902 protein-coding genes, 1 tRNA gene, 10 pseudogenes, 6 riboswitches and 2 other annotated features (2 of these 921 only partly in view) are annotated in these 922,746 nt (G+C 41.1%); of the genes and pseudogenes, 665 read left to right on the forward strand and 248 right to left on the reverse strand.

The features are described 5' to 3' along the window. Both ABOA58_RS04855 and ABOA58_RS04860 read right to left on the reverse strand, forming a co-directional pair. On the reverse strand, positions 1-17 hold the 5' portion of the coding sequence (locus tag ABOA58_RS04855) for an SET domain-containing protein (RefSeq protein ID WP_434547784.1). It extends 400 nt beyond the left edge of the window; only the first 17 of its 417 coding nucleotides appear in the window; its start codon is at positions 15-17; the stop codon falls past the left edge of the window. A 12-nt stretch (positions 18-29) separates the two neighbouring features. Continuing rightward, a pseudogene (locus tag ABOA58_RS04860) lies at positions 30-1,109 on the reverse strand (CotH kinase family protein); the annotation flags it as partial. Positions 1,110-1,281: 172 nt separating this feature from the next. Between ABOA58_RS04860 and ABOA58_RS04865 the strand changes: the two are divergent. Continuing rightward, positions 1,282-1,599: a hypothetical protein gene (locus ABOA58_RS04865; protein ID WP_350301443.1), complete on the forward strand. Its 318-nt coding sequence runs from the start codon at positions 1,282-1,284 to the stop codon at positions 1,597-1,599. Positions 1,600-1,795: 196 nt separating this feature from the next. Here the strand turns inward: ABOA58_RS04865 and ABOA58_RS04870 are convergent, their stop codons facing one another. After that, entirely contained in the window at positions 1,796-2,977 is a 1,182-nt protein-coding gene (locus ABOA58_RS04870; protein ID WP_350301444.1) for an NAD(P)/FAD-dependent oxidoreductase, read from the reverse strand. Positions 2,978-3,016: 39 nt separating this feature from the next. After that, a complete protein-coding gene (locus tag ABOA58_RS04875) occupies positions 3,017-3,448 on the reverse strand; it encodes a DUF1641 domain-containing protein (protein WP_101224421.1) in 432 nt (143 codons plus the stop codon). Between the two features lie 321 nt (positions 3,449-3,769). Between ABOA58_RS04875 and ABOA58_RS04880 the strand changes: the two genes are divergently transcribed. From ABOA58_RS04880 to ABOA58_RS04890, 3 genes are all read left to right on the forward strand, one after another. Next, positions 3,770-3,940, forward strand: coding sequence for a hypothetical protein (locus tag ABOA58_RS04880; protein ID WP_170971679.1), 171 nt, complete (start codon positions 3,770-3,772; stop codon positions 3,938-3,940). A gap of 457 nt (positions 3,941-4,397) precedes the next feature. Next, on the forward strand, positions 4,398-6,437 hold the full coding sequence (locus ABOA58_RS04885) for a hydantoinase/oxoprolinase family protein (protein WP_350301445.1): 2,040 nt from the start codon (positions 4,398-4,400) through the stop codon (positions 6,435-6,437). A gap of 16 nt (positions 6,438-6,453) precedes the next feature. Further along, complete coding sequence (locus ABOA58_RS04890) at positions 6,454-8,436, forward strand: hydantoinase B/oxoprolinase family protein (RefSeq protein ID WP_350301446.1); 1,983 nt, start codon at positions 6,454-6,456, stop codon at positions 8,434-8,436. 187 nt (positions 8,437-8,623) lie between these two features. On the opposite strand, the gene ABOA58_RS04895 is transcribed toward ABOA58_RS04890, so the two are convergent. Beyond that, a complete protein-coding gene (locus ABOA58_RS04895) occupies positions 8,624-9,208 on the reverse strand; it encodes a DJ-1/PfpI family protein (RefSeq protein ID WP_350301447.1) in 585 nt (194 codons plus the stop codon). A gap of 149 nt (positions 9,209-9,357) precedes the next feature. Here ABOA58_RS04895 and ABOA58_RS04900 point away from each other — a divergent pair, with 149 nt between their 5' ends. Beyond that, positions 9,358-9,789, forward strand: coding sequence for an Lrp/AsnC family transcriptional regulator (locus tag ABOA58_RS04900; RefSeq protein ID WP_350301448.1), 432 nt, complete (start codon positions 9,358-9,360; stop codon positions 9,787-9,789). A 126-nt stretch (positions 9,790-9,915) separates the two neighbouring features. Beyond that, positions 9,916-10,743 (forward strand): STAS domain-containing protein, encoded by an 828-nt coding sequence (locus ABOA58_RS04905; RefSeq protein ID WP_350301449.1) that lies wholly within the window; start codon positions 9,916-9,918, stop codon positions 10,741-10,743. 663 nt (positions 10,744-11,406) lie between these two features. On the opposite strand, the gene ABOA58_RS04910 is transcribed toward ABOA58_RS04905, so the two are convergent. Beyond that, entirely contained in the window at positions 11,407-11,781 is a 375-nt protein-coding gene (locus ABOA58_RS04910; RefSeq protein ID WP_350301450.1) for a GNAT family N-acetyltransferase, read from the reverse strand. A gap of 169 nt (positions 11,782-11,950) precedes the next feature. Between ABOA58_RS04910 and ABOA58_RS04915 the strand changes: the two genes are divergently transcribed. Beyond that, positions 11,951-12,097: a hypothetical protein gene (locus ABOA58_RS04915; RefSeq protein WP_100298038.1), complete on the forward strand. Its 147-nt coding sequence runs from the start codon at positions 11,951-11,953 to the stop codon at positions 12,095-12,097. Positions 12,098-12,213: 116 nt separating this feature from the next. Further along, complete coding sequence (locus tag ABOA58_RS04920; RefSeq protein ID WP_350302799.1) at positions 12,214-13,179, forward strand: quinone oxidoreductase family protein; 966 nt, start codon at positions 12,214-12,216, stop codon at positions 13,177-13,179. Between the two features lie 505 nt (positions 13,180-13,684). On the opposite strand, the gene ABOA58_RS04925 is transcribed toward ABOA58_RS04920, so the two are convergent. Beyond that, positions 13,685-14,938, reverse strand: a complete 1,254-nt coding sequence (locus ABOA58_RS04925) for a hypothetical protein (RefSeq protein ID WP_350301451.1) — start codon at positions 14,936-14,938, stop codon at positions 13,685-13,687. 233 nt (positions 14,939-15,171) lie between these two features. On the opposite strand from ABOA58_RS04925, the gene ABOA58_RS04930 reads away from it, so the two are divergent. After that, positions 15,172-16,932 (forward strand): hypothetical protein, encoded by a 1,761-nt coding sequence (locus ABOA58_RS04930; RefSeq protein ID WP_350301452.1) that lies wholly within the window; start codon positions 15,172-15,174, stop codon positions 16,930-16,932. A 99-nt stretch (positions 16,933-17,031) separates the two neighbouring features. Here ABOA58_RS04930 and ABOA58_RS04935 read toward each other — a convergent pair whose 3' ends face one another. Next, positions 17,032-17,724 carry an FHA domain-containing protein gene (locus ABOA58_RS04935; protein ID WP_350301453.1) on the reverse strand — a complete coding sequence of 231 codons (693 nt, stop codon included), beginning with the start codon at positions 17,722-17,724 and terminating at the stop codon, positions 17,032-17,034. A 184-nt stretch (positions 17,725-17,908) separates the two neighbouring features. On the opposite strand from ABOA58_RS04935, the gene ABOA58_RS04940 reads away from it, so the two are divergent. Continuing rightward, positions 17,909-19,942 (forward strand): penicillin-binding protein PBP4(5), encoded by a 2,034-nt coding sequence (locus ABOA58_RS04940; RefSeq protein WP_350301454.1) that lies wholly within the window; start codon positions 17,909-17,911, stop codon positions 19,940-19,942. Positions 19,943-20,363: 421 nt separating this feature from the next. Here ABOA58_RS04940 and ABOA58_RS04945 read toward each other — a convergent pair whose 3' ends face one another. Further along, positions 20,364-22,664, reverse strand: a complete 2,301-nt coding sequence (locus tag ABOA58_RS04945; protein ID WP_350301455.1) for an immunoglobulin-like domain-containing protein — start codon at positions 22,662-22,664, stop codon at positions 20,364-20,366. Between the two features lie 351 nt (positions 22,665-23,015). On the opposite strand from ABOA58_RS04945, the gene ABOA58_RS04950 reads away from it, so the two are divergent. Next, entirely contained in the window at positions 23,016-24,473 is a 1,458-nt protein-coding gene (locus ABOA58_RS04950) for a protein adenylyltransferase SelO (RefSeq protein WP_350301456.1), read from the forward strand. Between the two features lie 81 nt (positions 24,474-24,554). On the opposite strand, the gene ABOA58_RS04955 is transcribed toward ABOA58_RS04950, so the two are convergent. Beyond that, on the reverse strand, positions 24,555-24,983 hold the full coding sequence (locus ABOA58_RS04955) for a MarR family winged helix-turn-helix transcriptional regulator (protein WP_350301457.1): 429 nt from the start codon (positions 24,981-24,983) through the stop codon (positions 24,555-24,557). Positions 24,984-25,103: 120 nt separating this feature from the next. Here ABOA58_RS04955 and ABOA58_RS04960 point away from each other — a divergent pair, with 120 nt between their 5' ends. After that, the gene (locus ABOA58_RS04960; protein ID WP_350301458.1) at positions 25,104-25,691 is read left to right on the forward strand and encodes an NAD(P)H-dependent oxidoreductase; all 588 of its coding nucleotides are present in this window, start codon (positions 25,104-25,106) and stop codon (positions 25,689-25,691) included. A 68-nt stretch (positions 25,692-25,759) separates the two neighbouring features. Here ABOA58_RS04960 and ABOA58_RS04965 read toward each other — a convergent pair whose 3' ends face one another. From ABOA58_RS04965 to nikC, 7 genes are all read right to left on the reverse strand, one after another. Next, complete coding sequence (locus ABOA58_RS04965; RefSeq protein WP_350301459.1) at positions 25,760-27,085, reverse strand: transporter; 1,326 nt, start codon at positions 27,083-27,085, stop codon at positions 25,760-25,762. Between the two features lie 3 nt (positions 27,086-27,088). After that, positions 27,089-27,787 carry a response regulator transcription factor gene (locus tag ABOA58_RS04970; RefSeq protein ID WP_057278356.1) on the reverse strand — a complete coding sequence of 233 codons (699 nt, stop codon included), beginning with the start codon at positions 27,785-27,787 and terminating at the stop codon, positions 27,089-27,091. Continuing rightward, on the reverse strand, positions 27,784-28,551 hold the full coding sequence (locus ABOA58_RS04975) for a sensor histidine kinase (protein ID WP_137017448.1): 768 nt from the start codon (positions 28,549-28,551) through the stop codon (positions 27,784-27,786). The genes ABOA58_RS04970 and ABOA58_RS04975 overlap by 4 nt, the downstream gene beginning before the upstream one ends. Positions 28,552-28,639: 88 nt before the next feature. After that, positions 28,640-29,629, reverse strand: a complete 990-nt coding sequence (locus ABOA58_RS04980; RefSeq protein WP_350301460.1) for an ABC transporter ATP-binding protein — start codon at positions 29,627-29,629, stop codon at positions 28,640-28,642. Then, entirely contained in the window at positions 29,629-30,651 is a 1,023-nt protein-coding gene (locus ABOA58_RS04985) for an ABC transporter ATP-binding protein (RefSeq protein WP_434547763.1), read from the reverse strand. The genes ABOA58_RS04980 and ABOA58_RS04985 overlap by 1 nt, the downstream gene beginning before the upstream one ends. A 12-nt stretch (positions 30,652-30,663) precedes the next feature. Then, positions 30,664-31,584, reverse strand: coding sequence for a nickel ABC transporter permease (gene nikB / locus ABOA58_RS04990; protein ID WP_350301462.1), 921 nt, complete (start codon positions 31,582-31,584; stop codon positions 30,664-30,666). 12 nt (positions 31,585-31,596) lie between these two features. Next, positions 31,597-32,499, reverse strand: coding sequence for a nickel transporter permease (gene nikC, locus ABOA58_RS04995; protein ID WP_053536318.1), 903 nt, complete (start codon positions 32,497-32,499; stop codon positions 31,597-31,599). Between the two features lie 210 nt (positions 32,500-32,709). On the opposite strand from nikC, the gene ABOA58_RS05000 reads away from it, so the two are divergent. From ABOA58_RS05000 to ABOA58_RS05035, 8 genes are all read left to right on the forward strand, one after another. Beyond that, positions 32,710-34,266 carry a glutathione ABC transporter substrate-binding protein gene (locus ABOA58_RS05000; protein WP_350301463.1) on the forward strand — a complete coding sequence of 519 codons (1,557 nt, stop codon included), beginning with the start codon at positions 32,710-32,712 and terminating at the stop codon, positions 34,264-34,266. A 66-nt stretch (positions 34,267-34,332) separates the two neighbouring features. Then, entirely contained in the window at positions 34,333-35,841 is a 1,509-nt protein-coding gene (locus ABOA58_RS05005; RefSeq protein ID WP_350301464.1) for an amidohydrolase family protein, read from the forward strand. Between the two features lies 1 nt (position 35,842). Continuing rightward, complete coding sequence (locus tag ABOA58_RS05010) at positions 35,843-37,342, forward strand: chlorohydrolase family protein (RefSeq protein ID WP_350301465.1); 1,500 nt, start codon at positions 35,843-35,845, stop codon at positions 37,340-37,342. A 100-nt stretch (positions 37,343-37,442) separates the two neighbouring features. After that, positions 37,443-39,008 carry a glutathione ABC transporter substrate-binding protein gene (locus ABOA58_RS05015; protein WP_350301466.1) on the forward strand — a complete coding sequence of 522 codons (1,566 nt, stop codon included), beginning with the start codon at positions 37,443-37,445 and terminating at the stop codon, positions 39,006-39,008. A gap of 737 nt (positions 39,009-39,745) precedes the next feature. After that, positions 39,746-40,993: an amidohydrolase family protein gene (locus ABOA58_RS05020; RefSeq protein ID WP_350301467.1), complete on the forward strand. Its 1,248-nt coding sequence runs from the start codon at positions 39,746-39,748 to the stop codon at positions 40,991-40,993. Between the two features lie 24 nt (positions 40,994-41,017). Continuing rightward, positions 41,018-42,268 (forward strand): amidohydrolase family protein, encoded by a 1,251-nt coding sequence (locus tag ABOA58_RS05025; protein WP_350301468.1) that lies wholly within the window; start codon positions 41,018-41,020, stop codon positions 42,266-42,268. Positions 42,269-42,296: 28 nt separating this feature from the next. After that, the gene (locus ABOA58_RS05030) at positions 42,297-43,544 is read left to right on the forward strand and encodes an amidohydrolase (RefSeq protein ID WP_350301469.1); all 1,248 of its coding nucleotides are present in this window, start codon (positions 42,297-42,299) and stop codon (positions 43,542-43,544) included. 417 nt (positions 43,545-43,961) lie between these two features. Then, positions 43,962-45,257 (forward strand): uracil/xanthine transporter, encoded by a 1,296-nt coding sequence (locus ABOA58_RS05035; RefSeq protein ID WP_350301470.1) that lies wholly within the window; start codon positions 43,962-43,964, stop codon positions 45,255-45,257. 270 nt (positions 45,258-45,527) lie between these two features. Here the strand turns inward: ABOA58_RS05035 and ABOA58_RS05040 are convergent, their stop codons facing one another. Further along, complete coding sequence (locus tag ABOA58_RS05040; protein WP_350301471.1) at positions 45,528-46,310, reverse strand: response regulator transcription factor; 783 nt, start codon at positions 46,308-46,310, stop codon at positions 45,528-45,530. 802 nt (positions 46,311-47,112) lie between these two features. On the opposite strand from ABOA58_RS05040, the gene ABOA58_RS05045 reads away from it, so the two are divergent. The 9 genes from ABOA58_RS05045 (at position 47,113) to ABOA58_RS05085 (ending at position 61,253) form a co-directional block, all read left to right on the forward strand. Next, entirely contained in the window at positions 47,113-48,576 is a 1,464-nt protein-coding gene (locus tag ABOA58_RS05045) for an aldehyde dehydrogenase family protein (protein ID WP_350301472.1), read from the forward strand. A gap of 53 nt (positions 48,577-48,629) precedes the next feature. Further along, a complete protein-coding gene (locus tag ABOA58_RS05050; protein ID WP_350301473.1) occupies positions 48,630-50,945 on the forward strand; it encodes a stalk domain-containing protein in 2,316 nt (771 codons plus the stop codon). A gap of 565 nt (positions 50,946-51,510) precedes the next feature. Further along, complete coding sequence (locus ABOA58_RS27745; RefSeq protein WP_434547764.1) at positions 51,511-51,765, forward strand: hypothetical protein; 255 nt, start codon at positions 51,511-51,513, stop codon at positions 51,763-51,765. 25 nt (positions 51,766-51,790) lie between these two features. Continuing rightward, the gene (locus ABOA58_RS05060) at positions 51,791-53,734 is read left to right on the forward strand and encodes a putative thiazole-containing bacteriocin maturation protein (protein ID WP_350301475.1); all 1,944 of its coding nucleotides are present in this window, start codon (positions 51,791-51,793) and stop codon (positions 53,732-53,734) included. Beyond that, a complete protein-coding gene (locus ABOA58_RS05065; protein WP_350301476.1) occupies positions 53,731-55,674 on the forward strand; it encodes a TOMM precursor leader peptide-binding protein in 1,944 nt (647 codons plus the stop codon). Before ABOA58_RS05060 ends, ABOA58_RS05065 begins: the two co-directional genes overlap by 4 nt. A gap of 23 nt (positions 55,675-55,697) precedes the next feature. After that, on the forward strand, positions 55,698-57,266 hold the full coding sequence (locus tag ABOA58_RS05070) for a SagB family peptide dehydrogenase (protein WP_350301477.1): 1,569 nt from the start codon (positions 55,698-55,700) through the stop codon (positions 57,264-57,266). Between the two features lie 192 nt (positions 57,267-57,458). Continuing rightward, positions 57,459-58,889 carry a PLP-dependent aminotransferase family protein gene (locus ABOA58_RS05075; protein WP_350301478.1) on the forward strand — a complete coding sequence of 477 codons (1,431 nt, stop codon included), beginning with the start codon at positions 57,459-57,461 and terminating at the stop codon, positions 58,887-58,889. 1,481 nt (positions 58,890-60,370) lie between these two features. Further along, positions 60,371-60,565: a hypothetical protein gene (locus ABOA58_RS05080; RefSeq protein WP_350301479.1), complete on the forward strand. Its 195-nt coding sequence runs from the start codon at positions 60,371-60,373 to the stop codon at positions 60,563-60,565. Positions 60,566-60,803: 238 nt separating this feature from the next. Continuing rightward, positions 60,804-61,253: a YfmQ family protein gene (locus ABOA58_RS05085; RefSeq protein WP_350301480.1), complete on the forward strand. Its 450-nt coding sequence runs from the start codon at positions 60,804-60,806 to the stop codon at positions 61,251-61,253. 157 nt (positions 61,254-61,410) lie between these two features. On the opposite strand, the gene ABOA58_RS05090 is transcribed toward ABOA58_RS05085, so the two are convergent. The 3 genes from ABOA58_RS05090 to ABOA58_RS05100 all read right to left on the reverse strand — a co-directional run bounded on the left by ABOA58_RS05090 (position 61,411) and on the right by ABOA58_RS05100 (position 64,666). Continuing rightward, entirely contained in the window at positions 61,411-62,253 is an 843-nt protein-coding gene (locus ABOA58_RS05090) for a MurR/RpiR family transcriptional regulator (RefSeq protein ID WP_350301481.1), read from the reverse strand. Between the two features lie 153 nt (positions 62,254-62,406). After that, the gene (locus tag ABOA58_RS05095; protein ID WP_350301482.1) at positions 62,407-63,099 is read right to left on the reverse strand and encodes an N-acetylmannosamine-6-phosphate 2-epimerase; all 693 of its coding nucleotides are present in this window, start codon (positions 63,097-63,099) and stop codon (positions 62,407-62,409) included. Between the two features lie 31 nt (positions 63,100-63,130). Continuing rightward, complete coding sequence (locus ABOA58_RS05100; protein ID WP_350301483.1) at positions 63,131-64,666, reverse strand: maltose/glucose-specific PTS transporter subunit IIC; 1,536 nt, start codon at positions 64,664-64,666, stop codon at positions 63,131-63,133. Positions 64,667-65,026: 360 nt separating this feature from the next. On the opposite strand from ABOA58_RS05100, the gene ABOA58_RS05105 reads away from it, so the two are divergent. The 14 genes from ABOA58_RS05105 to ABOA58_RS05170 all read left to right on the forward strand — a co-directional run bounded on the left by ABOA58_RS05105 (position 65,027) and on the right by ABOA58_RS05170 (position 78,459). Then, positions 65,027-65,377, forward strand: a complete 351-nt coding sequence (locus ABOA58_RS05105) for a DUF2294 domain-containing protein (protein WP_105718871.1) — start codon at positions 65,027-65,029, stop codon at positions 65,375-65,377. Between the two features lie 192 nt (positions 65,378-65,569). Further along, positions 65,570-66,607 (forward strand): ABC transporter substrate-binding protein, encoded by a 1,038-nt coding sequence (locus tag ABOA58_RS05110; protein ID WP_350302800.1) that lies wholly within the window; start codon positions 65,570-65,572, stop codon positions 66,605-66,607. A gap of 22 nt (positions 66,608-66,629) precedes the next feature. After that, positions 66,630-67,559, forward strand: a complete 930-nt coding sequence (locus ABOA58_RS05115; RefSeq protein WP_350301484.1) for a nucleoside hydrolase — start codon at positions 66,630-66,632, stop codon at positions 67,557-67,559. A 24-nt stretch (positions 67,560-67,583) separates the two neighbouring features. Beyond that, positions 67,584-68,408: an ABC transporter permease gene (locus tag ABOA58_RS05120; protein WP_101224383.1), complete on the forward strand. Its 825-nt coding sequence runs from the start codon at positions 67,584-67,586 to the stop codon at positions 68,406-68,408. Positions 68,409-68,414: 6 nt separating this feature from the next. Beyond that, complete coding sequence (locus ABOA58_RS05125) at positions 68,415-69,203, forward strand: ABC transporter permease (RefSeq protein ID WP_350301485.1); 789 nt, start codon at positions 68,415-68,417, stop codon at positions 69,201-69,203. A gap of 15 nt (positions 69,204-69,218) precedes the next feature. Next, a complete protein-coding gene (locus ABOA58_RS05130) occupies positions 69,219-70,283 on the forward strand; it encodes an ABC transporter ATP-binding protein (RefSeq protein ID WP_350301486.1) in 1,065 nt (354 codons plus the stop codon). Positions 70,284-70,299: 16 nt separating this feature from the next. Then, on the forward strand, positions 70,300-72,018 hold the full coding sequence (locus ABOA58_RS05135; protein WP_350301487.1) for an adenine deaminase C-terminal domain-containing protein: 1,719 nt from the start codon (positions 70,300-70,302) through the stop codon (positions 72,016-72,018). 156 nt (positions 72,019-72,174) lie between these two features. Next, entirely contained in the window at positions 72,175-72,369 is a 195-nt protein-coding gene (locus ABOA58_RS05140) for a hypothetical protein (RefSeq protein WP_127778047.1), read from the forward strand. A gap of 683 nt (positions 72,370-73,052) precedes the next feature. Continuing rightward, on the forward strand, positions 73,053-74,957 hold the full coding sequence (locus ABOA58_RS05145; RefSeq protein ID WP_350301488.1) for an endonuclease MutS2: 1,905 nt from the start codon (positions 73,053-73,055) through the stop codon (positions 74,955-74,957). Positions 74,958-75,303: 346 nt separating this feature from the next. Continuing rightward, a complete protein-coding gene (locus ABOA58_RS05150; protein WP_348963479.1) occupies positions 75,304-75,717 on the forward strand; it encodes an RrF2 family transcriptional regulator in 414 nt (137 codons plus the stop codon). Between the two features lie 66 nt (positions 75,718-75,783). Continuing rightward, positions 75,784-76,689 carry an NAD(P)/FAD-dependent oxidoreductase gene (locus tag ABOA58_RS05155; protein WP_350301489.1) on the forward strand — a complete coding sequence of 302 codons (906 nt, stop codon included), beginning with the start codon at positions 75,784-75,786 and terminating at the stop codon, positions 76,687-76,689. 45 nt (positions 76,690-76,734) lie between these two features. Continuing rightward, entirely contained in the window at positions 76,735-77,361 is a 627-nt protein-coding gene (locus ABOA58_RS05160; protein ID WP_350301490.1) for a class I SAM-dependent methyltransferase, read from the forward strand. Positions 77,362-77,390: 29 nt separating this feature from the next. Next, positions 77,391-77,549 carry a hypothetical protein gene (locus tag ABOA58_RS05165; protein ID WP_350301491.1) on the forward strand — a complete coding sequence of 53 codons (159 nt, stop codon included), beginning with the start codon at positions 77,391-77,393 and terminating at the stop codon, positions 77,547-77,549. Positions 77,550-78,219: 670 nt separating this feature from the next. After that, positions 78,220-78,459, forward strand: coding sequence for a hypothetical protein (locus ABOA58_RS05170; protein ID WP_350301492.1), 240 nt, complete (start codon positions 78,220-78,222; stop codon positions 78,457-78,459). A gap of 273 nt (positions 78,460-78,732) precedes the next feature. On the opposite strand, the gene ABOA58_RS05175 is transcribed toward ABOA58_RS05170, so the two are convergent. Beyond that, positions 78,733-78,876 carry a YrzO family protein gene (locus tag ABOA58_RS05175; RefSeq protein ID WP_350301493.1) on the reverse strand — a complete coding sequence of 48 codons (144 nt, stop codon included), beginning with the start codon at positions 78,874-78,876 and terminating at the stop codon, positions 78,733-78,735. Positions 78,877-78,909: 33 nt separating this feature from the next. Beyond that, positions 78,910-79,875, reverse strand: coding sequence for a DMT family transporter (locus ABOA58_RS05180; RefSeq protein WP_350301494.1), 966 nt, complete (start codon positions 79,873-79,875; stop codon positions 78,910-78,912). Positions 79,876-80,009: 134 nt separating this feature from the next. Between ABOA58_RS05180 and ABOA58_RS05185 the strand changes: the two genes are divergently transcribed. The 5 genes from ABOA58_RS05185 (at position 80,010) to ABOA58_RS05205 (ending at position 84,161) form a co-directional block, all read left to right on the forward strand. After that, a complete protein-coding gene (locus ABOA58_RS05185; protein WP_350301495.1) occupies positions 80,010-80,906 on the forward strand; it encodes a LysR family transcriptional regulator in 897 nt (298 codons plus the stop codon). Positions 80,907-81,285: 379 nt separating this feature from the next. Next, on the forward strand, positions 81,286-81,462 hold the full coding sequence (locus tag ABOA58_RS05190; protein ID WP_214786801.1) for a hypothetical protein: 177 nt from the start codon (positions 81,286-81,288) through the stop codon (positions 81,460-81,462). 320 nt (positions 81,463-81,782) lie between these two features. Then, positions 81,783-82,487: a hypothetical protein gene (locus tag ABOA58_RS05195; RefSeq protein WP_350301496.1), complete on the forward strand. Its 705-nt coding sequence runs from the start codon at positions 81,783-81,785 to the stop codon at positions 82,485-82,487. Positions 82,488-82,746: 259 nt separating this feature from the next. Next, positions 82,747-83,616, forward strand: a complete 870-nt coding sequence (locus tag ABOA58_RS05200) for an RNA polymerase sigma-70 factor (protein ID WP_350301497.1) — start codon at positions 82,747-82,749, stop codon at positions 83,614-83,616. An 83-nt stretch (positions 83,617-83,699) separates the two neighbouring features. Continuing rightward, positions 83,700-84,161, forward strand: coding sequence for a carboxymuconolactone decarboxylase family protein (locus ABOA58_RS05205; protein ID WP_350301498.1), 462 nt, complete (start codon positions 83,700-83,702; stop codon positions 84,159-84,161). Between the two features lie 64 nt (positions 84,162-84,225). Here the strand turns inward: ABOA58_RS05205 and ABOA58_RS05210 are convergent, their stop codons facing one another. Further along, positions 84,226-84,915: a response regulator transcription factor gene (locus tag ABOA58_RS05210; protein ID WP_350301499.1), complete on the reverse strand. Its 690-nt coding sequence runs from the start codon at positions 84,913-84,915 to the stop codon at positions 84,226-84,228. A 279-nt stretch (positions 84,916-85,194) separates the two neighbouring features. Between ABOA58_RS05210 and ABOA58_RS05215 the strand changes: the two genes are divergently transcribed. From ABOA58_RS05215 to ABOA58_RS05230, 4 genes are all read left to right on the forward strand, one after another. Next, entirely contained in the window at positions 85,195-86,988 is a 1,794-nt protein-coding gene (locus ABOA58_RS05215) for a LytS/YhcK type 5TM receptor domain-containing protein (RefSeq protein ID WP_434547785.1), read from the forward strand. Next, positions 86,960-87,706 carry a LytR/AlgR family response regulator transcription factor gene (locus ABOA58_RS05220; protein WP_350301501.1) on the forward strand — a complete coding sequence of 249 codons (747 nt, stop codon included), beginning with the start codon at positions 86,960-86,962 and terminating at the stop codon, positions 87,704-87,706. Before ABOA58_RS05215 ends, ABOA58_RS05220 begins: the two co-directional genes overlap by 29 nt. Positions 87,707-87,847: 141 nt before the next feature. Beyond that, complete coding sequence (gene cstA / locus ABOA58_RS05225; protein ID WP_063575196.1) at positions 87,848-89,641, forward strand: carbon starvation protein CstA; 1,794 nt, start codon at positions 87,848-87,850, stop codon at positions 89,639-89,641. Between the two features lie 143 nt (positions 89,642-89,784). Beyond that, positions 89,785-89,940: a DUF1540 domain-containing protein gene (locus ABOA58_RS05230; protein WP_065310844.1), complete on the forward strand. Its 156-nt coding sequence runs from the start codon at positions 89,785-89,787 to the stop codon at positions 89,938-89,940. 432 nt (positions 89,941-90,372) lie between these two features. On the opposite strand, the gene ABOA58_RS05235 is transcribed toward ABOA58_RS05230, so the two are convergent. Continuing rightward, on the reverse strand, positions 90,373-91,023 hold the full coding sequence (locus tag ABOA58_RS05235) for an O-methyltransferase (RefSeq protein WP_350301502.1): 651 nt from the start codon (positions 91,021-91,023) through the stop codon (positions 90,373-90,375). Next, positions 91,010-91,345, reverse strand: a complete 336-nt coding sequence (locus ABOA58_RS05240) for a hypothetical protein (RefSeq protein WP_350301503.1) — start codon at positions 91,343-91,345, stop codon at positions 91,010-91,012. The genes ABOA58_RS05235 and ABOA58_RS05240 overlap by 14 nt, the downstream gene beginning before the upstream one ends. A gap of 210 nt (positions 91,346-91,555) precedes the next feature. Between ABOA58_RS05240 and ABOA58_RS05245 the strand changes: the two genes are divergently transcribed. Further along, on the forward strand, positions 91,556-91,717 hold the full coding sequence (locus ABOA58_RS05245) for a hypothetical protein (protein WP_350301504.1): 162 nt from the start codon (positions 91,556-91,558) through the stop codon (positions 91,715-91,717). Between the two features lie 47 nt (positions 91,718-91,764). Here the strand turns inward: ABOA58_RS05245 and ABOA58_RS05250 are convergent, their stop codons facing one another. Beyond that, positions 91,765-92,193, reverse strand: a complete 429-nt coding sequence (locus tag ABOA58_RS05250; RefSeq protein ID WP_350301505.1) for a MarR family winged helix-turn-helix transcriptional regulator — start codon at positions 92,191-92,193, stop codon at positions 91,765-91,767. 133 nt (positions 92,194-92,326) lie between these two features. Continuing rightward, positions 92,327-93,418 (reverse strand): low temperature requirement protein A, encoded by a 1,092-nt coding sequence (locus ABOA58_RS05255; RefSeq protein WP_350301506.1) that lies wholly within the window; start codon positions 93,416-93,418, stop codon positions 92,327-92,329. A gap of 219 nt (positions 93,419-93,637) precedes the next feature. Between ABOA58_RS05255 and ABOA58_RS05260 the strand changes: the two genes are divergently transcribed. The 16 genes from ABOA58_RS05260 to ABOA58_RS05335 all read left to right on the forward strand — a co-directional run bounded on the left by ABOA58_RS05260 (position 93,638) and on the right by ABOA58_RS05335 (position 110,141). Continuing rightward, the gene (locus tag ABOA58_RS05260) at positions 93,638-94,198 is read left to right on the forward strand and encodes an NADPH-dependent FMN reductase (protein ID WP_350301507.1); all 561 of its coding nucleotides are present in this window, start codon (positions 93,638-93,640) and stop codon (positions 94,196-94,198) included. A gap of 169 nt (positions 94,199-94,367) precedes the next feature. Next, positions 94,368-95,009, forward strand: coding sequence for an isochorismate family cysteine hydrolase YcaC (gene ycaC / locus ABOA58_RS05265; protein ID WP_048681500.1), 642 nt, complete (start codon positions 94,368-94,370; stop codon positions 95,007-95,009). A gap of 196 nt (positions 95,010-95,205) precedes the next feature. After that, positions 95,206-95,388 (forward strand): hypothetical protein, encoded by a 183-nt coding sequence (locus ABOA58_RS05270; RefSeq protein ID WP_251542330.1) that lies wholly within the window; start codon positions 95,206-95,208, stop codon positions 95,386-95,388. A gap of 317 nt (positions 95,389-95,705) precedes the next feature. Further along, positions 95,706-97,772: a BglG family transcription antiterminator gene (locus ABOA58_RS05275; RefSeq protein WP_350301508.1), complete on the forward strand. Its 2,067-nt coding sequence runs from the start codon at positions 95,706-95,708 to the stop codon at positions 97,770-97,772. Then, entirely contained in the window at positions 97,769-98,035 is a 267-nt protein-coding gene (locus ABOA58_RS05280; protein ID WP_241591474.1) for a PTS sugar transporter subunit IIB, read from the forward strand. Before ABOA58_RS05275 ends, ABOA58_RS05280 begins: the two co-directional genes overlap by 4 nt. Positions 98,036-98,052: 17 nt before the next feature. Then, complete coding sequence (locus tag ABOA58_RS05285; RefSeq protein ID WP_048883161.1) at positions 98,053-98,319, forward strand: PTS sugar transporter subunit IIB; 267 nt, start codon at positions 98,053-98,055, stop codon at positions 98,317-98,319. Between the two features lie 31 nt (positions 98,320-98,350). Then, complete coding sequence (locus ABOA58_RS05290; RefSeq protein WP_350301509.1) at positions 98,351-99,619, forward strand: PTS ascorbate transporter subunit IIC; 1,269 nt, start codon at positions 98,351-98,353, stop codon at positions 99,617-99,619. A gap of 118 nt (positions 99,620-99,737) precedes the next feature. Beyond that, positions 99,738-100,583: an HAD family hydrolase gene (locus tag ABOA58_RS05295; protein ID WP_350301510.1), complete on the forward strand. Its 846-nt coding sequence runs from the start codon at positions 99,738-99,740 to the stop codon at positions 100,581-100,583. A gap of 1,093 nt (positions 100,584-101,676) precedes the next feature. Then, complete coding sequence (locus ABOA58_RS05300; protein WP_350301511.1) at positions 101,677-102,645, forward strand: ABC transporter substrate-binding protein; 969 nt, start codon at positions 101,677-101,679, stop codon at positions 102,643-102,645. Positions 102,646-102,730: 85 nt separating this feature from the next. Then, positions 102,731-103,735, forward strand: a complete 1,005-nt coding sequence (locus ABOA58_RS05305; RefSeq protein WP_350301512.1) for a FecCD family ABC transporter permease — start codon at positions 102,731-102,733, stop codon at positions 103,733-103,735. Then, positions 103,732-104,745, forward strand: coding sequence for a FecCD family ABC transporter permease (locus ABOA58_RS05310; RefSeq protein ID WP_350301513.1), 1,014 nt, complete (start codon positions 103,732-103,734; stop codon positions 104,743-104,745). Before ABOA58_RS05305 ends, ABOA58_RS05310 begins: the two co-directional genes overlap by 4 nt. A gap of 15 nt (positions 104,746-104,760) precedes the next feature. Continuing rightward, positions 104,761-105,552, forward strand: a complete 792-nt coding sequence (locus ABOA58_RS05315; protein WP_350301514.1) for an ABC transporter ATP-binding protein — start codon at positions 104,761-104,763, stop codon at positions 105,550-105,552. Between the two features lie 205 nt (positions 105,553-105,757). Beyond that, positions 105,758-106,948, forward strand: coding sequence for an oxalate decarboxylase family bicupin (locus ABOA58_RS05320; protein WP_350301515.1), 1,191 nt, complete (start codon positions 105,758-105,760; stop codon positions 106,946-106,948). Between the two features lie 304 nt (positions 106,949-107,252). Next, on the forward strand, positions 107,253-108,230 hold the full coding sequence (locus ABOA58_RS05325) for a zinc-dependent alcohol dehydrogenase family protein (RefSeq protein WP_350301516.1): 978 nt from the start codon (positions 107,253-107,255) through the stop codon (positions 108,228-108,230). A gap of 187 nt (positions 108,231-108,417) precedes the next feature. Continuing rightward, positions 108,418-109,728, forward strand: coding sequence for an amidohydrolase family protein (locus ABOA58_RS05330; protein ID WP_350301517.1), 1,311 nt, complete (start codon positions 108,418-108,420; stop codon positions 109,726-109,728). Between the two features lie 227 nt (positions 109,729-109,955). After that, positions 109,956-110,141 carry a hypothetical protein gene (locus tag ABOA58_RS05335; RefSeq protein WP_350301518.1) on the forward strand — a complete coding sequence of 62 codons (186 nt, stop codon included), beginning with the start codon at positions 109,956-109,958 and terminating at the stop codon, positions 110,139-110,141. 51 nt (positions 110,142-110,192) lie between these two features. On the opposite strand, the gene ABOA58_RS05340 is transcribed toward ABOA58_RS05335, so the two are convergent. Then, positions 110,193-111,146 (reverse strand): bile acid:sodium symporter family protein, encoded by a 954-nt coding sequence (locus tag ABOA58_RS05340; protein ID WP_350301519.1) that lies wholly within the window; start codon positions 111,144-111,146, stop codon positions 110,193-110,195. A 271-nt stretch (positions 111,147-111,417) separates the two neighbouring features. Between ABOA58_RS05340 and ABOA58_RS05345 the strand changes: the two genes are divergently transcribed. From ABOA58_RS05345 to cobT, 4 genes are all read left to right on the forward strand, one after another. Further along, positions 111,418-111,834, forward strand: coding sequence for an RrF2 family transcriptional regulator (locus tag ABOA58_RS05345; RefSeq protein WP_241591505.1), 417 nt, complete (start codon positions 111,418-111,420; stop codon positions 111,832-111,834). Between the two features lie 114 nt (positions 111,835-111,948). Further along, positions 111,949-112,656: a nitroreductase family protein gene (locus ABOA58_RS05350; RefSeq protein ID WP_350301520.1), complete on the forward strand. Its 708-nt coding sequence runs from the start codon at positions 111,949-111,951 to the stop codon at positions 112,654-112,656. 250 nt (positions 112,657-112,906) lie between these two features. Further along, on the forward strand, positions 112,907-113,452 hold the full coding sequence (lepB, locus tag ABOA58_RS05355) for a signal peptidase I (RefSeq protein WP_350301521.1): 546 nt from the start codon (positions 112,907-112,909) through the stop codon (positions 113,450-113,452). Between the two features lie 132 nt (positions 113,453-113,584). Next, positions 113,585-114,631 carry a nicotinate-nucleotide--dimethylbenzimidazole phosphoribosyltransferase gene (gene cobT, locus ABOA58_RS05360; protein ID WP_350301522.1) on the forward strand — a complete coding sequence of 349 codons (1,047 nt, stop codon included), beginning with the start codon at positions 113,585-113,587 and terminating at the stop codon, positions 114,629-114,631. Between the two features lie 88 nt (positions 114,632-114,719). Here the strand turns inward: cobT and ABOA58_RS05365 are convergent, their stop codons facing one another. Beyond that, on the reverse strand, positions 114,720-116,120 hold the full coding sequence (locus ABOA58_RS05365; protein ID WP_434547765.1) for a sigma-54 interaction domain-containing protein: 1,401 nt from the start codon (positions 116,118-116,120) through the stop codon (positions 114,720-114,722). A gap of 250 nt (positions 116,121-116,370) precedes the next feature. On the opposite strand from ABOA58_RS05365, the gene ABOA58_RS05370 reads away from it, so the two are divergent. The 3 genes from ABOA58_RS05370 (at position 116,371) to ABOA58_RS05380 (ending at position 119,646) form a co-directional block, all read left to right on the forward strand. Next, positions 116,371-118,044: an alpha-keto acid decarboxylase family protein gene (locus ABOA58_RS05370; RefSeq protein ID WP_350301524.1), complete on the forward strand. Its 1,674-nt coding sequence runs from the start codon at positions 116,371-116,373 to the stop codon at positions 118,042-118,044. An 890-nt stretch (positions 118,045-118,934) separates the two neighbouring features. Next, on the forward strand, positions 118,935-119,138 hold the full coding sequence (locus ABOA58_RS05375; protein ID WP_350301525.1) for a hypothetical protein: 204 nt from the start codon (positions 118,935-118,937) through the stop codon (positions 119,136-119,138). A gap of 208 nt (positions 119,139-119,346) precedes the next feature. Further along, complete coding sequence (locus ABOA58_RS05380) at positions 119,347-119,646, forward strand: hypothetical protein (RefSeq protein ID WP_350301526.1); 300 nt, start codon at positions 119,347-119,349, stop codon at positions 119,644-119,646. Positions 119,647-120,529: 883 nt separating this feature from the next. Here ABOA58_RS05380 and ABOA58_RS05385 read toward each other — a convergent pair. From ABOA58_RS05385 to ABOA58_RS05395, 3 genes are all read right to left on the reverse strand, one after another. Continuing rightward, positions 120,530-121,699, reverse strand: a complete 1,170-nt coding sequence (locus ABOA58_RS05385; protein ID WP_350301527.1) for a C40 family peptidase — start codon at positions 121,697-121,699, stop codon at positions 120,530-120,532. Between the two features lie 830 nt (positions 121,700-122,529). Further along, positions 122,530-123,162 carry a DNA-3-methyladenine glycosylase gene (locus ABOA58_RS05390; RefSeq protein WP_350301528.1) on the reverse strand — a complete coding sequence of 211 codons (633 nt, stop codon included), beginning with the start codon at positions 123,160-123,162 and terminating at the stop codon, positions 122,530-122,532. A 109-nt stretch (positions 123,163-123,271) separates the two neighbouring features. Then, on the reverse strand, positions 123,272-124,837 hold the full coding sequence (locus tag ABOA58_RS05395) for an MDR family MFS transporter (RefSeq protein WP_350301529.1): 1,566 nt from the start codon (positions 124,835-124,837) through the stop codon (positions 123,272-123,274). A gap of 275 nt (positions 124,838-125,112) precedes the next feature. Between ABOA58_RS05395 and proC the strand changes: the two genes are divergently transcribed. Both proC and ABOA58_RS05405 read left to right on the forward strand, forming a co-directional pair. Further along, the gene (gene proC, locus ABOA58_RS05400; protein ID WP_350301530.1) at positions 125,113-125,919 is read left to right on the forward strand and encodes a pyrroline-5-carboxylate reductase; all 807 of its coding nucleotides are present in this window, start codon (positions 125,113-125,115) and stop codon (positions 125,917-125,919) included. An 84-nt stretch (positions 125,920-126,003) separates the two neighbouring features. After that, positions 126,004-127,371: an FAD-binding oxidoreductase gene (locus ABOA58_RS05405; protein WP_350301531.1), complete on the forward strand. Its 1,368-nt coding sequence runs from the start codon at positions 126,004-126,006 to the stop codon at positions 127,369-127,371. Between the two features lie 334 nt (positions 127,372-127,705). Here the strand turns inward: ABOA58_RS05405 and ald are convergent, their stop codons facing one another. The 6 genes from ald to ABOA58_RS05435 form a co-directional block, all read right to left on the reverse strand. Continuing rightward, positions 127,706-128,839 carry an alanine dehydrogenase gene (ald, locus tag ABOA58_RS05410; protein ID WP_053533925.1) on the reverse strand — a complete coding sequence of 378 codons (1,134 nt, stop codon included), beginning with the start codon at positions 128,837-128,839 and terminating at the stop codon, positions 127,706-127,708. Between the two features lie 171 nt (positions 128,840-129,010). Further along, positions 129,011-129,832, reverse strand: a complete 822-nt coding sequence (locus ABOA58_RS05415; protein ID WP_350301532.1) for an EcsC family protein — start codon at positions 129,830-129,832, stop codon at positions 129,011-129,013. Positions 129,833-129,881: 49 nt separating this feature from the next. Continuing rightward, positions 129,882-131,138, reverse strand: coding sequence for a PucR family transcriptional regulator (locus tag ABOA58_RS05420; RefSeq protein WP_350301533.1), 1,257 nt, complete (start codon positions 131,136-131,138; stop codon positions 129,882-129,884). Between the two features lie 130 nt (positions 131,139-131,268). Continuing rightward, positions 131,269-132,267 (reverse strand): inorganic phosphate transporter, encoded by a 999-nt coding sequence (locus ABOA58_RS05425; RefSeq protein ID WP_350301534.1) that lies wholly within the window; start codon positions 132,265-132,267, stop codon positions 131,269-131,271. A 15-nt stretch (positions 132,268-132,282) separates the two neighbouring features. Beyond that, the gene (locus ABOA58_RS05430; protein ID WP_350301535.1) at positions 132,283-132,903 is read right to left on the reverse strand and encodes a DUF47 domain-containing protein; all 621 of its coding nucleotides are present in this window, start codon (positions 132,901-132,903) and stop codon (positions 132,283-132,285) included. Positions 132,904-133,140: 237 nt separating this feature from the next. Then, on the reverse strand, positions 133,141-134,139 hold the full coding sequence (locus ABOA58_RS05435) for an inorganic phosphate transporter (protein ID WP_350301536.1): 999 nt from the start codon (positions 134,137-134,139) through the stop codon (positions 133,141-133,143). Between the two features lie 385 nt (positions 134,140-134,524). On the opposite strand from ABOA58_RS05435, the gene ABOA58_RS05440 reads away from it, so the two are divergent. Together ABOA58_RS05440 and ABOA58_RS05445 are read left to right on the forward strand one after the other, a co-directional pair. After that, the gene (locus ABOA58_RS05440) at positions 134,525-135,355 is read left to right on the forward strand and encodes an aldo/keto reductase (RefSeq protein ID WP_350301537.1); all 831 of its coding nucleotides are present in this window, start codon (positions 134,525-134,527) and stop codon (positions 135,353-135,355) included. Positions 135,356-135,829: 474 nt separating this feature from the next. After that, the gene (locus ABOA58_RS05445) at positions 135,830-136,084 is read left to right on the forward strand and encodes a GlsB/YeaQ/YmgE family stress response membrane protein (protein WP_170946860.1); all 255 of its coding nucleotides are present in this window, start codon (positions 135,830-135,832) and stop codon (positions 136,082-136,084) included. Positions 136,085-136,956: 872 nt separating this feature from the next. Here ABOA58_RS05445 and ABOA58_RS05450 read toward each other — a convergent pair. Continuing rightward, complete coding sequence (locus ABOA58_RS05450; RefSeq protein WP_350301538.1) at positions 136,957-137,868, reverse strand: RluA family pseudouridine synthase; 912 nt, start codon at positions 137,866-137,868, stop codon at positions 136,957-136,959. Between the two features lie 233 nt (positions 137,869-138,101). Between ABOA58_RS05450 and ABOA58_RS05455 the strand changes: the two genes are divergently transcribed. Further along, on the forward strand, positions 138,102-138,521 hold the full coding sequence (locus tag ABOA58_RS05455; RefSeq protein ID WP_350301539.1) for a DUF5365 family protein: 420 nt from the start codon (positions 138,102-138,104) through the stop codon (positions 138,519-138,521). Positions 138,522-138,589: 68 nt separating this feature from the next. Here ABOA58_RS05455 and ABOA58_RS05460 read toward each other — a convergent pair whose 3' ends face one another. Both ABOA58_RS05460 and ABOA58_RS05465 read right to left on the reverse strand, forming a co-directional pair. Continuing rightward, positions 138,590-139,060 (reverse strand): thioredoxin family protein, encoded by a 471-nt coding sequence (locus ABOA58_RS05460; protein ID WP_350301540.1) that lies wholly within the window; start codon positions 139,058-139,060, stop codon positions 138,590-138,592. Further along, positions 139,060-139,497: a disulfide oxidoreductase gene (locus ABOA58_RS05465; protein ID WP_350301541.1), complete on the reverse strand. Its 438-nt coding sequence runs from the start codon at positions 139,495-139,497 to the stop codon at positions 139,060-139,062. Before ABOA58_RS05465 ends, ABOA58_RS05460 begins: the two co-directional genes overlap by 1 nt. Positions 139,498-139,687: 190 nt before the next feature. Between ABOA58_RS05465 and ABOA58_RS05470 the strand changes: the two genes are divergently transcribed. The 3 genes from ABOA58_RS05470 (at position 139,688) to ABOA58_RS05480 (ending at position 144,247) form a co-directional block, all read left to right on the forward strand. Continuing rightward, the gene (locus tag ABOA58_RS05470) at positions 139,688-141,235 is read left to right on the forward strand and encodes a GNAT family N-acetyltransferase (RefSeq protein WP_350301542.1); all 1,548 of its coding nucleotides are present in this window, start codon (positions 139,688-139,690) and stop codon (positions 141,233-141,235) included. Between the two features lie 154 nt (positions 141,236-141,389). After that, positions 141,390-143,120 carry a phospho-sugar mutase gene (locus ABOA58_RS05475; protein WP_350301543.1) on the forward strand — a complete coding sequence of 577 codons (1,731 nt, stop codon included), beginning with the start codon at positions 141,390-141,392 and terminating at the stop codon, positions 143,118-143,120. A gap of 599 nt (positions 143,121-143,719) precedes the next feature. Then, positions 143,720-144,247 (forward strand): NADPH-dependent FMN reductase, encoded by a 528-nt coding sequence (locus tag ABOA58_RS05480; protein WP_350301544.1) that lies wholly within the window; start codon positions 143,720-143,722, stop codon positions 144,245-144,247. Between the two features lie 131 nt (positions 144,248-144,378). On the opposite strand, the gene ABOA58_RS05485 is transcribed toward ABOA58_RS05480, so the two are convergent. Continuing rightward, positions 144,379-144,621 carry a YhdB family protein gene (locus ABOA58_RS05485; RefSeq protein WP_048689737.1) on the reverse strand — a complete coding sequence of 81 codons (243 nt, stop codon included), beginning with the start codon at positions 144,619-144,621 and terminating at the stop codon, positions 144,379-144,381. Between the two features lie 131 nt (positions 144,622-144,752). Here ABOA58_RS05485 and ABOA58_RS05490 point away from each other — a divergent pair, with 131 nt between their 5' ends. From ABOA58_RS05490 to ABOA58_RS05550, 13 genes are all read left to right on the forward strand, one after another. Then, a complete protein-coding gene (locus tag ABOA58_RS05490; RefSeq protein ID WP_350301545.1) occupies positions 144,753-145,721 on the forward strand; it encodes a M14 family zinc carboxypeptidase in 969 nt (322 codons plus the stop codon). Between the two features lie 49 nt (positions 145,722-145,770). Further along, a complete protein-coding gene (locus ABOA58_RS05495; RefSeq protein ID WP_350301546.1) occupies positions 145,771-146,091 on the forward strand; it encodes a DUF3889 domain-containing protein in 321 nt (106 codons plus the stop codon). 240 nt (positions 146,092-146,331) lie between these two features. Beyond that, positions 146,332-147,213 (forward strand): radical SAM/SPASM domain-containing protein, encoded by an 882-nt coding sequence (locus tag ABOA58_RS05500; protein WP_214743366.1) that lies wholly within the window; start codon positions 146,332-146,334, stop codon positions 147,211-147,213. Between the two features lie 469 nt (positions 147,214-147,682). Continuing rightward, on the forward strand, positions 147,683-148,525 hold the full coding sequence (locus ABOA58_RS05505; RefSeq protein WP_350301547.1) for a MurR/RpiR family transcriptional regulator: 843 nt from the start codon (positions 147,683-147,685) through the stop codon (positions 148,523-148,525). A gap of 63 nt (positions 148,526-148,588) precedes the next feature. Then, positions 148,589-149,743: a M20 peptidase aminoacylase family protein gene (locus ABOA58_RS05510; RefSeq protein WP_350301548.1), complete on the forward strand. Its 1,155-nt coding sequence runs from the start codon at positions 148,589-148,591 to the stop codon at positions 149,741-149,743. Then, entirely contained in the window at positions 149,736-150,530 is a 795-nt protein-coding gene (locus ABOA58_RS05515; RefSeq protein ID WP_350301549.1) for a GNAT family N-acetyltransferase, read from the forward strand. The genes ABOA58_RS05510 and ABOA58_RS05515 overlap by 8 nt, the downstream gene beginning before the upstream one ends. A 13-nt stretch (positions 150,531-150,543) precedes the next feature. Continuing rightward, the gene (gene menC / locus ABOA58_RS05520) at positions 150,544-151,656 is read left to right on the forward strand and encodes an o-succinylbenzoate synthase (RefSeq protein ID WP_350301550.1); all 1,113 of its coding nucleotides are present in this window, start codon (positions 150,544-150,546) and stop codon (positions 151,654-151,656) included. 152 nt (positions 151,657-151,808) lie between these two features. Beyond that, positions 151,809-152,888, forward strand: coding sequence for a YkvI family membrane protein (locus tag ABOA58_RS05525; RefSeq protein ID WP_350301551.1), 1,080 nt, complete (start codon positions 151,809-151,811; stop codon positions 152,886-152,888). 162 nt (positions 152,889-153,050) lie between these two features. Further along, positions 153,051-154,466, forward strand: coding sequence for a SpoVR family protein (locus ABOA58_RS05530; protein WP_350301552.1), 1,416 nt, complete (start codon positions 153,051-153,053; stop codon positions 154,464-154,466). A gap of 169 nt (positions 154,467-154,635) precedes the next feature. After that, the gene (locus tag ABOA58_RS05535) at positions 154,636-155,121 is read left to right on the forward strand and encodes an arsinothricin resistance N-acetyltransferase ArsN1 family A (RefSeq protein ID WP_350301553.1); all 486 of its coding nucleotides are present in this window, start codon (positions 154,636-154,638) and stop codon (positions 155,119-155,121) included. A 22-nt stretch (positions 155,122-155,143) separates the two neighbouring features. Continuing rightward, a complete protein-coding gene (locus ABOA58_RS05540; protein WP_137018068.1) occupies positions 155,144-155,341 on the forward strand; it encodes a hypothetical protein in 198 nt (65 codons plus the stop codon). Between the two features lie 72 nt (positions 155,342-155,413). Further along, complete coding sequence (locus ABOA58_RS05545; protein WP_350301554.1) at positions 155,414-155,869, forward strand: MarR family winged helix-turn-helix transcriptional regulator; 456 nt, start codon at positions 155,414-155,416, stop codon at positions 155,867-155,869. Positions 155,870-155,930: 61 nt separating this feature from the next. After that, on the forward strand, positions 155,931-157,307 hold the full coding sequence (locus ABOA58_RS05550; RefSeq protein ID WP_350301555.1) for an FAD-dependent oxidoreductase: 1,377 nt from the start codon (positions 155,931-155,933) through the stop codon (positions 157,305-157,307). 161 nt (positions 157,308-157,468) lie between these two features. Here ABOA58_RS05550 and ABOA58_RS05555 read toward each other — a convergent pair whose 3' ends face one another. Together ABOA58_RS05555 and ABOA58_RS05560 are read right to left on the reverse strand one after the other, a co-directional pair. After that, positions 157,469-157,816: a VOC family protein gene (locus tag ABOA58_RS05555; protein ID WP_350301556.1), complete on the reverse strand. Its 348-nt coding sequence runs from the start codon at positions 157,814-157,816 to the stop codon at positions 157,469-157,471. Positions 157,817-158,265: 449 nt separating this feature from the next. Further along, positions 158,266-158,418 (reverse strand): hypothetical protein, encoded by a 153-nt coding sequence (locus tag ABOA58_RS05560; RefSeq protein ID WP_350301557.1) that lies wholly within the window; start codon positions 158,416-158,418, stop codon positions 158,266-158,268. A 380-nt stretch (positions 158,419-158,798) separates the two neighbouring features. Here ABOA58_RS05560 and ABOA58_RS05565 point away from each other — a divergent pair, with 380 nt between their 5' ends. From ABOA58_RS05565 to arsC, 3 genes are read left to right on the forward strand one after another with little or no spacing between them, the layout of a single operon-like run. Beyond that, positions 158,799-159,140: an ArsR/SmtB family transcription factor gene (locus tag ABOA58_RS05565; RefSeq protein WP_350301558.1), complete on the forward strand. Its 342-nt coding sequence runs from the start codon at positions 158,799-158,801 to the stop codon at positions 159,138-159,140. A gap of 18 nt (positions 159,141-159,158) precedes the next feature. Next, a complete protein-coding gene (locus ABOA58_RS05570; protein ID WP_350301559.1) occupies positions 159,159-160,457 on the forward strand; it encodes an arsenic transporter in 1,299 nt (432 codons plus the stop codon). Between the two features lie 32 nt (positions 160,458-160,489). After that, positions 160,490-160,909, forward strand: coding sequence for an arsenate reductase (thioredoxin) (arsC, locus tag ABOA58_RS05575; protein WP_095391033.1), 420 nt, complete (start codon positions 160,490-160,492; stop codon positions 160,907-160,909). Positions 160,910-160,991: 82 nt separating this feature from the next. Here the strand turns inward: arsC and ABOA58_RS05580 are convergent, their stop codons facing one another. After that, on the reverse strand, positions 160,992-161,768 hold the full coding sequence (locus ABOA58_RS05580; protein ID WP_350301560.1) for a SurA N-terminal domain-containing protein: 777 nt from the start codon (positions 161,766-161,768) through the stop codon (positions 160,992-160,994). Between the two features lie 425 nt (positions 161,769-162,193). Here ABOA58_RS05580 and ABOA58_RS05585 point away from each other — a divergent pair, with 425 nt between their 5' ends. Next, positions 162,194-162,745, forward strand: coding sequence for a PAS domain-containing protein (locus tag ABOA58_RS05585; RefSeq protein ID WP_350301561.1), 552 nt, complete (start codon positions 162,194-162,196; stop codon positions 162,743-162,745). Beyond that, positions 162,742-163,215: an HD-GYP domain-containing protein gene (locus tag ABOA58_RS05590; protein ID WP_350301562.1), complete on the forward strand. Its 474-nt coding sequence runs from the start codon at positions 162,742-162,744 to the stop codon at positions 163,213-163,215. The genes ABOA58_RS05585 and ABOA58_RS05590 overlap by 4 nt, the downstream gene beginning before the upstream one ends. 126 nt (positions 163,216-163,341) lie before the next feature. Here the strand turns inward: ABOA58_RS05590 and ABOA58_RS05595 are convergent, their stop codons facing one another. From ABOA58_RS05595 to ABOA58_RS05605, 3 genes are read right to left on the reverse strand one after another with little or no spacing between them, the layout of a single operon-like run. Further along, positions 163,342-163,893 carry a TVP38/TMEM64 family protein gene (locus tag ABOA58_RS05595; RefSeq protein ID WP_350301563.1) on the reverse strand — a complete coding sequence of 184 codons (552 nt, stop codon included), beginning with the start codon at positions 163,891-163,893 and terminating at the stop codon, positions 163,342-163,344. Between the two features lies 1 nt (position 163,894). Then, on the reverse strand, positions 163,895-164,572 hold the full coding sequence (locus tag ABOA58_RS05600; RefSeq protein WP_350301564.1) for a response regulator transcription factor: 678 nt from the start codon (positions 164,570-164,572) through the stop codon (positions 163,895-163,897). Further along, positions 164,550-165,941, reverse strand: coding sequence for a HAMP domain-containing sensor histidine kinase (locus ABOA58_RS05605; RefSeq protein WP_350301565.1), 1,392 nt, complete (start codon positions 165,939-165,941; stop codon positions 164,550-164,552). The genes ABOA58_RS05600 and ABOA58_RS05605 overlap by 23 nt, the downstream gene beginning before the upstream one ends. Before the next feature lie 654 nt (positions 165,942-166,595). Here ABOA58_RS05605 and ABOA58_RS05610 point away from each other — a divergent pair. Beyond that, positions 166,596-166,733, forward strand: a complete 138-nt coding sequence (locus tag ABOA58_RS05610) for a hypothetical protein (protein WP_350301566.1) — start codon at positions 166,596-166,598, stop codon at positions 166,731-166,733. Between the two features lie 109 nt (positions 166,734-166,842). Then, positions 166,843-167,319, forward strand: coding sequence for an Lrp/AsnC family transcriptional regulator (locus tag ABOA58_RS05615; RefSeq protein WP_034315019.1), 477 nt, complete (start codon positions 166,843-166,845; stop codon positions 167,317-167,319). A 38-nt stretch (positions 167,320-167,357) separates the two neighbouring features. Here the strand turns inward: ABOA58_RS05615 and ABOA58_RS05620 are convergent, their stop codons facing one another. The 4 genes from ABOA58_RS05620 to ABOA58_RS05635 all read right to left on the reverse strand — a co-directional run bounded on the left by ABOA58_RS05620 (position 167,358) and on the right by ABOA58_RS05635 (position 170,497). Next, positions 167,358-167,909 (reverse strand): chromate transporter, encoded by a 552-nt coding sequence (locus ABOA58_RS05620; RefSeq protein ID WP_350301567.1) that lies wholly within the window; start codon positions 167,907-167,909, stop codon positions 167,358-167,360. After that, the gene (locus ABOA58_RS05625) at positions 167,909-168,499 is read right to left on the reverse strand and encodes a chromate transporter (RefSeq protein ID WP_350302801.1); all 591 of its coding nucleotides are present in this window, start codon (positions 168,497-168,499) and stop codon (positions 167,909-167,911) included. The genes ABOA58_RS05620 and ABOA58_RS05625 overlap by 1 nt, the downstream gene beginning before the upstream one ends. Positions 168,500-168,849: 350 nt before the next feature. Then, positions 168,850-169,722 carry a DMT family transporter gene (locus ABOA58_RS05630; protein ID WP_350301568.1) on the reverse strand — a complete coding sequence of 291 codons (873 nt, stop codon included), beginning with the start codon at positions 169,720-169,722 and terminating at the stop codon, positions 168,850-168,852. A 562-nt stretch (positions 169,723-170,284) separates the two neighbouring features. Then, positions 170,285-170,497, reverse strand: coding sequence for a hypothetical protein (locus ABOA58_RS05635; RefSeq protein WP_350301569.1), 213 nt, complete (start codon positions 170,495-170,497; stop codon positions 170,285-170,287). 533 nt (positions 170,498-171,030) lie between these two features. Between ABOA58_RS05635 and ABOA58_RS05640 the strand changes: the two genes are divergently transcribed. Both ABOA58_RS05640 and ABOA58_RS05645 read left to right on the forward strand, forming a co-directional pair. Then, entirely contained in the window at positions 171,031-171,705 is a 675-nt protein-coding gene (locus tag ABOA58_RS05640) for a response regulator transcription factor (protein WP_350301570.1), read from the forward strand. Then, positions 171,702-172,700 (forward strand): sensor histidine kinase, encoded by a 999-nt coding sequence (locus tag ABOA58_RS05645; protein WP_350301571.1) that lies wholly within the window; start codon positions 171,702-171,704, stop codon positions 172,698-172,700. The genes ABOA58_RS05640 and ABOA58_RS05645 overlap by 4 nt, the downstream gene beginning before the upstream one ends. A gap of 22 nt (positions 172,701-172,722) precedes the next feature. Here the strand turns inward: ABOA58_RS05645 and ABOA58_RS05650 are convergent, their stop codons facing one another. Both ABOA58_RS05650 and ABOA58_RS05655 read right to left on the reverse strand, forming a co-directional pair. After that, positions 172,723-174,687, reverse strand: coding sequence for an ABC transporter permease (locus tag ABOA58_RS05650; protein ID WP_350301572.1), 1,965 nt, complete (start codon positions 174,685-174,687; stop codon positions 172,723-172,725). After that, a complete protein-coding gene (locus ABOA58_RS05655; protein ID WP_350301573.1) occupies positions 174,684-175,430 on the reverse strand; it encodes an ABC transporter ATP-binding protein in 747 nt (248 codons plus the stop codon). The genes ABOA58_RS05650 and ABOA58_RS05655 overlap by 4 nt, the downstream gene beginning before the upstream one ends. A gap of 306 nt (positions 175,431-175,736) precedes the next feature. Between ABOA58_RS05655 and ABOA58_RS05660 the strand changes: the two genes are divergently transcribed. The 3 genes from ABOA58_RS05660 to ABOA58_RS05670 all read left to right on the forward strand — a co-directional run bounded on the left by ABOA58_RS05660 (position 175,737) and on the right by ABOA58_RS05670 (position 177,321). Continuing rightward, a complete protein-coding gene (locus ABOA58_RS05660; RefSeq protein ID WP_241593607.1) occupies positions 175,737-176,099 on the forward strand; it encodes a group I truncated hemoglobin in 363 nt (120 codons plus the stop codon). A 95-nt stretch (positions 176,100-176,194) separates the two neighbouring features. After that, positions 176,195-176,578: a cupredoxin domain-containing protein gene (locus tag ABOA58_RS05665; RefSeq protein ID WP_350301574.1), complete on the forward strand. Its 384-nt coding sequence runs from the start codon at positions 176,195-176,197 to the stop codon at positions 176,576-176,578. Between the two features lie 188 nt (positions 176,579-176,766). After that, positions 176,767-177,321 (forward strand): hypothetical protein, encoded by a 555-nt coding sequence (locus ABOA58_RS05670; RefSeq protein WP_350301575.1) that lies wholly within the window; start codon positions 176,767-176,769, stop codon positions 177,319-177,321. A 58-nt stretch (positions 177,322-177,379) separates the two neighbouring features. On the opposite strand, the gene ABOA58_RS05675 is transcribed toward ABOA58_RS05670, so the two are convergent. After that, positions 177,380-178,792: a PQQ-dependent sugar dehydrogenase gene (locus ABOA58_RS05675; protein ID WP_350301576.1), complete on the reverse strand. Its 1,413-nt coding sequence runs from the start codon at positions 178,790-178,792 to the stop codon at positions 177,380-177,382. A gap of 391 nt (positions 178,793-179,183) precedes the next feature. On the opposite strand from ABOA58_RS05675, the gene ABOA58_RS05680 reads away from it, so the two are divergent. Then, positions 179,184-180,773, forward strand: coding sequence for a bifunctional metallophosphatase/5'-nucleotidase (locus ABOA58_RS05680; protein WP_350301577.1), 1,590 nt, complete (start codon positions 179,184-179,186; stop codon positions 180,771-180,773). A gap of 61 nt (positions 180,774-180,834) precedes the next feature. Here the strand turns inward: ABOA58_RS05680 and ABOA58_RS05685 are convergent, their stop codons facing one another. Further along, positions 180,835-180,948 carry an IS3 family transposase gene (locus ABOA58_RS05685; protein ID WP_350301578.1) on the reverse strand — a complete coding sequence of 38 codons (114 nt, stop codon included), beginning with the start codon at positions 180,946-180,948 and terminating at the stop codon, positions 180,835-180,837. Between the two features lie 91 nt (positions 180,949-181,039). Between ABOA58_RS05685 and ABOA58_RS05690 the strand changes: the two genes are divergently transcribed. From ABOA58_RS05690 to ABOA58_RS05715, 6 genes are all read left to right on the forward strand, one after another. Next, on the forward strand, positions 181,040-181,405 hold the full coding sequence (locus tag ABOA58_RS05690) for a hypothetical protein (protein WP_350301579.1): 366 nt from the start codon (positions 181,040-181,042) through the stop codon (positions 181,403-181,405). A 587-nt stretch (positions 181,406-181,992) separates the two neighbouring features. Then, positions 181,993-183,348, forward strand: a complete 1,356-nt coding sequence (locus ABOA58_RS05695; protein WP_350301580.1) for an APC family permease — start codon at positions 181,993-181,995, stop codon at positions 183,346-183,348. A 26-nt stretch (positions 183,349-183,374) separates the two neighbouring features. Beyond that, the gene (locus tag ABOA58_RS05700) at positions 183,375-185,000 is read left to right on the forward strand and encodes an amidohydrolase (RefSeq protein WP_350301581.1); all 1,626 of its coding nucleotides are present in this window, start codon (positions 183,375-183,377) and stop codon (positions 184,998-185,000) included. A gap of 34 nt (positions 185,001-185,034) precedes the next feature. Beyond that, entirely contained in the window at positions 185,035-185,934 is a 900-nt protein-coding gene (locus ABOA58_RS05705) for a carbon-nitrogen hydrolase (RefSeq protein ID WP_350301582.1), read from the forward strand. 450 nt (positions 185,935-186,384) lie between these two features. Continuing rightward, complete coding sequence (locus ABOA58_RS05710; RefSeq protein WP_157831099.1) at positions 186,385-186,525, forward strand: hypothetical protein; 141 nt, start codon at positions 186,385-186,387, stop codon at positions 186,523-186,525. 521 nt (positions 186,526-187,046) lie between these two features. Beyond that, positions 187,047-187,496: a hypothetical protein gene (locus tag ABOA58_RS05715; RefSeq protein WP_350301583.1), complete on the forward strand. Its 450-nt coding sequence runs from the start codon at positions 187,047-187,049 to the stop codon at positions 187,494-187,496. Between the two features lie 183 nt (positions 187,497-187,679). Here ABOA58_RS05715 and uraH read toward each other — a convergent pair whose 3' ends face one another. From uraH to ABOA58_RS05735, 4 genes are all read right to left on the reverse strand, one after another. Then, complete coding sequence (uraH, locus tag ABOA58_RS05720) at positions 187,680-188,039, reverse strand: hydroxyisourate hydrolase (RefSeq protein ID WP_350301584.1); 360 nt, start codon at positions 188,037-188,039, stop codon at positions 187,680-187,682. A 9-nt stretch (positions 188,040-188,048) separates the two neighbouring features. Further along, positions 188,049-189,542, reverse strand: coding sequence for a factor-independent urate hydroxylase (pucL, locus tag ABOA58_RS05725; protein WP_350301585.1), 1,494 nt, complete (start codon positions 189,540-189,542; stop codon positions 188,049-188,051). 15 nt (positions 189,543-189,557) lie between these two features. Further along, positions 189,558-190,883 (reverse strand): nucleobase:cation symporter-2 family protein, encoded by a 1,326-nt coding sequence (locus ABOA58_RS05730; RefSeq protein ID WP_350301586.1) that lies wholly within the window; start codon positions 190,881-190,883, stop codon positions 189,558-189,560. 158 nt (positions 190,884-191,041) lie between these two features. Then, the gene (locus ABOA58_RS05735) at positions 191,042-192,658 is read right to left on the reverse strand and encodes a PucR family transcriptional regulator (RefSeq protein ID WP_350301587.1); all 1,617 of its coding nucleotides are present in this window, start codon (positions 192,656-192,658) and stop codon (positions 191,042-191,044) included. Positions 192,659-192,957: 299 nt separating this feature from the next. On the opposite strand from ABOA58_RS05735, the gene ABOA58_RS05740 reads away from it, so the two are divergent. The 4 genes from ABOA58_RS05740 (at position 192,958) to ABOA58_RS05755 (ending at position 198,145) form a co-directional block, all read left to right on the forward strand. Next, positions 192,958-194,013, forward strand: a complete 1,056-nt coding sequence (locus tag ABOA58_RS05740; protein WP_350301588.1) for a Rieske 2Fe-2S domain-containing protein — start codon at positions 192,958-192,960, stop codon at positions 194,011-194,013. A 197-nt stretch (positions 194,014-194,210) separates the two neighbouring features. Further along, positions 194,211-195,458: an allantoate deiminase gene (gene allC, locus ABOA58_RS05745; RefSeq protein ID WP_350301589.1), complete on the forward strand. Its 1,248-nt coding sequence runs from the start codon at positions 194,211-194,213 to the stop codon at positions 195,456-195,458. 14 nt (positions 195,459-195,472) lie between these two features. Beyond that, entirely contained in the window at positions 195,473-196,735 is a 1,263-nt protein-coding gene (locus ABOA58_RS05750; RefSeq protein WP_350301590.1) for a pyridoxal-phosphate-dependent aminotransferase family protein, read from the forward strand. A 30-nt stretch (positions 196,736-196,765) separates the two neighbouring features. After that, positions 196,766-198,145 (forward strand): allantoinase, encoded by a 1,380-nt coding sequence (locus tag ABOA58_RS05755; RefSeq protein WP_350301591.1) that lies wholly within the window; start codon positions 196,766-196,768, stop codon positions 198,143-198,145. Between the two features lie 137 nt (positions 198,146-198,282). Here the strand turns inward: ABOA58_RS05755 and ABOA58_RS05760 are convergent, their stop codons facing one another. The 3 genes and pseudogenes from ABOA58_RS05760 to ABOA58_RS05770 form a co-directional block, all read right to left on the reverse strand. Further along, positions 198,283-198,729: a PaaI family thioesterase gene (locus tag ABOA58_RS05760; RefSeq protein ID WP_054397372.1), complete on the reverse strand. Its 447-nt coding sequence runs from the start codon at positions 198,727-198,729 to the stop codon at positions 198,283-198,285. Between the two features lie 14 nt (positions 198,730-198,743). Continuing rightward, positions 198,744-200,287: pseudogene (locus ABOA58_RS05765) on the reverse strand (solute symporter family protein). Next, complete coding sequence (locus ABOA58_RS05770; protein ID WP_350301592.1) at positions 200,284-200,637, reverse strand: DUF485 domain-containing protein; 354 nt, start codon at positions 200,635-200,637, stop codon at positions 200,284-200,286. Before ABOA58_RS05770 ends, ABOA58_RS05765 begins: the two are co-directional and overlap by 4 nt. A 256-nt stretch (positions 200,638-200,893) precedes the next feature. On the opposite strand from ABOA58_RS05770, the gene paaK reads away from it, so the two are divergent. The 14 genes from paaK (at position 200,894) to paaX (ending at position 212,732) form a co-directional block, all read left to right on the forward strand. After that, entirely contained in the window at positions 200,894-202,222 is a 1,329-nt protein-coding gene (paaK, locus tag ABOA58_RS05775; protein ID WP_350301593.1) for a phenylacetate--CoA ligase PaaK, read from the forward strand. Positions 202,223-202,337: 115 nt separating this feature from the next. Next, positions 202,338-202,577 (forward strand): ferredoxin, encoded by a 240-nt coding sequence (locus ABOA58_RS05780; protein WP_133349024.1) that lies wholly within the window; start codon positions 202,338-202,340, stop codon positions 202,575-202,577. 129 nt (positions 202,578-202,706) lie between these two features. Further along, the gene (gene paaA / locus ABOA58_RS05785) at positions 202,707-203,663 is read left to right on the forward strand and encodes a 1,2-phenylacetyl-CoA epoxidase subunit PaaA (protein WP_350301594.1); all 957 of its coding nucleotides are present in this window, start codon (positions 202,707-202,709) and stop codon (positions 203,661-203,663) included. An 18-nt stretch (positions 203,664-203,681) separates the two neighbouring features. After that, on the forward strand, positions 203,682-204,041 hold the full coding sequence (gene paaB, locus ABOA58_RS05790) for a 1,2-phenylacetyl-CoA epoxidase subunit PaaB (RefSeq protein WP_350301595.1): 360 nt from the start codon (positions 203,682-203,684) through the stop codon (positions 204,039-204,041). Next, a complete protein-coding gene (paaC, locus tag ABOA58_RS05795; RefSeq protein WP_350301596.1) occupies positions 204,031-204,831 on the forward strand; it encodes a 1,2-phenylacetyl-CoA epoxidase subunit PaaC in 801 nt (266 codons plus the stop codon). Before paaB ends, paaC begins: the two co-directional genes overlap by 11 nt. 24 nt (positions 204,832-204,855) lie before the next feature. After that, on the forward strand, positions 204,856-205,353 hold the full coding sequence (paaD, locus tag ABOA58_RS05800; RefSeq protein WP_252280041.1) for a 1,2-phenylacetyl-CoA epoxidase subunit PaaD: 498 nt from the start codon (positions 204,856-204,858) through the stop codon (positions 205,351-205,353). 20 nt (positions 205,354-205,373) lie between these two features. Further along, positions 205,374-205,679 carry an EthD family reductase gene (locus ABOA58_RS05805; RefSeq protein ID WP_034314904.1) on the forward strand — a complete coding sequence of 102 codons (306 nt, stop codon included), beginning with the start codon at positions 205,374-205,376 and terminating at the stop codon, positions 205,677-205,679. Next, on the forward strand, positions 205,676-206,452 hold the full coding sequence (locus ABOA58_RS05810; protein WP_350301597.1) for an enoyl-CoA hydratase/isomerase family protein: 777 nt from the start codon (positions 205,676-205,678) through the stop codon (positions 206,450-206,452). The genes ABOA58_RS05805 and ABOA58_RS05810 overlap by 4 nt, the downstream gene beginning before the upstream one ends. 10 nt (positions 206,453-206,462) lie before the next feature. Beyond that, a complete protein-coding gene (locus tag ABOA58_RS05815; RefSeq protein WP_350301598.1) occupies positions 206,463-207,236 on the forward strand; it encodes an enoyl-CoA hydratase-related protein in 774 nt (257 codons plus the stop codon). Positions 207,237-207,259: 23 nt separating this feature from the next. Next, on the forward strand, positions 207,260-208,777 hold the full coding sequence (locus ABOA58_RS05820; RefSeq protein ID WP_230177277.1) for an aldehyde dehydrogenase family protein: 1,518 nt from the start codon (positions 207,260-207,262) through the stop codon (positions 208,775-208,777). Between the two features lie 120 nt (positions 208,778-208,897). Beyond that, positions 208,898-209,770 (forward strand): 3-hydroxyacyl-CoA dehydrogenase, encoded by an 873-nt coding sequence (locus ABOA58_RS05825; RefSeq protein ID WP_230177278.1) that lies wholly within the window; start codon positions 208,898-208,900, stop codon positions 209,768-209,770. After that, a complete protein-coding gene (locus ABOA58_RS05830; RefSeq protein ID WP_350301599.1) occupies positions 209,767-210,975 on the forward strand; it encodes an acetyl-CoA C-acyltransferase in 1,209 nt (402 codons plus the stop codon). Before ABOA58_RS05825 ends, ABOA58_RS05830 begins: the two co-directional genes overlap by 4 nt. A gap of 13 nt (positions 210,976-210,988) precedes the next feature. After that, positions 210,989-211,765 carry an enoyl-CoA hydratase-related protein gene (locus ABOA58_RS05835; protein ID WP_350301600.1) on the forward strand — a complete coding sequence of 259 codons (777 nt, stop codon included), beginning with the start codon at positions 210,989-210,991 and terminating at the stop codon, positions 211,763-211,765. A gap of 85 nt (positions 211,766-211,850) precedes the next feature. Further along, positions 211,851-212,732: a phenylacetic acid degradation operon negative regulatory protein PaaX gene (gene paaX / locus ABOA58_RS05840; RefSeq protein ID WP_350302802.1), complete on the forward strand. Its 882-nt coding sequence runs from the start codon at positions 211,851-211,853 to the stop codon at positions 212,730-212,732. A gap of 77 nt (positions 212,733-212,809) precedes the next feature. Here paaX and ABOA58_RS05845 read toward each other — a convergent pair whose 3' ends face one another. After that, complete coding sequence (locus ABOA58_RS05845; RefSeq protein WP_350301601.1) at positions 212,810-213,322, reverse strand: gamma carbonic anhydrase family protein; 513 nt, start codon at positions 213,320-213,322, stop codon at positions 212,810-212,812. Between the two features lie 80 nt (positions 213,323-213,402). Between ABOA58_RS05845 and ABOA58_RS05850 the strand changes: the two genes are divergently transcribed. Next, the gene (locus tag ABOA58_RS05850) at positions 213,403-214,368 is read left to right on the forward strand and encodes an NAD(P)H-dependent flavin oxidoreductase (RefSeq protein WP_350301602.1); all 966 of its coding nucleotides are present in this window, start codon (positions 213,403-213,405) and stop codon (positions 214,366-214,368) included. Between the two features lie 137 nt (positions 214,369-214,505). Here the strand turns inward: ABOA58_RS05850 and ABOA58_RS05855 are convergent, their stop codons facing one another. Further along, on the reverse strand, positions 214,506-214,649 hold the full coding sequence (locus tag ABOA58_RS05855) for a YjcZ family sporulation protein (protein ID WP_350301603.1): 144 nt from the start codon (positions 214,647-214,649) through the stop codon (positions 214,506-214,508). 216 nt (positions 214,650-214,865) lie between these two features. Between ABOA58_RS05855 and ABOA58_RS05860 the strand changes: the two genes are divergently transcribed. The 5 genes from ABOA58_RS05860 (at position 214,866) to ABOA58_RS05880 (ending at position 219,624) form a co-directional block, all read left to right on the forward strand. After that, on the forward strand, positions 214,866-215,609 hold the full coding sequence (locus ABOA58_RS05860; protein ID WP_350301604.1) for a metallophosphoesterase family protein: 744 nt from the start codon (positions 214,866-214,868) through the stop codon (positions 215,607-215,609). A gap of 98 nt (positions 215,610-215,707) precedes the next feature. Then, a complete protein-coding gene (locus tag ABOA58_RS05865; protein ID WP_272492837.1) occupies positions 215,708-215,839 on the forward strand; it encodes a hypothetical protein in 132 nt (43 codons plus the stop codon). Between the two features lie 207 nt (positions 215,840-216,046). Further along, entirely contained in the window at positions 216,047-216,970 is a 924-nt protein-coding gene (locus tag ABOA58_RS05870) for a cation diffusion facilitator family transporter (RefSeq protein WP_350301605.1), read from the forward strand. Between the two features lie 544 nt (positions 216,971-217,514). Beyond that, positions 217,515-218,204, forward strand: a complete 690-nt coding sequence (locus ABOA58_RS05875; protein WP_350301606.1) for a response regulator transcription factor — start codon at positions 217,515-217,517, stop codon at positions 218,202-218,204. Continuing rightward, on the forward strand, positions 218,194-219,624 hold the full coding sequence (locus tag ABOA58_RS05880) for a HAMP domain-containing sensor histidine kinase (RefSeq protein ID WP_350302803.1): 1,431 nt from the start codon (positions 218,194-218,196) through the stop codon (positions 219,622-219,624). Before ABOA58_RS05875 ends, ABOA58_RS05880 begins: the two co-directional genes overlap by 11 nt. Positions 219,625-219,679: 55 nt before the next feature. Here ABOA58_RS05880 and spx read toward each other — a convergent pair whose 3' ends face one another. Beyond that, complete coding sequence (gene spx / locus ABOA58_RS05885; RefSeq protein ID WP_034314875.1) at positions 219,680-220,075, reverse strand: transcriptional regulator Spx; 396 nt, start codon at positions 220,073-220,075, stop codon at positions 219,680-219,682. Between the two features lie 247 nt (positions 220,076-220,322). Here spx and modB point away from each other — a divergent pair, with 247 nt between their 5' ends. Further along, entirely contained in the window at positions 220,323-220,976 is a 654-nt protein-coding gene (gene modB, locus ABOA58_RS05890) for a molybdate ABC transporter permease subunit (protein ID WP_350301607.1), read from the forward strand. Here the strand turns inward: modB and ABOA58_RS05895 are convergent. Next, positions 220,938-221,417, reverse strand: coding sequence for a GNAT family N-acetyltransferase (locus tag ABOA58_RS05895; protein WP_350302804.1), 480 nt, complete (start codon positions 221,415-221,417; stop codon positions 220,938-220,940). The two genes, modB and ABOA58_RS05895, sit on opposite strands and share 39 nt — an antisense overlap. Positions 221,418-221,532: 115 nt before the next feature. On the opposite strand from ABOA58_RS05895, the gene ABOA58_RS05900 reads away from it, so the two are divergent. Then, the gene (locus tag ABOA58_RS05900; RefSeq protein ID WP_350301608.1) at positions 221,533-222,024 is read left to right on the forward strand and encodes a hypothetical protein; all 492 of its coding nucleotides are present in this window, start codon (positions 221,533-221,535) and stop codon (positions 222,022-222,024) included. A gap of 197 nt (positions 222,025-222,221) precedes the next feature. Continuing rightward, positions 222,222-222,419, forward strand: coding sequence for a cold-shock protein (locus ABOA58_RS05905; protein ID WP_028393295.1), 198 nt, complete (start codon positions 222,222-222,224; stop codon positions 222,417-222,419). 41 nt (positions 222,420-222,460) lie between these two features. Here the strand turns inward: ABOA58_RS05905 and ABOA58_RS05910 are convergent, their stop codons facing one another. The 4 genes from ABOA58_RS05910 to ABOA58_RS05925 form a co-directional block, all read right to left on the reverse strand. Next, positions 222,461-222,628 carry a hypothetical protein gene (locus ABOA58_RS05910; RefSeq protein WP_350301609.1) on the reverse strand — a complete coding sequence of 56 codons (168 nt, stop codon included), beginning with the start codon at positions 222,626-222,628 and terminating at the stop codon, positions 222,461-222,463. Positions 222,629-222,749: 121 nt separating this feature from the next. Beyond that, on the reverse strand, positions 222,750-223,187 hold the full coding sequence (locus ABOA58_RS05915; RefSeq protein WP_350301610.1) for a flavodoxin domain-containing protein: 438 nt from the start codon (positions 223,185-223,187) through the stop codon (positions 222,750-222,752). Beyond that, entirely contained in the window at positions 223,159-224,211 is a 1,053-nt protein-coding gene (locus ABOA58_RS05920; protein WP_137023613.1) for a ribonucleotide-diphosphate reductase subunit beta, read from the reverse strand. Before ABOA58_RS05920 ends, ABOA58_RS05915 begins: the two co-directional genes overlap by 29 nt. 45 nt (positions 224,212-224,256) lie before the next feature. After that, entirely contained in the window at positions 224,257-226,554 is a 2,298-nt protein-coding gene (locus ABOA58_RS05925; protein ID WP_350301611.1) for a ribonucleoside-diphosphate reductase subunit alpha, read from the reverse strand. A 138-nt stretch (positions 226,555-226,692) separates the two neighbouring features. Continuing rightward, positions 226,693-226,873, reverse strand: a riboswitch (cobalamin riboswitch). Positions 226,874-227,166: 293 nt separating this feature from the next. Here ABOA58_RS05925 and ABOA58_RS05930 point away from each other — a divergent pair. Further along, on the forward strand, positions 227,167-228,096 hold the full coding sequence (locus ABOA58_RS05930; RefSeq protein ID WP_133348980.1) for a manganese-dependent inorganic pyrophosphatase: 930 nt from the start codon (positions 227,167-227,169) through the stop codon (positions 228,094-228,096). Positions 228,097-228,195: 99 nt separating this feature from the next. Here the strand turns inward: ABOA58_RS05930 and ABOA58_RS05935 are convergent, their stop codons facing one another. The 3 genes from ABOA58_RS05935 to ABOA58_RS05945 form a co-directional block, all read right to left on the reverse strand. Beyond that, positions 228,196-228,342 (reverse strand): hypothetical protein, encoded by a 147-nt coding sequence (locus ABOA58_RS05935; protein ID WP_155726446.1) that lies wholly within the window; start codon positions 228,340-228,342, stop codon positions 228,196-228,198. An 85-nt stretch (positions 228,343-228,427) separates the two neighbouring features. After that, on the reverse strand, positions 228,428-229,885 hold the full coding sequence (locus tag ABOA58_RS05940; RefSeq protein WP_350301612.1) for a SulP family inorganic anion transporter: 1,458 nt from the start codon (positions 229,883-229,885) through the stop codon (positions 228,428-228,430). 966 nt (positions 229,886-230,851) lie between these two features. Continuing rightward, positions 230,852-230,941, reverse strand: a riboswitch (cyclic di-GMP riboswitch). A gap of 194 nt (positions 230,942-231,135) precedes the next feature. After that, positions 231,136-232,347, reverse strand: coding sequence for an MFS transporter (locus ABOA58_RS05945; protein WP_137019406.1), 1,212 nt, complete (start codon positions 232,345-232,347; stop codon positions 231,136-231,138). A gap of 200 nt (positions 232,348-232,547) precedes the next feature. Here ABOA58_RS05945 and ABOA58_RS05950 point away from each other — a divergent pair, with 200 nt between their 5' ends. Continuing rightward, positions 232,548-233,855, forward strand: coding sequence for a CitMHS family transporter (locus tag ABOA58_RS05950; RefSeq protein WP_434547766.1), 1,308 nt, complete (start codon positions 232,548-232,550; stop codon positions 233,853-233,855). A 169-nt stretch (positions 233,856-234,024) separates the two neighbouring features. Then, a complete protein-coding gene (locus ABOA58_RS05955) occupies positions 234,025-234,657 on the forward strand; it encodes a superoxide dismutase family protein (RefSeq protein ID WP_350301613.1) in 633 nt (210 codons plus the stop codon). A gap of 303 nt (positions 234,658-234,960) precedes the next feature. Here ABOA58_RS05955 and ABOA58_RS05960 read toward each other — a convergent pair whose 3' ends face one another. Beyond that, the gene (locus tag ABOA58_RS05960) at positions 234,961-235,926 is read right to left on the reverse strand and encodes a rhodanese-related sulfurtransferase (RefSeq protein WP_350301614.1); all 966 of its coding nucleotides are present in this window, start codon (positions 235,924-235,926) and stop codon (positions 234,961-234,963) included. 141 nt (positions 235,927-236,067) lie between these two features. Here ABOA58_RS05960 and ABOA58_RS05965 point away from each other — a divergent pair, with 141 nt between their 5' ends. The 3 genes from ABOA58_RS05965 (at position 236,068) to ABOA58_RS05975 (ending at position 237,776) form a co-directional block, all read left to right on the forward strand. Beyond that, positions 236,068-237,084, forward strand: coding sequence for a nitronate monooxygenase (locus ABOA58_RS05965; RefSeq protein ID WP_350301615.1), 1,017 nt, complete (start codon positions 236,068-236,070; stop codon positions 237,082-237,084). A gap of 17 nt (positions 237,085-237,101) precedes the next feature. Then, positions 237,102-237,557, forward strand: a complete 456-nt coding sequence (locus tag ABOA58_RS05970; protein WP_350302806.1) for a GNAT family N-acetyltransferase — start codon at positions 237,102-237,104, stop codon at positions 237,555-237,557. A 75-nt stretch (positions 237,558-237,632) separates the two neighbouring features. Further along, positions 237,633-237,776, forward strand: coding sequence for a hypothetical protein (locus tag ABOA58_RS05975; RefSeq protein WP_350301616.1), 144 nt, complete (start codon positions 237,633-237,635; stop codon positions 237,774-237,776). A gap of 46 nt (positions 237,777-237,822) precedes the next feature. Here the strand turns inward: ABOA58_RS05975 and ABOA58_RS05980 are convergent, their stop codons facing one another. Next, a complete protein-coding gene (locus ABOA58_RS05980) occupies positions 237,823-238,401 on the reverse strand; it encodes a GNAT family N-acetyltransferase (RefSeq protein WP_350301617.1) in 579 nt (192 codons plus the stop codon). A 103-nt stretch (positions 238,402-238,504) separates the two neighbouring features. On the opposite strand from ABOA58_RS05980, the gene ABOA58_RS05985 reads away from it, so the two are divergent. Next, positions 238,505-239,896, forward strand: a complete 1,392-nt coding sequence (locus tag ABOA58_RS05985; protein WP_350301618.1) for a PLP-dependent aminotransferase family protein — start codon at positions 238,505-238,507, stop codon at positions 239,894-239,896. A 65-nt stretch (positions 239,897-239,961) separates the two neighbouring features. Here the strand turns inward: ABOA58_RS05985 and ABOA58_RS05990 are convergent, their stop codons facing one another. Together ABOA58_RS05990 and ABOA58_RS05995 are read right to left on the reverse strand one after the other, a co-directional pair. After that, on the reverse strand, positions 239,962-240,381 hold the full coding sequence (locus ABOA58_RS05990) for a MarR family winged helix-turn-helix transcriptional regulator (RefSeq protein WP_336863169.1): 420 nt from the start codon (positions 240,379-240,381) through the stop codon (positions 239,962-239,964). Between the two features lie 497 nt (positions 240,382-240,878). Then, positions 240,879-241,082: a hypothetical protein gene (locus ABOA58_RS05995; protein ID WP_350301619.1), complete on the reverse strand. Its 204-nt coding sequence runs from the start codon at positions 241,080-241,082 to the stop codon at positions 240,879-240,881. Positions 241,083-241,210: 128 nt separating this feature from the next. Between ABOA58_RS05995 and ytvI the strand changes: the two genes are divergently transcribed. Further along, positions 241,211-242,254 carry a sporulation integral membrane protein YtvI gene (gene ytvI / locus ABOA58_RS06000; protein WP_350301620.1) on the forward strand — a complete coding sequence of 348 codons (1,044 nt, stop codon included), beginning with the start codon at positions 241,211-241,213 and terminating at the stop codon, positions 242,252-242,254. A gap of 344 nt (positions 242,255-242,598) precedes the next feature. On the opposite strand, the gene ABOA58_RS06005 is transcribed toward ytvI, so the two are convergent. Then, positions 242,599-243,951 carry a hemolysin family protein gene (locus tag ABOA58_RS06005; RefSeq protein WP_350301621.1) on the reverse strand — a complete coding sequence of 451 codons (1,353 nt, stop codon included), beginning with the start codon at positions 243,949-243,951 and terminating at the stop codon, positions 242,599-242,601. 615 nt (positions 243,952-244,566) lie between these two features. Between ABOA58_RS06005 and ABOA58_RS06010 the strand changes: the two genes are divergently transcribed. The 4 genes from ABOA58_RS06010 to ABOA58_RS06025 all read left to right on the forward strand — a co-directional run bounded on the left by ABOA58_RS06010 (position 244,567) and on the right by ABOA58_RS06025 (position 246,995). After that, the gene (locus tag ABOA58_RS06010) at positions 244,567-245,139 is read left to right on the forward strand and encodes a YitT family protein (protein ID WP_048678063.1); all 573 of its coding nucleotides are present in this window, start codon (positions 244,567-244,569) and stop codon (positions 245,137-245,139) included. A 94-nt stretch (positions 245,140-245,233) separates the two neighbouring features. Beyond that, positions 245,234-245,947, forward strand: a complete 714-nt coding sequence (locus tag ABOA58_RS06015) for a FixH family protein (RefSeq protein WP_350301622.1) — start codon at positions 245,234-245,236, stop codon at positions 245,945-245,947. A 91-nt stretch (positions 245,948-246,038) separates the two neighbouring features. Next, entirely contained in the window at positions 246,039-246,203 is a 165-nt protein-coding gene (locus ABOA58_RS06020) for a hypothetical protein (RefSeq protein ID WP_157831095.1), read from the forward strand. A gap of 162 nt (positions 246,204-246,365) precedes the next feature. Beyond that, positions 246,366-246,995 carry a DedA family protein gene (locus ABOA58_RS06025; protein WP_350302807.1) on the forward strand — a complete coding sequence of 210 codons (630 nt, stop codon included), beginning with the start codon at positions 246,366-246,368 and terminating at the stop codon, positions 246,993-246,995. Between the two features lie 53 nt (positions 246,996-247,048). Here the strand turns inward: ABOA58_RS06025 and ABOA58_RS06030 are convergent, their stop codons facing one another. From ABOA58_RS06030 to ABOA58_RS06045, 4 genes are all read right to left on the reverse strand, one after another. Beyond that, positions 247,049-248,380: a hemolysin family protein gene (locus tag ABOA58_RS06030; protein ID WP_350301623.1), complete on the reverse strand. Its 1,332-nt coding sequence runs from the start codon at positions 248,378-248,380 to the stop codon at positions 247,049-247,051. A gap of 274 nt (positions 248,381-248,654) precedes the next feature. Next, entirely contained in the window at positions 248,655-249,764 is a 1,110-nt protein-coding gene (locus tag ABOA58_RS06035) for a histidine kinase N-terminal domain-containing protein (protein ID WP_350301624.1), read from the reverse strand. A 236-nt stretch (positions 249,765-250,000) separates the two neighbouring features. Then, a complete protein-coding gene (locus ABOA58_RS06040; RefSeq protein ID WP_350301625.1) occupies positions 250,001-250,888 on the reverse strand; it encodes a cation diffusion facilitator family transporter in 888 nt (295 codons plus the stop codon). Between the two features lie 394 nt (positions 250,889-251,282). After that, positions 251,283-251,807, reverse strand: coding sequence for a universal stress protein (locus ABOA58_RS06045; protein ID WP_350301626.1), 525 nt, complete (start codon positions 251,805-251,807; stop codon positions 251,283-251,285). Between the two features lie 295 nt (positions 251,808-252,102). Between ABOA58_RS06045 and ABOA58_RS06050 the strand changes: the two genes are divergently transcribed. Beyond that, positions 252,103-254,136, forward strand: a complete 2,034-nt coding sequence (locus tag ABOA58_RS06050; protein ID WP_350301627.1) for a transglycosylase domain-containing protein — start codon at positions 252,103-252,105, stop codon at positions 254,134-254,136. Positions 254,137-254,180: 44 nt separating this feature from the next. Here ABOA58_RS06050 and ABOA58_RS06055 read toward each other — a convergent pair whose 3' ends face one another. After that, a complete protein-coding gene (locus ABOA58_RS06055; RefSeq protein ID WP_350301628.1) occupies positions 254,181-254,972 on the reverse strand; it encodes a hypothetical protein in 792 nt (263 codons plus the stop codon). 368 nt (positions 254,973-255,340) lie between these two features. Next, positions 255,341-255,649: a hypothetical protein gene (locus ABOA58_RS06060; RefSeq protein WP_061461953.1), complete on the reverse strand. Its 309-nt coding sequence runs from the start codon at positions 255,647-255,649 to the stop codon at positions 255,341-255,343. A 194-nt stretch (positions 255,650-255,843) separates the two neighbouring features. Here ABOA58_RS06060 and iadA point away from each other — a divergent pair, with 194 nt between their 5' ends. From iadA to ABOA58_RS06090, 6 genes are all read left to right on the forward strand, one after another. Beyond that, on the forward strand, positions 255,844-257,019 hold the full coding sequence (gene iadA, locus ABOA58_RS06065; RefSeq protein ID WP_350301629.1) for a beta-aspartyl-peptidase: 1,176 nt from the start codon (positions 255,844-255,846) through the stop codon (positions 257,017-257,019). A 922-nt stretch (positions 257,020-257,941) separates the two neighbouring features. Continuing rightward, positions 257,942-259,054, forward strand: a complete 1,113-nt coding sequence (gene pdhA / locus ABOA58_RS06070; protein WP_350301630.1) for a pyruvate dehydrogenase (acetyl-transferring) E1 component subunit alpha — start codon at positions 257,942-257,944, stop codon at positions 259,052-259,054. Next, positions 259,054-260,037 carry an alpha-ketoacid dehydrogenase subunit beta gene (locus ABOA58_RS06075; RefSeq protein WP_350301631.1) on the forward strand — a complete coding sequence of 328 codons (984 nt, stop codon included), beginning with the start codon at positions 259,054-259,056 and terminating at the stop codon, positions 260,035-260,037. Before pdhA (ABOA58_RS06070) ends, ABOA58_RS06075 begins: the two co-directional genes overlap by 1 nt. A 29-nt stretch (positions 260,038-260,066) precedes the next feature. Next, positions 260,067-261,347, forward strand: coding sequence for a dihydrolipoamide acetyltransferase family protein (locus ABOA58_RS06080; protein WP_350301632.1), 1,281 nt, complete (start codon positions 260,067-260,069; stop codon positions 261,345-261,347). Continuing rightward, a complete protein-coding gene (lpdA, locus tag ABOA58_RS06085; RefSeq protein ID WP_350301633.1) occupies positions 261,348-262,772 on the forward strand; it encodes a dihydrolipoyl dehydrogenase in 1,425 nt (474 codons plus the stop codon). 377 nt (positions 262,773-263,149) lie between these two features. Then, the gene (locus ABOA58_RS06090) at positions 263,150-264,529 is read left to right on the forward strand and encodes an amino acid permease (RefSeq protein WP_350301634.1); all 1,380 of its coding nucleotides are present in this window, start codon (positions 263,150-263,152) and stop codon (positions 264,527-264,529) included. Between the two features lie 90 nt (positions 264,530-264,619). Here the strand turns inward: ABOA58_RS06090 and hisC are convergent, their stop codons facing one another. Then, positions 264,620-265,732, reverse strand: coding sequence for a histidinol-phosphate transaminase (gene hisC, locus ABOA58_RS06095; RefSeq protein WP_350301635.1), 1,113 nt, complete (start codon positions 265,730-265,732; stop codon positions 264,620-264,622). Positions 265,733-265,905: 173 nt separating this feature from the next. On the opposite strand from hisC, the gene ABOA58_RS06100 reads away from it, so the two are divergent. Then, complete coding sequence (locus tag ABOA58_RS06100; protein ID WP_350301636.1) at positions 265,906-266,364, forward strand: Lrp/AsnC family transcriptional regulator; 459 nt, start codon at positions 265,906-265,908, stop codon at positions 266,362-266,364. Between the two features lie 296 nt (positions 266,365-266,660). Here the strand turns inward: ABOA58_RS06100 and ABOA58_RS06105 are convergent, their stop codons facing one another. After that, positions 266,661-267,047 carry a hypothetical protein gene (locus tag ABOA58_RS06105; RefSeq protein WP_350301637.1) on the reverse strand — a complete coding sequence of 129 codons (387 nt, stop codon included), beginning with the start codon at positions 267,045-267,047 and terminating at the stop codon, positions 266,661-266,663. Beyond that, entirely contained in the window at positions 267,025-267,294 is a 270-nt protein-coding gene (locus ABOA58_RS06110) for a hypothetical protein (protein WP_350301638.1), read from the reverse strand. The genes ABOA58_RS06105 and ABOA58_RS06110 overlap by 23 nt, the downstream gene beginning before the upstream one ends. A gap of 91 nt (positions 267,295-267,385) precedes the next feature. On the opposite strand from ABOA58_RS06110, the gene ABOA58_RS06115 reads away from it, so the two are divergent. Beyond that, a complete protein-coding gene (locus ABOA58_RS06115; RefSeq protein ID WP_350301639.1) occupies positions 267,386-267,568 on the forward strand; it encodes a hypothetical protein in 183 nt (60 codons plus the stop codon). Positions 267,569-267,688: 120 nt separating this feature from the next. On the opposite strand, the gene ABOA58_RS06120 is transcribed toward ABOA58_RS06115, so the two are convergent. Then, positions 267,689-268,087, reverse strand: a complete 399-nt coding sequence (locus tag ABOA58_RS06120) for a carboxymuconolactone decarboxylase family protein (protein ID WP_350301640.1) — start codon at positions 268,085-268,087, stop codon at positions 267,689-267,691. Between the two features lie 118 nt (positions 268,088-268,205). Here ABOA58_RS06120 and ABOA58_RS06125 point away from each other — a divergent pair, with 118 nt between their 5' ends. The 7 genes from ABOA58_RS06125 to ABOA58_RS06155 all read left to right on the forward strand — a co-directional run bounded on the left by ABOA58_RS06125 (position 268,206) and on the right by ABOA58_RS06155 (position 271,642). Then, on the forward strand, positions 268,206-268,634 hold the full coding sequence (locus ABOA58_RS06125) for an Lrp/AsnC family transcriptional regulator (protein WP_350301641.1): 429 nt from the start codon (positions 268,206-268,208) through the stop codon (positions 268,632-268,634). An 86-nt stretch (positions 268,635-268,720) separates the two neighbouring features. Next, a complete protein-coding gene (gene sigY / locus ABOA58_RS06130) occupies positions 268,721-269,281 on the forward strand; it encodes an RNA polymerase sigma factor SigY (RefSeq protein WP_350301642.1) in 561 nt (186 codons plus the stop codon). Next, positions 269,241-269,591 (forward strand): YxlC family protein, encoded by a 351-nt coding sequence (locus ABOA58_RS06135; protein WP_350302808.1) that lies wholly within the window; start codon positions 269,241-269,243, stop codon positions 269,589-269,591. Before sigY ends, ABOA58_RS06135 begins: the two co-directional genes overlap by 41 nt. Continuing rightward, a complete protein-coding gene (locus tag ABOA58_RS06140) occupies positions 269,578-269,796 on the forward strand; it encodes a sigma-Y antisigma factor component (RefSeq protein ID WP_137017007.1) in 219 nt (72 codons plus the stop codon). The genes ABOA58_RS06135 and ABOA58_RS06140 overlap by 14 nt, the downstream gene beginning before the upstream one ends. Further along, positions 269,777-270,091, forward strand: a complete 315-nt coding sequence (locus ABOA58_RS06145) for a YbjQ family protein (protein WP_350301643.1) — start codon at positions 269,777-269,779, stop codon at positions 270,089-270,091. The genes ABOA58_RS06140 and ABOA58_RS06145 overlap by 20 nt, the downstream gene beginning before the upstream one ends. Before the next feature lie 397 nt (positions 270,092-270,488). Next, on the forward strand, positions 270,489-271,421 hold the full coding sequence (locus ABOA58_RS06150) for a catalase family peroxidase (RefSeq protein WP_350301644.1): 933 nt from the start codon (positions 270,489-270,491) through the stop codon (positions 271,419-271,421). Continuing rightward, positions 271,418-271,642, forward strand: coding sequence for a hypothetical protein (locus ABOA58_RS06155; RefSeq protein WP_350301645.1), 225 nt, complete (start codon positions 271,418-271,420; stop codon positions 271,640-271,642). Before ABOA58_RS06150 ends, ABOA58_RS06155 begins: the two co-directional genes overlap by 4 nt. Before the next feature lie 46 nt (positions 271,643-271,688). On the opposite strand, the gene ABOA58_RS06160 is transcribed toward ABOA58_RS06155, so the two are convergent. Further along, positions 271,689-273,359 carry an ABC1 kinase family protein gene (locus tag ABOA58_RS06160; RefSeq protein WP_350301646.1) on the reverse strand — a complete coding sequence of 557 codons (1,671 nt, stop codon included), beginning with the start codon at positions 273,357-273,359 and terminating at the stop codon, positions 271,689-271,691. Positions 273,360-273,373: 14 nt separating this feature from the next. Next, complete coding sequence (locus ABOA58_RS06165) at positions 273,374-273,676, reverse strand: phasin family protein (protein ID WP_063232312.1); 303 nt, start codon at positions 273,674-273,676, stop codon at positions 273,374-273,376. Positions 273,677-273,896: 220 nt separating this feature from the next. Between ABOA58_RS06165 and ABOA58_RS06170 the strand changes: the two genes are divergently transcribed. Then, entirely contained in the window at positions 273,897-274,646 is a 750-nt protein-coding gene (locus ABOA58_RS06170) for an SDR family NAD(P)-dependent oxidoreductase (RefSeq protein WP_350301647.1), read from the forward strand. Between the two features lie 2 nt (positions 274,647-274,648). Here ABOA58_RS06170 and ABOA58_RS06175 read toward each other — a convergent pair whose 3' ends face one another. Continuing rightward, complete coding sequence (locus ABOA58_RS06175; protein ID WP_241663311.1) at positions 274,649-274,855, reverse strand: hypothetical protein; 207 nt, start codon at positions 274,853-274,855, stop codon at positions 274,649-274,651. Positions 274,856-274,943: 88 nt separating this feature from the next. Next, a complete protein-coding gene (locus ABOA58_RS06180; RefSeq protein ID WP_048687434.1) occupies positions 274,944-275,735 on the reverse strand; it encodes a TIGR00266 family protein in 792 nt (263 codons plus the stop codon). A gap of 190 nt (positions 275,736-275,925) precedes the next feature. Between ABOA58_RS06180 and glpK the strand changes: the two genes are divergently transcribed. Both glpK and ABOA58_RS06190 read left to right on the forward strand, forming a co-directional pair. Then, complete coding sequence (glpK, locus tag ABOA58_RS06185; RefSeq protein ID WP_350301648.1) at positions 275,926-277,416, forward strand: glycerol kinase GlpK; 1,491 nt, start codon at positions 275,926-275,928, stop codon at positions 277,414-277,416. Between the two features lie 61 nt (positions 277,417-277,477). Continuing rightward, on the forward strand, positions 277,478-277,945 hold the full coding sequence (locus tag ABOA58_RS06190) for a CBS domain-containing protein (protein ID WP_275730962.1): 468 nt from the start codon (positions 277,478-277,480) through the stop codon (positions 277,943-277,945). A gap of 53 nt (positions 277,946-277,998) precedes the next feature. Here ABOA58_RS06190 and ABOA58_RS06195 read toward each other — a convergent pair whose 3' ends face one another. The 4 genes from ABOA58_RS06195 to ABOA58_RS06210 form a co-directional block, all read right to left on the reverse strand. Continuing rightward, complete coding sequence (locus ABOA58_RS06195; protein WP_350301649.1) at positions 277,999-280,116, reverse strand: peptidoglycan D,D-transpeptidase FtsI family protein; 2,118 nt, start codon at positions 280,114-280,116, stop codon at positions 277,999-278,001. Between the two features lie 340 nt (positions 280,117-280,456). Further along, positions 280,457-280,810 (reverse strand): hypothetical protein, encoded by a 354-nt coding sequence (locus ABOA58_RS06200; protein WP_350301650.1) that lies wholly within the window; start codon positions 280,808-280,810, stop codon positions 280,457-280,459. A gap of 74 nt (positions 280,811-280,884) precedes the next feature. Further along, positions 280,885-282,003, reverse strand: coding sequence for a DUF2515 family protein (locus tag ABOA58_RS06205; protein WP_350301651.1), 1,119 nt, complete (start codon positions 282,001-282,003; stop codon positions 280,885-280,887). 83 nt (positions 282,004-282,086) lie between these two features. After that, positions 282,087-282,254 carry a hypothetical protein gene (locus ABOA58_RS06210; protein WP_350301652.1) on the reverse strand — a complete coding sequence of 56 codons (168 nt, stop codon included), beginning with the start codon at positions 282,252-282,254 and terminating at the stop codon, positions 282,087-282,089. A gap of 507 nt (positions 282,255-282,761) precedes the next feature. Between ABOA58_RS06210 and ABOA58_RS06215 the strand changes: the two genes are divergently transcribed. The 3 genes from ABOA58_RS06215 to ABOA58_RS06225 all read left to right on the forward strand — a co-directional run bounded on the left by ABOA58_RS06215 (position 282,762) and on the right by ABOA58_RS06225 (position 286,910). Then, positions 282,762-284,513 carry an ABC transporter ATP-binding protein gene (locus ABOA58_RS06215; protein ID WP_350301653.1) on the forward strand — a complete coding sequence of 584 codons (1,752 nt, stop codon included), beginning with the start codon at positions 282,762-282,764 and terminating at the stop codon, positions 284,511-284,513. Next, complete coding sequence (locus ABOA58_RS06220) at positions 284,510-286,528, forward strand: ABC transporter ATP-binding protein (RefSeq protein WP_350301654.1); 2,019 nt, start codon at positions 284,510-284,512, stop codon at positions 286,526-286,528. Before ABOA58_RS06215 ends, ABOA58_RS06220 begins: the two co-directional genes overlap by 4 nt. Before the next feature lie 133 nt (positions 286,529-286,661). Continuing rightward, positions 286,662-286,910, forward strand: a complete 249-nt coding sequence (locus tag ABOA58_RS06225; RefSeq protein ID WP_350301655.1) for a type B 50S ribosomal protein L31 — start codon at positions 286,662-286,664, stop codon at positions 286,908-286,910. Positions 286,911-287,019: 109 nt separating this feature from the next. Here the strand turns inward: ABOA58_RS06225 and metC are convergent, their stop codons facing one another. Then, entirely contained in the window at positions 287,020-288,201 is a 1,182-nt protein-coding gene (gene metC / locus ABOA58_RS06230) for a cystathionine beta-lyase (RefSeq protein WP_350301656.1), read from the reverse strand. Beyond that, the gene (locus ABOA58_RS06235; RefSeq protein WP_350301657.1) at positions 288,198-289,310 is read right to left on the reverse strand and encodes a methionine biosynthesis PLP-dependent protein; all 1,113 of its coding nucleotides are present in this window, start codon (positions 289,308-289,310) and stop codon (positions 288,198-288,200) included. The genes metC and ABOA58_RS06235 overlap by 4 nt, the downstream gene beginning before the upstream one ends. A gap of 86 nt (positions 289,311-289,396) precedes the next feature. Beyond that, positions 289,397-289,510: riboswitch (SAM riboswitch) on the reverse strand. A gap of 328 nt (positions 289,511-289,838) precedes the next feature. Here ABOA58_RS06235 and fumC point away from each other — a divergent pair. Further along, on the forward strand, positions 289,839-291,221 hold the full coding sequence (gene fumC, locus ABOA58_RS06240) for a class II fumarate hydratase (RefSeq protein ID WP_350301658.1): 1,383 nt from the start codon (positions 289,839-289,841) through the stop codon (positions 291,219-291,221). Between the two features lie 109 nt (positions 291,222-291,330). After that, a complete protein-coding gene (locus tag ABOA58_RS06245; RefSeq protein WP_076367341.1) occupies positions 291,331-291,573 on the forward strand; it encodes a hypothetical protein in 243 nt (80 codons plus the stop codon). 59 nt (positions 291,574-291,632) lie between these two features. On the opposite strand, the gene ABOA58_RS06250 is transcribed toward ABOA58_RS06245, so the two are convergent. Both ABOA58_RS06250 and ABOA58_RS06255 read right to left on the reverse strand, forming a co-directional pair. Next, the gene (locus tag ABOA58_RS06250) at positions 291,633-292,778 is read right to left on the reverse strand and encodes an ABC transporter ATP-binding protein (RefSeq protein WP_350301659.1); all 1,146 of its coding nucleotides are present in this window, start codon (positions 292,776-292,778) and stop codon (positions 291,633-291,635) included. A 125-nt stretch (positions 292,779-292,903) separates the two neighbouring features. Beyond that, complete coding sequence (locus ABOA58_RS06255; protein WP_350301660.1) at positions 292,904-293,788, reverse strand: PucR family transcriptional regulator; 885 nt, start codon at positions 293,786-293,788, stop codon at positions 292,904-292,906. A gap of 178 nt (positions 293,789-293,966) precedes the next feature. On the opposite strand from ABOA58_RS06255, the gene ABOA58_RS06260 reads away from it, so the two are divergent. After that, complete coding sequence (locus ABOA58_RS06260; RefSeq protein WP_350301661.1) at positions 293,967-295,004, forward strand: NAD-dependent epimerase/dehydratase family protein; 1,038 nt, start codon at positions 293,967-293,969, stop codon at positions 295,002-295,004. 76 nt (positions 295,005-295,080) lie between these two features. Here the strand turns inward: ABOA58_RS06260 and ABOA58_RS06265 are convergent, their stop codons facing one another. The 4 genes from ABOA58_RS06265 to ABOA58_RS06280 all read right to left on the reverse strand — a co-directional run bounded on the left by ABOA58_RS06265 (position 295,081) and on the right by ABOA58_RS06280 (position 298,798). Further along, a complete protein-coding gene (locus tag ABOA58_RS06265; RefSeq protein WP_350301662.1) occupies positions 295,081-296,187 on the reverse strand; it encodes an iron-containing alcohol dehydrogenase family protein in 1,107 nt (368 codons plus the stop codon). Positions 296,188-296,249: 62 nt separating this feature from the next. Then, positions 296,250-297,071 (reverse strand): MetQ/NlpA family ABC transporter substrate-binding protein, encoded by an 822-nt coding sequence (locus ABOA58_RS06270; RefSeq protein ID WP_350301663.1) that lies wholly within the window; start codon positions 297,069-297,071, stop codon positions 296,250-296,252. 55 nt (positions 297,072-297,126) lie between these two features. Further along, complete coding sequence (locus ABOA58_RS06275; RefSeq protein ID WP_214769537.1) at positions 297,127-297,795, reverse strand: methionine ABC transporter permease; 669 nt, start codon at positions 297,793-297,795, stop codon at positions 297,127-297,129. Continuing rightward, positions 297,782-298,798 carry a methionine ABC transporter ATP-binding protein gene (locus ABOA58_RS06280; RefSeq protein ID WP_350301664.1) on the reverse strand — a complete coding sequence of 339 codons (1,017 nt, stop codon included), beginning with the start codon at positions 298,796-298,798 and terminating at the stop codon, positions 297,782-297,784. Before ABOA58_RS06280 ends, ABOA58_RS06275 begins: the two co-directional genes overlap by 14 nt. Before the next feature lie 69 nt (positions 298,799-298,867). Beyond that, positions 298,868-298,972, reverse strand: a riboswitch (SAM riboswitch). Positions 298,973-299,256: 284 nt separating this feature from the next. Here ABOA58_RS06280 and ABOA58_RS06285 point away from each other — a divergent pair. After that, the gene (locus ABOA58_RS06285) at positions 299,257-300,081 is read left to right on the forward strand and encodes an MBL fold metallo-hydrolase (RefSeq protein WP_350301665.1); all 825 of its coding nucleotides are present in this window, start codon (positions 299,257-299,259) and stop codon (positions 300,079-300,081) included. 56 nt (positions 300,082-300,137) lie between these two features. On the opposite strand, the gene ABOA58_RS06290 is transcribed toward ABOA58_RS06285, so the two are convergent. From ABOA58_RS06290 to ABOA58_RS06315, 6 genes are all read right to left on the reverse strand, one after another. After that, positions 300,138-300,326: a hypothetical protein gene (locus tag ABOA58_RS06290; protein ID WP_137017041.1), complete on the reverse strand. Its 189-nt coding sequence runs from the start codon at positions 300,324-300,326 to the stop codon at positions 300,138-300,140. Between the two features lie 85 nt (positions 300,327-300,411). Beyond that, a complete protein-coding gene (locus tag ABOA58_RS06295; protein ID WP_350301666.1) occupies positions 300,412-300,615 on the reverse strand; it encodes a YheE family protein in 204 nt (67 codons plus the stop codon). A gap of 63 nt (positions 300,616-300,678) precedes the next feature. Then, complete coding sequence (locus ABOA58_RS06300) at positions 300,679-301,875, reverse strand: YheC/YheD family protein (RefSeq protein WP_350301667.1); 1,197 nt, start codon at positions 301,873-301,875, stop codon at positions 300,679-300,681. Beyond that, entirely contained in the window at positions 301,872-303,239 is a 1,368-nt protein-coding gene (locus tag ABOA58_RS06305; protein WP_350301668.1) for a YheC/YheD family protein, read from the reverse strand. Before ABOA58_RS06305 ends, ABOA58_RS06300 begins: the two co-directional genes overlap by 4 nt. Positions 303,240-303,242: 3 nt before the next feature. Next, a complete protein-coding gene (locus tag ABOA58_RS06310; protein ID WP_350301669.1) occupies positions 303,243-304,313 on the reverse strand; it encodes a YheC/YheD family protein in 1,071 nt (356 codons plus the stop codon). Between the two features lie 16 nt (positions 304,314-304,329). Then, positions 304,330-305,343 (reverse strand): YheC/YheD family protein, encoded by a 1,014-nt coding sequence (locus tag ABOA58_RS06315; protein ID WP_350301670.1) that lies wholly within the window; start codon positions 305,341-305,343, stop codon positions 304,330-304,332. Between the two features lie 37 nt (positions 305,344-305,380). Between ABOA58_RS06315 and ABOA58_RS06320 the strand changes: the two genes are divergently transcribed. The 5 genes from ABOA58_RS06320 to ABOA58_RS06340 all read left to right on the forward strand — a co-directional run bounded on the left by ABOA58_RS06320 (position 305,381) and on the right by ABOA58_RS06340 (position 308,285). Continuing rightward, the gene (locus ABOA58_RS06320; protein WP_350301671.1) at positions 305,381-305,587 is read left to right on the forward strand and encodes a hypothetical protein; all 207 of its coding nucleotides are present in this window, start codon (positions 305,381-305,383) and stop codon (positions 305,585-305,587) included. Positions 305,588-306,265: 678 nt separating this feature from the next. Next, positions 306,266-306,460, forward strand: a complete 195-nt coding sequence (locus ABOA58_RS06325; protein WP_350301672.1) for a DUF445 family protein — start codon at positions 306,266-306,268, stop codon at positions 306,458-306,460. Between the two features lie 73 nt (positions 306,461-306,533). Then, complete coding sequence (locus ABOA58_RS06330; RefSeq protein WP_034314741.1) at positions 306,534-306,890, forward strand: YlbF family regulator; 357 nt, start codon at positions 306,534-306,536, stop codon at positions 306,888-306,890. A gap of 146 nt (positions 306,891-307,036) precedes the next feature. Further along, positions 307,037-307,903, forward strand: a complete 867-nt coding sequence (locus ABOA58_RS06335; RefSeq protein ID WP_101224440.1) for a Cof-type HAD-IIB family hydrolase — start codon at positions 307,037-307,039, stop codon at positions 307,901-307,903. A gap of 115 nt (positions 307,904-308,018) precedes the next feature. Next, positions 308,019-308,285, forward strand: coding sequence for a transcriptional regulator SplA domain-containing protein (locus ABOA58_RS06340; RefSeq protein WP_241590686.1), 267 nt, complete (start codon positions 308,019-308,021; stop codon positions 308,283-308,285). Between the two features lie 410 nt (positions 308,286-308,695). Here ABOA58_RS06340 and ABOA58_RS06345 read toward each other — a convergent pair whose 3' ends face one another. Further along, on the reverse strand, positions 308,696-309,145 hold the full coding sequence (locus ABOA58_RS06345) for a DinB family protein (RefSeq protein WP_350301673.1): 450 nt from the start codon (positions 309,143-309,145) through the stop codon (positions 308,696-308,698). 388 nt (positions 309,146-309,533) lie between these two features. Between ABOA58_RS06345 and ABOA58_RS06350 the strand changes: the two genes are divergently transcribed. After that, the gene (locus ABOA58_RS06350) at positions 309,534-309,932 is read left to right on the forward strand and encodes a hypothetical protein (RefSeq protein WP_350301674.1); all 399 of its coding nucleotides are present in this window, start codon (positions 309,534-309,536) and stop codon (positions 309,930-309,932) included. A gap of 167 nt (positions 309,933-310,099) precedes the next feature. On the opposite strand, the gene ABOA58_RS06355 is transcribed toward ABOA58_RS06350, so the two are convergent. Beyond that, entirely contained in the window at positions 310,100-310,978 is an 879-nt protein-coding gene (locus ABOA58_RS06355; RefSeq protein WP_350301675.1) for a dimethylarginine dimethylaminohydrolase family protein, read from the reverse strand. A 605-nt stretch (positions 310,979-311,583) separates the two neighbouring features. Here ABOA58_RS06355 and ABOA58_RS06360 point away from each other — a divergent pair. Both ABOA58_RS06360 and ABOA58_RS06365 read left to right on the forward strand, forming a co-directional pair. Beyond that, positions 311,584-313,200: a long-chain fatty acid--CoA ligase gene (locus ABOA58_RS06360; RefSeq protein WP_350301676.1), complete on the forward strand. Its 1,617-nt coding sequence runs from the start codon at positions 311,584-311,586 to the stop codon at positions 313,198-313,200. 92 nt (positions 313,201-313,292) lie between these two features. Continuing rightward, positions 313,293-314,090 carry an enoyl-CoA hydratase gene (locus ABOA58_RS06365; protein ID WP_350301677.1) on the forward strand — a complete coding sequence of 266 codons (798 nt, stop codon included), beginning with the start codon at positions 313,293-313,295 and terminating at the stop codon, positions 314,088-314,090. An 87-nt stretch (positions 314,091-314,177) separates the two neighbouring features. Here the strand turns inward: ABOA58_RS06365 and ABOA58_RS06370 are convergent, their stop codons facing one another. Further along, positions 314,178-314,366, reverse strand: a complete 189-nt coding sequence (locus ABOA58_RS06370; RefSeq protein ID WP_048677954.1) for a YhzD family protein — start codon at positions 314,364-314,366, stop codon at positions 314,178-314,180. Between the two features lie 296 nt (positions 314,367-314,662). Between ABOA58_RS06370 and cysK the strand changes: the two genes are divergently transcribed. The 8 genes from cysK to ABOA58_RS06410 all read left to right on the forward strand — a co-directional run bounded on the left by cysK (position 314,663) and on the right by ABOA58_RS06410 (position 323,637). Next, a complete protein-coding gene (gene cysK / locus ABOA58_RS06375; RefSeq protein ID WP_137017070.1) occupies positions 314,663-315,586 on the forward strand; it encodes a cysteine synthase A in 924 nt (307 codons plus the stop codon). A 171-nt stretch (positions 315,587-315,757) separates the two neighbouring features. Beyond that, positions 315,758-316,969, forward strand: coding sequence for a metallophosphoesterase family protein (locus tag ABOA58_RS06380; protein WP_350301678.1), 1,212 nt, complete (start codon positions 315,758-315,760; stop codon positions 316,967-316,969). 21 nt (positions 316,970-316,990) lie between these two features. Then, positions 316,991-320,011, forward strand: coding sequence for an ATP-binding protein (locus ABOA58_RS06385; protein WP_350301679.1), 3,021 nt, complete (start codon positions 316,991-316,993; stop codon positions 320,009-320,011). Between the two features lie 41 nt (positions 320,012-320,052). Next, positions 320,053-320,460, forward strand: coding sequence for a hypothetical protein (locus tag ABOA58_RS06390; protein ID WP_232782974.1), 408 nt, complete (start codon positions 320,053-320,055; stop codon positions 320,458-320,460). A gap of 261 nt (positions 320,461-320,721) precedes the next feature. After that, positions 320,722-321,546, forward strand: a complete 825-nt coding sequence (locus tag ABOA58_RS06395) for an ABC transporter ATP-binding protein (RefSeq protein ID WP_137017077.1) — start codon at positions 320,722-320,724, stop codon at positions 321,544-321,546. Then, a complete protein-coding gene (locus ABOA58_RS06400; RefSeq protein WP_350301680.1) occupies positions 321,539-322,237 on the forward strand; it encodes a (2Fe-2S)-binding protein in 699 nt (232 codons plus the stop codon). Before ABOA58_RS06395 ends, ABOA58_RS06400 begins: the two co-directional genes overlap by 8 nt. Before the next feature lie 179 nt (positions 322,238-322,416). Beyond that, the gene (gene yhaM / locus ABOA58_RS06405; RefSeq protein ID WP_350301681.1) at positions 322,417-323,355 is read left to right on the forward strand and encodes a 3'-5' exoribonuclease YhaM; all 939 of its coding nucleotides are present in this window, start codon (positions 322,417-322,419) and stop codon (positions 323,353-323,355) included. 99 nt (positions 323,356-323,454) lie between these two features. Continuing rightward, positions 323,455-323,637, forward strand: a complete 183-nt coding sequence (locus ABOA58_RS06410; RefSeq protein WP_053344914.1) for a sporulation YhaL family protein — start codon at positions 323,455-323,457, stop codon at positions 323,635-323,637. 54 nt (positions 323,638-323,691) lie between these two features. Here ABOA58_RS06410 and ABOA58_RS06415 read toward each other — a convergent pair whose 3' ends face one another. Beyond that, positions 323,692-324,558, reverse strand: coding sequence for a peptidylprolyl isomerase (locus tag ABOA58_RS06415; protein WP_350301682.1), 867 nt, complete (start codon positions 324,556-324,558; stop codon positions 323,692-323,694). A gap of 200 nt (positions 324,559-324,758) precedes the next feature. On the opposite strand from ABOA58_RS06415, the gene ABOA58_RS06420 reads away from it, so the two are divergent. Further along, positions 324,759-324,842 (forward strand): YjcZ family sporulation protein, encoded by an 84-nt coding sequence (locus ABOA58_RS06420; RefSeq protein ID WP_034314701.1) that lies wholly within the window; start codon positions 324,759-324,761, stop codon positions 324,840-324,842. Positions 324,843-325,027: 185 nt separating this feature from the next. Beyond that, entirely contained in the window at positions 325,028-325,111 is an 84-nt protein-coding gene (locus ABOA58_RS06425) for a YjcZ family sporulation protein (RefSeq protein WP_061462016.1), read from the forward strand. 112 nt (positions 325,112-325,223) lie between these two features. On the opposite strand, the gene ABOA58_RS06430 is transcribed toward ABOA58_RS06425, so the two are convergent. After that, entirely contained in the window at positions 325,224-325,406 is a 183-nt protein-coding gene (locus tag ABOA58_RS06430; protein ID WP_034314696.1) for a hypothetical protein, read from the reverse strand. Between the two features lie 108 nt (positions 325,407-325,514). Next, positions 325,515-326,054 (reverse strand): DUF3267 domain-containing protein, encoded by a 540-nt coding sequence (locus tag ABOA58_RS06435; protein WP_350301683.1) that lies wholly within the window; start codon positions 326,052-326,054, stop codon positions 325,515-325,517. Positions 326,055-326,297: 243 nt separating this feature from the next. On the opposite strand from ABOA58_RS06435, the gene ABOA58_RS06440 reads away from it, so the two are divergent. Further along, complete coding sequence (locus ABOA58_RS06440; protein WP_101224182.1) at positions 326,298-326,624, forward strand: DUF1878 family protein; 327 nt, start codon at positions 326,298-326,300, stop codon at positions 326,622-326,624. Between the two features lie 2 nt (positions 326,625-326,626). On the opposite strand, the gene ABOA58_RS06445 is transcribed toward ABOA58_RS06440, so the two are convergent. From ABOA58_RS06445 to ABOA58_RS06465, 5 genes are all read right to left on the reverse strand, one after another. Next, positions 326,627-327,205, reverse strand: coding sequence for an HTH-type transcriptional regulator Hpr (locus ABOA58_RS06445; protein WP_034314691.1), 579 nt, complete (start codon positions 327,203-327,205; stop codon positions 326,627-326,629). Positions 327,206-327,395: 190 nt separating this feature from the next. Next, the gene (locus ABOA58_RS06450) at positions 327,396-327,758 is read right to left on the reverse strand and encodes a YtxH domain-containing protein (protein ID WP_350301684.1); all 363 of its coding nucleotides are present in this window, start codon (positions 327,756-327,758) and stop codon (positions 327,396-327,398) included. Between the two features lie 588 nt (positions 327,759-328,346). Next, positions 328,347-328,865 carry a tryptophan transporter gene (locus tag ABOA58_RS06455; protein WP_076367276.1) on the reverse strand — a complete coding sequence of 173 codons (519 nt, stop codon included), beginning with the start codon at positions 328,863-328,865 and terminating at the stop codon, positions 328,347-328,349. A 126-nt stretch (positions 328,866-328,991) separates the two neighbouring features. Beyond that, positions 328,992-330,095, reverse strand: coding sequence for a 3-phosphoserine/phosphohydroxythreonine transaminase (gene serC, locus ABOA58_RS06460; protein ID WP_350301685.1), 1,104 nt, complete (start codon positions 330,093-330,095; stop codon positions 328,992-328,994). Positions 330,096-330,356: 261 nt separating this feature from the next. After that, positions 330,357-330,779 carry an HIT family protein gene (locus ABOA58_RS06465; RefSeq protein ID WP_053534082.1) on the reverse strand — a complete coding sequence of 141 codons (423 nt, stop codon included), beginning with the start codon at positions 330,777-330,779 and terminating at the stop codon, positions 330,357-330,359. Positions 330,780-331,435: 656 nt separating this feature from the next. Here ABOA58_RS06465 and ABOA58_RS06470 point away from each other — a divergent pair. The 3 genes from ABOA58_RS06470 to ABOA58_RS06480 all read left to right on the forward strand — a co-directional run bounded on the left by ABOA58_RS06470 (position 331,436) and on the right by ABOA58_RS06480 (position 334,584). After that, the gene (locus ABOA58_RS06470) at positions 331,436-332,179 is read left to right on the forward strand and encodes an ABC transporter ATP-binding protein (protein ID WP_350301686.1); all 744 of its coding nucleotides are present in this window, start codon (positions 331,436-331,438) and stop codon (positions 332,177-332,179) included. Further along, positions 332,172-333,380: an ABC transporter permease gene (locus tag ABOA58_RS06475; protein ID WP_137017093.1), complete on the forward strand. Its 1,209-nt coding sequence runs from the start codon at positions 332,172-332,174 to the stop codon at positions 333,378-333,380. The genes ABOA58_RS06470 and ABOA58_RS06475 overlap by 8 nt, the downstream gene beginning before the upstream one ends. Positions 333,381-333,876: 496 nt before the next feature. Next, a complete protein-coding gene (locus tag ABOA58_RS06480) occupies positions 333,877-334,584 on the forward strand; it encodes an EcsC family protein (RefSeq protein WP_350301687.1) in 708 nt (235 codons plus the stop codon). 28 nt (positions 334,585-334,612) lie between these two features. On the opposite strand, the gene ABOA58_RS06485 is transcribed toward ABOA58_RS06480, so the two are convergent. Beyond that, the gene (locus tag ABOA58_RS06485; RefSeq protein ID WP_350301688.1) at positions 334,613-335,824 is read right to left on the reverse strand and encodes a M20 family metallopeptidase; all 1,212 of its coding nucleotides are present in this window, start codon (positions 335,822-335,824) and stop codon (positions 334,613-334,615) included. 92 nt (positions 335,825-335,916) lie between these two features. On the opposite strand from ABOA58_RS06485, the gene ABOA58_RS06490 reads away from it, so the two are divergent. Further along, positions 335,917-336,540, forward strand: coding sequence for a phosphatase PAP2 family protein (locus ABOA58_RS06490; protein WP_350301689.1), 624 nt, complete (start codon positions 335,917-335,919; stop codon positions 336,538-336,540). A gap of 176 nt (positions 336,541-336,716) precedes the next feature. Here ABOA58_RS06490 and ABOA58_RS06495 read toward each other — a convergent pair whose 3' ends face one another. Continuing rightward, positions 336,717-337,232, reverse strand: a complete 516-nt coding sequence (locus ABOA58_RS06495) for an antibiotic biosynthesis monooxygenase family protein (protein WP_101224173.1) — start codon at positions 337,230-337,232, stop codon at positions 336,717-336,719. Positions 337,233-337,503: 271 nt separating this feature from the next. Here ABOA58_RS06495 and hemE point away from each other — a divergent pair, with 271 nt between their 5' ends. The 3 genes from hemE (at position 337,504) to ABOA58_RS06510 (ending at position 340,415) form a co-directional block, all read left to right on the forward strand. Then, positions 337,504-338,547 carry a uroporphyrinogen decarboxylase gene (gene hemE / locus ABOA58_RS06500; protein ID WP_350301690.1) on the forward strand — a complete coding sequence of 348 codons (1,044 nt, stop codon included), beginning with the start codon at positions 337,504-337,506 and terminating at the stop codon, positions 338,545-338,547. 78 nt (positions 338,548-338,625) lie between these two features. Continuing rightward, the gene (gene hemH, locus ABOA58_RS06505) at positions 338,626-339,561 is read left to right on the forward strand and encodes a ferrochelatase (RefSeq protein ID WP_350301691.1); all 936 of its coding nucleotides are present in this window, start codon (positions 338,626-338,628) and stop codon (positions 339,559-339,561) included. Positions 339,562-339,839: 278 nt separating this feature from the next. Continuing rightward, positions 339,840-340,415, forward strand: a complete 576-nt coding sequence (locus ABOA58_RS06510) for a TetR/AcrR family transcriptional regulator (protein WP_133349319.1) — start codon at positions 339,840-339,842, stop codon at positions 340,413-340,415. 155 nt (positions 340,416-340,570) lie between these two features. On the opposite strand, the gene yhfH is transcribed toward ABOA58_RS06510, so the two are convergent. Then, positions 340,571-340,699 (reverse strand): protein YhfH, encoded by a 129-nt coding sequence (gene yhfH / locus ABOA58_RS06515; protein WP_133348820.1) that lies wholly within the window; start codon positions 340,697-340,699, stop codon positions 340,571-340,573. Positions 340,700-340,872: 173 nt separating this feature from the next. On the opposite strand from yhfH, the gene ABOA58_RS06520 reads away from it, so the two are divergent. The 7 genes from ABOA58_RS06520 (at position 340,873) to ABOA58_RS06550 (ending at position 348,462) form a co-directional block, all read left to right on the forward strand. Next, positions 340,873-341,607, forward strand: a complete 735-nt coding sequence (locus tag ABOA58_RS06520) for an MBL fold metallo-hydrolase (RefSeq protein WP_350301692.1) — start codon at positions 340,873-340,875, stop codon at positions 341,605-341,607. Positions 341,608-341,648: 41 nt separating this feature from the next. Further along, a complete protein-coding gene (locus ABOA58_RS06525; RefSeq protein ID WP_350301693.1) occupies positions 341,649-342,638 on the forward strand; it encodes a lipoate--protein ligase in 990 nt (329 codons plus the stop codon). 179 nt (positions 342,639-342,817) lie between these two features. Beyond that, positions 342,818-344,362 (forward strand): fatty acid--CoA ligase family protein, encoded by a 1,545-nt coding sequence (locus ABOA58_RS06530; RefSeq protein WP_350301694.1) that lies wholly within the window; start codon positions 342,818-342,820, stop codon positions 344,360-344,362. A gap of 174 nt (positions 344,363-344,536) precedes the next feature. Beyond that, a complete protein-coding gene (locus ABOA58_RS06535) occupies positions 344,537-345,064 on the forward strand; it encodes an HD domain-containing protein (protein ID WP_048677997.1) in 528 nt (175 codons plus the stop codon). 185 nt (positions 345,065-345,249) lie between these two features. Continuing rightward, complete coding sequence (locus tag ABOA58_RS06540) at positions 345,250-345,918, forward strand: response regulator transcription factor (RefSeq protein WP_350301695.1); 669 nt, start codon at positions 345,250-345,252, stop codon at positions 345,916-345,918. 328 nt (positions 345,919-346,246) lie between these two features. Continuing rightward, a complete protein-coding gene (locus ABOA58_RS06545; protein WP_350301696.1) occupies positions 346,247-347,512 on the forward strand; it encodes a M48 family metallopeptidase in 1,266 nt (421 codons plus the stop codon). Positions 347,513-347,652: 140 nt separating this feature from the next. Further along, a complete protein-coding gene (locus ABOA58_RS06550) occupies positions 347,653-348,462 on the forward strand; it encodes a YitT family protein (RefSeq protein WP_350301697.1) in 810 nt (269 codons plus the stop codon). Positions 348,463-348,534: 72 nt separating this feature from the next. On the opposite strand, the gene ABOA58_RS06555 is transcribed toward ABOA58_RS06550, so the two are convergent. Beyond that, positions 348,535-348,771, reverse strand: coding sequence for an IDEAL domain-containing protein (locus ABOA58_RS06555; RefSeq protein WP_137017118.1), 237 nt, complete (start codon positions 348,769-348,771; stop codon positions 348,535-348,537). A 320-nt stretch (positions 348,772-349,091) separates the two neighbouring features. Here ABOA58_RS06555 and ABOA58_RS06560 point away from each other — a divergent pair, with 320 nt between their 5' ends. Continuing rightward, positions 349,092-349,655 carry a competence protein ComK gene (locus ABOA58_RS06560; RefSeq protein ID WP_350301698.1) on the forward strand — a complete coding sequence of 188 codons (564 nt, stop codon included), beginning with the start codon at positions 349,092-349,094 and terminating at the stop codon, positions 349,653-349,655. A gap of 47 nt (positions 349,656-349,702) precedes the next feature. Here ABOA58_RS06560 and ABOA58_RS06565 read toward each other — a convergent pair whose 3' ends face one another. From ABOA58_RS06565 to ABOA58_RS06575, 3 genes are all read right to left on the reverse strand, one after another. Beyond that, entirely contained in the window at positions 349,703-349,921 is a 219-nt protein-coding gene (locus ABOA58_RS06565) for a DUF3006 domain-containing protein (protein ID WP_057275817.1), read from the reverse strand. Continuing rightward, positions 349,922-350,761 carry a ComEC/Rec2 family competence protein gene (locus ABOA58_RS06570; protein ID WP_350301699.1) on the reverse strand — a complete coding sequence of 280 codons (840 nt, stop codon included), beginning with the start codon at positions 350,759-350,761 and terminating at the stop codon, positions 349,922-349,924. A gap of 1,425 nt (positions 350,762-352,186) precedes the next feature. Next, positions 352,187-352,558: a hypothetical protein gene (locus ABOA58_RS06575; protein ID WP_350302809.1), complete on the reverse strand. Its 372-nt coding sequence runs from the start codon at positions 352,556-352,558 to the stop codon at positions 352,187-352,189. 288 nt (positions 352,559-352,846) lie between these two features. Between ABOA58_RS06575 and ABOA58_RS06580 the strand changes: the two genes are divergently transcribed. From ABOA58_RS06580 to trpB (ABOA58_RS06600), 5 genes are all read left to right on the forward strand, one after another. Continuing rightward, entirely contained in the window at positions 352,847-353,461 is a 615-nt protein-coding gene (locus tag ABOA58_RS06580) for a TVP38/TMEM64 family protein (protein ID WP_350301700.1), read from the forward strand. Positions 353,462-353,494: 33 nt separating this feature from the next. Next, on the forward strand, positions 353,495-354,058 hold the full coding sequence (lepB, locus tag ABOA58_RS06585) for a signal peptidase I (protein ID WP_350301701.1): 564 nt from the start codon (positions 353,495-353,497) through the stop codon (positions 354,056-354,058). 191 nt (positions 354,059-354,249) lie between these two features. Next, positions 354,250-357,747, forward strand: coding sequence for a helicase-exonuclease AddAB subunit AddB (addB, locus tag ABOA58_RS06590; protein WP_350301702.1), 3,498 nt, complete (start codon positions 354,250-354,252; stop codon positions 357,745-357,747). Further along, a complete protein-coding gene (gene addA, locus ABOA58_RS06595) occupies positions 357,740-361,480 on the forward strand; it encodes a helicase-exonuclease AddAB subunit AddA (RefSeq protein ID WP_350301703.1) in 3,741 nt (1,246 codons plus the stop codon). The genes addB and addA overlap by 8 nt, the downstream gene beginning before the upstream one ends. Positions 361,481-361,601: 121 nt before the next feature. Then, positions 361,602-362,765, forward strand: coding sequence for a tryptophan synthase subunit beta (gene trpB / locus ABOA58_RS06600; RefSeq protein ID WP_350301704.1), 1,164 nt, complete (start codon positions 361,602-361,604; stop codon positions 362,763-362,765). A 44-nt stretch (positions 362,766-362,809) separates the two neighbouring features. Here the strand turns inward: trpB (ABOA58_RS06600) and ABOA58_RS06605 are convergent, their stop codons facing one another. From ABOA58_RS06605 to ABOA58_RS06630, 6 genes are all read right to left on the reverse strand, one after another. Then, a complete protein-coding gene (locus tag ABOA58_RS06605; RefSeq protein WP_095391926.1) occupies positions 362,810-363,028 on the reverse strand; it encodes a spore germination protein in 219 nt (72 codons plus the stop codon). A gap of 21 nt (positions 363,029-363,049) precedes the next feature. Next, positions 363,050-363,457, reverse strand: a complete 408-nt coding sequence (locus tag ABOA58_RS06610) for a spore germination protein GerPE (protein ID WP_350301705.1) — start codon at positions 363,455-363,457, stop codon at positions 363,050-363,052. Positions 363,458-363,462: 5 nt separating this feature from the next. Then, positions 363,463-363,642, reverse strand: coding sequence for a hypothetical protein (locus ABOA58_RS06615; RefSeq protein WP_034314611.1), 180 nt, complete (start codon positions 363,640-363,642; stop codon positions 363,463-363,465). Continuing rightward, positions 363,632-364,243 carry a spore germination protein GerPC gene (gerPC, locus tag ABOA58_RS06620; protein WP_350301706.1) on the reverse strand — a complete coding sequence of 204 codons (612 nt, stop codon included), beginning with the start codon at positions 364,241-364,243 and terminating at the stop codon, positions 363,632-363,634. Before gerPC ends, ABOA58_RS06615 begins: the two co-directional genes overlap by 11 nt. 83 nt (positions 364,244-364,326) lie before the next feature. Then, the gene (locus ABOA58_RS06625; protein ID WP_350301707.1) at positions 364,327-364,533 is read right to left on the reverse strand and encodes a spore germination protein GerPB; all 207 of its coding nucleotides are present in this window, start codon (positions 364,531-364,533) and stop codon (positions 364,327-364,329) included. A gap of 21 nt (positions 364,534-364,554) precedes the next feature. After that, positions 364,555-364,776: a spore germination protein gene (locus tag ABOA58_RS06630; protein ID WP_063577089.1), complete on the reverse strand. Its 222-nt coding sequence runs from the start codon at positions 364,774-364,776 to the stop codon at positions 364,555-364,557. Between the two features lie 223 nt (positions 364,777-364,999). Between ABOA58_RS06630 and ABOA58_RS06635 the strand changes: the two are divergent. The 4 genes and pseudogenes from ABOA58_RS06635 (at position 365,000) to ABOA58_RS06650 (ending at position 369,871) form a co-directional block, all read left to right on the forward strand. Beyond that, positions 365,000-366,592, forward strand: a pseudogene (locus tag ABOA58_RS06635) (long-chain-fatty-acid--CoA ligase). Between the two features lie 312 nt (positions 366,593-366,904). Beyond that, complete coding sequence (locus ABOA58_RS06640; protein WP_350301708.1) at positions 366,905-368,179, forward strand: MFS transporter; 1,275 nt, start codon at positions 366,905-366,907, stop codon at positions 368,177-368,179. A gap of 32 nt (positions 368,180-368,211) precedes the next feature. Beyond that, positions 368,212-369,393 carry a DUF418 domain-containing protein gene (locus ABOA58_RS06645; RefSeq protein ID WP_350301709.1) on the forward strand — a complete coding sequence of 394 codons (1,182 nt, stop codon included), beginning with the start codon at positions 368,212-368,214 and terminating at the stop codon, positions 369,391-369,393. Between the two features lie 133 nt (positions 369,394-369,526). Then, positions 369,527-369,871, forward strand: a complete 345-nt coding sequence (locus ABOA58_RS06650; protein ID WP_350301710.1) for a YisL family protein — start codon at positions 369,527-369,529, stop codon at positions 369,869-369,871. Positions 369,872-369,926: 55 nt separating this feature from the next. Here the strand turns inward: ABOA58_RS06650 and ABOA58_RS06655 are convergent, their stop codons facing one another. After that, entirely contained in the window at positions 369,927-370,493 is a 567-nt protein-coding gene (locus ABOA58_RS06655) for a DUF2777 domain-containing protein (RefSeq protein ID WP_020018810.1), read from the reverse strand. 286 nt (positions 370,494-370,779) lie between these two features. Here ABOA58_RS06655 and asnB point away from each other — a divergent pair, with 286 nt between their 5' ends. Beyond that, positions 370,780-372,627, forward strand: a complete 1,848-nt coding sequence (asnB, locus tag ABOA58_RS06660) for an asparagine synthase (glutamine-hydrolyzing) (protein ID WP_350301711.1) — start codon at positions 370,780-370,782, stop codon at positions 372,625-372,627. A gap of 47 nt (positions 372,628-372,674) precedes the next feature. On the opposite strand, the gene ABOA58_RS06665 is transcribed toward asnB, so the two are convergent. Continuing rightward, positions 372,675-374,426, reverse strand: coding sequence for a glycoside hydrolase family 13 protein (locus ABOA58_RS06665; protein ID WP_350301712.1), 1,752 nt, complete (start codon positions 374,424-374,426; stop codon positions 372,675-372,677). A gap of 364 nt (positions 374,427-374,790) precedes the next feature. Here ABOA58_RS06665 and ABOA58_RS06670 point away from each other — a divergent pair, with 364 nt between their 5' ends. From ABOA58_RS06670 to ABOA58_RS06685, 4 genes are all read left to right on the forward strand, one after another. Continuing rightward, complete coding sequence (locus ABOA58_RS06670) at positions 374,791-376,041, forward strand: sugar ABC transporter substrate-binding protein (protein WP_350301713.1); 1,251 nt, start codon at positions 374,791-374,793, stop codon at positions 376,039-376,041. Between the two features lie 150 nt (positions 376,042-376,191). Further along, positions 376,192-377,727: an alpha-amylase family glycosyl hydrolase gene (locus tag ABOA58_RS06675; protein WP_350301714.1), complete on the forward strand. Its 1,536-nt coding sequence runs from the start codon at positions 376,192-376,194 to the stop codon at positions 377,725-377,727. Positions 377,728-377,806: 79 nt separating this feature from the next. Further along, the gene (locus ABOA58_RS06680) at positions 377,807-379,456 is read left to right on the forward strand and encodes a glycoside hydrolase family 13 protein (protein WP_350301715.1); all 1,650 of its coding nucleotides are present in this window, start codon (positions 377,807-377,809) and stop codon (positions 379,454-379,456) included. A gap of 333 nt (positions 379,457-379,789) precedes the next feature. After that, on the forward strand, positions 379,790-380,839 hold the full coding sequence (locus ABOA58_RS06685; protein ID WP_350301716.1) for a LacI family DNA-binding transcriptional regulator: 1,050 nt from the start codon (positions 379,790-379,792) through the stop codon (positions 380,837-380,839). Between the two features lie 36 nt (positions 380,840-380,875). Here the strand turns inward: ABOA58_RS06685 and ABOA58_RS06690 are convergent, their stop codons facing one another. The 5 genes from ABOA58_RS06690 to ABOA58_RS06710 form a co-directional block, all read right to left on the reverse strand. Further along, on the reverse strand, positions 380,876-381,655 hold the full coding sequence (locus ABOA58_RS06690; protein ID WP_413020269.1) for an MBL fold metallo-hydrolase: 780 nt from the start codon (positions 381,653-381,655) through the stop codon (positions 380,876-380,878). Between the two features lie 119 nt (positions 381,656-381,774). Beyond that, positions 381,775-382,650 (reverse strand): SDR family oxidoreductase, encoded by an 876-nt coding sequence (locus ABOA58_RS06695; RefSeq protein WP_048686877.1) that lies wholly within the window; start codon positions 382,648-382,650, stop codon positions 381,775-381,777. A gap of 239 nt (positions 382,651-382,889) precedes the next feature. After that, a complete protein-coding gene (locus ABOA58_RS06700) occupies positions 382,890-383,381 on the reverse strand; it encodes a YajQ family cyclic di-GMP-binding protein (RefSeq protein WP_350301718.1) in 492 nt (163 codons plus the stop codon). A 103-nt stretch (positions 383,382-383,484) separates the two neighbouring features. Beyond that, positions 383,485-383,616 carry a DUF3941 domain-containing protein gene (locus ABOA58_RS06705; RefSeq protein WP_082196697.1) on the reverse strand — a complete coding sequence of 44 codons (132 nt, stop codon included), beginning with the start codon at positions 383,614-383,616 and terminating at the stop codon, positions 383,485-383,487. 68 nt (positions 383,617-383,684) lie between these two features. Then, positions 383,685-384,551, reverse strand: coding sequence for a DegV family protein (locus ABOA58_RS06710; RefSeq protein ID WP_350301719.1), 867 nt, complete (start codon positions 384,549-384,551; stop codon positions 383,685-383,687). Positions 384,552-384,707: 156 nt separating this feature from the next. Between ABOA58_RS06710 and ABOA58_RS06715 the strand changes: the two genes are divergently transcribed. Together ABOA58_RS06715 and ABOA58_RS06720 are read left to right on the forward strand one after the other, a co-directional pair. Continuing rightward, entirely contained in the window at positions 384,708-385,550 is an 843-nt protein-coding gene (locus ABOA58_RS06715) for a YitT family protein (RefSeq protein ID WP_137017165.1), read from the forward strand. 136 nt (positions 385,551-385,686) lie between these two features. Beyond that, positions 385,687-385,935: pseudogene (locus ABOA58_RS06720) on the forward strand (KGG domain-containing protein); the annotation flags it as partial. A gap of 47 nt (positions 385,936-385,982) precedes the next feature. Here ABOA58_RS06720 and ABOA58_RS06725 read toward each other — a convergent pair. The 3 genes from ABOA58_RS06725 to ABOA58_RS06735 all read right to left on the reverse strand — a co-directional run bounded on the left by ABOA58_RS06725 (position 385,983) and on the right by ABOA58_RS06735 (position 387,245). After that, positions 385,983-386,174 (reverse strand): DUF3813 domain-containing protein, encoded by a 192-nt coding sequence (locus tag ABOA58_RS06725; protein WP_137017169.1) that lies wholly within the window; start codon positions 386,172-386,174, stop codon positions 385,983-385,985. Continuing rightward, positions 386,174-386,326 (reverse strand): hypothetical protein, encoded by a 153-nt coding sequence (locus ABOA58_RS06730; RefSeq protein WP_164468789.1) that lies wholly within the window; start codon positions 386,324-386,326, stop codon positions 386,174-386,176. Before ABOA58_RS06730 ends, ABOA58_RS06725 begins: the two co-directional genes overlap by 1 nt. Before the next feature lie 103 nt (positions 386,327-386,429). Next, entirely contained in the window at positions 386,430-387,245 is an 816-nt protein-coding gene (locus ABOA58_RS06735) for a Cof-type HAD-IIB family hydrolase (protein ID WP_241590635.1), read from the reverse strand. Between the two features lie 241 nt (positions 387,246-387,486). Here ABOA58_RS06735 and ABOA58_RS06740 point away from each other — a divergent pair, with 241 nt between their 5' ends. The 3 genes from ABOA58_RS06740 to moaA all read left to right on the forward strand — a co-directional run bounded on the left by ABOA58_RS06740 (position 387,487) and on the right by moaA (position 389,799). Then, positions 387,487-388,275 (forward strand): prolyl oligopeptidase family serine peptidase, encoded by a 789-nt coding sequence (locus ABOA58_RS06740; protein ID WP_350301720.1) that lies wholly within the window; start codon positions 387,487-387,489, stop codon positions 388,273-388,275. Positions 388,276-388,370: 95 nt separating this feature from the next. Beyond that, positions 388,371-388,679 (forward strand): metal-sulfur cluster assembly factor, encoded by a 309-nt coding sequence (locus ABOA58_RS06745; RefSeq protein ID WP_133348747.1) that lies wholly within the window; start codon positions 388,371-388,373, stop codon positions 388,677-388,679. A 106-nt stretch (positions 388,680-388,785) separates the two neighbouring features. After that, on the forward strand, positions 388,786-389,799 hold the full coding sequence (moaA, locus tag ABOA58_RS06750; RefSeq protein WP_350301721.1) for a GTP 3',8-cyclase MoaA: 1,014 nt from the start codon (positions 388,786-388,788) through the stop codon (positions 389,797-389,799). A 238-nt stretch (positions 389,800-390,037) separates the two neighbouring features. Here moaA and ABOA58_RS06755 read toward each other — a convergent pair whose 3' ends face one another. Continuing rightward, positions 390,038-390,727 (reverse strand): Crp/Fnr family transcriptional regulator, encoded by a 690-nt coding sequence (locus ABOA58_RS06755; RefSeq protein ID WP_350301722.1) that lies wholly within the window; start codon positions 390,725-390,727, stop codon positions 390,038-390,040. 233 nt (positions 390,728-390,960) lie between these two features. On the opposite strand from ABOA58_RS06755, the gene argC reads away from it, so the two are divergent. From argC to ABOA58_RS06795, 8 genes are all read left to right on the forward strand, one after another. Then, positions 390,961-391,998, forward strand: a complete 1,038-nt coding sequence (gene argC, locus ABOA58_RS06760) for an N-acetyl-gamma-glutamyl-phosphate reductase (RefSeq protein WP_350301723.1) — start codon at positions 390,961-390,963, stop codon at positions 391,996-391,998. A gap of 16 nt (positions 391,999-392,014) precedes the next feature. Next, positions 392,015-393,247 (forward strand): bifunctional ornithine acetyltransferase/N-acetylglutamate synthase, encoded by a 1,233-nt coding sequence (gene argJ, locus ABOA58_RS06765; protein WP_350301724.1) that lies wholly within the window; start codon positions 392,015-392,017, stop codon positions 393,245-393,247. A 12-nt stretch (positions 393,248-393,259) separates the two neighbouring features. Then, on the forward strand, positions 393,260-394,033 hold the full coding sequence (argB, locus tag ABOA58_RS06770) for an acetylglutamate kinase (protein ID WP_350301725.1): 774 nt from the start codon (positions 393,260-393,262) through the stop codon (positions 394,031-394,033). After that, the gene (locus ABOA58_RS06775) at positions 394,030-395,181 is read left to right on the forward strand and encodes an acetylornithine transaminase (protein WP_350301726.1); all 1,152 of its coding nucleotides are present in this window, start codon (positions 394,030-394,032) and stop codon (positions 395,179-395,181) included. The genes argB and ABOA58_RS06775 overlap by 4 nt, the downstream gene beginning before the upstream one ends. Before the next feature lie 81 nt (positions 395,182-395,262). Beyond that, positions 395,263-396,345 (forward strand): carbamoyl phosphate synthase small subunit, encoded by a 1,083-nt coding sequence (locus tag ABOA58_RS06780; protein WP_350301727.1) that lies wholly within the window; start codon positions 395,263-395,265, stop codon positions 396,343-396,345. Next, positions 396,338-399,457 (forward strand): carbamoyl phosphate synthase large subunit, encoded by a 3,120-nt coding sequence (locus ABOA58_RS06785; protein ID WP_350301728.1) that lies wholly within the window; start codon positions 396,338-396,340, stop codon positions 399,455-399,457. Before ABOA58_RS06780 ends, ABOA58_RS06785 begins: the two co-directional genes overlap by 8 nt. Beyond that, positions 399,454-400,413: an ornithine carbamoyltransferase gene (argF, locus tag ABOA58_RS06790; protein WP_048686903.1), complete on the forward strand. Its 960-nt coding sequence runs from the start codon at positions 399,454-399,456 to the stop codon at positions 400,411-400,413. Before ABOA58_RS06785 ends, argF begins: the two co-directional genes overlap by 4 nt. Before the next feature lie 125 nt (positions 400,414-400,538). Further along, positions 400,539-400,718, forward strand: a complete 180-nt coding sequence (locus tag ABOA58_RS06795) for a YjzC family protein (protein ID WP_034314546.1) — start codon at positions 400,539-400,541, stop codon at positions 400,716-400,718. 53 nt (positions 400,719-400,771) lie between these two features. On the opposite strand, the gene ABOA58_RS06800 is transcribed toward ABOA58_RS06795, so the two are convergent. Continuing rightward, the gene (locus ABOA58_RS06800; RefSeq protein WP_350301729.1) at positions 400,772-401,530 is read right to left on the reverse strand and encodes an IclR family transcriptional regulator; all 759 of its coding nucleotides are present in this window, start codon (positions 401,528-401,530) and stop codon (positions 400,772-400,774) included. 391 nt (positions 401,531-401,921) lie between these two features. Between ABOA58_RS06800 and ABOA58_RS06805 the strand changes: the two genes are divergently transcribed. From ABOA58_RS06805 to clpB, 5 genes are all read left to right on the forward strand, one after another. After that, positions 401,922-402,869: a fumarylacetoacetate hydrolase family protein gene (locus ABOA58_RS06805; protein ID WP_350301730.1), complete on the forward strand. Its 948-nt coding sequence runs from the start codon at positions 401,922-401,924 to the stop codon at positions 402,867-402,869. Position 402,870: 1 nt separating this feature from the next. Then, a complete protein-coding gene (locus ABOA58_RS06810; RefSeq protein ID WP_350301731.1) occupies positions 402,871-403,362 on the forward strand; it encodes a DinB family protein in 492 nt (163 codons plus the stop codon). A 30-nt stretch (positions 403,363-403,392) separates the two neighbouring features. Then, the gene (locus ABOA58_RS06815; protein ID WP_350301732.1) at positions 403,393-404,505 is read left to right on the forward strand and encodes a cupin domain-containing protein; all 1,113 of its coding nucleotides are present in this window, start codon (positions 403,393-403,395) and stop codon (positions 404,503-404,505) included. 109 nt (positions 404,506-404,614) lie between these two features. Continuing rightward, on the forward strand, positions 404,615-405,817 hold the full coding sequence (locus tag ABOA58_RS06820) for an FAD-dependent monooxygenase (protein WP_350301733.1): 1,203 nt from the start codon (positions 404,615-404,617) through the stop codon (positions 405,815-405,817). Positions 405,818-406,164: 347 nt separating this feature from the next. After that, positions 406,165-408,753, forward strand: coding sequence for an ATP-dependent chaperone ClpB (gene clpB / locus ABOA58_RS06825; RefSeq protein ID WP_350301734.1), 2,589 nt, complete (start codon positions 406,165-406,167; stop codon positions 408,751-408,753). 82 nt (positions 408,754-408,835) lie between these two features. Here clpB and ABOA58_RS06830 read toward each other — a convergent pair whose 3' ends face one another. Next, positions 408,836-409,027: a YjzD family protein gene (locus ABOA58_RS06830; protein ID WP_350301735.1), complete on the reverse strand. Its 192-nt coding sequence runs from the start codon at positions 409,025-409,027 to the stop codon at positions 408,836-408,838. Between the two features lie 295 nt (positions 409,028-409,322). Between ABOA58_RS06830 and ABOA58_RS06835 the strand changes: the two genes are divergently transcribed. The 3 genes from ABOA58_RS06835 (at position 409,323) to ABOA58_RS06845 (ending at position 411,382) form a co-directional block, all read left to right on the forward strand. Continuing rightward, positions 409,323-410,045: a hydrolase gene (locus ABOA58_RS06835; RefSeq protein WP_350301736.1), complete on the forward strand. Its 723-nt coding sequence runs from the start codon at positions 409,323-409,325 to the stop codon at positions 410,043-410,045. Between the two features lie 102 nt (positions 410,046-410,147). After that, positions 410,148-410,981 (forward strand): hypothetical protein, encoded by an 834-nt coding sequence (locus tag ABOA58_RS06840; RefSeq protein ID WP_350301737.1) that lies wholly within the window; start codon positions 410,148-410,150, stop codon positions 410,979-410,981. 218 nt (positions 410,982-411,199) lie between these two features. Beyond that, positions 411,200-411,382 carry a ComZ family protein gene (locus ABOA58_RS06845; RefSeq protein ID WP_034314525.1) on the forward strand — a complete coding sequence of 61 codons (183 nt, stop codon included), beginning with the start codon at positions 411,200-411,202 and terminating at the stop codon, positions 411,380-411,382. A 42-nt stretch (positions 411,383-411,424) separates the two neighbouring features. Here the strand turns inward: ABOA58_RS06845 and ABOA58_RS06850 are convergent, their stop codons facing one another. Continuing rightward, positions 411,425-411,646 carry a hypothetical protein gene (locus ABOA58_RS06850; protein ID WP_350301738.1) on the reverse strand — a complete coding sequence of 74 codons (222 nt, stop codon included), beginning with the start codon at positions 411,644-411,646 and terminating at the stop codon, positions 411,425-411,427. Positions 411,647-411,849: 203 nt separating this feature from the next. On the opposite strand from ABOA58_RS06850, the gene ABOA58_RS06855 reads away from it, so the two are divergent. The 4 genes from ABOA58_RS06855 (at position 411,850) to ABOA58_RS06870 (ending at position 415,846) form a co-directional block, all read left to right on the forward strand. Next, positions 411,850-412,785, forward strand: coding sequence for a beta-ketoacyl-ACP synthase III (locus ABOA58_RS06855; protein ID WP_350301739.1), 936 nt, complete (start codon positions 411,850-411,852; stop codon positions 412,783-412,785). A gap of 51 nt (positions 412,786-412,836) precedes the next feature. Beyond that, on the forward strand, positions 412,837-414,075 hold the full coding sequence (gene fabF, locus ABOA58_RS06860) for a beta-ketoacyl-ACP synthase II (RefSeq protein ID WP_350301740.1): 1,239 nt from the start codon (positions 412,837-412,839) through the stop codon (positions 414,073-414,075). Positions 414,076-414,211: 136 nt separating this feature from the next. Next, the gene (locus ABOA58_RS06865) at positions 414,212-414,982 is read left to right on the forward strand and encodes a DUF2268 domain-containing protein (protein WP_350301741.1); all 771 of its coding nucleotides are present in this window, start codon (positions 414,212-414,214) and stop codon (positions 414,980-414,982) included. 108 nt (positions 414,983-415,090) lie between these two features. Next, a complete protein-coding gene (locus tag ABOA58_RS06870; RefSeq protein WP_034314514.1) occupies positions 415,091-415,846 on the forward strand; it encodes a YjbA family protein in 756 nt (251 codons plus the stop codon). Between the two features lie 33 nt (positions 415,847-415,879). Here the strand turns inward: ABOA58_RS06870 and trpS are convergent, their stop codons facing one another. Next, positions 415,880-416,866, reverse strand: coding sequence for a tryptophan--tRNA ligase (gene trpS / locus ABOA58_RS06875; protein WP_350301742.1), 987 nt, complete (start codon positions 416,864-416,866; stop codon positions 415,880-415,882). A gap of 563 nt (positions 416,867-417,429) precedes the next feature. Here trpS and ABOA58_RS06880 point away from each other — a divergent pair. Further along, positions 417,430-418,575 (forward strand): putative glycoside hydrolase, encoded by a 1,146-nt coding sequence (locus tag ABOA58_RS06880; protein ID WP_350302810.1) that lies wholly within the window; start codon positions 417,430-417,432, stop codon positions 418,573-418,575. A gap of 51 nt (positions 418,576-418,626) precedes the next feature. Here ABOA58_RS06880 and ABOA58_RS06885 read toward each other — a convergent pair whose 3' ends face one another. Next, positions 418,627-418,815, reverse strand: coding sequence for a hypothetical protein (locus ABOA58_RS06885; protein WP_101224111.1), 189 nt, complete (start codon positions 418,813-418,815; stop codon positions 418,627-418,629). Between the two features lie 96 nt (positions 418,816-418,911). On the opposite strand from ABOA58_RS06885, the gene ABOA58_RS06890 reads away from it, so the two are divergent. The 6 genes from ABOA58_RS06890 to pepF all read left to right on the forward strand — a co-directional run bounded on the left by ABOA58_RS06890 (position 418,912) and on the right by pepF (position 427,106). Continuing rightward, positions 418,912-419,493: a GNAT family N-acetyltransferase gene (locus tag ABOA58_RS06890; RefSeq protein ID WP_137017214.1), complete on the forward strand. Its 582-nt coding sequence runs from the start codon at positions 418,912-418,914 to the stop codon at positions 419,491-419,493. 1,122 nt (positions 419,494-420,615) lie between these two features. After that, the gene (gene spxA, locus ABOA58_RS06895) at positions 420,616-421,011 is read left to right on the forward strand and encodes a transcriptional regulator SpxA (protein ID WP_034314502.1); all 396 of its coding nucleotides are present in this window, start codon (positions 420,616-420,618) and stop codon (positions 421,009-421,011) included. Between the two features lie 494 nt (positions 421,012-421,505). Next, complete coding sequence (gene mecA / locus ABOA58_RS06900; protein ID WP_034314498.1) at positions 421,506-422,174, forward strand: adaptor protein MecA; 669 nt, start codon at positions 421,506-421,508, stop codon at positions 422,172-422,174. Positions 422,175-422,287: 113 nt separating this feature from the next. Beyond that, entirely contained in the window at positions 422,288-423,796 is a 1,509-nt protein-coding gene (gene cls, locus ABOA58_RS06905; RefSeq protein ID WP_350301743.1) for a cardiolipin synthase, read from the forward strand. Positions 423,797-423,893: 97 nt separating this feature from the next. Continuing rightward, positions 423,894-425,102, forward strand: coding sequence for a competence protein CoiA (locus ABOA58_RS06910; RefSeq protein WP_350301744.1), 1,209 nt, complete (start codon positions 423,894-423,896; stop codon positions 425,100-425,102). A gap of 186 nt (positions 425,103-425,288) precedes the next feature. Next, on the forward strand, positions 425,289-427,106 hold the full coding sequence (gene pepF / locus ABOA58_RS06915; RefSeq protein ID WP_350301745.1) for an oligoendopeptidase F: 1,818 nt from the start codon (positions 425,289-425,291) through the stop codon (positions 427,104-427,106). Positions 427,107-428,030: 924 nt separating this feature from the next. Here the strand turns inward: pepF and ABOA58_RS06920 are convergent. The 4 genes from ABOA58_RS06920 to ABOA58_RS06935 form a co-directional block, all read right to left on the reverse strand. Continuing rightward, on the reverse strand, positions 428,031-428,924 hold the full coding sequence (locus tag ABOA58_RS06920) for a ClpXP adapter SpxH family protein (RefSeq protein WP_377409009.1): 894 nt from the start codon (positions 428,922-428,924) through the stop codon (positions 428,031-428,033). Further along, on the reverse strand, positions 428,921-429,325 hold the full coding sequence (locus tag ABOA58_RS06925) for a globin (RefSeq protein WP_350301746.1): 405 nt from the start codon (positions 429,323-429,325) through the stop codon (positions 428,921-428,923). The genes ABOA58_RS06920 and ABOA58_RS06925 overlap by 4 nt, the downstream gene beginning before the upstream one ends. Before the next feature lie 234 nt (positions 429,326-429,559). Next, positions 429,560-430,225 (reverse strand): lytic transglycosylase domain-containing protein, encoded by a 666-nt coding sequence (locus tag ABOA58_RS06930; RefSeq protein ID WP_434547767.1) that lies wholly within the window; start codon positions 430,223-430,225, stop codon positions 429,560-429,562. Between the two features lie 20 nt (positions 430,226-430,245). Continuing rightward, a complete protein-coding gene (locus ABOA58_RS06935; protein ID WP_350301748.1) occupies positions 430,246-430,824 on the reverse strand; it encodes a CYTH domain-containing protein in 579 nt (192 codons plus the stop codon). Between the two features lie 317 nt (positions 430,825-431,141). Here ABOA58_RS06935 and ABOA58_RS06940 point away from each other — a divergent pair, with 317 nt between their 5' ends. From ABOA58_RS06940 to ABOA58_RS06950, 3 genes are read left to right on the forward strand one after another with little or no spacing between them, the layout of a single operon-like run. Then, positions 431,142-431,762 (forward strand): GTP pyrophosphokinase, encoded by a 621-nt coding sequence (locus ABOA58_RS06940; protein ID WP_034314484.1) that lies wholly within the window; start codon positions 431,142-431,144, stop codon positions 431,760-431,762. A gap of 49 nt (positions 431,763-431,811) precedes the next feature. Continuing rightward, the gene (locus tag ABOA58_RS06945; protein ID WP_053534153.1) at positions 431,812-432,606 is read left to right on the forward strand and encodes an NAD kinase; all 795 of its coding nucleotides are present in this window, start codon (positions 431,812-431,814) and stop codon (positions 432,604-432,606) included. A 17-nt stretch (positions 432,607-432,623) separates the two neighbouring features. Then, positions 432,624-433,523: an RluA family pseudouridine synthase gene (locus ABOA58_RS06950; RefSeq protein ID WP_350301749.1), complete on the forward strand. Its 900-nt coding sequence runs from the start codon at positions 432,624-432,626 to the stop codon at positions 433,521-433,523. Between the two features lie 87 nt (positions 433,524-433,610). Here the strand turns inward: ABOA58_RS06950 and prpE are convergent, their stop codons facing one another. Beyond that, positions 433,611-434,354, reverse strand: coding sequence for a bis(5'-nucleosyl)-tetraphosphatase PrpE (gene prpE / locus ABOA58_RS06955; RefSeq protein WP_350301750.1), 744 nt, complete (start codon positions 434,352-434,354; stop codon positions 433,611-433,613). A 122-nt stretch (positions 434,355-434,476) separates the two neighbouring features. Here prpE and mgtE point away from each other — a divergent pair, with 122 nt between their 5' ends. From mgtE to ABOA58_RS07010, 11 genes are all read left to right on the forward strand, one after another. Beyond that, positions 434,477-435,847 (forward strand): magnesium transporter, encoded by a 1,371-nt coding sequence (mgtE, locus tag ABOA58_RS06960; protein WP_350302812.1) that lies wholly within the window; start codon positions 434,477-434,479, stop codon positions 435,845-435,847. Between the two features lie 134 nt (positions 435,848-435,981). Next, entirely contained in the window at positions 435,982-436,755 is a 774-nt protein-coding gene (gene fabI, locus ABOA58_RS06965) for an enoyl-ACP reductase FabI (protein ID WP_350301751.1), read from the forward strand. 303 nt (positions 436,756-437,058) lie between these two features. Next, positions 437,059-437,373 carry a hypothetical protein gene (locus tag ABOA58_RS06970; protein WP_350301752.1) on the forward strand — a complete coding sequence of 105 codons (315 nt, stop codon included), beginning with the start codon at positions 437,059-437,061 and terminating at the stop codon, positions 437,371-437,373. A gap of 11 nt (positions 437,374-437,384) precedes the next feature. Continuing rightward, entirely contained in the window at positions 437,385-437,957 is a 573-nt protein-coding gene (locus ABOA58_RS06975) for a hypothetical protein (RefSeq protein WP_350301753.1), read from the forward strand. 14 nt (positions 437,958-437,971) lie between these two features. Then, a complete protein-coding gene (locus ABOA58_RS06980) occupies positions 437,972-438,337 on the forward strand; it encodes a DUF1360 domain-containing protein (protein ID WP_133348680.1) in 366 nt (121 codons plus the stop codon). 291 nt (positions 438,338-438,628) lie between these two features. Further along, positions 438,629-439,126, forward strand: a complete 498-nt coding sequence (locus ABOA58_RS06985; RefSeq protein ID WP_350301754.1) for a YhcN/YlaJ family sporulation lipoprotein — start codon at positions 438,629-438,631, stop codon at positions 439,124-439,126. A gap of 17 nt (positions 439,127-439,143) precedes the next feature. Further along, positions 439,144-439,614, forward strand: a complete 471-nt coding sequence (gene spoVAC, locus ABOA58_RS06990; RefSeq protein WP_034314464.1) for a stage V sporulation protein AC — start codon at positions 439,144-439,146, stop codon at positions 439,612-439,614. Between the two features lie 3 nt (positions 439,615-439,617). Next, the gene (gene spoVAD / locus ABOA58_RS06995; RefSeq protein ID WP_350301755.1) at positions 439,618-440,643 is read left to right on the forward strand and encodes a stage V sporulation protein AD; all 1,026 of its coding nucleotides are present in this window, start codon (positions 439,618-439,620) and stop codon (positions 440,641-440,643) included. Between the two features lie 16 nt (positions 440,644-440,659). After that, positions 440,660-441,016, forward strand: coding sequence for a stage V sporulation protein AE (gene spoVAE, locus ABOA58_RS07000; protein ID WP_350301756.1), 357 nt, complete (start codon positions 440,660-440,662; stop codon positions 441,014-441,016). A gap of 102 nt (positions 441,017-441,118) precedes the next feature. Then, complete coding sequence (locus ABOA58_RS07005) at positions 441,119-441,271, forward strand: YjcZ family sporulation protein (protein WP_072272578.1); 153 nt, start codon at positions 441,119-441,121, stop codon at positions 441,269-441,271. Between the two features lie 112 nt (positions 441,272-441,383). Then, on the forward strand, positions 441,384-441,638 hold the full coding sequence (locus ABOA58_RS07010) for a stage VI sporulation protein F (protein WP_034314458.1): 255 nt from the start codon (positions 441,384-441,386) through the stop codon (positions 441,636-441,638). A 194-nt stretch (positions 441,639-441,832) separates the two neighbouring features. Here ABOA58_RS07010 and ABOA58_RS07015 read toward each other — a convergent pair whose 3' ends face one another. Then, a complete protein-coding gene (locus tag ABOA58_RS07015; protein WP_350301757.1) occupies positions 441,833-444,106 on the reverse strand; it encodes an ATP-dependent helicase in 2,274 nt (757 codons plus the stop codon). Between the two features lie 151 nt (positions 444,107-444,257). On the opposite strand from ABOA58_RS07015, the gene ABOA58_RS07020 reads away from it, so the two are divergent. Then, positions 444,258-444,554, forward strand: a complete 297-nt coding sequence (locus ABOA58_RS07020; protein ID WP_350301758.1) for a hypothetical protein — start codon at positions 444,258-444,260, stop codon at positions 444,552-444,554. 55 nt (positions 444,555-444,609) lie between these two features. Here ABOA58_RS07020 and ABOA58_RS07025 read toward each other — a convergent pair whose 3' ends face one another. From ABOA58_RS07025 to ABOA58_RS07045, 5 genes are all read right to left on the reverse strand, one after another. Further along, on the reverse strand, positions 444,610-445,098 hold the full coding sequence (locus ABOA58_RS07025) for a spore coat protein (RefSeq protein ID WP_350301759.1): 489 nt from the start codon (positions 445,096-445,098) through the stop codon (positions 444,610-444,612). Positions 445,099-445,331: 233 nt separating this feature from the next. Next, complete coding sequence (locus tag ABOA58_RS07030; RefSeq protein WP_350301760.1) at positions 445,332-445,595, reverse strand: hypothetical protein; 264 nt, start codon at positions 445,593-445,595, stop codon at positions 445,332-445,334. Positions 445,596-445,754: 159 nt separating this feature from the next. Beyond that, positions 445,755-446,183 carry a GNAT family N-acetyltransferase gene (locus tag ABOA58_RS07035; protein ID WP_350301761.1) on the reverse strand — a complete coding sequence of 143 codons (429 nt, stop codon included), beginning with the start codon at positions 446,181-446,183 and terminating at the stop codon, positions 445,755-445,757. 4 nt (positions 446,184-446,187) lie between these two features. Further along, positions 446,188-446,703 (reverse strand): YjcG family protein, encoded by a 516-nt coding sequence (locus ABOA58_RS07040; protein ID WP_350301762.1) that lies wholly within the window; start codon positions 446,701-446,703, stop codon positions 446,188-446,190. A 79-nt stretch (positions 446,704-446,782) separates the two neighbouring features. After that, positions 446,783-447,505 (reverse strand): alpha/beta hydrolase, encoded by a 723-nt coding sequence (locus ABOA58_RS07045; RefSeq protein ID WP_101224090.1) that lies wholly within the window; start codon positions 447,503-447,505, stop codon positions 446,783-446,785. Positions 447,506-447,697: 192 nt separating this feature from the next. On the opposite strand from ABOA58_RS07045, the gene ABOA58_RS07050 reads away from it, so the two are divergent. Next, complete coding sequence (locus ABOA58_RS07050; protein ID WP_101224089.1) at positions 447,698-448,255, forward strand: phosphatidylglycerophosphatase A family protein; 558 nt, start codon at positions 447,698-447,700, stop codon at positions 448,253-448,255. Positions 448,256-448,273: 18 nt separating this feature from the next. Here the strand turns inward: ABOA58_RS07050 and ABOA58_RS07055 are convergent, their stop codons facing one another. Continuing rightward, a complete protein-coding gene (locus ABOA58_RS07055; protein ID WP_101224088.1) occupies positions 448,274-448,495 on the reverse strand; it encodes a hypothetical protein in 222 nt (73 codons plus the stop codon). 211 nt (positions 448,496-448,706) lie between these two features. Between ABOA58_RS07055 and ABOA58_RS07060 the strand changes: the two genes are divergently transcribed. After that, positions 448,707-448,778: transfer RNA gene (locus ABOA58_RS07060), tRNA-Val, on the forward strand. A gap of 108 nt (positions 448,779-448,886) precedes the next feature. Here the strand turns inward: ABOA58_RS07060 and ABOA58_RS07065 are convergent. The 3 genes from ABOA58_RS07065 to ABOA58_RS07075 all read right to left on the reverse strand — a co-directional run bounded on the left by ABOA58_RS07065 (position 448,887) and on the right by ABOA58_RS07075 (position 450,302). Next, positions 448,887-449,297, reverse strand: a complete 411-nt coding sequence (locus tag ABOA58_RS07065; protein ID WP_350301763.1) for a site-specific integrase — start codon at positions 449,295-449,297, stop codon at positions 448,887-448,889. Positions 449,298-449,302: 5 nt separating this feature from the next. Next, entirely contained in the window at positions 449,303-450,016 is a 714-nt protein-coding gene (locus ABOA58_RS07070) for a tyrosine-type recombinase/integrase (protein ID WP_350301764.1), read from the reverse strand. Positions 450,017-450,104: 88 nt separating this feature from the next. Next, positions 450,105-450,302: a helix-turn-helix domain-containing protein gene (locus tag ABOA58_RS07075; RefSeq protein WP_214792989.1), complete on the reverse strand. Its 198-nt coding sequence runs from the start codon at positions 450,300-450,302 to the stop codon at positions 450,105-450,107. 731 nt (positions 450,303-451,033) lie between these two features. Between ABOA58_RS07075 and ABOA58_RS07080 the strand changes: the two genes are divergently transcribed. After that, positions 451,034-451,354 carry a hypothetical protein gene (locus ABOA58_RS07080; protein ID WP_214795907.1) on the forward strand — a complete coding sequence of 107 codons (321 nt, stop codon included), beginning with the start codon at positions 451,034-451,036 and terminating at the stop codon, positions 451,352-451,354. A 51-nt stretch (positions 451,355-451,405) separates the two neighbouring features. Beyond that, positions 451,406-451,882: a hypothetical protein gene (locus ABOA58_RS07085; RefSeq protein WP_350301765.1), complete on the forward strand. Its 477-nt coding sequence runs from the start codon at positions 451,406-451,408 to the stop codon at positions 451,880-451,882. Positions 451,883-452,082: 200 nt separating this feature from the next. Here the strand turns inward: ABOA58_RS07085 and ABOA58_RS07090 are convergent, their stop codons facing one another. Beyond that, on the reverse strand, positions 452,083-452,829 hold the full coding sequence (locus tag ABOA58_RS07090; protein ID WP_350301766.1) for a hypothetical protein: 747 nt from the start codon (positions 452,827-452,829) through the stop codon (positions 452,083-452,085). A 293-nt stretch (positions 452,830-453,122) separates the two neighbouring features. Here ABOA58_RS07090 and ABOA58_RS07095 point away from each other — a divergent pair, with 293 nt between their 5' ends. Together ABOA58_RS07095 and ABOA58_RS07100 are read left to right on the forward strand one after the other, a co-directional pair. Continuing rightward, entirely contained in the window at positions 453,123-453,296 is a 174-nt protein-coding gene (locus tag ABOA58_RS07095; RefSeq protein ID WP_350301767.1) for a hypothetical protein, read from the forward strand. A gap of 230 nt (positions 453,297-453,526) precedes the next feature. Beyond that, on the forward strand, positions 453,527-454,087 hold the full coding sequence (locus tag ABOA58_RS07100) for a hypothetical protein (protein WP_350301768.1): 561 nt from the start codon (positions 453,527-453,529) through the stop codon (positions 454,085-454,087). Between the two features lie 137 nt (positions 454,088-454,224). Here ABOA58_RS07100 and ABOA58_RS07105 read toward each other — a convergent pair. Further along, a pseudogene (locus tag ABOA58_RS07105) lies at positions 454,225-454,391 on the reverse strand (IS1595 family transposase); the annotation flags it as partial. Between the two features lie 497 nt (positions 454,392-454,888). On the opposite strand from ABOA58_RS07105, the gene ABOA58_RS07110 reads away from it, so the two are divergent. Both ABOA58_RS07110 and ABOA58_RS07115 read left to right on the forward strand, forming a co-directional pair. Further along, positions 454,889-455,392 (forward strand): DUF2716 domain-containing protein, encoded by a 504-nt coding sequence (locus ABOA58_RS07110; protein ID WP_350301769.1) that lies wholly within the window; start codon positions 454,889-454,891, stop codon positions 455,390-455,392. A 468-nt stretch (positions 455,393-455,860) separates the two neighbouring features. Further along, a complete protein-coding gene (locus ABOA58_RS07115) occupies positions 455,861-456,025 on the forward strand; it encodes a hypothetical protein (RefSeq protein ID WP_350301770.1) in 165 nt (54 codons plus the stop codon). A gap of 162 nt (positions 456,026-456,187) precedes the next feature. Here ABOA58_RS07115 and htpX read toward each other — a convergent pair whose 3' ends face one another. Beyond that, on the reverse strand, positions 456,188-457,060 hold the full coding sequence (gene htpX / locus ABOA58_RS07120) for a protease HtpX (protein WP_350301771.1): 873 nt from the start codon (positions 457,058-457,060) through the stop codon (positions 456,188-456,190). 344 nt (positions 457,061-457,404) lie between these two features. Here htpX and ABOA58_RS07125 point away from each other — a divergent pair, with 344 nt between their 5' ends. From ABOA58_RS07125 to ABOA58_RS07135, 3 genes are all read left to right on the forward strand, one after another. Further along, the gene (locus tag ABOA58_RS07125; RefSeq protein WP_350301772.1) at positions 457,405-458,550 is read left to right on the forward strand and encodes an Ig-like domain-containing protein; all 1,146 of its coding nucleotides are present in this window, start codon (positions 457,405-457,407) and stop codon (positions 458,548-458,550) included. Between the two features lie 130 nt (positions 458,551-458,680). Then, the gene (locus tag ABOA58_RS07130) at positions 458,681-458,836 is read left to right on the forward strand and encodes a hypothetical protein (protein WP_350301773.1); all 156 of its coding nucleotides are present in this window, start codon (positions 458,681-458,683) and stop codon (positions 458,834-458,836) included. An 807-nt stretch (positions 458,837-459,643) separates the two neighbouring features. After that, positions 459,644-462,223, forward strand: a complete 2,580-nt coding sequence (locus ABOA58_RS07135; protein WP_350301774.1) for an immunoglobulin-like domain-containing protein — start codon at positions 459,644-459,646, stop codon at positions 462,221-462,223. 565 nt (positions 462,224-462,788) lie between these two features. Here ABOA58_RS07135 and ABOA58_RS07140 read toward each other — a convergent pair. Then, positions 462,789-463,103 (reverse strand): annotated as a pseudogene (locus tag ABOA58_RS07140) (hypothetical protein); the annotation flags it as partial. Positions 463,104-463,249: 146 nt separating this feature from the next. On the opposite strand from ABOA58_RS07140, the gene ABOA58_RS07145 reads away from it, so the two are divergent. The 10 genes from ABOA58_RS07145 (at position 463,250) to ABOA58_RS07190 (ending at position 472,471) form a co-directional block, all read left to right on the forward strand. Continuing rightward, positions 463,250-463,615 carry a hypothetical protein gene (locus ABOA58_RS07145; RefSeq protein ID WP_350301775.1) on the forward strand — a complete coding sequence of 122 codons (366 nt, stop codon included), beginning with the start codon at positions 463,250-463,252 and terminating at the stop codon, positions 463,613-463,615. Positions 463,616-463,772: 157 nt separating this feature from the next. Next, on the forward strand, positions 463,773-464,075 hold the full coding sequence (locus tag ABOA58_RS07150; RefSeq protein ID WP_350301776.1) for a WXG100 family type VII secretion target: 303 nt from the start codon (positions 463,773-463,775) through the stop codon (positions 464,073-464,075). A gap of 35 nt (positions 464,076-464,110) precedes the next feature. Beyond that, positions 464,111-464,278, forward strand: coding sequence for a hypothetical protein (locus ABOA58_RS07155; RefSeq protein WP_157831085.1), 168 nt, complete (start codon positions 464,111-464,113; stop codon positions 464,276-464,278). Positions 464,279-464,533: 255 nt separating this feature from the next. After that, a complete protein-coding gene (locus ABOA58_RS07160; protein WP_350301777.1) occupies positions 464,534-465,781 on the forward strand; it encodes a glycine zipper domain-containing protein in 1,248 nt (415 codons plus the stop codon). A gap of 9 nt (positions 465,782-465,790) precedes the next feature. Beyond that, the gene (locus ABOA58_RS07165; RefSeq protein ID WP_350301778.1) at positions 465,791-466,585 is read left to right on the forward strand and encodes a hypothetical protein; all 795 of its coding nucleotides are present in this window, start codon (positions 465,791-465,793) and stop codon (positions 466,583-466,585) included. 13 nt (positions 466,586-466,598) lie between these two features. Further along, on the forward strand, positions 466,599-467,156 hold the full coding sequence (locus ABOA58_RS07170; protein WP_413016297.1) for a DUF5381 family protein: 558 nt from the start codon (positions 466,599-466,601) through the stop codon (positions 467,154-467,156). Positions 467,157-467,737: 581 nt separating this feature from the next. After that, on the forward strand, positions 467,738-468,154 hold the full coding sequence (locus tag ABOA58_RS07175) for a hypothetical protein (RefSeq protein WP_350301780.1): 417 nt from the start codon (positions 467,738-467,740) through the stop codon (positions 468,152-468,154). Positions 468,155-468,512: 358 nt separating this feature from the next. Next, positions 468,513-470,147, forward strand: coding sequence for an ATP-binding protein (locus tag ABOA58_RS07180; RefSeq protein ID WP_350301781.1), 1,635 nt, complete (start codon positions 468,513-468,515; stop codon positions 470,145-470,147). 211 nt (positions 470,148-470,358) lie between these two features. Continuing rightward, positions 470,359-471,231 carry an HNH endonuclease gene (locus tag ABOA58_RS07185; protein ID WP_350301782.1) on the forward strand — a complete coding sequence of 291 codons (873 nt, stop codon included), beginning with the start codon at positions 470,359-470,361 and terminating at the stop codon, positions 471,229-471,231. A 412-nt stretch (positions 471,232-471,643) separates the two neighbouring features. Next, complete coding sequence (locus ABOA58_RS07190; RefSeq protein WP_350301783.1) at positions 471,644-472,471, forward strand: hypothetical protein; 828 nt, start codon at positions 471,644-471,646, stop codon at positions 472,469-472,471. Positions 472,472-472,894: 423 nt separating this feature from the next. On the opposite strand, the gene ABOA58_RS07195 is transcribed toward ABOA58_RS07190, so the two are convergent. Further along, positions 472,895-474,031, reverse strand: a complete 1,137-nt coding sequence (locus tag ABOA58_RS07195; RefSeq protein ID WP_350301784.1) for a site-2 protease family protein — start codon at positions 474,029-474,031, stop codon at positions 472,895-472,897. 157 nt (positions 474,032-474,188) lie between these two features. Between ABOA58_RS07195 and ABOA58_RS07200 the strand changes: the two are divergent. From ABOA58_RS07200 to ABOA58_RS07225, 6 genes and pseudogenes are all read left to right on the forward strand, one after another. Then, positions 474,189-474,479 (forward strand): annotated as a pseudogene (locus ABOA58_RS07200) (flavodoxin-dependent (E)-4-hydroxy-3-methylbut-2-enyl-diphosphate synthase); the annotation flags it as partial. Between the two features lie 158 nt (positions 474,480-474,637). Beyond that, complete coding sequence (locus tag ABOA58_RS07205; protein ID WP_350301785.1) at positions 474,638-475,243, forward strand: DUF6434 domain-containing protein; 606 nt, start codon at positions 474,638-474,640, stop codon at positions 475,241-475,243. Positions 475,244-475,257: 14 nt separating this feature from the next. After that, a pseudogene (gene dinB / locus ABOA58_RS07210) lies at positions 475,258-475,872 on the forward strand (DNA polymerase IV); the annotation flags it as partial. Beyond that, on the forward strand, positions 475,853-476,224 hold the full coding sequence (locus ABOA58_RS07215; protein ID WP_350301786.1) for a thioesterase II family protein: 372 nt from the start codon (positions 475,853-475,855) through the stop codon (positions 476,222-476,224). The pseudogene dinB and the gene ABOA58_RS07215, both read left to right, overlap by 20 nt. 889 nt (positions 476,225-477,113) lie before the next feature. Then, positions 477,114-477,851, forward strand: a complete 738-nt coding sequence (gene truA / locus ABOA58_RS07220; RefSeq protein ID WP_350301787.1) for a tRNA pseudouridine(38-40) synthase TruA — start codon at positions 477,114-477,116, stop codon at positions 477,849-477,851. A gap of 96 nt (positions 477,852-477,947) precedes the next feature. Further along, positions 477,948-478,472: a type 1 glutamine amidotransferase domain-containing protein gene (locus ABOA58_RS07225; RefSeq protein WP_350301788.1), complete on the forward strand. Its 525-nt coding sequence runs from the start codon at positions 477,948-477,950 to the stop codon at positions 478,470-478,472. A gap of 119 nt (positions 478,473-478,591) precedes the next feature. On the opposite strand, the gene ABOA58_RS07230 is transcribed toward ABOA58_RS07225, so the two are convergent. Further along, positions 478,592-479,275, reverse strand: coding sequence for a DUF421 domain-containing protein (locus ABOA58_RS07230; RefSeq protein WP_350301789.1), 684 nt, complete (start codon positions 479,273-479,275; stop codon positions 478,592-478,594). Between the two features lie 278 nt (positions 479,276-479,553). On the opposite strand from ABOA58_RS07230, the gene ABOA58_RS07235 reads away from it, so the two are divergent. From ABOA58_RS07235 to ABOA58_RS07250, 4 genes are all read left to right on the forward strand, one after another. Further along, positions 479,554-481,656: a YhgE/Pip domain-containing protein gene (locus ABOA58_RS07235; protein WP_350301790.1), complete on the forward strand. Its 2,103-nt coding sequence runs from the start codon at positions 479,554-479,556 to the stop codon at positions 481,654-481,656. A 270-nt stretch (positions 481,657-481,926) separates the two neighbouring features. Continuing rightward, on the forward strand, positions 481,927-482,769 hold the full coding sequence (locus ABOA58_RS07240) for an ABC transporter ATP-binding protein (RefSeq protein WP_350301791.1): 843 nt from the start codon (positions 481,927-481,929) through the stop codon (positions 482,767-482,769). Further along, positions 482,702-483,454, forward strand: coding sequence for an ABC transporter permease (locus ABOA58_RS07245; RefSeq protein ID WP_034314377.1), 753 nt, complete (start codon positions 482,702-482,704; stop codon positions 483,452-483,454). The genes ABOA58_RS07240 and ABOA58_RS07245 overlap by 68 nt, the downstream gene beginning before the upstream one ends. Positions 483,455-483,495: 41 nt before the next feature. After that, positions 483,496-484,512, forward strand: a complete 1,017-nt coding sequence (locus ABOA58_RS07250; protein ID WP_350301792.1) for an aliphatic sulfonate ABC transporter substrate-binding protein — start codon at positions 483,496-483,498, stop codon at positions 484,510-484,512. A 287-nt stretch (positions 484,513-484,799) separates the two neighbouring features. Here ABOA58_RS07250 and ABOA58_RS07255 read toward each other — a convergent pair whose 3' ends face one another. Further along, positions 484,800-485,738: a DHH family phosphoesterase gene (locus tag ABOA58_RS07255; protein ID WP_350301793.1), complete on the reverse strand. Its 939-nt coding sequence runs from the start codon at positions 485,736-485,738 to the stop codon at positions 484,800-484,802. A gap of 445 nt (positions 485,739-486,183) precedes the next feature. Between ABOA58_RS07255 and ABOA58_RS07260 the strand changes: the two genes are divergently transcribed. The 4 genes from ABOA58_RS07260 to ABOA58_RS07275 all read left to right on the forward strand — a co-directional run bounded on the left by ABOA58_RS07260 (position 486,184) and on the right by ABOA58_RS07275 (position 489,525). Further along, entirely contained in the window at positions 486,184-487,371 is a 1,188-nt protein-coding gene (locus ABOA58_RS07260; protein ID WP_350301794.1) for a CaiB/BaiF CoA transferase family protein, read from the forward strand. A gap of 14 nt (positions 487,372-487,385) precedes the next feature. Continuing rightward, positions 487,386-488,591, forward strand: coding sequence for an acyl-CoA dehydrogenase family protein (locus tag ABOA58_RS07265; RefSeq protein ID WP_054400504.1), 1,206 nt, complete (start codon positions 487,386-487,388; stop codon positions 488,589-488,591). A 23-nt stretch (positions 488,592-488,614) separates the two neighbouring features. Then, a complete protein-coding gene (locus ABOA58_RS07270; protein WP_048682993.1) occupies positions 488,615-488,926 on the forward strand; it encodes a DUF3870 domain-containing protein in 312 nt (103 codons plus the stop codon). A gap of 431 nt (positions 488,927-489,357) precedes the next feature. After that, positions 489,358-489,525, forward strand: a complete 168-nt coding sequence (locus ABOA58_RS07275; protein ID WP_350301795.1) for a hypothetical protein — start codon at positions 489,358-489,360, stop codon at positions 489,523-489,525. A gap of 399 nt (positions 489,526-489,924) precedes the next feature. Here ABOA58_RS07275 and ABOA58_RS07280 read toward each other — a convergent pair whose 3' ends face one another. Beyond that, positions 489,925-490,239: a hypothetical protein gene (locus ABOA58_RS07280; RefSeq protein ID WP_350301796.1), complete on the reverse strand. Its 315-nt coding sequence runs from the start codon at positions 490,237-490,239 to the stop codon at positions 489,925-489,927. A gap of 97 nt (positions 490,240-490,336) precedes the next feature. After that, positions 490,337-490,414 (reverse strand): annotated as a pseudogene (locus ABOA58_RS27750) (CotG/ExsB N-terminal domain-containing protein); the annotation flags it as partial. Between the two features lie 147 nt (positions 490,415-490,561). On the opposite strand from ABOA58_RS27750, the gene ABOA58_RS07285 reads away from it, so the two are divergent. Both ABOA58_RS07285 and ABOA58_RS07290 read left to right on the forward strand, forming a co-directional pair. After that, positions 490,562-491,653, forward strand: coding sequence for a CotH kinase family protein (locus ABOA58_RS07285; RefSeq protein WP_350301797.1), 1,092 nt, complete (start codon positions 490,562-490,564; stop codon positions 491,651-491,653). A 164-nt stretch (positions 491,654-491,817) separates the two neighbouring features. Then, positions 491,818-492,771 carry a TRM11 family SAM-dependent methyltransferase gene (locus tag ABOA58_RS07290; RefSeq protein ID WP_137020373.1) on the forward strand — a complete coding sequence of 318 codons (954 nt, stop codon included), beginning with the start codon at positions 491,818-491,820 and terminating at the stop codon, positions 492,769-492,771. 152 nt (positions 492,772-492,923) lie between these two features. Here ABOA58_RS07290 and ABOA58_RS07295 read toward each other — a convergent pair whose 3' ends face one another. Beyond that, positions 492,924-494,120, reverse strand: a complete 1,197-nt coding sequence (locus ABOA58_RS07295; RefSeq protein ID WP_350301798.1) for a M14 family metallopeptidase — start codon at positions 494,118-494,120, stop codon at positions 492,924-492,926. Positions 494,121-494,315: 195 nt separating this feature from the next. Continuing rightward, the gene (locus ABOA58_RS07300) at positions 494,316-495,281 is read right to left on the reverse strand and encodes an MBL fold metallo-hydrolase (RefSeq protein ID WP_350301799.1); all 966 of its coding nucleotides are present in this window, start codon (positions 495,279-495,281) and stop codon (positions 494,316-494,318) included. Positions 495,282-495,602: 321 nt separating this feature from the next. Here ABOA58_RS07300 and ABOA58_RS07305 point away from each other — a divergent pair, with 321 nt between their 5' ends. Further along, positions 495,603-496,580 carry a 2-hydroxyacid dehydrogenase gene (locus ABOA58_RS07305; RefSeq protein ID WP_350301800.1) on the forward strand — a complete coding sequence of 326 codons (978 nt, stop codon included), beginning with the start codon at positions 495,603-495,605 and terminating at the stop codon, positions 496,578-496,580. Positions 496,581-497,217: 637 nt separating this feature from the next. Then, a complete protein-coding gene (locus ABOA58_RS07310; protein ID WP_434547768.1) occupies positions 497,218-498,450 on the forward strand; it encodes a multidrug effflux MFS transporter in 1,233 nt (410 codons plus the stop codon). A gap of 64 nt (positions 498,451-498,514) precedes the next feature. Here the strand turns inward: ABOA58_RS07310 and ABOA58_RS07315 are convergent, their stop codons facing one another. After that, a complete protein-coding gene (locus ABOA58_RS07315) occupies positions 498,515-499,300 on the reverse strand; it encodes an SDR family oxidoreductase (RefSeq protein ID WP_350301801.1) in 786 nt (261 codons plus the stop codon). A 207-nt stretch (positions 499,301-499,507) separates the two neighbouring features. Between ABOA58_RS07315 and ABOA58_RS07320 the strand changes: the two genes are divergently transcribed. From ABOA58_RS07320 to ABOA58_RS07410, 19 genes are all read left to right on the forward strand, one after another. Further along, on the forward strand, positions 499,508-500,506 hold the full coding sequence (locus ABOA58_RS07320; RefSeq protein WP_350302814.1) for a Gfo/Idh/MocA family protein: 999 nt from the start codon (positions 499,508-499,510) through the stop codon (positions 500,504-500,506). An 81-nt stretch (positions 500,507-500,587) separates the two neighbouring features. Beyond that, positions 500,588-500,896 carry a heme biosynthesis protein HemY gene (locus tag ABOA58_RS07325; protein WP_101224065.1) on the forward strand — a complete coding sequence of 103 codons (309 nt, stop codon included), beginning with the start codon at positions 500,588-500,590 and terminating at the stop codon, positions 500,894-500,896. A gap of 21 nt (positions 500,897-500,917) precedes the next feature. After that, positions 500,918-502,039 (forward strand): NADH-dependent flavin oxidoreductase, encoded by a 1,122-nt coding sequence (locus ABOA58_RS07330; RefSeq protein WP_350301802.1) that lies wholly within the window; start codon positions 500,918-500,920, stop codon positions 502,037-502,039. Between the two features lie 263 nt (positions 502,040-502,302). Beyond that, positions 502,303-503,712 carry a GH1 family beta-glucosidase gene (locus ABOA58_RS07335; protein ID WP_350301803.1) on the forward strand — a complete coding sequence of 470 codons (1,410 nt, stop codon included), beginning with the start codon at positions 502,303-502,305 and terminating at the stop codon, positions 503,710-503,712. 511 nt (positions 503,713-504,223) lie between these two features. After that, the gene (locus ABOA58_RS07340) at positions 504,224-505,864 is read left to right on the forward strand and encodes a SulP family inorganic anion transporter (RefSeq protein ID WP_350301804.1); all 1,641 of its coding nucleotides are present in this window, start codon (positions 504,224-504,226) and stop codon (positions 505,862-505,864) included. An 85-nt stretch (positions 505,865-505,949) separates the two neighbouring features. After that, positions 505,950-506,363, forward strand: a complete 414-nt coding sequence (locus tag ABOA58_RS07345; protein ID WP_350301805.1) for a MerR family transcriptional regulator — start codon at positions 505,950-505,952, stop codon at positions 506,361-506,363. 224 nt (positions 506,364-506,587) lie between these two features. Continuing rightward, positions 506,588-508,102, forward strand: a complete 1,515-nt coding sequence (locus ABOA58_RS07350) for a carboxylesterase/lipase family protein (protein WP_350301806.1) — start codon at positions 506,588-506,590, stop codon at positions 508,100-508,102. 32 nt (positions 508,103-508,134) lie between these two features. Then, on the forward strand, positions 508,135-509,421 hold the full coding sequence (kynU, locus tag ABOA58_RS07355; protein WP_350302815.1) for a kynureninase: 1,287 nt from the start codon (positions 508,135-508,137) through the stop codon (positions 509,419-509,421). Between the two features lie 14 nt (positions 509,422-509,435). Then, positions 509,436-510,785 carry an amino acid permease gene (locus ABOA58_RS07360; protein ID WP_350301807.1) on the forward strand — a complete coding sequence of 450 codons (1,350 nt, stop codon included), beginning with the start codon at positions 509,436-509,438 and terminating at the stop codon, positions 510,783-510,785. Positions 510,786-510,802: 17 nt separating this feature from the next. Continuing rightward, positions 510,803-511,648: a tryptophan 2,3-dioxygenase gene (gene kynA / locus ABOA58_RS07365; protein WP_350301808.1), complete on the forward strand. Its 846-nt coding sequence runs from the start codon at positions 510,803-510,805 to the stop codon at positions 511,646-511,648. 297 nt (positions 511,649-511,945) lie between these two features. Beyond that, complete coding sequence (gene nadD, locus ABOA58_RS07370; protein ID WP_350301809.1) at positions 511,946-512,599, forward strand: nicotinate (nicotinamide) nucleotide adenylyltransferase; 654 nt, start codon at positions 511,946-511,948, stop codon at positions 512,597-512,599. Between the two features lie 255 nt (positions 512,600-512,854). After that, positions 512,855-513,886, forward strand: a complete 1,032-nt coding sequence (locus ABOA58_RS07375) for a sulfate ABC transporter substrate-binding protein (RefSeq protein ID WP_350301810.1) — start codon at positions 512,855-512,857, stop codon at positions 513,884-513,886. A 67-nt stretch (positions 513,887-513,953) separates the two neighbouring features. Beyond that, on the forward strand, positions 513,954-514,793 hold the full coding sequence (cysT, locus tag ABOA58_RS07380) for a sulfate ABC transporter permease subunit CysT (RefSeq protein ID WP_350301811.1): 840 nt from the start codon (positions 513,954-513,956) through the stop codon (positions 514,791-514,793). Positions 514,794-514,803: 10 nt separating this feature from the next. Next, positions 514,804-515,688: a sulfate ABC transporter permease subunit CysW gene (gene cysW / locus ABOA58_RS07385; protein ID WP_350301812.1), complete on the forward strand. Its 885-nt coding sequence runs from the start codon at positions 514,804-514,806 to the stop codon at positions 515,686-515,688. 10 nt (positions 515,689-515,698) lie between these two features. After that, entirely contained in the window at positions 515,699-516,763 is a 1,065-nt protein-coding gene (locus tag ABOA58_RS07390) for a sulfate/molybdate ABC transporter ATP-binding protein (protein ID WP_350301813.1), read from the forward strand. A 513-nt stretch (positions 516,764-517,276) separates the two neighbouring features. Beyond that, the gene (locus tag ABOA58_RS07395; RefSeq protein WP_350301814.1) at positions 517,277-518,653 is read left to right on the forward strand and encodes a PcsB-like coiled-coil domain-containing protein; all 1,377 of its coding nucleotides are present in this window, start codon (positions 517,277-517,279) and stop codon (positions 518,651-518,653) included. Between the two features lie 196 nt (positions 518,654-518,849). Continuing rightward, the gene (locus ABOA58_RS07400; RefSeq protein WP_350302816.1) at positions 518,850-519,284 is read left to right on the forward strand and encodes a hypothetical protein; all 435 of its coding nucleotides are present in this window, start codon (positions 518,850-518,852) and stop codon (positions 519,282-519,284) included. Next, positions 519,272-519,571 carry a YxcD family protein gene (locus tag ABOA58_RS07405; protein WP_076366987.1) on the forward strand — a complete coding sequence of 100 codons (300 nt, stop codon included), beginning with the start codon at positions 519,272-519,274 and terminating at the stop codon, positions 519,569-519,571. Before ABOA58_RS07400 ends, ABOA58_RS07405 begins: the two co-directional genes overlap by 13 nt. Before the next feature lie 237 nt (positions 519,572-519,808). Next, on the forward strand, positions 519,809-520,783 hold the full coding sequence (locus tag ABOA58_RS07410; protein WP_350301815.1) for an aldose 1-epimerase: 975 nt from the start codon (positions 519,809-519,811) through the stop codon (positions 520,781-520,783). A 40-nt stretch (positions 520,784-520,823) separates the two neighbouring features. Here ABOA58_RS07410 and ABOA58_RS07415 read toward each other — a convergent pair whose 3' ends face one another. Further along, on the reverse strand, positions 520,824-522,212 hold the full coding sequence (locus tag ABOA58_RS07415) for an amino acid permease (RefSeq protein WP_350301816.1): 1,389 nt from the start codon (positions 522,210-522,212) through the stop codon (positions 520,824-520,826). 520 nt (positions 522,213-522,732) lie between these two features. Here ABOA58_RS07415 and ABOA58_RS07420 point away from each other — a divergent pair. From ABOA58_RS07420 to ABOA58_RS07430, 3 genes are all read left to right on the forward strand, one after another. Further along, positions 522,733-522,900 carry a YezD family protein gene (locus tag ABOA58_RS07420; protein ID WP_350301817.1) on the forward strand — a complete coding sequence of 56 codons (168 nt, stop codon included), beginning with the start codon at positions 522,733-522,735 and terminating at the stop codon, positions 522,898-522,900. A gap of 438 nt (positions 522,901-523,338) precedes the next feature. Next, complete coding sequence (locus ABOA58_RS07425; protein ID WP_350301818.1) at positions 523,339-524,124, forward strand: serine hydrolase; 786 nt, start codon at positions 523,339-523,341, stop codon at positions 524,122-524,124. 90 nt (positions 524,125-524,214) lie between these two features. After that, a complete protein-coding gene (locus ABOA58_RS07430; protein WP_350301819.1) occupies positions 524,215-524,823 on the forward strand; it encodes a YdcF family protein in 609 nt (202 codons plus the stop codon). Between the two features lie 34 nt (positions 524,824-524,857). Here ABOA58_RS07430 and ABOA58_RS07435 read toward each other — a convergent pair whose 3' ends face one another. Then, positions 524,858-525,118 carry a hypothetical protein gene (locus tag ABOA58_RS07435; protein ID WP_350301820.1) on the reverse strand — a complete coding sequence of 87 codons (261 nt, stop codon included), beginning with the start codon at positions 525,116-525,118 and terminating at the stop codon, positions 524,858-524,860. A 290-nt stretch (positions 525,119-525,408) separates the two neighbouring features. Between ABOA58_RS07435 and cspC the strand changes: the two genes are divergently transcribed. Further along, positions 525,409-525,609 (forward strand): cold shock protein CspC, encoded by a 201-nt coding sequence (gene cspC, locus ABOA58_RS07440; protein ID WP_034314312.1) that lies wholly within the window; start codon positions 525,409-525,411, stop codon positions 525,607-525,609. A 121-nt stretch (positions 525,610-525,730) separates the two neighbouring features. Here the strand turns inward: cspC and ABOA58_RS07445 are convergent, their stop codons facing one another. From ABOA58_RS07445 to ABOA58_RS07455, 3 genes are all read right to left on the reverse strand, one after another. Then, positions 525,731-525,898 carry a hypothetical protein gene (locus tag ABOA58_RS07445; RefSeq protein WP_164855016.1) on the reverse strand — a complete coding sequence of 56 codons (168 nt, stop codon included), beginning with the start codon at positions 525,896-525,898 and terminating at the stop codon, positions 525,731-525,733. A gap of 833 nt (positions 525,899-526,731) precedes the next feature. Beyond that, positions 526,732-526,878 carry a hypothetical protein gene (locus ABOA58_RS07450; RefSeq protein WP_350301821.1) on the reverse strand — a complete coding sequence of 49 codons (147 nt, stop codon included), beginning with the start codon at positions 526,876-526,878 and terminating at the stop codon, positions 526,732-526,734. A 149-nt stretch (positions 526,879-527,027) separates the two neighbouring features. Further along, positions 527,028-527,936, reverse strand: a complete 909-nt coding sequence (locus ABOA58_RS07455) for a LysR family transcriptional regulator (RefSeq protein WP_350301822.1) — start codon at positions 527,934-527,936, stop codon at positions 527,028-527,030. A gap of 189 nt (positions 527,937-528,125) precedes the next feature. Between ABOA58_RS07455 and ABOA58_RS07460 the strand changes: the two genes are divergently transcribed. The 7 genes from ABOA58_RS07460 to ABOA58_RS07490 all read left to right on the forward strand — a co-directional run bounded on the left by ABOA58_RS07460 (position 528,126) and on the right by ABOA58_RS07490 (position 536,293). Further along, entirely contained in the window at positions 528,126-529,298 is a 1,173-nt protein-coding gene (locus ABOA58_RS07460; protein ID WP_350301823.1) for an acyl-CoA dehydrogenase family protein, read from the forward strand. 20 nt (positions 529,299-529,318) lie between these two features. Next, on the forward strand, positions 529,319-530,500 hold the full coding sequence (locus tag ABOA58_RS07465) for a CaiB/BaiF CoA transferase family protein (protein WP_283867348.1): 1,182 nt from the start codon (positions 529,319-529,321) through the stop codon (positions 530,498-530,500). A 45-nt stretch (positions 530,501-530,545) separates the two neighbouring features. After that, entirely contained in the window at positions 530,546-532,123 is a 1,578-nt protein-coding gene (locus ABOA58_RS07470; RefSeq protein ID WP_350301824.1) for a class I adenylate-forming enzyme family protein, read from the forward strand. Positions 532,124-532,345: 222 nt separating this feature from the next. Further along, entirely contained in the window at positions 532,346-533,581 is a 1,236-nt protein-coding gene (locus ABOA58_RS07475; protein ID WP_350301825.1) for an MFS transporter, read from the forward strand. A 28-nt stretch (positions 533,582-533,609) separates the two neighbouring features. Further along, positions 533,610-534,794: a serine hydrolase domain-containing protein gene (locus ABOA58_RS07480; protein WP_350301826.1), complete on the forward strand. Its 1,185-nt coding sequence runs from the start codon at positions 533,610-533,612 to the stop codon at positions 534,792-534,794. 373 nt (positions 534,795-535,167) lie between these two features. Then, positions 535,168-535,317, forward strand: coding sequence for an Arm DNA-binding domain-containing protein (locus ABOA58_RS07485; RefSeq protein WP_350301827.1), 150 nt, complete (start codon positions 535,168-535,170; stop codon positions 535,315-535,317). 259 nt (positions 535,318-535,576) lie between these two features. Further along, complete coding sequence (locus ABOA58_RS07490) at positions 535,577-536,293, forward strand: tyrosine-type recombinase/integrase (RefSeq protein WP_350301828.1); 717 nt, start codon at positions 535,577-535,579, stop codon at positions 536,291-536,293. Between the two features lie 59 nt (positions 536,294-536,352). Here the strand turns inward: ABOA58_RS07490 and ABOA58_RS07495 are convergent, their stop codons facing one another. Both ABOA58_RS07495 and ABOA58_RS07500 read right to left on the reverse strand, forming a co-directional pair. Continuing rightward, the gene (locus ABOA58_RS07495) at positions 536,353-537,585 is read right to left on the reverse strand and encodes an aminopeptidase (protein WP_350302817.1); all 1,233 of its coding nucleotides are present in this window, start codon (positions 537,583-537,585) and stop codon (positions 536,353-536,355) included. Between the two features lie 294 nt (positions 537,586-537,879). Next, positions 537,880-539,367: an aldehyde dehydrogenase family protein gene (locus ABOA58_RS07500; protein WP_350301829.1), complete on the reverse strand. Its 1,488-nt coding sequence runs from the start codon at positions 539,365-539,367 to the stop codon at positions 537,880-537,882. A gap of 276 nt (positions 539,368-539,643) precedes the next feature. Between ABOA58_RS07500 and ABOA58_RS07505 the strand changes: the two genes are divergently transcribed. Continuing rightward, positions 539,644-540,849, forward strand: coding sequence for an MFS transporter (locus ABOA58_RS07505; protein ID WP_350301830.1), 1,206 nt, complete (start codon positions 539,644-539,646; stop codon positions 540,847-540,849). Positions 540,850-540,888: 39 nt separating this feature from the next. On the opposite strand, the gene thiE is transcribed toward ABOA58_RS07505, so the two are convergent. From thiE to tenA, 5 genes are read right to left on the reverse strand one after another with little or no spacing between them, the layout of a single operon-like run. Next, positions 540,889-541,521 (reverse strand): thiamine phosphate synthase, encoded by a 633-nt coding sequence (gene thiE, locus ABOA58_RS07510; protein ID WP_350301831.1) that lies wholly within the window; start codon positions 541,519-541,521, stop codon positions 540,889-540,891. Next, positions 541,502-542,317, reverse strand: coding sequence for a hydroxyethylthiazole kinase (gene thiM, locus ABOA58_RS07515; RefSeq protein WP_350301832.1), 816 nt, complete (start codon positions 542,315-542,317; stop codon positions 541,502-541,504). The genes thiE and thiM overlap by 20 nt, the downstream gene beginning before the upstream one ends. A gap of 6 nt (positions 542,318-542,323) precedes the next feature. After that, positions 542,324-543,121, reverse strand: coding sequence for a bifunctional hydroxymethylpyrimidine kinase/phosphomethylpyrimidine kinase (thiD, locus tag ABOA58_RS07520; protein WP_350301833.1), 798 nt, complete (start codon positions 543,119-543,121; stop codon positions 542,324-542,326). Further along, positions 543,090-543,611 (reverse strand): energy coupling factor transporter S component ThiW, encoded by a 522-nt coding sequence (gene thiW, locus ABOA58_RS07525; RefSeq protein ID WP_350302818.1) that lies wholly within the window; start codon positions 543,609-543,611, stop codon positions 543,090-543,092. Before thiW ends, thiD begins: the two co-directional genes overlap by 32 nt. A gap of 15 nt (positions 543,612-543,626) precedes the next feature. Next, positions 543,627-544,316, reverse strand: coding sequence for a thiaminase II (gene tenA, locus ABOA58_RS07530; RefSeq protein ID WP_350301834.1), 690 nt, complete (start codon positions 544,314-544,316; stop codon positions 543,627-543,629). A gap of 89 nt (positions 544,317-544,405) precedes the next feature. Further along, a riboswitch (TPP riboswitch) is annotated at positions 544,406-544,510 on the reverse strand. A gap of 157 nt (positions 544,511-544,667) precedes the next feature. Then, positions 544,668-544,772, forward strand: a riboswitch (SAM riboswitch). A gap of 174 nt (positions 544,773-544,946) precedes the next feature. Here tenA and ABOA58_RS07535 point away from each other — a divergent pair. Next, a complete protein-coding gene (locus ABOA58_RS07535) occupies positions 544,947-545,135 on the forward strand; it encodes a Fur-regulated basic protein FbpA (protein ID WP_350301835.1) in 189 nt (62 codons plus the stop codon). A gap of 253 nt (positions 545,136-545,388) precedes the next feature. Then, positions 545,389-545,571, forward strand: coding sequence for an aspartyl-phosphate phosphatase Spo0E family protein (locus tag ABOA58_RS07540; protein WP_350301836.1), 183 nt, complete (start codon positions 545,389-545,391; stop codon positions 545,569-545,571). Between the two features lie 68 nt (positions 545,572-545,639). Here the strand turns inward: ABOA58_RS07540 and ABOA58_RS07545 are convergent, their stop codons facing one another. Continuing rightward, positions 545,640-546,146: a GNAT family N-acetyltransferase gene (locus ABOA58_RS07545; protein WP_350301837.1), complete on the reverse strand. Its 507-nt coding sequence runs from the start codon at positions 546,144-546,146 to the stop codon at positions 545,640-545,642. 219 nt (positions 546,147-546,365) lie between these two features. Here ABOA58_RS07545 and ABOA58_RS07550 point away from each other — a divergent pair, with 219 nt between their 5' ends. Beyond that, on the forward strand, positions 546,366-547,067 hold the full coding sequence (locus ABOA58_RS07550) for a GDSL-type esterase/lipase family protein (protein WP_350301838.1): 702 nt from the start codon (positions 546,366-546,368) through the stop codon (positions 547,065-547,067). A gap of 42 nt (positions 547,068-547,109) precedes the next feature. Here the strand turns inward: ABOA58_RS07550 and ABOA58_RS07555 are convergent, their stop codons facing one another. Continuing rightward, positions 547,110-548,927 (reverse strand): ABC transporter ATP-binding protein, encoded by a 1,818-nt coding sequence (locus ABOA58_RS07555; protein ID WP_350301839.1) that lies wholly within the window; start codon positions 548,925-548,927, stop codon positions 547,110-547,112. Between the two features lie 205 nt (positions 548,928-549,132). On the opposite strand from ABOA58_RS07555, the gene ABOA58_RS07560 reads away from it, so the two are divergent. The 3 genes from ABOA58_RS07560 (at position 549,133) to ABOA58_RS07570 (ending at position 550,901) form a co-directional block, all read left to right on the forward strand. Further along, complete coding sequence (locus ABOA58_RS07560) at positions 549,133-549,615, forward strand: DinB family protein (RefSeq protein ID WP_350301840.1); 483 nt, start codon at positions 549,133-549,135, stop codon at positions 549,613-549,615. A gap of 72 nt (positions 549,616-549,687) precedes the next feature. Further along, positions 549,688-550,227, forward strand: coding sequence for a M15 family metallopeptidase (locus ABOA58_RS07565; RefSeq protein WP_413016416.1), 540 nt, complete (start codon positions 549,688-549,690; stop codon positions 550,225-550,227). 131 nt (positions 550,228-550,358) lie between these two features. Further along, positions 550,359-550,901: an acyl-CoA thioesterase gene (locus ABOA58_RS07570; RefSeq protein ID WP_034314279.1), complete on the forward strand. Its 543-nt coding sequence runs from the start codon at positions 550,359-550,361 to the stop codon at positions 550,899-550,901. A 186-nt stretch (positions 550,902-551,087) separates the two neighbouring features. On the opposite strand, the gene ABOA58_RS07575 is transcribed toward ABOA58_RS07570, so the two are convergent. Next, positions 551,088-551,723: a Bax inhibitor-1/YccA family protein gene (locus tag ABOA58_RS07575; protein WP_101224033.1), complete on the reverse strand. Its 636-nt coding sequence runs from the start codon at positions 551,721-551,723 to the stop codon at positions 551,088-551,090. 493 nt (positions 551,724-552,216) lie between these two features. Between ABOA58_RS07575 and ABOA58_RS07580 the strand changes: the two genes are divergently transcribed. The 8 genes from ABOA58_RS07580 (at position 552,217) to ABOA58_RS07615 (ending at position 559,437) form a co-directional block, all read left to right on the forward strand. After that, on the forward strand, positions 552,217-553,242 hold the full coding sequence (locus tag ABOA58_RS07580; protein WP_350301841.1) for an ABC transporter ATP-binding protein: 1,026 nt from the start codon (positions 552,217-552,219) through the stop codon (positions 553,240-553,242). Further along, positions 553,220-554,146 carry an ABC transporter ATP-binding protein gene (locus ABOA58_RS07585; protein ID WP_137018949.1) on the forward strand — a complete coding sequence of 309 codons (927 nt, stop codon included), beginning with the start codon at positions 553,220-553,222 and terminating at the stop codon, positions 554,144-554,146. Before ABOA58_RS07580 ends, ABOA58_RS07585 begins: the two co-directional genes overlap by 23 nt. Positions 554,147-554,161: 15 nt before the next feature. Further along, positions 554,162-555,127 carry an oligopeptide ABC transporter permease gene (gene opp4B / locus ABOA58_RS07590; protein ID WP_137018948.1) on the forward strand — a complete coding sequence of 322 codons (966 nt, stop codon included), beginning with the start codon at positions 554,162-554,164 and terminating at the stop codon, positions 555,125-555,127. Positions 555,128-555,149: 22 nt separating this feature from the next. Then, complete coding sequence (locus tag ABOA58_RS07595; protein ID WP_434547786.1) at positions 555,150-556,049, forward strand: ABC transporter permease; 900 nt, start codon at positions 555,150-555,152, stop codon at positions 556,047-556,049. Between the two features lie 18 nt (positions 556,050-556,067). Next, positions 556,068-557,831, forward strand: a complete 1,764-nt coding sequence (opp4A, locus tag ABOA58_RS07600; RefSeq protein WP_350301843.1) for an oligopeptide ABC transporter substrate-binding protein — start codon at positions 556,068-556,070, stop codon at positions 557,829-557,831. 108 nt (positions 557,832-557,939) lie between these two features. Further along, entirely contained in the window at positions 557,940-558,128 is a 189-nt protein-coding gene (locus ABOA58_RS07605) for a hypothetical protein (protein ID WP_350301844.1), read from the forward strand. A gap of 33 nt (positions 558,129-558,161) precedes the next feature. After that, a complete protein-coding gene (locus ABOA58_RS07610) occupies positions 558,162-558,299 on the forward strand; it encodes a hypothetical protein (RefSeq protein WP_350301845.1) in 138 nt (45 codons plus the stop codon). A gap of 91 nt (positions 558,300-558,390) precedes the next feature. Beyond that, positions 558,391-559,437, forward strand: a complete 1,047-nt coding sequence (locus ABOA58_RS07615) for a M42 family metallopeptidase (RefSeq protein ID WP_350301846.1) — start codon at positions 558,391-558,393, stop codon at positions 559,435-559,437. Between the two features lie 373 nt (positions 559,438-559,810). Here ABOA58_RS07615 and ABOA58_RS07620 read toward each other — a convergent pair whose 3' ends face one another. Next, complete coding sequence (locus ABOA58_RS07620) at positions 559,811-560,233, reverse strand: pyridoxamine 5'-phosphate oxidase family protein (protein ID WP_101224469.1); 423 nt, start codon at positions 560,231-560,233, stop codon at positions 559,811-559,813. Positions 560,234-560,418: 185 nt separating this feature from the next. On the opposite strand from ABOA58_RS07620, the gene ABOA58_RS07625 reads away from it, so the two are divergent. Further along, positions 560,419-561,234, forward strand: a complete 816-nt coding sequence (locus tag ABOA58_RS07625) for a cyanophycinase (RefSeq protein WP_350301847.1) — start codon at positions 560,419-560,421, stop codon at positions 561,232-561,234. Continuing rightward, on the forward strand, positions 561,231-563,852 hold the full coding sequence (gene cphA / locus ABOA58_RS07630; RefSeq protein ID WP_350301848.1) for a cyanophycin synthetase: 2,622 nt from the start codon (positions 561,231-561,233) through the stop codon (positions 563,850-563,852). The genes ABOA58_RS07625 and cphA overlap by 4 nt, the downstream gene beginning before the upstream one ends. A gap of 95 nt (positions 563,853-563,947) precedes the next feature. On the opposite strand, the gene yidC is transcribed toward cphA, so the two are convergent. Together yidC and ABOA58_RS07640 are read right to left on the reverse strand one after the other, a co-directional pair. Further along, positions 563,948-564,733, reverse strand: a complete 786-nt coding sequence (yidC, locus tag ABOA58_RS07635; RefSeq protein ID WP_350301849.1) for a membrane protein insertase YidC — start codon at positions 564,731-564,733, stop codon at positions 563,948-563,950. Positions 564,734-564,761: 28 nt separating this feature from the next. After that, positions 564,762-565,049, reverse strand: coding sequence for a hypothetical protein (locus ABOA58_RS07640; RefSeq protein WP_048687259.1), 288 nt, complete (start codon positions 565,047-565,049; stop codon positions 564,762-564,764). Positions 565,050-565,340: 291 nt separating this feature from the next. Here ABOA58_RS07640 and ABOA58_RS07645 point away from each other — a divergent pair, with 291 nt between their 5' ends. Then, positions 565,341-565,727, forward strand: coding sequence for a hypothetical protein (locus ABOA58_RS07645; protein ID WP_350301850.1), 387 nt, complete (start codon positions 565,341-565,343; stop codon positions 565,725-565,727). A 578-nt stretch (positions 565,728-566,305) separates the two neighbouring features. Here ABOA58_RS07645 and ABOA58_RS07650 read toward each other — a convergent pair. Beyond that, on the reverse strand, positions 566,306-567,127 hold the full coding sequence (locus ABOA58_RS07650) for a glycerophosphodiester phosphodiesterase (protein WP_350301851.1): 822 nt from the start codon (positions 567,125-567,127) through the stop codon (positions 566,306-566,308). Between the two features lie 177 nt (positions 567,128-567,304). On the opposite strand from ABOA58_RS07650, the gene ABOA58_RS07655 reads away from it, so the two are divergent. Next, positions 567,305-568,621 (forward strand): MFS transporter, encoded by a 1,317-nt coding sequence (locus ABOA58_RS07655; protein WP_350301852.1) that lies wholly within the window; start codon positions 567,305-567,307, stop codon positions 568,619-568,621. Positions 568,622-568,674: 53 nt separating this feature from the next. On the opposite strand, the gene ABOA58_RS07660 is transcribed toward ABOA58_RS07655, so the two are convergent. Continuing rightward, a complete protein-coding gene (locus ABOA58_RS07660) occupies positions 568,675-569,091 on the reverse strand; it encodes an organic hydroperoxide resistance protein (protein ID WP_137018930.1) in 417 nt (138 codons plus the stop codon). 191 nt (positions 569,092-569,282) lie between these two features. On the opposite strand from ABOA58_RS07660, the gene ABOA58_RS07665 reads away from it, so the two are divergent. The 3 genes from ABOA58_RS07665 to ABOA58_RS07675 are packed head-to-tail and all read left to right on the forward strand — an operon-like array spanning position 569,283 to position 572,504. Further along, positions 569,283-569,666, forward strand: coding sequence for a GntR family transcriptional regulator (locus ABOA58_RS07665; protein ID WP_101224476.1), 384 nt, complete (start codon positions 569,283-569,285; stop codon positions 569,664-569,666). Further along, positions 569,663-570,562, forward strand: a complete 900-nt coding sequence (locus ABOA58_RS07670; protein WP_350301854.1) for an ABC transporter ATP-binding protein — start codon at positions 569,663-569,665, stop codon at positions 570,560-570,562. The genes ABOA58_RS07665 and ABOA58_RS07670 overlap by 4 nt, the downstream gene beginning before the upstream one ends. Beyond that, a complete protein-coding gene (locus tag ABOA58_RS07675) occupies positions 570,537-572,504 on the forward strand; it encodes a DUF6449 domain-containing protein (protein WP_350301855.1) in 1,968 nt (655 codons plus the stop codon). The genes ABOA58_RS07670 and ABOA58_RS07675 overlap by 26 nt, the downstream gene beginning before the upstream one ends. Positions 572,505-572,602: 98 nt before the next feature. Here the strand turns inward: ABOA58_RS07675 and ABOA58_RS07680 are convergent, their stop codons facing one another. Further along, positions 572,603-572,806 carry a cold-shock protein gene (locus ABOA58_RS07680; protein WP_061462203.1) on the reverse strand — a complete coding sequence of 68 codons (204 nt, stop codon included), beginning with the start codon at positions 572,804-572,806 and terminating at the stop codon, positions 572,603-572,605. Between the two features lie 887 nt (positions 572,807-573,693). Between ABOA58_RS07680 and ABOA58_RS07685 the strand changes: the two genes are divergently transcribed. Both ABOA58_RS07685 and nhaC read left to right on the forward strand, forming a co-directional pair. Next, positions 573,694-575,268, forward strand: a complete 1,575-nt coding sequence (locus tag ABOA58_RS07685; RefSeq protein WP_350301856.1) for a peptide chain release factor 3 — start codon at positions 573,694-573,696, stop codon at positions 575,266-575,268. A 1,404-nt stretch (positions 575,269-576,672) separates the two neighbouring features. After that, complete coding sequence (gene nhaC, locus ABOA58_RS07690; RefSeq protein WP_350301857.1) at positions 576,673-578,052, forward strand: Na+/H+ antiporter NhaC; 1,380 nt, start codon at positions 576,673-576,675, stop codon at positions 578,050-578,052. Between the two features lie 111 nt (positions 578,053-578,163). On the opposite strand, the gene ABOA58_RS07695 is transcribed toward nhaC, so the two are convergent. Then, a complete protein-coding gene (locus ABOA58_RS07695; RefSeq protein ID WP_350301858.1) occupies positions 578,164-579,357 on the reverse strand; it encodes an FtsW/RodA/SpoVE family cell cycle protein in 1,194 nt (397 codons plus the stop codon). 625 nt (positions 579,358-579,982) lie between these two features. Here ABOA58_RS07695 and ABOA58_RS07700 point away from each other — a divergent pair. The 4 genes from ABOA58_RS07700 (at position 579,983) to ABOA58_RS07715 (ending at position 585,178) form a co-directional block, all read left to right on the forward strand. Further along, positions 579,983-581,542, forward strand: coding sequence for an aldehyde dehydrogenase family protein (locus ABOA58_RS07700; protein ID WP_350301859.1), 1,560 nt, complete (start codon positions 579,983-579,985; stop codon positions 581,540-581,542). Between the two features lie 259 nt (positions 581,543-581,801). Further along, positions 581,802-582,584, forward strand: coding sequence for a TerC family protein (locus ABOA58_RS07705; RefSeq protein ID WP_350301860.1), 783 nt, complete (start codon positions 581,802-581,804; stop codon positions 582,582-582,584). Between the two features lie 609 nt (positions 582,585-583,193). Then, on the forward strand, positions 583,194-583,937 hold the full coding sequence (sigI, locus tag ABOA58_RS07710) for an RNA polymerase sigma factor SigI (RefSeq protein WP_241590486.1): 744 nt from the start codon (positions 583,194-583,196) through the stop codon (positions 583,935-583,937). Continuing rightward, the gene (locus tag ABOA58_RS07715; protein WP_350301861.1) at positions 583,934-585,178 is read left to right on the forward strand and encodes an anti-sigma factor domain-containing protein; all 1,245 of its coding nucleotides are present in this window, start codon (positions 583,934-583,936) and stop codon (positions 585,176-585,178) included. The genes sigI and ABOA58_RS07715 overlap by 4 nt, the downstream gene beginning before the upstream one ends. Positions 585,179-585,234: 56 nt before the next feature. Here ABOA58_RS07715 and ABOA58_RS07720 read toward each other — a convergent pair whose 3' ends face one another. Continuing rightward, positions 585,235-585,426, reverse strand: coding sequence for an alpha/beta-type small acid-soluble spore protein (locus ABOA58_RS07720; protein ID WP_034314196.1), 192 nt, complete (start codon positions 585,424-585,426; stop codon positions 585,235-585,237). Positions 585,427-585,660: 234 nt separating this feature from the next. Here ABOA58_RS07720 and ABOA58_RS07725 point away from each other — a divergent pair, with 234 nt between their 5' ends. The 14 genes from ABOA58_RS07725 (at position 585,661) to ABOA58_RS07790 (ending at position 599,488) form a co-directional block, all read left to right on the forward strand. Further along, a complete protein-coding gene (locus ABOA58_RS07725; protein ID WP_350301862.1) occupies positions 585,661-587,013 on the forward strand; it encodes a TrkH family potassium uptake protein in 1,353 nt (450 codons plus the stop codon). Between the two features lie 197 nt (positions 587,014-587,210). After that, positions 587,211-588,533 carry an ATP-binding protein gene (locus tag ABOA58_RS07730; protein ID WP_350301863.1) on the forward strand — a complete coding sequence of 441 codons (1,323 nt, stop codon included), beginning with the start codon at positions 587,211-587,213 and terminating at the stop codon, positions 588,531-588,533. 103 nt (positions 588,534-588,636) lie between these two features. Continuing rightward, positions 588,637-589,866 (forward strand): acyl-CoA dehydrogenase family protein, encoded by a 1,230-nt coding sequence (locus ABOA58_RS07735; RefSeq protein ID WP_350301864.1) that lies wholly within the window; start codon positions 588,637-588,639, stop codon positions 589,864-589,866. Continuing rightward, positions 589,863-590,636 carry an SDR family oxidoreductase gene (locus tag ABOA58_RS07740; protein WP_350301865.1) on the forward strand — a complete coding sequence of 258 codons (774 nt, stop codon included), beginning with the start codon at positions 589,863-589,865 and terminating at the stop codon, positions 590,634-590,636. The genes ABOA58_RS07735 and ABOA58_RS07740 overlap by 4 nt, the downstream gene beginning before the upstream one ends. A 37-nt stretch (positions 590,637-590,673) precedes the next feature. After that, positions 590,674-592,284 carry a long-chain-fatty-acid--CoA ligase gene (locus ABOA58_RS07745; protein WP_350302820.1) on the forward strand — a complete coding sequence of 537 codons (1,611 nt, stop codon included), beginning with the start codon at positions 590,674-590,676 and terminating at the stop codon, positions 592,282-592,284. A 72-nt stretch (positions 592,285-592,356) separates the two neighbouring features. Further along, complete coding sequence (locus tag ABOA58_RS07750) at positions 592,357-592,920, forward strand: TetR/AcrR family transcriptional regulator (protein WP_350301866.1); 564 nt, start codon at positions 592,357-592,359, stop codon at positions 592,918-592,920. A 43-nt stretch (positions 592,921-592,963) separates the two neighbouring features. Continuing rightward, positions 592,964-593,851, forward strand: coding sequence for a 3-hydroxyacyl-CoA dehydrogenase family protein (locus tag ABOA58_RS07755; protein WP_350301867.1), 888 nt, complete (start codon positions 592,964-592,966; stop codon positions 593,849-593,851). Further along, positions 593,848-594,627, forward strand: a complete 780-nt coding sequence (locus tag ABOA58_RS07760) for an enoyl-CoA hydratase (protein ID WP_350301868.1) — start codon at positions 593,848-593,850, stop codon at positions 594,625-594,627. The genes ABOA58_RS07755 and ABOA58_RS07760 overlap by 4 nt, the downstream gene beginning before the upstream one ends. Positions 594,628-594,643: 16 nt before the next feature. Continuing rightward, a complete protein-coding gene (locus tag ABOA58_RS07765; protein WP_350301869.1) occupies positions 594,644-595,045 on the forward strand; it encodes an acyl-CoA thioesterase in 402 nt (133 codons plus the stop codon). Positions 595,046-595,064: 19 nt separating this feature from the next. Further along, positions 595,065-596,126, forward strand: a complete 1,062-nt coding sequence (locus tag ABOA58_RS07770; protein WP_350301870.1) for a phosphotransferase family protein — start codon at positions 595,065-595,067, stop codon at positions 596,124-596,126. A 4-nt stretch (positions 596,127-596,130) separates the two neighbouring features. Further along, positions 596,131-596,889 carry a 2-phosphosulfolactate phosphatase gene (locus ABOA58_RS07775; RefSeq protein WP_350301871.1) on the forward strand — a complete coding sequence of 253 codons (759 nt, stop codon included), beginning with the start codon at positions 596,131-596,133 and terminating at the stop codon, positions 596,887-596,889. A 28-nt stretch (positions 596,890-596,917) separates the two neighbouring features. Continuing rightward, positions 596,918-597,697, forward strand: coding sequence for an SDR family NAD(P)-dependent oxidoreductase (locus ABOA58_RS07780; RefSeq protein WP_350301872.1), 780 nt, complete (start codon positions 596,918-596,920; stop codon positions 597,695-597,697). Positions 597,698-597,714: 17 nt separating this feature from the next. After that, positions 597,715-598,494 (forward strand): enoyl-CoA hydratase/isomerase family protein, encoded by a 780-nt coding sequence (locus ABOA58_RS07785; RefSeq protein WP_350301873.1) that lies wholly within the window; start codon positions 597,715-597,717, stop codon positions 598,492-598,494. Positions 598,495-598,510: 16 nt separating this feature from the next. Beyond that, a complete protein-coding gene (locus ABOA58_RS07790) occupies positions 598,511-599,488 on the forward strand; it encodes a quinone oxidoreductase family protein (RefSeq protein ID WP_350301874.1) in 978 nt (325 codons plus the stop codon). 59 nt (positions 599,489-599,547) lie between these two features. Here ABOA58_RS07790 and ABOA58_RS07795 read toward each other — a convergent pair whose 3' ends face one another. Beyond that, positions 599,548-599,883 carry a DUF3905 domain-containing protein gene (locus tag ABOA58_RS07795; protein WP_350301875.1) on the reverse strand — a complete coding sequence of 112 codons (336 nt, stop codon included), beginning with the start codon at positions 599,881-599,883 and terminating at the stop codon, positions 599,548-599,550. A gap of 123 nt (positions 599,884-600,006) precedes the next feature. On the opposite strand from ABOA58_RS07795, the gene ABOA58_RS07800 reads away from it, so the two are divergent. Both ABOA58_RS07800 and ABOA58_RS07805 read left to right on the forward strand, forming a co-directional pair. Next, on the forward strand, positions 600,007-600,165 hold the full coding sequence (locus ABOA58_RS07800) for a hypothetical protein (RefSeq protein ID WP_094246584.1): 159 nt from the start codon (positions 600,007-600,009) through the stop codon (positions 600,163-600,165). Next, positions 600,165-600,311: a hypothetical protein gene (locus ABOA58_RS07805; RefSeq protein WP_350301876.1), complete on the forward strand. Its 147-nt coding sequence runs from the start codon at positions 600,165-600,167 to the stop codon at positions 600,309-600,311. Before ABOA58_RS07800 ends, ABOA58_RS07805 begins: the two co-directional genes overlap by 1 nt. 37 nt (positions 600,312-600,348) lie before the next feature. On the opposite strand, the gene ABOA58_RS07810 is transcribed toward ABOA58_RS07805, so the two are convergent. Continuing rightward, positions 600,349-602,109 carry a B12-binding domain-containing radical SAM protein gene (locus ABOA58_RS07810; protein WP_350302821.1) on the reverse strand — a complete coding sequence of 587 codons (1,761 nt, stop codon included), beginning with the start codon at positions 602,107-602,109 and terminating at the stop codon, positions 600,349-600,351. 194 nt (positions 602,110-602,303) lie between these two features. Then, positions 602,304-603,329, reverse strand: coding sequence for an acyltransferase family protein (locus ABOA58_RS07815; RefSeq protein WP_350301877.1), 1,026 nt, complete (start codon positions 603,327-603,329; stop codon positions 602,304-602,306). A gap of 267 nt (positions 603,330-603,596) precedes the next feature. Between ABOA58_RS07815 and ABOA58_RS07820 the strand changes: the two genes are divergently transcribed. Both ABOA58_RS07820 and ABOA58_RS07825 read left to right on the forward strand, forming a co-directional pair. Further along, the gene (locus ABOA58_RS07820; protein ID WP_350301878.1) at positions 603,597-605,756 is read left to right on the forward strand and encodes a PAS domain S-box protein; all 2,160 of its coding nucleotides are present in this window, start codon (positions 603,597-603,599) and stop codon (positions 605,754-605,756) included. Between the two features lie 631 nt (positions 605,757-606,387). Then, positions 606,388-606,627 (forward strand): aspartyl-phosphate phosphatase Spo0E family protein, encoded by a 240-nt coding sequence (locus ABOA58_RS07825; protein ID WP_101224501.1) that lies wholly within the window; start codon positions 606,388-606,390, stop codon positions 606,625-606,627. Between the two features lie 305 nt (positions 606,628-606,932). Here ABOA58_RS07825 and ABOA58_RS07830 read toward each other — a convergent pair whose 3' ends face one another. The 3 genes from ABOA58_RS07830 to ABOA58_RS07840 all read right to left on the reverse strand — a co-directional run bounded on the left by ABOA58_RS07830 (position 606,933) and on the right by ABOA58_RS07840 (position 610,638). Continuing rightward, on the reverse strand, positions 606,933-607,664 hold the full coding sequence (locus ABOA58_RS07830; RefSeq protein ID WP_350301879.1) for a ZIP family metal transporter: 732 nt from the start codon (positions 607,662-607,664) through the stop codon (positions 606,933-606,935). Positions 607,665-607,778: 114 nt separating this feature from the next. Then, positions 607,779-609,002 (reverse strand): MFS transporter, encoded by a 1,224-nt coding sequence (locus ABOA58_RS07835; protein ID WP_350301880.1) that lies wholly within the window; start codon positions 609,000-609,002, stop codon positions 607,779-607,781. Positions 609,003-609,144: 142 nt separating this feature from the next. Further along, positions 609,145-610,638 (reverse strand): ATP-binding protein, encoded by a 1,494-nt coding sequence (locus ABOA58_RS07840; RefSeq protein WP_350301881.1) that lies wholly within the window; start codon positions 610,636-610,638, stop codon positions 609,145-609,147. 156 nt (positions 610,639-610,794) lie between these two features. On the opposite strand from ABOA58_RS07840, the gene ABOA58_RS07845 reads away from it, so the two are divergent. The 3 genes from ABOA58_RS07845 (at position 610,795) to ABOA58_RS07855 (ending at position 614,448) form a co-directional block, all read left to right on the forward strand. Continuing rightward, on the forward strand, positions 610,795-611,232 hold the full coding sequence (locus ABOA58_RS07845; RefSeq protein ID WP_034314147.1) for a MarR family winged helix-turn-helix transcriptional regulator: 438 nt from the start codon (positions 610,795-610,797) through the stop codon (positions 611,230-611,232). A gap of 217 nt (positions 611,233-611,449) precedes the next feature. Continuing rightward, entirely contained in the window at positions 611,450-613,144 is a 1,695-nt protein-coding gene (locus ABOA58_RS07850; protein WP_350301882.1) for a M3 family oligoendopeptidase, read from the forward strand. Between the two features lie 263 nt (positions 613,145-613,407). Further along, positions 613,408-614,448 carry a YkvI family membrane protein gene (locus tag ABOA58_RS07855; protein ID WP_350301883.1) on the forward strand — a complete coding sequence of 347 codons (1,041 nt, stop codon included), beginning with the start codon at positions 613,408-613,410 and terminating at the stop codon, positions 614,446-614,448. A gap of 52 nt (positions 614,449-614,500) precedes the next feature. Here the strand turns inward: ABOA58_RS07855 and ABOA58_RS07860 are convergent, their stop codons facing one another. Both ABOA58_RS07860 and ABOA58_RS07865 read right to left on the reverse strand, forming a co-directional pair. After that, the gene (locus tag ABOA58_RS07860; RefSeq protein WP_350301884.1) at positions 614,501-615,115 is read right to left on the reverse strand and encodes a hypothetical protein; all 615 of its coding nucleotides are present in this window, start codon (positions 615,113-615,115) and stop codon (positions 614,501-614,503) included. Positions 615,116-615,306: 191 nt separating this feature from the next. Beyond that, entirely contained in the window at positions 615,307-615,483 is a 177-nt protein-coding gene (locus ABOA58_RS07865) for a YkvS family protein (protein ID WP_064505160.1), read from the reverse strand. Between the two features lie 454 nt (positions 615,484-615,937). Here ABOA58_RS07865 and ABOA58_RS07870 point away from each other — a divergent pair, with 454 nt between their 5' ends. Then, positions 615,938-616,132, forward strand: a complete 195-nt coding sequence (locus ABOA58_RS07870; RefSeq protein WP_350302822.1) for a hypothetical protein — start codon at positions 615,938-615,940, stop codon at positions 616,130-616,132. Between the two features lie 49 nt (positions 616,133-616,181). On the opposite strand, the gene ABOA58_RS07875 is transcribed toward ABOA58_RS07870, so the two are convergent. Continuing rightward, positions 616,182-616,673 carry a sigma-70 family RNA polymerase sigma factor gene (locus ABOA58_RS07875; RefSeq protein ID WP_350301885.1) on the reverse strand — a complete coding sequence of 164 codons (492 nt, stop codon included), beginning with the start codon at positions 616,671-616,673 and terminating at the stop codon, positions 616,182-616,184. 938 nt (positions 616,674-617,611) lie between these two features. After that, complete coding sequence (locus tag ABOA58_RS07880) at positions 617,612-618,397, reverse strand: thermonuclease family protein (protein WP_350301886.1); 786 nt, start codon at positions 618,395-618,397, stop codon at positions 617,612-617,614. Between the two features lie 180 nt (positions 618,398-618,577). Here ABOA58_RS07880 and ABOA58_RS07885 point away from each other — a divergent pair, with 180 nt between their 5' ends. From ABOA58_RS07885 to ABOA58_RS07915, 7 genes are all read left to right on the forward strand, one after another. Next, entirely contained in the window at positions 618,578-619,207 is a 630-nt protein-coding gene (locus tag ABOA58_RS07885) for an ABC transporter ATP-binding protein (RefSeq protein WP_434547787.1), read from the forward strand. Continuing rightward, positions 619,207-619,992: an ABC transporter permease gene (locus ABOA58_RS07890; RefSeq protein ID WP_350301888.1), complete on the forward strand. Its 786-nt coding sequence runs from the start codon at positions 619,207-619,209 to the stop codon at positions 619,990-619,992. Before ABOA58_RS07885 ends, ABOA58_RS07890 begins: the two co-directional genes overlap by 1 nt. Positions 619,993-620,202: 210 nt before the next feature. Next, positions 620,203-620,469, forward strand: a complete 267-nt coding sequence (locus ABOA58_RS07895) for a phosphocarrier protein HPr (protein ID WP_034314127.1) — start codon at positions 620,203-620,205, stop codon at positions 620,467-620,469. Then, on the forward strand, positions 620,469-622,187 hold the full coding sequence (gene ptsP / locus ABOA58_RS07900) for a phosphoenolpyruvate--protein phosphotransferase (RefSeq protein ID WP_350301889.1): 1,719 nt from the start codon (positions 620,469-620,471) through the stop codon (positions 622,185-622,187). Before ABOA58_RS07895 ends, ptsP begins: the two co-directional genes overlap by 1 nt. A gap of 308 nt (positions 622,188-622,495) precedes the next feature. Further along, on the forward strand, positions 622,496-623,281 hold the full coding sequence (locus ABOA58_RS07905) for an SDR family oxidoreductase (protein WP_350301890.1): 786 nt from the start codon (positions 622,496-622,498) through the stop codon (positions 623,279-623,281). Between the two features lie 38 nt (positions 623,282-623,319). Next, positions 623,320-624,189, forward strand: coding sequence for an NAD(P)-dependent oxidoreductase (locus ABOA58_RS07910; RefSeq protein ID WP_350301891.1), 870 nt, complete (start codon positions 623,320-623,322; stop codon positions 624,187-624,189). Between the two features lie 64 nt (positions 624,190-624,253). Next, the gene (locus ABOA58_RS07915; protein WP_034314117.1) at positions 624,254-624,619 is read left to right on the forward strand and encodes a hypothetical protein; all 366 of its coding nucleotides are present in this window, start codon (positions 624,254-624,256) and stop codon (positions 624,617-624,619) included. A gap of 98 nt (positions 624,620-624,717) precedes the next feature. On the opposite strand, the gene ABOA58_RS07920 is transcribed toward ABOA58_RS07915, so the two are convergent. Then, the gene (locus tag ABOA58_RS07920; RefSeq protein WP_350301892.1) at positions 624,718-625,866 is read right to left on the reverse strand and encodes an aminotransferase A; all 1,149 of its coding nucleotides are present in this window, start codon (positions 625,864-625,866) and stop codon (positions 624,718-624,720) included. Between the two features lie 157 nt (positions 625,867-626,023). On the opposite strand from ABOA58_RS07920, the gene corA reads away from it, so the two are divergent. Together corA and ABOA58_RS07930 are read left to right on the forward strand one after the other, a co-directional pair. After that, positions 626,024-626,998, forward strand: coding sequence for a magnesium/cobalt transporter CorA (gene corA / locus ABOA58_RS07925; RefSeq protein WP_350301893.1), 975 nt, complete (start codon positions 626,024-626,026; stop codon positions 626,996-626,998). 354 nt (positions 626,999-627,352) lie between these two features. After that, on the forward strand, positions 627,353-628,258 hold the full coding sequence (locus ABOA58_RS07930) for a chemotaxis protein (RefSeq protein WP_350301894.1): 906 nt from the start codon (positions 627,353-627,355) through the stop codon (positions 628,256-628,258). Between the two features lie 53 nt (positions 628,259-628,311). Here ABOA58_RS07930 and ABOA58_RS07935 read toward each other — a convergent pair whose 3' ends face one another. After that, positions 628,312-628,818 carry a YkyB family protein gene (locus tag ABOA58_RS07935; RefSeq protein ID WP_350301895.1) on the reverse strand — a complete coding sequence of 169 codons (507 nt, stop codon included), beginning with the start codon at positions 628,816-628,818 and terminating at the stop codon, positions 628,312-628,314. 290 nt (positions 628,819-629,108) lie between these two features. Further along, positions 629,109-629,474, reverse strand: a complete 366-nt coding sequence (locus ABOA58_RS07940; RefSeq protein ID WP_350301896.1) for a hypothetical protein — start codon at positions 629,472-629,474, stop codon at positions 629,109-629,111. 117 nt (positions 629,475-629,591) lie between these two features. Here ABOA58_RS07940 and ABOA58_RS07945 point away from each other — a divergent pair, with 117 nt between their 5' ends. Together ABOA58_RS07945 and crcB are read left to right on the forward strand one after the other, a co-directional pair. Continuing rightward, positions 629,592-629,972, forward strand: coding sequence for a fluoride efflux transporter FluC (locus ABOA58_RS07945; protein ID WP_350301897.1), 381 nt, complete (start codon positions 629,592-629,594; stop codon positions 629,970-629,972). Then, positions 629,969-630,331 (forward strand): fluoride efflux transporter CrcB, encoded by a 363-nt coding sequence (crcB, locus tag ABOA58_RS07950; protein ID WP_350301898.1) that lies wholly within the window; start codon positions 629,969-629,971, stop codon positions 630,329-630,331. Before ABOA58_RS07945 ends, crcB begins: the two co-directional genes overlap by 4 nt. A 170-nt stretch (positions 630,332-630,501) precedes the next feature. Here crcB and ABOA58_RS07955 read toward each other — a convergent pair whose 3' ends face one another. Further along, positions 630,502-631,365, reverse strand: a complete 864-nt coding sequence (locus ABOA58_RS07955; RefSeq protein WP_350301899.1) for a metallophosphoesterase — start codon at positions 631,363-631,365, stop codon at positions 630,502-630,504. Positions 631,366-631,525: 160 nt separating this feature from the next. On the opposite strand from ABOA58_RS07955, the gene ABOA58_RS07960 reads away from it, so the two are divergent. The 4 genes from ABOA58_RS07960 to ABOA58_RS07975 all read left to right on the forward strand — a co-directional run bounded on the left by ABOA58_RS07960 (position 631,526) and on the right by ABOA58_RS07975 (position 635,757). Beyond that, positions 631,526-633,385 carry an SLC13 family permease gene (locus ABOA58_RS07960; RefSeq protein WP_350301900.1) on the forward strand — a complete coding sequence of 620 codons (1,860 nt, stop codon included), beginning with the start codon at positions 631,526-631,528 and terminating at the stop codon, positions 633,383-633,385. A 197-nt stretch (positions 633,386-633,582) separates the two neighbouring features. Next, the gene (locus ABOA58_RS07965; protein ID WP_350301901.1) at positions 633,583-634,788 is read left to right on the forward strand and encodes an EAL domain-containing protein; all 1,206 of its coding nucleotides are present in this window, start codon (positions 633,583-633,585) and stop codon (positions 634,786-634,788) included. A gap of 74 nt (positions 634,789-634,862) precedes the next feature. Further along, the gene (locus ABOA58_RS07970; RefSeq protein WP_137018849.1) at positions 634,863-635,090 is read left to right on the forward strand and encodes a hypothetical protein; all 228 of its coding nucleotides are present in this window, start codon (positions 634,863-634,865) and stop codon (positions 635,088-635,090) included. 181 nt (positions 635,091-635,271) lie between these two features. Continuing rightward, the gene (locus tag ABOA58_RS07975) at positions 635,272-635,757 is read left to right on the forward strand and encodes a DUF3993 domain-containing protein (protein WP_350301902.1); all 486 of its coding nucleotides are present in this window, start codon (positions 635,272-635,274) and stop codon (positions 635,755-635,757) included. Between the two features lie 91 nt (positions 635,758-635,848). On the opposite strand, the gene ABOA58_RS07980 is transcribed toward ABOA58_RS07975, so the two are convergent. After that, complete coding sequence (locus ABOA58_RS07980; RefSeq protein WP_350301903.1) at positions 635,849-636,082, reverse strand: glutaredoxin family protein; 234 nt, start codon at positions 636,080-636,082, stop codon at positions 635,849-635,851. Between the two features lie 91 nt (positions 636,083-636,173). Further along, on the reverse strand, positions 636,174-637,133 hold the full coding sequence (locus tag ABOA58_RS07985) for an MBL fold metallo-hydrolase (protein WP_350301904.1): 960 nt from the start codon (positions 637,131-637,133) through the stop codon (positions 636,174-636,176). Between the two features lie 183 nt (positions 637,134-637,316). Between ABOA58_RS07985 and ABOA58_RS07990 the strand changes: the two genes are divergently transcribed. From ABOA58_RS07990 to ABOA58_RS08005, 4 genes are all read left to right on the forward strand, one after another. Next, positions 637,317-637,556 (forward strand): YkuJ family protein, encoded by a 240-nt coding sequence (locus ABOA58_RS07990; RefSeq protein WP_034314086.1) that lies wholly within the window; start codon positions 637,317-637,319, stop codon positions 637,554-637,556. Positions 637,557-637,671: 115 nt separating this feature from the next. Continuing rightward, positions 637,672-637,818 (forward strand): hypothetical protein, encoded by a 147-nt coding sequence (locus tag ABOA58_RS07995; RefSeq protein WP_089362373.1) that lies wholly within the window; start codon positions 637,672-637,674, stop codon positions 637,816-637,818. Positions 637,819-637,940: 122 nt separating this feature from the next. Beyond that, on the forward strand, positions 637,941-638,381 hold the full coding sequence (gene cbpB / locus ABOA58_RS08000; protein WP_063232001.1) for a cyclic-di-AMP-binding protein CbpB: 441 nt from the start codon (positions 637,941-637,943) through the stop codon (positions 638,379-638,381). 132 nt (positions 638,382-638,513) lie between these two features. Beyond that, complete coding sequence (locus tag ABOA58_RS08005) at positions 638,514-640,019, forward strand: MDR family MFS transporter (RefSeq protein ID WP_434547770.1); 1,506 nt, start codon at positions 638,514-638,516, stop codon at positions 640,017-640,019. A 39-nt stretch (positions 640,020-640,058) separates the two neighbouring features. On the opposite strand, the gene ABOA58_RS08010 is transcribed toward ABOA58_RS08005, so the two are convergent. Further along, positions 640,059-640,796 (reverse strand): sulfite exporter TauE/SafE family protein, encoded by a 738-nt coding sequence (locus tag ABOA58_RS08010; RefSeq protein WP_350301906.1) that lies wholly within the window; start codon positions 640,794-640,796, stop codon positions 640,059-640,061. Positions 640,797-640,909: 113 nt separating this feature from the next. On the opposite strand from ABOA58_RS08010, the gene ABOA58_RS08015 reads away from it, so the two are divergent. The 4 genes from ABOA58_RS08015 to ABOA58_RS08030 all read left to right on the forward strand — a co-directional run bounded on the left by ABOA58_RS08015 (position 640,910) and on the right by ABOA58_RS08030 (position 644,550). Then, complete coding sequence (locus ABOA58_RS08015) at positions 640,910-641,794, forward strand: LysR family transcriptional regulator (RefSeq protein ID WP_063231999.1); 885 nt, start codon at positions 640,910-640,912, stop codon at positions 641,792-641,794. Between the two features lie 124 nt (positions 641,795-641,918). Beyond that, positions 641,919-642,629 carry a 2,3,4,5-tetrahydropyridine-2,6-dicarboxylate N-acetyltransferase gene (gene dapD, locus ABOA58_RS08020; protein ID WP_101224529.1) on the forward strand — a complete coding sequence of 237 codons (711 nt, stop codon included), beginning with the start codon at positions 641,919-641,921 and terminating at the stop codon, positions 642,627-642,629. A 75-nt stretch (positions 642,630-642,704) separates the two neighbouring features. Next, on the forward strand, positions 642,705-643,829 hold the full coding sequence (locus ABOA58_RS08025) for an N-acetyldiaminopimelate deacetylase (protein WP_137018995.1): 1,125 nt from the start codon (positions 642,705-642,707) through the stop codon (positions 643,827-643,829). A 58-nt stretch (positions 643,830-643,887) separates the two neighbouring features. Continuing rightward, positions 643,888-644,550, forward strand: coding sequence for a potassium channel family protein (locus ABOA58_RS08030; protein ID WP_284702805.1), 663 nt, complete (start codon positions 643,888-643,890; stop codon positions 644,548-644,550). A 689-nt stretch (positions 644,551-645,239) separates the two neighbouring features. Here ABOA58_RS08030 and rnjA read toward each other — a convergent pair. Then, complete coding sequence (gene rnjA, locus ABOA58_RS08035; protein ID WP_034314071.1) at positions 645,240-646,910, reverse strand: ribonuclease J1; 1,671 nt, start codon at positions 646,908-646,910, stop codon at positions 645,240-645,242. Positions 646,911-646,913: 3 nt separating this feature from the next. Then, on the reverse strand, positions 646,914-647,123 hold the full coding sequence (locus ABOA58_RS08040) for a DNA-dependent RNA polymerase subunit epsilon (protein ID WP_034314070.1): 210 nt from the start codon (positions 647,121-647,123) through the stop codon (positions 646,914-646,916). 886 nt (positions 647,124-648,009) lie between these two features. On the opposite strand from ABOA58_RS08040, the gene ABOA58_RS08045 reads away from it, so the two are divergent. Beyond that, positions 648,010-648,777, forward strand: a complete 768-nt coding sequence (locus ABOA58_RS08045) for a Cof-type HAD-IIB family hydrolase (RefSeq protein WP_350301907.1) — start codon at positions 648,010-648,012, stop codon at positions 648,775-648,777. A 47-nt stretch (positions 648,778-648,824) separates the two neighbouring features. On the opposite strand, the gene def (ABOA58_RS08050) is transcribed toward ABOA58_RS08045, so the two are convergent. Further along, the gene (gene def / locus ABOA58_RS08050; RefSeq protein WP_350301908.1) at positions 648,825-649,379 is read right to left on the reverse strand and encodes a peptide deformylase; all 555 of its coding nucleotides are present in this window, start codon (positions 649,377-649,379) and stop codon (positions 648,825-648,827) included. A gap of 240 nt (positions 649,380-649,619) precedes the next feature. Then, entirely contained in the window at positions 649,620-649,775 is a 156-nt protein-coding gene (locus ABOA58_RS08055; RefSeq protein WP_063231991.1) for a YjcZ family sporulation protein, read from the reverse strand. A gap of 214 nt (positions 649,776-649,989) precedes the next feature. Between ABOA58_RS08055 and ABOA58_RS08060 the strand changes: the two genes are divergently transcribed. From ABOA58_RS08060 to ABOA58_RS08090, 7 genes are all read left to right on the forward strand, one after another. Continuing rightward, entirely contained in the window at positions 649,990-650,649 is a 660-nt protein-coding gene (locus ABOA58_RS08060) for a YkyA family protein (protein WP_350301909.1), read from the forward strand. A gap of 644 nt (positions 650,650-651,293) precedes the next feature. Next, entirely contained in the window at positions 651,294-652,409 is a 1,116-nt protein-coding gene (gene pdhA, locus ABOA58_RS08065; RefSeq protein WP_241590432.1) for a pyruvate dehydrogenase (acetyl-transferring) E1 component subunit alpha, read from the forward strand. 3 nt (positions 652,410-652,412) lie between these two features. Next, the gene (locus ABOA58_RS08070; RefSeq protein WP_034314063.1) at positions 652,413-653,390 is read left to right on the forward strand and encodes an alpha-ketoacid dehydrogenase subunit beta; all 978 of its coding nucleotides are present in this window, start codon (positions 652,413-652,415) and stop codon (positions 653,388-653,390) included. A 120-nt stretch (positions 653,391-653,510) separates the two neighbouring features. Next, positions 653,511-654,869 carry a dihydrolipoamide acetyltransferase family protein gene (locus tag ABOA58_RS08075; RefSeq protein WP_101224535.1) on the forward strand — a complete coding sequence of 453 codons (1,359 nt, stop codon included), beginning with the start codon at positions 653,511-653,513 and terminating at the stop codon, positions 654,867-654,869. Positions 654,870-654,872: 3 nt separating this feature from the next. Then, the gene (gene lpdA / locus ABOA58_RS08080; protein WP_133348424.1) at positions 654,873-656,285 is read left to right on the forward strand and encodes a dihydrolipoyl dehydrogenase; all 1,413 of its coding nucleotides are present in this window, start codon (positions 654,873-654,875) and stop codon (positions 656,283-656,285) included. A 270-nt stretch (positions 656,286-656,555) separates the two neighbouring features. After that, entirely contained in the window at positions 656,556-656,813 is a 258-nt protein-coding gene (locus ABOA58_RS08085; RefSeq protein ID WP_306804763.1) for a hypothetical protein, read from the forward strand. A gap of 46 nt (positions 656,814-656,859) precedes the next feature. Next, entirely contained in the window at positions 656,860-657,687 is an 828-nt protein-coding gene (locus tag ABOA58_RS08090) for a polysaccharide deacetylase family protein (RefSeq protein ID WP_350301910.1), read from the forward strand. Between the two features lie 26 nt (positions 657,688-657,713). Here the strand turns inward: ABOA58_RS08090 and ABOA58_RS08095 are convergent, their stop codons facing one another. Next, positions 657,714-658,148, reverse strand: a complete 435-nt coding sequence (locus ABOA58_RS08095) for a DUF1885 family protein (protein WP_350301911.1) — start codon at positions 658,146-658,148, stop codon at positions 657,714-657,716. Between the two features lie 585 nt (positions 658,149-658,733). Between ABOA58_RS08095 and ABOA58_RS08100 the strand changes: the two genes are divergently transcribed. Continuing rightward, the gene (locus tag ABOA58_RS08100) at positions 658,734-658,859 is read left to right on the forward strand and encodes a GapA-binding peptide SR1P (RefSeq protein WP_072272684.1); all 126 of its coding nucleotides are present in this window, start codon (positions 658,734-658,736) and stop codon (positions 658,857-658,859) included. 144 nt (positions 658,860-659,003) lie between these two features. Here ABOA58_RS08100 and ABOA58_RS08105 read toward each other — a convergent pair whose 3' ends face one another. Continuing rightward, positions 659,004-660,461 carry an aminotransferase class I/II-fold pyridoxal phosphate-dependent enzyme gene (locus ABOA58_RS08105; protein WP_350301912.1) on the reverse strand — a complete coding sequence of 486 codons (1,458 nt, stop codon included), beginning with the start codon at positions 660,459-660,461 and terminating at the stop codon, positions 659,004-659,006. 417 nt (positions 660,462-660,878) lie between these two features. On the opposite strand from ABOA58_RS08105, the gene ABOA58_RS08110 reads away from it, so the two are divergent. The 9 genes from ABOA58_RS08110 (at position 660,879) to trpA (ending at position 669,343) form a co-directional block, all read left to right on the forward strand. Then, complete coding sequence (locus ABOA58_RS08110; protein WP_350301913.1) at positions 660,879-661,838, forward strand: NAD(P)H-dependent flavin oxidoreductase; 960 nt, start codon at positions 660,879-660,881, stop codon at positions 661,836-661,838. A gap of 56 nt (positions 661,839-661,894) precedes the next feature. After that, positions 661,895-662,170: a UPF0223 family protein gene (locus ABOA58_RS08115; RefSeq protein ID WP_063596342.1), complete on the forward strand. Its 276-nt coding sequence runs from the start codon at positions 661,895-661,897 to the stop codon at positions 662,168-662,170. Positions 662,171-662,239: 69 nt separating this feature from the next. Continuing rightward, positions 662,240-662,469 (forward strand) — a binding site (T-box leader). Positions 662,470-662,504: 35 nt separating this feature from the next. Further along, positions 662,505-662,741: a binding site (T-box leader), on the forward strand. Between the two features lie 172 nt (positions 662,742-662,913). Beyond that, a complete protein-coding gene (gene trpE / locus ABOA58_RS08120; protein WP_350301914.1) occupies positions 662,914-664,308 on the forward strand; it encodes an anthranilate synthase component I in 1,395 nt (464 codons plus the stop codon). After that, positions 664,305-664,910: an anthranilate synthase component II gene (locus ABOA58_RS08125; protein WP_350301915.1), complete on the forward strand. Its 606-nt coding sequence runs from the start codon at positions 664,305-664,307 to the stop codon at positions 664,908-664,910. Before trpE ends, ABOA58_RS08125 begins: the two co-directional genes overlap by 4 nt. Positions 664,911-664,937: 27 nt before the next feature. Further along, entirely contained in the window at positions 664,938-665,960 is a 1,023-nt protein-coding gene (gene trpD, locus ABOA58_RS08130) for an anthranilate phosphoribosyltransferase (protein ID WP_350301916.1), read from the forward strand. Then, a complete protein-coding gene (gene trpC / locus ABOA58_RS08135) occupies positions 665,960-666,736 on the forward strand; it encodes an indole-3-glycerol phosphate synthase TrpC (protein WP_350301917.1) in 777 nt (258 codons plus the stop codon). Before trpD ends, trpC begins: the two co-directional genes overlap by 1 nt. Before the next feature lie 10 nt (positions 666,737-666,746). Further along, positions 666,747-667,361: a phosphoribosylanthranilate isomerase gene (locus ABOA58_RS08140; RefSeq protein ID WP_350301918.1), complete on the forward strand. Its 615-nt coding sequence runs from the start codon at positions 666,747-666,749 to the stop codon at positions 667,359-667,361. 4 nt (positions 667,362-667,365) lie between these two features. Continuing rightward, the gene (gene trpB / locus ABOA58_RS08145) at positions 667,366-668,571 is read left to right on the forward strand and encodes a tryptophan synthase subunit beta (RefSeq protein WP_350301919.1); all 1,206 of its coding nucleotides are present in this window, start codon (positions 667,366-667,368) and stop codon (positions 668,569-668,571) included. Continuing rightward, positions 668,564-669,343, forward strand: a complete 780-nt coding sequence (gene trpA, locus ABOA58_RS08150; protein ID WP_350301920.1) for a tryptophan synthase subunit alpha — start codon at positions 668,564-668,566, stop codon at positions 669,341-669,343. The genes trpB (ABOA58_RS08145) and trpA overlap by 8 nt, the downstream gene beginning before the upstream one ends. Positions 669,344-669,623: 280 nt before the next feature. On the opposite strand, the gene ABOA58_RS08155 is transcribed toward trpA, so the two are convergent. Beyond that, positions 669,624-670,244 (reverse strand): YktB family protein, encoded by a 621-nt coding sequence (locus ABOA58_RS08155; protein ID WP_350301921.1) that lies wholly within the window; start codon positions 670,242-670,244, stop codon positions 669,624-669,626. Between the two features lie 194 nt (positions 670,245-670,438). Here ABOA58_RS08155 and ABOA58_RS08160 point away from each other — a divergent pair, with 194 nt between their 5' ends. Further along, entirely contained in the window at positions 670,439-670,636 is a 198-nt protein-coding gene (locus tag ABOA58_RS08160; RefSeq protein ID WP_034314018.1) for a hypothetical protein, read from the forward strand. A 408-nt stretch (positions 670,637-671,044) separates the two neighbouring features. After that, complete coding sequence (locus tag ABOA58_RS08165) at positions 671,045-671,848, forward strand: inositol monophosphatase family protein (protein ID WP_350301922.1); 804 nt, start codon at positions 671,045-671,047, stop codon at positions 671,846-671,848. Positions 671,849-671,959: 111 nt separating this feature from the next. Here ABOA58_RS08165 and ABOA58_RS08170 read toward each other — a convergent pair whose 3' ends face one another. Beyond that, the gene (locus tag ABOA58_RS08170; RefSeq protein WP_034314013.1) at positions 671,960-672,142 is read right to left on the reverse strand and encodes a YlaF family protein; all 183 of its coding nucleotides are present in this window, start codon (positions 672,140-672,142) and stop codon (positions 671,960-671,962) included. A 124-nt stretch (positions 672,143-672,266) separates the two neighbouring features. Between ABOA58_RS08170 and typA the strand changes: the two genes are divergently transcribed. Genes typA through ABOA58_RS08185 form a run of 3 tightly spaced genes read left to right on the forward strand, consistent with a single transcriptional unit; the run spans position 672,267 to position 674,734 of the window. After that, positions 672,267-674,114 carry a translational GTPase TypA gene (gene typA, locus ABOA58_RS08175; RefSeq protein WP_048684521.1) on the forward strand — a complete coding sequence of 616 codons (1,848 nt, stop codon included), beginning with the start codon at positions 672,267-672,269 and terminating at the stop codon, positions 674,112-674,114. A gap of 22 nt (positions 674,115-674,136) precedes the next feature. After that, the gene (locus tag ABOA58_RS08180; protein WP_034314008.1) at positions 674,137-674,445 is read left to right on the forward strand and encodes a YlaH-like family protein; all 309 of its coding nucleotides are present in this window, start codon (positions 674,137-674,139) and stop codon (positions 674,443-674,445) included. 4 nt (positions 674,446-674,449) lie between these two features. Further along, on the forward strand, positions 674,450-674,734 hold the full coding sequence (locus tag ABOA58_RS08185; RefSeq protein ID WP_101224732.1) for a hypothetical protein: 285 nt from the start codon (positions 674,450-674,452) through the stop codon (positions 674,732-674,734). Between the two features lie 36 nt (positions 674,735-674,770). Here the strand turns inward: ABOA58_RS08185 and ABOA58_RS08190 are convergent, their stop codons facing one another. From ABOA58_RS08190 to ABOA58_RS08200, 3 genes are all read right to left on the reverse strand, one after another. Further along, positions 674,771-675,202, reverse strand: a complete 432-nt coding sequence (locus tag ABOA58_RS08190; RefSeq protein ID WP_350301923.1) for a hypothetical protein — start codon at positions 675,200-675,202, stop codon at positions 674,771-674,773. Beyond that, on the reverse strand, positions 675,186-675,386 hold the full coding sequence (locus tag ABOA58_RS08195) for a YlaI family protein (protein WP_072272690.1): 201 nt from the start codon (positions 675,384-675,386) through the stop codon (positions 675,186-675,188). The genes ABOA58_RS08190 and ABOA58_RS08195 overlap by 17 nt, the downstream gene beginning before the upstream one ends. Positions 675,387-675,545: 159 nt before the next feature. Then, entirely contained in the window at positions 675,546-676,145 is a 600-nt protein-coding gene (locus tag ABOA58_RS08200; protein WP_350301924.1) for a YhcN/YlaJ family sporulation lipoprotein, read from the reverse strand. Positions 676,146-676,412: 267 nt separating this feature from the next. On the opposite strand from ABOA58_RS08200, the gene ABOA58_RS08205 reads away from it, so the two are divergent. Beyond that, a complete protein-coding gene (locus ABOA58_RS08205) occupies positions 676,413-677,744 on the forward strand; it encodes a PhoH family protein (RefSeq protein WP_350301925.1) in 1,332 nt (443 codons plus the stop codon). 64 nt (positions 677,745-677,808) lie between these two features. On the opposite strand, the gene ABOA58_RS08210 is transcribed toward ABOA58_RS08205, so the two are convergent. Beyond that, positions 677,809-678,312 carry a hypothetical protein gene (locus ABOA58_RS08210; protein WP_101224551.1) on the reverse strand — a complete coding sequence of 168 codons (504 nt, stop codon included), beginning with the start codon at positions 678,310-678,312 and terminating at the stop codon, positions 677,809-677,811. A 221-nt stretch (positions 678,313-678,533) separates the two neighbouring features. Between ABOA58_RS08210 and ABOA58_RS08215 the strand changes: the two genes are divergently transcribed. Together ABOA58_RS08215 and pyc are read left to right on the forward strand one after the other, a co-directional pair. Next, the gene (locus ABOA58_RS08215; RefSeq protein WP_034313996.1) at positions 678,534-678,815 is read left to right on the forward strand and encodes a YlaN family protein; all 282 of its coding nucleotides are present in this window, start codon (positions 678,534-678,536) and stop codon (positions 678,813-678,815) included. 571 nt (positions 678,816-679,386) lie between these two features. Next, the gene (pyc, locus tag ABOA58_RS08220) at positions 679,387-682,824 is read left to right on the forward strand and encodes a pyruvate carboxylase (RefSeq protein WP_350301926.1); all 3,438 of its coding nucleotides are present in this window, start codon (positions 679,387-679,389) and stop codon (positions 682,822-682,824) included. 181 nt (positions 682,825-683,005) lie between these two features. On the opposite strand, the gene ABOA58_RS08225 is transcribed toward pyc, so the two are convergent. Next, positions 683,006-683,992 (reverse strand): COX15/CtaA family protein, encoded by a 987-nt coding sequence (locus tag ABOA58_RS08225; protein WP_350301927.1) that lies wholly within the window; start codon positions 683,990-683,992, stop codon positions 683,006-683,008. Between the two features lie 599 nt (positions 683,993-684,591). Between ABOA58_RS08225 and cyoE the strand changes: the two genes are divergently transcribed. From cyoE to ABOA58_RS08260, 7 genes are all read left to right on the forward strand, one after another. Next, positions 684,592-685,530 (forward strand): heme o synthase, encoded by a 939-nt coding sequence (cyoE, locus tag ABOA58_RS08230; protein ID WP_350301928.1) that lies wholly within the window; start codon positions 684,592-684,594, stop codon positions 685,528-685,530. Positions 685,531-685,783: 253 nt separating this feature from the next. Continuing rightward, positions 685,784-686,866: a cytochrome c oxidase subunit II gene (coxB, locus tag ABOA58_RS08235; RefSeq protein WP_350301929.1), complete on the forward strand. Its 1,083-nt coding sequence runs from the start codon at positions 685,784-685,786 to the stop codon at positions 686,864-686,866. A gap of 24 nt (positions 686,867-686,890) precedes the next feature. After that, positions 686,891-688,762, forward strand: a complete 1,872-nt coding sequence (ctaD, locus tag ABOA58_RS08240; RefSeq protein ID WP_054396968.1) for a cytochrome c oxidase subunit I — start codon at positions 686,891-686,893, stop codon at positions 688,760-688,762. After that, positions 688,762-689,391, forward strand: a complete 630-nt coding sequence (locus tag ABOA58_RS08245; protein WP_048684533.1) for a cytochrome (ubi)quinol oxidase subunit III — start codon at positions 688,762-688,764, stop codon at positions 689,389-689,391. Before ctaD ends, ABOA58_RS08245 begins: the two co-directional genes overlap by 1 nt. 3 nt (positions 689,392-689,394) lie before the next feature. Next, a complete protein-coding gene (gene ctaF / locus ABOA58_RS08250) occupies positions 689,395-689,730 on the forward strand; it encodes a cytochrome c oxidase subunit IVB (protein ID WP_350301930.1) in 336 nt (111 codons plus the stop codon). 150 nt (positions 689,731-689,880) lie between these two features. Then, entirely contained in the window at positions 689,881-690,783 is a 903-nt protein-coding gene (ctaG, locus tag ABOA58_RS08255; protein WP_413016513.1) for a cytochrome c oxidase assembly factor CtaG, read from the forward strand. A 207-nt stretch (positions 690,784-690,990) separates the two neighbouring features. Then, positions 690,991-691,452 (forward strand): DUF420 domain-containing protein, encoded by a 462-nt coding sequence (locus ABOA58_RS08260; RefSeq protein WP_057278459.1) that lies wholly within the window; start codon positions 690,991-690,993, stop codon positions 691,450-691,452. A gap of 113 nt (positions 691,453-691,565) precedes the next feature. On the opposite strand, the gene ABOA58_RS08265 is transcribed toward ABOA58_RS08260, so the two are convergent. Continuing rightward, positions 691,566-691,928, reverse strand: a complete 363-nt coding sequence (locus ABOA58_RS08265) for a YugN family protein (protein WP_350301931.1) — start codon at positions 691,926-691,928, stop codon at positions 691,566-691,568. A 346-nt stretch (positions 691,929-692,274) separates the two neighbouring features. Here ABOA58_RS08265 and ABOA58_RS08270 point away from each other — a divergent pair, with 346 nt between their 5' ends. Then, complete coding sequence (locus tag ABOA58_RS08270) at positions 692,275-693,309, forward strand: CAP domain-containing protein (protein WP_350301932.1); 1,035 nt, start codon at positions 692,275-692,277, stop codon at positions 693,307-693,309. A gap of 205 nt (positions 693,310-693,514) precedes the next feature. Here ABOA58_RS08270 and ABOA58_RS08275 read toward each other — a convergent pair whose 3' ends face one another. After that, on the reverse strand, positions 693,515-693,706 hold the full coding sequence (locus tag ABOA58_RS08275; protein WP_350301933.1) for a hypothetical protein: 192 nt from the start codon (positions 693,704-693,706) through the stop codon (positions 693,515-693,517). Positions 693,707-693,819: 113 nt separating this feature from the next. On the opposite strand from ABOA58_RS08275, the gene ABOA58_RS08280 reads away from it, so the two are divergent. The 4 genes from ABOA58_RS08280 to ABOA58_RS08295 are packed head-to-tail and all read left to right on the forward strand — an operon-like array spanning position 693,820 to position 695,502. After that, complete coding sequence (locus tag ABOA58_RS08280; RefSeq protein ID WP_350301934.1) at positions 693,820-694,251, forward strand: YlbD family protein; 432 nt, start codon at positions 693,820-693,822, stop codon at positions 694,249-694,251. 12 nt (positions 694,252-694,263) lie between these two features. Further along, complete coding sequence (locus ABOA58_RS08285; protein WP_350301935.1) at positions 694,264-694,506, forward strand: YlbE-like family protein; 243 nt, start codon at positions 694,264-694,266, stop codon at positions 694,504-694,506. 60 nt (positions 694,507-694,566) lie between these two features. Continuing rightward, complete coding sequence (locus ABOA58_RS08290; RefSeq protein WP_350301936.1) at positions 694,567-694,992, forward strand: hypothetical protein; 426 nt, start codon at positions 694,567-694,569, stop codon at positions 694,990-694,992. 60 nt (positions 694,993-695,052) lie between these two features. Then, on the forward strand, positions 695,053-695,502 hold the full coding sequence (locus ABOA58_RS08295) for a YlbF family regulator (protein ID WP_063232132.1): 450 nt from the start codon (positions 695,053-695,055) through the stop codon (positions 695,500-695,502). Positions 695,503-695,670: 168 nt separating this feature from the next. On the opposite strand, the gene ABOA58_RS08300 is transcribed toward ABOA58_RS08295, so the two are convergent. After that, on the reverse strand, positions 695,671-695,994 hold the full coding sequence (locus ABOA58_RS08300) for a hypothetical protein (RefSeq protein WP_350301937.1): 324 nt from the start codon (positions 695,992-695,994) through the stop codon (positions 695,671-695,673). 137 nt (positions 695,995-696,131) lie between these two features. Here ABOA58_RS08300 and ABOA58_RS08305 point away from each other — a divergent pair, with 137 nt between their 5' ends. Then, positions 696,132-696,407 carry a YlbG family protein gene (locus tag ABOA58_RS08305; protein ID WP_048684554.1) on the forward strand — a complete coding sequence of 92 codons (276 nt, stop codon included), beginning with the start codon at positions 696,132-696,134 and terminating at the stop codon, positions 696,405-696,407. A 49-nt stretch (positions 696,408-696,456) separates the two neighbouring features. Here the strand turns inward: ABOA58_RS08305 and ABOA58_RS08310 are convergent, their stop codons facing one another. Further along, positions 696,457-696,846 (reverse strand): DUF7147 family protein, encoded by a 390-nt coding sequence (locus ABOA58_RS08310; protein ID WP_350301938.1) that lies wholly within the window; start codon positions 696,844-696,846, stop codon positions 696,457-696,459. Between the two features lie 458 nt (positions 696,847-697,304). On the opposite strand from ABOA58_RS08310, the gene rsmD reads away from it, so the two are divergent. Continuing rightward, complete coding sequence (gene rsmD, locus ABOA58_RS08315) at positions 697,305-697,880, forward strand: 16S rRNA (guanine(966)-N(2))-methyltransferase RsmD (RefSeq protein ID WP_034313946.1); 576 nt, start codon at positions 697,305-697,307, stop codon at positions 697,878-697,880. After that, a complete protein-coding gene (coaD, locus tag ABOA58_RS08320; protein WP_350301939.1) occupies positions 697,881-698,372 on the forward strand; it encodes a pantetheine-phosphate adenylyltransferase in 492 nt (163 codons plus the stop codon). A 43-nt stretch (positions 698,373-698,415) separates the two neighbouring features. On the opposite strand, the gene ylbJ is transcribed toward coaD, so the two are convergent. Beyond that, positions 698,416-699,633 carry a sporulation integral membrane protein YlbJ gene (gene ylbJ, locus ABOA58_RS08325; protein WP_350301940.1) on the reverse strand — a complete coding sequence of 406 codons (1,218 nt, stop codon included), beginning with the start codon at positions 699,631-699,633 and terminating at the stop codon, positions 698,416-698,418. A 308-nt stretch (positions 699,634-699,941) separates the two neighbouring features. On the opposite strand from ylbJ, the gene ABOA58_RS08330 reads away from it, so the two are divergent. Next, complete coding sequence (locus ABOA58_RS08330) at positions 699,942-700,739, forward strand: patatin-like phospholipase family protein (RefSeq protein ID WP_137018809.1); 798 nt, start codon at positions 699,942-699,944, stop codon at positions 700,737-700,739. Then, positions 700,729-701,754 (forward strand): SepM family pheromone-processing serine protease, encoded by a 1,026-nt coding sequence (locus tag ABOA58_RS08335; protein ID WP_350301941.1) that lies wholly within the window; start codon positions 700,729-700,731, stop codon positions 701,752-701,754. The genes ABOA58_RS08330 and ABOA58_RS08335 overlap by 11 nt, the downstream gene beginning before the upstream one ends. A gap of 91 nt (positions 701,755-701,845) precedes the next feature. Here ABOA58_RS08335 and ABOA58_RS08340 read toward each other — a convergent pair whose 3' ends face one another. After that, on the reverse strand, positions 701,846-703,051 hold the full coding sequence (locus ABOA58_RS08340) for a nucleotidyltransferase (RefSeq protein WP_350301942.1): 1,206 nt from the start codon (positions 703,049-703,051) through the stop codon (positions 701,846-701,848). Between the two features lie 219 nt (positions 703,052-703,270). On the opposite strand from ABOA58_RS08340, the gene ABOA58_RS08345 reads away from it, so the two are divergent. The 4 genes from ABOA58_RS08345 to ABOA58_RS08360 all read left to right on the forward strand — a co-directional run bounded on the left by ABOA58_RS08345 (position 703,271) and on the right by ABOA58_RS08360 (position 705,644). Beyond that, positions 703,271-703,792, forward strand: coding sequence for a YceD family protein (locus ABOA58_RS08345; RefSeq protein WP_098371093.1), 522 nt, complete (start codon positions 703,271-703,273; stop codon positions 703,790-703,792). Positions 703,793-703,857: 65 nt separating this feature from the next. Beyond that, the gene (gene rpmF / locus ABOA58_RS08350; protein ID WP_034313929.1) at positions 703,858-704,031 is read left to right on the forward strand and encodes a 50S ribosomal protein L32; all 174 of its coding nucleotides are present in this window, start codon (positions 703,858-703,860) and stop codon (positions 704,029-704,031) included. Positions 704,032-704,179: 148 nt separating this feature from the next. Continuing rightward, the gene (locus ABOA58_RS08355; RefSeq protein WP_350301943.1) at positions 704,180-704,944 is read left to right on the forward strand and encodes an enoyl-CoA hydratase/isomerase family protein; all 765 of its coding nucleotides are present in this window, start codon (positions 704,180-704,182) and stop codon (positions 704,942-704,944) included. Positions 704,945-705,023: 79 nt separating this feature from the next. After that, positions 705,024-705,644: an RsfA family transcriptional regulator gene (locus ABOA58_RS08360; RefSeq protein ID WP_350301944.1), complete on the forward strand. Its 621-nt coding sequence runs from the start codon at positions 705,024-705,026 to the stop codon at positions 705,642-705,644. A gap of 44 nt (positions 705,645-705,688) precedes the next feature. On the opposite strand, the gene ABOA58_RS08365 is transcribed toward ABOA58_RS08360, so the two are convergent. After that, positions 705,689-706,177, reverse strand: coding sequence for an N-acetyltransferase (locus tag ABOA58_RS08365; protein ID WP_101224571.1), 489 nt, complete (start codon positions 706,175-706,177; stop codon positions 705,689-705,691). A gap of 469 nt (positions 706,178-706,646) precedes the next feature. Between ABOA58_RS08365 and ABOA58_RS08370 the strand changes: the two genes are divergently transcribed. The 42 genes from ABOA58_RS08370 (at position 706,647) to pyrE (ending at position 752,101) form a co-directional block, all read left to right on the forward strand. Then, positions 706,647-707,531 (forward strand): 2-dehydropantoate 2-reductase, encoded by an 885-nt coding sequence (locus ABOA58_RS08370; RefSeq protein WP_350301945.1) that lies wholly within the window; start codon positions 706,647-706,649, stop codon positions 707,529-707,531. A 4-nt stretch (positions 707,532-707,535) separates the two neighbouring features. After that, the gene (locus ABOA58_RS08375) at positions 707,536-707,928 is read left to right on the forward strand and encodes a DUF3397 domain-containing protein (RefSeq protein WP_350301946.1); all 393 of its coding nucleotides are present in this window, start codon (positions 707,536-707,538) and stop codon (positions 707,926-707,928) included. Between the two features lie 109 nt (positions 707,929-708,037). Continuing rightward, positions 708,038-709,666 carry a bacillithiol biosynthesis cysteine-adding enzyme BshC gene (gene bshC, locus ABOA58_RS08380; RefSeq protein WP_350301947.1) on the forward strand — a complete coding sequence of 543 codons (1,629 nt, stop codon included), beginning with the start codon at positions 708,038-708,040 and terminating at the stop codon, positions 709,664-709,666. 337 nt (positions 709,667-710,003) lie between these two features. Then, on the forward strand, positions 710,004-710,435 hold the full coding sequence (gene mraZ / locus ABOA58_RS08385; RefSeq protein ID WP_034313914.1) for a division/cell wall cluster transcriptional repressor MraZ: 432 nt from the start codon (positions 710,004-710,006) through the stop codon (positions 710,433-710,435). A 52-nt stretch (positions 710,436-710,487) separates the two neighbouring features. Beyond that, a complete protein-coding gene (rsmH, locus tag ABOA58_RS08390; protein WP_034313911.1) occupies positions 710,488-711,420 on the forward strand; it encodes a 16S rRNA (cytosine(1402)-N(4))-methyltransferase RsmH in 933 nt (310 codons plus the stop codon). A gap of 31 nt (positions 711,421-711,451) precedes the next feature. Continuing rightward, positions 711,452-711,808, forward strand: coding sequence for a cell division protein FtsL (gene ftsL, locus ABOA58_RS08395; RefSeq protein WP_101224576.1), 357 nt, complete (start codon positions 711,452-711,454; stop codon positions 711,806-711,808). A 2-nt stretch (positions 711,809-711,810) separates the two neighbouring features. Beyond that, on the forward strand, positions 711,811-713,967 hold the full coding sequence (locus ABOA58_RS08400; protein ID WP_350301948.1) for a penicillin-binding protein: 2,157 nt from the start codon (positions 711,811-711,813) through the stop codon (positions 713,965-713,967). A gap of 113 nt (positions 713,968-714,080) precedes the next feature. After that, positions 714,081-716,003 (forward strand): stage V sporulation protein D, encoded by a 1,923-nt coding sequence (locus ABOA58_RS08405; RefSeq protein ID WP_137018800.1) that lies wholly within the window; start codon positions 714,081-714,083, stop codon positions 716,001-716,003. A gap of 159 nt (positions 716,004-716,162) precedes the next feature. Beyond that, the gene (locus ABOA58_RS08410; RefSeq protein ID WP_350301949.1) at positions 716,163-717,635 is read left to right on the forward strand and encodes a UDP-N-acetylmuramoyl-L-alanyl-D-glutamate--2,6-diaminopimelate ligase; all 1,473 of its coding nucleotides are present in this window, start codon (positions 716,163-716,165) and stop codon (positions 717,633-717,635) included. 88 nt (positions 717,636-717,723) lie between these two features. Continuing rightward, positions 717,724-718,701, forward strand: coding sequence for a phospho-N-acetylmuramoyl-pentapeptide-transferase (mraY, locus tag ABOA58_RS08415; protein WP_101224579.1), 978 nt, complete (start codon positions 717,724-717,726; stop codon positions 718,699-718,701). Further along, entirely contained in the window at positions 718,702-720,054 is a 1,353-nt protein-coding gene (murD, locus tag ABOA58_RS08420; RefSeq protein WP_350301950.1) for a UDP-N-acetylmuramoyl-L-alanine--D-glutamate ligase, read from the forward strand. Positions 720,055-720,208: 154 nt separating this feature from the next. Then, on the forward strand, positions 720,209-721,315 hold the full coding sequence (gene spoVE / locus ABOA58_RS08425; RefSeq protein WP_434547772.1) for a stage V sporulation protein E: 1,107 nt from the start codon (positions 720,209-720,211) through the stop codon (positions 721,313-721,315). A 355-nt stretch (positions 721,316-721,670) separates the two neighbouring features. Further along, a complete protein-coding gene (gene murB / locus ABOA58_RS08430; protein WP_260357038.1) occupies positions 721,671-722,579 on the forward strand; it encodes a UDP-N-acetylmuramate dehydrogenase in 909 nt (302 codons plus the stop codon). A gap of 130 nt (positions 722,580-722,709) precedes the next feature. Then, a complete protein-coding gene (locus tag ABOA58_RS08435) occupies positions 722,710-723,492 on the forward strand; it encodes a cell division protein FtsQ/DivIB (RefSeq protein ID WP_350301952.1) in 783 nt (260 codons plus the stop codon). Continuing rightward, on the forward strand, positions 723,479-724,171 hold the full coding sequence (locus tag ABOA58_RS08440) for a DUF881 domain-containing protein (protein ID WP_350301953.1): 693 nt from the start codon (positions 723,479-723,481) through the stop codon (positions 724,169-724,171). Before ABOA58_RS08435 ends, ABOA58_RS08440 begins: the two co-directional genes overlap by 14 nt. 42 nt (positions 724,172-724,213) lie before the next feature. After that, positions 724,214-724,924, forward strand: coding sequence for a DUF881 domain-containing protein (locus tag ABOA58_RS08445; RefSeq protein ID WP_350301954.1), 711 nt, complete (start codon positions 724,214-724,216; stop codon positions 724,922-724,924). Beyond that, positions 724,924-725,289 carry a small basic family protein gene (locus tag ABOA58_RS08450; RefSeq protein ID WP_137018793.1) on the forward strand — a complete coding sequence of 122 codons (366 nt, stop codon included), beginning with the start codon at positions 724,924-724,926 and terminating at the stop codon, positions 725,287-725,289. The genes ABOA58_RS08445 and ABOA58_RS08450 overlap by 1 nt, the downstream gene beginning before the upstream one ends. A 267-nt stretch (positions 725,290-725,556) precedes the next feature. Further along, a complete protein-coding gene (ftsA, locus tag ABOA58_RS08455; RefSeq protein ID WP_137018792.1) occupies positions 725,557-726,855 on the forward strand; it encodes a cell division protein FtsA in 1,299 nt (432 codons plus the stop codon). 44 nt (positions 726,856-726,899) lie between these two features. Beyond that, positions 726,900-728,057 (forward strand): cell division protein FtsZ, encoded by a 1,158-nt coding sequence (ftsZ, locus tag ABOA58_RS08460; RefSeq protein ID WP_101224586.1) that lies wholly within the window; start codon positions 726,900-726,902, stop codon positions 728,055-728,057. Between the two features lie 449 nt (positions 728,058-728,506). Next, positions 728,507-729,433, forward strand: coding sequence for a sigma-E processing peptidase SpoIIGA (gene spoIIGA, locus ABOA58_RS08465; protein WP_350301955.1), 927 nt, complete (start codon positions 728,507-728,509; stop codon positions 729,431-729,433). Positions 729,434-729,491: 58 nt separating this feature from the next. Further along, the gene (gene sigE, locus ABOA58_RS08470) at positions 729,492-730,211 is read left to right on the forward strand and encodes an RNA polymerase sporulation sigma factor SigE (protein ID WP_034313874.1); all 720 of its coding nucleotides are present in this window, start codon (positions 729,492-729,494) and stop codon (positions 730,209-730,211) included. Between the two features lie 151 nt (positions 730,212-730,362). Continuing rightward, positions 730,363-731,142 (forward strand): RNA polymerase sporulation sigma factor SigG, encoded by a 780-nt coding sequence (sigG, locus tag ABOA58_RS08475; RefSeq protein ID WP_034313871.1) that lies wholly within the window; start codon positions 730,363-730,365, stop codon positions 731,140-731,142. Positions 731,143-731,362: 220 nt separating this feature from the next. Continuing rightward, a complete protein-coding gene (locus ABOA58_RS08480) occupies positions 731,363-731,632 on the forward strand; it encodes a YlmC/YmxH family sporulation protein (protein ID WP_137018790.1) in 270 nt (89 codons plus the stop codon). A 54-nt stretch (positions 731,633-731,686) separates the two neighbouring features. Further along, positions 731,687-732,514, forward strand: coding sequence for a peptidoglycan editing factor PgeF (gene pgeF, locus ABOA58_RS08485; protein ID WP_350301956.1), 828 nt, complete (start codon positions 731,687-731,689; stop codon positions 732,512-732,514). 2 nt (positions 732,515-732,516) lie between these two features. After that, on the forward strand, positions 732,517-733,188 hold the full coding sequence (locus tag ABOA58_RS08490) for a YggS family pyridoxal phosphate-dependent enzyme (protein ID WP_350301957.1): 672 nt from the start codon (positions 732,517-732,519) through the stop codon (positions 733,186-733,188). Between the two features lie 21 nt (positions 733,189-733,209). Then, positions 733,210-733,674, forward strand: a complete 465-nt coding sequence (locus ABOA58_RS08495; protein ID WP_137018787.1) for a cell division protein SepF — start codon at positions 733,210-733,212, stop codon at positions 733,672-733,674. A 6-nt stretch (positions 733,675-733,680) separates the two neighbouring features. Further along, complete coding sequence (locus tag ABOA58_RS08500; RefSeq protein WP_350301958.1) at positions 733,681-733,947, forward strand: YggT family protein; 267 nt, start codon at positions 733,681-733,683, stop codon at positions 733,945-733,947. A 133-nt stretch (positions 733,948-734,080) separates the two neighbouring features. Further along, complete coding sequence (locus ABOA58_RS08505; protein WP_350301959.1) at positions 734,081-734,854, forward strand: RNA-binding protein; 774 nt, start codon at positions 734,081-734,083, stop codon at positions 734,852-734,854. 85 nt (positions 734,855-734,939) lie between these two features. Continuing rightward, on the forward strand, positions 734,940-735,455 hold the full coding sequence (locus ABOA58_RS08510; RefSeq protein WP_034313857.1) for a DivIVA domain-containing protein: 516 nt from the start codon (positions 734,940-734,942) through the stop codon (positions 735,453-735,455). A gap of 394 nt (positions 735,456-735,849) precedes the next feature. Beyond that, positions 735,850-738,618: an isoleucine--tRNA ligase gene (ileS, locus tag ABOA58_RS08515; protein WP_350302824.1), complete on the forward strand. Its 2,769-nt coding sequence runs from the start codon at positions 735,850-735,852 to the stop codon at positions 738,616-738,618. A gap of 195 nt (positions 738,619-738,813) precedes the next feature. Beyond that, positions 738,814-739,284, forward strand: a complete 471-nt coding sequence (gene lspA, locus ABOA58_RS08520) for a signal peptidase II (protein WP_350301960.1) — start codon at positions 738,814-738,816, stop codon at positions 739,282-739,284. Beyond that, positions 739,277-740,194, forward strand: a complete 918-nt coding sequence (locus ABOA58_RS08525; RefSeq protein ID WP_214750815.1) for an RluA family pseudouridine synthase — start codon at positions 739,277-739,279, stop codon at positions 740,192-740,194. The genes lspA and ABOA58_RS08525 overlap by 8 nt, the downstream gene beginning before the upstream one ends. A 196-nt stretch (positions 740,195-740,390) precedes the next feature. Further along, positions 740,391-740,933 carry a bifunctional pyr operon transcriptional regulator/uracil phosphoribosyltransferase PyrR gene (gene pyrR / locus ABOA58_RS08530; protein ID WP_241591299.1) on the forward strand — a complete coding sequence of 181 codons (543 nt, stop codon included), beginning with the start codon at positions 740,391-740,393 and terminating at the stop codon, positions 740,931-740,933. Between the two features lie 176 nt (positions 740,934-741,109). Continuing rightward, entirely contained in the window at positions 741,110-742,399 is a 1,290-nt protein-coding gene (locus tag ABOA58_RS08535) for a solute carrier family 23 protein (RefSeq protein WP_350301961.1), read from the forward strand. Positions 742,400-742,597: 198 nt separating this feature from the next. Then, positions 742,598-743,533, forward strand: a complete 936-nt coding sequence (locus ABOA58_RS08540) for an aspartate carbamoyltransferase catalytic subunit (protein ID WP_350301962.1) — start codon at positions 742,598-742,600, stop codon at positions 743,531-743,533. Next, a complete protein-coding gene (locus ABOA58_RS08545; RefSeq protein ID WP_350301963.1) occupies positions 743,496-744,782 on the forward strand; it encodes a dihydroorotase in 1,287 nt (428 codons plus the stop codon). The genes ABOA58_RS08540 and ABOA58_RS08545 overlap by 38 nt, the downstream gene beginning before the upstream one ends. Beyond that, positions 744,779-745,885 carry a carbamoyl phosphate synthase small subunit gene (locus tag ABOA58_RS08550; RefSeq protein WP_350301964.1) on the forward strand — a complete coding sequence of 369 codons (1,107 nt, stop codon included), beginning with the start codon at positions 744,779-744,781 and terminating at the stop codon, positions 745,883-745,885. The genes ABOA58_RS08545 and ABOA58_RS08550 overlap by 4 nt, the downstream gene beginning before the upstream one ends. Continuing rightward, a complete protein-coding gene (gene carB, locus ABOA58_RS08555; RefSeq protein ID WP_350301965.1) occupies positions 745,864-749,070 on the forward strand; it encodes a carbamoyl-phosphate synthase large subunit in 3,207 nt (1,068 codons plus the stop codon). Before ABOA58_RS08550 ends, carB begins: the two co-directional genes overlap by 22 nt. Further along, positions 749,067-749,846: a dihydroorotate dehydrogenase electron transfer subunit gene (locus ABOA58_RS08560; RefSeq protein ID WP_350301966.1), complete on the forward strand. Its 780-nt coding sequence runs from the start codon at positions 749,067-749,069 to the stop codon at positions 749,844-749,846. Before carB ends, ABOA58_RS08560 begins: the two co-directional genes overlap by 4 nt. After that, positions 749,843-750,784 carry a dihydroorotate dehydrogenase gene (locus ABOA58_RS08565; RefSeq protein WP_101224602.1) on the forward strand — a complete coding sequence of 314 codons (942 nt, stop codon included), beginning with the start codon at positions 749,843-749,845 and terminating at the stop codon, positions 750,782-750,784. Before ABOA58_RS08560 ends, ABOA58_RS08565 begins: the two co-directional genes overlap by 4 nt. Beyond that, entirely contained in the window at positions 750,756-751,472 is a 717-nt protein-coding gene (gene pyrF / locus ABOA58_RS08570) for an orotidine-5'-phosphate decarboxylase (protein ID WP_350301967.1), read from the forward strand. Before ABOA58_RS08565 ends, pyrF begins: the two co-directional genes overlap by 29 nt. Then, positions 751,466-752,101 carry an orotate phosphoribosyltransferase gene (pyrE, locus tag ABOA58_RS08575; RefSeq protein WP_350301968.1) on the forward strand — a complete coding sequence of 212 codons (636 nt, stop codon included), beginning with the start codon at positions 751,466-751,468 and terminating at the stop codon, positions 752,099-752,101. The genes pyrF and pyrE overlap by 7 nt, the downstream gene beginning before the upstream one ends. A 46-nt stretch (positions 752,102-752,147) precedes the next feature. On the opposite strand, the gene ABOA58_RS08580 is transcribed toward pyrE, so the two are convergent. Then, entirely contained in the window at positions 752,148-753,869 is a 1,722-nt protein-coding gene (locus ABOA58_RS08580; protein WP_350301969.1) for an Rqc2 family fibronectin-binding protein, read from the reverse strand. Positions 753,870-754,163: 294 nt separating this feature from the next. Between ABOA58_RS08580 and ABOA58_RS08585 the strand changes: the two genes are divergently transcribed. The 18 genes from ABOA58_RS08585 to spoVM all read left to right on the forward strand — a co-directional run bounded on the left by ABOA58_RS08585 (position 754,164) and on the right by spoVM (position 772,325). Then, positions 754,164-754,292: a hypothetical protein gene (locus tag ABOA58_RS08585; RefSeq protein WP_260357047.1), complete on the forward strand. Its 129-nt coding sequence runs from the start codon at positions 754,164-754,166 to the stop codon at positions 754,290-754,292. Further along, a complete protein-coding gene (locus ABOA58_RS08590; protein ID WP_350302825.1) occupies positions 754,292-756,970 on the forward strand; it encodes a cation-translocating P-type ATPase in 2,679 nt (892 codons plus the stop codon). The genes ABOA58_RS08585 and ABOA58_RS08590 overlap by 1 nt, the downstream gene beginning before the upstream one ends. 155 nt (positions 756,971-757,125) lie before the next feature. Continuing rightward, positions 757,126-758,001: a YicC/YloC family endoribonuclease gene (locus ABOA58_RS08595; RefSeq protein WP_350301970.1), complete on the forward strand. Its 876-nt coding sequence runs from the start codon at positions 757,126-757,128 to the stop codon at positions 757,999-758,001. A gap of 53 nt (positions 758,002-758,054) precedes the next feature. Then, positions 758,055-758,318, forward strand: a complete 264-nt coding sequence (remA, locus tag ABOA58_RS08600; RefSeq protein WP_034313813.1) for an extracellular matrix/biofilm regulator RemA — start codon at positions 758,055-758,057, stop codon at positions 758,316-758,318. 10 nt (positions 758,319-758,328) lie between these two features. Further along, a complete protein-coding gene (gene gmk, locus ABOA58_RS08605) occupies positions 758,329-758,943 on the forward strand; it encodes a guanylate kinase (protein WP_034313809.1) in 615 nt (204 codons plus the stop codon). A 3-nt stretch (positions 758,944-758,946) separates the two neighbouring features. Continuing rightward, complete coding sequence (rpoZ, locus tag ABOA58_RS08610; protein WP_098371057.1) at positions 758,947-759,153, forward strand: DNA-directed RNA polymerase subunit omega; 207 nt, start codon at positions 758,947-758,949, stop codon at positions 759,151-759,153. Between the two features lie 260 nt (positions 759,154-759,413). Further along, the gene (gene coaBC, locus ABOA58_RS08615; RefSeq protein WP_350301971.1) at positions 759,414-760,622 is read left to right on the forward strand and encodes a bifunctional phosphopantothenoylcysteine decarboxylase/phosphopantothenate--cysteine ligase CoaBC; all 1,209 of its coding nucleotides are present in this window, start codon (positions 759,414-759,416) and stop codon (positions 760,620-760,622) included. Positions 760,623-760,628: 6 nt separating this feature from the next. Continuing rightward, complete coding sequence (gene priA, locus ABOA58_RS08620) at positions 760,629-763,040, forward strand: primosomal protein N' (protein ID WP_350301972.1); 2,412 nt, start codon at positions 760,629-760,631, stop codon at positions 763,038-763,040. A 95-nt stretch (positions 763,041-763,135) separates the two neighbouring features. Then, on the forward strand, positions 763,136-763,621 hold the full coding sequence (def, locus tag ABOA58_RS08625; protein WP_101224610.1) for a peptide deformylase: 486 nt from the start codon (positions 763,136-763,138) through the stop codon (positions 763,619-763,621). Next, a complete protein-coding gene (fmt, locus tag ABOA58_RS08630; protein WP_350301973.1) occupies positions 763,618-764,577 on the forward strand; it encodes a methionyl-tRNA formyltransferase in 960 nt (319 codons plus the stop codon). The genes def (ABOA58_RS08625) and fmt overlap by 4 nt, the downstream gene beginning before the upstream one ends. Continuing rightward, complete coding sequence (gene rsmB / locus ABOA58_RS08635) at positions 764,564-765,916, forward strand: 16S rRNA (cytosine(967)-C(5))-methyltransferase RsmB (RefSeq protein WP_350301974.1); 1,353 nt, start codon at positions 764,564-764,566, stop codon at positions 765,914-765,916. Before fmt ends, rsmB begins: the two co-directional genes overlap by 14 nt. Beyond that, entirely contained in the window at positions 765,916-767,010 is a 1,095-nt protein-coding gene (gene rlmN, locus ABOA58_RS08640; RefSeq protein ID WP_350301975.1) for a 23S rRNA (adenine(2503)-C(2))-methyltransferase RlmN, read from the forward strand. Before rsmB ends, rlmN begins: the two co-directional genes overlap by 1 nt. A gap of 4 nt (positions 767,011-767,014) precedes the next feature. Next, positions 767,015-767,764 carry a Stp1/IreP family PP2C-type Ser/Thr phosphatase gene (locus ABOA58_RS08645; protein ID WP_350301976.1) on the forward strand — a complete coding sequence of 250 codons (750 nt, stop codon included), beginning with the start codon at positions 767,015-767,017 and terminating at the stop codon, positions 767,762-767,764. Positions 767,765-767,769: 5 nt separating this feature from the next. Then, positions 767,770-769,812 carry a Stk1 family PASTA domain-containing Ser/Thr kinase gene (pknB, locus tag ABOA58_RS08650; RefSeq protein ID WP_350301977.1) on the forward strand — a complete coding sequence of 681 codons (2,043 nt, stop codon included), beginning with the start codon at positions 767,770-767,772 and terminating at the stop codon, positions 769,810-769,812. Between the two features lie 23 nt (positions 769,813-769,835). Beyond that, positions 769,836-770,717 carry a ribosome small subunit-dependent GTPase A gene (gene rsgA, locus ABOA58_RS08655; RefSeq protein ID WP_230177534.1) on the forward strand — a complete coding sequence of 294 codons (882 nt, stop codon included), beginning with the start codon at positions 769,836-769,838 and terminating at the stop codon, positions 770,715-770,717. 1 nt (position 770,718) lies between these two features. Then, positions 770,719-771,366 (forward strand): ribulose-phosphate 3-epimerase, encoded by a 648-nt coding sequence (rpe, locus tag ABOA58_RS08660; RefSeq protein WP_101224617.1) that lies wholly within the window; start codon positions 770,719-770,721, stop codon positions 771,364-771,366. Positions 771,367-771,468: 102 nt separating this feature from the next. Next, entirely contained in the window at positions 771,469-772,122 is a 654-nt protein-coding gene (locus ABOA58_RS08665; RefSeq protein ID WP_350301978.1) for a thiamine diphosphokinase, read from the forward strand. Positions 772,123-772,244: 122 nt separating this feature from the next. Beyond that, entirely contained in the window at positions 772,245-772,325 is an 81-nt protein-coding gene (gene spoVM, locus ABOA58_RS08670; RefSeq protein WP_034313769.1) for a stage V sporulation protein SpoVM, read from the forward strand. Positions 772,326-772,512: 187 nt separating this feature from the next. On the opposite strand, the gene rpmB is transcribed toward spoVM, so the two are convergent. Beyond that, positions 772,513-772,701, reverse strand: a complete 189-nt coding sequence (rpmB, locus tag ABOA58_RS08675) for a 50S ribosomal protein L28 (protein WP_034313767.1) — start codon at positions 772,699-772,701, stop codon at positions 772,513-772,515. 252 nt (positions 772,702-772,953) lie between these two features. Here rpmB and ABOA58_RS08680 point away from each other — a divergent pair, with 252 nt between their 5' ends. The 102 genes from ABOA58_RS08680 (at position 772,954) to ABOA58_RS09185 (ending at position 876,651) form a co-directional block, all read left to right on the forward strand. Beyond that, complete coding sequence (locus tag ABOA58_RS08680; protein WP_034313762.1) at positions 772,954-773,316, forward strand: Asp23/Gls24 family envelope stress response protein; 363 nt, start codon at positions 772,954-772,956, stop codon at positions 773,314-773,316. An 18-nt stretch (positions 773,317-773,334) separates the two neighbouring features. Further along, on the forward strand, positions 773,335-775,005 hold the full coding sequence (locus ABOA58_RS08685) for a DAK2 domain-containing protein (RefSeq protein WP_350301979.1): 1,671 nt from the start codon (positions 773,335-773,337) through the stop codon (positions 775,003-775,005). A 207-nt stretch (positions 775,006-775,212) separates the two neighbouring features. After that, a complete protein-coding gene (gene sdaAB, locus ABOA58_RS08690) occupies positions 775,213-775,875 on the forward strand; it encodes an L-serine ammonia-lyase, iron-sulfur-dependent subunit beta (protein WP_350301980.1) in 663 nt (220 codons plus the stop codon). 37 nt (positions 775,876-775,912) lie between these two features. Next, positions 775,913-776,797, forward strand: coding sequence for an L-serine ammonia-lyase, iron-sulfur-dependent, subunit alpha (sdaAA, locus tag ABOA58_RS08695; RefSeq protein WP_101224621.1), 885 nt, complete (start codon positions 775,913-775,915; stop codon positions 776,795-776,797). Beyond that, the gene (gene recG, locus ABOA58_RS08700; RefSeq protein WP_350301981.1) at positions 776,794-778,845 is read left to right on the forward strand and encodes an ATP-dependent DNA helicase RecG; all 2,052 of its coding nucleotides are present in this window, start codon (positions 776,794-776,796) and stop codon (positions 778,843-778,845) included. Before sdaAA ends, recG begins: the two co-directional genes overlap by 4 nt. 119 nt (positions 778,846-778,964) lie before the next feature. Beyond that, on the forward strand, positions 778,965-779,522 hold the full coding sequence (gene fapR / locus ABOA58_RS08705; RefSeq protein WP_034313744.1) for a transcription factor FapR: 558 nt from the start codon (positions 778,965-778,967) through the stop codon (positions 779,520-779,522). 24 nt (positions 779,523-779,546) lie between these two features. Then, positions 779,547-780,533, forward strand: a complete 987-nt coding sequence (gene plsX / locus ABOA58_RS08710; protein WP_350301982.1) for a phosphate acyltransferase PlsX — start codon at positions 779,547-779,549, stop codon at positions 780,531-780,533. Between the two features lie 27 nt (positions 780,534-780,560). Continuing rightward, on the forward strand, positions 780,561-781,508 hold the full coding sequence (fabD, locus tag ABOA58_RS08715) for an ACP S-malonyltransferase (RefSeq protein ID WP_350301983.1): 948 nt from the start codon (positions 780,561-780,563) through the stop codon (positions 781,506-781,508). Next, positions 781,505-782,248 carry a 3-oxoacyl-[acyl-carrier-protein] reductase gene (fabG, locus tag ABOA58_RS08720; RefSeq protein WP_350301984.1) on the forward strand — a complete coding sequence of 248 codons (744 nt, stop codon included), beginning with the start codon at positions 781,505-781,507 and terminating at the stop codon, positions 782,246-782,248. The genes fabD and fabG overlap by 4 nt, the downstream gene beginning before the upstream one ends. 57 nt (positions 782,249-782,305) lie before the next feature. After that, a complete protein-coding gene (locus ABOA58_RS08725) occupies positions 782,306-782,539 on the forward strand; it encodes an acyl carrier protein (RefSeq protein ID WP_034313729.1) in 234 nt (77 codons plus the stop codon). A 264-nt stretch (positions 782,540-782,803) separates the two neighbouring features. After that, positions 782,804-783,544: a ribonuclease III gene (rnc, locus tag ABOA58_RS08730; RefSeq protein WP_101224626.1), complete on the forward strand. Its 741-nt coding sequence runs from the start codon at positions 782,804-782,806 to the stop codon at positions 783,542-783,544. Between the two features lie 24 nt (positions 783,545-783,568). Beyond that, a complete protein-coding gene (gene smc / locus ABOA58_RS08735; protein WP_350301985.1) occupies positions 783,569-787,132 on the forward strand; it encodes a chromosome segregation protein SMC in 3,564 nt (1,187 codons plus the stop codon). A gap of 27 nt (positions 787,133-787,159) precedes the next feature. Continuing rightward, positions 787,160-788,176 carry a signal recognition particle-docking protein FtsY gene (gene ftsY / locus ABOA58_RS08740; protein WP_350301986.1) on the forward strand — a complete coding sequence of 339 codons (1,017 nt, stop codon included), beginning with the start codon at positions 787,160-787,162 and terminating at the stop codon, positions 788,174-788,176. Positions 788,177-788,393: 217 nt separating this feature from the next. Continuing rightward, positions 788,394-788,726, forward strand: coding sequence for a putative DNA-binding protein (locus ABOA58_RS08745; RefSeq protein ID WP_034313718.1), 333 nt, complete (start codon positions 788,394-788,396; stop codon positions 788,724-788,726). Positions 788,727-788,737: 11 nt separating this feature from the next. Beyond that, the gene (gene ffh / locus ABOA58_RS08750) at positions 788,738-790,078 is read left to right on the forward strand and encodes a signal recognition particle protein (protein WP_101224630.1); all 1,341 of its coding nucleotides are present in this window, start codon (positions 788,738-788,740) and stop codon (positions 790,076-790,078) included. Positions 790,079-790,231: 153 nt separating this feature from the next. Continuing rightward, complete coding sequence (gene rpsP / locus ABOA58_RS08755) at positions 790,232-790,504, forward strand: 30S ribosomal protein S16 (RefSeq protein ID WP_057913437.1); 273 nt, start codon at positions 790,232-790,234, stop codon at positions 790,502-790,504. 13 nt (positions 790,505-790,517) lie between these two features. Continuing rightward, positions 790,518-790,748, forward strand: coding sequence for a KH domain-containing protein (locus ABOA58_RS08760; protein WP_048684915.1), 231 nt, complete (start codon positions 790,518-790,520; stop codon positions 790,746-790,748). A gap of 209 nt (positions 790,749-790,957) precedes the next feature. Further along, positions 790,958-791,344: a YlqD family protein gene (locus ABOA58_RS08765; protein WP_034313711.1), complete on the forward strand. Its 387-nt coding sequence runs from the start codon at positions 790,958-790,960 to the stop codon at positions 791,342-791,344. Positions 791,345-791,354: 10 nt separating this feature from the next. Continuing rightward, positions 791,355-791,873, forward strand: a complete 519-nt coding sequence (rimM, locus tag ABOA58_RS08770) for a ribosome maturation factor RimM (RefSeq protein WP_214750782.1) — start codon at positions 791,355-791,357, stop codon at positions 791,871-791,873. Continuing rightward, positions 791,873-792,607: a tRNA (guanosine(37)-N1)-methyltransferase TrmD gene (trmD, locus tag ABOA58_RS08775; RefSeq protein WP_350301987.1), complete on the forward strand. Its 735-nt coding sequence runs from the start codon at positions 791,873-791,875 to the stop codon at positions 792,605-792,607. The genes rimM and trmD overlap by 1 nt, the downstream gene beginning before the upstream one ends. A gap of 130 nt (positions 792,608-792,737) precedes the next feature. Continuing rightward, positions 792,738-793,085 (forward strand): 50S ribosomal protein L19, encoded by a 348-nt coding sequence (rplS, locus tag ABOA58_RS08780; RefSeq protein WP_034313702.1) that lies wholly within the window; start codon positions 792,738-792,740, stop codon positions 793,083-793,085. Between the two features lie 216 nt (positions 793,086-793,301). Further along, entirely contained in the window at positions 793,302-793,862 is a 561-nt protein-coding gene (lepB, locus tag ABOA58_RS08785) for a signal peptidase I (RefSeq protein WP_350301988.1), read from the forward strand. A 17-nt stretch (positions 793,863-793,879) separates the two neighbouring features. After that, entirely contained in the window at positions 793,880-794,752 is an 873-nt protein-coding gene (gene ylqF / locus ABOA58_RS08790) for a ribosome biogenesis GTPase YlqF (RefSeq protein ID WP_350301989.1), read from the forward strand. Positions 794,753-794,927: 175 nt separating this feature from the next. Continuing rightward, complete coding sequence (locus ABOA58_RS08795; RefSeq protein ID WP_350302826.1) at positions 794,928-795,710, forward strand: ribonuclease HII; 783 nt, start codon at positions 794,928-794,930, stop codon at positions 795,708-795,710. 13 nt (positions 795,711-795,723) lie between these two features. Further along, positions 795,724-797,643 carry a hypothetical protein gene (locus ABOA58_RS08800; protein ID WP_350301990.1) on the forward strand — a complete coding sequence of 640 codons (1,920 nt, stop codon included), beginning with the start codon at positions 795,724-795,726 and terminating at the stop codon, positions 797,641-797,643. Continuing rightward, complete coding sequence (locus ABOA58_RS08805) at positions 797,640-797,912, forward strand: EscU/YscU/HrcU family type III secretion system export apparatus switch protein (RefSeq protein WP_413016598.1); 273 nt, start codon at positions 797,640-797,642, stop codon at positions 797,910-797,912. The genes ABOA58_RS08800 and ABOA58_RS08805 overlap by 4 nt, the downstream gene beginning before the upstream one ends. 492 nt (positions 797,913-798,404) lie before the next feature. Beyond that, a complete protein-coding gene (gene sucC / locus ABOA58_RS08810; protein ID WP_350301991.1) occupies positions 798,405-799,565 on the forward strand; it encodes an ADP-forming succinate--CoA ligase subunit beta in 1,161 nt (386 codons plus the stop codon). An 18-nt stretch (positions 799,566-799,583) separates the two neighbouring features. Further along, positions 799,584-800,486, forward strand: a complete 903-nt coding sequence (gene sucD, locus ABOA58_RS08815; RefSeq protein ID WP_241591141.1) for a succinate--CoA ligase subunit alpha — start codon at positions 799,584-799,586, stop codon at positions 800,484-800,486. Between the two features lie 119 nt (positions 800,487-800,605). Next, a complete protein-coding gene (gene dprA, locus ABOA58_RS08820) occupies positions 800,606-801,472 on the forward strand; it encodes a DNA-processing protein DprA (RefSeq protein WP_350301992.1) in 867 nt (288 codons plus the stop codon). A 267-nt stretch (positions 801,473-801,739) separates the two neighbouring features. Then, a complete protein-coding gene (gene topA / locus ABOA58_RS08825) occupies positions 801,740-803,815 on the forward strand; it encodes a type I DNA topoisomerase (RefSeq protein ID WP_350301993.1) in 2,076 nt (691 codons plus the stop codon). A gap of 425 nt (positions 803,816-804,240) precedes the next feature. Next, entirely contained in the window at positions 804,241-805,548 is a 1,308-nt protein-coding gene (trmFO, locus tag ABOA58_RS08830) for an FADH(2)-oxidizing methylenetetrahydrofolate--tRNA-(uracil(54)-C(5))-methyltransferase TrmFO (RefSeq protein WP_350301994.1), read from the forward strand. Positions 805,549-805,607: 59 nt separating this feature from the next. Beyond that, positions 805,608-806,510: a tyrosine recombinase XerC gene (gene xerC / locus ABOA58_RS08835; protein WP_350301995.1), complete on the forward strand. Its 903-nt coding sequence runs from the start codon at positions 805,608-805,610 to the stop codon at positions 806,508-806,510. A gap of 20 nt (positions 806,511-806,530) precedes the next feature. Further along, positions 806,531-807,058 (forward strand): HslVU peptidase proteolytic subunit, encoded by a 528-nt coding sequence (gene hslV, locus ABOA58_RS08840; RefSeq protein ID WP_350301996.1) that lies wholly within the window; start codon positions 806,531-806,533, stop codon positions 807,056-807,058. Between the two features lie 12 nt (positions 807,059-807,070). Continuing rightward, a complete protein-coding gene (hslU, locus tag ABOA58_RS08845; protein ID WP_137018743.1) occupies positions 807,071-808,480 on the forward strand; it encodes an HslU--HslV peptidase ATPase subunit in 1,410 nt (469 codons plus the stop codon). A gap of 107 nt (positions 808,481-808,587) precedes the next feature. Next, positions 808,588-809,367, forward strand: coding sequence for a GTP-sensing pleiotropic transcriptional regulator CodY (gene codY / locus ABOA58_RS08850; protein ID WP_057278408.1), 780 nt, complete (start codon positions 808,588-808,590; stop codon positions 809,365-809,367). Between the two features lie 760 nt (positions 809,368-810,127). Then, entirely contained in the window at positions 810,128-810,523 is a 396-nt protein-coding gene (gene flgB / locus ABOA58_RS08855) for a flagellar basal body rod protein FlgB (protein WP_350301997.1), read from the forward strand. After that, positions 810,523-810,981 (forward strand): flagellar basal body rod protein FlgC, encoded by a 459-nt coding sequence (gene flgC, locus ABOA58_RS08860; protein ID WP_076366538.1) that lies wholly within the window; start codon positions 810,523-810,525, stop codon positions 810,979-810,981. Before flgB ends, flgC begins: the two co-directional genes overlap by 1 nt. A gap of 23 nt (positions 810,982-811,004) precedes the next feature. Continuing rightward, a complete protein-coding gene (gene fliE / locus ABOA58_RS08865) occupies positions 811,005-811,313 on the forward strand; it encodes a flagellar hook-basal body complex protein FliE (protein WP_137019749.1) in 309 nt (102 codons plus the stop codon). Between the two features lie 93 nt (positions 811,314-811,406). Next, the gene (fliF, locus tag ABOA58_RS08870) at positions 811,407-813,005 is read left to right on the forward strand and encodes a flagellar basal-body MS-ring/collar protein FliF (RefSeq protein ID WP_350301998.1); all 1,599 of its coding nucleotides are present in this window, start codon (positions 811,407-811,409) and stop codon (positions 813,003-813,005) included. A gap of 13 nt (positions 813,006-813,018) precedes the next feature. Beyond that, complete coding sequence (gene fliG / locus ABOA58_RS08875; protein ID WP_101224644.1) at positions 813,019-814,038, forward strand: flagellar motor switch protein FliG; 1,020 nt, start codon at positions 813,019-813,021, stop codon at positions 814,036-814,038. Continuing rightward, positions 814,031-814,795 (forward strand): flagellar assembly protein FliH, encoded by a 765-nt coding sequence (gene fliH, locus ABOA58_RS08880; protein WP_350301999.1) that lies wholly within the window; start codon positions 814,031-814,033, stop codon positions 814,793-814,795. The genes fliG and fliH overlap by 8 nt, the downstream gene beginning before the upstream one ends. A gap of 2 nt (positions 814,796-814,797) precedes the next feature. Then, positions 814,798-816,117 carry a flagellar protein export ATPase FliI gene (gene fliI, locus ABOA58_RS08885; RefSeq protein ID WP_350302000.1) on the forward strand — a complete coding sequence of 440 codons (1,320 nt, stop codon included), beginning with the start codon at positions 814,798-814,800 and terminating at the stop codon, positions 816,115-816,117. Positions 816,118-816,119: 2 nt separating this feature from the next. Beyond that, the gene (fliJ, locus tag ABOA58_RS08890) at positions 816,120-816,566 is read left to right on the forward strand and encodes a flagellar export protein FliJ (RefSeq protein ID WP_350302001.1); all 447 of its coding nucleotides are present in this window, start codon (positions 816,120-816,122) and stop codon (positions 816,564-816,566) included. 4 nt (positions 816,567-816,570) lie between these two features. Further along, entirely contained in the window at positions 816,571-817,188 is a 618-nt protein-coding gene (locus ABOA58_RS08895; protein ID WP_350302002.1) for a MotE family protein, read from the forward strand. A 25-nt stretch (positions 817,189-817,213) separates the two neighbouring features. Next, a complete protein-coding gene (locus ABOA58_RS08900; RefSeq protein ID WP_350302003.1) occupies positions 817,214-818,521 on the forward strand; it encodes a flagellar hook-length control protein FliK in 1,308 nt (435 codons plus the stop codon). An 8-nt stretch (positions 818,522-818,529) separates the two neighbouring features. Further along, on the forward strand, positions 818,530-819,165 hold the full coding sequence (gene flgD / locus ABOA58_RS08905) for a flagellar hook assembly protein FlgD (RefSeq protein WP_350302004.1): 636 nt from the start codon (positions 818,530-818,532) through the stop codon (positions 819,163-819,165). Between the two features lie 10 nt (positions 819,166-819,175). Next, entirely contained in the window at positions 819,176-819,298 is a 123-nt protein-coding gene (locus ABOA58_RS08910; RefSeq protein WP_350302005.1) for a hypothetical protein, read from the forward strand. Positions 819,299-819,400: 102 nt separating this feature from the next. Next, positions 819,401-819,550 (forward strand): hypothetical protein, encoded by a 150-nt coding sequence (locus ABOA58_RS08915; RefSeq protein ID WP_350302006.1) that lies wholly within the window; start codon positions 819,401-819,403, stop codon positions 819,548-819,550. A 72-nt stretch (positions 819,551-819,622) separates the two neighbouring features. Then, positions 819,623-820,888, forward strand: coding sequence for a flagellar hook protein FlgE (locus ABOA58_RS08920; RefSeq protein WP_350302007.1), 1,266 nt, complete (start codon positions 819,623-819,625; stop codon positions 820,886-820,888). Positions 820,889-820,937: 49 nt separating this feature from the next. Beyond that, on the forward strand, positions 820,938-821,153 hold the full coding sequence (locus tag ABOA58_RS08925) for a flagellar FlbD family protein (protein WP_241591309.1): 216 nt from the start codon (positions 820,938-820,940) through the stop codon (positions 821,151-821,153). Beyond that, entirely contained in the window at positions 821,150-821,578 is a 429-nt protein-coding gene (fliL, locus tag ABOA58_RS08930) for a flagellar basal body-associated protein FliL (RefSeq protein ID WP_241591174.1), read from the forward strand. The genes ABOA58_RS08925 and fliL overlap by 4 nt, the downstream gene beginning before the upstream one ends. 52 nt (positions 821,579-821,630) lie before the next feature. Continuing rightward, positions 821,631-822,629, forward strand: a complete 999-nt coding sequence (gene fliM, locus ABOA58_RS08935; RefSeq protein WP_350302008.1) for a flagellar motor switch protein FliM — start codon at positions 821,631-821,633, stop codon at positions 822,627-822,629. Next, positions 822,619-823,836, forward strand: a complete 1,218-nt coding sequence (gene fliY, locus ABOA58_RS08940; protein ID WP_350302009.1) for a flagellar motor switch phosphatase FliY — start codon at positions 822,619-822,621, stop codon at positions 823,834-823,836. The genes fliM and fliY overlap by 11 nt, the downstream gene beginning before the upstream one ends. 17 nt (positions 823,837-823,853) lie before the next feature. After that, on the forward strand, positions 823,854-824,216 hold the full coding sequence (locus ABOA58_RS08945; protein WP_063231856.1) for a response regulator: 363 nt from the start codon (positions 823,854-823,856) through the stop codon (positions 824,214-824,216). A 15-nt stretch (positions 824,217-824,231) separates the two neighbouring features. Further along, positions 824,232-824,891, forward strand: a complete 660-nt coding sequence (locus ABOA58_RS08950) for a flagellar biosynthetic protein FliO (protein WP_350302010.1) — start codon at positions 824,232-824,234, stop codon at positions 824,889-824,891. Then, positions 824,888-825,553: a flagellar type III secretion system pore protein FliP gene (gene fliP, locus ABOA58_RS08955; RefSeq protein WP_350302011.1), complete on the forward strand. Its 666-nt coding sequence runs from the start codon at positions 824,888-824,890 to the stop codon at positions 825,551-825,553. Before ABOA58_RS08950 ends, fliP begins: the two co-directional genes overlap by 4 nt. Positions 825,554-825,567: 14 nt before the next feature. After that, the gene (gene fliQ, locus ABOA58_RS08960; protein ID WP_101224658.1) at positions 825,568-825,837 is read left to right on the forward strand and encodes a flagellar biosynthesis protein FliQ; all 270 of its coding nucleotides are present in this window, start codon (positions 825,568-825,570) and stop codon (positions 825,835-825,837) included. Between the two features lie 3 nt (positions 825,838-825,840). Beyond that, positions 825,841-826,617 carry a flagellar biosynthetic protein FliR gene (gene fliR, locus ABOA58_RS08965; protein ID WP_241591184.1) on the forward strand — a complete coding sequence of 259 codons (777 nt, stop codon included), beginning with the start codon at positions 825,841-825,843 and terminating at the stop codon, positions 826,615-826,617. A gap of 1 nt (position 826,618) precedes the next feature. After that, positions 826,619-827,701 carry a flagellar biosynthesis protein FlhB gene (gene flhB / locus ABOA58_RS08970; protein ID WP_350302012.1) on the forward strand — a complete coding sequence of 361 codons (1,083 nt, stop codon included), beginning with the start codon at positions 826,619-826,621 and terminating at the stop codon, positions 827,699-827,701. Between the two features lie 40 nt (positions 827,702-827,741). Continuing rightward, a complete protein-coding gene (flhA, locus tag ABOA58_RS08975; protein ID WP_350302013.1) occupies positions 827,742-829,778 on the forward strand; it encodes a flagellar biosynthesis protein FlhA in 2,037 nt (678 codons plus the stop codon). Further along, a complete protein-coding gene (gene flhF, locus ABOA58_RS08980; protein ID WP_350302014.1) occupies positions 829,775-830,932 on the forward strand; it encodes a flagellar biosynthesis protein FlhF in 1,158 nt (385 codons plus the stop codon). Before flhA ends, flhF begins: the two co-directional genes overlap by 4 nt. After that, positions 830,916-831,782 (forward strand): MinD/ParA family protein, encoded by an 867-nt coding sequence (locus ABOA58_RS08985; RefSeq protein WP_350302015.1) that lies wholly within the window; start codon positions 830,916-830,918, stop codon positions 831,780-831,782. The genes flhF and ABOA58_RS08985 overlap by 17 nt, the downstream gene beginning before the upstream one ends. Positions 831,783-831,792: 10 nt before the next feature. Further along, a complete protein-coding gene (locus tag ABOA58_RS08990; protein ID WP_350302016.1) occupies positions 831,793-832,890 on the forward strand; it encodes a protein-glutamate methylesterase/protein-glutamine glutaminase in 1,098 nt (365 codons plus the stop codon). Between the two features lie 21 nt (positions 832,891-832,911). After that, positions 832,912-834,954: a chemotaxis protein CheA gene (locus ABOA58_RS08995; protein ID WP_350302017.1), complete on the forward strand. Its 2,043-nt coding sequence runs from the start codon at positions 832,912-832,914 to the stop codon at positions 834,952-834,954. Positions 834,955-835,062: 108 nt separating this feature from the next. Further along, positions 835,063-835,518, forward strand: coding sequence for a chemotaxis protein CheW (locus ABOA58_RS09000; RefSeq protein ID WP_350302018.1), 456 nt, complete (start codon positions 835,063-835,065; stop codon positions 835,516-835,518). A 4-nt stretch (positions 835,519-835,522) separates the two neighbouring features. Next, positions 835,523-836,161, forward strand: coding sequence for a chemotaxis protein CheC (locus tag ABOA58_RS09005; protein ID WP_350302019.1), 639 nt, complete (start codon positions 835,523-835,525; stop codon positions 836,159-836,161). Beyond that, on the forward strand, positions 836,154-836,657 hold the full coding sequence (locus tag ABOA58_RS09010) for a chemotaxis protein CheD (protein WP_350302020.1): 504 nt from the start codon (positions 836,154-836,156) through the stop codon (positions 836,655-836,657). The genes ABOA58_RS09005 and ABOA58_RS09010 overlap by 8 nt, the downstream gene beginning before the upstream one ends. A gap of 126 nt (positions 836,658-836,783) precedes the next feature. Beyond that, on the forward strand, positions 836,784-837,548 hold the full coding sequence (locus ABOA58_RS09015; RefSeq protein ID WP_101224668.1) for a FliA/WhiG family RNA polymerase sigma factor: 765 nt from the start codon (positions 836,784-836,786) through the stop codon (positions 837,546-837,548). A 199-nt stretch (positions 837,549-837,747) separates the two neighbouring features. Further along, positions 837,748-838,386, forward strand: a complete 639-nt coding sequence (locus ABOA58_RS09020) for a hypothetical protein (protein WP_350302021.1) — start codon at positions 837,748-837,750, stop codon at positions 838,384-838,386. A gap of 154 nt (positions 838,387-838,540) precedes the next feature. Next, positions 838,541-839,254 carry a 30S ribosomal protein S2 gene (rpsB, locus tag ABOA58_RS09025; RefSeq protein WP_053345349.1) on the forward strand — a complete coding sequence of 238 codons (714 nt, stop codon included), beginning with the start codon at positions 838,541-838,543 and terminating at the stop codon, positions 839,252-839,254. Positions 839,255-839,550: 296 nt separating this feature from the next. Further along, a complete protein-coding gene (gene tsf, locus ABOA58_RS09030; RefSeq protein ID WP_137019722.1) occupies positions 839,551-840,435 on the forward strand; it encodes a translation elongation factor Ts in 885 nt (294 codons plus the stop codon). A 125-nt stretch (positions 840,436-840,560) separates the two neighbouring features. Further along, the gene (gene pyrH, locus ABOA58_RS09035; protein ID WP_034313639.1) at positions 840,561-841,283 is read left to right on the forward strand and encodes a UMP kinase; all 723 of its coding nucleotides are present in this window, start codon (positions 840,561-840,563) and stop codon (positions 841,281-841,283) included. 3 nt (positions 841,284-841,286) lie between these two features. Next, positions 841,287-841,844, forward strand: a complete 558-nt coding sequence (gene frr, locus ABOA58_RS09040; protein ID WP_101224671.1) for a ribosome recycling factor — start codon at positions 841,287-841,289, stop codon at positions 841,842-841,844. Between the two features lie 399 nt (positions 841,845-842,243). After that, positions 842,244-843,017, forward strand: coding sequence for an isoprenyl transferase (locus tag ABOA58_RS09045; RefSeq protein ID WP_350302022.1), 774 nt, complete (start codon positions 842,244-842,246; stop codon positions 843,015-843,017). Between the two features lie 25 nt (positions 843,018-843,042). Further along, positions 843,043-843,840 (forward strand): phosphatidate cytidylyltransferase, encoded by a 798-nt coding sequence (locus tag ABOA58_RS09050; RefSeq protein ID WP_350302023.1) that lies wholly within the window; start codon positions 843,043-843,045, stop codon positions 843,838-843,840. A gap of 43 nt (positions 843,841-843,883) precedes the next feature. Beyond that, entirely contained in the window at positions 843,884-845,044 is a 1,161-nt protein-coding gene (dxr, locus tag ABOA58_RS09055; protein ID WP_350302024.1) for a 1-deoxy-D-xylulose-5-phosphate reductoisomerase, read from the forward strand. Positions 845,045-845,051: 7 nt separating this feature from the next. Beyond that, positions 845,052-846,320: an RIP metalloprotease RseP gene (gene rseP, locus ABOA58_RS09060; RefSeq protein ID WP_101224674.1), complete on the forward strand. Its 1,269-nt coding sequence runs from the start codon at positions 845,052-845,054 to the stop codon at positions 846,318-846,320. Positions 846,321-846,586: 266 nt separating this feature from the next. After that, positions 846,587-848,287 carry a proline--tRNA ligase gene (locus ABOA58_RS09065; protein ID WP_350302025.1) on the forward strand — a complete coding sequence of 567 codons (1,701 nt, stop codon included), beginning with the start codon at positions 846,587-846,589 and terminating at the stop codon, positions 848,285-848,287. Between the two features lie 165 nt (positions 848,288-848,452). Further along, positions 848,453-852,775 (forward strand): PolC-type DNA polymerase III, encoded by a 4,323-nt coding sequence (locus tag ABOA58_RS09070; RefSeq protein WP_350302026.1) that lies wholly within the window; start codon positions 848,453-848,455, stop codon positions 852,773-852,775. Between the two features lie 193 nt (positions 852,776-852,968). Next, positions 852,969-853,442 (forward strand): ribosome maturation factor RimP, encoded by a 474-nt coding sequence (gene rimP, locus ABOA58_RS09075; protein WP_133348208.1) that lies wholly within the window; start codon positions 852,969-852,971, stop codon positions 853,440-853,442. A gap of 43 nt (positions 853,443-853,485) precedes the next feature. Further along, positions 853,486-854,616, forward strand: a complete 1,131-nt coding sequence (gene nusA / locus ABOA58_RS09080) for a transcription termination factor NusA (protein WP_076366463.1) — start codon at positions 853,486-853,488, stop codon at positions 854,614-854,616. A 16-nt stretch (positions 854,617-854,632) separates the two neighbouring features. Then, complete coding sequence (gene rnpM / locus ABOA58_RS09085; RefSeq protein WP_061462443.1) at positions 854,633-854,908, forward strand: RNase P modulator RnpM; 276 nt, start codon at positions 854,633-854,635, stop codon at positions 854,906-854,908. Positions 854,909-854,912: 4 nt separating this feature from the next. Further along, entirely contained in the window at positions 854,913-855,218 is a 306-nt protein-coding gene (locus ABOA58_RS09090) for a YlxQ family RNA-binding protein (RefSeq protein ID WP_034313614.1), read from the forward strand. Positions 855,219-855,237: 19 nt separating this feature from the next. Then, positions 855,238-857,388, forward strand: a complete 2,151-nt coding sequence (infB, locus tag ABOA58_RS09095; protein ID WP_350302027.1) for a translation initiation factor IF-2 — start codon at positions 855,238-855,240, stop codon at positions 857,386-857,388. Continuing rightward, positions 857,385-857,666: a DUF503 domain-containing protein gene (locus tag ABOA58_RS09100; protein ID WP_057913375.1), complete on the forward strand. Its 282-nt coding sequence runs from the start codon at positions 857,385-857,387 to the stop codon at positions 857,664-857,666. Before infB ends, ABOA58_RS09100 begins: the two co-directional genes overlap by 4 nt. A 17-nt stretch (positions 857,667-857,683) precedes the next feature. Then, a complete protein-coding gene (gene rbfA / locus ABOA58_RS09105; protein WP_101224680.1) occupies positions 857,684-858,043 on the forward strand; it encodes a 30S ribosome-binding factor RbfA in 360 nt (119 codons plus the stop codon). Positions 858,044-858,212: 169 nt separating this feature from the next. Further along, complete coding sequence (gene truB, locus ABOA58_RS09110) at positions 858,213-859,133, forward strand: tRNA pseudouridine(55) synthase TruB (protein ID WP_350302028.1); 921 nt, start codon at positions 858,213-858,215, stop codon at positions 859,131-859,133. Between the two features lie 33 nt (positions 859,134-859,166). Continuing rightward, positions 859,167-860,117: a bifunctional riboflavin kinase/FAD synthetase gene (gene ribF, locus ABOA58_RS09115; protein ID WP_350302029.1), complete on the forward strand. Its 951-nt coding sequence runs from the start codon at positions 859,167-859,169 to the stop codon at positions 860,115-860,117. 136 nt (positions 860,118-860,253) lie between these two features. Further along, positions 860,254-860,523: a 30S ribosomal protein S15 gene (gene rpsO / locus ABOA58_RS09120; RefSeq protein ID WP_053345367.1), complete on the forward strand. Its 270-nt coding sequence runs from the start codon at positions 860,254-860,256 to the stop codon at positions 860,521-860,523. A 319-nt stretch (positions 860,524-860,842) separates the two neighbouring features. Continuing rightward, the gene (gene pnp, locus ABOA58_RS09125; RefSeq protein WP_350302030.1) at positions 860,843-862,960 is read left to right on the forward strand and encodes a polyribonucleotide nucleotidyltransferase; all 2,118 of its coding nucleotides are present in this window, start codon (positions 860,843-860,845) and stop codon (positions 862,958-862,960) included. Between the two features lie 157 nt (positions 862,961-863,117). Continuing rightward, the gene (locus tag ABOA58_RS09130) at positions 863,118-864,077 is read left to right on the forward strand and encodes a polysaccharide deacetylase family protein (RefSeq protein ID WP_350302031.1); all 960 of its coding nucleotides are present in this window, start codon (positions 863,118-863,120) and stop codon (positions 864,075-864,077) included. A 46-nt stretch (positions 864,078-864,123) separates the two neighbouring features. Further along, positions 864,124-865,350 (forward strand): M16 family metallopeptidase, encoded by a 1,227-nt coding sequence (locus ABOA58_RS09135; RefSeq protein WP_350302032.1) that lies wholly within the window; start codon positions 864,124-864,126, stop codon positions 865,348-865,350. A gap of 162 nt (positions 865,351-865,512) precedes the next feature. Beyond that, complete coding sequence (locus tag ABOA58_RS09140; protein WP_350302033.1) at positions 865,513-865,782, forward strand: YlmC/YmxH family sporulation protein; 270 nt, start codon at positions 865,513-865,515, stop codon at positions 865,780-865,782. A 229-nt stretch (positions 865,783-866,011) separates the two neighbouring features. Continuing rightward, the gene (dpaA, locus tag ABOA58_RS09145) at positions 866,012-866,914 is read left to right on the forward strand and encodes a dipicolinic acid synthetase subunit A (RefSeq protein WP_230177688.1); all 903 of its coding nucleotides are present in this window, start codon (positions 866,012-866,014) and stop codon (positions 866,912-866,914) included. Beyond that, on the forward strand, positions 866,911-867,513 hold the full coding sequence (locus ABOA58_RS09150; RefSeq protein WP_101224686.1) for a dipicolinate synthase subunit B: 603 nt from the start codon (positions 866,911-866,913) through the stop codon (positions 867,511-867,513). The genes dpaA and ABOA58_RS09150 overlap by 4 nt, the downstream gene beginning before the upstream one ends. Positions 867,514-867,726: 213 nt before the next feature. Then, entirely contained in the window at positions 867,727-868,782 is a 1,056-nt protein-coding gene (asd, locus tag ABOA58_RS09155) for an aspartate-semialdehyde dehydrogenase (protein ID WP_350302034.1), read from the forward strand. A gap of 106 nt (positions 868,783-868,888) precedes the next feature. Beyond that, a complete protein-coding gene (dapG, locus tag ABOA58_RS09160) occupies positions 868,889-870,115 on the forward strand; it encodes an aspartate kinase (protein ID WP_137019708.1) in 1,227 nt (408 codons plus the stop codon). Between the two features lie 47 nt (positions 870,116-870,162). After that, entirely contained in the window at positions 870,163-871,032 is an 870-nt protein-coding gene (gene dapA, locus ABOA58_RS09165) for a 4-hydroxy-tetrahydrodipicolinate synthase (protein WP_350302828.1), read from the forward strand. A gap of 281 nt (positions 871,033-871,313) precedes the next feature. Next, positions 871,314-872,984, forward strand: coding sequence for a ribonuclease J (locus tag ABOA58_RS09170; protein ID WP_350302035.1), 1,671 nt, complete (start codon positions 871,314-871,316; stop codon positions 872,982-872,984). A gap of 127 nt (positions 872,985-873,111) precedes the next feature. Then, positions 873,112-873,858 (forward strand): ClpP family protease, encoded by a 747-nt coding sequence (locus ABOA58_RS09175; protein ID WP_034313566.1) that lies wholly within the window; start codon positions 873,112-873,114, stop codon positions 873,856-873,858. After that, entirely contained in the window at positions 873,855-874,082 is a 228-nt protein-coding gene (locus ABOA58_RS09180; RefSeq protein WP_350302036.1) for a YlzJ-like family protein, read from the forward strand. Before ABOA58_RS09175 ends, ABOA58_RS09180 begins: the two co-directional genes overlap by 4 nt. A gap of 238 nt (positions 874,083-874,320) precedes the next feature. Then, on the forward strand, positions 874,321-876,651 hold the full coding sequence (locus tag ABOA58_RS09185) for a DNA translocase FtsK (protein WP_350302037.1): 2,331 nt from the start codon (positions 874,321-874,323) through the stop codon (positions 876,649-876,651). A 30-nt stretch (positions 876,652-876,681) separates the two neighbouring features. Here the strand turns inward: ABOA58_RS09185 and ABOA58_RS09190 are convergent, their stop codons facing one another. After that, positions 876,682-876,981: a DUF6509 family protein gene (locus ABOA58_RS09190; RefSeq protein WP_350302038.1), complete on the reverse strand. Its 300-nt coding sequence runs from the start codon at positions 876,979-876,981 to the stop codon at positions 876,682-876,684. Between the two features lie 304 nt (positions 876,982-877,285). On the opposite strand from ABOA58_RS09190, the gene ABOA58_RS09195 reads away from it, so the two are divergent. From ABOA58_RS09195 to ABOA58_RS09290, 20 genes are all read left to right on the forward strand, one after another. Next, the gene (locus tag ABOA58_RS09195) at positions 877,286-878,011 is read left to right on the forward strand and encodes a GntR family transcriptional regulator (RefSeq protein WP_101224693.1); all 726 of its coding nucleotides are present in this window, start codon (positions 877,286-877,288) and stop codon (positions 878,009-878,011) included. 162 nt (positions 878,012-878,173) lie between these two features. Then, complete coding sequence (locus tag ABOA58_RS09200) at positions 878,174-879,262, forward strand: BMP family lipoprotein (RefSeq protein WP_350302039.1); 1,089 nt, start codon at positions 878,174-878,176, stop codon at positions 879,260-879,262. A 203-nt stretch (positions 879,263-879,465) separates the two neighbouring features. Then, a complete protein-coding gene (locus tag ABOA58_RS09205) occupies positions 879,466-881,001 on the forward strand; it encodes an ABC transporter ATP-binding protein (protein WP_350302040.1) in 1,536 nt (511 codons plus the stop codon). Further along, positions 880,994-882,037, forward strand: coding sequence for an ABC transporter permease (locus ABOA58_RS09210; RefSeq protein WP_101224696.1), 1,044 nt, complete (start codon positions 880,994-880,996; stop codon positions 882,035-882,037). The genes ABOA58_RS09205 and ABOA58_RS09210 overlap by 8 nt, the downstream gene beginning before the upstream one ends. Continuing rightward, positions 882,038-882,997 (forward strand): ABC transporter permease, encoded by a 960-nt coding sequence (locus ABOA58_RS09215; RefSeq protein WP_350302041.1) that lies wholly within the window; start codon positions 882,038-882,040, stop codon positions 882,995-882,997. A gap of 209 nt (positions 882,998-883,206) precedes the next feature. Further along, positions 883,207-884,487 (forward strand): EF-P 5-aminopentanol modification-associated protein YfmF, encoded by a 1,281-nt coding sequence (gene yfmF / locus ABOA58_RS09220; RefSeq protein ID WP_350302042.1) that lies wholly within the window; start codon positions 883,207-883,209, stop codon positions 884,485-884,487. Further along, complete coding sequence (yfmH, locus tag ABOA58_RS09225) at positions 884,487-885,773, forward strand: EF-P 5-aminopentanol modification-associated protein YfmH (protein WP_350302043.1); 1,287 nt, start codon at positions 884,487-884,489, stop codon at positions 885,771-885,773. The genes yfmF and yfmH overlap by 1 nt, the downstream gene beginning before the upstream one ends. 18 nt (positions 885,774-885,791) lie before the next feature. Then, positions 885,792-886,517, forward strand: coding sequence for an elongation factor P 5-aminopentanone reductase (gene ymfI / locus ABOA58_RS09230; protein WP_241591249.1), 726 nt, complete (start codon positions 885,792-885,794; stop codon positions 886,515-886,517). A gap of 80 nt (positions 886,518-886,597) precedes the next feature. Then, positions 886,598-886,855 carry a DUF3243 domain-containing protein gene (locus tag ABOA58_RS09235; protein WP_350302044.1) on the forward strand — a complete coding sequence of 86 codons (258 nt, stop codon included), beginning with the start codon at positions 886,598-886,600 and terminating at the stop codon, positions 886,853-886,855. 240 nt (positions 886,856-887,095) lie between these two features. Further along, the gene (locus ABOA58_RS09240; RefSeq protein ID WP_034313530.1) at positions 887,096-887,887 is read left to right on the forward strand and encodes a DUF3388 domain-containing protein; all 792 of its coding nucleotides are present in this window, start codon (positions 887,096-887,098) and stop codon (positions 887,885-887,887) included. Positions 887,888-887,895: 8 nt separating this feature from the next. Further along, positions 887,896-888,801 (forward strand): helix-turn-helix domain-containing protein, encoded by a 906-nt coding sequence (locus tag ABOA58_RS09245; RefSeq protein ID WP_350302045.1) that lies wholly within the window; start codon positions 887,896-887,898, stop codon positions 888,799-888,801. Positions 888,802-888,965: 164 nt separating this feature from the next. Next, positions 888,966-889,550: a CDP-diacylglycerol--glycerol-3-phosphate 3-phosphatidyltransferase gene (pgsA, locus tag ABOA58_RS09250; RefSeq protein WP_034313524.1), complete on the forward strand. Its 585-nt coding sequence runs from the start codon at positions 888,966-888,968 to the stop codon at positions 889,548-889,550. 23 nt (positions 889,551-889,573) lie between these two features. Next, positions 889,574-890,806 carry a competence/damage-inducible protein A gene (locus tag ABOA58_RS09255; RefSeq protein WP_350302046.1) on the forward strand — a complete coding sequence of 411 codons (1,233 nt, stop codon included), beginning with the start codon at positions 889,574-889,576 and terminating at the stop codon, positions 890,804-890,806. Positions 890,807-891,153: 347 nt separating this feature from the next. Further along, positions 891,154-892,200, forward strand: a complete 1,047-nt coding sequence (gene recA, locus ABOA58_RS09260; protein ID WP_101224704.1) for a recombinase RecA — start codon at positions 891,154-891,156, stop codon at positions 892,198-892,200. A 353-nt stretch (positions 892,201-892,553) separates the two neighbouring features. Then, positions 892,554-894,113 (forward strand): ribonuclease Y, encoded by a 1,560-nt coding sequence (gene rny, locus ABOA58_RS09265; protein ID WP_063231807.1) that lies wholly within the window; start codon positions 892,554-892,556, stop codon positions 894,111-894,113. 141 nt (positions 894,114-894,254) lie between these two features. After that, positions 894,255-895,052, forward strand: coding sequence for a TIGR00282 family metallophosphoesterase (locus ABOA58_RS09270; protein WP_350302047.1), 798 nt, complete (start codon positions 894,255-894,257; stop codon positions 895,050-895,052). A 174-nt stretch (positions 895,053-895,226) separates the two neighbouring features. Beyond that, positions 895,227-895,487: a stage V sporulation protein SpoVS gene (gene spoVS, locus ABOA58_RS09275; RefSeq protein WP_029281188.1), complete on the forward strand. Its 261-nt coding sequence runs from the start codon at positions 895,227-895,229 to the stop codon at positions 895,485-895,487. A 132-nt stretch (positions 895,488-895,619) separates the two neighbouring features. Continuing rightward, positions 895,620-896,555 (forward strand): dipeptidase, encoded by a 936-nt coding sequence (locus ABOA58_RS09280; protein ID WP_434547773.1) that lies wholly within the window; start codon positions 895,620-895,622, stop codon positions 896,553-896,555. Between the two features lie 216 nt (positions 896,556-896,771). Continuing rightward, complete coding sequence (locus tag ABOA58_RS09285; RefSeq protein WP_101224707.1) at positions 896,772-898,529, forward strand: 2-oxoacid:acceptor oxidoreductase subunit alpha; 1,758 nt, start codon at positions 896,772-896,774, stop codon at positions 898,527-898,529. Further along, positions 898,516-899,382, forward strand: coding sequence for a 2-oxoacid:ferredoxin oxidoreductase subunit beta (locus ABOA58_RS09290; protein WP_350302048.1), 867 nt, complete (start codon positions 898,516-898,518; stop codon positions 899,380-899,382). The genes ABOA58_RS09285 and ABOA58_RS09290 overlap by 14 nt, the downstream gene beginning before the upstream one ends. 76 nt (positions 899,383-899,458) lie before the next feature. Here the strand turns inward: ABOA58_RS09290 and ABOA58_RS09295 are convergent, their stop codons facing one another. Beyond that, positions 899,459-899,608 (reverse strand): hypothetical protein, encoded by a 150-nt coding sequence (locus ABOA58_RS09295; RefSeq protein WP_350302049.1) that lies wholly within the window; start codon positions 899,606-899,608, stop codon positions 899,459-899,461. A 359-nt stretch (positions 899,609-899,967) separates the two neighbouring features. Between ABOA58_RS09295 and tdh the strand changes: the two genes are divergently transcribed. The 6 genes from tdh (at position 899,968) to mutL (ending at position 908,908) form a co-directional block, all read left to right on the forward strand. Next, positions 899,968-901,008, forward strand: coding sequence for an L-threonine 3-dehydrogenase (gene tdh, locus ABOA58_RS09300; RefSeq protein WP_350302830.1), 1,041 nt, complete (start codon positions 899,968-899,970; stop codon positions 901,006-901,008). A 311-nt stretch (positions 901,009-901,319) separates the two neighbouring features. Then, positions 901,320-902,864, forward strand: coding sequence for a tRNA (N6-isopentenyl adenosine(37)-C2)-methylthiotransferase MiaB (gene miaB / locus ABOA58_RS09305; protein ID WP_350302050.1), 1,545 nt, complete (start codon positions 901,320-901,322; stop codon positions 902,862-902,864). A gap of 1 nt (position 902,865) precedes the next feature. Next, positions 902,866-903,294 carry a RicAFT regulatory complex protein RicA family protein gene (locus tag ABOA58_RS09310; protein ID WP_101224709.1) on the forward strand — a complete coding sequence of 143 codons (429 nt, stop codon included), beginning with the start codon at positions 902,866-902,868 and terminating at the stop codon, positions 903,292-903,294. A 212-nt stretch (positions 903,295-903,506) separates the two neighbouring features. Beyond that, positions 903,507-904,046, forward strand: coding sequence for an outer spore coat protein CotE (locus tag ABOA58_RS09315; protein WP_034313495.1), 540 nt, complete (start codon positions 903,507-903,509; stop codon positions 904,044-904,046). A 270-nt stretch (positions 904,047-904,316) separates the two neighbouring features. Beyond that, positions 904,317-906,944, forward strand: a complete 2,628-nt coding sequence (gene mutS, locus ABOA58_RS09320; RefSeq protein ID WP_350302051.1) for a DNA mismatch repair protein MutS — start codon at positions 904,317-904,319, stop codon at positions 906,942-906,944. Between the two features lie 23 nt (positions 906,945-906,967). Next, positions 906,968-908,908 carry a DNA mismatch repair endonuclease MutL gene (gene mutL, locus ABOA58_RS09325; RefSeq protein ID WP_350302052.1) on the forward strand — a complete coding sequence of 647 codons (1,941 nt, stop codon included), beginning with the start codon at positions 906,968-906,970 and terminating at the stop codon, positions 908,906-908,908. 147 nt (positions 908,909-909,055) lie between these two features. Here mutL and ABOA58_RS09330 read toward each other — a convergent pair. Beyond that, a pseudogene (locus ABOA58_RS09330) lies at positions 909,056-909,172 on the reverse strand (tyrosine-type recombinase/integrase); the annotation flags it as partial. Between the two features lie 207 nt (positions 909,173-909,379). On the opposite strand from ABOA58_RS09330, the gene ABOA58_RS09335 reads away from it, so the two are divergent. Continuing rightward, the gene (locus ABOA58_RS09335; RefSeq protein ID WP_350302053.1) at positions 909,380-909,838 is read left to right on the forward strand and encodes an NUDIX hydrolase; all 459 of its coding nucleotides are present in this window, start codon (positions 909,380-909,382) and stop codon (positions 909,836-909,838) included. A gap of 660 nt (positions 909,839-910,498) precedes the next feature. After that, a complete protein-coding gene (locus tag ABOA58_RS09340; protein WP_034310892.1) occupies positions 910,499-911,167 on the forward strand; it encodes a DNA alkylation repair protein in 669 nt (222 codons plus the stop codon). 230 nt (positions 911,168-911,397) lie between these two features. On the opposite strand, the gene ABOA58_RS09345 is transcribed toward ABOA58_RS09340, so the two are convergent. Then, positions 911,398-911,958, reverse strand: coding sequence for a helix-turn-helix domain-containing protein (locus ABOA58_RS09345; RefSeq protein ID WP_258831634.1), 561 nt, complete (start codon positions 911,956-911,958; stop codon positions 911,398-911,400). A gap of 167 nt (positions 911,959-912,125) precedes the next feature. Between ABOA58_RS09345 and ABOA58_RS09350 the strand changes: the two genes are divergently transcribed. The 5 genes from ABOA58_RS09350 (at position 912,126) to ABOA58_RS09370 (ending at position 915,595) form a co-directional block, all read left to right on the forward strand. Next, the gene (locus ABOA58_RS09350) at positions 912,126-913,007 is read left to right on the forward strand and encodes a DMT family transporter (protein ID WP_063575036.1); all 882 of its coding nucleotides are present in this window, start codon (positions 912,126-912,128) and stop codon (positions 913,005-913,007) included. Between the two features lie 287 nt (positions 913,008-913,294). Continuing rightward, complete coding sequence (locus tag ABOA58_RS09355) at positions 913,295-913,510, forward strand: DUF6366 family protein (protein ID WP_127777896.1); 216 nt, start codon at positions 913,295-913,297, stop codon at positions 913,508-913,510. 928 nt (positions 913,511-914,438) lie between these two features. After that, entirely contained in the window at positions 914,439-914,762 is a 324-nt protein-coding gene (locus tag ABOA58_RS09360; RefSeq protein WP_350302054.1) for a hypothetical protein, read from the forward strand. Positions 914,763-914,789: 27 nt separating this feature from the next. Continuing rightward, entirely contained in the window at positions 914,790-915,071 is a 282-nt protein-coding gene (locus ABOA58_RS09365) for a hypothetical protein (protein ID WP_350302055.1), read from the forward strand. A 152-nt stretch (positions 915,072-915,223) separates the two neighbouring features. Then, positions 915,224-915,595 (forward strand): YxiJ family protein, encoded by a 372-nt coding sequence (locus ABOA58_RS09370; RefSeq protein ID WP_350302056.1) that lies wholly within the window; start codon positions 915,224-915,226, stop codon positions 915,593-915,595. A 466-nt stretch (positions 915,596-916,061) separates the two neighbouring features. On the opposite strand, the gene ABOA58_RS09375 is transcribed toward ABOA58_RS09370, so the two are convergent. Then, complete coding sequence (locus ABOA58_RS09375; protein WP_350302057.1) at positions 916,062-916,946, reverse strand: LysR family transcriptional regulator; 885 nt, start codon at positions 916,944-916,946, stop codon at positions 916,062-916,064. Positions 916,947-917,110: 164 nt separating this feature from the next. On the opposite strand from ABOA58_RS09375, the gene ABOA58_RS09380 reads away from it, so the two are divergent. Genes ABOA58_RS09380 through ABOA58_RS09390 form a run of 3 tightly spaced genes read left to right on the forward strand, consistent with a single transcriptional unit; the run spans position 917,111 to position 919,832 of the window. Further along, positions 917,111-917,500 carry a tautomerase family protein gene (locus tag ABOA58_RS09380; RefSeq protein ID WP_289349472.1) on the forward strand — a complete coding sequence of 130 codons (390 nt, stop codon included), beginning with the start codon at positions 917,111-917,113 and terminating at the stop codon, positions 917,498-917,500. An 18-nt stretch (positions 917,501-917,518) separates the two neighbouring features. Continuing rightward, a complete protein-coding gene (locus ABOA58_RS09385; protein ID WP_350302058.1) occupies positions 917,519-918,721 on the forward strand; it encodes a YbfB/YjiJ family MFS transporter in 1,203 nt (400 codons plus the stop codon). A gap of 34 nt (positions 918,722-918,755) precedes the next feature. Further along, positions 918,756-919,832: an NAD(P)H-dependent flavin oxidoreductase gene (locus ABOA58_RS09390; RefSeq protein ID WP_350302059.1), complete on the forward strand. Its 1,077-nt coding sequence runs from the start codon at positions 918,756-918,758 to the stop codon at positions 919,830-919,832. A 192-nt stretch (positions 919,833-920,024) separates the two neighbouring features. Here the strand turns inward: ABOA58_RS09390 and ABOA58_RS09395 are convergent, their stop codons facing one another. After that, entirely contained in the window at positions 920,025-920,375 is a 351-nt protein-coding gene (locus ABOA58_RS09395) for a hypothetical protein (RefSeq protein ID WP_350302060.1), read from the reverse strand. Continuing rightward, entirely contained in the window at positions 920,350-920,736 is a 387-nt protein-coding gene (locus tag ABOA58_RS09400; RefSeq protein ID WP_350302831.1) for an SMI1/KNR4 family protein, read from the reverse strand. Before ABOA58_RS09400 ends, ABOA58_RS09395 begins: the two co-directional genes overlap by 26 nt. A gap of 395 nt (positions 920,737-921,131) precedes the next feature. Here ABOA58_RS09400 and ABOA58_RS09405 point away from each other — a divergent pair, with 395 nt between their 5' ends. Beyond that, a complete protein-coding gene (locus ABOA58_RS09405) occupies positions 921,132-921,203 on the forward strand; it encodes an HNH endonuclease (protein WP_350302832.1) in 72 nt (23 codons plus the stop codon). Positions 921,204-921,523: 320 nt separating this feature from the next. Further along, on the forward strand, positions 921,524-922,746 hold the 5' portion of the coding sequence (locus ABOA58_RS09410; RefSeq protein ID WP_350302061.1) for a hypothetical protein. Its footprint extends 466 nt past the window's final position; 1,223 of the gene's 1,689 nt are visible here — the first part of the coding sequence; it begins with the start codon at positions 921,524-921,526; its stop codon lies off the right edge, out of view.

A 922,746-nucleotide genomic window follows, 5' to 3' on the forward strand; every position in this document is an offset into this window, starting at 1 on the left:
TCCTGCTTGGCTTTCAGTTTTGTTTCGTCTAGGTCACCAAGATGCTTATTTAAGTAATCACTGCGATTGCGAATGAATTCGAAGATGAATTCCGGCTCCTTGTCAAATATATCCAATTTATTCTTTTTATATGGATCAAGAAGGATGTGAGGACGTATCGCCTGGTGCAGCGATAATACTTTATTTTCCATGTGATTCACAGTAAATGTGGTTTCCAATTGTTCAACCAAGAGGTCTTTGTAGAACTTACGGTATTCCGGAACCTGCAAGAGTAGATGACTAAGGTGATTTGTCCTTTTTCCTCCAATAGGGACATATGTGTGCTCCATGATCCCGCCACTGACCTTGCGTCCCCAAGTGGCATCATAATCCCAAGGAATGATTTCAAATAAGTTTGTTTCACTATTGCGATATAATGCATAGTTATGAGTGAAACCGTCGTTATTCATAGTACATACAGCTCCAGCCAGCCAGCGTAAGTATTTATGGATATCAAGATGCTGCGAGACTTCTTCAGGAAATTTGGCAAGCGGGGTGGTATTGATTTTTCTGATCAATTCAATAAGGTATTCATCGTCGGACGGTTTTCCAAACGCTTGTTTATAGCCTGATACAAGGGATTCTTTTAGTTTCCCATCCCTTTCCAATGAAAAGTTGGCACTATTGTTGACTGCATAATAAATGGGACCGGCAGGAAGTCCTCTTTTTTCCAAAAAGAATTCATCAACGGACTCCAGTTGTAAATATACCCCTTTACAAGAGCCGTTACGGTATAAGTCAATATGCTGGCTATGGGGGGAAAGAATTCCAAGGTCTTGGAAGTAATCGAGTGAGAGTTTATTGCGAATGAGGGAAGGATCTTTGTATTCGGCATTGAGATGGATTTTGTGGGCGCCAAAGAATTTTTCTGGCTCGATGAAATCAATCCAATAGGATCTTTTCCTGAATTTTCGGGTATAAGAGCCCCGATAGGCAATATCGATATCATAAATGTCGTTTTCCACTTTCAAATAGGCGGGAATGGGGTCATTACTCCATACGTCCGCTCGTAAATCTTCTAGATCTTCTTCTTCAATCATTAAGAAATAAGATGGAATATGATAAGGCATACACTCACCTTCCTTTCTTGAAGATGTATTATGGTCAAGCGCAAACATGTAATGTATGAAAAAATTCAACTTAATCAACCAGAGATTGATTAAGTTGAAGCATCTAAGAATTAACTACTATCTTCTTCTTTTTTTCTTTCCACATCCAGTGGAAGTACTTGAAGTAGTTGTGGTGCCAGTAGTTGTGGTGCCAGTAGTTGTGGTGCAAGTAGTTGTGGTGCCAGTAGTTGTGGTGCCAGTGGTTGTGGTGCCAGTAGATGTGCAGCCAGTGGACTTGCTACCAGTGGATTTGCTACCAGTGGATTTGCTTCCAGTGGATTTGCTACCAGTGGACTTGCAGCCCTTGGACTTGCTTCCATTGGACTTGCTTCCATTGGACTTGCTTCCATTGGATGAGCTACAGCTGCTGCCAGATGAACCGCCTTTTCCTTTTTTTCCTTTTTTTCCTTTCGGCATAAAGACCCCTCCTTTAATAAGGTTAATTACATGATATGCAGAATGGTACAAACTTGAACGTTGGTTAACGACAAACGGGCTAATAAAAATGGCGGAGAGTAAAATAGTAATGTAGAGTTATGGCAGGACAATTCAATTAGGGTGTCCGCCTTTTCTGAAATGAAAAATGCCCCTTACTCCCAAATGGGAATAAAGGGCATGTACCGTGAACATGTCACGGCGATCATGAATTAATAAGCCAAGCTGAATAGGGCTTTAATGTGTGATAGATAGCGAACATTACTTGCTTCTTTCATCAATGTAGCCGGAAGACCTTTAAGTGATGTGTTATTGGCCCCAACTGTTGCCACCGCATCCTTACGGCCAAGGCTCGCAAGTGTACCTGAGTTTACAGGTGAAAATGCTTCAAGTTTCTTGCCTTCAAAGGCTGCAAATAGGTTGTAACCAACAAGCTCACCCATTTGCCAAGCATTTTGAGCAGTAGGTGCGTATGGACGGCCGCCTTCTGGAGGGAAAGCAACGGCACTGTCTCCGACAACGAATACGTCTTTATGGGATTTGGATTGCAAATACTCATTAACGGTTGCTTTGCCGCGGTCCACTTCAAGGCCTGATTCGCCTACGACAGGAAGAGCCGCAACTCCACCTGTCCAAACAAGCGTATTGGCCGTTATCGTTTGTCCATCTTTCAATTCGATTTGATTGCCTTTAACACCCGTTACAGGCAGACCTGTCAAGAACTCAACGCCGCGTGCTTCCAAGCTTGTCATCGCACGTTCGATTAAGTGGTCAGGCAGGACCGGAAGGATTTTTGGACCAGCTTCCACAAGCTTGATTTTCAAGTCCTTGAAGTCCACTCCGAACTTTTTAGCGATTTTAGGGAAGTGATCCACGATTTCACCGATTAGCTCGACGCCCGTCAATCCGCCGCCGCCGATCACGATGGTTGCGTCCGCTTCATTATTTGTTTGTGCATATTCGCGAATGCGATCTTCGATATGTTTGTAGATCTTGTTTGCATCATTTACGGATTTCAAGACCATGCTGTTTTCCTCAAGTCCCGGAATGCCGAAGAATCCTGTTTGGCTTCCCAAAGCAACGACCAGGGCATCATAAGATAAAGTGGAACCATTGGCAAGTTTCACTTCTTTGTTATCGACTGAGAAAGACTCCACTTTGGAAATGACAAGGTCGATATCTTTTCCTTTGAAAAGCTTTTCCAACGGAATGGAAACGGCTTGTTCGGAAATGGATCCGCCTGCAAGACGGTGCAATTCGGTGATGATTTGGTGCGTTGGAAATTGGTTCACCACTGTAACCTGCACTTCATCTCTTTTGTAATATTCACGTACGGATAAGGCAGATAGCAATCCAGCGTAACCCGCACCTAAGATGACGATTTGTTTTGACATAGTTAATCCCCCGTCCTTACTGATTGAAAGTTTATCAAATTATTTTTGGTTTTTACGTTCTGAAGAGACTTCAAGAAAAGCTTGGGCGAAACGGAAAAGCTTTTGTGCTTGCGGATCTTTCATCATTCTTAACAGACCAAAAAGACCGATCACATCAGTATTCGCTTCTGCACGATCCTTAGCTTCAATGGCATTAGCCGCAAGCCCTTTCACTGAGCCCACTACAGGTGTAGCGATCTCCGAAATGGCGCTGACCGTATCATTTTTCAAAACATCATCAGTCGCAACCGATTGAGCGAAATCATAAGACTTTGTTAAAATATTCACTAACTCAGTCAGTTTTGGTAACTGCTCAACTAAAGTGTTCAATGATTCCTGAACCTCAGGCTTTAATAATTGGTCCAGTACATCTAATTGTTTTTGGCGGGCATTAAGTTGTTCAGTTTGTGATTGGGTAATCGTTTCTGACATATCCAATTCTCCTTTGCAATAAGCATTTTGTTGATGTAAATAGAAAAACTTGTAAAATATTACACAATGTGTGACAAGAAAAAATACTAACAAAAATGTAATAAATGCTATCCTATAGTATATCCCTTTAGTGGCTTGAAAACAGCTGATTTTTTAAAAAAGATTCATAAAATAATCTTTTCCTGCTTATTTTAAGTACAGATTCTAATGGGATATCCCAGCATTTACCTAAAATGAACTTTAAGAGGGTGTCTAACATCGAAGTCTGTCATACATATTTCCATCTTGATTTGCCATCCTAAATGATGGAGGTGAAAAAATGTGACTGATTCAGAATCTAAACTTACAGAAGAGAATAATGATAAGAAGCTTCATAAACTGGTTGGCAGTATGGAATATACAAAAGCACAACTATCGGAAGGTATGAATGGAATTTCTGAAGTTTACCTCAAAAACAGTGAGGAAGGCACATCGGAAACACCTGATAAATAATATATTGTGTAAGCATAGCGAAAAAGTTATGCTTACTTATTTTTGTAATAAATCCCACTCTTATTTCTTAAACTACAGTTGTTTAAATATTCTAAAAATACACTTGACTTTATCATGAATTGACGTAAGATAAAGTATATAGCCATAGTGTAAACAAGTAGAAATTCTACTCTGCCATCGCCTAAAATGGACTCGGTGACTTAAAAGATGAATCTATAAATAACTGTCGAATCTAATAGACTTCGCCGCCCAGCGAAGCTAAACCTAGATCAAAAACCAGTTATATCAATTATTTCTTATTGATATGACTGGTTTTTTTTTTTCATCATTCATCTTGTTCCGTTTTTGGCCTAAGAAAATCCAGCGGATGGCTGATACTCTTTCACACATTTCTATTAATCGGTGCAATGGGCGCAAGGCAAAGTATTTTAAATCTTGTAGCAGGGGTGGGAGTTATATGATAGGTACGAAGCAAACTAGGCTGGCAATTGATGTAGGCGGAACTTTTACGGATGTGTTCGTTTTTGATGAAAGTACGAAGGAAATTTCAATTACGAAAACGTCGTCGACTCCTTTGAATCCAGAGATCGGTATTTTGGATGGAATTGCGAAAGCGGAAATAGATTGTGAAAATATTAAAGTTTTTTCCCATGGTACAACAGTGGGCACCAATGCCTTGATTGAAAGGAAATTGCCAAAGACAGCATTGATTACATCCGCTGGCTTTCGGGATGTATCGGAAATCCGCCGAGGAACCAAGCTTGAGTTATGGGATACATATGATGATGTAGCCAAACCGTATATCCAAAGAAGAGACCGTTTTGAAGTGGAAGAACGCATCGACTTTGCAGGGAATGTCTTGACGGAAATCAATGAAGAGGAAGTACGGTCACTGGCAAGGAAATTAAAAAGACGCGGTACCGAATCCATTGCGGTTTGCTTCATGAACGCATATGTAAATGGAAGCAATGAGGCGAAAGTGAAACGAATCATCCAGGAGGAACTCCCGGATGTTTATATATGCATTTCAAGTGAAGTCCTTCCTGAGATTTTTGAGCATGAGCGCATGAGTACGACGATCGTCAATGCGGTTTTAGGACCTACTGTCAGCAACTATATTAAAACCCTTGAAGGTGAAATGACTAAACGGGGATATGAAGATGACATATTAGTGCTTCACTCCGGCGGAGGGGTAATGACATCCCAAACCGTTCCCCGTTATGCAGCAAGACTTGCAAGCTCCGGCATCGCTGCAGGTGCGATTGCCAGTAAACATATCGCCCAGCTTTGCGGCTTTAATAATGCCATTGGGCTGGATATGGGGGGAACAAGCACCGATATTTCCTTGATGCATGAAGGTGATTTACGAATTACGAAAGATTGGTATATCGAGTATGGATATCCGATAGGGTTCCCAAGCATTGAAATCTTGACGATAGGAGCAGGAGGCGGAAGTTTAGCTTGGGTGGATGAAGGCGGTTCTTTACGCAATGGCCCTCAAAGTGCAGGGGCGGTTCCTGGACCTGCTTGCTATAGCAGGGGCGGAGTGGAACCGACCAATTCCGATGCCAATATTGTCTTGGGACGACTTGGCACCAAACTATTGGATGGACAAATGGAACTGGATAAACAAAAAGCGATTGAAGTCGTGGATAAGATCGCCAAGAAATTTGATTATACGATTGAAGAAGCGGCGAACGCCATCACACGGGTGGCCAATGCCAATATGTGTGATGCCCTAAGGCTGATTTCAGTCAGACGGGGATACGACCCGCGCGACTTTGCACTTGTGGCTTTCGGAGGGGCTGGGCCCTTGCATGGAGCGTACTTGGCCAAGGAAATGGAAATCCCGACCGTCATCATCCCGCCGCATCCGGGTGTAGCCGCCGCAATGGGATGCCTGTTGGTCGATGTTCGTCATGATATCTCCAAAACCTATGTCAAGAACGTCAAGGATGTATCGTTAAAGGATTTAGAGAAGGAATTCATCGGAATGGAAAAAGAGGCCGCGGAGTTATTGCAAGAAGAAGGGGTCGCTAAAGAAGCTTCCACATTGATGAGATATATTGACATGAGGTATATGGGACAGTGGCGTTCATTGGCGATAGAAGTCGATTGCCCGATTTCTTCTTTGGAAGAGACCCTTGACCGTTTCCATCAAGAGCATGAACGCGAATTTTCTTTCTCCGATAAAGAACAGACCGTGGAAATTTACGGACTGCTCGTTACGGCTATCGGAACTGTGCCAAAACCTGAATTCCCGACTTATGAACCTGGAGGCACACTTGCAGATGCCTTGAAGGAAACGCGTGATGTCTATTTTGAAGAAGAGGGATATGTAAATACGAACGTCTATAACCGGGAACTCATTCCGGCCTTTTCAGAAATCACGGGCCCTGCCATAGTGGATCAGCTTGATACAACGACTGTCATACCACCAAATTTCACGGCAAAAGTTGATAAATACAGAAACTTGATTCTTTCCCAAAATAAATAAAAAGAGGTGGATTTCATTGTCGAATAAACAGTTAGTTGGCCAATCTGGAGTTGGAACAGGCTTAGATCCGGTGACATTTGAAGTGATAAAAAATGGCTTCGTTAACCTTGTAGATCAGATGGCGGAACAAATCCTTCGGACATGCTATTCCTTCGTCATTTATAATCGGGATTTCAGCTGTGCTCTTTGTGATGCAGAAGGAAATACAGTCATGCAAGGGACGCAGGATATTTCGGTCCATGTAGGTACATTGCATCTAACGGCAAAGGCGGTAATAGAGGACTTCAAGGGTGATATCCATCCTGGGGACGTATTCTTGGTCAATGACCCGTATCGAGGCGGCACTCATTTCAATGACACACGGGTCCTCTTGCCTGTCTTCCATGAGAACAAGCTCATTGCGTTCATGCAGACGAATGGACACTGGGCCGACATGGGGGGATCGACACCTGGCTCCTTTGATATCAATGCCAAGGAACATTTCGGCGAGGGGGTAAGGATTCCGCCGCTTAGGATTTATAGTAAAGGAACATTTTTAAAAGATGTGGTCAATGTACTCGCTTTGAACATGCGCGTCCCTGAAGAACGTGTCGGCGATTTGCGTGCTCAAGTGGAAGCGGCCAAAGTAGGGGAGCGCCAGTTGTTTGCCATCATCGAGAAGTATGGAATCGATACGACTTTGTCCGCCTTTTCGGAAGTGCAGAATTATGTGGAGCGCCTGGCCAGGGCCAAGGTTGCTGCTTTACCGAATGGAACCTGGGAGACCGTTGATTATATTGATATGGACCCGGAAGCCGGAGACGGTCTGATTCCAATCCGAGTTAAGATGACCATCACGGATGACGAGATCCTTTATGATCTTTCTGGATCGCATTCTTATATCGGCTGCTTTTTGAATGCCGGTTTCGGAGCATCTTTATCAGCGGCATACTCAGGAACCAAGACATTCTTTCCTGAAATACCCCTGAACTCAGGCTTTTACAGAGTGGTGAAAATCGAACTGCCGGAAAACTCCGTAGTCAATGCCCCGGCACCGATTGCCGTAACCGGTTTTTGTTCAGGGGCCTATGAAAAAATCATGAGTGCGTGCTTCGAACTCTGGTCCAACATCATGCCGGAAAGAGCGATCGCATGCTCATTTAACCTGGAGTATTTACTTATCGGCGGTTGGGATCAACGCCAGGAGCAGGATAAATACTTCATGTGGTACGACTGGATGGCAGGCGGTCATGGAGGCCGCTATGATCGGGACGGTGTGAACGCCACTTCGCCGACATTCGGTTTGGGACTCAGCGTACAGCCATGCGAAGGACAAGAGAGATTGTCGCCAGTCGTGACGATGAAGCATGAAATCATTACCGACTCTGCCGGACCGGGTAAATACCGCGGCGGTTGCGGTGTAGAAAAGGGCGGTACACTCACCAATGTCAAAAACACGGTCATGTCCTATTGCTGTGACCGTTCCCGTTCAATAACATGGGGGATTTTTGGAGGGCTTCCTTCTTCCCCTCATGGAGCATGGCTGAATCCGGGCAAGGAAGACGAACGATATTTAGGTGCGATTTTCTCAAATGTAAAAGTACAGCAAGGGGATTCCTTTGTGCGTCCATCCGCTGGGGGCGGGGGACTGGGAGATCCGCTTGAAAGAAGTCCCGAAGATGTTTTGGAAGATGTTATCGATGAGTATGTTTCAATTGAGCGAGCTAAAAAAGATTATGGAGTCGTGATCAAGGAAATCGATAAAGATCTCGATTTATTCGAAATAGATCTTGAAGCAACGAAACAAGCTAGGGCTTATATCAGAAACAACCGCAAACAATGGCTTGAGGAAAACATACAAAGCGTGGAAGATAAATTCGCCAAGGGCGAGCTGGATAGTCTCGATGTCATTCGCCAGTATGGTGTCATCATCGATTATGCAACGAATAAAGTCCTGCCAGAATCAACAAAACAGTTCCGTGAATCCATGAAAACCCGTTCATTGGCTTATTGGAAGTAACGTGAAAATCATTAGGGAACCTTAGACTGCAGACGAACTCGTCGAAAACGAGTTTGCCTGCAGTTTTTTCCTTTAAAAAAGGTTCAGTTGATTTCAGAAATCCGCTCCCTTTCCGCCGAATGCCTGCGGAAAGCGAGTGTCTGGAGCGGAAATCACCATCCAAATTGTATAGGTTCCGAAGACATTCTTAATGGAAACCCATCAATTCCTTTACATGTTTACAATTATCTTTTGAAGTGAGCATTTCCAAGAGCGTAAAGGCAACATCGAATGCTGTGGAAGGATTGTAGGATGTAATGATATTGTCCGTGACGACAATCGGTTCATTCACCACAATCGCACCATAATCTTTTAGCTGGCCCTGTCTCTTACTGGTTGGATGGTTGTACGTAGTGGCCTTTCTTCCGTTCAAAATCCCGCTTTTTCCTAGTGGGAGAGAACCTACACAAATGGTTGCTATGATTTTGTTCTTATTATGAAAATAATTGATTACATCAAGAAACCTTTGATCATAGGCATCCTCATAGAAACCGGCTTCTTCAAAACCTCCTGGAATGGCCAAAGCATCGAAGTCATCAAGGTTCACTTCATCGATCGTCAATTCGGGCTTCACGATGAAATTCCATGTGCATTTCAATTGTTCATGTAGTCCAACGGTAACCAGATCAGTGGTACCATCACCCTCTAATTTATTCCAGCCCAATACATCTGTAAACACACTCGCTTCAACCGCTTCGAATCCATTGGATAGCAGCAGCAATACTTTTTTCATAGCAGAAACCCCCTTATATATATTGTGTTAATTATATAAAAAGCAAATTTCCTGATACATACGATTAATTACGTAATCATTCCTTTTCTATTTATTTTATAATGTATTTGAAAGGAATCAGTTAATAATAAAAAGTAGGGGTGATTGAATTGGATCGAACGGATAAAAAAATACTTTCCTTACTGGAGAATAATGGTCGAATGTCCATGAAAGAACTGGCACATGAAGTTTCCTTAACGGCTCCAGCAACGAAAGAACGTGTGAATAAATTAGAGGAAAGCGGAGTGATAAAAGGTTATAAAACGGAAATATCCCTTGAAAAACTTGATAGAAGCATAACGGCATTCATATTATTCGAAACGGATCGATGCAAAGACTTTTATCAATTCAGCTTGAGCCATCCGGAAGTTTTGGAATGCCACCGGTTAGCCGGTCAATACAGTTATCTTATTAAAATAAGTACATTTTCCATGGAAACGCTGGAAGACTTCGTTGATGAAGCCATTAAATATGGGAAATCGTCCACCCATCTGATATTCTCTTCCGCATTGAAAAATGTTTTTTCAGGAGATGAGATGTAACCGGCTTAACCATTTACTTGCCACCTTTTTAATATATGATCAATTAGCAGGAAAAAACTCCACCAATATAGAAAGTAAATAGTAACAAAAATCACAGTTGGATATTCAAAAAGGGAGTGGAGAAGAGTGAGTTTTGTTTATGACGAAGATAAAATAATGGAATTCCTTTTGCAGAATAAAAGTGAGTTTGAAGAATATCTTTTATCAGCAGCAGTCAATGTCAGGGATAAAATCGAAGAAATTTTACTGATTGGAAATGTCGACCTTTTGAATAATGCACATAAGCTCATTCGATATATAGTGGAACAGAATGAAACGGATATGATTGCATTTGCCGAAAAAGAGGGAGTTACGTGGGCAACCCACTCCTTGACGCTTTCATTCAAGCTGGAATGGATTCAAGCCCTTCGCAGAACGCTTTGGACCTTTCTTTATAAGTTTGAACAAGATAAGAAAGCGTTTATTGAGGATTCCAAGGTCTTTTTTGAATTAGAGAAAAGAGTGAATGAAAGTGTTGATGTTTTTCTTAAATCCTTTTTCGTCAGTTACTCTGATTATAAAGACAAATTGATTCTCGCTCAGCAAAACTTGGTGGAAAATCTATCCGTCCCTATCATTCCCGTCACTTCCACCACCTGTGTCCTTCCGTTAATCGGGACAATCGATCATTCACGAATACAGATAATCGAAGAAAAAGTATTGATGGAGATAGGTAAACTGCGGATACAGACATTGATCTTGGATTTGTCCGGTATCATCGAAATAGAAGTTGAAATGATCGATGATCTGATGAAAATCCTCGATGGAACGGCAATGATGGGGTGTAAAGCTGTGGTGACTGGATTACGCCCAGAGGTTGTTACGAAAATGATCCGTTCAGGGATTCAGCTCGATAAAGCAGAAACAAAGGGTACACTGCAACAGGCTTTGAAGGACTATCTTGTAGTTACTTAAATCGTGAAGTGGGAGTCGCCATGTTTTGGTGACTTTTTTTTGTAGGTAATTTGGAATATTAAGGAAGTTTATTTACAGTTTTATCTTATTAAAATAAGTAAATGGAATGGGGAAAGGAAGCTCCGAACAGAACTGAATCTTGGTTCCAGAAATCAGCTCCCTTTACGCCGACTGACTGCCAAGCCCTCATCAAAGGAAGCATCAAGAGGGTCTCGTCTAGCCGGTTATCGGCAGGAGTGCCGATTTTTTTAATCATGGTTCGGGGTGAATCTATTCCGAACCCCAAATTGTTGATAAATTCAAGAAAATCCAGTTTTCCTACAGTTTTTTCTAAAAAAACATTCCATTTGATCTCCGTCGGAGACTTTATTCGACCGCTGCCGGAGTTATTCGACCTACCCGGCAGTTTATTCGACCTACCCGGCAGTATATTCGACCGCTGCCGGAGTTATTCGACCTGCCCGGCAGTTTATTCGACCGTTCACAAATTTATTCGACTCCACTTCATTTAGTCGGATTCCGGAGCATTTGTCTTGCGGTCCAAGCATTAAATCGCGCTCCCGATTGTTTGCAAAGCCCTCATCAAAGCAAGCATCAAGCGGGCTAGTCTAGCCAGTTATCGGAAGGGATTTTGCGAATTTCCTCAATGGAGGTTTTTTTGTTTCACTTCAGTAAGGAATAGACATATGTATCATGAGGGATACCGTTTTGGTAAATATAACTCCTTAATATTCCTTCCTGGATGAAGCCCTGCTTAAGAAAGAGCTCACTTGATGGCAGGTTTTCAAGAAAAACGACCGCGCCGATGCGGGTTGAATCAAGGTCGTTGAAACCGATTCCCCATCGTATCGCTCGTTTTTCACGGTGGTTTTTCGCAAAAGATGCTACAATATCCTTCGCCTGTTCGACATTTTCCAATGAGTCCTGGCCATAAAAGCGGGTGACTTCATCTTTTGATAAACATTGGAAAAGAGCTTCCGCATCACTTTCATGAATTTCCCGTAAGCGTAGCCTTTCCGTGTTCAATAAAGGAAACATTTTTTTCTCCTCCTATATCAGTTTTATATCCATTCGGGCTCCGCGAAGGTTTTTCCTTTATTATGAAGTGCCTATTTTTCCGGTAATTTCTGTGGTAATCGGACAAGCTAACATTAGATGCATTAAACAGTTCAACCTAAAAAAAGCATTAATGAAGGGGAGATAGATCATGGGAAAAAAACATCGCAACCGTATCGCTTCACCGAAAAAGAATAACCATATTCCGAAAGCGGATATCATTGCAGAACATGAAGCGCACGGTAAAGAATACTCTGCGAATAAACGAAAGAACGGTCCTGGCTCCAATACAGATTGAGAAAACTTAGTGACCGCTCTAGCCTTTAAGGGCAGGGCGGTCATTTGTGTTTCTTGCCATCAAAGGGTTCATCCTTTATCTTAAAGAATGAAGAACCATTGAAGGGAGTTAGGATGATGAAAGCACTTGTCTTTGATGATTTCGGCGGGCCGGAAGTTCTGTCTGTAAGGGAAATTGCAGAACCTGAACATTCAAAATCAGCCGTGATCGTTCGAATGAAAGCAATCGGATTGAATTTTGCTGATGTATATAGAAGGAAAGGAAATTATCATTTGGTGGGTGATCCCCCATTCATTCTAGGGTATGAGGGAGCAGGGGTCATCGAATATGTCGGGGAAGATGTCCATCATGTGAAAGCAGGAGATCGTGTCGGGTTCGCTGATGTTCCCCATGCAAACGCGGAGCTGGTTTCAGTTCCAGCTGATAAACTGTTACCGCTGCCTGAGGGCATTTCCTTTGAAACGGCCGCTTCCGTTTTACTTCAAGGATTGACTGCCCAATATTTAACTCATGACAGCCATCCGGTTAAACAAGGGGAAACCATTCTGGTCCATGCCGCTGCAGGTGGAGTCGGTCAATTACTGACACAGATGATCAGGATGAAGGGCGGTCAGGTCATTGGCTTGACCTCATCGAATGATAAAGCGGCTGTTGCCAAGCAAATGGGTGCGGATCATGTTTTCCTTTACGGATCGGACTGGGTGGATTCCATTAAGGATGTAACCGGCGGTAAAGGTGTTGATGTTGTTTATGAATCAGTGGGCCAAACCTTGATGGATAGTTTCAGTGCGGCCAAGACTGGAGGAACTGTCGTATTTTTTGGGATGGCAGGCGGTGATCCAGAAAAAATCGACCCGAGAATGTTAATGGATACATCCAAGGCATTAATTGGTGGTGACCTTTGGAATGTCCTGACTACCCATGAAGAACGGACAAGAAGAACAGCAGAGCTATTCCAATGGATTCTGTCAGGGGAAATCCTCATCAAAGAACCGACTCTTTTTTCGTTGGAAAATGGGGCGGATGCACATCGACTTCTTGAAAGCCGGAAAAGTTCGGGGAAAATATTATTAATACCATAGCAAATCATGAGGGCTTTCCATTCTAAATGGGGGCCCATTTCTTTTGGTGGTCTGCCGAGATTCAACCCCTTATTCATACTGATGATCAGAACATTTTTCAGTTCCTTTATATAGACCCATTCTAAGACCCTTAGAATAACTCCATAATAAATACCCGTGCCCTTACACGGGTTATGGCCTGCTGTCAAAACAACTTGATGACCAAATTGGCTTATCTACAAGATCCATATGCAACACACGAATTCAGAGGAGAAATCCACAATGGGCCAATAACCAAACAACAATCGTCATTCTTCAATTCACAGGCTTTCGTTACAAGCAAAAAAAGAGAACGGATCCGTTCTCTCTTGGAAAACTTATGAATAGCCATATTAGGGAATGAAGAGAAGATCGAGACGCTCCTTTTGAATCGCGAAATAAGATTGGAGGGTTTCCTTTTTCTTTGTGAGAGGAAAGTTCCGGACAGCCGGGGCCACTGCATGATTGCCGAATTTAAGAACCAAGGTCAACAGCCTATCCAACTGGCCATATGTATCGTTTCTAATGCGAGCCATATATTCGCAGCAACCTGCTTACAATCATCGGTACTTTTCCTTTTTCCTTCTGCCCGTAAATCTTCGGTCACTGTCTTTACACGGGAAATGAGCCATGTATCGCACCAGTCGTTCAGTACATTGCGGATGAAGTCTGCTTGCTGGTACTTATGGAGAATGGGCTCGATATGTTTTGCCATTTCCAAATCATTCACTACCCGGCGAAGAGATTTCTCTGAGATGTTTCTATGAAAATGGACGCGTTCAAGCAGGCTTTTGATGGATTCTGCCTGGTGGGCATACTTGACCATCTGTTCCAATGTTTCATTGTACATGATCTTGCTTAAATAAGCAGAGGCTTGTTTTGGGGCAAGAAGCAACTGCTTATTAGCAGGAAGCGCCTGGCCAAATTTTTTAAGAGAATGAGAATAGACGAAACGGGCTAACTTCTGCAGTTCCTTTTGGATATCATTGGAGATGTTTGTCGCTTCTTGCAGAAAGGAACGGAAAATATATTTACCGACCCGTTCCAATTCCCTGCATACAGAATCATTGATATGCCCAAGATAGCCAGAGTTAAAAATCGTTCTCCGCAATAATGCCCGTTCCGCCCTATTTTCCTTATAGTGCTCCAAGACGCCTTCGGTAAAGGTGAACACCAGAACTTCTTTCTTTGAAAAAGCTCTGCTCGCAAAAGAAATCTTCACGATTTGGCCTAAAGCGTCATGGATTGCAGCGACTGCATCCAATAAGCGCTGCCTTGTGAATGGTGAGCGGGAATCAGGAACGATTTCATGATAATCGAACAGGACTTCTTCAGACTTCAAAACGGACATTCGAAAGGCACCCATAAGCAGCAGCCGTTTTCCATGAATCGTTAAGGCTTTGAAAGCAGCGCTATAAAAGAAACGGTATTTCTTGCAATAACGGTCCGTGTTCCTGTTATAGTCAAGATTACTTGCAGGTCCAAGGTTAAACTTGTATAAAACATCTTCACCTTGATGAACAGGCATAAACACTTTTTTTAGTGATCCTTGTGGTGCGGTGAATTTATGGATGATCTGCCTTAAGTACTTTTCTGTCGTTCCGACTCCCCGGGCCATCATATGAAGCGGGCTCTGAATGACCCCGTCCCAATCACTGTGGAGCAAGGCGTACAAACACGTATTGAATTCAGTGGAGGATACATTTCTTAATAGGTATTGGTATGTTTCTTCATAAATCATATGGCTTCGCCCCCTTTGGCATCCATTCTTTTCTAGAGTCTATATAAACATTGAATTGGTAAAAGTAGCATCGTTGGAGTAAATAGTTTTTGACGTAATTTCGCTAGATTTAAAAAATAGTAAAATAGTTGCACAAAAGTGGTAAAATGGGTAAATAGGAACATACATGACAAGGAGAGATTTTTCAAACTATGATACTTTCACTACTCGGTTTCATCTTAAAAGGAATTTTAATGAAAATACCATTTGCCATACTGGGACTTTCCTTGATTCCGCAGAGATGGATAAACGCAATTACCAAAAAGGATATACCTTTTTTCATTGAACAAGTTTTGAGACTTTTAGTTTCTGCTGCCGTATTGTTTTTCGTTATCGATATCATGCTGCTGGATCTTACTGCCGCTGCATTCTTTTCGAGTTTTGCCATTATTCTAGGGCTCATTCTCATCATCGATTCAAGAATGTATATGTACAGTGCCAGTGAATCTTCAAGCACCAGACGGAATCGGAGGGGAAATGAAGGGGCAAAGCAGCAAAAAACACCTTGGAACGTACATTTCAACAGCTTGATAGGTGTCGTTTTGATTGCAGCATGGGTCATCATGCTGTTTTACCCGATCACTTTTGCCGCAGATCTGCATGGATTGGCGAAGGTCGATAAGAAAAAAGAGCTGGAAGAAGTTCAAGATATAAAAACCATGCCGCTCGTTACAGTGAAAATGGCTGACGCAAAAGGCGATGCAGCAATTAATAAAATAGAAAATGCATCATATTTCACTGAAGGCGAATACCGTCTAACCAATATCAATGAAGAATTGGCTTATACATCACCCATTGAAATGGATGGGTTTTTGAAAGCCGGGAAAGCGGAATACACGCCAGGTTATAATCTGATTTCCGCCGTAGCGACGGATAAAGGGGCAAGTACTGTCAAAGGGAAGATGCTCTATGCTCCCTCACAGTACCTCGATCATGATTTGGAAAGGACGATCCGCAAGGCATATCCAAATAAAATCATTCATGATTCATATTTGGAACCGAATGAAGATGGAAAGCCCTTCTTCGTAGCTTCAGTCGGACATTATTTGAAATACCGCAGCGGTCCCGTAGTGGATGGGGTGGTATTGGTGAATCCTGAAACGGGGGACACGAAATACTATCCAAAAGGAAAAGAACCTGGATGGGTAGATCGAACATTCACACTGGAAACAGCCCTGGAATATTGGACCTACTGGGGAAAATATGTTCACGGGTGGAAAAACCAGTCCCTGATTGGGCCGAAGAAAGATGTCCTGATTCCTAATGAGGATAATATGCAAGTTACGTTTAACGAAAAAGGCGAATTGATTTATGTAGTGGACTTTACCCGGGCTAAATCAAAAGGCAACTCCAAAACCCTTGTAGGTTATGGTGTTTTCAATGCCAAAACAGGTGAAATGACGTACTATAAAGGCGTCACGTCCGTTCTGACTGGAAAGGAAGCAAAATCCAACGCCAATGCGAGTGAGTTTTTGTCTAAGTACCCAGGCTGGAAAGCCACTAATGGGATTTTCTATACGATTTACGGTGCTCCCACTTATGTGATTCCGGTTACAAAGGGCAGCAAGTTCCAAGGTGTGGCGATCGTTTACGCCAATAGCGATAATCCCCAAGTGGTCTTTGGGAAAACAAAAGACGAAGCTTTCCGTAATTATAAAAAGCTGATTGCCTCTTTAGGGAAAGTCAGCGGTGTGACGCCTCAAAAAGGTTTTGAGATGAAAGAAATAAAAGGGAAGGTATTAAGGATCAATGATGCCAATCTTTCAAATGGATACGTCTTCCATTTAATCGTCGAAGGCCATGCCAAGAGGTTCTCGGTGGATCCTGGTGTCAATGCGCTATCTGATATTGTGTTGACGAATGTAGGAGACAGGGTTGTGCTGAAGGTGATGGATATGGAAGAAGACATCGTTCCAGTCGATGAATTCACTAATCTGGATTTGCCAAAGAAATGATAATGGACCGTGGACATATAAACTGGCCATCTCCAATATAAGCATGAAAAAAAGCATTGTTATCCGCAATGCTTTTTTCATGTCTTTGAATGATTGTCATTATAAGTCCGATAGATTGAACGAAATGATGGATTCCATATAATATCCCTTTTGGATGACGGCTTTTATTGCAAAGTGCCCATTTATCCGTTTCCGCACCCGGTACAGAAGTGAAGCGATTTCCTCTGCCGTCACAATTTGCTCTGGATCACCGACTCTCTCTGGCCATACTTGCTGGACAATTTCTTCCTTTGAAATAAGGTTGTCCAAATTCTCATAAAGCAGCTTAAAGCAATTGAATTCCTTTGTCGGCATTTTAATGGGTGCTTCTTCATTGATGATCACGGTCTGAAGGTGCTCATTGATAGCGACGGTTTGCTGTAACTCGGGGTTCACCGGCGTGAAATCCATTGTTAAATCGTTGTCGATGGAGATCATGAATTCAATCAATCCATTGACTAAAGTAATCGAATCCCCCGGTTCAATGTGACAGGGATTGCCCGGTACGAGCGGCATCTGGTTCACGGAGGTACCATGTTTGCTTGCCAAATCCTCAATGAGGAGCTGTCCTTCCTCCATATAAATCCGGCAATGTTCCCTGGAAACAAAGTCATTGTAAAGCTTGAAATCAGCTTTGGAGTGCTGGCTGGCACGCCCGATCAGCAGGCTCTTCCCTTCGAATACATAGGCGAATTCCTCGGTTTGGCCTTTGTGCAAGGTTCTCAATACAACCTTGAAAGTTTTATGGAACATTCACTTCATCCCCCCTTTAAAAGTCAGAATTTTTAGATTATTGTCATGGATTTATCATTTTGGCTACATGGCTGTTTAGTGGGTTCAATTTTATAATTATAAATTATCAGACGCTTACTTACTAACGAAAAATGAAAAAAATACAAATTAGGCACACAGCCATTATAAGAAAGAGGATTGACGGATGAAGAAAGTAACTCTATTTTTGCTGATATTCGCTTTGATAGTGGGAGGATTTTTTCTATGGCGTTTCCTCAAAGCCGACAAGGCGACACCTGAAGAAGTATTCGATGACTATGTAAAACAATTCTCCGAGCAGGATTATGACGCGATGCTACACGCCATTTCCGAAGGGGAACTCGAAGAATATGATTATGACAAAAAAAGTTTTACAGATAAATATGATGCCATCTTTTCAGGGATGGAGGCTTCAACCATCACGGTTTTATCCAAGGAGCTGCTCTACGATGAAGATATCGAAGCATATGAAGGCAGCTTTAAAGTGAAAATCCATACATTCCTTGGTGAAATCCTGGCCTCCTATCAGACTGCCTTCACTAAAGTGGATACGGAAGAAGGGGAGGCGTGGAAGGTGAAGTGGAATCCTTCCTTGATCTTACCGGGAATGGAGAAGGGCGATAAAGTCAGCGTGCAGACATATTTGCCGAAGCGAGGGGAAATCCGTGACCGGAATGGAAATCCGCTCGCTGTTAATGCCGATGTGTATGATATGGGAATCATTCCAGGTGAGCTGGGAAATTCCAAAGAAGCAAGCATCAAAAAGCTAAGCAGCGCTTTCGATATTCCTGAAGAAACCTTCAATAAGGCGCTTGATAAAAAATGGGTGACAAAAGACAGCTTCGTACCGATTGCCACCATGCCGGTAGATTTCAAACCGGAAAGCATCACCGGCAAAGACCTTCCTGGAGTCACCTTCCAAACCGGAAAAACCAGGTACTATCCGGAAAAGGAAAGCAGTGCACATCTGATTGGTTATGTGAAGGAAGTGACGGGCGAGGATTTGGAAAAGGATACCGATCATGTGTATAACGAAGGGGACTATATCGGGAAAGCCGGCCTGGAAGAAGTGTATGAGAAACGATTAAGAGGGAAAAAAGGCGGAATTATCCAAATAAAGAGCGAAACGGGCAAGCAGAAAAGCATCATCAAAGAAGTGGAAGCCGTTGATGGGGAAAATATCAATCTGACCATCGATTCGGCACTGCAAAGCGAAATTTATGAAACGATGAAAAAAGATGCCGGGGCAGTGACGGCCATGCATCCTTTGACTGGGGAAATGCTTGCATTGGTCAGCTATCCTTCCATCGACCCGAATTTGATGGTTGGCGGCATGACGGATGAGCAGTGGAAGTCGTACAGCGAAAATCCGAAGCTTCCCTTCTTAAACAGATTCTCAAGCTTGTATGCCCCGGGTTCGACCTTTAAGGCCATAACGGCTGCCGTCGGGCTGACTGTAGGCACGACGTTTCCTGAGAAGAAACGGGAAATTACCGGATTGCAGTGGAAGAAGGACAACAGCTGGGGCGGATACTACGTAACTCGCGTAAAGGATGCTCCTTCGGTTGATATGGTCGATGCCCTCGCCTATTCCGATAATATTTATTTCGCACAGGAAGCCTTGGAAATGGGTGCCGAAAAATTTGAAGAACAAGCCATTGAATTTGGATTCAAGGAAGACTATAAGCTGCCTATATATTTGAAAAAGAGCCAGCTTTCCAATAAAGGGATCAACACTGAAGTGTTGCTTGCAGACTCCGCATATGGACAAGGGGAGGTCCTCATGTCCCCGGTTCATTTAGGAACGGCCTTCACGCCATTCGTAAACGACGGGAATATGGTGATGCCTGTATTGCTGGCAGATGAAAAAGCACAACCACGCAAATCCGTCATTTCAAGTGACGTTGCCAATACCGTAAAAGAGGCATTGATACAAGTGGTGGAGCGGGAAAGCGGAACCGCCCATAACCTTAAAACCACGAAAGCGGTCCTTGGCGCAAAGACAGGCACCGCCGAACTGAAAAGTAAAAAGGGTGAAGATGGATCAGAGAATGGTTTTGCCGTCATCTTTGATGCGGATTCCCCATCCATATTGCTTACAGCGATTGTCGAAGACGTGAAAAATCGCGGCGGCAGCCATTATGTGACAGACAAAATGAAGCCTGTCCTGGATGATTACCTTGCCGCTGAAAAGCAATAGAAAAAGGAGTTGACCATAGGTGAGTATGTGGAGAGATAAAATAAGTGCCTTCAGCATCCTGCTGATGATCATTAGTATGATAGTATATATTATTTTTCCCCATCCCTTTACACTCATTCTGTACTGTATATTTGGAATTGCCTTTATCAGCCTGACTTTATTGAATTAAGACTACCCTTGAATGGGTGGAGGACGGAATAGTAAGAAGAGATGAAAAAAGCCTGCCGTATCAATGGCGGGCTTTTTTTGAGAATAATTTACGGTGAGCCTTAGCATTAGTGAATAAGTTTCTTTATTAATTTGTTCACACGTATAAATATGACTAAACTAATCCAATTTAAATAAAATAAGAAAAAAGAAGTAGGGTAAATTTCCCTACCTCTGAATCTTCAATATACCTTTTTGTAAATTTCCTATATTGTTAAATATCTATAGAATATTGATACGATTTATCATTTTCGGTTCTTATAGTCACTACTACCTTACTTTGATTTGCCCAAATACCAACCTTGAAATTAAGGGTCATACCCCAGCTAGAATAAGGAGCAATAGTAGTGTTAATCCCTGAATTTTCAAGTTTTTCTGCAGTGTATGTTGAATACAGAGAATCATTTTCAAAAATTTCGACCTTCTCTATAAACACACTTTCGTTTGACTCATAATTGTATATGTTAATTGATAAGCTCTTAATTAAATTGTTTATAGTAGCTGAGCCGGATTTATATAAATACAAGTTAGGACGATCCGATATTGTTAAAGTTTTAGAAGTGCTAACCCCGTCAACAGTTGCAGTGATAGTTACTGTCCCCTCCGATAAAGTTTTTAATACTCCATTTTCATCTATCGAAGCCACTGTTTCATCAGAGCTATGCCAAACTATTTGTTGATTAGTAGCATTCTTTGGGGAGATTATAGCCGCTACTTGTTGGCTCACTCCTGTTTTCATAGAAGTAGGAGCAGTGATTGAGACACCAGTTACAGCTATTTTTTGAACAGTGATTGTTCGACTTATCTCTGCAGTATTTCCAGCCGCGTCAGTTACTTTATATGTTACTAAGTAATTTCCTTCAGTCTCTGAATCTACTGAACCACTAGTTTCAATTTTAGCAGTTAGATCACCATCGTTATTATCTGAAGCAGAAACGTCATCTAATACATTAAATTGTGAATGTAATCCTATCATTGTATCAGCAGCACCAATAATTATAGGTTTAATCGTATCAACAACTGTTACTACACGATTGGCGGTTACAGTATTTCCGGATTGATCGGTAACTGAATAGATTAAAACATAAGTTCCAGCTTTATTAACATTAACCGAACCATCAACTTTAATGGCAGAAGTAATATCTCCGTCACTATTGTCAGAAGCGGAAATATCATCTAGAGCGTTAAAGTTTTCCCCAAAATTAAGTTGAATGTCTTGAATGCCGGATAAAACAGGTTTAAGTGTATCAATCACTGTTACGGTACGATTGGTAGAAACAGTATTTCCTGATTTATCTGTCACCGAATACTTTAAAACATAGGATCCAGCTTTTTTGACATTAACTGAACCATCAACTTTAATGGCTGAAGTAATATCTCCGTCATTATTGTCAGAAGCAGAAATACCCTCTAAAGCAATAAATTTTTCACCTAATTTGATTTGAATATCTTTAATATTCGATAATTTCGGTTTGATATTATCTAGGATTGTAATCGTACGCGTAACAGTCTGTGTATTTTTAGCTTTGTCTGAAACAGTATAGATTAGTTTGTAGTTTCCAGCCTTTTTCATATTAACAGTGCCAGAAACTTTAATATTTTTCGTAATATTTCCGTCGACATTATCCTTCGCAGTAACACCGGATAAAGCGCTAAAAGAAGAATTGATATTTACTGTTTTATTAGAGGCGCCTGAAATAGAAGGTTTAACGGTATCTTTCTTCACAGTAATCGTACGGGTAACCGTGGTTTTATTTTTAGCCTTGTCCGAAACGGAATAAGAGAGCTTATAGTTTCCAGCCTTTTTCATATTAACAGTGCCAGAAACTTTAATATTTTTGCTGATATTCCCATCCACATTATCCTTTGCAGTAACACCGGATAAAGCGTTAAAAGAAGAATTAGTATACACCGTTTTATTTAATGCGCCTGAAATAGAAGGTTTAACGGTATCTTTCTTCACAGTAATCGTACGGGTAACCGTGGTTTTATTTTTAGCCTTGTCCGAAACGGAATAAGAGAGTTTATAGTTTCCAGCTTTTTTCGTATTAACAGTGCCAGAAACTTTAATATTTTTCGTGATATTCCCATCCACATTATCCTTCGCAGTAACGCCGGATAAAGTATTAAAAGAAGAATTAATATACACCGTTTTATTAGAGGCGCCTGAAATAGAAGGTTTAACGGTATCCTTTTTCACAGTAACGGTGCGGGTAACTGCGGTTTTATTTTTAGCTTTGTCCGAAACGGAATAAGAGAGTTTATAGTTTCCAGCTTTTTTCGTATTAACAGTGCCAGAAACTTTAATGTTTTTCGTGATATTTCCATCCACATTGTCCTTCGCAGTAACGCCGGATAAAGCGTTAAAAGAAGAATTGATATTTACCGTTTTATTAACAGCACCAGAAATGGCAGGTGCAACTGTATCCGAAGCTCCAAATGTTACACTAGGTACAGATAAACAAATTAATATTAAACAAATAGCAATGAAACAATTTTGTGTTTTTTCTTTCATATTTCTCTCTCCTAATCCAAATGTATTATATATCTACTGGTACTAATGAATTATAAACCTTCTAAATTATACCACCAATGTTAAATTAAGAGGTGATAAATTATATTAAAGAATTAAAAAATAATTAGTACTCCATAAATAGAAACTACACACCAAAAATCTAGGGGATATCCAAAATGAACGAGATATTCACCATACTTTAAAAGAGCCATTTTCTAGCAGAAACGGTATAATTAATTGTTAGAAGTAGACATTAAAATATGGACTGCAACTTAGTTTTATCGCGTGTTTTAACTGAATCTTGAGCGAAAGAACCTTTATACAAAAGTCAAAATAAGAAAAGGAGAAACCATGACTAATGAAACAGGATGGAATTTAGACAATAGCTATGCACGTCTACCGGAAAAGTTTTTCACGAGCACGAACCCGACTCCTGTACGTTCACCGGAGTTGATCATTCTCAATGAGAGTTTGGCTGGATCTCTTGGTTTGGACGTAAAGTCCCTGCAAAGCGAAGATGGTGTTGCGGTGTTTGCCGGAAACGAGATTCCTGAAGGTGCTTCGCCTCTTGCCCAAGCATATGCTGGCCATCAATTCGGTCATTTTAACATGTTAGGGGACGGCCGGGCGATATTGCTTGGCGAACAGGTCTTGCCCGAAGGCGAGAGGGTCGATATCCAGCTGAAAGGGCCAGGAAGAACGCCATACTCCCGCGGTGGCGATGGCCGGGCTGCACTTGGACCGATGCTGCGCGAATATATCATCAGCGAGGCGATGCACGGGCTCGGCATTCCTACCACCCGAAGTCTGGCAGTGGTGACGACCGGTGAAACGGTAATCCGTGAAACTGGGCTGCCTGGTGCCATCATGACCCGTGTGGCTTCGAGTCATCTTCGTGTCGGCACTTTTCAATTCGCTGCAAAATGGGGCACGATCGAGGAACTCCGGACACTTGCCGACTATGCCATTAAGCGTCATTTTCCAGACATTGAAGCCGATGAAAACCGTTATCTTTCGCTGCTGCAGGAAGTGGTAAAGCGTCAGGCTGAGCTCATTGCCCAATGGCAGCTGGTTGGCTTCATTCATGGGGTGATGAACACCGACAACATGACGATCAGCGGGGAAACCATCGATTATGGCCCTTGCGCCTTCATGGATGCCTATGACCCTGCAACGGTATTCAGTTCAATTGATAGACAAGGCCGTTATGCCTATGGTAACCAGCCGGTAATTGGGGGTTGGAACCTTGCGCGATTCGCTGAATCCCTATTGCCGCTGTTGCATGATGACCAAGATCAGGCCGTTACTTTGGCACAAGATAAGATTTCCGATTTTAATGATCTGTATCATGCTAATTGGTTAGCGGGAATGAGGGCGAAACTGGGGATATTCAACGAAGAGACTCAGGATGAAGCGCTTATTAATGGCATCCTCAGCATGATGAAAAAGCATGGTGCCGATTATACCAATACCTTCCGTGCCTTGACCTATGATAAAGTGGAGGATACGGTCCTTTTCGGGACACCGGAATTCGCTCAGTGGCAAGAGCTTTGGAAGGCGAGACTGGGAAGGCAGAAGGAATCGAAAGAATCTTCGGGTCAGTTGATGCAGAACAGCAATCCTGCAGTGATCCCACGGAACCACCGGGTGGAAGAAGCGTTGGAAGCGGCAGTGGAGCAAGGGGACTACAGCGTGATGGAACGGCTGTTGGATGTTCTTGCAAATCCTTATGCACACTGCGAGGAAAAAGCTGAATACGCCGCACTGCCTGTGTCGACAAAACCTTACCGGACCTTTTGCGGCACCTGATTATAAAACATGTATGAAGCAGCTCCCGCGATTGAAGTCGATTCTTTTTCAACTTCAATTGCGGGAGCCATTTTTATGCCTTTAGTAAAAAAGTTTTGTTTGAAGAATGTCCAGGGCACGGTCAATTTCCGCTAAATCTTCCTTTGATGCATGTTGCAGCCGGCTTTGGAAACGGGATTCTACGATTGCAAAAGCCTCGTTCATCATTATTTCCCCCTCTTTGGAGAGGCGGATGTATTGTTTCCGCCTATCTTCCGAATCACTTATTTTTTCAATTAAATTCTTTTCGCTTAATTTTTTCAGTTCACGGCTCGTGTTAGGCATGGAGATATGCTGACAGTCACTGATTTCACTTGGTGTGACAGGCTGACTGACTGTTATATATTCAAGAATTTTATATTGTACCGGCGTGATGGCATCCGATTTGGCGTTTTGTGTCAATTCGTGTGTGACTTGATGTACGGAAGTTGTAAATGTGACCATTTTTTCAAAAAGAGCTTTTTTGTCCATAACTTTCACCTCTTACTGAAAAGATATCAAAAGTGTTATCAAAATACAATTATCATTTGACAACAAAAAAGATGGTGCTGTATTATTGTTATCAAATGATAAGTAAATGGGGGGGACGTCATGAACTTGCTGGTCATCTACACATATCCAAATCAAAAAAGCTTAAGCCATGCATTTTTAGAAAAAGTTATCAAAGGAAGTAAGGAGAACCCGAACATAAAGGGGCTGCAGGTCTTGGATTTATATGAAGAGGGCTTCAATCCGCTCTTGGAGTTCAATGAGCATAAACGAAGGCGTGATATGCATCGTGATCCTCAGCTTGAAAAATATAGAAATCAGATTACATGGGCCGACAAGATTGTCTTTGTCTATCCGATCTGGTGGGGGAGGCCTCCTGCCATGCTGATGGGATATATTGATCAATTATTTTCTGCGAATTTTGCCTACAGGGATAAAAAGGGATTGTTCCCGGAAGGCCTTCTGAAGGGAAAGTCGGTCGTATGTGTGTCCACGATGAAGGGACCTGCAAAGTATCCGCTTATCTGGTTGAATGATGCGCATAAAATATTGATGAAAAGAGCACTATTCAATTTTGTCGGAATCAAAAAAGTGAAGTTTTTCGAATTCGGTAATATGGAAAGTCCAAAGGGGAAACAAACTCAAAAGCTAGAAAAGGTTTATCGGTATTTCAGAAAGGTGGCAAGCTAAGTTTTTACGAGATTAAAGAGGAACCCCATTCATGTATGGAACATCATAATGAATGGGGTTGGCAGTATTCATAGTTTTGTTTTTACGACCCTCCATTTGTTCTTGATGATGGTAACGATCGTGCATACCACAATGATCGTGACCGATGCCAGCCCGCTGAACCATATGCTTTGGAATTCACTTACATGAGGCTGGATGATGTATGAAGCCACAATGGCCAATACCGCGCTTATCGGTATGTAATCAGGGATTTTCCCTTTGCTGAATACGATAACCAGGATTGGAGCCAGCAATGCCGAGTATATATTGCCTGAATAAAATAAGAGCTCTAATAGGTTTGGGGAATAGAAGAGTGTAGCAACGAAAACAAATCCTCCAATACAGATCGAAAGCAGGCAGGCCATCCTTATTTTTTGCTGGTTGCTTTTTTTTGTTTGTAATGGTTCAAGAATATTGGCTACGATCAGGCTTACCAATGAATGCAGGCAGGCACCGAATGTTGAGGTGATTGCACTGAAAGCGCAGAGCACAAAAAGGATGAAAAAGAATGGTGTCGTTATTTTGTTTGCCAATCCAGCCAGAATCGAGTGGATATCAGTGAAGCCGCCCGTAAAGATAACCATGATGAACAGTGATGAAAAGGAGAGCGGGAATATGATCCATATAAGGCCGGATAAAGAGAATGTCAATCGAACCTTTTTCATTTCTATCATGAATAATCGCTGCCATGATGTCAGGTCAAAGAAAAACTGGCCGAACCCGACAAGAAGTCCAGCAAAAAGAAAACTCCATAGATCATACTTATTGATTACGAGCATGTATGGATGGTATAAACGGATCCCATCATAAACGGGCTGAATCCCTTCCTTGACGAAAAAGTATAAGGGAATCAAGATAACCGCGGCAAACATGAAGACAACTTGAAAAGCTGCGAAACCATGAATGAGCTTTAACCCGCCAAATCCAGCATAAAGGACACAGAAACCGAAAAAAAAGAACAGCCCGACATAGAGCGGGGTATCGAAAAGAAACTGACATAGGGTGGACGCAGCCATTCCCTGAATGAATAAAATGTGTAAGCTGGTTATGACCAGAATCACGATCAATATCCAATATCCGAGGGGATGAAGCCTGACTTTTAAATAGTCCCCGATGGTCAAGCCCACGGGGAAATCCTGCCGGACCCTCTTCCCGATGAAGCTGAACATGAACAGGGCGATCGCTCCCATCAAGGCGTATCCGATCCCTCCGAAAACTCCATACTTCACCATCGATTCGGGGGAGGATAATATCGTGGTTCCTGTCACCCAGCGTGCCAGGAGGGAGATGATCCCTAAACCCATCCCGATTTGAATGGGACCTTGTACGTATTCTTGAAATGTACGTGATCGCAATGTTCATTTTCCTTTCTCGCGGAACTCCTTGGGCGTGATTCCCTCTATCTTCCGGAATAAAGTGCTGAAATAATGCTGGCTATTGAAACCCGATTTTTCAGCGACGTCTGATATGCTCCAGCTGGTGTTATTGGTTAAGGCCCTTTTTGCGGCCTTTATTCTATAGTGCATTAAATATTCCGAAAAGGAAGTGCCAACTTCTTCATGGAATTTCCTGCTTAAATAAGTCGGGTTGGTATGCACTTCACGGGCGATGTCCGAAAGGGAGAGTTTTTCAGCATAATTTTCATGAATGAATGAAAGTGAATGGTGAATTAGGGTTGAATAGTTATGGGAAGATTCCCTTTTGTCATACTTGGCCAGGACTTTATGCAAATCACTTTCTATTACAGGTTTCGTTAAATAATCAACCACGCCTATTCTGATGGATTGCTGGGCATAATCGAAGCTTTGATGCGCGGTCACCATAATGATTTCGACTTCTTTGTTTAGCGCCCTTAAGTCTTCACCAAATTCAAGACCCGATCGCCCCGGCAGATTAATATCCAGGAAAGCGAGGTTGATTTTATGATTTTGGTTGAGGGTCAGTGCCTGACAGGCATCAGCAGCTTTATGAAACTTCCAAAAAGGGTATATGGACTGAATCATATATTCCATTTGTTCAAGGACCAATGGTTCGTCATCAACTAATAATACATTCATTCCGGCTCCGCCTCCTCCAATTTCTTATCAAAAACCAGTGGCCATGATACCTCTACCTTAGTTCCCGATTCAGTAGAAGCTATATTCAATTGTGCACGGTCATTGAAATACAAATATAAACGCTTTTGGATATTATCCAGGCCATGGCCGCCTTCGTCCGTAACGAAAGATTCCTTTCCCATTAACCCATTATCCGCCACTTCCAGATACACCATCTGCGATTCCAGATAAAACCGGATATGCAGCAGGGCTTCGCCCACTTTTTTTTCCAAACCGTGTTTAAATGAATTCTCCACCAATGTCTGAAGAATGAAGGGGGGAACAAGTGCGATTGCTAATGGTTCCGGGCAATCCATATCAATCTTGAGCCGATCACCGAAGCGAAGGGTCTGGATGTCGAGATAATGCTGGGTATACTGAATTTCCTGGGAAAGGGGGATCAATGGTTCTGATGCTTTATATTTGAATTTCAGGAATTGCGAAAATGCCTCTAAGGCCCGTATCAATTCTGCCGTCCTGTTCAGGCGGGCCAAGCCCAGAATGACATTTAGTGTATTAAACAAAAAGTGTGGCTGGATTTGCTGGTTCAATTTATTATATTGTGCTTCTTGCAGTGCTTGCTCCAGGCGGATCTCTTTGTTTTTATTTTCAAGAAGGTCGATCCTTTTCTCGAATATGAATAGAAATAAAAGAGCGATAGCTCCCATGATGGGAGCTAAAATGAAGAGCATGATAATTAAGGTGAATCCCTCGTAACTTAGCATGGAGAACCTCTGCTGGTTATATTTTTAAATAACTTGAATTATTCTGTTTATTAGTATCATACTAAAGACCCCTCCGGAAATCTACAGCTTATGACACAATGTGACAAGCCACTTGATGATTTTGTGCCGATCGTTTCAGTTCGGGTAGCTGTGTTTTGCAGATATCCTGTACAAAAGGGCACCGTGTATGGAAGCGGCAGCCGTTTGGAGGGTCGATGGGTGAGGGTACATCACCCGTCAATAGGATCCGTTCTCTTTCATGCACAGGATTCGGTACTGGGATGGCCGATAACAATGCCCTTGTATATGGATGCTGAGGCTGTTCGAAAATGGACTTTTTATCGGCTATCTCGACTATCTTTCCGAGATACATGACCATCACCCGATCCGAGATATGTCTGACCACACCTAAGTCATGTGATATGAAAAGAAAGGTAAGGTCGAACTGGCGCTGTAAGGATTTTAATAAATTCAGCACTTGCGCTTGAATGGAGACATCCAGTGCAGAAACAGCTTCGTCACATATGATCAATTTTGGATCCACTGCCAGAGCCCGTGCAATGCCGATCCGCTGTCTCTGGCCGCCGCTGAATTCATGCGGGTATCTTTCCATGGATTCAGGTCTCAGCCCGACATGTCCCAATAATTCTTCGATCCTGCTCTTTCGTTTTTCTTTAGGGACTACATTTTGTATCGCTAATGCTTCTCCGAGAATTTGGCCGATAGTCTGTCTAGGGTTAAGGGAGGCAAATGGATCTTGGAAAATAACTTGCAAATCCTTCCTGGTACGCCTCATTTCTCTTTTTCCTAAACTCAGTAAATCCTTATCCTGAAAGTGAATGCTCCCGCTCGTCGGTTCATCCAATCGAAGGATGGCCCTTCCGGTAGTCGATTTTCCGCAGCCGGATTCGCCGACGATGCTTAAGGTTTCACCCTGTTTGATATCGAAGGTAATGTCATCAACGGCTTTTACATGATTGATGGTCCTTCCGAAAAATCCTCCCTTGATCGGAAAATATTGCTTCAATTGATCCACTTTAAGCAGAACCTTTTTCTCTGCAGCTGGTACACCCATCATTATACCCCCACCTTCTCTTGAGTGTCATATTCCTTCTCCCATTGGGGGGTGAACATCCAGCAGCTGACCTCGGTGCTTGGGCCGATAGCTTGGAGATCCGGTACGGCTTGTTCACAAATGCTTTTCGCATGTGCACAGCGGGGAGCGAAGCTGCATCCCTTGGGCATGTTGTAAGGACTTGGAACGGTCCCGGGAATTGTAGTCAGTTCTTCCTGGTCCATGTCAAGACGCGGAAGGGAGTTTAATAAACCGATGGTGTAAGGATGTTTTGGGTTTGTGAATATTTCCTTGGCCAAGGTGTATTCAACGATTTTCCCTGCGTACATGACAGCAACCCGATCACAGGTTTCGTATACGACCCCCAAATCATGAGTAATCAAAATGACAGCCGTCCCGAAATCCTTTTGCAGCGTCTTGATCAGTTCGAGGATTTGGGCTTGGATCGTCACATCCAGTGCTGTTGTCGGTTCATCCGCTATTAAAACCTCAGGGTGGCAGGCAAGTGCCATTGCAATCATGACCCTTTGCCTCATTCCGCCGCTTAGCTCATGCGGCTCCTGTTTTGCCCTTTTTTCAGGTGAGGGGATCCCGACGAGCCGAAGCATGTCGACCGCTTTATTCCATGCTTCCTTTTTTCCCAGCTTTTGATGGAGCCGGATCGCTTCCGCAATTTGCTCGCCCGCTGAATATACGGGATTCAATGAAGTCATCGGCTCCTGGAATATCATCGAAATTTCATTCCCGCGTATGGATCGCATCTGTTTTTCAGACTTCGTAAGCAGATCCTTCCCTTTAAATAGGATGCTGCCGCCGGCAATCTTGCCGGGTGGCGATGGAATGAGCCTTAATAATGATAGTGATGTTATGCTTTTTCCGCTTCCCGACTCCCCGACGATTCCAAGCGTTTCCCCTTTATTGAGGGAGAAACTGATTCCATTGACTGCTTTACTCGTTCCTTCATCAGTGAAAAAGTGGGTTTGCAGATTTTTTACCTCCAGTATTTTATCATCATCCTGTTTCATCATCATACCTCCTTAGTTCAAGTCTATTCTTTTGTTAAAGTATCGATAGAGGACATCCACCGCTAAATTCATGAATACGAAGATAACGGAAGCGATGAGGACCCCGCCTTGGACCATCGGCAAATCCCTCGTTCTGATTGCATCGACTATCAATCTCCCAAGTCCATTGATGGCAAAAACGGACTCTGTCAATACTGTGCCGCCAAGGAGTGCACCGAACTGGAGGCCAACGACGGTGATGACGGGGATAAGCGCATTTTTCAGCCCGTGTTTATAAATGATGATATATTCTTTTAATCCCTTGGCTCTTGCGGTCCGGATGTAGTCCTGGCGAACGACTTCAAGCATGCTCGACCTGGTCATCCTGGCAACGATGGCCGCTCCGCCGGCCCCAAGGGTTATGGCAGGGAGAATCATGTGGCTGAAGGTTCCCCAACCTGAAACCGGAAACAAATGAAGGTTCACGGAAAAGAAGTAGATAAGCATGAGGCCCAGCCAAAAACTAGGTAACGAGATTCCCAATAAAGCAACGATCATGATCGAAATGTCAGCTGCCGAGTATTGCTTGGTAGCCGAGATGATTCCTGCGATCATTCCAAGCACAACGGTTATGAATATGCTGGCAAGTGCCAGTTCAAGGGTGATGGGCAAGCGGACCATGATTTCGTCCAAAACAGGGCGGCTGCTGCGGAGTGATTCCCCAAAGTCACCTTGAACGGCATGAAGGACATAGTCAACGTACTGATAGAGGATTGGACGATCCAAGCCAAGCTCATGCCGCAGCGATTCAATCGTTTCTTTAGTCGCTCCTTCACCTGCAAGCAGTGTTGCCGGATCTCCTGGGACCATTTGCATGATGAGGAATACAACAAGACTTACTCCCAGTAAAACCGGTATCGTTTGAAGTAACCGTCGGATAATGAATACGAACATTTTCTCTCCTCCTTATTTTTTCATTCTTGGATCCAGGGCATCTCTAAGTCCATCCCCGAAGATGTTGAAACCAAGTACCAGTGTTGAAATCGCTATCCCCGGAAACAAAGCGATGTGCGGTGCGCTGAACAAATAATCCCGGCCGCTGCTCAGCATCGCTCCCCATTCTGGTGAGGGCGGCTGAGCTCCCAGCCCCAGAAATGATAAACCGGCTGCCGACAGTATGGCCGTTGCCAGACGTAATGTGGCTTGAACGATGACAGGTGATAGAATATTCGGAAAAATATGCTTGCAGATGATCGTGAAGTCAGTTGCTCCCAATGCACGTATGGCATCGATATATTCCAGCTTCCTGACTGACAATGTGGAACCGCGTACAATCCGGGCAAACATCGGTATCGAAAAGACGCCGACCGCTACCATTACATTGATTAAACTTGGACCAAGGGCACTAATGATGGCAAGAGCAAGCAGTATTCCCGGGAAAGCCAGCAGAACATCGACAATCCTCATAATGACGGTATCGATCCATTTTCCGTAATAACCAGCTGTTAACCCGAGGAGTATGCCAATGAACGCCCCGAAGAATACAGAGACAAATCCAACCGTTAATGAAAGCCGTGTTCCATATAATAATCTGCTTAAAATATCCCTTCCCTTATCATCCGTACCCATCCAATGCTCGGCTGACGGAGGCTGGAGTTTGTTGACTAAATCAATTTCATAGGGATCCTGCGGTGAGATCAAAGGTGCAAAGATAGCCAATAAAATATAAAAAAGTACGATGTACCCGCCTACCAATGCCAATTTATTTCGCTTGAATTTTTTATAAAAGGCTTTCCAGTGTCTTAGTTTCGGAGATTTTCTTTCTTTTACATTCAATTCGGTATTATTGATGACGACCTCTGGCTTCATTGGATTTCCTCCTTTTCTTTCATTCAATTTATTCAAAAAAGGTATTGAAGTAAATATGATGCGGAAAAGCAGTAAAGATAATTAAAAAATGAGTAAAGATTCTGAAAATATAAAATTCGGTTTTTTTTTATAATTTACAGTAAGCCCGATGTACTCATAGCTGAAAGTTACTTGGAGAAACAAAGGCAGGTTGAAAAGGGAGGAACTAGAATGAGAAAAGGAATGATTGGGTTGCTTTTTGCTTCTTTATTAGGCATCTCATCCGTTTTATCAGGGTGTGCAACAGAAGAATCCGGCAGTAAGGAAACAGTAGAAAAAGCGAAGGAAGGAGGAACGCTGATCGTCGCGCGATTATCTGATGCGACCACTCTTGACCCTCATTTCATAACGGACATTCCATCTGCAAACGTCGTTTATGAAAAGGTTTATCAAACATTGGTCGTTCCTGACAAAAACATGAACCCTAAACCGCTGCTCGCAAAAGAGTGGAAACAACTGGATGATGTCACTTGGGAGTTTAAATTGCAGGAGGGAGTCAAATTCCATGATGGAGCTCCATTCAATGCCGAAGCGGTGAAAACCAATTTCGACAGGGTACTGGATCCGGCAACTGCTTCTCCGCAGGCTGGTAAATTGGAAATGATTAAAGAAATTAAAGTCGTTGACGAAACGACTGTACAATTCAAGCTGAAATATCCTTATGCTCCGCTGTTATCGATTTTAGTGAGTAATGAAGGAAGCATCATCAGCCCTAAAGCGATTAAGGAAAATAGTGACAAACTGGCTCAAAACCCCGTTGGGACAGGGCCGTTCGTTTTTAAATCGTGGAAGCCTGGTGAAGAAATCGCCCTTTCGAAAAACAAGGATTATTGGGGGGATAAGCCTAAGATTGATGGGGTGGCATTCAAGGTTGTCCCTGAAGATGCCACTAGGATTGCAATGATAGAAACGGGTGAAGCACATGTGACCGATCAAGTGCCAGTGACGGAGATTGATAGGATCGAAGCGTCAGGCACGATGGATTTATATCGCACGGAGGGACTTGCCGTTGAATACTTAAGCTTCAATGTTAAGAAAAAACCTTTTGATGATGTACGGGTCCGTAAGGCGGTCGCTCATGCCATCGAAGTCGATTCCATTATCAAAGGGGTTTATAACGACGTCGGCACGAGGGCAAATTCAACAATGAGCCCGAAGGTGTTTGGTTATGATCCGGAAATAAAAGGCTACGACTATGATATTAATGAATCGAAGAAGCTCTTGACTGAAGCGGGGGTCAAGGATGGTTTGGAGTTTACACTGACGACGAGTGATCGTAAGGAAAGGATCAATATGGCCGAGGTGATTCAATCCCAGTTAAAAGGAATCGGTATTAAAGTCAAGATTCAAGTCCTTGAGTATGGGGCTTACATTGACGCGACAGCCAAGGGCGAGCACCAGGTAGCGATAGGCGGCTGGGGCAATGCTACCGGGGATGGAGATTATAATCAATTCAATCTTTTCAATACCAAATCCCAAGGTGCTGCGGGAAATAGTTCATTCTATAGCAATCCGGAAGTTGATAAATTGATTGAAAATGCACGTAAAGAATCGGATGGCGATAAACGTAAGGAACTATATTCGAAGGCACAAGCAATTGAAAGGGAAGAAGTTCCATATGTTCCTATCCGAAACTATGAACACTTGGCGGTATACGGTGGGACGGTTAAAGGACTGTGGCTGAATCCGGCAAATTATTTAATGCTTGATGACGTAACCGTGAAGTAGGAATTCATCACAAATGGAAGGCAGCATAAGGAAGTTATGCTGCCTTCTCAATTAGGAGGGGAAAATATGATAGATTTACTGCTAATCCATGGGACCGTTATTACCATGGATCAAAACAGGAGAATTCTGCAGGATGGTGCCATCGCCATACATCAAGGAAGGATTTTAGCCGTAGATTCAACGGAAAAACTGAAATTGGAGTATGAAGCTGTAAAAGTCATCGATTGCAGCCATCAATGCATATTGCCTGGATTGATAGATGTTCATGGTCATGGGGGACATTCCATGTTCAAAACGATCGCCATGGAGAATATTGATTTTTGGATGCCCATCATGACGAATGCTTACAAGCATTTTGTTACAGATGACTTTTGGTATTACGAAGGAAAGCTATCCTCCCTTGAGAGATTAAAGGCGGGCGTGACAACTGGGGTTAGCGTTTTAGGATCCATGCCGCGGTCCGATGAACCGATTTTTGCCATCAATCATGCAAAAGCATACGCCGAAGTTGGGATCAGGGAAGTGGTATGCACAGGTCCTTGCAACCCTCCATGGCCCCATTCATTCAGCCGGTGGATTGACGGAAAGAGAGTGGTAAAGGAAGTTTCATATGAAGAAGTATTACAGGGGGCGGAAGCGGTAATCGAGGCGCTGAACCATGCAAATGAGGACCGCACGAGGGCCTTCATTACACCATTTGTCATCGTTACATCAGTGGATCCCTCCAATCCGACATCTCCTGACAGGCTTTATGGGCTGAATGACCATGACCTGTATCAAGCGAAGAAAATAAGGGAGATTGCCCGGAAGTATAATACACGCATTCACTCTGATGCCTTTGGCGGGATGATTCATTTAGCGATACAGGATAAGGAAAATGCCCTATTGGGTCCAGATGTCCATCTACAGCACTGTCGGGGCATTTCCTTCGATGAGGCAAGAATACTGGCAGAAACAGGTACCAACGTCAGTGCATCACCTGGATTTGGCCAGGTTCATGCCCGTACCCCGATAACTGAATTATTGGAGATGGGGGCAACTGTGGCAATCTCCACGGATGGGACATCCCCTTCCACAAGTTTTGATATGTTTCAGGCAATGAGGAAAACACAGTTTGTTCACCAGGCAGCGCTTAGGGACTACTATTATTTACCTCCAGGCAAGCTGTTGGAAATGATCACGATAGATGCTGCGAAATGCATTGGCTGGGATGATGAAATAGGCTCCCTTGAAATCGGGAAAAAAGCAGATGTCATTACGGTCAATCTGCATCAGCCTCATCTGACCCCTGAATTCATGCATGTTCACCGGCTTGTATTTCAAGCAGTGGCGAATGATGTGGAGCATGTCATCGTTGATGGGAAATTGATCATGGAAGGAAGGGAAGTACGGACGGTCCATGAAAGTACAGTGCTTGATGAAGCGAATGAAGAAGCCTTTTCAACGATAAAGCGTGCGGGGCTCGAAAAGTATATGCAGCCGACGAAATATTTCTGGGGCCATGCCAGGGCCTATGTAGATGAAAAGCGATATGACGAACGCGAAGATGCTGCCGCGATGGTGAAAGGGGAATAAGATGAAAACCAAACTTAAAGGAAGATATGTAATTGGATATGATGGGTGCGATCATGTCATTTTGGAAAACGCAGAGATCGTTTATGAAAACGACACGATTTTGTATGTCGGAAAAAATTATCCAGAAGAAGTGGACGAGATAATGGATGCCGGTAATGCGATTATCAGTCCCGGCTTCATAGATTTAAATGCATTAGGGGACATTGACCATGATATTTTACATTTTGAAGCAAGTGCCGGTAGACAGAAGAATCTTCTTTGGTCAGAGAAATATATAAAAAGCGGACATCCTGAATTAATGACCGAGGAAGAAGAAGCGTTTAAATCACTATATGCTTATTCACAGCTCATTCTTCATGGCGTGACGACGGCGATGCCCATTACTTCCGTTTTTTATAAAAGCTGGGCTGAATCCTATGATGAATTGGCAGCTGCCGCAGAACACGCCGCTGGATTGGGATTAAGGATTTACCTTGGCCCAAGTTTCCAATCAGGAATGAGAGTCGTCCAGCCTGACGGGAAAATCAAGCTGCATTGGGATGAAAAAGCCGGTGAAGAGGGGTTACGGAAAGCGGTTGAGTTTGTGGAAAAATTCGATGGAACCCATGAAGGTATGGTCAGGGGGATGCTTGCTCCAGAACGTGTAGAGTCTCAAACGGCGGATCAATTAAAACAGATTAAATATTACAGCGAAAAATTGGATGTACCGATAAAGCTTCATGCTGCACAAGGAAGTTTTGAATTCAACACCATCTGGGAAGCCCATCATGTTACACCGATCAGATATTTGTACGACCTTGGCTTTCTCGGTCCGAGAACAGGGATCCCGCACGCCCACTTTATTTCAGGATACAGTAAAGCGAAATATGGCCAGGGTGATGACTTGGCGCTGCTTGCTGAAACGAATACAACGGTGATCCATTGCCCGCTGATCATCGGAAGGCACGGGGAGGCGTTAGAATCTTTTGCCAAATATAAACGGGCTGGGATCAATATAGCCCTCGGAACGGACACATTCCCTCCGGATATGTTCCAGAACATCAGGACAGGAAGCATGCTCTCACGGCTGGCGGCAGGAGAAACGGAAGGCTCTGTTTATGCCGATTTCTTTCGGTCAGCCACACTTGATGCGGCCGCCTTTCTTGGCAGGAACGATCTAGGACGCATCGCAGCGGGGGCCAAGGCGGATATCATCGCGATTGACTTGGACGGTTTCCATGTGGGGGTAATCGATGATCCGATTCGAACCATGTTCGTAAGCGGCTCTGGGAGGGACGTTAAATTATCGATCATCAATGGAAAAGTAGTCATGAAGGATCAAATAATCCCCGATCTTGATTTAACGGAAATCAAATATAAGGGGCAGCAATATTTCAATAAGATGAGAAGAGGATATATGGAAAGGGATTATCAGGAGCTTCCCGAGAAAGAATTGTTCAAGCCATCATTCAAGGTCGTGGAAACGATAAGCGATCCAGAATCGATTTATGGAAACAAGTAAAGAAAATGAAAAACATAGTAAAGATATTCGAAATAAATAATCAGAATATTTCCTATAATTAGATAAATGTTCGAAAAATGAAATTGGGAGGTAGAAGACCATGGGGTTAAAACGTAGGGCAGGAAAGCTTTTTCTAGTCATGATCATGGCCATCATCATTGCGGGCTGTTCTTCTAACAATGACGTAAGCACAACAGAAAGTGATCCGAACAGAGCATCAAACGAAGGGGGTACATTGGTCATTGCCCGCCTATCCGACGCTGAGAATTTGGATCAGCAGTTCATGTCCACGATTAACGCCGCTAGCGTCACTCACCATAAAATCTATGAAGGCCTTGTACAACGGGATGAGAATAGTGAGATACAGCCAATGCTAGCAGAAAAATGGAAGCAAATAAATGACACGACCTGGGAATTCAAGCTTAGGGAAGATGTAAAGTTTCATGATGGCACACCATTTAATGCAGATGCAGTAAAAAAGACGTTTGATCGACTATTAGATCCGATGGTCGCTTCTCCGAGGGCGGTAGTATTCGATATGGTAAAAGAGGTGAAACCGGTTGATGAATTTACCGTGCAATTCATTTTGAAGGAACCTTTTTCTCCTCTTCTTTCGATATTGGCGAATCATGAAGGCGGAATCATCAGTCCGAAAACGATTGAAAAGTATGGCAAAAAGATTATCCAGGAACCGAATGGAACCGGTCCTTTCGTTTTTGATTCATGGTCTCCAGGCCAGGAAATCATATTGACGAAAAACGACAGCTATTGGGGAGACGAGCCAAAAGTGGACAAGGTCCTCTTCAAGGTCGTCCCCGAAGACTCCACGAGGATATCGATGATAGAAACCGGTGAAGCGCATATCGCAGAGCCTCTTCCTGTAGCTGTCATGGACCAGGTGGAATCTTCACCGGCAATGGATGTTTACCGCAGTGAAGGGTATGGAACCGAATATTTAGGGTTCAATGTCAATAATGAACCGTTCAATGATGTAAAGGTACGTAAAGCCATCGCCCATGCCATTGAAATGGACTCGATTATCAAGGGGGTCTTTAATAATGTGGGAGTAAAGGCGAACTCCTTGATGGGCTCTAAGGTATTCGGGTACAACGAAGATCTCGAAGCCTATGATTACAACCTGAAGGAAGCAAAGAAACTGATGGCCGAAGCTGGATATTCTGAGGGCTTGGATGCAACCATCCTGACAATGGACAGTAAAGAAAGAGTTAACTTGGCCGAGGTCCTGCAATCCCAACTGAAAGGTATCGGCATTAATTTGAAGGTACAGGTAATGGAGTACGGTTCGTTCGTGGAACAAGTGAATAAAGGGCAATCGGAAATGTTCATCATCAGCTGGAGAAACGCGACCGGCGATGCTGATTATAATCAATATAATCTATTTCATACCGATTCACAGGGAGCGGCCGGCAATACATTCTTTTACAGCAATCAAAAGGTTGATCGTTTAATAGATGCCGCCAGGAAGGAAAAAGAAGAAGGGAAGCGCAAAGAACTATACGCAGAGGCACAGGAAATCGAGATGAGTGACACCCCGTATATTCCTGTAAGGGTCATAGAAAATGTTGCTGCAGTAGCTAAAGAAGTAAAAGGATTTTCAATCAGCCCTTCAGGTTATCTGGAGATAAATGACGTAACGATCAAGTGATGTGAGATAAGAAGAAAGGGTTCATCCAGTTGATTGGAGTCCGAAAAAGTGAGGTGAAGGTCGAAAAAAATTCGTGAACGGTCGAATACAGTGCCTCAACGGTCGAATAAAATGCTGGGTAGGTCGAATACTGTGCGTGAACGGCCGAATAAAGTGTGGTTTAGGTCGATAAACTGCGTCAACGGCCCATGACAGTGCAGCGGGTCGAATAAGGTGCTCCGGTCTTTATGTTTTTTCTGTAATCCTCATTGGATTGAAGAGATTTGCGACACTCCTGCCGAATTACTGGCTAGCCGAGACCCACAGGCGCTTGCTTTGATACGGCTGGCAGACAGTCGGCGGAAAGGGATTTTAAAGCAAAGTTGATTGGAACGGAAGGTGCGAGACTCCTGCGGGAAAAGCGAGTCCAAGGGAGACCCCACAGGCGCAAAGACGCCGAGGAGGCTCCCGGACCGCCCGCGGAAAGCGAGTGCCTGGAGTGGAAATCAACGTCTGCAAAAAAAGGGAGCGGATCTCTGAAATCAATTGAACTTTTTAAATAAAAAACTGCAGGCAAACTGAGCTTTCATAGAGTTGTCTACAGTCTGAAAGGGTTCATCCTTTTTAGGGTGAGCCTTTTCTTTGGCACAATAAGTAAAAATAACATAAAAACGAGTAAAAATTCTGAAATTATTTGCTGAACTTTAAAACTATAATGAAAGTGATGCATGTTCAATCTGAATGGAAGGGTGAGTTTAATGTCTCAATCGTATTGGTTGACGAATGTACGCTTGGAAAATGGTTTTACTTATAATGAAAATGAAACGATCACCGGCACTGAAACCGGTCATTACCACATCAAGATTGAAAATGGGAAAATATCCTCCATTTTATTGGCGAAGGAATCGATAACGGATCAGGATCCGCAGCATGATGTTCACGGCCTCCTGATGGTCCCCTCGTTTAAGGAAATGCATATCCACATTGATAAAACGTACTATGGCGGTCCGTGGAAGGCTTGCATGCCTGCCATTAATGGCGTGAAAACCCGGATAGAGGAAGAGCAGGTCTTACTGCCCCAATTATTGCCTACCGCTAAAGTTAGAGCAGAGAAAATGCTCGATTTATTATTGGACTTCGGATCTACCCATATACGCACACATTGCAACATTGACCCGGTGATAGGACTGAAAAACTTGGAAGCCACCATTCAGGCACTGGAAGGATATAGTGATAAATTGACGTATGAAATCGTTGCATTCCCGCAGCATGGACTATTACGGAGCAATTCCGCTGGTTTAGTAAGGGAGGCCATGAAGAATGGGGCGAATCTGGTAGGAGGCGTGGATCCCGCCACCATTGATGAAGACATAGAGCGATCACTTGAAACGATCATGGATATCGCGGTTGAATCCAATTCCGATATCGATGTCCATTTACATGATCCGGATCACCTTGGACTTTTCACCATGCAGCGTCTTGCTTCACTGACGGAAGACGCAGGCTGGCAAGGAAGGGTCACGGTTAGCCACGCCAGCGGTTTGGCAGATCTTTCAGTCCCGGAGGCAACGGGCATAGCCGAAAGGTTTTCGGAAACAGGCATATCGATTACATCCACAGTGCCCGTCTTCAGAACGATCCCCATCCCCCTGCTTCATGAAAAAGGGGTGAAAGTGGAATTGGGTAATGACAGCATCACTGATCATTGGACACCCTTTGGCATCGGGGACAATTTGGAAAAGGCCGGCCGCCTTGCAGAGAGGTTTCGCATGATTGATGAACGTTCCTTAGCGAAAAGCCTTCAATTCATAACAGGTGGGAAGACCCCATTAAACCAAGACGGGGTCAAGACATGGCCTAATGTCGGGGATGAGGCGAATATCGTTTTGCTTGAAGCCAGCTGTTCTGCGGAAGCGGTGGCAAGAAGGGCAAAGCGTGCCGCTGTCATCTTCAGGGGCAATGTTGTTAGCGGATCCATTTCATCTTTTGAGACGACAGGTGTTTAATCTTCTATTAAAGAGAGTGATTGGATGAATGAAGCATACTGGCTTACAAACGTTACGCTTGATAGTGGATTTGCTTTTGAGAATGAACGAATTGATCGGACGAAGACAGCTACATACAACATGTATATAAAAAATGGGATCATAAAGGATTTGCAATTGGCTTCAACTATCCCTTTGAAAACGGAAGGTCCTGTTCACGACGCGAGAAAGCTGCTTGCACTTCCTCCTTTTAAAGAGATGCATAACCATCTTGACAAGACGTATGTAGGACTGCCATGGAAATCATGCACTCCGGTTCCGAATTTAATCGAACGCTTAAAGTTAGAAGCAAAGGAGCTTGCTGAACTGGCTGAAACTGGGCGGCTCCGGGCTGAACGGATGCTTCAACTATTGTTAAGCGGCGGTGCGACGCATGTAAGGACGCATGTTAACATTGACCCATACATCGGTATGAAGAACTTGGAAGAAATTCAGAAGGCGTTAAGCAGTTTCAGAGGGAAAATGACATATGAGATCGTGGCTTTCCCGCAGCATGGACTGCTAAGAACGAATTCAAAAGGGTTGATGAGACAAGCGATGAAAGAAGGGGCGTCCTTGGTGGGCGGCCTTGATCCTGGCGGGGTGGATAATAATATAGAAGATTCCCTGTATGAAATGGTAGATTTGGCTGTTGAATTTGATGCAGATATTGATATTCATATACATGATCCCGGTCATCTTGGTTTATATACGATCAAGAAACTGGCTTCTTTGATCGATGAAGCAGGGTGGAAAAACAGAGCGGCCATCAGTCATGCTTTTGCACTTGGTGATGTTTCAAAAGGAGAATCAAATGAACTGGCCAGTGAATTATCAAAACTGGGGATAGCGATCATGTCTACAGTTCCGATCAACCGGGTCCTTCCCCCGATTGATTTACTGCATGAAAAAGGTGTCCATGTTGCCCTCGGATGCGATGGGTTTTATGACTCCTGGTCCCCATTCGGTACAGGAGATATGCTGGAAAAGGCAGGTCGATTGGCCGAGAGGTACAACTGGAAGGACGAGTATGCACTGTCTCAATCGCTCCAATTCATTACGGGCGGGGTCAAGACATTGGATCATGAAGGAAATCGTTTATGGCCGAAAGTGGGAAATGAAGCAAGTATGGTTTTTGTGGATGCATCATGTGCTGCCGAGGCAGTTGCCAGAAGATCGACACGGGCTGCGGTCATGGTCGGTGGAAATCTGGTTTACGGCGGACTTGATCGCGAATCTGCCTTAAAGTCGAATTGAAGATCTAGTTCAAGAAGGGATGAAGATCATGAATAGAATCTATTGGTTAAAGAATGTTCGTTTGGAATGTGGTTACCGGAAAGAGAATGAACGAGTTACAGGAACGATTACCGGGCTATTTCATCTGTTGATGGAGGATGGCAGGATCAAGAAGATTGTTAAGGATGGGGAAGCCTTACGTGATGATTTACCCGTGGAAGATGCAAAAGGAATGCTGGCGTTACCATCCTTCATTGAAAAGCATGTCCATCTTGATAAGACACTGATGGGGGATGTTTGGAGAGCGTGCACTCCTTCTTCAAGTGTCATTGAACGCTTTGAAAATGAGAAGAGGGTTCTGCCTTCCATTGCAACAAGCACTTGTAAACGTGCAGAATCTTTACTGGAAATCCTGTTAGCTTCTGGCTCTGCACATATACGGACTCATGTTGATATCTATCCGGAAGCGGGCTTGCAAAACTTAGAGCAAGTACAGCAGGCGCTTGCTGGCTATTCCAATCGACTCAGTTCAGAAATCGTCGCATTTGCGCAGCACGGTTTGTTGCGGTCCGGCTCTGTCAAGCTTGTCAGGGAGGCATTGCGAAACGGAGCAGGAATCGTCGGGGCGGTGGATCCAGCCACAGTCGATAACAATATTGAAGCATCTCTCGTACAATTGATGGATTTAGCAGTGGAAGCTAATGCTGATGTGGACTTGCATTTACATGATCCCGGCCATCTGGGCACGTTCACCATGAAACGTTTGGCAGCTCTGACCAAGCAAGCGGGCTGGGAAGGAAGGGTAGCATTAAGCCATGCGTTCGGCATCGGGGACGTATCCAGGGAAGAAGCCTATGAACTGGCTGACATTCTTAGAGAGGCGGGGATTTCCATCGTCACAAGTGTCCCGATTAACAGGCAGATGCCCCCTGTTGATTTATTACATGAAAGAGGGGTTGAAGTATCAGTAGGAAATGATAATATCTTTGATGTTTGGTCACCTCTTGGGAATGGTGACATCTTGGAAAGGGCAGGAAGGCTCGCAGAACGTTTCAAATGGATTGATGAAGTCTCGCTTTCCCGGACACTCGGGTATATAACTGGCGGAAAAACCCCATTGGATGATAAGGGTAACCAGGTATGGCCGAAAGTTGGGGATGCCGCAAGTCTGGTGTTAATTGACGCAAGCTGTTCTGCAGAGGCAGTTGCCAGGCGTTCGGAACGTAAAGCGGTCATTTACAAGGGGAACTTGGTTTCCGGTTCACTATATAAACAAAAGCAGTCCATTGAACGGTAGGACTGAACCAAAAAAGGATTTCTGGATATTTCCGGATTTCCTTTTTCGTTTTGGATGGCTTCCGTGTACTTTTATTTACTTATGTTATATGCTGTGGAAGTGATTTTTTTGGCCTATATTGGTTAGAGTCTTTATCATTATCATATGTTAAAATCGCTCGCTTCTGCTTGACTGCCCAGCAACCCTAATCAAGCCAACAAATTAGCAGGGAGCCTCAGTCTTTGTTACTATTAATGGTAACGTTATCATTTTGCATGCGATCAGCAAAGATCATATGACATAAATCATCTGTCCAGCAATGGCAGCAGACCCTCCGGGGACTATCATGATGTTGCCCTATCGCCTTTGTTAAGGGAAGGGCAGTTGAAATTCACCATGAGCTTAAAAAAAGTATCATGTTCAAAGGAGATGGAATCTATGAAAAGTTGGAGATCTTCTGTGACTCTATTTTCTTCTTTTCAATGGTTGTTTTTTATTTTTGCAAATACGGTAGTTGTGCCCATATCGATTGGCGCAGCTTTTGATCTTCCTCCCAATGTTACGGAAATGACCATGAGAAGCTCGCTCATTTTCACCGGGATCGCTTGCGTGTTTCAGGGGTGGAAGGGGCATAAGTATCCGCTTATGGAAGGGCACTCCGGTCTATTATGGGGAGTGATGCTGAATTTAGGTTTATCTGCACCATCCATAGGGCTCGGATATGCTGAAGTAGGAGGGGGAATTGCTACTGGCCTCATTGCCGCGGGTGTAGTGACTGTCATTATTTCTGCCTTCAACCTGATTTCTCATGTCCAGAAGATTTTCACTCCCATGGTCATGACGGTTTATTTATTCCTTTTGACGTTCCAGCTCATTTTTGTCTTTTTTAAGGGGATGCTGGGGATTACGGAGAATGGGGAGATTAACATCCCGGTCAGTTTCCTATCAGTGGGAATTGTACTTCTAGTAAGTATATTAAAAATAAAAGGGCCAAGGACGATTAGCAATTTCTCGATATTGATTGGGATTATAGTGGGATGGATTTTTTACGAGCTGCTATTTCCGGAGGCTGGAGGAGAAATGGGATCGACGGGTGCCGCTTTTTCACTTTTCCCATTAGGTGCTCCAAACCTTCAATTCGGGATAATAGCGATTTCCTTTTTTGCAGGATTACTGAATTTGTGCAACACGTTCGCTTCCATTCAGGCTGCATCGGAATTAATCGGTGATGAAGCTGAACACAAGCAGTATCGAAATTCTTTATTCATGACTGGCGGCTTTACCATTTTCGCTCCCTTGCTTGGCCTTGTTCCGTATACACCTTTTACTTCATCGATCGGATTTTTGCAGAGCACTCAAATCTATGAGCGGAAGCCCTTCTTGCTTGGCGGCATGTTATTGACAATAATTGGGCTCATTCCCCCTTTTACCTCTTTCCTGGCCACGATGCCGATAACAGTCGGGAATGCAGTATTGTTCGTTGCGTACCTTCAGCTGTTCGGTACGGCTTTCAACAGCGTCAAGGGTCAGCATTTCACTTCAGACACGATATTCAGGCTTGCCGTACCAGTATTGATTGGCGTGAGTTTGATGAATATCCTGCCTAATGCATTTTCGAACCTGCCCACGCTATTACAGCCCTTTTTGACGAATGGGCTCATAATGGGCGTATTGATATCAATCGTGCTGGAAAAATCGGTCAACTGGAAACGTTATGAACAACTGCAGAACTAATTGGAAAGAGTGATGTGTGGAATTCTTATTAAGCACAAGAGGTAACTTCCTAATTAAAGATTCTATACAGCTTTCTTATATTTTAAAAGACATGGAGAAACGCCTGATTGGATACGGCAGTACATAAGTGATTCTCCCATCAACAAGGGTGGGGCAATCTTTATAATAAGGATTTTTTCATTGTAAATGACGAAGAAAAAAGATACTTGTAAGGCAATTAATATGAAAACCAGAAGGGTGTTGGGGACCTTCTGGTTTTTTTGATTGTGTTTAAGGTTTAACAATTTTATAGCATAAACTTGTTCGGTTTGAGACATCAAACTTTCTATAGAGATTTTGCAAATGTCTTTTTACTGTATTAACACTAATAAATAGTTCGCTGGCAATGGTGATATTGGTATGCCCTTTTAGAACCAGTTGTAATATTTCTGCTTCTTTTGATGTTAAATCTGGTTGTCTGAGATCTTGAGAACTAGCCAGAATCTTATTTTTCAAAGGATTAATGTTTTCTTTGGGATCGCTTACAGAAGGATAAGGGAAATCACTTGTTTTTTGCGATAAGAACCTAGAAATAACCTCTAAACACATAATATCGGATGTACTAAAAGGCTTCTCCTTTTTGGATCTAACGAAGTTCAGAACACCTTTAATGCTGTTTCTATCATATAAAAAAACACCCACATCATAATAAAATCCATATTTAAACATGAAATCATTATAGTATACACTTTTTTCATATAATTCAGGAGGAAGTAAATCAAGGTTTTTTATAACAGTTTGTTTACTTGCTTTTTGCCTATTATATTTTGGGGCTAGCAAATCTAATTGATAAAAGTTATTAAGATAATCATCCGTAACATATTTATCTATATTTAACGTAATAGGTTCGATCAAGTCATTATTATCATCACATAACCAAAAAACAGATTGGCAGTAACCAAATAAATTTTCAAAGGTCTGTAGTACTTTTTCACGGAAATTTACATTAGAAAAAGTAATTTCATCCATAAAAGATAAAATTTTTTTATAGCTGGGGTTAGACATATCCTTCATAGGCTTTCCTCCAAGTTAACTTTTTTTGATTATATAACATTTTAAAATAAAATGAATTACTTTTTGATATAAAATGACCCATTTGGGTAATAGTAAATTTTTTGATTTTTCTGGATAATATAAAATACTAACATGTAATAGTTCATAAATTAGAAAGACTTTTTAAAATAAACCTAAGGAGATGAAAGAAACGAAGTGTGTGAGGTAGGAAAATAAACATCTCCTTATCAAAACCGAATAAGTGAATGCATAGTACACTTTTGAGTTATTGAATTAAAGGTAATTGAAGGAGAGTAATGTTTATTTGTATAACGTTTTTGTAACGGTTGTTTAATTTTTGGGTATATTTATGTGTTTTTTAGAGTTGCTAAGTACTCTATCTCTTTTAAAAAATCAATAAAATAATGGAAGAGGTATGCTTTCTTGGACAATTCAGAAATTGAAACGCTAACTCGTGCTGAAATAGAAGCACTGTAAATGAGCAGATTTCAGACTACATTATGACATATCTATCTGAATATAGAGTTTATCGAATGAAGTTTAAAGAGCTAAGGATTACTCCTGATGACATTCAATTTTAATGGATGCCATTTACCAAAAAACAAGACTTAAGAGTTCATTATCCATGTTGAAAAATCATAATAATGTAATCGCTTTCAATTATGTGTGTAAACAAAGTTAGGGGCTTTTAGCTTATTCAAGATACGCATCACATAAGGAAACCTAGCTATCTATGTTTTTCAAAATTGTATGGTTAGTAATTTCGAAGTTTTATCAAAAAAATAGATAAGAGGTGGAGAAAATGAAAAAATATCAACTATTTATCGATGGGAAATGGACAGATTCACTCTCAGGAGAAACATTTGAAACGATTAATCCTGGAACAGGAGAAGTTCATGCCCTTGTTTCACAAGGGGGCGAGGAAGATTTAAACCATGCAGTTAAAGCAGCTCGAAAAGCGTTCGAATCCGGACCATGGGCTACTATGTCTCCTAGTGACCGAGGCAGACTTCTGTATAAAGCAGCTCAGAAAATGAGGGAGAATTCAGACTTTTTAGCGGAAGTAGAATCAAAAGATAATGGTTTACCAATCAATGAAACAAAGCATATAGCGCTTCCTTCTACCATAGATGTACTGGAGTTCTATGCAGGACTTGCAAACAAGGTTCAGGGTGATACATTAGCATCACCTCACAATCGTTTCAACTACACACTAAAAGAACCATTAGGTGTAATTGGCGCCATTGTCCCTTGGAACTTTCCTTTAATGCTGACGATGTGGAAATTAGCTCCTGCTTTAGCTGCTGGAAATACAATTGTTATTAAGCCAGCAAAAGAAACATCAACAAGTATTTTAGAGCTGGCTAAACTGTTCCAAGAAGTCGGTATTCCTGATGGGGTGATTAATATTGTACCCGGTCCAGGTTCAACCGTGGGATCTGCTTTAGCTTCTCATCCAGACGTCGATAAAATTGCCTTTACGGGGTCAACGGACACGGGTCGGTTAATTATGCAAGCAGCTACAAAAAACTTGAAACCAGTTTCGTTAGAATTGGGAGGGAAATCACCTAACATTGTATTTGACGATGCCACTCTTGAAGATGCAGTTAATGGAGCGATGTTTGGCATTTACTTTGCACAAGGTCAAGTTTGTGCTTCTGGTTCTCGTTTATTTGTCCAAGAAAGTATTTATGATAAATTTATGGATCTTTTTGCTAGTAAAGTACAATCAATACGGGTAGGAAATCCCCTTGAAGCGACAACACAAATGGGTCCACAAGTTTCCGCACAACAGTTAAAGACGATTGAAAAGTATGTAGCGATTGGTCTTGAAGAAGGTGCGGAATTAGTGACGGGTGGCCAAAGAGGCAAGAAAAATGGATATTATTTCACACCTACCATCTTTGGAGATGTAACCAACGAAATGACAATTGCGCGTGAAGAGATATTTGGACCAGTTGTGTCGGTTATTCGCTTCAAAGATGAAGAGGATGCTCTACGACAAGCAAATGATACTATTTACGGTTTAGCTTCAGGGATATGGACCAATGACTTAAAAAGAGCTCATCGTATGGCGCGTGGTATCCAAGCAGGAACTGTCTATGTTAATACGTACAGTATGCTAGATAGTACAACTCCTTTTGGAGGAATGAAACAAAGTGGATTTGGTAGAGAATTAGGGGTACAAGCCATGGATATGTATACACACTCAAAGAGTGTGTGGATTGATTTAGGTGAAAAAGGCTTAAATTGGTACGGTGGCTAGGACTATTATTTAGCTAATAAAAGTTAAAAATAAATAATGAAAGGAAACATTCTATGAAAACAAAGCAAAGAACTTTCAAAGCAGCAATTATTGTAATTACTGCACTAACTTTCATATTCTCTCCTTATTCACTAATTCATAATAACAACGCTTCTGCTCATGGCGGTGAAATGGAATTAATTAAGCTAGAAACAGCTTTAGAAGGTACTGGTGCAACTGTTAAATCTGATTTTTGGAGTTTTTTTACAAAAAAAATCACCATCGAAAAAGATGATACGGTCATAAAAATAATACCTGATTCTGATAAAGCGTATATTAATGGAAAAGCGATTACACTTGAATCAAACGTGATAGAAAAAGATGAGAAAATCTACGTAACTGATCATTTTGTGAATGAAGTTCTCCCTGACATCAAGCAAACAGCTAAAATAAAAGAAGCTTATCATCCTTTAGATCCTTTAACTCCTAAAGAAATTAAAGCGGTGGTTAATGTGATCAAAGAGGCAGGGAAATATAAAGATACTCTTCGTTTTACAGAAATTACACTGAAGCTTCCCGAAAAAAAGAAAGTGTGGGAGTGGGAGTACGATAAAGAGAAAAAAGACGACGCATTTACAAGAAAAGCAGAGTTCATTGCATTGAATGGCAAACAAGTTATTGAGGGTGAAGTGAATATATCATCAAAAAAACTAGTTTCATGGAATGAAATGGACGGCGTTCATGGCATGTTAATTCTGGATGATTTTGCTACTGTCCAAGGAGCCATTGAAGCAAGTGAAGACTATGCAAAAGCGCTAAAAAAGCGGGGTATAGATGACCCTAAAAAGGTCGTTGCGACCCCTTTGACAGTAGGTTATTTCGATGGTGAAGATAAATTGGAGCATGATAAGCGTCTATTGAAAATAGTATCTTATTTGGATACAGGGGATGGGAATTTTTGGGCGCATCCTATTGAAAATTTGGTCGCTGTTGTAGATCTTGAAAAGAAAGCGGTTATTAAAGTAGAAGATGAAGGTGTCATTCCAATCCCGATGCAATTAAACGCATATGATGGTAGAGATTATGAGAAGAAATCCGATGTAAAACCGCTTGATATTACCGAGCCTGAAGGCAAGAACTATGAAATAAAAGGAAATACGATTAGCTGGCAAAACTGGGATTTCCACTTGCGATTGGATACTCGGGTAGGACCTGTGTTATCAACCGTTACTTATGATGACCATGGGAAAAAAAGAAAAATTATGTATGAAGGATCGCTGGGTGGGATGATAGTTCCTTACGGAGATCCTGACGTTGGCTGGTACTTCAAATCCTATTTGGATGCTGGTGAATATGGAATGGGCACATTAACTGCACCGCTGGAACTTGGAGCTGACGTACCAGAAAACGCCGTGCTGCTAGATGCAACAATTGCAGATAACTCGGGCAATCCTTACGTTATTAAAAATGCCATTGCAGTATTTGAACAATATGCGGGGCCAGAATATAAACATGCCGACCTTGCGACATTTAAAGAAGAAAATCAAAGCCGTGAACGCCGTGAATTAGTGGTTCGCTGGGTTAGTACAATAGGAAACTATGATTATATCTTTGATTGGAAGTTATCGCAAAATGGAGTAATTAATATTGATGTAGGAGCATCCGGTATTGAAGCAGTAAAAGGTGTTAAATCAAAAACAATGCATGATAAAACTGCAAAAGAAGATACAAAATATGGTACCTTGCTTGATAATAATATTGTCGGAACCACTCACCAGCACATTTACAATTTCAGGCTTGACCTAGATGTTGATGGCGAAAGTAATTCCCTAATGGAAATTAATCCAAAGGTAGAAAAAAATCAAGAGGGCGGTCCACGCAAAAGTGTTATGGTAACAGAAGAAAAAACAGTAAAGACGGAGCAAGAGTCGATTCAAAAATTTGATTCTTCCACTATTCGACTGTTCAGTAATCTTAATAAAGAGAATAAGGTAGGAAATCCAGTTTCCTATCAAATCATCCCTTTTGCAGGAGGCACTCACCCGATTGCCAAAGGAGCCTTATTTAGTGATGATGACTGGCTTTTTAAGCGAGTTAACTTTATGGACAAGCAGTTGTGGGTCACAAATTATGACCCGGATGAGCGATATCCGGAAGGTAAATATCCGAACCGCAGCAAAACAGATACAGGATTAGGACAATATTCGGCAGACAACGGTTCCATTGACAATACAGATAATGTGGTATGGATGACCACAGGTGCAACTCATGTAGCACGAGCTGAAGAATGGCCAATGATGCCAACAGAATGGGTGCACGCCATGTTAAAACCGTGGAATTTCTTTGATCGTACTCCAACATTAGACTTACCAAAAGAAAATTCAAAGTGATTAAATAAAGTCCTTGTATAAGTTAGTGCAAGGGCTTTATTTTTGTCCGAAGCAAGATTGAATTCATAAATTGATTATTTGGAGTAGCATCGTAATTCATAGATGAAAAGGATATTGAGGTTCTATGTTTCTAACTTGCTAAGCTCCTATTTAGGCTTGCCAACTTAGTTCCAGGTTCTTACAGCTTTGTTCGAAGTTTTTCATTTGTACCAAGCCACATAATTAATATAGTGATTATCCTATTTCCGTCTTGAACCGTTTTAAGGAGATTCAAGGAAATTAGGCGCTTTAATCAGTGGCAATACCCACTCCCCTGACATAATTTGTTGGAGGGATTACTTGACGTGGTGTTAAATTCCCTGACCATTTCGTTCAGGTTTCCTGTTCTAAGCACTATCTTATAAATAAAAAACGGAGGTATATAAAATGTATGAATTTCAAAATCAATTGCAAAATCTGAATGTCGATGATTTCCAGGTGACTCAGCCAGTTCCTTGGGAGCAAAACCAGTACAATTTGGATGATTCGTCTCGACAATTCATTGGTGTGGGCGGCTTTGGTTGTTTTGGCTGTTTCTTGTGCTTTGGCTGCTTTGGTTGCGGCGGTCGCTGTGGTGGATGCGGACGCTGTGGTGGATGCGGACGCTGCGGCGGTTGCGGCGGTCGTTGCGGACGTTGCGGACGTTGCGGGGGTTAAGTATCCAGGTTTTCTAAAGGAAGTCCCTGCATGTGCAGGGACTTTTCTTTATAGCATGAGACATAAGGGACAAATTGTCGTACATAGGATTAAAGTGAAGTGCTGTGCTAATAGCAGTACTTAGAATGCATCGGGTTAGGAGGAGCGGAATGGTGAATTTGACCCCTTCTATGCGTTTGAAAGTGAAAAGGGATACGTTTTTTCTTCCGGAACCGAACAGAGGTGTGTATTTCAGGAATAACATAAGTTCGTTCCGTATGGAGGGCAGCTCGATCGTACAGTGGATTGAAAAGCTATTACCGATGTTCAACGGGAACCATACATTAAGCGAGTTGACGGATGGATTGCCTGGCCCATACCGGAACCGGGTAATGGAAATTGCCGAGGTTCTGTACGGGAATGGGTTTGTTCGGGATGTAAGTCAGGACAGTCCCCATCAATTAAGGAATCAAGTACTTGAAAGGTATGCTTCGCAAATCGAGTTCCTGGAAAGTTGCGGCGATTCCGGGGCTCACCGTTTTGAAATTTATCGAAAGAAAAAGGCGTTGGCTATAGGTTCTGGCCCATTGTTCCTTTCATTGGTGTCCTCACTGATTGAATCGGGATTGCCTGCATTCCATATCTTCATTACGGACACGGTACAGACCAATAGAAAAAGATTGAATGAAATCGTGGCACATGCGCGTAAGACGGACGACGAGGTTGCGATAGAGGAGGTCGTGCTTGAAAAGGGAACAGAGATTGAATGGCAGGAGATCGTGCGGCCCTTTGACTCGATATTATATGTGTCACAGGAGGGTGATATAGAGGAATTAAGAGAACTTCATTCGGTTTGCAGGCAAGGGGAAAAGAGCCTGTTTCCTGCAATGATCATCAATCAAGTAGGCATGGCTGGTCCGCTTGTCCATCCAGATTCCAAGGGATGCTGGGAGTCAGCGTGGCATCGTTTGCATCAAGCTGAGCTGGAAAAGAATCAGGCATCATCCTCCTTTTCCGCCACAGCCGGAGCGATGTTAGCCAATATTATGGTATTCGAATGGTTTAAAGACACTACAGGCGTTACGACAGCAGAACAAGCCAATCAATTTTATCTGTTGGATATGGATACATTGGAGGGAAAGTGGCATCCGTTCATTCCCCACCCTGTGGTGACGGGAAAAGGGACTGCAACATGGGTTGAAGATTTTAATATGCGGCTCGAACAGAAATCGGACCCGGTTGAGCCGGGGAAGGTATTTATGTATTTCAGCCGGTTGACATCGTCGGAATCCGGAATTTTTCATCGGTGGGATGAGGGGGATTTAAAACAGCTGCCGTTGGCTCAATGCCGCGTTCAAGTCGTTGATCCGCTATCGTCCGGTCCGGCCGAACTCCTGCCTGAAATTATCCGTTCAGATCTGACTCATGAGGAAGCGAGAAGGGAATGCGGTCTTGCAGGAGTTGAAGCATATGCATCCCGAACACTCAGCCAGCTCGTTGCGACTCTTCCTCCGCTTCAGGGTGCAGACGAAATAAAGGAATCGATCGGTGTCGGAGCAGGGGAAACATTTGCTGAATGTGTTTGCCGTGGACTGCAAAGCAGTTTGGATACAGAGTTTTTAAATAAGCGGTTCAACCAGGAGAAACTTGTGACAGTGCAATTGGCTCAAGTGGAAGATGAGCGCTGCAGGTATTATCTACAAGCGCTGACCCGGCTGCAGGGAGATCCGATCATCGCCTTGGGTGAGGAAATGTCAGGTTTCCCGGTAGTTTGGGCAGGAACGAGCGATGGCTGGTCCGGCGCTGTCGGTTTGAATGTAACGATCGCATTACGGAACGCATTGCAAAAGGCCGTCATGAAAGTCCAAAACCAGACCGTTTGCTTAACAGCTCCAGGTTTAGTGGCATCGCCGGTTCTTGAGGAAGAAAAGGTGGATCTTGTGATTCCTTCATGCGGGGTGAAAGGGGATCCCGAACTGGTACAGTCCGCCATTCAAGTCTTGAAGAAGAACAGTAAGCGAATCCACGTTTTCGAAATGGATCTTGAACCTTTCATGAAGGAAGAAATTGCAGGTGTGTTCGGGGTGTTTTTGCGAGAGGAGGAATCAGGGTGAAAACTGACGTATTGGTTGTCGGGGAAGGAGTGTTGGCCGACCATGTTCATGGGGACCTGTCCGGCCAATATCAGGTGAATCGCCAAACCGATTTCGAGGCAGGAATCCCGCAAACGACGGCCATGGTCCTTCTGCTGCAAGATGCTTGGAATCCCGCTGTCCATGTAAAGGCCGAAGAGGTGATAGGGCAAGCGGGCATTCCATGGCTGAGGGGATTCGTATCATTTGGAGAGGGAATGATAGGTCCGCTGGTGCGCCCGGGTGTTCCTGGCTGTTCACAGTGCGCGGACCAAAGGTATCTCATGGCCGGCCGTGATCGAAAAGAAATGTGGGGAATCCGCCAACAGCTGCAGGAAAATGGGGGGATAGAGCGTGATGCGTCGGCATCCCGAACAGGCCTTTTACAGATGGCCCACTTGATTTGTGCAGAGGTAAGGAAGGTGATGAAAGGAGAACGCGCCCGGTCGGAAGGGCATGTATCATTAATCAGCCTGAAGACGCTGAATGGTTCGTGGCACTCTTTTTTACCAGATCCATTGTGTCAGGTTTGCTCAACATTACCTGATGACTCGAAGGAGCGTGCAAGGATTTCGTTGCAGCCAAGTCCAAAAATCAGTCCCGAAAGTTACCGTACCCGTTCGATGAAGGAGCTGAAAGAAGTTCTGGCCAAGGATTACTTGGATCACCGAACAGGATTCTTGAATAATAAAATGATAGACCTTGTACCGCCATTTGCCGATGTAAGTGTTAATTTGCCTTTGTTCATAGGAGATGAGGGGTCGGCAGGCCGGACTCTCTCATATGAGGTCAGTGAGATGACTGCCATATTGGAGGGATTGGAAAGGTATTGCGGAATGGAGCCCCGCGGCAAACGGACAGTCATTCATGACAGCTACAACAACCTGAAAGATTTTGCGCTCGATCCCATCAGGATAGGGGTACACTCGAAGGAAAATTATGCACAGCGGGATTTCCCGTTTCAACCGTTTAATCCTGGCCGCTCGATAGATTGGGTATGGGGCCACTCATTTTTGCAAGAGCGGCCGATCTTGGTCCCGGAATTGCTTTCCTATTATAGCTTGGGCTGCGGTCATGGATTTGTCTATGAAACTTCCAATGGCTGTGCTCTAGGGGGAAGTTTGGAGGAGGCCATTTTCTACGGCATCATGGAAGTGGTCGAACGTGATTCGTTCCTGCTGACCTGGTATGCGCAGCTGCCCCTCACACGTCTTGATCCTTATTCTGCAAATGACAAAGAACTGGAGCTGATGATTGACAGGGCGAGGGCGGCAGCGGGATATGATATCCATTTGTTTAATGCGACGATGGAACATGGTATACCGAGTGTATGGGCGCTGGCAAAAAACAGGAAACAAAAAGGATTGAATATCATATGTGCGGCAGGGGCCCATCTGGACCCGGTCCGGGCGGTGAAAAGCGCGGTCTTCGAGCTGGCTGGGATGATGCTGACACTTGACGATAAATTGGAAGAGAACCAGGATGAGGTTGAGAAAATGCTGCATGATTCCTCACTGGTACGGAAAATGGATGATCATGGCATGCTGTACGGTTTACCGCAAGCCGAAGAGCGACTGCAGTTTCTACTGGATGATGACCGCCCGATGCGAACATTCGCTGAAGAATACGGGGAAAAGGTGAACCATCCGGACTTGACGGAAGATTTGCAGGAAATCCTTCAGGAGTTTCGCCGCTTGCAACTCGAGGTGATTGTGGTGGATCAGACGACACCGGAAATTGCACGAAATGGATTACATTGCGTGAAAGTGCTGATCCCGGGGATGCTGCCGATGACATTCGGCCATCATCTTACCCGCATAACGGGGCTTGAGAGAATACTGAGGGTTCCGATGGAACTTGGATATGCAAAACGGCCGCTTAAATTCGAACAGCTCAATCCGCATCCGCATCCATTTCCATAAGCGGTGACTTAGGAGGTTGGAGGATGAGTCTAGAGGCATTTTTGCACAATTTGCATTTTGATATCCAAAAGGCAAGTCCGCCGGATTGGGAAGTGGATTGGGAAGATGCACCGCTAACGTATAAGCTTTACCGTGACTTGCCTGTTTTTCCACTCTCACTGGAGGTGCCGCTGACGCTCGAGGGGGGGAGCGGGCCTTCACGGCAGGACCTCGAAGGAATCGGTCATTTCCTCTGGTACGCATATGGCCTGACCCAAGTCAGCCAGGTTCCGAGATCCTCGGAATCTGAGGACCTCATGCAGTCATTCCGGCGTTTTCCGCCATCAGGGGGAGCTTTGTATCCAAGTGAATTGTACGTATACTTGAAGATGGAGGGATTACCTGCTGGCGTATACCATTATGATGCAGCACACCACCGGTTGGTTTTGGTGCGGGAAGGGAATTTTGATTCCTATTTAACAAAGGCTCTTGGTGAATCCTTTGATATGTCAGCATCCTTTGGCACGGTTTTCGTATCGACGATGTTTTGGAAAAACTTCTACAAATATAATAACTTTTCATACCGTCTGCAAGGTCTGGATGCGGGCGTGCTTCTTGGACAGTTGCTCGAAGTGGCGAAACGGTTTGGAATCGCCGCCGGGGTGTGCTTCCAATTTCTTGATCGGGCCATCAATCATCTGCTCGGGCTTTCGGAAGAGGAAGAGAGCACGTATGCGGTGATGCCCTTATCGACAGAACCTTCTTTTAGATTTAGAGAAGAAAGGAGTATGGACAGAAATGTCACCTCGACGGAATTATTGCTGGAATTGACGGAAATTCAGCCTGAACACTATGTTCGTTCGCAGAGGATCAGGGAATTTCCGTTGCTAACTAAACTGAATGAAGCATCCATGATCGAATCCACCCAATCATTCCGGCGGATCCATCCAAAGAATGAGGCGGACTCTGAAGGGAAAATTGTAGCGCTTCCTATCGTGAAGCGGTTGTCCTATGACTTGGCATCAGTTTGCCGGAAGCGATTTTCACCTGAAATGGACTTCGTACTCGGGAAAGTCAGTCAATCGCAACTGGCCGCTCTCCTGCAGGAGGCAACCGCTTCATTCTCCTATCGAAATGACTTGGATGGAACAAACGAGAACAACGAAAATCGCGTTTCCCTCTATGCTTGCTTATATAATGTGGAAGACATACAAGATGGTGCATACCATTATGACAGCACGACACATTCATTACGACAGATACAACCAGGAGATCATCGGCTCCTATTGCAATACGGAATGTCCCTCGATATCATGAATTTTCAGCAAGTGCCGATCTGCATACATGTAGTTGGTGAGCGGGACCATTCCAAAACGCAACTTGGATATAGAGGATACCGCATCCAGCAAATGGAGGCGGGGATGCTCGTTCAGAAATTACTGCTGGCGTCGTCAGCCCTCGGAATGAACGGGCACCCGCTGCTCGGCTTTGATGTGAATATGTGTGATGAACTTTATAAGATAGACGGTCCGCAAAGGAAAACGAGCCTGATCCAAATCCCGATCGGACACTATCTGAATCGCCCTTGGCTGAAGGGGAGTCTGCATAGTTGAAGAAGATGAAACGAAAGCCTCCATTTCATTTGGATGGAGGCTTTCGTTTTTATTTTGTAGTATGGCAGAGTGCAATAATCTCTGCTGAAGATTATACTGAAATAAGAGGTTTTACTACTTTTGGGAATGAATAAGTATATGAAGTTATTAATGCAGTACGCTTTTAACTAAACATTTTAAAGGATGTAGCTTATGGAATGGAAAACGGACAGAAAATCCAAGAAGCCTTTATATAAACAAATAGCAGCTTACATCGAGAGTGGCATTGCTGATGGAACATTTTTATTGGATAAGCCGTTACCATCTGAACGCTTCTTGGCAAGTGAACTGGGAGTTAACAGAAGCACAGTTGTTGCGGCTTATGATGAATTGGAAGCAAATGGGCTGGTAGAACGAAAAAAAGGAAGCGGAACGATGATCAGCAAGGATATCTGGGGAATTACCCGAAAACGTATCCCTAGTTGGAATAGATATATCGAATCGGGTTCTTTTTTGCCTAATATGCCAGTAACCCAAAGAATACGTAAAGAGACGGAAGGGCATAACCTTATTAACTTAGCTAGTGGGGAGCTTTCAGAAGACTTATTTCCAGTCCAATCCTTACGTGAAATCATTTCCAATAGGTCCTTCATTGGTAGCTTAGGTTATGATCACCCTCAAGGCAATGCGGTTTTAAGGGAAACGATAGCCAATCATGTTAAACAGTATAGGAGAATTAACACGGATCCATCTTCTATACTCATTACTTCTGGTGCACAGCAAGCCCTGCATCTGGTGGTCCAATGCTTGTTAAAGCCAGGAGATGCCGTTGTATTGGAAGATCCATCATATAGTTACAACCTTCCCATCTTTCAATCCGCGGGCCTAAGAATTTTTCCTTTATCAGTTGATAAAGATGGCATCAACCCAGAGGATTTACTGGAACTCCATAAAAAACATCGGATAAGGATGATTTTTTTGAACCCTGTATTTCAAAATCCTACAGGAACTGTCCTTCATATCAACCGTCGTAAAAGGATTCTTGAACTTTCATCCGAATATGGAATACCGGTCATAGAAGACGATCCTTATAGTTTAACTTCCTTTGCCGGTGAAGAAATTTCCACTCTTAAATCGATGGACAACAACGGAAATGTTTTATATATAAGCTCTTTGTCAAAAATTGTTGCTTCCGGTTTAAGAATTGGGTGGATTATAGGACCGAAACCAGTTATTGAGAGACTATCCGATGCTAAGCAGCAGGTTGACTTCGGTCATGGCTCATTCACTCAATGGATAGCAAACGATTTTTTGGATTCAGAGTATTTTCCTGCCCATCTTGCCTGCTTAAGGGGGCAACTGGAAAAAAGAAGGGATGCAATGGTTTCGAGCCTTCAACAATTCCTGCCAAAAAAAGTTGATTATTATTCGCCAAATGGTGGAATTCATTTGTGGTGTAAACTGAAAGTGCCATTGCACGAATTAAAGCTACTGGAGGAATCCATCAAAAGGGGAGTCATATATGTTCCGGGTTCAACACTAGGTACAGATGAGGGATACGTACGCTTTACTTTTGCAAGGGAAAATGAGGATTCCATTCACGAAGGCATCAAAAGGTTTGCAGAGGCTGTAAAAAGTTTATAATCATATGGATATTCACGAGAGAGAGTCATGAGGATTCCGTGATTCCAGACTGTAGACAAACTTGTTCGGTTTGCCTGCAGTTTTTTTGTACAATTTAGATGTTGATTTCCACTCCAGGCACTCGCTTTCCGCGGGCGGTCCGGGAGCCTCCTCGGCTTACGCCTGCGGGGTCTCCCGTAGACGCGCTTTTCCCGCAGGAGTCTCGCACCTTCCGTTCCAATCAACTTTGTGTTAACATCCCTTTCCGCCGACTGGCTTCCAAGCCGCATCAAAGCAAGCGCCTGTGGTGTCTCGGCTAGCCAGTAATTCGGCAGGAGTGTCGCAAATTTCTTCAATCCAATTAGGGTTACAGTAAAAAAATCATAAAGACCGGAGCTGTTTATCGACCCAAACCACACAATATTTCGGAGTTAAAGCACTATATTCGACCTAACCACACAATATTCGGCCGTTGAGGCACTATATTCGACCTACCCAGCACTATATTCGACCGTTCACGAATTTTATTCGACCTTCACCTCACTTTTCGGACTTCAATCCTCATTTTGTCTAGAGGCTTATACAATTTAGGTGTTGATTTCCACTCCAGGCACTCGCTTTCCGCGGGCGGTCCGGGAGCCTCCTCGGCTTACGCCTGCGGGGTCTCCGTAGACGCGCTTTCCCCGCAGGAGTCTCACACCTTCCATTCCAATCAACTTTGTTTTAACATCCCTTTCCGCCGACTGGCTTCCAAGCCGCATCAAAGCAAGCGCCTGCGGTGTCTCGGCTAGCCAGTAATTCGGCAGGAGTGTCGCAAATTTCTTCAATCCAATTAGGGTTACAGTAAAAAAATCATAAAGACCGGAGCTGTTTATCGACCCAAACCACACAATATTTCGGAGTTAAGGCACTATATTCGACCGTGGAGGCACTATATTCGACCTACCCAGCACTATATTCGACCGTTCACGAATTTTATTCGACCTTCACCTCACTTTTCGGACTTCAATCCTCATTATGTCTAGAGGCTTATACAATTTAGATGTTGGTTTCCACTCCAGGCACTCGCTTTTCGCGGGCGGTCCGGGAGCCTCCTCGGCTTACGCCTGCGGGGTCTCCGTAGACGCGCTTTTCCCGCAGGAGGGCTCACACACCCATTCCAATCACTATTTATAGGCTTTAGATAGTGACGAAATCATGATCTTTTTCTGTCTTTTTTGTGGAAGCAAGTTAGGTCTGAGTTCCTGCAATACGTGGTATCTTAGCCATTTCTTCAGTGGCGCTTTGCACTTTTTTATGTATATTAACGAAAGAATTCAACAAGTGGATGGTGGAAATTTCACTTAATTGGATGGTCCTAAAATTGGTTGTTCTTTTATTATAGAGAAGTAGGCTTTTTCTAATATATTTACTCATTAAACGTGAAGCGCGATCTACGATGGGAATCGGAATGATTTGAAATGGTTCAAGGAAATAGATAATAATATTGGGAGGCGTTGTATTTGACGATAAGTGTAATATTAGTAGTAGCCATTAGTTTAGTTGCTCTGGTTGGCACCCTTTCATTAACGGGGAAGAGTGATAGTGATTATTCTGCAGCAACGAGAGGGAATTTGTTGAACCTTAGTTATATTTATATTGGTCTTGCCCTTGTATTAACTGTGGGCATCATCTACTTCGTAATAAAATCAGCCTAAGATACCGTGAATGATTATTATAATAGACTATCAAAATGCATAGAAATATTGGCTTAATCGTGATTCATAAGACATACTCTATTTGTGAAAAAATGTGAATTTGTTCACAAATGTGACGAAAATTTGAACGAAAAAAATCTGATAGATGGCTTTAAAAAAATGAAACGTTAATAGAACGGTCACATCAAAGAAAAACTGACCGCCTCTTAAAATAATAATGTAGCGGAGATGATCAAATATGACATGGCCTGTATTGATTTTGACAATTATCTTAAGTTTGCTCAAATTATTAGTTACCTGTCTTCCAACCGATGCAGTGAATTGGATTATGAGTAAATTTAAAATACATTCAGAAGTTAGTGACGCGAATTCAATCATAACCTTTGATGGAAAACGTTTGGAAGGTGAAGATAAAATTCAAGTGCTTAATTATTTTAACGAAGCTAGGTTTTTGAAAAAAAATCATATATTCCCCGGGAACGAGCAATTGTTTTTACATCCAGAGAACAGCGGGACTCCAATAATAATTGATGTAAAAAGAGGAAAAAACGATGTTAGATTATTTGTGTACATTTACAACGACCACGTGGACGTAGTCAAACAGTACAAGAATAAAGTAGTTGCGTATAGTCTTCTTTCCGAGAGCCTTCAAGAACGTTCCATGCCAGTAATAAGGAATTTAATTTAAAAGGAACAAAAGTGAACTGCACCCCAATTGCCAGTAACAGCTAACCAATTGGAGATGCAGTTTTTTTATGATGAATAACAAAGGACTTTCGCTCAGATTCAGCTAAACAAGCAAACTGATAACTTCAATGTACTTTTATTAACGGATCGGCCAAAAGTCAGTCGTTCTCGGTTAATACCTTTAAAGTTTTTTCCCTGATGCTAATCCTGTTTTTATAATCTTTAGCTACCAACTCTGTATATATTAAATCAAAAAGTAAAAGCAGCGGAAGCAATGGAGAGATGTTTTGTCCCATATGCATGCTGTTTTTACTTGTGACCAATAGTGATAGATCGCCAAGCTGTGAGAGCTCGGAATTCTTATCTCCAGTAAAGACCAAGATGCGTGCGCCTTGCTTCTTTGCGATTTTAACTGCAGAAATTACTTCTTTCGTCGTTCCGGAAATGGAAATGCCGATGACAACACTATTCTCGTTACTTAAAGCTGCATCCATCATGGACTGATGGGGGTCTGTAATGGTTTCGACAGTTAAGCCGATACGAAAAAACTTGGACTTGAACTCCTGGGCCGCTATACCTGAACTCCCTATTCCATATACATGAATCTTATTTGCCTTTGTAAGGAAAGATACAGCTTTTTGGATATTGTCATATGTCGTTATATGAAAGGTATTATCGATGATACCTAAGTGATCTTGATACAGTTTAGCGAAATAATCCACCTGCTTGATGTTCTTCATGTTTTTCGGCGTATTTCGGAGATCCACGAACCTTTTTAACTCATGCCTGAACTCATTAAACCCAGAAAAGGCTAATTTCTGGCAGAAACGCGTAATGGTTGCAGGTGAAATATGAAGCTTTTTAGCTATTTGACTGATGGTTAACTGACTTACTTCTTCAGGGCGCTGCAGAATATAATTGGCCAATTCTTCTTCTGTTTTGGTGAACTTGTCCATGCTGCACTCTATGCCATATATGAGGTTTTCTGCTAGATATTCCATGTGATCACCCATTTCGGATTTCTTATCTGTATTTATAGTTTAATGTATCCATTAGGGACGTCAATAACCGGAGGAACGTTTGCAGCAATTTGAATCGAACAAAAGACCCAAACTATTGCCAGTCTGGGTCTTTTCATTACTATGTGCCATTTTCTATTCTTGGATAGCGTCCACGAATCTTTTGGTGATTTGCTGCGGCCTGGTAATGGCACCGCCCACCACTACAGCATGGACATTCATATCCAATACAGAGCGGGCGATTTCTGGTGTAATGACATTTCCTTCCGCGATCACTTTAGCTTTGTTCACTGCTTTTACTATTTCTTTGAGGACAGCATAGTCATCCTGATATATTTTCTGGCCGAGAGTTTCGTTCGTATACCCGTATAAAGTGGGCGCCACAATGTCGAATCCTAAATCGTCAGCGTATTTGGCTTCCTCAATGGTGGATACATCCGCCATTAGTAGAACATCCGGATATTTTGCTCTTATTTCACTGTAAAACTGCTTTAGCGTTTTACCGTCCGGCCTTACCCGGGATGTAGCATCCGTCGCAATGATTTCGGCTTTGGTTTCCATCAATGCATCAATTTCGGCCATGGTGGGAGTGATATAGACATCGTTTTGTCCATACACCTGTTTAATGATCCCTATGACTGGAAGGTCCACATTTTTCTTGATTTCCATTATGTCAGCTACAGAGTTTGCGCGAATGCACTTCGCACCGCCTTCTTTGGCAGCAATGGCCATGCGTCCCATAATAAAAGGGCTGTGCAGCGGCTCATTCTCCAATGCCTGACATGATACAATTAAGCCTTTGTGAATTTTATCCAGCACTTGTTGCATGTTTAACACGTCCTTATCGTTATCTATGTTCTCAATGACCCAAGTATTCTTCCACTTCATTTTTGATGATCGTCACTTGGGGACCGTAAACTATTTGAATGCCATTTCCTTTTTTTACGACGCCTTTTGAACCGGTTTGTTTAATGACGTCTTCTTTCACCAATGATTCATCCTTTACCGTGACACGAAGACGGGTTGCACAGCAATCGACTATATCGATATTATCCTGTCCGCCTAATCCATTGACGATGGTCTGGGTTCTCTCTGATGCCGTTACTTGTGTAACAGCGGCCTGTTCATCATCTTCACGTCCGACCACTTTCAAATTCTTCTTCCTGATCAAGAATTTAAAAGTGAAGTAGTATAGGAAAAACCACGGAATGCCGACGAGAAGTACATACAACCAGTTTGTTTTACTGATGCCCTGGAGTATCCCGAATAAAGTAAAATCAATAAATCCTCCAGAAAAGGTTTGGCCGATCGTTATATTGAATATATCTGCCATCATGAAGGCAAGTCCGTCAAACAAGGCATGAAAAACATAAAGGATCGGTGCGACAAATAAGAAACTGAATTCAAGCGGTTCGGTGATGCCTGTTAAGAAAGAGGTCAAGGCAGCTGAAAGAAGCAAACCGGCCACGACTTTCTTATTTTTAGGTTTAGCGCAATGATAAATGGCCAATGCCGCGCCAGGCAGACCAAACATCATCGTGATGAACCGTCCCGACATGAACCGGGAAACACCCTCATAATACTTGACGGTAGTTGGGTCGGCCAATTGTGCAAAGAAGATATTCTGGGTCCCGCTGACAAGCTGCCCTTTAATCTCCATCGTTCCGCCTAAAGCTGTCTGCCAGAAGGGAAGGTAGAAAATATGGTGCAGCCCTAACGGCCCGAGCATCCGTAATATGAATCCGTAAAAGAAAGTCCCGATCGTACCTGTGCTCGTTACCAGCGCACCTAATTGGTTTATGAAAAGTTGGAAATAAGGCCATACGATAAAAAGCACGGCTCCAACCAAGATGGACGCGAAGGAAACGATGATCGGAATGAAACGTGAACCCCCGAAAAACCCTAACACTTGCGGAAGCTGAATTTTATTATATTTATTGTGCAAAAGTGCGGCAACGATACCTACTACGATACCGCCAAACACACCGGTCTCCAGAGTCTGGATCCCGACCGCCATTCCTTGTCCGGCACCTGCCAAATTCTCTTTGGCAAGTTCCCCGTTTATTTGAAGCAGTGCATTTATTGAACTGTTCATGACGAAGTAGCCGATCATGGCTGCCAATGCAGCGGTCCCTTTATCCGACCGTGCCAAGCCTACTGCAACACCTACGGCAAAAATAACCGGCAAGTTGCCGAATACGATGCTTCCTGCAGAACTCATGATCGTGAAAATGGCCTGCAGCCAAGCAAAGTCTAAAAATGGATAGGCCTCAACTGTATTTGGATTGGAAAGAGCACCGCCAATTCCCAGCAATAAACCGGCCGCTGGCAAAACGGCAATCGGGAGCATAAAAGATTTACCGAACTGCTGCGCTTTCTCAAAAGCTTTCTTCATAATGATTCCTCCCTCATTTAACGAGCCTTTGATACTCTTTATTTTTTATCGCTCTATACTAGCTATATTAAATCCCCGTGAGAGCGTTTTCAATGCGATGAAAGGTTATATCAACTGTTTTCAATCTTGTGCTTATTTCTCTGAAAAAGTTTTCATTAATAGAAGGTGCTGGATTGAATAAAAAGTTATATGAATATATTGAAATCTTTATTGCTTATTTTTATAATTCGTGTATTGGTGAGTAAACGTACTATTTAATAAGAAAAAACATTTTTTTTATCCAAAATCCGAATATTATCTTGTGCAATCAAGAAAAAGTATATATAATTACCTCAAACGATAGTTTGGCAGGTGATAGTCATCTTACCGATAAACGCTAACGAAACGAAGAAATTGCTTTCTCATATGTATAATGAGGTATCGAAGGAATTGTTCGGCTTTGGTACGACGCTGCTGAAGGTTACTGTTGAGCAGAATGTGATTACATTTCAGGCCAAACATCGACGTGCCCCGCGCTCTGAAGCTTTAGAAGGGGAAGTTCCCAGCCTGAAGCAGGAGGTTGACTTCCATATGTCCCTGCTTTATAAAAAGAAACTGAAACAAAAGTTGGAAACGCAAACGAATTGGGATATCGAAGCTGTCCTGAGGGATTATGACTCAGCGACGCAGCTGGCATTCACCAATATAGTATTGAAGGAAAAAAATATATAATCATATAAATGGATTTCCCTTCGGATTTATCTGGAGGGGACGCCACTAGAGAACCAAATGATAAGTTTTATCTTTGTTTACAAAGAAAAGACAATCTTGGGTAGAATTTCAATTCTATTTAAGATTGTCTTTTTTTACATGTAAATCAGTAAAAAGGAAATTTTAAACAATATGAACTTGGAGGTTTGGATGATGAAAAAAATATTGATGATGTTATCACTTTTCACATTAGTTTTAGCTGCATGCTCTTCAAAGGACAATGGAAAGGAAAAACCAGCCAAATTAGTCGTTTCCACTTGGGGATTCGCCGATGATTTCTTCCGTCCTGAAGTCTATGAGCCATTTGAAAAGAAGCATAATGTAGAGATTGTAGTTGATTCAGGAAATAATGCAGATCGATTGAACAAAGTACGCCAAGCGAATAGCGATGTGGATGTTATCTATTTATCCGACTACTATGCACAGCAGGGCATCGATGAAGGGTTATTTGAGAAAGTTGACTACAGCAAAATTCCGAATATTGATAATATATACGACAAAGCAAAAGCACCGAATGGCGAGGAGTTTGGACCAGCCTATACCATTGCACAATTTGGAATTGCCTATAATCCTGATGAATTGAGTAAACCGATCACTTCTTGGAAAGATCTTTGGAGCAAGGATTTGGCAGGGAAGATCACGATCCCATCCATCACATCGACAACTGGACCGATGTTTTTGGATGCCGCTTCAAAAGTTAGCGGAAGTAAAGAGTTCAATGAAGATAAAGCCTTCGATCAAATGAAAAAGATCATGCCGAATGCGGTTAAGGAATATGGGCAAACATCAGAGTTCGTCAACATGTTCTCGCAAGGGGAAATCGCTGCAGGCCCGATCATGGAAATGTATTTTGGCGATTTACAGGAAGCCGTTCCTAATGCTAAGTTCATTTCCCCAGAAGAAGGCGGCTACGCAGTGATGAATACGGTGAATATTGTTAAAGCCAGCGATCAAAAAGAATTGGCCGGCGAATTCATGAATTACATCTTAAGCAAGGAAGTTCAGGAAAAATCAGCAAAAGCGAAAGTGGATTCTCCTGTCAATACGGAAGTCAAGCTCTCTAAAACGGAAGCGAAAGGCTTAACCTATGGAGATGAAGTCATTGACAGCCTGCGTGTATTGGACATGAAGTATGTTAATGAAAACTCTAAACAATGGATCGATCGTTGGAATCGTGAGCTTACACACTAAGGAAAGAGATGAGGTGTGCTTGATGAAGAAAAAAATGATTCTTGATGTGGATACTGGAATAGATGATGCGATCGGGATCATTCTTGCTGTTAAAAGCCGTCAATTCGACATATTGGCGGTCACAACAGTCAACGGGAATGTATCACTTGATACGGCCACATTGAATACATGCAAAATATTGGATTTATTGAGTGAACAGGACATTTCAGTCATAAAGGGGGCAGATAGCCCAATTATCAGGAGGCCCTTTTTTGAACACCGGATCCATGGCGAAGACGGGATTGGCGGAGCCTTGAAGGATGTGCCGGTCAAAAAACAGCCTGATGATGGATTTGCTTCTGATTTCATCATCAATTCCATTTTGAATTTTCCTGGTGAAGTGACGCTTGTCATGACGGGACCTCTTACGAATTTGGCATTGGCGGTGAAAAAATGTCCGCAAATCACCAAGCTTGTTAAAGAAGTCATTTTCATGGGCGGAGTTATCAAAGGGGTTGGCAATGTGACGCCAACCTCTGAATATAACACGTATGTCGATCCTGAAGCAGCCAAAATCGTATTACAGGCGGGATTCGCATCCATCACGCAAGTTGGTCTTGATGTCACGAGAAAGGTTCTTTTGGGTGAAGAGCATATCCAATTGATTCAAAACCATGAACTTGCTGACTATATAAGGCAAAGTACATCAGATTATCGGAAAAGGTATTTTGAACGTAACGGTATATGGGCATGTGCGATGCATGATCCATTAGCTGTAGCCATTGCTTTGCAAGAAGATCTTGTCACCAGAGAAGAATATTATGTGGATGTTGAAACAAAAAGCGAGCTTTGTGACGGACAGATGGTTTGCGACTTTCAAAATAGGCTGATGAAGCAGCCAAATGCGCATGTTTGTCTGGACGTCGATGCGGAAGCGTTTTTCGACCTGTTCATTCGCATAATCAATTCATAAATAATACGAACAGGGGGTTCCGAGGTGAAGAAACGCTATCTATACCTGTTGCTGTTACCAGGCGTTCTATTTTTAACGATTTTCATGATCATTCCGATCCTAATGACGATTGGCACAACCTTTTTTAATGAAAGCGGCGGTTTTTCCATACAAGGATATCTCGATTTTTTCCAAGACCGATACTTTATTGAAATTCTGCTGACGACACTTAGGGTGAGTCTGTTCACGACAATCATTTGCATTCTATTAGGATTTCCAGCAGCTTATTATATTTCAAAACTGAAACAACGAAAAAAAGCCATCATGCTTTTGCTGACGATCTTTCCGCTATTAACAAGTCCTGTTGTTCGTTCATTCAGCTGGATGGTGATCATCGGTAAAAACGGTGTGGTGAATAAATTGCTTATGGGCATGGGCTTGATTGAAAAGCCGCTTGATATTTTGTACACGCCAACTGCCATCATCATCGGGTTGGTCCATTTATTCCTGCCATTGATCATTGTGACGCTGGTGGGTGTGATGGAGAACATCGAGACTGACTTATTAAAAGCGGCGGAGAGCCTTGGAGCATCAAGATTGGCAGTATTCTCAAAGGTGATCATTCCGCTTTCGGTTCCAGGCTTGGTCATTGGCAGCATCCTTGTTTTTGTAGGAAGCTTCACAGCCTATACAACGCCTGCTTTATTAGGCGGGAAACAGCGGGTCATTTCGACATTTCTTTATCAAAACGCAATTACATTGAACGAATGGCAAGTGGCATCGATTGTCGCTACGATAATGATTGCCGTGACAGTTCTTATCATATCGATCATGAATGGTTTGGCAAAAAAATTAAATCCAAAGGGGTAGAGGTGTATGCAGGAAAAAAATCGAGGATTGGCCCTGTTTACATTCCTAGTGTTCCTTTTTTTACTAGGGCCTTTGCTTATCATATCCGTTACGTCATTTGAAGGCGGAAATATTTTGAAGTTCCCGCCAGAAGAGTTTTCTTTAAGATGGTACGAAAATATTTTTAACGTGGAAATGTTTTTGGTCGCTTTTAAAACGTCCATCCTTGTTTCACTGGGAGGCAACCTCTTGGCACTGTTACTGGGAGTGCCGGCTGCCTATGCATTAAGCCGGTTTGATTTCAAAGGGAAAAGCGTGATAAATGCCTTTTTCGTTTCTCCTATATTAATACCGGGAATTGTGCTTGGTTTTGCGTTTTTACGTTATATTGTGGGGACTTATCAGCTACCGATTTATGCGGCCCTGTTTGTGGGACATACTGTTATCATGCTGCCGTTCATCATCCGTGTGATTTCTTCAAGCTTATCAAACTTTGACTTTTCCATCGAAGAAGCGGCGGAGAGTCTCGGAGCCAGTAAATTGGGCACATTCTTTACAGTCGTCCTCCCGAACATAAAATCAGGAATTCTGGCGGCAGTCATGATCGCCTTCTTGGAATCCTTCAATAATGTCGACATTTCCGTTTATATGACAGGCCCTGGGGTAAGTACGTTTCCGATTCAGATGCTGACGTATGTGGAGAACTACTTCGATCCTACCATTTCGGCCATTTCCGTATTGCTCATGTTCATAACGGCTTTCTTCATGTTTATAGTAGAACGGCTCATGGGATTGTCTTATTTCACAAAACGATAAAGGAGGTAATGATGGGTGGCTTTATTCACTTTACAAGATATATCTGTAGCATATAACAAACAGAATATATTAAAAGATTTCAATCTCGAGATTGAAAAAGGGAAGCTTGTATCCCTACTTGGCCCGAGCGGCTGTGGGAAAACGACGACCCTGCGTTTAATTGCCGGGTTTTTACAGGCGAACGAAGGGAAGTTTTTATTCAAGGAAAAGGACTATACGAAAGTGCCCGTCAACAAGCGGAATTTTGGCTTTGTGTTCCAAAACTATGCATTATTTCCGCATTTGTCGATATTCGATAATATTGCATTCGGTCTCCGTCTGAGAAAGAATTCAAAAAGTGAAATCGAAAAAAAAGTAATGAATGTGCTCGAAATCGTTAATTTGAAAGGTTTTGAAAAGCGATATCCCCAAGAGCTTTCCGGAGGGCAAAAGCAGCGGGTCGCGATTGCCAGGGCGCTGGTGATTGAGCCGGACATCCTCTTATTTGACGAGCCATTGAGTAATCTTGATGCCAACTTAAGGGTGAATATGAGAGTCGAGATTCGCCGTATCCAACAAGAGCTGGGGATTACGACGGTATATGTTTCGCATGACCAGGAAGAATGCTTTTCGATATCCGACCAGGTGGCGATCATGAATAAAGGGATCATCGAACAGCTTAGTGATCCTGCGACCATTTACAAATATCCTGAAACCAAGTTTGTCGCTGACTTCATCGGCTTCAAGAACTTCATTGACTTCGATAAGCGGACGGATCATGACGGTAAAATCGAACTGAACAAATCTGGATACTCATTTGTGCTGCACAAGGATCCGCAGATGACCAATTCAACGGGAAAAATAGGCGCCATCAGGCCGGACGATCTGTTGATCAGGGAAAAAGATAACACGGGAACTGTTCAGGAAAATAGTTTATCTGGCCGAGTCAAGGTAAGTACCTATCTTGGAAGAAGCTATCAATATGTCGTTGAAACGCCAATAGGGGATTTCACTGTGAACAAGGAAATGGCGGAATCCTATCGGACGGGTCAGGAAATCATCCTTGAAATTCCGAGAAACCAGATGGTGCTTGTTGACTAGCTTAGGAGGGTAAGTTATGCGAATGGATATGCTTGTAAGAGATATCAACGTGTTTAACAGCTATTTTAAAAGATTCATTAAAGGGAATGCAGCCATCAAGGATGGAAAGTTCTATTATATTGGAGAACGTGAATTGGATGCCTTCGAGCCGGATCGAATCGTCGATGGACAGGGGAAGTATATGGTTCCAGGTCTGATCGATATCCATCTCCACATTGAAAGTACAATGGTGACGCCTGCGACTTTTTCCTACGGGTTAATCAAAAATGGCGTGACGACGATCGTGCCGGAACCGCATGAAATGGCCAATGTTTTCGGCATTTCCGGTGTGAAGGAAATGATCAAAGCAAGTCAAGATTGCGTAGCGGATATGTTTTATGCCATCCCGAGTTCCGTTCCAGCCACATCGATGGAAACAACAGGCGGTTCGATCGAAATAGATGATATTGACGAATTGATGCAAACGGAGGACATTATATGTCTCGGCGAGATTATGAATTACTATGAGGTCATAACCGACCCGGATTGCAAAACGAATAAGATCTTGTCCCATATCCGTTCCCGTTATCCTGATCTGATCATAGAGGGGCATGTTCCAAAGCTGCTCGACTTGGACTTGCAAAAGATTATAAATGCCGGAGTGAATTCAGATCATACACACCAGACCGTGGAAGGGATGGATGCGAGGATCGCTGCCGGGATGTTCATTGAGATTCAAGAGAAATCAATGACTGAAGAAGTGATGAATTACTTGAAGGAAAATCAGGTGGATGAACATTTCTGCTTTGTCACCGATGATGTCATGACCGACTCTTTCCAAAAAAGGGGACATCTTAATGTCCTTTTAAAGAAAGCAATCCAAATGGGGATGACTCCGGAAAAAGCCATTTATGCATGCACCTATACACCTGCACAGCGGATGAGGATGTATGACCGCGGCGCCATTGCACCTGGAAAAACGGCAGACTTCGTGCTGCTATCGGACTTGGAAACATTTGAAATTGAACAAGTATACAAAAATGGTGAGCTAGTTTATGAATCTTCACGTCCATATGTACAAGAAGTGAAGGAAGAACAATTTCCTGAGCATTTCTATCAAAGTGTGAAGCTTGCGGAACTTACCGAAAACGATTTTAACATCACGATCCCGGATAGGCTTGAAAGCAGCATGTGCCGGATCATAAACGTGCAGAACGGTTCTACTTTCACATCTGAAACCCATGATCGTATCGAAGGGAAGAATGGTCAATTAGGCTGGGAAGAAAGCCCTTATGGTTTAATCGCCACATTCGAACGATACGGGAAAAACGGTAATCGGGCGCACGGGTTGATCACCGGCGATGTATTGAAGCGTGGAGCTGTCGCCACAACCTATTCGCATGATAACCATAACCTTCTGGTGATTGGCCATAATAAGCAGGATATGATGATTGCCGCTAACGAAGTGATTAGGAAGCAAGGGGGAGTCTGCTGTGTTGAAGGTGGCAAGGTCTTATCGATGATTCCTCTTCCGGTAGGAGGGATTCTTTCCGAAGAGACGATGGACATCGTATCAAAGCAGGTTCAGCACCTGACAGATGCACTTAAATCGTTAGGCTACGAACATTATAATGTCATCATGTCATTAAGCACCTTATCGCTTCCTGTCAGCCCGGCTCTGAAAATAACCGACCATGGATTGATCAACGTGAACAAAGGGAAAACAGTCCCTCTCATAATGAGTGATGAAGCTTAAACCGAAAAGGGGATTATCCAATGGATAATCCCCTTTTCTTAATGACTTACCTGGCGTCAAATGTTAGCTGGACTTGTTTATTTTCAAATAATTACCATTAAGGTAAATATATGATAAAATAGAGGGACAACTGAGGATAGAGTGGTAGGTCACGCTTTGCTTTTCCATCTAATGATAGATTGGAAAGGAGGTGACCGCTTGATTCATTTCTTATTGAACTTGATTACAGATATGGGTAAAGAGATATTTGTTGCTGTAGCAACCAGTCTTATCCTGTCTATGTTCGCCAAGAAACGGAAAAAGAACCACTCATCCTCCCAAGATGGCAATGGTTCTTCTTCTGACGATTAATTAAGTTAGTTGTGACCAACCACTCTTGCTAGTTGTCAGCCTCATGTTAGCGCATGAGGCTGTTTTTAGTTTATGTCAATATAAGGATAACATACCCCGATTTTAAAGTAAATATTCAGACAATCAAAATACTGAAGCGTGAAAATCTTGAACTGGATGCATTTTTTTTCTTGAATAGAATGATCCATCACATCACCTCTTTTAATAAAACTTTGGAAAATGGCAAAAAATGAATTGACTCTTTCTTACTGATATGGTATGTTAATTCCAATCTAAGAAAAGGTGTGGTGTTTTATGTCGGGAGTAGGTATCAACTAATTTAGTTGAATAAGGTATTTAATCACTGATATGTCAGTGGATTAAGTATGCCTTTTTTCACAGTGCAATTCTGCATTGTGAATACCTACCTTAAGACTGCTTCCTTTTCCATAAATCGTGTAACATGCAGGTGTTACGGCGAAAAGCATGGTGGGATTTGTCCTATCATGCTTTTTTGTGTACGCAGGTCTATTCGAGCTGCCCAATTTGTTATCGATTTTAGGTACTTATCTATAGATAAGGCCGATGCCCGCAGGAGCTTTCTACTCAAATGGCTTGTTCATTTGTAAAGGTAGGGGGACCATTGCGGGCATTTTTTGGATTCGGGAATTTTAATCACTCACTCATTCAAGGAGGATCATTAGATGAATACAATGACTTATGAAAAATTACAATATATCCAACTCAAGGAAATGGTCAAAAACCATTGCGTAAGCGGTTTAGGAAAAGCATTATTGGATCAGCTTAAGCCGAGCAGCAATTTGAAGGTCGTTAAAAATCGTTTGAACGAGACTACGGAGGCAAGGAATTTACTGAATGCGGAAAGCCATATTCCCTTAAAAGGCATTTCACATATTGGCCTCCATATCGACAAGCTGGAAAAAGGTATGATTTTGGAGCCGTCAGAGTTAGTGGCGATAGCGGACTTCTTAAGAGGCTGCAGGAATATCAAGAAATTCATGACCGATAAAGAGTTCTTTGCACCGACACTGCATTCCTATGCCCGCTCCATGACTGAATTCAGGAGCATTGAAGAGGAAATCCAATTCACCATAAAGGGAAATGCAGTCGCTTCCGAAGCAAGCAAGGACCTGAAACGGATCAGGAACCAAATCATCAAGACAGAAGGTAAAATAGAGGAACGGCTGAATAAGTTCTTGAAGAGCGGAGCCAATAAAGAGTTCATTCAGGAATTTTTCATCAGTAAAAAGGATGATCGCTACACCATCCCGATCAAAGCCTCCTATAAAAATCAAGTGGCCGGAACGATCGTGGAAGTATCGGCAAAAGGGGCTACCGTGTTCATTGAACCTGCCTCTGTTACGAAATTGAATGTAGAATTGGCAAGTTTAAAAGCGGAGGAATCGATGGAAGAGTATCAACTTTTGGCCACATTATCCGGAACGGTTTTCGAACAGCTGAAACCGATCAAGATAAACATCGAGTTGATCAGTCAATATGACATGATCTTCGCAAAAGCCAAGTTCAGTAAAAGCATGGATGCCATCGAACCGAAAATCAATAATCACGGTTATATTAAATTAACGGGCTGTAAACATCCACTATTGCCGCAAGACAGCGTACCTTTGGATTTTGAAATCGGTAAGGACTATCGCAGCTTGATTATTACAGGCCCTAATGCCGGGGGGAAAACTGTCGTCCTGAAAACGATCGGCATCCTTACATTGGCTGTCATGTCAGGGCTGCATGTTGCAGGGAAAGAGGGGACGGAGCTTGCCGTCTTTGACCAGGTATTCGTCGATATCGGTGATAATCAAAGCATGGAAAATGCACTGAGCACGTTTTCATCACATATGAAAAACATCTCGGAAATCATGGGGGCAATAACCAATAACTCCTTGCTGCTGTTCGATGAAATCGGGAGCGGAACGGAACCGAATGAAGGAGCTGCTTTAGCGATTAGCATACTTGAGGAATTTTATCAGAGGGGCTGCATAACCGTTGCGACGACCCACTATGGTGAAATCAAGCGCTATTCGGAAATACACAGTGATTTCATGAATGCGGCCATGCAATTCAACAGTGAAACACTTGAGCCAAAATACAAGCTGTTGATCGGTCAATCCGGGGAAAGCAATGCCCTTTGGATAGCTAAAAAAATGAATGTCCGTGAAAAGGTTCTGCAAAAGGCAAAGCTCTATATCGAAAATAAAGACTACGACTTGGAGCGTGTCCCGGAAGGTAAAATCAAAAAAGCGAAGCCAGCAGCCGTTCCCAAAGAAGCATCTTATGAATATGAAGTCGGTGATAAAGTGAAGGTAAGCGAACTGAATGGATATGCGATCGTTTATAAGAAAAAGGATTCCTACAATAATGTCGTCGTCCTTTTCGAAGATACCTTCAAGGAAGTTCATGCCAATAAGCTCGAGCTTGAAATAAAGGCCGTCGATTTATATCCTGAAGGCTATGATCTCAATTCTTTATTTGTCAGCTACAAAGAACGGAAAATGAACCACGACTTAGTGCGGGGATCGAAAAAGGCGTTAAAGAATGTAGCAGCGGATATTCGGAAGAAGCTTGGTGAATAAACAGGGTTGGATTTTGAAAGGGAAAAACAAATCCTGATAATTAATGAAATTGTAATAGCGGTTGTAATAACCGTGTTCCACCCAAAAAGTTAGACATCGGCAGGGTATGAGTTCTGTATTAGCAGGGCTCATACCCTTTTTTGATTACTTTCTCGTGTGGATAAACCCGTTCTAAAAAGGGATACATAATATGAGAGTACTGTTGTTTAAATAGTATTACAAGAAAAAATTTTAGCAGTATGATCATTGTTAGGTGAGGAAAAAAGTTTGCGGTTTTTTGCAGCTTGAGTTACAATCAATTACGGATATTAAAAGTCTGTAATAGTTTTAATTATGAGGTGCATCAATGAAGTATTCAAAGGCAACCAATTATGCACTACATACAATGGTGCATTTAACGATGGAACCAAAAGGTCAGACGGTAAGCGTGGATCAGCTGGCGTGTATGCAGGATTTGTCTCCGACGTACTTGTCGAAGATTTTGACGAAGCTTGTGAAGGCTGGATTAATTGAATCAGTGCCAGGGGCAAAAGGCGGCTACAGTATTTCACGCCGCGCGCAGGACATTTCGTTTCTGGATGTTATTGAAGCGGTGGAGGGTCAGTCGGTGCTGTTCAACTGTGCGTTTGACCATGAAGAAAGCGATTGTTTAATTGAGCGCGTGATGATCGAGGCGGAAGGCAACATGAAGAAAGAACTGGCTGGACGGACCATTCAGAGCATTGCGGAGCAGAGTAAGGAGACAAAAAAAGAAAAATAAATTTTTTTACACAAATTAAGGATATTAAGGGTCTATAATAGATTTTATAAAGAAGGAGTGTTTCATGTGTTGGATTGTGTAATTATTGGCGGAGGACCTGCTGGACTGAATGCCGCGTTGGTCATGGGGCGTGCTGGACGGAAAACAATTTTGTTTGATGAGGATAAACCCCGAAACCAGGTGACGCAGGAGTCGCACGGATTTATCACACAGGATGGGGTAAAGCCTTCAGAGTTCAAGAAGCGGGCAAGAACGGATGTCCAAAAATATCCGTCTGTCTCCATTAAGGAGGAGCGGGTGGAGATTATTGAAAAAGCCCGTGGTGTGTTCCGAATTCAAACGAAAGGCGGAACGGATTACATGGCGAAAAAAGTGCTTCTCGCAACAGGTCTTCGGGATGTTTTGCCGGAGATTCCAGGTATTCAGAGTGTGTACGGAACGAGTGTTTTTGGCTGTCCGTTTTGTGACGGCTGGGAAATGCGGGGCCAAGCATTGGCGGTGATTGCAGAAAATGAACGGGCTTTTCATATGGGAAAACTGCTGTCAAACTGGAGCAGTGATGTAATGGTGTTTACAAATGGCTATCACGTGCTTGATGAGGAGAAGGATATCTTGGCTAGGCAGCACGTAACAGTCGTGGAAGAAAAGGTTGAAAGTCTTAAATCGAAAGGAGGGAAGCTGACATCGATCCGGCTGCAAAGCGGACAGGAAATCAAAAGGGAAGCAGGGATTGTGGTGACAGACTTGGTGCAGTCTGCTCCTTTTGCGGAGCAGCTCGGCTGTGATATCACTCCAAACGGCGGGATTAAAGTGGATTCATTTGGACGAACAACTGTTGAAGGAGTATATGCATGCGGAGATACATCACTTAGCACGCCTTCCCAACTGGTGATTGCGGCGGCGGAGGGCAATAAAGCGGCGGCTGGAGTCATCATGGATTTAGTTGAAGCTGCATTTCTTTTGGAAGCATAAAATCCTTTTTTAAAGAAAGAGACCATTTGTAAAGGAGAATGAAGTATGACGGAAATCTGGGAATCAAGTTTTATAGACAATCAAATGATGTGGGGATTTGAACCTTCAGACTCCGCAATCTTGACAAAGGACTTTTTCCTTGAAAAGAAAGTTAAGGATATATTGATTCCAGGTATTGGATATGGAAGAAATGCCAAGGTTTTTACTGACAACGGAATACATGTAACAGGTATCGAAATTTCAAAAACAGCGATTGAATTGGCAAGTAAAAATGGGCTTAATCTTAATATTTTTCATGGTTCAGTAACCGATATGCCTTTTGATAATAAACTTTATGATGGGATATTTTGTTATGCTCTTATTCACTTATTGAATAATCGTGAGAGAGAGAAGTTTATTAAAGCTTGCTATAATCAGTTAAAGCCAAACGGATATATGATTTTTACTACTATTTCAAAAGAAGCCCCAATGTTCGGTAAGGGCAAACAACTGGGTAAAGACTATTTCGAGATAATGGAAGGGATGAAAATGTTTTTTTATGATCCTGACTCGATTAAACAAGAATTTGGAAAATATGGGCTGATAGAGTTTTCGGAAATTGTTGAGCCCCATAAGAATATGGAAAATAAACCTCCATTTAAATTTATAATGGTAAAATGTCAAAAGGACTAGAATGGCTTTATCCATAAAAAGGGCATGTTTTGATCAAGCATTTTTTCAACACATGCTCTTTTCTATTTGCTCTCGATTCTTTATTTGTCGGCTACAAGGAAAGGAAATTGAACCATGACTTAGAACGGGGATCGAAAAAGGCGCTAAAGAACGTAGCAGCGGATATCCGGAAGAAGCTTGGTGAATAAACAAGGGTGGATTTTGAACGGAAAAACCAAATCCTGATGACTCATGAAATTGTAATAAAGCGGTTGTGAAAAAATGACATCGGCAGGGTATGAGTTCTGTTTTAACAGGGCTCATACCCTTAATTTTGTCTTAATTTCTCGTGTGGAGAAAGAGAATTAGGCTATAGACGCAGATATGAAAGGTATTAAACAATTAAAAAATGTAAAGAGGGAATTTTAAGTTTAATAACTATTAAATTTGAAAATATTCAACAAATGAAGAAACAACAAAATCAATTAGAGATGAACGATAAAATAATAAAGGGTACTAACAACATTTCGAAAAAGGTTGTTAGTATCACCAAAATATTTAGCTTCTTACATCTTTTGAATGATCAAACATCTTTAAAATAAAAATTGCACTTAGAAAAAGTACTGGAATTCCTACAACAAAGTAATAAATACCTTTGGGCATATACATATCAAAGAAATATAAAAATAATACTACCCAGAGAAATAGGACAATATATTTGATTGATTTTTTCATTTTTGATCAATCATCCTTTAAATTAATAAAAGTCTATCCAACCATTATTAGGCCTCTTATCTCTTTTATCAAGTGGTTTTGCCAACAATAAAAAATATCCTTTTTTCTACAATAAATATTTTTTTTAGTTGGTGGGTTCCAAAAATGAACAGTACAAATTCAGAATTGATACAGGCCATTGTTTTTCGAGATACCTTCAAGGAGGTTCATGCCAATAAGCTCGAGCTTGAAATAAAGGCCGTCGATTTATATCCTGAAGGCTATGATCTCAATTCTTTATTTGTCAGCTACAAAGAACGGAAAATAAACCACGACTTAGAGCGGGGATCAAAAAAGGCGTTAAAGAATGTAGCAGCGGATATTCGGAAGAAGCTTGGTGAATAGTACGATCATCAAAAATGCAAAAAAGCCTCTCTAAAAGGTTTCAGTTATTAGATCTAAATTTAAAAAAGTAGATTGGAACGGAAGGTACGAGACTCCTGCGGGAAAAGCGCGTCCAAGGGAGACCCCGCAGGCGCAAAGGCGTCGAGGAGGCTCCCGGACCGCCCGCGGAAAGCGAGTGCCTGGAGTGGAAATCACGTTCAAGTTGTCTATGTCTACAGTTTGAAGCCTCTCTAAATGAGAGGCTTTTTTACATTGTATTGCCAAAATTCTCTTTTATTGAGTTCTTTTACTTCTTTCATGATATAGATTAATTAATTCTGCATTTTGCTCATTCATCTTTTTCACATTCTTATTAATCGTTGCCAATTCCCATAGTACGGCTAATCCAAAGATTAGTATAAGCGTTAATAAATCCATCGTTGCCCTCCTATTGATGTTTTGTACCTTTAATTAAATGATTCTTTTCAATTTCCTTGGATTCAATTTCTCAACTTGGGAAGGCAAGTTTTTTCTTTGATAATAATTGTTTTGAATCAATGCATATATGACTAAAAAAGTTCCCAGTAATTCGAATGATGATAGTGGTTTTCCTTGGATAAAAACGATGATCAACGTGGTTATTGGAACTAAATTGATAAATAGGATTCCATTGATCGGCGTTAAAAGTTTAATGCCTAAATTCCAGCTTAAAAGGGCTATGGCACCAGGGAAAATAATCATGAAAATCATCTCGCCATAAATGGATTGCATAACCTCTGCTGTAGGGACAGAAAGGCCCATTGCAGTTGCGAGGAATGTTATGATGGCTGATACTGCAGTTCCTAAGATGCACGTTAAAGTCGAATAGCGAAGTGTTGACCATCCATTAAATTGGTTGCCGCCCATCGTATATATAACCCAGCCTATAACCCCGATGAGGATGAAAAGGATAGGGATGAGGCTATCTTTCAATAAAAATACGAATGATATATTGCCATTGGTAATGACAAGAAAGGCCCCTATCAAGGCAATGAACATGCTGGCAATGGTATATTTCATGGGCCTGGCATTTTTGAAAACCCACAGAATTAAAATTGAAATCATGGGCATTAATGATTCCATGATGGAAGCAACAATTACCCCGTTATGTCCCAGTAAGTCTTGACCTGCGAAAATGAGAAAGTTGTATACAGTGAACGCCATCGTTCCAAAAAACAATAATTTCTTTCCTTTCCCTTCAAGGCTAAATGACTTCTTACCCTCTTTAATTAAAAGTAATATCCCTAAAATTACGCTAACAGCTAAATATCGCAAAAAAGAGAAATAAAAAGGATCAATATACATTAGTGCCCTTTCTGCAACTGGAAACATCGCTCCCCAAGAAATGCTGGCTGTCAAACATAAAAGTGCACCGATTAAAACTTGATTTTTTTTCATAAAAGCTTCCCCTCAAAAATAATGATTGATTAAATTCCTATACACACCTTATGATAAAGTCATTATCATGTAAAATGACTTAAAATGAATATAATCATCATTATTAATGATAGTTGAGAAAGGGGGTCACTTTTATGGAAATGCGGGATTTGCAAATATTCCAGTGCGTCGCTAAATATGGCAGCGTAAGTAAGGCGGCTGTTGAGTTGAATTACGTCCAATCCAATGTAACGGCGAGGATTAAGCATTTAGAGCAGGAGTTACGGACGCCTTTATTCAATAGGCATAAACGCGGCATGTCTTTAACTGCAGAGGCCAGAAAAATGCTGGAGTATGTAAACAAAATTTTGCTTGATGTGGAAGAACTCAAGCAAGTATTCCTGGATAGTGAAAGACCTACAGGGATATTGAACATCGGTACAGTTGAAACGGTCAGCGATCTTCCCAAGATTCTAGCTTCTTATCATAAACAGTATCCAAATGTCGATTTATCCATAAAGGCGGGGTTAACAGAAGACCTGATTAAGGATGTCATTGAACACAGGCTGGATGGCGCTTTTGTTACAGGACCGATTAAACATCCGCTCATTCAGCCATACGATGTATGTACAGAAAAACTTGTATTAGTTACAAGAAATGAAACATTTAACCTTGAAGAAATCATAACAGAACCATTTTTAGTATTCAGTCAGGGGTGTGGCTATCGCTCCAAACTGGAACAATGGCTGAGGGAAGAAGAAGTGATGCCCAAAAGGATCATGGAGTTCAATGTATTGGAAACGATCTTAACCAGCGTAACACTCGGCCTTGGCATTACCCTCGTTCCACAATCAGCGGTAAATCACCTAACAGCCAATGAAAAAGTGTACGTGCATGCAATTCCGGAAGAATACCGCAATATCTCGACTGTCTTCATCCACCGTAAAGATGCTTATATGACAAACTCGATGCAAAGCTTCTTGCAAACGATTGAAGCTCATCATGAAAGCCGATCTAAGCAAAATCCTGGAACTACTCCTGAGCTGATATGAAGGAAGGGGGAGCAGCATATCGCTTTATATAGAATGATAGAGGATCGCTGAAACCGTCGATTATTAGGCTGCGAAACTATTCATAAGAAGTAAAACATGGGGATACTGGGACAGCGATATAGCATAGTAGGGTATTTATTATTGCTTCGGTTTCCTTATGCTTGTCGTTTATTTTCTAACGTTAACTTGGAAAAGTATTTGTGAATTATTTAGACAAAAGCCAACGATTTCGTTGGCTTTTTGTCTGTACGATCATTTCAATTTTCATACATTCAAATAACCTTCTTAAACTAAACTGGTAGTTTAGCTATAGAAAAATTGTATTACTTTTCATCAATTGGGAAAAAATATAAATAATAACAAGAAGGAGGGAACAGAGATGGAAGTAAATATGAGTGTTGAAGAAGTCGTGAATCAAATTTCTGAATTAGTAGAAAAAGAAGGGAAGCCACCTCGAAAGAAAGAGGTAAAGAAGTCAGATCCGGAGTTAATGAAGAATGCATTGTATTATTTTCCCAATTGGGATACTGCAGTAGAACATAGCATTGGATCTTAACCAAAACATATATTTTTCAATTAGTACATATAAGGCAAGGGAAGTTATGAAGGCCGCCAATTGGCGGCCTTTTGAACGTGCGGTTCTTTACATTATCATACATTCAAGCACTCCTATTCAAACTATCTATCGAATAGTTTACTTAAATAAAGATATAGACGCATCAAAGTGAATCAATTTCATATTTTCCTTTTCGGAAAGAGTGGAGTATCAATCGTTTTTAAGACGATAAAGTCTGATACTTCAATGAAGCACAGTGTAACTTTTTTACATATGGGACCGTATAATAATTTGTTAAAACACATGAAAAGAGGGTTCCAATGAAAAAGATATTGTTGATTTTGGCAGCCGTTTTTTTGGTAACAGGACTTAGTGCTTGTAAAGAAGTCCAGGAGGGAAATGAGGAATCTCCGCCAATTTCAGAAAAGCCAAATGATAATCCTAAGCAAACCGACGGGCAAGATGAAGATACTCCAGGTGAATCGGTCGATGATCCGGCAAAAGATCGGCCAAATACGAAAACAGATATGATCATATTAGAAGGTATGGAAGAATCATTCCAATTCACGCTTCATCATAGTCAGGCATTGGGATTCTCAACCTACATCGTGGATGACATGGTCGTTGAAGAGGCTAGTTCTGGTGAAGGAGATGCAATGATTGTTTTTGCAAATTTTGCAGGCAAGAGAAATGAGGACGCCAAAGTTCAGATATTTTCCAAAAGTGAGGGTACGAATGCGACAATAGAAGAACAGGCGGAGTTTGCGAGGGAAGTTGTGATAAGCAACGACTTTGAGATAAAACAGCGATCTGATAATTCGCCTAACCGATTTGATTGGTCTGAGGTGGAATTTGACATTAGTCAGAAGGGCAGTAATTATTCCATATTGGGTACAGTGTCGGTTTTTCAACATGGCGACCGCGTTTACTATGCGATCGTTCAATACCCGGAAGAATATGAAGAAGGCTTCATACCGCGAGTTGTAAAAATGTTTGATGATATCGTATGGTATGAAGCACCTTGATAAATGAGTATCCGAAATTGGGTACACCATTTTAACAGAGAATGGTAATATATTTGTCCAAAAAGCGGGGCATAAGAAGGAATCCTGTTGAACGGTAGGAAGCTAGTTTGTCTACAGTCTGAGAGCAGCTCTTTTGCTGCTCTTTTTTCTATGATAGGATTGTCTGCTTTATTCAGATTAAGAAGGATAAATGATTGGGTTAGAGAATAATTAGTGATAGGATTTCGAAAACGAATTTGATAGAAAATAGGTGAAGCAAGTGGAGTTGGATACATTATATAAGACATATCGACCTTTTCTTTTTTCCATCGCATACAGGATGCTCGGATCGGTTACCGACGCAGAAGATATCGTTCATGATTTATTCCTGCAGCTTAAGCTTGATACCGACGAAATTAAGGACATGAAAGCATATCTTGCGAAAATCACGACAAATCGCTGTTTGAATTTTTTAAAGTCAGCCCGTAAGAGAAGAGAGGTTTACACAGGTCCTTGGTTGCCAGAACCTCGGGTAAACGAAAAAGATCAGCCTCTAGATAAGGTCGTAACGGATGAAACGGTTGCATATGCCTTCCTCGTTTTGCTGGAACAGCTTTCACCTGTTGAAAGAGCGGTTTTCGTGCTTAGGGAAGCATTCACTTACAGCTATGAAGATATCGCCGAGATGCTGGAAAAGAATGAAGTGAACTGCAGAAAGATCTACAGCCGTGCTAAGCGGAAATTACAGAATGATAGGCCCGTCCATCCTGAGGATACGAAACATGTTGATCTTTTGGCAAAAAAATTCATAAAAGCATCTGCGACAGGAAACTTTGAGGAGTTTTTGGATCTCCTTACAGAAGATGTCGTGCTTGTTACTGACGGCGGAGGAAAAGTGCTTTCTGCATTAAATCCAATTGTAAACAAACAGCGCGTATCCTCCTTTCTTAAAGGAGTTTCTGCTAAAGGAGGCTTCATAGGAGAGCTCCTTCCGGTGATGGTCAATGGTCAGGAAGGAATTTTGCAAATGAAAGAAGGAAAGCCTATCAAAGTCATCTGCTTTGAATTAGATCCAAAACAAAAAAATATCCGCAAAATCTTTATTGTCACCAATCCCGATAAATTAAATCATATTCCTGTAATAGATTGAGGGCCCTCTTTTTTGGATGTCACAAATCAAACCGCTATATTGTCTTATAAGTGGAAACTAAAAAGATTATGGAGGAGATAGACATGGAACAACGGATTAACTACATGAAGACAAATCGTGAAGTGGTCAAATTAATGATGGGTTTGGAGGAGTACAAGAAAACAACGGAAATCGATAGCACATTAATCGAATTGATTAAAATTCGCGCGTCTCAAATCAATGGCTGTGCGTACTGCTTGGATATGCATACAAAGGATGCCCGGGCAATGGGTGAAACGGAACAAAGAATTTACTGTTTGAGTGCTTGGCGTGAAACACCATTTTATTCTGATTCGGAAAGGGCAGCGCTGGAATTGACGGAAGCGGTCACGGCCATTTCTGCAAACGGTGTACCGGATGAACTGTATGAGAGGGTCCGCCTTCATTTTGATGAGAAACAATATATCGATCTCGTTACCATAATCATCACGATCAATGGCTGGAACCGATTGGCCATTTCAGCCCAAAACATACCAGGGGACTATAAGCCTGTAATGGAAAAATGATTTTGTTATTAAAACCCCTTGTATGGCTACGAGGGGTTTTGCTTTTTATTCAGACCTAAAGTTACTATAATAAGCGGTTTTCAATCTTTATTTCATTAAGAATTTCATACAATTTATTTTCATAGTACAAGCTGATTAATTGTGATCTGGAGGTAACATCTAGTTCTTCAAACATTTTATTTACATAGTTACGAACTGTAGAAACACTTATATTCAGATTATCAGCTATTTCTTTATCTTTGAGACCTTGTGTTATATTTTTTATTATTCGCAATTCAACTTCATGTTGTTGTTCCCTGGTGATTATAGATGATGTATTTGTTTTTATTATCTCTTCTATTGATAATTTCTCACGATACACATGTAACTCGTAGGAGATTTGATTAGCGAGCATTTCAGAAATCATTTCGAAATTCCCATTATCATCCTTTGTGATTATACCTATATACCCTTGCAATTCCTTACTTTTAATTTCAAGAATCGGGGAAGATATAACACTAAAATCTTCACCGGAGATTAGGTTTTTGGTTTTTACGGTAGTATTTTGCAATGAACTTAAAACAAATGCATTATTTTCAACAGATTCTTTTATAACCAAATTACATATATCTTTATGTTCAAAATTACTCTTAGAGTATAAAACATTTAGCTCTTTATCAAAGATAAATATAGTAGTTTCAAAATTAAACTTGAAATTCTTAATACTATTCAATACTTTTTTACTGATATAAATGATTTGATTTTTCAATTCCATATTCATACCTCATACTTGTCCCTAAAATGATATACCCTGTTTACTCTCCTCTTTTCACAATAAACTATTTTACCTTATGATTGGTTCCAAAAATGACGATTGCTATTTCAGATATGATACGGCACGTCGGGTTTGGATTTTATTCAATTGCTAACTTATTTACACAGAGTATTGATGAAATTCTAAAAATAATGCTTATACACCCATCTCCTAACCTAAAACAAAATTCGACAAGGATTTCATGGCTGGTGTAAGATGAATGAAAAAGCCAGAAAAGGGGTGAATGCTTTGGTTGATTTATTACCGTCGCTGTTTGAAAAAGTGGGGATCATCGTTATTGCTGCATTCCTGCTTTCTTATATGAAACCCTTTCGGCAAATGATAGGCCATGAACATGAAATGTCGAAGAAAATCATGTTTATCGCGCTTTTTGGAACATTCGGCATCATAAGTAACTATACAGGAATTGAAATCGGAAACCATGCCATGCCAGAGGGTGATTGGCATGCTGAGATTGCTCCCGATAACGCGATTGCCAATACAAGGATCATGGGCGTGGCAATCGGCGGTTTGCTGGGGGGACCATTTGTTGGGTTGGGAGTAGGTTTGATTGCAGGGCTTCACCGTTATTTTCTTGGGGGTTTTACGGCGGGGGCTTGTGCGGTCGCCGCGATTTTGGCTGGAGTCTTATCGGGTTTTTTGGGAAAAAGGCGCCGAAAGCATGGGACGATCACCCCTTGGTTTGCGCTGCCCATTTGCATGGCATTGGAAGCGATCCAAATGGGCATCATCCTGGTGACTACGAAACCATTTGAAAGGGCGTGGGAGCTCGTACAAGTAATCGGCCTTCCCATGATCATCATCAACGGGTTCGGGACTTTATTATTCATGCTCATCATTCAGTCGATCACAAGGGAAGAAGCACGGACGCGGGCCGTACAAACGAATCTTGCGTTTTTGATTGCAGATCAAACATTGCCCTTTTTCAGGCAAGGTCTTAATCAAACTTCTTGCAAGAGAATAGCCGAAATCATCTTGGGGCTGACTGAAGCCGATGCCGTGGCCATTACCAATGAACATAGCGTGCTTGCCCATGTTGGCGCTGCGTCAGATCACCATGTCCCTAAGGTGGGAATAGCGACAGGTTTAACGAAAAAAGCCCTTGAACAAGGGAAAATAATCGTGGCCAAAACAAAAAGGGACATTTATTGTTTTCATGATCAATGCCCATTGCAAGCGGCCGTAGTCCTGCCGTTGCAGGTCCGACAGAAAACGGTCGGGACTTTGAAGATGTATTTCAAGCATCCGGATAAATTAAGCCAAGTGGAACAAGAGTTAGCTGAAGGCTTGGCAAAACTATTTTCCACTCAATTGGAACTCGCTAAAGCAGAAATGCAAACGAAATTATTAAAAGATGCTGAAATTAAAGCATTGCAGGCACAGGTCCATCCTCATTTTTTATTCAATGCAATCAATACGATATCCGTTCTATGCCGGACGGATGTCGAGAAGGCAAGAAGTTTATTGCAGGAGCTCAGTGCCTTCTTTCGCTCTAATTTACAAGGAGCCCGACAAATACTGGTGCCGCTAGAAAAGGAATTAGAGCATGTTAACGCATATTTATCGCTGGAGCAGGCGCGTTTTCCAGATAAATATCATATCGACTATCGCATTGAGCCAAGGCTTAAGGAAGTTCTCATCCCTCCATTCACATTGCAGCCACTTGTTGAGAATGCGGTACACCATGCATTTCCACATGTGAAAAACAAAGGTCAAATCATCATCCACGCATACTTTAAAGACGATGCGATGCGCATTGTTGTGGAGGATAACGGAAAAGGGATTCCGAGCGGGAGAATAGATGAATTGGGCATGCATGCTGTAGAATCGGCTAAGGGTACCGGAACGGCCCTTCATAATATCAGTGAACGGCTGGAAGGGATTTATAAAGGTCAGGCCAGCCTTTCGATCGAAAGTGAAGCGGGACACGGAACAAAAGTGAAAATATCAATACCACTCAACGAAAAAGGAGCATATGGCAACGATGATGAAAGCATTTATCGTAGAGGATGAACCACTGGCAAGAGATGAATTGAAATATCTATTGAAGAGAAGCAGGCAAGTTGAAGTCGTGGGAGAGGCCGAGGGGATAGAAGATGCCATGAGGGATATCTCCCGACTTAAACCTGAACTTGTCTTTTTGGACATTGAGCTTGCAGATGGCAATGGCTTGCATTTGGCTAAGCAATTAGCGGAACTTGACCCCGCACCATCGCTCATTTTTGCGACCGCTTATGATGAGTTTGCCCTCCAAGCCTTTGAGTTATATGCATTTGATTATCTATTAAAGCCATTTAATGAAAAAAGGATACGGCAAACATTGGATAAGCTCATGAAGCAGCATCAAATCGGGAAAGACGAATCCGGGACAGCAGCTCCCGCCAGCCGAACCGCGGTGGAACAGACAGGTAAATTGGCTGTAGTGATAGATGATCGGATCGTTTTGATCGACCGGGATCATATTTTGTTCATAGGACTCATGGAAGGAAAGACGATAATTAAAACCAGGGAAAATGAATATAAAATCGGCGACCCTCTCATCGTGCTTGAAAGGAAGCTCGATAAGCGCTCATTTTTACGGGTGCATCGCAGTTTTATCGTGAATGTCATCCATATATCCGAAATACAGCCTTGGTTCAACTCGACTTATAATCTCATTATGAGTGACGGATCAAACATCCCGGTAAGCCGGACGTATGTGAAGGAGCTAAAGCAGCTTATCGGTTTTTAAAAATTTTCATAATTCTGCATTTTAGCTTCTTCATAATGCAATCTATCCCTCGATATCTGCATTATAACTTGAAAACCCATTGAATTCGCTTTCATTGTGATATCATTTTTTTACGATGTAAGTAATAGAGGGGGTTCAAATATGAATGCGGTTACAATTGTCATAGGCTCCATTTGTATATTAATGATTGCCTACCGTTTATACGGGACATTCATAGCACTAAAAGTATTAAAACTCGATGATTCCAAGCCGACTCCGGCCCATAAATTAGAAGATGGAAAAGATTATGTTCCAACAAATAAATGGGTGGCATTCGGTCACCATTTTGCAGCCATTGCAGCGGCTGGTCCTTTGGTGGGGCCGATCCTTGCTGCACAATTCGGGTATTTGCCAAGTTTATTATGGCTTTTGATCGGGGCTGTAATCGGGGGGGCTGTTCATGATGCCGTCGTGCTTTTCGCGTCGATGCGTAAAGACGGCAAATCCCTTTCGGAAGTTGCGAAAGAAGAACTTGGACCTGTTGCAGGCTTCTGTACAGGACTCGCTATGCTTTTTATCATCACGATCACGATGGCAGGGCTTTCAATGGTCGTTCTGCATGCTTTGGAAAACAATCCATGGGGGACGTTCGCTGTCGGTATCACCATTCCGATCGCCATGGGTGTAGGGCTTTATCATAAAAAAACCGGCAACCTGAAAGGGGCGACAATCGTCGGGTTCGGGCTCATCATGGCCGCAATTTTACTTGGGCCGAACATTCAAGGTACGGCACTTGGCGACTTATTGACACTTGAGGCGAGCACCCTTGCCATCATTTTGCCGATTTATGCTTTCTTCGCTGCCGCATTGCCTGTTTGGCTGCTGCTGGCACCTCGTGATTACTTGAGTACTTTTATGAAAATCGGTGTATTTGCCGCATTGATTATCGGTGTTTTCGTAGTGAATCCAGAAATCCAGTTTCCTGCGTTTACCGAATTCATTAATGGCGGGGGCCCGATTGTAGCCGGTCCTGTTTGGCCATTCATTTCAATAACCATCGCCTGTGGGGCGATTTCAGGATTCCATGCATTTGTCGGATCAGGAACAACTCCAAAAATGTTAAACCGTTGGAGTGATATCAAATCCGTTGGTTTCGGAGCGATGCTTGTGGAATGTGTCGTTGCCATCATGGCATTGATTGCTGCGGTTTCGCTGCAGCCAGGAGATTATTTTGCGATTAACTCCACACCTGAAGTATTTCAAACATTAGGCATGGAAACCGTACACCTTGACGAACTCAGTGAAGAAATCGGCATTAATCTGGAGGGACGGACAGGCGGGGCAGTTACACTTGCTGTCGGCATGACCTATATTTTTACCGAAATACCCTTCTTTGACAAACTGGCTTCGTTTTTCTTCCAATTCGTCATCATGTTCGAGGCAGTGTTCATATTAACCGCAATCGATTCAGGGACACGTGTTGCCCGTTACTTAATCCAGGACTTCTTCGGAGAGTTCTATAAACCATTAAAACGAGTCGACTGGTTGCCGGGGAACATCTTCGCCAGTGCGTTAGCCTGCTTTATCTGGGGATATCTGCTCTACTCTGGGGACATCGGTTCGATCTGGGCACTCTTTGGCGTATCCAACCAGCTCATGGCTTCGATTGGACTCATCATCGGTGCGACCGTCGTACTGAAAATCGCAGACAAACGCTGGTATATATGGACATGCCTCGTACCCCTTGCCTACTTATATGTAACGGTTAATGTAGCAGGGTACTGGATGGTGAAAAACGTATACCTGAACCCGGACTCTGCAGGATTCAGCATCTTGAACGGAATATTATCGATCACCATGTTAATCCTAGGCTTGATCATTCTGGTTGCCGCCTTGAAAAAATGGCGGGAGCTTTGGAAAATCCCTCAAGCAGAACTATTGAAAAGATCAGCATGAGCATATAAAAAATCCGGGCGGAAACTGCCCGGATTTTTGTTCGTTGCAATGCCCTCAATTAAATTAAGACACCAAAACCTGAAAAAGGAAAGTATCAATAACCCCAACTTTGTTAATGATAGCAAATGAGGAGGTGTGATAAGATGGCAAAAGATGTACTATGTGAAGTGAATAATTGTAAATACTGGGATTCTGGAAACAAATGCAGTGCAGATGCTATTTATGTTGTCAGCCATAAAGGGAACCAAGCATCAAATAGCAAAGAAACGGATTGCAAAACATTTGATCCAGAAATTTAAATCATCCGGGGTAACCATCAACTGGTTACCCTTCTTTCATATTTATTATTGATAATAAAAATCATTTTCATTCAAGATTATAGAAATTCATATTATTTTTTCTTCATGAAAAGGATATTTGGGCGATATATACGTGAGTTTGATGGATATAAACGTGAGATTGAGCGATAAAATCGAAAGTTTGGTCGATATATACTTGAGATTGAACGATAAATCGAGAATTTGATCGATATATACGAGAATTTGAACGATATTCTCAAGAATTCGGACTATACTCGTGAGTTTGGCTGTTTTACTCGTGAATTTGCTCGATTTACTCGTGAATTTGAGCAGTTTACTCGTGAATTAAGCAGTTTTACTCGTGAATTCACACATTACTCGAGAATCGCACTTTACACGAGAGTTTGCAGATTACTCGTGGGTTTGGCTGTTTTACTCGTGAGTTTGCGCGATTACTTTTGAAATGGTCAGCCCATCACCGATTGGAATTAGCATTGATTCCAATTGAGGGTGATTGGCCACCTTTTCATTGAATGCCTTCATAAATGCAGTGTAATGTTTAGGTTCAGCATCCGGATCTGCGACACTGCCCCTCGCAAGTACGTTATCCATGACGATTAAAGCACCCGGTTCTGCCAGTTTAATGCAATATTGCAGGTAATTTTCATAATTGTCCTTGTCAGCATCTATAAAGAAAAAATCAAATTTCCTGCTATCATGAGCGAGTTTTTCAAGGCTTTGCAATGCTGCTCCGGTCATATATGATACTTGATTGCCAAATCCAGCTTTGGATAGATTGCGATAAGCTAACTTTGCGTATTCCTCCTTTAATTCAAGGGAAGTTAATTTTCCTTCGCTGCCGAATCCCCTGGCAAGGCAGATCCCGCTATAGCCCCCAAGAGCGCCTATTTCCAAAACATTTTTAGCTCCTGAAATGGATATAAGCATGGTAAGAAGTTTTCCGGATGAGGGGGATACCGATATGGACGGCATTCCGTTTTCTTGTATGGACGAAATGACTTCTTCCAAAAGGGCATCTCCGGTATAAAACACTGAGTCGATATAACTGTTAATTTGCTTCATTCGTTTCCATTCCTTTCTCATTGGAAGTTTCCTTTTCTTCACTTTTCTTATCGGCTGCTTCATTTTCTTGTATTTCAAATAATTGTATGAACTCGTTGATTAATATATCAATTGCTTTCAATTCACCGACTAAGATTTGATTGATGGATTGAAACTCTGGTTTATCTAACTGTTCCATAATGGTTGAACGTTTAAGATTCATCATCTCTAAAAAAGCAATTGCCCTTCCGCGGCGAAAAGTTTTGGGGCCACGATGGTGTGAACCATGGTCTTTATGCCTACCACCGTGATGTCCATCTTTTTTGAATTTTTCATCTCTCATTTTATGACCTCTTTCTGTGTATACGTTTGTATACATTTTTTATCTTGTGTTAAATGTATACATATGTATACTCAATGTCAACTGATAATCGAATAGAAAAATTAAAATAAAAGTTTGTCTAAGTTGTGAAATCGTTATTTAGAGAGGCAAAAAAAACTCACATTTGCAAATAGACCGGTTTGTATAATCAGGGGCATCGGGATAGCGGTCATGGTTTCGCTATTCTCTGCGAAGCAAAATGGCTACTTGACTGATATGGCAAATGATTTACCGGCAGCTGCTGCCTCTGGTTCATCACTTGTATTTAAAATTAGTTTGATTTTCGCCATCGTGAATGTGGTGCTTTCATTGTTCATGAAAAAACCGAAGTAACTAAAATAAAAAAACAGATCACCTTTCAAACGGGTGATCTGTTTTTATTATGTTTGAACTTTACTAAGTAAATCTAAAAGCTGCTGTTTTTCCGTCGCATTCAAGTTGGCAAACTGTGATGCCTGAAAATGCTCTTGTTTTGGAACGACTTCATGAAAAAACTCTTTTCCTTCCTCAGTCAATGAAAGGTATTTTGTCTTCCATTCCTGTTCCCGTTTAATCAATCCCAACTCTTCCATTTTCCTTAGTAGTTGAGTGATATTGCCTTTCGTCACAAAAAGCTTGTTTGCCAGTTCTTGCTGAGACAATCGTTCATTGGAACCCACTTGAACCAAGATATCGAATTGGGCTGCCGATAGATTCCATTTCTTTAAATGTTGATTGGATTCCCGGATACTCTGGTTATATATCCGTGTGATCCGGAACCATAACATTAAACCTAGTCTTTCCTCATTATTAGATGTGGAGGGATGCATGAATGTCACCTCATACTTTCTTTGTTCCAATCAGTTTATGAATAAACCAATTGTGTGTCAAATGCAAAAATTTCCAGCTTTCAAATGAAGAAACCAGTATTATCGTTTGATACTGGTTTCTTTGATCCCTTTATTATGTAGTCGTTAGTTTAGCGTAGATGATAAAGAACAATGTTAATTCGGCTATTATCACAATATTCGGTACCCCGACAAACAAATTAAAAATAAAAAAGACGGCTAAAATCCCTAAAAATAACCCTAAATGATATATTTGCAACCGCTGATGCTTATGTCTATATTGGTGGAAAACAAATGTGGCTGACATGAAATAAAGCAATACGGAACCGAAAACAAAATAGAGGATAAATGAATAATGGACTTCATGTAAAAACAATAATCTGATGGCTGCTGCAATCATGCTTATAGACATTAAAATAAACAGGTGACCGTAAATGATGATTTGGCCGGAAGATTGTACAGACTTGTCGACTTTTTTATCCATGTTATCGAAATATTGCCACCACATAGCTATTATCAGGGCAAATGAAATGATGGAAAAGGCTATCGAATCCCAATTTCCTTGTTTAGGTTGAATTACCGCAAGCGTGCTGACAAGAGCTTCCCCAAAGAGAATGATGGTAAATAGACCAAAGCGCTCCAACAAGTGGGCCGTATTTGTAGGAACCTTTTCTAAGCACTTTCTCCCAAGGATCGGGACAATGATATCGATGAGGATGCCCAAATACAACACAGCATACCGAAGCCAAGAATCAAAAAGGACGGAGAATAATGAAATGACGATTCCAATCCAAAAATACTTTCCCAAAAAGAGTGCTGCCTTTTTTCGAAATCCCTCTTCTATCCGCTGTACAACAAGATATTGGATGGCAGTCACGGCTCTCAATCCAATATAACCAATTAAAAAAGAAAGATAATAAGGATCAAAATCAGCAGATAAGCTTGATGTCATGATTAGGACAAAAAACATTTGCAATATCAAAAATAGCCGTTGATGAAATACATCCTTTCCAAACCGGTTAATAAATATGGTTTGCCCTACCCAAGCCCACCAGATAGGAATAAAAATCAACACGAACTTTAATAAATACTCTGGATGGATATATCCATCTTCAACATGCAGTAAAACATGAGTTGCGCCCGCAACGGCCGCCACAAATAACAAATCATAAAAGAGCTCTAACCATGTAACTTTCTTTTCATCCATTTCCGCACTCCTCCCAACGCCTTATAGGTTATAGTATGTTTGAAATATTCAGAAAATGGAAGGGGTCCAATATAACTTTGAGGTAAGATATGAATTTCTTTTAACCCAATATTAAGTTAAGCCAAATTTAGTAAATACAAGCGTGTAATTAGGAATAACGTCACTATTTTAGTTTTGGTATATTATGGTACTATAGGAGACAAACAGGGAGGGAAGTAGATGACCAGAACCATCGGCCTTATTTGCGGCAGTTTACGGGAAAATTCTTATAATCGAATCATTGCTCAATCATTGACAGATATGGTTGATTCGTATCAATTTCGCTGGATCGAAATTAATGATCTTCCGTTGTTTAACGAAGACTTAGAAATAAGTGGGCTTCCTGAAACAGTGACATCATTTAAATCAGCGATCCAGGAAGTCGACGGTATCATTATCGTAAGTCCAGAGTACAATTCTGGAATGCCAGGCGTATTAAAAAATGCATTGGACTGGGCATCAAGACCTCGGGAGTCCGCTGTTCTTACCAAAAAGCCAGTTGGCCTGATTGGAGCTACTCCTGGAGGAATGGGTACTGCATTTGCTCAAATGCAAATCAGGCAAGTACTAGAAGCCATGCAAGTTCATGTTCTTCCATTTCAAAAAATGCTGATTTCGCAAGTACATAAAAAGATTGATTCAGATCGGAAAGTGCTTACTGACGATCAAACAAAACGTTATCTTGAGCGTTATTTACAACAATTCATTCATTGGATCGATCACACTCCAATTATAGATTAATCAATAAAACTTATTATATATATGATTGACAGGTTATAAGTTTTATAGATAAACTTATAGCAACAGTCAGTTAAGTTATAAACTGACTGGAACCAATGAAGGAGTTGGGGGGATTTTCCCTACATATGAACTTTCTTCGATAGCTTTTAATAAAAGGAGGACTTTAAAAATGTCTGATCTCTATTCCCGTCTTTCCAAAGATGATGCTGCCGTTCTTCTGGTGGATCATCAAACCGGTCTTATTTCCGGGCTAGTGCGTGATTATGGTGTTGATGAATTCAAGAACAATGTTATGGCCCTTGCCAACACCGCTAAGTTTTTTGATTTGCCAGTCATTTTAACGACGAGCTTTGAAAACGGACCAAACGGACCGCTCATGCAAGAATTGGAAGAACTTTTTCCTCATGCACCAAAAATAGCTCGGCCTGGACAAATTAACGCATGGGATAATGAAGATTTTGTTAAAGCAATCGAAGAAACTGGAAAAAAACAACTCATCATCGCGGGCGTGGTTACAGATGTCTGTGTTGCTTTCCCGGCACTTTCCGCTCTGAACGCTGGTTATGAAGTATTTGCCGTAACTGATGCTTCTGGAACAGTCAGCAAACAGGTAGCTGATGCGGCTCTAGCGCGTATGGCCCATGGCGGTGTGCAGCTTATGAACTGGTTTAGCGTAGCGTGCGAATTACAACGTGATTGGCGCAACGATGTCGAAGGTTTTGGTGCTTTACTTTCCAGCCAGCTTCCTGGTTATCAAAATATCATCGGAAGCTATAGGGGAGCTCAGCGCGACTTTAGCAAGCAGATTTAGAGATGACGCACCGATTGAATAAAGAGGGGATATTTGTTCCCTCTCGGACTGTAGGCAAGCTCGATGAAAATCGGGTTTGCCTACAGTTTTTAGTATGAGCACAATTTGTCCGTCCAGGCACTCGCTTTCCGCGGGCGGGGTCTCCCCTAAATACACTCCTGTTCCAATCTTTTAAAACAAAATTTGGTTATCCTTCATGATTTTTTTATTGTTTTATATGGGACGAAACCATATTGGATTGAAGAAATTTGCGACACTCCTGCCGAATAACTGGCTAGCCGAGACCCCACAGACGCTTGCGTCGAGGAGGCTTGGCAGACAGTCGGCGGAAAGGGAGCGGATTTCTGAAATCAAGCTACTTCTTCTTGAGGTTTTGTAAAAATATGAACGTTGATTTCCCTTTCATTTTGATTAGATGAAAGCTAGGTTTAGCCCTTTAAAACGGCTCATTTCAATCCCTCAGCTTCATCTCCGATTCCCTTTTATACCTCGGCCTCATGACCTCACTCGCCTCCAAACTGTATAAGTACACATCTTCCAAATATATCCTGTACTGAAAACTGATTACCTGCCGTATTGTGCACAAATGTTTAAAGAGTATATTATTGTGCAGTATATATGACAACATTCGGACTGAGAAACGCTACATTTTTAATAAGAAGTGAGATATCGTAGAAGCAGGGAGAGGGATTGAGAATGTTTTTAGATGAAAGAAGCGCCAATTTACTAAAACTATTACAGCATTCGCCCATTTCAAAAATGAAAGAACTTGAAGCCCAAACAGGTCTGACGAGAAGGCAAATTCAATATGGATTGAGCAAAGCGAATGACTGGCTCCAATTTCATGGATATCAACCGATTCAATATAATCGTGAAATGGGCTACTCCTTTTCTGAAACAATCAGGGATGAAGAATTGAATGTAAAACTGACAAAACGCAATTATATATTTTCAGAGACAGATAGGGAAAAGGTTTTTTACCTCATGATCCTGTTAAGCCAAGAAGAATTGTCCGTCTATCATTTCCAGACGATCACCGGGGTTTCGCGAAATACGGTGCTGAAGGATTTAAAAAGACTTAAAGAGAAAAACAGGGACATATCGCTCAAGATCCAGTATTCCAAACAAGATGGCTACGTGTTGATTGGGGAAAGCCGAACAAAGAGATATATCATTGAACATCTCGTGCATGATGTACTGAACAGTCCCAATAGTGATTGGATCATGGAGTGCATATGGAGAAATCATGAAAAGCAAATCAGTTCGATCCGGTTACAGCTTGAAAGGGTCGAAAGTAAATTGGGCATCACCTTTACGGATGAACGGCTTCATGAACTGAGCTATTTATTTCTATGTACAGATCAGCTCATAGGAAAAGGGGAAGAGTTACAGGCCGACGAGAGCTGGGCGCCGTTTGTTGCGACGGAGGAATACAAACTGGTTGAGGAAATGACCAGAACGAATGCGTTTCAATCAGTATGGAGCGAAACGGAAAACTTATACGCAACCCTACATTTACTGAGCATGAATCGAACGAAGGATATTTCCCCTCTTAAGGATGATGAAGTCATTCAACACCTTTTGCAGGAAATCGTGGAAGAGTTCGAGAGGCTGGCATTTGTTCACCTGAAAGACAAAGAGCAGCTATGCCAACAATTATATGTTCATTTTAAACCGGCATATCATCGCCTGCGGTATGGTCTCCCGCAAATGAATCCGATGACGGGACGGGTGCAGAAGGTCTATCCCGAACTGCATCATTTGACAAAAAAATCCCTGTGGGTGTTGGAGAAAGAGATTGGCTGTCCAGTATCAGAAGAAGAAGTGGCCTATTTCACGATCTATTTTGGAGGATGGCTGCGCAGGCAAGGGACCACATTGGATGATCGAAAACGGGCGATTGTCGTATGCCCGAATGGTATTGGCATCAGCAATATCCTCATTTATACATTGAGGGAATTATTTCCTGATATTTTGTTCCTGGATGTTTTGTCCGTTAGAAATGCGGCTGAATACCCATTGTCGTACGATCTTGTTTTCTCGACAGTGCATATGAGAACAAAAGCGGCATTATTCGTTGTACCGCCCATTTTGGAAATGCAGGACAAACATACATTGCGCCAGCAGGTCATGCAGGAATTGTATGGCTATACGACGGAAAGTGTGGATGTTGCAGCTTTATTAAAGATCATTTCCAAGTATGCAACCATCCATGAACAGGATCAGCTTGAAAAGGCTTTGAAGTCGAATGTGTATACCCATACACCAAAAATAACCCAATTTTCTTTAAAGGAGGCAGAGAAGCCTGTGTTAGAAGAACTGCTCAATATGCAAACCATTCAATTACAGCAGCAAGTTTCCGATTGGAAAGAAGCCATTCAAGTCGCGGCCAAGCCACTCGTTGACTTAGGTACCGTTGAAGAACGATATGTGGATGCCATGATCGAGGCCATAGAAACGAATGGACCATATGTAGTGATAACGCCTGGAGTGGCAATTCCCCATGCACGTCCGGAGCAGGGGGTCAGGTCTTTATCCATGAGTTTGCTGAAATTGGATGAAGCCGTGGACTTTGCGCCGGATAAACCGGTTCGCCTGATTATCATTTTGGCGGCCGTAGATAACGATTCGCATCTGCGGGCATTGATCCAGCTCACTCAATTATTGAATGAACCAGCCAATATAGAAGAAATCTTAAGCACTTCAGATAAATCGGTCCTTATGAAGTACGTTCATAAATATTCGAAGGAGGAAGCGGAATGAAAATCATGGTTGTATGCGGGAACGGATTGGGAAGCAGCTTCATCATGGAGATGAATGTGAAGAAAGCATTGACGGAAATGGGGAAGACGGCCGAGGTGGATCATACGGATCTGGCATCCGCAAAGACGGTTCAGGCTGATATTTTCCTGGGAGCGGCGGATATTGTCGGTCAGCTGGATGATGGAACCCGGACGATCGTCACACTGGAGAACATGATGAGCATCCCTGAAATCAAATCTAAATTGGAAATTCATGTAGGATAAAAAAAGGAGAGATTGATATGAAGAAAATCATGGTAGTATGCGGAAACGGATTGGGAAGCAGCTTCATCATGGAGATGAATGTGAAGAAAGCGTTGACGGAAATGGGTAAGACAGCCGAGGTGGATCATACGGATCTGGCATCCGCAAAAACGGTTCAGGCTGATATTTTCCTGGGAGCGGCGGATATTGTCGGTCAGCTGGATGATGGAACCCGGACGATCGTCACACTGGAAAACATGATGAGCATTCCTGAAATCACATCGAAATTGGCTTCACATCTATAAGAAGAAAACATAAAGAAGAGGGGGAGAGGCAATGCTGGAACTTATCATGAATGACATCTTGGGTACACCTTCCATACTTGTGGGGCTGTTTGCCCTCATTGGACTGCTGTTACAGCGGAAATCCAGTGCTGATGTCGTATCTGGAACACTAAAAACCGTCATGGGCTTCATTATCATTGGAGCGGGAGCGGCAGTGCTCATTGGCGCCCTTGATATATTCAGTAAAATGTTCGATCATGCATTCAATGTACAAGGCGTCATACCGAATAACGAAGCCATTGTCGCAGCCGCCCAAAGTGATTTTGGGACTTCGACTGCACTAATCATGGTTTTTGGTATGGTTGTCAATGTTTTGCTAGCTCGTTTCACGCCATTTAAATATATATTTTTAACGGGACACCATACCTTATTCATGGCTTGTTTACTTGCAGTCACCCTATCGGTCGGCGGGCTCAGCGGATTTCCGCTTATCTTGGTCGGTTCCATTCTATTGGGAGTATGCATGGTGATGTTCCCAGCCCTCCTTCAGCCATACGTACGGAAGATTACCGGAAGCGATGATTTTGCCATTGGCCATTTCGGGACAATCGGATATTTTGTATCCGCGACTGTTGGAAAATGGTTTGGAAATAAGGAAAAAACGACAGAGCAAATCAAGGTTCCTAAATCTTTAGGATTCCTGAGGGACACATCAGTCGCTGTATCGCTTACGATGACGATATTCTTCGTGATCGTCGCATTGTTTGCCGGACAGAACTATATTGAAACGGAATTATCCGGCGGTTCGAACTTCATCGTATTTTCTTTCATCCAGGCGATAACATTTGCTGCAGGAGTCTACATCATCCTTGCGGGGGTACGGATGTTAATTGCTGAAATCGTCCCTGCATTCAAAGGGATTGCCGATAAAGTGGCGCCGAATACAAAGCCTGCATTGGACTGTCCGACCATCTTTCCATTCGCTCCAAATGCAGTGATCATCGGGTTCCTATTCAGTTTCCTGGCGGGATTATTATCCATGTTCCTCCTTCCGGTACTAGGACTGAAAGTAATCGTTCCGGGGCTCGTACCGCATTTCTTCACCGGAGCTGCAGCAGGTGTATTTGGAAATGCCACAGGAGGCAGACGCGGAGCGATGCTCGGTTCCTTTGCAAACGGACTCATCATCAGTTTCCTGCCGGCGATACTCCTGGTCTTCTTGGGGGATGTAGGGTTTGAAGGCACCACATTTGGTGATTCGGACTTCGGTGTGGTCGGTCTCTTGATATTAAGCGTCATGAAACTTTTAGGATTATCCTAAACTGTTATACTAATAAGGTACAGAAACAAAATAAATGAATGATACCAGCAGCCTAAGATCTTCTAGATAATAGGCTGTTGGCATTTTCATCATCATTCGGATTTTTGAGGTGATTGGCATGGCCAACAAGGCAATTGTGCTCGATTTGGATGGCACGACATTGAACGAAAGAAACACTGTGAATGAGACGCTGGAACAATACATAGGCGAACTTAGGAAAAGCGGAAAGCTGATTTTCATTGCAACAGGAAGAACGCTGGAAGAGGTAAGGGACGTTTTGCCGTCCGGCATGGAGGCCGATGGAATGGTGACCGCCAATGGAATGTCCGTATTCATCGGAAAGAAACAGATTGTCGAACACGCCCTGTCGACGGAACTTGTCGAAGAATTGGTCGCCAAAGCAGGAGCGGAAGAGATTTTTTACGAAGTTCATCCGAACGAAGGAACACGGATGGCATTACTTAAAGATAAAGACTATATGGTTAAACAAGGTTTGATACCAAAACCTGAGACTGTCGATGAAAATGAATGGCTATCAAGACAGGATGCAGTCGAAGACAAAATAAGATGGTCAGAACAACTGGATATAAGCAGCGTCGCCAAGATCTACTTTTTCAGCAATGAAATGAATACGATTCGAAAATGGAAAGCGGAGTTGGGGAAAATCAAGCAGTACAATGCCTTTACCACAGCTTCCTCCACCCATCATAATGTAGAAGTGACCGTGGAAGGCATCACAAAAGCAACAGGCGTTCAACTGCTGCTGAAACATTTCCAGCTAGCACCCGAAAATATCCTGGCAGTAGGCGATGGCGAAAATGACCTCCCGCTATTTAAACTCGCCGGACATTGCGTTGCCATGAAAAACGCCACTGACCTGGTCAAAGAACAAGCCGATGAAGTGACGGAGTATTCATATAGAGAAGATGGACTGTATCGTTTTTTGAAGGGTAAGTTTCACTAAAATAACCTGGAAGGGCAAAGAACTAGTCTTGGAAATTTGAACGGTGATTGGAAAGCGAGTGCCCTACGTTCCCAACAACATTCAAGTTTTGACAACTAAACAAGATTCCTTAATGGTTTTTGACTGTTTTATGAAACCCTCAATGGATTTCTGAATTCAACTCCGAACGTTTTTTTTGAGGGGTGTAGAGTTTGACCAGAGATTAAACAATCTACGAATGGGCTTATTCCAAAGTTTATATTTTAGGACCCGTCCTAATTGGCATCTTGATTGAAGTGTTTTCAAGATCCACAGGTTACCTGATCATGGGGGCATTATCAATTGCGTCTACCATTGTTATTAAAACCTCCATAAAACGCTCAAAACAAGAAGCTTCACCTAATGAAGGATATCCTCTTGAAGAGATGCTGATTAATAGAAAATGATTCTTTGAAACAGGCAAGAGCAGACCTTAACGGGTTTGCTCTTGTTTATTTTGAGCTGGTGTCTATTATTATTGATACGTTCATTATTGTTAATCATTACTTTTTGATTTGGAGTATGTAGGAATTAAAAGAAAACCTATTCCAAATAAAGCATATGAAATCCATCGGACTATATCATACCATTCCATTTGTTTGAAAAAAGAAAGATTAATAATCATTGCAAGAGCACCTAAAATTACAAGTGTTTTTCCTAATACCTGTCTAGACAAAGGGGATTCCACTCCTTTTTGAATTGGTTTTACAAGATATTAACATTTTTTCTCAAAAATTACTTGTTTTGGACGATTATTTTAAAACTGAGTTTACCGATAATGATGACCTTATGGTGGGGTCTTTCTACCTCGATTTTTGGCAAGCTGAAATACGCATTTGCTTAAACTGTCTTTACTTTGCTTAATTCACGAATCAGATCGTAGCTGAAAACAATAAAATCCATGCAGGTCGTCTTAATGGCCATAATGATTTTTATTAACAAAATTTTATTAATATTGACGGTATCAATCTATGACTTTATCATAACAGCAGGATAATGATAATCATTTTCAATTATGAATGTATTAGTCAGATAAGAAGTTAAGTAGGTATAGATGACGGAAAGGGTGCAAAAAATGAAAGAATCTAGAAAAGTAAGAACATTTGGGGGAGGAGCATTCATCCTGTTATTTACGATTATGATGGTGTTATCAGGATGTAATAATTCTCAAAAAACAACGGAAGCAGAGAATACATCTGCCGAAACAAGTAATCAAGAAACAAGGACGATTAAGCATGAAATGGGAGTAACGGAAATTAAAAACACTCCTAAAAAAATAGTTACGCTTGAGTTATCTTTCGTTGATTCTTTAAATGCCCTAGGGATAAAACCTATCGGGATTTCAGATGACAACAAAAAAGATATGATTACAAAACTTGTTGGTCAAGAAATGGATTATACTTCTGTAGGAACACGTGAGCAGCCTAATTTAGAGGTTATCAGTTCTTTACAGCCGGATTTAATCATTGCAGATGCTGAGCGGCATAAAGGGATTTATAAAGATTTACAGCAGATTGCTCCTACCGTTGTCTTAAAAAGTCGGGAATCTACATATCAAGAAAATCTGGATTCTTTTAAAACGATTGCAAAGGCAGTCAATCAGGAAGATGCTGCAGAAAAAAGATTGAGCGAGCATGAAAAAACGATTAAGGAACTTAAATCGAAACTTACTGTTGATTCAAATATGACGGTTTTACCTGCAGTTGTACGTGATACTTCATTCCAAGCCCATACTTCTTCTTCCTATGATGGAGAATTGCTTGAGCGCATGGGATTGAAAAATGCGATTCAGCAGGAACAGCCACATGCCGAGATGAATCTGGAGCAGCTTGTCGAAATTAATCCGGATGTGCTGCTTTTGGCGAACAATGAGGGTAAGTTACTTACTGATGAGTGGAAAGACAATCCTCTTTGGAAAGACTTGAAGGCTGTAAAAAACGGACAGGTGTATAGTGTTGATCGAGATTTATGGACGAGATACCGTGGTGTTGTATCCGCAGAGGCCATTGCTAAAGACACTTTAAAAATGCTTGGTGAAGAATAGAGGAACAAAAGCGAAGTAAGAGATCCCATTCTTACTTCGCTTTCCATTAGGTTTAAATTTTGTTAGGAAGTGTGTTGTATAGTCAATGGAAACTGTAGTTAGAAGTAAACTGAAAGTGTTATGTACAGCTATCGCTGGAATCGTTTTGTTAATTTTAGGCGTCCTGACGAGTATTTCTGTGGGAGCGGCAGATATTGATGCATCAATGGTTTTGAAGTCCTTTTTTGATGTCGACTCGTCCAAGGAACAGACTATTATAAGGACTCTTCGTTTGCCCCGAGCTATAGTTGGAGCTTTGGTCGGTGCTAATTTAGCGGTAGCGGGTGCTCTCATGCAGGCTATTACCCGGAATTCATTAGCTTCACCACAAGTGTTTGGTGTTAATGCAGGTGCCTCATTTTTTATTGTGTCAGCTTTTGCTTTCTTTCCTAACCTTTCTTCAGTCTCTTTAGTTTGCGTTGCATTCATTGGTGCAGCAGTGGGAGGGATGGCAGTCTATTCTTTTGCTTCGGGAGGAGGAATGACCCAAGTGAAGCTGGCATTGGCTGGAATGGCTGTTCACTTTTTTTTATCTTCCTTAACGCAAGGCATGATCATCTTTAATGAACAAGCGAAAGATGTGCTCTATTGGTTGGTCGGGTCTATTAATGGAAAGACATGGGCGCACGTAAACATGATCCTTCCCTGGTCTCTTATCGGGCTATTGGTTGCTGCCTTGTTCTCTCGATCTGTTTCCATCCTTGTCTTAGGAGAAAATATGGCGCAGGGTCTTGGGCAGCGGGTGTACCGAATCCGTATTTTAGCAGGAATATTGGTGATCATTTTGGCAGGATCTTCGGTTGCCGTCGCAGGTCCAGTGGGATTTGTGGGATTGATTATTCCTCATATCGTCAGAAGACTGGTGGGTGGGGACTATCGAAGAATCATCCCTTTCTCTGCATTATTCGGCGCTTTACTCTTAGTTTACGCAGATATTCTCGCACGGTTCATCGCTTATCCTTTTGAGTCGCCGGTAGGCATCGTAACAGCTATAATCGGTGCGCCATTCTTCCTTTATTTAGCGAAGAGAGGGAGGAATATTAAGCAATGAAACTAAAACGGACATTTGGGTTGAAATCAAATTTGCAGCCTTATTCTATTCTCCTGTTGCTGACGGTTACCATGCTGATTTTATCAATGGTGAGCCTGGGCTTAGGGGCCATATATATATCACCTTTAGAAATTCTCCAAAATTTCCTTGGAAATGGTATGCAAAGTCAGACATTCATTTTGCATAACTATCGCATACCACGCATTCTAATTGCCGTGATAGTGGGGGCCGGTTTGGCAACGGCTGGAGCCATTCTGCAAGGAGTCCTTCGAAATCCGTTGGCCTCTCCGGATGTGATTGGGGTAACAAAAGGGGCCGGTTTGGCAGCTGTTATCGTCATTGTCTTATTTCCGCAATCGCCCATTATCATACTGCCTCTTTCAGCTTTTATCGGAGCGGCGGTCATGGCGGCAATTTTGATGATATTTGTTTATAAAAAAGGAGCTCAGCCAAATACAATAGCTTTGGTCGGAATAGCTTTAGGGGCCATATGTCAAGCTGGCATAGAGTATTTCATGGTCAAGTTCCCGGATGATGTAAACACGACATTGCTGTGGTTGACCGGCAGCCTATGGGGAAGAGGATGGGATCAAGTATTCATTTTGCTTCCATGTCTTGTTCTTGTCCCGGTATTGATTGCATTGACGTCTAAAATGGATGTACTGAGTCTTGGAGACGATATAGCTACAGGTCTCGGTGAAAGATCAAAATTACTGCGTTATATATTGTTAAGCGTATCTGTCATATTAATCGGAGTCTGTGTAGCAGCGGTTGGTTCCATCGGGTTCATTGGTTTAATTGCCCCCCATATTGCCCGGAGAGTGGTAGGGTCAAAATTCAAGGTATTACTTCCTGCTTCAGCTCTTTTCGGTTCTATCTTTCTCCTCGTTGCCGATAGCCTTGGAAGAGGATTATTCCCTCCAATAGAAATACCCGCCGGAATCATCACTGCGGTGATTGGCGTGCCATATTTTTTATATCTATTACGCCGTGAACGAAAAATAACATAAGGAAGGCTGGCGACCATGACAACATTATCAGCAGAGCATCTTTCTCTCTCTTATGGATCAACTCAAATCATTGATAATATCGATTTGGAAATTCCTGAAGGTAAGATCAGTATAATCATTGGTTCCAATGGTTGTGGCAAATCCACCATTCTAAAGTCTCTAGCTAGATTACTAATGCCACAGCAAGGCACGATCCATTTAGATGGAAAGGCCATTCATCAGCAATCTTCCAAGGAAGTCGCAAAGAAATTGGCTATATTGCCCCAAGCTCCGGAAGCTCCTGAAGATATAACCGTTAAAGAACTATGCTATTATGGCAGGCATCCGCACAAAGGCTTATTTTCCAGACAAACCCCGGAAGATCATAGGATTGTCGACCGTGCATTATCAGCAACAAAAATGACGGAGTTTGCTGATCGGACATTGGATGCATTATCTGGAGGACAAAGGCAAAGAGCATGGATTTCGATGGCTTTAGTACAAGAAACCGACCTTTTACTGTTAGATGAACCGACAACCTATCTCGACTTAGCACACCAAATTGAAATATTGGAATTACTGCGCGATTTAAACGTAACATATGGACGCACGATCGTCATGGTTCTGCATGATTTGAATCAAGCGGCACAGTATGCCGATCATCTAATTAGCATCAAGAAGGGAAAAATCTATAAGGAGGGACCGCCTGAAACGGTATTCACAAAAGAGATGATCAAGGACGTCTTCAGACTGGAATGCTGTATTATTGAAAATCCAGTAGATCAAACGCCCCTATGCATTCCAATTGGTTTATCTCAAGATCATTAGAAGCAGTTTCTTCCCTATTAATATAGATCAAGACGTTAGCGGTAGATTTTTATATTAATCCAACCAACATTAAATGGGGCATTCCTTCAAAAGGGGATGCCTTTTGTTTTTTCTCAATAGGCACAGTGACATACATTCGAAGCCTAAATCATAAGACTACAATAAAGGCTTATCCCTTTATAATGCCAAAAAGAGGTGCTTTTTGATGGAAAAACGAACTATTAATCAAGTGGACGGGTATGTGCCACAGCCTATCCGAAGTGATGGAGCCGGAGCGATTGACTCTGGGCCGCGAAATATTATGCGGGATCTTCAAAACCCAAATATTCTCGTCCCGCCTATCACAGATGCAGGCTTGCTTCCTAACTTGAAATTCTCGTTCTCGGACACTTCAATGACATTAAATCACGGGGGATGGTCAAGGGAGATCACCGCAAGGGAACTTCCGATTGCGACCACACTTGCGGGTGTAAATATGAGCTTAACGGCAGGAGGAGTACGTGAACTCCATTGGCATCAAGAAGCAGAGTGGTCTTATATGCTGTTAGGACGGGCACGCATAACCTCGGTTGACCAAGAAGGACGAAATTTCATTGCCGACGTCGGCCCGGGCGATCTTTGGTACTTTCCCCCAGGAATCCCACATTCGATTCAAGGGTTGGAACATTGCGAATTTTTGCTCGTCTTCGATGACGGAAACTTTTCCGATCTTAACACCTTATCCATCTCAGATTGGTTTGCACACACTCCAAAAGATGTTCTGTCGGCCAATTTCGGCGTTCCAGAGAGTGCCTTTAACTCCATTCCTTCAGATCAGGTCTATATCTATCAGGGAAAGGTACCCGGTTCACTGGAAAGTCAGGTAGTCCAGTCACCTTACGGAGAAGTTCCTTTAACCTTTAAGCACGAGCTGTTGAAACAAACACCAATCAAGACCCCTGGTGGAAGCGTGCGAATTGTGGACTCTTCTAACTTCCCTATTTCAAAAACAATCGCAGCAGCACTCGTTGAGATTGAGCCGGGTGGAATGAGAGAACTTCATTGGCACCCTAATAACGACGAGTGGCAGTATTACCTTACTGGACAAGGGCGCATGACAGTATTTACTGGAAACGGTACAGCTCGTACACTTGATTATAGAGCAGGTGATGTCGGATATGTACCCTTTGCTACTGGGCACTATATTCAGAACACCGGTACCGAAACGTTATGGTTTTTAGAAATGTTCAAAAGCAATCGCTTTGTAGATGTATCTCTAAACCAGTGGATGGCACTGACTCCTAAAGAACTAGTTCAAAGCAACTTGAATGTTGGGTCAGAATTGCTCGATTCACTACGCAAGGAGAAATGGCCTGTTGTGAAATATCCCGGGTTTCCTACTAAAATGCCGGATTAAACTGATAGGGGTATTTATATTAGAAAAGTTATGATTAGGTTCTTATTTAACAAAAGAATTTTTTACTTCAAAACCTGGGTTGCTGCGGCAACCTTTTTTTTGTGGAACGAAGGGGCAGGTCAATTGAAGGTGAAAAGGGATTATAATAATAAAACGGAATGCTTAATTAGAAGTGATTAAAACGTGGAAAACAATAATACATTAAATCCAGAGTTAACAGCTCTTTAAGTTTTTTAGAATACTCGCCAGGTTCAGTTTAAATGATAAAATGGAAAGACTTATATATTAAAGGAGACTTATTATCTTGGAAGCCAAATGTATTAAATTCTATGAATTTGGGAATCCGCAAAACGTTTTAAAAGTTGAAAATAAATGTATTCAAAGACCTTTCGAGGGGGAAGTCCTCGTTCGGATGACCACACGTCCCATTAACCCGTCTGACTTGCTGCCCATTCGCGGTGCCTATTCACACCGAATTCCCTTGCCTTCCATACCTGGTTATGAAGGGGTCGGCATTGTCGAAGAGGTGGGTCCATCGGTTTCGAAAGAGCTGATAGGCAAGCGTGTTTTGCCTTTGCGCGGTGAAGGGACCTGGCAGGATTATGTTAAAACATCTGCGGAGCTGGCCATCGTCATTCCGGATTCGATTGAGGACCATATAGCAGCGCAATTATATATAAACCCGATAACCGCATGGCTAATAATCACAGAAGTATTAACTTTGAAACCTGATGATGTTTTACTCGTAAATGCTTGCGGATCTTCGATTGGCCGCATCTTTGCCCAGTTATCCAGGATTCTTGGATTTAAGCTGATTGCTGTAACGAGAAACAATAAGTATACGGAAGAACTGCTTAAACTTGGTGCTTCATATGTGATCGATACGTCCCGATCATCATTGCATGATACAGTAATGGAAATGACGAAGGGGCGCGGAGCGAAAGCGGCCATAGATTCAGTAGGCGGCATCGATGGCTCAGAACTCGCTTTTTGTGTTCGGCCTAATGGCATCTTATTAACGATTGGTCTTTTATCAGGGCAGTCTGTAAATTGGGCGAAAATTTCCGAAAGGACAAAAGTGAATGTTAAAATGTTTCATCTTCGGCATTGGAATCAGCAGGCTTCCGTTCAAACCTGGCATGAAACGTTTAACCTTTTGATGGGGTTCATTGCTGATAAAAGGTTGACATTCATGATGCCGGATTCCTGCTACAGCCTTCAAGATGTGCAAGAAGCCATGATTGTCACGGGCGTTAGAGGGAAGATTTTTTTAAGCAATTGATTTTGCAATAGACATCCACTATGTGGTAATTGAAGGACGCATTCATCTTGGAGCACTTCCAATAGGTTCCTAAGGTAAATGGAAATGTCCCCTGATAATATGGAATTACTTGATTACCTGTAAGGTGCTAGTTTAGAATGCGGAATAGAACATGTTGATACATGATACGACTTTGGAGGAAATACTTATGAAAACAATATATGTGAATGCTACATTTTTTACGATGGACAAGGAAAACCAAATCATTGAAAACGGCATGATGATTGTGCAGGATCATACCATATCCTACATCGGCCAGCATGATGAACAGCAATTGGCAGATGCAGATCATGTGGTCAACCTTGGCGGGAAATGGATCATGCCAGGCCTTGTGAATGCCCACTCGCATATTGTAATGACCCTTTTACGCGGTATCGGGGACGATATGCTGCTGAAGCCATGGCTTGAAACGAAAATATGGCCGATCGAAAGCCAGTTTACAACGGAAATCGCCTCTGTAAGTTCACAGCTAGGCATTATGGAAATGATGAAATCAGGAACCACGACATTTTCGGATATGTTCAATCCTAATGGAATAGATGCAGGTGCTGTCATGGAGACGATAGGCGAAACAGGAATGCGCGGAGCCTTTTCCTATACGATCTTCAGCTTGGGTACCGAAAAAGACCAGAAAGCGAACCTCATGGGGGCTGAGCAGTTTTCAAAAAACTATAAAGCATTTGCCGATGGCCGCCTGACTACCATGGTCGCACCACATAGCCCATACGCCTGCACACCTGAAGCGATCATGGAAAGTGCACGAATTGCAAAAGAGAATGATTTGATGGTGCACATCCACGTATCGGAAACGGACTTTGAAATCCTCGACATCGAAAAACGGTACGGATCCCGTCCTGTCGAGCACCTTCGCCGTCTAGGCCTGTTCGATCAGCCTACAGTGATGGCACATGGAGTGGTCCTTAATGATGAAGAGCGGGCGATCCTAAAACAGCATGATGTTCGCGTTGCCCATAATCCAATCAGTAACCTGAAGCTCGGATCTGGGATAGCAGATGTCGTCAGCCTTCTTGATGCAGGCATTAAAGTGGGAGTGGCAACAGATGGCGTCGCCTCCAATAACAACTTCGATATGTTCGAAGAAATGAGGACAGCCGCATTGCTGCAAAAAGGAATGTATAAGGATGCCACAAAATTCCCTGCCCAAACAGCACTCGCCATGGCCACAAGAATGGGCGCCGAAGCGATAGGCATGGGTCACACAGGATCACTGGAAGCTGGTAAAAAAGCGGATTTCATCACCATTTACCCATATAACAAAGAACACCTGCAGCCACTAAGTGAAGCCTATTCGCACCTGCTTTATGCAGCACGCGGAAATGACGTATGTGATGTTTACATCGATGGCAAAAACGTCGTGAAAGATGGCCGCTGCTTAACGATCGATGAAGAAAAAGTAATCGCCGAAACAAATCGTCTGCAAGGTACCTTATCACGATAATGCAGATGTGAGAACAAAAGAAGGAGCTGCCATTTGCAGCTCCTTTTTTTATGGATTAAGTTAAGGGACGAAAATTGGTTGTAGGTCGAATCTGGTTGCAGATCGGAATAAATTGGGCCGTTTTAGTAAGGGGTAATTCGTATCAAATGGCATTCAAAAAAAATTACCGCTTGTATTGTAGAATAAATAGATCTTAACACTTAGAAGCCCGACGTGAGTCAAGTTTCTTGGAAATATGGAAACAAAGGAAGCCGGTAAAAAATATTAATAAGAAAATAGGTATGGCAAAAACGGTAAAAAACGAAAAGACGAAAAAAATGCTGCTGACCGCAAATATTAACCAACTGGTAATCAGCAAGCAGCTGGATAAAAAATCTTTGACAGCATGGATCATGAATTTCACCACCGTATGAAGATCTATGTATTGATTATACACTATTTTCCAATGGTGTTGTTTCAACGGGTCACCCTTCATTCACATCACGATGGAAATGCCTTTCCATGATATAGCCAAAAAAGGAGGCAAGCATTTGTTGAAACAGCATGCCAAGTACAACGGGTACCGCGACGGCAGTAGGGAAATAGGTGGTTGCAAGAACGGCTCCAGCACTGATGTTTCGCATGCCGCCTGTAAATGTCAAGGTGATGATATCCTCCTTATCCCATCTTAAATATGCACCGACCATCCAAGAAATGGCATACCCAGAAGCAGCTATGAACAAAACCAAGAAGGACATGATCAGTAATTTCTTATCGAAATGTGTTAAGTAAGGCGCGATTTTTGAACTGTTCAATATGACTACGATTCCAACGCATATCTTGGAAAATGGAGCTAAGCGGGGGGATAGTGTATATTGTATCTTCCCTTTTGTAGCTTGATTCAAGAACATGGCAAGCATGGAGGGAAGAACGACCATACCGATTAATCCTTTCACCATCGAACCCATATCCATTTCGATCGAACCGCCTCCAAAAAGGGATACACTGTAAGGAACGATGAATGGCGAGAGTAGGGTGTCGATCAAGATGATGGTTAGGGCAAGTACGGCATTCCCATTATAAATGGATACCCAGATCATACTGGTGACACCGGTTGGAATCACTACAGCCAGGACTAGGCCGGTAATCGTGAAAGCATCACCATGGAACACTAAATGGCCGAGTCCAAAAGCCCAAACAGGCATAAGCATATGAAGGATGATCAATACGATGAAAACAGGTAAAGGGTGGGTGACTGCCTGTTTAAGAGATTTAAAGTTAGAGCCTAAACTTCCGGAAAAGGTAATGAAGGCAAATATCCATGGGACAAGAAAGGTGTAATCCATTAGATGTTCGGCCAATAATACCCCAATAACCACGCTTATCGGCGTGATAAGGGGCATAATTTTATCCATTTGTTCATTAATTGTTTTCAGCATGATTCATCCACTTCCTGAGCAAAGTAAATTCTATTAAGTAAGTTTACCATATTCCTAAAAATATAATTTGTAAGACAATAAATTTGTCTATATATTTTTTTCTGGATTATTAAAAATGGATTACTATCAATGCCCTGGAACTCGCATCGTTCCAAAAAGGGCTTAAAGCTTTCCCCGACGACCGAGGGTTTAAGGTTTTAGGCAGGATTGTTCGATGCATCGTTGTATATTCATTGAAAAATAGTTTAAAGTAGAGAGAGAGGTGAAAGAAATGTCAGAAAAGGTATCCAGTATTATGTGGTTTAGTCTTGCCGTACAAGCCCTGCTTGTTCTTGCTGATCATGATGGATTATGTAATAGTAATAAATTGGCCGATAAGCTTGATTCGGAGTCAGGTTTTCTTAGAAAAATATTAAGTAATTTAGTGAAGGCAGGGCTGATTCAAGCGAAGGAGGGCAGGGATGGGGGATATTCACTTGCCAAAAATCCCGAACAAATCATTCTTGCAGATATATACTCTGCAATTAAATCAGAACCTTTTTCAAAAGGCTTTCTTGATGTGAATGATAAAAAATGCTTTCATCCATCTTCTAGAGAAGCGTTATGCGGTTTGAAAAACGAGATGGAGAGCTGGATTATACAAGGCTTGGAACAAAAGACGATCGCTGACTTACTATCAAAATCTTAATGTGAAAAACGAAACTGACAGGGTTTCGTTTTTCTTAAACTGTATTTGACAAAAGAACAGTATGCGTTATATACTGTTCCTGTATTAAATACAGTTAAATGGAGGTCATTATAAATGACAAAAAATATAATGAGTAAAGAAGAGTACCTAAATAAATCGAAAGAATTGAATGTACCGGTTGAAAAACCCAAAGTCCTTAATGATACGGATTTCATTACGGTAGCAAAAGAACGGAGATCTGTTCGCCAGTACGATGCTGAATACGTGATGACTGAAGAAGAAATTCGTGAAATCCTGGATATTGCGATTCAAGCGCCATCTTCTTCCAACTTGCAGCCATGGAGATTCCTTGTGATTCAAGATAAGCAAACACAGCAAGAATTGCTTCCCATCGCAAATAACCAACAACAAATCGTCGATGCATCTGCTGTCATTGCCGTTTTAGCTGATATAGAAGGTTACAAAAATGCAGAGCGGATTTATGGTGAATTAGTCAATAAAGGAATCATGAAGAATGAAATCAAAGAGCCATATGTAGCCTCTATTCTGCATAATTACGGTAATTTTTCTGCTGAAAAGGCTTTAAGTGTAGCCATGATTGACGGTGGCTTGGTTTCCATGCAGATCATGTTGGCTGCAAAAGCAAAAGGATACGATACAGTCCCAATGGGAGGGTTTGATGAAGCCAAATTTGTCGATGCATTCAATGTACCGGAAAACTTCAAGCCTGTCATGTTAATTTCCATTGGAAAAGGAACTAAAGCAGGGTTTGAAAAAGTCCGTTTGCCACTCGATACTATATTGACTTGGAATAAATACTAAGGAAAAAACGTAGTAAAAGGATAGCTAAAATTCGCTATCCTTTTTTTCATGGTTTGAGATTGGCATTGAAAATGATTTAATCTCGCATGCGATAAATGGATATGTTACAATTTTTCCAGATATTTCTTTGGAATGTCTCCTCAAAAGTCCCCTACGCAAAAGGATATTTAAGGGGATAAACAGAGCTAAAGAATTGCGCTGCAAGCCAATAATTGGTTTAGCCGTTCACAATGGATGGGAGGGAGTCCTTATGAAGAATATGAGAAGTGAAGTGTTTTCGTGGTTGAAAGCCATCTTATTCGCTTTAATGATTGTGTTCATTTGCCAACAGTTTTTATTTACGCCAGTCACAGTAAAAGGTGAATCAATGGAGCCGACTTATGAGAATGATGACCGGATCGTGGTTGCTAAAATCGGAAAGCCGGAGCGCTTCGATATGGTCGTATTTTATGCTCCGGACGCGGAAGAGAATTATATAAAAAGAGTGATCGGTCTACCAGGTGACAGTGTCGAAATGAAAGATGATGTCTTATATATCAATGGGAAAAAATATACGGAACCATATTTGAAAACAAAAAAAGGTGAAATTCCGCCTGAAGAAAATCTGACGGAGAATTTCACCCTGAGTGATTTACTTGGGAAATCCAAGGTTCCTGCGGGTCATTTATTTGTCATGGGGGATAATCGGAGAAACAGTTGGGATGGAAGAAGATTTGGTTTTATTTCTGAAGAATCACTTGTGGGCAAAGTGAAATTTCGTATCTACCCACTAAATGAAATGGGAGTGCCGAAGTGAATGGATCACAGTGAGTACAAGTGCAAGCTTAGAGGATAATTATGTGGACTAAGTTGTATTTATAGCAGATGATGGATAAGAACCTTTTCCTGTGGTTAAGGTTTTTCATTTTGGTTTGTGGGGGGTATTAATATGACGAATGGGTTGGCTGCCATCTCCATCCCGATGCTGGACGAAGAAATGGGACGGCAGGTTAAAGGACATGTCGATTCGCTGACGGTTCCTCAGGGAAGCCTAGGACGGCTTGAAGAATGGATAATCGAACTGGCCAAGATGACAGGAGAGGCATTTCCGGACATTTCGAAACCGGGGGTTATCGTGTTTGCGGCCGACCATGGAATTACGGAAGAAGGGGTCTCGGCTTATCCAAAAGAAGTGACGGAACAAATGGTTCTCAACTTCCTGAATGACGGTGCTGCCATCAATGTATTAAACCGGGCGATAGACGCTTACTTGGACATTGTCGATATAGGGATCGATGCAGATATCGAGGCAGCGGGGTTAACTTCGAGAAAAGTCCGCAAGGGAACTAGAAACTTTTATAAGGAAGAGGCGATGACAAAGGAAGAAGTAATTCAAGCGCTTGAAATTGGATATGACCGTGCAAAGAAAATGATTGCCCGTGGAGCAAACTGCCTGATTCTTGGTGAAATGGGAATCGGAAATACGACTTCCAGTACCGCCATCATCTCCATCGTAAGCGGGAAAAGCGTCGAATCACTAGTGGGGCAGGGAACAGGATTGAATTCAGACGGCATTTTACATAAGCGAAGAATAATTGAAGAAGCGATTTCATTAAGAAATCCTAATCCTGATGACCCAATCAATATTTTGATGAATATCGGTGGATTCGAAATTGCAGGTATGGCAGGGGCCATGCTTGCTGCAGCGAATAACCGTATACCCATTCTTGTTGATGGTTTCATTACAACCACGGCTGCTGTATTGGCAAACCTGATTTCCGGACGTGCAGCCGATTATATGTTTGTTGGACATCGATCTGCAGAACCTGGTCATAGAACGGCCATAGAACTGCTTGGCAAGGAGCCAATCCTCGATGTGGGAATGAGAATCGGGGAAGGAACAGGGGCAGCCCTGGCATACCCCATCCTTAAGGCAGCGACATTGGTCATTAAAGAAATGGCAACATTTGAATCTGCAGGCGTGTCAAATAAGTAAGAAACAGGAGACCTTAGATACGCTGGTCTCCTATTTATACAGGTTAAATAAAGGTGGATACTGCATTGAAACATTCTTTCATCCCACTTTACTTAATGGGCAGGTGATCTTTATATTTCTTCATTTTCCTGACGACGGAAGGCTGGCTGATACCTAAGAATTTAGCCATTTCATATGTGGACTTGCATTGTTTACTCGCTTTCATCATCATCCATTTTTCGACTTGTTCGAGGGCGGTATTGAGATCACTATCATCAACCATCATAGTGTCGATCATTAGGGTATCATCTATTTTCTCCAAAGATTCTTGTCCATGGAAATGGGAGGGGAGAAAGCCTGGGAAAATGATGGAGTCTTCCGAGGTCAAAATGAGCCGTTCAATCAGGTTTTCCAATTCACGCACGTTTCCTGACCATTTATGCTGAATCAGTATTTCGTAAGTCGAAGGGTGCAACTTCTTATCTGTCTTGTATTTCTTGTTGATGATTTCGAGATTATGATTGATTAAGATGGCAATGTCTTCTTTTCTTTCGCGTAATGGCGGTATTTGAATCGGAATCACATTTAAGCGGTAATACAAATCCAGCCTGAATGTTCCCTTTTCCACCATTTCCTCAAGGTTTTGATTGGTTGCCGTCACAAGCCGAAAATCTATCTTATGCTCTTTTTTTCCGCCCACTCTTTTAAAGGTCTTCTCTTGCAGGACATTTAATAACTTCACTTGCATATCCAGGGGAAGCTCCCCGATTTCATCCAGAAATAAGGTTCCGTTATCAGCTTGTTCCACCAGCCCTTGCTTCCCCTGCTTCTGCGCACCGGTAAAGGATCCCGCTTCGTAACCAAACATTTCCGATTCGAAGAGACTTTCTGGGATGGTACTGCAGTTGACTTCGATGAATGGCTCCTTGCTGCGGTAACTCTGATTATGCAGCCGGCGGGCGAAGACGCTCTTTCCCACACCGGATTCCCCAAGTAGCATGACCGTGGCATCCGTTTTGGAAACACGGTGTATCGTTTTCGCGATTTGCCGCATTTCCTTGCTGCGATAGATCAGCTCCTCCTGTTCCCTAAGCTCCTCGACCTCCGATTGGTATTCCTGTATCTTTTTCTCCAATTGACCGTACTGATCCTGGAGGTTCCTGATTTCAGTTTGATCTTGGGCATAGCTGACGACACGAATCAATTCACCATTATCATCAAAGATGGGATAAGCAGTCGACATGACTATTTTTCCTGTCTTCGTTTGCTGCATGATCTGGACAGGTGTTTTCTCTTTCAATACCATGGCGGAAATCGACGGTGAAAGGATTCCTTCCGTTTCGAGCTGGTAAACGGATTTCCCAAGATAATGTTCTGGTTCGATTCCATATATCCACCAATGGTTAGGATTCGTGAATAAAATGAACCCTTTTTCATCGGTCACGGTAATATTGTTATTGGATGTGTTGATGATGCATTCCAAAACCCTTTTGACATTGTTATCACTCATCATTTTCCCCCTTATCCTCTTTTCCGGTGATTCAAATATAAATCAAAAACAGAGGTGAATCAAGAATTTTCAGATATTTTGATTTGGAATTGAATCATTTATGACAGTATGCCTGCGATAATCTCACTCACTTCAATACATCAAGGCTAAAACTAGAGTAATAGAGTAGCGAACTACCTTACTTACGGTTAACCTACTTATGTTTGGGTATAAATAAAGTAAAGAGTAATCGATTGAAGGAGTGATTGAATTGGCTGAAAACACAACCTTGGGACAATATTTATACGACTGCTTAAAAGCAGAAGGCATTACAGAGATTTTTGGTGTGCCAGGAGACTATAATTTCTCATTGCTAGATACTTTGGAAGATTACGATGGGATTGAGTTTATTAATGGACGAAATGAACTCAATGCTGGATACGCAGCGGACGCTTATGCCCGGGTGAAGGGCTTGTCGGCACTGATCACCACCTTTGGTGTCGGTGAAATGAGCGCATGTAATGCAATCGCTGGAGCGTACAGTGAAAATGTGCCGCTCATCCATATTGTCGGCTCGCCAAAGTCCATGATGCAACAGGAGAAGGAGCTTGCCCATCATACGTTAATGGACGGAGATTTTGATGTTTTCCGTAAGGTTTATGAGCATATCACCAGTTATACGGCGATTCTTACACCAGAAAACGCGGCTAGGGAGATACCGGCTGCAATCAGAATCGCGAAAGAAAAGAAAAAGCCCGTTTATTTGGTAGTGGCTATCGATCTCGTTGAAAAACCGTTGATTTCCCACAGTGAGGTTTCTGAAAATGTGGCCAAAACAAATGTCGATGCGTTGCAGTCAGCAGTGAAGCATATAAAAGGTATGCTAGAACATGTAAATAAAGCGGTTCTGCTTGTCGACGTAAAAACACTTCGCTATAACTTGCAGAAACCCGTACTGCAGCTCGCTGAGAGGTTAAATGTTCCGGTTGCTTCGTTAATGCAGGGAAAAAGCGGGTTTGATGAGAGGCATCCTCAGTATATTGGTGTATACGGCGGAGCTTTCGGAAGTAAGGATGTAACTCAAACTGTTGAAGAAGCGGATTTCATCATAGCTGTTGGTGCAGTTTGGTCAGACGTCAATACTTCCAAAGGTACAGCAAAGCTTGACCCGTTGAAAATGGTGGAAATTCAACCTGACACATTAAAAGTGGGGGCAGCCAGTTATATGAATGTCAGGGCGGAGGAAATTCTAAGTGCGCTCCAGGACATTGGCTACCGGCAGAACGAATCTGTCGGAACCATCTCGTTTCCGTATGACACAATGGTGGAAGACCCGTCAGCACCTCTGGAAGCGGCTTCCTATTATCCACGGATTCAGCAAATGTTGAAGGAAAATGACATTGTGGTCACGGAAACAGGAACATTCTCTTATGGCATGTCACAGGTCAGATTGCCGAAAGGGGCGACCTATATTGCACAGGGAGGCTGGCAAAGCATCGGTTATGCTACCCCCGCAGCTTTCGGAGCTTGTATAGCGGATAGAAACCGGCGTGTTCTTTTGTTTACCGGGGACGGCTCGATACAGCTGACAGCACAGGAAATAAGCTCAATGCTGGAGAACGGCTGTAAGCCCATCGTGTTTATCCTCAACAATAACGGCTATACGATAGAAAAATTCTTAAATGTAAAAGTCGATATAGAAAAACAGAAATACAACGAGATACCAGAGTGGAATTATACAAAACTGGCTGAAGCGTTTGGTCAAGAGGCATTCACAGCACGAGTTGAGACGAATGGTGAACTGGATGATGCCATTGCAAATGCCCAGGACATGAACGCCGATAAACTTTGCCTTATAGAATTGGTCGTGAAAGATCAAATGGATGCACCGGATTATTTGAAAAAAATGAGGCAGTATCTTGAAAAGCAAGAGAAACTAAAGTAATTCCATGTTCGAAATGCACTCACCCCTGATTAAAACACTAGATTGAAGAAATATGCGACACTCCTGCCGAATAACTGGCCAACAGGAGCTTGCTTTGAGTTGGCTTGGCAGACAGCCGGTGGAAAGGGAGCGGATTTCTGAAATCAAGCTGGAACGTTTTTTAGTAAAAACTGTAGGCGAACTTCTCATCGAGTGTGGCGACAAAATGTGGTTCGGAGTCCGAATAATGAGGTGAAAGTCGAAAAAAATTCGTGAACGGTCGAATAAAGTGCCTCAACGGTCGAATAAAGTGCGGGATAGGTCGAATAAAGCGCCTAAACGGTCGAATACTGTCCGGGATAGGTTGAATACAGTGCGTGAACGACCGAATACAGTGAGGCTTAGGTCGATAAACTGTGTCAACGGCCCAAGACAGTGCAGCTGTTCGAATACTATGCTCCGGCCTTGATGGTTTTTACTGTAATCGTTACTGGATTGAAGAAATATGCGACACTCCTGCCGAATAACTGGTAGCCGAGACACCACAGGCGTTTGCTTTGAGGTGGCTGGGCAGAAAGCCGGAGGAAAGGAAACGGATTTCTGAAATCGACTGGAACGTTTTTGAAAGAAAAAAGCTCAGGCAAACTTACTCTTCTTATTAGTATACTTTCTGAAAAGGTCTTCTGTGATGAAGGCCTTTTTTTGTTGGTAATCTAGATACTGCACGGCCCGATCAAGGACAAGAATGACAATACCAATATTGGTAACTGTCATTTCAAAATTGAAACCAAGAATTTTTAAAATAAGAGTATTATGAAAATATCATGAAGTAATAGGAAAAATATTTTTCCTTAGCAGAGAAAACCATTCTTTTTCCGGCTAGCAATTTCTGTAGAGAAGGAGGCCAAAAAATGCGTAAAAATGTATCATTAGCGCGGTTAATAGAGTCGAATAAAGAAAATCTCAACAATAATCAGCTGTTCATAGATTTTATAGAAGAAAAAGTCCATAGAAAGCAAATGGAAATGCAGGAAAGACATCTAACAAAACAGGCAGGTGAGGGAAATGTTATTAAGAAAGGCTTGGTTATTACAACAAACGATAACCTATCATAGAAAAAAGAAGGATGAAATAGGCCAACGAAAGGAATTATCAAGCTTTGAAGGAGTCCGTATCAGTAATCAACTGAATTATGCGATTGTGGAAATGCAAAGGTTAATGCGCCAGGTATGAGGAAAGAGAGGATAATGGAATAAATACAATAGGACGGATCTTCGGAGCCCCAATAAAACTGCAGAAGCTTGTTATCCGGCATATCAATGTATGTCTAAATCAATTTTGCCAACAAATCACAAATTGTATTTTAGTAATAAGAATAGATCAAAAGGATTATTAGTCGGTTCATTAGCAATAGGAGCTGCTGGTTTGATTCCTGGAATGAGTGTTACATCATTTTTAGCTGGCTCTGCATTTGGAATAAAGGAATATTCAAAGGGCTATATGTCATACAAGGTATATATCAAAAGAAGTTCAAAATCTAATAAAAAAGGACAACTTAAATTTGTATATTATAAAGAGAAGAATTTTAAGGGGGCAACTAAAACTACCTATTCAGATTTTTAAATTGAAAAGTGGTGTTGATAATGAGTAAGTATTGGCCTTATAAAATCTTTTTAACTGGTGTGTTTATTATTGCTACTATTATCTTTTACAAATTTGGGTTTACTAGTGAAGGTTTAGTTTACTTTGTATGTTTTTCAATACTTTTAAGTGTTTTGAGTATTTTAAATCGTAAAATCAACTATAAGAAAAAGACTTAATACTTAATACTTTAACCAATAAAAATAAATTTCCAGTTATAAATAATAAACCACAATTGAATTATTGCGCTTTTATGCGATTGTGGAGATGTAAAGGTTAATGCGGAAGAAATGAGTCAAAAAGATAATGATGTGGGAACATTTGTAGGTAACGGTGTAAAACGCTTTTAATTTTTTGAATATTATATCAATTTATATTAAGAGAGTCTTGGAGCCATTAACCCTACCTCTTGTTTTGCCTTGGGAAAGGTAACTGCTCTGAAGTCACGCCAGATAATATAAATGATAATTGTTGGATAGGAGCCAGGATACTATTTTGTCAGGTGTGTAATTGGCGGAATCGATAGTGACTAAAAGTATTTATGCTACAATTTTCAATCATTGCGGGTAATCCAGCAAAAGTGATGAAAATGTTACTTACTAAAGAGACTAATAGAACTGAAAAAATATATATTTTTGATGAAAATATGACCAATATCTTACAATTGAAGGACTCCTTAGGAGATAATCTGAAATGGAAGCTTGTTTTCCTCCATTACAAAGGAAATTGTAATATGGAACCTGCTAGTGCATTTGTATCGTAACACGAGTTGGCGGCTATTTTACATTATGATACGCAAAAAAGCGTGTATGATATTTTATCAAACCACGCTTTTTTGCTCTTTATCGTTTACTGTCATCATCATTTAGTTAAGAACTCGGACCGCCTTCACAAAGCTAGGTCCCCAGTAAGAATTGTTAATGTTAGCGTAGGAAACACCTTTAGATGTCGAAGCATTCAGCATTTGACCGTTACCGGCATAAATTCCTACATGATTGATTACTCCATCATTATTGGTATCGAAAAATACTAAATCCCCTTTTTGCAGGGCTTTCGAGGATACAGCTGTACCAACGTGTGATTGTGCCACTGAATTTCGAGGCAAGGAAATACCTGCACTTTGGAATGCCCTTAATGTGAAAGAAGAGCAATCAAATACGTCAGTGCGTGAAGTGCTCGCACCGTAAACATACTTGGCTCCCATGTATTTGGCGCCAGCTGCCAAAACTTGATCTGCTTTGGTGGATTTGGACGGTTTATTACTTGCAGATGCCGAGGCCTTCCCTGAAACACGGATGGTTTGGCCGATACGAATACGATCTGAATTAGAAATATTAGGGTTTATTTTAAGTAAGGCACTAAGGGAAAGGTTATATTTTTTAGCGATTGTTGATAAGGAATCCCCTAATTTAACGACATAAACGTCTGTTGTATTTTTACCTTTATCCGGATTGCTGGTAATGGTATTAACCTTCAAGACCTGGCCGGGAAAAATGAGAGTGCTAGTCAAATGGTTTATAGACTTTAATTGTTGGACAGTCATATTATTGACTCTGGCAATTTTGCCCAGTGTATCTCCGGATTTGACTTTATATGTAGCATTTGAACTGTTTTTAGCCGGAGAGCTGGACCCAGAGGCTTGTCCGGAAACCCGGATGGTTTGGCCAATATAAATGCGATCCGAATTAGAAATGTCAGTGTTTAATTTAAGCAGGGCACTAAGGGAAAGGTTATATTTATTAGCAATTTTAGATAAAGTATCCCCCAGTTTAACCACATATTTTTCGGTTTTATCTTTATTATCTGTACGGTTATTAAGAGTATTAAATTTCAAGACTTGGCCGGGAAAAATAAGGTTACTAGTCAAATGGTTTTGAGATTTTAAGTGTTGGACAGTTGTATTATTGGCTTTAGAGATTTTATCTAGGGTGTCCCCTGATTTAACTTGATAAGAACCAGCATAAGCAGAAGTGCCGGCGATTAGGGTACCTATAATGGTCCCCGCAAGAATGAAAGAGTTTTTAGAATTGTTCATTTAGGAAAGTTCCTCCTGATGTGGTAAAAAAATATCTAGCATTTATATTATAAAGGTATGGAATATAAAAAACATGGCACATATCAATAAAATTCAACTTTTTCATCATTTTTCGGGTTATTCTGTTACAGGAAAATGGGAGTCTGTTACATCGGGTGGATTCATTGGAGTGTAAGGGGACCAAATCTTGGAATTTCGCATAAATGGATAGCTAGTAAACTCAAAAGAGCATTTCATAAAATGGAAGTGTGAGTTACGGTAATTAAAAGAAAGGTAAGAATAACAAATCCTTACCTTTCCGTGATTAATTTTTTAATATTGTCTATTAACGAAGGGGGCATCAGGTTCACGATTTTACTATGTGATGATACTTTGAGTAGGGGAATGGTTTACTTGAATGGCTGATTATATAAGGATTTCATACAAACATTTAGATGATCCCAAATATAAGGACTCCCAATTAGGATACTAATAAAAATCGTATTCATTTGCAAAAGTCCTGAACGTTCATCATAAACCACCTTCCATATTGCTGACTTAACTATATTAGGTTTGTCATGGAAGGAAGTCAATTTAATATTACTGGGGTAATAGGCTGGAAGTTTAATAGGGATTAAGGAAAATAGACTGTGGAATATTGAGGGTATTTTAATAATTAGTTTGACAGAAATTAAGTATTACCGCAACGTATCCTTCGTTCCTTTTGGGCTAGTGTCTGATGCTTCATTCACGACTTTTTGAGATTTCGAGATGCTTACGGACATTGTAAAATCCCCTCAAAGTCGTGTAACATCCACAGAATTTACACTGTTCACTTAGAGGGGATAAAATCATGGTTTATTTTTCGGTACAGCTTTATTAATTAGGTTTTTACGCGATATAAACGGATTGTCGGTAACCCAGAAACGCCAAGGGTAATCTTTTGCTTCCCCGGAGTTGTCGATTCCGACGCGGGGGCCGCTGGATATGTGTTCAGGCTTTTTTCCGGCAGCTAGATATAGCGGGGGATCTGTAAAAGATCGACCATAATCATCCATGGTGATGCCCAGTGCCTTTGTTAGCTTCCCTGGTCCATCGGTCCATTTACGAATATCGGCAATTCCTCGTCTTTCATGCATTAACTCGAGCCCTGAATAGGGTTCAACCGCCCGGATTAAAATGGCTTCCGGATTTTCAAGCCCTCCGCTTACGACATTGACCAGTGTATGTGTGTGCATGACGTATGTATAGATCAAACTGGAATTTCCGAACATCACTTCCGTCCGTTTTGTCCTTCTATTTCCAAAACTATGTGCGGCCCTGTCACCAGGTCCAATATAGGCCTCTGTTTCAACAATGAATCCAGAAGCGGTTCCATCCGCTGTTTCTTTTACAATCAGGCAGCCAAGAAGGGATTTTGCCAGTTCAAGGGTGGGCTGCTGATAAAAATCCGCAGGTAAAATTGAATCGTTTATCTTGTTCATGATATCACTCCATTTAGTCTCATATAGGTAAAATTCCCTTATCAATGAAAAAGAAACATGAAGGGAAAAAAAAGGCCGGCTGATTATATCAGCCGGTCCCGAGCATTTTTTAGCCTAATTCCTTTTCCGTTTCTTGATCTTTTTTGATTCGGCCCGAACCCACGGAAAGTGCCACTAATATCCCCGCGGAAACAAAAAAGATACCGGTGATGAAAACACTGGAGAATGCATCGATCCAAGCATTTTCAATCGTTTTTACAAGGATAGTGCTGACTTCTGCGGGCATTTTAAGGTTTTCAGGATAAAGCATGATGTTGAATAACGCATCCGTTTTATCGGCTAATGCTTTCAGTGCCTCATGCAATATAGGGTCCTTTTGACTTACGACCGCATCATCCATATTTTGCTGGAGATTGTGATTCATGACAGCATTCAAAATCGTGATGCCCATCGTTCCTCCTATTGATCGGAAGAATGTCGAAGCCGCTGTAACCGACCCTAGCTGCGATTTTGGAAATTCGTTTTGAACGGCAATCATCAATGTCGGCATGACAAGACCCATACCTATCCCAAGGATGGCCATGTATGAGTACGCAGTGAATATAGTCGTACTGCCGTCCATCATGCTCATTAGGAAAAAGCCAAGCGTCGCAAAGGCCATTCCAAAGGTGAGCACGGTACGAAAACGGAATTTCAAAAGTAACCGCCCGCCAATGATGCTGGAAAGAATCATACCGATCATCATCGGAGTCATGGTCGACCCCGCTTTTGTTGGTGAAACTCCCAAAACGCCTTGCATGAACAGCGGGACGAACATGATTGCCCCGAACATGCCAAGGCCAAGCAGGAATCCCAAAATATTCGTGGTGGAAAAAACTCTATTTTTAAAAAGGGATAAATCAAGAATCGGTTCAACCGCTCTTCTTTCAAAAAAGATGAATAGGGCAATGAAGACAATGGTGCTGCCGAAAATCAAGATAGATTCTAATGATAACCATTCGAATTTATCACCACCGAAGGTCAAGCCAAGCAATAACAGGACAATACCAGGAATCAAGGTGAAAATCCCTAGATAATCGATATTCACTTTCTCTGTTTTCCTTATCGCTTCATGTTTCAATCCTACATAAATCAAAATGGCAGATAGTAAGCCCGTCGGTACATTGATCAAAAAGATCCAATGCCAGCTGATATGGTCAACGATCAGGCCGCCCAGAAAAGGGCCGATGACAGAACTTAAACCAAAAAGGGCTCCGAATACTCCCTGCCATTTGGCTCTTTGTTCCGCAGAGAATATATCGCCGATGATTGTTTGGGATAAAGGCATGATCATTCCGCCGCCGATTCCCTGCAGACCCCTGTAGATGATCAATTGTTCCATCGAAGTGGCTGTGGCACATAAAAACGAACCGATCGTAAATATGATTGTGCCAAGCAGATAAAGGGAACGCCTGCCATATAAATCAGATAGCTTTCCAACAATGGGTACAACAGTCGTTGAGGCTATTAAATAGGCAGTCGTTACCCATGCAAAGATGGTGAAACCATTCAATTGCCCGATAATTGTCGGCATGGCGGTACCGACGATCGTCTGTTCCAATGAACTGAAAAACATTCCTATGATCAATCCTGTTAAGACAAGCTTGGTATTGACCGCTTTTTTTTCCATTTGCATAGCATTTCTCCATTCCTATAACTGTATTCCTTATTCATTTGTGACTAATAGGTCAAAATTATAAATCTCTAATGACCATTTAGTCAACATCTTTTTTATTTAATTGCTTGACTATATTGCGTAAAGGTGGATTTAAAAATACATCCATATCACTTAAGTAATTCGACCAGAAACCACCAAATCCTTCCTTATTAATATCTCCAACGTGTTTCCATTTATCATATCCGATATAATAAGAAAGAATATAGATGAACTTATGATTGGAAGTGTAAGATATGAATAAAAAAATCGGGTTTATTGGATGCGGCAAAATGGGTGAGGCAATGCTTGAGGGCATGCTGCTTGCAGAGGTCATTTCACCTGAAGGGATCATGGTCAGTACTGCGAGTGTGGAGACCAAAACTAAAATCACCACGAAATATAAGGTTAAAGGTACTTTGGATAATAAAGAGGTTGCCGGTTTTGCCGATTTTCTCTTTCTAGGAATCCAGCCTGCCATGCATAAGCAAGTGCTTGAAGAAGTGAAGAATCATGTTAAAGAAGACGCTGTGATCATTACTATGGCAGCAGGGATCACTGTATCACTAGTTGAGAACAGCTTCGGAAAAAGAATGAAGGTTGTCCGGACGATGCCAAACACTCCTTCGCTTGTTGGTGAAGGCATGACTGCCATGAGCATTAATGATCAAATTACCGATGCTGATATAGAGGGTGTGACTGCACTGCTGAATAGTTTCGGTAAAACGGAAATCCTGCATGAAGATTTGATGGACGCAGTACCGGCCATCAGCGGTTCGTCGCCTGCTTATGTATATATGTTCATCGAGGCGCTGGCTGATGGAGGGGTCCGTGACGGCATTCCACGAAAACAAGCATACCGAATGGCAGCACAAGCTGTAATGGGAGCTGCTAAAATGGTACTGGAAACGGAAAGACATCCTGCTGCTTTAAAGGATGATGTCTGCACGCCGGGCGGTTCAACGATAGCTGCCGTAGCGACTTTAGAAGAAAATCAGCTAAGATCCAGCATTCTGCAAGCAATGAAGGCATGCACGGATAAAACGAAAGGTTTCAATAAATGAAGAAAGATGGATTGCCTATTAGCGGGCAATCTCGTCCATTTTCTATTTTCAGAATGTTTGGTGAAAAAAAGAGGAGGCTGCATAATGACTGGTTATATAGAAGAATTAAGGAAGATTCTGACGGAAGAACAGGTAACGGTGAATGAAACATTATTGGAGCAGCACAGCCATGATGAATCATATCACACTCCGCACCTTCCGGATATGGTCATATATCCAAGGGATACTGCGGAAGTAAGCGCAGTCATGCGTTATGCGAATGAGCATGAAATACCGGTCATTCCTTTTGGATTAGGTTCAAGTTTGGAGGGGCATGTCGTTCCAGTCAAAGGGGGAATTTCCTTGGATTTGTCTTTGATGAATCGAATATTGGAAATCAGGGAAAATGATTTCCTTGTGAAGGTCCAGCCAGGTGTGACTAGGACGCAGCTCAATAAAGAATTAAAAAAATACGGTTTGTTCTTTTCCGTCGACCCTGGTGCAGATGCTACATTGGGAGGGATGGCAGCTACGAATGCAAGTGGGACGACCTCGGTCAAATATGGGATTATGCGCGATCAAGTCAGGGATTTGGAAATAGTTTTAGCAAACGGTGAAGTGATTCATTCCGGAAGCTTAGCGACAAAATCATCTTCAGGCATTCATTTGAATGGCTTGTTTGTCGGTTCTGAAGGTACGCTGGGAGTATTTACTGAACTGACATTAAAGGTGTATGGCATTCCTGAAGTCACAATGGCTGGGAGAGCATCATTTCCAACCGTCGAACAGGCAGTATCTGCGGTTAATGGGATCATGCTTGCTGGTATTCCGATTGCACGAATTGAATTGGTTGATGCCGAGTCCATAAAAAAAGTTAATCAATTCATGGACAAATCCTATGAAGTCAAACCAACTTTATTCCTCGAGTTTCATGGGAATTTTGCCGGACTGGAACAGGACGTCAAATTTGCCAAGGAAATCGTAAGTGATTTTGGCTGTGGGGATATCCAGTTTGAAACCGATTCAAAAGCACGGAATGCCTTATGGGAAGCGCGCCATAATCTCGCGTACGCATTCATTCACAGCGCCCCGGGGAAGAAACTGATGGTGACCGACGTAAGTGTGCCCCTTCATGAATTATCGAATGCCATACTGGATACAAGGAAGAAAGTCGAACAATCCAAAGTGGAGGGGGCGATTGTAGGACATGTAGGTGACGGGAATTATCACGTATTGTTCATGATCGATCTGAAAAATCCTGAAGAAGTTAAAGAAGCGAAAAGGTTAAATGAAGAAATCGTCGAGTATGCATTAACCAGAGGCGGTACATGTACGGGTGAACATGGGGTGGGCCTTGGAAAATCGAAGTATCAGCGAAGGGAGCATGGAGCAGCTTACGAAGTGATGAAAACGATCAAACAGGCTTTGGATCCAAAAGGAATAATGAATCCCGGGAAGATCTTCATAGATTAAGAGGAATATTCTATTTTGTTAGAGTAGTAATAACATCAACCGGGGAAAGGGCAGAGTAGTGGCCTATCCGGAAAAATCGCCCGTCCGAAAATCCGACCTAACTCTGGATAATTCGACCGATCGAGCAGAAAATCGAGCCTAACTCTGGATAATTCGACCGATCGAGCAGAAAATCCGACCTATACCCAAATTATTCAACCGTTGTGCAAGTTAATTCGACCGTTGTGTGAGATAATCCGGCCTAATCCAGATATCGTATGGAGACGTACTGCTTCATCGAGGTTCTCGTCCAAAAAAAATAAGACTCCAGACAAGATTCTGGAGTCTTTTTTTATTAAGCGTTAATGTTATTTGGGTTTAAGGCGTTTTCAACACTTACGTAGTTGTAGCCAAGGTCTGTGGCAACTGCTTCGAACGTGATTTCACCGTTCGCCACATTGACGCCTTTTGCAAGGGCATCATTTTCAAGGATTGCTTTGATGGCACCTTTGTTTGCAATTTGAAGTGCAAATGGAACTGTTACGTTAGTTAAAGCAACTGTAGAAGTTTGAGGCACTGCTCCTGGCATATTCGCCACTGCATAATGCACTACTCCATGTTTAACATAAGTAGGGTTATCATGTGTTGTTATGTGGTCAACCGTTTCAAAGATACCGCCTTGGTCGATTGCAACATCGACAATGACTGAACCTGGAGACATCGATTTAACCATTTCTTCAGTAACGAGCTTAGGAGCTTTAGCACCTGGAATCAATACAGCACCGATAACCAAATCGGCATCTTTGACCGCTTCTGCAATATTATAAGGGTTGGAGATGAGTGTAGTCAGTTCATTTCCGAAAATATCATCAAGTTGACGAAGGCGGTCTGGGCTTAAGTCAAGAATGGTAACATCTGCGCCTAATCCAATAGCGATTTTAGCAGCATTCGTTCCAACCATGCCTCCGCCGATAACAGCGACTTTACCGCGTTTAACTCCAGGAACTCCGCTTAAGAGTATTCCTTTACCGCCGTTATTTTTTTCAAGGAACTGAGCACCGATTTGTGCAGCCATGCGTCCTGCAACTTCACTCATTGGTGTCAATAAAGGAAGTGTGCGGTTTACTGCAACCGTTTCATAAGCAATGGCCAAGACACCGCTTTCTTTTAGGGCCTGAGCTAGTGCCGGTTCTGCCGCAAGATGTAAATATGTGAAAAGGATTAAATCTTTTCGGAAATATTTATATTCAGATGAGATAGGTTCTTTTACTTTCATGATCATTTCTGTGCTTGCCCAAACGCTAGCAGCGTCCTCGACTATAACAGCACCAGCTTCTTGATATGCTTCATTTGTAAAACTGCTTCCTAGACCTGCGTTCATTTCGATTAATACTTCATGTCCTGCATTGACTAATGCTACGACCCCAGCTGGAGTGATAGCTACACGATTTTCATTGTTTTTAATCTCTTTTGGAATTCCTATTCTCATCTTAATCCCTCCAATAATATGTTTTACTATTTGTATCACAAGTATAGTTGGAAAAAGAAACAGTTAGTATGTGGAAATCAGAAAAATGAAAAAGGTGTATTTGTGGAATTCCACAAACGCAGTTTCAAAAAACATGGACTTGCCAGGATCAAAACCCAATTAAAGCTGAATTCAATTCTTTGCAATTGGTTCTTGAATGCGCTCTAGAATCCTTCTTTTCTTATAAAGCATGATTCCCGTATCGGCTATATCGGCAATCATCGAACGATTTGTCAGGGCGCCAAATATTATTCCGGCAACAGGAACCATTTGCAAAAGCTTTTTCCAGCCAAACTGATCACGGTATGTATAAACGACTTCTCGCCATCCTTGCAGTTCTGATGCTATTTCCCTTTTTGATTGGGAATCAGTCTGGGTCATTTTCGACAATTCATTTAATAGAGCCTTTTTGCCGACAACATCCGATGCTGTGAATTGCAGGCATTTGACGATGAATATACGTTCTTGGCGGTCCCTAGGATTGAAGCCATATGTGATGGCGATATCCTGAAGGGTTTTGATCGACATGCCGAGAAGAAGGGGGATGTCGATTGCCAAGGTGAAGATTCCGCCAATCCCGGTAGTGGCCCCTTGAACCGTTGCCAATTTGCTGCCTGAATTTTTAATATCCTGACTCACGCTATCCATGATATGGAGGGGTATGCTTGAAACATCCTCCACGGCAGTAATATTCAACTCGGGATTCTTGGCTTGCAGCTGATTTAGAATATGAGCTTCTTTCGTTAAATATTTTCCGCCATTCTGAATGTAGCTTCCGATTTCATCAAGCATGACACCCAATTTTTTCTGAATGAAATCCGGTGTCAACTTATCCAATAGCTTGAAGGGAATCCGCCCAATCCGTTCCCAAAACCATAGTCCTTTTTGATCCTTCTCCCATTTTTCTATGATTGCTAATTCTTTTTCAAGTTCTTCTTTTGTTTCAAATTTCATAAGATCAACCTTTCCACACTTCTAGTATTCCATATCAGGGAATATATCATTAATTTTTCTTGGAGAATTCATCATATTGATTAAGTTTAATGTTAAGAAAGAGGGACATTTTTTGAATCGGGTCTTTTAACCGGATATTTCCCACTTCCGAGATCCTTTTTAATCGATAATTCAATGTATTCACATGGATATGAAGGTTTCTTGAAGCCTCGTTTGGGTTGCAGTCTTTCTCTAGATAGACGGTGAGTGTTTGCAGCAATTCCGTCTGGTTTTTCATATCGTATGCTTTAAGTTTAAGGATGGAAGGATGAACACGACGCTGTTTGTTGCTTGCGAGTGATTCAATCATTTGAAACATGCCAAGTTCTTCATAATGTAAAATGAGTTTCATGTCATCAGGGAATATATTCTTCATTTTTAGAGTGTATAGAGCTTCTTCGTAACTTGATTTAACATCCATTAAGTTTTTATACATATTGCCAGCCGTTCCAAGGATATGCTCAACACCGAAACGCCGTTTCATCTCCAGAATGAAAAAAGGAATGAACTCATAAATCGATGAAGTGAAAGAAGGGCTGTTTTCCTGGTTGGCTCCTGCGAAAAGAATGAGCTTGTTATGGTCAATGGCAAATAAGGAACTGTTTATCTTTTGAGTGGTCGTTAACATGTATGAAATGTAGCGCTCCACTTCGCGATTGATCTCTTTAGGAAATTCGAATACCAATATGGAAAAAACCACTGGAACATGGATCGAGAATTTCTTATAATTTTCAATTATTTCCGATTCTTCTTGGTAGTGCCCGGTCAACATGCGCCAAAGGAACTCTTGATGACCCGCTTCTTTCCTTTTCTTTTTCAATTGCAATTGCTGTAACTGGTTCTTCGCCTCCTTGGCAGCGAATTGCAGAAATTGCATATCTTCTTCGGTGAATGGTTCATTTACTTCCAAAGCCCAAATGAATCCAAGTACTTCATTATTTTTCCGGATGGAAACCGCAACCCTGTTACCGAGACCGACATCATTGATGGCCCCGATTTTAATAGGGGCATCTTCTTTCAATAACGCGGGTATGAAGCCATCTTTCCATAAACTGTTGATGACCTTTTCAGGGACACGTCTTCCGATTATGGTCATGATACGAGCCTGATCCGTCGTATCATCGTGAGTGCTATAAGCAAGTAAGCGATGGTTACCGTCCTCGATTGTAATGGGGCAGCCTAAAACAGAACTGATTCTATCGGCAAACTCCATCATATCTCCATAAAGGTCTTTAAAAATATCTCTATTTTTTTCGAATTCCTTCATTGTTATTTTGCCCCTCGCTAAAAAAAATTCCTTCTCCTTGAATTTTAAACGATTTCCTATTAATTAGCATAGATAAATCCTATGTCAAAACAGAAAATCCCTACCGATGGAAACCGGAAGGGATTTTATTTTAGAATAAGAAGTTAATTAAAAGATAAAGCAAACCAGCTAATGTTGCAGAGATGGGAATGGTAATGAACCAAGTGATGATCATTCTTTTTGCCGTTCCCCATTTTACGCCCTTGACACGATGCGCAGATCCAACACCAAGGATTGAAGACGAAATAACATGTGTTGTACTGACCGGCATGTGTATTACAGTCGCGCCGAAAATGATAAAGGCTCCGGTTAAGTCCGCTGCAACACCATTGACCGGGCGGATTTTCATGATTTTGCCGCCAACGGTTTTAATGATTTTCCATCCGCCGACGGAAGTTCCAAGTCCCATTGCCAGCGCACAGGAGAACTGAACCCAGAAGGCGATATCGGTACTTGATGCATAACCATTTGCAATAAGGGCCATCGTGATGATACCCATCGCTTTTTGAGCGTCGTTCGTTCCGTGGGTATACGATTGAAGTGCTGCAGTAGCAATCTGTATAGTCCGGAATTTTTGGTTTGTTTTTGTCAGGTTATTGTTTTTAAAGACAACTTTAAAGATGCTGTATACGATAAACCCGATTACAAAAGCAATTAACGGGGAGAAAATCAAAGCTTGAAGAATTTTCATGAAACCTTCCCATTTAATTCCAGCGAATCCCGCTGCAGCAATGGCTGCACCAGCAATCGAACCAATCAATGCATGGGAGGAACTGCTTGGTATTCCGTAATACCAGGTTAGAAGGTTCCATATGATAGCGGCAAGTAGAGCAGCCATAATTACATATGAACCATTCGGAAGCGTGAACGGATCCACGATATCCTTCGTTATGGTCTTCGCCACTCCAGTAAATGTCATGGCTCCGACGAAATTCATGACGGCTGCCAAGATGATGGCATGCCTAGGCTTCAAGGCCTTTGTTGAAACAGCAGTCGCTATTGCATTGGCTGTATCATGAAAACCATTGATGAAGTCAAATGCTAAAGCAAAGAAAACGATTAATATTGTTATAATTAATAAAGTATCCATTTATTGGGGTACTCCTTAGGCGTTTTTCATTATGATTGTTTCAAGTGTATTGGCCACCGCTTGACAGTGATCGGCGATCTCTTCAAGGCTTTCGTAAATTTCTTTATATTGAATGATCCTGATTGGATCTTTTTCTACTGTAAACAAGTTTTTGATTGATTGACGTTGGATTCCGTCACAAACGGATTCAAGATCTTTAATTTTTATTGCATGTTCACGAATCATTGGCAATTTTTTAGTGGATAGTGTATCGACAGCATTTTCAATCTCATACGTACACTGTTTGATTGCATCCACAAACTTAAGCATATACTCATCTGCATTGACAATTGAGTACATTTCGAATAATGCCGCACAGTGTTCCAAACCGTCTATGACATCATCCATTCTCATGGTTAATTCAAGGATATCCTCCCGTTCGATAGGAGTGATGAAAGCATTGTTCAGCTCTTTGATCACATTATGAACCATTGAATCGCCTTTATGCTCAAAGTCTTTCATCGTATCTGAAAATACTTTGAGATCGGAGATGTTCTTGAGTTTATAATCCGCGAAATAGTCAGCACCTTCTTTTAGGTTTTGAGCGATGTTAAAAAGCATTACAGCGAATTTGTCTTTTTTTGATTTAAAAGCCATGTTAAAGCCTCCCAATTAGTCATGCAAATTTACGCACTTTAGTCGTACGCTTAGTATTAACAAATTGATTGTAACGAATTCATGTAGTATCCGGGAAGGTTTTTCGACGAAAATTTACAAAATCTTAATAAAACTTTACATAAAAAAACAAGGAAAATTAAAAAAAGGGAAAAAGCCTGCATTTATAAGGGGGAATTGTAAAAAAAAAGCCTTTCCGATATGGAAAGGCGAAAGGTTCTATAAAAATAAAGCAATCAAATAGTAAATGATTCCAGCTAAAGAAGCAGAAATTGGCAATGTAATGAACCAAGTGACCAACATGTTTTTGGCGGTTCCCCATTTTACCCCTTTGATGCGGTGTGCAGAACCGACCCCAAGTATTGAAGAAGAAATGACATGAGTCGTGCTGACAGGCATATGCAGGAAGGTTGCGCCGAAAATGATCGATGCACCAGTCATATCGGCAGCAACTCCATTAACCGGACGGATTTTCATGATTTTACCGCCAACTGTTTTGATGATCTTCCAACCTCCGATAGATGTACCAAGCGCCATGGCAATTGCGCAGGATAATTGTACCCAGAAAGGAACCTCAGAGGTAGAGGCATATCCGTTAGCGATCAAAGCCATCGTGATGATACCCATGGATTTTTGAGCATCATTCGTTCCATGTGTATAAGACTGGATGGCCGCTGTGAGAATTTGTATTCTCCTGAATCGCTTATTGGTTTTTCCTAAATTATTATTTTTGAATACTACCTTGAAAATACTGTATACAATGAAACCAAGCGTAAAGGCAAGGATGGGAGATAGAATCAATGCTTGTACAATTTTAGTGAATCCACTCCATTTAATCGCATCGAATCCACTAGCCACGATGGCAGCTCCCGCTATTGAACCAATGATCGCATGGGAGGAACTGCTTGGAATGCCAAAATACCAGGTGATTAAATTCCATATTATGGCCGAAATTAGAGCAGCAAGGATTACATAAGAACCATTGTTCAATGTGAAAGGATCAACGATATCCTTCGTAATGGTATGCGCAACACCGGTAAAGGTCAGTGCTCCTAGTAAATTCATGACCGCAGCCAGGATGATTGCATGACGTGGTTTAAGCGCCTTGGTTGATACTGCTGTAGCGATGGCGTTAGCCGTATCATGGAAACCATTGATAAAGTCAAAGACCAAAGCAAAAATAATAATTAGCACTGTTAAGATGAGTATGCTATTCATACATGGAGGACTCCCTTGATTTCAAGTGTAAAGTGTATATGGATTTTGGCCAATGAATGGGCGCAAAACAGTTTGCAACTCCTCAATATTTAGAATGGGAGTTTTACGTTTGATTATTCTTTAAAAGCTGACACCTTCTTTTTTACTTGGTTTTAAATCGAACTATTCAATTGTAACGAATTTCATACCTATAAGGATAGATGTTTCGTCATTTTTTTACAAAATATTTAACTTGGTGAATGATTAAAAAGATAAAATGTTTCCTCTTATATATATAAACGGGTGCGTTTCGTTTAAGGAACTCTATAAATCCCGAGGCTTATGGTTAGAAATAGAAGGTGGAGGGATGTATAATTGGTAAATAAAAGTAAGGGGGAATGATGGAATGATTTCAAACATTGGGGAAACGATCACCTTACATAATGGAGTTAAAATGCCACAGTTAGGTTTTGGTGTATTTAAAGTGAAAAACGGCAATGAAACGGTTGAGTCTGTCAAGAAAGCGATCGAAGTTGGATATCGTGCGATCGATACTGCGGCCATTTATGAAAATGAAGAAGGTGTTGGCCAGGCGATTCGTGAATGCGGCGTGCCTCGTGAAGAATTGTTCATTACATCTAAAGTGTGGAATACAGAGCAAGGATACGAAACGACGCTCCAGGCATTTGATGATAGTTTAAATCGCCTTGGCTTGGAATACTTGGATTTATACTTGATCCACTGGCCGGGAAAAGATAAATATCTGGAAACCTGGAGGGCTTTGGAAAAGCTTTATAAGGATGGCAAGGTGAAATCAATCGGTGTAAGTAATTTCCATGTTCATCATTTGGAAAATTTACTTGCAAACAGTGAAGTGAAGCCGGTCGTCAATCAAATTGAATTACACCCACTTTTGACACAAGTAGAAATTCGTGATTACTGTGCAAAACATGAAATAAAGGTAGAATCTTGGAGCCCGCTAGGAAGAGGGAACCTATTGGAAGAGCCGACAATTAATCATATAGCGAAGAAGCATGGGAAAAGTTCAGCGCAAGTGTTGATTAGATGGCATCTGCAACATGATCTAGTTGTAATACCTAAATCGATTACGCCGTCCCGTATCGAGGAAAATGCACAGGTATTTGACTTTTCATTAAGCCTGAATGAAATGAATCAAATAGATGCCTTGAACAAAAATGAACGGTTCGGCAGCAATCCCGATGAACTTTTGTTCTAAGAATGCTGCAAATAATAGAAGGGTGTCCCGATAATTGGGGCATCCTTTTTCTTTTTCCTTTATGAACATAATTGAGACAGTTACTGCTTATACTAACAATGTGACAAAGTTAAAGCCTATGGTATACCCGTTTAATATGTCTGATAATCCTGTTTTCGTTACCAAATATTTTTTAAAAAAATTAGGTTTTAGATTATTATAACGGGGAAAATAATGAGTACAGCGGCAAACAAAAAGAAAAAAATCACTAACATGAGGATTGTCCAATCAGTTACTCAAGGGCTATAGCTAGCTAACTCTACCCAATAACTAAAGCATTCACATTCATTAGATATCGTGCTAATCGGCATCATACCATTTTGAATGTAAAAGTTAAAATAACTGAAAAATTGCATGACAATATGGAAGTGATTTGATTTCTTGGAGTCTGCTGCAGAAATGAAAAAATAACTAATTTGAAGGAGGAAATATATTATGGGATTTTTATGGTCATTAATTATCGGAGGTATCATTGGTTGGTTAGCAGGTATGATCGTTGGACGTGACGTACCATTTGGAATTATCGGTAACATTATCGCTGGTTTTGTTGGTGCATGGTTAGGTTCATTAATTCTTGGGAACTGGGGACCTTCAGTTGCAGATTTCGCGATAATTCCAGCATTGATTGGTGCAATCGTATTTGTCTTCATCTTAAGCCTTATCTTAAAAGGCATGAGAAAAGCTTCATAAATACAAAAAATAAAGCTGGCCCAAGTGGCCAGCTATTTTTTTATGCCAAAAGAACGGATTTCGTCCCGACATGCGTATAATTCGGTTGACCTAACATGCAGAAAATCAGTCCGCTGAAAAAAAATATGAGCGACAATTCGGATAATATTAATGAAGAAATAAGTACACCGTCCGAAAAGGAATGGTGTTTCAGACTGTCACAAATTCAAAATTAATTGAGTTAGCAAAAAAAGTGTTGATTTCCACTTCAGGCACTCGCTTTCCGCGGGCGGTCCGGGAAGCCTCCTCGGCGCCTTGCGCCTCCGGGGTCTTCCCTGGACACGTTTTCCCGCAGGAGTCTCGTACCTTACGCTCCAATCAACTTTGTTTTACCTTTTAGATAGGGCCCCATTTGTCTACAAACTCGATAATAATTGATTTTTCCTACAGTACTTTTGAGTGTTTATAGAATTGAAACGTTGATTTCCTCTCCAGGCACTCGCTTTCTGCGGGCGGTCCGGGAAGCCTCCTCGCCTGCGGGGTCTTCCCTGGACACGTTTTCCGGCAGGAGTCTCGTACCTTACGCTCCAATCAACTTTGTTTTACCTTTTAGATAGGGCCACATTAGTTTGCAAACTCGATAATAATTTTTCCTACAGTATTTTTTGAGTGTTTATAGAATTGAAACGTTGATTTCCCCTTCAGGCACTCGCTTCCCGCGGGCGGTCCGGGAAGCCTCCTCGGCGCCTTGCGCCTGTGGGGTCTCCCTTGGACTCGCTATTCCCGCAGGAGTTTCGCACACCCGCTCCAATCAACTATGTTTAAAAATTTAGATAGAACTCCTTTTGTCTACAAAAAAAACACCGTCCGGTATGGAACGGTGTTTTTTTTGTTTAAATGGTGAAATCGAATATTTCAGGTTTATCAATGAAAGGAGCTTCAACGATCATTTTTTCTTCTGAAATGGGGTGGATGAATTCAATTTTTCTTGCATGAAGGGCTTGACGTGGAAATGTCCTTTTTCCGCCATATAAGGAATCTCCGGCCAAGGGGTGGTTCAAATGACTGAAATGCACCCTGATCTGATGGGTTCGGCCGCTTTCCAGGGTGCAGCTGACGAGTGTCAAGTTTTTCTTGGGATAGCGGTTGAGCACCCGATAGTGGGTGACTGCCGTCTGGCCTGTAGGGGAAACCCTTCTTCTCGTGGCATGGTGGCGGTCGCGGCCAATTTTTTCTTTGATTTCGCCTTCATCCTTTTTAATGTTTCCTTGTACTAAAGCTAGGTAAGTCCGCTTGATTTCCCTTTCTTCCAACATTCTATCCAGCATGGACCCAACAAGGCGGTTTTTGGCAAAAAGGACGGCACCGGTGGTATCTTTATCAAGCCTATGAATATGCTTGATCATACAGGTCTGGCCGTTTTTTTGAAGATGGTGTGCGACTCCATTGAGGAGGGAATGTGCTTCACCCGGCTGAGAAGGGTGGGTATCCATTCCAGCCGGTTTATTGGCTATCAACAACACATCATCTTCATATAAGATGGAAATTCCTAAGTCTGCCGCTTGTACTGTTTCATTTTCAGCGTGATCCAATAAGGGGATTCTGATCGTATCTCCTTCATTAAGGATTGTTGACCATGTTACGGAATTCCCGTTCACTGTCACTTCTTTACTCATTCTCCATTCATGCACTAATTTCTTTGGGGCCTTCCAACGCTCCCTAAAAAGTTTTTCCAATGTTAATCCATTCCAAGTTTGGAGAACATCTATTATTAAATGTTGGTTAGTTATTCTGAAATTTTCCAATAAAAACTCCTACTTTCGACTGCTTTGGTTTTTGATTAAATGAAAAAAATATATAATAATCAAGAATTAGTCATGAAAAAGTAACTTTGGACCTATTGCTGAAATTTTCGTGGTGGAAATTACCACATATTTTTTACAATATTTATGTTATTCTAGTGGGAAAGAAATCGCTTGTCCTAGAATATACATATAATAGATAGGTCTAACGGATCTGAAAAAAGGTGGTTTTTTTAGTGAAGACGGTCTTTTCTTCAACGGAAGAACAAGAGCAAGAAATAGCGAGTCTCGTTTCTCGTTTCTACGAATCTGTATTTCCAAAATACTTTACGGAAAGTGAAATCCTTCATTTTCGCGAGATTGGCGTTTTAGAGCCCAATCAAAGTTCTGTTACTTACTTGGCAACATTAAGAGACGCATTTCAAGTAATGACATGTCTTCAAGTCCTTATGTCGATATTAGACAAACAAAAGAGAGAAGAGTTTATAGTGATGGAACCTGAATCTGAAGAATTGTTCCAACATAACATCACTCTATTGAATGAATGCGGAATATTCTTCCCCTTTTATTATGACCATTTTTCAAGTATAAACCAAGAATCGAATAATGAGATTCAGATGATGGACATCCAGGTGGCTAATCAATATTTAGTATAAGGCAAAAAAAATGAGCCGGCTATAACGGGAGAAGCATTTCCGTTAGGGCCGGCTCATTTTTTCCATCCTTAATTAATATCGTGGTCCTTGAACCATTTCTCGAACGTTTCCTCATCATTATAGCCAACGATCCGTTCTTGTTCTTTGCCATTATTATAGTGAACGATGGTCGGGGTCTTTTTGATGCCATAATCGCTCCATCCTTGTTCAAACTCCAAAAGATTATATTGAACTAGATCGATTCCCAACTTTTCTGCCAAAGGAGCCACGATTGGCGTGGTTTTTAGACAATGCGGGCACTCAGGACTATAGAAGTAAACGGTCACATCTTCATTATCCTGGAGGTCCTGCTCCAATTCTTCCGGCAGGATCAAGTTTTGATAATTGGGGTCATCCAGCTGATCGACAGTAGCGGGTTTAAGCTTATCCTTGCCGTATGGATTTCCTTTTGATTTTTCTTCTTTTTTCAAGTTTGTAAAAACGCCCAGCAGGACAAATATCGCGACGATTATCACTAAAAATATAGCCATTTTCTTCATTAAGCTGCAACCTCCTTGGATCTTGTCCATATGATGTAACTGCATATGAAAATAATGATGAATGCAGTCAAGGCTAGGAACGGGATGGTGATGAAACCAAATACGTTTATATATTGACCTGTACATGGAACCCTTCCGCATGCAAGGGTGTGGTCAGAAAAGAATGAAACCTTTTGTATCAAGTAATGGTACGTGGAAATGAATGCACCGATAGCGGATAATATCATCGTATAAAAGCTGATCCAATAATCTTTTCGAATGATTGCAATTCCTAAAATGATCGTAAAAGGATACATGATGATCCGCTGATACCAACAGAGCACACAAGGTTCATATTGCTTGATTTCAGAAAAATATAAGCTTCCAAACATAGCAATGATGGAAGCAGCCCAGGCTGCAAATAATAAGTTTTCCACACTGCGTTTTGTATTGTTCATGGTTCCTCTTCCCCATCTCTTTATACTCTCATGAAAAGTATAGTATGTAAGGACCGCGTATGTAAAATATATATTCTTTTAACGGACAATCAGAATGTTTTTATTTGAAATCCATGGGTAGGTTCAGTTGTTTTAATTTTTGAATAAGGGGTATAATTCTTATGGAAGAGATTAAAGGAGTCTGAGGAAAATGCCTAATTTGGACCTGCATAAATATGAAAAAATAATGGAAATACGTAATATGAGGCTAGGAGACATAGATGAAATAATTGCTTTGCAGTCGAGTTGCTTTCCTGGAATGGTTCCCTGGAAGCGAGATCAGCTTGAGAGCCATCTGGCAATTTTTCCAGAGGGGCAGTTTGTGGCTGAATATGATGGAAAAGTGATTGGCTCATGTTCCAGCCTCATTATTAATTTTGACGAATATGATGACCGCCATACATGGGATGATGTAACCGATAATGGATACATCACGAATCATAATCCGGACGGTTATAATTTATATGGAATCGAGGTCATGGTCCATCCTGAATTCCGCAGGATGAAAATTGGCCAAAGACTATATGATTCAAGGAAAGAACTTGTTGCCCATTTGAACTTAAAAAGCATCATTATCGGGGGCAGGATCCCCAATTACCATAAACATGCGGATGAATTGTTACCAAGGGAATATGTGAAAGAAGTGCAATTGCATAAAATATATGATCCGGTTCTTTCATTCCAGCTTTTAAATGGGTTCACGCTTATGAGGATCAATCCGAATTACTTGCCGGATGATCTGCAATCGAATAAGTATGCTACGCTCATGGAGTGGAATAACGTCGATTATCAGCCAAAAACAAAACGTTATTATAAAACATCGGAACCGGTACGTATCTGCGTCGTGCAATACATGCTGCGTAAAATCGATTCATTCGAAGATTTCGCTAACCAAGTCGAATATTTCACCGATGTTGCTTCAGATGCCAATGCGGATTTCGCCGTGTTCCCGGAATTGTTCACAACCCAGCTGATGTCTTTCTTGAATGAAAGATCACCAAGCTTGGCTGTCCGGAAACTGTCGGATTTCACGGAGCAATACATTGAATTGTTTACCACTTTAGCTGTAAGGTATAACGTCAATATCATCGGCGGTTCCCATTTCGTTAAAGAAGATGATGACAATATCTATAATATCGCTTATTTATTCCGTCGCGATGGGACGATTGAAAAGCAATATAAAATTCATATCACACCGAATGAAAGAAAATGGTGGGGTATTAACGCAGGTGACCGCGTTCGTGTCTTTGATACGGATTGTGGAAAAATCGCGATACAAATTTGTTATGATATTGAGTTTCCGGAACTCGCCCGGATTGCTACCGACATGGGAGCCAAAATCATATTCACTCCATTTTGTACAGAAGACAGGCAAGGCTATCTGCGGGTTCGTTATTGTGCCCAGGCCCGTGCCGTGGAAAACCAAATTTACACCGTCATTTCCGGAACGGTCGGAAATCTTCCGCAAACGGAAAATATGGATATCCAATATGCCCAATCGGGAATCTTCTCTCCATCGGATTTCGAATTTGCGCGTGATGGCATAGTCGGGGAAACAAGCCCGAACCTTGAGATGGTACTGATTGGCGATGTCGATTTGGAAATCTTAAGGCGGGAGCGTCAATCTGGTACTGTAAAGCAATTGAAAGATCGCCGCCATGATATTTACCATCTGCATTACAAAGATGGCCAAAAATAAAGAAGTAAACGAGCTCGTGATGTGAAGAATGCTGGATTCGGTTCTTTTCATTACGAGCCTTTACTTCATTTATTGGAATAAATATGATAATTTTGTATATGTAAGGCAGATACATAATAAGAAAATATGAGGCGTTTGGGAGGAGATGTTGGAGATGGACTGGAAATCTTTATACACCACTTGGGCAGGGTACCAGAATTTAAATGGGGAATTACGTGTCCTCCTTGAGGAAATGCAGCGGGATGAAGCACAACTCGAAGATGCCTTTTATAAAAATTTAGAATTTGGAACAGGCGGAATGCGCGGGGAAATCGGGGCAGGAACGAACCGGATGAATCTTTATACTGTAAGGAAGGCAACGGTGGGGTTGGCTCAATATATCTCTTCGTTTGGGGAAGAAGCGAAAGGAAGAGGGGCTGTGATCGCTTATGATTCAAGACATAAGTCCCCGGAATTTGCACTCGAAGCAGCTAAGACCTTGGCAACATTTGGGGTGAAGGCTTATTTATTCGATGAATTGCGTCCAACTCCAGAATTGTCATTTGCGGTTCGCGAGCTGAATGCTTTTGCTGGAATCGTCATCACGGCAAGCCACAATCCGCCTGAATATAATGGTTACAAGGTTTATGGGTCAGATGGGGCACAATTGCCACCGGAAGCGGCTGATCAAGTGATCAGCTACGTGAATGCCATTGAAAACGAGCTTGAAATTCAGGTTGAAGAAGCTGAAATCCTTAAAGGGCAGGGCCTCATCGTAATGGTTGGGGAGGAAGTGGATGCAGCGTATAATCGTGCGTTGCTTACAGTTCCCGAGAACCCGCAGCTTGCCGAGGAAATAGATGTGTCAATCGTCTTTACACCGCTTCATGGAACGGCAAATAAATCCGTCAGGCGGGCACTGCAAAGCTTAGGGTATCAAAATTTGCATATCGTTAAGGAGCAGGAATTGCCAGATCCGGATTTTTCGACAGTTCAGTCTCCAAATCCGGAGGAACCAGCTGCATTTGAAATGGCCATCGAGCTTGGTAACAAGGTGGAGGCGGACCTATTGATAGCAACGGACCCAGATGCCGACCGGCTTGGAATTGCCGTGAGAGACGAGAGGGGCCAATATGTTGTCCTGACTGGAAATCAAACAGGTGCTCTTTTCCTGGATTATTTACTGTCCCAGAAGAAAGAAAAAGGGAAGATTCCCCAAAATGGAATCGTCTTAAAAACGATCGTCACTTCAGAAATCGGCCGGACGATTGCTGAGTCATATGGCTTGAAGACGGTTGATGTACTTACCGGGTTTAAGTTCATCGCCGAGAAAATAAATCAGTATCATGTAAGCGGGGAAAGCAGCTTTTTGTTCGGATATGAAGAAAGCTACGGTTATCTGATTAAAGACTTTGCACGTGATAAGGATGCCATTCAAGCTGCAGTGCTTGCTGTCGAGGTCTGTGCCCATTATAAAAAGCAGGGATTGACCCTATATGAAGGGTTGCTGAATGTGTTTGAAAAGTACGGCTTTTACTTGGAAGGTTTGCGTTCATTGACTTTAAAGGGCATTGAGGGAGCGAAACAGATTTCTGGAATATTGAATCAATTCCGTCAAAATCCTCCTTCCCGAATTGCTGGCATTCCGGTAGTCGCTGAAGAAGATTACCAAAGCAGCAAGAAGCGTACATTACTTTCAAATGATGAAGAATTGATCGAGCTTCCGAAATCAAATGTATTGAAGTATTTCCTTGAGGATGGTACATGGGTTTGCCTGCGTCCTTCAGGCACTGAACCGAAAATTAAATTCTATTTCGGTGTCCAAGGTAAATCAATGCAAGAAGCTGAGTCCAAGTTATCGGGAGTCATGGAAGATTTCATGAGCAAGATTGAAGCATTGGTTTAAATGTATGAAAGCTAGACGAAAGACTGTAGGCAAACTCGATGAAAAATCAGTTTGCCTGCAGTTTTTTATTTAGAAAAGTTCATTTGATTTCAGAAATCCGCTCCCTTTCCGCCCGACTGTCTGCCAAGCCGCATCAAAGTAAGCGCCTCTGGGGTCTCGGCTAGCCAGTAGTGTCGCAAATTTTCTTTAATCCAATGAGGATAACAGTAAAAAACCATAAAGACCGGAGCACTTTATTCGACTCGCTGCACTGTCTTGGGCCGTTGACATAGTTTATCGACCCAAGCCTCACTGTATTCGGTCGTTCACGCACTGTATTCAACCTATCCAGGACAGTATTCGACCTACCTCGCACATTATTCGACCGTTGAGGCATTATATTCGACCGTTCACGAATTTTTTTCGACCCTCACCTCGCGATTGGGACTCCGAATCCCATTTTGTCGTTAAAGTTAAACGAAAGACTTCTTCGGTCTTTCGTTTTTTTATGCTTTTTAGTTGCATGAAAAATCAAAATTCTAGGAAATTCCGTTTCGGTTTTGGTATACTGTATTGGCGACTGATCTCGGAAAACATCGGGAATAATGGAGGTTTAATTCATGAAATTAGTAATCATTAATGGTTCACCACGTAAACAAGGGCGTACGGGGATTGCCTCACGCTACATATCCAAGAAATACGGAGCGGAACTTATTGATTTAAGCAATAGCGAAATCCCTTTATATTCAGGTGAAGGTGAGCAATATCAACTGGAAGTGATCCAAGGTCTTCGGAAAAGCATCGAGGAAGCTGATGGCGTAATTCTGACAACTCCGGAATATCATGGTTCCATGAGCGGAGCCTTGAAAAATGCCTTGGATTTTCTAAGCAGTGAACAATTCACGCATAAACCAGTAGCTTTATTGGCTGTCTCCGGCGGAGGAAAAGGCGGAATCAATGCCTTGAATTCCATGAGAACAGTGGGTCGAAGCCTTTATGCAAATGTGATCGCCAAACAATTGGTTCTGGATCCGCATTGCTTCGATTACGAAAATGATGGTTTATTTGAAGAATCTGCGGTACTTGTAGAAGGTATGATTGAAGAACTTAAAATGTATGCAAACGCATATGCTGCAATGAAAAAATGATGAAATGAGGGTCAGGTATTTACATACCTGACCCTTCCTTGTTTTTATAGGGTTTCACCAGCCAAAGTTATATCCCCGAACATTAATCCTCTTGTATAATTTTTCCCGTTTTGCAAAAACTATAGTTGATTTTAGCTTGGAAGTTCACTTAAATAATCACTTGTTTTTTCTGCCGCATGATCCAGATATCGAAGCAGTGCATACAGCTGGGATTGAACGATTTGATAATCATGCTCAAACCTGTAAGCGTGCAAAAAATGTTCTATTTTTTTTGAAAGAAAGTGATCTTTCGTTCGAACCATCAATACTAACAAGCTGTCCCAATCAGAACGGTGTGTGTGAAACAATGCCTGATCATAATCAGCGATCCTCATGTTCTTCTCCCCCTTATAAGGAGCTATTTGTATTTTGTTCAGATACGACAGAACATTTCCTTACAATAAGTGGCGATGTATATGGACCGCGGTTGTTGCTTTTTACCTGAATAAAAATAAAAGGTGAGTACATGAGAAAAATAATGGTAATTGGAATACTAGTGCTTCTTTTTTTCCCTGAACCATCGCTGGCGGCAGAAGTGTATTCCCCTGAACAGATGGAAATGGATCTTCAAGGAATCCAAAAGCAGTATGAATTGGATGTTCAAATAATCGGGCAAACTGAAAAGGGAAAAAATATAAAGGCAGTCAAGTTAGGAAAAGGAAAAAGATCGATTTTGCTGGTGGGATCACATCATGGACGGGAATGGCTCAGCTCCAAACTTTTAATGCGCTTGCTTGAAGAATATGCAGCTGCCTATCGAGCGGGCAAACCTGTTGGAGAATACCGGACGGAAACATTGGATGAGGTGAGCATCTGGTTCATCCCGATGCTGAATCCAGATGGCGTCAGCATCCAGCAAGGAGATTTATCCAACTTAAATGTTCTTGAAAAGGCTGCGGTATGGAAAATGAACCGATATAGCAGGAATTGGTCCCGGTGGAAAGCCAACGCTAAAGGCATTGATTTAAATAGGCAGTATCCGGCTGGATGGAATGAAGTCATGAGTCATGAAACAAAACCGACGTATCAATTTTATAAGGGCCGACAACCACTTGAAGCAGCTGAAGTAATAGCGCTTACGGATTTCACGAAAAAGATTGATCCCCTTATTGCCGTTTCCTATCATACCTCAGGAAGGGAAATCTTTTGGCATTATAATAATAAACGGAAAAATATGGCAAGGGATTATGGCATTGCCAAAAAGACTGCCGAATTGACTGGATATGAACTGACCTTTCCGGAAAAAGAAGCGGTAGGAAGCGGATATACGGATTGGTTCATAACTGAATTCCGCCGCCCGGGAATGACGATTGAACTTAGTTATTTAGTGGATGAAACCAATCCGCCATTGACTGTGTTTCCTGAGGAGTGGGAGAGGAATCGATTAGTTGGAATCATGCTTGTAAAAGAAGCGAAGCAGCTGCATAACAACTGAACAATTTTACATAATAATACTAACCGGAAAGTATGAGGAGGAAAAGATTTTGAAAAAAGTTATCGTGATGCTAATGGGGATTTTTTTGATTATGCAAGCAGGGGACATTTCAGCACAAGCCCAAAAACCCGATTACGAAAAATACGGAAAGATTGCGATTACAATAGTGCAGGCAGATTATCCTGAAGTTGAGATTACCGATTACGAATATAAGGGCAGAAAAACGGTAGCGAAAAATCTAGTCGAAGACGATTTCAGATTTTTGGTCGAGAATAAAGGTCAGGAGTTCAATGTCATCGTGACTGTACAACATGATTTGAAAAATGAAAAATTACTTAGTTTGAAGGTCACAGAACAAAAAGGAAAGTGAGATCGCGGAACAAACGGAAAACTTAAGGGATGCATTACAGAACATCTTCATCTCGAGAAGATGTTTTTTTCTGATTTCGTTTAAAGGCTGTCCAGAAATGGTTGATATCGGATTAGGTGCCAATGGGAAGTGATGCCAGCCGTTCAGCTTCCATGAAGTTTTCATTGCATTTATGAGCAGCTAACAAGTATAGTTAGTATCAGATTGAAACAATAAGCTTGAATGTAGGGGTATTAGAAAATGAGAAAGTTTAAGAAAGTTTATGTGGAAATTACGAATATATGTAATTTGAAGTGTAATTTTTGTCCAAGCTCCAGCTTGCAAAGGACCCTGAAATTCATGGATCCTGAAGGGTTTACGGAGGTTATCAAGAAAATCAAACCACACACCGATCATATTTATTTTCATCTGATGGGTGAACCGTTTTTAAATAAAAATTTGGGTACATTCCTGGATATCAGTGCTGAAAATGACCTGAAGGTTAATATTACAACGAACGGTACTTTGATTCAAAAGGTCAAAGACAAGCTGCTCTCCAAAAAAGCCCTTCGGCAGGTGAATATTTCACTTCATAGCTTTGAGGCAAACGATACGAGCAATAGTCTTGACTCTTATGTCAGTAATATTGCCGATTTCATAAATGAAGCAAATGAAAAAAGCGAAGTGATTTGTGCCATTCGTTTATGGAATATGGATACGGATGAATTAAAAGCGAGTAATGGCCTGAACGACGATATTCTGAGCATGCTGGAGGAGAAGCTTTCATTGGACATTCGCTTAAGTGAAGCTCTTCAGCAAAAGAATAATATAAAGTTGAGGGACCGGGTTTATATAAACATGGCGGAAAAATTCGAGTGGCCGGAATTGGACCGTGACATTATCGATGAAAATATTTTCTGCTATGCTCTTAGAGATCAATTAGGCATCTTGGTTGATGGTACAGTCGTACCTTGTTGCTTGGATAGTGAAGGCAAAATACCGCTGGGAAATATATTCGAAACATCACTTGAAGACATTTTAAATGGTGAACGGGCGAAAAATATGTATGATGGTTTTTCAAGAAGATGTGCAGTTGAAGAATTATGCAAACGATGTGGCTATGCAAAGCGTCATAAAAAATAAAGGAAGGAAAACCACGAAGTCCATCTCCGGGGTTTCAGGCTGTAGGCAAACTCGATGAAAACTCAGTTTGCCTGCAGTTTTTTATTTGAAAAGTTCAGTTGATTTCAGAAATCCGCTCCCTTTCCGCCGACTGTCTTGGGCCGTTAACGCAGTTTATCGACCTAAACCACACCGTATTCGACCGTTGAGGCACAGTATTCGACCTACCCCGCACTGTATTCGGCCGTTCACGACTTTTTTTCGACCTTCACCTCACTATTAACCCCATTTTGCCGCCAAAACCACGGAGTCCATCTCCGTGGTTTTTTCTGTTCTTGAAGCATTTCCTTCTTTTTTATTAAAAATTCAGAATATTATTGTTTTATTAAACGTCCCGTGATAAAATACTCTCTATTATTGTTGAAGTTAAAACTTCATATTGTCATATAAAAAGTTTTTGATTCATATCTTGTTTCAGAGGGGATGTTTTATGGACTTACAGCAAAAAGTTAAAGAAGTATTCCCGGGTTTATCTACTGGTCAAAAAAAGGTAGCAAAATACTTGTTAGTGCATTCACATACATTTGCAGTCACTTCAGCTCAAAAGCTCGGAAAGGATATTGGGGTGAGTGAAACGACCATCATCCGCTTTTGCTATTCATTAGGGTTAAGTGGATATGCTGAGCTTCAAAAGCTTATTCGCAATCAGTTGATATACGAGAGCAGCAGTTTGAATGAATATCATTCTTCAAAACTTGAAGCCGCGAGTCAGCCAAACTTCATGGCTCAAGTGATGGGGCAGGATATCATCAGCATCGAAAAGACAATGAAAAATTTATCAAATGAAGATTTCGCCACAACAGTCGATAAATTGGCGGCAGCTGACAATGTTTTGATATCCGGACACCGTTTATCATTTTCGGCAGCGCATTGGTTAACCTTTACACTTAGGCTTGTCAGGGAAGAGGTTCATTTATATCGGCCTGATACTGATGATATATTTTTACTGTTGAATAAAATGACTGAAAATTCCGTTTTTGTAGCCATTTCATTTCACCGCTATGTTAAAGAGACTGTGAAAATAACGGAAATGGCCAAAAAAGCGGGTGCATTTGTAATTGGGGTTACGGATTCCGAACTGGCTCCGATTGCTGAATACACTGACATTTTATTGCCCATTTCAACACCAAGGACTTCCACGATCGATACAGCACCGGTTTTATTCTCATTATTGAATAGTTTAGTAGCTGGAGTATCGATTAAGGACGAACAGGGTTTCAAAGAAAGAAAAGCGATATATGATGCGTTCAATCAAGACGATTATTTCTTTTGAGGTAAAACTTCCACCAGTTTGGGGAACAAGCCGATTAAACCGGGATACAAGGGGGAGACAGAAATGGATATCACAAAATCTATCGAAAAATTAAGGCCGCGTATACTCGATATTTTTGACCATTTACACGCAAATCCTGAAACGAGTTGGAATGAAGTGAATACGACAGCTTTCATTTCAAATATTTTAACGGAGAATCAGTGTACGGTGAAAACATTCGGGGACTGTACAGGAGTGATTGGGGAAATCGGGGATGGGGATTTCACGGTCGGGTTACGATCGGATATCGATGCACTTTGGCAGGAGGTGCATGGGACGTTTCAAGCCAATCATTCCTGTGGACACGATGGTCATATGACCTTGGCACTTGGAGTATTCCTGGTATTGAGGGAAATGGACTTTCGTCCTAGGGGGAAGCTGAAGTTCATTTTTCAACCTGCTGAAGAAAAAGGTACGGGTGCCTTGAAGATGATTGAAGAAAAAGTATTGGATGATGTCGATTTCCTTTATGGAGTGCACTTAAGACCGGTTGAGGAAGTGAAGGATGGGCAAGCGGCGCCAGCCATTGTGCATGGAGCGGCTCAGTTCATTAAAGGTGAAATAGCGGGAACTGATGCGCATGGAGCCAGACCGCATCAAGGGCAAAATGCCATCGAGATAGGAGCGGCTTTCATCACTTTGCTAAATGGTATCCATCTCAATCCATCCATCCCTTATTCCGTAAAAATGACGCAGTTTTTTGCTGGCGGCGAAAGTTCCAATATCATCCCGGGGAGAGCCACTTTTTCATTGGATTTACGGGCACAGGATAATGCAGTGATGGAAGAGCTCACCAAAAAGGTGGAAAAGGTTGCAGAATCTTTGGCCATTGTCCATGGAGTCGAAGTGAAACTCGAACCGGGAACCTGTGTTGCTGCTGCAACCGTGAACGATCAAGCCCAGGAAATGATGTCTGAAGCGATAGCCGATACACTCGGGGAAGAAAATCTGGTAGCCCCTGTCATTACAACCGGAGGAGAGGATTTTCATTTTTATACGTTGAAAAGACCTGAACTCAAGGCGACGATGCTTGGATTGGGCTGTGATTTGGCACCAGGGCTCCATCATCCGAACATGACGTTCAACAAAGATGCATTGTTATCGGGAATTGAAATCCTGACCAAAGCCATCATACTGACTTTCGAGAAATATGGAGATGGGGGCCACTTACATGACTGAAGAATTAATCATTAAATCCCTATCCACACTAGAGGATTTACAAGAAGTGCAGCGACTGGAAGCCGTCGTATGGGGCATGGATTGCGTTCCCATCCATCAGACGATTACTGCAGTCAAAAACGGCGGGCTTGTTTTAGGCGGCTATATCAATGGCCAGTTAGTAGGGTTTCAATACAGTTTCCCGGGATTCAAGGACGGAAGGGTATATCTTTGTTCACATATGCTAGCCATCCATCCGGACCATCAAAAGAAGGGCTACGGCAGATTACTTAAACTTGCACAAAAAGAAGAAGCACTTAAAAAAGGCTACGACTTGATCACATGGACGTATGATCCATTGGAAAGTGTGAATGCAAACTTGAATATCGGTAAGCTAAAAGCTGTTTGCTCTACATATATGGAAGATTGTTATGGAAATATGAAGGATACCCTCAATGAAGGACTGTCAACCGATCGTTTCATGGTGGAATGGAATATACGGCAGGAAGCAAAGGAAGAGACTCCGCTTCCTGATAAAGCGATACACATCGTAACGACAGCAATGAATGACCAAGGCTTTCCTTACATCAAGGATTATCATTTCGAAACCAATGCCGAGGTGATCGCCATACCCATTCCGACAGATATTCAACACATCAAAAAAGCTGATCTTCGCCTTGCGATTGATTGGCGGTTAAAAACCGGTGAATTATTCAAAGCCTTTTTTGCCAAAGGCTATGTTGCAGCGGGGATCGAACGGGAAAAAGGTGAAAACATTCAAAACTATTTATTAAAAATACCAGAATAAGAGGGGAATCGCGATGAAAATAACAGAAGTGCGTTTACGTCATTTAAATATGGATTTGGTAGCTCCCTTTACAACAAGCTTTGGAACGTTTGTGGATAAGGAGTTCATTCTTGTGGAAGTGAAAAATGGAGAAGGGCTTTCGGGCTGGGCTGAATCTGTGGCGTTTTCAGCACCTTGGTATAACGAAGAAACCATAAAAACCAATTGGACGATGCTGGAGGATTTCCTGATTCCGCTTGTATTGGATAAAGAAATAGAGCATCCTCGTGATGTATCGGAAATGTTCTCGCATATTCGTAAAAATAATATGGCAAAATCGGCAATCGAGGGAGCCATCTGGGATTTATATGCGAAAGAAAAGAATATTCCATTAAGTATGGCTTTAGGCGGAAAACTGGAAAAAATCGATGTTGGAATCAGTATCGGCATCCAAAAAACGGTACCTGAATTACTGGCGAAAATAGAAGCTGGATTGAAGGATGGGTATAAAAGAATCAAAATGAAAATACAACCAGGTTGGGATGTAGATGTAATCAGGGAAGTACGTAATCGATATCCTGATGTCCCGATCATGGCAGATGCAAACTCCGCCTACCGGCTGAAAGACATCGAATTACTGAAACAACTTGATCAATTTGATTTAATGATGATCGAGCAGCCCTTGTCATCAGATGATATTGTCGATCATGCTACATTACAAGCGGAAATCAAAACACCGATTTGCTTGGATGAAAGTATACATTCCGTCGAAGATGCAAGAAAAGCCCTTGAATTGGGGAGCTGTAAAATCATTAATATTAAGATCGGCAGGGTTGGCGGTTTAACGGAAGCAATGAAAATACATGAATTATGTAAAGAAAGGAATGTACCGGTTTGGTGCGGAGGCATGTTGGAATCTGGTGTCGGGCGTGCCCATAATATCGCATTGACAACACTTGATAACTTCACGATGCCTGGTGATACGGCAGCATCCGCGAATTATTGGCATAAAGACATCATCCAACCAGAGGTTACAGTGGAAGATGGGGTCATAACCGTTCCAAAGGCGGCAGGCATTGGCTATGAAGTCGATTATGCTGCGATCGATGAATTCACTTCCTATAGTAAAAGATATACAAATAAATAAGAATTGGAATAAAAGAAACTCCCAGCTTCATGGACATCAGCCCGTTAACTTGAAGCTGGGAGGCTATTAAAGAACAGGATCATGATGAAAGGGAAGATATTTCTTTTAACTTAAATTGTCAGAATAATCATATAATTGGGGGGGTATTTGATATGAAAAACAGTATAAATCTTGCAGGAGCATATATTGGAATCATCATTGGAGCAGGTTTCGCTTCAGGACAAGAAGTATTACAGTTCTTCACGAGTTTTGGAATCTACAGTGTATTGGGAATTGTGGTGGCGACAGCTTTATTCGCGTTTTTAGGCATGCAAGTTACCCAGTTGGGGAGCACTCTCCAAACACGCTCCCATAAAAGCATCATCGATCATATTTGTGGCCGCTATATAGGCAGGGTGGTCGATATTATCATCACATTTTTCTTGTTTGGCGTTACAGTCATCATGATTGCCGGTTCCGGAACGATTTTTGAGGAACAATTCGGGATTCCAAGTATAGTCGGTGCAATCGTCATGACGGTGCTCACGATTGGTACGCTTTTACTTAATGTTAATAAAATAATGTCCATCATTAGTGCCATCACACCGTTTTTATTCGTTATCATGATCATTATTTCAGGTTATTCATTTTTCACATCCGAACTAAGTTTCAATCAAATCATTTCATCTTCAAGTAAAGGAACGGCTGCAACCGGGAATTGGATGATGGGTTCATTACTTTATGTTTCATATAATATGACTGCCGGAATTGCCATGCTAGCCGTAATGGGAGGGACCTTCAAAAATAAGAAAGAGGCTGGTATGGGAGGAATTCTAGGAGGTATCGGTTTGGGGATCCTGCTATTCTTGATCAATTTGGGGATGATGTCCGACTTGAAGGGCATAGAAGGTTCAGGAATGCCTACCCTTCATTTAGCGAATCAGATTTCTCCATGGTTGGGATATACCCTATCAATCATCCTTTTAGGAATGATTTATAATACCGCTGTCGGGATGCTGTATGCGTTCACCGCAAGGTTGGTGCCTGCCGAAACGAAACGCTTTAAAATATCCGTGATTATGGTCGGAATCCTCGCTTTCCTTGCAAGTTTCGTTGGCTTTATTAAATTGGTTGGGACGGTATACCCAGTCACAGGATACTTAGGTTTTGTCATCATTGCAGCGCTCATCATTTCCTGGCTCCGTTCCAAAACGAAAAAAGAGGCTGTGAATACGGAATTCGCGAAATTTTAATTTCAAAGGGATTGAGTGCAGAACTGCACGAAACCTTTGGCCAGACATCTTCTTCGTGGAGGTGTTTTTTTTCTGTTATCGAGGACCTTTCTCATGATCACGGCATTTTTCCTCCTTTTTTTCATACATTAGTTTAAAGGCGGAAGACAAGGGGGATATCGGATGAATGAAGCGGAGCAAAAGGCTCTGGAATATGCCATTAGTGAAATTACCGAAATAGCAACAGGGTTCGGGTTGGATTTTTACCCGATGCGTTATGAAATTTGCCCTTCAGAAATCATTTATACATTTGGTGCCTATGGGATGCCTACCCGTTTTTCTCATTGGAGCTTTGGGAAGCAATTTCATAAAATGAAGCTGCAGTACGACTTTGGATTAAGTAAGATCTATGAACTGGTCATTAACTCTGATCCTTGTTACGCTTTTCTGCTGGACTCCAATTCACTTGTACAAAATAAATTGATTGTTGCCCACGTTTTGGCGCATTGTGATTTCTTTAAGAATAATATACGTTTCAATAATACTAAGAGAGATATGGTAGAAAGTATGTCGGCAACGGCAGAAAGAATCCGTGAATATGAAATCCTGCATGGCAAAAAGGAAGTGGAAACCTTCCTTGATGCACTTTTAGCCATTGAAGAACATATCGACCCGTCGCTGATGAGGCCAAAGCTTGCCTGGACGATGGAGGATGAGGAAGAAGAAGAGGAAATAAAACCGACAGCCACACAATACGATGATTTATGGAACCTTGATAATAAGGATAAACCAAAGAAATCCAACATTAAAAAAAGAAAAAAATTCCCGCCAAGGCCTGAAAAGGATATTATGCTTTTCATAGAACAGTACAGCAGGGATTTAACCGATTGGCAACGGGATATCATGACGATGATCAGGGAAGAGATGCTGTATTTCTGGCCGCAGCTGGAAACGAAAATCATGAACGAAGGCTGGGCATCCTACTGGCATCAGCGCATAATCCGTGAATTGGATCTATCCTCAGGGGAAGCCATTGAATTCGCGAAACTGAACGCAGGCGTCGTTCAGCCATCACGGACCAGCATCAATCCTTATTATCTCGGCTTGAAAGTGCTTGAAGATATTGAAGAACGCTATGATAATCCAACCGAAGAAATGCTCAGGCTGGGCGTCAAGCCTGGATCTGGCCGCGAAAAGATGTTCGAAGTCAGGGAAATCGAATCGGATATTTCCTTTCTCCGCAATTATTTGACGAAAGATCTGGTCATGCGGGAGGATATGTACCTATTCCAAAAGCAGGGCAAGGATTATAAAATCGTCGATAAATCATGGGAACATGTTCGTGATCAACTCGTCAGTATGAGGGTTAACGGCGGTTTCCCCTATATCACAGTAAATGATGGGGACTTCATGCGCAATGGGGAACTTTATTTAAAACATTGGTATGAAGATATTGAACTGGATCTGAAATATCTCGAAAAAGTCATGCCATATATCTATCAGCTCTGGGGCCGCCCCGTGCATATGGAATCAGTCATGGAAGGAAAAGAAGTCCTGTTTTCCTATGATGGAAAAGGTATTCACCGGAAATATTTATAAAGCTGAAAAAAACTGCCGGTCACTCGGCAGTTTTCTTGTTTCAAGCTCTAATATTCGTTAAGAGCTACTTTGCATAAAAATCTATAATACTTGTAATTTGCAAGTATTAATGTTATAAATCAACTATAGAATCTTGAAAAATTCATGTGGCAAACGAAAGGGGAAAGATATGATAATTCGTGAAGCGATCGACACAGACATGGGTTCGGTCAAAGAAATTTACAATCAAGGGATTGAGGATAGAATTGCCACGTTAGAAACGGAACTGAAGGATCAAGCCTACATGGAGGAGTGGTTTGCCAAACACAGCGGTCGATATAAGGTAATTGTCGCTGAACAAGAAGGGGAAATCGTTGGATGGGCTTCCTTGAATCAATATAACAATCGTAGTGCTTATAATGGGGTTGCCGATTTATCCGTTTATATCTCAAGAGATCATCGAGGGAAAGGGATTGGCGATTTATTGCTGCAATCAATCGAAAAGCTCGCAAAAGAAAATGACTTCAATAAAATTGTGTTATTCACTTTTCCCTTTAACCAGATTGGTCAAGGATTATACAAAAAACGGGGGTACCGTGAAGTAGGAGTGTTTAAGAACCAGGGAATTTTAGACGGGGAATTTGTCGATGTGATGGCTATGGAGAAATTACTTTAAACAATTAGGGGGTAGGAGGATTATGACAGTAAACCATTCAAGCGTATTGTCTGTTGGTTATTTTGATGCTTATTTCAAGCTGGTTTTAGCTTCTCGTGAACCTATGGTGGAAAAGGCAAAAGAATTCATTGAAACAAACTTTTTTAAAGGTGAAGCGTGTTATTATGGCGAGCAAACTCACCGAAATTTCATGGCAGCTTTTAATAAGCTAAAAGGATAAATGAAAAAATAGTTGAATCAAATAGTTGTAAATTGCAAATAATTAGCGTATAAATAAAGTGAGGTGACAGTAATGGAAAATGAAAACCTTAGAGGTCTCTTCCAACTCTTGACTAGGCGGTTTGGATTATTGAATAAAAATTGCTGCAGTGCAGGTGGAATTGAAATTTCACTCGTTCAAAGCCATATCCTGTATGAAATAAATCGACAAAACAACTCTTCCATCCAGCAAATTGCAGAAACACTAGGGACGGACATTACGACCTTCAGCCGACAAATCCAATCTTTAATAAAAATGAATTTGGTCACAAAAACACAAGATGCTGAAGATCGGAGAATTTCTATTCTTTCTCTGACCGATGAAGGAATGAAGGTCAATCAATTAATCGATCAGCAAATGAATGATTATTTGAATGAAATCTTCAAGACAATGAATGAGTTTGAAAAGGAATCCGTCGTGCGTTCCCTGAAATTGCTTAATGATAAAATGCTGAAGTCTTCCGTATGCTGTACTACTCCTTGGGGGTAGTATGATTTTTCGGAAATACTTGCAAATTACAACTTTTTTAAATGAAATATAGGAGGGAATAATGATGGTTCAATTTGATAAAAGTGCTTTACCCGTAGCAATTATAGGCGGGGGTCCTGTAGGGCTTGCCGCTGCCGCTCATTTACTGAAAAAAGGGGAGAAGTTTATCGTACTGGAAGCGGGAGATTCGGTTGGTTCCAGCATGCTGGAGTGGGGCCATGTCAGAATGTTTTCCCCATGGCAGTATAACATCGATCAAACAGCAAAGGAGTTACTTGAGAAGTCTGGGTGGACTTCACCCAACCAAGAAGCTTTGCCAACAGGTCGCGAACTGGTAGAAGAATACCTTCTGCCGCTAAGTAACCTTCCGGAAATTAATGAAAACATCTTATTACAAGCAAAAGTAGTCGGTGTTGCCAAAAAGGCTCACGATAAATTGAAAACCGGAAAACGGGTCACCGTTCCCTTTCAACTGTATGTAGAAGTGGATGGTGACACAAAAGTGGTTGAAGCGAAGGCTGTTATTGATTCATCAGGTACTTGGACCAATCCAAACCCGATCCTTTCCAATGGTATCTGGACGAATGCCGAGAGAAAATTACTCAATCAAATTCACTATGGCATTCCAAACGTCGTCCAATTGGAAAATAGATATCAAAATAAATCGATCATGGTGATCGGGAGCGGTCATTCTGCAATAAATGCCCTATTGGATCTCGCGTCATTACAGCAAAAGTTTACGGATACCAAGATCTACTGGGTTCTTCGTAAAAAACAGATCAATGAAGTGTACGGCGGGCAAGAAAACGACGGCTTGGCAGCTCGTGGAGAGTTGGGCATAAGAATTCAGCAATTAGTGGAGTCTGGACGAATCAATATCCTCACTCCCTTTCATATTAACGGCGTGTATCCAGCAAACGGTAAAATCACTGTTGTGGGGGAACTTGACGGAGAAGAAACCACAATCGGTGAGATCGATGAGATCGTTGTGAGTACGGGTTTCAGACCTGATACATCCTTTTTAAATGAAATAAGGATAAACCTTGATTCAGCTGTGGAAAGCATAGAAGCGCTTGCTCCGCTTATTGACCCCAATATCCATAGCTGCGGAACTGTGCGGCCGCATGGTGAACAGGAATTACGGCACCCTGAAAAGAACTTCTACATTGTTGGCATGAAGAGTTATGGAAGAGCGCCTACATTCTTACTGGCAACAGGCTACGAACAAATCCGTTCCGTGGTGGCTTATCTGACAGGGGATGTCGAGGGGGCAAAAGAAGTGCGCTTGCAACTTCCTGAAACAGGAGTTTGCAGTGTGAATCTGACATCTAGTTCCTGCGATTCTGATATTCCTGCAACTGAAACAAACGATAGTTCTTGCTGTGGCAGTCCGGTTCCAGTGAGATTGGAAATAAAAAATAATTCCTGTTGTGAATGAACTAGAAGACCAGTCTGAAGTCAGGCTGGTCTTTTTATATGATCCTTTTTATTTCGAGATGCACAATTAAATTATTTTCGGATAGTCGGACCACTTATTTTGTCTTCTTTGGCATATGGAACTCGCACCCGTTATCTCAATAGCAAATGAATAATAACTCGTTATTTCTCCCAAAGCTCGATCAGTCGACCTTCAGGATCTTCAATCCAAATAAACTTTCCAAATTCACTAATCTCTTTTTTCTTTGCAAGAGGTACACCAATATGTTCAAGATGCTTAATAGTCTCGTTTAGATTATGTACTTGGAAATTTATCATCACTTGTTGTTCTGTTGGAAAATAACTGTCATTCTCGGTAAAGAAAGAAAAGATAGTCTCATTTCCTAATTGGGGTTTTATCACAGTCCCATTCCAATTTTCTATTTCAATCTTCAACACTTCACTGTACCATTTTTTTACAACTTCAAGATTCTTAGTTCTCCAAAATATTCCTCCGAAACCTTTTAACATCGTATCTAACTCCTGTCTGTCATCAAATTTTTTGCTATCCGATTACATTAGCTATTCGAGATTTAAATTTAAGTTCCTTCTTCAACTAACCTGCCCGGTTAGTTGCATAAAGAAAAAGCTGCCTTACAGAGCTCCGATCTTCAGCTAACCCAACTGTTAGCATAACAAATCACTTGATTAATCAAAAAAGGGTGCCGTTCGAAAATAGTTACCAGCAGATGAGTTTGAAAGTTACGCTTTTACTATATTCATCATTTTACGATACTCAAGAATTTCCTCATCAGTGAACACGTTGGCTGCCAATCGTTTAACTTTATCCCAGTATTCTTTGAATTTATCATATTTAAAATCTTGCTCCTCTATAAAGTCAACCAGGCTGCCACCAGTAAAGATAAGATGAGTTTTTGGATAATATGTATCCCAGTCCCAGTAAATATTTGCTCGAAGATTTAATTCATTTCCAGTTTCTTTAACTTGAAGGGTAATTGAAACAGCACATCAAGTCTTGGTACTCCGCGATCGTGCCCTTCCCCCTTTTTATTTATTACCATAATAGTGACATACTGCTCATTTTCAAAAATCATTTCTTTTTCGCTAATCATTAATTCCCCCGGTTTTTCTCGAAATTTGTCGGCTAACTTACACCGAATTCAACCCTGTCTTAATATTATTAACTACTCAACTTTTGTATAACAAGAATACCAGCAGAGACTATCAAACACAAAAGAATGAGAGATTAATCTTTTCATATGTTTTACAACCTTTTTAGTGGGTAATATCCTCAATCCTTTTTCTAATAACCTGCCCAGTTAGTTCATCAAGAAAATCAACAACACCCTTTTTGAATTTAAGCAGACTAAATTTAAAAATTATATCGTTGGATATTTAATGCTTGATTAAATAAGAATATGCTTATACAATGTTGTTGAATAATCACATAAGCATATACTTATTTACTTTGTGCTAGGAGGGATGAAAAGCTATGAATGAAGCGTTGGATTTGGAAACCACGGCAAACATTCTTAAATTACTAGGTGATAAAACCCGTTTGACCATGATTAAGATCATGGCTGAGCATGAATGCTGTGTCTGTGAATTTGTGGACCTATTCGAGATGAGCCAGCCAGCTATCAGCCAGCATTTACGAAAGTTGAAAGATAGCGGGCTCGTGAATGAAGCGAGGAGGGGACAATGGGTTTTTTACTCGTTAAATCCGTCTTCTTCCCATTACACATTTATTCAGACGGTCATCAAGGACTTGCCAAGTCAAAACTTTAAATTAGAAAACTTAACAGCACAAGGAAAACGGATTTGTTGTGACTAACTAGGAGGTACTACTTCAGTGGGATCAGTTATTTTGGCAGTTATCATCTTTTTATTAACACTCATTCTCGTCATCTGGCAGCCGAAGGGATTGTCAATCGGATGGTCAGCTTGTGGCGGTGCGGTTTTGGCCTTACTTGTTGGAGTGGTGGACTTTACTGATGTCATGGACGTGACATCGATAGTCTGGAACGCAACACTCGCCTTCATCGCGATCATCATCATCTCGCTTATTTTGGACGAGATAGGATTTTTTGAATGGGCAGCACTGCATATGGCGAGAGCCGCCAAGGGAAATGGAGTAAGGATGTTTGTCTATGTAAGTATCCTCGGTGCTCTTGTGGCTGCTTTTTTTGCGAATGACGGAGCGGCACTTATCCTTACACCAATCGTATTAGCAATGGTTCGGGCCTTGAAATTTAGTGATAAAATGATTTTCCCTTTTATCATCGCCAGTGGGTTCATTGCCGATACCACTTCACTTCCTTTGGTGGTGAGTAATCTTGTAAATATTGTATCCGCAGACTTTTTCAATATCAGTTTTGCCGAGTTTGCCTCAAGAATGATCGTACCGGACATCTTTGCACTTGTAGCAAGCATCTTGGTTTTATATCTATTTTTCCGTAAAAGCATACCGAAAAATTACGATGTATCACAGCTTAAAAAACCAGTGGAAGCCATCCAAGACCACAGGATGTTTAGGCTGTCCTGGATCGTATTAGGAATATTGCTGGTTGGTTATTTTGCCAGTGAATTCATTGGGGTTCCTGTATCCATCATTGCAGGCATTGTCGCCATCTTCTTCCTCATGATGGCTAGAAGGAGTCCAGCGGTCAACACGAAAACCGTTATCAAAGGCGCACCATGGGCAATCGTCTTTTTCTCAATTGGGATGTATGTAGTGGTGTACAGCCTAAGAAATGTTGGCTTGACGAATGTATTAACGGATTTAATCCAAGTTACCGCCGATCAAGGATTATTTGTGGCAACGATTGGGATGGGCTTCATCGCTGCCATTCTGTCATCACTTATGAATAACATGCCAACCGTTATGATTGATGCCCTTGCCATTTCCGACACCCATACCACAGGCGCAATCAGGGAGGCCCTTATTTATGCAAATGTCATCGGTTCGGACTTGGGCCCGAAAATCACTCCTATCGGTTCTTTGGCTACGTTATTGTGGCTGCATGTCCTTTCATTAAAAGGCGTGAAAATCTCATGGGGAACTTATTTTAAAACGGGAATCATCTTAACCATCCCAACATTGTTCATCACATTGGCCGGCTTATATATATGGTTGCAAATCATTCATTAAACACTTACTTACAAACAAAGGAGAGAAACAGCATGGCTAAAAAAACACTTTACTTCTTATGTACAGGGAACTCTTGCAGAAGCCAAATGGCAGAGGCATGGGGGAAGAAATATTTAGGTAACGAATGGCAAGTGCTTAGCGCAGGAATCGAGGCCCATGGGTTAAATCCAAAAGCTGTAAAAGCAATGAATGAAGTTGGATTGGACATCTCCAATCAAACATCGGATATCATCGACCCTGACATATTGAATAATGCCGATTTTGTCGTTACATTATGTGGCGATGCGGCTGACAAATGTCCAATGACGCCACCGCATGTTAAACGTGAACATTGGGGCTTTGATGACCCGGCAAAAGCGGTAGGAACAGATGAAGAGAAATGGGCAACCTTCCAACGTGTTCGTGATGAAATAGGTGAAAGAATTGCCCGTTTCTCTAAAACCGGTGAATAAATGAAATTGAAAAGCCGTGGGTGTGTAGGTTTACCAAAGACCATAAAGAAAGAGCTGCCAAAATCGGCAGCTCTTTTCATCATTAAATCTTAATATCGACCTTAGCATTTTTCTGAAGTTCTTCGACATGCTTCACAAGCTTTTCTTGTTTCTTTTGCAGCTCTAGTTGTTCCTTGATTTGCGGCTTCATTTCTTCGAGTTTCTGTACCTTCTGTCCGCTTGTTTTAGCTTGCTCCGCAACCTGGTCGTAATACTTTTGGATTTCTTCATCAGTTGGTTCTTCCACTTTAATCTCTTTTTCAACATACTTCGTATATGGGATGTTCTCTGCAATCTGGGCATTAAGCATTTCCGAATTCAGACCTGCTTGCTTCATCGCTTCCTTGAATTTCTCTTCATTCTCATATGGCTTTTTGATTTCGGCAAGTTGCTCTTCAATTTCGGCCTTGGAAGCTGTGTAGCCCTTTTTATCAGCTGCTTGAAGCAGCAATGTTTGCCCCACTAAAGAGTTGAGCGTTTGCTCTTTAATTTGTTTGGCGCCCTCCTTGGATGTTGGGTCTTGTCCGAATTGCTGCATCTGCGTTTGTGTGGTGGACAACACGGTATTATATTCCGCACCTGAAATTTTTTCGTCATTGACGATGGCTACCGTTTTCTTTTCATCCACCTTTTGCTTGTCTAGTTTCTTTTGCATTTCTTCCATCTGTTTTTGCTGTTCCTCAGTTGCTTTAGCCGTTTCTTTCTCAGTTGTTTTAGTCTCTTTCTCGTCATTTTTCTTATCCGCTTCATCGTTCGAACCACAAGCCGTCAGAACAACTGCCAATAATCCAATGATGATTGGGTACAATAGTTTCTTCATATTTCAGTCTCCTCTCATATTCAATGCTAAAAAATCATCTAATGCGCATTATAAATGAATTTCCCATTAAAACACAATAAATTCATTCTTTTTTCCAGAAAACAGGAAGATAGTATAGGCATCATCTCATTATATAAGTGTAACATTCGCGGAAATGAACCCATTTACCCTTCAACATGCAAAATTCTTAATGGGAATGCGAAGGCTTGATACCTGGTGGGCAGTCAGAAACTTGTAATCAATCTCTTAATCACAAAACGATGCTTAGTAACTATTGTATATAAAACTTGTATGGTATTATATACCTCATCATCCGAATATAGTTCATTTAGCCTATCTAATGAAATTATCAAATCATGAACGGAAAGAGCCGTGACACTATGAGACAGAATTGGAAATCCGGCAGGTTATTGGAGGTATAGATTTTGAAAGGGAAATCAAGGCTGCCATGCGAATTGGCAGGGTATTTAAAGCTGGGGGATGCCGTCATCATTACGGATCAAGATCATCGCATACTTGACATTAATCCATATTATGAAAGGACGACAGGGTATTCAAGGAACAGTATCATTGGGTTCAAAGCTGGATTCTTGAAGTCAGGGTTAACACCTTTATGTACATACACATCCCTGAAAAATGAGTTAAGGAAGGGGAATCCTTGGTCAGGGGTTTTCACCAATCGAAAGAAATTGGGTGAGATTTGGCATTCCTCGATTACGATTACCCCTATTCATCTGGGGGATCAGTGGTATTTTGTAGAGATTTTCCGTGAACTGGAACAATTGAAAGAAGGGATCTACCTTTCGGAAAAGAAAAGGGCAGAGACTCAAAGGGAATTGTTAAAGGTACTCGCCATTTCATGCGAAATCCGTGATCCAGGCATTGAAGCGCATTTATTGAGAGTTCAAAATCTAACCGAGGAGCTAGTTACGTTCATAATCGAAGATGCCAGCTGGAAACATCTAAAAGCTATATGAATCATATCGTCCATTCAAGTATTCTACATGATATCGGGAAAGCGGAGATTCCTGAGGGGATATTATACAAACCTGGCCCGTTATCTCCTTATGAACGAAAAATCATCGAAATGCATCCGTTAATGGGATCCGATATTTTGAATAAGATTTCAAGGGAAATAAACAATGATGTGATCAGCAGCCTGGAAGTGGCTGAAAACATCATCCTCCATCATCATGAAAAATGGGATGGAACTGGATATCCACATCGATTGAAAGGTGAGGACATCCCATTGGAAGCTAGAATCGTTGCCATTGTGGATGTATTCGATGCATTGACCAGCAGAAGGCCGTATAAAGATTCCTGGTCAGTGGAGCGGGCATTATCTTTCATAAACGAACAAAAAGGAAAGCATTTCGATCCATCCATCGTGGTGTCCTTCTTTTGCTATTTTAATGAAAAGGCTTCAAAGCCGTTCCCGGCACAGTGATATAAATCAAAGAACTCGTCGAATATATTTTCCCGATATAATGGGGTCATGCCTCATCCGCTTTCTGGATCTGGTAGTAACCCTTGGAGACCAAGGGTTACTGATTCTTGAAAGGGAGGATTTTTACTACATTCCTTTTTTCTTATTTCTATTAAAGTAATAAACGACTGCGATTACCAGAATCAACAGTACCAAAACAATCCTTACATCGTCCGATGCCTTCAATACTTGTGTCACCGAATACGCCTCGACAAGGAGGGCAGGCAGTTTTCCAATGGATGTGGCGAGGAAGAAAATCATCATTCCCGTCTTGCTTAATGCTGCTGTAAGGTTGATTACGCCGGATGGTATAAAAGGAAGGAGCCTAAGCATCAGGATCATCCAAAATGCATGAAACCCTTGAGACTTTTGCAGCTTCATGACCCAACGGTTCTTCAAGAACTTGGGTTGGAATGTTTGAAAGCCCTTTCGATATAACCAAAAGCTGACCACTGCACCGGCAATTTCCCCCATGTACGAAAGGATCAATCCCTTTTCAAATCCAAATACGGTGATATTGGCTGCCGTGATGAATACACTTGGAACAAAACCAAGCACGCTAATCAATATATTGAATACTAAACTTACAGCAATGGAAAAAGGGCCGCTCGATAGTAATGCCTCAGAAATGAAATTCATATCAATCCACAGAACTCCATTTATATCCGATGCCCCAGACCGTTTTCAAGTGTTGATCTGCTGGAAAACCGGCATGACGTAATTTCTCTCTAATATTTCGAATGTGGGAATCGATTGTCCGATCTTCCGTATCCGTTTTAAATCCCCATATGGTCGAAAGCAGGTGGTCTCTGGAATACACTTGATCTGGTGATTTTAAAAACAAGCACAACAGTGAGAACTCTTTTGGTGTCAATGGGATTGTTTTGGTATCATAATGTGCTTCATAAGCGGATTCATTTAATTTTAGCCCTCTAAATATCACATTATCATCCTGATTATGCACTCGCCGCGTCACTGCTTCGATTCTGGCAAGTAAAACATCTTCATTAAATGGTTTCGTAATATAATCGTCTGCGCCCTTTTTCAACCCTTTCACCATTTCTTGTGCAGCATCCCGGGCGGTGAGCATGATTATGGGAATGTTGGTAAACGCACGGATCCTTTCACAAGTTTCCCACCCATCCATCTCAGGCATCATTACATCAAGAAGTACTATGTCCGCATGTTTATGCGCTAGGAACTGTAAGACTTCATGTCCAGATTTCATCTTCATGCATGTATATCCGTGAGGTTTAATGTATAGCTCTAATAGATCAAGCATTCTCTGTTCATCATCAACCAGAACTATTGTCTTCATTTGTTATCTCCTTAAATGTGATAGTGAAGCACGTTCCTTGCTCCAATTTGCTTTTAACCGAAATGGTTCCTCCTTGTATCTCCACTAATTGCTTGACGATGGAGAGCCCCAATCCGAATCCACCGGTATCTCTGGCGCGTGATTTCTCGACACGATATAAACGATCAAAGATATGGGGGATATCTTCAGGGGGAATGCCAACCCCTTGATCGATTATGGAGATGGAAATCCTGCCAAGGCATTCAGTGGCTTTGATGGTGGTGACTGTATATTCGTTCGAGTACTTCAGCGCATTATCGAGCAGGTTAAGAATGACTTGCTCAAACCGTGAGGGATCTATATCTATAAATAAATCATCCTTACATACCAGATTCAATTGAATTCTTTCATTTGTAAAAGCCGGCAGCACTTTTTCATGAATGTTTTGCAGGAATGAAGAGAGCTGGACGGTTTCTTTTGATATGGTGAATGTATTTACATCCATTCTAGCCATATTGAATAGTTCGTCCAATAATCTGTTTAATCGTTCGGATTCATCATGGATGATCTCTAAGTATCGTGTTCGTTCGGCAGCATTCAAGTCTTTCCGGCGGGCAATATCAGAGTATCCCTTGATATAAGTTAGCGGCGTGCGCAGTTCATGAGAGATACTTGCCAAAAATTCATTGCGTTCCTTCTTTAAATAGTTCAATTCATTAGCCAAGCTTTGAATGGATTGGGCAAGCTCCCCGAGTTCATCATGAGATCGTACTGGCACAGCTACTGAAAAATTCCCTTTGCTGAGTTTGGTTGTCGCTTCCTTCATCGAAATAAGAGGTCTAGTCAAAGCTTTTGATAGAAAATAAATGGTGATAAGCATGAAGAAAAGGAGCAATGCAGTCGCAAAAAGGAAATGCCTATTCAATTGTGCAATCAAATCCTCAACATCCCTAGTATCTTTGAACATATAAACATAGCCTTTTTTTTCTTTATCACTGATAAATGGCGTAACGGTCGCTATATACCTTTCATCCTTCCAACTTGATTGGATGACCAGACCATTTCGGGGTAGTTGCGGGATGTTTTTTGCCAAGATTTTTTTCATTCCCCTATTTACCTTTGCGGAAGATATCAGAATATCTCCTCTTGTGTTCGTAATCACGACATCTGTATCGGTATGGTACTCCATCAGGCCGATATGCTGAAGGGTAGAGTCGGAATACGTGATTTCCAACACATCCCGATGACTATTGCCACGGGCCTTCAGTGATTCCAATTCTTGATTGATACGGGAATGGATCACTTTATTATGCAAGTAAATCATCGAAACGGTCTCCATCAAAAAAATGCAAACAAATATAGATAGTCCGAGCTTAAAGGAGATTTTCATGAGCATTCACCCTCTTATGGAATAAAGTCAGTTTAGCGAAAAAGTATGAAGAAAGTATGCAGTATTTTTAATTTCTTCGCATCTCTTAACAACGATAATCCGAATGATGACTTGTTGCAAGAGAGACAATATTTTTAATGGACCCCAACTGCATTTTGTTCAGTCTTTTATATGGAAATGGGGGAATCAGGTTTTTCCGTGCAATAACACTTTTGGAAGTGGTTATTTAAAAAATAGATGATGATCATTCATACTTGAGTGTTTGTAGACTGCTCTTATTTTGATTACACCTAAATAAATTGAAACTGCCGGGAAAATGGGCAGTTTTTGTATTTAGTCTATTCAAAATATTTTGTATTAAGGAAACATTTTGTCGTAAATGAATACTATGTAAAAAAGGAGCTGATCCATATGAATTGTACAAACCGTACGCAGAAAAAAATAATGGCTTATTCCGCATTATTCAAAAAAATGGGCATTCTCAATGATGAGGAATACAAAAATATCGCAAAGACCTTTCAAACAAAGGATTGAGGAAGTGTCCATTGGAAATTCATAAACTTTTATCCTGCATTGAACGGGCTGTAAAACCCCCTCCTTCCAACCTCAAAGTAGGGGGGGACTTGCAGTCTGGAACTTAAGGGGGTGTCGGCGGTGCCGTCAATTTGTCTGGCCCTTAGTCTATCGCCTTCCATCTTTTTGGCGGCTGCACTCAGTTGGATGAAATGCTGCATCTTAAGTTTGAAAAACTACATATTTGATGGAGATTCATATGCAGAGGGGGAAAATTAGGGATGCCCAAAAATTTCTGCCTTTATTAGAAGTGAAAAGGAAGATTGTTGTGATCCGGTGGTGTTCTCTGCGATAATGGAATAAAGATATCGAAAAGGAGTTACGTAGGATGGCAGAGGACTTTAAGATTCCCAGCTTGAAAGTTGATGAAATCGATAAGAAAATCATATCGGTTTTACATGAAGATGCACGAATTTCATATACCGACTTAGCGAAGAAAGTGGAGCTTTCCAGAGTGGCGGTTCAGATGAGAATTAATCATCTTGTGGAAAACGGGGTGATCGAGAGGTTTACTGCGGTCATAAATCCAGCTAAGGTCGGCATCCATGTCTCGGCATTCTTTAACGTTGAGGTTGAGCCAAAATATCTGGAATCGGTCGCGCAGCAATTAGAAAGTGAACCGGCTGTAACGAGTTTATATCATATGACCGGTCCGAGTAAACTCCATATGCACGGAATCTTTACTGATAATCAAGAGATGGAACGTTTTCTCAATGAGAAGCTGTATGCGGTCGTCGGTGTGGTCAGCGTTGATTGCCAAATTCTCATTAAACGCTATAAAAGCCGGATGGGCATGAAGCTTTAATAAAAAATCCCCCTATATAGGAGGATTTTTTATTATTATTATGTGTGCGGGATGATAAAGCCGCCGTACATAAAGGCAAGAATGATTACGAATGCAGGGTGGATCTTGAATTTACCTAAAGCCAAGAAGGCCAATCCAGCGATGACGATTGAATGGATGTAGCCGATGGATCCGACCGCATCCGCGGCCATATTCCAGGTGAGCAATAACATCATGATCGCAATTACGGGCTGTACAAGCAGTGACATGCCTTTTACAATAGGCGATTGCTTGTATTTTCGCAGGATTTTTAATAAATATATCAAAGCCACGGCTGAAGGGATGATCGTGCCTGCCAATGCAGCTAGAAATCCTGGCCAGCCATATACATCATATCCGACATATGCGGCTATTTTCGTGGCGATAGGTCCTGGGAGTGAATTTCCTAACGCAAGCATTTGAGAGAATTCGGTATTATCAAGCCAGCCATAACGGGTTACGATTTGATCATACATTAGCGGAATCGAGGCTGGACCTCCGCCGTAACCAAGCATATTGGCTATGAAAAACGCCAGAAAAACAGCAACTCCTATTGGGATAATAAGACCCATTAAGCGGATTCCTCCTTCCTATCCTTCTTTTTGTTTTTCAATCTATCCTTTAATTTAAAATGAAACGCTCCATATATAAGAAAAATCATGATGACGATACCCGGATGCAGGGAAATGACTTGCAGAAGCAAAAAGGAAATCGCAAAAAAGGTGATTCCGAGCACCTTTCCTAACCCTTTTACCGCCTTTTCGCCAAACTCATAAGCCATTTGACCAAGCATGACAGCAACCACCGGCATTACAGCAGCGATCATATTACTGATCATTGCGGAATTACTTAGAACATTAATGAACGCAATCAAGAAAACCATCGCAATGCATGAAGGTAAAACGTGAGCGGCCACACTTACGATGGCTCCCGGCCAGCCTTTTAGTTTATAACCAAGATATGCTGCCATCTTCGTGGCAATCGGTCCTGGGAGTGTATTGGCAATCGCCAAAGTGTCCCCGAATTCATCATCGTCGAGCCAGTGATAACGGGAAACTGCTTCGTGGCGGATGAGAGGGATGACTGATGGTCCGCCGCCGAAACCTAATATACCCGTTCTCATCATCCCGATCGTCAATTCCGTATATGGTTTTTTCAAGATCGATTCCTCCTTTGTTATAAAATTTAGCATTCATTTCCAAAAGATTATGAATTAATGATAACAAAAATTATTTCGAAATGTACATAAAGTAATAATAATAATTACGTAATGAATGTATATTTAAGATTTTTTAATATAATCGGCTGAAAAAAATAAAATAATACAACTTTTTGTCCTGAGATTCAAGAAACCGTTGGGACGGTCCGCCTTATTAACATAAAGGGGGATTAGTAAGGAGAAATTACAAATAAAAAACAACGTTTCTGCAATCCCCTTTTTTAAACCAAAAAAGAACCCTATAGGCAGCCTTTTTTAAAGAGACCGCTCTATAGGGTACATTTTAATGTGGGTTATTCTTCCCGAATGACTAATAACACACCGATAAAAATTAATATTGTGCCGATCCAAAAAGACAAGCCGATTTGTTCACCTAGTATTAACCAACCTAAAAAAGTACCGACTATAGGCTGTAAAAAGAAAAATAATCCACCGCTTGAAGCGGTAAGCATTTGCAGTCCGCGATTCCACAGTAAAAAGGCACATGCTGTGGAAATAACGCCCAAGTATAATAGGCCGCCCCATATGGATGGATGCATGATTGCTTGAAAATCAAGCTCATCCAATCGACTGATCGTAACAGGTGTTAAAAAGACAATTGCCACAAGCACTGCATAGGTCGTTATAACAATTTGTGAATATTGCCCAGGGACACGTTTAATCAGAACAGACATAAGTGCCCAAGTTAAGGCAGCAATAAGCAGTGATAGGCCCCCAAGTTGGTGAGATGAGCCGATATGGGCATTCCCGACAATGATACCGACACCGATTGTCGCTAAAATTACGGAAATTGATTTCTTGATGGTGATCTTTTCTTTTAAAACGATACGTGCAAATATCACCATAAATGCAGGTGTTGTGGAAGTAATGATAGCTCCCATTTGTGCAGTGGATAGCAGTGTACCGACTTCCTGGGTTACGATGGAAATTGTGTTTCCAACAAGTCCTATAATGAAAACCAAAACCCAGTCTCGTTTTTCAATCCGCCAAGATTGTTTTGTTATAAAACCAATTGTCAGCAATGCTAAAATCGCAATTACATATCGTAATAATACTAATTCAAGTGGCGGAACAACGTCTACCACAACTTTTACCACAACATACATCCCGCCCCAAATGCTAGCAGCGAGTGATAAATATAAAGAACCTAATATAGTGTTTTTCATTTTGTACCCTCCGTTTTAACTAAACATTTCCAGTCCTTAACGGAGATGCAATTTTTCTGCCGTTAAGGGAGAATAACTGCAGGTACATCATTTTCGAATAGTGGTGACCACATCATCAGCTTTCAGCTCACTTTCAAAAAAATATTTATTTTCAATGTTTTTAGCTAACATCAGTAAGTTATAAAACATACTCATTTAAATATACAAGATTTTAGATTGATAAAACAACAAATAATAGTATTGAAGCTAGCGAACCTTTAAGATGATCCGTCAATCAAGATAGTATACTGAAACTTGAAACACAAAAAAAAACCCTACATGATCTATTAACGACTGGTGGGGTTTCTATTTGGCTTAATGGATTCTAGTTGGGATAGAAAGAGGGATTTAAAGGGAAGGGAAGCAAATGGTACAGTAATAATGCTGGTCAAATTGTCGGTAGCTAGTAATGTAAGTGATAAAGCTGGAAAGAAAAGGTGGATTAGGATTGAAGAGCTCCCTTAAAGAGTTTAATCCTAATCCACCGTTAAGTTAAATTTGGTGCATGACTTTTCCGGAAGCATCACAATCCGTTATATTTTCTTTCAATTTTCCTGAACTCGTCTGATAGTTCAAATAGGGTGTGTAATACGGCTGTTTGAATATATAGATTCATATAATTATCATTGCTCTTCTTTTGAAAAGATAAATCATGTTTTTCATTAATTTTACGAGTTATACATGCATTAATTTCGCTCCACATTTCTTTCGTTCCTTCTTTAACTTTAGTCTCCATAATCTCCCACTCCTTTTTTATTAGTTTATCCAATCTATTACATTCTTATACTTATTTTTTGGGCAATCTGGTAACTTTTTTATCTTAAAATTAATGTCTACAGTTTTATTTGGTATCCTTCTGTTTGAGTGCAAACCCGAAAAATAGGAGAAGTCATCACATTAGTGGTTATTAAATGCTGAAAAAAATATTGTGGAATAACACTATAGTCGCTTGGCTCAGTTTGTAGACAAAAGGGTTTTATCTAAAAGTGAAGACAAAGTTGATTGGAGCGGGTGTGGGAGACCCCGCAGGCACAATGGCGCCGGACCGCCCGCGGAAAACGAGTGCCTGGAGGTAACATTAAAATTGTACAATCCCGTAAAGGGGGGGCCAGGGTGTCACTATCGCATCCTTTCTCTATAGTTTCTTTGATTGGGACATATACTGTAGTGACGTATTGTATAAATGACAGGAGTTTGGAATAATTAGCATTATGATATTATAGAGAATTTAAAACCTTTATCGATTCAGTCCATGAATAGGAGATTGTTATGTTTAAAATTATGATAGTTGAAGATGATGAAAAAATTAGAAAAATAGTGGCTGATACGCTAACAAAGTGGAAATATGACGTTGTGGGGATTATGGAGTTTGACCACATTTTAGATGATTTTGAGAAATTCCAGCCTGATTTGGTACTATTGGATATAAACTTGCCAACCTTTGATGGCTTTTATTGGTGTCAGCAGATCCGTGCAATCTCAAGTGTGCCCATACTGTTCCTTTCCTCTAGAAATCAAAACATGGACATCATCATGGCCATTAATATGGGAGGGGATGATTTTATCCAGAAGCCATTTGATTTAGATGTTCTTGTAGCAAAAATCAGTGCATTGTTAAGGAGGAATTATACTTATCAAAATGGACATAACTTAAAATTAACGCACCGGAACTTGTCTTTGCATGTAACAAACTCGACTATCCAATATGAGGAACAGTCCATTGAACTTTCACGTAATGAGTTCATCATTTTGCAATTGATGATGCGCAGAATAGGTAAAATTGTATCAAGAGATGACTTGATGCAAGCTCTTTGGAATGATGAACAGTTTGTCGATGATAATACACTGACTGTTAATGTAAATCGATTAAGGCGTAAGATCTCTGGAATTGGATTAGAAGACTTTATTGTGACACGTAAAGGAATGGGGTATCTGATTGAATGAGGTTCATACAATTTTTAAAACATGAGAAGCCTTATATCTTTTTACTGGTTTTTGTCTTTTGTATGGTTTCTGCAGTCTATCACACTGACCCCAATATGACATGGAACTGGAACACCTTTCTATATGCTGGGGCATTAACTCTTTTCGTATTGATTATTTTCTTTTTGTACCGGTATCAGCAAAATTTGCGCGCAATCCGAGCCATGGGTGACGAAGATCATGAGAACCTTTCTTTAGAGGCAGCCTCGTTACAGCAGTTGATTGAAGAGAAGGAAAGGGAACAAATAAGGTCTCTCAATCTGATTCATGAGAAACAAAGCGAGTATTACGATTTTATTGTATCGTGGTTTCATGAAATTAAGACACCCATCTCGGTGCTGCGATTGATGGAGCAGACAGAGATCGATGCCAAGAGCTTTCATGATGAGGTGTCAAGGATAGAGCATTATGTGGATCAAGCACTTTATTATGCAAAGTTGGATAGCTTCAATCAAGACTATGACATCAAGAATTGTGATTTGGACCAATTGGTTAAAGAGGTCATAAAAACTCATTCCAAAACATTTATTTCCAAGAAAATCCGCCTGCAGTTACAGATAGAACCAACCACGATCCAAAGTGACCCCAAGTGGCTGCAATTTATCCTTAATCAATTAATTTCAAATTGCTTGAAGTATACGGAAGAAGAAGGGGAAATAAAGATTGAGACAGGTTTCGATTTAAAAGAAAAGCAGCTGATCATTAGAGATAATGGAATTGGTATAGAAAAAACGGATTTACCACGGATATTCAATAGGGGTTTTACAGGATCCAACGGGCGTACCTACACAAAATCCACAGGGATGGGGTTATATTTAGCACAGCAGTTATCCAACAAACTTGGCCACTATATCACATGCACCTCTGAAACAGGTTTGTATACGGAATTTGTCATGCACTTTCCCAAAAATGTCGATCCCTATTTCATTATGCAAAAAAACGCAATGAGACCTTGATGAAGGCCATTGCGTTTTTTTATTAATATTTCTGATTTACGATTTTGTAGTAGAGATTCGCAGAAGACAGATAAAACAAAACATAAATCACAAAGTATATTGCAAAGATGAACCAGAGCATCGAAGTAAGCTGCGGAAAATCTTGTACAGAATCCAGAATATAGTATTTTAAAATGAGCCAGCTGTGCAAAATGCCTAAAACTAGCGGAGGGAAGAAAACAAGGGTAAGTTGTTTACGAATCACACTTTTCAATTCACTGTCTGCGGTTCCTATCTTTCGCAGAATGGAATACTGTCTCTGTTCTTCCGTTGCTTCCCGCAATTGTTTAAAGTAAATGACGCTGGCCAATGCAAACAGGGCAATGACAGCCAGGAAAGCAGCTGCAAATAACATTAAAGATGAACCTTCTATTTGCTTAGAATACACATCGGCAAATGAAGAATAGTACGTGTCGGGCTTCTTCGTAACAATGGCATGTATATCACTTGATAAAGATTCAGCCTGCTTCTCATTTTCAATTTCATAAATTTCAAAAGGAATCGTTTTGGCTTTGCTTTTTAAGTTTTGATAAGCCTCATCTGAAATAATCAGGACTGCGGGCTTTAATAACATGGATTGAACAGGGTCGCTGGCCCAGCCTAATAATGCGTAATCTTTCTTCTCTATTAGTTTTAGAGTGATATCTTCATTTACATTCACTTTAAAACGTGGCAGCTGATCGGAGGGAAAGGATTTTGGGGAATCTGTTCCTTGTGACAGAGTTACAGCTTCCATATCTTCTAAATGGATTTCCTCCTGATTTCCACGCAATGAGATGATTTCGTTATATGCTTTTTCTGGAAAAAGAAAAACGTCCTTTGAAAAATACTCAGGGTTCTCAAAAGCAAGGTCCATGTTTGTATTTGGCTTTCCTACTAAAGCTTCCAAAGTTTTGTGATACTCTATCGAGTGGTCCGAATTTTTTATTCTAGCATCAATTTTCTCGTTAGTTTCCTTATCCAATGACTGAAACGCAATATCATTCGGTAAATTCCTGCCGACAGCTTCAAATTGGACCGCATAATTGATCGAAACGAATCCAATCAAGAAAATAATGGTCGCACTGAACAAAGAGATGAAGGTAAGGTTTAACGTATTCGACCTTATTTGGAAGCGCAATGAGGAAATCCACAATACCCGATTGCCTTCATGGAAATTATGCTTCTGGCGAATCTTATGCAGCAGCCAGCCGGAGAACTGACGGAAGAACAAATACGTTCCGCCGATCATGCCGACTGTGACAGCAATCATGGCAAAAGTTACGTGTTCTTTCCATATGCTTGATTCTTTGCCCTGGCTTATCAGAAAAAATTCCGTTGCTAATAACACTAATGACAAAGCTGCCATAATGAACGAAGACGGTATCGGTTTTTCCATTTTTTCTTTGGCATGAAACAACTCCACGAGTTGTACGCGACTGATCATGAAGAAACTTTGGATACTTGCAATGATCGCTAACAAGAGAAACAGGATGATTGTCGAGCCGATCGCTTGATAAGGAAAATTCAGCGTAATGACATTGTCGTATTGCATTAAGTTCATTAATGCCATACCGAAAAACTTGGACAGCAGACCGCCAAGAAGTATTCCAATTACAAGCGAGAATGATCCAATGAGCAAATTTTCAAAGAAAACCATTCGTGTAATCTGGCTTTCTTTCATACCTAGAAGCAAATAGAGTCCAAATTCCTTTTTTCTTTGCTTCATAAAGAAAGAGTTAGCATAAAGAATAAAGAAAATGATAAAGAGGAAGATGACCACTGAGGCAATCGACACACCCGTTTGAAAACTCTCCTTATTATTGAGTACATCCAATATATCCTGGTTATACATTAGTGATGAGAAGGTGAAATGGACCATCACACCAGTAATCATGGCAAACAGATAAATCGTATAAACACGGAAATTGCGCTGAACGTTCCGGAACGTCATATTCAGTAAGTTCACCTTTGATTCCCTCCCATGGCACTCTGGATGTGAAGGATTCGATCAAAGAAGTCACTTTGACTTTGGTCACCTTTATAAAGCTCGTTTACGATTCCTCCATCACGCAAGAAGATAACTCGTTTACAGAAGCTTGCTGCATAGGAGTCGTGTGTAATCATAAGAATAGTCGTTTGAAACGTTTCATTTAAGCTCGATAACTGTTCCAATAATTGTGTTGCTGATCTCGAATCAAGAGCGCCTGTAGGTTCATCTGCAAAGACAATCGCAGGGTTTGTAATAATGGCGCGCGCAGATGAGGCCCGTTGTTTCTGACCTCCTGAAACTTCTGTAGGGTATTTATCCTGGATTTCTTCAATATTCAATGCCTGAATGACTGGTCTCAGCCGTCTTTCCATCTCATCCGTAGAAAATTTCCTTAATGAAAGGGGCAGGAGAATGTTCTCTTTAATCGTTAAAGTATCAAGCAAATTGTAATCTTGAAAGATGAACCCCATTCGTTCTTGACGAAATGTACGCAATGCTTTTTTGTTTAAATCCAACAGGGCCTGTTCTTCAAGCCAGACCTCCCCGCCAGAAAATTTATCAATTGTCGAGAGCACATTCATAAGCGTCGTTTTTCCTGAACCGGATGGCCCCATAATAGCCGTAAATTCACCTGAAGTAATGGTAAGGTCAATATTTTTTAAAACCTGTGCCTTTCCATAGGATTTAGATAAGTTTTTAGTTTGTAATACTTTTTTCAACGTAAATCTCCTCCTCATGTTACATACTATAAAATTCATCCCTTTTCCCACCATAGATGTAACAGGAAGCAAGATTACAATTTTGTCACATTACAATTTGAATATGTAAAATAAAAGTGTGAACAGTGAATGTAATAAATGGAATTCCCTAAATCAATTATGCATTTTCAGCAACTTGGTAGCAACAAGTTGAAATAAAGAGCGATAAGTGGATATCAGCAAAAGGGGATTAAATTGAAAGATAAGGAATAAAAACAAATTTTCTACAGAGAATACTTCTATTAATTACAAGTTAGGAGTGTATATATGGAACAAACACTTTATGAAAAAGTCGGCGGGGAAGAAGCGATAGCAAAAGTTGTGGACTATTTTTACTCCGAATTGGTTCTTAAGGATGAGACAGTTAATCATTTTTTTGAAAAAACGGATATGGAAAAGCAACGCCGTCATCAAACTAAGTTCATTAGTTTTGCATTAGGCGGTCCAAAACAATATTCTGGACAATCCATGGCAAAAGCTCACCAAGGATTGAATCTGCAACCAGACCATTTCAATGCCATTGTAAAACATCTTAACGATGCACTAGCTCACTTTGGAGTGAATGAAGCTGACATAGATACAGCTTTAACTAAAGTTGCTACACTAAGAGACGATATCTTGTATAAATGATTGTTATTGAGCTAGCAGCTCCTTTGCAACCAAATTAATAGTAATAATATTTTATGGATTAGAAAAAAATAGTGTTAGGGAAGGAGGGATTGCGAATGTCTGTGAAAAAGCGGGTAACAGGATTGGTCGTTGTGCTTGCAATGTTTGTAGTTGTGACAACTCTAGGCTCACTCGGCGTATATGCCGAATCCGGTGTTGTAGCTCAGCCTACGGTGAAATCGATTGAGGTCGAGTTGAACGATGATTACTTTAATCCGGAAGTCATCACTATTCCGAATGGAACAGTCACTACGTTGATATTGAAAAACAAAGGTACAAAAGAACACACCTTCACAGTGGAAAAGCTCGGAATTGACGCCGAGGTCCAGCCAGGTAAAGAAAAAACCATTACCGTGCAACCGAAACAGCCCGGTACATATGAACTGACATGCCGGTACCATTTCCAGGAAGGAATGGTTGGGAAAGTAATGGTCAAATAAAAAGCAGGGCCAATAAGGCCTTGTTTTTTTAATAGGCGATTAAGTTTTAGAGAGATTTTTTATTAAGTATTAAGCTATTTTTCATTACACAGGAAATTGATGTTTAGATTACTAATAATTGTTCCAACTCCAATAAATGGAAATATAATGTATCGTAACGTATAAACCATTTAGAATGAGGTGGAAAGGTGTATTTTTTTAAACCTATTTCTGATGAGGTTCGTTTATTTCAAATAATATTCAATAAACATAACAAAACGATGAAGCTCATTTTAGGGTCCATTTTTGCCTGTATTGCTGCTATTCTACAGGCTGCTGCTGGCTTTTTACCAGGTATCGGATATTTTATAAGTCCGCTAGCCACTGCACCTATTCTGTTATGTTCCATGTTTTCCATTCCTTTTGGAGTGATGACCTACCTTCTGACAATTATGTTGTTATTCATCCTACAGACAACTGAACTGTTTGTATTTCCTTTTACAACAGGATTGTTAGGACTTGGCATAGGGGCATCCTTTTCCTTTTCTAGGAAGAGATTAAGTGTTATTGCTGCTGGTGCAATTCTATTAATGTCAGGAATTATGAGTCTACTATTTATTTTTCACTTTCCGGTTTTAGGTCCAGCCGTCTCAGTTTCCTTTTCATTTCTTATAACTGGCTTTATATTTACTTTCATTTATAGCTGGTTATGGGTTGAAATTGCTTTAATCATTTTTAAAAGATTAAAAATGATTATAATTTAGTGATTCTCCATCACTTAGTTTTAATTTCGATTCATAACAGGAATTTTATAGTTATGATTCATGGAACAATTTCAAAAACAGTACCTTGGTTGAAATCAGTCACTTTCATAGAGCCATAAACCCCTAAATATAATCTGCTTTGATCCAGGTTCGTTCCCAAATTAACATAATAAGCTGATTGAGACCCAAAATCATAATCGGTTTGTATCACACTAAAATCATTTTGTTGACCATTTGGTCTTACGGTGGTATAAGCTAAAGCCCCTCTTATCTTAGGTTGAGATTCTTTCCGGGCAAGATCGGTAAACACGACGCTTCCTGTTAAACCAGGGATGCTTTTCCCCATATATGCTTGTACTCCTGTAATTGCAGTTCCTCCAAACTTATCGGGTCTGGTATCTTCATGAAAATAACTTGTTAAAGGCTGAAGACGGCTCCCTGAAAGTGATACTGCTTCATTGTAATAAGCAATTGTTTTTTCATCCAAATTCCGATTTTCAGTGCAGCCTTTAATAATCGAAGCAGGAAAAGTACCTTCCCAACCTCTCCAGCCAAAGTTAATAAATCCTTCTTTGTCAGGTTCAGAATTCATGGAATAAGCTTGAATAAGCTGAGTAACCGGTATTGGTTTATACTGAACGAATGAAAAAATCGACTCGACCAAACGCTGGCCGACATTTCCCGCATATTTAATATACTGATTATAAAATCTTTGAAATGAAATGCCTGGTATATTGCGCACCCCTTTTGCCATTACCATGAGCGTTTCCTGAATGGGTGTGGGAAGTTCATTGAAACGTGTGACAATGGGTGGATCATTGACGTACATATTCTTACCTACATCAATTTCAATTATTTTACCGGCGATTTCCAGATCATCCTGACTTAAGTTAAATGGATCATAGCGTGATCCGCCATCCCCGGTTGTTAAAACAAGTTTTCCTGTTTCAGGTGAAAAGTTTAAACTATTGAACCCATTATGAGTTGAAAATGGTCGTCTTAAGTTAAGTAATGTCCGTCGTTTTTGGGGTTGACCATTCGATTGTAAAATCCATTCTTCAATTGTATCAATATGATCATATTTAGTTTCTCTATTCATCCACCTTAGGTTTAAAGTTTTGGGATCACACGGGTCAGGCTTAAAAGATTCAGAAAGAGCACCTGGTCCTTGTGTTCCAGCTACTGAATAATGAAGATAAAACAGACCGTTATAATAAAATTCGGGATGAAACGCTAGGCCTAGCAATCCCCGTTCATCATATCCGCCACCAGATGCACCTAGTTTCAGGATTCGCGGACGAATATCTAAAAAAGTCCTTATATCTCCGTTTCCTATGTAAAATATCTCTCCTACCTGGGTTGCAATAAATAATCTTTCAATGGAGTCACCTGGAAGTATGGTTGTTTTCAAAACAGTAGGTAAATTTATTTTACTTACAATGGGCCGTAAACCAACCTTAACTTTTATCAACTGACTTTGCACCCCTTCTTATTGTTTTCTTTTTATAAGAATATGATTAGAGCCGTCCATTAGTACCAAATTAGGCCGGGGAATCTGAACTAAAGGAGTGCGTTAATTGAACAAAATAAGTGAAATTTTTAAGAATGAGGATAAATTCAAGTACTATCGGTTTAATGGGTAGAAAAATTAGAGCCTTTTTAAATAAAACTGTATTTTTTGCTAGTCAAAATCTTAACAGATTTCTAAATGTTAAGCCGTATGAGTATTTTAAAAAGATATGCATGTACTTGGTTAACTTAACAATTATTATATGAAATATAACAATAAATCACGGTCCCTTTATACGGATATAAAATTCAAGAGTTATTCTTGATTTACATCTAGAGGGAGGGATCGGAAATTGTCAAAATTTCAGGCCATATCTTCTTTATTCATCTTGGTATTTATCATCATTTTCGTAACTTATAAAATCACAGCATTCTCATCCAATCATTCCACAACGGATCATTCCACATCCAACCGCTACATCCAACTACAATTATTAGGCGTTAATGATTTTCACGGCCAACTAAACAAATATCAAATGGTTTCAGGAACCATGGCGGGCGGTGCTGAATACTTGGCTGCCTATTTAAAAAAATATAAACAAGAAAAACCAAATACATTACTCGTTCATGCTGGTGATATGGTAGGAGGAAGTCCTCCAATCTCTTCTCAATTTCAAGACGAACCCACGATTGAATTTTTAAACCTCCTGCACTTTGATGTCGGGACACCTGGAAATCATGAATTGGACGAAGGCGTATATGAAATGAAACGTCTCATTCATGGAGGATTCAATAAAAAAACAGGTTATTTTCAAGGTGCCAATACTGCTTACAGTTCTGCAAATATCATCGACAGAAAGTCGGGTACTCCTTTGTTACCACCGTATGTTATTAAACAAATTGACGGAATTAATATTGGATTTATCGGTGTGGTCACAAAAGAGACCAACCTGTATGTGGCACCTGAAAATCGAAAAGAAGTAGAAATTACGGATGAAGTTTCAGCTATTAACCGAACCGTTAAGCTTTTAAAGGAAAAAGGGATCAAAGTGATTGTTGTACTGGCACATGATTCAGCTAAATCAGATAAGGCAGGAGCAAATTCCAGTGGAGCTTTAGTGGAGATGGCTCCAAAAATCGATGATGAGGTCGATGTCATTTTTGCGGGTCACAGCCATGAATATGCCAATACCGTTGCAGCGGGTAAACTGATCGTTCAAGCTTATTCTAACGGGAAAGCCTTTTCTCAAGTAAATCTTGAAATTGACCCACATACTAAAATTATTGTTAAGAAACAAGCAAAGATAGTTGCCACTTCACATCATCATATAAAACCGGATGAAGAAACGGTTGCTCTTCTAAATAAATATAGAAAAAGATTGGGGAGCAATTTTAATCAGGTAATAGGGGAAATGCCGGAAGAAATCAGACGAAATCAAGGTGCAAACGGTGAATCCCCATTAGCGAAAATGATTGCAGAATCTGAGCGGGAAGCCATGGGGGTAGATATAGCTTTTGTCCATCAGGGCGAAATGCGAAAAAGTTTAAAAAAAGGGAAAATCACTGTAGAAGACCTTTATACAAACGTGCCTATGGGTAATAATGTCAGTAAGTTAATTTTAACAGGAGAGCAGATAAAACTTGCTTTAGAACAGCAGTGGACGAAAGATTATGAAAATAGGTTACAAACGGTTGGTTTAACGTATAATTGGGACCCCGATTCTCCAATTGGCAACCGCATTGTTGCGCTGAAAGACATGAAGGGTCAAGAGATTCAGGCAAGCAACGAATATGAAGTAGCGGTTAGTAATTATTTGGCTTCAGGCGGTGATAACTTCACTGCATTTGAACAAGGTAGACTCGTAGAATCCGGTCCGCAAGTCGTCACTGCACTAATACGCTATATCCAACAGAAGTATCCTCCCCATTCATTGAAAGAATGAAGGGGAAAATACAAGGATTTGCATAAGTAAGTGAACCCAAAAAGTTAGACACTTTATTTACTTAGGCAGCCTTGAGGGCATGAACCCGGTAATCTACCGGGCTCATGCCTTTTAATTTTACCTTGATTCGTTGATGAGGGGTTTTTGAGCAAAGGGGTAACGTGTCATACGACATAGATATATGAATAGAACATCACTAAATTAAATAATATGATAACGGGGAGAAATGAGGTGATTGCCTGTTAGAAAGACTTAGAAAAATTGATATGAAAACAGCTGTATTTATGGGGATTAGCTTTTACTCTTTGACTATCTTAATCCATGTTCTTATTATTAACGGCATTATCCCATTGACATGGGTTAATGGTGGAAGGTCTGAATCTCTGGCTACTCAGCTACCAATTTCTATTATGAATACCATTATTTCTATAATTGGAGGTTTTTTCACCCTGTTTGTTGGAAGAAATATATTATATAAAGGAATAACCGTGATATGTTGGTTTTTTGTTGTGCTTTGGTCATTTGGGTTTATCCTGCAATTATTTGGAACAGCTTTTAAAAAAATGGTTTGTTCGTTAATATTGCTTCTTGGAGTCATCTCGAACTTGCGTATGGCAATTGAAACAAGATAGCACTAACACTTAAATCTTTATATGTACAGACTGTACACAAATGGTCTCATCCAAAACCTTGATTAAGACTGTTTAACCTTTATTTTTCACAGTAATCCTTAATGGATTGAAGAAATTTGCGACACACCTGCCGAATAACTGGCTGGCGGAGACCCCACAGACGCGTCGAGGAGGCTTGGCAGACAGTCGGCGGAAAGGGAGCGGATTTCTGAAATCAAGCTGGAACTTTTAAAAGGAAAAAAATGCAGGGAAACTTTCCAAACTCATTTAAAGAAGTTTTAGAGAAACTTTTTATAAAATCTACAAATGTTTTCGACTATTGTTAATTTACTCTTTCAAAGGAGTTGCTTTGGCAGCTCTTTTTCTTATGGAATAAAAAGGGGCATTCAAGAAGTAGTCGAACTGGTATTAACTTCCGTCACTGACGACTAATTATGCAATATTAAATAATTGATGTAGAATTGCATAAGCCTATTAATTCATTAAATAATCTGTATATTGCAATTGTTGGCAAAATACCATTATTCCCCACTTGGTATGGTATTTGCATATAAGTTAATTAATCACGAATAAGGGTGGAGTGATACATGGAGAATGCAAAATTAAGACGTTCGTTAACAGTATTTCCTTTAGTGCTATTTGGATTGGCTTATATGGCACCTACAACAGTTTTTTCTACTTATGGGGTTGTTGCGGAAATAACGAAAGGGATGGTACCTGCTGCTTATATCATAGCTTTGGCTGGTATGCTGTTTACAGCCTATAGTTATGGTCAAATGGTTAAGGCCTACCCTGTTGCCGGTTCTGCATATACATTTACTCAAAAGGCTCTTAATCCTCACCTTGGGTTCTTAGTGGGCTGGGTTATCCTATTGGACTATTTATTTTTGCCAATGATCAATGGATTACTGATCGCTATTTACTTAAACGCATATTTTCCATCCGTTCCTTTTTCCTTCTGGTTAATTGCCTTTGTCATTTTAATCACCACTGTAAATATAATTGGAGTGAAAATAGCAACAAAAATAAATGTTTTATTAGTTGCCTGTCAATTTCTAATAATAGTTATATTTACATTCCTCTCGATTAAAGGGTTGCTTAACGGAATGGGTTCAGGAACATTATTCATGAGTTCTCCATTTGTGAATGGAGATATACCACTATCTTTAGTACTAGCAGGATCTTCTGTTTTATGTTTATCTTTTTTAGGATTTGATGCTGTTACCACATTTTCAGAGGAGACCATTAATCCGAAAAAAATAATACCAAAAGCCATTTTCCTCGTCGCATTAATAGGGGGAGGTCTGTTTGTCACCATCTCATACATCAGTCACCTTGTTTACCCAAATTTCCAAGCTTTTAAAGATCCAGATTCCGCTTCCTTGGAAATCGCCATGTACATAGGGGGTAATTTATTTCAATCTATTTTTCTAGCAGGATATATTACCGGGGGGCTGGCATCTGGTTTATCAGCTCATGCAAGTGTTTCGCGACTTTTGTATGCGATGGGGAGAGATGGAGTTCTTCCAAAGAAAATATTTGGTCACATTCATCCAAAATTCCAAACTCCAACACACAACATCATCTTAGTGGGTATTTTTGCTTTATCTGCTTTATTTGTTGATTTAGTGACAGCATCATCCTTTATTAACTTTGGGGCGCTTGTTGCCTTTACCTTTGTTAACCTTTCAGTTATTTCCCATTATTTTATTAGAGAAAACCAGCGAAACGGAATGAACACACTAAAATACCTAATATTGCCTCTGATTGGTACTGGTTTCACAATTTGGTTATGGACCAGTCTTGATTCAAAGGCACTTTTACTCGGACTGGGATGGTTAGGAATTGGTTTCATCATGCTGCTTTCAAATACGAAAATGTTTAGTAAGCGGCCGCCAGAGCTTTCTATTGATAGTGCGATTGAAAAAGAAATTCAGGCATAAAACTATATTCATCAAGGAGGATAAAAATGGTAAGTGCAGACATCATTCTTTCAGGTCAACATGTTTTTACTGGGTTACAAAATGAGCCAATAAAAGCAGCTATCGCCATTAAAGATAATAAAATTATTAAAATCGGTTCTAAAGAAGATATAATGTCATTCCTTGGAGATCAAACAAAAGTGTATGACATGGAAGAGGGCCTAATTATACCGGGATTTCATGATTTTCATATGCACATTATGATGGGAAGCATTTTACAGAAGGATAGTGCCAAATTATTTGATGCAGCTTCAGAAGAAGATGCAGCCAAAATAGTAGGTGAATTTGCAGAAACGAGACCAAATGATGAGTGGATATTTGGCGTCGGTTGGGATCATACCAATTGGAAGAACAAAGTGCTGCCACATAGAACAACACTAGATAAATATATTTGTGATCGTCCTGTTTTATTATTCAATGCAGAAGTGCATTACGCATGGATCAATAGTAAAGCAATGGAAATGATTCAATTAACGAAGGATACACCAGATCCGGAATATGGAGAAATTGGAAAAGATGAAAATGGGGAACTGACAGGCCTTTTATTTGAACAGGCAATTGGGTATGCATCAGAACATGCATACAAATTACCGAAAGAAAAACGTGTAAACCTATTTCAAGGTTTTCTTAATGAAACAAAAAGATTGGGAATCACATCCGTTAATGATTTATACGGAGCTAAAATTGCGCCAAATCCATTAGACGATCTTGAAATTTTTAAGGAATTTGAGAGAGAAGGGTTACTTACAACCAGAATTCACTTTTCGCCTGAGTTAAAAATGGATTTAGCTGTCGCAAAGGAATTACAAAAAAGATATCAGTCAGACAAGCTCACCTTTTCTGGGTTAAAACAATTTATAGATGGTGTTGTGACAAGTCATACTGCTTTTTTATTGGATCATTACAAAGACCGTCCAGATACAAAAGGCGGAACAACTTATCCAGCTGAAACAATTAAACAATTAGTAAAAAAGGCAGATAAGGAAAATTTTCAAATTCGTTTCCATGCTATTGGTAACGGTGCTGTCCGCTTAGCATTGGATGCATTTGAAGAAGCGAGAAACGTAAATGGACAAAGAGATGCTAGACATGTCATTGAACATGTGGAGGTATTGCACCCGGATGATGTTCATCGCTTTAAGGAATTAGATGTAATCGCTTCCTTTCAACCTAAACACATTGAATTAATGGAAAGTGAGGCATATACAGCTAGAATCAGTGAAAAACAACAACCTCTCTATTATCCTATCAAAACACTAGTGGATACTGGTGCTAAAATTGCCTTTGGTACAGATTTTCCTGTAGTGCCCCTAAATCCCATGATGGGTATTTATCAGGCAATCACGAGAAAAGATTTAACCGGGAAGGCGTGGCAAGAGTCGGAAGGAGTAACATTGGCACAAGCGTTAAAATATTACACGGCTACACCGGCATTCGGGTCTTTCAGAGATAAAGAATTAGGCACATTGGAAGCAGGGAAGATAGCGGATATCGCAGTATTAAATAAAAATTTATTTAGCATATCAACAGAGGAAATTCTTGAAACAGAAGTGAAGATGACGATTATGGATGGAAAGATCGTATATGAAAACCAGGTCGTCCAAAAGGTATAAGATAAAAGAATATTAAAAGGTAGGTAGTGAGAAAATGTCAAAAGTAAAAGTTGGTCTTATTCAAATTCATTGCGGAGAATACATTGAGCAAAATATTCAAAAAACGATAGAGAAAATAAAAGAAACAGTAAATAAAGGTGCACAAATCGTTTGCCTACAGGAATTATTTTCTTCGCAATATTTTCCGCAAACGGTCAGTGTGAAAAATTATGATTTAGCTGAAGATGTAGATAGCGGTACATTAGCCGAAATGGGTGAATTAGCAAAGGAATTAGCAATTGTCTTGATTGTCCCTTTTTACGAAAGAGCAGGTGCTGGAATTTATTTTAATAGTGCAGCTGTATTTGATGCTGATGGAGAATGTTTAGGGATTACAAGAAAAAATCATATTCCGGATGGTCCCCAATATCATGAAAAATATTATTTCGTTCCAGGCAATACTGGGTATCCTGTCTATGAAACGGCTTATGGAAAAATAGGAGTCGGGATTTGTTGGGACGAGTGGTATCCAGAAGTTGCCCGAATTTTGAGCTTACAAGGTGCAGAGATATTATTCTATCCTTCCGCTATTGGTTCAGAGCCAGATCATCCCGAGATATCGACAAGATCATCCTGGGAAAAGGCAATTTCCGCTCATGGCATTTCTAATGGTGTATTCGTTGCTGCGACAAATCGAGTGGGCCAGGAAAAGGACATGAATTTTTACGGCGGTTCATTCATTAGCGATACATTCGGGAATATTCTAGCTTCACTTGATGATGAAGAAGGAATTATTGTGCAAGAAATTGATTTAAAAGAAATAGAAGAGACTAGAAAAATTCTGCAATTCTTTAGAGACCGTCGTGTTGATACATACGGCCCTATATTACAAAAAGAAATACTCCCAACCCCATCCCCTTCTAAAAAGGGAACAAACAAAGCGCTGTTTAGTTAATCAAAGAAATGCAGGTAGGATTACCTGCTCAGACTGTTTTGGACGCGCTAAATTTTAGGTAGTACAACTGAAAACACAGGTGTGAACTGTTGTGCTTGAAGCAGTTACAAATAATTACTGACTGCATTGCTTAGATAATCTATAGTTCAAAAGAAAAAAACCAATTTTCCTTTATGGAGAGTTGGTTTTTTACGCTATTCAAATGGTCGTTAATGTAACAGGCATTTTATTTCTTGCCTTAAAGAAAAAACGGGTAAATTAGCTTTTGAACGGAGCTGTCGCTAAGGCGGCTTTTTCTTTATACGACGGTTAGCGAAGAACAATATGGGAAATACTAAGAGAATGAAAATCTTACCGAATTTTCAGAAAAATACATTGACGGGAAATTGTTGTTGTTATATATTATTAATAAGTTAAATTTATTGTTATATAACAGAAGGAGGAGTCAAGATGATGAACATTCAGGATAAAGCCTATGAAAGTTATTTAAAGATTTGTGAAAGGTATGAAATCGAGTCGATAAACTTCGACCGCTTCATCAAAAATTTAACTAAAGATCAGTTGGATGAATACAGTAAATTAGCCGTTTAAATGAAAGGACGTGATTGCACAAGATGGACCTCCCGGTTGATGTAGATGTAGAAGCCAGTTAGAAACCCCACCAGTTGCTATGGGAACAGGTGGGGTTTTGTTATGTGTTTAGCTTATTTCATTTAGTTGCATGCCGCTATTTGGTAAGGATATTATAGCCCCTCTTACTAGTCTTAACTGACCTTTTCTGTGCTTCTAATACCACCACTATGTGAACAAACCCACAGTATAAGATAAATAGCTCCTATATTTAAAATATCCCATTATTTTAAAGAGCATTGTAGTAATTCGGCGTCCCGATAAAAAAGCATTGCAACGATAATTCAAACTGGTGCTTGTCTAAAATGTAGTGACATAGAAGACCGCAGAACAATAGCGTTTTTGTTTAGTACAGCTGCTTTATAAAACTTAATTTCCTGTTGTGAAGCTAGACCTTTGATATACAATATATGTAAGGGGGGCGGTGATTAATGTATCAGGGTTGAATATCTAGAATAAGGGTCAGACGATGGAGGTTCGCAGTGAAAAAAATCGGGGTTTTATTTGGAGTAATTGTTATTATAGGTATTGCACTTTATGTTATACTTGCTCAACCAAATCTTGAAGCGGATTTATTAGGAACAGGAGAAGATAAAAAGGTCATATTAGTAACTTTAGAGAATACGGGATTTCGTGATATTCAATTACTTGATATCCACGTTAACGGTACTGAAAAACCCGATATAGTTAAGCTACAAGTAAATAAAACAGGTAAAGGATTTGCTATTACAGATACTTTCGATGATCCGGGATATGAGTTTATGGATTATGACTCAATAGAAATTGAGCCTGAAAAAGAAGTGAATAAGAATAAAGAAGATATTGTTTCTGTCTATGCGCTGTCCATAAAACATAGTGTCGAAGTTCATTCATTATCTGTGAGTTATAAATATTTAGGTAAGGAATTTGAAGAAATTGCCAGTTTTGATTAGTTCGCATTTGCTATATAGTTTCCTCATCTTCTTTTGAAATCAAGAATCAGTATAAAGACTCGCTATCCACCTTTACTGATGCTTTTCATTTGTACACATTTAGGTTGCTTATCCAGCTAACTATCCTGACTGTAATCGATCAAACAAGAAACTGCCGGAGAAGGTCTTCTCCGGCAGTTTCTTTTAACTTCCCCGATACACTTGATAGCCCCATGGGGAAACGAGCAGTGGCACATGATAATGAGAGGATGGGGAAGATAGTCCGAAACGGACGGGTACCTGGTCCAAAAAGGGCGGATCAGGAAGCTCGATGGACTTATTCCGGAAGTAATCCCCGATATGAAAAATGATTTCGTAGTTTCCCATTTTAGTGTTTTCTGCGTTTAGCAGCGGGGCATCGAGCCTCCCGTCTGTATTTGTGACCGCTGATTGGAGCAGCTGCCAGTCAGCGGTGGATGATTCGGAAAAATATAATTCAATCGTCACGTTTTCGGCAGGCTGGCCATGCATTAAATCCAATATATGTGTTGTTATACCAGGCATAAATACTCCTTAACCGATGTTTTCTTCAGCAGCAGCCAGGATTTTGTTATTTTCGAGATTTTCTTTTTTAACGGTGAAGACCTGAAAGCCATATGGCGGGCGCGGCTCTGTATATACTTTTCCTTTGAATGCCGGGATTTCGGAAACGACTGTATCCCATGTGTGGTTTTGTGATTCGAATGTAACTTCAAGAAGCTGAGGGAATCTGGTTAAAATACGGCAGCCGATTTCATAAATCAGATTTTGGATCGAAGGAGTCTCCATTTCATGGAAAACGGATGTAGCAATATCGATTATCTGTTCAGCAGCCACGTATTTAGAAGGATCCACGCCGAATGCATCCTTTTGATCCTCATAGACCCAGTGGAGATTCAAATAGATGAAAAGCGGCCGATTTCCATCTTCGGGAAGCGTCGTATACTCATCACGGACAAAACCGACAAAAGAGTTCCCGCTTACTTTGATTAATTGAAGGTCAAGGATGGAACTGCTTTGCTGAACGATTTCGCTGCCGTTTTCCCCGCGGATGATTTCGACGGCTGCCTTGGCCCGTTCGTTGCGGGACTTTTTGAATACAAGGTCACTCGGTTTCAATTGAAGATCCGTCGCTTCAGTCACAGTTTCGAAAGGGATATCCTCGGCAATCAATTTAACCGTATCGATTTGAGGATATTTGTTCAGGAAGGCTTCTGACACATATGAAGCAAATCCTTCTAATGTTGCTCCTTTGAATGTGGCTAAATGACGTTGGATGAAGTTTTTCATCGAATCTGTCGCGACGACCATGGAATTGTCTCCTTCTGTGAAGGAGGGAAGAAAAGAGGAGCCGCCAATGGAAACTTTTACATTGGTGCCAAAAATGATATGATCTCTGCCTGAAAAAGTGGATTCTGGTATTTGTTTGATTCCGGTTAAAGGCTTTGAATAGGTCCTATAGGCAAAAACATTTCCTTTTCCATAACTTAGTGTTTGTGCGGCTGATTTATTTTTCATTGAATTCTCTCCTTCGATTTTTATTTTATCCTGTAAACGAAATAGGGCAATTTTATGAATTTCAGATAGGGCCTTATCGAACTCTATTGTTTCTGAATGGTGAATCCTTGTTTTCATCGATTGATATATGTCATTTTTATCTTTACCGCGTACAGCCAGGATAAATGGAAAGCCGAATTTATTCATATATTGCCGGTTCAATGATATGAAACTTTCATATTCATCGGCAGTAAGGTCCTTTAAACCGGCGCCATGCTGTTCCTTAGTCGAATCATCACTCATTTCAACTTTGTCCCCTAGGTTCGGGTGCTTCCTGATTAATGTTAACTTTTCTTCCTTTGACGAATTGCTTACAATGTCCACCATGCATCGATGCAGATTGATGATAGATGAAAATGGTCTATTGGCTGCCGCCTTTTCTGCAATCCAAGGTGAATGTTCGAAAGTATCACCAAGGAACATCGTGAACTCCTTTTCGCTAATTGCATTTAGTGACTTAATAGTAATCATTCTAAGGGCTCCTTTTTAAATGCTTTTTGCCATGAACTGATCTGTTTCCGCGATGGTTCTATCTGCCGCCTTTTTCCTTCGAGGAGTCAAGATCACATTCAGGATGATGGCTGTCAGGCTTCCTGTGATGATTCCATCACCGACAACGATACGGATTGTTTCCGGCAGGCTTGAGAATAACTCGGGAACGACGGTGGCGCCCAGTCCGAGTGAGACTGAACAAGCAATGACCAATAAATTAGCATTATCCGAGAAATCGACGTCATTCAACATTTTAATTCCTGATGAAACGACCATTCCGAACATGACGACGGTAGCACCCCCGAGAACGGCAGTAGGAATCAGGGTAGCGAGTGCTGCGATTTTCGGTACAAGTCCAAGCCCGATTAAAATGAAGCCGGCTACAATGGTGATTGTTCTTTTTTTCACACCGGATAATTGAACGAGGCCTACATTCTGGGCGAATGTACTATAAGGAAAGGCATTGAAAATCCCGCCTAAAGTGAAGGCAAGGCCTTCTGCCCGGTAGCCCTTGACAATATCTTTTTCACTCAATTCCCTGCCGGTTATTTTTCCGAGAGCAAGGAATGCGCCAGTGGATTCGACAAGGATGACTGTGCCAACCAACATCATCGTAAGTATGGGTGCTATTTCAAAGCTGGGTGTACCGAAGTACAAAGGAGCGGGAATATGGAACCAAGAAGCCTCGGCAACGGTGGAAAAGTCCATCTTCCCAAAAAACGTTGAAGCGATCGTTCCTGCTATGATGCCAATCAGAACGGAAATGGAGCGAATGAATCCAGTGAAGCAGCGATTGATTAACAGAATAACGGCGAGGACTCCTAAAGAAAGCATCAAGTTCTCGGCTGAGCCAAAGTCTTTGCTGCCGGAACCGCCAGCCATATTCTTTATGCCGGTGGGCACTAAGGATAATCCAATGATGATGACGACGGTACCGGTCACGACAGGCGGGAATAATTTAAGCAGTTTACCAAATATGTTGGAGAAAAAAATGATGAATAATCCAGCGGCGATGATTGATCCATAGATAGCGGAAATGCCATAATTGCTGCCGATGGATATCATGGGGGTGACTGCGACGAAAGAAGTTCCCAAAACTATCGGGAGGCCAATGCCAAAATATTTATTTTTCCAAGATTGCAATAATGTAGCGATCCCGCAGGTCAATAGATCAATGGCAATAAGGTAGGCTAACTGTTGAGAATTGAATCCCAATGCCCCGCCGACGATGATCGGCACCAATATGGCACCAGCATACATGGCAAGAACGTGCTGAAGACCTAACGAGAAGGCCTTGGACTTGTTAATTCTGTCATTCATAAAAAAACTCCCTTCTGCAATAGCATGTCATTTTATATCACGTGATTCTGTTATGATTAATATCATAATAAAAAATCAGAAAATTGTCATTAGTTAGATTAGACAATTTTTAGTTGTGGATATAGACAACTTGCATAAAGTGATGGGAGGCTTTTGTTTTATATTTTAAGTAAGGTTTTAATGCGAAGGGCAAGCCGTATCTGGAGTGTGGTCTCCGAATCTTTCAGGCTCTTGCCGAGCAGCTCTTCGCATTTCTCGAGTCTGTATACAACTGTGTTTCGATGTACGAATAACCTTTTGGCAGTTTCAGATATTTGACAATGAGTTTCGAGATAGACGGATAATGTCTGTAATAAAGATTGCTCCTCCTCGGTGAAAACCTTTGAAAATCCCTGTAGTGCATAATGGTGAAAATTCATGAGGTCTTCTTCGGGGATGATCCTCAATAATTCCATAATATCCTTCGTTCGGAATATTTGGATGTATTCGGTCCTTTTCGAAAGACCTCCTTCGAGAAGGGAGTCGTTCGCTTCTTTGAAAGAGTTCTTGGTCTGTAAAAAACTCTGGCTCAAATGGCTCACTCCGAAAGAAATCGTGCAGCCGAACTGGCTGGCTGTTATCCTTTGCAATGATTTTAGCGAGGTTTCGACAGTCTGGAGAACGTCGGCAGAGACTTCATTCACTTCATATAAAAGAATGCATTTCTTGCCTTTGGTAAAGAGATGAATGGGATTGGGTGATAGGCAAAGTTCATCTTCCAAAAACTCGTATATCGAATCAGCCCTTCGTTGCAGCTGTGTGTAACTTATGTCCGAATCGGATTCATCGATCTTTCCGACTGCGCATATATAGGTTTGTTCATTGGGTAAGGAAAACTCCTTTGCCCGATTTATGATTTCCTCTTGTGAGGAGAAACTGCCATCAAGAAAATGAAGGAAGAAATCATTTCGGATATTCCGATCATGCTGTTTAAGGGCGTGTTCTTTCATCAAGGCAAAAGAAATGACATTGGTTGCCTGTTCTATCGTCAATGTTATGAGGTTATCGCTAGTCTTGATTTCTCCCGATATCGTCAAATAACCAAATTTTTCTTCATTCATAAAGATGGGGAAGACGGTATAGGGCTGTTTATTGGAAAGGGACGAAAATGAAAAGAAAGACGTTTTGGTTTTGTGGAATCGGAATCCCTCTTCGCTCATTTTTTTGATTATTGGAATAATTGCGGATGTAGAGATTGGTTGGAATATCGGTTTTAGGTACTGGTCAACTAATAAGATGGGGTATCCAATCATATCCGATAAATGATCAAGCAGCTTTTGAATCCCTTTGCCGCGCATGATTAAGTTTGTGAATTGCTTATGTGTTTCCATGGCAAAGGTCAATTCCGCTGCACGTTGATCCAAAATCCCCCGGAATGTATGGTTGATGATTTCCCCGAGTGACAATTCGGCCGGGAGTTCAATGATTGGAAAGGATAAATCATTGGCAAGAACCAGTGCCTCCTCAGGTATTTCCTTTATGTACCTCCTTGTCTTTATTCCCAGGGCTGCGCAGCCTTGGCTTGCCATCGCTTCGACGAGTGATGACAAGAGATGCGGCTTGTCCTTTATGTGATAAGCGGTCGTTACAAGGAATTCATTTGGTTTTAAAAAGTTGATGATATCCGGAGCGTCCATCATATTGACTGTGCGGACTTCCCGTTCGAGCCCTGTTCCTCCGGCAATTAAATGCATGCCGGTTAATGCTGGCAATGTTAAAAGTTCGGCTACCTTCATCTGAAACACCTCATTTTGGAAAATTTGAGTATTGAGTGTAAGTTTATAAATACAAGGGAAATGAATCGGTTTTAAATTAGTGCGTGTTACTGATATTAGTCGTTTACTAACGTGTTTTGCGGATTTTCATTATCATATCATACAAACCCTTTGGCATATCCTACAAATTTCATTGTATGGATTGCTGGATAAATAAAAAAGTATTTGCGTGTTAGGTTTTATAACATTGTTAGTGACATATTATCTCGATTTTGTTAATATTTATAAAAAATTAACGTGAGGATAAGGGAGACGATAAAATGAGTGAAGGCACAGTTGCTTCCGGTAAGAAAAAAAGAGTAACGCCGTTTCCGAAAGAATGCACATTCAGCAAAGGGGACTGGGATGTATTATCGCAATATTGGTTTCCTGTGGCTGCAGTCGAGGAGGTATCGGAAAAACCGATAGGCATTAAACTTCTGGATGTGCACCTTGTCCTTTATCGGGCCAATGGGAAGATTATCGTTGCGAGGGACCTTTGTCTGCATCGCGGTGTGCCATTAAGCATGGGGTGGGTGGATGGTGATGATATCGTATGCCCTTACCACGGTTTTAGATATGGTCCGGAAGGGAATTGTACGGGGATACCTGCGCATCCCAACGCTAAAATATCCCCGCGTCTTTGCATTAATATTTATCCCGCGATAGAGCGCTACGGCTTGGTTTGGACTTCGATTGCGAGCGATAAAGAGGATATTCCGAAGTTACCGGCCTGGGATGATGAGGAATATTTGAACATCCTGCCGCCATCCATAGACATTGCCGGTTCAGCCGGTCGGCAGATGGAAGGTTTTTTGGATGTGTCCCACTTTGCTTGGGTTCATTCGGAAAGCTTCGCTGATCGTAACAATCCTATCGTTCCTAGTTATAAGGTGGAAAAAACGGAGTATGGCCTGCATGTGGAATACTTAAGTTCCGTCAGTAATTACGGAAAAGGCATGCGGCATTTAGAACCTGACAACTTTGAGTGGCTGCGTGTTTTTGATATCTATCCACCGCTGGCGGCCAAGCTTACTGTCCATTTCCCGGAGGATGGAAAACTTCACATCCTGAACTGTGCCAGTCCGGTTTCGGCACGAAAGACAAGAATGTTTTCGCCGATGGCCCGTAACTTTGATATAGATGCCCCGGTTGAAGATACTTATGAATTCAATTTGCAGATTTTCAATGAAGATAAGGAAATGGTGGAAAATCAAAAGCCGGAGGAGCTGCCTCTCGATTTGCAAGCGGAAGCGCATATCGCGGCAGATAAGACGTCGATCGCTTATCGTCAGCTATTGAGGGAATTGGGCTTAGGTTCAAATTATACAAGTTGATAAAAAGAGGGTGTCCGGTTTAATGGGCGCTCTCTTCTTTTATTGGCTTACTTTCAGTTGGTTATTTTGCACAAAAAAACACCGAAATACTAACAGAATTGTCAATGAAGTTAAATGCGAAAGCAAGTAAAATAATAGATAACATAAATTTGTGAATATTCATAACATGAATGGATATTGAGAAGGGAAGCGATGTGATGGGCATTCAAATCGAAAAATTCATAGATGAAAAGGATGATGTTGCGTCGATGATAGAATGGTTGGCATCTTTCGGGGCAACGGAGAATAATGGGGTGACCCGGTTATTATATTCCAAGGAATGGATGAGCGCTCAGCAGGCAATGAAAGCTGAGATGGAAAAAGAAAAGCTCAGTACATATTTTGATAGTGTAGGCAACTTGTTTGGCAGGCTTGAGGGAACGGATCTCTCCGGTGGAATCATTCTGACTGGTTCTCATATAGACACGGTCAAGGATGGGGGGAAATATGACGGCGCATATGGGGTCATCGCTAGTTTCCTGGCAGTTAAGAGGTTGTATAAAGCCTATGGGGCGCCGCGAAAGACGATTGAAGTCGTTTCCTTTTGTGAGGAGGAAGGAAGCAGATTTCCCTTAACGTTTTGGGGGTCGAGGAATATTAAAGGAATCTATGGTCTTGAGCATGTCAGGGATTTAAAAGATACAGAAGGAATTCCTTTTTTGGAAGCCATGAAAAAGTCAGGGTTTGAACCTGAAGCCTATAAAACCCCGGTCCGCGATGATATTGAACGGTTCGTCGAAATTCATATAGAACAGGGGATGGTGCTTGAAAAGAATGAGAATGCAATTGGGGTCGTCAGCCATATTGTCGGGCAGCGCCGTTATACGGTTAAAATCATGGGTGAGAGTGATCATGCGGGCACCACTCCCATGTCATACAGGAAGGATGCTGTCGGTTTTGCTTCGGAATTCATTTCTTTTTTAACGAAAAAAGCGAAGGAGATGGACCCGGGTTTAGTTGCGACGGTTGGCAGAATGGATGTTAAGCCTAATGTTCCGAATGTCATTGCTGGTGAAGTGGAGCTCAGTCTCGATATCAGGCATCACGAGGAAGAGGTTCTTGAAAGGTTTTGTAAGGAAATCTTTTCGACTTTCGATTCCTTGGCAAAGGAGGCTGAAATGAAGTTGGAGGTTTCACAATGGATGGATGTCAAACCTGTTGCGATGGATCGGGAAATGAATCGCCTTGTCCGAAAGATAACTGAAGATAAAAATATACCATACCAAGATATGGTCAGCGGAGCCGGCCATGATGCACAGGTATTTGGTTCGTTTTGTCCGACTTGCTTGCTGTTCGTTCCAAGTAAGGGGGGGATCAGCCATTCGCCTAAGGAGTTTACGAGTGTTGCGGATATGGAAAAGGGAATCGACGTTTTAAGTGAAATACTATATAAATTAGCCTATTAAAGGAGTTGGGGAAAATGGCATATTCAGAATTGAATGCACCGATGAGAACGATCATGACACCAGGACCGGTCGAAGTGGACCCGCGTGTTTTAAGGGCGATGAGCACACCGATATTAGGGCAATTCGATCCTGCATTCACTACAATCATGAATGAAGTGATGGAAATGCTGCGTTTGGTTTTTCAAACGAAAAATAAATGGGCATTCCCGATCGATGGCACCTCAAGATCGGGTAATGAAGCGATTTTATGCAGCATCATTGAGCCGGGAGATAAGGTTCTGGTTCCCATATTCGGTAGATTCGGTCATTTGTTGGTCGAAATCTGTGAGCGATACGGAGCTGAAGTCCATACGATGGAATGTCCTTGGGGAGAGGTGTTCGAACCGCAAGCTGTCATCGCGGAAATCAAGAAAGTCTCCCCTAAAATAACAGCAATCGTTCATGGGGAAACTTCCACTGGTTGTATGCAGCCTTTGAAGGAAATCGGGTTGGCCTGCCGTGAATTGGGTGTCCTGCTTGTGGTGGATGCGGTTGCCTCCATCGGGGGCACCGATGTTAAGGTGGATGAATGGTGTATTGATGGGTTGATAGGAGGGACGCAAAAATGCTTGTCCGTTCCTTCAGGTATGGCACCGATTACGTATAATGAGAGAATAGAAGAAATCATCCAGTCCCGCAAAAAGGTGGAACGTGGTATTGCGACGGATGAAGACAACCAAAAGGTTTCGCTCCGCCGTCCGATCACCAGTAATTATTTCGATTTAAGCATGCTGCAGGATTATTGGGGACCGCGCCGCTTGAATCACCATACAGAAGCTACTTCCATGATTTATGCGTTACGTGAAGGGTTGCGCCTTGTGCTTGAAGAAGGTCTGGAAACGCGCTTTGCCCGTCATGAACTCCACGAAGCTGCTCTCGTTGGAGGGATCAAGGCAATGGGGCTAACGTTATTCGGGGATGGGAAAAACAAACTTCCGTGTGTAACTTGCATCGAAATTCCAAAAGGAATCGACGGTGAGGCTGTAAGAGCCATGCTGTTGAATGAATTTGGCATCGAAATCGCTTCCTCGTTTGGTCCGCTTCACGGGAAAATCTGGAGGATCGGGACCATGGGATTCAGTTGCAGGAAAGAAAACATCCTCTTTGTATTGGCTTCCTTGGAAGCTGTCCTTTTGCGCCAGGGGTTCCAAGTTAATCGGGGAGAGGCTTTGCAGGCTGCACTGGATGTGTATGTGGGAAAGACGGAGAAAGTGTCTGCATCAAGGGGTTCTCTTTGATTATAAAACTATTTTGGAGGAGTGGTCCGTATGTCAATATATGATCTTATTATCCGCAATGGATATGTAGTTTTTCCTGATGGAGTGAAGAAAGCTGATCTCGCCATCCAGGATGGGGTGATTGTTAAGATTGGGGATATCCTGGATGGTAAAGGTGAAGCAGAGTATGAAGCGGATGGCCAGCATATCTTTCCTGGTATGATTGATGTCCATGTGCATTTTAGCGAACCTGGCCGCGCTCATTGGGAGGGCTTTGAAACAGGATCGCAAATGATGGCGGCGGGAGGCTGCACCACATATTTCGATATGCCATTGAATGGAATCCCTTCAACGATTGATCGAAAGGCTTTCCTTGAAAAGGGCAAGCTCGGTGAGATGAAGTCGGTTGTAGACTTTGGATTATGGGGAGGACTGGTCCCGGGAAATATCGATGATTTAGAGGATCTCGCCAAATCCGGAGTCATCGGATTTAAGGCCTTTCTTTCAGCGACGGGAAATGAGGAGTTTGAACGGGCAGATGATTTCACCCTTTTACATGGAATGAAGAAAATAGCGGAATTGGGAAAGGTCTTGGCCCTTCATGCGGAAAGTGATCCGATCACTCAGTGGTTCAAGCGGGAAAAAGAGAAGGATGGACTATTCAGTGCGAATGATTATGCAGCTACAAGACCTGTGCAAGCGGAAGCGGAGGCTGTGGAACGTGCCATTACATATGCAGAGTTAACGGGCTGTCCGCTGCACTTTGTCCATATTAGCAGTAGTTTGGCCATCGAAAAAATTGAATCGGCCAAACAAAAGGGGCTGGATGTGACGGTCGAGACGTGTCCGCATTATTTATTATTCAATCAGGATGATTTAATAGAAAAAGGCGCGGTTGCAAAATGTGCTCCCCCGCTAAGGGAAAGAGAAGAACAAGAAAGATTGATTACCCGTTTAATGGAAGGGAAATTCGATATGATTTCTTCTGACCACTCACCATGCCCTTATGAGCTGAAAGATCCTGCCATACATAATATTTTTGAAGCGTGGGGCGGAATAAGCGGGGGGCAATTTTCGCTGATGTCGATGATAGAATTGGCAGTTTTACATGGTATCCCGCTTCATAAAATCGCTGAGTGGACAGCTTCAGCCCCGGCAAAAAGGTTCGGTCTTTCCTCTAGAAAAGGACAAATTAAGGTAGGGAAGGATGCAGACCTTGCCATCGTTTCACTTAATGGTACGCATGAAGTTTCGGAAACGAATTTCTTCGCGAAACATAAGCAAAGCGTTTATATGGGCCATACCTTTCCTTGCCAAATCACGGCTACCATTAATAGAGGGAAAATAGTTTACGAGTCTGATGTAATCAGTGAAAGGGAGCGTGGGGAGTGGCTAAAAGTGATAGATTCCAGTATTGCGGTCAATAGCTAGGAAGAAGGGTTATAAAATAAGGGAGGGGGATTCCAAATCGGGGATCCCCTTTTTATTAGCTCTGCGTATGTATCATGGGCAAATCAAGGGGAAAAGAAACCGGACAAGATGATTGCTTGTCCGGTTTCAAGCGTTACTTATTCAACTTGGTCGACGAAATATTGATTTTTCCTGTATACCATCGCTTCCATGGTTGCAATCAATTCCCTTTCATTTAACACGTCTATTTTATACCATGCCAGTTTATGGTTTTTCTTTATCTCTTCCGCTCTGGCAGTTAAAGTCTCACCCCGTTTGCCAGCTGATAAGAAGTTGATGTTGTTTGAAACGCCAACCGCAATTTTGCCATATGAATTGCTGGCTGCGGCGAACACGTAATCAGCAAGTGAAAAGATAATCGCACCGTGAACCGTTCCGTGGCTATTTAGCATGTGGTCACTTGGAATCAATTCTGCTTCCGCTGTCCCGGGACCGAGCTTCGTCAATCTCATCCCTAGAAAAGAAGCATATGGTTCGTCGGCCAGAACTTGTTTGATTTGATCATAATGCAATTCGTGAATATCCTGATCTAAATGTGTGGTCATGGAAATCCCCCTTCTTAATGGTCTTTTGCTGAACTTATCCCATATCCGGTGTTTGATTTGAACAGTACTTCAGCAAAACTGTTTTCCTCATCTTTTGCCTTTGACAAGATTGTGCCTAAATAAGCTCCAATAAAGCCGAGCGGCACGGTGAAAATGGTCGGGTTGCTCATCGTGAAGAGGGGATCGCCTGTGAAAATCCCCATTCCAGGTTCCATACATTGGGGCTGAGCATGACCAGTATGATGGAGCTGAGTAACCCGAATGACATTCCTGTGATCGCTCCGGTTGAGTTGAAGCGTTTCCAATATATTGTGCAAAGGATGATCGGTAAATTGGCACTGGCAGCAATTCCAAGCGCAAGGACTGAAAGAAAAGCGACATTCATTGATTGTCCGAATAAAGCAAGTAGAATCGAAATGACCGCTACGCCGACAGAAGCCAATCGGGCAACGAGTACTTGCTGTTTTTCCGTAATATTTCCATCCTTGATGATTTCACCGTATATATCATGTGCAAAAGCGGATGCCGACGTTAAAACAAGACCGGATACAACCGCTAAAATCGTGGCAAATGCTACAGCAGAAACGAATGCGAATAAAAATTCACCGCCCATGGTTAATGCAAGAAGGGGTGCGGCCATATTTCCAGCAGGGTTTGCTTCGACGATCCGATCAAACCCGACGAAAGATGCAGCGCCGAAACCAAGGAAAATAGTCATGATGAAAAATATCCCTATAAACCATGTGGAATATACGACGGACTTCCTTGCAGTAGCTGCGTCCTTTACTGTAAAGAAGCGGACGAGTAAATGCGGAAGGCCGGCTGCCCCAAGGACAAGCGACATATTAAATGAAATCATGTCGAGTCCATCGGTGTATTTATTTCCTGGATTCAAAAATTCCTTTCCAAGCGGTGTTGCAGTTTTGACATGATGGAACATCTCCGAAATGTTGAAATTAAAACGCGAAAATACGATGAACGTCAACACAGCAGAACCGCCTAGTAAGAGAACCGCTTTGGTGATCTGCACCCAGCTTGTCGCTGTCATCCCGCCGAAAATTACATAAATCGTCATCAGTACACCGACAAGCAAAACGGATAGCCAATAATCGATGCCGAGCAGCAGTTTAATTAAACCTCCTGCACCGACAAGTTGTGCAATCATGTAAAAGATTGAAATGACAAGTGTGTTAGCCGCAGCTATCCCACGGACTTTTTTTGATTTGAAGCGTGCTGAAATCATGTCTGCCAGCGTAAACTTACCTAGATTGCGAAGTGGTTCCGACACAAGATACAATAAGACAAGAAAGGCAACAAGGTTCCCGATGCTCATGTAAAAGCCATCGAAACCAATCAGTGCGATTGCACCCGTAATTCCCAGGAAAGAAGCGGCTGACATAAAGTCACCTGCTACGGCCAGTCCGTTTTGCCATGCTGTCAATCCGCCGCCGGCAGTATAAAAATCACTGGCATTTTTCGTCTTCTTAGAAGAGTAATAGGTTATTGTAAGCGTTAACAAAATGATTCCTAAAAAAAGCGTAAGGGATAACATGCTCATTTGCCAAGCTCCTCCTGATATTTATTCAAAATGTTTTTAGCCATTGTGTCATATTTCGCCGATTTTTTTATATATACAATTCCCCCGATCCAAACGACAGCAAATTGGAGTAGTGCGTATACCCATGCCCAAGTTATATTGAAAAAAGCTTCACCTTTCAATACATCCGTATAAGCAGCTAAAATTGGCAGAATAAAATAAAAAGCAAGAAAGAATAGAGTAACAGGTACAATGAAAGCTTTTTTCTTTTGAAGTAAATCCTTGAACTCATCTGTTTCAATTAATTGACGATACTTAGTTTCGTTGTCATGATTTTCTGCTAAATGACCCATTTTAATCGGTTGTTCCATAATAAGCCCCCTTTTTAATTATAGTACGATTTTAAAACGAGTAACTAAAAATATGATATACCATTATTAAATTAACATAGTCAGAAAATTATGTAAATTAAAAAAGTTTTGTGAAATTATACAAAACATGATTGACATCGTTAAAATGACGTATTAATCTTAAAATGAAGCATAACAATAAATTCAAATTCCGTTTTAATATCGTTATGAATGAGAAGTCGGATGGAACACTAGCTAATTTGAGGGGGCTGAAACAATGTACAATCCTGAAGTTGAAACGGCAAGCCGCGCTGAGATGGAAAGTCTTCAAACGGCACGACTAAAAAAAACGATTAGCCATGTATACGAAAATGTACCTTATTACAGAGAAAAGTTTGAAGAAATGGGCATTGATCCAGAGGATATTCAAACTTTAAGCGATGTGTCAAAGCTTCCATTTACAAAAAAACAGACTCTTCGTGACCAGTATCCGTTCGGTTTATTTGCCGTTCCAATGGAAGAGGTAACACGCATTCATGGTTCATCCGGAACAAGCGGGAAGCCTACCATTGTCGGGTATACGAAAAATGATTTGGAAAACTGGGCAACGATCGTCGCACGTGGAATCGTGGCTGCAGGAGGACGCAAGTCAGATATATTCCATAACGCATATGGATATGGTCTGTTTACAGGTGGACTGGGCCTCCATTGCGGTGCAGAAAAGTTAGGGGTTGCCACAGTTCCTATTTCAGGGGGGAATACCGATCGCCAGATTACGATCATCAATGATTTTAAACCGCGTGGGATTTGTGGAACCCCTTCTTATATATTGAATATTGCAGAAAAGATGGAAGAGATGGGGCTTGACCCAGCCAACAATGGGCTTGAGTATGGGATTTTCGGAGCTGAGCCGTGGTCAGAGGAAATGAGGGCTACCCTAGAGAAGAAACTTAATTTGAAAGCAGTCGATATTTATGGCTTAAGTGAAATCATGGGGCCAGGAGTTGCAATAGAATGCCATGAAGCACAGGATGGACTGCATATCGCAGAAGACCATTTCCTTGTTGAAGTCATTAATCCGGATACACTTGAACCGGTTGAGGACGGCGAGGATGGGGAACTTGTCTTTACAAGCCTTACAAAGGAAGCGCTTCCAATCATTCGTTATCGTACAGGCGATATTGCCTCCATTACCCATGAACCATGTAAATGCGGACGCACCACAACAAGAATGTCCCGTGTTAAAGGAAGAACGGATGATATGATCATAGTCAGGGGAGTGAATGTATTTCCATCTGAAATTGAGCGTGTGTTATTCCAAATGGAGGGTATTGTTCCTCATTACCAGATTCACCTCGTTAAGAAGGGGAATATGGATAGTGTTGAACTGCATATAGAAATTGAAAGCGGTTTCTACAAAGAGATTGAAGAAGACTTAGCGCATATAAAAGTAGAGAAATTAAAGAAAACGATTCAACATCATATGAAATCCACATGTCTTGTAACGATGGATATTGTTGTTAACATTCCAAAAGGCATTCCGCGTTCAGAAGGAAAAGCCATTCGTGTCGTGGATAAACGGAATGATGAAATCATTAGCGTATGAATGGGGCAGTGGGTAAAAGGGTGTATGAATAAGAAAACTGCAGTGGACGTTACGATAATTGGACGGTAGGGAAAGCAGAAAGAATTAATGAAATTGAGATAAGGAGGAAGGCATCATGGCTAAATATGCAATTGTGGATCAAGAAACTTGCATTGCTTGCGGTGCATGCGGTGCCGCTGCGCCGGAAATCTTTGATTACAATGATGAGGGAGTCGCATTCGTCATCCTGGATGAAAATGAAGGCACCGCAGAAGTCGAAGAAGATTTATTTGATGACTTGGATGATGCACTGGAGGGCTGCCCAACAGAGTCCATCAAGGTGGAATCGTCGCCGTTTAACGTATTAGTTGAATAAAAGTCTGGTCCAATTCCGATAATTTCCTTTTATTCAGTAAAAAGACAGAATAGTGTTGCATTTAATATAACAATAAAATATAATAACGTTATATAAACGTTATATATTATCGAATAAGAGGTGTTTTGGATGAACGTTCTTTTAAATGATATGGCAGAACAAGAAAAGCTAAATCAATTTATTGCCAGAATCGAGGCTGGAGAAAAGATAGAAGCGGATGATTGGATGCCTGAAGATTACCGAGGCACCCTCATCAAATTAATTTCAATGCATGGCATAAGTGAAATCATGGGGGCGCTTCCAGAAAAGGAATGGGTACCTAAAGCTCCGACCTTAAATAGAAAACTTGGAATCATGGCAAAGGTGCAGGATGAAATGGGGCATGGACAATTACTGCTTCGAGTCGCGGAGGATTTGCTAAAGCCTTATAACAAAAAACGGGATGACCTTATGCAAGATTTATTTAAAGGAGATTTAAAGTTTCATAATGTTTTCCATATGGAAGCAAAAACTTGGGGAGATGCAGGATTGATTGGCTGGTTGGTTGATGGGGCAGCGATCATTTCCCAAACGAACATGCTTGGCGCTTCATACGGACCTTATGCCCGTGCGCTGCAAAGGATTTGCGCGGAAGAAGTTTTTCACGCTCAGCATGGTGAAGCAATCATCATGGCTTTGGCTGAAGGAACGGAAGAACAAAGGAAATTGGTTCAAGACTCCATTAATTATTGGTGGGAATCCTTGTTACTCTTCTTTGGACCTCCGAGTAAGAAAGAAGTGGGCTCATCCAAACAGGATATAACGATTAAGTACAGAATCAGAACAAGTACCAATGAAGAGCTTCGCCAAGCTTTCTTTTCTAAATATGTTAAGCGGATTCTTTCACTCGGCTATACCATTCCCGATGAAACACTTCGATTTGATAAAGAATCGGAAACCTGGATTTACCAACAACCCGACTGGGGGAAATTGAAGGTGTACGCAAGAAATGAAGGGCCCCGTTCACAGGATCGCTTAAGTCTTCGAAGAATTTCTTATGAAAATAATAAATGGGTGCGCGAAGCATTAGCGCCGAAAGTCATCTAAGGGAGGGGGAAGGACTATATGGAAACTAGACAAAAAACTTACTTTGAAGAATTTGAAGTATTTAGCCGAAAAACACAAACCTCACCCGTTCAATATCATTTTAGCCTGTTGGCCCCGAATGAGGATATCGCCATCATGATGGCACAAGAAAATTTCATGAGACGTGAAGCTGTAGATGATATCTGGGTTGTCAAAAGACAGAATATACGGAAAATGACGGCCGAGGAAAAGAAAACGCTTCAACGTATCGATAATAAAGACTACAGGACCACAAAAGGATACGGGTATTTAAAGAAAAAATGGCGGAAGTATGAGCAGGGAATGCTCGATGAAAAAGAGATAATGTCTTGGGCTGGAGGTGTGAAAAATGAAGAATGAATCATTGAAGGACATCGCAATCAAGGAATTGCTGCTTCAACTGGCTGACGATGACTTCATCCATTCATACCGTGGTGCAGAATGGTTGGGACTCGCACCGCATATCGAAGAAGATGTTGCATCCGCTTCGATATCTCAAGACACGATGGGGCATGCAGCCATATATTATAAATTACTTGAAGAACTCGGTGAAGGGGATGCTGATAAGCTGGCTCACGACCGTCCCGCCAAGGAACGGCGCAATGCGATCATTCTCGAATTGGTCAATGGTCCTGGCTACTACATGAAAGACCCGGATTATGATTGGGCGTTTGCGGTAGTGCGGAATTATTTTTATACCCAAGCCAAAGCGATTAAGGTTCAATCCCTTCATTCATGTTCATATGAACCGCTTGCTGAAGTGGCCCAAAAGGTACAGATGGAACTTTACTATCATTTGATGCACTGGAAAACATGGTTCGTCCAATTGCTGGGATCTGGTCACTTGGAAGCGGTTTCGAGAATGAAAGCGGCGATCGGGAAAACAATGCCCGATTTTGCTGGCGTATTTTCACTTGGACAATATGGAGAGGAAATGGTTGAGCTCGGCTTGATAGAGGGCGAAGCTGTCTTACAGAAAAAATGGATCGAGGCCATCACACCAATTTTTGAAAGTGTCGGCTTGGCATCAACGATTCAAATAGGGATGGCAAGAGGTGATGGTCGTAATGGCCAGCATACGGAAGATTTGGAAAAGGCACTAGAAACGCTAAGTGAAGTATACGCAAGCGATAAAGCAGCTTCATGGTGAATCAATAGAAAGGGGAGGGGTACCATGGCGACCGTACAGTTAAACACAGAAGAAATATATAAGCTCCTGGAAGACGTTAAAGATCCCGAAATCGATACAGTAAGTATTCTGGATTTAGGGATGGTTGAAGACGTGACGGTTTCGGGCCAGGATGTTTCGGTAAAAATGCTGCCAACTTTTCTTGGGTGCCCGGCATTGTCGATCATTCAAAAAAATGTGGAAACAGCCCTTCGACAGCTGCCTGCCGTAAAAAATGTAAGTGTGGAATTTTTACGTTCCCCTTCATGGACATCCGATCGAATTACGGAAAAGGGGAAAGCTGGATTGAAGGTTTTCGGAATCTCCCCTCCTCCTCGACAAATGAAAAGTGATGGATCATGGCATGTGGATTGCCCATATTGTGAATCGACATATGTCACGATGGAAAATATCTTCGGTCCAACGGCCTGCCGCAGCATTTTATATTGTAAGGCATGCAAAAATCCGTTCGAAGCGATGAAACCAATGATAAAAATAATCTAATAAAATGGAGGTTCTATAAAATGGTAAAGTTAATCGCCCTATACAAACAACCTGAAAACAAGGAAGAGTTCGATGAGCACTATTTCAATGTACATGGTCCGATAACGGAAAAAATTCCTGGACTTCAAAAAATGGAGGTCACTAAAATTGTAGGGACCCCAATGGGCAAAGACTCTGAGTATTACATCCTTTGTGAAATGTATTATGAAGACCATGATGCATTGCAACAAGGAATGCGTTCCCCGGAAGGAAAGGCATCAGGGAAAGACCTAATGGGCTTTGCCGGGAAACTTGTAACGATGATGATCGGCGAAGAAATAAAATGAATGCGCTTCAATTCATTGAAACGTCAATCGCGGATGGCATTGGTTATATCACTTTAAATCGGCCGAAGCAACTGAATGCCCTTAACAGGAAAATGGTGAGGGAAATAGTTTTAACCATGGAAGAGTTCGACCGGGACCCGCAAGTGAAGGTGATCTTGCTATCGGGCAATGGAAAAGCATTTTCCGCTGGAGCTGATATTGACGAGATGGTGAACGATGATCCAATCAGTATGGAGTTAACGAACCAATTTGCCGATTGGGACCGAATAAGCCTGGTCAAGAAGCCTGTGATTGGTGCGGTGAAAAGTTTTGTATTCGGCGGTGGTTTTGAACTTGCTTTATCCTGTGATTTCCTGATTGCCGCCAGCGATACCCAGTTTTCCTTCCCGGAAGTGACACTAGGGGTCATGCCTGGTGCGGGAGGAACCCAAAGGTTGACGAAATTGGTGGGCAAGACAAAGGCACTTGAATGGATGTTGACGGCTGAAAGGATAAAGGCAAAGACAGCTCTACAATATGGTTTCATTAATAAGATCGTGGCACCTGAATTGTTAATGGAAGAAACGGTTGATTTTTCCAGGAAGATAGCAAAGCAACCCCCGTTAGCTGTAAGGCTGATTAAAGAATCCGTCAATAAAGCCGTTGATTACCCCTTATATGAGGGCATGCAATTTGAACGGAAGAACTTCTATATTCTTTTTGCATCAGAGGACCAAAAAGAAGGAATGAAAGCATTTGTAGAAAAAAGAGAGCCGGATTTTACAGGCGGATAAGGGGTGCTCTATGTACGAAACCATCAAATATAGGGTTGAAAATGGAGTGGCATGGCTTACTTTGAACCGTCCTGATAAACTTAATGCCTTTACGTCCCAAATGAATAAGGAAATACAGAAAGCGATAAAAATATCTGCGGGGTCAGATGAAGTGCGGGCCATTATCATTACTGGGGAAGGCAGGGCCTTTTGTTCGGGGCAGGATTTATCGGATGTTGATGAGGGCTTGAATTTAGGCCAGAAGCTGCGCGAAGACTACGGTCCGATGATGCAGCAAATAGCAAACTGTGAAAAACCGATCATTGCAGCAGTCAATGGAGTGGCTGCAGGTGCTGGCTTCAGTCTGGCGCTGGCATGCGATTTCCGGCTTGTTTCTGAAAAAGCCAGTTTTTTAAATGCTTTTGTCAATATCGGGTTGATTCCTGATTCGGGGAATCTGTATTACCTTTCGCGGATCGTTGGTCATGCGAAAGCCTTGGAATTATCTTTATTGGGGGAAAAGGTTACGGCTAGCGAGGCGAAAAATATCGGACTCGCTACAAAAGTGATAGTTTTGGAGGAATGGAACGAGGAATTGAAAGCCTTTGCAGAGAATATCGCAAACAAACCAACGAAAGCGATCGGTTTAATCAAAAGATACTTAGAGGCGTCCTATCACCTTTCATTGGAAGAATACTTAAAAGAAGAAGCGGAGGGTCAGCGAATTGCTGGCTTAACGAAGGATTATGCAGAAGGTGTGGCAGCATTCACCGAAAAAAGGAAAGCTCAATTCATAGGCAAGTAATATAGAAAAGGGAGTGGGATTACATGGTTAGAGTACAAGAGGCAGCATTTGAAAAAGCGGAAATGAAGCGTGATTATTATCATCTGATCATTAATGGAGAAAGAGTGGAAAGCTCGGATGGTTCCACGATTGATGCGTATAATCCTGCAACTGGTGAAATCATTGCCAAGGTTGCAAAGGCGACCAAGGAAGATGCAGAAAAGGCTGTTCAAGCTGCACGTGAAGCATTTGATAACGGGAAATGGAAGAGGACTCCGATTAACAAACGGTCTCGTGTTTTGAACAAAATTGCAGCGATCATGCGTTCACGCTTTAATGAATTGGTAGAATTGGAGGTCCTGAACAGCGGCAAATCCATCTCTGCAGCGCAAGGCCAAGTCATGCAGGCAATTGAAGATTTCGAGTTTTATGCAGGCGCTTTAGTTGCACACCGCGGATCTGTCAATAATGTTCCTGGTCAATTCCATAACTATACGGAAAAAGAGCCAGTAGGTGTTTGTGCTCAAATCATCCCTTGGAATTACCCTATGATGATGGCAGCGTGGAAAATTGCACCTGCAATTGCAGTCGGCTGTTCGGTCATTGTTAAACCAGCTTCGTTAACGCCGCTGACTGCCATTGTATTAGGGGAAATCTGTTTAGAAGCTGGTGTTCCTTCCGGCGTGGTCAATATCATTCCAGGACCTGGATCTGACGTAGGGAATTACCTTGTCGAACATCCGAAAGTGAATAAGGTGGCCTTCACGGGTTCTACGCCAATCGGCAGGGATCTCATGGGCAAAGCTTCACAGACATTAAAAAGGGTGACATTGGAGCTTGGCGGTAAGTCCCCTAATATTGTTTTTGAGGATGCAGACCTTGAAGCGGCTATCGATGGATCATTATATGGCATTTTCTACAATACTGGGCAGTCTTGCGAAGCTAGATCCCGTTTATACGTTCACGAAGACATATATGATGAGTTCGTTGCCAGATTCGTAGAAAAAACGAAAAAATTGAAATTGGGCAATCCGCTCGATAAAGAAACACACGTCGGTGCAGTCATAGATCAAGGGCAATTGGATGTCATCGACAATTATGTACAATCTGCCATTACTGATGGAGCGAAAATCCTCACAGGAGGAAAGCCAGCGGTCATCGAAGGTTTCGAAAACGGTTATTGGTATGAGCCGACGGTCATAGCGAATGTCAATCATGATATGGATGTTGTGAAAGAGGAAATATTCGGGCCGGTCGTTGTCATAATGAAATTCAAAGATGAAAAAGAAGCCGTGAGACTCGCGAATGATACGGAATTCGGTTTAGGTTCAGCCCTCTGGACAAAAGACGGCGGGCGTGCGACTAGAGTGGCCAATCAAATAGAAGCGGGAATCGTCATGGTGAATTGCCCATTCTCCGCATTTCCTGGAACACCTTTCGGAGGGTATAAGCAATCAGGATTCGGCAGGGAACTTTGTATTGAGACACTTGATCTTTATACAGAAACGAAAAGCATCATTTCCTATCATGGAAGCCGTCCCTTAAATCCCTTTGGAATTTAATAAAACATAAAATAGGCGGCTGGCTGAACGGTATGTCGGAAAAGTAATTCAAGTATGAATGAATGCTGATCTGATTCATCCGCAGCCAGCTCTATTTATTTTTGAAGGAGGAATGAACGAATGATTAGAAATCTAGTGATTGTCGGATCTGGTGTCATGGGCAGGGGAATAGCTTATGTAGGAGCAACAGGAGGCTTTAATGTAGTACTGGTGGATGTGAATCAGGATGCTTTGGAAAGTGCAAGAAACGAGATAGATGCCATATTCGAGAAGGGTGTGCGCTACCAAAAAATCACCCAGGAAGAAGCGGCAGCTGCAAAAAGCAGATTTTCCTATTCTTCCAATTTGAAAGAATCAGCAGCATATGCCGACTTGATCATAGAGGCAGTTCCGGAAAAGGCGGAAATAAAGAGGGCAGTCTTCGAAACGATTGAAGTCCATGCAAAAGAAGACTGTTATTTTGCAACCAATACGTCCACGATGAGCCCGACGGAAATTGGTTCTTATGGAAAACGTCCCGAAAAAACGATTGCCATGCATTTTTTCAATCCTGTACAAAAGATGCCGCTCGTTGAAATTGTACGTGGTCTTGAAACCAGCGATGAAACGGCCGCCGTAATAAAAGAGGTAGCCGGAAAAATGGGAAAAGAAACAGTGGTCATAAATGAATTCCCTGGGTTTGTTACCAGCAGGATCAGCTGTTTGGTAGGAAATGAAGCGTTCTTTATGCTTCAAGAAGGTTTAGGCACACCAGAGGAAATCGATAAGGCAATAAAGTTAGGGTTGAATTACCCAATGGGACCATTTGAGCTAGGTGATTTGGTGGGACTGGATGCCCGTTTGAATAATTTAAAATACTTACATAGTAAGCTTGGTGAGAAATACCGCCCGGCTCCCCTCCTTGAACAGTATGTTAAAGCTGGCAGGCTCGGCCGTAAGTCAGGTAAAGGTGTGTACGATTATACAAAAGACGGCGAGCTGGTGAGGAAATGAAGGATGTTGTGATCATTGATGCTGTGAGAACACCAATCGGAAGATATAAAGGCGCTTTGAAAAGCGTTAGACCGGATGACCTCGGTGCAATTGTAATCAAGGCGCTGACCGATCGCAATCCAGAGCTGCCGCCTGATCAAATTGAGGATGTCATTTTCGGGAATGCAAATCAAGCTGGGGAGGATAATCGCGATGTGGCCCGGATGTCCGCCCTTTTAGCTGGTCTTCCGGTAAATGTAGGTGGAACGACAATAAATCGTTTATGTGGCTCCGGATTGGATGCCGTCATGTACGCTGCACGCTCCATTGCAGTTGGTGAAGGCGATATTTATATCGCAGGCGGTACTGAAAGCATGACAAGGGCGCCGTACGTCATGGCCAAACCTGAGAGTGAATTTCCGCGGGGTTCAATGGAGCTTCAGGATACAACGATTGGATGGCGTTTCACGAATGAGAAACTTAAAGAAATGTATGGTGCGGATTCCATGCCTCAAACGGCTGAAAACGTCGCCCTGCGTTTTTCGGTTTCAAGGGAGGACCAAGATCAATTCGCGTATCAAAGCCAGCAAAGAGCGAAAAAAGCAGTGGAAAATGAGCGTTTCATTAATGAAATCGTACCTGTTCGATATACAGATCGTAAAGGGAATGAGGTCATTATCGAGAAGGATGAACACCCTCGTCCTGACACGACCATCGAAAAGTTGGAAAAACTCAAACCAATCTTTAAAGGCGGCACTGTAACGGCCGGTAATGCTTCAGGTGTAAATGATGGAGCCTCGGCATTACTTTTGATGAGTGCAGAAAAAGCACGGGAGCTTGGATTGAAGCCACTGGCCAAATATGTTGTAGGGGCGGTAGCGGGTTTGGAACCGTCCATTATGGGCCTTGGTCCGATCCATGCCACTAAAAAGGCATTGGAGAGGGCAAGCTTGGCGATTGAAGACATCGGGCTAGTGGAATTGAATGAAGCATTCGCTTCCCAATCCTTGGAGTGCATCCGCCAGTTGAAATTGGATCAGGGGAAAGTGAATGTCAACGGCGGAGCAATAGCGTTTGGCCATCCGCTCGGTGCAAGCGGGGCGCGTATTTTAACAACACTTGTCCACGAAATGAAAAAGCGGAAAGTACGCTATGGTCTTGCGACGATGTGTGTAGGCGTTGGCCAAGGCATATCCGCCATTATAGAAAATATCGAAACAAATTAAGGGGAGGAGACTCATGTCCAAGGTTATTTATGAAGTGATAAATCAAATCGGTTATATAACAGTGAATCGGCCCGACGTATTGAACTGCTTCGACTATGAGACACTTTGTGAACTTCAGGAAGTCATCGATGCAGTTTTTTATGACGGCGATATCCGTGTCGTCATTTTCACCGGTGCTGGGGAAAAAGCATTCAGCGCGGGAGCGGATTTGAAAGAAAGAAAGTCTTTGAATGATGCGGAAGTAAGAAGGAACGTTAAGGCGATTCGTGATGTTTTTAATAGTATCGCAGGGCTTCCGCAGCCAACCATAGCTGCCGTCAATGGATATGCATTGGGGGGAGGATTTGAATGGCTGCTTTCATGTGACTTTGCAATTGCTGCCGAAGGTGTTTCTTTGGGGCTCACTGAAACTAGCTGGGCCATTATTCCTGGGGCAGGCGGTACACAGCGGCTGCCGAGATTGATTGGAGAAATGAAAGCGAAGGAATTGATCTTCACCGCTAAAAAATTGACTGCAGAAGAGGCATATCAATTAGGGATCCTTTTGAAGGTCGTGCCAAGGGATCAACTAATGTCAGCTTGTGGAGAATTGGCAGCCAATATCATGAAAAACGGGCCGATTGCAGTCAAACAAGCCAAATATGCGATTGACCAAGGAATGAATACGGACTTGCAAACCGGAATGGCCATAGAAGGAAAAGCCTATGAATTGACCATCCCGACTCAAGACAGATCGGAAGCGCTCCTGGCATTTAGTGAACGGAGAAAAGCACGATTTACTGGTGAATAATATTGCGCTTTCATTTAAAAAAGATATAATAATTATTATGTCTTCCGTGTGAAAATAGTAACAATGTCAGGACGAGGTGAGAAAGATAGGTACTAATACACAATCCATGATTTTTACGATATACGGCGATTATATCCGTAACTATGGAAGTAAAATCTGGATAGGCAGTTTAATTCGTTTGTTAAAGGAATTCGGCCATAATGAGCAGGGCGTTCGTGTAGCCGTTTCACGAATGGTCAAGCAAGGTTGGATTCAATCAGAGAAGCAGGGAAATAAAAGCTATTACTTTTTGACTGATCGCGGTGTGCAGAGAATGGATGAAGCGGCCAACCGCATATATAAGATGAAACCGAATGAATGGGACGGTAAATGGCGTATCTTAATGTACACGATCCCTGAAGATAAGCGGCAATTACGGGATGATCTCCGTAAAGAATTATTATGGAGCGGGTTTGGCAGCTTTTCAAGTGGTTGCTGGATTTCCCCTAATGATTTGGAGAAACAAATCAATCGCTTGATCGAGAAATATGACATAGATGAATATGTTGATTTTTTCATTTCGGAGTACAAAGGTCCAAAGGAAAATCAATCGCTTGTCGAGAAGAGCTGGCATTTAGAAGAGATTGAAAGTAAATATGAAGAATTCATCGAGAAATACAGCAAACAATTCATCGTTCATCAAAGCATCATTAGCAGGGGCGAAATGTCCGATGCTGATTGTTTTGTGGAACGAACGAATTTGGTGCATGAATACCGTAAATTTTTATTTATCGATCCGGGCCTGCCAAAGGAACTTCTGCCTTCAAAGTGGAATGGGAATCATGCTGCTCTTTTATTTAGCCAGTATTATCAAGTCTTGGCTGAACCAGCAAGCCGTTTCTTTGAAAGCGTATTTCAGGAAAACAATGATTTATGCCGGAAAGACGAAACCTATAATGCCAAGGACCATCCACTGATCATTAAGTGAAAAAGAGCCTCGGCCAGTCGCTAATGACGACTTGCCGAGGCTCTTTTCACATTATCATTTTCGACTCTTGCTTTTACTTAATCAAGTATCCCTTTGAAGTCTTTTCCTTTTTGAACATATGTATCGATTGAAAGTTGGATCAATTCAAGATCTTTATCATTCAATCTGCGAACCACTTTCCCCGGGGAACCAATAACCAGTGAACGTGGGGGGATGATTTTGCCAGAGGAAATCAATGTGTTCGCTCCGACGATGCATTCTTCGCCGATCTCTACATTATCCAATATCGTTGATCCCATACCGATAATGGAGCGTTTGCCTATTTTACAGCCATGCAGGATGACATTGTGACCAACCGTCACTTCGTCTTCAATGACAACTGGGCATCCTTCAAATAAATGAATGGTTGAATTATCTTGAATACTGCATTTTTCTCCTATTGTAATTGAATCTTCATCACCGCGCAGTACGGAATTAAACCAAATGGTCGAGTCTTTCCCGATCGAAACATCACCGATTAAATGAGCGCCGGGTGCCACGAAAACAGTATCATCAATGGATGGTTTTTTATTATTGTACAGAATAATCATAGTCTCGCTCCTTTTTGAAAAGTCAGAATTGTTTTTCTAATGAATATAGTATAACATTAAATTGACAGGGAGGGATGAAAGTGAAATATATTTGTGAACTTTTTGCGATAAAATATCCCATTATACAAGGCGGCATGGGGAATATAAGCAATGCAAGTCTTGCGGCTGCAGTATCCAATGCAGGAGGACTTGGGACAATAGGGTGCGGTACCATGAATCCTGAACAGGTGGAAGCCATCATTCTCGAAACCAAAGATAAAACCAATAACAATTTCGCGTTGAACATTCCAATAAATGTTAGTCCATATACAGATGAGTTAGTGAATCTTGTCCTGAAGCATGAAATACCTGTAGTTTCCTTATCTGCAGGAAATCCTGCCCCTTTCATTCCGCTATTGCAAAAAAAGAATATAAAAGTGATTGCCATCGTTGCGTCGGTCAAGCACGCGCAAAAAGCGCAAGCTGCAGGGGCTGATGTGTTGGTCGCAGAAGGGTTTGAAGCGGCCGGGATCAATTCGAACCTGGAAATGACGACCTTTACACTCATTCCGCAAATCAGCAAGCATGTGACGCTCCCGGTTTTGGCAGCTGGCGGAATAGGCAATGGACGGGGTTTGGCAGCGGCATTGATGCTGGGGGCTTCAGGAGTCCAATTGGGAACCAGGCTGATCGCTACACAAGAGGCACCGTTCCATCCGTCATATAAACAGAAACTGATCGAAGCTATGGGCAATGATACGGTAATTTTGGGCAGAACGTTTGGCCAGGTCAGAAGGGTATTGAAGGACCCATATACCGAGAAAGTCCTGGATTTGGAAAAACAGGGGCTGTCTCCTGTGAATTATCGTGAAATGACCTCTGAGGTCCATCATATTAATGGCGCGATGAACGGGGATGTTAACAATGGTTTTATGAACAGCGGCCAGGTTGCCGGATTGATTGACGATATACCCACGGTAAAAGAATTACTTGATGGCATGATGAAAGATGCAAAAAAACAAATGGAAGATGGATTGAGGAGGCTCTCTGCCCCTTTTATGATTTGAGAGCGGGGTACCGATATTCATTTCTAATGGATTATATGTAATAAGGAAAATTCTATGGAATACAAAGACAAAAACTAATAGTTAATTCATAACAAAGAAGGCGCCATGATCAGGCGCCTTTTTGATTTATGTCATTATTAGCAGCATCCACCGAAGCCGCCGCCGAATCCCCAACTGCATCCAATGATGATCAACAAGATGAATAATACGATCAGCAATGCGAATCCGTTATCGAAACCGCCGTGGCTGCCTCCACAACATTCGTTACCATTTCCACCCATTTGATTTCCTCCTCATACATATTATGAATTACATACCTAGCAAAACATCTTTACCGGGAATACTTCATACTATGTATTCTAGGCCGAAGTGTTTGCTTATTCATAAAAAATGGGCGTAGGCAAAATCAAGGGAATAAGCCCGAATATTTTTTTGATTTTGTTTTAAATGTTATAATATACCATGTGGATTGTGGGGGAAGGGAGCTGAACTAACTCATGAAAGTTGCCATTATAACGGATGTGCATGGTAATGCTTCAGCGTTGAAAGCCGTTCTTAGGGATATTGATCAAAGGGAAGATATAGATCGTCTCTATTGTTTGGGAGATATGGTCGGGATTGGCCCGGAAACTAATGAAGTCCTTGAACTTTTATTTTCAAGAAATGATTTATCGATGATAACTGGAAATCATGATGAAGCTGTCCTGGCCATCGTTAACGGGGAGCCTCATCCGGACGGTCATATTCATGTTAAGGAGCATCATGAATGGATAGCTGAAAGGATGCATTGGAAATTCATAAATGAATTGGAAAAATTGCCTCGAACCATACATCATATCATTAATGATCACTCCGTTTACTTCACCCATTATCACATGGAATCGAAGAAATTGGATGAGCACATAAGCCAAAATCCATTTAGTAAAATCGTTGAACCGAGTTTAAATAACTTAGAAACGCTTTTCAAAGATCAGCATCACGATTTAATAGGATTTGGACATCATCATCCTATCCACCTTTTTAAAAATGACCGAACGATATTCCTGAACCCTGGTTCTCTTGGCTGTAATGGTGAACCAGTTGCTCCTTATGCGATTGTTGCGATTGAAAATACCGGTATTCAGGTAAAGCTTGAAAAAGTCGCCTATGATAATACATCGTTCCTGTCATCGTATCAAAGCTTACAAGTCCCAGAGCATGAATTCATTATACGTGCCTTCCATGGCGGCCAGCAGGTCTAGGACGTTTAAAAAAGATGAAGTATGGGGAAATGTTGAGCATAAAGGTACATGCCTGTGGATACGATAATAGGCAAACTCAACGAAGGTGGAGGTAGGTCATGAAGGAAAAGGAACAGGTGGTAAACCAAGAGCAGGAAGAGATGGAACGGCACAGTTTTGTCTGTAATGATGAATTGTTCAATAAGGATCTGTACGCCATTGTCGATGATACGATGCAAGAGGAAGGATAAACGGGAAAACGCTGCAGGTAATGTCTGTAGCGTTTATTTTTACGTTGAAATGGCTGAAGCCAGAATTTTGGATTTCCGTAAAAGATCACGTCCTCCTGATTCCATCACTCGTTTTACAGCCAGTGAATCCCGGAAGTGAATCATTTGAAACCATTCTGGATTTATCCCATACTATATATAAGTTTCAAATCCGAGAGGAGGGATGGCATGGGACATCATCATGGTCACTCCCATGATCATGGGCACGGACACCACCATTCTAATAATAAAAAAGCCTTGCTGGCATCTTTCTTATTAATCTCCACATTCATGATCGTCGAGGTCATTGGCGGATTCTTGACAAATAGTCTGGCTTTACTGTCAGATGCAGGTCACATGCTTAGCGATGCTGCAGCTTTAGGGCTTAGTTATACAGCGATAAGGTTGGGGGAAAGGAAAGCGACATCGTCCAAATCGTTTGGATATAAACGGTTTGAAATCATTGCTGCTTGTTTGAATGGATTGACCTTGATCGTCATATCCGTATTCATTTTCGTAGAGGCAATTAAGAGGTTCCTGGATCCCCCTGAGGTGCAAAGCTTGGGAATGCTAATGATTTCAATCATCGGCTTACTTGTTAATATCATTGCGGCCTGGATTTTAATGAGCGGAGATAAGGAAGACAATCTGAATATACGGAGTGCTTTTTTACATGTTATTGGTGATATGCTTGGATCTGTGGGTGCCATTGCGGCCGCACTTTTGATTTACTTTTTCGATTGGGGAATTGCAGATCCGATTGCGAGCGTCATAGTCGCGATTTTAATCATTATAAGCGGTTTTAGGGTAGTGAGGGATTCTTTCCATATCTTGATGGAGGGCACACCAGACCAAGTCGATATGGATGAAGTGAAAGCATCCTTGATGGAATTGGATGGTGTATCCGATGTACATGATCTCCATATCTGGACGATCACCTCTGGCTTTTTGACAATGAGCTGCCATGTTGTCATAGATGAGAGCGGTAATCACGATTCAGTTTTAGCAGAAGCGCAAAAACTACTTCATGATCAGTTTGGGATTGAACATAGCACGATCCAAGTGGAAAGACAGGAAGCGGGCTGTCCGAATCCACACGAGACATGTAATTGAAAAGGGCTGGCTCAGTTTAGAGCCAGCCTCAGACTGTAGACAAACTCAATGTAGAACAAGTTAGTCTCAATTTTATTTAGGTTTATAAAACCTGGAACGTCGATTTCCACTCCAGGCACTCGCTTTCCGCGGGCGGTCCGGGAGCCTCCTCGGAGCTTTTGCGCCTGTGGGGTCTCCCCTTGACGCGCTTTTCCCGCAGGAGTCTCGCACCTTCCGTTCCAATCAACTCTGTTTTGAAATTTAGATAAAAACCCTTTTGTCTACAAACTCGGGCTGGCTCAGTTTAGAGCCAGCCTCTTAAGAGTGTATAAGGGGATCATAGTTTTTTTCTGGATGATTTTTACGACCATGCAGAAGCATTCCTGTTAAAATGAATCGAGATCACTTACACAACAAGGTTACTATGTGAAAACATCGGTTAATTTTACTGCGAACATAATCCTGACACATAAAAATGGTAGGATTGAGGGAAAATGCTTGGTCTTTTTAATAGTTAGCATATATAAAATGATTCCACTATAATTCAGGAAGGAGGAATCCGTCAATGAAGAAAATTCTTGTCGTAGAAGATGAAATCGCCATATCGATGGTATTGAAAGCATATTTGGAGCGGGAAGGTTTTGATGTAGTCCAAGTTTACGATGGGCTAAAGGCCATTCCGGTGTTTGAAGAAACGAAGCCAGACCTTGTCCTGCTTGATGTCATGCTGCCTGGTAAGGAAGGCTGGGATATACTGAAGGAAATTCGGGAGGACGATACATGTCCGGTTATCATGTTGACTGCACTGACAGATGTCGATTACAGATTATCGGGATTTAAGTCAGGTGCGGATGATTACATCTCCAAACCCTTTGTTGCCGAAGAAGTCGTGGCCCGGGTGCATGCCGTTTTAAGAAGATCATCATCGGTTGTTACGGAAGATGGTCATGTACATCAATTTGGAAGTTTAACCATCGATGATCTGTCTTATATGGTTCATTTAAATGGGGAAGAGATAAACTTGACGCCGCGTGATTTGTCGCTGCTCGTTTTTTTCGCTAAGCACCCTAATCAAATTTTCACGAGAGAACAGCTGCTTGACCAAGTGTGGGGCATAGATTATGACGGCAGTGACCGTGCGGTGGACCTGGCGATCAAACGAATCAGGAAGGCGATAGATGCATGGCCTGTAACTGAGGGGGAAATAAAAACATTGCGTGGATTGGGGTATCAATTGAGTGTCTATGAAAACTAAAAAAAGAACCACTTTACAACGCTATTGGACAAAGAGGTACGTATTGACCTTGATTTCCGGTTTGATATTATTGTCTGTTTTTTCCTTATGGTGGATGGAAAAAACGGCTTTGGAATATAGGCTCAGCCTTCTTAAATACTTAGCTGATGAAACATCCGATCGCGCGATTAAGGAAAATGGCCAGATTGTCGTTGGCCCGATCCTTTCGGAAATTGTTGAGGAAAGGGAGAAAATCCTCCATCTGAACCAACAGCCAATCATCTATATCGTCGATCCCGATGCCACCATCATATATACGATGCCACAATTGTATATCGATCCGGATGAAAATAAACTCCCGGACGTCATCATGAAAAATACGGAGTTAGTCCAGAAGGTCAAGATTTCCGACAACAAAGTATATGTTGTCAAATCCCCCATTACGTTTAACGATGAGACGAGAGGCTGGGTGGTCATTGCCCAGGAAGAAGGGGCATTGAAGGAAATCAACCAAGATCATGGCTTGTTGGCGATCATGATTGGAGGACTTCTGATTCTGGGAACGGGAGTCATTTATTTTCTTTCCAGGCAGATTTCGCGCCCCATCCAAGACGTAGCTAACGCCGCTGTCCAGGTTCGTGAAGGCAACTATGATATCCATTTCAAAGAGGAAGAGGAAATCAAGGAAGAAGAAATTTATGAACTGATAGAATCATTTAAGGAAATGACCAATCGATTGAAGGTCATGGAGAAGCTGCGGGCGGAATTGCTTGCAGGCGTAACCCATGATTTGAAAACGCCAGTCACTTCCATTAGCGGACTGATACAAGCGGTTAAGGATGATGTCGTTAAGGGAGAGCAAAGTAAGGAATTCCTCGATATTTCCTTAAAGGAAACTCAGCGTTTACAAGGTATGATAGAGGATTTACTCAATTATAATGCCATATCGGCAGGCGCTTTTAAAATCCGGGTGCAAAAAGAGAATATCAATATATTCATCAAGGAAATCGCCTATCGCTGGCAGGTGACCCAGGATGATGATCAAGCGTTCGCTTTTGAGATAAAAGTTCCTGATGAACCGGTCTTTGGTCAAATTGATTCATTGCGGATGCAGCAAATCGTCATTAACCTTTTGAATAATGCCAGACATGCACTTGACGGCAAAGGGAAAATAGCGATTCACCTTTATGAAAAGGATGAAGAACGGATCTGCATTGATGTACTTGACAGCGGGCGAGGGATTCCGAAACATGAACAGCAATATGTGTTCGAACCATTTTATCGAGGTGAAAACAAAAAGCTGAAGGTACGTGGGTTAGGTTTGGGACTGCCATTCAGTAAGATGCTCGCAAAAGCGCAAAAGGGAGATCTTGTGCTTAAGGATAGCGATGAACAAGGCACCACCTTCACGATTATCATAGAGAAAGCGGATAAGATATAAAAAAGGGTTGTCCGATGTAATGGACAACCCTCTTATTATGCAGAATGTTAACTGATTAAGCCAATTGGCTGATTGCACGCCATAATTGTACATGACGGACCTTCCTTGGAAGGAAGCGTCCCATTTCTTCTTCATTATATCCTGCATGCAAGTTCTTATGGTCGAAAATGATTGGCCGGCGAAGTAAATCCGGGTTATCTTGAATAAGCTTGCAAAGATCATTAAGTGGTGTATTATTTATATCGATATTCAGGCTTTTGAATTTTTTGGAACGGGTTGAGATGATTTCATCTGTCCCGCCTTCAGTTTTACGTAAAATCTCTTTTATTTCTTCTATAGAAAGAGGTTGGGAATATAGGTTACGTTCATTAAAGGAAATTTCGTTCTTCTTAAGCCAAGCTTTTGCTTTACGACAGGCTAAACTGCTTGGGGTAGTATAAATTGTTACCATTAAAATCGACTCCTTCAAAGTTTTCAAGTTTATTGGAATGAAATTATTTTTATATTTGTGATACTCTTACTTTAACGTTCCTTTGTGTCAGCAAGATGTCAAGAAAAATAAACTTAAATGTTATTTTAAAAAGAAAGGGAGAAAATGAAATGGAATCTGCCTTTAATGAAAAAGAAACGGTTTTGGTAATGATGCCGAAAAAGGACCTGCATAGACCGTTATTTAACAGTGATGTGCGGATGGTATCATGACAGGGGATTTTTGGTCACCAGTCAGGCTATCGATACAAGTAGCGGGACTATCGGGTATCCTTGTTTTCATTTTAGGAATTATCCTAGCGCGAATGATGGCTAAAAAGAAATTCAGGGGAAGAGTCCTGTTGGAAACAGCGTTTTTATTGCCGCTTGTTTTGCCGCCTTCCGTCGTGGGGTTTTTATTGATTGTGATTTTTGGCAAGAGTGGAATGCCGGGACAATTCATTGAAAGGGTTTTTGATCAGCCCCTAATGTTCACGTGGTGGGCGGCGGTCATTGCATCTACCGTGGTAGCGTTTCCGCTTATGTACCAATCCGCTAAAACGGGCTTTGAAGGTATCGATGAAGAAATCGAAAATGCAGCAAGGGTTGACGGGGCCGGCGAGTGGAGATTATTCCTGAATGTATCCCTTCCATTGGCGGTCAAATCCATCGTCACAGGTGCCATCTTGAGTTCTGCGCGTGCATTGGGGGAATTCGGGGCAACGCTCATGTTTGCCGGAAACATTCCCGGACAGACACAAACCATACCGACCGCGATTTATATCGCCATGGACTCCGGGAATATGACATTAGCCTGGCTATGGGTTGCGGTAATCATTGTCATTTCATTCATTATGCTTTTTATCGTGACATACATAAAATGAATGCTGTTTCTCGAATTTGCTTATGAAAAAGAGAGGTGCGGCTTCTACGTCCTCTTTATGGGTGAATCCGTTTTTTTCGTAAAGGTTCCGTGCAGGCAGGTTCATTTTACCGGTCGAAACGGATATCTTTTCCCAGTCGCCGTGTAATTGAAGAGCATGCAGCAGTGCATCCGCGATACCCTGCCGAAAATAATCAGGATGGACGACCATCCGGCAAATCAGTATTTGACCATTTTCTTTTGTATAAGATATTGCACCCGCTAAGGCATCACCCTTTAAAAAGCATAAAAACGTTTCATGACAATGAATGAATTGTTCATATGTTTCCAATAATGGAGGGATATCGGCAAAGCCGATCATATCCGCTTCCACCTTATAGGCTTCTTTCTGAAGTTTAAAAAGCTGCAGGCCATAATCGGTGTCCAGGTCCCGAATTGTCATGATCAATCAAATCACTCCCTTTCCTTACATTATAATGGAAGAGGGAAATTATTGTTTCTAATCAGTCTATGTTATAATCGACAAACAATATGAACTAATGAAATGAGGAAGAAATTTGTTAACATTTGAAGAAAAATTGAGCATCATTGAAACTTTTCCGGAATTACAGCGAAAAGACGTTTCATTGGGACGTGTGAACTTCCATTATCCAGATAGCGTCCAGGAGAAAAAAATCGTCGTTCAGCACTTGCATCCCAATGGAAATGGATTCGTTTACGCAGGGCATATGAGAAAAAAAGACACTGACCGTAAAGGGTTTATCAATATACGTGACTATAATGAAGCGGAATTGAAAGAATTGATCCAAAAAAGCGTGGATTACCTATCAAAACCTCCGGTTGAAGTCGAAGAAGAGGAAAACGAGTTCGCTAGGTTGGAAGGGGCATGGATTGGCCCTGAAAAGCAAGAGCTTACACTTGAAAGGGAAGACCTGCTTTGGAATGTTTATTCAGGGTCGAATCTTGAGGAATGTTTCGAGAGTCCGATAGAGGCGGAGCGCTACTTATTGGACGAAGGCTTCCGACAAAGCAAGAAGAGGAATATGTAGAATTTTAGGATAATTTGTCGGTTGATTTACTGCGATATTCTTGTTTTTTTTGGATTTCCCATGATATAATATGAGTAATTATTTTTGTTCGGAAAAGTTTGATAGAAGGATTTACTGTAATAGGATTCCTCTTGAAACATTATCCAGAACCAAAAATAGTAATAAAATGGATTTTTCCAAACACAGGAGGAACTATCATGGTACAAGGTAAAGTAAAATGGTTTAACGCAGAAAAAGGTTTCGGTTTCATCGAAGTTGAAGGCCAAGACGATGTATTCGTACATTTCTCAGCTATCCAAGGAGAAGGCTTCAAAACGCTTGAAGAAGGCCAAGAAGTTTCTTTCGAAATCGAGCAAGGCGCTCGTGGACCACAAGCAGCTAACGTTCAAAAATAATTGAACGCATATAAAAAAAAGACTCCGATTTTGGAGTCTTTTTATTTTGCTTTTATTTCGGCGATTTCCTTTAATGCTTTGTCCAATTTTTCTTCGATCCGTTTAGAACGATTAAAATGCCTTGACAGGAAAAACACGATGAATATAACGAATACGACAAGCACTAGCATAAAAAGGATAGGAAGGAACTGGGTTATATTTTCAGTCATTGGATATTATCTCCTTTTTTCTTTCATTATACTTCATGCTTACGGCTGCTATGATGGAGGGAGCCAAGTTTTTTAAAAAAACACTGAAAGGGGATATGCGAACATGCATATCCCCTTTCAGTCAGTTCTGGAATCGCGAGGCGAACTTTTGAAGTCTGGGCAAGTCTGATTCTTGATACATCTGTTCTATCTTCAATGTCACCAATAACTGGCTCTTGGCAAATAACATGTCCCGGAAATGATCGACCGCCCCACAAAAATGATTATAGTTGGTTTCACCAGTGCCGAAGACTCCCGTTTTCAGATGAGCAATAGGCAATTGTTCCAGTTCTTTATAAAGGGCTGCTGATTTAGCGGGAAGCTCCCCATTGCCCCATGTATAGGTGCCGACGATCAATGCATCGTAATCCGGCAATGTACGTAAATCGAATTCATCCATTCGAAATAGTCCAGCTTCAGGTATAAGGGAAGCGAGGGCTTCAGCAAGCGCTTTTGTATTGCCGCCGGCAGAATGATAGACAATGGCAACTTTACAGCTCATCGAACCCATTGCTGGCATTTACTTGACTGTATGTCCTTGATTTCTGTTCAAAGAAATCGGTTTTGGTAAGTCCGATGGATTCATCATCGAACGTTTTGATCCATGGCATCGGGTTCTCGCCATACTCTTTATACAAATTTTCAAGGCCTAGCATACGTAACCGTTTGTTGGCGATATATTCGATGTACTCATTGAATTCTTCCAAATCAAGATCGGCTTTGGTTTGGATATCTTCGAGCATATATTCAGACCATTCCTTTTCGAGTTCGACTGCTTTTTCAATCGTTGTATAGATGAACTTCGTGTTTTCTTCATTATTTAACTCAGGATATTCATACATCAAGATTTGAATGAGCATTCCAATGAAATCGAAATGGACCATTTCATCGCGGTGAATATAGGATATCATCGTAGCGGAACCGGTCATTAGATTTTGGCGACCTAAATTATAATAAAAGGCGAAAGCCAGATAGAAATAAATCCCTTCAAGGTTCGTTGAATGGATCAATGCCTCGAATAAATGCTGTGGGCTGGGATCGTCCACGAACGTTTGATAAGCATCAACGATCGGTTGGTTACGCTTAATCACTTCAGGATGTTCTTTGATGCGGTCGAAAAGCTGTTTTTGCTTGCCTACCGGAATCAAGGAAGCAAGGATATAGGAATAAGATTCATTATGGATCGATTCCTGCTGGGCCATGTTGGCCAGGATAGCTTTTGCCGCCGGATCTTTGATGTACCGAAGGATTTCTACTAATGTGGGCGTTTGAAGACTGTCCATTCCAGCAATCATCGTAAGGATATCGAGAAAAGCATCCTGGATATCTTCGTCCAATTCGCCCCACTGCTTTTTATCCTGAATCATGTTCACGCTCGAAGGCTTCCAAAAGTTATTGATGAGCTGTGTATAGGTATCATAGAATTTTTCATACTGAATATCGTTCCAAAGGAGGAAGCCTGAAGCTTCTCCTTTGAAAACACCGGTTGCCTTGGTTGGATGCGTCGGTTCAAGCATCCGAATTTTTTTGATATGATTGGTCATTCGTGAAAACTCCTTTAAGAATAGATTACTGGGTCATGATTGTCATTAACTTGAACAGCTTTCGCAGGCATTGTCATATTCGGAAGAAGTCGAACGAACATAATACGTTGATTTCAACCCGCTTTCCCATGCAGTTAAATGGATATCCAACAGGACCTTCGCTTTGATTGTATTGTGTACATACAGATTAAAGCTGATTGCTTGGTCAATATGGCGTTGTCGGGCTGCATTTTGCCTGATGCTTTCCAGTTGGTCCAAATTGAATCGCGTCTTTTTATAATATTCATACGTAATTGGCGTCAAGCCTGGTGCGGTCACCTTGAATTTGAAGTTTTTCTTTTCTTCGTAAAATTCAATTTCATACAAAGGGTCGATGCCATCCGTGGAATTACCGATTTTGGCTGTCGATGAATTGGGGGCAATCGCCATTAAATATCCATTACGGGTCCCGTGTTCCTGCACGTCTGCTTTTAAATCCATCCATTTTTGATCTGTATAGTCACGCAGTTCGAAATAGTCCCCTGTATGCCAATCAGATCCTTCAAAATATGGGTATGATCCTTTTTCCTTGGCCAATTCGTTGGATGCCTTGATTGTTAAGTAAGCGATCTTTTCGTATAAAGCATCGGCATATTGAACAGCCTCATCGGATTCCCAATAAATATTCTGTGTGGCAAGTAAATGATGCCATCCAAACGTTCCTAAACCAATTGCCCGGTAACGTTTGTTCGAGATGGATGCTTGTTTGACAGGAAGATTATTCACATCAATGACATTGTCCAGCATACGGATCTGAATGGGAATCAATCTTTCCAAAACATCGCTGCCCACCGCTCGTGGCAAGTTAATGGATGAAAGGTTGCAGACAACGAAATCGCCGCTTTTACGAACCACAACAACATCTCCATCTTCTGTTTCATATTCATCCGTGATCGTCGAAGGGCTTAGGTTTTGGGCAATCTCCGTACAAAGGTTAGAACAATAAATCATACCTTTATGTTTATTGGGATTCTTCCGATTAACTTCATCGCGGTAGAACATATACGGTACGCCTTCTTCTAATTGAGAAATCATGATGCTTTTCATGATGTCCATCGCATTGATTTTTTCAAAGCTATAGTTTGGAAGCGTGCCATTTTCTGCGGCCTCGACAGCAAGTGCATAATGATTCCTGAAGCTTCCTTCGCCTTTCTTCTCGTCATAAAGATCTTCAAGTGAAAATCCAAGGGTTTGCTTAACGGTATGCGGATCGAAAAGATACCATTCTTTTCTGTCGCGCACAGCCTCCATGAATAAATCCGGTATGCATACGCCTGTAAAAATATCATGTGCTTTTAATCTGTCATCCCCGTTTTGTGTCTTTAAATCGAGGAAGCTCATGATATCTTTATGCCAGGCATCCAAGTAAATCGCGATGGCGCCTTTACGTTGCCCCAATTGATCGACACTTACCGCTGTCTGGTTGAATAGTCGAATCCAGGGCGTCGTGCCGGAACTGTTTCCAGAGAAACCCCGGATATCAGAACCAAGCGAGCGAACCTTACCAACGTAAAGGCCGACACCGCCGCCGAATTTAGATACTTTTGCTGCATCGTAGTTTGATAGATAGATGCCATCAATGGAATCTTCAATTGCGTCGATAAAGCAAGAGCTTAACTGTCCATGTGTTTTACCTGCATTGGAGAGTGTAGGAGTCGCAACGGTCATATAAAGGTTGGACATGGCCCAGTATGCTTCTTTTATAAGTTGCAGGCGGTGCTCCGTTTTTTCCATTCGCATGATTTCCATCGCGATGATCATGAAACGTTCTTGCGGCAATTCGTAGACCTTGTCCTTTTTTGGGCGGGCCAGATAGCGGTCGTTCAATAAGTAGATGCCTATGTAAGAGAATAATTTATCTTTTTCCGGGTCGATCACCGAACCCAATTCCTCAATTTCCGCTTTTGTATATGAAGATAGCAGTTCTGGTTTATAAATTGGATAACGCTGACCTTCCGAAAGCTGGGAGAGTTCTGTGATCAGCTCATAGAATGGGCCATAACTCTTGCCTTCATAACCTCGATTGGCTTGTGCATCCCTATACATTGTATTCAACAGTTCTGCTGCAGCAACGAATGTCCAATCCGGAGCATCGATATCCACACCTTCAAGAGCGAGCTGAATCAGTTTTTTTGATGCCTGTTCTTCGGTTGAGTCACTTTTGCGATCAAGCCATTTTGTAAAACGCTTTTTGAACTTTTCCATATCGAGACGGCCTTCGAATTCCTTCGATAACATCTCAAGCTGGATGGATTTCGTTTCTGTGTCATTTTCACTTATGGTAGAGTTATATGTTTGAGTCATTAATAATCCTCCTTGTTAACTTCCGCTAAAATAAAAAAACCGCCCAAAGAATTGAGCGGATCAAACGATAGAATAAAAGAGCCATGAAAAAATAGCCGTTATACTATCGTTTCATCATCTCAATCCCCGAAGAATAAGAAACGTGAAAAATTCAAGGCAGGTCTCCTGACTCATGATCATCCTACTTTGAGTCCTTCCCGTATAGAGAGCTATACAGTGGGTTTCTCATTTCGTCACATTTACAGTTGCGGGGACAGTTCCGGGTTTACACCGGATTCCCTTTTCAGCCATCACTGGCACCTTGGATTATAAAAAATTCTATATATAGTTATTGGTATTGTTTATGTAATCAATATCTAGTATTTCTGCTTATATTATCGTAAGCCATATACGATGATAATTCAACTAATATATTTGAAAAAAACCAACCCTTATCTATTGACAAAGTGATGGCAGAGGGTGAAGTAATGAAAGATTTTATTGGGGAATGGATAATTCAAGCGCTGATTTTACTGGATTTTGTGTTAAAATAAAGTGTCTAGTAAAGGTGGCTCTCCCTTATTGCGGTGAGGGGATTCGCGGAAAAATATTTATGAAAAAGGGGATAAAATCTTGGAAAAAGTATTAGTTTTTGGACATAAAAACCCGGATACAGACACAATCTGTTCAGCAATCGCTTATGCAGATCTGAAAAAGCAGTTAGGTATCAACGCTGAACCAGTTCGTCTGGGTGAAGTGAATGGTGAAACGCAATATGCATTGGACCAATTCAAATTCGACGCTCCCCGTCTTGTGGAAAAAGTGGCAGGGGAAGCTGATGGCGTAATCCTGGTCGATCATAACGAACGCCAGCAAAGTGCTGAAGATATTGACCAAGTCCGTGTGTTGGAAGTTATCGACCATCACCGTATCGCTAACTTCGAAACAAGCGATCCTTTATATTACCGTGCGGAACCAGTTGGCTGTACGGCAACCATTTTAAATAAAATTTATAAAGAAAACGGCATTGAAGTTCCTAAAGCGATCGCAGGTCTTATGCTGTCTGCCATCATTTCCGATTCTTTATTGTTCAAATCACCTACATGCACGGAGCAAGACGTTGCAGCAGCTATGGAATTGGCTGCCATTGCGGGAGTCGACGCTGAAACATATGGCTTGGAAATGTTGAAGGCGGGAGCTGACTTGAGCGACAAAACGATTGCTCAGCTTATCACTCTTGATGCAAAGGAATTCTCCATGGGAATGGCTAAAGTGGAGATAGCACAGGTAAATGCTGTTGATCCGAACGAGGTCCTTGCTAAGCAAGCTGAATTGGAAGCGGCGATTGAAGCGGTAATCGCTGTGAAGGAATTGGACTTATTCCTATTCGTCGTAACGGATATCTTGACTAATGATTCTGTTGCCTTGGCTCTTGGTAAAGCAGCTTATGCAGTGGAAAAAGCATACGACGTGTCATTAAACAACAACATCGCCGTCTTAGAAGGCGTTGTATCGCGTAAAAAACAAATCGTGCCGGTCTTAACGGACGTATTCAGCAAGTAATAAAGGAAAAGGGATGCTCATTAAAAATTTGGGCATCCTTTCTCTGTACATGCAAAAAAAAGACTCAACCATCCATTAAGGGTGTTTGAGTCTTTTTTCTTAATTCAAGGCTTCCTTTTCTTTTTCATAGGCGATGACAATCAATTCTTTATTGGCTTCCTCGCCTAGTTTGCTTTCAAAGCTTTTCAGTTCATTCAATAAATCCGGTGACAGATTTGCTGCTGTATAATCCTGCTCGGGTGTCATGCTTTTCGCTCCTTTCAAAAGGAAATGATTCATGTTATCTATTTTGTCGGTTTGAAAAGTTTCTATTCAGCAGAATGTTACTTCTTCAAGATATTTTACTTTCTGAGGTGGCGAGTTTTTCAAGCAATGACGAACTTTCTTCATCGAGCCCTTGGACTTGGACAGGAATTCCCAGAAGCTGATATTTAAGGATAACCGTATCAACAGCACCGACTGCTGAAGCATCCCAAATTTTAGAATGGGTGAAGTCGATGACGATTGCATCAGCTTTTTCCTTGAACTCGAACTTCGAAACAAAGTCCTGGACAGAAGCGAAAAATATTTGTCCGCTGATACGATAAGTGATTTTCTTAGCCTGGATGTTTTCCGTTTTCTCTACTGCCACTTTAGAAATTTTAGCCGAGAAGAAAATCATGCTCAAAAGCACTCCGGCAAATACCCCTTTTGATAAGTCATGTGTATAAAGGACAATGAGGACCGTCACGATCATCACGGCTGCATCCGACTTAGGAGCTATAGTGAGCCTCTTTAGGGAAGACCAGTCAAATGTCCCGATTGAAACCATGATCATGACTGCGACAAGTGCAGCCATCGGTATTTTAATAAGTACAACATTCAATACCACGATTAATACCATAAGGAATGCGCCCGCTACAAATGTCGAGAGCCGGCCCCTTCCACCCGATTTAATGTTGATACCGGATTGGCCGATCATCGCACATCCTGCCATGCCGCCAAAACATCCGGCGATGATATTAGAAATTCCCTGGCCTTTGGCTTCCTTATTTTTATTACTGTCCGTGTCAGTCATCTCATCGACAATTTGAGCTGTCAATAACGATTCAAGCAGCCCAACAAACGCAAGGGCAATGGAATAAGGGAAAATGATCGCCAAAGTTTCGAAGGTCAAAGGGATGTCTGGAAGCATGAACATCGGAAGCGCTTCGGTCAATTGCCCCATATCCCCAACCGTTCGCACCGTAGCCCCCGTGGTAACTGCAACGATCGTCATGAATATGATGGCGACAAGTGGTGAAGGTATGACTTTCGTGATCTTCGGAAAAAGATAAATGATAGCTAATGAAACGGCTGTCATGACATACATGATCCATGTTTCGCCCACGAAATGGGTGAGCTGTGCCGTGAAAATCAAGATGGCTAAAGAATTCACAAAACCAGTCATGACCGGCTTCGGAATGAACTTCATTAATTTCCCGATTTTTAAAACCCCTAGTAAAATTTGCAGCAAACCAGTCAATATTGTTGCAGCAAGTAAATAGTTCAAGCCATGATCTTTAACAAGGTCGACCATGACGAGTGCCATTGCGCCAGTGGCAGCCGATATCATTCCCGGCCTCCCGCCGACGAAAGAGATGACGATGGCAATGCAGAATGAGGCATATAGACCAACCATTGGGTCAACGCCAGCAATGATCGAAAAGGCAATCGCCTCCGGAATCAATGCCAAGGCAACGACAATTCCCGATAGAACATCTCCTCTAACGTTGCCGAACCATTCCTGTTTGTATGCAGATGTATTCAAAGAAACACTCCTTCTTTCTTTTATATATGTGTATTGAATTCTTTTTTAAATGCACTAAATTATAGCATGAGCCGTTCTTTCTATCTATATGGATAATATAAACGACAAGTCGTGGGTTATTCATTTCTTATCAAATGGGGGTAAAATGCTTTAAGAGAGAAGAATTGGTTAAAAAGGTGCTTGAGTTATCATGTGAGGGAAGTCGATTATCATATGAAGGTAGGCGGTACCACTAGTAAGCTGGATCATTTATTATGTCTGCATAAAGGTTCATGTAATAATGTCAGTCGAAATGGATTTCCGAAAAAATGGCTTGGCCATTTTTGACGTAATGGGCTTCTACACGCTTTTATAAAATTCCCTTTAAGGAATGGAGTAAAACGGTAGGGATCTATTTCATAACTACTCGCTTTGCATTCTAGACATGGGTTTTAGAAGGTAGTGAAACGAGATAGAATCTAATGATTACTTATAAATCTCATGATGATTTATATCAATCGAGCCAGTTATAGGGCTGACCGTACATTTACTATTCATATATTAAAAAAAGATAGTGCTTTAACTGTGTCAGTACAATTGGGCATGAGGTAAGAGAGTTTTTTACCGGAACTATATCTTCCTTCTTTTCATACAAGGAAGTGGTGAGGGTGAAAAAGTAGGGAACCGGAACCCCATACCAGTGTTAAGGGGCTAACCCTTATCAATGATACTGGATTTACATTTAGGACATGTCACTTCTTTATAATGCTTGAACCTGATCTTTCGAAGGTCGCTTCTGGACAGCATTGCGAATACATTATATCTTGTGCCGCATGCACAAGTATTTTTATCTTTAACTATGTGTCTCTCATCCGTAGTAGCTGAATAAATGGTTGGAAAGAACATATATAACCCTCCTTGTTTTAATTTTAGGCAAATTAAAAAGGGGCAAGAAATTGATAATGAAGTGATCCATTCAAGAAAAATCTTGGCAGCCCGGCTGCCATGACAACTAGTTGTTGGTTTAGGCCCGTGGCTTTGCGTCTTTTACTTTCATAAAATTTGCCTATAATAATCTTAACATAAAATCTAATGTGTGATGAAGTGCAGTAAAAATACTTATCAGTTTATGGGTGGGACCTAAGGTTATCATTTTTGGGCTCACTGCCTGTATCGGAATACGACCGAAACGAGATTCAGTTTCCTGTAGTATCCAGCTACATGAGAAAGCCTGCTTCCATCTGGAAGCAGGCTTTCTTGCCAAAGTGTAATTAATGTGATCTGGCCAACTCCGGATTGCGGTGCATCGCGAAATAGAGGACAAGTCCGGCAATGAGGAGTAACGTGCTGGTCGTTATGAAAACGGCAGAGAAACCATAGAAACCAGCAACCATTCCGCCCATTGCGGGCCCGATGATATTGCCTAAAAAGCGCAGGCTCGTATTATACCCAAGAACTTCCCCCTGCATTGCGACAGGCGCTTCTTGGCGAATGTAGGCAATCCTTACAGGGATGATGCCGCCTATTGCCATGCCTAGTATGAAACGTACAAAAACAAGCTGCCAAAAATGATTGATGAAGGCACCGGGCAAGTAGACTAGAGCGGTCAGAAAAAGAAGCAGCACAAGAATTTTCACATGACCATGCCGATCCCCTATCTTGCCCCAGTGACGCGCCATCAATAAATTCCCCAGGCCTGCTGCAGAAAAGGCGATTCCTGAATAAAATCCAAGATTGGAAGTTCCATGCAGCTCGCCAACGTATAAAGAAAGAATGGGCTGGATGCTGAAGTGGGCAACTTGGACAAGTGTCGAAATGAGCATGACATTCACTAAGATGGGGTTCCTTAAGATATGCGAGAGAACCTCCCTGCTTGTATAGCTCGACTTCGTTCCCTTCTGCTGTTCCATTCGGTACTCCTTGGTAGCAAAAACAAGAAGTCCAGAGATGAAAATGGTGATGGAGGTGAATTTAAAGGCGGTTGAATAGCCGAGTGTGTCTGCAAGCACGCCGCCAAGCAATGGTCCGAAAAGGGAACCGGTTATATTTCCCGTTTGTAAGGTTCCCAGTACACGTCCGGCAATTTCTTTTGGTGTCTGTGTTGATATGAAGGCCTGTGACATGGAAATGAAGCCAGTGAATATTCCTGTGAACATCCTTAAGACGAATAGCTGCCAAACATTTTCGACGAATCCCATCAGGAAGATGGACAGACCCATCCCAAAGGCGCAGGCAATCAAGATTTTCTTCCTGCCATACCGGTCACCAATCCGTCCCCAAATGGGGGAAAATAAAAAGGCTGTCACGAAAGTAATTCCAAAAGTCCATCCGGACCAATGCTGGATATATTGAGTCGAATAATCTCCGAATGTACCAATGTATAAGGATATGAATGGAAGAACCATCGTCATGCTTCCGCCTATGAAGAAATTGGCGAACCACATGATGAAAAGATTCCGTTTAGCTATTTTATGAGCGTTCATTTTACATACAACACTTCTTTCCTCCGAAAAAAACTTCGGGTTCCTAAATAATAGTATACAGAATTTGACTAATTTATTAAACGAATTTGTTTTACTGGTTTTTTAATGAATGTGCAAATGGTATAATGTGAAAATATTGATTTTTCAGAAAAATTAGAAATCGAAAGGTGTTCATTTTTTCAATTAAAGGAGTTTTTAACATGTTAACGATTTTAGGATTTTGCATGATTTTAACGTTTCTGGTCTTAGTCATCACAAAGCGCTTATCAGTGGTTGTCGCTTTTATCTTCACGGCGATAGCCTTTGCTCTGATTGGTGGGTTTGCTTCGGAAATGGGAGATATGATGGTCGCGGGTATTTTAAAAGTGACACCAACGGCAGTCATGATCGTTTTTGCTATTCTATACTTTGGTTTAATGATTGACGTTGGTTTATTCGAGCCCATGATCGCTAAAATACTGAGTTTTGTAAAAGGAGACCCGCTAAAGGTTGTCATGGCAACCGCCATTATAACCATGTTGGTAGGTTTGGACGGAGACGGTTCTTCCACATTCATGATCACCGTTTCAGCCATGCTGCCGCTTTATATCAAATTAGGGATGAACAGGCTCGTATTGGCCTGTGTCGTTGGTTTAGCCGCTGGCGTCATGAATATGATTCCTTGGGGAGGTCCTTTGGTCAGGGCGGCCGCGAGCCTTCAGGTTGAAGTATCGGAGTTATTCATTCCTCTCATACCTGTCATGATCTGTGGTCTTTTATGGACGCTTTTTTCGGCATATGTACTTGGCAAAAAGGAAAGGGAGAGATTGGGAGTCAGCTCCCTGGAGACGAACATGCAACCTGGTATGAGTGAACAGGCTGCAGCTGTTGAAACGGCATCTAAAGGAACATCCAAGCTTTTTTGGTTTAATTGGTTCTTGACGATTTTACTGATGGTTTTGCTGGTGATGGAAGTGCTGCCGATACAAATCTTATTTGCCTCCGCTTTTGCGATTGCACTATTCGTTAACTTTCCGAACCCAAAAGAACAGCAGGAAAGGATTTTAAGTCATGCCAATAGTTTCGTGATGATCTGTACACTCATTTTCGCAGCAGGGATTTTTACGGGTGTATTCACGGAAACAAAGATGATGGACTCGATGGCTGCTTCAATCGTAACCGTCATTCCGGAGTGGCTCGGGGCACATTTGCCACTGGTGGTAGCGCTGACGAGCATACCGATGGGGTTCATTTTTTCACCTGATGCCTATTATTTTGGCATTCTGCCAATAATAAGTGAAACGGCATCGAACTTCGGCATAGCCCCTGTAGAAATCGGAAGGGCGGCTTTATTAGGTCATTCGACCGCAGGGTTCCCCTTATCGCCATTGGTGCCTGCAACATTCATATTGATTGGACTTGTAGGTGTGGATTTTGGGGATCACCAAAAATTCCTGTTTAAATGGGCGTTTGGGACAACCATCATCATGACGATTGCAGCCATTACTTTCGGGGTCATCACTTTGTAAAATGTGAGCCCATTAAGCTATATTGTAAAATCCTTGTCTGTGAATTTAGTAAGGTGTTCACTCTCATTGGTGTAATCTATTTTCCTATTTATCCCGCTTTCTGTTTATTCTTCCATAATAGTGGAAAGTAATAAGAGGAAATACATATAAGAGAGTGAGGGAATTTATCATGAACTATAAACAAAAACTTGTACTGCCTATGTGTACTGCCTTTTTACTGTATGGATGTAATTCAGCGGATGATTCAAATCAGGCCGATAATAATGCCGAGGACATGACTACAGTGGGACAAGGAACAGATACAGCGGTTGATCCGCAGGTGAAAGCGGAAGTTAAAGATTTAGAAGGTAAAACACTTGGGACGGTGAACTTTACCGCTGAAGAGAATTCTGTAGTGATCGAGACCGCTTTGGAAGGCCTTGAGCCAGGCTATCATGGATTCCATATTCACGAAAACGCAGCATGTGAGGCGGATGCCAAGGATGGCCCTTTCACTACAGCGGGAGGACACTTCAATCCAACTGATGAAACGCATTCTAAGCACGCAGGTGATATGCCTCCTTTATATGTAAAAGAAGATGGGACAGCAAAATATACGGCAACATTGGATAACATGACAATAGACCAACTGAAGAAAGAAGAGCTGGCTGTAATCGTTCATGCGAATCCAGACAACTTTGCCAATATTCCTGACCGCTATGAAGCCAATGGAGAAAAAGGACCGGATGCAGATACTTTGAAAACTGGTGATGCTGGCGATAGGCAAGCTTGCGGGATTGTTGTAAGTGCAGAGGCAAAATAGGTTAGAACATGAGCGATTCTTCTAATGAGGAATCGCTCTTTTCTTTGAAGGTAAAACTGCTGACAGCTAAAATCTTAAAGCTGACCATTCTTTTTACGATTTAAGAAGGTTTTTTCTATTGTGATATAGAAGTAAGAATGTAAGTAATATTGCAATAGAAGCAGTGTATTAAAAAGATCATAGTTAATTCTTGCAGTGGAATGAAGTCCAAGGCATAGGTTTAATATAGGAAAATAAGATTTGGTTTGAATCGATAAAAAAACCCGAACAGGGATCATGTCCACTGATTCGGGTATGCTAAAATTATTTTGCCGTAATGGAATCTTCGATTAGCTGTAATCTCTCAGCCACTTCTTCTTCAGAAAGGTTATGCTCGACTACATAGCGATTACGCGGATGCACTCGGCATTCATGAGTACAACTGCGCATATGTTTGTGTTCGTTCTCTTCGCTGCAAAGGATTTTCTTGTTGCATTCAGGATTAGCGCAATTGACATAGCGTTCACAAGGTTCGCCGGAATAAATATCGCGTCCGACAATGACATGTTCCTTTTGATTGATAGGTACGGCAATCCTTTCATCGAAAACATACATTTGGCCATCCCATAGCTCACCTTGGACTTCGGGATCCTTCCCGTATGTTGCGATGCCGCCATGCAGCTGGCTTACATCTTCAAAGCCTTCTTCGACAAGCCAGCCGGAGAATTTCTCACAGCGGATACCGCCGGTACAATACGTTAGGATTTTTTTGCCTTCGAACATTTCTTTATTTTCACGGACCCATTCGGGAAGTTCACGGAAATTCGTGATTTCTGGCTTGATTGCACCCCTGAAATGTCCTAAATCAAATTCATAGTCATTTCTGGCATCAAGGACGATGGTGTTTTCATCTTGCATTTGCTCGAAGAACTCCTTCGGGCTCAAGTATTTGCCTGTCGTCTGGGTCGGGTTGATGTCGTCTTCCAAGCGAAGGGTTACAAGTTCATTGCGTGGACGAACATGCATTTTTTTGAAAGCATGGCCTTCAGCTTCATCTATTTTAAACACGATATCGGCAAAGCGGGGATCGCTTTTCATCATGTCCATATATTTGTCGGTTTGTTCGATCGTACCTGAAACTGTTCCGTTGATACCTTCTGAAGCCACCAAGATACGGCCTTTCAATTCAAGGGCTTTACATGCCGCAAGATGCTCGGCTGCGAATTCTTCGTGATTCTCGATGGGTACATACAAATAATAAAGTAATACTCTATATGGTTTTGTTTCCATTTTTTATTTACCACCTATGTTTTATATTTGCAAGATATAAAGGGTGATCATTTAGACACTTTTCTCTTACAGATAATCATTATACCAAGAAAACGTAAAAATGATAAGGGCATGAAGAAAAATCAAGAGGAGCTGTTTGGAATGTTGAAAGAGATAATGAGATATCCAATCATTCAGGCACCGATGGCAGGAGGAGCTTCCACTCCGAAGCTTGCGGCTTCAGTATCCAATGCAGGAGGATTGGGCTTTCTAGCAGCTGGCTATAAGACTGCGGAAGAGATGAAGGACGAGATAGGGCAGACCCGTCAGTTGACTGAGCGTCCTTTTGGCGTGAATGTATTTGTGCCAGGCAACGAGGCGGTGGATGAAAATATATTATCTGGCTATCGTGAAAAGATCGAAAAAGAGGCCGAGAGCGTTGGGGCTAAGATTGGAAAAGCCGATAGTGATGACGATGATTGGGGAAATAAACTACATGTATTGAAGGAGGCTGGGGTCGCTGTCGTCAGTTTTACGTTTGGATGTCCAACGGAAGATGTAATAAGGGAGCTCCAAGATGTCGGTTCCCTTATAGCCGTGACAGTAACCAACCTTCAGGAAGCAAAAAAGGCGGCGGGAGCAGGCGCCGATGTTCTATGTGTACAGGGGTTTGAAGCAGGGGGGCACCGGGCCAGCTTTGATAACCGCACAGAAGATGATTACGGTCTTTTAGTATTGATACGGATGATAAAAGATGAACTGGACTTACCGATCATTGCCGCGGGCGGACTGATGCATGGAAAGGATATCGCGGCCGTGCTCGAAGCGGGAGCAGCAGCGGCGCAATTGGGAACCGCTTTCCTTCGCTGTCCCGAAAGCGGGGCAAGTCCGGTCCATAAGGCAGCGTTGGGAAATCCCCGATTTACTCAGACCTCCATTACCCGAGCCTTCAGCGGCCGGAGGGCACGCGGGTTGGTGAATCACTTTTTAACGGAATATGATAGCGTTGCACCAGTCGCCTATCCTTATGTCCATCACATGACAAAACAAATGCGAAAAGCGGCTGGACAAAAAAACAATCCTGAATTGATGGCTTTGTGGGCAGGACAGGGATATAAGTTGAGCAGGGAACTTCCTGCATTTGAATTGGTTGAACTTTTTGTAGAAGAATTAAACTGAGAAGGGTTTGGATGCTGATGGAGATAAGGAAATTATTCAAGGATGAGACACCCCCGATGCATTTATTGCTTTTGGCAGATCCTTCAAGGGAATTGGTCGAGGAATATTTGGGGAGCGGAACGTGCTTTGTTGCCGTGAGTGATAAGCGAATGATCGGTGTTTATGTTTTACTGCAAAAAGGCCCGGAACTGATAGAGATAATGAACATCGCAGTGGATGAACGGCACCATGGAAGGGGAATCGGCAGGCAATTGATTGAACACGCCAAAGGCCATGCAAGGGAACAGGGATATAAAATGATTGAAATCGGAACGGGGAATTCGGGGATAGGGCAGCTTGCGCTTTACCAAAAATGCGGTTTTAGAATAACTGGGGTCGATCGGGATTTTTTTAAGAGAAACTATTCCGAGGCCATTTATGAAAATGGGATTCAGTGCCAGGATATGATTCGCCTGTCACAAAGCTTAGACTAAGGCAATGATCATCCAAGTTTGACGGAAAAGCTTTACAGACAAAAGTGCGCGTCGCATTGCTTAGGGGGAATGAAATTGTTCTTTGGTGATATGATTTATCTTCTTTTTGCTTTACTAATGCCGTTTTTATTTGCGATTGGCGTTTTCATATTCATTCGATCAACGAAAAGGCAAAAGGATTCTTTAGCGAAAATTCGTAAAGACCCACATGAAAAATAGCAGCAAGAGAAAAGAGTGCAAAACAACGGCACTCTTTTTCTCATTTTCACCTTTCCAAAAAAGCTTCCAAATTCCTTTTCACCCTGGGCCATTCATGCTCGAGAATACTATAGACCACCGTGTTCCTGATCCTCCCATCTTGCAGTTTTTTCTCCATCCTCAAAATGCCTTCTTCAAGGGCGCCGAGTCTGGTTATTGCTGCACGCGATCTTTTGTTGCATTCGTCAGTCCTGAATTCAACCCGTTTTATTTGCCACTTTTCAAAAGCATGCTGCAATAGCAGGTACTTACATTCTGTGTTAATGGCTGTTCGCCATTTGTCGGGATGATACCAAGTCGCGCCGATTTCCAGGGATTGATTATGAAAGTGAATATTTCTTAAGCTCGTGCTGCCGACTATCGAATCATCAATCCGATCGATAACGACAAATGGATGATGAAGTTCCTGTTCCCTTGCTCGAATGCCTTCCTTTACATATGAGATCGCCTCTTCATATGACAAAATTTTTGTTGCACTCCATTCCCATATTTCAGATGGCAGGGAAGCGGCGTAAAGCGGTTCGATATGATGTTCCATCATCGGGGTGAGTATCACGTGTTTCCCGTATAATTCGATATGCTCCATAGTTTCCTCCTCTTGATTGATATCTTCATTATAAAAATATTCTGGTTCTGCAATAAGGACCAATGCTGATATAATTTATGGAACCAGTTTGAAGGAGGACCAAATGTTTGAAATCACTCTAACCTTAGATAAAACGAACAAAGAAGCTTTATATGTGCAATTGTATAAATACTTTATAAAGGAAATCCAGAATGGACAAATAAAGGCCGGAATGAAACTGCCTTCTAAACGAAAACTGGCCTTGCATTTAGGGATAGGCCTGAATACAGTGGATACGGCTTATCAGCAGTTGATGGCAGAAGGATATGTGGAAAGTCAATTAAGGAAAGGTTATTACGTAGCCGATTTAGAACCGATCTCAGCTTTGAATGAGCCGTTGCCTGTAACAGAAGGGATGATGTGCCCTCCGAATGAAAGAAATGAGATAGATTACAATCATGGCCGGGTGGACGTGGATTCTTTCCCGCATGCCGTATGGAAAAAATGCTTGAACAATACGTTGTATCTACAGGAAAGGGAAATGTTCATGAGCGGTGATCCTCAAGGGGAATGGGGGCTTAGGGCTGAGATTTCATCCTACCTATTTCAATCGAGAGGAGTTCGCTGCGGGGCTGATCAAATCATCATTGGGGCAGGTACCCAGTATTTCATCCATCTGTTGCGGTTACTTCTTGGAAATGAGCGGGTATTTGGGTTGGAAGACCCTGGCTTTCATCGGGTAAGGGAGGTACTGAGGCTGGAGGGAGCGGATATGGCATACATACCCTTGGATGAAAGTGGAATGAGTGTGGACTCCTTGAAAGAGAGTGCAGCGAATGTTGCCTATGTCACTCCTTCCCATCAATTTCCTTCCGGTATGATCATGCCGATAATTAGACGGGTGGAATTGCTCAATTGGGCAGTGGAAAAAAAGGGTTATATTATTGAAGATGATTATGACGGGGAATTCCGACATGCTGGTAAGCCGATTCCGTCCTTGCAGGGGTTGGACACCAATGGAAGGGTCATCTACCTAGGCACGTTTTCAAAGTCGCTCATCCCATCAATGAGGGTGGGATTTATGGTGTTACCCATGGAGTTGGCTTGCCGCTATCAGCAGAAGTTAATAGGATACAAACAGACCGTTTCCAGACTGATTCAGGAAACGCTCTGTCTTTTTATGAAAAATGGACATTGGGAACGCCATCTGAATAAAATGCGAACGATTTACCGTAAAAAGAATAAGGTGCTGCTGAATGCCATTGAAGAGAGCTTCCATGATCGTGTAGCCGTAATCGGTGAAAAGTCAGGCTTGCACGTTCTTTTACAAGTGAAAAACGGCAGCAGTGAGGCAGAGCTCATTCAAAAGGCTGCCAGTGTGGGGGTTAAAGTCCACCCAACATCGGTTTATCATTCAAAGAATGTGAAAGATCCGACTATTTTGATTGGGTACGGTGGTTTAACCGAAAGGGAAATCGAAACAGGAATCCGGCTTTTAAAAAAGGCATGGCTATAGCTTGGTGCGAAAGTAAGGAAAGGCCTTGCTTCACACTTATTCAACAATGATATAAGCTACCCATTTTAGTTTCTTATATTATTGAGGATTTTAAGGACCGTCTGGAAAAATACTTCCTGTTCTTCTTCAGTAATGCCTTCCAGGGCTTTCCCTTCGATTTTTTCGGCAATCTTAAGACATTTTGTATGTACCTCTTTGCCCCGGGGGGTCAGTTCGATTCGTTTTTCCTGTTCATCTTTACCAGGAACTTGTTTAATCATATTATTCTGTTCCATACTGTTGACTGAACGTGTGATGATAACACTATCTACATCCAGGTAACTGCAAATATCGGGGATTGTGGAATAGCCACAGTTCTTTAAGTAATTAAGGATTGTCCACTGATTATGGTAAATTTCAAGTGATGTAATTTGTTCATTCATTTTGCTGACTAATGATCTCGATACTTGTAAATATTGATGAAATAATTGAGTAGGGTTCGTCATATGATTCTCCTTTATAATGGTCGACCAATCCATTATATTCTTTAATTCTTAAAAGTCTATTGTAAAGAATCATTTATTTCAGTCAATGTTTATTTTTGGAAGCAAAGCGGGAAAGGGAAAAATACTGGCAAAATGAATGAATTGAGGGAAAGCTCAGTCTTCCCAAATCATCAAAAAACAACGGGGAAGCATAAGCACAATCAAAAGAAGAACCTTAATATATGATGGGAGATATTTCAGACTATAGTTAAATTCGAGTTTGCCAACAGTTTTTAATGGTTTGTCCATTTGGACGTTTATTTCCGCTCCAGGCACTCGCTTTCCGCGGACGGTCCGCCCTCGGCTTGCACCTGCGGGGTCTCCCTTGGACGCGCTTTTCCCGATTGTCCATAAGTGCCACTGAGAATTGGTGAAAGTCAATACGACACGTCACCTTGAAAGTTGAATGCAGTATATCCTGCAAACAAAAACCAGCCTCTAAAGTGGCTGGTTTCTGTTTAAAACTTCTCGCTGGTGGAGCGGTGCTTTGTTTCTTCTTTATTTCGTTCTTCTTGTTGTTCATATTTAATTTCATCAATTGGTAAATCATCAATGGGCATGACCACTTGATCACGTTCCAGCTGTTTTTCCTGATTTTTCTTGAAGGCCTTGGATTTATCATTACGCTCCTCAAGATACTTTTCTTTATCTTTATTATCCAATGTCAATCCCTCCATCTCTTTGTATCTCTTTTTCCCCTTATTGAGAAAATAAAACGTATAAGCGAAATATATGTGATCCCATTTCATAAATATAAGGAGAACAGGAAAGTGCAAGGAGGGTTTGTTCAGTGAATGTGGCCGTCTTTTTTCGCTGGTTTTGGAGGGGGATTCTCCTTTTAGTCATAGTTATCGTCATTCCCTATTCATGGGCTTTGATTTTAGCGTTGCTCACCGCCATTCTTTTGGATGGATTGGTCCGCATGATTGGTGAAACGGCAAAGCTGCATCGTTTTTGGGCAGTATTGATTTCATTTGTTTTATATGTAGGCGGGCTTATGAGCATCACTTATTTTTCCTTTTCGGTATTAATCAAGAAGGTCATTGTCTATTCGGAAGAATTTCCCGGTTTCATACGTGAAGTGTATTTGACGGCTATATTGCCAGTCATTAGGCAATGGGAAAGGTATTCCCAAACTTTACCGCCAAATCTCATTCAATCAATAGAACAAACGATGGAAAAGGGAGTCATGGCTCTGGAGGGGTTCACAGAGGGCTTTGTTCAGGATATGGTTCAATTCGTTACACTCATTCCGGGATTTTTCATTGACTTTTTAATTTACTTAATCGCTTTATTCTTATTTAGTCTTGAATTGCCAAAGTTAAGAAAAAAGGCAGTCCTTTATTTGAAGACATCCACCTATCAAAAGATTTCGCTAGTTTATCAAGATTTAAGTATGGCAGCCGTAGGCTTCATCAAGGCACAAATCACGTTGAGTTTAATAACGTTCATCATGGCTTATGGAGGACTATGGTTGTTAAATGTGAAGTATACGATTCCATTGGCACTACTAATAGTAGTTGTGGACATTCTTCCTATCTTGGGGACGGGATCTGTACTGGTTCCTTGGGCAGTAATCGTTTGGGCTCAAGGCAACCATCATCTAGGTATTGGCCTCATCATCCTTTTCCTGGTCATTACCATCATAAGAAGGACAATCGAACCAAAAATCTATTCAGCAAATATGGGGTTGAGCCCATTGGCATCGTTGATCAGTCTTTACTTAGGGTTTAAGATGCTTGGCTTCATTGGGCTTTTCCTTGGACCTTCGATACTGATTGTTTATGATACGTTAAAGAGGGCAGGTGTCATCAAAACCAATTTCAAAATATGAAAGATTATTAGATGTTTTTTGCCTGATTTCTTAAATTTGACATATCTTTTACCGCTTTACCTTGACCGTTGCAATGATTGCAGTCCCGGGAAAAAAATTGCAGATAACGGGTTTTCCCTTTCCCTTTGCAGTGCTGGCAAATGGTTATGAGTTTCATGATTCCTCACTCCTTCAAAAAGTATCGCTTTTTTAACAGTATGAAACAATTAAGGTAGAACTATACTTCATGTAATCATTCAATGTTAAAAGCAGCAGGTTTTATATAATATGTATTGATTTTATTTCATGTACCAGTAAAAAAAATAACCCCCGATCCTATTGTCTTTTAGGAATGGGGGTTATTATCATGAAACGATTTCGGTTTGTGATATGATCGGGAATTCTTTTACTTCGCTTACGACTTTTACTTGTTTATATATTTCAATATAACGAATATGGTGATCTTCCATTTCCTTTATCCTAAAGTTATAAGGACCGTAAGTCAGGATATCACCTTGTTTGGCCTCGTAATTCTCGGTAAGGATCCATCCGCCCATCGTATCAATATCTTCATCATTGATATCCAATCCAAGTAAGTCATTCACTTCACTGACTAATACCTTGGCATCGATGATGTAGTGATCTTCTTTTAATTTACGGACATCCGGCACTTCATCCAGGTCGAACTCATCGCGGATATCGCCAACGATTTCTTCAAGAATATCTTCAACGGTCACCAAGCCTGACGTACCGCCGTATTCGTCCATGAGGATAGCCATGTGGATCCGTTCCTTTTGCATTTTTAAAAGTAAATCGTGAATGGGGATACTGTCAATGACACGGATGATCGGACGAACATATCGATCGATCGTTGACGCTGCCTGATTGTTCTTGTCTATCATTTCAGTGAATAGCTCTTTGATATTGACCATTCCGATAACATGATCCTTATCACCGTCAATGACAGGATATCGTGTAAAGTTCTCTTCCGCCATAACGGTAAAAAACTGCTGGATCGTATCATCCTTGGATACCGTTGCAATTTCTGTACGTGGAACCATGATTTCTTTTGCGATCCGATCATCGAATTCAAAAATTTTATTCACATATTTAAACTCTGATTGGTTAATTTCGCCACTTTTGTAGCTTTCGGAAACAATGATACGCAGCTCTTCTTCTGTATGAGCCAAATCATGTTCGGAAACTGCTTTTAATCCTAGCATTCTTGTAAGCGTCCTTGCAGAGCCGTTCAGTACCCAGATGAATGGATACATGATTTTGTTAAAACCAATTAAAGGTTTGGAAACCAATAAGGTTACTTGCTCCGCTTTTTGAATCGCCAATGTTTTTGGTGCCAATTCCCCAACAACCACGTGCATGAAGGTAATGAAAGAAAAGGCAATTGCAACCGAAAGTGCATGTGAAGCTGAATTTGGAAGATTCAATTGATTCAAGAGTGGGTGCAAAATCTTTTCAACTGTCGGTTCCCCAAGCACCCCAAGCCCTAGAGCTGTAACGGTAATTCCGAGCTGGCATGTTGAGAGGTATTCATCCAGGTTGGATATGACTTTCTTTGCTGAAATAGCATTCGGCGTTCCTTCTTCAATTAATTGATCGACCCTCGTGCTTCTCACTTTAACAATCGCAAACTCCGTAGCTACAAAAAATGCTGTTAAAGCAATTAAAATGGCAATAAGAACCAAGTTTATTATGTCCAAATAGTCTCCCTTAACTCGCCTTCGAGACGAATAAGGAGTACACCTCCTACATTTTTAAAATATACAAGTATATTTTTTTTGCCGTGCTGAATATTTTTGGGATTACTTCAAAATGGCTGTGGTAATAGATGTGCAGCCGCTTGAACTCCCATTTCTTTTTGTGATGAAGAGAATAATAGTATATGCCGATTAGCGATGCGTAGACGGGAAATAGAAGAATTTCTGTCTGAAGGAGTGCAGCCATTTTCCAAAAGGATGCACATATCCGTTACGCAAAGCAGCGTTCGTCCGTCAAAACGAACATTCTTTAATGCCCCATCAAATCACCTCAATCTAATTAATTTAAATACTTTTATTATAGAAAGAGTTAATCATTCAGTCAAACAGCTTACGGCACCTTAAATCCGGTAAATTGCATGAAAAGGATTAGTTTGAGCTAATAATTAGCTGTTTTTGACTGTTTTCTCTACTTTATTGTAACATATTATAGAATATTCAGAAAACTGAGGGCCGTTTCCTAAAAAATTGGTCAATTTCATTATTTTTTGGATGGTACAAACATATTCTATAGAAACCAAGACAAGTTTTCATTGAAGATTAAAGGGGGTGGCGGCCATGAAAATCATGGAAAGGATGGCAGCAATCATTGCCGGCAGCATGCTAGTAGGAGTGGGAATCAATTTTTTTCTGATACCTTATCATTTATTGGATGGCGGCATGATAGGGATTGGGCTGATTTTTCATTACTATATAGGACTTCCGACTGGGCTGGGTGTGATTTTGAGCAGCATTCCATTATATATATATGCTTGGTATTTTGAAAAAAAATTATTCCTGAACAGCTTGCATGGCTTGCTTTTTTCCTCTTTATGCATCGACATTTTTTCTGACGCTGTCACAGGATGGAACCTTCCCATTTATGTAAGTGCGATAATCGGGGGAGGGTTGATTGGACTTGGAATCGGCTTGATGCTTCGGTATGGGACCTCTACAGGCGGAACTGATATGCTGGCACAGATCCTTTCCAGGAAAAGTGGACTCAATGTAGGGCTGCTGATTTTTTTCATTGATGGATGCGTATTGCTTTGCGGATTGAGCGTTGTCGGGACTTCAATCTTTTTATATTCATTTTTAACGATCATCGCGGTAGCCATGCTGACTTCAGTCACCGTGATGCGAACCATTTAGTGTTGAATTATGTATAAAAATCCTAAAAATGGAAAGGATGGGCAATATGAAAAGGACAGATTTTTAGTCTAATAAATAGTAAAGGGAAGTTCATATGAAAAAACTCTATATGTGTACTGCATTGTTAGTTATGCTGGCTGGGTGTCAAGAGGCTGAAATGCCAGAGGATAAAGAAGTGAACAGTGCTGTTCCAGAATCGATGGATGCATCAATTGTCATAAAAGGGAAAGTGGAGCCTGGAAAAGAAGTCATTCTTGAAACGACAGTGAAACAGGGAAGCCAATTGGTGAATGAAGCTGATGAGGTACTGTTTGAAGTGAGAAAGTCCGGACAGGATAAACGGGAAATGCTTGAAGCGAAGAATACTGGAAGTGGCGTGTATCAAGTGATGCATACTTTTGAAGAACAAGGCAAATATATTGTAGTCTCCCATGTAACGGCCAAAGGCCTTCATGTAATGCCTGAAAAAGAAGTTGTCGTTCCTGAACATGAAAGTGAAGGTGCATCGGTTCATCCTAGTACGGATGTATCCATCGAGTTTCAAAGTAACCCTGTAAAGGCAGGAAACAGTTCGAACTTTGAAGCGACCGTTGAATTGAATGGGAAACCACTGACAAAGGCAGATGTGAATTTCGAGGTCTGGAAGGAAGGCAGCGAAGAGAGTCATTTCACCAAAGCTGAAGAAGATGGGAATGGAACATATCTAAATAAGGTATCTTTCGAAGAATCGGGAACCTATAAGGTGCAGGTACATGTTGAAAAAGACGAAGTGCACGAACACCAACTGCAAACGATTCAAGTCAATTGATTGTTTTTTGGATGAATCGTTTAAACAGGTTTCATCTCTTCGTTAAATGGGAAGTTAAAGGATAACGGTACAGCAGAAAGGGAGGGTAAGCATGAATAATCAAAAAATCAACAAGTATAAAAATCTCGGGATTCATATTGAAAAAACGAAATCACGCCAAGAGATTTTCACTAATGTTTCACAAAATGATTCATCCTTACTCACCACAGCTGTTTTTTCTCAATTTTCCCAAAAACGGGAGCTAAAAGAATATTGATGCAATGAGACCGGATTACAAATCAGCTGGTCTTTTTTTGTGCATTCTAAATGTGTTGCATTGTGAAGCTGGATATGAAAAATCGAATAGAACCTTATGAGCTGAAATAGGATAGAAGGACAAACAATTTGAAATTAGCGGTAAGGGGAGTCCGATAGCATGATATCACAGCTTATTATGACGATATTGAATTGGTTTGCGGAAATGGGGTATATGGGGATTTTATTGGGGCTGATGGTTGAAATCATCCCGAGTGAGCTTGTTCTCGGATACGGTGGTTATGTGGTCGGCCTTGGGAAAATGAATTTTTGGGGAGCTGTTCTTGCAGGAGTGGCAGGCGGGACGATGGCACAGCTATTTCTCTATTGGGCTGGTTATTATGGAGGACGGCCCTTTCTCTTGAAGTATGGAAAATATATTTTAATTAAAGAAAATCATATTGTACATGCTGAAGAGTGGTTTCAAAGGTATGGTGTAGGCGTGATTTTTACGGCTCGATTCATTCCAGTGGTTCGCCATGCAATTTCCATCCCTGCTGGAATTGCAAGGATGTCCGTATGGAAGTTTATATTTTATACGGTTGCGGCTGTCATACCTTGGACCATCTTGTTTCTGACCTTAGGGCGGATCCTCGGCGAGAATTGGCAGCAAATCCGGGAAATAACGGAACCTTATCTCATTCCGGCTGCTGGTTTTTCCTTTATCATTATCATGCTGTATATTTTATGGAAAAAAAAGAGTACACCTCCAATCGTAACGGTCAAAAAAATGGGGCGGTTTCCCGATAAATGAACAATCGAAAAAACAGCCACGTAAAAGGTGATTTACGTGGCTGTTTTTAATCATTATCCTTGGGTAAGGTCTTCCTCCAGAGGAAGCTGTACGACCTTTTTTGTCACCTCGATAGAACGAATGGCGTGATCTTCCATTTCAATCACTTTAAAGCAGAAGCCGTCTTTTTCCATGATGTCCCCTACCTTCACATCATAATTTTCAGTAAGGACCCATCCGCCTATCGTATCGACATCATCTTCTTCTAAGTGAATGCCAAGTAAATCATTCACTTCCTTTACAAGAAGTTTAGAATCTAAAATATAATGTCCATCTTTAATTTTCCTGATCGAGGCAACTTCATCGATATCGAATTCATCACGAATTTCGCCAACGATTTCCTCGAGGATATCCTCGACTGTGACAAGTCCGGAAGTTCCACCGTATTCATCCATCAAAATAGCCATATGAATGCGTTCTTTTTGCATTTTTAACAGCAAATCGTGAATCGGGATATTTTCCATTACCCGAATGATCGGACGAGCGTAATTTTCTATTGCTTTGATATGGATTTCCCGATTCTTTATAAGATCCGAGAAAACTTCCTTTAAGTTCACTAAGCCGATGACATGGTCTTTATCACCTTCGACAACAGGATATCGAGTGTATTTTTCCAATTTGGCGACATCGACGAATTCCTGTACCGTATCATCTTTGGATATGGTCATGATTTCCGTCCTTGGAACCATGATTTCTTTGGCAACACGATCATCGAATTCAAAGATGTTGTTTACATATTTGAATTCCGACTGGTTAATCTCTCCGCTTTTATAGCTATCTGATAGGATGAAACGCAATTCTTCTTCCGTATGGGCTATTTCGCTTTCGGATGCTGGCTTGAAGCCAAATAAGCCGACAACTAATCGGGAAGAATGATTCAAGGCCCATATGAATGGAAAGGCTATCTTATGGAAAAATATCAGCGGGCTGGCAATTGCCAAGGCCACTTGCTCAGCCTTTTGGATGGCAACCGTCTTTGGAGCCAATTCACCTACAACCACGTTCAGGAACGTAATCAGGGAAAATGAAATGACGAATGTCAGAATGTTTGTGACTTCTTGAGGGATATTCAAGGCATTGAATAATGGCCCAACCAATTTGAGGACGGTCGGTTGTCCTAGCCAACCCAATCCAAGGGCAGTAACGGTAATACCAAGCTGTGTCGCGGATAGGTACTCATCAAGATCGGATGTAACCTTCTTAGCCGCAATGGCTTTTTTATTTCCCTCTTCAATCAATTGATCGATCCTGGAGCTGCGGACCCTTATGATCGAAAATTCAGAAGCTACAAAAAAGGCCGTTAAAGCGATTAAAATAATGACGAATAAAAAACTTAATATGTCCAATTAGTGTGGGACTTAATTGAATCGCCAAAACGATTTAATTATCCCAGTCACCTCCCAAAACCAATAATGAATGAAATGATATTTAGTGTATAAAATGTTAGATGAAAAATAAGTCTTGTCTATCTTGTATGAAAATTATGCTAGTTTATATTTTCAATCTATAGGATCATTCACCTCGATTAGTAGTGGAACCTACCTATTAGTATAAGTAACTGGACGTCAATCAGTCAAAAATTTCACACTAAAAACCTAAGTAAAAAAGGTTATTTATCCATTATTTAGTTTTCAATTGTATGGAAAAGGTCGTTAGGAAATCGGTAGAGTGGCAGGTTAAGGTTCCTTGATGCTTTAAAACGATTTCTTTACAGACGAATAATCCCAATCCCGTTCCCCTTTTTTTGGTGGTGATGAATGGTTCAAAAATATTCGGCAAAACGTCGTCAGGTATCTTCGGCCCGTTGTTCGATATATTTAAAGTAAGAATGCCGGGTGGTGATTCAGAGCCTGAAATGTAAATGGATGGGGAAGGCATCCCTGCAACCACATCAAGAGCGTTTAAAATAATATTAAGTAAAACTTGACGGAATTCTTCTTTAGAACCGGAAATTACGGCATCCTCGGCAATATTACATGTAATGGAGGCATTTACTTCCAAGATGCTCGGATATAAAAATTCGATTACCTCATTCACAAGCTGAGCAATGGAAAATAGATCAGGTGGTGATGCTGAAGTTTCCTTTTTGGAAATATTAAGGAATTGTGTGATCCGGTAATTGAGCTGATCCAATTCCTTTGAAATGATATCAAGGTATTTTATCTCAGGCTGTTCTGCCTGTAACAATTGTATGAATCCCATGATGGAAGTCAGTGGATTTCTGAATTCATGGACAAAGCTTGAGGTCATTTGGCCAAGTAGCGTCAAACGGTCTTTATGGTTTGGGCTTATGAATTGATAGCGTTCTTCAAGTTCGATCGTTTTCAATTCGGTATAATGGGATAATGCAAAATGAATGAGTTTATCGAAGTAAACGTTTATTTGCTTAATTAGAACCGATATTTCTTCTTTGGGTGCTTCGGAATTCAATACGTGCTCAATGATAGTGGATCTCCCGATGGTTGCAGTGGAAAAGAAATTTTCCATATCCAATTGCTTATTAACTCGATCAGACGCAATTTTTTCCCCTACGACCTTCAGTACATCACCAATTTCAGTATCCGATTTTCCAAGCTGATCCATTAGCAGATTAAAAATATTTTCCACTTCTCCTTTAAAATACCCCAGATATCCGTCCGGTAAATGCAGCAACTCATCTTTCCATTTGGAAATGATGCTGGTTTTTTGAGAAGATAAAAAGTGAATGGTCATTTCTCGATTAGATACCATTTTGCCCTCCATACTGTAGGAAAATGAATTTACTTTTGACCCAGAAAGTGCTTTATTAGAATAAAATTACAAAATATCAAAATAATTACATGATGTTTTCATGATAACAGATTACTGTTCTTTTAACATGTGTCAATTGGATAAATATTCGGCAATCAATCAATAAATACCTTTTTTTGACACAGTTTTATTACAGTAATTACAGGAATTAATAACAAAAAAAGGTATCCGTAAAGTTAATGACGGTTACCTTTTTTATGAAATGCATATGGTTCAATATGAACGATCACATGCTGGATATTATATTCCTTCAAAAGATTCTCTTCGATTTTAACCGTGATATCATGACCTTGAATGACGGTCAAAAGGGGGTTGACATGAACGGTAGTTTCGAGCAGGATTTCACTTCCGTGCATCCGGGCTTTGATTTCACTCATTTCTTTAACACCTTCTGTCAATATAATGGTTTGTCCGATCTTTTGCAGGAGCTGCTCGTCGAAACCATCGGTTAAAGAGATGGAGGCATCACGAAAGATATCCCAGGCTGTTTTGCAGATGATGACCCCCACGACTGCTGCAGCTATCGCATCCAGCCAAGGGATTCCCATCTTGGTGCCGATGATTCCAATGAAAGCACCAACACTGACAAGGGCATCGGATCGATTATCCTGTGCTACGGCATAGATGGAAGAGCTGTTGATCTTTTTACTTAGAGATAAGTTATAGCGGAAGATTCCGTACATGAAGATTGCAGAAAATAGAGCGACATAACCGGTCAGCATACTGGGAACGGTTGTTGAATCTTGGTGAAAGAAGGATTCAATGGCACTGAATACAACTTGGAGGCCCACGGTGATCATGATAAAGGCAGCTACCAACGAGGCTACGGTTTCCGCCCGTAAATGACCATATGAATGATTATCATCAGGAGGTCTCTTTGAAATTTTTAAACCGATCAATACGGCTATGGAAGCGATGATGTCGGTCGTATTATTTAAACCATCAGCCCAAAGCCCTTTGGAATCACCGAAATAACCAAATGACAATTTAAGAGCAGACAAGAATATGTACGCGGCGATGCTTATGTAAGCGCCTTTTTCAGCTGAAATCGAATGTTTATCCATGTCCACATTCCCTCCCCAATGTAAATTAGGCTTAATAAAGATACCAAATCAAACCTTAGTGAGTCTATAGAAAAATTGTCGTATTTAGCCATCTAACTTGGTTAATAGCAGGTGTATTGAAGGTCTGTAAAGAAGTTGGATAAATGAAAGATTACTGGGAATGGCAAGTTTTGATAACATGTGCATTTTCTTTAATTGTAATATTCTAACCGATGAACGAAAATTAAATACTTCCAAAGGGGAGCCAAAAAGGCTGAGAGTGAACAGTTCGAACTGATGCAGGGATGTGGTTTTGGATACAAGCAATAACTGAAAAATCCAACAAAAAGGCCGGATTCTATAAGAATCCGGCCTTTTTCGAAGTATGATCAACTAGTGTGAACCGGCTCAATTTTCATTTTGCAATGAATACCGAACAGGGTGCGTTTTTCGCAATGGTACTACTTGTACTGCCAAGGAAGAATTTTTCCAAACCGCTTTTAGCGCTATTGCCGACCACGATAAGGTCAGCAGAAGTTCTTGCTGCAAAGTCACATACGCTATCTGGCGCATATCCTTCCAATAGTTCGAATTTTCCCTTGACTTGACATTCACTTAACAATCTCAACGTATTACTTTCTGCATTCTGAATACTATTCTCGACGGCGGAAGGGGTGTCATTTACCTTTTGATTTCGTGGCTGATCAACTTCAACAACAGGATGTGTCTGGGCTGGATCTACATAAAATCCGGCAGCAGGTACGAACCCTGGAGCAGAGGCGTCTCCCATGATACGCTGTTCAACCTTATCATTTAGGACATGAACTATGGTCAATTCTGCTTTTGGAAAGGCCTTTTTCAACGTTGCTCCATATTCGACGGCCCGTTTACTCTCTTCATTTCCATCAAAAGCGACGACAATATGTTTTAAGTCCTTCATTAATATTATCTCTCCCCTTTTTAAGACCTTAAAGGTGTTATACCCACTTTTAAATGGCTTCACGCCTTTAATCTGTATATAGACTGCCATTTACGGGTAAAGGATAGATACGAGCATAGTTAAAATGGTAGGATGAAATCTGGTCTTTCAATTAGTTGTCATGCTCAGACGATGAAGAAATATCATCGGCAAGGGTGCGATATCCGAGTATAGTACTACAAGAAAAAGGGCGCCTAGCTTTGGCCTTTTATTCAATCGACGAGTTTTCTTTAATAAAAAGGGTAAAATATTTTTAATGAAACATGTCGCAGATGGGAAAATGGGGGTACAAATGAGAGGGTTAGTGAAATTAGGTCTAATTATAATATTGGCGATTGTGGTTTTAGGCGCCGGTTCACTATTGTATTTCAGGCAGGGTGCTGATATAAGTCATCTTGAAAATAATCTTCAGCAACCGACAGGAATCTATGATCTGGATGGGAATCTTGCCAGTACGATCACGGCAAATAAATCCGAAGGTGTTGCGATAGATGAAATACCGGAACATATGAAACAAGCGGTGGTTTCCATTGAGGATCACCGTTTTTATGAACATCACGGCATAGATTATCAAGGGATCATGCGGGCTTTGGTTAAAAATGCGAAGGCTGGAAGTGTTGTTGAAGGCGGGAGCACGCTTACCCAGCAGCTTGTCAAAATCACGATGCTGGAATCGGATCGAACTCTGAAGAGGAAGATAGACGAGTTTTTTCTCGCCCAGGAAGTTGAAAATCAATATACAAAAGATGAAATCCTGGAAATGTATTTGAATCAAGTTTATTTTGGCCATGGAGCATGGGGAATCAAAAAGGCAGCAAATATATATTTTTCCAAAGAGGTCTCTGAATTGACCGTTGCCGAGGGAGCTTTGCTGGCGGGAGTCATTAACTTGCCATCCAAACTTGATCCATATAAGAATTTAGACGGGGCAGTGAAGCGGCGTGATTTGGTTCTTTCGAGAATGGCGGAACATGGTTATTTGACGAAAGATGAAGAAGCAGCTGCAAAAAAAGATTCGGTGACACTTCTTATGGGGGAGAAGGAAACCGATCCATTAAGAGGTAAGTATCCTTATTATGTCGATCATGTTTTATCGGAAGCATCGAGTAAATATGGAATTAAGCTTGAGGAGCTGCTTTCAAAGGGCTATAAAATTTACACGACTCTGGACCAATCCATGCAGCAGGCTACAGAAACCGTGTATGAGAATGCAGCCAATTTCCCAGTTGGGACGAGTACAGAAGAACTGGTTCAAAGCGGGTCTGTCCTCCTTGATCCTGAAACCGGCGGCATAAAAGCACTTGTCGGCGGGAGAGGTGAACATCAATTCATGGGATATAACCGGGCAACCCAGCTGACAAGGTCTCCTGGTTCATCCATTAAACCGCTTGTCGTTTACACACCAGCTGTTGAAGAGGGATATGATATCACTGACCCTTTAAAGGATGAAAAAATGAGCTTCGGTGAATATGAGCCAACAAACCTGAGTGGTGAATATAAAGGAGAAGTCCCCATGTATGAAGCGGTGATGAATTCCTTGAATGTACCAACGGTTTGGCTATTGAATGAGATTGGCATCGATAAGGGGCTTGATTCACTTAAGCGGTTTGGGATTCCATATGACAAGGATGATCGAAACCTTTCGATCGCTTTAGGAGGGATGGAAAAAGGTGTTTCCCCGCTGCAGATGGCAGGAGCCTTTTCAGCTTTTGCCAACGAAGGGGAACGGATGGAAACCCATGCCATTGTAAGAATAGAAAATGCCGATGGAAAAGAAGTCGCCGCCTGGAAAGAGAAGAGCACCAAAGTGACCTCTGTAGGCGCCGTCGATAAAATGAATGCCATGCTGCTTGGAACAGTGGAATATGGCACAGCGAAAAACGCGGCAGTTTCCGGTTATGAAATAGCAGGTAAAACAGGGTCCACACAAGTTCCCATCGAAGGAATATCAGGGGTTAAAGATCAATGGTTCATCGGTTATTCACCTTCGCTGGTCGGTGCTGTATGGGCTGGATATGATAAGACGGACAAAAATCATTATCTAACGACACACAGCAGTCAGGGAAGTGCACTCATCTTCCAAAAAATAATGGCGCAAGCTTTACAGAATCAAGCGGCTCAATCTTTTAAAGCTCAGGATATCGGACCGCTAATAGCTGAACAGCAGGCACTTATAGCTGAGCAACAGGCAAAGGAAGAAGAGGAGAAAAGGAGACAATATTGGATTGATAAAGGAAATGAGATTAGGGAAGGTTTGAATAAATGGAGGGACTGGGAGGTTCCGTGGTGATTCTCAGGTAAGGCAATTTAATTAAAATTAACAAACTGAGACTGTCAATCATTTGACAGTCTCAGTTTGTCGGCGAATGGGAGCGGATTTAATACGTGGACCTTAAAATAAAATGCTACGGAGTCTGAATAAATCCGTGAACGGTCGAATAAAGAGCAGTGAAGGTCGAATAAATCCGTGAACGGTCGAATAAAGAGCGGGTAAGGACGAATAAATCCGTGAACGGTCGAATAAAGAGCGGGTAAGGTCAAATAAATCCGTGAACGGTCGAATAAAGAGCAGTGAAGGTCGAATAAATCCGTGAACGGTCGAATAAAGAGCGGGTAAGGACGAATAAATCCGTGAACGGTCGAATAAAGAGCGGGTAAGGTCAAATAAATCCCTGAACGGCCGGATAAAGAGCGGGAAAGGTCGAATAAATCCATGAACGGCCGAATAAAGAGCGGGAAAGGTCGAATAAACCCGTGAACGGCCGGATAAAGAGCGGTGAAGGTCGAATAAACCCGTGAACGGCCGAATAAAGAGCGGTGAAGGTCGAATAAATCCGTGAACGGTCGAATAAAGAGCGGTGAAGGTCGAATAAATCCGTGAACGGTCGAATAAAGAGCGGGAAAGGTCGAATAAATCCATGAACGGCCGGATAAAGAGCGGGAAAGGTCGAATAAAATCCGTGGACGGTCGAATAAAGAGCGGGAAAGGTCGAAAAAATCCATGAACGGCCGAATAAAGAGCGGTGAAGGTCGAATAAATCCGTGAACGGCCGAATAAAGAGCGGTGAAGGTCGAATAAATCCGTGAAAGGTCGAATAAAAAGCGGGAAAGGTCGAATAAATCCATGAACGGCCGAATAAAGAGCGGGAACGGTCGAATAAATCCGTGAAGGGTCGGATAATGAGCGGGAAAGGTCGAATAAATCCGTGAACGGCCGGATAAAGAGCGGTGAAGGTCGAATAAATCCGTGAACGGTCGAATAAAGAGCGGTGAAGGTCAAATAAATTTGTAAACCGCCAAAAAAAGCTCAGGATGAAATCAACTGGAACGTTTTTAAATGAAAAAAACTGCAGCCAAACTCTTCGTTTGGCTACAGTTTTTCATTTATTTTAAAAAATTAGATTTGCTATTATGCCGATTACGACAATTGCGCCTATTACCATTAAAATGGTTCTCATTTCTATACACCCTCTTCATAACGTAGTCGGAATCATTTAAATATTAACAGTTTGGTTCGATTGGAAACCGAATGCACTTTCATCATTTTCTTTACAAATAGCCTGTACTTTTTCTAGCATGGCATGTACATTCTCTCCTTCAAGGATGACTTTCATTGTTGCACACTCTTGAAGAATGAGCACAAAGGATACGAAAGTCGAAAGTTTCTTGGCATCGACCAATTTATGGTTGCAGATAAAATATATATTCCCTTTAAATTCTTTTGTAACTTGATATAGGTTCATGATTTGTCGCATGGATAATCTTTTATTTGTTTTAATGTCAGAAGAAATCACTTTATTCATGTCGTTTGCTCCTTTTGTTTTTATACTTTTGGAAAAGCATAATCAAGATGTCAATTCGGCTACAACTTTAAAAAAATGAACAAGTATGTTTGGTCTTTTTTATGTAATTGTTAGCGGGTCATGTTGTATATTTACCCGAGTGAAAGATTTTGAAACCTATTTGAAAATTTGTATTTTTTGAAGGGAGAAGGAGAATGCTCACACTTATTAAAAATGGGGAGCTATATGGTCCGGAATATATGGGCCAAAAAGATATCCTCTTGGTTGGGAAGCAAATTGGATTCATCGAGGACAAGATTGAGGTACCTGACAATTTCGTTGAATTGGAGGTGATTGATGCGGATGGCCAAATCGTGGCTCCGGGTTTTATAGATGGTCACGTACATATTATCGGCGGAGGCGGGGAAGGCGGCTTTAAAACGAGGACTCCTGAAATCCAATTAACAGATGCCACTTTAGCGGGTATAACGACATTGGTAGGGGTCATCGGAACAGATGGAACGACAAGGACGATGCCCGCACTGCTTGCTAAAGCGAGAGCGCTTGAAGAAGAGGGAATTAGCTGCTTCGTTCAGACTGGCTCCTATCAAGTTCCAGTCAAGACGTTAACAGGTAAGATCGAAGATGATTTGATTCTTGTCGATAAAATTATCGGTGTTGGCGAGATAGCCATTGCCGATCACCGTTCCTCGCAGCCGACTGCAGCTGAGCTGGCTAAACTGGCCTCTCAGGCGCGTAATGGAGGTCTGCTGTCCGGGAAAAGCGGTATCGTCAACATTCATGTCGGGGACAGTCTTGATCATTTGCATGTAATTGAGGAAGTTGTCGAGACAACGGAAATACCGATCACTCAGTTCTATCCTACGCATATAAACCGAAATCCGCATTTATTCAATGCAGGGGTGGAATATGCAAAAAAAGGGGGTTATATCGATTTTACGACAAGTACGATCGAGAAGTTCCTTGAAGAAGGGGAGGTCAAAGCAAGTACAGCAATAAAAAGGGCACTGGAAGAAGGCGTTGAAATCGGGCAGATCACCATAACTTCAGATGGACAAGCCAGCCTGCCTGACTTCGATGGAAGCGGTAACCTGCGGGGTTTGAACATTGGTACATGCATGTCCTTATATGATTGTGTTGTCGATGCGGTCCTTGAGGATGGAGTGACAATTGCCGATGCCATACGAGTTGCGACGGCAAACCCGGCAAACATTTTAAAACTTTCTGCAAAGGGACAGCTTGCGGCAGGTAAGGACGCCGATATCATCATAATGAAGAAACAAACTTTAGAAATAAATAGTGTTATCGCGATGGGGCAGATCATGGTCAAGGATGGTGAAGCAGTCGTGAAAGGAACATTTGAAAAATAGATCTTTCTAATTTTGGGTGCTATTTCCGTGCGAGTTCTACCCATTTATCCTGAATTGAAAAAAGGGGTAACATTGATCTAATTTCGGATTTCTGAAAGAGGGTATGTGTAATGATTCCCACTCCAGGCACTCTCTTTCAGCGGGCGGTCCGGGAGCCTCTTCGGCACTCGCCTGCGGGTCTCCCTCGACGCGCTTTTCCTGAAGGAGTCTCGAACACCCGCTCCAATCAACTGGAACTTCTTTTTAAGAAGTATTGTAGGGAAGCGATTTCATCAATTTTTCGACAAAAGGAGTTTCGGATTTCTCGCCCTGAACCAAGATTTTAAAAGTAAACTTGATTATCTTTCATGTTTTTTACTGTAATCCTCATTGGATTGAAGAAATTTGCGATACTCCTGCCGAATAACTTGCTAGCCGAGACCCCACAGGCGCATGCTTTGATGCGGCTTGGCAGACAGTCGGCGGAAAGGGAGCGGATTTCTGAAATCAACTGGAATATTCTGTTAGAAAAAACCGTATGCAACTGCATTTCTTGGAGTTTGTATACAGTCTAAGACCCTTATTATATAATGGGTCTTTTTTTGTGCTGGATACTTTTTGGATGAGGTCATGAATCGATCGAGCATATCAACAATTTGTAGGAATAAATGGAAATTAACCCATTAAAGGTTCTCATTTTCAAAATGAAGGTGAAGTATCAGAAAACATATTCTAAATAAAGGTAATTTACGAAAAATTCATTCTATTTAACATATTATTAAAAACTTGGATGTATTATCCTTTTATATAAGGCACTGTAGTTTATGAAACAGCATTTAATCACAGACATAAAGACCAATAAAACATTTTGGGCTGTTATTTCATGACTGTTCAAAACCTTGGTATGTTTGCGAATCAAATCTATCTTAAGGGGAGAAATGAAATGGAAAAGACGGGAAACCCAATAATGAAAGCGCATTCAGGCGGAACTGAGCCGGAAATGTTTCGTGTATTGACTCCGGAAGGGGAAATCATTGAAACGATTGATGGAAAAATCGATAAATCACTTATGTTAAAGATGTATGAGAGCATGCTCCTGCTCAGAACATTTGACCGAAAATCAATTAATCTCCAGCGCCAAGGCAGGATTGGAACATATGCACCTTTCGAAGGACAGGAAGCATCACAGGTAGGAAGCGCTTTAGCGTTGTCGGCAGGGGATTGGATGTTTCCCACATACCGTGATCATGGAGCTGCAATCATTCATGGACAGGAATTATACCGCGTTTTCCTATATTGGATGGCACATTTTGACGGCTCAATTTGTCCAGAAGGAAAAAGGATTATGCCTCCAAGTGTTCCCATTGCCACTCAAATGGTTCATGCGGTTGGTACGGCTTGGGCAAGTAAGCTTAAAGGCGAACAGAATGTTAGCATTGCTTATTTTGGTGATGGAGCCACTTCTGAAGGGGACTTTCATGAGGCACTGAATTTTGCTGGCGTTTATAAAACCCCGACAATCTTTTTCTGCCAAAATAATGGCTACGCAATCAGTGTGCCTTTTGAAAAGCAATCGGCATCCAAAACGATATCCCAGCGGGCTGCTGCTTATGACATCCATGGAGTAAGGGTGGATGGAAATGATATTTTTGCAGTATGGCTGACTGTTAAGGAGGCTGTCGAAAGAGCGCTTAAAGGGGAAGGGCCTACATTGATCGAAGCCATTACCTTTCGCTATGGCGCCCATACTACTGCAGACAATCCGAACATATATCGCGATCAGGACGAAATTTCAACGTTCTGGAGGGAAAACCGCGATCCCATAACACGTCTTAGAAAGTATTTGAATAAAGAGGGTCACTGGAATGAAGAGCAGGAGGAATTGGTGATAAAACAATTCAACGAACTGATCGATGCTCACCTTCAAAGAGCCGAAGGGCATCCAAAATCCGACCCGCTCGAAATGTTTAACCATGTATATGCCAAGGAGTCATGGCATCTAAAGGAACAGAAGCAGGAATTGAACCAAATCTTAAGGAAAGGCGGGAAGAAATAATGGGCAAAAATTTAACGATGCTCCAGGCTATTACGGAAGCGCTGGACCAAATGCTGGGTCATGATGATCGCGTGATGATTCTGGGTGAGGATATTGGAGTGAATGGCGGGGTTTTTCGATCGACGGAAGGGCTTTATGAGAAGTATGGAAAAGATCGTGTTGTCGATACGCCATTAGCTGAATCCGGAATCATCGGCTCTGCCATTGGTTTAGCCCTTAACGGAATGCTGCCCATAGTTGAGATCCAGTTTCTCGCCTTTATTTATCCGGGATTCGAGCAACTCGTTTCCCATGCTGCCCGTATGAGGTATCGTACTCGTGGGCAATTTGGGGTGCCCCTCGTAATCCGTACGCCATATGGTGCCGGAATCAGGGGTCCTGAACTTCATTCCGAAAGTGTCGAAACCTTCTTTGCCCATACTCCGGGTTTAAAGGTGGTTGCACCCAGTAATCCATATGACGCAAAAGGGCTGCTCATTTCAGCGCTCGAAGATCCAGATCCGGTGATTTTTTTGGAACCGACTAAATTGTATCGGGCCTTTAAGGAAGAAGTTCCCGACGAAATGTACCGAATACCCATCGGTCAAGCAAAAGTGGTCCAGGAGGGAAGCGACCTGACCATTTTTGCATGGGGGGCCATGTTAAGGGAGGCATTGAATGCCGCGAAAAAGATTGAAGCGGAAAAAGGCTGGCAGTGTGAAGTGGTCGATCTAAGGACATTATATCCTCTGGATAGGGATACGATCGTGCAATCCATTAAAAAGACAGGTCGTGCATTAATCGTCCATGAAGCCCATAAGACTGCCGGATTAGGTGCGGAGATCATCTCCATCATTAATGATGAAGCTCTTATTTACCTGAAAGCGCCGATTAAGCGTGTAACAGGATTTGATGTTCCGGTTCCGCCGTTTACAATAGAAGATCATTATTTACCGACTGTTGACCGGGTAAAACAAGGAATAGTCGAAACGATATCATTTTAATTGTGATCAAGGGAGAAGGAGGATGACGCATGATGGAATTTAAACTTCCTGATGTAGGGGAAGGGATGCATGAAGGGGAAATTATCCAATGGCTCATCAAAGAAGGGGATGCTGTAAAACAGGATCAACCCATTGTTGAGGTGCAAACGGATAAAGTCAATGCGGAATTGACTGCTCCCGCAGCTGGAGTGGTCAAGAAGATATTTTTTTCCGAAGGGGATATCGTGGAAGTGGGGACCACAATATTCACAATTCAGGAAGAGAACGATATGTCAGTTCCGGATACAGGCATTATTGAAGAAGAAAACCAAATCGTGCAATCTGGCGATGTAAAAGTGAATGCAGAGCATATTACGACTAAACAGCATCATGAGGCTGTGCGTGCGCTGGCAACACCATTCGTGCGCCAATTGGCGAGGGAAATGAAGATTGATATCGAGAAGGTTAAAGGCTCCGGTCCAGCTGGGCGAATTACCGAAAGTGACTTGAAGCAGGTTAAAGAAAATAATTCGTTTACACGGGAAAATGCCAAACAGCTTGATGACAGGATTGTTCAAGATATGGCCCTGATGAAGGATGCCAACCAGGCAAAAGGTTTGGAAAATGAGCGGGAAGAGCGGATTCCGCTTAAAGGCATTCGTAAAAAAATCGCTGAACATATGGTAAAGTCGGTTTCGACCATTCCTCATGTAACCCATGTAGATGAATTGGAAATGGACCGATTGAAGGAATTTAAAAATCAATTAAAGGAGTACTCCGATGATAAGGATATTAAATTGACTTTTTTGCCATTTTTCGTTAAAGCCATTGTCATCGCCTTAAAGGAGTTCAAAACATTAAACGCTTCAATTGATGAAAGAACCAATGAAATCATCCTGAAAAATTATTATCACATTGGGATTGCGACGAATACAAACGAGGGTCTCATTGTACCGGTCATAAAACATGCCGATCAAAAAACCATTTTCCAACTGGCTGATGAAATCAGGCGATTGGCAGCCCAAGCCCGTGAAGGGAAGTTGAACATAGATCAAATCACAGGCAGTACATTTACCATCAGCAATGTAGGACCTATCGGAGGCATGCACGCGACCCCGATCATTAACTATCCGGAAGCGGCCATATTAGCTTTGCATAAAATGGAACATCGCATGGTCGTTCGCGATTTGGAAGGTGTCATCCGTTTAATGATGAATATGTCACTTTCTTTCGACCATCGTTTGATTGATGGGGTAACAGCGGTGCATTTTACCAATAGAATCAAGGAATTGCTGGAAAATCCAATTCGTTTAGTTGTGGAGATGAGATAAATGGTAGTTGGGGAAGTTGCTGTAGAGACGGATGTTGTCATCATGGGAGGAGGTCCGGGAGGATATGCTGCGGCTATCCGTCTCGGCCAGTTAGGAAAATCGGTCGTGATTGTTGAAAAGGATAAGCTGGGCGGGGTATGCCTTAATCGGGGCTGTATACCATCAAAGGCATTAATTCACGCAGCAGATCAATACCAAAGTCTTAACGATTTAGGGAAAATGGGAATCCGGCTGCCTCAGGAAAAAAACATTATGGACTTGGGAGTTTGGCAGGATTGGAAAGCGGGCATCACATCTCAATTGAGGCAAGGTATTGCCCATTTGTGTAAGGAAAATGGAGTGACGGTGGTTAAAGGTCAAGCAACCTTTTTATCTGATGACCGCATTGGAGTCGAAACCGATGGCGATTTTGAAACCTATAAGTTTGAGCAGGCAATTATTGCGACGGGGTCCAGGCCTTTCATTCCATCCTTCATTAAAGTCGATGGAGAATATATATTGGATTCGACTTCATCTTTGCAGCTGCAGGAAGTTCCTTCAAGCTTGTCAATCATTGGCGGAGGATATATCGGAATCGAATTGGGTATGGCATTTGCAAAGCTAGGTACTAAAGTGACCATCATTGAAATGGCCAATCGCATACTCCCCCAAGTTGCTGAAAACCTGGTAAAGGAAGTCACAAGGAATGCCAAGAAGCTTGGGATGAATATCAAAACCTCCTCGAGGGTAGAAAAGGCGACAATAGTGGATGGCCAAGTACATCTTCATGTGTCCTCGGAAGAACAGGGGACGGAAGTGGTCGTGAGCGAAAAGACCCTGGTTACAATTGGAAGGATGCCTAACACTGAAGAAATTGGCCTGAATCGGGCTGGAGTTACGGTTGGCGAGAAAGGCCATATAGCAGTGGATATGGAATGCCGTACAAATGTGCCGCACATCTTTGCCATCGGCGACACTACACCTGGTCCGGCTCTTGCCCATCGAGCATCCAAACAGGGAATCGTGGCAGCTGAAGTGATAGGGGGGCTGCCAAGTGCCGTAGACTCACCTTATGTTCCCTATGTAATCTTCTCGGAACCACAAATAGCTGGTGTTGGTTTAAGCCGTGAAGAAGCTGAACAACAGGGATACAGCGTCAAGGTCGGCAAATTTCCGTTCAGTGCCAACGGAAGGGCGCTTGCAACGAATGAAACGGAGGGATTTGCTGAAGTAATCGTGGATGCCAATAGCCACATATTGCTCGGGATGCATATGGTAGGTGCTGATGCTTCCAACCTTATAGGTGAAGGGGTCCTTGCCCTTGAGCTGGCGGCTCGGGTCGAGGATATAGCCCTCAGCATGCATCCTCATCCAACTTTGACCGAGGGGTGGATGGAAGCGGCTGAGGCAGTTTTGGGACATGCGATTCACATCGTAAATAAATAACATAACTGGAATATGTATCATGGGGATTACCAATGTAGTCCCCGATTAGAATGTTTCATTTTAATAGAGTCAGAAACCCAATCATTGGTCCCCGTAAGGCAGGGCTATCTGCAAGTTACTCCATTTCGAAAATCTGACCCGGCGTTTGACCAAACGGGAGCCGTATTAGCCTGCAATGATTCCTCTTGTAAAACTAATGGCTTATTGATATCATTTTTACTTTGGGGAAGTATGAGAAGAGTTTTCAAGAAGGCTTTGCATCCTTCCACTCCTAAACCATAACGGTTGATGAGATAACTTATCTATTCGCCATTCAACGATTGAAATGGGTTTGATTTTTTATATGAGAAAATTATGGAATGAAGGAGGCAAATGTAATGGAGTCAAATGGTGGGTCACTGCAAAAAAAATTATTGCCGCGGCATATTAGCATGATGGCAATGGGAGGGGCAATAGGTACTGGGATTTTTAAAGGAAGTGCCGAAACCATATCGTTAGCAGGGCCAGGAGTCATATTCACTTATATTTTTGCAGGATTATTACTGCTTGTAGTCATGGGTGCTATAGCAGAAATGGCAATTGTCTATCCAAATACAAATATGAAGGGTTTCGTTCAGAAAGCATTCGGTAAGCGCTTTTCCTTCATCGTAGGCTGGATGTATTGTTTCATGTGGCTGTCCGTATGTGTCATTGAGGTAGTGGTGGCAGGAAGCTTCTTGCAGTATTGGCTCCCGGCAATCCCGCTATGGGTATTAAGTTTAGGGTGTGCGGCTTTCATCATTGGGATTAACATGATGAATGTCAAAAATTATGGTGAATTCGAATTTTGGTTTGCTGGCATCAAAATTACAATGATCATCTTATTCATCATATTGGGAGCCTGTATTTTATTTGGAGCCATCCCAAGCGGCGGATCTAATTATCTGCAAAACTTCACAGGGCATGGAGGGTTTTTCCCAAATGGGTGGATGTCCATCTTTTCGGCATTACTGATCGTCATGTTCTCGTATGGCGGTTCCGAGTTAATAGGGGTGACGGTAACGGAAGCAAAGGATGCGGAACGCATTTTACCGAAGGTCATTAAAAACTATATTTGGAGAGTCGTATTATTTTTCACCTTACCGATACTTGTAATCTGCGGTTTGATTCCATGGAACGAAATTAGCGACCAGGCAAGTCCGTTTGTACAAGTTTTGTCAATGTCAGGTTTTCAAGGATCTGCACATATCATGAATTTCATTTTGATTACGGCCGTCTTATCAGCCGCTAACTCTGGAATATATGGGTGTACCCGAATGCTGCATTCTTTAGCTGCAGAAGGGGAAGCTCCCAAGTCGTTCTCTTATGTATCAAAAAATGGCGTTCCATTGTATAGTTTGATATTAAGTGCAGTTGTATTGGTCGTCGGTTCCATGATTACTTTCGTTGCACAGGACCAGGCATTTACTCTGTTAATGGCTTTTCCGGGTTTTGTAGTATCACTTGTATGGATCAGCATCTGTTTAGCGCAGTTAAAACTTCGCAATTCATATCCCAAGGCTCCGAGTTTTAAATTGTGGGGATTTCCATATGTTACCTTGTTTACCATAATCACCTTAAGCATCATTTGTGTCACGTTCGTGTTCAGTGAACAGAATCGGATCAGTATCATTGCTTGCCTGATTGTGTTGGCTGCATTAATCTCGATTTCGATTTTTAAATTTAAAAGTGTGGATGCACAGGAAACTCCTATAATAGAAAAGGATATTGCTAAATAAATCCACGTAAAAGATACGGCATGGGCAAAGGCGTCCATGTCGTATCTTTCATTAATGATCATTGTTATACAGCAACTTCATTTCAATCGGTCATGCACCAGACGTTTTATTGATTATATGTTGTAAGGATGCTATGAATCTCTCGTTTTCAGGCGGAGTGCCGATGGTCACGCGGATCGTATTTTCATAGCCTAGCAAATGACCTGAACGGATGATGACACCCTGAATTAATAACTTCTCAAAAATGTCCCTGCCAGGCTGGTTCAATTTGACCATCAAGAAGTTGGCATGTGAAGGGAAGAATGTTAATCCCATCTTGCTTAGTTCGTTTTCTAAATATCTTCTTCCTTCCCCATTCTTACGAACACATTTCTCAACGAATGGATGGTCGTCGAGGGAAGCGAATGCCGCAGCCTGTGCTAAACGGTTGGTATTGAAGGGTTCCTTCACTTTAACTAGCTCTTGTATTATGGATGCATCCATTAAACCGTATCCAATCCTTAATGCAGCCAGGCCATAAATCTTAGAAAAGGTGCGTAAGATAACCAGATTTGAATGCATATTTAGAAGTGGCAAGGTTTCTAAATATTCTCCATCTTCGACATATTCATAGTATGCTTCATCTACGATCAGCAAAATATGTTTCGGCACCTTTTCGATAAAAGAGCGCAACTTTTCTTTTTGAACGATCGTTCCTGTTGGATTATTGGGATTACAGACAAATATCATTCTTGTTTTTTCTGTTATGGCCTCATACATACCTTGCAGGTCATGTACACCATTAATAAGAGGTATCTTTACAGGTGTGCCGCCGTCAATCAATACATTCGTTTCATACCGTGGAAATGTCACATCAGCCATGATGACTTCATCATTTTGTTGAATATAGGTTCTTGTTAACAAACGTATCACTTCATCAGAACCATTTCCCAAAATGATATGATCTTTATTGATATTCAATTTCCTTGCCAGCTTTTCAGCTAATGCCGGTGCCATACCTTCAGGATAAAAGGAGGTTTGCTCCATCTCGGTAAGCATGGCTTCTTTTGCTAGAGGTGAGTAACCGAATGGGTTCTCATTGGATGCCAATTTAACGATCGTTTCAAGACCAAGTTCACGTTGCACTTCTTCAATTGGCTTGCCGGAAACATATGGGCTAATGCTTTCAATGTTTTGTCGAACCGGGATTTTCGTAAAGGTCAATGCAGGTTCCTCCCTTTGGTAAATTCTGAATTTTCTTTTTCTATTTGATTATTTTAATGATAGAATATTAACTGGTAAAATTACATACAAAAAAGAATGTATTTATTGCTATCCATACAACATTTTAAAGAAATATATGCTTATATTCCTTCATTATGAAAGGCGGTTGCTTAATGGATGAAATAGATGTCAGGTTACTGGAACTTTTACAAAGAGATGGACGCATTACGATTAGTGAACTATCGAAGAAATTGGCTCTCAGTCGACCTAGCATCTCTGAACGGATGTATCGCCTGCAAGAAAAGGGGGTCATTGAGGGGTTCAGCGCAAGAGTTTCACCTCTGGCAATAGGAAGGGGTGTACTTGTGTTCATTCAGGTGAGTGAACTTAAGGTTCCTGTTTCCGATTTTGAAACATTGGTGAAAAATGATTTAGACATTATCGAGTGCCATCGTGTAACAGGAACAGTTGGATATTTTTTGAAAGCAGCTTTAGCTGATATGGACAGCATGAGATTACTGATAGATCGATTGATACCCTATGGACATCTTAATACATCCGTGGTTTTGACATCCCCGGTACCTTCCCGCTCCATTCTTCCAAGGATCAATGAAATGGAGGATACTAGATAAATCGATTCGTTCAAGTTATTGAAGTGTTTTGAACTAGGTCTTTTTCAGAAAGGAACGAGCAAGATGCTCGTTCCTCAGAGTGTAGAAAAAACCCTTTTCCCAAAATAACACTAAAGAAAAAGGGGTTTTTCTTCTTTTCATATAGTTGGTTGCTCGGATGGATAATACTATATATTGACGCTTATTGGGATAAAAAAACAGCTGTCGACTACAGTCTGAGAGTTCATCATTTAATTAGATGAACTCTGTATACTTATACTGTTTTAGTTCCCGATGATTAATAAATTAATCATATTTTAGTTATATTTAACTTTTATATAGGGAGCACCTACACCATATGCAGTATTTGAATAATACGTATTTATAACCTTTCCGGTAGGGCTTTTTACTACGTGTTTAAATCTCTTGAAAGTAATATCTGCCCAAACACCTAATCTACTATATTTTTTTGAATTAGCTGGGATTGTTGTAGAAACTGAGGTATTATGAGCTACGCTAACGCCCACATTATAACCACCATAACTATAAGAACCAGAAATAGTATAAGATTTTCCACGAGAAATAGTATAACTGCTTGCTTTAGCCCAAGCGTTTGTAAGAGGGTGGTAGTTTACCCATTTTTCTTTTGCTGTATTAGTAGTAATGGTTGTTGTTGTAGTTTTATGTTGCGCATGTAGGAACAATTTTTATAATTTGGCTATCTAAATAAGGACTATAGTCTTCTACTGTATCAAAAAATACTAAGGTCCCATCGTTTTTTGTTAAGCTGTACGGAGCATCAACTGTTAATTCCACATTAGCTCCTTCAATTTCAACAATAGAACCGTCTACATTTTCTGCTGAAACCTTTGCTAAATTCCAAGAACAGATTAATAAAATAAACAGACTGAAAAGGCTAAGAAGTTGAATGTAAAACTTTTTGTTATTCATCCTCATTTTAATCCTCCTTTTTTCTGAATTTTCTGCGTATGGCATACACTTTATAGTATATAATACAAATTAACTAAATGGAGGTAATATTATGAAATTATTAGCCGGTATAATAGCATTGTCTGTTTCTTTTATACTATTTATTTATTTGTATGGATTAAAAGTTGATCACTCTATTAAATACAACGGAAGTTTTTATACCTTTCCAGCAATACTATTATTGATAGCCGTATTTTGTTTTGTATCAATTATGGCGAAAAACAACAAAGATTGAACGAAAAAAGTGATTAGTAAAAAAGCCCCTAATCAAAAAGAGTAAGGGCTCAGATTGTAGAGAAAAATATACTTTCTCTACGAAATGAGGAACAAGCAAGATGCTCGTTCCTTTTTGTCGTTACTTTAAATCCATCAACGCCCCGAAATATTGCTGGGCGGTTGTAAAACAAATGAATGCCAATAGTTCAGAAATCTCTTCATCACTGAATGCCTCCTTCAATACTTGGAAAAACATTTCCTCCGTTTTTTCACGTTGCAAGAGGAATACCTCCGCAAAGGCGATTGCATAGCTTTCTTTCATATCTTCCGGCTTTAGTGGAGTTCCTTTTGCCTGACAGTATGAGCAGCCATTACCGTAGGCCAGCACCCTTCTGACGTTTTCCTTTAACTTCTTCGAAAGTTTCCCATCTGCAGATATGCAATCTGAAAGCTCCGACCATTTATGCGAAATCTCTTCAGAATGAAATAATCTTTGAAACGGACTGGATCCAATCGATGATTTTTTTATTCTTGTCATGAACATCTCCCCTTTGAGATAATCCTAATATAAAAACCCAGGAATTTTAATTCCGTTTGTAAAGTATTGCGGTTGAATAATGAATGAATGCAAAGAGAAGAAGGGAAATAATTTTAAAATGAAAATAGATGAAAAAGACCAGAGTATCCTTGCCGAATTAGCGTTGAATAGCCGAATTTCCATGAGGGAATTGGCAAAGAAAGTAAACCTCTCCGCCCCCACCGTTGCCGAACGGGTACGGCAAATGGAGTCGTTCGGGATCATTAAAGGGTATGTTGCCGAGATAGATCATAAAAAGATCGGCTTTCCGATTGAGTGTATCGTGGAAGCAACGATAAAAAATGGCGAATATGAGAAATTCAAAAAGTATATTTCCAAGGAGCCGAATGTTGACTTTTGTTATCGAATTGCCGGGCAGGCTTGCTTTATGCTTAAAATACACAGTGAGAGCCTTGAAGCAGTGGAGGAATTCATCAATCGGACCATTCCTTTTGCGGCAACCGTTACCCATGTTATTCTTTCTGAGGTAAGGCTAAGTCAGGAATAAGAAATTTTTTATTTCCCGTGAACGATTTCATCATCTGAAACGTCAAATAAGTATAAAGGTTACGGATGTGAGAGTGGTGACGATAAATGGACGAAAAAGATCTGGTTAAAGCAGCAAAAAAGGGAGATGATCAAGCGTTAGCTGAATTGTTTCAAGGTTCCTATCCTTTTCTGCTTAAATATTTACTGAAGTTGACCTTTGATCTCGAAAATGCTGAAGATTTAGCTCAGGAGACTTATTCGAAAGCAATTGAGAATCTCTCGAGGTTCAAGGGTGCTTCGAAGTTTTCCACATGGCTGATTTCCATTGCAACCCGTTTATTTTTGGATCAGAAACGGAAACAGAAGCGAGAATTCACCTGGTTAAAACAAGAGAAGACAGTACGAAAACTGAAATGGGAAACACAAAACAATAACCAAGCTTGGGATGATGTCATGGAAGCGTTGGGTCACCTACCGGATGAGTTACGTGTACCAATCATTTTGAAGCATTACTATGGTTTTTCTTACGAAGAAATAGCAAAAATAGTCAAAGTTCCAGAAGGTACCGTGAAATCACGTGTTCATAAAGGTATAAAAACAGTAAGAAAGGAGTTGAATCCGGTTGATGAAGAACCATCCCATTTATCCAAACCATTCAGGCAGTGATGATCAAGAAACAATCAGCCAAATAAATCGGAGCCTGGAAAATTTTGATGAAGCTTTTACAATTGATATCCCTCAAGCAGCTTATTTTGAACAAAAAGTTAAGATACAGCGTGAAAAACTTAAAAAAAAATGGTGGAAAGAGCTGTTTATATTTACTGTAACCGCTGCAGTCATCCTAAGTTTTCTGGTTATTGCCCTATTCCATCAACCAGAAGTGTTTCTGGCGCTCCAAGTGATGACCGTGATTTTCATTGGTCTATATACGTTTTACGTGAAAAGGAAGGTGAAGGTGAGTCATGAGCAGCCTTGAAATATATGCATTAATCGTGTGCGGGTTGATTTTACTGACCCAAAGCATTTATTTATTTATTGATGCCAGGAAGAATGGCTTCAACCAATGGATGTGGGGTATTTTAGGTTTGATTCAAGCTCCTGTTCCATTAATTTTTTATTTGATAATAAAAAGAATAAGAAAAAAGGAAGAGGATGAGCTATATGATTATCGTGACTACTAATACCGTCCCTGGTAAAGAAATTAAAGAACTGAAGGGACTTGTTAAGGGAAACTGTGTTCAATCGAAGCATATTGGGAAAGATATTCTCGCAGGATTACGGACAATAGTCGGTGGTGAAATTACTGAGTATACAGAAATGATGATGGAAGCCAGACAAAAAGCAATTGGCAGGATGGTGGATGAAGCAAAAGGAAAAGGGGCGAACGCAATTGTCGCAATGCGTCTGGAAACCTCTGCGATCATGCAAAACGCTTGTGAAATCATTGCTTACGGCACGGCAGTTCATGTTGAGTGACAAAAGGTTTGATTCATATCCTTTTGTAGTCCTTATTTTATTGAATCAACTTCACGCTATTCAGTAAAGTTGTTGGAAATGGGCAGTAGCTCCCTGGAATTTTTAATAAAATGCTACAGGCAATTTGAATGGGAGCATTCGGAATTTAATAGAGATTATTATTTACCATAAGATTATCGTTCATTGAACTTTTTTAAAACCGATTCGAAGCTATCGGACTTCGGTTTAATCGTAGTAATAATTGAAAAGGTTAAAGCGCCGGGATTTTTCCAGGCGTTTTCTTTTTGTAAAAAGTTCAGTCATGAGAAATGTGATAGAGCATAAGGAAGTCCATTAATGGGTAGAGGTAATAACAAGTGAAAATGATTTTTTGACATTGAAAAATGGGGTGTGTGTTATGGAGGAAAATGATAATTTGAAACCTGAACTAGCCAGGGAAGCAGTTAATGTAATTGAAGATGTAGCTGGAAAACATCCTGGTTATCGGCGTGTACATGCAAGGGGATATGTTTATGAGGGGGTTTTTACCCCAAACGGAAAAGCGTCCCCATTAACGGTGGCTTCGCATCTTCAGGATGAAGCCGTGCCGGCGATCATTCGGTTTTCAAATAGCTCGCCGATTCCAAGCCATCCTGATGCCATTTCCCCTGTAAAGGGCATGGCAGTCAAGTTTCAATTGCCGGATGGAGAGGTGTCAGATCTTATTACTGTGACCATTCCGTTATTCTTTGCGAAAACACCGGAAGCGTTTGTTGATATTGCTGGTTTTTTCAAATCTGCCAAAGAAGGTTTCCCAAATCTGAAAGAGCTTGCAAAAATCCTGTGGAAGTACCCTGAAAGCAAGGCAAGCCTGCAAATGCTTAAAGAAATGCGTTCTCCAGCCAGTTTCTCAACGTGTCAATATTACTCGATTCATGCATTCTATTTCATTAACGCGGAAGGAAGGCGGCAGGCCATCAAGTACGAGTGGGTACCTGATGCCGGCCTTAGTATGCTAGAAAAAAAGGATTTGGCCATGCATTCGCCAGAGTATCTGAATGAAGAAATGGAAGAGAGGCTTAAAGAAGGTCCGGTGGGCTTTAAATTGAACATACAAATAGGAGGGGAAAATGACCCGACTGACGATCCAACCACAGCTTGGCCGGAAGATAAACAGGTAATCACGATTGGGCATTTAATGATCTCCAAAAAATCGGAAGTGTGTAAAGATACTTTATTGTTTGATCCAACCAATATTCCTGAAGGAATCGAGTGCTCGGAAGACCGGATCTTGCATTTCCGCCATAGTGCGTATGCCGTTTCATATGAACGACGGATAAATAACCAATGAATGAAATCACGAAAAGGGAACCCTGCATTAAAGGGGTTCCCTTCAGACTGCTGGAAAACCTGCTTTCAGAAATCCACTCCCTTTCCCACTGTCAGACAAGCCTCATCAAAGCAAGCGTCTGTGGGGTTTCGGTTAGCCAGTTATTCGGCAGGAGTGTTGCAAATTTCCTCAATCCAGTGAGAATTGCAGTAAAAAACTTAAAGGATAAGGACTTGTTTTAAATTCATGGTTCGGGATGAGACCAATCTGAACCCCTTTTATAGTAGGTTACATTTTTCCGGATCTGAAAATGGTGTAGAGCATAAGTAGGAACATCAGGGTTGCAACGACAAATCCAATCTCGATAACCGGTATTTTCCATAGGGTCAAGGTTTCCCCGCCTATTGCAGAGCCGATAATGAGACCGACCATGATTATGCTGAATGCAAGCAGGATAATACTGAACGACAACCGGTTCGAGATTTGATCAAGCTTATGTAAAAATACTTGAAGTTCGGGAATGTTGATATCGAGCCGCAATTTCCCTTTTTTAATGATACCTGTCACTTCCTTGATATCCTTGGGCAGTTCGGCAATGGCTTCAGCAGACTCGATGAATTGATTCCAAGCGTTTTTCGCAATGTTTTTTGGATTGTAGCGTTCTTTAAAAAGCCTCTCCCCAAAAGGTTCAGCTGCCTTCATGATGCTGAAATTCGGATCTAACCCTTCGACAATGGCCTCCATGGTAAGCAGAGCCTTGCCGAGCATCGTGAATTCGGGTGGGATTTGGACTTGGTGCCGATTGGCAACAGTGAACAGGTCATTGACTGCTCCGCCTAAGCTGATTTGGCTCAATGGGATATCATAATATTTGTTTCGCAGTTCATCAATATCCCCCCTTAATGGGGCCATATCGATTTCGTCCGTCAGGAGGCCCATATCTGAAAGCGTCTTGATCAATCCATTGGTGCTTCCGCGTTTCAGGTTGATGACAAGCGAGGCGAACTGATATTTCGTTTCTTCCTCCAGACGTCCCACCATTCCGAAATCCATGAGTGCGACTACATTTCCCGGCAAAATGATGATATTGCCAGGATGGGGATCGCCGTGGTAAAAGCCATCGATCAATATTTGCTGAAGCATGGAGTTCGCTAATCTTTCCGCGATTTGCCGGCGATCATAACCTTCATCATCAAGCTGTTTATAATGATTGATCTTAATTCCTTGAATGAAATCCATCGTCAGGACCCTTTTTGTGGAATACTCCCAATGGATCCTTGGTACCTTAAACCCTTGATCACCGGTGAACTGCTTGGCAATTCTTTCCCCGTTTCGACCCTCGGAGTTATAATCGAGTTCTGCGCGGAGTGATTTAGCGAATTCATCAATCATTTTCCTGATTTGGTAGCGTCTTGCCCAAGATATGCGAGCTTCCATAAGTCTTGCCAAATCATCGAGAATTTCCAAATCCGTTTCCACTGTCGGCAGAATATCGGGCCGCTGCACTTTGATTGCTACGACTTCTTGTGAAGGAAGCCGTGCCGTATGGACCTGTCCAATTGAAGCGGTTGCCAGAGGGGTTTCATTAAATTCAAGAAAAATGTTTTCCAAAGAATCGCCCAATTCGGCTTCGACAATTTTGCGAACCTTATCAAATGGAAAGGGGGTCACTTGGTCCTGTAGCTTTTCAAGTTCGCGGACGATCTCGTCGGGAACGAAATCACGCCTCGTGCTTGCAATCTGACCAAGTTTAATGAATGTTGGTCCCAAGCTTTGTAATATCTTATGCAGCCGCTCTCCGATTGAGCGGAGGTTCAGGTTTTCATCGGGTTGGAGTTTCGATCCCGCTTTGTTCTCGGATAATCCCAGGCGATAGATGAAGTAACCGAAACCATTTTTCAAGAAGGCATTAATGATTTCCTGGTAACGATGTGCGTGTTTCAGTCGCTTGCGAAACATTCAAGTACCTCCTGTCACGATTGTAAGTTTTGGTTCTGCTTCTCCAAAATTACGATACGGCGCTCCAATTCCTGAACTTCTTCTTTAGTTGCCAAGTTTAGGCCATTGAGCGCTTGATTGACTTTGGCCTTGACGGAATCATCCAGCTGCTTTTGGGCTTGTTCCCCTTTTTCGACCCATTGCTTCAAAAGGACCTTGGAGTCTTCTTTGCTGATATCGCCTTTTTTGACAAGAGAGTCCACTGCTTTTTCAATTTGCTCTTTTGTAGCAGCGGCAGCACCTAATCCTAAAGAAAACACATTTTTTAATAAGTCCATTTTTACATTCCTCCAATATAAGTTTTTTACACCGTAAGAAAGATAATAGCGGATGCCGTTCACTCTGGTTCATTCTTGCTGTTACCATCTATCATACATCACTTTAGGGCAGCTAGAGAAATATAAGGGTCCTGCAGGTTTTTGATGATAGGAAATTGTTTGAAGTGAAGCGAATTGGATATTATGATAGGGACAAATCTGTGAAAGTGAGGGTGGAATAATGGGTTTCAAAAATAAAACGGTGATTGTAACAGGCGCTTCGAATGGTATAGGGAGAGGTGTGGCAAAGGGATATGCAGAAAGCGGCGCTTCAGTCGTTCTCGCAGATTTGGACGAGCGGGAAGGTCTTTCGTATGTGGAAGAGCTCAAAAGTAACGGTCATGAAGCCATGTTCGTCAAAACGGATGTACGCAAGGAAGCTGACATCCGTCATTTGATGGATGTAACTCTAAAAACATATAAGACCATTGATATATTAATCAATAATGCAGGAAAGGCATTATTCAAATCGCTTTATGACCTGACGATTGAGGAATGGGACGATATGATGAATACGAATTTGCGCAGTGTTTTCCTTTGTTCCCGGGCTGCGGCAGAATCGATGCGGAAAAATGAAAAGGGAGGTGCAATCATCAATTTGGCATCAACCAGAGCGATGATGTCTGAGCCTGATTCGGAATCCTATGCAGCGACAAAAGGGGGGATCAAAGCACTGACACATGCACTTGCCGCTTCTTTAGGCAAAGAGAAAATTACGGTCAATTCGATTTCGCCGGGATGGATTGAAACGCGAGATTATGAATCGCTGAGGGATAAAGATCACCAGCAGCATTTTTCCAATCGGGTTGGCAAGCCTGAAGATATTGCAAGGGCCTGTCTTTATTTGACGGCACCGGAAAATGATTTCGTTACGGGTGCGGATCTTATCGTCGATGGAGGCATGACAAGAAAAATGATGTACGAGGAGTGATCTCATTTTTTTCGATAAAGATATTGCAGTTCAGTCCCGAGTTCACGGTTGAGCAGCTGTTCCATTTCTTCAAGCTCTTTTATGCCGATTGGGCCATCGGCAGCTGTCCAGTGAATGGTATAAACAAAATAGTAATCTCTTATTTTTCGGAAAATAACAGGCGAATTCGGGAATTGATCAAAAATTGCCTTGATATTATAGCGTCTCATGTAGGACCACTTAACAAGCTGCATGTAGCTACCCATCCTTTTCAAAAGAGATCAATGACTGCCATAGTGGCAGCCATTGGTCCGGTTCTTATTTATCGTTGAATAAATTGAATAAGCCTCTAGCTACGCTGCCTTCTTCCGAGGATCCTCCATTTTGCGGCGCTGCAGCAAATACACGGCTTGCAAGCCGGCTGAATGGCAAAGATTGCACCCAGACGGTTCCGGGTCCTTTTAATGTTGCAAAGAACAAACCTTCGCCTCCGAATAAAGCGGTTTTCACGCCTTTTACAGTTTCAATATTATAATCTACCCCGCTAGTCATTGCTACTAAACATCCTGTATCGACGCGTAAGATCTCTCCAGCAGCCAATTCTTTTTTATGGATCGTGCCGCCGGCATGAACGAAGGTCATTCCATCTCCTTCAAGTTTTTGCATGATGAAGCCTTCACCGCCAAAGAAGCCTGCCCCTATCTTTCTTTGAAACTCAATTCCGACTGAAACGCCTTTCGCTGCCGCCAGGAATGCGTCTTTTTGACAAATGATTTTCCCGCCGAGCTCGCTTAAATCCATCGGAATGATTTTACCTGGATAAGGCGAGGCGAATGAAACGTGTTTTTTATCTCGTCCTTCATTCGTAAAAGCCGTCATGAAAAGACTCTCACCAGTAAGGAGCCGTTTCCCGGCACCGAATAGCTTACCCATCATTCCGCTGTCACCATTCGAAGACCCATCGCCAAAGATGGTTTCCATCTTGATTTGATCTTCCATCATCATCAAACTTCCGGCTTCGGCAATCACCGTTTCCTGAGGATCCAATTCCACTTCAACAAACTGCATGTCATCTCCATATAATTTAAAATCTATTTCATGGTTATTCATTTTCCATTCCTCCTATCAATCTTATTTTCATTGTAAAAGATAAACTCTTAACCTGCCAATATTTTTCAGTTTTCTGCTGTAATTTATATATTTTTGTTTTCACGGGTAAATCTAGTAAAATGAAGAAAGAAAAAACAGCATGACACTTAAGCTGAAATGAACCTTTTCTTAAGTGCAGGAGGAGACAGCCGTGGAGACTTACATACTATCATTGGACCAGGGAACGACAAGTTCCCGGGCCATTTTATTTAATAAAAGCGGGGAAGTTTTGCATATTGCCCAAAAGGAATTCACCCAATATTTCAGAAATCCAGGATGGGTGGAGCATAACGCCAATGAAATTTGGGGTTCCATCCTATCGGTAATCGCTTCCTGTCTATCGGAAATGAATGTAAAGCCTGAACAGATCGCTGGAATTGGCATAACGAATCAACGGGAAACGACCGTGGTATGGGATAAGGAAACAGGTCAGCCGATTCATCATGCCATCGTCTGGCAATCCCGGCAGACAAGCGTAATTTGTACGCAATTGAAGGATGAGGGCCTCGGTGACTTATTTTTGCAGAAAACCGGATTGTTAATTGATGCATATTTTTCCGGAACAAAGGTGAAATGGATTCTCGACCATGTAGATGGGGCACGGGAAAAGGCTGAAAACGGAGACTTATTGTTTGGTACGATCGATACGTGGCTGATATGGAAACTTTCGGGTGGTAAATCACATGTAACCGATTATTCGAATGCTTCAAGGACGCTGATGTATAACATTCATGATCTGAAGTGGGACGAAGAGCTGCTGGAAATCCTGCAAGTGCCGCGATCGATGCTTCCGGATGTTCGTTCTTCATCGGAGATATACGGGAAAACAGCGCCACACCATTTCTTTGGGCACGAAATCCCGATTGCCGGAGCAGCGGGAGATCAACAGGCCGCATTGTTCGGCCAAGAATGCTTTGAAAAAGGAATGGCTAAGAATACGTATGGCACCGGATGCTTCATGCTGATGAACACAGGAGAAAAGGCAGTGAAATCAGAGCATGGCCTGTTGACCACGATTGCATGGGGACTGAATGGAAAAGTCGAATATGCCTTGGAAGGAAGTATTTTTGTCGCAGGTTCGGCCATACAATGGTTAAGGGATGGACTGAAACTCTTGCATGATCCGAAAGACAGTGAAAAGTATGCTTTGCGGGTCACTTCAGCAGATGGTGTCTATGTAGTTCCCGCATTTGTTGGATTAGGTACCCCTTATTGGGATAGTGATGTCAGGGGAGCTGTATTCGGACTGACAAGGGGGACATCGAAGGAGCATTTCGTCCGGGCAACATTGGAAGCATTGGCCTACCAGACAAAAGATGTCCTTAGCGCCATGGAAGTCGATTCAGGGATTAACCTAAAGGCATTGAGGGTCGATGGAGGGGTTGTCAAAAACAACTTCTTGATGGAATTTCAAAGCGGCCTCCTGAATGTACCAGTCGAAAGACCGGTCATTAGTGAAACGACAGCGTTAGGAGCGGCGTATTTGGCTGGGCTCGCTGTCGGTTATTGGGAAAGTCAGGAAGAGATTTCAAAGCTATGGGCAGTCGATAAGAAATTCGAACCCGGGATGGAAGAACAGGAACGGAAGGATTTATATAATGGCTGGAAAAAGGCAGTTCAGGCGGCAAGGGTTTTTAAATAGAGTAAGTAAGGGTATTAATAGAGAGAGGAATACAGAACGTACAAACAAAAGGGGTGGTAATATGTTAGTTAAGGATTTCATGATAAGGGAAGTCTTTGTAGCCCGTCCTGATTTTACATTAAAGGAAATTCTGCGGATCTTAATCGAAAATAAAGTGGGCGGGGTCCCTGTTGTGGATGAACATGATAAGCTATTGGGAATGGTGACGGACGGGGATATCCTCCGTTATTTGACACCTGCTGAGGAAGCCATCATGGGGTATTTCACCTACATTACGGTTCTTCCCGGTGAAGAATTGGATGAAAAGGTTACATCCAAAATGAATGATAAAGTCTCACAAATCATTAAAAATAAAAAGATTACAAAGCTATCTCCCGAAGATCCGTTAGATGAATTGATAAAGGTCCTTTCCAAGCATCATTTCAAGAAAATCCCTGTCGTGGACAAAAATGATAAAGTCGTCGGCATCATCAGCAGGGGAGATGCACTTAGGGCCCTTTATAAGGAATTCGTTCAAAAGCTGGAATAAATGAGCATCATAAAAAGGCCTGCTCGATTACGAGCAGGCCTTTTTTGTAATCATCATTGAGTGCTTTCTACTGCCTTATCTGCATCAGATTCACCTTTTGCTCTTTTTTCCTTCAATTTAAAGTAGGCGTCCATTACGTCCCGCCCGATCCGTTTGTTTATATCATCAGAGGGCTTGCCTTGATACACCCATGGCACGACGACAGAGAATGCCACTTCCGGATTATTGTGGGGTGCATAACCTACAAGCGTCAAATTGATAGTCGGGACTGGAGCGCTATATTGATTTCTCCGCGGTCCGTCGTAAAAGGCCTCGGCAGTACCCGTTTTTGCTGCCGCACGGTAGGACTTACCGCCGAAATATTTATATGCCGTCCCGCCTGGCTCCTGTGCGACCTGTCTGAATCCTTCCTGGACACGTTGCATCCAAACGTCTTTTCCGCCTAAGTCGTTTAATACTTTAGGACTCATTGTTTTAAAAACGCTGCCCAATTCTTGGTGTTCGTTGGAAGGATTCCTGATTTCCCTGACCATATGGGGCTCAAGCCTTTTTCCGCCATTTGCAATCGTCGATACGTACTGTGCCAATTGCATAGGAGTATATGTATCATACTGCCCAATCGATAAATCCAGCAGCAATCCGTCTGTTGACATATCGACTCCTTTAAACCCTACGGATTCATTTGGCAGGTCGATGCCTGTGCGGACACCCAATCCAAATTGGGCATAATGATTCCGCATGATTGAATAAGCTTCCCGGTTGATTCCTAACGGCCGGTTAGGGATATAATGACCGCCGGCAATTTTGATTGCCGTCATGAACATATAGACATTCGACGATTTCTTTAACGCAGAGACATCGGTTACATAACCCAATTCACTATAAGATCCTTTGGGCTTAGCCCTTGCTAATTGGAGTTTTCTGTCAAAAAAAGCTGACCCTGGTGCGATCGCTCCTGTCTGAAAGCCTGTGTAGACAGTGGCTCCTTTAACAGATGACCCCATCGTATAGGATGTCGTAATGTTTCCAAGGGCGAAATCGTTCATTTCGGTCAAGCCGGTTTTACTGTTGCGGCCGTATTGCCTGCCGGCCATCGTGAGCACCTCGCCTGTATTCGGGTCCATTAAAACGACAAAGGCACGATCCAATAAGTAGGTATTTCCTTTGGCTTTCGTTTTCCGCAATTCTCTCTCGATGATTTTTTCAACCTGCTGCTGCAGCTCCATATCAATTGTAAGGACCAAGTCTTTTCCGCTTTGCCCTTCAGTGAGGGTATTCGTTTTGATTACTTCCCCTTTGCTCAGCACATTTTCAATCCGTGTCTTTTGACCGCGCAGGACATCTTCATATTGCTTTTCGATATAACTTTTTCCGACCCGGTCATTCCTGGTATAGTCTCGTGCCAGATAATAGTCGATATTTTCACTGGGAATGCCTTCTTCGGAAGAAGAGACCTTGCCAAGAACCGAACGAAGGGTCTTGTCATACTTATAGGTCCTTTCCCAATCCGTCGTTACATCCACGCCTGGCATTTCATCCAAATGTTCGCTGACCCTGGCGAATTCCTTAGTGGTGACATCTTTATTTTTCACGATCGAGGGTGCAAGGGCATAGCCGCTATTGAATTCCCGGAAGATGGCGATCACTTCCAATTCATCTTTGGTGAATTCGTTGATATCCTCATCGGTTACCCGTTCCATTTGAAGTTTGTATAAATTTTTTTGCTCTAGTTTCTTTTCGACTACTTTCTTCCTCTCGGCCTTGGTAATCAAGGCTTCGGCTTCTTTCGGATGCTTTAAAATCCAAAAATCCTTTTTATCCGGCAGGGTTACCTTTTTGGTATCTTTTTCTATCAAGGTGGCAAGGACCTCTGCCGTCTTCACCATATCGGCCGTTTTCGTATTCGGGTATTTCGTATAGGTGATGGCATTGCGTGGCTCATTATCAACGACCGGATTCAAGTTGCGGTCATACATCTTGCCACGGGGAACGGGGGTATTGGCCACATCGTTTTCCGTTCGGTCGACTTCGCGGAGGTAATCATCCCCATATACGATTTGGACGATGCCAAGCCGGATTATTAAGCTTGAAAATAAAATGAATATTAAAAAGAACATAAAGTTCAGTCGGAAAGGAATTGGGGTTTTTTTCTTTTTTTCTTTGGCCATCATTAACATTCCTTTCTAGTAAAAGTAAAAAATAAGAAAATTCCTATCTCCAATGATATATAAAATTAACTTATTTTTCTATGGTTTATCCGTAAATTTATCTATATTTCCAAAAGATTGTTCTGAAGTTAGATAATCCCTAGTAATCTTATAATTGGGAAAATTAATATAATAGATAAATAGAGGAAGAAGCGGTCCAGCGGCAATCATTAGTAGGGATGCGTGGTTGGGGTGCTCATATAAAAAAGGGGAGCATAAATCAAGGTACTTGGAAAGAAGTCTTGTACATGAACGATTAATGACTATAACCCTAATTCACTACAACGACTTAAGTACCATGATTTTATCTTGCTTCATATTTCCTAACGGGAGTTTGAGTCGTGACACTGATAACCTCTTTGAAATATCCGCATAGCTCAAGCCATTTTTCAGGGTAAATATAGTTGAAGCGTTCGATCGTTTCTAGGGAGTGAAGCACAAGGCAATCGATTTGACCCGTTTTTTTACTTTGTAAATTGAATAGAAGCTCATGCGGGATTGTGTAATAAGGGTGGATTTGATACGGATTGAGTATGACCGGGGAAATATTCTTCTCTTCCATATACTTGTCCGTCACGATCTTTTGGATTGCAAAGCTTTCATCTGTATGTAAATCCCCGATTTTGTAATTTGGGTTCAATAGTACAATGCCTCTCATTTGCTTCACCCATCCTTTTTGCTAACCATTCTTGCCAAATGGGGGAAGGGATATTCAAAGTAAGAGGCTTCATGCTAGAAAATGGCTTTCATTCCGTTAAGGGTTTTGAGATGCGTGACATTTTCGAGCACCTCGTTGGTCAGGTCCGCCCTTTTAATGATCGGTAAGCTTCGTAAATCTTCTATGAAGCTTTCATTCGTGAACCAATCAAAGGAATGGGGAGGAAAGACTAGATGATCTTTCCATGCATCATGAAGAGTGGGGCTGTAAACTTTATCATCTTTTGACGTGGATGCATCAGAGGTATATATGCTTGCCCAGTAATCCTCTCTTGAACCCGTGTGGGGAATCTCTTTTGTAAATTGGCCAACACCGCGAAAAACCACCGGATGCTGAAAAAGAAGCTCATATAATGATTTGCCCGTTTCAATACGCTGTTTCGGGTCGGCAAAGCGTTCAACGGTAAGGCCTGTCAAGGAATGAAATCCTTTTTGCTTGTTTGCATAAGGAAAAATCACTTTCATGAAGCCTAAGTATTCCTGCAATTGAAAATCAAGCCTGCGGAGGATTTCGCCATGACGGGTGCGTTTTAATATCCTTTCCTGAAGCATTCTTTGTTCATTGATGATAAGGGCCGTTGTCAAAAGGGGGGAATGGGGCTCTTCAATGAAAGATTCCCAAATCGGGGCCATGAATCTTGAAATGCGGAATACCGGTAAATACCTTCTTAGCGGAAGTTCTTTTTGTTTGGAATGTTCATATAAAAGAAGCTGGGGGAAAGCATCAGCAAATATGGCTGAATTGGCGCGCTCAAGGAACAGGAAGAATTTCTGCCGTTCCGCTCGGTCAAGGAGGTGGGTCATGATTGAACTTTTCAAGTCAGACATATGGTATCCTCCATTCCTCGAAACCATATGTGCTAAAAAGGCCCAATGGACCTCTGGATTACGATTGTAAAAGGCAAGATATGCTTGTGTTCTTGTGATATTGTTCCGGTTCAAGGCAGCCGTCACGGTTCGAATCCTTTTTATAAGAGCGGTTTCCTCAGGGAAAAAAGCTTTTGACTCATCAAAAGGCTGAAAGAGCTCTTTTTGTAAAAGGGATTTTAGCGTGACATATCTTTCAGCATCGATGATGGGTTTTGTTTTGGCAGGGTGTTTACCCAACAGCTTTTTCAAATATTGGGAGAGCATACAATCACCACGAATGTTTTTCGATCATTATATGCAGAGCCGTCAAGAAAGGGGCATTGCATTTGCAACGCCCCCAGGTGATGTCATTTTTTTTTCTTCTTTTCCCGGTACAATAAAATATAATAGACTATCCAGAAAAGAAACACAGGAATGAAGGATAAAAATCTATATTGGACCGGTACGGCAAATAAGATGAAAATGGATGATAATAAAAAGGGAACCGCCAGGAGTATATATTTTCTCCATTGCATATGCTGAACCTCCTTAGGTTACGTCATCCTATAAGAATAAAGGAATATCCATCAATAATCTAGAAAAGTCGCAATTGACAAAAATAAGCAAACGTAGTAATCTTTAAATATAAGTTAAAAATTACCATTAATTTAAAAAAAGGAGGCGAACGTCATGACTAAATCAGTTAAGCACAGTGATGTCATAATCGAATATCATACGTCCGCCTGCCCAGAGACCTTGTCTTTCTAGACAAGGGATCCGACGTGTTCATTGATCATTTTAAAGCGCAGGTTGTGGAATTTTCGCGGCCTGCGCTTTTATATGTGTTATTACGCATCTAAAAAAGCTTCCGCTAATTGGCGGGGGCTTTTTGGCATTTGGGATACAGGTGCATTAGCATCCTTTCCATATAAAAGATAGGAGGAATTTAAAATGAGACAAAAGACATTGGAAATTTTATTGAAGCCGGGAGATCCAGAAAGCGGTTAGCGAGTGAAAGATTTGACCAAAAGGGAGGGGAATTCATGTTTGCGATTTTTAAAAAGCTGTCCTGGTTCTTTAAAGAACAGTGGCAGCGTTACACCTTGGCTATTTTATTTCTATGTCTAGTGAATATCTTGGAGGTTATCCCGCCAAAACTTGTCGGGAATGCCATCGATGATATGAACAATGGCAACATGACGCAGGAAGCGGTCATGAAATACGTTATTTATTTGCTCATGGTACTGATCGGCAGTTACATATTTGGTTACTTATGGAGTTATCTGTTATTCGGCGGAGGTAACCTGGTCGAACGAAAACTAAGGTCCGGATTTATGGGCCATTTGCTGAAAATGACGCCGAGCTTTTATGAAAAAAACCGTACAGGGGATTTAATGGCAAGGGCAACCAATGATTTAAAGGCAATATCCCTCACGGCTGGTTTCGGGATATTGACCCTCGTTGACGCAGTGCTGTTCACCATAACGGTAGTAGTCATGATGGGGGCCACGATCAGCTGGCAGTTGACGATTGCGGCGGTGCTGCCGCTTCCGATCATGGCAGTGATGATGCAAATTTACGTGAAGAAAATTTACAAACGTTTTACGGATGCACAAGCAGCCTTTGGTACTTTAAATGACAAGGTCCTGGAATCCATTTCAGGTGTCCGTGTTATCCGGGCCTATGTCCAGGAACGGGAAGATGAAAAGCGGTTTGATGAAATGACCGAGGATGTATATCGCAAAAATCTAGCCGTGGCAAGAATCGATGCCCTCTTTGATCCGACGATAAGCATTATCATCGGCATCAGTTATTTAATCGGGTTGGGCTATGGCGCTTATCTTGTGTTTCAACAGGCCATAACGCTTGGCGGACTTGTTTCGTTCAATGTGTACCTAGGCATGTTAATCTGGCCGATGATCGCGGTGGGTGAACTGATCAATGTCATGCAAAGGGGAAATGCTTCACTAGATCGTGTTCAGGATACCCTTTCACATGAAGCGGATGTGAAGAATTCAGTTGGGCTGGGGAGTATTGCGAATCCGGGAAATATCCAATTCGATTCAGTGTATTTTACATACCCTTCCTCAACGGTTGTGAATCTATCCAATATTTCCGTTCAGCTTGAGCGCGGTCAAACATTGGGGATAGTGGGGAAAACAGGTAGTGGAAAAACGACATTCGTGAAGCAATTGCTGCGGGAATACCCTTTAGGAAAAGGTGAAATCGCTTTTTCAGGCATGCCGCTGGAGCAACTGACCCTTGAAGATATTCGTAAATGGATCGGCTACGTTCCACAGGACCATTTTTTATTCTCGAAGTCTGTTAGGGATAACATCTTATTCGGTAAAATGGATGCAACGGAAGATGAACTGGCTAAAGCTATCCGGCTTGCGGATTTTGAGAAGGACTTAATGATGCTGCCAAACCGTCTTGAGACACTAGTGGGTGAGAAGGGTGTCGCACTATCCGGAGGGCAAAAGCAGAGGATTTCGATTGCCAGGGCACTGATCAAAAATCCAGAAATCCTTATATTGGATGATTCCTTATCTGCTGTAGATGCAAAAACGGAGACGACGATCATCGAAAATATCCAAAATGAACGAGCAGGGAAAACGACCATCATCACAACCCATCGCTTATCAGCCGTTCAGCACGCGGACAGGATTATTGTGTTGGACAGCGGAGAGATCATCGAAGAGGGGACTCATGAGGATTTGCTGCTTAAAGATGGCTGGTATAAGGAGCAATATGAGCGACAGCAGGTTGACGAAGGGAAGGAGGTGAAGGCATGAAGGTCGTAAAGAAACTTTTTAATTATGCTGCACTTTATAAAAAATTGATCATTGGCGCACTGATCATGCTGGCACTTTCGGTAGCCGCCGATTTAACGGGTCCTTTCGTTGCCAAGAAAATCATCGATTCACATATACTTGGCATTGAATCTTCCTGGTATGAGACGGATAAAGGAAAAGATGCTGTCAAGTACGATGGAAATTGGTATAAACGGGCTGATTACTTTGCAAAAGGTGAGAAGAAAGGCAGGGAAGTCCATGTTCTGCAGGTTGGCAATCAATTTGTCTTCGTAAATGAAGCTGTCCCTATTGATGGGCGCAGAACCTTGGAGGACCAATCATTGATCATCAGGAAAGACGGGAAAGAGCAACGTTCACAAGCAGTGAAATTGACAAGTCAGGAAGTGATGGGATTTTACCAACCGGAAATCCCTCGGATCATTAAGCTTGTGGCTTTTTATTTTAGCCTTGTCATCCTTTCCTCCATTTTTCAATATGGACAGAGCTTTTATTTACAGAAAGCGGCGAACCGAATCATACAGAAGATGCGAAATGATATTTTTAAGCACATTTCCCGTTTGCCGATACGTTATTTCGATAATATGCCGGCGGGTAAAGTTGTGGCAAGGGTCACTAATGATACGGAAGCGATCCGGGAATTATATGTAACCGTGCTCGCCAACTTTTTCTCGAGTACAATTAATATCTTCGGCGTTCTAATTGCTTTGTATATTCTGGATCCACGAGTCGGTACCATTGGCACTTTACTTATTCCGATCATCGTCATCTGGACGATGGTATACCGTAAATTCGCCTCGAAATATAATCACATCATTCGGGAACGGGTCAGCGATATTAATGGGATGATCAATGAATCCATTTCTGGAATGAGCATCATTCAGGCATTTGGACGTGAAAAGGAGACGAAGCAATCTTTTGAAAACCTGAACCGGGAGCATTATTCCTATCAAAATAAAATGCTCCATTTAAATTCGTTGACGGGTGGGAACTTGATTGGCGTCATTAAGGTTTTGGCGCTAATGGCATTCGTCTGGTATTTCGGCGGGATTTCCCTTACAGCGAGTTCGGCCATTTCCTTAGGGATGATGTATGCAATTGTTGATTTGATCAGCCGCCTGCTTCATCCGCTTCATGGAATCGTCAATCAGTTCGCTAATCTTGAACAGGCGCTTGTTGCAGGGGAGCGGGCATTCAGTTTATTGGATGAGCAGGGATTGGCAGTCAGTGATGAAAACATATCCAGATACAAAGGAAACGTGCAATTCGAAAACGTTTCTTTTGGTTATAAGGATAATGAATATGTGCTAAGGGACATTTCCTTTTCCGCTAAACAAGGCGAAACGGTCGCTTTAGTTGGCCACACCGGGTCAGGAAAAAGTTCCATAATGAATTTATTGTTCCGCTTTTATGACAGCAGTGAAGGCCAAATTAAAATCGATGGCACGAATATATTGGATATCCCCCATCAAACGCTTAGGGAGCATATGGGAATCGTCCTTCAGGATCCCTATTTATTCACTGGCACCATCGCCTCCAATATCAGTCTGAATCATAAAGGCATCACAAGGGAAATGGTTGAAAAAGCATTAAGAGATGTCGGGGGGGACAAAGTGCTGAAGCATCTTCCTTTAGGGCTTGACGAACCCGTAATCGAAAAAGGCGGAACGCTGTCTTCCGGACAGCGGCAGCTAATCTCTTTTGCACGTGCTCTTGCATTCAATCCGGCCATATTGATTTTGGATGAAGCGACAGCAAGCATCGACACCGAAACCGAGGCGATTATCCAGGAGGGAATGGAAGTGCTGAAAAAAGGGAGAACGACCTTCATCATTGCACATAGACTTTCCACGATAAAAAATGCCGACCAAATTCTTGTACTGGATAAAGGGCGGATTGCAGAACTTGGTACACATGAGGAATTAATGGAACTAAAAGGGAAGTACTATCAAATGTATGAACTGCAGGCTGGTCCGCATAAAGACATGGCGGGCTGACAATTGAATAAGGTTGGATAATCAAGATTAAACTATAATGAAGGTGCCGACTGTTGGTACCTTCAAGCATAAAGATTGATAATAGTAATCATTACGTTTAAGATATACCTATACTGACGATGAGGTGATAATAGTGAAACAAGAAATTCATCCCGATTATCAACAAGTGGTATTCATGGATACCAACAGTGGGTATAAATTTTTGACAGGTTCCACTAAGACTTCCAATGAAACGATCGTTTGGGAAGACGGCCAAACGTATCCATTATTAAAAGTGGAAATCAGCTCGGATACGCACCCTTTTTTTACTGGAAAGCAGAAGTTTGCTGAAAAAGGCGGACGGGTGGATCGCTTCCTGGATAAATATAATATGAAGAAATGAGAGTCAGGCCATCGGGAAATCGATGGCCTTTTTTTATGACTGGGTAGAAAAAGAGTTAATGATGAAAGGAAAAAGGGTGCCCATAAAATATGAGGCACCCATCTTTCAATCATTTTGCAGCAATTGCTTCCCCTTTGGCAATATTGACGAGGGCCGCATCGAAGTCCTTGATTATATCGTCCGGATTTTCAAGTCCGACAGAGAGGCGGAGCAAGCTGTTCGTGATGCCTCGCTTTTCCCTTTCATCAGCAGGCATGGCAGCATGGGACATTTTGGCCGGGTAGGATAATATGGATTCGACCGCTCCCAGGCTTACGGCAAAAACAGGGAGCTCGACAGTGTTCACGAAGGAACGGAAGATTTCCTCACTTTCCAATTCAAATGACAGGACCGCACCTGCTCCAAGTGACTGGCCTTTCTGGATGGCGTGCTGTGGATGATCGGCTAGGCCGGGATAATACACTTTTTTCACCAAGGGCTGCTCCTTTAAATAGGCTGCAATCTTTTCTGCCCCTTTTTGTGAATGTTCCATTCTAACTGACAAGGTTTTCAAACCTCTCATTACAAGCCAGGCATCCTGTACACCAAGGACCGCTCCAAAGGAGTTTTGGAGCGAACCGAGTCTTGCTGCCAATTCCGGATCTTTCACGACCGCAAGCCCAGCTACCACATCACTATGTCCGGATAAAAACTTCGTCGCGCTATGAAGGACAACATCAGCGCCCAGATTCAGCGGTTTTTGCAATGCGGGTGTCAAGAATGTGTTATCAACAAAACTTAAGGCACCGGCTTTTTTTGCGATATCACATACAGCTTGAATATCGGTCACTTTAAGTAACGGATTTGAAGGCGTTTCGATGTATATGGCCTTGGTATTTGGCTGAACGGCCGCTTTGACGCTTTCAAGGTCCGTCATGTCAACGAAGGTATGCTCAATATTGAAACGGGTCAATACGCTAGTGACCATCCTGAACGTTCCGCCATATACATCTTCGGAAATGACGATATGGTCTCCGGCAGACAATAGCAGGAAGGCTGTTGAAATGGCAGCCATACCTGATGAAAAGGCAAAGCCGTGAGTGCCTTCCTCAAGATCGGCAATGATATCTTCAAGTGCTTCGCGAGTTGGGTTCCCGCTTCTGCTGTAGTCATATTTGCCGAATTGATCGATATCGGATTGATGGAAAGTCGATGCATGCTGAATGGGGACGCTCACACCGCCAGTTGCCGGATCGAATTTATGTTGATTATGAAGTAATTTCGTTTCAAAGCTAAAATCATGACCTGTCATCGTAGTGCCTCCCTTTTTACATGTGCGAATGCTTGCTGCAGGTCACCAATCAAATCATCGCTATCCTCGATGCCAACGGAGAAGCGGAGCAGGCGATTACAAACCCCATTTGCCGTTCTGACCTCAAGCGGTATATCGGCATGTGTTTGTGTGGCAGGATAGGTGATGAAGCTTTCAACCCCTCCAAGGCTTTCTGCAAAGGAAATTAATGAGAGCGATTGTAAAAATGGGTTAACAGCCGCTTCATCAATGATGCGGAAAGAAATCATGCCGCCTCTGCCGGGATACAATACATCCGTGACACAATCATGCTCCGATAAGTAATCTACAAGTATTTTGGCATTCTTTTCATGACGCTCCATCCGCAATGCCAGGGTTTTCATTCCGCGCATCAACAGCCAAGAATCAAATGGGCTCAAGACAGCTCCAGTACCATTATGATGGAAGGCAAGTGCATCACATAATTCAGCGCCGCTAGCAACGATCAGACCGGCGAGCACATCATTATGACCACCGAGATACTTGGTTGCACTGTGAATCACAATATCCGCTCCAAGCAGGATGGGTTGTTGAATAAGAGGCGTGTAAAAAGTGTTATCAACGATTAACAATAAATTATATCGTTTGGCCAATGCGGCAACGGCGCTAATGTCCGTTTGCTGCATAAGGGGGTTAGTGGGAGTTTCGATGAAGATGGCTTTCGTGTGAGGAGTGATGGCTTTTTCGATATCCTCCAAACAACAAGTGTTTACATAGTCACACTGCAATCCCCATTTTTTAAAACCTTGTTCTAACAGACGATATGTACCGCCATAAAGATCTTCGCTGACAATCCATGCATCCCCGGATTTAAAAAGGGCGAGAATGGTTGAGATGGCGGCCATTCCTGAACTGCAGGCATAACCTTGGTCTCCTTTTTCCAGATCGGCGATGGATCGCTCCAATAGCTGGCGTGTAGGGTTACCTGTCCTTGTGTAGTCGAATCCCGTCGATTGGCCAATTCCTTCGTGACGAAAGGCTGTTGAAAAGTATACCGGCGGATTGACTGTTCCTGTCGCCGTTTCGCTGCGATTTCCTAATTGAGCAAGATATGTTTCAGTTTTATACATGGTTTTCACTGCTCCTTTGAGTTATATAAAATAAAAAAAAGTCTTCTTTAAGAAGAAGACTTTGATTAAGTAAGGATGAGTCATTCTTCTTATCTTCCAAGTTCACAAACTTGTGGAATTAGCACCTTTTCATTGGTTTGAAACAAATGAAGGTTGCTGAGGTGTCATCGGGCCATTCCCTCTACCTCTCTCGATAAGAGTTTAGATTATTCAATTTCTTTTGAATTTACTATATATACAAAATACTGTCAAGGACATTTTGGGAGTGATGATGCTTAGATGTTCATGGCGAGGTCAATCGAAGCCTAGCGGTGCCTACACTTTATGTATCAAAAAAGAATATCCGAATTTTCATATAAACATGAAGGGAACATGGATTTTTCAGAAAAAATGGAAAGGGTCAGCGGGATATTTTTGCTTTAAAATAATAAAGTTTGTACAATGTATGGAGAGAAAGAATAATCCGACATTATTCATTTCATATGCAAAAGGTCTTCAATGAATAGTGCAAACATAGGAGGAGAACACATGGAATACAGAATCGAACGAGATACGATGGGTGAAGTGAAAGTTCCTGCTGATAAATATTGGGGAGCACAAACTGAGAGAAGCCGTAACAATTTCAAAATCGGTAACGAAAAAATGCCGATTGAATTAGTTCGTGCATTTGCATACGTTAAACAAGCTGCGGCAAAGGTGAACCATGATCTTGGTGATCTTTCCGAAGTTAAAAAGAATGCCATCGTCAAGATTTGCGGCGAAATCCTTGAAGGTACACTTGATGAACATTTCCCTCTTGTAGTTTGGCAAACTGGAAGCGGCACGCAAAGTAATATGAACGTGAATGAAGTGGTCGCTAACAAAGGGAATGAATGGTTAAAAGAAAATGGTGAATCGAAAACCCTTCACCCGAATGATGATGTAAACAAGGCTCAAAGCTCAAATGATACGTTCCCGACCGCCATGCATATTGCAGCCTTTATGGAAGTCGCTGAAAAATTGGTTCCTGCCATCAAAGCCCTTCGTGATACATTCGATACAAAAGAAAAAGAATTTTGGGATGTCGTGAAAATCGGCCGGACACATCTTCAAGATGCTACACCATTAACATTAGGACAAGAAATTTCCGGTTGGAAAGCGATGCTCGATAAAGATTTGGCAATGATTGAGGAAAGCAGCCAAAAATTATTGAACCTTGCTCTAGGCGGAACGGCTGTAGGAACCGGAATCAATACAAAGAAAGAATTCCCGGGACTTTCTGCCAAACAAATTGCCGCGGATACAGGATATCCTTTTGTCACATCTGATAATAAGTTCCATGCATTGACTAGCCATAACGAAATCGTCTACGCACACGGTGCTTTGAAAGCATTGGCGGCGGATTTAATGAAAATTGCGAACGATGTCAGATGGCTCGCAAGTGGTCCAAGAAGCGGAATCGGCGAAATAGCCATTCCGGAAAACGAGCCGGGCAGCTCCATCATGCCAGGTAAAGTCAATCCAACACAAAGTGAAGCGCTTACCATGATTGCAACACAAATCGTGGGTAACGATGCTACAATTGGCTTTGCAGCAAGCCAAGGTAACTTTGAATTGAATGTATTCAAACCAGTCATCATCTATAACTTCCTGCAAACGGTCAAATTATTGACGGAAGGCATTCATTCATTCAACGACAATTGTGCGGTGGGCATCACTGCAAATGGAGATAAAATCAAAGAAAATGTAGAACGTTCCCTTATGTTGGTAACAGCATTGAACCCGCATATCGGTTATGAAAAAGCAGCCAAGATCGCCAAAACGGCATTCAAGGACAACTCTACTTTAAAAGAAGCGGCGTTGAAATTGGAGTTCCTGACGGAAGATGAATTCAAAGCATGGGTCGATCCTGCTAACATGGTTAATAAATAATTGCATAGAAGTGCCCTCCCTCTGGTATTAGGGAGGGTGTTTCCATGTGTTAAAATAATGGAATCGACAAATACTGAAATCATAAGTATTGGGAACAGGAGGAAAAACAATGTCTATATGCCCGCTTTGCAACGGTTTGAGAAAAATTCATGTGAAATGCCCGGAATGCGGCAGTGATCTTGAGGATAAAGGGAAATTCATGGACTACGCTGATGATTATAGTGCTTATATGGATATCGACATACTTAAAGAAAACGACGGATACCCTCAATCCCTTCAAAAAGGCCAATGCCCGCATCTCATGAAATGCCCTGAATGCGGACATGATGAAGTGGTATTGGTCCAGGAATGAATCTATCGTTTTATTTGAATAAACGTAAAAAGACCCAATATGAATGGGTCTTTTTATGTTTAATTGGCAGATAACTTCATGCTTTCCTGCATCTGTTCATCTTCTTCAACTAAAATGCGATGTTCAGTTCCTTTATCAAAAAAGTGTGCTTTATTCATGTCGAGGGCAAGTTCGATCTTTTCCCCTGCCTGAATAATATTCTTGGCATCGACCCGTGCTACGAAGTCCTGCCCCTCTAATGTGGAGTAGAGCATGATCTCCGCGCCCATGAGTTCGGCTACATCAATTTGGGTCGTGAATGTTGTGTTAGGGGACTTCGTGAAGTAAGCTCCTTCATTATGGAAATCCTCAGGACGGATGCCAAGGATTACATCTTTTCCGACATATCCTTGATCACGCAGCATTTTCATTTTAAATTCAGGTATTTCAAGCGTTTGTTCGCCTATTTTAATTGTGCCTTCTTTTAATGTTCCGGTAAAGAAGTTCATGGCAGGCGATCCGATAAAGCCGCCGACGAAAACATTTATAGGTTTCTCATAAACGTCCTTTGGGGCACCGACCTGTTGGATGATACCATCTTTCATTACAACAAGACGTGTCGCCATGGTCATTGCCTCTGTTTGGTCATGCGTGACATATATCGTTGTGGTGTCGAGCCGTTTATGCAGTTTAGCGATTTCCGCACGCATTTGAACCCGCAGCTTTGCGTCGAGATTGGATAATGGCTCATCCATCAAGAAAACTTTTGCGTCCCTTACAATTGCGCGACCGAGAGCCACACGCTGGCGCTGACCACCTGAAAGCGCTTTAGGTTTCCTGTTAAGCAGCTCTTCAAGTCCGAGAATCCTTGCCGCTTCATTGACCCTTTGCTTGATTTCCGCTTTTGGCGTTTTCCTCAGCTTTAATCCGAATGCCATATTGTCAAAGACGGTCATATGAGGATATAAGGCATAGTTCTGGAAAACCATCGCAATATCACGATCTTTAGGAGGGACATCATTGACTCGCTTGCCGTCTATGTATAAATCCCCTTGGGAAATGTCCTCCAGTCCGGCAATCATCCTTAATGTCGTTGATTTGCCGCAACCGGAAGGTCCCACAAAAACGATGAATTCCTTATCGGCAACACGAAGGTTGAAGTCTTTAACAGCCGTCACCTTTTTATCATAAATCTTGAATATATGATCTAACACTAACTCTGCCATGAAAAATCCCCCTTTTAAACTCCTGATTACTTGTACCAATTAGCTATAGTCTAAGCTATCGGTTTAGAAAAAAGTATGGGCACATTGCACAAAAAAAGGATGTTATTACCTCTTTGTAATGGAAATTAATCATTCAGCAGAAATATCAAGTACGCAGTAAGGGCATGACTGAAGTTTCTAATATCGAGACCAGTTCTTTCAGAGAATTTATCGATTCGGTATTGTAAGCTGTTTCGATGTATATAAAGCTGTTTGGCGGCATAGGTGGCATTGGAATTACATTCGATATACGTTTTAACTGTTTTGATAAGCTCAGTATCCTGCTGGGTCTTACCAAGAATTTCATTGATATACCACTGTGCATTCTTAAAGGATGGATCATTTATTAATGAATGAGGGATGATGTCTGCCAAATCAGTCACCTTTAGATCCGGCAGATGCACCTGTGCCAAATCAAAACTCCTTTTCTCCTGGACCCAGTGATGGTGTAGGTCTTGATTTACAGGGTGAAAGCGTCCCGTGAACATACGGGTCTTTACATAAAAATCACTTTCAAGCGTGGAAGAAATGGCGATTAGTTCTTTATTTGATAATGGTTCATCCTTGTCGGTTTCAATTAAGACTCCTGCCGTTTCATTTTCCCAGATAATAGCTGCGTCAGATGGAACGAAAGCGAGGAAGGCCTCTTCAAAATCGGAGTTGGAAAAATCAGCATGAGTCAGCTTGAAATGAAGGAATCGAACATTCTCCCAGCTCGTTAAAGGCAATGGTGCATTCGGTTCGGATAAAAAATTTTTCCATGATGAGTCTGGATGTGCATTGAGGTTATTTGGGTTTATGGAAGGAGCAAAAAGCAGTTCCAATAAACGGATTTCCTCGGCTGTGATTTCTGAACGGGGAATGCCAAGTATACTTCTGGAGTCTTCGAACCAAACATATTCAGAAATATCATCAGTATCCTTTTTATTGGTAAGAGCGTTCGGGAATTTTTGTTTAAGATTTTCAAGCATCGGTTCCACCTTCTTTCTCCCTTTCCATATCATTATAGCGAAAAAGAATAAAGTTCAAAAGATTAGGATATTGCTAGTTTTTCCGAAAGGGAAATAAAAGAAAAGTTGCAAGTATTATTAATGTTAGGAAAGGGTATTGCGTATGCTTTATGGAATATCGTTAAAAGGAGGAGATCTTATGAACATTTTAATATTGGGCGGTACACGCTTTTTAGGCAGGTATTTAGCAAAAGCTGCAATAGGGAAAGGGCATGATGTTACACTTTTTAACCGTGGAAGCGATCCTTATGTCTTTCCCGAAATAGAACAGTTAAAAGGGGACCGCGACGGGAATTTGGAAATATTGAAAGGAAGACAGTGGGATGCAGTCATTGACACATCAGGATTTATCCCTCGAACTGTATCGAAATCCTGTAGATTGCTTAATCAAGTTAAACATTATACATATATTTCAAGCATCTCAGTTTACAGTGATCCGACCGAGCCAGGAATTGATGAAAATGGAGAAGTTCATACACTAAATGAAGATAAAGCAGAAGAGATCACCCGTGGAACTGCTGGACCGATATACGGTGAATATTATGGACCGTTAAAATCATTAAGCGAAAAAGCAGCTGAAAAACAACTGCCGGGGAAAGTCCTGTCAATTCGCGCCGGGCAAATAGTGGGTCCATATGATTACACTGACAGATTGCCGTACTGGCTTAAAAGGATAGCGGAAGGGGGAGAAATTTTATCTCCTGGACGCCCTGGACGTCCAATCCAAGTTATCGATGCAAGGGACTTGGCCCAATGGATCATCCAAATGATAGAAAAAAGCATGACAGGTACGTATAATGCCGTTGGCCCAGATTACACACTGACTATGGGGCAATTACTTGAAGGCTGCAAAAAGGTAACAGGAAGTAACGCTGATTTTACATGGGTATCTGAAAAATTTTTAAATGACAATAAAGTAGAGCCGTGGGGAGAAATGCCTTTATGGATACCAGAAGAATTTCCTTTACCTGGAGGAAAGGAACCTTTGAATGGGTTCTTGGCTGTCGATAACGGTAAAGCCATCAATAATGGACTAACATTCCGTCCCTTATCAGAAACTCTCGAAGATATATGGAATTGGGAAAAGTGCCGTCCGGAATCTGCTGATAGAAAAGCAGGCATTCACAGACAACATGAAAGTGATCTCCTTGGATTATGGAAACAGACAGTAGGTTGAAACCTTCTTTTATTATTTTTAAATAAACAATGTGAAGGAAATAAAAAAAACGATGGGGTAAAAACCCCATCGTTTTTTAGTCTATGGATCTGCTTGCATGTTTTGCGAGGATTTCAAGGTTTTCCATGGCGGCTGCCACTTTTTCCTTGTTGATATCAGGGAAAAGAAGATGGATGTCTTCACCTTCTTTGACAGAGTGGGCTGCAATTTGTTGAAGTTCCGCCTTATGTTCAAACGTCAGGCCAATATCAAGCAATGTCATCGGCAGTTTAAGCACCTGGTAGATTGGCAGCAATTGTTTGATTTCCGAGAATTTCCCTTCTAACACAAGCTGGACTAAAATGCCATATGCCACTTTTTCCCCGTGAAGTAAATGATGCGCTTCCGTGATGGTAGTCATGCCATTATGAATGGAGTGGGCACCGGCAACGCGCAGGTACTGGCCGCCAAAGCCGCCAACTAGACCGCTGGTGATGATATTCGTTTCAATTACACGCTGCAGCGCATCTGTCCATTTACCCTTTTCCAAATCAGCTAGGGCTTCCTCGCCATATGTCAATAAAACTTCCTGGCATTGCCTTGCGGCTATATGGGCCATTTCAATACAAACGGACTTCGTGGCAAGCTTTTCGACGAGTGCATTGCCCTCGTACCATTTCGCCAATGTATCGCCGATTCCCGCACGTAAATAGTTAATCGGCGAATTAAGGAGAATTCCCGGTTCAATAAATAACATCCAAGCGCTTTTTTCATGAATATCATAGCGAACATATGAACCATTATCATCATAAATGACACTCAACGGTGTCCAGGCAGCGCAGGTGGAAGCCAAGGTTGGAATGAGGATGATTTCCTTTTGAAGCAAGTTTCCGGCCGATTTGACGAGGTCGAGCAACTTACCGCCGCCAATGCCGATTAATGCATCCGCACCATGTTCTAGAGCAGCCTTCTTGACGCGTTCAATTTCCGGGTCACTGCATTCCCCGCCGTATGTGAAAAAGATCTTCTCAATATTTTCTAAGGAAGGAAAAAAGGGTTCAGCAACTTTCCATGATTTTCTTCCATGAATAACGAGCACTTTACGAATGTTGCCATTACTCAGTTTTGCTTCCAGGTTTTCAAGGACATTAGCTTTACAGGCATAATAAGCGGGGCCGCTGCGGACCTCCAGTAAGGTATTCATATTCGTTCTCCTTAATGAAAGGCCTGTTCCCGGTAAAGGGGAAGCAGGCCTCGATTATTTGATCAATTCATCCAGTCTGGTTTTCCGAAACCGGCAAATTTGTCATCGATCACTTTTTCAAACTGGTCGGATTCCACTACTGATTTAATATCCTTGGCAAATTGAGCGTCTACATCTTTTGTATTCACTGCAACAACGTTTCGATACATATCCGGCATTTTTTCTAAAACAAGGGCATCCTGGAGCTCCATTTTCGCTGCAAGAGCGAAGTTTCCAGGGACCGCCGATAGGTCAACACTGTCTGTTGCACGGGGCAACTGAGCGGATTCCAATGGTTTTAGTTGGATGTTTTTTGGATTTTTCGTTACATCCTTTTCAGATATTTTTAAAGGATCGACATCTGGATCGACTTCAAGCAACCCTTCATCCACAAGCACTTTTAGTGCACGTGCGAGGTTAACCGGATCATTGGGCACTGCAAGGGATGTACCGTCTTTTATTTCTTTCAATGATTTATACTTGTTCGAATATATGCCCATAGGTGCTGTTGGAACTATGATAAGGTCGGAAAGCTTTAAATCATTTTCTTTAGCGAAGTTATCCATGTACACTTTATGCTGGAAAAGGTTGGCGTCGATCGAGTTGTTGCCGAGCGACTTATTCGGCTGGATATAGTCGGTGAATTCGACGATCTCTATTTTGTATCCGAGATCTTCCAGACCTGGTTTGATGGCCTCCTTAACCATATCGGCGTACGGCCCGGTAGTAGCCCCGATCTTCAATTCTTTTTTGTCTTCAGTACTTGGGGATGCATCATCGCTCCCGCAAGCTGCCAAGCCAAGTGCAAGTGCACAGATTGATAATAACGAAGCTATTTTCTTCATTTGAAATTCCTCCTGAGTAATGAAATGTATTGAATCATTGAAAAAATGACTGATCCTATCGTTTATTAACCATGTATGAGACTTTGTCACCAACCATTTGAATGAGTTGCACAAGGCAGATCAGCACGACGATCGTCGTGATCATGACTGTGTTGTCATAACGGTAATATCCGTACCGGATGGCCAGGTCGCCAATTCCGCCTCCGCCGATTGTGCCTGCCATTGCTGAGTAACCGATAAGCGAAATGGTCGTTAATGTCAGTCCTTGAATGATTCCCGGTTTTGCCTCTGGAAGAAGTACATCCTTAATGATCATCCATGGAGTGGCACCTACGGCTATTGCAGCTTCAATCACTCCTCTGTCTATTTCACGTAATGCCGTTTCAACAATCCTTGCAAAAAAAGGTATTGCGGATACGGAAAGGGAAACAGAAGCCGCTCTTGGCCCTATCGTCGATCCCGTAAGCAGGTCCGTTAAAGGAAGGAGGGCGACCAAGAGAATGATGAACGGGATTGAACGGACAATATTGACAGCGAAACCGAGAGATCGATTCACGATGCTATTTTCAAAAAATAAATTCCTGGTTGTCGTAAACAGCAATACTCCAAGCGGTAAACCGATCAGCAGGGCTACTGCAAGAGAAACGCCGACCATATAAATCGTTTCAAGAAAGGCTTTATTAAGATCAGGTAAAATATTCACGATGGGATTAAGCAGTGACATGTTTTAACACCTCCACAGAACTGGATCGATTTTTTATATATTCCAATGCCGAATGAATTTGGGCGGCATCGCCAATTAGCTCGATGATTAAAATGCCTAAAGGAACATCCTGGATATACTCAATTTTACCGTGTAAAATATTACCCTTTACTGCATGGGATTGGAGAGTATCCGAAAGAATCGACTCACCGGCGGTTTGCCCTTCGAATTGAATTTTAATAATGGTACCTTCACTTTCTTCAATCAAGTGCGAAGGGAGTTCGAAATCCAGTACACTGCTAATGAATTGCTTCGTTAACTCCTGCTTAGGCTGTGAAAATATTTCATAAACGGGTCCTTCTTCAATTACCCGGCCATCCTGCATGACAGCGACTCGGTGGCATAGTTCTTTGACCACTTCCATTTCATGTGTAATCAACACGATGGTGATACCAAGCTCACTGCTTATCTTTTTCAATAACTGTAAAATCGCTTTTGTAGTTGTTGGATCAAGGGCTGAAGTCGCTTCATCACATAATAGTACAGTGGGGTCATTTGCTAAGGCTCGAGCTATGCCGACCCGTTGCTTCTGTCCACCGCTAAGCTGTGCCGGATAGACATCTTTCTTATCGCTGAGCCCTACGATTTCCAACAATTCCAATACACGTAACCTGATTGCGTCCTTCGATCGATGCGCCGCCTTTAAGGCGAAAGCGACATTTTCATAAACGGTTTTTGAACTGACCAGGGAAAAATGCTGGAATATCATTCCGATTTTTTGGCGTTGCTTACGAAGCTCTTTACTTGATAAAGAGGTTAAATCAATGCCGTCGATGATGATATTCCCACCTGTCGGTCGTTCAAGCAAATTCAAGCAGCGGAGTAATGAGCTTTTTCCAGCTCCGCTGTAGCCGACAATTCCATATACTTCGCCAGTTTGGATGGTCAAAGATACGTTATCCACTCCGATAACTCGGTTTTTCTTCGAGACGTATTCCTTTCGGACTGAACGGATTTCAATCATGAGCTTTCCCCCTTAAACATTAAAAAAGCTGCCTCTATCATTCAGAAAGAGGCAGCGAAATCATATCTCGTCTTATCTTTCAGAATTCAATCATTCTGCAGGAATTGGCACCGTTCCCTAAGGGCGGTTGCCGGACATCACAGGGCCTGATCCCTCCGTCACTCTTGATAAGTAATTTATTATTTTAGAATATTTCAAGTTTTATAATATAATCTATATTATTTGTAAAATCCGACAATGTCAATCGTTTCTTTGATTTTTTTTGTCGTTAAATTTGGTACAGTCCTTTAAAACGATTCATGGAAAAAGGGCTATTATGCAATAATCCAGCATTTACATCCAGGCTATTTATTCCAATATTTCCTTGTCAAAAAGGTAAAGTGGTACTACATTTATTATAGTAAAGTTAAAAAAAGGAAGGTAAAACTATTTTTGTACAATGATGGGGAGGCAATTGAATGATAGAAATTAAGTCGATAAATGATGTGGTTTGTGTGCACGGGACTCCTGGCGGGAACAAGTCGGGGATGAGTGTTAATGTTTTTTTAACGGATGGACTATTGATAGATACTGGCGCACAGATTTTATTGGAAGAGCTTATTCCGTTCTATGAGTCCGCAGACTTCGACTCAGTGGCCCTGACTCACTATCATGAAGACCATACGGGGGGCGCTGCCTGGATACAGGAACATAAAAAGGTGCCGCTTTTCATTCACCCGATGTCGGTTGAGGTTTGTGCAAGGGATGCTGTATATCCTGAATATCGCAAAATTTTCTGGGGGAAGAGAGACGCCTTTAAAGCTGAGCCGCTAGGGGAGGCCATTCATTCACGCACCCAAACGTGGGAGCCGATTTTTACCCCCGGCCATGCGAAGGACCATATGGTGTATTTGAATCACAGTAATGGCATGCTCTTTTCAGGAGACCTTTTCGTAACACCAAAGACAAAGCTTGTCTTACGGGAAGAGTCTGTCCCGGTCATCATCGATTCCATAAAAAGATTACTTCAATATGACTTCGGGGAAGTGTTTTGCTGCCATGCTGGGCATGTCCCTGATGGGAAGGAAATGTTCGGGAAAAAGCTGGATTATTTGGAAAACCTCCAAGGTGAAATTTTACGCTTGCATTCTCAAGGGCTGACCGTACATGAAATCCAGCAGGTCGTTTTACCGAATCGCTATCCCCTTATCGAGATATCTGGGCATGAATGGGATTCAGAGCATATCATTACATCGATATTAAACGAAAATATTTTGAGTGCAAGGGAGAATCGAACTATTTGAATGTTAACGGTCTGACTGATATAAAGGAGAGCTCTCCATAAGAGAGCCCACATAATTCATTTATTGATATTGGGATCTGTTTCATCATAAAAATCATGTGCTTCTTCGATGTTCTGAAGGTCAGCGACTTCATACACATTTCCGCCCGCCATTCCTTCATTGATGATACGGTCGATATCAAGGTAAACGGAGTCCTTGCCATCATATTCGGTATCCTTCAAAAATGTCATTTTTTCTTTATCCAAAATAAATCCCTCCTAGCCTTTTCTTTAGTTTAGGCAAAGGAGTTTTTTTTATTCTGTTTAGGGATTTCATGAATGTAAAGGCGGTTCATTCATATACATGGAAGATCATTAAATCATGTATCATGCTTTTGAGTTTGGCTTCATCTGTTTCGGAAGGCGGATTGGCTGTCCACTCGATGGATCCATCTTTATGATACAAGGCTTGGATTGCCTGCTTGTTGAAATAAAAGGAAATTTTCCATCCTGGCAGATTCTTATGCAGTGGTGCCCATTGAAAATGAGTAATCATATGTATTACCTCCATATATACAGTTTCTCATTTAATTATAATGGAAAACGGCAGCTGGAGGTGTTATTTAATTGTCAGGCTGGGGAAAGTTAATTCAATAAAAAGATTTTTTAAATGCAAAAGCCTGTTTGTTTCAATTTCCTCCTCATCGAATTGCATGGGCTTTGAGTTCACTTCGTATATGAAGAGCGAGCCTGATTCGTCTTCCCCTATATCCATGGAAAACTCTCCGAGAAATCCGATTTTTTTTGATAGTATCTCTCCGCTTTTTTGGGCGATTTTCGCTAATTTTCGATTCAGGCTTCTTGATTGCAGGACTTGATAAGGAAAAATCTTACCCCCTTGGGGAGTGTGGGTGGTGATTTCCTGGGTTTGTGACATCCTTACCGCTTTGCCGGTCACTTTATAAAAACCTTTTTCATAATGGACCAGAATCCGGTAATCATAACGATGTCCAAAAAGTTTTTTTGGTATGATCGCCTGTTGAGCAAGGTAGCTCCTTTTTAATAGCTCCCTTTTTTTTGTTTCCCAGAATGACGTGAAATCCGGGAAGGACTCACTATGCTTTAAGCTATTGAACAATAGTGTATCATCATCATTTTTGATTATGGTATAAATGCCTTTACCTTGGCTTCCTTTGCAGGGTTTAAGGTATATATGCCTGTAGGTCTCCAGGAAAGCATCAAGGCAGCCGCTGTTTCGCAAGACCATGGTGGGCGGGAGGTGATTGGTGAGGGATCCTTCTTCCAACAATGCTTCGAACATCACATATTTATCTATGAAACAGGGGTTGAAAAGATTCATTGGGTATTCTTTAAAATATTTGATGAGTTGTTGGAATTCCCCTGACGCCTCATAGCTCCTCGAGGGGATTCGGTTATAGACGATGTCAGGGAAGGGCACTTTACATTCGATCCACTTGTTTGAAATGGAGGAAAAAACATACCCTCTCATCGATTCGGAATGAAGGGCATTTCCTGTGAATACATACGCCAATATTCCATGTTTCAATAAATATAGTGATAGGTCCCGAAAAAGGGTCAGGTTTCCACCCAAACCTGATTCCTTTTTGGGATTGGAAACAGTCAGTATGCCGACAGCAAGCATCCGGTTACCTGGAAATATGGTGATTGGAATTAGGGGTTGATTCGTATGTTCCTTATTATAGCTGATTACCTCTTCGGTAGAGCCGGCGAAAAGTTCCGCATTCTCTTGATTGTGGTACCAATTTTCAGTGGGGATATCGTAAAAAATGTTCATCGCGGCACACTGATTGATTTCGTAATCGTCTGTTCCGTAAGATAAATGGCGTAATCAAGGCTAAGCTTTCTGGTCAGCAATTCGAAATCCTTGAGTTTTGGATGGGAGAAGATGGAACGTCCCGGTTTGGAATTGGCTTCAAACATCCAAACCTGCCCTTTTTTATCCAAGCCAAAATCAAATCCTATTTCTGCAACGATTCCGTCCAAGTTCTTTTCTATACTGTCACTTAAAATCAGTGCGGCTTCCGATAGCTTACGTTCGACTTCTTTCGCCTCATCGTCATCTCCAAACAGTTCGGCAACCGTTTTGATCACACCCCCGCTTTTAATATGGGTCGTGACGCTGCCGGCACCGGCGATTTTTGCGGCGATAGCGGTTACCTGCCATTTTCCATTACTGTCCTTGTTCGTATGGACCCGGAAATCCACTGGGCGTTTTTCAGATCGAATTAATGGGATGCCCTGCTGCACGATAAGATTCTCAAGCGGCCGGTCGTGAAAAATATGTTTAACGATGGATTCCAGTGTGGAAAACTTTTGCAGTTTATTTTCTTTTGCTTCATTTGTATAGCGGCAATAGTAAACATTCTCATGCTTATCATAAAGAATTTGGTGAATCCCTAGGCCGAGGCTGCCGTGAATGGGCTTTATATAAACTTGCCGGTAATGGGAAAGAAGGGTTTCCACCACGGACATGGATTGAAATGGATACGTTTCCGGCAAATATGGCAGTGCCCGCTCATCTGCGCATAACCTTTCATTTACATCCCATTTATTGAAAAAACCAGGATTATACCATGGAATGGTATATTCTTTTTGAAATTTCTGCTTCACTTCTTTAGGTCCATCGCGGTTTTCCGTCAACCGATTTGGGAGACGGTCATAGATGACATTAGGAAAAGGAAATTCATTAATGTGCCAGTCATCGTTATCAAACACATAACCTTTGATCGTCTCCTCATCCCAATTGATTACATTCTCCCCAAAAACAAAGGGGATACAGCCTGTGGTCCTGCTAAGCGAAAGGAGCTTTGCGAAAAATTCCGATCTCTCGCCTAATGGTTTGTTTGAAATGCCGGTGAAGCCTGATGAAAAGATTCCGACCAGCGGTCCGATATGAATGCTCTTGCCGTATATGAATAAATGAAGGGGAATATCGGTATGATCGAATATTAGAGATTCCGCTAGACTTTCCGAAAGGACGATTGATTGATTGACGGCCGGGTTTTGTTTGACGATGGCAGGACATGAATGTCGTCCGAAGTAAATTAATTCAATCTCTGCCAAATCCCCAAGATCGGAAGGGTAGTAGAGAACATTGCCGGGAATAGAGGCAATTTCGGCAGGATAAGTCTTTCTCACTTTCTATTCACCTGCTTTCTGAAGATGTTCGGCTAAATACTGGCTATATTGAAACGGTGCGCGATGAATATCATTCATGGTCTCCGGCTGTAGTGCCTGAATGATTTTCCTTCCGGGCTTCGAGTTAATGTCCATTATCCAGATTTGGCCTTTTTTATCGATGCCTATATCGATCCCCAACTCGAATAACCTTTCAAAGACAGCTTCGGCTTCTGCGGGCAGGGTGCGAAGGATATGCTGAATCTTTTGTTCGACGGCAATCGAAATCGTTTCCGGGTTTCTTTTGATGAAATTATCCAATGAAATGGCTTCCCCGCCTGTGGCAAGATTTGAGGTGATTCCGTCCTTTTGTCCCGTACGAATTCCGCGGCCACGTTCCATCCATTGATTCTTCTCGTTTTTTTGAAGTAAAATCCGTAAATCGAATGGCTCGTTATTTTGGTTGCAAAGTTCCAAATATGGCTGGCAGAGGTAACGGTATCGATTTAATAAATGCTGCAGCCATTTGTTAAGCTGAGATTTGGAGGAGAATTGGCGGTCATATTTGGTGCCCTTTTTCGTCATGGATACCAAGGTGCCGTCTTCGTTTTTTGAAAGAAGATAGATCCCTGTACCGCCTGCACCGAATTCAGGTTTGATGATGATTTTATCCAGGCGTTCCAAATGACCGTTAATATCTTCCGGTGTCGTCACTTGTACGGTCTCTGGAAAAAATGCCTGTAGGTGTGGATGGTTTTTTAGGATTTGATACACCTCCCACTTACCAGGAAGGCCCAGCCCCAAGAAATTCGAGTTATCTTTTAACCAATCGATTTTGTGCCGCGTTTCCGTTGACTCACGGACTAATCCGTGAAAACAGCGATCATAAACAAAATCAGGTATATCAAAAGATGCGGCGATCCAAGTTTCGTTCTCGTCATCAAAACGCTCGCCGCGGACTTTTTTCAGATCCATATCAATATTTTCCGGTGAGAATTTACAAACTTTCATATTAAATGATTTTGCGGTTTTGGCTATTTCGGTGAAGTAGTTGTTTTCATGTGTATCCGACGCGGCCATTAATCCTATTAACACGTGCTAGCAACTCCTTTTATGGATGGTTTTCGCGGTTAAGGGCAAGCATGAAATCTATGATGGATTTTACTGATGGACGAAAGGTTTCATAGTTGCCTTGAAATTTTTTCGAAGGTTTTGAATTCACTTCGATGATCCATGGATGGGTATCGGTATCCAGTGCTAAATCGATCCCTAGCTCACCGAATGAATCATCATGGTTTTCGACCAAGGCCTGGGCAGTGTTTTTAGCCAGCCGTACGAGCTTTTGATATATGCGGCTGGCGTCCTGAAGGTCAAATGCTTCCTTTAGAAAATCCGGCCCATTTTTCATCAAGCCGCCTTGTGCAAGATTGGAAACGATAGTGCCAGGGTCCCCAATCCGGGCAACCATTGATGAAACTTTCCATTCAAGCAGATCGTTCCGGTGAAGAAGTATGCGGAAATCAACTTTTCTCTGCTCTGTTTCGAATAGGGAAATCCCTTTTTGAAGAATGAAGGATTGTTTTCTGGAAAACCTTTTTAAGGTTTCGTACAACTTTTCATCCGTATCAGCAAAATGCACTTCCTGGAGATTTCCGGATTGCTCGATTTTCCATTTTCCAGCTACTTGCATTAATCTGCAAATATTCCTGCCTTGGCTGCCTGATGCGGGTTTAAAGTAGATTACCGAATGCTTTTCTATAAACCTCAAGAAAGATTCCTTTTCGTTAAAAAGTATCGTCTCCGGCAAATTTGGCAACAGCTCATCTTCTAAGATTAGCAGCTCATGTACATCATGTTTGGAGAGGAACCTTCCATTGAACATCGGTATCGACCGTTCCTCCAGTTCAGTTTTAAACAGCTTGAAAGAATGAGATTCCTCAAGTTTGCGCGAATGTATCCGGTTATAAAATACATCAGGAATGGGGAGGGACAAGGTTTGCCAGCCATCTTGCCCAGGCAGGTAGCCTTCCACAACTCCTTCTTGAAGAGACTGCAATTTTACTAAATAGAAGGGGATGCCCTGCTGATTACAATATGATTTCATTTCCTGATAAAATTTTTCCATCTCGCCGAATGTCCCGTCTTGCAAGGGAGTCTGGTTCATGAGTGAAGCGAAGAACGGACCTATTTTAATTGACCTTCCTTCCGCATGGTATGAGACGGAGATTGGATCGGAAAAAACGGGTAAGGTTAAAGTTTGGTTCATATCATATGAAAGTTTCAATGTAGGCTGGGATGACGGGAATGGCTGGACAAGTACCGGGACCGAACGGCATCCAGCCATGATCGTTACGGGTTCTCCAAATTGAAGGCCCCATTCCTCAAATAGTTTTTCTTCGATAAACAGTAGCGCCTTCTTTCGCGTCTCTGCGGGATTTACCGTAATGAAAACTTTCTGATGGTTAAGGTTCATAATAATTCCCCGTTTGCACTAAGTTTAATATCCTTTAATAATTAAATGATGGGCAAATGTGGATAACACATTCTATGTTCTTTTAATTAGAAGGTGTCATCAAGCCTCTATTTAAAGCAATAAAAAGAGAAATTTCATGGAGTTTTGGTTAAGGGTACTGTATGTTCGTTTTGGTTGCTGTAATAGGTGGCTTCACTAAATTATTAGCTATCACAATGCTGTTCAGACTTTATAAACCAATCTATATTTTCGGGAAACAGCTGCCGTTGACACCAGGTTGATTCCGAAGCGGCAGGATGAGTTAGCCAAATTGGTGTTGATCATTTAATCACGCCAGAGAGCATTCAAAGTAAAGTCATCAGATGCCTCTATACAGAATATGAAAATTTTCGTGAAGGCAGAAGTAAAGAAAGCATTGTCCACGGAAAAAAGTACTGCTCAAATGCTTGATCAACTGGGAATGAAGAATTCTTCATTTACGTTAGAACAAAGATTACAAACATGCTTTCTTGGTAAATATGAAACATGGTCGGAAGAGATACGATTAACAATTGATTAACGAAAAACGTCTGAAATGATGCCTGTCGCTTCGATCATGAATAAGCCGGTTCGAGAATGGACTGCCAATTTCTCGGACACCATTTCCCGGCTTGAGGAAATGGTCGCTTCCATCACTAAGAAGGAATTGTCGATGATCACCTACCTTGGGGCTTTGCTTGGTGGAATCATCGGTTTATTTCAAGGTTTTGTAACTGTTTTAATAGGATGACGTGTAATTCGCAATCGGATTTGTTATAGTGGAAAAGGTGTAGGAATACAATGATTACCGGGAGGGGAAATAAATGAGTAACGTATATGATGCAGCGTATGAAATGGAAAAGGCAATTAGGGCAAGTAATGAATATGCCGATTTGCAACGCTTATATGATCTTGTCAATTCTGATGAAGCAACAAAAGGAATGTTTGAAAACTTCCGTAATCTGCAGATGTCATTGCAGCAAAAGCAAATGATGGGACAGGAGATTGCACCGGAAGAGGTTGAGCAAGCACAAAAGACGGTACAGCTTGTCCAACAAAACCCAACCATTTCACAATTGATGGAAGCTGAACAACGGATGAGCATGGTCATCGCGGACCTCAATAAAATTATCATGAAGCCGCTTGAAGATTTATATGGCTTGCCTGAACAACAGCAATAAGCAGTTAAAGACTCCCTTCCATAATGGTTGGGGGTTTTTTTGTTTCCTGAAAGCACCATGCATGGGTCGTCAACCACAATTTGTTCTATTCCCGAAATTTTAGTCATAAATTTGGAAAGAGGATACTACAGATGGGGGAGATCAGCATGGTATATCGACTACTTGCGGTCAATATCGACGGGACATTGCTCCAGTCGAATGGCCGTTTAAATAAATCGACTAAAGAAGCAATAGATTATGTTCACCAAAAAGGTGTCCATGTTGCACTTGTGACGTCAAGAAATTATCACTCAGCAAAAAAAGTGGCCAAAGCCCTAAAAATAAATCCGATGATCGTCGCTCAGCAAGGAGCCTTTGTCGGAGCTTCCATAGAAAAGCCGATAATGGTAAAAAGAATATCAGAAGAACTGACTGCAGAGCTCGTGCAAATGCTTGAAAAGACCACGTGCCAAATATTGCTCATTCATGAGAAATACTCGCTGGGCAATCGGGTGAACCTCCCGGAGAATTTGCTTGGTAAATCGGTTATGTATTTGAATGATCAAAATATTTATGCTCAAAATTATGTGGATGATATCAGTGAAGAGCTCATTGATCAGCCGATGGCCCCGACGAAGATGGACATTATATTTCCAGAAAAAAGTGCTAGAAATGATATGTTGAAATTGATAAAGGAAATGTTCCCTGAGGTGGATGCAATCTTACATCCAGGACATAAGCTGACAATCGTTCCGAAGGGTGTTTCTAAATGGAGCGGTGTATTGTATTTAGCTGACCATTTAGAAGTGAAAAGAACGGAAATCGTCTCGATTGGAGATGGATTGGATGATATTGAGATGATTGCCGGTTCTGGTCTGGGAGTTGCCATGGGCAATGCGGATGAGGAAGTAAGGAAAGTGGCAAAATGGGTGACGCGCTCCAATGATCAAGATGGTGTTGCCTATATGCTGAGGGAATTCTTCCGGAAACAGCATCCAATCGATTTTTTACAAAAGATGAATATGCTTAAATGAATGGTGGGGCTCCTTTTTATAGAAGGGGCCCCATTCAGATAATGCCGCTTTTTAGGCCTGTTATATTTCATAAATAATTATAAGCTTCTTTCCATAAGCTAAAGGAAAATCAGTAATGGAAAGGAAGAATTCAATGGGTGTAATCAATGCAAAAGAAGTGCAAGTCGGTGACGAAGTGTTTGTGATTTATAATAATCCCCACGTTCCTACTGTTTCGAATATAAGGGCGGCGGAAATCGTTCCGCATCCAAAAGATCCCAATGCAGTTGCCTTGTTCCTGAACGATACATTTCATACGATTGAGGACGATGATGCTTTGTTCACTTCGGAAGCCGCAGCGGAAAAAGCATACAGTGATTATATGGATAACCAAATGACTTAAAGGGACGTTCACTTCGCATGAACAGATGAAAGCCTTCGCTTATAGAGCGGGGGCTCTTTTTGATTAAATTCACGAGTATTTGCTGCAAACTCACGAGTAAATGCACCAAACTCACGAGTAAAAGCTGCAAACTCACGAGTAAAAGCGCCAAACTCACGAGTAAAAGCGCCAAACTCACGAGTATTAGCTCCGAATTCACGAGTGGATGCTCGAACTCACGATAAAAGCTCAAAGTTCACGAGTATTTGCTCCCAAATCACGAATAAACGCTGCAAACTCACGAGTAAACGCACCCATACTCACATGTCAGAAGCCATTAGTGATTAAAACAGCCTATTTGACTGTGAAAAATAAAAAAATGCCACTCCTATTTCAAGAAATACAGAGTGACAGTTATTTATGATCTAATCTCAGTTATTGGATTGGATTAATAGTTTCATTGCGTGAATTTGTCCAATATGATTGGCTTCATGGAGCACTACAAAATTAATGAATTCCCCCACTGTTTCCATTCCGTTGAAAGGCTGTGCTGTTTTTTCAGTCAATCGTTCCTCCGGAATTTCAAGAAGTCGATCAAGTTGTTCATGCAGTTGTTGCTTTAATACTTCAACGGTAGGTACGTCCCCAGTCCAGTCCGCTGGTTTTGAACCATATCCGAATAGTTGGCTGTAATTCGCTGGCAATTCACTATTGGAGTTCAATAAAAATTTTTCGGCTGTAGTAAGGACATGTCCAAGGTGCCAATGGATTGTATTATTAAAACCTTCAGGCTGTACATCCATAAACTCTGGTTTGATTCCATCGATTTCTTTTAAAAGATTGCCGCGCATGACCGTTAGCTGATTTTTTACATAATTCATTTTACATTCCCCTTTCAATCTTGTTTTTTTCTAAACGCTATCCCATGAAATTATAGCAAGGATAATTCAATATTATCAAATTTTAGCTAAGCCATTTCACAAAGGAAAGGATTATCAATTTAAAAGGGTTTATACTGTCGGCTTATAATCGGATTAAATGCAATATAAGCGAGTATAAGCTTTTGATGAAATGGAAGGCTGCATCAACTATTTTCTGTATGGTTTGGTTGACAGGCCCAAGGGATACAAGGGGTCAAGAACTCTTAAGCCAAAAGCTTTAGTTTTTTTGTTAAGAAATCAATAAACATTCCTATTACTCTTTTGCGTGGAGAAGTATAATGAAATATATTGGATAATTAATCCAATGAGGTATAAGGAGATGACAGTAATGAAAAGGACACAGCTGCTTGTTGCACTTAGCCTATTATCAATAACGTTAGCTTCAGGCTGTACAACAAAGCAAGAACATATTTCCGTTCAAAAATATGAAGGTAAACACTACAAATTCGAAGCATATAAAGAAAAGATAGAAATGGGGAAAACAGTAAAAACAAAAGAAATAGTAAAGAATGCAGATTGGGAAGAATTCGCGTTGGCGGAAGATCATCCTGAGGCGGACTTCATCTTTTATTTTAATGATGAGAAAAACGAAGGTAGACTAACCGTATATTATGTTTGGGTCAATCCTGATGAAAATATTGTAGAAATGACGAAGGATGAACATAGTCAGTATGTACAGTTAAATAGAAAAGATTCAAAAATCATATTAAGACTGCTGCATAAATGAAATGCCTCCAGACAGAGTTATTTAAAAAGTGTAATGGTTGGAATCGAGGCATTAAAAAAAGAACTAAACCCTTAATCTCTTCCTGTTTTATACAAATATCTATACATGTTTGACAAAAAGGCGAAAGAATCCGGACTTCCAAACAAGTCCGGGTTCTTTCATTCTGCTCAGGCTGAATCAGTCTTCTTATTCGTTGTCCTCAATAGTGGCATGGTGCAGCAACGAAAGGAGCCGCCGGACTTGATGATTTCGCTTATATCGACTTCGATGACTTTGTATCCGCGTTCACGAAGCTGACTATTTACCTGTTTATTACATGGTAGACTGAATAATTTTTTATTCCCAATCGAAAGCACGTTGGTTCCTAATGTGAATTGTTCTTCTTTAGTCACTTCGATCATGTCATAACGTGAAGCTAATAGATCCATCTCTTTTTTTGTAAAGGACTCTGGAAAAATAAGCGCCTCTGTCGGTGATATGATATTGAAAACACAATCTAAATGAAGGAATGTTTCAATGAAAGGAACCGCGATGACATCGTATTCCGGTAATAAGGTTTGAAGATGCTTGACGGATGTTTCATCCGTTCTTTCACTGATTCCAATATAGATGGTCTTCCCGTCAATAAGGACATCCCCGCCCTCAATATGATTTTTGAGGAGGTTGAAATATGAGATGCCATTCGTTTCGAGCCAGGATTTCAATATTAGTTCTTCACCCTGCCTGATACCTGTTGCCAACTCAGCCACATAAACGGTATTGCCAAGAGTGAAACCGATATCCCTCGTGAAAACTTGTTCTGGATATGTAAATTGAGGCGTAAGTTTTATGACTTCAATTCCTTCATGTTCAAGAGCCTTTGTAAATTGGGCGTGCTGCTTCAAGGCTAGTGCTTGATCGATATTTTCCTCTTGAAACTCTTTTTGTGTTTCGTTGATGATCTCCCGGATTTCCATATAACGAGGTTCGCAGACGATAACCCGTGATAGCTTTGAATATTCACTCGCGCAATAAGCTTCTAGTTCTTCGTTTATTTTGTTTACCATAAATGAGCTCCCTCTAAATATAATTGTATCTTTACTATTTCCTCTTTTTTCTAGAAAGAAACATAAAAAATATGTCATGGAACTCATCACTAAATTTAGATGGTTTAAAAAACCTTTCAGATTCCGCTCTTAATAAATGATTCCGTTATATACCGGTTAGATCTTTTTCTATTTGAGCGAGTTGGCCCTACAGTTTTTTTATGTTTGCGCTTGATTTCAGAAATCCGCTCCCTTTCCGCCGACTGCCTGCCAAGCCTTATCAAAGCAAGCGTCTGTGGGGTCTCGGCCAGCCAGTAATTCGGTAGGATTGTCGCAAATTTCTTCAATCCAATAAGGGTTTCATTAAACAATAAATAACGATAAATAGCGAGATTGCCTGCATGTTTTTATTTATAAAAATTTCAGTTGATTTCAGAAATCCGCTTCCTTTCCGAATCCCGTTTTTGTCGTCAAACTGATAGGATCTGGTTTAGCCTTTTTTTTGAAATATCATCAGGCTAAACCCAAATTCAAAATAATCGTAAAAGGCACCTAGGGATAAAGGATTATTTTTTTTCTGGTCGAATATATAATGAGGATGCTTTTAATATAAGGGGGAGATTGTAATGATGGATACTCCATTGATCATGACTCAAATCATTGAGAGAGCTGAAAAATATTTTCCGAAGAAAGAGGTAGTTTCGCGTACGGATGGTGGAATTCACACATTTACATATGCAGAGATTGCTGAACGTACAAGAAGGCTGACCAGTAATCTTGAAAAATTCGGCATTCAAACAGGTGACCGTATTGGAACACTTGCCTGGAACCATCATCGGCATTTAGAAGCATATTTTGCGATTCCTTGTCATGGTGCTGTCCTTCATACAATCAATATGCGTCTGTCTCCTCAACATGTTTCTTATATCGTCAATAGTGCGGAGGATCGATTACTATTGATAGACCCGGATGTCATTCCCCTCTTGGAAGCAATTAAAGATGAGTTAACGACAGTGGAAGGGTATATCATTATGACGGATAAAGAGGAGCTGCCTGATACGACCCTTTCACCCATTTATCATTATGAAAGATTATTAGCAGAAGGGAATCCGAAACAGCCATTCATTCAAACCTTGGATGAAAATGCGCCTGCCGGCATATGTTATACTTCCGCCACGACCGGGAATCCGAAAGGTGTGGTTTATTCACATCGCGGAATTTTGCTGCATGCGATTGCACTGGGGCTTGCCGATTCCACAGCAATAAGCGAACGTGATGTGGCCCTTCCTGTCGTGCCCATGTTTCATGTAAACGCTTGGGGCATGCCTTTTGCCAGTGTTTGGTTTGGAACGAAGATGGTTTTGCCGGGACCCTATTTCACCCCGAAGATTTTGGCTGAGCTTATAGAAACGGAGAAGGTTACAATCGCAGCAGGGGTGCCGACGATATGGCTGGGCTTATTGAAGGAGCTGGAAGAAGGCAGCCATGATACGAGCAGCATTCGTGCTGTTCTATGCGGAGGGTCGGCTGCTCCGAAAAGCATGATTAAAACCTTTGAACAAAAGTATGGGATACCATTCCTGCATGCCTATGGAATGACTGAAACGAGCCCGCTTGTTTTTGTTTCGAAACCAAAAAGCTATCAGGAAGACCTCCCTGAAGAAGAACTTTATGAGTTGAAGGCCAAGCAGGGCCTTGTTTCGCCAATGATAGAAATTAAAGTGATCGGTCAGGACGGCGAAGTGAAACCAGATGGAAAGGAAATGGGCGAATTGCTGATCAGGGGTCCTTGGATAGCGAATGAGTATTTTAAGGATGAGCGGTCAGAGGATACGTTTAAAGATGGCTGGCTGTATACGGGGGATGTTGTCACGATTGATGAAGAAGGGTTCGTCAAAATCGTTGACCGGACGAAAGATTTGATAAAAAGCGGCGGTGAGTGGATTTCTTCCGTAGATATAGAGAATGCATTAATGGCCCATGAAGGAATCTTCGAGGCGGCGGTAATTGCAGTGCCTCACGAAAAATGGCAGGAACGGCCGATCGCCTGTGTTGTCTTGAAGGAGGCATACAAGGGGCAAGTGTCCCAGGAAGACATCATCGGATTTTTAATGCCGCAGTTTGCAAAATGGTGGCTGCCGGATGAAGTGGTCTTTTTGGATGAAATCCCGAAAACGGGTGTTGGGAAGTTCTTGAAAAGGGCATTGCGTGATCAGCTTCAGGATAAATATATCAATAAATAATGCTGGGTTTGTATAATTGTAACTTTTCCCCCTATTCTGATAATGGGGAGGGATATATAATAGAGTCATAGAACGAAAGAGGAGGAAATAAATTGAGTATTGAATCGACATCACCTGCAGGCACTGTTTTAGTCACATATTCGGACAGGACGGCCACTGTTGCAATGAACCGTCCAGAGGCCATGAATGCTTTAAATCCGAAAATGCTGCATGACTTTATTCATGCCTTGAAGGAAGTAAGTGAGAATGATGATGTGGATGTCGTCATTTTAAAAGGGAATGGGAAAGCATTTTCCGCAGGTGGTGACATTAAGATGATGCTCTCGCCTGGAAAAGAAAACGCTTTCGATGAACTGATGGATGGAATCAGTGAATTGGTGACCACTCTATACTTCATGCCTAAATTGACCATCAGTGCCATTCATGGTGCAGCTGCAGGGCTTGGGTTAAGTATAGCTCTTGCAACCGATCATCTTATTGCCGATTCAGAAAGTAAGGTTGCGATGAATTTTATCGGGATTGGATTAATCCCCGATGGCGGCGGACACTTCTTCCTTGAACGTCGTCTTGGTGAAGTGGGTGCAAAAGAACTAATCTGGGAAGGTAAAGTGCTTACTGCGCTTGAAGCAAAAGAAAAGGGCCTCATTCATGAAGTGGCTGACGGAACCTTGGAACATGCGGTAGAGAAGAAAGTGCAATCATGGCTGCAAAGCCCGGTTCAGGCCATGATTAAAACGAAAAAAATCCTTAGTGAAAAAAATCGCCCGCTATTGATTAAGATCCTTGAGATTGAAAAAGCTGCCCAGATGAAAATGCGCGAAACAGCGGACCACCAAGAGGGAATAAAAGCATTCGTGGAAAAAAGGAAACCGAACTTCATCGGAAAATGAATGAAAAAGGCCGTCACGTTATCGTGACGGCCCTTTTTATATAAGGAAACTAGATCATATTTTTAGTGTTTGCGCTTCCATTTTCAATCAGCGATGAAAAAGCAATAAAGCGCCTGAAGGTGATGTGCAGCGATGTGTTTGATCTTGATAGTTTTTTTCCTTCAATAGATTTTGTCCCAATTCTTTAGCTTGTTCATCATTCTCGGCTGTAAATGATTCATCCAATAGTTTTTCCCCTGACGGTTCAAAAACGGTTAATTTGTATATTCTGCTCATTTTCAAAAACTCCCTTATCAAAAATGTTATTGTCTTAGGAACTGTTATAAAAATTTTATCATTATCTGTCAATTTTGACTATTATTATGTGAGGGAAATGTATTAAGACAGGGAATATTGATAAGTAGCTGAATATCTTGAAAAACGATGGAAAATAACTATACCGAACTAACTTCAAAACAAAACCTATTTATACTAGAGGAATTCTCTCTTTAAAATGAAAAATCATAAATGATATAATAAACCTGAGTAAAAGTGCATCTAGGAAGTGTATGGATCGAAGGGGGATTTTTTGAATGACGGTAAAAATCGTTAATAATATCACTGAATTGATAGGAGATACACCTGTTGTAAGGATTAATCATTTAACGGCGGAGGGTGACGCTGAAGTATTTGTGAAACTTGAATATTTCAATCCGAGCCGCAGTGTAAAGGATCGGGCTGCATTCAACTTAATTAGGCAGGCTGAACTGGACGGCATCATTCAATCCGGGGCCACGATCATAGAACCAACATCAGGTAATACAGGTATTGGGCTTGCTATGAATGCCGCTGCAAAGGGGTATCGGGCGATTATGGTCATGCCGGATAATATGTCGAAAGAAAGAATCAACATCTTAAAGGCATACGGAGCGGAAGTTGTCCTCACCCCTGCATCAGAGCGGATGCCGGGAGCCATTCGTAAAGCTGAGGAACTAGCCGCAGAAATTCCTAATAGCTTTATTCCGCAGCAATTCGAAAACCAAGCAAATCCTGATATTCACAGAGTGACGACAGCAGTCGAGATTCTAGATCAGATGGATGGCAACCTGGATGTGTTTGTCGCTACTGCCGGAACGGGAGGAACGATAACCGGTACAGGTGAAGCTTTAAAAGAACATCTGCCGGATTTAAGGGTTGTAGTTGTCGAGCCTAAGGGTTCCCCAGTTCTTTCCGGCGGAAAGCCTGGTCCTCATAAGTTAGTGGGTACGAGCCCTGGATTTATCCCCACCATCTTAAATACAGAGGTATTTGATGAAATCGTTCAAGCGGCTGATGAAGATGCAATATCCACCATGAAGGATCTGGCTTCGAAGGAAGGGATATTGATTGGACCTTCAGGAGGTGCCTCTGTCTGGACTGCCCTGCAGGAAGCCCGTCGTCTTGGAAGTGGAAAACGAGTATTATGCATTGCACCGGATAATGGTGAACGCTATTTAAGTATGGATATTTTTGAATGATGAAAAAGACCGAATGCCGTGCATGAAACAATGTTCACGCCATTCGGTCTTTTTCCTGTTGAATTTGCCCATACTGCATGATGACGTATTAAAATAATAATGTATGGGAAAGTATGTTCTGTTCATGTTAAAATTAAATGTGAAATGTTGATAGAAATCGAGGTGACACTTATGAGCGGTGTGAGGTTCATTCATGCGGCGGATCTCCATCTGGATAGTCCCTTTTCGGGGTTGAAGGATATGCCGTCAACTATATTAAAGGAATTAAGGGAAGCTCCTTTTAAAGCTTTTCAAACTATCATTAATGAAGCAATTTCCCTTCAGGTTGACTTTATCGTGTTATCGGGGGATCTATTTGACGGGGAGAATCGGAGTCTCAGGACACAGGTCCGCTTTCGGACGGAAATGGAAAAACTCCAGCAGCATCAGATCCCTGCCTATATCATTCATGGTAACCATGATCATCTCAGCGGCTCATGGATTACTGTGGAGCTGCCGGATAATGTCCACGTATTTTCAGGGCAAACCGAAGTGAAACGGTTTGAAAAAATCGATGGGACGACTGTCCACCTTTATGGGTTCAGTTATCCGCGCCGTCACGTAAGGGAGAGAATGATCGAAACCTACATAAAAGCTGAAGGGGCCGATTATCATATAGGTCTGCTTCATGGGAATTTGGAAGGCAATTCCGAACATAGCCCATACGCCCCTTTTTCATTGAAGGAACTAGCTGCCAAAGATTTCGATTACTGGGCATTAGGCCATATTCATAAGCATCAGGTGGTTTCAGAAGATCCGCTAGTGATATACCCAGGAAATATTCAAGGCAGGAACAGAAAGGAGTCTGGCATTAAAGGGTGCCTGCTCGTCGAATTCGACGGGGACATGAAGCGTCATTCCTTTATTGAAACTTCTGAAGTGATATGGGAAAGCGATACAATTGAAATAACCGCGGATGGTGGATTTGATGCCCTGTTCAAGCAATGCAGGGAAGTAATTGAACGGAAGGGCATCGATGGGAGAAGCTTTCTTTTGGAATTGAAGCTGGATGCAGGAGACGCAGCAGGCCCTTCCGGGGAATATCTTGAAGAATTGACCCGGATCTTGCAGGACGAGGACCAAGGGGAATCGTTTGTCTGGGTGTATAAAATCAAAGTCATCCAGTCGATGCCGATGATTAGGTCAAATGAAACATTATTGCCATTTATGGCTGAGGTATCAATGCTTGCATCTGAATTCGATGATACGGATGCTGCTCTGGCCCCGCTTTATATTCATCCGGGTGCAAGAAGGTTTCTTGATACAATAGAGCCAAAAGAGCAGAGGGAACTTGTGGATGAAGCGGAAAGATGGCTTTTGCACGTTTTTGATGCGAATAAATGAGTGTAGGGAGGAGGAACGGGTTTGATTATTAAAGACCTCCATGTTTATGGTTACGGTAAACTGGAAAATCAGCGTTTTCCTGAATTGGGACAGCTGCAGATTTTCTTTGGGGAAAATGAATCGGGCAAGTCAACCATCATGTCCTTCATTCATAGTATGCTGTTTGGTTTTCCGACAAAGGTTCAAAACGAACCGCGTTACGAGCCCAAAATGCATGCCAAATATGGGGGAAGGCTCAGTCTCATAACAAAAAAAGATGGGGAAATCGTTATTGAACGTGTGAAGGGAAAAGCTACTGGCGATGTAAAATTGACCTTCGAGGATGGAAGGGTCGGCGGCGAGGAAGAATTGAATGAGATTCTCCATGGCGTTGATAAAAACTATTACCAAGCCATTTTTTCTTTCGACCTTCAAGGGCTGCAGGGATTACATACACTAAGTGAAGGTACCATGAGTAAATATCTGCTTTCAGCTGGGCTGATCGGGAATGATAAACTTCTTGAAGCCGAAACGAAATTGCAAAAAGAGCTCGATTCAAGGTTCAAGCCATCAGGCCAAAAACCTTTACTGAATGTGAGATTGAAAGAACTTAAGGAATTGCAGAAAAAGGTGAAAGCATCAGAAGAAGAACAGCAGTCGTATACGGCATTACTTCAGGAAGAAGCAAAACTTAAGGAGGAGCTCTACAAAGTCACGGAAGATATTCAAGAGATTGAAGAAAACCTTGTTGACGTGAGCACTTTTTTGCGAATTAAACCCTTGGTTGAAGAACAGGGGGAACTTGAGGCCGAAATAAGTGAAATTCCGGAAGTGAGTTTTCCTGTTGATGGCTTAAAAAGGCTTGAACAGCTACAGGCAGTTGGAATGCCCATGAAAGCTCAACTTGCGGCATTGATCGAGAAAAAGGACAAACTTGAGGAAAGACTCACGGAAATCGAAATCAATCCGTTCATCAAGGAGCATAAAGAGCAAATTGAACATGCAATCGATCAAGGAACTATGCTTGAGAAGCTCGAGCTGGATATGAGAAAAGCGGAACACGAAAGGCAGTTGGAAGAAAAGAATATCGAAAAGGTGAAGCAGGAATTATTCTTGGATGTTTCTGATGATGAAATAAGAAAACTGGATATCAGTACATTCATGAAGGAAAAGGTGAAAAGGGCCGAGAGGGAAAAGCATCAACTCCAAAATGATAAGAAGCAGCTTGATGAGAAATATGAACTGCAAAAGGGAAGTCTGGAAACGACAGAAGCCCGCTTGAAGGAGATACAGGCCCAGTTAATGCCAGATGAAAAAAGAATCGAGCTGGAGTCCTTATACAACAAGCAGAATAACATCGAATTTGAAGCAGCACAATCGCTTATTCTTGATGAACAAATACTTGAACTTGAAAAGCAATTGGCATTACAGAGGAAGAAGGAAGCGGATAATCGCAAACGTTCACATATCCTGAATGGCAGTTTATTAGTACTTCTTTGTTTAGGTGCGATCGGAAGTTATTTCAGTGAACAGATGTTGTTGGGGATGATACTTCTAGCCGTGGCTGTTCTGTTTGCGGTATCCAGGTATCTTTTTAAAGGTGATGATATATTGTCCGGGTATATCAGGCAATTGGATGAGATGAAAAGGAAAAGGGCCGCAATTGGGACTGAGACCAATAGAGGGAGTGAAGGAGAGTCGATGGGTCGGCTGCTTGAACTGGACCAACGTCTCCAAAGGCGTTTTGAAAGTGAAAGTTTCAAATATGAAGAAAGGGAGGAAGCGTTTGAATCGACCATTCAGGAATATGCCGATTGGGAAGCTAGAAGGGACCGGTTGGATAAAGAATTGAGGAGCATCTTAAGCGATTGGGGTCTGTCTTATCCCGGAATGGAAATCAATCTTGAATCTGTATTTGAACATCTAGAGAAATGGAAGGAAGCCGTTGATAGGAAATATGAAACAATCAAGAGGCATAATTTTCTGCAGGCAGAATTTGAGGGTAAATCAAAGGCTTTATTTCATTTTGCACACAGCCTTGATTTTGAACCATCCACATGGCGGGAAGCGATTGGCCTATTGAAGCGGGAATTGAATAAAGCGGTTGAATTCTCCGTTCAACTAACGCAATGGATGCAGGAACGAAGTCGTTTGACGAACGAAATTGAGCAGCTGACGATGGAAAATGGCTATCTTGATGCAGAAATGGAAATTCTTTTTAAGTTAGCGAAGGTCAAGGACGAGGAAGAATTCAGGCATGCCGCTGCATTGTTCGAAAAGAAAATCACTTTACAAAAACAGCTTGATTTGATTACCATTCAAATTGGGCAATCCAGAATGCTGCCTGATCAAATCCAAACTTACTTAAAACAGGGGATCAATACTTATACATTTGAAAATATAGAACGGAAACGGAAGGATTCTATAAAGGCGAAATCCCTTTTGTTAGAGAAGCGGGCGGATGCGAAGCATAAGATAAAACAGCTTGAAGTTTCAGGGATTTATGATGATTTACTTCATCGTTTTTATGAAGAAAAAGCTGCTTTTAACGAAGAGGCGAAGGAATGGGCGAAATTGGCAATAGCCAAAAGCTTATTGAATAAAACATTGGACCGATATAAAAGGGAACGCCTACCGAAGGTGATCGCTGATGCCGAGCGGCACTTTTCCTTTTTAACGAATGGGAGCTATCGTAAAATCATCCTTGATCAGTCGGGAGAAGGAATTTGGGTACAGCGCAATGATGGTTTGAGTTTCAGGGTTGAAGAGGTCAGCCGCGGGACAGCAGAGCAAATTTATGTTTCCCTAAGGCTCGCTCTTGCTGATCATACTTTTGAAAATGATTCATTCCCTCTCATCATTGATGATAGTTTCGTCAATTTTGATGCGGAAAGGACAAAACGGATGCTCGAGTTATTGAAAAAAGTTTCGGAAAAGCGGCAAATTTTATTTTTTACTTGTCACCGATATATAATGGAGTACTTTAGCGAAAATCAAGTGATTCGTCTATCCAGCCCCGTATTGCGCCAGGATATGAATGATTTGATCATCCCTGAAATATAATGGGTTTTAAACTATAGATAAAGAGAGTGAAGTCATTGAATATGAATGAGTTTGTAAGCCACCATGATTCTTCTTTGAAGTTAATCATCGAAAAGGAGTTTCCCGGTAAACGATGTGTTGGGGGAAAATATTCTGCCAAAGGACATAGCATCACTTTATATGAGAGAGATATCGAAATTCAGTGTGAACGCTCCCTAGGCTCGCTTGCAAGGCTTGAGGAATATACATGGGTGATCCTCACGCATGAGATGGGCCACGCATCAGACCCCGATCTTGCTGTGCTTAGTGAGGAGCTACACAGTACAGGAAAATCAGAAATCCTTTATCAAATAGAGGTCAATGCATGGAATATTGCAGAAGGATTAATTCCTTTTATCGATCAGGATTTATTTACCTTCATTAGGGATGAATCCTTGGCACATTGTACAAATCGACTGCTGGTCGGTTAAAAAGCTCTCCATATGGAGGGCTTTTTTATTTTCCGCTAAATGGAGATTCCGGAGATGAAGCACGGACTGATGAATCGGGGAGCTAGGAAAATGGTATTAATGTTTCCAAAGGAAGCTTCATATCTTTAAAGGAGCGTTCACTTTAATGAATCATAACAGGAATGGGACATGAAAGTTTTTGGTTTATATTCTTTTTTAAGATTGACAGTGAGAATCATTTTCATTAAACTGGTATTATTAGACTAAAAGGGGAGTATTTTAATGCGACCAGCTATTAACACACAGTCTTTATCGCTCGGTTATGGTGATAAATTAATTATAAATGATATGAATATAGAAATACCCAAAGGGGAGATCACCGTTTTCATCGGTGCTAATGGATGTGGAAAATCAACACTTCTAAGGTCTGTTGCCCGATTGTTAAAACCTCAATCCGGCTCTGTTTTGCTCGAAGGCAAAGCGATCTCGACCATGTCATCGAAGGATGTAGCAAGAAAGATGGCGATTCTTCCACAATCCCCGGTTGCTCCTGAAGGGCTTACAGTATATCAGCTTGTTAAACAAGGAAGATATCCTTATCAAAGTTGGTTGAAACAGTGGAGTTCCGTGGATGAAGAAAAAGTTCAAAAGGCGATTGAAGCAACGAACCTGACCGATTTAAAGGATCAGGCAGTCGATGAATTATCGGGAGGCCAGAAGCAACGGGCATGGATAGCCATGACGCTGGCTCAGGATACGGACATCATTTTATTGGATGAACCAACTACATATCTTGATATGACCCATCAAATCGAGATTTTGGACTTATTGTTCGACTTGAATGAGTTTGAGAACAGAACGATCGTGATGGTGCTTCATGATTTGAATTTAGCTTGCCGTTATGCGGATAATCTGGTGGCACTTAAAGATGGGTCGATACATGCTCAAGGCCGGCCAGAGGATATCATCACGCCTGAATTGGTACAGCATGTATTCAGCATGGACTGCCAAATATCCTTTGATCCAATTTTCGGCAGTCCCATGTGCGTCCCGTTTGGTAAAGGCCGCTACGCCCAAAGTCAGGTAAAAGCGCTGGCCAATGCATAACCTCACACCATCCATGGAAAAAGAGCTGCAAGGATATCGCATATCCTTCCGAGACGAAGCCAAAGTTTCCAAGACCTTCAATCATGCTGATGAACTTATTCAGTATGCACAAGCTCGGACTGGGGCGGAAACGTCAGGGATAGCCATTTCAATGTGGTTCAGACGCTATGCTTTTTTTGTCACGGCACAATTTTACATGTTAAGCAAACATCGGCTTATCTGGGAAGGCACACTTCAGGACATTGGTGTTTTGGATGACCCGGAAGATGAACATTGGCTCCCGAATTTTTTGCTGAAAACTAACAGTTGGAGCAATGTCTCGGAAAAGGAAAGCCCTTCTGCCCTCCATTCCATATTGAGCAGATTTGGTGCTGTTGCCATTCGCTCCTTTTCCGGAACTGCTAAAATATCGAAACTAGTACTCTGGGAAAATATTTGGAGCTATACGGTATGGATGTATAGTGAGTTATTGAAGCAGACTGATATAAAGACGCGAGTTGAAAAGGACATTGAAAAGCTGCTTGAAGATGAAGTATGGCTGAATATTGAAACGCGTTCCCCCTTTAAACGATTCATAGGGGAAAAAAGTGTTCCGGCGTCCATGAATCCTTATAAACGGGTGACATGCTGTTTATATTACCGAATTGAGGGCAAGGAAAAGTGCGCGTATTGTCCGAACAAAAACTGTTGAAATAGATTTGATTGGAGAGCCAGGCTTGGGGTCAAGCCTGGTTTTCTTATGGAGTGATAAGAGAGACGGTCAGCCTAGGCTTTTCCTGTCCATTGTCCATCACTTATTAACGAAAACTAAACGCATTAACGAGATTGGTATGTTATAATGTTGATATTTAATTGAACGGAGGCAGTCGCATGGGAAATGGGATCATACACTACGGAATTGGTGAAGTAGTAGATATATATATGTACATTAAAACGAGTACAAAAGCGGTGGCAAGTAATGGAAAGCCGTTTTTAACATTGATTTTGTGCGATAAAACCGGGGAGATCGAGGCAAAGCTATGGGATGTTTCCGAGGCTGATGAGAAAACATACAGTGCGGAAGCTACGGTGAAAGTTCAAGGGGAAGTCCAGAATTATCGAGGACGCAGCCAATTGAAAATCCGTAACATTAGAATTACTTCAGATATTGATGGGGTCACGAAAGCCGATTTAATTCAAACGGCGCCTTTAAGTCAGGAAGAAATGATGGAAACCATCACTCAATTCATTTTTGAAATGAGGAATCCGAATATCCAAAGGGTGACTAGGCACCTCATTAAAAAATATCAGAATGAATTCCTGACGTTTCCTGCTGCCACCAAGAACCATCATGAGTATATGTCGGGACTGGCCTATCACGTTGTATCGATGCTAGGGCTGGCTAAGGCCATTTCAACCCTATATCCTTCGCTTAATAAGGATCTTTTGTATGCAGGAGTCATTCTGCATGACCTTGGAAAGGTACATGAGCTATCCGGACCTGTTTCGACTGTATATACAGTGGAAGGGAACTTGTTGGGGCATATAACCATCATGGTGAATGAAGTCGGTAAAGCTGCAGAGGAATTGGGCATTGAAGCGGAAGAAATCATGATTCTCAAGCACCTGATACTAAGTCACCATGGTAAAGCTGAGTGGGGCAGTCCCAAGCCGCCAATGGTTAGGGAAGCTGAAGTGCTGCATTATATTGATAATATGGATGCCAAGATAAATATGATGGACCGGGCCTTGGAAAAAGTGAAACCGGGTGAATTTACGGAAAGAGTTTTCGCGCTCGATAATCGTTCATTCTATAAACCAACATTTTAATGAAATATGCTTCTTTCTCGATGGAGAAAGAAGCATATTTTTTTGGTTCGCGCATATTCTCTAGTAAATGAATAGTAGATTTTTTGGGAGGGAATGGACATGCCAATTTGGATCTGGTTCGTGTTTATTGGGATAATTGTCAGTGCAGTCATGTCAATTTGGACAGCTAGGCAGGAACGCCTCATAGATGATGCTTGGATTGAGAAGGAAGGTCAGAAGTACATTGAACGCATGGAAGAAGAGCGCGAGAGGCGTAAAAAGGATATAAATCAGGGAGCATAGCTCGAACCATAAAAAAAAGCGACAGGCAAAGTCCTGTCGCTTTTTACTATTCAATTATTTTTCAGCATTGGCTGCGTCACCGGAAGTGATGGCATCTTTTAGATCTTCGTCTTTAATCTTCACGTCCGCTTTTTTGACTTCTGAATTCAAAATGTCCTGAACTTTAGTTTGGTCAATTTGAGCGACTTTCAAATCATATTCAAGATCTTTTTTCATATCTTCGTATGATTCTTTTTCTTTTGTATCAAGAAGTTGGATGATGTGGTAGCCATAATCGGATTTAATCGGCTTGCTGATTTCATCTTTCTTCATTTTATAAGCTTGCTCTTCAAATGCAGGAACCATTTCACCTTGTCCGAACCAGCCTAGCTCCCCGCCTTTTTCAGCTGTGCCTGTGTCTGTTGAATATTCTTTTGCAAGTTTAGCGAAGTCTTCGCCTTTGTCCAATTTAGCTTTAACTTCGTTTGCTGTTTTTTGGTCTTCCACTAGAATATGTCTCGCTTTGATTTGTGGTTTAAAGTCTTCATAAGCTTTTTTCACATCAGCTTCTTTAACTTTTATATCGGCAACGGCTGCTTTTTCTTGAAGCATGCCGATTTTAAGTGCACGTTTAAGATCATCTTCGCTCTTATATCCGGAAGAGGCAAGGGCCGTTTCGAAATTTTCACCCATTTGCTCTTTAAGTTCGTCCGTTTTAGCTTTAACTTCTTTATCCGTTACTGTATATTTTTCAGAAAGAACTTTTTCATAAACAAGTTCTTGAAGAACGGTTTCACCATAACGGTCTTTCATTACATTGTAAAATTCTTCTTTGGTGATATCCCCCGCTTTAGTTTCCACGACTGCTTCCTTGTCGCTGTTGCATGCTGTAAGTCCGATCAGCCCTGCAGTAACAGCAATCGATAATGCCCACTTCTTCATAAAAACAACTCCTAGTTATAAGTTTCTTGTTTGCTATTTTTTCGTATTTCCACAAAATTAACTATAACATATTCTGGTTACTTTACAAAAAATAATATATTGGTGCATGAATAAGAATTTTTTAAAAAATGGGTGTATGCCTAACCGGATATTAATCCATTACATATGATAAACCGAGGACAACAAAAGGGGGTAGCATAATGGGTAATGGATTTAACGGAGGATTCGCTTTGTTAGTGGTGTTATTCATTTTATTAATAATTGTAGGAGCAGCCTATTGCTAATCGGCTGTAAAATTAATAATGGAAAGAGCCCACTCCTTTTGCCATGGAGTTGAATAGGATAGGGTAGCCGCTCAACAAAAAAGATTGAAGTGATTCTCAAGCTAAGAAAGGAATGGATTCCTTTTGGCGGATATAAGAGTGTGCATGAAGATACTATTACTTAAGAATGGAAAGGAGGAAGATCAATGTCTGGAGGAATAGGTGGAGGCTTTGCTCTAATTGTCGTTCTTTTCATCCTGTTAATCATCATTGGAGCTTCTTGGTTATAAACCCATAAACAAAAGGCGAAGCTGATTGCTTCGCCCTTTTTCTTTATGTGGATAATGCTCCGGGTATCACCAATGTATGTAACAAATGATGGCCATCATTTGTTGCTCATCTCTACGTATACAAAATTTCAATATAGGAGGATAATAACATAATAGTAATTAATACATTAATGGTCCTGAATACTTTAGGCTGCCGGTCTTCAGCAATTTCCTTTTGAATGCATAAAGAGTTTGTCATTCTATTAATATTATAAAGGATCAAAATAGCAAAAATAATAAACCAGAACGAGATCAAAACCTAAAATCCCTCCTTGCAAAACATCATGTATAAATACGATACCAAATTATAATGAAAAAAGATACCTAAAAATCTTATCGGGTATCTTTATGGATAAATAAGAAATCACTTTTGAATAAGTATATCGTATCCTTCGAGATGTTCCTCGATAAAAGAATGCCTTGGGGAACCAACCAGATTTTTTATATAAATAAAATCCGATACGCATAATCCGGTGTGCATGGATAATAAAATAGTGAAATAATGGATGTAATGCGGAAAACTAAGGGCACAACCAATCAATATGACAGACATAATGAAGAAAGGCAACACAAGGGTCAAGAGATAAAGATGCTTTCGAATCGGATCATGCACATTGACTCTGCATGTAAGCACAACGTTCCACTTCAAGGACCAAGAAGTTTTTACTTTTTTACATAATAATCGTAAAGGTAAATAGTGTAATAGTTTGTGAACAGGATATAATAAGAGCAATAGGCTAAAAAATACCATTGTTTGATCGCCATACAAAATAACATGGGTTGAAAAGACACTTAATAATGTATAGATCAGAACAAAAGACATCAATATAGTAAAAACTGAAAAAAAGAGCAGACGGCAATTCCCATATTGTTTTGCCACGTCAATTGTTTTCCACGAATTCATTTCGAAATCAGCCCTCCAAAGCTGTTGAATTTACTTACATACATTACGATGAATGGGTGGAAAAAGCAATGGAATTCTTGGATTAAATTTAAGATAAAATCACTTTAGTGTGTAAGTAGGGCTAAGGGCGATTAATGCCAGGTTTTGAACCAGGGATAAGAAGGATTACTGAGTGTGAAAAATCAAAAATTGGTTATAAGTCTTTTATGTTAAATTGAATGATCGATTGGGGATTAGTGATGTATGAAAAATATAAATGAAGAAATAGAAATTCTCCGTTTTCATCAACGGCTTTTATTAAACCTTATACGCAATCCGGAGGCCAAGTTGGACTATCTATTTGTGGAAAAAAATTTCACGAAGAAGGAAGCGGAAGAATTATTGGAAACATGTGATATCTTGAGCAAACGCTATGAAATAGAAAAAGCGGAAGGGTATATGAACTTTCGACCGCTTTTTAATCAATTTGAAAGAAAGGTTAATCCAAAAATAACCACAAAGGAATGCATTGATGCATGCCTCGCACAGGGGTTATATGTATCATTCATGAAGGAAATGGATAGAGTATGAGATTAAACTGGCTCAGTTTCTTTCTCTATCTTTTTTTTTGTGATTTTACCCTCCACATCAGTAAACTCCTGATCGATGTTATCGAAGGATCGTTCAAAGATTTGCATGAAGTCTTCACCGTATATATTTCGGATGATGGCCATCATTTCAATCATATCCGGAAACTTGCCATAAAGCTCACGCAGTGGAAGTGCACCCGAGAAAGCAGAGTTCTTACTTGGGTCATATGTCTCCATTAAATCAAGTAGGATTTTTTCACCTTCAGCAGTGATCTCTATATAGGTATTCCTTTTGTCATTTTCTTTTTTTGAAAATGTTAAGTACCCGCGTTCCTCTAATTTTTTTGAAAAGTTAAATGCCGTAGAAACATGCATGACCCCAAATTTTGCAACATCTGAAATGGAAGAGCCATTAAGATGGTAGGCAATCCAAAGGATATGGTGCTCATTGATATTTAAATCATAGGGCTTGATCCATTGCTGCCAATCTTTTTCAATCGATTTCCATAATGCTTTGCTTAATTGTGCAATTCGTTGACTAAAAATCATTGCTTCTTTCATAGAATAATTTTTATTCTGCATATTATGGGCTCACCTACTTATAAGATTCTATATATTTATTATGACAATAAAATAAAAATTAATAAAGATAAATATTTGCAAAATTTTTAGAAAATTTTAGTTTTTTTAATGAATTCTCCATTCTTCTCCAATAAATCATGTAATTTATTGGGAAAAATGGAGAATCAAGCTTGTGTGACGATGCCAGCTATTAATTTTTAGAAGTAGGTGCGGCCGCTTCCAATTCCTTCAATGAATTTTCGATTTCCTGAACGTTCTTCAATAATTCATTCTTATTGGGTTCGATTTCCCGCTTCCAGTTCTCGATGACGACCTGAACATCCGAAATGAACGTTTTTACCGTTTCTTTGCTGATTTGTGAAGCTTCCATCGTGTCATCTTTAATATTCAGCATTTTTACCTTTAACTCATCAATTGTATTCTTAATTTCGTCGGTATTCGTTTTGATGCGGGTCCGTAGATCTTTACCTGAACTTGGTGTTGAAAGTAAGGTTGCCGCACCAGCTACTACTGTTCCGGTCAAAAAGCCAATTAGTAATGATTTTGCTTTCATTAGGATCACCTCATTTTATAATATGTTTTCGCTTTCCATGGTCTGAATCCCTGCTGCATCAATTGGAAATTATGATAAATAGGGAGAGAAATACTATTGATATCAAAATACCATAATTTTCATTCTTATGGAAGAGAATCGACCATTTTATCTTTATATCACAAAAATATTTTTTTAAACTTAGAGAGTAAATATATAATATTTAAAAATAACTTGAAGCTTTATTAATAATGCTACATATAAAGGGAAGAGCAGCATATAGATAATAAAAACAAGCTGTCGGAACATGGATGGCACTGGTGGGTTAATAATGAAAATCATTTTTTTATTAGGCCTGGTATGCCTGTGCGGAATGGGGTATTTTCTAAGGCAAGCAAAAACTCCTGGCATCTATCCGCCCAAGAGGGTGCTCCAGGCTAGAGCCTTCGCTATGGGTCTCCCTGGGGTTTTACTGCTTTTCATTTGGTTTATGTGGATATTGATTCATTGATCATTGGAGGATGATTGTGACTAGAATTCCAGATTCATAAGATTGGAAAAAAAGCACCGGACATTCCGGTGCTTTTTTAGGTATGATGATCCTGCTGCTTAAGCATTAATGGGTATATTTGATTTTCTTACGATGCCGTTCACAATTGGATAAATGATGACCATCGCAACTGTATTTAACAGTACGGCAGGAAGTACAACTGCGCCGAAAAGTGCAACGAAAGGCCCTGGAAGGGAAACGATATAATAAGCCGAACCAAGGAAGACAGCGCCGGAAATCATTGTTCCTACGGCAGTCAAGATACTAACGGTGACAACGGATGTTGAAAACTTCTTAAGACTGATGAATAAAAGGTAAAACAGAAAGGCTGTTGCCAATTTGTCTATGATATTTGGAATCTGTCCTCCAGGAAATGTAGTTGTCATGGCAGAGATGGCTCCAGCTGCCAGGGCGACAATGAATACATTCTTCTTCGCGGGAAACAGGGTAATCGCCAAAAACATCATCAACAGCATCATATCCGGTTTCATTCCAAGGAAGAATCCAGGTACGATAAAATGCAGGGCAGCCCCAATCCCGATTAATAGGGACAGTGACACAAGGGTTTTCGTTTTCATTTACTCATCTCTCCTATTCTCATCTCAACTAACATCTTTTCTTCAACAATGCACTATTGCCTGTTGCAAGAAGTTTAAAATAGTATATCATAAGACCTATTTTTTTAGAAGTTATATTTGTTTGAATTAAAGGGTTTGAGCTTCTTTCGCTTTATACGATTCCTGGAATTTCTTCATGAAATCAGCAAGGTCCTGGCAATGGGATAGAGGGACCGCATTATAGATGGAAGCTCTGCAGCCGCCAATGGAACGGTGACCGTTCAGTCCTACGAATCCGGCTTGCTTCACTTCTTTAAGGAATTGTACTTCAGCTTCTTCAGACGGAAGCGTGAACGTTACATTCATTAATGAACGGCTGTCCGGTAGGGCATGGCCTTTATAAAAACCATCACTGCCGTCGATGGCATCGTAAATGACTTTTGCTTTTTCTTCATTGATCTCAGCAATCTTTTCCACGCCGCCCTGTTCTTTTGCCCAATCCAACACAAGGGACAATAAGTAAATGGCCAATGTCGGAGGAGTGTTGTATAAAGATTTATTTTTTGAATGGATAGAATAGTTCATCATGGATGGGATTTTGTCATTATCCGTTATTAAATCTTTACGGATGATAACCACTGTGATTCCAGACGGACCTAGATTCTTTTGTGCACCTGCATAGATGATGCCGAATTTACTAATATCAATCTTTTTGCTGAGAATATCACTTGACATATCGGCTACTAAAGGAATGTTGCCTGTTTCCGGGAAATCCTTCCACTGTGTTCCGTAAATCGTATTATTGCTTGTGATATGAAGATATGCAGCATCATCATTCAATTTGATATCTTCAACTTTAGGGATGAACGTATATTTCTCATCTTTGGATGAAGCGACTACGGACGTTTCACCAACCTTTTTGGCTTCTTTTAATGCTTTTTCCGACCAAGAACCAGTGAGGACATAATCTGCCCTTTTTCCATCATTCAAAATGTTCATGGGAATCATGGAGAATTGCAGACTTGCTCCTCCTTGCAGCAGGAGAACTTCATAATTTTCAGGAATTTCCATAAGGTCTTTTAATGATTGGATGGCATGGTTATGAATTTTTTCGAATTCCGAACTTCTATGGCTTAATTCCATGACGGACATACCGGAATCCTCAATATTCAACCATTCGTTTTGGGCTCTTTGTAAAACTTCTAAGGGAAGGGCGGCTGGCCCAGCGTTAAAATTGCGTGCACGTTTCAATTTTTTTCCTCCTATGCGACTATGTGATAAAGTATTTGAGACTATTCATATATCCTACCAGAAAACTAAATTCAATAGGAGGAAAATTTAGAATTTTAAGTGACAATCCATTTTAATGATAGGCCAAAGTAAAAAAGGTCCTGCACTTTAAAGTGAGGACCAAATTAGGATCATTGTTTTTTCATGCAACAAGCGTGCTTAATCTCAATTCTTTTAAAAAGATATTAAGAAAGGAGAAAGAAACCAACATGTGCCAGCAGTTCATTTTAAATGCTGTGCAATGGAGTCAGCGATTTGTTTCAGGTCATCTGGTGTATAGTCGCTGGTATTCGTTTTCCAAACTGCCCCAAACCCGTCACCTTCTCCATGCCGTGGAATTAAATGCATGTGAAAATGGAAAACGGACTGTCCTGCAGCTTCCCCGTTATTATTTAAAAGGTTCAGGCCTACAGGTTGGAACTCCTGTTTCATGGCGCGGGCAATTTCCGGTACCACTTCAAAAAGATTCTTGGCAATCTCAGGTGTCAACTCATAAAGATTTTCCTTATGTACTTTAGGTATTACCAGCGTATGGCCTTTTGTTACTTGACTGATATCGAGAAAGGCCAATACATGTTCATTTTCGAAAACTTTGCTGCTTGGAATTTCCCCGTCGATTATTTTGCAAAAAATGCAATCACTCATTAAAAACGCTCCTTTAAAAGTTAATGTATTTGGTTAATCGTACCATAGCTTGAATCCTTGAGAAAAGGAAAAATCATAAAAACAGGATGCAACATTAAGTTGCACCCTGCCTGTCGAAAAAGGGGGTTTTGCTTCAAAATCGCATTAGCATAAATTCTCTGCGACAAACACCTCATCTACATTTTAGTAAAATACGGTCATTATCTGATTAGAGATTTTCGATTCAAAGCAACCATCTCCTATATCTTTAAAGTTTCATCAACTTTCAAAGCATAATTGATAATTATTGAATGATTTTTCTGCTTTTACGTGCAAGCGAACCATCTCCTTGCTCGAAACGATTTTTTTATGAAGCTTCTGGTTTAATTCAGTTATACGTCTTTAACTGACACCTCATTTACAATATGATGTGAATCATTTGTAATAAACTTATGGGTATTTCAGTGTAATACGTCTTTAACTGACACCTCATTTACAATATGATGTGAATCACACGTAATGACTAACCCCTTCTTCCTTAATTATGATGACCACCAAGGAGGGAAAATATAATTAGTTATTTATGGAAATTTAGTTCGGGGAACACTCGACTATATAAAAGCAGGAGAATTTGATAAAATGGAAATAAGAACCTCTATATAGAAAGGATCGTTTATATGTCCTTATTGGAAATAAAGCAATTAGTGGGCGGATACACGAAAACGCCCGTTTTAAAAGGAATAAGTTTTGACATTCAGCCAAATGAGCTAGTAGGGTTAATTGGGCTCAACGGGGCTGGGAAAAGTACGACAATTAAACATATCATCGGACTCATGGAGCCGAAAGGCGGAAGTGTCTCGATTCATGGTAAAACACTTGCCCAGGACCCGGATTCATATCGTAAACAATTCACTTATGTTCCAGAAACGCCAATCTTGTATGATGAGCTTACACTTGAGGAGCATTTAAAGCTTACGGCCATGGCACATGGTTTGGCGGAAGCCACATATAAAGAGAGGATGGACGTTCTGTTAAAGGAATTCCATATGGAGAAAAGGCTTAAATGGTTCCCGGCACATTTTTCAAAGGGAATGAAGCAAAAGGTCATGATCATGTGCGCCTTTTTAGTGCAGCCGTCTTTATATATCGTCGACGAACCATTCGTGGGTCTTGATCCATTAGGCATTCAGTCACTGCTTGACTTGATGAGGAAGATGAAAGAGAGCGGTGCGGGAATTTTAATGTCTACACATATACTGGCGACAGCCGAGAGGTATTGTGATTCTTTCATCATATTGCATAATGGAGAGATTCGGGCAAAAGGCAATCTTGAGCAGCTTCGTGAACAATTTTCCATGCCAGGGGCAACCCTTGACGATTTATATATCCAATTGACGAAAGAAGAAATCGGTCATGAATAGTCAAAATCTCTGGAAGGAAAGATATTTAGGCTATATAAATGAAACGCAAAAATATCTTCGCTATATTTTTAATGGCCATCTTGTTTTTGTCATGGTATTGGTTCTTGGTGGTTTAGCTTATTATTACAGTGATTGGGTGAAGACGTTAAACAGTGATTTCCCTGCTGAATTGATCATGGCCTTAGTTTTATCGATCATTGTAACCAGAAGCCCGATAAATACTTTCTTGAAAGAACCCGATACGGTATTCCTGCTTCCGCTTGAAACGAAGTTGAGAAGCTATTTCAAGAATTCACTGATATTAAGTTGGGTCATGCAAGGCTTTATTCTTCTGGTTGTCCTGATTGCATCGATACCGATGTATTCGAAGGTTACGGGTGCAGGAGGTAAGGACCTTGGAATCATCCTGGTCGTTTTGCTTATTTTGAAGTTTTTGAATTTAACCATGCGCTGGCTGGTATTAAAATATCAGGATACATCAGTGAGCCATTGGGACTCTCTCATCCGCTTTTTACTTAATGGAGTGATTCTTTATTTCATCTGTTCAAGGGCAAATATACTGTTTGCACTTATAACCTTCTTATTGTTGTTAGGACTTTACATGTATTACCGAAGCGCAACTAAAGGTTTTGTGCTGAAGTGGGAACGGCTGGTGGAACTGGAAAACAAACGGATGAATTCTTTCTATCGAATAGCGAACATGTTTACTGATGTTCCTCATTTGAAAGGGAAGGTAGCGAGAAGGAAATGGATGGACTGGCTATTATCACTCATTCCGTATGGTGATAAATCAACTTATACCTATCTTTACGCCCGTACTCTTCTGCGATCCAATGATTATGTGGGCCTTTGTTTTCGTTTAACTATCATTGGATCCGTGATTTTAAGTGTATTCACTAACATATGGGCACATTTGATTGTAACGTTCATGTTCCTATTCATGACAGCCCTGCAACTGCTGCCGGTATGGAAGGCACATGAATGGAAAGTATGGGTCTCACTATATCCATTGCCAGCAAAAATGAGAGAATCCGCAGTCATAAAGCTAATTTCCTATTTCCTATTATTTGAGGACCTTGTCTTCAGTTTGGTCCTGCTAGTGAAAGGGGAATGGATGTCCGCTTTAGCCGCCTTGGCAATGGGGCTTGTTTTCATATTCGGTTTTAAAATTTATGCAGCAAAGAAAATAAAAAACTTTTAAGCAGAAGCTGATTTTCATAAAATCAGCTTTTTCTTTATTAATGTTTCAGTTGATTTCAGAAATCCGCTCCCTTTCCGCCGACTGTCTGCCAAGCCGCATCAAAGCAAGCGCCTGTGGGGTCTCGGCTAGCCAGTTATTCGGTAGGAGTCTCGCAAATTTCTTCAATCCAATAAGGATTACAGTAAAAAAACATCAAGGATAACCTAGTCTAAAACTTGGTTCGGAATAAACCAGCCTGCAGTTTTTATTTTAAAAAACGTTCCAGTTGATTGGAACGTAAGGTACGAGACTCCTGCGGGAAAAGCGTGGCCAAGGGAGACCCCACAGAGGCAAAGAGCGCCGAGGAGGCTCCCGGACCGCCTGCGGAAAGCGAGTGCCTGGAGTGGAAAACAACGTTTCAGTTGATTTTATGAAAAATCAGCTTTTTCTTTTAAGAAATGAAAATAAAAAATAAAAGCCTCGTAGGGGGTATATACATATTTAACGGAGGTGTTAAATGATGGATGAATATGAACAAAAAGCATTTTCGGAACTAATATCATGGAAAAAGAAAGTAGCCAAAAAATCCGGCAGGCTTGAGCGGATGTCTAAAAAGGCGCAAATCAAATTGAATAGTTATATTCCAGACCGAGTGCACAAAATGATTACTGATAGTATTAAAGGGATGATTGAGGCCGTATTATCAGGTTCTAAATATATGTCTAAAGAAAAAAATGCAGTGCTACTATCCTTGCAGCAAAAAGAAGAGTGGGTTGCGGAAACCGTAACGGCATATCGGAAAACGGCCGTTATAGAAGGTGTGGGAACCGGGGCGGCAGGGCTTTTAATTGGATTGGCTGATTTCCCATTACTGCTTAGCATCAAGATGAAATTATTATTCGAACTATCCCGTATATACGGTTTCGATCCAAATAAATATGAGGAACGATTATTCATTCTCCATATCTTCCAGATGGCATTTTCAAGCGAGGAGAAGAAATTGGAAACATTACAGGTAATAGAGGAATGGGATTCAGGGAAATGGCCGGAAATAGACTGGCAAGAGTTTCAGCAGGAATATCGCGATCACATCGATGTCATCAAAATGTTCCAGCTCGTTCCAGGTATTGGGGCAGCTGTCGGTGGATATGCCAACCATCATTTGTTGGAACATCTTGGGGAAACGGCTGTCAATTGTTACCGAATCAGACTTCTTAAAGAGTAAGGGACGGGGATAGCCCGTCCCTTTACCATTACCGCAATAAAGATTCATTCACCATTTGGGATGATTGTTTCTTATTGTGATAGGTTACCGCTGCAGTGCCTAATATTTTGGCTGCAATGAGCATCGCATTTTCATCAATGTCAAACAAAGGATGATGATGCGGAAATGTATGTTCATTTTTTGGCCTGGCTCCCGTAAAGAAGAATGTACCTTTTACATTTTGTAAATAATAAGAAAAATCTTCACCTGTCATATCCGGGTCAATTTCCTCTGTAATCAAAACTTCCTTGACTGACTCAGTGCTTTCGATGAGGAATTTAGTTTCCTCAACATGTGGAATAACAGGTGGATAACCTTGAAAGTATTGATATTCATAGGTGCAGTCCGCAGCTAGGCAGGTTCCTTTAACAATCCGCTCCATTTCCTCGCTAATGAATGAACGGACATCTTCCTTGAATGTACGGACTGTCCCGATTATTTTAGCCTTATCTGCTATGACGTTAAAGGCATTATCTGCTACAAAGGAACCGACGGTAATGACTGCAGAATCTATTGGGTTTAGGCGGCGGCTCACTATTTGCTGCAGGGCCATGACGAGCTGAGAGCCGACTACGATTGCATCACGGGTTTTATGCGGCTGGGCTCCATGCCCGCCCTGCCCTTGAATGGTGATTTCAAAACGGTCAGCAGCGGCCATAAGGGGTCCATAAGCGTATTGGACTGTTCCGGTTGGGGCCGTTGCCCATAAATGGGTGCCGAAAATTACATCCACTCCATCAAGGCAGCCAGCCTCAATCATCGGTTTGGCACCCCCTGGAGCATATTCTTCAGCATGCTGGTGGATAAATATATATTCACCTTCGAGCTCATCCTTCAGTTCATTCAGATTTTTTGCAAGGACAAGGAGTGTCGCTGTATGGCCATCGTGTCCACACGCATGCATTACCCCGGGTACGGAAGATTTATAGGGAACTTCTTTTTCATCTTGAATGGGTAAGGCGTCGAAATCGGCGCGCAATGCTACGGTTTTACCAGGCTTACTGCCTGTGACCTTGGCAATAACCCCATTACCGCCTACATTCGTCCGGTGTTCGATTCCAAGTTTTTCATAATATCCAGCGATGAAGGCCGCCGTTTGGGTTTCTCGAAAAGAAAGCTCGGGGTGTTGATGAAGATAACGCCGGATGGAAACCATTTCTTCATATGAACCATCTAGAAGATCGTGTAATTGCTGTATCATTTTGCACCTCCCAATGATTGGATTAATTGTAAATAGTATATCATATTCTGAATAATCCAAAGTGTATTAAATACCTCGAGGAGAGATATATAATGATTAAATATTTCTGGATTGCTTTGGTTTTGCTTTGCATATTGCTATTCTTTTTTTTGATGCATGAAGTCCAAAGTGAGGAGGCTTTAGCGTTCGATACATATATTGCGGAACTTTTTTCCGTAGGTGAAAATACTTTTTCGTTCACTTTCTTCAAGACCATTACTTATCTTGGGAAATCCAAGTTCATTGGTTTTGGAAGCTTATTATGTGTTCTATATTTGTGGATAATAAAGAAGGATTATTGGACCATGGCCGTCTTCTCTATCGGAATTGCTGGGGGTGATGTGTTAAACGGGTGGATAAAAAATCATGTTAAAAGAGTGCGCCCTGAAAATCATTTGATGGAGACCGCTGGCTTCAGTTTTCCAAGTGGACACGCAATGGTGGGCCTTATTTTCTTCAGTATGGTTGCTTATTTAATCATGAAAGAAATTAAAGGAAACTCATTGAAATGGGCAGTGGGAGTCGGTTTCGTTTGTCTCATTCTGCTAATTGGTGTCAGCAGGATCGCTATGAAAGTTCATTTTCCAACTGATATCTTTGCAGGTTTTGCATTAGGAGCGGCATATAGTTTAACCTTGTTTAAATTGTATAAATTCCTGGGGCCTAGAGTACTTTGAAAAAAGGATTCAGATAAAATATATGTAAATATCCGTTGCATTTCCCCGGAAATAAAGAAGGAATTTGTCGGATTGTTATAGGGTTTTTATGATTTTTTAGCGTCCAAATAACGATCTGCATTACTATGAAGAGGCCCATCCTTAAGGGGATGGGCCTTTTATTGAACAAGAATGGATTATTCTTCGGAATCCTTCACCAATGTATATTGAGTGACATAAGCTTCACCGGAAAACATCTTCTGGCTGGAATTCGTAACGGGAGCTTTGGAGTCGCTGTTATGCGCCATCTTAAAGGAACCGGAATTCTTCCAGTTCAGGAAATCAGCTTGTTTCTCCCAAATCGTTAGAATTACATAAGTTTCAGAGTTGATTGGCCGCAGTACACGAAGTGCGACGAAACCTGGTTCATTTTCAATGAATCCGGCCCTGTTTTTAAAACGATGTTCGAATACCGGCCTTCCTTCTTCACTTACAGGGATATTGTTCATGACTACATACCCATGATCCTGAAGGTTTCCTTTCCCATCAACTACTTCATACTTACGTGGAGAGCTGAAGATCGTTTTACCTGTTGTTTCATGTAAAAGTACTGCAGTGTCAGGATTTTGCATAAGTAATATTTTTTCATTCGGGTGCTTATCTTTTTTGATTTTTAAAAAATCGTAAGTGCCTGATGTGATGAATACATTCATAAATTCCCCTCCAATTTCTATATAGTACCTGTATACCCATTTTACCCAATGAATAGTGCTTTTACCATTTCCAAACTAACCACTAGGCTTGTAAACCGGTAGGATACTTATAAAAACGTCGATTTTCTGACAAATATATAGGTTGGCTATACTTCTATTATAGAAAAAGCTATAGTTTAAGGAGATTCGATTTGAAATTCAACATCCTTCTGATATTCTATGTAGGTAATGAATAAAAATAGAAACGTGATTGCTTGAAAGGTGGATATTAATGTCTAAGGAAATTACGAATGATACATTCTTAAAAGCTGCGAGAGGAGAGAAAACGGATCATGTGCCTGTTTGGTATATGCGTCAGGCCGGCCGTTCACAGCCGGAATACCGTAAATTGAAAGAGAAGTACTCACTTTTTGAAATTACTCATCAGCCGGAATTATGTGCTTATGTAACTAGATTGCCAGTCGAGCAATATGATGTAGACGCTGCGATTTTATATAAAGATATAATGACACCGCTACCAGCCATTGGTGTCGATGTTGAGATTAAGTCCGGAATCGGTCCAGTCATATCCAATCCGATCCAATCGGTGTCAGATGTTGAAAAATTAGGTGAATTGAACCCAGAGAAAGACATCCCATATGTGTTGGACACGATTAAATTATTGACCACGGAGCAATTGTCCGTTCCTTTGATCGGTTTCTCCGGGGCACCGTTCACCATTGCTTCATACATGATTGAAGGCGGCCCCTCCAAAAACTACAATAAGACGAAAGCTTTCATGTATACAGAGCCAAAGGCCTGGTTTGCATTAATGGATAAGCTAGCGGATATGATCATCATCTATGTCAAGTCGCAAATCAAAGCCGGCGTCAAAGCCATCCAAATCTTTGATTCCTGGGTGGGTGCTTTGAATGTTGAAGATTACCGCGTATTCATCAAGCCGATCATGACTCGTATCTTTTCATCATTGCGTGAAGAAAATGTACCGCTAATCATGTTCGGGGTCGGCGCAAGTCACTTGGCACTTGAGTGGAATGATCTTCCTATTGATGTAGTAGGGCTCGATTGGAGACTGCCAATTACAGAAGCGAGACAAATGGGAATCCAGAAAACGGTACAAGGTAATCTTGATCCTGCCCTGCTATTATCATCATGGGATGTTATAGAAGAACGGACGAAAAGGATCCTGGATCAGGGCATGGAACAGGACGGCTACATCTTTAATCTTGGACATGGGGTTTTCCCTTCCGTAAACCCGGAAACACTGAAGAGGCTGACCGCTTTCATTCATGAATATTCTTCAAAAATGAAATAAGTTGAGCGAACCATTTGCTAAAAATACTTAAATGGATGCACAATAAAAGAACGAAATCTTTAAAAGAGGTGTAACTTCATGGCAAGAAAAAAAATGGGCCTTTTAGTCATGGCTTATGGTACTCCGTACACTGAAGAGGATATTGAAAGATATTATACACATATTCGTCATGGGAGACGGCCAAGCGACGAATTGATTGCCGACCTAAAAGGCAGATATGAAGCGATCGGTGGATTATCCCCGCTTGCAAAAATAACCGCAGGGCAAGCCGAAGCGCTTGAAAAGAAATTGAATTCCGTTCAGGAGGAAGTTGAATTCAAGGCATATCTTGGATTGAAACATATTGAACCTTTTGTTGAAGACGCAGTGAAACAAATGCATGAAGATGGAATCAAAGAAGCGGTCAGTATAGTATTGGCACCGCATTTTTCAACATTCAGCGTGAAGTCTTATAATGGACGTGCCCAGGATGAAGCCGCTAAATTGGGGGACCTGACCATCACTTCCGTTGAAAGCTGGTATGATGAGCCCAAATTCATCCAATATTGGGTAGACCAAGTAAAAGAAGTAATCGGGAAAATGACCTCGGAAGAACGCGATAATTTCGCTTTGATTGTGTCGGCACATAGCCTCCCTGAAAAAATCCTGCAATCGGGAGATCCGTATCCAAATCAACTGAAAGAAACGGCAGACATGATTGCAAAAGGCGCAGGGGTCAGCAATTATGCAGTAGGCTGGCAAAGCGCTGGACAAACTCCTGAACCATGGTTGGGACCTGATGTACAGGATTTAACCAGAGATCTTCATCAAGCAAAAGGTTATAACGCTTTCATTTATATTCCTGTCGGCTTTGTTGCCGAGCACCTTGAAGTGCTTTATGATAACGATTATGAATGTAAGGTTGTGACGGAAGAGATTGGTGCAGGCTACTATAGGCCGGATATGCCCAATGTTAAACCTGAATTCATCGATGCTTTGGCCACAATCATTTTAAACAGATTACAGGAAAAGTGATCAGTCAATAGGAAAAAGTGGTTTAACCATGCTTGCAATGTGCTCTACATATTTTCATGTGAAGTTGAAAGATGTTGTAAACTGAGAAAAGCGATGCTTTCTTTTTACTTGACCTTGGTGATTTAAATGAATACTCGAAAAAGTGGCTGTCCAGTAATGAGGATGGCCATTGTTTCTATAAGAAAATGAAAATATAATTGAAAAGACTGAAAATTTTTGGTATGATATCGTTGAACATAATGACTGTTTTGTCCGTTTGGTCAGGATTGAGGTGGGAAATGTCTGTTGATCGTAAAAAATTAATTTTAGAAGCTGCGACCAAGTCGTTTTCACTTTTTGGATATAAGGCGACGACGATGGATCAAGTCGCTAAAATTGCCAATGTGGGAAAAGGGACCATTTATACCTTTTACAAAAATAAAGAAGAGCTGTTTAAAGAAATCGTTCAGCGGTTGATAGAGGAAATGAAATATGAGGCGGAACAATCTTTGGATGACCAACTCTCCTTTTTTGAAAACCTGCATCGAGCCGTTTATCGAATTCTGGAGTTCAGGCAGGAACATCAATTATCTTTGAAACTTCTTCAGGAAGAGCGCGAAATTGGTACGCCGGCCGTTCAGGATATGGTTAATGAAATGGAAGAAGCCATTGTATCCTACATTAAGGAAAAACTAAAAATAGCGATTGATAAGGGCTATATACAGCCTTGCGATCCAGAGATAACAGCTTTCCTGATGCTAAAGATGTACCTTGCCCTGATTTTTGATTGGGAAAGGAACCATGCCCCATTAGAGAAAGAGGAAATTGCTGAACTATTTAAAATATATTTATTTAAAGGATTATCCGTTACGTGATAATTCTATTTTTTTGCTCAAATGCAGAATCCCAAATAAAAAGAAGAGATACCGTTCGGTACCTCTTCTTTTTATTTGGGGTTTTCAACTGCGAAACCGAACCATATATGAATTCATCCTGCTATTTGGGAAGCGGATGGTGAAACACAGGACAACTACTCTCCAGAAAGGCAATGATCACAGTGGTTTCCATAACATTCGTGCTGTTCTTCAATTTTTTTTCCGCATTCCGTGCATTGTTTCGGTGGCAGGTTTTTAAAGAACTCAATGCTACTTTGAATCATGAACATCATCTCCTGAATTTTTTTATTATTCGCTTTTCTATGGTTTTATTGTATTATAACAGTTTTAGAATGTCAATGAATGTTTTATAACATAAGTAAAAAAGGTGAAATAAGGGCAAGAATAGTTTATATTAATGGGGAAGTCATTGAGAGAAAAAAAGGAGTGCCTAAGCATGAAAATCACCGTAATTGGCTGCTGGGGCGGTTATCCAGCTAAAAATGAGGCAAGTTCCGGTTATTTGCTTGAATACGAAGATTTTCGCATTCTGCTTGATTGTGGCAGCGGTGTTCTATCACAGCTGCAAAACCATATGAAGCCGGAGGATCTTGGTGCAGTTGTATTATCCCACTATCATCCAGATCATGTAGCGGATATTGGTGTCCTGCAGCACGCTGCGTTCATACAGCAGATATTGGGCAGCGAAAAAAGGACCATTCCTATATATGGTCATGATTTAGACGAAGTCGAATTTGGTAAGTTAACTTATAAAGACGTGACAAAGGGGATAGCCTTCTCTGCTGATCAACCCTTCACCATTGGACCGTGTAAATTTACGTTCATGAAAACAAAACATCCAGTCCCTTGTTTTGCAATGAGGATTGAAGCTGAAAATCATTCGATAGTTTACACAGGTGACAGTTCATATATGGATGAGCTTGCAGATTTCGCTAAAGACGCAAATGTTTTATTATGTGAAAGTAACTTTTACAGTGACATGGATGGTTCAAAGGCGGGGCATATGACGGCAAGGGAAGCGGGCATGCTGGCAGAAAAGGCTGACGTCCAGCTTTTGCTGTTAACTCACCTCCCGCATTATGGGAATCTTGATCAACTGAAAAAAGAAGCATCCGAGGTATTCAAAAGGGAAATAGCTGTAGCCAGAACCAATCTTGAATTCCAACTATAAATGAAACATCGGGGATATAAAGTCTACAAGGAGGAACAACTGTGCTTTTTATTGATAATAAGGGAATTACAGATCCAAGAATTAACCTTGCCATCGAAGAATATGCGCTTAAACATTTAAATATAGATGAAACCTATCTTCTATTTTACATTAATCGTCCTTCAATCATCATTGGAAGGAATCAAAATACGATTGAAGAAATCAATTCCGATTATGTAGATGGAAATGGCATTACAGTTGTTCGCCGCCTTTCCGGGGGTGGAGCGGTTTATCATGACCTAGGGAATCTCAATTTCAGTTTCATCACGAGAGATGATGGGGATAGTTTCCATAACTTTAAGAAATTCACCCAGCCTGTCGTGGAAACGCTCGAGAAACTAGGAATACATGCTGAATTGAGCGGTCGCAACGATATTCTGGCTGAAGGAAAGAAAATCTCGGGAAACGCGATGTTCTCAACGAAGGGCAGAATGTTCAGTCATGGGACATTGCTGTTTAAATCAGAAATGGATCACATTGTATCCGCTTTAAAAGTGAAAAAAGATAAAATCGAGTCCAAAGGGATTAAATCGATAAGAAGCCGTGTCGGTAATATTGCCGATTTCCTAAAAGAACCGATGTCTGTTGACGAATTCCGTTCATTCCTTCTGCAAAATATTTTCAAAGATAGCGGAAAGGTTACAGAGTATGTTTTAACCGAGACGGATTGGGAGAAAATTCACGAAATCTCGGAAGAACGATATCAAAACTGGGAGTGGAATTACGGAAAATCACCTAAATTCAACTTGCAAAACTCACATAGATTCCCTGTGGGATCTGTTGATATCCGCCTTGAAGTAAACAGGGGAATCATAGAAAATTGTAAAATCTACGGCGATTTCTTCGGAGTCGGAGAGGTTGCGGATATTGAACAAAAGCTTACTGGAATACGCTATGAAAAGGAAGCAATCAGCAGGGTTCTAGATGAGATTGATGTTCGTCATTATTTTGGCAATGTAACGAAGGAAGAAATATTGGCTTTAATATATTAAGCCTGAAAAGCCGTCCCGATTTAATAGGACGGCTTTTGTGCCTAATAATGACAGTAATTGCTTGAATATGGATAAAATTGTTGCTGTGATCGCATTCTTTTAATATAATAAAAATGTATTTAGTTCACCATAAAAATGAATGACTATTCATTCATTCTATTTGCAGGGGAGGGAGAAAGATGAATTTATCTGAACAGCTTCATCAAATGGCTTTAAAAAAGGCGGATAAGCCAGCATATTACTTTATGGATCAATCCACTTCATATGGGGAATTGGATAAAGCCGTTACGAAATTCGCAGACGAATTACATAGGCTTGGTGTTTCAAAAGGTGATAACATTGCGCTGTTATTAGGCAACTCTCCGCATTTCATCATTTCGTTGTATGGAGCTATGCGAGCAGGGGCGACCGTAATTCCCGTCAATCCAATTTACACACCTGACGAAATTGGTTATATCCTGAATAATGGCGATGTAAAGGTTGTTGTGGCATTAGATAAGCTTTTACCCTTACTAGAGAAAATGAACCCGATCCTCTCAAGCGTAGAACAATATGTGATTTGTGAAACGGAGCCTGATAATGGGGATATTAGCAAATTTAACATCTACCCAAAAATGAAATCGTTTACAAAAATGATCGAATCGGGGGATGACGGCTTTAAAGGTCCAGAACTGGATCCTGAAGATACGGCAATCATACTCTATACTTCGGGAACAACAGGGAAACCAAAGGGGGCCATGCTCACACATACCAATATCTACTCCAATGCACATGATATTGGTGAATATTTAAGAATCACGGAAAGTGACCGTGTCATTACGACATTGCCAATGTTCCATGTTTTCAGTTTAACGGTAGTTGTGAATGCCCCATTGATAAGCGGAGGTACGCTTTTAATTGTCCCGCAATTCAGTCCAAAAGAAATATTCAGGCAAATCAAAAAATATGATGCAACCGTTTTTGCTGGAGTGCCTACGATGTATAACTTTCTTTTCCAATATCCAGATGCGAAAGAAGATGCTTTAAAGTCGTTACGCATATGCATATCGGGCGGTTCCGCCATGCCAGTGTCCCTGCTTGAATCATTCGAGCGGAAATTTAATGTCAGGGTTTCAGAAGGATATGGCTTATCCGAAGCTTCTCCTGTTACCTGCTTCAATCCTTTGGATCGTCCAAGGAAGGCGGGATCCATCGGAACCTCCATCCTTAGGGTGGAAAACAAAGTGGTCAATGAGCTTGGAGAAGAAGTGCCGATCAATGGGGTAGGAGAATTGATTGTCAGAGGTCCGAATGTAATGAAGGGGTATTATAAAATGCCTGAAGAATCAGCCGCTGTCTTGAAAGATGGCTGGTTATATACAGGCGATTTAGCCAGGATGGATGATGAAGGCTATTTTTTCATTGTAGATCGTAAAAAGGAGCTTATTATCGTCGGTGGCTATAATGTCTATCCACGTGAAGTGGAGGAGGTTCTGTATGCCCATCCTGAAGTAGTTGAGGCGGCAGCCATAGGCGTTCCCGATCCCAATCAGGGGGAAGTGGTTAAATGCTTTGTGGTAAAGAAAAACAATGCATTGACCGAGGAAGAACTGCTTTCCTATTGCATGGAACACTTGGCCAAATATAAGGTACCGGCAAAAATTGAGTTTTTGGATGAACTTCCAAAAAACGCGACAGGTAAAATTTTACGACGCTCCTTGAAAAACCATGTACTGCAAAACTGAATTTCATTGATCATAAGGGATCATTGCCTATAACCGGCAATGGTCTTTTTTTGTACAACCAAAGTGTATCAGGCTGCATAAAATATATCGGGGAATCTTAAAACCTTGATTCTTGTTTCGAAAAGAGTTATGATAGTCATTAAAAATTTCCACATAATTGTAAGGAGGGGTTTGATGAGAGATGTAAAGCTTTTGGATATTTTTGCACATCCCATTGCTCAAAAATACTTGAACCGTTCAGGTCTGGCACATGCGATTGCGGTAGCATACCATGCGTTTCACTTAGCAAACGAATATAATGTCGACCCTGATATTGCTGCTAAAGCCGGACTTTTGCATGATATGGGTCATTTCACCTGGTATCGCAATGGAAAATGGGATTATGATCTGTATAAACAAAATGATATTCACCCCATCAAAGGTGCAGAACGAGCACATAAACTGTTAATCCGCTTGGGAGAAAACCCGATAAAGGCAAAGACCATTTCCCTCGCCATTTTATTTCACACCGATTCGTTCTTACCTTCAAATGATATTATTCGTACACCGCTTCAGCAAGTCGTCAAATGGGCCGACGAAAAAGATGAAGAAGAAGGTGGAAAACACCATTATCGCAAAATTGATTTCCCCCGGGCAAAGGAGAGCATCATGAAACTTGATACGCTCATAGATGAGGAACAAAGAAAAAGGCTATCATCCTGAAGGCAAACGGGTTGATAGCCTTTTTACTGTCAGGAGGAACACATTTATTTAAAGTATTTTTACAGTTTAAATTTGTTATCAGGCGAATTAATGATGTAAAATACAGACCATTAGAACTATTCCGCTTCGGGAAATTATAAAAATATCGGATTAATAACAAATAATGAAAAAGAACAGGTGAAGTTATGAAGTCGATTAAGCTAATGATATATGGTGGTCAGGGAGGACTTGAGGGAATCATTGAAAAAGAAGCTGATATTAAGGTCATAGGGATCACTGGAAACGAAGTGGACCTTCTTGATTCTGATCATAGACCATCAGTCATGCCAGATGCCATTCTTATTGATGCCCGGTCATCAGGGAAGTATGGACAGGAAGTCATGCCAATTCTAAAGGAAAAACACCCATTTACTCCTTTCGTCATTTTTACTGCCTATTCAGAAGATCATTATCTTATCGAAGCGATATGCCATGGTGCAGCAGGTTATGTGTTACAGGGTGGGGGAATGAAACAAGTGCTGTCGGCAATCCGTCAATGTGCCAATGGTCAAATAGTCTATCCTGCCTCAATAAAATCAATATTAATGAAGAAGCTGCAGCAGGATGTTGAAAGATTACCAGTAACTTTGGATAAGGCAATCGAAAAATTAGGAGCCTTTTCCAAGCGTGAGTATGAACTGCTTATCCTGCTAACCCAAGGGGAAACGAATCAGCAAATTTCAAAAAAGCTTTTTCTATCCATCGGCACGGTAAAAAACTATATAAGCCGGATTTACAGAAAACTGAATGTTAATAATCGACCGGAGCTTATGGCGCTTTTGTATAGCTTTCAAAATAGCGGGATGAAGGGATAACTACTCATGCCCGTCCCCCCGTTAATCGCTTACACGGATTCTTTATCGGATTCACATTCCAAAGCAATTAGGTAGCGGCAGAGAGACAAAATCGTTTAACCCTCCCAACCCTCAAGCTTTTTAAAAATGCCTCTGCATATGCAACATTCCGCTTCCTCGTATGTCCATGATCCTTTCATCGGCGTAAAGGTGTGTTCTAAAAAAGAATAAAGAATCAAGAAAATGATGGAGATTGAAAGGAATAAATAATATAGAAGGGAAATGCGGTTCTAACCTGTCCATTTTGGATTAAACTATTAAGAGGGAGATTCGTTTAAGGAGGGGCATCATGGTCAGAAAATGGGCTGGCAGAGCGATTCTATTATATATCCTTTATGCAGCAGCGATGTATTGGTATATTTTTTATGGAGCTGATACCTCCATTCCCGAAGCTTTGCGTGGAACTGCAGCAGATCCTGCAACATTCCTGAATGCAAGGGAACTAAAGCTTAGCGAAGAATATTCAGGACTGCGGAATTTTATTTTTTTCGTATCCACGCCATATGAATGGCTGCTGTATTTCTTCATTTTACTATTTGGTTTATCAAAAGCATTTGAAAAGTCGTCAATGGCAGTCTCGAGGTGGAAAGCGATCAGAACGGGCATTTACTTATTCTGGCTTTCCGTTATTTCTTACCTGGCACTGTTTCCAATCAGTTTCATTGGATATCGGATGAGCAAAAGTTACCATATAAGTACACAAAGTTTCACCTCGTGGATGAAGGATGGAGTCATCGAATTCTGGGTGAATTTTGGGATGATGTTCATCATCGTTTCCGTTTTATATTGGTTAATGAAGAAAAGTGTGAAGAAGTGGTGGCTCTATGCCTGGATGTTGTCCATTCCATTTACCTTGTTCCTGATGTTTGTTCAGCCTGTAGTGATTGATCCGCTGTACAATGAATTCTATCCGCTCAAAAATAAAGAGCTGGAAACGGAAATATTGGCACTTGCCTCACAGGCTGAAATTCCAGCTGAACACGTGTATGAAGTAAATATGGCGGAAAAGACAAATGCCTTGAATGCATACGTGACCGGCATAGGTTCCAACTCAAGAATAGTTCTTTGGGATACGACCCTGAACAAACTGAAGGAAGATGAAATCCTTTTTATCATGGCACATGAAATGGCTCATTATGTGGAAAAGCACATTTATATAGGGATTGCCGGTTATTTAGGACTGACTTTAATCGGTTTGTGGCTGACATCGAAAATCATGAATTTTATCATTAGACGCTGGGGCCATCTGTTAAAGGTTCGTTCGGTTGACAGCATATCATCCCTTCCATTATTTCTCTTGATAACGTCTGTGCTGCTCTTTGCTTCGAGTCCGCTGTCCAATTATGTTTCCAGATATCAAGAAACAAGGGCTGACCGTTACGCCATTGAAATGACCGGGGATAAAGAATCAGCAATCACGACGTTCCAGGAACTCACGAGGTCGGGTTTGAGTCAGGTCAACCCGCCATTCCTGGTTAAATGGCTGCGGTATTCCCATCCGACCATGCTCGAACGGATTTCAACGGTTGAAAATGCAGATACAAAGGGTGATTGAAAGCCAGCTGAAAACCAGCTGGCTTTTTTTCTTCGGAAAGTAAGTTTGTAGTTGTTTTCAGAAAAAACTATTATTTTTAAAAATCTTAGGTTCTCTACTATAATAAATTAAATTCCCAGTTCGTTTTAAGGAGATCGGATATGTATAATGTACTTTTCATCACTATAGGCTCAGTGCTTGTGGCAGTGGCCTACAACTTATTTTTGATACCACATTTAATTTTAAGCAGCGGACTTAGTGGACTTGCGATCATGTTCGGAATCATCACCCCAGTCAACACAGGGATATTGAATTTTCTGATGAACCTGCCATTGCTGATTCTTGGATACCTGAAATTAGGGAGACGTTTTATCACATATACGATATTATCAGTTGTCGTGATTTCCGTCAGTTTATATCTCATTCCAGTTCACGGAATATCCACTGAACCGATTTTGTCTTCTTTATTTGGCGGAATCATATCGGGATTCGGCATAGGCATCATCTTTCGTGCTTCGGGGTCTTCGGGCGGCTTTGATATCATTGCCATGCTGTTGGCTAAGAAGAGCGACTTTCCACTTGGTACATTGCTTTCGGTGATGAATGGAGTTGTGGTGGTTATCTCAGGCTTCATCTTCGGTTGGGATGCCGCATTATATACGCTGATTTCCATTTATGCAGCAGGAAAGGTGATCGATACGATCCATTCCAATCACATTAAATTAACATTGATGATCGTGACCAAAAAGAGTGACGAAATGAAAACGAAGCTCCTGACCAACCTATATCGTGGTATTACAGTCATGGATGGTGAAGGTGCATATTCAGGAGAAAAGAGTAAAGTAATGATGACAGTCATTACACGTTATCAGTTAACCGATGTAAAAACGATGATAAAAGAAGTTGATCCGAATGCTTTTGTCAATATTACCGAAACATCCGAGGTCATGGGGATGTTTCATAAAGAGTGATGATAATCAGAAAAGCCTCCCAACATTATGGGAGGCTTTTTTGATCAATATGCTGTTTATAAATCATGCATTTTAATTTCCAAACTGTTTTAGTAAAACGTTCATTTCAGAACTTAGTTTTAAGAATAAAGGTTTGTTTTTCTTATCCAAGGCTTCATCGATCTGTTTTGCAAGGATATTCTTTTTGGTAGTAAGGACGGCTTCCTGAATAATCATATCAATTAACATTTCCTGAACCACGGCATCGTTTTTCATTTCGCTCATTGATAAGGACTTCACTGACTCTGAATAAGATTTTTCATTTTTCAAAGTTACCACCCCTGACCCTTTTTATTATTATATGGATTTGAGCGGATAAAATCAACTGAAAATTTAAAATATTTAAATATTAATGGAGAATGTGTCGTTTAGATGAAGAAAAAGCCACTATATAAAAGAATTTTTAATTTTTTGTGAACTTACTTTTTATGTTCAAGGGTTGTGCTATTATAGTCAGTAATTTAACATACATTTATTATCTCCATTCACTTTTCTTCGGCAATGGGGATTGGAAGGGTACAAGCAATTAAGGGTATAAGCTTTGGTAAAGTAAAAGCGGTGTTTAGCAATGAGGAAGAGGTGGATTAAAAATGAAGGAAAACAATCAGGGAATCATCGAGGAATATGAAATCACGCCACATACATTAATGGTTTCGCCAATCAATTACGGCAGTAAAATATATGCCCGTATCGTTGAAATGGAGGACGAGTTCATATCCCCGTTTAAACCTTTGGAAATAATAAAGAAAAGCTGTGAGTTCTTCGGGTCAAGTTATGAAGGACGCAAGCAAGGCACAAAACAGCTTATAAACATCACACATAAAGCGCCTATTGCGATCGATCCGACCAGTTCGATTTTCTTCTTTCCCACTACATCTCCGTTGCGTCCTCAATGCATCTGGTTATCACATGAGCATGTGGTATCCTATGACCGCCTGGATTCCAAACATACTACCATCACATTCAGGAATAGACAAACCATCGATATAGCAGTATCATGCAGTTCTTTCGAAAACCAGCTGCACCGGACTTCTTTTTTAAAAACGAAATTGATCCAGAGGATTGAGGAAACAAAGAGGAAATCATTCTATCTGTTCACCGAAGCAAATGGGGTCAAGGCTTCAGAGGTACTGTCAAAGTATATACCGCGTTAAACAGTCAAACCAAAGCAAGCCCTTCTTATTAAAGAAGGGCCCAGGAATTAATCTTCAAATAATTCATCCATTAGATCGTCAATTTCTTTTCTTAACTTCTCAGTGCCCTCTTTGGAAATGGTGATGGTATCACCATCGATAATCAGCATATCTCCTACTTTTGCTCCCTTTGGGAGAGCGCTTTTAGGAAAATCCTTCATGTCACCACCATCGATTTCAACGACAGCGATCTTTCCTTCGAAGCGGTCAATAATTCCTTGTACCATTTATTTCACCGTCTTTACAGTAATTTTCTGACCTGTAGAAGTAAAAATAATGTTACCTGATTTATCTGTGCGATAAGTTTTGGCCTTCACTGAATTCAACCGTTTTATAACAGTGGAAGTAGGATGCCCATAGCCATTTTTTCCTACACTGATTACAGCGTATTTCGGTTTTGTTTTGTTAATGAATGCTGAACTAGTTGATGTTTTTGCACCATGATGGCCGACTTTAAGTACATCCACACTTGGTACCAGTTTTTTAGCCAGCATATCTGTCTCTGATTTTTCTTCAGCATCACCTGTAAACAAGAATGTTTTTTTGTCGTGTTTAAGTAAAAGGACTGCACTCCAATTATTTAAGTCAGACTTGGCATATTCTTTAACAGGTGCAATGAATTTAAGGGAATTATCCTTAGCTTTAGTGTTGATTTCCACGCCAGTCTGAGCTTTTTTTATTGTAAGCTTCTTCTGCTTAACAGCAGTTAAAAAGTCTTTATATGCCTGGGTAGTATGAGAAACTTTAGGGGCATACACAGATTTTACATTAAGCGATTTAATCACATAAGCCAGACCGCCCACATGATCCGCATCTGGGTGAGTGGATACTAATGCATTAAGTGTTTTCACCTTTTGTTTTTTTAGGTAGGCTACAACTTCGTCGCCCTTTCCTTTACCGCCGCCATCAATTAAAACGTTTTCGTTACCGGTTTGAATAAGGATGGAATCTCCTTGTCCAACATTGATGAAATGTACCTTTACATTTGAGGCTGCCTCAGTTGTTTTAAGTCCAGTAAATAAAGACAAAACAAGAACAGCAACCAGTAGAATATTTATTTTTTTCATTTTTCCCCTCCAAATAATAATTTACCATGTGTAAATCGAAAAATGGGGATTTGGACATAATTTTCTTTGTGATAAAAAAATGAAGCGGGTGTCAGAATCGTGGTTAGGTAAAATGGTCCTGGGTATTTATGGGGAATTGTCGCTGGTGAAGAAGGGGAATGTACCTGAGTTTTCAATATGGAGAAGATGATATTCTACAGGCGGATGATGGAATGATTCTTTCATACGATCATTCATATCAATGTTTACTTTAGCAAAAGTCACAACCAAAAGCCCTTCTCATATGAGAAGGGCATCAGAATTAATCTTCAAATAACTCATCCATTAAATCTTAAGTTTCTTTTTTATGTTTCAGAGCCTTCTTTGAAAAACCATCGATATACAAACAGTTCCTCTTTTGCTTCCTTAGGATAGAGCATTTTTACAGTAATTTTCTAATTTGTAGAAGTTAGCTGCACACAGTTTAAGTGTAGGTATCATAAAGTTACTGGAATGTGTACAGTCTTCTTCTCTCAAATGGTTCAGAAATAGAGGGGGGGAGAATGCTGAATTTCAAATCACTTCTAAAATGAAACTACCTATTAAAGTGATAAAAAAACATGCTCTCCCAATAAAAAGTGCCTTTTGGGGGACCTTTAATTGCTTCTCAAGGTAATATATATATCCAAAAATGAAAGACGTTCCTAATGTAAGAATAATGTAATCTACTTCAAAACCTAGAATTATATAGTTATATACCGGTATACTTCTAATATAACCAATAACGAATACTCCTAGTGCAATATATCCAAGTATAGAATTCATTATAAGGCTGCTCTTTTTCATAATTTCCCCCGTCTTTATTTGGACTGCACTTCACAGCACCCGTATATCATTATTTAAAGCGTATTGCCGTAAATCAATATAAGGGTACGAAGATTTATATGTATAATTTCTGTCTCTATGTAACCCTTATTATCTCTTTCCGCTAACTCTTCGGGAGGCCTGTACTTTCCGTCTTCTTTGTTATGTGTTTCTTCTGGATAAATCCCTTTAACAAAAGTTTTGAAAATGAAAATCGGTGCAATATACTGTGTTTAGACAAAATACTTTCTGCTATTCCAATTAGATCTAATAGATTGTACACCATATATTAGTGAAATGTTGCTATGATTGGATATAATTAAATATGTTTAGCAATTAATCAAGAAGCATTTACAGAGTGTAGTTCAATCAGAAAATCAAATTCACTCGATGGAATATCATTTGCTGATAAAGTTTTAAATAAAAAACATTATCAGCTTATTCTTAACCGAAACATTCCGTTACGATAATTCCTATATTGACTGATTAAGCGTAACTTTCTCATATAAGATATTGGATGATCTAAGGCTCCAAACATCCACATTCATGGACACAAACATTTACGGAGGTTGCCTGTACCCGCTAATTCCTTGAACGGTGGTTTTTTTCGAAAAAGTAATGACATAACAAGTCTTCTGTTTTGTTGCGAAGGCGGGGATTGAAATAATTATGATGTTCCTCGTATCCTTTATATAAAAAACAATACATCGTGAAGGATTCATCGCGTTTGATTTCACTAACCTTAATATTCTCCTTGCGCAAATAGCGCCGTACCTCGGCAAGTTCGTCTTGAACCACTTTTAAAATATGTTCGACTAGCTCCGAATAGGGCCTTTTTAATTTAAACGGACTAATTTCGATGACCTTGAGATCCCGGTTTAAGACTGTAATAACCATAGGGAGGTAGATGGCTTTTTCAATCATATTTCGGTCATCTTCTGGAATGCGGGTCATCATGACCGCCCCTTTCTAAAATAGCGCGTTTTTAATAATAGTATGTATATTCCGTAAAATAAGAACGTGTGTTCTATTTTTATCCTAATGTATTTTCAGTGTATTTGCAAGCAGTTTTGATAAATCAAGAAATATTCGTTAACAAGATTATGTTTTCCGGAGATAGGGAAAGTATGAAGATATATGGATAATAATTCTTGCAATTTCAGGGGAAAGTGATATATCTAAAATAAACAGTTTTTAATAAGTTTATGCTGCAATGATGGCAGCATGTCGAGGGAGATAATTATGGATTTGGATACTATACGTGAGTGGTTTACACTTGATCATATATCGGCACTTATTCAGCAATATCGCTCATTCGGTCCAATTCCTGGGATCTTGCTGCCGATGCTGGAAGCTTTTTTGCCTTTTTTGCCCTTAGTGGTGTTCGTGCTTGCTAATGCAACGGCTTTTGGTCTCTGGTGGGGATTTTTATTTTCTTGGATTGGTGCGGTAGCAGGGTCTTTTTTGATCTTTTGGATTATTAGAAGATATGGTCAAATGAGGTTTTTCCGATTTTTGCAAAAGCATAAACAGGTGCAGAGGCTGATGGTTTGGGTTGAGAGCCATGGATTCGGTCCTTTGTTCATATTACTCTGCTTCCCTTTTACACCTTCGGCTATCGTTAATATCGTGGCAGGACTTTCAAAAGTCAGTATGCTGCAATATGGACTTGCAGTAGTGGGTGGGAAAGCGGTGATGATTTTTACGATTAGCTTCGTAGGTTACGATTTAGTATCATTGATTCATAAACCTGTGCGAACGATCATTATCGGAATCGTCATCTTTATCCTATGGTATGTAGGGAAAAGACTGGAAGTCAGGTTAAATAAAAGCATGAAGAGAGAAGAAGGACAATAAATTAATATATAAATGCAGTAGGGGTTGAACTAGATGGAAAAAACAAACAAGAATTCTTTATCCGATTGGATAAAACCAGCGATGATAGCTTTTGTTATTTACATCTTAATCCGTACATTTCTCTTTTCAAGCTATGATGTTGAAGGGAAGTCGATGCAGCCGACCCTTGAAGATGGAAATAAACTTGTCGTGAATAAAATCAATTACCAGATTCATGATATCAACCGTTTTGACATTATTGTTTTTCATGCGAATTCACAAGAGGATTATGTTAAGCGAGTTATAGGGATTGCAGGTGACCGAATTCGTTATAAAGATGATTGGCTTTACGTAAATGGTGAGAAAGTGGATGAGCCTTATCTTGAAAAATTCAAGGAAGGTTTCCCAGAACAGGATTTTACGGGTGATTTTACATTAAAAGAATTGACGGACATGACCAAAGTTCCGGAGGGCAAGCTTTTTGTCATGGGTGATAACCGTCTTGAAAGTGCTGACAGCCGTCACTTTGGTTATATACCGGTTGAAAATGTTGTCGGTAAAGTGGATGTTCGATATTGGCCGGTCAATGATTTCAATTTTAAATTTACAGGTGAATGATTGTGGAAGCCCAAAAATTATGTGGGCTTTTTCTTTTGGGGGAAAAATGCGAACGTACGATTGGTGTTTTTTGAAGGGAAACGGTAAAATAATAGAAAGTAAATCTAATTGGAAACAGAAACCTATTCATAGAGACGAAAGTATTTCTGGTATGATGGGTCTAGATATTATGTTGTAAGGGGGAAAAAGAGATGTCACTCCGTTTTTTACTGGGAAGATCGGGTGCAGGGAAAACTTCGAATATATTGGATGAAATCCGCTCCAAATTGGCAGAAGATCCCGAAGGAAATCCAATTATCTACCTCGTTCCTGATCAGATGACGTTTCTATCTGAATATAAACTAATTAAAACACCAGGCCTTGCCGGAATGATCCGGACACAGGTTTTCAGTTTTAGCAGGCTTGCATGGCGAGTCCTTCAGGAAACCGGGGGGATGAGCCGGCTGCATTTGGACAGTGTCGGCGTCAATATGTTGATACGGAAGATCATGGATGATAAAAAGGAAGAGTTAAAGATGTTTCGTCGATCTGCTGATAAGCAGGGGTTCATTGCACAGATGGAGCTAATGCTGGCTGAATTCAAGCAGTATTGCATCCAGCCTGATGACATTCAAAACTATTTGGCAGAAACCTCACAGGCCGGCAGCGGCATTCAGGATAAACTGCATGATCTTGAATTGGTCTATCAGGCTTTTGAGGATGAAATGGTCAACAAATATTTAGACTCCGAAGACTACTTCACTTTGCTGATCGAGAAAATGCCAGAGTCTTCATATATAAGGAATGCGGATATATACATCGATGGTTTTTATAGCTTGACTCCACAGGAATTATTGATTGTGGAAGAAATGATGAAGTTGTGCAGGAGTGTAACGATCTCACTGACGTTAGATCAGCCCTACAGGCAATATGCACCGGATGATTTGCAGCTGTTCAGGCAAACGGGAAATCTTTATCATCACCTTTATCAGGCTGGATTGAGGAATGGCATACCGATTTCAGAAGATCGAATCTTAAAAGGGACGGAAAGGTTTGGAAAGAGTCCAGGGCTGAATCATCTGGAAACTTATTTTGCCATTCGTCCTGCACAAACGTTTGAGCAGTCACCTGATGTAACGATCGCCCAGGCAGTTAACCGCAGAGCTGAGATTGAGGGAGTTGCCCGGGACATCTTGTCGCTGGTCAGACAGAAACAGCACCGCTTCCGTGATATTGCGATTTTAGTCCGTAATGGGGAAGCATACGCAGATATTTTACAAACCGTTTTTCGGGATTATCAAATACCCTTGTTCGTCGATTCCAAACGGACGATGCTGAATCATCCTCTGATTGAACTGATTCGTTCCACTTTGGAGATCATCAATGGCTATTGGCGTTATGAGCCGGTATTTCGTGCAATCAAGACGGAGCTTCTATTTCCGCTGCAAAAAAATCACGATAGGATGCGCGAACAGGTAGATAAGCTGGAGAACTATGTGCTGGCCCGCGGCATTAAAGGAAGCAGGTGGACGTCCAAAGATCGTTGGACCTACAGGCGATTCCGCGGCCTGGAACTCGAGGACCGGAACCAAACGGATAAGGAAATGAAGCTTGAGCAAGAGTTGAATGAGATGAAGCAATTATTTACCGAGCCCATCTTGAAGCTCTCAAAACGTGTTAAAAAAGCTGCTAATGGCAGGGAATTGTGTGAAGCCCTTTATCTATATCTTGAAGAATTGCATGTACCTGAAAAATTGGAAAAGCTGAAACTGGAGGCAGAAGAAGCAGGTGATTTGGTATCGGCAAGAGAGCATGAGCAAACTTGGAATGCGGTTGTCGACCTATTGGACCAATTCGTTGAACTGCTGAGCGGGGAAGAGCTTTCCATGAAACAGTTTGCGGTAATCATTGAAGCTGGTCTGGAATCTCTTGAATTTTCTTTGGTACCGCCGGCAATTGACCAAGTATTGGTCGCCAGCCTAGATTTATCCCGCCTGGATGATGTGAAGACAGCTTTTGTTATCGGCCTGAACGAAGGGGTTCTGCCAGGAAAAGCTGTATCTGACGGAATATTTTCAGATAGTGATCGTGATGTGCTACAAGCTGGTGGACTTGATGTTGCCCCAAGTTCAAAAGTGCGCCTGCTGGATGAGGAGTTTACAGCGTACAAAGCATTCACTACGCCTGCTGAGGCCCTTTATCTATCATATCCGCTTGCCGATGAGGAAGGAAAGGCACTTTTACCCTCATCCTATTTAAAACGGGTAAGGGACGTATTGCCTAACGTTTCCGAAGTGTATTATATGAACGATCCGTCCGATCTGCCTGCTGAGGAACAGGTGAAATATGCTGCGAATCATGATGTGGCCCTATCGTACCTGGCTGCCCAATTGCAGTTGAAAAAAAGGAACTATCCAATCCATTCACTATGGTGGGATGTATATAATGCCATTATTGATGATGAAAAGGCCGGTCCTTCAGCAACTAAGGTTTTATCGAGCCTTTTTTATCAAAATAGGACAAAGAAATTATCTGAGGAAACAAGTAAGCAATTATACGGTGAGAGCATTCTTACGAGTGTATCCAGGATGGAAATGTTCAATAGCTGCCCGTTTTCCCATTATGCCGCTCATGGCTTGAAATTGAGGGAACGGCAAATTTTCCGTTTGGATGCGCCGGATATAGGCGAGATGTTCCATGGAGCGTTGAAAATGATTTCCGATTACTTAAAGGAACATGATATTCCTTGGTCTACATTGACTTCGGAACAATGCTTGGAGCTGGCCAGAATTGCCGTGGAGAGACTTGCTCCTAAACTCCAAAATCAGATTTTGTTAAGTACGAATCGCCATCACTATTTACGCAGGAAACTGGAACACGTGATTGGACGGGCCTCGATCGTATTAAGTGAACATGCAAAGGTGAGCGGTTTTGCCCCAATCGGATTAGAACTCGGATTCGGAAAAAATGGCGAGCTGCCGCCACTTTCTTTCACATTGAAAAACGGTACGAAGATGGAATTGATCGGGCGGATCGACCGCGTGGATAAAGCGGAAGAAGATGAGGGTGTCTATTTGCGTGTGCTCGATTATAAGTCGAGTGAAAAGGAACTGAACATGAGTGAAGTATATTATGGACTCGCGCTGCAGATGTTGACATACCTTGATATCGTCGTCACCCATTCCAAGTCGCTTATTGGAAAAGAAGCGATCCCTGCCGGGGTTTTATATTTTCATGTGCATAATCCTGTTGTCAAATCAAAGGGAATGCTCAGCTTGGATAAAATTGAAGAAGAAATTTATAAAAGCTTTAAAATGAATGGACTTGTACTGGATCATTCAAATGTCATTCAAATGATGGATACCTCACTTGATATTGAAAATCCTGGTAAGTCGGATATCATTCCAGCTGGATTTAAAAAGGACGGATCGCTCCTTGCGGCTTCCAAAGTTGCAAGCAGGGAAGAGTTTTCGCTTCTGAATCATCATGTGCGCCGTATTTATCAGGAGGCTGGTGATCGAATGGTCGATGGTGATGTCGATATAACGCCATACAAACTAAAGGAAAAAACGCCGTGTACCTTCTGTTCCTTTAAATCTGTATGCCAATTCGACCAGTCACTGGAGGAGAACCAATTCAGGAATTTGGCACAGAAAAAACAAAATGATGTTCTTAAGCTATTAAGGGGGGAGGGTGAGAGCGATGAGTAAAACGAAAATTCCTGCTCTGCCAGGAGACGTGACTTGGACGGAAGATCAATGGAAGGCGATATGGGCTAAAGATCAGGACATTCTGGTTGCGGCCGCAGCAGGCTCAGGGAAAACAGCGGTGCTGGTCAACCGGATCATTCAAAAAGTCATTTCAGAAGAAGATCCAATCGATGTTGATGAACTGCTTGTCGTTACATTTACCAATGCCTCAGCTGCCGAGATGCGTCATCGGATAAGTGAGGCATTAGAAAAAGCGATCAATGATAATCCGCATTCACAGCATTTGCGTAAGCAGTTGAGCTTGATTAATCGTGCTTCGATTTCCACGCTTCATTCCTTTTGTTTAGAGGTGATCAGGAAGTATTATTATCTGACGGATATCGACCCGGGCTTCCGGATTGCAGATTCTACGGAGATCCAATTGCTTCGTGATGAAGTGATGGAAGAGCTTTTCGAGGAGCAGTATGGGCAAAGTGATAATGAAGAGTTCTTTAATTTGGTTGATGCTTTCACTAGCGATCGAAACGATGATGCACTTCAGAATATCGTTCGATCGCTGCATGATTTTTCACAATCGAATCCAGACCCGGACCGATGGCTTGATGGTGCCGCCAGCATGTATGAGCTGGCAGATGATGATGGGATTGATGATCTTTCGTTTATCGATTCATTGAAGTTCGATATCGGTTTACAATTGGACACCTCCAGGGATTTATTGGAACGCTCGCTTGCGTTGACAAAAATCCCTGGGGGGCCGGCACCAAGGGCTGAAAACTATATAGCCGATCTTGCCATGGTTGCTAAACTTTCAGAGTTGAAGGACCAATCCTGGAATGCTCTTTATGAAGAAATCCAAAACGTGAAATTTGGGACGGCAAAACGCCTTTCTGGTGCGGAGTTTATCAAAGAAATTACGGATGAGGCTACCAAGTACCGTGATAAGGCGAAGAAAATCATCAAATCGTTACAGGAAGAGTTATTTACCCGTAAACCGGAAAGCTACTTGAGGGATATAAGGGAGCTCAAGGGATATGTCGATACACTTGTAATGCTTGTTAAACGGTTTGACGAAAGATTCTTTGCTGCAAAAGCAGAAAAGAACTTGGTGGATTTCGCCGATTTGGAACATTATTGTCTTCAAATTTTGACAGGGGAAACGGTGGATGGTGAACGAAAACCTTCAGCGGCAGCCATTGAATACAGGAACCAGTTCAAAGAGGTGCTAGTGGATGAGTACCAGGATACTAACCTGGTTCAGGAATCCATTTTAAAACTTGTGACGGCAGACGGCGAATATGATGGGAATCTTTTCATGGTAGGCGATGTCAAGCAGTCCATTTACCGGTTCAGGCTTGCGGAACCGAATCTCTTCCTTGGAAAATACACACGTTTTACCCATGATGGTGTTGATTCCGGACTGAAAATTGATTTAAACCGCAATTTCCGGAGCCGAAAAGAAGTTCTCGATGGGACCAATTTCTTGTTTCAACAGTTGATGGGCATTACTGTCGGTGAGATTGATTATGATGAAGATGCCCAATTGAAAAAAGGCGCCCCATATCCCGAAGACGATCCAAACCCGATCGAACTCCATTTAATTGACGGAACAGCCGATCCGGAAGCACATTCGGAAATGGAAGGATCGGATGGCGGGTTTGAGGCCGAGGAGCTTGAAAAAGCGCAGCTCGAAGCAAGGCAGATGGCAAAGCTCATTAAAAAGGCTATAAGCGAAAAGCAACGGATATATGATACGAAAACCAAAAAGTACCGATCTGCCACCTATCGGGACATGGTCATTCTTCTTCGTTCGATGCCATGGGCACCGCAAATCATGGAGGAATTTAAAAAACAAGGGATTCCAGTCTATGCCAATTTATCAACAGGGTATTTTGAAGCGACCGAAGTGGCCATCATGATTTCCCTATTGAAGGTGATTGATAATCCGCAACAGGATATCCCATTGGCATCCGTTCTCCGTTCACCCATCGTCGGACTGGATGAAGAAGAGATGTCACAGGTGCGTTTATTCCATACAGGGAGCTACTACGAAGCGCTAGCTGATTTTTACAGAAAGAGTGACCCGGAAGAACATCCGGGGCTTTATGAAAAGGCTACTGCTTTTTATAAAAAACTAGTGAAGTGGAGGAAGCTTGCCAGGCAGGAGGCATTATCAGATTTGATCTGGCTGCTATACCGCGAAACGCAGTTTTATGATTTTGCAGGTGGGATGCCGGGCGGCAAACAGCGTCAGGCCAATTTAAGAGCGCTGTATGACAGGGCAAGGCAATATGAAGCAAGTTCATTCCGCGGTCTGTTCCGTTTCTTGCGTTTCATAGAAAGGATGCAAGAACGCGGAGATGATTTAGGGGCAGCTCGTGCTTTAGGAGAACAGGAAGATGTAGTCCGGCTGATGACGATTCACTCGTCAAAGGGGCTTGAGTTCCCGATCGTGTTCATTGCCGGTCTTTCCAAGCAATTCAATATGATGGATTTACGCAAGCCCTATTTACTGGATAAGGATTATGGCTTTGCGGCAAAGTATGTTAATTCCGAATTACGGATAACTTATCCATCCCTCCCTCAATTGGCTTTTAAGAAAAAAAAGCAGCTTGAATTAATTGCCGAGGAGATGCGTGTCCTCTACGTGGCTCTAACGAGGGCTAAGGAAAAGCTTTATTTGATTGCCAGTATCAATGATGCAGAAAAAACGCAGCAGAACTGGGAAAGTAATGCGGCACATGGAGATTGGCTATTGAAGGACTATGTACGGGCAGGTGCAAAAAGTTATCTTGATTGGATTGGTCCATCCCTTGTCCGCCATCGGGATTCTCTTGGGGCTGCAGGTCTTGGCTTGGAAATGGAATCACACCCATCGAATTGGTCCATTTCCGTCATTCCAAGTGAAGAGCTTGCTGTTCTGGATGAGGAAGAGGCACTGGTTCAAGAGCAAATGCTTGAACATGTCCAGAAATCGGAGAAGGTCAGTATCGTTTCCGAGTTTTATGATGATATCAAGAAACAGCTTGAGTGGGAGTACCCCGAGCATGAGGCGACGGTGTATCGTTCCAAGCAATCCGTTTCTGAACTAAAACGTCAATATGAACTAAAGGACGAGCAAAGCTCCACAGAGCTATTGCGTAAATTTAAGCGGCCTATCACGAAGCGGCCGACTTTCATGCAAGAAAAGTCACTGACTCCTGCTGAAAGGGGTACGATTACACATTTAGTCATGCAGCATATTGATTTATCTAAAGAGATTACCATTCAGTCGATTCAGGAACTGATGGTTGACTTGATTCAACGTGAGCTGTTGACGGAGGAACAGAAAGAAGCTGTGGACCCTGAGACGATCGTCGATTTCTTTGACAGTGAAATCGGACAAAGAATGCTAGAGGCCGTGAACCTTCGCCGTGAAGTGCCATTTACGATGTCGCTGCCTGCAAAGGAAGCTTACAGCGATTGGGCAGCTGGAGATGAAGAGATACTAATCCAAGGTGTTATTGATTGTATCTTTGAGGATGAACAAGGTCTTGTGCTTCTCGATTATAAAACGGATACAATCACCGGACGTTTTGCCAGCGGGTATGAAGGGGCAAAAGAGATTCTTGCCGATCGATACCGGATGCAGCTTCAGCTTTATACGCGGGCTGTTGAAGGGATCATGAATAAGAAGGTAACCGGCCGTTACTTGTTTTTCTTTGACGGCTCGCATTTATTGGAAGTAAAAGAGTGAAGGAGTGTCCCATAAGTGGGACGCTTCTTTTTGGATAAATAAACAGAATAGTTTGAAAAGATATAATTGCTTACTATATACTAGTGGAGAAAAATACCTTTTTAAAGGAGTAGAGAAGAGTATGACGAGTGAGATCAAGAGCAAGGGATATTTTGGTGAGTTCGGCGGAAGCTTTGTACCGGGTGAACTTCAGGAAGTTATGGATATTTTAGAAACGGAATTCCTGAAATATAAGGATGACCCGGAATTCATTGAGGAATTTCAATATTATTTGAAAGAATATGTCGGACGCGAAAACCCGTTAACACTTGCAAAGAATTTAACGAAAAAGGTTGGCGGGGCAAAAATATACTTGAAGCGTGAAGACCTGAATCATACAGGTGCTCACAAAATTAATAATGCGATTGGACAAATCCTGCTCGCTAAACGGATGGGTGCTAAACGCATCATCGCAGAAACTGGCGCTGGACAGCATGGTGTGGCGACTGCGACTGCATGTGCGATGTTTGGCATGGAGTGTGTGATTTATATGGGTAAGCTGGATACGGAGAGGCAGGCATTGAATGTCTTTCGGATGGAATTGCTGGGGGCAAAAGTCGTAGCGGTCGAAAAGGGACAGGGTCGATTGAAGGATGCCGTTGATGAGGCATTGAATGATTTGGTGCAAAACTATGAAAATACTTTTTACTTGCTTGGTTCAGCAGTGGGACCACACCCATATCCAACGATCGTTAAACATTTCCAATCAATCATAAGTGAAGAATCGAAGCGCCAGATCCATGAAAAGGAAGGAAAACTGCCAACTGCCATCATTGCTTGTGCAGGAGGGGGAAGTAATGCGATCGGTGCTTTTGCTCATTATATTGATGAAGACAATGTCCGTTTAATTGGTGTAGAGCCAATTGAAGCCCCAAGTATTTCTCAAGGTGTCCCGGCAGTATTGCACGGATTCAAAAGTTTGACGTTAGTGGACGAACAAGGGGAACCAAAACCGACATTCTCCATAGCTGCAGGTTTGGATTACCCGAGCGTGGGACCCGAGCATAGTTTTTTGAAAGAAAGCGGACGAGCGGAGTATGTGACGGTAAAAGGGGAAGAAGCTCTTGAAGCTTTTCAGGTATTATCCAAAACAGAGGGCATCATTCCGGCTCTCGAAAGCTCACATGCTCTAGCTCACGCCATGAAGCTCGCAAAAGAGTTAACAAGAGATGATATACTGATCGTTAATTTATCAGGCAGGGGAGACAAAGATGTTGAGCAAGTATTTAACATGTTAGAGAAATAAGCCGAATTTAAAAGCCTCCTGGAAATGGGAGGCTTTTTCTATGACTAATTATTCCCTGTAATGGGTTGGTCGACCCCATTGACATCAAGGACGTTGCTTCCATTCAGGCCATTGGCCGTAAAAACGATTGCAGCCGTGTTCCCTGAGCCGGATCCGCTAACGGATTTGGAGGAAGACTTAGGGGAAATGACGGCGCAATCACCGAATAACAGATTTCCTTGAGCGACATTAAATACTTGAACTGGGCCGATAATGGCGGGCATATGAACCCCTCCTTTTAAAATTTAAGTGTTGTTGGTTGAATCATCGATTGGTGTCTCTTCGGGTTTTTTAGGAACATCCCGAATATGCTTCACTCTTGATTCCATACGTGCATGGCCTACGTTCCCCACACCAACGACAGATGAGGCTGATATCCCGATTATATTGATATTGCCGACCCGTATGAAGGGATTAGGATTTGAAAAACTTGATATGACTGGTTCATTCAATCTCGGGATATAAAGTGGTTTCTTAAAAATGTCATAGTTCTCGAAATGAATATCCGCTGAATCGAAAGTTTCACTTTTCTTCTGAACGGCTATAGCCAGGGCATTTCCATCTATATATGAAGTATCCCCAATTTGCAGGGTGGAGCTGAATGATACCGTGTCGGATAATAAAGATTTTACTTTTGATATTCTAGAAAACATGTTATTTATCCTTCTGGAGAAAGAGGCACGAATGGCCCGATGATAAGGGATTCCGGCGGGGTATCGAATGCGGAAGATAATTGGACCGTTTGTACATCCCCTATGAGAAATAAAGCAGAGCTTGCTACACCGGTAATTTTTATATCACCTACACAAAGCTGGTGATTGGTTACATTAAACTCCATTTGGATTTCCTCCTGTCTCGGCTTGTGAATGGGTAATGAATTGGAATAATGCAGTTTGAATATCGGATTTCACCTTTTCCCTGATCTTTTCCTTGATATTATCCCGTTGCTGCGGTGCACGTTCGGCGTAAGAAAGATTATCGAAATACATATTGATTCGTTGATGAAGCTGGCGCTCGACGTCTTGCTTAATGAAGTCATGATAAGAGGGTTCCAATGATATTTTCAGCTGGGTTTCCGCATCGTTGATCATATTTTCCAAGTCTGAAAGTATATCGTTGTGAATTTCCTGGACGACGATTTCCCTGCCTGGAAATAGGTTAGGTGCTGGTTGGATGGGTTGGTTGTTGACGGCAAATTCATCAATGTTGTTAAGGTCAGTTGGATTTAAACCGATATTCAATGTTCCATCTAAAGATTCGACCTTTAACTGATCGAATTTATATTCAATTTTATCCACATGGATTGGCGGTTTATTTTTCAGCTCGGCAATTTCATCTGTCAGGCGTTTGAGTTCGTGTTCAAGTTTCATGATCCGTTTATCCTGGGCTTCAAGGAAACGCTGCATTTGTATGGAATATGAATAGAGATCCTGATTCACGATTCAACACCCCACCTTCACAATAAGTTAATCTCATATAAGACAGTATATGAAAAAGTTGGAGGTAGGTGAATGCCTATGAACTAGGAGGGTGTAAACGGGACGAAACTGGTTAATGGGATTACATCGGCTTCAATTGCGGGAGCAGGCTCAGTGAATCCACCGGTATTGGCCAATGTGGAATATGGTTTGATCACCCCGGCACTTCCTATTTGAAAAACGGATGAATTGGCGATGCTTTCAATTTTTATCATATTAATTTGTATGGTCTGGTGAATATTGAAGATCATACTGACTCCTTTCTTAAAACATTAGAGATTTAAGACCAGTGGCTGATCAACACCATCTGTATCATTTGTATTCGTGGTGCTATAGGCATTATAAAGGGATATGGATTCACCCGTATTAAACGAGCCAGCACCTGCAAACGTTTTTGAGGTGGAATAGGGACTAATTTTAAAGACGTCACCAATATGGACAATTCCACTGCTACCGACGTTGATGACTTGAACGACTCCTACGATGGCCGGCAAGAAAATCACCCTTTTTTTATTCTGGTTTTCCCCTGAATCTCAGGCCATGAGCCTATCACTGAAGGGAGTTTCAATGTATTGTATGTTGACTGATGATTGATGTGATTCATCTGCCTATTAATATGTTGTTATATAACACTGGTGGATATTATTGAAATGTTATAAACAGATATGGTAATATAATACTAATTCAGAATTTTCAAATAAAACTAGAGGTGAGGAAATGAATGTACCATTAGTATTATCGCATTTCTTAGATCGAGCAGCCTTACTATATGGCGATAAGAAAGCCATCATTGGAGATGACAAGGTATTAACCTACGCAGAATTGAACGGCCGTGTAAACCAGCTTTCAAATGGTTTAAGGGATCTTGGAGTCAAAAAGGGTGATAAGGTGGCATATTTGGCACCTAACTCAATTGAAATGCTTGAAGGCTTTTATGGGGTATTTCAGCTTGGGGCAGTAATCGTTCCCTTGAATATCCGCTTGAAGCCTGCCGACTATGTATTCATTTTGAACCATAGCGAGTCAAAGGTCCTTTTTGTAGATCAGGAATTGTATCATCTAATTTCCCCTGTCAAGGATGAATTGGAATCGGTGGAGCACATTATCGTTCATTATAAAGATGAAGAGATAAGTGAAACCGATTACAACAATTGGCTGGAACGTTATGATGACAAGTGCTTTAACCGGGAGACCGTGGATGAAAATGATGTTTCGAGCCTCCTTTATACTAGCGGGACCACAGGGAATCCTAAAGGGGTGATGCTGACTCACCGCAACAACTACTTACATGCCCTGGGTGCGATGCATCATTTCAGGGTCAATGACCGCGATACATATTTGCATGTACTGCCGATGTTCCACGTGAATGGGTGGGGTGCCCCATTTTATTATACGGCAAATGGTGCCACTCAAGTTTGTTTGAGGAAAACCAGCCCTGAAACGATATTTGATGCATTACAAAAGCATAAGGTTTCCATCATGCATATGGCACCAACGGTTCTGAATTCTTTGTTTCAATATTATGAACGGAATGTTCCGAATCTCGAGCAGGATATTCGAATCGTTGTTGCGGGTTCCGCTCCGCCTCCTGCATTCGTTACAAGGGTGGAAAAAGAGTTAGGCTGGGAATTCATTCAAATTTACGGAATGACTTAATCGACACCGGTTAGTCTGATATCGCTGATTCGTTCTGAATTCGACGATCTTTCGGAAAAAGAAAAATACAGAATGAAGGCGAAAGCTGGGTATCCCATCATAGGCAGTGAGGTAAAGGTCATCCATGAAAATGGTGAGGAAGTGGCCCATGATGGCGTGGATATCGGGGAGCTCATTGTCCGGAGTCATGGAGTGATGTTAGGTTATTGGAAAAATGAAGAAGCGACCAGCCAGACATTGAGAAATGGATGGCTGCATACAGGGGATATGGCCACCATCGATGAAAATGGCAATGTGGATATCGTTGACCGCAAAAAGGATATCATCATTAGTGGCGGAGAAAATATCTCTTCCATAGAAGTGGAAGGAGTGCTCTACGAACATTCGGACATTCTTGAAGCGGCAGTCATTGCCGTTCCCCATGAAAAGTGGGGAGAGACGCCGCATGCCTTCATTGTGCCAAAAAGGGGCGTGGATTTAACGGAGGATGATATAAAGGCCTTCACACGGGAAAAACTAGCTCACTTCAAATCAGTTACCAGTGTGTCGTTCGTCGATGAGCTTCCGAAAACGGCATCGGGGAAAATACAAAAAATCCATCTCCGTAATGATTACTGGGAATCTAAGGGGAAAACAGGCAGATTCGTCAATTGAAGCTCGCTAACGCTGTTCAGAAATGATCAGCGTTTTTTTCTGTTTGCCCGTTCGATGGGATTCATATTAAGCTATGAAGATATCGGATCGGATAAATGAAGATTGCGGGGGCGATATTTTTGCATTCGTAAATAAGCCGCAGTAACTCATGCCATTGTTGGATAAGGATGGTCATTCAAGAGATTGGAATTTGTTTCGGTAAAAAGCATCCTGTTTAACGAGAAAGTGTTATTATTATAAAATATTTCAAATTATTATAATTTTCATTTTTTCATCATTTATTGTAAGAGTCTTGGATTGTGGGGGAGAGCATTGAAACGTATTCATTATAGCTGGGTTATTTTAATCATAACATTCTTCTCGATTATTGTAGCCGGAATCGTTAGGTCATCATCGGGAGTATTCATCGTTCCATTTGAAAATGAGTTCGGGTGGGACCGGTCCGTCATTTCTTTAGCCTTCGCCATAAGTTTGTTTCTATATGGATTATCGGGTCCATTCATGGCCGCTCTAATTGAAGTGCTTGGATTGAAGAAAATGATGGTATTGGCCATGTCCACTTTATTGGCAGGGATTTTACTCACTTTTTTCATGGAGCATGAGTGGCAGCTCATTCTTATTTGGGGAATTATCATTGGATTGGGTTCTGGAGTGTTTTTAACGGTATTGAGCCCATATGTGGCAAATCGTTGGTTCGAGAAGAGGCGGGGACTGGCGGTCGGGATACTCACGGCAAGTACGGCCACAGGTCAGCTCATTTTACTTCCGGTTTTAGCCATCATCATTGAGAATTACTCGTGGAGATGGGCGATTGGATTAATTTTGGTCCTTAGCTTGATCATGCTGGCAATCATCCTTTTGTTCATGAAAAACAATCCGAAGGAAGTGGGCACTCTTCCATATGGATTAGAAGAGGAAAATCTGGAGGCTGTTACAGCCCAAAAGAAGAACCCCATCGCCATGGCCTTTCAGTCGTTGATTGAAGCAGTGAGAGTGAAGGAATTCTGGTTATTGGCAGGAAGCTTTTTTATATGCGGACTTTCAACGAGCGGGTTGATCGGCACACATTTCATTTCTTACTGCATTAGTTTTGGTTTACCGGTTGTGACGGCTGCATCACTGCTATCTTTCATGGGAATCTTTGATTTGATTGGTACGACTGTATCCGGGTGGTTATCAGATCGTTTTGATAACCGTTGGCTGTTGTTTTGGTATTACGCTCTAAGGGGTGCTTCCCTCGTATTACTTCCTTTTGCGCTAAATGAAGGCTCAATCGGCCTATTGATCATCTTTTCCGTTTTTTATGGCTTGGATTGGATTGCCACCGTTCCTCCGACCATAAGCATTTCAAGGCAAGTCTTTGGCATGGAGAAAAGCGGGATCGTATACGGGTGGATATTCGCGGCCCATCAGGTCGGTGCAGCAGTGGCGGCGTACGGTGGAGGGCTTATCTTCAAAATATTCAACTCCTATACATGGGCATTCTTCCTTGCAGGAATCTTTTGCTTATTGGGCAGCTTGTTTGTCATACTGATAAAAAAGCAAAAAGCGGTCACGAAAGTTAAAGATGGTGCAATGGAGTTATAGAAAAATCTGTATGGATGAAAGAGGGTGTACCTATGAAGGACACGATGGTACCATTGCAGGAAAGTAAACGGATCGTAAGCATCGATATTTTACGTGGATTAGCCATTTTAGGGATTTTTTTAGTGAATATGCCTTCATTCCACTCTCCGCTCTTGTACATAGACGGTGCCGAGCGGTGGTCCGGAGGATGGGACAGGATTTTGTACAGATTCAGTGATATCGTCGCACAGGCCAGCTTTTATCCGTTATTTGCCTTTCTGTTCGGTTTCGGGGCAATCATTTTGGCAGTAAGGAGTGAAGAAAAGGGTATTTCATTTCCGTTACTATATATGAAAAGGCTAAGTTTCCTGCTGATACTTGGATGCATTCATGCTTTCTTCATCTGGCATGGGGACATCCTCATTAATTATGCTGTATTTGGGTTTGCACTTTTGTTTTTTTATAAGATGAAGGGCAGGAATTTAATTCTGCTAGGCTCGGTTTGTTATGTCCTACCATTTGCGATATTGGGTTCTCTATTTCTTATAATGGGCATTTTTGATAGTGAAGGGATGGCGGTTACGACTGATTCGGCGATGATGAAACAGTCTTTGGAAGTTTATCAATCTGGTACATTTACGGAACTGATGAGTCAAAGGGCGCTGGATTGGTATATGGTGAACAACCCTTTTAATGCCATTATCCTTTTTTTATCGATTTTTCCGTTTTTTTTAATGGGAGCAGGTGTTGCAAAACAAGGCTTTCTCCAAAATCCAGCCCAATATAAACGACAATTGAAAGCGATATCGATTGTAAGCTTGCTATTGGGCATGTCAATAAAGATTCTGCCGTATGTGACGGTATACCATTTTGGTACGATATTCGTGCAGGATTATTTGGGAGGACCGTTACTTACGATTTTTTATATCACGGCAATCGCGCTTTTGGCGGAGCGGGCAGGGGCTTCCCGCCTGTTATACCCGCTTTCGTATATCGGAAGGATGTCGATGAGCAATTACTTGTTCCAATCGATGGTATGTACGGCCATTTTTTATTCATATGGGCTTGGTTTATATGGATCAGTCTCTTATACGACAGGTTTTGTTTTCCTAATAGCCCTGTTTTGCCTGCAAATTCTGCTTTCCTTATTGTGGATGGGTCTGTTTAATTACGGACCGGTTGAATATATATGGCGTTTTTTTACATATGGTAAAAAGCCGGTTATGCGCCGTTGAGGACCAGTTAAGAAGAAATGTAAATGATGTTCATTAAATTGTTGGTTTTACCCATTCAGGTGGATCCTTAGTTTTGTTTTTTTGTAAAAGCCTATGATATGATGAAATGGAAACTGAACGAGGGGGCAAAAAAATGACACATATGCATATTACAGCTTGGGTTATCGGAATCATTCTTTTCTTTGTCACATATTCGATGCTTAAAGGTGAAAACCCGAAAGCGAAAATGCTACATATGATAACACGGTTGTTCTATCTATTGATTTTCCTTACTGGCGGCATGCTGATCACTGATTTTGGTGCTTACGCAGTGAAAATGATTGTTGGAATCATCGTGATTGCGGCGATGGAAATGGTGCTGGTCCGTACGAAAAAAGGAAAAAGCACAGGTGCCATGTGGATATTGTTCATCGTAGCGCTTGTATTCGTCCTTTATTTAGGGCTTTCCTTGCCACAAGGATTGTATATTTTTAAATAAATAAATGAAAAACGGGTAAATGAGGAAATCTCATTTACCCGTTTTCTTTTACCCGTTATTGTGAATTCACTTTCTCAATGACGATCCTTTTTCCGGTGTTCAGGGTGAATTCAAAACGATCATGGTCCTTTTTCCCGTAAGAAAAGTGGTGCTGAACGAGACAAATTTGGCTCTCGTTATCAAAGGTGAAGAAATTCACGCCGGACTGGTTTGGGACGGCCCTTAAAAAAGTGAGCTGGTTATAGCTATATATACAATCATAAATAGAAAAATCAAGTGAATTCAATGTCGTTACAAATTGGAAAAAGGAATCGTCGTTCAATTCTTCCAATAAACGTTCAAAAGAGTAGAGCAGTTTTTTGCGTATCCGAATGGGCTCATTTTCCCTTAAGAAGGTGATTTCCCGATGAAGCAGGATTTTTCCCTCTTCTTCAATTACTCCTTGCTGCCAGCGCCCACCCCTGTACACTTCGATGATGCTGTCAACGTGGTCTTCAATGGAGCAGGCCTCATCTGTTTCATCATCAAAAAAAATCCATTGTTGATTGATATTTTCCACTGTTCCTTCGGTAAAAGCTCTTGTTTGCCTGTTCATTAACTTAGTTCGTTGTTGCTGACTCATACATATACCTCCAATAGTGGAATCCTCACCTACTTTTTAGTCAAAATCCAATGAAAATATAACTGTATATTTTAAAATATTATGGACAAATAACCATCTTTCCGTCTTTGCATAGGCTATGTTTAAACACGGGATGCTTTGCTCAACAATTCATTAACGACGCCGGGCGTTGTGGGCAGGGGGTCCTACGGAATGATACTAAAGCGATACTTAGGGGCTGTAAATCTTTTTAAGACAGGGAGCCAATATATTTTTGATAGTCCGGATAGAAAGGATGAAGTGTAAAATGTGTGGGATAACAGGCTGGGTGCATTTTCAAAAAGATTTACGGACAAAAACGAAAACGCTGGAAAACATGACAAAAACGTTGGCAAAGCGGGGGCCAGACGAAGAAAATGTTTGGAGCGAAGCCCATGTTGCCTTTGGTCATAAACGGTTAACGGTTGTCGATGCGGAAGGCGGAAAACAGCCGATGACGAAAAATCACGAAAACGGCAGATATACGCTTTGTTATAATGGTGAGCTATATAACACCGAGGATATTCGTAAACAGCTATTATTAAAAGGATATTCCTTTAGCGGTCATTCTGATACAGAAGTTTTGCTAACTTCTTATATAGAATGGAAAGAAAAATGCATTGACTTGTTCAATGGGATTTTTGCGTTTGCGATTTGGGATGAAAAGGAACAGAAATTATTCGTTGGAAGAGATCGCATGGGGGTAAAACCATTCTTTTATGCGGAAAGGGACGGCGGGTTCATTTTCGGATCGGAGCTGAAGGCGATTCTGGCCCATCCGGATGTTAAAACGGAGATTGACCGCGAAGGGCTGTCTGAAGTTTTTGGTGTTGGTCCATCCCGAAAGCCAGGTTCAGGCGTATTTCATAATATCCAGGAATTAAGGCCTGCCCATGCGCTTACCTTATCAAGGAAAGGCCTCCGGATTTGGAGATATTGGAATGTGAAAAGCGAAGAACACCGGGATACGCTTGATGAGACGGCCGAGAAGGTTCGTTTCCTTGTCGAAGATGCAGTGACACGGCAACTTGTATCAGATGTTCCGCTTTGTACCTTCTTATCAGGAGGGCTTGACTCAAGCGCAATAACGGCCATTGCTGCAAACGCCTATCAAAAAGAAGGGAAAGGGCCGCTTCATACGTATTCCATTGATTATGAGGATAATGAGCGCTATTTTGAAGCAAATGATTTTCAGCCTAACTCTGATGGGTATTGGATTAAAAAGATGTCGGATAGTTTTAACACGGTTCACCATTCATCGATCATCACTCAAGAGCAGTTGACAAATTATTTAACGGAAGCTGTCCTTGTAAGGGACCTCCCAGGCATGGCGGATGTCGATTCTTCCTTACTTTGGTTTTGTAAGGAAATCAAGCGGGATTTTGTTGTAGGCTTGTCCGGTGAATGTGCGGACGAAATTTTTGGCGGTTACCCATGGTTTCATCGTGAAGATGATTTGAATCGTGCTGGTTTTCCATGGATGAGATCTACGGATGAGCGGGTATCTTTATTGAAAAAGGGATGGCGCGAGAAATTGAGGCTTGAGGAATATGCGCAGGAAGCTTATTTGACCACCCTTGCCGAAACGCCTAAATTGGAAGGGGAAAGCGGTGTAGCGGCAAAGCGGAGAGAGCTTTTCTATGTGAATTTATTATGGTTCATGACGACTCTCCTTGACCGGAAGGACCGGATGAGTATGGGTGCAAGTTTAGAGGTGCGCGTGCCATTTGCGGATCATCGCCTTGTTGAATATGCATGGAACATTCCTTGGGAAATGAAAATGGAAGGCAACCGTGAAAAGGGTATTCTAAGGAAGGCTTTGGAGGGGCTGTTACCGGATGAAGTATTATATCGTAAAAAAAGTCCATATCCAAAAACCCATAACCCTATATATACAGACCGTGTGCAGGCGTGGTTGAAAGACTTACTGATGGATAAAAATTCGGTCCTGCATGAGTTTTTCGATAAGCAAAAGCTAACCGATATAGTAGATTCCAAGGGTGCCGCTTTTAAAGTGCCGTGGTTCGGGCAATTGATGTCAGGTCCACAGCTGCTCGCTCACTTGGCACAAACCCATGTATGGTTCAAAGAATATGATATACAAATAATCGAATGAAAAAAAACGGGGCGAATGATTTTCATTGCCCCGTTTTTTTCATTGCCTCAATGATTGATTGCGAGAATTTTATATTGATAACCGCTCAATTCAAATTTGCCAACTTGTGTGGTTTCTTTTGTTCTTAAATCCGTTAGTGTACGTCCTTCCAAATCCAAAGGGAGGGTAAAGGTTTGCTGGACATCCGTCGGATTGATGAGGATCACGACAGAACGTTTTTCATTATACTTTTGGTAGGCCACGATATTTTCGTTTCCGGCTGTATCAAGGAATTTGAACTTCCCGTCATTGGCAAGTAATCTTTCTTCTTTTCGCAAGGAGATCAATGCCTTAATTTCATTGAGCAGCTCGGTGTTTTGTTTTTCCTCTTCCCAGACCATGCATTTTCGGCACCCTGGATCCATGCCACCGGTTAAGCCGATTTCATCGCCATAGTATATACAAGGGCTGCCATTGAATGTCAGCAGGATTGCGTGGATGAGCTTGGCTCGAGCTAGATCTTCCCCGCAATCCGTGAAAATCCGCGGTGTATCATGGCTTCCAAGAAGATTGAATGTCACATCAAAAACATTGGTCGGATAACTGTGATAGATGGCTGTCATTTCTTCTGTGAACTCGCGTGCATTGATGGTTTGTGAGGCGATCAGGCGAAAAACTTGGTTGGTGAAAGGGTAATTCATGACGGCATCGAACTGATCGCCGCGAAGCCATGGCATTGAGTCATGCCAAATTTCCCCAAGAACATAAAGGTCAGGCTTTATATTTTTCACCGTTGTTCGAAATTCACGCCAGAATGGCTGATCGACTTCATTTGCCACATCGAGCCGCCAGGCGTCTATATCGAACTCCTTGATCCAATAAGCCGAGACTTCGAGCAGATATTCTTTCACCTCCGGATTTGCCGTATTCAATTTTGGCATCGATTCAAAAAAACCGAATGTTTCATAATTGGGCCTTTCCCCTCCTTTAAGTGGGAAGCTATGTGGGTGGAACCAATCCTTATATTTCGATTTCTCTCCTTTTTCGAGCAGATCCTGAAAAGGGGGGAAATAGTAGCCGCTATGGTTAAAAACGGCATCCAGCATGACCCGGATATTCCGTTTGTGACATTCGGTTATGAGCGTTTTCAATGTTTCCTTCGTTCCGAATTGCGGATCGATACTCCGATAATCAATCGTATCGTATTTATGATTGGAGTAAGCATGGAAGATTGGCGTGAAATAGATTCCGTTGATGCCGAGATTCTCTAGGTAATCCAAATGTTCAATGATTCCTTCAAAGTCCCCGCCAAAAAAATTATCCACCGCCGGGTCTTCACTTCCCCAGGGTTTCACACCTTCCGGATCGTTGTCGGGGTTTCCGTTCGCAAAACGTTCAGGGAAAATTTGGTACCAAATTGTATCCTTGACCCATTCCGGTGCCCCGAAAACTTCATTTTGGTGCAGATAGGGAATCGCGAAATAGCATCCGGGATCTCGGGGGGCTTCTTTAAAGAAGCCTTTTTCCGTGTAAAAAGCACTTTCATCTTCTGAGGTTACCTTGAACCCATAACGAATTCTTCGGTAGGGAGGCTTCACATAAATATGCCAATAATCATAACGGTTATCGCTGCCTGACAAACTCATGGGAAGCTCTTCGTACTGCCATTGACCATTATCTGATATGTATGGATCACCAAAAATCAATCCAACTGAGGAGATATCTTGTTTTTTCGTACGTAGGCGGATATGTAGGGTTTCAGTGTTGATGGGATAGCCGTAATTGTCATTAGGTCTATGGTGTATGGATGAAAATTCCATTTTAAACCACTCCAATTCTATAAGTATTTGAGGATGTGAAAAAGGAAACTTCCAGCTGTTTATGAGGGAGATCTCTATGAAGCTGCACTAGCCAGGTTAAGTGTTTTTTCAATATGGTTATATACCCTATTTCAATTAAAAGAAGCACTTATTAACTAAAAAATAACAAAAAGTGTTCATCACTACAAGGAAATAAATACGCCAAGGAAAATGTTGTAAAAACCAAAGCCGTTCATATAATGATAACAATAGCTTTGGCACCGCTTTCATTAAGTCGCTTTATTTGAAGTACTGAACTGAAAAAACAGTATTATTTGGTGCTTTTGGACATGATAGAATAAACATTTTAAAAAGGAGAATCAAAGTGAAGAAGCTGATTTTTCATTTGTTCATGTCCATGTTTTTGATCGTTAGTGTAAGTGCTTGTGGTTCCAGTTCAGATTTGGAAAATGAAGCAGTGAAAGAAAATAAGAAAAAAGAAGACGAAGCCAGTAATGAAGCGAAGCCGGAAAAATTGATCATATGGGAGGAAAAAGGTAGAGCGGAGGCCCTAAAGCCGGTGATTGAAGCTTTTGAAAAAGAATATGGAATCAACGTTGAGCATGAAGAGCTTGAAATGGCTACCGAGATGTATGAGCGGCTTCGTCGTGATGGGCCAATCGGAAACGGAAAGGCCCCGGATGTCGTAACTTTTTCTCATGAAAGAGTCGGGCAAATCGTGAAGGAAGGCTTAATTCAGGAAGTGAAGGTGAAAGATGAGGTATTGAATGCCTTCATTGAACCTTCAATTAGGGGGGAAATGTATCAAGATAAGGTATTTGGATTGCCGAAATCCGTAAACACATCCGTTTTCTTTTATAATAAAAAATTAATGGCTAAGTCACCTGAGACGATGAATGACCTTTATAAAATGACGAAGGAATTAAGAAAGGGTAACGTTCATGGTTACTACGCCAAATGGAATGATTTCCATGATTCGTATGGAGTGATCGCTGGAATGGGAGGTTATATATTTAAAGATAAGAATGGAAAACTAGATCCTTCCGACATTGGTTTGAATAATAAGGGTGCCATAAAAGGGGCTGCATACATCCAAAAATGGTATAGGGCGGGTTTGATTCCAAAAGGCGACAAGGCAGCGATCGAAAAGTTGTTCATACAAGGGAATTTGGCTTCTATCATGAGTGACGGGAACTCATTTACCGAGCGGAAAGATATAGGAATTGCCCCCATGCCTAAATTACCCAATGGCCAGCCAATGAAAACGTTCATGGAAATCAAAGGCTGGCATGTAACAGCATTCACAAAACATCCTTATTGGTCTACGAAGTTAGTTGAATATTTGACTAATGATGATAATGCAATGCAGCGTTATGATTTAACAGGGGAAATCCCTCCGAATAAATCAATCAAACACAATGCCGCAATCAATGAAAATGAAAGGGCACAAGCCTTAAGCATACAATTACAATACGCTGAACCAGTACCGAATATTCCGGAAATGAATAAGGTATGGGGACCGATGAATTCAGCCATGGATGAAATGACCACTCAAAAAGCAAAACCAAAAAGGGCTTTGGATAAAGCGGTCAAGACGATAAAAAAAGAACGTTAATCATGTTCTGCTCTTTTTCGATTCAGAAACCATAACCAGTATCCCCAATTTGTCCCTTTAGTGTAAAGTTTTTTATAAATTGGATTTGACGTTAAGGGGTCAAAAGGCTAATCTTAAAGGCGTAAAGAGATAGCTAGGAGGAGAGCGGATATGAGAAAAAGAGTGTTATCACTCGCTTTAATTCCGTTGCTTCTTTTTTACGCCATTCCAGTAGGAGCAGCTGAAAAAGAACAACGAACTTGGAAGGATGAAATCGTATATTCATTATTGGTCGACAGATTTTTCGATGGAAATACTCAAAATAATGGAGATGCGAACGTGAATGACCCTTCCGCGTTTAATGGCGGGGATTTCGAAGGTGTTACGAAGAAACTTAATTATTTAAAAGATATGGGTTATACCGCTATCATCCTTTCACCGATTTTCGCAAATGATGAAAATGGCTATCATGGCGATTGGGTGGCCGATTTTTATAAAACGGATAAACACTATGGGACAATGAAAGAGTTTAAAAAACTCGTGTATGAGGCACATAAACGCGATATGAAAGTGATCATTGATTTTCAAGCAAATAATGTGGGTCCTGACTCCACTTGGCTGACCGATCCCCAAAAACAAGGTTGGTTCCATGAAGAAAAAAAGATTTCCAAGGACGGCAGCCAAACGGATTTGGAAACAGGCTGGGTCGATGGTCTTCCCGATTTGAATCAAGATAATGAGGAAACAAGAAAATATTTACTGGATGCTGCCAAATGGTGGATAACGGAAACCGATATTGATGGATACCGTATAAATAAAGTCCAATACGTAGCGAAGGATTTTTGGAAGGAATTTGTGGATGCAGTTAAATCTGAAAAATCAAATTTCTATACAATCGGCGATGTACAAGGTGATGCCGAATTGATTTCAAGCTACAAGGAGACGGGTATCGATGCTTTTATGGCTTATCCGCAAAATTCAGAGCTACGGGAAGCATTTGCTGCCCCCGATAAAGAATTGAAACCTGTTTTTGATGCGTTTGCGAAAAGCGAAGATGAATTAGGGGGCAATGCCCATCAGGCTTTGTTCATGGATACGGAGGGAATGCCCCGGTTTACAAAGGATGCAGCCGACCATAACGAAAATCCAGGTTCCAGATGGAGAATGGCGCTGTCGTATCTATATACGATGCCAGGGGTGCCAATCGTATTTTATGGATCGGAAATTGCCTTAAACGGCGATATTGCCCCGGATAATCATAAGTTGATGAATTTTAAGACAGAACAGGAATTGGTGGAATATATAACAAAGCTTTCTGACCTCAGAGACATGTACCCAGCATTGAAAAAAGGGGATATGGAGCTTTTATATGAAAAAGGAGGAGCTTCGGTATTCAAGCGTGTATATGGTGAAGAAACGATTGTCGTCGCCATGAACAATACGACTGAAACTCAAACGATAAACCTTACTGATAAGGAACTTGAAAGCAATAAAGAGTTGAGAGGTATGCTGAATGGGGATCTGGTCCGCAGTAAGGACAACAGTTACTCTATCGTAATCGACAGGGAGACGACAGAAGTCTACACGCTGTCACCTAAGTCGATTATTAATATTCCTTACCTGTTAGTTATAGGATTGGTTCTTCTTATTTTTGGTATATTCATTGCTTTGGTTATTAAGCGTTCAAAACGGAACCAACCAAAATAATCATATGCCTCTCGATTGTCGGTAGCCGCCAAACATTGTCCCTAAGGCTTTGTGGAAAACAGGATCGGGAGGTTACAGCATGAATAAGACCTGGTGGAAAGAAGCGGTTTGCTATCAAATATACCCGCGCAGTTTCATGGATAGTAATGGTGATGGAATCGGGGATATAAAAGGATTGATATCTAAGCTTGACTACCTGCAGGATTTGGGGATAGATGTTATTTGGATTTGTCCATTTTATAAATCGCCCAATGCGGATAATGGCTATGATATTAGTGATTATCAAGCAGTTTCCGATGAATTCGGTTCAATCGAAGATATTGATCTGTTATTGAAAGATGTTCACGGACGTGGGATGAAGGTGATACTCGATCTTGTTTTGAATCATACAAGTGATGAGCACCCCTGGTTCGTCGAGTCACGTTCTTCCCGCGATAATCCGAAACGGGATTGGTATATATGGAGGGATGGGCAGGACGGCCGTGAGCCCAATAATTGGGAAAGCATCTTTTCCGGAAGTGCCTGGAAATTCGATGAAAGGACCAATCAATACTATTTACATTTATTTGCCGAAAAGCAGCCAGACTTAAACTGGAAAAATACTGATGTGCGAAAGGCATTATATGAAATGGTCAATTGGTGGCTCGATAAGGGAATCGATGGCTTCCGGATTGATGCGATCACGCATATTCATAAGCGTGAAGGCCTTCCGGATATGCCCAATCCTTATTGGCATCAATATGTACCTGCGTTTGAAATGCATACTAATCAGGACGGGATTCTGGATTACCTTCAGGAGTTGAAAGAAGAGACTTTCTCTAAGTATGATATCATGACGGTCGGTGAGGCCAATGGCGTCAGGATTGAGCAGGCGGAAGAATGGGTCGGGGAATCGAATGGGAAGTTCAATATGATCTTTCAGTTTGAACATCTTGGGCTTTGGAATAGGGGACAGAATCACGATGTTGATGTTCAAGGGTTAAAGCGAACGATGACCAAATGGCAAAAGGGGCTGAAAAACAAAGGATGGAATGCTTTGTTTTTTGAAAATCATGACCAGCCGAGAAGTGTATCCACCTGGGGAAATGATCATCAATATTGGTTGGAAAGCGCAAAAATGATTGGGGCCCTATACTTTTTCATGCAAGGGACACCTTTTATTTATCAAGGTCAGGAAATTGGCATGACGAATGTCCAATTTGATTCGATTGATGATTATGATGATGTCGGAATGAAAAACTTTTACCGGATAGAGACCTCGAAAGGTCGTCCTCATGATGAAATCATGAACATTATATGGCATAGCGGCCGTGATAATTCACGAACACCGATGCAATGGAACGATATTGAAAATGGCGGATTCACCCATGGAACACCTTGGATGAGGGCTAATCCAAATTATCGCGCCATTAATGTAGAACAGCAGAAAAATGACCCGTCATCCATTTATCATTTTTATAAAAAGATGATTGAACTTCGAAAAAAACATCAGGTCCTCGTTTATGGGGAATATGAATTGTTATGGGAAGATCACCCTGAACTTTATATTTATACAAGAAATATGAATGATAATTCAGTCATGGTAGTTTGTAACTTTAGTATGAATCACCATCAAATCGACCTTTCTTATTGGGGAAAAATGGAACTTTTACTAGCTAATTATGATGATTGCCCTGAGGTGTCCCTTATTGATTTACGTCCATATGAAACGAGGATTTATCGTTATTGATTGCTATGGACTTGATTGGAAATTAGCTTAAAACCTATGTAGTTAGTCGTCTGACTTCTTATTTTCCAATACACCTGTCGTTTTTTAGGAAGCTGATCATACATCAGCTTCTTTTTGAATTTTAAAACATAGATGAAAAAAAACGGAAAAGTAAGTATTTTCTGAAAAATTGAACAAACATTAAAAAAAGTATGGATATAACTATTGAACTGAGTGTATTATGAATACATACAAAATGTATAAATATAAAACAAATATTAAAGAAGTGTTTATTGGTATTCACCTTTTTTAAAAATGAAGTCAATAAAGGCTAAGAGGGGAGAGGGGAAATGCATGGCCATCACAATAAAAGATGTGGCACAGCTAGCGAATGTTGCTCCTTCAACAGTTTCTCGAGTGATTGCAAACAATCCTCGGATAAGTGAAAAAACAAAGGTACGGGTACGTAAGGCGATGACTAAATTAGGATACCATCCAAACTTCATTGCACGTAGTCTTGCCAATCAATCGACCAGGATCATAGGTTTGGTAATGCCAAGTTCGTCAAATGATTATTATCAAAATCCCTTTTTTCCGACGATCCTCCAGGGTCTAAGTGAGGGAGCCCAGGAAAACCACTATTCCCTGTTGCTAAGCACGGGAAAAACCGAAGATGAAATCTACGAAGGAGTAGTGAATATGGTGCAGGGGGGGATGGTGGATGGAATAATCCTGATGTATTCAAGGATGAACGATCACATTCTGACCTATTTGAGAGAAAGGGCTTTTCCATTTGTAATCATTGGGAAGCCCTATGATTACATCGAGGAGATAACATATGTTGATAATGATAATGTCTTGGCAGCCGAACAGGCAACGGATTACCTCATACAGCTAGGACATGAAAGGATTGGATTCATCGGAGGTGATGTAACCCTTGTGATGACCCTTGATCGCTTATCAGGATATGAACGGGCATTGGAGAGGGCTGGAATCGATCGAAGGAGGGAATATACCCTGCATGAAGATTTTTTGCATGAAGGGGGACAAGCCGCTGCAAAAAGGTTACTATCCATCGATGAACCGCCTACCGCTTTGGTGGTCAGTGATGATCTCATGGCACTTGGCATCGTGCATTCACTTCGCGAGATGGGCGTGCGCACTCCTGAAGAAATGTCAATCGTCAGCTTCAATAACGTTCTTTTCTCTGAACTGTCATTACCGGCCCTGACTTCCGTAGATATTAATATTTTTGATTTGGGATATCAGGCCGCTAAGGGCATCATTGACATGCTGCAGACTGGGGATGCTCCTGCCGGGACCATCATTCCACATCATTTCGTGGAAAGGCATTCCTGCAGATCGAGATCGATCAAGCAAGGTGCAATGGCCATGACTTATTGACGAAAAGGGCATTGCAAGAGCAATGCCTTTTTTTTGCTAGAAATGAACGCTGAAACTTTTGAATGCATGTACACCCGTTCCGTGCCTGACTAATTTATTTTCTTTAAGATATTGAATGGCTGCAAGGACTTCTTCAAGGATCTTTGGTTCGAGGCCGAGTTGGTTGTGTCCGCCATAGATTTTGGAGACTGCCTTGATCTTTGCGATTTTTTCTAACGAATTCACAAGGTCTTCAGGGCTTGTCGAGGGATAAAATGCATAAACGGGAGTATCTGAATAAAGCAGGTCGCCAGTGAATAAATAACCTGTTTCATTATCCAAAATTGAAATGTGGCCAGGTGAATGCCCTGGTGTATGATAAATGCCTAAACTGCGGTTGCCCAGATCAATCGTGTCACCATCCGATAAGAGCCTATCAGGGTAACCCTGATATGGCTTGTATGTAAAAGGGTCGAATGATTCGGGTATGGGTATAGTGATATCCCGTGCAATGTTCTTTCTTATTTGTTCCAAGGACAAACCTTCAATGCCGTTGATCAGCCAATTGGCATCATCACCATGAACATAAATGGTATCATAATCACCGTGACCGCCAATATGATCCGCATGAACGTGTGTGGTCAGGACGATAATCGGAAGATCGGTAAGCTGGTCTGTAATCCGCTTAATCGAATCGATGCCTAAACCTGTGTCGATTAACGCCGCCCGGGTCTCCCCAAGTAATAAAAAGGAATGAACTTTCTCCCAATGACCATATTCACTGATTGAAAACGTTTTTGAGTCCAATTCCTGAACGGTGAACCATGGATCTACAATATTTTTCAAAAATGACTCCACTCCTCTCATTCATATATTCCGCGTTAACCGGAAATATCCTGCTTGAAAGAGTAAAAGCAGCGGATTTGTGAAATCCACTGCTTTTGGAAAGGGAAGGCTTATCCGTTTACAACGGTCCCGCCGTTTACATGGATGACTTGTCCGCTGACATAGGATGAATCATCACTTGCCAAATATACATAGGCTGGTGCCAATTCCTCTGGCTGCCCTGCACGGCCCATTGGAGTATCCTGTCCGAATTTGGCAACATCCTCTTCACCGAATGAGGCAGGAATCAGCGGTGTCCAGATCGGGCCTGGAGCCACACCGTTCACTCTGATGCCATCTTTTGAAATGGAGTTCGACAGGGCTCTTGTAAATGCAAGTATTGCACCTTTTGTTGAAGAGTAATCGATTAGTTTTGGGTTGCCCTGATAGGCTGTGATAGAGGTTGTATTAATGATGCTGCTTCCTTTTTTAAGGTGCTTCAATGCAGCTTTAGTTAAGTGGAACATCGAAAAAATATTCGTGCGGAACGTTTTTTCCAATTGTTCAGCTGAAATGTCCAGGATACTTGTCTGCACATGCTGTTCTCCGGCGTTGTTGACTAGAATGTCTAAACCGCCAAATTCATCAACCGTTTTTTTGACGACTTCCTGGCAGAAGGCTTCATCACCGATATCACCGGAAATGAGTAAACATTTCTGGCCTTCTTTTTCAATCAATTCTTTTGTCGCTTTGGCATCCTCATGTTCATCCAAGTATGCAACTGTCACATTCGCTCCTTCTTTAGCGTAGTAAATGGCAACTGATTTACCGATTCCGCTGTCTCCTCCTGTTATGATTGCCGTTTTACCTTTTAATTTGCCGCTTCCTTTGTAGGCAGCTTTAACTGAATCAGGGTTCGGTTCCATTTTTGTTTCCAATCCAGGTTGATGCTGCTGATGTTGAGGTGGAAATCCTTGTTTGTTCTGATTTTGGTTTTGAGTAGTCAAGATATAAACGCCTCCCATTTAATTATCTACGCTTTTTCTATTCCTTCTTTTAGGAAAAAGAAAACATGGAAAAAATGCCCAAAGTAAGTCTTGTTTAATGTTTTAACTCCAAGGGAACATGACTAGTCTTTCCATGTTCCATGAAGGCGATTCATTTGAAGAAAAGGGGGGATGAAGTTGATGGAGGCAGTTGCAATAAATAAAAAAAGACCCACCCAAAGCAGGTGAGGCCTTCATACTTAGCGGTAATTTAGGAATTGTACATCAATGGACAGATCAGCGCCCCGGATCGCGGAGATGATTCCTTGTAAATCATCCCGGTTCTTACCGGTAACCCGGATTTGATCATCCTGGATTTGGCTTTTCACTTTAAGACCGCTATTTTTAATGATTGTATTGATTTTTTTTGCTTGCTCCTTATCGATGCCTTGAATTAACTTGGCCCGTTGGCGAACGGTTCCGCCAGAAGCTCCTTCTAATTTGCCATAATCCAGGTTCTTGACGGGTACGTCACGTTTAATGAGCTTACTGATGAGAACATCCTTCAGCTGTTCGAGCTTATATTCATCGTCGGATACTAGAACTAGTTCTTCTTTTTCAATGGTGATGCTGCTTATGCTCCCTTTAAAATCATAGCGAGTCTGTATTTCCTTCATAGCCATGGTAACTGCATTCGTTACCTCTGAAAAGTCTACTTTCGAAACAATATCAAATGAATTTTCCTTTGCCATCACTTACCTCCAGCAGGGTTTATTTCCTTTATTATAGAGAAAGTGTGATAGGAAGACAACTATATAAACGATATTAAAAAAGCGAGGGGACAAGCCCCGCGCTTCATTTATGGTCCGTTTTCTTCGAATAGGAGTGCTTACCTGCAGTAAGGTTTTCCTGATAAGCGATATTTTTTTCAGCATTTCTCGCTTGGTTATCTTTTGGCCTTTTATTGTCATCGGTTGTTTTGGACATAGTGAAAACTCCCTTCCATTATCTGATCAATATATATTGTTCACAATTATGGAAGGGAGTATGTATGTTTATGATTTCTCAGGGGTATCGTTTAAGAAGAAGAGGGCAATTGTGCCAGGACCGGCATGTGCACCGATGACGGAACCAATTGTATGGATCATGAAGTCGGTTGTCCCGAATTCATTTTGGATGGCTTCCTTCCATTCCAGGGCCGTTGCTTCATCATCACCATGACTGATGGCAATCGTTTGGGTTGTTAAGTTTTTGCCTCTATCGTGCATTAATTCGATTACACGTTTAATCAATTTCTTTTTGCCGCGTATCTTTTCAAGCGGAACAAGCTTTCCATCTTCAACATGCAATAACGGTTTAATGTTTAATAAACCGCCAACAAGGGCAGATGTCTTGGAGATGCGGCCGCCACGGGCCAGGTATTCTAGGTTATCTACAGTGAATAGATGCTCCATATGACGCGTTTGGAATTCGATGGCAGCCAGGATTTCTTCTTTAGTGGCACCGTTTGCTGCCAGATCGGCTGCTTTCTTTACAATTAAACCGACGCCCATCGAAGCACATTTCGTATTGACGATTTCAATGTCAAGGTCAGGGTACTCTTCCTTCACCTGATTAAGGATCATCACTGCCGTTTGATATGTTCCTGATAACTCAGAGGAAAAGGCAATATATATCCCTTGTTTTTTCTCCTTGGCAAACTGTGTGAAAAGTTCTATAAAGTATTCTGGGGAAGCTTGCGATGTTTTCGGGGCTTTTCCTTCCAGCATCGCCTGATAGACTTCGTGAGAATTAATAGTAAGTAAATCTTCATAATTTTCCCCGTCAAGATGGACTTGTAAAGGGATTAATGAAACATTGTTTTCCTTATAGAAAGACAACGGCAAATCACATGCACTATCTGCAAGAATTGTGATAGCCATAATACACCTGCTTTCTTTTTACAATTTTTAGAAAATGAGTGGTCACTCTACTTTTTAGTGTAGCACGTAACGGTAAAAATTCAATCTCTACGTAAATAGAATAAATAATTAAGGGTAAAAAGATAATAGAATAAGGGTGAAATGGAGGTTTTTAGGATGTACAGTGGTGAAATGAAGAAAATTATCATAGTTGTGGTCGGAGCATTGCTTAATGCCATCGCAATGAACTTTTTTCTAATACCGGCAAACGTATATGCAAGCGGCTTTACGGGAGTGGCCCAGCTTCTATCGAGGATGATTGGTTCTTTTGCTCCTTTTAATGTATCGACAGGTATTCTATTGCTTTTATTGAACATTCCAGTAACGATCATTGCTTGGCGAAAGGTTGGAAAGTCTTTCACTTTTTATAGTTTCCTCAGTGTTGCCTTGATGTCCTTCTTTATGGAAATCATTCCGATTACACGCTGGTCACCTGACATATTATTGAATGCGGTATTTGGCGGGGTCATTGCTGCAGTAGGTGTGGGGATCACATTGAAATACGGTGCATCGACTGGAGGAATGGATATTATCGCCATGCTTCTTTCACGGAAGAAAGATAAACCTGTAGGTACTTATTTATTTCTGCTGAATGGCGTGATCATTGTAACGGCAGGTGCTGTTTATGGACCGGAAAAAGCTTTGTATACACTTGTTACCCTTTATACATCGACCCGTGTCGTGGACGCGATACATACGCGTCATGAAAAGCTTACGGCCATGATCATTACAAAGAAAAGCGAAGAACTTAAACAGGCAATCCATGCTAAGTTAGTTCGCGGAATTACAAGGGTTCCCGCAAAAGGGGCGTTCACCAACGAAACTAAGGAAATGTTGTTGATTGTCATTACAAGGTATGAACTGTATGACCTTGAACGGATCATCAAGGAAGTGGATCCACACGCTTTCACAAACATCATAGAAACGTCAGGCATTGTTGGAACTTTCCGCAGGGAATGATATTAACAAAAAATCAAGGCCATTACACTTCTATTACAAAAGGAAGTATTTGGGCGTTTTAAGTTTATTGCCTGTACAAAACGGCTTATTCTTATAATGTAGCGCCAATTTAAAATCTTATGAAGGAGTGATGAAAATGGCTAACGACGAAAAAATGAGCAGACAGGAAGCGGGCCGTAAAGGCGGGGAAGCCACTTCTAAAAATCACGACAAGGATTTTTACCGGGAAATTGGGCAAAAGGGCGGAGAAGCCACATCGGATAATCATGATAAGGAATTCTATCAAGAAATTGGACAAAAGGGCGGAGAAGCCACTGCTGATTCCCATGGTAAAGACTTTTATAAAGAAATCGGTGAAAAAGGCGGTAAGGCACGAAATAACAATTGATGAAAACAAAGCGAAAGCCTCCAGGAAATCTGGAGGCTTTCACTTTATTTAGAGTGGTTTTCCAGCTCTTCCTGGAGTTCCCGCAGTTGTTCTTTTTCGGCCTCGGTCGTATTGGCAAAGGCTGATGAAAGAGCGTTTTTAGCGATTTCCTCTGTCTTTTGCTGGTCACCGTCATGCTCAGAGTGGAGAGCTTCTTCAACAAATTCCCTAGCCTTCTGGAATAATTTGTTTCCCATTAGAAGCCACCATAGCTTTGTTCAGACATAATTCTTAACCTGTCCTTTTCAGCCTCTTCAAACGTAGTGTGATAAGGGATTTTTTCGGCATGCCTGGCAACACTTTCTTTGCCCTGCTGTACAAATCGTTTAGATTTACTGCTTTTACCCATTCTTATCTCCTCCGATTCTGAGCGTTGTTGACAACGGAATTGATATGTTGTCCATATTAGTTTGGCTTGAAAGGTCGATATTATGAAGGTAAAAAATGACGTATTAGGCTTTTATATTGAATTTTTCTTCGAGGAAGACGGCTATACCATCTTCTTCATTTGTCAATGTAGTCGTATTTGCTACCGTTTTTACTGGTGAGATCGCATTTCCCATGGCCACCCCGGTTCCCGCGTATTCGAGCATTTCCAAATCATTATCTTCATCACCGAAAGCGATTATCCTGTTTTGAGGAATTTCCAGATAGTTGGATACACGTTTTAGCCCTACGGCTTTACTTAACCCGCTTTTTATTATTTCGATGATATGAAAAGGCTCTGCCCAGCGGCGATGATCGACCAATTCTGCATGAACATCGGATAGATGCTGGCGAATCTGTCCTACGAATTCACTATCTGTGTGAATTAGCATCGAAGTTGGGGAATCCTGAAGGTAATTGCGCAAGTCACCTGTCTTCATGATCGGATTTCCTACATTGAACATGTTCATCAATTTTTCATCATGATAATGGACATAAACTTCATCCCGGACTTCTGCGATGATGTTGTGATATTTAAACTGATCACACGCTTCGACAATATCTTTCGCAACATTTATATCCAGTGGAGAGTGGTATACCCCCCAATTTGTATGTAATGGGTGATGGACGAAAGCGCCATTGAAATTAACGATTGGTGTAGTCAACCCCAATTCCCGGTAATAAAGTTCACTTGAGCGAAAGGGACGCCCGGTGGCGATCATAATTTCGTGTCCATCTTCTTTTAGTTTCAGGAGTGTTTTCTTAGTCCTTGAAGAAATTGTTTTGTTATCTGTAAGTAAGGTACCATCAAGATCCAATACGATCAAATGTTTCTCAGCCATGTACACACCTTCTGTTCTTTTTGATTTCATTATATGCGAATATTGTTAAGCCTATTTTAAAGTAAATGTAAATCTTTTTCATTCTTTATGCATTCCTGTATGATATTACTATATCCAGGATTATGATAATTAAAGCGAAGCTCAGGTTTAAAGGAATGAAATGATGGATGCCATGCCATTTTGATAATGGTATTGGAAATGGTATTGGAAAGACCGGAACAAATTATTCGGAGGGGTTAACTTGATAATAATTGAAAAAGAACTAATTGGACATATTCCTGTATTGCACCTAGGTGAAGAAACCACTTTCAAACAGGAATTGCCGCTTATTATTTTTATACATGGTTTTCAAAGTGCAAAAGAACACAATCTGCACTATGCTTATTTATTGGCTGAAAAGGGGTTTCGTGTGCTTCTACCTGATGTGATTCATCATGGGGAAAGGGAAGCCGGTTTAAGTGATTCTCAAATGATTCCCCGTTTTTGGGAAATGGTTTTACAGACAATCCAGGATTTACCTTTGCTGAAGGATGATTTATTATCCCGAAAATTAATTGATCCCGACAGAATTGGCGTAGCAGGTACCTCCATGGGGGGAATAGTGACTAATGGGGCCCTGGCTGCTTATGAATGGATTTCCGCCGGAGTCAGTTTAATGGGTAACCCATCATATGTCGCGTATGCAGAGCTCCAAATGGCGGAGATTAAGAAAAGGGAAGTTAATTTCCCAGCTACTGATGAGGAAGTTGCCAAGGTGATTGAACAGCTCAAGCCATTTGATTTGAGTCTTAATCAGGATAAGCTTTCCAACCGTCCGCTTCTTTTTTGGCATGGTGCCAAAGATCCGGTTGTTCCTTATCAACATGCATACCGTTTTTATGAAGGGGTCAAAGCAGGGTATGATGAGGCAGATGAAAAAATTGATTTTATCCTTGACCCTAAGGCTGGACATAAGGTCAGTAGAGAAGGAGTGCTTAAGACAGCAGACTGGTTCGCGAAACATTTACTGTCAGCTGTGCAAAATGCTTAAGTACTTACACAAAATCTGTTATGATGCTTATACGGACATAATGATGAAACCGATAATCTAAAACGAAGAGATTATCCATAAAAGGAGTGATCGAAGTGGATCAAGATACAAAAGACATTATTTTTGGAGCTTTGGAGCAGGTCATTGACCCTGAGCTTGGTATAGATATCGTTAATTTAGGCTTGGTATATGATGTGGATATGGATGAGGAAGGTCTGACTACGGTGACGATGACATTGACAGCAATGGGCTGTCCGATGGCTGGGACGATCGTCGATCAAGTTAAATTGGTTCTGGAAGATATCCCCGAGGTCAAGGAAACGGATGTGAAGATTGTCTGGAGTCCGCCATGGACGAAAGACAAAATGTCCAGATATGCTAAAATTGCATTAGGTATCAAATAATAACTCTGTAATAGAAATGAAAAGCCAGTCAAAAAAAGTGAATCCATTCAAGGAGTCACTTTTTATGGTCTGGTTTTTTCTAATACTTTCGGCTAGGAGTGGTTAATTGAACAGTCAAATTAAAGATTCATTGGACAGGCCACTAAGGGATTTAAGGATTTCAGTCATAGATCGCTGTAACTTTCGCTGCCAGTATTGCATGCCTGCTGAAATTTTTCATGAGAATTTTCAGTTCCTGCCTAAAAGTGAGCTATTATCTTATGAGGAAATTGTAAGGCTTTCTAAAATATTCGCAGGCTTAGGGGTAAAAAAACTAAGGTTGACTGGCGGGGAACCATTACTACGGAGAGATCTTACCACTCTGATTTCAAATCTCGTTAAAATTGAAGGTATTGAAGATATTGGATTGACCACGAATGGTGTCTTCTTGAAAAAGCATGCCATGAATTTGAGGGAAGCCGGTTTGCAGAGGGTGAATATCAGCTTGGACAGCCTCGATGACGAACTTTTCAAGAAGATGAACGGCAGGGATATCGGCATAAAGCCCGTTATTGAAGGCATCGCTGCTGCCAAGGAAGCAGGGCTTGGCGTTAAAGTGAATATGGTTGTGAAAAAAGAAACCAATGAATCCCAAATCCTGCCGATGGCCCGATTTTGTAAAGATGAGGGCATTCAATTACGCTATATAGAATTCATGGATGTCGGACATACAAATGGCTGGCAGTTGAAGAATGTCATTACGAAAAAAGAACTGCTTGCGATGCTCCAAACCGAATTCGATCTTGAACCGGTTGAAGAAGATTATTTTGGAGAGGTGGCAAAACGCTTCCGTTATAAGGGCACTAATGCAGAAGTGGGCTTCATAACCTCGGTATCCGAGTCTTTTTGTTCAAGTTGTACACGTGCACGTCTTTCTGCTAATGGAAGTTTATATACATGCCTGTTTAATGGAAAGGGACATGACTTGAAGTCATTGCTCCGTTCCGACATGACAGATGAAGAATTGACCGGGTTCATCATATCACTTTGGAACCGTAGGGACGACCGCTATTCGGATGAGCGGGCAGCGGGAACGGTGAAGAAGCAGGAAAAAATCGAAATGTCATTCATTGGCGGGTAATCCGTCCGAATGAGTGAAAATTAAGGGATGGCAGCTATGCCATCCCTTTTTTGTTTGTCAGGAACTGATGTCAGTCATGGACGAATTCGATTTTTATACTTTTTTTATGCATTTTTATATAGGACACAAGGTAATGAAAATAATTCAATGGTCCTAGGGGTGGATTTAGCCTGAAATAAACTCCAATCATTTTAAGATCAGGAAGGCATTATGTATTGCTGCTTTTTATGGAAGGGATTCAATCGATGGTACAGATTTCTATTGGACAGTTTTCACAGTCGATTTCCTGTTTCAAATAATCAAAGTCAAGAATCGTAATGCGTCCCTTTTTAATGGAGATGACATTGTTTTTCCTTAATTGAGCAAGCATTCGATTGACCACCTCGCGGGATGTGCCGCAAAAATTGGCGAGTTCTTGGTTTGTAAATGGAAGATTGATAACTTTACCGTCTTCTGCTTCAGTGCCATAGCTATTTGATAAACGGATGAGGGTGGAGTAAAATGCACCTTTCTTACCGTGCAGGAGCATATCGCGGAATTTAGCCTGATTTTTACGGTTTTGAGCGGATAACCATGTCATCATCTCGACTGCAAGATGGCTATCTGAGGCGATTTTTTCTTCTAATGCTTCTTTGGAAATAACTGCAACAGTTCCATCTTCCATCATTTTTGCATTCATCATATATTTAGGATTTTGAGAAAACAAGACGGTTTCCCCAACCAAATCATTCTCTGAACTAATGCGTATAGTTAATTCCCGACCGTCGGGAACAACCTTGCTCACTTCCACTTTCCCTTTAATAATGTAATACAAATCACTTGCTGGGGTGCTCTCCTGAAAAAGGTAGCGTCCTTTTTCCATATGTTTAACTTGTTGTTTATTATGTAAAATTGCATGCATCCGATTAGATAACGATAATTCATTCATGCATATGACCACCTTTCAGATAGCGTCATTACTCGATTACTACCTTTGATTTAAGCGGAAAAAACCCTAGTAGTCAACAAGTTTGGATAATTCTAGGATTTTTGGTGGATAATTTTTCATGTAAAATTTATGTTTTAAATTTTATAAAAATACATTTGATTTTATTTTTATTCAGTCATATAATAATAGAATCAAAGAATGGCAGGGACCTGAAAATTATAGGAGATGGTTTTATGAACGTATCAATAGTAGGTGCAACGGGTTATGGAGGAATGGAACTAATAAGATTTTTGAATAATCATCCGCAATTTAAAATAAAATCATTGCATACTTCATCCCAATTTGGTCGAAGTTTATATGAAGATAATGCACATTTAATGCATATGAAAGATACATTAGAAAAAATTGATCCGGAAGCGATTGCAAAAAAATCCGATATTGTATTTCTTGCAACTCCTTCCGGTGTTTCCTCGCAATTGATTTCGGAATTTTCTGACCTTGACATTAAAGTGATCGACCTATCAGGAGACCTCAGGCTTCAAACTCCAGGTGAATACGAGCACTGGTATAAAAAGCCGGCTGCGCCTCAGCATATTATTGAAGAGGCCGTATACGGATTGGCTGAATGGAATGCCGAAGCAATAAAAAAAGCGACGATTATTGCAAATCCTGGGTGCTACCCAACCGCTTCACTATTAGGTCTTGCCCCTTTATTCACTGAAGGGTTGGCGGGAGCGGCTGCCGATGTGACCATTGATGCAAAATCCGGGGTTTCAGGGGCGGGTAAATCACTTTCGGCAGTTACCCATTATAGTGAAATGAATGAGAACTTTAAGATATATAAGGTAAATCAACATCAACACATACCGGAAATCGAACAACAGCTTGGGAGATGGTCATCAGGTTTACAGCCTATTACCTTTAATACACATCTTGTTCCAATGACAAGAGGGATTATGGCCACGATGTATTTAAAGGTAAATCGGGAAACCTCAAATGTTGAATTAAAGGATTTATACGAAACCGTATACGAGAACCACCCATTTGTCCGGGTACAGCCCCTTGACCGCTTTCCATCCACGAAACAGGTATATGGATCGAACTTTTGCGACATTGGCATCGATTACGATGAAAGGACAGGTAAGGTAACGGTGGTTTCGGTTATTGATAATTTAGTGAAGGGTGCTGCAGGGCAGGCCATTCAAAATGCAAATATATTAATGGGACTAGAAGAAACGGCAGGACTATGGAACAGTCCGATATATCCGTAAACTTTGGAGGGAAACAATGAATACACTACAGCAGGTTGAAGAAATCAAACATATTCAAGAAGGAAACATTTTAATGCCCCAAGGGTTCAAAGCGTCAGGTGTCCATGCAGGATTACGCTATTCTAAAAAGGACGTTGGCATCATCTTCACCGATGTTCCAGCATCAGCCGCGGCCGTTTATACACAAAATATAGTTCAAGCAGCTCCAATCAATGTAACGAAAGACAGCATTGCCGTTACTGGGAAACTACACGGCATTGTAGTGAATAGTGCTTGTGCGAATGCTTGTACAGGTGAACAGGGTTTAAAAGATGCAAAGGAAATGAGGAAGCTTGCTGCTCAAAAGTTCGGTTTGGAGGACCATTCATTTGCAGTGGCTTCAACGGGAGTCATAGGGGAATTCATGGAAATGGAAAAGGTAAGGAAGGGCATAGAGTCATTGCAGCCAGAAAATACACCTGAAGCTGCTGAAGCTTTTGGTACAGCCATTTTAACAACGGATATCGTAACGAAGAGCTGTGGTTATGAAACAATCATTGACGGTAAAACCGTGAAAATGGGCGGTGCTGCAAAGGGATCGGGAATGATTCATCCAAACATGGCCACAATGCTCGGCTTCATTACGACGGATGCTGTAATTGAACCGGCTGATTTACAGCAAGCACTATCCTCGATTACAAATGATACATTCAATCAAATCACGGTTGACGGCGACTGTTCAACGAACGACATGGTGTTGGTACTCGCGAATGGAGAAGCGAACAATGAGCCTTTGACGCCTGACCATCCGGAATGGTTCATCTTCCTGGAATTATTAAAGCAAACTTCGGAAAATCTCGCCAAACAAATTGCGAAAGACGGAGAAGGTGCCACAAAACTGATAGAAGTGAATGTTCATGGCATGAATACGAAGCAAGATTCACAGATGATGGCGAAGACGATCGTTGGGTCAAATCTAGTGAAAACGGCAGCTTTTGGAGCGGATGCAAACTGGGGACGAATCATTGCTGCGATGGGAAGAAGCGGAGTGGTATTCAATCCGGATCAAACAACGATCGTTTTTGGTGACATTGTCGTACTTAAAGATGGTGAGCCAATCATGTTTTCTGAGGAAGATGCCAAAGCATACTTGGAAAATGAAAGTATCATCATTCATGTTTATTTGAAAGATGGTAATGAATCAGGCACGGCATGGGGCTGCGATTTAACCTATGATTATGTGAAAATAAACGGAAGCTATCGTTCGTAAGAGGTGAAAAGTATGGACATATTAGTCATTAAGTGCGGCGGCAGCATCATTAACGAGTTATCGGAGTCGTTTTTCAATAGTGTTAAAGAGTTACAAAACCGCGGCTACCATATCGTCTTTGTGCATGGAGGCGGCCCTGATATAAATTCAATGCTTGAAAAATTTGAAATTGAACCTGTATTTGAAGATGGGTTAAGGAAAACGACCACTGAAGTGTTGGAAATTGTGGAACTTATGCTGGCAGGCAAATCAAACCGCAGCCTCGTTCATAAATTGGAAGCTCATGGCATCAAGGCAGTCGGTTTAAATGGCTCTGATGGCGGAATTCTCACAGGTGATTATATCGATGAACAGAAACTTGGAGCTGTTGGTGAAATACAACAAGTCAATACGGAATTATTCGGCCTTTTATTTGAAAAAGGTTATTGTCCGGTATTGACGCCCATTTCAACTACCGAAGAAGGCACTAAATTAAATGTGAATGCCGATATGGCTGCAGGATCTGTAGCGAAGGCACTATCGGCCGATATGTGTTTATTTGTGACCGATGTTAAAGGGGTCTTGAAGAACGGGCAGATCATTGAGAAATTGAATGAAACGGAAACGAAGAATATGATCATGGATGGAAGTATCCATGGGGGAATGATCCCGAAGGTCAATACAGCGTTGTCGGTGCTGAATAAAGGGATTGAAGAAGTGATGATCGTTAGTGGGAAAGATCATTTTTATCAAGGCGGTCAATTCATCGGTACGAAATTTCTTCAGGAGGAAGGGGTATTACAATGAGTTCTTTATTTCCAACATATGCAAGATGGAACATTGAGCCGAGAAAAGCGTCAGGATTGAAGATTACGAGTGTAACAGGTAAAGAGTATTTGGATTTCACATCCGGAATCGGGGTACTGAATCTTGGACATTGTCATGAGAAGGTAAAAATGGCCGTCACGGAACAGCTTGATAAATATTGGCATGTATCGAATATGTTTCAAAGTTCCATACAGGAACGGACAGCAAAAATGCTGGCTGATGCCTCTGGTTTAAGTCAGGTGTTCTTTGCCAACAGTGGCGCCGAGGCGAATGAGGCAGCTATCAAACTAGCACGTAAAGCTACCGGGAAAAGCAAAATTGTCACATGTCAGCAGTCTTTCCATGGCCGTACGTTTGCAACGATGGCTGCAACCGGGCAGGAAAAAATCAAGACTGGTTTCGGACCGATGCTAGCTTCGTTCGAATATGTTCCATTTAATGATAATGATGCCATGACAGCAGCCATCGATGAAAATACGGCAGCTGTAATGATTGAAATCGTTCAAGGAGAAGGCGGCATCCATGTTGTACAGCAATCATATCTGGACGCGATTCAAACTAAATGCCAAGAACACGATGTTCTCATTATCATAGATGAAATTCAGACTGGGATAGGGCGTACAGGGAAACCATTCGCATTCCAGCATTTCAATATTCAACCGGACATCATCACTTCTGCAAAAGGACTGGGAAATGGCCTGCCAATCGGGGCGATGATTGGGAAGGAAGCGCTGGCTGAGTTCTTTAACCCTGGCAGTCATGGATCCACTTTTGGAGGTAATCCCGTCAGTGTCTCGGCAGCCGAAGCCGTGTTAAAGGAAATTTTCCATTCAGGGTTTTTAAAAGAAACCGTTAAAAAGGCTGAATATCTTAAAAGCGAGTTGGCAAAAGCATTGAAGGGCATGGAAGAAGTGAAAGAGATTCGCGGTCTGGGAATGATGGTCGGAATTGAGTGTAAACAAGATGTTCAGGTGTTTTTAATGGAACTGCAAGAAGAGGGCTTACTTGTATTGAGTGCAGGTCCTAAAGTACTTCGTTTACTCCCATCCCTGACAGTTACCGAAGCGGAGATCGATAGGGCGATAAATAAAATTAAAAAAGTATTGGCAATAAAACAAACTGTCTAAATTTATTGAATTTTTATAGAACAAAATGAATAATTATGCTATTGTATATATAAATATACATCATCTAAAGAGGTGAAGATCATGAAAAGCTATCTATATTTAGAGAATGGTTCCGTCTTTGAAGGGGAACTGCTGACTAAATCGACTGAAAAAACAATCACTGGAGAGATTGTCTTTTTCACAGGAATGACCGGATATCAAGAAGTGTTGACAGATCCTTCATATAAGGACCAGATTGTCATCTTCACATACCCGCTAATCGGAAATTACGGAATCAATGAACATGATTTTGAAAGCAAGAAGCCGCATGTTGCCGGTGTGATTGTATATGAAGGAAATATGAGCCATTCCCATTATCAGGCTGAATATTCACTTTGTGAATATTTAGACAAGTGGAACATCCCTCTTTTAAGCCATGTTGACACAAGAGCGGTCGTTAAGAATATAAGACAGGAAGGTTCCATGCAGGCAGTCATCACAGCAGAAGAAAAATACACTGTCGTACCCGGCCTGAATGGTTTATCAGCCCATGTAGCTGAGGTATCCACAAAGGTTGTCGAGAGCTTTGGGGAAGGCGACAAGCACGTTGTGATGATGGATTTCGGCTATAAAAAATCCATATTGGATTCATTGGTCGAGCAAGGCTGCCGAGTCTCTGTCGTACCATTCGATACGGAATTCGAGCAAATCAAGGACTTGAAGCCAGATGGTATTTTGCTTTCAAATGGGCCTGGGGATCCAAAACAGCTTGAATACCTCTTAGGAAACATTAAAAAGATCATTACGAATTTTCCAACGATGGGCATCTGCCTCGGTCATCAATTAACGGCCCTTGCCTTAGGCGGAAATACTAAAAAAATGCTGTTTGGACATCGCGGTGCGAATCAGCCCGTGGTCGATTTGAAAACGAAAAAGGTGTATATGAGTTCGCAGAATCATAGTTATGAGGTTGATGAACCGAGCTTGCAAGGAACATCACTGCAAGTGAGATTCAGAAACGTGAATGATAACACGGTTGAGGGGCTCATGCATGAAGACTTGCCAATCTTCACTACCCAGTACCACCCAGAGGCAAATCCAGGACCTGTCGAGAGTTCATTACTATTCAACGACTTTTTACAAATGATAAATGATTATAGCGGGAGAGAAAAAGCTTATGCCTAAGGACGATACGATACAGACCATTTTAGTGATTGGTTCGGGGCCGATTGTCATTGGGCAGGCCGCCGAATTCGATTATGCAGGTACACAGGCCTGCCTTGCTTTAAAAGAAGAAGGATATAAAGTCATACTGGTCAACAACAATCCAGCAACGATCATGACTGATGATATGAATGCGGATGCTGTCTATTTCGAACCTTTAACAGTTGATGTACTGGAAAAGATCATTTCCAAAGAAAAGCCCGATGGCCTGCTCGCTACATTAGGCGGTCAAACAGGATTGAATCTTGCTTATCAATTGGATGATGCTGGAGTACTTGAAAAATATAATGTCAAATTATTGGGAACTCCGATCGACTCCATCAAAAAAGGGGAGGATCGTGAACTGTTCCGTGAGTTGATGTTTGAAATAGGTGAACCCGTTCCCGACAGTACGATTGTCCATACCCTTGAAGAAGCGCTGGCTTTTGCCGACAAAATCGGTTTCCCCATCATCGTTCGTCCCGCTTATACACTCGGCGGAACTGGCGGTGGTATTGCCGATTCACTGGACACCTTTAAGGAACTTGTACGGGGAGGACTTCAAGAAAGCCCGATTACACAATGCTTGATTGAAAGAAGCATAGCTGGTTATAAGGAAGTCGAATATGAGGTTATGCGAGATGGCAACAATACGTGCATCACCATCTGTAATATGGAAAATATCGATCCGGTGGGGATCCATACAGGTGATTCGATCGTCGTGGCACCATCACAGACTTTATCGGACGATGAGTTTCAGATGCTGCGTGCCGCATCCATTAAAATCATTTCTGCTTTAGGTATCATAGGCGGATGTAACATTCAATTTGCCCTTGATCCGAATAGCAAGCAATATTATTTAATAGAAGTAAACCCGCGCGTCAGCCGTTCATCGGCACTGGCTTCCAAAGCGACAGGTTATCCAATAGCACGCATAGCCGCAAAGCTCGCTGTCGGCTACGATTTATCGGAGCTCATCAATCCAGTAACGAAAAGCACATATTCAAGCTTCGAACCTGCTCTTGACTACGTAGCGGTGAAGTTCCCGAGGTGGCCATTCGATAAATTCACGACCGCCAACCGAAAATTGGGAACACAGATGAAGGCGACTGGTGAAGTGATGGCTTTACACCGCAGCTTTGAAGGGGGAGTCCAAAAGGCCGTCGATTCTTTGGAATTGAAAACGATTGGGCTGCAGCTATTATCGCTGAAAAATAAAACGGTTCCTGAACTTTGGGGAAAGCTTGCCGAAAAATCTGATGAACGAATATTTGTCATTTTTGAAATGCTTAGAAAAGGCGTGACGATTGAAGAAATCCATGAAGCGACAGCCATAGATTATTTCTTCCTTAAATCCTTTGCGTCATTGATCCAGTACGAATTGGGGATTGAATCTAAGGCAATCGATCAGGTAACAAAGGAAGAACTGCAGACATACAAGGAAAAGGGCTTTTCCGACCGCTATCTTGCTTCCGTATGGAAAGTAAGTGAGATGGAAGTGAGAGCACACCGCAAATCACTGGGTCTTACGGCTGTCTACAAAACGGTTGATACATGTGCAGCCGAGTTCGAATCACATACGAACTATCACTATTCAACATATTTTGGTGAGAACGAACAGAAAAAAACTGATAAAAAGAAAGTCTTGATGATTGGCAGCGGTCCGATCCGCATAGGACAGGGAATAGAATTTGATTACTGTTCGGTTCACGGTGTTTATGCACTCCAGGCTGAAAATGTTGAAACGATCATGATCAATAATAATCCGGAAACGGTAAGCACGGATTTTGCGACGGCAGATCGCCTTTATTTCGAACCGTTGACTCTTGAATATGTTCTTAATGTAATAGAAGCGGAAGATATTAAAGATGTTATCGTCCAATTTGGTGGGCAGACTGCGATAAACCTGGCAAAAGGCCTGGAAGAATACGGTGTCAATTTGTTGGGGACTTCCTTCGATACACTTGATCAATTAGAAGATCGTGATCGTTTTTATCAGCTTCTTCAAAAACTGGATATCCCGCATGTACCGGGTTCAATGGCTAATGGTGAACAACAATTAATTGCAAGTGCAGAGGCAATCGGCTTTCCGGTGCTCTTACGCCCATCCTATGTAATTGGCGGCCAGGGAATGGAAATCATCCGCTCCAAGGAAAGCTTGTTGAATAGAATGGCAAATGGAACGGCACTTGTCTATCCAGTGTTGATCGATTCCTATATTCCAGGGAAGGAAACCGAAATCGATTTGATTGCGGATGGAAATGATGTATACATTCCCATCATTGCCGAACATATAGAGAAAGCAGGCGTCCATTCAGGGGATAGCATGGCATTATTGCCAGCTCAATCCTTAACGGATGATATCAAAGATAAAATGACCCTTTATGCTAAAAAACTAGTTAGTGAACTTGGTTATAAAGGACTTATGAACATCCAATTCGTGATTGAGGGAAATAGTGTATATGTATTGGAAGTGAATCCTCGTGCAAGCCGGACAATCCCAATCATCAGTAAAGTGACCGATGTATCCTTGGTGCAAATAGCGACAAAAATATTGCTTGGGAAATATTCATTGTCGAATGCGTTCGAAAAAACGGGCTTAATGGATGAAATTCCATATGCAGTCGTCAAATATCCAGTATTCTCTACATTTGCACTAAGCGGACTTGATTCGAAGGTAGGTCCGGAAATGAAATCAACAGGTGAAGGAATAGCTATCGGGGAAACGGTAAATGAAGCGTTGACAAAAGTATTCCATGCTCAAAAAGCTAAACATACTACTGGTGTTTATCAATCAGAATCTGTCCAATTAAGTGAAGATTTGTTAGCTCAAATCAAAGAAGCAGGTTTGATATTGGGGAATTCGGATTTTGATAAATGGTTAAATGAAGGAAATGCAGCGGTCGTTTTGGCATATGGAACAACGGAGGAAGATAAGAAGCTAAGGTTACTTGCAGCGAAATACCGACTGCTTGCATTTACGGAAGAAGAGACGTTCAAGGCCTATCTACAATCGGTAGAAAATGCTGATCCAGGGGTGAATTCGCTTCAGGAATGGCTTGTACAATATTCGAAAGGAGTGTCACACGTATGAGTTCAATGACGGCACCGACACAAGCGAAGATTTTAAATGGAAAAGATTTTTTGACCATGAAGGAGTCTACACCAACGGCAATTGCAGATTTGTTAAAACTGGCGCAGACCATTAAAGGCAAATTGCAAGCTGGTGAAGAATATACGCCTTTAAAAGGGAAAACGCTGGGGATGATCTTTGAAAAATCGTCTACCCGTACCCGTGTTTCTTTTGAAGTGGGCATGATGCAGCTTGGCGGACACGCTTTGTTCCTAAGTGGCAATGACTTGCAAATTGGACGTGGTGAAACTATTTCCGATACTGCAAAAGTCCTTTCTGAATATATTGATGGCATCATGATTCGTACCTTCGAGCATGAAAAAATCCTGGAATTGTCAGAAAATGCTTCTATCCCAGTCATCAATGGGTTAACAGATCTTGCCCATCCTTGTCAGGTGCTTGCTGACTTCTTGACGATCATCGAGATAAAAGGGCAGCTAAAAGGCTTGAAGATGAGTTATATCGGTGATGGCAATAATGTTGCCAATTCATTGATGGTAGGCTGTGCAAAAATGGGAATGGATTTTTCCATTGGATGTCCTGACGCCTACAAACCTGATGAAAAGGTCGTCGCCTATGCTAAAAAAGTGGCAGAAGAGACTGGCAGTGAAATTTTGGTGACAACCTCAGCTTCGGAAGCCATAAAAGATGCGGATATCGTCTATTCCGATGTTTGGACCTCCATGGGGCAGGAAATCGAGAATGGTATCCGCTTAGAAGCTTTTAAAGATTATCAAATCAATGGTGAGCTAGTAAAACTTGCTAAAGAAGATTATTTATTCATGCATTGCCTGCCTGCACATCGGGAGGAAGAGGTTACGGCTGAAGTCATCGATGGACCTAATTCAGTCGTTTTCCACCAAGCCGGAAATCGTCTGCATGCCCAAAAGGCGGTCCTAGTGGACTTAATGTCTTAATCAAAAAAGGCGTCTGCTCTATGAGCGGACGCTTTTTTGATTCAAGCCGCTTTCCTAATTTTTCTGACATGAAAGGAAGGAACCTGGTAATAATAACAGGGAAAGCATGTAAAGGGGTGAAATCTATGGGGCAAAATCGTCAATTTAAGCCAGGTCAAAAGGCACCGAATAATGGGACCTACGTAGAAATCGGTGAAACGGGCAGCACGGTAGTGAATCCGAAAATGGTAAAGCTTGATGCAGGGGATTCTTTTCCTGAAACATCCAATCATAACCGGATATGGACATATAAGCGGAAGCCATGAAACATCTAAAAGCAGGAAAAAGGAATGATCGCCATCCTTCTTCCTGCTTTTTTCTATTCAGCGGAATAACCGAATATATTCGAGATTTCCAAACAGCACTTCCTTAAATAATGGCTTAAAGGATCTTCATGATGATCAGGAATGCTCTCGGTGAACCCAACGGCAGTGATCGCTCCCAATAATTCCGAATTATAATTAAAAACCGGAATGGACATGGAGGAAACGGATGGTACAAGAGGCTCTTTGGCAAAAGCTATTTTGTATTTCCGAATTTCATCATACTCATTTGTTTCTTTAAGGAACGAACCTGTAACATTACGATCTTTTTCAATCCATTCCGCCGTCAATGAAGGATCCTGAAATACAGTGAATACCTTTCCGGAAGAGGATGATGGCGGAAGTCGCGTACCTAACTGTGCCCCGATGTTTAAGTTTTGGTTGGAATTCCATATTTTTGCAGTGATTGGTCCATCATATGTCCAAACGGAAAAAAGGACCGTGCAAGAAGTATGGTGACTGATTTCCTGTAAATAAGGAGTTATTCTGCTCGTTACATCCTCATTTCCTATCGCTGCCATTCCGTATTGAATCAATTTGCTCCCAAGGTGATACATACCGGTTGTCTTATCGCGATATAGTAGCTCCAGTTGAGTCAAAGTATTCAAATACTTATAGAGGTTACTTTTCGTTATTTCCGTTAATTCCTGTATATCAGAGAATCTTAAAGGAGTTCTTTGGGAAGCAAGTAAATCTATGATGCTCATCCCTATTTGTAATGATTGAATCGTCGAACCGGATTTTACGATTTCCATAAATCAATCTCCCTAATCTGTTTTAATTTAGGTCTAGTATATCAGAATCTGTAAAATATAAATGAAATTTAGCAGAAAAACCGCCGGCTGCTTGAAGCTATCAATATTCTTTCCTATTAAAAAAATAACTTTAGCGCAGTTTTATTAATTCCGAAGTGCTGTTATTCGTGTAGATGATAACATTTGCACAAAAATTCTCAATACTTTCTTGACAATATTCCGAAAATTGAGTTATTATTTATATAAATAGTGAACAGTGTTTTCTATAAGTGGAATTGATAAGATGTACAGTCATTCAAATACTGCTATGCGAAGCGAATCCAGCAGAATCAGGATGGTGGCATCAAAAAGAGGTATTAAAAAAATCCAGATAAATAAAGGAGAATGAAAAATGAAATTAGTAACGTTCAGCAGTCAAGGATTTAAACGTATTGGTGCAATTTATCCGAATAATGTAGTAGTTGACTTGAACTATGCCTATCAAGCGCTTCTTGAAAGCGAAGGGAAACTTCGCAGTGAACAAATCGCTGACGCGTATGTACCTGCAACAATGGAGGAGTTTTTACAGGGAGGGAATGAAAGCCTTTCCATCGCGCAAAAGGCTGCGGACTACGCTATTAACAATCGTGATTCCTTCAGACATAAATTGGTACATGAAATTGAAAATATAAAGCTTGAGGCCCCTGTCCAAAAGCCAAGCAAAATTATTTGTGTCGGACATAACTACCGTGAGCATATTGCTGAAATGGGTCGTGAACTGCCGCCATTCCCTGTGGTATTCGCAAAGTTCGCCAATACAGTAATCGGTCCCCAGGATGATATACCGTTTTTCCCAATCTCTGAACAACTGGATTATGAAGCGGAATTCGCTTTTGTAGTCGGACAAAGGGCACGGAATGTTTCTAAAGAAGATGCTCTCGATTATGTAGCTGGTTATACAATTGCGAATGATGTCACTTACCGTGATATCCAACGGCGTACACTTGAGTGGCTCCAAGGGAAAACGGTTGAAGGAAGCGCTCCGATGGGGCCTTGGTTAGTCACTGCCGATGAACTTTCCGATCCATCTGGCTTAAATGTCCGATTAACGGTAAATGGTGAAGAACGCCAAAAAACGAATACATCCAACTTCGTATTCGATGTGAAGTATCTAGTTGAATTCTTATCGAACTTAATGACTCTTGAACCAGGTGACATCGTCCTCACAGGAACACCGGGTGGGGTAGGGGTAGCCCGTGATCCACAAGTGTTCTTAAAAGATGGTGACGTTGTCAAAATCGAAATAGACAAAATAGGTTATCTTGAAAACCGTGTGCGACGTGTCGGGGAGGGAAAATAAAATGGCTTATCAGGAAATCGGGACATCAATCCAATCGGTTCAACAATCAATCGACCACATTCTTGAGACAGCGGCAAACCTACCGGAAGAAACGATCCGATTTAAACCAGCAGAGGATGAATGGTCAATCATGCAGATACTTTCCCATTTAGCTGAAGCCATTCCTTATTGGTTAGGTGAAGTGGAAACTGTAATAGCAATGCCTGGAGCCGAATGGGGGCGTGGATTGCAAGATCAAGCCCGATTGGCAGCAGTTACCGATACAGACAAACTTGCTGTTGAAGATGTCATGAAGCAAGTGGAGGAGCTTAAATATAAAGTGGAGAGCAGTCTCGGGAATTTAGATGAAGAAACACTATCCAAAGAATCGCCACACCGGAATTTCTCTAAATTCGGAAACAAACCAGTTTCTTATATAGTCGATCACTTCATCGATGAGCATGTTTCAGGACACTATGATCAAATAAAGCGAAATCTTTCTAAAATCCAGTGAGGCAAGATAAATAAGAAAGTAGGGATTAATATGGCTGAAAAATCGGAATACATGAATAGTACAATCGTAAAAGATTTTACAAAGGATATTCAGCAGTATAACCTTGGGCCGCTGTGGGAAGCCATTCCCGCTTTGATGGACCATGAACCTAAACCTCATGCGCATGCTTATTTATGGAAAGAAGAGCTTTTGACAAAAAAATTGATGGAAGCAGCTGAAATCTTCACACCTGACCGAGGCGGGGAGCGCAGGGCCATTTATTTTCAGAACCCTGGACTCACTTATCGTCAGCCCTGGGGATGGGCTTCGACAACGCAAACGCTATATGCAGCGGTCCAGCTATTGCTGCCAGGTGAAGTGGCCCCTTCCCACCGTCACTCCCAAAGTGCACTTCGTTTCATTACGAATGGTGAAGGTGCCTACTCCATCGTGCAGGGAGAAAGAATCTTCATGGAAGAAGGAGATTTCTTGATCACGCCTAAAAACCTATGGCATGGTCATGGACATGTTGGCGATAAACCGATGATTTGGATGGATGCCCTTGATATCCCAACCATCTATTCCATAGGCGGCACTTTCTTTGAACCATATCCTGATCGGATTGAAACGCCTAAACGGCCAGATAATTTTTCAGAGCTCCGTTATCAAGGCGGAATGGTTCGTCCAGTATCCGACCGTTATTCACAAGTGGCACCGCTTGCCAACTACAAGTGGAAAGGCACCAAAGCAGCGATAGAAGGATTAATGAATTTCGAACCGGACCCATATGATGGTTTCGCCGTGGAGTATATCAATCCATCAAATGGCCAAACGGCCAATCCGACGATGGGGGCATGGATGCAGAAACTTCCGAAAAGTTTCCATACGAAAGCACATCGCCATACCCATTCCACAATTTATCAAGTGCACCAAGGATCAGGCTATACGGTCATTAATGGAGTGCGTTTTGACTGGTCCAAGGGAGATTATTTCGTCGTTCCGAATTGGGCATGGCATGAGCACGTTGCAGAAGCGGATTCTTACTTATTCTCGGTAAACGACCTACCAATAATGGAAAGATTCGATTTGGAACAGCAACAAGCATTAGACACAAACAATGGGTACCAAAAGGTTGAAAGTGAATTCAAGCCTGTTTTGGTTTGAAATCTTCAGCTAAGATCTCTGTGAATATATGAATGCCAGTCGAATGAAAACGCTTACTGTGGTAGTGGTCCGCAACATTGGCTAAAAGCAACTAGTATAGGGGGAATTGATGATGAACACAGAAAAAAAACCATTCATCGTTATCGGTGGGGGAATTGGCGGTTTGGCAACTGCTTTAGGAATTGCAGAAACAAAACAGTATGTAAAAGTCCTTGAACAAGCTCCCGAGTTTGGCGAAATCGGTGCAGGGATTCAGCTTGCAGCAAATGCCACCAACGTCTTGCAGCGTTTAGGCGTCATGGATAAAATCAATGAAATTGCAGTATTTCCAAAAAGATTGGTGCTGATGGATGCCTTTTCCGGAAAAGAGCTTTCCGCTTTGGATTTAGGTGATGTTTACAAAGAAAGATATGGAGCTCCATATGTTGTTTTGCATCGTTCAGATTTGCATAAAGTACTGGCTGAAGCATGTGAAAAGAACCCGTATATCGAACTGGTTACGAATCAAACCATTATTGAGACAGTAGAAAATGAAGGTGAAGTGACGGTTACTTCTGCCAACGGGTCCCAACATTCAGGAACTGCTGTCATTGGAGCCGATGGATTATGGTCCAAGGCACGGAAACTTTTTGTGGAAGATCAGCCGGTCTGCTCTCAATATGTTGCATACAGGGGAGCGATCCCGATGGAAGAGGTTACGAGCCATGGAGATTTAGATGATGTTTATATGTGGATTGGGCCAGACCTTCATCTTGTTCAATATCCGGTTAGAAGGGGAGAACTATACAACCAAGTAGTTGTCTTCAAAAGTTCTCAATATACGGAAGAAAACGAAAAAACAGATCAATGGGGAACCCCGGAAGAAATGGACCGTGTGTTTGCCGGAACTTGTGAGCTTGTTCAGAATGCGATTTCATTCATCCAAAGGCAACGCCGCTGGCCAATGTATGACCGACTACCAATCGATAATTGGACAAAAGGAAGAATTACGCTTATGGGAGATGCGGCACATCCGATGCTTCAATACTTGGCACAAGGAGCTTGCCAGGCTTTAGAAGATGCAGCTTATTTGTCGGATATGCTTCATAAGCATGGAAATGACATTGAACAGGCATTTTTGGAATATCAAGAGGAACGCATACCGCGCACGGCTAATGTTCAATCGAGCGCAAGAATGTGGGGGGAAATCATCCACAATACGACCGATGCAGGCATTCTGCTACGAGATACGATCCTTGCAGGTCGGACGGATAAGGATTTCCAATTCGTCGATGAATTTCATGGTTATAATAAAACGGCCGTGAAAGCATAATTCGTTTTGTTTCATCTATGCATCTAAAAGTTAAAACAAAGTTGATTGGAGCGGGTGTACGAGACTCCTGCTTAGAAAAGCGAGACCCCGCAGGCGTAAAGACGCCGAGGGCGGACCTCCCGCGGAAAGCGAGTGCCTGGAGAGGAAATCAACCAAATTGTACAAACGGCAAAAGCCTTTCTTCTATATGAAGAAAGGCTTTTGTCGTTTATCGTCCATACCTCCTGCATTTTATATAACTTTCCTTTACATGGGGAAAATTAGAAGTATAATGAAAATATAAAGGTCAAATTTGGTCAAATCGAGTGGGAATTCGTTCATGATAGAGATGAATGGGAGGTTTTAAGATGGATATTAATAAAATGACGGAGAGAACCCAACAGGCGTTCATCGGCGGCCAGGAACTAGCCAAAGATAGAGGGAATCCCGAGCTGACGGAGCTTCATTTATTAAAGGCCTTAATGGAACAGGATGAAAGTTTATTAATCAGGATTTTATCTGAATCTGGTAAACCGATGAATCTATTTGATATAGAGCTAAATAAGGAACTGGATCGATTACCGGAAGTGAGCGGGAGTGTTTCCCAGGTTTACATGTCATCCTCCCTGCAGCAAATGTTGACGGCTGCCGAAAAGGAAATGCAGATGTGGGAGGATGAATACTTATCTGTCGAACATATACTGCTTGCGTCGCTGCAAGTCAATAAAACGAATGTGAACAGGCTTTTTTCATCATATGGAATTGATTATGATAAAGCAAAACAGGTTATAAACGATATAAGGGGGAATCAGCGAGTGACTAGTCAAAATCCTGAAAGCACTTATGAAGTACTGAAAAAATACGGCAGAGATCTTGTTGCTGAGGTTAAATCGGGGAAGGTCGATCCCGTAATCGGCCGTGATACGGAAATCCGTAACGTTATACGGATCCTTTCACGTAAAACGAAAAATAATCCTGTATTGATAGGAGAACCCGGAGTAGGTAAAACAGCCATCGTCGAGGGGCTGGCACAAAGGATCGTCAGGAAGGATGTGCCTGAGGGATTAAAGGACAAGACCGTTTTTTCACTGGATATGAGTGCGCTTGTCGCTGGCGCCAAATTCCGCGGTGAATTTGAGGAACGCCTAAAAGCGGTCTTGAATGAGATCAAGAAGAGTGACGGTAAAATTCTATTATTCATTGATGAATTGCACACAATTGTCGGTGCAGGAAGAACGGATGGCGCACTTGATGCCGGAAATATGTTAAAGCCGATGCTTGCGCGCGGTGAGCTGCATTGTATCGGTGCAACGACCCTTGATGAATATCGGCAATATATTGAAAAGGATCCGGCTCTGGAACGCCGTTTCCAACAGGTTCTGGTTCCCGAACCGGATGTTGAAGATACTATTTCAATTTTGCGGGGATTAAAGGAAAGGTTTGAAATTCACCATGGCGTCAGGATACACGATCGGGCGATCGTTGCGGCCTCTGTCCTTTCGAACCGATATATAACGGAGCGGTTTTTACCTGATAAAGCGATAGATCTTGTGGATGAAGCATGTGCGATGATCCGAATGGAAATCGACTCAATGCCATCCGAGTTGGATGAAATCACGAGAAAAGTCATGCAACTTGAAATTGAAGAGGCGGCCTTGAAGAATGAGGAGGACCCTCAAAGCAGAGCAAGGCTGGAAGTGCTTCAAAAAGAACTATCAGAACTTCAGGATCAAGCTAATAGCATGAAATCGAAGTGGCAAATGGAGAAATCAGCGCTTCAAAAGGTGCAGGATCAACGTGAAGAGCTTGAGAAACTGCGACATGAACTGGAACAGGCAGAGAATGACTATGACCTTAACCGGGCAGCTGAACTTCGGCATGGAAGGATTCCGCAGCTTCAAAAAGAATTGGACGCAATGGAAGACGAATTGGAAAAGGAAAAACAGGAATCGCGATTGCTTCGCCAGGAAGTGACGGAGGAGGAAATTGCCTCGATTGTTGCAAGGTGGACGGGGATTCCGATTAGTAAGCTGGTGGAAAGTGAAAGGGAGAAGCTGCTTCGCCTATCTGATATCCTGCATGAACGCGTAATAGGTCAAGGAGAAGCGGTGGAACTCGTATCCGATGCTGTTTTAAGGGCAAGGGCTGGAATTAAAGATCCAAACAGACCAATCGGTTCATTCATTTTTCTTGGGCCAACGGGTGTAGGTAAAACCGAATTGGTAAAAGCTTTGGCAGAAACGTTATTCGATAGTGAGGAACATATGATTCGAATCGATATGTCGGAATATATGGAGAAACATTCCGTGTCCCGCCTTGTTGGTGCACCTCCTGGATATGTTGGATTTGAGGAAGGCGGCCAACTTACGGAGGCTGTTAGGAGAAACCCATATTCAGTCATATTATTGGATGAAATTGAAAAGGCGCATCCGGAAGTCTTCAATATTTTGCTGCAAATGCTGGATGATGGAAGGATAACAGACTCCCAAGGAAGAACAATCAACTGTAAAAATACGGTGATCATCATGACTTCCAATATCGGATCCCATTTCTTATTGCAGTCCAACCGGGTGGATGGCGGCATTGAAGAAGAAATAAAAGATCAGGTCTTTAAAGAGTTAAGAGGGCATTTCCGTCCGGAATTTTTGAATCGCGTTGATGACATTGTTTTATTCAAACCTCTGACGAAACAAGAAATCGTGGAAATCGTAGATAAAATGGTTCATCAATTACAAGTAAGGTTAACTGAACAAAATATAGTCCTGAATGTTACTGAAGCGGCTAAGGAATTCATTGCGGAACAAGGATATGATCCGGTATATGGGGCAAGACCGCTGAAGCGATTCATCCAAAAGCATCTGGAAACGAAAATCGCCCGTAAAATCATTGCCGGGACTGTTGAGATTAAAGAAGGAATAACGATTGATTATGATCATGATGAATTGGTTCTCATATAAAAACGTTGAAATGTAGTTTACCCGTAAGCAAAGTACGGTATAACAAAAAGGACATCCTATAAAGGATGTCCTCTTTTGCTTCTTAATGTTGATGAGAGTCTTTAGCTGGCCCAGCAGGCAAGATAGCCGGGATGATGCAAATCAGGATAGCAGCAGCTAATCCTAAAATCGTTCCCTGCGCAGCATCGTATGAAACTCCGATCATGGAAGAAACAACATATACAGTCATATGCACTAATAAGAATGTCCAAAAAATTGTCCAAGCATAACGCATCGAATTTCACCTCATTCCACTACATTCATTTTTATCTTACCATAATTAATATACAGTTAAAACGTGTTTTTAATAATAACCTTTAAATAATTCAATACATTAAATCATAAGAGAACTTTTTCAGGCAGACTTGTTGGTTTCAAACTTCAAAAGGGAAATCATACGGAAAAAATAAAAGCAAAAACTCCGTGCTTGGTTAATTTAAGATAAGAAGTTAGGCGTTTCCACTGACCCTTTCTATTTTTCGTCATAAATTAATATAGTAGTAGTAATATTCCTTAAAGGAGTTTGAACGATGGAACAACGAACTTTTCAAATTGATGACCAATGGAATATCATCTATTATCCAGAGCGGCCCAGTGGTTTTTCCGTAATGGTAATTGGAGACCGTAGTCATTTTGTCGAAAAAGAAAGCAGCTTTTGGCTGCAGCATCCTGGCAGGCTGCAGATATTGGAATATTTAAAGGAATACGGATACACCCTATTTTCTTCCAATTTTTTTGGAGCCAACTGGGGCAGTCCTAAAGCACTCGAGCTTTCCCTTAACCTATATATTCTGTTCATGAAAAAAGAAATAGTCAATCAAAGGGTTCATATATTGGCAGAGGGGACAGGCGCACTCCTTGCCTTAAAGTTAATGAATGAACTTGGTAATAAAATACGGTCCGTCGTGTTGATAGATCCGGTTTTTTCCTTGAAAGCACAACTGGAGAAAGAAAAGGAAAATAAGTTCTTCTATAAAAAGTGGCTGTCCGAGGTCGCTGCTGCATATGAGCTCGATCCGGCAGAATGTGAACAGCATATACTGGACACTGAAGATTCAATGATCGCAGAGAATATCCCCATGAAAGTGATTCAGGTTTTTGGAAGCTTACGGAAAGAGCAAGCCTCCCTTTATCGGCAAATCCAGCTGGCTAGAAAAGCAGACTTGCAGCTGACGTATATATTGCCCGAAAAACGTTATAAAATCCCCTATCAAATACAGAAGTTTTTCAATGAGAATGAAGAGACTTTATGAGAAGAGATATATTTTTACAATAGTTTGCATACGATACAGCATCTAAAAAAACTAGACGTGCCGGGTGAAGTGGGCTTGATGGCATACGAGGAGGCTGTATTTATGCAAACAAACATTGTCATTGGCACTTATCGATTCGTGGGATTCTATGTGACTCAATTCTTTTTGAACCAAGGTGAAGAAGTAATCGGAATCGATTGGGATGATTCCGAAGCAAGTCAATATATTAAGGAAGAAAAGGAACTTGAAATAGGCAGGAATTCAAATTATATATATTTTCCGATAAATAAACTTAAATTATTGGATATTTCACAGCAGGACACGGTGTTCATATCTTGTTACGATATTCAAAGCGGAAAAATGGACAAAATCGATTTTGTAATAGGAGAAATCGTTTCCTTCATCGAGAAATGCAAAAAAAATGGCAAGAATGAAACGCCAAATTTCGTACTTTTCATGCCCATTGAAAAAGATGTCAGTACATTTCAGTCGATATTAAGCTCGATTCGTGGAATGGATTCTGCAAAAATCATATTTTTACCGACGATTTATGGACCTTGGCAATCGGAAGGCATGAGCTTTGAAGCTGGAATCAATCAGCTTGGACAGTCTGATATCAAAGCGGCAATTGCAGCCGAATATAACGGAGATGCTCTCTACATCACTGATTTTGTAAATGCTTTGGAAGCGGTGCTTACCACAAGTTCCGATAGGGACATTCAATTGTGCAGCAGTATTGATGATCATTGGGATAAATGTGCCAAGTTAATATTTGGTGAAAGTATGGATTCATTCACTTCCCAATCAACACCTAAAATCAATAAAGGAACAATATTTGAAGTGCAATGCAAAATGGAACCGGAAGAAGGCATTGCATTACAGAGAAAACATAATAAACGATTAAACTTACTTAAAAAGTGGAGAAAGCGTGATTAACATTTTCGTTATTTGGGAAGGACAAAACGGTATATTTGCCTCTAATCTATATGTCTTGTACTATAATGTTCAAGGATAGGAATTAACATCAAAAGATATTCATGATTTTATATGTACGCCCTTTACGAAAGGGTTCAGTGGAATTATGATAATATTGAGCTTATTTTGGCATCAAAATGATCAATTGATGAATATTCAAAAGATAGGGGGAAATGCGGATGAGTTCAGATAAAACTCTTGAATTTATGGGAATCGCCATGAAATACTTCCCAGAGGCTAAAGCGAAGCTTGAAGCAAGCGGGATTCCATTCTCGATGGAGATGGCAGAGCCATTCATGGAGCTCTTTAAAAGCGTTATGCAAGAAGCTTATGAGCTTGGTAAACAAGATGCTCAGCGTTAATTAAAGGCAGGCTGTCCGGTAAAAGGGCAGCCTTGAATTTTTTTATTCTTTTTTCAAGAACTTGGCGATCAATGGGCTCAGATTGATTTTATCAATGGTCGGTTTGTATTGACTGTATAAGCCCATCAATGTTTCAACGCTCGCCATCAATTGCATGTAATCAACCTGCGCTTCCTCTTGCTCCGGTTCATTTTTCCTGCCAAACATCAAATTCGAAAAATGATCATCCGGGTTTCTCTCCCTGTTGCGATTGAAGATGTCCAAAATGAGTTCCTCCTATTCTCCTTTTATTTATAATGTATGTCCTTAAATTTCCCTTGGCATAGGCGCTTGTCCGACTTCCGAAAGAGATTTCTTTAGCTTTTCAAACTGTTAACTCTTGCAAGGAAGTCTTTTTTTATATAAAATTAGTACCAGGTAATAATAGATGATTATAATAACTCATTAAAATATAAGGGGATGGCAAGATGAATGCTGGAATACTAGGGCTTGGCCGCTACTTACCCGACAAAATCGTTACAAATGCGGATTTAGAAAAAATTATGGACACTTCCGATGAGTGGATCAGGACTAGGACGGGTATTGAGGAAAGAAGAATTGCAAATGATGATATTGATACATCAGATATGGCTTATGAAGCCGCAAAAGCTGCATTGAAAAATGCGAAAATTTCGGCTGAAGAGATAGATTTAATTCTTGTAGCCACTGTTACACCCGATCAGTCGTTTCCTTCTGTCGCTTGCATGATTCAAGAGAAATTGGGGGCGATGAAGGCAGCTGCAATGGATGTAAGTGCTGCATGTGCCGGATTTATGTATGCAATGATCACGGCACAGCAATTTATTCAGTCAGGTGCATATAAGCATGTGCTGATTGTCGGTGTTGAAAAACTTTCGAAAGTAACCAATTGGGAAGACCGCAATACTGCTGTCCTTTTTGGTGACGGAGCGGGTGCAGCTGTACTTGGACCTGTATCTGAAGGCAAAGGAGTCCTTTCCTTTGAATTAGGCGCAGATGGAACTGGCGGGAAGCACTTACTACAGGAAGGAGATTTCATTCATATGAATGGACGTGAAGTATTTAAATTTGCTGTCCGTCAGATGGGGGAATCCAGCCTGGGTGTATTGGACAAAGCTGGTTTGACAAAGGAAGATGTAGATCTGCTTGTTCCGCATCAAGCAAACATTCGCATTATGGAAGCCTCAAGGGAACGCTTGGGTCTCCCGCTTGAAAAAATGACAAAAACGGTTCATAAATATGGAAATACTTCATCAGCGTCCATTCCAATGGCCCTTGTGGAAGAAATGGAAGCAGGAAGAATCAAGGACAATGACTTAATCGTCATGGTCGGTTTTGGTGGTGGCCTTACTTGGGGAGCGATCGCTCTTAGGTGGGGTAAATAAAAGAAGAAGCAAAACGTAAGAGCTTTAAAAATAGGAAGGAGCCATTTTTAAATGACTAATCGCCGTGTAGTTGTAACAGGTATTGGAGCAATCTCTCCAGTTGGTAATGATGCAGAAACTGGATGGAAAAATATAATCGAGGGGAAATCGGGAATAGGACCTTTAACTCGTTTGAATGCTGAAGAATTTCCGGTTAAAGTGGCTGCTGAAATCAAGGATTTTGATATAGAAACATATATAAATCGTAAAGAAGCACGGAAAATGGACCGTTTTACCCATTATGCAATTGCAGCTTCCGTTATGGCATATAATGATAGCAAGCTGGAAATAACCGATGAAAATGCTGCACGTGTCGGTGTTTGGATCGGTTCGGGTATCGGCGGGCTGGAGACACTTGAGACACAGCATGAAAACTTTTTAAACAGAGGATATAAACGTGTAAGCCCATTTTTCGTACCAATGATGATTCCGGACATGGCAGCTGGCCAGGTTTCTATCTTACTGGGTGCAAAAGGAATCAATTCATGTACGGTAACAGCCTGTGCAACAGGAACTAATTCAATTGGTGATGCGTTTAAAGCCATTCAACGGGGCGATGCCGATGTGATGATTACAGGCGGGGCCGAAGCGCCAATCACAAAAATGTCGGTTGCAGGCTTCTGTGCAAATACGGCTTTATCGACAAACCCTGATCCCCAAACGGCTAGCCGTCCTTTTGATCTTAACCGTGATGGTTTCGTAATAGGGGAAGGAGCTGGAATCATCGTTCTGGAAGATCTTGAACATGCATTGAATAGAGGAGCCAAGATTTATGCTGAAATAGCCGGTTATGGCTCAACTGGAGATGCCTTCCATATCACCGCTCCTGCACCTGGTGGAGAAGGCGGGGCAAGAGCGATGAAAATTGCAATCGAGGATGCAGGTTTGAATCCGAAAGACATCCAATATGTGAATGCCCACGGAACGAGTACGCCTTACAATGACAAATACGAAACGATGGCAGTCAAAGAAGTCTTTGGCGACCATGCTAATAAACTTGCAATAAGTTCCACTAAATCGATGACAGGCCATATGTTAGGGGCAGCAGGCGGTGTGGAAGCGATTTTCACGATTCAGGCAATCAGGGACAGCATTTTGCCTCCAACCATCAATATTGAAACACCAGACCCTGAGTGTGATTTGGACTATGTCCCGAATCAAGCAAGGAAGGGCGAAATCAATGCAGCCATCAGCAATTCACTTGGATTCGGTGGACATAACGCAACTATTCTTTTCAAAAAATATCAATAAGTTTGAAGGAAGAGCAGATCTTAGGGATCTGCTCTTTTTATGTTGAAGGGAAAATTGCAAATACAAGGGATTTAAAATGTGTCAACCGCCTTCTTTAAATCATACGATAGTCAATAGAAGCGGAGGTGTATGGGAAATGGGAGTCATTTCAACCAATGAATGGATGAAGAAGGATTTCAACCGCCCGGTCCAGATGATGGAAAGACTTAAAAGCACTTTCAACGATACCCTTGATGCGGACATGATTTATCGTCATTTATTGAAGCATGGCATGTATTCGCCGAATCAAAAAACAAAACAAACATGGGAAGACTTAAACGAAAATAATGTCTGGGAAAAAACACATAACTTGTTTACAGCTTATAAGAAGCTATGGGGTGGGCCTGATGTTCCCATATATATTTTTCCGCTCATGTCTTCAGGGATATGGAATAAAAAAGTTGAAACGAAGTCAGGGTTGGCATTTAAAGATAAACTATTCCTTTTTTACGGAAAGGGGATAGCCGAAAAGGAAATGGAGGCGCTGTTGATTCATGAATATCATCATGTTTGCCGTCTGCATCATTTGAAAAAGGACCAAAAAGAATTCACACTCCTGGATACTATGATCATGGAAGGACTGGCTGAAAGAACGGTGGAGAAATATTTAGGAACAAGATTTTTAGCTAAATGGACTAAGTTATATCAGGAAGATAAACTAAGAGAATTTTGGAGTAAGCATTTAGAGGAAAAGCACACGATAAAACGTACAGATCCTCTTCATGATGCACTTCTGCTCGGGACGAAAGGATATCCATATATGCTTGGATACTGTAGTGGCTATTACCTGGTGAAAAATTCTGAGAAACTCTCCGTGAAAAAATCGTTCATTATACAATCTGAAGAATTCCTATCTAAAAAGCGTTAATATATACGTTCTTTTTTTCTTAATCTGTTTTCTAGAATAGGAATAAATTGTATGGTTCCTGCCTATACTGATTGACAAACAGAAATTTGTTTAAGTGAGGGATGAATGATGCTATATCTTCATGATGTATGGGTTAACTGGTTTGAAGGAGAAGAAAACGGCTATAATATTTGTCATTTTCATGAATGGAGGAAGGATGACGGGATCGAACTACTAGATCAAGTTCCTTTGTTGAAAGTGTCATCAACATTGTTCCACTACATAGAAAACGACTTGTCAGAATTACCTAAGCCACTGCTTAATGATGTATATCAAAAAGCATATGCAAGGAAAAATCATGAACGAATTCAGCTCGACTATTGTTTTATCGTGACTGACGGAAATGGAATCTTAGCTGTTGATACGATAGGGTATCATATTCCGATTAGGAAAAGCAGAATAATTCCCCGGCAGGAACAAATTGTTTATGACATGATAGAAAACCATGATGAGATGGATTACACCTTTACTGAAAAACCTACATCTGAGAAAGAATATCATATTTTGTCGCCGTCTCCCTTATTCATGAACGGTTTGACAAGAAAAGAAAGACAGCTTAAGCAATTGCTATTCATGGCCATGGACCAATTATTCACGGCGAAAAACACTGCTGAAATCCGCTATTGGTATACAGAATGGGCTCCTGAGAAATATGAAAGCATTCAAGAAATGGATTTTCAGATAGCTTGGCTTGAATTATATGAAGAAATGAAGGAAGGCTGGTCAGAGAAGCACCTTCAGCTTTGTGAAAACCTTGTGAAGGGGCAGCCTTTTTTTGAAAAGCTGTGGCAAGTTGAGGCAGGCGATAGCCCATCGATATTATGAAAAAAAAGACGATCCGTTGAGGATCGTCTTTTTTTATCTCTTTCTGCCAAGTCCCATGCCATTATACATTTTTCTGATCATTTTATTGGCTTCAATGTTCGCCTTTTCTGCACCGCGGTCCAGAATTTCATCCAATTCAGGCGAATCGATCAATTCATTATAGCGTTCCTGAATTGGCAGGATTTCTCCAAGAACCACCTCAGCCAAATCACTTTTAAAGTCACCATAACCTTTGCCCTCATACATCTCTTCAATTTCTGTATAAGTTTTTCCACTGAAGATGGAGTATATGGACATAAGGTTGGAAACTCCCGCTTTGTTTTCCTTATCGTAACGGACAATGCCTTCCGAATCGGTAACTGCGCTCTTGATGTTCTTTTCGATTTGCTTCGGATCATCCAATAAGGCAATCGTTGCCTTTTTATTAGGATCGGATTTGCTCATTTTCTTGGTTGGTTCCTGAAGGGACATGATACGGGCCCCTTCTGTAGGGAGGCTGATTTCCGGGATTTTAAATATATCATTATGCTTTTTATTGAACCGTTCAGCCAAATCGCGTGTCAATTCAAGATGCTGTCTTTGATCTTCCCCGACAGGAACCACATCTGTACTATAAAGGAGAATATCGGCAGCCATCAACGGCGGGTAAGTAAGCAGTGATGCGGATACCCCTTCTTTGCCAGCGGATTTGTCTTTAAATTGCGTCATTCTCTCAAGTTCCCCAATATAGGATATACTCTGTAAAATCCAGCCTGCCTGGGCATGTGCTGGTACTTCTGATTGAATGAAGATGGTATTCTTTTCAGGATCCAGGCCAATGGCCAAATATAAAGCGGCCAATGTTTTAATGTTTTTCCTTAACTTAATGCGATCCTGTGGAACTGTAATTGCATGCTGGTCAACAATACAAAAGAAACATTCATATTCCTTTTGTAAGTTAACGAATTGTTTCATTGCTCCGATGTAATTTCCTAAAGTAACGGAACCGGATGGCTGAATGCCGGAGAAAATCCTTTTCAACTGCTAGTCACTCCTCTAAATGCGTTTATTGATAAATGGATATTCGCTCTTCATTATTGTAAGGATAAATAGAAAATGAATCCACTTTCTTTGAAAGAAATGTGCATATTCCTGTGATTGGGAAATGCTCATTTAAATCTTGTGGAGGGCCGTTTTGTCCTGTATCGATGCCATTTTGAGAATACGAAATGTCCACTATACTGTATTTTAGCATTTATTCATATTAAATGTATAATCGAAACGGCAAACAAGCCAATAGAACGGATTTTCCGCTTCTTTTTTTTGAATATGGAAGAAATGAAGGGTTCAAGGAAAATCAATCCGTTTAACATATTTCACAATGAGCGGACCATTTTAGGGAAGGATACTCACAAGGGAATACAGGGTTGTTGAACGTATTCTCATTTTGTAAGTCAGTTTTTTTTATTATTTATAATATATAGGAGTAAAGTTAATTGTTTGTGGTATTAAAGAAAGGGGTTTATTATATTTGTTGAATATTGATGACTGATGGCGAATGAGGTGGAGAAATGAAACCAATGTGTAAATGGTTGATGACAGGAATGTGCATATTCCTGATTCAACAGCCAGTTCATGCACAAGGCATGAACGAAACCAGGCAGGTGGCATTAGAAAATAAAGAATTGCCTGCGAGCGTACCGCGTTTTGTTTTTGATTCGGGGTTGAAATTCGACTATCCGGATGCTGTGCGCGGAATATATGTGACAGGGCCTGCAGCGGGCGGCAGTAAATTGAACGAACTTATTAAATATGTAGATGAAACCGACTTGAATGCGATGGTCATTGACATTAAGGATGACAAAGGGAACGTAACGTTTAAAACGGAAGATCCAGATTCTCCATATGCTGGGATTGGTAAAGACTACATAAAAAATCCAGGGGCAATGCTGAAAAAATTGGAGGATAAACAGATTTATCCGATTGCAAGGGTAGTCGTCTTTAAAGACTCACTTTTGGCCAAAGAGAAGCCGGAATTATCTTTTGTAGATGGCGAAAAGGTATGGAAGAATGGTCGAGGGGAAGCCTTCGTTAACCCATTCTTAAAAGAGGTGTGGGATTATAATGTCGGTATCGCCATTGAAGCGGCAAAGATGGGTTTTAAAGAAATTCAATTTGACTATGTCCGTTTTCCCGAAGGATTCGAAAATAAAGAAGATGATTTGAAATATGATGTCGGTGAATATGATGAAGCGAAAGTGAGTCATACAGCCAAAAGGGTTCAGGCAGTGACAGATTTCGTAAGTTATGCGAGGAAACAGCTGGAGCCATATGATGTGGAAGTATCAGTGGATATTTTTGGTTATGCAGCTACATTGCCTGAAGCTCCCGGAATAGGGCAAAACTTCACAAAAATCTCTGAGAATGTCGATGTAATTTCCTCGATGATCTATCCGAGTCACTGGACATCTTATTTTGGTATCGATAAGCCTGATTTGGAGCCTTATAATCTCGTTAAGGAATATGCGAAATTGGAGAACGGGAAGCTGAAGGAATTAAAAACTCCACCTACTTCAAGACCTTGGCTACAAGATTTTACTGCCTCATATTTAGGTGAAGGGAATTACCAAAGGTATGGAAAGGAAGAAGTGGAAGCCCAAATAAAAGCGTTAAATGATAATGGTATTAATGAATACTTATTATGGAATGCAGCAAATCGATATACAAAGGGAGTAGACTATACCCCATGAAAAAAAGGATGACCTTGGAAGATTCTTCCGGTCATCCAATTTCTCTCTGAATTACCGCTTTTTATTCCCGCCAACTTTACTCCACCCTGACTGAATTCGTTTCGATTGATCGAAAATATGAGAGTGACGTTTCCCGCCAAACCATTTTTCGCCGATGCCATTCGTCACAACGCCATTCACAGCTGTAATGCCAATAACGCAAGCAGCGACTAAAAAAAAGTCCAAAAAGTAACTGATCATCAAAACCCTCCTAATTTTTTCAAGCTATTCAAGTTCCATTGTAGTGGATAAGAAAAAATCTGGAAAGTATAATCTAGCAAATGAGGAGATTAAATTATGAATTGGTATGATAAGCTGAACCAGTATTTCCCTATTGAAGAAATGAAGTCCAAAGAACATATTGAAGTTCTTTTAGAAGATAAGCAGGAAATATATAAAAAGGATGAAGGTCCCGACCATGTTTTATTGTATGTGGAAGGAGAAGAGTTTATATTCGTTGATTACCTTTTTGTATCAAAGAATTCAAGGGGGCAGGGATTAGGAAGGAAATTAATTCAAAAATTGCAAAAAAAGCAGAAAACGATCTTGCTGGAAGTAGAACCAGTACAAGAAAATGATGACGATACATTGAAAAGGCTGAAATTTTATAAAAGGGAAGGATTCCAGCATGCCTCTTCAATTTCCTACAGCAGAAAATCCCTTGCCACCAAGGAGAATACGCCTATGGAAATCCTATATTGGCCAGCAAATCCATCAGTTGATGAAGAAGACGTATTTGATTTCATGAAAGAGATTTATTCTGAAATCCATACTTACAAAGATGATGACCTATATGGGAAATCTTATCAAGATGTTGAGGATGTACTAAGCTTGAATGCAAGTCAGGAAACGGATATTTTTAAAGAGATGGAAATTTAAGAAAAAAAGGGCCGGTCGTTTTACCGGCCCTTTTTAGTTTGTCGGAAAAAGTACGGTGGACAGGTCGAATAAATTCGTGAACGGTCGAGTAAAGTACGGTGTATGTCGGTCGAATAAAGTACGGTGCAGGTCGAAAAAATACGTGAACGGTCGAATAAAGTACGGTGCGGGTCGAATAAATTCCGTGAATGGTCGAAAAAACTGCGTGAACGGCTGAAAAAACAGCTCAGTACGTCGAAAAAGTACAGTAAGGGCCGAAAAAAGTGTTCCAAAAGAAAACAACTGGAACGTTTTTTAAAGAAAATGGCGAAAAACTGTCCTTTCTTAAAATTTGTGCATAAAGGAGGTTCGGAATGGTCTCACCCAAACCACGATTTTAAAATAAGACTTGTTTATCGTTTATGGCTTTTTACTGTTCTATGAAAACCCTCAATGGATTGAAGAAAATTGCGACACTCCTGCCGAAAAACTGGCTAGCGGAGACCCTGGAGGCACGTGCTTTGATGCGGATTGGCAGGCAGTCGGCGGAAAGGGAACGGATTTCTGAAAACAACTGTAATGTTTTTTTCGACTGCAGGCAAACTGTCTTTTCTTTTTGTGCATTTTTTGCGGGCAAATGAATATCTATAACTTCTTGAATGGTAGATTACTCACTTATCGCTGATTTTTTCGAATTACTTTTTTACTTTTGGAAATATATGTGCTAAAAGAATGGTTTTTCTTGTAAAAGGAGGAATTTTCTTTTTATTAAAGAAAATATATTAACATGTTCTTGTTTATTGACAAAGATAGGGGGTAAATAAAAGTAACGAGTTAATAAAAAAATCATGAGGGCCGAATTGAGAGTTAACTGAGAATGGTAGGTAGGTATTTTCAATTAGAAAAAGCGGTTTTAATGTATTACATAAAAAACAGAAAAAGCTATAGTACAGGCTAAACTAGAAGTTTAAAAGGATTTTTCCAAATATCAAAAAGGGTATTCATTTTAAAAAATTTAGTGTATAATAAAGAAAATGAAATACTTATTTAAAATTATTTCAAATTAGAGTGGTACTTATGAATACTAATAGTAGATTTCCCCTCATAGATCACCGATTCTATATTTAGGGAGTGTGAGTAAACATGGTAACATTATATACATCACCTAGTTGTACTTCATGCAGGAAAGCAAAAGCATGGTTAGAGGAACATGAGATTGGATATAAAGAAAGAAACATTTTTTCAGAACCGTTAACGATTGATGAGATTAAAGAAATTCTTCGAATGACTGAAGATGGAACCGATGAAATCATTTCAACACGGTCAAAAACTTTCCAAAAGTTAAACGTAAATTTAGAGAGCCTGCCTCTTCAAGAATTATATAAATTGATCAAGGAAAATCCAGGTCTGTTGAGACGTCCGATTATCCTTGACGAGAAACGGCTTCAAGTTGGTTATAACGAAGATGAGATAAGACGCTTTTTACCGCGTAAAGTTCGTACCTTCCAGTTACGGGAAGCACAACGCATGGTCAACTAATAAGGTCTTTCAAGCTCTGCCAGGAAATGTGCAGGGCTTTTTCTTTATACATAACCGATTTTCCGTTGATTTTTTTTACTTAATGACGGGTAACATAACAGGATTCAAAGGCGACAGCAGACGTTTTGGATTTGCAGCAGGTTTCTTGAACCGGTCATCATTTAAAGAAAAAATAAGAATGCACCTCATCATGCCGTGTATATAATAAGGCATTAATGGCAGTAAGTTTAAAATTGAAGAAAGCATTATGATAGTTGCATGCGGATGAATTTTTTTATAGAATGAATGGAATATTAGGCAAACAATTGTTTTTTAGATATGTAATGTTTTTTATTTCCCTTCTTCAAGGTTTTGTCATAAAATGATGTAAAATAGTCTGTTTTAATGACTATCATGATTTACAGTATTCACTTACGGGTAAAGAGCTTTTAAGAGCAATTTTCGCTTGGGGGTTATTATCCCTTCAAAATGAGAAAGGAAGGGAGAGGGGAATCATGGAAATCGAACGCATTAATGACGATACAGTTAAATTTTATATTTCCTATATAGATATTGAGGAAAGAGGCTTTGATCGTGAAGAAATTTGGTACAGCCGCGAGCGAAGTGAGGAACTTTTTTGGGAAATGATGGATGAAGTGCATCAAGAAGAAGAATTCATGATTGAAGGACCTTTATGGATTCAAGTTCAAGCCCTTGAAAAAGGCTTGGAAGTTTTGGTCACAAAAGCCCAGCTTGCCAAAGATGGTCAGAAACTCGAGCTGCCTCTTTCAGATGATAAGTTAAGGGATTTGAATGTATCAGACAAGATGGATACGCTTCTTGATCAACATTTTCATGGGAAAGATGAAGAAAGCGGTATGACATTCGAAGATGGTATGATTGAATTCATCACGACTTTCGAGGATTTTGAAGATGTCATTTCATTAAGCAAGCGTCATGGCTTGGATGACTGGACGACAAAACTTTATGTTTATCAGAATAAATATTATCTTTATATCGAATTTTCCGAGGCTGAGATTGATGAGGAAGAAATCGATAATGTTCTAAGTCTTTTATTGGAATATAGTCAGGAGTCACCTATAACGGTGCACATGCTTGAAGAGTACGGTAAGATAGTTATCGAAAATGATGTATTCACAACGGTCGATAAATATTTCGCATAGACTGTTGAGGCCGATTTCAGTAGAAATCGGCCTTTTCGTCCAAAAATGAATGTTTTACCTTAGCAGGGAGGTTTTCATCATATGCCTGTGTTTGTTAATTGGAGGTAGTCTAGGTGAAGAATATAGTTGGCATCGGTCTGCTTATTCTCTTGTTGGTCGGCTCTTGGTATTTTCTAATAAATGGCGTCGATGGCAGGGTGATTTTTTATTCCAGCCTTATATTGACCCTTTTCTTGGTGATAATTGGATTCAACATTTTCCTGGAAAACAGAGATCCCATCGAGACCATAACGTGGCTGGTTATTTTTGGCGCTTTCCCATTCGTCGGTTTCATCTTTTACTTTTTGTTTGGCCGTAACTTTCGGAAAGAAAGGATATTTCGCAAGAAGTACTTTTTGGATAAACAGAGTTTCGTGAAAATAAGCGGCGAGGCGGAGCATAATGACCGAATTAAGGAAATGGGCGAGAACCCTCAGCAGTTAATCACTCTTGCAAATAGGCTGGGGAATAGCCCTATTTCATTTACGACGGAAACCCGGGTGTTAAGGAATGGTGATGAGACATTTTCCAATATCATCGAAGAATTAAAAAAAGCCACACATCATATTCATTTAGAATATTATATTGTTAGGGATGACCGCATTGGCGGTCTGCTAAAGGACATCTTGATACAAAAAGTAAAAGAAGGGGTAAAGGTCCGATTTCTCTATGATGCGGTTGGTTCCTGGAAGTTAGCTCGTTCATATATCGATGAACTGAGGAGTGCGGGAGCTGAAATGGTTGCTTTTGGTCCGTTGCATCTCCCTTTATTAAATAATACATTCAACTTTCGCAACCATCGTAAAATAATTGTGATAGATGGCTCTGTCGGTTTCATCGGCGGTCTCAATATTGGGGATGAATATTTGGGACAAGATCAGAAATTCGGTTCTTGGCGGGATACGCATCTTATCATAAAGGGGGAAGCGGTCAGGACTTTACAGCTCATATTTCTACAGGATTGGTATTATAGCACCAATAATAGTTTTTTAAGTGATGAATATCTCATGGCTGGCCTGCCGAACCACCATGGACATGGCGGAGTTCAATTGATTGGCGGCGGGCCGGATAGTGAGTGGACGATCATTAAAAGCATTTTTTTTAAAATGATCGCTTCGGCAGAAAAGTCCGTCTGGATTGCCTCTCCGTATTTCGTTCCTGATGACGATATCTTTCAAGCATTGAAGGTAGCTGCCTTAAGTGGTTTGGATGTCAGGCTGCTCGTACCGAAGAACCCCGATAAACGTATCGTATTTCATGCTTCGAGAACTTATTTTCCCGAATTGCTCGCTTCCGGAGTTCGTATATTCCAATATAATGAAGGCTTCATGCATAGTAAAATCATCATCGTTGATGACCAACTGGCGTCAATTGGGACAACCAATATGGATATGAGAAGCTTTCACCTGAATTTCGAAGTCAATGCTTTTCTCTACCGGACTGAAAGTACTCGGCAGCTGGTGAATGATTTTTTGGAAGATATAAAAGTATCCCAGGAAGTGGAGATTGATGCGTTTTCCAAACGGAATTTCGGTTTGAAAGTATTGGAGTCCACATGCCGATTGCTTTCACCCCTTCTTTAGATAGTAACTTTCCTTTATGCCGATCAGGCATTTTTTTTTGCGGATTAAAAGGAATCCTAAGCGAAGCAGGCGAATGTAGTGGATGAGGAGGAGATGTATGCTAACTGCGATAAAGAAAGATGGAACTTGGATTACCCTCCCTGAAAAGATACCGGCAAACGAGATTGATGAATGGAGAAAGTCAGCAGATTATTACTGTCCATGCTGCAAGATGGAAATGACCATCAAAGCGGGAAACGTGAGGATCCCTCATTTCGCACATAAAAATCGTTCTTCATGCCGTGCTTCTTCAGAACCGGAATCCGCCTATCATTTAATGGGAAAAAGAAAATTGTTTCAGTGGTTATTATCACATGGTTACCAAGTGGATCTAGAAGCCTACCTTCCTGAAATTAAGAAAAGGGCTGATATTTTAGCTGTGATAGGAGGCAATCGCTATGCAATAGAATTTCAATGCTCAGTTATCCCCGAGGTGGAATTCATGGAAAGGACAAGAGCCTACCAAAGCATAGGCATCAAGCCAATCTGGATCCTCGCTGCAAAACGCTTAAAAAGGAAAAGGTTGTATGAATTCAGTTTAACCCGCTTCCAATGGCTCTTCGTCACCGGGAGCTTCCATCATCCGTTTCTGTGGATGTATTGCCCGGAAACTGATCATTTATCAGTATTGAAGAACCTCACTCCGTTTACCCCTAGAACCGTCTTTGCCGAATTGACAACAGCTTCTTTAAAGCTCCTTCCCCCTAGTCGTGCATTGCCCCAAAATTGCTTTGGTTTCCCTTTTCTGCCTGCGTGGAGATATAAACGAAATGGCTGGTCCCTGCATCGAGTGAAAACAGCACGCCGATGCGATCCTTTTTTCGAAGAGCTTTATTCACACCATATTACACCTGCGACACTTCCCATTGAAGTGGGTGTTCCCGTCAGGGGGATGCTGTTGATCGAAACTGCCTCGATCGAATGGCAGGCATGGTTATACATGGATGTGTTTCAAGAGAAAAGAACAGGGGAAAAGATTTCTATGGCTGATATTATCTGCATTTTTAGAAGGCGCTCAAAAAAAGGGGAAATAAAGTTCAGACCGTTGCCATTACTTCATGAAAAACCAATCGAATATCCTGTAGGTCAATATATCATGCTTTTGGAGCAATTGGGTTATCTATCAAAGCTGGAAGAAGGGGTTTTTAAGGTTGAAAGGGAATTTACCCTTGCCTTCACCAGTGATCAAGCTCAAATTTTGGAAAAAAATTTCTATGATAAGCATAAATTGATGATGGAAAAGGGGAATATCCAGTATAATCAGTGATAACATCTCTATTTATCCTGAATTCAGATGAAATGGCAGGATTATTTTTGTTAATGGAGAAATAGTAATAAGAACTGAGATTTAAAAGCTATAAAAAGAATGAACGCCGAGTGAACCATTGCGGCGTCTATCCGGTTTACGAGTTAGCCCAATGGCAAGTTTCTATAGAATGAGGAGGAATTTTTTATGGCACAGGAAACAAAAACGAATACATTACCTTCAAGAAGTGAAATAGCTCCTGAAGATACTTGGAGACTGGAAGATATCTTCGCAACCGAGGAAGATTGGGAAGCTGCCTTCAAAGCGGTAAAGGAAGACCTCAAGAAAGCGGAGGCACATAAAGGCACGTTGGGTGAAAGCGCAGAAAAATTATTCGCGGCGCTTCAACTCCAAGATGAAGTATTCGAGAAGCTAGGGAAAGTTTATTCTTATTCACATATGCGCAATGATCAAGATACAACCAATCCTTTTTATCAAGGGATGGAGGATCGGGCAAAAGCTTTATATGCCCAGGCAGCGGCTGCGTTTTCATATATGGTTCCTGAACTATTGAGTATTGACGAAAGCAAAGTGGAAGGGTTCTTGGAAGAAAAAGAAGAATTGAAATTATACAAGCATTCTTTAGAGGAAATCAATCTTCAGAGACCACATATCTTATCAGCAGAGCAGGAAGAATTATTGGCGCAGGCATCAGAAGTACTCGATGCATCGGGCAATACTTTCGGTATGCTTAACAATGCCGATTTGAAATTCCCGACCATCAAGGATGAAGAGGGAAATGAAGTGGAAATAACTCACGGAAGGTATATCAGTTTCCTTGAGAGTGAAGATCGCCGTGTACGTGAGGAGGCATTTAAAGGGGTATACAGCAAGTATGGGGAGTTCCGCAATACATTTGCTTCAACCCTGTCAGGTGAGGTGAAAAACCATAACTTCAATGCCACGGTTCGAAAATATGATTCAGCACGCCAAGCGGCGTTAAGTAATAACAACATTCCGGAGACTGTATACGATAATCTCGTTAAAACGGTCAATGACAACTTGCCATTACTTCACCGTTATCTTGATTTACGTAAAAAAGTACTGCAATTAGATGAACTTCATATGTATGATCTATTCACTCCACTTGTTAAAGAAGTGAAGATGGAAGTGACATATGACGAGGCCAAGGATTATGTCCTTAAAGGACTTGCTCCGCTTGGGGAGGATTATTTGAACGTTTTGAAAGAGGGATTTGAAAACCGGTGGGTCGATGTGCATGAAAACAAAGGGAAACGAAGCGGGGCCTATTCTTCTGGTACATACGGGACAAATCCTTATATTTTAATGAACTGGCAAAATAACGTCAATAACTTATTCACGCTCGTTCATGAGTTTGGACATTCGGTCCATAGCTACTATACACGTAAATATCAGCCATATCCATACGGGAATTATTCAATATTTGTAGCGGAAGTTGCATCGACTTGTAATGAAAATCTGTTGAATGATTATTTATTGAATTCAATTGAAGATGAAAAGAAACGCATTTATTTATTGAATCATTACCTGGAAGGTTTCCGCGGCACATTGTTCCGGCAAACGATGTTTGCAGAGTTTGAACATACCATACATTTAAAGGCTCAAAATGGGGAAGCGTTGACAGCGGATATGCTTACTAAGGAATATTATGAGCTGAACAAGAAATACTTTGGCGAGAACGTGACCATTGATGAAGAAATCGGTTTGGAATGGGCGCGTATTCCACACTTCTACTATAATTACTATGTTTATCAATATGCGACTGGAATCAGTGCAGCAACAGCATTGAGCAAGCAAATCCTTGAAGAAGGAGAGCCTGCTGTCAAAAGGTATCTGGAGTTCTTGAAGTCAGGAAGTTCCGATTATCCGATTGAAGTACTCAAAAAGGCTGGTGTCGATATGACAAAAGCCGAGCCTGTACAAGAAGCCATGAATGTATTCGAGGAAAAATTAAATGAGTTGGAAGAGCTTTTGAATAAATAGGTTGTGAAAAGGACCCAAGCACTGCCGGGTCCTTTTCATCATATATGGATGTCCGTCATAATCCTTTAAAACGATTTCTCTGATTTAAGCTATGAAGAATTATAAAGAAAACAAAAAATAAAATAGGGGAGGTAAAATACAGAGGAATGAGGTTCATGATACCGAGTAGCTGGACAAATAGCGACCCTATCAAGAGTATGAGTAGAATAAAGACTTTCAATTTGGTCACCTCCAACCTGGCAGCAGAAAAAGCTCATCTGCTCTTTATTAGATATTATGTTTTAGAATAAGCAGTATTCTAAGAATATGACAATAATGTGAAGTTGCGCACAAAGTTCTTGCAATTAAGGTGTGTAATCTGCTATAGTACAGATATAGAAGTTATCACATCCCAAACATATACCCCTTTGTTTGTTCGTCGTGAAATTTCTCCCATCCCCTTATTCGTATAAATAGATGAAAACCCCAGCAAATTTAGCGGTTTGCCGGGGTTTTTCATTTGCATGAAAAGTAAAATGAATTAAATGCGGCATTAACAGAAGTTAAAAAAGGCCTAGGCATTAAAAATGATAATGTGATATATTTCACAAATAGATGTATTCCCAATCTAGATCAGATATTAAGCGGATATCAAAAACACTTATAGCTTTAAATAAAAAGGGCTCGTATTTAGCTACATATCGGAAGGGATAATAAAAAAATGAAAAATATATATTGTGAACAATTTGTGAAAAGTTACACATATAGTTGAAACACAAATAGGTTATCTGTTATATTATTTATTGTGAAGTGAATCACAAACAAACTTATACCCCTTTGTTTGATCGTGAAAAATTTCTCCCATCCCCTTATTTTCTTATAAAAAGCCATGCAATCTTTTGATTGCATGGCTTTTCCTTTAATAAAACAAAGAAGCAGTCAAATTCATGACTGCTTCTTTGTATATCTCCAAAACGTTCCGTATTTAGCAGGAATTTTCTCTGCCAACTGTTTTAAAACAAGCTTTTTCATTTCCAACTCGACGTTATTCTTATTCATATTATAAACGGTTTCAATTTCCTTCGTGGCCACTAGCTTGAAACAGCTTAAAAACTCTTCGAGAGAGGGGGGGTTTGCAGGGGCTGGAAGACCATTCAGCATATCTTCTAAAATTTGAACATATACCTCGTAAGAATAGACACCTGAAACTTTTATTCCCTCTTCTTCAATATTTTGATTGAAAAAGACAAGGGAGGGTATTTCAGTCACTTCCATTTCGCTCGTGATCTTCATGTCACATTGAAAGCCTTTGGCTGCACTGGAAGAATTGATATCATAAAGGAATTCTTCCACATCCAATCCAACCATCTTGGCACATTCGGTCAAGACTTCGATATTGGATATATCCTTTTTTCCTATGAATACATATTCTTGAAGCTGCCTTAAAAAGCGAATGGCCAATTTACGGCCCTGCAATTCCGCTGCTTTTATTGCGATGGAAGCTGTATATGGAGAAGAGATTGGGTTTTCAGACCAAAGGCTTCCGTCGCAGGACATTCCCGAGCGGCTGGCAGTCTTTTCCCAAACTTGAGCAATGTTTTCATAATTTTTATTTTTCCCCATATTAAGAGAATCGATTTTACCGCTTAAAACATGGCGTAAACTGAACAATTGGCCATATTCTATCTGTAATTTCCTAATAATTGGTTCTAAGCCCCAGCATTCGGGACAAAGCGGATCAACAAAAACATAAATTTCAATTGGCTTTTTTCCTATATCATAGCAATGCTGCGTCTTGATCCAATCGGAAATATTGAAAACTGGTTTTTGTGCGCTCAACTGCCTTCTCCTTTCCCGTCAGTTCCGGATGTATTGATCATATGCTGTGCCGTCAAATAGAGACGGTGATAGAAAAACTCCCTAATCTCACCGTCAAGGCCAACTTCGTCCATAGCTTGATACATGCATGAGAGCCATGCTTTCGCACGTTCTGGTGTAATTTCAAAAGGTATATGTCGAGCCCGCAACATAGGATGGCCATGCTCTTCTGTATATAAAGAGGGACCGCCTAAATATTGAGTCATAAATTGTTTTTGTTTACGGACCGTTTCTGTTAAATCGTCAGGGAATATTGGCTGCAGATCCGGGTGTTGACTAACGTTGGAGTAAAACACATCAATTAACTTGTGTAATTGCCCTTCTCCAATTAATTCATATGGTGTAGGGTTCCCTTGCATCATGTTGATTACTCCTTTTAAAGAAAGATGGTTGATATTTATTCATATTTTATCAATGACGTCCTGATATAACAAATATATAGCTTAAAGAAAATTTTACATCTGTAGTATGACACAGGGGAATGATCCGGAAATGAAAGGTTTTGGGGTGCTTTACGATTTGTTAACAATTCGTGGAAAAAGAATATATAGACATGAAAAAACTGACCCTTCACAAATAAACAGGGTCAGCTTGCTTTAGCTTGAAAATGTCCCATAAACTTTCTGAACATAGTTCTGAGTTTCTTTAAAGGGGGGGATGCCGTTATATTTATCTACGTTTCCAGGCCCTGCATTATAAGCAGCAAGGGCAATCTGGATGTCCCCGTCATAACGTGCCATCATTTGACTTAAATATTTACTCCCGCCCATGATGTTTTGTTCCGGATCGGTTGCATCATCCACCCCAAGGCTTTTTGCAGTTGCTGGCATTAACTGCATAAGGCCAGTTGCACCCGCATAACTGGTGGCTTCAGGGTTAAAGTTCGATTCTTGTTTAATGACGGACTTAATCAGTTTTTCCGGGAGATTATATAAGCTGGCCGCCTGGCTGATGATATGATCATAATTTGTTGCGGTTTCACTGCTCTCATTGTCAGCAGGGGCAGTGGATACCGGGTTGATGTTCATGGATGTCAGGCCGCCGGGTTGAAGGAAGGACTTCGTTTCCGCTTCCACGCGTGATAAAAGGGAACCCAATGTCTGCGAAGCGCCTTCAAGAGCATCACCCGAAACCAGTTCCGAGAGCATGTCCTGGAAAATGGATCGAGATGAATTTGCATTTGTGTTGTTGCCATTTGTGAATTGCTGGATTGCCTGCAATTCCATGAACGTTTTGAAATCTTGGATTTTCAAACTCTCCACCTCCGAATGGGTTCAAACAGTTATTTTTGGAATTTGGCTCGATAAAACCTCTTTACTTTATTTTCGGTTTCCCTTACCGGAATTTGAAGGGTTTCAAGGAGGGTCAGGAAATTTTTTTTCCCGGCGTTTGCATCCGTCACTTCATATTCAAGCTCAAAGTCTTCCTGATTCAAATAAGAACTATGATCTAAAACAAGTAAACCCTCTTTGTAAGGAAATTCAAAACGGTCCGTCTTTAATGTCCCAAAGCAGGTAAAGTCTTTTGGATCAATTCCGCATTCGAGGATAAGAAGTTGGATCTGGCCATCAGGGAATGTGTTATGATTCAGAAACGCATTAGCGGTTTCTTCAGAGATATCTTGATTCGTTTCCAATAATCCTTCTGTAGCGGGCTGTTTTAATGTCAGCTCGTAACGCCCGTTTTTCTCGCGGATCCTAAGGGCAGAGTCTTGATTTTTCAAAGTGAATCCGAGTGTATCGAAGTAATGATTTTTCTGTGTTTTAAAGTTTGATGCCCCGACATGAAAGTATTCGATCAGTTGCTGAAATTCTTTTTCGCTTAAGAGGTTTTTAAATTCAATTTCAATATGCTGGTTCATGTGTTCCATCCTTTCTGGCTGATTCTTAGGTTAATCATATAAGAACCATTCCAGCTGTCAAATTGGATTCAATAATTTTTTGCTATTGTACTTGAATATTTAGGAATCAATTGCAGGATATGATAAAATATAAACGTTGAGCATGAGAAATGGTATATCGTATATATAGAAATTTAATACATACTTTTTGCTAGAAAGATTTAATTGGATCCAGTGGTGAATTGGCATAAAGTCATGTGACTGCTGGATTTAGGAGAGCGTTCTGCCCATACCAGAGTTGAACAGGCGCTTTTTAGATAGATATAGGTGGTGTGGCAATGGAGAGTTGGGACGATTTCTTGGCGCCTTATACTCAGGCTGTCGAAGAATTAAAGGTTAAGCTAAAAGGATTAAGGAAACAGTTTGAGAGAGAGAATATTCACTCACCGATCGAATTTGTAACAGGCAGGGTAAAGCCGATTGTCAGCATTTTGGATAAGGCGAGCCTGAAGGATATTCCCATTGATAAATTGGGAACGGAAATACAGGATATTGCAGGGCTTCGGATGATGTGCCAGTTCGTGGATGATATCGAACAGGTAGTTGAACTATTACGAGGTCGCAATGACTTCGAGATAGTCGAGGAGAGAAATTATATTTCGCATAAAAAAGCAAGCGGCTACCGTTCTTATCATGTTGTAATCCGCTATCCGGTCCAGACGATCCATGGCGAAAAAAATATCCTTGCCGAAATTCAAATCAGGACCCTTGCGATGAATTTTTGGGCGACGATCGAACATTCTTTAAATTATAAATATAAAGGCATTTTCCCGGAAGATATTCAACTGCGACTCAAACGTGCAGCTGAAGCTGCCTTCCTGCTTGATGCAGAGATGTCGCAAATCCGTACGGAAATCCAGGAAGCACAGCGTCTTTTTTCCAGGAAGAAAGATTCTTGAACGCATAAATGGGTAAACGAGAAGAAATCTAAATTGAAGGTGGGATTACATGAAATTTGCGATTACGTCAAAAGGAGATGCGAAATCGAATACTTTAATGCAAAGGATGCGAACGTATCTTCAGGACTTTCATTTGGAATATGACGAAGATCAGCCGGATATTGTCATATCTGTCGGTGGTGATGGCACTTTATTATATGCTTTTCACCGTTATAAGAATCGATTGGATAAAACCGCCTTTGTTGGTGTACATACAGGACATCTTGGTTTTTATGCAGATTGGACCCCTGATGAAATCGAAAAATTGGTGATTGCTTTAGCAAAAACACCATTTCAAATAGTGGAATATCCACTCCTCGAAACAATTGTCCGTTATCAGCATGGTGGACGGGAAGCCAGATTTTTGGCTTTGAATGAATCGACAGTCAAAAGTGTTGAAGGGACGCTCGTCATGGACGTTGAAATTCGCGGCCAGCATTTCGAGACATTCCGTGGAGATGGTTTATGCATTGCAACGCCATCTGGAAGCACGGCGTATAATAAGGCGCTTGGCGGGGCCATCGTCCATCCATCAATCGATGCCATCCAGATTACCGAATTGGCATCCATTAATAACCGGGTGTTTAGGACGGTAGGATCGCCACTTCTGCTGCCGGCACATCATACTTGTATGTTCAGGCCGGTCAATGCGGTCAATTTTCAAATTACCGTCGACCATTTGTCCTTGCTTCAGGAAAATGTAAAGTCGATACAGTGCCGAGTGGCAGATGAGAAGATCCGATTCGCCAGATTCCGCCCTTTTCCTTTCTGGAAAAGAGTGCATGATTCATTTATTGCTAATTAAGGAGATAGACTCACCTCATGTCAAATCAAAACTTTTCTTTGACCTGGTCGGTTTTTGAAGAGGATTCTGGCTCTTTATTGCGAGAGTTTCTCAACAAATGCGATATTTCAAAACGAGCATTAACGGATATTAAGTTTAAAGGTGGATATATCCAGTTGAACGGCGAAGAAGTAACCGTAAGGGAACGGATAGAAACAGGCGATATCGTCACCGTCATATTTCCGCCGGAGCAGGCAAGCGAAGGCCTTTTGCCGGAACCCATCCCCCTGAATATCAGGTATGAAGATGAGTTTGTATTGGTGGTGGCCAAGCCCCCTTCCATGAATACCATTCCTTCACGCGAGCATCCCAACGGCAGTCTGGCGAATGGCTTGGCGGGTTATTATAGGAAGACGGGAATACAGGCAACGATCCATATAGTTACACGTCTTGATCGGGACACATCAGGTCTGGTTTTAATTGCCAAGCACCGGCATATCCATCACCTTTTAAGTGAACAGCAAAAATCAGGACAGGTTAAACGGAGATACCAAGCCATAGCTGAAGGAATCGTTGAAGGTCCTGTAGGAGAGATAGTGGCGCCAATCGGAAGAAAATCGACCAGCATCATTGAACGGGAAGTCAGGGAGGATGGCCGGTATGCCTGTACCCTATTTAAGGTATTGGCCCACACAGAGTCCCATACATTCCTTAATTTAGAACTCCAAACAGGGCGTACACATCAAATCAGGGTCCATATGGCGCATATTGGACACCCGCTGGCTGGTGATGATTTATATGGAGGGAACAGGAAAGGTATCCCTCGCCAAGCCCTTCATTGTTTTGAATTGAAATTTTTACATCCTTTCACCAAGAAGATGATGTTGTTTCAAGAAGAGTTACCAGAAGATATGACCCGTTTGCTCGAGGGAAGTTGACTTTATAACCGGTGCATTAAAACGATTCAAGCTTATGAAAAAATCCATAGACGAAAAAAAACTCACCAAGATGGCGAGTTTTTTTGGTTAATCAAAAGATGTCCTGAATTTTTCCGCAATATATGGCATGGTTGAAGGCACCTCTTGAAGCTCCATTTCGGGATAACGGACAGCGGTCAGTTTTCCACCAAAGACGCAGCCAGTATCAATATTGTATGTATGATTGACTCGTCTAGCTTCAGGAACTGGTGTATGTCCATATACGATCCATGTTTCCCCTTTGTATGTTTGGGCCCAGTCCTTCCTGACCGGTGACCCATCGGGATGTTTGGAGCCATTGATATCACCATAGAGGACAAAGGTTTTTACTTTACTGCTATATTGACCAATATAGTCACTGCGAATTCCTGCATGGGCAATGATCAATCTCCCTTCATCAATCAGTTGATAAAGTGGGGAACGTTCATACAGATCCATGAATTTTTTACGGATCTTCTTCTGCTCCCGGATGTTCAGTGATTCATATTCAGCTACAGTAGTCTCTAAACCGTGCGATATTTGAACTTTATTGCCTGAAAAATAACGATATAATTTATTGCAGTGGTTACCTGGGGCATACCTTGCTATATTTTGGTTAATGACTAATTCATGGACAATCTCGATTACTTGAAGGGAATTTGGACCGCGATCGGTTAAATCCCCTACAAAGCCGAGTATCCTTCCAGAGGGATGTACAGGAAATCCAGTCTCCCATGTATAGTCCATTTTTTCGGTCAGCTGCCTGAATTCAGCGAAACATCCATGAATGTCCCCTATGATATCGATGTTCATTTGACACATCCTTTGTTTGTTTTGTCTATGTTTATGGTATTAGTATAGTATTATTAAAAAAAATAAAATATAAACGAGGAAATGAAAAAATATGTTTTAGGAGGTGTAGAGTTATGGAGGAGATGAAGGACCGGGAGCGGGAGAGCAGTCAAATGAATAACGAGCTTTTGCTTGAAGCACTTAAAACGGAAAATCTGGATCAGTTTCGTACGGAGTTCCTTGAAATGCATCCATATGATCAGGCTCAATTTTATACAAGCTTGTCAGATGAATTCAGATCCGTCGTTTACACATATTTGTCACCGGAAGAAATGGCGGACCTTTTTGAAAATATAGAAATAGATGAAGAGGATTACGAAAGCCTGCTGGCTGAAATGACTCCTTCTTATGCAGCCGATATGCTTTCCAATATGTATGCGGATGATGCGGCTGACGTCCTGAATGAAATCAATGATGAGCAGGCCGTCAGCTATTTGACCATCATGGATGATGAAGCGGCAAGTGAAATCCAGGAGCTTCTGAACTATGAGGAATCTACGGCAGGAAGCATCATGACGACAGAGTTCATTGCCATTGAAGCAAACGAAACGGCTCGATCAGCCATGCAGATCTTAAAAAGGGAAGCTCCGGAAGCGGAAACGATATATTATGTGTTCGTTACCGATCAGGATAAGAAGCTGCTTGGTGTTTTATCGCTCAGGACATTGATCATAGCTGATGAAGATGCTTTAATCGGTGATTTAATGGATGACAGGGTAGTTTCCGTACCTGTATCCGAAGACCAGGAAGAGGTGGCACGAAAAATAAGGGACTATAACTTCCTTGCCGTGCCTGTCGTCGATTTCCAAAACCATTTGTTAGGGATCATTACGGTTGATGATATCATTGATGTCATGGATGAAGAGGCATCTGATGATTATTCCAAATTGGCGGGTGTATCAAATTTGGACAATGTTGATAAGAGTCCCTTTTCTGCTGCTAAGAAACGGCTGCCATGGTTGATCATCCTTTTGTTTTTAGGTTTATTGACCGCCAGCCTGATTGGCCGTTTTGAGGAGACACTTAGCCAAAAAGCGATTCTTGCTGTATTTATTCCATTGATAGGCGGAATGGCTGGCAACACAGGAACTCAAGCATTGGCTGTTGCAGTACGGGGAATTGCAACAGGGGACTTGGAGCAGGATAGCAAGTGGAAGCTAGTTTTGCGGGAGGCTGGGACAGGCCTCATCACAGGCCTGACATGTGGAATAGCCATCATTTTAATCGTATATATTTGGCAAGGGGATTTAATGCTCGGTTTATTGGTCGGCATATCTATTTTCATTACATTGATAGTCGCCACACTCGCGGGATCGCTTGTACCGCTCCTCATGCATAAAATGAAGATCGACCCGGCGGTAGCTTCCGGACCATTCATCACAACCATCAATGACATTATCAGTATCCTGATTTACTTCGGATTAGCTACATTATTCATGGGTTATTTACTATAAGCTAAAGAAGGCCCTCTTGGAGGGGGATTCCCAGAGGACTTTAGAAAACGGTGTTTTTATCAAAGGAAATTTGATATACTGTCATTAGTAGCAGGTACTAATAACTTGTATTAAAAAATAGGAGGTCACATACGATGACTTTTTCATTAAAAGGAAAAACATTTGTCTTAATGGGTGTTGCGAATAAAAGAAGTATTGCATGGGGAGTTGCCCGTTCCTTACATAAAGCAGGCGCAAAGCTGATCTTCACTTACGGAAAAGACCGTACGGAGAATAGCGTTAGGGAACTATCTTCTACATTGGAAGGGGAGCCCTCCATCATTTTACAATGTGATGTAACGAAGGATGAAAGCATTGATAAATGTTTTGCGGCGATTAAGGAAGAAGCAGGTATCATTCATGGCGTGGTACACAGTGTAGCATTCGCTAACAAGGAAGAGCTGGACGGTGAGTTCGTTAACACGAGCCGTGAAGGGTTTTTGCTTGCCCATAATATCAGTTCATTTTCTTTAACGGCTGTAGCTAAAGCGGCGAAGGAAATCATGCCTGAAGGTGGCAGCATTGTGACAATGACGTATCTTGGCGGTGAACGGGTCATGCCTAATTATAATGTAATGGGAGTGGCCAAGGCCTCACTTGAAGCCAATGTCCGTTACCTGTCAAGTGATCTTGGCAAAGATAACATTCGAGTGAATGCAATTTCAGCCGGACCTATCCGTACCTTATCCGCTAAAGGTGTTCGTGACTTCAATACAATTTTAAAGAAGATTGAGGAAGAAGCACCGCTTCGTCGTACAACGACTCCTGAAGAAGTAGGGGATACGGCAGTATTTTTATTAAGTGACATGTCCCGCGGGATTACCGGGGAAAATATCCATGTGGATTCTGGTTATCATATAATCGGATAACAGTAAAGGAGGGGGCCGATATCGGTCCCTTTTTTGTTGATTTTCCATTCTGAAAGGTATCTTTAGTTGCTCATCCTCAATTGAAATCTTTCCGATTTTTTCATCTTCGAATGTTTTAGTTTTCTCCGCTAATCCCCAACACCCTTAAGCTTGGTTAGTGTCCTTTTTTTGGGGAGTGGCACATCTCCAGCATAAAGAAGGGTGAATTTCATATAAATGATACATAGAGTGGATATTCATTGTTTGCGAGAATCGGCATAAACCTGCTTTCGACCCTATTCGTGAAAAAGAAGGAGGGGCATCATGGACGTGAAGAAAGTTGGTCTGCCTTGTGCTGATGGAAAACAAACCATACAAAATACGCTGAAGAGACATATCAATTTGCATGAAAAAAATATCAGCACTTCATATACCGCCGAGGAATTGGTGGAGCTATTGTCCCGACTTCCAGCCTTTGCACCTAAGCCTGTTTGTAAGTTCATCATCAATGACCGTACACTATTCGGAAAATTGGAACAAAAAAAAGAATCCAGTTTGTTCATAAGGCATAAATTCGGGAAAAAAGTTGTCCAATACCAAATGGAACAGCTGCAGTCCGTGGATATTCTGAAATATTAAGGAGGGTTTTCATGTCAGAGAAAAATGGCGATAAGGAATCCAAACCACTTATATATGTCGATCAAGCAAAAATATCAGATCTGCGTGGAAATATGCAAAGTGATTTTCGGACGAAAAAGGCTAAACCTCAAGACAGCGTTGAGCCGGAACTTCAGGAAGAAGCCGAGAATAAAGAAGAAAAAATCGAACAAGTCAAACGCGAATTTGGTGTTTATGATGCCATGAAGGAAATTGAAAAGGAGATTACGGGATTAAGGAAAATCACCGAACAATATGTCCCTGAGCAAACTCCCGTTGAAGAAATGGAACATCCTGAACCAATAGAACAGGAAAACGAAAAGCCAGTTAAGAGAAAAAGGAAAAAGGTTGAGAAGAAAGATTCTTCCCGGGACATCATTTCCCGCTTATCCAATCATCAAGGTTTTCCAAAGCCACTATGTGAGGCTGTTATTAACGGGGAAACGCTTCAGTTTCATGTGTTGGGAATGAAGGGGGAATCAGTGAAGATTAAAAGAGGGAACCATATCCGTTTCGTGGGTCTGCCGGATATTATCGATGCCAAAATAATTGAAGAATCCAAGTGAAGGAGCAATATTAAATGTTTCCCCCACAAAATGAATTTACTTTATTTATCATATTAGGCTTGGCTTCCTTCAGGCTGACACGCTTGATCGTTTTCGATAAAATCATGGAGCCGCTACGCAGCCCATTTTTTAAAGAGATAGAGGAAAAAAATGAAGAAGGAATTGTGGAAATATTTTTAATGCCCAAGGAAAAGGGCCTGCTTGGCTGGATTGGTCAATTGCTAAGCTGTTTTTGGTGCGTGGGTGTCTGGGTCAGCCTTTTTCTGGTTTTCCTTTATATCCAACATTGGTTTATAGGCGACGTACTGATATTAATCCTTGCCGTCGCAGCAGTAGGAGCGATAATTGAGGTCATAATCAGCAAAATTATGGACATATGATTGGAAACAACTTGTCTCTTCGTTCATATAGTATGGTATAGATGTTAAAGGAGGAGTCATAAATTGAATCAGAAACAGAATCCATGGGCTTATGCCAAACCGATGAAAAAAGATCAACCGGTCAAAATCAAGAAAGACTGTGGCTGTAATAATAACAATAAAAATAAAGGCTATTGAGTAAAAAAAACCTTTCCATTTCGGAAAGGTTTTTTTATTTCCTAATCCTACCATTCATAAAAAAACAGTTAAACAAGAAAATAACAATAGAACGATAAATTAGGATGTGATTCTATGTTCAGACAAGGAAGGTATTTTAAGGTCAGCTTTCTGGTTTTTATAGTTGTTTTGTGTGTGCTTACTGCATGCAGCAATAAGAATGATGGAAAAACGGAGAATTTAGCAATGATTAAACGAACGAATCCTGAACCGATGGATATCATTAATGGGATGGATGAGAAGGATGAAAAGGGACTGATCTCAAAGGTCAAGGAAACAGTTGCTAATGAAGACACGATCTATGACGTGATCGTCGTGAAAAACGACAAAAAGATTATCGTCGCTTATAAAGTTAAGCACTTACAACGTTTTCATATGAAGAAAATTGAAAAGACTGTGACTGAAAATCTGGAAGAGAAGTTTCCCAAAAATGATTTTATCGTATCTAGCGATTATAAAATCTTTTTGGAATCGGTAAGATTGAACGAGTTACTTAAGGAAAAAGATGTACCCGAGAAAAAGGCTAGGAAGAAGTTCAAGGAAATTGAGGAACTTCAAAAAGAATTAATTTAGAAGAGAGGTTCAGCAATATGAGCGGCAAGGATAAAACGACCCCAATACAGGATGCGTATCAAGAGCTTCAAGGGAAGCATGAAATTAAAAGACCAATAGTGAAGAATTGTTTGAAGGCCTTTTTAGTAGGTGGCATTTTCTGCATAGTGGGACAAGCCATTTCCTACTTCTATATTTATTTTTTCAACTTTACGGAGCAGACAGCAGGAGGTCCGACAACAGCTACCATGGTGTTTCTGGCCCTTTTGATGACCGGTTTCGGGTTTTACGACCGCATTGGCCAGTTTGGGGGGGCAGGGAGTGCCGTCCCTGTCACGGGATTCGGTAACGCAGTCATTTCTGCAGCAATCGAACATCGGACGGAAGGTTTTGTACTTGGAGTTGGATCCAATATGTTTAAATTGGCCGGATCGGTTATTTTATTTGGAGTATTTTCAGCCTTTGTCGTGGCGTTGATAAAAACGATTTACCTAATGATTGGGGGCTAAGCAGTGTTAAAGGGAAAACAAACATGGATGTTCACCAATAAACCGGTCATCTTGGAAACTGGGGTAACAGGCGGGCCATTTGAAGCTAATGGAGAAATCGCGGGTGATTTCGATATTTTATACGACGATTTGTGGATGGAGCAGGATTCATATGAGAAGGCTCATCGGCATTTGATGGAGAAAGCGGTAGAGCTTGCATTGGAGAAAGGTAAGATTAGCAAGGAGCAGGTGCAATTTTTCTTGGCGGGTGATTTAATCAATCAGGTTACACCGACAAGCTTTGCAGCCAGAACCAATGGAATTCCATATTTCGGCTTGTTTGGAGCCTGTTCCACATCGATGGAAGGGCTTGCTCTAGCTGCCTTCATCACTAATTATGGGGGGGCTAACTATGTGTTGACAGGTGCATCGAGCCACAATGCAGCTGTTGAAAAACAATTTCGCTATCCAACTGAATATGGCGGGCAAAAACCACCTACAGCTCAATGGACGATAACAGGAGCGGGTGTTGCGCTGGTTGCTCCTGATGGAAGCATGCAAGGGGAATTTCCCCATATTGTCTCGGCCACTATTGGAAAGGTCATTGACATGGGATTGAAAGATCCTTTCAATATGGGGGGAGCGATGGCCCCGGCGGCCGCCGATACGATTCTTTCCCATTTTAAAGATACTGGTTTGACCCCGGATGATTACGATTTCATCATTACCGGTGATTTAGGTCAAATAGGGAGGGAGACAGCTCTTGACTTATTAAAGCAAAAGGGCTGTGATATCAATCAGGAAAAATTCAAGGATTGCGGATTGATGATTTTTAAAAAGGACCAGCCTGTTTTGGCTGGCGGGAGCGGTGCGGGATGTTCGGCAGTCGTTTTATACGGTCATATATTAAATGAAATGATTTCCGGTAAATATAAAAAAATCCTGCTTGTCGCAACAGGTGCATTATTGTCGCCGCTTTCCGTTCAGCAAAAAGATACGATTCCGTGCATTGCCCATGCGGTGGCCATTGAGTATGGGATGAATTCATGAAAAAGGAGAGATTTCGATGTTAGCAATGTTTTTTTGGGCCTTTGTCATCGGTGGCTTGATTTGTGTTGTCGGCCAGCTTCTTTTCGATGTTGCTAAGCTGACACCAGCACATACGTTAAGCTTGTTCGTTGTAATAGGAGCTGTTCTTGCCGGATTTGATTTATATGAGCCGCTAGTTGACTTTGCCGGTGCTGGAGCAACCATTCCAATCGTTTCGTTTGGGAACTCGCTGGTGAACGGGGCGATGATGGAATCGGAAAAACATGGTCTCGTCGGCGTACTGACAGGCATGTTTGAAATTACGAGTTCCGGTATCTCTGCAGCAATCATCTTTGGATTCATCGGAGCTTTGGTTTTCAGACCAAAAGGATGAAACAAGCGGAAATAGGCAGCCTGGACTAGGACATGGCCTATACATATTTGTCCAGACCTACATATGTTATCAGTAAGCTTTAGCGAGAGCGAGGTGATATGTATGTTTGGTTTTGGTGGCTACGGTTGTTGTGGCGGCAGCGGTTATGGATACGGCGGCGGTTATGGCGGAGGATACGGTGGCGGCGGTTCCACTTTCGCGATAATCGTTGTATTGTTTATCCTATTGATCATTGTAGGGGCTTCTTTCTGCTAAGGAAAATGGAATAGGCAGAAGAAGCCTATTCCATTTTTTTTATTTGCATGGGCCTAGCACCATTTTTCTGATAATGCCATAGGATAGGTACAGAAAAGGGAGGGGCTTAGGTATGGATAATAACTTTTTTAAAAACATAGAAGGTAAAACCGGCGTAAATATGAAAGATGTATTAGAATTGGCAAACTCGCTCCAAGGAGCCAATTTCAAAGATGAAACGACTGTTAGAAATGTCATTAAGCGCGTTTCAAAAATCGCAAATAAACCGGTAAATAAAGAAACGGAAGATAAAATCGTTCATTCCATCGTAGCTGAAGGGAATAAACTCGATTTCGGGACGATATCCAATATGATAAATAAAAAGTGAAAAAAGGCCTGCTATATGCAGGCCTTCAGACTGCAGACAAACTCGAAGGAAGCGGGTTTGCCTGCAGTTTTTTTATTAAAAAAAGTTGGAGCTTCAGTTCATTCCATAAAATTGTAAGTAATTCGGGATGAGACCATTCCGAACACTATTTTGTTTTATTCATATTTCAATATATGGTTAGCATCAGCTTTTGGTCAAAGCTTCAAGAAACGTGATGGATGGGCGGTCCGTCCGCGTCTAGTTTGCAGGATGGAAAGGTAAAGATCCTTTTTGGCCCTGGTTGCCGCTACATAGAGCAATCGTCTTTCCTCTTCAAGAGGGGATAGTTCCCCTTTTCGGTAAGATTCAAGTGCGAAATCATGAGGGATGCTGCCATCGACAGCAGCAAGGACATAAACGGTTTTGTATTCAAGCCCTTTGGAACGGTGTATCGTGGTAAGCTGTATGGCATCCTTAAAATGTTTCGATAGCTGTTTAATCTCTTGGACCATTGCAGTCATATGATCGACATGTTCAAGGAAAGCGGCGACCGTGGGAAAACGATTTGCCGCCACCTTTAAGTCACGGATGTCATCGGACCCTTTTTCCTGGTTCGCATCATTGCCGCGTTTTTTTACATATTCCTGGTATCCTAAATCTTTTTCGATGATTTCTAAAGCTACGAGTGGCGACATAATTTTTAAAGAGCGGATCTGTCCTGGAATCGTTTTTAATTTTCGTTCCTGAAAAGCATGTCCTGTCTTAATAAAAGCAAATGCATCGATAAAATCACAATCCTGCAATATTGTCATTGCTTTTAATTCCTGTAAAATACTTTGCTTTAAGAATAAGGAGGAAAGGACATCAGCTGCTGCCTTGCTGTCATGCGGGAACAAACTCAAACGCATAAAGGCAAGCATACCGCGAATGACCTTGCGCTGATAAAACGAATCCGCATCCTTTTCAATGACAAATGGCAGGTTGGAAGCGGCCAGCCGTTCAAAAATGGCCCTGGACATCGTGTGTGTCCTGTACAATACCGCAAAATCCCCAGGGTTTGCTCCCTTTGATATTTTCTCTTGGATATCGGATACGATCATCGTTGCTTCCAATTCCTCATCATAAGGATAAAATAAAACAGGGGGATTTCCTGAATCATGCTGTGCGCTCATCTTTTTCTCCATCCGGTTCTGGTTGCGCTTGATCAATCGGTTCGCTGTAGCGACAATTTCATGGGAAGAGCGGTAATTCTCCGTCAGCTTCACAACTTGGGAACGAGGGAAGTCGTGATTGAAATTCAAAATATACTTCGGATCGCTTCCCCGGAATGAATAGATCGATTGATCATCATCTCCAACTGCACATACATTTTTTGATTCAGCAGAGAGGAGTTTTATCAATTCATATTGAACTTTATTGATATCCTGAAACTCATCTACCAAAAAATAATTAAACCTTTGCTGATATTTCTTTAAAAAATCCGGGTGATTTTTTAAAAATACATAACAGCCTACCAGCATATCATCAAAATCATACTTCCCTGTTTGCTGTTTATATTCTTCATATTTCTTATATAAAAATAAACACGATTTCTCCCAATCGTCCTTAGGTTGGATATCTTCTGGAAAAGCCAATGAGTTTTTCCAAAGCCCGATTTGTTGAAGGGCTTGATCATATGCAAACTCCTTATCATCAAGTTCCAATTCCCTGCCAGCCTGTTTCAATACCTTTTCTTTTTCCCACTCCCACTTCAATAGGAAATCACGCTGCCATTTGGCTGGTTCATGGAAAATCAGGATTTTGTAAAAGATGCTATGAAAGGTCCCGCTAACGATTTGAGAAACAAGGGAAGGAGTCATATAGGGATAACCGAGCAGACGCTGCTGCATTTCCTTTGCGGATTTCGCCGTAAATGTTACAAGCATGATACTTTTTGGATCAATCTTTTTCACTGTAAGCATGTAGGCTGTGCGTACCGTCAATACGCGGGTTTTCCCGCTGCCTGCTCCTGAAAGGACGAGAATTGGTCCATCGATCGTGGTTACCGCCTTGAGTTGCTCTGCATCGAGAACAACTCCTGATGAGGATAATTCTTGAAAGTATGGTTCCTCTGATTGTGCCAGGCAGGATGGTTTATCTGAATATTTCGGATTGCCGGTTATGGGCCGGCTTTTAAGGAAAGGTTCTGTAATGGTTTTCGTTTCCGTAATGGTCCGTGATGTAGGAATCCTAAATCCATTCTGTTCCATATATTCTAATGGCTTTTCCTCATTTATTGGTTTTGAAATTGGCATGTCACAGGGTAACTGCGATGGATCACTATGATAAAAATAAGGCGTTTCATGGATTCCAATAAATAATTTCACTGGTTTATGACAAATGATACAAGAAAGCTGATCACGTTTTCCTTTTTCAAAAAGTGTCTGCAGCTCACCAGCTGAAACGGTATGTAAATGTACGATTTCATTGCCAGATTTTGCTTGATTCATATAAATGGATACCTCTAATCTATTAAAAATATCGGCAATACTCATCATACCAGAAGATTAGGAAAAAAGAATGCGGAAATCGTGTTTATATATTGTTTCGGACGGGTAATTAAATGACAACACAACTATGTAAATATAAGGAGGGAAAACTATGGGGTACATAACACCTGTCACACAATTTGATTATATTCAATATGCCAACCGGACGGTCGAAGCTGCAGAGAAAGTAAGAATTGTTAAAGGGACGACACCCATTCAACCTATCCGTTTTGATCAGGTGCTGGAAAGGGAAAGGGGAAGCTTTGAAGGATTACATCAAATGAAAGATAATAATCGGGAAAGTACATATGGGGCAGGCACATATAAATATCAAATGGGCATGAGGGTCAGTGAAGATTTAACGGCTGAAATGACTGGAAAAGGCAGGTTTTTCAACGAAGTTGTCTAGTTCTGCCATCAAAAACAAAAGAGGACACGCGAAGTGTCCTTTTTGTGTTGATTCCTTAGAGAATGTCAATTTCTACGATTAGAGCTAACAATAGTTGAAGTAATAATTGGATGTTTAGAGCGATTTGAGCATCCGTTGTTGTAATTTCGATATCACGGCTGTTTTCAACAATTGTTTTTTGGCGCGTGATTTGTTTAACATTAGAAGATTGGATTAATTCTTGAGTGATCTTCTCAGCATTATCAGAATCTGCGATGGAAATGCTTACGATGACCGCAATTGCAGCTTGTAGAGCAGCTTGAAGAGAAAGGGCCGCTTTAACATCCGTTGAAGTGATATTTACATTACAAGAATCTTTAATGTAAATAAGTTCTTCAGAAAGCTGAAGTTGATTATTATCCTGTATTGCCTCTTGGTTAATGCGTGTGTCATCGTCGTTACAGAATCCTGACAGGGGATGTCTGGAAGCGGAATCTAGAGCCGACCATGATCTTTCAGAGTCTTCATGTGTGTTACAGTTGCTACGATATACATTTTGGTTCATGTTGTTTTTTCCTCCTTAGGTTTTATTCCCTATTAAAATATGCTTTGATGGGTAATCGGGTTGGACGAATAAATCAGTTAATTCGTCTATTTTTTAATACTTAGAGAAAGTATTGGTGTGTGGGGATGAATAATAAAGAAGCTGGAGCTTTAGGAATGAAATGTAAGTGCTGCTATGTCTCGGTTTACTTATTTCTCGCCAGCAAGTAAGGTTTGATTAGGTGATATGGTGTGTCATTTATTTTTGGAATCCGTGAATTTGTTGTGAATGGAATTTGTAACTGGATTAACATCATGTTCAGTGATGTTCTTTTCTTGGTTTATGATTTTTAGTGATTGCTCTTGTAAATGGCGAATGGTTTCTTTAAGGTTGTTTTTCTCTCTTTCAGTCAGATCGACTTTTTCCTTTTTGAAACCATGTTTTCTCATAGTCCTCGAAACCAGCAGTTCCATCAGTCTTTTTTGAGACTCCTCCAGGTTAAAATCATTGTTACCCATAAAATTTTCCCTCCTTCTTGCTTTCTATATATAGACTATGTATTTTTGCGGAGATTGCCATTGAACGGAAATGGTTTTTTTTATAAAACGATAATTTAAGTTCATGAACGAACAAAAAAAGCTGTCCAATCAGAGAACTGAAAGGACAGCTTTTTTATATTATAAAATGGTTTTCTTCATTGTTTTATGAGGAATGCCGGCATCCATGAATTCGTCGGAAACGATCTCATACCCTAATTTCGAATAAAAAGGGATGGCATGGACCTGGGAATCAAGCTTCAATTGAGGTACTTCCTGCTGGATGGCGTATTCCTCAATAGCATTCATGATCATGGCACCGGCACCATTCTTACGGCCCGATGATAGTACACAAATGCGCTGGACTTTACCAATGTTGTCGATGACCCTGAAACGGCCGGCACCGATTGGCTGATGCTGATCATCATATAAAACGAAATGTGTAGACTCTTGTTCATATTCATCGATCTCTTCTTCAAGAGGGACGTTTTGTTCTTGGACGAACACTTTTTTTCTGATCATATAAGCATTTTCAAGCTCTTGGCTGTTCTCTGCGATTTTTACAAACACGAAATCATTCAGCTCCTAATCTAAATGTTTCATAAACGGTCCATGCCCCATCTTCAAGTTGATACAGCAAGTGAACTCGTTTCACCTCTTCTTCATGGCTGATGTCAAGCATGCTTAATTGGCCTAAAACATCAGAATGCTCATTATCGGATAAATCTTGAGCGATGGTAATATGCGGGACAAATGCATGTTCACTTTCACTTTTTATGAAATCCTCATTGTTAAGTGCATCATGCAGTTCTTGAAGCCCTTCGGATAATTCCACTTTGAAATAAATAGTATTGCTTACAGGTTGGAAAGACTTCGTTTTCGTAACGCTAATCGTAAAAGGCCTGCACTTACGAGCAATGTCTTTTAATTGATCCGCGATTGTTGAAATTTCCATATCCGTCGCTTCGAACGTTGGTTTAAGCGTCAGATGCGGTGGAATGAAAGCATATTTCGTATCATACCGTTTGCGATAGGAGTTAGCTAAATCTTGAAGTTTTTTTGAAGGGAAAATTGCAACACCATATTTCATAAATAAAACCTCCTGATATTTTTTTAGTTGTATTATAGTTGGCCATGCTTTTTCTTGAAACCATCTCAAAAAGAGAGGATTAGAACATTTCCAATAGTGCTCGTTTTAAATCTGCCTGCCAGTATTTCCAGGTATGATTACCTTCAAATTCTTCATAGAAGTAAGGAAATCCTTTTTGATTTATTAATTTATGCAATTCCCTGTTGGGCTCTATGAAGTTTGCCTTCTTGCCATCTGTCGTTGGAACATCTGTTTCCCCAGTCCCGATCACATGGTAAAGTTCGAGGAGATGCGGATCCTCAAAATTACGTACAGCATCCATTACTGCTTCATTGGCAAGTGGCGACTGCATGATGCATTTCCCGAATGTATGCGGATACTTTAGGGCGGCCAATAAAGAAACTGTACCGCCAAGAGAGTCACCGATCAAAGTTCGACCATGTCCCATTTGATAGGTTGGGAATTCATCATCTAAAAACGGGACAAGTTCATGGGCAAGAAAACGTATGTATGCAATGTGCTGTTCCCCGTCCGGATGATATTTGCGCCTACGGTCAAAGCGGTCTTTATAGGGAATGCCGACAATGATGATATTCTCAATCTCATCGTTCCCTAACAGTTCATCTGCTACCCGACCAATTCGACCCATTTGAAAATAATCACGGCCATCCTGAGCAATCACAAGCGAATATTTATACAGTGGCGAAAAATTAGCAGGCAAGTAAACAAGCAGTTCCAATTCTTCTGCTAAAGCTTCGCTTTTAAACATGTACTCTTTAATTGTGCCTTTGCGTAAACTCATTCTCCCGCACCTCAATGATAATTAATAATTAAAAACAACTTACTTGATTATTTTAGCATAGCCTTGCGACTTTTTCCCGTGACAAGATTTTAGAATAGAAAATTTTCATTGTATTTTCTAAAAATTTGAATAATAAGGTGCTATAATAAAAGGATATAGAAAAATAATACAATAAAAAAGGTGGCGAATAAAATGGCAGATGTACAGGTACACAGCAGGGAAGTAACGAAGGCGGCTAAACGAACATTATTAGAGCGTGGTGTCAGTGTGGAGGCAATTGCAAAAATCGTTTATGAATTGCAGTTCCCGTACAAAGCTGATCTTAAGCTGGAGGAATGCATCCACAGCGTTGAGCGTGTCCTGTTGAAAAGGGAAATTCAACATGCCATTTTAGTCGGTGTGGAGCTGGATAAACTGGCCGAGCAAAAAAAGCTATCAGAACCCCTGCAATCTATTGTTGAGTCTGATGAAGGGCTATTCGGAGTGGATGAAACGATTGCCTTTGGTGCAGTACTCGGTTACGGAAGCATTGCTGTAACGACCTTTGGCCATTTGGATAAAAATAAAATAGGCGTCATACACGAACTTGATAAGAAGCAAGAAGGAATCGTGCATACCTTCCTGGATGATATCGTTGCAAGCATTGCCGCGAGTGCCGCCTCAAGGTTAGCTCACCGTCTGAGAGATGAAGAAGAATCGTTAACCGAACAGGAAAAGGACATCCAGGAAGAAGAAGAGTTAATCGGTTGAACCTTGATTAACTCTTCTTCAGCCAGACCTATCAAACCTGGCCTTAATGAGGCGGGCAGAAAGGATATTGGCCACTTTAAATGTCCGTTTTGTCTGCCTTAGGAAACAGAATGCGTGAATATGTCCTGGATAAATTTCAAGCACCTGAATTTTCCGCTGCGTGATCTTACCTTGTTCGGAGAGATAAATTATCTCCAATGGAGCATTTCCTTCCATATGTTTACGAAGTATATATTTCATTCCCTGTCACTCCTTTGCTGACTTGCTTGCTATCATTATATGCGAACGTACGTTTTATATGCAAGTGAAAAGGGAATGTTCGTTCGTGTTTTGCGGAGCGGGGAAATAAAATAAGAAAAAATTAAAACTTTTTTAATATAATGCGTTGACTTTTTAACAAAAAAACTTATAATAAATAATGTACTTAAGTAACCAGTCAGTCATTACATACGACTTGTTAGCTCAGTGGGAGAGCACTTCCTTGACAGGGAAGGGGTCGTGGGTTCGAATCCCTCACAGGTCATCAACTAACAAAGGCTCAAATCCTTGATATAACAAGGATTTGGGTCTTTTTTTTATTTTGTCTTACTGGATGCGTTTAGATCAATGATAGTGATTTGCTCACATTTTGCTAACGGGACTTCTGAAGGGCGTTGTGGAAAATATCAGCCACTTCATCATCTTGGTTGGGCATCATATGGGCGTAATGCTCTAACGTGATGCTAGGTTTAGAATGTCCTAAACGAGCCGCTACTTTGACGATATCTACTCCTTCAGAAATCAAGATGGAAGCGTGTGTGTGCCGGATATCGTGAAACCGAATGGGTGTTACGTTAGCCGCTTTACTGATACGCTTCATCACACGTAACACGTTCCGAGGATTTTGAAAGGTGCCAATCTCCGTACAAATGACTAAGTTCTGGTCTTGATAATGTTCCCCAAGTCTTTTTCTCTGGGTTTCCTGTCGTTCCTTATGAGCCTTTAATGCCTTGATCAGGAAATTTTGAATCGGAACCTGCCGTTTTGATTTTTTCGTTTTCACCGTGGTTAAACGATACCCTTTATTAGGAATGTGAGAAAGGGACCGTTGTATCCGGATGACTTTTTTTCAAGGTCAATATCGCTCCATTTTAACCCAAGGAGCTCACCTTTCCTCATACCCGTATAAATGGCAATTAAAAAGGTTAGATAATGTCGTTCTCCCTTGCATTGATTAAGGAACAAATCAATCTCATCAAAGGACCATATTTGCATTTCTTCTTTTTTTACCGAGGGTGGATCAGCATTGATCACCGGATTGAAACTAATCTTTTTCCACTTTACAGCTTGACCGAAGGCCTGATTTAACAACTGATGTAATTTTCGTATGGTACTTGTTCTATACTCCTCATCTAATTTGAGGTTATAAAAAACATCGATATCTTCGGTCGTAATTTTTGAAAGGGGTTTGTTGGCAAAAGGATTTTCTCGTATTAAGTGCTTATCCATCAAATACTTTCTGCTTGAGGCCGTTGTTTCTGTAATCCTTTTTTGATAATGTGACGTAAACCAAAATTCCATATAGGATGAAAAGGATTCTTTGCTCGGTTCCACAAATCGATCTTCATCCAGTTCATTAATAATCTTACGAAGAGCATCTTCTGCATCTTTTCGACGAGGAAAACCACTCTTTGTTTTTTGTCTTCGTTTACCTGTGATTGGGTCTCTTCCTATGTCTACAATGTATGACCAAGTTCCCCTTTTTTTAACAGTGCCTTTCATATTGCTTGCCCCCATATCCTATTGTAGTTCGTGTTAGAACAATGGAAAGCAAGTGGTCTAGTATCAGTTTGACCACTTGCAAGCCATTTTATAATGCGTTGACTTGTTGATGTGACAGCCATTGGAAAAATTCATTTTTAAGAACCCGTTTGCTTCGCCCTATTTTAATGAGTGGAAATGACTTTTGTTCCATTAATTCGTAAGCTGTAGGTTTTGAAACACATAGGATTTCAGATATGTGTACAGCAGTTAAAATCATTGGATAATCTTCGATGTTTTTAGGCATAAATTTTTTCTCCTCTTATGTTAATTTATTAGTTTAATAGTATTTAATTTGAAGTAACTTATTTAATTCGCACACATTATATTTTTTGAATTCCGCATTTTCAAGAGTCTATAGAAAAAAATAAAAAAGAAATTTAAAACCCACTTTCAGAGGTAAGTAAAGCCGGCTATTCTCTTGAGATATTAATTAGAAGTATGTGTTTATCGTAGATTTAAAAACTGAAGAGGCAGGTTCACTGTTGTTAAAAAGTTTAATAATGGAGTTTTCGATAGTTTTCGAAAAATTAGATGGATAAAGGTTAATTAATAAAAAAACATAAAAATTAGAAGCAGTAAAAAGCGGTAGAGAATGTTAATGAAATGTATATTATCATTGATAATATGTTGATTTTATATGTGGCATTTCGAGAAAATTGTACAGTAAATATTAAAGACCCGAATTAAATTCAGGTCTTATTTTTTATTAAAAAGCAATAATCTATATTAAAAGAGAATGGACAAAAGACGAGCAATAATTCTGTTTTTCTTTCCATTGTTGTGAAATTTTAGTAATCAACGCGTTAATAGATACCATAAACGACTAAAAAAAGCCCACTTATATTATTTGCTCTAAAAGCAACATTAATCTCTAATAAAGCCTAAGATTAAAAGGGATTCAGGTATTATTACTTATTGTTTTTAAAAATTACATTTTATGTAGAATGTGTTTAATGGCTACAAAGGAGTGATTTTATGGAACGCAGCAAATACACTCGCTTATCATTTTTCTGTTTTGCTCTTTGTATCGTTTCATTCCTCGTTATATTAGGCATCGGTATATATGTTAGTGCCACCGAGCCTAGCCGCGGATATGTAAATATCGGTGTTTTAGGTCCATTGTTAGCTTGGGTTGCGATGTTATCTCCCATTTTCGGATTAATCCTAGCGATCTTAGGAGAAAAAGGTAATATGAAGTTGGTAGCCATTACTGGAAATATAGCCGTTTTATGTACGATATCTTTGTTTGTTGGTGCTATGAAATTTTATGATACTCTAGATAGGATACTTGCTTAGACAAATTTAAAACGCCCCCAATTTGGGGGCGTTTTTTAAGGAGGAAGTAGGTTGAAAAAAATGATCTTAGCGGGAATGTCGGCATTGATTATTACGGGGAGTTCGGATGAAATGAATAGAAGAGGCGAGCCATATGTGGAAATAATGGAAGAAAAAACAACTTTCGATCTTTCTATTGTCGATACAGCAAGAATGATGGATATTGAAATTATTGAGCTGAAGGTCATTGAAGATCAAGTAATAGTACACTTTAAGTTGGACAATAAATATTCGTCAATTCCTGTTAGTTGGGATTCCGCCAAATCAAATATCGTCATCGATAATACAAAACTGAATGTGATCGATAGTTCTTTGGAGGAAAGAACTGATTCGGATGTTGTACAAGAAGGGGACATAACATTCGATGCGGAAGGTAAGGACGATATTTTCGATGAAGGGAAAGAAGTTACATTTAATTTAGGCGTGTTTGAAATTGCAGGGGATTTCCCTGAAAATAAAGAAATAACAACTTCCGTCGTACTGGATTAGTATAAAAACTGGTAAGGGAATATAGGAATATTACACACACTGGTATATCTTTTCTTGGTCGAAATGATAGAATATGCGGGTTAACACCTGAATAAAATTATTTAAGCGTAATAAAATTTGATAAAATACTTAATTAGCTAAATTAAATCTATAAAGACACCTCCTATGAGTTAGGAGGTGTCTTTATAGATTTATAGTTATTATTCCCACTCATAATCAGGATTGAATTCCTGCGGTTCTATTTCTGACATTTTATATGTAACGGGTTTTTCATTTGGCAACGTGATCGTTAGTTCGGTTATTTCTTTATTTAATTCTAAGGTTAGAAAAGAAGTCCTGTTCAATTCTTTGCTAACTATTATACCGGTTCGTTTTAATCCTGTTGATTCTGCTAACTGGAAATGAAATAGGATTTTATCTTTTCCCTTTTTCGGTATTTTTTCTAATATAAACTTGGTTCTACCCTCACCACCGTCACCATCACTTTTGATCAGGATATATGATTCATCGTCCATCCAACCACCATATATAGGATACCTAGTTGTTTCTGAAGTGGCTATATCCTCTTGTTTTGTAGAATCATCTGCCTGGTTTTTTTGCTCTGGCTCTACATCTACCTTTTCATTTGTCTCGACTACTTTATCATCAATAGTATCGTAAAAGGCAACGCCGGCGATGAATAAAGATATTGAGAAAAATACAACCAAGTTTCCTATTATTCCGGTCATTTTTAGAGAGCCTTTTTCACCGATTAATGCTAGTATTAATCCACATACTGGAGCAATCATCATAATTCCAAAGATGGTGTAACCAAAAATACCGTTATTTCCATAATCACTATTAGGAATGGAAGTAGCTTTATTATGTCCTATAATCAAAGTCAAAACGAATAATAGAATGGTAACCATAAAGCAAGATATGGAAAAAATGCTTAACTTCTTTTTCATCACTGAATTTCCCCCTGTGTAAAATATGGTATTAATACACATAATATACATAAAACGGATTATAGACAAAGGCTAAATTATTATCAAACAAACCAGATACGTGAAAAATAGGGGTGTTTTAGATGGAAAATAAAAATGAATTAATTCCTTTTTATGAAAAAGTCATTCGGAATTTACAAGAAGAGCTGCATAATGCTAAAAACGGATACAAGAAGAACAGTCATCGCTGAGGCACTAGACACATATTACTTTGAGATTAACAAACACATCGTCTTAAAGGATGGGAAAACAAAATGGCAAAAGACATCTTTAGTCATTTCCCTCAAGTAAACAGGGTATGGGGGCTTTCAGAGGAAGAAATAATGGACAACTTTTGGTCCAAACAAAAAGGATTTCACTTTGTTGGTGAGGGTCACGATGAATATCAAGGGTACTTAATATTTGAAGAAATCAAGAAAGATTCATAATAGGAGTATTAATACAGTAAAATCAACTAAATTTTAAGGCTATTTTCTAAAAGATTGTTGCTCTCAGGATAAAAACAAATCACTTGCATTTTTATGGTAAAAATTTAAGTGATTTTAATCAACAAACGAGCCGGATTGTAGAATAAAGTACTTTTTCATTAACGGGGACAATTGCTGCATAACGTAATAGTAAGGGTTTAAAAGGATTAGACCCTGAAGGAGGCTAAAAGTTGAAAAAAGAATATTTTGTGCAATACTCAGACCAAAGTATAATTAATAGCTTTGACTTTCCAAAAGATATCTTTGTTTCTATTTCTATAGGAATTAGAGATATCCCAAATGATTTTATCATTTCCTTAGTTCAAAAAATGTTCAGTTTACCTGTTTTTTTTGTTTTAGAATCAATGATCTTTGGATATGAAAAAAAGACTTTAATTGAAAATATTATTCCTTTTTATGAGTTTTCGTCAGATGGTGCTATTATCAAAGTTGATTCTGTAGAGAAATTGAATCTGGTTAGTAAATTAGCAAAAGAATTAGTTAGTAATGGACTAAGTGTATTCATTTTTCACGGGAAAGGTATTGTAGAGCAGGATTTAATTCCCTCAAGACAATGGAATAGACCTATAGTATTTAAAAATTTTGATATAAATAAAGTAGAAACATTTGTCGATATGGAAGAGGTTGGATTTACAATATTTAGTAAGAATAGTTTATTTAACTCGCCTGGAAAAATCCCAAACTATATATCCGATGATTACTCACTTGATATTAACAGCAGCGATATCTAACGTTACCGGCTATAAGTAGAATTGTATCCGTTATTCAACAATCGGGGGCTCTAATGTATTAAACGGATCAATTGTATTATCACGCTTAGATTAAAATGCTCTGGGTGTTTTTTAGTATACCAAACTCCTAAAGCCGGTTAACTTCTGAACGTCTCAACAGTATGATAATTAGATCCTTGGCAAGCTGAAATAAGCATTTGTTCAACTCGTTTATCAAATGCCATATTCTTTCCTATTTCTAGCCAGCGAACCAGTAAAGGTAATTATCCAGATAATATGTTCCGACTCCTTGAAAACGCTCCATCTTTCGTTATTTGAATGTGAACCAACGTTATTAGATAACACTTCTAAAGACTTACCATTTTATTATAATAAAGCTACATACCGATTTTCTAATGGAAAGGAAGACTTTATTGTTACTCTTTCTCCCTCTTATGGTGAAGTCAAAATACAAGTAACTCAATGTGTTTCAAATAGATTGTTATCACTTTTGGACTTAAAACGGGTTGATAAATTTAAAATTACAACAGATAAGAAAGACCATTCAAGTGTGCTATTAACAGTTGTTAATGAGGACACTCAACAAATGATTGAAATTAATTTTAAGCCTTATTTTAAACAGATTTTTAAAGAACATTTTACTCGGTAGGTACAAATTCTTATTAAGCTAACGGGTGCGTTAGCTGAAGATCGGAGCTGTCTTTAAGGTAGCTTTTTCTTTATGGAACTAAGGGGCAGGATAGTTGAAGAAGAAATAATATAATAACCCTCATTAAAAGCATCGATAAGGTGGCTATTCAAATGGAAAATTGGATTGAATTATCTACAATAGAATATAACGAGGTATGGGATAGGATATATGATGAATTTACTTTTGAACCAAGCATATCAAACTTCCCATCTTACGAAGTGCCAAATCCATTTATCACATATGATGTATCCCCGTATTTAAATTGGTCCGGAGATTCAGATACTTATGATGAGATTTACAATGATTTAGAGGATAAGTCATTGCTTGTTTTTCAAGAACTCACACAGAAAAATGAATATATGTATGCGTTAGATTGGCAACATCCAAGTTATTGGATAAATCCCCGTATGGAGTTTCCGAAAAGTGAATTTGATGAATGGACAGTACCTATTTTTCCAAACGGTGATTATTACTTTTTTATTCATAAGAATTTTAAATGGGGATTATTAGGACATCCTTGGGAAGAAACCATCACTATTTTTGGAAAAGAATTGATAAAAGGTTTTGAAAAACATCAACCGAGAATGTTTCAAAAAATAATACGTCAGGGATAATGTAAATCTTGTTGAACTAACGGGTGCTCTGAGCTGTCTTTAAGGCAGCTCTTTCTTTATGCAACTATCGGGGCAGATTAGTTCAACAAGCGTAGTGTATTCAAACATTCATTAAACCAAGAATCTTCTAATGCAAATCTTCATAATAACAACCTCAAATTCATAAAATTGTTTATAAAGATTTATTAAAAATTAGCCATAATTAAACAACCAAGTATCAACCTAAAGGGAGCTGGTTAATTGTTAAATCTATTCCTGGATTTTTTTGGTTTTTTGGTTACTATAGCTGACGCACTTATTTCTTATTTTCGGGATAAAAACAAGAAAAAAACCAGATAATAAAACTTTTTACATCATAATATGTGTCAGCTCAACAATAAACCTTTAAGGGGCAGGATAGTTCAATAAGAGTTACAATTTAAAGGAGAATTTTTACTTGCTTTGATATTTTATAGGAGGTTTTTTCCCTTGAAGAAAACAAATATTTCTTTGATTACATTTGCCGTAATCATTACAGTTTTAAATCACTTTGTTTCTCCAATTTTCTTCGATGTAGGACCTGATAGTTTAGGGACTGGCATATCAATACTTTTATTAGCTATTGCACTATTAAATCATCTTAGGGAAAAATAATAATTGTACTAATAGGTGCTTGAAATAAAACTCTAAACTGATATTAAGTATTTTACCATAATATTCAAGTTGTTAGTTTTTTATCCTGAGAGCAACAATCTATCAGAAAACTGCCTAAAAAAAAGACTTTCTACATTGTTTAAACGTAGGAAGTCTTATCTATTAAAGTGATTTCAAATGTTCAATACGTTTTTCTAATGGTGGGTGTGTAGAAAAAAGTCTGGAAAATTTTACCTTACCACTAATTTTAAAGGCAGCAATAGACTTTTGGCTGTCATCAACTAAGTTCGTGGTATGTCTTAATGATTCTAAAGCGTGAATCATATTTGCCTTTCCACCTAAATCGGCAGCTAATTTGTCCGCTTTAAATTCACGTTTTCTTGAATGCCAAAAGATAATGGGACTGCTTAAAATACCGAATATAATCTCGAAAACTATCGAAGATACGAAGTAAACAATACCGGCAACTTCTTCTCTTACAAAACTTGAAACGATTTTTGAAGCAATACGGGAGAAGAAAATAACGAACGTGTTTATCATTCCTTGCAAGAGAGTGGTTGTAACCATATCACCATTCTTAATGTGTGCTATTTCGTGTGCAATAACTCCACTAATCGCATTTCGATCCATTCTTTCTAACATACCGCTTGAAACAGCTACTAAAGAACGTTTTTTGCTTGGTCCAGTAGCAAATGCGTTGACCTCTTGTGAATGATAAATACCAACTTGCGGCATACCTTTCAAACCAGCCGTATGTGCTAATCGGTAGGTTTCTTCCAATACAAAACGTTCGTGATTGCCACGCGGGGAATGTTCATCAATTAATTGAACACCCATAACCCATTTCGCCATTTTACGGGACATTAACAAAGAAATGAAGGAACCAGTAAAACCGGCGATGACGCTAAAGGCAAGTAGGGAACCATAACCACCGCCACCAATATAACTTTCTACACCTAGCAACGTGGTGATCGTGGTAATGGTGATCAATACGAGAATATTAACGAAAATAAATAAGGAAATCCTTTTAAACAATTAAGCCCCTCCTAAAATATAATGAACCTTATCTTAATAAGGCGTTCATCAATAATGAAACTAACATTATAAAGCTATATACGAAAAAATAAAAAATAAGTTTCAATAAACTTCTCTCCACTAAGAACAGAAAAAAATTTTAGGTTATGTAACTTCATAGGGGAATTCATTTGCTATTCTTCGCCATTTCTCTTCCTAATTCGCAGCGTGAACCTTATTCGTTTGGACTTTAATGTATTTTTATGTAAAAAAATATAAAAAAGAAACTTATGGAAATTCAGGTACTTATGTATTAATATAAGTGGAGTAAATAGTTCGTTATAACGAATTTAGGAGGACGTTTTGTGCGTAACAAAGGTATATTGTCATTGGTAGCTGTAGGTCTATTTGCTTCATCATTGTCTGTAGGTGTTGTTAAGGCAGAAGGAAACGATAACGGATTGGCGAGGAAGGCCTTTGAAAGCCAAGTGGAAAAGCCTCTTGAAAAAGGTATTATTGAATCTAAAACATTTAAACAACTTGAAAAAAAAGTAAATGGTTCGCAATCGCTTTCAGTTAAAGGTTTTAACAAAATGGGTAGAATGAGTAGTTCTTCCAGTAGTAATTATATTTTGGAAACTGAACCCAATAACGACTTTGGTTCAGCAGATAATAGTTCTTATGAAAAATCATCTATTGGTCAGTTGCTTCCTATGAATGATTTGGATTTACATAAAGTGGTTGTTCCTAGTGATGGAGTTTTGTTAGTAGCAGGATTTACGGACTCATACTTTATTGATCTTGGGTTCGGGGCAGTTCAAAAAGATTTTGTTGATAACAATAACTTAGAATATTTAGGCTATGAGGAGGATGAGGATGGAGTTGAAATACAAGCGTATCAAGCTAAGAAAGGCACATACTATGTGGGTGTCATAGATCTAGACAACGAATATATTGACGATAATACAACAGAAGACATATACGCTATCGGAACTGGATTTGTAGACAATGTTAAACCATCTAAGCCAACAGTTTATAAGGTTGATAATAATGACAAAGTATTAACTGGAAAAGCAGAGGCCAGTTCTACTGTTACTGTTAAAAATGGAAGTAAGGTGCTAGGTTCAGCAAAAGCAACATCAAAAGGTACGTTCTCTATTAAAATACCTGTTCAAAAAGCAGGTACTAAATTGACAGTCACAGTTAAAGATAGTGCCGGCAATGTGAGTTCGAGTGTATCGGTAACTGTTGCTGATGTTGTTGCACCAAGCAAGCCAACAGTAAATAAAGTAGATGATAACGATAAAGTTGTAAAAGGGAAAGCTGAAGCAAACTCCACTGTCACTGTTAAAGTAGGAAGTAAATCCATTGGTTCAGCAAAAGCTAGTTCTAAAGGGGTCTACTCAGTTAACATTAAAGCACAGAAAAAAGGAACGACACTTTCCATAACTGCAAAAGATAAAGCAGGAAATACTAGTTCTAAGAGAACAATTACAGTGGTAAAACATTAAATGGTGTATACACAAGTCGAGGTTAACTCCTCGGCTTTTTCTATTGGTTTTGGAATGACTTTCGCCACGATGGCATCTTAGGTGAATGAAACAGGAAAAAAATGTATAATATCGTTAAATGCTGGTTTTATTGAAGAAATTTAATATTGATCCCGCGGTACTGGAGCAAATCAAAGTAGTTGCTTTAGTTGTTTGTGCGGGGAGTCTCTTTGTTATTGCTTATAAGCAATATCGTTGGTTACCTGAAATTGTTGAAGCTTTATTTGCAATGCTAAACCAAGGATAAGGAGCTTAAGAAAAACCTTTATGAAGAAAGGAGAATGAATATGGAAAACTTAATGCAAATAACTCCTTTATTGTTTTGGGCAGTAATAATAATAGGGGGAATTTACTTATTAGCAAGGTATATAAAGAAATGAAAAATATTTTAATATTATTAGGGATTGTGGCCGTTTGGGAAGTATTCTCTTTTTTTTCACACAACCTACAAGTGCAGAATTAGACTACTCTGAGCAATTAGAAAAACTGATGGACGATGTATTCGAATAATTTATGTAATATATCTTAAAAAACTTCTATTCATTGAATCGAAGTTTTTTTATGGATCAATTTAAGGAAACGCATTTTATTACACCCTTCACTTGCCTTCCTTAGTAACGCACCAGTCGAAAACTTATGTGATTGAAGGCAAGTATCTTAGGGTTTCAATCAAGCGAGTCATCTGTTTTTTCATAAAACCACCTTATGTAATTCTAAACAAACATTTCGGAGTCAGAATTTTTTATGCAATTGAAACCTATCTTAGAGAAATGGGCCATAAAACCCATTAAATGACGTGACGCTTGAAGTATAATAGGTTGGAAGAATCACGACTATTATAACAAATAGGTGAAAACGCTAACCTTCATTCAGCAATTATGCCAAAAGATAAGGAAACTTCTTTCGGTTTGCTACGATTTCAAAGAGATGAAGCATTAATTCATTCTTTTTTACTAGTATGAAGGTAGATAAGGATAAAATAAGACTCTTGCCTATAAACTTTGGAATCGCTCGGCGGCGGTTAGCATTGGAACTACTAGGAGGGTCTTAAAAAATGAAGAAGATATTGTATAGCCTCGTCAATCTTGTTGCTCTAATTATTCTATTGGAGCCTACTGTGGGTTTTGCGGCAGCAGATACCACAAGGCCAACGATTTCAGGTGCTACAAATACTACGGTTTATTTGAATCAAACTTTCAATCCTAAAAAAGGTGTCACCGCTAAGGATAATGTTGATGGAAACATCACCAGTTTGATTGGAATTTCAGGTAAGGTCGATACCAAAAAAATTGGGAAATACACGCTGACATATAAAGTTACCGACACAGCGAAGAATGCCACTACCGTAAAGCGGGTTGTTACCGTCAAAAAGGACACTACTCAACCAAACATCACTGAGGCCACTAACAAAACAGCCTATCTTGGATATTCCTTTGACGCGAAATCTGGTGTGAAGGCGACGGATAACGCAGACGGTACCATTACTTCTAAAATCAAGGTTACCGGCCAGGTAAACACAAAAAAAGAAGGAACCTATAAGCTGAAATATTCTGTGACGGACAAAGGAAAGAATACAAGAACGGTTACTCGTGTTATTACCGTTAAGAAGGATAAAGAAAAACCGAAAATTACTGGTGCTACCAACAAATCCATTTATAAGGGATATTCATTTGACCCTAAAACGAGCGTAACGGCTACAGACAATGTTGATGGAAACATTACGAGTAAAATCACCATTAGTGGTAAGGTCAATGTTAACGAAGCAGGGATATACAAGCTTCAGTATACCGCAAAAGACAAAACCGAGAATAAGACAACAGTGACGCGTACCATTACAGTGAAAAAAGATATGACGAAACCGCAAATTACCGGTGCTGGCGATAAGATTATGAATTATGGAACGTCCTTTGATCCGAAATCGGGTGTGAAAGCTACCGACAATATAGATGGAACTATAACCAGTAAGATGACGATAACGGGTAGTGTAAATGTCCGAAAAGTCGGGACGTACAAACTGGTTTACAGTATTAAGGACAAAACAAATAATAAAACAACTGTTACACGCAAGATTAACGTAGTCGATAAAGTAAAGCCTACGTTGACGGGATCTGGACTTAACGATAGAACGTTCGCGATTGGCATTTATGATAATTTCCCCCCTTTAAGCGGCGGAATCACAGCTTATGACAATGCTGACGGGAACCTTACCTCAGAAATCAAAGTAGAGGGCGAAGTAAATGTTGATAAGGCTGGAACATATACTTTAATTTATTCCGTCACTGATAAATCGGGGAACAAAACGACCGCTGAACGAAAGGTAACGGTCATAGACAATATCCCTCCAAAAATAAGTGGAGCTGATAACCGAAGAGTCCTTTATTTTGAACCTTTTGATCCAATGGAAGGGGTTACTTCTTCAGATAATAATGATGGAGATCTCACCTCTAAAGTGGTTGTTAAAGCTATCGGAGAGAAGTTAAATACTTCAGATTTATCACTTTCAGGCACTTTTACATATGAGTACTCCGTGTCTGATGAAGCTGGCAATACTACAACCGTAAACCGTCAAGTGATTTTAACGTATCGGGAAGCGGAGTTTTTTGGAACAGATGATGTGAAAATAAATTTAGGTGAAAGGTTCGACCCGTTAAAAGGGGTAACTGCTACAGATTACGCGAATGGAGAAGATGTCACCTCTTTAATTAAAGTGAGTGGAGATGTAGATGTAAACAACTTAGGTACCTATACAATAATCTACAATATTTCAGAGAAAGGAATAAGGTCGGGAATTTACCGCAGAGTAACAGTCGTTGATAACATCCCTCCGGTGATCACTGGGGTACGGGATTGGACAGTTGATCAAAATTCTAGCCTGCCAGATTTACTTAGATGGGTTGAGGCAAATGACAACATTGATGGGGATTTGACAAGAAGAATTGATGTTGATACGCAAAACGTGGATACTTCAACCGAAGGAGAATATGTCGTTACGTATTATGTAACGGATAAGATGGGGAATAGGGCAGAAATCCAATCTACCATTACGGTCAAGAAGGTTCCAGTGACAGAAGTAAAGGTTTCTGATATTAATTACATCGTAAAAACAGGACAAGATTTTCACCTGCATATCGATGCCTACCCAAAAAACGCTAGCTTTCCAGAGGTCACTTCTTGGGAATCTTCTGATGAAACTGTTGCGACTGTTGATGAACAAGGTCACGTAACAGCCTTAGCGGACGGAACAGTTACCATTACCGCTACAGTGGATGGTATCAAAGATTCAACCACCTTTACCGTTTCTGGGAGACCTGATCTCCGTTTCTTTACCGGGGGATGGGAAGCCGATCCTAGTACTGGGTATCTGCGAATTGACAAAATGGATTTCGATGCCATTAATGATGGAAATGTGCCAGTCACTATAGATAGCGTAAAAGTTTACGATCCTAATGGTTCTTCTCCAGAAGAATTAGTTAAGTTGGATTCTGTAACCAGCCTTGCACCTTCATCCAGGACGAATGTGAACATCGATTTTAAAGATGGGAAAGGCCCCCTTATAAAAGGTGGTAAGCTTTCTATTTTTGCTACAATACCAAACGGTAACACCTATGAATATTCAATAACGTTCAGAGACTAAATATCGAAGCGTTTTAACAAGAGGAAGCAGCAGAATGTACATCTGTTGCTTCTTTTTCTATTGTTTGGACCTACTGCACAATGGGATGCTACAACAAGAAGGTTAGAAGAGACCTGGTTATAACGAAGGAGTGGCTTTTGATAATGAGCTTCTTTCACTAATTTTAATAATCGTTAACGTTGGTCTAAAAAGCACCGGAATGTTCGTTGCCCAAGGTAAAGGACCTTATGGTTGAAGTTAATAAGAAAAATAATCGTTTATTCAAATGACTAATTAGATAAAATGCATATATATGTTAAAATAAGGAATATATTGAACGAGGTGGTGTGCATATATGAGTAATAAAGAAGAGGATCAATATAAAATTAAAAAAATTGCATTTGATAGAGCAGGTCTAAGGGCTTTTATGGGAAATCCTGAGGACCTCAATATTTTACTCCTATGATACACCAGATTATAATTTCCTTTTTTAAAACTATCTGACCCTTTAGTTGAACAAAAATAAGGATTGCCGCAGCAACCCTTATTTACATTTCCTATTATTAAATGGGGAGGTGATTATCCTTTATTGATTGTAGGGTGTTAAATCTATCTCTTCAGCAATTCGTTTAAATATCATCCGATTATCCTCGATACGATTCCATTTAAAAATACCAACAAATTGATACTTATAAGTACCGAAGACAGGGTCTTTAACCTTCATAAAAGTAATTCGATCTCTTTGCGTACCCTCAGAGAGATTATCAGGTGTATAATCACTTTCCATTCTTCTTTCTTCAATTTCTGTCCAATTTTGATTAAAAACATTAATCCAACCCCGAGCATTTGAAACTTTCCCTTTCCCAGTATCAAAAGATAGCTGGGGGAACCACATCATATACTGGTCATTAAAGCAGCTCCTTTTCTAATGCAACAAAGGAGTAGGCTTGCTTAATGGAAAATATTCCAAAATCTGTTTAATTCCAAAATAATAATGTTAAAATTATCATATGGCGCTAAATAACTTGAGAGTAGGGAGTAATTTATTTGTTAAAATCGAAAGCATTTAGAATAATAGTACTAATATTCATCCTATTTTCCATCTTTATAATTCAAAAAAAAGATGTGATATTTCAAGAAGGAAACCCTATACCGTTTGCTGTGGCTATATCTAAAATAATTATTCAGGATAAAGAAATTACTGAAGTAAAAGGAATAGAGGAAGTGGGGGGGATTTACGGATATTTAGTAAAACGCGGGGAAATGAAGCCCTTCATTAAAATGATGGAAAAGGAAGGCTGGGATTTCGAAGAAAGAAACGAGATTTCAAATGCTTTAGTGTTTAATAAGGGCGATGTTACCACAAGTATTGGTTATCAATATTATACTACACTCGTTATGTTAATAAAATAAAACATTCTTCCTATATCTATTTCTTATTTCAATACTGGGGGCCTATGGAAGTGACTTAGTAATTATAGTAACATTTACTTATCTAAAATAGGGAATTGTTGTATTAAAATGGTATTTGAGAATAAAAAGTACGTTGATTCAATAATGAGGTGAAAAGATGAATTCGGATAAAGTCAGAGCGTTAACAAAAGTGTTTCAGGAATCTTCTGAGGAGTTAAAATTAGATGAATCAAAATTAATGCAGAGTATACATACGAATACGGAGACATGGGCTGGCGAAGCCCGGAAAAAATTTGATTCAATATTAGATGAAGCAGCTGTCCTATTTCAAAGACATTCAGACAATCTTTATCAAATAAGTAGAGAATTAGAAAGCGCAGCAAATGATGTTGACAGAGTGAGAGAAGAGATTGAAAGACAAAAAGAATTAGAGCGGCTTGCTTGTATGAAGGATGAGTAGAAACAAAATGAATGAAGGATATAAAGAGGTGTCATATGAAACCGAAGAATAGGGATCGTAAAAGTTTGGAAGAGGAAGGCTGGATCCTCCCGGATAAGAATAAGCAAAATAAAGATGGTAGTTTACTCCCCGGCTGCGGTGGTTTTTTTATTTTGTTCATTCAATTTGGTGTTTTGGCACATCAAATAATCACTCTTTTTTAAGTCTACCTTATGTCCGCTAAAGTTTTACAACTGTACTTGCCAATAATGATAATTGTTTTGAGAGGTTTAAAATGGCTTGTAATAAGTAGAGACAGAAAAAAGAAGATGACGGTAAGCAAGGAATGGATGAAAATTGGGTACCGGGTTGTGTCGACCTATTTATCCTGCCTTTATAGATTATTCTATTAGGACATCACTTTTTTCATAGTATATAGATGAAATAGTTCATAAAGGAAAAGAAAAGAGGATGATACAGTGGGGAATAAAATTTCAGTAGACCCAGATCGTTTAGAAGATTTAGCAAATGAGTTTGTCTCGCACTTGTCAAAAATTGAAGAAGAATACAAGAGTCTTCATTTGGAACTAGTGAACCTAATTAGCAGTGCTCCAGCAGAGTATAGTCATTGTTTTTATCAAGTAGGAGATCCGTGGGGAACAGGAAATCAATTAGTTGACCTTCTGAGTGAAATGGAGATCGACCTTCGAATGACAGCCAATAAATTTTCCGATGCTGATAACTTAGTCGGTCAACTTTATAAACTGCATGAGAAATATGGAGCGCTCACTGCGATGGGTGCTTTAGTATCAAAACAGCTGGCATTTTATGGGCTAGGTTTTACGCAATTTATCAAAAATAGTGATGATGTCTATATGTATAAACATATGAATGCCCTAAATAAACTAACAGATGTAGTCGATAATTCCAAATTTCGTAATGTAGCAAGAGCCTATTTAAATCCAACCTTTTTATTGAAAAAATATAGAGATGTTCCATTTGCTGATTTAGTTCACAAAAAGGTTGCTAAATATCTTCCTGGTGATGTTGTTAAGTATACAGATAGTTCAAAGGCATTATTTGAAGGGATTAATCATCGAGCATTGGACTCTACAACGTTTAAATCATTTCTACAGACGGGAGCGAAATTTGCCAAAACCAACGCTGTTAGTGCAGTACTAGTAACAGGAGTAATGGAAGCAGGCGGAATGGGACTGAAAATTTCCGAAAACTATGCGAAATATGGAAATAATCCAGAGGTCTTAAAGCGAGAAAATGCAAAAGCGGTAGGAAATGCAGTGAATAATACCGTAGCGATTTCTGGAGGTTCCATTGCGGGAGCATTCGTAGGAGGTGCTCTAGGAAGTTTAGTAGGCCCAGTCGGTACGGTTGTAGGAGCCGCTGCAGGTTCATTTGTAGGAGGACTTGTTGGAGAGCAAGCGGCTAAACTTACGGCAGGTATAGCAGAGAAAGCAGCGATTGTCATTAAAGAACCTATACATGATGGGCTTGAACTGATTAAAGGTGGTTTGGAGAAAGCTGGGAAAGTTGTTGAAGGTGTTAATAAAGGTGCTGATTTCGTAAATGATCAAATTAAGGATACTATTGCTGACCCAATAGGGAAGGTGGGGGAAATCGGTAAGGGATTATCGAAAGCGAAAGAAACAGCGAGTTCCCTTGCCGATGGAGCAAAAGATTTTTTTGAGGATAAATTTTCATTTTTTTAAGGAGGATATATGAATACCATTCAATTAAGTATTGAAGAGTTACTTTTTTCATTTTATAGTGAAGGTTTATTTGAACAAGGAATGTCGATTAAGGGAGCCTATTTTCAAACGCTTCAAGATGCCGAGTTGAAATTAATGCTAGAAATTGCCTCTCGCTCTTTGTTAGCAAAAGATATGTTAAAGGAAGTAAATAATCAATATAAGTTAAAAGATGAATTTGCTGCCTATATTCATACATTGAATATTGCAGAAAGTACCGTAAAAGCTTCTAAACATCAGCCAGACTTAAATGGAGAAGATAGTATTGCCTTTCATTTTAAAAATGGAGAGGTTTATTTACATAAAGTATTGTACGATCATCAAGTTCACTCTATTTCTAAGCTGCCGAAAGAAGAAATCCTTTCAGTTATAAGCGGTTTTTTCCACTTCCATAAGTTAGAAAAGCAAGGTGAAGTTATTCTTCAGTTAAAAAGTGAAGAATTTGAAGAACTTTTAGAAGATGTAAGTCAATCTCATTCTTTACCGGAGTCAATTGTTCAGAAATGGGTAAGTAAAAAGGGAGAGTCTACTAGTATCTTAGAGTTTTTAAATGATATTTCGAATAGAAACGGTAAAATGGATAGTTTAGTAAGCTTAACGTATGACTCAGAGAATAACCCTGACCTAAAAGATCTTTATTTTGTGATTCCAGGAAAGAATGAATGTTGGCTAGCTACAAGGGACAACCTTGACCTGAGTATTCAGAGAGCGAATGAGGAATCTATTAATCAACTATTATTAACCAACAAGATTCTTCCAGCTTAAGGAGGTGCATTATTTGGTAAACGTTAAGAAAGAAAATGACGCCATTCAGATAAAAGGGTCAAAGTTCATGTACGGGTGGATGTTTCTTGCGACTGTAGGTTTTTTAATTGCTTGTTTTTTCTTAATCATACACGGTTTGAAATTTGAGTCCAAGTATTCTTTATTTTACCTTGGCGGTGGTCTCATCTTTACTCCTTTTTACCTTTACCTAACGCTTTGGTCACTTCCAGGTTTTATTCCAGGAAAGGTCCTGTTAACGATTGTCCAAGGTGAAAATGGTACGATTAAGTCGAAGAAAGGTACAGTTTATATTAAGAATATCCGGAATATTGATTTAGTAAGAAATCCACTGAATTTAATCAATGATATAGTCATTGACACCCTTGATAACAAAACCATAAAAATTCGTACGTATAATTTACTTGATGACCTGGATTATCAGGTGGTCGTTGATCAATATCTTTATCCCTATATTACAGAAAATGCAAAAAAAGTATGGGATCGTAAGGTGGATTTAGATAAATTGCAAAGAGTAGCCAAATACGAGCGGCAAGAGCAGAAAATTGATTAACGATCATTCAAATTAAAAGATCTCAGTCCAAAGCTGGTGATTCGCGTCCAATTCTCTTTTTCATTATAAATCTGTTATAATCCCATTACTTTCACTTCCTTGACAGGGAAGGGGGCGTGGGTTCGAATCCTTCACAGGTCATCAACTGCCAAAGGCTCAAATCCTTGATATCACAAGGGCTTGGGTCTTTTTATGTTAATAAAGATAATTTACTCAATTGGTGAATGTAGCACTTCATTACGTTTCTTGGCTTGAAAAGTATTATACAATGCCTTCACTTGAAATGATGGTAGAACAATATCAAGAAGAGTTACAACCAATGATAGAAAGTTTTAAAGTGAAATAAAAGGAGGAAAGTATGGAAGAGTAATTAAAAGTAAAATTCCTTTCCAATTAGGGGTTCTATTAGGGGATTAATCACACTTCTCGTATGACTTACCCTCCACTTCAGTATTATATAGTAAATATTACCTTAATTTTAACTGTGTGATTTTAATATCTCAACAGTTTATCATATAGGAAGAATAACTTAAATCTACTACTATAATGAAGTAAGTCTTTAAAAGGGAAGTGATAGTTAAATGATTTATATAAGCGATATCGAAAAGATAATTAATAACACATTAAATGAGCACAATTTGGATATTACTTATGAATTTGATAATAATTTAAGTGCACCTATGAGTTATAACGTATCGACCAATACTATAAAATTCAATTACCTTCAAGTTAACGGTTATAAAGGGAAAATTAGAATTAAAGAGACAGACGAAGACTTTGTTAAAATTATTCTTTATCGTATGATTGGTTATTATTTAGATTTTAAGAAAAACAAACATGATTTAAGGATTTTAATGTATGGTCACGAAGAAGAAAAAGAAAAGCTAAAATCCGAAATAGAAACTAATGCTTGGGATTATGGGAAAACATTAATACCTGAACAACTATTGGAGTCATATGTTAAAGTTCGTGAATTAGATAAAATGCTAATAAATTAATGTACTCTAAGAAAATGGTGACCTGACTTTAAACTAAAACAAGAAAAGATAAAGAAGCCACCTTGGAGAATCTCTCTGGAGCTGAATTTTGAGTGAGAAATTAAACTGATATCCAATAAGACAAGACCCAGAGAAAGAGAAGTTGTCTTAGAAAGCTTAGGTTTAAACTTGATTTCTAACTTTAATCACGCACCTTCTTTAGAGTAATAGTATCGCCATGTCCAAAACTTGGAAATTAATTGCAAGTCTCTAGAAATTTCTGCAACAGAACCAATTCATTTTATATCTTTATTTATATTTGCCAGCTAAAATTTAGTAAACTAATATATAAAGAGGAGAACTATAGGAGGATTTACTAATGAGCACTCATGAATTTGAAATGAACATAGATGGAGAAATAATCAGATGGGCAGAAAAATCACACGCACAAATCTTCCGCAACTTCTGGCAGTTCTTCATGGAAAAAGATTTACAAAAAACAATTGAAACAATAGAGTTCACAGGAATCCGCACTTACGATTCAGAATACTTCGTAGCCAAAAATGGAAGTAAAAAGAAAAATATCTTTGTAAAAGACAATTACTACGTTTACACCCATTTAACACCATCCGCAATGCAAAAAGCATATGAGAAATTCAAAAAAGGCTGGGAGGATATATATAAACATCCGAAGGGCGAAATGCTTAACATGGAACAGGAGGAAATGCCTGAGGAACTGCAAACGGAAGAAAAGCCAAATTTGAAAAATATTTATGAAAAAAGCCATGCAATTGCTTCGGTTACGGCGTATCATGACTCACATAATAGTTCTCTAGTTATAGAACCTTCCGTTACAAAATTGCCTGACGAAACAGAACCATTAAGAATTCTTTTTGGTCATTCACCCAACAGCAATGAACCATTGTATTGGTATCCAACTACGACTAGTAAAATCATGCATACGAATACAGGTATTATTGGTACGATGGGGACGGGTAAAACTCAGTTTACTAAATCGTTCATTAAACAGATACATGATGGTTCTCTATCTAATGTAAATGGAACACCTATTGATGTTCTCATCTTTGACTATAAAGGTGACTATATCAAAGATGACTTTATAGAGGCGACAAACGCTACAGTGTATCATCCATATCACCTTCCGTATAATCCGTTATCTTTATATAGGGGAAAACAACTAAAGCCGTTATTGCCTTTGCATACAGCTAGTACCATTAAAGAAACAATTGCCAATGCTTTTAATTTAGGTATAAAGCAACAGCAGTTATTGAATGATTTAATCATTGAAGCTTATTCACAAGCTGGTATTTATAAGGCTGATATGGCTACATGGGGTCTGGTACCACCTACATTAAATAATGTATTTGAACGATTAATGGATAGGGAGGATGTAAAAGAAGATAGTCTTTATGCAGCACTAAAACAAATTTATGATTTTGAGATCTTTTCTCCAAATAGTGAGAATACAAAGTCCTTATATGACATGATACAAGGCGTAACGGTTGTAAATCTGGCTGGTTATGATCCAAGTGTTCAGAACTTGATAGTAGGAATCACTTTGGACACCTTCTATTCCCAGATGTCTACAAAAGGGCACAGTACAATTCAAGGAGATTATCGTGAATTAACGAAAATGATACTTGTTGATGAGGCAGATAATTTCTTGAGTCAAGACTTCTCTTCTTTAAAGAAAATTATGAAAGAAGGAAGAGAATATGGCGTTGGTGTAATCCTATCAACCCAATTTTTAGACCACTTTGCAACTACAAATAATGACTATGCTCAGTATATATTGACTTGGATTATACATAGAGTACCTACCATTAAAAAGAAGGAAGTACAAGCTATCTTCAGTCCAGAAAATCAGGCTGAGGGTGAGCAGATAGTTAAAAAGATAGCACAACTTCAAAAACACAAAAGCTTAGTCACGTCTGTTACCAATAATAGATACGAAATTATGGAGGATATGGCGTTCTGGAAGCTTCTAAATTAAACATGGATTTCTGATAAAAAACCCTTTGAATTTAATCATTATTAAATTCAAAGGGTTTCTCAAGTCATCTAAAATTATTGCATCAGAACAACGTAGTGGGTTGCATAACCGAGATTAAATTCTGCAAAACTAAAAATCTACCCAATAATAACGTTAATAGAATGATACAATATTTTACAGGCATTATTAGTTAGTTGCAGGAGGTTTAAACATGAATGGTTATATTGGCATTACTTCTAGGGAATGGTTTACGAATTTATCTTCGCATAATGAAGCAGATGAATTTAACTTTTGGCGTAAGGACACTAAAAACTTTAAATCGATAACCATGGGGGAACCGTTCTTTTTTCTTGTTAAAAATGATAAGAGAGTTAAAGGAGAAAGAGCGGTATTGGGTATGGCTACGTACATACGTTTCGAGGTATTAACGGCAGGTGAAGCATGGGACAGATACCGTAATGCTAACGGTGATGAAGATAAGGAAAGTTTTATAGGTAGAATGAAAACCATGTTTGGAACTGATGCATATACGGGTCAAATAGGATGTATAATTCTTACCGACTTCAAAGTGTTTGATAACCCTGTATATCTAAGCAATATTAATATTAAATTTGCAAAAACCACTATGTCTGGACAGGGTATTACTGATACAGAAAGAAACGCAATTTTAGAGTACGGTTTTAGTTCCGTAGGTAATGTACTACGTAAACTTAACGAAATTGATCGTATAGGGTTTACGGAAGATGACGAAGGTTTTCCAGAAGGAAAGGTTAAATTAAAACAGCATCTAGTACGTGAAAGAAACCCCCTTGTTATTAAACTTGCAAAGGAACGATTCTTACAACAGCACGGTAAGTTATTTTGCGAAGTATGCGAGTTTGATTTCCAACAATATTACGGTGAACTAGGACATGGTTATATAGAAGGTCATCATACGAAACCTGTATCGGAAATGGACGATAACCAAGAAACAAAGGTAGAGGATATCGCCCTGGTATGCGCTAACTGCCACCGTATGCTACACCGTAAACGACCGTGTTTATCAAAAAGTGAACTAAAGCAACTACTACATATGCAACGGTAAACAAAAGTCCATGGATTTCATAGGGTCCATGGCCCTTTAAACACTTTAAAATCAAGGGTTTGATAAATATAATAATGGTGGCAGCCTGGTGGCAAAACCAACATGCCACCAATTACATTTGATTAAATCCTACATAGAAAAAATATTAGCCTATTAAATCAACGTTTTCCAACTAAATCTGTTATAATTCGATTCACTCTTCTTCCTTGACAGGGAAGGGATCGTGGGTTCGAATCCCTCACAGGTCATCAACTGCCAAAGGCTCAAATCCTTGATATCACAAGGATTTGGGTCTTTTTTTGTTTAGCCGAATTGGGGTCGACAATACTTACGATGGTTTAATATTGTAATAATTTAACACACAAGTTATTCTTAAATCACCTAATAAGGCACAATATTAAAGGAGAAAATAGTGAGTTATCTCGGAAAGTATTTGAAAATGCCACCAACAATTGAAAAGCTCCATAAATTAGAGAAGGAAATTGAAAAAGAAGGCTACTCCTTAAGTGAATTATCCCTTTATTTAGAATTTGACTTCTCCCCTTATGAAAATACTCCCTATGATGTCATTACATTTGCTAGTACAGGCGTTGACGGCATACATTTCGGATTTCTAACTGACTTCGGAACAGTATCTGATTTAGAGAATGCTTTTGTTGTATGTATTAGTCCAATGGATTTTGATTCACATATAATGATTGTAGCAAGGAATATAAGGGAGTTTCTTAACTTGGTTTGTACGATGAAAGATGCCTTAACTATTTCTAACTTTAATATCCTGGAAGATGAGGGACAGTATATTCGTTTGCTCAAAGAACTAAAACAAGTAGAACCTGAAGATGAGGAATTTGAAGAGAACGCAAACTATGTAGTGGAAAAGATAATAGCTACATTCGATAGCGAACGAATAGAAGATGTCTATCATTATGTGGAAAGAAAAGTAAGGACAGAAAGAGAGCAACAAACTATTTTATCAACTCTTGATGGGTTAGGCATAATACCTGTAGAGAACATTACAAGCAATTTTCTCCCATACAAACTTGAAAAAGATATGACGATTGACTTGGAAGAAGTGAAGGCCTTTTTTAATTCTGCAACAACAGAAAGTAAAATGGCTTTCTTCAGAGATGTCCAATTTACTTACTTAATTGCAAATGAGATAGCGTTAAAAGAATTGGTCATACATGAAATGATAAAATTAGGTTTACAGGATGAAGTCGGTAGATTATACGTGTTTTAGGTCCTTTTTTTGCCTAATTAACACCATTAACCTTAACAGAACCAAAAATTATTAAAAGGTTACTTGTAGGGGTATTTACTTAATTAGAAATGATCCAAACGAGGTTTTTTTGGAACAATAATTAAGGAGGCTTTCACCAATCACCTCAAGTTTTAATAGATCTATTTTAAAACAAAAAAGACTGTAGGCAAAAGGAGTTCTATCTAAATTTTAAAACATAGTTGATTGGAGCGGGCAAGGGAGACCCCACAGGCGCAGGTGCGCCGAGGAGGCTCCCGGACCGCCCGCGGAAAGCGAGTGCCCTACGTTCCAATCAACGTCCAAATTTGTACAAGCAAAAAAACTTTAGACAAACTCGATGAAAATCGAGTTTGTCTAAAGTCTGAGGGGACACTCATAAATGAGGTCCCCTTTCATAATATATTACGGTAATAAAGTTTTATATTGTTCCATTAAATCACCTGCATATAAGCTTGTTATCATTAAGAAAATGGCAAGCCCAATGTATAATGAGAACCAGATGACTTTTGTTTTGAGACTCGATGAGTAATAGGATTTCTCTTTATCCCTAATTTCAGTTTGTTCTTGCACTTCTTTAAAGAACGTTGCAACTATTCGTTCATAGGTGCCTATATTTTCAAAATCGGTCGGTCCGTTCTGGTATTCATTCGAATTAGCAGCATCCATTAAGGATCTATAAATATTTAATTTTACCTCGGTCAGCTGTTTTTCTTTTAGCTTATTATCATCAAATAGCGGGATATGCCAACTCTTCATGTTGGTAAACTTTTCATGTAGTTGGCTGAATTCCATATTCCAAATATTAACCAGGCGAATTTTTTCTTCATCTGTTGCACTTGCATATTGTTCTAGTTGCCTTAATCCAAATTGATTCAATTCAATGATGATGTCTCTTTGATTTCTGGATGTCTCACTACGGAATTCTTTCCACCACTTAGAAATACCCAATAATAAGAAAAGAATTAAAAATGGATTTGGATGGAGAAACAAATATACAACCATTCCGATAATCCCTAATACCCAAAGCTTTGTGGAGATGACTCCCACTATACGTCCTCCATCAAGTGGATGCACAGGCATTAGATTAAATAGATTAATCATGGCTCCAAGTGTAATAACTAAAAGCCAAAATGGATTTTCTGTCATCATAAATAGGGGGATGGCTGGTAGAAATGCTAATGTACCTAATAAAGGACCTCCGAAGGCAAGATAAGCTTCTTGGTTAGCATTCTTGGGTTCTTCTTTAAGGGCAATTAACGCTCCGACAAAAGGTATGAAAATGGCATTTGATGTTTTGATGCCTTTTCTCTTAGCAGCAAGTAAATGCCCCATTTCATGGATGTAAATTAGATAGACTAGGGCTACGGCAAATTTCCAACCGTAAACCAAGGCATACGCTCCTAATGAAACGAAAATAGAAATCAGGGAACCTACTTTTGCTATTTTCAATAGCGCAAACAACCATTTCATTTTTCCTAGAAAAAATAACCCGATTGCCGCCAAACTTAACCATCCTTTATTCAATTTAGATTCTTTCAAAATGTACCTCCTAGAGTAAATGGGAAAACAGATGACCCCAGTGACACTATGTCTATCTGAGCTCCTTCTTGATTTATCAACTTGCTAATATCCTTATTATATCGTATTCGCATAATCCTTTTCTTTTCCTTTAAGGGGAATTTTTCTAGAATATTAACTTCGCATTTCTTTAAGTGCTGACCCAGTAGAAGAAGTGAAGGTAGCAAGAGAATTATTGAAGTCGTTTGGATTATCATCGAATGTGACTACGCTGATTTCGTGTCCAACGTGTGGGCGCATAGAAATTGACCTCATTAGTATTGCGAATCAAATAGAAGAGTATATCCAAACGATTAAAGTTCCGATAAAAGTAGCTGTGCTAGGATGCGTGGTTAACGGTCCAGTAGAATCCAGAGAAGCAGACATTGGAATAGCGGGCGCAAGAGGCAAAGGACCATTTATTGAAAAACAAGAGAATATTGTTTTAGTATAACTATTTACCCAACCTATTTTAGTGAAATAGGTTGGATTGCTTATTAAATCAACTACCAAGCGTTGCATGATATGATAAATTATAGGAGAATGTTGATTGTAAATTAAATTTTCAGGGAGGAAGAATAGTAGAAAATGAGTAAGAAAAAACAAGATGAACGTCCAAATCTAGATAAAAATATCTCAGTAGAGGATTTCCTGGAATTTTATTGGTTAAAGGAAGAATTACAAAACTTCTGTAGAGAAGAAGCAATGAGTGCTTCTGGTTCAAAAATAGAGATTACAGAACGGATTGCATATTATCTAAAAACGGGTCATCGTTTAAAGGTTAGCAGACCATCATCCACTTCTAAAAAATCATCCTATCATCCAACTAAAAGTGCCGGTACTATGTCTTTAAATACCGTTATTGAACCAGGGTTTAAGTGTACTCAGGAACATAGGGAATTCTTTAAAAGTGTAATTGGCACTAAATTTCACTTCTCAGTTGAATTACAAAACTTTATTAAAGCAAACCCAGGTAAAACATACAAAGATGTAGTGGACCATTATTATAAAATACAAGAAGATAAGAAGAATGGAAGACGTACTACTATTTCAAGACAGTTTGAATACAACACATTTATTCGTGACTATTATGATGATCCAGCTAATAAAGGTAAATCACTTAAAGAGGCTATAAGCGCTTGGAAAGAAGTGCGCAGTCAACGTGGGGATAATGTATATAGACCCAAAAAATAGAGTGGGTGAAAGTAATGAGCACTCGTAAAATCATACATATAGATATGGATGCATTTTATTCGTCAATAGAACAACGGGATAATCCCATTTTAAAAGGAAAACCGGTAGTAATTGCGCGTGATGCAAAGGAAAGAGGAGTAGTTACTACATGTTCATATGAAGCAAGAAAATATGGTGTTTATTCATCCATGCCATCTTACATGGCTCGTAAGCTTTGTCCTCACGCTATTTTTATTCCACCAAGGCTTGATTATTATAAAAAAGTTTCTCAAGAAATTATGGGAATCTTTAGACGTTATACAGATGTAATAGAACCTATAGCATTTGATGAAGCCTTTCTAGATGTCACAACAAACTATTTTGGTACCCCTTCCGCTACGATTATTGCTAAAGATATAATGCGAACTATCTACCAAGAGTTAGGATTAACGTCATCTGCAGGAGTTTCCTACAATAAGTTCTTATCTAAGATTGCGTCAGATATTCAAAAGCCTTGTGGTCTTACAGTGGTGCCACCAGATAAGGCAGCAGAATTTATAAAGGGTTTACCTATCTCTAAGTTTTTTGGGGTAGGAAAAGTAACCGAAAAAAAGATGAATGAATTAGGCATTGATACAGGGGAGGATCTCCTTAACGTTTTATAGAGAGGGTTTTAACTTAGGAGGCACACCTGAGCAGTTGATTAATAATAAAGAACTTCTGGATTTGTATCTCCCTTCTATCCGAGCGGATTATAAGCTGGTTGAAACATATAAATTTCAGGAGAGACTGTCCTTGCTGAATATTCCCTTCTATGTTTTTTACGGGGATAAGGATGATATCAAGATGGATGAACTGCAAGAGTGGAAAATACATACTAGCCAAACATGTAGGTGGTATGAATTTATAGGGGGACATTTCTTCATTTACTCACAAGAGAATCGTGTTGTTACTTTAATAGATGACATACTGAGTAATCATCAGTTAGCGCTTAAGAGTTAAATGAATATATATGCTATTGAGATACCTAAAAGTTTAACCGGACACCAAATGGAGAAGTATTTGTCTCAAATTCCTATAGAAAGGCAAGAAAAAGTTAGACGATATGTAAGAGAGTCGGAAATTAGAATTCAATATGTCAATATGAATGATTTTGATAAAAAGTGTCAGACTTAGTTAAGAAACTAGTTTTAACATAGATAAATTAAAGGTTTTTAGGTAAGTTCAAAATCAACTGAGTTAAATGATATTAACTCAAAAAAATAATTATGTGAGCATTTCGTTAGCGATTGGTCTGTATATCCAATCCTAGTTATTGATATCATAACTGAATTTTTTTATAAAATGTATTATCACACGTTTGAACTAGCCTGATTTTGTCTAATGAGATTGCAAGAGGTGGGTTCGAACCCCTCACAGGTCATCAACTGCCAAAGGCTCGAATCCTTGATATTACAGGGGTTTGGGCCTTTTTATTTTTTGATTTCCATTTATTATTCCTGTGTGATTCTGCATTGCACGGAAACTGGATATGTGACGCCGGCTCGTTCGTTGCATGACGGTAGCCACTTTGGTACACTATGCAGAAGTGCTTTTTTAGTTTGATAGCTGGGAGTTACTATCGAACCGCATGGATGAGCTGCAGGATCTTTACATAAATCATGGTCCATGAGGCTGTGGGGGTGTATCCTGAACGAACCCTTAAAATGGAACTCCTTTTACTGTAGACTTGTGGAGCAGTTACAAAACCCATTAACAACTTAACAATTTAAATGTTTTTCTAAGAAAGGACCATCTGTCCCCTCATACAGCAGGAGTTGTATGGGGGCTTGTATTTTATCGAGAATTTTCTGTTTAGATGACTTTACAGGAATAAAATAAGGAGGACGCAATGAACAATTATAAATTGACCATTCAATATGATGGCGGGCGCTATAAAGGCTGGCAGCGACTAGGTAATAGTGATGATACGATTCAAGGTAAAATAGAAAATGTATTAACGGAAATGGCAGGGGAAAAAATTGAAATCATCGGTTGCAGCAGAACGGATGCCGGTGTACATGCCCTTGCTCAAATCGCCAATTTTAAGCTCGGTGAAAATCTGACTGAAGCTGAAATCATGAATTATTTGAATAGATATTTGCCCCGAGATATCAGCGTTGTCGAGGTTAGGCTAGTTCCTGATCGTTTTCATGCCCGTTATAATGCTAAGGATAAAACCTATTTGTATAAGATCTGGAACGAGCAATATACAAATCCTTTCATGCGAAAGTACAGTATGCATGTAGAGAAAAAGCTGGATATCACAAGAATGAAAAAAGCATGTCAATTTTTTATAGGTGAACATGATTTCACTGCTTTTTCAAATGCAAAGTCCAAGAAAAAATCCATGGTGCGTGAGATATATTCCATTGATATAGAAGAAAATGCCGGCTTCATCCAAATAACGGTGCGAGGCGATGGATTTCTTTATAATATGGTTAGGAAGATTGTCGGGACGTTGATAGAAGTAGGGTTAAATGAAATAGATGCTGAAAATATACCAAGTATTTTAGAGTCAAAAGAAAGAATCCAAACGGGCCGAATGGCGGAGGCAGCTGGGTTGTACTTGGTAAAGGTTGATTTTTAGACCGGATATGGATTCATCGGTTATTGTATGTAAAGTGTACAGTCAGTAGAAAAAGGGAAGTAATAGAAAAAAGAACGAAAGAAGGAGAGGTTTTTCATGAGATTAACAGGAAAGAAAATAATCAGTCTTGTGCACCATGATTTTGAAGATTTAGAGCTCTGGTATCCGATTTTACGTTTAAAAGAAGAAGGGGCGATTGTTCACCTTGCTGGAGAAAAGGCGAATGAAACATACATTGGAAAATATGGTGTACCAGCCATTTCCGATTATGAGTATGGCAGTATTAAAGCTGAAGAATATGATGCCATTCTTGTACCGGGCGGTTGGGCACCTGACAAAATTCGCCGGTTTCCTGAAGTGATATCACTCCTCCAAAACATGGAAGAAAGTAAAAAACCGATCGGGCAAATTTGTCACGCTGGTTGGGTGTTGATATCCGCGAAAATTTTACAGGGAAAGAATGTAACGAGTACACCGGGCATTAAAGATGATATGGAAAACGCGGGGGCAACTTGGATAGACAAGCCCGTCGTCGTAGATGGAAACCTTGTATCAAGCAGACGTCCGCCTGATCTACCGGATTATTTAAGGGAATTGATAAACGTGATTGAAAAGGGTTAAATCCATAGTACGGTGAAAAAGTGGTTTTTCCTTATGGAAAAACCACTTTTTCTATCCATACCCGAATTTATTTTTAATACTGATTATGATACATACTGAAATGCGAAAGATTATTCCCTTCATTGATCCTTAATCAAATCAATATACAAATTTCCTTTTGTTCCTACGACAGCATACGAGATATCAAAAACAGCAAGGTTTCTTTTTTTGAGTTCAGCCATTAACGATTCGTAATCGTAGGTGTGTTTGGATAAGTTTTCATATAAGATCTTTCCGTCATAGACCAGTTCAAGCGGTACAGATCCTGCTGAGGAGAGTAAAGGTAAATCCTGCTTGGCGGCATTTTGGTATTGTTCTTTTTTTAATACAGAGAGGGAGCCATTTGTCTCTAAAATGGCATATTCCACTTCTTCTATGTTGAAGATATCTTTTCCTCGCAAAGCCTGTTTAAGAGAATCCAGTGAATACCCCATTTGTTCCATTGACTCTTCGAGAATTTGTCCTTTTTGAATTAAGGTAGCAGGTTCTCCAGCGATCCATTTCCCAAAGCGCGGATTTCTAATCGTTAGACGATTCAGCATATATACGATGGTACCCATAATAATAATTGCAATGATAAAATACAGGAATTTAATTTTTATATTGAATGCTAGATTCCCTGCAATTGTCCCCATCGTAATTGAAGCGATATAAAGGTGATAGGTCCTCTGGGCAATCGTCTGTTTACCGAGGAGATGGACAAATACCCATAATAAAATAAAAGAGGTCAAGGTTCGAAAGATGATTTCAACAGATTCTGACATGACTATTTCTCCCTTGCAAAACTCCCGACAGTTCGTTTGTGATAGTTTGTTCTTACATCTTGCCGTTTATTCTGTAACTTAAAAAGGAAAAAGACATAAATTGATAGCCTTATTTTTAAACCAGGCATTCAATATAAGTGAAATCTCAGGAAGCAAGCAGTTCGCTACTTGCTTCTTTTTTTATTTTGTCTAAAAAAATCGATGGATATGTTTACTTGTATCGTTAAAGAAATTTCTTCGAATAATAGTATCAAAATACTTTTGCACGGGGGTATGTTTTGAGAAATATTCAGGAAATTTTCATTGACGATTTAAAAAGCATTTATAAAAATTTCTTTGTTTGTATTGTAGTTGTTTTTCTCATGTTCATCCCTTCCATTTATGCGTGGTTTAATATTGTCGCATCTTGGGACCCGTATGCAAATACGGAAGGAATCCTTGTCGGTGTTGCCAATAATGATAAAGGTGCGGAGTTAAATGGCGAAGCCGTGAACATAGGCAAGGAAGTAATGGAAGGGTTAAAGGAGAATAAGGATCTGGGCTGGAGATTCACATCCGAAAAAGAGGCGATAAAAAAGGTGGAAAAGGGTGATTATTATGCATCCATCATCATTCCGGAGAACTTTTCCGAACATATTGCGACGATCATGACCGATGACCCTAAGAAGGCGGAAATTGATTACTATGTTAATGAAAAGATCAATTCCATTGCTCCTAAAATAACGGCAGCGGGTGCCAACAGCATTGTGGACAATGTGAGCAAAACCTTTATCAAATCAGCCAGTGGTAGTATCCTTGCAATCTTTAATGAACTCGGAATCACCTTGCAAAAAGAGTTGCCGACGATTCAAAAAATGAAGAATATGGTGTATTTATTAGAGGGTGAACTGCCTGAGCTTGAGCAAAATATCAAAACCGTTCAAACACATGTCAAAAAGGCTGAAGATATCATTAAGAAGGTTAATGATGGCCTGGATTCAATAGAAGGAATAACATCGCAGAAGGACAAATTGGTATCGGACGTTTCTAGTTATGTAGATTCAACAAGGCAGGCATTCTCAGAAATCAATCCCCTTTTGAGAAATGATATTGCGAACATCAGGAGCGATAATGAATCCGTTATAGTACTGGCGAACCGGTTAACGGGTCAGGGTTTGCCTGGCAATGAGAATGATCAGCTAGTGGAACAAGGGATAACGAGGATAAATAAAGAGCTGTACCTTTTGGACAGTATGTATAATTTATTATCGAGGGTCAATCAATTTAATGAGAAAAACTTGCTTCAGCCAGAAATACAGCTGGTTGATGAACTAAGGGTTAATGCTTCGAACCAACTTCAAGCGCTTAATAACCGAGCCTTCGGCAATCTTATCGAACTTGCTGGGAACAATGAACAAGTCTTGGCAAGATTCCAGGAGAGCTATTCAAAGGAAACGGGGCCAAAATTCACTGAAATCTGGAATGAAACGGAATCAATATTGAATAAGGTCCAGCTTACGATGGAGGAGGGAGCCAAGGTTCTTCCTGAGGTGAGGGTGTTATTGAATGAGACCAATCGAACATTGGAAACACGTACAGGGGATATCGATAAGTTACAGAATAAGTTTCCGGAAATCGAAACGAAAATAAAGGCTCTAGCTTCTAAAATGAGGGAATTCGATAAGTCTTATAATATGGAAGAAGTGATCGATTTCCTAAGGAATGATATTGAACAAGAAAGTGAATTTTTTTCAGAACCAGTGCTGCTCAATAAACACAGTCTCTTTCCGATTCCGAACTATGGGTCCGCAATGTCTCCTTTCTTTACGGCACTTTCCCTTTGGGTCGGCGGTACAATATTGATTTCCATGCTTAGCGTGGGTGTTTCTCAAAAGGTCTACAGCCCGTATCAAATTTATATCGGGCGGTATCTTATATTTTTCATCATTGGGGTAATGCAGGCTCTTAGTGTTTCCATTGGGAATATCATTCTGATCGATGTGTATGTAGCGGATAAATTTGAGTACATCCTGTTTTCTGTTCTGATAAGTACAGTATTTACACTCATTGTCTACACCTTCGTTTCCGTTCTTGGAAATGTTGGAAAAGGGATAAGCGTCGTCTTGATGGTCCTTCAAATATCAAGTTCAGGAGGCACCTTCCCGATTCAGGTCACACCGCCCTTTTTTCAGCATATTAACCCGTTCTTGCCATTCACCTATGCTGTGGGTTTACTTCGTGAATCTGTTGGGGGAATAACTTGGAGCGTAGCTGGCAAGGATATTTTTATCCTGATTCTCTTTTTAATATTCACACTCATCTTAGGTATCATTTTGAAAAAGCCTCTGCATGCAAGGACACAAAAGATGAAGGATAAATTATATGGAAGCAGGATTTTTTAAGGTCATCGAAAGAGTGTAGGTGAAACAATGAATATTAAAATTAGCCTGAACCCTTACAAAGGGCTCAGGTTTTTATATTTGCTGATTGGGATTTGTTCATTTGTATTATTGTGTAAGTCTGGAATATTTATCAATACATTGACAATTGAATAGAAAGATACCGATAAATTAGAATTTTTGCATTTTTATAGTTGACAAAAACCATTGGATTAATCATTATTAAGAAATAATGTTTAGTGAATCGATGCGATATAAAAGTGGGGTGACTTTATGTATTTAACAATAGATGGCATTGAAAAAAGTTTTAAGAATGAAAAGAAAGAAAGCATAAAGGTGCTCGATGAGATAAACATAGAGGTCGAGAAAGGAAGCTTCGTTTCGATCGTCGGCCCTTCAGGATGTGGTAAATCCACACTCCTTTATCTGATTGCAGGCCTTGATAAGGCAGATACAGGTGAAATACGTGTAGCTGGGAAAAAAGTGGTGAAGCCAGGTCCGGAACGGGTTGTAGTGTTTCAGGAGGCAGGGTTATTTCCTTGGCTGACGGTACTTGAAAATGTTACATACGGATTGAAGTTAAAGAAAATGCCCAATGAAGAGGCAAAAGCCAAGGCATTGGACATTTTAAAGATGGTTCACCTCAGCCGATATGTTGACTCCTATCCACATCAACTCTCAGGAGGAATGAAACAGAGGGTAGCCATCGCAAGAGCGTTGGTGATGGAACCGGATATCCTGTTGATGGATGAGCCATTCTCCGCGCTTGATGAGCAAACGAGGATGGTTTTGCATAAAGAGCTGCTCGAAATCTGGAGAAAAACTAAAGTGACGATCTTTTTCGTTACCCATAATATTCGTGAGGCTGTTCAGCTTTCCGAAAAAATTATCGTCTTTGCTACCCGTCCCGGGAAAATCAAAGAGACGATTTCCGTCCCTTCCATGAAAGATGGAGTTATGCCGGATAGTGTAACTTTGCATACAGAACAAAGGGTTCTATCGATTTTGCAGGAGGAAATTGAAAAAGTGCTGAAGGAGGAAATGGGGAATGATTACAGCTTTAAGACGAATCATATTCATCGCGATGATAGCGGGGATATGGGAAGTCACATCTAGACTTTCCAGTCTTCCGGATTTCATGTTTCCAAGCCTGACTCAGGTTTTGGAAACCCTGTTTAAGGGACTGATGAGCGGACAAATAACCGAAGCCATCGGAAAAAGCCTTGGCCGTATCCTGATCGGCTTTATGATTGCCATTATAGTAGGTCTGATATTGGGATATTTCATTTGGCGCTTTAAATTGGTCGAAGACACTTTAGGATTCGTCGTGACGGCATTACAGTCCATCCCGAGTATCGTGTGGTTCCCTTTAGCGATCATTTGGTTTGGATTGAATGATTTTTCGATCCTCTTCATCGTCACCATCGGAGCAACTTGGACGATGACGGTTAATGCAACGAGTGGATTCCGGAATGTACCACAGTTGTATCAGCGGGTTGCCAAAACATATGGATCGACCGGGTTTCATTTTCTTCGCACCGTGATTTTACCAGCATCCGTCCCGCAAATAATATCCGGTCTCCGAATCGCATGGGCCTTTTCTTGGCGCGCATTGATGGCCGGTGAATTACTTGGCGGGGGAGGCGGTCTTGGACAATTGCTGGAAATGGGCAGATCACTGGGACAAATGGATTTGGTCATCTCCGTGATGATCATCATCGCAATCATCGGAACAATTGTGGATAATGTTGTCTTCTCCCGTCTTGAACGTAATGTTCAACTGAAATGGGGAGTGAAGTAACGGTAGTTTAATAAAATAATAGTTTAAAAGGAGAGAAAAATATGCTGAAAAAATCATTTTTTGCCCTTATTCTGTCTGTATTGTTAATCGGAATAGTAAGCGGATGCACTCAATCCAGCAGTAATGATGAAGAAGGAGAAGGGTCCGGGGGGAAATCCGTGAAAATTGGGTATTTTCCTAACTTAACCCACAGTGCAACGATCATTGCACTTGAAAAAGGCTTTTTCGAAGAAGAGTTCGGTAAAGATGTTAAGATTGAAACCAAAACAGTGGCCAATGGCGGATTATTCATGGAAGCAATGGCTACAAACGCAATTGATGTCGGAACGGTCGGTCCTGGTCCATTGCTTAACTTTTACGTAAAAAACCCTGAATACCACTTGATCTCCGGGGCTGTTAATGGAGGTGCCGTACTTGTGGCTAGCGAGGGCAGCAAGGTTACGGATTTAAAAGATTTGGGCGGTAAAAAGGTAGCGATTCCCGTCATTGGAAGCACACAGGATGTCATGCTTAGGAAGGCCCTTCAAGATGTTGACTTAAAACCGACTACAAATGGGGGCACAGTTGAGCTGTATGCGGCAGCACCTGCTGACACAACCGCCCTTTTTGTCCAAAAATCAGTCGATGCAGCAGCAACCCAGGAACCATGGGGTTATGTATTGGAAAACCAGGCAAAAGGAAAGTTACTGCTTGACTGGGATCAATTTGCATGGGGGAAAGATTCACCTAATACGGTAGTGGCTGCAAGCCAGAAGTTCTTGGATAAAAAGGGGCTCGCTGCTTCCTATTTGAAAGCGCATGAAAAAGCGGTGAAGTTTATACAAGACAACCCTGAAGAAAGCCAAGAACTGGTTATTAAGCATTTGAAGGAACTGACTGGAAAAGAATTAAGTAAAGAAGAAGTGGCTTCAGCATTTTCACGCCTTGAAGTGACAACCGAAGTTAATGAGCAAGTCATTCAGGAAATGGCCGACATAAGCAAAGAAGCTGGTTATATCCCTAGCAATGATATAAAAGGCATGATCGATTTATCAATTCTTCAAGAAGTGTCCAAATAAATTGAAACAAGCAAGCGCCTCAGCCATCCTGGCTTTGGCGCTTTTTTTGTAATCAGGTGAAGGTTGGATTTAATCCAGTAATGGTCGAATAAATTCCAGTACAGGTTGAATTAATCGAAATTAGGTCGGAATATTACGTTGTAGGTCGAATTAATTCCAGTAATGGTCGAATAAATTCCAGTATAGGTCGAATAAATCAAAATTAGATCAAATTATTACGTTGTGGGTTGAATTATTTTCCGGTGAAGGACGAATTCATATAAACATCGCAGGTCATGAACTCCCTGTTATGGACAGACTTGATCCAATGCTTGGATAACATGATCAACCTCTTCCCAGGAATGGATGGTAGCTCCTGAAGCCAGTGAATGTCCTCCTCCATTGAATTGACGTGCGACTGAAGCGATGGGAATATTCCGTGAACGTATCCTGACACGGATTTCAGAAGGATATTCAATGAAGAAAGCCCAGATTTTATTGCCCCTGACACTTGATAGCGTATTGACTAAATTCGAAGCTTCGAGTCGATCCACACCATACATATTTAAAAGTTCCTCCGTAATAATGAAGTAAGCTACACCTTTATCAGTTACCTTGAAGCTCATGAGAATGTCTTTTTGAAGTCTCGAAGCGTTTTTTTCCTTTACATTAAGACTGTTATGGATTCTTTCTGGCTGAATATTATAAGTTCTTAAGTGCGAAACCATCTTTAATGTCCTCGGAGTGGTATTTCCATTCATGAAATTCCCTGTATCACTAAGTATTCCTGCATAAAGTGATTTAGCCGATTCTTTATTCATGATAAAGCCCTCTGGAAATTCCAAGAATAAATCAACTAGCATTTCACTTGCAGAGCTATAGGAAGGGTCGACCCAAGAAAGATCACCGAATTGTTCATATTCAGGGTGGTGGTCAATTTTGATCAACATGTCCCCTTGATCATAGCGGGAATCACTGATCCGTGAAATGTTGGCCGTATCACAAACAATCACTAAGGCACCTTTGTATTTGTTATCGGAAATGACATCCATATCACCAATGAATAGAAGCTTATCCACTTCTTCGCCTACCGCAAAGACTTCTTTAGAAGGGTAGGAATGCTTCAATAGCTTTTTTAAACCGATTTGTGATCCCAATGCATCCGGATCCGGATTAACATGGCGATGAATGATGATTGTGTGGTATTTCCTGATCGCTTCGATTATTTCCGTTTTTTTATTGTCCATATCGCCATCTCCCTTTTAAGTTTTCCTTGTCTAGCGAGCGATAATTGATATTATGTATAATTCATATATTGACAGTTATGCATATTCAATCATCACATGGCTCACGAATAAAGGCAATTCCGATTTACTGGAAGTATTTTTATATTAACGGGAGGTATGCTTCAGAGTATTTCAGAGGAAGTAATAAAAACACCCAAACAAAATTATTGCAAAATTCAAAAAATGAAACTATACTTAATTTACCAAACCGATGACAACAAGTTACCTTGTTGCATGGCCGGCTTGTCATAAAACTGGAATCCATAAAAATTGACTTGGTTCACTTGATCTTCCTTTGCAGGAAGACAGTTCGTGGATAAGGGTCAGTGAAACATTCAATGTAATGACATTGTTGGTTTTACTGGCTCTTTTTTGTGTATCCCGACAGTTTGAAAGGGGTGATGATATGAATGGAGCTTTGGAAGGAGTCAGGATTATCGATGTATCCCGTGTTTTGGCGGGGCCGTTTTGTTCAATGATTCTCGGTGATTTGGGTGCCGATGTTATTAAAATTGAGCATCATGAATCAGGTGATGAAACGAGAGGGTGGGGTCCGCCATTCGCCCAAGGAGAAAGCGCTTACTATTTATGTGCCAATCGAAATAAGCAAAGCATGACCTTGAATTTAAAATCCGAGGAAGGAAAAGAGATTTTCCGGAAGTTGGTGGATTCAGGGGATATAGTGATTCAAAATTTCAAGACGGGCACATTGGAAAAACTGGGGTTGGGTTATGAGGATTTAAAGGAAACCAACCCCAAACTGATCATGGCCTCGATTACAGGATTTGGTTTAACCGGTCCTTATAAAGATTTGCCAGGCTATGATTATATCATTCAAGCGATGAGTGGTTTGATGAGCATCACCGGAGAGAAAGATGGGAGTCCCGTGAAGGTCGGAGTGGCCATAGCTGACATATTGACTGGCTTGTATACATGCATTGGCATTTTATCCGCTTTACATCATAGGGATAAATTGGGGGAAGGACAGGAAATTGATATTTCGTTAATGGATTGTCAGGTTTCTTCATTGGTGAATGTCGCCAGCAACTATTTATTCAGTGGCTTGACCCCTGAAAGAATGGGAAACCAGCATCCCAATATCGTTCCATACCAGACATTCCGGACAAGCGATGGAGAGCTTGTCGTGGCAGTAGGAAATAATGATCAGTTCAGGAGATTTTCAACCGTTATAGGCAGACCTGATTTAGCCCAGCAGGAACAGTTTAAGCATAATGAAAAACGTTTGCAAAACAAGGAAGTATTAATACCGATAATAGAGGATTTGTTGAAAGGAAAGACAAAGAAGGAATGGAAAGGGCTGTTTGATGATGCAGGGATACCCAATGGTCCGATCAATGATATAGCAGAGATGTTCGAGGATCCGCAAATCATCGCAAGAGGCATGTTGGTGAGCATGGAGCATCCCACAATAGAAGATCTTAGAGTGACGGGATCGCCCCTGAACCTTTCAAAAACTCCGGTTACGATGAGAAAGCATCCGCCATTGTATGGTGAGCATACCGGTTCCATTTTGGCTGAAATTGGATATAGTCCAGACCAAATAAGCAAATTCAAGGAAAATAAAATTATTTAGGAGGAATTTTAATGATGAATTTCGAATTAACAGAAGAGCAGCAAAGTGTGAAGAAAGTGGTAAGGAAATTTGTCGATAAGGAAATTATCCCATACATTCAAGAGTGGGATAGGCAAGGTCAATTCCAGCCGCACATTTTAAAAAGGTTAGCGGAATTGCAGTTGATGGGCGTTTGTATACCAGAAGAGTATGGCGGAGTCGGTATGGATTATAATACCCTGGCCATCGTATGTGAAGAGCTGGAGCGAGGCGATACGGCTTACCGTACTGCAGTTTCGGTACATACAGGGTTGAATAGCATGACCCTGCTGCAATGGGGGACGGAAGAACAAAAACAGAAATATTTAGTACCGCAGGCAAAAGGGATCAAGATAGGTGCTTTTGGTCTGACTGAACCGAATGCCGGGTCTGATGTTGCGGCAATGAAGTCAACGGCAAAACGTGTTGGGGACCATTATATCTTGAACGGGTCTAAAACATGGATTTCGCTCTGTGATTATGCAGATCATTTCCTTATCTTCGCCAAGACGGATCATGATGCCGGTTCAAGGGGTATCACTGCTTTTATTGTGGAACGGACTTTCGAGGGAGTGGAGTCGAAAGCCATTAAAGGGAAATTGGGAATTCGTGCCGGGAATACAGGCGAAATCTTTTTAACGGATGTAAAAGTTCCAGTGGAGAATAGGCTTGGTGAAGAAGGTGAGGGCTTTAAAATTTCCATGTCGGCATTGGACAGCGGCCGGTTTACAGTGGCCGCAGGTGCTGTAGGGTTAATAGAAGCAAGCCTGGAAGCAAGCTTGAAGTATTGCCATGAAAGAAGCACATTCGGAAAAGAGATTGGCAGGCATCAGCTCGTTCAACAGATGATTGCCAAGATGACCGCAAATTTAGAGATTTCCAGATTGCTCGTCTTTAAAGCGGGTACCTTAAAAAATCAAGGAAAAAGGAATACGAAGGAAACATCGCTTGCCAAGTGGATATCATGTAATGCTGCAAACGAAGCTGCCAATGATGCTGTTCAAATTCATGGTGCCTACGGCTACTCGGATGAATATCCAGTGGAACGTTTTCTGCGGAATTCAAAAGCTCCGGTCATTTACGAAGGAACCCGTGAGATTCATACTGTAATGCAGGGTGAATACGCACTTGGCTACAGACAAGATAAAGAGCTTCGTAAGCAATTGCCTGCATGGCCCTTCGAGCAGGTTTCCGTACATTAACTATAGATAGAGGAGATCAGATGATGAACACATACTTTATTGCAGGGCATGCAAAGCTTCCACAAGGGATGGCAGCGAGAAATATATATGATTCTATCACCATCACGGTGGAGCTTGACTTTAAATATGGAGTAATAGTCGAGGCTTCCTGTACACTTGCTACAGAACATGGAAGGGAATTCATTCGTCAGCTGCTGCGCGGTTATTGCCTGAAAGATGGAATCGAAGAATTGATTGACCGGGTGCAAATGCATTATCGTGGGAAGGCTGGTCAAGCCATTCAAGCAGGGCTGAAGGATGTGTATGCACAGTTCGAATTGGTCTCCGTTAAATAAGCGAAACTGGGAGGATCCTACCGTATGTATGAGGGTAGGATCCTTTTTAATATGTTCAGGCAGATGATGGAGCTGTTTTTATGAAAATAATAGTGCTGCCGGTAGGGCGAACGAAGTAGAAATTTAATAACTTCTCAAGAAGAACGTGTTAAAGAAGTAACTTTTCTCAGGAACTAATTGATACAATAGATCAGTATATTGTATGGGGTGAATCTGGGATTTTTTTCATGGACCCATCAGGAGATTTATCAACAAACTTAAGTGAAGAATGAAGAAGAAGGCATTGCTATAGCAGTCGGTCTTGGTGCCGCTGGTTATTAGGGACAAATATTTGTTATGGTGTTGAGCAAGAATCTATAAAAATTTCGTATCATCAAAGATTAGATAACTTCCGACAGGAGTAAAATATCATTCTAAGTAAGGATGGTTTCATGAAGCGTATTGATGTTGTTTTGCTATTTATGGTTGTATTTATCTCGGTATTACTGTTTATTCTTCTTCAGGGGAAGTTATCCAACAACTATATAGTTTTAATGATTTTTGGGTTTGGCTTAGTTGTTGGATTGGTTAGGCTTTCCCTGCTAAAAAAATACGCCTAGCCTAAGAGAAGAAGTCTTGCATAATTAGATTAACCAAGCTATTAACCAAAGTACCTGGGGACTTTTTAAATTACAAAGGAGAGATTTCATAAAAACACTGGGGATTTGCCTAGTATTTAAAAACCAAAAAATATAATTTCTCCTTATGCTCTTAATCAACTTCATTGCCTTTTTATCAAGAACGGTGAGATATTTTTGTTATGCTAAATGTTTATTTGACGTTCTCATTCTTTATTTACGTTACGAAGCTCTTCATGCTGTTTTTCAACCCGATATAACAGCATATCAACTGTTGGATGGATATAACCGATAAAAACACAAAAACTCGTCAAGTAGTGGCGAGTTTTGTGTTTTTATATAGGGATTGGCTTTACATTAAAGCTTAATAAACAGTAAAAATTAAAACGTAACCCTGAAATTAGAAGCAGCATTTCCGTTTATTGCGAAAGTTATTGCTGCAAAGCCACCTGCAGCGGTTGGAGGAACAACGGTTTCTGCTGGCGCGCCTTTGTCTGCTGCATATAGAACAACGGTTTCGGCTGGTGTGCCTTTGTGTGCTGCATGTCGATCTCCATTTCCAGCAGGAACCCCTTTGAGTGCCGGAAGTGGATCGTTTCCAGCAAGAGGCCCTTTGAGTGCCGCAGGTGGATCGTTTCCTGCTCGTGCGCCTTTGCGTGCTGCAAGTTGACCTGCTCGTGCCCCTTTGAGTACCACAAGTGGACCGGTTCCTATTCCTGCTCGTGCATCGCTTAGTGCTGCAAGCGGAGCATTTGTTGCTTGTACGTGAAGATCGGCCTTTTGAATGTGGGTCCTTAAACATGAAATCGCTTAATCCCAAGGAATTGGCTCTATCCACCGCATTCTGTATGTCACGAATGATGTCTGACATATATAATCCCCCTTTCTATACATTAAACTATGTTGCTTGTACGTGATGTGCTAAAGAAAACCCCTATCTTTTTAAAAATAGTGCTTTTTTTGGTGACATCCTTCGCTTTTTTCCATAATTTAATAGGAAAGTGAAGGGAAGGGTTATATGGATTCTGACAAGAAGCTGCCTGTGTACCAGCTTTTTATTTCACCAGTTAATTTAATGGAACTTCGGAGAGATATATGGTGCAATGATCCTTTACCGGCAAAGTTAACACTTAACAGAAAAAAACTTGATATTGATATTGTTTACCGTGGCTCACATATCCGCGGTTTTCGCAAAAAATCCTATAATGTAGTCTTTTATAAACCTAATACTTTTAAGAATGCCAAGGAAGTTCATTTAAATGCCGAATATAAAGATAAATCTTTACTAAGAAATAAATTATCTTTAGACTTTTTTTCGGATATAGGCACCTTATCACCGAACTCCCAGTTCGTTTTCCTGAATCTGAACGGAAAGGACGAAGGGATATATCTGGAATTGGAATCGGTGGATGAGTATTATTTGAAGAAAAGGGGGCTGCCAAAGGGGTCCATTTTCTATGCAGTGGATGGTGATGCCAATTTCTCATTGATGAGCGATTTGGATAAAGGAATCAAAAAATCATTGGAGATGGGCTATCAAAAAAAATGCGGGACAGCAAAGGATGAATTATATTTACAAGAGCTGATTCTTCAAATCAATACAATTTCAAGAGTGGATTTTGAAAAGGAAATCGTAAAATATCTCGATGTCGATAAATACCTGCGCTGGCTGGCCGGTGTCATATTCACACAAAACTATGATGGGTTCGTTCATAACTATGCCTTGTATCGAAATGGAGAAACTGGACTCTTTGAAATGATTCCATGGGATTATGATGCGACATGGGGCAGGGATGTTAACGGGAAAGTGATGGAAGAGGATTATGTGGGGATCGAGGGGTTCAATACATTGACTGCCAGAATCCTTGATGTAAGGGGATTTCGTGTCCGATACCAAGAACTTCTTAAGGAGATTTTGAACAATCATTTTAACGTGGGCTATATGAAACCTATCATTCAGGAAATGCATGATCAAATAAGACCTTATGTTTCAAAAGATCCATATATCAAGGGGAATATTGTGAAATTTGATACTGAGCCCGAATTCATCCTGAAATTCATTGAGGCCCGTGCAAAGTATATAATTAGCCGGCTGCATAAATTGGATTAATAATTCCTATCCGTTAGTGATGGAACAATGAAAAATATAACAGCAGGAGTGTTGAAAGAAAAGCATTCCTGCTTTTTTCTGCACGATTCCATTTGCTTTTCTCTACTATTACAGCTATGTTTGATAGAAAGATATAATTTAAAGTAATGAAGGATGGGAATGGATTGACTAATCATAGCCGCAAACCGGCATATATATATACGTTTACATGCACCCCTGACGAACGCTCTTTATCTAAAATGGAGATGCGTTCGTTCTTTGGCTTTGAGACTTCAGGGGATATTTTAAAAAGTGATATAGCAATTGAACCGAGCAGGAGCCCTTTCATTAAAGGGCGGGTCGACGTCATGTTTGAAGGGGAAAGCATATCCGAAATCGTTGAGCAAGTGAAGGGTATTCATTTGCCTGATTCGACGTTCAAAGTATTATTCGTGAAAATTAACGATTTGAATAAGGAAGCAAAAATAGATTATGATGGACAGCGTGAAATTGAACGGGAGATTGGCTGGCACATTCAGGGAAATGCCGATGTACGTAATCCTGATCAGGTCTTTGGAATCGTGACCCTTGGCGGACGTTGGTATTTTGGGAAGTATGTCAAACCTGAAGCGGTTTGGTTAAAACATATGAAAAAGCCCCGTGAATATTCAACAGCGCTTAGCACAAGAGTGGCGAGGGCCATTGCCAACATAGCCGTTCCGCATCCGGATGGCGTGAAAGCAATTGATCCATGCTGCGGAATTGGAACGGTATTGGTAGAAGCATTGTCGATGGGAATCAATATTGTCGGCCGGGATATCAATCCGCTTGTTACCGACGGTTCCAGGGAGAACATTGCCTATTTCGGACTCGAAGGTGATGTAACTACAGGTCCGATTTCGGAGGTCACCAGTAAATATGATGTAGCGATTATCGATATGCCCTACAATTTATATACACATGCGACGCCGGAAGATCAACTATCGATCCTTAAACATGCCAGGGGCTTTGCTGACAAGGTCGTCGTCGTAACGATCGACACGATGGATCATATGATTGAAGAAGCAGGATTTGAGATCGCCGATCGCTGTGTAGCCAGGAAAGGCATTTTCTCCAGAGAGATTGTAGTGTGTGTGTGAGTTTCTTCAGCATGAAAAGGCTGAAATCTTTAATTGGATATGGACTTACCCCTGTCAAATAGACAAATAAAAAAGGCTGTGCTGCCATCTGGCTTCGATATTCGGTGCCAGATGGCGGAAAAGCCCCCTTTACAATTAAGTTTCAATATTGACTAGATTCCGGGTGTAGATGAACTTTCAGGAATTTTTTCATAGTCTGATGGATTAAGATTATGAACCGATCCATCTGTTACACCATTGATAATACCCATTAGCCCCGTTTCAACCGTTTTTACGAGCTGGCCATTCTCTTTTTGCCCAAAGTTTTGTGTTTGACCACTAACTTCAAATAGAACCGTCCCACTTCCGTTTAAAGCAAACGTCCCTAAAGCAGTTCCTGGCAGATCAATAGATTGATCGTATAATGAAATATTTGTAAAAACTGAATTTCCTTTTGCTTGCAGTGCATTATACGCAGTAAGTGTCAACTGACGGGAGAAATCATATTTGAAATTATCTGCATACTCTGCATATTTAGCACCTTCTGGAGTACTTGGGTTAGGAACGAATTTTCCTGATATTGACATAGTTGCACGCTCATCAGTTCCTTCGATATATGGGAACCCCTGGTGATGAAGATCGATAAAAACATCCACTTTCCCGAATTTTGATTTTAAGCCTTTATATGTGTCGCGTACCGTTTGCGCTTCGGGGGTAATAAACCAGCCCGGCTTTTCAGATGCCCCCGGGAAGTCTTGAGGCTTTGGTACATAATTTAGGTCAGGATTGAAGTCACGGTTAACATCAAATCCCGGTTTGCTAGCATAGTCGTCTCCTGATCTGGGAGTAGTGTAATAGTTCCAAGTAGGTTTCACATTAGAAAGTTGGGGGAATTCACCTACAACTTCAGACCATGTCATTTCATTTCCACGACGATCAAGCTCTGAGCCGTCTACGTTCATCATTGGAATAGCAACAATTGTTAGTTCATCAAGCACTTTCTTTACCTCAGGTGAGTTACTTTGACCAAGGTTTTTAAGAATGTTCAATAACGCGACAGTTCCTGTTTTTTCATTTCCATGAATTTCACTTTGAATAAGAACGACTTTGTCACCATGACCGACAGTCACTTTTTGAATGGAACGACCCTGATTCGTTTTTCCGGCCACTTCTACATTGACTTTCCCTGAACTCGTTTGCTCAAGTTGATTTAATTCTTTTACAAGTTCGTCATAATTAAGGAATGCTTCGGTAGAAAGATTCGTTCCGCCTGTCGTATTTGGTCCTCTTTCAGCTAAGCTGACATTTGGGCCAAGTAATGCTGCGGCTACTACTGTTGAACTTAAAACCTTTAAAAATTTTCTTTTCACATTCAATCCCCTATTCTGAAAATATTTAATATTCAGATAATGGATTCTTCACTTTCTAATCATTTTCCTGTTAGATTAATTAAAACACCCAAAAAGGCCTATGTATTTCAGATTCAAGTATTTTGTATATTTTTCCACGAAAAAAGTAAAATCCCCACTAACTGGGGACGATTTCAATTTCAGCATTTTTTGATGTCATTTAGCTTGATAATGAACTACATTTTCAACGAGTTGTTTCGTGACTTTTCCCTGATATTCTAAATAATCCAAATGGCCGATGATTTCTGACATGACGAGCGGGAATTCAGATATATACTTTTGTTTGTAAAACTCCTTTGCCAGCTCATTGCCGGTAGCAATTCCGGATTCTATCAAGGCAAGGATCTTTTGTGATTTTCTTTCTACGCTGTTGAGTCTTTTTTCAATCGTATGACCGGGTTGTTCAATGATGTTACCATGACCAGGAAATAGGAGATTCACCTGTAATGCTAAACATCGTTTTAATGAATCGATATGATCTACGAGAGTCAGCATTCTATTACCGTTTTCATCAGGTTCAATCAAGGCATTGCTTGATATATGTTCAATCAATAAATCACCGGCAAGAAGCCGTTTTCCTTCTTGGTCAAGGAATGCAATTTGATCTGGGGCATGCCCTGGAAATTCGATCACTTCAAAATTCAGCCATTGTTTTTCCGTGATTGCGATGATGTCACCATTCAGTTTTTGATCTTTATTATTATCGACCGCGTTGAATAGGTATGCCACTTGTTTATCTCCAAGTTCACCACAGCCCATCTCATGGTAAAGCTGCTTATAAAATTCAATTCTCATACTTAAGAAGTCAGGGTCCCTTTTTAAACGGGGAATGGATTTAGAATGGGCATAAACGGGAATCGGATGGAGTTCGGTAATCCGGTTGACCAAACCAACATGGTCTCCATGGTGATGGGTTAATAAAATTTCCGTTATATCTCCAACGGTAAATCCATTTTCGTTTAATGTTTGCTGCAGTGCATTCCAGCAGACGTCATCATTCATACCTGCATCGACTAATGTTAAAGATTCATCCTGTTTAACTAAGTAAAAGTTTATACTTTTTAAAGATAAAGCGCTTGGGGCTATAATTGGATAAATTTTAAATGTTGTATTCGTTTTCATGAACGTCCCATATCCTCCTAAATCGAGATAAACTACATCTGGAAAATTGCGAAACTAATGACCGAATAGATTTAAAGGGTTATTATTCTATGATTAGTTGAATGAACTGAAACTGTCAAGCGGAAGTTTCCAGGCAATCGAGAAATATAATAGTAAGATTGATTGGAAATGAATGGTCTATTTATCTAGTTTATTTTAAAATTGAATAAACAAGCCAGTAATTTAGCCAATATTCTTTTAATTTTTTTGTGTAATGAAAAACTGCGACAAAAGGTGAAAAAATGCGTTTCATGGAATGAAACGGTATAGGAGGTTTATGGTTTGAAGCAAAAAATTTATATTACAAGGAAATTGCCAGAACAAATCATCGAAGGTCTTAGTCAAAATTATGATGTCAGGATGTGGGATCAAGAGGATATACCGGTCCCTAGAGAAGTCCTTGAAGAAGAAATGAAAGAAGTCGAGGGGCTGCTTTGCTTATTGACGGAACAAATCGATGAGTCACTGATTGAACAGGCACCTAATCTGAAAATCATCGCGAATATGGCAGTGGGCCATAATAATATTGATGTTCAAAGTGCAGCAAAACGGGGCATCATGGTAACGAACACACCAGGGGTTTTAACGGAAACGACAGCTGATTTAACCTTCGGCTTGCTGCTTGCAACGGCGAGAAGGATGATGGAGGCTGAAGATTATTTAAGGAATGGAAAGTGGGAAACCTGGTCGCCGATGCAGCTGACAGGACAAGATGTACACGGTGCAACGCTGGGTATCATCGGGTTAGGCAGGATTGGGGAAGCCCTTGCCAAAAGAGCTAAGGGATTCGACATGAACATAGTTTATTTTAATCGAAGCCGTAAATATGGACAGGAAAAAGAATTAGGAATCGAATATCAGCCTCTTGAAAAATTGCTCCAAGTCTCGGATTTCGTTTGTGTCATGCTGCCGCTCACACCGGAAACCACTTATATGATTGGCAAGGAGCAGCTTGAATTAATGAAAGGAACGGCTGTGCTCATAAATACCGCAAGAGGCGGGATTATCGATGAAAAAGCGTTGTACCAGGCGCTAAAAAGTCGAGGAATTTGGGCGGCTGGATTGGATGTATTCGAAGAAGAGCCCGTCCCTGTGGACCACCCGCTGCTAACATTGCCCAATGTGGTTACATTGCCGCATATCGGGAGTGCCAGCATTGCCACAAGATTGAAAATGGCAGCTCTGGCTGTACAAAACTTGATGGAGGGGTTATCTGGTGATACTCCCCGTAATTTAGTAATTTTGAATAAATCAAAATGACCCTGAAATGGGTTTGGAATGGCCACATCCCGAATCGCTTTCACGATTTTTTGTTATACTCCATGAGTTTTTACTGTTTTATATAGGTTAAAACATCACTAGATTGAAGAACTTGGCCGCGGTCGGCGGAAAGGGAGCGGATTTAATCCGTGGATCTTAAAATAAATGCTTCGGAGTGAGGTAAAGGTCGAAAAAAATCGTGAATGGCCGAAAAGTGCGGTGTAGGTCGGATAAAATACGAGAACGGCCGAGGAAAAGCTTTGGATAACAAAAAACGTCCGGTATAGGTGGTAAAAAGTGTTCCGGCTGAAATCAACTGCAACGTTTTTCAAATAAAATACGGCAGGGAAACTGACTTTACTTCGAGTTTGTCTACAGTATATAGTGACTCCAAAATGGGGTCATTTTTTATTGAATTTTTTTAGCCGAAGCTGAAAATAATGCTCAAATGGAGATGCATACGAAGGTTGAATCGAAGTTTTCCTTTATCCTCACATTAATGCTTAATTGAGTGCTGAATGGAAGAAACGAATTCAAGTGAAGCATACTTATCGTAAAATGTGCCGATCTTTTGTAAAATAAAGAAAGTCGAGTTTTATTTAGGAAGAACAATTAGTTGAAAGGGATAGGGGTAATAATGATTGAAATGAAGGAAACGATATCATCAGGCAACGAAATGACTAAATCCAAAAGGCTGTTGTTGGCTCTTATGCTGGGATCTTTTGCAGCGATTGGACCACTGTCACTTGATATGTATTTACCGGGTCTCCCTACACTGGCAGAGGATCTGAATAGCAGTACGTCTTTAGCGCAGCTGAGCTTGACGGCCTGCTTGTTAGGATTGGCTTTGGGCCAAATTTATTTAGGGCCTCTAAGTGATGCAAAAGGAAGGCGGACACCGTTAATCATATCTTTATCCATTTATTGCATTTCATCTCTGTTATGCGCTTTTGCTCCAACCATTGAATTGCTTTTATTATTACGTTTTATCCAAGGTATTGCCGGCGCGGGAGGCATTGTCATTTCAAGGGCAATAGTTCGTGACCTTTTTTCAGGAACGGATTTGACCAAGTTCTTCTCCATGTTAATGCTGGTGAATGGGGCGGCACCGATATTGGCTCCGGTTTTTGGCGGTCAACTTTTGCAGTTCACTTCTTGGCGGGGAGTTTTCATTGTCATTTCAGTATTAGGTATCATTATGGTTGCGGCTGCATTTTTGGGGATAAAGGAAACTTTATCGTCTAATCTCAGGAGTGCCGGTGGGTTAAATGATACAATCAGGACTTTTGGGAACTTATTGAAGGATCGTGTGTTTATGGGCTATGCTTTTTCACAAGGATTCATAAGTGCCGCTATGTTCGCTTATATTTCTGGATCGCCATTTGTTCTCCAGAACATTTATGGGGTTTCCCCACAGACCTTTAGCCTGATTTTTGCAATTAACGGAATTGGGATCATCATCGCTTCACAAGTTGCCGGAAAGCTTGCAGGGAAGGTTAAAGAAGAAAAATTGCTTCAAATGGGATTATGTCTAGCTTTGTTTGGGGGGATATTACTTCTTGCCTCAGTCCTTCTTGAAATGGGGTTGGCAGGAATCTTGGTCGCTTTATTCCTCTCCGTCTCCAGCGTCGGTATTGTCGGAACAACAAGTTTTTCTTTAGCGATGCAAAATCAGAAAAAAACTGCAGGCAGTGCTTCGGCTTTAATAGGCCTGCTTCCCTTCATTTTAGGATCACTAATGGCTCCCCTGGTGGGATTAGGTTCAGGTGAGTCACCCTTGCCGATGGGAATTGTGATGGTAAGCTGTCATGTCATCGCCATGTTCGCTTATTTACTCCTTGCCCGTCGCGGATTAAGGCGAGTTGCTTAAAAAGGAAAAAAGCTGAAATCCTGATGTGGATTTCAGCTTTTTCTTTTAAGGGGTTAAGTATGAATCATAATAGTGATTCTGCTCCATCGATATAAACTTCCGTGCCCGTAACATGGGAAGACATATCTGATGCTAGAAACAATACGAGATCACCAGCTTGTTCGGTAGTCCCTGCTTTCCTCGCAAGGGGCTGGGAGCCTTGCGGATATTCAATGGGAATCGTGATTTTTTTTAAGTTTTCATCTTCCGGGAATGTGTTATCGTGAATGTTCGTATCAATCGAGCCGGGACAAATGGTATTTACCCTGATTTTATATCTTGCCAATTCGAGTGCAGCCATTTTACCGAAAGCGACTTGACCTGCCTTGGATGAACTATAAGCGGAAAAACCAAAATTCTTGAAATATCGGTTTCCATTGATGGAGCTGTTGATTACGATGCTGCCACCCGTTTCCTTCATATAGGGAATGGCGTATTTGATGGTGAGAAAGGTGCCTTTGAGGTTGATGGTATGTGTCTGATCCCAATCTTCTGGCTTTATGTCTTCTATAGGGGCAATCACTCCGTTGATGCCTGCGTTTGCAAATACAAAATCAATTTTCCCAAAATGTTCATAGGCGGTCTTGTAGGCATGTTCAACTTGCTCGGCCTTGGATACATCCGTTTTAATGATTAAAGCCTCTCGACCAAGGTTCTCCACTTCTTCCTTCACCTTTTCGGCATTTTCGACTGTACGGTCAAAAAAGATGATGTTCGCGCCGTTTTCAGCTAGTTTCAGTGCAGCGCCCCGGCCAATTCCCGATCCTCCACCGGTAATGATGGCAACTTTGTTTTTCATTAATTCTGTCATAAACTTCACACGCTCCTTTTAAGTCTTCTATTCCCAATTTGGGAGTATGTAGAAACATCATGGCAGTGGTAATATAGAAAAATTATAAACGAATATTACCTAAAAAATCCAATTTAAACAATTGCGAGTGTTCATTATACTTTGTTTTTCAGTAAAATGTCTGTATATTGAGGACATAATTAAGTTAGCTTGAAAGGGGATAGGATGTTGATAAGATTAGGGGTAATAGGTACAAACTGGATCACGGAACGATTTTTGGAGGCTGCGAAGCATGTAGAGGATTTATCTTTAACCGCCGTGTATTCACGTACAGAAGAGAAAGCAAAGGAATTTGCCAATAAATACGAAGTACATACGACTTTTACGAATTTAGAAGAAATGGCTGCCAGCGATGAAATCGACGCTGTATATATAGCAAGCCCTAACTCTCATCATTGCAGGCAAGCCGTGTTGTTTTTACAAAATAAAAAACATGTATTATGTGAAAAACCAATGGCCTCGAATGCGGCAGAAGTAAGGGAAATGATTGAGGCAGCAAAACAAAATGATGTGCTATTGATGGAAGCGATGAAATCGACCATCATGCCGAATTTTGAAAGTATAAAAGGGAATCTGGATAAAATCGGGAAGATTAGGCGTTTCTCGGGAAGCTTTTGCCAATATTCATCACGCTATGATTCATATAAACAAGGAACTGTGCTGAATGCATTCAATCCGGAATTCTCCAGTGGCTCTTTAATGGATTTAGGCATTTACGTCCTCTATCCACTTGCTGTACTGTTCGGTAAACCGAATAAGGTGCAGGCATCAGGAACGATGCTTGAATCAGGAGTTGATGGGCAGGGGACGATTCTGCTTTCTTATGATGAAATGGAGGCAGTCGTCATGTTTTCCAAGATTACTGAATCCAATTTGCCATCGGAAATTCAAGGTGAACTTGGGAGCATCATCATTCAGAAAATTTCAGGACCGCAAGCGGTGGATATTCAGTATCGGGATGGAACCACTGAAAATATTTCTGTTAAACAGGATATGCCTTCCATGTATTATGAAGCGAAAGAATTTGTTGATTTGATACAGCAGGGGAAAATGGAATCCGATATAAATTCATATTCGAATTCACTGTTGACCATGGAAATCATGGATGAAGCAAGAAAGCAAATCGGCATCGTCTTTCCTTCAGACCGAGGACATGGTCAATCATGAAGGGGAAAAATGGATGTTACTGATAACCCTTAATTGGGTAGAATTCAGTACAGGGATAATTTTATTGTTGGGGGAATGGACATGAATTGCAAAATAAATCGCAATGCAGCAAAAGTCTTACAAAAAATGCTGAGCACTGAAGAAGCCGAAGGGAAAATGATTCGTGTATATATCACCCATATGCATGGCGATCATGCCCATTATGACATGAAGCTGGATACACCGGCAGAGCATGATGAAATCGTCAAAACAGATAAAGAAATCGATATTTTGCTTGATTCACGTGAAGAATTTCTTGATGGTGTCTGGATTAAATATTTTTATGTACCTGAAGAAGGCTTTGAAATCACTAATCCTTCTAAAGAACCGCACGGACATCATCACCACTAAGAGTAAAGGGGGAGGATTGGCATGAATCAAAAATACGAAAAGATTTTTCAACCATATATATTTCCATCAGGGGTCGAAGTGAAAAATCGTATCATGATGGCTCCTATGACCACTTATTCTTCGGATGATAAAGGCGTTGTAACCGATGATGAACTGGCCTATTACGCTGAACGATCAGCTGGTGTAGGTGCGGTGGTCACGGCATGTGCCTATGTATCTGCTGGAGGCAAGGGATTCCAAGGCCAACTTAGTGCAGATGACGATTTCTTTATCCCATCCTTGAGAAAACTAGCCGAAACGATTCAGTCCAACGGCTCAAAAGCGATCCTGCAAATATATCATGGAGGCCGGCAAAGTCCGCCGGAATTATTGCCTGATAACCAACCTGTTTCTGCAAGTGCCATTGCTTCCAGCGAGGAAGCATCTGTACCGCGGGAAATGAGTGAAGATGAAATACAAGACATTATTAAAGCATTTGGAGAAGCAACAAGAAGGGCAATCGAAGCAGGATTCGATGGTGTGGAAATCCATGGTGCCAATACGTACTTGCTGCAGCAATTCTTCTCGCCACACTCGAACCGTCGTACGGATAACTGGGGTGGAACACTGGGAAAACGATTGATTTTCCCGCTTACCATTGTGAATGAAGTTGAGAAAACGGTTGCTGAGCATGCGAAAAAGCCGTTTATCATTGGCTACCGCCTTTCTCCTGAAGAAGGCAGCAATCCTGGAATCACCTTAGATGATACGATTCAATTCGTTGATAGATTAGCGAATCAAAACCTGGATTATCTACATATATCGGTAGGCCACTTCTGGAATGGCTCATTCCGCGAGAGTGATAGGACAAAGTCGCGCATCGTTAAAATTTACGATAAAGTAGGTAATCGTATCCCTGTTGTCGGTGTAGGCTCACTGCATACACCCGATGAAGTTGCAGAAGCTATGGAAACGGGTGTCCCTTTTATCGCCCTTGGCCGCGAACTTCTTATGGAACCGCATTGGATTGAAAAAATCAGGTCTGGAAAAGAAGCGGAAATACGGACCACCCTTTCAAAAAAAGATCAGGATGAACTGGTCATTCCAGATCCTCTTTGGGAAAAGTTGATTGGGATAAAAGGTTGGCTCCCGGTTGTGGAGTGATTAGCAACATCTTGAATATATGTGTAACCCGTCCTCCAAAGGTGGACGGGTTTTTGCATGTTTTCATATGAAACTAAAAATCAATCATCTTCAGCTAGAAAAATAGAGGTTGATTCAGCAGAATTCTGGATTTAATCATTCCCTGATAGTAAATACTATCTTTAAGACTTATGTTTTACGTGAATTAAAAATTAATATTTGTGCCAATGAATAAAATATATTATTATAAATTTAATAAGAGGGTATGAAATGGAGGGTTATAATTGAAGTTTCCACACGATTTTTTATTCGGAGCAGCTTCCGCTTCTTTTCAAATAGAAGGAGCATGGGATGAAGATGGTAAAGGTATAACGAATTGGGATGTCTTCTCGAAGATACCGGGGAAAACATATGAAGGTACAAACGGGGATGTAGCGATAGACCATTATCATCGTTACAAAGAAGATATTAAATTAATGGCAGAGATGGGACTTGAATCATATCGGTTTTCCATTTCATGGGCACGTATTTTGCCAACCGGTGACGGGGAAATCAATGAAAAAGGTTTGGAATTTTATAATAATGTTATTAATGAATGCTTAAAATATGGGATTGTTCCATTTGTTACGCTGTATCATTGGGATTTGCCTTTGACGCTTGAACAAGATGGGGGATGGACGAATAAGCGAACAGCTGAAGCATTCGTCAAGTATGCGGAGATTTGTTTTCTCGCATTCGGAGACCGCGTCAAACATTGGATCACGTTTAATGAAACGGTTATGTTTTGCGGTTTGGGGTATTTAAAAGGAGCGCACCCGCCTGGAATCCAAAACGATGAAAATAAATACTTTCAAGCGACACATTACGTTTTTTATGCACATGCCAAAGCGGTAGAGGTATATAAGGCACTGAATCATTACGGTGAAATTGGGATTACCCATGTCTTCCTGCCAGCTTATAGTATTGATGACAAACATGAGAATGTATTAGCTGCTAAGCATGCCAATGAATATGAAACTTTTTGGTATTATGACCCAATTTTAAAAGGTGAATATCCAGCTTATGTGGTTGAGCAATTAAAGGAGAAAGGCTGGACACCAAGTTGGACCGAAGAAGAACTGGATACGCTAAAAAGAAATGCGGGGAAAAATGATTTTATTGGACTCAATTATTACCAGCCCATTCGTGTGGAAAAAAATCGGGGAGCCACCTCAAACATGGAGCATTCAAGAGAAACATCTACTCTAGCTCCAGGAAACCCGTCTTTTGATGGCTTTTATCGGACCGTAAAAATGGAAGATAAAACATATACTAAATGGGGCTGGGAAATCTCACCTCAAGGATTCTTAGATGGGCTGCATATGTTAAAAGAGCGTTATGGTGATATTAAAATGTATGTTACAGAAAACGGACTTGGTGATGAGGATCCGATAATCGATGGTGAAATAGTGGATGTTCCCCGTATTAAATATATTGAGGAACACTTAAAAGTGATTAAGCGGGCAATCAAAGAAGGCATCCATTTAAAAGGATATTACGCATGGTCTGTTATTGATCTATTAAGTTGGTTAAACGGGTATAAGAAGCAATACGGATTTATTTACGTGGATCATCATGATCAGTTAAACCGGAAAAAGAAGCTGTCGTTTCATTGGTATAAGCATATTATCGAGACGAGAGGAGAAGAGCTGTAAACTGAAAGAAAACGTATATAGAGCCTTGAGTTTTTATAGAGCATGTATTGAGCAATCTTTCTCAAAACATGCTTTTTTCTATTGGTCATTAATCAAGTTTTCTGATATGGGGAATTAGTCCAAAGTTCAAACCTCCTGATTCGTAGTCTGAATCTCCGGCTTCAAATTAACTAGACTGGAAATATGGTCCCGGATTGTAATGCAAATGTAAAAATATGCAAGAAGTTGTAAACAAATGTTAACGTTACTAACAATGTACAGTATTACGTTTTACTGTATAATGTTGAAGCGTGGTCGAGACCATGTCAAATAACTTAACATAAGGAGATTACATATGACGATTATTTCTTAGCTTTGAAAAGTCCCCCCGCATGGTTTGTCCCGTTGAAAAAACCTACAATAGTTAGATTAATTTCGATCAAGCACTCCCTCTAAAATGAAAGAATGTCATTTTTCCTGATGAAGGTAGATTCCAACTAAAAAAACGACTAAGGATGTGAGTTTTAAAAAGATGATAAAAGATTCTAGATTTCAAGGATATAATATGAAGGGTTTTCAAAAGGATGTAACGGCAGGATTGGTCGTAGGTGTTGTAGCCATCCCTTTAGGATTGGCTTTTGCAATTGCTTCAGGCGTCGAACCGATATACGGGTTATATACGACCATCATCGCTGGAATCCTCATATCGATTTTGGGTGGCTCCAAGTATCAAATTGGAGGGCCAACCGGGGCGTTTGTTCCTTTATTATTTGGAATCGTTATGCAATATGGGTATGAAAGCCTGCTTATTGCCGGGTTTTTAGCCGGAATAATGTTAGTCCTGATGGGTCTGCTTAAGGTAGGCAATTTGATGAAGTTCATTCCCCGTCCCGTCATCATTGGATTTACAACAGGAATTGCGATAATAATCTTTTCAGGCCAAATTGCCAACTTCTTTGGTATGAAAGTGGAAAAACATGAAGCGTTCATGGATAACATGAAGGAACTGGTGATTAAAGCAGGCACGATCAATCTATATAGTGTGATTGTTGCGATTATATGTTTTGTCGTCATACTGCTCGCACCTAGACTTTTGCCACGAGTGCCAGGACCGCTTCTGGGTTTGCTGATTTCCACAATTGCAGCTTACTTTTTATTTCCCGATAAGGTGGCTACGATTGGTTCCACGTATGGAGCGATTCCGAAAGGTTTTCCGGAATTCCAAGTGCCGGAACTATCAGTGGAAGTCATTATCACACTCCTTCCCGTTGCTTTTACGATTGCCTTGTTAGGCGGTGTCGAGTCATTGTTATCCGCTACCGTGGCCGATAACATGGGGGGAACCAAGCATGATAGTAATAAGGAATTGGTTGGGCAAGGAATCGCGAACATCGCGACCCCGTTCTTCGGCGGGATACCTGCAACAGGTGCCATTGCCAGGACAGCTACCAATATAAAAAGCGGGGCAGCCTCCCCGATGTCCGGAGTCATTCACGGAATTGTCGTTTTACTGGTTTTGCTGGTACTTTCTCCATATGCAGCGCATATACCTTTGGCAAGCATGGCGCCCATATTGATGTTTGTTGCCTGGAATATGAGTGAAAGAAAGGAATTCGCTCATGTATTGAAAACGAAGACGGCGGATTCTGCGGTTTTGCTAGTCACCTTCCTCGTCACAGTCTTCACTGATTTAATCATGGGAGTGGGAATCGGCTTATTGATTGCATTCATCACCTTCATTGCAAAAATGAGCCACACGTTAAAAGTCAGGGAAAGAAGTCATGAGATTACCGAGATTATTCCAATTGATAATTCGGATTCAAAGATCAATGTGTATAACTTGGAAGGTCCCCTCTTCTTTGGTTCGATAGACGTCTTGGAGTCATCGATATTGGAGAACTTGGATAATAAGACGAAAGTGTTGGTATTAAGCATGCGCCGGGTAACATATATGGACACTTCAGCAGAGGCTGCACTATTGGCGATTGTTAATCGCATCGGAAAATATAAGGGGAAATTAATCATTTCAGGAATCCAGCAGCAACCCAAGGAATTGTTACTCAGCACTGGGTTGTATCATAAAATAGATAAACAGCACTTTTTTAAATCGAAGGAAGATGCCCTGTATTTTGCCAAGAAGCAGTTGAAGGGCAATTCGGATAAAGTAGTCTAATAGTTTCATCCTCGAAGTCACCTTTTTGGATAGTTATGTTATAGTATCGTTAACAGTAGATTTTTAAAAGAAGGTGACTATCTGGGTGAATGTATATCGGATTGGCCAGCTTGCTGAACTAGCGAATGTTTCGAGAAGAACCATTGACTATTACACACAATTAGGAATGCTGAACTATGAAAAAACTGGGTCAAGATATCGGTATTACACAGAAGATGCTTTAAATCGTCTTCAAATGATTAATCGGTATAAAGAACAGAATATGCCTTTGACCGAAATCAAGGAACGGTTACAAGTCTGGTCGGAAACCACTGTTGATTCCGAGCAAGTGCTCTTGATGGTGGACAAGCTATCTACAGACCTTAAAGGACTGGAGAATGAATTGCTGGAATTAAAGCCTTTATTGGAACAGCTCGATGAACAGCAATTAACATATGCTGCACAACAGTTTTCCGTTCGGGGCAGCTCTTTATTGAGTATCCTTGCCATGCTCGCCTAAGCTTTTTGCCAAGTTCAACAAAAAAAGACCTGATTGGGTCTTTTTTTGTTAACTGGACATTTAATGAAAACTACAAACTCAAAAGGATAACCTGACTTTATATACGATAGCGGTACTTTATTTTAACGGAGTCTATAGATCTTTTTTCAATGAAGATGAAGGATATAAGGGATTGGAAAAAGAAGAACTTAAGTATCTACTACTATATGAAGAGGTGAAAGGGAATGATTGGATCGATAGTTACGACGGTAAAAGGACATCTTCAAGGTACTATGGAAAACGATATATGCGTTTGGCGTGGAGTCAGGTATGCGAAAGCGCCGATTGAGGGCCTGCGTTTCCTCTCGCCGGAGCCAGTAGATAAGTGGAGCGGTGTCCTGGATGCAGTGGATTTTGGTCCGATTCCCCCGCAGCCGATGGATCGGGCGGTAAGGACGGGAATGACCGGAAATGAAAAAATGGATGAGGATTGCTTGTTCCTGAATATTTGGTCGCCTAGGGCTGATGATAAAAAACGCCCGGTCATGGTGTGGATTCCTGGAGGAGCATACATAACGGGAGCTGGATCCCTTGATATGTACAATGGACATTTACTGGCTAAGAATGGGGATGTAGTCGTAGTAAGCATCAACTATAGGCTGGGGGCACTGGGATATCTGGATTTTTCCGAGTTGGCAGGTGATGGGGAAATATTTGAAACCAATTTAGGTTTACGTGATCAAGTTGCGTCTCTGAAATGGGTTAAAGAAAATATAGAAGCGTTTGGCGGCGACCCTGATAATGTTACGATATTTGGTGAATCAGCTGGTGGCAATGCGGTGACGACTTTACTTACTGTTCCTTCAGCGAGAGGACTTTTTAAACAGGCCATTGCGGAAAGTCCCGCTCCGACATCTGTTTACGGAAAAGGATTTGCGCGCCAATTCAGTGAAAGGTTCCTTGAAATATTGGGAATAGGAAAGGATGAAATCCACCGCTTAAAGACACTTCCAGTTCAAGAGATTGTCGGGGCCTCCTACCAACTCTTGCAGGAAAATTCACAGGCCATGCCGGGCTCACTATCATTTGGACCTGTCGTAGATGGTGACTTCCTGCCCGATTATCCACTAGATTCGATTCGATCCGGAAAAGCAAAGGGAATACCCTTGCTTATAGGAACAAATAGGGACGAAGCAACATTATTCGACCAGATGGATCCCCCGTTAATCCCAACTAATGCGGCGATGATTCAGAAAATGTTCGATAACACTGATCCAGAGGCGAAAGAGCGAATTACGAATGCTTATATAAACTACCCAGAAAAGGAAGCTGCACTTGGCATTGGCCGTGATGCGACTTTCCATATTCCCTCGGTTTGGTATGCAGAGGCATACAGCCGCTTTGAAAAAACATGGATGTACCGTTTTGATTATAAAACGGCCGCAATGCGCATAAGTAAATTAGGGGCGACACATGGTATGGAAATTCCTTTTGCCTTCCAGACTTTCGACTCGGCATTTGGGAAACGGATTACTTCATATGGTTCAAGGTCAGCTGCCCTAAAGGTTTCCCATAGAATGCAGGGCCATTGGATCAACTTTGCGAAACATGGAAACCCCAATCCCCCGGAAGGCGAAATCTGGCCGAAATATGATGAAAGAAATCACTACACAATGATTTTTGATAAAAAGGATTATATTGAAAAAGATCCTGACAGAATGATAAGGTTGGCATGGGAAGGGGTAGGGATTTACAAGTGAAAAATAGTGGCTTGGAAGAAAGCGGGGAGAACATGGATATCAATAATTTCATGTCAACGAAAGAGTATGCGAAAACTTTGGATCAGGAAGATCCATTAGTTTCTTACAGAGAGGAGTTCTACTTGAACCCCGGAATGATTTATATGGATGGCAACTCATTGGGACTTTTATCAAAGCGGGCTGAGAAAAGTTTAATGAAGTCATTGGAAGATTGGAAAAGGTTTGGAATCGATGGGTGGACGGAAGGCACCGAGCCCTGGTTTTACTTTTCTGAGAGATTGGGTGAATTGAGTGCTCCGCTGGTAGGTGCTTTAGAGGATGAAGTGATAATGGGAGGGTCGACTACAGCTAATCTGCATCAGCTTGCGGCCACTTTTTTTGAACCGAGAGCTGGCAGGAATAAGATTTTGGCGGATGAACTAACCTTCCCGAGTGATATCTATGCACTTCAAAGCCAGCTCCGATTGCATGGGCTTGATCATTCGGCACACTTGGTTCAGGTGAAAAGCCGAGATGGTAAATTCCTTGAAGAAGAAGACATCATTGCAGAAATGAACGAGGAAATAGCATTGATTGTACTTCCGACGGTTTTATATCGAAGCGGTCAGGTCCTTGATATGGAGAGGTTAACAAAGGAAGCGCATGCGCGTGGAATCATGATAGGATTCGATGCCTGTCATTCCGTGGGAGCCATCCCGCATTTGTTTGACAACTGGGAAGTGGATTTCGCGTTTTGGTGTAATTATAAGCATTTGAATGGCGGACCAGGATGTGTAGCGGGGTTATATGTGAACCGTAAGCATTTTGCAAGGCTGCCCGGGTTGGCTGGATGGTTTGGCTCACGGAAAGATAAGCAGTTCGATATGGAACATACCTTTACCCAGGCAAATTCGGCAGGTGCCTTTCAAATTGGAACTCCCCATATATTAAGCATGGCTCCCCTTTTAGGCTCACTTGAAATATTTGCGGAAGCGGGGATAGAGCAAGTCCGGAAGAAATCCTTGAAGCTGACTCAATATCTTATGGATTTAATACAATCGGAATTGACGGGATATGGATTTGAGATTGGGAGCCCAAGGCATGAAGCAAAAAGGGGCGGTCATATCATCCTTGAACATCCAGAAGCTGCAAGAATATGTAAAGCATTGAAACAAGAGGCCATCATACCCGATTATCGTGAACCGAATATGATTCGTTTAGCACCTGTTGCTCTTTATACCTCTTTTCAGGAAGTCTATGAAACTGTACAGGTGCTTAAGAAGATCATGGACGGCAGATTATATGAAAACTATGAAAATAAAAGGGGAATCATTGCCTAGAATGGGAGCAACATATGGAGAAAAATAAACTGCATCGTGAATTATCATCGAATCAAATCACCATGATAGCCATGGGATGTGCAATTGGCACCGGGTTATTTTTGGGAAGCGGCCTTGCGATTTCAACGGCAGGTCCAAGTGTACTTATCAGCTATGCAATAGGTGCATTCATTGTCCTTCTGCTGATGGGCTGTTTGGCGGAAATGACTGTAGCCTATCCAACATCGGGATCCTTTGGAACCATTGCTGAAAAATATATAAGTCCATTTGCGGGTTTTGTTGTGAGGTATTCCTATTGGATAGCGAATGTTCTTGCCATTGGTGTCGAAGTGAGTGCCATCGCTGTTTATATGAAATATTGGTTCCCTGCTGTACCTGGAAGTGTTTGGATTTTCCTTTTTGCCGCACTGCTAATCTATGTAAATGCGACGAGTGTCAATACATTCGGGAATTTTGAGTATGTATTTTCAATGATCAAGATAAGCGCCATTGTCATATTCATTCTACTGGGCGCCTATGTGGTGATTGGCGCTGGACCTTCAAGCGGGATCGGTGTAGAGAACTATGCCAATGATGGAGGTTTTATGCCTTTCGGATTTTGGGGGCTTTGGGTCGCCATATTCATTTCGCTCTTCAGCTTTTTAGGAACTGAGTTGATTGCGGTGACGGCGGGCGAAGCAAAGGACCCGGATATAGCCGTCCCTAAAGCTTTGAAGGCAACTGTCTTCAGGCTTGCCACTTTTTATGTACTGACTATCGGGATCATGTTAATGATTGTTCCCTGGCAATCTGCCGGTATTGATAAAAGCCCATTCGTTAAGGTAATGGAAATCCTGAATGTTCCCGGGGCATCGGGGATAATGAATTTCATTATTTTAACTGCTGCTTTATCTGCAATGAATAGTCAATTATATGCCTCCACCAGAATGATATTTTCGTTATCCGAGCAAAAGCAGGCTCCAGCCCTATTTCAAAAAGTGAGCAGGAAAGGTGTCCCGGTAAGGGCACTTCTCATATCCACTTTAGGAATATTTCTTGCTGCAGGAGTAAAGGTTCTGCTTCCGGATACTTCATATGCATTCATGATGGGGATATCGATGTTCGGGGCCATTTTAACCTGGTTCATGGTTTTCATTTCCCATTTATATTTCAGGAAGAGGTGGGAGAAATCAGGGGGCCGCAAATTACCGGTTAAAATGTATGGATTTCCATATCTAACGATTCTTGGTGCATTTCTTTTGTTTGCTTTGACGGTATCTACCTGGTTCACTGGCCCATTTAAAATCGTGCTCCAGTTCGGGGTTCCTTGGCTGATCTTTCTTTGCATCGTTTATTTATTGATGACGAAATTCAAAAGAAAGTAAAGGGAAAGAGGGATAGTATGGATAAGGGTCCAAGAGATGAACATCGTTTGGAAGAAAGTATGGTAACTGATTTTGATAAAGATATGTCCTATGGGGACTATCTGCATTTAAATCAAATTTTATCAAGTCAGCATCGACTTTCTGGCCATCACGATGAAATGCTGTTCATCATCATTCACCAAACAAGTGAATTGTGGATGAAATTGATCATCCATGAATTGACTGCGGCAACTGATCATATTGAGGCAGGACATTTGGAGCCTTCCTTTAAGATGCTATCCAGGGTGGCCAGGATCCAACAGCAACTAGTTCAATCTTGGAATGTGCTTTCGACCTTAACGCCATCCGATTATATGGAATTCCGGGAGAAACTAGGAAACTCTTCAGGGTTTCAATCATTTCAGAACAGGTTGATAGAATTTGCGATGGGGCAAAAGAATTCGCAAATATTGGCCGTTTTCCGTCATCAGCCCGAGCTTTATGAGTCGATGATGGCAGCCTTGAATAAACCAAGTATTTATGATGCGGCTATAGGGGCTTTGGCTGCAAGAGGGCTTCCCATTGATCAATCGGTCCTGAAGAGGGATTGGTCTTTAATTTATCAGGAAAATGCAAGTGTTGAAAAAGCATGGCTGACCGTTTACCGTGATGTGCATAACTACTGGGATTTGTATGAGCTGGCCGAAAAACTCGTTGATATTGGAAGTCAACAACAATTCTGGAGATTCAATCATATGAGCACCGTAGAACGGATCATCGGTAATAAAAAGGGAACTGGCGGATCGTCCGGTGTAAGTTATCTGAAAAAAGTGGTCGAACAGCCATTTTTTCCTGAGCTTTGGACATTAAGGACCAAACTGTAAGCTTTGACTGGGGGGGATTTCATGAATCAATGGTTAGATATCCCAGCGCCTTAATGAAAATACGCCATATTGGCTAGGAGATAGCAATATTCATATATGCTGAATTCACAATGGCTGAAGGGTCATCTGTCAATGTAGCGGAAATCAGACTGACTCTTTAAGAATTCAATTGATTCTCCCTATCATTTTGATGGAAATGGAAAAAATCATCGAACATGATCTCGATTTATGAAACCGGGCACGGGAGCCCGGTCAGGGCCGTGGTGAAAAAGGAAGACTGGTGAGGGGGATATAAGGATGGGCAAAATTGGAGTTTATGGATCTTCCTTCGATCCGGTCACGAATGTGCATTTATGGACAGCATCCACCATTGCGCATCGTGCTAAGCTTGACAAGGTGATTTTTTTACCTTGCTCAAATGGCCGGATCGATAAACAGATGAAAACGAGCAATGAACACCGTTGGGAAATGCTCAAGCTGGCAATAGGGGGCAACCCGTTATTTGAAGTCAGTGATTATGAAATTAATGAACGTGCCGGAACGAGTAAACAATATACTTGGTATACGATGGAATATTTTAAATCACGATTTCCAAAGGACGAAGTTTACTTCATAATGGGTGCAGATTTACTTGAAGATATTGATAATCAGGAGTTGCCGGTACACTTACGATGGAAATTCAGGGAAAAACTGATTGCAAATCATAAATTCATCGTCATGGCACGGGATGGGATCGATATGCTGAAAATCATATCCAAAAGTCCATTGCTAAGGAATTATGATGATGGCAATACATTTCACCTTATTGATAAAGGCCTTTCCATGGAAATCAGTTCTACATATATAAGGGATGAATTCGCGATGGGCGGGGAACCAAGATATTTACTGCCTGATCAGTGTTATCAGTATATCTTGGACAATAAGCTATATCAAAAAGCATCAAATTCATAATAGGTATTAAAAAAAGGGCTCGATCTCCCCGTTGGATCGAGCCCTTTCGTTTGGTGGAATTCTTAAACTTTCAAAACGTGAATGAATTTAAATAAAAGGACATGCAATACCTAGTTGACAACTGGGTTAACTTTGCTTTATGGTAATGATATACAAAAAAATACTTGCTGATCAGAGAACTGAAGGCATACTATCTCCTGAATGATTGAAAGGGAAATAGCATGCCTTTTTTGTTGTAAAAAAAGGGGGAAGCTCATGAAAAAGGTAATGTTATTGATAAGTTTGATTTTAGCATTCGGTGTACTTGCGGGATGCAACTCGGAAAAAACGGAAGGCGACGGGACATCAAAGTCAGTCGAGCTTTTGAATGTGTCATATGATCCGACAAGGGAATTGTACCAGGAATTCAATGAAGCGTTCGTGAAGCACTGGAAAGAAGAATCCGGTCAGGATGTAACGATTCAGCAATCACATGGCGGATCTGGTAAACAGGGCAGGGCAGTCATTGATGGATTGGAGGCGGATGTCGTTACATTGGCATTGGCTTATGATATTGATGCCATTTATGAAGCTAGTAATTTGTTAGCGAAGGATTGGCAAAAACGTTTACCGGAGAACTCGACACCATACACATCAACCATTGTGTTTTTGGTGAAAAAAGATAACCCTAAAGGCATTAAAGATTGGGATGATCTGATTAAAAAGGATGTATCCGTCATTACCCCAAATCCAAAGACAAGCGGAGGGGCAAGGTGGAATTACTTGGCTGCCTGGGCTTATGCGGAGAAAAATTTCGATAATGACGAAACAAAAGTGAAGGATTTCATGAAAAAACTTTATCAGAATGTTGAAGTCCTGGATTCAGGGGCCCGCGGTGCAACGACCACTTTTGTGGAAAGGGGAATTGGTGACGTACTAATCGCTTGGGAGAATGAAGCCTATTTAACACTGGAAGAATTCGGTGATGACAAATATGAAATCGTCAATCCTTCAATCAGTATATTAGCAGAGCCACCGGTAGCTGTTGTCGATGAAGTGGTCGAGAAAAAAGGAACAAAGGAAGTGGCTGAAGCCTACCTGGAATACCTCTATACGGATGCCGGTCAGGAAATTGCCGCGAAAAACTTCTATCGTCCAAGGGATGAGAAGGTTCTCGCTGAATATGAAGACCAATTTGCCAATATCGATATGGTGACTGTTGATGATACGTTTGGCGGTTGGAAAAAAGCCCAGGAAACACATTTTAATGATGGTGGCACATTTGACGAGATTTATCAACAGCAATAAGCATGAAGGAGAAGATGACTTTAACATCTTCTCCTTCATAAATCAGAAAAAGGGTTGAGGCGAAGCGATGAATATAGTCACTGAAGGTAAACAGACGAAAAAGAGGACCATACCCGGTTTTGGATTGACGATGGGTTTTACGCTGCTGTATCTCTCCATCATCGTATTGATCCCGTTATCGATGATTTTTCTAAACACATTTTCAATGGGATTCCAGGATTTTTGGGCGACCATCACTGAACCAAGGGTTCTCGCTTCTTATAAATTGAGTTTCATGACAGCGTTAACTGCGGCCTTTGTGAACGCAGTTTTTGGTGTGTTAATTGCCTGGGTGCTTACTCGTTATGAGTTTCCCGGCAAACGGATCATCGATGGACTGGTTGATTTGCCTTTTGCCCTCCCGACTGCCGTGGCAGGGATTACGTTGACCACCTTGTATTCACCGAACGGATGGATCGGGCAATTTTTCAGTTTTAAAGTCGCTTTCACTCCCGCAGGGATCATCATCGCCCTAATATTTATCGGTCTTCCATTCGTGGTGCGGATGGTTCAACCGGTGCTTGAAAATATCGAAAAAGGGATGGAAGAAGCATCTGCCTCTTTAGGGGCGAATCGAATGCAGACATTCATTAAAATTATCTTCCCGGAATTGATTCCAGCGATATTGACGGGTTTTGCACTTTCTTTTGCGAGGGCACTTGGAGAGTATGGATCAGTTGTCTTCATTGCCGGAAATATGCCGTTTAAAACGGAGATTTCCCCGCTGATCATCATGACAAAGCTTGAACAGTATGATTATGAAGGTGCTACAGCGGTTGCAGCTGTCATGCTCATTATTACATTTATAATCTTATTCACCATCAATATCTTACAATGGTGGACCGGCAAAAGATATTCAGGGAAGTAGGAGGGATATGATGGAACATGATAATTCAGTTGTTGTAAATGCGAATCACCCAGTCATTAATACGAGAAACGCAACTAAAGAGCCTAAATCCATACAGTGGATCCTCATTTCCATTGTATTGCTATTTCTCACTTTGTTTTTAGTTGTCCCATTAATCGCGATCTTTGTAAAAGCCTTTGAAAAAGGTGCCGAAGCTTATTTTGCGGCCATTGTCCACCCTGATGCCGTGGCTGCGATTAAGTTAACATTGATCGTTGTCCTCATCACCTTGCCACTCAATGCCATATTTGGAGTGGTTGCCGCGTGGACCATAACAAAATATGATTTCAAGGGAAAAAACTTCTTAATAACATTGATAGATTTGCCTTTTTCCGTTTCGCCCGTCATTGCCGGGTTGATTTTTGTCCTTCTGTTCGGCTTGCATGGAACACTTGGTCCCCTGCTGCAATCTCTTGACATTAAAGTGATCTTTTCAATACCAGGGATTGTCATCGCCTCCATTTTCATCACCTTCCCATTCATTGCGCGCGAATTGATCCCGCTCATGCAAAGCCAGGGGACGTCTGAAGAAGAGGCCTCACTCACGCTGGGTGCAGGAGGGTTTAAGACATTTTGGTATGTGACGCTTCCCAATATAAAATGGGGACTTCTATATGGAGTCATCCTTTGCAATGCAAGGATAATCGGGGAATTTGGAGCTGTATCGGTCGTATCGGGCCATATACGGGGCATGACCAATACGATGCCGCTTCATATTGAAATCTTATACAATGAATATCAATTTTCGGCCGCATTTGCCGTTGCATCCCTGATGTCCATTTTTGCAATCATAACCTTGATCATTAAAAGCTTCATAGAGTGGAAAACAGACTTTAAATCAACCAAAGCGAGGTAGGAGGAATGAAATGAGTATCATCATTGAAAATGTTACAAAATATTACGGGTCCTATCAAGCACTTCGGAACATCGATTTGGAAATAAAAAGCGGTGAACTTGTAGCCCTACTTGGCCCTTCAGGATCAGGAAAAACGTCATTACTGCGTATCATCGCCGGTCTTGAACAAGCTGAGAACGGAAAGATCCTCTTTAATGAAGAGAATTACACGCATAAACATGTAAAAGATCGAAATGTGGGTTTCGTCTTTCAGCATTATGCCCTTTTTCGCAATATGACCATTTTTGATAATATTGCCTATGGATTAAAGGTCCGACCTAGAAAAATAAGGCCCAGTAAAGAAGTTATTGCACAAAAGGTTACCGAATTGCTTCAACTCGTCAAGCTGGAAGGATATAAAGATCGTTATCCATCGCAATTATCAGGCGGCCAGCGCCAGCGTGTCGCATTGGCAAGGGCACTTGCAGTTGAACCGAATATCCTCTTGCTTGATGAACCATTCGGGGCATTGGATGCCAAGGTTCGCAAAGAACTTCGGCGTTGGCTAAGAAGACTTCATGATGAATTCAATGTTACAAGTGTGTTCGTGACGCATGATCAGGAAGAGGCGATGGATGTTGCTGATCGGGTCGTAATCATGAATGAAGGGAAAATTGAACAGATTGGAACTCCGGAAGAAGTATATGATCACCCGGAAAATCCATTCGTTTATGATTTTCTCGGCAGTGTCAATCTTTTCAAGGGCAACGTTCACCAAGGGAAATTGGTAACTGGGAATGTGGAAATGAATGCCCCGGGCAGTGAAGATGGAGCGGGCACTGGTTATGTAAGGGCTCATAACTTTATCATAGAAAGAGAACCAACAGAAAAGGATTCGATCGCATCCATAATTGAGCACATTCATACAATTGGCCCCATCGTCCGGATAGAAGTCATTCGTCAGGATACAAACGAACCGCTGGAAATCGAACTGACGAAAGAACAATATTTGAATCTGGAAATAAGCAAAGGAGAAAGGGTATTCGTCCGACCAAAAGAATTGAAAGTTTTTGTCGACTTTATGGCTGGAATTTAAGGATGGGTCGAATATTGACGGAAAAACCGCTGATGAGCGGTTTTTTTTATGGGAATGCTAACGGACTTTCCGTATGAAGGGTAAATGAGCTGCAATCTGTTACAAATGGGCCTCCATGCATTCGAAAGTGGTGAGTTTTTACCTGCCAATAGTCCATGGTCCCTTGGTGCTAAACACTAGATAGAAAGTCTTGCATCAAAATACGAAGGTGATTATGTAAGATATTGGATGTTTTATCACGTGGAAACGTCGAATTTTTATGTTTAATGTTAAAATTGAAATATAATTGTAATATTGTTATTACGTATTTGACAAAATCTGATGATATACTACGACTTAGATGAAAACATAGTAGAGTTTAAGAAATGTATTTAATATTATCTCAACCTTAGAAGATTACATAAAGAGTAAAAAAAATAGAGAAGAGTTCCCAGCAATTTATTTTGACTAAGTATTTTTCATAGAGAAAAAGAAGTGGGTCGATGGAAATGCAAGGGGAGGAAAGCAGGGGAAATGAGTTTGAAGAAAAAACTTATCGTATTGAACACGACAATTATGCTTGGATTAGGAAGCGCTTTTGCCATACCGTCTGTAAAAGCTGAATCTATCACGGATATTCAATCACAACGTACAGGAATACAATCAGATATTTCAGAGGCAGAACAAGTTATTCAGCAATTGAAAAAAGAACAATCGAAAATGAATGCCCAAATTGCCCAGATCGAATCGGCAATGAAAGAAAATGACCAAAAAATCAAAGATACTAAACAAGAAATTAAAGACACCGAAAAAGACATAGATTCTTTAAAGAAAGAAATTAAAGCGTTGGAAGAAAGAATCGCAAAACGCGAGGAAGTCTTGAAAGAGCGCGCACTTTCTTTCCAAGAGAGCGGCGGGGACGTTGAGTACCTAGAAGTTGTTTTAGGTTCTAAAAGCTTTGGTGAATTCGTTAATCGTGTTGGAGCGGTAGCCACTATCGTGGAAGCTGACCAACAGATTCTTAGCGAGCAGGAAGCGGATAAAGCTGACTTAGAAAAAAAACAAGCGACCGTTGAGAAAAAATTGCAAAGCCTTAAGGATATGGAAGTAGAGCTTAAAGGCATGCAATCGCAAATTAAAGATCAAAAAGCTGAAACTGTTAACATGAAGGCTAAGATTGAAAAGAAGGAATCGGAAACAGAAGCACTAAAACAATCTTTAGAGAATAAAGATGCCGGTTTAGAAGCACAAATTGCATCCATCCGTGAAAATATCAAAAAAGAGGAAGAACGTAAAGCAGCAGAGAAAGCAGATCTTGACCGTGCTGCTGAAGAAGTGAGTACTTCAAATTCTTCCAGTGAAGAATCATCAAGCTCTTCTAACGAAGAATCATCAAGTTCTTCTAAAGGCGAAGCTTCGGCAAAAAGCTCATCTAAAGGTGAATCATCTTCAAATTCATCTAAAAACAGTTCTGCTGCTAAACCTGCAGCCAGTAAAACTGAAACATCAAGCAAGCCAAGCAGTGCAAATACAGGCTCTGCCATTACAGCAGGTTATAAATATATCGGTAACTCCACATATAAATTTGGTGGCGGAAGAACGGCATCCGATATTGCTAACGGTCTTTTCGATTGTTCAGGATTCGTTGCATGGGCTTATAAACAAGCTGGTGTTAACCTTCCAGCAAGTACGGATGCATTGAAAAATGCAGGACGTCAAGTATCTAAGAGCCAAATACAACCTGGAGATTTAGTGTTCTTCAATACCTATAAAACTGATGGGCATGTCGGTATTTATGTCGGCGGCGGCAAATTTATCGGTTCCCAAAGTTCAACAGGTGTTGCAATCGCCAATATGGAAAGCGGATATTGGGCAGGTGTATTCAACGGCCGTGTCGTTCGTGTAAACTAATAGTTCAATAATAAGCAGGGGAGAAAATGCCCCTGCTTATTTTTTTGAAAAAAAATCGAAAAAAATGAAACTTATTTTGAATTTCAACGTAAATACTATAAGATAAAACAAGGATAGGTGATGTGGACTTCAGTAACTCTGGGAAAACATATAAAGAAACATCATTCCATACTATAAACGGAGGCAAAAAAACATGATGAAAAAATTTATGGCTGCATTACTTACAATTACACTAGCATTCTCGCCAGTCGGCACTTACGTATTCCAGGATCATGCGGAATCAGTCGATGCAAGGGGTTACAAGTCAGGCAAAAGAAGCTTTAACAGCAACAACAATAATAATTCGAATTTCCAAAATAAAGAAACGAAGAAGTCCGATGCTACTACTGCCAATAAAGCTAAGAGTGGAAACACATTCGCAAAAGGCGGCTTAATGAAAGGAATTATGCTAGGTGGACTGGCTGGTTTACTTTTTGGAAGCCTATTCGCCAATATGGGAATGCTTGGTTCTATACTTGGTCTATTAATCAACGTGTTGGCGGTTGTGGTATTAATCGTTGTAATCCGTAAGATATTCACATATTTCAAAGATAAGAAGAAGAAAGAGGATACAAACCCATGGAGAGGCTAAAGATATCCGAACAAGATATCATCAATGCGGTTTGTGTTTACATTGCCCGTAAAAAGCAGGTACAGCCCAATGAGGTGGAAGTCGAGTTAATGTATGATGATGATTATGGCTTTTCGGCGGAAGCGTTTGTCGATGGCCGGAAACAAGTGTTAATTACCATCAACTTGATAGAAGCGCTTCGCTTATGGCTAGATGAATATATGAATAAAGATCCATACTCGGGTATTGAACTTGTTTTGGATGATGAAGAAGGCATAGTGGCTTTAGTAAGTGAAAGTAATAGATAAGTAAAAAGGATGCCGTAACGGCATCCTTTTTTTATTTAATGAGGTACAACTTGATCGGGCGAAGGAAAAAGATAAAAGAGAAATAGAAAAATAGTAAAGCAAACAAAGCAAAATGCTAGATTACCAACACATTTGTTAAATACAGATAGATTATAACGAATTATATTTTCCATTTGTTGCAAAAAATGGTCTGCGGAAGTAGGATGGATATATGTTCAAGTCAAAGGAGGAGAATAAGTGACAGGTTACATAGAAGATATCACTTTTTTAAATGAAAAGGCCATAAAGTTCGGCAATGAAAAAGTGGAAGCGATACTTGCGCCATCTTTAGGAAGCAATCTGCTTTCGCTTAAGTACAAGCATAAGGATATTGAGGTGCTGCGAACTCCGGTTAGTCTGGAAGAGTATAAAAAAGCTCCCATTTTATACGGAATGCCTATCCTGTTTCCTCCTAATCGGATTGAAGGTGGTCAATTTACATATAAGGGGACTGAGTATAGGTTTCCGGTCAATGAAAGGGGAAAATTCAATCATATACATGGTTTTTTACATGACAAGCCTTGGCAAGTCTGCAAAAAGGAAGTGAACGGGAAAGAAATCGTCATTAATACTGAATTTTCAAGCAGTGAATTTGATCTAAAAGATAGCTTTCCACAAGATATCACTGTGAATATGTCTTTATCTTTAAGGGCTGAAACATTGGATATAAAATTGGAAATCACCAACAAGGGCATTGAACCCTTTCCGTGGGGGGCAGGCTATCATACTGTATTCAATTTTCCATTTGGACCAGGGGGGAAATTGGAGGATTGCAGAATATCTCTTCCCGTCAATAAACATTGGGAGTTGAATGAAAGGTCATTGCCCACTGGTGCAATTCATGAAACGGCCGATACAATGGAAATCCAAAACGGCTTTAGCTTGGAGGGCCGGCTGTTTGATGACCTATTTGGCTATGATGAGGAAAGAGCCCTCGAAAACGAGTGCATTCTCACTGACCAAGAGGCTGGCATACATGTCATCTATCATGCCGATCAACATTTTATGTTTTGGGTATTATTCAACCAGGAGGGGTTCGTCTGTCCTGAACCATATACATGGGTAACGAATGCTCCTAATTTGGATTTGTCAGCAAAATTGACCGGATTGAGGGAGTTAAGATCTGGTGAAACTGTTCAGCTGAGAACTAGATTGGCAATAAAGGATATATAAAAAAACACCTTGGCACTTATTTGTGCCAAGGTGTTTAAGGTTATGCTTTTTTTCTCATCCAGAGTGGGTATAGGACGATTCCGAATACATATAAGGCAATGCCAAGTATGAATGTATTCATATCGGCTGTACCTGTCTTGATGACCCAGATCGAGTAGATTAACGCCAGGATGGTGATAATTCCATCACGTACCCTTGAGCCTTTCATGATGTCATAGGTTTCCCCAGTCATGACCAGTTTCAATTGATACAGAACGGATGCAAGATACGGAATCAAGTAAGCGAGTGTAGCGACGATCATCGAAAATTTATAAGCCTCTAAAATCGTACCCGAAATAGTGGAGAATAAGAATATCTGTGTCATGATATTTGTTATTGTCATAGAACGGACGGGTGTGCCATTTTTGTTTGCTTTCGCAAAATAGGCCGGAAACAAATCCGATTTCGCTGCCTGGTAAGGAACTTCTGAGGCAACGACAATCCATCCGATTGTCGATCCCAATAAGGAAATGACGGCAAGAGCAGCCATTATATAAGTGCCGCTTGAACCAACTACCGCTTGTAGTGCGTCAACAAGCGGTTTTTGTGATATTTTCAACTCGTCTTGTGATATGGCACCCATCGTCAATAAAGTAATGCCGATATAAATGGCAACAGCGATAAGTAAACCAAAAATCGTCGCTTTCTTTACATCATTTTGTGACTTGGCACGGTTTGAAAGCATGACGGCAGCTTCGATACCGATGAAGGCCCATAATGTTGAAATTGCAGCTGCATTCACTTGATCACCTAAAGAGACGGCTGAACCCGCCTTATCATAAAATTCAGCTCCGTTTCCTAGATTGGAAGTGTCGAAGATGAATATTGTGATAATGATGAAAAATAAGAATCCAAGCACTTTGGTAACTGTAGCAAAAAGATTCATTTTCCCAGCACTGTTAAAACTTCTTACCAAGATTGCCTGAATCCCCCAAAGGGCAATGGAACATACCGCAAACGTTAATGCTTTACCTAGTTCAAGTTGAAACGAACCCGCTGTATAAATCACTTTCGTACTATGCATCACCGGGAAAAACGTTGATAGGTAACCAGCAAATGAGATGATGACAGAAGCTGTCGCAGCCCAATTCGCAGCCCAATAGCCCCAAGCCATGCTATACCCTGAAACCCTTCCTTTAGCAGGAGATTTAAATAATGATTGGGCATAACTTTGCGGTCCAGCCTTCAAATCCGGTTTCCGGACTGCCAGGTTACCAAACACTAAAGCTATTAGAAAAACTCCCAGTCCAGTAACAATCCATGCCAATGTCGCCCCTAATGGACTGGATACCTGTGCTAATTGAGCAGGGAGCATAAAAATTCCGCCGCCGACCATATTTCCAATTACGAATGTGGTCAAAATCAATAAACCCCATTTTTTATTTACCATTTATATCGAACCTTTCTTATATACAATATGTGTGTTTATACCGACAACTTATACTAAAATAGTATATCTCAAATAGTTTAGTTTGGTAAAGTGGTAAATAAGTAAAATGTAAAACGCAGACTAATCAGAAAATTTAAACGCAATATTGACAATGGGAGAAAAATGGATTATATTAGTAAATACCAAGTTAGTTGGTAAGAATAATATGGTTTGTTGCTTGAATCGTATTTTTCTATAAGATAAGCATCCCGAATATTGCCGATTAGTCAACTAAAGGCACCCTTACATCTAATCTAATTAGATGGCGGGTGCCTTTTATTTATAGTGAGGGGAGGGGAATATGGAGTTCCTATTAACTGGTTATTCTTATTCGGAAAGTAAAGTGATGAGGATATGATAGGTAAACCAAGTTCCTCAAGAAAACATTGAAAGTGGGAAGCACCTGCGCTTTTCATGAGATCACTTTTAACATTAGGCATGAAACGAAGCTTTATTACCAGTAGTGAAGGGGAGAGATATTATGGAAAAGAAAGAAGAATTGAAAATCATGCATATCATTTCAAGCTTGGAAGATCTGCAATATGGATCAGTTTTAATAACCGTACATGATGGTAAAATCACACAGGTGGATACAACCGAGAAGAAACGATTCCCATTAGCGAAGAGCCGGGCAGTTAATGCCAGATGAATAATAGTTATTGAGGGAGCTTTCGATATGAAGGCTCTTAAACTGTAGACAAAATCGATAATAATTAAGATTGCCTACGTTTTTTTTGAGGGAGTGTAAAATATGATCGTTGATTTCCTCTCCAGGCACTCGCTTTCCGCGGGCGGTCCGGGAGCCTCCTCGGCGCTCTTGGCGCCTGTGGGGTCTCCCTTGGACGCGCTTTTCCCGCAGGAGTCTCACACCCTCCGTTCCAATCAACTAGTTTAAAAATCCAGACGGACCCCCTTTTGTAAATAAACTCGGAGCTTTCGATATAAAGGCTCTTTTTTTTATACAATAATTTATTCAATTTGGAATTTATAAGAAGATTGTACTGCTTTTAACATGGTAGAATAAGTTAGGGTATAAGGTATTTTTTTTAAGGGATTAAATGATATATAAGGGAGGAACAGGGGATAGATGACCTTACAGACTATAGAACATGATATCTTGGCATTAGTTGAAACATTTAATGGGAGAATCGCATATAAAATTGAAAATGGTCTTGGGGACACGATTGGATATCACGAGAATGAATCCTTTCAATCAGCGAGTTTAATCAAAATACCAATGATCATCGAAGGTTATCGTCAAAGTGAACAAAAGAAAATCTATTTGAACCAACCAGTGACCATCCCGCCTAATGAAGTGACTGGGGGTTCCGGGGTCCTGCATGTCTTATCGAACAAGGTATTTTTAACCGTAGAGGATTTATTGACATTGATGATAACCGTTTCCGACAATACATCCACGAATATGATGATGAACCTGCTGGGCTTTGAGGAAATCAATCAATGCATCAAGGAACTTGGTTTGAAAAATACTGTCCTTGAACGAAAAATGCAGGATTTTAAGGCACTAAAAGAAGGGCGCGACAATACCATATCGGCGGAAGATACGATTACCTGCTTAAAAGCCATACATACAGGCAACTTTTTAACGAAAGAAAGCCAGGAAAGAATCTTGCGTGTATTTGACAATCAGCAATTAAGGGATAAACTTCCATCACTGATGGGCAGAGGGGTCAAGGTCGCAAGCAAAACGGGCGGAATTCGGGGAGTTGCCCATGATTGTGCAATCATTCGGTCAGAAACACAAACTGTTTATGCTGCAGTTCTTACTGAAGATATGAAATCAGAGGAAGAAAGCCGTCAAGTAATCAGTAAAATTGGAAAACTGATATATGATGATATGGTTGCAGAATAAGCTGTTGAATTCAATATTTTTGGAAGAGCGGGAAGTCCTTCATGATTTCCCGCTCTTCGATCTTAGTTATGAGGGAGTTAGTGGGAAAGCATGTTATATAAGGAAAAGAAAAAGAAGCGGGGGAAAACTTTAAAGAAATTTTGTGTAATTAGCGTTATTGCAGTACTGGGGTATTTTGGTTTTTTGCACATGAAAATTCAAGAAACCATTCACCAGCAAATTCCGGAACATGCCGATTATCTCATTATTCCTGGAGCAAGGGTCAAAGGTTCGGTGCCATCATTATCCTTACAATACAGGATAGATAAAGCTGCAGAATATTTATCGGCTAATAAACAGACAGTGGCCATTGTATCTGGCGGCAAAGGACCGGGAGAAGAAATATCGGAAGCAAAAGCAATGCAACAGGGACTAATCGCCCATGGAATTGAAGAGGCACGCATCATGATGGAAGACAAATCTACAACAACTCAGGAAAATATTGTTTTCTCAAAAGAACTCATTCCTGATACAGCAGCTCCAGGATTGATCGTTAGTAATGACTTTCATATCTACCGGGCAGTCGAAATAGCAAAAAGAGAAGGCTTGGACATAAAAGGAATGCCGGCAAAGACACCAAAAGTGTCACTATTGAAATCATATACCCGTGAATATCTGGCAATTACCAAATACTATTTGACCGAGTTGATTGGGAGGTAAATTGGAATTCTTTTAAAGATGTGTGGTGCTTTCATTATTCGACTTCCACGACAACATTAGGAACTTCCCAAAAATCTTTCTCTTGATATAGCTCCTTTAGTGTTTTATAAACGGGATACCCGGTATGGGAAATCTCGACTCGTTCATCAGCATCCACTTCTTCCACATCTATATCATCAACAAAACCAAGTTGATCATCGATTTCCATTAAATAATACCCGAGTGCCTCATACCCGCTATAGGCTACAATAACCTTACTGTCAAAACCGCTATTAGAAACTTTGTAATATTTCATTGAGTGGCCTCCTTGTTGATCATTCTTAAAAATGAAAATCGTACGGTTTCTTATTACTCTGATATACCCATTAATTACTATCTGAATCATTAAATTGGATAAATAAAGAAAATAGCAAGTCAAAAAGAATGTGAAGCCAACTTAAAATATCACTCGAAAATTTGCTATCTGCATCAATTCATGTTAATCTAATAAAGAATTGTTTTTGGTTGTGGAAGAGGATACTCGTTATTTTCCAAATGATTAAAAATAGTAATACAATGTGTGTTATGCACTAGGAGGCAACAACAATGGAACAAGGTACAGTTAAATGGTTTAATGCAGAAAAAGGTTTTGGATTTATCGAACGCGAAAACGGAGACGATGTATTCGTACATTTCTCAGCTATCCAAAGCGAAGGCTTCAAATCTTTAGACGAAGGTCAAAAAGTAACTTTCGAAGTTGAGCAAGGTGCACGTGGAGCTCAAGCTGCTAACGTTCAAAAAGCTTAATTTTAAAATTAAATCGTAACCTATATGAACAGGCTTCCTCGGGAGTCTGTTTTTTATTGTGCTAAAAAATGAAAGCAAAAAAAATCCCACTCTGACTGAGTAGGTTTTTAGTGACTTGTCATTAAGCTTTTTTTAATTCTTCCTCAAAGAAAAAAGTAGTCGGATGTTCTTTAACAGTATAAGAATATCTTTTCATGTTTTTTACATATGCCCATTTATTAATGGTTACTGATTCATTAGTATCCTGAATAGTTACTGTTTCACCAGTATTATACTTATTGCTTTTCAATTTAGCCACCCTCTTTAATAATAGTATAACATATTTGGCAGTGAAAGATGTGTTCAAGATATTCCAATGATAAAAAGGGGCATGCCATGTCATTCAGTTTGCTGGACAAAAGCTAAAAGCCTAATGGTGATTGTTTAACTGTGAATGAAAAAACAGCCACATGTTCCCTAATATTACAGGATTCACGTGGCTATGATCAGAAGGTTTTCAAGTGATGACGCTTAATGCCGATTAATTAAAAAGCCCAATCCCCATTACGGAAAACAGGTTCTGAAGTGCCGTCCTGTTTGATGCCGTCGATGTAGGCTGGAAACGTTGATATATAAGGGTTTTGTAGTTTTTGAATAAAAGGATAAAAATGGATTGTAAAAAAACTACTTTTCTGTGACCACATGTGACCACTGCGTGACCAGAGAAAGTACAGTTATAATCAGCCTAAACAGTTAATAAAGTTCCCTTACAAATAAGCCTCTCCCAAACTTAGAGAGAGGCTTATTTGTATTCCTTATTAATTTGGAATACAAATAAATAGTATGGAATCATTGTGTTTCTTGATCGGGGGTGATTTTCACCAAAACCATGGTCTCATTTTTATATTTAATGAGTAGCACTTCCACTCCCACACTCAAAGTGCTATTTGTGATGATAAGCGTATTAGAGTTCTGTTCTCTAGCCTCTGAAACTTCGTTGCTCCGCTCCTTACATTCAAAAGTGGAACATCAAAACACCTTTTGCATTTAAGAAAGGGTTTTGATACTATTTACCTCCAGCACTTTATGACAATGAAAAGCCCCATGCTACCTTAATTGATAACATGGGTAAATGATTATGTATTATGCTAGTTTTTCTTCTCCTTCAACATCTTGAATTATTTTAAGTGCTTCTATATAACTTGATGCATATGTATGATTAAGTTTTTCTGTAACTGTATTACAAATCAATTCTTCATCAATAACATCAATTCCATCAAATGCTGTCATACTTCACATTCATGTCTTCTCAATGGATTCCTTACCTGTACAAGTTATAGTTACTGTAACCAATTAATTGTAATGGGTTCTCAGGAGATTGTTGTTTTTGGAATTTTGATGTAATTTTAACAGGCAATTGACGAGCTGTGCTTGGTACCTCATTCTAATTTGGAGATATGTAATTTTATGCATTTTAAAAACTCTCTGGTTGCAAAAGAAAAATGTTTTTTCTTTGATCGTACCCATCCGAAGGATCGGCGGTTGGAATCGAAATTTTTTAAAGGTATTGGGATAATTTCTCCACTTTTAACATAATGATCATCTTTTAGTGCTATATCCATCAAAAAGCTAATCGCCAATTCTTCTGAAACGGCTTTTTTGATGACTTCAGTATTGTTTGAAGTAAATAAAATATTCATGGGGCCGTATCTATTCATAAATAGAGAAATGGAATCTTTCCATCTTCCCCCATCATACATAACTACTGTTTCGTTGATTAATTCCTCAGGAGTTAAATAGTCACTGAATGCCAATGGAGAATGCTTATTAACACATACCATTATTTCCCCTTCTAATAGTGTTTCGAAAACTAACTCTTCATGAGCATCCCAATCAATTTCATCGATCATCGCTAATCCAAAGTCAATCTTACCTTTTAAAACATCTTCAATAATTTTTGGTGATTTTTTTTCCGTCATGACAATACGGAAGTTGGGATAGTCTTTTTTGAAGTTTGATAATGATTTGAGTAAAATTGGCGTGAAGAAGCTGGCGCTGGCAGATAGATGTATTTCTCCATTTATTAAGGATGTTTGCGCTTGCGATTCTTCTTGTATTTCATGTAGTTTAACTACAATTTCATACGCTTTTTTTATGATGTTTTTGCCTTCAGCTGTCGGTATAGCGCCTAACCGTGAACGTGTAAACAAATTAATTCCTAATTCTTGTTCTAAATTGGTAATAGCCTTACTAATTGTAGACTGAGAAACATGAAGATTTTGTGCAGCGATGGAAATAGAACGTGTTTTAGTCACTTCAACAATATATTTTAATTGTTCAATATGCATAAATTTTTACTCCTTTATATGAATTTCCTTCAAGTAAATATGATATATAGCCATTTTACATTATTTATAACCATATATAAAATAGATTTAGAATATTAAAATTATTCAATCTATAATTGGGATCGGTTAAAAAAACAGTTGAAAGCGTTTTCGGTTCCTCTGAAACTTAAGAATGAAAGGAGTAAAAGTATGCAGGATGTACAAAGCGAGAATGAAGAGAGTTTACGAGATAAGCTGCTTTATTTCATTTACAACGAGTTGTTGCCGTTTGAGAGAGAAAACGAAATTGACTCAGAAAAAGAAATTCCGATGGAACATATCCAGTGGGTAAGAAAGAGATCTAAGGAGTTAGGGTTTTACGGAATCAGCCTTCCTAAAGAATTAGGAGGACAATTACTTAATCTGAAAGGGCTATGTGTCTTGAAGGAGGAATTGACAAAATCCGGTGCGGTTCTTTGGGGGCACATATTAGGTGAAATTGGAGGACCTTTGCGAATCGGTAAAATGTTAAAGGTATTTTCCCCGGAACAAAGAGAAAAGTATGTAATGCCTGTTATCAATGCAGAAGCGGGATGTTGTTTTGCGTTGTCTGAACCCGAGGCGGGATCAGATGCTAAAGCAATTCAAACGACGGCAGTACGAGACGGTGATGACTACATTTTACAGGGTAAAAAGCATTTTATTAGCGCAGCCCCTTATGCAGATTGGGCCATTGTGATTGCCAAAGAGATCGTTGAGGAAGGCGGTGAAAGAGTTACCGCGTTTATTGTGGAGAAAAAATTGCAGGGAAAGTCAGGTTTTGAATTAGGGGAAATTCAAGTACCGATTTCCGGAGAACGGAGTACAGCGGAGCTTATCTTTAATCATTGTCGAGTCCCATCTTCCAATATTCTCGGTGAACCGGGCAAGGGTTTGTTGCTGGGACTCAGCAGGATAAATGAAAACCGAGCCTCGTGGGGGGCTACCTACCTCGGCGTGGCTCAGCGGCTTCTAAACTTATCCATTGAGCATGCCAAGCATCGGGTTCAGTTCGGTCGACCGATTGGGGAATTTCAAGCAATTCAACATATGTTAGCGGAGATGGCGACTGAAATTTACGCCGCACGTAGCATGCTCTACGATGTAATCGAAAAGATTGATAACGGTGAAGATGTGAAAGGGGCTTCATCCATGGTTAAAGTTTTTTCCTCAGAGGTCGCCAATCGAGTTGCAGATAAAGCCGTTCAAATCTTTGGCGGGCAAGGGTTAATGAAAGGGCACCCAGTCGAGAAAATGTATAGAGACGTACGGATGTTTAGGATTCTAACTGGTACATCCGAAATTCAGAAAAACACTATTGCCAAAGAATTGCTGAAGAAATAAGAGAAGAAGGTGTGAGTATTTTGTCTGAATATCAAAAAAAAATTAAAGTGCTAGATTTAACTCGTTTATTACCTGGACCTTATTGCACGATGCTGCTAGGCGATTTGGGAATGGATGTGATTAAAATTGAAGACACGGAACATGGCGATGCAACTAGAAAATCAGCCTCATTGTTCAACATCCTTAATCGAAATAAGAAATCGGTTGCCCTTGATTTAAAACACCCGAAGGGAAGAGAACTATTTCTTACACTTTCTCAAGAAGCGGATGTCATCGTAGAAGGATTCCGCCCGGGGGTGATGAATCGTTTGGGGCTTGGCTATAAAGACATTAAAGCGGTAAATCCGCGTATCATCTATTGCTCGTTATCTGGTTTTGGGCAAACGGGACCGTATAAAGATCGTCCGGGACATGATTTGAACTATTTAGCCATGGCCGGAATGGTTGGTATTCCATCCCAAATGGAGTTCCCTACGGGGAGACCTGCGACCCGGGTTTCTGACTTTGCAGGCGGTCTTATGGCTGCTCTTTCTATTCTTAGTGCACTACATGAATTACAAAGTTCGAAGGTAGGTCGGTATATAGATGTGGCTATGACTGATGTCATGGCTTCATGGGTCGGAATGTTCCTTCCTTACTTGGTAAAGGATGGGGCTGTGCTATCCAAAGAAGAGTTTCATTTGGTGATGCCAGGAAATGATATGTATGAAACGAAGGACAAGCAATGGCTAACTCTTGGGATGAATGAAGATAAATTTTGGAGAAACCTGATAGAATCCCTTCAGGAAGAGTTTCCAAGTATAGCCATTGACCAATGGAAAAATCCAATAATAAGAATGAAAAAAAAGGTGGAACTCCATTTTCTCTTGAAAGGGATCTTTCTATCAAAACCATTACATTACTGGGAAAGTCTCTTAACTGTAAACGATATTCCTTGGGCGCCCGTCCAAAATGCGAATGATGTGTTCAATAACAGGCATTTCAGAGAACGGGGTATTATCGGGGAGATGGTCAACCCTGAAACGGGCGATTTAGAATACCAAGTGGGGTTTCCCGCACTTTTCTCAACCAGGCTTGACGTGTATCGTAACACTGCCCCGCAGTTGGGACAGCATACTGAGGAAATACTCGGGAATTTAGGCTACCAAAAAGAATTTATACATGATTTAGTCGCTAAAAATATTACGAAAATCAAAAGTTAATTTCAATTTATCATTTTCGAATTTTAATAGGAAGGGGTATTTTATATGGATAATTTAACTTATCAGGCTTTTCTGTTCAATGGAATAAACAAATTTGATTACCAGCCTGCACTTACTTGCATAGAAACAAACGAGACCATCACTTATAAGGAATTGCGGGATAGAGTAGATACGGTAGCCAACCAGTTGATTCGGCTAGGCGTGAAAATTGGAACCCATGTTGCTGTTATAGTCCCAAATAGCATTGAAAATGTCATATATAATCTTGGTGTAAGTCGATGTGGGGCAACCGTAATTCCTTTAAATGATAAGCTGGGGGTTAGAGAGAGCGAGTTTATCTTGAGAAATGCCGAGCCCCAAGTGGTAATTATGGCAACCCAGAAACATGTAGAGACTGTGCATGACTATCTTAAAGAGGCAGATAAAAACAGCGTGACTGTTATTGGTCTTTCGGGTTTCGGTGTCGAATATCCCGATGAGTTCCATTCTGTTGATTTGGGTGATACAAAAGGCAATATGGAATTTCCCGTCGCCTCGTTGGATGATTTAGCAACAATATCATATACTGGTGGCACAACAGGCACACCTAAAGGAGTCATGCATTCACAACAGGGTTTTGGAGCCTCGATCATGGCTTCGTGCATGGAATATCCGTACGATGATCAAGACAAGGTTTTGTTTTGTACACCGCTTATTCATTCGGCAGGTGTGCTGCTTCAGAGGTCATTGGTATCCGGCTGTCATGTCTACATCATGCGGTCTTTTAATCCCGAGGTTTTTTTACAGACTGTACAAAAAGCACGTATTACCAGTACTTTTATTGTTCCGACAATTATTTACCGATTGATTGAAGAGGCTAAGAAAAAAGCCTACGAGGTGAGCTCGTTGCGAAACATCAATTATGGTTCATCCCCTATCTCTACAGAACGTCTAAAAGAAGCGTTTGAAATCTTTGGACCTATTTTTAGGCAGCAGTATGGGATGACAGAATGCAGTATCTTGATTGCAAGACTTACAAAAAGCGATCATATCTGGGCGTACGAAAACAACCCTGAAGTGTTAAAAAGCTGCGGAAAGCCGTGTATGTTTACCCAAGTTCGCCTGATTGACAACAATGGAAATGACGTGAAGCCTCTTCAGCCAGGGGAAATTGCTGTCAAAATCCCTTCTGTCTCAGTCGGCTATTACAAAAGACCCGATCTTACCCAAGAGGCATTCCGTGATGGTTGGTTCTATACGGGAGATATCGGAAAACTAGATAAATACGGTTTTCTTCATATAATTGAACGAAAAAAAGATATGATCATTTCTGGTGGTTTAAATGTATATCCCGCTGAAGTGGAAAGGATTATTAACCAGCACCCTGCTGTATCAATGAGTGCATGTATTGGCATACCACATGCTGATTGGGGAGAAGCGGTCTGTATATTTGCAGTGCTTCGTAAAGGGGAAACGTGTTCCAAGGAAGAGTTAATTCAGTTCTGCAAAGAACGTACTTCTAACTATATGGTTCCTAAAGAAATATATATTGAGACATCATTACCACTAACATCAGTAGGTAAGATAGATAAAAAAGAGTTGAAAAAACCTTTTTGGGAAGGTACGACACGCGTTGTAAATTAGAAGGCTTCAATTGTTAGAGGATAAGTTATATGTTCTCTAACAAGAATTAGAAAGCGCTTTCAATATATTATTTACTTTACAATGAAATGAAAGCTTTTCCACCGCCTGTTTTTGAATCGGATAAGTATAGTAATAATTACTGCTTAACCTATATTTATTGTAATGAGATTTGTAACACAAATGGGGAGGATTATGTCGATACTTCAAAAAGGAGCGAATTGAATGAAAGCTTATGCGACCGATAAAAAGCGTAAAACCATCATTATCATTCTTCTATTTATAGTAGCGACAATAAGTTTCATTGATAAAGCGGCGATTAACGTAGCAATTATTCCAATTCAGAAGGACCTGCAGCTTAACTCTTTTGAATCAGGTTTGATATTAAGTGTTTTTTTTATCGGCTACGCCCTTATGCATCCATTAGGAGGATGGCTTACAGATAAATACGGATCACGAAAAATATTAATTCTTTCAATCTTAGGTTTCTCGGTTTTTACTGCTTTTACGAGTTTTGCTTGGTCATTTGCATCACTATTTTTGTTTCGTTTCCTGTTTGGTATTGGGGAAGGTGGTATTTTTCCTGCCAGCATACGATCTATTTCCGAAAACTTTCCCGATAAAGAAAGGGGGAGAGCAACTTCTTTTTATCTATCTGCACAAACGTTCGGTGGTGCGCTAGGTTCAGTCGTTATAGGGGCTTTGGTAGTTTCCCTCGGGTGGAGATGGATGTTTGTCAGCATTGGTATAATAGGTGTTTTGATAGCATGGGTAGTTTGGGTTTATCTAAAATCTCCGGTAGATATACAAATAAATAACGAGAAGCAAAGTCAAAAGAAAGTTTCTTATAAAAAGGTATTTAATACAAAAAATTTTTGGAAGATATTCTGTACTAAATTTTTTTCAAATATAGTGAACTGGGGTATAGTTTCCTGGATGCCTTCTTATTGGGTAAGTAAAGGTTTAGACTTGGTGTCAGCAAGTGCCTTGATGGCCATACCGTTCCTTACCTCCTTTCTTATGTTTAATGTTAGTGGCTGGATTTTAGATAAATATATGGCTGGAAGAGAAAAATACCTGACAGCAGCAGGATCAATATTTTCTGCCCTCTTTCTTTATTTGATGTTTAATGCAACGTCTGTTTCACTTGGGATTGTTTATATGACCCTAAATGCTATTTCAATCGCGTTTATCGGAACGTCACTATACACAATGGTCATTAAATACTCAGCAAAGGAATTAACTGGTTCTGTGACAGGGTTAGTCAGTTTTGGCGGACAAATTTCCGGTGGTATCTCTCCAGCCGTAATTGGGTTCGTTCTTACTGTATTCAACGGTTCTTACAATGCTGCATCCTGGTTTTTAATCGCTGCTGCATTGACAGGGGCATTTACGTCACTAACGATTAAAAACAACGTTATAGAAACAACAGAAAATGAGCTTAAAGAGCATTCTTTTTAACTTAAATAGAAAAGCAGGAGGGATTGTAATGAAGTCCATTACAAAGAATGAAATCAAAGTTTTTCCACCACTTACAGAGGATATCGTTACGAAGGATAATTGGTTTACTTCAAAAAAAAATTTGCAACGGTATTGTCATAGTGGTGAACTGAGTCCCGGTCGTATTATATGGAGAGGAAACCAAAAGCCCACCCAATTATCATATGCTAAAGACCAATTAAATCTAGAAAAAATAAACAATAAGAATGGGGAAAGTGTTTTAGCCGATCTTGAGAGAACTGACACAGATGCTTTTTTAGTGATGCATAATGGAAAAGTTTTGTATGAGAACTATTTTAACGGATATAAATCTTATCAGCTTCATGCAATGAACTCTGCTACAAAATCTTTTGTAGGCTTGATTGTTAGTTTGCTTGCTGATGAAGGATTACTAGATACAAATAAAAAATCTTCCTTCTATATACCTGAGTTAGACGGAACAGGACTTGGTGATGGAACAGTTCAGCAATTGCTTGATATGCAAGTTCCTGTGAGATATTTGGAAGCCGACCCGCCATTGGGAATAGGCCGTAGGACACCGATTTTTATGGCAACAGGTTCAATTCCCAAACCTGATAACTACGATGGACCCGAAAACCTATACGAATTTATGTTGTCGAGCAAAAAAGATAAAATACCCGGTACTGCATTTTATTATGAAAGTGGACAAACAGAAGCATTGGGATGGATTGTCAAACGCTTGACAGGGAAAAACTTGGCAGAATTAATTCAAGAAATAATCTGGTCTAAACTGGGGGCAGAAGAAAACGCATTAATGCAATTGGATCTAATCGGTACGGATATTGCCAGCGGCGGTATGCGGGCTACATTGCGTGATTTGGCACGATTTGGTGAAATGATGCTTAACGATGGTTACTACAATGGCCAACAAATCATTCCGGAACATATTATAAGGGAAATTAAAAATGGTGGTAACCGAAAATATCTTGCGGAAAGTAATCATAGTCATCTTTCAGGATTCTCTTATCATAATCAATGGTGGGTTAGTCATGATCAATTCGGTGGATATTCAGCCCGTGGGAAGTTTGACCAGCGAATATACATTGCACCAAAAGCTGATACAGTGATTGTAAAATTATCTTCTTATCTGTCTCCTAGTTCAAAAGAGACAAATGCTTTTCAAGCGATAATAGAGTATTTAGAAAAACAATAAAAATAAAAGAAGTCGGGCGTGATGTTTTGAAGAATATGATAGCAGAGGGAACATTCAGATCTTTTATGAACTACAAAGAATGAAAATTTGATTTATCAGAAGTGTCATTATACAACTTATTTGAAGAGTTCTACTAAATGGGAGAACAAGAATAATAAACCTCATTTAGATAAAATACGAGGAATACGACCCAAAATCGTGTTCCTCAATAAATATTAGAAGGAAACGCTTTTATATGAGCGTTTCTTTTTTGAGTTTTAACTTGTTTGTGTAGAGAAATACATAAAGCTTGAAATAGTAGCACTTCTTAATATTTGATAAAATGTATATAAGGGACTTATTTTCTGTTGGGAAATCTAGGAGGTTCTTAACAGTGAAAGGCAGTATCATGAAAGACAAGAAAACAGGTAAGTATTTTTATGTAATCGATATGGGGATTGACCCATTAACAGGGAAACGAACAAAAAAAAAGAAGAGGGGAATAATAAGAAGGAAGCGGAGCATGCTCTTAGTGAGTTTCTAAATGATGTTAGACTGGGTAACTATGTTGAACCAGATAATATGACTCTAGGTGATTTCATTCAAGACTAGTTGAAGGAAATGAAATTGAATGTAGCGGTAAGTACTTATCAAAACTATATTAGTTTTAATAAGTGTCATATTAATCCCAGACTAGGTTATTTTTAAATGCAAAAAATTGAACCTTTGATAGTCCAAAGATTTATTTATGATTTGGTAGAAGAAACTGCTTTAAGTTCTAATACGTTAAGAAAATTATTGATATGTTGAAGGTTGTTTTTAGAAAGGCTGTTAGTTTAAAGGTAGTAAATGAAAATCCAGTTTTAAATGTAACGTTACCAAAGAGAAACAATCTTGAAATGACCGCTTGGGATACTGCACAGGTGGAATACTTCATACAGCACTCAAAGAAGCATCGATTTTATACGGTCTATTTAATTGCGTTATTAACTGGTATGAGAAAAGGTGAAATAACTGGATTGCGTTGGAAGGATATTGATTTTGAACAAAAAATCATCTATATCAGACAAATCTATGATATAAACGCAAAGCAGTTCAAAGTTGGGGCTAAAACAAATGCTGGTGTCCGTTCGATTCATATTCCTGACGTGTTGATAGAACAACTGAAAAGGGAGAGACTCGTTGTTGTCGGACATAAGTTGAAGCAAGGTCAAAACTTCAATGATTATGATTTAGTTGTTTGTACACGTTACGGTAATCCGCTCGATTCTGCAACGCTTTCCAAACGACTTAAAGCCCAAGCGATAAAGCTAGGGTTACCTTCAATCGGTTTTCATGATTTAAGACATACACATGTGACGATGCTAAACAAACAAAATGAGAATGTAAAGGTCATTTCAGAGCGAGTTGGGCATACATCCATTCAAATTACGCTAGACAAGTATAGCCACGTGCTTCCCAGTATGCAGAAACACGTGGCTGAGGAACTTGATAATTTGTTTAAAGTTAAAGAAATGTGACCATTTTCGTGACCACTTAAGGTTTAACCCTTCAAAACCCTTCTAAATCAATGCTCTTCTTAAAACGCCCAATCCCCATTACGGAAGACAGGTTCTGAAGTGCCGTCCTGTTTGATGCCGTCGATGTTCATTTTATCCGATCCAATCATGAAATCGACATGTGTAAGGCTTTCATTCAGTCCATTTTCTGCAAGCTCTTCTGGACTCATGTTTTTTCCGCCTTCAATACAGAAAGCATAGGAGCTGCCGATAGCGAGATGGTTTGATGCATTTTCATCGAATAGTGTATTGAAGAATAAAACATTCGATTGGGAAATTGGTGAGTTGAATGGAACAAGTGCCACTTCCCCAAGATAGTGAGAACCTTCATCCGTTTCAACCAATTGTTTTAGGATTTCTTCCCCTTCTTCAGCTTTTACTTCAATGATCCGTCCTTCCTTAAAGGTCACGGAAAAATTATTGATGATGTTGCCGCCGTAACTAAGTGGTTTCGTACTGGAAACCGTACCGTTAACGCCTGTTTTCAATGGAACTGTAAACACTTCTTCGGTTGGCATGTTAGCCATGAATTCATGACCCTGTACGTTAACGCTTCCTGCTCCGACCCAAAGATGTTTGTCGGGTAACTCGATTGTCAAGTCGGTTCCAGGAGCCGTGTAATGCAATTTTTGGTAATGCTTATCATTTAAATAATCAACCTTTTCATGCAGGGTATCATCGTGTTTTTTCCAGGCCTCTACAGGATCCTTCACATCAACACGAACTGCTTTGAAAATGGCTTCCCACAGCAGATCAACGCGTTTACCTTCTGCTTCTTCAGGGAATACTTTATCAGCCCAAGCCTTTGAAGGGACGGCAACTATGGACCAGCTCACTTTATCGGATTGCATATACTGACGCCACTTCTTCAGAGCAGTCCCGGATGCTTTTTGGAAGTTGGCAATCCTTTCAGGTTTTACACCTTTTAATAAGTCAGGGCTGGAGGAGATGACGGATAGATAGGCAGCTCCGTTTTCTGCAAGTTCGATCGTTTCTTCTGCGCGCCATTTTGGATATTCGTGGAACACCTCGTCCGGAGCCAGTTCATATTTGGTACGTGAAACGATATCGTCATTCCAGTTAACGATGACATTGCGCGCACCGTTTTCATATGCCTTTTTTACAATGAGACGCACAAGGTCAGCGCCCTCTAATGTTGTGTTTACGACCAGTGTTTGGTCTTGTTGGATGTTTACGCCGACTTTTACGGCAAGTTCCGCATATTTTTCTAAATTCGTTTGAAAATCACTCATCATTTTAAAACTCCTTTTCCATTTTCTACATTTTTAATTGTACTTATTGTGATATAAAAAAGAAACTTTTTACACCGATGTGAAATTAATAGTATACGAAGGAGTTCATTTGCAACTTAAGTTCGCTCAGGCTCCAGCAGCTATTTTGTCTATCTTGCATTTTACCAAAACTAAAGAAGGAAAGACTATTGAAAAGGTTTGAATAGTTGAATAATTCAATGAATCTGTACAGTGAATCAATGGACTGAAAGAAAGAGGGCCTCTTTGAGACCCTCTTTCTTATTAATCAAAAAATCACTTGCCCAAATTAATCCAGACGCTTTTCACTTCAGAATAGTTGTCCAGTGCATAAGATCCCATTTCACGTCCAATTCCGGATTGTTTGTAGCCGCCGAACGGGGAAGCTGCGTCGAACGCGTTATAACAATTCACCCATACTGTACCGGCACGAAGTTTTCCTGCAACATAATGGGCATTGGCTATATCGCTTGTCCATAAGCCGGCAGCCAATCCATATTCACTGGCATTTGCACGGTTAATGACATCATCTAAATCCTCGAATGGCATTGCCGCTATGACCGGTCCGAAAATCTCTTCTTTGGCAATCGTCATATCCTCTTCAACACCAGCGAATATAGTAGGAGAAACAAAGTAGCCTTGTTCACCCGGTTTATTTCCGCCGACAAGAACTTCCGCACCCTCGTTTTTCCCTTTTTCAATATAACCCATTACCCGATTTTGCTGCTCCTCGGAAACAAGCGGTCCAATTTGTGTACTTGGATCCAGACCTATCCCTTGTTTGATGTTTTTTGCATGGCTGGCCATATCGGCAACAACATTATCATACTGTTTCTTTTGAATATAAACCCTTGAACCGGCACAGCATACCTGACCTTGGTTAAACATGACTCCATTCAAAGCTCCAGGGATGGCTTTTGAGAAATCAGCATCAGGCAGGATGATGTTTGGCGATTTCCCTCCAAGTTCCAATGTGACCCGTTTCAATGAATATGAAGCGGAGCGCATGATCAATTTTCCAACTTCGGTCGAACCGGTAAATGCAATTTTATTTACTTGCGGATGGTCGACAAGTGCTTGTCCGGCGGTTTCACCAAAACCGGGAACGATATTGACGACCCCATCAGGGAAACCGGCTTCAGCCAATAATTCAGCCAGGTAAAGAGCGGAAAGCGGTGTTTGCTCAGCAGGCTTTAATATGACTGTACAACCTGTAGCGAGTGCCGCTCCCAGTTTCCACATCGCCATAAGAAGCGGAAAGTTCCATGGGATGATTTGGCCGACAACACCAACAGCCTCGTGTTTTGTGTAGTTAAAATAATTTCCGCTTACCGGAATGGTCTGCCCGACAATCTTGGTGGACCAGCCAGCAAAATATCTCATATGTTCTATCGCTAAAGGAATGTCGGCATTGGTCGTTTCATTGATTGGTTTCCCATTATCCAACGTTTCCAATTGAGCTAGTTCAGTTTTATTTTCTTCCATTAAATCGGCTAGTTTATACATAAGTCTACTGCGTCCAGCTGCGCTCATCCTTGACCAAGGACCTTCATCGAATGCTTTGCGTGCAGCTTTGACGGCTAAGTCGATATCTTCTTTATCAGCTTCATAAACATCGGCAAGCTTTTGTCCTGTAGCAGGATTAGGAGTGGAGAAGGTTTTTTTTGAAGCACTTTCTACAAACTGGCCATTAATATAGAGCTTTTTTGGTCCTGTTAAAAATTTTTGCAGCTTTCCACTTACTTCTAACGTTAGATTTGTCATTAATTACCCTCCTGAATAAAATAAATGGTTATCTTGGGCAAAACATGATGACTTATTGTTAACGCTATGATCTATGCCAATTTTTATGATAAATGAAAAAAAGGGAATATTCAATCTATAACATTCGACAGAATATCCAAGGTTTCTTCATCATTTTAAAAATGAAGTATTTTTTTGTCATGACATGTGTATTTACTATAGCAAAAATGAAAGTTAATAGTTAAAATGAATAAGGATAAAATAACAAGAAGGTCTAAAGTTCTTCAGGAGGAATATATGGGAAATGATGCGAAAATGATATCGCAGCGTAAGTTACTTGGTGTTGCGGGTCTTGGATGGATGTTCGATGCACTTGATGTCGGTATGCTTTCTTTCATTATAGTAGCTTTAAGACAGGACTGGAACTTAACCAGTGAGCAGGTTGGCTGGATTGGGAGCATAAACTCCATAGGAATGGCTGTTGGAGCGGTATTCTTTGGTGCGATGGCCGACAGGGTCGGACGGAAGAATGTCTTTATCATTACATTATTATTGTTTTCAATCGCAAGTGGCCTGTCTGCGGCAGTCAATACACTCAGCTTGTTCTTGATATTGCGATTTTTGATTGGAATGGGACTTGGAGGAGAACTTCCGGTTGCCTCGACATTGGTCTCTGAAAGTGTTGAAGCGAGTAAAAGGGGAAGGGTCGTCGTCCTTCTTGAAAGTTTTTGGGCGGTTGGCTGGATTTTGGCAGCACTCATATCCTATTTCATCATACCGGCTTATGGTTGGCGGGTTGCATTGTTATTGAGCGCCGTACCCGCTTTATATGCGCTGTATCTGCGCTTGAAACTGCCGGATTCACCGAAGTATACGGAACTTGAAAAAAAGCAGAGGCCATCTGTATTAAGCAATATGAAAAGTGTCTGGAAAAAGGAATACTCCCGTCAGACCCTTGTGTTGTGGGTTTTATGGTTTTGCGTGGTCTTTTCTTATTATGGGATGTTTTTATGGCTTCCAAGTGTGATGGTCCTAAAAGGGTTCAGCATGATTCAAAGCTTTGAATATGTATTGATCATGACGCTTGCACAGCTTCCGGGTTATTTTTCAGCTGCATGGCTGATAGAGAAGTTGGGACGTAAATTCGTTTTGATCACATACTTAATTGGAACGGCAGTCAGTGCCTTTTTCTTTGGATCGGCAGAGGGGCTGGCACTGCTGATAGTTTCCGGAATGTTCCTATCTTTCTTCAACCTAGGGGCATGGGGTGCGCTTTATGCGTATACTCCTGAGCAGTATCCAACAGCAGTTCGCGGTACAGGTGCTGGTTTAGCCGCAGGGATCGGCAGGATCGGCGGTGTCCTGGGACCGTTGCTTGTAGGGTATTTAGTTGCGGCAGGCACCCCGATTTCATCGATTTTCACCATTTTTACAATTGCTATTTTAGTGGGGGCAGTTGCCGTAGCTTTTGGGAAGGAAACAAAGAATACCGTTTTGACATAAACAAAAGGATGGGGACTGTAATCAGTCCCCATCCTTTTGTTATTTAAAGTTTTTTATGATTTTTAAAAGGGATTCGGAGGCAGTCTTTGGACTTTCTGCATTCATGATGGCCGATACGACTGCGGTACCGGACAGCCCGCTAGCAGAAAGGGCGGAAATGTTATCGGCCGTGATACCCCCGATGGCTACGGCGGGAATTGATACGCTGCGGCAAATTTCCTCCAGATCCCCAATTGCCATTAAGGTTGCATCTTGTTTGGTCTTTGTTGGGAAAACGGAACCGACTCCGATATAATCTGCTCCATTTCGTTCGGCTTCTAGAGCCTCTTCAAGAGTGGAGACAGATACACCGACAATCATATCTTCAGGAACCATTTTTTTGACGACAGGCAATGGAAGGTCATCTTGCCCAATATGAATTCCATCCGCTGCAACAGCAAGTGCTATATCCACCCGGTCATTGATGATAAGGGGAATGGACAGCTCGTTCAATAACTGTTTTAATGCAGAAGCTTTATTATAAAAGGAGAGGGAGGAATTGTTTTTCTCTCTAAGCTGTACGATCGAGACACCTCCTGAAACAGATTCTGCAATGATTTTGGTCAATTCTTCTATTCCTATGGACTCTTCCGTAACTAAATACAGGCTTAAATCAATTTGGGACTTCTTCATTCATTTTCACCTCATGCATCCAGATTTCCTTATCCATTCTTGATATTGCATCGATTAATCGCACACGAAACGTTCCTGTTCCTTCATCCTTTTGAAGGTTTTTGGCAGCTAGTTCCCCTGAAATGCTCATGGTTGAGATACCGGCAATCGCCGCAGAATAGAAATCATCGGTGACTCCGGAAAAAGTGCCGATAAGAGCAGTGGACATACAACCGGTACCTGTAACATTAGTTAATAGGAGGTTCCCGTTATCGATGATGGACGTACGTTTTCCATCGCTGACAGCATCCTTCGCTCCGCTGACCACGACGATGCAATTCAATTTATTTGCCGCTCGAGCAGCCAGCTCTGCATTGCTGACCGCAAGCTCCTCCGAATCCACCCCGCGAGTAACGGTATCCCCACCAATCAATGAAAGGATCTCACTTGCATTGCCGCGAATGATTTGGAAAGTAACCTTACTTAGGAGCTCTTTCACTTGCTCTGTTCGATAGGCGGTGGCACCAACTCCCACCGGGTCCAAAATGACCGGGATATCCAGGTCATTTGCCGTCTTACCGGCAATCTCCATTGCTTCCAAGGCTTTATCATCGATCGTACCGAAATTCAGGACCAATGCATCCGCTAATTTGACCATATCCGCCACTTCTCTTGGGCTCGATGTCATCACTGGTGAACCACCGATGGCAAGGGTGGCATTTGCACAGTCGTTGACCGTAACAAAGTTGGTGATTTGGTGAACGAGTGGTTTTCTTTCTTTTACCTTTACGAATAAATCAGCTGCGGAAACCTTCATATTAAGTCACTCCGTTCTTTTTTTTGAATATGAATGAAAATGATGGACAGGTCCATGACCTTTACCGATTGAAAAACTATTGCGTATCGCTTCAGAAATATAAGTCTTGGCCTGTTCAATCGACTCTTGCAATGGCAGTCCATTAGCCAGGTTTGATGTAATGGCGGATGATAGGGTACAGCCCGTACCATGAGTGTTTTTTGTATGTATGCGCTCTCCCTTGATCCAGTGGAAGTCAGTTCCATCATAAAAAAGATCATTTGGATTTCCCGCTGCATGGCCCCCTTTAAGTAAAACGGCTTTGGGACCCATTTCTTGTATTGAAATGCATGCCCTGTAGAAATCTTGTTTCGTCCGAATCGACAAGCCAGTAAGTACTTCCGCTTCCGGTACATTTGGTGTTACAAGTGTTGCAAGCGGAAGCAAATCCATTTTTAAGGCGGAGACAGCCTTTTCGTCGAGCAAATGGTGGCCGCTTTTGGAAATCATGACAGGGTCAAGGATAACGATGGCAGGCATGAAGGTTTTAAGGGACGCAGCGACTGTTTCCACGATTTCTTTTGATCCAAGCATGCCTATTTTTACTGCATCGACAGGAATATCTTCAAAGATAGCTGCAATTTGGTCCGATATGATAGCTGTTTCAATTGGCTGTACTGAACGGACTTCCATTGTATTTTGTGCGGTTACGGCTGTTATTGCAGACATTCCAAAGACCCCATGTGCAGAAAATGTTTTTAAATCCGCTTGTATTCCAGCACCGCCCCCTGAATCAGAGCCGGCGATGGTTAATGCTGTTTTCATAAAAAAACCCCTTCATATAATTATTTTTTAGAAGTATTTTAAGTAATATGAAAGCTAAAATCGCACCTGCGAATGAACTGAGCATAAAAGCCGGTAAAAAACCAAAAAGAGCCGCTTTTTCTCCTATTAGGAGGATGGCAAGTGGATAACAGGCCAGGGAACCGAGAATGCCGGTCCCGATTACTTCACCTAAACAAGCGAATTTTAAGCTTTGTGTTTTTCGATAAAGGATGGCAGCCAAAAGTGCACCGATCATGCTGCCGGGAAAGGCGAATATTGAACCGGTACCAGACATGTTTCTAATGATGGAAACTAAGAAAGCTTGTGTCACAGCATAAGCAGGCCCCAATAGAACGGCCGTGAGGACATTTGCCAGATGCTGAATAGGAAAGACCTTTGCAAATCCTGCAGGGATGAAAATAAATGAACTGGTCAGCGTCGTTATAGCCGTGATCATGGCAGTTAACGTCAGTTTCTTGATGGGATTCATCATCATGTCTGCGACCTACAGCGGCCAATCCTGCTCATTTTGAACCATATCCCAGAATAAATATTCATATCGGGAAGTAACCAAAAAGTGCTTTTCTAATCTAAGAAGTTCCTTTTCTGGCATGCCTTCCGTCAATTCTTCCAACAATGCGATCAGCCACTTGTGTGCTTCCCCGAATTCAGGTGATGAATAGGACCTTATCCAATCTGCGTAGCGATTGTTTTCCAATGCTGCTCCATTTTGTTCTTTTAGTAGCAAACCGATTTCATAATAATCCCAAGCGCAGGGCAGGAGACAGGCGATCAAGTCTGCCAAAGTCCCATGCTGAGCTGTATTTAGCATGTAACCTGTATAGGCTAGAGTGGTGGGAGTAGGTTCTGTTTCTTCCAATTCCTTGGCACTGATCCCGAATTCGGAAGCATATTGCCGATGGATATCCATTTCCACTTGAAGGGTTTCATTTAAAATGCTCGCAAACTTTGCCATGGTTTCGATGTTATGAGCTTTGATGACACCTAAAGCAAAGAGCTTGGAATAATCCATGAGATAGATATAGTCCTGCTTCAGGTAATAGGCAAATTTCTTTTCAGGAAGCGTGCCGTTTCCAATTGCCTGGACAAAGGGATGTGAATGGTTCCTTTTCCAAATCTCTTTTGCCCGTGCATGAAGTCTATCACTGAATGTTTCTGTTTTAATATTCTCCATTGTTCATCCTCCTTTAGAATGGTTCCCGTTGATAATGAAAAACCCCGTTCCTGAATACGGAACGGGGTAGATGGATATAGTCTGTAAATGGACGATATCATCCACTTCCCTCCGCCGGTATGAGCCGGTTCAGGTTCAAAGGGTCCGGAACTATTTCCATCTCAGTCTTAAAAAAGACTCCCCTAGTGGTGTGAATTGTATGTAATTACTGACATCATATCAGAAAGACAAGAAAATGCAACCCGTATTTGAAGAGAGAGCACATTATGTCCAGGAAAAAAGGGAGAACCAGGTAATTGACTTTTGATGATTATTAGGATAGAATCATTTCTACATCATTTATATATCGAATTCTTATCCAGAGAGGTGGAGGGACTTGGCCCAAAGAAACCTCGGCAGCGGACCCGTTTTGGGAACTGTGCTAAATCCAACAAGCATATGCTTGGAAGATAAGAAGAGCCGTACGGACACTGTCAGCCTCTTCTTGAATTAGAAGGGGCTTTTATTTTTGGAAATAACGTTTAGTGACATAATAGAAAAGGTATATATAATTTGGTGAAAATCAAACAAGTTGATAAAGTTAGCTAACTAGAAGCAGGCTCTAGGATGACTAGGAAAGGAGCCATTTACATGGCAGAATTATTTAAGAGGATTGAACAGAGGAAGGCAAAGCTCATTGAAGAGCTATTGGCCAATGGAGTATACAAAACCTCTGATGAAAGGCACCTTTATGATGCCCCATTAAAAGTGCTCGAAGATGAATATAGGATAGTTATAAATAGACCTAATAACGAGTCACCTTCTGAATGGATGACATAGTAAGCGATGGACTATATTTTGGGTTCTGGGATAAGGTATATGATGTAAGCATTCACAGTCTACACTAGTGGATGCTTTTTTGGGTTTAATAGAAAATGACATAAAATATACATAATTAAAGAATAAAGTAGGTGTTTTGTCACATTTGACCTATAAAATAACACATTTTATTTCTGGAAAATAGTTGATTTTAACTAGTAGTTTCATTATGATGAAAGTGTAAAAAAATTGAATAAATGGGAGGTGGCATATAATGCCTTGCCGTAAGGTAACTATAGAAAGAATTGAAGAAAAGAGACAGGAAATGTTCAAATTAGCAGCAAGTTACGGCTTAACAAGTCTGCTAACTGTTCAAGCCAGTCAAGAATTGGATACGCTATTAAATGCGTTAGCAAGTAAAAGAGAGTCTGAATATTTTTCCCTCCAAAAAGCATAAATTAGCCAATTCGACCTGTATTAATTTGAAAAAGCTACTGCTCAAGGCAATAGCTCTAAAGAATTATATTAAATATCGACACGTTTACCGAGAATGATCAAATCCCGCTCAATGCCATCCAGCTCGGCAACTTGAGGTAAATGTGCCCATTCTTCAAACCCGAATTTGGAAAAAAGCTTAAGGCTCGGTATATTGTGGGCGAAAATGAAACCCAATATAGTCTTAATACCTAATTTTGGACTCAATTCAATTGCCTTTTGAATCGAAATTTGTCCGATTCCTTTTCCCCGGAAATAATCATCAATATAAATGCTGATTTCGGCAGTGAAATTATATGCCGGTCGGCCATAGAAGGATTGAAAGCTCATCCATCCAGCAGTTTTCCCTTCTATAGTAATGATATATAGCGGTCTACTTTCTGAATGATGTTCCTCAAACCATTTAACCCTCGATTGAACGGATACAGGCTCCGTATCCGCCGTGACCATTCTTGAAGCAATTGTCGAATTATATATTTCAACAATTCTGGGTAGATCAGATAGTTCTGCCTCTCTAAACTCTATGTGCTCTTCCATGATTTAAACTCCTAACTATCATTTATTCAATCTCCAGAATGAAGGGTAATCCCGTTTTTTGTTTAAGGGACGGTAAATGACACTCAATCCATTGAAAGTTTTTTATTATCATACACTCTTTACTCTTTATCTGACAATTCCTTTTTTATGTTACGTCTGCAGGTTTTTGGGGTATGTAAAGGATTAAATACTTCTAGTAAAAAGACAGAGGAGAACCAAATGAAAAAATTGTCAGTTTTTTTGATTATAGTACTGGTTATATGTTTTGCTGCATATGAGTTTCAGGCCTCGGAGTCGGAAGATGTGCAAAGGGTGATGGCTTTTGGAGATTCGTTAACCTATGGAAAAGGGGATAAGGACGGGGAAGGATATATAGAAGGCCTGGAGGATGAATTGAATAACCCGGAATCGGAACAAAAGGTGAGTTTTTGGAATTACGGTATAAAAGGCCAGGAAACGGATGGGGTGATGAAACAGCTTGATGATTACCGCATTAAAACGAAACTTGATGAAGCCGATACTTTCATCGTTTATATCGGAACGAATGACTTGATCAATAGTAACGGCGGGGACTTGGAGAAAATCAGTGATCGTAAAATCAATGAGGGTAAACGGGAGTATATCAGCCATCTGAAAAAGATTACGGCAACACTGATAAAGGCAAACGATAAAGCGGATATTCTGGTAGTGGGACTATATAACCCGATTAAAGGAAATCAAAAACTTGAAAAGCACATTCGCGATTATAACCAGTCAATAAAGGGAATAGCGGATAAAGACAAAAGGATGTTATTCATTCCTACGAATGATCTTTTTGAAGGTAAAAAGAAAACAGAGTATTTCAGTGATAAGTTACATCCGAACGAAAAAGGGTATCAGCTCATTGCGAATCGGGTTTTGAAAAGTTATGATTTCAAATGAAAGCAAAAATGCACAGAAAGACATTCTGTGCATTTTTGCTTGCTAGGAATTTAATATGGCTTTTAGTTGCGGGAACTGCAAATCATGGAGCTGCTTGTATCTGCCGTCGTTTTGCAATAACTGTTCATGTGTTCCTTTTTCATGAACCTGCCCTTTTTCCAGGACAATTATTTGATCGGCATCATGAATGGTCGATAAACGATGTGCAATGACTATTGAAGTCCGGTTTATCAATAAACGTGACAAAGCTTCCTGTATCAAATGTTCGGATTCTGTATCCAAGGCCGCCGTTGCTTCATCGAGAATGATGATTTGCGGATTTTTCAAAAGTGCCCTGGCAATGGCAATGCGCTGTTTTTGTCCGCCTGAAAGCTTGACTCCGCGCTCTCCAATTTGAGAATCATAACCATCAGGAAAGGCACTGATAAAGTCATGCGCATTTGCCGCTTTGGCGGATTCGATGATTTCATCATCTGTAGCATCAAGTTTTCCATACACGATGTTATCACGGATGGAACCGTTGAATAAAATGATATCCTGAGAGACAACTCCCATTTGTCCCCTTAATGATTTCAGTGATACATTTTTGATATCATGGCCATCCATTTTAATAGTTCCATCTTGCGGGTCATAAAATCGGATCAAAAGGCTCGTGATGGTCGATTTTCCTGCACCAGAGGAGCCGACCAGAGCGGTTACTTGACCAGCTTTCATGGTCAGGTTTAAATTGCTGAGCACGGGAACACCCATATCATATGCAAAATCAACACATTGAAATTCAATTTGCTTTTTTATGGAAGGGAGTTCAATGGCATTTCCCTTGTCACTTATTTCAGGTTGAGTTTCCAATATTTCATTTATCCGCTCAAAGGCGGCGGCTGATTGCTGGACAATGCTGATGACCCGGCTAAAATTGCGAACGGGACTCTGCAGCAACCTTAAATAGGCGAGGAAGGCAACTATTAATCCTATTGTGAATTCACCTTCCATCACTTGCCAAGCACCGAACACAATGACTGCTACAAGACCGATATTGTTCAATAAATCAATAATCGGACCGAACATGGAACGTAGTCGAACGGACTTAACGTTTGCAGCCATATTTTCCTGATTACGCTCGGCAAACCGCCTTGATTCGAACTCTTCATTTGTAAAAGATTGAATGAGCCGCATTCCTGAAAGGGAATCCTGTAACTGGTTGCTGACATCTCCTGCGGAACTTTGCACAGACCTAAATGACATCCTGATGCGTTTTCCGAATACCCTTGTGATATAGAACATGAACGGGAATGTAAAAAGAAGGACAATGGTCAGCTTCCAGTTAATGAAAAGCATATATACCGCCACGGCAATGAAAGTCACCGTGTCTGTCAAGACTTGAAGCATGCTCGAAGAAATGAGCTGCTGCAGTAAGTTGACATCATTGGTCAACCGGGACATTAAGTCACCAGTACGGTTTTTGTCAAAGAATTTCATATCCAGTGTTTGAATATGGTCATACATGCTATTCCGTATATCCATAATAGCCTTTTGACCGACCTTGGAAACGATATAGCTGTTAAAGTAGTTCAGTAAAGCCAATAAGATGCTAGCACAAAGAATTCCTGTGCCAATCCAGATTAACAAATCATATCTTTTTTCGGGAATGACTTTATCAATCGTAAACTGCGTCAACTGGGGGATGGAGAACTCAAGCAATGAAATGAAAAGCATTATACATAAAGTCAAAGTGCAAAACTTCCATTTGGATGGTACCCGATTGAACATTTGTTTGAGCATCAACCATATGCTTCCTTTTGAGGGTATTGCATGCAGGGCACTGCGGCCTTTGTGGCTGAATGGAATATGTCCTCCACTCATAAACGATCACTCCTATTTAGACTATCCATGATGAATTTTGAAAGTCATTTGAATTTTACCTTAATGACTATCATAGAGCTTTTAAAAAAATAGACAACTTTTAATCGGTTCGTTTCTGTCAAAAAGTATTATTATTTTACACTTTCCTATAGGACATGGAATAATTAAAGGAGATTAGCGAGTCTTATAAGAGGAGATGCTAAAAATGAATGAAAATGAAAAAATCAGGGAAGAGCTTTTAAATGCGGTCAACGGACTATCGGATGAACAGCTGAACGCCCATCCTGAAACAGGACGATGGAGCATCATCCAGGTATTGGATCATTTATATTTAATGGAGAGGGCCATAACAAAGACCATATCCGATAAATTGAAAAGTGACGATAGTGTTCCTGCTGTGGATAAACCGATCGAGCTTACTTTAAATCGTGAAGTGAAGGTCCAGGCCCCGCCATTTGTCATTCCGTCAGAATCATACCAAACTTTGAGTGAGGTTAAGGAAAAGTTGTCCGAATCCCGAAAAGCTTTTGTACAGGTCGTTGTCCATGCAAAGGAAATTGATCTCGAACAAAAGTCTTTTCCACATCCTTTGTTTAAAGATTTAAGCTTGAAGCAATGGATCCCGTTCGTGGGACTTCATGAAAAACGGCATTTATTGCAAATTGAAGAATTGAAAGCAAAATTATAATGGAAGAAACTCATCCGTCTTAGGTTGAGTTTTTCACTTTCAGACAGATATTCGTAAAGGAAGGATTTTTCAGTGAAAGCCACTTGGGTAAGGACATGTTTGGTATTGGGCTTTTTAGGATTGTTACTGGGGCTCTTGTTCAAGTATATGCTTCCTCCTGATCTGGATGAAATCGAACTGACTGACGAGCTGAATCCGATTGTCGCCGAAAAAAAAGACGAGCTCATTCAATTGGCTAATGACAAAGGCATCCCGGTTATCATTACGGCGGGGTTCCGGTCTATAGCCGAGCAAAATGAGCTATATGAAAAGGGCAGATCAGACTCGGGCAACATCGTAACGAATGCAAGAGGTGGCGAGTCGCTGCATAATTTCGGTTTGGCGATAGATTTTGCCCTCCTTAACAAACAAGGCGAGGCCATTTGGGACATGAGTTATGACGGCAACGATAATGGAAAGTCGGATTGGATGGAAGTCGTAACCATCGCTAAAGAGTTAGGTTTTGATTGGGGAGGGGATTGGGCAGGGTTCAAGGATTATCCGCATTTACAAATGACATTTGGCTTAAGCCTGCGTGAGCTGCAGCAAGGCAAGCAGTCAAAAGGGCAGTGAAAGCAGTGGGCTTCGCTATAGGCCGCATAATTTTGACTAATAGCAGGAAAATAAGCATGTGAATTGCTTTACAGGTAAGAATTCGATAAAGTGGACTAGTGAGAAATCAGACATAAAGGAGTGCAGTCACCATGGAAGAAACAAAAAATTGCCGGGACTCTTTGGTCATAAAAACAAGCCTTGTCCTCCCGCCGGATACAAATAATATTGGTACGATGTTCGGAGGCAAATTAATGGCATACATTGATGATGTAGCGGCTATATCAGCCATGCGTCATGCTCGAAGCAACGTCGTTACTGCATCAACTGATTCTGTCGATTTCCTGCACCCTATTCACGAAGGAAATGCAGTTTGCCTTGAAAGCTTCGTGACGTATACGGGCAGAACATCAATGGAAATCATCGTAAAGGTGATTGCAGAGGATTTAGTTACAGGGGCGCGGAATTTATGCGTCATTTCCTTCTTGACATTTGTTGCCATTAATGAAGAAGGTAAACCAATTCCGGTTCCGCGTTTGGTTCCTGAAACAGAGATGGAAATGAATTTAAATGAATCAGCAAAACAACGGGCCCAGATAAGGAAAAAACGAAGGGAAGATACACAGTTCATTGCTAGTACTTTCGGAGTGAAACTGCCATGGACCGATCAATCAAATCCAGGATTATATAAATAAGATACGCATCCCTTCTTTCTTATTAATGATTGAGACCAAATTCATTGTGATTTGGTCTTTTATTCAACGCCAGGGGTTTGGGGGAAAAATCAGTACTCACATCTTACAGCTTAAAAAGAAATGTGAAAAGACGCTTGGATAAGTCCAAGCGTCTTTCTTATGTTATGGTTTGATACTATTAGCACTTTAGTCATCGCTTGCTAAAATACCAAAGAAGCGCAAGATGTTAATGAATAGGTTAATGAAATCAAGATATAGATTCAAGGCCATGAGCGGTACTTCTTCGGCTGTTACCCCGTAATGCTTCATTCGATTGAAATCATATAAAATATAACCACTGAAAACTAAAATCCCGATAAAGGAAAAGACCAGCATGGCTGTAGAGCTTAATGGAGAGAAAATGTTGAATATGCTAATGACCACTAAAGCTAGCAAGGCCGCAAATAACATCCCTCCCAAGAAAGAAAGGTCCCTTTTGGTGGTTGTGGCATAAATCGCCAGTCCTCCAAATACGACTGTCGTCGTCACACCTGCCAGGATCACCACATTTGCCCCTGCAGCAGCTAGGTAGTGTGCGATGATCGGATAGGTCGTAATTCCAGAAATCAACGTGAAACTATACAAAAATGTGTAGCCGATGGCTTTTTTCCTCCGCAATATGAATGCTCCAATCAACATGGCGATCTCAAGTATCGCCAAGGGAAGAAACAACGATGGCGGTACAAGAGTGCCTAGAGCCATCCCTAAAACGGAAACGGCAAGTGATAAAGCGAACGTCCGCATGACGGACGGCATATATGTTTGTACAGTTTGTGAATACATTCAATCACCTCATCATTTATTTTCTACCGTTTTCTACGAATCTGTTTTAAAAAGGTTTCATTGCATTACATGAAAATTAGGTGTTTTTTTAAAAGTATTGAAATATATATGAAGTAATTACCTTTTCTATGATATTCTTGCAAATATACTAATTTTTCTGAAATATTAAAATACTTCAACCAGAACCATTCCGCGGTACGTAAAACGACAAGGTCAATAAATGGGCATAAACTTAAAAAAAGATATCTTGAAATAATAAATTCAAAATTATTGATTCTATATATTTAATCGGACTTCAAAACTTTACTGTATAACAGTTATAAAGGAAACGATTTTTTATTGCAGAAAATTATTCCTAAAGTTATAAAATATGAAAAAAATGTGATTATTTTCTAAAAAAACTGTTGTATAAATGTAATAAATTGATTAAAATTTTAACTAATTATCAGAAGATTAATTATTTTCCCGATAAAATAGTTTAGGGGGAGCAAGGATGAAGAAAGCTATTTTACAAATAGAGAACCTAACTACCTCATTTCGAATCGGTAACAAATATCATGCAGCGGTGGATGATGTTTCGTTTACGGTGAATGAAAATGAAATTGTAGCAGTTGTTGGAGAATCAGGTTGTGGAAAGAGTGCCTTGGCCTTATCTATCATGCAATTACATAATAAGCAGAGAACGAAATCCGAAGGAAATATCAATTATAAAGGTCAAAATCTACTAAAGTTGAATGATGTGCAAATGAATAAAGTCCGTGGTAAGGAATTGGGTATGATATTCCAGGAACCATTAACGGCTTTGAACCCGCTCATGACCATAGGAAAACAGATCGAGGAGAATCTTGATTACCATACTGAACTCTCCAGTGCTGAAAAAAAGAACAGGACGATCGAACTTTTGACACAAGTGGGAATTCCTTATCCTGAACGGACGTACAAGCAATATCCGCATGAGCTCTCGGGCGGAATGCGGCAAAGGGCAATGATATCGATTGCCATTGCTTGCAACCCTGCGCTGGTCATTGCCGATGAACCCACGACGGCACTGGATGTTACGATTCAAGCACAAATACTTGATCTGCTGAAGGATATCCAAAGCAGGACAAAAATGGGGATCATCTTAATTACACATGATCTGAGCGTCGTAGCTGAAGTCGCTGACAGGATCGTTGTCATGTATGCAGGTCAGGTAGTGGAAACGGGAAGTGTTAAAGAGATATTCAACAATCCGCTGCATCCATATACGAGGTCGTTATTAAATTCGATTCCTTCGGCTGCACACGAGAAAAACCGGTTGCACGTTATTGAGGGAATCGTTCCATCGATAGCTAAAATGGATCGGATAGGATGTCGTTTCCAAGATAGGATTCCTTGGATACCTAAGCATGCGCATGAAGAGACACCCCAACTTCACGAAGTGGGCAACGACCATTTTGTGCGCTGTACGTGCTATAAAAAATTTTATTTTCAAGCTGAAGGAGATGCATCGGCCCATGACATTACTCAAATTAGATAATCTGAAAGTGCATTTTCCAATAAGGGGCGGTTTTTTCAGAAGGGTGGTCGATCACGTAAAGGCCGTGGACGGTGTTTCCTTTGAGTTGCAGCAAGGGGAAACATATGGGTTGGTCGGGGAATCCGGAAGCGGCAAGTCCACGACAGGCAAGGCAGTGGTCAAGCTGAATGATGTCACATCCGGACAAATCCTGTTTGAAGGCAGGGATTTAGCATCTTTAAGTAGAAAAGAAATTAAACCATTTAGAAAAGATATCCAAATGATTTTCCAAGACCCGTATTCATCATTGAATCCCAAGAAGAGGGTACTTGACATCATTGCCGAACCGCTGAGGAACTTCGAACGGTTATCACCTTCAGAGGAAAAGAAAATCGTCCAGGACTTCTTGGACAAAGTCGGACTCAGTCCGGAGTCGATTCACAAGTATCCTCATGAATTTTCAGGGGGACAGCGCCAGCGGATTGGGATTGCCAGGTCTTTGACATTGAAACCTAAACTGATCATTGCGGATGAACCGGTGTCAGCACTGGATGTTTCCGTTCAGGCACAGGTATTGAATTTCCTTCAGGATCTTCAACAGGAGTTCAATTTGACTTATTTATTTGTCGGTCATGACTTAGGTGTAATCCGGCATATGTGTGACCGGATGGGCGTTATGTATCGAGGTAGATTGGTAGAGGAAGGCAAAAGCGAGGAAATCTATGAAAATCCGCAACATATATACACGAAGCGCCTGATTGCCGCCATTCCGGATTTAGAGCCGGAAGTTCGCGAAGATAAAGTGCAGCTTAGAAAAAAACTCACCTCGGAATATGAGTCTACCTACTCAAAATATTTCGATGAGAATGGACGTGCCTACGATTTGAAGCCAATTTCATCGACACATAGAGTCGCATTACAATAAGGAGGTGGAAGGAATATGTGGAAGTTTATCCTAAGGCGTTTATTAGTTATGATCCCGCAGCTCTTTTTATTGAGCATCATCGTTTTCATGATGGCAAAAGCAATGCCGGGAGATGCACTGTCAGGCCAGGAAATCAATCCTAGGGCAAACCCGGCCGAGCTTGATAGGATCAGGGAAGAACTGGGTTTGAATGACCCTTGGTACCAACAATATATAAGGTGGGCATCCAATGCAGTACAGGGGGATTTCGGTATTTCCTATACACATAAGACGCCTGTCATGGATGTTATCGAAGACAGGCTTTGGAACACGGTGTTCCTGGCGTTGGTCACGCTGATCTTTACATATATGCTTGCAATTCCATTAGGCATACTTAGCGGAAGGTATAACGATACCTGGGTGGATAAAACCGTTACGGGTTATAGCTATGTAGGATTTGGCACGCCGATTTTCATTTTTGCTTTAATCATGTTATTCGTTTTCGGATTTGCCCTGGATTGGTTCCCGTCTGGTGGCAGTGTCGATTCAAAGGTGGATGAAGGAACATTCGCCTATGTTGTAAGCAAGATCAATCATTTGATTTTACCAGCTTTAAGTACAGCTTTAATTGCAACAACAAGTACGATCCAATATTTGCGAAATGAAATCATCGATAATAAAATCAAGGATTTCGTAAGGACAGCGCGTTCGAAGGGAGTGCCTGAATCAAAAGTATATTCACGGCATATCCTGAGAAATTCCTTTTTACCGATAGCGGCATTCTTAGGTTATGAAATTACTGGATTGATCGGAGGCGCGGTCATAATCGAGACCATTTTCAGTTATCCGGGTCTGGGGCAGCTTTTCCTTAGTTCAGTCAGTCTGCGGGATTTCAGCGTTGTCACGGCCATCGTCATGATGACGGGATTTGCCACTCTGCTTGGCACTCTTCTTTCGGACATCATACTTAGTGCGGTCGATCCGCGCATACGGATAGAATAGGAGCGGGGTGAGTCGTATGGAAATGAAAGTAGAAACCGGAAAGAACATACAAGTTAACGATGTGAGCCCTTCAGGAATCAAAATCATCTGGCAGGAAATCAAAAAGGATAAACTTGCCATGGGCTCATTGATTATATTAGCAGCCATATTGATTTTTGTTTACGGTGCGTCGCTCTTCATGGACGCCAAGGAAATAGCCAAGGTCGATTTCCTCTCCATTTATATGGAACCATCTTCAGACTATTGGCTTGGAACCGATTATGGCGGCCGGGATGTATTTGCACAATTGATAGTGGGTACAAGGAATTCATTCACGATCAGTTTATTCATAACATTATTCACCGCTATCATCGGTTTATCATTAGGGCTTCTGGCTGGCTACTTCGGCGGGGCAACCGATAATGTGATCATGCGGATTATCGATTTCGTGATTGCCCTGCCGCAATTGATGTTCATCATCGTTGTAGTCACGATTGTACCGATCTTCAATGTATATGTTTTCATTTTAATCATGACGATGTTTTTATGGACAGGTAAGGCCCGGCTGATTCGTTCAAAGGCTTTGTCAGAGCGTGAGCTGGATTATATCCACGCCTCACAGACACTCGGGACGCCACATTGGAAAATCATCCTGTTTCAGCTTCTGCCCAATGTCAGTTCACTGATCATCGTTAACTTCATTTTGAACCTTGCTGGCAATATTGGCCTAGAATCCAGTTTGACTTTCTTAGGGTTCGGTCTTCCGGAGAGCACGCCGAGTTTAGGGACGCTCATCAGCTATGCTCGAAATCCAGATGTTCTGGAAAACAAGTGGTGGATATGGGTACCCGCATCACTCATGATTTTAGTGTTGATGCTGAGTATAAATTTCGTTGGTCAAGCGTTAAAACGCGCCGCCGATGCAAGACAAAGAAGAGGATAAAAAAGGGGAGTGTATGATATGAAAATCAAAAGCTACAGTAAGGTATTAAGTGCATTGGCCATTTCGTCTCTACTGCTTGCTGCATGTTCGGATGATACGGAGAAATCATCAACGAAAGAGAAAAAAGGGAAAGATGTCGAACAGGTCGATACCTCTAAATTCCCGACAAAGACGACGAATCAAGGAGAGCCGATTGAAGGCGGCCATTTGACATATGGATTGGTATCCGATACCCCGTTTGAAGGGATATTAAACAAAGTTTTCTATCAAGGCGAACCTGATAACCAAGTTATCTCATTCTTTGATGAAGATTTATTGGATACAGACGAAAACTATGTTTTCACGAATGAAGGTGCCGCTTCCTATGAGATTTCGGATGATCATAAAACGGTTACGCTGACAATTAAGGATAATGTGAAATGGCATGATGGAAAGCCTGTGACAGGCGCTGATTTAGAATATGCATACCTTGTCATGGGAAGCAAAGATTATAAAGGTGTACGCTATGATGAACAAATGGCTTTAATCGAGGGTATGGAGGAGTATCATGAAGGGAAAGCGGACAAGATTTCAGGCATAAAAGTCGACGGCAAGAAAATCACTTTCACTTTCAAAAAAGCGAATCCTTCTGTCACGACCGGATTATGGACATACCCGCTTCATAAAGAATACTTAAAAGATGTTCCGATTGCAGATTTGGAATCATCGGATAAAATCCGTAAAAATCCGATTGGTTTTGGACCATTCAAAGTGAAGAAAATCGTTCAAGGGGAAGCGGTCGAATTCGAAGCGAACAAAGATTATTACCGCGGTGAACCTAAATTGGACAGTGTCACATTAAAAGTCGTGAATCCGTCTGTTGTCGTCAAGTCACTTGAAAATGGCGACCTCGATGTAGCGGAGGTCCTGGCGGAGCAATATGAACAGGCCAAGGAACTGGACAATGTCGAATTATTGGGGAAAGTTGAATTGGCTTATTCCTATATTGGTTTCAACTTCGGTCATTATGATAAGGAAAAAGAAGAAAATGTTATGGATGAGAATCCAAAATTCGGTGATAAACGCCTTCGTCAGGCAATGGCATATGCCATCAATAATGAAGAAGTTGGCGAAAAAATGTTCAAGGGCCTTCGCTTCCCTGCCAACTCTGTCATTACACCGAACTTTAAATATAACAATAAAGATGTAAAACCATATGAATATGATCCAGAAAAAGCAAAAAAACTTTTGGATGATGCAGGTTTTGTAGATACGAATAATGATGGCCTTCGAGAAGATGCGGATGGAAAAGAGTTCAAGATCAACTTTGCTTCCATGAGCGGTTCCGATGTTTCTGAGCCACTAGCGAAGTATTATATCCAGCAATGGGAACAAGTAGGTTTGGACGTTGAATTGCAGGATGGAAGGCTGCATGAGTTCAATTCATTCTATGACCTGCTGAAAAAGGATAATGACGAAGTTGATGTATATTCAGCTGCATGGGGTGTCGCTTCCGATCCGGATCCATCAGGAATTTGGTCCAGATCTGCAGAATTTAACTATACCCGCTGGGTGAATGAAAAAAATGATGAGCTCCTTGCTAAAGGGATTTCAGAGGAAGCCTTCGATGATCAATATCGAATCGATACGTATAATGAGTGGCAAGAATTGATCCATGAAGAGGTTCCGGTCATTCCGACATTATTCCGTTATCAATTGGCTGGAGTGAATGAACGTGTTACAGGTTATGATTATCTCGCAGGCCGCCAATATCAGTGGCATAATGTCGGTGTAACGAAATAATTTAATTGATGAAAAGCGGCTGCCTATATGGGCGGTCGTTTTTTTGCGTTTCAATGAAGTGGATAAAGGTTATATAGATAATAGTAAGTAATTGGAAGGGTGATATTGATGGAAGTGAGAAATCCTAATGAAACAAAGAGAGAGTTAGAAATATTGTTTACTGAATCGGTTGGCCGTTTACTGAAGCCTCTCGAAGAGGAAATCATTGCAGACATTACAGCCTATCCAGACGAAAAGAGAATTGCCTTCTTGGAGTATATGAAGGAAATGTCCAACAAACAAAGACAGTTGAAGTAAGTTGAACTTTCATCATGAAGGAGGTTTTTTTTAATGAGAACCGAAGATATGGATAGATACAAAGTATGGCGCGATAAGTGGAAAAGAAAAGTGAATATGGAGAATTTAGCGTTATATGGAATTTCAACATTAGTTATGGCCATGTTGCCTGTCCTGGCTTTTATGAGTTAAATCGATTAAGGACCGCCTTTTGGCGGTCTTTAAATATGTTAAAAGTTGCCATGAAAAGATATAATGAAGCAAGAGGAAAGGAGAGATTTGCATGAGCGTGGTCGAAGAAAAAGAAATTGTATCTTACATAAAAGAATTGGTGTCCATACCCAGCCCCTCCGGCTATACTGAGAAAGCCATTAAATACGCGGCCGATTTCATGGAGCAGAGGAAGGTTCCTTACAACATTACGAATAAAGGGGCATTGCTTGCCTCGTTAAAAGGCGAAGATGATGACAAACATCGCTTGCTTACTGCCCATGTCGATACTCTGGGAGCCATGGTAAAGGAAATCAAGGCGAATGGCCGCCTTAAATTGACGATGATCGGCGGTTTCCGCTGGAACTCAGTGGAAGGGGAGTATTGTAAAATCCATACAGCTGACGGAGCCTTTATCACCGGGACCATTTTAATCAATCAGACCTCTGTCCACGTATATAAAAATGCCGGCGATGCCAAGCGGGATGATGAGACAATAGAGGTCCGGATAGATGCTGTCGTGAAAACTAAAGCGGAAACCGAGGCCATTGGCATTTCTGTTGGAGATTTTGTCTCCTTTGAACCGAGAGTGGAAGTGACGGATACAGGCTTTTTGAAATCAAGGCATTTGGATGATAAAGCTAGCGTAGGCATCCTCCTTCATATCATTGACCTCATTTCCGCAGGAAAGATAAAATTGGCCTATACGACCCATTTCCTGATTTCCAACAATGAAGAAATCGGCTATGGCGGAAATTCCAATATCCCTGAGAAAACAGTCGAATATCTAGCTGTCGATATGGGCGCGATCGGTGATGGACAATCGACGGATGAATTCAGCGTTTCCATTTGCGCAAAAGACTCCTCGGGTCCTTATCATTATAAACTGCGTCAGCATTTAGTTTCACTTGCCCAAGCAAATGCCGTCGACTACCGAGTCGATATTTATCCATATTATGGATCGGACGCTTCCGCCGCAATCCGGGCAGGATATGATGTCGTACATGGTCTGATCGGACCGGGAATCGATGCATCACATGCCTTCGAGCGGACACATGTCTCTTCATTAAAGCATACAGCCAATCTGATTTTGCACTATATCCAATCAGAGTTGGTATAATCGTGAAAAAAGCCCGCATTCATGTGCGGGCTTTTAACTGTTTTTTAGCGATATTTTTATTATAGTACTGTGTTTTTAGTGAGGTGCACGTGAATTTCGATCATTTACTCGTGAATTGACGGATTACTAGTGAATTTCGATTAAATACTCGTAAGTTTTGGTGTTTAACTCGTGAGTTTAGGCCATTTACTCGGAAGTATTGGTGTTTAACTCGTGAGTTTGGGCCATTTACTCGTGAGTTTAGGCCATTTACTCGTGAGGTTTGGGCCATTTACTCGTGAGGTTTGGGCCATTTACTCGTGAGGTTTGGGCCATTTACTCGTGAGTTTGAGCGTAATACTCGTGAATTGGCGTAAGTACAAAAAATAAAGATTTACAATGATAATTCTTGTGGAGGTTCACCGTTGTTGTTCATCAACCGGATGCTTTCCGGCTTAATTTGCAGGATTAAATAATTCGGATCTTTCGGACCTTCGAACCAATCTTCAAATGATTCATTCCATAATTTATCCTTCAGTTCCTGAGAATCGTTTATTTTCGAGGTACCTGAGATTTCCAGGTAAGAATCGCCCAATCCTTTATTATCATAGCCAATCAGGATATGAACATTAGGATTCTTTTCAATTTCATCAATTTTTTCCGTCTTTCCGCTCGTTGGTGTGTATAAAGTTAAATCATCGTTAAAGAATGTCATATAGCGTGAATGTGGTTTGTTGTTTTCAACTGAAGATAAAACTCCTATTTTATGATCACGGATGATGTTCAACACTTTTTCTTTTATTTGGTTTTGGCTCATTTTTGCACACTCCTTTTATTTTTTTTACTCTATTACTTTTCCTCTCTTTTCATTAAGTTAAACAAAATTCTGCAGTTTGCCATTTTTATGAATGAAGATTGATAGAAGTTGCCATACTAGTCATTATGTGTTCTATTTTGAGCAATTTCATGATGTTAATCCATTTGTAAAGGTGAGTATGATGAATGAATTGTGGTGAATTACTTATCATTGGCGGGGCAGAGGATAAGTGCCTTGAAGGTGAGGTATTAAATAAATTTGTCGAGCTTGCAACCCGTAATAGGGATGGCGGAATAGGAATATTGCCTACAGCGAGTGAAATTCCTGAGGAAGTGAGTACAGAGTATATCAAGATTTTCAGGGATTTAGGCGTGGGCAGGGTGGAAGTGATCAAGCTGGATTCAAGGCAGGATGCAGATGACCCGGCAATTTGTGAACAGCTGACATCTTTTTCCGCCATCTTCATTTCAGGGGGAAACCAAAGCCGATTGTTTGAGCTGATTGGAAAAACCAAATTCCACGATGCCCTTTCTAAAGCCTGGCATAAAGGAATGGTGATAGCAGGGACAAGTGCTGGCGCTTCCATTTTAGGTAAGCATATGATCATTGCTGCTGACACGATGCTGAATGACAATAAGTTAAAGGTTGAGATTGGGGTAGGCTTCGGCTTCCTTGACGGTTTGATAATCGATCAACATTTTTCCCAGCGTGGCCGCTTTGACCGCCTGTTAAGTGCGATAGCAGGGAAAAAGGAAATTATGGGTATTGGCATTGATGAAAATACAGCAATTTTAGTTAAAGACAGTCTTTTTGAAGTAGTTGGCCAACATCAAGTATTGGTTCTTGATGGCAGCACCAGTGATTATATCAATATCACAACTTCTGAGAATGGCAGTGAAGAGTTGACTCTTTCGGGATTTAACCTTCATGCACTAACCAGGGGATACCGTTTTGACCTGCTTAAAAGGAAATTGTTGATGAAAAAGGGGATCCAACAATGATAATCAATCGAGTCCGTTATTTAAAAGGACCTAATTATTTTGCTTATACACCGACGATTTGCATTGAATTGGATATAGGGGAACTGGAACAGAAACCATCTGATTCAATACCTGGATTCAATGAAAAATTGTTAAAGACGCTCCCGAACCTGGGAAGCCATACATGTTCAAAAGGGTATCGAGGCGGTTTTGCCGAAAGGCTGAGAAAAGGAACATGGATGGGACATATATTGGAGCATATGACGATTGAGCTTCAAAACCTGGCCGGAATCGAAGCCATTCGTGGAAAAACGATTATGATGGAAAAGAAGGGTTTTTATTATGTGACCTATGACTATCAGGAACCTCACTCAGGCCTTCAAGCTTTTTTAGCAGCAAAAGATATCGCGGAAGCCATCCTGAATGGTGAAAAGCATATAAATGTACAATCTTATGTAAAACAAATAGAGCAGTTATATTATAAAAATAAACTGGGTCCAAGTACCGAAGCCATTTTTAAGGCAGCACAAGCAAAAGGCATCCCTGTCGAGCGTATGGGTGATGAAAGCTTACTGCGTTTAGGAACCGGTACAAGGCAGAAGTATGTCCAGGCGACAATTTCCAGCCAGACTTCGAATATTGCCGTTGAGAATTCATGTGACAAATCATTGACCAAATCAATTTTAAGAGGGTGTGGCCTCCCTGTACCTGAAGGTGAAGTTGCCCATTCCATCGAAGATATCTTTGCCTCGGCGGACAGGCTGGGTTTTCCGCTGGTCATTAAACCGTATAATGGGAGGCAGGGGCAGGGTGTCATCACCCATATCAAAAATAAGGATGAACTATTCAATGTAATCAATTGTTTGGAGTCGCATGTGGAGAAGTACATAGTCGAACGGCATATTGAAGGACATGATTATCGGTTACTGATAGTCAACGGTGAACTTATAGCAGCTAGTTTGAGGCTTCCTCCCTATGTTATTGGCAACGGTAAGGAATCGATACGTAAATTGATAGAAAAAGAAAACTGTAATGATTTACGGGGGGAAGGACATGAGAAGCCGATGTCAAAAATCCCACTTACACATACCGTGACCTGTTACTTGGAAAAATCGAATCGGACGCTCGATACCATTCCGAATCAAGGGGAATTGGTTCAAGTTGTCGGCAATGCAAATCTTTCAACTGGTGGAAAGGCAATCGATGTAACGGATCAGGTTCATCCCACCATTAAGAATATGTCGGCTGCTGCCGCGAAAGCGATCGGTTTGGATATAGCCGGAATCGATTTTATTTGTGAGGATATATCAAAACCAATCGAACATTCACGGACTGCAATTATTGAAGTGAATGCTGCTCCGGGAATTCGAATGCATCATTATCCGAGCGAAGGGAAAAAAAGGGATGTAGGCAAGGCCATTGTTGATTATTTATTTCCGACTCGGGAAGAGGCAGCTATACCGATCATCGCAGTGACCGGAACAAATGGAAAGACGACAACGACCCGATTGGTTCATTATTTTCTGTCTAATGAAAATACAAAAGTGGGTATGACGAATTCTGATGGAGTATATATCGGAGATGAGGTTTTGGATCAAGGCGACTGCAGTGGTCCGGTCAGTGCAAGAATGGTATTGGCCCATCCTGAAGTTGATGTAGCCGTATTGGAAACGGCCAGAGGAGGGATTCTGCGTGAAGGTCTTGCTTTTCGTAAATGTGATGTGGGGATCATTACCAATGTAAGTGAGGATCACCTCGGCCGTGATGGAATCGATACTTTGGATGATCTCATTAAATTAAAGAGGCTGGTAGCCGAAGTCGTAATGAAGACAGGCTATTGTGTGCTGAATGCAGATGATCCGAATGTAGCTGCCATGAACGCCCATACAGATGGAGAGGTCATTTACACCTCTACTGATGCCACCCAGCCTCACGTTAAGGCTGCGATAAATGGTGGATGTAAAGTTTGGTACGTCAATGAACAAGGTGTAATCTGTCATTCATCTGATGGTGTCATCCATCAATTTATGGATTGCATCAAGATTCCAATAACGATTTCCGGCATGGCACGTCATAATATCGCCAATTTACTTCAGGCGTTAGCCGCAGCCGAAACTCAAGGAATTTCCATGGAAGAACTACGAAGGAAGGCTGCCACATTTATGCCTGATACGAATTTGTCCAAAGGACGTTTCAATTTAAAAAAGTTGAAAGAGCGCACGATCATCATCGACTATGCCCATAATGAAGCAGGATTGAAGGCCATATTCGAAACGGTCAGTGCTTATAACAAAAATCGTCTTATCACTGTTTTGGCAGGACCTGGGGACCGTATTGATGAAGAGCTTATCAGGCTCTCCAAGGCGGCGGCCATGAATTCTGATCTGTTCATCATTAAAGAAGACGATGATTTGCGAGGCAGGGAGCCTTTCGAAGTAGCCAGGCTGCTTCAGGAAGCTGCCGTAGAAGCAGGGTTACAAAAAGATCGGACCTTAATCGAACCTAATGAATTGGACGCATTCATAAAAGCCTGGGAAGCATCACAACCGGGTGACCTATTATTGTTCTTTTACACGGATTTCGAATATGTAGAGAAGTTTTTCGAAAAGGTTTCAACAAATCCATTGCCGAAGAAATAAAACAGTGAATTTCACCCTGAAAATCCACTTTCCATCAAGGCTAGCAATTACTCGCGAAAATTTCACTGTATGAAAAAAAAGCTAATCCAATTGGATTAGCTTTTTTTCATAACCGTTTCATTTGCAGCCGGAACAACGGCATGGTCTTTATTATATATTCGCTGAAGCACGATGGACTGAACAATCATGAATATACCTCCGATTGACCAATATAACGGCAAAGCAGCAGGAGCGGAGAAAGAAATGAATAAAATCATTGCTGGTGAGAGCAGGCTCATCATCTTCATTTGTTTCTGCTGTTCCTCCGGCATTTGTCTCATGGAAATGACCGATTGGAAGTAATAAATGACACCAGCAATAATCGCCATGGCAATATTCGGCTGACCAAGGCTGTACCAAAGGAAACTATGGGTCGCAATTTCATGGGAGCCTTGGATCGCATAATAAAAGCCCATTAGAATCGGCATTTGAATTAAGAGCGGCAAACAGCCCATGTTTAAAGGGTTGACTCCATGCTTTTGGTAAAGCTGCATCATTTCCTGTTGAAGGGCCTTTTGTTTAGCTGGATCTTTCGTCTCTTTGATTTTCTGCTGGATTGCAGTCATTTCCGGTTTCAGACCATTCATCTTCGTTTTCATGCTAAGCTGTGTTTTATATTGCTTGGCAGTCAGTGGAAGCAAGACAAGGCGAATCAAAAATGTCATCATGATGATGCTTAAACCATAGTTGCCATTAAATAAATCAGCATTAAACTCCAGCATTTTTGTCATCGGGTTAACCAAAGCGGTATGAAATGGACCGCTCGTTGCTGCTGAGCATCCTGTCAATAGGGTCGTTGCCAGAAATAGTACGGCAATTAGAAACATGTTTTTCTTCTTCAATATAATTTCCTCCTCAAATTGTTAGTGATTAAACAACGAGAAGGAGGCTTGGCTCATCGGAATCATCTGGTGAATCCTTTTGCCGGATAAATGTGAAGAAGCGCTGTGCACCGCGCCAGTCAAAAATGCTGCCCGCATGAACAGGGGATTTACTTTTATCTGTATGAACGGAAGCTTGATATTTGTCGTTCAAGAGCGATTGCTTTTTATTTAAGAAGTAAAACGCAGCCAGTGGAAAGACAAAGGTAAATAAGTAACCTGCCCATACCGCATGGCGAACGGTCTGATAATCGAATTCTAATAATAATTCCCACATAGGAATCCCTCGTTTTTTCTAAGATAAGAAAATTTGGCCTCCAAAAATGATTCAGGGCCTGAAATGCTTTTGACCTTATTGAGTTTAAATCATTAAGAACACTATATCAAATTCTAGTGCAAGAAAGCTAAAAAATATAGGGATTTTTTCAAAAAATAAACAGGGAATATTTTCTGATTAAATATTTCTGTAGAACCCCAGAGTCGAGACAAGTAATTCGGAATGAAGATGCACATATGGTCGTTCGTCTACATACGGATAAAAGGAAGTTCAATTATGAGGTGAAAAAGTATGAAACCATACAATTCATTCGATCAACAGAATAACAATAACGGTACTGAAAATATATATCAAAATGCACATCTCCGAAACATGGATAATGATTTCTTGGCAGTGCCATATCCATTTGAAAATCAAATAATGGATATAAGGACTCCTCCTGGCCCGCCTGGCCCGTCCTACGGGGACCAGCCGCCGCCGCGGCCGCCCCACGGAGGAGGCCCGCCTCATATAGCTCCGCCATTATTCACTCCACAACTTCATGATGGAATGTCTAAGGCAATGGACACTGGTTCAATAAAAGGGTGTTTATACAAACATACGTATGTTTGGCTTAAAAATGGCCGCTCATTTTGGTTTTACCCCACATATGTCGGCTATAATTCCGTGGCAGGTTAACGATGGAGACGAAGTCAACAGCGATGGGCCTATTATGGAACGGACGCGCATGAGATACAATTCTTTCATTGTTATTAAAATAACAATGCGCATTAGCGGATTGTTCAGTTGTGGACAAAAGGTGGGCGAAAAAAGTACGGTGTAGTCGAACTAATTGGTGAACGGTCGAATAAAGTCTGGTGTGGGTCGAATAAATGGGTGAACGGTCGAATAAAGTGCAGTGTGGGTCGAATAAATGGGTGAACGGTCGAATAAAGTGTAGTGTGGGTCGAAAAACGGCGTGAACGGCCCCCAAAAAAGTGCTCCTTCTTAAAACAACAGGATGTTTTTTTAAGAAGGAGGTTCGGAATGGTCTCACCCCGAACCATGATTTTAAAACGAGACTAGATTATCCTTAATGTTTTTTACTGTAACCCTTATTAGATTGAAGAAATTTGCGACACTCATGCCGAAAACTGGCTAGATGAGACCCCGCTGGATGCTTGCTTTGATGAGGCTTGGCAGACAGCGGGCGGAAAGGGAGCGGATTTCTGAAATCAAGTGTAAAGTTATTAAAGAAGGCAAATTCCTTCAAAGATTCAATCAAAAAAATAATCAGGAAAATCAGAAATGATCCCATCTAACTGCATCTTTTTGAACATGCGGATTTGTTTTTTATTGTTGACGGTCCATGTATATACTTTCATCCCGTGCTTTTGGATTCGCATTTGCAGTTTCTTACTCAAAATTGTTTGCTTTGGATTCAAAAATGATGCAAACTCGGCAATCTCCTTTAATTTTTGGTCATTAATTGGGCGTTTTATCAAAACGCCCACTTGTATGTCCGGCATTAATTGATGAAACCTTTTCATGGATTCCATATCGAATGAATGAACCATTATCCTATTTTCACTTGTTGAATATTCCTGGAATTTTCCTAATTCCTCTGCAAGTTTCTGTTCAATGCCGGGATAAGCAGATGGATGTTTTAATTCGATTAAGATTCCGGCTTCAGACCCGAAATTCTCCAATACCTCACTTAGTAAAGGAATCCTTTCGTTTTTATAACGGGAATGATACCAGCTTCCTGCATCCAGTTCCTTTAATTCGGCAGCCGTGTAATCACGGATGTTCCCTTTGCCGTTCGTGGTTCGATCCAGGGTGGGATCATGATGAACCACAAGTACATCATCTTTACTAAGATGGATATCCACTTCCAGGAAATCAGCTCCCAATTCAATAGCTTTTTTATAAGATGCCATTGTATTCTCGGGGCAATATCCAGATGCACCGCGATGTCCAATTTTAAGGGGGGAATGCTGGATTATTAAGCTTTCAGGGAAATCACTCTTTGATCTTTTAGCGTAGAGAGCGAACAGGACAAGCATGGTTATCACGATAATAAGAAAAAATGCAATCATCTTTCACACTCCTATTAGGCAAAATGATTAAAATTTAGCAGGACAGACTCATTTCATAATTTTACATGTTAGCCAGGAAAAAATCATGTTTTACACAATGTTATAATCCGACTTAAAGGATTTATTGGAAAGGTATGGAATACATATAATTTAAGTATCAATAAGGAGGGAAAGCAGATGGAATTGCAGGTGAAACCGAAGTCTAAAAAATGGAAGGGGAATTTTGGTTTATATTTTTCCCTGCCCATTCTGTCTTGGGCGTTTTACGATTTTGCCAATACGATTTTTTCCTCTAATATCAATACGATTTTCTTTCCATTCTTCCTCCAGGAACAGATTGGGGAAAATGCCGTTCTTGATCAGATTGCCAGTACCTTCATCTCCTACGCAAATGCGATTTCCAGTTTATTTCTAGTTTTGTTTTCCCCGCTGTTCGGTGTCATGATCGATCGAACGGGAAAAATGAAAAAATACATTATGATTTTCACACTCATTTCTGTTGTATGTACATTTTTAATGGGGGTATTTGGAGGGGCGTCGTTCGATGGGAAGCTTCTTGGCATTCCAATTTCCTTAGCGATCGTCATTCTTTTATTTGTGATAGCAAAGTTTTTCTATCATTCGAGTCTTGTTTTCTATGATACGATGATGAGTGATTTAGGCACGAAACAGCAATTGCCGCTTATATCAGGATTTGGCGTGGCGGTAGGCTACCTTGGAACGTTAGTGGGCCTGTCCATCTATCCATTCATAAGTAAAGGGAGTTCACATGAAGCCTTTATTCCCACGGCCATTTTATTTCTGGTTTTTTCCCTTCCATTGTTCTTTTTTTTAAAAGAGTCTCCAAAACAGCAAAAAGCGAAACAACCTTTTTTATCCGGTTATAAGGAAATTAAATCCACATTTAAAGAGATGCAATCCTATCGATCGGTTTTTACATTCATGATTGCTTATTTCTTTTTAAATGATGCAATTGCGACCACTATCGGCATGATGGCCGTATATGCCAAGACTGTTGTTGGATTTTCCTCAAGCGGATTCATTTTGCTTTACTTGGTTTCGACAGTATCGAGTATTGCCGGATCGTTTCTGTTTGGATACATCACGCAGTCGAAGGGGCCGCGGCTAGCTGTGACATATGTGGGAGTTCTGCTTTTGGTTGCTTTATTTATAGCGGTCTTTGCACAAACCGCTCTATGGTTCTGGGTTGCAGGGAGTATGTTCGGCATTTCGCTAGGTTCGATGTGGGTGACATCACGGACATATATCATTGAATTGACCCCGGATGAGAAGAGGGGGCAATTTTTTGGACTATTTGCATTCTCAGGAAAAGTCTCTTCAATAATCGGTCCGCTTTTATATGGAACGATAACGTTGGTATTCCATGACCTCGGTACATTGGCGAGCAGGATGGCATTGGGCTCTTTGATCATCATGGCGGTAATAGGTCTGGTCTTTCTTTTAAAATTGAAGGGATTGGAAGAAGTGAACTAAGAAAAAAGGGAATGGAGCCGGCCTTAATGCCGTATCCATTCCCTTGCATAATCTTATACCAAAATCAAGGTGACATCGACGTTCCCGCGAGTCGCTTTTGAATAGGGGCAGGTCATATGTGCTTTTTTGGCGAAGTCTTCAGCCTCTTCCCTGCTTAGGTCGGGAATAGAAACATCCAATCTTACAGCCAATTTAAAGCCGCCGTCTTCCTCATCTTTACCGATCGTGACATTTGCCGTCACGGAAGTATCGACTTTTTTCTTTTCTTTTTGCAGAACAAGATTCAAGGCACTGTCAAAGCAAGCCGCGTAACCGGCTGCGAATAACTGTTCAGGGTTTGTGGCGCGCTCACCGGAACCTCCTAATTCCTTCGGTGATCTCACATCGAAGTCCAGAATCCCGTCCTCTGATTTAACATGTCCCTCACGACCGCCTTGTACGGTAACTGTAGCTGTATATAATGGTTTCAATGAAAACAACTCCTTTGTTTATTCTTACTATCATTAGTTCCCTCCTGTAAGTCTTGTTAAACAAAATGAAAGCGAGTTTATGGAGAGTATTGTGTGAAAATGGTTTTAAATTGGTTTTAAATTGGAAGATATTGTTTTATAATGTACTGTATTAGGAGATGTAATACACCCATTTGCAAGGAGGGTTTATGATGTTTGAGTTGGATGTTCAAAATGGAAAGCCGATATATGAGCAATTGATGGATAAGTTAAAGGAACTAATGATCAATGAAGTTTTACAGGAACATAATCAGCTCCCATCCATACGAATATTGGCTCAGGAATTGACCATCAATCCAAATACGATCCAGAAAGCGTACAAGCAGCTTGAATCTGACGGGTTTATATATACATTACCAGGCAAAGGGAATTTCGTGGCTCCTCCTAAATCCTTGAAAAATTCATTGAAAGAAGAAAAGATCAGAAACGAGCTTTCAAGGGTACTCGCTGAAGCTCTTTATATCGGAATCGATAAGCATGAGATTTATAGATTGATAAAGGAAATCAGTCCATTGGCAAAGGGGGGAGATTCTTGATTGAAATAAAACAGGTGAGTAAATTATATGAAGGAAAAGAAGCGATCAAAAACGTCTCCTTGGTCATACAAAAAGGCTCCATATTCGGGTTATTAGGTTCAAATGGGGCGGGGAAAACGACTTTATTAAAAATGCTTTCAGGCAATCTGATACAGGATGCAGGTGAAGTTCTAATTGATCGATCATATGTGTTTGAAAACCGTGAAGTGAAAAATCGTTGTTTCTTCCTTCCTGATACGCCTTATTTTCTGGCTAACTATACGATCATGCAAATGGCAGGTTTTTATAGCCATATTTATAGTGAATGGAATCAAGAACGTTTTTATCAATTACAGGAAGTATTTCCGATACCCGTCCAAAATAAAATACATAAACTATCGAAGGGTATGCAAAGACAGGTTGCTTTTTGGCTCGCACTCTCGACGATGCCGGAAGTTCTCATCCTGGATGAACCGTTTGATGGATTAGATCCGGTCATGCGTAAAAATGTGAGGCAGTTGTTGATTCAGGATGTATCGGAAAGGGATATGACGATTTTACTTTCGTCCCATAATCTCCGGGAAATTGAAGATTTAGCCGATCATGTCGGGATTTTACATGGAGGTGAGCTTGTGATCCAAAAGGATTTGAATGACTTAAAAGCGGATGTACACAAAGTGCAAATCGCCTTTAAACATAAAATTCCCCACGGTTTATACCGCGGAATTCAAATTCTAAACAAGGAAAGACGCGGCAGCGTGATCGTTTGCATCGTTAAAGGTAAAGAATCCATGATTAAATCGCACTTTAATCAGTTTCAGCCAGAAATATTAGATATTCTCCCCCTTACTCTAGAGGAGATATTCATTTATGAAATGGGGGATATAGGTTATGTCATCCAGAATAACCTGGTTTAATAGAGAATTGATTATCTATATTTTCAGAAGCACTGGCTGGATTGGTTTCCTGTATCTCGTCGGCCTCATATTTGCGCTGCCTTTGGAAATGTTAGCGATTATCTTGAATGAGAATAATGAATATGTGGAATTCGAAAACCTTTTTTCCTGTCAGCAAATGATACAGTTTGTCTTGGTCATCGTTATTCCAGTATTACTTGCCATCTTCCTTTTTCGGTTTTTACAAATGAAACAAGCCTCTGACTTTATTCATAGTTTACCGATTACTAGACGCAGCATCTACATTCATATGATTGGGACGGGAATTGGCTTCTTGGGTTTGCCGATATTACTTACAGGTTTAATTTTGATATTATTCCACTCGGCAATTGATATAGAAACGCTATATACCATGCCTGATATATGGTCTTGGATGGGGAATACATTTATTTTGGAAGCTTTGATCTTTTCTGTTGCCGTTTTAATTGGAATGGTGACGGGATTATCAGCCTTTCAAGGACTGCTGACCTATATTTTTCTTGCTTTGCCGGTGGGGCTGTTTGTATTGTTTTCAGCCAATGTGAAGTTTTTGATAGCAGGATTTTCTGCAGATTATTATCTAAGCTCCAATATGAATGGCATCTCCCCCTTATTAGCAGCAACGGAGATGGAAAAAATATACTTTTTCTCTATTAATACTTTAATTTATAGTATATTAACCTTACTTTTTCTGATTAGTTCTCTTTTTCTCTATGAGAGGAGAAAGCTGGAGCATGTATCGCAGGCATTTGTTTATCCGAAGATTAAGCCATTATTTAAATTCGGCCTGACATTATGCATGATGCTGTTTACAGGGCTGTATTTTAGCGAAACGACAGGCCAGCCAGGGTGGATTTTCTTCGGATATACCGTCGGTTCTTTGCTTGGATATTATTTAGGGGAAATGGTCCTGCAAAAGACTTGGCGAATACGGGTCAACCTGAAAGGTTATGCAGCATTTATAGTGGCCATCATTGTGCTGGCACTCATTATAAAAATAGATCCCCTTCATTATAAGGCCAAGATTCCTGATGAAAAGATGATTAGCCAAATTTATATTGGCAATTCTCCTTTATTTTTTGAAGATGGTGACACATCGGATAACGCTTCAAATTATCTTAAAGAGAAGGAAAATATTGAGGCGATCAGGTTATTGCATCAGGAAATAATCGATAAGGGTAAAAAGGTTTCCATAGGTGAATTGAATGATGGACAATCCGTATTCCTGATGTATGAACTCAAGAATGGAAAACGGTTAGCGAGGGAGTATCATTTGCAAAACTACGACTCATACAAGCCGCTATTGGCGAAAATTTATGAGTCGAATGAATATAAAAAAATGGTTAATGAGTTATTGAATGTTACTGCTGGAGACGTATCAAAAATCAAGATAACGGCGAGCGGACAAGTGGACAAATCAATAACGATCACGGACGGTCAACAGCTGGAAGCAGCCGTAAAGGCATTGTCGGAGGATCTGAATAATCAATCGTTCGACCAAATGACATCTTCTTTTGGTGATTATGCCTCCATCGACATTCTCTTGCATAATGACAAAACCATTTATATGAATTGGGACTCTTCATATACTCAGTTTTCAAAATGGATGGAAAGTACAGGACAATCGGAAAAAGCAAGGTTAATGGTTGATGATGTCTCTTATATACTGGTTGCGAAGACCGATTCAAAAGTTTATCATTCGTATTCTGAAAGTGAAATCGCACAGCAGATTGAACAACAGCCAAACCGCTTGAAAATTAAGACCGCTTCGGAAATCGAGACGGCCATTGATAATGCCCAAATCGATTGGGGCGGGGAGTACTCAGCTGTCTTTTATTATAAAGAAAGCAGAGATGTGGACATCAAGAGTTTTTCTGGCGAACATGTTCCCGGCTTCATTTTGGATCATTTTAATGAAAGATAACGTGAATATGCCGCTTGTACAAATAAATTAAAGGATGCCGCCCAATCTGGGCGGCATCCTTTTTCCATTGCCTATCAATATGTTTGTGTATCTATGCTTTAGAGTTTTACGACGTTTTTAGCTTGAGGTCCGCGGTTTCCTTCTTCGATTTCAAATTCAACCTCTTGACCTTCATCAAGGCTCTTGAAACCTTCTCCTTGAATGGCGGAAAAATGTACGAAAACATCGTCTTCGTTTGGTACTTCGATAAATCCAAATCCTTTGTCACTATTGAACCATTTCACTTTACCTGTTACTGTCATTCGATGAATCCTCCTAAAAAGTTAAAAAATATTAATGGTGATGATTTTACCGTGATGGAAAAATCAATTTCACACATTATCCAGCACCCTCATTCAAGTTAAAATTATCATACGAAGATGCTTGATAAAATGTGAAAGCCTACAGGAAAAATTAACCCACTCCTTTGGGGCAATTTCCATTTTTTTAGTATATACCCACCTTTATAAAGGATAAAACAAATGGAATTAATTTATACATTCCCATTTAGGAAAATATTATTAGACAGGTTTTATACGGGGAAGCCTAACGGTATTGTCGCACAGGAGTTTCCGTTTCCTGGATTGAAATTTGACGGGGCCAATTGGAAAAGCCTTTAGAGTTGAGATTAGGAAAACAATTTGGCATTAAAGTTTTTCACGAAAATAATCGGGTATAGGATAAGAAAGAAAGGACTGATGAATCATGAAGAAATTATTAAAAAGGGCCCTCATTTTTGCTGCTCCAATCATATTCAAGGAAGTAAAAAAACGCTGGAAAAACAAGCGGAATCAAAAAGCGATTAAACCTGCAAGGTAATAAGTTAAACCATGAATAAATGAACGGTAACCATATGGATTAGATAAGGGGCGCTGATTAAGCGTCTTTTGTTTTGCCATTTGAACAAATCCCCTAATGGTGATGCATTCACCTCTACATCTTTCCTTCATATCGTGTTAAAATAGAAAGGTTGATTGAAAATGAATGATGAGTAGCCAATGCTTAAGCCTTATGATATATTTCTTCTTACATATATTGTGTATGATCAGGATTTTTGCATACAAAGAAAGGTTGCCATTCCAATGTAAAAAATACAGTAAACCTCTATAAATTTTTTTATTGATGACTCCAATAATGAAAGGAACATATTATGACTAATTTAAAAGACGAGGTTCAATCCCGACGGACCTTCGCAATCATCTCTCACCCGGATGCCGGGAAAACGACTTTGACAGAAAAATTATTGCTGTTTGGCGGCGCGATCCGAGATGCCGGAACAGTTAAAGCTAGAAAAACAGGGAAGTATGCAACAAGTGACTGGATGGAGATTGAAAAGCAACGGGGAATTTCCGTTACATCTTCAGTCATGCAATTCGATTATGATGATTTTCGTGTCAATATTCTCGATACACCAGGCCACCAAGATTTCAGTGAAGACACATATCGTACACTGATGGCTGTTGATAGCGCCGTGATGATCATCGACTCGGCAAAAGGTATCGAGGATCAGACGGTTAAATTATTCAAAGTATGCCGGATGAGGGGTATCCCGATTTTCACTTTTATCAATAAAATGGACCGACAAGGTAAAACGCCGCTAGAATTGCTTGCCGAACTCGAAGAGGTATTAGGTATAGAAACATATCCAATGAATTGGCCGATTGGGATGGGAAAAGACTTCGTGGGCATTTACGACAGGTTCAATAATCGGATTGAACAGTTCAAAACGGAAGGGGAAGAGCGTTTCCTTCCATTGAATGACGAAGGTGAACTCGAAGTGGATCATAAACTTAAGGATTCCCAGTTATATGAGCAAACTTTGGAAGAAATCATGCTGTTGACGGAAGCAGGTAACCAATTCTCTGAAGAAAACATTGCGACTGGAAAACTTAGTCCCGTATTTTTCGGGAGTGCTTTAACGACGTTCGGTGTTCAGACGTTTTTGGATGCTTATCTGAAATTTGCACCAGCTCCACAAGCGCGGATGACAACGTCAGGTGAAATGGACCCTGTCAGTAATGATTTTTCCGGTTTCATTTTCAAGATCCAGGCGAATATGAACCCAAAACACCGTGACCGGATCGCTTTCCTTCGCATTTGCTCCGGTAAATTCGAACGTGGGATGAGCGTCAACCTGAGCAGGACAGGAAAACCAATCAACCTTTCTTCTTCTACTCAATTCATGGCTGATGATCGGAACACCGTAAATGAAGCGGTAAGCGGAGATATCATCGGTTTATATGACACCGGTAACTACCAAATTGGCGATACAATTACAACAAGCAAAGACATGTTTCAGTTTGAAAGGCTGCCTCAGTTTACACCGGAACTATTCATGAGGGTAACAGCTAAAAACGTCATGAAACAGAAACATTTCCATAAAGGAATTAACCAACTTGTACAAGAAGGGGCAATTCAGCTCTTCAAAACGGTTCGGATGGAAGAATATCTGCTTGGAGCGGTTGGGCAACTTCAATTCGAAGTATTCGAGCATCGTATGAGGAACGAGTACAATGTTGAAGTCGTGATGGAGCGCATGGGCAGCAAGATTACACGCTGGGCTGAAGATGAAAAGCTTGATGAAAATCTTCATAGCTCAAGAAGCATTCTTGTTAAAGACCGGTTTGATAAATATGCATTCTTATTTGAAAATGAGTTTGCACTTCGTTGGTTCCAAGATAAAAATCCTGATGTGGAATTATATAATCCAATGGATTTGAAATAATGAAGAAGCCCGTGTTATATACACGGGCTTTCAGACTGTAGACAAACTCGATGAAAATCGAGTTAAGTCTACAGTTTTTTTTTGGCTTGTACAAATTTGGACGTTGATTTCCACTTCAGGCACTCGCTTTCCGCGGGCGGTCCGGGAGCCTCCTCGGCGCACTTGCGCCTGTGGGGTCTCCCTTGGACTCGCTATTCCCGCAGGAGTCTCGTACCTTCCGTTCCAATCTACTTTGTCTTAAATTTTAGATAGAACCTCATTTGTCTACAGTTTTTTTTGGTGTGCAAAAACTCGGACGTTGATTTCCACTTCAGGCACTCGCTTTCCGCGGGCGGTCCGGGAGCCTCCTCGACGCCTTTGCGTCTGTTGGGTCTCCCATGGACGCGTTTTTCCCGCAGGAGTCTCGCACCTTCCGTTCCAATCTACTTTGTCTTAAATTTTAGATAGAACCTCATTTATCTACAGTTTTTTTTGGTGTGCAAAAACTCGAACGTTGATTTCCACTACAGGCACTCGCTTTCCGCGGGCAGTCCGGGAGCCTCCTCGACGCCTTTGCGTCTGTTGGGTCTCCCTTGGACTCGCTATTCCCGCAGGAGTCTCGCACCTTCCGTTCCAATCTACTTTGTCTTAAATTTTAGATAGAACCTCATTTGTCTACAGTTTTTTTTGGTGTGCAAAAACTCGAACGTTGATTTCCACTTCAGGCACTCGCTTTCCGCGGGCGGTCCGGGAGCCTCCTCGGCGCACTTGCGCCTGTGGGGTCTCCCTTGGACGCGTTTTCCCCGCAGGAGTCTCGCACCTTCCGTTCCAATCTACTTTGTCTTAAATTTTAGATACAACCTCATTTGTCTACAGTTTTTTTTGGTGTGCAAAAACTCGAACGTTGATTTCCACTACAGGCACTCGCTTACCTTACGGGTGAACTTATATACAGCGAATGAATAGTGCCGAAAGCCTCCTGATGGCCTCAGCAGACTTTTCTCGTGGGAATGTGGGGTAATTTATTCAATTAAAGAAGAAGCTCTGCTCAGGAAAACAGGCTACATAGTCCTGATCGATCATTATGAGAAAAAACTGTTTCATTATTTTGTAAAGATCAATGAGACAATTAAGGCATTGCAATTAGCCCAATAATTATCGAATCACATAAAAGTCATTATTATGGGATTAATTTACAAATATATCTATCGGAAGGAGCTTGGTAATGGTTTGCGTTGTATCAGTGGAGAGAAGCATCACTGATAAAATCGAATTATACTAAAATATTCCTTTGACAATCTCCTGAAACTACTATATATTTAGCTAGTACTTTAGTGCTTAAAAGCGTTTCAGTAATTGTGAGGAGTGAAAAGGTCCTAGCCTTACCTCAGAGAATATACAACATTGAAAGCGGGGAAATACATCATGCGTCTTGAAGATGCAAAGCTAAAACTCTCCTTACTTGAAGCAATTGGGGTTTTGGCCATTCTATTCTTAATCATTGCAACTGGAATCATACATTATGGACTTGCCCCCCATATTCCAATAATAGCGGCAATCCTTTTCTTATTTGTTTATGGGAAGATCAAGAAGCTGCCATTTTCAATTATGGAGGCGGCTATAGTCAAAGGTGCAGGTACTGGTATGGGAGCCATTTATATATTCTTTTTCATTGGAATGCTGATTTCCATCTGGATGGCAAGCGGGACGATCCCTACCATCATGTACTATGGGTTTGACTGGATTTCTGGTGAATATTTCTATGCGATCACATTTCTGGTGTGTTCGCTAATTGGGCTCTGTATCGGGAGTTCACTTACAACATCAGCCACTATCGGCGTTGCTTTAATAGGTATGGCGGCGGCGATGGATTTATCGTTGGCGATTACAGCCGGTGCAATCATTTCCGGTGCATTTCTTGGGGATAAAATGTCTCCATTATCCGACTCTACCAACCTTGCATCGGGAACGGTTGGAGCACCATTATTTGAACATATTAATAATATGCTTTGGACTACGATTCCAGGTTTTTTAATATCGCTTATCATTTTTTACTTCCTTTCACCGAATGTCAAAGTTGCTCGTGTTGAGGAAATCGAAGCCATGACCAAAGCCCTGGAAATGGAAACGAATATAAGCATATGGAGTTTGATTCCGTTTGTCATCGTTCTAATCATGGCTTTGAAAAAGGTGTCAGCCATTCCGACATTGTCGGCAGGAATCATTTCGGCAGCCATCATCGCTTTCATTCAAACGCCTAATTTGACGGTAGCAAAACTGGCGGATATTTTATACGGCGGATTTGTCCTCAAGAGTGGAGTGGATCAACTTGACTCAATCTTATCACGGGGCGGCATTGAAAGTATGATGTTCTCCGTTTCGATGGTGTTGTTGGCATTGGCCATGGGCGGACTATTGTTCGAATTGGGGGTCATCCCTTCTATTTTAAAAGCAATCCAGGATTCATTGACGAGTGTAGCGAAAGTGATTTCCGCTACTGTATTTGCAGGAATCAGCGTGAACTTCCTGGTGGGTGAACAGTATTTGTCAGTTATACTGCCTGGGAAAGCCTTTCAGCAGAAATATGAAGATTTAGGCTTGCAGCCCAAAACGCTTGCGAGGGTACTTGAAGATGCGGGAACAGTTGTGAATCCTCTGGTTCCTTGGGGTGTCTGCGGTGTATTCCTGACACAGGTATTGGGTGTTTCAACCCTTGAATATGCCCCTTTTGCATTCTTCTGCCTGCTTTGTCCTTTGCTCAGTCTGATTTCTGGCTTTACGAAAATCGGTATCCATTATAAATGAAAAAAACAGGCGGTCGGTTTTGACTGCCTGTTTTTTTATGTGAACTTACATAGCCTTATAGAGAAGGGAACCCCCTGACATGAACAGAAATGTCAGGGGGTATTTGATTGATTATTTTGAAGACGCGATCTCATCTTTTGGGATGGACACGACCTTTTCTTTCTGTTCAAGCAAGTTCATTCGCATGACGACATTTTGGAATATGCCCATTGAAAGCATGAGCAGCAGTAAGGAAGATCCTCCATAACTGATGAATGGAAGGGTGATCCCTGTGATAGGGATAAGTCCAGTCACTCCGCCAACGTTGATGCCGACTTGAATGCCGATCATGGATGAGATGCCGATCAATAAAAGGCTTCCAAATGGATCCTTGCATTTTGCTGAAAGTACAAATCCCCTTAAAACGATAAAACCTAGTGTCAATAGAACGAACCCCACTCCGAATATTCCGAGCTCTTCCGCAATGACAGACATGATGAAATCAGTATGCGATTCAGGCAGGTACCCGTATTTTTGTACACTGTCACCAAGTCCCACTCCAGTAAGGCCGCCGGATCCTATTGCGAATAAGGAATTCACGAGTTGATATCCGCTTTCTCCTGCCTTTCCGAAAGGGTCTGCAAACCCCGTAAAACGAGACATCTTATTTTCAGAAAGAACGGCTGAGAAATTTCCTGTCACGAGTACCCCTAATGCAAAAATGGCAACGAATATCGCAGTGATCAAAGAGAGTTTGAATATACTCTTAAAAGACATCCCGGATGAAATGATCATGGTACTTGAAATCAGGAAAATGACCGCTGCCGTTCCATAGTCAGGCTGTATTCCGATTAAAAAGCAGATGAATACCAGAAAGAAAATCGGCGGGATGACGGCTTTATCAATACTATTGATTCGATCTTGCCTTTTTCCGTAAATGGCTGCCAGATAAATGATTATGGCTAACTTGGAAAATTCAGCGGGTTGGATCGATTTTGTCCCTAATTTGAACCAGCTTGTGGCATTTCCTGCTGTATGGCCGAAGATAAAGAGCAGCAAAAGGATACCGGCCATTCCAAACATCATAGACATCAAGAACATTTTGTTTTTGTACATCTTATAAGGAAGGATCATCGTGACGATCATTGCCACGAATGAAATGAGAAAAGCCGTTTTTTGCTTCTCAAAGAAGTAATCCATGGGCCAGCCGTATCGAGCGACAGCAGTGATCATGCTCGAACTGTAAATCATGACTAAACCAAACAAACAGAGTAATACGACAGCGATGAAAATAGGGAAGTCGTATGCTTTAATTATTCTTTTCACTTGTGCGCTCACCTCAAATATGTATGCGCGAAAAAATCGCCTTCTTATATAGTAACGGAAAATCGGTTATATAGATAATAATTTTTATTCGATAATATGAATTTATCCTCCATAAACCAATATTAAACACTAAAACCGAGAAACTTGGTCTGCTGGATTTCCTTTTTGCTTATAGCCGAATTCGGATTCCTATACATTACCTTCGATAGTAAACGTGAATACTCCTTTTAATAACGGGAAAATTTTTACTATATATTCCATTTGGTGGTGCTGTTATGTCTGGAAGATTACTATTTAAGGTTAAAACTTGATGTGATGCAGTGGATACTGAAAACGAATTTGTTAGAGTAACTCATCTTAAGAGGTATACTTATTTTAGCACCGGTTATGTGGCACGGAATCGGGCAGGGATTTTATGAAGAGAGGGAACCCGTTATGAACTTGGTTCCAATCGATTATATTATACAGGCTGCTGCGTCTCTGGCATTATATAAAGAGGGTTGACGCGAAAAACCTCGTATGTTTAGTGAATTAGGGAAGGTCTACCTCCTTGGTCGATCTTAATTAAAAGCATAAATATGATAGGAAGTACCAATGAAAATAAGGTAAAGCAAGGGGAGTAGTTATGGAAGAAATACAAGACAAGCTGGAAGTGTTTTCTCCGGCAACAGGTGAGAAGATTGCGGAAATAGTCCCAACGCCATTGAAGGCGATTCCTCATATATATAAGAAATCAAGACATGCGTTCCAAGCATGGTCGAATCTTCCCATCAAGGAACGGCTGCAGTATTTAAAACGGCTTCGTTTATTGATGGTTGAAAAAATGGATGAAATAGCTGAAGTCATTTCAAAAGATACAGGAAAAGTGAAAATTGAAGCACTGGTTGCTGATATCATGCCAACGATTGATGCAATCAAGCATATCGAGAAACATGCAGTGAAAACTCTTTCCGGACGAAAGGTCACCACTCCGCTCATGTTAATTGGAAAAAAATCTTATATCCATTATATGCCCCGTGGAACGGTTCTCGTCATTTCACCATGGAATTATCCGCTGCAGCTTTCCATGGTACCCATTCTTAATGCGCTAGCAGCGGGAAATGCAGTCATCGCCAAGCCCTCAGAGGTAACTCCTTTAGTTGGGGTGTGCATTGAAAAGTTGTTTCTTGAAGCTGGTTTCCCGGACGGAACTATACAGTTTGCCCATGGAGGAAAAGAATTGGGTGCGGCATTAACTGAGCAAAAGCCAGATTATATATTTTTTACTGGATCTGTAAGGACTGGGAAAATGATTGGTGAGGTCGCAGCTAGACAACTGATCCCAACGACTTTGGAGCTTGGCGGGAAGGATCCAATGATCGTTCTGCGTGATGCCAACCTGGAACGGGCTGTGAACGGGGCCCTTTGGGGGGCTTTTACAAATAGCGGGCAGGTGTGCATGAGTGTTGAAAGGGTTTATGTGGAACGTCCTGTTTATAAGGAATTCCTCATGCTTCTTAAAGAAAAAACGAAGTCCATGAGGCAGGGGGTGCATTCGCAGGATGATATCGGTTCAATGACTTTCCCCGCACAAGTTGATATTGTAGCTGGACAACTGGAGGATGCACTGAATAAGGGGGCCGTACTTGAAGCCGGAATACCTCCGAAAGAGTGGAAAACGGGACAGACCCATTTCATTCCGCCGACGATTCTGTCCAATGTCGATCATTCCATGAAAATCATGAAAGAAGAAACGTTCGGACCCGTATTGCCTGTTGTGCCTTTCGATACGGAGGAAGAAGTGATCGCCCTGGCAAATGAAAGTGAATATGGGCTCAATTCCAGCGTTTGGACGATGGATAGGGAAAAAGCAAGCAAAATTGCGTCTCGGTTAGTAACAGGAGCGGTGACCATCAATGATGTGCTGATAACGGTTGCTAATCATCATTTACCATTTGGCGGTGCCAAACAAAGCGGAGTTGGCCGGTATCATGGCGAGCATGGATTAAAGATTTTCTGCCATGAAAAAGCGATCATGATCGATAAAGGTAAAAACAATACAGAAATACAGTGGTATCCATATGAAGGGAAATACACGAGTTTTTTATCGCTGTTTCAGAATTACTTTTCTGCCAAACCGAACTGGATTCGTTTCGGCAAAGAATATTTGCGATTGATTAAATTATCCAAAGGGAACAGAAAATGAGATCCATTTATAAAAAAGATTGTTATTTTCATAACGAGCGCGTATACTATTAATATACTTAATAACTGATTTTCCTTTTCAAAGGGGAGTAGCGTTAGGGTTCGCCCTAAAACAAAGTCGTCATTACGTGAATGTTAAACATTCATCGGCTTTGTTGACATGATTTCATGTTCAGCAAGACCTTTGCCTATATGGCAGAGGTCTTTTTATTTTGCCAATGCCAGTAGGAAGGAAATACTAACTATTGGAGGTTGAATGCATGGAAGCATCAATATTATTGGAATATGGCTGGGTCCTTCTTATCTTGGTTGGATTAGAAGGGATACTTGCTGCGGATAATGCGGTCGTCATGGCTGTCATGGTTAAGCATTTGCCAAAAGAACAACAGCGAAAAGCCTTGTTTTATGGTCTGATGGGAGCTTTTGTTTTCCGCTTTGCAAGTTTATTCCTTATTTCCTTTCTTGTCGAGGTGTGGCAAGTTCAAGCAATCGGTGCGATTTATTTACTTTTCATTGCTTTTCAGCACATTTACAAAAAATACGCTGGTAAAGGTGAGAAGGAAATCACGAAACCTAAAAAGCAATCCGGCTTCTGGATGACTGTGGTAAAGGTTGAAGCGGCTGATATAGCTTTCGCAATCGATTCGATGTTGGCTGCCGTCGCACTGGCTGTTACACTTCCTGAAACAGGCTGGATGAAAGTCGGCGGTATTGACGGAGGGCAATTTGCTGTCATGTTCCTCGGCGGCATGATTGGATTAATCATTATGCGATTTGCAGCAAATGCGTTCGTGAAGTTGCTTCATAAGCGTCCTTCCCTAGAAACGGCTGCATTTTTGATAGTGGGTTGGGTAGGAGTGAAGTTGGCGGTACACACACTCGCACACCCTTCACTGGCTGTCATCGATCATCATTTCCCTGAATCAACTCTTTGGAAATCGATTTTCTGGGTTGTATTGATTGGAATTGCAGCAGGTGCATGGATCATTTCAAGCAAGAAAGAAAAAAAAGAAAAAGAAGAGAAAAAAATACAGGAAGCTTAAAAAAACAGGCGTGCTGGTCACGCCTAATTTGTAGACTAAAGGAGTTTTAACTAAAATTTCAAAACAAAGTTGATTGGAGTGGGTGTGCGAGACTCCTGCGGGAAAAGCGCGTCGAGGGGAGACCCCGCAGGCGCAATGCGCCGAGGAGGCTCCCGGACCGCCCGCGGAAAGCGAGTGCCTGGAGTGGAAATCGACGTTTGGGTTTTATAAACCTTTATAAAACTGAGATAAACAATTTTATCGAGTTTGTCTACAGTCTGCAGGCGTGCTGGTCACGCCTATTTTTTTTGCTTTTTCATGTATTTATGGAGATGACCCTCAAAAGCGCAGGGGTGTTTACGAATGATATGTTAAAAGATGTGAATATTAAATTCCGGTTATAAAAATGACAATTGTCCCATTGTATCGGACGAAAATCAGGAAAAAGATAACTTACTGTAATTGCACTGTAATAAACGAGAAAAAACTAAGTATTTTATCATGTTGATATATTATGTGATTTCATTTTTAATGCAAAAATAGTTCTTTTGGTACTGTCTTTTAGACTCCCTCCGCTTAAGATAAGTATGTTGATGCGTATTTTATGTTCAACAGGAGCGAGGTGAGCAAATGCTTGGATTGTTGTTTACAGCATTCAAAAAAAAGCGTTCTTTAGAAGAAACCGTATTGAAAATTCAACAAGGCGATATTAGCCTTCGTAATGATACCATAGAGTCATTCAAACCTTTTATTGCGAAAACAGTGTCATCGGTTTGCAAACGTTACATATACGAATCAGATGATGAATTCAGTATTGGATTGATTGCTTTTAACGAGGCAATCGATAAATATTCCCCGGAAAAAGGCCGTTCTTTATTGGCATTTGCCGAAACCCTCGTTAAACGAAGGGTTATAGATTATATAAGAAGCCAGTCCAAACAAAAAGAAGTCCTATTGGATTTATCACTGAATGATGATAATGAGCAAAGCCATATATATATCGATAATGAAAATTCCATCAATGAATACGAGAAGCAGAAGGAATCGGAAAGAAGAAAAGAAGAAATTCTGCTTTATATAAGCCATCTAGAGGATTTTGGTCTGTCATTTGAGGATTTAGTTGAAAACTCTCCCAAACATGCAGATGCCAGGAAGGGAGCTATTATGATCGCTAAATTGTTAATGGAAGATGACGAACTGAAAGAAATCCTGTTTGCAAAAAAGCGGCTGCCCGTAAAACAGCTTGAGGGAAAAGTGGAAGTAAGCAGAAAAACTATTGAACGGAACAGAAAGTACATCATTGCTGTGGCAATCATAATAAACGGAGATTTCTTGTATTTGAATGATTATATAAAAGGGGCTATCGATGGATGAAAAAAGGAGTTATTCTTTCAGTTAATAAGCGATTTGTAACCCTATTGACCCCCGAGGGTGAATTTCTGAAAACCAAAAGGCAGGAACGGGTATATGAAGTGGGTGAGGAAATCACTTTTGCACCTGCTAAACAAAAGTTCACTTTAGCCTTTTCCAATTTTCATTCATCTTTCAAAAAAACGGCCGTGCTAAGCATTGCCTCCACCTTCTTGATTCTGTTTTCGATTCTTCCTTCTTATTTCTCCGGTCCTGTGTCGGCATATATGACGATAGATGTGAATCCAAGCATTGAATTGGAGCTTGACGATGATTTAGAAGTTCTCAAACTTACCGGTTTAAATGAAGACGGCAAGCTTGTGATTGGTCAGCTGAAGGCCTGGAAAGGCAAGGATATGAAGACTGTTACAAACCGGATCGTTGAAACGACGAAGCAACTTGGTTATTTGAAAGGAAATAAACAAATTGTGGTTTCCACAACGTTATTGGAAAAAGATAAAGAACTGGATAAGAATTTAAAAGAAGAGATAAAAGAAATTTCTGAGAAGGATAATGTTTCTAACACAAAAATGAAAGTGATCCAGGCAACAAAAAGCGATCGGAAGCAAGCACGGGAAAAAGGCATATCCACTGGTAAGTATCTCGAAAAGAAGTTGAATGAAGATAAAGATAAGGTGAAAGTCAATAAGAGGGAGCCTGCTCCAGCACCAGATAAAAAAGTCGAGGAAAGGGTTGTTATTCCGAAAGAGAAGAGCGTAACGCTGAGTACGGAAAACAAATCGGATGGAGAAAAGAAAAAAGAGAATAATGAAATTGAAATAAAGCAAAAGCCGGCCAATGAAGCCAAACCGAATGAACGGAAAAACGCGGGTATGGAAGTTGCCAAAATTAAGGAACAAACTGAACAGAAAGATACAATTGAAAAACGGGATGCAATAAATGGATACAAGGAAAAAAGCAACGAGTCGAAAGGGAAATCCGATAGCGACTACAGCAACCAATCAAAGAACAAGCAGAAAAATGAAAAGAATGATAAAAAGTTCGATGTAAAAAAAGTTTCATCAGCCAAAGAAAATAATAATGACGATCATATAAAGCACGAAAATAAAAATAAACAAGCTAACCAAGTGAAGCAGGCTAAACGGGATAAGCAAAATAAGCAAAATAAACAAGATAAGCAAGATTGGGATAAGTCGAAAAGGGGTAAAGGCAATAATGGAAACGGAAATGGACATAATGATTAAAAAGAGTCCAGCATGCAGCTGGACTCTTAGCCATGGATATTTAATTGTGTTAGGAATTATTGACCTTTAAGTTGAGACTGTGCTTGTTGTACAAGACGTTTCGTAATTTCTCCGCCAACTGAACCATTGGCACGTGCTGAAGTATCGGATCCTAATTGTACACCGAATTCAGATGCAATTTCATATTTGATTTGTTCTAATGCTTGTTCGATTCCAGGAACAAGAAGATTGTTGCTGCTGTTAGCCATTTTTGAATCTCCCCTTTACTTTTTCAACGGCTTTTGCCGCTGTAATGATAGTATAAGTAGAATGTCGAGTTTTACTTATATGAGCAGCATCAAACTTATTGGTAAACCTGCCTTTTTGTTGTAAGTAAGTCAGTATTAAAAGAGAATGGAAAAAAGAATGAAAAAAGGGTAAACTAGATTTTTAATGGTTATGTGATTCACATAACTATATAGGAGTAAGAAAGGAAACTCTTTATGTTTGCTATCAAAAAAATATTATCAAAGTTAACACCAGCTCAGCTTATTGTCGGTTATTATTTTTTGGCCGTCACTATCTCGACCGTACTGTTGAGTTTGCCGGTTGCTCTGAAGCCAGGCGTGGAATTTAAATTCATGGATGCTTTATTCACAGCCGTAAGTGCAGTTAGTGTGACAGGTCTGACAGTTGTTAGTTTGCCCGAAGTGTATAATGAGGTAGGCTATTTCATTCTAATGTTCGTTCTCCAATTTGGCGGTATTGGCATCATGACACTCGGAACCTTTTTCTGGCTTATAGTGGGCAAGAAAATCGGTTTGAAGGAAAGGCAATTGATCATGACTGATCAAAACCAATCGAATCTTTCGGGCCTTGTTAAATTATTGATCCAAATCATTCAGATATTTGTCGTAATTGAAATGATTGGAGCTCTCGTATTAGGCATTTACTTTCTGAATTATTTTCCAGACTGGAAAGAGGCCTTCTTAAATGGCTTATTTTTAGCCGTAAGTGCCACCACGAATGCTGGTTTTGATATTACCGGTATATCGATGATTCCATTTAAAGACGATTATTTTGTACAGTTCATTACGATTATCCTGCTTACCCTTGGCGCCATTGGGTTTCCTGTCTTGATTGAGCTGAAAGAGTTTTTGTCCAATAGGGCCCGTACTTATAAGTTTCATTTTTCTTTGTTCACGAAGCTGACCTCAGTCACTTTCTTTTCCCTTATCATTGGGGGAACGATCCTGATTTACCTCCTAGAAATAAATGGATTCTTTAAAAATAAGAGCTGGCATGAATCGTTCTTCTACTCTTTATTTATGTCCTCCAATACGCGAAGCGGCGGGTTAGCAACCATGAATGTGAGTGACTTTTCGGAACCGACCCTTTTATTGATGAGCATATTGATGTTCATTGGAGCTTCCCCAAGTTCAGTCGGTGGAGGAATCCGGACAACTACACTGGCCATCATGATTTTATTTTTATGGAATTTCATGAGAGGAAGGCGTTCCATTAAAGTGTTCAAACGCGAGATTCATCCCGATGATATCCGAAAAGCGACGGCAGTTATGATCATGGGATCCCTCCTTTGCATAATGGCGGTCTTCATTTTATCAATTACCGAAAATTTTACTTTGATGCAAATCATTTTTGAGGTATGTTCGGCTTTCGGATCAGTCGGCCTCTCGATGGGAATCACGCCTGACCTCAGCAATACCGGTAAAATTGTCATTATGATCATTATGTTCATTGGCCGTGTCGGGATAACCTCCCTCCTGTATATCATAGGTCATAAAGAAGTTACGGAAAATTTCCATTATCCAAAAGAACGCGTCATCATTGGGTAAATGATTTTAGTTTAACAGTGACCTTTCCACCCGTGGAAAGGTTTTTTGTGTTGTTTGCAGGAATCTTTGATAAAATGTTGAAATTTACCTATAAGTGAGTTTTCCACCAATTCTATTTAAAAGTTATGCGAATTTGACCCCTTACTTGGAAATCAATCGGATGAAGTATAAATCATTTTGGTAAGGAGGTGGAAGAAGTGAAGAAATATACAGGAAGAATCATTGTCCCTACCCTTTTCTTCATATTGATACTGCCCTATATAGGGTGGCTGGGTCATGAAGAACGCAGGTTTTCCGCCTTTGCAGGAATATATTTAATCATAATCTTAACCATAGCCTGGTGTTTGGGTGCCATCTTTGATCATAAACGAAAAACGATTGCTTTATTGCAGGATAGCGAAGGGCGTTATCGCATTATCTCCAATTACTCCAAAGAACTGGTCAATAGCTTCAATGAGGTTATTTTCCAAACGGATAATAAAGGAAATTGGCTGTACTTAAACCCGGCATGGAAATCGATGAGTGGTGCAACCGTGAATGAATCCCTAGGGCTTCACTTTTCTAAACATATGGATAACAATTCTTATCAAGACGTATTAAAGGCCTTTGCGGACACCTTTCATCGGGGGAATAAATATTTTCGTGCGGACATCAAACTAAATGCGAAAAAGGGAACAAGTTGGGTTGAAGCATTCGTTAAACTAATTTATGATGACGCTGGGAAATTCATCGGGACGGCGGGCATATTATCGGAAATCAATGAACGTAAACATGCGGAGGAAAAGCTTGTGAGCTTAAACGAACATTTGGCAATCACATCAAGCAAATTATCAACGGCTGCCCAGCTTGCGGCAGGGATTGCACATGAGGTCAGGAACCCGATGACAGCGATAATGGGATTCGTGAAGTTGATTAAAGATGGCGGTGCCGAAAAGCAGGAGTACTATGATATTATTTTTTCGGAAATAAATCGAATTGAGCAAGTGCTGAATGAACTCTTGCTGCTATCGAAACCTGCTGAGGCGGTTTTTCTTGAGAAGGATTTAAAGGAAAGCTGCAACCATGTCGTGACGCTATTGGAGACAAACGCCGTACTGAACAATATTCAAATACATAAAAATTATGATTCGGAACCTATTTTTATGTATTTTGATGAAAACCAAATCAAGCAAGTACTAATAAACATGATAAAAAATTCCATAGAATCGATGCCGAATGGCGGGAATATTTTTGTGAGCATAAATGGGGAAAATGGGGAAGTTTTTTTGAGCATTTTGGACGAAGGGGAGGGTATTCCGGAAAACTCCCTGCAAAAAGTAGGAGAACCATTTTTTACTACAAAAACATCAGGAACGGGATTGGGTCTTTCCGTTTGTTTTAGAATCATCGAAAATCATGGCGGAAAAGTTTTCATCACAAGTGAACTGAAAAAAGGTACGAAAATCGTTTGTATATTTCCCACCGTCCAACAAAAGGAATATAGTGGGGACCAAAAGGTCCAGGTACAGGCCTTTGAATGATAAGAAAAAAATGATTTAATTGTTGAAAAAATCAGAATGTTGTGTATATACTTTAAAAGTAATAACATACTAACCGGTTAGTAAGTTAAAAGGAGGAATCAATTTGAACTTTGAACATACTCAAAAGGTGAAAAACTTGGAAAAGAAGTTAACGGAATTCATGGAAAAGCACGTATACCCAAATGAATCAATATACAAAAAGCAGCTCGAAGCACAGAAGAGCCGCTGGAGTGAAATACCCCCGATATTATCTGAATTGACGGCAAAAGCAAAGGAAGAAGGATTATGGAATTTATTTTTGCCTGATAGCGATTATGGCGCGGGTTTAACAAATCTAGAATATGCCCCGCTTTGTGAAATCATGGGAAGGTCGACGATAGGACCTGAAATCTTCAACTGTAATGCGCCGGACACTGGTAATATGGAAGTGTTGGTGAGATACGGTTCAGATGAACATAAGGAACGCTGGCTGAAGCCCTTGCTTGCTGGGGAAATCCGCTCATGCTTCTCGATGACCGAACCGGAAGTGGCGTCTTCCGATGCGACCAATATCGAATGCAGGATAGAAAAGACGGGTAATGAGTATGTCATAAACGGCCGAAAATGGTGGTCTTCAGGAGCAGGCGATCCCCGATGCAAGATTGCCATCGTCATGGGTAAGACAGATCCTGAGGCGTCCAAGCATGAACAACAGTCAATGATTCTTGTACCGCTGGATACACCGGGTGTCAAAATCGAGAGAATGCTCCCAGTGTTTGGTTATGATCATGCCCCGCATGGCCATGCTGAAATCACTTTTGAAAATGTGAGGGTCCCGGCAACGAATATTCTATGGGGTGAAGGTAAAGGATTTGCAATTGCCCAAGGACGACTCGGACCCGGAAGGATACATCATTGCATGAGGCTGATCGGCGCTGCTGAAAGAGCACTTGAAGAATTATGTAAGCGCATTCAATATCGTGTCGCTTTTGGTAAAACATTGGCGAGACAAGGTGTGATCATGGAGTGGGTTGCCGATTCACGGATTGAAATCGAACAAGCAAGACTTCTGACACTAAAAGCCGCTTATATGATGGATACTGTCGGGAACAAGGAAGCGAAGGCGGAGATTGCCATGATAAAAGTGGTGGCACCTAATATGGCATTGAAAGTGCTGGACAGGGCCATCCAAGGCTTTGGTGCTGCAGGGATTTCCGATGATTTCCCTTTTGCTGCACATTGGGCAAATGCACGGACATTAAGGCTTGCTGATGGTCCCGATGAAGTTCACCGCTCACAAGTTGCTAAAATAGAACTTCGTAAATACCAACAAAAGCATGAGGTGAAAATATGAAAGTTACCGACTTATTCGATCTGACTGGAAAGACGGCGATCATAACCGGCGGAGGGAGAGGATTGGGAGCACAAATAGCGACCGGCTTTGCCGAAGCTGGGGCAAATGTCGTTCTTTGTTCAAGGAAGAAGGAGGCATGCGACGAAGTTGCTTCGCAAATCGAAAAGCTTGGAGTCAAGGCACTTTCCTTCAAGTGTGATATCACCAATCCGTCAGATGTACAGGAGGTTGTTAACGAAACTTACCGTGAATTCGGTGCCATAGACATTTTAGTAAACAATAGCGGGGCATCCTGGGGGGCACCGGCCGTCGACATGCCCCTTGAAGCGTGGCAGAAGGTGATGAATGTCAATGTAACCGGAACCTTTATCATGAGCCAGACAGCAGGCAGGGTCATGATTGAGCAGGGACATGGGAAAATCATAAACATCGCTTCCGTCGCTGGATTAGGGGGGACAGACCCCAGGGTGCTCGATACGGTCGGATATAATACGAGTAAAGGGGCGGTCATTACTTTAACAAAGGATTTAGCTGTTAAATGGGGTCAGCATAATATCAATGTAAATGCAATCGCACCTGGATTCTTTCCGACAAAAATGACGAAAGGGGTTCTTGAGCAAGGGAAGAATCCTATCTTGGATTCCACGCCGCTAAAAAGATTTGGGAGTGATGATGATTTAAAAGGGGCAGCGGTTTTCCTGGCCTCGAAGGCATCTGATTTTGTGACTGGAAATATCTTGATTGTCGATGGGGGTTCACATGCTAAGTAATGAAAGGTAAGTAAATATGGCTGGAGGGTATGAAATGATGAATGAAAAAAAATGGCTGTCCGTTTATCCTGATTCAATTTCAAAGGAAATAAAAGTCCCTGAGTTTCCGATGCAAAGAATCCTTCAAAATGCATGTCAGTCCTATCCAAACAATACAGCTATTACTTTTTATGACCGAAAGATATCTTATCAGGAACTTTTTCATGCGTCGCAAGCCTTTGCTTCAGCCCTGCAAAAAAAAGGTGTTCAAAAAGGCGACCGTGTCGCCATCATGCTGCCTAACTGTCCGCAATACGTCATTGCGTATTATGGTTCGTTGACAACAGGAGCCATTATCACCCAAATCAACCCAATGCTGGTTGAAAGGGAGCTGCAGCATATTTTACAGGACTCCGGTGCAGAAACGATCGTGGTATTGGACGGATTATACCCGAAAGTGAAAAGTGTTCAGCAACATGCAAACCTGAAAAATATTATCGCCGTAAGCCTTCAGCCTTCGGAAGCAGATTTCCAGCCTGATGCTTCTTTTGACCAATTCATGAAGACAGGAGACGGGAAAATCAATCCAGTATCAATCGATCCGGAAAATGATATAGCTGTTCTTCAGTACACAGGTGGGACGACAGGCCGTTCAAAAGGGGCGATGCTGACTCACAGCAATATTCTGGCCAATGTCGTTCAATCGTATGAATTCTTCAAGCATGAATTAAAAATGGGCTCTGAAAGAACGCTGTCGGTCATCCCGCTTTTTCATGTTTTTGGAATGACATCCGCAATGAATTTATCCGTGTATATCGCGGGTGACTCGATCATGCTGCCACGATTTGAAATAGAAGAAGTGCTGGAAACGATAAAGCGTGAACAGCCGACCACTTTTCCTGGTGTACCTACCATGTATGTAGCGTTGACGAATCACCCGAAAGCAGAAGAATATGGAATGGGCTCAATTCAGGTCTGTAACAGCGGAAGTGCACCGATGCCTGTGGAACTGCTGCGTGAGTTCGAACGAAAATCAGGTGCAAAGATATTGGAAGGCTACGGTCTTACGGAAGCTTCGCCAACAACTCATTGTAACCCGGTATTTGCTAAAAGGAAGCCGGGGAGCGTCGGGATCGGAATCCCTTCGACTGAATATAAAGTGATGGACCTGGGAGACGGGACAAAAGAAGTGGCCACTGGCGAAATGGGGGAATTGGTCGTCAAAGGACCCCAAGTGATGAAAGGGTACTGGAATATGCCGGAGGAGACGGCGGTAACCCTTAGGGATGGTTGGCTTTATACGGGTGATATCGCCAAAGTTGATGAAGACGGGTATCTCTATATTGTCGACAGGAAAAAAGATTTGATCATCGCAAGTGGTTATAATATATATCCGCGAGATGTGGAGGAAGTGCTTTATGAACATCCTGCTGTCCAGGAAGCGGTTGTCATCGGCGTTCCGGATGCGTACCGAGGGGAGTCGGTAAAAGCGGTGCTTGTACTTAAAAATAATAAAACGGCAAATGAACTGGAAATCATCGATTATTGCCGTGCCAACCTATCGGCCTATAAAGTTCCGCATTTCGTTGAATTTCGTGAAGAGTTACCGAAAACAAATGTCGGAAAGATTTTAAGGCGGGCTTTAAGAGAAGAACTTTCTAGGAAATAAGAGGGCTTTGATAGTACGAAAGCGTATGATATCAATTCAGCTGAAATTTTAACAGATTGCGAGGGTGCTTACATGAAAGAAAAAATGACAGAACATAGCATACGCTTATTTGAAAAGAAGGGCTTTAGTGAAACGTCGATTTCTGACATCGTCGAATCGGTCGGGGTGACGAAGGGAACGTTTTATTATTACTTTACGAGCAAAGAGCAATTACTTATGGATATTCATCTCGCTTATATAGACGAGTTGCTTGGTGAGCAGGAAATGATCATTTCAGAACCTGGGAAAAGCTGTAAGGATAAGCTTTTCGATATGGTATATATGCTTTTAAAAAGCATCAAAACCAAAAAATCCAGCGCAACGGTCTTTTTCCGTGAAATGAAAAATCTAAGTGACGAAAAACTTGCACAAATCCTTCCTAAGCGGGATGAGTTCCGTAATAAAATCGAGCAAGTGCTGATTAGCGGCATCGAGAGCGGAGAACTGCGTTCCAATCTCGATGCATCCATCATCTCTTTTGCTATTTTGGGTGTAGCCAATTGGAGCTATCATTGGTTCGACCCAGAAGGTGAAAAAACCGAACAGGAAGTTGCATCCATTTTTATGGGGATGATTCTGCACGGAATTGAAGCGTGACCAGGACACATACTAACCAGTTAGTAGAAGGGAGATAGAAGGCATGGCCAACAAGCAAATTCAATCGATAACCGTAATTGGGGCCGGGCAGATGGGGCATCAAATTGCGATGCTTGCTGCACTTGGAGGTTACGAAACGATTCTTCAGGATGTTCAGGAAAACGCGTTGAATACAGCCAAAGAAAAATTGGACGTCATTTTGACTAAATGGGTTCAAAAGGGAAAATTGTCTGAAGATCGTAAATTGGCTGCTTTTAGCCGTCTTCAATATACTTCCGATCTTGAGAAAGCTGCGAGTGGAGCTGATCTGATCATTGAAGCGGTAGTTGAAAAACTTGATGTGAAACAGGAAGTCTTCGCTAAACTTGAAGAATTCGCCCCCGCGGAAACCATTTTTGCAACGAATAGTTCAACGATCGTCAATAGCCTGCTTGCGAGTGTGACGAATCGTCCGGATAAGTTTATTAATATGCATTTCTTTTTTCCGCCTCTAGTAATGGATTGCGTTGAGGTTGTCATGAGTGATCAAACATCGGAGGAAACAGCCAAGCTTGCGATGGAAGTGACAGAGAAAATGAATAGGACAGGAGTTTTGTTGAGGAAAGAGATATCGGGATTCGTAGCCAATCGAATTTTGGGAGCGTTACAGCGTGAGGCCTTATATTTGTATGAAGAAGGAATTGTGGATTATAAGGATATCGATTTAATTTGCAGGAAAGCTTTAGGCCATCCCATCGGCCCTTTTGAACTGATGGATCTATCAGGTATTGATGTAGGATATTTTGTCATGCAGCAGCGATACAATGAAACTGGAAATCCAGAAGACAAGCCAAATGCTTGTATAGCAGAAAAGGTGAATAAGGGACATTTAGGAAGGAAAACAGGAAAAGGCTGGTATGATTATCCAAATCAAGGAGTGAAGAATCGATGACAAAATTAATTAGAGTGGTTAAGGAAAATAAGCTTGCGGTCATCACCATCGATAATCCTCCATTAAACGTAATCAGTAAACAAGTATTCAGAGACTTGGGAGAAACATTCGATGAACTTTCAAAAGATAATGAAACTGTTGCGGTACTCATAACAGGTGCAGGCAATATCGCATTTGCGGCTGGGGCTGATATAAAAGAATTCCCTAGCATGATGGGGAACCCGAATATGAAGGAAATGGTAAAGGAAGGTCATGCCGTCCTAACCAAAATCGACCAGTTTCCTAAACCTACAATAGCTGTATTAAACGGCCTGACTTTGGGCGGCGGATGTGAACTGGCTCTGGCCTGTGATTTGCGAGTGGCTGAAACACAGGTTCAAATTGGTCTGCCGGAAGTGAAATTAGGCTTATTTCCTGGAGCTGGCGGTACACAGCGTTTGTCCAGACTTGTCGGAAACGCAAAGGCAAAAGAGATTATATTTACCGGTGATCCGCTAGGTGCCATAGAAGCGGAAAAGATCGGGCTTGTCAATAAAGTCGTCGAGCAAGGCTGCGGCTTATCGGAAGCAAAAATCTTGGCCTCACGAATGACAAGGCACTCACTTCAGGCACTTTCGAGAATCAAGAAGGCGATTAATGAAGGAAGTGAAGCCACGCTTGAACAAGGTCTGGAGATTGAAACGAATCTTTTTGAAGAAATCTTCCAAACTGAAGATGTTAAAGAAGGGGTTTCCGCTTTCTTGGATAAACGTAAACCTGCTTTTGTACATCGTTAATTCAAGGAGGGGTCTTATGCATGAATTGGAAGTCGACGTCCGTTTTTCCGAAACGGATGCTTTGGGCCACATCAATAACACAAGCTATTTCATTTACCTCGAAGAAGCACGCATGAAATTCTTTGAAGCTTTGGGCTTAGCGACGAATGTCGAGTCATGGAACTTTTTGTTAGCCTCCACTAAATGCGACTTTATTGCTCAGGGATATTTCAATCAACTCTTGACCATTCGTACATCTTTGACAAAGGTAGGTACGAAAAGCTGTGATATGGTACATGATATCCTCTGCTCACAAACTGGGGAAATCATTGCTAAGGGAAGTGCAGTTTTAGTTTGTTTTAATTTTTTGAATCAAAAAAGTGAACCTATTCCTGAAATGATTAAAGAAAAACTCATTTCACATCTTGTTCATAATTAGAATGAAGGAGTGGAAGAACATGGTTGACGATACGATTCCCGTTCGGCCCGGCGAGGAACTGAATATTGGTGCATTAGAAGGTTTCCTAAGAAAAAATATATTGGACCTTCCAAATGAACCGTTAGAATTGCAACAATTTTCAACGGGCTATTCCAATTTGACCTATCAGCTGAAAATGGGTGAGTGGGAGGCTGTTCTCAGAAGGCCTCCGCTTGGTCCTGTTGCTCCAAAGGCACATGATATGAAGCGTGAACATCATATCCTTTCCTCAATCAACCCATATTTTCAAGCGGCTCCCGAGCCTATTCTGTTCTCGGATGACGAATCGATTGCCGGGGCCCCTTTTTTCCTAATGGAAAGGAAACATGGAATTGTAATAGATACCGAATTTCCCAAGGAAATCGAGCCAACTGTCGAAAAGTGCCGACAGCTTTCTCATGTCATGGTCAATCGGCTTGCTGATCTGCACTCGATTCCCTATGAGAAAACTGGGTTGGTGGAAATCTCCAAACCTGAAGGGTTCATAGAAAGACAGGTGCGCGGATGGATTTCCCGCTATGAGAGAGCAAAAACTGATGAAATCAAGGAAATACGACCGCTTACCGATTATTTTCAACATAATATCCCGAAACATAGCCAGACTTCTATTATCCATTATGACTATAAGATCAATAATGCCATGTTTAACCAGGACCTTACAGAGATGGTTGGTTTATTTGATTGGGAAATGTCCACCGTTGGTGATCCGTTAGCCGATCTAGGAGTGGCTTTAAGCTACTGGACGGAAAGCGGTGATCCGGAACTTATCAAAATCGGTGTGGGTAAAGCGTCCGTCACGACTTTAACTGGTTTTCCGACACGAAGGGAATTTATCGAGATGTATGCAGCTAGAAGCGGCAGGGATGTTTCCAACGTCGATTTTTATTTAACATTCGGTTACTTTAAGTTGGCTGTCATTCTTCAGCAAATCTATTATCGATATAAAAAAGGCCAGACTAATGATCCCCGTTTTTCCAATCTCGGAAAAACGGTTAAAAGCTTACTCACTCATGCAGCAAATGTAGCTGCGAAGGAAGTTTAATACAATGGAATATATACAAAACATTCATTTGCTGCTAAAAAAAGAAGAGATAGATGGGAAAAAGCTTCAAGAAGGGGAGAAAGTCGCGGTCGTACTTGATGTGTTATTAGCAACCACTACGATTATTTCAGCACTTCATGAGGGAGCACGCCAGGTGATACCTGTCATGGATCCAGTGGATGCCTTGGTGAAAAGCCAGGAATTGGACCATGGGGATGTTGTAGTGGCAGGGGAACTAAAAGCTAAGCCGGTTGATGATTTAATGTACCCGAGTCCGACGCTATTGAGTAAGTTGGTACGCGACAAAACATTAATACTGTCCACGACTAATGGAACGGTTGCGTTGAGAAATTCAGCCGCTGCCCAAAAGGTTTATATCGCTTCTTTGTTGAATAATCCGTCGGTTGCGGAAAAAATAAAAAAACATCATAAAACAGAAACGATCATCATCGTTTGCTCGGGAAACTCAGGTGAATTCAGTCTGGAAGATTTTTACGGTGCAGGCCATTTGATAGATTGCCTGATTGCTGGATCGCAAGGCTCGTTCATCCTCAATGATGCAGCAAAGGCTGCCAATGCACTTTATCGCACGAATAGCGAAAATGCCTTTGATATCCTGAAATCATCGTATGTCGGACAGCTTTTTGACAAACATAGTTTGATCGCCGATTTGGAATTGGCGGCGCAAAAAGGTTCGTTGGATCTTGTGCCGGAGTTGGTGGATGGAAGGATCGAGGCTGAATTGAAAAGGCAGGAATCGTAGTTCAAAATCCAGATAAGGAGTGAAGGGGATGAGGTTTTCACAATCAATAGCGGTGGTGACAGGTGCAGGCTCCGGTATTGGGAAAGCTACAGCGATGCGCCTATCGGACGAAGGGGCAAAAGTGTTATTGGTAGGGCGGACGAAAGGAAAGCTGGAGGAAGCGGCTGCAGAAATCAATGCCAGGCATACGATTCCCGTGGCCGACATTTTCCCTGCAGATGTTACCGTCGAGGAGGATGTAAAAGAGCTGGCCATGTATGTAAAGGAACAATATCGTGACCTTCACATTTTAATCAATAACGCAGGTGGATCAAAGTCCTCGAAGCTTTTGGATACATCTGCAGCTGATTGGGATATGATTCAGCATGTCAATTTGAAAAGTGTCTTTCTTGTTTCCAAGTACTTGGGGAAAGTGATGGAAGAAGGAGCGGGCACTGGTAATGAAGGCTCCGCCAATCGGGCAATCGTGAATGTGGCTTCACTGTCAGGGCATCAGGCAGGGGCATTCATCCCGCATTACAGCTCTGCTAAAGCAGGTGTCATCAGTTTAACTAAATCATTGGCACTGGAACTCGCTGCAGTCGGCATTCGGGTCAATTCCGTATCACCTGGATTCATTGAAACTCCATTAACGGAGGGTGGATTGCAAAATGAAAAATTCGTAAAGTCCATTCAACGGAACACTGCACTGGAAAGAGTGGGGAAAGCGGAGGAAATAAGTAATGTCATTACCTTTGCTGCTTCCCCGGAGGCTTCCTATATGACTGGGACGGATTTATTGGTGGATGGCGGCTGGTTGATCAAATAGAAAAAGGGGATGGGTAAATGTTAAAAGAACACTTAGTGACTGAAGTAATCGATAATGTAATGATCCTGACTTTGAATCGTCCTGAAAGCTTGAATGCGTTTAGTCCGGATATGATTGCAAGCTTAACGAAAGCGATTAAGGATGTAAAACATACACCACATATAAGGGCCGTCATCATCAAAGGGGCGGGAAGGTCGTTCACTGCAGGAGGAGACGTAAAGTCGATGGGGAAGGCCTCTGCAGGTCAATTGTATGATCATGTCGGCAGAATGAACGAATGCATAATGGCTCTGGATGCTTCTGAGGTTCCCGTAATCGCTGCCGTCCATGGATTTGCGGCAGGGGCAGGATTCAATTTGGCACTCGCTTGTGATTTGATCGTTGCTTCCGATGATAGTCAATTTGCCATGAGTTTTTCACAGGTAGGCCTGATTTCTGATGGAGGGGGTTCTTATTTTTTACCTAAATTAGTAGGGCCCCACCTTGCAAAGCAGCTCTTCTTTTCTGCCGAACCGATTTCTGCGGAGCGCTTATACCAGTTAGGTGTCATTAATTATATTTACCCACTCAATCAACTTGAAGAAGAATCATTGAAACTTGCGGAAAAGCTGGCAAATGGACCGACAAAAGCTTATGGAATGATGAAAAAGCTCGTTAGTCATTCATTTACTGCTACACTTGATGAAATACTCGAACAGGAGCGCATCACGCAAACCTTGATGGCTTCAACAGAAGATCATCTGGAGGGAGTTGCAGCATTCAAAGAAAAGAGAAAACCGGAATTTACTGGGAATTAATAGGGGAGGGATAAAGATGAGAGCCATTCATTTTGAAGAATACGGCGGACCGGAAGTACTGAAATTGACTGAAATGGAAAGACCAGTGCCAACTGGGCATGAAGTTCTGATTGAAATCGATTGTGTCGGCGTCAATTATGCAGATACAGCCAGAAGGGAAGGGCAATATGTAGTACCTACGCCGCTTCCGTTCATTCCAGGTGCGGAAGTGGCGGGAGTTGTGGTGGAAGTTGGTGGAAAGGTGACTAAAATCAAACCTGGTACAAGGGTCGTGAGTTTAATTGAATCAGGTGGATATTCAGAATACGCCCTATCTGATGAATTCTCGGCCATTCCGCTTCCTGATGCCATTCAGTTCCATGAAGCTGTTGCCCTGCCCCTGCAAGGCCTGAGCGCCTATCATATTTTAAAGACAATGGGACGCATGCAACAGGGGGATACGGTATTGGTCCATGCTGCTGCAGGTGGAGTAGGAACGATTGCTGTCCAGCTAGCCAAAATCTTCGGAGCTGGAAAAGTGATTGCCACAGCCAGCACAGTGGAAAAGTTGGAACTGGCTAAAGAGATGGGGGCAGATGAACTCATCGATTACACGAAAGAAGGATGGGAAATGGAAGTCCGTGAGGTCACGGGAGGAAAGGGAGTCGACGTGGCGCTGGAAATGGCTGGAGGGGATATTTTCAATAAAACATTGAAATGTTTGGCACCATTTGGACGTCTAGTTGTTTTTGGTAATGCCAGCCGTAAGCCTTATACGATGAACCCGCAGCAATTAATGAGGCGCAATCAATCCGTCGTAGGTTTTTTCCTGCCACAGATCATGAAACACCCAGATTTACTGTTGCCCAGCATTCAAGAACTTTTTGCATACGTCGCGTCTGGGGAACTTAAGCTAACCATCGGCGGAATCTATCCAATTGAAAAGGCAGCAGCCGTCCATGAGGAAATGAACGCCCGTCAAACAAAAGGGAAGTTGATTTTGCAGGTTAAATGAGAAGAAGGGGTGTGATGCACCCCTTGTATGATAATGGATTTTTGCCCTTCTGGAACGACTCAATCCGTATCGGTGCTGACATCTTTATCGGGATGCATGAAAGGCGGCTGCGGTGCTCTTTTAGCCTCTAACAATTCACGGTTTTCAGTTGAATTCCAGCCTATATCATTGGTGGGGTGTATCCATTCGTCTCCAGCCATGATTTCCGGATCTGTATCTTCATTCCAATTTTCAAGTGGTGAGTTTTCGGATGCATATTTACTGTCGCCGATGACGACACCATAATCATTAACGAATGGAGCCTGTGGTTTTATGCCGGTTCCTTTAAAGCTTGGTGCGTTAATTTGGTGTGGTTGTGTATCGTCGATAATTGGTGAATCCAATTTTTTTTTCATATAGCGTCTCCCTTTCCGTTTTACGGTTATTTTTCTCGTCTGTCCCTATATTATCCCTGAATAATTTCCGGCATTTTTACCCCATTCTAAAGATGTAAACTATAAAAAAAAGGGTGGATGAAAATGAAACGGAAAGCCAATGTGGATGGTGCTGTCAAAGCAAGTAAAACGCCAAAAAGAAACCAAGCTGAAAATGAATTTTCCAATGAGTTCGCAATGGAGGAAAACGCAATGAAAGGTGCCAACCGCAATTCAAAGCAAGGCAGAAAAGGAAGAAGTTAATGGATAAAGAAAAACGGGACAGCAGGGAAAAGATGGGGGAACATGTACGAACGGAATTTGGAATCGAATTCAGCGGCGATATGAACGCAACAAAAATTTATGAAATTTTGGCAAAAGAAAATAAAAAACGTGAAAGTGATAAGTAAATAAGGACGGACCCAATTCTTGGGTCCGTCCTTATTCTTAAAGCATGATGCTGCCAGATTTTGAGAGAGGGAAAATTGTTGATCCCTTACCACTCGGATCAAAATAGGCAAGCATGAACGATGGTTTATCGACGATTGTTCCCTCAGCTAAATACGTTTCCAAATCAAAGGGAAGTGCCTCGAGCAATGTGTGTTTGTGTATTTCCTTTTCATTAAGGGCCAAAGCTGTGAAAGAGGAACCAAGCTGTTCAGGGTTATTCAGAATATCTTCATATATCTCTTTCCGCCCATTTTTATCTAATGGAGCTTCCCACCAAGGTTTACGTGGTTTGTATTTTTGATTCATGAAATAATCCAATTTCATGAGTCCGATAATGTTTTTCAGTTCGGCAGATTCCCGGGAAGCCAAAAACTGCTGTAAACGTCTGAACAAGTCTTCAAGCTGATGTCCGATTCGTGACCACCCTTGTTCATCCCAATAGGTACCGAAATCTTGAAAGAAGTCGAACGGTGATTGAAATACCGTTTGGACAAGATATTCCGTGGTATGGTCCATTCTATGATCGTTCCAGTATTTTTCAAGGACATCTTCAACTTGTTTAATGCGGACAATGTCATCGAAGGATAAAACATTATTCCCCAGGATTTCATAGGGAGCATGTTCGCTGTATATATATTGGTGTTCATCGGCACGTATCCTTAAGCCAGTGCCACGAAGCATCTTTAAGAAACCAAGCTGCATCTCTTCGGGTCTGAGCTCGAAAACATCATTGAAGGTCTTTCTGAAAGAATGATAATCTTCTTCTGGTAAACCGGCAATAAGGTCTAAATGCTGATCAATTTTCTGACCTTCTTTTACCATGGTTACGGTCCTTGTCAGTTTTTCGAAATTCTGCCTTCTCATAACTAGATCATTCGTATGATCATTCGTCGATTGTACCCCTATTTCAAAGCGGAACAAACCTGCTGGGGCATTATCGTTCAAGAACTGGATAACTTCCGGACGCATGATGTCCGCCGTGATCTCGAATTGGAAAACCACACCGGGAAGATGTTCATCGATTAAGAATTGAAACATTTCCATGGCATAGCTTCGGCTGATATTGAAGGTTCGGTCAACGAACTTAATGGTCTTTGCACCATTAGACATTAGGTACCTGATATCTTCTTTAATCTTTTCACGATCAAAATACCTGACACCCACTTCAATCGATGAAAGGCAAAATTGGCAGCTAAAAGGGCAGCCTCGGCTAGTTTCGATATAGGTGACACGTTTAGATAGGTCGCCACGGTCTTCCTCCAAACGATATGGAGTAGGGAGGGATTTCAAATCTACCTTGCCGTTCTGAGGCTGGATGATTTTTTTCCCATCCTGCCGATACGCAATGCCGCCGACCTTCTTATAGTCATTCGAACCTTCGATTTCTGATAAAAGGGCCTTAAAGGTGACTTCACCTTCGCCAATTACGATGAAATCAGCCCCGGGAATCTGATCAAGCCATTCCCCAACATCATAGGTGACTTCAGGTCCGCCCAGGATGATAACCAATCCTGGATTGATCTTCTTCAGCATGGCTACGACCTTCATTGTTTCCTCGATGTTCCAAATATAGCAGCTGAACCCGATTACATCAGGTTTTTTGGAATGAAGGTCACCAACTATGTTCATAATCGGATCTTTTATTGTATATTCTGCCAGCTGTACATCATAATCTGGCTGGGCATAAGCTTTTAAATATCGGATGGATAGCGATGTATGGATATATTTTGCATTAAGAGTACTGATTATTATATTCATGTTAAAGGGCGTAAAGTAAACGCCTGACTCCTTTCGTGTACATGTCTTTTTAAGCCTACAAGCACTAACGAGTAATTTTACCATAGCGTGCTTCATTTGAAAAATGAGTTATTGCATTGAAGGGGAATCTTTTCACCTTGAAGGTCGATATGAATTAAAAACGGATAAAGCAGAAAATGCTTCATCCGTTTTATTTAAAAAGCTTGTTTAATATATTCTTTTGTTTTAGTCATGAAACGTTTTGTTTTGGTCGTCTTCAATTCGATGATCGGCTGTGCCATCGTAGCGATCATTTCACTTGATAATAACACCGTAATCAAGAAAGAGAGGCCGGCGAGCATGATGAAGCTCTCTGTATTGCTGAAGTATTCCTGTATGGTGCTTTCACGGAAGAACCGAATGAAGAAACCATGCAGCAGATAGACATAAAGGGTTTGTTTACCCCAATTCGTAAAGAAATATTGTCCGCGTGGGATGAATGAAAGAAAGCTGAACACTGAAATGATGCTCAATCCATAAAATCCTAGGCGTTTGAACATGGACACGATTGTCGCATCTTCGAGTTCGGCATATGGTTTCGAACCGAGCAGCCATTTATAATTGATATCGGTATTTAAATAAAAACCGATAAAAATCACTAACATGACACTAAGTGAAGCCAAACGAACTTTGGGAGTGAATAGTTTTTTTAAATGGTCCTTGCTTAAATGGTATCCGATCAAGAACATCGGGAAAAAAACGAATGTCCTGGAGAGACTAAGGTAATTGGAAATATTGTCAATATATCCAATCAATAATGCGATTAAAATAGATAAACCTATGCCTACTGATGGCTTTAGCTTTGAAAAACCAAGCAGCATGATGTTCCAGCAGAATAAACTGATCAAGAACCATAGCGACCATTGGGGATCAAGCAGGTCTACAGTGATGGCAGAGCGTTCATATAAGAAATAATAGTATACGGTATATATCAATTGGAAAATGATGTAGGGTAAAATCAGTTTTTTAGTAATTTTACCTAGATACCCTTTTTGATAAAAACCTTTCGCAAAGAAGCCTGAAACCAGGATAAAGGCAGGCATGTGAAAGGAATAAATGGTTTTATATAATGCATAAATCGTTTCACTGTCATGTATATACGTATTCAGCAAATGTCCAAAGACGACAAAAGCCATGAGAATGAACTTCGCGTTATCGAAGAAAAAATCACGTTGTTTCATTATTGCCTCCATTTAATAAATTTTTAAGGTAGCTAGAAAGCATTGTTATTTCTTATACCCTAAATACCTTGTACGAAATCAATATTTATTAAATTTATTATAAAAATCTTAAATTAAGCTTAACGCTAAGTTTTATAGTATTCAATATACTATAGTTTGATATATAGGATAATTTTGGAATCTTATCGATTTTCGGAAATACCGAGGAAAATCAAGATGGATGTCGAATAAAGTTGGTAAGTAGGGGTTTTGATGAGGGGGGTTTATATGAATATCGGTTATGAGAATGAGACGGGATATAAACAGGAAATTATAAAATTGAATAAACAAATAGAAGGGTTTTTGAATATTTTCAATTCAATATCAGAGCCTTATATTAGGGTTGATGAGGAACAGCGTATCACTTTTGCCAATGATGCCTCATGTGCCCTGCTGGAATCATCGAAAGATCAGCTGGAGTCCATGAAGATAACAGATTTTCTCGATGTCATCCCTTTAAATAATCAGGAAGTGTCAAGTTCCCTAAAAACCTCGAATGCATCTCAAAGGCAAATTATCCAGCTTCATACCGGAGCCCTTAAGCAAATAGAGTTTATACGTATAGGCGATCTTTCCGAAGGACAGCAGTTCTATCGTTTGGGGGATGTGACATTGGATGTTTCTTCGTCAAGAGAAACAAGGATGTCAAGGCAGATGTTTTTGGACATTTTTGATACAGCCATAGAAAGTATCGTTCTATTCGACAGTTCAGGAATAATCATGGAAGTGAACCATGCCTTTATCCATGTCATGGGCATCCCGAAAAAAGAGATTGTCGGTAAGAATATGAGGGACCTCATATCCCCTGATTATCGGGGATATTGGGATGAGAGCATACAAAGAGCCTGTTATGAGTCGAACTTCAAAGGAGAGGTAGAGATTAAGGTTGGGGATGAACTGCATCACTTTACTTTTTCCATAAGTTCAACGGTAGGAAATGAATTATACATGTCAGTGCTTCGAAGAATTACAGAATCAAATATAATAGAAAAAAAGTTAGAGACGAGCGAACGGATTTTTGCGGAATTATTCGACCAGTCCATGGATGCGATCATATTCTGGAATGATGATGGAATCATTTTTCGGGTCAATCATTCAGCATGTAAAATATTCGAATCCAGCAGAGAGGATTTGATAGGCAGTTATATCTGGAAATACGTGTACAGCAATACTAACCATTTTGGTCAGATGATGGAAACATTTGAAAGAGACACCCAAGTTCGGGGCGAGCTGATTTATAAAATGCCTAATAACCAAATTAAATTGCTTGAATTGACTGCCAAAAAACATGAAGGTGACGGGTATAACGTAACGATATTTCGAAATGTCAGTGAGCGCTGGCTGATTGAGAAGGAATTAAGGGATAGTGAGAAGAAGTTCAGGAAGATTTTTGAGGGAACATTAGACGGCTTGATTCTCTGGAATCATGAAGGGTTCACGGATATTAATGAAGCGGGTCAAAAAATATTGGAGATTTCAAAGCGTAAACTGCTTTCTTTATCTGTTAAGGGATTCATCAAAAAAATTCCTGAAAATGCTCCTGTCTTGAACGCTCACATTGAAAATGTTTATAAGCATGAGGTCTACTCATCCATCATTCCAATAACATTCGAAGATGGAAGAGTGAAGCATATTGAATTTTTGACAAGGAAAAATTTATATTCGAACCTGAATTTAAGCATTTTCCGAGATGTGAGTAAAAATCTCGAAATGCAGGAACAGATCAGGAAATCGGATACTTTGAATGTCGTTGGTGAACTGGCGGCCGGAATTGCTCACGAAATCAGGAATCCAATGACAGCCTTAAAAGGTTTTATCCAGTTGCTTGAGGATGGTGTCAAGGGGGAGTTTTCCACATATTTTCATGTGATTACATCCGAAATTAAGCGAATCGAATCTATTATCACCGAATTTTTGGTACTGGCAAAGCCGCAGGCGCTAAAAATTTTCAAACAGGATGTTCATACAATATTGAGAGAGACACTAGAATTACTGGCCGCTCAGGCACTATTGGAAAATATTCAATTCGAGACAGATTTTGAAGAAGATGAATTTAAGGTTTTATGTGAAGCGAACCAGTTAAAGCAAGTGTTCATTAACATCATCAAAAATGCATTGGAAGTCATGCCGGATGGCGGATCTGTTCAAATTAAAACAAGCCGGTTTTCAGAGAAATACGGTTGTATCTCAATTACCGATAAAGGCATGGGGATCTCAACGGAAATGCTAAAAAAATTGGGTGAACCTTTTTATACGACGAAGGATAGGGGAACCGGACTCGGGCTCATGGTCAGCTATAAAATCATTGAAGAGCACAATGGCTATATAGAAGTCGAAAGCGAGGTGGGAAAAGGGACGAGCTTTCATATTTATTTGCCTTTCGAGTAGAAGATATTTGCGACATTACTGCCGAATAACTGGCTAGCCGAGACACCGCTAGATGCCTGCTTTGATGCGGATTGACAGGCAGTCGGCGGAAAGGGAGCGGCTTTCTGAAAATAACTGAAACGTTTTCGCGAAAATAGGTTCTATCTAATTTATTAAACAAAGGGATTCGAAGGGAAAGCGAGTGCCTGGAGTGGACAAATAATACTTATCCTAAAAAAACTGCAGGCAAACTGGCTTTTCTTCGAATTTTCTACAGTCTGGGGAATCCATTATTGGATTCCTTTTTTTAGTCCTTCATTATTATCATGGAACCACAATTAAGCTCAATAAAAATGTTGTGCTTTCATTAAAGGGAAGCTGCCGAATTAATTAAGCGGAAACTTATAATCCCCTCAAATTGGTGAACTTTCAAATCATTTTTCGGAGCTGGCTTCATATGATTTCTTCCTGATCATTATAAGAGTTTTATGGTTAGAAATTTCCGTCATATCCTGTCTGCTAGTGGGTAAAGCTTTATCGCAATTTAAGAAGTTTTGTCTTTTTTTGCGAATCTATTTACATATAAGGCATATTTTGTAATACTTCTTTATTATAATGTAACTTTAAAAGGGCAGGAGTAGTGAATGTAGTTATGAATTCTAGGTGTGCAATGGAAATTTGTTCTGAGATTCGGATGAAGCGTTGGGAAATGATGGAGTTGGCCAAAATGTATGGACTAGGTCATGAGTATACCCTTCGCCAAAGTGAGCAGCTTGATAAACTAATAAATGAGTATTTGATCCTTCAACATCATTCATCGGAAGTGAGAAATAAGCGGGAAGAAATGGTTGTTATAGTGCAGCAGCCCTTTAATGATGACATAACCTTTTAGAGGGAACTGAATGCATGCATGACTTTTTAAATTGGCAGGCAGGGAGACAATCCCCTTTTTGCGATTTCTCATGAACGAACCTCAACATATCATTTAAAAACAATTAAAGAAAGACTTATATACACAAGAATATATCTTTGGAATTTTCATGGGTTTGGGGTATATATCGGGGGAGGTCACCAGAGGGTGTCCTTCATGCATCGGGATTGGTTTAGAGGACTTACTTTTTCTGAATGGATTACACTGATAAATAAAAAGTAAGGGCTGACTCACTTGATGGAGCCAGCCATGGCAGGTGGGGGAAATTACAAAACTTCCAATAATATTACCATGAACAAAAGGCCGACAATGAAGGAATAGGTAGATGTGCGTTCATTACCATCCCCATGGCTTTCAGGAATCAATTCCTTATAAACGATGAAAAGCATGGCCCCGGCGGCGAAAGCTAGGCCGTATGGAACCAGGAACCCAATGTAAGAGGTTAAATAATAACCCAATAACCCTGTAATTATTTCGATGGTACCGGTTAAGGTTGCTATCAGGAACGCTGTGAGTTTACCGATTTTTTGATTAATTAAAAACAAGGCTACCAGTAAGCCTTCCGGAGCATTTTGCAGGCCGATGGCAAAAGCGATCAAGTTACCTGTATCAGCTGTATCAGAGGCATAACTGACCCCGACCGAAAGACCCTCAGGAATATTATGAAGTGTAATGGCAGTGATGATGAGCAAAGCTTTTTCATCGAACTTAATGCCACTTTTCGTATGGCTGAGATCGATATGAGGAATGTTTTTTTCCATGATCGTTAATGTCAATACCCCGAGAAAAACTCCAATGACTAGCTGAATATACCCTCCGGTGGCCAGAGACTCCGGGATCAGGCTCAATAACGAAGCAGCCATCATGATTCCAGCGGTGAATGCCAGAAGCGTATCTCTGAATCGATGTGTGATTGAACCTTGAATGAACAAGATTGGTAACGCACCAAACCCTGTAGACATAGCAGATAGGATGCTGCCTAATAAAACTCCACTCATAAATTTCTCCTTTGTATGGTACTTATCGTTACTTATTTGTATACTTTTGGGTGAAACAATAATTTATTGTATTTAGACATAAAGAATATGTTCCAGGAAATAGCAATTATGCAGTTATTCTTCTGCATACCATTTTTTCAATGTTTGATCAGTCGGCAGCGACATGCTGATGATCCCCAGCAATGGCAGGAATCCCACTAGCTTAATCATCGATTCGATTCCAATTATATCGGCAATGGCTCCCAATGAAACGGATCCAATGGCACCCATTCCAAAGGCTAACCCTACAGTCAAGCCTGCCATCGTTCCGACTTTCCCCGGGACCAATTCCTGTGCGTATATTACAGTGACGGAAAAACTGCTCATTATAATGAATCCCGCCATCAATAATAAGATAAAAGCGGCTGTAGGAGGTACGAATGGTAAAAGTGCGGTTAGTGGCATGCTGGCAGCGAATGAAAAGAAAATGACATTTTTGCGCCCGAATCTATCAGCAAGCGGACCTCCGAAAAACGTACCTACAGCACCAGCGGCTAAAAAGGCAAATAGGAAAAATTGTGCGGATTTTATCGTGAATGAATATTGCTCGATCAAATAAAAACTATAAAAGTTCGTCATGCAAGATACATACCAGGAACGGGCAAAAATAATGAATAAAATCAATACCAGGGCTTTTGCCACTTTATGGGACCGCTCTTTATTGATTACTTTTGCAGCCAGCTTTTTAGGCTGGAAGTGAACCAATTTTTGTGAATACCATTTGGCAATATACAGCAATAGGAAAACGGCCATTAAGGCAACCAGGGCAAACCAGAGTGCGCCTTTTTGTCCAAAAGGAACAAGTACGATGGCTGTGATGAGCGGGGCAAGTGCCTGCCCGCTATTCCCTCCGACCTGATAAATTGATTGTGCCAGGCCTCTCTTTGGTCCGCCTGCCATGTAGGCAACCCTGGAGCCTTCCGGATGGAATATGGCTGACCCTAAGCCCATCAAGATGACCGCACCAAGGATAATGTTATAGTTTGGGGCAATTGCAAGAATGATGACCCCGATTAAAGTACTGGTCAACCCAATGGGCAATGCATATGGAAAGGGCCTTTTATCCGTATAGAACCCAACTGCCGGCTGCAGAAGCGATGAGACGATATTCAGGCAGAATGCAATCATCCCCAGCTGTGTATACGTTAACGACATTGATTTTTCGAGGATTGGGAACATGGCCGGTACGACAGCCTGTAGAGAATCATTCATTAAATGGCATATGCCTATGATGATCATGATTTTAAGAGTCATATCCTGTTTTTGCGGCTTTGTTTTAATGGCAGCGATACTTCCCATCTGTTTATTTCCTTCTTCCTGATTAAGATTTTTACCTATTCAATAAATAGATTCAAGAGGCATGCAGCGTATGCATGACGTCTTAAAATAAATCGGAATCGTTTATAGTCTTCATAAAAAAATGAAACCCTTCAAAGTATTGCTATGAATGTTTTATCAGCGGTAAGCTGATTGTAACGGTTGTACCGTTTTGAGGTTTACTTGAAAACTTGATGGTACCGTTAAAAGATTCAATTATTCGTTTACACACAAATAGCCCTAATCCGGTTCCTTCCTTTTTCGATGTATAGAAGGGATCGAACACTTTATCTATATCTTTTTCATTCAGTCCTTGCCCGGTGTCGATGATCCTGATTTTAGCCCATTCATTTTCATGGTGAATTTGAATCCTTAACTTTTTCCCAACTTCCATGGCCTCGAAACCGTTTTTGGCAATGTTGAGAATGACTTGTTTGAGTTGGTCCTTTGTACAATGAACCCGGATCGGCTCCTTTATGATATTCCATTCCACTTCAATATTGAAGTGACGTGCTTCTGATTCTATTATTGGTCTCAATTCAGCAATGATACTGCGAATATCATATAAGGATAAAGTCTGGGCCATTGGCTTCCCTAAAATCAAAAATTCGCTGACGATGCTATTGATCCGTTCAATTTCCTTCATGATGACAGAGTAATAGAACTGATCTTGTTCTTCAGGGTGTTTTTCAACCAATAATTGCACTAGCCCCTTTATGCCGGTAAGTGGGTTTTTTATTTCATGTGCAGTACTGGCAGCTAATGTACCGACAAAATCTATTTTTTGGCTTTCGTTTAGTAACTTCTGATTTTTAATATTCCTGCCAACGATCAGTTCCTCCACGATGATATAGATCATGTGAGTAAAAAAGAAGGTGAAAAAGACAAGCATTAAAAAAACATTCATGTTATTTGTGTTATTCTTGTCGGGCGCTTTGACCGACAGTGTCCAATCGACTTCGGTCAAAGGGACATCCACCCATGTTGAATGTCCAGTGAATCCTTCGGCATTTATATCTAAAATTCGGGTTTTGTCCTTTGTTTCCAATTTAAAGGTATGGCCGGGGATCAGGATCTTTAATCTTTTTTCCAAATGATCCAGCCTGATATGTGCCAATAAAAACCCTTGCACTTTTCTATCTTGATCAAGAAATGGAGCAAAAATGGAAAAATAATTAAAATCACGGTTATGTAGCTTTTTTGTTCCTGCAACAAACGATTTTTGTGTTTTTACGGCACGCTCAATATCATTCTGTTCAATTAAATAGTAATGATGGAAATTCTTATTCGTCCCTAAAATGGATACACCGTCGCGATTTAGCCAATACACTCCTGCATACCTGGGATCTGTATCTTTGATCCATTTCAAAAGAAGTTCGGTTTTTTTGTCATCCATATAAAGCACGGAACTGCTAAGGCTAAGCAGCTCAAGGCTTTCCTTCGTTTCACTGATAACTTGATCTATGTATTCTTGATAAACCGTTCCCGCCCATTTAGCTTGTTCCTGTCTTTCTTTTTGAATGGAACGTTCTAAATGCATCCAATAAATGATAGAGAGAAAAATTAATGGTAAAATAACAATAAGTAGATATGTGGTGAATTTATGCCTTGTTTTCATGTTTGTCACTACTTTAGCTTTTTTTTCAAGTATATCAAAATGATTGATTAAACAATAGTGCATACTAACAGGGCAGATTGACAAAAAAGTCTTTATGTCATATAATAACTTTTAATTCAAGATATTTTAATTAAAAATTTTTAAGGTTGTGAAGTTATGGAGAATAATAACATCCAACAGTCTTTGAAACTGTTCATTGTGATGTCTAGAGCTCATCGATCCATCAATGATGTGGTAAATAAACATATAGCTGAAGAGGGTTTGAATCCAACTGAGTTTGCAGTACTGGAATTACTTTATCATAAAGGGGATCAGCCTCTTCAGCAAATAGGCGGAAAGATCCTGCTGGCGAGCGGCAGCATTACCTATGTCGTGGATAAACTTGAACAGAAGGAATATCTACAGCGAATAGCATGTAAAGAGGATCGCCGTGTAACCTTTGCAAAAATAACGGATAAAGGAAAGGCCTTCATTGAAGGAGTATTTCCTGAGCATGAAAAAAGAATCGATGATATCATGAGTGTACTTACGCAAGATGAAAAGGCCACCGTGATCGAATTGCTTAAAAAGATTGGGTATTCCGCTCAAAATTAACTAAAGAACCAGCACCCGGTTTTAACTGCAGGTGCTGGTTTTTTATGTCTGATAAAACCTGAATTTGTTTTGGGGACATAGAGGTTTTTAATAAAGGTGTGGCGAATTAAATTATATTACGATAACCGCAATAATGATGAATGTGACCTGGATTGGAAAATGTTACTCTGGCTTATACAGGAAAAAATGTTTTTATATCGTGAAAAGGAGCGTACATATGAAATTTAATGAGTATGAATATAAACGTCCTGAAATGGATGAAATTAAAACACGGTTCATGAAAGCTTTGGAAAAATTTACTGACGCTGCTAATGCCGATGCACAAATAAAAGCCATGGAAGAAATAAATGAAATTCGAAATTATGTAGGTACGATGTTTAATTTGGTCTATATACGGCATTCCATTGATACCAATGATGATTTTTATAAAGCGGAGAATGATTATTTAGATGACTTCTCCCCTGAAATGGAAGAGTTAACCTCCAAATTTTACAATGAACTCGTTCGCTCGAAATATCGCAAGGAGCTTGAGTTGAAATGGGGAACTCAACTATTTGACCTGGCAGAGGCCCAACTCAAAACTTTTTCGCCGGAAATCATACCACAGCTGCAAAAAGAAAATAAATTATCAAGTGAATATTCACAATTGATTGCCTCTGCAAAAATCCCCTTTGATGGAAAAGAATTAACACTAGCGCAGCTTCAGCCTTTTATGGAGTCCTCGGACCGTGAATTAAGGAAAAATGCAAGTGAGGCATATTACGGTTTCTTTGAAGAAAAGCAGGAGGAATTGGATCGTATATTCGACGAACTTGTCAAGGTGAGGCATGGGATTTCAACAGCGCTCGGTTATGGGAATTTCGTGGAACTTGGGTATTATCGAATGACAAGGACTGATTATGATGCTGAAATGGTTGCTGCATTCCGCAAGCAGGTGAAAGAGGAAGTGGTACCGCTTGTCACACGGCTGAAGGGACGTCAACGCGAACGTCTTGGATTGGAGAACCTGAACTATTATGATGAGAATTTTCATTTCAGAACGGGTAATGCCATTCCAAAAGGCGATGCAGAGTGGATCATCGAAAACGGGAAAAAGATGTACCAGGAGCTTTCGCCTGAAACGAATCAGTTTTTCAACTATATGATAGATAATGACCTGATGGACCTTGTGGCGAAGAAAGGAAAAGAGAGCGGAGGCTATTGTACTTTTATAGAAGACTATAAGGCTCCATTCATCTTTTCCAATTTCAACGGTACTTCCGGGGATATAGATGTTTTGACACATGAGGCAGGTCATGCATTCCAAGTGTATCGCAGCCGTGATCTTGACATTCCTGAGCATTATTGGCCCACATATGAAGCATGTGAAATCCATTCGATGAGCATGGAATTTTTAACTTGGCCTTGGATGGAGCTATTTTTCAAGGAAGATACGGAAAAGTATAAGTTTTCCCATTTAAGCGGTGCCCTCATATTCCTTCCGTATGGGGTGGCTGTTGATGAATTTCAGCATTTTGTCTATGAAAATCCTGATGCCTCACCAGTTGAAAGAAAGCAGGCTTGGCGTAAGATCGAGATGGAATATTTGCCGCATCGCGATTATGAAGAAAATGAATTCTTGGAGAATGGCGGGTATTGGCAGCGGCAAAGCCACATTTATCAATCACCTTTTTATTATATCGACTATACATTGGCCCAGATTTGTGCTTTCCAATTCTGGAAAAGGTCGACAGAAAAAGATGAAACGGCTTGGGAGGATTATTTGAATCTGTGCCAACTTGGAGGCAGCAAGTCTTTCCTTGATCTCGTTGAATCTGCAAATCTGAAATCCCCATTTGTTGACGGGACTGTAGAGTCCGTTGTGAAGGTGATAGACGAATGGCTCTCCACTGTAGATGATAAGGCATTATGAAATATTAGGCTGTATGATACGAAACGGATACTTGAAAGAACGCTTGGAGATTATTCCAAGCGTTTTTTTTAATCTTTCATACGTTTGAAATGTTGGGCATGAAAAGTTCTGTTTGAAACCTCATGGAGAACTGCATAAGGGGGTTCAGTTTACATTAATGAGAGAATGTTAGCATAGTAAAAAAAAAGCCGACGAAAGGAATATTGCTCGGCTTGTCTTAAATGTCTCTTCCTTACATATAAATGTAGGGAGGAGGGGAGAGTATGCTGTCAAGGTGGTCAGGAAGTTTTCAGATTGCAGCGGTTTATGTAGGCACGGTCGTCGGTGCAGGGTTTGCAACTGGAAAAGAGATTGTCGAGTTTTTTACCCGTTATGGCTTTTATGGCTTTATCGGGATTTTAATAGCAGGTTATATTTTCATTTTCACTGGAACGAAAATCATGCTCATTTCCGCAAGGATCAGAGCATCTTCTTATGAAGAGTTCAATCAATTTCTTTTTGGCAGGAAAATAGCAGGAATAATCAACATCTTCTTCCTTATCATGCTGTTAGGGGTGACGGCTGTCATGATTTCGGGTTCAGGAGCCGTTTTCGAAGAACAACTTGGCGTGTCTAAAAGTATAGGAAGTTGGTCTACGATCATACTGGCATCCTTGGTCCTGATGATGGGCATGCGCGGTGTTTTCACTGTGAACTCGTTTGTTGTACCAATCATGATCTGTTTTAGTTTGATCCTTTTTTTCTCGACCTTGGGTAATGGGGATTTCTTTAAGACCCTTACAAAAGTTCCTGATGAAGTAATCACCGTGAAAATGATTTTGTCACCATTTGCCTATACAGCCTTTAACCTTGCTTTGGCACAGGCTGTGCTGGTTCCGGTTGCGTATGAAGTTCGAGATGAGAAGGTCATAAAACATGGTGCAATCCTTGGAGGGATATTCCTAACGATCATTTTATTGACGGGGCATTTTTCACTTATGACACTTCCTGACGTGAATGGTTATGAAATTCCTTCAGCAGTTATTATGAGAACGGCAGCCAGTCAGTTATATTGGATGTTCATTTTGGTGATTTACGGGGAGATATTCACTTCGGTCATCGGAAACATATATGGATTACAGAGGCAAATCAGCAGTTATATTAAATTGCCAAGCATGCTGATCATAGCGGTGATTTTTTTAATAGCTTTGATCATTAGTGAATTCGGCTATGGAAGGTTACTAGGATATATTTATCCGGTTTTTGGATACATAAGCCTCCTTTTTTTAATGCTTGTCTGGAAAAGCAAGGCGGGGAAGGAGTGATGAAGAACGGGGGGCCTGAACTTAGCCCTCCGTATCAGGGGGGAATCAATGTTCATCCTTTCATCAGCGTCTTAGCCATCTCTAGAAAAGCATCCCGGTAATCTCGATCTTTTTTTGTGAACATAGTTAAGCGGACGGGTGCTTTTTCATCCTTGAGCAATATGGAAGTGATTACATCATCCCCACTTTCCACTTCAAATCCCGTGCCGCTCTCGATATCAAGTGAAGGATCCCTAATCGTTTCTGAAATGCTTTCCAGCTGGGATTGAACATTTTTTTCAACCTCATCCCAATTGACATCCGTCTTCAATAATTCTATTCTCATATAAATGGAGTCATCTTCAGTCAGGAAAACAATATCCTTTCCAGGTTCTTCGGCACTTAATCTGAATTGTTGCAAAACGTAAAGGCTGAACGGTTGATTATCACTTTTTTTTAGGAACGCTGTTTTTTCTTTTGCTTCCCCGTTAATTGAATATTGCAGGTTTTGCTCCATCAGTCTTACTTTGTTATTGCGATTATCTCCTTGAGAAGTATTGCTTTCGTTCCCCTCTTTTACTGAACCTTCTTGTGGCTCATCTGCATTTTCGTCTGTGGTCGTACCGCAGCCAGTCAGCAGAAAAGCGGCGAATGTGACACAGCCAATATAACGTATCCAACGAGTCATTTGTTTCCCTCATCTTTCTGATAGAAATTCCAATCTGAATCATGATATTTTGCATCACATACAAGTGTTTTGCCCTTTAATGAATTAGACGGAGTAAAATGGAAATGGTTACAAAAAACTGGAGAATCAATTCGTACACTTGCTAAAAAAGTGAAAAACGGAATGGTATTGAGAAACCATCCCGTTTTGAATTAACCTATGATTTTATAATTTTTATGGTTGACGACGGTTTTCTGTTCAAGTTCCAAATCACGATAATTTTCCATATACGTGACGTCCACGATTACTGAGTTCTCGTTCACTTTCTCGACGATTCCTTTTAAGCCTTCTCTAAATTCAATGATATTTCCAACTTCCGCTTTCTTCATGGTAATCATCCTTTCCCATTTTGTTTCCAATGATCAAAAAGTAACTATGGAGTAATTGGATTATTCGAACATCTTGCCGTTTAGATTTTGACGTGGGAAGTGCCAGTAAGAGAATTAGTTATCTCTTATGTCGGTACAGTAAGCTAAACTTTTAAAGGGAGGTGCGATTCTTGAAATGGAGCAGCTGCAATGATGTGGCATAATTTGGTATATCTTGCAAACGCAGTTATACGTACCAGTATGTAATTCTATGTACAAAATATGCCAATCATTTTACATTATGATATTTTACTATACAGTTTGCACTATTTTAAAGCATACGTAAAGAATAATGTAGCAAGAGGGCCTCAAAAAATTCTGATTTATATTTAGTGGCATGCTTATGTTAAAATGAAAACGGAATTTCTCCTGTCTGAATATGAAGGGACATTTGATAATTAAGGGGGATAATATGATGAATGCAGATGAAGCAAAAGATGTACTCGATAAACTGGCAAATCGGGAAATGGAAGAATTCAGGATAACAAAGGAAGAATTTTTGGCTTTTCGTGAGGTTCTTGTTAAAAGGGAAGACTTTAAACATTTTCGGGGGAATGCCCAACATAACGGTGTGATAATTTATACGTATTTAGAAGAAGCGAGAAGTTAATCAATGTAAATAATTAGGGGTGGCTCATGATTGAGCCACCCCTAATTATTTACAATGGAAAAATCACTTGTTTCCTTAATTTATTTAAAGCGGACTTTCTCCATGATTTGACGGCTGCTGCAGTGACTTGATAGACCTCAGCGATTTCAGACACCGTTTTATTTTCGAGGTATGTCTGTAAAAGCCAGCGTTGCTGATTCAGTGTCAATCCTTCCGTGTAGGTTAAGATATTATCGATGGCAAAGGCCTCTTCATGCATCGAAAAAGGATCCTTAATCTCTAATATGAAGGAATCAAAGGGTTCGGTACGGATCTCATATTTATGATGATGCTTTAATTCGTTCAGAATTTTGCCTTTGATTACCGTATAGGCATAGTTGGAGAATTTTCCGTATTCCTCATTGAAATTCCCTAATGACTCCCATAAAGCAATCAAGCCTACTTGAAAATATTCTTCCTTATTTTTATAGATGGAAAGTGAGCGGATAATATGATGGATCATCGGGGTGAAATCCTTCGTTAGTGCTGAGAAATCTTCCATTAAGCAAGTCACCTTTAGAAAGTGCACTTTCCTGTATTCCCGGGTGCTTCTACCATAAATAAATCGATCATATATAGCCAAAAAGCGTAACGGGAAAATTGAGGGGAAAAAAGTGGGGTTTAAGGGAGCTAAAAAGAACCTTATCGAAGGGAAAAAAGGGAGATTCAAGTTATCTTGAATGTGGGAAGACCAAATGAAAAGTCATATACACATGAAGATGTGTTCAGTTTGTCTGCAAAAGGAGGTTCGGAATGTTCTCAACCCGATCCATGATTATAAAACAAGACTAGATTATCCTTAATGTTTTTTTACTGTAATCCTTATTGGATTGAAGAAATATGCGACACTCCTGCCGAAAAACTGTCTAGCCGAGACCCCACAGTCTGAAACCACGGAGATGGACTCCACGGTTTCAGTTTGACGACAAAATGGGTTTCGGGGGCAAATAGTGAGGTGAAGGTCGAAAAAATTCGTGAACGGTCGAATAATGTGCGGGGTAGGTCGAATATAGTGCCTCAACGGTCGAATACAGTACGAGGTAGGTCGAATAATGTGCGTGAACGGCTGAATAAAGTGTGGTTTAGGTCGATAAACTGCGTCAACGGCCCAAGACAGTGCAGCGGGTCGAATAAAGTGCTCCGGTATTTAGTTTTTTTACTGTAATCCTTATTGGATTGAAGAAATATGCGACACTCCTGCCGAAAAACTGTCTAGCCGAGACCCCACAGACGCTTGCTTTGATGCGGCTTGGCAGACTGTCGGCGGAAAGGGAGTGGATTTCTGAAATCCGATGGATCTTTTTTAATAAAAACTGCAGGCAATCTGATCTTTTTTTAATTTGCCTGCAGTCTGTACATATAAAGATGTGTAATTTTGCAAATCATCATATAGTTATTAAAAAAAACGGAAGCGGGCATATTGATAAACCGTTGAATTTGTTAACTTTGCGATTTTCGGAAACCGGCATCCTGTGCGTCCTGTTCGGTACAAAACATTTCTTCTGGTTTAGTAATTTCGTAATATTGGCCCGAAGGAATGTGATATATTTTATTGCCTTTAGAGTTTATATTCCCTTTAATTTGCGGGTTACTGCAAGATCCAGTCGGCTTTTCCACTGATACTTCTTTTGACTGGGAATCATCAAACCCATTTGAAGTTGCATAGTTTTCAATAGACCAAATACCGATTTCGTCTCTTTGGGCTTGTTTCTGAATATCTTCCAATTCATCAAGGTATTTCGTGTTCGGTGCATAAACGTAGGCTACCCTGGCCAGTCCTTTTTCAAGCAGGAGTTTATTCACCATTTTACCATCAACATAAAAATAGGCCAGCAGCCGGCCGTATTTATCCCTTTCACCTATGCCGGTTTCTACTTCCACTTCAGAGCCCGCAGGCATGAGTTCCTTGGCGAACTTGCTTGCTTCAGGTCCAAAAGGCTGAACGGGCTTGGATGGGTGCACGGTTTCTGGAGTATCTACCAAAAGGAGCCTGACCGTTTCTTCATTTCCATTAGCCATTTTGATTTTTACTGTATCTCCGTCAACAACTTTGATGATCTCGGCTGTGAATGTCTTGCCTTTTTCTTCATTTGAAATTGAATCTTCCTGTTTGGATTGATTAATCTGGTTATCTGATGCTGCCTGGCAGCCAGACAACGTAATCAGGCAAAGTGCAGTCAGGAGAAAAACATTCAGATAAGAATGTAACAAGGAATTTCCGTTCATGATAAGTCCCCCCATTTATTAAGGTGTTTTCCACGTCCGTCATGGATATATTCGGCAGGACTAATACTAACCCATAAAAAAGCGAAAGAAAATGAAAATTTTTACATGCATCGCTACCCCATATCATGATAGTTTCTTATAATGATATGGTGGAGTAAGGGAGGCAGGGGGTACAAAATGATATTTAGGCTTGAAAATATTAGGTATAAAGGGATTTTGAAAATTGATGATTTGAAAATACACGCTTGTATGGTCACTTGCTTGACTGGGGAAAGCGGTGCAGGAAAAACCTCACTGCTCCGATTATTGAACAGGATGGATGACCCGGATAGCGGTTCGATCTATTATCAGGATCAGCTGCTGGATAAATTCAACCCGATAGAGCTCCGGCGTAAAGTCACAATGCTTTCTCAGGCACCGTTCACTTTACCGGGTACGATTGAAGAAAATCTGCAGATTGGCCTGGAATTGACAGAACGGGAAAAAAAGGATAAAGCCGAATTGGTTAAAGCACTTGAAACCGTCCAGTTGCAGAAGTCTTTAGACGAGGGGGCGGAGAATCTTTCTGGCGGGGAGAAACAGAGGCTGGCACTGGCGAGGCTACTATTATTGAAACCCGAGGTGTATTTACTGGATGAGCCGACCTCGGCTCTTGATGAGGAAGCCGAGCTGACGGTCATGAGCCGTTTTTTAGAAGAGGTAAAGCGGGAAAAAGGAACGGTCATCATGATAACCCATTCAAAACAGCTTGCGGACATCTGTGCTGAAAAGAGGATCGTTCTGAAAAAGGCGAAGGAGGGTGACTATTAATGGAAGCGAATGGGATAATAGATATTGAGTTCTGGCGTCTTTGTGCGGCCTACGTGTTTGTAGTAATCCTGCTCATAATCGTTAAATGGCGCGGGATTTCACGGGAGAAGCAAATCATGCTCGCTACGGTACGGATGACGGTCCAACTTGTTCTCGCCGGTTATGTTTTGACATATATCTTTGAAAATCCCCACCCTTTACTTTCTTTGGGATTTTTATGTGCGATGTCCCTGTTTTCCATCCATAATATTTTTAAGCAAGTGTCCCATACACTTAATAAGAAAATCAAAAGGATGGTTATCCTAAGTATGTTGTCAGGTCCCATGGCTGCCTTGTTTTATTTTAATGTGATCGTGATCCATTTCACTCCATGGTATGAGCCGAGGTATTTCATTCCAATTGCAGGGATGATCGTGGGAAATGCGATGACAGGAGTGACATTGGCGCTTAAAAACCTCCATGATGGGATTAGCAGTAATCGTGAAAAGGTAGAAGCGATGTTGATGCTTGGAGCGACTCCAGCGAGGGCTGTAAAGAAATATGTGGATGCTGCATTCGACTCGGCAGTGCTCCCGACTTTGAACAATATGCTCGGGATGGGGATTATCTTCCTTCCAGGAATGATGACAGGGCAAATCCTGTCGGGGATAAGCCCGCTAATCGCTATTGAGTACCAGATTGCAATACTAATCGGGATTCTCGGAAGTGTTTCATTAACGGTGGTCCTTTTCATTATGCTTAGTTTTAGGGCTTTTTTTACCAAAAATGCACAGCTGTCCATTTAATCATTGAAGAATCTGAAAAGTAATAGTTGCAGTTCCTTCTATATTTTTGTACTATTTTGTAGGTACCAATAGTTTTGGTTTGTTTGTTGGGAATGATAATGCTATCCTGATAAGGAAAAGGGCATTTTTTTCGTTTCTTTCCTGATAGTATGAAGAAAACCCCTTACATAACCTATTTTTGTTAATTTATCTTAAAGGAGATTGATTTATATGGTAGAAAAAACATTTACAGTAACTGCAGAAACAGGAATTCACGCTCGTCCGGCTACATTGCTTGTACAAGCTGCAGGAAAATTTGATTCAGAAATAAACCTTGCTTATAAAGAGAAAAAAGTGAACCTTAAGTCCATTATGGGTGTAATGTCTCTAGGTATTGGCAAAGGGGCGGAAATTACGATTTCTGCTGAAGGAAGCGATGAAAATGATGCACTAAACACACTTGCTGAAACGTTGAACAGAGAAGGATTAGCAGAATAATGTCCACTTTGATTAGTGGAATAGCAGCTTCAAACGGAATAGCCATCGCTAAAGCCTACCGACTGACTGAGCCAGATTTATCGATTGAAAAAAGAAGCATAGAAGATGTCGGGGCTGAAATATCCCGTTTTAAGGAAGCTATTCAAAAGTCAACAAATGAATTGGAGATAATCAGGGATAAAGCCGAAAAGGATTTAGGGGCCGATAAAGCCGCTATCTTTGACGCACACCTGCTTGTTTTGGCTGATCCGGAACTTATCACTCCGATTCAGGATAAAATACAATCAGAAGGCGTCAACGCTGAATTTTCCTTAAATGAAACCGCAAGCATGTTCATTACGATGTTTGAACAAATGGATAATGAATACATGAAGGAACGTGCGGCGGATATCCGTGACGTCACGAAACGGGTGCTGTCACATCTTTTAGGTGTTCATATTCCAAATCCGAGCATGATTGCTGAAGAAGTGATCATCATTGCGGAGGATTTGACTCCATCCGATACAGCACAGTTGAATCCGGCATATGTTAAAGGATTTACGACCGATATCGGTGGACGTACATCCCATTCAGCCATTATGGCACGTTCATTGGAAATTCCAGCAGTCGTTGGAGCGAAGTCAGTGACCTCGTCCATTGAAAATGGTGACTTGGTCATAATTGACGGGTTAAAGGGTGAAGTTCACATCAACCCTACTCCTGAGCTCGTGAAACGCTACGAAGAGGAGCAGGAAGCCTATGCTATGCAAAAGGCTGAGTGGGCGAAATTGGTTCATGAACAAACCGTTACAAATGATGGCCATCATGTGGAATTGGCAGCCAATATTGGTACGCCGAAAGACCTTGAGGGTGTGCATCAAAACGGCGGTGAAGGCATCGGGTTATATCGTACGGAATTTCTTTATATGGGCAGAAATGACTTTCCAAGTGAAGAGGAACAGTTCGAGGCATACAAAGCGGTGCTGGAAGGAATGTCAGGTAAGCCTGTAGTCGTCAGAACGCTTGATATAGGCGGGGACAAGGAGTTGCCTTATTTAGAGCTTCCTAAGGAAATGAATCCTTTCCTTGGATACCGTGCGATTCGTCTTTGCTTAAATGAGCAGGAGATTTTCCGGACTCAGCTCCGTGCCCTGCTTCGTGCAAGCATTTACGGAGATTTGAAAATCATGTTCCCGATGATTGCCACGCTTGCTGAATTCCGCGAAGCTAAAGCTGTATTGGCTGAAGTTAGGCAGGAATTGCTTGATAATGGTGTTCAAGTTGCCGAAAAAATTGAAGTCGGAATCATGGTTGAAATCCCTTCAACTGCAGTGATGGCGGATATTTTTGCTAAGGAAGTCGATTTCTTCAGCATAGGCACTAATGACTTGATTCAGTATACGATGGCCGCTGACCGAATGAATGAGAGAGTATCCTATTTATATCAACCATACAATCCAGCGATATTACGCCTGGTTAAAATGGTCATAGATGCAGCTCATAAAGAAGGGAAATGGGCCGGAATGTGCGGGGAAATGGCTGGGGATGAAGTGGCCATACCGATATTGATCGGATTGGGGCTTGATGAATTCTCAATGAGTGCCACTTCGATTTTAAAAGCACGTTCTTTAATTAGCCAACTTTCACTTGAAGAGATGAAAAAACTATCTCAGGAAGTTTTAGAGCTGGATACGAATGATAATGTGAAAGAAGCGGTAGTTAACGCTTTGAAGAAATAAATAATTCAGGAAAAACGCACCCCATCCACAGAAACTTCGGATGGGGTGCTGTCCTGTAATTCTTGCATGATCATTTGAGAAAAAATGTTTATTGCTTCAAAATGGGGGTAAATAAAAAGCAAGCACAGTTGTTTAGCTCTATTAGGGCAGCTGACATTCTCATTTCCCCCTTTGACGCCGGTTGGTTTATCCAACCGGCTATTTTTTTGTAAATAAAAATCAAAATAATGATTATTCAGATTTTTCACTTTACGGTTATGACGATATAATGGAATTATGATTTTAAGAGAATGGAGGTTAAATATTATATGAAATTACATTTGGAAAAGAAAACTGCCTTGATTTTAGCTTCAAGTCAAGGTTTGGGGAAGGCTATGGCAGCTGAATTGGTTAAGGAAGGAGCAAATGTCATGCTGGCAAGCCGTGATGGTGAAAAGCTTGCCGCCGTACAAAGGGAATTATCGCAGCTTGGGACGGGTAAAGTTTCTTATAAGGTGACGGATATAACAAAAGCTGAAGATATTAAAAGCCTGGTTGGGCAAACTGCTGAGGAATTCGGCGGTATCGACATTCTTATTAATAACGCCGGAGGTCCTCCAGGGGGTTCATTTACAGATTTCAATGATGAAGAATGGCAACAATCCTTCGAACTTAATTTACTAAGTTTCATAAGGACGATTCGTGAAAGCTTGCCACATTTAAAAAAACAGGGCGGGAAAATCGTTAATATTGCTTCTTCATCCATTAAGGAACCGATTCCAGGATTGATATTATCGAATACATTCCGGACGGCAATCGTTGGATTGTCAAAGACGTTAGCTTCAGAATTAGCACCGGACCGGATTTTGATCAATACAGTCGGTCCAGGAAGAATCGCAACAGACCGGGTTCAGCACCTTGATGAAATGAATGCGGAGAAACAAGGCGTCACTCCTGAGGAGATGACTGAACAATCGATTAACAAAATCCCTCTTGGCCGTTATGGGGAACCCGAGGAATTTGCAAAGTTCGTCACTTTCCTTGTTTCAGGCGCTAATACATATTTAACGGGCCAGTCGTATTTAGTTGACGGAGGAATGATAAAGTCCATTTAAGGCTTTTTGAAACAAAAAGAGTGGGAGGAATCTGCAATATGCAAACGAACAAAGTGATCGGCTTCATAGGTTTAGGAGTTATGGGAAAAAGCATGGCCGCAAATCTTCTTAAGGCGGGATTTGAGGTGTTTGTTTATACAAGGACGAAAGATAAGGCAAGTGAACTGCTCTCACAGGGTGCGAAGTGGGCATCTGCACCAAAGGAAATTGCGCAGAGAGCAAATGTGATCATTTCCATGGTGGGATACCCTAGTGATGTGGAAGAAATCTATCTTGGGGAAAATGGGCTTATCGAGAACGTGAAACAAGGAACCCATTTAATCGATATGACGACATCCACTCCATCTTTGGCAGTGAAAATTGCAGAAGAAGCCAAGAAAAGGGGCATGGAATCATTGGATGCACCGGTTTCCGGAGGAGATATCGGTGCTCGTGATGCGAAGCTTACGATCATGGTCGGCGGGTCTAGTGAGGCATTTGAAGCTGTCCGGCCCATTTTTGATATCATTGGCAGCAATGTTGTCCATCAAGGCCCGGCTGGCTCAGGACAGCATACGAAAATGTGCAATCAAATCGCCATTGCATCCAATATGATCGGAGTGACAGAAGCGATTTCCTATGCCCAAAAGGCTGGGTTGGATCCGGACCGGGTTTTAAGGAGCATATCATCGGGCTCTGCCGGAAGCTGGTCACTGTCCAATCTTGTGCCGCGAATGGTTGAAGGGGATTTTGAACCTGGTTTTTATATCAAGCATTTTATCAAGGATATGAAGATTGCACTTGATGAAGCGGAAAGAATGGGAATGGACGCTCCTGGATTAAGCCTGAGCAAATCCCTATATGAAGGGCTGGCAGAAGCTGGCGAGGAAAATAGCGGTACACAAGCATTATATAAACATTATAATTAGTGCTAGCATATCTATATCATGAATAAGCTGATAGCGACAGCCTTTACAAAAAGGAGTGAAAGCTATGGGCGAATTCGATGATATCAATATGAAATTCCAGGAATTAGAAGATGGTCGATATATTGTAAGGATTGAAGGTTTTAAGCGAGAAAAAACCATTCATCAAACAAAGCCCATTCGTTGGGATCTGAAATTAATGAATGAAAGTCCGCTGATACTGCCGGTGAAATTCAGTCATATCGAAACGAATGCCGGTTTTCAGATCCTGATGCGCGAATTGAAGAGTTTAGGTTTTTCAAAGCCGCGCTCCGCAAAAGAATTTGAAGAAGTGATGGCTGATTTACTTGGGTCAATCGTTGAAGTGAGCCTTACCACGACAAATAAGGAAGAGGGTTATCGGGAAATTCGTTTCTTGCGGAGGTTGTATTAGTTGACTGACTTGGTGAGAAACCTTCGGTAGCATGACATCTTTGAAAATAGGAAAATGGCCTTCAATTGTTCATTCAATTGAAGGCCACTTTTTTTCGGTTATTTTATAGTTAAAAAAGCCTCAATACGGTCCAAAGCCGTTTCCAGGGTTTCCATGGAATATGCATAAGATATCCTGAAGTACCCTTCACCAAGGGGAGAGAATGCATCTCCAGGGACCACTGCCACTTTTTCCTGTTGAACAAGCTTAAGGCAAAAATCAAGCGAAGAGGCATAGCCTTCAGGCAGCTTTATAAAGAAGTAAAAGGCCCCGTTTGGTTTGACTACTTCCAGATTCATCGCTTGTAAGCGGCTGAATACGTATTCCCGTCTCCGTGCATACTCAGTCTTCATGGGGATTGCATCATCTCTGCCTGCCGTCAATGCTGCCAAGGCAGCTCTCTGCGATATGGAGGCGGCACAGGTCACATTGTATTGGTGAACCTTCAGGAGATGCTGAGAGATGGCTGCAGGCGCAAACAGAAGGCCGATTCTCCACCCGGTCATGGAATGGGACTTGGACAATCCGTTCAGGACGATGGTTTGTTCTTTTAAGAAAGTGGCAATCGAAACATGCTCCTGATCGAATACCAGTTCACTGTATATTTCATCAGCCAATATGAAGATGTCCTTGCCCCTAACAAGTTCGGCAATGTCCAGTAATTCTTCGGCAGATAATGTAACCCCGGTCGGATTCGATGGATAGGGCAGAACGATGCAACGAGTATGCTCAGTTATGTATTTTTCAAGTATATCTGCAGTCAAACGAAATCCATTTTTTGTTGTATCGGCATATACAGGTGTTGCCCCGCACATCTTAATGATGGGTTCGTATCCCGGGTATACCGGACCCGGTAATATTACTTCGTTTCCGGGGATGAGGATCGTCCGAAAGGTTATGTCTATGCCTTCGCTGGCACCAGAGGTCACTATCACTTCATTCGCCGGATCATAGTTAAGCTTGTATTTATCCTTTACATAAGTTGAAGCGGCTTCCCGTAATTCCAAATAGCCCGCATTGTGAGTATAAACGGTATAGTCATTATCGATGGCTTGTTTTGCCGCTTCTTTAATATGCATCGGAGTTGGAAAGTCAGGCTGTCCTATCGTTAAGGAAATGGTGCCTTCGATATCAGCGACCATATTGTAGAATTTACGGATTCCTGATATTTTAACGTCTTTTACTAGAGGGTTTATTAAATGTTCCATCTATGAATATCCTCCCTTTTCTAACTATATGAATTATGTACTATGTTTGACTCATTCATTCTATTTTATCATTTAGTTTGGAGGGGGGAGAAAAATTTTTGAGATTAATGAATTAAAGGTATAATGTATGATAAGAACATTTTGAGGGTTGATACATATGATAAGGACTTGCGCAATAACTTCTAATCATGAAGTCAGTTTTGATTTACCGCTAACCGAAATGAATAATCCGGATATCGAGTGGTACTGGGTGGATTTTTCCAACCCGACAAACAAGGAAATCGAACTTTTAACCAATCATTTTCACTTTCATCCGCTGGCAATTGAAGACTGTCTGGATGATTTTAACCAACGTCCCAAAATGGATTTTTATGAGGGCTACCAATTTCTTGTGATACATGCTTTAAGGGAGAAGGTATTTAAAGCAGTGGAATTGGATATGTTTGTTGGTGAAAAATGGATAGTCAGTTTTCATAAGGAAGAGATGCTTGAACTGGAAAAAGTATGGGAAGAAATTGCTGGTAATAAAATGTTGAAGCAAAGTCCCTTTTTCTTGATGCATAGGATAATTGACAGGATCGTCGATGAATTTTTCCCGCCTGTTTATAAAATTGAAAGCGAATTGGGCGGCATTGAGGAAAATACTGAAAATGACACGATTAACGAATTGATGGATCAGCTTTTCGATTTACGTACAGATATGTCCAGGCTCCGTCGGACCATATTGCCGATGCGTGATTTATTGTACAGAATGATTTCATCAGAGCGTCTGAATTACTTGAAAGATCAGCACCTTTATTTTAATGATGTGTACGATCATCTTCTTAAATTGACTGAAATGCTTGAATCGTATCGAGATTTTTCATCCGATATCCGAGATAGCTATTTGTCTGTGAACTCTAATAATATGAATTCAACGATGATGACATTGACTGTCATCACTACCATTTTCATGCCGCTGACCTTCATAGTGGGCGTATATGGGATGAATTTTGAATATATGCCGGAATTAGATTGGCATTATGGCTATTTCCTCATTCTTGGAATGATGGGCGGAATTGCCTTGATGATGTTTTTATTCTTTGTTAAAAAAGGTTGGCTCAATCCAAAGAAAAGGTCGCGAAGGAGATGAAAGACCCAACTGACCTGCTATTTTAAGTGGGTTTGGAAGGGCGGCAAGGCGTCATTTGGCTGATCGCCCAATCATGGAGGGGTTTTATCGAAGAGACAGCCTTACGGGCGATATGATGGCCGGAATGGCAGTGGTGAAAAATGAGCTTGGAAAAAGGGGACTCTGATGGGTCCCTTTTTAGTTTGGCATTAATAAATAATCCCTTCTTGATTCTTTTTTTAGCTGTGCTCTAAACAAAAGAAATATTTAACCGAATTATTAGGTATGAGTTCATTGATGAAACCATGATATTTCCCTAGCGGTTAAATGATTTATGGATTATGAAATGAAAAAGCAGAAGGGCGAGATGAAACAATGGAAGCAAATAAAGGAATATTACTTGAAAGTGGAACGAATGAGCTTGAGATAGTGGAATTCGGTCTCGGAAAGAATAAATTCGGCATTAACGTAATTAAGGTGAAGGAAATCATCAATCCTGTCCCCATCACGCTTGTCCCGCATTCGCATCCAAATGTGGAGGGGATCATTGAGCTTCGCGGAGAAGTCCTGCCAGTTGTGAATGTGGCGGATGCTTTAGGATTTTCGCCATCTGAAACTCCTGAGCAGGATAAATTCATAGTGGCTGAATTCAATCAGCAAAAAGTGGTTTTCCATGTACATACCGTAACACAGATCCACCGTATTTCCTGGTCACAAATCGAAAAGCCTTCGGATATGTATCAAGGCCTTGAAAGTCAGATTATCGGAGTAATAAAATTAAATAGTGAAATGTTGCTGTTACTCGATTTTGAAAAAATAGTGGTCGAAATCAATCCAGAATCAGGAATAAACATCCAACAGGTTAAAAAGCTTGGTATCCGGCAAAATTCAGACAAGAGGATCCTGATCGCAGAAGATTCTCCATTACTGAGAAAGCTGCTGTTTGATACATTGTCAGAAGCTGGATTCAAGTACTTGGAGTTTTATGAAAATGGACTTGATGCATTTAATTATCTGGAGAATTTAATTGAATCAGGAAAAGTGGTTGAAGAAGAAGTGCAACTGGTGATTACCGATATTGAGATGCCTCAAATGGATGGGCATCATTTGACTAGAAGAATAAAGGAAAACGGGGAACTCGCTGGATTGCCGGTGATTATTTTCTCTTCTTTGATTACGGACAGCCTGCGTCATAAAGGTCAGGTCGTAGGGGCTGACGCACAAATCAGCAAGCCAGAAATTGCAGAGCTAATAAAGTTGATAGACAGATTGGTATTATGAATGTGAAACGGGCCTGTGAGCATTACCTCACGGCCCGTTTGGTTTATCAATGATTAATACTTGGAACCTTTTCCTAAAAAGGAGGATGGGAATGGATTGTGGAAAGGTTGCTTGACCGACCCACGCCCGTGAGCCCTTTTCACGTTGTTGGGAGGGTTCGGTTGTTTTTCACCTGCTTGTCCAACGTAAGATTGCAGGATCTGTTTTGCCTTGGATAATGACAATGCGGCTTTAGGGTTCCGTATGGAGGCTGCCCGGCTGCCGAGGTGGGGTAGTTTTTTCAAATCTTCCTTAGTGGGAGGTAAATGAAAAACATATGATCCGCATTCGACAATGACGTCGGATTGTTGTGCTGCAAAGCGAGGGTTATCAGAGAAATGAAGTCCAATCTTCTTCGCTTTTCCTTCTTGCATAAGCTTGCTTAATGCGAGCCGTTTTAAATTATATAAATTTTTGGGCTCCAATGCAGTCTTTGCATGTTTATTGACAATAAACACGGCTTGGGCAATGGAGTTAATCGAAAACTCATCCCTTTCAGAATGTCCTTTCGTTTGGTTCATCATGGAAACTCCTTTTCTTAATAAGGTTAGAAGGACGTTACAAACAGACGTCCTTCAATCAAAACCTGTTCTTATATATTGGTTGAAATAGAGACGTGTGTGCAACCAGGCAGAAACAGTGAAAAAACAATGCATGTACATCTCTAGGGTATGACCATCATTTCCTAACACTTTACCATCTATTCATTTTCATATTATACCACTTCAAAATATATAGGGAAGTAAAATTCAATCTGACGGCTTTTGGTCCAAGAAAAAGAAGGCGTTCAATGTCGCCTTCTGTGCAAACCTTATCGAGTGTATATATTGATATTTTCGGATACCCCAGCCTGTGCGCCGAATTGTTGTTGCTGGTAACCCTGAAAGCCTTGATAAGCAGGATAAGCTGGATAAGCAGGGTAAGGAGGGTAAGCGGGCGGGTATGGGGGAGGATATGGAGGATATGCAGGATAGACAGGTGGACGGTTATTGAATAGCAACGGTCCAATTGCCAATCCTGCAACAAAAGCTACAGGTGCCAATAGAGGAAAGAAAGGAAAGAAGCGCTCGTCATTCCAATTTTCAGGTCCATATTCATTCCCATATGCATTTCTGTATTCGTTCTGTAGCATCAGGGTTTGTGGATAGTGGTAGTAAGGAAAATACTGTGTTTGCATAATTAGCCTCCTTTTCTCAAATTCTTTACATAGTATGGTTTTTTTAAAGAAAAGAGCCTGTTTCATCTTAATCTGTTATAATGAGTCTACTTATGAGAAATATTCGGGGGGACCTTAATGGATCGATTTAAAAGCATTTTTGCAGTCGGTTTTGGAGGAGCGGCAGGAGCGATATTGCGATATTGCATAATCTTGACTGCTGGCCATTCCATCTTTCCGTTTGGAACCCTATTGATAAATATAGTAGGCAGCTTTTTGATTGGAATGATCAATGGCTATTTCGCCTCGAAAAAGAAGTCGCTTGTTTTTTTAGCGCTGGGCAGCGGGTTTTGCGGCGGCTTCACCACGATGTCCACATTTTCCCAAGAAATGGTGAATCTACTGCAGACTTCTCTGCCAATGGCGGGACTGTATCTTGGAGCTACGCTTTTATTTGGTTTGGTCGCTTGTTTCCTCGGACTGGGCCTTTTTAATAGACAAAGAGGTGACTCCCTTTGATTGAGGTTCTTTCAGTTTTTATAGGAGGCTTTTTTGGGGCGGCCTCTAGATATGTCTTGCAGATTATTTTTAATAGGCTATTGCCAGCGGTCTCTATACCCATTAGCATTTTACTGATTAACCTTATAGGTTCCTTTGGGCTGGGAATGGTGTTTCCGCAAAAAGAGAGCTGGGCTTTATCTTTGCAGGTTTTTCTGGCGATAGGTTTCCTGGGTGCTTTTACGACCTTTTCGACATTCAGTATGGAAACGCTTGAACTTATTAGAAAACACCGTTATATAGATAGCCTTATCTATATAACGGTGTCTGTTTTAGGGTGTATCGGCACTTTCCTGTGTGGCTATTTAAGTATGGTATAACCTTTATGGCATTACCTTTGATACTGGTAAAAAAAACCTGGTTTTCTCGGATATACTTCTAATGCTATAATTCATAGGAGTCCATTACAAATGATACATGGCAACAAGTTGTTTTATCCGCACAGGTTTTGTTAATAAGTCTGGCTGTTTTCCCCTGTGTTCTTTTTCTATCATTTTTCGGTTTGTAGCTCGTAAACAGTCAACTCTGGACGTGAAAGAAAACGATAGGGGAGACGGGTAGTGCCAAGCCCTCTATTAACATGTAACGTTAATGAATCGATTTCATATGTGCCTTCCCGGTACTTTTCAGCGTATGGAGGAGTTACAAGGGCACCGGCAAACGGAATTTGTACTTGGCCTCCATGACTGTGACCGCTAATTTGATACTGGATGTCGTAAGTCCTTGATATGTCGGCAAGGTCAGGGGCATGTGAAAGCATAATGGTGAATACTCCTTCCGGGATGCCGGAAAGGGCTTTTTCAAAATCCGGCTTTCCTAGCATGGCATCATCAACCCCGGCAATGATTATTTCTTCAGCCGTCAATAAGGTTATCTTAGCTGAGGTATTCTGCAACATGGTAAAATGGGATTTTTCCATGATATCGCTGTAAATTTCTGAGCCATATCCCCCATGATCATGGTTACCGTAGATGCTGAACTTTCCAAGCGGCGCTTTGAGCTGATTCAAAACAAGAGGGATTTTCTGGTGAGCCTTGTATTTATTAGGCTGGTCCATTAAATCTCCGGTAAATAAAATAACATCAGGGTCCAGTTGGTTTATCTTATTGACAATTGCTTGTAAATCTTTAAGCTGAAATTGAAAGCCTAAATGCGTATCACTGAATTGGACCATTTTCATGCCATGAAAACCTTTTGGGATAAGCGGATGGCTGATAATTTTATGCTTGGTTTCTAACCATTTCGGCTCCAAATTATGGGCATAATAGTTTCCGCCAATACCTAAACCGGTTAAGGTAGCCAATGTACCAAGACTTTTCTTTAAAAATGTTCTTCTTGATATGGGTTTATTCAAATTAATCAACCTATCTAATATAAAAATGTTACTTCCTCATACTAACAAACAATATACATAAATTGAAGAAAATATCTTCTATAATCCTATGAAAAACATGTAAACTGGGGTTTGATGAAACCGTATCCGGTTTGAAATTGAACATCTATACGGAGGTAACATGATGACCGAACCAATGTTTATTACACTGATTATACTTCTATGCGCGATTGCGCTTTTTATACAAGGAAAATTTCGAGCTGATTTAATTGCACTTAGTGCACTATCCATACTGGGTTTATTGGGGATTCTTACATTGGATGAACTGGTGGCCGGGTTTGCGAATCAAGTGGTCATCATGCTGGCAGGGCTATTCATCGTCGGTGCCGGCCTGTTAAATACAGGAATCGTGGAAAAGGCAGGAAATAAGTTGTTAGGTTTATGTGGGGGCAGTGAATGGAAATCGCTGCTTATCGTCATGCTGACTGCAGGAATATTAAGTGCATTTTTAAGTGGAACAGGAATTGTTTCCATACTGCTTCCGCTGGTTATGAGCATGGCCTTACAACAAAAAACAAGTCCGACAAGGTATTTATTGCCCCTTGCCTACGCAAGCAGTATTGGGGGGCTATTAACACTTACCGGTACTCCCTCCAATATGATCGTTGCTGATGTATTTAGGCAAAACGGAATAGGGACTTTAGAATTTTTTGACTTTACACCTGTTGGCTTAATCGCCTTTGCGGCAGGGTTATTCTTCATGTTGACACTCGGGCGCCTGTTGCTTCCCGAGAAAACGATTGCCGCGAACAACAGTGTCAAGGGACTGTCGGCAGGGGAGCTTGCCGGCATGTACAAAGTATATGACCGATTGCATTATCTGCATATACCCGCTACTTCCGATATTGTTGGAGAAAGGCTGTCAGACCTCCAGCTTCCTATTCAGTATGAATTGACTTTGATTGAAATCCAGCGGAAGCCAAAGGACAAGCAATTGCCACTGCTGCAAAGACAGCTGACGATTTCAGCCAGGGCGGATGAAGTTCTTCATCCTGAAGATGTCATTTTGGTGTTTGGAGAAGAAGAAGCAGTCGAGAGGTTGGCACTTAACTATGAACTGGAGTTTAAACATTTCAATACCGAACAAATAAAGAAACATTTTCTTAGCAGTAGATTTGGATTGACAGAAATATTGATCGTCCCGAATTCGGATTATGAAAATCAAACCTTGATAGATGTGCATTTTCGTGAGAAATACCAATGTAATGTGCTGGCAATCAATCGGAATGGCGAATATATTCAAGCGGATGTCGGAACGGAACGCTTGAAACCGGGTGATGCAATCCTGATACATGGAGAATGGGAGAACATTGAGAGGATTTCCTCGGATTTACAGGATGTCATCGTTATTGGAAGTACCTCGGAAGATGGCTCTCCGGTTCACTCCAGGGGCAAAGCATGGATCGCCTTGGGAATCACTGCATTGATGGTCATTCTTTTATCGATGGAGTCCGTACCTGCTGTACTATCAGTATTGACGGCAGCATTGTTGATGGTGATCACTGGCTGTGTCCGTTCGATGGAGGATGCTTACCAAAAGATTAACTGGGAACCTGTTCTCTTGATTGCTGCCATGTTCGGAATAACGGCTGCTTTGGATAATACGGGTGGAGTGAGAATGATAAGTGATTGGCTGACCGTTTTATTCAGTAATATCGGGGCACACGGCATATTGGCGGTCTTTTACCTCCTGACACTGCTACTGAGCCAATTCATCCCGTATGGAGCCGCCACGGTAATCATGACGCCCATTGCCCTGACATCTGCGGTGAATCAAGGAATCGATCCGCTTCCTGTGTTTCTATGCCTTGCCGTTGCTGGCAGTTTGGCGTTATCCACTCCAAGGGTTGCCACTACCAACGCGCTTGTCATGACGGCGGGTGATTACAAGCATAAAGATTTTATCATAATCGGGATTTCCATACAGATCTTCATTGGTGTTATCATGGTGATCACGATTCCGTGGTTCTTCCCTTTTTGATCAGACTTAAGGCATTGTTCCATTATGGACAATGCCTTTTCAATTTATTTTTTTCAAATGGATAGGATGAACGGGTATTTTAATGTTCTGAAAAAAGAGTTGTTCAGTAGGAATTAAAATTATTTATTATCAATGCCAGAAACTAATGGTATAATTTTGGCATATTGGTGTTTTCGTAATTAGGGGGAAGATGCATCATGGATACAGAAAAGATATTAAAGAATTTAGACAAGGTGACACCATTCTTTCAACCGATTTTCAGTGCAGATCAACATCAGGTAATCGGGTATGAAATTCTAGGGCGCTATGAGGAACAAGCGGAATATAAAAGCCTTGGCCCTTTTTTTCACGATTCTGCAGTGCCGGAAGAGTATAGGGTGGAAGTGGATAATTACGTACTTGAAATTGCCTTGGAGAGAATAAAAGACTATGGTGAAGATTTTCTTATCTTTATCAACAGAGATCCTAATTTGCTTATGCTGGATCATGGCGAAGAATTCATGGAGATTTTACATCGTCATTTTCAACCGGAGGAAATGCACCGGATCGTGCTGGAATTATCAGACACGATCAGTCCGGATAACTTAGATCCTTTGCAGCATGTGCTTGCTTACTTTAAAACATATGGGATTAAGATAGCTTTAGATCATTTAGGGCAAGATACGCAATTGGACCGAATCGCACAGATTTCTCCGAATATTTTAAAAGTTAACCTGGACCAGCTTCGCATTTCAGGTGGAGATGCCTATCAGGTCATCCTGTTTTCTCTAAGCATGCTTGCACGGAAAATCGGCGCCAATTTACTATTTGAGAACATTGAATCCGAATACCAGCTTCGCTTTGCATGGAAGAATGGGGGGCGATATTATCAAGGGTATTTTTTGGCGAAACCGGAAGGCGAGTTCATTAATAAAGATTTACTTCGTGAAAAATTCCATCAAGAATGTCAGTCTTTCATTTCTTTAGAGACCAAGAAGCTTGAAGCCGTTTATCAAAAGACTTTGCAATTCAACGAGAATATGCAAAACTTCTTAAAACAGCAAAAGCGGGCCAGCTCCCATGAAGAGTTTCTCGGAGTTTTGGCGAAAAAGTTGGATTCCGTATGTTTTCGGCTTTATATTTGTGATGAAGAGGGGTATCAAAAATCTCCCAATATCCTCCATAAGGACGGGCAATGGTTAGTCCAACCGAGCTATATGAATAAAAATTGGAGCTGGAGACCTTATTTTCTCGAAAATATCGTAAAGATGCGTAATGGGAAAACAGGAATACTATCCGATTTATACAGTGATATCGAAACGGGAGAAACCATTCGGACCTTTTCATATCCCCTGAATAATAAGGAATACATATTCTGTGATCTTTCTTATAGTTATTTATATGAAAATGAAGCACTATTATAAAAAACGATTCATGAATATAATCGCTTTAAATGTGTAACGATAAGCAGAAATGATGCGCTTGGAGGAGACATATTTTGAGCACGTACATCTGGATTCTAATCATAATCGTTACAGTCATGGCGTTATATCTGCTCTTTTATACTTATTCTGTGGCAAGGGCACAGAAAGTGAAAGCCAGATATGATTCGACTATCGATGATTCAGTTAAAGAACATCCTTATTTAAAGAACCCGATATTCGTTTCTCTTTTAGTTGGGACGATTTTGGTTGCCGGTTTTATTTTTTACTATGCTTTTCGATAGCTGTAAGAAGAAGATTTCAATATCATGAAATCTTCTTTTTTATTGTGAAGAATGGGCAATGATTTCAAGGTCTAACGGAGAATGTGATTTTGTAGTTTGGCTTTGATCTGGACGGGTATTGAAAGACATGGGCAAAAATCCGAATCATTAGGAGAAATTCTATAACTAGGAGATGATTGTAATGAGTAAATATTTAGTTGCATGTCTTGCCAGTATCCTTCTAATTTTAAGTGGGGGATTCACTGCTTCAGCGGAGGGCTTACATAGAGAGGAAGTGCTATCCTTAGTACAGGATGCCATGGAGAATCAAGGCTCGATCAGTGAGGAAGTACGTACTAAGGAAGCGATTGAAGGGAAGTTGGATAAACATTTCACAGATGATTTCATCGAGAAGTTCGTCCAAGCGAATGTAGTGAAAGTTGATGGCGGTTATACCGCATTTGGATCAGATTTCGCTCCATATTATATCCCATTTTTCAGCTACGACAAAAATACGGAAATTAAATATGCCAAAAACGGTGATTTCATTTATGTTCAGGAGGAATTCCAGGACACAGGGGACGGACCTGTATCGATGGAAAAACATGTTGAATCAGTTACTTTGAAAAAGGAAAATGGAGTTTGGAAGATAATGGACGTAAAGTATGGAAGTAAAAAAATGAAATAAGGGATTTAGAGGAAAGTCCTAAAAAGCTGAAAAGTATGGAGGCTGAAATGAAAAAGTCCAAGGAAGGTTACAGCCTTCCCTGGACTTTTTGTTATATATTCAGTTCTTTCTTTATTTCGTCCAATTCAAAACCAATAATGGCTTTCCCATCGATGACGACCGTCGGTGTGGAATAGGCGCCATATTTATTCATTAGTTCTTTTCGTGCATGTCCATCCGCTTTAATATCTTTTTCTTTGTATACGACATTATTATCATCAAAGAACATTTTCATGATTTTGCAGGGAGGGCAATCAGGTTGGGTATAGAGCGTAACGTCTTTCATTTCATTCCTCCATATATGCTTTAGTAAGGTTCACTTTTTCATTATAGAGAATGCCACGACATTTGAATAGGGATAAACCTTAAGGATCCTTTTACCGATCTTTCTCCTGTTTTACAAGATAGTCTATCAATCCCATGGAACAAACGTTCAGGTCCATGGCAATGATATCAAAAACTGGATGATCAGCGGTGATTCCTTTTTCGCCTAAATGAACAGCGACTTCCGTGAAAATATTTTTACTGGTTGCTGCCACTTGATCCTCGAAGCTAGCATATTCCCTATATGCCATTTTGGCAGTCTCCACAAATTTAGGCAGCCAGTAATGAAGTTGTTTATATACTTCCTTAGGGTTTTCCGATACGCCGTAATGGCCAAAATATATACGTTCGACGCCGATGCTTTCATACAAATCCGCTGCAGCAAGCATCGCACCGGGATTAAATTGGTTCGGCGATGTGGACGGTAAGTAAAATTCCAAACCTTCATCATCGAGTTCACGATAATAGATGCCTACGGTGTCACCTGAAAACATCCCTTTTGAAACTGAATCGAAAATGCTTAAATGATGGTTTGCGTGTCCTGGCGTGTCATAAAAGGTCAACTTGGAATTTTCACTTGTTTTTAGCGATTCGCTATCATGTTTAGTCAGGATTCTATCTAATGGAATAGGTAATATCGGATCGAAAAGCTTGTTGAATTCTTCACCATAGACTGCTTTAGCCCCAGCGATCAAACGTGTTGGATCTTCTAGATGCCGTGCGCCTTTTGGGTGAACGATCACTTTCGCATTCGGACAATGCTGTAAAAAAAGTCCAGCTCCGCCTGCATGGTCCAAATGAATATGGGTAAGAATGATATATGTAATATCTTCGAGGGCGATTCCCAAATGTTCGAGCCCCTTCATTAAGTGGGGGATGGAAGGGCTGGCAGAAGTTTCGACTAAGGTGATGTCTTCATCGGCAATTACATATGTTCCTGTACGATCTCTTCTATCCAAATCAAAACCATCAATCAATGAAATGCGATATCCAAGCTCACTAATGTTTTGCAACAGTATCTACCCCCAGAAAATTTTTCATGTACAAAATCCATTCCTTATTTTATTCTGTTAATAGTGCCATGTAAAGAATGAAGTTTTAAATTATTCTGAATTTATTTCAGCGTGGCTACTGGATAGAAAAGTATGGTATAGTGAAACCTATCGAAAAGGTTTTATTCAGAAAGGAGAGGGAGTATGTCTCAATTACAGGGCATTCTTACCAGATTGAAAAGTCTTCAAGAGCAAGCGAAGGAATCTGAATCTGCTCAACGTTTTTTTGAAATAGATGGTGTGAAAAAGTGCCAGGTTACATATTTCAGCAAAACAGAAATGTTCGAGCTTGAAGTATACAGTGATAAAGGGAAATCATCTAAATATCAATTCGATAATATTGATATGATTACCATTGAAATCTTTGATCTTCTTCAATCTTAAAAAAATCACAAAAAGCCGCCTTCCATTGGAAGCGGCTTTTTTATTGTGAACCGGTCAATTTTTACTTGAATGAAGTAGTGATTTTTACGACATCTTATTAATTGGAGGGATGTAAATGAAAAATCCAATGGTAATATGCCCGGTATGCGGTGAGGAAAGGGAAATGGAAAATGTATTAACGGCACAATCCAACCAAAATGTGATTTACCAATGCCCGGAATGCGGTTTTAAACAGGTTAACATCAAAACTAGTAAGGGCTAAGGGGCTATTGCTGAAATCCCGCCGTTTGGGATTTTATTGGTCTAGGAATGAGCCTTTTCTGCTTACATATGTTAAACTATAGAAAGAGCTGTATATAAAAACATATGGTAAGGGGTTTTAACATGATCGGTACTCATGATGGGGATTTATTGGAATCCAGCGTTAAAGACTTAATGATTTCTTCTGAACGCGTGGCCCACGTGCAGGTAACCAATAATTTAGAACATGCACTATTGGTATTAACAAAGAGCGGTTATACGGCCATTCCTGTGTTAGATCCGATGTATAAACTGCATGGTTTAATCAGCACACCAGTCATTCTTGATTCAATCTTGGGACTGGAACGAATTGAATTTGATAATCTTGAGAATAAAAAAGTTTCCGAAATAATGAATATAGAAATACCTCGCCTGCATATTGAAGATACATTGACCAAGGGTGTGGAATTGTTGATTGATCATCCGTTTGTCTGTGTAGAGAATGACGAACATGTATTTGAAGGGATCTTAACGAGAAGGGCAATCTTGAAAAAGGTATTTAAACAAAATACACCTGACAAATAAGCAAGGCATAAAATGATGATGGTTAACCTCAAGACTCGCCAGTTGGCGAGTTTTCTTGTTTTTTTACATATTCAATCCAGCTAGTGGTAAAGTCTATAAAAACAATTAAGGTCTAAGGGGAGGATGCGGGAATTGGGCCAAGCAGCGGATAGTGCAAAAGTGCAGAATGAAAAATTGAAACGTCCCTTCATATTAGCTGCCATTATGTTGGCTATGTTTATGAATGCTATTGAAGGAACGATCGTTTCGACGGCAATGCCAGCCATTGTAAGTGATTTAGGTGGTTTTTCACTTTACAGCTGGGTGTTTTCAAGTTATTTGCTAATGAACGCCGTAACAGTCTTGATTTATGGAAAGCTATCGGATATTCTCGGGAGAAAACCTGTCTTATTATTTGGAATCGTTGTCTTTTTAATTGGCTCCATTCTATGCGGCTTTGCCGATTCTATGACGGAACTCATCATTTATCGCTTTGTACAAGGATTCGGGGCGGGGGCTATAGCTCCTGTAGCTTCGACGATTGTTGGTGATATCTATAAAAATGAAGAGAGGGCCCGCGTTCAAGGGTATCTATCGAGCGTTTGGGGCATTTCAGCGGTCATGGGACCCGCTTTGGGCGGCGTCCTCGTTGAATCCCTGACTTGGAAGCTTGTCTTCTGGGTTAATGTTCCTTTGGGCTTATTATCTTTTATTGGGATTTGGTTTTTCCTTCATGAAAAAATCGAAAAGAAAAAACGTGATATCGACTACCTGGGTGCGGCGCTATTGACGTTATCCATATCCACTCTTATGGTGATACTCGTAGAAGGAGGAGTGAAATGGTCATGGGCTTCAGCTCCGGTCATATCCTTGGCATTAGTGGCCATCATCACCTTTATCTTATTCATCCTTCAGGAAAAGAAAGCGGCCGAACCGATGATGCCATTTGAAATTTGGCAGGAGCGTTCGATTCTGATTGCGAACCTTGTATCCCTGACGACAGGGGTGATGATGATTGGATTATCAAGTTTCCTCCCGACATTCGTTCAGGGCGTGATGGAGCGCTCGCCTACGGTAGCTGGTTTTACATTGACAGCCATGTCGATTGGCTGGCCGATCGCATCAATGGTCTCAGGCAGGTTATTGATAAAAATAGGATTCAAATCAACCTCACTCCTTGGAGGGTGCTCATTGGTCCTTGGGAGTTTGATCCTAGTATGGATGAAGCCGGAGGCTGGGCCCCTGATTGCTGCCATGGGATCATTCTTTGTCGGTGTAGGCATGGGGTTGACTTCTACCTCATTCATTGTCGTCATTCAAAAAACAGTCAGCTGGGAACGCAGGGGTATTGCGACAGCTTCCAATATGTTCATGCGTAATTTAGGTAATACGGTAGGTGCCGCATTACTTGGAGGAATCATGAATATGAGACTTCAAGCTTATTTGAACGAGCATGCGCCTGCCGGCTCGGGAGTGACGATAAATACGGCTAACAAACTGTTGAACAGTGAAGAACGCATGTCGCTTCCTGAAAATGTGGTGAAGGTTTTACAGGAAGGACTTACATTGTCACTGCAGACGATTTATCTCATCGTTCTAGTCTTCTCTATAATCAGCTTCCTGTTACTTACGAGACTAAGAAAGAATAAGAAGGCATAGGAAAAAAAGGCAGACTCTTTAAATGGAGTTTGCCTTTTTTTAAGGAAACGCGACTCTGATGATCAATTGAATCAATAATGCGATCGTGACCGAATGTAAAATGAATTTCAATTGTCGAGTGGAGATTTTTTGAGCCACCCGCAGTGCCAGTTGTGATCCGATCAGGGAACCGATCGTGTAATAAATGGCAATCTCCCAAGCAATGTTACCGGCAAGGAAATAGGTGATGAAAGCAGCTGTACAGCTAATGAAAGTTTGGAATCTAGTAAAAGCCAGAGATTGAAGGTAGGTGGCCCCATTTCTTAAAAAGGTATACATGAGCATGGTTGCCTGTCCCGGTCCGAACATTCCGTCATAGACACTGATTCCGAATAGGGATGGATAGACTTTTTTTGGGAGATGCCAATCCGTTTCATCGGAAGGTTTCGGTTTTTTTATGAAATTCATGATCAAAGCGACAGTCAAAAGACAGATGGCCAATAGATTCATCGCCTTTTCAGAGAATGAATTAGCAAGCAGCCCGCCACAAAAGCCACCGAAAAGGGCAAATGGGATTAACTGGAGGGCAGCCTTCAATTTTAACTGTTTCTTTTTGAGTAAAATATAAAAACTGGAAAAAGAAGAAAAGATATTGGAAAACTTGACTGAACCAATAACCTGGTGGATGGGTAAACCTATCAACAGAAGGGATGGCATGCCGATAAGACCGCCGCTCCCGGCCAATGTACCGACAAAAGATGCTGCAAAACTGATGGCAAGCAATACAATGATTGTCAAAGGATATCCACTCCGTTTCTTTTCTCTTGTATTATAAGCTGACTTTGTTGATAATAAAATTTAAATAAATTAATTCATCATGATAAGATTTGATTATCAAGAGGTTGGTGTGTATGTCATTTTCAGAATTTCATTTATTATCCGTGCTTGCTCAGGAAATGAATATGAGAAAAGCGGCTGAGCGGCTGTTCGTTTCCCAGCCGGCTTTATCTCAGCGTTTACAATCAATAGAAAAGGATTGGGGCTCGAAACTGTTTTTGCGTTCACAAAAAGGACTGTCACTGACGCCAGCAGGCGAAGCGGTAATTCGTTTGGCCAATGAAGTTATAGAAAAAGAAGAAAAGGTCAGGGAAAGTATTCAAGCTATGGACCATGAAGTATATGGCACTTTAAAAATAGCCTGCGCCTCGATTGTCGGTCAAAATTGGCTGCCGCAAGTATTGAAAAAGTTCGTCCAAAAATACCCGTATGCCAAAATTTCCTTGATCACTGGCTGGAGCAGTGAGATTTTAAAGTCTTTGTATGAAGGGCAAGTGCATATTGGAATCATAAGGGGAGCCCCGGATTGGAAAGGGGTAAAACAGCATTTATTCACGGATATGCTTTATTTGGTGGATACTGAAATGAAGGAACTGAATCAAGTATTCGAAACGGACCGGCCATTCATTCAGTTTAAAAGCGATTCGAATTATTACCAGGAAATCCAGGACTGGTGGCATCGGCAATTTAAAACGACACCAAAAAACACCATAGTCGTGGATCAAATCGAAACATGCAAACAAATGGTGTTTAATGGTATAGGATATGCGATCCTGCCAGCCATCACTTTACATGATAAAGATACTAATGTATTTAAAATCCCTTTACTGGATGGGCATAACCACTCAATCGAACGTGATACATGGCTTTGCGGCTATGAATCTGCCTTCCAGTTAAAGCAAGTCCAGGCATTCACGGAAGTGGTGAAAGAGCATATTCGCGACCAAGGAATGTTATAGGTCCGCCTACGAAAATGTCAATAGGGCAGAATAATATATAAGAGTGACATTCAACTTGTCTTGCCGGCTGTTGTCTGGTAAATTTAAAACGAGTAATGATACATATTTAGGAGGTTTACCCGGAATGAATAAAATGGATGCAAACGAAATTATTTCTTTTATCTCAAATAGTAAAAAATCTACACCTGTAAAGGTATATGTCAAAGGTGATTTAGAAGGCATGGATTTTGGTCCAACTTCTAAAACTTTCATTACAGGAAATACAGGGGTTGTATTCGGTGAGTGGTCTGAAGTCGAAGAAGCAATCAAGGCAGCAGGAACAAAAATCGAGGATTATGTAGTTGAAAATGATCGTCGTAACTCTGCCATTCCTTTATTGGACCTAAAAGGCATCAAAGCCCGTATCGAGCCTGGCGCAATAATTCGTGACCAAGTATCCATTGGAGACAACGCAGTCATCATGATGGGCGCATCAATCAATATTGGTTCTGTTATCGGTGAAGGTACAATGATCGACATGAACGCAATACTTGGCGGACGTGCAACAGTGGGCAAAAACTGTCACGTAGGTGCAGGTGCCGTTTTAGCAGGTGTCATCGAGCCTCCTTCCGCACAACCGGTCATTTTGGAAGATGATGTGTTAATCGGAGCCAATGCGGTCGTACTAGAAGGTGTCAAAATCGGTGAAGGTTCCGTTGTGGCGGCTGGTGCAGTTGTAACGAAAGACGTTCCTCCATACTCCGTGGCTGCTGGTATCCCGGCGAGGGTCATTAAACAAATTGACGAAAAAACAAAATCAAAAACAGAAATCATGCAAGAACTTCGTCAACTTTAATTTCTTTAGTGAATATTGCCTGAAGCGTGGATAAATATATCCACGCTTTCTGTATAGGGAGGGAATAATGTGAAAATAAATCCTTTTGCCGAGATCCGGCGTGATTTGCATCAAATACCGGAGATAGGATTCAAGGAATTCAAGACGCAGCAATACCTACTGAATTACATAACGAATCTTGCCCAGGAGCGAATGGAAATCGAAACTTGGCGGACTGGGATATTCGTGAAAGTGAAGGGAAGGAATCCGCGAAAAACTATTGGCTACCGGGCTGATATTGATGGTCTGCCGATAAAAGAGGAAACCGGATTGCCGTTCGCATCCAACCACGAGGAATATATGCATGCCTGCGGTCATGATTTTCATATGAGCATAGGATTGGGGTTATTGACATATTTCACTGAAAATCCGATTGATGATGACTTGCTATTCATCTTCCAGCCTGCAGAAGAGGGGCCTGGAGGAGCTGAACCAATGCTTAAATCGGAAACAATGAAAAAATGGAAGCCGGATATGATTCTTGCTTTACATATTGCTCCAGAGTATCCAGTTGGTACGATTGCCGTTAAAGAAGGGCTTCTATTTGCCAATACATCTGAATTATTCATCGATTTGAGGGGGAAAGGAGGGCATGCAGCCTATCCGCATGAAACAAATGACATGGTCATTGCGGCCTGCTCGCTTGTAGGGCAGCTGCAAACAATCGTTTCAAGGAATGTCAATCCACTTGATTCAGCTGTCATTACAGTTGGGAAGATTACTGGAGGCACCGTTCAAAACATTATTGCGGAGACAGCGCGGTTAGAAGGCACAATACGCACTCTTAACCCCGAATCGATGGTAAAGGTCAAGTCAAGAATAAAAGCGCTTGTGGATGGTATACAAGTGGGATATGAGTGCTTGGCTGATATCGACTATGGAGCGATGTATCACCAGGTATATAATGAAGAACGGTTGACCCGGGAATTCATGGAATTTACAGAGAAGTCAAATGCTGTTCATTTGCATTGTTGTACTGAAGCGATGACTGGTGAAGATTTTGGATATATGTTAAAAGAGATTCCAGGATTCATGTTCTGGCTGGGGGTTTCATCGGAATACGGATTACACCACGCCAAGTTAAGTCCTGATGAAAAAGCGATTGAACTCGCGATCAATCACTTAACGGAATATATAACGTTTAAAGGAAGCGAAGCGTAAAAATGCTTTTCAGTACAGAACATGCTCTAAAGAGCGAACGAATCACGTTGGAGGGCTTATTGTGAAAAAAGAATTTGCGGTGATTGGACTTGGCCGTTTTGGCGGCAGCATAGTCAGGACATTAGCTGAAGAAGGATTAGGGGTTCTGGCCATCGATGCTGACGAAGATCGAGTGAATGAATTTGCCAGGATAGCTTCACATGCAGTTGTAGGGGATACGACGGATGAAAATGTGCTGAGAAACATAGGTATTCGTAATTTTGATCACGTCATTGTAGCGATTGGCGAGAATATTCAAGCTAGTATATTGACGACCCTCATGCTTAAGGAATTGGGTGTCGGAAATGTAACGGTTAAAGCGCAAAATGATTATCATGAGAAGGTTCTTCGGAAAATCGGGGCCGACTTTGTCGTGCACCCCGAACGAGATATGGGAAGAAGGATTGCCCACAATATCGTCTCCAATAATATTCTCGATTATTTGGAGCTTTCTGATGAACACTCCATCGTCGAAATTGTTGCCAGCCAAAAGATGAATGGAAACTCGATATTTGACCTTGATATCCGTGCTCACTATGGGCTGAATATCGTCGCGATCAAAAGAGGGAACGAAATAAATGTCTCCCCACAGGCGAGCGATTTAATTCATAAAGGTGATATATTGATCGTCATCGGCGCGGATTCGGACATCAATCGCTTTGAAAAAAAAATTGTGGAATAAGCAAGCGTCCTGCTAAAATCGAGCAGTGCTTTTATCAAAGGAAAACAAAAAGGTTTCGGAATGGTCTCATTCCGAAACCTTTTTGTTTTTTAATTGGATTTGAAGTAGTTATAGAGAATAGCATGCATCGACATTTTTTTAATTCCCTTAAGTAGTCCTACGAAAACCATTCTTTTCTTTTACATCTGCGAGTACACGCAATATTGTTTCTTTGCGTTTCGCATATATAGATTCACATAATGACACAAATGATCTTTACTTTCTGTACACTGTGATAATAGTGAACAAGTGCACGAAAGGGTTTGGATGATTTGTACTCTCTATTTTGATTTATTTTTTCTTGAATGCGTACTTGATAGGCTCGTGTTTCGGGCACTGGCTTTCCACAGTGTGGAATCAACAAATACATGCTTCTTATCAGTTTACTTTCGGAAGCTTTCCATTAAGATGCGATAGAAAATCTATTCAAGCATCCTTATCACCTCAAGTTTTAATAATCCTTTTTTTAAACAAAAAAGACTGTAGGCAAAAGGAGTTCTATCTAACTGTTAAAACAAAGTTGATTGGAGCGGGTGTTCGAGGCTCCGGGCCGCCCGCGGAAAGCTAGTGCCTGGAGCGGAATTCAACGTTCAAGATTTACAAACCTAAACAAAAAAAGCCCAGCCAAATGATGGCTGGGCTTCTATTATTTATTGCACTTCCATGATGATCGGCAGGATCATCGGACGGCGTTTAGTTTTTTCATATAGGAATGGAGATAGAGTGTCAGTAATTTCATTTTTGATTTCAGACCATTGTGTAGTTTTGCGATCCATCACCTTATTTAAATGCTTGGTGATCAAGGATTGAGCATCGCTGATCAGGTCTCCTGATTCTCTCATATAAACAAATCCGCGTGAGATGATGTCAGGACCAGATGCAATTTTGAATTCCTTCATATTGATGCTGACAACGACAACCACAAGACCTTCCTCGGAAAGAATCCGACGATCACGGAGAACGATATTTCCGATATCCCCGATACCGCTTCCATCGATATAAACCGAACCTGAAGGGATTTTACCAGCGATTTGTGCTGTGTTTTCACTTAAGGAAAGAACTTCACCATTATCCATGATAAAACAATTTTCTTCCGGAACTCCGCAGTCGACTGCATGGCGGGCATGAAGTTTTTGCATACGGTATTCACCATGGATCGGCATGAAGAATTTTGGTTTTATCAAACGTAGCATTAGCTTTTGTTCCTGCTGTCCGCCATGTCCTGATGTATGAATGTCATTCAAAGGACCTGAAATGACGTCTGCTCCTGCACGATATAATTGATTGATCGTTCTGGATACACTGATTGTGTTACCTGGGATGGGTGAAGAAGAAAATACGACAGTATCACCAGGGATGATTTGAATTTGACGGTGAGTGCCATTCGCTATGCGCGACAGGGCTGCCATTGGTTCCCCTTGGCTGCCTGTACAAAGGATGGTTACTTTATTCGCAGGCATGCGATTCAATTGCTGTACATCAATAAATGTATCTTTAGGCGCTACGATATAACCAAGATCTTGTCCGATTGATATGGCTGAATCCATGCTTCGGCCAAAAACGGCGATTTTGCGTCCGTTAGCCACGGCTGCTTCCACAACTTGCTGAAGGCGATGGATGTTCGATGCAAACGTTGCAAAAATGATCCGGCCGTCAACCTTACGGAAAATATCTTGAATGGTATCGCCGACACGGCTTTCGGACATAGTAAAGTTCTGCACTTCACTATTTGTGCTATCCGAGAGTAAGCACAATACGCCTTCTTTTCCGATTTCCGCCATCTTGGTCAGGTTAGCAGGCTCGCCCACTGGTGTGAAGTCGAATTTAAAATCACCAGTATGGACAATTTGTCCAGGTGGCGTTTTAACGACGATCCCATAAGAATCAGGGATACTGTGAGTTGTGCGGAAGAAAGAAACGGACGTCTTCCGGAACTTGATCACTTCATCTTCACTGATTTCAATCATGGTTGTCTGACGTAAAAGGCCGTGTTCTTCCAATTTATTACGAAGCAGTCCAAGTGCCAGCTTCCCGCCGTATACAGGGACATTCACTTTTCTAAGTAAATAAGGAATCCCGCCAATATGGTCTTCATGGCCATGGGTAATGAAGACACCTTTAATTTTATCTACATTTTTCTCTAAATAGCTGTAATCTGGAATCACATAGTCAATACCGAGAAGTTCATCTTCAGGAAATTTAATTCCAGCATCAATGATGATGATTTCATCTTGAAACTGAACAGCATATGTGTTCTTACCGATTTCGCCTAAACCGCCCAGGGCGAATACAGCTGTTTGATCATTTTTTACAAATTTCATAAATTATAGCTCCAATACTTTGTAATCTTCATTTTGTTTTTCATATTCTAAATATGCTCCGGTTACGGGTAGTACGATTTCTACGTTATAAGGTTCTTTTTTTAATTTTAAACGGACGTCACGAACGGATTCACCTTCGACAAACATTGTTTTAGTATTCTCCCTGATGGGAACCTCTGATATGGTTACTTGATAGTATACCTTAAAAACCATTTTAATCTCTCCTCACTTGTTTGCATTGCTTTTTTCATTATATATAAAAACAACAATTTTTTCATGTTTTTCAACATCATGTAAAAATAAACCCAGCTCCGCCATAAAAACGGAAGGGGTTTGATGAATTAAATATACCAATGTCTAAAAGTATATAAAAAAATAGATGGCAGATTTGGTATCAATCCAATTGTAGCTTCCTCTATCTTATATCCTATCCGTTTTTGCCATGTGTAAAACTTAAATCATCTGATCTTTTTTTCGTAAACGATTTCTTTCTAAATTAATCTAGTTTCAATGTGCACACCGTTTCATGAAAAGACAACGACTCATATTTTGATTGAAATATGTATTCACCTGACCATATAAAAGCCAAGATAGAAAGAATGCTTAACAAGAACTTTACAACAAGGAAGAAGCCCTCCGCAAGTTTTTGAAGGGCTGTCCGAAAAAAATTCGCATATGGATGACGGCCAAGGCAGGAATGAGTGGCAAATCATGCGATAGTTTTTTTTCTTAAAAGATCATTCCACTGTTTAACAAGCTTTTTACGAAGCTTTTTTAACATGGCGATCACGCTCCCTTAGTTATTATTGTATAGGATTATTCAATAATGTAAATACGTCTTTACAGGTACTTGGCCCATTTTTGAAAAAAAAGGCTCATTCAAACTAGCAACTGGGATTTTAGAGGCAAGAAGGGTGGGAGAAGTGTAATCGGAAAGCCTTAGTTGATTTCTGATTAACAATAGTATATGCCCATTCCCGAATAAAAAACGTAACTTTGAGGTGGATCCGGTAGAGTTACTTGACTTATCTTGATGACAATTATTAAATGGGTACATATTAAAAAAGGAAAAAATGAATGAATTGGAAGTGAATCGTTAGTGAAAATCGTATTCTTTGATATTGACGGAACATTGCTTGATCATGAAAAAAAGTTACCTGCTTCAACAAAAAAAGCCATTAAGCAACTGCAGGATAGCGGGGTTTTTGTAGCGATTGCCACAGGAAGGGCTCCGTTCATGTTCGAGTCCTTAAGGGAAGAGCTTGGCATCGATACATTCGTAAGTTTCAATGGACAATACGTTGTTTTTGAAGGGAAAGTCGTTTATAAAAACCCTTTGAGCAAACCTGAGATAAAACGGCTCCACGAACATGCTGAAAATAATGAAATCCCGATCGTTTTCATGAATGATGAGACAATGAAATCGAGTGTTCCTCATCATAGCCGAATTGAAGAGGCATTAAGCAGCCTGAAGTTTCCCCATCCTGAACATGTGGCAGATTTTTATGAGAACCATGAAATATACCAAGCCTTGTTATTCTGCTCGGAAGATGAAGAAGGGAACTTTGTTGGGAATTATGATGACTTTCACTTCATTAGATGGCATGAGTATTCCACGGATGTACTTCCATTCGGGGGTTCAAAAGCTGAAGGCATTAAAATATTAATGGAAAAAGTCGGGTTTGCTCTGGAGGATGTTTACGCCTTTGGAGATGGCTTAAATGATATAGAGATGTTAAAAGTAGCGGGATATGGCGTGGCAATGGGGAATGCTGGTCAACTTGTGAAGCAAGAGGCCGACTTTGTAACGAAGGATGTCGATGATGATGGCATACTTTTTGGTTTGAAGGAACTTGAATTGATATAAAAAACAAAACCCCCGTCAACCAACTTGCGGGGGTTTTGCTTATTACGTTACCTTTCCACTGCAATAGAATTTTCCGGAATGGCATAAGGGTCTTCCGGGTTGATATGATCATAGAACATGATTCCATTAAGGTGGTCGATTTCATGTTGAAAGCAAATGGCTGCGATGCCTTTCAGGCGGAGTTTAACCGACTTTCCTTCCAGGTCGGTACCCACAACCGTTATTCGAGCATAACGGGGCACATAGCCGGAAACGGGACGATTTACGGAAAGGCAGCCTTCTCCGGATGTCAAGTATGCTTTTTCCACTGAATGGCTAATGAGTTTAGGGTTGAAAAGTGCATAGCTATACAGTTGATCATCTTTTTCTTTCAAATGAACCGCAATCATCCTTTTTGAAACATTCACTTGAGGTGCAGCCAAGCCAATGCCTGCCCTTAACCCATATATAGCAGCAATATCGGGCTTCTGGCTGTTTTGGACATATTCCATCAGGCTGGCTAAAAGTTGTTTATCTTCATATGATGCCGGAAGCGGAACCTCTACCGCGACTTGCCTTAAGATTGGATCGTCTTCATTAACAAAATCATCCATGGTTAGCATAATCTTTCACCCCATAAAAATTCTAATAATATGTATAGGGTTATTTTAACAAAAAAAATGCTGAAAGTTAATGGATGGTCTAATGAAAGAAAAATGGAAGGGATGGAATCAAATCGATTAATTCCTATCCCAACCATTATTTTATTTGCCTGTAGAGGTCTATTAAAAAAAATAGATCATTTTTTGTGAATCAGGGTAAATAGTTAACATTTTCGGGTAAAGGTAATAGTAATTACCTGCTTAGCATAAGCACGCGCCGACAATGATTAGCAGAATGAACAGGACAATGATTATGGCGAAGCCGCTTCCAAAGCCGCAGCCTCCACCATCACCATAACCATAGCTGGGTGCAACGGAAACCGGATAACAACATTCCTGGTTGGAACCTCCATACATAATTTCATACCTCCGTTTTTGTATTATTAAAATGCTGACCACTCTGATTTGAAACGGTCCCTACAGCCTATGCAGTATGGTTTAAAGGGTGTAGGCTAGCGCCCAGTAATGAAAAAAACCTGTTCGGAATATTATTGTAACAAGTGTCAGCGGCTTATAAGGGAATTTAGAGAAATATGAATCTTCGAAGAATTATCAGAAGGAGCTGTCTATTTTGAATCGTTTTGGCCCATATGTTATTTTACTTCTTTCTTTAGTGGTCTTGACTGGTTGTTTCAATGGTTCACCGGAAGAAAGAATCCACAAAATCCTAGAGAAAACTGCAGAAAAGGAAAGTGATTTCACCGAGAATCAAGAGCCTCTTAATGATTTGGAGAAAAAAGAAAAAGAAAAATATGAGAAAATCATTAAACTTGGATTGGATGATTATGAACAGATCGTCGAGCTCTCAGATGAAGCAACCAAGAATATCGACCAAAGGGAAGAAATAATTGAAAAGGAACAAAGCAGTATGCAATCCTCAAAAGAACAATTCAATCAGATTGACGAACAAATCGGGAAAATAGAGGATGAAAAGATAAAAAAAGAAGCGACTGAAATGAAAAAGGTCATGAGTGAGCGCTATAGCACCTACGATAATTTATATGATGCCTATCAACAAAGTCTGGCTTATGATCGTGAATTATATGAACTGTTTAAAAAAGAGGATTTGAAAATGGATGAATTACAAATGCAAATCGAGAAAATCAATACTTCTTATACAAAAGTTTTAAAAGCGAATGAGGAATTTAATGCATTAACGGAAAAATCAAATCAAAAAAAAGAAAGTTTTTATGATAGTTCCGGCATAGAAATGGCTGATTCAACAAAATAATATAAATAATGATGGGCTGTGATCCTCAATCACAGCCCATATTTTATTCCACCCAGTCCATTTATGGACTGAAAATTTCTAGAATGATCTTTTTTTGTGTAACCAAATTGATGTGAGATTTTATACCTGTACTAAAAAAAATCGATAATTAAAAATCTAACAGCAGCGTTATATGAAAGCGTTTGAACGTTTTTTTGGAATATTATTCCGAAGCCTCAAATGCCTTTAGTTAAAGCGGTTTTGGAATCGATGGGATATGCGGGGGAATTGAAATGTTATCCTTCGCCAACCTTAAATCGATAAAGACGTAAATTTTAATAGTACAGTTGTAAAGTGAAAACTAATACAGAGAAGAAGTATGAGTGCTGGAAATTCTATTAAATCAAAATTATAAGGAGCTCCAAGTGATTGACTTGATGTTAATTCATCTTGTAAACTTAATCTATAAAAATTCTTGTATCATTTTCCTTGATTTTTTTTATGGTACAGAATAAGATTGAGACATATTAAGCATATCCACGTTTGAGGGATTGGTCTTAAGGGAAAAATAAAAGAATGTATTGTTGAAGAAACTAAAAAGCAAACTTTTTTTGCTTTATAGAATAATAATAGCAAACCTTTTTAATGAAAGGATGAGGTGCCAAATGGCTCAAAAAACTAAGCAAGCTAAAATTAATGTTCAAGATCAGCTTAAGAAAGTAGAAGAACAATTTGAAACTTTTCAAATTTTAAATGAAGAGGGAGAAGTCGTTAATGAAGCGGCTATGCCTGATTTAAGTGATGAACAATTGCAAGAATTAATGCGTCGTATGGTTTATACACGTATCTTGGATCAACGTTCCATATCACTGAACCGTCAAGGCAGATTAGGTTTCTATGCACCGACTGCCGGTCAAGAAGCTTCTCAAATCGCTTCCCAGTATGCTTTGGAAAAAGAAGATTTCATTCTGCCTGGTTACCGTGATGTTCCGCAAATCGTTTGGCATGGTCTGCCGCTTTGGCAAGCATTCTTATTCTCCCGGGGACACTTTAAAGGAAATCAAATTCCTGAAGACGTCAATGTCATTTCCCCTCAAATCATTATCGGCGCTCAATATATCCAAGCTGCCGGAGTGGCTCTTGGGTTGAAGAAACGCGGGAAAAAAGCTGTTGCCATTACATATACGGGTGACGGTGGAACCTCACAAGGTGACTTCTATGAGGGAATTAACTTTGCAGGTGCATTTAAAGCGCCAGCTATCTTCATCGTGCAAAATAACCGTTTCGCAATCTCGACACCGGTTGATTTGCAATCAGCAGCTAAAACATTGGCTCAAAAGGGTGTGGCTGCAGGTATTCCTGGAATCCAGGTTGATGGTATGGATGCGTTGGCCGTTTATACAGCCGTTAAAGAAGCACGTGAACGTGCAATCAATGGTGAAGGCCCTACATTGATTGAAACATTAACTTACCGTTATGGTCCGCATACGATGGCTGGGGATGACCCGACACGTTACCGTACTTCCGAAATGGATAACGAGTGGGAACTGAAAGATCCATTGGTTCGTTTCCGCAAGTTCTTGGAAAACAAAAAACTTTGGAATGAAGAATTAGAAAACGAAACGATAGAAAAAGCAAAAGACGATATTAAAGAAGCAATCAAATTGGCTGATGCAGAACCTAAACAAAAGGTTACAGACCTAATTGAAATCATGTATGAAGAAATGCCTTATAACTTAAAAGAACAATATGAAATTTATAAAGAGAAGGAGTCGAAGTAAGCCATGGCTCAATTGACGATGATTCAAGCAATTACAGAAGCATTACGCACAGAACTTAAAAATGACGAGAATGTACTCGTTTTTGGGGAAGATGTTGGTCTTAATGGAGGAGTTTTCCGTGCAACGGAAAATCTTCAAAAAGAATTCGGTGAAGATCGTGTATTCGATACACCTCTAGCTGAATCTGGAATCGGTGGATTAGCGGTCGGTCTTTCTTTACAAGGTTTCCGTCCTGTTCCTGAAATTCAATTCTTCGGATTTGTATATGAAGTAATGGATTCCGTAAGCGGTCAGCTTGCTCGTATGCGCTACCGTTCAGGCGGACGTTACAGTGCACCTGTTACAATTCGTTCACCTTTTGGAGGAGGAGTGCATACACCGGAAATGCATGCTGATAGCTTAGAAGGTTTAATGGCTCAGCAACCAGGGTTAAAAGTAGTTATCCCTTCCACTCCTTACGATGCAAAAGGCTTATTGATTTCTGCGATTCGTGATAATGACCCTGTCATTTTCCTTGAGCACATGAAATTGTACCGTTCTTTCCGTCAGGAAGTTCCTGAAGAAGAATATACAATTCCATTAGGAAAAGCGGACGTGAAAAGAGAAGGAACGGATTTATCCATTATTACGTATGGTGCGATGGTGCAGGAATCCATCAAGGCAGCTGAGGAATTGGCTAAGGATGGTCATTCCGTCGAAGTGGTCGACTTACGTACTGTATCTCCATTGGATATCGATACAATCATTGCTTCTGTAGAAAAAACAGGACGCGCTATCGTTGTTCAAGAAGCACAAAAGCAAGCTGGTATAGCAGCAAATGTTGTAGCGGAAATTAACGAACGTGCCATTTTAAGCTTGGATGCTCCAGTACTGCGAGTGGCGGCAGCTGATACGGTATTCCCGTTTTCACAAGCTGAAACAGTATGGCTCCCTAATTATAAAGACATTATTGAAACGGCGACTAAAGTCTTGAAGTTTTAACAATCTTAAGTAATGGAATGAATGTCCTGCTTGGGAAAGTAGTTTTGCATTAACGGTAATGCAAGATAAAGGACTTTATTCAAAGCACTAAGTATGATTTAATATAGGAGGTTGAACTCAGTGGCATTCCAATTTAGACTCCCTGATATCGGAGAAGGTATACACGAAGGTGAAATAGTGAAATGGTTTGTAAAACCAGGAGATAAGATTCAAGAGGATGACGTGCTTTGCGAGGTTCAAAACGATAAGGCCGTTGTTGAAATCCCATCACCGGTGGAAGGTACCGTTGAAGAAATCCTTGTTCAAGAAGGAACGGTTGCCGTTGTTGGCGATGTGCTTGTAACTTTCGATGCTCCAGGTTATGAAAATCTTCAGTTTAAAGGGGATCATGGAGAAGAAGCGAAGGCAGAAGGCGAGAAGAATACGGAGGCCCAGGTTCAAGCAACTGCTGAAGCTGGACAGGAAGTCAAGAAAGAGGCTGCTCCGGTTCAAGAAAATAGCGGAGTAACGGGCGCGGGAGCACAACCACAGGTTGAGGCAGATCCTTCACGACGTATTATCGCCATGCCTTCTGTCAGGAAATATGCACGCGAACAAGGGGTAAACATTCGTGAGATCTCTGGTTCTGGGGATAACGGCCGCATCATGAAAGAAGACATAGATGCTTTCAAAAACGGCAAAACCGCTCCACAGCAACCAGCAGCTCAAAGTGAAGCTTCACAACAAAATGATACGGAAACAACCGAAAAACAAAAAGTTTCAATTCCAGAAGGGCAATATCCTGAAACTCGCGAGAAAATGAGCGGTATGAGAAAAGCGATCGCAAAAGCAATGGTTAAATCCAAGCAGACAGCTCCGCATGTAACATTAATGGATGAAGTCGATGTGACGCTATTGGTTGCTCACCGTAAGAAATTCAAGGAAATTGCTGCAGAAAAAGGAATCAAGCTTACATTCCTACCTTATGTTGTTAAAGCGTTAACAAGTGCATTACGTGAATTCCCTATGCTAAACACATCATTTGATGATGAAGCTAGTGAGATTATCCATAAACACTATTACAATATCGGAATTGCGGCAGACACAGATAAAGGACTGCTCGTTCCAGTTGTAAAAGATGCAGATCGTAAATCAACTTTTGCTATTTCACAAGAAATTAACGAATTAGCGACGAAAGCCCGTGACGGCAAATTGGCTCCTAACGAAATGAAAGGTGCTTCTTGCTCCATTACGAATATCGGTTCCGCAGGCGGTCAATGGTTCACACCTGTAATCAATCATCCAGAAGTTGCCATTCTAGGGATTGGACGCATTGCCGAAAAAGCAATTGTACGCGACGGGGAAATTATCGCCGCTCCAGTTCTGGCATTATCACTGAGCTTTGATCACCGCATGATTGATGGAGCAACAGCTCAACATGCATTGAATCATATCAAAAAGTTATTGAACGACCCAGAATTATTGTTAATGGAGGCGTAAACAATGGTAGTAGGAGATTTTCCAATCGAAACAGATACTTTAGTGATCGGTTCAGGCCCAGGGGGATATGTTGCCGCAATTCGCGCAGCACAGCTTGGACAGAAAGTAACGGTCGTTGAAAAAGGAACAATCGGCGGAGTTTGTTTGAATGTAGGCTGTATCCCATCGAAAGCTTTAATTTCGGCTGGACACCGTTTCCATGAAGCTCAGCATTCAGAAGATATGGGTATCTTTGCAGAAAAAGTTACGGTTGATTTTTCTAAAGTACAAGCTTGGAAAGGTTCTGTTGTCAAAAAATTAACAGGCGGTGTAAGCAGCCTATTAAAAGGCAATAACGTTGATGTTGTAACTGGCGAAGCTTATTTCGTTGATGAAAACAGCATCCGTGTTATGAATGATGACTCAGCCCAAACATATACATTTAAAAACGCAATCATCGCCACTGGCTCATCGCCAATCGAGATTCCGTCATTTAAATATACGAAACGTGTACTTAATTCCACTGGCGCTCTTGCTTTGGAAGAAGTTCCAAGTTCGATCGTAGTAATCGGCGGAGGTTACATCGGAACTGAGCTTGGCGGAGCATTCGCAAGCTTTGGCACTAAAGTGACCATCCTTGAAGGTACGGAAGAAATCCTTTCTGCAGGCTTTGAAAAACAAATGGCAGCACTTGTTAAGCGTAACCTTAAAAACAAAGGTGCTGAAATTGTCACTAAAGCTAATGCTAAAGGCGTGGAAGAAACTGAAACAGGCGTAACAGTTACTTATGAAGTAAAAGGCGAAGAGAAAAAAGTTGAAGCCGATTACGTTTTAGTAACAGTTGGACGTCGTCCAAATACTGCAGAAATCGGCCTGGAACAAGTCGGTATCAAAATGACTGACCGAGGTTTAATCGAAACGGATAAACAATGCCGTACAAGCGTGAAAAACATTTACGCAATCGGTGATATCGTTTCTGGGCCTCAGTTGGCTCATAAAGCTTCTTATGAAGGTAAAATTGCAGCTGAAGCCATTGCAGGACATTCATCTGAAATCGACTATCTTGCTATTCCGGCTGTTGTATTCTCTGAACCGGAACTTGCTTCTGTCGGTTACAATGAAAAAGAAGCGAAGGAAGCTGGAATCGAAGCGCTTGCTTCTAAATTCCCATTCGCTGCAAATGGACGTGCTCTTTCCTTAAATAATACGGACGGATTTGTGAAGCTTATTACTCGCAAAGAAGACGGATTGGTTATTGGAGCACAAATTGCAGGACCAAACGCTTCTGATATGATTGCAGAACTTGGTTTGGCTATCGAAGCAGGAATGACTGCCGAAGATATAGCAATGACAATCCATGCACATCCAACATTAGGGGAAATCACAATGGAAGCTGCTGAAGTTGCCCTTGGAACGCCTATCCACATCATTAAGTAATTGAGTTATATAAAAGCGTACTGCTAATGCAGTACGCTTTTTTTTGGCCGGATTAAAAAAATGAAGGATGACTCCCCATTCATGATTTTCTTCACACTAGTTAAATGAAAAGGACAAAAAGGGCATAAGCTATAAAAAGGACTTCTTACTTTTTTCCTTGAAAGGGTTTGAAAAAGTTAATAGAGGATAAAAAATAAGATGAGCGATGTGCTATAGGAATATTTTTTGCCAATAAAAAGATCATGGCTGATATATTCATATTAAAATGAGGTGGATCACTTGAAAAACTATCTGGTAATCCTCTTTCAACTAATCGTTTGGAGCGGGTATACATTAGTTGAATGGCTGTCTGTTAACGATCGATTCGTTTTCAAAGTATTCATGTTTCTGGTCTTTTCTTATTTAGCCATCTACATTGGTAAGATGATTTTAAAATCCAATAGACGAACCATGCTTGTTACCGTGATAAGTCTATTATGTTACGGGATTTTGCAAATCCTTTTGGAAACGCTGGTACCCGTTTATTGAATTTTTAAGTAAGCCGCAATGACACACAATCAACCACGGAGGAATCATGATTAACAAAGTAGTAGCATTATTTACATTTGTATCATTTTTATTGATGGCTTGTAATGATCCGAGTTCCGGTCAAACTGAAAATGAGAATCAAAAAAGTGTTGAAACGACCACAACGATCCAAGATGAAAGCCATCAAGAGAAAGATTTGAAAAAAGAAACGTCAAAAACAATTGGCGAAAGGAATGTAAAGGCAGAATATCGGGTGAATAAAGAGAATTGGTCATTTAAACCGATTGGGGATGCAAATCCGAAAGTTGTGTTGTTAACATTTGATGATGCACCTGATAAATATTCCCTGGCAATCGCCCAAACCCTGAAGCGACTTAAAGTACCTGCAATATTTTTCGTGAATGGTCACTTTCTTGAAAATGATGAAAATAAAGCGATGCTAAAAGAAATTTATGAAATGGGTTTTTCTATCGGCAATCATACTTATTCCCATGTGAATTTAAAAGAGTTGACCGAAAAGGAACAGGAGCGGGAAATCGTAAAATTGAACAATTTGGTTGAGGGCATTACAGGGGTACGCCCTAAGTACTTCAGGGCGCCATTTGGATCGAATACCGAGCATTCAAAAAAAGTCGCTGAGAAAGAAAAAATGTTGGTCATGAACTGGACATACGGATATGACTGGGAAAAAGAGTATCAGGATAAAAAAGCTTTAACGGAAATCATGTTGAACAGCCCTTATTTAGGAAATGGCGCGAACTTACTGATGCATGACCGGAAATGGACGAGTGAAGCGATAGAGGATATCGTGAAAGGTTTTCAAAAGAAAGGTTATGAGATCCTTGATCCAAAATTAATTGAAACGCCTGCATGAGCCAATTTAGGCAATCTGCAGGTTTTTTATTTCCTTGGATAATAATACATCACCCGTTTATTGAAGAGGTGAAGCTGTGCCCGTAATTTCTTTGCAAGGAACTTGCACAATTCATTTGCTTTTCCCTTATCACCGAAAGTGGCTGTTTCAGGGAGGGTGAATTGGATATAGGATTGAATCCGCTCAGATCCATCTTCATCCTTAACGATCTCTTGGTCGACGCCTATCAATATCATGTGATATCGATCTTCTTTGGATTGGAGGTATATGGCCTTATCTTTCATTCTTGCCGGTTCTTTCATTTCATAAGGAAATGCCTTCTTATCATAGTCCCAATCCAGCTGCTTTCCGGTTTTCGCTGTGATCATTCGATAATAGTTCAGCAATTCTTTCACGTCTTCGATGGTTACAGTTCCTTTCGCGGCCTCAGGAACAAGTTTGATATAGGCATTTTCAGTCATGTGGATCCCCCTTAATAGAATGTAAGAATATATTAACATTTTATGGATGTATTATATACATATCTATATGTAAATGAAAAGGCGAAATTCCTTTTTCACCTTGCTATGCTGAAGCAAGGAGTATGATGCATTGAGTCAAGGGCCCTTCGTTTATAAATAAATTCCCGTGTTTTAAGAAAGGCTGTTTTCGCATACTTTGTTGCTATTTACCAAGTAGTGCGGTGTGGTTGATTTCCCCTCCAGATGCTCGCTTTCCGCGGGGCGGGCGGTGAGCCTCCTCGGCGTAAACGCCTGTGGGGTCTCACCTGTCCCGCTGCTCCCGCAGGAGTCTCGCACTTCCGCTCCAATCAACCTTAAATAGTTTCGTTTTAAAAACAACAATCTTTATGAAAAGAGCCTAAAAAAAAGAATCAGTCTAACGAACGATTGGAATGCAGTTCTTTCAAGATGATCGTTCATAAAGTGGGGAAAAGTATATATGTTATACTTTTTAGCTTGAAATAATAAATGTGTTATATTATAATTCATTTAAAGCGGTTACATTATATCAATAATGCATACAATATAGGGGAAGGGGTTGTAAAAATGGGAACTATCGTATGTCAAACTTGCAATAGCACGATTGAACATTTTGAAGATGAGAAAGTAAGTGTACTATATACACATAATCACAACTGCCAAAGCTGTGATACAGCTGCCTCTGAAAAATAAATCGAAAAAGGATTTCAAGATTAATAGAATTTAAGGGTGTTTCAGGATTGTAACCTGGAGCACCCTTTTTATAGAAGTCAGTGCTTAATATTAAAAGGTACAAAAAAACCAGAGCAGTACTCTGCTCTGGTTTGATGGAATCGATCAATTCTTAATAATGCGTAAATATTTTATTTCTGGGTCCTCAGGGCCTTGAACAGGAAGTCCGGCCTCGATGTTTTTCCGGATGTAATTGATATTATCTTCAGTAATCAATTCACCTGGAATGAAGATCGGGATTCCCGGCGGGTAAACCATGATGAATTCAGCGCTGATTTTGCCGACCGATTCCTCAATGGGAACCACTTCGGTTTCTGCATAAAATGCCTCCCTGGGTGATAAAGCCAGTGGTGGTGTATCAGGAAGCAGGACTTCAATTTTTTCATGTTCTGCAGCCATTTCCTTAAACTCATCCGATAAGTCTCTAAGGGCAGCGATCAGCAGATCCGCTTCTGTTTTTGAGTCTCCAGGTGTTATCAGGCAAAGGATGTTGTACAAGTCAGAAAGTTCCACTTCGATATTATGCTTTTCACGAAGCCATTTCTCGACGTCGTATCCGGTAATATTCAATTCCTTAATGGATATGATCAATTTAGTCGGATCATAGCTATATGCTGCCTTACTCTCGAGAATTTCGCTGCCGACACAGTATAGATAAGGAATCTCATTAACGGCCTCACGGATATACCCTGCGAGATTGATCGCTTCATCGACCATTTCCCTGCCTACCGTCGCAAGTTGTCTTCTAGCCGTATCCAGGGAAGCCAGAAGGATATAGGAGGTTGAGGTGGTTGTGAGCATGCTCAATATGGCTTGAACACGATTTGCGGAAACCAATCCAGTCTTAACATTCAATATGGAACTTCCCGTCAGTGAACCTCCCAGTTTATGAACACTCGTTGCAGCCATATCTGCTCCAGCTTGCATGGCTGACATCGGCAAGTCTTCGTGGAAGTGAATATGGACACCATGCGCTTCATCTACGAGTACTGGGATTTGGTGGGAATGAGCCACTTCCACTATTTTCTGCAAATCAGCCGAAATGCCGAAATAAGTGGGGTTGATGACAAGCAATCCTTTTGCATCGCTATGTTCGCTTAAAGTTTTTTCAACGGCCTCGACGGTGATACCGTGTGAGATGCCCAAATCTTTGTCTATTTCAGGATTGATGAAAATGGGAACAGCTCCAGAAAATACAATGGCGGACATTACGGATTTATGTACATTCCTTGGAACGATGATTTTGTCCCCAGGTCCGCATACTGTCATGACCATCGTCATGATTGCTCCACTTGTTCCTTGAACGGAAAAGAATGTGTGATCTGCCCCAAAAGCCTCGGCTGCAAGATCCTGAGCTTGTTTAATGATCCCTTTTGGCTGATGGAGATCATCGAGTGGAGCGATATTGATTAAATCTATGGATAATGCATTTTCTCCAATGAAATTACGGAAATCAGCGTCCATTCCTTTTCCTTTTTTATGACCTGGAATATGAAATTGAACGGGATTTCTTTTTGCATGCTGCAATAAGGCAGTGTATAAGGGTGTTTCATTCTGTGACAATTCTTTGTGGCCCCTTTTCAATAAAATAGGTACGAAATATTTGGGAGCATATACTCCCTTTCTATTAACGATCGTATGTTTCTCCGATTCCATTCAAATGGTTTGTAAGCTTGTGGATAGACATAAAACATATGAATTATAGCACGTCTTATAATAAATGCCTAGAGTGACTTTAATGTCCTGACTTAAACAATTTATATATGTCTTTGTTGTTAAGGGGCTCAATAAAATTATCTGCAGTTTATAAATGTCCATTTTCCTAGTATTTACTGGATTTACTCAAGAATTCTTCTTTTATTAATATTGTATTTGTGAGTTTAAAAATTGAACGGGTAAACAATATTTGCCATAATGAAGCTAATGATTTGGATTCAGCTAAATAAACAAACGACCAAAATGAAAAGGGAGATGAGGAGTTTGAAGTGGAAAACGCGTGTGACCGATTTGTTAGGCATTCAATACCCAATCGTACAAGGGGGATTGGCCCATTTAGCATATGCAGACCTGGCTGCGGCAGTTTCGAATGCAGGGGGGCTTGGGCAGGTAACGGCCATGTCCTTGGACAACCCGGAGCAACTGGTAGATGAAATTAGAAAAACGAAATCATTGACGGATAAACCGTTTGGTGTGAACTTTGCAATCGGTCAGCATGGAAGGCCTTATGAACACATGCTGGAAGCAGCCTTGAAAGAGGATATTGCAGCTGTTTCCGTAACCGGCGGCAACCCTGGCCCATTCCTTGATTACGTCAATGGCACCCAGGTGAAAAAACTTGTGCTTGTTGCTGCAAGAAGGCAGGCAATGAAGGCTGAACAGCTTGGGGCAGATGCAGTGATGGTGGTTGGTCAGGAGGGAGGAGGACATTTAGGCCGTGATGATATTGGAACTTCTGTGTTAATTCCTCAAGTTGTGGACTCCGTTAAAATTCCAGTCATCGCCTCGGGTGGATTTGGCGATGGACGCGGTTTGATGGCAGCAATGGCACTTGGTGCCGAAGGAATCGAGATGGGGACAAGATTCATAGCAGTCAAGGAGTGTGTTCATGCACATGAATTATATAAAAATACCTTGGTTTCCGGCACGGAAAATGATACCGTTATCATCAAGCGGTCCATTGGTGCACCAGCAAGGGTAATTGCTAACAGCTGGACCGATAAGATCCTTGATATAGAAAAAGAAAACGGCGGATATGAAGAATTGAAGGATTACATAAGTGGTAAAGCGAACCAGCGTTATATCCATGACGGTATTGAAGCTGAAGGCTTTGCCTGGGCTGGACAAGTGATGGGGCTGATTCATGATGTACCATCGACTGCTGAACTATTCAGTCGGATTATCGACCAGGCGGAAGCAATTCGTTCAAAATGGGCAGACTGATATAAATGGTCTGCCGGACAACATGAAAAACTATCTAGAAGGAGCGTGTTTAGGGTATGGATTATCAATATCCAATGGATCTTGATTGGTCTACTGACGAAATCGTAGATGTGATTAAATTCTTTGAAGCGGTAGAAAAGGCTTATGAAAATAAAATACAAAAGGAAGAATTCATGAAGGCTTACCGAAGATTCAAGGAAATAGTCCCTGGTAAGGCGGATGAAAAAAAGTATACGGATGAGTTCGAGTCAGTAAGCACCTATTCTGCCTATCTTGTTATAAAGAAGGCAAAAGGAATCGATGACGGAGAATGGATAAAAATGAAAAATTAAAAATATAATTTTTAGAAAACTCCATTGACTTACTGAAAAGATTGTTTTAACATAATAAACAAGAAAAAGATAAAGGCAGTGACGAAGAAGAGTACCTTAATGATGTTCTGCAGAGAGCCAGTGGTTGCTGAAAACTGGTGAACGAATTTAAGCGAATGGACTTCCGAGCCCCAAACCGAAACGGATAACGGAGTAGGCTTTGGCGATTATCTCATCGTTAATGGAGATAGGCATGTTAATGCCGTAAAGTGAGCTAATTTAGCTAATTAAGGTGGTACCACGGGTTCCTCGTCCTTTGGATGAGGGCCCTTTTTGCGTTTTTTTGAAAATGATAATTAAATCTATGAATGAGAGTAGTAATCTTTTTAGATGCGTCACAGAGAGCCGGAATAGGTGGAAACCGGTACGATATAAGAAGATGAATGGACTTATGAGTGGTTTCTTGAAATAAGTAGGGAAACTCGGCTGCCACCGTTAAAGGGTAAACGCAAGAATTTTTCATTCTTGCTTGAGAGGGAAAAATGATGCGTTTTTCCAACTTGAGGTGGCACCGCGGTATACCGTCCTCTGCAGACACATATTTGTGTTTGCAGGGGATTTTTTTATTGAAATTTCAATATATATACCTTTTAGAGAAGCATCAAAAAATATCCAGAGGAATTGAAAACTCCGGCAATTGGCCAAAAGGGTTTTCCTTCGGAGGTTTATAAGAACGCACGCATAAGGATCGGGAGGGAATTGAGATGAATAATTTGGATGAAAAAAAAATACTCCGTTTTAAAATGGACACAATTGAAGGGGATATCCACACACCCATTGCCATATTTCAGAAATTGGATGGTGACCAGAAGTTTTTATTGGAAAGTTCAAATTCGCATCATGACAACGGCCGCTACTCTTATCTAGGTTCAAAACCCTACCTGGAGGTGACATCACTTGCTGACCAAGTATATGTGAAAGACACCGAAACAGGTGACCAAATCGTAAAGAACATCAATATCATCGAGTTTCTAAAAAACGAATTATTAGTGGAAATAGGAGAGGCTCCCATGCATCTTCCTCCTTTTAACGGTGGAGCAATCGGATATATGGGCTATGATATCATTCGTCTATATGAAAATATAGGTACGGTTCCTCCTGATTCTCTGCAAATGCCTGATGCTCATTTTCTTTTTTATAAAGAATTGTATATATTCGATCATGTTCTGCAGAAGATCCATCTTTTGACTGCGGAAGAAGATAGTGAAAAAAGTTTATTGAAGATGAAGGGAAAAATCAATCAGGCAAGCAAGCCGTCAAAGGAAATATCGTCTGAATATTTGGAATTCGATTCGAATTTCAGTCAGGATGAATTCGAGAAAATGGTCCTTGAAGTCAAAGCGGCGATTGTAGCCGGTGAAGTGTTCCAAGTCGTTTTATCACAAAGGTTTAAAGCGGACTTCGATGGGGAGCCTTTCGATGCTTACCGACGTTTGCGATTAGCCAACCCGTCTCCTTATATGTTTTATATAGAATTTGGCGACTATACAATCATTGGGTCGTCTCCAGAAAGTTTAATCAGTGTTTCATCAGGAATGGTTCATGTTAATCCCATCGCCGGCACACGGCCGAGAGGGAAAACGGATGAAGAAGATAAGGGCTTCGAAAAAAGCCTGCTGATGGATGAAAAGGAACTTGCCGAGCATAAGATGCTTGTTGATTTAGGTAGGAATGATCTTGGCAGGGTTTGCGAAATAGGTTCAATCCACCTTACTGAGGAAATGGAAATTCAAAGATATCAGCATGTCATGCATATTGCTTCGAAGGTTAGCGGAAAGCTTAGGGAAGGGTACACGAGTTTAGATGCCCTTACGGTCTGCCTCCCTGCCGGAACAGTTTCAGGTGCTCCTAAAATCAGGGCAATGGAGCTGATCAATGAACTGGAAAATTGTAAACGGGGGATGTATTCGGGCTCGATAGGCTACATAGGTTTTGGAGGGGATCTTGATATGGCTTTAGCCATTCGGACGATGATCATTAAAGATGGCAAGGCCTATGTACAGGCAGGGGCTGGAATTGTATATGATTCAGATCCAAAAACGGAATATGAAGAAACACAAAATAAAGCACGCGCTTTAATGGAGGTTCACACCAAATGATTTTATTAATTGATAACTATGACTCGTTCACTTACAACCTTTATCAATATTTAGGGGAAGTGGAAAAAGAAATCCTAGTAAAAAGGAATGACGAAATCACCCTTGCGGAAATTGAGGAACTGAATCCAATGGCAATCGTCATTTCCCCGGGACCCGGCAGGCCGGAAGATGCTGGTATCAGTATGGAGATCATCCGTAATTTTTATGAGAAGGTTCCGCTTTTAGGCATTTGTCTGGGGCATCAGGCCATTGGTGCAGTTTTTGGTGCGAATGTGGTTGGAGCGAAACAAATCATGCATGGGAAAACATCGGTAATCGAACATGATGGAACAGGTGTATTTGCCAAACAGGACTTGCAATTCCCGGTAATGCGTTACCATTCCCTTGTAGTTGAAAGGGCGAGTTTGCCAGAAGAACTGACTGTGACGGCAGTAGCACTGGATGATGGGGAAATCATGGCCCTGAAACATCAGGAATTCCCGCTCTACGGTTTACAGTTCCACCCTGAATCAATAGGGACGAAAATCGGCAAGGAATTATTACATCAATTTTATGAGATTGCCGGAACCTTTCAATCAGAGAAGCAACAATCCATTTTATAAAACAAAAAACGACTGGGGGAGTTAGCGGTGAAGGAATATTTAGCGAAGTTAGCAGAGCGTCAAACATTGACGGAAGAAGAGATGAGCAGAGCAGCCCAATCGTTATTTTCTAAAGATATCACCGAAAGCGAAATGGCAGCATTCATCATTGCCCTAAAACTCAAAGGGGAAACGGCAGGTGAAATAGCGAGCCTTGTCAGGGTCATGAGAAAAGAAGCAAGAAGTGTACAAACGAGCTCCTTTAATGTAATGGATAATTGCGGAACGGGAGGAGATGGATCACAAAGCTTCAATATAAGTACTGCATCGGCCTTCGTGCTGGCTGGTGCGGGTGTTAAGGTTGCCAAACATGGAAACCGTAGCATTTCAAGCAAAACGGGCAGTGCGGATGTATTGGAAGAGCTAGGTGTTAATTTGTACTTGGAGCCTGACATGTTAAAAGAACTGTTGGAGGAAAATGGGATCGCATTCTTATTTGCCCCATCGGTCCACCCTAATATTGCACGGATAATGAAAGTGAGAAAAGAACTGAAAATCCCGACGATATTTAATCTCATAGGACCTTTGACAAATCCAGTCCAACTCGATACGCAACTAATGGGAATCAATCGACGCGATATGCTCGAGCTTTTTGCGGAAGTCCTGCATAAATTAGGCAGGAAACGCGCGGTCGTGATAAATGGTGCCGGATTCATGGATGAAGCGAGCCTACAGGGTGAAAATTCACTCGTGCTTTTGGAGCAGGGGGATATTATCCCATTTACGCTGCATCCTGAAGAAGTGGATCTGCCGGTTTACGGAAATGATGCCATCCGCGGCGGTGACGCCAAACAAAATGCCGATATCATGATTAGGCTTCTCAAGGGGGAAAAAGGGGCCTATCGTGATACCGTTTTATTGAATGCTGGATTGGGATTATACGCTCATGGAACGGCAGCAACGATCAAAAAAGGTATCTCCATGGCCAAGGAAAGCCTTGATAGCGGTTCGGCTCTTGCAAAGTTAGAAAATCTGATTGCTTTTGGCAATAGAAATAAGGTGGTCATGTAATGGAAAATATTTTAACGAAAATCATCGAGCAGAAAAAGGTGGAAGTCGCAAAATTAAAAGAAAGGGGCTTAGGTGATTCGGTCATGGCAAACATAGTCAGACCATCTTTGGTGGATAATTTGAAAACGGCGAAGTCGATGGCTGTTATCGCGGAAATAAAACGGGCTTCCCCTTCAAAAGGGGACATTAAAATCAATGTTAATCCGATCGAGCAGGCCCTTTCATATGAAAGCGGCGGAGCGGCAGCGATATCCGTATTGACGGATGAGGTTTTCTTTAAAGGATCAATTGCAGATTTGAAAAACGTAAGCGAGGCTATACGGATTCCCAGGCTGTGCAAAGATTTCATCATCGATGAAATCCAAATCGATCGTGCCCATCAAGCTGGTGCAACTATCATTCTATTGATTGTGGCAGCACTTTCTAAAGAACGACTTCATGAATTATATCAATATGCAAAAAAGAAAGGGCTTGAAGTATTGACGGAAGTCCATGATGAAGCAGAACTAAAACAGGCTCTCGAGCTGAATGCAGAGCTTATAGGGATTAACAATCGGAATTTAAAGACCTTCAAAGTGGATTTGGCTGTAACGGAACGACTGGCGAAATTACTTGATCCAACACGCCATATCATTATCAGTGAAAGTGGGATCAAGACAAAAGAAGACGTGATGCGTGTGAAGGAAGCTGGTGCAAAAGCGATTTTAGTCGGGGAGACACTGATGACTGCATCAAATCTTCCACACACGATGGCCGAACTGCAAATGAGTATATAAGGAGATTAATATGTTAGTGAAAATCTGTGGGATAAAGACATTGGCAGCCGCTCAGACTGCTGTTGAATCAGGGGCAGACTTCATTGGTTTCATCTTTGCCGAGAGCAGCAGGAAGGTTGAGCCGGAGATAGTGGGAGAATTCGGAGCAAATCTAGCTGGACATGTTAAAAAAGTCGGAGTGTTTGCCAATCAAACTGAACAAGAAGTGATAAAAAGTGCTGAAATTGCAGGATTGGATTATATTCAGCTTCATGGTAACGAGTCTGCCAGCTTCGCCCGCAGAATGCCCTTACCGGTGATCAAGGCCTTTGCGGTCCATACAGAGAAAGACCTTGAAAACCTTCATGAATACCCAGCAGATTATCTATTAGTTGATCTTCCTAAGAGTTCATCTGGAAAGGGATTGACATTGGATTGGGAAATGATCCGAAAAGCGGAACTGCCACTGGGGAAGGTGATTCTAGCGGGTGGGCTGACTCCGGAAAATGTCGGAAAAGCGATTGTTGCCGTTTCACCGTTCGCAGTTGACGTAGCCAGTGGTGTTGAAACAAACGGATTAAAAGATGCTGCAAAAATAAAAGCATTTATTAATGAGGCAAAATATACAGCCGGAAAAGAGGAATGAATAGATGAACACTTATACACAGCCTGATAAAACTGGACATTTTGGAGCATATGGAGGCCGTTTCGTTCCGGAAACTTTAATGGCGGCGATTACGGAGCTTGAAGAAGTATATGAACAATCTAAAAATGATCCTGAATTCCAAAGTCAGCTAAGCTATTACCTGAAACAATATATCGGTCGGGAAACACCACTTTATTTTGCGGAGAACTTAACGAAACTGGCTGGTGGTGCAAATATTTACCTGAAGCGCGAAGACTTGAATCATACCGGGGCCCACAAAATAAATAATACGATCGGTCAGGCTTTGCTGACTCAGAAAATGGGCAAGAAAAAGGTGATTGCCGAAACGGGTGCAGGACAGCATGGGGTAGCAACGGCGACTGTGTGTGCATTGCTGAAGCTGGAATGCATCATCTTTATGGGAGAAGAAGATATCAGGAGACAGAAATTAAATGTATTCAGGATGGAGCTTTTGGGAGCCAAGGTCATATCTGTATCACAAGGAAGCGGGACACTGAAGGATGCAGTGAATGAGGCGTTACGATATTGGGTGGCGAATGTGGATGACACCCATTATATAATGGGATCGGTTCTTGGACCGCATCCATTCCCCGTTATAGTTCGTGATTTTCAAAGCGTGATAGGCATTGAAACAAAGCGTCAATATTCGGATGAGGTTCATTCCCTACCTGATGCAGTAGTCGCTTGCATTGGCGGAGGAAGTAATGCAATGGGAATGTTTTATCCCTTCATTGAGGATGAAACGGTAAAATTATACGGAGTGGAAGCGGCAGGGCATGGACTTGAAACGCCATTGCATGCATCAAGTTTGACGAAGGGGAAACCTGGGGTGCTCCACGGGGCATTCATGTACGTATTGCAGAACGAGGACGGTCAGATCCAGGAGGCACATTCAATTTCAGCAGGGTTGGATTATCCAGGGGTAGGACCTGAACATAGTTACTTAAAAGATACAAATCGGGTGGAATATACTTCGGTAACCGATACTGAAGCATTGGAAGCTCTAGCGTTGCTTTCAAGGGAGGAAGGGATCATCCCTGCTTTAGAAAGTTCACATGCGATTTCCTATGGTTTAAAGCTTGCAAAAGAAATGGAGAAAGGAACAGGACTGGTGATTTGCCTGTCCGGCCGTGGTGATAAGGATGTTGAAACGGTCCAATCGTTGATGGGGGGTAGTGAACATGAATAAATTAACAAACGCGCTTCAAGAATGTCAAACAAAACAGGAAAAAGCATTCATCCCATATATTATGGCAGGCGATGGAGGTCTTGAACGGTTAAAGAGCCAACTTCTTTTCCTTGAAAACAGCGGAGCGACTGCCGTTGAACTAGGTATCCCATTCTCTGACCCCGTCGCAGATGGACCGGTTATCCAACAAGCCGGCATCCGTTCTTTGGAAAATGGAACAACTTTAAAAGATGTCCTGAAAAAAGTAATGGAAATCAAAAACGATGTGAACATCCCAATTATTTTAATGGGATATACGAATTCAATCCTGGCATATGGACTTAAAGAGTTTACGAATGACTGTCTACAAGCAGGGATTTCCGGGTGCATCATCCCCGATTTACCAATTGAAGAAGAAGCCATCTTTTCATCAATCAAAACTGCAGGAATCGTTCTTATCCGACTTGTGACACTCACGTCATCGAAAGAGCGTATCACTGAGATTACCGCAGGGGCTGAGGGCTTTATCTACGCAGTTACAGTCAAAGGCATTACAGGTGCCCGTGACGCCTTCGGGGAAGAACTTGGAGGCTATCTAAAGAAGGTAAAAGAGATAAGCCCGGTTCCCGTTCTTGCTGGGTTCGGCATATCGACGCCAGATCATGTCCGTGATGCAATACAATACTGCGATGGTGTCATAGTCGGCAGCAAGATCATCGATTGCTTCGAGACAGGTAAGGAAGATCAAATTAGTGACTTGATACAAGCAAGTAAAGGGGTAGTGCAAAAATAGTAATGGAGAGACTCCCGGGCTGCCCTCAGTTTGTAGGCAAAAGGAGTTTAAAACAAAGTTGATTGGGGAAGTTCGAGATTCCCGCAGGCGCAAGAGCGCCAAGGGCGGACCGCCCGCGGAAAGCAAGTGTCTGTAGGCAACGGTCAAATTTTAAAAACCTAAAAAAAACTGTAGTCAAACTCTATAATGATCGAGTTTGACTACAGTCCGAGGAGAGCCTTAAGGCTCTCCTTTTATCTAAACCAGTTTTTTGTTGGATCCGAATACAAATCAAATGTGTTTAATTTAATTGATATAAGGGTAAAAGATGTTCAAACGCATCTTGAATGGTTTGAATGAAATCATCATCTTTTAACTTAATGGCGTCATCACGGGAAATTTTTATACCGCATAGAATTTCGGCTTTCTTTACCGTTTGCAAACGAGTGAACATTGAATTCAAATCATCTACTTCAAGACCTTCATGAGGGATGACATCAGGTTTTGTATGGTCCATTGACCACACATAATGTGAGGGAATGCTATTCACCAATCGGTCTGCCTGCTGCTCCAGATGCTTTCCGATTTCCGTTTTATTAGGGGCTTCATAAATGACGGCATACCAGATGAACATATGCGTTTCCCATAATCCGATTTGGAAATGCGGCATCATTTTATAGCCTCTGCTGTTGGCAGCGAAAGCAACCCATGTATCATTAGGAGGGTTCACTGTCCGTCTAGCATGCTTTGCAACGTGAGGGTACATTTCATCGCCGGTCATAACTGACAGTTTTTGAGAAAAGTGCTCTCCTAGGGCTTGTAATTTGGGCTGGATCCGTTCTTTTAAAGCATCCATGCGCGATTCCAATCCATTAATTTTAAAAACGTCAAAATCACTTGCTGTAAAACTTGCTATATTCATTTTCATCTCTCCTACCGTAATATCTGCACATATTGTAGCATAAGTAAAAGTAAAATTTAAAAAATACGATTTGGGTTGGCGATATAAAATTACTTATAGGTTAAAGCACAAATTAGTTGCTATTTGTTGTAGGAAATCATATGATAATATAAATTCAGAAAATTACGTTAATTGATGAAGGGAGAATGTTAATTATGAAACAAGTCATGAACCAAGCATTAAAAGCTAAAGAAGTTGAAAGACATAGAGCTGCAGTGTTGAGAATGGAAATGGACTATGAATTAGCAACCCTTTTTGAAGCAATTGGTGAAGAGAATGACCAAAAGAGGTCACAATGCAAGCAAAGGCTTGAACGCATCCGCTTGGAATTGTTAAAACTGAAAGCCTTGTAAATATTGGCTGCAGAGATCTTGAAGGAGAATGAATAAAGGAAATGAATCAATTTCAATACAAGGAATTTTATTATAGATGAACGGACACTTTATTTTATTAAAAAATAATGTGTCCGTTTTTCATTAAATGTCCAATATATATAAGGTGGTATTTTGTTTTAGTTCGGTTCCATTTAATAAGGAAGCGAGACGTTAAGGCAAGGTGGTCTGATAAGTATTCGTGCGGGCTAACTCATGATTGCGAAACCGATTAATGGATGGATGGTCAAGGAACCTTCTTTCTTCATATGTTTTAAAAAATGGAAAATTTAAGATGTTAAAAACTTGAAGGCAAGCTATATTTGCTTTAATCTTTAGAAGTGGATCATTTTAATGTAGTTTCTGATCATAAAGGACGGGGATATTATAATGGCATCGGTCAAGGAAATGGATACATATGCGAAGTTATGGATGAAAGAAGCGGGTACTAGGCTAAGGGCGTCCTTTAAAACCAAGTTGAATATTGAAATGAAAACGAATCCGAATGATTTGGTCACTAATATGGATAAGGGGATAGAAAAGTTTTTTTGCGAAAAAATCGGCGAAGTCTTTCCTGAACATCGCATTTTTGGCGAAGAGGGAATGGGCCACGATATTAAAGACTTAAAAGGTACGGTGTGGATAATCGATCCAATTGATGGAACTTTGAATTTCATTCATCAACAGAGGAATTTTGCAATTTCTCTTGGGGTTTATGTGGATGGCATTGGAAAGATTGGCATGGTTTATGATGTCTTCAGTGATGAATTATATCATGCGGTCAAGGGGCAGGGAGCATTTCTGAATGATCAAAGGCTTCCATCGCTTGAAGAGGCATCAGTAAGCAAAGCGATCATTTCCATTAATGCTAGCTGGGTAACGGAAAACCGGAGGATTGATCCGAGTCTTCTGGCACCGCTGGTTCGGGATGCAAGAGGGACACGTTCTTATGGCTCGGCAGCATTGGAGCTGGCATTCGTGGCAGCTGGAAGGATTGATGCATACATAACCATGAGACTCATGCCTTGGGACTTTGCCGGGGGAGTTTTACTGGTTGAGGAAGTGGGCGGGGAAGTTAGTAATATTAAAGGTGACAAATTGAATTATTTGAAAGGAGACTCACTTTTCGTATCTAAACCTGGGCTTCACGAAGAAGTATTCGATAAATACTTATCAGGAAACACCAGCCGTTAGCATCAAGTGCCTTATTGCGTGCAGGATAAATATCTTGCATGGATGGAATCAAATACCCATTTTGAAATAATTAACAAAAAAAACTCGCTGTCTGTCAGCGAGTTTTTTATATTATAACTTCCCGGCTTCGCGTAATTTCTTCTTCTGAGTGAAACCGAACCCCATGATTCCGCAAAGAATAACGATTGCAGCCAATATTCCAATCAAGCTTTTTTCAGCAATGAAGATGCCAATGGAGCCAATGCTGGATGTTGCCAATACCGCTAATATTAAGAAATTCCATTTAATGTTCATTAATATCACCCCTAATATATCTATTGTACATAATTTCTGTATTTGTTTCTAGTATGTTTGTGATATAATATGTAAGTTAATACTAGTGATACGTTATACACAAACTTTTTTAGGAGTGAATTTTTTGAAATTAAGAGAAAATATTCGTAATATAGCCATCATTGCCCACGTTGACCATGGTAAAACAACGTTAGTGGATCAGTTGCTTAAGCAATCTGGTACTTTCCGTGAAAATGAACATGTGGAAGAACGTGCGATGGATTCTAATGCGATTGAAAAAGAACGCGGAATTACGATTCTTGCGAAAAATACAGCAGTTCAATACCAAGATACAAGGATCAATATTTTGGATACACCTGGTCATGCCGACTTTGGTGGTGAAGTGGAACGGATCATGAAAATGGTTGATGGCGTTCTTCTTGTTGTTGATGCATATGAAGGCTGTATGCCGCAAACTCGCTTCGTGTTGAAAAAAGCATTGGAACAAAAGATCACGCCAATCGTTGTCGTGAACAAAATCGATAAAGATTCTGCACGTCCAAATGAAGTGGTCGATGAAGTAATTGACTTATTCATCGAACTAGGAGCTGAAGAAGAACAATTAGACTTCCCGGTTGTCTTCACTTCAGGTATTGCTGGTACTGCAAGCTTGGATTCAGATCCTGCTAAACAAGAAGAAGACATGACCCCACTTTTCGAAACAATCGTTGAAACGATCCCTGCACCAATTGATAACTCAGATGAACCGCTTCAATTCCAAGTGGCTTTACTTGACTATAATGATTATGTAGGACGTATTGGCGTTGGCCGTGTATTCCGCGGTAAAATGCATGTAGGTCAACAGGTTTCATTAATGAAACTTGATGGGAAGGTTAAACAATTCCGTGTAACGAAAATCTTTGGTTATATTGGCTTGAAGAAAGTTGAAATCCAAGAAGCCGTTGCCGGTGATTTAATTGCCGTTTCTGGTATGGAGGATATTAACGTAGGGGAAACAGTTTGTCCGACTGAACATCCTGAAGCTCTACCTATCCTGCGTATTGACGAGCCAACATTACAAATGACTTTCCTTGTAAATAACAGCCCATTCGCAGGCCGTGAAGGTAAATTCGTTACAGCTCGTAAAATTGAAGAGCGTTTGAGAAACCAATTGCAGACTGATGTCAGCTTAAGAGTCGAAAATACTGATTCTCCGGATGTCTGGATTGTTTCAGGCCGTGGGGAGCTTCACCTTTCCATCCTGATTGAAAACATGAGACGTGAAGGTTATGAACTGCAAGTTTCTAAACCGGAAGTTATCGTTCGTTTGATTGATGGTGTCCGTTGTGAGCCGGTTGAACGTGTACAAATCGACGTACCTGAGGAGCACACTGGTTCGATAATGGAATCAATGGGAGCCCGTAAAGGTGAATTATTGGATATGATCAACAGCGGAAGCGGTCAAGTTCGTTTACTGTTCACGATCCCAGCTCGCGGACTTATTGGCTATTCAACTGAGTTCTTAACGATTACACGCGGATATGGTATCATGAACCATTCATTTGACAGCTACCAACCAATGGCACAAGGTCAAGTCGGCGGAAGACGTCAAGGTGTACTTGTATCCATGGAATCAGGAAAAACTACACAATATGGTATTATGCAAGTTGAAGACCGCGGTGTTATTTTCGTTGAGCCAGGTACGGATATTTACGAAGGCATGATCGTCGGGGAACATAACCGTGATAGCGATTTGACAGTTAATATCGTTAAAGCGAAACAAATGACAAATATGCGTTCAGCAAATAAAGACCAAACTTCTTCCATGAAAAAACCAAGAATCATGTCCCTTGAAGAAGCTCTGGAATATTTGAACGATGACGAGTACTGTGAAGTAACTCCGGATTCAATCCGTCTTCGTAAAAAAATTCTAGATAAAAACGAGCGTGAAAGAGCAGCTAAAAGAAAAAAAGTTGCTGTTGAAGAAAAATAAATAGCAAGAGGAGGAGAAAAGATTGGATATCCAAGAGCGATTATCATTTTTTGCAGCATTGTACAGAGTGGATGAAAACCCTGAAGCAGGAATGTGGTATTTATATTTGACGGTCTTTGGATTATGCATCCTTGTCTATCAGTTAGGTTTTGCCAAAAAGTTACCATTGCTAAAAAATGTGGTCATTTATGTGGTAATGGCACTTGGATGTACCCTTCTTTCTTTCTTTGCGGTGTTTCTTCCTATGGGGGAAGCATTAGTCATCGCTTCGCTTGTTCTGGGGATCTATAGGATCCGTCTTCATAATTCGAGAAAAGAAGAACAGGCTTAAGATGATGAAATCATTACAGGATGCTTTATACAATTGGTTGACGATCAAAGTTGTCTGTGATGCAAGGCCTGATGATACAGCTGCACGCGATACAGAAATGTTTTTCATGCAGATGCTGAAAGACGATCATCAGGTGATAATCGATTCGGTTACAAAAACAGAACCATTTTATTTCGTCGAGTACCTTTTGGGAGACGAAATGAAAAAGCAACGTTATCCGATTGAATTGATTGATATCATGTTAGACCAAATTCAGTTAGAGCCAGAAAAGTATAAAAATATCGAGTAATGAAAAAAGAACCGTGCGATTACGCACGGTTCTTTTTTATATTGCTTTAGGGAGGAAAAGTCCGTAAAAAAGATGTAAGATTGTCCACAAAAAGAAAGCTGTCAAATCAGAAGGAAGGACAACTTCTGTTTTCGACAGCGCCGATAGCGGGAAGTAAAGCATGATGGCGGGAATGATCGTGATAAAAGCAAGTGCGTATTTGTTCCATTTCCTGAAAATTTTCAAAGGAAGAAGAATATAAGCGTAAATAAACGTAATGGCAAGTGAAAAAAGGAGATGGAAAAAGAACAATGATGCCTCACTCCAGGAAACGGCTCCAATTAGAGGAAGGAAATCAACATTCAATAAAAGCTTATACACTTGCTTGCCGGAAAACATTTCTACCCACTTCATTATCAATCCAAGCAGAACTCCATTGATGAGACCAATCAGGCAAACTTTATAAAATATTCTACCATTCATCTTCATTTTTGATTGTCCGGTACAGACGGAAGTTTCCGGTTGCAATCCGTTCGTTCGTACGCTCTTCTATGCGTTGGTTGCATGTATTGCACATATAGGTATGTATAGGACGGTTTCGAAGTTTCTTTGCTTCTGGGCTATCGTCAGGTATAGATTCAATTTGATCGCATATTACACATTTAACCTTCATATTAGTTGAACCTCACTTCAATTCGAATATGCTTTTAAGTATACCAATATTTTTATGGTAAAACGAGGATAAAGTGAACTGACATTTGAAAGTTAATGTTACTTGGTGCATGGCGGGTATAGACAAAAAACCCGAAGATTCACTTCGGGTCAGGAAAATTCATTCTTTAAAGTGATTGGATTGATCATTTTGCTCTTTATCGAGTTCTTTTCTTTCCGTTTCATCATCAAGTTTATTTTTTTCCTTTTCAATGTTCTTGGACGGCGTTGGGGTTAAAATATCACCAGGAACCTCAGGAATGACTCGACTTGTGATGTCAGCCAGTTCATTCAGTATCCCGGTAACCGGTTTGCCGTCTTTAATGTCTCTGGCCACCTCCCTGATCCGTTCATTTATATCCGGGTCAGCGACGATGAGGGCATTTGCGCCTTCAGGATCATGTTTTAAAGTTTCTCCAACAGAGTACTTTATCGTTCCAACCTGTGAACGCTCAATATCTTGGTCAATATCTATTCCGACGATGGCATATTTGCCAAGTACGACTGCGGTGGCATCGTTCACCTCCGGAATGGATTTAGCCAAACCGGTGAGTCTTTCCGCTGTTTGCTGGCCTGTATTTCTGTCTGCTTCCTTAATGGTCGTATTATTGACTTTCGTTATATTGTTTTTCGCATTATTTTCAGACACTTCGTTATTATTATCCATTGTGCAACCTGACATCAACAGAACCGCAGCGAGCGACAATATGATTTTTTGCAATGTAAAACCTCCTTAATGCTCCTTATTTTGTTCCAGCCTGTCCATCACTACCAAGTCTGATGCATATAAGTATAAAATGCAGTGAAACATGGTGTAATCAATGTTGGGGATTGCATTCTTTGCTGGAAGTTTTCTTTATAGTCTGTAAATGTTCTTCTATCTTTATGCAAAGGAACATATATTTTATCAACAGTCTCGTCCGCTACATAAATGCTGAGTGTAGTAAATGGTAAGGCATATCCTATAGAGCAGGCAGGAGGCATCATATTGGGGAAAAAAATCTATGTTTTAGATACGAATGTCCTGTTGCAGGATCCGTATTCGATTTATTCATTCGAAGATAATGAAGTTGTCATCCCAGCAGTCGTATTAGAAGAATTGGATTCGAAAAAAAGGTACATGGATGAAATCGGAAGGAATGCCAGGCAAGTATCGAAATTGATCGATGGCTTTCGGGAAAATGGGAAGCTTCATCAGAGCATTCCGCTTCATAATGGAGGCAGCATAAGGATTGAACTCAACCACCGTTCATTTCATAAGCTTCAGGAAATTTTTGTGGAGAAAACGAATGATAACAGGATATTGGCAGTCGCGAAAAATTTATCTTTGGAAGAAGAGACGAAGGAAGCTGGAAAAACGGTCATTTTGGTTAGTAAAGATACTCTCGTCAGGGTTAAGGCTGATGCGATCGGTCTTGAGGCAGAGGACTTTTTAAATGACCGTGTCGTAGAACTGGACCATATTTACGCTGGGCACAAAGAAGTGTTTGTATCGATTGATAATCTGAATAAGTTTTATGAAAAAAGTTTTCTGGCACTGGAAGAACTGACAAAAGATTCATATTATCCAAATCAATTCCTGTTGATGAAGGACACGCTGGGCAGTTCAGCTTCTGCGATAGGGATTGTGGATGAAAATTGCAGGTTCGTTAAGAAATTGATGTATGAAGGGGAACATATTTGGGGAATTAAACCGAGAAATGTCCAGCAGACGATGGCCTTAGATTTGTTGCTTCGTTCGGATATCAAGCTTGTGACGCTCATTGGTAAGGCTGGGACAGGTAAGACTTTATTGGCATTGGCAACAGGATTGATGCAAACTGAAGATTTGTCACAATATAAGAAACTTTTGGTTGCCAGGCCCATTGTTCCGGTTGGTAAAGATATTGGTTATCTGCCAGGGGAAAAAGAAGAAAAATTAAGACCATGGATGCAGCCTATTTTTGATAATCTCGAATTTTTGTTCAATACGAAAAAACCTGGTGAATTGGATGCCATTTTAGCAGGAATGAGTTCGATCGAAGTGGAGGCCCTAACCTATATCAGGGGAAGGAGCATCCCGGATCAGTTCATTATCATCGATGAAGCGCAGAACTTAACGAAACATGAGGTCAAGACCATTTTGACAAGGGTCGGGGAGCGAAGCAAAATTGTATTAATGGGAGATCCGGAGCAAATAGATCATCCGTATTTAGATGAATATAATAATGGTTTGACATATGTGGTGGAAAAATTCAAGACCGAGCGTATTGCAGGCCATGTTAAATTGATAAAAGGGGAAAGATCTGGATTGGCCCAGCTGGCAGCTACGCTTTTATAATGCAATCGGCAAGGGATATCCCTTGCCGATTGCTCTAAAGTTTTTGGTGAGAATGGACTAAGTCTTATTTAACAGTGAAAGACCGTACATTTTTTATCGGATCATTGATGTTGGAAGCGTCTCCGAAATAAATTTCCAAAGGACCGCCCTCGGATATTTTAAGCGGCTTTCCTTCCTTGGAAAAGCCCAGGAAAAATTCAAGTGCCGTTTCCAACGGGAATGTAAGCTCCTCATCATCGGTTGTGACGATGACTTCAGTTACCCCATTTTCAGGTTCGGCATTTTTTAAAAAAGGTTCAAAAGGGATGCCGAAAGTCCCTTCCAGCAATCTTTGCTTCTCGAACTTTCGTTCCGTTTTTAATGTGGGTGGCATTATTGCGCCTTCCTGTATTTCTTTTTGCCAATGTTTGGAGGCGGCAATCGTATATTCTTCTAATTCATTGACTTGGACTCTTTCAGCGTGGAAATATGTATTTATTTCAACTTTACGGTCATCAAAAATCCATACTCCGGGATCTAGCGTAATTGGATATTTCACTTTTCCATTTATAAATACGATGGGTTCCAAATATCTCATTCCTTTCTGTTGCTCTTTAATGATTATAATCAATTATAATTGAAATGTCACATCTTCACGATGGTGAACAATTTCCATGGCTAGGTATATTCATTTGAGAGGTGATCGTGATATCTCAATGGCAAATTGTTTGTCAATGTCCTTGCTTTTTCACAAAACTAAAGGTAGAATTTAGAGATAAGATTTAATCGCTCTGAGCGGGGGGATTTAACATGGCATCTGATATGCTTGTCAATCATCGAGAAAAAGCTTATGCTTTATTAAAAGCAGATGCTGACAAGATTCTAAAACTGATAAAAGTTCAAATGGAAAATCTCACTATGCCTCAATGTCCTTTATATGAAGAGGTCCTTGATACACAGATGTTCGGTCTATCAAGAGAAATTGATTTTGCCGTACGCTTAGGTTTGGTAGAGGAGACCGAGGGTAAATCCCTGTTGGAAACCCTTGAACAGGAATTGTCAGTTTTGCATGAAGCATCATTAAAAAAATAATAGATAAAACATACTAACTCAAACAAATCTCGATGATTGTTTGAGTTTTTTATTTATGTACATAATTAATTAATAGTGTTATACTATATTCAATAGTGACATACTAATTGAACCGCGGAACCTCAATTTTAGTTTTTGTATTATTTTGAATTTTTATTTTAATATTGGTAATTTATGGTCCTGTTCCTTTGCTGCGGCATTGGAGTCTTGGTGGGAAATCAGATTTAATTCCTTGTTTTTATATACGAATATATGCAATTTTTTATTTTTTTATTGTATTCAGTTAATTTTAGTATTATTGTTATATTAATTGAATGTTAAATCAAATTGATAATATATTATTATAGCTAAATTTTCATTTGCTAATGGTATAGGGCTCTTTTTTATCTTTATAGAAAGTAAAAAACGAAAATATAAAATATATCGAAATAATTACATCAGCGATAAAATGAGCTTCATCAGATTGGACTCCTTATTTGGGAAATCAATTCATGAATAAAAAGTGGTGGAAATCTTTCACGCTTTTTTTCTATATATTCAATAAAAATACATATTGATTAGGGTGGTAGCAATGGGGAAACGTATAGAAAAAGTACTTGCGGCAAATCGTGGGGAAATAGCGATAAGGATTTTTCGTGCATGTACGGAATTAGACATTCACACAGTTGCAATCTATTCAAAGGAAGATTATGGTTCTTATCACAGATATAAAGCGGATGAGGCATATTTGGTCGGGGAAGGCAAAAAGCCGATTGATGCATACCTGGATATTGAAGGCATAATTGCGATTGCCAAAATGAGCGGAGTTGATGCGATTCATCCCGGTTATGGTTTCCTTTCAGAAAATATTGAATTTGCAAAACGTTGTGAGGAAGAGGGCATAATCTTCATCGGACCAGAATCAAGACACCTAGATATGTTTGGTGACAAAGTAAAAGCCAGAACACAAGCTGAACTGGCTGATATTCCGGTTATCCCTGGTACCGATGGACCGGTGACCAGTGTTGAAGAAGTCAAGGAATTTGGTGAACAATACGGTTTTCCAATTATTATAAAAGCCTCTTTAGGCGGCGGCGGACGCGGAATGCGGATTGTCGAAAAAATCGAAGAAGTTGAAGAGGCTTATGATCGCGCAAAATCAGAAGCTAAAGCAGCTTTTGGTAATGATGAAGTCTATGTAGAGAGATTCATACAAAATCCGAAGCATATCGAAGTTCAGATTTTGGCTGATACTCATGGGAATATCGTCCATTTATATGAACGTGACTGTTCCGTTCAGAGACGGCATCAAAAAGTTGTGGAAGTGGCACCTTCTGTTTCCCTTACCGAAGATTTAAGGGAAAGGATTTGTGAGGCAGCCGTCAAGTTGGCGAAAAATATTGATTATGTAAACGCTGGTACGGTCGAGTTCCTTGTCGCAAATGGCGAATTTTACTTTATTGAAGTCAATCCACGGGTACAGGTTGAGCATACCATTACTGAAATGATTACGGGCATTGATATTGTTCAATCTCAAATCATGGTAGCTGAAGGCCATGAACTCCATGGCAAAAAGATCGGGATTCCCGAACAAGCAGGAATTAAAACTCATGGATATGCGATTCAATCAAGGGTGACGACTGAGGACCCATTGAATAATTTCATGCCCGACACCGGGAAAATGATGGTTTACCGTTCTGGTGGGGGATTCGGTGTTCGTCTGGACGCAGGGAATGGGTTCCAAGGTGCGGTCATCACACCATACTATGATTCCCTTCTCGTTAAACTTTCGACTCATGCGCTTTCATTTGAGCAGGCAGCTTCCAAAATGGTTCGTAACCTTAAGGAATTCAGGATTCGTGGTATTAAAACAAATATCCCCTTCCTTGAAAATGTTGTAAAACATGAAAAATTCATAAATGGGGAATATGATACATCATTCATTGATACAACACCTGAATTATTTAGCTTCCCAATCAGAAAAGACCGTGGGACAAAAATGCTTTCATATATCGGAAATGTGACCGTGAATGGATTCCCGGGAGTCGAGAAAAAGAAAAAGCCGGTTTTTGATCCAGCTCCAATTCCGAATGTTGGTGGTCTGCCGCTTATCTCTGGTACAAAAAATATACTTGAAGAGCAAGGTGCAGAGGGACTTGTCAAATGGATCAAAGAACAGAAAGAGGTATTGATCACCGATACGACTTTCCGTGATGCACATCAATCATTACTGGCGACGAGAATCAGGTCGAAAGATATCCTTGATATCGCTGAACCTACAGCAAAACTCCTTCCTGATTTATTTTCAATGGAAATGTGGGGCGGGGCAACTTTCGATGTCGCATATCGCTTCTTGAAAGAAGATCCATGGGACAGGCTGTTAAGTTTCAGGAAAAAAGCTCCGAATGTCCTTTTGCAAATGCTTTTAAGGGCTTCAAATGCAGTTGGTTATAAAAATTACCCTGATAATGTCATTCGTGAATTCGTAGAGAAATCAGCGGATGCAGGCATTGATGTTTTCCGTATCTTCGATAGTTTAAACTGGGTTAAAGGAATGGAATTGGCTATTGATGCAGTCCGTCAATCCGGCAAAATTGCGGAAGCTGCCATTTGTTATACAGGGGATTTGAATGATCCATCACGCAGCAAGTATAATATCGAATACTATAAAAATATGGCGGTGGAATTAGAACAAGCCGGTGCCCATATTTTAGCGATCAAGGATATGGCCGGCCTCTTGAAACCTGAAGCTGCTTACCGCCTTGTATCGGAACTGAAAGAATCGACATCCCTTCCGATCCATCTGCATACTCATGATACAAGCGGAAATGGAATTTACATGTATTCTAAAGCGATCGAAGCTGGTGTGGATATCGTTGATACGGCGATTGGTTCTTTAGCTGGACTGACTTCGCAGCCAAGTGTACAAACACTTCATTATGCATTGGAGGGGTCAAGCAGACAGCCTAAATTGGAAGTCGATTCACTAGAGCGTTTAGGAGAATACTGGGGAGAGGTCAGGAAATTCTATCATGACTTCGAAAGCGGCATGAATGCACCTCATACCGAGGTTTACAAACATGAGATGCCGGGCGGTCAATATAGTAATCTGCAGCAGCAAGCCAAAGCAGTGGGGCTGGGAGACCGCTGGCATGAAGTGAAAGAGATGTACCAGCGCGTCAATGTAATGTTCGGCGATATCGTTAAAGTAACTCCTTCATCCAAAGTTGTTGGGGATATGGCTTTATTCATGGTACAAAATAACCTGTCTGAAGAAGATGTTCTGACAAAAGGCAAATCCATCGATTTCCCTGATTCGGTCATAGAGTTATTCGAAGGCTATCTAGGTCAGCCAGTTGGGGGATTCCCTAAAGAGCTTCAGGAAGTTATCCTGAAAGGGAAGAAACCTATAACAGTAAGACCGGGTGAATTATTGGAAGAAGTGGACTTTGCAGCACTTAAAGAAGAATTATTCAAGGAATTGGGACGGGCAGTCACTGATTTCGATGTGCTTGCATATGCCCTATATCCAAAAGTATTCCTGGACTACAATAAAACGATTGAACTGTTTGGAGATGTTTCCAACCTCGATACCGCAACTTTCTTATATGGCATGAGGCTAGGGGAAGAAATCGAAGTTGAAATTGAAAAGGGTAAAACGCTCATCGTAAAATTGGTTTCAATCGGTCAGCCATTGGCTGATGGAACAAGGGTCGTTTATTTTGAGTTGAATGGTCAATCGCGTGAAGTGATCATCAAGGATGAAAACATTAAATCATCCGTTATATCAAAAATGAAAGCAGACCCAAAAAATAAAGAACAACTCGGTGCGACAATGCCAGGTACGGTTATTCGTGTAGTGGTCGAGAAAGGCGATCAGGTCAAGCAGGGTGATCACCTAATCATTACAGAAGCGATGAAAATGGAAACTACCGTTCAAGCACCATTCTCCGGGACCATTAAAGATATTTATGTAAAAGATGGAGAAGCGATCAGTACTGGAGACTTATTGATTGAAATAACTAAGTAATCTAGCTGACTGTGACCTTGTAAACGATTTGGGGTATATAGGGTATGCTTGAGGTTTCAAGCTGCTCTGTACCCTCTTTTTAGGCAATGTACGGTCATCTTGAGACAAAACAAAAACCAACATTCCCGGGAATGTTGGTTTTTGTTTTGTCCTTTTATATTATTGATTGAACAATCAGACATTAACGAGCGGGTACAGTTGGTGTTATATCCTGTTCATCCTGTCCTTTGACTGTGTGCGTGGAGTTCCCTTTTTGCTTGGCTAGGGCATTTTTTTTACTTCTTGATGTCAATAGCATCAAATAGCTCATTACACCAAAAAAGCAGGCAATGAACAATGCGTGTGTCAATGCGATATATAAGTTTTGCCTTGAGAAAATGATGAAGGCTCCAGCTGTAACCTGTAAAAATACGAGAATGAATGCAGCAATCCAACCGCCATATAAAACTTTTTGATTTTTGTAATGTTTTTGGGCGATATAAGCCACATATGATACCCAAATGAATATAGCGCCTGCCATTGCACGGTGACCCATCTGAATCCATTCATAAAGGTTGGATGGGAGTGCAGCGCTGTCATTTACACATAAAGGCCAATCCTTACAGATAAGACTGGATTCTGTATGCCTTACAAGAGCACCCGTATATACGACTGCCAGACAAAAAATCAATACGCCAATAATATGGAATGTCATTCGTTTGTCCACTATAAGTTTTTCGGCTTCGAACTTCTTGTCTACTTCAAAAATCAACAGTGTCAGTAAAAAGACGGAAGCAAAGGAAATGAGCGATATGCCAAAATGAAGGGCAAGGACGAAATCGGATTGTGACCAAATGACGGCAGCGGCTCCGATCAACCCTTGCAGTAACAGAAAACCAAAAGAAAGGACGGATAAGAAACGCGCTTCACGGATATGGCCGATTTTTTTCCAAGACATATACGATAAAATTAAAACCAAGAATCCTCCAGCACCTGAAACGAGCCGATGGGAAAGCTCAATGACCAATTCAATCGTGATTTTGTCCGGGATCAATTGGCCATTGCACAACGGCCATGACCTGCCGCAACCCATGCCGGAATCCGTCTTCGTGACTAAAGCTCCACCAAGTAAGATGAAAAGCATTACAATCGTTGTTAAAACAGCAAACCATTTAAGAGACGATTTCACTAGTAGTCCCACCTTTTTCTCTGTAGCAAATAGGATTGTTCTTAAAATTAATAATAGCATAAGATTTTTCATAATATTTGTCGAACTTCCTCGATATTACACAAAATAGAATGATTTTACAAGTTCAGTTTATATTATAGCTATTAATTAAAATGCCTGAAATAGTTGAAAGTTACAAAAGACTTTGATAGAAATAAAGGGAGTGTAAACCTTCAAGTAGGAGCAAAATAGGGAATAAGCCTAGGGGATGATGATAACAGCATACTATTCATGTTCTTGATGAACTTCTTATAACAGCAGTAAATTATCGAGACACAAATTGGTCAAAAATTATCCGAAAAATTTTCACAAAAGCTTCCAAAAATGTGTTTTAATATATTGAAGAAATGATTTTACTAAATTTTACTGTTATTAAGCATGATATTAAGAATGATGTCTCTCGATGGATTCCATTGACAACGGTCATTGGTAAATAATTTACTTTTTGTTTACGCTTCCTTGGTTACAAATATCAAAAAGTATGAAATAATGTTCTATAGCATATGTAAGTATTTTTTTGCATTTGCGTCTGTGCTGAATGATTTAAAGGAGGAAAACAAATGTCAGAAACAAGGGGTTTGTCAGAAGCTGTCATGGAGGACAGTAAAGCCGCCCTTCAATCGGATATACCTGAAACAACAGCTTGGAAGGATTTTCTCGCACTTATAAAAGTGGGGATTGTCAATTCAAATATAATTACAGCTTTTACCGGCGTGTGGTTAGCTCTTCATTTTTCGGGGCTTAGCTTCTTAAGCAATCTAGATGTAGTGTTTTATACACTTGCAGGTTCGGCGCTCATTATGGCGGGATCTTGCAGTTTCAATAATTATTATGACCGTGATATCGATCATTTAATGGAAAGAACGAAAAACCGTCCAACGGTAACTGGGAAAGTACAGCCTTCAAAGGTATTGGCATTAAGTTTCGGCTTAATTGCTGCAGGGCTGATTTTACTTGCATTGACTAATATGACAACTGCCATACTAGGTGCATTCGGCGTCTTCGCCTATGTTGTTCTATATACAATGGTTTTCAAGCGTAGATTTGTCTCGAATACGATTATAGGCAGTATATCCGGAGCCGTGCCTCCACTTATCGGGTGGGCTGCAGTCGACCCGGGCCTTGATAAGATCGCCTGGGTCCTGTTTGCGATCATGTTCTTGTGGCAGCCGCCTCATTTTTATGCACTAGCAATGAGGCGTGTCGAAGAATATCGTGCAGCCGGAGTACCCATGCTTCCGGTCGTAAAAGGCTTCAAGGCCGCAAAAAGGTCGATTATGCTATGGATCATCTGTTTAATGTTCGTTCCTTTCTTTTTAACTCCATTAGGAACTCCGCTAGTTATTCTTGCTGCATTATTGAGCACGGGGTGGCTTATTTTGGGAATTAAGGGGTATAAAAAGAAAGATGATGTTAAATGGGCAACATCCATGTTTGTATATTCTTTAAATTATATGACCATTTTATTTGTAGCGATGGTTATTGTCACTCTCATCTAGTTTTGGTTAAAATAAGCTGGCGGCCTGTTCTTTTACAGGCTCCAGCTTACTGATATATATTGCACTGACCGCCACTCATACATATTAACGGAACCAACGGGGTCATACATAAGAGCGGTTACATGGATCATCATAATAATTCCTTAGTTTAGGGATTCTTTCTTTTTAGAAATTGACATAGAGAGAATATTCGCAATTGCGCCCATTTTTATTTTTGTGAGAAAATTTTGACGAAAGAGGGGTTTCTGAAGCTATGAAAAAAAGGCTGCACAAATGGCGCCTAATTGCTCTGCTGGGTATTGTAGGACTTGTCCTTTCGGGCTGCGGCGAACCATTTCTATCCGCACTGAAGCCAGCTGGCGATGTTGCGCAATCTCAGTATGACTTACTGATATTGAGTACACTGATCATGGTACTGGTTATTATTGTTGTGATTATTTTGTTCGTTGTAGTTTTACTACGCTTCCGTCGGAAGGAAGGCGACGAAACAATACCGAAACAAATTGAAGGAAGTCATAAACTCGAAATTATCTGGACTGTTATTCCTATCCTTCTTTTAATTGTTCTGGCTGTTCCAACCGTCGTCACGACTTTCGACTTAGCCGACACAAAGGCAATGGATAAGAAAGATAAGGATGGAAAAACGAAGGATGCACTTGTCGTGAATGTCAGGGCGAACCTTTATTGGTGGGAGTTTGAATATCCGGACCTTGGCGTTGTAACAAGTCAGGATTTGGTTGTGCCAACCGATCAAAAAGTGTACTTCAATCTAACTGCTTCAGATGTTAAGCATTCATTCTGGGTACCGTCTGTCGGAGGAAAGATGGATACCAATACAGAAGGGGTCAATCAGTTTTTCTTAGAATTCGACAGTGAAAAGGCTGAAGATTCAAACAACTTGTTTTACGGAAAATGTGCTGAACTTTGCGGTCCTTCACATGCTTTGATGGATTTTAAGGTCGTAACGAAGTCCAAAAGCGATTTTGAAGCGTGGACCAAAGATATGAAAGCCGCGAAGGAACCTGTCGTTGAAGGTGATCTGGCCAAACAGGGTGAAGATGTCTTTAATCAAAGTTGTATAGGCTGCCATGCGGTGACACCAAATGACAGCAGGCCTGAAGCTGCTCGTCAGGCTCCGAATCTCGCTACATTCGGTGAGCGTCAAAAAGTGGCTGGCGTATTGGATCATACTGAAGAGAATGTAAAAAAATGGATCAAAGATCCTGAGAAGTATAAACCGGGCAACACGATGACCGGTACTTACGGCGAACTTTCGGATTCAGATATTAATGCACTGGCAGCCTATCTATTAGAGCTTAAGGTGGAAGACAAATAGAACATTGATTAAGGAGGTTAAATCGTGAGTACGTACGCTAATAAAAAAGGATTTGGCGCTACGCTTTGGGATTATCTGACGACGGTGGACCATAAGAAAATCGCCATTTTATATCTTATCTCTGGCGGATTATTCTTTGTAATCGGCGGTTTGGAAGCGATGTTTATCCGTATCCAGCTTGCAATCCCAAATAATGACTTCGTAAGTGCCGGATTTTATAATGAAATATTGACCATGCACGGTACAACTATGATATTTCTGGCAGCCATGCCATTGGTGTTTGCTGTAATGAATGCGGTTGTACCCTTACAGATAGGGGCACGTGATGTCGCGTTCCCATTTTTGAACTCGTTAGGTTTTTGGTTGTTTTTCTTTGGAGGAGTCTTTCTGAATCTTTCATGGTTTTTAGGGGGGGCTCCTGATGCAGGCTGGACATCATATGCATCACTTTCCCTGCATTCCGAAGGCCACGGTATTGATTTTTACGTCCTGGGATTACAGATATCAGGATTGGGAACATTAATTGCGGGGATCAATTTCCTTGTAACCATTATTAATATGCGTACGCCTGGTATGACATATATGCGTATGCCGCTGTTCACATGGTCAACTTTCGTTGTTTCCGCATTGATATTATTCGCTTTTCCTCCGCTTACCGTAGGATTGGTGTTAATGATGTTCGACAGGATGTTCGGCTCGAATTTCTTTGATGTAGCAGCGGGCGGGAATACGATCATTTGGGAGCATTTATTCTGGATATTCGGTCACCCGGAAGTATATATCCTGATTCTTCCAGCTTTCGGTATTTTTTCCGAAATTTTCGCTACATTCTCCAGAAAAAGATTATTTGGTTATTCATCAATGGTATTTGCAACCGTTTTAATCGGTTTCTTAGGTTTCATGGTTTGGGCGCATCACATGTTTACGACTGGTTTAGGACCTATCGCGAATGCGATTTTTGCCGTTGCTACCATGGCTATTGCAGTGCCGACGGGTATTAAGATATTCAACTGGATTTTTACGATGTGGGGCGGAAGCGTCAAGTTCACGGTACCGATGCTTTATGCAGTTGCCTTTATCCCTACATTTACCATGGGCGGCGTGACAGGTATCATGCTCGCATCAGCACCAGCTGATTATCAATACCATGATAGTTATTTCGTTGTTGCCCATTTCCACTATGTAATCGTTGGCGGGGTTGTATTGGGCTTACTGGCTGGAATCAATTTTTATTGGCCAAAAATGTTTGGAACGATGTTAAGTGAAAAATTGGGACAAATCACATTTTGGACGTTCTTGATCGGTTTCCATTTAACATTCTTCATTCAACATTTCTTAGGTTTGATGGGGATGCCTCGTCGCGTATTTACATTCTTGGACGATCAAGGTCTCAATACAGGTAATATGATTAGTACAGTTGGAGCCTTCTTAATGGCATTTGGGGTCTTGGTTATGGTCATCAATATAATCATTACATCTGTGAAGAATGAGAAAGTCGGCAATGATCCATGGGGAGACGGCCGTACGCTGGAATGGGCCATCCCATCACCACCGCCCTTTTATAATTTCAAACAACTTCCGCTTGTCCGCGGATTAGATCCTTACTGGGTTGAAAAAATGGAAGGGAAAAAGGAAATGACTCCTGCAGAACCACTGGGGGATATCCATATGCCGAATTCATCCATACTTCCTTTAACGATTGCCTTGGGTTTATTTGTTGCCGCATTCGGAGCTTTATATAATATGGATGATAAGACATGGACCCTGCCTATAATGATTGTTGGACTTTTGATCACATTCGCTTCAATGTTTATCCGTTCCGTAAAAGACGATCATGGATACCACATTCATAAAGAAGAACTTATGGACGATAAAGACAAGGGAGGTAAGGCATAATGCAAACAGATGAAAGATTCACGGATGCCACTTGGCCTGCTTCTCCCGAGAAAGCGACTTTAGAAGGTAAAAATAAGTATTTGGGATTCTGGTTGTTTCTTGGTGGAGAGACGGTACTATTCGCCTCACTTTTTGCAACTTACCTTGCATTGAAGGATAAAGTTCCAAATGGTGATGCAGCCTTAGCTAAAGACTTGTTCGAATTACCGCTGACATTTGTAGCAACCATGCTGTTATTGACCAGTTCATTAACCAGTGTGTATGCGATGTACCATATGAAAAATAACCATTTTAAACAAATGCAAGCATGGCTTGTAATTACAGTTGCACTTGGTTTTGCTTTTCTAGGTCTTGAGATTTATGAATTTAATCACTATGTTCATGAATTCCATCATACCTTTACGAGCAGTGCATTCGGCTCCGCGTTTTATACGTTAGTCGGTTTTCATGGAGGACACGTTGCTTTCGGTCTGGTTTGGATCATATCTCTTATGGTTCGTAATGCAAGAAGGGGCTTGAATTTATATAACGCTCCTAAATTTTATGTTGCTAGTCTATATTGGCATTTCATTGACGTAGTCTGGGTGTTTATCTTTACTGTCGTATACTTAATGGGAATGGTGGGATAACTGATGGCGAATGAACAATCAAATTCAGCGAACCCGAATGTCGATTTAAAATATCGCCGTAAGAAACATGCTGAAGAGATGAAACACCAAGTGATATCATTTACACTTATGATTTTCTTTACATTACTTGCTTTTGCAGCTGTAGGGATCGAGGGGTTTTCACATTGGTTCATTAAACCAGTCATTTTGCTGCTGGCAGTTGTACAAGTGATTTTCCAATTGTATTATTTCATGCATATGAAGCATAAAGGGCATGGCACCATTGCATTGTTCTTATTTTCCGGCCTTGCAGTCGGCTTGATAACTGTCCTTGTGTTCACAACGATTGTTTGGTTATAAACCATAAAGGAAATCGGCTATTGAATGATAGCCGGTTTTCTTTATGTGTTGATTAGCTAGAAAAAGAATCCAAGTTTATCTATATTTGTTACCATGTTTCATTTTAGGTATAATGAAAGTAAGAAAAAGTTTATGAACGAGGTGATTTTTTTGTCTATTGATATTTTCGGATTTCGCGCTTTGTGGAGTCCTTATTATTTTGCCGTCCTCGTACTTATAACCGTTGGCTATTTTTGGCTGGTGACAAAAAAAAGGGAGAAGTTTTCGGGCAGTTCAGCGCTAACAGTAAAACAGGCAACTTATTTTTTGATAGCCATGTTCCTTCTATATGCAGTAAAAGGATCACCGCTGGATTTATTGAGCCATATCATGTTCAGTGCCCACATGTTTCAAATGGCACTGCTCTATCTCGTGATTCCGCCTTTATTTATCATAGCGATTCCGGATTGGCTTATGAGAACTTTCATAAACTCAAGGGGAGTGAAGCCGTTATTTCAATTTTTCACGAGACCTCTTATCGCCCTTTTAGTATTTAATGTTCTTTTCTCGTTGTACCATATCCCGTTAGTGTTCGACTTTATCAAAACGGGGATGTGGTTTCATGCCGGATACACGGTCCTTTTATTTACTACCGCTGTTTTGATGTGGTTCCCGCTTGTTAATCAACTTCCGGAACGTGAAAGTCTGTCAGGTGTGAAAAAAGTAGCTTATATTTTCGGCAGTGGCATTTTAATGACCCCTGCTTGCGCTTTGATCATTTTTGCTAATGATCCGATGTATGATACATTCACCAATGCAGAATCTTGGGCCAGTGCCATGGAACTTTGCGTCCCGGCTTCAGCGCTGTCCGGCTTAACGCTCAGTGGCCCGGAAATGTTCAATGGACTGCCATTGCTTGAGGATCAACAGCTTGGCGGGGTTCTGATGAAGGTAATCCAAGAAATCGTTTTAGGCTATGTATTAGGTGTCATTTTCTTTGCTTGGTTCAAAAAGGAGAATGGCGGCCAAAATGATATCGATCCGATACCTTCGGATTTTCAGACTGTAGAATAATTGTACGGTAAAAGACTTGTCTTGGGGCGGACAAGTCTTTTATTTGCCTTTGCCTAATATTTGATTTTAAGCAAATAGCCAGTGATTCGACTTGGCTATTCTATAAAAGTGAGCATTCTGTTAATAATCCTTGATTTTATTGAATTTTATGATTGCCTCTTATAAAATGGTAGTTGATTAATAAATATAGAGAGGACTACAATACATATGTCTTTACCAATCCTTCCAACGATAAGTACAGCTTTCATTGTATTAAGTGCCATCACTGTTGCAATAGGCTGGTATCAAATTAAACAACGCAAAATCGAGACCCATAAGAAAACCATGATGGCAGCTGCGGTTTTTGCGGTAATCTTTTTCACCATATATCTTTCCCGGACGGTCTTCATTGGCAGTACGTCATTTGGCGGACCCGATGACATTAAGATTTATTATACGATTTTTTTGATCTTCCATATAACGCTTGCGACAACTGGAGCAGTTTTGGGGATCATCATGCTTACCACTGGTTTTAAAGGTAAATTCGCCATTCATAAAAAAATCGGACCTGCTACCAGCATCATTTGGTTTTTCACTGGGATTACAGGAGTAGCTGTTTACATCTTGCTTTATGTCATTTATCATGGCGGCGAAACAACATCTTTAATAAAGGCGATCCTAGGATTTTAAAATAACGAAAAAGCCTGGTGCAAAAAAGCATCAGGCTTTTGTAATGGATACGAAAAAGAGAGAGCATCACACATGATCCTCTCTCTTTGTACCTCACTTTTAACTTACGGCTTTTACAGGCCGTTGAATTGTGTAAGTTCTTCTTTGATTTGAGTGAGGATTTTTTCACTTTGTTTAACTAGTGATGCAGGGAAATCCTCTCCTTCACCATATTCAAGTCCGTGTGGATAATAGTGTTTTCCTAATAGAGGGACCATAAGCTTAATGACGGCCCTGTGAGAGCCTACATCGCCCTCTGTAGCATAGCCAAGTATTCTCAGGTAAAACGTGCCTTCTTTTAATTCGAACTTACGATCGTAACTGACTCTTTCGTAATCCCATTGTTCTGCACGTATTAAACCATATTGCGGCATTAGGTCATCTAATCGGTTTAAGTCGGCTGTGATGTTTTCGATTCCAAAGCGTTCAAATTTCACGAGTAGTACCTCCTATGTTTACTATTGAGAATTAAAATGACATACCGGGAAAATATTATGTACATGAATATATTAAAAATCTCCAAGTATGTTTATAATATACCATTTTATCCTATATTTTATAATAGTACGAAATGGTGGAAGTTGCAATGAACTCAACCATGGTATTTCAATCATTCACAAAAGTTCCATTTTTTAAATAAATTTAATGAAGGGGCAGTCTATCGTAAATTAGAAAATTATGATTGAACAGTGATATAATCAGGAAAGAAAGGTTTTTTGCATTGGATACATAAATTAGATAGAGAGAGGGAGTGTTCCTCTGCGCAATTTAGGTAAGGTGTTGGTGTTAATCGTTATTTTTTTCGTAATCGGTATTTATCTCAATATCGGCGATGAAGATGAAGGGAACCCTCTTATTGATGGTAACAAAGGTGTTAACCCCAATGGACATATAAATGATAAAAGCCCTTCCTCTGAAAAGGAAGGGGTTACTGAAGTGACAGAAGGTCTGGCAGTAACAATCGGGAAAAATGCAAAAGAGATAGAAAAGGAATACGGTAAGCCAGATCGAATTGATATGTCCGCCTATGGATATGAATGGTGGGTTTATAAAAAGAGTTATAATAATTATTTTCAATTAGCCGTTGAAAATGAAAAAGTGGTATCTGCTTATGGAATCGGTGATGAGGTGAATGTCGCTCCTTTTAAAATTGGACAATCGATTGATGCCATCTATTCCAGCTTATATGTGGAACCAACTGTTGATATTGAAGTTGGTGACAGTTCCTATCGTTTTGAATTGTCGGAGGAAGATATGAACATGAGACCGTTGATTGATTTAGGGAATATTAATGTTCAGCTTTATTTGGATAAATTCACAGGGACTGTTTCAAGCATCCGATTTTTGAATGATTCGACCCTATTGAAACAACAGCCGTATGAGTTAACCTATCATGGTGAGTTTGTGACAGTTAAGGATCTTTCAGAGGAAGACATGGCGAAAGTGGAAGATGGCAATGAGCAGCAAATATTCGATATTACGAATATAATGCGCAGCCGGTTTGATTTGGAGCCTTTAGAATGGGATGCTCCAACAGCAAGGGTTGCCTATCTTCATAGCCGGGAAATGACGGACGCACCTGAAGGAACCCAGGTTTCCGAAACAAATGGGGATTTGGAAAAGCGTCTCGATTCAGGTCATGTAAAATACAGGGCAGCAGGTGAAAATATAGCGGCTAAATATGTGGATGCAGCTGCAGTCATGGAAGGCTGGCTAAATAGCAAAGGTCATCGGGATGCGATGCTGAACGAGGAATTTACAGGTCTGGGCGTCGGGGTATATAAAAAGTATTACACTCAGAATTTCATAAAGAGATAAAAAAACGGATCCGATTTGGGTCCGTTTTCTTGTTCTGGATATAGCGAAAAGTTCCCCATCCATCATTACGGTGGACCATCCCCTCAATGATGATCGTTTGCCTATGTATTAATTTGCGTGGCACGAAATCAGCCGATGAAGGGTTTTACGTAACGAACTTGGATATCTGCAGTAAAGGTAGCATACCCTTTTGGAACCGTTGAGCTTAAGGTCGAATCTTGTCCCTTGTTTGCTTACATCTTTTTAATTGCAGCAGGATTGAAAAATAAGAGCGGTTCCCTTGCTCTACTTTGGCTTTTAACCCTGAAACAATTCCCGATAAATCAGATAACTCTGTTTCATCTGCAGATTCAGCTAGGTTTTGGAGGTCTTTGATTGAAACACATTCATGCGGCATGAAAATACCTCCTTTTGGAAAATCCATTTGGATTTAAAATGAAATGTGATGCACTTTTTATTTACCTTGAGCATATGGTGCAATAGGCGATGTCTAAGTGTGAGGTGAGAGTAATGGCAAAAAGAAAACGGCCCTCCGTGGATCGATTTCGTGAGTTTGTAAAGGAGCATCCTCATTTAGTGAATGAAGTGAGAAGCAAACAAGCAACATGGCAGGAACTTTTTGAAGAGTGGTATTTACTCGGAGATGATCATCCACGCTGGCAGGCTGACGGCAGTGTGGGTGAGTCCAAAATGAATGCAGAATCCCCATCACCGCCGGTGGAAAAGGGAGACCAAAGCACTGAGTTGATCGGTTCGTTAATGAGTGCAGTTAAAAATATGGATATGGGGCAGATTCAACAATATATTACGAATGCCAATCAGGCTATCGGTGCAATCCAAGGAGTGTTATCTGCTTTCCAAGGGAATAAATCAGGTGATACAAGTCCTCCCCCAAAAGAAAAAGAGCAGAGAGCTAACCCTTTTTTATTCACAAAAGATTAAGGAGGGTTTTTCATGCGTCAGAATATATATGAATTCATCCAAACAAACGAAGATATGCGAAATTACTTGAGGGTTCAGCCTGGATGGTACAGAAGGTTAATGCGTAATCCCCATGAAGTGGATGTGTTTGAAACCGAGGCGAAATATTATTTTGAAAAGTCGATTCCGCATCGGGTCTCTAAATTTTCGGAAAGCGTTCAGGTAGCCTCCATGATGCTTCATATGTTTCAAGCGATGAATGTTTCAAGTGAATGAAGAAAAAAAGAGTAAATTACTCCTTTTGGCGAACAATAAAGGCAAAAGGGGGACGATGGAATGAGAAAGTTGATATTGGCTCTAACAGTGTTGATGGCAGCTTCGGGTTGTGGGAAGAAAATACCGGAACCTGAAAATTCAGGAGTAGCCATGCAGGGTGTTTCTACACTTAAAGCTGCCACCACTGTATCGAGCATCCGAAATTCAGATGAGGACTTTAGGGTAAAAACTTTTGTAAAAGGCAACTCTGTCTATGTAGAGTGCTACTTGAAAAACTATGGTTTTTCTGAATCAAATCCAGAACAGTTGGCAACTGTGTCCGTATTTATTGATAATCAAAAGAAAGTCGATATGAAAACGGCAGCATTTATCTTAAAGGAAGTCCCGAATGGCAAGCATAAAATTAAGCTGGAGATTTTGAATGGTTCAGGAGAAAAAACAGGGCTGCAAAAAGAGATTGAGGTACATATCACTTCCTCGATTTAATCAAACCATTAGCATCTAAAAGGGAGAAATGGTAAAATGGTTGTGGAGGTGAGCTTGTTAATGCTTGCTACTATGGAAATCATCGACATTTTACAACAGGCTGATGGATTAGCTGAAATGATCCTTCATTCTGAAATAGGGGAAGAATACCTCCTTAGTTTATATAAATTACAAAGCGACAAAGAGGCCCAGCGGAAAATTTCCAAGTTTACTTCGCTAAAGGATCTATTTGAAGATGTTCAAAGGTTCGGTAAATATCATCCGGATTATAAACGCATCAATTTAGAAACCAGGCAAGCAAAACGAGACATGGATATGCACCCTGCCGTTGCTGAGTTTAAGCGGGCTGAGACCGAATTGCAATCCGTTCTTGATGAAATAAGCGGAAGGATTGGCCGAGCGGTTTCTGAACAAGTCAAAACTCCAGCGGGGAATCCATTTTTTGTTTCATCCGGTGGATGTTCAACGGGAAGCTGCGGAACCGGCGGAAGCTGCGGCTGCTCTGCTTAAGGTAATGGCCAGATTGTGAACAATAGGCCGGTATATTGAATGCAGCCATCGAAATTCGACATTACTACGGAGTTCGGTGGCTGTGTCATGTAAGGAACCTACGTCGAGACTTCGGTCAATGAACCGATGCATGTATAAAGATTATATTCCGGATACGTGATGAAGCGATTAACTGCGATATAAAATACAATCCGGACATAGGTTGCCGCAGCAAAACATCTTTTGCTGCGGCACATAAAAACGATGCCGGAATACATATAAATGTTCTTCCTGCCGTACGAAGATGGTTTCACAATGAAGCTGCTTGCCGCGCATGGAAAGGCTTGCGGCTTTTTTTATTAAAAAAGAAAGCTTACTATTATCATTTTGAGCCGGATGGTAATGGATATATAAAAATGGTATACCTGTGATCTTTTTTATCGAAGCTTGGGTAATTTCATCATTATCTAATAGATGAACAATAAATTGATGCCAAATTTGGTTTAAATCCATCGTTTGTTACGCTCCCTTCACAGTGTATATATTCATAATAGTGAGAGAATTTCGTTTATAATCTTTTTTCTTGGTTGAAAGTAAAGATTCTGCTATGCTACACTTAGTTAAAACCTTTATAAAAGGGAGTTATTGATATGCTTGGAGCGAGACAGGGAATCATCGTCTATTTACATACATTAAAACAAGCCAAAATGCTTAGGAAATTTGGAAATATCCATTATGTTTCTAAAAAGTTGAAATATGTGGTGCTTTATACGAATATGGATGAAGTGGAACCACTAGTGGAAAAGCTGAATAATTATTCGTTCGTTAAAAAAGTGGACCTTTCTTACAAGCCTTTTTTGAAGGTGGAGTTCGAAAACTCCAAACCGGATAAAGCGAAAGAATATGATTATAAAATGGGAATTTAAAAAAAGCTGACTCATGCGGAGTCAGCTTTTTTCAATTCAGGGGGATCAATCAACCTAATGGGGGCAGATACCTATTCATTCGCAAAATGCCGATTAAGTGTTGGTAGTACAACTCGATTTCTGCGAAGAGCACCGAAGGTTTCACGTCGATTTCAATAATCGGTCTATCCAGTTCCTCCGCCAAGTTCTCAAAAAGCTCATAGCGTTTGTTTTTTGTCTCATGAGGGTTAGGTATACCTTCACGGCAAATGTAAAGCGGCTGGAATTTCCCGGGATCTGTGGGCTGCATGACGATCACCAATGACGTGACCTTTTTATCATTTATAGTAGTATGCATGGCCATAAGTCTTGCAACTCGATGTTTCTGATTGCGTCCTACTTCCAGCAACTCATATATATCGGAATATCCTTGTCCAATTTCAATAAAACGTTGAATCAATTAAACCTCTCCTAACTAACTTATTATTCATTACTTTATCATTATCCCTCATAAAAGAGAAGGACAACTTCATTGACGAAGCATGACAAAGACACTTAGATATCAGAGATTTAACAATAAAAAAAGCCCTGCAAAAATATGCAGGGTCCTTCTATGTCTAACTAAGGACCAGAAGGCAAAGGGAGAGGAGAAACCGGAGGAAGAGCTTATGGGGAAACGTAAGCCTTCTCCGCGGTTGGCAACAACACCTAAAAAGGAATGTTGTTATTCACATTATTGCCAAAAACCACTTTATTATTCAAAATGTAAAAGATTTATAAAAAGAATCCATGGACCGAAATGATACGTTGATTTTCATCTTGGAAATGAAGCCAAATGGGTTTAAATATTGGCTAGCTTTTTCTAATATGTTAGGATAGGAAAGTAACAGAAATTTGTCATAAAATGTGGTGAGGATTATGAGGGTCGTTTCCGGAATTTGCAAAGGAAGACCACTTAAGGCTGTACCGGGTACAGGAACCCGGCCGACTACTGATAAAGTCAAGGAATCCATTTTCAATATGATTGGTCCTTATTTCGAAGGAGGGCTGGTCCTCGACTTGTTTGCCGGGAGCGGTGGACTGGGAATTGAAGCGTTAAGCAGAGGCATGGATAAAGCCATATTTGTCGACCGGGATTTTAAAGCAAATCAAACGGTTAAGGCCAATTTGGAACTATGCAAGTTTTCAGACCGTGCAGAAGTTTATAAAAATGATTCAGAGCGTGCACTGAAGGCTTTGGTGAAAAGGGAAATGACTTTTGAATTGATTTTTCTTGATCCACCTTATAAGAAACAAAAGCTAGTCGAGATTCTTGAAGAAATACATAAATACCGATTGCTGAACGATATGGGATACATTGTTTGTGAGCATGGCCATGATGTTACATTGCCAGAAAAAGTTGGTGACTTTACCGTTAAGAGAAAAGAAGTTTATGGCGTCATTGCCGTTACGATTTATCAATGGGGAAACGTACACGAACAGGGGGAACTATGAATGTCCAAAATAGCGATTTGTCCGGGGAGTTTTGATCCAATAACATTTGGTCATCTTGATATCATTCAAAGGGGAGCGAATGTTTTTGATGAGGTATATGTGGTCATCGTGAACAATTCAGCGAAAAATTCACTTTTTACAGTGGAGGAGAGACTGGAATTGATTACTGAGGCGACTGCCCATATGCCGAATGTTAAGGTGGATTTCTATCAGGGATTGACGGTCGACTATGCTGAAAGCGTTTCCGCGAATGCCATTATCAGGGGATTGAGGGCGACTTCCGACTTTGAATATGAAATGCAGGGAACTTCGATGAACCGATTCCTAAACAATAAAATAGAGTCATTCTTTATCATGACGAAAAATCAATATTCTTTCTTGAGTTCGAGTATCGTGAAAGAGGTAGCGAAGTATGGCGGGGATATCTCCGAACTAGTGCCAAGCGTCGTCCAGAAAGCCCTGGCCAAAAAGTACAAGGAACTGAAAGGATAGAAAAAAAGAGCATTGCCTACGCGCAATGCTCTTTTTTTCGGTTTTAAGAAAGGCCTTTGAATAGCCTTTTGGTAAATATGATGATATATAGGATCAAAAACAAGAGTGTTAGAATGGGGCCGAAATCAAGCATGTTCTGATATAGGGAATTCGCGTGTTCACCGGATCCGCTGACTGGGAATGCGTTTAACGGGCTGCCGCTGTACATATTGCCTTTATAGAATGGTTCCCAAAGCAAGATTGTAATAATGGATGCCAGAAGGCCATGTGCTATCCTAGCCAGAAAAAAGGGAGTGAAACGAATGTCTGTTGCGGCAATGATGCTGGCAACTTGCGCTTGAATGCTGAAACCGTTGAAAGCTAAGATGAAACTTGTCATCACAGTTTGCTGAAAGAGTGTCGCATCTTCGACCGTACTGGTTAATTTTGAACCAAGGGTCATTTCAAACATGCCTGATATGAAGGGGAGGCTTAAGGAATCCGGGAAATTAAAAATATGTAAAATTCCTCCGACCCACGATGCTAGCAATCCGGTAATGTTCATATGAAATAAAAGCTTGTTCACCACCGAAAAGAGAATGATGAACCCCCCGATCATTAATAGGGTTTGGATGGATGAGAGTACCGCATCTCCGAGTAAACTGCCAAATGGTCTTGTTTCTTTTATTCTGGTTCGATGCATTTGGCTAAAAGCTTGTCTTATGGAGGGGAGCTTGGTCATTACTTTAGTATGGGATTTTTCTTCTTTCCAACGGTAAAAACGCATGATGATGCCTACACAAAAATTTCCTAGGTAGTGGGAAAGTGCAAGGATGATCCCTAAATGAGGATTGTGGAAAAACCCGACGGCAACGGCAACGAACAGGAACAATGGATTAGATGAATTAGTAAAACAAACGAGTCTTTCAGCTTCAATGCGGGTCAATTGTTCTTCCTGACGAAGCCTCACAGTGTATTTCGCTCCAGCTGGAAATCCTGATGCAAGTCCCATCGCCCAAACGAAACCGCCCACTCCTGGTACACGGAATAAAGGGCGCATAAATGGTTCGAGCATGACGCCAATGAACCTGACAACCCCAAAACTGATTAATAACTCCGAGAAAATCAAGAAAGGTAGAAGCGAAGGGAACACAATTGTCCACCAAATATTGAGTCCGCCTTTGGAAGCTTCAAAGGATTCTTGGGGGAAGATGATCAAGCCAACTGCCATCATCGTGACGGAGGTAGCTAACAGTACTGTTTTAGATTTTGATTTTAGCAAAATTCAGCCTCCTCTTGAAGGTTACTAAATAAGGGCAGTTCGTTTCGTATATAATAAAATATGAACTTCCTTTTCTCGAAAAGTAAGCGCATGATGAAATGTGGATTGTTCCGACATTATAAATGAGGATGAGCCTCACGGTGGAATTTCAATGAAACCCTGCACTTTATTGGCTGGCATAGTTTATATCTGCCATGCTTGTTTCACTGTCAATATAAATAATATGCTTCTATAAATCCGTTTAAGACCATAACTTTGAATGAGTGTTATTTCAATATTTTGAACTAGTTATAGCGGGAGGGATATCTTTGTCGAAACCAAAAGTCGGGCTTGCACTTGGATCAGGAGGAGCTAGGGGGTTTGCACATATTGGCGTGATAAAGGTATTACAGCAAGAAGGCATTCCGATAGATATGATTGCTGGAAGCAGCATGGGAGCTATGGTTGCAGCCTTTTATGGAGCGGGTTCGGATATCGAGAGGCTGTATAAGTTGTCCCGTGCATTTAAGCGAAAGTATTATTTAGACTTCACCATACCTAAAATGGGCTTCATTTCGGGTAAACGAACAAAGGATTTAATCAGGGTATTTACATATGGCAAGAAATTTGAAGAACTTGATATTCCTGTGGCGGTGGTAGCCACTGATATAAAAACGGGGGAAAAAGTCATTTTTCAGGAAGGTCCCATCGCACCCGCTGTAAGGGCAAGCATTTCCATTCCTGGCATTTTCATTCCCGAAAAAATCGGAAACAGACTGCTTGTTGATGGCGGCGTTGTTGACAGGGTTCCTGTTTCAGTCGTGAAGGATATGGGAGCAGACATCATAATTGGTGTGGATGTAGCCCACGTGAAACAGGATATGGAGATAAACTCCATCTATGATGTCATCATGCAAAGCCTCGATATCCTGCAAATGGAACTGGTTAAAAGCAGGGAGTTTGCTTCAGACGTCATGATACGCCCCAGGGTTGAGAAATACAGCTCTAAATCATTTACAAACGTTCAGGAAATAATTAGTATTGGAGAAGAAGCTGCAAGAGGAAAGATAGATCAAATTAAGCAGAGCATTGTTACTTGGAAGGAGTCCTTTGAAGATGAGCCGTAAAATGTATGTACGCACTTTCCTGGTGGTGGCTATACTTCTCATAGCATCAGCCCTTTATTCCCTACCTTTTTATGTATCAAAACCAGGAATGGCTAAAGAATTGGAGCCAATCATTGAGGTATCCGGAGGAGATGAAGCAAAAGGAAGCTTTATGTTAACCACTGTAAGGATGGGCCGGGCGAATATATATTCCTACATGCTGGCGAAATGGAGCAAATATCAGGAGCTTTATCCGGAAACCTCCATTCGAAGCGAAGATGAAACGGATGAAGAATATAATATCAGGCAGCTGCACTTAATGGATGGTTCTAAAAATAATGCCATTCAGATCGCATATGAAAAAGCAGGGAAAGAAGTGGATTACGAGTACCTGGGTGTATATGTTTTGGACGTGCTAAAAGGAATGCCTGCAGCTAAAGAGCTGAAAGCGGGCGATCAAATCATTCAGGTCGATGACGTTAAATTCAAGTCTGCACAGGAATTCATGGACTACATTAACGGAAAAAAGGCTGGAGATGAAGTGAAAATAGTGTATAAGCGGGAAGAGACGGAGAAAACGGCCGTTCTTTCATTGCAGCCTTTTAAAAATGACCCAAATAGGGTCGGAATAGGCATTTCGCTGGATGACAATCGAAAAGTGACCACAATACCGGCGATTGCCATAGATTCAGAACAAATAGGCGGTCCTTCAGCTGGTTTAATGTTTTCATTGGAGATTTATAATCAATTAACAAAAGGCGATCTTACAAGTGGCTATGACATAGCGGGTACAGGAACGATGTCTGATGATGGGACAGTCGGTCCAATTGGCGGAATTCAACAGAAAATAGTTGCAGCCGATAAATCTGGAGCGGAAATATTCTTTGCCCCAAATGAAAACGGAGCAGCAGGTTCGAATTATGAAGATGCACTCATTGCAGCAAAGGATATCGACACGGACATGAAGATCGTACCGGTTGACAACTTTGATGATGCAATAGCCTATTTAGCGAAGCTGAAAGGAAAGGAAAAATGAAAAAAAGCGCAGGCAGTCATCTACTGTTTGCGCTTTTTTGATGATTGGATTTTTACTCTTAAAGATGGACGGGCCAAGCTTAAACCATTCTTCATTTGAAAATGATGGGAGATTCAAATTCCCGTTTCATCAAGGCAGCCTGATACGGTTCGGACAAGCCGAGTGCATACACCTGTGCCGCTCGTAAGTCCGTATCGATGTCCTGCTTCTGATAGGACGAAAGTTTAGAGATGAGCGGGAGGGGTAAGCCTTTTTTGACAGTGCGAAGATATTCTTGTCCCCGGCCATTCATGCCAAGAAGTCTTATATAGGCTGGTTGATCATTGTGAATCATCTGTTCCTTTAATGTATGGGTCAATATGTGGACGCACATCCGCTGTAGTCGTGTCCATGTGTAGCGTTTTGTCTTCAAATCTGCCATGAATCCAGAAAAGCTCGAAGATTGTTTGGCCATCTCCTTTATTCGGTGTTCTATGCCTTCCTCGATTTCGTATATTCCTGCCAATTCGTTTAAAGAGGAAGAAAGGATTCGGTATTTCAACAGGGGCCAATACATTTCCCAGTCATGCAAGGCATGGTAGCGCGTTAAATATTGCTCAAGACCATTCATTGTCGGCTGAGGAATATAACTGGAAACAGAATTTAATTCCCTGTGTTCATGGATGGCTTTACGTATCCCCGTTGCGCTGGCAATAGGGTCTTTGGACAATTTTGTTTCATGGTATCCGGCAGCGACCCTTTGAATCGTATAAGGGCGAATGTAGTAGCCATTTGATAGGGCAGCACTTACATACTCCTTTCCAAGAATATTATTTGGCTTCGTCAAATCCAATGCCGCATCATCATTGATGATCGATCGATAAGCCTGGGCAGCACTGGCCGGATAACTATTACCGGCATCCATAGCCGATTTAATTGCAGCATCGAATGCAGCGGAATTATCCGAAAGAATTCTGTGGGCGGTGATGAATGGTTCAATTCGGCCATCTTCGCTTCCGAAGCAAAAGGAGTCACAGCCAAGGGATTCCAAAAGGGAAATAGATCCTTTTGCAAATATCTCCGCCTTCTGTGTCGCGAAAGCATAGGGAAGTTCAATGACAAGATCTATGCCGCCATTCAAGGCCATTTCAGCACGGGTCCACTTGCTGACGATAGCGGGCTCGCCACGCTGTAAAAAGGGCCCGCTCATGACAGCGACCACAACATCTGCCCCTGTTTTTTCTCTACTTTCTCTTGCATGTAAAACATGTCCATTATGAAAAGGGTTATATTCGACTACTAAACCGCAAGCTTTCATTCGATCACCTCAGAGAAAAACTTTGTATTTTATCAACTTAGTGCTAAAATAGTATTTCAAGTAAAATTACTATAAGTAATCGTCCGGATTTTTTTGTTTGTAATGTTTCTTAAACCTAGACAATCAGTTAGGATGACTACATTATAGTGTAAAGAAAAAATATTGACAAACTTATAATTGAAAGCTATAATTATTTTTGTTGCCTTGAGGTGATTTCAATTGAAATGGACGATTAGTCAACTTCAAAAAATTCGGGACAAAGATTTACGGTTTGATGAACTGGTGGATGTCTTGGACATTAGAGAAAGAGACCCGCAAATTCGCGATGTTTCTCCGATCAGAGTAGCAGGAAGAGCTGATATCAGCTCGACCGAGATTACTTTTCACTTGCATCTTTCAGGTGAATTAACATTACCTTGCTCCCGTACACTGGTAGACGTTAAATATCCGATTGATATTGATACAAAGGAAACCTTTCTTTTAAAGGCAGATGGCGCCGATTTCTACGGAGACGATGTCACTGTTGTGGAAGGTGACGTTGTAGACTTAATACCGGTAATTAAAGAAAATTTATTGCTAGAAATTCCGATGCAGGTTTTTTGTGAGGATGTCGATTCGAATGAAGCTGCTCCTCAATCCGGGAAAGACTGGGCTGTTATTTCTGAAGAGGAAAATGAGCATAAGGTTGATCCGAGATTTGCAAAGCTTGCCGACTTTTTTGACAACAATAAAGAATCTTGATTGGAACGAAAAATCGTTAATCCGATTTTTCCAGCTTTTTTATATTTTTTAAGGAGGTGGGAATAATGGCTGTACCTTTTAGAAGAACGTCGAAAACTGTAAAAAGAAAACGTCGTACACACTTCAAGCTTCAAGTACCTGGTATGGTAGAATGCCCGAGCTGTGGTGGAATGACTCTTTCACATCACGTTTGTAAAGAATGTGGAACATATAAAGGAAAAGAAGTTGTCGCAAAATAATTTCTTGACCTACTTGAGAGCTATGCTTTCTTGATGCAACACGCTAATCAAAGCGCAGGGATTTTTCTCTGTGCTTTTTTTACAAATATATTTGGCAGAATATTTTGAATCATCTATGTTTGCCGATGGTTTCGGAGAAGGTGTTAACGTGGATCAAGTAATTAATGTTGAAAAAGATGAACGCGGTTTCATGAAGCTCCTGTTTAATAGACCGGAGAAAAGGAATGCCGTGAATTATCAATTGATGGACGAACTCGAGTCGATATTGTCAGAAGCTGCAGGCGATGCTGAAGTTAAGTTGCTGGTCCTGACAGGGGCGGGCTCCGAGGCATTCTGTTCAGGCGGGGATCTAAAGGAATTTCAGGATTTGCGCACAGAAGAAGAGGCCTTTGCTATGTTATCGAAAATGGGTGAAATTCTGTATAAACTAGCAGTTTTCCCAAAACCAACAATAGCGCTCATCAATGGAAGTGCTTTAGGCGGTGGGTGCGAAATTGCGACAGCTTGTGATTTCAGAATAGCAAAGAGGGAAGTTAAGCTGGGGTTTGTACAAGGTACTCTGGGAATAACGACAGGCTGGGGCGGGGCTTCACTTTTACTTGAAAAAATATCAGGGCAAAAAGCGCTAAAGCTATTATTGGATGCAAAAATACATAAAGCTGAGGAAGCAAAGGAATTGGGTTTCGTAGATGAGATAGTCGGAGAAGGTGCGGATGGATGGGAAAGATTCGCAGAAGATTTCCTTCGCCATGAGACAGGGGTATTGATGGCCTATAAGCGATTGCTGGTCCATAAATGGCAGGGTAGCGGGCTTAAAGGAAGAATGGATGCGGAAATCCGGGAATGTTCTAAACTGTGGGCGAGTGATGAGCATCATGCTGCAGTCGATCGTTTTTTAAATAAGAAAAAATAAATATTACACGCTCTATATATCTTCTATCTTTCCTAGCATGTGCATATTATGAATTAAAACTTGCTTAGGAGGTAGAGAGATGACGATTGCGAGACAAGATGCATGGACTCATGATGAGGATCTGTTGTTGGCTGAAGTGGTGCTGAGGCATATACGAGAAGGCAGTACACAATTAAAGGCGTTTGAAGAAGTGGGGAAACAGCTATCGAGGACATCTGCTGCTTGTGGGTTCCGTTGGAACTCATTTGTAAGGAAGCAATATAAATCAGGGATAGAGCTGGCGAAAAAACAAAGGAAAGAACAGGTGGTCAATAATCCTGAAATGGAAAGGGATTCGGTTGCGACGGTAGAAAATGTCACGATTGAAGAAAAGTCCCCCCGGCTTGAAGAGAAAGAATCTATTACCCTTCAGGAAGTTATATTATATTTAACCAAAATGGATGAATTCTTTCAGCTTGATAATAAGGAAAAAGAACGGATTTCAGAGCGGTACCTAATTCTTGAACAGGAAAATGTCCGATTGCTGGAAGAGAATGCTTTGCTTAAAGAAAACCTGAAAGCTGTTGAGGAAGATTATCGTGCGTTAATGCAGATCATGGAGCGTGCAAGAAAGCTTAGTGTACAAGAGGACGAAAAGACGAATCCGAAGGTGAGTTTTCAAATGGATAAGAATGGCAATTTGGAAAGGGTCAATAAATGAAAAATGCGGGTGGGAAAATCCGCCCGCATTTTTCTTGGTATTCCTTATTCCTGCGTATCTATTTCTTTTTTATCTTGTATGTCAAATGGGCTCCAAATCAGCGGGTTTTCTCCAAGGTCCCTGTCCAAATCATAGGAAACGGCAGAAAAGCCCATCTTTTTCCAAAAGTCTTGTGAATGAACTCTTGGGTTGGTTTTGATAGGCATGTTCAGGCTTTTGGCGAATTCAACCAAGGCTCTTCCATAACCTTTTTTCTGATAGTTAGGCAGGACTTCAAGTTTCCAGAGAACAAGGAAGTCCCTAGAATTGTCAAAATACCGGTCAAATTTAGCGCTTCTTTTATACAGGCTCATGCGGGCTACAAGTTTGTCGCCATAAAAGATTCCGTAAAAAGGTGATTGGCTGTCATTTTCAATGATGTTAGCCTCTAAATCATCGAGCATGGACAGTTCCTGTATCCCGTATTCTTTGAATTTTTTGAATTCCTCAAGCGTTTTAAAATTTACAAGTAATCGTTCAACCTTGTATTCCATAAAAAAGCTCCCCCTTAATTCTGATAAACCTCTTCCGATAGTACCCATTGAAAGTCATCCCACTGATCTTTACAATGTGGAATTCCAGCTTAGGTTATATCTAGTATGACATCATCGATTTATCCTAGCTGATTAAATGCTTATAGCCTTTTATCCCCCGCCCTTTTCCCTCCAATATTTCGTGGGTAGAGATTGGAGTTATCTTTTGTTCCTATAAAGTCTATAAAATGGCTAAGCTTTTCGTATCTAATATACCATTAAATTAACGCTTAAAGAAGAGAATATATCTTCAATGGCGTATTAATAATTCTTTCCATTGATATTTTATGACGAGCCTTGTTGTTGGCGGGTAAACTCCATGCAATCAGGTTGACGGCGTTTCCAAAGTTGTTGATGTGAAATTGATGCAGGATAAAAAAGATAATGTGATAAAATAGTAAATATATTTCAAAAAGTAAGGAAGGGTATTATGAGAATTGGAATCATTGGGGGAGGGGCCATCGGGCTGCTGTTTGCGTCTCATTTAAGTGAAAAACATAGTGTGGCTCTTTATACCCATACTGCGGATCAGGCGTCCATCATCCAACGTGATGGAATCCGTCTTATTGCGGATGGTGAAAGCCGGCTGCAGACAGGCATCATTTCTATGGGTCTGGATGAAGGGATATCGGATGTAGATCTTCTAATATTGGCCGTCAAGCAATATCACCTGCCGCAAATACTGCCTAGAATCAAAGGTATTCAGGTTCCGTTGCTATTCTTGCAGAATGGCTATGGGCATATTTCTTATTTAAAGCAGCTTCAATCCCCTAGCATATATGTGGGAGTAGTGGAGCATGGGGCATTGAAACATGACGGGAATACCGTCGAGCATACAGGGCTCGGCATTACAAGGATCGCTTCCTTTAAAGGGGAACTTGAGCAACTATCGTTAGTGGATGAAAGGATCGATCATTTTCCTTTTACGAAGAGTGAGGATTTTCACTCGATGCTGATGGATAAGCTTGTCGTCAATGCAGTGATAAATCCATTAACGGCGATACTTGGCGTGGAAAATGGCGGTTTGATCACTAACCCCTTTTATTACCAAATGTTTCAAGACCTTTTTGAAGAAGTCTCCGATATTTTGGAAGTTCAAAATAAGGATGAGTCATTCGAAAATGTGAGGTCCGTTTGTATGGCAACAGCTGAAAATCGATCATCGATGCTAAAAGATTTAGAAAATGGCCGTCAAACGGAAATTGATGCCATTTTGGGTCATATCCTCTTGGAGGCAAAGAGCAAAGGGAAAAGTCATTGCCTGACGTCTTCTCTATATAAAATGGTCAAAGGAAAAGAGTCTCAGGGGGGATGAGGATGTGCCGTACGTAGTTTCAAACCTTGCCGCGATATTTATTACCTTGCCTTTCGCAGGGTATATACTTTTTTTTATTAGTGCCAAACAATTCACTGGGAACCATAGGCGCTCCGTTCAATTTGCAATGGACATGAGTACGTTGCTATTCGTATTGTCCGTCCATTATTTGATCATTACGATTTGGGATAAGCAAATTCTTTGGGTGATCATGCTCATCATGATTCTTAATGCATTCTTGGTGGTCCTTGTCCATTACAAGGTAAAAGAAGAAATCATATTCCATAAGGTATTAAAGGGTTTTTGGAGAGTGAACTTCGCCTTCTTTTTCGTGGCTTACCTTCTATTATTTTCCATCGGTATAATTACAAGTATTACGAAGATATTGACTACATAACATAGAACATCGCATCAATTTTCTGCTGCTGGGCAACTTCTTTTGTTTTCTTAAACCGGAATGTTATACTCTAAAAAGAATTGTAGTTGCAGAGAAAGGGAGAACAGAAATGGAGATGAAAGATCTCGCGTTACCATCTTTAAACCGTTTTGCATCGGACTATTTACAAAACCGTCTTGAAACGGAGGATTATTTTCACTATGACTTAGCAAAGCCTGACATTTATCTCAATAGATATAGTGAATTGATGAACCGCTCTTTTTCACGTGATGAATTGTCGGATTACATACAACAATACATGTCTCGTCTTTCATTCAGTGAGGCAGTTAAGGGGAATATTGAAAGGTTGCGCAGGGATGATTCCGTGGTTGTGATTGGAGGACAGCAGGCTGGGTTATTATCAGGGCCGCTGTATACCATTCATAAAGTGATTTCGATCATTAAGCTTGCGGAAGAACAGGAAAAAGAATTGGGGCAGCCAGTCATTCCTGTTTTTTGGATAGCTGGAGAAGATCATGATTTAGCTGAAGTCAATCATGTTTATGTCATGAAAAACGGTAAACCCGATAAAAAAACCTACCCTTCCTATCAACCGTATAAAACAATGGTTTCTGACGTGGAGCTGGAAACGGAAAAGGCAGAGAAGTGGCTTGAGGAAATCATTGAAACATATGGAGAAACGGCCTTTACGAATAAACTCCTGATTGATATGAAGGAAACCATTAAGCAATCGAATACCTTCGTCGACTTCTTCGCCAGGCTGATTCATGAATGGTTCAAAGAATATGGCCTTTTACTAGTCGATGCCGGAGATCCGGAATTAAGGCGAATTGAGAAGGCATACTTTGAATCGATGGTCAATGAAAGTGGACGGATTGCTGAAATGGTCGAGGACCAGCAATCATTCATGCATGCGAAAGGGTATGCGAAAATGATTGAAATGGATAAACATGCTGCTAATTTATTTTATTATGATCCAGAAAAAAAAGATCGATGTTTACTCGAGCGTGTAGAAGGCGGTTTCAGCGGAAAAAACGGTGAGGTATCATTTACCGAGCTGGAACTCTTGCAGATAGCCAAAAACCATCCAGAACGATTAAGCAATAATGTCATTACACGCCCGCTTATGCAGGAAATGCTTTTCCCTGTATTGGCTTTCGTTTCAGGGCCAGGGGAAATAGCTTATTGGGCCGAATTAAAAAAGGTATTTGAGTTGTTTTCCATGAAGATGCCGCCAATCATCCCTAGGTTAAACATCACGCTGGTGGAGCGCAGTATCCATAGCGATCTTGAAGAAATGGAACTCAGTTTGGAAACTGTTCTGACTGAAGGAACCGCTAATGCAGTGAAAAGTTACCTTGATTCCGTGAAGGATGAGACGATTGACAATCTGTTTGGGACGCTGAAATCACAGCTTGAAGAGAACCATGAAAAGCTATTTGTCCACGCTGTCTCTTTAGATAGAGGACTTGAGCCGATGTTGAACAAAAACATCGAATTCATCCAAAAACAATTGAATTTCATGTATGGCAAAATCGATGACCGTACAAAGGAACGGCATTCGGTCATATTGAAGAAATATGAACGGATAGCAAATTCACTGTACCCTCTTGAATCACCTCAGGAGCGGATTTGGAACGTGTTTTATTACTTGAATCAATATGGGCCAGAGTTCGTTCGGGATATGATGAAACTGGAATACCGGTTCAATAATCAGCATAAATTGATTTTCATTTAGAAACCGTTTTGGGGAATAGTGGCGGACTAATCATTTTTTAATAGGGTTGCCACTTACCAATCTTGACGGAGAGAATAAAAGTAAAAAAAAGACAGGTGCTAAAGCCTGTCTTTTTTTCTGTTTCCCGGGCACTTGTCAGGTGGGGCTTCGACAGTAATAGTGGGACTGCGTCTTAGTCTGAGTGCATTCGAGGGAAATGCACGTTTCTTTGAATAATTTGGCTAAATAAACTTAAGAAGAAAAGAAGGGAATTTTTACTTGGAAGGAGAAAGTAAAAACAAGTGGAGAAAGGTGGGGGAATGTGGTACATTGAGATTAGAATGTGGGGGTAGTGGGTATGTTCATGGGAGAGTACCATCATAACATCGATATAAAGGGCCGTTTGATAGTCCCGGTGAAATTCAGGGAAAATCTCGGGGAGCAATTTGTCCTTACCCGCGGACTCGATCAATGTTTATTTGGTTATCCTATGGAAGAGTGGAAGCTGCTTGAAGAAAAGCTGAAAGCCCTGCCCTTAACAAAAAAAGATGCCCGAGCCTTTACCCGTTTTTTCTTTTCTGCAGCTACAGAATGCGAAATTGATAAACAAGGGCGAATTAATATCCCCACGCCGCTTACTTCATATGGCCAATTGGAAAAAGAATGTGTAATTCTTGGTGTTACCAATCGTATTGAGATTTGGAGCAAATCCCTTTGGGAAAACTATTTTTCAGCTTCGGAGGATTCTTTCGCTGAGATAGCAGAAAATATGATTGGCTTTGATATTTAAGGCTGCCCTCAGAAATAGAGTCACTCAATAACCGATTGGAAGGATGTCTAGCATGTTTCAACATACAACAGTGTTATTAAAAGAGACGGTTGATGGATTGAACATCAAACCTGATGGAATTTATGTGGATTGTACTTTAGGAGGAGCCGGTCACAGCGAATACTTGCTTTCACAGCTCTCTGACAAAGGCAGGCTTTATGCTTTTGATCAGGACGAAACGGCAATTCGGAATGCTAAGGAAAAATTGGAAAGCTATGGCGAACGTATTGTTCTTGTTCCTAATAATTTTAAATACTTAAAAGAAGAGTTGAATGCCCGGGGAATCGAGAAAGTGGACGGGATCCTTTATGATTTAGGCGTGTCATCCCCACAATTGGATACACCAGAGCGTGGTTTCAGCTATAACCATGATGCACCTTTGGATATGAGGATGGACCAAAGTGCTGCCATTTCTGCCTATGATGTCGTGAATACTTGGTCATTCCATGATTTGCTGAGAATTTTCTTCCAATATGGAGAAGAAAAGTTTTCGAAACAAATTGCCAGGAAAATTGAAGCGGCACGTGAAATAAAACCGATTGAAACGACGTTCGAGCTTGTGGAGCTAATAAAGGATGGGATACCGGCCCCGGCAAGACGTAAAGGCGGACACCCTGCGAAACGAGTGTTCCAAGCAATAAGAATCGCTGTGAATGACGAACTTGGTGTCTTTGAGGATTCCTTGGAGCAAGCCATATCGCTTTTGGATAAAGAGGGAAGAATATCTGTCATTACATTCCATTCACTTGAAGATAGAATTTGTAAAACGGTATTTAAAAAGGCCAGTAGCATGCCTGACCTTCCGCCTGGACTTCCAGTTATCCCGGATGAATTCAAGCCAACCATGAAAATAATTACGAGAAAACCGATTTTACCTTCGGAAGAAGAATTGGAAGGGAATAATCGTTCCCGGTCGGCCAAGCTAAGAATCGCCGAAAAGCAATAATTACAGAAAAAAACAGTAAGGGGGAACATGAATGAGTTCCATAGCCAAAAAAATACAAGAACAGCAATATGAAGATCAACAGCAGCAACAGACACATCAAACGGTGGTCATCCGTAAAGCGAAGATATCCATTGGTGAAGTTTTCTTACTATGTGCCCTTGCTATCATGGTTACCTTTATGGGAGTGAAAATTGTCTCAAATCAAGCGGCCATCTATGAAACGAATAAAGAGATCCAGCTAGTGGAAACGTCGATTGAAGAACAGGGTAAAGTGAATGATGATTTGAAAGTGCAGGTTGCTGAACTTAGTACATACGAAAGGATTTGGAAAAAAGCTGCAGCGCTAGGGTTCAAGTTAAATGAGAATAATGTGAAGGGTGTGCAGTGATAATGCAGAAACAAAAAAATATGAAGCATGGGGCAGCCGGATTATTCTTCTTATTCGGCCTGCTCTTTTTTGTATTAGTCTGCCGCTTTTTGTATATTCAGGTGACAGGAACAGCAGGCGGGGAGGTACTGGCTGCGAAAATCGACAAGAAATATGAAAAAAAACAGGTCATAGAAGCCAAAAGGGGAAGCATACTCGATACAAAAGGTGAAGTCATCGCCGAGGATACTTCCTCCTATATCTTAAGGGCTGTACTCAGTGAAAAGGAGCCCGAGCATGTCAAGGATCCGGAGATGACCGCTAGTAAGCTTGCAAAATATATCGACATGGATGAACAGGACATTTATGAAAGACTTACGAAAAAAGGGGCATACCAGGTGGAATTTGGCAGTGCCGGCAAGGATTTGACTCAGGTCGTCAAGCAGAAAATAGAAAAACTGGAACTGCCGGGAATTACATTCGGAAGAACCAATAAACGTTTCTATCCTAATGGGATTTTCGCCTCCCATCTGATTGGCTATGTAGAAAAGGATGAAGAAACGGAGGAAATGGCTGGTAAGTTCGGCATTGAAAGGTACCTCAATAAAGAATTGCAGGAAACGGATGGGAAGCTGACATATGACAGTGACTCATGGGGCTTCCTTTTACCAGATAAGAAGGAAAAGGTGGTTGCCCCGGATAATGGCAATGATGTCATGCTGACCATCGATAAGAAAATACAAACGTTCTTGGAAGATTCAATGAGCAAAGTACAGGAAAAATACGATCCCGAACAAATCATAGCGATTGTCTCCAATCCAAAAACGGGGGAGATAGTGGCGATGGGGCAAAGGCCTACCTTCCATCCGACAACGAAAGTCGGGTTAACGGATACATGGCGTAACCTGGCTATTGAAGAATCCTTCGAACCGGGTTCAACCATGAAAACATTCACTCTTGCCGCTGCTGTTGAGGAAGGGGTCTTTAATCCGAATGAAAGTTTTGTTGCAGGAACCTACAAAGCCGGATCGGGGAAAATCGGAGATCATAGCGGAATCGAAAGAGGGAAGAGCATGACCTTTCTTGAAGGGGTTCAGCGTTCCTCCAACGTCGCTTTTGCTACACTTGCAATGGATAAGATAGGAGCGGATACTTTTCGTGAGTATTTGACCAAGTTCGGATTTGATAAAAAAACGGGAATTGACCTGCCGAACGAGATAACCGGTAAAATTCAATACAAGTATAAGCTTGAAAAAGTGACTACTTCCTTTGGACAGGGTTCGACCGTTACACCGATTCAACAAATCCAAGCTGCATCCGCAATAGCCAATGACGGAAAAATGATGCGGCCATACGTGATAAAAAGCATTTCCGATCAAGATACCGGAAAAATTTTAAAAACGACAAAGCCGAAAGTGACAGGGCAACCGATTTCGGAAGAAACTGCAAAACAGGTACGAGATTATTTGGAAACGGTAATTTCCGCGAAAAAAGGAACTGGGAAAAAATATGCCATTGATGGTTATGAAGTAGCGGGAAAAACCGGTACCGCACAAATTCCAGGTCCGACAGGTAGATATTTAGAAGGGAAAAATAACTATGTATTCTCCTTTTTAGGCATGGCTCCAAAAGATGATCCGCAGTTGGTCATGTATGTGGCGGTCAAGCAGCCGAAGTTAGGTGCATCTTATGTTGGGGCTGATCCATTGTCAGAGATATTTAATCCTGTCATGCAAAATAGCCTGCAATATCTAAACATCAAACCTTCTGATGTTAAAAAACAAAAAGCAAATAAAATCAAAGACTATACGAATCAAACCGAGAGTTCAGCTGTCAAAGAACTGAAGGAACTTGGCTATGATGTAAGTACGATCGGAAGTGGGCGTAAAGTGCTCGATCAATCCCCAAAAGCCGAGAGTATACTTTTACAGGGTGAAAAGATAATACTGCGTACTGAAGGAGAAATGAAAGTTCCTGACATGAAGGGATGGTCACTGCGCGATGTTATGAAATTGGCTAAGGTTGCAAAACTGGATCTGAAAACTGAAGGTACTGGATATGTGAGTAAACAAAGTCTTGAGGCCGGGAAAAAAGTAAAGGAAGGAGAAACCATTAATATTGAATTATCCCAGCCTGAAGGGGCTGGTGTAGATATACCGACTAAAGAGAAAACAGAGTGAATATAAAGAGGGGATCCCAAATGGATTCCCTCTTTATTTCTTTCAAGGTTTCTAGTCTAGCATCGAGTAGACAAGCATATATTGAAGCATGTATGAAATGGAGGTGCCTGTTTTTGCGTGTTTCGAATGTTACTGTCCGAAAACGGCTGGCAATCGCATTGGCGATCGGTATCGTTGTTTTTTTTATCATTGATATCCGATTGGGAATTGTACAATTTTATCTTGGGGATAAGTTGACGGGGCTGGCTAAAGATTCCTGGAGCAGGAATATTCCTTTTGAAGCCAAACGAGGAGAAATTCTCGATCGGAATGGTGTCGAGCTGGCAACGAATATATCTGCACCAACGGTCTATGTCATCCCAAGGCAAATTGAGAATCCAGGGGAGACGGCGGAACAGCTTGCTTCAATATTGGATATGACAAAGGAAAAGGCTTATCAATGGTTAACGAAACAGGCGATGAGCGTCAGGATTCCGGAAGGCAGAAAGATATCTCATGAAAAGGCGAAGGAAATTAAAGCATTAGGGATAAAGGGTGTTTATATCGCTGAAGATTCAAAGCGGCATTACCCATTTGGTGAATACCTTTCGCATGTTCTTGGCTTTACGGGCTCCGATAATCAAGGGTTGATGGGTATTGAATTGTCTTATGATAAGGAACTGAGCGGGGAAAAAGGATTCGTTAAATTTTACTCGGATGCGAAAGGGAAAAGGCTCGAGAATATGGCCGATGACTATAAGCCCCCTGTTGATGGCGATAACCTGAAGCTAACCATCGATAGCAAAATCCAGACAATCGTGGAGAGGGAGCTCGATAATGCGGAGGCGACATATGATCCCGATGGTATAATTGCCATTGCAATGAACCCGAATACCGGGGAAATATTGGCAATGTCCAGCAGGCCAACCTTCGACCCAGCCAATTTCCAAAATGTACCTTCAGAAGTGTATAATCGTAATTTACCAGTTTGGAGTATATATGAACCAGGTTCGACTTTTAAGATCATCACGCTTGCTGCGGCGCTTGAGGAAGGGAAGGTCGACTTAGAAAAGGAACATTTTTATGATTCCGGACATGTGGAAGTGTCAGGGTCTACACTGCACTGCTGGAAAAGCGGAGGACATGGGGACCAAACTTTTCTTGAAGTCGTCGAGAACTCGTGTAACCCAGGGTTTGTAGAATTAGGGAACCGGCTTGGTAAAGACAAGCTGTTTAAATATATAAATGATTTCGGGTTTGGGCAAAAGACGGGGATAGATTTAACCGGAGAAGGAAAAGGAATCATGTTCAACATGGATCAAGTGGGTCCGGTTGAGCAGGCAACGACTGCGTTTGGACAAGGTGTAGCCGTAACGCCCATTCAGCAGGTGACAGCCGTATCGGCTGCTGTGAATGGCGGAACTTTGTATACACCTTATATCGCGAAGGAACTGGTGAACCCAAAAAATGGGGAAGTGCTGATGCGAAAGACCCCACAGGCGAAGAAAAAGGTGATTTCAGAAGCAACCTCGAAGAAAGTCCGTAAAGCACTTGAATCCGTTGTCGCCCAAGGCAGCGGTAAAGGAGCTTTCGTGGAGTCGTACCGGGTCGGCGGGAAAACGGGTACTGCCCAAAAAGCTGAAAATGGCCGATACCTTGAAAATAATTATATTCTCTCATTCATAGGTGTCGCTCCAGCGGATGATCCGCAAATCGTCGTTTATATAGCTGTGGATAATCCGAAAGGGACGGTACAATTCGGCGGGGTAGTAGCCGCACCGATCGTTGGGAACATCATGGAGGATTCACTTAGGGCCATGGGCGTCAAGCCAAGGAAAAACCAGATTGAGAAGGAAACGGTCTGGACGGATCCCGTCATGGTCGAGGTACCTGACGTTGTGGGTCTCAGCAAAAAAGAGTTGCAAACCCAGCTCATCGATCTTAAGCTTGATATTGCCGGAAATGGGGATAAAGTCATAAATCAAGCCCCGGATCCAGGCGTTAAAGTAAAACAAGGCTCTACAATAAGAATTTATCTTGGCGAAAATACAGAATAAGTATAATATAATATATGAATAGTTAAAGCGGCTGAAGAATCATCAGCCGCTTTGTTTACGGAGTCGGGATAACACCGTATAATTGAAATTGGTTTTCTCGACAAGCCGAGGCTAATCACATATAATGAATCCTCAAATTAAGTTGAGAGGGATGGAAAAATGAAGCTTCACAAATTACTATCTTATTTACACTCCTTATTTCCGTATGAAGGAGAGAATCCTGAAATCACCTCCATTGAAAATGATAACCGTAAAGTCATAGACGGAAGTTTATTTGTTTGTATAAAAGGTTATACAGTCGATGGTCATGATTTTGCCCGACTTGCTGTAGAACATGGAGCTGCAGCAGTCATTGCCGAAAGGCCGCTTGACCTCGATGTTCCCGTGATCGTAGTCAGGGATTCGAGCAGGGCGATGGCGGTGCTTGCCGATGCATTTTATGGCCATCCGACTCAAAAGATGCGCTTGATCGGAATTACAGGTACGAATGGAAAGACGACGACAAGTCACTTATTGGAAAAGATTTTCGAGGATCGACAAGAAAAAACCGGCTTGATTGGCACGATGTATACAAAAATTGCCGATACGGTATATGAAACCAAGAATACGACGCCAGATAGCGTTACGCTGCAGAAGGCTTTTCATGAAATGGCCGAAGCATCTGTTACCACGGCCATTATGGAAGTTTCATCTCATGCACTTGAGCTGGGACGTGTCCATGGCTGTGATTATGATATTGCCGTCTTTACGAATCTTACCCAGGATCATTTGGATTTTCATAAAACCATGGACAGATACAGGCAAGCAAAATCCTTGTTTTTCTCACAGCTCGGCAATGCTTACATAGAAAATCGTCCTAAATATGCTGTGCTTAATGCTGATGATGAAGCAACAGCCGAGTTCATTAAAGCGACTGCTGCGACAGTGGTTACATACGGCATAGACAAAGATGCGGATATCAGGGCCACGGATATAAAAATTGATGCAAATGGCACCTCTTTCACCTTGACAGCAGGTAAAGAAGAGCGTTACATTCAGCTGAAGCTGATTGGTAAATTCAGTGTTTATAATGTACTCTCTGCCATCTCTGCCGCTCTGTGCGCCGGTAACGATCTGGATGAGACAATTAAATCCATCGAGGAAATAAAAGGTGTTGCAGGCCGTTTTGAGCTCATTACAGCGAATCAGGACTTCCCGGTCATTGTTGATTATGCCCATACTCCGGACAGCTTAGAAAATGTTCTCAAGACTGTTGGTGAGTTTGCTAGAAAGAAAATCTTTGTGATAGTGGGCTGCGGCGGGGACCGAGACAAGACAAAGCGTCCCATCATGGCTGAAATTGCTTGCAGCTTGGCGACTGACCCGATCTTCACTTCGGATAATCCGCGCAGTGAAGATGCTGCCCAGATCCTCCGGGATATGGAAGCTGGTGTAGCAGGCAAAGAATATACGGTTATCGAAGACCGCAGGCAGGCGATAGCTTACGCTGTTTCCAAGGCGGAAGAGGGCGACGTTATATTAATAGCTGGAAAAGGTCATGAAACCTATCAATTGGTCGGTGACGAAGTGCTTCACTTCGATGACCGTGAAGAAGCGGAAAAGGCGATTCAAAGTCGTTTGGGTTCAGTTTGAACCGACGCTAAATTGCCCTGGAGCAAATAAGAAAAGACATTAAGCAGAATTTTATATTTGAATTGTGTTAGGAATGAGGGAGTAAGGAATGTTGGAACAAGTGATTTTTTATACGATTTTGGTGGCGTTTTTAGTAACCGTTCTTCTTTCGCCGATTTTCATCCCGTTTTTAAGAAGATTGAAATTCGGGCAAAGTATCAGGGAAGAAGGCCCACAATCGCATCTGAAGAAAACGGGAACACCCACCATGGGCGGTTTGGTCATATTATTATCTGTTACCATCGCTACACTGATCATGACTTTGAAATTCTCGGCACCTTCAACCGAAACGTATTTATTACTATTCGTTACTTTAGGTTTTGGTTTATTAGGTTTCCTGGATGATTTCATCAAAGTGGTCATGAAGCGAAACCTGGGACTGACCTCCAAGCAAAAACTGCTTGGACAAATTGTGATTTCGGTCATCTTTTACTTCGTCTTTAAGCAGACTGACCGTTTTAATCCTGAATTGACGATTCCGGGCACTGACTTTGCTTTTGATTTTGGCTGGTTTTATCTGTTTATCGTTATTTTCTGGCTTGTAGGTTTTTCGAATGCCGTCAATTTGACGGATGGGCTTGATGGACTTGTCTCAGGAACATCAGCCATTGCCTTTGGTGCTTTTGCCATTTTGGCCTGGAGTCAGTCGCAATATGATGTCGCTATTTTTTCGGTGGCGGTTGTCGGTGCAGTACTCGGATTTTTGGTATTCAATGCACATCCAGCAAAGGTTTTCATGGGGGATACGGGTTCCTTGGCCCTTGGAGGAGCAATCGCAACCATCGCTTTGTTAACGAAGCTTGAAATCCTCCTGGTAATCATTGGCGGAGTCTTCGTCATAGAGACGCTCTCGGTCATCCTGCAGGTAGGATCTTTTAAAACGACTGGTAAACGTATTTTTAAAATGAGTCCGCTTCACCACCATTATGAGCTTTCCGGCTGGTCGGAATGGCGCGTCGTCGTGACTTTCTGGACAGTGGGGCTGCTGTGTGCGGTACTCGGAATCTATTTAGAGGTGTGGATATAATTGAAAGAGACTGCAAAATATTCAGAGAAAAAGATATTAGTATTGGGTTTGGCAAAAAGCGGAGTGATGGCAGCTTCGCTTCTACATAAATTAGGTGCATTCGTAACCGTTAATGACATGAAGCCATTATCGGAAAATCCTGAGGCTCAAGGACTTCTTGAACAGGGAATCAAAGTCATCTGCGGCAGTCATCCGATCGAGCTCCTTGATGAAGGTTTCGAGCTGATCGTGAAAAACCCGGGAATCCCCTATCGGAATCCTATTATAAAAGGCGCATTGGAAAAAGGGATTCCAGTTATAACGGAAGTGGAACTAGCCTATCAGATAAGTGAGGCACCTTTCATAGGAATCACTGGTACAAATGGGAAAACGACCACGACAACATTGATATACGAAATGTTGAAGATCGGTGAAAAATCCCCGCTGATTGCCGGTAATATCGGTACAGTGGCTTCTGGTGTTGCCCAAAAAGCAAAACCCGATGACTCGATCGTCATTGAATTGTCGTCGTTTCAGTTAATGGGAATAGACGAATTTCGTCCAGAAATCTCAATCGTGACAAATTTGTATGATGCACATTTGGATTATCACAGTTCCAAACAGGAATATGTCGAAGCAAAAGCTGCCATTACGAAAAATCAAATAGCCTCAGATTTCATGATTTATAATGCAGATCAAGATCTTGTTTTATCCATGGCGAAAAAGACCAAGGCTGAACTTGTTCCTTTTTCAGCTGAAGTGAAACATGAAAATGGAGCCTATGTGGAAAATGGAGCCGCCTGTTTCCGAGGGGAAAAAATCATTGAAGTTTCAGAGATAGCCCTTCCTGGTAAGCATAATTTGGAAAATGTGCTCGCGGCCATCTCGGCGGCAAAACTGAAGGGTGTAGCTAACGAAGCCATTCAGACTGTACTGAAAACATTTTATGGTGTGGAGCACCGTCTGCAGTTTGTCGCAGCGATCGATAACCGTAAATTTTATAATGATTCGAAAGCGACGAACATTCTTGCAGCATCCAAAGCATTAACATCCTTTACGGAACCTGTCATCTTATTGGCAGGCGGTTTGGATCGCGGAAATGAATTCGATGAGTTGAAACCGGCGATGAAAAATGTCAAAGCCGTGATAACTTTTGGTGAAACGGCAGAAAAAATTGAACGGGTAGCCAAAGAAATAGGAATAGCGAATATAAAACGTGTCGATAATGTAGAAAAGGCCGTGCCGGCTGCATTTGAATTATCAAATGAAGGCGACTGCATTCTTCTCTCCCCGGCTTGTGCAAGCTGGGATCAATATAAAACTTTTGAGCAAAGAGGAGACATGTTTATGGAGGCCGTGCATAAACTTAAGTAAGAGCTTTCGCAAAAGAGAAGTGAACCTGCTTCTACGTTGACACCTTGGAAAAAAGCGATAATGAGCCGTTATCGCTTTTTTTTTGACTAAAGTGCTGACAAGCAATCAGCATTGATGTTTATATTCGCAGGCTCGAAAAACTTCCTAGAGGTGGATGTCCGTGCCATTAAAAAAATCGAATCCTGATCTCATTCTCATTATCGTCACCTTAAGTCTTTTGACTGTTGGATTAATCATGGTTTACAGCGCGAGTGCCATATGGGCAACATATAAATTTGATGATTCGTTTTATTTTGCTAAAAGACAGTTGCTGTTTGCCTGCGTTGGTGTCATAGCCATGTTTTTCATCATGAATGTGGATTACTGGACGTGGCGGACATGGGCCAAGATCCTTATCATCATTTGTTTCATTATGTTACTGGCTGTGCTTGTACCGGGTATAGGGATGGCGAGAAATGGTTCGAGGAGCTGGATTGGGGTAGGTGCCTTTTCGATCCAACCCTCTGAGTTCATGAAGCTGGCAATGATCGCTTTTTTAGCTAAGTTTTTATCGGAACGGCAAAAGCTGATCACCTCCTTTAAAAAAGGGATGCTTCCATCCTTGGGTTTAGTGTTTTTGGCATTTGGATTGATCATGTTACAGCCGGACCTAGGAACGGGAACGGTAATGGTTGGAACGTGCATCGTCATGATTTTTATTTCCGGGGCAAAGATCAGTCACTTTGTCGGCTTGGGGCTAATCGGGGTAGCAGGTTTTATCGGTCTGATTTTGTCAGCGCCCTACCGGATAAAAAGGATCACGTCTTTTCTGGATCCTTGGGAAGACCCTTTAGGCAGCGGATTTCAAATGATTCAATCGTTTTATGCAATCGGGCCCGGTGGATTGTTCGGCCTGGGACTCGGGCAAAGCCGCCAAAAGTTTTTCTATTTACCAGAACCGCAGACTGATTTCATTTTTGCCATCCTCTCAGAGGAACTTGGCTTCATCGGGGGCTCTCTCGTCATTTTATTATTTGCGCTCATGCTTTGGCGGGGAATTCGGATCGCACTTGGTGCCCCTGATTTATATGGGAGCCTTGTAGCGGTGGGAATCATTGCGATGGTCGCCATTCAAGTGATGATCAATATAGGGGTGGTAACGGGACTGATGCCAGTTACGGGGATCACCTTGCCCCTCTTAAGTTATGGCGGTTCATCACTGACGCTCATGTTGATGGCGATTGGGGTGCTCCTGAATATTAGCCGGTATTCAAGGTTCTGAAATAAGTAAAATATATGGTTTGGCAAAAGGGAAGTCCTGTTGAACGCAGGGCTTCCCTTTTTTTAAGTCAAAAACCCCTGCAGGAAAACGATTTTGGAGGGTGCCTTGCCGAAATTTAGTAATAAATGAAATGCCGCTTAAATATTACCATGTATGAATGTTGGGGAATCCACAATAAATATTGGCAATACGGCTTTGTTTAGACTATAGTATAAGAGGGTTAGGCCGTACTGGGGCTTGCTTCTGTTCATTTTTCTGCTAAAATGCGTTATTAATCTTGTAATATAAGGGACCTCATGGAAGAGGAAATGAAAATTTATAACTTGGAATTTTTGGAACAACAAGGAGGTTTATCATGGATAATGTGATAAAGCAATTAACTGAAATGAAAATCGGCAAAGTTCTTGAACAGGAACCGCTTGCGAATCATACAACTATGAAAATTGGGGGGCCGGCAGATTTATTCATCGTGCCGTCATCCATTGAAAATATAGAAAAAACGATGCAGGTCATTAAAGATCATGGGATGCCATGGAGGGTGATCGGCAGGGGCTCGAACCTACTTGTCAGTGATGGCGGAATTGAAGGTGCCGTTCTTAAATTGGGTAAAGGACTTGATCATCTCGAGATAAATGGGACGGAGATAAAAGCAGGAGCTGGGGTTTCACTTGTCAGCCTGTCCGTGCAAATCAGTAAAAAAGGGTATGCAGGATTGGAATTTGCCAGTGGGATTCCTGGTTCCGTCGGCGGAGCTGTCTATATGAACGCTGGTGCACACGGTTCCGATATGAGTGAAATTCTCAAGGAGGCACATGTTCTTTTCGAAGATGGAACTTTAGCTTGGCTTTCGAAGGAAGAAATGGAGTTTTCTTATCGAACTTCTCTGCTTCAGAAGAAAAGACCGGGTATCGTGCTGGAAGCAATTTTTCAATTGACAGAGGGCGATAAAACCGAAATCGTAGAAAGAATGCAGAATAACAAGAATTACCGTAAAGATACCCAGCCGTATAATCTTCCATGTGCCGGGAGCATATTTAGGAATCCACTTCCACATCATGCTGGTAAATTGGTCGAGAATGCAGGCCTGAAGGGACATTCTATTGGCGGAGCCCAAATTTCACCGATGCACGGGAACTTTATCGTTAACACAGGTAATGGAAGTGCAGCGGATGTTCAAGCCTTGATACAGCATGTGAAGGATACTGTGTATGATAAATTTGAAATTGAAATGGAAACAGAAGTGGAAATTATCGGCAGAAAATAGTGGATTCATTATATCCATATATTGTGATATAATGTGTTACCTTTTAAAGTTTGTAAATAGCCAAATATTGAGTTTGTCTTGATTTCACACTTTCAAGAACCATCCATTTTTACAGGAAGAGGTGAAGGGGATGGAAAAGGGGAAAATCGTTTCCATTGAGGACCGCATCCCGAAATTAAAACAATTAAGAAAAAGCAAAGCAAACAGGCGGCTTGTTCTTTTGCTTTCCCTTTTCTTCATTCTGGTTGCTTGTGTGCTATATTTCTTATCCCCGTTGAGCTATGTGAAATCCGTGCAGGTAGAGGGGAATCGTTATATTACTTCCAAACAGATCATTAAATTGAGTAAAGTGAAGAAGGATCGAAGCATCTGGAAGGTTGATACAGGGGCAGCAGCAGCCAATGTCAAAAAAAATCAAGAAATAAAAAGCGTTAAGGTGACTCCGGTATTTCCTAATTCCATTAAAATTACGGTTTCGGAACACAATAGGATGGCATATCTTTCCAATAATGGGAAGTTTGCACCCATTTTGGAAAACGGGTCCGTTTTAGAGGAGTTAGCAACAGGCGAAATTCCAGTATTTGCCCCTGTTTTAATTGGTTTCAAAGAGGGTAAAGCATTAAAGTTGCTTTTAGAAGAGCTGGACAAGCTTCCTGTCGAGATCCAGAATGCCATTTCGGAAATTCATTACGCTCCAACCAAAACCGATGACTACCATATCGTCATGTTTATGAACGATGGGTTTGAAGTAAGTGCGACGAGCCGTACTTTATACGAGAAAATGATTCACTACCCATCGATAGTCAGCCAGCTGGATCCAGAGGTAAAGGGAGTCATCGATCTGGAAGTGGGTTCTTATTTTAAAGCATATGAAGACGATGAACAAAAGGAAGAAACCAATGAGGAAAATTAATGGCAAACGGGTGGTTTTACCCCTGGTTTGCGTGGTTCTCGGATTCATGATTGCCTTCTCTTACAATCTGACCAAAGAAGGTGAAGGTGCAGGGAAGGACAAAGCCTGGGATCAGGAATATGAACTCAGGCAGCAGCTGATCGAACAAGAGAAACAGAACCGGGAACTTCAGAAGGAACTCCTTCAGAAGCAGGAAAATGTGTCCCAAATAGAAAAGGACCTAGCGCAGGAAAAACAGCTTTTTTTCAATTTGGCAAGAGATACGGAAAAATACCGGATGTTTCTCGGAAAAGTGAAGGTGAAAGGCTCAGGCCTTCAGGTGACGCTTGAAGATGGTACAGATATGGAGTCGGAAGCCAATGTTAATAACTACCTCGTTCATGAACAGCATGTCTTCAAGGTCGTCAATGAACTATACATATCAGGTGCAGAGGCTGTTGCGATTAACGGTCAAAGGTTAAATCATGATTCATACATAATCTGTAATGGGCCTGTGATTACAATCGATGGCCATCAGCATCCTGCTCCCTTCATCATTTCTGCGATTGGGGACCCGGATGTCCTGGCTGCTTCACTAGACCTGCCCGGTGGCATCAAGGAACAGCTGGTTAATGAGAATATTATCTTTACAGTGGAAAAGCAAAAGAATATCATTTTTGATCCAATTATTGGAGGGTGATCAGACCGCCGGAGTCGATGAAAGATTGGTGAGAAACTGGAAATGAATAAAAAGCTTTCTTTTAGTTTGGTTACGTTGATTGCTGGCTTCATGCTCGCAATTCAATTCAATTTGGTGAATCAGCCTGTCGTATCCGATACAAGGGATATGTGGGAGCTGAAAAATGATTTATTGAAAGAACAGCAGACCCAGGCGGAGTTAATAGAGGGTATCAGTAAGCTTGAGGGAAAAATAGCATCCTATGAAACAAAGAAAAATGAGAGTAAAGAAGAAGTATTGCGTGACACCCTGACCGAATTAAAGACTGACGCAGGTTTGACCGAAATAAAAGGTAATGGGGTCATCGTTTCCATACAGCCTATCAAAGCGGATATCCTTCTTGGTGAGAAGGTCGAATATATTTCACCTGTTTTGATCATTCGGCTCATTAATGAAATGTATAGGTATGGCGCTGACGAAATTTCCATTTCAGGACAAAGGTATATATCAACATCGGTTATTCGTGATATTAATGGGCAGCCGAAAATGGACGGATATCCTCTTGTTCATTACCCGGTCGAACTGCAGGCAATAACCGTTAATCCAAAGAAACTGAAGCAGCGCATAGAAGGTTCCGAACTTATGGATGATTTCTTTATAGATAATTTTGAAGTGCAGATTAAGGTGCCTTCCGGTGAGTTGACATTGCCGGCCTACCAAAATGCTATTGATGTAAAACACATGGAACCCATTATGGATGGGGGGGGATCGTAATGTGGCTTCCGGTTTTCGGACTATTGATTGGAATCACGCTTGGTTTTTTGGTGGACTTTGATATTCCCCATGAATATTCAAATTATCTCTCCATTGCCGTGCTTGCTGCTTTTGATACCTTATTTGGGGGCATACGGGCTCATCTGCAAAACCTTTATGATGAAGTAGTATTTGTAACAGGATTCTTCTTTAATATTGTTTTAGCCGCAGGTTTGGCTTTTCTAGGTGTACATCTTGGTGTAGACTTATATTTAGCCGCAATCTTTGTGTTCGGCGTAAGGCTGTTTCAAAATATTGCCCTGATTAGAAGGATCCTAATTGAAAAATGGTCCATTTCCCGGAAAAAGCAGAAAAAAAATCGATAATTTTAAAGGGAATTAAGTCATAAATGACGAATAGTTTATGGCAGTATCTAGTTTATTAATGATATCAGACTCGTTAAAGAAGCGAACAATAAGCATCATAAAGAGAGAAATCTACGAGTTTTGTTCGGGAAATACAAATTGAACCGCTTATTATGAAAAAAATTGCGAGTTGTTGTAATCAGTTCTGTTATCCTATAATGTATAAGTCTTCGATATAAAAATGTTATTCTACTAATACATGTATAAAACTGAAGGAGGTGCCATGGAATGAACAGCAACGAAATATACGTAAGTCTTGACATCGGTACATCCAGTGTAAAAGTTATCATTGGGGAAATGGTCAATGACACATTAAATATAATCGGCGTGGGAAATGTTAAATCAGAGGGGCTCAAAAAGGGTTCGATCGTCGGCATAGATGAAACCGTCCAATCCATTCAAAAGGCTATAGAGCAAGCAGAACGGATGATAGGGATGGAGATAAAAAAGGTAATCGTCGGCATAAGCGGAAATCATGTGACGCTTCAGCCGTGTCATGGGGTAGTAGCGGTATCCAGTGACAATAAAGAGATTACCGAGCATGACGTTTTCCGTGTCAGGGAAGCCGCGGAGTTAATAACGATACCATCCGACAGGGAAATCATCGACGTGGTGCCGATCCATTACAAAGTTGATGAACTTGATGAAATCAGTGATCCAAGGGGCATGATAGGTGTCCGGTTGGAAATGAGAGGGATATTAATCACAGGTCTTCGGACAATTTTACATAATACGCTGCGCTGTGTGGAAAGGGCAGGGTTAGAAATAACCGATATCGCCCTTCAGCCCTTAGCCGCAGGTTCCCTTGTATTATCCAAGGATGAAAAAGAACTTGGTGTGGCACTTGTCGATATTGGCGGAGGTTCCACGACTCTGGCAATTTTCGAACAAGGCTATTTACAATATACGTCTGTGATACCTATAGGCGGGGAAACACTTACGAAGGATCTTTCCATCGTTCTAAGGACAACGATGGAAGAAGCTGAGAAAATAAAAGTGAAGCATGGACATGCCTTTTATGATGACGCGTCTGAAGATGAAGTATTCCAAATACCGATCATCGGCAGCGATCAGCAGCAAACCTGCAACCAGTTAATGCTTTCGGATATCATTGAAGCGCGGGTGACCGAAATATTCGAGTTGATTCAAGATGATTTGAGGAGACTTGGCTTCCAGGATATACCGGGTGGTTTCGTGTTGACCGGGGGCGTCGTCAAGATGCCGGGAGTCCTGGAGCTTGCTCAATATGTGTTCCAAAACCGGGTAAGGACAGCTGAACCGAATTACATCGGTGTCAGGGAACCTCAATACACGACAGCTGTTGGTTTGATTAAACACGCATGCAAGAAAGAGAGAATGCAAAAAAACACCGCTAATAAAACTCCTGTAGCAGCTGGACAAGCACAAGAAGATAACGACCAGCGCAGCCAGAAGGTTTCTCAGAAAAACAAAGAGAACACGGCTAAAAAACAAGGTGAAAAAGGTGAATCTAAATTCAAAAAAATCCTAGGTTACTTTTTTGAATAACAATCATTAAGAATCGGGAATTTCGTCAAAATAGGAGGATTGTCATGTTGGAGTTTGATTCTAATCTAGAACAATTAGCAACGATAAAAGTAATAGGTGTTGGCGGCGGCGGAAACAATGCGGTAAACAGAATGATCGAGCATGGTGTACAGGGTGTTGAGTTTATTTCTGTCAATACGGATGCACAGGCTCTTAATCTATCAAAAGCAGAAATCAAAATGCAAATCGGTGGAAAGCTTACACGCGGTTTGGGTGCAGGTGCCAATCCTGAGGTAGGAAAAAAAGCTGCAGAAGAAAGCAAAGAGCAGATCGAAGAAGCGCTTAAAGGTGCCGATATGGTATTCGTAACGGCTGGAATGGGCGGCGGTACGGGAACGGGGGCTGCTCCTGTCATAGCTGGCATTGCTAAAGATCTAGGAGCACTTACAGTGGGTGTAGTTACGCGTCCATTTACCTTCGAAGGCCGAAAACGTGCAACACAGGCACAAGGCGGCATTTCATCCATGAAGGAATCGGTTGACACACTGATCGTCATTCCGAACGACCGCCTCCTTGAAATCGTCGATAAAAGCACGCCAATGCTTGAAGCATTCCGTGAAGCGGATAATGTGCTTCGTCAAGGTGTACAAGGGATTTCAGATCTAATTGCTGTTCCAGGTCTAATTAACTTGGACTTTGCCGATGTGAAGACCATCATGTCAAACAAAGGTTCCGCACTTATGGGAATCGGGATTTCCTCAGGGGAAAACCGTGCGGCGGAAGCGGCGAAAAAAGCCATTTCCAGTCCGCTGCTTGAAACATCGATTGATGGTGCCCAAGGTGTACTGATGAATATTACAGGTGGTACGAACCTAAGTCTTTTTGAAGTCCAGGAAGCGGCCGATATCGTGGCTACTGCATCCGATCAAGACGTAAACATGATCTTTGGTTCGGTTATCAATGAAAACTTAAAAGATGAAATCGTCGTTACGGTAATTGCAACAGGCTTTAACGAGGTTGAAGCTTCAATACGGCCTACTGGACGTCCAACACTCGGACAACAGCAGCAATCAAGACCTCAGACACAACAAACGCCACAGCAAAACGTGAAGCGGGAAGTGAAGAGGGAAGAAGTCAATGAACAGCCTGCACGTAATGCCAATCAAGGTGACGAGGCCTTGGATATTCCAACATTCCTCCGTAACCGCAATAGACGCCGTTAATATCGACGTCACATGCCGTCCCCATTTGGGGACGGTTTTTTGACGTTAATAAATGAATTCCTTAAAAGCAGTAGTGTCCAATCATAATGGGGCATTCTTCAGCTTTATCACTCTGACCAATGTGCAGAACGAAATCTGCATAATAGTATCTTTGTTCTTGCCTGCATGTCCCTCAGCGGTATCTGACGGATCGCCTTGGCAGAAGGAATCCAAAAAGATGAGAGCAATAAATTATTAAACTTTTATAACATAAATCGACAGAAGTAAAAGGGAGCAGGATAGTCTCTATGACAGTAATGAAAATATCAATAGCTGTTTTTCTACAAAAAGGGTAAAAATGACTGAAAAACTCTTAAGTTTTCAGTACAAAAAGTGACACACTTTCTAAGGGCAGGTACGCTATACTTTTTGCTAGTGGAAGGTTAGTTCATAAAAGGAGGGGAGGGTGTTTGACTTTATATTTAGATGTGATCTGGTTGTTGAATTGGTTATTTGACTGCCTCCTTTTATATTGGACCGCAATCATTCTCAAACGAAGGGTAGCTCTTTGGCGGGTATGCATCGGCGGGCTGATTGGTTCCTTCATTATCGTATTGGCATTCACTCCTTTTTATGCAATTGCCGACCGAGTGTACATGAAGATTTTAGTATCCCTGGTCATGGTGCTGGCAACCTTTGGGTTCAATAGGTTAAAACTTTTCATGAAATCGGTGGCCACTTTATATTTCGTGACGTTTTTATCGGGAGGTATCCTTCTAGGACTACATTACCTATTTGAATTCCAAATCGTGTCCAAGGACCCTGGTCAATATGCAGGAATCAACCGTTTTGGGGACCCTGTCAGCTGGATATTCATAATGATCGGGTTCCCGCTCGCATGGCAATTTTCCAAGCGAACACTTGAAGGAATGGAGATGACAAAACTTACACATGAACAAATGGTTTCGGTCTCGGTTAAAATTTCTGACTTCGAAGGGAAATTTCATGGATTGGTGGATAGCGGCAATCAACTATATGACCCCATTACACGTTCCCCAGTAATGATCATCGCACTTTCTGGCGGGGAAACAGGAATTCCGGACGATATGCTGGAGCTTTTTAAAAACCCTGATAACCTGATTAGTCAGGAAGAGCAGCCCGAATATTCATGGACAGGAAGAATGCGTGTAATCCCTTATAAAGTTGTGGGTCATGAACATCAGCTGTTAACCGCAATCAAACCGGATTACATCAAAATCGTTCAAGGAGAAAAAGAATTTCACGTCAAGCAGGGTCTCGTTTCGTTTACCTTTCAGCAACTCTCTCCCGACAATAGCTATCAATCTATCGTTCACCCGAAAATGTTAACCGGGATACCGGTGCAAAATGCCTCCTGAACCATCGATTCACTCTTAAATTTGACCCATAATCCGTTTATTAGAAGGGAGAATTATTTTGAAGAAATTCATTCTTCGGCTCACTTATTTTTGGTACAAACTATTGTTCAAGCTCGGATTGAAAACGGACGAAATATTTTATATAGGAGGGAGTGAGGCACTGCCGCCTCCCCTTTCAAAGGAAGAAGAAGCTATACTGATCAATAAATTACCCAATGGCGATGAAGCTGCACGCTCGATCTTGATTGAACGTAATTTAAGGCTGGTGGTTTATATTGCCAGGAAATTTGAAAATACCGGCATCAATATTGAAGATTTAATCAGCATTGGTACCATAGGTTTAATCAAAGCTGTGAATACATTCAATCCTGAGAAGAAAATAAAACTGGCTACATATGCTTCAAGATGCATCGAGAATGAAATATTAATGTATTTACGCAGAAATAACAAAATCCGTTCTGAAGTTTCTTTTGATGAACCTCTGAATATTGATTGGGATGGAAACGAACTTCTGTTATCCGATGTACTTGGAACGGACGATGACATTATCACGAAAGATCTTGAAGCAAACGTTGACCGTAAGCTGCTGACAAAAGCACTTACACAGTTATCTGAACGTGAAAAACAGATAATGGAACTCCGTTTTGGACTTGCAGGCGGAGAAGAAAAAACCCAAAAGGATGTTGCCGACATGCTGGGGATTTCCCAATCTTACATTTCTCGTTTGGAAAAAAGGATTATTAAGAGGCTTCGTAAAGAATTTAATAAAATGGTGTAAAAAAATAATTTTGCTTAAATGTCAATCAAATCAATACTTTGGTAGCTATATTGAAAAATAATGGCGGATTTCTGTTCTAGCCATGTGCATATTTTTTCCTCCCGCGGAGATACTGTTTTTTGTACAGCGCTCCTGTGAGGAGGGAATAATTTTGTCTCGTAATAAGGTTGAAATCTGCGGTGTGGATACATCAAAATTACCGGTTTTAAAGAATGAAGAAATGAGAAAACTCTTTAAAGAACTGCAAGATGGCGATATTTCAGCAAGAGAAAAACTGGTAAACGGGAATCTTCGACTCGTTCTAAGCGTCATTCAACGCTTCAACAATCGGGGAGAGTATGTAGATGATCTATTTCAGGTAGGCTGTATAGGGTTGATGAAGTCGATAGATAACTTTGACCTAGGTCAAAATGTTAAGTTTTCAACGTATGCTGTACCGATGATTATTGGAGAAATAAGAAGATATCTTCGTGACAATAATCCAATTCGGGTATCCCGTTCTTTAAGAGACATCGCTTACAAAGCTTTGCAGGTAAAAGAGAAGCTCATAAGCCAGACCCTTCGTGAGCCGACAGCTGAAGAAATCGCCAAGGTGTTGGAAGTACCTCATGAAGAAATTGTTTTTGCACTAGATGCTATACAAGATCCAGTTTCACTTTTTGAACCGATTTATAATGATGGCGGGGATCCGATTTATGTACTCGACCAACTGAGTGATGAAAAAAATAAAGATAGTACCTGGATTGATGAGATAGCTATAAATGAAGGTATGAGACGGTTGAATGACCGGGAAAAAATGATCCTTCGTAAACGGTTTTTCCAAGGGAAGACGCAAATGGAGGTAGCCGAGGAAATCGGCATTTCACAAGCACAGGTCTCCCGATTGGAAAAAGCGGCAATCAAGCAAATGAATAAAAATATCCAACAGTAGAAGCTGAGCATGAGAAGTAGTTAGCTGAAGCGGGTAGGGCAAAAATGTCGATACCCGCTTAGCAGCTACTTATCCATAGCGGCTTTTTTATTTTGTAGAAAAGCCCTTCCGTGAATCGAATGGACGTTTATTTATCGTATTCTTCATCCTTGAGCGCATCATGTCATATACATAGGAATAGGACCTTCATCTATGATGAAATTTTGAGGAGCTGAGTGATGTGACCAGGATTTCCGAATTTCAAATTAAGGATATCGTCAATATAGCGGATGGCAAGAAATTAGGTAATATGTCAGATCTTGAAATCAATACGGCCACGGGGAAAATAGAGGCCATTGTCGTTTCGAATGGAACCAGATTAATGGGTTTTTTTGGCAAGGAGCAGGATATTGTGATTCCGTGGCGCAAAATAAAAAAAATCGGTGCAGATGTCATACTTGTTGAACATCAGACGGTATTTCAAGCAGAACTGAAAGATGAACGGTTTTAAGGTGCATGGCGCAAATATATGATACACTAGACTAAAAATAAAGAGGTTTATAGCATGAAAGAGCCATTTGTTTTAATAAAAGATCAATACATGCTCATTGACAGCTGGAGACAAAAAAATCTCCAGCTCGTAGCGGGCTTCACCACAAAAAATGGGGGAGTCAGTACAGGTGATTTTCAAACATTGAATACCGGTTTTCATGTCGGTGATGAACTTGAAGATGTCCAGGGAAACCGCAGGGTTATAGCCGATAAGCTGATGTTTCCGCTTAATGAATGGATAGGCGCCGAGCAGACACATGAAACGAAAATCCGTCAAGTTACCAGCCATGATGGCGGGAGAGGTGCTGCAGATTATGATTCGGCCTTTAAAGCGACTGACGGATTCTATACGAAGGACAAAAACGCTCTATTGACCCTTTGCTATGCAGACTGCGTGCCCTTATACTTTCTTGCTCCGGCACATGGTATGATTGGGGTGGCACATGCTGGCTGGAAGGGTACCGTTAATGGAATTGCACGAAAAATGGTTGAGGCTTGGCTGAGTGAGGGTATAAAAGCAAATGAGATATTTGCCGTTGTTGGACCGTCAATTTGTTCGAAGTGCTATGTAGTTGATGATTATGTCATGGATTTAGTGCAGAATTTGCTGGTAGATATTGACGAAAAGCCCTATAATTTAATCAGTGAAGGACAATATCAGTTGGACCTTAAGCAACTTAATGCATTGATTCTTCAAAAATCAGGAATTCCACAAAGTCAGATCGACGTTACATCATACTGTACAAGCTGTGATCATGAATTGTTTTTTTCACATCGCCGTGATAACGGGAAGACAGGCAGATTGATGAGCTTTATCGGTTGGAAGGAGGATTTAGAGTAATAGTGAAAGTAGTGGACAATTTAAAAAACATCGAAGAAAAAATAAATAGAGCATGTGAAAATAGTGGAAGGGCCCGTGAAGCGATAAAGTTGATCGCAGTGACGAAATATGTTTCGGTCGAGAGAGCGAATGAAGCATTGGAAGCGGGAATACTCGATTTGGGTGAAAACCGTGACGAAGGGCTTTTGACTAAATATGAAGTGCTCAAGGACAAGCCCACCTGGCATTATATTGGTTCCATGCAAACACGCAAAGTAAAGAATGTCATCGATAAAATTTCGTATATCCATTCATTGGACCGCATTTCTTTGGCAGAAGAAATTCAAAAACGCGCAAAAGAGCCGATAAACTGTTTAGTGCAGGTGAATGTTTCTGGTGAGGAATCAAAACATGGTCTGGATCCTGACGCGACAATGGATTTCATAAAAGGGTTATCCGATTTTGATAAGGTGAATGTTGCAGGATTGATGACGATGGCTCCATTGACCGATGATGAACAGGTTTTGCGGGAATGCTTCCGGAAACTGAAGGGCATCCAGGTTGAAATACAAAATTTAGAGTTGAAGCATGCCCCCTGCACTGAATTGTCCATGGGTATGTCCAATGATTTCATGATTGCCATTGAAGAAGGCGCTACAATGATCAGGATTGGTACAGCACTTGTAGGCGAATAATTTTAAGGAGGTACGCTATAGATGTCGTTCGTATCAAAATTTAAATCTTATTTCGCGCTGGATGATGAGTATGAGTACAGGGATGAAGTGATGGAAGAAGAGGAGGCTGAACCAAAAGTCGTGAAGTCAGCTAAACAGCAGCAGTCAGCTTCTGCAGGGAATAATACAAATCAGAATATCGTAAGTTTGCAAAGCGTACAGAAATCTTCTAAAGTAGTATTATTGGAGCCTCGTGCTTATGCAGAAGCCCAGGAGGTAGCTGACCATTTAAAAAACAGGCGCGCTGTAGTCGTGAACCTTCAACGAATCCAGCATGACCAAGGAAAGCGAATCATTGATTTTCTAAGTGGGACTGTCTATGCAATCAGCGGGGATATCCAAAAAATTGGAACAGATATATTCTTATGTACCCCGGACAACGTCGATGTTTCCGGTAATATTACCGGCTTCGCCGCCGAAGAGGAGTACGAAGAAGCGAGGTGGTAATGGTTAATGGGTTTAGTGCTTCAGGGTTTATATTATTTAATTGAATTTTATTCAATGGCATTAATCGTTTACATATTGATGTCATGGTTCCCCAATGCAAGGGAGACATCGATTGGTCAATTTCTGGAAAAGATTTGCGAACCGTATTTAGAACCGTTCAGAAAGTTCATTCCGCCACTTGGCATGATCGATCTTTCACCTCTTGTTGCTTTGCTGGTACTTAATTTTGCCAGCGGTTATGGAATTAATTACTTACAGACTTTGATAGGATGATCAACAATTAACCTGACATGCATCTTACTACACAGTCGGAAGATTCTCCGCTGTGTAGTTGCAACGCAGAATGAGTTTAATCAATTCCTATGATAAACCATTAATTTAATAACTAAGGAGCATTTATTCAATCATGAGCATTTATCAGCATTTCAGGCCGGAGGAAAAAGATTTTATTGACCAGGCCATGAATTGGATTGATCAGGTTAAAAATTCCTACGCTCCGAAACTATCTGATTTTCTTGATCCGCGTCAGCAGGAAATCCTTACTTCCTTAATGGGGAATGATCCGGATGTGAAACTGCAATTCAATGGCGGGAGCGATTTCGTAGAGCGAAAACGTGTGCTCATTTACCCTGATTATTACTCTCCTGAACCATCGGATTTCAATATCTCCTTATACGATATCTCCTATCCAAAAAAATTTGTAACGCTTGAACATAGGCAAATACTTGGAACCTTGATGTCACTGGGGGTTAAGCGTGAAAAATTTGGTGATATAATAGTGACGGAGGAGCATATTCAATTTATAGCTGCCGAAGAGATGGATTCATATCTCACTGGGAATCTGGAGAAAATAGGTAATGCTTCCGTTTCCATGAAACGGCTTCCGATCGAGAATATCGTCCAAGTTAAGGAAAAATGGGAAGAGCATGTAACCACCGTCAGTTCCCTTAGGCTTGACAGTGTGCTATCGTCCGTCCTGAATATGTCCCGTCAAAAGACGCAGGCCTTGATAACGTCAGGAAAAGTAAAGGTGAATTTCAAGCAAACGGAAAACGTCTCGGAAGAATGCCGTGAAGGTGATACACTTTCCATCAGAGGTTTTGGTAGATGTAAAATAGCTTCCATTGATGGGAAAACCAAGAAGGATAAGTGGAGAATCTCGTTAGGCAGACAAAAATAATTCAATAAAAAGCAGGATTTATAAATTTATTGTCGAATATAGAGTTTTAACATACTAGAGTAGAAACCGTTCTGGAGGTGCCGTAATGCCCTTAACCCCGATAGATATACATAACAAGGAATTTAACAAAGTATTTCGAGGGTATGATGAAGATGAAGTAAATGAATTTCTCGACCAGGTCATTAAAGATTATGAACTGATTTTGAGGGAGAAGAAAGAACTTGAAGATAAACTGAACGAGACTTTTGATCGTTTGGGACATTTTACGACAATTGAGGGTACACTTAACAAGTCGATTATTGTCGCTCAGGAAGCAGCCGAAGAATTAAGGCGCAATGCCCAAAAAGAAGCGAAACTGATCATAAAGGAAGCAGAGAAAAATGCTGACAGGATCGTCAATGAGTCACTTGTGAAAGCAAGGAAAATAGCGATGGATATTGAGGATTTGAAAAAGCAATCGAAAGTATTCCGGACGCGTTTCAAAATGCTTGTCGGTGCACAGCTGGATTTGCTGGACAATGACGATTGGGATCATCTTCTGGATTATGAAGTGGATGCGACTGAAATAGAATTAAATGAGAGAGTGGAAGAGGAAATTTAAACGATTCCTTGACTTTGAACACTTTTTTCGCATATAATTTTTTAACAATACTATTCATTATGAAATTAGACGATGACAGGGAAAGTAAATTCTTCACACACTTATTTTTAGCGAACCGGGGATGGTGAAAGCCCGGAATAAGCGAAGATATTGAAGATCACCCTTGAGTTCTGAGTTGAACCTGCTTGTGCAGTAAGTAAATGAAGCGTTTCATTCACGTTACGAATGCTCGAGAGGTTGGATTCACTATGTGGATCTTTCTAGCCAGGGTGGTACCGCGGGAAGCAAAGCTTTCTCGTCCCTTTTTTAGGGATGAGAGGGCTTTTTATTTTGGCCGGATATCAAGTCATCGGATCGAATGAATTTTTTTAAAAGACGGATGGAGGATTTTATGATGGAATACAAAGATACCTTATTGATGCCTAAAACTGAATTTCCAATGCGGGGGAATTTACCGAAACGTGAACCGGAAATCCAAGAAAAATGGAAAGAAATGAACATCTATAAAAAAGTGCAAGAACAAACGGAAGGACGTCCTTTATTCATTTTGCATGATGGACCTCCATATGCCAACGGCGATATCCATATGGGCCATGCAATGAATAAGGTTTTAAAGGATTTCATTGTCCGATTTAAATCGATGAGCGGTTTTCAAGCACCGTATGTACCTGGCTGGGATACGCATGGGCTTCCAATCGAAACGGCATTGACGAAAAAAGGCGTGAAACGGAAAGAAATGAGCGTTGCCGAATTCAGAAAGCTTTGTGAAGAGTATGCTTATGGTCAGATTGACAATCAACGTGAGCAGTTTAAGAGAATAGGGGTCCGTGGTGATTGGGAAAATCCTTATATCACATTAAAGCCTGAATATGAAGCACAGCAAATCAAGGTATTCGGTGAAATGGCGAAAAAAGGCTACATTTATAAAGGGAAAAAACCTGTTTACTGGTCCCCATCAAGTGAATCAGCGCTAGCCGAAGCTGAAATTGAATATCAAGACAAACGCTCTGCGTCGATCTATGTTGCTTTTGAAGTCACTGATGGCAAAGGCGTAATCGATGAAGGCGTCAAAATCATCATCTGGACGACAACTCCATGGACGATTCCTGCCAATCTTGGTATATCATTGCATCCGCAATTAAATTACGTAGTAGTGGCTGTCGAAAATGAAAAATTCTTACTTGCTGAGGCACTGCTTGAATCGGTAACGGAAACATTAGGGTGGGAAAACCCGTCTATCGAAAAAACGGTAAAAGGTAGCGAGTTGGACCGTGCTGTTGCCAAACATCCTCTTTATGACCGCGAATCTTTAGTGATGTTAGGTGAGCACGTAACGACTGAAGCTGGAACGGGCTGTGTTCATACGGCGCCTGGCCATGGTGAAGATGACTTTATCATTGGGCAAAAATATGGCTTGGACGTACTTTGTCCTGTAGATGAAAAAGGAGTCATGACGGAAGAGGCAGGGGAGTTTGCCGGATTATTTTATGATCAAGCGAATAAACCAATTACCGAAAAATTAACTGAAGCAGGCGCGTTATTGAACTTGACGTTCATTACGCACTCTTACCCACATGACTGGCGGACGAAGAAGCCGACGATCTTCCGTGCAACAGCACAATGGTTCGCGTCAATCAAAGACTTCCGCAGTGAGCTTCTGGAAGCGATTGAAGAAACCAAATGGGTACCGGCTTGGGGCGAAACTCGCCTATTCAATATGGTCCGTGACCGCGGGGATTGGTGTATTTCCCGCCAACGCGCTTGGGGCGTGCCAATTCCAGTGTTTTATGCAGAAAATGGCGAGCCGATCATTACGGATGAAACCATCGACCATATTTCAAACCTATTCCGTGAACACGGTTCAAACATCTGGTTTGAGCGTGAAGCGAAAGAACTTCTGCCTGAAGGCTATACACATGAAGGCAGCCCGAATGGTATCTTCACGAAAGAAACGGATATCATGGACGTATGGTTCGATTCCGGTTCTTCCCATCAAGCGGTACTTGAAGAAAGAGACGACTTGCAGCGTCCTGCTGACCTTTATTTAGAAGGTTCCGATCAATATCGCGGCTGGTTTAACTCATCACTTTCAACAAGTGTTGCGGTTACAGGCAAAGCGCCATATAAAGGTGTACTTAGCCACGGGTTCGCATTGGATGGCGAAGGCCGTAAAATGAGTAAGTCGATTGGGAACGTTGTGTTGCCATCCAAGGTCATGAACCAACTTGGAGCAGATATCTTACGCCTTTGGGTAGCTTCGGTGGATTACCAATCGGATGTCAGGGTTTCCGATCCTATTTTAAAACAAGTTTCGGAAGTTTACCGTAAAATCCGTAATACATTCCGCTTCTTGTTAGGGAACTTGGATGGATTCAATCCAAAAACCGATAAAGTGGCAGTTCAAGAATTGCCTGAAGTCGATCGATACATGCTGGTTAAATTGAATAAACTGATCAAACAGTCGAAGCTAAGTTATGAAAATTATGAGTTTGCTACAATTTATAATATGGTCAATAATTTCTGTACACAGGATTTAAGTTCGTTCTACCTCGATTATGCAAAAGACATTCTTTATTGTGAAGCGCCAAATGGTAAGGAGCGTTTGGCCATTCAAACGGTCCTTTACGAGTCATTGGTCAGCTTAACGAAATTGGTGTCACCGATCCTTTCTCATACAGCTGATGAAGTATGGGCGTTCATTCCGGGTGTAACGGAAGAAAGTGTACAGTTGACATTGATGCCTGAAGAAATTTCAATTGATGATGCTGAAGTCATTGAAGAAAAATGGACGGCGTTCATGGATGTCCGTGATAATGTTCTGAAAGCATTAGAAGAAGCCCGTAACCAGAAGGTCATTGGAAAATCACTGAACGCTAAAGTGATGGTCTATGTTAATGAAGAAACGAAGAACCTGCTTGATGGCATCAAGGAAAGCTTTGAACAGCTATTCATCGTATCTGAATTCGAAATCGCTGGCGATGTGGCAAGTGCCCCAGCAGAAGCGGTTAAACTTGAGGATATAGCGATCCTTGTTACAAAAGCAGAAGGTGAAACGTGTGAACGTTGCTGGAATGTTTCGAAGGAAGTAGGTCAAGTGGAAGAACATCCAACACTTTGCCCGCGTTGTGCTACAGTCGTGAAAGAGCATTACGTGAATCAATAATTCAAAAAAGGAAAGCCGGTCCCTTTATGAAGGGCCCGGCTTTTTTGTGTAAAACCCCCAGAGGGAATTGCCTTTATCCAATCTCCACTATATTCTTCAAGTACCGACAGCAGATTCTGTTTTTCGGATTAGTCATTATTTCTAGTTTATGCTACAATTCAAAAGTGAAGATTTGATTAGTTTGGGGGAAAAAATGTGTTTTATTATTTGATTGCCCTTTTGGTCATAGCTCTCGATCAGCTGACAAAATGGATGATTGTGAAAAAAATGGAGTACGGAGAAAGCATTGAAATTATTGAAAACCTTCTATATATCACCTCGCATCGAAATCGTGGGGCAGCATGGGGAATTCTACAAGGTCAAATGTGGTTTTTCTACATCATCACCATCGCTGTCATTATTGGACTTGTCTATTATATTCAGAAAATGGCGAAGGAAAGCGTTTTGCTTGGAGCTGCACTTGGTCTCATGCTAGGCGGTGCGATTGGTAATTTCATCGATCGTGTTGTTCGTCAGGAAGTGGTGGATTTCGTTCATACCTATATTTTCAGCTACAGTTTCCCGGTATTCAATGTTGCTGATGCTGCGCTTTCAATTGGTGTCGGACTGCTCGTGATTCATATGTTTTTAGAAGAAAAAAACGCTAAGGAGAAAGATAATGGATAAAAGGTTATACAGCATCGATGAAACACTAAAAGGAGTCAGGATTGATAAGGCTCTTTCCACTTTGAATGAGGAATGGTCACGTACTCAGGTCCAGCAATGGATTAAGGATGATCATGTTTTGGTAAACGGCACGGCGATAAAGACGAATTACAAAGCTGTTCCTGGCGATACAATCGAAGTGACGATTCCGGATCTTGAGGAATTGGATGCGGTAGCAGAGGAAATGGATTTGGATATCTATTATGAAGATGCAGATGTACTTGTGGTTAATAAACCGAGCGGTATGGTCGTCCATCCGGCACCTGGACATGTATCCGGCACGCTTGTAAATGGATTGATGGCTCACTGCAAGGATCTTTCTGGAATCAACGGTGTCATGCGGCCTGGAATCGTCCATCGAATCGATAAAGATACATCAGGTCTATTGATGGTTGCCAAAAATGATATGGCACACGAAAAGCTGGTCCAGCAGCTTGTTGACAAAACGGTTACCCGTAAGTATCAAGCTGTAGTTCATGGTGTGATCCCACATGACTTCGGAACGATCGATGCACCGATCGGCCGCGATAAAAAAGATCGCCAAAGCATGACTGTCACAGATTCGAATGCCAAAAATGCTGTCACGCATTTCCGGGTCATCGAACGCTTCAAGGATTTCACTTTAGTGGAATGCCAGCTTGAAACAGGAAGGACACATCAAATTCGTGTTCATATGAAATACATTGGCTTCCCGCTAGCGGGTGATCCGAAATACGGTCCGAAAAAGACCCTGAAATTAGATGGACAAGCATTGCACGCCGGTCTTCTAGGTTTCATTCATCCTCGTACAAATGAGTATATGGAATTCGAAGCTCCGATTCCGGAAGAGTTTGAAAATCTAATTAATCAATTGCGTAGAAGTAAGGATTGACAAATTCGTTTTTCTGATATATTATAATAACAACTTAATAAGAACCTTTAACACAGTTCAGAGAGACTGAGAAGGAAACGGATACGCAAAATGGGATAATTATGCCCATAGCGATAAAATCCTCATGCCTTCTTGGCATGAGGATTTTTTGTTGAAATTGACCTATCAGAAAAATGGAATCGGGGTGGCCGACGTGTTGAATGAGAAAGCCATAGTACTTGATGAGAAGGCCATTAGCAGAGCCTTGACGAGAATTGCCCATGAAATTATTGAGAAAAATAAGGGTATAGAAGATTGCGTCTTAATCGGGATACGTACACGCGGGATTTTCCTCGCAGACCGACTTGCAAAGCGCATCAATCAAATAGAAGGCAAGGAAATAGAACTGGGTGAACTGGATATTACACTTTATCGCGATGACCTTTCGAAAAAGACCAATGATGGGGAACCCATCGTAAAAGGTTCAGACATTCCGGTCAATATCACCGACAAGAAAGTGATTTTAGTGGATGATGTTCTTTTCACAGGCAGAACCGTTAGAGCGGCAATGGATGCTCTGGTGGATTTGGGAAGACCTTCGCAAATTCAGCTTGCCGTATTAGTGGATAGGGGACATAGGGAATTGCCGATTCGAGCGGATTTCGTCGGCAAAAACGTTCCGACTTCCCAATCTGAAAAAATTACCGTTACGTTAACAGAAGTAGATGAAGTAGATCAAGTTACTATATTAGAAAACTAAACAACATGAAAATTTCATATTACCCTTTTAAAGACAGTCCAGAGAGGCTGGCAAAGGGGAGTCAATCGGGAGAGCTATGCTTATGCATAGGCATTCGCCTTCTGAGAAACCCTCTTTGTATACTGCAAAGAGGGTTTTTGCAGTTTTGATGGAATTTTCATGAGGGGGATACGGAAATGGAAGAAACAAAAAGGGATATCGTACTGGATGTCGAGGACGTACCAAAGGCTGGCCAGTGGATTACGTTAAGCATCCAGCATTTGTTCGCCATGTTCGGTGCAACGGTGCTGGTGCCATTCTTGGTAGGGTTAAGCCCGGCGGTAGCGTTGGTTTCAAGCGGGTTGGGCACACTTTCATACTTATTGATAACCAAAGGTCAGATACCAGCTTATCTCGGGTCATCTTTCGCTTTCATTACGCCAATCATCGCTGCAAAGGCATTAGGTGGTCCGGAGGCGGCCATGATCGGCTGTTTTGCAGCAGGGTTCATATATGGGATAGTAGCATTGATTATCCAAAAAGTCGGATTGCGCTGGTTAATGAATATACTTCCTCCGGTTGTGGTAGGCCCGGTCATCATCGTAATCGGATTGAGCCTTGCTGGAACGGCCGTGGACATGGCAATGTATGATCCTCAAGATAAATACAGCGTCACATATATAGTTATAGCGCTGATCACTTTAGCGGTAACCATCATCTGTAACGTGTTCTTTAAAGGATTCATTAACTTAATCCCGATTTTAATGGGAATCATAGTGGGCTACGCCTGTTCGGCTGTTGCAGGAATAATAGATTATGAACCGATCAAGTCAGCACAATGGTGGGAAATGCCTGACTTCATGTTGCCATATGTAACCTATACACCGACCTTCTCATGGGAGGTCATTGCCATCATGGTACCCGTCGCCATCGTAACTTTATCAGAACATATTGGTCACCAGATGGTGCTGAGCAAAGTAGTCGGCAGAAACTTTTTGGAAAAGCCCGGTTTGCATCGCTCGATTTTAGGAGATGGAGCAGGAATCATGATTGGTTCCTTCATCGGTGGTCCGCCGCTGACATCATATGGTGAAAATATTGGGGTCCTGACGATGACAAAGGCGTACAGTGTGTATATCATCGGCGGGGCAGCATTGACTGCAATCATCTTTGGCTTTAACGGTAAGATTTCAGCAGTAATCAGCTCGATACCCAGCGCGGTGATGGGCGGCATTTCCATCTTGCTCTTCGGTATCATCGCATCAAGCGGATTAAGGATGCTGATTGATAACAAGGTCGATTTTGACAAGAAAAGAAACCTGATGATAGCTTCAGTCATCCTGGTGTTAGGAATCGGAGGAGCGTTCGTACAACTATCGGAAACGGTTTCGCTTTCCGGAATGGCACTTTCAGCCATCGTCGGAATCCTTCTTAACTTGATTCTTCCGGACCGGGAAAAAATATCCGGAAATATATTTGAAAAATAAGATACTGCATCAAAAAAATAAATCACCTTTTAAAAGAAGTCCAGAGAGGCTTAAAAGGGTGTTGCTGTAAAGATGAATGAGAACGGGATAAAGAGTAAAACCATTCCGTGTCCTCACAATCTTTATGACCTACACCCTGTCCTTAATGGCGGGGTGTTTTTTATGCCCCGCATCACAAATGTGAAAGGAGCAGGATCGATGAAAAAATTATTGACCATGAAAGAATTGACTTTGACTGAAATTGAAAGAATTTTACATGAGGCAGAGGGTTTTGCCAACGGATCCAGCTGGAATCCAAAACAGCAGACTACAGTTGCCAATCTCTTCTTTGAACCAAGCACACGTACAAAATCAAGCTTTGAAATGGCTGAAAGAAAACTGGGTCTTGAGGTCATTCCTTTTGATGCGGGTACATCATCCGTGTTAAAAGGCGAAACCTTATATGACACTGTTAGAACGTTAGAAGCAATAGGTGTAAATGCCTTGATCATCCGTCATGAACAGGATAATTATTTTGACGAATTGAATGAGAAGATCGGGATTCCAATAATCAATGCAGGGGATGGCTGCGGAAATCACCCAACCCAATCATTACTGGACTTATTGACAATAAAACAAGAGTTTAAAAGTTTCAAAGGTCTGAAGATTGCGATAATCGGTGATGTGATGCATAGTCGGGTTGCAAAATCGAATGCAGAAGCATTAACCCGTTTAGGAGCGAATGTCGTATTTTCGGGTCCTCCTGAATGGTTTGACACAACAAACAGTTTAGGAAGGTATGAAGACATCGATCATGCGGTAGCTACAGCAGATGTGGTCATGCTGCTCAGAATACAGCATGAAAGGCATGTTGAAAAATACGATCAGGAAAATGGAGAGTATCTGGAAAGTTTCGGCCTGACCAAACAACGTGAAAAAAATATGAAACCGGATGCGATCATCATGCATCCTGCACCAATAAACCGCGGTGTTGAAATAGACAGTGATTTAGTCGAATGCAGCCGCTCAAGAATTTTCAAACAAATGGAGAATGGCGTGTTCATTAGAATGGCCGTATTAAAAAATGTGCTTGAACAATCCGAAGGGGGAAACATTCATGAAAACAGTAATCAAAAATGGAGTATTGCTAGATAATCAAAACTCATTCAAAAAAGCGGACATTGAAATGGAAGGCAAGGTTATCACAAAAATCGGCGAGAACTTGGCAACGGAAAATTGTAACGTAGTTGACGCTGAAGGGTTACTTATTACATCAGGATTTGTTGACCTGCATGTCCATCTACGTGAACCGGGCGGTGAACATAAAGAAACAATCGCAAGCGGGACACTTGCAGCGGCAAGAGGCGGTTTCACTACGGTAGCGGCGATGCCGAATACAAGGCCAGTTCCTGATACAGTGGAGAACCTTGAGGCGCTTAACAGGAAGATTGAAGAAACGGCTCATGTCAGGGTACTCCCATATGCATCCATTACGATAAGGGAAGCAGGCAAGGAGCTGACTGACTTTTCTTCATTAAAACAAACGGGTGCTTTCGCCTTTACGGACGATGGCGTAGGAATTCAAGAAGCCGGGATGATGCTGGAAGCGATGAAACGGGCAGCCGCTCAAGATATGGCCATAGTTGCTCATTGTGAAGACAATAGCTTAATCAATAAAGGCTCCGTCCATGAAGGAAGATTCTCAAAAGAACAGGGGATCAATGGAATTCCGTCCGTATGTGAAGCTGTACATATTGCCCGGGATATCCTTCTTGCCGAAGCGGCGGACTGCCATTATCACGTGTGCCATATATCTACTAAGGAATCGGTAAGGACGGTAAGGGATGCAAAACGTGCAGGTATCCGAGTTACAGCCGAAGTTACACCGCATCACTTATTATTGTGTGAAGATGATATACCGGGACTTGATACGAATTATAAAATGAACCCGCCATTAAGGGGCCGTGAAGATCGGGACGCGTTGATTGAAGGACTGCTTGACGGAACCATCGATTTTATAGCAACAGACCATGCCCCGCATGCGGCAGAGGAAAAGGCACAGGGGATGCAGCTGGCTCCTTTCGGAATAGTAGGATTGGAAACGGCCTTCCCACTGCTTTACACCGAATTGGTTAAAAAGGGCGTCATAACATTAAAGCAATTGATCGATTTCATGACAATTAAACCATCTGAAAGTTTCTCCCTTCCTTATGGAGAGCTAAAAGAAGGTGCTACGGCGGATATCGTGCTCATCGATTTGGAAACGGAAAGAGAAATCAATGCTGAAGAGTTTGCTTCAAAAGGGAAAAATACACCTTTTAATGAAAAGAAATGTTATGGCTGGCCAGTCATGACGATTGCAGAAGGAAAAATAGCTTGGGAAAAAGGACGTGTTCAAGGATGAAAAGACAGCTAATTTTAGAAGATGGGACAGTATTCCTTGGGGAAGCATTTGGAGGGGACGTAGAAAAAATAGGTGAAGTCGTTTTTAACACAGGAATGACGGGATACCAAGAGATTCTATCCGATCCATCGTATTGCGGTCAAATCGTTACACTTACGTATCCATTAATCGGGAACTACGGGATAAACCGGGATGACTTTGAATCCATCAATCCAGCCATAGCAGGATTCGTCGTTAAGGAAACAGCAGAACTTCCTTCCAACTGGCGAAACCAATTATCACTAGATGAATATCTGAAAATGAAGAACATACCTGGAATAAGCGGAATAGATACGAGAAAGCTGACAAGAATCATCAGGAAATCAGGTGCACTTAAAGGGGCGCTTTGCAATATCAATAAAGATGCAAATGAAGTGGTTTCCCAATTGAAAGCAACGGTGATTCCTTCTAATCAGGTAAAACAGGTTTCAACAAAAGCACCTTATTCCAGCCCGGGCAGAGGCCCGCGGGTAGTTCTTGTAGACTACGGCATGAAGCACGGGATTTTACGTGAGTTGACGAAGCGCGGCTGTGATGTCGTGGTTGTGCCTTATAACGTCACGGCCGAAGAAGTGATGCAATATCATCCGGATGGCGTGATGCTTTCAAACGGTCCTGGAGATCCGAAAAGTGTTCATGAGACGCTCGAAATGATCCGTACAATCCAAACGCAAGTGCCGTTATTCGGAATCTGTTTAGGACATCAATTATTCGCACTTGCAAACGGGGCGGATACAGCAAAATTAAAATTCGGCCATCGAGGTTCGAATCATCCGGTTAGGGACCTTCGTACCGGAAAAGTATCCATCACATCTCAAAATCATGGATATACAGTTGAAGAGCTTTCCATAGAAAGTACAGATCTTATTGTGACACATACAGCATTGAATGACGATACGATTGAAGGTCTGCGCCATAAAAAGTATCCGGCTTTCACCGTACAATATCACCCGGAAGCATCACCAGGTCCGGAAGATGCCAACTACTTATTCAATGAATTCTTACCAATGATTGAAGCTGCAACCAACAAGGGGGAAAAAACATGCCAAAACGCACTGATATAAAAAGCATCCTAGTAATTGGTTCCGGTCCGATCGTCATCGGACAGGCCGCCGAGTTCGATTATGCAGGAACCCAAGCGTGTATAGCCTTAAAAGAAGAAGGTTATCGAGTGATCCTGATTAACTCTAACCCTGCTACAATCATGACAGACACTGAAATGGCTGACGCGGTTTATATCGAACCGATCACATTGGAATTTGTCAGCAAAATCATTCGTAAAGAGCGCCCGGATGCACTGTTACCTACCTTGGGCGGACAGACTGGCTTGAACATGGCCGTTGAGCTTGCCGAATCAGGAATCCTGGAGGAATGCAATGTCCAGATTCTTGGTACCAAACTTTCGGCTATCCAACAAGCGGAAGACCGTGACCTTTTCCGTACGCTAATGAACGATCTTGGGGAACCAGTGCCTGACAGCGACATTATTCATAACTTGGAAGAAGCTTATACATTCGTTGAACGAGTCGGCTATCCGGTCATTGTTCGTCCAGCCTTCACGCTTGGCGGAACAGGCGGTGGGATTTGTGATAACGAAGAGCAGCTTATCGAGATCGTTGAGGGTGGCCTGAAAAGCAGTCCGGTTCACCAATGTCTGCTTGAGAAGAGCATTGCCGGTTTCAAAGAAGTGGAATATGAAGTGATGCGTGATTCCAATGATAATGCAATAGTCGTTTGTAATATGGAAAACTTCGATCCTGTCGGTGTCCATACAGGCGATTCAATAGTTGCGGCACCAAGCCAAACATTAAGTGACAGAGAGTATCAAATGCTTCGAAATACGTCTTTGAAGATTATCCGGGCCTTGAAAATTGAAGGTGGATGTAATGTTCAGCTTGCGCTAGACCCAAACAGCTATCAATATTATGTCATTGAAGTGAACCCAAGGGTCAGCCGTTCTTCGGCACTTGCTTCAAAAGCTACTGGGTATCCAATTGCAAAGCTAGCAGCAAAGATAGCCGTTGGTTTGACGCTAGATGAAATGATGAACCCTGTCACAGGCAAAACCTATGCCAGCTTTGAACCGGCACTGGACTATGTCGTTACGAAAATTCCGCGCTGGCCTTTCGATAAGTTCGAAAGCGCCAACCGTAGACTTGGGACCCAAATGAAGGCGACCGGAGAAGTCATGGCAATTGGCCGTACATTCGAGGAATCCATCTTAAAAGCTGTCCGTTCCCTTGAAGCGGGTATATACCATCTTAACTTGAATGACGAGTTTGAGGATGAAAAAATAGAGAAACGGATCCGAAAAGCCGGAGATGAACGGTTATTCTATATCGGTGAAGCTATAAGAAGGGGCAAAACGATCGAAACCATTCATGAATGGAGCCAGATCGATTTATTCTTCTTGCATAAGTTGAAAAAGATAATCGACTTTGAAAAGCAGCTTAAAGAACATTCATTTGATTGTGAAGTATTGCAAAAGGCTAAAGAACTAGGGTTTTCTGACAAAACGATCGCGGAAATATGGGAAGTTCCCGAAATTGACGTCTATGAGTACCGGAAACAGCAAGGAATCATCCCTGTTTACAAAATGGTTGATACATGTGCTGCCGAATTCGAATCGGAAACACCGTATTTTTATGGGACATATGAAGATGAGAATGAATCCATCGTTACCGACAAGAAAAGTGTCATTGTTCTGGGATCAGGTCCAATTCGGATCGGGCAAGGAGTAGAGTTTGATTATGCGACCGTACATTCGGTATGGGCCATTAAAGAAGCGGGATATGAAGCGATCATCATCAACAACAATCCCGAAACAGTTTCGACGGATTTCAGTATCTCCGACAAACTTTATTTCGAACCATTGACTATTGAAGATGTCATGCATGTCATCGATTTGGAAAAACCGGAAGGGGTCATCGTCCAGTTTGGCGGACAGACAGCAATCAACCTTGCAGATGGACTAGTTGAAAGAGGAGTGAAAATCCTAGGTACTTCACTTGAAGACCTGGATAGGGCGGAAAATCGCAATAAATTTGAAAAAGCACTTAAGGATTTAGGCATTCCGCAGCCAAAGGGTAAAACCGCAACATCGGTTGATGAAGCGATCGTCATCGCTGAAGATATTGGTTACCCTGTTTTAGTAAGGCCATCGTATGTTCTCGGAGGAAGAGCGATGGAAATCGTCTATAAACAAGAAGAATTGCTGCATTACATGAAAAATGCCGTGAAAATAAATCCGGACCATCCTGTCCTGATAGACCGCTACTTAACGGGTAAGGAAATCGAAGTCGATGGTATTTCCGATGGTGAAACGGTCGTTATCCCTGGAATCATGGAGCATATCGAACGTGCCGGCGTCCATTCAGGTGATTCGATTGCAGTTTATCCGCCGCAAAATTTAACGGAAAAACAAAAAGAAGTAATCATCGACTATACGACCCGATTGGCAAAAGGATTGAATATAATTGGTCTTTTGAACATTCAATATGTCATCAGCAACGAAGAAGTGTATGTAATTGAAGTAAATCCACGTTCGAGCCGGACCGTTCCATTCTTAAGTAAAATTACGAATGTGCCGATGGCTAACTTAGCCACGAAGGTCATCTTGGGCCACACACTAGAAAGCCAAGGTTACAAATCTGGGTTAGTGCCAGAACAAACTGGGGTCTTTGTGAAAGTTCCGGTCTTCTCTTTTGCAAAATTAAGAGGCGTGGACATTTCTCTCGGACCTGAAATGAAATCGACTGGTGAAGTAATGGGGAAAGATAGCACCCTTGAAAAGGCTTTATATAAAGGATTGGTTGCTTCCGGCTTCAAAATTAAGGGGCATGGTTCGGTGTTATTGACGATATCGGATAAAGATAAGCAAGAAGCGCTACTTTTAGCAAGACGTTTCCACAATATCGGTTTCAAGCTGATAGCCACCAGCGGAACTGCGGCCCTATTGCAGCAATCGGGCATCCCGACTGCGATTGTCGGTAAAATTGGCGAAGAAGGTACAAACCTGCTGGATGTTATCCGGAACGGGGAAGCGCAATTTGTCATAAATACTTTGACAAAAGGCAAGCAGCCGGCCCGGGATGGTTTCAGAATCCGACGTGAATCGGTTGAAAATGGAGTGACATGCTTAACATCACTTGATACGGCAGAAGCTATTTTAAGAGTGATAGAATCCATGACCTTCTCGGCAGAAGCAATGGGAAAAACGGAAAAAAGTCGTGAGGTGAGCTATATATGATCAAGAAGGAACGAATGAAGGTGTTAAATCATAAGGAGCTGGCCCCATCCATCTTTGAACTTACTCTGCAAGGTGAATTAGTTTCAGAGATGAAGCAACCAGGCCAGTTTGTCCAGGTCAAGACTACAGAAGGCACTGAGCCATTGTTAAGACGCCCGATTTCAATTTCTTCTTACAACAGCAGTGAAAAACAGTTCACGATGATATACCGGGCTGAAGGGAAAGGAACGACGCTGTTATCACAGCGTAAAGAGGCGGAAGCGGTCGATATTCTTGGACCCCTTGGCAACGGATTTCCCGTTCATGAGGCCAAAAAGGGAGAAACGGCATTATTGGTTGGCGGCGGGATTGGTGTCCCGCCCCTGTATCAACTATCACAGATGTTGGTTGCGAAAGGTGTAAAGGTAATCCATGTATTGGGCTTCCAGACCAAGTCCGCCATCTTTTACGAAAAAGAATTCAGTGAATTGGGTGATACCCATATAGCCACGGTGGATGGTTCATATGGGACAAGAGGATTTGTTACGACTGTAATAGACAACCTGGAGCAAGAATTTGCAACGATCTTTTCCTGCGGGCCTACACCAATGTTAAGAGCGTTGGAAGCGGGCTATCGTGAGAAAAAGCTTTACCTGTCCCTCGAGGAAAGGATGGGCTGCGGCATCGGTGCATGCTTTGCCTGCGTGTGTCATACAGGGGATGATCCCACTGGTTTCAGTTATAAAAAGGTATGCAGCGATGGACCCGTATTCCGGGCAGGAGAGGTGGTACTATGAGCAGGCTTTCAGTTGAATTACCAGGATTACATTTGAAAAATCCAGTCATGCCAGCATCTGGATGCTTTGGATTCGGCCGTGAATACAGTCAATTTTTCGACTTGGATATTCTTGGGGCGATCATGATCAAAGCGACCACCCCTGAGCCGAGGTTCGGTAACCCTACTCCGCGTGTTGCGGAAACCTCTTCGGGAATGTTGAACGCCATCGGTCTGCAGAATCCAGGTTTAGAAAAGGTCATCAGTGAAGAACTGGCCTGGCTAGGTGGGTATGATGTTCCCATCATCGCCAACGTTGCAGGTTCTCAAATAGCAGACTATGTAAAGGTTGCCAGGGAAATAAGCAAGGTCGGGAATGTAAAAGCACTTGAATTGAATATCTCTTGTCCGAATGTAAAAGAAGGAGGCATAGCTTTCGGTACGGTACCGGAAGTTGCCAAAGAAGTAACCAAGGCGGTCAAGGAAGTATCTTCCGTTCCTGTATATGTGAAGCTTTCACCGAATGTCAGTGATATTGTGGAAATGGCCAAAGCTGTAGAAGAAGGCGGGGCCGACGGGCTGACAATGATAAATACATTAGTCGGCATGCGGTTGGATTTAAAGACTGGTAAACCGATTCTTTCGAACAGAACGGGAGGTTTATCTGGCCCTGCAATAAAACCTGTTGCGCTCCGGATGATTTATGAGGTAAGCCAGCAAGTGTCGATTCCAATAATCGGAATGGGCGGCATCGCTACAGCGGAAGACGTCATTGAATTTTTCTATGCGGGTGCCAGTGCTGTTGCGGTGGGAACCGCGAACTTCGTGGATCCCTTTGTATGCCCGACCATCATTGAAGAATTACCGAAATTGTTGGATGAGCTGGGATTTGACCATATTTCAGAATGTACCGGAAGGAGCTGGAAGCAGAATGAAACAGTCACTAATTATCGCTCTTGATTTCCCTGACTTCATTAAAACGGAGAAATTCCTAAAACAGTTCCACTCGGAAAAACTGGCTGTAAAAGTGGGGATGGAATTATTTTATCAGAATGGACCATCAATAATCTCTTTCGTAAAAGAGCAAGGCCACGATGTGTTTTTGGACTTGAAGCTTCATGATATTCCGAATACGGTCAAAATGGCCATGACAGGATTGGCAACTTTAGGTGCCGACATGGTCAATGTACATGCGGCGGGTGGCCAAAAGATGATGGAAGCAGCCATCGAAGGCCTGGATAAGGGAACTTCCGCTGGTAAAAAGCGTCCATTATGCATAGGGGTTACCCAACTGACGAGCACGTCACAAGAACAAATGAATGTTGAGCAAAACATTGCCGGATCTCTGGAGGATTCGGTCCTCCATTATGCAAAACTTACTAAACAGGCAGGTTTGGATGGCGTCGTCTGTTCCACCCATGAAGTAAAGAACATACATGAACGCATCGGTCATGAATTTTTAACGGTCACACCTGGAATCCGAAATGCAGGAGGACAGACGCATGATCAAAAGAGAATTGCCACGCCTGAACAGGCTAGGGAATTTGGAGCGGATGCCATCGTTGTAGGAAGAGCCATAACGGGGGCGGAAGATCCATTAAGGGCGTATTTGGATATGAAAGCAGCTTGGGAGGGAATATCATGTTAAATAATAAGATAGCTGAACATCTTTTGGAAATAAAAGCAGTGTACCTACAGCCGAATGACCCATTTACTTGGGCATCTGGAATTCAATCACCCATTTATTGTGACAACCGCTTAACCCTTTCATACCCAGAGGTTCGCAATGAAATAGCGGAAGGATTGAAAGGATTGATTGAACAGCACTTCCCTGAGGCTGAACTGATTGCAGGCACAGCAACTGCCGGCATTCCGCATGCAGCTTGGGTGAGTGAAAAATTAAATGCACCGATGTGCTATGTTCGATCCAAAGCCAAGGAGCACGGAAAGGGCAATCAAATCGAAGGCCGCGCCGTTCCAGGACAAAAAGTGGTGGTTGTGGAAGACTTGATTTCAACCGGCGGAAGTGTAATTACTGCTGTTAACGCGCTGAAGGAAGCAGGATGTGATGTTCTAGGAGTCGTTTCGATCTTTACTTATGAATTGGAAAAGGGAAAAGAAAAATTCGATGCTGAGGGCATTATTAACCATTCGTTGAGTGACTACTCGACTTTAATAAAAGTCGCTAATGAAAAAGGGTACATCACGGAAGATGAATTGGAAAAGCTAAAAAAATGGCGGGAGAATCCTGCTGATACAGCTTGGATTTCAGCATGAAAATAGAGGTGGCCCAATCACGGAGGATTGGGCCGCCTCTATTTTTTTACTCCTTTACCGCTTCCTTTAAGCGTATGACGGTATCGGCATCAGGTGTAATATATACGGTCTGCTGCTGCTCATAGATCACGAACCCGGGCTTGGAACCATTCGGTTTCTTAACATGGCGAACTTGTGTGAAGTCAACGGGCACTGAGCTCGATTGCTTAGCTTTACTGAAGAAAGCTGCTAATACGGCTGCCTCTTTTATCGTTTCTTCACTTGGCGCTTCATTTCGAATCACAACATGTGAGCCAGGTATATCTTTGGTATGAAGCCATATTTCATCACGGCGTGCAAACTTATTGGTTAGGTAATCATTTTGTTTATTATTCTTTCCGACAAAAATGAGATCTCCATCTGTAGCATAATATGTTTCAAGCTGCGGTTTTGCATTTGCAGGTTTTTTCATGCCTTTTTTCTTTTTTTGCCGAATGTATCCTTCTTCCTGAAGTTCTTCGCGAATCTCCTCTATATCTCTGGGTGACGCTGATTGAAGCTGCTGATGCAAGGCTTCAAAGTAGGCCAATTCCAATTTTGTTTTTTCGATTTGTTCCTGGACGACTCCGACTGCATTTTTGGACTTTTGGTATCTGGAGAAGTACTTTTGTGCATTATCTGATGGATTTTTTAAAGGGTCAAGCGGGATGGTGACCATACTTTGATCTTCATCATAATAATTGACGACTTCTATTTCCTTCATGCCTTTTTTCATTTGATATAGATTAGCTGTAAGCAGCTCACCGAACAACTGATACTGTTCCCCGCGTTCCGTATCTTTTAATGTACGTTCGAGCTTCCCGATTTTTTTTGAGTTCTTTTCGATTTCATTCGTAATGAAACGTTCTACATCCTGGCTCTTTTGCTTAACCCGATCTCTTTCTGCCTTTCCGAAGTAATAGCGGTCGAGCATCTCGCTCAATGAAGAAAACGTACGTTGATTGCCAGTCAGATGCTGTAGTGAAAGCATATAAAAAACTTCTTTATTTCCATCTTGTTTGATCGTGGCGGCATACTTCTGCTCCGAGATTTCCTGGATAATACTTAAAAATGCTGAAGGAAGGGTCGTGCTGTTGGCAAGTCCAGCCCGGTAGACGGCTTCCTTTGCAACTAATGGCGAAACTCCGGAAAAATTGGCAACAAGCTGTCGATCCAGCTTTCCTGCATTGAAGTCGATATTCTTCCTGATATTGTCCTCGGTAGCATCGAAGGGATTATTCTTTTCTTGTGCGGGTGGAGCCTTATATTCCTGGCCGGGCAATATCGCCCGATAACTGTTTACTGCATGTGAAACATGCTTAATGCTGTCCAAAATCATATTCCGTTCTTTATCGACTAAAACAATGTTGCTGTGACGCCCCATGATTTCGATGATTAACTGCTTTTGGGAGACATCACCAAGCTCATTGCGGCCCTTCACTTCAAAAATGATCATCCTATCAAGTTCATATTGATAAATATTTTCTATCGTGTAGCCTTCGAGGTGCTTCCTAAGAAGCATGCAGAACATGGGTGCTTCTTTGGGATTTTCATAGCTTTCCTCGGTCATTTGCACCCTCGAATAACTTGGGTGGGCTGACAATAAGAGCTTATGGTTCTTACCTCCAGCACGAATAACCAGTATTACTTCATTTTTATAAGGCTGATGTACCTTATTGATTCGTCCACCTTTTAATATAGAAGCGATTTCTTCCGTCATCGCTTTCGTAAATAATCCATCAAATGACATTCTATTTTTACTTCCTTTACATAAGATTTTCTAAGATACTCATTTTGCTAGGCGTTATCAGTGCATCAGGACTCCCCATTTTAGCTAATCACAAATTTAACCGAACTGGGTGAAAAGCTGAAGCTGCCGTTCGGGAATATTGAATGGATGCTATTTTTATAGGTTCCTGAGACTAATCCTAAATTTGACCATCCATCATGATTAGCTCTCGTTCATTCATTATATTATCCGCATCGTTCTTCTTTGCGCAATTCTGTTTAATTATAGCATTATTTTGGACGAGTCTGAATAATCATGGAAGAAGAGCAGGTTGTTTTATGTATCGGTAAGCAGGCAGGTGTTGGATGGGTAAAGCAAAAAGCGCCTGTTGAGATGTATACAGGAGCCTATTTCATTCTATTCAAAGGGATGTGTGATACTTGATGGAGTTCAAGGAAATGAATAATCAAGAAATGGAGAAAGCGCTTCAAACAAACGTTACACACGGTTTGGACGATGATGAAGTAAAGGACAGGCTGCGAAAGCATGGCTTTAACGAATTGAAGGAAGGAGAAAAACAGTCTGCCATTCTTTTATTCTTCGCCCAATTCAAAGATTTCATGGTCATAGTTTTACTTGCCGCGACATTGGTCTCCGGGATATTGGGTGAATATATCGATGCGATTGCCATCATGGCGATTGTTTTTTTGAATGGATTACTTGGTTTTTTTCAAGAACGGAAGGCAGAAAAATCCTTGGATGCCCTAAAGGAAATGGCCGCGCCGCAAGTTAACGTGCTTCGTGGGGGACAGTGGTTGAAAATCCCATCGAAAGAAGTCGTTGTGGGGGATATCCTGAAGTTTTCGAGCGGTGACCGAATTGGTGCCGATTTACGGATCGTCGACCATTCAAGCCTTGAAATAGAAGAGTCGGCACTTACTGGCGAGTCACTCCCGGCCGTTAAATGTTCCGATCCATTGATGAATGAAGTCGAAGGTATCGGTGATCAGGAAAATATGGCTTTTATGGGAACGATGGTGACAAGAGGAAATGGAGTCGGAATCGTAACCGCTACAGGTATGGATACGGCGATGGGCAAGATTGCGGATCTCCTGCAGACTGCAGAAACAAAAGAAACACCGCTACAGCGGAGGTTGGAGCAGCTAGGCAAAATTTTGATCGTCACGGCTTTAATATTAACTGTAATCGTGGTCCTGACTGGTGTCATTCAAGGGCATGACCTTTATACGATGTTTTTGGCCGGGGTATCATTGGCTGTTGCGGCGATTCCCGAAGGCTTGCCAGCCATTGTGACTGTAGCCTTGTCTTTAGGCGTTCAGCGAATGATCAAACAAAAAGCGATTGTCCGCAAACTTCCTGCCGTAGAAACGCTAGGCTGCGCAACGGTGATTTGCTCAGATAAGACAGGAACACTGACCCAAAACAAAATGACGGTGACGAAGGTTTGGAGTGGAGGGAAAATTTGGGATGTCAGCGGTACTGGTTATAAACCTGTCGGAGAGTTTTCTTTAGAGGGAGTTTCCGTTGCCCCGAGAAACCATAATGCATTGCTGCAAATAATTACATTTGGCATGCTCTGTAACAAGGCTGAGTTAAAGGAGAATGGTAAACAATATATTTTAGACGGTGATCCGACAGAAGGGGCGATGTTGGTTGCGGCAATGAAAGCGGGATTGACGAGGGAACACCTGTCTAAGAGGTTTACGATAGTCAAGGAGTTTCCGTTTGACTCGAGCCGCAAAATGATGAGTGTCATAGTGAAGGATGATAAAGATAATCATTTTGTAATCGCAAAAGGGGCCCCTGACGTATTGATCGCCCAGTCCGATACGATTCTTTGGGAAGGAAGGTCGGAAATATTAAATCGGGAGAGTAAGGAAAGGGTACAGCAGGACATGAATGAGCTTGCCTCGCAGGCACTTAGAATGATTGCTGTTGGTTATAAACCCCTTTCAAAAGGAACGATTTTGCTTCAAGAAACCGAAGCTGAGCGCAATTTGACTTTCATGGGACTGCAGGGCATGATCGATCCCCCGCGTCCGGAGGTGAAGCAGGCAGTTAAGGAATGCCGGGATGCCGGGATCAAAACTGTCATGATTACTGGCGACCATGTAATAACCGCAAAGGCAATAGCTAAAGAACTTGGTATTTTAAAAGGAAAAGACCGTGTACTTGAAGGACGGCAATTGGCGGACATGGATGTCGGGGAACTTGAGGAAGTTGTTGAAAGTGTTTCGGTATTTGCCCGCGTTTCCCCGGAACATAAGTTGAAAATCGTAAAAGCCTTGCAAAATAAAGGACATGTCGTTGCAATGACAGGGGATGGAGTCAATGATGCCCCTGCAATAAAATCAGCGGACATTGGTATATCCATGGGCATCACGGGTACTGATGTCGCGAAGGAAGCTTCTTCCTTGATATTGGTTGATGATAATTTTGCCACAATTAAATCGGCCATCAAAGAAGGCAGGAATATTTATGAAAACATCAGGAAGTTCATCCGTTATCTGCTTGCTTCCAATGTGGGGGAGATCTTGGTCATGTTTTTTGCGATGCTATGTGCCTTGCCTTTACCTTTGATACCAATCCAGATCTTATTCGTGAACCTTGTAACTGACGGACTGCCCGCGATGGCGTTGGGCCTGGATGCCGCCGAAGAAGATGTAATGAAAAGAAATCCAAGAAATGCCAATGAAGGTGTTTTTGGAAGAGGGCTTGGCTGGAAGATCATCTCACGCGGTTTTCTGATCGGGGTTTCTACATTGATCGCATTTTATGTTGTATATCGTGCAAATCCGGAAAACCTTGCTTATGCACAAACGATTGCTTTCGCTACCTTGGTACTGGCTCAGCTTATACATGTATTCGATTGCCGAAGTGAACGTTCGATCTTCTCGAGAAATCCATTCGGCAACCTTTATCTAGTGGGGGCGGTATTATCTTCCCTATTATTGATGGTAGCCGTCATGTATGTGCAGCCTTTACAAACAATCTTTCATACGGTACCGATTTCGGGAAGGGATTGGCTATTAGTAATAGGAATGGCATCCATTCCAACTTTTTTACTGGCTGGAACCTTTTTAGCAAGAAAAGCACAATGATATATGATATAATCTTTAAGGTGGTAGAGTCTTGCTCTATTGCCTTTTTATTTTTGTAGTATTTTATTTGTGAGCTAAAGTTTTCGTGCTGTAGCTAATATATAATGAATGTTAAAGGCTAAATTACTACATTATGTTTGATAGGATGTGGAACCATGGTTACCAGTATGACGGGCTATGGAAGAGAAGAAGCGGAAAACGAACAGGTCAAGGTTTTTGCTGAAATTAAGACCGTGAACCATCGTTTTTGTGAATATACGATTCGAATGCCGCGCCAGCTTTTGGTTTTGGAAGAAAAGGTGAAGAAGAAGGCGAATCAATACATAAGAAGGGGACGGGTGGAAATCTTCATTACAGTTGAAGGTGAGAGCCTGGTTTCCAAAAAGGTGAAGATCGATTGGGATCTTGCTGATCAGTATGTGGGATTGATGGAAGATGTCAAGGGAAAATACAATCTGGAAAGTTCCATTACATTACAGGATATGCTGCAACTTGAATCGATTTTCATAACCGAGGAAGTACCTGCGGTTCCTGCCGATTTGGAATCCCTGTTATTGAAGGCTGTCACGGGAGCATTGGAAAATCTGAAAAAAATGCGGAATCTGGAAGGTCAGGAACTGGCCTTGGACATGAAACGCCAGCTTGAAAAGTTTGGTGAGATTGTAGCAGGTGTCAAAATTCATGCACCTTCAGTCGTCGAAAAATATAAAGCCCGCTTGGAAATCAAACTGGCAGAGTTGACTGAAGGATTGATCGAAGACAGCCGCATTGTGACAGAAGCGGCCATTTTTGCTGATAAATGTGATATAAATGAAGAACTGACCAGACTCGATAGCCATGTACAGCAATTTTCAAGGACGCTTACCCATAGTGAACCAATTGGAAGGAAACTCGACTTCCTTGTCCAGGAAATGAATAGGGAAGTCAATACGATTGGATCAAAGGCAAATGATTCAGCCATTACCAAAGAAGTGGTGGAAATGAAAAGTCTGCTTGAAAAATTAAAGGAACAGGTTCAAAATATCGAGTAGTCGGTTTATGATGAACCTAACAAGGTGACAATAGATATGAATGGGGGACAAAAATGTCAATTAAGCTCATTAATATTGGTTTTGGGAATATCGTTTCCGCAAACCGGATCGTATCCATCGTGAGCCCTGAATCGGCTCCGATCAAAAGGATCATCCAAGATGCCCGGGACCGCGGATCCTTAATAGATGCTACATATGGTAGAAGGACTAGGGCCGTTATAATTACAGACAGCGACCATGTTATCTTATCTGCCGTTCAACCGGAAACGGTTGCCGCACGGCTTCAAGATAGAGATGACAGCGTAGAAGAGGGGTAACTGAAACAATATGAGAGAAAAAGGTTTATTAATCGTTTTGTCCGGTCCATCCGGCGTTGGTAAAGGAACTGTAAGAAAGGCGATTTTTTCTCAGCCAGGAACGGCATTCGAATATTCGATTTCGATGACCACACGGCTGCCTCGCCATGGTGAAGTGGACGGAGTGGACTATTTCTTCAAAAAACGCGAGGAATTCGAAGCACTGATCGAAGAAGGCAAATTGCTGGAATATGCTGAGTTCGTCGGTAATTATTATGGAACACCCGTGGATTATGTCCGTGAAACAATCGATTCCGGAAAAGATGTATTTCTGGAAATTGAAGTTCAAGGAGCTAAACAGGTCCGGGAGAAATTCCCTGAAGGACTTTTCATTTTCCTTGCTCCTCCGAGTTTGACCGAACTCGAAAGCCGCATCGTTACTCGCGGAACCGAGACGGAGGAAGCGATAAAAGGACGGATGAAAGTGGCCAAGGAAGAAATAGAACTTATGGATCTGTATGATTATGTTGTTGAAAATGATCATGTGGATGCCGCATGTGCTAGAATTAATGCAATTGTAATAGCCGAGCATTGCCGTCGGGAAAGAGTTGCTGTTCTATATAAAAAAATGTTGGAGGCGGAATAAATTATGTTATATCCATCAATTGATTCTCTATTACTTAAAATCGATTCAAAATACTCACTTGTATCAGTGGCAGCTAAGCGTGCCAGGGAAATGCAAATTAAAGATAATTGCCTCGTAACGAAACCGGTTTCCCATAAATCAGTAGGGCGTGCCCTTGAAGAGATTCATTCCGGTAAATTGACTTACGATAATTCTTACGAGGAAAACTAAAAGAACACATAGCTTGACCTATCGGGCCTGACACCCTAAAGCAAACAGGAGCGTTACATTTGGAAAGTGCTTCCTTCCTGCGGCCAAGGTGTCAGGCCTGTTTGTTTTGGTTTTAAAAAGTCCGGAAGTCATTGATGAAAGCAGGCAGAGATATGGAATGTTTAGGGAAATTCATATGGTATGCGCATTTTCAAATGAAATTTTTTCGGTTTTCCGTCATAATTAGAAGAAAATAGAATGTATAGTTAGGGGAAATTTGCATGCTTATCGATAAAAAAGTACTTCTTTGTGTCACCGGCGGGATTGCTGTATATAAGGCTGCTGCCCTGACAAGTAAATTAACTCAGGAAGGTGCACATGTTAAAGTGATCATGAGTGAATCGGCACGTAAATTCGTGACGCCGCTCACCTTTCAAGCACTTTCGAGAAATGATGTGTATACAGATACTTTTGATGAGAAGGATTCATCAGTCATTGCCCACATCGACTTGGCTGATTGGCCTGATATCATCCTGTTGGCTCCAGCTACAGCCAATGTCATCGGTAAGGTAGCCAATGGAATCGCGGATGATATGATTACGACCACACTTCTGGCAACGGAAGCGCCTGTCTGGGTTGCGCCGGCAATGAACGTGCACATGTACGCCCACCCAGCGGTTCAAAAAAATATGGAGACACTTCGGTCGTTTGGATATCAATTCATTGAACCGGGTGAAGGGTATTTGGCCTGCGGTTATGTAGGGAAAGGGCGATTGGAGGAACCGGAAACAATCGTAGAACATCTTAATCGATATTTCGATGAACGCAAATCACACCAACAGCCTCTTAAAGGAAAGAAATATTTGATAACGGCAGGACCGACTCGTGAAGCAATCGATCCCGTGCGTTACATGACGAATCATTCCAGCGGCAAAATGGGCTATGCCCTAGCCGAAAAGGCAATCGAAATGGGCGCTGAGGTGACATTGATCACTGGCCCAGTGAATTTGACACCACCTTCCAAGGCCAAAGTAATACCAGTGGTATCAGCAGCAGATATGTATGATGCGGTATTCGATCAGTTCGATTCCAGTGACGTCGTAATCATGACAGCTGCAGTGGCGGACTATAAACCGAAGATTTATCATGCTCAAAAGATGAAAAAGCAGCCAGGGGAAAATGTGATTGAATTTGAACGGACAAAGGATATCCTCATGGAACTCGGTGAAAATAAAACCCATCAGTTCTTGGTAGGCTTTGCGGCTGAAACGAACAATGTTGAAGAATACGCAAGAGGGAAATTAGCCAAAAAGAATGCAGATATGATCGTTGCCAATAATGTTACCGCCCCAGGGGCAGGATTTGGAACGGATACGAACATCGTGACTATTTACGATAAAGATGGAAGTGCGACCGAACTTCCAAAAATGAGTAAAGCGGATATAGCTAAAAGCATCCTGGCAGAAGTATCTCGCATGCAAAAGGAATGATGTCATATGGATATAGCATCCGTCATCGTGGATGTACCTGCAAAACAAACGGATCGAGAATTCGACTATCGCATACCTGAAAAGTGGAACCAAGTCATCAAACCCGGAATGCGGGTCATCGTCCCATTCGGTCCAAGAATGGTTCAGGGATTCGTTACAGGCTTAAAAGCTAAAAGCAACTTTGCGAAATTACGCTATATAAAAGAACCAATGGATTTGGAGCCCATCCTTAATGATGAATTGCTTCAGCTTGGTGACTGGTTGACCAAAGAGGCGATGTGTTTTAAAATTTCAGCGCTACAGGCCATGCTTCCGGCAGCGATGAAAGCAAAGTATGAAAAAGTGATCAAAGTCGTTGAAGATAAAAAGGATCAGCTGCCTCCCTTCATTCAAAACCTTTTCGGAAAAAATGATTCAATATCTTGGAAAGACGTGATTGAAGGGGAGAACGCCTCCCTTTTCCAAAAGGAAATGCAAAATGGCAATCTTGAGCTCGTATATAATGTGAAAAACCGACTTAATAAGAAGACAGTCCGTGTCATAAAATCTTTGCTTTCCCCTAAGGAACTGAAAGAAATGGCATCAGCCATGTCAAGCAATGCAAAAAAACAACAGGAACTCCTTCAATACTTTATTGAACATCAAGAACCCATCCCGTTAAAAGAATTGCTTGAATTGATGAACACATCAAGCGGTACCGTCAAATCCCTAGTGTCAAAAGGGGCCTTGGCGGAAATGGATCAAGAAATATACCGTGATCCTTATGAAAACCGTGTGTTCGAAAAATCCACTCCCTTTACACTTACAGCTGAACAAGCAGCTGCATTGAAGCCCATCCACAAGAAAATACATCAAGATGAACATGATGTCTTCCTTTTGTATGGTGTAACCGGCAGCGGAAAGACGGAAGTGTATCTACAGGCAATAGCCTCTGTCATTGAAAAAGGGAAGGAGGCCATCATGCTTGTACCTGAAATCTCCTTAACGCCACAGACGGTGAAGAGGTTTAAGGAACGATTTGGGGAGCAGGTAGCTGTCATGCATAGCGGTTTATCCGTAGGTGAAAAATATGATGAATGGCGGAAAATCCACCGTAAAGAAGTAAAAGTTGTGGTGGGCGCGCGTTCCGCCGTGTTTGCCCCTTTTGAAAACCTGGGGCTGGTCATCATTGATGAAGAGCATGAATCCAGTTATAAGCAAGAAGAAACGCCAAGGTACCACGCCAGGGACGTAGCCATTGAAAGAGCAAAATCATATAGGTGTCCGGTTATTCTTGGCAGCGCGACACCTACACTTGAATCTTTTGCGCGAGCCAAGAAAAATGTCTATAAATTATTGACACTTAGCCAGAGGATGAATAAAAATGCGTTGCCAGCAGTGGATATTGTAGATATGCGCGAAGAACTAAGAACGGGAAATCGTTCCATGTTTTCGGAGCTGCTCTTTACCAAGCTGAAAGACCGGCTTGAGAAGGGGGAGCAAACAGTTCTGATGCTAAATAAAAGGGGGCATTCTTCCTTTGTGATGTGCCGAAGCTGCGGATTGGTCATCAACTGCCCTAATTGTGACATTTCACTCACATATCATCGCTTTAATGATATAATGAAATGCCATTATTGCGGTTTTGAAGAGGGAATGCCTTCCGCTTGCCCTGAATGTGAAAGTGAACATATAAGGTTTTTCGGTACAGGCACTCAAAAGGTTGAAGAAGAGCTTGCGAAAATCCTCCCTGAAGCACGGGTCATACGGATGGATGTTGACACGACGAGTAAGAAGGGTTCACATGAGCGGTTGCTGAATGCCTTTGGTGAAGGGAAGGCCGATATATTGTTAGGCACCCAAATGATTGCCAAGGGCCTTGATTTTCCTAATATCACCCTTGTTGGAGTCCTTTCAGCTGATACGATGCTGCATCTGCCTGATTTCCGTTCTTCGGAAAAGACATTCCAGCTGCTGACACAGGTCAGCGGAAGGGCAGGACGTCATCAGCTTCCGGGAGAAGTGGTCATCCAAACCTATACACCTGAGCACTATAGCATCGAGCTTTCTGCCTTTCAGGATTATGATGCTTTTTATGAACGGGAGATGCATCTAAGGAGGCAAAGTCATTACCCTCCCTATTATTATGTTGTCCTTATAACCGTTTCACATGAAGATTTAATGAAGACAGTGAGTGTTACTGAGAAAATCACGAATTATTTAGGCTCACGATTGAATCGGGATTCTATCGTACTAGGTCCGGTTGCTTCGCCCATTAGTCGAATCAACAATAGATATCGCTATCAATGTCTGATAAAATACAAACGAGAGCCGGACCTGAATCTGCATTTACGCACACTTTTGGAGCATTACCAAAAAGAAACCGCTCAGAATCAGCTGCAGATTTCAATAGATTTAAATCCACAGATCATGATGTAATTGTTTAAGAGATGGATGATTACCGCGAGCTGTTACAGCTTGCGTTTTTATATAATGAAGTGCTGTTTTTCATATCTAGGAGGTTACCTTTAATTTTGGCTATTTTACCGATTGTCTTGTTTCCTGAAAAAATTTTACAACAAAAATGCGATAAAGTAACAAGTTTTGATAAAAAGTTGGCAAAGCTGTTAAATAACATGTATGAAACGATGGTGGAGGCGGATGGCGTTGGACTTGCAGCACCTCAGGTTGGTGTGAAAAAGCAAGTGGCCGTCGTTGAAATAGAGGAAGGATCAGGTGCAATCGAACTGATTAATCCGGAAGTGCTGGAAATGGAAGGCGAACAGACAGGTGTTGAAGGATGCTTGAGCTTCCCGAGTTTATATGGCGAAGTAACGCGTCCATACCGTGTCAAAGTCCGGGCACAAGACCGAAAAGGATCTTTTTTCGAGATAGAAGCGGAAGATTTCCTTGCAAGGGCCCTTCAGCACGAAATCGATCATCTGCAAGGAGTTTTATTTACAAGTAAGGTTTCCCGGTATATTTCGGAAGAAGAGTTAGAAAGGTATGGAGAAGAATGACGAAAATAATATTTATGGGTACACCGGACTTTTCAGTGCCGGTATTGAGAAGAATCATTGATGAAGGGTATGATGTGATCGCTGTTGTCACACAGCCCGATCGTCCAGTAGGCCGCAAAAAGGTGCTAACGCCGCCTCCAGTTAAGGTCGAAGCCGAAAAGCATGGGATTCCCGTTTATCAGCCCGAAAAAATCCGTAAAAAAGAAGAACTTGAAAAGATCATCGCATTGAATGCTGACTTGGTGGTGACGGCGGCTTTCGGACAAATCCTTCCGAATGAATTGCTGGATGCCCCTAAGTACGGATGTATTAATGTACATGCCTCCCTGCTTCCAGAACTGCGTGGAGGGGCGCCCATTCATTATTCCATTTTACAGGGGAAAGAAAAGACTGGGATAACCATCATGTATATGGCGGAAAAATTGGATGCCGGTGATATATTGACTCAGGCGGAAGTTGCTATAGAGGAACAAGATAATGTCGGAACGCTGCATGATAAATTAAGCAAGATAGGGTCGGATTTACTTGCAGAGACACTTCCGAAACTTATTAATGAGGAGTTACAGCCGATCAAGCAGGATGAGGCTAAAGCGTCTTTTGCACCTAACATCAAGCGGTCAGAGGAAAGAATCGACTGGTCGAAATCAGGGGAAGACATCTATAACCATGTACGCGGCCTGAATCCTTGGCCTGTTGCTTATACAACCTTAGACGGGTCCATTTTGAAGATTTGGCAGGTAAAGAAACTTGAAGATGGCAATCAGGCTGTGCCGGGCACGGTCATTGATGTACAAAATGATGGTTTCATCGTTTCGACAGGCAATGAGACGGCAATACTGGTTACAGAACTGCAGCCTTCAGGAAAGAAAAAAATGCCGGCGAAAGATTACTTGCGCGGAGCCGGATCGTTCATTAAAGCAGGCATGAAGTTAGGAGAACAGAATGAAGCAAACTAAAAAGGGAGTACGTGAAATCGCTCTCGATATTTTGGAATCTGTGGAGAAAAACCAATCCTACAGTAACCTATTATTGAACAACTTGATTAAAAAGCACCAGTTATCCGTCGTGGACAGCGGTTTGCTTACAGAAATAAGCTACGGTACCATACAGCGTAAGATGACTTTGGATTATTATTTGAACCCATATATTAAACAACCTAAAAAAACGCAAAGCTGGGTCATCAATTTACTTAGGCTTTCCGTTTACCAAATGGTCTATTTAGATAAAGTGCCTGATCATGCAATCATTTTCGAGGCTGTAGAAATTTCCAAAAAACGCGGACACAAGGGTACATCTTCGATGGTCAATGGCGTGCTTCGCAACATCCAAAGGAATGGTGTTCCTTCTTTAGATGAAATTAAAGATGATCTGGAACGGCTTTCCATAGAAGTAAGTCATCCAATTTGGCTTGTAAAGCGCTGGGTAGAGCAATTTGGCTATGAAAAAACCAAGGAAATGTGTGAAATCAACTTAACTGCGCCATTACAGACGGGGCGGGTTAATTTAAAGAAGATTTCACGCCGTGAACTGATCAGCATATTAACGGAAGAAGGATATGATGTTGAAGCAAGTGAAGTCGTTCCCGAAGCAATTGTCAGCTATAAAGGGAATCTTGCTCATTCAGAAAGCTATAAGTTGGGTTATTTATCGATTCAGGACGAGAGTTCAATGCTTGTTGCCCATGCATTGGGTGCGAATGAAAATGATGCTGTACTCGATTGCTGTGCCGCACCTGGAGGGAAAACGACACATATCGCAGAAGGCTTGACCACTGGACAAGTATATGCCCTCGACCTTCATGAGCATAAGGTCAAGCTCATTAAAGAGCAGGCGGAGCGCCTAAAGCTCAGAAACAATATTAAGACAATGGCCCTTGATAGCAGAAAAGTGCAAGAACACTTCAATAAGGAAGGTTTTGACAGGGTCCTGATCGATGCACCATGTTCCGGGTTGGGAGTCATGCGCCGGAAGCCTGATGTAAAGTACACTAAAACAAAAGATGATATAATGAAACTCTCAAGTATACAAAAACAATTATTGGAATCGGCTGCCCCGCTTGTTAAGCAAGGCGGACGGTTAGTATATAGTACCTGTACGGTGGATAAAGAAGAAAATGACAAAGTCGCTGCAGCATTTTTGGAAAGCCACCCGGATTTTGAAAGCGATGCAACCTTGTCCGCAAGAATGCCTGAAAGCGTTCAGCCATTCATCGAGGGTCATACGCTGCAAGTTTTTCCGCAATATTTTAGCAGTGACGGATTCTTTATTGCGAGTTTTAGAAAGAAGGTGCTGTAATGGCAGAAATCACTAAATCATCTAGAGTAAGAAAAGATACGACACCAGAAAAACCGTCGATTTACTCATTGGAGCTACACCAAATTAAAGAATGGCTTGTTCAAAATGGAGAAAAGGCATTCCGGGCCGATCAAGTATATGACTGGCTTTATAAAAAACGTGTCTCCAGTTTTGAAGACATGTCCAACCTTTCGAAATCATTACGGGATAAGCTGGAATCGCAATTCACCTTCACAACTTTGAAAACTTTGATTCAGCAAACGTCCAATGACGGAACGATGAAGTTTTTATTTGAACTCCAAGATGGTTATTCGATAGAAACGGTGCTTATGCGCCATGAATACGGAAACTCCATTTGCGTGACAACGCAGGTAGGATGTAGAATTGGCTGTACATTCTGTGCGTCGACATTAGGCGGTTTAAAGCGGAATCTTGAATCAGGGGAAATAGTTGCCCAGGTCGTAAAGGTTCAGCAAGCACTTGACGAATCGGAAGAACGTGTTAGTTCTGTCGTAATCATGGGTATAGGTGAACCGTTTGATAACTACGATAATATGATGTCATTCTTGAAGAATATAAACCATGAAAAGGGCTTGAACATCGGGGCACGTCATATTACCGTTTCCACAAGTGGAATCATTCCTAAGATCTATAAGTTTGCCGAAGAAAGCATGCAAATAAACTTTGCTGTTTCCCTTCATGCACCGAATACGGAATTGAGAAGTAAATTGATGCCGATCAATAAGGCCTACAAACTTCCAGACTTGATCGAAGCAATCAAGTACTATACAGAAAAAACAGGTCGCCGTGTAAGTTTTGAATATGGTCTATTCGGTGGCGAGAATGATACAGTGGAGCACGCTGAAGAATTAGCAACTTTAATAAAAGGGATAAAATGCCATGTTAACTTAATACCGGTTAACTATGTACCTGAACGCAACTATGTACGAACACCTCGGGACCAAATTTTTGAGTTTGAAAAAACATTGAAGAAGCGCGGCATTAATGTAACGATCCGAAGGGAACAAGGCAGTGATATTGACGCAGCCTGCGGCCAGCTTCGGGCCAAGGAGCGCAAAGAAGAGACGAGGTGACCCTATGAGGGCAATATTTAAGACAGACCGTGGAAAAGTCCGCCAGCATAATGAAGATAATGGCGGAATCTTTAAGAACTCGGAAGGCGTTCGCCTTGCCATCGTTGCAGATGGCATGGGCGGCCACCGTGCCGGGGATGTAGCCAGTGCAATGACGATAAACCTTCTGAAAAAGGGCTGGGAAGTATCAACCGGAATCGAAACGGCAAATGATGCCGAGGATTGGCTGAAGCAGCAAATCTTCTCGGTCAATCAGTTGCTTTTTGAACATGCAGAAGCGAATACGGAATGTAAAGGCATGGGGACCACCATTGTTGCAGCCATTTGCACCGACAAGTTTGCTACGATTGCCAACATCGGGGACAGCCGGTGTTATTTGTATAATGAGAGCGGTTTTAAGCAGGTCACGGAAGATCATTCACTCGTTAACGAATTGGTCCGTTCCGGGCAGATATCGAAGGAAGATGCCGAAAACCATCCACGGAAAAATGTTTTATTACGAGCCTTGGGGACAGAAATGCAAGTGGAAATGGACATTATGACGGTAATCTTCGAAGAAAATGATTTACTATTGCTTTGTTCGGATGGATTGACGAATAAAGTGAGTGAACAGGAACTGGAAGAAACGGTAACCAATGGACAGTCACTTGAAGAAAAGGCGAATTCATTAATAGATAAGGCCAATCACTACGGTGGGGAAGATAATATCACACTTGTACTTGTTCAATTTACTGAAGAAAGTGAAAGCAGGTGAATTGAATGTTGATTGGTAGAAGAATCAACGGCCGTTATAAACTGATCGAGATGGTCGGCGGCGGCGGTATGGCGAATGTTTACCTTGCAAGGGATATGATCTTAGATAGGGATGTCGCATTGAAAATCCTTCGCATGGACTTTAATAATGACGAGGAGTTCATCAAGCGCTTCAATCGGGAAGCCCAATCGGCAACCAGTTTGGCCCATCCCAATATCGTAAGCATTTATGATGTTGGTGAAGAAGATTCCATCTATTATATTGTAATGGAATACGTTGACGGGTTTACACTTAAGCAATACATACAAAAATATTATCCAATTCCAGTTGATGAAGCCTTGGATATCATGAGGCAAATCACGGCAGCGATTTCCCATGCCCATCATAATGGGATCATTCATCGTGATATCAAGCCACAGAACATTTTGATTGATAAAGAAGGAACCGTCAAGATTACGGACTTCGGCATTGCATTGGCACTAAGTGCAACAAACATCACGCAGACCAACGCAGTCTTGGGCTCGGTTCATTATTTATCTCCGGAACAGGCCAGAGGCGGTATGGCCAATAAGAAGTCGGACATTTATTCACTTGGCATCGTCATGTTTGAATTGTTGACGGGAAGATTGCCATTTTCGGGTGAATCAGCCGTGTCGATAGCTCTTAAACATTTACAATCGGAAACTCCGTCGCCAAAACGCTGGAACTCTGAAATACCACAGAGTGTGGAGAATATTATCTTGAAAGCGACAGCCAAAGATTCATATTACCGCTATGAGAGCGTAGACTCGATGGAAGATGACATACGGACGTCGCTTAATCCTGAGCGTTTAAATGAACTGCCTTTTGCCATTCCCGAAGATCATGATGCAACAAAAGCCATCCCCGTCATAACGGATGATCAGCTTTCCAGCGTCGATGAGACAATCATAAGGGGTCCTGAAAAAAATACTTTAGTTTATGCGGATGATGAGGAAAGTGATTCTGTAGCAGAGAGTAAATCGAAAAAGAAACAGAAGAAACAGAAGAAACAAAAGAAACAGAAAAAACAAAAAAACAAGTCGGAACATAAAGGTAAAAAACGAAAGAACATGCCTGCAATCCTGGTGACCACCTTTTTAGTTCTCGCCCTGCTTGCTGTTTTATCTGTCACTGTTTTACCTCCCCTCCTTGTCTCGAAGGAAGTGACGATCCCGGACCTTAAAGGGGAAGAATTGGATGATGCCATTACTGAATTGCTTGAATTGGATCTGAAAGTTGGAGAAACGATCGGGATTGAAGATGAAGAGGTTGAAGCTGGTCTTGTGATCAAAACCAACCCTAAGGAAGGTAAGACGGTCAAGGAAGGTGCAGTGATCGATATTTATCAAAGCATTGGTAAAGAGACGATTTCATTGTCCAGCTATGAAGGTCGAGAATACTCTGATGTTAAATCCCTGCTTGATAAAATGGGATTCAAAAACATAAGCGTTACTGAAAAATATGATGACAGTGCAGCCGGCACGATCATTGAACAATCGCCCTCGGGTGCCACTGAGGTCGTACCATCCGAAACGGAGCTCGAGTTAACGGTCAGTAAAGGGGCAGATCTCCTGAGCTTGAAGAACTTAACGGGGTTCAATAAAGCTGGCCTTGATGATTATTCCAGTGAAAGTGGAATAAAGATCGATGTCGAAGAAGAAATCTATGATGATTCCGTAGCGGAGGGGCTTGTCATTTCCCAGTCACCGGAACCTGCTACGAAGGTGGAAAAGGGCAGTACTGTGAAAGTGGTCATTTCAAAAGGGAAAGAAGAGATTCCTCCCAAGAGTGTAACGGAGGAAATCAAAATCGAGTATGATCCGGTTGAGCCAGGCAAAACGCAAAAAATACAAATTTTCATCGAGGATATCGACAATAGCATGACGGAGCCTCAAGAAACATTCTATATAAGGGAAGATGCGAAGAGAACGATCGAATTAATGGTTTCCCCGGATAAGAAAGCAGGATATAAAGTCATGCGGGACAATCAGGTCATCATTGACGAATCCGTCTCATATCCAGAATAAATTTAATAATTAGGAGTGTGGTTATGCCCGAAGGAAAAATTATCAAAGCATTAAGTGGATTTTATTATGTCCTTGATGGTGAAGAGGTCTATCAATGCCGTGGAAGGGGCCTGTTCAGGAAGAATAAGGTAACCCCGCTCGTGGGTGATTATGTTGTGTTTGAAGCGGAAAATAAAACGGACGGGACCGTGACCGAAATAAAACCGCGAAAGAATGAATTGATACGTCCACAAATCTCGAATGTAGACCAGGCAATCCTTGTCTTTTCGGCAGTAGAACCTGATTTCAGTCCGGCATTGCTTGATCGATTCCTCGTACTGATTGAAGATAACGAAATCGAACCGATTATCGTCGTGACGAAACTGGACTTGGTTACAGCTGAAAACCAAAAGAAATTGTCTCAGTATATCAAGGACTATCAGAAACTTGGCTATACTGTACTGGAAACATCTTCTGTTACCGCTGGAGGAATTGAAGAACTAGTGCCGTATTTAGAAGGAAAAACCAGTGTATTTGCCGGGCAGTCAGGTGTTGGGAAATCGTCTTTGCTGAATGCAATCAATCCTGAATTGGCTTTAAAGACGGATGATATTTCTTCACACTTGGGACGTGGGAAGCATACCACCCGCCACGTTGAATTGATTCATATCGGCTCTGGACTTGTCGCGGATACTCCAGGGTTCAGTTCACTTGAATTCATGGAAATGGAAGCTGAACGGTTATCCTATTGCTTCCCGGAAATGCATAAGCATGGGGAAGACTGTAAATTCAGGGCCTGCCTGCACGATAAAGAACCAAAGTGTGCAGTGAAGGAAGCGGTTGATGCCGGGGAAATTCCACGTTATCGATATGAACATTATATGCAATTCTTAGAAGAAATCAGAGATAGAAAGCCGAGGTATTAAAATGGTTAAAATCGCACCATCCATTTTATCAGCTGACTTTGCAAAATTGGGAGAAGAAATTCTTGATGTGGAAAGGGGCGGAGCGGATTTAATCCATGTAGATGTCATGGATGGGCATTTCGTGCCGAATATAACGATAGGCTCGCTGATTGTCGATGCCATCCGTCCCATAACAAAGCTTCCGCTTGATGTTCATTTAATGATCGAACAACCAGATCGTTATATCGAGGCCTTCGCGAAAGCAGGAGCCGATTATATAACTGTACATGTAGAGGCATGCACACATTTGCATCGGACGATCCAATTGATTAAATCTTTTGGTGTAAAGGCAGGCGTGGTGCTTAATCCAGCCACTCCAGCTTCCTTGATCCAACCAATAATCGAAGATATTGACATGGTATTGTTGATGACGGTCAATCCTGGTTTTGGCGGACAAAAGTTCATTAAATCCGTTCTTCCCAAAATTGCCGAAGTGAAGGCGATGGCGGAAATGTATAATCAAAATCTGGAAATAGAGATTGATGGTGGAGTAAATGAAGAAACGGCTAAACTATGTATTGAACAAGGGGCGACAATCCTTGTGGCAGGCTCGGCAATATATAATCAAGAAGATCGAAACGCAGCGATTCAAAAGATTCGGGGAAAGTGATATAAGCCGACACTATCATATTCGTATGATGGTGATCGGCTTTTTTTATCAATCAAACATAGGAATCTTTAATATGAATATGTAAAGAAAAGGATGATTTCGATGATTATTAGTATTATGGCTGGAGGTCCGGAATGTTTTTGGCCGGATCTGACATCGTATAAGGAGAAGACTGACCTTTGGGTCGGGGTTGACAGGGGAGTATGGTCTTTGCTTGAAAAAGGTATCGAACCTAGATACGGTTTTGGGGATTTTGATTCAGTTTCGGAAGGTGAATACAGGAAAATTGAGCAAAGGCTGGAACAAATCAATCTATATTCTTCGGAAAAGGATGAAACGGATTTAGAAATCGCTTTTAAATGGGCAATAGGGCAAAAGCCAAGTGAAATTCACATTCTGGGCGCAACAGGGGGAAGAATGGACCATTTTCTTGGGAATATCCAGCTGCTCCAAAAAGAAAGTGTCCTCCCTCATCATGACGATATGGATATATACATAGTCGATCGGCAAAATATATTCACAGTAAAGACAGCAGGTTCATATGAGGTCACTGCTTTGAAAGATAAGAAATACTTGTCATTGCTCCCCGTAACGGCTGAAGTCACCGGCATTACACTTTCGGGGTTCAAATACCCGCTGGATGATGCAAGCTTGGAAATAGGTTCGACGCTTTGCATCAGCAATGAACTAATTTCCGAATCTGGGAATGTTTCATTTGAGAAAGGCATATTAATGGTGATAAGAAGCAGTGATTAAAATTCATGCTTAGAGCAGATTCGGATATAATTACGATCATCCTATATCCGCTTAAAAGCTTATGTTGTAATAGAAAAATTCCACTTCATCTTTAATTGTGGGATGCAAAGAGGAGGGGCATGATGAAATTTTATACGATTAAATTGCCAAAAGTTCTGGGCAGTTTGGTAAGGGCTATGCTCGGAGCGTTTAAAAAAGGCTGATACTTATCTCCATGACACCTCTCAAATTAAGGGAGGTGTTATTTTTTCGGTAAAAAGGGGCGGCCATCCATTAATGGGTGAAGGCTCCCTCCTTGATGCAGGAAAGACCTGATCAACGAATTGAAACCATCCCCATTAAATACCGGCCATTACAAGTAAAAAGGCATCCTAAGAGGATGCCGTAACATTATACGCGTTCTACTTTGCCCGATTTAAGAGCTCTTGCAGAAACGTATACACGTTTAGGTTTACCGTCAACTAAAATACGTACTTTTTGAAGGTTAGCGCCCCATGTACGCTTGCTAGCGTTCATTGCGTGAGAGCGGCTGTTACCAGAACGAGTTCTTCTTCCAGTGATTACACATTTACGTGCCATGTCAAATTCCCTCCTAACTACAACAAGCTTAAGTTTTTCGCAGTCGTCTTAAGTCTTTGTAAAATACTTTAATAATTTATCATACCTACCGTTAGAATGCAATACTTCAGTTAATTACTTTCAAGAAAAAAACCTTGACATACATACTTCAAAATTGAATTATATATAGTACCGTAAGACATTTACTTTTAAAACCATAGACATTATAGTAAAATGTCTTTAGTTGATTTGATTTTTGGGAGGGAAAAGAAAATGTCTATCGAATTACAAACGAAGTATGGACAAATTGATATCTCTAATGAGGTTATCGCTACTGTAGCAGGCGGCGCAGCCGTGGATTGCTACGGAATTATAGGAATGTCTTCCAAAAAACAATTTAAAGACGGCATTGCCGAAATTTTAAGAAAAGAAAACTTTACTAAGGGTGTAATTGTCCGTCAAGAAGAGGAAGAAGTTCATATCGATATGTATATTATCGTAAGTTATGGAACGAAAATCTCGGAAGTTGCACATAATGTGCAATCAAAGGTAAAGTACACCCTGGACAAAACTGTAGGATTAGCTGTTGATTCCGTCAACATTTTTGTACAGGGAGTTCGTGTGACGAACCCTTAAGTATAGGAGGAAAGTTTTGTGTCAATTACAAGTTTGAACGGAAAGCGCTTTGCAGAAATGATCATTCAAGGTGCCAACCATTTAGCGGCTAATGCCCAAATGGTTGATGCGTTGAATGTTTTCCCTGTTCCAGATGGGGATACAGGAACGAATATGAATTTATCGATGACTTCGGGTGCGAAGGAAGTGCAAAATAACGTCCAGGAACACATCGGGAAAGTGGGTGCGTCACTTTCAAGAGGACTGCTAATGGGCGCACGCGGCAATTCGGGAGTTATCCTTTCGCAACTGTTCCGCGGTTTTGCTAAAGCGATTGAACATAAATCGGAAATCAATAGTGAAGAATTTGCCCAAGCTTTTGAAGCGGGGGTTCAGACAGCTTATAAAGCCGTCATGAAACCTGTTGAAGGAACCATTTTAACGGTTGCAAAAGATGCAGCCAAGCAAGCGGTTTCATCAGCAGCAAATCATATAGACCTTATTCAGGTGATGGAAGAAATCGTTACGGAGGCCAATGCTTCTTTAAAACGCACACCGGATCTTCTTCCAGTCTTAAAAGAAGTGGGAGTCGTTGATAGCGGCGGGCAAGGGTTGGTGTTCGTTTATGAAGGTTTCCTTGCTGAGCTGAAAGGTGAGGCCCTTCCATCCCGACCTGCAAATGGCCCAAGCATGGATGACATGATCAATGCCGAACATCACATGAATGTACAAGGGCATATGAACACGGAAGATATCGTGTATGGCTACTGCACGGAATTCATGGTCCGATTGGAAAGTGAAAAACTTGCCAATGAATCATTTGATGAAGAAAAATTCAGAAATGATTTAAGTGAATACGGAGATTCTTTATTAGTCATCTCAGATGATGAAGTCGTCAAGGTACATATTCACTCTGAACAGCCTGGCACGTGCCTGAATTATGGACAGCAATATGGTAGCTTAATAAAAATGAAAATCGATAATATGCGTGAACAGCATACTGCGATTGTAGGTCAGACGAATACACCGCTTCAAACTAAACCGTCCACCAAAGAGAAGTACGCTGTAGTGTCAGTGGCGATGGGTGCTGGCATCAGCGAATTATTCAAAAGCATCGGTGCTAAGTCCGTCATCGAAGGCGGACAAACGATGAATCCTAGCACGGAAGATATCGTTAAAGCTGTCGAAGAGGCATATGCAGATCATGTGATCATCTTGCCTAACAATAAAAATATCATCATGGCGGCCAATCAGGCTGCAGATGTACTTGGGGATCATGTGACTGTCATCCCAACGAAAACAGTACCACAGGGAATGGCTGCATTGCTGGCTTTCAACCCTTCAATTGATGCTGAAGAGAATAAAAAAGCGATGATCGAAGCCCTTTCGCATGTGAAAACGGGCCAGATTACTTATGCTGTCCGGGATACCAACATTGACGGTCTTGCAATCGAGACCGGGGACTTCATGGGAATTGCTGAAGGCACCATCAAAGTGAAGGATAAAGACATGACCCAAGCGGCAAAAGATCTTCTTTCCGATATGATTGACGAAGATTCAGAAATCCTTACCATTTTATATGGAGAAGATGCCACTGCTGAAAATGTCGAAAGTCTTGTTGCGTTTTGTAATGAGAATTACGAAGACGTTGAAGTTGAAGTGCATAATGGGAAACAACCTTTATATTCTTTCATTTTTTCAATTGAATAAGTAGAGAACCATGAAGATGAGGGAGACTTATTCGTCACAATGTTTGAGGATCCTGAAAAAAATAAAAGGCAATAAACTGCATATGTCATTAGGCTATGCAGTTTTATTTTTTATGAAAAGAAGGATTACGGACAGAGTAATTGTAATTACAATATATCAGCCTTTATTATTAAACTGACTCCCAGTGTATAGAAGGAGGAGCAAGTCATGAAATTTAGAAGTGTATTCGATATAATTGGTCCTGTTATGATCGGCCCCTCTAGTTCCCATACGGCAGGAGCTGCAAGGATCGGCAGGGTTGCCAGGAATTTATTCGACCGGGAACCAAAATGGGTCCATATTTCTTTTTACGGATCATTTGCCAAAACCTATAAAGGCCATGGAACGGATGTAGCCATTGTAGGAGGCTTACTTGATTTTGATACATTTGATGAGAGAATCAAAGAATCGCTGGAAATAGCCCGTAAAAAAAAGATGAAAATTACTTTTCGGGAAGAAGAAGCCGTACCGGAGCATCCCAATACAGCAAAAATAACGGTTGGTGATGATGATGGTGAACTGGAACTTGTCGGAATATCAATAGGCGGGGGAAAAATCGAAATCGTCGAACTGAACGGGTTTAAATTGAGGCTCTCCGGGCACAACCCTGCCATACTCGTCGTTCATGATGATCGATTTGGTGCCATCGCAAATGTTTCAAACATATTAGCCAAGCATCAAATCAATATTGGCCAGATGGAAGTCTCCCGAAAAGAAAAAGGGAAGATGGCCTTGATGACGATTGAAGTGGACCAAAACCTGGAGGATCACGTCATCGCTGAAATTACAGCACTCCCCAACATCACTCAAGTAGCGAGGATTGTGGATTGATAGGGCAATCGTCTCCACTTAGGAAGGAGAAGAAATCATGTTTCGAAATGTAGCGGAATTAGTAGAATTAGCTGAATCAAAGCAAAAGAAAATTTCAACGCTGATGATAGAACAGGAAATGGAAGTTACGGGAAAAAGCCGTGAAGAAATCATCCGCCAGATGGGGGTCAACCTGGATGTAATGGAACAGGCAGTTGAAAAAGGACTTCAAGGTGTCCGGTCCGTTTCCGGCCTGACGGGAGGGGATGCAGTCCTTCTTCAGACTTACATTAAATCAGGAAATTCCTTATCCGGTGAACTGCTGCTGGATGCGGTAAGCAAAGCGGTGGCAACAAACGAAGTGAACGCAGCCATGGGAACGATTTGTGCGACACCGACTGCCGGATCTGCCGGTGTTGTACCTGGAACACTTTTTGCTTTGCAAAATAAATTAAAGCCGAATCGGGAACAGAAAATTGAGTTCCTATTTACAGCAGGGGCGTTTGGTTTTGTTGTAGCGAATAATGCTTCGATCTCTGGAGCCGCAGGGGGCTGTCAGGCTGAAGTCGGTTCTGCTTCGGGCATGGCGGCGGCAGCCATCGTAGAAATGGCAGGAGGGACACCTGCACAAAGTGCAGAAGCGATGGCAATCACATTAAAGAACATGCTTGGCCTTGTGTGTGACCCTGTTGCTGGGCTTGTGGAGGTGCCTTGTGTAAAGCGTAATGCCATGGGGGCAGCCAATGCTATGGTTGCCGCTGATATGGCGCTAGCGGGGATCACAAGCCGCATACCGTGTGATGAAGTGATTGATGCGATGTACAAAATCGGGCAAACAATGCCATCGGCTCTTAGGGAAACTGCACAAGGAGGTTTAGCGGCAACACCGACTGGACGGGAGTTGGAAGCCAAAATCTTTGGCTTGCCGCTGAATAAGAAGTGAACCCCGCTTTACAGGAACCCATAACAGCAGTAAAGGGCATTGGGGCCGAAACGGGGGCAGCTTTGGGGGAAATGGAGATCCATACCGTCGCGGATCTCCTTGAGCATCTCCCATATCGCTATGAAGATTACCGATTGAGGGATTTAGAAACGGTCGAGCATGATGAGCGGGTTACCATAGAAGGCAAAGTTCATACGGTGCCTACATTAGGATACTTCGGAAAGAAAAAATCCAGGCTTACGATTAAAGTGTTAACGGGGAGATATTTAATAAATGTGATTTTTTTTAACCAGCCATATCTGAAGCCGAAGCTTGCGATAGGCGAAACCGTAACGGTAACGGGAAAGTGGGATCGTCATCGCCAAACCATTACAGGCTCGGAATGCCACGTTGGCGATCGTAGCCGGGAGAAAGAGTTCGAACCGGTGTACTCAGTGAAGGGCAGCATTACTGTCAAAGGGCTCCGCCGCTTTATCTCCAATGCATTTTCTGAATATGGGGCCATGATAGAAGAAAATCTGCCCCCGCAATTATTGTCGGCATACAAACTGATGCCGCGTAACGACGCTCTTCGTACCATGCATTTCCCTCAATCGGCCAATGAGGTGAAAAAGGCTCGCCGCCGTTTTGTGTATGAAGAATTTTTATTGTTTCAACTTAAAATGCAGGCACTTCGTAAAGTGCAGCGGGAGCAGTCAAAAGGAATTGGCCAGGAGTTTGACATGGAGCAGCTGGAAGCCTTTGTAGGAACTCTCCCTTTTCCTTTGACGAACGCCCAGAATAGGGTCGTCGAGGAAATAATGAATGACATGAAATCTCCCTACAGGATGAATCGCCTGCTTCAAGGTGATGTCGGGTCTGGAAAAACGGTGGTTGCCGCCATATGCCTGAAGGCGACGATTACAGCAGGTTTCCAAGGTGCTCTAATGGTCCCGACGGAAATCTTGGCTGAGCAGCATACTCAATCGCTGAAGGCGATGTTGGAACCGAGTGGAGTGAAGGTCGCATTGTTGACAAGTTCGGTAAAAGGCAAAAAGCGCAAGGAACTATTGCAAATGCTGGAATCCGGCGAGCTAGATCTTTTGATAGGAACACATGCATTGATACAGGATGAAGTGAATTTTCGGAACCTGGGACTTGTCATAACGGACGAACAACATCGTTTCGGAGTGGAGCAGCGCCGGATCCTTCGTGAAAAGGGTACAAATCCAGATGTACTTTTCATGACGGCTACACCGATTCCGCGAACGCTTGCAATTACAGTGTTTGGGGAAATGGACGTCTCGACGATCGATGAAATGCCTGCCGGGCGTAAAGCGATAGAAACCTATTGGGCGAAACTCCAAATGCTTGATCGGATCTTAACATTTGTCGAAAAGGAACTAAAGAAAGGGAGACAGGCTTACGTTATCTGTCCATTGATTGAGGAGTCGGAGAAACTCGATTCTTTACAGAATGTTCTCGATGTTCATGCAATGCTGACTCAATACTTTGCGAACAGGTACAAAGTGGGACTTATGCATGGCCGGCTGCCCGCGGATGAAAAAGACGAAGTGATGCAGCAGTTTAGTGCCAATGAAGCACAAATCCTTGTTTCCACGACGGTTGTCGAGGTTGGGGTGAATGTTCCAAATGCAACGGTAATGGTCATTTATGATGCGGAGCGCTTTGGGCTTTCACAGTTGCATCAGCTGCGCGGAAGGGTTGGACGGGGAAGCGATCAGTCCTTTTGCATCCTGCTGGCTGATCCGAAAACGGAAGTCGGCAAAGAACGGATGAAAATCATGACCGAGACAAACGATGGATTCGCCCTTTCCGAAAAAGATTTGGAACTACGCGGCCCCGGGGACTTCTTCGGTAAAAAACAAAGCGGCCTTCCCGAGTTCAAGGTAGCCGACATGGTCCATGATTACAGGACCCTGGAAGTTGCAAGGGAAGATGCTGCAAAATTGATTGCCTCCCAAAGCTTTTGGCATTCCCCTGAGTATGCACCGCTGCGGAACTATTTAGCGGGAACGGGAGTATTCACGGGAGAAAAGCTGGACTGAACTGAATAAAAAACCCAATAGCAGATTGTGAGATTTTACTCAATATCTTGCAATCTGTTTTTAAAATATATATACTACTATTAGTACCTAGTCATAATACTACGGATGGTGACCTTCAAATGCGAAGAAATAAGAAGGAACGCCAGCAATTATTAATCGAAACGATTAAACAGAATCCTTTTGTAACGGATGAGGAGCTGGCTGAAAAATATTCGGTGAGCGTCCAGACCATTAGGCTTGACCGTCTTGAATTATCGATACCGGAACTGCGTGAACGTATTAAAAGCGTGGCCGAGAAAAAATTCAGTGACGAAATCAGGGCATTGCCTTTGGATGAAATCATCGGGGAAGTAATTGATCTTAATTTAGATGACAATGCAATTTCGATTTTGGATATAAATAAGGAGCATGTCTTTAAGAGGAATGGAATTGCAAGGGGACATCACCTTTTTGCCCAAGCAAATTCATTGGCTGTAGCAGTCATAAATGATGAATTGGCATTAACTGCGAAAGCATCCATTTTATTTACTCGTTCGGTAAAGGAAAATGAAAGAGTGGTAGCTAAAGCTAGGGTTAAAAACGTGGACCACACCAACGATCGTTCCGTGGTGGAGGTTAGAAGCTACGTGGGTAATGAACTGGTTTTTAAAGGCGAGTTCGAAATGTATCGCTCTTAACTTGCTAGTAAAGGATGAAAGAAAATGAAGATAACGATAGATGCAATGGGTGGCGATAATGCTCCAAAGGCACAGGTTTTGGGAGCGATGAAAGCTGTCGAGACTTTTTCCGATGTGGAAATCACCTTGATAGGCAATGAATCGGAGATCAACCAATACTTAGCGAAACATGGCCGTATAAAGGTTATACATACTGATGAAAAAATATTAAGCACCGATGAACCTGTTCGTGCGGTTCGCCGCAAGAAAAGCGCCTCGATGGTATTGGCTGCACAGCAAGTGGCTGACGGAGAAGCGGATGCATGCATTTCTTCAGGCAATACGGGGGCGCTAATGGCTGCAGGCTTGTTTGTGGTCGGAAGGATAGAAGGCATTGAACGTCCGGCGTTGGCTCCAACCCTTCCGACAATCGATGGCAAAGGTTTTGTACTACTGGATGTAGGCGCAAACTCCGATGCGAAACCGGAGCATCTCCTTCAATTCGCCATAATGGGGTCTGTTTATGCTCAAAAAGTGCGGGGAATCGAAAAGCCCCGTGTCGGATTACTTAATATCGGAACAGAAGAAAAAAAAGGGAATGAACTGACTAAGCATGCCTTTACATTACTGCAGCAATCATCGGAGATATCCTTTATAGGCAATGTAGAGGCAAGGGACCTCCTAAGCGGGCCGGCAGATGTTGTCGTGACGGACGGCTTCACGGGAAATATGGTGTTAAAGACGCTTGAAGGCACTGCTATGAGTGTATTTAAAATGGTGAAAACGGCCTTGATGAGCAACCTAAAGAGTAAGCTGGCTGCAGCAATGGTAAAGCCTGAACTAAAAGGCATAAAAAATAAAATGGATTACTCGGAGTATGGTGGTGCCGGCCTCTTCGGTTTGAAGGCCCCTGTCATTAAAGCTCATGGTTCTTCAGATGCGAATGCAGTCTATAATGCAATCCGCCAGACTCGCGATATGGTTGGAAATGACGTCATATCGACAATTGCGGAGACGATAGAAAAACAATAATAAATCAAAGAGGCAGGGGAGTAACATATGGGTAAAATTGCATTTGTCTTTCCAGGACAAGGATCACAATCAATAGGAATGGGGCATGGCTTATTTCAGGAAAACGAGCGTGCTCAGCAAATTTTTCGATCAGCAGATGAAAAACTTGATTTTCCACTTTCCGAATTGATCTTTAATGGCACACAACAAGAATTAACGGTAACTTATAATGCACAGCCTGCTTTATTGACCACGAGTTATGCTTTTGTCAAGGAACTGGAAGAAGCGGGGATCAAACCCGATTATACAGCCGGGCACAGCTTAGGCGAATATACCGCATTAGTGGCATCTGGCGCAATTTCTTTTGAAGATGCCGTATATACAGTGCGTAAACGTGGTGAATTCATGGAAGCTGCGGTACCGAATGGCCAAGGCTCTATGGCTGCGATATTGGGAATGGACCGTGAAGCTCTATCTGAAGTCACTTCTGAAATTACGGCCACTGGTGAATCCGTTCAATTGGCCAATATTAATTGTCCAGGGCAAATCGTCATTTCAGGAACCTCTGAAGGGGTTAAACTTGCAAGTGTAAAAGCCAAGGAAAATGGGGCTAAACGGGCTCTTCCTCTTGAAGTGAGTGGACCGTTCCATTCGGAATTAATGAAACCGGCAGCAGAAAAGTTACAGGGTGTCCTCGATGAAGTAAGCTTCAAACAGGCAGAAATTCCTGTCATTTCAAACGTAACTGCTAAGCCCATTACAGCACCTGCTGAAATTAAAGAAAAATTAATCGAACAGCTGTATTCACCGGTCCTTTGGGAAGACAGCGTGAAAAATCTGCTTGAATTGGGCGTGGATACGTTCATCGAGGTGGGCCCTGGGAAAGTATTGGGCGGTTTGATAAAGAAAATCGATCGTTCCGTTCAAATTCATTCGGTTTCCGATATAGATACTTTAACTAAAACAATTGAAACATTGAAGGGGGTACAAGCATGATCCTCGAAGGTAAAAAAGCACTTGTAACGGGAGCTTCACGAGGTATTGGCAGGGAAGTTGCATTGGAACTTGCCCGTCAGGGAGCAGACGTTGCCATCAACTATTCCGGCAGTGAAGCTAAAGCGAATGAAGTGGTTGAAGAAATCAAGGCATTGGGCCGTGAAGCATTCGCCGTCCAATGCGATGTTGCAAATAGTGAATCGGTGACAAGCATGATCAAAGAGGTCATCGAACAGTTTGACAGAGTGGATATCCTGGTTAATAATGCAGGTATCACACGTGATAACCTATTGATGCGTATGAAAGAAGATGAATGGGATTCTGTTATCAATACGAATCTTAAAGGCGTGTTTCTATGCACAAAGGCGGTTACAAGGCAAATGATGAAGCAGCGCAGCGGCAGGATCATCAATATGGCATCGATCGTCGGCGTCAGCGGAAATGCAGGGCAGGCTAATTATGTAGCGGCTAAAGCTGGCGTGATCGGTTTGACTAAAACCACGGCAAAGGAACTTGCTTCAAGAGGCATTACGGTCAATGCGATTGCCCCAGGTTTCATCTCTACGGATATGACTGGGGAATTGCCTGAAGACGTCCAAAAAGCCATGCTGGACCAAATTCCGCTTGCACGGTTCGGTGACCCTAAAGATATTGCTGCAGTGGCGTCTTTCCTCGCTTCCGATGCCAGCAAATATATGACTGGGCAAACACTTCATGTGGATGGCGGAATGGTCATGTAAGTTTTCTTTGATTTTTTTCGAAATTAATTTATAATGTCTTGAGGGGAGGTGAACACATTGGCAGATGTATTAGAAAGAGTAACTAAAATCGTTGTAGATCGTTTGAACGTAGAAGAATCAGAGGTAAAACTTGAAGCTTCTTTCAAAGAAGATCTTGGTGCCGATTCCCTGGATGTAGTTGAACTAGTCATGGAATTCGAAGACGAGTTTGATATGGAAATTTCGGACGATGACGCTGAAAAAATCGCCACAGTAGGTGATGCTGTGAATTACATACAAAGCACTATGTAATGAATTGTCATTTGACTAAAAGCTCCGTTTTTTAACGGGGCTTTCTCTTATTGCTAAAGAAGTTTGATGCCACGTCAGATAAGGGAATGAGCATGTACGCGGGTAAGCACCGCCTGCATGGCAGCGGTCTTTTGCCATTAGTTTTCTTTAAGCGGATAATAATGTATGATGGTACATAGGAAAGCTTGACAGGAATTCCTGCCAGGTTTCTTTTTATATATTGGAAAAATATGCTTTTTGAACCGTTGTGGAGGGTTTTGTGTGATGCGTAGGAACGGAAATAATCGTAAACCATCAATCAAGGATAATAAATTTAAACAGTTGCAAGAAAATCTGGGTTTTCATTTTAAAGATGAAAATTTATTGAAACAAGCTTTTACACATTCATCTTATGTGAATGAGCATCGCCGTAAGCCTTATGAAGATAATGAAAGGCTTGAATTCTTGGGGGACGCTGTACTTGAACTGACCATCTCTAAATACTTATATCAAAAATATCCGATGATGAGCGAAGGTGAACTTACCAAACTGAGGGCAGCCATTGTATGTGAGCCTTCACTTGTTGCTTTTGCCAATAGTCTTTCTTACGGGGAATATGTATTGCTCGGAAAAGGGGAAGAAATGACAGGCGGAAGAGAACGCCCTGCCATGCTTGCGGATGTATTCGAAGCCTATATTGGTGCTTTGTACCTTGATCAAGGATTAGAGCCAGTGGTGCAGTTTTTGACTAATGTCGTGTTTCCGAAGATAGACGAGGGTGCTTTTTCTCATGTGATGGATTATAAGAGCCAGCTTCAGGAGCTGATCCAGCGTGATGCCATTGGTGTCCTGCAATATAAGATTTTACAGGAAAAAGGACCTGCTCATAATCGGGAGTTTGTTTCGACCGTCTCCTTGAATGGGGAAGAGCTGGGCTCTGGAATAGGAAAATCCAAAAAAGAAGCGGAGCAGCATGCTGCCGAGCATGCATTGATCGTTTTAAAAGAAAAAAAATCAACAAGATAGTTGAACAGTAGAGGGGGAAAGGTCATGTTCCTCAAACGTTTGGACGTTGTAGGATTTAAATCTTTCGCAGAGAAAATTTCGATTGATTTTGTACCTGGTGTCACGGCAGTGGTTGGACCAAACGGAAGCGGTAAAAGTAATGTGACCGATGCAGTCCGATGGGTACTTGGAGAGCAGTCTGCGAAATCACTGCGTGGAGCAAAAATGGAAGATATCATCTTTTCGGGAAGTGACACGAGGAAAGCGTTGAATTTTGCGGAAGTATCATTGACCCTTGATAACGAGACCAATTCCCTGCCAATTGACTTTCATGAAGTCAGTGTGACAAGACGTGTATATCGATCGGGAGAAAGTGAATTTTTCATTAATAATCAAGGTTGCCGTCTGAAAGACATCATAGACCTTTTCATGGATTCTGGTCTTGGGAGAGAAGCGTTTTCCATCATCAGCCAAGGGAAAGTGGAAGAAATCCTTAGCAGTAAGGCTGAAGAAAGACGAGTGATTTTTGAAGAAGCAGCCGGTGTCCTGAAGTATAAAACGAGAAAACGAAAAGCGGAATCGAAGCTGACGGAAACACAGGATAACTTAAACCGTGTCCATGATATCCTCCATGAATTGGAGGGGCAGGTGGAGCCGTTAAAAATTCAGTCTTCCCTCGCCAAGGAATTTTTGGCGAAGAAAGACGAGCTTGAGCAAATAGAAGTGGCTTTAACCGTTTTTGAAATAGAAGAACTTTATGAAAAATGGGAAAAACTTTCACAGGAACTTGAAAAACATAATGAAATGGAACAGCAAATGGCAGGACAGCTTCATGATAGGGAAGCGCATCTCAAAAAGCTAAGGGATAGTCTTGCGACGCTTGAGACATCGATCAATGGTCTTCAGGAAATTCTCCTGAATGCCAGCGAAGAACTTGAAAAGCTTGAAGGCCGTAAAGAAGTTTTGAAAGAACGGAAGAAAAATGCCGCCCAAAACAAGTCACAGCTGGAAAAAGCGATTGTGGAAGGTGAGGCTGCTGTCGAGCGTCTGTCTTTGCAAAAGGAAAGAGAAACGGAAATCCTGAATGCACTGAACTTGGAAGTGAAAGGGATTTCTGAAACCTTACATGAAAAACAAAAAAGCCTGGGCCTATTCAATAGTGATATAGAGGCGATGATCGAAGCGAAAAAGAGTGACTATATCGAGTGGTTGAACAAGCAGGCATCGGCTAAAAACGAAAAACAATACCTGCTCCAGCAGCTAACACAGCAGGAACATAAAAATGCTAAACTTGACATGGAAAATGAAAAGTTCTTAACCGAAAGAATGGATATCACTGCTAAAAAAGTGGAATATTCAAAGCTGATGGACAATATGACCAAGCAGCTTGAAGAGCATGTCACTTATTTCCGAAATCAGCAGAATAAATTGAATGCGGCAAAAGATACGTATCAAAAACAAGAAACCACCCTTTACAAGGCCTATCAATTCCTTCAACAGGCAAAATCACGTAAGGAACTGCTTGAAGAAATGGAAGATGATTATGCAGGCTTCTTTCAGGGTGTAAAAGAGGTTTTAAAAGCGAAAGAAACCCTTCCAGGCATTGAAGGGGCAGTTGCGGAATTGATTAAGGTTCCAAAGGAATATGAAACGGCCATCGAAACGGCTCTGGGCGGAGCGATGCAGCATGTTGTCGTGGAACGCGAAGAGCATGCACGGGAAGCCATTTCCTTCTTGAAGAAAAATAGGTATGGGCGTGCGACGTTCTTGCCTTTATCAGTCATAAAGGCAAGAGAGATATCAGCTAACCAATTATCGATGCTGAAGAGCCATTCAGCTTTTGTAGGGACTGGTTCCTCATTGATCCAATATGATGATAGGCATGCAGCGATTGCAGAAAACCTATTGGGAACCGTGATGATCACTACAGATTTAAAAGGTGCAAATGACCTGGCGAAAATGATGCAGCACCGTTTCCGCTTCGTAACACTTGAGGGGGATATCGTCAATCCAGGCGGTTCAATGACTGGCGGAGCCTTAAAGCAAAAAACGACCTCCCTGCTTTCAAGGAAAACGGAATTGGAAGAGCTCCAACAAAAACTTGCTGCCATGGAAGCTAAAACGAATCAGCTAGAAAAGCAAGTCAAACAGCTCAAAGTGGATGTGGGTGTTCAAGAGCAAACGCTTGAACAAACCAGAAAAACTGGAGAGAGACTTCGATTACAAGAACAAACCCTTAAGGGCGAACTCCGTGAAGTGGAGCTGCAGGAAAGAAATGTGAATGAGCGGCTGCATCTTTATGATTTGGATAAAAATTCATATTTAGAAGAACAACAGCAAAAAACAGCAAGACTTGAAGAGCTGGAAGAACTTTTGGACTCATGTAAATCGGAAATTGAAGGGCTTGACAGGTTGATTTCCGAAATGACCGAACAAAAGCAATCCCAACAATCCTCAAAAGAGAGCCTTGCTGAAGAAACGAATGAACTGAGGGTAATGCTTGCCTCTAAGCGTGGCCAGCTGCAAAACCAAAAAGAGAAGATGGAACGCATTGAATCGGATCTTTCAAAGGAAACAAGCAGGCTTGCCGAAAACAAAGATGATTTAGGGCTCCTGACCAATGAAATGACAGACAGTTCAAGCGGGGAAGAGTCACTGGAAGATATGGCTCAGCAGAAATTGCTCGATAAAAATGGGGCAATTGAAGGGATCACCATAAAAAAACAGGAAAAAAACGAGCTTCTAAAGGAAGTTGAATCGCTTGAACTGTCCTTGAAAGAAGAAAATCGACTTTATAGAGGCATTGTCGAAGTGATGAAGGATGAAGAAGTGAAATTAACTCGTCTGGATGTCGAACTGGAAAATCGTCTCGACCACTTGAGAGAAGAATATACCCTTTCCTTTGAAGGTGCTAAAGAACAGTATCCATTGATGATGCCTTCAGAAGAAGCTCAAAAAAGGGTGAAGCTCATCAAGCTTGCAATCGAGGAACTGGGGACGGTGAATCTAGGTGCAATTGATGAATACGCACGTGTAGCTGAACGCTATGAATTCCTTCTAAGTCAAAAGGAAGACCTTCAACAGGCGAAGGATACATTATTCCAAGTCATCGATGAAATGGATGATGAAATGAAGCGGCGCTTTGCGGATACCTTCTATTCGATCCGTGAAGAATTCGAACAAGTCTTCAAAGCTTTATTTGGCGGAGGCAGAGCCGAGCTGAAACTGACAAATCCGGATGATTTACTAAATACAGGGGTGGATATCATTGCACAGCCTCCCGGGAAAAAACTGCAAAATTTGAGCCTCTTATCGGGTGGGGAACGAGCATTGACAGCCATAGCCCTTTTATTCTCCATTCTAAAAGTGCGTCCGGTGCCTTTCTGTATCCTTGATGAAGTCGAGGCAGCGCTTGATGAGGCGAATGTTGTCCGGTTCAGTCAATTTTTAAGGAAGTTCAGCAGGGAAACGCAGTTCATCGTGATTACTCACCGCAAAGGCACGATGGAAGAAGCAGATGTCCTATATGGCATTACGATGCAGGAGTCAGGCGTCTCCAAACTTGTTTCCGTCCGGATGGAAGAATCAGAAAACTTTATTGAAGTTTAAAATTCATGAATTAGAGGAAGTGGGACAATGAGTTTTTTCAAAAAGCTAAAAGAGAAATTTACGACCCAGGAAGAAAAAGAAAAATCAGTTGAAGCAGAAGTATCCATTGGGGAAAAATTCAAGCAAGGTTTGACAAAGACAAGGAATTCCTTTACTGGAAGGGTTAATGAACTTGTTGCCCGTTATCGGAAAGTGGATGAGGACTTTTTTGAAGAACTTGAAGAAATCCTTATACAGGCTGATGTAGGCTTCGATACTGTGATGGAACTGATTGATCAATTGAAAAGGGAAGTCAAGCTTCGCAATATCTCTGATACGAGGGAAGTGCAGTCCGTCATTTCCGAAAAGCTAGTGGAAATCTACCAAGGTGATGATGAAGCGACTTCAAGCCTGAATATACAAGAAGAAGGTTTGACGGTCATTTTGTTTGTAGGGGTTAATGGGGTAGGGAAAACGACGACCATTGGTAAACTTGCCCATAAATTTAAAATGGAAGGTAAATCTGTCGTATTGGCTGCCGGGGATACCTTCCGTGCCGGTGCGATTGAACAGCTTGAGGTTTGGGGAGAGCGTGTCGGCGTCAGTGTAATCAAACAGGGTGAAGGCTCTGACCCTGCTGCGGTCATGTTCGACGCCATTCAGGCCGCCAAAGCACGAAAAGCGGATATCCTGATCTGTGACACTGCCGGTCGCTTACAGAATAAAGTGAACTTAATGAAGGAATTGGAAAAGGTGAAACGTGTAATTGAACGTGAAGTACCTGGTGCACCACACGAGGTGTTGCTTGCCCTTGACGCAACAACTGGACAAAATGCCCTCATTCAGGCCAAGACATTCAAGGAAGCGACCAATGTGTCCGGTATTGTTTTAACAAAGCTTGATGGCACCGCAAAAGGCGGAATTGTATTGGCAATTCGCAATGAATTGGCCATTCCCGTTAAATTTGTCGGGCTAGGTGAAAAGATGGACGATCTACAGGAATTCGATGCTGAGAAATATGTTTATGGCCTTTTTGCTGATATCATCGATAAAGAAGAGGTTTAAGAAAAATTGTAAGCCGGAAGAGATAATTCTCTTCTGGTTTTTTTACAGAGATAATTGAAGGAACAATTCTCAGAAATGTCCAAAAAAGAGGCGGGAAAAGAAAAAAATAATGCTTTGCAAACAAGTGGTAAGGAGTTTAACTTGACATCAAATAAACAAGGCTTTACAATATAAACTTGTAAAGGGTTTTCACTTAACAGCAGGGAGGCTTGCTAAGATGCTTGAAAAGACAACGCGGATTAATTATTTGTATGACTTTTACCAATCGTTGTTAACAGAGAAGCAGCAGAGCTATATGTCCCTCTACTATCTGGATGATTACTCTCTTGGCGAGATTGCCGATGAATACGAAGTCAGTAGGCAGGCAGTCTATGATAATATAAAAAGAACAGAAGCGATGCTTGAGGAATATGAAGCAAAGCTATTGTTATTTCAAAAATTTCAAGAGCGTAACCAGTGGATTGCGAATATGAAGGGACTCATAGAAAAGGAATCCTTTTCAAAAGAGAAGCTGCTAGACGCAATCACAACGCTTGAGAAGTTGGATTAGGAGGCGGCAATATGGCATTTGAAGGATTGGCCGACCGACTGCAGAGCACGATGCAAAAGATCCGTGGAAAAGGGAAAGTCAACGAAGCGGACGTTAAAGAAATGATGCGTGAAGTTCGATTGGCCCTGCTTGAAGCGGATGTTAACTTTAAAGTCGTGAAGGATTTTGTAAAACGTGTCAGTGAACGTTCGGTAGGTCAGGAAGTGCTGAAAAGCTTAACCCCCGGTCAACAGGTAATAAAGGTAGTCAAGGAAGAATTGACGGAGCTGATGGGCGGCGAACAAAGCAAGATCGCCGTTGCCTCGAAACCACCGACTGTCATCATGATGGTAGGTCTTCAAGGTGCAGGTAAAACGACGACCACCGGAAAGCTTGCCAATCTTCTAAGGAAAAAATACAACCGCAAGCCATTGCTCGTTGCGGCTGATATTTACCGTCCGGCGGCGATTAAGCAGCTTGAAACACTTGGCAAACAATTAAGCATGCCTGTTTTCTCCCTTGGGGACCAGGTCAGTCCTGTTGAAATTGCCAAACAGGCAATTGAAAAAGCTAAGGAAGAACATCATGATTATGTGTTGATTGATACCGCAGGCCGCCTTCATGTTGATGAAAACTTGATGGGCGAACTGAAGGATATCAAAGAGTTGACAAAACCAGATGAAATCTTCCTGGTTGTCGATGCGATGACCGGTCAGGATGCGGTCAATGTAGCCCAAAGCTTCAATGAACAGCTGGGCCTGACAGGAGCCGTATTAACGAAACTTGATGGGGATACACGTGGTGGTGCGGCACTTTCAATTCGTTCAGTCACCAACACGCCGATTAAATTCGTCGGTATGGGTGAAAAATTGGATGCACTTGAAGCGTTCCATCCAGAACGGATGGCGTCAAGGATCCTCGGCATGGGTGATGTATTGACCCTTATCGAAAAAGCACAGGCCAATGTAGATGAAGAAAAAGCGAAAGAATTAGAGAAAAAGATGCGTACAGCCACTTTTACCTTTGATGATTTCCTTGATCAGCTCGGTCAGGTGCGGAATATGGGACCGCTTGATGATATTCTGAAAATGATTCCCGGTGCGAATAAAATGAAAGGGATGGACAACCTTCAAATCGATGAAAAACAAATCGGTCATGTTGAAGCTATCATCCGATCAATGACAACGCATGAAAAGGAACATCCGGAAACCATGAATGCATCCCGCAAGAAACGGATTGCCAAAGGAAGCGGCAGATCGATTCAAGAAGTGAACCGTCTACTGAAGCAATTCGAAGAAATGAAAAAGATGATGAAACAGGTTACGAACATGCAAAAAGGAAAGAAAAAGGGATTCAAATTCCCGTTCATGTAAGGTTTATTTCAGCTCGGAACTAAGGTGAAATACGGGTCGAAGCCATGTATTTCAACACTTTTTTTACCTGTTAAGAAAAAAACCTTTACAAACATACAAGACATTTGATATTATACTATCTTGTGTGAAACTATTCGGAGGTGCTTATTTAAAATGGCAGTAAAAATTCGCTTAAAACGTATGGGAGCTAAAAAATCTCCTTTCTATCGTATTGTAGTTGCAGATTCTCGTTCACCACGTGACGGACGTTACATTGAAGTGGTAGGAACATATAACCCGGTGGCTCAACCAGCAAAAGTTGATATCAACGAAGAGCTTGCTCTTAAATGGTTACAAGATGGAGCTAAACCATCTGATACAGTTCGTAACTTATTCTCAACACAAGGCATCATGGAAAAATTCCATGTTGCAAAAAACAGCAAGTAATCGACGGTAGTTGATGAAAGCACTGATTGAAACGATTGTTTCAGCACTTGTGGATTATCCGGAAGAGGTCATCGTGACCTCCAAGGAAGAATCCGACCGGATTGTTTATATCCTCTCCGTTCATAAAGAGGATATGGGCAAGGTGATCGGTAAACAAGGGCGTGTTGCTAAGGCGATTCGGACTGTGGTATATGCAGCAGGATCTTCACAGCAGAAGAAAATCTATTTGGAGATTTCCGAATAAGGAGGGTTAATACCCCTCCTTTTTTTGTACTTCAAGAAAGCTTAGATCCCAATTGATCAAATTCGGGCTTTAAACTTTACGCCTTTTAAGACGCATCTTTTACCGATTTACGTTATACTTAAGAGAATGACCCCCATTTCAAAAAGATTACCCCATCATACATATTTTTAGAAGGAAATACGAAATCATAGATAATAGGAGGTGCTGGAATGAAAATTCTCCAAAATGTAATCGTTAACCAAGTATTAACGGAATCCAGCAAGAATCAGCTCCTCGAGAAATACAAGTCAAAACGCCTTCAGCTTCAAAAAGAGAGTGAACAGCTTCGCTTTGAACTGAAAAAACTTGAAAAAACAAGAACTCTCCAACCTGCTAGTCTCCGTGCTCATTTCGAAAAAGAAATTAACCAGAGGCAAGAAAAAATTAAACTGCTTGAATTTCAAATGGAGCAGCTGGAGATCCTTCCCGCCGGAAGTGAATTGAAGGAACGGGAAGTTCAAAGTATCATTGATGTGGAAATTGGGGCAGATTGGGACGAAATCATGGCAACGAAGACCATTGTCATTAAAGATGGAATCGTCTCGGAAATTCGTTAGAGGTGAAAGAATGGAAAAATGGTTTAATGTAGGTAAAATTGTCAACACACATGGTCTTTTAGGAGAAGTCCGTGTTATTTCTTCAACAGACTTTCCGGAAAAACGATACAAAGTGGGAAATACTCTGTATTTGTTTAGGGACACTGAGAAAAAACCTTTGCCGCTTGTCATCAGGTCGCATCGCACCCATAAAAACTTTAACCTATTGACGTTCGAGAACTATTATAACGTCGGACAGGTCGAGGCTTTTAAAAACGGGGTCCTTAAAGTCAAGGAAGCACAGCTTGGTAAATTGGACGAAGGTGAGTTCTACTTCCATGAAATCATCGGCTGTTCGGTATTTACGGATGAAGGCATGGAAGTTGGGGAGATCATTGAGGTTCTTACGCCTGGTGCAAATGATGTTTGGGTCATTAAGAAAGCTGGCAGTAAGGACATTCTGATTCCGTATATTGAACAAATTGTAAAAGAAGTGGATATATCCGCTAAAAAGGTCATCATTACACCGATGGAAGGACTTTTAGACTGATGAAAATCGATGTGCTTTCGCTTTTTCCAGAAATGTTCGAAGGGGTACTTGGCTCGTCAATCTTAAAAAAGGCAGCGGAAAAGCAGGCTGTCAGCTATAAGGTGACCAATTTCCGAGATTATGCAGATAATAAGCATTCGACGGTAGACGATTATCCGTATGGCGGCGGTGCCGGAATGGTATTGAAGGCACAGCCGATCTTTGATGCCGTGGAAGCTCTTAAAGGGCAAGCTGAGCTAACCCCAAGGGTAGTCCTGCTTTGTCCCCAGGGAGAGCGTTACACGCAGAAAAAAGCCGAAGAGTTAGCTGGAGAGGAACATCTCATTTTCATTTGCGGGCATTATGAAGGGTATGATGAGCGGATCCGGGAGCATGTCGTCACTGATGAAATATCGATAGGTGACTTTGTGCTTACAGGCGGGGAATTGGGAGCAATGGTCATTATTGACAGCGTTGTGCGCTTGCTGCCTGGCGTTCTTGGAAATGTTGACTCCCCGATTCTTGATTCCTATTCTTCTGGTTTGTTAGAGCATCCACATTATACTAGACCTGCAGATTTCCGGGGGATGAAAGTTCCCGATCCGCTAATATCCGGGAATCATAAAAAAATCGATGAATGGCGGATGAAGGAATCCCTGCGCAGAACTTGGATTCGACGTCCGGACTTGCTCGATAGTTATGAACTATCGGAAGTTGAAGAAAAATTATTGTCCGAGATTAAAAAAGAAGACTGATCTCTATTGCATCGACGTTTATAGTATGATAGGATATACCTTGTGACTTGGGCAAAATGCTCAGTCTTATAACGATGTTCCGCTGCAAACAATAAGTATTTGCAAGAGCGTCCAGGAGGAGTTGAAATCGATGCAAAATCTTATTAACGAAATCACAAAAGAACAACTTCGCTCAGATCTTCCATCATTCAGACCTGGTGACACAGTACGTGTACACGTAAAGGTTATTGAAGGAACTCGCGAACGTATCCAGTTGTTTGAAGGCGTTGTAATCAAACGTCGTGGCGGCGGAGTTAGTGAAACTTTCACAGTACGTAAGATTTCTTACGGCGTTGGAGTAGAACGTGCTTTCCCTGTTCACACACCAAAAATTGCGAAATTAGAAGTTATCCGTCACGGTAAAGTACGTCGTGCGAAACTTTATTACCTACGCGAACTTCGTGGTAAAAAAGCACGTATTAAAGAAATTCGTCGTTAATTCTTCGAATATCTTCATGCGGGTTTACCATGATCCACATAAGGTGAATAACCAAAGAGTATCATGCAAAAAGGGAGCTTGTTTATCAGGCTCCCTTTTTGCACTTTAAGAAACGATGAATACACTTACGGTGAAAACTATATAGAATCCTGCTCGCTATAGCGTCCGCAACATGTTAAAATAATTGTTGATATGCTTCAAAAAGGGTGGGTAAGGATGGCGAAAAAGAAAAATGAATTGTGGGAATGGACAAAGGCGGTCATAATCGCAGTTATAGCGGCGACGCTGATTCGTTATTTCCTGCTGGCTCCTATTGTTGTGGACGGTAATTCCATGATGCCGACATTAAAGGATACGGACCGCATGATCGTTAATAAAATCTCCTATTCGATTGGCGAACCGAAAAGATTCGACATTATCGTTTTCGAAGCTCCAGAAGGCAAGGATTACATAAAGCGTGTCATCGGATTGCCAGGGGAAAAAGTCGAATATAAAAATGATACTCTTTACGTGAATGGAAAAGCTTATGATGAGCCATACTTGGATGAATATAAAGAACAATTGATAGATGGCGGGGACTTGACGGAACCTTTTACATTAAGTGATGTCATAGAACAAGAAACGGTGCCTGAAGGCCACCTATTTGTCCTGGGGGATAATCGCCGTTTTAGTAAGGACAGCCGTCATAGCGGCGTAGGTGTCGTTCCTTACGATAAAGTGTTAGGAAAAACTAAATTAGTTTATTGGCCGATCGAAGACTTTCGATTGGCGGAATAGTAGGAAGGTGCATTCCATTGACAATACAGTGGTTCCCTGGCCATATGGCCAAAGCAAGACGGGAAGTAACAGAGAAATTAAAACTGATCGACATCATCTTTGAACTTGTGGATGCCCGGATACCGGCATCTTCACGAAACCCGATGATCGATGAAATCATTCAGCATAAACCAAGGGTCATCCTTTTGAATAAAGCTGATATGGCCGATCCGGTAAAAACGAATATGTGGCTTGAACATTATAAATCGCAGGGGAAAACGGCGATTGCCATTAACTCACAGGCGGGAAACGGTTTAAACCAGATTACTGCTGCTTCCAAAAAACTTTTAAAAGAGAAGTATGAGCGGATGGAATCAAGAGGAATAAAGCCGAGAGCGATCCGTGCCATGATAGTCGGCATTCCGAACGTGGGGAAATCGACCTTAATCAATCGACTTGCGAAAAAGAACATTGCCAAAACAGGGAATACGCCTGGCGTCACTAAAGCGCAGCAATGGATAAAAGTTGGCAAGGAATTGGAATTGCTCGACACGCCGGGGATTCTCTGGCCGAAATTCGAGGATCAAGAAGTAGGCTTGAAGCTTGCGTTGACAGGTGCGATTAAAGATACGATTTTAAACTTGCATGAAGTCTCATTATACGGCCTTCGCTTTTTGGAAAAAGAATATCCCGATAGGTTGAAATCCCGTTATAACCTGGATGTAATTCCGCAGGAAACGCTCGAATTGTTTGATGCTGTCGGAAAGTTCAGGGGCTGTTTAGCATCTGGGGGCTTCATCGATTATGACAAAACGGCAGAGTTGGTCGTACGTGAAATCCGTTCAGAAAAGATGGGTCCGCTTACGTTTGAGGTCCCTTTGGATGATGAAGAGAATGATATCCCCGAATAACATTAACATTGACCTGATTGTTGAAGACAATCAATGAAAAGGATTGATACGGAGCTGGAGTTGGATGTCGAAAAGGCTTACTCTTTTTGATGTCTCTTTTCCGCTCCGTATTTTCGTCTGAACTGTAGAAAGGGAGCAAGGCTGCCGATAATTAATATGATGGGTGATAAAGATGATAACTGAAATGAGCATTAAGGAAATCTCCTCAAAGTTAAAGACAATAAGAGAGCCCGAAGATTTATTTTTACAGAAATGCCGGGAGGACGGACGAAAGGGAGTAACCGACTTAGTAAGCAAATGGCAAAGAGCTTATGAAAAAGAACAACAGGTAAGGGATGCTTTCACGGAAATGACGGAGTTTGAACGTCAATTGCGAAAACAGGGGTTTTCCATTCTGGCTGGTATCGATGAAGTTGGAAGAGGACCTCTGGCAGGACCAGTTGTGACCAGTGCAGTAATCTTGCATGAATCTTTTTATTTGCCAGGGCTTAATGATTCCAAAAAGATTCCAGAAGCAAAAAGGGAACTGTTTTATGAAATGATTTTTAAGGAAGCACTATCCATAGGTGTAGGTGTTGTACATAGTGAAGTAATTGATGAAATCAATATATATCAAGCTACGAAAAAGGCAATGGTGGCTGCATTGAACGATCTGTCGGAACTTCCTGATCATTTGTTGATCGATGCAATGGAACTGGATGTGCCGATTCCGCAGCTTTCGCTCATAAAGGGGGACGCAAGAAGCATTAGCATCTCTGCGGCATCCATAATAGCGAAAGTGACCCGTGATAGAATGATGAAGGATTATGGTGAGAAATATCCGGAATATGGTTTTGAAAAGCACATGGGTTACGGGACAAGCCAACATTTAGAAGCGCTCGACACGCACGGGCTTACACCTTGGCATAGAAGAAGTTTTGCACCAGTTAAGGAAATAGCTGCACGAACGAAGGATTAAGGGGGGATGAGTGATGCAATCCATAACAAGCGGTCAACCGTTATTTTCACCCATTGAAATAAAAGGAACTGCGAGTTGGAAAAACGGGCAAATCCTTTTCGGGAAGGTGAATAAGGTTTTTCCTAACCAAACGGCCGAGGTCCAGATTGGCCATCAAAAAATGATTGCCACTCTCGATATCCCGCTTCGAACAGGAGAAAAGCATTGGTTTCAAGTGCAGCACCCAATTAAGGGGGGGCTCGTGTTAAAAGCTTTAAATTCTCCCGATTTGAACGATTCCAGCATAAAGGGAACGGCTGCAAAATTAATCGCTCATCTCGGCATAACGCCCGATCCGTCCGCAACGAAGCTTGCCGAATATCTCCTGACAAATCGCCTCCCGATAACCAAGGAAACTTTTCAGCCCGCCATGCAATGGTTAAAAGCTGTTGATGCTGCAGAAGTCGGTCTGCCTGTAATAAAAACGATGTTCATTCAGCAACTGCCTTTTGTAAAAGATGTATTTGATGCTTTATTTACACAGTCCAAAGGTGAACCTTTCCATAAACTCCTCAGTGGCTTCAAGCAAAAGCTGGAGGATGGTGGGGCAGTAACGAGGACTGCCGTCAAGCTGATGGAAGTATTGAACTCCTTACATGTTGCTAAACAGCACCAGTTTCAACAAATCGGTTTGCAAAAACTAGTGACCACTTGGCTGGATTCCGATTCAAAGCCAGAAATGAAATCCGGTGCATTTTCCCTGCTTCAAAAGACGGGTTTCATACCAAAGGGAATGACGGAATCTGTCTTTCTGGAAAATTTAATTGATGGAGCTGAGATTAGGACAAGTATTGCTAAGAATTCAGCGGTTGATAAACTACACCAAGGATTGCAGCTGCTTTCCGAGGCAAAAAGCGGAGCATTTGCAAAAGTTGAAGAGATCGATACTGCTATTGATCGCATATTGAATGGTCATGAACATGTGGGGGCAAAACTGCCAAATGATATCCACTCGATGCCGAGAAAAAACATTACTGCAGAAAAACTTTCCTCTCTTGCCTTCCATTTACTCCAGAGTTCTTTTACCGAAGCAACAGCTAATAAGGCAGTAGGCGGAAAAATGGAAGTGAATGACCTAATAGGCTACTTGAATAAGGACACAGATCAAGTGGCTGAGTCGAAGGGTAAGGCGGCTGAATTATTGTTCCAGTCGCTTAATAGGCTTCCTGAGGCCCAATACACTAGGAATAATGAGAAGCTGGTCCTTTCACTTGTATTGGAAGCTGAGTTTCAAACAATCGATTTCACCGATGGACCTTCTGTTGCACATCAACTGAAAGAAATGACCAAGATCCTTGGTCTTCAGCTGGAACATGCACTCATTAATCTTTCTGGAGATGATGTGGCGGAGTTCCCGAAGGATTTGGAGACACTTAAACCGCTGCTGCTTAAATTGCTGAATGAACAAATGCCGGCATCTATGAAGGAGATGGCAGAACAAATCCTAAATCGGATTACTGCGCAACAGATCCTTTCACAGGAAAATGGACCGATTCAGAATTTACTCCTTACACTTCCACTCAATCTGGGACCTGCTCAAACGGATCTGACTTTACAATGGAGCGGAAGAAAGACAAAAGATGGAAAAATCGACCCGGATTACTGCCGTGTCCTATTTTATTTAGAATTGGAACGCCTTAAAGAGACGGTCATCGACATGCAGGTTCAAAACCGAATCATCAAAGTGACGGTCATCAATGGGAATGGTGCGGTCCTTGAAGAGGCAGCCGGTCAATATCTTGACATCCTGAGGGAGAATCTCGAAAAAATGGATTACAGATTGTCAGGGGTTTCCTTTGTAAATCCCGTGAATGAAAAAGAGCGGGACCAAGGGGTGAAACCGATTCCTTTTTCAGAAGCCGGTTCGTATAGTGGAGTGGATATTCGAATATGATGAATGATAAACGAAAAGAAGCGATTGCCTTAAAGTATGATCAAAAGACATCTAAAGCGCCCGTCATATTGGCGAAGGGAAAAGGTAAAACGGCTGAAAATATTCTGGAAAAGGCGATGAAACTGGATATACCGGTCCAAAGGGACGAATCGCTAGCTGCACTTTTAGGTCAATTGGATATAAATCAAACGATTCCGGAAGAATTGTATGGAGCTGTTGCGGAGGTATTCGCATTCATTTACAAAGTTGACAAGGACATGAGTCGGTAGTTTCCTAATTTATCCAGGTTATATCACTAACTGGAATACTGTTGGTTTATGTAGAATACTAGGGAAATCACTGACGAATTTTCATTATATTAAAAAAATACTAAAGTATTTGCAAAAGGACAAGGCCATGGCTTTGTCCTTTTGCTTTTCTTTTGAATCAAGACAAGGATAATTGTAATTTATCAATGAATCGACCTCTGGTTTAATATATTGAAAAGGCTTTCATAGAGGCGTTTTTAGAAGATTTATAACTGTAATGACTTTTTTGAAAATAGATTTTCAGAACCAAAATATATGAATTTAATAAGAAAAAAACACAATGGTGAAGAAGGTTTTCTCCATTTTAAACATGGGTTTAGAAGTATATTATAATAATATTTTAAAAATTATGTGAAAGAAAATTATGCACGAAGGAGAATTTTGTTGTAATATGGTAGAGAAAACACGCATTAAATTTCAAAGTTGTTTTTTAGTAGATAAGGAGGATGGGAAATGAATATCCATGAGTATCAGGGGAAAGAGATATTGCGACAATACGGGGTATCCGTTCCAAATGGCCGGGTTGCCTTTACTGTTGATGAAGCAGTGGAAGCAGCGAAGGAGTTAGGTACGGAAGTTGTTGTCGTCAAAGCTCAAATTCATGCGGGTGGCCGCGGGAAAGCCGGCGGAGTCAAGGTAGCGAAGAATCTTGATGAAGCGCGTACATATGCAGAAGAGATTCTTGGCAAGACATTGGTGACCCATCAAACAGGTCCTGCAGGCAAGGAAGTTAAGCGTTTACTTATTGAAGAAGGCTGCGACATTACAAAAGAATATTATATCGGGCTGGTCCTTGACCGTGCTACGGACAGTGTCGTATTGATGGCTTCTGAAGAAGGCGGAACGGAAATTGAGGAAGTGGCTGAAAAGACACCAGAGAAAATTTTCAAAGAAGTAATCGATCCGGTTGTCGGCCTGACTGGTTTCCAGGCACGGAGGATTGCATTCAATATCAATATTCCGACTTCACTTATAAATAAAGCTTCCAAACTGATGGTTAACTTATATACAGCTTTCGTTGATAAAGATTGCTCAATCGCAGAAATCAACCCATTAGTGGTAACTGGCGACGGCGATGTAATGGCGCTTGATGCTAAATTGAACTTCGATGATAATGCGATTTACCGCCATAAAGACATCGCGGAGTACCGTGATTTGGATGAAGAGGATGCGAAAGAGATTGAAGCATCAAAACATGGCCTTAGTTACATATCGCTTGACGGAAATATCGGATGCATGGTTAATGGTGCCGGTCTTGCTATGGCGACGATGGACATCATTAAACATTATATGGGAGATCCGGCTAACTTCCTTGACGTTGGTGGCGGCGCCACTGAGGAAAAAGTGAAAGAGGCTTTCAAAATCATCCTATCCGATCAAAATGTTAAAGGCATCTTCGTTAATATCTTCGGAGGAATCATGAAATGTGACATCATCGCTACAGGCGTCGTGGCTGCTGCTAAAGAGCTTGGCCTGGATGTCCCTCTTGTTGTTCGTCTTGAAGGAACGAATGTGGACCTTGGCAAAAAGATTCTAAAAGAGTCAGGTTTAAATATTACGTCTGCTGAATCAATGGCAGATGGAGCACAAAAAATAGTATCACTTGTAGGATAATAGGCAGGGGGGAACATAATGAGCGTTTATATTAATAAAGATACGAAAGTGATCGTTCAGGGAATCACTGGTGCAACAGCATTATTTCATACAAAACAAATGTTGGAATACGGCACGAAAATCGTTGGAGGAGTCACTCCGGGTAAAGGTGGAACAGAAGTGGAAGGGGTACCTGTATTCAATACAGTTTCCGAAGCTGTCACTGAAACCGGCGCGAATGCATCTGTTATCTATGTACCGGCTCCATTTGCTGCCGATGCAATTCTAGAAGCCGTCGACGCAGAACTTGATCTTGTCATTTGTATCACGGAACATATTCCTGTCCTGGATATGGTCAAGGTTAAACGCTACATGGAAGGCAAAAAAACTCGCTTGATCGGACCGAACTGCCCAGGTGTCATTACTCCTGAAGAGTGTAAGATTGGTATCATGCCAGGGTATATCCACAAAAAAGGCCATGTAGGTGTAGTTTCACGTTCTGGAACTTTGACGTATGAAGCCGTTCACCAATTATCGCAAGCAGGCATTGGGCAATCTTCGGCTGTCGGCATCGGTGGAGATCCCGTTAACGGAACGGATTTCATTGATGTTTTGAAAGCGTTCAATGAAGATCCGGAAACACATGCGGTGATCATGATTGGGGAAATCGGTGGAACGGCAGAAGAAGAAGCAGCAATCTGGGTGAAGGAAAATATGACTAAGCCAGTTGTTGGTTTCATTGGTGGCCGTACGGCTCCAGCCGGTAAACGCATGGGTCATGCTGGTGCCATTATCTCAGGAGGAAAAGGGACTGCTGACGAGAAAATCCGCGTTATGAACGAATGTGGAATTAAAGTTGCCGAAACTCCATCCGTAATGGGTGAAACATTGATCTCCGTCTTGAAAGAAAAAGATATTTACGAACCTTGTAAAACACATTGATTCAAGCTTGGCCGACCTTTTTTTGGGTCGGCCTTTTTTTCCTCCACTTTCCTCGGGAGACACCAAGTGCATCACTATCAACCTACTTTTAAAAAATATCCGATTAGGGGCGTTTCCAATTGAATAAAAGAGAAAAGTTAATCCATCTCCATCATTGCCGCGGAGCAGGATGGAAAACAATCCAAATAATCATGTCCAAAGACCCGTCATTATCTTCCCTGTTCACGACGAATCACGCTGAATGGGCAAAAATGCTCCCTATCCCTTCAAATAAGCTCAACCTCTTTCTCAAAGATTTACATTCACTCAATACCATCGATAAACTTAAATTATACGAAGATAGCCAAATTCATTGTTTGACGATCTTCGATGATGAATACCCTTTTTTGCTGAAGCAAATATTCGATCCTCCGTGGGTTCTTTATTTTAAAGGCGATAAGAGGCTTTTAACAAGGAAGAATACGCTAGGTGTTGTTGGAACGCGTAAGCCAACCTCGTATGGTCTGGAGGCCTTAAAAACGATTCTATTACCGCTTGTAAAGAAAAAGTTCGTGATCATAAGTGGAGTGGCGGCTGGAATCGATGCAGAGTCACATAAGATCACATTAAGCGAAGGCGGAGATACGATTGGGATTTTAGGAGGGGGGCTTATGCAAATATATCCAAAATCCAATGTCCCCCTTGCTGAAGAAATCAGCAAAAAAGGCTTGCTTATATCTGAGACTCCACCGGAAATGAGGGCGGAACCTTGGATGTTTCCGCTTCGGAATCGAATCATCAGTGGATTATCACAGGGAGTATTCGTGGTCGAGGCAAAAGAAAGAAGCGGATCCCTTATTACGGCACAAGCTGCATTGGAACACGGCAGGGATGTGTTTGCACTTCCTGGTAATGTTACGAGCCCTGAATCGCTGGGGACCAATCAATTGATTTCTGATGGTGCCAAACTTGTTTTGAGTGCCAGGCAGATCGAGGAAGAGTTTTGAACAATATAATATAGAAGATAGACGGAGAATCAAACGGGAAAATAAAGAAAAAAAGGTGGTTTTTTAAAAGGATGGGTTGAATTATTAGACAAAAAGGTTGAAAATATTGTAAAACTGTTATAAGTTTTGCAAATGGCACCTCTTGTCAAAATACCTATAAATAAATGAATCAGCATGCTTTGAAAAGTAAAGAGGTGTTGACAAATGTTTTTTGAATGATTAATAATAGTGAAGATTTATATTACCTCTTTGAGGAGGATTTATTGGATGTCAGAATACTTAGTGATTGTGGAATCGCCCGCAAAGGCGAAAACAATAGAACGTTACTTGGGAAAAAAATATAAAGTAAAGGCTTCCATGGGGCATGTACGCGATTTGCCTAAAAGTCAAATGGGTGTCGATGTTGAACATGAATATGAACCTAAATATATAACTATCCGCGGCAAAGGCCCGGTTTTAAAAGAATTGAAAACCGCTGCAAAAAAAGCGAAAAAAATCTATCTCGCGGCTGACCCCGACAGGGAAGGGGAAGCCATTGCTTGGCACTTGGCCCACAGTCTTGATGTTGACGTTAACTCAGATTGCCGCGTGGTATTCAATGAGATCACGAAAGAGGCTATCAAAGAATCATTTAAATCACCGAGGCCAATAAATATGAAATTGGTTGATGCCCAGCAGGCAAGAAGGGTCTTGGATCGTTTGGTCGGATACAATATAAGCCCGCTTTTGTGGAAAAAGGTGAAAAAAGGCTTAAGCGCGGGACGGGTCCAATCGGTTGCTGTACGGATGATCATTGACCGGGAGAAGGAGATCAAAGATTTTACCCCTGAAGAGTATTGGACAATCAAGGCTGATTTTGTAAAAGGAAAAGAACAGTTTGAAGGTTCCTTCTTCAGCATTGGCGGTGAGAAGAAGGAGTTGAATAACGAAGAGGACGTTAAAAAAGTGCTCGCTTCTTTAAATGGCGGCGAATTTACGATAGGAGCTGTGGCTAAAAAAGAAAGAAGGCGCAATCCAGCCGCTCCTTTTACGACTTCTTCCCTGCAACAGGAAGCGGCACGTAAATTGAATTTCCGTGCAAAGAAAACCATGATGCTTGCTCAACAGCTTTATGAAGGAATCGAGCTTGGCAAGGAAGGTACAGTCGGGTTAATCACTTATATGAGAACCGATTCGACCCGGATTTCCGATGTTGCGAAAGAGGAAGTCCATACCTTCATTCAAAATAATTATGGTAAAGATTATGTTCAGGTTGAACAGCGCAAAGAGAAAAAACAGACTAATGCCCAGGACGCCCATGAAGCGGTCAGGCCAACAAGCACATTACGTGAACCGGGTGTAGTCAAGGAATTCTTATCCAGAGATCAATTCCGTCTTTATAAATTGATTTGGGAACGATTCGTTTCTAGTCAAATGTCTTCGGCGGTCATGGATACGATGAGCATCGACCTGCATAACGGGGATGTCATCTTCAGGGCAAATGGTTCAAAAATTAAATTCCCAGGTTTCATGAAGGTATATGTTGAAGGGTCCGATGACTCGGTGGAAGAAAAGGAAAATGCACTTCCTGATGTGAAAAAAGGGGATCAATTCTTTTCAAAAGATATCGAGCCGAAGCAGCATTTCACACAGCCTCCGCCCCGATATACTGAAGCCCGTCTTGTCAAAACCCTAGAGGAACTGGGAATAGGCCGTCCTTCTACATATGCTCCTACCTTGGATACGATTCAAAAACGGGGCTATGTTACCTTGGATAATAAACGGTTCATACCGACAGAGCTTGGTGAGATCGTTCTTGAATTGATACGCGAATTCTTCCCGGATATTCTTGATGCAGAGTTCACTGCCAAGATGGAACAGGAATTCGACAGCGTCGAGGAAGGCAGTATCGAATGGATAAAGGTCATCGATGAATTTTATAAGGAATTTGCAGTTCATTTGGCTAAAGCCGAAGTCGAGATGGAGAAAATTGAAATCAAGGATGAACCTGCAGGTGAAGATTGCGTGGAATGCGGACATGGGATGGTCTTTAAGATGGGGCGTTATGGAAAGTTCATGGCATGCAGTAATTTCCCGGATTGCCGTAACACAAAGCCAATCGTTAAAGAAATCGGTGTTAAATGCCCAAAATGTAAAGAAGGAAACATCATTGAAAGGAAAAGTAAAAAACGCCGCATATTTTACGGGTGTGATACCTATCCTGGCTGTGACTTCATATCTTGGGATAAACCGCTGCCGCGGAGTTGTCCAAAATGTGAAGGTACACTTGTTGAGAAAAAACTCAAAAAAGGCGTCCAGGTACAGTGCATGGATTGTGATTTCAAAGAATTGCCCCAAGCATAGAAAAGGCCGTGAAATCGTTTACTATCATTGTGAACTATCGAAAAAACCTAAATATAAATTGACTCGGCATCTGCCGAGTTTCTTTATGTTCAGGTAAGTATGATATCATGATAGTATGTGGATTTACTTCCAAGAAGAAAATGGATAAAGCTTGAAACTTTTTTATTTAAGCCATGTGATGTAAAATTCAGTGGACAAGTACATTCCTTTAAAGATATAATTCCTATTTGTGTCCGTTATCCTTTTTAGAAGAAATGGATTGCAGGAAGAATGCCGGCTATCTGGCATATTCTTTAATTATCGTTAGCAGGAATGAGTATTTCGGGTATAAATACATAGATATCGTTAAAAATGAAATTTTTATGAAAGCAGTTTTAATGATAAATGATCCTGTCTTATCATATCTATACATGGAGGTTCGAAAAATGAAAGAAACAAAAGTAAGTGTAATCGGTGCTGGGCTTGCTGGAAGTGAAGCGGCGTGGCAGTTAGCTAAAAGAGGAATTAAAGTCGATCTATATGAAATGCGCCCTGTAAAACAAACGCCAGCCCATCATACCGATAAATTCGCTGAACTTGTTTGTTCCAATTCACTTCGGGCAAATACGTTAACAAATGCAGTTGGTGTATTAAAAGAAGAAATGCGTATTCTGGATTCGGTCATCATGTCCGCAGCAGATGCTTGTGCTGTACCGGCTGGCGGTGCTTTAGCTGTTGATCGTCATGAATTTGCCGGTCTTGTTACGGAAAGGGTCAAAAATCATCCGAATGTAACGGTCATCAATGAAGAAGTGACGGAAATCCCGGAAGGTCCTACCGTCATTGCAACCGGTCCGCTTACAAGTCAGTCACTATCTGACAGCTTAAAGCAAATCATGGATGAAGAATACTTGTACTTCTATGATGCTGCCGCACCAATTCTTGAAAAAGACAGCATCAACATGGATAAAGTATATTTGAAATCCCGCTATGATAAAGGCGAAGCAGCTTATCTGAACTGTCCGATGACGGAAGAAGAGTTTGACCGCTTTTATGAAGCATTGATTGCTGCTGAAACAGTTCCACTTAAAGAATTCGAAAAAGAAATCTTTTTTGAAGGCTGCATGCCAATTGAAGTGATGGCATCACGCGGGAAGAAAACGATGTTATTTGGACCATTGAAGCCTGTTGGCTTAGAAGATCCAAAAACGGGAAAACGTCCTTTTGCTGTAGTTCAATTGCGTCAAGATGATGCGGCAGGAACACTTTACAATATTGTTGGTTTTCAGACACATTTGAAATGGGGGCCGCAAAAAGAAGTATTGCAGCTCATTCCTGGATTGGAAAATGCGGAAATTGTCCGTTATGGAGTTATGCATCGAAACACCTTCATAAACTCACCTAATGTTTTGAAGCCTACGTACCAATTCAAGAATCGGGATAATTTATTCTTTGCCGGTCAGATGACTGGCGTCGAAGGATATGTAGAATCGGCTGCATCGGGCTTGGTTGCAGGTATCAATGCTGCGAGGATCGTTCAAGGATCGGATCCTATCATTTTCCCAGCAGAAACGACGATGGGCAGCATGGCAAGGTACATAACTTCGACGAATGGCAAGAGCTTCCAGCCGATGAATGCAAACTTTGGATTGCTTCCAGACCTTGAAGTGAGAATCAAATCCAAAAAAGAGCGGAATGAAACACATGCTAAACGCGCTTTGGACACAATTCAGAACTTTGTGAAAAATTTGTAAAATATTTGCCTGCTGTTTTAAAGTATGATACTATTTATTAGCCTTTGCGAGGTGTTTCCATGATTAATCAAAAAAAGGCATTATCATCCTTCATCGAATATTTACAAATTGAAAAGAACAGTTCACATTACACCATTGAAAATTACAAACGTGATATTCACGAATTTTTTCTGTTCCTTAATGAACAGGGCATTGAGGACATCACGTCCGTTGAATATCTTGATGTCCGGTTATATTTAACGAATTTATATGAGAAAAAACTTTCTAAGCGCACTGTAGCAAGGAAAACTTCTTGTTTGCGGAGCCTTTATAAATTTTTACTACGTGAAGGTGATGTGAAGGATAATCCTTTTTCCCTTGCTTCTTTACCTAAAAAGGATCAAAGACTGCCACGTTTTCTTTATGAGAAGGAAATGGATCAGTTGTTTTCTTCTTTAAATAAAGATTCACCGATAGGAATAAGGAACAATGCCTTACTGGAATTATTGTATGCTACAGGCATTCGCGTAAGTGAATGTTGTGAGATTAAACTGCAGGATATCGACCTTTCCTTAGGGACGGTACTGATCCATGGAAAAGGAAAAAAAGATCGCTACGTTCCGGTTGGTAGATATGCACAGGAAGCGATAGATTTATACATACGTTCAGCCAGGATGGAATTGACTTCGTCTGACGCCAAGGCGCATGTTTATTTATTTGTTAATTTTCGTGGAGACCCTCTGACACCTAGGGGAGTTCGCTATATATTGAATGAATTGATTAAAAAGTCAGCCGCAGATGGAAGTCTTCATCCCCATATGCTAAGGCATTCGTTTGCTACACACCTATTGAATAATGGGGCGGACATTCGCACGGTTCAGGAATTGCTTGGTCATTCAAAAATTTCATCAACGCAAGTGTATACGCATGTTACAAAAGACCAATTGAAAAAAGTCTACAATGCATCACATCCGCGGCCTTAAATGTTGAAAGGGGACACTTTATGACAACGATATTTGCAGTGCATCATAAAGGTGAATGTGCCATGTCCGGTGATGGGCAGGTTACTTTAGGAAATTCAGTAGTGATGAAGCATACAGCGAGGAAAGTAAGAAAAATCTTTAATGGTAATGTCCTTGCAGGTTTTGCAGGTTCCGTTGCAGATGCTTTCACTTTATTTGAGATGTTCGAAGCTAAACTTGAAGAGTATAATGGCAATCTTCAGCGCGCTGCCGTCGAAATGGCAAAGCAATGGAGAAGTGACAATGTATTGAGGAAGCTGGAAGCCATGTTAGTCGTGATGGATAAGAAACATTTACTGCTCGTTTCTGGCACCGGGGAAGTAATTGAACCGGATGACGGGATTCTCGCCATAGGATCGGGAGGGAATTATGCATTGGCTGCCGGCAGGGCATTAATGCGGTTTTCCAGCGACCACCTATCGGCAAAGGAAATCGCTCAATCATCTTTACAAATTGCAGCGGAAATTTGTGTATTTACAAATACGAATATAATCGTGGAAGAGTTGTAAGGAGGAGCGCAAATGTCAAAAAAAGCTAATTTAACACCGAGGCAAATCGTTGAAAAACTGGATCAGTATATCGTAGGGCAGCGTGAGGCAAAACGGGCAGTGGCAGTGGCTCTTCGGAATCGCTACCGACGTTCCCTTCTCTCGGATCAACTTCGTGACGAAGTCGTTCCGAAGAATATATTAATGATTGGACCGACAGGCGTTGGGAAAACAGAAATAGCTCGGAGAATGGCTAAATTGGTAGGTGCTCCTTTTGTAAAAGTTGAAGCAACGAAATTTACGGAAGTCGGGTATGTCGGCCGGGATGTAGAGTCCATGGTCCGTGACTTGGTGGAGACTTCCGTCCGCCTCGTGAAGGAAGAAAAGATGGCCAGCGTAAAGGAACGGGCAGAGGAAAATGCAAATCGCCGTTTAATAGAGCTATTAGTGCCATCCACTAAAAAACAGAGTAATTTCAAGAATCCGCTTGAAGTCTTTTTTGGAGGCAATAACAATCAAGACGAACAGGACCCGGAAGAAAATTCCGAAGATTTAAGTTTGCAGGAAAAAAGAAAAATCGTCGCTGAAAAGCTGGCTAATGGTGAGTTGGAAAGTGAAATGATAACGGTCGAAGTGGAAGAACAGGCAGCTTCGATGTTTGATATGCTCCAAGGTTCGGGAATGGAACAAATGGGGATGAACATGCAGGACGCTTTAGGAAGCTTGATGCCGAAAAAAAGCAAGAAGCGCAAATTGAAAGTAAGTGAAGCGAGAACCGTTTTAACAAATGAAGAAGCGGCGAAATTGATTGATATGGATGAAGTCACTTCCGATGCAGTATACGGGGCTGAGCAAAATGGGATTATCTTTATTGATGAAATAGACAAAATTGCAAGTAAGCAATCTGGAAGTTCATCAGCGGATGTATCAAGAGAGGGTGTCCAAAGGGATATCCTGCCAATTGTTGAAGGTTCGACAGTAGTGACTAAATATGGGTCAGTTAAAACGGATCATGTCCTATTTATTGCTGCTGGGGCCTTTCATATGGCTAAGCCATCCGACCTTATCCCTGAATTACAAGGTAGATTCCCAATTCGTGTTGAATTGAACAAACTGACTGTAGACGACTTTGTACGGATTCTTCATGAACCGGATAATGCCTTGTTAAAACAATATGTTGCATTATTAGAAACTGAAGGTATAGAAATTGAATTTTCTGACGATGCTGTTCGTAAGATAGCTGAAGTGGCCTTCGAAGTAAATCAAAACACTGACAATATTGGTGCGAGAAGACTTCATACCATTTTGGAACGGTTGCTTGAAGACTTATCGTTTGAAGCTCCGGAAATAACGATGGAGAAGATTACAATTACCCCCCAATATGTCGAAGGTAAGCTTGGTTCTATCGCCCGGAACAAAGATTTAAGCCATTTTATCCTTTAATTAAGAAACAATTGGGCAATGATTTGCCTAGGTAATGAAAATAAAATTACGGAAATACAACTTCATAGTTATTGTGAACCATGGTATTTTTAGGAGGAACAAATCAAATGAACTTATTAGCAAAAACAAGAAAAATCAATGCAATGCTCCAAAAAGCAGCAGGTAAAGCAGTTAACTTCAAGGAAATGGCAGAAAGTTTAAGTGAAGTTATCGAAGCGAATGTTTTCGTCGTCAGCCGCCGCGGGAAATTACTTGGCATAGCGGTAAGTCAGCAAATTGAAAACGAACGCATGTACAAAATGTTGGAAGATAAACAATTCCCAGAAGAGTACACAAAAAACCTTTTCAATATTCCCGAAACCTCTTCGAACCTTGATATCGAAAGCGAATATACTGCTTTCCCAGTCGAAAATAAAGAGCTTTTCGCAACTGGATTAACAACGATCGTACCGATTATGGGTGGGGGAGAACGTTTAGGAACATTGGTACTTGCCCGATTACAAGAAAAATTTCACGATGATGATTTAATTTTGGCTGAATATGGTGCGACTGTAGTCGGCATGGAAATCCTGCGTGAAAAATCAGAGGAGATAGAAGAAGAAGCTCGTAGTAAAGCTGTCGTTCAAATGGCAATTTCCTCGTTATCTTACAGCGAATTGGAAGCAATTGAGCACATCTTTGAGGAGCTTAAAGGTAATGAAGGTCTGCTTGTAGCATCCAAAATTGCAGACCGTGTCGGCATCACCCGTTCCGTTATCGTAAATGCACTAAGGAAACTGGAAAGTGCAGGAGTCATTGAATCACGCTCTCTTGGAATGAAAGGTACTTATATCAAAGTATTGAACGATAAATTCCTACTTGAATTAGAGAAGCTTAAAAATAATTAACATACTAAAAAGGCAGTCCTTGAAAAAGGGCTGCCTTTTTTTGTGTGATATTTGGATCTGTTGCTGTTCTGGGACTAACAGGCAAATGCGGGTGTATGACAGGGGTAGAAAGGAAAAAGAGGTAATTCGGATTAAATGGAAATGTGAATATAGGCATGTTTTCTATTAGAAGCAGTAATAATAGTTAAATTTTTCTTTAAAAGGGTAATTATATTATTATAACTGTCGATATGATGAAAATGAACGATGATGGCACTTTTTGATTTTAAAAATCCTATTGATAAGGGGGTTCAGCCAGTTGGGGATTTTGTCGACTGGATCAGAGCTTTAAAAAACATCGTTTTTTTCAAAAAAAAGAAAAAATGCAGTAATCATTGTTACCTTAAGAATCCTTTATTTGAAAGGCTGAAATCAACTAAAATGAATTAAAAAATTTAAAGTAAATTTGAAAATTAGTTCTAAAGTATCAGGTATATGGATTTGTTTTTCGATATGATATATAAGCTAATAGCAGTAAAATTTGGTTAATATGTAGAATATCATAATAAAATGTAATATAACGTCATATTAATCCTGTAATTATACTAATAAAAACGACAAATTTGAGCGATTTGTGACATTTTTCGACGATAATAGGTCTAAAGTCTATGTATTGTTTATGGACATAGTAATAATGTTTCTTTAAAATTAAAACGTAAATGCGCTGGATTAATTTATTGACAAAGTCATTATCTGTTAATTATAGAAAGAGGTGATCGATATGGAATTATTTTCGAATACTTTTCAATCACTTGAAAATGCCCTTGATTATTCTAATGCCAAACAAAAAGTCATTTCACAGAACATAGCCAATTCGGATACGCCTAATTATAAAGCTAAAGAGGTCGACAAAACACAATCCTTTAAGGGAGAACTGGAATCTTCCCTGGAGTCATATCGTACCGATGAACGACATTTTACCTTCAAATCAGAGGGGAGTAATGCTTCTCACATCGTGACGCAGAAAAATGTCCGATATAACAATAATGGAAATAGCGTGGACGTTGATAAGGAAATGACGGACCTTGCTGCCAACCAGATTTATTATAATGCAGTAACCGACAGGCTTTCAGGCAAGTTTCAATCATTGCAGAATGTAATTAGAGGAGGTAAGTGATGGGAATCTTCCAAAGTATAAACATGACCGGATCTAGCCTGACGAGTCAAAGGGTAAGGATGGATGTAATCTCCGCTAATATGGCTAATGCCGATACTACCAGGGCGGAATATGACGCCGAATCAAAAACATGGAAGCCATACACAAGAAAATCGGTTGTGTTGCAAAGTAAGGAAAACGGCTTTTCGAGTTTCTTAAACGCAGCATCAGGAAAAACGAGCGAGGTAGGGAATGGAGTGAAGGTGACTGGAATAGTAAAAGATAAAACACCTTTTGAACTGGATTACAATCCCGAACATCCTGATGCCAATGAAGATGGTTATGTTGAAATGCCAAATGTCGACCCGCTTCGGGAAATGGTTGATTTAATGAGTGTCACTCGCTCATACGAAGCGAATGTGACAGTTTTAAATGCATCAAAGGGAATGATGATGAAAGCTTTGGAAATCGGGAAATAAAAGTTTGAAAGGAGATTGTTGATATGGAAGGGATTTCTCTTTCTGCAGTGAACAATGCAAGTAATGTTCTGAAAAAAGAGCAAAACAAGACTAATACACCATACGAAGCACAGCAAGATTTTGCGTCGGTATTAAAAGAATCAATGAATAAAGTCAACGAAACACAAGTGGCATCTGACGATCTTACAACCAAATTGGTTAATGGGGAGGATGTTGAGCTTCATTCGGTGATGATAGCTTCACAAAAAGCCAGCGTTACCATGCAGGCTACATTAGAGGTTCGGAATAAGGTTGTGGAAGCCTACCAGGAAATGATGAGAATGAGTATATAGCATTCATTTTTTAACCTCATTATATAGAGAAAAATGACCAGGGGGAAAAGAAATCCCCCAATCATAAATTCATAGACTGACCGGGGGATTTAAATGAATGAAGTACTAGTGAACTTTAAAAACAAAATAACTGCTTACTGGACAAGCCGCAGTAAAAAACAAAAATTCATGATGATTGGTTCAGCGGCATTAATTATCATCATCATTACGGCAGTTTCAATTTTAACCACGCGTACTACGCTGGTGCCCTTATATTCCAACTTAACTCCTTCGGAAACGGGGAGCATTAAAGAAAATTTAGACAGTCAAGGGATTATGAATGAAGTTTCTGAAAATGGAACGACCATAAAAGTTCCAGAAGAAAAACTGGATTCACTTAAAGTGGAACTGGCAGCTGAAGGAATTCCGGAATCAGGCAGTATTGACTATTCCTTTTTTAGTCAAAGTGCCGGTATCGGAATGACTGAAAATGAATTCAATGTCATTAAACTTGACTCTATGCAAACGGAATTGGCCAGTTTAATAAAAAAGATTGATGGAGTAGAAGATGCCAGTGTTATGATCACTCTTCCTGATAAAGGAGTTTTTGTCAGTGATTCAGCTGGGGAAGCGTCAGCATCGATTGTATTGAATACGAAACCCGGTTATAAATTTGAAGAAAGTCAAATCAATTCCCTTTATCATCTGGTCTCAAAAAGTGTTCCGAATCTCCCTACAGATAATATCGTCATTATGAACCAAGAGTTTGAGTACTTCGATCTTGAAAATGAAAATTCTTCTTTCGCGTCCGCATTTGCAACCCAAAACGAAATAAAAAAAGAAATAGAACGCGATATTCAAAGACAGGTACAAAATATGCTTGGAACGTTAATGGGGAGAGACAAAGTGGTTGTTTCAGTCACGACAGACCTTGATTTCACTCAAGAAAATCGGGAAGAGAATTTAGTGGAACCGGTCGATGAAGAAAATATGGCTGGAATTGAGATTTCCGCGCAAAGGATCAATGAATCGTATAGCGGGGACGCAGCAGGTGCAGGAGGCGTTCCGCAAAGTGAGGATTCCTCAGATTCATTGGGATCGAGTTACGTTGAAGGCACAAACGGATCCGGTGATTATGAAAAAGTAGATGAAACGATAAATAGTGAAGTGAACCGAATCAAGAAAGAAATAGTCGAAAGCCCATATAAAGTCAAAGATTTAGGTATTCAGGTCATGGTCGAACCGCCCACAGCTGACGATCCGAATTCTTTATCTCAACAGAGTATGGATGATATTACACAAATCCTTGGTACGATAATCCGCACGACAATCGAGAAAAAAGCTGAAGGGGAAGAGCTGACGGACGAGGAGCTTAATAATAAAATTGCGATTTCCGTTCAGCCGTTTAATGGAAAAATGAAGTTGCAAAAAGATGAAACGAAACCTTCGTTACCAATATGGGCATACATCGTCGGCGGATTGCTAATACTTGCCATTATCATTCTCTTAATCTTATTCCTCCGTTCACGAAAGCAAACTGAAATGGAAGAGGAGTACGTGGTTGAAGAGGAAGAAGTCGTATTCGATGTTCCGGATCTGAACAAAGAGAAGGAAACGGAAGCATCTTTAAAAAGAAAACAACTGGAGAAGCTGGCAAAAGATAAGCCAGATGAATTTGCAAAATTATTAAGAAGCTGGATAGCAGAAGACTAGGAGGCTTAAGAAAATGACAGATAGAAAAAAAAAGGCCGGATTGACTGGCAAACAAAAAGCTGCCATCCTCCTTATTTCCTTAGGCCCGGATGTTTCTGCATCCGTTTATAAGCATCTTTCCGAAGAGGAAATTGAGAGATTGACCCTTGAAATTTCGGGAGTGAGGAAAGTGGACTCCCAAGATAAAGAGGAAATTCTGGAAGAATTCCATAATATTGCTTTGGCACAGGATTATATCTCCCAGGGCGGGATAGGATATGCCAAGCAGGTGCTTGAAAAGGCATTAGGTACTGATCAGGCAACCGCCATCATTAACCGTTTAACATCATCCTTGCAGGTTCGTCCATTCGACTTTGCGAGAAAGGCAGATCCTGGACAGATTTTGAATTTCATTCAGAACGAGCATCCGCAGACCATTGCATTGATCTTGTCCTATCTTGATCCTACCCAGGCTGGACAAATATTGTCTGAACTTCCGCAAGAGGTGCAGGCCGATATTGCAAGAAGGATTGCTTTAATGGATAGCACTTCTCCGGAAATCATCAATGAAGTGGAGCAAATACTCGAAAGGAAACTTTCAGCGACTGTAACCCAAGATTATACACAGACTGGTGGAGTGGAAGCCGTTGTAGATGTGTTGAATGGTGTTGACCGCTCAACGGAAAGAACGATCTTGGATGCACTTGAAATTCAAGATCCGGAGCTTGCTGAGGAAATCAAGAAACGAATGTTTGTTTTTGAAGATATCGTGACCCTTGATGGCAGAGCGATTCAGCGCGTTGTCAGGGAATCCGATAACGAAGATCTTAAACTTTCTCTTAAAGTGGCTAGTGATGAAGTGAAGGAAATCGTTTTCCGAAACATGTCAAAACGTATGGTTGAAACGTTCCAGGAAGAAATGGAATATATGGGGCCGGTACGTTTGCGTGATGTAGAAGAAGCACAATCAAGAATTGTTGCCGTCATTCGACGACTGGAGGAAACTGGAGACATCGTGATTGCCCGCGGCGGAGGGGATGATATCATTGTCTAGGATTATCAAATCCCAGCAGGCTAACCAGGAGAAAAGCAAAAAGATAGCGATAAAAGTTCGCCCTTTTGACTTTCTTCAAAATGGTGATGCAGATGAGCGAAAAAACCTTCATTATATTCAATCTGATGAATTTCTCAAAGATGCCAAACAGGAAGCGGAAACGTTATTGCTCGATGCTAAGCATAAAGCCCAAGCGATTGCTGCTGAAATCCAGCAAGACCGAGAACTTTGGGAGAATCAAGAAAAAGCAATGTTTATCGAACAAGCTCAAAAAGAAGGGTATCAGCAGGGTGTCGAAGATGGGATCCAAAAGGGTTATAGCGAAATTGCCACGGAAATAGCTTTCGCAAAAGAAGTGGTGGAGTCCTCTAAAAAAGATTATCGGCACCATATCGAAACATCTGAAACCGTTATTTTGAATCTTGCCCTGAAGGTGGCAGAGAAAATTATCGGGCAACAGCTTGAAAAAGATGAAGAGTCTTTTTTATCCATAGTCAAAAGAGCCATCAAAGAAGTTAGGGATTACCGTGAAGTGCAATTGCATATCCATCCGATCCGATATCACTCGATTCTTTCTCATAAAGATGAGTTGATGGCAATCTTTCCGAAAGATACTGAGCTGTATATCTTTCCGGATGATGAGCTTGAAGAAAGCAGCTGTATCATCGAATCCGAAAACGGAAGGATGGATGCGAGTGTCGACAGTCAGCTGCAGGAAATAAAAGTGAAACTAACTGAATTGCTGGAAGGGGAATAAAGATGAAAACTAGAGACCTATTGCCCTTGGTTGATGAAGTTGATCCATTCAAACATTATGGACGGGTCAAACGTGTCGTGGGGTTAATGATAGAATCTCAAGGCCCTGAAAGCTCTGTAGGTGATGTTTGTTATATCCATACAGGCATACAAAAAAAGAAAAATCGAATCTTAGCCGAAGTGGTCGGTTTCCGTGATGAAATGGTTATTTTAATGCCTTTTACAGCAGTTAGTGATATTGCACCGGGCTGTATCGTGGAAGGAAGCGGACGGAGCCTTGAGATAAAGGTGGGAAGTGGACTTATTGGCAAAGTAGTCGATCCATTGGGACATCCTATTGATGACTCACTTCTTCCAAAAGGTCTGGCGACAATTTCTGTGGATCAAGATCCGCCGAATCCGATGAAACGACCTCCCATTAATGAACCGATAGATGTAGGAGTCCGGGTAATTGATAGTTTATTAACAGTTGGTAAAGGACAACGTGTTGGTATCTTTGCAGGAAGCGGCGTCGGGAAAAGCACGTTGCTTGGTATGGTAGCAAGGAATACGACGGCTGACTTAAACGTAATCGGTCTTATTGGAGAACGTGGCCGTGAAGTTCGTGAATTCATCGAGAAAGATCTTGGACCGGAAGGACTGGCACGATCAATCGTTGTGGTGGCGACATCTGACCAGCCAGCGTTGATGAGGATAAAGGGAGCTTTGACGGCAACTGCCATCGCGGAATATTTTCGTGATAAGGGATTGAATGTAATGCTGATGATGGATTCGGTCACGAGGGTTGCGATGGCCCAGAGGGAAATTGGGCTTGCCATCGGGGAACCGCCGACGACCAAAGGGTATACCCCCTCCGTATTCGCCATCCTGCCAAGGTTACTCGAAAGAACGGGTACAAATCAGCTCGGTACCATTACAGCTTTTTATACGGTACTCGTCGACGGTGATGATATGAATGAACCGATTGCTGATGCTGTCAGGGGAATTTTGGATGGTCACTTCATACTGGACCGAAACTTAGCCAATAAAGGACAGTTTCCAGCGCTCAATGTATTAAAGAGCATTAGTCGTGTCATGAACAATATAGTTGGTGACAAGCATAAAAACGCCGCGGAAAAAGTACGGGCAAGTTTATCAACTTATATGGAGTCGGAAGATTTGATTAATATAGGAGCTTATAAGAAGGGTTCTTCCAAACAAATTGATAACTCGATTACACGCTATCCGGAAATCATTTCATTTTTGAAGCAAGGAACCCATGAAAAAGCTACCAAAGATAATAGTATCAATGCCCTTGTCGAATTGATGGAGAAAGGTGATTAATAATGATTTATCAATATAAATTCGAGAAGATCCTGACCATCAAAGAAAAAGAAAAAACCGATGCACTAGCTAAATATAATGCTGCTTTAAAAAAATTTGAAGACGTGGCAGAAAAGTTGTATAAGCTTTTAAAGAAAAAGGAAGAGTTGCTTGAGTTTCAACAGGAAAAGCTGCGAAATGGATTATCCATACAGGAAATTCGTCATCATCAGTTATTTATGGACAACTTGGAAAAACTCTTAAACCACTGTCAACATGAAGTCATTGAAGCTCGATACAAGATGAATATTCAACGGGATATATTAATGGAAAGAAATATCGAGGTTAAAAAGTACGAGAAAATGAAAGAAAATGATTTTCTTAAATTCCTCGATGTCATTAAGGAAGCTGAGAACAAACAAATGGATGAAATATCAATCCGGCAATTCTTAAGCAAAGGCGTAAGGTGATGGAATGCGTAAAAAAGGTGAATCTAATGGATTGGAAGAATTGGAAGAAAGCAAGATAAGTAAGTTTCAATGGTTTCTTGTCATCTTCATTCCATTAATCTTTGCGGTAACTGTAGCGTTGATCGTTTTTACAGTAGCAGGGGTGAATGTAGTGGAAAAGGCAAAGGATATGTCTGCGAAAATACCCTTCATTGAATCGAATCAAAAGGATGAAGAGAAAGATAAACCAGCCAAGAGTGATGAGAAAGTTACCATGAAGCTCGAAAAATTAGAAACCGAGATTGAAAACAAGGAAAAAGAGATAGACAAGCTTGAGAGCATCATCGATACACGCGACAAGGCCATTGAAAAGGCAGAAGCGGAAAAACAGCAGCTTCAAACAGAAATGAATCAACTTAAAGATAGTCAGAATAATAGTAAACAAGCGTTTAAAGATATAATCCGTACTTATGAAACGATGGCTCCCAAGAAGGCTGCACCCATCATTACCGAAATGAATGATGAAGATGCAGTGAAGATTCTCTCAAGTATGAAAGCAGCCACTTTAGCTAAGGTTTTGGAGCAAATGACAACGGCTGATGCTGCAAGGTTAACGAAGAAACTAACGGAACAAAGTTCTTAAGTGGAAAGAGTTAGGAGGTGAATATATGAATTCTGCCATTAATTCTTTACTTCCCTTGGCATCATTAAGTATAAAGGTACCAATTAAGCCAAATCAGCAATCTAATTCAGGGTTTGGGTCAGTCCTTCAATCAGCGATAGGGGCAGAACCTCCCATTCCATCGGATATAGGCGGCAACCCTGAAGGACGAATGTCTGAAATAAACGATTTGCTTGGTTTTTTGAAACTTGAAAGGTTAAGTGATACAGGGGAAGAGAGTGCAGCCGTTGCCCCTTCAGTAAACAAACAAGACAGCAGCCTTATTTTACAGGTCCTAAAAAATATAGTTGGAAATGATGAGGGTGCCCTTGATGATTTCTTTGCGAGCATCGAGGAACTGGATTTAGAACAAGAAGGTGAGGACTTCAGCCTGAATCCACAAAGTTTGTTATCAGCCAATGTCATGGAACTGTATACCACCCTGAAAAAAGTTACTGTATTGAGCGAAGAAGAATGGCATGACCTCCCATTATCTGGTGTGGTGAATCTTTTGAAACTGGTGAAAATTCAAGATCTTCTCTCGGAGAATAAGGATATGACACAAGATGAAGCGGCCATCCAGAAACAAATGAAACACCTGCTTGAAGGGATAACGGGGAAGCTGGAGAAATGGCTGTCCAATCAGTCAAAATCAAAAACAGAACCTGACCAATCCAACACTTTGGAGACAGGGCAAACTAAAGCAATAGAAACATTTAAAAGCGCATTCTCGCATTTATCTGGGAGTGACAAGGTAAATAAAGACGGAGCAGTCGCTAGCAGTGTGACTTTGCAAAGCCCGGATAGCGGTAAACATCAAGGGTCTGGTATGCCTTTTCTCATGACAAAGCTGGAGCAATTCGTCTTGGCGGCTCCCAAAGGTGAGCAAACTGTCAGTCAAGATGAATTTGTTAAGCAATTTGAAAATATTTTAAGTAAGGCGAACTTTAGCGGAACTAACGGTGTAAATAAACTGTTGATCAGATTGAATCCAGAACATTTAGGGTCCCTAAGAATCGAGCTGATTCAAAAAGATGGTATGCTGTCAGCCAAGATTCTGGCTACTACTGCCCAGGCCAAAGATATGCTGGAGAATCAGATTCATGGTTTAAAACAAGCGTTTAGCGGACAAAACATTCAAATTGAAAGAATTGAAATATCACAGGCCTTCAATGCTTTTAACTCTGAGAAATTCAGCCAGAAAGACGCGGATGAACATAATGAACAACAGGAGAGTAAGGAAGAAAGCAATGATGAGACGGAAAGCGAGTTTACGGGATCCCTTGCCGATGCTCTGTTAAATCTAGAAGTGTAGGTGAAAAAATGACGACCATCGATACATCACTATTATTATCAAAATCTCAAACTGAAAACAGAAAAACCGGGGATGCATTGGGAAAAGATGATTTCTTGAAATTGTTGCTTACCCAGCTTCAAAACCAAGATCCGTCAAGCCCGATGGACAATACCGAGTTCATCGCCCAAATGGCCACTTTTTCTTCTCTGGAACAGATGATGAATATGGGAGCCCAAATGGAAGAAATAATCGGGATCAATCAGCAAAATAGTTTAATGAACTATAACTCTTTTGTCGGAAAGGAAGTCACTTGGCACAAATTGGATGAAGGCGATGATGACCTTGCGATAGAAGAAGGAACAGGCATCGTTAAATCGATCCAATATAAGGGTGATGGCGTTTATTTTCTTTTAGAAGATGGCACAAAGCTTGAACCCGCAAATATTTCGGCAATGAAACAAACAAGTTCCACGTCGAATAGCTTGACGTCGGCAAGCGAATTAATAGGCAAGCGCGTTTCCTGGATGGATGAAAAAAATGGAGAGACATCAGCTGTCGTAATCTCGGTATCCATGAGTAATGGCAAACTGCAAATTGAAGTGGATGATGAAAACAACACCAAGTTATCATCAGAGCAATTGATAAAAATCGCTGAAGCCTAAGGGGCGGAATATGAATAAACTTGGTTTTCAAGCAAATTCAGCTCAGCTGATGCCACAAACAAAATTACCGTTAAGGGCAGATGATCCAGCAAGGCTTTCAACAGCATTTTCAAGTTGCTGTCTTCACGAATGAAAAATCGACCATCAGTAAACATGCTCAATTGCGGATGAATCAAAGGAGTATAGAAATAGCGTCACAAACCTGGGACAAAATAGCCCTTAAAACCAAAGAGGCATGGGTGTAACCGAATCTCTTATCATTACAGAGAATGCGGCACTGATAGTAAGCACGAAAAACAATAAGGTCATCACAGTCATGGACAGGAAAGAAGCAACATCACAAATTTTCACGAACATCAATGGAACCATAATTTTAGATAAATAGGCTGGACCTGAAATAGGAAGCCTGGACTGTGGAATGACGAAAGCAGTCTTTATATGAAAGGGGAGCTTTTACATGCTACGTTCAATGTATTCGGGAATAAGCGGATTAAAAAACTTACAAACAAAACTGGATGTTATCGGTAATAACGTCGCCAATGTCAATACATATGGTTTCAAAAAAAGCCGTGTGACATTCAGCGATGCGATGAACCAAACGGTATCTGGTGCAAGTGCAGCAACAGCCAATAAAGGAGGAACCAATTCTAAACAAATTGGATTGGGCTCCACGATTGCTACAATCGATACGATCCATACACAGTCAAGCCTGCAAACCACCGGCCGCGATCTTGATTTAGGAATATCTGGTGATGGCTATTTCGTCGTCAAGCAAGGAGATTCACTTTCATATACACGTGCAGGAAACTTTTATCTGGATGATAATGGTACGCTTGTCAACGCGAATGGTTTGAAAGTGCAGGCTTACAAGGTTGATGAAAACGGGAAACGATCAAAAACGATTGGCGACGTTGCAGTTAACGTCAATGCGATTTTACCTGCCATTACCACCACTAAAATATCAGTAAGTGGAAATCTAGCTGCTGACGCAATTGATGGTACCGTATTTAGCCAGCAAATGAAAGTTGTGGATGAAAAGGGTAAAGAACAAACGGCAACTATCTATTTCCAAAAAAACGGTGATGACAAATGGGAGCTTTTTGATGAAGAACCTGCTGCCTTGGGGAATACATCAGCTACTAAACCAAAACCGTTCACTACGGTTAATTTCGACGCAAATGGTCAGATAGTGGCTGCTGATAAAACCCAGGCAGGTCAAACCATAAACATTTCAAGTGGCAAAGAGGATGACTCGGATACACAAGTTGATGAAAGCGTACAAAAAGTTAATTTGGATTTTGATTTCTCGAATCTTACTCAAGTTAAAGGTTCCACCACTGCTCTTGTCAATCCGAATGGTAATAAAGAAGGTAAACTGGAAAGCTTTAATATTGGTTCATCAGGGGAAATAAATGGCGTTTATTCCAACGGTCTGATCACTACTTTAGGCCAACTGGCCGTTGCCAAGTTTTCCAATGCATCTGGCTTGACGAAAACCGGTGGCAATACTTTTCAGGAATCAATAAATTCAGGTACTGCAAATATCAATATCGCAGGTGAGGGGCGCGGTGTGATTGCATCAGGTTCTTTGGAAATGTCCAATGTGGATTTATCCGAAGAGTTTACTGAAATGATCGTTGCTCAACGTGGTTTCCAATCGAATTCGAGGATCATCACGACGTCGGATGAAATTTTACAGGAATTGGTTAACTTAAAACGATAGGTTAAGGGAGGGAGGAGCCAGGTGCTTTTTGCCCTGGCTCCTAAATATCATTATCAAAGTCACAAGGCTCAATGGAAAATGCTTTTATATCAATGCATTGTACATAGACACAGTCGAGTCATTGCCAGATACGACCATTACTTTTACAAATGGTAAGAAAATCGTTGTGCTAGAGAAGGAAGAAGAACTGGTTGAAGCTATTATACAATTTTATCGTACCGTTAATATTCTAGGTTTTCGTAAGGATGTGGAGGAAAGTTCATGAAAAAAAATCTATTGACCATAATGTTGATTATACTCGTGGCTATAACGCTTGTTGGTGTCATAGCGGTCGTGGTTGTGACAAAGTTATCGGATCCCACATCTGCCGAAGATAAACCTAGCATTGACGAAATTGTCAAATCATCAGTTGAGATTCCTGAAATTACTACGAATCTTGCCGGCAATGATTATATCAAAATCTCATTTATGGTCCAAACAGAAAATAAAAAAGCAAAAGAAGAGTTGGAAAAAAGAAATTTTCAAGTGAAAAATATCATCATTACCGAACTATCAGAAATGAAAGCGGAAGAGTTAACCGGTAAAAAAGGCAAGGAAAAGCTTCAAGAAGCGTTAAAGACTAGAATGAATGAATTAATGGAAGAAGGAAAAGTTGAAAAGGTTTATATAACCTCCTCGATTCTGCAATAAGAACATCCTTGCTTCATTAAATAAGAAGGAGAAGCTTTGGAGGTGAGTGTTAATGTCCGGGGAAATATTATCGCAAAATGAAATCGATGCTTTGTTATCGGCCATTTCCACAGGTGAAATGGATGCAGATGATTTAAAAAAAGAAGAAGTAGAAAAAAGAGTGAAAGTATACGACTTTAAAAGGGCGCTTAGGTTTTCAAAGGATCAAATCCGGAGTTTGACCAGGATACACGAGAACTTTGCAAGGCTGCTGACAACATACTTTTCTGCTCAGCTAAGAACATATGTCCAAATATCCGTTGCTTCGGCAGATCAAATACCATACGAAGAGTTTATCCGATCGATTCCTAAAATGACCATATTGAATGTTTTTGAGGTGCCGCCCTTGGATGGCCGAATCATTATTGAGGTCAACCCGAATATCGCTTATTCCATGATGGATCGTGTTTTGGGCGGGCGGGGCATAAGCGTGAATAAGGTGGATAGTTTAACGGAAATAGAAACGAAAATCATGTCGAATTTATTCGAGAAGGCTTTTGAAAATTTACAGGAGGCTTGGGGAACGATTGTTGAAATCGAACCGGTGATGACGGAGTTCGAGGTGAATCCACAATTTTTACAACTGGTTTCTCCCAACGATACTGTTGTGGTCATTTCCTTGAATACACAAATCGGCGAAACGAGCGGAATGATTAATGTTTGCATTCCTCACGTCGTATTGGAACCGATCATACCAAAGTTATCTGCTCATTATTGGATGGAAAATTCCCAAAAGGAAAAAATCCCAGAGGAAATCATGATTTTGGAAAAGCGTATCCGAAACGCAGATCTTCCCATTATTTCCGAACTTGGTTCCACAGACATCACCATCGAGGATTTTTTGCTGCTTGATGTTGGCGATGTCATCGATTTAAATAAGGCAATCGATGAACCTTTGACGATTACAATTGGAGGGATTCCAAAATACAGCGGGCAGCCAGGAAAAGTAGGAAAAAAACATGCTATCCAGATTCTTGATATTTTGAAAGGGGGAGACGAAGATGGTAAGTGATGGAATGCTTTCACAAGACGAGATAGATGCCCTTTTAAAAGGTACAAGTGATATAGAAGATGAGGTGGTCCCTCACTCGATTGACGATTATTTATCGATGATGGAACTCGACGCCCTCGGTGAAATTGGTAATATCTCCTTCGGAAGTTCGGCCACTGCCCTATCCACTTTGTTGAATCAGAAAGTGGATATCACCACCCCGACGGTTACATTGATTGAAAGGGGACAGATCGGGGAAGAATTCCCGCATCCGTATGTAGCGATTCAAGTGCAATATACAGAAGGTTTTTCAGGTATAAATATGCTGGTCATCAAGCAGAGCGATGCTGCTATCATTGCGGATTTGATGCTAGGCGGAGATGGGGAGAATCCTTCTGACCTGCTTGGGGAAATTCAATTGAGTGCTGTCCAGGAAGCCATGAACCAAATGATGGGTTCTGCTGCGACATCCATGTCGACCATTTTCAGTAAAAAAGTGGATATTTCTCCACCTAGCATAGATTTACTTAACTTTTTAAATGGTGAAGGTGAAAATGCGATACCGGACGAGGATTTATTTGCAAAAATCTCATTCCGTCTCCGTGTCGGCAGCTTAATTGATTCCAGTATCATGCAATTGCTGCCGTTAGAGTTTGCTAAAGGGTTAGTTTCTGAATTATTAAATGGGACGAGCGAAAGCGATCCTGCCGAGATGAAAACGCAAAAAGCACTAAGTGATCCAGTAACAAATATTCCAACTCAGGAGCCGGCACCATTCCAGGACATCCGGTCTGATCGATCGGCAAATGAAACTTATGGACAAGGCGGTCACCAAACCCAACCTGCGAACCAAATGCCGAATGTACCACAACATTTTGGAGTTTCATCCGTACCAACAGGACATCCGGTAAATGTTCAGCCTGCCAGTTTCACCAGTTTTCAGCCTTATCAGCTTCAGGAGTCTGAAACGAAAAATCTCAGCATGCTGATGGATATCCCTTTGCAGGTGACTGTGGAGCTTGGAAGAACGAAACGCTCCGTCAAGGATATATTGGAGCTGTCCTCCGGTTCGATCATCGAATTGGATAAATTAGCGGGAGAGCCAGTTGATATCCTGGTAAACAGCCGTTTGATAGCAAAAGGCGAGGTAGTGGTGATTGATGAAAACTTTGGAGTACGTGTTACGGATATCATGAGTCAAAGTGACCGATTAAATAAAATAAGATAATTTGGGGGACAAAAATTATGGCTAATAGAATTTTAATTGTGGACGATGCAGCATTTATGAGAATGATGATTAAGGATATCCTTTCAAAAAATGGTTTTGAAATAGTCGGGGAAGCAGCAGATGGAGCCCAAGCAGTGGAAAAATATAAAGAAACTCATCCGGATCTTGTAACGATGGATATTACCATGCCTGAAATGGATGGAATTACAGCATTAAAGGAAATTAAAAAGGTAAATCCTCAAGCTAAGGTCATCATGTGTTCAGCGATGGGACAGCAAGCCATGGTCATTGATGCGATCCAGGCGGGTGCAAAAGACTTTATCGTGAAGCCATTCCAGGCAGACCGTGTTTTGGAAGCCATAAATAAAGCATTAAGTTAAGAGGGTGTCTTCATATTGTTTTTAATTAAAAAATGGCTTCAGGTCTCACTGATGATAGCAGTATTCTTCTCTGGGGCCATACAGGCCCATGCGGAAGATCTTGAAAAAACAGTGAAGGATGTTTATGAACAGCCAGATGATTTAAAGGTGGATAAAGGTGAATCAAAAGGCTCGAAATCTACCAAACAGACAACGAATCCTGATAAAGTGGGGATAACCGTTTGGGAGTTTCTGAGGATGATATTTGCTACTATTTTTGTAGTGGCCCTTCTATATATCCTATTAAAGTTCATCAATAAAAAAAGTAAATCGTATCAAAAGGCAAATTCAGTTGAGAATTTAGGCGGTACGGGCCTTGGCGCAAATCGTTCTGTCCAGCTTGTTAAAGTCGGCGGGAGAATATTGGTGATCGGGGTCGGTGAAAATATTCAGCTCTTGAAAGAAATAGATGATCCCGAGGAATATGAACAGCTTTTGAAAGATCACAACGATAAGATCGATCAAATGATCCAGCCTGGGGAACTTGCAATGAAGTTGAAAAATAAGTGGTTGAAGAAAAGCGGATCCGAAACCGCCAGTTTCACTGCAGAGTTCAAAAGCCAACTTGATCAATTGACTGATAGCAGGAAAAAGCTGTTAAAGGAGCTTGATAGGAAAGGAAGAGACAATGAATGAATGAGTTCATGGAGTTTTTTAATAACAGTGATCCCGCTAATGTCTCTACTTCCGTCAAACTTGTTCTACTGATGACTGTCTTATCGCTGGCTCCAAGCATATTGATCTTGATGACCTGTTTTACAAGAATCATCATTGTCCTGAGCTTTGTGAGAACATCGCTAGCTACACAGCAGATGCCGCCGAATCAGGTGTTGATCGGCCTGGCACTTTTCATGACATTTTTCATAATGGCACCGACTTTTCAGGAAGTGAATGAAAAGGCATTAACCCCGTTATTTAATGAAGAGATAGATTTAGAAGAAGCATATGTACAGGCCTCGATACCATTTAAGGAATTCATGAGTGCCCATACAAGGCAGAAGGACCTTGAGCTATTCTTGGAATATGCCAAGGTGGATAAGCCTGAAACGATACAGGACATTCCCTTGACTGCCTTTGTACCAGCTTTTGCAATCAGTGAAATCAAAACAGCTTTTCAAATAGGTTTCATGATTTTCATTCCCTTTTTGGTTATTGATATGGTCATTGCAAGTGTCCTGATGTCGATGGGGATGATGATGTTGCCGCCAGTCATGATTTCCCTGCCATTTAAAATCCTCCTTTTCATTCTTGTTGACGGATGGTATTTAGTGGTGAAGTCTTTATTACAGAGTTTTTAAGCAGGTGAGAAAAAATGAGTGCAGATTTTGTTATTGATATAGCAGAAAAAGGAATTTATATGGTATTGATTATCGCTGGCCCATTGATGGTAATCGCTCTTATTGTAGGACTATTAGTAAGCATCTTTCAGGCGACTACACAGATTCAGGAACAAACCTTGGCATTTGTTCCGAAAATCGTCGCAGTCTTATTGGGACTCATTTTATTGGCTCCATGGATGTTGAGCCACCTATTATCATATGCAAATGAAATATTCGGTAATCTGAATCGATTTGTAGGGTAGGGCATGGAGGAATTATTTCCGCACTTTCCCGCCTTTTTATTAATTGTGGTACGGGTCACTACATTTTTCGTGGCCATGCCGATTTTTTCGTACCGTTCAATACCGGTACAACATCGGGTCGGGCTTGGAATCTTCCTTGCCTGGATCATGTACTACACCATTGATGCTCCGGTTCTGGAATTGGATGTCACATTTTATTTATTGATCATGAAGGAAGCGCTTGTTGGCCTATTCATTGGGTTTGCAGCGTATATGATTTTATCGGCCGTTCAAATCGCTGGCGGATTGATTGATTTTCAAATGGGTTTTTCAATAGCGAATGTCATCGATCCCCAAACCGGGGCACAAAGCCCGTTGATGGGACAATACCTTTACACAATCGCCTTATTATTCCTATTGAGTACTAATGGCCATCATTTGCTTTTGGATGGAATTTTTTATAGTTATCAGTTCATCCCGATTGACCAATTATTTGTACCATTCGGAGATCATGCGCTGATAGAATATTTGGCCAAAGCTTTCAGCAAAGCTTTCATGATTGCTTTTCAAATGTCCATACCTGTGGTGGGAAGTATTTTCTTAGTGGATGTCACGCTTGGGATACTTGCCAGGACAGTTCCTCAATTAAATGTGTTCGTTGTTGGGATTCCAGTGAAAATCATTGCCGGATTAGCGGTTATCATACTGGTAATGGGGATGATGATGACGGTTGTCACCCAACTCTTCAATTTCTTGCTTTTGACCATGCGTCACCTAATGCAGTTGATTGGAGGCGTTTGATATGGAGTGGTATCAGCTGGATTTGCAGTTTTTCGCTGGTGAAAAGACCGAAAAGGCGACTCCCAAAAAACGTCAGGATTCGAAGAAAAAAGGTCAGGTGGCAAAGAGTCAGGATGTAAATACCTCTGTGAATTTAATTGCAGTGTTTTCAGTGTTATTGCTTATGGGACCGTACATGTATAATCATTTGCTCGGTCTTATGAAAGAATATCTGCAACATTTTACCTTGGCTGGATTCAGTGAGGAGAATATGCAAATTATCATGATAGAGGTTTTAAAGGAGATGGGCCTTATCCTAGGACCCGTTTTTGCAGCAGCGATAGTGGCTGGGATATTGGCTAATGTCATGCAAGTCGGGTTTTTGTTTTCGACTGAATCCATACAGTTCAAACTTGATAAATTGGATCCCATTAAAGGATTCAAACGTATTTTTTCAATGAGGGCCATTGTTGAATTATTGAAATCCATTCTTAAAATATCATTTGTTGGTTTTGTTGCCTTTTATGTACTATGGCAGCGCATGGACGAGATTATGATTTTATCACAGGTTTCTGTGGAAGAAGCGATGGCAACACTGGCGGATATTACGATTAAAGTAGGATTTTATTCTGCCGTGGCTTTATTGTTCATTGCTCTATTAGACTATTTGTATCAAAAATATGACTTTGAAAAAAACATCCGGATGTCCAAACAGGATATAAAGGATGAGTATAAAAATTCCGAAGGGGACCCGCTCATCAAATCCAAAATAAAGCAAAAGCAGAGGCAGATGGCCGCTCAGAGAATGATGCAGGAAATTCCCAATGCGGATGTCGTCATCACTAACCCGACGCATTTTGCTATTGCTTTAAAATATGATGAAGAAAAAGCTGAGGCTCCGTATGTAGTGGCAAAGGGCGTAGATTTTGTTGCCCAGAAAATTAAATTCATTGCCAAAGAAAACGATGTGACCATGGTGGAAAATCGGCCTTTGGCCAGGTCTTTATATGTTCAAGCTGAATTAGGCCAGGCGATACCTGAAGAGTTCTTTAAGGCGGTCGCTGAAATTCTGGCCTTTGTATATAAAACCAAAGGTAAAGTGTAAAGAGTAATAGGGTAACCCGCTAGTTAGGAGAGAAAAAAACATGCGAGCAAGAGATTTAGTTGTTATATCGAGCGTCATCATGATCGTTGCCATGTTGGTCATTCCATTGCCAACATGGTTGTTAAGTATTTTACTCCTTTTAAATATCTCTCTTGCGTTGCTGGTTCTATTGACTACGATGAATATGAAAGAACCTCTCGAATTTTCGATCTTTCCTTCCTTGCTCCTTTTACTGACATTGTTCAGGCTGGGGTTGAATGTTTCGACGACTCGTGCCATTTTGACCTATGGTGATGCTGGGGGAGTTGTAGAAACCTTTGGGTCGTTTGTAGTCGGCGGTAACGTGCTTGTAGGATTAGTTGTATTCATCATTTTGGTCATCATAAATTTCATCGTCATCACGAAAGGTTCCGAACGGGTCTCGGAGGTAGCGGCTAGGTTTACGCTGGATGCGATGCCGGGGAAACAGATGGCCATCGATGCAGATTTAAATGCTGGGATGATCTCGGAAAACGAAGCACGTGCCAGAAGGGAAAAAATTAGTAACGAAGCAGACTTTTATGGATCCATGGATGGGGCGAGTAAGTTTGTTAAAGGGGACGCCATAGCGGGCATCATCATTGTCATCATTAACTTGATTTTCGGTATGATCATTGGCGTCATGCAATTGGACATGAGCTTTGGAGAAGCAGCCGTCCATTTTTCCATGTTATCGGTTGGTGACGGTATCGTGAGTCAGGTACCAGCTTTATTGATTTCTACAGCTACGGGAATTGTCGTAACCCGGGCAGCCTCGAATGGAAACCTCGGAGCGGATATTGTTGAACAGTTATTTCAATTTCCAAAAATGCTTTACCTAACAGCAGCAACCATTTTCCTTTTAGGGTTATTCACTCCCATTTCCGACTTGTTCACCATTCCGATCGCTGCTTTATTAGTCGTTGGAGGGTATACAATTTCAAGGATACCGAAGCAGGACGAAAGTGAAATACAAGAAATGGAAGAAGTGCTGGAAACCGATGAAATGAAAAGTCCAGAAAGCGTCGTTAACCTTTTAAGTGTCGACCCGATCGAATTTGAGTTTGGATATGGATTGATTCCGCTTGCGGATGCCAATCAAGGGGGAGACCTACTGGACCGGGTTGTCATGATCCGCCGGCAGCTTGCAATTGAGTTGGGGCTCGTGATCCCTGTCGTCAGAATACGTGATAATATTCAGTTGAATCCTAATGAGTATCGGCTGAAGATTAAGGGAAGTGTCATGGCAAAGGGGGAATTGCTCCTAAATCATTTCTTGGCCATGAGTCCAGGGATGGAAGACGATTCAATAGAAGGAATCGATACGATAGAACCGTCTTTCGGTTTACCGGCCAAGTGGATTACGGATGATATGAAAGAACATGCCGAGATGCTGGGTTATACAGTTGTGGACCCGCCAAGTGTTGTATCCACCCACTTGACGGAAGTCATAAAGTCCAATGCGCAGGAATTATTGGGCAGGCAGGAAACGAAACAATTGATCGATCATCTCAACGAATCGTCACCTATACTAGTAGAGGAAGTCACTCCGAATCCCTTGTCTATAGGAGATGTCCAAAAGGTATTGGCAAAATTATTGAAGGAAAAAGTTTCGATAAGGAACTTACCGATCATTTTCGAAACGCTTGCTGATTATGGCAAGTTATCGACTGACACAGATTTGCTTACTGAATATGTAAGGCAGAATTTAGCCAGACAAATAACGAATTCTTTTATTTCGGATGAAAATAGAATTAAAGTCATAACATTATCGGGGAAAGTTGAAAAGACCATCGCGGATGGTGTACAGCAAACCGATCATGGCAATTTTTTATCATTGGATCCAACTATATCGCAATCCATATTGGAGGCAGTTGCAGCCAAATTGGAAGAGCTGACCCTAATGGATCACCAACCGATCTTACTCTGCTCTCCAGCAGTAAGGATGTATGCCCGGCAACTAACTGAACGTTATTTTCCTAATGTACCGATTCTTTCATACAATGAACTCGAATCAAATGTAGAAGTACAAAGTGTAGGGGTGGTGGATATCGATTGAAGGTAAAGAAATATTTGGCGCCATCAATGAACGAGGCAATGAAGCGAATAAGGGCGGAACTGGGCAGTGATGCAGTAATCTTAAGTTCGAAGGCTGTATATAATGGTGGTTTCTTAGGATTATTCAAAAAGAGGAATATTGAAGTCATTGCAGCCATAGACCCTGTGTCCCAGCCTATCCAAGCCGTAACCAAGCAAAAATCGAAGAAGTTGCCATCTAAGCTGGATATGGCAAGTCATGCCCCTGAACCTAATGAAGGGAATAGGGAAAGTGCAGACTTATTAAAAGAAATCGAAGGTTTGAAAGATATGATAAAGAGTTTGCAAATCTATTCAACTGATAAAAAATATCCGGGGAAGCTGGAGAAAATCCACGAATACCTAACCGAGCAGGAAGTGGATATATCACTTCGGTCCCAAATCATGGATGAATTGCTTGAAAAATGGTTCGTTTTTAAACAGCAATCCACTGATGAAGAGGTTCAAGTTTGGTTGGAAGAAGCCATGCTCGGGATTTTGGAAAAGGTTGAAAACGGAAAACCCGGGCTGCAAAAAAAATATATTAATATTGTTGGCCCAACAGGTGTGGGAAAGACAACGACCTTGGCAAAAGTAGCTGCGGAAACCATGTTGAAGCATGATAAAAAGGTGGCTTTCATTACGACGGATACGTATAGGATTGCTGCAATAGATCAACTTAAGACATATGCCAAGATTTTAAACGTTCCAATTGAAGTCGCTTATAATTTGGAAGACTTCAAAAGGGCTGCTGAACGCTTCTCCCATTATGATTTTGTTTTTATTGATACGGCCGGAAGGAATTTCCGTAACCCGCAATATGTCAAGGATCTCAATGAAATCATCCATTTTACAGATGAGATGGAAACCTATTTAGTATTGTCATTGACCTCTAAACAAAAGGATATGGAAGATATTTATCGACAGTTTGCTGCCATACCTATTAAACAGGTCATTTTTACAAAAGCGGACGAAACCTCCACTTTCGGGCAGATATTCAATTTTATACACACTCATAAATTAGGAGCCGCCTATATAACAGATGGACAGAATGTGCCAGACGATATTGAAATAGCTACATCATCACAGCTATTGAAAATGGCTATTGGGGCTAATAAATATGAAAGATCAAGCTGAGAATTTACGAAAAAGATTGGAAGCCCGCCAAAATCGATCAATGGCCAAAACGATTGCCGTTTTAAGCGGGAAAGGTGGAGTGGGAAAATCGAACTTTTCTTTGAATTTTTCGATTGCTTTATCCCAAAGAGGCAAAAAAGTACTGTTGTTCGACATGGATATCGGTATGGGGAATATTGATATTTTGATCGGGGAACAATCTCCCTGCAGCATTATTGATTTTTTTGAAAACGATTGTAGTTTGAAGGATATCATCATCACAGGACCGGGAAACATTTCAATCATTACAGGTGGAACGGGGTTGACGAATCTCTTTTCACTTAATGAAGAAAAGTATACCCGGTTTAATGAGGAATTCAGTTTATTGTTGTCGAATTACGATTATATCTTATTTGATATGGGTGCAGGCATCACTCAGGATTCCATGAAATTCCTGTTATGTGTGGATGAATTAGTCGTTATCACGACGCCTGAACCCACTTCTATCATGGATGCATATTCCGCAATGAAATATATCCATTCGGTAAATAAAGAGACTCCATTGTTCCTGGTTTGCAATCGGGTTTTCACGAGTAAGGACGGCAAAGAAACGATTAAGCGCCTCCAAAATGCACTAGTGAAATTTTTGGGACTGGAAACTGTAGCTCTAGGGTACTTGCCAGATGATAGAACCGTACCCAATTCTGTTACCAAACAGATGCCCTTTCTCCTTTTCGATTCAGAAGCCGATGTATCCAAAGCCATTATGGACATTGCTTCGAGATATGCAAATCATTCATTTGGGGAAGAATTGACTTTGCAAAAAAGCCATTTCCTCCAAAATATGAAGAGATATTTTTTTGGAAAGTAGGTCTCCTTATATGAGTAAAGTAAAAGTGCTGATAGTGGACGATTCTGCGTTTATGAGAAAGTTAATTTCAGAGTTTTTAGCAGAAGATAGCAGGATGGAAGTCATCGGGACTGCCAGGAATGGAAGAGATGCCATAGACAAAATAAAGGCTTTAAAACCCGATGTCGTGACTTTGGATGTGGAAATGCCGATTATGGACGGATTGGAAGCATTAAGCCGGATCATGAATGAATGTCCAACTGCTGTAGTCATGTTATCAAGCACAACGAAAAAAGGAACGGAAAATACATTTGCCGCCATGAACAGTGGAGCCTTTGACTTTGTGGCCAAACCTTCGGGTGCCATTTCATTGGATTTACATAAAATCAAGAAAGAACTCCATGAAAAAGTCATGGCTGCCAGCAGGGCGAATGTTCACAAACTAGAAAAAAATGCGATGAATATTGAAAGAAGCCCATCCGTTTGGGAAAAATATAGTAAAATAGATTCAAAAGAATCATCGGGAATTGAAAAAAATCAAAAAAAATGGTCCTATGGGCACAAAAAGATAATAGTCATCGGTACATCAACAGGAGGCCCAAGAGCTCTGCAGACCGTCTTGGCAGGTCTCCCGGAAGAAGTGGATGCTCCCATTCTCATTGTCCAGCATATGCCCCCCGGTTTCACAAAATCCTTGGCAACACGCCTGAATTCATTATGCAAGATTAAAGTGAAGGAAGCTGAAGAGGGGGAACTGATTCAAAAAGGTGTCGCCTATATCGCACCTGGAGGTTTTCACTTGAAAGTGAGGAAAGTCGGAATGAGCTGGGCAATCCTTTTGGATCAATCCGAATTGCGTAATGGACATCGCCCGTCGGTTGATGTGCTATTTGAATCGGTAAGTGAAATGAATGATTCTGCGAAAATAGCCGTTATCATGACCGGAATGGGGATGGACGGGTCGATGGGACTCATGAAGCTTAAACAGGAGGGTCCATTAAAAGCAATAGCCGAATCACAGGAGACATCAATCGTTTTTGGTATGCCTAAGGCGGCAATCAATACCAAGTTAATAGATAGCATAGAGGATGTAGAAAAAATAGCTAAAGCGATAATAAGCTATTGTTAACACATGGAGGTGTGAGATTGTATGGATATGAATCAGTATTTAGAGGTTTTTATAGAAGAAAGTAAAGAACATCTTCAAACGTGCAGTGAACAGTTGCTGGTACTCGAAAAGAACCCGGAAGACCTCTCGATCGTAAACGAAATCTTTCGTTCCGCCCATACCTTAAAAGGGATGTCGGCGACTATGGGGTATGAGGATCTAACCAATTTAACTCATAAAATGGAGAATGTGTTGGATGCGATCCGAAATAGTCAAATCGCCCTCTCTTCAGAGTTATTTGATGTGATATTTTTAGCGGTTGATGATTTAGAAGCGATGGTCATGTCCATTGCTGAAGGTGGAGATGGAAAAAGAAATGTGGAGGAGGTTGTCCATCAGCTGGAAATGATTGAAAAAGGGGAGTCGCCCGTTTCTTCGACCATTGCAGAGATTGCAGCAGCTTCTGCCGTCCTTGAAAAAGAGGAAATGACTGCGGGAGAGTACGATGAATTTGAATGGACAGTGCTTCAGCAGTCCAAAGATCAAGGCTTCAACAGCTTTGAAATCTCGATAGGGTTGCGTGAGGACTGTCTTTTAAAAGCTGCCCGGGTGTTTATGGTTTTCGAGGTGCTTGAAAAGTCAGGTGAAGTAATCAAGTCACACCCGCCCGTCGAACTTTTGGAAGAAGAGCAATTCGATCAGCAATTTACGGTAACGATGGTAACAACAGAATCGAGTGATGAGATAAAGGAAAAAATCATGAAGGTTTCCGAAGTGGATCAAGTTGTGGTAAATGCCCTTGATCTTGAGGGCTTGAGGCATGCAGCCAATTCTATAGAGAACCAAGTTGCTGAAATACCGGAACAAGAGAAAAATAAAGCCGTGCTTCCAACTGATAATGATGATAAGAAAAAACAGGCACCCGTTAAGCCGGCATCAAGCAAGACCATTCGGGTGAACATTGAGCGGCTTGATATATTAATGAACCTATTCGAGGAACTAGTAATCGATAGAGGCAGACTTGACCAAATTTCCAGTGATTTGGATAATCAAGAATTACATGAAACAGTAGAAAGAATGTCCCGTATAACAAGTGATTTACAAACAATCGTTTTGAATATGCGGATGGTGCCCGTTGAAACTGTATTCAATCGTTTTCCTAAAATGGTTCGTCAATTGGCAAGGGATTTAAACAAGAAAGTCAATTTGGAAATCAACGGTGCCGAAACGGAACTTGACCGTACAGTCATTGATGAAATCGGTGATCCTCTCGTCCATTTATTAAGAAACGCCATGGATCATGGAATTGAAACACCTGAAGAACGTTTGGCGAAAGGAAAGAATGAAGAAGGTAAAATCCTGTTAAAAGCCTACCACAGCGGCAATCATGTTTTCATTGAAATCGAGGATGACGGTGCAGGAATCAATAAAGATCGAGTCTTGAACAAGGCGCTATCCAATGGGATATTAACCAAGGAAACTGCCGCCACCCTAACGGATAAGCAAATCTATGAATTGATATTCGCTTCTGGTTTCTCAACAGCGGAAACCATTTCAGATGTATCGGGGCGCGGTGTTGGACTGGATGTGGTAAAAAATACTATTGAGTCTCTCGGTGGATCTGTCACGATCGATTCCAAAGAGAATGAAGGATCCATCTTCCTTATTCAGCTTCCGCTTACATTGTCCATTATCTCTGTCATGCTGGTTGCAATCCAAAACGAAAAATATGCCATACCGCTTTCTTCGATAATAGAAACAGCAATCATAAAAAAAGCAGATATCTTGAATGCCCATAATCAACAGGTTATTGACTTCAGGGGAAAGATTCTGCCGCTTCTGTTCTTGAAAGATATATTTGAAGTGCCTATCAGTCAGGAAGAAGAAGAGTCCCTCTCTGTGGTCATTGTAAGAAAAGGCGATAAATTAGCCGGATTAGTCGTTGATTCATTCATCGGGCAGCTGGAAATCGTTCTGAAATCACTAGGTAATTATTTAAATAGCGCATTTGCAATATCGGGGGCAACGATTCTTGGTGATGGTCAAGTTGCTTTAATCATAGATTGCAACACATTGATTCATTGAATGATAGATAAATGGGGCAGGGGAATGGGTCGTTGGTTCACCCGTTTCGATTCAGGTTTTCGTTAAGACTGCACAACAATCATGAGTTTATTAAAAGGAGGGGAATAGATGTCGGAGGATATGAAAGTAATCGTATTTCAAATTAAGGATAAAGAATATGCAATTCCAGTTGATAAAGTCAGCGGTATCGAAAAGATTCTGCATATTACCAGAGTTCCAAAGGCTGTAAAGTTTGTTAAAGGAGTCATAAATCTAAGGGGTGTAATCACTCCAATTATTGATTTACGGGTGCGTTTTGGTTTTGAAGAGGTGGAATACGATGAATCAACAAGGATTATCATCGTCATTCTGGATGATATGGAAGTTGGGTTAATAGTGGACTCTGCCAATGATGTTTTGGATATTCCAGTGGAGAGTATCGAACCTCAGCCTGAAGTTGTGGGACATTTGGCTTCAGAATACATTAGCGGAGTGGCTAAAATTGAAAAGCGACTGCTCGTCCTAATCAATATGGAGAAGGCTCTAAGTCTGGAAATGACTGAAAATATGTTAAGAGAAGGATAATCATATGTCGTTCATTGAGAAAATCAACCCTTTTCAACTCGATATTTTGAAGGAAATCGGCAATATAGGTGCAGGGAACGCAGCAACTGCGCTTTCTGCCATCCTTAATAGGAAAATTGATATGAATGTTCCTAATGTCCGAATCGTTTCCTTTGATGAAATGATGGAAATGGCTGGCGGGGCCGATCACGTCGTCGCCAGCGTTTTCCTTAGAATAGAAGGTGATGCTTCAGGGAGTATGTTTTTTATCCTTTCGCTTCCTGTAGCCCAATACTTGATTCGTAAGATGACTGGTGATGAGACCTTTATGATGGAATCCGCACCCTATACTGAATTGGCGCTTTCTTGCCTTCAGGAATTAGGGAATATCTTATCGGGATCCTATCTCTCTTCCCTTTCTGATTTCACCCGATTGAATATCTATCCGTCCGTCCCATCCTTGAGCATCGATATGGTAGGGGCAACGATCAGTTACGGATTATTGGAATTATCCATAGTAAGTGACGCAGCCATCGTCATTGATACTGTGCTTGAAAAAGACCAACTTTTCGCTGACTCCATTAATGGTCATTTCTTTTTATTACCTGATCCCGAATTTTTTGATATCATTTTTTCCGCTTTAGGAGTGTCACCTAATGACTGAATTGTTAAAGGTCCAGGTTGTTAAGGTTGGAATAGCGGATATGAATATAATAAAACCTCCCTATACAATTCGCACTTCCGGGTTGGGTTCGTGTGTTGGTGTTGTAATTTATGATGAGAAAAAAGAAATTGCAGGTTTGGCACATATTATGCTGCCTGACTCTTCATTAGCTAAATCGGGTCCGATCAACGTTGCCAAATTTGCAGATACGGCAATAAAGGAATTAGTGCAGCTCTTAGTAAAAGAAGGCGCAAGAATGCCATTCCTAAAAGCGAAGTTGGCTGGCGGAGCACAAATGTTTCAATTTGCATCCGGAGGGGATTTAATGAGAATAGGACCCCGGAATGTGGAAGCTGTCCGGAAAGAGTTATCTGACTTGCGCATTAGAGTCGTCGCTGAAGATGTTGGCGGGAATAGCGGAAGAACGATTGAATTCAAATTAAGTGATTGTTTGCTAAATATACGGACCGTTACAAAAGGGACTAAAAACATATAGAATCGGATTTGGCTTTTGAAAAGCCAAAAATATGACAGGTACACTTGCAATCGAATTATTATTGCATTTATGGCTTTAGGGGCCGTATCGATCACAAATCGTATAACAATGTTAGGAGGATGTCCAATGTCTCATCTGACCATCGAAGAAGAGCAGTTATGTTGGAAGAATTGGGTGGATCGCAGAGATCCGCTAGCCGGGGACATTTTGGTGAAGAAATACATACCTCTCGTATCGTATCATGTTCAACGTATTTCAGTAAGTCTTCCTAAAAATGTGAGCCGTGATGATATAAGGAGTTTAGGGATGATGGGGTTATTCGATGCCCTGGAACGTTTTGACACGAAGCGTGACCTGAAGTTTGACACATATGCATCATTTAGAATACGTGGTGCTATTTTAGATGGATTAAGAAAAGAGGATTGGCTTCCGCGGAGCGCAAGAGATAAAGCCAAGAAAATTGAAGCTGCAATAGAAAAGCTGGAGCAGCAATACATGAGGAACCTTTCGCCAAATGAGATTGCCGCTGAATTGAATATTCCGGAAGATGAAGTATATGCTGCATTAAATGAGAACTTCTTTGCCAATGTACTATCCATGGATGAAAATCCCCAAGAAGACGATAAAGAAAGCGCGAATTTTCATATTAAAGATGAAAAGGCGGATTTACCTGAGGAACATGTGTTAAGGGATGAACTGTATGTTGAATTAGCCAAAGTCATAGAAACCCTTAATGAAAAAGAACAGTTGGTTTTACAGCTTTTTTATAAAGAAGAACTAACATTGACCGAAATCGGGCAAGTGATGAGCCTATCTACATCACGGATATCCCAAATTCATTCAAAAGCGATATATAAATTAAGAAACACGATGCAAGATCAAAAAAATTAATCATGATATTTTATTGAAGAGGGCTACGGAGTCTGGGAAGCATAAAATCCCAATTGAACGAAGAAGGCCCCCTGCCAGCTTGCATTATTGATACGGGTACCCGCATCAATAATGCTTCGAGATTACAGAATGTTCGAACTGTACTTAGCCAATAAGAGCAAAACAACAGATTGACTATTCCGGTTTATTAGGAGGCAACATGACAGCATTTTTTATATTTCTGTTGTTTGTATTAAACATATTCACCATTTTCGCCATCATCGTTTTATATCTTCGGCAAAATCGTTTAAGTAAGTTGGAAAAAGACCAAAAAGCCATCATTGGAGAAATGGAGCAACTTTTGTCTGGTTATTTAATGGAGATGAAAGAGGATAACGAGGCATTGGTAAAGGCATTCACCAATTCGGTGGCAATGGATCACGAGCATGGTCAAAAAGGACAAGTACATGGCTCGATCAAAGAAACAAAGGAAGATAAAGAAGAAAAACAAGAGCAAAACACGCTGCTAGAGTATAAAGAGGGAAGCCGCGCAGCTGCTAAAAAGCAAGCGATCAATGCCTATAAAATTATGCCTGAAGAAAATGAGACCAATGCTTTACCAGTAAAAGTCAAGGACAAATTGGAGCTGTCACCGGCAGCTGCTTCCCCCAAAAAAGAGGTGAAGCCGGCTGGCATGGAATTTTCGGACATGCTGCAGGCTTCGTTAAATGAACGATCATTAAATGAAAAAGTGGATTTGTTAGCGGATCAAGGACATTCAGTAGAGGAAATCGCCAAAAAGTTAGGTCGCGGTCAAACCGAGATTGAGCTATTACTAAAGTTTCGCATGAATAGATAAAGTTATCTCTTGATTGTGCAGAGCCATTATGATATATTATGAAATGGTGTTAATACACACGCCCCGTGATTCTTGCAGATGGTGCTGTTATGACAGTTTCTGTATGAAAATGATCGGTGCGGAGGAAAAACAAAACCATTTAGGAGGAACTAAAATGTCAGTCATTTCTATGAAACAATTGCTTGAAGCTGGTGTGCATTTCGGACACCAAACACGTCGCTGGAACCCAAAAATGAAGAAATATATCTTCACTGAGCGTAACGGCATCTACATCATCGACCTTCAAAAAACAGTTAAAAAGGTTGAAGAAGCTTATAACTTCGTGAAAGAACTAGCTGCTAACGGTGGTACTGTTCTTTTCGTCGGAACTAAAAAACAAGCTCAAGAATCTGTTAAAGAAGAAGCTATCCGTTCTGGTATGTACTATGTAAACCAACGTTGGTTAGGTGGAACTTTAACAAACTTTGAAACAATCCAAAAACGTATCACTCGTCTTAAAGATATCGAAAAAATGGAAGAAAACGGAACTTTCGAAGTACTTCCTAAAAAAGAAGTTATCCAACTTAAAAAAGAATGGGATCGCTTAGAGAAATTCTTAGGCGGTATTAAAGATATGAAGACTCTTCCAGATGCGATCTTCGTTATCGACCCTCGCAAAGAGCGTATTGCTGTTGCGGAAGCACACAAATTACACATTCCACTTGTTGGTATCGTTGATACAAACTGTGATCCGGATGAAATCGATGTAGTTATTCCTGCGAATGACGATGCAATCCGTGCTGTTAAATTATTAACAGGTAAAATGGCAGATGCTATCTTAGAAGCTAAACAAGGCGAAGAAACAGCAACTGAAACAACTACTGCTTAATAAGTAAAAAAGGTTGCTTATTCAGTAAGAAAAAAGGTGATAAGAGGATAATGCCTTTTATCCCTTTTTTTTGCACTAAATAAGCATACATAAAATCACTGTACGTAATGTCTTTTTAAAAAGGTATGGGCGATTTTTCAGGGATGAAAATGTTCCTTCATATTGACTGGAAAAGTGGATGTTTTTTCAGTCAATATTGTCAAGTCTCGTTATTTTCTTTGATGATAACAAGTATTTTTTGGCAATAATGGGTAAAGATTGAATAAACTGCATTTAATTTGAGGAGGATATATATTATGGCAATCACTGCACAATTAGTTAAAGAATTGCGTGAAAAAACTGGTGCCGGTATGATGGACTGTAAAAAGGCACTTGTACAAACAGAAGGCGATATGGAAAAGGCAATCGATTTCCTACGTGAAAAAGGAATTGCAAAAGCTGCTAATAAAGGCGACCGCATTGCTGCTGAAGGTCTAACTTCAATCGTTGTGGAAGGAAACCAAGCGGTTATCCTTGAAGTGAACTCAGAAACTGATTTCGTTGCTAAAAACGAAGGCTTCCAAACGCTTGTTAAAGAATTGGCTGGATTCCTTCTTGCTAACAAACCTGAAAGCGTTGAAGCAGCTCTTGAGCAAACAATGGAAAATGGAGCAAAAGTAGCAGATCATATCAATGCTGCAGTTGCTAAAATCGGAGAAAAATTAACTCTTCGCCGTTTCCAAGTCGTTTCTAAAACAGATAACGACGCATTTGGTGCGTACCTTCACATGGGTGGACGCATCAGCGTACTATCAGTTCTTGAAGGTACAACTGACGAAGAGGCAGCTAAAGGCGTTTCAATGCATATCGCTGCAATCAACCCTAAATATATCTCTCGCGACCAAGTAGATGCTAGCGAATTAGAACGCGAACGCGAAGTTCTTACGCAACAAGCGCTTAATGAAGGCAAACCTGAAAAAATCGTTGCAAAAATGGTTGAAGGACGTATCAATAAATTCTACGAAGAAATCTGTGTTAACGAACAAGCTTTCGTTAAGAACCCAGATCAAAAAGTGGGACAATTCGTTGAATCAAAAGGCGGAAAAATCCTATCATTCGTTCGTTATGAAGTAGGGGAAGGTCTTGAAAAACGTCAAGAAAACTTTGCTGAAGAAGTAATGAACCAAGTTAAAAAAGACTAATTGTCAGATAATTAATAATAGGGAACACTCTGGTGTTCCCTATTTTTTGAAATGTCATGAATTTTTGGTAGAATTGCAAGAAAGCATGATGAACGAATGAAAAGATTACATAGTTGGAGGTTCTCATGAGTAACGCTAAATATAAACGTGTCGTTTTAAAACTAAGTGGCGAAGCATTAGCCGGTGAAGAAGGATTTGGAATTAACCCTGCAGTAATTAAATCTATTGCTGAACAAGTCAAGGAAGTGGCTGAGCTTGATGTGGAAGTGGCTGTTGTTGTCGGCGGCGGAAACATTTGGCGCGGGAAAATAGGCAGTGAAATGGGCATGGATCGTGCTAATGCCGATTATATGGGTATGCTGGCTACAGTCATGAACTCATTGGCATTACAAGACAGCCTTGATCAGCTTGGAATTGAAACGCGCGTGCAAACTTCCATTGAGATGAGGCAAGTCGCTGAGCCATACATTAGACGCCGTGCTATCAGGCATCTAGAGAAAAAGAGAGTGGTGATTTTTGCAGCTGGTACAGGTAATCCATACTTCTCAACGGATACCACTGCCGCCCTGCGTGCTGCTGAAATTGAAGCTGATGTCATCTTGATGGCGAAGAATAATGTGGATGGCGTATACAATGCAGATCCGGTTAAGGACAAAAATGCAGTGAAGTATGATAAACTTTCCTACCTTGATGTGATTAAAGAAGGGTTAGAAGTAATGGATTCAACTGCGTCCTCACTATGCATGGACAATGATATTCCATTGATCGTCTTCTCGATCATGGAAAAAGGTAATATTAAACGGGCCGTATTAGGCGAAACGCTTGGTACTATTGTAAGGGGGAAATAAAAGATGCCGAAACAAGTTATTTCGAATGCGAAAACGAAAATGGAAAAAGCCATTGGAGCGTACACACGTGAATTAGCAAGCATCCGTGCCGGAAGGGCAAATGCCTCATTGCTGGATAGAATCTCGATCGATTATTATGGATCGCCGACACCAGTCAATCAGGTGGCAGGCATTTCCGTCCCGGAAGCTAGACTATTAGTCATTCAACCATATGATAAAACGGTTTTGGGTGAAATCGAAAAAGCGATTTTGAAATCAGACTTAGGATTAAATCCTTCTAATGATGGATCGGTCATCAGGATAGCCATCCCAGCCTTAACGGAAGAGCGAAGAAAAGAGCTTGTGAAAGTCGTTAAAAAAGAAGCGGAAGAAGCGAAAATTGCTGTCCGTAATGTGCGTCGCGATGCTAATGATGATTTGAAAAAGCTTGAAAAAAGTGGTGAAATCACTGAAGATGATTTACGTGGCTATGCAGATGACATCCAAAAGATGACAGATGGCAATATCACGAAAATCGATGAAATTACAAAAGACAAAGAAAAAGAAATTATGGAAGTATAATTCCCACTGAAGAATTGATTAAATAAAGAGGGCCGAATCCATACTGGGTCATGTCTTGGTTCTAACATATAGGTGTGCTTAAAAGAGAAAACTGTTATAATAAGGTTTCTCCGATAATGATTACTCCTTGAGTTAGTATGTTGCATGCAAACGTTGGAGGTGGTCCTTTTTTTGCATTTTTCATGGTAATCATAACCGGTTTTAGAAAAAAAGAAGTAATGATTTCTCCCTTTCTAGCTTCTAATAAAGAAATAATTTTCATATTAATAATATGAGAACCAGTTTTTTTTTGATATTATAATATAGATTCTTTTTAAGCGGCAGAAAGCTTGATATACATAGTGCACGAAAACTTTGCCTTTGTAGAGAGATAAGTACAACCTGATGGGGGACTAACATATGTATTCACTTTGGAAGCGTTTCGTTAAAAAAGATGCTTCTTCCGATGTAACAAATAGGATTCAGCATATTAAACAGTTTGATGTTCCTCGGCATATCGCCATCATTATGGATGGGAACGGCCGTTGGGCCAAAAAGCGTGCATTGCCACGTGTGGCGGGTCATCATGAAGGAATGAAAACGGTTCGTAGAATTACGAAAGTTGCCAATAAATTAGGGGTCAAAACTTTGACAGTCTATGCGTTTTCCACTGAAAATTGGAAACGTCCGAAAAGTGAAGTCGACTTTTTGATGAAGCTTCCCCAGGAATTTCTGGGGACATTTTTACCAGAGCTCATTTCAGAAAATGTAAGAGTTGAAACGATAGGGGACTTGTCACTCATTCCATCACATACTCAAAGTGCCGTTAAACGGGCAATGGAAGACACGAAAGACAATGATGGGATGATTCTGAATTTTGCCCTGAACTATGGAAGCCGTGGGGAGATTGTATCTGCAGTGAATAGCATCATTCAAGATGCTAAGAATGGTATAATAAAGGAAAATGTAACTGAGGAAATGCTATCCAGTTACCTGATGACCAAACATTTGTCGGATCCGGATTTACTGATCCGTACAAGCGGTGAAATCCGTTTAAGTAATTTCATGCTTTGGCAGTCGGCTTATACTGAGCTGTGGTTTACTGAGGTGCTATGGCCGGATTTTAGTGAAGAGCATTTATTGCAGGCAGTTGAGGAGTATCAAAAACGTTCACGAAGATTCGGTGGCGTTTAATGTAGAAGGCGAGGAAAATGGAATAATGAAACAACGAATTATTACGGCGGTCGTAGTTGCCGCTATCTTCATTCCACTAGTGATTTTAGGGGGCACTCCCTTTTTACTGACGGTATATCTGTTAGGGTCAATTGGTTTGTATGAACTGATGAAAATGAAAAAGTTACGTGTACTGTCTTTTGAAGCAATTCTTTCCCACATATTATTGTGGGTGCTTTTATTGCCTAATGAGCATACCGCTTTTTTAGCAGAAATAAATTACGATAAAGTTCAAGTCTTCTTAATCGGAGTTTTGCTGCTGTTGCTTTATACAGTCGTTTCAAAAAACCGTTTTACTTTTGATGACGCAGGCTTTCTAGTGATTTCGATCTTATACTTGGGGATAGGCTTCTATTACCTATTTGAAACACGTGACTCATTGGAGTTGGGGCTGATCTATATCCTGCTTATCCTATTTACGATCTGGGCAACCGATTCCGGGGCTTACTTCATAGGTAAATCACTTGGTAAAAGAAAGCTATGGCCAGAAATAAGTCCAAATAAGACGGTGGAAGGATTTATCGGCGGGTTATTTTCCGCGATGGTAGTGGGGGTACTATTTTACGCCTTCTCCAGCCTTGACTACACGTTATTACAATTATTATTGATTTCATTAATCATTGGGGTATTCGGCCAATTGGGCGATCTCGTCCAATCGGCGTATAAACGACATTATGGCGTTAAGGATTCAGGGACGCTTCTCCCGGGACATGGTGGCATTTTGGACAGGCTTGATAGCGTGATATTCATTTTACCGATTTTGCATTTATTGCACGTTTTATAATATAAATATACGCAAGTGTTATCTGAATTAGGAGATGAACAATTTGAAAAATATCAGCCTTTTGGGCGCGACAGGATCGATTGGTCAACAAACAGCGGATGTAGTAAGGTCCCATCCAGATCAATTCAAGATCGTGGCGCTTTCTGCTGGAAAGAATATAGAATTGGTCAGGACTTATATAAAAGAGTTTGAACCGAAACTGGTTTCAGTCCAGACGGAAGAAGATTATCATGTTTTGAAAAGTGAATTCTCCAGCCGCAAAGATATCGAGTTCATGTATGGGGATGAGGGTTTGACTGCTGTTGCCGTTTATGGTCAAGCGACGATATTGGTCAATGCTGTAATCGGAAGCGTGGGTCTTTATCCTACACTTCAAGCAATAAAGGCTAAAAAGGATATTGCGATCGCCAACAAGGAGACTTTGGTGACGGCAGGTCATTTGGTCATAAGTGAAGCAAAAAAAGCGGGGGTTAGATTGCTGCCGGTTGACAGTGAGCATTCCGCTATTTTTCAGGCATTGCAAGGTGAAAAGGAAAAAAATATAGAACGACTTGTCATTACTGCTTCAGGAGGCAGTTTTAGAGATCGGACCAGGGAAGAATTGAAGGGTGTAACGGTGGAAGAGGCACTGAACCATCCGAACTGGTCAATGGGAGCTAAAATCACGATCGATTCGGCATCAATGATGAATAAAGGATTGGAAGTAATTGAGGCCCACTGGCTATTCGATCTTCCCTACGATAAAATTGATGTATTGCTACATAAGGAGAGCATCATCCATTCCATGGTTGAGTTTCATGACTCCAGTGTGATAGCACAACTGGGGACACCGGATATGCGGGTGCCGATACAATATGCACTTACTTATCCAGACCGCGTTCCGCTGGCAGGGCGCAAACGGCTTAACCTTGCTGAAGCAGGCAAGCTGCACTTTAGCGATATGGATTTCACCAGATATCCTTGTTTGCAATTCGCTTATAAAGCGGGTAAAATGGGCGGAACGATGACTACTGTGCTAAATGCCGCCAATGAAGCCGCAGTCTCTGCATTCTTATCTGGAAAGGTAACCTTCCTTGATATTGAAACATTGATTGAAAAAGCGCTGAATCAGCATTCCGTCATAGCCCTTCCAGATTTAGAAACGATTCAGGAAGTCGATCATATGACAAGGCAGTATATAGAATCTTTAGTGAAAGATAGGTGACCGGAACATGCAGACTTTAGAAACGATTATAGCGTTCATCATCATTTTTGGAGCTCTAGTATTTTTCCATGAGCTTGGGCACTTAGTGTTTGCAAAGCGAGCAGGAATTTTATGCCGTGAGTTCGCAATCGGTTTCGGGCCAAAAGTATTCACATATAAAAAGAAGGAAACCGTTTATACCATTCGATTGCTTCCTCTTGGCGGCTACGTGCGTATGGCTGGTGAAGACGCAGAGAATATAGAATTGAAGCCCGGCTATCGAGTGGGATTAATGTTTGATAATGAAGAGAATGTTACAAAAATCATTTTGAACAATAAAGATAAATATCCTGATATTCGTCTTGTGGAAGTTGAAGTGATCGACCTTGACCATAAACTGATCCTTACTGGATATGAAGAGGGAGAGGAAGAAACACTAAAAACGTTTGCCATTCATAAAGAAGCGGTGATCGTTGAAAATGGTGTAGAGAACCAGATTGCCCCTTTTGACCGGCAATTTGCCTCAAAGTCGCTTGGGCACCGTTTTCTAACGATTGTAGCTGGACCGGCAATGAATTTTGTTTTGGCTTTTGTCATTTTTGTGTTGATCGGCTTGTTTCAAGGAGTCGTGGTGGATGAAGCGAAACTTGGTGAGTTGACACCGGATGGTTCGGCTGTAAATGCCGGTTTAAAATCGGGGGATGTCATTCAATCCATAGAAGGAACGGAAGTCTCCACTTGGGGAGATGTTCAGGAAAGCATTCAAAAGAACCCTGGGCAAGAGATCGAGTTCGTCGTTGACAGGGACGGGAAAACATTAGAAGTTCCGGTTGTTCCGCAAGAAGTGGAGAGGGAAGGGAAGAAAATCGGGATTATCGGTGTCTACCCTCCGGTTGAAAAAGCACCGATTAAAGCTATACAATACGGTTTTACAGAAACGTATTTTTGGACAAAACAAATCTTCATCATCCTTGGTGACCTCGTAACGGGTGGGTTTACGATCGACAGTTTATCTGGTCCTGTAGGAATATATAAATCAACTGAGGAAGTGGCGAAACAAGGTTTATTCACGTTAATGAAATGGGCAGGGCTGCTCAGCATTAACCTGGGAATCATGAACCTGCTTCCACTACCGGCATTGGATGGAGGAAGGCTGTTATTCTTTGTGGTCGAATTTTTGAGAGGGAAACCGATCGATCGTCAAAAAGAAGGAATGGTCCACTTCATCGGCTTTGCTTTGCTGATGTTATTGATGATTGTCGTTACATGGAATGACATCCAGCGCTTCTTCCTGTAAGATATGTTTGGATAATGCAAAACAGGCCAGCAGATTTATCTGTTGGCCGTTTTCTTATCTGAAGGATTTCCTAGTTTTTTAACCGTTTTGGGGAAATTGTTTGTTTTCTAGGGAAATCGTAAGTATAATCGAGAATGAGTATATTAAATTAGCTTTTCTGAATAACGCGGAAAGTCTTTTTTGTATGAAATGACCGTATTAATGTTGCGGTATTAAATTTACCGTAGCTGTAAGTAATTTAAAGGAAATATTGAAGAGGTGCAGATATGAAACAAAGTATGACGTTGATCCCTACATTGAGGGAAGTGCCTGCAGATGCTGAAATCAAAAGCCATCAGCTGCTATTACGTGCAGGATTTATGAGACAAAACTCCAGCGGGGTTTATAGTTTTATGCCGCTTGGAAAAAAGGTGCTTCAAAAGGTTGAGGCGATCGTTCGGGAAGAGCTGGAAAATGCTGGTGCAGTAGAATTGTTGATGCCGGCTTTACAACAAGCCGAATTCTGGCAGGAATCTGGACGCTGGTATACCTATGGTCCAGAGTTGATGCGGCTTAAGGATCGCAACAACCGTGAATTTGCGCTTGGTGCCACACATGAAGAAGTGATAACCAGCTTAGTTCGTGATGAGGTGAAGTCCTATAAGCGTCTTCCATTGACGGTTTACCAAATCCAAACCAAATTCCGTGATGAAAAAAGACCGCGTTTCGGATTGCTGCGTGGACGTGAGTTCATCATGAAGGATGCTTATTCTTTCCATGCCAATCAAGAAAGCCTGGATGCTGTTTATAAAAATTTATATGCGGCATATTCGAATATATTTAGCCGTTGTGGGTTGAACTTCCGTGCCGTCATTGCCGATTCTGGGGCGATGGGTGGTAAGGATACACATGAATTCATGGTCCTGTCTGACATAGGGGAGGATACAATCGCATATTCGGATACTTCCGATTATGCAGCTAATATTGAAATGGCACCTGTGAGTGTAAACTATGAAAAAAGCTCCGAAGAACAAATTGCACTTGAAAAAATTCATACACCAGGCCAAAAATCGATTGATGAAGTTGCATCATTCTTGAATACTGATGCAGAGAAACTAATAAAATCGTTATTGTTTAAAGTGGATGAAAAGTATGTGCTTGTTTTGGTACGAGGAGATCATGAAGTCAATGATATCAAGCTAAAGAATTTCTATAACGCTTCAATCGTTGATTTGGTCGATCCAAATGAGACGAAGGAAGTCTTAGGATGTACAATTGGATCTCTTGGACCAATCAATGTCACTTCTGAAGTTGAAGTGATTGCGGATGTTGCCGTCGAAGCCATGGTTAATGGAGTTTGTGGTGCAAATGAGGAAGACCACCATTATGTGAACGTAAATCCCGCACGTGATTTTAACGTGGCCAACTATATAGATCTACGTTTCATCCAAGAGGGTGACCCATCACCGGACGGTAACGGAAAAATTAAATTTGCCAAAGGGATTGAGGTAGGCCACGTATTCAAACTAGGAACTAAATATTCCGAAGCTATGAATGCGACATTCCTGGATGAGAATGGACGCTCGCAGCCTATGATCATGGGATGTTATGGTATTGGGGTTTCCCGTACACTTGCAGCTGTTGCTGAACAATTCAACGATGAAAAAGGGTTGGTCTGGCCAGCGAATTTAGCGCCATACCAAGTCCATTTGATTCCAATCAATATGAAGGATGAGTCTCAGGCTGCACTGGGAGAAGATTTATATAATGATTTAAAGGCACAAGGCATGGAAGTTCTAATGGATGATCGTCAAGAACGTGCGGGCGTAAAATTCGCAGACTCTGACTTGATCGGTCTTCCTGTCAGGGTGACTGTAGGTAAAAAGGCATCCGACGGAATCGTCGAAGTGAAAATCCGTAAAACGGGTGAGGTTCTTGAAATTGAAAGAGCTGAACTAACTCAAAAGCTTCACGAAATACTGGGGTAATTTAAAAATAAGGGAACTAGGCATCATTCAATTGGATGATGCCTTTCCTTTTCATGGATTTGGATACTAGTGAAACATTCATGATATGTTATAATAGCCTCTGATATCAAAACGAAAATGATAGTGAATAATATCTAAAGAGATAGTAGATAGGGGAGAGAGGGAATGGATCAAAATCCAAATAGCGGTAGAGAGAGATTTCAACTCTTGCTCCAGCAAATGGACTTGACTGAGGATGCCTTTGTGAATTATTTCATAGGTGCCGAAATTGATAAACTCTCAATCGAGAGGGAGTCCAAAACATGGCATTTTGCCTTTAATATACCTGCATTAATTCCTTGCAGTGTTCATACAAGACTTGCTACTCATCTAGCAAGTACGTTTTCCCATATTGCAAAGGTCACATTCAACTTGAATGTGGCCAATCCGCAAGTGACGGAACAATTGGTGAAAGAGTATTGGAAAAACTGCATTGGCGAGCTTGAAGGCATGTCTCCAGCACTGTTATCACTTCTGAATGAACAAGTGCCAACGGTGAATGGATATAAGCTTATCGTAAGCGCCCGAAATGATACGGAGGCTGGTCAGTTAAAACGAAAATACTCCGGCATCATTTCGAATATCTACCAAACATTCGGTTTTCCTCCGTTGACACTTGAAGCGGAAGTGAAGGAAACGGTTTCGAATCCTGATTACCAGAAGTTTTTAGAAGAGAAACAAAAGGAAGATGCAGAAAAGGGACTTGCCGCCCTAGTGGAAATGCAGAAGAAAGAATCGGAAAAAGGCGGCGACGATGGCGTCTACGAAGGACCGGTTAAAATTGGCTATACGATTAAAGAAGATGCGGATTTCCGCAGAATCGAACAAATTATCGATGAAGAGCGCAAGATTGCTATCGAAGGCTTCGTATTTGATGCAGAAGTGCGTGAGTTGCGAAGCGGACGAAGCCTGTTGACATTTAAAGTCACCGATTATACGAGCTCGATATTGGTCAAAATGTTTTCGCGTGATAAAGAAGATGCTGCCATACTTGCCCGAGTGAAAAAAGGGATGTGGGTACGTGCCCAAGGCAGCATCCAAAATGATACATTCGTACGTGACCTTGTAATGATCGCAAATGATATAAATGAAATTTCTAAACAAGGACGGCAGGATAAGGCCCCAGAAGGAGAAAAGCGTGTAGAACTGCATATGCATACCCCAATGAGCTCGATGGATGCAGTGACACCTACTTCAGCGCTTGTTGCCCAAGCTGCAAAGTGGGGGCATAAGGCTGTTGCCATTACAGATCATGCGGGAGCACAATCATTTCCTGAAGCTTATAGTGCCGGTAAAAAGAATGGTATCAAAATCCTTTATGGCGTCGAAGTGAATCTTGTAAATGATGGTGTACCCATCGTTTATAATGAGGCGCATATCGCTTTGGCAGATGCCACCTATGTTGTGTTTGACGTAGAGACGACGGGTCTGTCAGCCGTTTATGATACGATCATTGAATTTGCTGCAGTGAAAATCCGTGACGGTGACATCATAGATCGATTCGAGTCATTTGCTAATCCGCATCACCCACTATCCAATACGACGATAGAATTGACTGGAATTACTGATGATCTTGTAGAAAATGCTCCAGAAGTCTCGGAAGTGCTGGAAAAGTTCAAGGAATGGGCGGGCGATGCGATCCTGGTTGCCCACAACGCAGCCTTCGATATGGGGTTTTTGAATATAGGTTATAAAAACTTGGGTTATCCTAAAGCTTCCAATCCTGTGCTTGATACATTGGAACTTGCCCGTTTCTTATATCCGGAGTTTAAAAATCACCGGTTAAATACACTATGTAAAAAGTTCGATATTGATTTGACCCAGCATCATAGGGCCATTTATGACGCCGAAGCTACAGGTTACCTTATGCTGAAGATGCTGAAGGATGCGATGGAAAAGGAGATTACCCATCATGATCAACTTAATGACAATATGGGTAAAGGAAATGCTTATCAGCGTTCCCGACCGTCCCATTGTACGCTGATCGCGCAAACACAGGCTGGTTTAAAAAACCTTTTCAAATTAATTTCAATATCACACATCGATTATTTCTATCGTGTGCCCCGGTTACCGCGCTCACAACTTAAAAAGTATCGTGAAGGAATCTTGGTAGGATCGGGTTGCGATAAAGGGGAAGTTTTTGAAGGGATGATGCAGAAGGGTTTTGAGGAAGTCGTCGATATCGCCGAATTCTACGATTATCTTGAAATCCATCCGAAGGAAGTGTATCAGCATTTGATTGAGCTTGAATATGTACGGGATGATAAATCATTAGAAACGATCATCTCCAATATCGTCAAGCTTGGTGAAAAATTGGATAAGCCAGTCGTAGCTACGGGAAATGTGCATTATTTGGATCCGAATGATAAAATTTACCGTAAAATTCTCGTGAATTCACAAGGCGGCGCCAATCCGCTGAATCGTCATAAGCTTCCTGACGTACATTTTCGGACAACAGATGAAATGCTGCGGGAATTCTCCTTCCTCGGTTCCGAGAAAGCTAAAGAGGTCGTGGTGACCAACACGAATAAAATCGCTGATATGATTGATGAAATTAAGCCAATCAAGGATGAGTTATATACACCTAAAATTGAAGGTGCAGATGAAGAGATGCGTGAAATGAGTTATGGCATGGCAAGGAAGATTTATGGAGAGAACCTGCCGGAAATCGTGGAAGCCCGTCTTGAGAAAGAATTGAAAAGCATCATTGGCCACGGTTTTGCCGTTATTTATTTAATTTCTCACAAACTTGTTAAAAAATCATTGAATGATGGTTATCTAGTTGGTTCAAGGGGATCGGTTGGATCATCTTTCGTTGCCACCATGACTGAAATTACTGAGGTAAATCCACTTCCGCCGCATTATGTATGCCCGGAGTGCAAAAAATCCGAATTCTTCAATGACGGTTCTGTAGGTTCCGGATTTGACCTGCCCGATAAAGACTGTCCCGATTGCGGTATTGCTTATACAAAAGACGGGCATGATATCCCGTTTGAAACTTTCCTTGGGTTTAAAGGGGATAAGGTTCCCGATATCGACTTGAACTTCTCCGGTGAATATCAGCCGAAGGCCCATAACTATACGAAGGTCTTATTCGGTGAAGAATATGTATATCGTGCAGGGACGATTGGTACGGTCGCCGAAAAAACGGCTTATGGATATGTAAAGGGGTATTCCTCTGATAATAACATCCATATGCGTGGAGCCGAGACTGATCGCCTTGTTGCCGGATGTACTGGTGTGAAAAGGACGACAGGACAGCATCCGGGCGGAATCATCGTTGTTCCGGATTATATGGATATCTATGATTTCACACCTATTCAGTTCCCGGCGGATGACAGGAATTCCGAGTGGAAAACTACTCACTTTGATTTCCATTCCATTCATGATAATATTTTGAAACTTGATATACTTGGACACGATGATCCGACTGTAATCCGGATGCTTCAAGATTTAAGCGGCATCGATCCAAAGACCGTTCCTACCGATGATCCAGAAGTAATGAAAATATTCAGCAGCACTGAATCTTTAGGAGTTACCGAAGAACAGATCATGTGTAAAACGGGTACGCTTGGCATCCCGGAATTTGGTACGCGTTTTGTCCGGCAAATGCTTGAAGATACGAAACCTACGACATTTTCGGAGCTTGTTCAGATTTCGGGGCTTTCCCACGGTACGGATGTATGGCTGAGCAATGCACAGGAACTGATTCATAACCGGATATGTACACTAAGTGAGGTTATAGGCTGCCGGGATGATATTATGGTCTATCTGATTTATCAAGGTCTTGATCCTTCCCTAGCGTTTAAAATCATGGAATCTGTACGTAAAGGGAAAGGGCTCTCTGAGGAATTCGAAGAGGAAATGAGGAAAAATGAGGTACCGGAATGGTATATCGATTCATGTAAGAAGATTAAATACATGTTCCCGAAAGCCCATGCTGCAGCTTACGTCTTAATGGCTGTCCGGATTGCCTATTTTAAAGTCCATTTGCCTTTATTGTATTATGCAGCCTATTTCACAGTGCGTGCCGATGATTTTGAAATCGACGCCATGACACGGGGATCGCAGGCCATCAAATCAAAAATGGAAGAAATCATGGTAAAGGGATTGGATGCATCCACCAAGGAAAAGAATACATTGACGGTTCTCGAACTTGCTTTGGAAATGTGTGAACGCGGATATTCCTTCGCTAAAGTTGACTTGTACAAATCCAGTGCAGATCAATTCTTAATTGAAGGAAATACTTTGATACCGCCTTTCAATTCGATACCGGGTCTTGGGACGAATGCGGCGATCAATATTGTCAATGCGCGGAAAAATGGTGAATTCCTCTCCAAAGAAGACCTTCAACAACGGGGTAAGGTTTCGAAGACCATCCTTGAATACCTTGATAAACAAGGCTGTCTGGAGTCATTGCCTGAACAAAATCAGTTATCTTTATTTTAAATAGGGATCTGATTTCAAAAAGGAAGAAACAGACATGACATTTGCATAAATATCTTGATTATGGTATATTTTTATTGGAAATACTAAGAGGAACCAATGGCAAGAGTGGGGAAACCCACTCTTTCGTGTTGTATTGACCATTTAATTTTGAATCCGAAACCAAGCGCATACAACGCACGTATGGAGGAAACAAATGAGTAAAAAGGTAACGGAAGTCGTAGAGGAATTAGCATTACCAATTCTAGAAGAATTGCAGCTTGAATTAGTCGAAGTGGAGTATGTGAAGGAAGGTAAAAGCTGGTTCCTTCGAGTGTACATTGATAAAGAAACAGGCGTAGATATTGATGATTGCGGAAATGTGAGTGAAAAACTCAGTGAAAAGCTTGATGAGGTTGATCCGATTCCACAAAATTATTTTCTCGAAGTTTCATCACCCGGAGCAGAAAGGCCTCTGAAAAAAGAGAAGGATTTCCTTAATGCTATCGGTAAAAATGTTTACATAAAAACATACGAGCCCATTTTAGATGAAAAAGAATTCGAAGGAATCTTAACCAGTTTCGATGGTGAAGAAGTGACACTCGAAGTCACAATCAAGACAAGAAAGAAAACGATTGTCATACCATTCGAAAAGGTAGCCAAAGCAAGATTGGCGATTACCTTCTCTTAAGTCAGGCAAATCATTAATTTAAATATCCGTAAGGGGGATCACCATGGGCAATGAGTTATTGGATGCTCTCTATATTTTAGAAAACGAAAAAGGGATTTCCAGGGAGGTTTTGATCGACGCGATTGAATCTGCCCTTATATCGGCATACCGCCGTAACTTTAACCAAGCACAAAACGTACGTATCGACTTGAATCTTGGTAAAGGAACAATGCGTGTATTTGCCAGAAAAGACGTTGTTGACGAAGTGTTCGATTCACGTCTGGAAATTTCTGTTGAAGAAGCAAGAGCAATTGATCCCAACTATCAGTTAGAGGATATTGTCGAAATGGAAGTAACACCTAAGGATTTCGGCCGTATTGCTGCACAAACAGCAAAACAAGTCGTCACTCAAAGGGTGCGTGAAGCGGAACGGGGCATCATTTATGCCGAATTCATCGATCGTGAAGAGGATATCATGACTGGCATCGTTCAACGCCAGGATTCCCGTTTCATTTATGTGAGCCTAGGTAAAATCGAAGCTTTGCTCCCGGTGAATGAGCAAATGCCGAATGAACAGTATAAGCCACATGACCGCATTAAAGTTTTCATCACTAAAGTTGAAAAGACTTCCAAGGGCCCGCAAATTTTTGTATCCCGTTCACATCCTGGCCTTTTAAAACGTTTATTCGAAATCGAAGTGCCTGAAATTTTTGATGGAACAGTAGAAATTAAGTCAGTTGCCCGCGAAGCAGGCGACCGTTCAAAAATCTCCGTGCACTCCGATAACGAAGAAGTAGATCCGGTCGGTTCTTGTGTAGGCCAAAAAGGACAGCGTGTCCAGGCCATCGTCAATGAATTGAAAGGTGAAAAAATCGATATCGTTAAATGGTCGGAGAATCCGGTCATTTTCGTTGCGAATGCTTTAAGCCCTTCAAAAGTACTTGAAGTTATTGTTAAAGAAGAGGAAAAGGCTACGACTGTAATCGTTCCGGATTATCAACTTTCCCTGGCAATTGGTAAGCGTGGACAAAATGCCCGTTTAGCTGCCAAGCTTACAGGCTGGAAAATTGATATCAAGAGTGAAACGGAAGCCCGCGAAGCTGGTATTTATCCTGTGGAAGAACAGGAATTCCTTTTGAGCAGAGATAGTTATGTTACTGAAGAGGAAACAGATTTCGAAGAGGATAACGAGTAATTCGAGGTGAAAAAAGATGAATAGCCGAAAAAAAATCCCGATGCGTAAATGTGTGGCTACAGGCGAAATGAAGCCGAAGAAAGAACTCATTCGCATCGTTCGATCTAAAGAAGGGGAAGTCAGCCTGGATCCTACCGGAAAGAAATCTGGAAGGGGAGCTTATTTGACTCTTGATCGGGATGTTATCGAGCTGGCCAAAAAGAAAAATGTGCTGGCTAATCACCTTAGTACCCAAATCGATTCTTCCCTTTATGAACAATTGCTTGAATTAGTGAATAAGGAGAAAAACTAACACCATGACCCAACAACAACAATGGATGTCTCTATTAGGTTTGGCCAATCGAGCACGCAAGCTAATTTCGGGTGAAGAATTAGTGGTTAAAGAGATTAGAAGCGGTAATGCCAAAGTTGTTATTTTATCCGCGGACGCTTCAAAAAACACTGAAAAAAAAATATCTGATAAGTGCGCATTTTATCAGGTTCCTTTAAAAAGAGTCGAAAGCAGGTCATTGCTCGGCCATGCGATAGGCAAGGATGCTAGAGTTGCCGTCGCAGTTCTGGATGAAGGTTTTGCACAAAAACTCCGAACGCTGCTCGATTAAATTTTACGGGGGTGAACGTATGACAAAATTGCGTGTATATGAATATGCAAAACAAAAGAACGTTTCAAGCAAGGATGTAATAAATAAACTTAAAGAAATGAATATAGAGGTAACAAACCATATGACAGCATTAGACGATTCAACTGTAAATAAATTAAACGATTCAATCAAACCTAAAAACGAAGATAAAAGCCAAGAACCAAAAGCTAACGCTACGGTTGCGAAGTACGAAGCTGAAGCGGATGAAAAGAGCACAGTCAATAAAGAAAAACTGAAGAAGAAACCACCAGTTAAACCTGTAGGGACGAAAAAACCAACAGGTCAGTTCAACAAAGGTCGCAATAACAAGAATAAAAATAATAAACAAAGACAACAAGCGCCTCAGGCACCTGTAACAAAACGTAAAGAAAGGGAACTTCCAGAGAAAATTACGTTTTATGAGTCTTTGACGGTTATGGAGCTTGGAAAGAAACTTCACCGTGAACCTTCTGAAATCATTAAAAAGCTCTTTATGCTTGGAGTTATGGCAACAATCAACCAAACTTTGGAAAAAGATGCAATTGAATTGATTTGTGCGGAATACGGTGTAGTGGCCGAAGAAGAGATTCGTGTCGACCTAACAGACCTTGAATCACTTGTCACTGAGGATGCTTCTGAAGATTTGATCGAACGTCCGGCTGTCGTGACGATCATGGGTCACGTTGACCATGGTAAAACGACATTGCTTGATTCTATACGCCATACAAAAGTAACTGAAGGCGAAGCGGGCGGAATCACTCAGCATATCGGTGCTTATCAAGTTAAAGTTAATGATAAGAAAATAACATTCCTGGATACACCAGGCCATGCTGCGTTTACAACAATGCGTGCCCGCGGTGCACAAGTTACCGATATCACCATCCTTGTCGTCGCTGCGGATGATGGCGTTATGCCTCAAACGATTGAAGCGATCAACCATGCTAAAGCGGCTGAAGTTCCAATTATCGTCGCTGTCAATAAGATGGATAAAGAAGCTGCCAATCCGGACCGTGTCATGCAAGAATTGACAGAACACGGTTTAGTTTCTGAAGCATGGGGCGGAGACACGATCTTCGTACCAATTTCAGCTAAAAACGGTGAAGGAATCGACAGCTTGCTTGAAATGATTCTTCTTGTCAGTGAAGTGGAAGAGTATAAAGCTAATCCATCTCGTAAAGCAAATGGAACGGTCATCGAAGCACGTTTGGATAAAGGGCGCGGATCGGTTGCCACTTTGCTAGTTCAAAACGGAACGTTGAAAATCGGCGATCCGATTGTTATCGGTAATACATTCGGACGTGTTCGTGCTATGGTTAACGATCTTGGACGCCGTGTTAAGGATGCAGGTCCTTCAACACCGGTTGAAATCACTGGATTGAACGAAGTGCCACAGGCCGGCGATCGTTTCATCGTCTTTGAAGATGAGAAAACGGCCCGTCAAGTTGGGGAAGTGCGTGCACAAAGGCAACTTGCTTCACAACGTAATGAAAAATCCCGTGTAACCCTTGATACATTGTTCGAGCAAATGAAAGAAGGGGAAATTAAAGAATTGAACATCATTTTAAAGGCTGATGTTCAAGGTTCTGCGGAAGCAGTAGCCGCTTCCCTGAATAAAATAGAAGTGGAAGGCGCTAAAGTGAAAATCATACACACTGGCGTCGGTGCTATCACAGAGTCTGACATCATCCTTGCTACAGCTTCGAATGCAATCGTCATCGGTTTCAACGTCCGTCCTGACGTGAATGCGAAGCGTGCAGCTGAATCAGAAAATGTTGATGTCCGTCTTCACCGCATCATCTACAAAGCGATCGAAGAGATCGAGTCGGCTATGAAAGGGATGCTTGACCCTGAATTCGAAGAAAAAATTATCGGTCAGGCTGAAGTCCGTACGACTTTCAAAGTATCCAAGGTGGGTACGATTGCCGGTTCTTACGTTACAGAAGGAAAAATTACTCGTGACAGCGGAATTCGCTTGATTCGTCAAGGTGTCGTCATTTTCGAAGGTGAAATTGATGCATTGAAACGCTTTAAAGATGATGTAAAAGAAGTGGCAACGAACTATGAGTGCGGTATTACGATTAAAAATTACAACGACCTTAAAGAAGGCGATGTAATTGAAGCGTATGTTATGGAAGAGATTGAACGTAAATGATCGTTGGCTCTGTCCAATGTGAATGCATCATCCATGACACCCATTCTTTGAAAGAAAAACGGGCCGTGCTTCAGCGTGTCATGACACGGCTTAAGCAGAAGTTCAACATTTCTGTAGCAGAAACCGATTTTCAGGATTTATGGCAGCGGACTAAGATTACTATCGTTACCGTAACATCCTCGAGGAAGGCTACTGAACGGGAACTTCAAAATGCCCTTAAATTTCTAGATTCTTTTCCGGAACTAGAGCGAACAATAACAGATATAGACTGGCTTTAGGCTATTGAGGTGATATTATGAGCCTTCGTTCAAATCGTGTTGGCGAACAAATGAAAAAAGAGCTGAGTGAAATTATCGGCCGAAAAATTAAAGATCCAAGAATCGGATTTGTTACTGTGACGGATGTCGCGGTTACAGGCGATTTACAACAGGCAACAGTTTATATTTCCGTTTTGGGTGACCAGGAACAAAGGGAGAAAACCCTGCAAGGTCTAGCTAAGGCGAAAGGATTCATGCGTTCAGAAATTGGGCAGCGGATCCGCCTCCGCAAAACCCCTGAGCTGTTTTTTGAATTTGATGAATCGGTCGATTATGGTAATCGTATCGAGTCGTTGATTTCCCAAATCAATAAACCGGCTGAAAAAGACGAGGAATAAGCAAGCAGTAAAAGGAGGCCGACTCAATAAGTGCTTTGCACTTCTTGAAGTCGGTCTCTTTTTTTTGAAAAATGGATATGTAAAAAAACGATAAACACCTATCGGAATTGGAATTCATTTTGCTTTATGATAGTAATTTAGGGTGTTTTATAAATGATGAGGTGAAAGCGTGAACGGTATTCTTCCATTATGGAAACCCAAGGGATTGACATCCCATGATTGTGTTTTTAAATTAAGAAAGATCCTGAAGACAAAAAAGGTAGGGCACACAGGTACTCTAGATCCTGATGTAACAGGGGTTTTACCTATTTGTATTGGCAGGGCAACCAAGATAGCCGAATATTTGACAGAAGCCGGTAAAGCGTATGAAGGGGAAGTGACCCTTGGTTTTTCCACGACAACTGAAGACGCAAGCGGTGAAAAAGTGGAAGAGAAAAAGGTTGATCAAGTGATTCAGCGTAAACGGATTCTGGAAGTGCTGGAATCACTGACTGGAAAGATTGAACAGACGCCGCCAATGTATTCAGCAGTAAAGGTAAACGGGAAGAAGTTATATGAATATGCCCGTGCAGGGGTGGAAGTGGAGAGGCCGACAAGGGAGGTCACCATTTATGATATTACCCTTCTCGATGATCGTTCTGAATTTAAAGGGGAAACCATTTCTTTTCGGTTTCGCGTCAAATGCAGCAAAGGAACGTATATTCGGACGCTTGCAGTCATGATGGGGGAAGAATTGGGTTTTCCTGCCCATATGTCAGACTTGACACGTATTGAATCAGCAGGTTTTAAGCAGGAGGATTGTTTCACATTTTCTGAAGTGGAAGACTTCATGGAAAGTGGACAAACGGATAAATTTTTGCTGCCTTTGGAACGGGGATTATTTCATTTGCCCAAATTTCAGATTAGTGATAAAGTAGCAAAGAAAGTACTTAACGGTGCGGTATTGGAACAAACAAAGGATGTTGTTGTTGATAAAGGGATGCCTTTTGTTATGGTCGACCCAGCAGATAAGGCCATTGCCATTTATCAAATACATCCGACAAAAGAGGGATTAATTAAACCTGTAAAAGTATTGGCACAAGAATTATAGACCGTTTTACCGCCGGAAAGAGGAGATTGAAAGGTGAAAGTGATCGCAATAGAGCATCCTCATCAATTTAATTCGGATGATTTTCCCGAGCTTGTAATGGCGCTTGGATTTTTTGATGGTATACATAAAGGTCATCAGATTGTTATTCAGACCGCCAAGCAAAAAGCCGATGAAATGAATCTTAAGTCAGCAGTAATGACATTTGACCCGCATCCTTCTGCAGTACTGGGTAGGAAAACGGAAAATATCCGCTATATCACTCCACTTGAAGATAAAGTGGATATCATAGAGTCGATGGAGATAGATTATTTATTCATTGTCCATTTCAGCAAGGAATTTGCTTCGGTACTGCCGGAACGGTTCGTTGACGAATACATTGCCGGGCTGAATGTCCGTCACGTAGTTGCAGGCTTTGATTATTCCTACGGTCGCTATGGTCAAGGATCGATGGATGATTTGCCTGTTTATGCACAGGGCAGATTTTCACAGACAGTCGTCGCAAAACAGACAATTGAAGATGAAAAGGTTAGCTCGACGAGAATCAGGGAAACTCTCGGTGATGGCAGCTTTACCGACTTCTATCATTTGGCTGGCCGCCGCTATTTAACGAAAGGTCATGTCGTTCACGGTGAAAAGCGGGGCAGGAAATTGGGTTTCCCCACCGCTAATATTGAAGTGGGTGATGATTATATTTTTCCTGCTGCCGGCGTATATGCCGTCAGGATCAAAATAAGCGGTAAATGGTATAAAGGGGTTTGCAATGTCGGCTACAAACCTACATTCCACGAAGAAAAACCTAAATATCCGACTGTAGAGGTTCATGCCTTGGAGTTCTCGGGTGATATTTATGGCAACCAGGTCTCGGTTGAATGGCATACAAGACTTCGGAGTGAGCAGAAATTTTCCGGACTTGAAGCATTGGTCGCTCAGATCGAAACGGATAAGCAAAATGCCATAGCCTATTTTGCAAAGCTTGAAGGATAAAAAGACAAGACTTGCAATTTTAATGAAAAACATGTATTCTATTGTATGTATGAAAATAACCATTGCTTGGCTAGTCGAGACTCCGACGCTGGCTCGGTAATAGGTGATTTTACAGAATTTTAGGAGGAATAATAACATGGCAATTACACAAGTACGCAAAAACGAACTTATCGCTGAGTTCAGAACTCACGATACTGACACTGGTTCTCCAGAAGTTCAAATCGCAGTATTAACAGAAGAAATCAACAACTTGAACGGTCACTTACGCACACACAAAAAAGACCACCATTCACGTCGCGGTCTTCTAAAAATGGTAGGTAAACGTCGTAATCTTTTAACTTACCTACGTAACAAAGACGTTACTCGTTACCGTACACTAATTAACAAATTAGGTCTACGTAGATAATTTTTTCAGGAAGGCGGGAAATTTCCCGCTTTTTTGATGTTAATCAAATGATTTGGACGTATTCTACTTAAGGCTGGGCCTTCGTCCTTGGGACTCGGCAGGAGCCGGGTCCTTTTCCATTTATAAATGATCGGGATATACATAATCAAATGAATGAAATTTTTATTCATTTTACTGTTAATGCTTGTTTTTTTCGTGCATAATAGGAATAGTTTGGTTTTAACTCGAGTTCAGTTACTTTTCACATATAAATGATTTATCCAATACAGGTTTAGGTAAACTAAGCCTCTAAGTGAAGATTCAGAGAGGGGTTTAATAAATGGGACAGGAAAAACATACGTATTCATTTGACTGGGCCGGCCGTAATGTAACGGTAGAGATAGGGCAATTGGCCAAACAAGCGAACGGGGCAGTATTAGTCCGTTATGGAGAAACTGCTGTATTAAGTACAGCAACGGCTTCGAAGGAACCTAGAAATGTCGACTTTTTCCCTTTGACAGTCAACTACGAAGAAAGACTTTATGCAGTCGGTAAAATTCCGGGAGGCTTCATTAAACGTGAAGGACGACCGAGTGAAAGGGCAATTCTTGCAAGCCGCTTGATTGACCGTCCAATCCGTCCGCTTTTCGCCGACGGCTTCAGGAATGATGTTCAGATCATCAGCATGGTCATGAGTGTCGATCAAGATTGTTCTACGGAAATGGCAGCTATGCTAGGTTCTTCACTTGCACTTTCAGTTTCCGATATTCCGTTCGAAGGTCCAATTGCCGGAGTTGTAGTGGGGAGGATCAATAATGAATTCATTATTAACCCTACTGTCGACCAACTAGCTGAAAGTGACATCAATCTGACGGTTGCCGGCACAAAAGATGCTATCAACATGGTTGAAGCCGGAGCAAATGAAGTACCAGAGGAAACGATGCTTGAAGCAATCATGTTTGGACATGATGAAATCAAGAAGATCATTGCATTCCAAGAGAAAATCGTTGCTGAAATCGGCAAGGAAAAAATGCAGGTCACTTTATATCAAGTGGATGCAGAACTGGAAGCAGAAGTGAAAGGCCTATGTGAAGCAGACTTGAACAAAGCTGTACAAGTTCAGGAAAAACATGCTCGTGAAGACGCGATCAAAGAAGTAAAAGATCGTGTATTGGGTCATTATGAGGAAGAAACTGATGAAGAGAAATTAAAGCAGATCAAAGAAATCCTGAATAAATTGGTCAAATCCGAAGTCCGCCGTTTAATCACGGAAGAAAAAGTGCGTCCGGATGGCCGTAATCCTGACGAAATCAGACCATTATCATCAGAAGTTACCATTCTGCCACGTACACATGGTTCCGGATTGTTCACACGCGGACAAACCCAAGCTCTATCCATCTGTACATTAGGTGCACTTGGTGATGTGCAGATTCTGGACGGACTTGGAACCGAAGAGTCAAAACGTTTTATGCACCACTATAACTTCCCGCATTTCAGTGTCGGTGAAACTGGCCCTATCCGTGGGGCAGGACGCCGTGAAATCGGTCATGGTGCACTTGGTGAAAGGGCATTGGAGCCTGTTATTCCAAACGATAAAGACTTCCCTTATACAATCAGGCTTGTTTCTGAAGTGCTTGAATCAAACGGTTCAACATCACAAGCAAGTATCTGTGCAAGCACTTTGGCAATGATGGATGCAGGTGTTCCATTGAAAGCTCCAGTTGCCGGTATTGCCATGGGTCTTGTCAAGTCAGGTGAGCACTATACAATCTTAACGGATATTCAAGGTATGGAAGACCATCTGGGAGACATGGACTTTAAAGTCGCAGGTACTTCAAAAGGTGTTACTGCCCTACAAATGGATATTAAGATTGAGGGTCTTTCAAGAGAGATTCTTGAAGAAGCTTTACTTCAAGCCAAACATGGCCGGATGCATATTTTGGAATCAATGATATCAACAATCAATCAACCGCGTGAGCAGCTATCCAAATATGCTCCAAAAATCGTTACAATGTCCATAAATCCGGATAAGATCCGTGATGTGATTGGACCGAGCGGAAAACATATCAACAAAATCATTGAAGAAACTGGCGTGAAAATCGACATCGAACAAGATGGAACGGTATTCATATCTTCTACTGATGAACCAATGATTCAAAAAGCGAAGAAAATCATTGAGGATATCGTACGTGAAGTCGTAGTGGGCGAACTATACTTAGGTAAAGTTAAACGTATCGAAAAGTTCGGTGCCTTCGTTGAAATCTTCAACGGTAAAGACGGTTTGGTACATATTTCTGAACTGGCTGAAGAAAGAGTCGGAAAAGTGGAAGATGTCGTTTCACTTGGCGATGAATTATTGGTCAAAGTTACTGAGATCGATAAGCAAGGAAGGGTAAACCTTTCCCGTAAAGCGGTCTTGAAAGAGCAAAAAGAGGCAGCCAACCCTACTCAATCGTAATGAATAATGTAAATCCGGCATGCAGTTCCTTGTGAATCTGCATGCTTTTTTTGTTTAAAAGTATGGGAATATCCATAGTGTGAATGGCGTTAAAAGGATGTCATGTTCTACCTTGTCCGTTTTCTTCATACATTTTGGTATGAAGGGGGCGTAAAAAATGAATAATAAATGGAAGCAGATAGTTGCGATAAGTGCCATTGCAGGTATATCATGGTTATTAGTGCAAAATCCATATACACAAATTTATTTGACCCAATTAACCGATGATTCAGTTGCATCAATGAAGCAAGAAGACGAGCTTCTTTTACAAATAAAAGAATCAACAAAAAAATATGAGATTGCACCACAGGATGCACGAATAGATTCTGTCTGGAAAACCGTTCCTGCATATAACGGCCTGAAGGTAAATATTGATGATTCGTATAAAGCCATGAAGAAGGAGGGCGTGTTCGATAAGGATAAGCTGGTGTTTCAGCAGGTTCCTGCAAAGATACATATGGAGGATCTGGATCCGGCTCCCATATACCGGGCCCATCCCGAAAAGCCAGTGGTATCATTTTTAATCAATGTGGCCTGGGGGAATGAATTCTTACAAGATATGTTGGCCGTGTTAAAAAAGAATAATGTCAAGGCCACATTTTTCCTTGAAGGTAATTGGACCAAGAAAAACCCAGATTTGGCCAAGATGATTAAGGGTGGCGGGCACGAAATTGGAAATCATTCTTATTCACATCCCGATATGAAAAACATATCCGCACAAGCTACACGTGAGGAAATTCGAAAAACGAACGAAGTCATTGAAGCTGTGACAGGTTTGAAAATGAAATGGTTCGCACCACCAAGTGGAAGCTATCGGGACGAAACGGTGAAAATAGCGGATTCTTTCGGTATGGAGACCGTCATGTGGAGTGTGGATACAATCGACTGGCAAAAGCCAAGCCCTGAAGTCCTTCAACAAAGAGTGCTTTCTAAGGTACACCCCGGAGCATTTATATTGATGCATCCGACGGAATCTACTGCAAAATCATTGGAAACGTTAATAATTGAAATAAAAAAGAAAGACTTAGATGTTGTTACCGTTTCGGAAGCAGTAGATGAAGAGCGATCGAATCCATAATGTATTGGTTACGATAGCAGCATAGAATGATTGGGAGGAATGTTAGTTGATTAAGAAATACACGTGTCAAAATGGAGTTCGAATTGTATTGGAAAATATTCCAACTGTACGCTCTGCAGCAATTGGAGTTTGGATCAAAACAGGTTCAAGAAATGAAACACCGGAATTGAATGGGGTTTCACATTTCTTGGAGCATATGTTCTTCAAAGGGACAACTACGAGAAATGCGCGTGAAATTGCCGAGTCATTCGATAGTATTGGCGGACAGGTGAATGCATTCACTTCAAAAGAGTATACATGCTATTATGCTAAAGTAATGGATAACCATGCAAGCTATGCGCTTGAAATCCTTGCTGATATGTTCTTCAACTCAACATTTGATGGGGAAGAATTGAAAAAAGAAAAAAATGTCGTCTACGAAGAAATCAAAATGTACGAAGACACACCAGATGACATTGTCCATGACCTCTTAAGCAAGGCGGTATATGAAAATCATCCCCTTGGCTATCCGATACTTGGCACGGAAAATACGCTTGAAACGTTCAATAGTGATACATTAAAAAAATACGTCCATGACATGTATACACCCGATAAAGTAGTTGTATCCATTGCTGGGAATGTAGATGAAAAAATGATTAAGGAAGTCGAAAGCTACTTTGGCTCGTATCAAGGAGGGGAAGATCGTCTTGAATTGGTCAAGCCTTCCTTCCATGAAAATAGGATCACCCGTAAAAAAGATACGGAACAAGCCCACTTATGCCTTGGTTACAAAGGGTTGGAAATTGGCAATGATAAAACATACAGCCTGATTACCTTGAATAATATTCTTGGAGGAAGCATGAGCAGCCGCCTATTCCAGGACGTCAGGGAGCAACGAGGCCTTGCCTATTCCGTTTATTCCTATCATTCCAGCTATCAAGATAGCGGTATGGTGACAGTATATGGGGGGACAGGCACAAATCAGCTTGACAGCCTGTATGAAACCATTCAGGAAACACTGGATACTTTAAAGAGGGATGGCATTACGGAAAAGGAATTACGGAATAGTAAAGAGCAACTTAAAGGCAGCTTGATGCTTAGCCTTGAAAGCACGAATAGCCGCATGAGCCGGAACGGAAAAAATGAGCTGATGTTGGGTGAGCACCGTTCCCTTGATGATATCATCATCAAGATTGACGCGGTGACGGAGGATACCGTCAATGAATTGGCAAACCAGATCTTTACGGAACATTCCTTGTCATTAGTGAGCCCGCTGGAAAACTGGGATAAATAATGACGAACAAGTCTGCACCTTCCTTTAATTAATGGGAGGTCAGGCTTTTTTTCTTTGAATGCAGGAGGGTCCAATGTTATGGACAATATTTGGACAAATGCCTTCTAAGTTTACCTTTTTCGGATATAGATTGAATAGAAGGCGAAAAAGGGGGAACCAAATTTGAGGTTGAGCGAATTGAGCGGTAAGGAAATAGTCGATGTGAATAGGGCGGAGAGATTAGGGATCCTTGGTCAGACCGATTTGGAAATAGATGAAACTGGACAAATTACCTCATTGATCATCCCATCTGTCAAATGGTTCGGTCTTTTAAGGAATGGCAGTGAAATAAGAGTTCCTTGGGAACATATAAAAAAAATCGGTGCGGATATGGTCATCATTGATTTCCAGGAAGGACTTTCACATAAAGACGGAGAGCATATGGACGGATGATCGCGCTCGTGTCAGGCTCCTTGAACTTCTCGGAATGCAAGCTCGAAAACGCCTTAGCTGGCAATAGCTATGGCGTTTTTTCTTTTCTTATCACCGTTTTTTAAGTGAAAACATAAGATGGCAGGGTAACTAGAGAATGTAGCAAAAACCGAATTGCTTCCTGAAGGAATTGTATATCATGAGGCAAGGAATGTTTAGGATCTTTTATATAAAGAAGGTGACGGTTTTAATGCTCACAGGCATGCAAATCGCTGTAATTGGTGGAGATGCGCGTCAGCTTGAAGTTGTCCGTAAACTGACGGAGCTTGATGCAAAGCTATTATTGGTAGGTTTTGAACAGCTCGACCATGCTTTTACCGGAGCGGTTAAGGAAAAAATGGAAGATATAAACTTCAAGGAATTAGATTCAGTTATTTTACCTGTCCGGGGCACGGATTCAGATGGGAAAGTAGAAACGATCTTTTCCAGTGAAGAGGTTGTTTTGACTGAAGAAATGATAAAAAATACCCCGGCACATTGCATTTTTTATGCAGGAATCAGTAACGACTACCTTAATGAGATATTCAAGAAAGTGGATCGCAAACTCGTTCTATTGTTCGAACGTGATGATGTGGCTATTTATAATTCGATTCCCACTGTTGAGGGTGCAATCATGATGGCCATTCAACATACGGATTTTACTATCCATGGATCGAATGTAGCCGTTCTCGGACTGGGAAGGGTCGGAATGAGTGTAGCCCGGTCATTCCATGCACTTGGAGCAAAAGTGAAGGTGGGGGCAAGAAAAAGCGAAGATATTGCGAGAATCAGTGAAATGGCATTAGCCCCTTTTCATTTAAATGAACTCGCTGCAGAAATGAAGGATGTTGATATATGTATCAATACGATTCCTTTTCCGATAATTACCGCAAAAGTTATAGCCAATATGCCCGTTCATACATTAATCATCGACCTTGCTTCAAAACCGGGGGGAACGGATTTTCGTTACGCTGAAAAAAGGGGAATTAAGGCGCTGTTGGCACCGAGCCTACCGGGTATAGTTGCCCCGAAAACAGCTGGTCAGATATTAGCGAATGCACTGGGACTATTGATTCAAGGCGAGTTCTTGAAAAGGAAGGGGAAAATGATATGAGTCTCAAAGGGAAACGTATTGGTTTCGGATTAACAGGATCACATTGCACATATGATGAAGTGTTTCCGGAAATAGAAAAACTTGTAAATGAAGGTGCGGAAGTCATTCCAATCGTAACATCGACTGTCCAAAACACGGAAACCCGTTTTGGAAAGGGAGAGGATTGGGTCGAAAGAATAGAAAAATTGACGGGGAACCATGTCGTTGATACAATCGTCAAAGCAGAGCCTTTAGGACCTAAGTTGCCACTTGATTGCATGGTGATCGCTCCTTTAACGGGTAACTCAATGAGTAAAATGGCAAATGCACTTACCGATTCGCCAGTACTTATGGCTGCAAAAGCGACGATGAGAAATCACCGTCCAGTCGTGGTCGCAATATCAACTAATGATGCACTTGGGTTAAATGGTGTCAATCTAATGAGGCTGATGGCAGCTAAAGATATTTATTTCGTTCCATATGGCCAGGATAATCCCAAAGGCAAACCAAGTTCCATGGTTGCAAGGATGAGCATGATAAGGGATACGATCATAGCGGCACTGGAAAGGGAACAGATTCAACCTGTCATCGTCGAAAGGTTCAAGGATGATTTAGTCTGAACAAGTATTTCTGCCTCAAACCAGCTTTCTAACGACTGACATATATGCATAAATTTGTAGGTTGAAGTTATAAAAAACCACTCCACTACCAGAATATTTTGTTAAAGTGCGACCCTTTGGAATGTTAATGTGTTAAAATAAATGATATTCTGAAAAAGAAGTAGTAAATCCAATAAATAACTAATTTAAGAGATAGAAAAGGAGTATGTATAAATGACTGAGACACAGGGATTGCGTATTGCAGTTGTGGGAGCAACTGGAGCAGTAGGACAACAAATGATTTCAACACTCGAACAGAGGGACTTACCGATTAAGAAAATCATCTTTTTATCATCGGCTCGTTCCGCAGGAATCAAACTTACGTTTAAGGGCGAAGAAATCGAAGTGCAGGAAGCAAAACCTGAAAGCTTTGAAGGCATCGATATAGCTTTATTCAGTGCTGGAGGAAGCGTGTCTAAGGAATTGGCTCCAGAAGCAGTGAAACGCGGTGCGATAGTAGTCGATAATACAAGCGCATTCCGCATGGATGAAAATGTGCCGCTAGTCGTTCCTGAAGTAAATGAGGAAGACTTGAAACAGCATAATGGGATCATTGCAAATCCGAATTGTTCAACTATCCAAATGGTTGTGGCATTGGAACCTATTCGCAAGACATACGGCTTATCAAAAATTGTTGTTTCTACCTATCAGGCTGTTTCGGGTGCAGGTGCAGCTGCGATAAATGAATTAAAGGAACAAGCTCGCGACTTGCTTGATGAAAAAGAAATAGATCCGAAAATTTTACCGGTAAAAGGGGACGAAAAGCATTATCAAATCGCATTTAACGTCATTCCCCAAATCGATAAATTCCAAGATAACGGGTACACGTTCGAAGAGATGAAAATGATTAATGAAACAAAGAAAATCATGCATATGCAAAACCTTCCAGTGGCTGCAACTTGCGTGAGGCTTCCTGTTGTAACAGGTCATTCGGAATCTGTATACATTGAAGTTGAAAAAGAAGGCATAGCGGCTTCTCAAATCAAAGATTTAATGAAAACGGCACCTGGAATAGTGTTAGAAGATGAACCGGAACAACAAGTTTACCCTACGCCTGCTTCATCCGTCGGCAAGAATGATGTATTCGTCGGTCGGATACGCAAAGATTTGGATGAAGATAAAGGCTTCCATTTATGGGTGGTTTCCGATAATCTATTAAAAGGAGCAGCTTGGAATTCCGTTCAAATTGCTGAGAGCCTTTTGAAATTAGGTTTGGTTACCGTTAAGTAAAAATTTTATTCTTAATGAACTCGACAGAAAATTAAATTCCAATAGGATAGAGAGTTTTTGTCAGCTTCCCGGATTGGGAAGCTGGCTTATATTTGGGGTGCATATTATGAAAATTATCGTCCAGAAATACGGTGGGACATCCGTTCGTGATGAGGAAAGCCGTTCATTCGCCAAGGGGCATATTGAAAATGCGATTAAAGAAGGCTATAAAGTGGTGGTTGTGGTTTCAGCAATGGGAAGAAAAGGCGATCCTTATGCAACGGATACCTTACTTTCCCTGGTAAATGGAGCGAAAGCCTGCCTTTCAAAACGAGAACAGGATTTACTTATGTCAGTAGGGGAAACGATATCATCAGTCGTATTTACGAACATGCTCTTGGAACATGGTATTGATGCGGTCGCATATACTGGAGCCCAAGCGGGATTCTTGACGAATACCGACTATTCAAGTGCGAAAATTATTGAAATGAAATGCGACCGTCTCATGAAAGAACTTGAGGTGAAGGATGTTGTCGTTGTAGCAGGTTTCCAGGGAGCGGCTAAAAACGGGGACATCACGACCATCGGCCGTGGTGGAAGTGATACATCAGCCGCAGCATTAGGTGCGGCTTTGCAAGCTGAACGGGTCGATATTTTTACGGATGTGGAAGGAATCATGACGGCAGATCCACGTATTGCCGACCAAGCTCGTCCATTGTCAATCGTTTCATATACGGAAGTTTGCAATATGGCATATCAAGGGGCGAAGGTCATTCATCCGAGAGCTGTTGAAATTGCGATGCAGGCGAAAGTCCCGATTCGGATAAGGTCAACTTACAGCGAAGGCTTGGGAACACTTGTTACAAGCATGAACAAGGGAAGCCAGGGCAGCGACATACGTGAAAGGCTCGTGACCGGGATTGCCCATGTACCAAAGATCACTCAAATCAAGGTCCGTGCGAAAAAAGATCAATATAATCTACAGGCAGAAGTTTTCAAAGCAATGGCCAATGCCTCCATTTCAGTGGACTTTATAAATATATATCCAAGTGGCGTAGTTTATACCGTTTCCGAGGAGATGACAGAACTTGCCCTCTCGATTTTGGCCGAGCTTGGTCATGAACCGGTCATTGAACGCAATTGTGCCAAGGTTTCAGTAGTCGGTGCAGGCATCAATGGAGTGCCAGGCGTTGCAGCGAAGATTGTCACAGCGCTTTCCGAAAAGGAAATTGCCATTCTCCAGTCAGCGGACAGCCATACGACAATTTGGGTACTCGTAAAAGAGGAAGATTTAATAGAAGCTGTTAATTCCCTGCACTATGCGTTTCAATTGCATGAAAGGGAAGTCCAATAATCAGGTTTTTTAATAAATAAAGGTTTTAAAAATTAAAGAGGTGTTAGATAATGATATTTGGTAGAGTATCAACCGCAATGGTCACCCCTTTCGATAGCAAGGGAAATGTTGATTTTCAAAAGACGACTTCATTGGTTAATTACTTAATAGCTAATGGAACAGATTCGCTTGTGCTTTCGGGAACGACAGGGGAGTCTCCAACTTTATCTTCGGAGGAGAAAATTGCATTATTGCGTCATGTTTCTAAGGTTGTTGAAAAACGTGTGCCCATCATCATGGGTACAGGAAGCAACAATACGTATGCGTCCATCGAGTTGACAAAAAAAGCGGAACAAAATGGCGCCGATGCGATAATGCTGGTTGCCCCGTATTATAGTAAAACCAATCAAGAAGGTCTGTACCAGCATTTTAAGGCTATTGCAGCTAGTACGACTCTCCCTGTTATGGTTTACAATATCCCTGGGCGCGCTTCGGTTAACATTGAACCGGAAACGATCATCCGCCTTTCAAAAATTCCTAATATCGTAGCCGTTAAGGAAGCGAGCGGGGATTTAAACGCTATGACCCAAATCATAGCAGGCACGGATGAAGATTTTGCATTATATAGTGGGGACGACGCTTTAACACTCCCAGTATTGGCGATTGGTGGTGTGGGTGTAGTCTCGGTTGCTTCACATATTGCAGGTAATGAGTTGCAGAAAATAGTGGAGGCCTTCATCAGCGGGAACTTGAAAGAGGCAGCCAGGCTGCATCAGGAACTGATACCGCTTATAAAAGGTTTGTTTGCAGCGCCAAGCCCTGCACCTGTCAAAACAGCGCTTCAGTTATATGGAATTGACGTTGGATCGGTGAGACTTCCAATCGTGCCGTTGACTGAGCAGGAGCGACTTGCATTAACCAAGGTATTAAAAAAATAAAAAGACAAAGAACAAGCTGATCGTTGAAGATTGGCTTGTTTTTACATAATGATGTATATGAATGGGATAACTTTCCGATTTCGGATGAAAATATTTAAATTTTTTTATGATCAATCGAGACTGGATAAAAGTACAAAGGATCTCTTACATAATAGGTTGTTTTATTGGATTAAATGAAAAAGTCCCTCTGAAAATGGTAAGTGTTGTCATGTTTTTTGAACATCGGTTATAATGAAATCATTGGGAAATTATGAACGGGATTTTTTAAGGAGGATATTCGATTGGGTAAAGATAAAAATAATGGAATAAAAGTGATTTCTCTTGGAGGACAAGGGGAACTTGGTAAAAATATGTACGTCGTTGAGGTGAACGAGGACATCTATCTTCTTGATGCAGGGTTAATGCTGCCAGAAGATGAAATGCTCGGAATCGATGCGGTTATCCCTGATATTACGTATTTGATGGATAATAAGGAACGTGTGCAGGGGATATTTATTTCCCATGGTCATGAAGACCATATGGGAGCGCTTGCTTATGTCTTGAAATATTTACCGGTCCCTGTTTATGGAACAAAGCTTACTCTTGCTTTAATCAAAACGAAATTAAAGGAAGATGGCTTTAACGGCAGGGCGACATTCACAGAAATCGATTCGGATTCTCTTTTAAGTTTCCCTCAAGCAGCCGTGTCTTTTTTCCGGACAAACCATAGTATTCCCGATTCCGTCGGAGTCGTGATCCACACTCGTGAAGGTGCAATCGTTTATACAGGGGATTTCAAATTCGATCAAGCAGCAACAGATCTATATAAACCGGAAATCGGTAAAATGGCCAGTATCGGTGAAGAAGGTGTCCTATGCTTGCTTTCGGATAGTACTGGAGCCGAGAGGCCAGGTTATACGACATCAGAAGCAGTTGTGGCCAAAGATATTACAGAGGTATTTCATGCTGCCTCCGGAAGGATCATTGTTGCGTGCTTCGCTTCGAATATCAACCGGATTCAACATGTTTTCAATGCAGCGGCAGCAAGTCGCAGAAAAGTGGCAGTTGTCGGGAAAAGCCTGCAACGCGTTTATGAAACAGCATTGAACCTCGGCTACTTAAAGGTCGAAGAAGAGCTGATAATCCCAATTAATGAAATAGGCCAGTATGACGACCGTGAAATCGTCGTGTTATCGACAGGTCATCAGGGCGAACCCATTGCGGCACTTCAAAAAATGGCAAAACAGACGCACAAGCAGGTAACGATCAAAAAGGGAGACACCGTTTTGATCAGTGCATCACCGCTACAGGGCGGTGAACTTATTTTATCCAAAACCGTCGATTTACTATACAGGGTAGGTGCTGAAGTGGTATCTGCTAATAAATATAAAGTGCACGTAACAGGGCATGGCAGCCAGGAAGAACTGAAAATGATGATCAATTTGATGAATCCTAAATTCCTCATCCCTGTACATGGGGAATACCGCCATTTATATGCCCATCAAAAAGTTGGGATTGCAGCGGGGATTAAGCGGGAAAACATCATCATTGCCGAAAAAGGTGATGTCATCGAACTTAAGGGCAATAAAATGGGCCTTTCCGGGAAAGTCTCTGCAGGAAATATCTTGATAGATGGCAGTGGTGTTGGAGATGTGGGTAATATCGTACTTCGTGATCGGCGCTTGTTATCCCAGGATGGCATTTTGATTGTAGTGGTCACGTTGAACCGTCAGGATAAAAGCATTGCAGCAGGCCCTGAAATCATTTCAAGGGGCTTCGTATATGTTCGCGAATCAGAGAAAATGATTGGCGAAGCAACTGAAATTGTAAGTGAAATCGTAAAGAAAAATGGGTCGCGCCAACCATTTGATTGGTCCACGCTGAAGCAGGAAATGCGTGATGCGTTAAACCAATTCTTCTATGAAAAAACGAAACGCCGTCCAATGATTTTACCGATCATCATGGAATATTAAGTAAGGAACCCCTGATTTAACAGTCAGGGGTTCTTTTTCTGTTTCAAACCTCTTATATCTTGAAGAATGAAGTCCGAGACTCGAGACATAATAAAGCTATAGGCTATAAGAGAAAGGGGTTGGCATAGTGGATAATGCACCATTACCAAATGAAAATGAAGGCAAGCAGGAAGGTAAGAATTCAACTTTAATCGAAAAGATCCAGCAGCTGGGGGCTACCAATGTTCCGCAACTATCTCAGGACTCAAAAATCCATTGTTTGACGATCATTGGACAAATTGAAGGACATATGCAGCTGCCGCCTCAAAATAAAACGACCAAATATGAACATGTTATTCCGCAAATTGTGGCAATTGAACAAAATCCCAATATAGAGGGACTGCTTGTCATATTAAATACAGTCGGAGGAGATGTCGAAGCGGGACTGGCAATCGCAGAAATGCTGGCTTCCCTATCAAAGCCATCCGTCTCGATTGTACTTGGGGGAGGGCACTCGATCGGTGTGCCGATTGCGGTTTCGTGTGACCATAGCTATATAGCAGAAACAGCAACGATGACGATTCATCCAATTCGTTTGACAGGGCTAGTCATTGGCGTGCCTCAAACCTTTGAATACTTGGATAAAATGCAGGAAAGAGTCATTAAATTTGTTACTCGCCACTCCAACGTTACGGAAGAAAGTTTTAAGGATTTAATGTTTGCCAAAGGAAACTTGACCCGTGATATCGGTACGAATGTTATCGGGGCCGAGGCAGTTGAAATCGGTATGATCGATGATGTAGGAGGAGTGGGCCAGGCAATGAGAAAACTAAATAGCTTCATGGAAGAAAGAAGGCCAAAAATTGCCGGGGAAGAGGAGGGGCTTCTGCAATGACGCTTTATACGATCGTTCCTGAAGAAATAATTTTCCCTCATCACCATGAGAAGACGGCAAATTTAATAGAAATGATCTACAATGGTGTCCATGTGATGGTTGAACTTGACGGTGGCCGTACGTTTCGCATTGACCGAATCGTCAGCACCGATCCTGAAGATTATATGAATGTACACATTCAGCCGGGAGCTGTCATAAATGTGTTCGAACATATGAACCATTAGTAAAAACGACTAACTGAGGTAAATTATGATATACTGGAATGAAAATCAGCAGCCGCTTGGCTGCTTTATTCATTATATGGGAAAAATGTCCGCCTTAAGAATGAATGGTACATATATCAAGGACAAGGTCATATTTATTTGGTATAATCAGTAGCGAACGTTTGTTTCGTGAAGGGAAATCATGTAGTGATGTTGAATAGGAAAGTTAGAATAGTTTCATGAAGAATCAGGTGATATTATGGCAAAGAAGAAACGCAGAAAAAAGAATAGTACAGAGAAGTTAAAACTAACGCTTAAATATGAATTGATTGGCCTCACTATAATAGGTTTGGCCATAATTGCCATTGCCAAGCTTGGAGCAGTGGGAAATGGGACGGTCTTTTTAATCCGCTTCTTCATGGGGGAATGGTATATCCTCTTTTTGTTGGGAGCAATTGCAGCTGGGTTCTATTTGATGATAAAGAGAGAGGTCCCGTACCTGTTGAAACGGCAATTGGTGGGGATGTACTTCCTTGTTGCGAGCATGCTCCTACTGAGTCATGTGACGCTGTTCAACATGCTTGCAGATGGAGGACCGTTCACGAAGCCCAGCGTCATTTCGAATACATGGGAACTATTCTGGATGGAAGTGACCGGCAAGGCCAGCACAAAGGACCTTGGGGGCGGTATGATTGGAGCGATATTATTTGCAGCCTCATACTTTTTATTCGACGAAGCTGGATCGAAAATCGTTTCATTCCTTTTTATCATTGTAGGTGCCGTCCTATTGACAGGGAAAACGTTAGGTGAAACCCTCGGGAAGTTTTTCATGGGTCTTGGCGGCTTTTTCAAAAAGCAATGGTCTGCATTCAGAGATGATATGAGGACGTGGAATGAAGACAAAAAAGAAAAGAAAAAGAATCCGGTTAAAAAGAAGAAACGGGAAAAAGACCCGGTGGAAGAAACGGATCAGCCCCTTCTTCAAGAAGAGGATACAGAGCAAATGGCGACGGAGCGGATTATTTCCAGCTTTGCTGATAAAGCCTATAGCGACGAAGACGAAATAATTCCGGTCGTCACGGAACCTGCAGCTGATAATAAAGAGGACCAGGATGATGCCGTCCCGCCTATGAATTTTACGGAAGTGGAGAATAAAGAATATCTTTTACCGCCTCTTTCTTTACTATTACAGCCCAAAAAAACGGATCAAAGCGGAGAATACCAATTGATCCATGAAAATGCGGCTAAGCTTGAGCGCACTTTTCATAGCTTTGGAGTGAAAGCGAGGGTCACTCAAGTTCATTTAGGCCCAGCCGTAACCAAATACGAAGTTCATCCGGACGTAGGGGTGAAGGTAAGTAAAATTGTCAGCCTATCCGATGACTTGGCCCTTGCACTTGCCGCAAAGGATATTAGGATCGAAGCCCCGATTCCCGGAAAATCGGCAATCGGGATAGAAGTGCCCAACTCGGAAGTGGCAATGGTGTCATTAAGGGAAGTTTTAGAGGCCAAGGAAGTTGACAAGCCTGACGCAAAACTGCAAATAGGCCTAGGGCGGAATATTTCCGGTGAAGCGGTTAAGGCGGAGCTCAATAAAATGCCGCATTTACTAGTGGCTGGTGCTACTGGCAGCGGGAAATCCGTTTGTATCAACGGGATTATCACGAGTATCCTGATGCGGGCAAAACCGCATGAAGTGAAAATGATGATGATCGATCCAAAAATGGTGGAGCTGAATGTCTATAATGGAATTCCCCACTTACTTGCACCTGTAGTGACAAATCCAAAGAAAGCTGCACAGGCTTTGCAAAAAGTGGTCAGTGAAATGGAAAGGCGCTATGAGCTATTTTCTCATTCCGGTACGCGTAATATTGAAGGCTACAATGATTATATTAACCGGTATAACATCGAAGAAGATGCCAAACAACCGCTCTTGCCTTATATCGTAGTCATTGTCGATGAGCTGGCGGATTTGATGATGGTCGCCTCAAATGATGTAGAGGATGCCATCACACGGCTTGCACAAATGGCACGTGCCGCGGGCATCCACTTGATAATTGCCACTCAGCGGCCATCCGTCGATGTAATTACAGGGGTCATTAAAGCGAACATCCCATCCCGGATTGCTTTTAGTGTCTCATCAATGACCGATTCGAGAACGATCCTCGACATGGGCGGAGCTGAAAAACTGTTAGGCCGGGGTGACATGCTCTTCCTGCCAGCAGGAGCTTCAAAACCGGTTCGCGTCCAAGGTGCCTTTTTATCCGACAATGAAGTCGAGGAAGTTGTCACATATGTCATTTCACAGCAAAAAGCACAATACAGCGAAGAGATGATACCCGATGAAATTGCAGAAACTTCAAATGGTGAAGTCGAAGATGATTTATATGGGGATGCCGTGTCCTTGATAGTAGAAATGCAGACTGCTTCGGTTTCCATGCTGCAGCGCCGTTTCCGGATTGGCTATACGCGGGCAGCGAGATTGATTGATGAAATGGAAGCGAGGGGAATTGTCGGTCCATATGAAGGCAGTAAACCACGAAATGTGTTGGTCACTAAAGATGAACAGGATGAAGCGCATTCATCATAGGTAAAAAAAACCGGGCAGCAGCCCGGTTTTTTAATTATTCATCGCCTCGTCTAAATGTTTAAGGCAGAAGTCGGTAATCATCGCTTCTTCATCTTCTTCTAAATCGAATTCGAGTGCGCCCTCATTACCTTTTTCAAAAATATCATATTTAATCAATTTTCCTACTTGCTCTTCCACTGCAAAAAGCACCCGGATATATAAACCATTTTCTGAAAAGAGCTCATCCTCTTCAGGCACTTCAATATCCAGGAACAACTCGTAACGTTCCCCGGACAAAATACCAAATGGATCATTCAATTTTTCGATCGTGTATTCTGTAATCTTTAACATCTTGTGTACATCCCTTCAAAGAAGATAAATCCTATTATACAGGAAAACAACATCTTGAACAGAGCTGCATTCATTTTGCATTTTCAAAAAAAATTTATCTGATTTAGGAGAATTATCGTGCAAATTCCGCGGCCTCATCTAGATTGAAAGACACAGGGAAGGGTAATTTCTCCTAAATTCTTTTAAAGTAAATAGTAAAACACTATTTATTTATGTCAAAAAAAATGTTATATTATTTTCGATTAGTAGGAATGATTCAACATCAGAGGTCTGATGTCTTAAGAAATTAGCTGGGGGAAACTGTATGTCAATAAAATCAGATAGTCGACATTTATATTTGCAGGTCATTGATTACCTGAAGCAGGATATTGAAGCTGGAGTCTATCAGGAAAATGAAAAATTCCCTTCAGAATTCGATCTTGCAAAAAAATTGGGAGTGAGTAGGGCGACACTTCGAGAAGCGCTGCGAATTTTAGAAGAAGAAAACATCATCATTCGCCGCCATGGAGTTGGGACTTTCGTCAATCCGAAACCTCGGTTCACTTCAGGTATCGAGCAATTAAAAAGTGTCACGAACATGATTGAAGAGGCAGGAATGAAACCGGGTACGATTTTCTTAAGCTCGACGGCCCAAGAACCTACAGAAGAGGATATACGCAGGTTTTCGTGTTCGACAGATGAACGCATCGTCATCATCGAACGAGTAAGGACTGCGAATGGGGAGCCAGTTGTCTACTGTATTGACAAAATTCCTGAATCTATACTATCAGAAAATTTTGACCGTAATGATGAGTCTCTTTTAGATATTTTGGAAAGAGATGCGCATCGAAAAATTACGCATGCCGTAGCAGAGATTGAGCCTATTGGATATCATGAGAAAGTTTCTCCTATCCTTAAATGCTCGCCAGAAGCCGCACTACTCGTTCTAAAGCAGATGCATCTGGATGATTGGGACCAGCCTATCCTGTATTCTGTAAACTACTTTAAAGCCAATATGTTCAGCTTTCATGTTCTTCGTAAACGTGTGTAGGTCTTGACTCTGCAGACGGGTGAATGCAAGCGTTTGTTTCGATTCCGAAAAAGTCGATCAAGCGGATGCAAAAAAAATTAACGAGAAGTGAAAACGCAAACATAAATGACTTTTCAGAACATTCCTGCTCAAAAAAACTAAGTAAAACTAGGGGGATAAAAATTGAAAAAGCGCAAATTAGGACTAGCTCTTTCACTTGTTCTTGCAGCCGGTACGCTACTAGGAGCATGTGGTAATTCAGAGAATGATGATAAAGAATCTTCAAATGGGAAAAACAAAGATAACTTCACTGTTGCAATGGTAACTGATACTGGCGGCGTGGATGACGAGTCGTTCAACCAATCCGCTTGGAAGGGCATTCAGGAATTCGGTAAGGATAATGGTCTGGAAAAAGGTAAGGATGGCTACAACTACCTGCAATCTAAATCTGATGCAGATTACGCTAAAAACCTGAATACGCTTGTACGTGAAGATTACCAACTAATCTATGGTATCGGTTTTCTTTTAGCCGAAGCTGTTGGTGAAGTGGCCGACCAACGTCCGGACTCACACTTTGCTATCGTTGATACAGTTGTAGATAAAAAGAATGTAGCCAGCATTAATTTTAAAGAGCAGCAAGGTTCATTCCTTGTAGGTGTAATTGCCGGTCTGCAAACGAAAACAAACAAGGTCGGTTTTATCGGCGGAGTTGAATCTGAATTAATCAAGAAATTCGAAGTTGGCTTTAAGGCTGGGGTTTTATCTGTAAATCCGGATGCGAAAGTTGAAGTTAAATATGCCGGAGATTTCAATAAAGCTGATATCGGTAAATCCACAGCAGGCTCCATGTATTCTTCAGGTATCGATATCATTTATCATGCTGCTGGCGGAACTGGAAAAGGTGTATTCACTGAAGCAGTCGAGCAAAAGCAAAAAGATCCTAAGAGAGAAATCTATGTTATCGGTGTAGATAGCGACCAAGCTAAATTAGGGGCAGTTCCTGGAACTGACGACAACATCACACTTACTTCCATGCTAAAACGTGTTGACGTGGCAGTTAAAGACCTTTCCGAAAAAGCGAAAGAAGGAAACTTCCCAGGCGGAAAAGTAATTGAGTACGGTATCGAAGAAAATGGTGTAGGCATTTCCGATACAAAAGATAATGTAACAGAAGAATCTTTAAAAGCGGTCGAAGAGTGGACAGAAAAAATTAAATCAGGTGAATTCGTAGTTCCGGGCACGGATGAAGAATTCAAAAAACTTGGTTTATAAGCTGTAATGCCAGAAAGAATAGGGAGGCGAATTGCCCTCTATTCTTTCTTTTCCCAATTGCTCTTTGCATCTGAAAAATATCGAATGAAAAACTATGATAGAATCGTAGTTTTTCATTTGGTTTTTTTAAAAAAATCAATAAGCTAGTAGAAGCAATTATATGATTTAAGAATATTTACACTCATTTTAGGAGTTGATAATACGTGGAATATGTAATTGAGATGCTTAATATCCGTAAGGAATTCCCCGGCATCGTCGCAAATGATAACGTTACCCTTCAGGTTAAAAAAGGGGAGATTCACGCATTATTAGGTGAAAATGGCGCGGGCAAATCCACTTTGATGAATGTCTTATTCGGCTTATATCAGCCTGAACAGGGAGAAATCCGTGTGAATGGCAAGCCAGTCAAGATTACCAGTCCTAACATTGCCAATGATTTAGGAATTGGGATGGTCCATCAGCATTTTATGCTCGTAGACCCCTTTACAGTAACAGAAAATATCATTTTAGGAAAAGAACCATCAAAAGCGGGTAAAATCGATTTAAAAGAAGCGAGCGAGGAAGTTAGGAAACTATCGGAACAATATCAGCTTCGTGTTGACCCCTATGCGAAAATTGCCGATATATCAATAGGGATGCAGCAGCGTGTCGAGATTCTTAAAACGCTATACCGTGGTGCGGAGATATTGATTTTTGATGAGCCGACCGCTGTATTGACTCCTCAAGAAATCAAGGAATTGATTTATATTATGAAAGCCCTTATCAAAGAGGGGAAATCCATCATTTTAATTACACACAAACTTAAGGAAATCATGGAGGTTTGTGACCGGGTAACGGTAATACGCAAAGGCCAAGGAATTGGTACAGTGAATGTCAACGAAACGAATCCTAACGAATTGGCCAGTTTAATGGTTGGTAGGGAAGTTCTGTTCAAGACGGAAAAAACGGCAGCTATTCCTTCGGATGTAGTTCTCGAGGTCCGGGAACTGGAAGTCAAGGATTCCCGGGGCGTTTCAGCTGTTCGGAACTTGGATTTAACTGTCCGTGCAGGAGAAATCGTCGGTATCGCCGGTGTGGATGGGAATGGACAATCCGAACTAATTGAAGCATTGGCTGGCCTAAGGAAGACAACCGCAGGTTCGATAAAGCTAAATGGAAAAGAAATCAGGAATCTGAAGCCGCGTAAAATCACTGAAGCAGGTGTCGGCCATATTCCAGAAGACAGACATAAGCATGGTTTGGTTCTTGATTACAGCATTGGGGAAAATATTGTCTTGCAAACCTATTATCAAAAGCCTTTTTCAAAAGCTGGTATCTTGAACTCAAAGAAAATTTTTGAAAAGGCCCGTTCACTGATCAAAAGTTACGATGTTCGCACTCCGAGTGAATATACCCCGGCAAGGGCGCTTTCTGGAGGGAATCAGCAAAAAGCGATCATTGGACGGGAAGTTGATAGGAACCCGGATTTATTGATAGCCGCACAGCCGACACGCGGGCTTGATGTCGGGGCGATCGAGTTTATCCATAAACGTCTGATTGAACAGCGTGATGCAGGAAAAGCGGTACTCCTCATATCATTTGAATTGGAAGAAATCATGAATGTGAGCGATAGAATTGCCGTTATATACGAAGGGGAAATCGTCGCAATAGTCGATCCGAAAGAAACGACTGAACAGGAGCTTGGCCTTCTTATGGCTGGCAGTAAACGGACGGTAGCAGGGGGAAAACAAAATGTCTAAGTATTTATCTAAATTAACGAGTCCGTTAATAGCAGTTATCCTCGGCTTAGTCGTTGGGGCCATAATCATGTTAGTAAGCGGCTATGATCCTGTTGCCGGCTATGGCTCCATGATAAATGGAATTATTGGGGATTCTTATTATGTAGGGGAATCCGTCAGGACAATCATCCCTTATATCCTTGCCGGTTTGGCAGTGGCTTTTGCTTTCCGTACGGGCCTATTCAATATCGGTGTAGAAGGGCAATTAATTGTAGGCTGGCTGGCGGCAGTTTGGGTCGGAATCGCTTTTGATCTACCAAGGATCATCCATTTGCCGTTTGCCATATTAGCTGGTGCAGCTGCAGGTGCCTTGTGGGCGTTTATCCCTGGTTATTTAAAAGCTAAGTTCCGTGTACATGAAGTAATCGTTTCGATCATGTTGAATTATACAGCTTTATATGTGACAAATTATTTAATTCGGAATGTAATGACTGACAAGCTGGATAAAACAGAAAGAGTTGCTGATACAGCATCACTGCGGTCTCCTTTTTTTGAAAGCATTACGGATTTTTCCCGGATGCATTGGGGAATAGTGGTAGCGATTATTTGCGTGATCATCATGTGGTTCCTTCTTGAAAGGACAAAAACCGGCTTTGAACTGAAAGCGGTAGGTTTCAATCAGCACGCGTCCGAATATGCAGGGATGAGTGTAAATAAGAACATCATACTTTCCATGGTTATTTCAGGTGCGTTTGCAGGGCTAGCGGGTGCGATGGAAGGCCTTGGAACTTTCGGTTATGCTGCAGTCAAAGGCGGGTTCACAGGTATGGGCTTTGATGGGATTGCAGTAGCCTTACTAGGAGCTAATACGGCTATTGGTGTAGTGCTGGCAGCCTTATTATTTGGGGGACTGAAAGCAGGGGCGTTAAATATGCCGCTAGAAACCGGCATACCTAGTGAAATTGTAGATATTGTCATAGCATTGATCATCTTCTTCGTCGCATCCAGTTATTTTATTCGTTGGATTGCCGCTCGATTTAAGAAAGGGGTGAAATAAGTGGATTTTTACCAAGTATTACAAATTATTATTCCATCTATGATTGCTCTAGCTGCACCACTTATTTTTACTTCGCTTGGAGGAGTGTTATCTGAACGGGCTGGTGTCATAAACATCGGTTTAGAAGGATTGATGGTCATCGGTGCCTTTACAGGGATCGTTTTTAACTTAATGTTTGCTGATGTTTTTGGGGAATGGACTCCTTGGCTTGCTGTGCTAGCGGCAATGGTTGCCGGCTTGCTGTTTTCCATTCTGCACGCCGTGGCATGCATTACATTCAGGGCGGACCAAACGGTTAGTGGGGTAGCCATCAACTTGTTGGCAGTGGGTCTGACCATGTTTTTGGTGAAGCTGATTTTTGACAAAGGTCAAACTGATAGAATAACGGAAACATTCCCAAGGATTGATGTTCCTTTACTAAGTGATATCCCATTTATAGGACCCATCTTTTTCGCGAATGGATATTATATCGTATATATAGCGATCCTTATATCCTTTGTCGTCTGGTATGTACTTTATAAAACACCTTTCGGGTTAAGGATCCGTGCAGTGGGTGAGCATCCCATGGCTGCTGATACGATGGGTGTCAATGTTACGAAAATCCGATATGCCGCTGTTTTATTATCAGGTGCTTTTGGAGGTATAGGCGGAGCGATATATGCTACCATCTTTTCGAATGAATTCAATCATGCGACAATTAATGGTCAAGGTTTCATGGCCATTGCCGCCATGATTTTTGGTAAATGGCACCCGGTCGGGGCAATGGGTGCAGCGTTATTCTTTGGTTTGGCTCAAAGTTTAAGTATCGTTGGCTCGAGCCTTCCCTTCTTCAAGGATATTCCTTCGGTTTACCTATTGATCGCTCCTTATGTTCTGACGATCATTGCATTAACTGGTTTCATTGGACGTGCAGATGCTCCTAAAGCATCCGGACAGCCATACATCAAAGGAAAAAGATAAGGTTTTAACCGGTCAGCAAACTATGCTGGCCGGTTTTTTCTTTTGAGATTGAGCCGTAGTGATCGTGAGCTGGTGAAAAACCAAAAAAAGTAGCTGTAACTTGCATGATTTTTCCTTTCACATGTATATTTTAAGTAGATGTTTAAAAGGGTTCCAATCTACAAACAATAAGCTAATAAAGGTGATTTATATAATGAGGAGGATTATTCATGTCTATTGCTTCCGAAACAATTACGGAAAAAAGCGGCTACAAGCTTCATGTGGTCCGGACGGATAAATATAAAACGAATACTCTCGTGCTCAAGATGAAAGCCCCGTTGACAAAAGAGGACGTTACATATCGTGCATTGCTGCCATATGTGTTACAAAGCAATACAAGTAAATATCCTACAACACCCGAGCTTCGATCTTATCTTGATGATTTATATGGAGCAGGGTTTTATGTCGATGTAGCTAAAAAAGGCGAATATCAAATCATAAGTTTTACGATCGATATCGTCAATGAAAAATTCCTTAGTGATTCAACCCCGCTTCTCGAAAAGGCTTTTGGGTTATTATCAGAGGTGATCTTTAATCCGAAGAAGAATGGCGAAGCCTTTGACTCTAAAACGGTTTCCAATGAAATCCGTTCTTTAAAACAGCGGATTCAATCCATTTCCGATGATAAAATGCGATATTCAGCTACACGCCTTGTAGAGGAAATGTGTAAAAACGAACCATATGCTTTAGAAGCGAGCGGTAATCTTCAAGACTTGGAAACGATGACTCCCGAGTCCCTTTTCGCCTATTACAAAAAAGTGCTGGCGGAGGATGAAATCGATTTATATGTAATCGGTGACATCGATCAATCGGAAGTGCAGGCTCTGGCTGACAAGTATGTTTCATTGCAAGAACGAGTGCCTGTGAGACTGCCAGGGAAGACGGGCAAGGTAGTGGAGAAGGAAAAAGAAATCATTGAGAATTCGGATGTGAAGCAAGGGAAATTGAATATCGGTTATCGAACCCAAGTTGCCTACGGTGATCCGGATTATTATGCACTTCAGCTTTTCAATGGGATTTTTGGTGGCTTTTCACATTCAAAACTTTTCATCAATGTCCGGGAGAAGGCCAGCCTTGCTTATTATGCAGCTTCGAGGCTCGAAAGTCATAAAGGTCTATTAATGGTCATGGCCGGCATTGAAAATGCCAACTACAAGCAGGCATTGGATATCATTCATGCGCAAATGAAGGAAATGAAGCAAGGGAACTTTTCCGAAGAAGAGCTGGCGCAGACAAAGGCGGTCGTTAAGAACCAACTCCTTGAAACCATTGACGTTTCGAGAGGACTTGTGGAAATTTTATATCATAATGTGGTTTCCGGGCAGGATATATCACTCGACGAGTGGTTTGCAAACACAGAGCGGACGACAAAGGAAGAAATCATTGCAGTTGGTCAAAAAATTCAGCTTGATACGATTTATTTCCTAACGGAAGAGGAGGTGCAAGGGTAATGGAAAAAATAGCATTCACTCAATTGAAAGAAGAACTTTTCCATGAAAAAATGGATAATGGCCTAGAAGTGTATATTCTTCCGAAAAGTGGCTTCAATAAATCATTTGCCACTTTCACGACGAATTATGGTTCGATCGACAACCATTTCAAACCTTTGAATGAAACGGAATTCACTAAAGTACCTGATGGAATTGCCCATTTTCTTGAACATAAGCTTTTTGAAAAGGAAGATGGAGATGTTTTTCAGCAATTTTCAAAGCAGGGAGCATCTGCAAATGCCTTTACTTCTTTCACCCGTACAGCTTATTTATTTTCCAGCACGTCCGATTTCGATAGGAATCTAACTACCTTAATCGACTTTGTCCAGGATCCTTACTTTTCGGAAAAGACGGTAGAGAAGGAAAAAGGAATCATTGGGCAGGAAATCAATATGTATGATGATAATTCGGACTGGCGATTATATTTCGGAACGATAGCCAATATGTATCATCAGCATCCCGTGAAAATCGATATCGCCGGTACTGTGGAATCCATTGCAGATATTACGAAGGATATGCTTTACGAATGTTATAATACGTTTTATCATCCTAGCAACATGCTCCTATTCGTGGTAGGACCGGTGGATGTCGAAAGCACCATGAAGCTGATTCGGGATAATCAAAATAATAAAGGATACAACGAACAACCTGAGGTGGAACGTAAGTTTGACCAAGAGCCGGAAATCGTTGCCAAGGATAAGGAAGTCTTAAGAATGAATGTCCAGACACCAAAAGTGATGCTGGGAATCAAGGCGACCAATGTCCATCAATCCGGTTTACAGCTTTTGAAAAGGGAATTGGCAACCAATATTTATCTGGAAATGCTGTTCGGCAAAAGTTCACCTTTGCATGAGGAGCTATATGAGGAAGGATTGATCGATCAAAGCTTCTCATATGATTATACACAGGAACAAGGTTTTGGATTTGCGTTAATTGGCGGGGACAGTGCCAAACCTGATGAGTTGACGGAGTCTTTATTTGGTATCCTGCATAAATCAAAAGCCGGAACCGGCCTGAATGAAGAAAGCCTGCAAAGGACAATCAAGAAAAAAATCGGTTCTTTCCTTCGTTCTCTGAATTCGCCGGAATATATAGCGAATCAATTCACCAGATATGCATTCAATGATATGAACTTGTTCGATGTTGTATCAGTATTGGAAAAACTAACGATCGAAGATATCAGGGAGGTCGCCAAGGACTTAATATCCGATGAACGGATGACAGTCTGTCAGGTACTTCCTAAATAATATAAAGGGGGCTCGAATGTGGGGAAACGTTTTGCCCTTATTACTGGAGCCAGTGGAGGGATCGGCCGGGAAATCGCTATAAAGCTCGCCGAGGAGAATTATTCACTTTATCTACATTATAACAGCAATGAAGAAGCGATACTTGAATTGATTGAAGAACTGAAGCCCCATCAAGTCGAACTTATTCCGGTTCAAGCGGATTTGGCTGCACCGGATGGATACAAGAAATTGGCGGAAAATATCTTTGCCCTCCATGCAATCGTCCTCAATAGTGGCAATAGCTATTATGGGCTAATATCAGACATGGATGAGAAAATCGTTAATGAAATGGTGCAGCTGCATGTAACGAGCCCTTTCCAATTAACAAAGGAACTGCTTCCAAAGCTTATGTACCAAGAACAGGCTGCCATCGTTGCGGTCACATCGATTTGGGGGCAGACAGGTGCATCCTGTGAAGTCTTATATTCAATGGTCAAGGGCAGTCAAAATGCTTTTATCAAAGCGCTTAGTAAAGAAGTCTCGCTTAATGGAATCCGGGTGAATGCTGTTGCCCCCGGTGCGATTTCCACTTCCATGCTCGAATCTTTCAGTGCAGAAGATCTGGAGATCATCAAAGGCGATATCCCGATGGGCAGGATGGGACATTCCAAAGAAGTCGCAGAGGCCGTATACTACTTGCTTTCCGACAAGTCATCCTATATAACCGGGCAAATTTTAGGCGTAAATGGCGGATGGTACACATGATTTTTTTTAAGACATGTATAATTTCCTCGGTTCCTTCACAAAATATCTATGTACTATTTTGAAGGAAAGGGTGACCATTCATGTCTGTACTGGACAATTGGGATCAATGGAAAAACTTCTTAGGCGACAGATTACATCAAGGTGAACAACAAGGTTTGTCAGGAAGCGCTGTTAACAACTTGGCTTACGAAATCGGTGATTACCTGGCTAACCAGGTTGAGCCCCAGAATGATCAAGAGAAAGTGCTTGCTGATCTTTGGTCGGTCGCAAGTGATGAAGAAAAACATGCCATGGCAAGTGTCATGGTCAAGTTAGTCGAGAACAATGGAACGAAGTAAAATATCAATCCAAAGGCCCTGTTATTAATTAACAGGGCCTTTTGGGTTTAAGTGGCTGACTATTTATCCTCTTATATAAAAATGAATATTTTTCTAGGGTTTTTCCTTTTAACTTATCACGAAATGCTATATTATAGAAGCTAGACAATTAATATTAAAGTGTTGAGACCTTGAAATTTACGATGGATAAGTTTTTTGCCCTGAGTAGGGTAAAAGCTTTTAGGCTTAAGGAGTGTTATCGTGGATAATAAAGAATGGTATTTTGAATATGAAATCCAAGTCAACCGTCCTGGTTTATTAGGGGATATTTCATCTCTTCTGGGTATGCTTTCCATTAATATCATCACCATTAACGGGGTCGATGAAGGCAGGCGTGGTTTACTTTTGTTGGCGAAAGACAGCCGTAATATAGAAAGATTCGAGTCAATCCTCCGTACGATGGATACGATAAAGGTCATTAAGCTGAGGGAACCTAAATTGCGTGATCGCCTCGCAGTCAGGCATGGACGTTATATTCAGCGCGATGCCGATGAGAAGAACACCTTTAGGTTTGTCCGTGATGAACTGGGCTTGCTTGTCGATTTCCTGGCCGAGCTGTTTAAACAGGAAGGTCATAAATTGATCGGGATACGGGGGATGCCTCGTGTCGGGAAAACTGAATCCATCGTAGCCTCGAGTGTATGTGCTAATAAGAGATGGTTGTTTGTGTCATCGACCCTTTTAAAGCAGACTATCCGCAGTCAGCTTATTGAGGATGAATATAATAATGATAATTTGTTCATTTTAGATGGAATTGTTTCCACTCGCCGTGCAAATGAGCGTCATTGGCAGTTGATTCGCGAAATAATGAGGCTTGATGCTGTCAAAGTAATCGAACATCCGGATGTTTTTGTCCAAAATACAGAGTATACCCTCGAAGACTTTGATTATATTATTGAATTGCGAAACAATCCTGAAGAAGAAATAACATATGAAGTTGTCGACCAAAAAGACCAGTTTTCAGGGTCCGATTTTGGTTCCTTTGACTTTTAAAATGGCAGGTGTTTTATTTGACTGAGTTAGGTAATCGATTAAAGGAAGCTAGGGAAGCCAAAGGCCTTAGCTTAGAAGATTTGCAGGAATTAACGAAGATTCAAAAGCGTTACCTTATAGGCATTGAAGAGGGAAATTACAGTATGATGCCTGGAAAGTTCTATGTACGGGCATTCATAAAGCAATATTGTGAAGCGGTCGGACTGGACCCAGAAGAGATTTTCGAACAATATAAGAGTGAAGTGCCATCAGTCTATAGCGAGGAATTGCCAGAACAGCTTTCAAGGGTCCAATCCCGGAAAACTTTACCGGCAGGAGATTCAAAGGTTGTGGAAATGTTACCGAAGATCCTGGCTGTCGTTTTAGTAATTGGTGCGGCCGTTTTGATATGGGTACTGGTATCGAATTATATGAGTAACCCAGATAATGATGATAAAAAGAACGCTAAAGAGAATGAAGCTGTGGGCTACAATAAAAGTGATGGGTTTAACGAAGAAAAAGAGAATGCAGACAAAAAACAGAATGAAGAAAAATCAGTGTCTGATAAGAAGAATGAAGATGATGAAGTTGTCAAAGATGAAGAGAAAGAGCAAAAACTTGCTGTTACAAGTTCCAGCGGTAAAAATAGTACGTATGAATTAAAAAATACCGATACCTTTAAATTAAAGGTGACATCAAAAGGCTCACCATGGGTCGGCATAAAAAATGGTGAAGGTAAATTACTATTCCAGGGCACAATCGACAAGGACAAAAGCCAGGAAATTGATTTCACCAATGAAAAAGAAGCTGTCATCAATATAGGCAGAGCATATGAAACTGAGATTTATGTGAATGATGAGAAGCTGGAGTATTCCATTTCACCGACTGAAGTGAATACGCAATTGGTTACGATACAATTTACGAAAGCCGAATAGTCATCTTATAGATGACTATTTTTGCTCTATATAATAGTAAGGCGGCTGGAAATGGATTTCCCGGCATATAAGATTGGATTTTGAGTTAAATTATACATAAAAGCGTATTTTAGATCTAAGACGCAGGCCCGAATGGCAGGCGTAAATTTTGGAGGTTAAAAGTTTTGAATCTGCCTAATAAGATTACAGTAGCAAGAATCTGTTTAATACCAGTATTTTTAATCATCATGCTCGTTCCTTTTTCATGGGGGACGCTGACTTGGGGAGAATACAGTTTGCCAGTGGCGCACTTAGCTGGAGCCATCCTCTTTATTATCGCTTCCACTACGGATTGGATCGATGGCCATTTTGCCAGAAAATATAATATGATTACTGATTTAGGGAAATTTTTAGATCCATTGGCTGATAAGCTTCTGGTTTCGGCTGCCTTAATCGTTTTGGTTGATCTAGATTTAATGTACGGTCAATCATGGATCGCCATCGTGATCATAAGTCGCGAGTTTGCAGTCACCGGATTGCGTTTGGTGCTAGCGGGTACAGGGGAAGTGGTTGCAGCGAACCAGCTTGGTAAAATTAAAACATGGGCACAAATTGTTTCCATTTCAGCTTTATTGCTGCATAACCTTCCATTTGCCCTCATTTCACTTCCATTTGCCAATATCGCATTATGGATTGCATTAATCTTTACAATCTGGTCTGGTTTGGATTATTTTATAAAAAACAAAGAAGTATTTGTTAATTCAAAGTAAAAACGAATGGTGGTTTTGAAAAGATGGATGCAGAAATCATTGCAGTGGGCTCAGAGCTTCTTTTAGGACAAATCAATAACACTAATGGAAGGTTCTTATCGCAGCAGTTTGCGGAAATGGGTATCAACGTTTTTTACCATACTGTCGTCGGGGATAACGACCGCCGTTTACAACAAGCTATAGAAATCGCTGAATCGAGGGCGAACTTGATTGTTTTTACCGGTGGACTCGGTCCTACCAAAGATGATTTAACGAAAGAAACGATTGCTCGCCATATAGGGAAAAAGCTCGTTTTTAATGATGAAGCTTTGCAATCCATTGAAGCTTACTTCCAAAAACGGGAACGGCCGATGACGGAAAACAACAAAAAACAGGCCCTTGTCTTAGAAGGCAGTGAAGTGTTGGCAAACGATCATGGCATGGCACCGGGAATGGTCTTGTCCAAATCCGGGATTACATATATGCTTCTCCCTGGTCCGCCAAGTGAAATGGAGCCGATGTTTTTAAGTTATGGTTATGAAAAGATCATGAATAAACTGGAAAAGCATGAACGGATCGATTCCAAGGTTCTTCGGTTCTACGGTATAGGTGAAGCCGAACTGGAAACGGTGATTGAAGATCTTCTTGTCAATCAAACGAATCCGACAATTGCTCCGCTGGCAGCCGAAGGGGAAGTGACGTTAAGGATCACCGCTAAAGACTCTTCTAAAGAAAAATGCGAAGAGCTTATTTTAGAAACGGAAAAAGAAATTCTTAGCAGGGTCGGTAAGTTCCATTATGGAAGTGATAATACTTCGCTAATAAAGGAACTTGTAAAAGAATTAACGGTCCGCAAGCTTTCAATTGCGGCAGCTGAAAGCTTGACCGGAGGGATGTTCCAAGAACAGCTGACAACCATTCCTGGCGCCGGTAAGGTCTTCAAAGGCGGAATTGTCTGCTATACGAATGATGCGAAGTCGAACGTCCTTGGCGTCAGCGATGATACCATATCTGAGCATGGGGTGGTCAGCGGTGAGTGTGCAATGGAAATGGCCTCTAATGTCCGGAGCAAGCTCAATGCGGATGTAGGCATAAGCTTTACGGGTGTTGCAGGTCCGGATGAACAAGAAGGCAAGCCTGTAGGGACAGTATTCATTGGCATTTCCTATCGGGATGGAAACACTCATTTCAAGGAGTTGAATCTTTCCGGAAGCAGGGCGCAAAACCGGATTCGGAGTGTGAAGTACGGCTGTCATTACCTATTAAGGGATTTATAAATGCTATAAGCAGAGCTTTTTCAGCTCTGCTTTTTATTTGGTTTTAGAAGTTTGTTTCTTGAAAAATAGGGAAAAAAAGAAAAAAGTTAATTCAATGAAAATGTTTTTTTCAGGGAGCAAGTGAAAGGAAATGGAGATTTCTTAAAGATAAAACGTTTTTTTACAGAGAATACCCCGAAAGAAAAAAACGAATGAATGTTCGACTTTTTGCTTGGCAAAATTGTAAAAAGAGTATATAGTAAAGATAGGTTTTGAGACAGGATGCAAACCTTGATCTCGAATAATTGCTAACGTAAGTACACCTTTAATCGGACAGCCGATTATTTGAATATAGAGGAGGAAATTGAGTGAGTGATCGTCAAGCGGCTTTAGATATGGCGTTAAAACAAATTGAAAAACAATTTGGTAAAGGTTCTATTATGAAACTTGGGGAACAGTCTGATCGTAGGATTTCAACGATTTCAAGCGGTTCTTTAGCATTGGACGTAGCATTGGGAGTGGGCGGATATCCAAGAGGCCGGGTCATTGAGATATATGGACCTGAAAGCTCCGGTAAAACGACTGTTGCATTACATGCTATTGCAGAAGTACAAAAGACTGGCGGCACGGCTGCATTCATTGATGCAGAGCATGCTTTAGATCCAGCATATTCAGAAAAACTTGGTGTGAATATCGATGACTTACTGCTTTCACAGCCTGATACGGGTGAACAGGCCTTGGAGATCGCTGAAGCATTAGTTCGAAGTGGAGCGGTGGATATCATTGTCATTGATTCGGTGGCAGCACTTGTTCCTAAAGCTGAAATCGAAGGCGAAATGGGAGATTCCCATATGGGTCTTCAAGCGCGGATGATGTCCCAGGCGCTTAGAAAACTGTCTGGTGCCATTAATAAATCAAATACCATTGCCATTTTCATTAACCAAGTCCGTGAAAAAATCGGTGTTATGTTTGGGAACCCTGAAACGACTCCGGGAGGCCGGGCATTGAAGTTCTATTCAACTGTTCGTCTGGAAGTGCGCCGTGCGGAACAATTAAAACAGGGTAATGAAATCGTCGGTAATAAAACGAAAATCAAAGTTGTTAAAAACAAGGTTGCTCCACCATTCCGTCAAGCGGAAGTTGACATCATGTATGGTCAAGGGATTTCCCAGGAAGGTGAAATCATCGATATGGGTGCAGATCTTGATATCGTCCTTAAAAGCGGTTCGTGGTATTCATACAATGAAGAGCGTGTCGGACAAGGCCGCGAAAATGCGAAGCTGTTCTTGAAAGAAAATCAGGATATCGCTCAGGAAATTTCTCAGAAAATCAGAGATCACTATAATCTCGATGGAGAGCATGAATTACCGCCAGAAGAAAATGAACCAGAAGAGCATTTTGAATTGCTTGATTAATGGTATTTGGAAAAGGCCTAAGCTTGTTCGCTTAGGCCTTTTCTATATATTTTGAGAAAAGTGTGAAATTTTCAGCGGAATAAATGGCATTGAAATCAGATTTACAGACTTCTTCCATAAAGAATGCTGTACATTATGATGGTTGATATTAAGAAAACTTGAATAATCATTGATACATAAGGGACAAACGCTTGACAATAAAAATTCTCAACTATACAATTAATATGTATATTTTACAATTTTTCAAACTAAAATTTTGAAAATTAAGTGCTGTATATTGAATTTATGTGCAATGTACTTGCCGACAGTTCAACATTTTATGTAAAAAGTTCATAGCAAGGGGAGGTGAAACGATGGAACCCATGACAATCATCTTCACTTTGCTTGGCCTAATCGTCGGTGCAGTTGTTGGTTATTTTATTCACAAATCAAAATTTGAGAGTAAAATAGCAGGGGCAAAGGGCTCTGCTGAACACATCCTTGAGGATGCAAAACGTGAAGCGGAAGCACTTAAGAAAGAAGCCTTGTTGGAAGCAAAAGATGAAATTCATAAAGTTCGTGCCGATTCGGATCGGGAAGCCCGTGAAAGAAGGAACGAATTACAAAAACAAGAAAATCGGTTATTGCAAAGAGAAGAGAATCTGGACCGCAAGGATGAAACGTTAGACAAACGTGAAAGCCTTTTGGAGAAAAAAGAAGATTCTCTAAACCAAAGACAACAGCATATTGAAGAGATGGAAAGCAAAGTGGACGAGACGGTTCGTAAGCAGCAAACAGAGCTTGAACGTGTTTCCGGTTTAACTCGTGAAGAAGCTAAAGCAATCATTATAGACCGAATGGAAAACGAGCTTGCTCACGATGTAGCGCTTATGATTAAAGAAAGTGATACCCGTGCCAAAGAAGAAGCTGATAAAAAAGCAAAAGAAGTTCTTTCTCTTGCCATTCAGCGTTGTGCGGCTGATCATGTTGCAGAAACCACCGTTTCTGTAGTAAATCTTCCAAACGATGAAATGAAAGGACGGATAATCGGACGTGAAGGACGAAATATCCGGACGTTAGAAACGCTAACAGGTATTGACCTTATTATTGATGATACTCCTGAAGCTGTCATTTTATCTGGATTCGATCCAATTAGACGGGAAACGGCACGCTTGGCTCTTGAGAAACTTGTTCAGGACGGACGGATCCATCCGGCCCGCATTGAAGAAATGGTTGACAAAGCAAGACGTGAGGTAGATGAACATATTCGTGAAATTGGTGAACAAACGACTTTTGAAGTTGGAGTTCACGGTCTCCATCCAGATCTCATCAAAATACTAGGACGTTTGAAGTTCCGTACCAGTTATGGGCAAAACGTACTTAAACATTCAATTGAAGTGGCCCAGCTTTCAGGTTTACTGGCCGCTGAGCTTGGTGAGGATGAAGTTCTTGCCCGCCGTGCAGGTCTACTGCATGATATTGGGAAAGCGATTGATCATGAAGTGGAAGGCAGTCACGTTGAAATTGGCGTTGAATTAGCAACCAAATATAAAGAGCATCCAACGGTCATTAACAGCATCGCTTCACATCATGGCGATACTGAACCAACTTCCATCATTTCAGTGCTTGTGGCTGCCGCTGATGCATTATCAGCTGCAAGACCGGGAGCTAGAAGTGAAACGCTTGAAAATTACATTAGAAGACTTGAAAAACTTGAGGAAATTTCCGAATCGTATGATGGAGTGGAAAAATCATTTGCAATTCAAGCCGGACGAGAAGTGCGGATTCTAGTGAAACCAGAACAAATTGATGATCTTTCGGCCCATCGACTCGCACGTGATATCCGGAAAAGGATTGAAGAAGAGCTCGATTACCCTGGTCATATAAAAGTCACGGTCATCCGTGAAACAAGAGCAGTCGAATACGCTAAATAATCGTTAATGAAAAACGAAGTGGTGCAAACCACTTCGTTTTTTCTTTTTCGTTAAGCGTAATTCTTATACTTACCCCAAATTATGTTACAATACTTACTTGAATAATTCATATAATTAGGTGAATCCAGAAAGGGTTTTACAATGAAATTGCTATTTATTGGAGATGTAGTGGGGTCTCCTGGTCGTGACATGATCCAAGAATACCTTCCTAAGTTAAAAGAAAAGCATCGTCCGCACATCACGGTCATCAATGGCGAGAATGCAGCAAGTGGCCGGGGAATTACAGAAAAGATTTACCGCAGTTTTTTAGAGTGGGGGGCGCAGGCGGTGACCATGGGAAATCATACATGGGATAATCGTGATATCTTCAATTTTATTGATGAAGCGAAATATCTCGTCCGTCCAGCGAACTTTCCAGACGGGGCACCTGGAGAAGGAATGAAATTTTTAAAATTGAACCAGTATGAAATAGCGGTCATCAATTTGCAAGCGAGAACATTCATGCCGGATTTGGATTGTCCGTTCAAAAAGGCTGAAGAACTCGTGGCAGAGGCTCAAAAAAAGACACCAATCATCTTTGTCGATTTTCATGGAGAAGCTACAAGTGAAAAGCAGGCTATGGGGTGGTTCCTGGATGGGAAGGTTACAGCCGTTGTTGGTACACACACACACGTCCAGACAGCCGATAACCGTATACTGCCTGGAGGCACCGCTTACATATCAGATGTAGGCATGACAGGACCATATGATGGCATCCTTGGTATGGGAAGAGATGCAGTCATTCAGCGGTTCCTAACTAGCCTTCCTGCTCGTTTCGAAGTGCCAAAAGAGGGGCGGACCCTATTAAGTGGGGTACTCCTTGAAATTGATGATAAAACTGGCAGAGCTAAAAAAATAGAAAGGATACTGATTAACGAGGATCACCCCTTTTATCATTGATTCGAACGGATGGACAGTCAAACTGGCCATCCGTTTTTCCATTCATTAATAAATGGTGGACAATCCCGGTTTTCTTTGTCATACAAGTTTTACTTGATGAATATAGTAGCAGTGGAAAGTGTTATAACTATTGAGCCAAGTTAGAATCGGCAGGGAAAACAAGGAGGACTAGGAATGGAAATATTAAAAGTTTCAGCAAAATCTAATCCTAATTCTGTAGCAGGCGCACTAGCGGGAGTGCTCAGGGAAAGAGGAGCAGCCGAAATTCAAGCAATCGGTGCAGGTGCGTTAAATCAAGCCGTCAAGGCAGTAGCAATCGCAAGAGGGTTTGTCGCACCTAGTGGAGTTGACTTGATTTGTATTCCTGCCTTTACAGATATACTTATTGATGGCGAAGAGCGAACGGCAATAAAACTAATCATTGAACCAAGATAATTCATGTTTGGATGCCCTGTTTGTCGGATGGCGAGCAGGCTCTTTTTTGTCGTGAAATCCAAATGACGAAAAATATATATCCCTTTATAATGGAATATAGAATCATAAAAAGACACAGGAAGGGGGATTACATTGGCTATTTTTGATGCCCATTGTGATGTACTGATGAAGATGTTCATCGATCCGGATATTTCTTTTGCGAATAGTGATAAGTTACATATAACAAAGCGGGGATTATTGGATGAAGGGGGAAAGGTCCAATGTTTTGCCATATATATTCCTGAAAAAGTCCACCCTGATATGAGATTTCAAGCGGCTTTGGCAATGGTGGATATTTTTCATGAAAAGATTTTATCAGAGCCGGAAATGAAATTTATAAAGACCAAGGCAGATATCGAATCTTTAAAAGAAAAGGAAATAGGTGCAATGCTAACTTTGGAGGGGTGCGATTGCATCGGGAATGATTTGTTGAAACTTAAAACCCTTATTCATCTTGGAGTTTCCTCCGTAGGTCTAACTTGGAATTACGCCAACTTGGTAGCGGATGGGGCATTAGAAACAAGAGGGGGCGGCTTGACAGGGTTTGGAACCGAGGTGGTCGCGCAATTGAATGAGAAGTCGATTTGGTGCGATTTATCCCATTTATCCGAAGCGGGATTTTGGGACACCTTAAATTTGGCGAAATTCCCCATTGCCTCCCATTCGAATGCTTACCATCTTTGTCCGCATCCGCGAAATTTAAAAGACGGGCAGATAAAAGCCCTTTTGCAGAAAAATGGGGTGATCGGCGTAACCTTTGTCCCGCAATTTCTGGCAAATGGTGAATCGGCTACGATAAAGGATATCCTGAAACATATTGAGCATATATGCAGTTTGGGAGGGGAAAGACAAATTGGATTAGGGTCTGACTTCGATGGAATCGATCAAATGGTAGAAAATTTAATGTCATATAATGATTATCATAACTTAATCAATGAACTGAACAGGCTTTATTCCAGTGAGTTTGTAAAAGGTCTCCTTTTTGATAATTTCACTCGTAATTTTCCGCTTGAAAAGGAAATATCTTAAGTGATTTTCAATTCTTACTATATAGATATGAATAAATATTCTGAAAATATAAAAAATAAAAGCAAAAAGGTTGCAATTTGATGATTTAACCGATAGAATTGAAAGCGTTTAGTACACCTTTCCTAAATTAGAACGATAATTTTACATAGTTGAATGTTCTGAAGAGAGGTGCGGTTAAATGCATTTATATACGAACGTCCTAAAGGAGTGTAAGACATGATCAATCAACTTTCATGGAAAGTTGGCGGACAACAAGGTGAAGGTATTGAAAGTACAGGAGAAATATTCTGTATTGCCCTCAATCGCTTAGGTTATTACTTGTATGGCTACCGTCATTTCTCATCCCGAATCAAGGGTGGACACACGAATAACAAAATTCGTGTAAGTACTACGGAAACTCGTGCTATCTCTGATGATTTAGACATCTTAGTTGCTTTTGACCAAGAAACAATTGACGTCAATTATAAAGAATTACATGAGGGTGGCATCATAATTGCAGATGCAAAATTCAAACCTGTCTGCCCAGAAGATACAAAGGCAGAATTATATATTGTTCCCTTTACGGAAATAGCAGCCGAATTAGGAACATCATTAATGAAAAATATGGTCGCCATCGGTGCGACATGTGCTGTTCTAGGAATGGAGATTTCCGTATTCAACGATGTGGTTGATGAAATATTCGGCCGTAAGGGTGAAGAAATCGTTAAGAAGAATATGGATGCCATTACTGCTGGCTATAAGGCAATGGAAGTGTTGCTTGGAGAAAAACTGGGCGCAATGGAGCTGGAAAAGGCAGACGGCCAAAAACGAATGTTCATGATTGGAAACGATGCTATCGCTTTAGGTGCAGTTGCAGGCGGTTGCCGCTTCATGGCTGCTTACCCGATTACTCCTGCCTCGGAAATTATGGAATACCTAATTAAAAAACTTCCTCAATTTGGCGGAACGGTCATCCAGACTGAAGATGAAATCGCGGCGGCTACAATGGCAATCGGTGCAAACTATGGCGGTGTACGTGCCATCACAGCTTCAGCTGGACCTGGACTTTCCTTGAAAATGGAAGCGATTGGTTTAGCGGGCATTACCGAAACGCCAATTGTCATCGTCGATACTCAACGTGGCGGTCCATCTACGGGACTTCCTACAAAACAGGAGCAATCCGATTTAATGGCCATGATTTATGGTACACATGGTGAAATACCTAAAATCGTCATGGCTCCGAGTACTGTTGAGGAAGCATTTTATGATACGGCGGAAGCATTCAACCTTGCAGAGGAATATCAATGTCCAGTTATCGTTCTATCCGACTTACAGCTATCATTAGGTAAACAAACGGTTCAGCCGCTTGATTACGGCAAAGTGGAGATAAGACGAGGGAAATTGGTGGACTTTGAAATTGAAGAGGCTGAAGACAAATCTTACTTCAAGCGTTATGAAGTAACGGAAGACGGAGTCTCACCGCGTGTGGTGCCTGGTATGAAAAATGGAATTCACCATGTTACTGGTGTTGAACATGATGAAACGGGCAGACCTTCCGAGACGGCTTTGAATCGTAAATTGCAAATGGATAAACGGATGCGTAAGCTGAATAATTTAACTAACACATTCCAAACACCAGTATACAAAAACACACCGCATGAAGAAGCGGATTTATTAATTCTTGGCTTTAACTCAACACGCGGGACGATTGATGAAGCGATCGGCCGGTTAGAAACGGATGGAATGAAAGTGAATCATGCGCAAATCCGTTTGATTCATCCTTTCCCAGCTGATGAAGTCCTATCATTGGTGCAAAGTGCTAAGAAAGTAGTAGTTATTGAAAATAATGCGACTGGACAATTGGCTAATATCATCAAGATGAATGTCGGACATGTTAATAAAATTAAAAGCATCCTAAAATATGATGGCAACCCATTCCTCCCGCATGAAATTCACACACAATGCAAGGAGATGTTCGAATATGGCAACGTTTAAAGAGTTTCGGAATGATGTAAAACCTAACTGGTGTCCTGGCTGCGGAGATTTCTCCGTTCAGGCTGCCATGCAGCGTGCGGCAGCGAATGTGGGATTGGAGCCGGAGAACTTGGCTGTTGTTTCCGGTATCGGCTGTTCAGGCCGTATTTCCGGTTACATCAAGTCATATGGTTTCCACGGCATCCATGGCCGCTCACTGCCAATCGCCCAAGGAGTAAAAATGGCCAATCGTGAATTGACCGTTATAGCTTCAGGCGGTGACGGAGATGGTTTTGCGATCGGGATGGGACACACCATCCATGCGATCCGCCGTAATATCGACATTACGTATATTGTCATGGATAACCAAATATATGGATTGACAAAAGGCCAGACTTCTCCTAGGTCCGCTGCTGGATTTAAAACGAAATCCACTCCAGAAGGATCAATAGAACAGGCTGTTTCACCTATGGAATTAGCATTGTCAGCTGGCGCTACGTTTGTCGCCCAAAGCTTTTCCACAGACTTGAAAGACCTGACGGCGATCATTGAAGCAGGGATAAACCATAAAGGGTTCTCATTTATCAATGTTTTCTCTCCTTGCGTAACATACAATAAAATCAATACGTATGATTGGTTTAAACAAAACTTGACTAAATTGAACAGTATTGAAGGCTATGATACATCAAATAAAGAACAGGCCATGCAGACTTTGATGCAGCATGACAGCCTTGTGACAGGGATTATTTATCAAGACTCTTCGCGCCCTTCGTACCAGGAATTAGTGCCAGGGTATGCTGAAAAAGCGTTAAATAAATCAGATTTGACTCTTGATCAAGCGCACTTTGATAAGCTTGTTGCTGAATTTATGTAAAAGGTAAAAGGTTCACCCCTTAAGATGGGGTGAACCTTTTTTGTGATTAATTGGAAAGCTCAATTAGAGAGAATCACTATATTCTCTGAATTAGCTTACCACCAACCGTTATTGCATCCGCAGCCGAATGAGAAGAAATTGCAGCGATTCCTTCTGCGACAACAATTGTTGTTGTTGTTGTTATGATGGTGGTGATGATGGTGGTCGCAGTCCCGATCGCGGTCACGATCTCTATCGCGGTCGCGGTCCCGGTCCCGGTCCCGATCCCGATCCCGATCGCGGTCACGTCTTTGACAGCCCCTCACAGCACGACAAAAATCGTCTGCGATTCTATCGTTATCGTTATTATCATGGTGGTGATTATTGTTACATGACATATAAGTCACTCCTTCAGTTAATTTGTTGTACAAGATATCTTATTCGAGAGCGGACAGGATGCTATAGAAACATGACCCATTTAATAAAAATGTACGAATTCCCCAGCCGGTACAAAAGCGTTTATGGTATTTTTTTATTTAGTTTTTCATATCTTTACATATTAAGGTAGATGAAATTAGCAGCCCTAGTTCAGGGGGAGTGTACATGTTGAGTGGGAAAATGAAAGCCGTCGTCAAACACCACCGAGGTTATGGGGCTCAATTACAAAATGTCGATATTCCGGAAATTCGTGATGACGAAGTATTGATTCGAGTGAAAATGACCTCGATATGTGGAACGGATATTCATATTTTTACCTGGGATGAATGGTCGCAGGGAAGAGTGAATCCACCATACGTATTTGGGCACGAATTTGCTGGGGAAGTAATGGAGATAGGAGCAAGTGTAAGCAATGTTTCGGTTGGTGATTGCGTATCTGCAGAAACACATATCGTTTGCGGCACATGCAGGCAGTGCTTAACCGGACAATTCCATATTTGTAAAAAAACAAACATTATCGGTGTCGATAAACAAGGATGCTTTGCAGAGTATATAGCTCTGCCCGCCAAAAATTTATGGAAAAATCCAAGTGATATGCCACTTGATATGGCTACCATACAAGAACCGATGGGCAATGCAGTCCATTCAGTGCTAGCTGGCGAGGTGCTGGGTAAAACGGTGGCAATAATTGGCTGTGGCCCAATCGGGCTGATGGCGATTGCTGTAGCAAAGGCAGCAGGTGCTGATAAAGTAATCGCTCTTGATATTAATGAATATCGACTTCAGCTGGCCAAAAAGATGGGTGCTACAGACCTCATTCATTCGATTAAACAGGATCCATTGAAAATCACGAAAAGCCTCACAAGTGCCGATGGGGTGGATGTCGTTTGCGAAATGAGCGGTAATCCGGCGGCTATCCAACAAGGGTTTAAGATGGCGACAAATGGTGGAAGAATATCAATTCTAAGTTTGCCTTCTAAGCCCGTCACCCTTAATATAACGGAGGATATAGTATTCAAGGGCCTTACTGTCCAAGGAATAACAGGAAGGAAGATGTTTTCAACCTGGCAACAGGTTTCAAGCCTGCTTGAAAGTGGCAAGGTTGATGTAAAACCAATGATTACCCACCGTTTTCCACTAAGCGATTTTGAAAAGGGATTTGAACTGATGATCAAAGGTCAGTGTGGTAAGGTGCTCCTGATACCTTAAGCATCTGAAAAGGTGGAAATTACAATGTCAGCATTTGAAAAATCTTGAAGAGGCTAATTTCGTCTTAGCCTCTTTTTTCATGTTCTTATTTCCCGTATTTGTGAAAAATTTCTTACAATTCAAGAAGCCATGACAGAATGATTGTTTCTTGCTGTTAAAAGCTTTATACTATAATAATGTGGATATATCACACTTAAAAGCAAATATTTACTGGTAATTCCTAAAAAGGAATCCGTATAAAACCATTAGAAGATAGGTCTTGAAATAGTTGGTGAAAGAAATAAACTAACTATTTTGAAAGGAGATTAACTATGAACGAGAAACAACGATTAGAATCACAACAAGTACAGGCTGAGAATCCAGCGGACAAAAAATCCGAAAAGGACTTCAGTAAGTACTTTCAAGCCGTTTATATTCCGCCTTCCTTAAAAGATGCGAAAAAGCGAGGAAAAGAAGAAGTAGAATATCATGATGACTTTGCCATTCCTGAAGGTTTCCGTGGAATGGGAGAAGGTAAAAAGTTTTACATTCGTACTTTTGGCTGTCAAATGAACGAACATGATACAGAAGTCATGGCGGGCATCTTTATGGCACTTGGTTATCAGCCGACAGACACGGTGGATGATGCTAACGTCATTTTACTTAACACTTGTGCGATTCGGGAAGGCGCAGAGAATAAAGTGTTCGGTGAATTGGGACATTTAAAATCATTGAAATTGGAAAAGCCGGATCTATTGCTTGGGGTTTGCGGTTGTATGTCACAAGAGGAGTCAGTTGTAAAGCGGATTCTAGAGAAGCACCATTTTGTAGATATGATTTTCGGAACGCATAATATCCACCGCCTGCCGCAAATTCTTAATGAAGCTTATCTTTCCAAGGAAATGGTCATTGAGGTTTGGTCTAAAGAAGGTGATGTAATCGAGAACCTTCCGAAAGTGCGTAAAGGAAAAACGAAGGCATGGGTCAATATCATGTATGGCTGCGATAAGTTTTGTACATACTGCATCGTACCGTACACAAGAGGGAAAGAAAGAAGCCGCAGGCCTGCAGATATCATACAGGAAGTCCGTCATTTAGCGGCACAGGGTTACAAGGAAATAACCCTGCTTGGACAGAATGTGAATGCTTATGGTAAAGATTTTACGGATATCGAATACCGTTTCGGTGATTTGATGGATGAAATCCGCAAAATCGATATTCCGCGTATTCGTTTTACGACAAGCCATCCACGTGATTTCGATGATCACTTGATTGAAGTATTGGCTAAGGGCGGTAATCTCGTTGACCATATCCATCTTCCAGTTCAATCGGGAAGTACGGAAACACTTAAAATCATGGCCCGTAAATATACACGTGAACAATATTTAGAGCTAGTAAAAAAAATCAAGGAAGCTATCCCAGGTGCATCGCTAACCACTGACATCATTGTAGGTTATCCGAATGAAACGGAAGAGCACTTTGAAGAAACGATGTCTTTATACCGTGAAGTTGGTTTCGATGCGGCATATACTTACATCTATTCACCACGTGAGGGAACACCGGCTGCGAAAATGCAGGATAATGTACCGATGGAAGTGAAAAAGGAACGTCTGCAGCGCTTGAACTCCCTTGTCAATGAAACGTGTGCATTGAAAATGAAGGAGTATGATGGGCAGATTGTTGAAGTGCTCGTTGAAGGCGAAAGCAAGAAGAATGCGGAAGTATTAGCAGGTTATACAACGAAAAATAAGCTCGTGAACTTCAAAGGACCAAAATCCGCTATTGGCCAAATCGTAAAAGTGAAAATCACCGGAACGAAAACATGGTCACTGAATGGGGATATGGTTGAAGAAGCAACGGCGATTGAGGTGGAGTAATATGACGAAATATACTAAAGATGACATTCTGAACAAAGCTGCCGAGCTTGCTGAAATGATCGCAAGCACGGAAGAAGTCGATTTCTTTAAACGGGCAGAAGCTCACATCAATGAAAACCAAAAAATCCGTGAAATGATCGCCAGCATCAAGAGCTTACAAAAACAGGCTGTAAACTTCCAGCATTACGGCAAAGAGAAAGCATACAGTCAAGTTCAGGCCAAAATCGATGCACTGGAAAAACAATTGGATGAACTTCCGATCGTGCAAGAATTCAAACAATCCCAAGTGGATGTAAATGACCTTTTACAAATGGTTTCATCACAGGTATCGAATAAGGTGACGGACCTGATTATTGAATCGACCGAAGGAGACGTCCTTCGCGGTGAGACAGGTTCAAAGGTACAAGCAGGCGGCGGAAGCTGTTCATGAATAAAAAAAAGCCCTTCTGATTTCAGAAGGGCTTTTTTTAGATTCAGAAATCCTTATACAGTGCCCATTCGTGACACATATCCCAAAACATGCGCATAAAATAACCTAGGTTTAAAACATTACAGCAGTTTTCAAACAATTAAAATTCTACGCACACTAGACTTTTACCACGCATAGGATGAATGGAAACTGTATGAGGAGGGTTCGCTAGCATGTCACAATATAGAGAGATAATTACTAAAGCGGTGGTGGCAAAAGGACGCAAATTCACAAAGTCCTCTCACACCATTTGCCCGGCTCATCATCCTTCTAGCATTCTAGGTTGTTGGATCATCAACCATAAATACGATGCAAAGAAAGTCGGCAAAAAGGTAGAAATTCACGGCAGCTACGAAATCAACGTCTGGTATTCCTATAACCAAAATTCGAAGACGGAAGTTGTAACTGAAAAAGTGCAATATACCGACGTTATTTCGCTGAAATACCGTGATCCCGATTGTCTTGATGACCATGAAATCGTTGCAAAAGCTGTCCAACAGCCGAATTGTTTAGAAGCTTGCATCTCCCCATGTGGACAAAAAATCATTGTCCATGTGGAAAGGGAATTCTTTGTGGAAGTCGTCGGCGAAACGAAAATTTGTGTCGCTGTAAGTCCAGATGGCCGCTGTGAGGATGACTGGGGCTCTGATTTCGATGATGAGGATTTCGAAGATTTAGATCCGGATTTCCTTGATGAATTCGAAGACGAATAGAATATAGAAATTAATACCGGATGACATTCCCTTCATCCGGTTTTATTTAATTTGAAGCGGGACAAGTCCCTTGCAGGCCTGGAAATGAGAAAAAAATAGGAATGAAATGTTACTATATCCCTGAGTATGGCTTGCAGATACAGCCAGCTACACTTTAAAGGATAATTGATTTACCATGCAATTTCGAATACAGGCAATGTTGCTTTCCCATATGTTATAATGAAGGACATAAATGTGTAATAGATTATAGTTTGGAAAGGTTTTGAAGGAATGGCTGGATATACTCCGATGATACAGCAATATTTAAAAATTAAGGCAGAGTATCAGGATGCCTTTTTATTTTTTCGTTTAGGCGATTTTTATGAAATGTTTTTTGACGATGCGCTGAATGCATCTCAAGAGCTCGAAATCACATTAACAAGCCGAGAAGGCGGTAGTGAAGAGCGAATTCCGATGTGCGGCATTCCGTATCACTCGGCTGCTAATTATATTGATATATTGATAGAAAAAGGTTTTAAAGTAGCTATTTGTGAACAAACCGAAGATCCGAAGCAAGCCAAAGGAGTTGTACGCAGGGAAGTTGTCCAGCTGATTACTCCGGGAACGAAAATGGATAGTAAGGGTCTTCGTGAAAAGGAAAATAATTATATTGCCACGATCACTTATTTCTCGGATGGTCAGTTTGGCTTTGGATACAATGATTTATCGACAGGGGAAAATAAGGTCACTCTAATTGAGAGTTTCGAGGAAGTTCTGAATGAATTTGCCATCCTTGGTGCGAGTGAAGTGGTCATTGCCGAGGATTTCAATGAAGAATGGAAAAAAAAGCTGCAAGAACGGGGCGCTGCCGCTCTATCCCTAGAGAATAATTTGGATCAAAGCGAGTCATTCGTTGCACTGCTTCATCTGTTAAAAGACCAGAAACTGGCGACAACGACTTCACGTTTATTGAATTATCTATACCGTACCCAAAAGCGCAGCCTGGATCATTTACAGCCAGTGCTTGCATATGAAACATCTCAATATATGAAAATTGATTATTATAGCAAACGTAATTTGGAATTAACTGAAACCATTCGTTCCAAAGGTAAAAAAGGCTCATTATTATGGCTGCTTGATGAAACGAAAACAGCCATGGGCGGAAGAATGTTGAAACAATGGATTGATAGACCGCTCATTAATAAAAAACAGATCGAGCGGAGACAAAGCCTTGTTGAAACCCTAAAAAATCAATACTTCGAACGGCAGGACTTACGTGAACGCCTGAAGGAAGTGTACGACTTGGAGCGACTTGCCGGAAGGGTGGCCTTCGGGAATGTAAACGCTCGGGACTTGATTCAACTGAAACGTTCATTGCAACAGGTGCCGATCATTCGTGAAATCGTTAAGTCAATGGCTTCAAATCACGATATTTCAATTCTGGCCGATAAATTGGATCCTTGCGAAGAAGTGACGGATTTGCTTGAAACGGCACTTGTAGAAAACCCTCCATTGTCCGTGAAGGAAGGAAATATCATTCAGGACGGTTTCCATAAGGAGCTGGATACATACAGGGATGCCAGCAGAAACGGGAAAACTTGGATTGCACAGCTTGAACGGGAAGAGCGGGAACGCACAGGAATCAAATCATTGAAAATCGGATATAATCGTGTTTTTGGCTATTATATTGAAGTCACACGAGCCAATTTGCATCTTCTTGAAGAAGGCCGTTATGAACGGAAGCAAACTTTAACGAATGCCGAACGTTATATCACACCTGAGTTGAAAGAGAAGGAAGCTTTGATTTTACAAGCAGAAGAAAAAAGCATCAGTTTGGAATATGACCTATTCCTCAATCTTCGTGAAGAGGTCAAAAGCTATATCCCGCGCTTACAGGATTTAGCGAAAGGTGTCAGTGAACTGGATGTCTTGCAGTGCTTTGCGACGATTAGCGAAGAACGCCATTATGTGAAGCCTGTCTTTTCTGATGATCGAAGAATCGTACTGAAGGAAGGCCGGCATCCAGTGGTCGAGAAAGTCCTTCAATCACAGGAGTATGTCCCTAATGACTGCTTCATGGATGGAGACCGGGAGTTACTCTTGATTACAGGGCCTAATATGTCGGGTAAAAGTACCTATATGCGTCAGATAGCGCTAACATCGATTTTAGCGCAAATTGGATGCTTCGTATCCGCAAGTATAGCTGAATTGCCTATTTTTGATAAGGTATTCACTAGGATCGGCGCGGCAGATGATTTGATTTCCGGTCAAAGTACATTCATGGTCGAGATGCTTGAAGCAAGAAATGCCATCATGAATGCGACAGAAAACAGTTTAATATTATTTGATGAGATAGGGCGGGGAACATCAACTTACGATGGGATGGCGCTTGCCCAGGCCATCATTGAATATATTCATGAGGAAATTGGGGCAAAAACTCTCTTTTCGACTCATTATCACGAATTGACAGTGCTGGCAGCGGAACTGCCAAAATTGAAAAATATCCATGTCAGTGCCATTGAGCAAAATGGAAATGTCGTTTTCCTTCATAAAATTAAAGAAGGTCCAGCAGATAAAAGCTATGGAATTCACGTGGCAAAGCTAGCTGATTTACCGGAGCAGTTAATAGATCGGGCGGCCGCAATTTTAGCGCAGCTGGAAAATGAAAATGGACTGGCAAAGGAGATGCCTGAACAGCCTGCTGCTTCTGTAAAAGCACCTATTGCTGAAGTAGCCCCGGTAACATCCGTCAATGAGGCACAGCTTTCCTTCTTTGGGGAAGAGGCTCCTAAAGGAAAAATGAATTCCTCGCCTAAGGAAAAAAAGGTGCTTGATGACATAAAATCACTGGATATTCTTGAAATGACGCCACTTGAGGCGATGAATACCCTTTATAAATTACAAAAGAAACTTAAATGAGATAATAAAGCGAGGCGATAAAAATGGGGAAAATCATACAGCTCGACGAGGCTTTATCTAATAAAATCGCAGCTGGCGAAGTTGTTGAACGCCCAGCCTCAGTGGTTAAGGAACTTGTGGAAAACGCAATAGATGCAAACAGTACCATTATAGAGATTGAATTGGTGGAGGCTGGACTTGGTTCCATTAGGATCGTGGATAATGGCGATGGGATTTTGGCTGATGACATAGAAGCGGCATTTAAACGTCACGCCACAAGTAAAATAAAAGATGAAAATGACCTCTTCCGAATCCGAACACTCGGCTTCCGCGGTGAAGCAATGCCCAGTATTGCTTCAGTTTCCCGTTTTGAAATGAAAAGCAGCACTGGCGAAGGTGTAGGAACGCGCATACTTCTTGAAGGCGGCATGGTTAAGGAACTTGAGGCTTCATCCAGCCGTAAAGGAACGGATATCCTTGTTTCCGACTTGTTTTACAATACTCCTGCAAGGTTGAAATATATGAAAACCATTCATACCGAGCTAGGAAATATTACGGATGTGGCTAACAGGCTCGCACTTTCGCACCCGGATGTTTCTATACGGTTAACACACAATGAGAAGCGTATTCTGCATACGAATGGTAACGGCGATGTCAGGCAGGTGCTAGCCGCAATTTATGGGACGAATATTGCCAAAAAGATGATTCCGGTTCAGGCAAGCTCATTGGACTTCAAATTATCCGGATATATCGTCATGCCCGAAGTCACACGGGCTTCAAGAAATTATATTTCAACCATGATAAACGGCCGCTTCATTAAAAACTATGCGCTCGTGAAAGCAATCCTGGATGGTTACCATACACTTCTACCAATTGGGCGTTTTCCAATTGCTTTGTTGAATATTGAAATGGACCCGATTCTTGTCGATGTCAATGTACATCCGTCCAAAATGGAGGTAAGGCTCAGCAAGGAACAGGAATTGTTCAGTCTTGTATCGGAAACGATCAAATCTTCGTTTAAAAAGATGTCTCTAATTCCAAGTGGATATACACCTGCAGCAAAGCCGGAACAGGTGAAAAGTGAACAAACTACGCTGGAATTGGACCATGTTGTGGAAAGCGGCAAGCGGGTTCTTGAAGAAGCCAAGAAAGAAGCTTCACTCTTGAAGGATACCTTGATTCGTGAAAAGCAGGAACAAAAGAGTTATGTGGATCATAATGAAGATTTCGACTTTGAACCAGTAAAGGAAATAATCTATAGCAATGAACAGCAGCAAATGGAAGATGTCTATGTACCGGTCTTACAAGATGATGAAAGCAAACCATATTTCGAGTCAGCCGAAAAGTATACAACCTACACTGTCGAACAAGAGGAAGAAATCGAAGCGAATGAACCTGCTAACCGCATCCCTCCCATGTACCCGATTGGGCAAATGCATGGAACATATATTTTCGCCCAAAACGAAAAAGGTTTATATATCATAGACCAACATGCTGCCCAGGAACGGATCAAATACGAGTATTTTAAAGAGAAGGTCGGACGTGTTGAAAACGAGCTACAAGACATGCTGGTTCCCATCACCCTTGAATTTTCAACAGACCAATGTATCCGGATAAATGAATATCGGCATGAGTTGGAAAAAGTCGGCGTCTATTTAGAGGAGTTTGGCTACAACGCCTATATTGTCCGATCGCATCCACAATGGTTCCCTAAAGGAATTGAACAGGAAATCCTTGAAGAAATGATTGAACAATTGCTCTCGATGAAAAAGGTCGACATCAAAAAATTGCGCGAAGAAGCAGCTATCATGATGAGCTGTAAAGCCTCCATAAAGGCAAACCGTCATCTGCGCAATGATGAAATCCAAGCACTATTGGATGAACTAAGGCGCACAACCGATCCCTTCACATGCCCTCATGGAAGACCTATCATCATCTCTTATTCCATTTATGAAATGGAGAAAATGTTCAAGCGGATCATGTAATTAAAAGCAATGGAGGACCCTTATGTAATAGGGTCCTTCATTGCTTTTTTAGTTAAATGACCACATTTATTGGTCCAAGGACTTTTATCCTGGGGCTTTTGAAAAGTTTTCAGCTGAAGAGTCCTGTATATTATGTGTAACATGACTTTATGTATCTAGGGTTATAGAAACTTTTGAATGTCCTAATCTTTCTGATCCCACTTTAGCATTTTCTCCGATCTCCAACATTATAGTTGCATGTGTATGGCGTAAATCGTGAAATCGTCTGAGAACAAGCTGGGTAAACCAGTCATTAAAGAAATTTAAGAGTGAGCTAATGCCTGCTCTTTTTTATTAGAAGGGTATGTTAAGAATGTTGTTGATTTCCTTGATGAACTAACGGGGCAGGTTAGTGGTAGAAGAAGGTAATCAGGTGTTAAGTAGAGAATAAGGTAGCAATAAATATAAAATTAAATAACTGAGGCGAAAAGGATGGCACATAATGGGATAGTTTTAGTAGTTAGTGTATCAATATTCAGAGATGATGAAGTCTTAATAATTAGAGAAAATAAACCAACTGCTATTGATAAGTGGAACTTTCCGAGTGGACGCATTGAATATGGTGAAGACATTCTCTATTCAGCTCGTAGGGAGGTAAAAGAGGAAACTGGCTTTGATGTAAAACTTAATGGTACAACGGGTGTATATAATTTTATCAGTAGTACAAACAATCAAGTTATTCTATTTCATTTTACTGGTGAGGTTAATGGTGGTTCATTAAATCTTGAAGAAGATGAAATTTTAGACAGTAGATGGATTAAGGTGAATGACCTTGTGAAATTTGATAATGAAGAACTACGTGAACCAAGGGTACTAAAGCAAATAATAGATAACTTATTAAAAGAGAGGGTACATTCAATTAGTATTTATAATGAACAACTAGATAAATAATTTTTATTAAGCTAACAGCTTCTTTATCAGGAGCTGATCAGCAGCTCCTTTTCTTATGGCACTAAAGGGGCAGCATTCCTGTATTAACTGAAATACTAAAAAGATTGTGAAGAAATCTACTTAAACTAACGGGTGCTTTACTTCATTAAGAAATAGTAAAATGGAAGAGGTTTTGTATGAGAATTAATGAGAATGAGAAAAAGAATTTATGGAAATCTTTAATAAATAATGGGTTCTTGAGTGCCCTTTTTGTTATGTTAATAGGAATTATAGTTTTGATTTATGTACTAATCTAATTTACTTGTTCAACGTGTGGCTTTACTTCAATATAGAGTAAAGCCTTTTTCTTATTCAATGAGCAAATCTCTTCTATTAAACAAAACCAGCTAAGTTTGTGATTTAATACACTTAAACTAACGGGTGCGTTTCTTTAAAAAGGAATGCTCTTTTCGTATCCAATTAAAAGGAAGTAAATGTTATTATTATATTAAAGATGGTTGCTCTTCTATTATAGGTGGAGAAAGCTTTAATACGATATATACTACAATATTAACTTTGGAGGCACACCACTGCAATAAGACTTATAACGAAATTAAGTTCTTGATATATCCCGTAAAGGACATATTATGAAACAGTGCTTTAATAAAGGAGTTGTATAAAATGAATGAAAATAAAGGTACAGAAATAAAACGCTTTTCAAAAGCAGAAAACATTCTACCTCAGATCAATAGTAAAACTAAGCTAGGCGACTTACGAAAAATCGCGAAGGACATTAAAAAAGATCACGAACTAGCTATGGAACTTTGGTCAACCGAAGAGTTTTTGCCCAGACTATTAGCAATCTTAATTATGGACAAAAAACTTCTTTCACAAGATGTGCTAAATAAGCTTGATAAGGATATGCAGACTCACACTTTTGATGAGCGAAATAACTTAATGGATTGGTTAATGGCTAATCAGCTCACCAAAGACAAGAAGAAAATTGCATTGATGGAGTCATGGGAAAATAGTCCTTCTGCTCTTCAAAGGCGAGCTTTCTGGTATTATCAAGGGCGATTGAGATGGACTGGACAAACACCGCCTGATAACACCGCATACTTGCTATCTGCATTAGAAGCTAATATTACGCAGGAAGAACCGGAAGTTCAATGGGCTATGAATTTCACCGCAGGCTGGATAGGCGTTTATGATGAAAAGAATCGTGCACGTTGTATTAAACTTGGTGAGAAAACGGGTCTTTACAAAGATGAAATAGTAGCAAAAGGATGTACTCCCAGCTATTTGCCGGAGTTCATTACAATTGAAGTTAACAAACGACATAATAATTAGTTATCTCTGAAAAATTTATTAGGGTTTAATGCAAAAAATAAAGGAATTCAAAGCCTCAATATGAAAATTGTAATAGGCTTGGACGATCAGAGCTGTCTTTTAGGCAGCTTTTTCTTTATGGAACTAACGGGGCTGTTCCAAAAATCGATAATTGATCGATTTTTGGAGCAGCCTCTTTTTTGTAACGGTAGTTATTTTATCTTTTCATTCTTACATAGGAAGAGTGCTATTTAAACTAGCGCTGGAGTTAGTACAAATAAAATATGATTTGTTTCATCACTCTTGTTCAAAAATCGATGTTTAATATTGGGTGGAATACGCACTACATCCCCTTCATCTAAAAAATATTCAGTGCCTTCCAATTCAACATACGATTGACCTTTCATGACTACAGCAATTTCTTCTTTGTCGTCGTGTGAATAGTGGCTTTCCGTAGTGATTGCGTGTGCATTTAAATCCATCATTAAGAGTTCGATACGTGCTTTCATGAAATCTGGCGTTAACACATCATAGACAATATGGTCGTTATTTTCACGATACACCTTCTTCCGATCTTTTTTTCTAGAAATGAGTGAATCGGTATCAATATCGTTAATGAAAAGCGTAAACAATGGTACATTTAATGCTTTTGCAATCAATTCTAGTACACTTAGCGAAGGGTTTGCTTGTCCTCTTTCAATTTGGCTAATAAGCGAAGTGCTGATTCCTGCATAATCGGCAAATTCACGAATTGTCATATCGTTTTTCTTACGATAACTTAATACTGTTTGACCAAGGCGATAATTAATCATGGTAAAGACTCCTTTCCACAATAATGTATATTTCATTCCTTTTGTGCTGACATACTGAACATAAGTAATTAGTACTTTCTTAAATTACATAAAAATTTTATACTTACGTTTGTACATTATATTATATAAATTTCAATATTATAAACAAGGAATCGGAGGATATAAAATTGCAATCATCAATTATTTCTTATGTAATTTTATTTTTTGGCGTATTTGCATTATCAACTTCAGCAATCTTTGTAAAGTTAGCAGATGCACCTGCGACAATCACGGCGTTCTATCGGCTGTTTTTTGCAACAATAATGCTTTTGCCATTTTTATTAATAAATAAAAGGAATCGACATGAATTATATTCATTGTCAAAAAAACAATGGGGACTCGGACTATTATCAGGCTTATTTTTAGCAGTTCATTATGTATTATGGTTTGAATCATTAAATTACACTTCTGTAGCAAGTTCGACGGTTATCGTTACATTGCAGCCACTTTTTTCGATGGTCGGTGGATATTTTCTATTTAAAGAGAGATTCAGTAAAGGTGCTGTAATAGGTTGTCTTGTAGCGATTGCCGGAAGTATCGTTATTGGATGGCAAGATTTTCAAATTAGTGGACAAGCTTTATTTGGTGATATACTAGCCTTTATTGCAGCGGGGGTTATTACAGCCTATTTCTTTGTAGGCCAGCATGTTCGTAAAAAGCTATCTCTTATTCCATATTCAGTTATCGGTTATGCCAGCAGTGCACTATTTTTGTGTATTTTTGCGTTCAGCCAGCAAACTTCTTTCGTTGATTATTCCACACAAACATGGTTGTCCTTTATTGGATTAGCGTTTATTGCAACGATATTAGGGCAAACGATTTTTAATTGGCTGTTGAAATGGCTAAGTACTTCAGTTATTTCAATGAGCATATTAGGAGAGACGATTGGAACCTGTATACTCGCTTATTTTATTTTGGATGAGGTTATTTCTTTACAACAAGGTATGGGTATCGCACTCATCTTAATCGGTTTAGCATTATTTTTACTACAGCAAAGAAATAACGAATAAATAATAGAGATTAATTGGCGGTACGAGAAAGAATAGATTTAATTGAAGAACAATTATAAGAAGAATATCTTTTAAAATGACTTCCTTGTTCAATTAAAGGCGCGATTCTTGAAGAAGTTTCGCTTTTCTTAATGAACTAACACGGTGCGTTAGCTGAAGATCGGAGCTGCCTTTAAGGCAGCTTTTTCTTTATGCAACTATCGGGGCAGGATAGTTCAACAAGGGAAATGGTTATTTGTGGTAAAGTATAAAAGGATAGTTGTTTAATTTATAGGGGGTTGTTTTAAGTGCAAGAAAACAAAGAAACTCCTGAACGAAAAAGAGAGAGATTAAGACAAGAAGAATTAAAAAGAAATCCGACTGGTAGTTTGAATGATGCTTTTAATAAAGCAAACAGTGGCGGTCTTGCTGATTTAGTAGGAAGTTTAGGTTGGAAAGGTACGGGAATTCTCATTCTTGTAATCATTATTGGCTTTATTTTTGTATCACTTTTCTTCAAGTAACGGATGCGTTAGCTGAAGATCGGGGCTGTCTTTAAGGCAGCTCTTTTCTTATGGAACTAAAGGGGCAGGATAGTTCAATAAGAAAAGGGAATTTTTTCTTGAGGTATAAAGGACGATTTTTGGTAAGATGTCTTTATGGAGAAGGGATATTACAATGAAAATTTTAAAAAATAGAATAAAGCCTTTGTTTATTCCAGCGTTACTTTTATGGATAACAGCAGGAATTATCCACTTTGTTTCCACCTTGCATTACGGTGTTTACAATGATTATCGGTCTATGGCATATATCTTCATAGTCATTGGATTGTCTTTAACATTAATTGAACGGTATTTACTAGAAAAGGCAACAAAAAAGGAACTAATTGGGCTAGGTTTGACATTTCTACTAATCATTTCATCTCAATTGTGGGTTATATATTTTTTGTAATTGAACAAACGGATGCTTTACCTCAATATCAGGAGCCAATTAGCTGCTCTTTTTTTTATGGACTAAAGAGGCAGAATAATTGAGGATGTATTTTAGAGGAATATAATTGGAGTAATTATGAAGATAAAAAGAGGATACAAAAGATGAAAAAGAAAGGCAAAGAAGGTTTTTTCAAAAGCATAATTAATGAAATTCGTGATTCCATCTTATCTGAATTGGTTTTTAACATCTTAACTCTTATTCCAAGAATGATAATTCGTTTAGTAAAGAGTTTATTTTAATTGATTAAGTCGGAAGTACTTCTTAATGAACTAACGGGTGCGTTAGCTGAAAGATCTGAGCTGTCTTTAAGGCAGCTTTTTCTTATGGTACTAACGGGGCAGGTTAGTTCATTAAAGAAATGTACATTGGCATATTTTCCTTACATAAGTAAGGAAGGATTTCTGTTAGGATGATTATCGGAACGTAATTATATGTTGAATATAGGAACGAGGATAATGTATGAATGAAACAAAAGAAGTTTTGCCATTAAGGAAATCTTATTGGAGTATTTTATCACTGGTTTGTGTTTTATTAGGAATTCTATTCTGGTTTATATTCTTTTTGGTTCCTAGTCAAAATATAGGTCTTGACCAAGGGATTCCTATTTGGGCTTGGACTTTTATTATGAATCCAATTGGTATCATCTTGGCTAGGATAGGTTCAAAATACAATAATAAATTTTCTTTGTTTGGGATTGCAGGGAATCTATTTATGACATTTAGCATATTTTTTGCTTGGTATATTGGTTATCTAGTTGAATGGCTGTCCTCCCTTATTCATTAAAAATTTTCTAATTAGAGTTAAACCATAATGGTTTGGAAAAAACGTATAAAAGAAAGGAATTTTAAGCTAGGTGGGATTAGAGTGGTTAAAGACTTTTTTGGTTCTATATTTGCAACTATATTTGGTATTATCGCAACCTGGACTGGTTTGATCTATACGACTCGTTATCGGTTTGATAATAGAAAATTTTTTGAACACATCAAATATATAACGCCCTTACCTCTAACATTTAATTATTGGCTTCTTAAAGTTTTATTTATTTTTGGAGGATTAATGTGTGTTGTTTTGGGTCTATACGAAATTCTTTAAGGTATTCCTTAATGAACTAACGGGGGCGTTATCTGTAGATCGGTGCTGTCTTTAAGGCAGCTTTTTCTTTATGCAACTAACGGGGCAGGATAGTTGAACAAGAAAATGTGATAAAATATGTAAGTAACTTATTTACTTTAAAGGGTGAAAACATGGAGAATATCTTAAAACAACTATCTGATATTAAAAAGGAATTGGAAAAGCCGTTTCCATATAGAGATATGGACAAAATACAAGAAGATTTTCGAACAGAGTTTTGTAATTTATCAGTTGAAGAGGACTGTCTAACAGGTGATTTTAATACTTACTGTATGAATATAGCAGGAACTCTAAGTTATATTTTAGTAGGTAAATTGAATGAAATCCCTCAAGGTCAGATTGAAATGATACATCTTTCCTTCTTTGATTTATTTAAAAAGTATAGATTTTTTGAAGACAAAATAGGGAACTTTAACGATTTTTCACAAGAATATAAAAACTATGAAGAGACAAGGGAATTATTATTACAGTTGCTATGTAAATAAACATTCCTTATTAAGCTAAAGGGTGCGTTAGCTGAAGATCGAAGCTGTCTTTATGGCTGGAACTAACCGTGCGTTCGTATTATAAGGTTAGCCAGTTTTTACTGGTTGGCCTTTTTTAAATAGAACCGTTATATAATTAGCCAGGGGAGGACGTACGGGTGCGTGGGGCTTGATCCCGTGAACTAAACTGTCCGCCCCCTACTTGTAGAAACAAGTTTGAGGCTGGTTGGGATGCAGATCTCACGTAGTGGTTTTTTATCTCTGAAACCACTCGTATGCCGCAATGGCAGCTGACAATCTGGATCCTTTTTAAAATCTGAATTAGGAACAGGGAAGCTGCCACTTTGTATGAACTTTGTTTCCTTCGAATGTAAGTAAGCTTTGATAATAATGTTCAACTTCCAACACCTCAATGACACATTAAACGAAATTATTTTATTCTTCCTTATCGAAAATATAATCTAGGTTACCCCTCTATTTTATTAATTAGTTCCTCCTCTTCACTCAACAAATTTATAAATTTTTCTAAGGATGCAGGTACATACTTATCTTTTCGATAAATGAAAACTGTCCTAACTTTTCCATTCGGAATTGAGTGTTGTCGAATGATTCCTTCTTGTACCTGTTTTGAAACAACACTTTGCGGAAGCATACTTATACCTAGACCAGCTGCTACACAACCGATGATCCCATCTATAGTGCCAAATTCCATTATCTTATTGGGTATCATCTTCTCTTGTTGTAGCCATAGTTCAAACTTTTCCCGATAAGCACATCCTGCATGAAATACAAGCAGCGTCCTTGTTTGAATATCTTTGATAGAAGATATAGGAGGATGAACTGTATCTGTAATGAGCATTAGTTCTTCTTCGAATACTTCTTTCTGAATGAGATCTGGATGATTAATGGGTCCAGCCACAAATGCTCCATCAAGTTCATTCTGAAGGACTGCTTGAATATTTTGTTCAGTGGAGCCTGTTTTTAAAGTTAAATCAACCTCTGGAAAATCTTTGTGATACTTTGAAAACAAGACTGGTAAGCGAACTGCTGCGGTTGTTTCCATTGAACCAATAATTAACGGACCTCTGGGTGTTTGATCATCATTCATCATATTTTTGGTCTCTTCTATAAGATCGAATATTTTTTCTGTATATGTTAGCAACATGCTTCCTTTGTCAGTTAATGCAGTGCCACGATTATGTCTATAAAAAAGAGTTGTTTGAAGATCCGATTCCAACTGCTGTATTTTCATCGTGATATTTGACTGTGCATATTGAAGTTCTCTTGCTGCTTGAGAAATGCTTCCCATCTTAGCAACACTGTGGAAAATTTTTAATGAGTGCAAATCCAAAATAATCTCTCCTTAGTTGATATATCTTTTAGCCATCATTATGAGTGATACCAAATATCGATTTTAAGTATTATACCATATAGCAAAAAGAAGATATGCTTATAATATCCTACATTTCAGTTGGACACTCTAAAATCATTATTTATTTTGAGGGGAGATACAAGATGCCATTATTACGTTTTGATTTAGTAGAAGGAAGAAACGAAGAAACTTTAAAGAAATTATTGGATTCGGCTCACCATGCGATGGTGGAAGCTTTCCAAGTGCCTGAAAGTGACCGTTATCAAATAGTTCATCAGCACCCGCCGCATGAGCTAATAATCGAGGATACCGGACTGGGGTTTAAAAGAAGCAGAGACCTAGTAATCATTAGTATTGTAAGTAAAAAAAGAACTGTAAAACAGAAAGAAACCTTATACTCACTTCTTGCTCATAAACTTGAATCGGACTGTGGGATTTCTCCACAGGACTTGATGGTTTCTATAACAGAAAACAGCGATGCTGACTGGAGTTTTGGACGAGGGGAAGCACAGTTTCTAACAGGTTCATTATAGTTAATTGGAGGAGAATCTTTGAAGAATCAAACTTATCATTTTTTAATAGGGGGAATATTTTCTTTAATCATTGCTATGGGGATTGGAAGATTTGCATATACTCCCATTCTTCCTCTTATGCAAAAAGAACTTTCTTTATCAAATACAGCTGCTGGTTATATAGCAACCAGTAATTACGCAGGATATTTGCTTGGAGCAATTTTAGCAAGTGCCATTCCTTTTAAGAAGTATAGAACCATTTTGTTAAGAATAAGTCTAATCATCAGTATCTTAACCACTGCCCTAATGGGTCTCACATACTCTAATTCACTTTGGAATGGACTTCGCTTTCTCTCAGGATTTGCCAGTGCTTTTGTATTGGTCTTAGCCTCCGGTATCGTGTTAGATAAACTTGCAACTATAAGAAAAACCAGTTGGTCGGGGATGTTTTATGGGGGAGTAGGTTTGGGAATCTTTTTATCAAGTCTAATGATTCCGAGTTTAAACCATTTATTTCGGTGGGAAGGAACATGGATAGGACTAGCTATTGTGAGTGGAATTCTTGCTATCTTTGTATGGATCTGGCTCGATGAAACCCCCAACGTCGTCGAGAAGAAAAATAAACGAGATATGATTGGAAAAGTGCCCCCCTCTAAATGGCTTATATGGTTGATTATTGCGTATGGTTTAGAAGGATTGGGTTACATTGTTACAGGAACGTTTATCGTAGCTATCGCTGAAAAGACCTCATCCTTTCATAATGGTGCCACCTTAGTTTGGATGATGGTGGGATTGGCTGCGATTCCATCCTGTCTTATCTGGTCTTTACTAGCTAAAAAATGGGGATTCATTAAATCTTTAGTGCTTGCAATGGCTCTGCAATCCTTCGGTATTGCGATGCCAGCCTTTTGGATGTCAAAAACTAGTTTTGTCATTAGTGCTTTATTATTTGGAGCCACCTTTATGGGTATCACCACCCTGGCTACAACATTGGGACGAGAAATGAATCCATCTGATAGCAGTCGGACTATTGGCATTCTCTCTGCTATTTATGCTATTGGACAGTTGATAGGACCAGCCCTTGCTGGAGTCTTATCATCATTCACACATGATTTTAATGCTGCTTTTATTGGCGCAGCGTGTGTTGTCTTCTTTGGGGCAATTTTGCTTTCAAGTGGGATTCATTTCGAGATCAACCCTAACGTTCATCCATACAATATAAAAAAAACAGAAGAGAATTAATTAGGATTAATATACAAAATTGGGGGAGTCATTGATGTTAAATAATGAAATGATGAAGCATTTGAAGATTAAGAATCCTATTATACAAGCTCCTATGGCTGGCGGGATCACCACTTCGAATTTAGTGGCCGAGGTATCCAATGCTGGGGGACTTGGAATGATCGGAGCAGGCTATCAGACACCAATACAAACGAGAGAGCAGATTAGAGAAATCAGGCAGTTAACTTCAAACCCTTTTGGCATCAATCTATTCGTGCCAAACGAATTTAACGTAACGCCTGACGCAGTCCAGTCAGCTAACCAGCTTTTACACACCATTCGTAAGCAATTAAATTTAGAACAAACAGACAGCTTTGACATTCCTGAGTATAAAAAAATTTATGAAAGCTTCATTGAACAAGTTAAGGTTGTCATTGAAGAGAATGTATCTATTTGTTCCTTTACATTTGGGATTCCTCCTAAGGAAGTGATGGATGAATTAAAACAGCATAACATCACTCTTATAGGAACAGCTACAACGGTAAGGGAAGCAGTTGCAAATGAAAAAGCGGGAATGGATATGGTTGTTATGCAAGGCAGTGAAGCTGGCGGGCACCGCGGGAACTTTATTGATGGTCATCAGGAGAGCCTAGTAGGTTTAATGTCACTTATTCCGCAGGCTGTTGACAATGTAAGCATACCTGTTATTGCTGCGGGCGGAATTATGGATGGAAGAGGATTAATGGCTTCACTCTGCTTAGGAGCACAAGGTGTACAAATGGGCACAGCTTTCTTGACTTGTATAGAAAGTGGGGCACACAAGGTACATAAAGAAGCCATTTTGAATGCTGATGAAGACCAGACAACCTTTACCCGCGCCTTTTCTGGTAAATGGGCAAGAGGTATTAAAAACAAATTTATTGCAGATATGTCGGATCATGAATTGCTTGTACCCGATTTTCCTGTTCAAAACCTATTAACTCAAGAAATTAGAAAAACGTGCAGTGGACAGAATAATCAAGACTTCATGTCACTCTGGTCTGGCCAGAGCCCAAGATTAGCTAAAAATCAATCTGTTGTATCATTAATGAAAAATATTATTACAGAAGCAAAAAAAATAAATCTATTATGAGATGTTACGAGGTTAAAAGAATTCTGCTTTTCAAGCGGATCATGTAATTAAAAGCAATGGAGAACCCTTATGTAATGGGGTTCTCCATTGCTTTTTTAGTTAAATGACAACATTTATTGGTCCATACTCTTTTTTTCTAGAGCTCTTGAAAAGTTTTCTGCAGTGGAGTCCTGTATATCATGAGTAACTGAGTTAGTTCCTGTTTATAAAGTCAAGTAATAACTTGTGTGAATACTTTATATCACTATTTATTTCACTATCTTCTACAGAGCCTAAAATACGCAACGCTTTTCTTATTATGATTTCATCAGTTACAAACTCATCGGTAATTAATTCAACTAAATTTTGAGATGCGCTTTCTTGAATATATATATCTGAGTTAGTTTCAAGGAACATAATCAGTGTAGATGCGAGTTCTGTCAAATCTTTATAACTACTTACCCATATGCTTATACGATCTAAAATGTCCTCAGTATCTATACTTTTACACAACTCTTTTGCACGTTCAACGGATAACTCATATCCACCAATGTATTTGGACAAATTCTTTAAAAGTCTTAAAGATAACGGAAATTTTGTTCTCTTCAGTGTCAATAAATGTTATTTCTGGTTCATCTTTATTTTTTCTATAATCTAATACAAGCCACGTGTGTCCATCTCCGGAGATTGTTACAAAATCTTTTTCTTTAATTCCCCATTCATTAAGAGGGTATTTTGATTTATAAATTCCTTCATTCTCTTTAATTCCAAACAGAAAGTCTACAGCAATACGATCATCAGCGTAGGAATTTTTAAAACTCACTGGTAATGCCTTGTATTTTAAATATCGCCCATTTTGAATTTTTAATAGTTCAATATATTCTTTTGGGAGATTAATGTTTAAATTTATTTCAGCATCAAGGATATCTCCTGCTGTTAATTCATTTAGTTTTTTTCATCAAAATCCATATCTTCGAATTCTTCAAAAATAGATTCCAAGTATCGCACTCTCCTTTATTATTTTCACTTAAACATAATATAAATAATACTAGCAGCGACGTTGCGAGATATGTTTAACAGACACTAGTCAAGACTTTTAAAAGGATCTATATGGGCATTTAGCTAGTAAATCTCAATCTATTACAAAAGTCCCATTTGATAAATATGGTTTTCCTGAATTTAAGGAATATGCACAGGTAAGGTATAAGAGGAATATTGGAAATTTACTAGTAAAGCCCAAAATAGGCATTGTAATATTAATTTAGCATTGGCAGCGGAAGTAAATCCATCATTAAAGTATCTTATGAAAAATAGGAAATAATCCTTAAGGGCTTTGTTTGGCACCATCATCAACAAAGAGGGCTAATGCAATTATTCGATAAGTCAATTTGAGCTATTAATAGCAAAATTTCTTATCCTAAGCTTTTTTAGTGAAATAAGTATCATCGATTAATAGCGAGAATAATTTATAAACTTGCTATTGAGATTTATAAAAACGAGAGTAATAAACTTTAAAAAGGGGTCTATAAAGAATCTGTTAAGTGAATTCCTAATAATAGTGAAGAACATTTTTCCCGCGTTAGTAATAGGCAACGTAAGTACAAAAAGTATCCAATCTAAATAATTCCATTAGATAAAAAAGATGGGAAATAAGTTGTGAAGCATGGTAGAATTATAAAATGTGAGTAGAATGTCATAGGAGGAATGTATCGATGAAAAAATACTTAATGGTAGCAAGTGCATTATTTACCATTCTAAGTCTAATCCTGATTAACGGAGGCATGAACGTTTCAGCAAACGTTGGACTTGATTCAATGCAAGCAGCAAAGCCAATCAATGTAAATGCTGTTAACCATGCCATCCTTAATGGAAATGGAGATTATGAAGATTATTGGAAATTCACGTTGACTAAACCGGGACAAGTCACCTTTAACATGAATAACTATCCGGGATATGCATGGGAATTTGAAATCTTAGATGGTAGTGGAAATGAGTTTACAGGTGGAACAACTGATTACAGCAATAAAGCGATGGGTGTGTCGGCAAGGAAAGTAGGATTGCCTGCTGGTACTTATTATATACATATTGAAGATTATACTGATTCTATTAATAAAACATATTATTTTACTGTTAATTTTTCAGAAAATGCAAATGTGGAAAACGAATTCAACAACAGTTCGAGTGTAGCAAACCGAATTAATTTGAATACTCCTTATGTTGGTGAGATACAAAATTATAGCGATGAGGATTATTTTAGATTCACCCTCCCTGAAGATGGGGCAGTCACTCTCAATATGAGTCAAAAAGCTGATGTCGGATGGGAAGCGAGCATATTAAATAAAGAAGGGGAAGTGCTTAGTGAGCTGACGACTGAATATTCTTCAAACGTCACAAAACCGACAGAACGGTCGGTCGGGCTACCTAAAGGAGAGTATTTAATTCATATTGAAGATTATTTCGATTCAATTCACCAGCCCTATGCCTTTACCGTGAAGTTTGCAAAGTCAACTACCTATGAAAAAGAATTCAATAACAACGCCCAGCAGGCAAACAGTATTGGGTTGGGCAAAAACTATTACGGGCACCTCCAAAGTTACGGTGACGCCGATTATTTTACTTTTTTCCTATCAAAACCATCAAGTGTATCTCTAGAGGTGGGAAGGAAGCCATCTGTCAGTTGGAATATGAGCCTTTATAATTCAAACGGTGATGAAGTGGGATCGTTTCATACGAAGTATGACCAGTTTGCAAACGGTATAGAATCGAAGAGGTACTCTCTTCCGGCAGGGCGGTACTATATATCGGTGGACGATTATTCAGACGCTCTTAATTATAGATACCAACTGGCTGTAAAAGTCCCAACGCCGTCTATCAGCAGTAAGTCGGTACAAATAACAAATTATGTAGGCAAATCAGATAGCGTGAAAGTGAGTGC

Source organism: Peribacillus frigoritolerans (assembly GCF_040250305.1).
GTDB lineage: Bacteria > Bacillota > Bacilli > Bacillales > DSM-1321 > Peribacillus.

Coding starts and splice junctions, on each gene's coding strand:
- ABOA58_RS09390 (WP_350302059.1), top strand. CDS start 918,756: ATGTTAAATAATGAAATGATGAAGCATTTGAAGATTAAGAATCCTATT.
- ABOA58_RS05545 (WP_350301554.1), top strand. CDS start 155,414: ATGGAAAATGAAAACCTTAGAGGTCTCTTCCAACTCTTGACTAGGCGG.
- ABOA58_RS06870 (WP_034314514.1), top strand. CDS start 415,091: ATGCTATATCTTCATGATGTATGGGTTAACTGGTTTGAAGGAGAAGAA.
- ABOA58_RS05260 (WP_350301507.1), top strand. CDS start 93,638: ATGACCAGAACCATCGGCCTTATTTGCGGCAGTTTACGGGAAAATTCT.
- yfmF (WP_350302042.1), top strand. CDS start 883,207: ATGTCTATTGCTTCCGAAACAATTACGGAAAAAAGCGGCTACAAGCTT.
- ABOA58_RS05470 (WP_350301542.1), top strand. CDS start 139,688: ATGCCTAATTTGGACCTGCATAAATATGAAAAAATAATGGAAATACGT.
- ABOA58_RS08745 (WP_034313718.1), top strand. CDS start 788,394: ATGCTTGAAAAGACAACGCGGATTAATTATTTGTATGACTTTTACCAA.
- ABOA58_RS07830 (WP_350301879.1), bottom strand. CDS start 607,664: ATGAGTGGAGTTTTATTAGGCAGCATCCTATCTGCTATGTCTACAGGG.
- ABOA58_RS05865 (WP_272492837.1), top strand. CDS start 215,708: ATGAAGGAAAAGGAACAGGTGGTAAACCAAGAGCAGGAAGAGATGGAA.
- ABOA58_RS04875 (WP_101224421.1), bottom strand. CDS start 3,448: ATGTCAGAAACGATTACCCAATCACAAACTGAACAACTTAATGCCCGC.
- ABOA58_RS07050 (WP_101224089.1), top strand. CDS start 447,698: ATGGCAGATGTACAGGTACACAGCAGGGAAGTAACGAAGGCGGCTAAA.
- ald (WP_053533925.1), bottom strand. CDS start 128,839: ATGAGAATAGGAATTCCAAAAGAGATTAAAAACAATGAAAATCGTGTA.
- ABOA58_RS04870 (WP_350301444.1), bottom strand. CDS start 2,977: ATGTCAAAACAAATCGTCATCTTAGGTGCGGGTTACGCTGGATTGCTA.
- ABOA58_RS06010 (WP_048678063.1), top strand. CDS start 244,567: ATGAAAATCATGGAAAGGATGGCAGCAATCATTGCCGGCAGCATGCTA.
- ABOA58_RS09050 (WP_350302023.1), top strand. CDS start 843,043: ATGAAACAACGAATTATTACGGCGGTCGTAGTTGCCGCTATCTTCATT.
- ABOA58_RS06250 (WP_350301659.1), bottom strand. CDS start 292,778: ATGGCAGAGTTAGTGTTAGATCATATATTCAAGATTTATGATAAAAAG.
- ABOA58_RS05565 (WP_350301558.1), top strand. CDS start 158,799: ATGAATGAAGCGTTGGATTTGGAAACCACGGCAAACATTCTTAAATTA.
- opp4A (WP_350301843.1), top strand. CDS start 556,068: ATGAAAATCAAAAGCTACAGTAAGGTATTAAGTGCATTGGCCATTTCG.
- fabI (WP_350301751.1), top strand. CDS start 435,982: ATGACTTTTTCATTAAAAGGAAAAACATTTGTCTTAATGGGTGTTGCG.
- ABOA58_RS06910 (WP_350301744.1), top strand. CDS start 423,894: ATGCTAACTGCGATAAAGAAAGATGGAACTTGGATTACCCTCCCTGAA.
- ABOA58_RS05150 (WP_348963479.1), top strand. CDS start 75,304: ATGAAGTATTCAAAGGCAACCAATTATGCACTACATACAATGGTGCAT.
- ABOA58_RS05135 (WP_350301487.1), top strand. CDS start 70,300: ATGCGAATGGATATGCTTGTAAGAGATATCAACGTGTTTAACAGCTAT.
- ABOA58_RS07650 (WP_350301851.1), bottom strand. CDS start 567,127: ATGATTGCATTTTTTCTTATTATCGTGATAACCATGCTTGTCCTGTTC.
- ABOA58_RS07750 (WP_350301866.1), top strand. CDS start 592,357: ATGAAAGAAAAAATGACAGAACATAGCATACGCTTATTTGAAAAGAAG.
- rlmN (WP_350301975.1), top strand. CDS start 765,916: ATGGCAGAAATCACTAAATCATCTAGAGTAAGAAAAGATACGACACCA.
- ABOA58_RS08535 (WP_350301961.1), top strand. CDS start 741,110: ATGGAAGAAACAAAAAGGGATATCGTACTGGATGTCGAGGACGTACCA.
- ABOA58_RS05245 (WP_350301504.1), top strand. CDS start 91,556: ATGGTTTCGCTATTCTCTGCGAAGCAAAATGGCTACTTGACTGATATG.
- ABOA58_RS05295 (WP_350301510.1), top strand. CDS start 99,738: ATGGCCAACAAGGCAATTGTGCTCGATTTGGATGGCACGACATTGAAC.
- ABOA58_RS05390 (WP_350301528.1), bottom strand. CDS start 123,162: ATGAACAAGATAAACGATTCAATTTTACCTGCGGATTTTTATCAGCAG.
- pepF (WP_350301745.1), top strand. CDS start 425,289: ATGGCACAGGAAACAAAAACGAATACATTACCTTCAAGAAGTGAAATA.
- fliJ (WP_350302001.1), top strand. CDS start 816,120: ATGATTTATCAATATAAATTCGAGAAGATCCTGACCATCAAAGAAAAA.
- ABOA58_RS07810 (WP_350302821.1), bottom strand. CDS start 602,109: ATGAATATAATAATCAGTACTCTTAATGCAAAATATATCCATACATCG.
- paaC (WP_350301596.1), top strand. CDS start 204,031: ATGAAGAATGAATCATTGAAGGACATCGCAATCAAGGAATTGCTGCTT.
- ABOA58_RS05690 (WP_350301579.1), top strand. CDS start 181,040: ATGAAAACAGCTGTATTTATGGGGATTAGCTTTTACTCTTTGACTATC.
- sigI (WP_241590486.1), top strand. CDS start 583,194: ATGCTTGGATTGTTGTTTACAGCATTCAAAAAAAAGCGTTCTTTAGAA.
- spxA (WP_034314502.1), top strand. CDS start 420,616: ATGGTAACATTATATACATCACCTAGTTGTACTTCATGCAGGAAAGCA.
- ABOA58_RS06575 (WP_350302809.1), bottom strand. CDS start 352,558: ATGACCCGCATTCCAGAAGATGACCGAAATATGATTGAAAAAGCCATC.
- ABOA58_RS07470 (WP_350301824.1), top strand. CDS start 530,546: ATGGATAATTTAACTTATCAGGCTTTTCTGTTCAATGGAATAAACAAA.
- ABOA58_RS07795 (WP_350301875.1), bottom strand. CDS start 599,883: ATGAAAAAAAAATTGGATTCACCAATTATCGACGATACACAACCACAC.
- rpe (WP_101224617.1), top strand. CDS start 770,719: ATGGTTAAAATCGCACCATCCATTTTATCAGCTGACTTTGCAAAATTG.
- fmt (WP_350301973.1), top strand. CDS start 763,618: ATGACGAAAATAATATTTATGGGTACACCGGACTTTTCAGTGCCGGTA.
- sdaAA (WP_101224621.1), top strand. CDS start 775,913: ATGTTTCGAAATGTAGCGGAATTAGTAGAATTAGCTGAATCAAAGCAA.
- ABOA58_RS07870 (WP_350302822.1), top strand. CDS start 615,938: ATGAATGCAGATGAAGCAAAAGATGTACTCGATAAACTGGCAAATCGG.
- ABOA58_RS08275 (WP_350301933.1), bottom strand. CDS start 693,706: ATGCCGCATGAATGTGTTTCAATCAAAGACCTCCAAAACCTAGCTGAA.
- ABOA58_RS06935 (WP_350301748.1), bottom strand. CDS start 430,824: ATGAACCAGCATATTGAAATTGAATTTAAAAACCTCTTAAGCGAAAAA.
- ABOA58_RS08260 (WP_057278459.1), top strand. CDS start 690,991: ATGTCTTTACCAATCCTTCCAACGATAAGTACAGCTTTCATTGTATTA.
- ABOA58_RS06440 (WP_101224182.1), top strand. CDS start 326,298: ATGAAAAATATAAATGAAGAAATAGAAATTCTCCGTTTTCATCAACGG.
- ABOA58_RS06865 (WP_350301741.1), top strand. CDS start 414,212: ATGGGAGTCATTTCAACCAATGAATGGATGAAGAAGGATTTCAACCGC.
- ABOA58_RS05315 (WP_350301514.1), top strand. CDS start 104,761: ATGACAACATTATCAGCAGAGCATCTTTCTCTCTCTTATGGATCAACT.
- asd (WP_350302034.1), top strand. CDS start 867,727: ATGACTGAGACACAGGGATTGCGTATTGCAGTTGTGGGAGCAACTGGA.
- ABOA58_RS08335 (WP_350301941.1), top strand. CDS start 700,729: ATGAGCCGTAAAATGTATGTACGCACTTTCCTGGTGGTGGCTATACTT.
- ABOA58_RS08410 (WP_350301949.1), top strand. CDS start 716,163: ATGAAGCTTCACAAATTACTATCTTATTTACACTCCTTATTTCCGTAT.
- rpsB (WP_053345349.1), top strand. CDS start 838,541: ATGTCAGTCATTTCTATGAAACAATTGCTTGAAGCTGGTGTGCATTTC.
- ABOA58_RS07045 (WP_101224090.1), bottom strand. CDS start 447,505: ATGAGTTTACGCAAAGGCACAATTAAAGAGTACATGTTTAAAAGCGAA.
- ABOA58_RS06665 (WP_350301712.1), bottom strand. CDS start 374,426: ATGGAATTTTCATCCATACACCATAGACCTAATGACAATTACGGCTAT.
- cysK (WP_137017070.1), top strand. CDS start 314,663: ATGACGGTAAAAATCGTTAATAATATCACTGAATTGATAGGAGATACA.
- proC (WP_350301530.1), top strand. CDS start 125,113: ATGAATAAAAAAATCGGGTTTATTGGATGCGGCAAAATGGGTGAGGCA.
- ABOA58_RS09315 (WP_034313495.1), top strand. CDS start 903,507: ATGTCACAATATAGAGAGATAATTACTAAAGCGGTGGTGGCAAAAGGA.
- ftsL (WP_101224576.1), top strand. CDS start 711,452: ATGAGTTCCATAGCCAAAAAAATACAAGAACAGCAATATGAAGATCAA.
- mraZ (WP_034313914.1), top strand. CDS start 710,004: ATGTTCATGGGAGAGTACCATCATAACATCGATATAAAGGGCCGTTTG.
- rimM (WP_214750782.1), top strand. CDS start 791,355: ATGGAAAAATGGTTTAATGTAGGTAAAATTGTCAACACACATGGTCTT.
- ABOA58_RS06830 (WP_350301735.1), bottom strand. CDS start 409,027: ATGCGTTATGCTTGGACAATTTTTTGGACATTCTTATTAGTGCATATG.
- ABOA58_RS07915 (WP_034314117.1), top strand. CDS start 624,254: ATGGGCGAATTCGATGATATCAATATGAAATTCCAGGAATTAGAAGAT.
- ABOA58_RS05880 (WP_350302803.1), top strand. CDS start 218,194: ATGAAAACTAAAAAAAGAACCACTTTACAACGCTATTGGACAAAGAGG.
- ABOA58_RS05970 (WP_350302806.1), top strand. CDS start 237,102: ATGGAGATAAGGAAATTATTCAAGGATGAGACACCCCCGATGCATTTA.
- fliF (WP_350301998.1), top strand. CDS start 811,407: ATGAATGAAGTACTAGTGAACTTTAAAAACAAAATAACTGCTTACTGG.
- coaBC (WP_350301971.1), top strand. CDS start 759,414: ATGCTTATCGATAAAAAAGTACTTCTTTGTGTCACCGGCGGGATTGCT.
- ABOA58_RS06980 (WP_133348680.1), top strand. CDS start 437,972: ATGTTTCCCCCACAAAATGAATTTACTTTATTTATCATATTAGGCTTG.
- ABOA58_RS07010 (WP_034314458.1), top strand. CDS start 441,384: ATGGATAATAACTTTTTTAAAAACATAGAAGGTAAAACCGGCGTAAAT.
- ABOA58_RS08190 (WP_350301923.1), bottom strand. CDS start 675,202: ATGAAGATGAATGGTAGAATATTTTATAAAGTTTGCCTGATTGGTCTC.
- ABOA58_RS05330 (WP_350301517.1), top strand. CDS start 108,418: ATGAAAACAATATATGTGAATGCTACATTTTTTACGATGGACAAGGAA.
- pyc (WP_350301926.1), top strand. CDS start 679,387: ATGGGGAAACGTATAGAAAAAGTACTTGCGGCAAATCGTGGGGAAATA.
- ABOA58_RS07855 (WP_350301883.1), top strand. CDS start 613,408: ATGCTGTCAAGGTGGTCAGGAAGTTTTCAGATTGCAGCGGTTTATGTA.
- ABOA58_RS07080 (WP_214795907.1), top strand. CDS start 451,034: ATGGAACGCAGCAAATACACTCGCTTATCATTTTTCTGTTTTGCTCTT.
- ABOA58_RS09235 (WP_350302044.1), top strand. CDS start 886,598: ATGTCTGTACTGGACAATTGGGATCAATGGAAAAACTTCTTAGGCGAC.
- ABOA58_RS04915 (WP_100298038.1), top strand. CDS start 11,951: ATGGGAAAAAAACATCGCAACCGTATCGCTTCACCGAAAAAGAATAAC.
- ABOA58_RS05100 (WP_350301483.1), bottom strand. CDS start 64,666: ATGAAGAAAGCTTTTGAGAAAGCGCAGCAGTTCGGTAAATCTTTTATG.
- ABOA58_RS08115 (WP_063596342.1), top strand. CDS start 661,895: ATGGATTATCAATATCCAATGGATCTTGATTGGTCTACTGACGAAATC.
- ABOA58_RS05735 (WP_350301587.1), bottom strand. CDS start 192,658: ATGAAGGTAGCCGAACTTTTAACATTGCCAGCATTAACCGGCATGCAT.
- ABOA58_RS07350 (WP_350301806.1), top strand. CDS start 506,588: ATGATTGGATCGATAGTTACGACGGTAAAAGGACATCTTCAAGGTACT.
- ABOA58_RS08560 (WP_350301966.1), top strand. CDS start 749,067: ATGATCAAGAAGGAACGAATGAAGGTGTTAAATCATAAGGAGCTGGCC.
- ABOA58_RS06795 (WP_034314546.1), top strand. CDS start 400,539: ATGGGGCAAAATCGTCAATTTAAGCCAGGTCAAAAGGCACCGAATAAT.
- ABOA58_RS06680 (WP_350301715.1), top strand. CDS start 377,807: ATGAATAAGACCTGGTGGAAAGAAGCGGTTTGCTATCAAATATACCCG.
- cysT (WP_350301811.1), top strand. CDS start 513,954: ATGAATATAGTCACTGAAGGTAAACAGACGAAAAAGAGGACCATACCC.
- ABOA58_RS08540 (WP_350301962.1), top strand. CDS start 742,598: ATGAAAAAATTATTGACCATGAAAGAATTGACTTTGACTGAAATTGAA.
- ABOA58_RS04940 (WP_350301454.1), top strand. CDS start 17,909: ATGAAGAAAGTAACTCTATTTTTGCTGATATTCGCTTTGATAGTGGGA.
- ABOA58_RS07595 (WP_434547786.1), top strand. CDS start 555,150: ATGAAAGTAGAAACCGGAAAGAACATACAAGTTAACGATGTGAGCCCT.
- ABOA58_RS08645 (WP_350301976.1), top strand. CDS start 767,015: ATGAGGGCAATATTTAAGACAGACCGTGGAAAAGTCCGCCAGCATAAT.
- fliP (WP_350302011.1), top strand. CDS start 824,888: ATGAATGAGTTCATGGAGTTTTTTAATAACAGTGATCCCGCTAATGTC.
- ABOA58_RS06195 (WP_350301649.1), bottom strand. CDS start 280,116: ATGATGGCCAAAGAAAAAAAGAAAAAAACCCCAATTCCTTTCCGACTG.
- ABOA58_RS09340 (WP_034310892.1), top strand. CDS start 910,499: ATGAATGAAAATAAAGGTACAGAAATAAAACGCTTTTCAAAAGCAGAA.
- ABOA58_RS07270 (WP_048682993.1), top strand. CDS start 488,615: ATGAACACATACTTTATTGCAGGGCATGCAAAGCTTCCACAAGGGATG.
- nadD (WP_350301809.1), top strand. CDS start 511,946: ATGGGCAAAATTGGAGTTTATGGATCTTCCTTCGATCCGGTCACGAAT.
- ABOA58_RS05555 (WP_350301556.1), bottom strand. CDS start 157,816: ATGTTAAAAGGTTTCGGAGGAATATTTTGGAGAACTAAGAATCTTGAA.
- nhaC (WP_350301857.1), top strand. CDS start 576,673: ATGCGTCTTGAAGATGCAAAGCTAAAACTCTCCTTACTTGAAGCAATT.
- ABOA58_RS07005 (WP_072272578.1), top strand. CDS start 441,119: ATGTTTGGTTTTGGTGGCTACGGTTGTTGTGGCGGCAGCGGTTATGGA.
- ABOA58_RS06970 (WP_350301752.1), top strand. CDS start 437,059: ATGGACGTGAAGAAAGTTGGTCTGCCTTGTGCTGATGGAAAACAAACC.
- fapR (WP_034313744.1), top strand. CDS start 778,965: ATGCGAAGAAATAAGAAGGAACGCCAGCAATTATTAATCGAAACGATT.
- ABOA58_RS05895 (WP_350302804.1), bottom strand. CDS start 221,417: ATGACAATTCGGGACCTGGACACCGATTATGGCCTGCAGCTTTTTAAA.
- paaK (WP_350301593.1), top strand. CDS start 200,894: ATGTACAATCCTGAAGTTGAAACGGCAAGCCGCGCTGAGATGGAAAGT.
- ABOA58_RS05695 (WP_350301580.1), top strand. CDS start 181,993: ATGGAGAATGCAAAATTAAGACGTTCGTTAACAGTATTTCCTTTAGTG.
- ABOA58_RS06110 (WP_350301638.1), bottom strand. CDS start 267,294: ATGAATAACAAAAAGTTTTACATTCAACTTCTTAGCCTTTTCAGTCTG.
- ABOA58_RS08215 (WP_034313996.1), top strand. CDS start 678,534: ATGGCATCTGATATGCTTGTCAATCATCGAGAAAAAGCTTATGCTTTA.
- ABOA58_RS05350 (WP_350301520.1), top strand. CDS start 111,949: ATGACAAAAAATATAATGAGTAAAGAAGAGTACCTAAATAAATCGAAA.
- ABOA58_RS05255 (WP_350301506.1), bottom strand. CDS start 93,418: ATGGATGAAAAGAAAGTTACATGGTTAGAGCTCTTTTATGATTTGTTA.
- ABOA58_RS04885 (WP_350301445.1), top strand. CDS start 4,398: ATGATAGGTACGAAGCAAACTAGGCTGGCAATTGATGTAGGCGGAACT.
- cstA (WP_063575196.1), top strand. CDS start 87,848: ATGAATGCGGTTACAATTGTCATAGGCTCCATTTGTATATTAATGATT.
- ABOA58_RS07905 (WP_350301890.1), top strand. CDS start 622,496: ATGAAATTACATTTGGAAAAGAAAACTGCCTTGATTTTAGCTTCAAGT.
- ABOA58_RS06265 (WP_350301662.1), bottom strand. CDS start 296,187: ATGAATACCTTACTGGAGGTCCGCAGCGGCCCCGCTTATTATGCCTGT.
- ABOA58_RS06940 (WP_034314484.1), top strand. CDS start 431,142: ATGGAGAGTTGGGACGATTTCTTGGCGCCTTATACTCAGGCTGTCGAA.
- ABOA58_RS06145 (WP_350301643.1), top strand. CDS start 269,777: ATGATTATCGTGACTACTAATACCGTCCCTGGTAAAGAAATTAAAGAA.
- ABOA58_RS07395 (WP_350301814.1), top strand. CDS start 517,277: ATGAGTTTGAAGAAAAAACTTATCGTATTGAACACGACAATTATGCTT.
- ABOA58_RS08435 (WP_350301952.1), top strand. CDS start 722,710: ATGGAAAAGGGGAAAATCGTTTCCATTGAGGACCGCATCCCGAAATTA.
- ABOA58_RS06645 (WP_350301709.1), top strand. CDS start 368,212: ATGAAGGACACGATGGTACCATTGCAGGAAAGTAAACGGATCGTAAGC.
- ABOA58_RS05340 (WP_350301519.1), bottom strand. CDS start 111,146: ATGCTGAAAACAATTAATGAACAAATGGATAAAATTATGCCCCTTATC.
- ABOA58_RS08760 (WP_048684915.1), top strand. CDS start 790,518: ATGAAAGCACTGATTGAAACGATTGTTTCAGCACTTGTGGATTATCCG.
- ABOA58_RS05980 (WP_350301617.1), bottom strand. CDS start 238,401: ATGGAGCATATCGAATTATACGGGAAACACGTGATACTCACCCCGATG.
- def (WP_350301908.1), bottom strand. CDS start 649,379: ATGCTAACCATGGATGATTTTGTTAATGAAGACGATCCAATCTTAAGG.
- ABOA58_RS07285 (WP_350301797.1), top strand. CDS start 490,562: ATGGATTCTGACAAGAAGCTGCCTGTGTACCAGCTTTTTATTTCACCA.
- ABOA58_RS09045 (WP_350302022.1), top strand. CDS start 842,244: ATGTATTCACTTTGGAAGCGTTTCGTTAAAAAAGATGCTTCTTCCGAT.
- ABOA58_RS04950 (WP_350301456.1), top strand. CDS start 23,016: ATGACTAATGAAACAGGATGGAATTTAGACAATAGCTATGCACGTCTA.
- coaD (WP_350301939.1), top strand. CDS start 697,881: ATGTCCAAAATAGCGATTTGTCCGGGGAGTTTTGATCCAATAACATTT.
- paaB (WP_350301595.1), top strand. CDS start 203,682: ATGGAAACTAGACAAAAAACTTACTTTGAAGAATTTGAAGTATTTAGC.
- ABOA58_RS08280 (WP_350301934.1), top strand. CDS start 693,820: ATGGCAAAAAGAAAACGGCCCTCCGTGGATCGATTTCGTGAGTTTGTA.
- ABOA58_RS05525 (WP_350301551.1), top strand. CDS start 151,809: ATGAAAAACAGTATAAATCTTGCAGGAGCATATATTGGAATCATCATT.
- fliG (WP_101224644.1), top strand. CDS start 813,019: ATGACAGATAGAAAAAAAAAGGCCGGATTGACTGGCAAACAAAAAGCT.
- murB (WP_260357038.1), top strand. CDS start 721,671: ATGGATAATGTGATAAAGCAATTAACTGAAATGAAAATCGGCAAAGTT.
- ABOA58_RS07135 (WP_350301774.1), top strand. CDS start 459,644: ATGAAGAAGATATTGTATAGCCTCGTCAATCTTGTTGCTCTAATTATT.
- ABOA58_RS05285 (WP_048883161.1), top strand. CDS start 98,053: ATGAAGAAAATCATGGTAGTATGCGGAAACGGATTGGGAAGCAGCTTC.
- ABOA58_RS08370 (WP_350301945.1), top strand. CDS start 706,647: ATGAGAATTGGAATCATTGGGGGAGGGGCCATCGGGCTGCTGTTTGCG.
- rsmH (WP_034313911.1), top strand. CDS start 710,488: ATGTTTCAACATACAACAGTGTTATTAAAAGAGACGGTTGATGGATTG.
- ABOA58_RS04980 (WP_350301460.1), bottom strand. CDS start 29,629: ATGATGGGTGTACCAGCTGCAGAGAAAAAGGTTCTGCTTAAAGTGGAT.
- ABOA58_RS09000 (WP_350302018.1), top strand. CDS start 835,063: ATGTCGGAGGATATGAAAGTAATCGTATTTCAAATTAAGGATAAAGAA.
- ABOA58_RS05750 (WP_350301590.1), top strand. CDS start 195,473: ATGGCATATTCAGAATTGAATGCACCGATGAGAACGATCATGACACCA.
- ABOA58_RS09255 (WP_350302046.1), top strand. CDS start 889,574: ATGGATGCAGAAATCATTGCAGTGGGCTCAGAGCTTCTTTTAGGACAA.
- ABOA58_RS07790 (WP_350301874.1), top strand. CDS start 598,511: ATGAGAGCCATTCATTTTGAAGAATACGGCGGACCGGAAGTACTGAAA.
- ABOA58_RS07780 (WP_350301872.1), top strand. CDS start 596,918: ATGAGGTTTTCACAATCAATAGCGGTGGTGACAGGTGCAGGCTCCGGT.
- ABOA58_RS07720 (WP_034314196.1), bottom strand. CDS start 585,426: ATGGCTAACAGCAGCAACAATCTTCTTGTTCCTGGAATCGAACAAGCA.
- ABOA58_RS06975 (WP_350301753.1), top strand. CDS start 437,385: ATGTCAGAGAAAAATGGCGATAAGGAATCCAAACCACTTATATATGTC.
- argF (WP_048686903.1), top strand. CDS start 399,454: ATGAGTTCAATGACGGCACCGACACAAGCGAAGATTTTAAATGGAAAA.
- ABOA58_RS06565 (WP_057275817.1), bottom strand. CDS start 349,921: ATGGTACAAGGAATTATTGACCGCTTCGAAGGAAAGATCGCTGTCGTT.
- ABOA58_RS08155 (WP_350301921.1), bottom strand. CDS start 670,244: ATGAATATAGCAAGTTTTACAGCAAGTGATTTTGACGTTTTTAAAATT.
- plsX (WP_350301982.1), top strand. CDS start 779,547: ATGAAGATAACGATAGATGCAATGGGTGGCGATAATGCTCCAAAGGCA.
- cyoE (WP_350301928.1), top strand. CDS start 684,592: ATGTCAGAAACAAGGGGTTTGTCAGAAGCTGTCATGGAGGACAGTAAA.
- allC (WP_350301589.1), top strand. CDS start 194,211: ATGGGCATTCAAATCGAAAAATTCATAGATGAAAAGGATGATGTTGCG.
- ABOA58_RS06055 (WP_350301628.1), bottom strand. CDS start 254,972: ATGGATTTATTCGACCTTTCCCGCTTTTTATTCGACCTTTCACGGATT.
- ABOA58_RS05110 (WP_350302800.1), top strand. CDS start 65,570: ATGAAAAAAATATTGATGATGTTATCACTTTTCACATTAGTTTTAGCT.
- rsmB (WP_350301974.1), top strand. CDS start 764,564: ATGAAGCAAACTAAAAAGGGAGTACGTGAAATCGCTCTCGATATTTTG.
- ABOA58_RS09015 (WP_101224668.1), top strand. CDS start 836,784: ATGTCTCATCTGACCATCGAAGAAGAGCAGTTATGTTGGAAGAATTGG.
- ABOA58_RS06755 (WP_350301722.1), bottom strand. CDS start 390,727: ATGAATGAATTATCGTTATCTAATCGGATGCATGCAATTTTACATAAT.
- ABOA58_RS08565 (WP_101224602.1), top strand. CDS start 749,843: ATGAGCAGGCTTTCAGTTGAATTACCAGGATTACATTTGAAAAATCCA.
- ABOA58_RS08290 (WP_350301936.1), top strand. CDS start 694,567: ATGAGAAAGTTGATATTGGCTCTAACAGTGTTGATGGCAGCTTCGGGT.
- ctaF (WP_350301930.1), top strand. CDS start 689,395: ATGGCGAATGAACAATCAAATTCAGCGAACCCGAATGTCGATTTAAAA.
- yhfH (WP_133348820.1), bottom strand. CDS start 340,699: ATGATTCAAAGTAGCATTGAGTTCTTTAAAAACCTGCCACCGAAACAA.
- ABOA58_RS07865 (WP_064505160.1), bottom strand. CDS start 615,483: ATGAAGAAAGCGGAAGTTGGAAATATCATTGAATTTAGAGAAGGCTTA.
- fliR (WP_241591184.1), top strand. CDS start 825,841: ATGGAGGAATTATTTCCGCACTTTCCCGCCTTTTTATTAATTGTGGTA.
- ABOA58_RS05365 (WP_434547765.1), bottom strand. CDS start 116,120: ATGAGTGATAACAATGTCAAAAGGGTTTTGGAATGCATCATCAACACA.
- ABOA58_RS06190 (WP_275730962.1), top strand. CDS start 277,478: ATGTTAGTTAAGGATTTCATGATAAGGGAAGTCTTTGTAGCCCGTCCT.
- ABOA58_RS05015 (WP_350301466.1), top strand. CDS start 37,443: ATGGGGTTAAAACGTAGGGCAGGAAAGCTTTTTCTAGTCATGATCATG.
- pdhA (WP_241590432.1), top strand. CDS start 651,294: ATGGCTCAAAAAACTAAGCAAGCTAAAATTAATGTTCAAGATCAGCTT.
- ABOA58_RS05250 (WP_350301505.1), bottom strand. CDS start 92,193: ATGCATCCCTCCACATCTAATAATGAGGAAAGACTAGGTTTAATGTTA.
- ABOA58_RS05595 (WP_350301563.1), bottom strand. CDS start 163,893: ATGAATTTCATTTCTGAGGCATTACTATCGAGCGGCCCTTTTTCCATT.
- ABOA58_RS06490 (WP_350301689.1), top strand. CDS start 335,917: ATGATTAAATATTTCTGGATTGCTTTGGTTTTGCTTTGCATATTGCTA.
- ABOA58_RS08995 (WP_350302017.1), top strand. CDS start 832,912: ATGGATATGAATCAGTATTTAGAGGTTTTTATAGAAGAAAGTAAAGAA.
- ABOA58_RS09020 (WP_350302021.1), top strand. CDS start 837,748: ATGACAGCATTTTTTATATTTCTGTTGTTTGTATTAAACATATTCACC.
- ABOA58_RS05925 (WP_350301611.1), bottom strand. CDS start 226,554: ATGACTCAAACATATAACTCTACCATAAGTGAAAATGACACAGAAACG.
- ABOA58_RS07825 (WP_101224501.1), top strand. CDS start 606,388: ATGAATTCTAGGTGTGCAATGGAAATTTGTTCTGAGATTCGGATGAAG.
- mutL (WP_350302052.1), top strand. CDS start 906,968: ATGGGGAAAATCATACAGCTCGACGAGGCTTTATCTAATAAAATCGCA.
- ABOA58_RS05805 (WP_034314904.1), top strand. CDS start 205,374: ATGGTAAAGTTAATCGCCCTATACAAACAACCTGAAAACAAGGAAGAG.
- uraH (WP_350301584.1), bottom strand. CDS start 188,039: ATGCCTGGTATAACAACACATATATTGGATTTAATGCATGGCCAGCCT.
- sigY (WP_350301642.1), top strand. CDS start 268,721: ATGGACGAAAAAGATCTGGTTAAAGCAGCAAAAAAGGGAGATGATCAA.
- ABOA58_RS09285 (WP_101224707.1), top strand. CDS start 896,772: ATGATCAATCAACTTTCATGGAAAGTTGGCGGACAACAAGGTGAAGGT.
- dpaA (WP_230177688.1), top strand. CDS start 866,012: ATGCTCACAGGCATGCAAATCGCTGTAATTGGTGGAGATGCGCGTCAG.
- kynA (WP_350301808.1), top strand. CDS start 510,803: ATGGATAAGGGTCCAAGAGATGAACATCGTTTGGAAGAAAGTATGGTA.
- pucL (WP_350301585.1), bottom strand. CDS start 189,542: ATGATTACTATTAAGTCACTAAATGCAATTAGCGAAAAGGAGTTCACG.
- ABOA58_RS06615 (WP_034314611.1), bottom strand. CDS start 363,642: ATGGAGTTTAATGTAACCAATCACCAGCTTTGTGTAGGTGATATAAAA.
- ABOA58_RS05395 (WP_350301529.1), bottom strand. CDS start 124,837: ATGCAAATGGAAAAAAAAGCGGTCAATACCAAGCTTGTCTTAACAGGA.
- pyrE (WP_350301968.1), top strand. CDS start 751,466: ATGTTAAATAATAAGATAGCTGAACATCTTTTGGAAATAAAAGCAGTG.
- ABOA58_RS06725 (WP_137017169.1), bottom strand. CDS start 386,174: ATGGGAAACAAATTATTCCAGAAGGCTAGGGAATTTGTTGAAGAAGCT.
- ABOA58_RS08100 (WP_072272684.1), top strand. CDS start 658,734: ATGGGAACTATCGTATGTCAAACTTGCAATAGCACGATTGAACATTTT.
- xerC (WP_350301995.1), top strand. CDS start 805,608: ATGATTAATCAAAAAAAGGCATTATCATCCTTCATCGAATATTTACAA.
- ABOA58_RS05845 (WP_350301601.1), bottom strand. CDS start 213,322: ATGATTATTCTGTACAATAATAAAAAACCATCCATTGATGATACTGTT.
- trpB (WP_350301919.1), top strand. CDS start 667,366: ATGAACACTTATACACAGCCTGATAAAACTGGACATTTTGGAGCATAT.
- fabF (WP_350301740.1), top strand. CDS start 412,837: ATGACTAATCGCCGTGTAGTTGTAACAGGTATTGGAGCAATCTCTCCA.
- ABOA58_RS05160 (WP_350301490.1), top strand. CDS start 76,735: ATGACGGAAATCTGGGAATCAAGTTTTATAGACAATCAAATGATGTGG.
- ABOA58_RS08285 (WP_350301935.1), top strand. CDS start 694,264: ATGCGTCAGAATATATATGAATTCATCCAAACAAACGAAGATATGCGA.
- frr (WP_101224671.1), top strand. CDS start 841,287: ATGCCGAAACAAGTTATTTCGAATGCGAAAACGAAAATGGAAAAAGCC.
- ABOA58_RS05860 (WP_350301604.1), top strand. CDS start 214,866: ATGAAAGTTGCCATTATAACGGATGTGCATGGTAATGCTTCAGCGTTG.
- ABOA58_RS06020 (WP_157831095.1), top strand. CDS start 246,039: ATGAATAATCAAAAAATCAACAAGTATAAAAATCTCGGGATTCATATT.
- ABOA58_RS06415 (WP_350301682.1), bottom strand. CDS start 324,558: ATGAAGAAGTGGGCATTATCGATTGCTGTTACTGCAGGGCTGATCGGA.
- dapG (WP_137019708.1), top strand. CDS start 868,889: ATGAAAATTATCGTCCAGAAATACGGTGGGACATCCGTTCGTGATGAG.
- ABOA58_RS05420 (WP_350301533.1), bottom strand. CDS start 131,138: ATGAAGGAATTCGAAAAAAATAGAGATATTTTTAAAGACCTTTATGGA.
- fliQ (WP_101224658.1), top strand. CDS start 825,568: ATGAGTGCAGATTTTGTTATTGATATAGCAGAAAAAGGAATTTATATG.
- ABOA58_RS05485 (WP_048689737.1), bottom strand. CDS start 144,621: ATGAGGATCGCTGATTATGATCAGGCATTGTTTCACACACACCGTTCT.
- ABOA58_RS06370 (WP_048677954.1), bottom strand. CDS start 314,366: ATGAGCAGAATATACAAATTAACCGTTTTTGAACCGTCAGGGGAAAAA.
- carB (WP_350301965.1), top strand. CDS start 745,864: ATGCCAAAACGCACTGATATAAAAAGCATCCTAGTAATTGGTTCCGGT.
- ABOA58_RS09365 (WP_350302055.1), top strand. CDS start 914,790: ATGGTTTGGAAAAAACGTATAAAAGAAAGGAATTTTAAGCTAGGTGGG.
- ABOA58_RS08545 (WP_350301963.1), top strand. CDS start 743,496: ATGAAAACAGTAATCAAAAATGGAGTATTGCTAGATAATCAAAACTCA.
- yhaM (WP_350301681.1), top strand. CDS start 322,417: ATGGGAAATGGGATCATACACTACGGAATTGGTGAAGTAGTAGATATA.
- ABOA58_RS05465 (WP_350301541.1), bottom strand. CDS start 139,497: ATGAACAATACAAAACGCAGTGTGGAAAACTTATTATTTGCAGCCTGG.
- ABOA58_RS08440 (WP_350301953.1), top strand. CDS start 723,479: ATGAGGAAAATTAATGGCAAACGGGTGGTTTTACCCCTGGTTTGCGTG.
- ABOA58_RS05020 (WP_350301467.1), top strand. CDS start 39,746: ATGTCTCAATCGTATTGGTTGACGAATGTACGCTTGGAAAATGGTTTT.
- ftsY (WP_350301986.1), top strand. CDS start 787,160: ATGAGTTTTTTCAAAAAGCTAAAAGAGAAATTTACGACCCAGGAAGAA.
- ABOA58_RS07300 (WP_350301799.1), bottom strand. CDS start 495,281: ATGAAAACGAATACAACATTTAAAATTTATCCAATTATAGCCCCAAGC.
- trpE (WP_350301914.1), top strand. CDS start 662,914: ATGAATAATTTGGATGAAAAAAAAATACTCCGTTTTAAAATGGACACA.
- ABOA58_RS08445 (WP_350301954.1), top strand. CDS start 724,214: ATGAATAAAAAGCTTTCTTTTAGTTTGGTTACGTTGATTGCTGGCTTC.
- ABOA58_RS06470 (WP_350301686.1), top strand. CDS start 331,436: ATGTCCTTATTGGAAATAAAGCAATTAGTGGGCGGATACACGAAAACG.
- ABOA58_RS06115 (WP_350301639.1), top strand. CDS start 267,386: ATGAAATTATTAGCCGGTATAATAGCATTGTCTGTTTCTTTTATACTA.
- fliI (WP_350302000.1), top strand. CDS start 814,798: ATGAAAACTAGAGACCTATTGCCCTTGGTTGATGAAGTTGATCCATTC.
- ABOA58_RS07490 (WP_350301828.1), top strand. CDS start 535,577: ATGTTGAAGGTTGTTTTTAGAAAGGCTGTTAGTTTAAAGGTAGTAAAT.
- ABOA58_RS05990 (WP_336863169.1), bottom strand. CDS start 240,381: ATGACGAACCCTACTCAATTATTTCATCAATATTTACAAGTATCGAGA.
- pgeF (WP_350301956.1), top strand. CDS start 731,687: ATGAAAGAGCCATTTGTTTTAATAAAAGATCAATACATGCTCATTGAC.
- fumC (WP_350301658.1), top strand. CDS start 289,839: ATGGAATACAGAATCGAACGAGATACGATGGGTGAAGTGAAAGTTCCT.
- spoVAC (WP_034314464.1), top strand. CDS start 439,144: ATGAGCGGCAAGGATAAAACGACCCCAATACAGGATGCGTATCAAGAG.
- ABOA58_RS07620 (WP_101224469.1), bottom strand. CDS start 560,233: ATGAGCCAAAACCAAATAAAAGAAAAAGTGTTGAACATCATCCGTGAT.
- ABOA58_RS07805 (WP_350301876.1), top strand. CDS start 600,165: ATGGATAAAGAAAAACGGGACAGCAGGGAAAAGATGGGGGAACATGTA.
- ABOA58_RS06810 (WP_350301731.1), top strand. CDS start 402,871: ATGGCTTATCAGGAAATCGGGACATCAATCCAATCGGTTCAACAATCA.
- rny (WP_063231807.1), top strand. CDS start 892,554: ATGGAACCCATGACAATCATCTTCACTTTGCTTGGCCTAATCGTCGGT.
- coxB (WP_350301929.1), top strand. CDS start 685,784: ATGAAAAAAAGGCTGCACAAATGGCGCCTAATTGCTCTGCTGGGTATT.
- ABOA58_RS06675 (WP_350301714.1), top strand. CDS start 376,192: ATGAGAAAAAGAGTGTTATCACTCGCTTTAATTCCGTTGCTTCTTTTT.
- ABOA58_RS05810 (WP_350301597.1), top strand. CDS start 205,676: ATGAATGCGCTTCAATTCATTGAAACGTCAATCGCGGATGGCATTGGT.
- ABOA58_RS07415 (WP_350301816.1), bottom strand. CDS start 522,212: ATGGTAAATAAAAAATGGGGTTTATTGATTTTGACCACATTCGTAATT.
- ABOA58_RS07770 (WP_350301870.1), top strand. CDS start 595,065: ATGGTTGACGATACGATTCCCGTTCGGCCCGGCGAGGAACTGAATATT.
- ABOA58_RS06545 (WP_350301696.1), top strand. CDS start 346,247: ATGGTCAGAAAATGGGCTGGCAGAGCGATTCTATTATATATCCTTTAT.
- pknB (WP_350301977.1), top strand. CDS start 767,770: ATGTTGATTGGTAGAAGAATCAACGGCCGTTATAAACTGATCGAGATG.
- rbfA (WP_101224680.1), top strand. CDS start 857,684: ATGAGCCTTCGTTCAAATCGTGTTGGCGAACAAATGAAAAAAGAGCTG.
- ABOA58_RS08400 (WP_350301948.1), top strand. CDS start 711,811: ATGCAGAAACAAAAAAATATGAAGCATGGGGCAGCCGGATTATTCTTC.
- miaB (WP_350302050.1), top strand. CDS start 901,320: ATGAACGAGAAACAACGATTAGAATCACAACAAGTACAGGCTGAGAAT.
- ABOA58_RS05300 (WP_350301511.1), top strand. CDS start 101,677: ATGAAAGAATCTAGAAAAGTAAGAACATTTGGGGGAGGAGCATTCATC.
- ABOA58_RS06395 (WP_137017077.1), top strand. CDS start 320,722: ATGCGACCAGCTATTAACACACAGTCTTTATCGCTCGGTTATGGTGAT.
- ABOA58_RS06355 (WP_350301675.1), bottom strand. CDS start 310,978: ATGGTAAACAAAATAAACGAAGAACTAGAAGCTTATTGCGCGAGTGAA.
- ABOA58_RS09100 (WP_057913375.1), top strand. CDS start 857,385: ATGATCGTTGGCTCTGTCCAATGTGAATGCATCATCCATGACACCCAT.
- ABOA58_RS07025 (WP_350301759.1), bottom strand. CDS start 445,098: ATGAACCAAAATGTATATCGTAGCAACTGTAACACACATGAAGACTCT.
- ABOA58_RS05705 (WP_350301582.1), top strand. CDS start 185,035: ATGTCAAAAGTAAAAGTTGGTCTTATTCAAATTCATTGCGGAGAATAC.
- ABOA58_RS06985 (WP_350301754.1), top strand. CDS start 438,629: ATGTTCAGACAAGGAAGGTATTTTAAGGTCAGCTTTCTGGTTTTTATA.
- ABOA58_RS04935 (WP_350301453.1), bottom strand. CDS start 17,724: ATGTTCCATAAAACTTTCAAGGTTGTATTGAGAACCTTGCACAAAGGC.
- ABOA58_RS05480 (WP_350301544.1), top strand. CDS start 143,720: ATGAAATTAGTAATCATTAATGGTTCACCACGTAAACAAGGGCGTACG.
- ABOA58_RS08450 (WP_137018793.1), top strand. CDS start 724,924: ATGTGGCTTCCGGTTTTCGGACTATTGATTGGAATCACGCTTGGTTTT.
- ABOA58_RS07500 (WP_350301829.1), bottom strand. CDS start 539,367: ATGACAAATCTAACGTTAGAAGTAAGTGGAAAGCTGCAAAAATTTTTA.
- ABOA58_RS05505 (WP_350301547.1), top strand. CDS start 147,683: ATGGACTTACAGCAAAAAGTTAAAGAAGTATTCCCGGGTTTATCTACT.
- ABOA58_RS07340 (WP_350301804.1), top strand. CDS start 504,224: ATGATAAAAGATTCTAGATTTCAAGGATATAATATGAAGGGTTTTCAA.
- ABOA58_RS07165 (WP_350301778.1), top strand. CDS start 465,791: ATGAATACCATTCAATTAAGTATTGAAGAGTTACTTTTTTCATTTTAT.
- ABOA58_RS07560 (WP_350301840.1), top strand. CDS start 549,133: ATGAATGAAAATGAAAAAATCAGGGAAGAGCTTTTAAATGCGGTCAAC.
- codY (WP_057278408.1), top strand. CDS start 808,588: ATGAACTTATTAGCAAAAACAAGAAAAATCAATGCAATGCTCCAAAAA.
- ABOA58_RS05180 (WP_350301494.1), bottom strand. CDS start 79,875: ATGAAAAAAAATCAAGTTTTAATCGGTGCACTTTTATGTTTGACAGCC.
- trpB (WP_350301704.1), top strand. CDS start 361,602: ATGACGAGTGAGATCAAGAGCAAGGGATATTTTGGTGAGTTCGGCGGA.
- ABOA58_RS06245 (WP_076367341.1), top strand. CDS start 291,331: ATGTCTATATGCCCGCTTTGCAACGGTTTGAGAAAAATTCATGTGAAA.
- spoVAE (WP_350301756.1), top strand. CDS start 440,660: ATGTTAGCAATGTTTTTTTGGGCCTTTGTCATCGGTGGCTTGATTTGT.
- ABOA58_RS05385 (WP_350301527.1), bottom strand. CDS start 121,699: ATGAACAATTCTAAAAACTCTTTCATTCTTGCGGGGACCATTATAGGT.
- ABOA58_RS08985 (WP_350302015.1), top strand. CDS start 830,916: ATGAAAGATCAAGCTGAGAATTTACGAAAAAGATTGGAAGCCCGCCAA.
- ABOA58_RS08340 (WP_350301942.1), bottom strand. CDS start 703,051: ATGAAAGCTTGCGGTTTAGTAGTCGAATATAACCCTTTTCATAATGGA.
- ABOA58_RS07875 (WP_350301885.1), bottom strand. CDS start 616,673: ATGGAAGATTTCTCAGCACTAACGAAGGATTTCACCCCGATGATCCAT.
- ABOA58_RS08095 (WP_350301911.1), bottom strand. CDS start 658,148: ATGACTGAAAATGCCTATATCAAACTTGTTCCTGAGGCCGCGAAAGGA.
- ABOA58_RS06315 (WP_350301670.1), bottom strand. CDS start 305,343: ATGGAAAAATTTTATCAGGAAATGAAATCATATTGTAATCAGCAGGGC.
- ABOA58_RS05085 (WP_350301480.1), top strand. CDS start 60,804: ATGACATGGCCTGTATTGATTTTGACAATTATCTTAAGTTTGCTCAAA.
- ABOA58_RS09370 (WP_350302056.1), top strand. CDS start 915,224: ATGGAGAATATCTTAAAACAACTATCTGATATTAAAAAGGAATTGGAA.
- ABOA58_RS06060 (WP_061461953.1), bottom strand. CDS start 255,649: ATGAATAAAGTGATTTCTTCTGACATTAAAACAAATAAAAGATTATCC.
- menC (WP_350301550.1), top strand. CDS start 150,544: ATGAAAATAACAGAAGTGCGTTTACGTCATTTAAATATGGATTTGGTA.
- ABOA58_RS08900 (WP_350302003.1), top strand. CDS start 817,214: ATGAATTCTGCCATTAATTCTTTACTTCCCTTGGCATCATTAAGTATA.
- ABOA58_RS07155 (WP_157831085.1), top strand. CDS start 464,111: ATGAAACCGAAGAATAGGGATCGTAAAAGTTTGGAAGAGGAAGGCTGG.
- ABOA58_RS08680 (WP_034313762.1), top strand. CDS start 772,954: ATGTCTATCGAATTACAAACGAAGTATGGACAAATTGATATCTCTAAT.
- ABOA58_RS05045 (WP_350301472.1), top strand. CDS start 47,113: ATGAAAAAATATCAACTATTTATCGATGGGAAATGGACAGATTCACTC.
- ABOA58_RS07535 (WP_350301835.1), top strand. CDS start 544,947: ATGGCAGAATTATTTAAGAGGATTGAACAGAGGAAGGCAAAGCTCATT.
- ABOA58_RS05685 (WP_350301578.1), bottom strand. CDS start 180,948: ATGTCGTATGACACGTTACCCCTTTGCTCAAAAACCCCTCATCAACGA.
- ABOA58_RS05125 (WP_350301485.1), top strand. CDS start 68,415: ATGCAGGAAAAAAATCGAGGATTGGCCCTGTTTACATTCCTAGTGTTC.
- remA (WP_034313813.1), top strand. CDS start 758,055: ATGTCAATTAAGCTCATTAATATTGGTTTTGGGAATATCGTTTCCGCA.
- ABOA58_RS07020 (WP_350301758.1), top strand. CDS start 444,258: ATGGGGTACATAACACCTGTCACACAATTTGATTATATTCAATATGCC.
- yfmH (WP_350302043.1), top strand. CDS start 884,487: ATGGAAAAAATAGCATTCACTCAATTGAAAGAAGAACTTTTCCATGAA.
- smc (WP_350301985.1), top strand. CDS start 783,569: ATGTTCCTCAAACGTTTGGACGTTGTAGGATTTAAATCTTTCGCAGAG.
- ABOA58_RS05060 (WP_350301475.1), top strand. CDS start 51,791: ATGGTGAATTTGACCCCTTCTATGCGTTTGAAAGTGAAAAGGGATACG.
- ABOA58_RS08580 (WP_350301969.1), bottom strand. CDS start 753,869: ATGTCATTTGATGGATTATTTACGAAAGCGATGACGGAAGAAATCGCT.
- ABOA58_RS07625 (WP_350301847.1), top strand. CDS start 560,419: ATGAATTGTGGTGAATTACTTATCATTGGCGGGGCAGAGGATAAGTGC.
- opp4B (WP_137018948.1), top strand. CDS start 554,162: ATGTGGAAGTTTATCCTAAGGCGTTTATTAGTTATGATCCCGCAGCTC.
- ABOA58_RS07225 (WP_350301788.1), top strand. CDS start 477,948: ATGAGATTAACAGGAAAGAAAATAATCAGTCTTGTGCACCATGATTTT.
- rseP (WP_101224674.1), top strand. CDS start 845,052: ATGCAGACTTTAGAAACGATTATAGCGTTCATCATCATTTTTGGAGCT.
- ABOA58_RS05050 (WP_350301473.1), top strand. CDS start 48,630: ATGAAAACAAAGCAAAGAACTTTCAAAGCAGCAATTATTGTAATTACT.
- ABOA58_RS07940 (WP_350301896.1), bottom strand. CDS start 629,474: ATGCAAACACAGTATTTTCCTTACTACCACTATCCACAAACCCTGATG.
- ABOA58_RS07760 (WP_350301868.1), top strand. CDS start 593,848: ATGACAAAATTAATTAGAGTGGTTAAGGAAAATAAGCTTGCGGTCATC.
- ABOA58_RS06390 (WP_232782974.1), top strand. CDS start 320,053: ATGAATGAGTTTGTAAGCCACCATGATTCTTCTTTGAAGTTAATCATC.
- ABOA58_RS05030 (WP_350301469.1), top strand. CDS start 42,297: ATGAATAGAATCTATTGGTTAAAGAATGTTCGTTTGGAATGTGGTTAC.
- ABOA58_RS07455 (WP_350301822.1), bottom strand. CDS start 527,936: ATGCATATTGAACAATTAAAATATATTGTTGAAGTGACTAAAACACGT.
- ABOA58_RS09090 (WP_034313614.1), top strand. CDS start 854,913: ATGACCCAACAACAACAATGGATGTCTCTATTAGGTTTGGCCAATCGA.
- ABOA58_RS04945 (WP_350301455.1), bottom strand. CDS start 22,664: ATGAAAGAAAAAACACAAAATTGTTTCATTGCTATTTGTTTAATATTA.
- ABOA58_RS07820 (WP_350301878.1), top strand. CDS start 603,597: ATGAATATCGGTTATGAGAATGAGACGGGATATAAACAGGAAATTATA.
- ABOA58_RS08915 (WP_350302006.1), top strand. CDS start 819,401: ATGGGTGTAACCGAATCTCTTATCATTACAGAGAATGCGGCACTGATA.
- ABOA58_RS07075 (WP_214792989.1), bottom strand. CDS start 450,302: ATGCCTAAAAACATCGAAGATTATCCAATGATTTTAACTGCTGTACAC.
- arsC (WP_095391033.1), top strand. CDS start 160,490: ATGGCTAAAAAAACACTTTACTTCTTATGTACAGGGAACTCTTGCAGA.
- ABOA58_RS07030 (WP_350301760.1), bottom strand. CDS start 445,595: ATGGGTAACAATGATTTTAACCTGGAGGAGTCTCAAAAAAGACTGATG.
- ABOA58_RS06215 (WP_350301653.1), top strand. CDS start 282,762: ATGTTTGCGATTTTTAAAAAGCTGTCCTGGTTCTTTAAAGAACAGTGG.
- clpB (WP_350301734.1), top strand. CDS start 406,165: ATGGATATTAATAAAATGACGGAGAGAACCCAACAGGCGTTCATCGGC.
- ABOA58_RS07860 (WP_350301884.1), bottom strand. CDS start 615,115: ATGACTCGTTGGATACGTTATATTGGCTGTGTCACATTCGCCGCTTTT.
- ABOA58_RS05580 (WP_350301560.1), bottom strand. CDS start 161,768: ATGAAGAAACTATTGTACCCAATCATCATTGGATTATTGGCAGTTGTT.
- ABOA58_RS06780 (WP_350301727.1), top strand. CDS start 395,263: ATGAAAAGCTATCTATATTTAGAGAATGGTTCCGTCTTTGAAGGGGAA.
- ABOA58_RS09185 (WP_350302037.1), top strand. CDS start 874,321: ATGGCAAAGAAGAAACGCAGAAAAAAGAATAGTACAGAGAAGTTAAAA.
- ABOA58_RS06685 (WP_350301716.1), top strand. CDS start 379,790: ATGGCCATCACAATAAAAGATGTGGCACAGCTAGCGAATGTTGCTCCT.
- rpsO (WP_053345367.1), top strand. CDS start 860,254: ATGGCAATTACACAAGTACGCAAAAACGAACTTATCGCTGAGTTCAGA.
- ABOA58_RS08990 (WP_350302016.1), top strand. CDS start 831,793: ATGAGTAAAGTAAAAGTGCTGATAGTGGACGATTCTGCGTTTATGAGA.
- ABOA58_RS05620 (WP_350301567.1), bottom strand. CDS start 167,909: ATGGGTCTTATTATCCCAATAGGAGTTGCTGTTTTTCTGGCGTTTTTC.
- ABOA58_RS08195 (WP_072272690.1), bottom strand. CDS start 675,386: ATGAAGGTTAAATGTGTAATATGCGATCAAATTGAATCTATACCTGAC.
- ABOA58_RS07605 (WP_350301844.1), top strand. CDS start 557,940: ATGGAAGTGAGAAATCCTAATGAAACAAAGAGAGAGTTAGAAATATTG.
- ABOA58_RS07375 (WP_350301810.1), top strand. CDS start 512,855: ATGAAAAAGGTAATGTTATTGATAAGTTTGATTTTAGCATTCGGTGTA.
- sucC (WP_350301991.1), top strand. CDS start 798,405: ATGAATATCCATGAGTATCAGGGGAAAGAGATATTGCGACAATACGGG.
- ABOA58_RS07015 (WP_350301757.1), bottom strand. CDS start 444,106: ATGAATCAAGCAAAATCTGGCAATGAAATCGTACATTTACATACCGTT.
- ABOA58_RS05905 (WP_028393295.1), top strand. CDS start 222,222: ATGGTACAAGGTAAAGTAAAATGGTTTAACGCAGAAAAAGGTTTCGGT.
- ABOA58_RS05660 (WP_241593607.1), top strand. CDS start 175,737: ATGGAACAAACACTTTATGAAAAAGTCGGCGGGGAAGAAGCGATAGCA.
- ABOA58_RS05535 (WP_350301553.1), top strand. CDS start 154,636: ATGATAATTCGTGAAGCGATCGACACAGACATGGGTTCGGTCAAAGAA.
- ABOA58_RS05965 (WP_350301615.1), top strand. CDS start 236,068: ATGTTGAAAGAGATAATGAGATATCCAATCATTCAGGCACCGATGGCA.
- ABOA58_RS08365 (WP_101224571.1), bottom strand. CDS start 706,177: ATGGAATACAAGGTTGAACGATTACTTGTAAATTTTAAAACGCTTGAG.
- ABOA58_RS06710 (WP_350301719.1), bottom strand. CDS start 384,551: ATGGCTATCACAATTCTTGCAGATAGTGCATGTGATTTGCCGTTGTCT.
- ABOA58_RS05445 (WP_170946860.1), top strand. CDS start 135,830: ATGGGATTTTTATGGTCATTAATTATCGGAGGTATCATTGGTTGGTTA.
- ABOA58_RS05755 (WP_350301591.1), top strand. CDS start 196,766: ATGTCAATATATGATCTTATTATCCGCAATGGATATGTAGTTTTTCCT.
- ABOA58_RS07845 (WP_034314147.1), top strand. CDS start 610,795: ATGGAGAATAATAACATCCAACAGTCTTTGAAACTGTTCATTGTGATG.
- ABOA58_RS06380 (WP_350301678.1), top strand. CDS start 315,758: ATGAGCGGTGTGAGGTTCATTCATGCGGCGGATCTCCATCTGGATAGT.
- ABOA58_RS05920 (WP_137023613.1), bottom strand. CDS start 224,211: ATGACCAATCATATCAAAAAAATTCGGATGCTTGAACCGACGCATCCA.
- ABOA58_RS05190 (WP_214786801.1), top strand. CDS start 81,286: ATGGAAGTAAATATGAGTGTTGAAGAAGTCGTGAATCAAATTTCTGAA.
- modB (WP_350301607.1), top strand. CDS start 220,323: ATGACAGGGGATTTTTGGTCACCAGTCAGGCTATCGATACAAGTAGCG.
- pyrH (WP_034313639.1), top strand. CDS start 840,561: ATGAGTAACGCTAAATATAAACGTGTCGTTTTAAAACTAAGTGGCGAA.
- ABOA58_RS07240 (WP_350301791.1), top strand. CDS start 481,927: ATGTATTTAACAATAGATGGCATTGAAAAAAGTTTTAAGAATGAAAAG.
- ABOA58_RS09070 (WP_350302026.1), top strand. CDS start 848,453: ATGGATCAAAATCCAAATAGCGGTAGAGAGAGATTTCAACTCTTGCTC.
- ABOA58_RS08040 (WP_034314070.1), bottom strand. CDS start 647,123: ATGGTTTTTAAGGTATACTATCAAGTAACCATATCAGAGGTTCCCATC.
- ABOA58_RS06330 (WP_034314741.1), top strand. CDS start 306,534: ATGAGTAACGTATATGATGCAGCGTATGAAATGGAAAAGGCAATTAGG.
- ABOA58_RS05475 (WP_350301543.1), top strand. CDS start 141,390: ATGGACTGGAAATCTTTATACACCACTTGGGCAGGGTACCAGAATTTA.
- ABOA58_RS06520 (WP_350301692.1), top strand. CDS start 340,873: ATGAAAATCACCGTAATTGGCTGCTGGGGCGGTTATCCAGCTAAAAAT.
- ABOA58_RS05440 (WP_350301537.1), top strand. CDS start 134,525: ATGATTTCAAACATTGGGGAAACGATCACCTTACATAATGGAGTTAAA.
- ABOA58_RS04925 (WP_350301451.1), bottom strand. CDS start 14,938: ATGATTTATGAAGAAACATACCAATACCTATTAAGAAATGTATCCTCC.
- corA (WP_350301893.1), top strand. CDS start 626,024: ATGATAAGGACTTGCGCAATAACTTCTAATCATGAAGTCAGTTTTGAT.
- paaA (WP_350301594.1), top strand. CDS start 202,707: ATGAACGTTCTTTTAAATGATATGGCAGAACAAGAAAAGCTAAATCAA.
- ABOA58_RS07740 (WP_350301865.1), top strand. CDS start 589,863: ATGAAAGTTACCGACTTATTCGATCTGACTGGAAAGACGGCGATCATA.
- ABOA58_RS07325 (WP_101224065.1), top strand. CDS start 500,588: ATGAATTGCAAAATAAATCGCAATGCAGCAAAAGTCTTACAAAAAATG.
- rpmB (WP_034313767.1), bottom strand. CDS start 772,701: ATGGCACGTAAATGTGTAATCACTGGAAGAAGAACTCGTTCTGGTAAC.
- ABOA58_RS05075 (WP_350301478.1), top strand. CDS start 57,459: ATGGAATGGAAAACGGACAGAAAATCCAAGAAGCCTTTATATAAACAA.
- cbpB (WP_063232001.1), top strand. CDS start 637,941: ATGATCGGTACTCATGATGGGGATTTATTGGAATCCAGCGTTAAAGAC.
- ABOA58_RS08800 (WP_350301990.1), top strand. CDS start 795,724: ATGCAATCCATAACAAGCGGTCAACCGTTATTTTCACCCATTGAAATA.
- ABOA58_RS06560 (WP_350301698.1), top strand. CDS start 349,092: ATGAAGGAAAACAATCAGGGAATCATCGAGGAATATGAAATCACGCCA.
- ABOA58_RS07360 (WP_350301807.1), top strand. CDS start 509,436: ATGGAGAAAAATAAACTGCATCGTGAATTATCATCGAATCAAATCACC.
- ABOA58_RS07460 (WP_350301823.1), top strand. CDS start 528,126: ATGCAGGATGTACAAAGCGAGAATGAAGAGAGTTTACGAGATAAGCTG.
- ABOA58_RS06075 (WP_350301631.1), top strand. CDS start 259,054: ATGGGCAAAAATTTAACGATGCTCCAGGCTATTACGGAAGCGCTGGAC.
- mgtE (WP_350302812.1), top strand. CDS start 434,477: ATGAAGGACCGGGAGCGGGAGAGCAGTCAAATGAATAACGAGCTTTTG.
- ABOA58_RS06735 (WP_241590635.1), bottom strand. CDS start 387,245: ATGGCTGAGAAACATTTGATCGTATTGGATCTTGATGGTACCTTACTT.
- ABOA58_RS04930 (WP_350301452.1), top strand. CDS start 15,172: ATGAAAATACCATTTGCCATACTGGGACTTTCCTTGATTCCGCAGAGA.
- ABOA58_RS06450 (WP_350301684.1), bottom strand. CDS start 327,758: ATGAAAGCAAAATCATTACTAATTGGCTTTTTGACCGGAACAGTAGTA.
- fliL (WP_241591174.1), top strand. CDS start 821,150: ATGAAAAAAAATCTATTGACCATAATGTTGATTATACTCGTGGCTATA.
- ABOA58_RS06285 (WP_350301665.1), top strand. CDS start 299,257: ATGATAGAAATTAAGTCGATAAATGATGTGGTTTGTGTGCACGGGACT.
- ABOA58_RS08090 (WP_350301910.1), top strand. CDS start 656,860: ATGATTAACAAAGTAGTAGCATTATTTACATTTGTATCATTTTTATTG.
- ABOA58_RS09335 (WP_350302053.1), top strand. CDS start 909,380: ATGGCACATAATGGGATAGTTTTAGTAGTTAGTGTATCAATATTCAGA.
- ABOA58_RS07090 (WP_350301766.1), bottom strand. CDS start 452,829: ATGAAAAAGAAGTTAAGCATTTTTTCCATATCTTGCTTTATGGTTACC.
- ABOA58_RS06465 (WP_053534082.1), bottom strand. CDS start 330,779: ATGAGTGATTGCATTTTTTGCAAAATAATCGACGGGGAAATTCCAAGC.
- ABOA58_RS06260 (WP_350301661.1), top strand. CDS start 293,967: ATGAACATTTTAATATTGGGCGGTACACGCTTTTTAGGCAGGTATTTA.
- mutS (WP_350302051.1), top strand. CDS start 904,317: ATGGCTGGATATACTCCGATGATACAGCAATATTTAAAAATTAAGGCA.
- ABOA58_RS09190 (WP_350302038.1), bottom strand. CDS start 876,981: ATGTTAAAGATTACAGAATACACGATCGAAAAATTGAATGATCCATTT.
- ABOA58_RS05815 (WP_350301598.1), top strand. CDS start 206,463: ATGTACGAAACCATCAAATATAGGGTTGAAAATGGAGTGGCATGGCTT.
- ABOA58_RS07495 (WP_350302817.1), bottom strand. CDS start 537,585: ATGAGTGATTTTCAAACGAATTTAGAAAAATATGCGGAACTTGCCGTA.
- ABOA58_RS07475 (WP_350301825.1), top strand. CDS start 532,346: ATGAAAGCTTATGCGACCGATAAAAAGCGTAAAACCATCATTATCATT.
- ABOA58_RS05630 (WP_350301568.1), bottom strand. CDS start 169,722: ATGAAAAACACTATATTAGGTTCTTTATATTTATCACTCGCTGCTAGC.
- ABOA58_RS08550 (WP_350301964.1), top strand. CDS start 744,779: ATGAAAAGACAGCTAATTTTAGAAGATGGGACAGTATTCCTTGGGGAA.
- ABOA58_RS06510 (WP_133349319.1), top strand. CDS start 339,840: ATGTCTGTTGATCGTAAAAAATTAATTTTAGAAGCTGCGACCAAGTCG.
- ABOA58_RS05195 (WP_350301496.1), top strand. CDS start 81,783: ATGAAAAAGATATTGTTGATTTTGGCAGCCGTTTTTTTGGTAACAGGA.
- tsf (WP_137019722.1), top strand. CDS start 839,551: ATGGCAATCACTGCACAATTAGTTAAAGAATTGCGTGAAAAAACTGGT.
- ftsA (WP_137018792.1), top strand. CDS start 725,557: ATGAACAGCAACGAAATATACGTAAGTCTTGACATCGGTACATCCAGT.
- ABOA58_RS07890 (WP_350301888.1), top strand. CDS start 619,207: ATGGAAGCGAATGGGATAATAGATATTGAGTTCTGGCGTCTTTGTGCG.
- ABOA58_RS07230 (WP_350301789.1), bottom strand. CDS start 479,275: ATGTCAGAATCTGTTGAAATCATCTTTCGAACCTTGACCTCTTTTATT.
- ABOA58_RS09150 (WP_101224686.1), top strand. CDS start 866,911: ATGAGTCTCAAAGGGAAACGTATTGGTTTCGGATTAACAGGATCACAT.
- argB (WP_350301725.1), top strand. CDS start 393,260: ATGGACATATTAGTCATTAAGTGCGGCGGCAGCATCATTAACGAGTTA.
- ABOA58_RS07400 (WP_350302816.1), top strand. CDS start 518,850: ATGAAAAAATTTATGGCTGCATTACTTACAATTACACTAGCATTCTCG.
- ABOA58_RS07965 (WP_350301901.1), top strand. CDS start 633,583: ATGGATACAGAAAAGATATTAAAGAATTTAGACAAGGTGACACCATTC.
- prpE (WP_350301750.1), bottom strand. CDS start 434,354: ATGAACATCGATATCATAGGGGACATTCATGGATGTTTCGCTGAATTC.
- ABOA58_RS06570 (WP_350301699.1), bottom strand. CDS start 350,761: ATGAAAAAAATAAATATTCTACTGGTTGCTGTTCTTGTTTTGTCTTTA.
- flhA (WP_350302013.1), top strand. CDS start 827,742: ATGCGAGCAAGAGATTTAGTTGTTATATCGAGCGTCATCATGATCGTT.
- ABOA58_RS08945 (WP_063231856.1), top strand. CDS start 823,854: ATGGCTAATAGAATTTTAATTGTGGACGATGCAGCATTTATGAGAATG.
- ABOA58_RS07945 (WP_350301897.1), top strand. CDS start 629,592: ATGGATCGATTTAAAAGCATTTTTGCAGTCGGTTTTGGAGGAGCGGCA.
- ABOA58_RS04920 (WP_350302799.1), top strand. CDS start 12,214: ATGAAAGCACTTGTCTTTGATGATTTCGGCGGGCCGGAAGTTCTGTCT.
- ABOA58_RS07815 (WP_350301877.1), bottom strand. CDS start 603,329: ATGAAACAACGTGATTTTTTCTTCGATAACGCGAAGTTCATTCTCATG.
- ptsP (WP_350301889.1), top strand. CDS start 620,469: ATGTCCACTTTGATTAGTGGAATAGCAGCTTCAAACGGAATAGCCATC.
- ABOA58_RS06550 (WP_350301697.1), top strand. CDS start 347,653: ATGTATAATGTACTTTTCATCACTATAGGCTCAGTGCTTGTGGCAGTG.
- ABOA58_RS05835 (WP_350301600.1), top strand. CDS start 210,989: ATGTCCAAGGTTATTTATGAAGTGATAAATCAAATCGGTTATATAACA.
- ABOA58_RS05855 (WP_350301603.1), bottom strand. CDS start 214,649: ATGGGTGGAAATGGTAACGAATGTTGTGGAGGCAGCCACGGCGGTTTC.
- rnc (WP_101224626.1), top strand. CDS start 782,804: ATGCGTAGGAACGGAAATAATCGTAAACCATCAATCAAGGATAATAAA.
- ABOA58_RS06410 (WP_053344914.1), top strand. CDS start 323,455: ATGCCAATTTGGATCTGGTTCGTGTTTATTGGGATAATTGTCAGTGCA.
- sdaAB (WP_350301980.1), top strand. CDS start 775,213: ATGAAATTTAGAAGTGTATTCGATATAATTGGTCCTGTTATGATCGGC.
- ABOA58_RS09270 (WP_350302047.1), top strand. CDS start 894,255: ATGAAATTGCTATTTATTGGAGATGTAGTGGGGTCTCCTGGTCGTGAC.
- ABOA58_RS05830 (WP_350301599.1), top strand. CDS start 209,767: ATGAAGGATGTTGTGATCATTGATGCTGTGAGAACACCAATCGGAAGA.
- ABOA58_RS07715 (WP_350301861.1), top strand. CDS start 583,934: ATGAAAAAAGGAGTTATTCTTTCAGTTAATAAGCGATTTGTAACCCTA.
- dapD (WP_101224529.1), top strand. CDS start 641,919: ATGAATAAAATGGATGCAAACGAAATTATTTCTTTTATCTCAAATAGT.
- ABOA58_RS05615 (WP_034315019.1), top strand. CDS start 166,843: ATGGCAGAGGACTTTAAGATTCCCAGCTTGAAAGTTGATGAAATCGAT.
- hemH (WP_350301691.1), top strand. CDS start 338,626: ATGGCAAGAAAAAAAATGGGCCTTTTAGTCATGGCTTATGGTACTCCG.
- ABOA58_RS05290 (WP_350301509.1), top strand. CDS start 98,351: ATGCTGGAACTTATCATGAATGACATCTTGGGTACACCTTCCATACTT.
- ABOA58_RS06840 (WP_350301737.1), top strand. CDS start 410,148: ATGCAAACAAACATTGTCATTGGCACTTATCGATTCGTGGGATTCTAT.
- ABOA58_RS06175 (WP_241663311.1), bottom strand. CDS start 274,855: ATGAGACGCTATAATATCAAGGCAATTTTTGATCAATTCCCGAATTCG.
- ABOA58_RS05175 (WP_350301493.1), bottom strand. CDS start 78,876: ATGGATTTATTAACGCTTATACTAATCTTTGGATTAGCCGTACTATGG.
- kynU (WP_350302815.1), top strand. CDS start 508,135: ATGGATATCAATAATTTCATGTCAACGAAAGAGTATGCGAAAACTTTG.
- ABOA58_RS07990 (WP_034314086.1), top strand. CDS start 637,317: ATGTCTCAATTACAGGGCATTCTTACCAGATTGAAAAGTCTTCAAGAG.
- rsmD (WP_034313946.1), top strand. CDS start 697,305: ATGAGGGTCGTTTCCGGAATTTGCAAAGGAAGACCACTTAAGGCTGTA.
- pyrF (WP_350301967.1), top strand. CDS start 750,756: ATGAAACAGTCACTAATTATCGCTCTTGATTTCCCTGACTTCATTAAA.
- ABOA58_RS07800 (WP_094246584.1), top strand. CDS start 600,007: ATGAAACGGAAAGCCAATGTGGATGGTGCTGTCAAAGCAAGTAAAACG.
- ABOA58_RS07935 (WP_350301895.1), bottom strand. CDS start 628,818: ATGAACCAAACGAAAGGACATTCTGAAAGGGATGAGTTTTCGATTAAC.
- ABOA58_RS06300 (WP_350301667.1), bottom strand. CDS start 301,875: ATGAACATTTTTTACGATATCCCCACTGAAAATTGGTACCACAATCAA.
- ABOA58_RS07585 (WP_137018949.1), top strand. CDS start 553,220: ATGACATTACTCAAATTAGATAATCTGAAAGTGCATTTTCCAATAAGG.
- ABOA58_RS07330 (WP_350301802.1), top strand. CDS start 500,918: ATGAATCAAAAATACGAAAAGATTTTTCAACCATATATATTTCCATCA.
- ABOA58_RS05600 (WP_350301564.1), bottom strand. CDS start 164,572: ATGAAGACAATAGTTCTGGTTGATGATGAACAGAGAATGCTTGATCTA.
- ABOA58_RS06275 (WP_214769537.1), bottom strand. CDS start 297,795: ATGTCACTGCTTAATCCCATCGTGAATATTTTACCTGATCTTAATAAA.
- ABOA58_RS06160 (WP_350301646.1), bottom strand. CDS start 273,359: ATGTTTCGCAAGCGACTGAAACACGCACATCGTTACCAGGAAATCATT.
- ABOA58_RS07425 (WP_350301818.1), top strand. CDS start 523,339: ATGACCTTACAGACTATAGAACATGATATCTTGGCATTAGTTGAAACA.
- ABOA58_RS05405 (WP_350301531.1), top strand. CDS start 126,004: ATGACTGGTTATATAGAAGAATTAAGGAAGATTCTGACGGAAGAACAG.
- rnjA (WP_034314071.1), bottom strand. CDS start 646,910: ATGAAATTTGTAAAAAATGATCAAACAGCTGTATTCGCCCTGGGCGGT.
- ABOA58_RS07175 (WP_350301780.1), top strand. CDS start 467,738: ATGATTTATATAAGCGATATCGAAAAGATAATTAATAACACATTAAAT.
- hslU (WP_137018743.1), top strand. CDS start 807,071: ATGTCAAAAAAAGCTAATTTAACACCGAGGCAAATCGTTGAAAAACTG.
- ABOA58_RS08165 (WP_350301922.1), top strand. CDS start 671,045: ATGGCATCGGTCAAGGAAATGGATACATATGCGAAGTTATGGATGAAA.
- ABOA58_RS06335 (WP_101224440.1), top strand. CDS start 307,037: ATGGTATATCGACTACTTGCGGTCAATATCGACGGGACATTGCTCCAG.
- ABOA58_RS05310 (WP_350301513.1), top strand. CDS start 103,732: ATGAAACTAAAACGGACATTTGGGTTGAAATCAAATTTGCAGCCTTAT.
- ABOA58_RS06700 (WP_350301718.1), bottom strand. CDS start 383,381: ATGGCAAAGGAAAATTCATTTGATATTGTTTCGAAAGTAGACTTTTCA.
- ABOA58_RS07055 (WP_101224088.1), bottom strand. CDS start 448,495: ATGAAATATATACTTCGTAAACATATGGAAGGAAATGCTCCATTGGAG.
- ABOA58_RS05220 (WP_350301501.1), top strand. CDS start 86,960: ATGATGAAAGCATTTATCGTAGAGGATGAACCACTGGCAAGAGATGAA.
- ABOA58_RS06080 (WP_350301632.1), top strand. CDS start 260,067: ATGATGGAATTTAAACTTCCTGATGTAGGGGAAGGGATGCATGAAGGG.
- ABOA58_RS05040 (WP_350301471.1), bottom strand. CDS start 46,310: ATGAAGGATATGTCTAACCCCAGCTATAAAAAAATTTTATCTTTTATG.
- ABOA58_RS07450 (WP_350301821.1), bottom strand. CDS start 526,878: ATGACAGCATTTGATGGAATTGATGTTATTGATGAAGAATTGATTTGT.
- ABOA58_RS06140 (WP_137017007.1), top strand. CDS start 269,578: ATGAGCAGCCTTGAAATATATGCATTAATCGTGTGCGGGTTGATTTTA.
- ABOA58_RS06715 (WP_137017165.1), top strand. CDS start 384,708: ATGTACAGTGGTGAAATGAAGAAAATTATCATAGTTGTGGTCGGAGCA.
- ABOA58_RS05915 (WP_350301610.1), bottom strand. CDS start 223,187: ATGCCAGCAATGGGTTCGATGAGCTGTAAAGTTGCCATTGTCTATCAT.
- cysW (WP_350301812.1), top strand. CDS start 514,804: ATGGAACATGATAATTCAGTTGTTGTAAATGCGAATCACCCAGTCATT.
- rplS (WP_034313702.1), top strand. CDS start 792,738: ATGCAAAATCTTATTAACGAAATCACAAAAGAACAACTTCGCTCAGAT.
- ABOA58_RS06435 (WP_350301683.1), bottom strand. CDS start 326,054: ATGAATTCGTGGAAAACAATTGACGTGGCAAAACAATATGGGAATTGC.
- ABOA58_RS08805 (WP_413016598.1), top strand. CDS start 797,640: ATGATGAATGATAAACGAAAAGAAGCGATTGCCTTAAAGTATGATCAA.
- ABOA58_RS08590 (WP_350302825.1), top strand. CDS start 754,292: ATGGAGTTCAAGGAAATGAATAATCAAGAAATGGAGAAAGCGCTTCAA.
- ABOA58_RS05740 (WP_350301588.1), top strand. CDS start 192,958: ATGAGTGAAGGCACAGTTGCTTCCGGTAAGAAAAAAAGAGTAACGCCG.
- ABOA58_RS07975 (WP_350301902.1), top strand. CDS start 635,272: ATGAGTAAATATTTAGTTGCATGTCTTGCCAGTATCCTTCTAATTTTA.
- ABOA58_RS07680 (WP_061462203.1), bottom strand. CDS start 572,806: ATGACAGTAACAGGTAAAGTGAAATGGTTCAATAGTGACAAAGGATTT.
- ABOA58_RS05010 (WP_350301465.1), top strand. CDS start 35,843: ATGAAAACCAAACTTAAAGGAAGATATGTAATTGGATATGATGGGTGC.
- ABOA58_RS06150 (WP_350301644.1), top strand. CDS start 270,489: ATGGAGGAAAATGATAATTTGAAACCTGAACTAGCCAGGGAAGCAGTT.
- ABOA58_RS06535 (WP_048677997.1), top strand. CDS start 344,537: ATGAGAGATGTAAAGCTTTTGGATATTTTTGCACATCCCATTGCTCAA.
- ABOA58_RS05320 (WP_350301515.1), top strand. CDS start 105,758: ATGGAAAAACGAACTATTAATCAAGTGGACGGGTATGTGCCACAGCCT.
- argJ (WP_350301724.1), top strand. CDS start 392,015: ATGAATACACTACAGCAGGTTGAAGAAATCAAACATATTCAAGAAGGA.
- ABOA58_RS07980 (WP_350301903.1), bottom strand. CDS start 636,082: ATGAAAGACGTTACGCTCTATACCCAACCTGATTGCCCTCCCTGCAAA.
- ABOA58_RS06090 (WP_350301634.1), top strand. CDS start 263,150: ATGGAGTCAAATGGTGGGTCACTGCAAAAAAAATTATTGCCGCGGCAT.
- hslV (WP_350301996.1), top strand. CDS start 806,531: ATGACAACGATATTTGCAGTGCATCATAAAGGTGAATGTGCCATGTCC.
- infB (WP_350302027.1), top strand. CDS start 855,238: ATGACAAAATTGCGTGTATATGAATATGCAAAACAAAAGAACGTTTCA.
- ABOA58_RS05490 (WP_350301545.1), top strand. CDS start 144,753: ATGAGAAAAATAATGGTAATTGGAATACTAGTGCTTCTTTTTTTCCCT.
- ABOA58_RS05560 (WP_350301557.1), bottom strand. CDS start 158,418: ATGATTAGCGAAAAAGAAATGATTTTTGAAAATGAGCAGTATGTCACT.
- addA (WP_350301703.1), top strand. CDS start 357,740: ATGAGTAAAACGAAAATTCCTGCTCTGCCAGGAGACGTGACTTGGACG.
- ABOA58_RS06580 (WP_350301700.1), top strand. CDS start 352,847: ATGGATTTGGATACTATACGTGAGTGGTTTACACTTGATCATATATCG.
- ABOA58_RS06540 (WP_350301695.1), top strand. CDS start 345,250: ATGAAGTCGATTAAGCTAATGATATATGGTGGTCAGGGAGGACTTGAG.
- ABOA58_RS05005 (WP_350301464.1), top strand. CDS start 34,333: ATGATAGATTTACTGCTAATCCATGGGACCGTTATTACCATGGATCAA.
- ABOA58_RS06880 (WP_350302810.1), top strand. CDS start 417,430: ATGTGCATATTCCTGATTCAACAGCCAGTTCATGCACAAGGCATGAAC.
- rnpM (WP_061462443.1), top strand. CDS start 854,633: ATGAATAGCCGAAAAAAAATCCCGATGCGTAAATGTGTGGCTACAGGC.
- ABOA58_RS06890 (WP_137017214.1), top strand. CDS start 418,912: ATGAATTGGTATGATAAGCTGAACCAGTATTTCCCTATTGAAGAAATG.
- rimP (WP_133348208.1), top strand. CDS start 852,969: ATGAGTAAAAAGGTAACGGAAGTCGTAGAGGAATTAGCATTACCAATT.
- ABOA58_RS07260 (WP_350301794.1), top strand. CDS start 486,184: ATGAATGGAGCTTTGGAAGGAGTCAGGATTATCGATGTATCCCGTGTT.
- sucD (WP_241591141.1), top strand. CDS start 799,584: ATGAGCGTTTATATTAATAAAGATACGAAAGTGATCGTTCAGGGAATC.
- ABOA58_RS05035 (WP_350301470.1), top strand. CDS start 43,962: ATGAAAAGTTGGAGATCTTCTGTGACTCTATTTTCTTCTTTTCAATGG.
- ABOA58_RS07430 (WP_350301819.1), top strand. CDS start 524,215: ATGTTATATAAGGAAAAGAAAAAGAAGCGGGGGAAAACTTTAAAGAAA.
- ABOA58_RS06180 (WP_048687434.1), bottom strand. CDS start 275,735: ATGAATAACCATGAAATAGATTTTAAATTATATGGAGATGACATGCAG.
- ABOA58_RS06125 (WP_350301641.1), top strand. CDS start 268,206: ATGAAAATAGATGAAAAAGACCAGAGTATCCTTGCCGAATTAGCGTTG.
- ABOA58_RS05710 (WP_157831099.1), top strand. CDS start 186,385: ATGATGAACATTCAGGATAAAGCCTATGAAAGTTATTTAAAGATTTGT.
- spoVM (WP_034313769.1), top strand. CDS start 772,245: ATGAAATTTTATACGATTAAATTGCCAAAAGTTCTGGGCAGTTTGGTA.
- priA (WP_350301972.1), top strand. CDS start 760,629: ATGGATATAGCATCCGTCATCGTGGATGTACCTGCAAAACAAACGGAT.
- ABOA58_RS07655 (WP_350301852.1), top strand. CDS start 567,305: ATGGAATTGCAGGTGAAACCGAAGTCTAAAAAATGGAAGGGGAATTTT.
- ABOA58_RS06800 (WP_350301729.1), bottom strand. CDS start 401,530: ATGGAAATCGTAAAATCCGGTTCGACGATTCAATCATTACAAATAGGG.
- ABOA58_RS06155 (WP_350301645.1), top strand. CDS start 271,418: ATGAATGAAATCACGAAAAGGGAACCCTGCATTAAAGGGGTTCCCTTC.
- ABOA58_RS07180 (WP_350301781.1), top strand. CDS start 468,513: ATGAGCACTCATGAATTTGAAATGAACATAGATGGAGAAATAATCAGA.
- ABOA58_RS06805 (WP_350301730.1), top strand. CDS start 401,922: ATGAAATTAGTAACGTTCAGCAGTCAAGGATTTAAACGTATTGGTGCA.
- ABOA58_RS07205 (WP_350301785.1), top strand. CDS start 474,638: ATGAGTAAGAAAAAACAAGATGAACGTCCAAATCTAGATAAAAATATC.
- ABOA58_RS07575 (WP_101224033.1), bottom strand. CDS start 551,723: ATGTATTCACAAACTGTACAAACATATATGCCGTCCGTCATGCGGACG.
- ABOA58_RS06785 (WP_350301728.1), top strand. CDS start 396,338: ATGCCTAAGGACGATACGATACAGACCATTTTAGTGATTGGTTCGGGG.
- ABOA58_RS06730 (WP_164468789.1), bottom strand. CDS start 386,326: ATGGGTAAAAGCAGTAAATCTAAACGATTTGTACAGCAGGGCAAAGAA.
- ABOA58_RS09290 (WP_350302048.1), top strand. CDS start 898,516: ATGGCAACGTTTAAAGAGTTTCGGAATGATGTAAAACCTAACTGGTGT.
- tenA (WP_350301834.1), bottom strand. CDS start 544,316: ATGGAGAATATTAAAACAGAAACATTCAGTGATAGACTTCATGCACGG.
- metC (WP_350301656.1), bottom strand. CDS start 288,201: ATGACAGGTCATGATTTTAGCTTTGAAACGAAATTACTTCATAATCAA.
- ABOA58_RS07110 (WP_350301769.1), top strand. CDS start 454,889: ATGGAAAATTGGATTGAATTATCTACAATAGAATATAACGAGGTATGG.
- ABOA58_RS06210 (WP_350301652.1), bottom strand. CDS start 282,254: ATGCAATGGAGAAAATATATACTCCTGGCGGTTCCCTTTTTATTATCA.
- mraY (WP_101224579.1), top strand. CDS start 717,724: ATGTTGGAACAAGTGATTTTTTATACGATTTTGGTGGCGTTTTTAGTA.
- ABOA58_RS05205 (WP_350301498.1), top strand. CDS start 83,700: ATGGAACAACGGATTAACTACATGAAGACAAATCGTGAAGTGGTCAAA.
- lepB (WP_350301988.1), top strand. CDS start 793,302: ATGGCGAAAAAGAAAAATGAATTGTGGGAATGGACAAAGGCGGTCATA.
- nikB (WP_350301462.1), bottom strand. CDS start 31,584: ATGTTCGTATTCATTATCCGACGGTTACTTCAAACGATACCGGTTTTA.
- iadA (WP_350301629.1), top strand. CDS start 255,844: ATGCTCACACTTATTAAAAATGGGGAGCTATATGGTCCGGAATATATG.
- ABOA58_RS08140 (WP_350301918.1), top strand. CDS start 666,747: ATGTTAGTGAAAATCTGTGGGATAAAGACATTGGCAGCCGCTCAGACT.
- ABOA58_RS06950 (WP_350301749.1), top strand. CDS start 432,624: ATGTCAAATCAAAACTTTTCTTTGACCTGGTCGGTTTTTGAAGAGGAT.
- ABOA58_RS06625 (WP_350301707.1), bottom strand. CDS start 364,533: ATGATCTTCAATATTCACCAGACCATACAAATTAATATGATAAAAATT.
- topA (WP_350301993.1), top strand. CDS start 801,740: ATGTCAGAATACTTAGTGATTGTGGAATCGCCCGCAAAGGCGAAAACA.
- ABOA58_RS07150 (WP_350301776.1), top strand. CDS start 463,773: ATGAATTCGGATAAAGTCAGAGCGTTAACAAAAGTGTTTCAGGAATCT.
- ABOA58_RS06495 (WP_101224173.1), bottom strand. CDS start 337,232: ATGAATGTATTCATCACATCAGGCACTTACGATTTTTTAAAAATCAAA.
- ABOA58_RS05090 (WP_350301481.1), bottom strand. CDS start 62,253: ATGGAATATCTAGCAGAAAACCTCATATATGGCATAGAGTGCAGCATG.
- ABOA58_RS07920 (WP_350301892.1), bottom strand. CDS start 625,866: ATGGAACATTTAATAAACCCTCTAGTAAAAGACGTTAAAATATCAGGA.
- ABOA58_RS06605 (WP_095391926.1), bottom strand. CDS start 363,028: ATGCCCGCCATTATCGGCCCAGTTCAAGTATTTAATGTCGCTCAAGGA.
- ABOA58_RS07480 (WP_350301826.1), top strand. CDS start 533,610: ATGAAGTCCATTACAAAGAATGAAATCAAAGTTTTTCCACCACTTACA.
- ABOA58_RS06820 (WP_350301733.1), top strand. CDS start 404,615: ATGATGAACACAGAAAAAAAACCATTCATCGTTATCGGTGGGGGAATT.
- ABOA58_RS08665 (WP_350301978.1), top strand. CDS start 771,469: ATGATTATTAGTATTATGGCTGGAGGTCCGGAATGTTTTTGGCCGGAT.
- ABOA58_RS07835 (WP_350301880.1), bottom strand. CDS start 609,002: ATGGGAAGTATCGCTGCCATTAAAACAAAGCCGCAAAAACAGGATATG.
- ABOA58_RS06485 (WP_350301688.1), bottom strand. CDS start 335,824: ATGATACAGCAATTACACGATCTTCTAGATGGTTCATATGAAGAAATG.
- ABOA58_RS07095 (WP_350301767.1), top strand. CDS start 453,123: ATGGCAAAAGACATCTTTAGTCATTTCCCTCAAGTAAACAGGGTATGG.
- ABOA58_RS06100 (WP_350301636.1), top strand. CDS start 265,906: ATGGATGAAATAGATGTCAGGTTACTGGAACTTTTACAAAGAGATGGA.
- ABOA58_RS05170 (WP_350301492.1), top strand. CDS start 78,220: ATGAACAGTACAAATTCAGAATTGATACAGGCCATTGTTTTTCGAGAT.
- ABOA58_RS05770 (WP_350301592.1), bottom strand. CDS start 200,637: ATGGAACAACCGATTAAAATGGGTCATTTAGCAGAAAATCATGACAAC.
- trmD (WP_350301987.1), top strand. CDS start 791,873: ATGAAAATCGATGTGCTTTCGCTTTTTCCAGAAATGTTCGAAGGGGTA.
- ABOA58_RS06360 (WP_350301676.1), top strand. CDS start 311,584: ATGATGGATACTCCATTGATCATGACTCAAATCATTGAGAGAGCTGAA.
- ABOA58_RS05305 (WP_350301512.1), top strand. CDS start 102,731: ATGGAAACTGTAGTTAGAAGTAAACTGAAAGTGTTATGTACAGCTATC.
- ABOA58_RS06135 (WP_350302808.1), top strand. CDS start 269,241: ATGAAGAACCATCCCATTTATCCAAACCATTCAGGCAGTGATGATCAA.
- cphA (WP_350301848.1), top strand. CDS start 561,231: ATGATAATCAATCGAGTCCGTTATTTAAAAGGACCTAATTATTTTGCT.
- ABOA58_RS05415 (WP_350301532.1), bottom strand. CDS start 129,832: ATGAAATTTGAAACAAAAGAAGAACTTGAAAAAGAATTAGCAATCATA.
- ABOA58_RS05635 (WP_350301569.1), bottom strand. CDS start 170,497: ATGGAGACTAAAGTTAAAGAAGGAACGAAAGAAATGTGGAGCGAAATT.
- ABOA58_RS07930 (WP_350301894.1), top strand. CDS start 627,353: ATGGAAGCAAATAAAGGAATATTACTTGAAAGTGGAACGAATGAGCTT.
- lepB (WP_350301701.1), top strand. CDS start 353,495: ATGGAAAAAACAAACAAGAATTCTTTATCCGATTGGATAAAACCAGCG.
- ABOA58_RS08895 (WP_350302002.1), top strand. CDS start 816,571: ATGCGTAAAAAAGGTGAATCTAATGGATTGGAAGAATTGGAAGAAAGC.
- ABOA58_RS07420 (WP_350301817.1), top strand. CDS start 522,733: ATGGAAAAGAAAGAAGAATTGAAAATCATGCATATCATTTCAAGCTTG.
- ABOA58_RS05425 (WP_350301534.1), bottom strand. CDS start 132,267: ATGGATACTTTATTAATTATAACAATATTAATCGTTTTCTTTGCTTTA.
- ABOA58_RS04960 (WP_350301458.1), top strand. CDS start 25,104: ATGAACTTGCTGGTCATCTACACATATCCAAATCAAAAAAGCTTAAGC.
- ABOA58_RS06845 (WP_034314525.1), top strand. CDS start 411,200: ATGAGTTCAGATAAAACTCTTGAATTTATGGGAATCGCCATGAAATAC.
- ABOA58_RS06445 (WP_034314691.1), bottom strand. CDS start 327,205: ATGCAGAATAAAAATTATTCTATGAAAGAAGCAATGATTTTTAGTCAA.
- ABOA58_RS05780 (WP_133349024.1), top strand. CDS start 202,338: ATGGCTAAATATGCAATTGTGGATCAAGAAACTTGCATTGCTTGCGGT.
- ABOA58_RS07545 (WP_350301837.1), bottom strand. CDS start 546,146: ATGGAAGAGCACATAGAGTTTAGAGAGGCAGAACTATCTGATCTACCC.
- ABOA58_RS06165 (WP_063232312.1), bottom strand. CDS start 273,676: ATGGACTTATTAAAAAATGTGTTTTCTTTAGGATTAGGTGCTGCCGCT.
- ABOA58_RS07040 (WP_350301762.1), bottom strand. CDS start 446,703: ATGAAATATGGTGTTGCAATTTTCCCTTCAAAAAAACTTCAAGATTTA.
- ABOA58_RS07685 (WP_350301856.1), top strand. CDS start 573,694: ATGACTAATTTAAAAGACGAGGTTCAATCCCGACGGACCTTCGCAATC.
- ABOA58_RS06815 (WP_350301732.1), top strand. CDS start 403,393: ATGGCTGAAAAATCGGAATACATGAATAGTACAATCGTAAAAGATTTT.
- pdhA (WP_350301630.1), top strand. CDS start 257,942: ATGGAAAAGACGGGAAACCCAATAATGAAAGCGCATTCAGGCGGAACT.
- ABOA58_RS07850 (WP_350301882.1), top strand. CDS start 611,450: ATGAAATTTAATGAGTATGAATATAAACGTCCTGAAATGGATGAAATT.
- ABOA58_RS06835 (WP_350301736.1), top strand. CDS start 409,323: ATGGAACAACGAACTTTTCAAATTGATGACCAATGGAATATCATCTAT.
- ABOA58_RS05645 (WP_350301571.1), top strand. CDS start 171,702: ATGAGGTTCATACAATTTTTAAAACATGAGAAGCCTTATATCTTTTTA.
- ABOA58_RS08170 (WP_034314013.1), bottom strand. CDS start 672,142: ATGAACATTAAATGGAATTTCTTAATATTAGCGGTATTGGCAACATCC.
- ABOA58_RS05665 (WP_350301574.1), top strand. CDS start 176,195: ATGTCTGTGAAAAAGCGGGTAACAGGATTGGTCGTTGTGCTTGCAATG.
- ABOA58_RS05910 (WP_350301609.1), bottom strand. CDS start 222,628: ATGACTGAAAATATAACCCAGTTCCTTCCTATCCTTTTTATGCTAGTG.
- ABOA58_RS07070 (WP_350301764.1), bottom strand. CDS start 450,016: ATGAAAGGCACTGTTAAAAAAAGGGGAACTTGGTCATACATTGTAGAC.
- nikC (WP_053536318.1), bottom strand. CDS start 32,499: ATGAAGCCAGAGGTCGTCATCAATAATACCGAATTGAATGTAAAAGAA.
- ABOA58_RS06480 (WP_350301687.1), top strand. CDS start 333,877: ATGATGGATGAATATGAACAAAAAGCATTTTCGGAACTAATATCATGG.
- ABOA58_RS06205 (WP_350301651.1), bottom strand. CDS start 282,003: ATGCTCTCCCAATATTTGAAAAAGCTGTTGGGTAAACACCCTGCCAAA.
- ABOA58_RS09005 (WP_350302019.1), top strand. CDS start 835,523: ATGTCGTTCATTGAGAAAATCAACCCTTTTCAACTCGATATTTTGAAG.
- ABOA58_RS05550 (WP_350301555.1), top strand. CDS start 155,931: ATGATGGTTCAATTTGATAAAAGTGCTTTACCCGTAGCAATTATAGGC.
- ABOA58_RS09180 (WP_350302036.1), top strand. CDS start 873,855: ATGACGCTTTATACGATCGTTCCTGAAGAAATAATTTTCCCTCATCAC.
- ABOA58_RS05235 (WP_350301502.1), bottom strand. CDS start 91,023: ATGAAGCAAATTAACAGTTATATCGACTCAGTGTTTTATACCGGAGAT.
- ABOA58_RS05185 (WP_350301495.1), top strand. CDS start 80,010: ATGGAAATGCGGGATTTGCAAATATTCCAGTGCGTCGCTAAATATGGC.
- fliY (WP_350302009.1), top strand. CDS start 822,619: ATGGTAAGTGATGGAATGCTTTCACAAGACGAGATAGATGCCCTTTTA.
- thiD (WP_350301833.1), bottom strand. CDS start 543,121: ATGAAAACAGCATTAACCATCGCCGGCTCTGATTCAGGGGGCGGTGCT.
- ABOA58_RS05240 (WP_350301503.1), bottom strand. CDS start 91,345: ATGAGAGATGAAAAATTCAAAAAAGATGGACATCACGGTGGTAGGCAT.
- ftsZ (WP_101224586.1), top strand. CDS start 726,900: ATGTTGGAGTTTGATTCTAATCTAGAACAATTAGCAACGATAAAAGTA.
- ABOA58_RS06455 (WP_076367276.1), bottom strand. CDS start 328,865: ATGAAAACGAAAACCCTTGTGTCACTGTCCCTATTAATCGGGATTGGG.
- ABOA58_RS07435 (WP_350301820.1), bottom strand. CDS start 525,118: ATGAAATATTACAAAGTTTCTAATAGCGGTTTTGACAGTAAGGTTATT.
- ABOA58_RS08295 (WP_063232132.1), top strand. CDS start 695,053: ATGCTTGCTACTATGGAAATCATCGACATTTTACAACAGGCTGATGGA.
- ABOA58_RS05540 (WP_137018068.1), top strand. CDS start 155,144: ATGACAGTAAACCATTCAAGCGTATTGTCTGTTGGTTATTTTGATGCT.
- ABOA58_RS05070 (WP_350301477.1), top strand. CDS start 55,698: ATGAGTCTAGAGGCATTTTTGCACAATTTGCATTTTGATATCCAAAAG.
- ABOA58_RS06340 (WP_241590686.1), top strand. CDS start 308,019: ATGGAAAGGAAGAATTCAATGGGTGTAATCAATGCAAAAGAAGTGCAA.
- ABOA58_RS05530 (WP_350301552.1), top strand. CDS start 153,051: ATGAATGAAGCGGAGCAAAAGGCTCTGGAATATGCCATTAGTGAAATT.
- ABOA58_RS08510 (WP_034313857.1), top strand. CDS start 734,940: ATGCCCTTAACCCCGATAGATATACATAACAAGGAATTTAACAAAGTA.
- ABOA58_RS06425 (WP_061462016.1), top strand. CDS start 325,028: ATGTCTGGAGGAATAGGTGGAGGCTTTGCTCTAATTGTCGTTCTTTTC.
- ileS (WP_350302824.1), top strand. CDS start 735,850: ATGGAATACAAAGATACCTTATTGATGCCTAAAACTGAATTTCCAATG.
- ABOA58_RS06925 (WP_350301746.1), bottom strand. CDS start 429,325: ATGATGCAAGGGAACCCTACACCATATGAATTAATTGGAGAAGGGCAA.
- ABOA58_RS07310 (WP_434547768.1), top strand. CDS start 497,218: ATGATTGAAATGAAGGAAACGATATCATCAGGCAACGAAATGACTAAA.
- ABOA58_RS06705 (WP_082196697.1), bottom strand. CDS start 383,616: ATGTCCAAAACAACCGATGACAATAAAAGGCCAAAAGATAACCAAGCG.
- ABOA58_RS08525 (WP_214750815.1), top strand. CDS start 739,277: ATGGATAAAAGGTTATACAGCATCGATGAAACACTAAAAGGAGTCAGG.
- ABOA58_RS06350 (WP_350301674.1), top strand. CDS start 309,534: ATGAAAAGGACACAGCTGCTTGTTGCACTTAGCCTATTATCAATAACG.
- lepB (WP_350301521.1), top strand. CDS start 112,907: ATGAAGAATATGAGAAGTGAAGTGTTTTCGTGGTTGAAAGCCATCTTA.
- ABOA58_RS07995 (WP_089362373.1), top strand. CDS start 637,672: ATGAAAAATCCAATGGTAATATGCCCGGTATGCGGTGAGGAAAGGGAA.
- ABOA58_RS07255 (WP_350301793.1), bottom strand. CDS start 485,738: ATGGACAATAAAAAAACGGAAATAATCGAAGCGATCAGGAAATACCAC.
- ABOA58_RS05430 (WP_350301535.1), bottom strand. CDS start 132,903: ATGGCTTTTAAATCAAAAAAAGACAAATTCGCTGTAATGCTTTTTAAC.
- ABOA58_RS09210 (WP_101224696.1), top strand. CDS start 880,994: ATGTCTAAGTATTTATCTAAATTAACGAGTCCGTTAATAGCAGTTATC.
- truA (WP_350301787.1), top strand. CDS start 477,114: ATGAACAATTATAAATTGACCATTCAATATGATGGCGGGCGCTATAAA.
- ABOA58_RS08300 (WP_350301937.1), bottom strand. CDS start 695,994: ATGGATTTAAACCAAATTTGGCATCAATTTATTGTTCATCTATTAGAT.
- ABOA58_RS05000 (WP_350301463.1), top strand. CDS start 32,710: ATGAGAAAAGGAATGATTGGGTTGCTTTTTGCTTCTTTATTAGGCATC.
- bshC (WP_350301947.1), top strand. CDS start 708,038: ATGGAGATGAAAGATCTCGCGTTACCATCTTTAAACCGTTTTGCATCG.
- ABOA58_RS05145 (WP_350301488.1), top strand. CDS start 73,053: ATGAATACAATGACTTATGAAAAATTACAATATATCCAACTCAAGGAA.
- ABOA58_RS05960 (WP_350301614.1), bottom strand. CDS start 235,926: ATGGAAACAAAACCATATAGAGTATTACTTTATTATTTGTATGTACCC.
- ABOA58_RS08185 (WP_101224732.1), top strand. CDS start 674,450: ATGAAATCATTACAGGATGCTTTATACAATTGGTTGACGATCAAAGTT.
- fliE (WP_137019749.1), top strand. CDS start 811,005: ATGGAAGGGATTTCTCTTTCTGCAGTGAACAATGCAAGTAATGTTCTG.
- ABOA58_RS07785 (WP_350301873.1), top strand. CDS start 597,715: ATGTTAAAAGAACACTTAGTGACTGAAGTAATCGATAATGTAATGATC.
- ABOA58_RS08500 (WP_350301958.1), top strand. CDS start 733,681: ATGGGTTTAGTGCTTCAGGGTTTATATTATTTAATTGAATTTTATTCA.
- asnB (WP_350301711.1), top strand. CDS start 370,780: ATGTGTGGGATAACAGGCTGGGTGCATTTTCAAAAAGATTTACGGACA.
- ABOA58_RS08160 (WP_034314018.1), top strand. CDS start 670,439: ATGAAACAAGTCATGAACCAAGCATTAAAAGCTAAAGAAGTTGAAAGA.
- ABOA58_RS06775 (WP_350301726.1), top strand. CDS start 394,030: ATGAGTTCTTTATTTCCAACATATGCAAGATGGAACATTGAGCCGAGA.
- ABOA58_RS09065 (WP_350302025.1), top strand. CDS start 846,587: ATGAAACAAAGTATGACGTTGATCCCTACATTGAGGGAAGTGCCTGCA.
- ABOA58_RS05640 (WP_350301570.1), top strand. CDS start 171,031: ATGTTTAAAATTATGATAGTTGAAGATGATGAAAAAATTAGAAAAATA.
- ABOA58_RS09345 (WP_258831634.1), bottom strand. CDS start 911,958: ATGATTAATTATCGCCTTGGTCAAACAGTATTAAGTTATCGTAAGAAA.
- thiE (WP_350301831.1), bottom strand. CDS start 541,521: ATGAAGAAGTCCCAAATTGATTTAAGCCTGTATTTAGTTACGGAAGAG.
- ABOA58_RS06270 (WP_350301663.1), bottom strand. CDS start 297,071: ATGAAGAAAATAGCTTCGTTATTATCAATCTGTGCACTTGCACTTGGC.
- ABOA58_RS06040 (WP_350301625.1), bottom strand. CDS start 250,888: ATGGATAAACATTCGATTTCAGCTGAAAAAGGCGCTTACATAAGCATC.
- ABOA58_RS07745 (WP_350302820.1), top strand. CDS start 590,674: ATGAATGAAAAAAAATGGCTGTCCGTTTATCCTGATTCAATTTCAAAG.
- ABOA58_RS06120 (WP_350301640.1), bottom strand. CDS start 268,087: ATGACAAGAATAAAAAAATCATCGATTGGATCCAGTCCGTTTCAAAGA.
- ABOA58_RS07640 (WP_048687259.1), bottom strand. CDS start 565,049: ATGTGGGAATTATTATTAGAATTCGATTATCAGACCGTTCGCCATGCG.
- ABOA58_RS08505 (WP_350301959.1), top strand. CDS start 734,081: ATGAGCATTTATCAGCATTTCAGGCCGGAGGAAAAAGATTTTATTGAC.
- ABOA58_RS05115 (WP_350301484.1), top strand. CDS start 66,630: ATGAAGAAAAAAATGATTCTTGATGTGGATACTGGAATAGATGATGCG.
- hemE (WP_350301690.1), top strand. CDS start 337,504: ATGTCTAAGGAAATTACGAATGATACATTCTTAAAAGCTGCGAGAGGA.
- flgD (WP_350302004.1), top strand. CDS start 818,530: ATGACGACCATCGATACATCACTATTATTATCAAAATCTCAAACTGAA.
- rpsP (WP_057913437.1), top strand. CDS start 790,232: ATGGCAGTAAAAATTCGCTTAAAACGTATGGGAGCTAAAAAATCTCCT.
- nusA (WP_076366463.1), top strand. CDS start 853,486: ATGGGCAATGAGTTATTGGATGCTCTCTATATTTTAGAAAACGAAAAA.
- ABOA58_RS07840 (WP_350301881.1), bottom strand. CDS start 610,638: ATGAAAACAAGGCATAAATTCACCACATATCTACTTATTGTTATTTTA.
- ABOA58_RS04975 (WP_137017448.1), bottom strand. CDS start 28,551: ATGCTAAGTTACGAGGGATTCACCTTAATTATCATGCTCTTCATTTTA.
- ABOA58_RS05275 (WP_350301508.1), top strand. CDS start 95,706: ATGTTTTTAGATGAAAGAAGCGCCAATTTACTAAAACTATTACAGCAT.
- ABOA58_RS07580 (WP_350301841.1), top strand. CDS start 552,217: ATGAAGAAAGCTATTTTACAAATAGAGAACCTAACTACCTCATTTCGA.
- ABOA58_RS07550 (WP_350301838.1), top strand. CDS start 546,366: ATGAAAAAATTGTCAGTTTTTTTGATTATAGTACTGGTTATATGTTTT.
- ABOA58_RS08765 (WP_034313711.1), top strand. CDS start 790,958: ATGAAAATTCTCCAAAATGTAATCGTTAACCAAGTATTAACGGAATCC.
- ABOA58_RS08360 (WP_350301944.1), top strand. CDS start 705,024: ATGACGATTGCGAGACAAGATGCATGGACTCATGATGAGGATCTGTTG.
- ABOA58_RS07705 (WP_350301860.1), top strand. CDS start 581,802: ATGGAAGCATCAATATTATTGGAATATGGCTGGGTCCTTCTTATCTTG.
- ABOA58_RS06855 (WP_350301739.1), top strand. CDS start 411,850: ATGAATGCTGGAATACTAGGGCTTGGCCGCTACTTACCCGACAAAATC.
- ABOA58_RS06015 (WP_350301622.1), top strand. CDS start 245,234: ATGAAAAAACTCTATATGTGTACTGCATTGTTAGTTATGCTGGCTGGG.
- ABOA58_RS09380 (WP_289349472.1), top strand. CDS start 917,111: ATGCCATTATTACGTTTTGATTTAGTAGAAGGAAGAAACGAAGAAACT.
- argC (WP_350301723.1), top strand. CDS start 390,961: ATGAACGTATCAATAGTAGGTGCAACGGGTTATGGAGGAATGGAACTA.
- ABOA58_RS07895 (WP_034314127.1), top strand. CDS start 620,203: ATGGTAGAAAAAACATTTACAGTAACTGCAGAAACAGGAATTCACGCT.
- ABOA58_RS09010 (WP_350302020.1), top strand. CDS start 836,154: ATGACTGAATTGTTAAAGGTCCAGGTTGTTAAGGTTGGAATAGCGGAT.
- ABOA58_RS05510 (WP_350301548.1), top strand. CDS start 148,589: ATGGATATCACAAAATCTATCGAAAAATTAAGGCCGCGTATACTCGAT.
- ABOA58_RS05945 (WP_137019406.1), bottom strand. CDS start 232,347: ATGAACGCTCATAAAATAGCTAAACGGAATCTTTTCATCATGTGGTTC.
- rpmF (WP_034313929.1), top strand. CDS start 703,858: ATGGCTGTACCTTTTAGAAGAACGTCGAAAACTGTAAAAAGAAAACGT.
- rsgA (WP_230177534.1), top strand. CDS start 769,836: ATGCCCGAAGGAAAAATTATCAAAGCATTAAGTGGATTTTATTATGTC.
- spoVE (WP_434547772.1), top strand. CDS start 720,209: ATGTCCGTGCCATTAAAAAAATCGAATCCTGATCTCATTCTCATTATC.
- fabD (WP_350301983.1), top strand. CDS start 780,561: ATGGGTAAAATTGCATTTGTCTTTCCAGGACAAGGATCACAATCAATA.
- ABOA58_RS06610 (WP_350301705.1), bottom strand. CDS start 363,457: ATGTTTTCTAGAATATCAAAAGTAAAATCTTTATTATCCGACACGGTA.
- trmFO (WP_350301994.1), top strand. CDS start 804,241: ATGAAAGAAACAAAAGTAAGTGTAATCGGTGCTGGGCTTGCTGGAAGT.
- ABOA58_RS06035 (WP_350301624.1), bottom strand. CDS start 249,764: ATGGTATCTAATCGAGAAATGACCATTCACTTTTTATCTTCTCAAAAA.
- ABOA58_RS04895 (WP_350301447.1), bottom strand. CDS start 9,208: ATGAAAAAAGTATTGCTGCTGCTATCCAATGGATTCGAAGCGGTTGAA.
- ABOA58_RS05025 (WP_350301468.1), top strand. CDS start 41,018: ATGAATGAAGCATACTGGCTTACAAACGTTACGCTTGATAGTGGATTT.
- ABOA58_RS04955 (WP_350301457.1), bottom strand. CDS start 24,983: ATGGACAAAAAAGCTCTTTTTGAAAAAATGGTCACATTTACAACTTCC.
- ABOA58_RS07910 (WP_350301891.1), top strand. CDS start 623,320: ATGCAAACGAACAAAGTGATCGGCTTCATAGGTTTAGGAGTTATGGGA.
- ABOA58_RS08585 (WP_260357047.1), top strand. CDS start 754,164: ATGGAAGAAGAGCAGGTTGTTTTATGTATCGGTAAGCAGGCAGGTGTT.
- ABOA58_RS07315 (WP_350301801.1), bottom strand. CDS start 499,300: ATGACAGAATTAATGAAAAACAAAGTTGCCATCATTACCGGTGGAGGA.
- flgB (WP_350301997.1), top strand. CDS start 810,128: ATGGAATTATTTTCGAATACTTTTCAATCACTTGAAAATGCCCTTGAT.
- ABOA58_RS05280 (WP_241591474.1), top strand. CDS start 97,769: ATGAAAATCATGGTTGTATGCGGGAACGGATTGGGAAGCAGCTTCATC.
- ABOA58_RS06320 (WP_350301671.1), top strand. CDS start 305,381: ATGAGTGAAGCGAAGAACGGACCTATTTTAATTGACCTTCCTTCCGCA.
- ABOA58_RS05760 (WP_054397372.1), bottom strand. CDS start 198,729: ATGACCACACATTTAGATCAGGATATTCACGAATTGCATTATGATCAA.
- ABOA58_RS05700 (WP_350301581.1), top strand. CDS start 183,375: ATGGTAAGTGCAGACATCATTCTTTCAGGTCAACATGTTTTTACTGGG.
- ABOA58_RS06325 (WP_350301672.1), top strand. CDS start 306,266: ATGATGCCTGTCGCTTCGATCATGAATAAGCCGGTTCGAGAATGGACT.
- ABOA58_RS07505 (WP_350301830.1), top strand. CDS start 539,644: ATGGGAAATGATGCGAAAATGATATCGCAGCGTAAGTTACTTGGTGTT.
- ABOA58_RS05095 (WP_350301482.1), bottom strand. CDS start 63,099: ATGCAACAAGTGCTGGATAAAATTCACAAAGGCTTAATTGTATCATGT.
- ABOA58_RS05730 (WP_350301586.1), bottom strand. CDS start 190,883: ATGAATGACAGAATTAACAAGTCCAAGGCCTTCTCGTTAGGTCTTCAG.
- ABOA58_RS09360 (WP_350302054.1), top strand. CDS start 914,439: ATGAATGAAACAAAAGAAGTTTTGCCATTAAGGAAATCTTATTGGAGT.
- ABOA58_RS07960 (WP_350301900.1), top strand. CDS start 631,526: ATGATGACCGAACCAATGTTTATTACACTGATTATACTTCTATGCGCG.
- ABOA58_RS05345 (WP_241591505.1), top strand. CDS start 111,418: ATGTCAGAAAAGGTATCCAGTATTATGTGGTTTAGTCTTGCCGTACAA.
- ABOA58_RS06400 (WP_350301680.1), top strand. CDS start 321,539: ATGCATAACCTCACACCATCCATGGAAAAAGAGCTGCAAGGATATCGC.
- spoVS (WP_029281188.1), top strand. CDS start 895,227: ATGGAAATATTAAAAGTTTCAGCAAAATCTAATCCTAATTCTGTAGCA.
- ABOA58_RS08245 (WP_048684533.1), top strand. CDS start 688,762: ATGCAAACAGATGAAAGATTCACGGATGCCACTTGGCCTGCTTCTCCC.
- ABOA58_RS06235 (WP_350301657.1), bottom strand. CDS start 289,310: ATGTATAAAACTGAAACATATCTTGCTCAATTAGGAAATCGCAGCGAA.
- ABOA58_RS06530 (WP_350301694.1), top strand. CDS start 342,818: ATGAATTTATCTGAACAGCTTCATCAAATGGCTTTAAAAAAGGCGGAT.
- ABOA58_RS05515 (WP_350301549.1), top strand. CDS start 149,736: ATGACTGAAGAATTAATCATTAAATCCCTATCCACACTAGAGGATTTA.
- ABOA58_RS07405 (WP_076366987.1), top strand. CDS start 519,272: ATGGAGAGGCTAAAGATATCCGAACAAGATATCATCAATGCGGTTTGT.
- rpoZ (WP_098371057.1), top strand. CDS start 758,947: ATGTTATATCCATCAATTGATTCTCTATTACTTAAAATCGATTCAAAA.
- ABOA58_RS04985 (WP_434547763.1), bottom strand. CDS start 30,651: ATGAAACAGGATGATGATAAAATACTGGAGGTAAAAAATCTGCAAACC.
- ABOA58_RS07765 (WP_350301869.1), top strand. CDS start 594,644: ATGCATGAATTGGAAGTCGACGTCCGTTTTTCCGAAACGGATGCTTTG.
- ABOA58_RS05270 (WP_251542330.1), top strand. CDS start 95,206: ATGATTTTTTTATTGTTTTATATGGGACGAAACCATATTGGATTGAAG.
- ABOA58_RS04970 (WP_057278356.1), bottom strand. CDS start 27,787: ATGAATGTATTATTAGTTGATGACGAACCATTGGTCCTTGAACAAATG.
- ABOA58_RS07185 (WP_350301782.1), top strand. CDS start 470,359: ATGAATGGTTATATTGGCATTACTTCTAGGGAATGGTTTACGAATTTA.
- ycaC (WP_048681500.1), top strand. CDS start 94,368: ATGTCTGATCTCTATTCCCGTCTTTCCAAAGATGATGCTGCCGTTCTT.
- ABOA58_RS05435 (WP_350301536.1), bottom strand. CDS start 134,139: ATGAATAGCATACTCATCTTAACAGTGCTAATTATTATTTTTGCTTTG.
- fliM (WP_350302008.1), top strand. CDS start 821,631: ATGTCCGGGGAAATATTATCGCAAAATGAAATCGATGCTTTGTTATCG.
- ABOA58_RS07610 (WP_350301845.1), top strand. CDS start 558,162: ATGAGAACCGAAGATATGGATAGATACAAAGTATGGCGCGATAAGTGG.
- ABOA58_RS06280 (WP_350301664.1), bottom strand. CDS start 298,798: ATGATTGAAATCCGTTCAGTCCGAAAGGAATACGTCTCGAAGAAAAAC.
- ABOA58_RS06170 (WP_350301647.1), top strand. CDS start 273,897: ATGGGTTTCAAAAATAAAACGGTGATTGTAACAGGCGCTTCGAATGGT.
- ABOA58_RS06655 (WP_020018810.1), bottom strand. CDS start 370,493: ATGAGTCAGCAACAACGAACTAAGTTAATGAACAGGCAAACAAGAGCT.
- ABOA58_RS05875 (WP_350301606.1), top strand. CDS start 217,515: ATGAAGAAAATTCTTGTCGTAGAAGATGAAATCGCCATATCGATGGTA.
- flhB (WP_350302012.1), top strand. CDS start 826,619: ATGGAGTGGTATCAGCTGGATTTGCAGTTTTTCGCTGGTGAAAAGACC.
- ABOA58_RS06255 (WP_350301660.1), bottom strand. CDS start 293,788: ATGCTTGAAAATCTTAAACAAAAATTCCCGAACGCTCTTACCAATAAA.
- ABOA58_RS05870 (WP_350301605.1), top strand. CDS start 216,047: ATGGGACATCATCATGGTCACTCCCATGATCATGGGCACGGACACCAC.
- ABOA58_RS07615 (WP_350301846.1), top strand. CDS start 558,391: ATGAGCGTGGTCGAAGAAAAAGAAATTGTATCTTACATAAAAGAATTG.
- ABOA58_RS06045 (WP_350301626.1), bottom strand. CDS start 251,807: ATGAAGGACTTAAAACATATTGTCGTCGCTTTTGATGGAAATGAAGAG.
- ABOA58_RS07390 (WP_350301813.1), top strand. CDS start 515,699: ATGAGTATCATCATTGAAAATGTTACAAAATATTACGGGTCCTATCAA.
- ABOA58_RS05230 (WP_065310844.1), top strand. CDS start 89,785: ATGGCAAAAGATGTACTATGTGAAGTGAATAATTGTAAATACTGGGAT.
- lpdA (WP_350301633.1), top strand. CDS start 261,348: ATGGTAGTTGGGGAAGTTGCTGTAGAGACGGATGTTGTCATCATGGGA.
- ABOA58_RS06220 (WP_350301654.1), top strand. CDS start 284,510: ATGAAGGTCGTAAAGAAACTTTTTAATTATGCTGCACTTTATAAAAAA.
- ABOA58_RS07755 (WP_350301867.1), top strand. CDS start 592,964: ATGGCCAACAAGCAAATTCAATCGATAACCGTAATTGGGGCCGGGCAG.
- ABOA58_RS05950 (WP_434547766.1), top strand. CDS start 232,548: ATGTTAACGATTTTAGGATTTTGCATGATTTTAACGTTTCTGGTCTTA.
- ABOA58_RS04910 (WP_350301450.1), bottom strand. CDS start 11,781: ATGTTTCCTTTATTGAACACGGAAAGGCTACGCTTACGGGAAATTCAT.
- flgC (WP_076366538.1), top strand. CDS start 810,523: ATGGGAATCTTCCAAAGTATAAACATGACCGGATCTAGCCTGACGAGT.
- ABOA58_RS08910 (WP_350302005.1), top strand. CDS start 819,176: ATGAATAAACTTGGTTTTCAAGCAAATTCAGCTCAGCTGATGCCACAA.
- ABOA58_RS06050 (WP_350301627.1), top strand. CDS start 252,103: ATGAAACATGTCGCAGATGGGAAAATGGGGGTACAAATGAGAGGGTTA.
- ABOA58_RS05605 (WP_350301565.1), bottom strand. CDS start 165,941: ATGAAAATCTCCTTTAAGCTCGGACTATCTATATTTGTTTGCATTTTT.
- ABOA58_RS05590 (WP_350301562.1), top strand. CDS start 162,742: ATGAATCATATCGTCCATTCAAGTATTCTACATGATATCGGGAAAGCG.
- spx (WP_034314875.1), bottom strand. CDS start 220,075: ATGGTAACAATTTATACTACCCCAAGCAGTTTAGCCTGTCGTAAAGCA.
- ABOA58_RS08015 (WP_063231999.1), top strand. CDS start 640,910: ATGTCATTTTCAGAATTTCATTTATTATCCGTGCTTGCTCAGGAAATG.
- fabG (WP_350301984.1), top strand. CDS start 781,505: ATGATCCTCGAAGGTAAAAAAGCACTTGTAACGGGAGCTTCACGAGGT.
- ABOA58_RS07775 (WP_350301871.1), top strand. CDS start 596,131: ATGGAATATATACAAAACATTCATTTGCTGCTAAAAAAAGAAGAGATA.
- ABOA58_RS08125 (WP_350301915.1), top strand. CDS start 664,305: ATGATTTTATTAATTGATAACTATGACTCGTTCACTTACAACCTTTAT.
- ABOA58_RS05460 (WP_350301540.1), bottom strand. CDS start 139,060: ATGAAGAAAATGGCTATATTTTTAGTGATAATCGTCGCGATATTTGTC.
- ABOA58_RS07725 (WP_350301862.1), top strand. CDS start 585,661: ATGTTTGCTATCAAAAAAATATTATCAAAGTTAACACCAGCTCAGCTT.
- ABOA58_RS07675 (WP_350301855.1), top strand. CDS start 570,537: ATGTCATCCAGAATAACCTGGTTTAATAGAGAATTGATTATCTATATT.
- ABOA58_RS08920 (WP_350302007.1), top strand. CDS start 819,623: ATGCTACGTTCAATGTATTCGGGAATAAGCGGATTAAAAAACTTACAA.
- trpC (WP_350301917.1), top strand. CDS start 665,960: ATGGAAAATATTTTAACGAAAATCATCGAGCAGAAAAAGGTGGAAGTC.
- ABOA58_RS08070 (WP_034314063.1), top strand. CDS start 652,413: ATGGCTCAATTGACGATGATTCAAGCAATTACAGAAGCATTACGCACA.
- ABOA58_RS06945 (WP_053534153.1), top strand. CDS start 431,812: ATGAAATTTGCGATTACGTCAAAAGGAGATGCGAAATCGAATACTTTA.
- gmk (WP_034313809.1), top strand. CDS start 758,329: ATGAGAGAAAAAGGTTTATTAATCGTTTTGTCCGGTCCATCCGGCGTT.
- ABOA58_RS05955 (WP_350301613.1), top strand. CDS start 234,025: ATGAACTATAAACAAAAACTTGTACTGCCTATGTGTACTGCCTTTTTA.
- ABOA58_RS05825 (WP_230177278.1), top strand. CDS start 208,898: ATGATTAGAAATCTAGTGATTGTCGGATCTGGTGTCATGGGCAGGGGA.
- ABOA58_RS05380 (WP_350301526.1), top strand. CDS start 119,347: ATGTCTAAATCAATTTTGCCAACAAATCACAAATTGTATTTTAGTAAT.
- ABOA58_RS08495 (WP_137018787.1), top strand. CDS start 733,210: ATGTCGTTCGTATCAAAATTTAAATCTTATTTCGCGCTGGATGATGAG.
- ABOA58_RS05210 (WP_350301499.1), bottom strand. CDS start 84,915: ATGGAATTGAAAAATCAAATCATTTATATCAGTAAAAAAGTATTGAAT.
- ABOA58_RS06295 (WP_350301666.1), bottom strand. CDS start 300,615: ATGATTACTCATTTTCAATGGGCACCACTGCATAAGAATCTGCCAGGA.
- thiM (WP_350301832.1), bottom strand. CDS start 542,317: ATGAAGGTTTCCGCAGCTGATTTATTCGTAAAGGTAAAAGAAAGAAAA.
- ABOA58_RS07570 (WP_034314279.1), top strand. CDS start 550,359: ATGGAAGAAACAAAAAATTGCCGGGACTCTTTGGTCATAAAAACAAGC.
- paaD (WP_252280041.1), top strand. CDS start 204,856: ATGGCGACCGTACAGTTAAACACAGAAGAAATATATAAGCTCCTGGAA.
- ABOA58_RS08305 (WP_048684554.1), top strand. CDS start 696,132: ATGCTTGGAGCGAGACAGGGAATCATCGTCTATTTACATACATTAAAA.
- ffh (WP_101224630.1), top strand. CDS start 788,738: ATGGCATTTGAAGGATTGGCCGACCGACTGCAGAGCACGATGCAAAAG.
- ABOA58_RS06650 (WP_350301710.1), top strand. CDS start 369,527: ATGACACATATGCATATTACAGCTTGGGTTATCGGAATCATTCTTTTC.
- ABOA58_RS07880 (WP_350301886.1), bottom strand. CDS start 618,397: ATGAACGGAAATTCCTTGTTACATTCTTATCTGAATGTTTTTCTCCTG.
- ABOA58_RS09195 (WP_101224693.1), top strand. CDS start 877,286: ATGTCAATAAAATCAGATAGTCGACATTTATATTTGCAGGTCATTGAT.
- ABOA58_RS05375 (WP_350301525.1), top strand. CDS start 118,935: ATGCGTAAAAATGTATCATTAGCGCGGTTAATAGAGTCGAATAAAGAA.
- lpdA (WP_133348424.1), top strand. CDS start 654,873: ATGGTAGTAGGAGATTTTCCAATCGAAACAGATACTTTAGTGATCGGT.
- ABOA58_RS07275 (WP_350301795.1), top strand. CDS start 489,358: ATGAAGCGTATTGATGTTGTTTTGCTATTTATGGTTGTATTTATCTCG.
- ABOA58_RS08055 (WP_063231991.1), bottom strand. CDS start 649,775: ATGTATGGAGGTTCCAACCAGGAATGTTGTTATCCGGTTTCCGTTGCA.
- ABOA58_RS06885 (WP_101224111.1), bottom strand. CDS start 418,815: ATGATCAGTTACTTTTTGGACTTTTTTTTAGTCGCTGCTTGCGTTATT.
- ABOA58_RS07245 (WP_034314377.1), top strand. CDS start 482,702: ATGATTACAGCTTTAAGACGAATCATATTCATCGCGATGATAGCGGGG.
- thiW (WP_350302818.1), bottom strand. CDS start 543,611: ATGAATCCCATCAAGAAACTGACGTTAACTGCCATGATCACGGCTATA.
- cspC (WP_034314312.1), top strand. CDS start 525,409: ATGGAACAAGGTACAGTTAAATGGTTTAATGCAGAAAAAGGTTTTGGA.
- ABOA58_RS05500 (WP_214743366.1), top strand. CDS start 146,332: ATGAGAAAGTTTAAGAAAGTTTATGTGGAAATTACGAATATATGTAAT.
- pnp (WP_350302030.1), top strand. CDS start 860,843: ATGGGACAGGAAAAACATACGTATTCATTTGACTGGGCCGGCCGTAAT.
- ABOA58_RS07250 (WP_350301792.1), top strand. CDS start 483,496: ATGCTGAAAAAATCATTTTTTGCCCTTATTCTGTCTGTATTGTTAATC.
- ABOA58_RS06345 (WP_350301673.1), bottom strand. CDS start 309,145: ATGAATTATGTAAAAAATCAGCTAACGGTCATGCGCGGCAATCTTTTA.
- ABOA58_RS07700 (WP_350301859.1), top strand. CDS start 579,983: ATGGAAGAAATACAAGACAAGCTGGAAGTGTTTTCTCCGGCAACAGGT.
- ABOA58_RS07645 (WP_350301850.1), top strand. CDS start 565,341: ATGAAACCATACAATTCATTCGATCAACAGAATAACAATAACGGTACT.
- ABOA58_RS07540 (WP_350301836.1), top strand. CDS start 545,389: ATGCCTTGCCGTAAGGTAACTATAGAAAGAATTGAAGAAAAGAGACAG.
- cobT (WP_350301522.1), top strand. CDS start 113,585: ATGACGAATGGGTTGGCTGCCATCTCCATCCCGATGCTGGACGAAGAA.
- ABOA58_RS06420 (WP_034314701.1), top strand. CDS start 324,759: ATGGGTAATGGATTTAACGGAGGATTCGCTTTGTTAGTGGTGTTATTC.
- ABOA58_RS06200 (WP_350301650.1), bottom strand. CDS start 280,810: ATGAGAGGCATTGTACTATTGAACCCAAATTACAAAATCGGGGATTTA.
- ABOA58_RS05935 (WP_155726446.1), bottom strand. CDS start 228,342: ATGACACCCGAGCAGGATTATACAGCAGCAAATCTGTCACCGGATTTA.
- ABOA58_RS09130 (WP_350302031.1), top strand. CDS start 863,118: ATGAATAATAAATGGAAGCAGATAGTTGCGATAAGTGCCATTGCAGGT.
- ABOA58_RS07555 (WP_350301839.1), bottom strand. CDS start 548,927: ATGAGTGGAGGACATATTCCATTCAGCCACAAAGGCCGCAGTGCCCTG.
- ABOA58_RS06475 (WP_137017093.1), top strand. CDS start 332,172: ATGAATAGTCAAAATCTCTGGAAGGAAAGATATTTAGGCTATATAAAT.
- addB (WP_350301702.1), top strand. CDS start 354,250: ATGTCACTCCGTTTTTTACTGGGAAGATCGGGTGCAGGGAAAACTTCG.
- ABOA58_RS07265 (WP_054400504.1), top strand. CDS start 487,386: ATGAATTTCGAATTAACAGAAGAGCAGCAAAGTGTGAAGAAAGTGGTA.
- ABOA58_RS05820 (WP_230177277.1), top strand. CDS start 207,260: ATGGTTAGAGTACAAGAGGCAGCATTTGAAAAAGCGGAAATGAAGCGT.
- mecA (WP_034314498.1), top strand. CDS start 421,506: ATGGAAATCGAACGCATTAATGACGATACAGTTAAATTTTATATTTCC.
- trpA (WP_350301920.1), top strand. CDS start 668,564: ATGAATAAATTAACAAACGCGCTTCAAGAATGTCAAACAAAACAGGAA.
- ABOA58_RS08595 (WP_350301970.1), top strand. CDS start 757,126: ATGGTTACCAGTATGACGGGCTATGGAAGAGAAGAAGCGGAAAACGAA.
- ABOA58_RS09310 (WP_101224709.1), top strand. CDS start 902,866: ATGACGAAATATACTAAAGATGACATTCTGAACAAAGCTGCCGAGCTT.
- ABOA58_RS05985 (WP_350301618.1), top strand. CDS start 238,505: ATGTTTGAAATCACTCTAACCTTAGATAAAACGAACAAAGAAGCTTTA.
- ABOA58_RS07665 (WP_101224476.1), top strand. CDS start 569,283: ATGTTTGAGTTGGATGTTCAAAATGGAAAGCCGATATATGAGCAATTG.